At 32.0% G+C, this 922,746-nt stretch carries 861 protein-coding genes, 9 tRNA genes, 2 other RNA genes, 7 pseudogenes and 2 riboswitches (2 of these 881 only partly in view); of the genes and pseudogenes, 500 read left to right on the top strand and 379 right to left on the bottom strand.

Annotated features, from left to right (window positions below; all coding sequences use genetic code 11):
• The 9 genes from QM746_RS02655 to QM746_RS02695 all read right to left on the bottom strand — a co-directional run.
• Positions 1–476, bottom strand: partial view of a rhomboid family intramembrane serine protease gene (locus QM746_RS02655; RefSeq protein WP_414982797.1) — the 5' portion only. 259 nt of this gene lie to the left of the window's left edge; the window shows 476 of its 735 coding nt (coding positions 1–476); the start codon lies at positions 474–476; its stop codon lies beyond the left edge, outside the window.
• Between the two features lie 2 nt (positions 477–478).
• On the bottom strand, positions 479–2,257 hold the full coding sequence (mutL, locus tag QM746_RS02660) for a DNA mismatch repair endonuclease MutL (RefSeq protein WP_414982798.1): 1,779 nt from the start codon (positions 2,255–2,257) through the stop codon (positions 479–481).
• A 789-nt stretch (positions 2,258–3,046) separates the two neighbouring features.
• The gene (locus tag QM746_RS02665; protein WP_414982799.1) at positions 3,047–3,889 is read right to left on the bottom strand and encodes an endonuclease/exonuclease/phosphatase family protein; all 843 of its coding nucleotides are present in this window, start codon (positions 3,887–3,889) and stop codon (positions 3,047–3,049) included.
• Between the two features lie 4 nt (positions 3,890–3,893).
• Positions 3,894–4,694, bottom strand: a complete 801-nt coding sequence (locus tag QM746_RS02670) for a family 16 glycosylhydrolase (RefSeq protein ID WP_414982800.1) — start codon at positions 4,692–4,694, stop codon at positions 3,894–3,896.
• Between the two features lies 1 nt (position 4,695).
• Entirely contained in the window at positions 4,696–6,618 is a 1,923-nt protein-coding gene (locus QM746_RS02675; RefSeq protein ID WP_414982801.1) for a sialate O-acetylesterase, read from the bottom strand.
• A gap of 50 nt (positions 6,619–6,668) precedes the next feature.
• Positions 6,669–8,891 (bottom strand): beta-glucosidase BglX, encoded by a 2,223-nt coding sequence (bglX, locus tag QM746_RS02680; protein WP_414982802.1) that lies wholly within the window; start codon positions 8,889–8,891, stop codon positions 6,669–6,671.
• A 14-nt stretch (positions 8,892–8,905) separates the two neighbouring features.
• Positions 8,906–10,324 carry a glycoside hydrolase family 30 protein gene (locus QM746_RS02685; protein ID WP_414982803.1) on the bottom strand — a complete coding sequence of 473 codons (1,419 nt, stop codon included), beginning with the start codon at positions 10,322–10,324 and terminating at the stop codon, positions 8,906–8,908.
• Positions 10,325–10,410: 86 nt separating this feature from the next.
• Positions 10,411–11,874, bottom strand: coding sequence for a RagB/SusD family nutrient uptake outer membrane protein (locus QM746_RS02690; RefSeq protein ID WP_414982804.1), 1,464 nt, complete (start codon positions 11,872–11,874; stop codon positions 10,411–10,413).
• A gap of 19 nt (positions 11,875–11,893) precedes the next feature.
• Positions 11,894–14,662: a SusC/RagA family TonB-linked outer membrane protein gene (locus tag QM746_RS02695; protein ID WP_414982805.1), complete on the bottom strand. Its 2,769-nt coding sequence runs from the start codon at positions 14,660–14,662 to the stop codon at positions 11,894–11,896.
• 243 nt (positions 14,663–14,905) lie between these two features.
• Here QM746_RS02695 and QM746_RS02700 point away from each other — a divergent pair, with 243 nt between their 5' ends.
• From QM746_RS02700 to QM746_RS02770, 15 genes are all read left to right on the top strand, one after another.
• Positions 14,906–16,075: an MFS transporter gene (locus tag QM746_RS02700; protein WP_414982806.1), complete on the top strand. Its 1,170-nt coding sequence runs from the start codon at positions 14,906–14,908 to the stop codon at positions 16,073–16,075.
• A 7-nt stretch (positions 16,076–16,082) separates the two neighbouring features.
• On the top strand, positions 16,083–16,826 hold the full coding sequence (locus QM746_RS02705; RefSeq protein ID WP_414982807.1) for an NUDIX hydrolase: 744 nt from the start codon (positions 16,083–16,085) through the stop codon (positions 16,824–16,826).
• 343 nt (positions 16,827–17,169) lie between these two features.
• The gene (locus tag QM746_RS02710) at positions 17,170–18,822 is read left to right on the top strand and encodes a sensor histidine kinase (RefSeq protein WP_414982808.1); all 1,653 of its coding nucleotides are present in this window, start codon (positions 17,170–17,172) and stop codon (positions 18,820–18,822) included.
• Positions 18,819–19,466, top strand: coding sequence for a response regulator transcription factor (locus QM746_RS02715; protein WP_414982809.1), 648 nt, complete (start codon positions 18,819–18,821; stop codon positions 19,464–19,466). The genes QM746_RS02710 and QM746_RS02715 overlap by 4 nt, the downstream gene beginning before the upstream one ends.
• A 540-nt stretch (positions 19,467–20,006) precedes the next feature.
• A complete protein-coding gene (locus QM746_RS02720; RefSeq protein WP_414982810.1) occupies positions 20,007–21,236 on the top strand; it encodes a site-specific integrase in 1,230 nt (409 codons plus the stop codon).
• Positions 21,237–21,341: 105 nt separating this feature from the next.
• Entirely contained in the window at positions 21,342–21,842 is a 501-nt protein-coding gene (locus QM746_RS02725; protein ID WP_414982811.1) for a hypothetical protein, read from the top strand.
• Between the two features lie 67 nt (positions 21,843–21,909).
• The gene (locus tag QM746_RS02730) at positions 21,910–22,521 is read left to right on the top strand and encodes a nucleotidyl transferase AbiEii/AbiGii toxin family protein (protein WP_414982812.1); all 612 of its coding nucleotides are present in this window, start codon (positions 21,910–21,912) and stop codon (positions 22,519–22,521) included.
• A gap of 292 nt (positions 22,522–22,813) precedes the next feature.
• The gene (locus QM746_RS02735) at positions 22,814–23,092 is read left to right on the top strand and encodes a helix-turn-helix domain-containing protein (RefSeq protein WP_414982813.1); all 279 of its coding nucleotides are present in this window, start codon (positions 22,814–22,816) and stop codon (positions 23,090–23,092) included.
• A 62-nt stretch (positions 23,093–23,154) separates the two neighbouring features.
• Entirely contained in the window at positions 23,155–24,393 is a 1,239-nt protein-coding gene (locus QM746_RS02740; protein ID WP_414982814.1) for a primase-helicase family protein, read from the top strand.
• 222 nt (positions 24,394–24,615) lie between these two features.
• Complete coding sequence (locus QM746_RS02745; protein WP_414982815.1) at positions 24,616–25,527, top strand: toprim domain-containing protein; 912 nt, start codon at positions 24,616–24,618, stop codon at positions 25,525–25,527.
• Between the two features lie 136 nt (positions 25,528–25,663).
• Positions 25,664–26,131, top strand: coding sequence for a plasmid mobilization protein (locus QM746_RS02750; protein WP_414982816.1), 468 nt, complete (start codon positions 25,664–25,666; stop codon positions 26,129–26,131).
• 13 nt (positions 26,132–26,144) lie between these two features.
• Positions 26,145–27,056, top strand: a complete 912-nt coding sequence (locus QM746_RS02755) for a relaxase/mobilization nuclease domain-containing protein (RefSeq protein ID WP_414982817.1) — start codon at positions 26,145–26,147, stop codon at positions 27,054–27,056.
• 1 nt (position 27,057) lies between these two features.
• Complete coding sequence (locus tag QM746_RS02760; RefSeq protein WP_414982818.1) at positions 27,058–27,702, top strand: hypothetical protein; 645 nt, start codon at positions 27,058–27,060, stop codon at positions 27,700–27,702.
• Between the two features lie 66 nt (positions 27,703–27,768).
• A complete protein-coding gene (locus tag QM746_RS02765; RefSeq protein ID WP_058879002.1) occupies positions 27,769–28,053 on the top strand; it encodes a helix-turn-helix domain-containing protein in 285 nt (94 codons plus the stop codon).
• A gap of 12 nt (positions 28,054–28,065) precedes the next feature.
• Positions 28,066–29,313 carry a type II toxin-antitoxin system HipA family toxin gene (locus QM746_RS02770; RefSeq protein WP_414982819.1) on the top strand — a complete coding sequence of 416 codons (1,248 nt, stop codon included), beginning with the start codon at positions 28,066–28,068 and terminating at the stop codon, positions 29,311–29,313.
• 98 nt (positions 29,314–29,411) lie between these two features.
• Here the strand turns inward: QM746_RS02770 and QM746_RS02775 are convergent, their stop codons facing one another.
• From QM746_RS02775 to QM746_RS02785, 3 genes are all read right to left on the bottom strand, one after another.
• Positions 29,412–30,608 carry a hypothetical protein gene (locus QM746_RS02775; protein WP_414982820.1) on the bottom strand — a complete coding sequence of 399 codons (1,197 nt, stop codon included), beginning with the start codon at positions 30,606–30,608 and terminating at the stop codon, positions 29,412–29,414.
• Between the two features lie 313 nt (positions 30,609–30,921).
• Complete coding sequence (locus tag QM746_RS02780) at positions 30,922–32,016, bottom strand: hypothetical protein (RefSeq protein WP_414982821.1); 1,095 nt, start codon at positions 32,014–32,016, stop codon at positions 30,922–30,924.
• Position 32,017: 1 nt separating this feature from the next.
• Positions 32,018–32,836, bottom strand: coding sequence for an RNA polymerase sigma factor (locus tag QM746_RS02785; RefSeq protein ID WP_414982822.1), 819 nt, complete (start codon positions 32,834–32,836; stop codon positions 32,018–32,020).
• A 373-nt stretch (positions 32,837–33,209) separates the two neighbouring features.
• Here QM746_RS02785 and QM746_RS02790 point away from each other — a divergent pair, with 373 nt between their 5' ends.
• Positions 33,210–33,518 carry a helix-turn-helix domain-containing protein gene (locus QM746_RS02790; protein WP_414982823.1) on the top strand — a complete coding sequence of 103 codons (309 nt, stop codon included), beginning with the start codon at positions 33,210–33,212 and terminating at the stop codon, positions 33,516–33,518.
• A 40-nt stretch (positions 33,519–33,558) separates the two neighbouring features.
• On the opposite strand, the gene QM746_RS02795 is transcribed toward QM746_RS02790, so the two are convergent.
• The 6 genes from QM746_RS02795 to QM746_RS02820 form a co-directional block, all read right to left on the bottom strand.
• Positions 33,559–34,350 carry an HNH endonuclease gene (locus QM746_RS02795; RefSeq protein ID WP_414982824.1) on the bottom strand — a complete coding sequence of 264 codons (792 nt, stop codon included), beginning with the start codon at positions 34,348–34,350 and terminating at the stop codon, positions 33,559–33,561.
• Positions 34,337–35,785 carry an AAA family ATPase gene (locus tag QM746_RS02800; protein WP_414982825.1) on the bottom strand — a complete coding sequence of 483 codons (1,449 nt, stop codon included), beginning with the start codon at positions 35,783–35,785 and terminating at the stop codon, positions 34,337–34,339. Before QM746_RS02800 ends, QM746_RS02795 begins: the two co-directional genes overlap by 14 nt.
• Positions 35,786–35,985: 200 nt before the next feature.
• Complete coding sequence (locus tag QM746_RS02805; protein WP_414982826.1) at positions 35,986–37,053, bottom strand: hypothetical protein; 1,068 nt, start codon at positions 37,051–37,053, stop codon at positions 35,986–35,988.
• Between the two features lie 556 nt (positions 37,054–37,609).
• Positions 37,610–37,693: transfer RNA gene (locus QM746_RS02810), tRNA-Leu, on the bottom strand.
• A gap of 11 nt (positions 37,694–37,704) precedes the next feature.
• Positions 37,705–37,777 (bottom strand) — tRNA-Gly (locus tag QM746_RS02815).
• Positions 37,778–37,782: 5 nt separating this feature from the next.
• Positions 37,783–37,864, bottom strand: a tRNA-Leu gene (locus tag QM746_RS02820).
• A 163-nt stretch (positions 37,865–38,027) separates the two neighbouring features.
• On the opposite strand from QM746_RS02820, the gene QM746_RS02825 reads away from it, so the two are divergent.
• From QM746_RS02825 to QM746_RS02860, 8 genes are all read left to right on the top strand, one after another.
• Positions 38,028–38,408 carry a DUF3127 domain-containing protein gene (locus QM746_RS02825; protein WP_414982827.1) on the top strand — a complete coding sequence of 127 codons (381 nt, stop codon included), beginning with the start codon at positions 38,028–38,030 and terminating at the stop codon, positions 38,406–38,408.
• 74 nt (positions 38,409–38,482) lie between these two features.
• Positions 38,483–39,127 carry a leucyl/phenylalanyl-tRNA--protein transferase gene (gene aat / locus QM746_RS02830; RefSeq protein WP_414982828.1) on the top strand — a complete coding sequence of 215 codons (645 nt, stop codon included), beginning with the start codon at positions 38,483–38,485 and terminating at the stop codon, positions 39,125–39,127.
• A 21-nt stretch (positions 39,128–39,148) separates the two neighbouring features.
• Positions 39,149–40,024 carry a DMT family transporter gene (locus QM746_RS02835; RefSeq protein WP_414982829.1) on the top strand — a complete coding sequence of 292 codons (876 nt, stop codon included), beginning with the start codon at positions 39,149–39,151 and terminating at the stop codon, positions 40,022–40,024.
• A 176-nt stretch (positions 40,025–40,200) separates the two neighbouring features.
• Positions 40,201–40,854, top strand: a complete 654-nt coding sequence (locus QM746_RS02840; protein WP_414982830.1) for a CBS domain-containing protein — start codon at positions 40,201–40,203, stop codon at positions 40,852–40,854.
• Between the two features lie 33 nt (positions 40,855–40,887).
• Positions 40,888–41,754 (top strand): NAD kinase, encoded by an 867-nt coding sequence (locus QM746_RS02845; RefSeq protein ID WP_374363609.1) that lies wholly within the window; start codon positions 40,888–40,890, stop codon positions 41,752–41,754.
• Between the two features lie 72 nt (positions 41,755–41,826).
• A complete protein-coding gene (gene fbaA, locus QM746_RS02850) occupies positions 41,827–42,897 on the top strand; it encodes a class II fructose-bisphosphate aldolase (protein ID WP_414982831.1) in 1,071 nt (356 codons plus the stop codon).
• Positions 42,898–42,965: 68 nt separating this feature from the next.
• Positions 42,966–43,817, top strand: coding sequence for an acetyl-CoA carboxylase, carboxyltransferase subunit beta (accD, locus tag QM746_RS02855; protein ID WP_374363606.1), 852 nt, complete (start codon positions 42,966–42,968; stop codon positions 43,815–43,817).
• A gap of 109 nt (positions 43,818–43,926) precedes the next feature.
• Entirely contained in the window at positions 43,927–44,466 is a 540-nt protein-coding gene (locus tag QM746_RS02860) for a DUF6973 domain-containing protein (protein WP_414982832.1), read from the top strand.
• Positions 44,467–44,484: 18 nt separating this feature from the next.
• Here the strand turns inward: QM746_RS02860 and QM746_RS02865 are convergent, their stop codons facing one another.
• From QM746_RS02865 to QM746_RS02900, 8 genes are all read right to left on the bottom strand, one after another.
• Entirely contained in the window at positions 44,485–45,561 is a 1,077-nt protein-coding gene (locus tag QM746_RS02865; RefSeq protein WP_414982833.1) for a mannose-1-phosphate guanylyltransferase, read from the bottom strand.
• 4 nt (positions 45,562–45,565) lie between these two features.
• On the bottom strand, positions 45,566–46,147 hold the full coding sequence (locus QM746_RS02870) for a SprT-like domain-containing protein (protein WP_414982834.1): 582 nt from the start codon (positions 46,145–46,147) through the stop codon (positions 45,566–45,568).
• 100 nt (positions 46,148–46,247) lie between these two features.
• Positions 46,248–47,567 (bottom strand): TolC family protein, encoded by a 1,320-nt coding sequence (locus QM746_RS02875; protein WP_414982835.1) that lies wholly within the window; start codon positions 47,565–47,567, stop codon positions 46,248–46,250.
• Between the two features lie 47 nt (positions 47,568–47,614).
• Positions 47,615–49,798 (bottom strand): peptidase domain-containing ABC transporter, encoded by a 2,184-nt coding sequence (locus QM746_RS02880; protein WP_414982836.1) that lies wholly within the window; start codon positions 49,796–49,798, stop codon positions 47,615–47,617.
• 98 nt (positions 49,799–49,896) lie between these two features.
• Complete coding sequence (locus QM746_RS02885) at positions 49,897–50,976, bottom strand: HlyD family secretion protein (RefSeq protein ID WP_414982837.1); 1,080 nt, start codon at positions 50,974–50,976, stop codon at positions 49,897–49,899.
• A gap of 233 nt (positions 50,977–51,209) precedes the next feature.
• The gene (locus QM746_RS02890; protein WP_414982838.1) at positions 51,210–51,656 is read right to left on the bottom strand and encodes a type II CAAX prenyl endopeptidase Rce1 family protein; all 447 of its coding nucleotides are present in this window, start codon (positions 51,654–51,656) and stop codon (positions 51,210–51,212) included.
• A 63-nt stretch (positions 51,657–51,719) separates the two neighbouring features.
• Entirely contained in the window at positions 51,720–51,866 is a 147-nt protein-coding gene (locus QM746_RS02895) for a hypothetical protein (RefSeq protein ID WP_414982839.1), read from the bottom strand.
• Between the two features lie 20 nt (positions 51,867–51,886).
• Positions 51,887–52,057, bottom strand: coding sequence for a hypothetical protein (locus QM746_RS02900; protein ID WP_414982840.1), 171 nt, complete (start codon positions 52,055–52,057; stop codon positions 51,887–51,889).
• 285 nt (positions 52,058–52,342) lie between these two features.
• On the opposite strand from QM746_RS02900, the gene QM746_RS02905 reads away from it, so the two are divergent.
• Both QM746_RS02905 and QM746_RS02910 read left to right on the top strand, forming a co-directional pair.
• Positions 52,343–52,672 (top strand): helix-turn-helix domain-containing protein, encoded by a 330-nt coding sequence (locus tag QM746_RS02905; protein ID WP_414982841.1) that lies wholly within the window; start codon positions 52,343–52,345, stop codon positions 52,670–52,672.
• A 363-nt stretch (positions 52,673–53,035) separates the two neighbouring features.
• Positions 53,036–53,743, top strand: a complete 708-nt coding sequence (locus tag QM746_RS02910; RefSeq protein ID WP_414982842.1) for a DUF6261 family protein — start codon at positions 53,036–53,038, stop codon at positions 53,741–53,743.
• Positions 53,744–53,863: 120 nt separating this feature from the next.
• Here QM746_RS02910 and QM746_RS02915 read toward each other — a convergent pair whose 3' ends face one another.
• A complete protein-coding gene (locus QM746_RS02915; protein ID WP_414982843.1) occupies positions 53,864–55,471 on the bottom strand; it encodes an NADP-dependent glyceraldehyde-3-phosphate dehydrogenase in 1,608 nt (535 codons plus the stop codon).
• Between the two features lie 171 nt (positions 55,472–55,642).
• Entirely contained in the window at positions 55,643–57,043 is a 1,401-nt protein-coding gene (locus QM746_RS02920; RefSeq protein ID WP_414982844.1) for a nucleoside recognition domain-containing protein, read from the bottom strand.
• A 137-nt stretch (positions 57,044–57,180) separates the two neighbouring features.
• Between QM746_RS02920 and QM746_RS02925 the strand changes: the two genes are divergently transcribed.
• Positions 57,181–58,026 (top strand): hydroxymethylglutaryl-CoA lyase, encoded by an 846-nt coding sequence (locus QM746_RS02925; RefSeq protein WP_414982845.1) that lies wholly within the window; start codon positions 57,181–57,183, stop codon positions 58,024–58,026.
• 113 nt (positions 58,027–58,139) lie between these two features.
• The gene (locus QM746_RS02930) at positions 58,140–59,039 is read left to right on the top strand and encodes a sulfurtransferase (protein WP_414982846.1); all 900 of its coding nucleotides are present in this window, start codon (positions 58,140–58,142) and stop codon (positions 59,037–59,039) included.
• Here the strand turns inward: QM746_RS02930 and QM746_RS02935 are convergent.
• From QM746_RS02935 to QM746_RS02970, 8 genes are all read right to left on the bottom strand, one after another.
• Entirely contained in the window at positions 59,036–59,956 is a 921-nt protein-coding gene (locus tag QM746_RS02935) for a hypothetical protein (protein WP_414982847.1), read from the bottom strand. The two genes, QM746_RS02930 and QM746_RS02935, sit on opposite strands and share 4 nt — an antisense overlap.
• Positions 59,957–60,382: 426 nt before the next feature.
• Positions 60,383–60,712 carry an SUF system Fe-S cluster assembly protein gene (locus QM746_RS02940; RefSeq protein ID WP_374363585.1) on the bottom strand — a complete coding sequence of 110 codons (330 nt, stop codon included), beginning with the start codon at positions 60,710–60,712 and terminating at the stop codon, positions 60,383–60,385.
• A gap of 42 nt (positions 60,713–60,754) precedes the next feature.
• Positions 60,755–61,453 carry a 3'-5' exonuclease gene (locus tag QM746_RS02945; protein WP_414982848.1) on the bottom strand — a complete coding sequence of 233 codons (699 nt, stop codon included), beginning with the start codon at positions 61,451–61,453 and terminating at the stop codon, positions 60,755–60,757.
• Between the two features lie 52 nt (positions 61,454–61,505).
• On the bottom strand, positions 61,506–62,798 hold the full coding sequence (gene sufD / locus QM746_RS02950; RefSeq protein WP_414982849.1) for a Fe-S cluster assembly protein SufD: 1,293 nt from the start codon (positions 62,796–62,798) through the stop codon (positions 61,506–61,508).
• 27 nt (positions 62,799–62,825) lie between these two features.
• The gene (gene sufC / locus QM746_RS02955; protein WP_414982850.1) at positions 62,826–63,569 is read right to left on the bottom strand and encodes a Fe-S cluster assembly ATPase SufC; all 744 of its coding nucleotides are present in this window, start codon (positions 63,567–63,569) and stop codon (positions 62,826–62,828) included.
• A complete protein-coding gene (locus QM746_RS02960) occupies positions 63,553–63,948 on the bottom strand; it encodes a PLDc N-terminal domain-containing protein (protein WP_414982851.1) in 396 nt (131 codons plus the stop codon). The genes sufC and QM746_RS02960 overlap by 17 nt, the downstream gene beginning before the upstream one ends.
• Positions 63,949–63,970: 22 nt before the next feature.
• Positions 63,971–65,419 (bottom strand): Fe-S cluster assembly protein SufB, encoded by a 1,449-nt coding sequence (sufB, locus tag QM746_RS02965; protein ID WP_414982852.1) that lies wholly within the window; start codon positions 65,417–65,419, stop codon positions 63,971–63,973.
• A 5-nt stretch (positions 65,420–65,424) separates the two neighbouring features.
• Positions 65,425–65,754: a HesB/IscA family protein gene (locus tag QM746_RS02970; RefSeq protein WP_374362756.1), complete on the bottom strand. Its 330-nt coding sequence runs from the start codon at positions 65,752–65,754 to the stop codon at positions 65,425–65,427.
• A gap of 213 nt (positions 65,755–65,967) precedes the next feature.
• Between QM746_RS02970 and QM746_RS02975 the strand changes: the two genes are divergently transcribed.
• From QM746_RS02975 to QM746_RS02985, 3 genes are all read left to right on the top strand, one after another.
• A complete protein-coding gene (locus tag QM746_RS02975) occupies positions 65,968–66,822 on the top strand; it encodes a GLPGLI family protein (RefSeq protein ID WP_414982853.1) in 855 nt (284 codons plus the stop codon).
• Positions 66,823–66,883: 61 nt separating this feature from the next.
• Entirely contained in the window at positions 66,884–67,213 is a 330-nt protein-coding gene (locus QM746_RS02980; protein ID WP_414982854.1) for a hypothetical protein, read from the top strand.
• 76 nt (positions 67,214–67,289) lie between these two features.
• A complete protein-coding gene (locus QM746_RS02985; protein ID WP_414982855.1) occupies positions 67,290–69,962 on the top strand; it encodes a TonB-dependent receptor domain-containing protein in 2,673 nt (890 codons plus the stop codon).
• A gap of 58 nt (positions 69,963–70,020) precedes the next feature.
• Here QM746_RS02985 and msrB read toward each other — a convergent pair whose 3' ends face one another.
• Entirely contained in the window at positions 70,021–70,530 is a 510-nt protein-coding gene (msrB, locus tag QM746_RS02990) for a peptide-methionine (R)-S-oxide reductase MsrB (RefSeq protein ID WP_414982856.1), read from the bottom strand.
• Between the two features lie 95 nt (positions 70,531–70,625).
• Between msrB and QM746_RS02995 the strand changes: the two genes are divergently transcribed.
• Both QM746_RS02995 and QM746_RS03000 read left to right on the top strand, forming a co-directional pair.
• Positions 70,626–71,870 (top strand): DUF445 domain-containing protein, encoded by a 1,245-nt coding sequence (locus QM746_RS02995; RefSeq protein WP_414982857.1) that lies wholly within the window; start codon positions 70,626–70,628, stop codon positions 71,868–71,870.
• 35 nt (positions 71,871–71,905) lie between these two features.
• On the top strand, positions 71,906–72,223 hold the full coding sequence (locus QM746_RS03000) for a hypothetical protein (protein ID WP_414982858.1): 318 nt from the start codon (positions 71,906–71,908) through the stop codon (positions 72,221–72,223).
• Here QM746_RS03000 and QM746_RS03005 read toward each other — a convergent pair.
• From QM746_RS03005 to QM746_RS03020, 4 genes are all read right to left on the bottom strand, one after another.
• Positions 72,217–72,351, bottom strand: coding sequence for a hypothetical protein (locus QM746_RS03005; protein ID WP_414982859.1), 135 nt, complete (start codon positions 72,349–72,351; stop codon positions 72,217–72,219). The genes QM746_RS03000 and QM746_RS03005 overlap by 7 nt on opposite strands.
• Positions 72,352–72,446: 95 nt before the next feature.
• On the bottom strand, positions 72,447–73,466 hold the full coding sequence (locus tag QM746_RS03010) for a quinone-dependent dihydroorotate dehydrogenase (protein ID WP_414982860.1): 1,020 nt from the start codon (positions 73,464–73,466) through the stop codon (positions 72,447–72,449).
• Positions 73,467–73,547: 81 nt separating this feature from the next.
• A complete protein-coding gene (locus QM746_RS03015) occupies positions 73,548–75,080 on the bottom strand; it encodes a YifB family Mg chelatase-like AAA ATPase (protein ID WP_374363712.1) in 1,533 nt (510 codons plus the stop codon).
• Positions 75,081–75,181: 101 nt separating this feature from the next.
• Positions 75,182–77,308 carry an elongation factor G gene (locus QM746_RS03020; protein ID WP_414982861.1) on the bottom strand — a complete coding sequence of 709 codons (2,127 nt, stop codon included), beginning with the start codon at positions 77,306–77,308 and terminating at the stop codon, positions 75,182–75,184.
• Positions 77,309–77,704: 396 nt separating this feature from the next.
• Here QM746_RS03020 and pepT point away from each other — a divergent pair, with 396 nt between their 5' ends.
• From pepT to QM746_RS03035, 3 genes are all read left to right on the top strand, one after another.
• Positions 77,705–78,955 (top strand): peptidase T, encoded by a 1,251-nt coding sequence (gene pepT / locus QM746_RS03025; protein ID WP_414982862.1) that lies wholly within the window; start codon positions 77,705–77,707, stop codon positions 78,953–78,955.
• A gap of 2 nt (positions 78,956–78,957) precedes the next feature.
• Complete coding sequence (locus QM746_RS03030) at positions 78,958–79,518, top strand: energy transducer TonB (RefSeq protein WP_414982863.1); 561 nt, start codon at positions 78,958–78,960, stop codon at positions 79,516–79,518.
• A 153-nt stretch (positions 79,519–79,671) separates the two neighbouring features.
• A complete protein-coding gene (locus tag QM746_RS03035; RefSeq protein WP_414982864.1) occupies positions 79,672–80,526 on the top strand; it encodes a UDP-2,3-diacylglucosamine diphosphatase in 855 nt (284 codons plus the stop codon).
• On the opposite strand, the gene QM746_RS03040 is transcribed toward QM746_RS03035, so the two are convergent.
• The 3 genes from QM746_RS03040 to QM746_RS03050 all read right to left on the bottom strand — a co-directional run bounded on the left by QM746_RS03040 (position 80,519) and on the right by QM746_RS03050 (position 82,370).
• A complete protein-coding gene (locus QM746_RS03040; protein WP_414982865.1) occupies positions 80,519–80,686 on the bottom strand; it encodes a hypothetical protein in 168 nt (55 codons plus the stop codon). The two genes, QM746_RS03035 and QM746_RS03040, sit on opposite strands and share 8 nt — an antisense overlap.
• Before the next feature lie 67 nt (positions 80,687–80,753).
• Positions 80,754–81,806: a thiamine-phosphate kinase gene (gene thiL, locus QM746_RS03045; protein WP_414982866.1), complete on the bottom strand. Its 1,053-nt coding sequence runs from the start codon at positions 81,804–81,806 to the stop codon at positions 80,754–80,756.
• A 63-nt stretch (positions 81,807–81,869) separates the two neighbouring features.
• Entirely contained in the window at positions 81,870–82,370 is a 501-nt protein-coding gene (locus QM746_RS03050; protein WP_414982867.1) for an acyl-CoA thioesterase, read from the bottom strand.
• Between the two features lie 87 nt (positions 82,371–82,457).
• On the opposite strand from QM746_RS03050, the gene QM746_RS03055 reads away from it, so the two are divergent.
• Positions 82,458–83,666, top strand: a complete 1,209-nt coding sequence (locus tag QM746_RS03055) for an NAD(P)/FAD-dependent oxidoreductase (protein ID WP_414982868.1) — start codon at positions 82,458–82,460, stop codon at positions 83,664–83,666.
• 128 nt (positions 83,667–83,794) lie between these two features.
• On the opposite strand, the gene QM746_RS03060 is transcribed toward QM746_RS03055, so the two are convergent.
• Complete coding sequence (locus QM746_RS03060) at positions 83,795–85,144, bottom strand: DUF4403 family protein (protein WP_414982869.1); 1,350 nt, start codon at positions 85,142–85,144, stop codon at positions 83,795–83,797.
• A gap of 139 nt (positions 85,145–85,283) precedes the next feature.
• Here QM746_RS03060 and QM746_RS03065 point away from each other — a divergent pair, with 139 nt between their 5' ends.
• Positions 85,284–85,847 carry a DUF2306 domain-containing protein gene (locus QM746_RS03065; protein ID WP_414982870.1) on the top strand — a complete coding sequence of 188 codons (564 nt, stop codon included), beginning with the start codon at positions 85,284–85,286 and terminating at the stop codon, positions 85,845–85,847.
• Positions 85,848–85,849: 2 nt separating this feature from the next.
• Positions 85,850–86,764, top strand: coding sequence for a YARHG domain-containing protein (locus QM746_RS03070; protein ID WP_414982871.1), 915 nt, complete (start codon positions 85,850–85,852; stop codon positions 86,762–86,764).
• Here the strand turns inward: QM746_RS03070 and QM746_RS03075 are convergent.
• A complete protein-coding gene (locus QM746_RS03075) occupies positions 86,721–87,116 on the bottom strand; it encodes a DUF2809 domain-containing protein (protein WP_414982872.1) in 396 nt (131 codons plus the stop codon). The two genes, QM746_RS03070 and QM746_RS03075, sit on opposite strands and share 44 nt — an antisense overlap.
• A gap of 31 nt (positions 87,117–87,147) precedes the next feature.
• On the opposite strand from QM746_RS03075, the gene QM746_RS03080 reads away from it, so the two are divergent.
• The 3 genes from QM746_RS03080 (at position 87,148) to QM746_RS03090 (ending at position 88,415) form a co-directional block, all read left to right on the top strand.
• A complete protein-coding gene (locus QM746_RS03080; RefSeq protein WP_414982873.1) occupies positions 87,148–87,576 on the top strand; it encodes an energy transducer TonB in 429 nt (142 codons plus the stop codon).
• 86 nt (positions 87,577–87,662) lie between these two features.
• Complete coding sequence (locus tag QM746_RS03085; protein ID WP_414982874.1) at positions 87,663–88,061, top strand: energy transducer TonB; 399 nt, start codon at positions 87,663–87,665, stop codon at positions 88,059–88,061.
• 6 nt (positions 88,062–88,067) lie between these two features.
• A complete protein-coding gene (locus QM746_RS03090) occupies positions 88,068–88,415 on the top strand; it encodes a hypothetical protein (protein ID WP_414982875.1) in 348 nt (115 codons plus the stop codon).
• 5 nt (positions 88,416–88,420) lie between these two features.
• Here the strand turns inward: QM746_RS03090 and QM746_RS03095 are convergent, their stop codons facing one another.
• Complete coding sequence (locus QM746_RS03095) at positions 88,421–88,789, bottom strand: hypothetical protein (RefSeq protein WP_414982876.1); 369 nt, start codon at positions 88,787–88,789, stop codon at positions 88,421–88,423.
• Positions 88,786–91,365, bottom strand: coding sequence for a DNA mismatch repair protein MutS (mutS, locus tag QM746_RS03100; protein WP_414982877.1), 2,580 nt, complete (start codon positions 91,363–91,365; stop codon positions 88,786–88,788). Before mutS ends, QM746_RS03095 begins: the two co-directional genes overlap by 4 nt.
• Positions 91,366–91,449: 84 nt before the next feature.
• Between mutS and QM746_RS03105 the strand changes: the two genes are divergently transcribed.
• Together QM746_RS03105 and QM746_RS03110 are read left to right on the top strand one after the other, a co-directional pair.
• The gene (locus QM746_RS03105) at positions 91,450–92,346 is read left to right on the top strand and encodes a bestrophin family protein (RefSeq protein ID WP_414982878.1); all 897 of its coding nucleotides are present in this window, start codon (positions 91,450–91,452) and stop codon (positions 92,344–92,346) included.
• Positions 92,339–92,869 (top strand): RNA methyltransferase, encoded by a 531-nt coding sequence (locus QM746_RS03110; RefSeq protein ID WP_414982879.1) that lies wholly within the window; start codon positions 92,339–92,341, stop codon positions 92,867–92,869. The genes QM746_RS03105 and QM746_RS03110 overlap by 8 nt, the downstream gene beginning before the upstream one ends.
• An 83-nt stretch (positions 92,870–92,952) precedes the next feature.
• Here QM746_RS03110 and QM746_RS03115 read toward each other — a convergent pair whose 3' ends face one another.
• The 7 genes from QM746_RS03115 to QM746_RS03145 all read right to left on the bottom strand — a co-directional run bounded on the left by QM746_RS03115 (position 92,953) and on the right by QM746_RS03145 (position 100,148).
• Complete coding sequence (locus tag QM746_RS03115) at positions 92,953–93,804, bottom strand: neutral zinc metallopeptidase (RefSeq protein ID WP_414982880.1); 852 nt, start codon at positions 93,802–93,804, stop codon at positions 92,953–92,955.
• 41 nt (positions 93,805–93,845) lie between these two features.
• On the bottom strand, positions 93,846–95,933 hold the full coding sequence (locus QM746_RS03120) for an LTA synthase family protein (RefSeq protein ID WP_414982881.1): 2,088 nt from the start codon (positions 95,931–95,933) through the stop codon (positions 93,846–93,848).
• A 63-nt stretch (positions 95,934–95,996) separates the two neighbouring features.
• Complete coding sequence (ribH, locus tag QM746_RS03125) at positions 95,997–96,485, bottom strand: 6,7-dimethyl-8-ribityllumazine synthase (protein ID WP_414982882.1); 489 nt, start codon at positions 96,483–96,485, stop codon at positions 95,997–95,999.
• Positions 96,486–96,494: 9 nt separating this feature from the next.
• Complete coding sequence (locus QM746_RS03130; protein ID WP_414982883.1) at positions 96,495–97,205, bottom strand: tetratricopeptide repeat protein; 711 nt, start codon at positions 97,203–97,205, stop codon at positions 96,495–96,497.
• Between the two features lie 99 nt (positions 97,206–97,304).
• Complete coding sequence (locus QM746_RS03135; RefSeq protein ID WP_414982884.1) at positions 97,305–98,321, bottom strand: potassium channel family protein; 1,017 nt, start codon at positions 98,319–98,321, stop codon at positions 97,305–97,307.
• Positions 98,322–98,444: 123 nt separating this feature from the next.
• Positions 98,445–98,981 carry an adenine phosphoribosyltransferase gene (locus tag QM746_RS03140; RefSeq protein ID WP_414982885.1) on the bottom strand — a complete coding sequence of 179 codons (537 nt, stop codon included), beginning with the start codon at positions 98,979–98,981 and terminating at the stop codon, positions 98,445–98,447.
• Positions 98,982–98,996: 15 nt separating this feature from the next.
• Positions 98,997–100,148, bottom strand: a complete 1,152-nt coding sequence (locus tag QM746_RS03145) for a hypothetical protein (protein WP_414982886.1) — start codon at positions 100,146–100,148, stop codon at positions 98,997–98,999.
• Between the two features lie 830 nt (positions 100,149–100,978).
• Here QM746_RS03145 and QM746_RS03150 point away from each other — a divergent pair.
• Positions 100,979–101,215, top strand: a complete 237-nt coding sequence (locus QM746_RS03150) for a hypothetical protein (protein WP_414982887.1) — start codon at positions 100,979–100,981, stop codon at positions 101,213–101,215.
• Complete coding sequence (locus tag QM746_RS03155) at positions 101,216–101,872, top strand: hypothetical protein (RefSeq protein ID WP_414982888.1); 657 nt, start codon at positions 101,216–101,218, stop codon at positions 101,870–101,872.
• A gap of 143 nt (positions 101,873–102,015) precedes the next feature.
• Here QM746_RS03155 and QM746_RS03160 read toward each other — a convergent pair whose 3' ends face one another.
• The 6 genes from QM746_RS03160 to QM746_RS03185 are packed head-to-tail and all read right to left on the bottom strand — an operon-like array spanning position 102,016 to position 110,366.
• Complete coding sequence (locus QM746_RS03160) at positions 102,016–103,350, bottom strand: quinol:cytochrome C oxidoreductase (RefSeq protein WP_414982889.1); 1,335 nt, start codon at positions 103,348–103,350, stop codon at positions 102,016–102,018.
• Between the two features lie 15 nt (positions 103,351–103,365).
• Positions 103,366–104,046 carry a c-type cytochrome gene (locus QM746_RS03165; protein WP_414982890.1) on the bottom strand — a complete coding sequence of 227 codons (681 nt, stop codon included), beginning with the start codon at positions 104,044–104,046 and terminating at the stop codon, positions 103,366–103,368.
• Complete coding sequence (locus QM746_RS03170; protein WP_414982891.1) at positions 104,039–104,560, bottom strand: DUF3341 domain-containing protein; 522 nt, start codon at positions 104,558–104,560, stop codon at positions 104,039–104,041. Before QM746_RS03170 ends, QM746_RS03165 begins: the two co-directional genes overlap by 8 nt.
• A complete protein-coding gene (gene nrfD, locus QM746_RS03175) occupies positions 104,547–105,944 on the bottom strand; it encodes an NrfD/PsrC family molybdoenzyme membrane anchor subunit (RefSeq protein WP_414982892.1) in 1,398 nt (465 codons plus the stop codon). The genes QM746_RS03170 and nrfD overlap by 14 nt, the downstream gene beginning before the upstream one ends.
• A 20-nt stretch (positions 105,945–105,964) precedes the next feature.
• Entirely contained in the window at positions 105,965–109,003 is a 3,039-nt protein-coding gene (locus QM746_RS03180; protein ID WP_414982893.1) for a TAT-variant-translocated molybdopterin oxidoreductase, read from the bottom strand.
• Between the two features lie 22 nt (positions 109,004–109,025).
• A complete protein-coding gene (locus QM746_RS03185; protein WP_414982894.1) occupies positions 109,026–110,366 on the bottom strand; it encodes a c-type cytochrome in 1,341 nt (446 codons plus the stop codon).
• Between the two features lie 181 nt (positions 110,367–110,547).
• Here QM746_RS03185 and QM746_RS03190 point away from each other — a divergent pair, with 181 nt between their 5' ends.
• Complete coding sequence (locus tag QM746_RS03190; protein WP_414982895.1) at positions 110,548–111,057, top strand: SPOR domain-containing protein; 510 nt, start codon at positions 110,548–110,550, stop codon at positions 111,055–111,057.
• Positions 111,058–111,104: 47 nt separating this feature from the next.
• On the opposite strand, the gene QM746_RS03195 is transcribed toward QM746_RS03190, so the two are convergent.
• The 7 genes from QM746_RS03195 to QM746_RS03225 form a co-directional block, all read right to left on the bottom strand.
• Positions 111,105–111,791, bottom strand: coding sequence for a response regulator transcription factor (locus QM746_RS03195; protein ID WP_374362657.1), 687 nt, complete (start codon positions 111,789–111,791; stop codon positions 111,105–111,107).
• 36 nt (positions 111,792–111,827) lie between these two features.
• Positions 111,828–113,372: a sensor histidine kinase gene (locus QM746_RS03200; protein WP_414982896.1), complete on the bottom strand. Its 1,545-nt coding sequence runs from the start codon at positions 113,370–113,372 to the stop codon at positions 111,828–111,830.
• Between the two features lie 138 nt (positions 113,373–113,510).
• The gene (locus tag QM746_RS03205; RefSeq protein ID WP_414982897.1) at positions 113,511–113,861 is read right to left on the bottom strand and encodes a hypothetical protein; all 351 of its coding nucleotides are present in this window, start codon (positions 113,859–113,861) and stop codon (positions 113,511–113,513) included.
• 27 nt (positions 113,862–113,888) lie between these two features.
• A complete protein-coding gene (locus QM746_RS03210; protein ID WP_414982898.1) occupies positions 113,889–114,263 on the bottom strand; it encodes a four helix bundle protein in 375 nt (124 codons plus the stop codon).
• A 61-nt stretch (positions 114,264–114,324) separates the two neighbouring features.
• Entirely contained in the window at positions 114,325–116,367 is a 2,043-nt protein-coding gene (locus QM746_RS03215) for a S9 family peptidase (protein ID WP_414982899.1), read from the bottom strand.
• Between the two features lie 144 nt (positions 116,368–116,511).
• Entirely contained in the window at positions 116,512–117,255 is a 744-nt protein-coding gene (locus QM746_RS03220; RefSeq protein ID WP_414982900.1) for a uroporphyrinogen-III synthase, read from the bottom strand.
• Positions 117,256–117,277: 22 nt separating this feature from the next.
• Positions 117,278–117,922: a DUF4271 domain-containing protein gene (locus tag QM746_RS03225; RefSeq protein WP_414982901.1), complete on the bottom strand. Its 645-nt coding sequence runs from the start codon at positions 117,920–117,922 to the stop codon at positions 117,278–117,280.
• Positions 117,923–118,025: 103 nt separating this feature from the next.
• Here QM746_RS03225 and QM746_RS03230 point away from each other — a divergent pair, with 103 nt between their 5' ends.
• Genes QM746_RS03230 through QM746_RS03245 form a run of 4 tightly spaced genes read left to right on the top strand, consistent with a single transcriptional unit; the run spans position 118,026 to position 121,426 of the window.
• Positions 118,026–118,742, top strand: a complete 717-nt coding sequence (locus tag QM746_RS03230) for a polyprenol monophosphomannose synthase (protein WP_414982902.1) — start codon at positions 118,026–118,028, stop codon at positions 118,740–118,742.
• Positions 118,739–119,110 (top strand): DUF4296 domain-containing protein, encoded by a 372-nt coding sequence (locus tag QM746_RS03235; RefSeq protein ID WP_414982903.1) that lies wholly within the window; start codon positions 118,739–118,741, stop codon positions 119,108–119,110. The genes QM746_RS03230 and QM746_RS03235 overlap by 4 nt, the downstream gene beginning before the upstream one ends.
• Positions 119,111–119,134: 24 nt before the next feature.
• A complete protein-coding gene (gene tgt / locus QM746_RS03240; RefSeq protein ID WP_414982904.1) occupies positions 119,135–120,268 on the top strand; it encodes a tRNA guanosine(34) transglycosylase Tgt in 1,134 nt (377 codons plus the stop codon).
• Between the two features lie 60 nt (positions 120,269–120,328).
• Positions 120,329–121,426: an LptF/LptG family permease gene (locus QM746_RS03245; RefSeq protein WP_414982905.1), complete on the top strand. Its 1,098-nt coding sequence runs from the start codon at positions 120,329–120,331 to the stop codon at positions 121,424–121,426.
• Here the strand turns inward: QM746_RS03245 and QM746_RS03250 are convergent.
• Complete coding sequence (locus QM746_RS03250) at positions 121,420–122,130, bottom strand: biotin--[acetyl-CoA-carboxylase] ligase (protein WP_414982906.1); 711 nt, start codon at positions 122,128–122,130, stop codon at positions 121,420–121,422. The two genes, QM746_RS03245 and QM746_RS03250, sit on opposite strands and share 7 nt — an antisense overlap.
• Positions 122,131–122,210: 80 nt before the next feature.
• Here QM746_RS03250 and rsfS point away from each other — a divergent pair, with 80 nt between their 5' ends.
• The 5 genes from rsfS (at position 122,211) to QM746_RS03275 (ending at position 126,953) form a co-directional block, all read left to right on the top strand.
• Positions 122,211–122,573 carry a ribosome silencing factor gene (gene rsfS, locus QM746_RS03255; protein ID WP_414982907.1) on the top strand — a complete coding sequence of 121 codons (363 nt, stop codon included), beginning with the start codon at positions 122,211–122,213 and terminating at the stop codon, positions 122,571–122,573.
• Between the two features lie 70 nt (positions 122,574–122,643).
• A complete protein-coding gene (gene ftsH, locus QM746_RS03260) occupies positions 122,644–124,635 on the top strand; it encodes an ATP-dependent zinc metalloprotease FtsH (RefSeq protein WP_414982908.1) in 1,992 nt (663 codons plus the stop codon).
• 155 nt (positions 124,636–124,790) lie between these two features.
• Positions 124,791–125,372: an LUD domain-containing protein gene (locus tag QM746_RS03265; RefSeq protein ID WP_414982909.1), complete on the top strand. Its 582-nt coding sequence runs from the start codon at positions 124,791–124,793 to the stop codon at positions 125,370–125,372.
• A 44-nt stretch (positions 125,373–125,416) separates the two neighbouring features.
• Positions 125,417–126,286, top strand: a complete 870-nt coding sequence (locus tag QM746_RS03270; protein ID WP_414982910.1) for a phosphatidate cytidylyltransferase — start codon at positions 125,417–125,419, stop codon at positions 126,284–126,286.
• A gap of 13 nt (positions 126,287–126,299) precedes the next feature.
• The gene (locus QM746_RS03275; protein ID WP_414982911.1) at positions 126,300–126,953 is read left to right on the top strand and encodes a phosphatidylserine decarboxylase family protein; all 654 of its coding nucleotides are present in this window, start codon (positions 126,300–126,302) and stop codon (positions 126,951–126,953) included.
• Positions 126,954–127,078: 125 nt separating this feature from the next.
• Here QM746_RS03275 and QM746_RS03280 read toward each other — a convergent pair whose 3' ends face one another.
• Complete coding sequence (locus QM746_RS03280) at positions 127,079–128,911, bottom strand: ABC transporter ATP-binding protein (RefSeq protein WP_414982912.1); 1,833 nt, start codon at positions 128,909–128,911, stop codon at positions 127,079–127,081.
• Positions 128,912–129,044: 133 nt separating this feature from the next.
• Complete coding sequence (locus QM746_RS03285; protein WP_374362620.1) at positions 129,045–129,434, bottom strand: DUF4293 domain-containing protein; 390 nt, start codon at positions 129,432–129,434, stop codon at positions 129,045–129,047.
• 144 nt (positions 129,435–129,578) lie between these two features.
• On the opposite strand from QM746_RS03285, the gene rho reads away from it, so the two are divergent.
• Both rho and QM746_RS03295 read left to right on the top strand, forming a co-directional pair.
• A complete protein-coding gene (gene rho, locus QM746_RS03290; RefSeq protein WP_414982913.1) occupies positions 129,579–131,405 on the top strand; it encodes a transcription termination factor Rho in 1,827 nt (608 codons plus the stop codon).
• 179 nt (positions 131,406–131,584) lie between these two features.
• Complete coding sequence (locus QM746_RS03295) at positions 131,585–132,181, top strand: superoxide dismutase (RefSeq protein ID WP_414982914.1); 597 nt, start codon at positions 131,585–131,587, stop codon at positions 132,179–132,181.
• Positions 132,182–132,221: 40 nt separating this feature from the next.
• Here QM746_RS03295 and QM746_RS03300 read toward each other — a convergent pair whose 3' ends face one another.
• Together QM746_RS03300 and QM746_RS03305 are read right to left on the bottom strand one after the other, a co-directional pair.
• Positions 132,222–132,644 carry a DUF6146 family protein gene (locus QM746_RS03300; RefSeq protein ID WP_414982915.1) on the bottom strand — a complete coding sequence of 141 codons (423 nt, stop codon included), beginning with the start codon at positions 132,642–132,644 and terminating at the stop codon, positions 132,222–132,224.
• Positions 132,645–132,747: 103 nt separating this feature from the next.
• Positions 132,748–133,950, bottom strand: coding sequence for an endonuclease (locus QM746_RS03305; RefSeq protein WP_414982916.1), 1,203 nt, complete (start codon positions 133,948–133,950; stop codon positions 132,748–132,750).
• 270 nt (positions 133,951–134,220) lie between these two features.
• Here QM746_RS03305 and QM746_RS03310 point away from each other — a divergent pair, with 270 nt between their 5' ends.
• Both QM746_RS03310 and QM746_RS03315 read left to right on the top strand, forming a co-directional pair.
• Positions 134,221–137,058: a carboxypeptidase regulatory-like domain-containing protein gene (locus QM746_RS03310; protein ID WP_414982917.1), complete on the top strand. Its 2,838-nt coding sequence runs from the start codon at positions 134,221–134,223 to the stop codon at positions 137,056–137,058.
• 12 nt (positions 137,059–137,070) lie between these two features.
• Entirely contained in the window at positions 137,071–139,092 is a 2,022-nt protein-coding gene (locus QM746_RS03315) for a DUF5689 domain-containing protein (protein ID WP_414982918.1), read from the top strand.
• 203 nt (positions 139,093–139,295) lie between these two features.
• Here the strand turns inward: QM746_RS03315 and QM746_RS03320 are convergent, their stop codons facing one another.
• From QM746_RS03320 to QM746_RS03340, 5 genes are all read right to left on the bottom strand, one after another.
• Positions 139,296–139,766 (bottom strand): DUF6702 family protein, encoded by a 471-nt coding sequence (locus QM746_RS03320; RefSeq protein WP_414982919.1) that lies wholly within the window; start codon positions 139,764–139,766, stop codon positions 139,296–139,298.
• Positions 139,767–139,844: 78 nt separating this feature from the next.
• The gene (locus QM746_RS03325; RefSeq protein ID WP_414982920.1) at positions 139,845–140,564 is read right to left on the bottom strand and encodes a TIGR00730 family Rossman fold protein; all 720 of its coding nucleotides are present in this window, start codon (positions 140,562–140,564) and stop codon (positions 139,845–139,847) included.
• A 35-nt stretch (positions 140,565–140,599) separates the two neighbouring features.
• The gene (locus QM746_RS03330; RefSeq protein WP_414982921.1) at positions 140,600–141,319 is read right to left on the bottom strand and encodes a nucleotidyltransferase family protein; all 720 of its coding nucleotides are present in this window, start codon (positions 141,317–141,319) and stop codon (positions 140,600–140,602) included.
• Positions 141,320–141,381: 62 nt separating this feature from the next.
• On the bottom strand, positions 141,382–141,795 hold the full coding sequence (locus QM746_RS03335) for an ATP-binding protein (protein ID WP_374362599.1): 414 nt from the start codon (positions 141,793–141,795) through the stop codon (positions 141,382–141,384).
• A 39-nt stretch (positions 141,796–141,834) separates the two neighbouring features.
• Positions 141,835–142,854: an aminoglycoside phosphotransferase family protein gene (locus QM746_RS03340; RefSeq protein ID WP_414985113.1), complete on the bottom strand. Its 1,020-nt coding sequence runs from the start codon at positions 142,852–142,854 to the stop codon at positions 141,835–141,837.
• Positions 142,855–142,909: 55 nt separating this feature from the next.
• Here QM746_RS03340 and xrtF point away from each other — a divergent pair, with 55 nt between their 5' ends.
• Positions 142,910–143,473 carry an exosortase family protein XrtF gene (gene xrtF, locus QM746_RS03345; protein WP_414982922.1) on the top strand — a complete coding sequence of 188 codons (564 nt, stop codon included), beginning with the start codon at positions 142,910–142,912 and terminating at the stop codon, positions 143,471–143,473.
• A complete protein-coding gene (locus QM746_RS03350; RefSeq protein ID WP_414982923.1) occupies positions 143,460–143,891 on the top strand; it encodes an exosortase F system-associated membrane protein in 432 nt (143 codons plus the stop codon). The genes xrtF and QM746_RS03350 overlap by 14 nt, the downstream gene beginning before the upstream one ends.
• Here the strand turns inward: QM746_RS03350 and QM746_RS03355 are convergent.
• The 10 genes from QM746_RS03355 to QM746_RS03400 form a co-directional block, all read right to left on the bottom strand.
• Positions 143,888–144,883 carry a cation diffusion facilitator family transporter gene (locus QM746_RS03355; RefSeq protein WP_414982924.1) on the bottom strand — a complete coding sequence of 332 codons (996 nt, stop codon included), beginning with the start codon at positions 144,881–144,883 and terminating at the stop codon, positions 143,888–143,890. The genes QM746_RS03350 and QM746_RS03355 overlap by 4 nt on opposite strands.
• Before the next feature lie 113 nt (positions 144,884–144,996).
• Positions 144,997–146,004: an aspartate-semialdehyde dehydrogenase gene (locus QM746_RS03360; RefSeq protein ID WP_414982925.1), complete on the bottom strand. Its 1,008-nt coding sequence runs from the start codon at positions 146,002–146,004 to the stop codon at positions 144,997–144,999.
• A 31-nt stretch (positions 146,005–146,035) separates the two neighbouring features.
• Positions 146,036–146,476, bottom strand: coding sequence for a hypothetical protein (locus QM746_RS03365; RefSeq protein ID WP_414982926.1), 441 nt, complete (start codon positions 146,474–146,476; stop codon positions 146,036–146,038).
• An 82-nt stretch (positions 146,477–146,558) separates the two neighbouring features.
• The gene (locus QM746_RS03370) at positions 146,559–148,013 is read right to left on the bottom strand and encodes an adenosine kinase (RefSeq protein ID WP_414982927.1); all 1,455 of its coding nucleotides are present in this window, start codon (positions 148,011–148,013) and stop codon (positions 146,559–146,561) included.
• A gap of 103 nt (positions 148,014–148,116) precedes the next feature.
• Positions 148,117–150,696 carry a TonB-dependent receptor gene (locus QM746_RS03375; protein WP_414982928.1) on the bottom strand — a complete coding sequence of 860 codons (2,580 nt, stop codon included), beginning with the start codon at positions 150,694–150,696 and terminating at the stop codon, positions 148,117–148,119.
• A gap of 145 nt (positions 150,697–150,841) precedes the next feature.
• On the bottom strand, positions 150,842–151,711 hold the full coding sequence (gene nadC, locus QM746_RS03380; RefSeq protein WP_414982929.1) for a carboxylating nicotinate-nucleotide diphosphorylase: 870 nt from the start codon (positions 151,709–151,711) through the stop codon (positions 150,842–150,844).
• Between the two features lie 56 nt (positions 151,712–151,767).
• Positions 151,768–153,342, bottom strand: coding sequence for an L-aspartate oxidase (gene nadB, locus QM746_RS03385; RefSeq protein ID WP_414982930.1), 1,575 nt, complete (start codon positions 153,340–153,342; stop codon positions 151,768–151,770).
• A gap of 118 nt (positions 153,343–153,460) precedes the next feature.
• Positions 153,461–153,937: a ribonuclease HI gene (gene rnhA, locus QM746_RS03390; RefSeq protein ID WP_414982931.1), complete on the bottom strand. Its 477-nt coding sequence runs from the start codon at positions 153,935–153,937 to the stop codon at positions 153,461–153,463.
• A gap of 66 nt (positions 153,938–154,003) precedes the next feature.
• Positions 154,004–155,566, bottom strand: coding sequence for a replicative DNA helicase (dnaB, locus tag QM746_RS03395; RefSeq protein WP_374362576.1), 1,563 nt, complete (start codon positions 155,564–155,566; stop codon positions 154,004–154,006).
• A gap of 161 nt (positions 155,567–155,727) precedes the next feature.
• A complete protein-coding gene (locus tag QM746_RS03400) occupies positions 155,728–156,963 on the bottom strand; it encodes an MFS transporter (protein ID WP_414982932.1) in 1,236 nt (411 codons plus the stop codon).
• Between the two features lie 59 nt (positions 156,964–157,022).
• Here QM746_RS03400 and QM746_RS03405 point away from each other — a divergent pair, with 59 nt between their 5' ends.
• Positions 157,023–157,358 (top strand): DMT family transporter, encoded by a 336-nt coding sequence (locus QM746_RS03405; RefSeq protein ID WP_414982933.1) that lies wholly within the window; start codon positions 157,023–157,025, stop codon positions 157,356–157,358.
• Here QM746_RS03405 and QM746_RS03410 read toward each other — a convergent pair whose 3' ends face one another.
• On the bottom strand, positions 157,359–158,879 hold the full coding sequence (locus tag QM746_RS03410) for a GH3 auxin-responsive promoter family protein (RefSeq protein ID WP_414982934.1): 1,521 nt from the start codon (positions 158,877–158,879) through the stop codon (positions 157,359–157,361).
• 412 nt (positions 158,880–159,291) lie between these two features.
• Between QM746_RS03410 and mfd the strand changes: the two genes are divergently transcribed.
• The 3 genes from mfd (at position 159,292) to pth (ending at position 164,280) form a co-directional block, all read left to right on the top strand.
• A complete protein-coding gene (mfd, locus tag QM746_RS03415; protein WP_414982935.1) occupies positions 159,292–162,702 on the top strand; it encodes a transcription-repair coupling factor in 3,411 nt (1,136 codons plus the stop codon).
• A 20-nt stretch (positions 162,703–162,722) separates the two neighbouring features.
• Positions 162,723–163,631 (top strand): hypothetical protein, encoded by a 909-nt coding sequence (locus QM746_RS03420; RefSeq protein WP_414982936.1) that lies wholly within the window; start codon positions 162,723–162,725, stop codon positions 163,629–163,631.
• An 85-nt stretch (positions 163,632–163,716) separates the two neighbouring features.
• Positions 163,717–164,280, top strand: coding sequence for an aminoacyl-tRNA hydrolase (gene pth, locus QM746_RS03425; protein WP_414982937.1), 564 nt, complete (start codon positions 163,717–163,719; stop codon positions 164,278–164,280).
• Between the two features lie 191 nt (positions 164,281–164,471).
• Here the strand turns inward: pth and QM746_RS03430 are convergent, their stop codons facing one another.
• The 6 genes from QM746_RS03430 to QM746_RS03455 all read right to left on the bottom strand — a co-directional run bounded on the left by QM746_RS03430 (position 164,472) and on the right by QM746_RS03455 (position 169,756).
• The gene (locus tag QM746_RS03430; RefSeq protein ID WP_414982938.1) at positions 164,472–165,107 is read right to left on the bottom strand and encodes a carbonic anhydrase; all 636 of its coding nucleotides are present in this window, start codon (positions 165,105–165,107) and stop codon (positions 164,472–164,474) included.
• A 57-nt stretch (positions 165,108–165,164) separates the two neighbouring features.
• A complete protein-coding gene (locus QM746_RS03435) occupies positions 165,165–166,754 on the bottom strand; it encodes a SulP family inorganic anion transporter (protein ID WP_414982939.1) in 1,590 nt (529 codons plus the stop codon).
• Positions 166,755–166,859: 105 nt separating this feature from the next.
• Positions 166,860–167,141, bottom strand: a complete 282-nt coding sequence (locus QM746_RS03440; protein WP_414982940.1) for a hypothetical protein — start codon at positions 167,139–167,141, stop codon at positions 166,860–166,862.
• A gap of 31 nt (positions 167,142–167,172) precedes the next feature.
• Positions 167,173–167,856 carry a carbonic anhydrase gene (locus QM746_RS03445; RefSeq protein WP_414982941.1) on the bottom strand — a complete coding sequence of 228 codons (684 nt, stop codon included), beginning with the start codon at positions 167,854–167,856 and terminating at the stop codon, positions 167,173–167,175.
• 107 nt (positions 167,857–167,963) lie between these two features.
• On the bottom strand, positions 167,964–168,524 hold the full coding sequence (locus QM746_RS03450; protein WP_414982942.1) for a serine acetyltransferase: 561 nt from the start codon (positions 168,522–168,524) through the stop codon (positions 167,964–167,966).
• 26 nt (positions 168,525–168,550) lie between these two features.
• Positions 168,551–169,756 (bottom strand): glycosyltransferase, encoded by a 1,206-nt coding sequence (locus QM746_RS03455; RefSeq protein WP_414982943.1) that lies wholly within the window; start codon positions 169,754–169,756, stop codon positions 168,551–168,553.
• A 119-nt stretch (positions 169,757–169,875) separates the two neighbouring features.
• Here QM746_RS03455 and QM746_RS03460 point away from each other — a divergent pair, with 119 nt between their 5' ends.
• Positions 169,876–170,682: an FkbM family methyltransferase gene (locus tag QM746_RS03460; protein ID WP_414982944.1), complete on the top strand. Its 807-nt coding sequence runs from the start codon at positions 169,876–169,878 to the stop codon at positions 170,680–170,682.
• A gap of 25 nt (positions 170,683–170,707) precedes the next feature.
• Here the strand turns inward: QM746_RS03460 and QM746_RS03465 are convergent, their stop codons facing one another.
• The 12 genes from QM746_RS03465 to QM746_RS03520 all read right to left on the bottom strand — a co-directional run bounded on the left by QM746_RS03465 (position 170,708) and on the right by QM746_RS03520 (position 181,306).
• Complete coding sequence (locus QM746_RS03465; RefSeq protein WP_414982945.1) at positions 170,708–171,694, bottom strand: glycosyltransferase family 2 protein; 987 nt, start codon at positions 171,692–171,694, stop codon at positions 170,708–170,710.
• A gap of 104 nt (positions 171,695–171,798) precedes the next feature.
• Complete coding sequence (locus tag QM746_RS03470; RefSeq protein ID WP_414982946.1) at positions 171,799–172,470, bottom strand: hypothetical protein; 672 nt, start codon at positions 172,468–172,470, stop codon at positions 171,799–171,801.
• Between the two features lie 10 nt (positions 172,471–172,480).
• Complete coding sequence (locus tag QM746_RS03475; protein WP_414982947.1) at positions 172,481–173,326, bottom strand: PIG-L deacetylase family protein; 846 nt, start codon at positions 173,324–173,326, stop codon at positions 172,481–172,483.
• On the bottom strand, positions 173,308–174,444 hold the full coding sequence (locus tag QM746_RS03480; protein ID WP_414982948.1) for a glycosyltransferase: 1,137 nt from the start codon (positions 174,442–174,444) through the stop codon (positions 173,308–173,310). The genes QM746_RS03475 and QM746_RS03480 overlap by 19 nt, the downstream gene beginning before the upstream one ends.
• On the bottom strand, positions 174,444–175,358 hold the full coding sequence (locus QM746_RS03485; RefSeq protein ID WP_414982949.1) for a glycosyltransferase family A protein: 915 nt from the start codon (positions 175,356–175,358) through the stop codon (positions 174,444–174,446). Before QM746_RS03485 ends, QM746_RS03480 begins: the two co-directional genes overlap by 1 nt.
• A gap of 60 nt (positions 175,359–175,418) precedes the next feature.
• Positions 175,419–176,585: a glycosyltransferase gene (locus tag QM746_RS03490; RefSeq protein WP_414982950.1), complete on the bottom strand. Its 1,167-nt coding sequence runs from the start codon at positions 176,583–176,585 to the stop codon at positions 175,419–175,421.
• On the bottom strand, positions 176,585–177,601 hold the full coding sequence (locus QM746_RS03495) for a glycosyltransferase family 2 protein (RefSeq protein ID WP_414982951.1): 1,017 nt from the start codon (positions 177,599–177,601) through the stop codon (positions 176,585–176,587). Before QM746_RS03495 ends, QM746_RS03490 begins: the two co-directional genes overlap by 1 nt.
• Positions 177,576–178,562, bottom strand: a complete 987-nt coding sequence (locus tag QM746_RS03500) for a glycosyltransferase family 2 protein (protein ID WP_414982952.1) — start codon at positions 178,560–178,562, stop codon at positions 177,576–177,578. The genes QM746_RS03495 and QM746_RS03500 overlap by 26 nt, the downstream gene beginning before the upstream one ends.
• Before the next feature lie 6 nt (positions 178,563–178,568).
• Entirely contained in the window at positions 178,569–179,144 is a 576-nt protein-coding gene (locus QM746_RS03505; protein WP_414982953.1) for an acyltransferase, read from the bottom strand.
• A 10-nt stretch (positions 179,145–179,154) separates the two neighbouring features.
• Positions 179,155–179,877 (bottom strand): SDR family oxidoreductase, encoded by a 723-nt coding sequence (locus QM746_RS03510; RefSeq protein WP_414982954.1) that lies wholly within the window; start codon positions 179,875–179,877, stop codon positions 179,155–179,157.
• Positions 179,874–181,088: an ANL family adenylate-forming protein gene (locus tag QM746_RS03515; RefSeq protein WP_414982955.1), complete on the bottom strand. Its 1,215-nt coding sequence runs from the start codon at positions 181,086–181,088 to the stop codon at positions 179,874–179,876. The genes QM746_RS03510 and QM746_RS03515 overlap by 4 nt, the downstream gene beginning before the upstream one ends.
• On the bottom strand, positions 181,085–181,306 hold the full coding sequence (locus QM746_RS03520; protein ID WP_414982956.1) for an acyl carrier protein: 222 nt from the start codon (positions 181,304–181,306) through the stop codon (positions 181,085–181,087). The genes QM746_RS03515 and QM746_RS03520 overlap by 4 nt, the downstream gene beginning before the upstream one ends.
• Positions 181,307–181,382: 76 nt before the next feature.
• Here QM746_RS03520 and QM746_RS03525 point away from each other — a divergent pair, with 76 nt between their 5' ends.
• Positions 181,383–182,381 (top strand): glycosyltransferase family 2 protein, encoded by a 999-nt coding sequence (locus QM746_RS03525; protein WP_414982957.1) that lies wholly within the window; start codon positions 181,383–181,385, stop codon positions 182,379–182,381.
• On the opposite strand, the gene QM746_RS03530 is transcribed toward QM746_RS03525, so the two are convergent.
• From QM746_RS03530 to QM746_RS03545, 4 genes are read right to left on the bottom strand one after another with little or no spacing between them, the layout of a single operon-like run.
• The gene (locus QM746_RS03530; RefSeq protein ID WP_414982958.1) at positions 182,378–183,658 is read right to left on the bottom strand and encodes a nucleotide sugar dehydrogenase; all 1,281 of its coding nucleotides are present in this window, start codon (positions 183,656–183,658) and stop codon (positions 182,378–182,380) included. The two genes, QM746_RS03525 and QM746_RS03530, sit on opposite strands and share 4 nt — an antisense overlap.
• On the bottom strand, positions 183,659–184,339 hold the full coding sequence (locus QM746_RS03535; protein ID WP_414982959.1) for an NAD-dependent epimerase/dehydratase family protein: 681 nt from the start codon (positions 184,337–184,339) through the stop codon (positions 183,659–183,661). It abuts the gene before it with no gap.
• Positions 184,339–185,412, bottom strand: coding sequence for a hypothetical protein (locus QM746_RS03540; protein WP_414982960.1), 1,074 nt, complete (start codon positions 185,410–185,412; stop codon positions 184,339–184,341). The genes QM746_RS03535 and QM746_RS03540 overlap by 1 nt, the downstream gene beginning before the upstream one ends.
• A complete protein-coding gene (locus QM746_RS03545; RefSeq protein WP_414982961.1) occupies positions 185,402–186,256 on the bottom strand; it encodes a hypothetical protein in 855 nt (284 codons plus the stop codon). Before QM746_RS03545 ends, QM746_RS03540 begins: the two co-directional genes overlap by 11 nt.
• 87 nt (positions 186,257–186,343) lie before the next feature.
• Here QM746_RS03545 and QM746_RS03550 point away from each other — a divergent pair, with 87 nt between their 5' ends.
• Positions 186,344–187,219 (top strand): glycosyltransferase family 8 protein, encoded by an 876-nt coding sequence (locus QM746_RS03550; protein ID WP_414982962.1) that lies wholly within the window; start codon positions 186,344–186,346, stop codon positions 187,217–187,219.
• A gap of 13 nt (positions 187,220–187,232) precedes the next feature.
• On the opposite strand, the gene QM746_RS03555 is transcribed toward QM746_RS03550, so the two are convergent.
• The 13 genes from QM746_RS03555 to QM746_RS03615 all read right to left on the bottom strand — a co-directional run bounded on the left by QM746_RS03555 (position 187,233) and on the right by QM746_RS03615 (position 200,029).
• Positions 187,233–188,225: a hypothetical protein gene (locus tag QM746_RS03555; protein ID WP_414982963.1), complete on the bottom strand. Its 993-nt coding sequence runs from the start codon at positions 188,223–188,225 to the stop codon at positions 187,233–187,235.
• Positions 188,218–189,261 carry a hypothetical protein gene (locus tag QM746_RS03560; protein ID WP_414982964.1) on the bottom strand — a complete coding sequence of 348 codons (1,044 nt, stop codon included), beginning with the start codon at positions 189,259–189,261 and terminating at the stop codon, positions 188,218–188,220. Before QM746_RS03560 ends, QM746_RS03555 begins: the two co-directional genes overlap by 8 nt.
• 1 nt (position 189,262) lies before the next feature.
• Entirely contained in the window at positions 189,263–190,117 is an 855-nt protein-coding gene (locus tag QM746_RS03565) for a glycosyltransferase (protein WP_414982965.1), read from the bottom strand.
• Positions 190,104–190,919, bottom strand: a complete 816-nt coding sequence (locus tag QM746_RS03570; RefSeq protein ID WP_414982966.1) for a glycosyltransferase family 2 protein — start codon at positions 190,917–190,919, stop codon at positions 190,104–190,106. Before QM746_RS03570 ends, QM746_RS03565 begins: the two co-directional genes overlap by 14 nt.
• A 221-nt stretch (positions 190,920–191,140) precedes the next feature.
• Positions 191,141–191,980: a glycosyltransferase family 2 protein gene (locus tag QM746_RS03575; RefSeq protein ID WP_414982967.1), complete on the bottom strand. Its 840-nt coding sequence runs from the start codon at positions 191,978–191,980 to the stop codon at positions 191,141–191,143.
• Between the two features lie 4 nt (positions 191,981–191,984).
• Complete coding sequence (locus QM746_RS03580; RefSeq protein WP_414982968.1) at positions 191,985–192,773, bottom strand: glycosyltransferase family 2 protein; 789 nt, start codon at positions 192,771–192,773, stop codon at positions 191,985–191,987.
• Positions 192,766–193,605, bottom strand: coding sequence for a hypothetical protein (locus QM746_RS03585; RefSeq protein ID WP_414982969.1), 840 nt, complete (start codon positions 193,603–193,605; stop codon positions 192,766–192,768). Before QM746_RS03585 ends, QM746_RS03580 begins: the two co-directional genes overlap by 8 nt.
• A 1-nt stretch (position 193,606) precedes the next feature.
• Complete coding sequence (locus QM746_RS03590; protein ID WP_414982970.1) at positions 193,607–194,869, bottom strand: ABC transporter ATP-binding protein; 1,263 nt, start codon at positions 194,867–194,869, stop codon at positions 193,607–193,609.
• A gap of 88 nt (positions 194,870–194,957) precedes the next feature.
• A complete protein-coding gene (locus tag QM746_RS03595; RefSeq protein ID WP_414982971.1) occupies positions 194,958–195,806 on the bottom strand; it encodes an ABC transporter permease in 849 nt (282 codons plus the stop codon).
• A 134-nt stretch (positions 195,807–195,940) separates the two neighbouring features.
• Positions 195,941–196,798: a glucose-1-phosphate thymidylyltransferase RfbA gene (rfbA, locus tag QM746_RS03600; RefSeq protein WP_414982972.1), complete on the bottom strand. Its 858-nt coding sequence runs from the start codon at positions 196,796–196,798 to the stop codon at positions 195,941–195,943.
• A gap of 17 nt (positions 196,799–196,815) precedes the next feature.
• Complete coding sequence (locus tag QM746_RS03605) at positions 196,816–197,223, bottom strand: four helix bundle protein (RefSeq protein WP_414982973.1); 408 nt, start codon at positions 197,221–197,223, stop codon at positions 196,816–196,818.
• 56 nt (positions 197,224–197,279) lie between these two features.
• Positions 197,280–198,359 (bottom strand): dTDP-glucose 4,6-dehydratase, encoded by a 1,080-nt coding sequence (gene rfbB, locus QM746_RS03610; RefSeq protein ID WP_414982974.1) that lies wholly within the window; start codon positions 198,357–198,359, stop codon positions 197,280–197,282.
• 359 nt (positions 198,360–198,718) lie between these two features.
• Positions 198,719–200,029 carry a UDP-glucose dehydrogenase family protein gene (locus QM746_RS03615; protein WP_414982975.1) on the bottom strand — a complete coding sequence of 437 codons (1,311 nt, stop codon included), beginning with the start codon at positions 200,027–200,029 and terminating at the stop codon, positions 198,719–198,721.
• Positions 200,030–200,367: 338 nt separating this feature from the next.
• On the opposite strand from QM746_RS03615, the gene rimP reads away from it, so the two are divergent.
• The 13 genes from rimP to pckA all read left to right on the top strand — a co-directional run bounded on the left by rimP (position 200,368) and on the right by pckA (position 223,552).
• Entirely contained in the window at positions 200,368–200,835 is a 468-nt protein-coding gene (gene rimP / locus QM746_RS03620) for a ribosome assembly cofactor RimP (protein ID WP_414982976.1), read from the top strand.
• Between the two features lie 21 nt (positions 200,836–200,856).
• Positions 200,857–202,092 (top strand): transcription termination factor NusA, encoded by a 1,236-nt coding sequence (gene nusA, locus QM746_RS03625; RefSeq protein WP_414982977.1) that lies wholly within the window; start codon positions 200,857–200,859, stop codon positions 202,090–202,092.
• A gap of 86 nt (positions 202,093–202,178) precedes the next feature.
• A complete protein-coding gene (infB, locus tag QM746_RS03630) occupies positions 202,179–205,082 on the top strand; it encodes a translation initiation factor IF-2 (protein WP_374362156.1) in 2,904 nt (967 codons plus the stop codon).
• Between the two features lie 412 nt (positions 205,083–205,494).
• Positions 205,495–208,431: a SusC/RagA family TonB-linked outer membrane protein gene (locus QM746_RS03635; RefSeq protein WP_414982978.1), complete on the top strand. Its 2,937-nt coding sequence runs from the start codon at positions 205,495–205,497 to the stop codon at positions 208,429–208,431.
• 18 nt (positions 208,432–208,449) lie between these two features.
• Positions 208,450–209,928 (top strand): RagB/SusD family nutrient uptake outer membrane protein, encoded by a 1,479-nt coding sequence (locus QM746_RS03640; RefSeq protein ID WP_414982979.1) that lies wholly within the window; start codon positions 208,450–208,452, stop codon positions 209,926–209,928.
• 293 nt (positions 209,929–210,221) lie between these two features.
• Positions 210,222–213,134, top strand: a complete 2,913-nt coding sequence (locus QM746_RS03645) for a SusC/RagA family TonB-linked outer membrane protein (protein WP_414982980.1) — start codon at positions 210,222–210,224, stop codon at positions 213,132–213,134.
• 12 nt (positions 213,135–213,146) lie between these two features.
• Positions 213,147–214,331 carry a RagB/SusD family nutrient uptake outer membrane protein gene (locus QM746_RS03650; protein WP_414982981.1) on the top strand — a complete coding sequence of 395 codons (1,185 nt, stop codon included), beginning with the start codon at positions 213,147–213,149 and terminating at the stop codon, positions 214,329–214,331.
• Positions 214,332–214,440: 109 nt separating this feature from the next.
• Complete coding sequence (locus QM746_RS03655; RefSeq protein ID WP_414982982.1) at positions 214,441–216,369, top strand: putative porin; 1,929 nt, start codon at positions 214,441–214,443, stop codon at positions 216,367–216,369.
• A gap of 9 nt (positions 216,370–216,378) precedes the next feature.
• Positions 216,379–217,947: a bacillithiol biosynthesis cysteine-adding enzyme BshC gene (gene bshC / locus QM746_RS03660; protein WP_414982983.1), complete on the top strand. Its 1,569-nt coding sequence runs from the start codon at positions 216,379–216,381 to the stop codon at positions 217,945–217,947.
• 35 nt (positions 217,948–217,982) lie between these two features.
• On the top strand, positions 217,983–219,908 hold the full coding sequence (locus QM746_RS03665; protein WP_414982984.1) for a LysM peptidoglycan-binding domain-containing protein: 1,926 nt from the start codon (positions 217,983–217,985) through the stop codon (positions 219,906–219,908).
• Between the two features lie 74 nt (positions 219,909–219,982).
• Positions 219,983–220,858, top strand: coding sequence for an ACP S-malonyltransferase (fabD, locus tag QM746_RS03670; protein WP_414982985.1), 876 nt, complete (start codon positions 219,983–219,985; stop codon positions 220,856–220,858).
• A gap of 60 nt (positions 220,859–220,918) precedes the next feature.
• On the top strand, positions 220,919–221,821 hold the full coding sequence (locus QM746_RS03675; protein ID WP_414982986.1) for a GYDIA family GHMP kinase: 903 nt from the start codon (positions 220,919–220,921) through the stop codon (positions 221,819–221,821).
• Positions 221,822–221,947: 126 nt separating this feature from the next.
• Complete coding sequence (gene pckA / locus QM746_RS03680; RefSeq protein WP_414982987.1) at positions 221,948–223,552, top strand: phosphoenolpyruvate carboxykinase (ATP); 1,605 nt, start codon at positions 221,948–221,950, stop codon at positions 223,550–223,552.
• Between the two features lie 81 nt (positions 223,553–223,633).
• Here the strand turns inward: pckA and QM746_RS03685 are convergent, their stop codons facing one another.
• From QM746_RS03685 to QM746_RS03705, 5 genes are all read right to left on the bottom strand, one after another.
• On the bottom strand, positions 223,634–224,038 hold the full coding sequence (locus tag QM746_RS03685) for a type II 3-dehydroquinate dehydratase (RefSeq protein WP_414982988.1): 405 nt from the start codon (positions 224,036–224,038) through the stop codon (positions 223,634–223,636).
• Between the two features lie 71 nt (positions 224,039–224,109).
• Positions 224,110–224,181 (bottom strand) — tRNA-Glu (locus tag QM746_RS03690).
• Positions 224,182–224,191: 10 nt separating this feature from the next.
• Positions 224,192–224,446 carry a 30S ribosomal protein S20 gene (gene rpsT, locus QM746_RS03695; protein WP_414982989.1) on the bottom strand — a complete coding sequence of 85 codons (255 nt, stop codon included), beginning with the start codon at positions 224,444–224,446 and terminating at the stop codon, positions 224,192–224,194.
• Positions 224,447–224,525: 79 nt separating this feature from the next.
• Positions 224,526–224,597: transfer RNA gene (locus QM746_RS03700), tRNA-Glu, on the bottom strand.
• A 61-nt stretch (positions 224,598–224,658) separates the two neighbouring features.
• A complete protein-coding gene (locus QM746_RS03705; protein WP_414982990.1) occupies positions 224,659–225,939 on the bottom strand; it encodes an N-acetylmuramoyl-L-alanine amidase family protein in 1,281 nt (426 codons plus the stop codon).
• 44 nt (positions 225,940–225,983) lie between these two features.
• On the opposite strand from QM746_RS03705, the gene QM746_RS03710 reads away from it, so the two are divergent.
• From QM746_RS03710 to QM746_RS03720, 3 genes are all read left to right on the top strand, one after another.
• Positions 225,984–228,575, top strand: coding sequence for a putative LPS assembly protein LptD (locus tag QM746_RS03710; RefSeq protein ID WP_414982991.1), 2,592 nt, complete (start codon positions 225,984–225,986; stop codon positions 228,573–228,575).
• An 80-nt stretch (positions 228,576–228,655) separates the two neighbouring features.
• Positions 228,656–229,039 carry a RidA family protein gene (locus tag QM746_RS03715; protein ID WP_374360105.1) on the top strand — a complete coding sequence of 128 codons (384 nt, stop codon included), beginning with the start codon at positions 228,656–228,658 and terminating at the stop codon, positions 229,037–229,039.
• Positions 229,040–229,483: a hypothetical protein gene (locus QM746_RS03720; protein WP_414982992.1), complete on the top strand. Its 444-nt coding sequence runs from the start codon at positions 229,040–229,042 to the stop codon at positions 229,481–229,483.
• A 63-nt stretch (positions 229,484–229,546) separates the two neighbouring features.
• On the opposite strand, the gene QM746_RS03725 is transcribed toward QM746_RS03720, so the two are convergent.
• A complete protein-coding gene (locus QM746_RS03725; protein ID WP_414985114.1) occupies positions 229,547–231,088 on the bottom strand; it encodes a trypsin-like peptidase domain-containing protein in 1,542 nt (513 codons plus the stop codon).
• Between the two features lie 381 nt (positions 231,089–231,469).
• Here QM746_RS03725 and QM746_RS03730 point away from each other — a divergent pair, with 381 nt between their 5' ends.
• Genes QM746_RS03730 through QM746_RS03745 form a run of 4 tightly spaced genes read left to right on the top strand, consistent with a single transcriptional unit; the run spans position 231,470 to position 234,541 of the window.
• Positions 231,470–232,714, top strand: coding sequence for a peptidase U32 family protein (locus QM746_RS03730; protein WP_414982993.1), 1,245 nt, complete (start codon positions 231,470–231,472; stop codon positions 232,712–232,714).
• Positions 232,715–233,728, top strand: coding sequence for a radical SAM protein (locus tag QM746_RS03735; protein WP_414982994.1), 1,014 nt, complete (start codon positions 232,715–232,717; stop codon positions 233,726–233,728). It abuts the gene before it with no gap.
• Entirely contained in the window at positions 233,728–233,958 is a 231-nt protein-coding gene (locus QM746_RS03740) for a ferredoxin (RefSeq protein ID WP_374360113.1), read from the top strand. Before QM746_RS03735 ends, QM746_RS03740 begins: the two co-directional genes overlap by 1 nt.
• 43 nt (positions 233,959–234,001) lie before the next feature.
• A complete protein-coding gene (locus QM746_RS03745) occupies positions 234,002–234,541 on the top strand; it encodes a 5-formyltetrahydrofolate cyclo-ligase (protein ID WP_414982995.1) in 540 nt (179 codons plus the stop codon).
• Here the strand turns inward: QM746_RS03745 and QM746_RS03750 are convergent.
• Together QM746_RS03750 and QM746_RS03755 are read right to left on the bottom strand one after the other, a co-directional pair.
• Positions 234,481–235,047, bottom strand: coding sequence for a hypothetical protein (locus QM746_RS03750; RefSeq protein ID WP_414982996.1), 567 nt, complete (start codon positions 235,045–235,047; stop codon positions 234,481–234,483). The two genes, QM746_RS03745 and QM746_RS03750, sit on opposite strands and share 61 nt — an antisense overlap.
• Entirely contained in the window at positions 235,034–236,161 is a 1,128-nt protein-coding gene (locus QM746_RS03755) for a hypothetical protein (RefSeq protein ID WP_414982997.1), read from the bottom strand. The genes QM746_RS03750 and QM746_RS03755 overlap by 14 nt, the downstream gene beginning before the upstream one ends.
• Positions 236,162–236,331: 170 nt before the next feature.
• On the opposite strand from QM746_RS03755, the gene QM746_RS03760 reads away from it, so the two are divergent.
• Together QM746_RS03760 and QM746_RS03765 are read left to right on the top strand one after the other, a co-directional pair.
• On the top strand, positions 236,332–236,529 hold the full coding sequence (locus QM746_RS03760; RefSeq protein WP_414982998.1) for a hypothetical protein: 198 nt from the start codon (positions 236,332–236,334) through the stop codon (positions 236,527–236,529).
• 257 nt (positions 236,530–236,786) lie between these two features.
• Complete coding sequence (locus QM746_RS03765; protein ID WP_414982999.1) at positions 236,787–237,071, top strand: hypothetical protein; 285 nt, start codon at positions 236,787–236,789, stop codon at positions 237,069–237,071.
• A gap of 49 nt (positions 237,072–237,120) precedes the next feature.
• On the opposite strand, the gene QM746_RS03770 is transcribed toward QM746_RS03765, so the two are convergent.
• The 8 genes from QM746_RS03770 to QM746_RS03805 form a co-directional block, all read right to left on the bottom strand.
• Positions 237,121–237,891 (bottom strand): TrmH family RNA methyltransferase, encoded by a 771-nt coding sequence (locus QM746_RS03770; protein WP_414983000.1) that lies wholly within the window; start codon positions 237,889–237,891, stop codon positions 237,121–237,123.
• A 52-nt stretch (positions 237,892–237,943) separates the two neighbouring features.
• Entirely contained in the window at positions 237,944–239,440 is a 1,497-nt protein-coding gene (rmuC, locus tag QM746_RS03775) for a DNA recombination protein RmuC (protein WP_414983001.1), read from the bottom strand.
• 46 nt (positions 239,441–239,486) lie between these two features.
• On the bottom strand, positions 239,487–240,662 hold the full coding sequence (gene pncB / locus QM746_RS03780; protein ID WP_414985115.1) for a nicotinate phosphoribosyltransferase: 1,176 nt from the start codon (positions 240,660–240,662) through the stop codon (positions 239,487–239,489).
• Between the two features lie 146 nt (positions 240,663–240,808).
• Positions 240,809–241,270, bottom strand: a complete 462-nt coding sequence (locus tag QM746_RS03785; RefSeq protein WP_414983002.1) for a YciI family protein — start codon at positions 241,268–241,270, stop codon at positions 240,809–240,811.
• Between the two features lie 102 nt (positions 241,271–241,372).
• On the bottom strand, positions 241,373–242,461 hold the full coding sequence (locus QM746_RS03790; protein ID WP_414983003.1) for an outer membrane beta-barrel protein: 1,089 nt from the start codon (positions 242,459–242,461) through the stop codon (positions 241,373–241,375).
• A 55-nt stretch (positions 242,462–242,516) separates the two neighbouring features.
• The gene (locus QM746_RS03795; RefSeq protein ID WP_414983004.1) at positions 242,517–243,833 is read right to left on the bottom strand and encodes an ammonium transporter; all 1,317 of its coding nucleotides are present in this window, start codon (positions 243,831–243,833) and stop codon (positions 242,517–242,519) included.
• A 226-nt stretch (positions 243,834–244,059) separates the two neighbouring features.
• Positions 244,060–244,536 (bottom strand): Dps family protein, encoded by a 477-nt coding sequence (locus QM746_RS03800; RefSeq protein ID WP_069800864.1) that lies wholly within the window; start codon positions 244,534–244,536, stop codon positions 244,060–244,062.
• 95 nt (positions 244,537–244,631) lie between these two features.
• Positions 244,632–245,489, bottom strand: coding sequence for a hypothetical protein (locus tag QM746_RS03805; protein WP_414983005.1), 858 nt, complete (start codon positions 245,487–245,489; stop codon positions 244,632–244,634).
• Between the two features lie 153 nt (positions 245,490–245,642).
• On the opposite strand from QM746_RS03805, the gene rpsL reads away from it, so the two are divergent.
• The 33 genes from rpsL to rplQ all read left to right on the top strand — a co-directional run bounded on the left by rpsL (position 245,643) and on the right by rplQ (position 263,605).
• Entirely contained in the window at positions 245,643–246,056 is a 414-nt protein-coding gene (gene rpsL / locus QM746_RS03810; RefSeq protein ID WP_414983006.1) for a 30S ribosomal protein S12, read from the top strand.
• Positions 246,057–246,078: 22 nt separating this feature from the next.
• Entirely contained in the window at positions 246,079–246,555 is a 477-nt protein-coding gene (gene rpsG / locus QM746_RS03815; RefSeq protein ID WP_414983007.1) for a 30S ribosomal protein S7, read from the top strand.
• 7 nt (positions 246,556–246,562) lie between these two features.
• A complete protein-coding gene (gene fusA, locus QM746_RS03820) occupies positions 246,563–248,680 on the top strand; it encodes an elongation factor G (RefSeq protein ID WP_414983008.1) in 2,118 nt (705 codons plus the stop codon).
• Positions 248,681–248,698: 18 nt separating this feature from the next.
• Entirely contained in the window at positions 248,699–249,004 is a 306-nt protein-coding gene (gene rpsJ, locus QM746_RS03825) for a 30S ribosomal protein S10 (RefSeq protein ID WP_002661363.1), read from the top strand.
• 168 nt (positions 249,005–249,172) lie between these two features.
• Positions 249,173–249,649: a low affinity iron permease family protein gene (locus tag QM746_RS03830; RefSeq protein ID WP_414983009.1), complete on the top strand. Its 477-nt coding sequence runs from the start codon at positions 249,173–249,175 to the stop codon at positions 249,647–249,649.
• A 275-nt stretch (positions 249,650–249,924) separates the two neighbouring features.
• Positions 249,925–250,551, top strand: a complete 627-nt coding sequence (gene rplC, locus QM746_RS03835) for a 50S ribosomal protein L3 (protein WP_414983010.1) — start codon at positions 249,925–249,927, stop codon at positions 250,549–250,551.
• A complete protein-coding gene (rplD, locus tag QM746_RS03840) occupies positions 250,542–251,171 on the top strand; it encodes a 50S ribosomal protein L4 (RefSeq protein WP_414983011.1) in 630 nt (209 codons plus the stop codon). The genes rplC and rplD overlap by 10 nt, the downstream gene beginning before the upstream one ends.
• 3 nt (positions 251,172–251,174) lie before the next feature.
• Positions 251,175–251,465 carry a 50S ribosomal protein L23 gene (gene rplW, locus QM746_RS03845; RefSeq protein WP_414983012.1) on the top strand — a complete coding sequence of 97 codons (291 nt, stop codon included), beginning with the start codon at positions 251,175–251,177 and terminating at the stop codon, positions 251,463–251,465.
• A 22-nt stretch (positions 251,466–251,487) separates the two neighbouring features.
• The gene (gene rplB, locus QM746_RS03850; RefSeq protein WP_414983013.1) at positions 251,488–252,309 is read left to right on the top strand and encodes a 50S ribosomal protein L2; all 822 of its coding nucleotides are present in this window, start codon (positions 251,488–251,490) and stop codon (positions 252,307–252,309) included.
• Positions 252,310–252,311: 2 nt separating this feature from the next.
• Positions 252,312–252,590 carry a 30S ribosomal protein S19 gene (gene rpsS, locus QM746_RS03855; protein ID WP_069800889.1) on the top strand — a complete coding sequence of 93 codons (279 nt, stop codon included), beginning with the start codon at positions 252,312–252,314 and terminating at the stop codon, positions 252,588–252,590.
• A gap of 2 nt (positions 252,591–252,592) precedes the next feature.
• Positions 252,593–252,997, top strand: coding sequence for a 50S ribosomal protein L22 (rplV, locus tag QM746_RS03860; RefSeq protein ID WP_414983014.1), 405 nt, complete (start codon positions 252,593–252,595; stop codon positions 252,995–252,997).
• An 8-nt stretch (positions 252,998–253,005) separates the two neighbouring features.
• Positions 253,006–253,716 (top strand): 30S ribosomal protein S3, encoded by a 711-nt coding sequence (gene rpsC / locus QM746_RS03865; RefSeq protein WP_414983015.1) that lies wholly within the window; start codon positions 253,006–253,008, stop codon positions 253,714–253,716.
• Positions 253,717–253,798: 82 nt separating this feature from the next.
• On the top strand, positions 253,799–254,224 hold the full coding sequence (gene rplP / locus QM746_RS03870; RefSeq protein ID WP_414983016.1) for a 50S ribosomal protein L16: 426 nt from the start codon (positions 253,799–253,801) through the stop codon (positions 254,222–254,224).
• Between the two features lie 11 nt (positions 254,225–254,235).
• Entirely contained in the window at positions 254,236–254,421 is a 186-nt protein-coding gene (gene rpmC / locus QM746_RS03875) for a 50S ribosomal protein L29 (protein ID WP_188616937.1), read from the top strand.
• A gap of 9 nt (positions 254,422–254,430) precedes the next feature.
• Positions 254,431–254,688, top strand: coding sequence for a 30S ribosomal protein S17 (gene rpsQ, locus QM746_RS03880; RefSeq protein WP_414985116.1), 258 nt, complete (start codon positions 254,431–254,433; stop codon positions 254,686–254,688).
• Positions 254,688–255,056, top strand: a complete 369-nt coding sequence (rplN, locus tag QM746_RS03885; RefSeq protein ID WP_414983017.1) for a 50S ribosomal protein L14 — start codon at positions 254,688–254,690, stop codon at positions 255,054–255,056. The genes rpsQ and rplN overlap by 1 nt, the downstream gene beginning before the upstream one ends.
• Positions 255,057–255,076: 20 nt before the next feature.
• Entirely contained in the window at positions 255,077–255,397 is a 321-nt protein-coding gene (rplX, locus tag QM746_RS03890; RefSeq protein ID WP_414983018.1) for a 50S ribosomal protein L24, read from the top strand.
• A 2-nt stretch (positions 255,398–255,399) separates the two neighbouring features.
• Entirely contained in the window at positions 255,400–255,951 is a 552-nt protein-coding gene (gene rplE, locus QM746_RS03895; protein ID WP_414983019.1) for a 50S ribosomal protein L5, read from the top strand.
• Positions 255,952–255,954: 3 nt separating this feature from the next.
• Entirely contained in the window at positions 255,955–256,224 is a 270-nt protein-coding gene (gene rpsN / locus QM746_RS03900) for a 30S ribosomal protein S14 (RefSeq protein WP_069800908.1), read from the top strand.
• 147 nt (positions 256,225–256,371) lie between these two features.
• Positions 256,372–256,770 (top strand): 30S ribosomal protein S8, encoded by a 399-nt coding sequence (gene rpsH / locus QM746_RS03905; protein WP_414983020.1) that lies wholly within the window; start codon positions 256,372–256,374, stop codon positions 256,768–256,770.
• 19 nt (positions 256,771–256,789) lie between these two features.
• Positions 256,790–257,335 (top strand): 50S ribosomal protein L6, encoded by a 546-nt coding sequence (rplF, locus tag QM746_RS03910; RefSeq protein WP_414983021.1) that lies wholly within the window; start codon positions 256,790–256,792, stop codon positions 257,333–257,335.
• Positions 257,336–257,346: 11 nt separating this feature from the next.
• Complete coding sequence (gene rplR / locus QM746_RS03915) at positions 257,347–257,700, top strand: 50S ribosomal protein L18 (protein WP_414983022.1); 354 nt, start codon at positions 257,347–257,349, stop codon at positions 257,698–257,700.
• Positions 257,701–257,713: 13 nt separating this feature from the next.
• Positions 257,714–258,235 carry a 30S ribosomal protein S5 gene (gene rpsE / locus QM746_RS03920; RefSeq protein WP_414983023.1) on the top strand — a complete coding sequence of 174 codons (522 nt, stop codon included), beginning with the start codon at positions 257,714–257,716 and terminating at the stop codon, positions 258,233–258,235.
• Between the two features lie 11 nt (positions 258,236–258,246).
• Complete coding sequence (rpmD, locus tag QM746_RS03925; RefSeq protein WP_414983024.1) at positions 258,247–258,426, top strand: 50S ribosomal protein L30; 180 nt, start codon at positions 258,247–258,249, stop codon at positions 258,424–258,426.
• Between the two features lie 15 nt (positions 258,427–258,441).
• Positions 258,442–258,888 (top strand): 50S ribosomal protein L15, encoded by a 447-nt coding sequence (gene rplO, locus QM746_RS03930; RefSeq protein WP_414983025.1) that lies wholly within the window; start codon positions 258,442–258,444, stop codon positions 258,886–258,888.
• A 9-nt stretch (positions 258,889–258,897) separates the two neighbouring features.
• Positions 258,898–260,277, top strand: a complete 1,380-nt coding sequence (secY, locus tag QM746_RS03935) for a preprotein translocase subunit SecY (RefSeq protein WP_414983026.1) — start codon at positions 258,898–258,900, stop codon at positions 260,275–260,277.
• A gap of 9 nt (positions 260,278–260,286) precedes the next feature.
• On the top strand, positions 260,287–260,502 hold the full coding sequence (gene infA / locus QM746_RS03940; RefSeq protein ID WP_052911416.1) for a translation initiation factor IF-1: 216 nt from the start codon (positions 260,287–260,289) through the stop codon (positions 260,500–260,502).
• Positions 260,503–260,513: 11 nt separating this feature from the next.
• Positions 260,514–260,630 (top strand): type B 50S ribosomal protein L36, encoded by a 117-nt coding sequence (gene ykgO, locus QM746_RS03945; RefSeq protein ID WP_004917354.1) that lies wholly within the window; start codon positions 260,514–260,516, stop codon positions 260,628–260,630.
• Between the two features lie 9 nt (positions 260,631–260,639).
• Positions 260,640–261,017 (top strand): 30S ribosomal protein S13, encoded by a 378-nt coding sequence (gene rpsM / locus QM746_RS03950; protein ID WP_414983027.1) that lies wholly within the window; start codon positions 260,640–260,642, stop codon positions 261,015–261,017.
• Positions 261,018–261,033: 16 nt separating this feature from the next.
• Entirely contained in the window at positions 261,034–261,423 is a 390-nt protein-coding gene (gene rpsK, locus QM746_RS03955; RefSeq protein ID WP_188616926.1) for a 30S ribosomal protein S11, read from the top strand.
• An 18-nt stretch (positions 261,424–261,441) separates the two neighbouring features.
• Positions 261,442–262,050, top strand: coding sequence for a 30S ribosomal protein S4 (gene rpsD / locus QM746_RS03960; protein WP_414983028.1), 609 nt, complete (start codon positions 261,442–261,444; stop codon positions 262,048–262,050).
• 31 nt (positions 262,051–262,081) lie between these two features.
• The gene (locus QM746_RS03965; RefSeq protein ID WP_414983029.1) at positions 262,082–263,077 is read left to right on the top strand and encodes a DNA-directed RNA polymerase subunit alpha; all 996 of its coding nucleotides are present in this window, start codon (positions 262,082–262,084) and stop codon (positions 263,075–263,077) included.
• Positions 263,078–263,086: 9 nt separating this feature from the next.
• Positions 263,087–263,605: a 50S ribosomal protein L17 gene (rplQ, locus tag QM746_RS03970; protein ID WP_374361095.1), complete on the top strand. Its 519-nt coding sequence runs from the start codon at positions 263,087–263,089 to the stop codon at positions 263,603–263,605.
• Between the two features lie 56 nt (positions 263,606–263,661).
• Here rplQ and QM746_RS03975 read toward each other — a convergent pair whose 3' ends face one another.
• Positions 263,662–264,102 carry a hypothetical protein gene (locus QM746_RS03975; protein ID WP_414983030.1) on the bottom strand — a complete coding sequence of 147 codons (441 nt, stop codon included), beginning with the start codon at positions 264,100–264,102 and terminating at the stop codon, positions 263,662–263,664.
• A gap of 183 nt (positions 264,103–264,285) precedes the next feature.
• Between QM746_RS03975 and eno the strand changes: the two genes are divergently transcribed.
• The 8 genes from eno to QM746_RS04015 all read left to right on the top strand — a co-directional run bounded on the left by eno (position 264,286) and on the right by QM746_RS04015 (position 274,293).
• A complete protein-coding gene (gene eno, locus QM746_RS03980; RefSeq protein WP_374361091.1) occupies positions 264,286–265,578 on the top strand; it encodes a phosphopyruvate hydratase in 1,293 nt (430 codons plus the stop codon).
• 213 nt (positions 265,579–265,791) lie between these two features.
• The gene (locus QM746_RS03985) at positions 265,792–267,078 is read left to right on the top strand and encodes a citrate synthase (protein ID WP_374361089.1); all 1,287 of its coding nucleotides are present in this window, start codon (positions 265,792–265,794) and stop codon (positions 267,076–267,078) included.
• 172 nt (positions 267,079–267,250) lie between these two features.
• Positions 267,251–268,165, top strand: coding sequence for a dimethylarginine dimethylaminohydrolase family protein (locus QM746_RS03990; protein ID WP_374361087.1), 915 nt, complete (start codon positions 267,251–267,253; stop codon positions 268,163–268,165).
• A 127-nt stretch (positions 268,166–268,292) separates the two neighbouring features.
• Positions 268,293–268,402, top strand: a riboswitch (SAM riboswitch).
• Positions 268,403–268,658: 256 nt separating this feature from the next.
• Positions 268,659–269,603, top strand: a complete 945-nt coding sequence (locus QM746_RS03995) for a homoserine O-acetyltransferase family protein (RefSeq protein WP_414983031.1) — start codon at positions 268,659–268,661, stop codon at positions 269,601–269,603.
• A 9-nt stretch (positions 269,604–269,612) separates the two neighbouring features.
• Complete coding sequence (locus QM746_RS04000; RefSeq protein ID WP_414983032.1) at positions 269,613–270,806, top strand: homoserine dehydrogenase; 1,194 nt, start codon at positions 269,613–269,615, stop codon at positions 270,804–270,806.
• Between the two features lie 40 nt (positions 270,807–270,846).
• Positions 270,847–271,638, top strand: a complete 792-nt coding sequence (locus QM746_RS04005) for a DUF4197 domain-containing protein (protein WP_414983033.1) — start codon at positions 270,847–270,849, stop codon at positions 271,636–271,638.
• Positions 271,639–271,811: 173 nt separating this feature from the next.
• A complete protein-coding gene (gene ctlX, locus QM746_RS04010; protein ID WP_414983034.1) occupies positions 271,812–272,732 on the top strand; it encodes a citrulline utilization hydrolase CtlX in 921 nt (306 codons plus the stop codon).
• A 10-nt stretch (positions 272,733–272,742) separates the two neighbouring features.
• Positions 272,743–274,293 (top strand): hypothetical protein, encoded by a 1,551-nt coding sequence (locus tag QM746_RS04015; protein ID WP_414983035.1) that lies wholly within the window; start codon positions 272,743–272,745, stop codon positions 274,291–274,293.
• Between the two features lie 79 nt (positions 274,294–274,372).
• Here the strand turns inward: QM746_RS04015 and QM746_RS04020 are convergent, their stop codons facing one another.
• From QM746_RS04020 to QM746_RS04045, 6 genes are all read right to left on the bottom strand, one after another.
• Positions 274,373–274,804, bottom strand: a complete 432-nt coding sequence (locus QM746_RS04020) for a GNAT family N-acetyltransferase (RefSeq protein WP_414983036.1) — start codon at positions 274,802–274,804, stop codon at positions 274,373–274,375.
• Positions 274,805–274,878: 74 nt separating this feature from the next.
• Positions 274,879–277,107, bottom strand: a complete 2,229-nt coding sequence (locus QM746_RS04025; protein WP_414983037.1) for a TonB-dependent receptor domain-containing protein — start codon at positions 277,105–277,107, stop codon at positions 274,879–274,881.
• Positions 277,108–277,469: 362 nt separating this feature from the next.
• On the bottom strand, positions 277,470–278,174 hold the full coding sequence (locus tag QM746_RS04030; RefSeq protein ID WP_414983038.1) for a LytR/AlgR family response regulator transcription factor: 705 nt from the start codon (positions 278,172–278,174) through the stop codon (positions 277,470–277,472).
• Positions 278,152–279,189, bottom strand: a complete 1,038-nt coding sequence (locus QM746_RS04035) for a sensor histidine kinase (RefSeq protein WP_414983039.1) — start codon at positions 279,187–279,189, stop codon at positions 278,152–278,154. The genes QM746_RS04030 and QM746_RS04035 overlap by 23 nt, the downstream gene beginning before the upstream one ends.
• Before the next feature lie 178 nt (positions 279,190–279,367).
• On the bottom strand, positions 279,368–279,679 hold the full coding sequence (locus QM746_RS04040; protein ID WP_414983040.1) for a DUF4907 domain-containing protein: 312 nt from the start codon (positions 279,677–279,679) through the stop codon (positions 279,368–279,370).
• Positions 279,666–280,661 carry a Kelch repeat-containing protein gene (locus QM746_RS04045; RefSeq protein WP_374361054.1) on the bottom strand — a complete coding sequence of 332 codons (996 nt, stop codon included), beginning with the start codon at positions 280,659–280,661 and terminating at the stop codon, positions 279,666–279,668. Before QM746_RS04045 ends, QM746_RS04040 begins: the two co-directional genes overlap by 14 nt.
• Before the next feature lie 228 nt (positions 280,662–280,889).
• On the opposite strand from QM746_RS04045, the gene QM746_RS04050 reads away from it, so the two are divergent.
• Both QM746_RS04050 and QM746_RS04055 read left to right on the top strand, forming a co-directional pair.
• Positions 280,890–282,227 (top strand): DUF4270 family protein, encoded by a 1,338-nt coding sequence (locus QM746_RS04050; RefSeq protein ID WP_414983041.1) that lies wholly within the window; start codon positions 280,890–280,892, stop codon positions 282,225–282,227.
• A 9-nt stretch (positions 282,228–282,236) separates the two neighbouring features.
• Positions 282,237–283,472: an OmpP1/FadL family transporter gene (locus QM746_RS04055; RefSeq protein WP_414983042.1), complete on the top strand. Its 1,236-nt coding sequence runs from the start codon at positions 282,237–282,239 to the stop codon at positions 283,470–283,472.
• A 20-nt stretch (positions 283,473–283,492) separates the two neighbouring features.
• On the opposite strand, the gene QM746_RS04060 is transcribed toward QM746_RS04055, so the two are convergent.
• The 6 genes from QM746_RS04060 to QM746_RS04085 form a co-directional block, all read right to left on the bottom strand.
• Positions 283,493–283,843: a DUF3817 domain-containing protein gene (locus QM746_RS04060; protein ID WP_414983043.1), complete on the bottom strand. Its 351-nt coding sequence runs from the start codon at positions 283,841–283,843 to the stop codon at positions 283,493–283,495.
• A complete protein-coding gene (locus QM746_RS04065) occupies positions 283,827–284,183 on the bottom strand; it encodes a hypothetical protein (protein ID WP_414983044.1) in 357 nt (118 codons plus the stop codon). The genes QM746_RS04060 and QM746_RS04065 overlap by 17 nt, the downstream gene beginning before the upstream one ends.
• A gap of 75 nt (positions 284,184–284,258) precedes the next feature.
• The gene (locus QM746_RS04070; RefSeq protein ID WP_414983045.1) at positions 284,259–285,092 is read right to left on the bottom strand and encodes a hypothetical protein; all 834 of its coding nucleotides are present in this window, start codon (positions 285,090–285,092) and stop codon (positions 284,259–284,261) included.
• A gap of 41 nt (positions 285,093–285,133) precedes the next feature.
• A complete protein-coding gene (nadD, locus tag QM746_RS04075) occupies positions 285,134–285,730 on the bottom strand; it encodes a nicotinate (nicotinamide) nucleotide adenylyltransferase (RefSeq protein ID WP_414983046.1) in 597 nt (198 codons plus the stop codon).
• A gap of 67 nt (positions 285,731–285,797) precedes the next feature.
• Complete coding sequence (recJ, locus tag QM746_RS04080; RefSeq protein WP_414983047.1) at positions 285,798–287,510, bottom strand: single-stranded-DNA-specific exonuclease RecJ; 1,713 nt, start codon at positions 287,508–287,510, stop codon at positions 285,798–285,800.
• Between the two features lie 165 nt (positions 287,511–287,675).
• Complete coding sequence (locus QM746_RS04085) at positions 287,676–289,301, bottom strand: ABC-F family ATP-binding cassette domain-containing protein (protein WP_414983048.1); 1,626 nt, start codon at positions 289,299–289,301, stop codon at positions 287,676–287,678.
• Positions 289,302–289,487: 186 nt separating this feature from the next.
• Between QM746_RS04085 and smpB the strand changes: the two genes are divergently transcribed.
• The 3 genes from smpB to QM746_RS04100 all read left to right on the top strand — a co-directional run bounded on the left by smpB (position 289,488) and on the right by QM746_RS04100 (position 292,279).
• Entirely contained in the window at positions 289,488–289,946 is a 459-nt protein-coding gene (gene smpB / locus QM746_RS04090; protein WP_374361034.1) for an SsrA-binding protein SmpB, read from the top strand.
• 67 nt (positions 289,947–290,013) lie between these two features.
• Positions 290,014–291,444 (top strand): OmpA family protein, encoded by a 1,431-nt coding sequence (locus QM746_RS04095; protein ID WP_414983049.1) that lies wholly within the window; start codon positions 290,014–290,016, stop codon positions 291,442–291,444.
• Positions 291,445–291,538: 94 nt separating this feature from the next.
• The gene (locus tag QM746_RS04100) at positions 291,539–292,279 is read left to right on the top strand and encodes a YebC/PmpR family DNA-binding transcriptional regulator (RefSeq protein WP_414983050.1); all 741 of its coding nucleotides are present in this window, start codon (positions 291,539–291,541) and stop codon (positions 292,277–292,279) included.
• Between the two features lie 32 nt (positions 292,280–292,311).
• On the opposite strand, the gene QM746_RS04105 is transcribed toward QM746_RS04100, so the two are convergent.
• Complete coding sequence (locus tag QM746_RS04105; RefSeq protein WP_414983051.1) at positions 292,312–292,605, bottom strand: GNAT family N-acetyltransferase; 294 nt, start codon at positions 292,603–292,605, stop codon at positions 292,312–292,314.
• Positions 292,606–292,632: 27 nt separating this feature from the next.
• The gene (locus tag QM746_RS04110; protein ID WP_414983052.1) at positions 292,633–293,382 is read right to left on the bottom strand and encodes an RDD family protein; all 750 of its coding nucleotides are present in this window, start codon (positions 293,380–293,382) and stop codon (positions 292,633–292,635) included.
• A gap of 25 nt (positions 293,383–293,407) precedes the next feature.
• On the opposite strand from QM746_RS04110, the gene QM746_RS04115 reads away from it, so the two are divergent.
• The 11 genes from QM746_RS04115 (at position 293,408) to QM746_RS04165 (ending at position 304,156) form a co-directional block, all read left to right on the top strand.
• A complete protein-coding gene (locus QM746_RS04115) occupies positions 293,408–294,391 on the top strand; it encodes a stage II sporulation protein M (protein ID WP_414983053.1) in 984 nt (327 codons plus the stop codon).
• A gap of 11 nt (positions 294,392–294,402) precedes the next feature.
• The gene (locus tag QM746_RS04120; RefSeq protein WP_414983054.1) at positions 294,403–295,191 is read left to right on the top strand and encodes a DUF4129 domain-containing protein; all 789 of its coding nucleotides are present in this window, start codon (positions 294,403–294,405) and stop codon (positions 295,189–295,191) included.
• Positions 295,188–296,366, top strand: coding sequence for a DUF4350 domain-containing protein (locus QM746_RS04125; RefSeq protein WP_414983055.1), 1,179 nt, complete (start codon positions 295,188–295,190; stop codon positions 296,364–296,366). The genes QM746_RS04120 and QM746_RS04125 overlap by 4 nt, the downstream gene beginning before the upstream one ends.
• 42 nt (positions 296,367–296,408) lie before the next feature.
• Entirely contained in the window at positions 296,409–297,434 is a 1,026-nt protein-coding gene (locus QM746_RS04130; protein WP_414983056.1) for an AAA family ATPase, read from the top strand.
• A gap of 76 nt (positions 297,435–297,510) precedes the next feature.
• Positions 297,511–298,767 carry a 3-phosphoshikimate 1-carboxyvinyltransferase gene (locus QM746_RS04135; RefSeq protein ID WP_414983057.1) on the top strand — a complete coding sequence of 419 codons (1,257 nt, stop codon included), beginning with the start codon at positions 297,511–297,513 and terminating at the stop codon, positions 298,765–298,767.
• A 55-nt stretch (positions 298,768–298,822) separates the two neighbouring features.
• Positions 298,823–299,254 carry a hypothetical protein gene (locus QM746_RS04140; RefSeq protein WP_414983058.1) on the top strand — a complete coding sequence of 144 codons (432 nt, stop codon included), beginning with the start codon at positions 298,823–298,825 and terminating at the stop codon, positions 299,252–299,254.
• A gap of 99 nt (positions 299,255–299,353) precedes the next feature.
• Entirely contained in the window at positions 299,354–300,142 is a 789-nt protein-coding gene (locus tag QM746_RS04145) for an SDR family oxidoreductase (protein WP_414983059.1), read from the top strand.
• 122 nt (positions 300,143–300,264) lie between these two features.
• Positions 300,265–301,869 carry a hypothetical protein gene (locus QM746_RS04150; RefSeq protein WP_414983060.1) on the top strand — a complete coding sequence of 535 codons (1,605 nt, stop codon included), beginning with the start codon at positions 300,265–300,267 and terminating at the stop codon, positions 301,867–301,869.
• Between the two features lie 152 nt (positions 301,870–302,021).
• Complete coding sequence (locus tag QM746_RS04155) at positions 302,022–302,825, top strand: hypothetical protein (protein ID WP_414983061.1); 804 nt, start codon at positions 302,022–302,024, stop codon at positions 302,823–302,825.
• A gap of 115 nt (positions 302,826–302,940) precedes the next feature.
• Positions 302,941–303,618, top strand: coding sequence for a tRNA (guanosine(46)-N7)-methyltransferase TrmB (gene trmB / locus QM746_RS04160; RefSeq protein ID WP_414983062.1), 678 nt, complete (start codon positions 302,941–302,943; stop codon positions 303,616–303,618).
• A 10-nt stretch (positions 303,619–303,628) separates the two neighbouring features.
• Positions 303,629–304,156 carry a DUF6759 domain-containing protein gene (locus QM746_RS04165; protein ID WP_414983063.1) on the top strand — a complete coding sequence of 176 codons (528 nt, stop codon included), beginning with the start codon at positions 303,629–303,631 and terminating at the stop codon, positions 304,154–304,156.
• A gap of 92 nt (positions 304,157–304,248) precedes the next feature.
• Here the strand turns inward: QM746_RS04165 and rpsB are convergent, their stop codons facing one another.
• The 4 genes from rpsB to QM746_RS04185 form a co-directional block, all read right to left on the bottom strand.
• Entirely contained in the window at positions 304,249–305,007 is a 759-nt protein-coding gene (gene rpsB / locus QM746_RS04170) for a 30S ribosomal protein S2 (protein ID WP_374365350.1), read from the bottom strand.
• Between the two features lie 135 nt (positions 305,008–305,142).
• On the bottom strand, positions 305,143–305,529 hold the full coding sequence (gene rpsI / locus QM746_RS04175; RefSeq protein ID WP_374365347.1) for a 30S ribosomal protein S9: 387 nt from the start codon (positions 305,527–305,529) through the stop codon (positions 305,143–305,145).
• A gap of 2 nt (positions 305,530–305,531) precedes the next feature.
• Entirely contained in the window at positions 305,532–305,987 is a 456-nt protein-coding gene (gene rplM, locus QM746_RS04180) for a 50S ribosomal protein L13 (protein ID WP_374365345.1), read from the bottom strand.
• A gap of 126 nt (positions 305,988–306,113) precedes the next feature.
• Positions 306,114–306,443 carry a hypothetical protein gene (locus QM746_RS04185; protein ID WP_414983064.1) on the bottom strand — a complete coding sequence of 110 codons (330 nt, stop codon included), beginning with the start codon at positions 306,441–306,443 and terminating at the stop codon, positions 306,114–306,116.
• 78 nt (positions 306,444–306,521) lie between these two features.
• Here QM746_RS04185 and QM746_RS04190 point away from each other — a divergent pair, with 78 nt between their 5' ends.
• The 4 genes from QM746_RS04190 (at position 306,522) to QM746_RS04205 (ending at position 312,302) form a co-directional block, all read left to right on the top strand.
• The gene (locus tag QM746_RS04190; RefSeq protein WP_414983065.1) at positions 306,522–309,911 is read left to right on the top strand and encodes a methylmalonyl-CoA mutase family protein; all 3,390 of its coding nucleotides are present in this window, start codon (positions 306,522–306,524) and stop codon (positions 309,909–309,911) included.
• A 65-nt stretch (positions 309,912–309,976) separates the two neighbouring features.
• Positions 309,977–310,639, top strand: a complete 663-nt coding sequence (locus QM746_RS04195; RefSeq protein WP_414983066.1) for a hypothetical protein — start codon at positions 309,977–309,979, stop codon at positions 310,637–310,639.
• Positions 310,640–310,844: 205 nt separating this feature from the next.
• Entirely contained in the window at positions 310,845–311,900 is a 1,056-nt protein-coding gene (locus tag QM746_RS04200) for a fatty acid desaturase (protein ID WP_414983067.1), read from the top strand.
• Positions 311,901–311,987: 87 nt separating this feature from the next.
• A complete protein-coding gene (locus tag QM746_RS04205) occupies positions 311,988–312,302 on the top strand; it encodes an MGMT family protein (RefSeq protein ID WP_414983068.1) in 315 nt (104 codons plus the stop codon).
• 67 nt (positions 312,303–312,369) lie between these two features.
• On the opposite strand, the gene recA is transcribed toward QM746_RS04205, so the two are convergent.
• Positions 312,370–313,377, bottom strand: a complete 1,008-nt coding sequence (recA, locus tag QM746_RS04210) for a recombinase RecA (protein ID WP_414983069.1) — start codon at positions 313,375–313,377, stop codon at positions 312,370–312,372.
• 162 nt (positions 313,378–313,539) lie between these two features.
• Here recA and QM746_RS04215 point away from each other — a divergent pair, with 162 nt between their 5' ends.
• Positions 313,540–314,097: a histidine phosphatase family protein gene (locus tag QM746_RS04215; RefSeq protein WP_414983070.1), complete on the top strand. Its 558-nt coding sequence runs from the start codon at positions 313,540–313,542 to the stop codon at positions 314,095–314,097.
• A gap of 32 nt (positions 314,098–314,129) precedes the next feature.
• On the opposite strand, the gene QM746_RS04220 is transcribed toward QM746_RS04215, so the two are convergent.
• The 6 genes from QM746_RS04220 to QM746_RS04245 all read right to left on the bottom strand — a co-directional run bounded on the left by QM746_RS04220 (position 314,130) and on the right by QM746_RS04245 (position 319,198).
• The gene (locus QM746_RS04220) at positions 314,130–314,639 is read right to left on the bottom strand and encodes a DUF4252 domain-containing protein (protein ID WP_414983071.1); all 510 of its coding nucleotides are present in this window, start codon (positions 314,637–314,639) and stop codon (positions 314,130–314,132) included.
• 17 nt (positions 314,640–314,656) lie between these two features.
• Positions 314,657–315,895, bottom strand: coding sequence for a DUF4252 domain-containing protein (locus QM746_RS04225; RefSeq protein WP_414983072.1), 1,239 nt, complete (start codon positions 315,893–315,895; stop codon positions 314,657–314,659).
• A 62-nt stretch (positions 315,896–315,957) separates the two neighbouring features.
• Positions 315,958–316,596, bottom strand: a complete 639-nt coding sequence (locus QM746_RS04230) for a hypothetical protein (protein ID WP_414983073.1) — start codon at positions 316,594–316,596, stop codon at positions 315,958–315,960.
• Entirely contained in the window at positions 316,571–317,077 is a 507-nt protein-coding gene (locus QM746_RS04235; protein WP_414983074.1) for an RNA polymerase sigma factor, read from the bottom strand. Before QM746_RS04235 ends, QM746_RS04230 begins: the two co-directional genes overlap by 26 nt.
• 475 nt (positions 317,078–317,552) lie before the next feature.
• Positions 317,553–318,713 carry a GlmU family protein gene (locus QM746_RS04240; protein ID WP_414983075.1) on the bottom strand — a complete coding sequence of 387 codons (1,161 nt, stop codon included), beginning with the start codon at positions 318,711–318,713 and terminating at the stop codon, positions 317,553–317,555.
• A 233-nt stretch (positions 318,714–318,946) separates the two neighbouring features.
• A complete protein-coding gene (locus QM746_RS04245) occupies positions 318,947–319,198 on the bottom strand; it encodes a type B 50S ribosomal protein L31 (RefSeq protein ID WP_374363023.1) in 252 nt (83 codons plus the stop codon).
• Positions 319,199–319,407: 209 nt separating this feature from the next.
• Between QM746_RS04245 and QM746_RS04250 the strand changes: the two genes are divergently transcribed.
• From QM746_RS04250 to QM746_RS04265, 4 genes are read left to right on the top strand one after another with little or no spacing between them, the layout of a single operon-like run.
• Positions 319,408–320,808 (top strand): hypothetical protein, encoded by a 1,401-nt coding sequence (locus QM746_RS04250; RefSeq protein ID WP_414983076.1) that lies wholly within the window; start codon positions 319,408–319,410, stop codon positions 320,806–320,808.
• A gap of 27 nt (positions 320,809–320,835) precedes the next feature.
• Positions 320,836–321,162, top strand: coding sequence for a nucleotide pyrophosphohydrolase (locus QM746_RS04255; RefSeq protein ID WP_414983077.1), 327 nt, complete (start codon positions 320,836–320,838; stop codon positions 321,160–321,162).
• Positions 321,162–321,398, top strand: coding sequence for a PspC family transcriptional regulator (locus tag QM746_RS04260; protein WP_374363014.1), 237 nt, complete (start codon positions 321,162–321,164; stop codon positions 321,396–321,398). Before QM746_RS04255 ends, QM746_RS04260 begins: the two co-directional genes overlap by 1 nt.
• 48 nt (positions 321,399–321,446) lie before the next feature.
• Positions 321,447–321,968: a GNAT family N-acetyltransferase gene (locus QM746_RS04265; protein ID WP_414983078.1), complete on the top strand. Its 522-nt coding sequence runs from the start codon at positions 321,447–321,449 to the stop codon at positions 321,966–321,968.
• Between the two features lie 21 nt (positions 321,969–321,989).
• Here QM746_RS04265 and QM746_RS04270 read toward each other — a convergent pair whose 3' ends face one another.
• The 3 genes from QM746_RS04270 to QM746_RS04280 form a co-directional block, all read right to left on the bottom strand.
• The gene (locus tag QM746_RS04270) at positions 321,990–322,721 is read right to left on the bottom strand and encodes an SIMPL domain-containing protein (RefSeq protein ID WP_414983079.1); all 732 of its coding nucleotides are present in this window, start codon (positions 322,719–322,721) and stop codon (positions 321,990–321,992) included.
• A 115-nt stretch (positions 322,722–322,836) separates the two neighbouring features.
• A complete protein-coding gene (locus QM746_RS04275; protein ID WP_414983080.1) occupies positions 322,837–323,565 on the bottom strand; it encodes a hypothetical protein in 729 nt (242 codons plus the stop codon).
• Between the two features lie 14 nt (positions 323,566–323,579).
• Positions 323,580–324,356, bottom strand: a complete 777-nt coding sequence (locus QM746_RS04280) for a hypothetical protein (RefSeq protein WP_414983081.1) — start codon at positions 324,354–324,356, stop codon at positions 323,580–323,582.
• Positions 324,357–324,715: 359 nt separating this feature from the next.
• On the opposite strand from QM746_RS04280, the gene ssrA reads away from it, so the two are divergent.
• Positions 324,716–325,115, top strand: a transfer-messenger RNA (tmRNA) gene (gene ssrA, locus QM746_RS04285).
• Between the two features lie 30 nt (positions 325,116–325,145).
• Here the strand turns inward: ssrA and metF are convergent.
• The 4 genes from metF to QM746_RS04305 form a co-directional block, all read right to left on the bottom strand.
• Positions 325,146–326,102, bottom strand: coding sequence for a methylenetetrahydrofolate reductase [NAD(P)H] (gene metF, locus QM746_RS04290; protein ID WP_414983082.1), 957 nt, complete (start codon positions 326,100–326,102; stop codon positions 325,146–325,148).
• 425 nt (positions 326,103–326,527) lie between these two features.
• On the bottom strand, positions 326,528–329,191 hold the full coding sequence (metH, locus tag QM746_RS04295) for a methionine synthase (protein WP_414983083.1): 2,664 nt from the start codon (positions 329,189–329,191) through the stop codon (positions 326,528–326,530).
• A 97-nt stretch (positions 329,192–329,288) separates the two neighbouring features.
• Positions 329,289–329,741, bottom strand: a complete 453-nt coding sequence (tnpA, locus tag QM746_RS04300; protein ID WP_414983084.1) for an IS200/IS605 family transposase — start codon at positions 329,739–329,741, stop codon at positions 329,289–329,291.
• Positions 329,742–329,884: 143 nt separating this feature from the next.
• Positions 329,885–330,898: a homocysteine S-methyltransferase family protein gene (locus QM746_RS04305; RefSeq protein ID WP_414983085.1), complete on the bottom strand. Its 1,014-nt coding sequence runs from the start codon at positions 330,896–330,898 to the stop codon at positions 329,885–329,887.
• Between the two features lie 68 nt (positions 330,899–330,966).
• Positions 330,967–331,072: riboswitch (SAM riboswitch) on the bottom strand.
• Between the two features lie 149 nt (positions 331,073–331,221).
• Here QM746_RS04305 and QM746_RS04310 point away from each other — a divergent pair.
• On the top strand, positions 331,222–333,831 hold the full coding sequence (locus QM746_RS04310) for an MGH1-like glycoside hydrolase domain-containing protein (RefSeq protein WP_414983086.1): 2,610 nt from the start codon (positions 331,222–331,224) through the stop codon (positions 333,829–333,831).
• A 32-nt stretch (positions 333,832–333,863) separates the two neighbouring features.
• Here the strand turns inward: QM746_RS04310 and QM746_RS04315 are convergent, their stop codons facing one another.
• The 6 genes from QM746_RS04315 to QM746_RS04340 all read right to left on the bottom strand — a co-directional run bounded on the left by QM746_RS04315 (position 333,864) and on the right by QM746_RS04340 (position 341,230).
• Positions 333,864–335,195, bottom strand: a complete 1,332-nt coding sequence (locus QM746_RS04315) for a DUF58 domain-containing protein (RefSeq protein WP_414983087.1) — start codon at positions 335,193–335,195, stop codon at positions 333,864–333,866.
• 10 nt (positions 335,196–335,205) lie between these two features.
• Positions 335,206–336,465, bottom strand: a complete 1,260-nt coding sequence (locus QM746_RS04320) for a DUF2851 family protein (protein WP_414983088.1) — start codon at positions 336,463–336,465, stop codon at positions 335,206–335,208.
• Positions 336,466–336,544: 79 nt separating this feature from the next.
• On the bottom strand, positions 336,545–337,684 hold the full coding sequence (gene bshA, locus QM746_RS04325; protein ID WP_414983089.1) for an N-acetyl-alpha-D-glucosaminyl L-malate synthase BshA: 1,140 nt from the start codon (positions 337,682–337,684) through the stop codon (positions 336,545–336,547).
• Between the two features lie 36 nt (positions 337,685–337,720).
• On the bottom strand, positions 337,721–338,629 hold the full coding sequence (locus tag QM746_RS04330) for a WG repeat-containing protein (protein WP_414983090.1): 909 nt from the start codon (positions 338,627–338,629) through the stop codon (positions 337,721–337,723).
• A gap of 12 nt (positions 338,630–338,641) precedes the next feature.
• The gene (locus QM746_RS04335; RefSeq protein ID WP_414983091.1) at positions 338,642–340,327 is read right to left on the bottom strand and encodes a glycoside hydrolase family 3 protein; all 1,686 of its coding nucleotides are present in this window, start codon (positions 340,325–340,327) and stop codon (positions 338,642–338,644) included.
• Between the two features lie 132 nt (positions 340,328–340,459).
• Complete coding sequence (locus QM746_RS04340; protein WP_414983092.1) at positions 340,460–341,230, bottom strand: acetylxylan esterase; 771 nt, start codon at positions 341,228–341,230, stop codon at positions 340,460–340,462.
• 104 nt (positions 341,231–341,334) lie between these two features.
• Between QM746_RS04340 and QM746_RS04345 the strand changes: the two genes are divergently transcribed.
• On the top strand, positions 341,335–341,847 hold the full coding sequence (locus tag QM746_RS04345; RefSeq protein WP_414983093.1) for a hypothetical protein: 513 nt from the start codon (positions 341,335–341,337) through the stop codon (positions 341,845–341,847).
• A gap of 716 nt (positions 341,848–342,563) precedes the next feature.
• On the opposite strand, the gene pyk is transcribed toward QM746_RS04345, so the two are convergent.
• The 5 genes from pyk to QM746_RS04370 are packed head-to-tail and all read right to left on the bottom strand — an operon-like array spanning position 342,564 to position 346,708.
• Positions 342,564–344,006 carry a pyruvate kinase gene (gene pyk / locus QM746_RS04350; protein WP_414983094.1) on the bottom strand — a complete coding sequence of 481 codons (1,443 nt, stop codon included), beginning with the start codon at positions 344,004–344,006 and terminating at the stop codon, positions 342,564–342,566.
• Positions 343,999–344,454 (bottom strand): IPExxxVDY family protein, encoded by a 456-nt coding sequence (locus tag QM746_RS04355; RefSeq protein WP_414983095.1) that lies wholly within the window; start codon positions 344,452–344,454, stop codon positions 343,999–344,001. The genes pyk and QM746_RS04355 overlap by 8 nt, the downstream gene beginning before the upstream one ends.
• Positions 344,429–345,196 carry a ribonuclease III gene (gene rnc / locus QM746_RS04360; protein WP_374364775.1) on the bottom strand — a complete coding sequence of 256 codons (768 nt, stop codon included), beginning with the start codon at positions 345,194–345,196 and terminating at the stop codon, positions 344,429–344,431. Before rnc ends, QM746_RS04355 begins: the two co-directional genes overlap by 26 nt.
• The gene (fabF, locus tag QM746_RS04365; RefSeq protein ID WP_414983096.1) at positions 345,196–346,443 is read right to left on the bottom strand and encodes a beta-ketoacyl-ACP synthase II; all 1,248 of its coding nucleotides are present in this window, start codon (positions 346,441–346,443) and stop codon (positions 345,196–345,198) included. The genes rnc and fabF overlap by 1 nt, the downstream gene beginning before the upstream one ends.
• Positions 346,444–346,468: 25 nt before the next feature.
• Positions 346,469–346,708: an acyl carrier protein gene (locus QM746_RS04370; protein ID WP_069800766.1), complete on the bottom strand. Its 240-nt coding sequence runs from the start codon at positions 346,706–346,708 to the stop codon at positions 346,469–346,471.
• A gap of 169 nt (positions 346,709–346,877) precedes the next feature.
• Between QM746_RS04370 and folE the strand changes: the two genes are divergently transcribed.
• From folE to hutH, 10 genes are all read left to right on the top strand, one after another.
• The gene (gene folE / locus QM746_RS04375; RefSeq protein WP_374363909.1) at positions 346,878–347,543 is read left to right on the top strand and encodes a GTP cyclohydrolase I FolE; all 666 of its coding nucleotides are present in this window, start codon (positions 346,878–346,880) and stop codon (positions 347,541–347,543) included.
• 234 nt (positions 347,544–347,777) lie between these two features.
• On the top strand, positions 347,778–349,268 hold the full coding sequence (gene cysS, locus QM746_RS04380) for a cysteine--tRNA ligase (RefSeq protein WP_414983097.1): 1,491 nt from the start codon (positions 347,778–347,780) through the stop codon (positions 349,266–349,268).
• Positions 349,269–349,530: 262 nt separating this feature from the next.
• Positions 349,531–352,182 (top strand): 4-alpha-glucanotransferase, encoded by a 2,652-nt coding sequence (locus QM746_RS04385; RefSeq protein WP_414983098.1) that lies wholly within the window; start codon positions 349,531–349,533, stop codon positions 352,180–352,182.
• A 198-nt stretch (positions 352,183–352,380) separates the two neighbouring features.
• Positions 352,381–353,331, top strand: a complete 951-nt coding sequence (locus QM746_RS04390) for a hypothetical protein (protein WP_414983099.1) — start codon at positions 352,381–352,383, stop codon at positions 353,329–353,331.
• 159 nt (positions 353,332–353,490) lie between these two features.
• Positions 353,491–353,886: a hypothetical protein gene (locus QM746_RS04395; RefSeq protein ID WP_414983100.1), complete on the top strand. Its 396-nt coding sequence runs from the start codon at positions 353,491–353,493 to the stop codon at positions 353,884–353,886.
• A gap of 202 nt (positions 353,887–354,088) precedes the next feature.
• A complete protein-coding gene (locus QM746_RS04400; protein ID WP_414983101.1) occupies positions 354,089–355,078 on the top strand; it encodes a glycosyltransferase family protein in 990 nt (329 codons plus the stop codon).
• 82 nt (positions 355,079–355,160) lie between these two features.
• Positions 355,161–355,628 carry a hypothetical protein gene (locus QM746_RS04405; protein ID WP_414983102.1) on the top strand — a complete coding sequence of 156 codons (468 nt, stop codon included), beginning with the start codon at positions 355,161–355,163 and terminating at the stop codon, positions 355,626–355,628.
• A 141-nt stretch (positions 355,629–355,769) separates the two neighbouring features.
• Positions 355,770–357,656, top strand: a complete 1,887-nt coding sequence (locus QM746_RS04410; protein WP_414983103.1) for a DUF3857 domain-containing protein — start codon at positions 355,770–355,772, stop codon at positions 357,654–357,656.
• 7 nt (positions 357,657–357,663) lie between these two features.
• Positions 357,664–359,604 carry a transglutaminase domain-containing protein gene (locus tag QM746_RS04415; RefSeq protein WP_414983104.1) on the top strand — a complete coding sequence of 647 codons (1,941 nt, stop codon included), beginning with the start codon at positions 357,664–357,666 and terminating at the stop codon, positions 359,602–359,604.
• Between the two features lie 66 nt (positions 359,605–359,670).
• A complete protein-coding gene (gene hutH, locus QM746_RS04420) occupies positions 359,671–361,161 on the top strand; it encodes a histidine ammonia-lyase (RefSeq protein WP_414983105.1) in 1,491 nt (496 codons plus the stop codon).
• Positions 361,162–361,229: 68 nt separating this feature from the next.
• On the opposite strand, the gene rocD is transcribed toward hutH, so the two are convergent.
• The 6 genes from rocD to pdxA all read right to left on the bottom strand — a co-directional run bounded on the left by rocD (position 361,230) and on the right by pdxA (position 366,541).
• The gene (gene rocD / locus QM746_RS04425; RefSeq protein WP_414983106.1) at positions 361,230–362,474 is read right to left on the bottom strand and encodes an ornithine--oxo-acid transaminase; all 1,245 of its coding nucleotides are present in this window, start codon (positions 362,472–362,474) and stop codon (positions 361,230–361,232) included.
• A 111-nt stretch (positions 362,475–362,585) separates the two neighbouring features.
• Complete coding sequence (gene accC, locus QM746_RS04430) at positions 362,586–363,944, bottom strand: acetyl-CoA carboxylase biotin carboxylase subunit (RefSeq protein WP_414983107.1); 1,359 nt, start codon at positions 363,942–363,944, stop codon at positions 362,586–362,588.
• Between the two features lie 95 nt (positions 363,945–364,039).
• Positions 364,040–364,522 (bottom strand): acetyl-CoA carboxylase biotin carboxyl carrier protein, encoded by a 483-nt coding sequence (gene accB, locus QM746_RS04435; protein ID WP_414983108.1) that lies wholly within the window; start codon positions 364,520–364,522, stop codon positions 364,040–364,042.
• A 117-nt stretch (positions 364,523–364,639) separates the two neighbouring features.
• Positions 364,640–364,840 carry a 50S ribosomal protein L32 gene (gene rpmF, locus QM746_RS04440; RefSeq protein ID WP_374363923.1) on the bottom strand — a complete coding sequence of 67 codons (201 nt, stop codon included), beginning with the start codon at positions 364,838–364,840 and terminating at the stop codon, positions 364,640–364,642.
• 30 nt (positions 364,841–364,870) lie between these two features.
• On the bottom strand, positions 364,871–365,404 hold the full coding sequence (locus QM746_RS04445; protein ID WP_414983109.1) for a YceD family protein: 534 nt from the start codon (positions 365,402–365,404) through the stop codon (positions 364,871–364,873).
• A 48-nt stretch (positions 365,405–365,452) separates the two neighbouring features.
• Positions 365,453–366,541: a 4-hydroxythreonine-4-phosphate dehydrogenase PdxA gene (gene pdxA / locus QM746_RS04450; protein ID WP_414983110.1), complete on the bottom strand. Its 1,089-nt coding sequence runs from the start codon at positions 366,539–366,541 to the stop codon at positions 365,453–365,455.
• A gap of 130 nt (positions 366,542–366,671) precedes the next feature.
• Between pdxA and QM746_RS04455 the strand changes: the two genes are divergently transcribed.
• Genes QM746_RS04455 through QM746_RS04465 form a run of 3 tightly spaced genes read left to right on the top strand, consistent with a single transcriptional unit; the run spans position 366,672 to position 369,435 of the window.
• Positions 366,672–367,256 (top strand): riboflavin synthase, encoded by a 585-nt coding sequence (locus tag QM746_RS04455; RefSeq protein ID WP_414985117.1) that lies wholly within the window; start codon positions 366,672–366,674, stop codon positions 367,254–367,256.
• Entirely contained in the window at positions 367,256–368,719 is a 1,464-nt protein-coding gene (locus tag QM746_RS04460; protein WP_414983111.1) for an ATP-binding protein, read from the top strand. The genes QM746_RS04455 and QM746_RS04460 overlap by 1 nt, the downstream gene beginning before the upstream one ends.
• Positions 368,720–368,739: 20 nt before the next feature.
• On the top strand, positions 368,740–369,435 hold the full coding sequence (locus QM746_RS04465; protein ID WP_414983112.1) for a tRNA1(Val) (adenine(37)-N6)-methyltransferase: 696 nt from the start codon (positions 368,740–368,742) through the stop codon (positions 369,433–369,435).
• 54 nt (positions 369,436–369,489) lie between these two features.
• Here the strand turns inward: QM746_RS04465 and QM746_RS04470 are convergent, their stop codons facing one another.
• Positions 369,490–370,200 carry a cell division ATP-binding protein FtsE gene (locus QM746_RS04470; RefSeq protein ID WP_374363928.1) on the bottom strand — a complete coding sequence of 237 codons (711 nt, stop codon included), beginning with the start codon at positions 370,198–370,200 and terminating at the stop codon, positions 369,490–369,492.
• A gap of 177 nt (positions 370,201–370,377) precedes the next feature.
• The gene (rpmH, locus tag QM746_RS04475) at positions 370,378–370,536 is read right to left on the bottom strand and encodes a 50S ribosomal protein L34 (RefSeq protein WP_188616868.1); all 159 of its coding nucleotides are present in this window, start codon (positions 370,534–370,536) and stop codon (positions 370,378–370,380) included.
• A gap of 206 nt (positions 370,537–370,742) precedes the next feature.
• On the opposite strand from rpmH, the gene QM746_RS04480 reads away from it, so the two are divergent.
• Positions 370,743–371,747, top strand: coding sequence for a DHH family phosphoesterase (locus QM746_RS04480; protein ID WP_414983113.1), 1,005 nt, complete (start codon positions 370,743–370,745; stop codon positions 371,745–371,747).
• A gap of 63 nt (positions 371,748–371,810) precedes the next feature.
• Here the strand turns inward: QM746_RS04480 and hypE are convergent, their stop codons facing one another.
• From hypE to hypA, 4 genes are read right to left on the bottom strand one after another with little or no spacing between them, the layout of a single operon-like run.
• Positions 371,811–372,809, bottom strand: coding sequence for a hydrogenase expression/formation protein HypE (hypE, locus tag QM746_RS04485; RefSeq protein ID WP_414983114.1), 999 nt, complete (start codon positions 372,807–372,809; stop codon positions 371,811–371,813).
• 37 nt (positions 372,810–372,846) lie between these two features.
• Complete coding sequence (locus tag QM746_RS04490; RefSeq protein ID WP_414983115.1) at positions 372,847–373,107, bottom strand: HypC/HybG/HupF family hydrogenase formation chaperone; 261 nt, start codon at positions 373,105–373,107, stop codon at positions 372,847–372,849.
• Between the two features lie 58 nt (positions 373,108–373,165).
• A complete protein-coding gene (hypB, locus tag QM746_RS04495) occupies positions 373,166–374,011 on the bottom strand; it encodes a hydrogenase nickel incorporation protein HypB (RefSeq protein WP_414983116.1) in 846 nt (281 codons plus the stop codon).
• Between the two features lie 43 nt (positions 374,012–374,054).
• The gene (gene hypA / locus QM746_RS04500; RefSeq protein WP_414983117.1) at positions 374,055–374,399 is read right to left on the bottom strand and encodes a hydrogenase maturation nickel metallochaperone HypA; all 345 of its coding nucleotides are present in this window, start codon (positions 374,397–374,399) and stop codon (positions 374,055–374,057) included.
• Positions 374,400–374,641: 242 nt separating this feature from the next.
• On the opposite strand from hypA, the gene QM746_RS04505 reads away from it, so the two are divergent.
• The 8 genes from QM746_RS04505 (at position 374,642) to QM746_RS04540 (ending at position 384,844) form a co-directional block, all read left to right on the top strand.
• Complete coding sequence (locus QM746_RS04505) at positions 374,642–375,778, top strand: hydrogenase small subunit (protein WP_414983118.1); 1,137 nt, start codon at positions 374,642–374,644, stop codon at positions 375,776–375,778.
• 10 nt (positions 375,779–375,788) lie between these two features.
• On the top strand, positions 375,789–377,525 hold the full coding sequence (locus tag QM746_RS04510; protein ID WP_414983119.1) for a nickel-dependent hydrogenase large subunit: 1,737 nt from the start codon (positions 375,789–375,791) through the stop codon (positions 377,523–377,525).
• A 12-nt stretch (positions 377,526–377,537) separates the two neighbouring features.
• Positions 377,538–378,287, top strand: a complete 750-nt coding sequence (cybH, locus tag QM746_RS04515; RefSeq protein WP_414983120.1) for a Ni/Fe-hydrogenase, b-type cytochrome subunit — start codon at positions 377,538–377,540, stop codon at positions 378,285–378,287.
• A gap of 74 nt (positions 378,288–378,361) precedes the next feature.
• Positions 378,362–378,880, top strand: a complete 519-nt coding sequence (locus tag QM746_RS04520; protein WP_414983121.1) for a hydrogenase maturation protease — start codon at positions 378,362–378,364, stop codon at positions 378,878–378,880.
• A gap of 73 nt (positions 378,881–378,953) precedes the next feature.
• The gene (hypF, locus tag QM746_RS04525; RefSeq protein WP_414983122.1) at positions 378,954–381,335 is read left to right on the top strand and encodes a carbamoyltransferase HypF; all 2,382 of its coding nucleotides are present in this window, start codon (positions 378,954–378,956) and stop codon (positions 381,333–381,335) included.
• Positions 381,336–381,414: 79 nt separating this feature from the next.
• Complete coding sequence (locus QM746_RS04530; RefSeq protein ID WP_414983123.1) at positions 381,415–382,041, top strand: FKBP-type peptidyl-prolyl cis-trans isomerase; 627 nt, start codon at positions 381,415–381,417, stop codon at positions 382,039–382,041.
• Between the two features lie 64 nt (positions 382,042–382,105).
• Positions 382,106–382,507 carry a nickel-responsive transcriptional regulator NikR gene (gene nikR, locus QM746_RS04535; RefSeq protein ID WP_414983124.1) on the top strand — a complete coding sequence of 134 codons (402 nt, stop codon included), beginning with the start codon at positions 382,106–382,108 and terminating at the stop codon, positions 382,505–382,507.
• Between the two features lie 81 nt (positions 382,508–382,588).
• A complete protein-coding gene (locus QM746_RS04540) occupies positions 382,589–384,844 on the top strand; it encodes a TonB-dependent receptor (RefSeq protein WP_414983125.1) in 2,256 nt (751 codons plus the stop codon).
• A 72-nt stretch (positions 384,845–384,916) separates the two neighbouring features.
• On the opposite strand, the gene QM746_RS04545 is transcribed toward QM746_RS04540, so the two are convergent.
• Positions 384,917–386,695, bottom strand: a complete 1,779-nt coding sequence (locus QM746_RS04545; protein ID WP_414983126.1) for a chloride channel protein — start codon at positions 386,693–386,695, stop codon at positions 384,917–384,919.
• 127 nt (positions 386,696–386,822) lie between these two features.
• On the opposite strand from QM746_RS04545, the gene hypD reads away from it, so the two are divergent.
• Positions 386,823–387,899 carry a hydrogenase formation protein HypD gene (hypD, locus tag QM746_RS04550; protein ID WP_414983127.1) on the top strand — a complete coding sequence of 359 codons (1,077 nt, stop codon included), beginning with the start codon at positions 386,823–386,825 and terminating at the stop codon, positions 387,897–387,899.
• Between the two features lie 98 nt (positions 387,900–387,997).
• Positions 387,998–388,603, top strand: a complete 606-nt coding sequence (locus QM746_RS04555) for a hypothetical protein (protein WP_414983128.1) — start codon at positions 387,998–388,000, stop codon at positions 388,601–388,603.
• A gap of 3 nt (positions 388,604–388,606) precedes the next feature.
• On the opposite strand, the gene QM746_RS04560 is transcribed toward QM746_RS04555, so the two are convergent.
• From QM746_RS04560 to tilS, 5 genes are all read right to left on the bottom strand, one after another.
• The gene (locus QM746_RS04560) at positions 388,607–389,176 is read right to left on the bottom strand and encodes a GNAT family N-acetyltransferase (protein ID WP_414983129.1); all 570 of its coding nucleotides are present in this window, start codon (positions 389,174–389,176) and stop codon (positions 388,607–388,609) included.
• 279 nt (positions 389,177–389,455) lie between these two features.
• The gene (locus QM746_RS04565) at positions 389,456–390,238 is read right to left on the bottom strand and encodes an alpha/beta fold hydrolase (protein WP_414983130.1); all 783 of its coding nucleotides are present in this window, start codon (positions 390,236–390,238) and stop codon (positions 389,456–389,458) included.
• Positions 390,239–390,299: 61 nt separating this feature from the next.
• Complete coding sequence (locus tag QM746_RS04570; protein WP_414983131.1) at positions 390,300–390,803, bottom strand: hypothetical protein; 504 nt, start codon at positions 390,801–390,803, stop codon at positions 390,300–390,302.
• Between the two features lie 135 nt (positions 390,804–390,938).
• Positions 390,939–392,981: a cytochrome c biogenesis protein CcdA gene (locus QM746_RS04575; RefSeq protein ID WP_414983132.1), complete on the bottom strand. Its 2,043-nt coding sequence runs from the start codon at positions 392,979–392,981 to the stop codon at positions 390,939–390,941.
• Positions 392,982–393,074: 93 nt separating this feature from the next.
• Entirely contained in the window at positions 393,075–394,001 is a 927-nt protein-coding gene (gene tilS, locus QM746_RS04580) for a tRNA lysidine(34) synthetase TilS (RefSeq protein ID WP_414983133.1), read from the bottom strand.
• An 85-nt stretch (positions 394,002–394,086) separates the two neighbouring features.
• Between tilS and QM746_RS04585 the strand changes: the two genes are divergently transcribed.
• From QM746_RS04585 to QM746_RS04645, 13 genes are all read left to right on the top strand, one after another.
• Positions 394,087–394,920 (top strand): flagellar motor protein MotB, encoded by an 834-nt coding sequence (locus QM746_RS04585; RefSeq protein WP_414983134.1) that lies wholly within the window; start codon positions 394,087–394,089, stop codon positions 394,918–394,920.
• A gap of 125 nt (positions 394,921–395,045) precedes the next feature.
• Complete coding sequence (locus QM746_RS04590) at positions 395,046–395,690, top strand: O-methyltransferase (RefSeq protein ID WP_414983135.1); 645 nt, start codon at positions 395,046–395,048, stop codon at positions 395,688–395,690.
• A gap of 66 nt (positions 395,691–395,756) precedes the next feature.
• A complete protein-coding gene (locus QM746_RS04595; protein WP_414983136.1) occupies positions 395,757–396,461 on the top strand; it encodes an NlpC/P60 family protein in 705 nt (234 codons plus the stop codon).
• Positions 396,462–396,533: 72 nt separating this feature from the next.
• Complete coding sequence (locus QM746_RS04600; RefSeq protein WP_414985118.1) at positions 396,534–398,279, top strand: ComEC/Rec2 family competence protein; 1,746 nt, start codon at positions 396,534–396,536, stop codon at positions 398,277–398,279.
• 107 nt (positions 398,280–398,386) lie between these two features.
• Positions 398,387–399,043, top strand: a complete 657-nt coding sequence (locus QM746_RS04605) for a succinate dehydrogenase cytochrome b subunit (RefSeq protein WP_414983137.1) — start codon at positions 398,387–398,389, stop codon at positions 399,041–399,043.
• Between the two features lie 16 nt (positions 399,044–399,059).
• The gene (locus tag QM746_RS04610; RefSeq protein ID WP_414983138.1) at positions 399,060–401,072 is read left to right on the top strand and encodes a fumarate reductase/succinate dehydrogenase flavoprotein subunit; all 2,013 of its coding nucleotides are present in this window, start codon (positions 399,060–399,062) and stop codon (positions 401,070–401,072) included.
• A 20-nt stretch (positions 401,073–401,092) separates the two neighbouring features.
• Positions 401,093–401,863, top strand: a complete 771-nt coding sequence (locus QM746_RS04615; protein ID WP_374361289.1) for a succinate dehydrogenase/fumarate reductase iron-sulfur subunit — start codon at positions 401,093–401,095, stop codon at positions 401,861–401,863.
• A 150-nt stretch (positions 401,864–402,013) separates the two neighbouring features.
• Positions 402,014–403,510: a thioredoxin-like domain-containing protein gene (locus tag QM746_RS04620; protein WP_414983139.1), complete on the top strand. Its 1,497-nt coding sequence runs from the start codon at positions 402,014–402,016 to the stop codon at positions 403,508–403,510.
• Between the two features lie 100 nt (positions 403,511–403,610).
• The gene (rlmD, locus tag QM746_RS04625; protein WP_414983140.1) at positions 403,611–405,020 is read left to right on the top strand and encodes a 23S rRNA (uracil(1939)-C(5))-methyltransferase RlmD; all 1,410 of its coding nucleotides are present in this window, start codon (positions 403,611–403,613) and stop codon (positions 405,018–405,020) included.
• Between the two features lie 85 nt (positions 405,021–405,105).
• The gene (locus tag QM746_RS04630; RefSeq protein ID WP_414983141.1) at positions 405,106–407,631 is read left to right on the top strand and encodes a zinc-dependent metalloprotease; all 2,526 of its coding nucleotides are present in this window, start codon (positions 405,106–405,108) and stop codon (positions 407,629–407,631) included.
• A 66-nt stretch (positions 407,632–407,697) separates the two neighbouring features.
• Positions 407,698–408,165, top strand: a complete 468-nt coding sequence (locus tag QM746_RS04635; RefSeq protein ID WP_374361298.1) for a DUF6452 family protein — start codon at positions 407,698–407,700, stop codon at positions 408,163–408,165.
• Positions 408,131–408,784 carry a DUF6048 family protein gene (locus tag QM746_RS04640; protein ID WP_414983142.1) on the top strand — a complete coding sequence of 218 codons (654 nt, stop codon included), beginning with the start codon at positions 408,131–408,133 and terminating at the stop codon, positions 408,782–408,784. The genes QM746_RS04635 and QM746_RS04640 overlap by 35 nt, the downstream gene beginning before the upstream one ends.
• 102 nt (positions 408,785–408,886) lie before the next feature.
• A complete protein-coding gene (locus QM746_RS04645; RefSeq protein WP_414983143.1) occupies positions 408,887–410,146 on the top strand; it encodes a T9SS type A sorting domain-containing protein in 1,260 nt (419 codons plus the stop codon).
• Positions 410,147–410,219: 73 nt separating this feature from the next.
• Here QM746_RS04645 and coaE read toward each other — a convergent pair whose 3' ends face one another.
• From coaE to ruvB, 4 genes are read right to left on the bottom strand one after another with little or no spacing between them, the layout of a single operon-like run.
• Positions 410,220–410,861: a dephospho-CoA kinase gene (gene coaE, locus QM746_RS04650; protein WP_414983144.1), complete on the bottom strand. Its 642-nt coding sequence runs from the start codon at positions 410,859–410,861 to the stop codon at positions 410,220–410,222.
• 24 nt (positions 410,862–410,885) lie between these two features.
• Positions 410,886–411,752, bottom strand: coding sequence for an MBL fold metallo-hydrolase (locus tag QM746_RS04655; RefSeq protein ID WP_414983145.1), 867 nt, complete (start codon positions 411,750–411,752; stop codon positions 410,886–410,888).
• A gap of 45 nt (positions 411,753–411,797) precedes the next feature.
• On the bottom strand, positions 411,798–412,871 hold the full coding sequence (locus QM746_RS04660; protein ID WP_414983146.1) for a WG repeat-containing protein: 1,074 nt from the start codon (positions 412,869–412,871) through the stop codon (positions 411,798–411,800).
• Between the two features lie 34 nt (positions 412,872–412,905).
• On the bottom strand, positions 412,906–413,928 hold the full coding sequence (gene ruvB / locus QM746_RS04665) for a Holliday junction branch migration DNA helicase RuvB (RefSeq protein ID WP_414983147.1): 1,023 nt from the start codon (positions 413,926–413,928) through the stop codon (positions 412,906–412,908).
• 148 nt (positions 413,929–414,076) lie between these two features.
• Between ruvB and QM746_RS04670 the strand changes: the two genes are divergently transcribed.
• From QM746_RS04670 to hutG, 4 genes are all read left to right on the top strand, one after another.
• Positions 414,077–415,228 (top strand): MFS transporter, encoded by a 1,152-nt coding sequence (locus tag QM746_RS04670; RefSeq protein ID WP_414983148.1) that lies wholly within the window; start codon positions 414,077–414,079, stop codon positions 415,226–415,228.
• A gap of 87 nt (positions 415,229–415,315) precedes the next feature.
• Positions 415,316–416,554, top strand: coding sequence for an imidazolonepropionase (gene hutI, locus QM746_RS04675; protein ID WP_414983149.1), 1,239 nt, complete (start codon positions 415,316–415,318; stop codon positions 416,552–416,554).
• 154 nt (positions 416,555–416,708) lie between these two features.
• Positions 416,709–417,020, top strand: coding sequence for a GIY-YIG nuclease family protein (locus QM746_RS04680; protein WP_414983150.1), 312 nt, complete (start codon positions 416,709–416,711; stop codon positions 417,018–417,020).
• 50 nt (positions 417,021–417,070) lie between these two features.
• Positions 417,071–417,991 (top strand): formimidoylglutamase, encoded by a 921-nt coding sequence (gene hutG / locus QM746_RS04685; protein ID WP_414983151.1) that lies wholly within the window; start codon positions 417,071–417,073, stop codon positions 417,989–417,991.
• A 41-nt stretch (positions 417,992–418,032) separates the two neighbouring features.
• Here the strand turns inward: hutG and QM746_RS04690 are convergent, their stop codons facing one another.
• A complete protein-coding gene (locus tag QM746_RS04690; protein ID WP_414983152.1) occupies positions 418,033–418,221 on the bottom strand; it encodes a hypothetical protein in 189 nt (62 codons plus the stop codon).
• Positions 418,222–418,239: 18 nt separating this feature from the next.
• On the opposite strand from QM746_RS04690, the gene QM746_RS04695 reads away from it, so the two are divergent.
• Positions 418,240–418,767: an aldehyde dehydrogenase family protein gene (locus QM746_RS04695; RefSeq protein WP_414983153.1), complete on the top strand. Its 528-nt coding sequence runs from the start codon at positions 418,240–418,242 to the stop codon at positions 418,765–418,767.
• Positions 418,727–419,308 (top strand): LytR/AlgR family response regulator transcription factor, encoded by a 582-nt coding sequence (locus QM746_RS04700; protein ID WP_414983154.1) that lies wholly within the window; start codon positions 418,727–418,729, stop codon positions 419,306–419,308. The genes QM746_RS04695 and QM746_RS04700 overlap by 41 nt, the downstream gene beginning before the upstream one ends.
• A 3-nt stretch (positions 419,309–419,311) precedes the next feature.
• Here QM746_RS04700 and QM746_RS04705 read toward each other — a convergent pair whose 3' ends face one another.
• The 7 genes from QM746_RS04705 to QM746_RS04735 all read right to left on the bottom strand — a co-directional run bounded on the left by QM746_RS04705 (position 419,312) and on the right by QM746_RS04735 (position 425,939).
• Positions 419,312–420,478, bottom strand: a complete 1,167-nt coding sequence (locus QM746_RS04705; protein ID WP_414983155.1) for a carboxypeptidase-like regulatory domain-containing protein — start codon at positions 420,476–420,478, stop codon at positions 419,312–419,314.
• 193 nt (positions 420,479–420,671) lie between these two features.
• Positions 420,672–421,499 (bottom strand): 4,5-DOPA dioxygenase extradiol, encoded by an 828-nt coding sequence (gene ygiD, locus QM746_RS04710; RefSeq protein ID WP_414983156.1) that lies wholly within the window; start codon positions 421,497–421,499, stop codon positions 420,672–420,674.
• A gap of 68 nt (positions 421,500–421,567) precedes the next feature.
• Positions 421,568–422,077: a YceI family protein gene (locus QM746_RS04715; RefSeq protein ID WP_414983157.1), complete on the bottom strand. Its 510-nt coding sequence runs from the start codon at positions 422,075–422,077 to the stop codon at positions 421,568–421,570.
• Between the two features lie 126 nt (positions 422,078–422,203).
• A complete protein-coding gene (locus QM746_RS04720) occupies positions 422,204–422,857 on the bottom strand; it encodes a ComF family protein (RefSeq protein ID WP_414983158.1) in 654 nt (217 codons plus the stop codon).
• A 69-nt stretch (positions 422,858–422,926) separates the two neighbouring features.
• A complete protein-coding gene (locus tag QM746_RS04725; protein ID WP_414983159.1) occupies positions 422,927–423,373 on the bottom strand; it encodes a DUF4442 domain-containing protein in 447 nt (148 codons plus the stop codon).
• An 80-nt stretch (positions 423,374–423,453) separates the two neighbouring features.
• On the bottom strand, positions 423,454–423,723 hold the full coding sequence (locus QM746_RS04730; protein WP_414983160.1) for a hypothetical protein: 270 nt from the start codon (positions 423,721–423,723) through the stop codon (positions 423,454–423,456).
• Between the two features lie 77 nt (positions 423,724–423,800).
• On the bottom strand, positions 423,801–425,939 hold the full coding sequence (locus QM746_RS04735; RefSeq protein ID WP_414983161.1) for a M3 family metallopeptidase: 2,139 nt from the start codon (positions 425,937–425,939) through the stop codon (positions 423,801–423,803).
• 155 nt (positions 425,940–426,094) lie between these two features.
• On the opposite strand from QM746_RS04735, the gene QM746_RS04740 reads away from it, so the two are divergent.
• Positions 426,095–426,919 carry a head GIN domain-containing protein gene (locus QM746_RS04740; protein WP_414983162.1) on the top strand — a complete coding sequence of 275 codons (825 nt, stop codon included), beginning with the start codon at positions 426,095–426,097 and terminating at the stop codon, positions 426,917–426,919.
• A gap of 113 nt (positions 426,920–427,032) precedes the next feature.
• Here the strand turns inward: QM746_RS04740 and QM746_RS04745 are convergent, their stop codons facing one another.
• From QM746_RS04745 to QM746_RS04755, 3 genes are read right to left on the bottom strand one after another with little or no spacing between them, the layout of a single operon-like run.
• Positions 427,033–427,839 carry a TPM domain-containing protein gene (locus tag QM746_RS04745; RefSeq protein WP_414985119.1) on the bottom strand — a complete coding sequence of 269 codons (807 nt, stop codon included), beginning with the start codon at positions 427,837–427,839 and terminating at the stop codon, positions 427,033–427,035.
• On the bottom strand, positions 427,820–428,254 hold the full coding sequence (locus tag QM746_RS04750; protein WP_414985120.1) for a TPM domain-containing protein: 435 nt from the start codon (positions 428,252–428,254) through the stop codon (positions 427,820–427,822). The genes QM746_RS04745 and QM746_RS04750 overlap by 20 nt, the downstream gene beginning before the upstream one ends.
• Entirely contained in the window at positions 428,251–428,865 is a 615-nt protein-coding gene (locus QM746_RS04755) for a LemA family protein (RefSeq protein WP_374361001.1), read from the bottom strand. The genes QM746_RS04750 and QM746_RS04755 overlap by 4 nt, the downstream gene beginning before the upstream one ends.
• An 81-nt stretch (positions 428,866–428,946) precedes the next feature.
• On the opposite strand from QM746_RS04755, the gene QM746_RS04760 reads away from it, so the two are divergent.
• Positions 428,947–429,441, top strand: a complete 495-nt coding sequence (locus QM746_RS04760; RefSeq protein ID WP_414983163.1) for a dihydrofolate reductase — start codon at positions 428,947–428,949, stop codon at positions 429,439–429,441.
• A gap of 62 nt (positions 429,442–429,503) precedes the next feature.
• Positions 429,504–430,070, top strand: coding sequence for a DUF2892 domain-containing protein (locus QM746_RS04765; protein ID WP_414983164.1), 567 nt, complete (start codon positions 429,504–429,506; stop codon positions 430,068–430,070).
• 79 nt (positions 430,071–430,149) lie between these two features.
• On the opposite strand, the gene QM746_RS04770 is transcribed toward QM746_RS04765, so the two are convergent.
• From QM746_RS04770 to QM746_RS04785, 4 genes are all read right to left on the bottom strand, one after another.
• Positions 430,150–430,782, bottom strand: coding sequence for a trimeric intracellular cation channel family protein (locus QM746_RS04770; protein ID WP_414983165.1), 633 nt, complete (start codon positions 430,780–430,782; stop codon positions 430,150–430,152).
• A 69-nt stretch (positions 430,783–430,851) separates the two neighbouring features.
• On the bottom strand, positions 430,852–431,067 hold the full coding sequence (locus QM746_RS04775) for a hypothetical protein (RefSeq protein ID WP_414983166.1): 216 nt from the start codon (positions 431,065–431,067) through the stop codon (positions 430,852–430,854).
• A gap of 44 nt (positions 431,068–431,111) precedes the next feature.
• Positions 431,112–431,570 carry a pantetheine-phosphate adenylyltransferase gene (coaD, locus tag QM746_RS04780; protein WP_414983167.1) on the bottom strand — a complete coding sequence of 153 codons (459 nt, stop codon included), beginning with the start codon at positions 431,568–431,570 and terminating at the stop codon, positions 431,112–431,114.
• A gap of 78 nt (positions 431,571–431,648) precedes the next feature.
• Complete coding sequence (locus tag QM746_RS04785) at positions 431,649–432,632, bottom strand: D-alanine--D-alanine ligase (protein ID WP_414983168.1); 984 nt, start codon at positions 432,630–432,632, stop codon at positions 431,649–431,651.
• A gap of 209 nt (positions 432,633–432,841) precedes the next feature.
• On the opposite strand from QM746_RS04785, the gene QM746_RS04790 reads away from it, so the two are divergent.
• The 6 genes from QM746_RS04790 to murI all read left to right on the top strand — a co-directional run bounded on the left by QM746_RS04790 (position 432,842) and on the right by murI (position 438,476).
• Positions 432,842–433,834, top strand: coding sequence for a PASTA domain-containing protein (locus tag QM746_RS04790; RefSeq protein ID WP_414983169.1), 993 nt, complete (start codon positions 432,842–432,844; stop codon positions 433,832–433,834).
• 69 nt (positions 433,835–433,903) lie between these two features.
• A complete protein-coding gene (locus tag QM746_RS04795) occupies positions 433,904–434,971 on the top strand; it encodes an RluA family pseudouridine synthase (RefSeq protein ID WP_414983170.1) in 1,068 nt (355 codons plus the stop codon).
• A 55-nt stretch (positions 434,972–435,026) separates the two neighbouring features.
• On the top strand, positions 435,027–435,977 hold the full coding sequence (locus QM746_RS04800) for a PorP/SprF family type IX secretion system membrane protein (RefSeq protein WP_414983171.1): 951 nt from the start codon (positions 435,027–435,029) through the stop codon (positions 435,975–435,977).
• A gap of 51 nt (positions 435,978–436,028) precedes the next feature.
• Complete coding sequence (locus tag QM746_RS04805) at positions 436,029–436,382, top strand: four helix bundle protein (RefSeq protein WP_414983172.1); 354 nt, start codon at positions 436,029–436,031, stop codon at positions 436,380–436,382.
• Positions 436,383–436,415: 33 nt separating this feature from the next.
• On the top strand, positions 436,416–437,540 hold the full coding sequence (gene hemW, locus QM746_RS04810; protein ID WP_414983173.1) for a radical SAM family heme chaperone HemW: 1,125 nt from the start codon (positions 436,416–436,418) through the stop codon (positions 437,538–437,540).
• Between the two features lie 114 nt (positions 437,541–437,654).
• Entirely contained in the window at positions 437,655–438,476 is an 822-nt protein-coding gene (gene murI, locus QM746_RS04815) for a glutamate racemase (RefSeq protein WP_414983174.1), read from the top strand.
• A gap of 30 nt (positions 438,477–438,506) precedes the next feature.
• Here murI and rsmD read toward each other — a convergent pair whose 3' ends face one another.
• From rsmD to QM746_RS04830, 3 genes are read right to left on the bottom strand one after another with little or no spacing between them, the layout of a single operon-like run.
• Positions 438,507–439,082: a 16S rRNA (guanine(966)-N(2))-methyltransferase RsmD gene (gene rsmD, locus QM746_RS04820; protein ID WP_414983175.1), complete on the bottom strand. Its 576-nt coding sequence runs from the start codon at positions 439,080–439,082 to the stop codon at positions 438,507–438,509.
• Positions 439,083–439,115: 33 nt separating this feature from the next.
• Positions 439,116–439,469 carry a four helix bundle protein gene (locus QM746_RS04825; protein WP_213189810.1) on the bottom strand — a complete coding sequence of 118 codons (354 nt, stop codon included), beginning with the start codon at positions 439,467–439,469 and terminating at the stop codon, positions 439,116–439,118.
• Positions 439,470–439,480: 11 nt separating this feature from the next.
• Positions 439,481–440,206, bottom strand: a complete 726-nt coding sequence (locus tag QM746_RS04830; protein ID WP_414985121.1) for a DUF3822 family protein — start codon at positions 440,204–440,206, stop codon at positions 439,481–439,483.
• A 48-nt stretch (positions 440,207–440,254) separates the two neighbouring features.
• On the opposite strand from QM746_RS04830, the gene QM746_RS04835 reads away from it, so the two are divergent.
• Positions 440,255–440,572 carry a DUF6370 family protein gene (locus QM746_RS04835; RefSeq protein WP_414983176.1) on the top strand — a complete coding sequence of 106 codons (318 nt, stop codon included), beginning with the start codon at positions 440,255–440,257 and terminating at the stop codon, positions 440,570–440,572.
• Here QM746_RS04835 and QM746_RS04840 read toward each other — a convergent pair.
• Positions 440,559–441,053: a Smr/MutS family protein gene (locus tag QM746_RS04840; protein WP_414983177.1), complete on the bottom strand. Its 495-nt coding sequence runs from the start codon at positions 441,051–441,053 to the stop codon at positions 440,559–440,561. The two genes, QM746_RS04835 and QM746_RS04840, sit on opposite strands and share 14 nt — an antisense overlap.
• Before the next feature lie 44 nt (positions 441,054–441,097).
• Positions 441,098–441,592, bottom strand: a complete 495-nt coding sequence (locus tag QM746_RS04845) for a metallophosphoesterase family protein (protein ID WP_414983178.1) — start codon at positions 441,590–441,592, stop codon at positions 441,098–441,100.
• A gap of 42 nt (positions 441,593–441,634) precedes the next feature.
• Between QM746_RS04845 and truA the strand changes: the two genes are divergently transcribed.
• The 10 genes from truA (at position 441,635) to QM746_RS04895 (ending at position 451,807) form a co-directional block, all read left to right on the top strand.
• The gene (gene truA, locus QM746_RS04850; RefSeq protein WP_414983179.1) at positions 441,635–442,360 is read left to right on the top strand and encodes a tRNA pseudouridine(38-40) synthase TruA; all 726 of its coding nucleotides are present in this window, start codon (positions 441,635–441,637) and stop codon (positions 442,358–442,360) included.
• A gap of 28 nt (positions 442,361–442,388) precedes the next feature.
• Positions 442,389–444,140 (top strand): ABC transporter ATP-binding protein, encoded by a 1,752-nt coding sequence (locus tag QM746_RS04855; protein WP_414983180.1) that lies wholly within the window; start codon positions 442,389–442,391, stop codon positions 444,138–444,140.
• A gap of 136 nt (positions 444,141–444,276) precedes the next feature.
• Complete coding sequence (locus QM746_RS04860; RefSeq protein ID WP_414983181.1) at positions 444,277–445,611, top strand: trigger factor; 1,335 nt, start codon at positions 444,277–444,279, stop codon at positions 445,609–445,611.
• A 155-nt stretch (positions 445,612–445,766) separates the two neighbouring features.
• Positions 445,767–447,530, top strand: a complete 1,764-nt coding sequence (locus QM746_RS04865; protein WP_414983182.1) for a tetratricopeptide repeat protein — start codon at positions 445,767–445,769, stop codon at positions 447,528–447,530.
• Positions 447,527–448,177: a response regulator gene (locus QM746_RS04870; RefSeq protein WP_414983183.1), complete on the top strand. Its 651-nt coding sequence runs from the start codon at positions 447,527–447,529 to the stop codon at positions 448,175–448,177. The genes QM746_RS04865 and QM746_RS04870 overlap by 4 nt, the downstream gene beginning before the upstream one ends.
• A gap of 13 nt (positions 448,178–448,190) precedes the next feature.
• Positions 448,191–448,493 (top strand): hypothetical protein, encoded by a 303-nt coding sequence (locus QM746_RS04875; RefSeq protein WP_414983184.1) that lies wholly within the window; start codon positions 448,191–448,193, stop codon positions 448,491–448,493.
• 75 nt (positions 448,494–448,568) lie between these two features.
• The gene (locus tag QM746_RS04880) at positions 448,569–448,853 is read left to right on the top strand and encodes a hypothetical protein (protein ID WP_414983185.1); all 285 of its coding nucleotides are present in this window, start codon (positions 448,569–448,571) and stop codon (positions 448,851–448,853) included.
• Between the two features lie 11 nt (positions 448,854–448,864).
• A complete protein-coding gene (locus tag QM746_RS04885; protein WP_414983186.1) occupies positions 448,865–449,770 on the top strand; it encodes a hypothetical protein in 906 nt (301 codons plus the stop codon).
• A gap of 29 nt (positions 449,771–449,799) precedes the next feature.
• On the top strand, positions 449,800–451,002 hold the full coding sequence (locus QM746_RS04890; RefSeq protein WP_414983187.1) for a hypothetical protein: 1,203 nt from the start codon (positions 449,800–449,802) through the stop codon (positions 451,000–451,002).
• 13 nt (positions 451,003–451,015) lie between these two features.
• Entirely contained in the window at positions 451,016–451,807 is a 792-nt protein-coding gene (locus tag QM746_RS04895) for a hypothetical protein (RefSeq protein ID WP_414983188.1), read from the top strand.
• Here the strand turns inward: QM746_RS04895 and QM746_RS04900 are convergent.
• Both QM746_RS04900 and QM746_RS04905 read right to left on the bottom strand, forming a co-directional pair.
• Positions 451,797–452,378 (bottom strand): DUF3109 family protein, encoded by a 582-nt coding sequence (locus QM746_RS04900; protein ID WP_414983189.1) that lies wholly within the window; start codon positions 452,376–452,378, stop codon positions 451,797–451,799. The genes QM746_RS04895 and QM746_RS04900 overlap by 11 nt on opposite strands.
• Before the next feature lie 3 nt (positions 452,379–452,381).
• On the bottom strand, positions 452,382–453,287 hold the full coding sequence (locus tag QM746_RS04905; protein ID WP_414983190.1) for a DUF6427 family protein: 906 nt from the start codon (positions 453,285–453,287) through the stop codon (positions 452,382–452,384).
• Positions 453,288–453,329: 42 nt separating this feature from the next.
• Here QM746_RS04905 and QM746_RS04910 point away from each other — a divergent pair, with 42 nt between their 5' ends.
• The gene (locus QM746_RS04910) at positions 453,330–453,566 is read left to right on the top strand and encodes a hypothetical protein (protein WP_374363866.1); all 237 of its coding nucleotides are present in this window, start codon (positions 453,330–453,332) and stop codon (positions 453,564–453,566) included.
• A gap of 77 nt (positions 453,567–453,643) precedes the next feature.
• Here QM746_RS04910 and QM746_RS04915 read toward each other — a convergent pair whose 3' ends face one another.
• The 4 genes from QM746_RS04915 to QM746_RS04930 all read right to left on the bottom strand — a co-directional run bounded on the left by QM746_RS04915 (position 453,644) and on the right by QM746_RS04930 (position 456,408).
• Positions 453,644–454,081: a universal stress protein gene (locus QM746_RS04915; RefSeq protein WP_414983191.1), complete on the bottom strand. Its 438-nt coding sequence runs from the start codon at positions 454,079–454,081 to the stop codon at positions 453,644–453,646.
• A gap of 66 nt (positions 454,082–454,147) precedes the next feature.
• Positions 454,148–454,756, bottom strand: a complete 609-nt coding sequence (locus QM746_RS04920; RefSeq protein ID WP_414983192.1) for a fumarylacetoacetate hydrolase family protein — start codon at positions 454,754–454,756, stop codon at positions 454,148–454,150.
• Between the two features lie 133 nt (positions 454,757–454,889).
• The gene (locus QM746_RS04925; RefSeq protein ID WP_414983193.1) at positions 454,890–455,654 is read right to left on the bottom strand and encodes an exonuclease domain-containing protein; all 765 of its coding nucleotides are present in this window, start codon (positions 455,652–455,654) and stop codon (positions 454,890–454,892) included.
• Between the two features lie 37 nt (positions 455,655–455,691).
• Complete coding sequence (locus QM746_RS04930; protein WP_414983194.1) at positions 455,692–456,408, bottom strand: CDP-alcohol phosphatidyltransferase family protein; 717 nt, start codon at positions 456,406–456,408, stop codon at positions 455,692–455,694.
• A gap of 138 nt (positions 456,409–456,546) precedes the next feature.
• Between QM746_RS04930 and QM746_RS04935 the strand changes: the two genes are divergently transcribed.
• The 14 genes from QM746_RS04935 to QM746_RS05000 all read left to right on the top strand — a co-directional run bounded on the left by QM746_RS04935 (position 456,547) and on the right by QM746_RS05000 (position 469,298).
• Complete coding sequence (locus QM746_RS04935) at positions 456,547–458,481, top strand: LTA synthase family protein (RefSeq protein WP_414983195.1); 1,935 nt, start codon at positions 456,547–456,549, stop codon at positions 458,479–458,481.
• A 124-nt stretch (positions 458,482–458,605) separates the two neighbouring features.
• Positions 458,606–459,028 carry a DUF2147 domain-containing protein gene (locus QM746_RS04940; RefSeq protein ID WP_414983196.1) on the top strand — a complete coding sequence of 141 codons (423 nt, stop codon included), beginning with the start codon at positions 458,606–458,608 and terminating at the stop codon, positions 459,026–459,028.
• Positions 459,029–459,118: 90 nt separating this feature from the next.
• Positions 459,119–459,616, top strand: a complete 498-nt coding sequence (locus QM746_RS04945) for an RNA polymerase sigma factor (RefSeq protein ID WP_414983197.1) — start codon at positions 459,119–459,121, stop codon at positions 459,614–459,616.
• 2 nt (positions 459,617–459,618) lie between these two features.
• Positions 459,619–460,245, top strand: a complete 627-nt coding sequence (locus QM746_RS04950; RefSeq protein WP_414983198.1) for a hypothetical protein — start codon at positions 459,619–459,621, stop codon at positions 460,243–460,245.
• A 54-nt stretch (positions 460,246–460,299) separates the two neighbouring features.
• Positions 460,300–461,283 carry a pyruvate dehydrogenase complex E1 component subunit beta gene (locus QM746_RS04955; protein ID WP_414983199.1) on the top strand — a complete coding sequence of 328 codons (984 nt, stop codon included), beginning with the start codon at positions 460,300–460,302 and terminating at the stop codon, positions 461,281–461,283.
• 281 nt (positions 461,284–461,564) lie between these two features.
• A complete protein-coding gene (locus tag QM746_RS04960) occupies positions 461,565–463,565 on the top strand; it encodes a KUP/HAK/KT family potassium transporter (protein WP_414983200.1) in 2,001 nt (666 codons plus the stop codon).
• 112 nt (positions 463,566–463,677) lie between these two features.
• A complete protein-coding gene (locus QM746_RS04965; RefSeq protein WP_374361928.1) occupies positions 463,678–464,151 on the top strand; it encodes a Fur family transcriptional regulator in 474 nt (157 codons plus the stop codon).
• The gene (locus QM746_RS04970) at positions 464,151–465,902 is read left to right on the top strand and encodes an OstA-like protein (RefSeq protein WP_414983201.1); all 1,752 of its coding nucleotides are present in this window, start codon (positions 464,151–464,153) and stop codon (positions 465,900–465,902) included. The genes QM746_RS04965 and QM746_RS04970 overlap by 1 nt, the downstream gene beginning before the upstream one ends.
• A gap of 11 nt (positions 465,903–465,913) precedes the next feature.
• On the top strand, positions 465,914–466,243 hold the full coding sequence (locus QM746_RS04975; protein ID WP_414983202.1) for a hypothetical protein: 330 nt from the start codon (positions 465,914–465,916) through the stop codon (positions 466,241–466,243).
• Positions 466,234–466,368 (top strand): hypothetical protein, encoded by a 135-nt coding sequence (locus QM746_RS04980; RefSeq protein ID WP_414983203.1) that lies wholly within the window; start codon positions 466,234–466,236, stop codon positions 466,366–466,368. Before QM746_RS04975 ends, QM746_RS04980 begins: the two co-directional genes overlap by 10 nt.
• Positions 466,369–466,387: 19 nt before the next feature.
• The gene (locus tag QM746_RS04985) at positions 466,388–466,630 is read left to right on the top strand and encodes a hypothetical protein (RefSeq protein ID WP_414983204.1); all 243 of its coding nucleotides are present in this window, start codon (positions 466,388–466,390) and stop codon (positions 466,628–466,630) included.
• Between the two features lie 51 nt (positions 466,631–466,681).
• Positions 466,682–467,860 (top strand): aspartate aminotransferase family protein, encoded by a 1,179-nt coding sequence (locus QM746_RS04990; RefSeq protein ID WP_414983205.1) that lies wholly within the window; start codon positions 466,682–466,684, stop codon positions 467,858–467,860.
• A 159-nt stretch (positions 467,861–468,019) separates the two neighbouring features.
• The gene (locus QM746_RS04995) at positions 468,020–468,406 is read left to right on the top strand and encodes an START-like domain-containing protein (RefSeq protein WP_374361921.1); all 387 of its coding nucleotides are present in this window, start codon (positions 468,020–468,022) and stop codon (positions 468,404–468,406) included.
• A gap of 85 nt (positions 468,407–468,491) precedes the next feature.
• Positions 468,492–469,298, top strand: a complete 807-nt coding sequence (locus QM746_RS05000) for an aminotransferase class IV (protein WP_374361934.1) — start codon at positions 468,492–468,494, stop codon at positions 469,296–469,298.
• A 174-nt stretch (positions 469,299–469,472) separates the two neighbouring features.
• Here the strand turns inward: QM746_RS05000 and QM746_RS05005 are convergent, their stop codons facing one another.
• Positions 469,473–470,021 (bottom strand): YqgE/AlgH family protein, encoded by a 549-nt coding sequence (locus tag QM746_RS05005; RefSeq protein ID WP_414983206.1) that lies wholly within the window; start codon positions 470,019–470,021, stop codon positions 469,473–469,475.
• A gap of 23 nt (positions 470,022–470,044) precedes the next feature.
• Here QM746_RS05005 and pdxH point away from each other — a divergent pair, with 23 nt between their 5' ends.
• On the top strand, positions 470,045–470,689 hold the full coding sequence (gene pdxH / locus QM746_RS05010; protein WP_414983207.1) for a pyridoxamine 5'-phosphate oxidase: 645 nt from the start codon (positions 470,045–470,047) through the stop codon (positions 470,687–470,689).
• Between the two features lie 136 nt (positions 470,690–470,825).
• Here the strand turns inward: pdxH and QM746_RS05015 are convergent, their stop codons facing one another.
• Positions 470,826–471,116: an HU family DNA-binding protein gene (locus QM746_RS05015; protein WP_374361916.1), complete on the bottom strand. Its 291-nt coding sequence runs from the start codon at positions 471,114–471,116 to the stop codon at positions 470,826–470,828.
• Positions 471,117–471,517: 401 nt separating this feature from the next.
• Here QM746_RS05015 and panD point away from each other — a divergent pair, with 401 nt between their 5' ends.
• The 3 genes from panD (at position 471,518) to QM746_RS05030 (ending at position 473,606) form a co-directional block, all read left to right on the top strand.
• Positions 471,518–471,868 (top strand): aspartate 1-decarboxylase, encoded by a 351-nt coding sequence (panD, locus tag QM746_RS05020; RefSeq protein ID WP_414983208.1) that lies wholly within the window; start codon positions 471,518–471,520, stop codon positions 471,866–471,868.
• An 11-nt stretch (positions 471,869–471,879) separates the two neighbouring features.
• Complete coding sequence (locus QM746_RS05025) at positions 471,880–472,911, top strand: lysylphosphatidylglycerol synthase transmembrane domain-containing protein (RefSeq protein ID WP_414983209.1); 1,032 nt, start codon at positions 471,880–471,882, stop codon at positions 472,909–472,911.
• Positions 472,912–473,105: 194 nt separating this feature from the next.
• Positions 473,106–473,606: an FKBP-type peptidyl-prolyl cis-trans isomerase gene (locus tag QM746_RS05030; RefSeq protein WP_374362193.1), complete on the top strand. Its 501-nt coding sequence runs from the start codon at positions 473,106–473,108 to the stop codon at positions 473,604–473,606.
• A 58-nt stretch (positions 473,607–473,664) separates the two neighbouring features.
• On the opposite strand, the gene QM746_RS05035 is transcribed toward QM746_RS05030, so the two are convergent.
• Positions 473,665–474,324: an SGNH/GDSL hydrolase family protein gene (locus QM746_RS05035; protein WP_414983210.1), complete on the bottom strand. Its 660-nt coding sequence runs from the start codon at positions 474,322–474,324 to the stop codon at positions 473,665–473,667.
• An 85-nt stretch (positions 474,325–474,409) separates the two neighbouring features.
• On the opposite strand from QM746_RS05035, the gene QM746_RS05040 reads away from it, so the two are divergent.
• On the top strand, positions 474,410–474,652 hold the full coding sequence (locus QM746_RS05040; protein ID WP_414985122.1) for a VF530 family DNA-binding protein: 243 nt from the start codon (positions 474,410–474,412) through the stop codon (positions 474,650–474,652).
• On the opposite strand, the gene QM746_RS05045 is transcribed toward QM746_RS05040, so the two are convergent.
• Together QM746_RS05045 and QM746_RS05050 are read right to left on the bottom strand one after the other, a co-directional pair.
• Complete coding sequence (locus tag QM746_RS05045) at positions 474,649–475,029, bottom strand: YchJ family protein (RefSeq protein ID WP_414983211.1); 381 nt, start codon at positions 475,027–475,029, stop codon at positions 474,649–474,651. The two genes, QM746_RS05040 and QM746_RS05045, sit on opposite strands and share 4 nt — an antisense overlap.
• Positions 475,030–475,075: 46 nt before the next feature.
• Positions 475,076–477,121, bottom strand: coding sequence for a M3 family metallopeptidase (locus QM746_RS05050; RefSeq protein WP_414983212.1), 2,046 nt, complete (start codon positions 477,119–477,121; stop codon positions 475,076–475,078).
• A 96-nt stretch (positions 477,122–477,217) separates the two neighbouring features.
• Between QM746_RS05050 and QM746_RS05055 the strand changes: the two genes are divergently transcribed.
• The 10 genes from QM746_RS05055 to rpoN all read left to right on the top strand — a co-directional run bounded on the left by QM746_RS05055 (position 477,218) and on the right by rpoN (position 484,977).
• On the top strand, positions 477,218–477,748 hold the full coding sequence (locus tag QM746_RS05055; RefSeq protein ID WP_414983213.1) for an SRPBCC family protein: 531 nt from the start codon (positions 477,218–477,220) through the stop codon (positions 477,746–477,748).
• Positions 477,749–477,834: 86 nt separating this feature from the next.
• On the top strand, positions 477,835–478,290 hold the full coding sequence (locus QM746_RS05060; RefSeq protein ID WP_414983214.1) for a hypothetical protein: 456 nt from the start codon (positions 477,835–477,837) through the stop codon (positions 478,288–478,290).
• 16 nt (positions 478,291–478,306) lie between these two features.
• Entirely contained in the window at positions 478,307–478,822 is a 516-nt protein-coding gene (locus tag QM746_RS05065) for a nitroreductase (RefSeq protein ID WP_414983215.1), read from the top strand.
• An 80-nt stretch (positions 478,823–478,902) separates the two neighbouring features.
• Complete coding sequence (locus tag QM746_RS05070; protein ID WP_414983216.1) at positions 478,903–479,457, top strand: 30S ribosomal protein S16; 555 nt, start codon at positions 478,903–478,905, stop codon at positions 479,455–479,457.
• A gap of 72 nt (positions 479,458–479,529) precedes the next feature.
• A complete protein-coding gene (gene rimM, locus QM746_RS05075; RefSeq protein ID WP_414983217.1) occupies positions 479,530–480,072 on the top strand; it encodes a ribosome maturation factor RimM in 543 nt (180 codons plus the stop codon).
• Between the two features lie 82 nt (positions 480,073–480,154).
• On the top strand, positions 480,155–480,805 hold the full coding sequence (locus QM746_RS05080; protein ID WP_414983218.1) for an LA_2272 family surface repeat-containing protein: 651 nt from the start codon (positions 480,155–480,157) through the stop codon (positions 480,803–480,805).
• A 2-nt stretch (positions 480,806–480,807) separates the two neighbouring features.
• Positions 480,808–481,428, top strand: a complete 621-nt coding sequence (locus tag QM746_RS05085; protein WP_414983219.1) for a hypothetical protein — start codon at positions 480,808–480,810, stop codon at positions 481,426–481,428.
• A gap of 11 nt (positions 481,429–481,439) precedes the next feature.
• The gene (locus tag QM746_RS05090) at positions 481,440–481,901 is read left to right on the top strand and encodes a hypothetical protein (RefSeq protein WP_414983220.1); all 462 of its coding nucleotides are present in this window, start codon (positions 481,440–481,442) and stop codon (positions 481,899–481,901) included.
• Positions 481,902–481,974: 73 nt separating this feature from the next.
• Positions 481,975–483,423, top strand: a complete 1,449-nt coding sequence (gene asnS, locus QM746_RS05095; RefSeq protein ID WP_414983221.1) for an asparagine--tRNA ligase — start codon at positions 481,975–481,977, stop codon at positions 483,421–483,423.
• Positions 483,424–483,507: 84 nt separating this feature from the next.
• Complete coding sequence (gene rpoN / locus QM746_RS05100) at positions 483,508–484,977, top strand: RNA polymerase factor sigma-54 (protein WP_414983222.1); 1,470 nt, start codon at positions 483,508–483,510, stop codon at positions 484,975–484,977.
• Between the two features lie 42 nt (positions 484,978–485,019).
• Here the strand turns inward: rpoN and QM746_RS05105 are convergent, their stop codons facing one another.
• Both QM746_RS05105 and QM746_RS05110 read right to left on the bottom strand, forming a co-directional pair.
• Positions 485,020–485,697 carry a beta-carotene 15,15'-monooxygenase gene (locus tag QM746_RS05105; RefSeq protein WP_414983223.1) on the bottom strand — a complete coding sequence of 226 codons (678 nt, stop codon included), beginning with the start codon at positions 485,695–485,697 and terminating at the stop codon, positions 485,020–485,022.
• Positions 485,690–486,184: an RNA polymerase sigma factor gene (locus QM746_RS05110; RefSeq protein WP_414983224.1), complete on the bottom strand. Its 495-nt coding sequence runs from the start codon at positions 486,182–486,184 to the stop codon at positions 485,690–485,692. Before QM746_RS05110 ends, QM746_RS05105 begins: the two co-directional genes overlap by 8 nt.
• Positions 486,185–486,320: 136 nt before the next feature.
• Here QM746_RS05110 and rnpB point away from each other — a divergent pair.
• An RNA gene (rnpB, locus tag QM746_RS05115) (RNase P RNA component class A) lies at positions 486,321–486,629 on the top strand.
• A 22-nt stretch (positions 486,630–486,651) separates the two neighbouring features.
• Here rnpB and QM746_RS05120 read toward each other — a convergent pair.
• Positions 486,652–487,530, bottom strand: a complete 879-nt coding sequence (locus QM746_RS05120; protein ID WP_414983225.1) for a polyphosphate kinase 2 family protein — start codon at positions 487,528–487,530, stop codon at positions 486,652–486,654.
• A 77-nt stretch (positions 487,531–487,607) separates the two neighbouring features.
• Positions 487,608–487,979: a DUF1573 domain-containing protein gene (locus tag QM746_RS05125; protein WP_414983226.1), complete on the bottom strand. Its 372-nt coding sequence runs from the start codon at positions 487,977–487,979 to the stop codon at positions 487,608–487,610.
• Between the two features lie 187 nt (positions 487,980–488,166).
• Here QM746_RS05125 and QM746_RS05130 point away from each other — a divergent pair, with 187 nt between their 5' ends.
• The 4 genes from QM746_RS05130 (at position 488,167) to QM746_RS05145 (ending at position 493,160) form a co-directional block, all read left to right on the top strand.
• Positions 488,167–490,782 (top strand): valine--tRNA ligase, encoded by a 2,616-nt coding sequence (locus tag QM746_RS05130; protein WP_414983227.1) that lies wholly within the window; start codon positions 488,167–488,169, stop codon positions 490,780–490,782.
• 78 nt (positions 490,783–490,860) lie between these two features.
• The gene (locus tag QM746_RS05135; RefSeq protein WP_414983228.1) at positions 490,861–491,502 is read left to right on the top strand and encodes a DUF4241 domain-containing protein; all 642 of its coding nucleotides are present in this window, start codon (positions 490,861–490,863) and stop codon (positions 491,500–491,502) included.
• Positions 491,503–491,544: 42 nt separating this feature from the next.
• On the top strand, positions 491,545–492,435 hold the full coding sequence (locus QM746_RS05140) for a ribokinase (RefSeq protein WP_414983229.1): 891 nt from the start codon (positions 491,545–491,547) through the stop codon (positions 492,433–492,435).
• 77 nt (positions 492,436–492,512) lie between these two features.
• Complete coding sequence (locus QM746_RS05145; RefSeq protein WP_414983230.1) at positions 492,513–493,160, top strand: HD domain-containing protein; 648 nt, start codon at positions 492,513–492,515, stop codon at positions 493,158–493,160.
• Here QM746_RS05145 and QM746_RS05150 read toward each other — a convergent pair.
• Positions 493,157–494,353, bottom strand: coding sequence for a hypothetical protein (locus QM746_RS05150; protein ID WP_414983231.1), 1,197 nt, complete (start codon positions 494,351–494,353; stop codon positions 493,157–493,159). The two genes, QM746_RS05145 and QM746_RS05150, sit on opposite strands and share 4 nt — an antisense overlap.
• Positions 494,354–494,644: 291 nt before the next feature.
• Between QM746_RS05150 and QM746_RS05155 the strand changes: the two genes are divergently transcribed.
• Together QM746_RS05155 and QM746_RS05160 are read left to right on the top strand one after the other, a co-directional pair.
• Positions 494,645–495,061 carry a hypothetical protein gene (locus tag QM746_RS05155; protein WP_414983232.1) on the top strand — a complete coding sequence of 139 codons (417 nt, stop codon included), beginning with the start codon at positions 494,645–494,647 and terminating at the stop codon, positions 495,059–495,061.
• A 115-nt stretch (positions 495,062–495,176) separates the two neighbouring features.
• Complete coding sequence (locus tag QM746_RS05160; RefSeq protein ID WP_414983233.1) at positions 495,177–496,517, top strand: DUF4215 domain-containing protein; 1,341 nt, start codon at positions 495,177–495,179, stop codon at positions 496,515–496,517.
• Positions 496,518–496,551: 34 nt separating this feature from the next.
• Here the strand turns inward: QM746_RS05160 and QM746_RS05165 are convergent, their stop codons facing one another.
• The 7 genes from QM746_RS05165 to QM746_RS05195 form a co-directional block, all read right to left on the bottom strand.
• On the bottom strand, positions 496,552–497,130 hold the full coding sequence (locus QM746_RS05165) for a hypothetical protein (protein WP_414983234.1): 579 nt from the start codon (positions 497,128–497,130) through the stop codon (positions 496,552–496,554).
• A 14-nt stretch (positions 497,131–497,144) separates the two neighbouring features.
• The gene (locus tag QM746_RS05170) at positions 497,145–498,260 is read right to left on the bottom strand and encodes an acyltransferase family protein (protein WP_414983235.1); all 1,116 of its coding nucleotides are present in this window, start codon (positions 498,258–498,260) and stop codon (positions 497,145–497,147) included.
• Positions 498,261–498,272: 12 nt separating this feature from the next.
• Complete coding sequence (locus tag QM746_RS05175) at positions 498,273–499,019, bottom strand: hypothetical protein (RefSeq protein ID WP_414983236.1); 747 nt, start codon at positions 499,017–499,019, stop codon at positions 498,273–498,275.
• A gap of 98 nt (positions 499,020–499,117) precedes the next feature.
• On the bottom strand, positions 499,118–500,311 hold the full coding sequence (locus tag QM746_RS05180) for an efflux RND transporter periplasmic adaptor subunit (RefSeq protein WP_414983237.1): 1,194 nt from the start codon (positions 500,309–500,311) through the stop codon (positions 499,118–499,120).
• Positions 500,312–500,370: 59 nt separating this feature from the next.
• Positions 500,371–501,642 (bottom strand): ABC transporter permease, encoded by a 1,272-nt coding sequence (locus QM746_RS05185; protein WP_414983238.1) that lies wholly within the window; start codon positions 501,640–501,642, stop codon positions 500,371–500,373.
• Positions 501,643–501,977: 335 nt separating this feature from the next.
• Positions 501,978–503,207, bottom strand: coding sequence for an ABC transporter permease (locus QM746_RS05190; RefSeq protein ID WP_414983239.1), 1,230 nt, complete (start codon positions 503,205–503,207; stop codon positions 501,978–501,980).
• A gap of 117 nt (positions 503,208–503,324) precedes the next feature.
• On the bottom strand, positions 503,325–504,014 hold the full coding sequence (locus QM746_RS05195) for an ABC transporter ATP-binding protein (RefSeq protein ID WP_414983240.1): 690 nt from the start codon (positions 504,012–504,014) through the stop codon (positions 503,325–503,327).
• A 433-nt stretch (positions 504,015–504,447) separates the two neighbouring features.
• On the opposite strand from QM746_RS05195, the gene QM746_RS05200 reads away from it, so the two are divergent.
• The 5 genes from QM746_RS05200 (at position 504,448) to QM746_RS05220 (ending at position 509,497) form a co-directional block, all read left to right on the top strand.
• Positions 504,448–505,422, top strand: a complete 975-nt coding sequence (locus QM746_RS05200; RefSeq protein ID WP_414983241.1) for a ribonucleotide-diphosphate reductase subunit beta — start codon at positions 504,448–504,450, stop codon at positions 505,420–505,422.
• Between the two features lie 275 nt (positions 505,423–505,697).
• Positions 505,698–505,946, top strand: coding sequence for a hypothetical protein (locus tag QM746_RS05205; protein WP_374361484.1), 249 nt, complete (start codon positions 505,698–505,700; stop codon positions 505,944–505,946).
• Between the two features lie 67 nt (positions 505,947–506,013).
• Positions 506,014–507,672 (top strand): ribonucleoside-diphosphate reductase subunit alpha, encoded by a 1,659-nt coding sequence (locus tag QM746_RS05210; RefSeq protein ID WP_414985123.1) that lies wholly within the window; start codon positions 506,014–506,016, stop codon positions 507,670–507,672.
• 710 nt (positions 507,673–508,382) lie between these two features.
• The gene (locus tag QM746_RS05215; protein WP_414983242.1) at positions 508,383–509,264 is read left to right on the top strand and encodes a DUF72 domain-containing protein; all 882 of its coding nucleotides are present in this window, start codon (positions 508,383–508,385) and stop codon (positions 509,262–509,264) included.
• Positions 509,265–509,269: 5 nt separating this feature from the next.
• Positions 509,270–509,497 carry a hypothetical protein gene (locus QM746_RS05220; protein WP_414983243.1) on the top strand — a complete coding sequence of 76 codons (228 nt, stop codon included), beginning with the start codon at positions 509,270–509,272 and terminating at the stop codon, positions 509,495–509,497.
• A gap of 33 nt (positions 509,498–509,530) precedes the next feature.
• Here the strand turns inward: QM746_RS05220 and QM746_RS05225 are convergent, their stop codons facing one another.
• Positions 509,531–509,824: a hypothetical protein gene (locus tag QM746_RS05225; RefSeq protein ID WP_374361490.1), complete on the bottom strand. Its 294-nt coding sequence runs from the start codon at positions 509,822–509,824 to the stop codon at positions 509,531–509,533.
• A gap of 69 nt (positions 509,825–509,893) precedes the next feature.
• Between QM746_RS05225 and glyA the strand changes: the two genes are divergently transcribed.
• The 25 genes from glyA (at position 509,894) to QM746_RS05350 (ending at position 537,824) form a co-directional block, all read left to right on the top strand.
• On the top strand, positions 509,894–511,165 hold the full coding sequence (gene glyA, locus QM746_RS05230) for a serine hydroxymethyltransferase (protein WP_414983244.1): 1,272 nt from the start codon (positions 509,894–509,896) through the stop codon (positions 511,163–511,165).
• Between the two features lie 211 nt (positions 511,166–511,376).
• Positions 511,377–511,958, top strand: a complete 582-nt coding sequence (locus QM746_RS05235) for an outer membrane beta-barrel protein (protein WP_414983245.1) — start codon at positions 511,377–511,379, stop codon at positions 511,956–511,958.
• Between the two features lie 178 nt (positions 511,959–512,136).
• Entirely contained in the window at positions 512,137–512,838 is a 702-nt protein-coding gene (locus QM746_RS05240; protein ID WP_414983246.1) for a polysaccharide biosynthesis/export family protein, read from the top strand.
• 2 nt (positions 512,839–512,840) lie between these two features.
• Positions 512,841–515,213, top strand: a complete 2,373-nt coding sequence (locus QM746_RS05245; RefSeq protein WP_414983247.1) for a GumC family protein — start codon at positions 512,841–512,843, stop codon at positions 515,211–515,213.
• Positions 515,214–515,455: 242 nt separating this feature from the next.
• Entirely contained in the window at positions 515,456–516,367 is a 912-nt protein-coding gene (locus tag QM746_RS05250) for a glycosyltransferase family 2 protein (protein WP_414983248.1), read from the top strand.
• Positions 516,303–517,430: a glycoside hydrolase family 99-like domain-containing protein gene (locus QM746_RS05255; RefSeq protein ID WP_414983249.1), complete on the top strand. Its 1,128-nt coding sequence runs from the start codon at positions 516,303–516,305 to the stop codon at positions 517,428–517,430. Before QM746_RS05250 ends, QM746_RS05255 begins: the two co-directional genes overlap by 65 nt.
• An 8-nt stretch (positions 517,431–517,438) precedes the next feature.
• Complete coding sequence (locus QM746_RS05260; protein WP_414983250.1) at positions 517,439–518,320, top strand: SP_1767 family glycosyltransferase; 882 nt, start codon at positions 517,439–517,441, stop codon at positions 518,318–518,320.
• Positions 518,317–519,294 (top strand): glycosyltransferase family 2 protein, encoded by a 978-nt coding sequence (locus tag QM746_RS05265; RefSeq protein ID WP_414983251.1) that lies wholly within the window; start codon positions 518,317–518,319, stop codon positions 519,292–519,294. Before QM746_RS05260 ends, QM746_RS05265 begins: the two co-directional genes overlap by 4 nt.
• A 317-nt stretch (positions 519,295–519,611) precedes the next feature.
• Positions 519,612–520,064, top strand: coding sequence for an IS200/IS605 family transposase (gene tnpA, locus QM746_RS05270; RefSeq protein WP_414983252.1), 453 nt, complete (start codon positions 519,612–519,614; stop codon positions 520,062–520,064).
• 131 nt (positions 520,065–520,195) lie between these two features.
• Complete coding sequence (locus QM746_RS05275) at positions 520,196–521,404, top strand: ATP-binding protein (protein ID WP_414983253.1); 1,209 nt, start codon at positions 520,196–520,198, stop codon at positions 521,402–521,404.
• Between the two features lie 3 nt (positions 521,405–521,407).
• Positions 521,408–522,418 carry a glycosyltransferase family 2 protein gene (locus QM746_RS05280; RefSeq protein WP_414983254.1) on the top strand — a complete coding sequence of 337 codons (1,011 nt, stop codon included), beginning with the start codon at positions 521,408–521,410 and terminating at the stop codon, positions 522,416–522,418.
• The gene (locus tag QM746_RS05285) at positions 522,415–523,572 is read left to right on the top strand and encodes a polysaccharide pyruvyl transferase family protein (RefSeq protein WP_414983255.1); all 1,158 of its coding nucleotides are present in this window, start codon (positions 522,415–522,417) and stop codon (positions 523,570–523,572) included. Before QM746_RS05280 ends, QM746_RS05285 begins: the two co-directional genes overlap by 4 nt.
• A 98-nt stretch (positions 523,573–523,670) precedes the next feature.
• Positions 523,671–524,858, top strand: a complete 1,188-nt coding sequence (locus tag QM746_RS05290; RefSeq protein ID WP_414983256.1) for a glycosyltransferase — start codon at positions 523,671–523,673, stop codon at positions 524,856–524,858.
• A gap of 3 nt (positions 524,859–524,861) precedes the next feature.
• Positions 524,862–525,752 (top strand): glycosyltransferase family A protein, encoded by an 891-nt coding sequence (locus QM746_RS05295; RefSeq protein ID WP_414983257.1) that lies wholly within the window; start codon positions 524,862–524,864, stop codon positions 525,750–525,752.
• The gene (locus QM746_RS05300) at positions 525,745–526,299 is read left to right on the top strand and encodes an acyltransferase (protein ID WP_414983258.1); all 555 of its coding nucleotides are present in this window, start codon (positions 525,745–525,747) and stop codon (positions 526,297–526,299) included. Before QM746_RS05295 ends, QM746_RS05300 begins: the two co-directional genes overlap by 8 nt.
• Entirely contained in the window at positions 526,296–527,426 is a 1,131-nt protein-coding gene (locus tag QM746_RS05305; RefSeq protein ID WP_414983259.1) for a glycoside hydrolase family 88 protein, read from the top strand. Before QM746_RS05300 ends, QM746_RS05305 begins: the two co-directional genes overlap by 4 nt.
• A 356-nt stretch (positions 527,427–527,782) precedes the next feature.
• Positions 527,783–528,379: a transposase gene (locus tag QM746_RS05310; protein ID WP_414983260.1), complete on the top strand. Its 597-nt coding sequence runs from the start codon at positions 527,783–527,785 to the stop codon at positions 528,377–528,379.
• A gap of 10 nt (positions 528,380–528,389) precedes the next feature.
• The gene (locus QM746_RS05315) at positions 528,390–529,508 is read left to right on the top strand and encodes a glycosyltransferase family 4 protein (RefSeq protein ID WP_414983261.1); all 1,119 of its coding nucleotides are present in this window, start codon (positions 528,390–528,392) and stop codon (positions 529,506–529,508) included.
• A gap of 1 nt (position 529,509) precedes the next feature.
• Complete coding sequence (locus QM746_RS05320) at positions 529,510–530,457, top strand: glycosyltransferase family 8 protein (protein WP_414983262.1); 948 nt, start codon at positions 529,510–529,512, stop codon at positions 530,455–530,457.
• A complete protein-coding gene (locus tag QM746_RS05325) occupies positions 530,454–531,665 on the top strand; it encodes a glycosyltransferase (RefSeq protein WP_414983263.1) in 1,212 nt (403 codons plus the stop codon). The genes QM746_RS05320 and QM746_RS05325 overlap by 4 nt, the downstream gene beginning before the upstream one ends.
• Positions 531,665–532,759 (top strand): EpsG family protein, encoded by a 1,095-nt coding sequence (locus QM746_RS05330; RefSeq protein ID WP_414983264.1) that lies wholly within the window; start codon positions 531,665–531,667, stop codon positions 532,757–532,759. The genes QM746_RS05325 and QM746_RS05330 overlap by 1 nt, the downstream gene beginning before the upstream one ends.
• 82 nt (positions 532,760–532,841) lie before the next feature.
• On the top strand, positions 532,842–533,858 hold the full coding sequence (locus QM746_RS05335) for a glycosyltransferase family 2 protein (RefSeq protein WP_414983265.1): 1,017 nt from the start codon (positions 532,842–532,844) through the stop codon (positions 533,856–533,858).
• Between the two features lie 147 nt (positions 533,859–534,005).
• The gene (locus tag QM746_RS05340) at positions 534,006–535,121 is read left to right on the top strand and encodes a glycosyltransferase family 1 protein (RefSeq protein WP_414983266.1); all 1,116 of its coding nucleotides are present in this window, start codon (positions 534,006–534,008) and stop codon (positions 535,119–535,121) included.
• Positions 535,122–535,531: 410 nt separating this feature from the next.
• Entirely contained in the window at positions 535,532–536,431 is a 900-nt protein-coding gene (locus QM746_RS05345) for a glycosyltransferase family A protein (RefSeq protein WP_414983267.1), read from the top strand.
• 208 nt (positions 536,432–536,639) lie between these two features.
• Positions 536,640–537,824, top strand: coding sequence for a glycosyltransferase family 4 protein (locus QM746_RS05350; RefSeq protein WP_414983268.1), 1,185 nt, complete (start codon positions 536,640–536,642; stop codon positions 537,822–537,824).
• Positions 537,825–537,870: 46 nt separating this feature from the next.
• Here the strand turns inward: QM746_RS05350 and QM746_RS05355 are convergent, their stop codons facing one another.
• Positions 537,871–539,067: a M28 family peptidase gene (locus QM746_RS05355; protein ID WP_414983269.1), complete on the bottom strand. Its 1,197-nt coding sequence runs from the start codon at positions 539,065–539,067 to the stop codon at positions 537,871–537,873.
• Between the two features lie 645 nt (positions 539,068–539,712).
• Between QM746_RS05355 and QM746_RS05360 the strand changes: the two genes are divergently transcribed.
• From QM746_RS05360 to QM746_RS05415, 12 genes and pseudogenes are all read left to right on the top strand, one after another.
• Positions 539,713–544,116, top strand: a complete 4,404-nt coding sequence (locus QM746_RS05360) for a GEVED domain-containing protein (RefSeq protein WP_414983270.1) — start codon at positions 539,713–539,715, stop codon at positions 544,114–544,116.
• 557 nt (positions 544,117–544,673) lie between these two features.
• On the top strand, positions 544,674–547,769 hold the full coding sequence (locus QM746_RS05365; RefSeq protein ID WP_414983271.1) for an Ig-like domain-containing protein: 3,096 nt from the start codon (positions 544,674–544,676) through the stop codon (positions 547,767–547,769).
• 224 nt (positions 547,770–547,993) lie between these two features.
• Entirely contained in the window at positions 547,994–548,266 is a 273-nt protein-coding gene (locus tag QM746_RS05370) for a hypothetical protein (protein ID WP_414983272.1), read from the top strand.
• 95 nt (positions 548,267–548,361) lie between these two features.
• Positions 548,362–548,826: a regulatory protein RecX gene (locus tag QM746_RS05375; RefSeq protein ID WP_414983273.1), complete on the top strand. Its 465-nt coding sequence runs from the start codon at positions 548,362–548,364 to the stop codon at positions 548,824–548,826.
• A 143-nt stretch (positions 548,827–548,969) separates the two neighbouring features.
• The gene (locus QM746_RS05380) at positions 548,970–549,575 is read left to right on the top strand and encodes a sugar transferase (RefSeq protein WP_414983274.1); all 606 of its coding nucleotides are present in this window, start codon (positions 548,970–548,972) and stop codon (positions 549,573–549,575) included.
• A complete protein-coding gene (locus QM746_RS05385; protein WP_414983275.1) occupies positions 549,568–550,197 on the top strand; it encodes an acetyltransferase in 630 nt (209 codons plus the stop codon). Before QM746_RS05380 ends, QM746_RS05385 begins: the two co-directional genes overlap by 8 nt.
• The gene (locus QM746_RS05390; protein ID WP_414983276.1) at positions 550,184–551,329 is read left to right on the top strand and encodes an aminotransferase class I/II-fold pyridoxal phosphate-dependent enzyme; all 1,146 of its coding nucleotides are present in this window, start codon (positions 550,184–550,186) and stop codon (positions 551,327–551,329) included. The genes QM746_RS05385 and QM746_RS05390 overlap by 14 nt, the downstream gene beginning before the upstream one ends.
• A gap of 10 nt (positions 551,330–551,339) precedes the next feature.
• Positions 551,340–553,261, top strand: a pseudogene (locus QM746_RS05395) (polysaccharide biosynthesis protein).
• A gap of 23 nt (positions 553,262–553,284) precedes the next feature.
• Entirely contained in the window at positions 553,285–554,271 is a 987-nt protein-coding gene (locus tag QM746_RS05400) for an MraY family glycosyltransferase (protein WP_414983277.1), read from the top strand.
• A complete protein-coding gene (rfbC, locus tag QM746_RS05405) occupies positions 554,261–554,806 on the top strand; it encodes a dTDP-4-dehydrorhamnose 3,5-epimerase (protein WP_414983278.1) in 546 nt (181 codons plus the stop codon). Before QM746_RS05400 ends, rfbC begins: the two co-directional genes overlap by 11 nt.
• 181 nt (positions 554,807–554,987) lie before the next feature.
• Positions 554,988–556,289 (top strand): 30S ribosomal protein S12 methylthiotransferase RimO, encoded by a 1,302-nt coding sequence (gene rimO / locus QM746_RS05410; protein WP_414983279.1) that lies wholly within the window; start codon positions 554,988–554,990, stop codon positions 556,287–556,289.
• A gap of 25 nt (positions 556,290–556,314) precedes the next feature.
• Positions 556,315–556,698, top strand: a complete 384-nt coding sequence (locus tag QM746_RS05415; RefSeq protein ID WP_414983280.1) for a septal ring lytic transglycosylase RlpA family protein — start codon at positions 556,315–556,317, stop codon at positions 556,696–556,698.
• Positions 556,699–556,834: 136 nt separating this feature from the next.
• Here the strand turns inward: QM746_RS05415 and QM746_RS05420 are convergent, their stop codons facing one another.
• Genes QM746_RS05420 through QM746_RS05435 form a run of 4 tightly spaced genes read right to left on the bottom strand, consistent with a single transcriptional unit; the run spans position 556,835 to position 562,213 of the window.
• Entirely contained in the window at positions 556,835–557,596 is a 762-nt protein-coding gene (locus tag QM746_RS05420) for an exodeoxyribonuclease III (RefSeq protein ID WP_414983281.1), read from the bottom strand.
• Between the two features lie 6 nt (positions 557,597–557,602).
• Positions 557,603–557,974 (bottom strand): hypothetical protein, encoded by a 372-nt coding sequence (locus QM746_RS05425; RefSeq protein ID WP_414983282.1) that lies wholly within the window; start codon positions 557,972–557,974, stop codon positions 557,603–557,605.
• On the bottom strand, positions 557,967–558,956 hold the full coding sequence (gene dusB / locus QM746_RS05430) for a tRNA dihydrouridine synthase DusB (protein ID WP_414983283.1): 990 nt from the start codon (positions 558,954–558,956) through the stop codon (positions 557,967–557,969). Before dusB ends, QM746_RS05425 begins: the two co-directional genes overlap by 8 nt.
• 23 nt (positions 558,957–558,979) lie before the next feature.
• Complete coding sequence (locus QM746_RS05435; RefSeq protein ID WP_414983284.1) at positions 558,980–562,213, bottom strand: hypothetical protein; 3,234 nt, start codon at positions 562,211–562,213, stop codon at positions 558,980–558,982.
• Between the two features lie 143 nt (positions 562,214–562,356).
• Here QM746_RS05435 and QM746_RS05440 point away from each other — a divergent pair, with 143 nt between their 5' ends.
• The 3 genes from QM746_RS05440 to QM746_RS05450 are packed head-to-tail and all read left to right on the top strand — an operon-like array spanning position 562,357 to position 564,218.
• Positions 562,357–562,728, top strand: coding sequence for a hypothetical protein (locus QM746_RS05440; protein WP_414983285.1), 372 nt, complete (start codon positions 562,357–562,359; stop codon positions 562,726–562,728).
• Positions 562,706–562,999 (top strand): hypothetical protein, encoded by a 294-nt coding sequence (locus tag QM746_RS05445; protein ID WP_414983286.1) that lies wholly within the window; start codon positions 562,706–562,708, stop codon positions 562,997–562,999. The genes QM746_RS05440 and QM746_RS05445 overlap by 23 nt, the downstream gene beginning before the upstream one ends.
• A gap of 58 nt (positions 563,000–563,057) precedes the next feature.
• On the top strand, positions 563,058–564,218 hold the full coding sequence (locus tag QM746_RS05450) for a T9SS type A sorting domain-containing protein (protein WP_414983287.1): 1,161 nt from the start codon (positions 563,058–563,060) through the stop codon (positions 564,216–564,218).
• Between the two features lie 73 nt (positions 564,219–564,291).
• Here QM746_RS05450 and QM746_RS05455 read toward each other — a convergent pair whose 3' ends face one another.
• Entirely contained in the window at positions 564,292–567,090 is a 2,799-nt protein-coding gene (locus QM746_RS05455) for an aminopeptidase (protein WP_414983288.1), read from the bottom strand.
• A 154-nt stretch (positions 567,091–567,244) separates the two neighbouring features.
• On the opposite strand from QM746_RS05455, the gene QM746_RS05460 reads away from it, so the two are divergent.
• Entirely contained in the window at positions 567,245–568,093 is an 849-nt protein-coding gene (locus tag QM746_RS05460; protein ID WP_414983289.1) for a DUF4846 domain-containing protein, read from the top strand.
• Positions 568,094–568,196: 103 nt separating this feature from the next.
• On the opposite strand, the gene QM746_RS05465 is transcribed toward QM746_RS05460, so the two are convergent.
• From QM746_RS05465 to pyrF, 3 genes are read right to left on the bottom strand one after another with little or no spacing between them, the layout of a single operon-like run.
• The gene (locus tag QM746_RS05465) at positions 568,197–569,108 is read right to left on the bottom strand and encodes an AEC family transporter (protein WP_414983290.1); all 912 of its coding nucleotides are present in this window, start codon (positions 569,106–569,108) and stop codon (positions 568,197–568,199) included.
• A gap of 6 nt (positions 569,109–569,114) precedes the next feature.
• Positions 569,115–569,762 (bottom strand): PAQR family membrane homeostasis protein TrhA, encoded by a 648-nt coding sequence (gene trhA / locus QM746_RS05470; RefSeq protein ID WP_414983291.1) that lies wholly within the window; start codon positions 569,760–569,762, stop codon positions 569,115–569,117.
• Between the two features lie 6 nt (positions 569,763–569,768).
• Positions 569,769–571,127 carry an orotidine-5'-phosphate decarboxylase gene (pyrF, locus tag QM746_RS05475; RefSeq protein ID WP_414983292.1) on the bottom strand — a complete coding sequence of 453 codons (1,359 nt, stop codon included), beginning with the start codon at positions 571,125–571,127 and terminating at the stop codon, positions 569,769–569,771.
• Between the two features lie 209 nt (positions 571,128–571,336).
• Here pyrF and QM746_RS05480 point away from each other — a divergent pair, with 209 nt between their 5' ends.
• Positions 571,337–572,095 carry a superoxide dismutase gene (locus tag QM746_RS05480; RefSeq protein ID WP_414983293.1) on the top strand — a complete coding sequence of 253 codons (759 nt, stop codon included), beginning with the start codon at positions 571,337–571,339 and terminating at the stop codon, positions 572,093–572,095.
• A gap of 72 nt (positions 572,096–572,167) precedes the next feature.
• On the opposite strand, the gene QM746_RS05485 is transcribed toward QM746_RS05480, so the two are convergent.
• A complete protein-coding gene (locus QM746_RS05485) occupies positions 572,168–572,710 on the bottom strand; it encodes a DUF4738 domain-containing protein (RefSeq protein WP_414983294.1) in 543 nt (180 codons plus the stop codon).
• A 60-nt stretch (positions 572,711–572,770) separates the two neighbouring features.
• Between QM746_RS05485 and QM746_RS05490 the strand changes: the two genes are divergently transcribed.
• Both QM746_RS05490 and QM746_RS05495 read left to right on the top strand, forming a co-directional pair.
• Positions 572,771–574,315 carry a serine hydrolase gene (locus QM746_RS05490; protein ID WP_414983295.1) on the top strand — a complete coding sequence of 515 codons (1,545 nt, stop codon included), beginning with the start codon at positions 572,771–572,773 and terminating at the stop codon, positions 574,313–574,315.
• Position 574,316: 1 nt separating this feature from the next.
• Positions 574,317–574,676 (top strand): hypothetical protein, encoded by a 360-nt coding sequence (locus tag QM746_RS05495; protein WP_414983296.1) that lies wholly within the window; start codon positions 574,317–574,319, stop codon positions 574,674–574,676.
• Positions 574,677–574,710: 34 nt separating this feature from the next.
• On the opposite strand, the gene ppk1 is transcribed toward QM746_RS05495, so the two are convergent.
• Entirely contained in the window at positions 574,711–576,780 is a 2,070-nt protein-coding gene (gene ppk1 / locus QM746_RS05500) for a polyphosphate kinase 1 (RefSeq protein ID WP_414983297.1), read from the bottom strand.
• Between the two features lie 187 nt (positions 576,781–576,967).
• Between ppk1 and dnaK the strand changes: the two genes are divergently transcribed.
• From dnaK to QM746_RS05560, 12 genes are all read left to right on the top strand, one after another.
• Complete coding sequence (gene dnaK, locus QM746_RS05505) at positions 576,968–578,866, top strand: molecular chaperone DnaK (protein ID WP_414983298.1); 1,899 nt, start codon at positions 576,968–576,970, stop codon at positions 578,864–578,866.
• Positions 578,867–579,096: 230 nt separating this feature from the next.
• On the top strand, positions 579,097–579,660 hold the full coding sequence (locus QM746_RS05510) for a helix-turn-helix domain-containing protein (protein ID WP_414983299.1): 564 nt from the start codon (positions 579,097–579,099) through the stop codon (positions 579,658–579,660).
• On the top strand, positions 579,657–580,913 hold the full coding sequence (locus tag QM746_RS05515) for a tyrosine-type recombinase/integrase (protein ID WP_414983300.1): 1,257 nt from the start codon (positions 579,657–579,659) through the stop codon (positions 580,911–580,913). The genes QM746_RS05510 and QM746_RS05515 overlap by 4 nt, the downstream gene beginning before the upstream one ends.
• Positions 580,910–581,734 carry a hypothetical protein gene (locus tag QM746_RS05520; protein WP_414983301.1) on the top strand — a complete coding sequence of 275 codons (825 nt, stop codon included), beginning with the start codon at positions 580,910–580,912 and terminating at the stop codon, positions 581,732–581,734. The genes QM746_RS05515 and QM746_RS05520 overlap by 4 nt, the downstream gene beginning before the upstream one ends.
• A gap of 133 nt (positions 581,735–581,867) precedes the next feature.
• Positions 581,868–582,206, top strand: a complete 339-nt coding sequence (locus tag QM746_RS05525) for a helix-turn-helix domain-containing protein (RefSeq protein WP_414983302.1) — start codon at positions 581,868–581,870, stop codon at positions 582,204–582,206.
• 4 nt (positions 582,207–582,210) lie between these two features.
• The gene (locus tag QM746_RS05530; protein ID WP_414983303.1) at positions 582,211–583,368 is read left to right on the top strand and encodes a VapE domain-containing protein; all 1,158 of its coding nucleotides are present in this window, start codon (positions 582,211–582,213) and stop codon (positions 583,366–583,368) included.
• A 235-nt stretch (positions 583,369–583,603) separates the two neighbouring features.
• Entirely contained in the window at positions 583,604–584,515 is a 912-nt protein-coding gene (locus tag QM746_RS05535; protein WP_414983304.1) for a toprim domain-containing protein, read from the top strand.
• Between the two features lie 136 nt (positions 584,516–584,651).
• Complete coding sequence (locus tag QM746_RS05540; RefSeq protein WP_414983305.1) at positions 584,652–585,119, top strand: plasmid mobilization protein; 468 nt, start codon at positions 584,652–584,654, stop codon at positions 585,117–585,119.
• Positions 585,120–585,132: 13 nt separating this feature from the next.
• Positions 585,133–586,044 carry a relaxase/mobilization nuclease domain-containing protein gene (locus QM746_RS05545; RefSeq protein WP_414983306.1) on the top strand — a complete coding sequence of 304 codons (912 nt, stop codon included), beginning with the start codon at positions 585,133–585,135 and terminating at the stop codon, positions 586,042–586,044.
• 1 nt (position 586,045) lies between these two features.
• A complete protein-coding gene (locus QM746_RS05550; protein WP_414983307.1) occupies positions 586,046–586,654 on the top strand; it encodes a hypothetical protein in 609 nt (202 codons plus the stop codon).
• Between the two features lie 66 nt (positions 586,655–586,720).
• A complete protein-coding gene (locus tag QM746_RS05555) occupies positions 586,721–587,005 on the top strand; it encodes a helix-turn-helix domain-containing protein (RefSeq protein WP_058879002.1) in 285 nt (94 codons plus the stop codon).
• A 402-nt stretch (positions 587,006–587,407) separates the two neighbouring features.
• Complete coding sequence (locus QM746_RS05560; RefSeq protein ID WP_414983308.1) at positions 587,408–587,605, top strand: hypothetical protein; 198 nt, start codon at positions 587,408–587,410, stop codon at positions 587,603–587,605.
• Between the two features lie 60 nt (positions 587,606–587,665).
• Here QM746_RS05560 and QM746_RS05565 read toward each other — a convergent pair whose 3' ends face one another.
• The 3 genes from QM746_RS05565 to QM746_RS05575 all read right to left on the bottom strand — a co-directional run bounded on the left by QM746_RS05565 (position 587,666) and on the right by QM746_RS05575 (position 593,617).
• Positions 587,666–589,009 (bottom strand): RagB/SusD family nutrient uptake outer membrane protein, encoded by a 1,344-nt coding sequence (locus tag QM746_RS05565; RefSeq protein ID WP_414983309.1) that lies wholly within the window; start codon positions 589,007–589,009, stop codon positions 587,666–587,668.
• Between the two features lie 15 nt (positions 589,010–589,024).
• Entirely contained in the window at positions 589,025–592,225 is a 3,201-nt protein-coding gene (locus QM746_RS05570; protein ID WP_414983310.1) for a SusC/RagA family TonB-linked outer membrane protein, read from the bottom strand.
• Positions 592,226–592,351: 126 nt separating this feature from the next.
• Entirely contained in the window at positions 592,352–593,617 is a 1,266-nt protein-coding gene (locus QM746_RS05575) for a TlpA family protein disulfide reductase (protein ID WP_414983311.1), read from the bottom strand.
• A 619-nt stretch (positions 593,618–594,236) separates the two neighbouring features.
• On the opposite strand from QM746_RS05575, the gene QM746_RS05580 reads away from it, so the two are divergent.
• Positions 594,237–594,491, top strand: coding sequence for a helix-turn-helix domain-containing protein (locus tag QM746_RS05580; protein WP_414983312.1), 255 nt, complete (start codon positions 594,237–594,239; stop codon positions 594,489–594,491).
• A gap of 93 nt (positions 594,492–594,584) precedes the next feature.
• Here QM746_RS05580 and QM746_RS05585 read toward each other — a convergent pair whose 3' ends face one another.
• The 4 genes from QM746_RS05585 to QM746_RS05600 form a co-directional block, all read right to left on the bottom strand.
• Complete coding sequence (locus tag QM746_RS05585) at positions 594,585–595,286, bottom strand: hypothetical protein (protein WP_414983313.1); 702 nt, start codon at positions 595,284–595,286, stop codon at positions 594,585–594,587.
• Between the two features lie 273 nt (positions 595,287–595,559).
• On the bottom strand, positions 595,560–596,111 hold the full coding sequence (locus QM746_RS05590) for a hypothetical protein (protein ID WP_414983314.1): 552 nt from the start codon (positions 596,109–596,111) through the stop codon (positions 595,560–595,562).
• Between the two features lie 269 nt (positions 596,112–596,380).
• Positions 596,381–596,833 carry a hypothetical protein gene (locus QM746_RS05595; protein WP_414983315.1) on the bottom strand — a complete coding sequence of 151 codons (453 nt, stop codon included), beginning with the start codon at positions 596,831–596,833 and terminating at the stop codon, positions 596,381–596,383.
• Positions 596,834–597,271: 438 nt separating this feature from the next.
• Positions 597,272–598,132 carry a GIY-YIG nuclease family protein gene (locus QM746_RS05600; RefSeq protein ID WP_414983316.1) on the bottom strand — a complete coding sequence of 287 codons (861 nt, stop codon included), beginning with the start codon at positions 598,130–598,132 and terminating at the stop codon, positions 597,272–597,274.
• Positions 598,133–598,432: 300 nt separating this feature from the next.
• Here QM746_RS05600 and QM746_RS05605 point away from each other — a divergent pair, with 300 nt between their 5' ends.
• The 16 genes and pseudogenes from QM746_RS05605 to QM746_RS05680 all read left to right on the top strand — a co-directional run bounded on the left by QM746_RS05605 (position 598,433) and on the right by QM746_RS05680 (position 619,940).
• Entirely contained in the window at positions 598,433–598,585 is a 153-nt protein-coding gene (locus tag QM746_RS05605; RefSeq protein ID WP_414983317.1) for a hypothetical protein, read from the top strand.
• A gap of 64 nt (positions 598,586–598,649) precedes the next feature.
• The gene (locus QM746_RS05610; RefSeq protein WP_414983318.1) at positions 598,650–599,396 is read left to right on the top strand and encodes a hypothetical protein; all 747 of its coding nucleotides are present in this window, start codon (positions 598,650–598,652) and stop codon (positions 599,394–599,396) included.
• Positions 599,397–600,144: 748 nt separating this feature from the next.
• A complete protein-coding gene (locus tag QM746_RS05615; RefSeq protein WP_414983319.1) occupies positions 600,145–602,334 on the top strand; it encodes an N-6 DNA methylase in 2,190 nt (729 codons plus the stop codon).
• The gene (locus tag QM746_RS05620; RefSeq protein ID WP_414983320.1) at positions 602,331–603,344 is read left to right on the top strand and encodes a PIN domain-containing protein; all 1,014 of its coding nucleotides are present in this window, start codon (positions 602,331–602,333) and stop codon (positions 603,342–603,344) included. Before QM746_RS05615 ends, QM746_RS05620 begins: the two co-directional genes overlap by 4 nt.
• An 8-nt stretch (positions 603,345–603,352) precedes the next feature.
• The gene (locus QM746_RS05625) at positions 603,353–605,140 is read left to right on the top strand and encodes a DUF262 domain-containing protein (RefSeq protein WP_414983321.1); all 1,788 of its coding nucleotides are present in this window, start codon (positions 603,353–603,355) and stop codon (positions 605,138–605,140) included.
• The gene (locus QM746_RS05630; protein WP_414983322.1) at positions 605,140–608,292 is read left to right on the top strand and encodes a type I restriction endonuclease subunit R; all 3,153 of its coding nucleotides are present in this window, start codon (positions 605,140–605,142) and stop codon (positions 608,290–608,292) included. The genes QM746_RS05625 and QM746_RS05630 overlap by 1 nt, the downstream gene beginning before the upstream one ends.
• A 145-nt stretch (positions 608,293–608,437) precedes the next feature.
• Positions 608,438–609,041 (top strand): annotated as a pseudogene (locus tag QM746_RS05635) (master DNA invertase Mpi family serine-type recombinase).
• A 93-nt stretch (positions 609,042–609,134) separates the two neighbouring features.
• The gene (locus tag QM746_RS05640) at positions 609,135–610,496 is read left to right on the top strand and encodes an ATP-binding protein (RefSeq protein WP_414983323.1); all 1,362 of its coding nucleotides are present in this window, start codon (positions 609,135–609,137) and stop codon (positions 610,494–610,496) included.
• Positions 610,486–610,713 (top strand): hypothetical protein, encoded by a 228-nt coding sequence (locus QM746_RS05645; RefSeq protein WP_414983324.1) that lies wholly within the window; start codon positions 610,486–610,488, stop codon positions 610,711–610,713. The genes QM746_RS05640 and QM746_RS05645 overlap by 11 nt, the downstream gene beginning before the upstream one ends.
• A 558-nt stretch (positions 610,714–611,271) precedes the next feature.
• Entirely contained in the window at positions 611,272–611,484 is a 213-nt protein-coding gene (locus QM746_RS05650) for a helix-turn-helix domain-containing protein (protein ID WP_078703592.1), read from the top strand.
• On the top strand, positions 611,481–611,816 hold the full coding sequence (locus QM746_RS05655) for a HipA N-terminal domain-containing protein (RefSeq protein WP_058878324.1): 336 nt from the start codon (positions 611,481–611,483) through the stop codon (positions 611,814–611,816). The genes QM746_RS05650 and QM746_RS05655 overlap by 4 nt, the downstream gene beginning before the upstream one ends.
• Positions 611,809–612,750: a HipA domain-containing protein gene (locus QM746_RS05660; RefSeq protein WP_414983325.1), complete on the top strand. Its 942-nt coding sequence runs from the start codon at positions 611,809–611,811 to the stop codon at positions 612,748–612,750. Before QM746_RS05655 ends, QM746_RS05660 begins: the two co-directional genes overlap by 8 nt.
• Before the next feature lie 526 nt (positions 612,751–613,276).
• Positions 613,277–616,021 carry a TonB-dependent receptor plug domain-containing protein gene (locus QM746_RS05665; protein ID WP_414983326.1) on the top strand — a complete coding sequence of 915 codons (2,745 nt, stop codon included), beginning with the start codon at positions 613,277–613,279 and terminating at the stop codon, positions 616,019–616,021.
• A 13-nt stretch (positions 616,022–616,034) separates the two neighbouring features.
• A complete protein-coding gene (locus QM746_RS05670) occupies positions 616,035–617,246 on the top strand; it encodes a DUF4876 domain-containing protein (protein ID WP_414983327.1) in 1,212 nt (403 codons plus the stop codon).
• Positions 617,247–617,271: 25 nt separating this feature from the next.
• Positions 617,272–618,789, top strand: a complete 1,518-nt coding sequence (locus QM746_RS05675; protein WP_414983328.1) for a DUF6850 family outer membrane beta-barrel protein — start codon at positions 617,272–617,274, stop codon at positions 618,787–618,789.
• 2 nt (positions 618,790–618,791) lie between these two features.
• Complete coding sequence (locus QM746_RS05680; RefSeq protein ID WP_414983329.1) at positions 618,792–619,940, top strand: cytochrome-c peroxidase; 1,149 nt, start codon at positions 618,792–618,794, stop codon at positions 619,938–619,940.
• A 409-nt stretch (positions 619,941–620,349) separates the two neighbouring features.
• On the opposite strand, the gene QM746_RS05685 is transcribed toward QM746_RS05680, so the two are convergent.
• A complete protein-coding gene (locus QM746_RS05685; protein WP_414983330.1) occupies positions 620,350–621,039 on the bottom strand; it encodes an NUDIX hydrolase in 690 nt (229 codons plus the stop codon).
• Positions 621,040–621,643: 604 nt separating this feature from the next.
• Between QM746_RS05685 and QM746_RS05690 the strand changes: the two genes are divergently transcribed.
• From QM746_RS05690 to QM746_RS05750, 13 genes are all read left to right on the top strand, one after another.
• Positions 621,644–624,679, top strand: coding sequence for a SusC/RagA family TonB-linked outer membrane protein (locus QM746_RS05690; protein ID WP_414983331.1), 3,036 nt, complete (start codon positions 621,644–621,646; stop codon positions 624,677–624,679).
• 12 nt (positions 624,680–624,691) lie between these two features.
• Positions 624,692–626,248, top strand: coding sequence for a RagB/SusD family nutrient uptake outer membrane protein (locus QM746_RS05695; RefSeq protein ID WP_414983332.1), 1,557 nt, complete (start codon positions 624,692–624,694; stop codon positions 626,246–626,248).
• 75 nt (positions 626,249–626,323) lie between these two features.
• Positions 626,324–627,865, top strand: a complete 1,542-nt coding sequence (locus QM746_RS05700) for an alpha-N-arabinofuranosidase (RefSeq protein ID WP_414983333.1) — start codon at positions 626,324–626,326, stop codon at positions 627,863–627,865.
• An 11-nt stretch (positions 627,866–627,876) separates the two neighbouring features.
• On the top strand, positions 627,877–629,373 hold the full coding sequence (locus tag QM746_RS05705; protein ID WP_414983334.1) for an arabinan endo-1,5-alpha-L-arabinosidase: 1,497 nt from the start codon (positions 627,877–627,879) through the stop codon (positions 629,371–629,373).
• A gap of 22 nt (positions 629,374–629,395) precedes the next feature.
• Complete coding sequence (locus tag QM746_RS05710; RefSeq protein ID WP_414983335.1) at positions 629,396–630,388, top strand: arabinan endo-1,5-alpha-L-arabinosidase; 993 nt, start codon at positions 629,396–629,398, stop codon at positions 630,386–630,388.
• A gap of 12 nt (positions 630,389–630,400) precedes the next feature.
• A complete protein-coding gene (locus tag QM746_RS05715) occupies positions 630,401–632,392 on the top strand; it encodes a glycoside hydrolase family 127 protein (RefSeq protein ID WP_414983336.1) in 1,992 nt (663 codons plus the stop codon).
• A 5-nt stretch (positions 632,393–632,397) separates the two neighbouring features.
• Positions 632,398–634,386: an alpha-L-arabinofuranosidase C-terminal domain-containing protein gene (locus QM746_RS05720; protein ID WP_414983337.1), complete on the top strand. Its 1,989-nt coding sequence runs from the start codon at positions 632,398–632,400 to the stop codon at positions 634,384–634,386.
• Positions 634,387–634,503: 117 nt separating this feature from the next.
• Positions 634,504–636,198, top strand: a complete 1,695-nt coding sequence (locus tag QM746_RS05725) for a ribulokinase (protein WP_414983338.1) — start codon at positions 634,504–634,506, stop codon at positions 636,196–636,198.
• A 53-nt stretch (positions 636,199–636,251) separates the two neighbouring features.
• Positions 636,252–636,947, top strand: coding sequence for an L-ribulose-5-phosphate 4-epimerase (locus tag QM746_RS05730; protein ID WP_414983339.1), 696 nt, complete (start codon positions 636,252–636,254; stop codon positions 636,945–636,947).
• A 28-nt stretch (positions 636,948–636,975) separates the two neighbouring features.
• Entirely contained in the window at positions 636,976–638,487 is a 1,512-nt protein-coding gene (gene araA / locus QM746_RS05735; RefSeq protein ID WP_414983340.1) for an L-arabinose isomerase, read from the top strand.
• A 154-nt stretch (positions 638,488–638,641) separates the two neighbouring features.
• On the top strand, positions 638,642–639,817 hold the full coding sequence (locus QM746_RS05740) for an aldose epimerase family protein (RefSeq protein WP_414983341.1): 1,176 nt from the start codon (positions 638,642–638,644) through the stop codon (positions 639,815–639,817).
• A 4-nt stretch (positions 639,818–639,821) separates the two neighbouring features.
• Positions 639,822–641,597, top strand: coding sequence for a sodium:solute symporter (locus tag QM746_RS05745; RefSeq protein WP_414983342.1), 1,776 nt, complete (start codon positions 639,822–639,824; stop codon positions 641,595–641,597).
• Positions 641,598–641,607: 10 nt separating this feature from the next.
• Positions 641,608–643,521: a glycoside hydrolase family 97 catalytic domain-containing protein gene (locus tag QM746_RS05750; protein ID WP_414983343.1), complete on the top strand. Its 1,914-nt coding sequence runs from the start codon at positions 641,608–641,610 to the stop codon at positions 643,519–643,521.
• 25 nt (positions 643,522–643,546) lie between these two features.
• Here the strand turns inward: QM746_RS05750 and QM746_RS05755 are convergent, their stop codons facing one another.
• The 4 genes from QM746_RS05755 to fsa all read right to left on the bottom strand — a co-directional run bounded on the left by QM746_RS05755 (position 643,547) and on the right by fsa (position 647,069).
• A complete protein-coding gene (locus tag QM746_RS05755) occupies positions 643,547–644,353 on the bottom strand; it encodes an HAD family hydrolase (protein ID WP_414983344.1) in 807 nt (268 codons plus the stop codon).
• A 220-nt stretch (positions 644,354–644,573) separates the two neighbouring features.
• Complete coding sequence (locus QM746_RS05760; RefSeq protein ID WP_414983345.1) at positions 644,574–645,530, bottom strand: transketolase family protein; 957 nt, start codon at positions 645,528–645,530, stop codon at positions 644,574–644,576.
• Between the two features lie 13 nt (positions 645,531–645,543).
• Positions 645,544–646,392, bottom strand: coding sequence for a transketolase (locus QM746_RS05765; protein WP_414983346.1), 849 nt, complete (start codon positions 646,390–646,392; stop codon positions 645,544–645,546).
• Between the two features lie 23 nt (positions 646,393–646,415).
• On the bottom strand, positions 646,416–647,069 hold the full coding sequence (gene fsa / locus QM746_RS05770) for a fructose-6-phosphate aldolase (protein WP_414983347.1): 654 nt from the start codon (positions 647,067–647,069) through the stop codon (positions 646,416–646,418).
• A 171-nt stretch (positions 647,070–647,240) separates the two neighbouring features.
• Here fsa and QM746_RS05775 point away from each other — a divergent pair, with 171 nt between their 5' ends.
• From QM746_RS05775 to QM746_RS05785, 3 genes are read left to right on the top strand one after another with little or no spacing between them, the layout of a single operon-like run.
• On the top strand, positions 647,241–648,413 hold the full coding sequence (locus tag QM746_RS05775; protein ID WP_414983348.1) for a thioredoxin family protein: 1,173 nt from the start codon (positions 647,241–647,243) through the stop codon (positions 648,411–648,413).
• A 1-nt stretch (position 648,414) separates the two neighbouring features.
• Positions 648,415–648,978: a DUF3575 domain-containing protein gene (locus QM746_RS05780; RefSeq protein ID WP_414983349.1), complete on the top strand. Its 564-nt coding sequence runs from the start codon at positions 648,415–648,417 to the stop codon at positions 648,976–648,978.
• Positions 648,979–648,980: 2 nt separating this feature from the next.
• Entirely contained in the window at positions 648,981–649,187 is a 207-nt protein-coding gene (locus QM746_RS05785; protein WP_414983350.1) for a hypothetical protein, read from the top strand.
• A gap of 54 nt (positions 649,188–649,241) precedes the next feature.
• Here the strand turns inward: QM746_RS05785 and QM746_RS05790 are convergent, their stop codons facing one another.
• Positions 649,242–650,471: an exo-beta-N-acetylmuramidase NamZ domain-containing protein gene (locus QM746_RS05790; RefSeq protein ID WP_414983351.1), complete on the bottom strand. Its 1,230-nt coding sequence runs from the start codon at positions 650,469–650,471 to the stop codon at positions 649,242–649,244.
• A 4-nt stretch (positions 650,472–650,475) separates the two neighbouring features.
• Here QM746_RS05790 and QM746_RS05795 point away from each other — a divergent pair.
• A pseudogene (locus QM746_RS05795) lies at positions 650,476–651,706 on the top strand (ABC transporter permease).
• Here QM746_RS05795 and QM746_RS05800 read toward each other — a convergent pair.
• The 8 genes from QM746_RS05800 to QM746_RS05835 all read right to left on the bottom strand — a co-directional run bounded on the left by QM746_RS05800 (position 651,703) and on the right by QM746_RS05835 (position 659,910).
• Complete coding sequence (locus QM746_RS05800) at positions 651,703–652,296, bottom strand: DUF2202 domain-containing protein (RefSeq protein WP_414983352.1); 594 nt, start codon at positions 652,294–652,296, stop codon at positions 651,703–651,705. The pseudogene QM746_RS05795 and the gene QM746_RS05800 sit on opposite strands and share 4 nt — an antisense overlap.
• Positions 652,297–653,634, bottom strand: coding sequence for a glycosyl transferase family 1 (locus QM746_RS05805; RefSeq protein WP_414983353.1), 1,338 nt, complete (start codon positions 653,632–653,634; stop codon positions 652,297–652,299).
• 53 nt (positions 653,635–653,687) lie between these two features.
• A complete protein-coding gene (locus QM746_RS05810) occupies positions 653,688–654,362 on the bottom strand; it encodes a hypothetical protein (RefSeq protein WP_414983354.1) in 675 nt (224 codons plus the stop codon).
• Positions 654,363–654,380: 18 nt separating this feature from the next.
• Positions 654,381–656,969 carry a YfhO family protein gene (locus tag QM746_RS05815; RefSeq protein ID WP_414983355.1) on the bottom strand — a complete coding sequence of 863 codons (2,589 nt, stop codon included), beginning with the start codon at positions 656,967–656,969 and terminating at the stop codon, positions 654,381–654,383.
• A gap of 52 nt (positions 656,970–657,021) precedes the next feature.
• Positions 657,022–657,252 (bottom strand): hypothetical protein, encoded by a 231-nt coding sequence (locus tag QM746_RS05820; protein WP_374362105.1) that lies wholly within the window; start codon positions 657,250–657,252, stop codon positions 657,022–657,024.
• A 5-nt stretch (positions 657,253–657,257) separates the two neighbouring features.
• Positions 657,258–658,313, bottom strand: coding sequence for a DUF6263 family protein (locus tag QM746_RS05825; RefSeq protein WP_414983356.1), 1,056 nt, complete (start codon positions 658,311–658,313; stop codon positions 657,258–657,260).
• A gap of 118 nt (positions 658,314–658,431) precedes the next feature.
• The gene (gene rlmB / locus QM746_RS05830; RefSeq protein WP_414985124.1) at positions 658,432–659,160 is read right to left on the bottom strand and encodes a 23S rRNA (guanosine(2251)-2'-O)-methyltransferase RlmB; all 729 of its coding nucleotides are present in this window, start codon (positions 659,158–659,160) and stop codon (positions 658,432–658,434) included.
• Positions 659,161–659,439: 279 nt separating this feature from the next.
• A complete protein-coding gene (locus QM746_RS05835; RefSeq protein WP_414983357.1) occupies positions 659,440–659,910 on the bottom strand; it encodes a DinB family protein in 471 nt (156 codons plus the stop codon).
• 289 nt (positions 659,911–660,199) lie between these two features.
• On the opposite strand from QM746_RS05835, the gene QM746_RS05840 reads away from it, so the two are divergent.
• The 10 genes from QM746_RS05840 to QM746_RS05885 all read left to right on the top strand — a co-directional run bounded on the left by QM746_RS05840 (position 660,200) and on the right by QM746_RS05885 (position 670,341).
• The gene (locus tag QM746_RS05840) at positions 660,200–661,204 is read left to right on the top strand and encodes an AAA family ATPase (protein WP_414983358.1); all 1,005 of its coding nucleotides are present in this window, start codon (positions 660,200–660,202) and stop codon (positions 661,202–661,204) included.
• Between the two features lie 37 nt (positions 661,205–661,241).
• Positions 661,242–662,930 (top strand): hypothetical protein, encoded by a 1,689-nt coding sequence (locus tag QM746_RS05845; RefSeq protein ID WP_414983359.1) that lies wholly within the window; start codon positions 661,242–661,244, stop codon positions 662,928–662,930.
• 49 nt (positions 662,931–662,979) lie between these two features.
• Complete coding sequence (locus tag QM746_RS05850; RefSeq protein WP_414983360.1) at positions 662,980–663,843, top strand: DUF58 domain-containing protein; 864 nt, start codon at positions 662,980–662,982, stop codon at positions 663,841–663,843.
• 45 nt (positions 663,844–663,888) lie between these two features.
• Positions 663,889–664,800, top strand: a complete 912-nt coding sequence (locus tag QM746_RS05855; protein ID WP_414983361.1) for a BatD family protein — start codon at positions 663,889–663,891, stop codon at positions 664,798–664,800.
• On the top strand, positions 664,800–665,783 hold the full coding sequence (locus tag QM746_RS05860; protein ID WP_414983362.1) for a vWA domain-containing protein: 984 nt from the start codon (positions 664,800–664,802) through the stop codon (positions 665,781–665,783). The genes QM746_RS05855 and QM746_RS05860 overlap by 1 nt, the downstream gene beginning before the upstream one ends.
• Positions 665,784–665,790: 7 nt before the next feature.
• Entirely contained in the window at positions 665,791–666,801 is a 1,011-nt protein-coding gene (locus tag QM746_RS05865; protein ID WP_414983363.1) for a vWA domain-containing protein, read from the top strand.
• 131 nt (positions 666,802–666,932) lie between these two features.
• Positions 666,933–667,724, top strand: coding sequence for a tetratricopeptide repeat protein (locus tag QM746_RS05870; RefSeq protein ID WP_414983364.1), 792 nt, complete (start codon positions 666,933–666,935; stop codon positions 667,722–667,724).
• A 3-nt stretch (positions 667,725–667,727) separates the two neighbouring features.
• Positions 667,728–669,452: a BatD family protein gene (locus QM746_RS05875; RefSeq protein WP_414983365.1), complete on the top strand. Its 1,725-nt coding sequence runs from the start codon at positions 667,728–667,730 to the stop codon at positions 669,450–669,452.
• A gap of 43 nt (positions 669,453–669,495) precedes the next feature.
• Positions 669,496–670,092, top strand: coding sequence for a MarC family protein (locus QM746_RS05880; RefSeq protein WP_374362078.1), 597 nt, complete (start codon positions 669,496–669,498; stop codon positions 670,090–670,092).
• Between the two features lie 54 nt (positions 670,093–670,146).
• The gene (locus tag QM746_RS05885) at positions 670,147–670,341 is read left to right on the top strand and encodes a hypothetical protein (protein WP_414983366.1); all 195 of its coding nucleotides are present in this window, start codon (positions 670,147–670,149) and stop codon (positions 670,339–670,341) included.
• Between the two features lie 6 nt (positions 670,342–670,347).
• Here QM746_RS05885 and QM746_RS05890 read toward each other — a convergent pair whose 3' ends face one another.
• The 6 genes from QM746_RS05890 to QM746_RS05915 all read right to left on the bottom strand — a co-directional run bounded on the left by QM746_RS05890 (position 670,348) and on the right by QM746_RS05915 (position 675,202).
• On the bottom strand, positions 670,348–671,319 hold the full coding sequence (locus QM746_RS05890; protein WP_414983367.1) for a chorismate-binding protein: 972 nt from the start codon (positions 671,317–671,319) through the stop codon (positions 670,348–670,350).
• Positions 671,319–671,744, bottom strand: a complete 426-nt coding sequence (locus QM746_RS05895) for a PaaI family thioesterase (protein ID WP_414983368.1) — start codon at positions 671,742–671,744, stop codon at positions 671,319–671,321. The genes QM746_RS05890 and QM746_RS05895 overlap by 1 nt, the downstream gene beginning before the upstream one ends.
• Positions 671,745–671,793: 49 nt before the next feature.
• Positions 671,794–672,360: a 1-acyl-sn-glycerol-3-phosphate acyltransferase gene (locus tag QM746_RS05900; protein WP_414985125.1), complete on the bottom strand. Its 567-nt coding sequence runs from the start codon at positions 672,358–672,360 to the stop codon at positions 671,794–671,796.
• A gap of 412 nt (positions 672,361–672,772) precedes the next feature.
• A complete protein-coding gene (locus QM746_RS05905; RefSeq protein WP_414983369.1) occupies positions 672,773–674,443 on the bottom strand; it encodes a PspC domain-containing protein in 1,671 nt (556 codons plus the stop codon).
• Between the two features lie 9 nt (positions 674,444–674,452).
• The gene (locus tag QM746_RS05910) at positions 674,453–674,782 is read right to left on the bottom strand and encodes a PadR family transcriptional regulator (RefSeq protein WP_374362067.1); all 330 of its coding nucleotides are present in this window, start codon (positions 674,780–674,782) and stop codon (positions 674,453–674,455) included.
• Between the two features lie 141 nt (positions 674,783–674,923).
• Entirely contained in the window at positions 674,924–675,202 is a 279-nt protein-coding gene (locus QM746_RS05915) for a PspC domain-containing protein (RefSeq protein ID WP_414983370.1), read from the bottom strand.
• A gap of 223 nt (positions 675,203–675,425) precedes the next feature.
• On the opposite strand from QM746_RS05915, the gene QM746_RS05920 reads away from it, so the two are divergent.
• The 4 genes from QM746_RS05920 (at position 675,426) to nifJ (ending at position 683,738) form a co-directional block, all read left to right on the top strand.
• Entirely contained in the window at positions 675,426–677,063 is a 1,638-nt protein-coding gene (locus tag QM746_RS05920) for an FAD-dependent oxidoreductase (RefSeq protein ID WP_414983371.1), read from the top strand.
• 163 nt (positions 677,064–677,226) lie between these two features.
• On the top strand, positions 677,227–678,861 hold the full coding sequence (locus QM746_RS05925) for an NAD(P)-binding protein (protein ID WP_414983372.1): 1,635 nt from the start codon (positions 677,227–677,229) through the stop codon (positions 678,859–678,861).
• Positions 678,862–678,907: 46 nt separating this feature from the next.
• Positions 678,908–680,134, top strand: a complete 1,227-nt coding sequence (locus tag QM746_RS05930; protein WP_414983373.1) for a hypothetical protein — start codon at positions 678,908–678,910, stop codon at positions 680,132–680,134.
• Between the two features lie 31 nt (positions 680,135–680,165).
• Positions 680,166–683,738 carry a pyruvate:ferredoxin (flavodoxin) oxidoreductase gene (nifJ, locus tag QM746_RS05935; RefSeq protein ID WP_414983374.1) on the top strand — a complete coding sequence of 1,191 codons (3,573 nt, stop codon included), beginning with the start codon at positions 680,166–680,168 and terminating at the stop codon, positions 683,736–683,738.
• A 140-nt stretch (positions 683,739–683,878) separates the two neighbouring features.
• Here the strand turns inward: nifJ and QM746_RS05940 are convergent, their stop codons facing one another.
• Positions 683,879–685,078 carry an NAD(P)/FAD-dependent oxidoreductase gene (locus tag QM746_RS05940; RefSeq protein WP_414983375.1) on the bottom strand — a complete coding sequence of 400 codons (1,200 nt, stop codon included), beginning with the start codon at positions 685,076–685,078 and terminating at the stop codon, positions 683,879–683,881.
• Positions 685,079–685,307: 229 nt separating this feature from the next.
• On the opposite strand from QM746_RS05940, the gene QM746_RS05945 reads away from it, so the two are divergent.
• Both QM746_RS05945 and QM746_RS05950 read left to right on the top strand, forming a co-directional pair.
• Entirely contained in the window at positions 685,308–685,895 is a 588-nt protein-coding gene (locus QM746_RS05945) for an HD domain-containing protein (RefSeq protein WP_414983376.1), read from the top strand.
• Between the two features lie 895 nt (positions 685,896–686,790).
• Complete coding sequence (locus QM746_RS05950) at positions 686,791–689,490, top strand: S8/S53 family peptidase (RefSeq protein ID WP_414983377.1); 2,700 nt, start codon at positions 686,791–686,793, stop codon at positions 689,488–689,490.
• A 48-nt stretch (positions 689,491–689,538) separates the two neighbouring features.
• Here the strand turns inward: QM746_RS05950 and QM746_RS05955 are convergent, their stop codons facing one another.
• Together QM746_RS05955 and QM746_RS05960 are read right to left on the bottom strand one after the other, a co-directional pair.
• Positions 689,539–690,279 carry a LytR/AlgR family response regulator transcription factor gene (locus QM746_RS05955; RefSeq protein ID WP_414983378.1) on the bottom strand — a complete coding sequence of 247 codons (741 nt, stop codon included), beginning with the start codon at positions 690,277–690,279 and terminating at the stop codon, positions 689,539–689,541.
• A gap of 11 nt (positions 690,280–690,290) precedes the next feature.
• Positions 690,291–693,161 (bottom strand): histidine kinase, encoded by a 2,871-nt coding sequence (locus QM746_RS05960; protein ID WP_414983379.1) that lies wholly within the window; start codon positions 693,159–693,161, stop codon positions 690,291–690,293.
• 196 nt (positions 693,162–693,357) lie between these two features.
• Here QM746_RS05960 and QM746_RS05965 point away from each other — a divergent pair, with 196 nt between their 5' ends.
• From QM746_RS05965 to QM746_RS05975, 3 genes are all read left to right on the top strand, one after another.
• Positions 693,358–695,001 (top strand): LamG-like jellyroll fold domain-containing protein, encoded by a 1,644-nt coding sequence (locus QM746_RS05965; RefSeq protein WP_414983380.1) that lies wholly within the window; start codon positions 693,358–693,360, stop codon positions 694,999–695,001.
• Between the two features lie 5 nt (positions 695,002–695,006).
• On the top strand, positions 695,007–695,141 hold the full coding sequence (locus QM746_RS05970) for a hypothetical protein (protein ID WP_414983381.1): 135 nt from the start codon (positions 695,007–695,009) through the stop codon (positions 695,139–695,141).
• Between the two features lie 318 nt (positions 695,142–695,459).
• Entirely contained in the window at positions 695,460–696,734 is a 1,275-nt protein-coding gene (locus QM746_RS05975) for an ectonucleotide pyrophosphatase/phosphodiesterase (RefSeq protein ID WP_414983382.1), read from the top strand.
• Between the two features lie 6 nt (positions 696,735–696,740).
• Here the strand turns inward: QM746_RS05975 and dinB are convergent, their stop codons facing one another.
• From dinB to lpxK, 3 genes are all read right to left on the bottom strand, one after another.
• On the bottom strand, positions 696,741–697,826 hold the full coding sequence (gene dinB, locus QM746_RS05980) for a DNA polymerase IV (protein ID WP_414983383.1): 1,086 nt from the start codon (positions 697,824–697,826) through the stop codon (positions 696,741–696,743).
• A gap of 119 nt (positions 697,827–697,945) precedes the next feature.
• On the bottom strand, positions 697,946–698,758 hold the full coding sequence (locus tag QM746_RS05985) for a purine-nucleoside phosphorylase (RefSeq protein ID WP_414983384.1): 813 nt from the start codon (positions 698,756–698,758) through the stop codon (positions 697,946–697,948).
• A complete protein-coding gene (lpxK, locus tag QM746_RS05990) occupies positions 698,742–699,767 on the bottom strand; it encodes a tetraacyldisaccharide 4'-kinase (protein WP_374364051.1) in 1,026 nt (341 codons plus the stop codon). The genes QM746_RS05985 and lpxK overlap by 17 nt, the downstream gene beginning before the upstream one ends.
• Positions 699,768–699,901: 134 nt before the next feature.
• Between lpxK and QM746_RS05995 the strand changes: the two genes are divergently transcribed.
• The 17 genes from QM746_RS05995 to miaA all read left to right on the top strand — a co-directional run bounded on the left by QM746_RS05995 (position 699,902) and on the right by miaA (position 715,638).
• Complete coding sequence (locus tag QM746_RS05995) at positions 699,902–700,759, top strand: YicC/YloC family endoribonuclease (protein WP_414983385.1); 858 nt, start codon at positions 699,902–699,904, stop codon at positions 700,757–700,759.
• 70 nt (positions 700,760–700,829) lie between these two features.
• A complete protein-coding gene (gene gmk, locus QM746_RS06000) occupies positions 700,830–701,390 on the top strand; it encodes a guanylate kinase (protein ID WP_414983386.1) in 561 nt (186 codons plus the stop codon).
• 1 nt (position 701,391) lies between these two features.
• Positions 701,392–701,958 (top strand): pentapeptide repeat-containing protein, encoded by a 567-nt coding sequence (locus QM746_RS06005; RefSeq protein WP_414983387.1) that lies wholly within the window; start codon positions 701,392–701,394, stop codon positions 701,956–701,958.
• 20 nt (positions 701,959–701,978) lie between these two features.
• Complete coding sequence (nadA, locus tag QM746_RS06010; protein WP_414983388.1) at positions 701,979–702,995, top strand: quinolinate synthase NadA; 1,017 nt, start codon at positions 701,979–701,981, stop codon at positions 702,993–702,995.
• Between the two features lie 353 nt (positions 702,996–703,348).
• Complete coding sequence (thrA, locus tag QM746_RS06015) at positions 703,349–705,790, top strand: bifunctional aspartate kinase/homoserine dehydrogenase I (RefSeq protein WP_414983389.1); 2,442 nt, start codon at positions 703,349–703,351, stop codon at positions 705,788–705,790.
• Between the two features lie 45 nt (positions 705,791–705,835).
• On the top strand, positions 705,836–706,747 hold the full coding sequence (locus tag QM746_RS06020; protein ID WP_414983390.1) for a homoserine kinase: 912 nt from the start codon (positions 705,836–705,838) through the stop codon (positions 706,745–706,747).
• Between the two features lie 169 nt (positions 706,748–706,916).
• Positions 706,917–708,215, top strand: coding sequence for a threonine synthase (thrC, locus tag QM746_RS06025; protein ID WP_414983391.1), 1,299 nt, complete (start codon positions 706,917–706,919; stop codon positions 708,213–708,215).
• Positions 708,216–708,300: 85 nt separating this feature from the next.
• On the top strand, positions 708,301–708,666 hold the full coding sequence (gene folB / locus QM746_RS06030; protein ID WP_414983392.1) for a dihydroneopterin aldolase: 366 nt from the start codon (positions 708,301–708,303) through the stop codon (positions 708,664–708,666).
• A gap of 19 nt (positions 708,667–708,685) precedes the next feature.
• Positions 708,686–709,180, top strand: a complete 495-nt coding sequence (locus QM746_RS06035; RefSeq protein ID WP_414983393.1) for an RDD family protein — start codon at positions 708,686–708,688, stop codon at positions 709,178–709,180.
• Positions 709,181–709,250: 70 nt separating this feature from the next.
• Positions 709,251–709,321: transfer RNA gene (locus QM746_RS06040), tRNA-Cys, on the top strand.
• A 125-nt stretch (positions 709,322–709,446) separates the two neighbouring features.
• Positions 709,447–709,962, top strand: coding sequence for a YMGG-like glycine zipper-containing protein (locus QM746_RS06045; protein ID WP_414983394.1), 516 nt, complete (start codon positions 709,447–709,449; stop codon positions 709,960–709,962).
• A 56-nt stretch (positions 709,963–710,018) separates the two neighbouring features.
• Complete coding sequence (locus QM746_RS06050; RefSeq protein ID WP_414983395.1) at positions 710,019–711,638, top strand: LIC_10190 family membrane protein; 1,620 nt, start codon at positions 710,019–710,021, stop codon at positions 711,636–711,638.
• A 42-nt stretch (positions 711,639–711,680) separates the two neighbouring features.
• Entirely contained in the window at positions 711,681–712,742 is a 1,062-nt protein-coding gene (gene aroC / locus QM746_RS06055; protein ID WP_414983396.1) for a chorismate synthase, read from the top strand.
• An 11-nt stretch (positions 712,743–712,753) separates the two neighbouring features.
• A complete protein-coding gene (locus tag QM746_RS06060) occupies positions 712,754–713,314 on the top strand; it encodes a thioredoxin family protein (RefSeq protein WP_414983397.1) in 561 nt (186 codons plus the stop codon).
• Between the two features lie 77 nt (positions 713,315–713,391).
• Complete coding sequence (locus QM746_RS06065; RefSeq protein ID WP_414983398.1) at positions 713,392–713,949, top strand: TlpA family protein disulfide reductase; 558 nt, start codon at positions 713,392–713,394, stop codon at positions 713,947–713,949.
• An 83-nt stretch (positions 713,950–714,032) separates the two neighbouring features.
• Positions 714,033–714,371, top strand: a complete 339-nt coding sequence (locus tag QM746_RS06070; RefSeq protein ID WP_414983399.1) for a YkvA family protein — start codon at positions 714,033–714,035, stop codon at positions 714,369–714,371.
• A gap of 370 nt (positions 714,372–714,741) precedes the next feature.
• Positions 714,742–715,638: a tRNA (adenosine(37)-N6)-dimethylallyltransferase MiaA gene (gene miaA / locus QM746_RS06075; protein ID WP_414983400.1), complete on the top strand. Its 897-nt coding sequence runs from the start codon at positions 714,742–714,744 to the stop codon at positions 715,636–715,638.
• A 55-nt stretch (positions 715,639–715,693) separates the two neighbouring features.
• Here the strand turns inward: miaA and QM746_RS06080 are convergent, their stop codons facing one another.
• The 3 genes from QM746_RS06080 to QM746_RS06090 all read right to left on the bottom strand — a co-directional run bounded on the left by QM746_RS06080 (position 715,694) and on the right by QM746_RS06090 (position 717,121).
• On the bottom strand, positions 715,694–715,930 hold the full coding sequence (locus QM746_RS06080; RefSeq protein ID WP_414983401.1) for a hypothetical protein: 237 nt from the start codon (positions 715,928–715,930) through the stop codon (positions 715,694–715,696).
• 233 nt (positions 715,931–716,163) lie between these two features.
• Positions 716,164–716,541 (bottom strand): hypothetical protein, encoded by a 378-nt coding sequence (locus QM746_RS06085; protein WP_414983402.1) that lies wholly within the window; start codon positions 716,539–716,541, stop codon positions 716,164–716,166.
• Positions 716,542–716,545: 4 nt separating this feature from the next.
• Positions 716,546–717,121, bottom strand: coding sequence for an RNA polymerase sigma factor (locus QM746_RS06090; RefSeq protein WP_414983403.1), 576 nt, complete (start codon positions 717,119–717,121; stop codon positions 716,546–716,548).
• A gap of 128 nt (positions 717,122–717,249) precedes the next feature.
• Between QM746_RS06090 and QM746_RS06095 the strand changes: the two genes are divergently transcribed.
• A complete protein-coding gene (locus QM746_RS06095) occupies positions 717,250–717,810 on the top strand; it encodes a thioredoxin family protein (protein ID WP_414983404.1) in 561 nt (186 codons plus the stop codon).
• Positions 717,811–717,867: 57 nt separating this feature from the next.
• On the opposite strand, the gene QM746_RS06100 is transcribed toward QM746_RS06095, so the two are convergent.
• Positions 717,868–718,503, bottom strand: a complete 636-nt coding sequence (locus tag QM746_RS06100) for an MBL fold metallo-hydrolase (RefSeq protein ID WP_414983405.1) — start codon at positions 718,501–718,503, stop codon at positions 717,868–717,870.
• A gap of 83 nt (positions 718,504–718,586) precedes the next feature.
• Between QM746_RS06100 and QM746_RS06105 the strand changes: the two genes are divergently transcribed.
• Positions 718,587–719,795, top strand: coding sequence for a type IX secretion system plug protein domain-containing protein (locus tag QM746_RS06105; RefSeq protein WP_414983406.1), 1,209 nt, complete (start codon positions 718,587–718,589; stop codon positions 719,793–719,795).
• Between the two features lie 257 nt (positions 719,796–720,052).
• Complete coding sequence (locus QM746_RS06110) at positions 720,053–722,005, top strand: M4 family metallopeptidase (RefSeq protein WP_414983407.1); 1,953 nt, start codon at positions 720,053–720,055, stop codon at positions 722,003–722,005.
• A gap of 79 nt (positions 722,006–722,084) precedes the next feature.
• Here the strand turns inward: QM746_RS06110 and hemH are convergent, their stop codons facing one another.
• Together hemH and QM746_RS06120 are read right to left on the bottom strand one after the other, a co-directional pair.
• On the bottom strand, positions 722,085–723,122 hold the full coding sequence (hemH, locus tag QM746_RS06115) for a ferrochelatase (protein ID WP_414983408.1): 1,038 nt from the start codon (positions 723,120–723,122) through the stop codon (positions 722,085–722,087).
• Positions 723,123–723,197: 75 nt separating this feature from the next.
• Positions 723,198–724,076, bottom strand: a complete 879-nt coding sequence (locus QM746_RS06120) for a NifU family protein (protein ID WP_414983409.1) — start codon at positions 724,074–724,076, stop codon at positions 723,198–723,200.
• Positions 724,077–724,232: 156 nt separating this feature from the next.
• On the opposite strand from QM746_RS06120, the gene QM746_RS06125 reads away from it, so the two are divergent.
• The 4 genes from QM746_RS06125 to proC all read left to right on the top strand — a co-directional run bounded on the left by QM746_RS06125 (position 724,233) and on the right by proC (position 728,927).
• Positions 724,233–724,754 carry a gamma carbonic anhydrase family protein gene (locus tag QM746_RS06125; RefSeq protein ID WP_414983410.1) on the top strand — a complete coding sequence of 174 codons (522 nt, stop codon included), beginning with the start codon at positions 724,233–724,235 and terminating at the stop codon, positions 724,752–724,754.
• A 186-nt stretch (positions 724,755–724,940) separates the two neighbouring features.
• Positions 724,941–725,483 (top strand): GNAT family N-acetyltransferase, encoded by a 543-nt coding sequence (locus QM746_RS06130; RefSeq protein WP_414983411.1) that lies wholly within the window; start codon positions 724,941–724,943, stop codon positions 725,481–725,483.
• 432 nt (positions 725,484–725,915) lie between these two features.
• Positions 725,916–728,051 (top strand): helix-turn-helix domain-containing protein, encoded by a 2,136-nt coding sequence (locus QM746_RS06135; protein ID WP_414983412.1) that lies wholly within the window; start codon positions 725,916–725,918, stop codon positions 728,049–728,051.
• A gap of 72 nt (positions 728,052–728,123) precedes the next feature.
• On the top strand, positions 728,124–728,927 hold the full coding sequence (proC, locus tag QM746_RS06140; protein ID WP_414983413.1) for a pyrroline-5-carboxylate reductase: 804 nt from the start codon (positions 728,124–728,126) through the stop codon (positions 728,925–728,927).
• Here proC and QM746_RS06145 read toward each other — a convergent pair.
• Positions 728,924–730,807, bottom strand: a complete 1,884-nt coding sequence (locus QM746_RS06145; protein ID WP_414983414.1) for an ABC-F family ATP-binding cassette domain-containing protein — start codon at positions 730,805–730,807, stop codon at positions 728,924–728,926. The two genes, proC and QM746_RS06145, sit on opposite strands and share 4 nt — an antisense overlap.
• 117 nt (positions 730,808–730,924) lie before the next feature.
• Between QM746_RS06145 and QM746_RS06150 the strand changes: the two genes are divergently transcribed.
• Positions 730,925–731,707: an alpha/beta fold hydrolase gene (locus QM746_RS06150; RefSeq protein ID WP_414983415.1), complete on the top strand. Its 783-nt coding sequence runs from the start codon at positions 730,925–730,927 to the stop codon at positions 731,705–731,707.
• 2 nt (positions 731,708–731,709) lie between these two features.
• Here QM746_RS06150 and QM746_RS06155 read toward each other — a convergent pair whose 3' ends face one another.
• From QM746_RS06155 to QM746_RS06175, 5 genes are all read right to left on the bottom strand, one after another.
• Positions 731,710–732,042, bottom strand: a complete 333-nt coding sequence (locus QM746_RS06155; protein WP_414983416.1) for a HopJ type III effector protein — start codon at positions 732,040–732,042, stop codon at positions 731,710–731,712.
• 140 nt (positions 732,043–732,182) lie between these two features.
• Positions 732,183–733,640, bottom strand: coding sequence for a TolC family protein (locus QM746_RS06160; protein ID WP_414983417.1), 1,458 nt, complete (start codon positions 733,638–733,640; stop codon positions 732,183–732,185).
• Positions 733,633–736,791, bottom strand: a complete 3,159-nt coding sequence (locus QM746_RS06165) for an efflux RND transporter permease subunit (protein ID WP_414983418.1) — start codon at positions 736,789–736,791, stop codon at positions 733,633–733,635. The genes QM746_RS06160 and QM746_RS06165 overlap by 8 nt, the downstream gene beginning before the upstream one ends.
• 22 nt (positions 736,792–736,813) lie before the next feature.
• Complete coding sequence (locus QM746_RS06170) at positions 736,814–737,899, bottom strand: efflux RND transporter periplasmic adaptor subunit (RefSeq protein WP_414983419.1); 1,086 nt, start codon at positions 737,897–737,899, stop codon at positions 736,814–736,816.
• A gap of 149 nt (positions 737,900–738,048) precedes the next feature.
• A complete protein-coding gene (locus QM746_RS06175; RefSeq protein WP_414983420.1) occupies positions 738,049–738,414 on the bottom strand; it encodes a hypothetical protein in 366 nt (121 codons plus the stop codon).
• Between the two features lie 268 nt (positions 738,415–738,682).
• On the opposite strand from QM746_RS06175, the gene QM746_RS06180 reads away from it, so the two are divergent.
• From QM746_RS06180 to QM746_RS06220, 9 genes are all read left to right on the top strand, one after another.
• The gene (locus tag QM746_RS06180) at positions 738,683–739,291 is read left to right on the top strand and encodes a TetR/AcrR family transcriptional regulator (RefSeq protein ID WP_414983421.1); all 609 of its coding nucleotides are present in this window, start codon (positions 738,683–738,685) and stop codon (positions 739,289–739,291) included.
• A gap of 101 nt (positions 739,292–739,392) precedes the next feature.
• Positions 739,393–740,643, top strand: coding sequence for a TolC family protein (locus tag QM746_RS06185; protein ID WP_414983422.1), 1,251 nt, complete (start codon positions 739,393–739,395; stop codon positions 740,641–740,643).
• Between the two features lie 121 nt (positions 740,644–740,764).
• Entirely contained in the window at positions 740,765–741,736 is a 972-nt protein-coding gene (locus tag QM746_RS06190; protein ID WP_414983423.1) for an HlyD family secretion protein, read from the top strand.
• 213 nt (positions 741,737–741,949) lie between these two features.
• Positions 741,950–742,864: an ABC transporter ATP-binding protein gene (locus tag QM746_RS06195; protein WP_414983424.1), complete on the top strand. Its 915-nt coding sequence runs from the start codon at positions 741,950–741,952 to the stop codon at positions 742,862–742,864.
• Positions 742,865–742,901: 37 nt separating this feature from the next.
• On the top strand, positions 742,902–743,645 hold the full coding sequence (locus QM746_RS06200; RefSeq protein WP_414983425.1) for an ABC transporter ATP-binding protein: 744 nt from the start codon (positions 742,902–742,904) through the stop codon (positions 743,643–743,645).
• Between the two features lie 112 nt (positions 743,646–743,757).
• Positions 743,758–744,864, top strand: a complete 1,107-nt coding sequence (locus QM746_RS06205; RefSeq protein WP_414983426.1) for an ABC transporter permease — start codon at positions 743,758–743,760, stop codon at positions 744,862–744,864.
• Positions 744,865–744,920: 56 nt separating this feature from the next.
• On the top strand, positions 744,921–746,042 hold the full coding sequence (locus QM746_RS06210; protein WP_414983427.1) for an ABC transporter permease: 1,122 nt from the start codon (positions 744,921–744,923) through the stop codon (positions 746,040–746,042).
• 52 nt (positions 746,043–746,094) lie between these two features.
• Positions 746,095–746,568 (top strand): hypothetical protein, encoded by a 474-nt coding sequence (locus tag QM746_RS06215; protein WP_414983428.1) that lies wholly within the window; start codon positions 746,095–746,097, stop codon positions 746,566–746,568.
• A gap of 87 nt (positions 746,569–746,655) precedes the next feature.
• Complete coding sequence (locus tag QM746_RS06220) at positions 746,656–748,515, top strand: CocE/NonD family hydrolase (protein ID WP_414983429.1); 1,860 nt, start codon at positions 746,656–746,658, stop codon at positions 748,513–748,515.
• Between the two features lie 65 nt (positions 748,516–748,580).
• Here the strand turns inward: QM746_RS06220 and mazG are convergent, their stop codons facing one another.
• The 4 genes from mazG to ruvX form a co-directional block, all read right to left on the bottom strand.
• Positions 748,581–749,348, bottom strand: coding sequence for a nucleoside triphosphate pyrophosphohydrolase (gene mazG / locus QM746_RS06225; RefSeq protein WP_414983430.1), 768 nt, complete (start codon positions 749,346–749,348; stop codon positions 748,581–748,583).
• A 125-nt stretch (positions 749,349–749,473) separates the two neighbouring features.
• A complete protein-coding gene (locus tag QM746_RS06230; RefSeq protein WP_414983431.1) occupies positions 749,474–750,043 on the bottom strand; it encodes a DUF5606 domain-containing protein in 570 nt (189 codons plus the stop codon).
• Between the two features lie 87 nt (positions 750,044–750,130).
• Entirely contained in the window at positions 750,131–750,703 is a 573-nt protein-coding gene (def, locus tag QM746_RS06235) for a peptide deformylase (protein ID WP_414983432.1), read from the bottom strand.
• Complete coding sequence (gene ruvX / locus QM746_RS06240; protein WP_414983433.1) at positions 750,700–751,116, bottom strand: Holliday junction resolvase RuvX; 417 nt, start codon at positions 751,114–751,116, stop codon at positions 750,700–750,702. The genes def and ruvX overlap by 4 nt, the downstream gene beginning before the upstream one ends.
• Positions 751,117–751,195: 79 nt before the next feature.
• Between ruvX and QM746_RS06245 the strand changes: the two genes are divergently transcribed.
• The 3 genes from QM746_RS06245 to QM746_RS06255 are packed head-to-tail and all read left to right on the top strand — an operon-like array spanning position 751,196 to position 753,300.
• Positions 751,196–751,678, top strand: coding sequence for a SixA phosphatase family protein (locus tag QM746_RS06245; RefSeq protein WP_414983434.1), 483 nt, complete (start codon positions 751,196–751,198; stop codon positions 751,676–751,678).
• Between the two features lie 3 nt (positions 751,679–751,681).
• On the top strand, positions 751,682–752,569 hold the full coding sequence (locus QM746_RS06250) for an exopolyphosphatase (RefSeq protein ID WP_414983435.1): 888 nt from the start codon (positions 751,682–751,684) through the stop codon (positions 752,567–752,569).
• A gap of 2 nt (positions 752,570–752,571) precedes the next feature.
• Positions 752,572–753,300, top strand: coding sequence for a hypothetical protein (locus QM746_RS06255; protein ID WP_414983436.1), 729 nt, complete (start codon positions 752,572–752,574; stop codon positions 753,298–753,300).
• Positions 753,301–753,372: 72 nt separating this feature from the next.
• On the opposite strand, the gene QM746_RS06260 is transcribed toward QM746_RS06255, so the two are convergent.
• From QM746_RS06260 to QM746_RS06270, 3 genes are all read right to left on the bottom strand, one after another.
• A complete protein-coding gene (locus tag QM746_RS06260) occupies positions 753,373–753,624 on the bottom strand; it encodes a NifU family protein (RefSeq protein WP_374360790.1) in 252 nt (83 codons plus the stop codon).
• A gap of 70 nt (positions 753,625–753,694) precedes the next feature.
• Positions 753,695–754,798: an Mrp/NBP35 family ATP-binding protein gene (locus tag QM746_RS06265; protein WP_374360793.1), complete on the bottom strand. Its 1,104-nt coding sequence runs from the start codon at positions 754,796–754,798 to the stop codon at positions 753,695–753,697.
• A 152-nt stretch (positions 754,799–754,950) separates the two neighbouring features.
• The gene (locus QM746_RS06270; RefSeq protein WP_414983437.1) at positions 754,951–755,655 is read right to left on the bottom strand and encodes a GH25 family lysozyme; all 705 of its coding nucleotides are present in this window, start codon (positions 755,653–755,655) and stop codon (positions 754,951–754,953) included.
• A 216-nt stretch (positions 755,656–755,871) separates the two neighbouring features.
• Here QM746_RS06270 and QM746_RS06275 point away from each other — a divergent pair, with 216 nt between their 5' ends.
• From QM746_RS06275 to deoC, 5 genes are read left to right on the top strand one after another with little or no spacing between them, the layout of a single operon-like run.
• Positions 755,872–757,137 carry an NAD(P)/FAD-dependent oxidoreductase gene (locus tag QM746_RS06275; RefSeq protein WP_414983438.1) on the top strand — a complete coding sequence of 422 codons (1,266 nt, stop codon included), beginning with the start codon at positions 755,872–755,874 and terminating at the stop codon, positions 757,135–757,137.
• Positions 757,134–757,811: a tRNA (guanosine(37)-N1)-methyltransferase TrmD gene (gene trmD / locus QM746_RS06280; protein WP_414983439.1), complete on the top strand. Its 678-nt coding sequence runs from the start codon at positions 757,134–757,136 to the stop codon at positions 757,809–757,811. The genes QM746_RS06275 and trmD overlap by 4 nt, the downstream gene beginning before the upstream one ends.
• 51 nt (positions 757,812–757,862) lie before the next feature.
• The gene (locus QM746_RS06285) at positions 757,863–758,828 is read left to right on the top strand and encodes an endonuclease (protein ID WP_414983440.1); all 966 of its coding nucleotides are present in this window, start codon (positions 757,863–757,865) and stop codon (positions 758,826–758,828) included.
• A 12-nt stretch (positions 758,829–758,840) separates the two neighbouring features.
• Positions 758,841–759,311: an Lrp/AsnC family transcriptional regulator gene (locus tag QM746_RS06290; RefSeq protein ID WP_374360803.1), complete on the top strand. Its 471-nt coding sequence runs from the start codon at positions 758,841–758,843 to the stop codon at positions 759,309–759,311.
• 4 nt (positions 759,312–759,315) lie between these two features.
• Positions 759,316–760,059 carry a deoxyribose-phosphate aldolase gene (gene deoC, locus QM746_RS06295; RefSeq protein ID WP_414983441.1) on the top strand — a complete coding sequence of 248 codons (744 nt, stop codon included), beginning with the start codon at positions 759,316–759,318 and terminating at the stop codon, positions 760,057–760,059.
• Positions 760,060–760,110: 51 nt separating this feature from the next.
• Here the strand turns inward: deoC and QM746_RS06300 are convergent, their stop codons facing one another.
• The 19 genes from QM746_RS06300 to QM746_RS06390 all read right to left on the bottom strand — a co-directional run bounded on the left by QM746_RS06300 (position 760,111) and on the right by QM746_RS06390 (position 778,191).
• Complete coding sequence (locus QM746_RS06300) at positions 760,111–761,208, bottom strand: MBL fold metallo-hydrolase (protein WP_414983442.1); 1,098 nt, start codon at positions 761,206–761,208, stop codon at positions 760,111–760,113.
• 111 nt (positions 761,209–761,319) lie between these two features.
• The gene (locus tag QM746_RS06305) at positions 761,320–761,802 is read right to left on the bottom strand and encodes a hypothetical protein (protein WP_414983443.1); all 483 of its coding nucleotides are present in this window, start codon (positions 761,800–761,802) and stop codon (positions 761,320–761,322) included.
• A gap of 436 nt (positions 761,803–762,238) precedes the next feature.
• Positions 762,239–763,627 (bottom strand): NADH-quinone oxidoreductase subunit N, encoded by a 1,389-nt coding sequence (locus QM746_RS06310; RefSeq protein ID WP_414983444.1) that lies wholly within the window; start codon positions 763,625–763,627, stop codon positions 762,239–762,241.
• 15 nt (positions 763,628–763,642) lie between these two features.
• Complete coding sequence (locus tag QM746_RS06315) at positions 763,643–765,127, bottom strand: complex I subunit 4 family protein (RefSeq protein ID WP_414983445.1); 1,485 nt, start codon at positions 765,125–765,127, stop codon at positions 763,643–763,645.
• Between the two features lie 3 nt (positions 765,128–765,130).
• On the bottom strand, positions 765,131–767,023 hold the full coding sequence (gene nuoL, locus QM746_RS06320; RefSeq protein ID WP_414983446.1) for an NADH-quinone oxidoreductase subunit L: 1,893 nt from the start codon (positions 767,021–767,023) through the stop codon (positions 765,131–765,133).
• Between the two features lie 5 nt (positions 767,024–767,028).
• Positions 767,029–767,358 carry an NADH-quinone oxidoreductase subunit NuoK gene (gene nuoK, locus QM746_RS06325; protein WP_414983447.1) on the bottom strand — a complete coding sequence of 110 codons (330 nt, stop codon included), beginning with the start codon at positions 767,356–767,358 and terminating at the stop codon, positions 767,029–767,031.
• Between the two features lie 3 nt (positions 767,359–767,361).
• Positions 767,362–767,856, bottom strand: a complete 495-nt coding sequence (locus QM746_RS06330) for an NADH-quinone oxidoreductase subunit J (RefSeq protein ID WP_414983448.1) — start codon at positions 767,854–767,856, stop codon at positions 767,362–767,364.
• Complete coding sequence (locus tag QM746_RS06335; protein ID WP_374360820.1) at positions 767,856–768,404, bottom strand: NuoI/complex I 23 kDa subunit family protein; 549 nt, start codon at positions 768,402–768,404, stop codon at positions 767,856–767,858. The genes QM746_RS06330 and QM746_RS06335 overlap by 1 nt, the downstream gene beginning before the upstream one ends.
• Before the next feature lie 57 nt (positions 768,405–768,461).
• A complete protein-coding gene (gene nuoH / locus QM746_RS06340; RefSeq protein WP_374360822.1) occupies positions 768,462–769,523 on the bottom strand; it encodes an NADH-quinone oxidoreductase subunit NuoH in 1,062 nt (353 codons plus the stop codon).
• A 29-nt stretch (positions 769,524–769,552) separates the two neighbouring features.
• Entirely contained in the window at positions 769,553–770,590 is a 1,038-nt protein-coding gene (locus QM746_RS06345) for a 2Fe-2S iron-sulfur cluster-binding protein (protein ID WP_414983449.1), read from the bottom strand.
• Positions 770,591–770,636: 46 nt separating this feature from the next.
• Positions 770,637–771,482, bottom strand: coding sequence for a hypothetical protein (locus tag QM746_RS06350; protein WP_414983450.1), 846 nt, complete (start codon positions 771,480–771,482; stop codon positions 770,637–770,639).
• A gap of 1 nt (position 771,483) precedes the next feature.
• Entirely contained in the window at positions 771,484–772,839 is a 1,356-nt protein-coding gene (gene nuoF, locus QM746_RS06355) for an NADH-quinone oxidoreductase subunit NuoF (protein WP_374360828.1), read from the bottom strand.
• Positions 772,840–772,851: 12 nt separating this feature from the next.
• Entirely contained in the window at positions 772,852–773,361 is a 510-nt protein-coding gene (gene nuoE, locus QM746_RS06360; protein WP_374360834.1) for an NADH-quinone oxidoreductase subunit NuoE, read from the bottom strand.
• Between the two features lie 116 nt (positions 773,362–773,477).
• The gene (locus tag QM746_RS06365; protein ID WP_414983451.1) at positions 773,478–774,701 is read right to left on the bottom strand and encodes an NADH-quinone oxidoreductase subunit D; all 1,224 of its coding nucleotides are present in this window, start codon (positions 774,699–774,701) and stop codon (positions 773,478–773,480) included.
• A gap of 62 nt (positions 774,702–774,763) precedes the next feature.
• Positions 774,764–775,258 (bottom strand): NADH-quinone oxidoreductase subunit C, encoded by a 495-nt coding sequence (locus QM746_RS06370; RefSeq protein WP_414983452.1) that lies wholly within the window; start codon positions 775,256–775,258, stop codon positions 774,764–774,766.
• 8 nt (positions 775,259–775,266) lie between these two features.
• Positions 775,267–775,824 carry an NADH-quinone oxidoreductase subunit B gene (locus QM746_RS06375; RefSeq protein ID WP_414983453.1) on the bottom strand — a complete coding sequence of 186 codons (558 nt, stop codon included), beginning with the start codon at positions 775,822–775,824 and terminating at the stop codon, positions 775,267–775,269.
• Positions 775,825–775,883: 59 nt separating this feature from the next.
• A complete protein-coding gene (locus tag QM746_RS06380) occupies positions 775,884–776,249 on the bottom strand; it encodes an NADH-quinone oxidoreductase subunit A (protein ID WP_374360863.1) in 366 nt (121 codons plus the stop codon).
• A gap of 316 nt (positions 776,250–776,565) precedes the next feature.
• On the bottom strand, positions 776,566–777,009 hold the full coding sequence (locus QM746_RS06385) for a DinB family protein (RefSeq protein ID WP_414983454.1): 444 nt from the start codon (positions 777,007–777,009) through the stop codon (positions 776,566–776,568).
• 57 nt (positions 777,010–777,066) lie between these two features.
• Entirely contained in the window at positions 777,067–778,191 is a 1,125-nt protein-coding gene (locus QM746_RS06390) for a GNAT family N-acetyltransferase (protein ID WP_414983455.1), read from the bottom strand.
• Between the two features lie 108 nt (positions 778,192–778,299).
• On the opposite strand from QM746_RS06390, the gene QM746_RS06395 reads away from it, so the two are divergent.
• Complete coding sequence (locus QM746_RS06395) at positions 778,300–779,010, top strand: zinc metallopeptidase (RefSeq protein ID WP_414983456.1); 711 nt, start codon at positions 778,300–778,302, stop codon at positions 779,008–779,010.
• Between the two features lie 4 nt (positions 779,011–779,014).
• Here QM746_RS06395 and QM746_RS06400 read toward each other — a convergent pair whose 3' ends face one another.
• The 11 genes from QM746_RS06400 to rbfA form a co-directional block, all read right to left on the bottom strand.
• Positions 779,015–779,623, bottom strand: a complete 609-nt coding sequence (locus tag QM746_RS06400) for an IMPACT family protein (RefSeq protein WP_414983457.1) — start codon at positions 779,621–779,623, stop codon at positions 779,015–779,017.
• A 50-nt stretch (positions 779,624–779,673) separates the two neighbouring features.
• Positions 779,674–780,342 (bottom strand): T9SS type A sorting domain-containing protein, encoded by a 669-nt coding sequence (locus tag QM746_RS06405; RefSeq protein ID WP_414983458.1) that lies wholly within the window; start codon positions 780,340–780,342, stop codon positions 779,674–779,676.
• 6 nt (positions 780,343–780,348) lie between these two features.
• Positions 780,349–780,933 carry a phage tail protein gene (locus tag QM746_RS06410; RefSeq protein ID WP_414983459.1) on the bottom strand — a complete coding sequence of 195 codons (585 nt, stop codon included), beginning with the start codon at positions 780,931–780,933 and terminating at the stop codon, positions 780,349–780,351.
• Between the two features lie 193 nt (positions 780,934–781,126).
• A complete protein-coding gene (gene ribD, locus QM746_RS06415; protein WP_414983460.1) occupies positions 781,127–782,149 on the bottom strand; it encodes a bifunctional diaminohydroxyphosphoribosylaminopyrimidine deaminase/5-amino-6-(5-phosphoribosylamino)uracil reductase RibD in 1,023 nt (340 codons plus the stop codon).
• A 36-nt stretch (positions 782,150–782,185) separates the two neighbouring features.
• Complete coding sequence (locus tag QM746_RS06420) at positions 782,186–782,785, bottom strand: hypothetical protein (protein ID WP_414983461.1); 600 nt, start codon at positions 782,783–782,785, stop codon at positions 782,186–782,188.
• Between the two features lies 1 nt (position 782,786).
• Positions 782,787–784,598 carry a DUF349 domain-containing protein gene (locus QM746_RS06425; protein WP_414983462.1) on the bottom strand — a complete coding sequence of 604 codons (1,812 nt, stop codon included), beginning with the start codon at positions 784,596–784,598 and terminating at the stop codon, positions 782,787–782,789.
• Positions 784,599–784,793: 195 nt separating this feature from the next.
• Positions 784,794–785,522 carry a shikimate dehydrogenase family protein gene (locus QM746_RS06430; protein ID WP_414983463.1) on the bottom strand — a complete coding sequence of 243 codons (729 nt, stop codon included), beginning with the start codon at positions 785,520–785,522 and terminating at the stop codon, positions 784,794–784,796.
• Between the two features lie 67 nt (positions 785,523–785,589).
• Entirely contained in the window at positions 785,590–787,695 is a 2,106-nt protein-coding gene (locus QM746_RS06435; protein WP_414983464.1) for an endonuclease, read from the bottom strand.
• A 209-nt stretch (positions 787,696–787,904) separates the two neighbouring features.
• Positions 787,905–789,038, bottom strand: coding sequence for an endonuclease (locus QM746_RS06440; protein ID WP_414983465.1), 1,134 nt, complete (start codon positions 789,036–789,038; stop codon positions 787,905–787,907).
• A 52-nt stretch (positions 789,039–789,090) separates the two neighbouring features.
• A complete protein-coding gene (locus tag QM746_RS06445; protein ID WP_414983466.1) occupies positions 789,091–790,302 on the bottom strand; it encodes an ABC transporter permease in 1,212 nt (403 codons plus the stop codon).
• 3 nt (positions 790,303–790,305) lie between these two features.
• Positions 790,306–790,668: a 30S ribosome-binding factor RbfA gene (gene rbfA / locus QM746_RS06450; RefSeq protein WP_374363047.1), complete on the bottom strand. Its 363-nt coding sequence runs from the start codon at positions 790,666–790,668 to the stop codon at positions 790,306–790,308.
• 256 nt (positions 790,669–790,924) lie between these two features.
• Between rbfA and mce the strand changes: the two genes are divergently transcribed.
• The gene (mce, locus tag QM746_RS06455; RefSeq protein WP_414983467.1) at positions 790,925–791,329 is read left to right on the top strand and encodes a methylmalonyl-CoA epimerase; all 405 of its coding nucleotides are present in this window, start codon (positions 790,925–790,927) and stop codon (positions 791,327–791,329) included.
• 76 nt (positions 791,330–791,405) lie between these two features.
• A tRNA-Ile gene (locus QM746_RS06460) sits at positions 791,406–791,479 on the top strand.
• Between the two features lie 270 nt (positions 791,480–791,749).
• Here QM746_RS06460 and QM746_RS06465 read toward each other — a convergent pair.
• The 5 genes from QM746_RS06465 to QM746_RS06485 all read right to left on the bottom strand — a co-directional run bounded on the left by QM746_RS06465 (position 791,750) and on the right by QM746_RS06485 (position 796,710).
• Positions 791,750–792,181: a pyridoxamine 5'-phosphate oxidase family protein gene (locus tag QM746_RS06465; RefSeq protein ID WP_414983468.1), complete on the bottom strand. Its 432-nt coding sequence runs from the start codon at positions 792,179–792,181 to the stop codon at positions 791,750–791,752.
• Positions 792,182–792,287: 106 nt separating this feature from the next.
• Positions 792,288–793,640, bottom strand: coding sequence for an alginate export family protein (locus QM746_RS06470; protein ID WP_414983469.1), 1,353 nt, complete (start codon positions 793,638–793,640; stop codon positions 792,288–792,290).
• 149 nt (positions 793,641–793,789) lie between these two features.
• Complete coding sequence (locus QM746_RS06475) at positions 793,790–794,503, bottom strand: DUF554 domain-containing protein (protein ID WP_414983470.1); 714 nt, start codon at positions 794,501–794,503, stop codon at positions 793,790–793,792.
• Between the two features lie 29 nt (positions 794,504–794,532).
• Positions 794,533–795,117, bottom strand: a complete 585-nt coding sequence (locus QM746_RS06480) for a UbiX family flavin prenyltransferase (protein ID WP_414983471.1) — start codon at positions 795,115–795,117, stop codon at positions 794,533–794,535.
• A 102-nt stretch (positions 795,118–795,219) separates the two neighbouring features.
• Entirely contained in the window at positions 795,220–796,710 is a 1,491-nt protein-coding gene (locus QM746_RS06485; protein WP_414983472.1) for a UbiD family decarboxylase, read from the bottom strand.
• 175 nt (positions 796,711–796,885) lie between these two features.
• Between QM746_RS06485 and QM746_RS06490 the strand changes: the two genes are divergently transcribed.
• The 9 genes from QM746_RS06490 to QM746_RS06530 all read left to right on the top strand — a co-directional run bounded on the left by QM746_RS06490 (position 796,886) and on the right by QM746_RS06530 (position 803,596).
• Positions 796,886–797,785 carry a helix-turn-helix domain-containing protein gene (locus QM746_RS06490; protein WP_414983473.1) on the top strand — a complete coding sequence of 300 codons (900 nt, stop codon included), beginning with the start codon at positions 796,886–796,888 and terminating at the stop codon, positions 797,783–797,785.
• A 777-nt stretch (positions 797,786–798,562) separates the two neighbouring features.
• A complete protein-coding gene (locus QM746_RS06495; protein ID WP_414983474.1) occupies positions 798,563–798,886 on the top strand; it encodes a hypothetical protein in 324 nt (107 codons plus the stop codon).
• Between the two features lie 140 nt (positions 798,887–799,026).
• A complete protein-coding gene (locus tag QM746_RS06500) occupies positions 799,027–799,392 on the top strand; it encodes a helix-turn-helix domain-containing protein (protein ID WP_414983475.1) in 366 nt (121 codons plus the stop codon).
• A gap of 85 nt (positions 799,393–799,477) precedes the next feature.
• On the top strand, positions 799,478–800,050 hold the full coding sequence (locus tag QM746_RS06505) for an ester cyclase (protein WP_414983476.1): 573 nt from the start codon (positions 799,478–799,480) through the stop codon (positions 800,048–800,050).
• Positions 800,051–800,229: 179 nt separating this feature from the next.
• Positions 800,230–801,120 carry a 4,5-DOPA dioxygenase extradiol gene (gene ygiD, locus QM746_RS06510; protein WP_414983477.1) on the top strand — a complete coding sequence of 297 codons (891 nt, stop codon included), beginning with the start codon at positions 800,230–800,232 and terminating at the stop codon, positions 801,118–801,120.
• Between the two features lie 73 nt (positions 801,121–801,193).
• Positions 801,194–801,859: an alpha/beta hydrolase gene (locus QM746_RS06515; RefSeq protein ID WP_414983478.1), complete on the top strand. Its 666-nt coding sequence runs from the start codon at positions 801,194–801,196 to the stop codon at positions 801,857–801,859.
• 272 nt (positions 801,860–802,131) lie between these two features.
• A complete protein-coding gene (locus QM746_RS06520) occupies positions 802,132–802,338 on the top strand; it encodes a helix-turn-helix transcriptional regulator (protein WP_414983479.1) in 207 nt (68 codons plus the stop codon).
• Positions 802,335–802,658, top strand: coding sequence for a HipA N-terminal domain-containing protein (locus QM746_RS06525; protein WP_414983480.1), 324 nt, complete (start codon positions 802,335–802,337; stop codon positions 802,656–802,658). Before QM746_RS06520 ends, QM746_RS06525 begins: the two co-directional genes overlap by 4 nt.
• On the top strand, positions 802,658–803,596 hold the full coding sequence (locus tag QM746_RS06530) for a HipA domain-containing protein (protein WP_414983481.1): 939 nt from the start codon (positions 802,658–802,660) through the stop codon (positions 803,594–803,596). Before QM746_RS06525 ends, QM746_RS06530 begins: the two co-directional genes overlap by 1 nt.
• Positions 803,597–803,811: 215 nt before the next feature.
• Here the strand turns inward: QM746_RS06530 and QM746_RS06535 are convergent, their stop codons facing one another.
• Positions 803,812–804,114, bottom strand: coding sequence for a transposase (locus QM746_RS06535; RefSeq protein WP_414983482.1), 303 nt, complete (start codon positions 804,112–804,114; stop codon positions 803,812–803,814).
• A 1,151-nt stretch (positions 804,115–805,265) separates the two neighbouring features.
• Between QM746_RS06535 and QM746_RS06540 the strand changes: the two genes are divergently transcribed.
• The 6 genes from QM746_RS06540 (at position 805,266) to QM746_RS06565 (ending at position 820,378) form a co-directional block, all read left to right on the top strand.
• Positions 805,266–808,394: a glycoside hydrolase family 2 TIM barrel-domain containing protein gene (locus QM746_RS06540; protein WP_414983483.1), complete on the top strand. Its 3,129-nt coding sequence runs from the start codon at positions 805,266–805,268 to the stop codon at positions 808,392–808,394.
• 11 nt (positions 808,395–808,405) lie between these two features.
• The gene (locus QM746_RS06545) at positions 808,406–810,289 is read left to right on the top strand and encodes an Ig-like domain-containing protein (protein ID WP_414983484.1); all 1,884 of its coding nucleotides are present in this window, start codon (positions 808,406–808,408) and stop codon (positions 810,287–810,289) included.
• A gap of 14 nt (positions 810,290–810,303) precedes the next feature.
• Complete coding sequence (locus QM746_RS06550) at positions 810,304–811,149, top strand: family 16 glycosylhydrolase (protein WP_414983485.1); 846 nt, start codon at positions 810,304–810,306, stop codon at positions 811,147–811,149.
• Positions 811,150–811,196: 47 nt separating this feature from the next.
• Entirely contained in the window at positions 811,197–812,762 is a 1,566-nt protein-coding gene (locus QM746_RS06555) for a T9SS type A sorting domain-containing protein (protein ID WP_414983486.1), read from the top strand.
• Between the two features lie 335 nt (positions 812,763–813,097).
• Positions 813,098–817,219 carry a glycosyl hydrolase gene (locus QM746_RS06560; RefSeq protein ID WP_414983487.1) on the top strand — a complete coding sequence of 1,374 codons (4,122 nt, stop codon included), beginning with the start codon at positions 813,098–813,100 and terminating at the stop codon, positions 817,217–817,219.
• 462 nt (positions 817,220–817,681) lie between these two features.
• Complete coding sequence (locus QM746_RS06565; RefSeq protein ID WP_414983488.1) at positions 817,682–820,378, top strand: triple tyrosine motif-containing protein; 2,697 nt, start codon at positions 817,682–817,684, stop codon at positions 820,376–820,378.
• 215 nt (positions 820,379–820,593) lie between these two features.
• Here QM746_RS06565 and QM746_RS06570 read toward each other — a convergent pair.
• Positions 820,594–820,966 (bottom strand): annotated as a pseudogene (locus QM746_RS06570) (transposase); the annotation flags it as partial.
• Between the two features lie 24 nt (positions 820,967–820,990).
• Between QM746_RS06570 and QM746_RS06575 the strand changes: the two are divergent.
• Positions 820,991–821,245: pseudogene (locus tag QM746_RS06575) on the top strand (Lrp/AsnC family transcriptional regulator); the annotation flags it as partial.
• Between the two features lie 89 nt (positions 821,246–821,334).
• Here the strand turns inward: QM746_RS06575 and tyrS are convergent.
• From tyrS to QM746_RS06590, 3 genes are all read right to left on the bottom strand, one after another.
• On the bottom strand, positions 821,335–822,630 hold the full coding sequence (gene tyrS, locus QM746_RS06580; RefSeq protein ID WP_414983489.1) for a tyrosine--tRNA ligase: 1,296 nt from the start codon (positions 822,628–822,630) through the stop codon (positions 821,335–821,337).
• A gap of 138 nt (positions 822,631–822,768) precedes the next feature.
• The gene (locus QM746_RS06585; protein ID WP_414983490.1) at positions 822,769–823,737 is read right to left on the bottom strand and encodes a TolB family protein; all 969 of its coding nucleotides are present in this window, start codon (positions 823,735–823,737) and stop codon (positions 822,769–822,771) included.
• A gap of 25 nt (positions 823,738–823,762) precedes the next feature.
• Positions 823,763–823,960 carry a hypothetical protein gene (locus QM746_RS06590; RefSeq protein WP_414983491.1) on the bottom strand — a complete coding sequence of 66 codons (198 nt, stop codon included), beginning with the start codon at positions 823,958–823,960 and terminating at the stop codon, positions 823,763–823,765.
• A gap of 248 nt (positions 823,961–824,208) precedes the next feature.
• Between QM746_RS06590 and QM746_RS06595 the strand changes: the two genes are divergently transcribed.
• The 10 genes from QM746_RS06595 to QM746_RS06640 all read left to right on the top strand — a co-directional run bounded on the left by QM746_RS06595 (position 824,209) and on the right by QM746_RS06640 (position 835,766).
• The gene (locus QM746_RS06595) at positions 824,209–824,982 is read left to right on the top strand and encodes a LuxR C-terminal-related transcriptional regulator (RefSeq protein ID WP_414983492.1); all 774 of its coding nucleotides are present in this window, start codon (positions 824,209–824,211) and stop codon (positions 824,980–824,982) included.
• A 106-nt stretch (positions 824,983–825,088) separates the two neighbouring features.
• Positions 825,089–825,637, top strand: coding sequence for an RNA polymerase sigma factor (locus QM746_RS06600; protein WP_374363787.1), 549 nt, complete (start codon positions 825,089–825,091; stop codon positions 825,635–825,637).
• A gap of 175 nt (positions 825,638–825,812) precedes the next feature.
• Positions 825,813–826,679, top strand: a complete 867-nt coding sequence (gene lipA, locus QM746_RS06605; protein WP_414983493.1) for a lipoyl synthase — start codon at positions 825,813–825,815, stop codon at positions 826,677–826,679.
• Positions 826,680–826,782: 103 nt separating this feature from the next.
• Positions 826,783–828,039 (top strand): CinA family nicotinamide mononucleotide deamidase-related protein, encoded by a 1,257-nt coding sequence (locus tag QM746_RS06610; protein WP_414983494.1) that lies wholly within the window; start codon positions 826,783–826,785, stop codon positions 828,037–828,039.
• A gap of 61 nt (positions 828,040–828,100) precedes the next feature.
• Positions 828,101–828,763 carry a head GIN domain-containing protein gene (locus QM746_RS06615; RefSeq protein ID WP_414983495.1) on the top strand — a complete coding sequence of 221 codons (663 nt, stop codon included), beginning with the start codon at positions 828,101–828,103 and terminating at the stop codon, positions 828,761–828,763.
• A gap of 74 nt (positions 828,764–828,837) precedes the next feature.
• Positions 828,838–829,422, top strand: a complete 585-nt coding sequence (locus QM746_RS06620; protein ID WP_414983496.1) for a DUF2238 domain-containing protein — start codon at positions 828,838–828,840, stop codon at positions 829,420–829,422.
• Between the two features lie 227 nt (positions 829,423–829,649).
• On the top strand, positions 829,650–832,811 hold the full coding sequence (locus QM746_RS06625; RefSeq protein ID WP_414983497.1) for a polysaccharide deacetylase family protein: 3,162 nt from the start codon (positions 829,650–829,652) through the stop codon (positions 832,809–832,811).
• Positions 832,780–832,929: a hypothetical protein gene (locus QM746_RS06630; protein WP_414983498.1), complete on the top strand. Its 150-nt coding sequence runs from the start codon at positions 832,780–832,782 to the stop codon at positions 832,927–832,929. Before QM746_RS06625 ends, QM746_RS06630 begins: the two co-directional genes overlap by 32 nt.
• A gap of 94 nt (positions 832,930–833,023) precedes the next feature.
• Positions 833,024–835,012 carry a M13 family metallopeptidase gene (locus QM746_RS06635; protein ID WP_414985126.1) on the top strand — a complete coding sequence of 663 codons (1,989 nt, stop codon included), beginning with the start codon at positions 833,024–833,026 and terminating at the stop codon, positions 835,010–835,012.
• A gap of 55 nt (positions 835,013–835,067) precedes the next feature.
• Entirely contained in the window at positions 835,068–835,766 is a 699-nt protein-coding gene (locus QM746_RS06640) for a hypothetical protein (protein ID WP_414983499.1), read from the top strand.
• A gap of 84 nt (positions 835,767–835,850) precedes the next feature.
• Here QM746_RS06640 and QM746_RS06645 read toward each other — a convergent pair whose 3' ends face one another.
• The 3 genes from QM746_RS06645 to QM746_RS06655 form a co-directional block, all read right to left on the bottom strand.
• Positions 835,851–836,396 carry a hypothetical protein gene (locus QM746_RS06645; protein WP_414983500.1) on the bottom strand — a complete coding sequence of 182 codons (546 nt, stop codon included), beginning with the start codon at positions 836,394–836,396 and terminating at the stop codon, positions 835,851–835,853.
• 192 nt (positions 836,397–836,588) lie between these two features.
• Positions 836,589–838,217 (bottom strand): leucine-rich repeat domain-containing protein, encoded by a 1,629-nt coding sequence (locus QM746_RS06650; protein WP_414983501.1) that lies wholly within the window; start codon positions 838,215–838,217, stop codon positions 836,589–836,591.
• Between the two features lie 127 nt (positions 838,218–838,344).
• Positions 838,345–839,574: a leucine-rich repeat domain-containing protein gene (locus tag QM746_RS06655; protein ID WP_414983502.1), complete on the bottom strand. Its 1,230-nt coding sequence runs from the start codon at positions 839,572–839,574 to the stop codon at positions 838,345–838,347.
• Positions 839,575–839,845: 271 nt separating this feature from the next.
• On the opposite strand from QM746_RS06655, the gene QM746_RS06660 reads away from it, so the two are divergent.
• From QM746_RS06660 to QM746_RS06670, 3 genes are all read left to right on the top strand, one after another.
• Complete coding sequence (locus QM746_RS06660) at positions 839,846–840,067, top strand: hypothetical protein (protein ID WP_414983503.1); 222 nt, start codon at positions 839,846–839,848, stop codon at positions 840,065–840,067.
• A gap of 92 nt (positions 840,068–840,159) precedes the next feature.
• Positions 840,160–840,909: a DUF6261 family protein gene (locus QM746_RS06665; RefSeq protein ID WP_414983504.1), complete on the top strand. Its 750-nt coding sequence runs from the start codon at positions 840,160–840,162 to the stop codon at positions 840,907–840,909.
• A 129-nt stretch (positions 840,910–841,038) separates the two neighbouring features.
• On the top strand, positions 841,039–843,075 hold the full coding sequence (locus QM746_RS06670) for a M13 family metallopeptidase (protein WP_414983505.1): 2,037 nt from the start codon (positions 841,039–841,041) through the stop codon (positions 843,073–843,075).
• Between the two features lie 348 nt (positions 843,076–843,423).
• On the opposite strand, the gene QM746_RS06675 is transcribed toward QM746_RS06670, so the two are convergent.
• The 12 genes from QM746_RS06675 to QM746_RS06730 form a co-directional block, all read right to left on the bottom strand.
• Complete coding sequence (locus QM746_RS06675) at positions 843,424–844,026, bottom strand: hypothetical protein (protein ID WP_414983506.1); 603 nt, start codon at positions 844,024–844,026, stop codon at positions 843,424–843,426.
• Positions 844,027–844,076: 50 nt separating this feature from the next.
• Positions 844,077–844,541, bottom strand: a complete 465-nt coding sequence (locus tag QM746_RS06680) for a hypothetical protein (RefSeq protein WP_414983507.1) — start codon at positions 844,539–844,541, stop codon at positions 844,077–844,079.
• A 63-nt stretch (positions 844,542–844,604) separates the two neighbouring features.
• Entirely contained in the window at positions 844,605–845,246 is a 642-nt protein-coding gene (locus tag QM746_RS06685) for a Crp/Fnr family transcriptional regulator (RefSeq protein ID WP_414983508.1), read from the bottom strand.
• 4 nt (positions 845,247–845,250) lie between these two features.
• Positions 845,251–846,534, bottom strand: coding sequence for an acetyl-CoA hydrolase/transferase family protein (locus QM746_RS06690; RefSeq protein ID WP_414983509.1), 1,284 nt, complete (start codon positions 846,532–846,534; stop codon positions 845,251–845,253).
• Positions 846,535–846,785: 251 nt separating this feature from the next.
• A complete protein-coding gene (locus QM746_RS06695) occupies positions 846,786–847,214 on the bottom strand; it encodes a CBS domain-containing protein (protein WP_414983510.1) in 429 nt (142 codons plus the stop codon).
• A 122-nt stretch (positions 847,215–847,336) separates the two neighbouring features.
• A complete protein-coding gene (locus tag QM746_RS06700; RefSeq protein ID WP_414983511.1) occupies positions 847,337–847,981 on the bottom strand; it encodes a hypothetical protein in 645 nt (214 codons plus the stop codon).
• 95 nt (positions 847,982–848,076) lie between these two features.
• Positions 848,077–848,892 carry a lysophospholipid acyltransferase family protein gene (locus QM746_RS06705; RefSeq protein WP_414983512.1) on the bottom strand — a complete coding sequence of 272 codons (816 nt, stop codon included), beginning with the start codon at positions 848,890–848,892 and terminating at the stop codon, positions 848,077–848,079.
• A 92-nt stretch (positions 848,893–848,984) separates the two neighbouring features.
• Complete coding sequence (locus QM746_RS06710) at positions 848,985–849,614, bottom strand: NUDIX hydrolase (protein ID WP_414983513.1); 630 nt, start codon at positions 849,612–849,614, stop codon at positions 848,985–848,987.
• A gap of 235 nt (positions 849,615–849,849) precedes the next feature.
• The gene (locus QM746_RS06715; RefSeq protein ID WP_374360338.1) at positions 849,850–850,233 is read right to left on the bottom strand and encodes a DUF3037 domain-containing protein; all 384 of its coding nucleotides are present in this window, start codon (positions 850,231–850,233) and stop codon (positions 849,850–849,852) included.
• A complete protein-coding gene (locus QM746_RS06720) occupies positions 850,220–850,999 on the bottom strand; it encodes a HipA family kinase (RefSeq protein ID WP_414983514.1) in 780 nt (259 codons plus the stop codon). Before QM746_RS06720 ends, QM746_RS06715 begins: the two co-directional genes overlap by 14 nt.
• Positions 851,000–851,011: 12 nt before the next feature.
• The gene (locus QM746_RS06725; RefSeq protein ID WP_414983515.1) at positions 851,012–851,311 is read right to left on the bottom strand and encodes a type II toxin-antitoxin system RelE/ParE family toxin; all 300 of its coding nucleotides are present in this window, start codon (positions 851,309–851,311) and stop codon (positions 851,012–851,014) included.
• The gene (locus tag QM746_RS06730) at positions 851,308–851,559 is read right to left on the bottom strand and encodes a type II toxin-antitoxin system ParD family antitoxin (protein ID WP_374360344.1); all 252 of its coding nucleotides are present in this window, start codon (positions 851,557–851,559) and stop codon (positions 851,308–851,310) included. Before QM746_RS06730 ends, QM746_RS06725 begins: the two co-directional genes overlap by 4 nt.
• Before the next feature lie 141 nt (positions 851,560–851,700).
• Here QM746_RS06730 and polA point away from each other — a divergent pair, with 141 nt between their 5' ends.
• The 12 genes from polA to QM746_RS06790 all read left to right on the top strand — a co-directional run bounded on the left by polA (position 851,701) and on the right by QM746_RS06790 (position 865,559).
• Positions 851,701–854,532: a DNA polymerase I gene (polA, locus tag QM746_RS06735; protein WP_414983516.1), complete on the top strand. Its 2,832-nt coding sequence runs from the start codon at positions 851,701–851,703 to the stop codon at positions 854,530–854,532.
• A gap of 224 nt (positions 854,533–854,756) precedes the next feature.
• On the top strand, positions 854,757–855,152 hold the full coding sequence (locus QM746_RS06740) for a hypothetical protein (protein ID WP_414983517.1): 396 nt from the start codon (positions 854,757–854,759) through the stop codon (positions 855,150–855,152).
• A 26-nt stretch (positions 855,153–855,178) separates the two neighbouring features.
• Complete coding sequence (locus tag QM746_RS06745) at positions 855,179–855,448, top strand: YciI family protein (protein WP_414983518.1); 270 nt, start codon at positions 855,179–855,181, stop codon at positions 855,446–855,448.
• Positions 855,449–855,516: 68 nt separating this feature from the next.
• A complete protein-coding gene (locus QM746_RS06750) occupies positions 855,517–856,407 on the top strand; it encodes a glycosyltransferase family 2 protein (RefSeq protein WP_414983519.1) in 891 nt (296 codons plus the stop codon).
• Between the two features lie 11 nt (positions 856,408–856,418).
• Positions 856,419–858,098 carry an amidohydrolase gene (locus QM746_RS06755; protein ID WP_414983520.1) on the top strand — a complete coding sequence of 560 codons (1,680 nt, stop codon included), beginning with the start codon at positions 856,419–856,421 and terminating at the stop codon, positions 858,096–858,098.
• Positions 858,099–858,173: 75 nt separating this feature from the next.
• A complete protein-coding gene (locus tag QM746_RS06760) occupies positions 858,174–859,301 on the top strand; it encodes a hypothetical protein (protein WP_414983521.1) in 1,128 nt (375 codons plus the stop codon).
• A gap of 25 nt (positions 859,302–859,326) precedes the next feature.
• Positions 859,327–860,121, top strand: a complete 795-nt coding sequence (locus tag QM746_RS06765) for an FkbM family methyltransferase (RefSeq protein ID WP_414983522.1) — start codon at positions 859,327–859,329, stop codon at positions 860,119–860,121.
• 128 nt (positions 860,122–860,249) lie between these two features.
• Positions 860,250–861,731 carry a lipopolysaccharide biosynthesis protein gene (locus tag QM746_RS06770; protein ID WP_414983523.1) on the top strand — a complete coding sequence of 494 codons (1,482 nt, stop codon included), beginning with the start codon at positions 860,250–860,252 and terminating at the stop codon, positions 861,729–861,731.
• A gap of 87 nt (positions 861,732–861,818) precedes the next feature.
• On the top strand, positions 861,819–862,376 hold the full coding sequence (gene hpt / locus QM746_RS06775; RefSeq protein WP_414983524.1) for a hypoxanthine phosphoribosyltransferase: 558 nt from the start codon (positions 861,819–861,821) through the stop codon (positions 862,374–862,376).
• A gap of 90 nt (positions 862,377–862,466) precedes the next feature.
• Complete coding sequence (locus QM746_RS06780; RefSeq protein WP_374365292.1) at positions 862,467–863,045, top strand: adenylate kinase; 579 nt, start codon at positions 862,467–862,469, stop codon at positions 863,043–863,045.
• A gap of 85 nt (positions 863,046–863,130) precedes the next feature.
• The gene (gene obgE, locus QM746_RS06785; protein WP_414983525.1) at positions 863,131–864,114 is read left to right on the top strand and encodes a GTPase ObgE; all 984 of its coding nucleotides are present in this window, start codon (positions 863,131–863,133) and stop codon (positions 864,112–864,114) included.
• Between the two features lie 194 nt (positions 864,115–864,308).
• Entirely contained in the window at positions 864,309–865,559 is a 1,251-nt protein-coding gene (locus QM746_RS06790) for a DEAD/DEAH box helicase (protein ID WP_414983526.1), read from the top strand.
• Between the two features lie 83 nt (positions 865,560–865,642).
• Here the strand turns inward: QM746_RS06790 and QM746_RS06795 are convergent, their stop codons facing one another.
• From QM746_RS06795 to QM746_RS06830, 8 genes are all read right to left on the bottom strand, one after another.
• Entirely contained in the window at positions 865,643–866,407 is a 765-nt protein-coding gene (locus QM746_RS06795) for a TatD family hydrolase (RefSeq protein WP_414983527.1), read from the bottom strand.
• A gap of 4 nt (positions 866,408–866,411) precedes the next feature.
• Entirely contained in the window at positions 866,412–867,110 is a 699-nt protein-coding gene (locus QM746_RS06800) for an SIMPL domain-containing protein (RefSeq protein WP_414983528.1), read from the bottom strand.
• A gap of 59 nt (positions 867,111–867,169) precedes the next feature.
• Positions 867,170–868,120 (bottom strand): GSCFA domain-containing protein, encoded by a 951-nt coding sequence (locus QM746_RS06805; protein ID WP_414983529.1) that lies wholly within the window; start codon positions 868,118–868,120, stop codon positions 867,170–867,172.
• Positions 868,121–868,197: 77 nt separating this feature from the next.
• Positions 868,198–869,169 carry a polyprenyl synthetase family protein gene (locus QM746_RS06810; protein ID WP_414983530.1) on the bottom strand — a complete coding sequence of 324 codons (972 nt, stop codon included), beginning with the start codon at positions 869,167–869,169 and terminating at the stop codon, positions 868,198–868,200.
• 112 nt (positions 869,170–869,281) lie between these two features.
• A complete protein-coding gene (locus tag QM746_RS06815; protein WP_414983531.1) occupies positions 869,282–870,424 on the bottom strand; it encodes an inorganic phosphate transporter in 1,143 nt (380 codons plus the stop codon).
• 33 nt (positions 870,425–870,457) lie between these two features.
• Positions 870,458–871,096: a DUF47 domain-containing protein gene (locus tag QM746_RS06820; protein WP_414983532.1), complete on the bottom strand. Its 639-nt coding sequence runs from the start codon at positions 871,094–871,096 to the stop codon at positions 870,458–870,460.
• Positions 871,097–871,176: 80 nt separating this feature from the next.
• On the bottom strand, positions 871,177–871,890 hold the full coding sequence (locus QM746_RS06825) for a DUF2490 domain-containing protein (RefSeq protein ID WP_414983533.1): 714 nt from the start codon (positions 871,888–871,890) through the stop codon (positions 871,177–871,179).
• A gap of 185 nt (positions 871,891–872,075) precedes the next feature.
• Positions 872,076–873,770, bottom strand: a complete 1,695-nt coding sequence (locus QM746_RS06830; protein ID WP_414983534.1) for a DEAD/DEAH box helicase — start codon at positions 873,768–873,770, stop codon at positions 872,076–872,078.
• A gap of 218 nt (positions 873,771–873,988) precedes the next feature.
• On the opposite strand from QM746_RS06830, the gene QM746_RS06835 reads away from it, so the two are divergent.
• Positions 873,989–874,654 (top strand): DUF2461 domain-containing protein, encoded by a 666-nt coding sequence (locus QM746_RS06835; RefSeq protein ID WP_414983535.1) that lies wholly within the window; start codon positions 873,989–873,991, stop codon positions 874,652–874,654.
• Between the two features lie 2 nt (positions 874,655–874,656).
• Here the strand turns inward: QM746_RS06835 and QM746_RS06840 are convergent, their stop codons facing one another.
• From QM746_RS06840 to QM746_RS06850, 3 genes are all read right to left on the bottom strand, one after another.
• Positions 874,657–875,442 carry a hypothetical protein gene (locus QM746_RS06840; protein ID WP_414983536.1) on the bottom strand — a complete coding sequence of 262 codons (786 nt, stop codon included), beginning with the start codon at positions 875,440–875,442 and terminating at the stop codon, positions 874,657–874,659.
• A 154-nt stretch (positions 875,443–875,596) separates the two neighbouring features.
• On the bottom strand, positions 875,597–876,112 hold the full coding sequence (locus tag QM746_RS06845; RefSeq protein ID WP_414983537.1) for a TlpA family protein disulfide reductase: 516 nt from the start codon (positions 876,110–876,112) through the stop codon (positions 875,597–875,599).
• A 142-nt stretch (positions 876,113–876,254) separates the two neighbouring features.
• The gene (locus tag QM746_RS06850; RefSeq protein ID WP_414983538.1) at positions 876,255–877,886 is read right to left on the bottom strand and encodes an alpha-amylase family glycosyl hydrolase; all 1,632 of its coding nucleotides are present in this window, start codon (positions 877,884–877,886) and stop codon (positions 876,255–876,257) included.
• 155 nt (positions 877,887–878,041) lie between these two features.
• On the opposite strand from QM746_RS06850, the gene QM746_RS06855 reads away from it, so the two are divergent.
• From QM746_RS06855 to QM746_RS07045, 39 genes and pseudogenes are all read left to right on the top strand, one after another.
• Positions 878,042–879,328: an adenylosuccinate synthase gene (locus tag QM746_RS06855; RefSeq protein ID WP_374361136.1), complete on the top strand. Its 1,287-nt coding sequence runs from the start codon at positions 878,042–878,044 to the stop codon at positions 879,326–879,328.
• Positions 879,329–879,653: 325 nt separating this feature from the next.
• Positions 879,654–880,484, top strand: a complete 831-nt coding sequence (locus QM746_RS06860) for an energy transducer TonB (protein WP_414983539.1) — start codon at positions 879,654–879,656, stop codon at positions 880,482–880,484.
• Between the two features lie 181 nt (positions 880,485–880,665).
• Entirely contained in the window at positions 880,666–881,439 is a 774-nt protein-coding gene (locus QM746_RS06865; protein WP_374361140.1) for a ParA family protein, read from the top strand.
• A gap of 60 nt (positions 881,440–881,499) precedes the next feature.
• Complete coding sequence (locus tag QM746_RS06870) at positions 881,500–882,387, top strand: ParB/RepB/Spo0J family partition protein (RefSeq protein WP_414983540.1); 888 nt, start codon at positions 881,500–881,502, stop codon at positions 882,385–882,387.
• Complete coding sequence (locus QM746_RS06875) at positions 882,387–882,971, top strand: DUF5683 domain-containing protein (protein ID WP_374361144.1); 585 nt, start codon at positions 882,387–882,389, stop codon at positions 882,969–882,971. Before QM746_RS06870 ends, QM746_RS06875 begins: the two co-directional genes overlap by 1 nt.
• A gap of 48 nt (positions 882,972–883,019) precedes the next feature.
• Positions 883,020–883,721, top strand: a complete 702-nt coding sequence (gene dapB / locus QM746_RS06880; RefSeq protein WP_414983541.1) for a 4-hydroxy-tetrahydrodipicolinate reductase — start codon at positions 883,020–883,022, stop codon at positions 883,719–883,721.
• 133 nt (positions 883,722–883,854) lie between these two features.
• Complete coding sequence (gene lepB / locus QM746_RS06885) at positions 883,855–885,507, top strand: signal peptidase I (protein ID WP_414983542.1); 1,653 nt, start codon at positions 883,855–883,857, stop codon at positions 885,505–885,507.
• Between the two features lie 32 nt (positions 885,508–885,539).
• The gene (gene lepB / locus QM746_RS06890) at positions 885,540–886,181 is read left to right on the top strand and encodes a signal peptidase I (protein WP_414983543.1); all 642 of its coding nucleotides are present in this window, start codon (positions 885,540–885,542) and stop codon (positions 886,179–886,181) included.
• Between the two features lie 105 nt (positions 886,182–886,286).
• The gene (locus tag QM746_RS06895; protein ID WP_414983544.1) at positions 886,287–886,895 is read left to right on the top strand and encodes a WbqC family protein; all 609 of its coding nucleotides are present in this window, start codon (positions 886,287–886,289) and stop codon (positions 886,893–886,895) included.
• An 11-nt stretch (positions 886,896–886,906) separates the two neighbouring features.
• Positions 886,907–888,562 (top strand): S8 family serine peptidase, encoded by a 1,656-nt coding sequence (locus QM746_RS06900; RefSeq protein ID WP_414983545.1) that lies wholly within the window; start codon positions 886,907–886,909, stop codon positions 888,560–888,562.
• A gap of 135 nt (positions 888,563–888,697) precedes the next feature.
• A complete protein-coding gene (locus QM746_RS06905; RefSeq protein WP_414983546.1) occupies positions 888,698–889,168 on the top strand; it encodes a hypothetical protein in 471 nt (156 codons plus the stop codon).
• Between the two features lie 15 nt (positions 889,169–889,183).
• Positions 889,184–889,876 carry an OmpA family protein gene (locus tag QM746_RS06910; protein WP_414983547.1) on the top strand — a complete coding sequence of 231 codons (693 nt, stop codon included), beginning with the start codon at positions 889,184–889,186 and terminating at the stop codon, positions 889,874–889,876.
• Between the two features lie 92 nt (positions 889,877–889,968).
• Positions 889,969–890,856: a decaprenyl-phosphate phosphoribosyltransferase gene (locus tag QM746_RS06915; RefSeq protein WP_374363676.1), complete on the top strand. Its 888-nt coding sequence runs from the start codon at positions 889,969–889,971 to the stop codon at positions 890,854–890,856.
• Positions 890,853–892,169 (top strand): FAD-binding protein, encoded by a 1,317-nt coding sequence (locus tag QM746_RS06920; RefSeq protein ID WP_414983548.1) that lies wholly within the window; start codon positions 890,853–890,855, stop codon positions 892,167–892,169. The genes QM746_RS06915 and QM746_RS06920 overlap by 4 nt, the downstream gene beginning before the upstream one ends.
• Positions 892,170–892,224: 55 nt before the next feature.
• A complete protein-coding gene (locus QM746_RS06925; protein ID WP_414983549.1) occupies positions 892,225–892,950 on the top strand; it encodes an SDR family NAD(P)-dependent oxidoreductase in 726 nt (241 codons plus the stop codon).
• Between the two features lie 49 nt (positions 892,951–892,999).
• Positions 893,000–893,587, top strand: a complete 588-nt coding sequence (locus tag QM746_RS06930) for an HAD family hydrolase (protein WP_414983550.1) — start codon at positions 893,000–893,002, stop codon at positions 893,585–893,587.
• Between the two features lie 68 nt (positions 893,588–893,655).
• Positions 893,656–894,798, top strand: a complete 1,143-nt coding sequence (locus QM746_RS06935) for a cysteine desulfurase family protein (RefSeq protein ID WP_414983551.1) — start codon at positions 893,656–893,658, stop codon at positions 894,796–894,798.
• 114 nt (positions 894,799–894,912) lie between these two features.
• A complete protein-coding gene (trxA, locus tag QM746_RS06940; RefSeq protein WP_374363682.1) occupies positions 894,913–895,230 on the top strand; it encodes a thioredoxin in 318 nt (105 codons plus the stop codon).
• Between the two features lie 128 nt (positions 895,231–895,358).
• Positions 895,359–895,432: transfer RNA gene (locus QM746_RS06945), tRNA-Asp, on the top strand.
• 32 nt (positions 895,433–895,464) lie between these two features.
• A tRNA-Asp gene (locus tag QM746_RS06950) sits at positions 895,465–895,538 on the top strand.
• Positions 895,539–895,899: 361 nt separating this feature from the next.
• The gene (locus QM746_RS06955) at positions 895,900–897,138 is read left to right on the top strand and encodes a site-specific integrase (protein ID WP_414983552.1); all 1,239 of its coding nucleotides are present in this window, start codon (positions 895,900–895,902) and stop codon (positions 897,136–897,138) included.
• 343 nt (positions 897,139–897,481) lie between these two features.
• Complete coding sequence (locus QM746_RS06960; protein WP_414983553.1) at positions 897,482–899,122, top strand: DUF6377 domain-containing protein; 1,641 nt, start codon at positions 897,482–897,484, stop codon at positions 899,120–899,122.
• 203 nt (positions 899,123–899,325) lie between these two features.
• On the top strand, positions 899,326–901,815 hold the full coding sequence (locus QM746_RS06965; RefSeq protein WP_414983554.1) for a T9SS type A sorting domain-containing protein: 2,490 nt from the start codon (positions 899,326–899,328) through the stop codon (positions 901,813–901,815).
• A 13-nt stretch (positions 901,816–901,828) separates the two neighbouring features.
• Positions 901,829–904,618, top strand: a complete 2,790-nt coding sequence (locus QM746_RS06970) for a SusC/RagA family TonB-linked outer membrane protein (RefSeq protein ID WP_414983555.1) — start codon at positions 901,829–901,831, stop codon at positions 904,616–904,618.
• Positions 904,619–904,630: 12 nt separating this feature from the next.
• On the top strand, positions 904,631–906,109 hold the full coding sequence (locus tag QM746_RS06975) for a RagB/SusD family nutrient uptake outer membrane protein (RefSeq protein WP_414983556.1): 1,479 nt from the start codon (positions 904,631–904,633) through the stop codon (positions 906,107–906,109).
• An 11-nt stretch (positions 906,110–906,120) separates the two neighbouring features.
• A complete protein-coding gene (locus QM746_RS06980; protein ID WP_414983557.1) occupies positions 906,121–907,590 on the top strand; it encodes a SusF/SusE family outer membrane protein in 1,470 nt (489 codons plus the stop codon).
• A 91-nt stretch (positions 907,591–907,681) separates the two neighbouring features.
• A complete protein-coding gene (locus QM746_RS06985) occupies positions 907,682–910,159 on the top strand; it encodes a glycoside hydrolase family 31 protein (RefSeq protein ID WP_414983558.1) in 2,478 nt (825 codons plus the stop codon).
• A 6-nt stretch (positions 910,160–910,165) separates the two neighbouring features.
• Positions 910,166–912,322 carry a glycoside hydrolase family 97 protein gene (locus QM746_RS06990; RefSeq protein ID WP_414983559.1) on the top strand — a complete coding sequence of 719 codons (2,157 nt, stop codon included), beginning with the start codon at positions 910,166–910,168 and terminating at the stop codon, positions 912,320–912,322.
• A 10-nt stretch (positions 912,323–912,332) separates the two neighbouring features.
• Positions 912,333–914,360 (top strand): glycosyl hydrolase family 95 catalytic domain-containing protein, encoded by a 2,028-nt coding sequence (locus QM746_RS06995; RefSeq protein ID WP_414983560.1) that lies wholly within the window; start codon positions 912,333–912,335, stop codon positions 914,358–914,360.
• 404 nt (positions 914,361–914,764) lie between these two features.
• The gene (locus tag QM746_RS07000) at positions 914,765–915,076 is read left to right on the top strand and encodes an RteC domain-containing protein (RefSeq protein ID WP_414983561.1); all 312 of its coding nucleotides are present in this window, start codon (positions 914,765–914,767) and stop codon (positions 915,074–915,076) included.
• A gap of 63 nt (positions 915,077–915,139) precedes the next feature.
• Positions 915,140–916,045 (top strand): annotated as a pseudogene (locus QM746_RS07005) (IS982 family transposase).
• 1 nt (position 916,046) lies between these two features.
• Positions 916,047–916,625: pseudogene (locus QM746_RS07010) on the top strand (RteC domain-containing protein).
• Positions 916,626–916,734: 109 nt separating this feature from the next.
• Positions 916,735–916,992: a helix-turn-helix domain-containing protein gene (locus QM746_RS07015; protein WP_414983562.1), complete on the top strand. Its 258-nt coding sequence runs from the start codon at positions 916,735–916,737 to the stop codon at positions 916,990–916,992.
• 296 nt (positions 916,993–917,288) lie between these two features.
• Positions 917,289–917,987 (top strand): hypothetical protein, encoded by a 699-nt coding sequence (locus tag QM746_RS07020; protein ID WP_414983563.1) that lies wholly within the window; start codon positions 917,289–917,291, stop codon positions 917,985–917,987.
• Positions 917,950–918,591: an ATPase gene (locus tag QM746_RS07025; RefSeq protein ID WP_414983564.1), complete on the top strand. Its 642-nt coding sequence runs from the start codon at positions 917,950–917,952 to the stop codon at positions 918,589–918,591. Before QM746_RS07020 ends, QM746_RS07025 begins: the two co-directional genes overlap by 38 nt.
• 388 nt (positions 918,592–918,979) lie before the next feature.
• A complete protein-coding gene (locus tag QM746_RS07030; protein WP_414983565.1) occupies positions 918,980–919,201 on the top strand; it encodes a helix-turn-helix domain-containing protein in 222 nt (73 codons plus the stop codon).
• On the top strand, positions 919,198–920,412 hold the full coding sequence (locus QM746_RS07035) for a DNA cytosine methyltransferase (protein ID WP_414983566.1): 1,215 nt from the start codon (positions 919,198–919,200) through the stop codon (positions 920,410–920,412). Before QM746_RS07030 ends, QM746_RS07035 begins: the two co-directional genes overlap by 4 nt.
• Positions 920,409–922,637: an ATP-binding protein gene (locus QM746_RS07040; protein ID WP_414983567.1), complete on the top strand. Its 2,229-nt coding sequence runs from the start codon at positions 920,409–920,411 to the stop codon at positions 922,635–922,637. Before QM746_RS07035 ends, QM746_RS07040 begins: the two co-directional genes overlap by 4 nt.
• Positions 922,638–922,655: 18 nt before the next feature.
• Positions 922,656–922,746 carry the start of a hypothetical protein gene (locus QM746_RS07045; RefSeq protein WP_414983568.1) on the top strand. The gene runs 998 nt beyond the window's last position, so only the first 91 of its 1,089 coding nucleotides appear in the window; it begins with the start codon at positions 922,656–922,658; the stop codon falls past the right edge of the window.

Here is a 922,746-nt window from a genome sequence, read left to right on the forward strand (position 1 = left end):
GAGATTAATGATTGTTGAAATATTGATTCAATATCTTGTCTCATAAAAAGAGCATTAATATCTGAATCTGTCAAATTATTTTTAATAATATCAGCACCATCTCTTAGAGAAGAAATATCAACATTAGTACTATTCAGATATTGAACAATTTGATTTATTTGATAGCCTTCCCAAATTAAATTTAATGCTAATGCTCCAAACCCAGAAAGAAAATACAAAATCAGAAACTTTTTATCTCCTAAAAACCTTTCTAAAACAGGACCAAAACTAGCCAAAGTAAGCATGTTGAAAGCAATGTGCATAAAACCACCGTGCATAAACATGTGTGTAATAATTTGCCAAGAATGAAAATTGGGAGAAGTAGGAAAGTATGCGGCCAAATAAGTATTCATTTGAGGGAATAAATAAGCCAATACAAATACAATTACATTAAGTATGATAATATTTTTAGTGATAGGGGTAAGCTGTTGAAACATTTTTAAAATTTATTTATGAGTTCATTTACAGGGATTTCTAAAAAAGTTCTGTTTCCTGTTGGTGTATATTCTGGGAAACCCAATTTTATAAAATCCTTTAATAATTCTTCTACTTCTGGTTTGTAAAGAAAATCGTATTTAGACTTTGCATTTACTCTAATCCATTGATTGTTGTAACTTTCTAAAAACTCTTCTTCGGTTTTATATTCTAAAATTTCGAAAAGATTTTCTAAAAATTTAATCACCTGAGATTCTTTCAAATTTTCTGGCACTGCATTTATTCTCAATACATTATCTTCTGCTAAAACCATATCGAAGCCCAAATCTGGGAGATATTTTTTTATAGAACGATATTTATTTTTCTCTATTTCATTCAAATGGTATTCCAAAGAGAACAATAAACTTTGGCTTTTTCTGCTTTTGGTTTTTTCTTTTCTGTTTTCAGCCAAAACAATCTGATGAATTCTGCCCAAATCTAGCAATAGCGTTTTATCTTCTTTGTTAAAAATCCAATAACCATTGGGCAATCTCAGTAAATCTTCGTCCAAGTCATCATCTTCGTCATCAAAAAGATTAATTTTAGAAGGTTCTGCCGAAATATTCTGTTGATACATTTCGGTGAAGTTTACCATTGCTGTATCGTTAATTTTAGAAGGTGTAGCTTCCGCAAAAGGATTGTAATTTCTATCCACATTTATACTAGAGGCGTTGTAGCTTCTTGCAGCATCTGGTTTTGGTGGGAAAAAAGAATCCATTTGTTCGTTTCTATCAAAATCTAAACTTGGTGCTACGTTGTAGATTCCCAAAGATTTTTTGATGGTAGAACGGATGAGCGCAAAGATGAGGTTTTCGTCTTCGAATTTTACCTCTGTCTTTTGCGGATGAATGTTAATATCAATTTTCTCTGGGTCTAATTCTAAATAAAGGAAAAAACTTGGAGAATAACCAGACATTAATAACCCTTCAAATGCTTCCTGAACGGCTCTGTTTAAATACGGACTTCTAAAATATCTGCCATTAACGAAAAAGAATTGTTCGCCTCTGGTTTTCTTTGCTGCTTCGGGTTTTCCTACGAAACCGTGCAAATTTACCCAGCCCAAATCTTCTTTAATAGGAACCAAAAGCGGTTGAAGTTTTCTACCAAAAATATCAACAATGCGTTGCATTTGGCTTCCTTTTCTAAGGTTAAATATTACTTCGTCGTTATGATAAAGCGAAAACTCTAATCCATCATGTGCCAAAGCAACCCTTTGAAATTCATCTATAATATGACGAAATTCAATATTGTTAGACTTTAAGAATTTTCTTCTCGCAGGAACGTTGTAGAATAAATTTTTAACTGAAAATGTAGAACCTTCTGCCGTTTGTACAGGTTCTTGAAATTGTAATTCTCCACCTTCTATATAAATGATAGAACCAATTTCGGCATCATTTTTTTTCGTTTTGAGTTCTACCTGAGCCACAGCTGCGATAGATGCCAAAGCTTCGCCACGGAAACCTTTGGTAGCAATATGAAAAATATCTTCGGTGTTTCTAATTTTTGAAGTGGCGTGTCTTTCGAAAGCCATTCTGGCATCTGTTTCAGACATCCCAGCACCGTTATCTACTACTTTTACAAGATTTCTTCCGGCTTCTTCTACAATCAATTCAATTTTAGTAGCACCTGCATCAATAGAATTTTCTAGCAATTCTTTAACAATAGACGCGGGTCTTTGCACTACTTCTCCAGCAGCAATTTGATTGGCAACATGATCGGGTAAAAGTTGAATAATATCTGACATTTCTACAATTGAAACCTCAAAAATACAGTTTTGTTTTCAAAAAATAAAGGAAGAAGCCAAAGCTTAGGATTTATTTAACTATAAATCTCTATCAAGAACAAAAAGATTTTGGTAAAAATACTTTTGCATTTGATTATAAACAACCCTGTTTTAAATGAAATGCAATTGCAGGAGGTTACAAACAACCTTGTTTTGAATAAAATGCAATGTACAGAAGTCTCCTGCAAATTGTGGGAAACAAAATGCAATTGTAGGAGATTACAAACAACCTTGTTTTGAATAAAATTAAACGTACAGAAGTCTCCTGCAAGCTGTGGGAAACAAAATGCAACTTACGGAAAGCTTAATTTGTTTCGCTAAACGTAAACTACTTTTATATTTTAACCCGTAGTGCATTATCAAAATTCATTGAGGTTATTCATTAAAAGTAAAATACGCAAAGGCGCAATTAAAATTTTTATTGAAACTGTTTTTAAGTCGCAAGAAAATCAATGATTTTCAATTTTAACAGAGTTAAAACTTCGCGTCTTAAAAACGTAATCATTTGAAAGAAAATCATTTGCGTCTTTGCGTTTAATTTTTTATATAATGAACTAGAAGTTGTTTTATTTAAACTTAAGGTTTTAAGTAAAAGTAAATCTAATGTATGTTTCTTTTGAATTGATATAAAATTAAAAGCGACACATCTTAGATGCGCCGCTCCCGTGAAAAACGAACTTAAAAAACTACAGTTTGTATTTAATTTGCGGATAATACAAGCTGCAAGTAGTTTTATCCTAAGATTATAATTTATTTTAACTCAATTCTAGAGATAATAGGAAGGTGGTCTGAAGGATATTTAAAATCGTAGAAATCTGTGATGGTTCTAAATTTTTTAATTACAGTATTGTTTTTAGAACTGAAGATGAAATCTATTTGATCTACCGGTTTTTCTTTGAAATTGAATGCATTCCAAGTGGCAGTTCCTCCATAAGGTTTTGTAATACTGTGGCTGCTGGCTTCTTGTAAATTATTGAGTAGCGGCTGCATCCAAGTATCTGTTTTAAAGGAATTGAAATCTCCTGTTAACACTACCGGAAGGTTTTGTTTGCCTTGTAGTTGTTTAATTTTTTTTAGGATAATTTCTGCAGATTTTTGTCTTGCAACAACGCCTACGTGGTCGAAATGTGTATTAAGAACCCATATTTTTTTCTTAGTTTTAATGTTTTCGAACAATCCGTAGGTTACAATTCTTGGGTAGGCAGCGTCCCAAGATTTGGTAGATTTTTCGGGAGTCTCCGAAAGCCAAAAAGTATCTTGTTGAAGGACTTTGTATTTGTTTTTTAAGTAGAAAATACAAGAAAATTCTGAGTTTTCTCCTTCGTCTCTAGGTTTTCCTAAGAAGCCGTACAAAGAATTGTTTTCTAATAAATACTCAATCTGTGGTTTTTGAGCTTCTTGCATTCCTATAAAGTCTGCTTCGTAATAATTGATAAGGTCTTTTAGTTTGTCTTTTCTAATGTTCCAATGGTTTTCTCCATCATCTGCACTGCCCAATCTAATGTTATAACTCATTACATCAATAGAATTTTGTGCAAATGATAATGCAACAAATAGTAAACAAATCGCGGTAAATAACTTTTTAATTTTCATTTTTTTATTGGTATATTCTAACATAATCTATATAAAATTTTTGAGGAAATATGCTGTTGTCTATTCCCTTTTGTCCTCCCCAATTTCCTCCAATTGCTAAATTCAAAATTAAATATAGTTTTTGGTTAAAAGGCCATGTTTCGTAGATTTTTTCTGTATTTACATAAGTAAAATATTTTTGATGATCTACATAAACGTCTATTTTTTCTGGAGACCAATCTGCGGTGTAAATATGAAATTTTTCACTCGCATTTTTTACGACAAGAGTATCTGTTTTTTGTGTGCGAATAATATGATTATACTTTTTGGTATGCACCGAAGCGTGTATAAAACCTTGGTTATAACCTACGTGTTCCATAATGTCTAGTTCTCCATCTTCTGGCCATTCTTTCATATCTGTGCTTAGCATCCAGATTGCAGGCCATGTCCCTTTTCCTTTTGGGAGTTTTGCTCTTACTTCTATTCTGCCATATTTCCAATCTTGTTTACCTTTGGTAACTAATCTTGCAGAAGTGTAATTTTTGTTTTCCCAATCTTCTTTTCTAGCTTCAATCACAAGGTTTCCATTTTCTACTCTTGCATTTTCTAGTCTTTTTTTAGTGTAAAACTGAGCTTCATTGTTCCCAAAGCCGTCTCCGCCAACATCATAACTCCATTTGGTAGAATCTGGTAATCCTGTGTAATTGAATTCGTCACTCCAAACTAGAGATTTTCCATCTTTATGTTGAATTGTTTTTTTCGAAGAACAACTCTCAAAAAAAGTAAAAAATGTTAAAAAAATAATTATGGGTAAAAAGATTTTCATTTTATTTCAGATTAATTTGAAATTTTTTGTCTTTTGTAATTGTTTTAAAATTATCTGTACGAAACGGAGAAACAGGAAGTCCTTTTTCTGTAAACATATTATTTTCAGAATCGTCTCCTTTCCATCCATATCTTGCAGCTACAGGATTTGGAGCATCATTGCATGTAACGATTACTTTGTTATCTTTAATTTCTGCTTTGGCAGGGTAGAATTTTTGGTCAGCACCAGATATTTCGAAACCAGTTAGAGATTTTCCATCTTTGGAGATAAGCACGTCTTTTGTATTGAACGTTATTATTATTTTATTTCCTTCTATTGAAAAATCATTGAAAACAGGACTTTTCAAATTGTTTTTAAGAGCTAAATTGGCAAGTCTTTCTCCTACAGTTTTTTTATTTCTTGGATGAATGTCTTTAGGATTTCCTATGTCTGTAGTAACAACCATTCCTGTGTTTTCTAGTTTTAAAGCATTTGTTTGGGCTTCTCTTAGTTCAGCCCAATTGCAACCATCGTTACTATTTCCGGGTGTGTCGTAAGTTGCCAGTTGAACAAAGTAGAAAGGCGTGGTTTTTCCAAATTTTTCTCTCCAAGAATTAATAAGCAAAGGGAAACTTTTGTTGTACTCATAAGCTCGAGATTCATTAGATTCTCCTTGATACCACAAAATTCCAGAAACTTTGGTAGATTCTATAGGGTGAATCATGGCATTGTATATAAGAGAGGGAAATTCGTTTTGGTTGATAGAAGTGTAAATTTTTTCTACAGCAAATTTCCAATTTCCAGATAAAGAGATATTTCGCTGAGGGGTTACCAATTTAATTTCTTCGGGATTACTCCAAAGTCCGCCACCACTGCCGTTATCTTTAATTTTTACAACAATAACATTTTTACCTTTTTTTAATAAATCTTTAGGAATGTTGTAAATTCTATCGTCAGACCATTGTTTCATGCTTCCGATTTCTTTACCGTTGAAATAGGTTATATCCTCGTCATCTATCTTACCAAGATACAAAGTTACATTATTTTTTATGTCTTCATCGGTTAATTCGACGGTTTTTCTAATCCAAGCAATGCCGTCTAATCCTTCATAACCTTGTTCTTCCCATGCTTTTGGGATGTGCAAATCTACTAGCGAAGAATCGTCGTAATCATTGTTCAAAAAATTTTGACTACTGAAATCAGATATTTTAGAATGAAGCAGATTTTCTATAAAATTTGTCTTAGATTCAATATTTTTTTGCTCTAAAGTTTCAATGTTTACTTGAGGCATCTTTGCAATCATTTCTTTGAAATAATCAGATTTTTCAAATGCAGTTTTAGGAATCCAAGTTTCTATTACAGTGCCTCCCCAAGAAGAATTAATGATGCCAATAGGAACTTTTCTTTCGTGGTACATTTTTTTTGCAAAAAAATAAGAAACAGCCGAAAAATCTCCAATTTTTGATTTATTTGCAATATCCCAATGTGTTTCAGAAGTATTTTCTTGAGGTAAAGAATTTATTTTTTTTTGAATTTTAACATGGCGAATTAATGGGAATTCTTTTTGATTTAATTCGTCTTTATAACCATCAGCGGAAGCAAGGTTCCACTCCATATTGCTTTGTCCGCTGCACAACCAAACATCTCCAATCAAAATATTTTTGAAAATAATTTCGTTATTTCCATTAATTTTAAGAATGAAGGGGCCGCCTTCTTTTTCTTTACTGAGAAGAACTCTCCAATTTCCGTTTTCGTCTGCTACAGTTGTTTTCGTCTGTTTTTTAAAGTGTATAGTAATTTTTTCTTTTGGTGATGCAAATCCCCAAATAGGAATTTCTGCATTTCTTTGTAATACCATATTATCCGAAAAAATATATGGCAAAGAAACGTTTGCCATCATCATTTTAATGGAGAATAGTAAAAATATGCTTATTATTTTTTTCATTTTGAATTGTTTAAACCTTTTTTTGAGGTTTTGTGATGAGATTATTGTAATTATTTTTCCCAATTAACACGTTTTGTCTGTACATCTGCAGAGCTGGTTCCAATCATAATATCGAATTCGCCAGCTTCCCAATCGTAGTTTAAATCTTCGTCGTAGAATTTTAAATCTTCTGGTGAAATGTTGAAAGAAACCGTTTTAGATTCTCCTTTTTTCAAGAATATTTTTTGAAAACCTTTTAATTCTTTTACCGGGCGAACCACTTTTCCTACCAAATCTCTGATGTACAATTGTACTACTTCTTCGCCATCGTAATTTCCTGAATTGGTAATTTTTATTGAAGCAGTAAGTGTTTGATTTCCTTTTAATTCAGTTGAACTTAGATTAAAGTCTGAATATTTGAAAGTGGTATAACTTAAGCCGAAACCAAACGGATAAGCTGGGTCGTTATCCAAATCGATGTATGCAGAAACATAGTTTCTATCGGTGTTATTTTTAGCAGGTCTTCCTGTGTTATAATAGTTGTAATAAATCGGAATTTGACCTTCAGTTCTTGGGAAAGTCATTGGTAATTTACCTCCAGGATTTACTTTTCCGAAAAGTACATCAGCAATAGAATTTCCTGCTTCTGTACCTAGCCACCATGTGTAAGCAATAGTAGGAATGTTTTCTGAAGCCCAATCAAAAACCAACGGACGACCAGCGTTAATTAATAAAATAATTGGTTTCCCTGTTTTTGCAATTTCTTTTAATAAATCTTCTTGAACTCCCGAAAAATGGATATTACTTCTGCTTTTTGCTTCGCCACTCATTGCGTGTCCTTCGCCTAAAGTCATAATTACTACATCTGCTTTTTTGGCAGTTTCTACCGCTTCTGCAAATAGAGAAGTGTCTTTATCATTTACATTACAACCTTTGGCATATAATAATTCTGAATTTTTATCGAGTTGAGCTTTAATTCCATCAAATTGAGTAATAATTCTTTGGTTATCATCAGGAAAAGCAATAGACCAAAAGCCATGATTATCAACAGTAGCTTTTGCAAAAGGCCCAATAATAGCTACTTTTTTAGTGGTTTTTGAAAGAGGTAAAAGTTGAGTTTTATTTTTTAATAAAACAATACTTTTTGCACCAATTTCTCTTGCGAATTTTCGGTGTTCTAAGTTGTTGGTTTGTTCTTTTTCGCGTTTTTCGTCGTTGAATTTATAAGGATTGTCAAATAAACCGAGTTCATATTTTTTGGTTAAAATTCTTCGAACAGCATCATCAATTAACTTAACATCTACTTTTCCTTCTTGTACTAAATCTTCTAAATGATTGATGTAGGAACGGCTTTCCATATCCATATCGCTTCCAGCGATAATAGCTTTCAAAGCTGCATCTTTATTGTCTTTAGCAAAACCGTGAGGAATCATTTCGCCAATACTTCCCCAATCAGAAACTACAAAACCTTTGAAATTCCAAGCCCCTTTTAGTAAATCTCTTTGGATGTACTTATTTCCTGTGGCAGGAATTCCATTAATGTCATTAAAAGAATTCATAAAAGTAGCAACTCCAGCTTCTACAGTTGCTTTGTAAGGTGGCAAATATGTTTCGTTTAATTGGCGAAGACTCATGTCAACAGAATTGTAATCTCTACCGCCAACTCCAGCTCCATACGCAGCAAAGTGTTTGGTACAAGCCATTACGGCATCTATATTTCCTAAACCATTTCCTTGAAAACCTTTTACTCTGGCTTTTGCTACCAAACTTCCGAGGTAAGTATCTTCACCGGCACCTTCCATTACGCGTCCCCATCTTGGGTCTCTGCCAATGTCAACCATTGGTGCAAAAGTCCAATGAATACCATAAGCTGAAGCTTCAGTAGCAGCAATTCTTGCAGATTTTTCAATTAAATTCATATCCCAAGTTGCAGTTTCTCCGAGTGGAATAGGGAAAGTAGTTCTAAAACCGTGGATTACGTCTTGCCCGAAAAGTAAAGGTATTTTGAGGCGAGATTGCATGGCTTGATCTTGCCAATTTTTGGTATTTTTTACTCCGAATGCATTAAGAATTGAGCCTAACTTACCGGCACGAACTTGTCCAGCTTTATCAGCATCTTTGGTGACAGGTCCTGTTGCGGTAATGTCATCATTATATTGATTGAGTTGCCCAATTTTTTCTTCCAAAGTCATTTTAGCCATCAATTCCGAAACTTTTTGGTCGATGGATTTTTGAGCAGAAACAGAAATAAATCCTAATCCTGCTATACATATTGAAAGAATTATCTTTTTCATAAATTATTTTTTTTCTAGAAAATGTAAGTGGCTACAGAGTTTGCAGATAAAGAAGTTGTTGCCACTTTATCATTATATTTAATGTTGAATGTTTCATTATTTGCACCATCGTTTAAAACGATTAAAGCAATTTTACCAGCAGGCGTTTTAAAAGCAACTGTGCTTAAGTTTTCAGATTCAGTAGAACTAATTCTTACAGAATTTTGAGGGATAAATTTAGAAGCTTGTGCTATAATGTAATATCCAACATTTCTAGTAAAAGTTTCACTATTATTAATGGTAATAGCTCCTTTACATTCTGTGCAACCACCTGGCGTGTGGGGATTAAATGCAGCATCGTTGGCAATATTCCATTCAAGAGCAATTTTACTCCAGTTTCTCATAGAGCCAATTACTACATTTTTTGTATGCCACATTAAATCTCCAGAGAAAGTACCAGTAGAACCAGTCCATTGTTCTGTAAAATACACATTTTTGTCAGGGTATGCATTGTGTACATTATTAAGAATTAGAATATTTCCAGCATATAAGTGGAATGCAGAACCGTCAACAAATTTAGAAGCTTCTGTATCAGCTAAAATCGTTAAAGGATATTCTGGCTTATCACAATTATGGTCATAAACTATAATTTTTGTAGAAAGATTTGCAGTTTGGAAAGCTGGACCTAAATTATTTTTAATAAAATCTCTTTGTTGTTCAGCAGTCATATACATACTAGGATTATTGCCTGGGTGTAACGGTTCGTTTTGAGGAGTAACAGCGTCAATTGTGATTCCGTTTTTCTTCATTTCTTGAATGTATTTCACAAAATATTGTGCATATACACCGTAATATTCAGTTTTTAAACTACCTCCAATAGAACTGCCATTGTCTTTCATCCAAACAGGTGGAGACCAAGGAGTAGCAATAATTTTAATATTTGGATTAATGGTTAAAATTTTCTTTAACATATCCACTAATGCTTGGTCTTTTGATAAGCTGAATTGAGACAGAGTAACATCTGTTTGCCCTGCAGGAAGGTCGTTGTAAGAAAAAACAGAACTGTTAAGATCTGAAACACCAATGCTTAATCTAAGATAACTAACCCCGATTGAACTTTCTCCGTTACCAAAAAGTTCTTGTAGAAGAGCTTCTTTTTTTGCAGAAGATAATTGGTTGATGACTTCTACGCTTCCACCAGTTAAGGTGTAGCCAAAACCATCTATTGTTTGGTATGTTTTAGAAGGATTAACTTCAATATTTTGATATGAATTGGAGGCTGTAGTGAAAGATAATATAGAAGATTGTTTTTGTAATTTTATTGTTTCGTCTGCTTTTGTGAGCCAGGCGTCAATATTTTTTTTAGAAGTTTCTTCTTGCGCTAATGAGTTGCATGAGACACACGAAATTAGAGCAACAGAGTATATTATGCTAACTATTTTTTTTGTAATCATAATGTTTTCATAATAATGCAAAAAGTGCTGCGCAATTAATTATTAGCGCAGCAATTTTTGGGTTAAAATTAAATTAATTCAAAGTTTTAATAACCAGGATTTTGGGTAAGATTTTGGTTATTGTCAATTTGTGATTGAGGAATAGGCCATAATAATCTTTGTTCAGTAAGGTTATTGACATAGCTCAATTGATTTCCTTTTCCATCGGTTCTTGCTTTAATAACTTCTAAAGCTTTTCCTGTACGTTTAAGGTCAAACCAACGTTGTCCTTCAAAAGCAAGTTCTAATAAACGTTCTTTTAAAATTTTGTTTATACCATCATCTTTGCTTGTTATTGTTGCTACATTAGGAAGATTAACACGGCTTCTTACTTGGTTAATTAGTGCTTCTGCCTCACTAAATAAATTGAGATTTACTTTAGCTTCTGCTTTCAATAAAATCATATCTGCATATCTTAAAATATAAATGTGTTGAGTTCCATCTTGTATTCTTTGTTTGTAGGCAAAAGGATAATTGTTTTTATCAGTCCAGTATGTGTCACTAACCCCTATGTCAAATTTGATAGAATTTGTTTTTCTAATGTTATCATTTTGAGAATCAAATGCATTTACTAAGTCATGAGTAGGTAAATTAAAACGTTGCCAGCCATCGCCTATAAACATTCCTGTTCCCCACCACCAAATGTTACTAGCATCTCCGTTAATTTCTAATATAGATTCAGAGTTTGCATTATGATTTCCGTCGAATAGCTGGTTATAATCTGTTAACAAGCTATAATCACCTGATAATTGATCTATATGCTGAATCACTTTAGTATAATCTGGGTTTGGTTTTGTTGCGTAAACTTTCGCTAGAAGAGCGTGAGCAACCCCTTTTGTAGCTCTGTATTTACTGATAATAGAAGCAGGAGCATCTGCTATAGCATTTTCTAAATCAGAAATAATAAAAGTATATACTTCTTCTTTGGATTTTCTTTCTGGATAAACTTGAGCATATACTTCATCAAAATTTTCACTAGTAACTGCTATAACAGATTTGGTTACAATTGGTATATCTCCCCATAATTGAACTGCGTGAAAGTAGTATAATGCTCTAACAATAGCTGCTTCGGCTTTCATTTCAGCTTTACGCTGATCTGTTAATGCAGGGTCTTTTATTCCGTCAACATAATTAAGAACTTTGTTACAGTCGTTAATTACTTGATATATTGCTTCCCAATTTCTTTTAACATTTTCGTTTGTAGATAGAATTCTATATTCCGCTTGCTGCCTGTTATTTTGATTGTCTCCACTCACGTATGCTTCGTCTGTTTGCATACTTCCATTTGCAAAATAATCTAATTGCCAATAGTTAGAATGCCCAAATCCAGGACCAGAATATATGGTTTTCATTAAGTCTTCGGCATCTGAAGCTTTTGTATAAGGGGTTTCGCTTACCTCAACAGCTTTGTCAGTAATAGGTTCTGTATCTAGATAATCGGAACACGAAACGCTACTAAGCGCTAATCCCGCTCCTAAAAATAAATGATATATGGTTTTGTTAAGTCTCATAATTGATAAATTTTAATAATTAAAAATTAGCTTTTAACCCGAAAACAAATGTTCTCACTTGTGGATAAGTTCCGTAATCGATTCCGAGAACTCCGTTTGTTGAAGCAAATGCATTTACTTCTGGATCAAATCCCGAATAATTTGTCCAAGTATATAAATTTTGACCAGTTACATACACATTAAGCTTGCTAATTCCCTTTATTGGCTTGATAAAATTATATCCCAAGGTTACGCTTTTTAGTTTGACAAAAGAACCGTCTTCAATAAATCTATCTGAAGAAATTTTAGCATTTGTAGCATTTGCTTTTGGTACATTCGTAATATCACCAGGGTTCATCCATCTGTCTAAAACTCTTGTAGATTGATTTTTATGATCGTCCATCATTTCTAATTCGAAACGAGAAGCATTGTAGATGTCATTCCCTTGTGATGCTGTAACTAATACATCCATATACCAGTTTTTGTAAGTGAAATTGTTGGTAAATCCGAATGTATAGTCAGGATTAGGGTCACCAATGAAAGTTCTGTCACCTGCATTAAATTCACCGTTTCCATCAAGGTCTTTATAGATAATTTCCCCTGTTGCGGAATCTACTCCACCATACTTGTACCCGAAGAAAGAACTAATTGGTTGCCCTGCGGCAAATCTTACTAAATTTCCGGCACTTGGGATTGATGCAGCATCAATAAAAGGTTTGTATTTTAATTCAAGAACTTTACTTTTATTGAATGAAATATTGAAATTGGTGTTCCAAGAAAAATCTATATTTTTAATGTTTACTGTATTCAATGTAAATTCCATCCCTTTATTTTCCATCGAACCGACATTTTGAGTATAGTCTGGTTGCCCTGTAATAATTGTAAGTGGCATTATTAAATCGTCAGTCTTTCTTTTATAGAAATCTGCAGTAAGTTTAATTCTATTGTTTAGAAAACCTAAATCTATACCAAAGTTTGTATCAGTAGTAACTTCCCAAGTAACATCACTTCCTGTTTGATATGGAGACCAAGCGCCTCCATCTCTATTAAGTCTATCTAGATTATAGTGAGCATAAAAAGGTATTCCAGATGCATTTCCTGTTTTACCCCATCCTCCTCTAATTTTTAAATCGGATATTGTAGAGTTGTCTTTTAGGAAGTTTTCGTTGGAAATATTCCAAGATGCGGAAATACCAGGGAAGAATCCCCATTTTTTCCCGTCAGCTAATGCAGAACTTCCGTTCTCACGAAATACTGCCATTACGGTATATTTATTAGCTAATGTGTATATTGCTCTTCCAAAGAAAGAAACTTCTTTTAATATTTCTTTTCTATATATTTCTCCGTGAGATGGATTTGTTATATCATATACAAATGAGGATTGGAAAGGATCTGCAAACTGACTTCCCCAATAATATTGCCCATCATTTTTACGTTCATGCATTTGAAAACCTCCCAATACTGCGAAATCGTGAATTCCAGATTTTAATGTATAGTTTAATGTGTTTTCAAAATTGAAATCTTGGTAAGTTAAATAGTTCTTAGAACCGCTTCCTTTTTGTTGTCTTCCGTATTCAGAACGGTATGGGTCTAAAAATTTTTCATTTGTTGAAGAAATGTGGTCTAAAGAAACGCTAGACTTCCAAATTAAATTTTTAAGAAGGTTTACTTCTATACCTAAGTTTGATAAAAATCTTTGACTATGTGTTTTATCAGACTCTCTTTTCATAAATGATACAGGGTTTTCCCATCCTCCTGTAAAAGGATTTAAGGCGAATTGCCCATCTTTATATCCGTCTAAGTAGTCTCCATTTGCATCTGTTGGTCTAACTTTTACTTCGCTACCATAAGCTGGCATAAATGTTGGAGTTGTTAAAGCAGATAAAATTACTCCACCTTGAGCCCCTGCGTTGTTGTCAGAAGTATTGTTTGTTTTGGTATCAATGTAATTCATGTTAGATGTTACCTTTAGCCAATTGGTAATTTTTGCATCTAAATTTATTTTGGCAGAAAGTCTTCCAAAATCTGAAGGAGATACGATACCACCAATATTTTGATATCCTAAAGCTGTATATGCTTTAACGTTTTCATCACCAAAGGAATAATTTACATTATAGTTCTGGTCGAAACCTGTTCTGTATACTTTTTTTACCCAATCAGTATTAATTCCTGCGTACATAGGGTCATTAATAGTATTGAGCCATACAGGATTAATTTCAGATATTAAAGCTTTGTATTGATCAGGATTAAGCACATCTACATTGTCTACTTTTTTGGAAACACCCCAATATGCGTTAAAATTAAGTTGTGGTTTGTTTGCTTTTGCTCTTTTTGTTGTAATAATAACTACCCCAGAAGAACCATTAATACCATATATGGCAGCTGAAGTAGCATCTTTCAAAATAGTCATGTCAACAATGTCATCAGTATTTATACCGCTAATATCGAAAGTTTGGATGCCATCTACTACATACAAAGGATTAACGCCTGATGAAATTGAGTTGTTTCCTCTAATTTTTACATTTAGAGATTGTCCTGGTTTTCCAGAGTTTTGTACAACGCTTACACCAGCGGCATTACCTTGTAAAGCTTGTCCTACGTTATAAATAGGTCTTTCTTCAAAAGCATCCGCTTTAATATTTTCGATAGCACTTGTAGCATTTTTCTTTTTTACAGTACCATAACCGATTAAAACTACCTCATCAATTTTTTTCTCTTTTACAGCGGTTGAATCGCTTTTTACTTGAGCTTGAAAACTTGAGGTAAAATAAAGGACTGCTATTAGCCCTAAACCTTTTTTAATACTCATATTCATAATTATTTATTTTTTATCTCATTTTGAGACAATAAATTTATATTAATTTCCCAAACAAAAAAATATTTTATCAATTATTTTAAGAATCCGTTTATTTGCGGTACTTTTGGCAGTGTTAAATCGGTCTTTTTTGTACGAAATAATGAGTTTTTATTATATTTTTTTTAACTAAAATTGTATCCTAGTTTTAATTTTTTGTTAATGAAATCAAAAATCGCAAACTTAAATGTAAATCTTATGTTAAGTTTCATAGTGTTTTCTATGTTGCTTAATTCTATGAGTGTTATCATACTTCAATTATCTCAAAATCAGCAATATAGTTATACAGGGCTAGGGCTTTTAGAGTTTTTTAAAGATATTCCTATTGCTTTAGTGTCTGTATTTTTGGTAGATTTTATTAAGAAAAGAAGCTATTTTAGTTCGCTTTGTATTTCATTAATTGTGTGTGCTATATGTAGTTTTAGTGTTCCTTTTTTAAGTGAGTTTTGGTTTCTCAAAGTCTGGTTTATTTTAATAGGAATTTCATTTTCGATAGGTAAAATCTGTGTTTTTACTATTATCAAAAATATTTCAGATACCGAAAAAGAGTTTTCTAAAACAATGAGCAGAACAGAAGCCGCTTTTATGCTTGGTGTTTTTATTGTAAATATTGAATTTGCTCTTATTTTGAATAGCGATTACAAAGATTATTGGAAATTTGGTTTTTGGTTGGTAGGTATTATTTCTACTTGGACGGCTTTTTGGTTTTATAAAAATGACCAAAAAGAAGAATCTTATACAAAAAAAATAGAGCATACAGAGAAAATAGATTTTAGAGTTTTGTACGATTATAGGTCTGGTTTATTCTTTTTATTGGTCTCTTTAATCGTTTTTACCGAACAAATTTTCAACTCTTGGTTGCCAACTTTTTATAAACATACTTTGAAGGCAGATTCTTTTTTTGCGCTACAATCTTCAGCTTTTTTGGCATTATTTTGTTTTCTTGGAAGATTGTTGGCGAGTAAAGCTGTAGTGAAGTTTGCTCCCATGAAAATATTTTTTGTATGTCTAATTTCTGCGATAGTTCTTATCTCTTCGGCGTTTTTGATAGGGCAAGATTCTGATATTAAAGTTAAGATTCTAATGTTTGTTTTTCCTTTGGTAGGAATATTTACAGCACCGTTATATCCAATGCTGAACTCTAAGTTTTTGTCTAGATTTTCTGAAAGACGAGTAGGGAAGATGGTTTCCTTCATTATTTTGTTTACATCATTGGGCGGTTCTATAGGTTCTATGAGCACCGCATATATTTTTCAAAAAAAATTAGGAAATTATTACTTGTTATTTGCAACAATTCCATTAATTTTGATTCTTATTTTTTCCATTTTTTTCTCAATTAAAGAAAAAATAACAGATTATATCAAATAAAAAACTAATGAAACTCGACGATTCTAAAAACAAGATGACCCTGCAGGAGCTGATTGATACTCATAATTTTATCAATCATTTGTCTGTAGATTGTGCTATTTTTGGCTTTCATAATAATACTTTGAAGGTTCTGCTTTTGAAGTATCACGAATTAAATCTTTGGGCAATACCCGGAGGTTTTATTTTCGAAGACGAAGATTTAGATGATGCTGCTTATAGAATTTTATACGAAAGAACGCATCTTGAAGATGTTTATCTAGAGCAGTTTTATGCATTCGGGCATAAAGATAGAACGGAAGAAAAAAATCCGCACAGACAATTATTAGCAAACAGAGGAATTGACATAAGTAAAGAGCATTGGATTTACAAAAGATTTGTAACAATAGGCTATTATGCATTGATAGATTATACACTTTCTCATACTTTTCCAGATGCTTTTAATGAGACTTGTGCTTGGTTTGACGTAAATGAACTTCCGGAAATGGCTTTTGACCACAAAGAAATTATACAAAAGGGGTTAGAACATCTAAGAAAAACTATCGATTATAAATTAGTAGGAAGCAATCTTTTGCCAGAAAAATTCACCATGAAAGATTTACAAAATCTTTATGAAACAATTTTAGGAGAAAAATTCAGAAGAAATAATTTCCAAAGAAAAATGTTGAGTCTTAATATTTTAGACAGACACGAAAAACTTTTTGATGGTTCTGCCAATAAAGCTCCTTTCCTTTATTCTTTCGTGAAAAAATAGCAATTTTTTGTTATTGAGGTTATTATTTTTTGCTTTTTATTTGATTATTAAATATTCTTATCTTTGCCACAACAAATGATAAAAACACACAAATAGGTAAGTCTCTAATAATAAAGAATAAGTTACTCACTTTATATAAACAAATAACCAAAATAATAGTCTTGATTACTTTTTTCAGAGGATTGCTTTTTGGGAAAACCTTAAATAATTTTCAGTAACTATACTTTGTTGATGAGCAAATCTACTTGTTAACAACAACACGATGAAAGCAAGTTACACCTTTTTGAAATTACTAAATTTCAAATCACGAAAGAATATCCATTATTCATTAATTGTATGTATTTTGTTGATACAATTATTAATAGCTGGATTTTTTTATAATGAATTTATTGCCAAAAAAAATCTATCTTTTATTGAAAATCAATTAAAAGAAATTCATTCTTTAGAAAATCTTACAGAAAATTCTAGAAAAGAACTCTTGTCCGCTCAAGAGTTTTTGAAAAAATATGTAGCAACAGAAGATAGCAAATATCTTAAATCTTATTTTGAGTCTTTAAATAAAATTGGGGGAAATTTAGAAAACATAAGCCATTATGAAAACAAATATCCCAAACTCAAAAATATAATTGTTTCTCAGAAAAATGATTCTTTAGAAATAAAAAAACTTAAATCTTTAATAGATTCTACTTATCAATATTCGGCGAAATCTAATTTTAAAATAGACAACCGTGTTCCGAAACTCAAAAAATATAACTTGGATTATAATTTTGATAAATTTGATGTAGAAACCAAAACGTATTCGGATACTCTTAAGAAAAAAGGACTTTTTGGACGTATTGGAGATGCTATTTCGGGCAAAGAAAACGTTCGTAAAGAGAATACTGTTATCACCATAAAACAGGGAAAAACTCCCAATTCTGCCAATATAAAATCTGAATTTGACAGTATTATGAATGTGGTAAACAATCATTATTCTGGAGAAGTGAAAAAAATCCAAGTTAATGTTACCAATAATCAAAATAATCAAGGAAAATTTTATGAAATGTTCAGTAATTTATTGTTGTACAGCAATGGTTTGATGAACATTTATGGAGTTGCCATCAAAGATTCTAAAGCGGATTTGGAAAAAGAATACGAAAAACAAAATTCAAGAAATAATAGAGTAAGAATGTACTTGCTTTTTGGCTCGATGGTTCTCATGTTTATCGTTTCTATATTAATAATGATATTAACCAGAATTGCATTTATTTATGAAAGAAAATTAAGTAAAGCCAATAAACAAATTAAAGAAAATCTCAATTTTAAGAACAGAATCTTAGGAATGTTGAGCCATGAACTGAGGTCTCCGTTAAAGATTATAGGAATTTTCATTAATAAAATTAACAAAAAAACGGAGGATAAAAATATTAGAGAATATCTTAAATCTATCAGTTTCACCAATAATACTTTGCTCATTCAAGCAAATCAGATTTTAGAATACACAAAAAATCAGCAGGTAGAAAATAAATTAATTCCTGTTGAATTTAATCTAAAAAACGAAATAAAATCTATCTTAACTTCCATAGAGCCTTATATTGAAACCAGAAATAATACATTTATTGTTGAGGAAAATATTGATACAAAAATTGTCGTCAATTCGGATAATACAAAGATTAATCAACTTTTTATGAATATTTTGGGTAACGCGAATAAATTCACCGAAAATGGTGAAATAAAAGTAGTTACTAGAGCAAAATCTATCAATAAAAGCGTAGTTTCTCTTGTTACAGAAATAAGTGATACCGGAACTGGAATCTCTAAATCTGATTTAGAAAAAATATTCGAACCATATTATCAAGGTGTTTTGTCTGAAGATGTAGAAAATTTGGGTGCAGGCTTGGGTTTAAGTTTGTGCAAAGAAATTGTGGCGCTTTACTCGGGTGAAATATCTGTTTCTAGCGAAGAAAACAAAGGTACAACGGTAACTTTTTCTATTAATTTAAATTTAAAAAAATGAGTGAAATAGAAAAACAGACATTTAAAATTTTACTTGCAGACGATCATAGTCTTATAAGGCAAGGTGTTTTGTTTCTTTTGGATGATTTGGATGAGAGTTTTGAAACGTTTCAAGTTTCTAATTTGAAGCAAATTTTGGAAAAAATATCTCAAATCAAAATAGATTTAGCAATAATAGATGCGCATTTCCCTGATGGGAATAGTATTTCAATTCTAGCCGAAATAAAAAAAATATCACCAGAAACCAAGATTCTTATTTTTACAGGGATTGACGAGGATTCTAACGCTCTAAAATACATAAAAGCTGGTGCAAACGGTTTTTTAAGTAAAATGAGCGAAGAAGAAGAAATAATGAAAGCTATTTTAAAAATGCTTCATGAAGGAGAATATATTTCGGCTACTACGCAAGCTTTATTGTTGAATTCTATGAGGAACCCAAAGTTGATTAATCCATTAATGGTTTTGTCTGAAAGAGAATTGCAAATTGCAAAAATGTACGCAATTGGAAATGGCAATTTAGAAATCGCTAATCTATTAGAAATAAAGCAGAACACCGTAAGTACAATTAAAAAAAGAATCTTCGAGAAACTAGAAATAGACAATATAGTAGAGCTAATAGAACTTATAAAAGAGAATGACCAATAATCATTTTGTAGAAAAATATCTACAACCCAAACGATATATATCTAACGCATTTATAATAAAATAACAATTGTGTATTGGTATCTTTGTTCCACAAAACACAAATGATGAAAAACCGAGTATCATTATGCAGAGTCTAAAAGCTCTGCGTAGTATACCGGGAAAAGTTTCCAATAAGCATTTTATGAAAATTTCGTAAGATGCTTTTTTTGTTTAAAGAGATAAATGAAATAAATGTAAATCGAAAACGTTACTGCTGTACCATTATAAGATTATGGTTCTATAAAATAGTAAAGAATTAAGGTGTTCCCCCTTTAAAATAAAAAACGCTGAAAATCAAATGATTAACAGCGTTTTTTGTACCCCAGACGGGGCTACCATAATTTTTTTCCTATTTTTAATCTTCTTAACTCATTTATATTCAGTATATTTGGATTTGGAGGGGAACGGTTATAATTAAATTTACCTTGTTTTTTTCGCTTTTATTTTAAAAATGTTCCCCCTTTTGTTCCCCCTTTTATTAACTTAATCTAATTTGAATTTATGATAAAATATGTTTTTGAATTAAGAAAGGACAAAGTAACTCAAGATGGCTTAATGCCAATCAGAATATTGTTTAGAATAGGCAGTTCTGTAATAAAGCGTAATACTGGCTTAAATTGCAAACCAGAAGATTGGCAAAATAATAGAGTAAAAGCCAATACAAAAAAAGAAAAATATTACGGATATGATTCTATTAATGAAAAACTTTCGGAGATTGAATCTAAAATTCAAGACATTTCACTTTTTTTCAGGGCTAGTAAAATAAAACCAACGAAGGAACTTTTTCTTGAGAAATATGATTATGAAGAAAAGGTAGTTATTACTACTGAATACGAAATTTTTAAATGTTTTGAAGAATACATTGAAAAAGGAAAATTAACCAAAACACCAAATACAATAAAAGGTCAAATTACAGTAAAAAATTATTTAGAGCTCTTTTGTAAAGAAAAAAACATTTCGCTTTCTTTTGATGAAGTAAATAATGATTTTTTTGAATCATTGAGAGATTACTCCTATGAAGTAAAAAAAATGAAACAGAACTACTTTGCTAAAGTAAATAAGGTTTTAAAATCATTTCTGAATTGGGCGATAGAAAAAGGATACAACACTAATCGTGAATTTGAAAAATTCAAAGCTGCTGAACATGATATTGACATTGTTTTTTTGACTTTTGAAGAATTAATGAACTTATACAATTATCAATTTGAAAGTGATAGACTTTCTCAAGCAAGAGATTTCTATTGTATGGGTTGTTTTACAGGATTAAGATTTTCTGATTTGTCAAAACTGCACCTAGCTAATATTTCCGAGGATCATATTGTCCTTTCTATCCAGAAAACGAAAACCCAAAACCACGCAATTAAACTCAATAAATATGCAAAAGCTATTTTGGGAAAATACAAAGGGACAATCTATGAACCGTTACCTATAATTTCATCACAAAAATTTAATGAATACATAAAGGAATGTTGTGAATTGGCAGAAATCACACAATCATTTACTATTCATTGGTTTGTTGGAAATAAGAAAAAATCTTTAACACAACCAAAATGTAAATTTATTACAAGCCACACCGCTAGAAAAACATTCATAACCAATTCTCTACTTTTAGGAATGGAACCGAAAGCCATTAAGAAAATTGCAAACATCAAAAAAGATGCAGTGTTGGACAAATATATGAAAGTGACGGAAGCTTTTACGGACGAACAAATGGATAAAGCATGGAGATAATGTTATTGCATATTGCGATATGCAATAACACTAATTTGTAATTCAATTTTTTTTATTAATATTGCATATCGCAATATGCAATATATGAAAAATTCAAAACAAAATATGAAACCACAGGATATCGTTTTGTTACTAAAAATTATTAGCCTCGATAATGATTCGTGGAATCAATCTTCCGTTGCGGCAGATTTAGGAATAAGCCAAGCTGAAATAAGCGAATCGGTTGCAAGGTCAAAAAATTCAGGATTATTAGACCCAAAAGGAAAAGTAGTAATGAAATATGCTCTTGCCGAGTTTCTACAATATGGGATAAGATATGCTTTTCCTCAGAAGCCAGGAGCAATAGTCAGAGGAATTCCAACTGCTCATAGTGCTTTACCGCTCAATAATGAAATCCAAAGTAATGAAAAGTATGTTTGGGCTTATGCAAAAGGAAATACAAGAGGTCAAAGTATAGAACCACTTTATCCATCGGTTCCAGAAGCAGTATTGAAAGATGAAAAATTATATGAATTACTTGCAATCACAGATGCGATTCGTGTTGGGCGAACAAGAGAAAAAGAAATAGCCGTAGAATACCTAAAAAAATATTTAAAAATTGTATAATAAGACCATAAATATAGGAGTTGTAGCGAAAGTAGCAGAAGGTTTACAACAATATAGGGAGCAAGTAGTGTTCGTCGGTGGAGCTGTTATCAGTCTTTATACAGATGACCCAGCAGCCGACGAAATACGTCCCACGAAAGACATTGATTTTACAATTAATATCGTAAATGTAGGAGAATTTCTCAAAACAATCGAGGAATTGGGAAAATTAGGTTTTCATCCAGACCCTTATGGAACATCTATTTGCAGTTACACATACCAAAAATATCCTGTAGATATAATTCCTGCCGAAGACAACGCCTTTGGTTCAACCAATCGCTGGTATAAAATAGGTTTTGAGGACTTATGGAAAGTGAAAGCAAAAGATCAGGAAATTTACATCTTATCAGCACCTTGTTTTCTTGCAACAAAGTTTGAAGCATTCAATAGTCGGGGAAAAGATTATAGAACCAGTCACGATATTGAGGACATTATCTACATCATTGATAACAGAATCACCATTGTAGATGAAATAGCAAAGTGCGATGAGAGAATTTTAGAATTTATTAAATCTGAATTGCAAAAAATCATTGATAAAGGTCTTTTAGAAGAACTCTTGCAAACACATATACACCCATTGATTATTGATGAAAGGATTGAAATTGTAAAAGAAAAAGTCAACAGCATTATGAATGCCTGAAAATATTGACGATGGATAGTTCTTGTATTTTAATCAAAAAACAACACTCTTTATTTTTGAATCAAGTGAAAAAACGTTAAACTTTATTAAAATAGGAATATTTTAGTTAAAATTTGTTAAATCAGAAGGTTTATTGAAGAGGTTAATCTGGATTAATTTAGATTAATCTGGATTGCAAAAAAATTATTTTGGACGAATTTGGATTAAATTAGATCTTTTCGAATAATTTGTAACTGTTTGATTTTCAATAATTAAGTTAATAATATTGCATTTGAATTTAAAATACAATCAAATGTCAGTACAACTTTATTCCCACACCAAAGCAGATTTGGAAAAAGCGGTTGAAATTATTCTAAAAAAAGCAACCGACTTCACATTACCCGTTAAAAAAGCAGAAGAACAACCTGAAGATTTAATTTCTCAAATCGAAGCCACAAAATTTCTGCGCATTTCTGTTCCGACCATTATTGACTGGCGGAAAAATAAGAATCTGCCTCATTACAATTTTAATGGGCGATACTACTATTCTAAAAAGGAACTTTTGGAATACGGAAAAAACCGAAGAATGTAAGCTCTGTTCGAGCATTACAATTTCTATTGTTTAATAATTTCGTATAAAAAACTATTCTTAAAATGAGCGAAAAAACTCCCTATTTACGAGTAGGAATTTCCTATTTCAAAATCATTGAAAAACCATTAATCTCTGGTGATAAAATTTCTATATTGGTTCGTTGGAACAAAGAAACTATTGTAAGTGATTATGGAAAAACATTCGTCTCAACAATCCCAAAATACGACGGGTTTTGTTGTATTCCAGACCACTTGAACTACAGTCAGATTATTGAAGGATTTTATAATATCTACAATGAAATCCCCTATCAACCTATCGAAGAAAAAATCAGTCTTGAAGCTCTAAAAGAGAATATTCCATTTTCAATTCAGTTTATAGAACATATTTTCGGAGAACAACTAGAGCTAGGTTTGGATTATCTAAAAATCTTGCTTCAATCTCCCACTCAGGTTTTACCTATTCTTTGCTTGGTTTCAAAAGAAAGAGCAACAGGAAAATCTACATTCATTAAATGGCTAAAATCTATTTTCGGACTTAATATGACTTACATCAAAGGTGATTCCTTCAGTAGTCAATTCAATTCTGATTGGACTTCTATGCTCATCGTTGCTATTGATGAAGTATTTTTTGATAAAAAAGAAATCACAGAACGATTAAAATATCTTTCTACAACAGACAAAGACAAAATGGAAGCCAAAGGAAAAGACCGAGAAGAAGTTGAATTTTTTGGCAAATTTATCCTTTGCTCCAACAATGAAGACAATTTTATTCAAATTGACGAAGAAGAAACTAGATTCTGGATTATCAAAGTAAAATCCATAAAAAATGAGAATACTGATTTTCTTCGAAACCTTATCAAAGAAATCCCCTTTTTCTTAAGCTATCTCATTCAAAGACCTTTTCAAACTCACAAAAAAACAAGAATGTGGTTTTCGCATTCAGAAATCAGAACTAAAGCTTTACAAAGATTAGTTTGGAAAAACAATAACAAGTTAGAATCAAAAATCATTGAACTCTTGTATGAGTTTTTTGAATGCACTGATGAAAAAGAACTTCAATGTATTCCTCAGGATATTTTGAATATGCTCAACCGAATGTTTAAAAATCAATATTGGACAATCAATGATGTGAGGAAAATTCTAAAAGAAATATGGAAACTTGAACCTCAAAATAACTCTTTGGCTTATATCAAATATGACATTGATTTTTCAGGAAATTTTTATCAAAATAATAAAACTGGTCGCTATTTCACGATAAAAAGAGATTCTATTCTTCAAAAATTTGATGAAATGATGAATTAATTGATAATGAAAAGAAAATCAATAACTTACTATTCATCAAAAGCCTCATCAAATTTTAAAACCTTCATTTTTGATGAAAGACTGATGAACATAAATTTTAAAGTTTGATGAAATGATGAGACTTTGATGAAAATGTAATCTTTTAAATTACAGCAACTTAAACATCTTTCTCATCAATTCATCAAAATATTTCCAAAAAATAAACCATAATATTTTACAACTATGAACTGCAACCAATTCAACTCTATAAAGTTGGAAGAAGTCCTCGTTTCACTCGGACACCATCCAACAAAGCAAAATGAAAAAGAAGCTTGGTATCTCAATCCTTTTTCCACAGAAACCCAAGCCTCTTTTAAACTCAATAAAAGAAACAACGTCTGGTATCTCCATTCTGAAGGAATAGGCGGAAACAATATTGACTTTATGAAAAAATATTTAAACGCTTCCATAAAAGATGTCTTAGTTTGGGCAGAACAACAAAATTTCTCTTCTTTTCAACATCAAAGTAATCCTAATCCGAAGCAAGAAGCTCTAGCAAATAATTATACAATAATTGAAGTCAAAGACATTCAACATCCAGCACTATTGGAATATTTAAAAAGTAGAAAAGTAGAAAATCAAACCACATACTTAAAAGAGATACATTACCAAATCAACGATAAAAGCTATTTCGGGATAGGCTTCAAAAATGATTCTGGAGGTTACGAAATTCGGAATAAATACTCTAAGATATGCTTAGGAAAAAAAGATATTTCCACCATTAAAAATGGAGAAGAATCACTTCGCATTTTCGAAGGTTTTTTCGATTTCCTTTCCTTTAAAAATATAGAAGATGATTTGCAAAAAAAGCCTTCAGATTACATCATCCTAAACTCCGTTTCGATGATTCCAAAAATCAAAAATTTAATTCAGAATTATCAAAAAGTAGAACTGTATTTTGATAACGACAATGCTGGAAACCGAGCTGTTGAAATGCTGAAAAATGAATTGAAAAACATAGAGGATTGTCGGATTCTATACAAAAACCACAAAGACCTGAACGAGTTTTTAATGAGTTGGGAAATGAGTAAAAGAGATACAGGTAGAGAATATGAAGACCTGAATAAAATAAACACACGAAAACTCGGCAGATAGTTAGTGCAAAAAGTACCCAAAGTTTACAATAAGCGTAGCCGCTAATTGCAAAATTGGAATTTTTGATTTCTTCCTATCGTCAGAAATGTCTTGAAAAACCTTATTAAAAACAAACTAAAATTCAATTAAAAACTAAATGCACACCAATATGGAAAAAGACTTTTTAGAAGAATTTATCAAGAAAGCCTTAGAAGAAAATGAAAAAAAAGAGGATGGTGAAAAGAGAAAAAAACACTTTCAGGAAATCGGCAGAAAAGGCGGTTTAAAAAAGAAAACATCACAACAATTTTCAAAAGTTATCTCCGTAAGATTAACCGAAAAAGAGTTTGAAGAAATAGAAAAACAAGCCTCAAAATATCATTTGAAAATATCAAAATATGTAAGGATGATTCTTACTGAAAAAGAATTAAAAATCAATGAATTTAAAACCGAAGAAATCCTTCTTCAATATGGGAATCATTTTATCAGAATTAAAAATTTATTGAGACATAGAGCGTTTTCCGAATTTGAAAACAAGAAACAAATCCTCCATGAAATAGAAAATGTCACCCAACTGATTTATCAATATCTGTATGAAAAACAAAACAAGCAGAAACCCACATAACTGAAATTCAAAAATGAATAACAGCGCAACCACCAGAAGAATTACCAAAATCGCCATCGAATACAATGGCAATGACAAAGGAACAGCAGAACGAGTATATCAAAACAATCTATTAAGTCAGAACCCAGAACAACAGTTTACAGAAATGAAAACCGTTGCAGACCGTAATAAAAATATAAAAAACTGGGCATTGACAGGATATATTTCTCCTGAAAAATCTATTGGAGACCTTTTATCCAATGAAGAACTCACACAATTGGCATTAAGAGCTTTGAAGAAAATTGGAGTGAGTGATAACAACCAAATGGTTTTAGATATTCATTCCTCAACCAAACAGAGACACATCCACTTTATTGTCAATAGAGTAAATATACACGGAGAGAATACCATTAAAGCCCACAACATTGGAGAACTCTTTGGGAAAGCCGTTCGTGAAGTTTGCAAAGAAATGAACCTGAAAACCGATATTGAAATTGGCAAAGAAAAGAAAAAGCAAATGTTGAAAGCACTCACAACTTCCCTTAGAATTTCAAGAAACTTTGAAGAACTGATTAATAATATGAAAAAGCTAGGTTATCGGGTAACACTTTCACAAAATGAAAAAGTAGGAATCTCGGGAATGAGAATAGTAAAGTTCGAAGATATCAACCATCAAACCGAGAGAGAATACAAACCAGGATATAAACTCTCTGAAATCACCAATACATTAAAAATTAAAGACATCAAACAGAAACTTCAAGAAAATCAGGAAAGGACAATCATTTTCAACTCAACAGCAACAGAACAAATCAATAAAGAGGAACTGGGAAATTCGCCATCTGTGAGTAAACAGTTTGAAAATATAGCAAAAGAATTATTAAAGCCCACCTACACTTCATCACCAGAAGACGAACTATTAAAAAAGAAAAAACGAAAATTTAGATAAGATGGAAAATCAAGAAAAAAACCAAAAAGGAAACCAAGAGTACAATCAAGAGCACAATCAAAACAATGGCTTAGAACTATTAAAAAAAGTCATTGAAACCAATGAAAGAAACACCAAGCAAGGAATAAAAACAGAATTTATGTATGAAGATTTATTGAATATAAAAGGAGAAACAGAATCTACGATGAGGGGATTTAACGCTACAATTTTAAAATTATCAGAATCTTTAGAAAAAGAAGCCCAAGAAAGGAATGAATTTATAGAAAGGATACCGAAAACCCTTGAAATCATACCCTCTGAAGATTATTTGAATCTAAATAAAGCACTTGAAAAGAATTCAAAATTTATCAAAACTATCTTTTATGGGATGATTGCAGCATTATTCCTTTCAGTTATAATAACAGCAGGAAACATCTTTTTTACCAAGCAATGGTATGTGGAGAGCATTAAATCAAAAAGTGAAATCCGTCAAGAGATTTTGGATGAAATTAAAAAAGATGGTCAATCTATTTATAAAGATGAAGATTACCTTCAACTACAACATAATACTGAGCTGATGAATAAATGGATAGAGAAAAACCCGAAAGAAGCAAAGAATTTTTTGAGATTTAAAGATGGGTATGAGGCGAGTAGGGAATCAAAATAATATATTTTATGATTGTTATTTCAATCAAAACATGTATTTTTGTTCGAAATAACAATCATTATTGTAATGAAACAACAGGTAATCCTCCCAAAATTCAATCAACTATTAGGGCAAATGGGAGAAAATATTAAGCTCGCAAGAAAACGTAGAAAACTCACTGCTGTTCAGGTTTCTGAAAGAGCGGGAATTGCTCGTTCCACATTGTATTTGATTGAAAAAGGTGATGCAAGTGTTTCTTTGGGAGCTTATTTTAATGTTTTAAGAGTTCTGGGATTGCAAAACGATTTTCTGAAATTAGCTGCTGATGACGAGTTTGGCAGAAAATTGCAGGATTTAGAATTACTTAAATAAACATCTACTATTATGAAGCAAGGAAAATTTGATATTTACGTTTTCGCTGATTGGAAAGGAATGGCAGCCCCGAAATTGATGGGAATTCTTTCTGCACATTACGGAAAAGGGAAAAAAGCGTTTGGTTTTGAATACGATAAAGATTGGATAAAAACAGCATCTCAACGTTTGATTGACCCAGATATTCAGTTTTTTTCAGGTGCACAATTTCCAAACAATAAAGAAAATTTTGGAGTTTTTTTAGACAGTATGCCAGATACTTGGGGGCGCACTTTAATGAAAAGAAAAGCCGCACAACATGCAAGAGAATTTGGAGAGAAGCCACAAACTCTTTATGATATAGATTATCTTTTGGGTGTTTTTGACAAAACAAGAATGGGCGCTTTGAGGTTTAAAACGTCTTTAGATGGTTCTTTTCTTGATGACGATCATGAAAATGCTACACCGCCTTGGTCGTCTATTCGAGAGCTTCAAGCCGCTGCGAAAAATTTGGAGGATGACGAAAATATAGATGTGAAAAAATGGTTAGCGATTCTTATGGCTCCAGGATCTTCGTTGGGAGGAGCAAGACCCAAAGCCAATATTGTAGATGAAAAAGGCGATTTGTGGATTGCGAAATTTCCTTCAAAAAATGATACGATTGACAAAGGAGCTTGGGAATTTTTAGCATATCAATTAGCTTTGAAAAGTGGCATTGAAATGAACGAATGCAGAATAGAAAAAATAGCAGGAAAACACCATACTTTTTTCACTAAAAGGTTCGACAGAGAAGGCGATGATAGAATTCACTTTGCTTCGGCAATGACAATGACGGGAAACAGTGAAGAAAATTTACGATTTCACACCGCAAGTTATCTCGATATAGCTGAATTTGTAATGAATAATGGCGTAAATATTAACGAAAATCTTCATCAATTATGGCGAAGAATTGTGTTCAATATTTGTATTTCAAATACAGATGACCATCTTCGGAATCACGGTTTTATTTTAACAGAAAATGGTTGGATTTTATCGCCTGCTTATGACCTAAATCCTTCTGTTGAGAAAGATGGATTGGCTTTAAATATTGATATGGATGATAATGCTCTGAATCTCGAATTAGCAAAAAGCGTAGGTATTTATTTTCGATTAAGCGATTCTGAAATGGATGCTATTATTGCTGAAATTCAAGATGCAGTCCGCAATTGGAAAGACATTGCAACGGAAATTGGGATTACAAGAGCAGAACAGGAAATGATGAAAGGGGCTTTTTTGTATTGAATATAAATTGTACTTTAACAGCTAATGGAAATCAATAGATTAAAAGTAATACTCGCTTAAAAAGAAAAAAATCAATACATGTTGCAAAAACTAAAATTCTAATTGTCTTTTATGTATTCAATTGCTTCATCAATATTATTTTTGAAATTTTCAATTGAATAATCTATTTGAATATCTGGTTTGAGTGAACCAGAATAACCTTTCCAATTTTCCCAATATTTGGTTGAATAGCCAATAATTATTTTTGAATTTGGAAGATAAAAGCCTCTAGTTTCTCCATAATGATTTACATTTCCACTTGTTGGTTCACCAATAAGAATTGAGTTGTAATTTCTTTTCAAATCAATCGCATTCATTAAAGCGGAAGAAAATGTTTTCTTACCAATCAAAATGTATAATGAACCCTTTTTATTCAGATAGTTTGTTTTCAAATTTTCGAGAAAAGGTTTTAGAATAGCTGAATTTCCACCGCTATTATTTCTTAAATCAATTATAAGTTTTTCGGGTTTTTGAATCTCTATAGCATTGAATAATTCATTATTAAATATTTCGAAGGTTTTTCCATCTTGTTCTGCACAATCTTGATAATTGAAATACATTGTTTTGTTATTCTCAATCAGTTCATACCAATAATTATCCTTATGTTTAAATCTTAAAAGTTGAGTGTTTTTTGTCAGTGCAGAATTTTCTTTATTTGTTGCTAAAATTGGAAATTCTTGGTTGTCTAAAATAAATTTGATTTCTGAATTTGATTTGGTGATATTTAAGCCTTTTAATATGCTCGGATTATTGATGAAGTTTAAAAAATTTATTTCAAAATAAGATTTATTATCATCTTTGATTATTCTTTTGTAATCATTGATTACACTTTTAATTGTGTGAGTTTCTATTCCATTAAGTTTTTTATACATTAGCTTAGAATGAATAGAATCTGTTTTTACAACAAAAATACCTTCTTTAAAAAAATCAAAATAAATTGGAAAAATGTTTCTATATTTTGGTTCTATTCTTGTGTGTTCATCCCCAATTTTTTTAATCAATTTGTATAATTCAATTTCAAAAGTTTCATTATTCAGAGATTGCCTTTTTTTCTCAATTTCTAATATTTTTTGGTTGAATTTTCTTTCAGAGATTTTCCCAAATAGATTTTTATGTTTTTTAGGTAATTCGGTTTTTAGAAATTCTAAATCTTCAATAAATTGTTTTTCGGTTAAATTCTGTGCATTAATTTTAAAAATTGATAATAGAAATAAGAGGAGAATATATGAAATTTTAATTCGGACTATATGTAACATTTGATCTTTTATTTTTTTAATTGTCTCTTTAAAGACAATTGAAATAAGAGTTTTGTTACATAACTTTCACAAACTGTACTGCGTTTTACTTAGTTTGCTAAAGAAGCAATGTTATTTAATTTTTAAGCTTACACAGATAAAGTAATTAGGGATTTAAAATACATCTTATCCTTCTTGTCTGTTTTCCTCTTCTCTCAATCACTATTTCAGAAAAAAAGAGACCCACGCCGTTGTATATACTGCTAGAGTATTTAGTGAGCGTTCAAGACCTCACCTTACGGGTGTACAAGCACCCTCTTTATGCTGCTTGCTGCTATCCTATAATCAATTCAATACCTGCTTTTTCAGCTTTGTATTTTATTTTGGCTTGCAATTCATAATAGCTCCAATTGCGAAGTACAAATTTCTGTTCTTTGGCAATCCCAATTTTGTCCTCCTGATTTTTAAGAATAAGTGTGCCTGCTTGTTGCTCAATACAAAAATCAATAAGTTGTTTGCTGTACAAATGAAGCCGATGATTCACATACCTACTTTCAATATTTTCTCTATTATAAAGAGCCTTTTTTTTGCGTTTTGCTCCTTTTCCAGAACGGGCAGAAGCAATACCATTTTGAATCCTCTTCAGGCTAGCCTGTAAAGCAAGTCTTCGGTAGAGAAACTCCTCCTTTGTGCCAATATTGATGCGCACATTATTGGCTTTAGCTACAATAGGATGTTCCAGAGACAAAGAAGCTTCAGCAATAATTTCAGGTTTTAAAAGATGCTCCTCTTTTTCAAATTCAAATACAGCAAGCCAATAGATTTTCTTGTCTTTCAATTGGATTTGTGAGGTACAAAGTTTTATTTCATCTCTTAAAAGGCGTTCCATAATCAAACGCTTATCCGTAAAGTCTTTTCCCAAATACGTTTTTACAGGAATAGCAAATGCATTAAAACAAAATGCTTTCGTTTCCTCTTCATATCTCATTTTGCTGATGCATTTAACAGGAAGCGGAATAGGAATATCTTTTCTAAAGTTCCTCAAAGATTTTACACCTCGCCAATAGTCAGATTTTTCTTTTGAAAAAACAGATTGAATCGTATTATTCAAGCTTCCCAATATATCAGTTGGGATTTCCCCTTTGAATTTATCAAACACCATTCGTGCTGTAGTATTGGTTTTCGAGCGGTTAAACATTCCCATTTCATCTTTATTGATGTCTGCCAACTTGTATTGAATATCTTCTGTAAAATAAAAGAAATCCTTCATCATTTCCTGAACATACAAATGAGAAACAATAAAATTAGCTGCTCTATAACATCGGTTCTGATAGCGATACAGTTTTTCCCACATCGCTTTTTTCTCATCAAAAGGAACATCTAGGAGCAACTGAATTCTTCGGGTAAGAGTAATTGTAGATTTTTCCATTTCAAAGAAGTGTTTCAGAAGTTTTTTTTTTACTTTGTAGAAATTGATACGCAAATAGAAATTCCCGATGAACATCCTTTTCAGATAAATTGAGCTCTTGAGCAATCACCGAGAAAGACGATTTATGCTCAAACCTTCTTTTCAAAATCTCAAGTTGTCGACTGCTGAGTTTATTGGGTTGCTTTTCATGTTCAGAAACTTTTATTTTAGGTTGTTCAAAAGAACTTCCTTTAATAATGTCCCGAAGGTCATTGATGGCTCTGTTCACTTCATTGCTAATATCTTTTACACTACTTCCCATAGCTTCTGCAATAGGTTTGTACTGAAAGCCATATTCAAGGCAAAGTTCTATGAGGTGTTTCCTTTTCGAATCCAAAACATTTAAAACTTTCTTCACTTCATCTAAATTTTTCTGTTCAGATTCCTGAAGGAGGAGAAGTTCCTTGTCTTGAGCAGGGTCGTAACCAGCCAGATAATCCTGATAGTTCTCGTAACGTTCTAAGGAATTAATAAGGCGAGTGAATTTATTTCTTGGAGAACTGTAATAAGTGAGGCAATCTCTTTTTAAAACAAACCTTAAAAACCCCAGAATATGATTCGGTGTTTCAATAGAATCACGTTGCAACCAAAGTTTGAGAAAAACATCCTGAACAAGCGTTTCTACCACAAAATCATCCTCCACTATTTGTTTTCCTATCCAGAAAAGAAGTCTTTTGTAACGCAAATAAATATGTTCTAAAGAGTTTGGGTCGCCTTTTTTCAGCAGTTCATAGAGCTGAGCATCTTTCAGTATCCGAGGCAAAGAGTCTGTTCTTTTCATAAGCAGTATGTTTTAGCTGGAAGAAACTGCTTCGATCATGAAGATGAATTCTTTTGTACCATTCAACACACATACTCACTACATTTTGCCCAATAGAAAAGGCGTGGAACTCAACTTACCGACTGGTGGTACTGGCATACCAAGCAACGATAAGCGAGCCCACGCCGAGGTCGTGGGCACGTTTACTTATCAACTCGTTGCTTTTTGAAAAGTGCCAGTTTTCCAGTCGAGAATCTAAGCAATAGCTTCTATATTTTTTTGTACTATCGCAAAATTACATATTCACTGTAATTTTTACAAATATAAACAAAAAAAATAAATACACAACATATATGTGTTGTTGAAAAACTTTAGAAAGTCCAAAATTTACTAAATGAATAAATTGGTACTTGAGGAATTAAAAAATCAAATCGGAAAGCTTTTACAATTGCATAGATTAAGAAAGGGAATGTCACAATTGCAACTGGGAAATGAACTTAATTTATCAAGTAATCATATAGGAAGAATTGAAAGAGCAGAAACCAATCCTACACTAGAAAATATTGTTAAAATTTGTAATTTTTTTGAAATTGATGTTCTATATTTATTCTCAACTCTAAATAAAAATGAACTCAATAATATTGAAAGTGAAATTATTGATTTGAAAGAAAAATTTAAAAATCAAAATAAAAGAAAATCCTAAGAAATTGTTTTTATTTTTATTTTTTTATAGATAGAATATGTTAACTGCAGTACTTTTTTACATATTCAATTTCTTTTAGTTTTTTAATAAGAATACTTTTCCAAAAATTACTACCATAGAAAGTTGAAGTCTCTAGATAATTTCTATCAATTTCTTCTTCAGCATATTTCTCTCCATAAGATTCGTATAAAGCTTTAATTCTTAAAATATATTGTATACCTTTTTTATTATATCTGCTGGTTAATTTCAATGCACTTATATGATTATCAATTAGTGTCCCATTGAAGTTACTTTTAACTCGATAGTTTAGAATTGGAGTCTTATTTTTTAGTTTAATATCTAATTCCAAATATTCTTCCAAGGGTAGAATATCATAAGTTAAATGCAAATAATCAACATTTTCTCCGGGTATTTTTTGACCCTTGATTTTATTACATTTACCACATATTGGAATTAAATTTTTAAAAAGTATTGAATATTCTGGAAAATGTTCTTTAGGGAGAAAGTGGTCTATTTCTTCATATTCACCAATTCCGCAATAAAGACATCTAGAATCGTGTTTAGGATTTAGATTATCAATTATTGATTGAATTACTTTTTTTGCTGATACTGTTTTAGAATTGTAAAGAGAAAGTAAACTTTTTTTTTCGTTAATATCATAATTACAAACTTTAATTCGTTTATTATTCTCTATTTCTGAGAAATTATTATAAGATTTAAGTATAGCTGATTTAAGAAGATTTAAGTAATCTTTTATTGGTTTGTTTTTTTCATTTATAATATTATTTAAATCATCAGTTTCGATTCTTACAATTTGTTTAAAATTTATCATTTAATATATTTTCTAAATTAAATCTTACTCCAGGAGATTGTATTTCTGATAGTTCATTAATTAAATCTGTATTGTCGGCAGAATCATTTTCACTATTTTTTTTATCTATGCTTACTATTTTTTTTATTTTTTCTATATAAAAAAGATTGTTCTCACTAAAACCAAAAATCTCTTCAGTTAATCGAGAAAAATGCTGACCAAATGTTTCGATATTTAAATTTGACAAATTACGAATACCATGAGTTGATGTAATTTTAAATACGTTACGATTAGGAATGTTTTGTATAAAAATAGGAGAGTGAGTAGATATTATCGAGAATGAATCAAACTCAGTTAAAATATAATCTAAGCATTTAAATAATGTATTTTGTCCATTAGGATGGAGATGATTTTCAGGTTCATCAAAAAGCAACAATGAATTTTCTGTTATACTAGCTATGATTTGTGTGAAAGATAAAGTCATTATTTTTTGCCCAGAACTCAATTCCTTGAATGACTTTATAATATCAGCATTGTTGAAATAATTATTTCTTTGGTTTAAAAATAATATATCAATACAATTGTTCCAAAATATTATTCTATCCTCTTTAATTATTTTTTTGTAGTTTTTTTCGAATAAACTATTTATTTCAGATTGGTTTAATAAGTCATCTTTGCCACGTATACCACAATAAGAATAGCTAAATGTTCTTTCAGAAAGGCTAGGTCTATAGAAATCATCAAATGTACTATACGAAATGGCGATAATTTTACTAAATGCTGGTCTAGGAGAAAGTCTAGCATTAGATTTTTTTACTCCACTTAATACAATAGCGAGATTAGCCATTAATGTTGTCTTTCCTACACCATTTCTACCAATTATTCCTATGTTCCTATAGATTCCTCCTAATTCTCTTGAAAACAATAATCTAAATTGACCAAAAGGGGTGGTGCTTTTCTCATTTTCAATATAATGAAATGAAAAATTACTTTTATCTAATTCATTGTTTAGTATTTTGTAACCTTCTAAATATGCTTTTTCCGCATCACTAAATCTACGTAAGGAATTTACAACACCACTTAGTTCACCATAATTACTTCTAATAATTTCGTTGTAATTTAAATCATTTAGAGCATTTAATAATTCTTTACCAAAATCTAGTTCGTTAATTATTTTATATGCATTAATCTCTTGCCATAGTGAGCAATATTCTTCATCTAATGAAGAGAATTTTTCTTTTAATATTGTGCTTTTTGTTCCTCTTTGATAAATTTTCAATTCTCCTACATATACTCTATTTTTTTCTCTATCATATATTGCAGCTTTAAATGTTGTCTCCTGTCCATAGTCATTCCAATTATCTTTTTCTAAGATTACACATGGGTATTTTATCCCTTTTGGCTTAGAAGGAATAAATCTTCTCCATTTAGAGTTGTTATCACAATAAAAGTTCATGTAGTATTGCAGTTAACGGGCCGCGTATTGGCGATAGTGGCGGATTAGAAAGCCGAGACTTTCAATTTTGCACTAAGCTAAGCAACAGCCTTTTATTATTTTCTAAATTTATGAAAAAAGGAAATATAAAAGGCTGTTGCGACAAAAAAAAGGAGGAACTTTCAATTTCTCCCTTAACCCGCCATTTCGCCAATACGATGTTAGCCGACGTTAGAATCTTTATTTCTCAATTGTATGATTTGTTCATTAATTTTAGTTTGCGTGTATATTTGATTCCAATTTATTTTTGTGAAGAAATACTCCATTGAAAAATTATTCTCAATTTTTTCAAAAAATAATTCAATCCATTCATAATAATCCCAACCACTATTTGATATTAAAGAATTTTTTTTGAATTCAACAGAAAAATTGACATTTATTTTTCTACAGCTTGTATCATTATAATTTTTATACCCCAAATAATAAAATTCAAAACCTCTAGGTAAAACAGTTGCAAAACCATAATAATCAACTTCAAAAAATAATTTAAATCTTTTTGTGTCTATAATTATTTTGTTACCGTTTCTTGAAACGATTGTGTTTTTTGGTAATACTAAATCAAACTCCTTAAACAATGAACCATCTTTGCCCATACTCATAACTATTTTTCCAATACTATCATCATCATTTTTCATATCTTTAATAAAAGAAGATCTTTGGTTCATTGGTTTTGAAAAAAGTTCAAGAAACCTATTTGTTAATAATATATCAGGAATATTATTACGAGAAAGTTCAATTAATTGATCTTTATTTAAATTTCTAGTATTAAAATAATCTGTAAGGTGTGTTGAAAGTTCGTCAATTAGGTAATATTCAGTAGCCTCAATTATTAAGGCATCTTTATCTTTTCTTGTTATAGATTTATTCATCCATATGTGTTCTAAGGCTTTATTTTCAGAAAATGCAGCTATAAAATTTGTGTTTAATTCTTCTAAATAATTATATCCATCACAATCTATTGGTAGTTTGTTTTTTCCATCTATTAGGATAAATCCTTCAAACGTTTTTTGAATTTTTGTTTTTGACACTAACTTAAAGATTAAATAAACCATGGCAGTGAAAATGAATAATAATCCTGCCATTATAAAAATCATATTTTTGTTTTGATGATTCAATATATCGTAGATTCCTGTTGATACAAAATTAATTCCAAGTGCAATTATTATCGCAACTATAAAAATTTCGAATATCACAGTTCGATTTTCTAAAAAATCATTTATAAACTTCATATTAATACAGTGGTTTTCTAATGTTGGCTAACGACTCGGCGGCTTTGCGAAGTTTTCACAGGAAGCAAGGCTTCCATGAGAAAATTTTGCAAAAGCACATTATAGGGTTTAATCCGATAACTATTGCTGCAAAATTTAATTGTTTATAGATTTTGAGTTTCCGTTTATTTGTTTTATACAAATGTAATAAAATCAACATATTATAAAATAAAGTTTTCAGTTTTTTTTTCAAAAATTAATGTGCATTAAAGAATGTCAAAATTTTCTTTTATTAAGATTCTGTCAAAAGAATAAGAAATTTTAAAGTAACTATTGATATAATTAAGATGGGATTTATTTAATAACTTGTATCGTTATTTTAGAGATAGACATAACAACTTTTCCAATATTTCGTAAATAACCAATAATTATTTTTGATGTTAGAAAAATAGATGCTCTTGCTGTGTCGTTATAAGATTATGGTTCTATAAAATAGTAAAGAATTAAGGCGTTCCCCTTTTTGTTCCCCCTTTGAAATAAAAAACGCTGAAAATCAGATGATTAACAGCGTTTTTTGTACCCCAGACGGGACTTGAACCCGTACGTCCTTGCGGACACAGGATTTTAAGTCCTGCGTGTCTACCAGTTCCACCACCAGGGCGAGTGAACTAGAGCGAAAAACGGGATTCGAACCCGCGACCCCAACCTTGGCAAGGTTGTGCTCTACCAGCTGAGCTATTTTCGCATCTGTGCGGATGAAGGGACTCGAACCCCCACGCCTCACGGCACCAGATCCTAAGTCTGGCGTGGCTACCAATTACACCACATCCGCTTTTAATAAAGAACTCTGTTCGTTTTTTGTGAGTGCAAATATAGAGACTTTTTTTTAATTGTCATAATTTATTTTCATTTTTTTTATTTTTTTGAAAAATTATTTCTAAAATTTAAAATTGTTATTTGTTTTTATTACTTTTACAACCTCAAGAATTAAGTATATGGAACTACAAGGAACGGTAAAAAAAGTATTTGAAACTCAGACATTTGCAAGCGGTTTTCAGAAGAGAGAAATGATTCTTCTTACGCAAGAACAGTACCCGCAGCCAATAAGTATCGAATTTCTTTCGGATAAAATAAATTTATTAGATAATCTTCACGAAGGAGAAAATATTAAGGTTGGTATTAATATTAGAGGTAGAGAATGGACTAATCCTCAAGGAGAAGTGAAATATTTTAACTCTATTACAGGGTGGAGAGTAGAAAAGGGTACAGATAGCCCAAGTGAACCTGTACATGCAACTCCGGCGGCTCAGCCTGTAGCTGCGGCGTCTAACGAAAATCCTTTTGCTGATGAAGAGGATGACGATTTGCCTTTCTAATTTGAATAAATCAATAGAAAAATAATTTTGAAATCCTGCTTTCTATAAGGCGGGATTTCATTTTTGCTTGTAATATGGTAATTCTAGACGAAAATGAAATTTCTTTTCCAGACCCACATTTGTATCATTCAAAAGATGGATTAATTGCAATTGGTGGTGATTTGTCTGTAGAAAGAATTTGGTTTGCTTATCAATTGGGGATTTTTCCTTGGTTTAATCCAGAGGAAGAAATTCTTTGGTGGTCTCCAGACCCTAGGTTTGTTCTTTTTCCTGATGAGTTGAAGATTTCTAAATCTATGAAAAAGATAATCAGAGATGAGAAATTCAGAATTACAGAAAACGTCTGTTTTGAAGAAGTGATGAAATGTTGTGGCGAAATTCCTAGAAAAGACCAAGACGGTACTTGGATTACATACGAAATGCTGAAAGCTTATACTACTTTACACCGATATGGAAAGGCAAGGAGTGTAGAAGTTTGGCTTGGGGAAGAATTGGTTGGAGGTTTGTATGGAGTTGATATGGGAAACGTTTTTTGTGGCGAAAGTATGTTTGCTAAGGTGAGTAATGCAAGTAAAGCGGGTTTTATTTGGTTTGTAGAAAAATATAAAAATAAATTTAACATAATTGATTGTCAGGTTCATACAGAACACTTGGAAAGTTTGGGAGCACGAAGTATTCCTAAGGAAGATTTTTTAAATTTTTTGAAAACTGAGAGTTAAATTTTCAATACAACACAAGAAATGAATAAAGAAAAAGAAAAATGGATTATTTTGGCGGTGCTTTCGTTAATTTGGGGCTCTTCATTTATATTGATAAAGAAATCGTTAGAACATTTTTCTCCGTATCAAGTTGGAGCGCTTAGAGTTCTTATTTCTGGAATTTTATTATCGCCAATCGCTATTTTAAATTGGAAAAATTTTCCTATAAAACAATTGAAATGGCTTTTAATAGCAGCTTTTGCTGGGAATTTTATTCCTATGTTTTTATTTCCGATTGCTGAGACTAAAGTAAGTAGTAGCATTGCGGGAATTATGAATTCTATGATGCCAATTTTTACAATTATAGTAGGCGTTTTTTTCTGGGGAACGAAAACAACCTCGAAACAAATTTTAGGCATTCTTATTAGTTTCTTCGGGGTTGTTGTATTGTTGTTTTCTGGTGAAGACAGCTCTGATATGCCTCTTTTTTATGTTGGTTTACTGCTTTTTGCGGCTTTTTTATATGCAGTAAGTGTTACTACTGTGGGCGCAAAGCTTACACATATTCCGGCAAAAATGATGTCTTCGTTTGTGTTTTTCTATGTTTTGTTTTTGCCTTCGTTGTTCAGTTTATATTTTTCAGATTTTTTTAAAGTATTTAGTTTTACAAAAGAAAATATGATTGGAATGGGCTTTGTAGCAACGCTTTCGGTTTTAGGAACTGGTCTTGCAATGATGCTTCAATATAGATTAATGAGTATTTCTAATCCTCTTTTTGCTTCTACCGTTACATTGTTGATGCCGATAGTTGCTGTAATTTGGGGTGTGATAGATGGCGAAAGCTTTACCGTGCTTCAGGCTTTTGGTGCGCTGATAATTTTTGCTGGATTAATTTTTCTGAGAAAGAAAAAAGCTTAAAAAAAGAAAACTGCAAAACTCATTTGAGCTGTGCAGTTTGAAATAAATCTAATAAAAAGTAAAAATGAAAGGCGACAAAGGTAGAGATATTTTTTAATTCTTTGCAAGAAAAAATGCAAAATTTGTATGATTTTCGTCATTTTTTTGTTTTCATCAGAATTGAGTACCTTTGCAACATGTTAATTCAAGAATATATTTCTAAGGATTTCCCTGCATTTGAAATAAATGCAAAAGTAGAAGACGTACTCCAAATAGCCGAAGCCTTTGGATTTACGCATGTTTTCGTAAGAAAGCAAGATGTTTTTTTAGGTGGAATTTGTAAAGAATTTTTAGAGGAAAACCCTGAGAAAAGACTTGAAGACCTTCAGATGCATTTAGAAAGATTTGCGGTTTTAGAAGAAAGTACTATTTTAGATTGCATCAAACTTTTTTATACATTTAATGCAAATGTAATTCCTGTTCTTAGTCGTACCGAAGCTTATTTGGGCTATGTGGCTTATGATGATGTTTTTGGAGAATTGTCTAAGTATCCACTGTTTTCGGAGCGAGGAGCTGTTCTAACGGTAGAAACAAGTCTTAAGTCTTATTCTATGACCGAAATAGCTAAAATTGTAGAAAGCAATAATTCTAAATTTTATGGAGCTTTCATTAGTTTTTCAAATGATGAAATAGTGCAAGTTACCATGAAAATAAGCAACGAAAATCTTAGTTCTATAGACGAAACTTTCGATAGATACGGTTATCACGTAGTACGAAAATTTTATAACGACGAAAAAGAAGATTTGATAAAAGACAGATATCAATATTTTCAAAAATATTTAGAATTTTAATGTATTTTTGATTAAATAAAAAATAAAATTATTTTGAAAGCTGCCATATATTCCCAGAAAAAAGACCTAGATACTTTTCTTTATCTTAGTAAGTTTATTTCGGAGCTTACCAATAAGGGAGTAAAGCCTGTAATATATGAGCAACTGCATAAGAATTTAGAATTTCCAAAAGAATTTTCAACTTTTAAAGAAAAAGCAGATTTAGAATCTGGCAATGTAGATTTTTTCTTCAGTTTCGGAGGAGATGGTACAATTCTTAATGCCTTGCAGTTTATTCAAGAATTAGAAATTCCTGTAATTGGAGTTAATACTGGTAGATTGGGTTTTCTGGCAAGTTTTTCTAAAGAAGAAATTTTTGATCATATTGACGAAATTATCAATAAGGATATGAATTTTAGTAGAAGAAGTGTTTTGAAAGTAGCCTCTTCGGGAACACCTTTTTCTCTTCCTTATGCTCTTAACGATGTTTGTGTTTCTAGAAATGAAACCACTTCTATGATTACTATAGAAACTCATATCAACGAGCAATTTCTTACCTATTATTGGGGAGACGGACTTATAGTTTCTACGCCAACAGGTTCTACGGCGTATTCTTTAAGTTGTGGAGGCCCAATAATCTCTCCTGGAAACGGAATTTTAGCACTTACGCCTATAGCTCCACACAATTTGAATGTAAGACCAATTGTTTTAAGAGACGATATTGAAATTACCTTGAAAGTAGAAAGCAGAGTTCCTCAATATACCGTTTCTCTGGATTCTAGATTGTATCACATGAATACAGGAGACATTATTACCATTAAAAAAGCACCATTTCAATTGATATTAATGCACCCAAAAGACCTAAGTTTTTTTGGTACGTTAAGGCAAAAATTGCTTTGGGGCAAAGACAAAAGAAATTAGTATTTAAAGCATAAATTCATTAACTTTACAAACTATAATTTAACTGATTATCAACAATAAAATAAAAGCAAGATGAGTAGAATTTTCCCGGCAGGAGTTGCCACAGGTTCTTTAGTTTCAGAAATTTTTGCACACGCAAAAGAGAATAAATATGCGCTTCCAGCAGTAAACGTTATTGGTTCTAGTAACATAAACGCAACTATGGAAACAGCAGTAAAACTTAACGCTCCTGTTATCATTCAGTTTTCTAATGGAGGTGCCGCTTTTAACGGAGGTAAGAGCCTTAGCTCAGAAAACCAAAAATCAGCAATTTTAGGAGGTATCGCAGGTGCGAAACATATCCATACTTTAGCAGAGGCTTATGGAGCTACAGTTATTCTTCATACAGACCACTGTGCTAAAAAACTTTTACCTTGGGTAGATGGTCTTTTAGATGCAAGCGAAGAGCATTACAAAGCTTATGGTAAATCTCTTTTCTCTTCTCACATGTTAGATTTATCTGAAGAACCAATTGAAGAAAACTTAGATATTTCTACTAAATATTTCGAAAGAATGGCTAAAATGGGCATGACTTTAGAAATTGAATTAGGAGTAACAGGTGGTGAAGAAGATGGTGTAGATAACTCTGATGTAGATTCTTCAAAATTATACACTCAGCCAGATGAAGTAGCTTATGCTTACGAAAGATTAAAAGCTATTTCTCCTGAATTTACAATTGCTGCAGCTTTTGGTAACGTACACGGTGTTTACAAACCAGGAAACGTAAAATTAACTCCGAAAATCTTAGACAATTCTCAGAAATATGTACAAGAAAAATTCGGAACAGCAGAAAAGCCAGTAAACTTTGTATTCCACGGTGGTTCTGGTTCTACTTTAGAAGAAATTAGAGAAGCTATTTCTTATGGTGTTATCAAAATGAATATCGATACAGACCTTCAATTTGCTTATGCAGAAGGTATTAGAGATTATATGGTAAACAATTTAGAATATTTAAGAGCTCAAATTGGTAACCCAGAAGGAGCTGATAAACCAAACAAAAAATTCTACGATCCAAGAGTTTGGGTAAGAAAAGGAGAGGAAACTTTTGTAAAAAGATTAACTCAAGCTTTCGAAGATTTAAATAATATTGATACTTTGAAATAATTTAAATTTGAGGTTTCGAAATTTATTCTTAGTTTCGAAGCCTCAATTTTAATTCAAAAATATATACAATGGCTTTCGATTGGTTTAAAAGAAGTAAAAAAAACATCACTACCTCTACCGAAGAGAAAAAAGATGTACCAAAAGGACTTTGGCATCAGACACCATCTGGAAAAATAGTAGAGCACGAAGAGCTTAAAAGAAATAACTATGTTTCTCCAGAAGATGGTTTCCATGTAAGAATAGGAAGTGCCGAATTCTTTAATATTCTCTTTGATGATGGTAAATTTACAGAGCTAGATGCTAAAGTAGAAAGTGTGGATATGCTAAAATTTGTAGATTCTAAAGCGTATTCAGACCGTCTAAAAGAAGTAAAAAGCAAAACCAAATTGAAAGATTCTATCAGAAATGCTAAAGGTACTGTAAACGGAGTAGAAATGGTGGTTTCTTGTATGGATTTTGCATTTATTGGCGGTTCTCTTGGCTCTGTAATGGGCGAAAAAATAAGACGTGCAATAGATTATTGTATGAAGCACGAACTTCCTTACATGATTATTTGTCAGTCTGGAGGTGCCAGAATGCAAGAAGCAGCTTACTCTCTAATGCAATTGGCAAAAGTTCAATCTAAATTGGCTCAACTTTCTGATAAAAAATTACCATATATTGCATATCTATGCGACCCTACTTTTGGAGGAATTACGGCATCTTTTGCAATGACAGCAGATATTATTATGGCAGAACCAGGAGCACTAATTGGCTTCGCGGGACCTAGAGTAATTCGTGAGACTATTGGTAAAGATTTGCCAGAAGGTTTCCAAACTTCAGAATTTCTTCAAGAAAAAGGATTTGTAGATTTTATCGTAAAAAGAACCGAAATTAAAGAAACGGTTTCTAATACTTTAAAACTATTGATGAATAAATAAATTCTTGAAAAACAACTTAATATTAAAGAATCGTAAAATCTGAATTGATTTTACGATTTTTATTTGATGACAGAAGAAACATTTTAGAAAAAACAACTACCTATTAATAGTGAAAAAACTTTTTACCATTATCAGAATTATATTTTTAAATTTAAAAAGATTAAGTTTTATAAGTCTTTTTAAGTTATTTTATGCAGTTTTTTCTCATCCTTTATTCTCTGTTCAAACACTTTGGGCTACTGCCAAAACGTATGCTATTTCAGAGAAGCTTTTCCCAGTTACGCACAGTACGGATGGTGAAGGAAATGCTTTTAGACATGCTTTGTGGAATTGCTTAATTATGATGTATTGCTGCAAAATTTCTTCTCCTAATAAATCTCTTATTTGGACAGAAAAAATAACCAATTTGCACGAAGAATTATTCCCAAATGAAGAATTACAAACAAAAATGGATCTTCATAATAACGAAATTGGAAGGCAATATTTTATGAAATTGTTACCCGGAATTCACCGTCAATTTTTTGAAACGAGTTTTTTCGTTGATAAATTATTAGAATTAACCAAAAATATTAAAACTTTAGAAAATTTGAATCAAAATCTTGGTTTTGAATTGGTGAAATTAGAAGAAAAAAGAGAAACTTTAGGATAAGTTTCTCTTTCTTTTTTATTACATGTATTTTTCTCCTTTTTTGAAATTTTTGAGGTCTAATACATAGTTTTTTATAAGCTGGTCATTATCTCTAGGGCAAATAAGCAGGGCTTTTTCGGTATCTACCACAATATAATCTTCCAAACCATCAATAATGGCAGCTTTCCCTTTTTTTATTCTTACAACATTGTTTTTGGAGTTATAAGTAAGAACTGTTTTAGAATCTATAGAATTGTTATCTTCGTTTTTTTCTGAATTTTCATACACAGAAGTCCAAGTTCCTAAGTCGCTCCATCCTAAATCTGCTGGAATAACATATACGTTTTTAGCTTTTTCTAAAATTCCGTTATCGATGGATATTTTTTCTACTTTTGGATAAATAGTTTCTATACAAATAATTTCTCTATCCGAATTGTATTCGCAAGAAACAAATTCTTGTGTCATTTCGGGAAGATATTCTGCAAAAGCTTTCTGAATAGATTTTACATTCCATATAAAAATGCCTGCATTCCAAAGGAAATCTCCTGTCTCAATAAAGGATTTTGCGATTTCTAAATTAGGTTTTTCGGTAAAAGTTTTTACTTTATAAAAATCAGAATCTTGTTTTTCAGAAAATTGTATATAACCGTAGCCTGTATCTGGTCTTGTAGGAGTGATGCCAAGAGTGATTAGCACATCATTTTTACTTGCAAAATCAAAAGCTTGATTCACTTTTTCTAAAAAAGCATTTTCTTTTAAAATTAAATGGTCTGCAGGTAATACAATAACATTGGCATCAGGATTAAGGTCTGCAATTTTATTCACCATATAAATGTTACAAGCTGCAGTATTTTTCATCATAGGTTCGCCTACAATATTTTCTATAGGAAGTTCTGGTAATTGCTGGTGAGAAAGTTCTGCATATTCTGTATTGGTAATAACGAAGATGTTTTCAACAGGAACAGTTTGTTTTATTCTATCAAAAGTTTGTTGAATCATCGTTCTGCCAGTTCCAAGAATGTCGTGAAACTGTTTAGGGAATTTTTGGGTAGACATGGGCCAAAATCTACTTCCAATTCCTCCTGCCATTATTACACAATAATTGTTTTTATTCATATTTCTACAGTTTTTGAACTTTTGCAACAGATTTGAATAGATATTCTCTATTGCTCGAAAGATTTTTGCAAAGATAACGTTTTTTAATTTTTTCTTTAATGATATATGTCTCCTCTTTAAACATAAATTGGGTTCCAATTTCTAAATCTTCTACAAAACTGAGTCCTTCTTCATCTTTGTGAAAATATTTTACCAATTCTGGACTTGCCATAAAATTAGCTTTGGGAGATTTAGAAAATTTCTTAATGATTGGTTTTAGATCTTCTTTATAAACTTCAATACTTTCTATTAGCATTTCTCTAAAAGTAGATTTCCATTCTTCGCCGTGAGGAGAAATTTTTCTTCCATATTTTTCAAATGCCAATAAATGAGCTAATTCGTGGGTTAGTACAAAGAAAAATAATTGAGGTTCTAGAGTTCCGTTGATGGTAATTTGATGAGTTTTGTCTGGTAGTTTTCTGTAATCTCCTAATTTTGAATTTCTATTTTTAGTAATTTTTAAATGACAATGGTATTCGCTAAACCAAATTTTTAGGAAGGGAAGTGTGTTTTCGGGTAAAAAATTTTCTAAAATATTAATCGACATTATACTACAATAAACTTCATCACTACGAAAATAAAAAAATCTTCATTATAAAAAACGAAGATTTCATTATAATAGTGTTAAATGTTTAACAATAATTGATTTATAAGTTTTCAGTCAAAGGAATTCCGGCGTAGAAATTTAACAATTTCATGCTGAAAATATAATTGTATTTCGCTTGTGAAACCGTACTTTGGGCATTTACATAGTTGTTTCTGGCGTTGTTCAAATCATAAATGGTAGATCTGCCAGCTTCGTAACTTTTCTCTGCAAATTCTAGCGCTAGTTTTGTAGATTTTTCTGCTTCTACTGCAGCCATAAAGTTTTCGTAGTTTGCATTAGCATCAAAATAAGCTTTTTGTACATCTTGTCTTACCGATTGTTTTTGTTGGTCTAGCGTATTTTTAGCAATATTTTCAGAGATTTTAGCTTGTTCTACCTGTAATTTGGTAATTCCTTTATTAAAAATTGGAATATTTAAACTTAAACCTAAATTTTGTCCGAAATTGTCTTTGTATTGTCTTGAAAAAGTATTTTCTGAATCATTAAATAAATTTTGATAAGATGTAGATAAGCCAGCGCTTGCTAGTAACGAAGGATAAAAAGCAGTGTTAGCAATTTCAATTTGTTTTTGAGCAGAAAGAATTCTTGTTTCAGCAGCTTTTACTTGTGGTTGATTTTCGTATGCCGTATTTATAATATTATCAGTAGAGCTAAGTGGTGCAGCTAACATATTTGGCAAAGGTATTTCTTCTACTTCAAAGTTATTATAGTCTTTTAATTGTAAAAGCATTGCTAAATTGAAAATAGACCTTTCAATATCAATTTCAGCAGATTTTTGTTTTTGTTTTTCTCTTGCAAGGCTTGCTATAGCTTCAGCTTCTACCGTTTTAGCTGTTGTTCCTACTTCTGTAGTTGCTTTTGCTCTGTTTAATATTTTTTCAGCATTTGCAACAGCTTCGTCTGTAATTTTCTTTACTTCTTTGTTTAATAATACTTGTAGATAATATTGTGCTACTTGTACTGATATGTCATTTTTAGTCTTTTCGGTGTCTAGGAAAGAAGCATCTAAATCATACTGAGATTTTTGAACCGTTTTTTTTAGTCTTCCATTATTATAAATATCCATAGACACTCCTACAGATGCACTATTGGAGAAAGCATCAGTTCTTAGAGAGTTTCCTGCATTATCAGGAATTTGTCCGAAACGTACACTATTTCCAATATTTGCTGATGCACTTGGCAAGTAATTATTTTTAGCCATGGCTAAATTTTTACTTTGTATGTCTGCATTGTATTGGTTATTAATTACCTGAAGATTATTCTTCACGGCATAATCTACACACTCTCTAAGCGTCCATTTTTTTTGTGAAAAAGCTAGTGCAAACAATGCTAAAAATAAAATTGAAAAATATTTTTTCATTTCAAAAAAGTTTCTTAATTAGACGGCGAAAGAGGTTATTTGTTACATTAATGAAGTGAAATTATTTGCTTTTCCCACATAGATTTATAAACGGAATCATTAGAAAGTAAATCTCGATGAGCACCTTCTTCTATAATTTTCCCTTCTTTCATAACCAAAATTTTATCAGAATTAGCAATAGTGCTTAATCTATGAGCGATGACAATCATAGTTTTTCCTTGTGCTTTTAATTCATTTAGAGTTTTCTGAATAATCTGTTCTGCTTCAGTATCAAGAGAAGAAGTGGCTTCGTCTAAAATTAAAATTTCAGGGTTTTTGTATAAAGCTCTCGCAATAGCAATTCTTTGTTTTTGTCCACCAGAAAGTTGAGAACCATTTTCACCTAGATAGGTTTGAAAACCATTAGGAAGTTTTTCTATAAATTCTAAAATTCCTAAATTTTTGGTAATATCTATGATTCTTTGAATATCGGGAATATCTTCACCCAGAGCAATATTTTCAATCACATTGCCAGAAAACAAATCAATATGTTGTGGAACTACCGAAACTAAATTCCTCAGAGAATAATTTGAAATATAATTAATATCATAATCTCCAATCATTATTTTACCACTTTTGAGAGGATAGAGGTTTTGAATTAAAGAAGCTAAGGAGGTTTTACCACTTCCACTTTCCCCAACAATAGCGGTCGTTTTACCTTTTTCTATTTCACAATTAAATCCTTCAAAAACATCAACCCTACTTCCATAACTAAAAAACACATCTTTAAACTGAATATTTCCAATACTTTCTACGGTAAGTTCAATTTTTTCTGTGGTTTCTTCTCTTTCTAAATCCATTATTTCAAAAAGTCTGTCGGCAGCAATCAGTGCATTTTGTATGGTTTTATTCATTCCAATCAATTGAGAAACCGGACCAGTGAAATAACCAATCAAGGCATAGAAAGAAAGTAATTCTCCAGGTGTTATTTCTCTATCAATAACATATCCTGCACCTGCCCAAAGTAAAACAATCGTAAAAATTCTAGATAAAAATTCAGAAGAATTTCCAGAGAACAAGGCATTAATTACGGACTTGTAAATAGTTTTTAATAAATTAGAAAAACGATTATCGGTTTTATTATTGGCAAAGGTTTCTACACCAAATTGTTTAATGGTTCTAACGGAATTAAGAGATTCTACCAAATGACTTTCCAATTCTGCACTTTCTTCCATCAGTTTTCTTTCTACTTTTTTGTTGAGTTTATTCGTGATAAAATAAACCAACAGATAAAAAGGAATAACCAAAGCCGTAATTAATGCCAGTTTCCAATAGTAAGTAAACATTAAAGCAAACGAAAACAAGACAATGAAAATGTTTACAAAAATCTGAATAGAAACATCATTTATAAAAGTTCTAATTTTCACCGCGTCATTGACCCTGGAGATAATTTCACCGACTTTCATCGTGTCAAAAAAACGTTGTGGAAGTTTTAATAAATGTTTGTAATAACCCAATATCAAATGTTTATCCATTTTCTGTCCTGTCTGTAATACCAAAACAGATTTCATATATCCAATGAAAATTTGGAAAAGAAGAATCACAATCATTGCTATAGAAAGCAAATTTAATAGTCTTCTATTTCCATCAATTAGAACATAATCGGTTATTTTCTGAATATAAATAGAAGTAGATAAACCTAGAACGGTATAAACGACTGCGCCAATAAGCGCTTGCAATAAAATACTTTTATGAGGTTGAACCAAGTTCCAAAATCTACTGTATATACTTGTACTTTCGTCTTTTTGCTCAAAATATTCGTTCGGTTCTAGAAGGATAAGAGCACCTGTCCAAATTTTTGAAAATTCTTCTATGGTGTATTCTTCTATTTTTCCAAAAGCAGGATCCATTACTTCTATGGTTCCTCCTCCTTTGGAGGAGTTAGAGGAGGCTTTAACTTTATAGATAACTACAAAGTGATGCAATTGTTCTTTTACAACCACGTGTGCAATTGCAGGAAGCGGAATTTCTGGTAAAGCATCTGCTCCACCTTTTACACCTTTGGCATTAAAACCTAGAGCTTCAAGACCTTGCACCATCCCAAGAACATTAGTTCCTCTCTTATCAGTATGACAAATTTGTCGGATTTTTGCAATAGGAATTTTAAGTCCGTAGTGTGCCGAAACGGAAGCTAAACAAGCAGCTCCGCAGTCTCTTATATCGTGTTGTTTTATTAAGGTTTCTTTTTTCATTTGTTTATTTTAACACAGAGACATGGAGTTTTTCACAGAGTTCACAGATTTACAACACTGTTTCCGCTGTGTAATCTCTGTATCTCTGTGTTTTGAATTTACTTTAAATTAGGGTTAAACCAATCATCAACTCTATCAAACACCAACTGCCAAAGCGTTCTATCCAATAAATAAAATCTTGCAGTTAATGTCATTCCTTTTCCTATTTGCCCTTTGTAACCATTTTTTAGTTGTAGATAATTTTTATCCATTACACAACGCACTTTAAAGTAAGCTTCCCCTGTCTGTTGATTTACCGTAATATTTTGATCAATATCCATTACTTTTCCTTCTAGCAGTCCCCATTGGTTATAATTATAAGCATCTATCTGAAACTTTACTTTTTGGTTTTTCTTAATAAAGCCAATGTCTTTAGGAGATACCATACATTCTGTCACTTGGTTTTCTTCTGGAGAAATTTCCCCAATTTGTTGACCTTGTACAATAAAATTACCTTTTTGTACCCCAGAATAATTTACCAATCTTCCAGAAATAGGAGCGGTAATAATATAGTTTTTCTGCTCTTGACTAATGCGCGTAATTTCTGAACCTAGAGAACGGATTTGTCTTTCTGTATCCCGTTTTTGAGCTTGCCATTGTGCCAATTGTTGCTCTTTTATACTTGATATTTGTGTTTTTAGGTTTTGATAGTTGTAAAAGACTTTATCATAATCTGCTCTAGGTATTACACCTTGGTTATAGAGTAATAATGCTCTATCATAATCTTTTTTGGCAAGAGCTAACTGAGATTGTACTTGTGCTATCTTTTCTTGCATAGCAGATACTTCTCTTATGTATTGCCCTGTTTGCAAGCCTGTAAAATTACCACTAGATATTTTTTGCAAATCTGAAAGCTGTGTTTGGTAATCTGCACTTTGATTTGCTTGTAGATTTTTCTGGGTATCTAGTTGCTCTGCGGTTACTATTAGGAGTGTATCTCCCTTTTTTATATTTTGGTTATTCTTTTCTAGTTTTGTTTCTATAACTCTACCGCTTACTACTGCTGTAAGCTGTGTGTTTTCTTGCACAGAACGGATAACACCTCTTGAGGAGGAGGAGATAGGGATAAAAACGATAGGTAAGGTTACAAGAATTGCTATTACCAATGCTAAAATGGTAATATATATGGTTTTTTTCATTTTTTAGTTTGTCTCCAGTAAGAAAAGAGTAAAATAAATGCAATTGCAAACTGTCTAAAAAACTCTTGGTTTCTTGATATGGGAAATCCGAAAAAAACATAATGCTTATTGGATGTATAAAATAGAGTTAATAAACCATCTATTAAATAAATACAACCGAATACTAAGAATACATATTTAAATTTTGAGGAAGTCATTAGATTTAAGAGTAATTTTAATATTATTCATTTTATTTATTCTGTTATCAAAATGTACAAATTATGCAGAAAATGTACAACTGAAAGCAATAAAATAGGATATTTTGATATTTTCTTAAAATATAAAAACCCATATGCTAATAAAGCCCCAGGTAAAATCATTCCTATTTGATAGTAAATTGAGTATGAATGAAAAAGAGAAAAAGAAAAAGAGGAAACTACTATGTACGCAAAATTATAGAAGTTGCCCAAAAATGGATCAAATAATTTCATTAAGTAATATATCAATGCTTGATATAAAGCAGTTTCTACTAGTGGAGCTATAACAAGAACTAATAAAATTTTCTGTGTTTCATTAATAAATTTTGGTCCATTCAATTTATTTATTAATCCAAAATATTCAAAAATACCGCCTATGATATGATTTAAAATTATAGAAGCAATTGAAAATAAAAATATTGAAAAGATGATTTTTTTACTCATTTTTTTTATTTAAAATGACTTCTATAAATTTATAGAAGTCATTAACTTTATTGTCAAATTATGTTAGTGTCTTCCATAAAAGCTATCTTCACTTTTATTTCCGCCAATAGTATTTAAAAATTCAGTTACGTAGTACCCAATCCAAAATCCAATTTTTGTTCCCCCATTAATTGATTTTTGTTCTTTCTTATTAAGATTTCTAAGTTTCATTTTAATTTTGTTTTTTCAAGTTATTTAATTCCGTGTTCTTTTTTCCAAGCTGCATTGCCTTCTAATATACTATCAAATTCTGATAAAAGATAGCCAACAATTGTTTTAGTCCATAGAATAAGTCCTCCTTCTGTCTTTTTTAATTCTTGAGCATTTAACTCAACTAAATTCAAATTTTTTAAATTTTTCATTTTTTAATGATTTTTAAAATTAGTAAATATTTTAGTTTCACTAAAAACTTTTTGCGCATTAGTTTTTGTTGAGACAAAGAAGATAATAATAATTTAAGTAAGCAATGTTTTTATAAATCTTGCATAGGAAAAATTTATGTGCATAAAAATATTATTTATGTTGTTGTGCTACAATGTTTTATTTTTTAATTTAATAGGGGGGGGGTAGGAAATTTGTGCATATTTTTTTTATCTCTAGTTCAAATAGACGGTTTTTTATAAATTTACATAGAAAAACAAATATCCATGTATTATAAATTAATATCTATTAGAAAGACTAAAAAAATTACCCAAAAACAAATTGCAAATCTTATTGGTATGGAGCAAACTACTTATTCTAGAAAAGAAAGAGGTATATCTCCTATTACTATAGCAGAGTGGGAAAGAATTGCTAAAGCATTAGAAGTATCTGTAGAAAAAATTGTAGAGCCTAATAATAACAATACCCAATCCTTTTTTAATGAAAAAGCGCTTTCTCTTCAAAATGTAGTTTTAATAAAGAAATCTTATGAAAAAATTATTAAGGCAAAAGACGAACAGATTGCATTGCTAAAAGAAATGCTAGACAAAAAATAAAAGATGTACTTATACTAGACAACTACCCAAAACTCACTTTTTTTCAAATTTATAACATGCATAAGATTACTTTTCCTTTAGCGAAAGCAATTAGACCTTCAGTAAGTTTAGATGAGGCATAATTCTAATAGATTAAAGAAAATATAAAAGTAGTTTTGGTTTAGCGAAAGCAATTAAGCCTTCAGTAAGTTTAGATGAGGTACAATTCTAATAGATTAAAGAAAATATAAAAGTAGTTTTGGTTTAGCGAAAGCAATTAAGCCTTGAGTAAATTTAGATGAAGTTTAATTTTATTTTGATAAGCAAAAAACAAAAACAAAAATTAATTATCTTTACCCTAATAACTTAAAAAACATTAACCCCATGAAAATTACATTACAAAAACTAAGTACCAAAGATCTCGCTACACTAGCTCAACGTATCATTAGCTCTTCTAAAAATGGTAATTACACGGTAGTAGAAAATCATGAACTCCTTATTGCTTTAGAAGAAGAATATACACTTTATGATAAGGTATATGCTAAATTGGCTTTTAGTGGCAAAGGACAAACTGTAGCAGAGGCAGACCGAACAAGAGACCACCTTTTCTCTGGGATGAAAAAATTCTTGAAAGGTTATGAAGGTCTCCCCTCTTTAGATAATTACCAAATTGCTATGGATGTGCTTTCTATTTTTAAAACATACGGTCTAGAACTAGATAAGCTGAGCTACTCTTCCGAAACAGCTCAAATGAGAAAACTAATTGAGGAGCTAGATAAGCCCGAAATATTAAGCAAAATAACTGCATTAAATTTAATAACCATTTTTAATCAATTAAAAACAGCCCAAGCAGACTTTGAAGCCATCTATTCTGAACAGGCAGAAGCCAATGCAGAACTTAGGCAGTTGCCATCTGCCAGCACTATTAGAAAAAATTTAGAAAGTGCAATTAAGAATTATCTTGCATTATTAACAGCTATGAAAAACGTAGATAACTGGAAACTTATCTTTGCCGACATCAATGAAATTGTAAAGGCAGCTAAAAACAGTACACTTACGATTAAAGACAATAGCGAGCAAGAGCGTAAATAAAAAAAGTGTGGAGATTTAGACATCTCCACACTTTTAATAAAAAATCAGAATAAAATTACTTTTACTCTGATTTCAGTTTCTAATTGAATTAACAATGTCAGTCTGCGCGAAGGCAAAGACTTAAAATAAGAACTTCGTACTAAGGAAGCTAGACTCTTGTTCAGAAACAATATTGTTAAAAATATCTTTATTCAGTTCGCTTTCTTTGGTGGCTACCATTGTTCTGATAGAGAAAGAACGCAATGCATCTGGTACAGAAAGTGTTCCTTCGGCAGAATCTTTTCTTCCTGTGAAAGGGAAAACATCTGGTCCTCTTTGAGATTGTGTATTCACATTTACTCTAGATACCAAGTTTACAAAGCCATCAATCATTTTAGCAATTTCTTCATGGTTTTTGCTAAAGATACTTACTTGTTGCCCGAAATCACTTTGTATCATATAATCTACAGGTTCGTGTAAATCTTTGAACGGAACGATAGGTACCACAGGCCCAAACTGTTCGATATGATAGATTTTCATATTTTCGTTTACAGGATAAAGAACTGTAGGTGCAAAAAGATTTCCTACGGCATTTCCTCCAGATTTATTTACAATTTTTGCTCCGTAGTTTTCCGCATCTTTTATTAGACCATTTAAGAATTCTACTTTTCCATCTTCCGGAAGTGGAGTAATGGCAGGATTGTTCCATGGCATTCCTACTTGCAGAGCATCTACTTTATCACTAAATTTCTTAATAAATTCTTCGGCAATATCTTCGTGTACAAAAAGAATTTTAAGCGCAGTACATCTTTGTCCGTTGAAAGAAAGAGAACCGGCAACACATTCTTCTACCGTAAGGTCTAAATCTGCATCTTTTAAGATAATACCAGGGTTTTTAGCATCAAGCCCAAGTATAGAACGTAATCTGTTTACTTTTGGATGCGCTTTTTTCAGTTGGTCTGCCACTCTACTAGAAGCAATAAGGGTAAGAACGTTAATTTTACCAGTGTTCATCATTGGTTCTATTACTTCGGCGCCTTTTCCGTAGATGTAATTTACTACCCCTTTTGGGAAACTTTTTTGTAAAGCTTTGCTTAGTGCATAATGAAGAAGACAACCATATTTTGGTGGTTTAAAAAGCACTACATTCCCCATAATAAGCGCAGGAATAAGCAGTGTATAAGTTTCGTTGAGAGGATAATTAAACGGGCCAATACAAAGAGTAATCCCAAGTGGCGAACGACGAATTTGTCCAATAATTCCGCTTTCTATAGTAAATCTAGAACTTCTTCGGTCTAGTTCTTTCAAAGCATTAATGGTATCGTAGATATAAGCAATTGTTCTGTCGAATTCTTTTTCAGAATCTGCTCTGTTTTTACCAATTTCCCACATAAGAAGTTCTACTACTTCTTCGCGAAGACCAATCATTTCTTTAATAAAATGCTCCACGTGTTTTATTCTTTCTTCTACAGAAAGAGTAGGCCAATATCCGAACCCGTTGTCATAAGCTTTTTCGGCAGCATCTAGGCATTCCATGGCTTCATCTAGTCCCGCATTAGGAATTTTACCTAAATATACGTCTTCTAAATTTCCTTTATTATTAACTTTAATAGCAGAATATACTTTTTTGAAATCTCCGTTCCACTGCTTAAATTCGCCATCTACCAAATACTCAGTTTGCTCTACTACAGGATGGTTTAGCCATTCCGTACCCAGAAATAGCGAGATGTTTTCAGAAAAATGTTGCATACTTTTTATTTTTTGAACAATCAAAGGTAAAAAATTATCAATTAAGAATTTGTCAAAAAATAATTTAATTTCTATAGAAGAAATAAATAAACTTACTCCTCAAAAATTCAATTTAGAATAAAATTTTATTATTAATTCGTAAATCGAACGAAATCAGTTTTTTAGGATTCTTTAGCCGAAAAATAAGTAAGCCATTAGAATAGAAACGGTAATTCCTACCAAATCTGCCAAAAGCATTGCGCCAACAGTATAACGAGTATTTTTGATGCCAACAGCTCCGAAATATACTGCAATTACGTAGAATGTAGTGTCTGAACTTCCTTGTAAAATGCCAGAAAGTCTTGCAGGAAAAGAATCTGCCCCAAAAACATTCATGGTATCTACCATCATACCTCTTGCACCTGAGCCAGAAAGTGGTTTGATGAGTGCTGTAGGTAAACCATCAACAAATCTGGTGTCTAAATTGGCAACTTGCGCAAACCATTTCATTCCATCAATAATTACATCAAAAACTCCTGAAGTTCTCAACAGAGAAATTGCAATCAACATTCCTACTAAATATGGAATAATCTTTACACAAACGTTGAAACCTTCTTTTGCACCATCAATAAATGCGTCAAAAACATTTATTTTTTTGTAAACAGCTCCTAAAATAATTCCGAAGAAAATTAAGAGAATCATTCCGTTGCTTATCAACTTACTGGCATTGTCTAGTTCTTCTTTGTTGAGCTTTACCAAATACCAAACTAAAAGTGCAATAAAAACAGAAATTCCGCCAATAAAAGCCAAAAGTGTAGGTTGAAAAAGATTTATTTTTTGTTTGATGGAAACAATAATCATAGCAGCCATTGTTGCGCAAAAAGTAGCAATCATGGTAGGTAAGAAAATATCAGTTGGCGTTGCCGAATTCATAGAAGCTCTAATCGCAATAATAGAAACCGGAATTAGCGTAAGACCACTTGCATGAAGACACAGAAACATAATTTGTGCATTACTTGCTCTGTCTTTATCGGGATTTAATGATTGAAGACTTTCCATAGCTTTTAAACCAAATGGAGTTGCAGCGTTGTCTAATCCGAGTAAATTTGCGGCAAAATTGAGCGTCATGTGTCCAAAAGAAGGATGGTTTTTTGGTATTTCTGGGAATAATTTAGAGAAAAAAGGTTGAATAATTCTCGAAAGGAAATTGATGCCTCCAGCTTTTTCTGCGATGCTCATAAAACCCATAAAAAGCGTCATAATTCCAATTAAACCTAAAGAAATTTCAACCGCTGTTTTACTGGTAGAGATTACGCCATCTGCATTTTGAACTCTGTAAACAGTTACAGCATTGGTAGAATCTTTTTTATAATTGATTCTAGAAATTTCAGTTTCTGGTTTTTCAGCCAAAGATTTTTGGATTTCCGCGGATAATGTTTTTGCAGGAACCTTTGTAATTTGAACTGTATCACCGCTTTTCCCAACCACCAAATCGTTATAAATAGCTTTGTAATTGTCACTAAAGATATATTTAATACTTGCTACTACAATCGCCACGATAATAAACGCACTCCAAATTCTGCTTAAAACCATTTCCTTGAAAATTTTGATAAAAGTAACATTTTTTGTTGGATGTTAAGTGCAAAGAGAAGGATGTTTTTTAATAAATGAATTTCTTAATCCCCAAAAAATCGTATTTTTAGCCAAGAAATAAAATTTAAAAAATAGAAATGTTTTTAACCGAATGCCCAAGAGATGCAATGCAAGGATGGGGAGAATTTATCCCCACTTCGCAGAAGATAGATTACATTAATGCTTTGATGGAGGTAGGTTTTGATATGCTAGACTGTGGAAGTTTTGTTTCACCAAAAGCTATTCCGCAAATGGCTGATACAAAAGAAGTAATCTCAGAAATCAATAAAAAGAACAATACTAAAATTTCTGTAATTGTAGCCAATCTTTCTGGTGCAGAGCAAGCGTTGAAACAAGATAAAATAGATGTTTTAGGGTTTCCTTTTTCTATTTCGGAGACGTTTCAGTATAGAAATACCAATAAAAATCAGGAAGAAGCTTTTGAAGAAGTGGTGAGAATTTTAAAAATTTCTAAAGCAGAAAATCGTGAACTAAACCTCTATTTTTCGATGGCTTTTGGCAATCCTTATGGAGAAATGTGGAAATGGCAAGATGTAGAATTTTGGGCAAAAAGATTTTCGGAAATTGGGATTAAAAATATATTACTTTCTGACACAACTGGAGTTGCCGATGTAGAAAAAATACATTTGCTTTTTGAGAAAATTCCAGAAAAATTTCCTCAAATTAATTTTGGTGCACATTTTCATAACAGATATGAGGATAGTTACAAAAAACTGAAAGCTGCTTATGACAAAGGTTGTAGAAGATTTGATTCTGCAATTAAAGGTTTGGGCGGTTGTCCAATGGCTAAAGATGAATTGGTGGGGAATATGCCTACCGAAAAAGTTATTAATTTTTTGCAGACAGAAAAGATAGAACATCGCTTAAATCTTCTTAACTTTGAAGTTGCATGGAACAGAGCAAAAGATATTTTTAAGTTTTAATTTACACAGATAAACATTTCGATTTGCGAAGCATTTAAGTGCTTTTGCTGAGTGAAACGACTTAAAATTTACAGAAATAAATAAAAACCTTTGCGTTTTAAAAATCACACACAATGAAACCAATTATCACCGCAACCGAACTTTCAGAAATATTCAATCAAGAAAATTTAATAATTCTTGATGCTAGAGTTGGGAAAAATGCAAGAGAAAATTACTTACAAAACCATATAAAAGGAGCTTTATTTATAAATCTTGATGAAGATTTAGCAGACATTGGAGAAAATGCTGCTTTCGGTGGAAGACATCCTTTGCCAAAAGTTTCAAAATTTGCTGAGGTTTTACAAAATTTAGGAATTTCAGAAGATTCTCACGTTGTAATTTATGATTTAGCCAACGGAGGAAATGCCGCAGCACGTTGTTGGTGGATGTTGAGAGCGTTTGGTTTAGAAAAAGTTCAGGTTTTGAGTGGCGGTTTTCAAAAGGCAGAAAAATTTGGAATTGCTACCAATTCTGGAGAAGAATATTCAATAAAGACGGAGATAAATGCGCCTGAAAATTGGCTTTTAAAAACGTCAACTTTAGAAGAGGTGGAGAAAGAAATTGCGGAGAATTCTGCAACTGTAATTGATGTAAGAGACGCTTATCGTTATCGTGGAGAAAGTGAACCAATAGATTTGGTTGCTGGTCATATTCCTGGTGCTATTAATATTCCTTTTTCTGAAAATTTAGATGAAAATGGCGAGTTTCTGTCTCCTGAAATTTTAAAAGAAAAATATCAAAAAATATTAGCAGATGTTTCGACTCCGCTCAACATGACAAAAAAACTCATTATTCATTGTGGTTCTGGAGTTACGGCTTGTCATACCATTTTGGCTTTAGATTACGCAGGTTTCGTCACATTGAGCACAGACAGAAAGTCTGCGGACGAAGTCCTCGAAGTGCCGAATTTATATGTTGGCTCTTGGAGCGAATGGAGCCGAAGAGAAGGAAAAGAAATAGCGACAGAAATTTAGCGTTCATTTATAAATATTGGATGAATTGATTTTCCAAATTTTTCTAATGAAACACTTACTTGTTTATTGCTTAATTCTTTTGCTTCTTCTGTGTAAAAAAAAGGAGTTTTTTTCTTTTTTAGAGTTTTAAGTTCAGACAAAGTGATTTCCTTAAGCAATTTTTTTTGGGCAAAGCCGTTTCCGCCTTTTAAAAAAAGTAAATGGTCATAACTACTAGAAACTAGAACTACAGAATTTTTAGGGAGTTTTTCAATTTTATCTAAAAGAATGGCTGAGTTTTTTAGTTGCTGATTTTCCATTTTTTCATTACTAAAAACTATTCCTAAAATATCAAACTTTTGTGCTGTTAAAAGAAGAAAAAAAGGTGAAATAAACATAGAAATTAAATATAATTTCATAGATTGTTTTGATAGAAAGTTAGAGAAGATTATAAAAAGGAAAGGCACGGAAGGTGTAAGGTATCCTGCTTCTAATGGAAATTTAATAAAAAACAATAGATTGATAAAGACCATGATTGCTGAAAAAAACATAAAATTATCTTTATCAATTCTAAAGTAATTAATTGTAATTATTTTTCTATCTATCCAAAATTGTTTTATCGAAAAAAGAAATAAAGACAAACAGCCAATAAAACCAAAAATGTATAATGTAGAAAAACTTATTATTTGTTTTAGTGAAATTTCATCTGCACCATAATGATATAAAAATTTGCCATCATATCTAATAATTACAGGAGAAAAAAATAGTAAAGAAAAAAAAGTAGCGCTTAAAAAAAATCTAGTAGTGTAAATTATTCTTTTTTCTTGAAATTCAGTGTAAATGAAATATAAAAATGGAAGGAAAAAGATAATGTTATTGAATCTTGTGCTTATAATTAATCCAAAAAAAATTGAGGCTGTTATTATTTTTTCTTTCATCAAATAATAAGTGCATGCTAGTATAAAGAATAAAGACCAATTATAGTCCATTGCAATTGTACTATTAATAAAAATAAGTGGCACGAAAGAAAAAGCCAAAGAAATTAGAAATGATTGCTTATTCTTTTTTAACAGAAGTATTTCATAGAAAAAAATTGCACTTCCAATAGTAAATAGTACAGAAAAAGAATTAATAAGCCAATAAGGAAATTTATAGATTAATGAAAATAAAAACTCTGAAAAAGGATAGCCTGGAAATCTAGAAACATTATAAATATGCTGTTCTCTAATCATTTTACCTGAAAAAGCTTCTCTCCAAATATCATAGTCACAGCCAATGCTATTAAATATAAAAGGAAGTCTGGATAAAGTAATTATAATTACTAATGTCCAGACTTCTTTAATCTTGTTTTTTAACATATTGTGTTAGAATAAAATTCCTAATTCAAATTTTGCTTCTTCACTCATCATATCTTTGTTCCAACTAGGCTCGAAAGTGAGTTCTAAATCTACAGATTTTACGTTTTCTACAGCCGCTACTTTTTCTTTTACTTCTTGTGGAAGAGATTCTGCAACAGGACAATTGGGCGTTGTTAAAGTCATTACAACTTTTACGTCACCATCCTCAGAAATTTGCACATCATACACCAAACCTAATTCATAAATATCTACCGGAATTTCGGGGTCGAAAACCGTTTTCAAAGCTTTTATAATGTTTTCTCCTATTGTTGCTATTTGTTCGTCTGTATATTTCATAATTAATTTAAAAGTAAAAATTCAAAATTTAAATTTTGAAAATCAGTCTTCTCGTCTTTTTAATAAATCTTCTTGTCTCAATCTGCGAAAGACATTTGCCAAAGTTAGCACATCTTTTTCGCAATATTTTACAATTCTAGGCAAGTCTTTTTCTATATAATAAATAGACGAGACCATAGAACCATCTATATCATCTTTTGGAGTAGGAACACCAAAAAGATGCGCCATTAATTCTAAAGAAATAAAGCTTTTCCAATCGCCAAATTTCCACAATTCCATTGTGTCGATATGTGGAATTTCCCAAGGTTTTTTCCCAAACATTTGGAACGGAACTGGCGGTTGCATCCCGTTGATGAGAAATCTTCTGGCAATCCAAGGAAAATCAAATTCTTTTCCGTTGTGAGCGCACAAAATTACGTTTTGCAATTTCGGGCGATTAAAAATTTCTCCAAATTCTTTTAATAATTCCTCTTCATTATCTCCAGCAAAACTTCTGATGAGAAGTTTTTCGTTTTTATCATAAATCCCAATAGAAATGCAGATAATTTTACCAAATTCTGCCATTATACCAGCTCTTTCTCCGTAGAAATCTTCGGCGGAAACGTCTTCGTTTCTTTGTTTTACCGTTTTTTTGTCCCAAAGTTTTTGCTCTGTTTCAGAAAGTTCTGCAAAATTTCCAACTTGCGGAACGGTTTCTATATCCAGAAAAAGCACTTTCTCTATTGGTATGTTTTTAATCATTTTTGGTTAGTTTTAGTTTTTAGTTATTTGAGAAAATTATGAAAAATAAATTCTAATCTAAATCTTCAAATTCAATATTTACCTCTAATTTCTCTGCCAAAAGTTTAGAAATTTTAACCTTTAATGGTTCAATATCAATATTTTGCATTGCATCATTAGCGAAAGCATACAATAACAACGCTTGCGCTTCTTTTTTAGAAATTCCTCTTGCTCTCAGATAGAAAAGTGCATCTTCATTTAACTGACCAACGGTGCAACCGTGCGAACATTTTACATCATCTGCAAAAATTTCTAATTGAGGTTTGGTGTCAATTGTTGCTCCTTCGTCTAGTAAAATATTGTTGTTTTGTTGATATGCATTGGTTTTTTGAGCAATTTTATCTACAAAAACTTTCCCGTTGAAAACACCGTGAGCTTTGTCTTTATAAACGCCTTTGTAATTTTGATACGATTCACAATTCGGTTGCTTGTGATGAACTGCAGTGTGATGATCTACCAACTGTTCGCCTCCAATAATGGTAATTCCGTTCATAAAAGAGTTGATATTTTCTCCGTTATGAATAAAATCTAAATTATTTCTCACCAATTTTCCTCCAAAACTGAAAGTGTTAACCGTTGCCAAAGAATCTCTTTCTTGTTTAGCAAAAGTATGGTCTACCAAGTAAGAAGTTTCACTATCATTTTGCAATTTGTGCCAATCTGCTTTTGCGTTTTTACCTGCAAAAATTTCTGTAACAGAATTAGTAAACACAAAATTATCGTCAAAATTATGATGAGATTCTATCACTTCTACACTTGCGCTTTCTTCTACTACCAATAAATTTCTGGTATTATAGAAAGTGTTTTCATCTTGATTTTGAGAAATATAAAATACATGAATTGGTTTTTCTATCACCACATTTTTGGGAACATGAAGGAAAAATCCGTTTTCGTGAAGTGCTTCATTCAAATTACAAAAAGCCAATTCTTTATTCGCAATCGTGTTGAAATGATTTTTAATCACGTCCGAATAAGAAGGATGAGAAAGTGCGAAATTTAAAGTCAAAAATTCTGCATTTTCTACAGAAATATTGGATAATTCTTTGTGCAATTTCCCATTTATAAAAACAATAAAATCAAAATGTTCTTCGCCAAGGTGAAGTTCTTCTAATTGTTTTTTTGTGATAGAATGATGCTCTGAAGGAGAAAAATTATAGTCTTTTTCTGTAATTTCCTTCAGGTTAGTATATTTGTATTCTTCGTCTTTTTTGGTAGGAAAACCTGCGCTCAAGAATTTTTCTAGAGCAATTAATTTCTCACCAGAAAGTGAAGTTTTTTTAAGTTCAATTTGTTCGAATAAACTCATTTTTAATTTTCAATTTTCAACTTTTCATTATTTAACGAGCCAATCGTATCCTTTTTCTTCTAGCTCAAGAGCCAAAGATTTATCGCCAGTTTTGATGATTTTTCCGTCTGCTAATACGTGTACAAAATCTGGTTGAATATAATTTAAAAGTCTTTGATAGTGGGTAATTAGAAGCACTGCATTTCCTTCATTTTTAAAATGATTAACACCATCTGCTACAATTCTAAGGGCATCAATATCAAGTCCAGAATCTGTTTCATCTAGAATTGCCAATTTCGGATTTAGCATCATCATTTGGAAGATTTCGTTACGTTTCTTTTCTCCACCAGAAAAACCTTCATTCAAAGAACGAGCAAGAAAATCTTTTTTAATGCCCAAAAGTTCAGACTTTTCACGAATTTCTGCCAACATTTCTTTAGCTGGCATATCTTCTAAACCATTTGCTTTTCTGGTTTCGTTAAGCGCAGCTTTAATAAAATTGGTCACCGTAACTCCCGGAATTTCCACTGGATATTGGAAAGAAAGGAAAATACCTTTGTGCGCTCTTTCTTCTGGAGCATCTTCTAGAATACTTTCTCCTTCAAAAAGTATTTCACCATCTGTTACTTCGTAATCTTCTTTTCCTGCAATTACAGAAGAAAGTGTAGATTTTCCTGCACCATTTGGTCCCATAATGGCGTGAACTTCACCTGGTTTTATTTCTAAATTTATTCCTTTCAGAATTTCTACGCCATCTTCTATTTTGGCGTGTAAATTATTGATTGATAGCATTATCTTGTATTGTATTATTCTTTTTATCTGGTAATATTTCTAAAAAAAAGTAAATAATTCCTCCAATTCCTTGTGCAAAAAGAAGAATTAAAACCCACATTAAAATTTTATTATTGGTATCATTTTTATTGGATTTTACCAAGTGAATGATGTCAAAAATCAAAGTAGCAAATCCTGCTAAAATGGTAATTGCCAAAATAATAAATATGGAAGCAAATCCTGCAAAGAATTCTACTGGTGGTTCTCCGTTATGCTTTTCCATTTCTGGAATTGTCGTAAGAAAGAATCCAAAAAAAGCAACCATATATAGAAAAATTCCTATAATTGGTGCGAAATGTAAAATTCCAACAAATGTTTTTTGAGTTTTGGTTAAATTCATAGTTTTATTTTTAATTGGTTGATTATCCTACGCTTCCCTCCAAAGAAATTTCTAATAATTTCTGAGCTTCAATAGCAAATTCCATTGGGAGTTTATTGAGAACTTCTTTGCTGAATCCATTTACAATCAGCGCAATAGCTCTTTCGGTGTCAATTCCTCTTTGGTTACAATAGAAAATTTGGTCTTCTCCAATTTTAGAAGTCGTAGCTTCGTGTTCCAATTGTGCCGAAGGGTCTTTTATTTCGATATAAGGGAAAGTGTGTGCTCCACATTCATTTCCCATCAAAAGAGAATCACATTGTGAAAAGTTTCTTGCTCCTTTTGCACTTGGCATCACTTTTACCAAACCTCTGTAAGAATTATTAGATTTTCCCGCAGAAATTCCTTTAGAAATAATAGTTGATTTGGTGTTTTTACCAATGTGAATCATCTTGGTTCCTGTATCTGCATATTGAAAATTATTGGTAACCGCGATAGAGTAAAATTCTCCTACAGCGTTATCACCTTTCAAAATACAAGAAGGATATTTCCAAGTTACGGCAGAACCGGTTTCTACTTGAGTCCAAGAAATTTTTGCATTTTTCTCACAAAGACCTCTTTTCGTTACAAAGTTGAAAACTCCACCTTTTCCGTTTTCGTCACCTGGAAACCAGTTTTGTACGGTAGAATATTTAATTTCCGCATCGTCTAGCGCAATTAATTCTACAACAGCCGCATGCAATTGGTTTTCGTCTCTTGCAGGAGCGGTACAACCTTCTAGATAAGAAACGTAACTTCCTTCGTCCGCAATTACGAGAGTTCTCTCGAATTGTCCTGTTCCAGCTTGATTAATTCTGAAATAAGTAGAAAGTTCCATCGGACATTTTATACCTTTCGGAATGTAGCAAAAACTTCCGTCTGAAAACACCGCAGAATTTAATGCAGCATAGAAATTATCGCCTCTAGGAACAACTTTTCCTATATATTTTTGAACTAAATCCGGATGATTTTTAATCGCTTCAGAAATCGAGCAGAAAATAATTCCTTTTTCTTTCAACGTTTCTTGGAAAGTGGTTTTTACTGAAACCGAATCCATTACAATATCCACCGCAACACCAGCCAAACGTTTTTGCTCTTCTATATTGATTCCTAATTTTGCAAAAGTTTTCAATAATTCTGGGTCTACTTCGTCTAGGCTTGTAAGTTCTGGTTTTTTCTTTGGCGCAGCATAATATCTTATGGCTTGGAAATCAGGCTTTTCATATTTAATATTTGCCCAATTAGGCTCTTCCATTTTTTGCCAAATACGGAAAGATTCTAAACGCCAATCTGTCATCCAACTTGGTTCTTCTTTTTTAGCAGAAATCATTTTTACGATTTCTTCGTTTAAACCAATAGGAAAATCTTCATACTCTATATCAGTATAAAATCCGGCCTCGTATTCTTTCGTTTTGAGGTCTTCGCGTAAGTCGTCTTCTGTATATTTTGCCATAATTTTTATAAACTAAAAGATTCTCCACAGCCGCAAGTTCTTGCAGCATTTGGATTATTAAAAACAAATCCTTTTCCATTCAAACCACCAGAATATTCTAAAGTGGTTCCTACAAGGTATAAGAAAGATTTTTTATCTACAATAATCTTTACACCGTTGTCTTCAAAAACTTGATCTGCTTCTGTTTTTTCTTTATCAAATCTTAAAACATACTCAAGTCCAGAGCAGCCACCACTTTTCACACCAACTCTTATGTAGTCGGTTTCTGGGTTGTAGCCATCTTCTGTCATTAATTGAGATGCTTTTTCTCTTGCTAAGTCTGTTACTTTAATCATTATTTTTATTTAGAATGATTTTGGATTGCAAATTTACGAACTATTAATTTCAAAAAAAAATTGAAGATGTCTATTACACTCATTTTAAAATTACCATTTCCTTATAAATAATTCGTAACTGCAAAATGTATATAAATCTACAAAAAAAATAATTTATTGGAAATTACGTTTTAACTTTGTTCTAAATTTCAAATCAAAGAAAAAAATATTAAGATGAAATATCCCTTTAAAATAGCGATTGCTATTGTTTTTATGACTCAGTTTTTATCTGCTCAAACTTCTCGTTTTGTATATCAGGTTACCATGAAATCTGACTCTACAGACAAAACAAATATTACCACAGAAAACGTTATATTAGATATATCTCCAGAAAAATCAATATTTTATAGTGAAGGTAGAGTGAAAAGAGATTCTATCATGCAGAGAATGCGAGAAACAAGAAGCATGGATAGAAGTGCCATGCAAAACCTGCGTTCTAGCATTGATTATATTGTCGAAAAAGATTTAGTAAAAAATATTACTTATTTCAAAACAAGATTAGGAAGAGACCAATATATATATGAAGAAGACAGAAAAATAGATTGGAAAATCTTACCAGAAACTGTAAAAATTGGCGAATATGAAGCTCAGAAAGCGGAAACTACTTTTGCCGGAAGAAAATGGTACGCTTGGTTTACTCAAGATATTCCTTTTCAAGATGGCCCGTATAAATTTAAAGGTTTACCGGGATTAATTGTAAAAGTGGAAGATGCTAATGAAGATTATTCTTTTGATTTACAGCAATCTAAAAAAATATCTGAGTTCCCAAATTTTGATAACAGAGGCGGAAATCCTATTAAAGTAAAAAGAACAGACTTCGAAAAACAAGAAAAGCAATACAGAAAAGACCCTGTAAGTTTTGTAACCAATTCTTTTTCTCAGGGTATGCCAGCTCCGCCACAAAGTATGGGAGGTGGAAATAGAGGAGGCGGTGGTTTCCGTGCAGATCCAGATTTTAGAAAACAAATGGAAGAGAGATTGCGAGACGAAGTTGCTAAAAATAACAATCCCATAGAGTTGTCTAAATAAAATTTTATACCTTTGCCTAATAATGGCAAAAAAAATTCAAATATTAACATTGATATTTTGTTTGGGAATCTTCATTTTTCCTAAACAAAATATTTCTGTTGATTCTGAAAAACAAGATTGCTGCAAAACAGAAAAAACGTGTTGTGACAAGGAAAAGTCTGAAAAAAAATCTTGTCATAATGATAAAAAAGACGATAAAAAGTCATGTAAAGGAAACTGTAGCAACTGCCATTCTTGTTGTTCTACGCTTGTTTTTAATCTAGAAAATAAAAACATTTTAGATTTTGATGAAAATCAAAATTTTTACACTAAAAAAGTAGAAAATCTCTACTTACAACCTCATTTTTCATCTCTTTTTGTTTCTATTTGGCAGCCGCCCAAAATAGGTTAATATAATTTTGATAGCCAGAAGTGTGTCTATACACTTCATAATGAAATTTTAAAAATTATAATTTAACTTATTAAAAATGAAACTCATATATAAAGTATTGCTTTTTTCGGCAATATTACTTTCATCTATAACATTTGCACAAGAAATTCATACCGAAACCAAAGTAAACGGAGCTTGTGGAATGTGTAAAGACAGAATTGAAAACACCTCTAAAAAGGCGGGCGCTTCTAAAGCAGAATGGGACGCTGAAACTCTCACTTTAAAGTTAGAATTCGACCAAAGTAAAACTTCTTTAGATAAAATTTTGAAGAAAATAGCAGAAGTTGGTCATGATAACGAAAAGTATAAAACAACTCAAGAGGTTTACGATAAACTTCCTGGTTGTTGCCATTATGATAGAACGGTAACTTTTGATAAAAAAGAAGAAAAAACAATTCCTCAAAATATTCACACAGAAGCTAAAGTAAATGGCGCTTGTGGACAGTGCAAAGATAGAATTGAAAAAGCTTCAAAAGAAGCAGGCGCTTCTATGGCAGATTGGGATGCTGATACAATGATTCTTAAATTAGAATTTAACAATACAAAAACTTCTTTAGACCAAATTTTGAAGAAAATTGCAGAAGTTGGTCATGACAACGAAAAATACAAAACTACTCAAGAGGTTTACGACAAACTTCCCGGATGTTGCCATTATGATAGAACGGTAACTTTTGATAAAAAAGAAGAAAAAAGTGCTTCTGAAGAGATGAAAATGGATATGAATTCTATGAAAAAAGAAGAACATAACCATTCTGAAATGATAGATAAAGCCATACAAGAAGTTAAATTAACCAAAGTGCAAGATGCAACGGCTCTTAGCGGAAAATCTGCAGATTTAACATTTAATATTGGTAAAAAAGAACTTTTGAAAGCGGCTTGTTGTAATTTATCCGAAAGCTTTGAAACCAATGCAACGGTTGACGTAAGTTTTTCTAACGCAGTTACAGGTACTAAACAATTAAAAATGTTGGGTTTAGACCAAAAATATACGGCGCTTACCAAAGAACTTTTGCCAGAAATAAGAGGTTTAGCTTCGGCTTACGGACTTAATTTTATTCCCGGAAGATGGATTTCGGGAATTCAATTAACCAAAGGTGGAAGTACGGTTGTAAATGGTTTTGAAAGCATTACCGGACAAATTAATACGGAATTTGTAAAATTCAATAAAAAACCAGAAAATACGCTCAACCTTTTTGCAGATTTTAATGGAAGATACGAAGCTAATGTAACTTCTACTTCTTCACTTTCAGACCATTGGAGCAATAGTATTTTGCTTCACGGCAATGCAACGGTTGGAGAAATGGATAGTAATGATGATTCTTTTTTGGATAGACCAAAAGGAAATCAAATAAATGCAGCTTATTTGTTGGATTACAATGATTTAGAACACTCTGGTTTCGGTTCGCATTTCGGGATTCAATATTTGGTAGATAAAAGAATTGCTGGTCAAGTTGGGTTTGATGACAAACTTCCACAATCTTCTCAAAACAAATATGGCGTAAATATAGACATCAATCGTTTTCAGGTTTGGAATAAAACGGGCTATGTTTTCAAAGGAAAACCTTATCAAAGTATTGGTTTGATGAATCAATTTACGTATCATAAACAAAACAGTTTTTTTGGATATAGAAATTATTTTGGAGAACAAAAAACGTATTATTCTAACTTAATTTTCGAAAGCATTATTGGAAATACAAACAATAAATACAAAGTTGGCGGAAGTTTTTTGTATGACGATTACAACGAAGATTATTTAACTCAAAACTACAAAAGAACAGAAAAAGTTCCCGGAATTTTTGCAGAATATACTTTAACAGGAACAAAATTCACTTTGGTTGCTGGTGCAAGAACAGATTTTCACAATTTAGCAGGAACTCAATTTTCGCCGAGAATTAATTTCAAATACGATTTTTCTCCGAAAACTATTGTAAGACTTTCTGCTGGGAAAGGTTTCAGGACAGCGAATGTTTTTGCCGAAAGCCAACAATTTTTTGCTTCAAACAGAACTTTAGAAATTATTGATAATCAAGGAAAAATATACGGTTTGAAACCAGAAATTGCTTGGAATTATGGGATAAGCCTTCAACAAGAATTTAAACTTTTTGGGAGAAAAGCAACTTGGGTGACTGATTTTTTCAGAACAGATTTTCAGAACCAAGTTTTGGCAGATTTAGAAAATCCTCAGAAAATTGTTTTTTATAATCTCGACGGAAAATCTTTTGCCAATTCTCTTCAAACGCAGTTAGATTTTAGTCCTGCAAAAAATCTGGATTTGAGATTGGCTTACAAATATTATGATGTGGAAGCAGATTATCAAAGCGGAAGAAAAGAAGTGCCTTTTATGGCAAAAAACAGAGGTTTTTTTAATGCAGCATATTCTACAAAAAAAGAAGGAAAAGATAATTTTTGGACTTTCGATACAACGTTGCAATTTGTTGGAAAACAGAGAATTCCTTACACACAATCTAATCCTCAAAACTTGCAATTGCCAGAATTTTCAGATTCTTATATGACGCTTAATGCACAAGTTGCTTATCAATTTAATAAACATATTCGAGCATACTTTGGTGGTGAAAATCTAACTGGTTATCAACAAACTAATGCAATTTTGGATGCTCAAAATCCATTCGGAAATTATTTTGACGGAGGAATGGTTTATGCGCCAATTATGCCTGCCAATTTATATGTTGGATTAGACGTTAATTTTTAATTTTTTTGCCACAAATACACGAATTATAAAAAATATTTGTGCATTTGTGGTAAATAATTTACTTATCTCTCTCGAAATCAAGACTTACAGAATTCATGCAAAAACGAACGCCTGTTGGAGCTGGTCCATCATTGAAAACGTGTCCAAGGTGAGAATCGCAACGTTTGCAAAGTACTTCTATGCGTTCCATGCCGTGTGAAGAATCTCTTTTGTAAGAAACTCCATCTTTGTCGGCTTCAAAAAAACTTGGCCAACCGCAAGTGGAAGCAAATTTAGACGAACTTCTGAATAAATGATTGCCACAAACGGCACAATAATATTCTCCAATTTCATCAAAATCGTTGTATTTTCCTGTGAAAGGTCTTTCTGTATCTGCTTCTCTGGCAACGTAGTATAAATCTGTTGGTAAGATTTTTTTCCATTCGGTGTTAGATACATTTAATTTGGTTTTATCCGTTCTAGAATAGTATGGATTGTTTTTTGCTGTGTTTTCCATAGATTTTGGTTTTTGTGTCTGAGAACAAAATTGCAAAGAAATTAAACTTAATATAAAGATAAAATTTTTCATCCTGAAATATTGTAAAAATTAATGGTAAAATTAGAAATTAAAGAATTAAGCCATTTTGTATCTTTATGAAAATTTTCAATTCTAATTATTGAAAAATGAACGATAATCTTAAAAAAATACAGTTACGAAACCATAAGTTGTTGGCAACTGGTCTTTTTCTTCTAATGGCGGTTACATTTGTTGTGATGACTATTTTGGAGAAGAAAAATTCTGCACATTGGATTGGTTACATTCGTGCGTTTTCCGAAGCTGCAATGGTTGGCGCTTTGGCAGATTGGTTTGCCGTTACAGCGCTTTTTCATCATCCTTTGGGGTTGAAAATTCCTCATACCAATTTAATTGAAAAATCTAAAGCAAAAATTGGTGATAATTTGGGAAGTTTTGTGGTATCTAACTTCCTTTCGCCTCAAAATATAAGACCTTATATTCTAAAACTTAAAGTTTCGGGTTTTCTGGGAGATTGGCTTCAAAAGGAGAAAAATTCTGAAACTTTGGTCTATAATTTATCCGAAATTATTCTCGATATTGTTAATAAATTAGAAGACGAAGCTGTAGTAAAATTTATTGCTAATAAAGCCAAAGAAATGTCTGATGATTTGAAAATTAATCAAATTTTAGGAAATGGAATTGAATATATTTTACAAAAAAACGACCATCAAAAGTTAATTACCAATCTTTCTTCTCAGATTAAAAACTATGTTTTGGAAAACCACGAAATGGTTCGAGAACGGGTAAAAAAAGAAAGCTACAAGCTGGTTCCAAGTTTTGTAGATGAAAAAATTGCAGAAAAAATTACTTCCGGACTTTCTAGCTATTTTGAAGAAGTGGAAAATGACCAAAACCATTCTCTAAGAAATGAAATAACACAAAAAATTCTAGATTTTTCGAAAGATTTGAAAGTAAATCCGAAGTATGAAGCTGATTTTAACGCTTTGAAAGAAGATTTTCTTCAACCAGAAAAAGTGAAACAATATGCACAAGATATTTGGAATTCTTTGAAAAAAACTTTGATTGATGAATTGAATACTGAACAATCTTCTCTAAAAAATTATGTAAGAAAAAACTTGACAGAATTCTCTGAAAATCTACGAAAAGACGAGAATCTTCAGCACAAAATAGACCATTGGATTAGAGTTACCGCTTATAAATACATTTTGAGAAACACCAACAAATTCGGGGAATTAATTTCTGAAACGGTAGGAAATTGGCAAGGAAAAGAACTGAGTCAAAAACTAGAGTTAGAAGTAGGAAAAGATTTACAATTTATTAGAATTAACGGGACTTTGGTTGGTGGTTTGGTGGGATTAATTATTTATACAATTGCACATTTTTTTATTTAATTTCATTAAATTTGTAAAAACAATAATAACAACCTATGAAAAAACTAATTTTCCTTTTTACAATCTTCATTTTTAATTTTTCTTTCTCTCAAGTAACAATTTCTGGTAATAAATTAATTAAAGACGGAAAGTCTTATAAATTTTCAAAATATCAAGAAGTATTAACCAATTCTGAAGCTCAGGTTCTTTTTAAAAGATCAAGAACTAATCGTACTATTAGTAATGTTTTTGCAGGTTTTGGTGGTGCATTTTTGGGGTATGGTTTAGCAAGAATTGTTTCAACTCCAAGCGAGTATAAAGCAACTTTCTACGGAACAACTACCACTATAAAGAATGATAAAGGAGCTTATTGAGCTTGCGCAGGTGTTGGAGCGGTTCTTGTAGGAATTGGCATTCCATTTGCCGTTTCAGCAAAGAATAATGCAGAAAAAGCAGTTGCTTTAGAAAACGGAGAAGGCGTAGCTTTTAAACCTTTTTTCAAATTTGAAGGTACTGGAACTGGTGTTGCTTTGAGTTACAATTTCTAAAATTATTTTGTAATAAAAAAAAACAGAGCTTTTTGCTCTGCTTTTTTATTTAATTTTCCAAAATCTTCTTATTAATTTGATTTACCAAATCTGGACCTTCATAAATAAATCCTGTATAAATCTGCACCAAACTTGCACCTGCTTCTAATTTTTCTAAAGCATCTTCCGCAGAGTGAATTCCGCCAACGCCAATAATTGGAAACGCTTTTCCACTTTTTTCCGAAAGATATTTTATCATTGCAGTGCTGCGTTCTCTGATGGGTTTGCCGCTCAGTCCGCCATTTCCTATTTTTTCTAAGATTTCTGGCGAAGTCTTTAAACCATCTCTGTTTACCGAAGTGTTAGAAACAATTACACCATCAATTTTGGTCTCAGCAACCAATTCAATAATTTCGTCTAACTGCCCAAGATTAAGGTCTGGAGCTATTTTAAGCAAAATTGGTTTTTGCTTTTCTTTAGAATTATTAATTTTTTGAACCTCTGTAATCAGTTCTTTTAGATATTCTACATCTTCTAATTTTGCATGACTGCTTACATTGGGGCAACTCACATTTAGCGCAAAATAATCTACATAATTGTGCAGCCCATCAAAACATTTTACATAATCTTCGGTATAATTTTCGGGTAAAGTATCTGTGTTTTTCCCGATGTTTCCACCAATAATAATTTTGCCTTTGTTTTGTTTCAGTTTTTCTATGGCAGCTTCTAAACCATCGTTGTTAAAGCCCATTCTGTTGATGATTCCGCCATCTTCTATCAACCTGAACAAACGTTTTTTAGGATTTCCAGATTGTGCTTTTGGAGTTACTGTTCCTATTTCTACAAAACCAAAACCTAAATCTGCTAATTCGTTATAAAGAGCAGCGTTTTTGTCAAAACCAGCGGCCAAACCAACTGGATTTTTGAATTTCAAACCAAAAACTTCACGTTCGAGACGTTTGTCTTCAATAGGTTTAGAAAAAAATATTTTTACGAGTGGAGAGAAATTTTTGAGCATCCAAAATGTAAAGTGATGAACATCTTCAGGATCAAATTTGAAAAGAATAGGACGAATAATCTTTTTATACATGATGGAAATTTTGCTTTTGCAAAGTTACAAAAATCTGAACGATTGTCTTAAAAATTTTGTAAGTCCATTTTTTGAGGAGTTTTAAGCATTCCAAAATTCTCTGTCGAGGCTTCTGTATTGTATGGCTTCAGAAATGTGTTGAGACAGAATATTCTCTTCTAATTCTAAATCTGCAATCGTTCTGGCAACTTTCAAAATTCTATCATAAGCTCTAGCCGAAAGGTTTAGTTTTTCCATTGCTATTTTAATTAAATTTTTAGAATCGTTATCTAAGTCGCAATATTTTTCAATTTCTTTCGGTCCAATTTGAGCGTTATAACTTATTTCTAAATCTTTAAATCTTTCATTTTGAATTTCTCTGGCTTTCATAACACGTTCTCTAATAGAAACGCTACTTTCTCCTTTTCTTTTATCCGAAAGTTGCTCAAATTCTACTTTTTGCACTTCAATATGAATGTCTATTCGGTCTAAAAGAGGTCCCGAAAGTTTGTTCATATACCTTTGCATTTCAAATTGAGAAGAAGTATTGTTAGGATCATCCGGGAAATAACCACTTGGCGAAGGATTCATGCTAGCAACCAACATAAAACTCGCAGGATAATTCACGGTAAATCTGGCTCTGGAAATGGTAACTTCACGGTCTTCTAGCGGTTGGCGCATTACTTCTAGCACTGTTCTTTTAAATTCTGGCATTTCATCGAGAAATAAAACTCCATTATGAGCCAGAGAAATTTCGCCAGGTTGAGGATAGCTTCCTCCGCCTACCAAAGCTACATCCGATATAGTATGATGCGGACTTCGGAACGGACGAACCGTCATCAGTGAAGAATCTTTGCCCATTTTTCCTGCTACAGAATGAATTTTGGTAGTTTCTAACGCTTCTTTCATTGTGAGAGGAGGCAAAATACTTGGAACTCTTTTTGCGAGCATTGTTTTTCCACTTCCGGGAGGTCCAATTAAAATGATGTTATGTCCACCAGCTGCTGCAATTTCCATAGCTCTTTTGGCGGTTTCTTGTCCTTTTACTTCTGAAAAATCATACGGAAAATTGTCTATTTTTTCTTGAAATTCTTTTCGGGTGTCAAATTCTGTCCTTTGTAAAGGAATATCTTCGTTAAAGAAATCAATAACTTCTTTGATGTTTTCTACACCATAAACTTCCAGATTATTTACTATTGCGGCTTCTCTGGTATTTTGTTTGGGCAAAATAATGCCTTTGAAACCTTCTTCTCTGGCTTTTATAGCAATGGGCAACACTCCTTTTATTGGTTGCAAGCCTCCATCCAATGATAGTTCACCCATGATGATGTATTTTTCTAGATTTTCTGCTTTTATTAAATCGGAAGCTGCCAAAATACCAATGGCAATGCTCAAGTCATAAGCCGAGCCTTCTTTTCGAAGGTCTGCAGGTGCCATATTTACGGTAATTTTTTTGCCCGGAATTTTGAATCCTACATTTTTGAGAGCCGCATTTATCCTATAGCTGCTTTCTTTGATGGCATTATCTGGTAAGCCCACCAAATGGTAACCAATTCCTGTATCAACATTAACTTCTATGGTGATGGTTTGCGCTGAAACGCCGTGAATGGCACTGCCGTAGATTTTTACTAGCATTCTTAGTATTAGTTTTTTAGATTAAAAGTAAAGTTAAAGATTTTTTTTGAAATGAAGAAACCCCAACTTTCGTTGAGGTTTTCAAATAATATTTTAGAAAATTAAGCTTCTACTTTTTCTAAAGAATGATGTTTTACCAAATCTTGTTGAACGTTTGGTGGAACTAATTGATAATCGTTGAATTTCATGGTAAATTTAGCTCTACCTCCAGTTAATGAACGCAAGGTAGAACCGTAATCGTTCATTTCGGCAAGAGGTATTTCAGCCATTATTTTTTGGTAATGACCTTCAGAATCCATTCCGGAAATCATGGCACGTCTGGTTTGTAAATCTCCCATTACGTCTCCTGTACATTCGTCTGGACAAAGGATTTCTACGTGATACATTGGTTCTAGCAACTGTGGTCTTGCATTGTGAAATGCTTCTTTAAAAGCTCCCGAAGCCGCCAATTGGAAAGAAATATCATTGCTATCTACGCTGTGCATTTTTCCATCATAAACAGAAACTCTAATGTTTTGACATCTAGAACCTGTGAGTGGACCTTCTTTCATCTGTTGCATAATTCCTTTTTTGATGGCGCCAATATATCTGGAATCTATCGCTCCGCCAACAATGCACCAATAAAAAGCAAATTTGCCTCCCCAAGCCAAGTCTTCAAATTCTTTATTTCTTATGTTAAATCCTTCTGGTTCTGGCATTCCTTCGTAGAAGTTTTCAACTCTCATGTGAATTTCTCCAAACTGACCAGCTCCTCCAGATTGTTTTTTGTGTCTGTAATCTGCATCTGCTTTTCCTGTGATGGTTTCTCGGTAAGAAATTCTAGGATTTTGCATTTCCATTTTTACACCAAACTCTTTTTCGAGGCGATATCTTACTAAATCTAAATGTAACTGACCTTGTCCGCTTAGAATTGTTTCTTTGGTTTCCGTAGATTGTTCTATTTTTAGAGTAGGGTCTTCTTCTTGAATTTTGTGTAATGCAGTAATGAGTTTTTCCATATCTGATGCGTTTTCAGTGAAAATAGATTTTCTGATTCTGCTTTCAGGGAAATTCATTTTTTCTATTTTTCTATCAGTACCTTTAGAATTAAGAGTGTTATTGGTATGTCCGTATTTTAATTTTACGGTAACTCCAAGGTCTCCTGCTGTTAATTTTTCTGTTGGAATTCTGTCTTTTCCTTCGGCGATAAAAATTTGAGAAATTCTTTCAACTTCTCCATTTTCTGCATTTATAAGTTCGTCGCCAGGTTTTAATTCACCTGAATAAACTTTAAAATAAGACACAATCCCTACTTGTGGTTCGCTTTGAGTTTTGTAAATAAAAATTGAGGTTTTATCGTTAGAATCGCATTTTAAGAATTCTCCATTTTCTAATTTTTGACCCATTCTGTCTGCTGGCGAAGGTGCAATGTCGTCTATAAAACCCATTATTCTTCCTGAGCCCATATCTTTAAGTCCAGATGAAACAAAAACAGGGAAGAAATCGTGTTTTGCTAAAGCGATGTTTAAGCCTTGTGCCAATTCTTCTTCAGAAAGTTGTCCTTCTTCAAAATATTTTTCCATTAATCCTTCTTCGTTTTCGGCAGCAATTTCTACCAATGCATTGTGCATTTCGTTGGCTTTTGCTATTTCAGAATCTGGGATTGGTTTTTTCTCTGGTTTACCACCTGTAGTAGGAAATTGGTACATTACCATCCTAAGGGCATCTATAATTTGATTAAATCCTTCCCCAGAATTCAAAGGATATTGAATAGGCAATGCTTTGGTTCCGAATCTGTTTTTAATTTGTTCTAAAGAAGCATCGAAATCTGCTTTTGGATGATCCATTTGATTGATTACAAAAATGGTAGGAGTCTGATATTTTTCTACATATTCCCAAACCAATTCTGTACCTACTTCTACACCAGCCGAAGCATTTACCATAATTAGAGCTGTGTCTGCTACTTTTAATGATGAAATTACTTCTCCCACAAAATCGTCAAAACCTGGAGTGTCTAAAATATTAATTTTATTTTTTTTCCAGTTCACGAACATTTGATGAGAAAAAATAGTGTTTTCACGTTGGTGTTCCAAGTCAGTGTTGTCTGAAACAGTGTTGTGTGCTTCTATGGTTCCGCGTCTTTTTATGGCGCCACCTTCAAAAAGCATAGTCTCTATAAAGGTAGTTTTACCGCTTCCAGAATGTCCAAGTAAAACTACGTTACGAAGGTCTTTGGTGTTAGTGCTCATATCTTTTGATTTTTTAAAAATTATATTTCGCATAATAAAATTGAAGCAAGAAAGAAATATATCCTAAAAACCTTTTTGAGATGTTATAATTACCTTAAGACAAATAATTCACACTACCGAAAAACATCTAATTTTTAGACATATACTGCAAAATTGCTGTCAATGAACGAAAATCTTTAAAACCAAAAATGTCTTAAAAGGCACTTCTGTATAAAAATTTAGGAACTGAAAGTTACAAAGTTTTTCAATACAATGTAAAACCGAAAACATGATTTTTGAAAGGTTAGCTCTTAAAGCAAAAGAAAAATGTTTGAGATTATTCTAAAAACATTCATTTTCTCAATCATCATCATCCAAGCAAAAATCTGTAAATTTGTATGAAATAAAAATTGAACAATGCAGACAATAGAATTCAACCACGAATGGAAAATGCGTCTTCTGAACCGTTTTCTTACTTATGCAAAAATATACTCTACCAGCGACCAAGAAAGCGAAACCACTCCTTCTACCACCCAACAATGGGAAATTGCAAAATATATCTTCCAAGAATTGCAAGATTTAGGACTTTCGGAGGTTTCTATGGACGAAAACGGTTACATTATGGCCTATGTTCCTTCTAATATTGAAGAAAACGAGCCAACTGTAGGTTTTATCGCACATTATGATACTTCGCCAGATTTTAACGGAGAGAATGTAAATCCTCAAATTTGGGAAGATTATGATGGTGGAGATTTGCTTTTGAATAAAGAAACAGGTTTTACACTTTCTTCTGAAAAATTCCCAAGTTTAAAAAAATATGTAGGAAAAACGTTGATTACAACAGATGGAACTTCGCTTCTTGGAGCTGATGACAAAGCAGGAGTTGCAGAAATTGTAACGGCTGCAGAATATCTTTTGGCTCATCCAGAAATAAAACACGGCAGAATTGCCATCGGTTTTACACCAGACGAAGAAATTGGAAGAGGAGCTCATAAGTTTAATGTGGCGAGATTTGGGGCAGAATACGCTTATACAATGGATGGAAGTGAAGTAGGAGAGCTAGAATTCGAGAATTTCAATGCAGCAGGAGCTGTAGTAAAAATTAATGGACTTTCTGTTCACCCTGGTTATGCTTTCGGGCAAATGAAAAATGCAGGACTTTTGGCTGCAGAATTTGCTCAAATGTTGCCAGCCAATGAAACGCCAGCTACAACCAAAGGATTTGAAGGATTTTATCATTTAACAGATTTCAAAGGAGATGTTTCCGAAGCTAAATTGCAATACATTATCCGTGACCACGATGCTGAAAAATTTGAAAATCGCAAAAAATTAATCACCGAAAAAGTAGTAGAATTTAATGCGAAATACGGAGAAAATACTGCAGAAATTGAAATTAAAGAGCAGTATAGAAATATGAAACAGCAATTTGAAGGCAAAATGCACATTGTAGAAATTGCTGAACAAGCGATGAAAGATGCCAATATAGAACCGAAAATTAAGGCAATTCGAGGTGGAACTGATGGAGCACAATTGTCTTACATGGGATTACCTTGCCCGAATATTTTTGCTGGTGGAGAAAATTTTCACGGACCGTATGAATATGTAGCGTTAGAATCTATGGAAAAAGCCGTGAAAGTAATTGTGAATATTGCAAAAGCGAAGAAATAATTATGAAAAAGGTATTTTTAACTCTATTTTTATTAGTATTTACAATTTATTATTCTCAAGTTTCGGAATTTGCAAAAATTGATAAAATTGTAGGTGAAAAATATAGAGCAATTGAAAAAAAATATAAAAAGAAATTTCCAGAAGAAAGACAGCAAGAAATAGCAGCAGTAAATAAATTTAGAAAAGAATCCTATAAAAAAGCAATAGATTTTATTCAAAAGGATGATATTAACATTGATTTCAATTCCATTCCTAGGGATTTCACTAAAGAAGCGGAATACGAAACGGGAATGTCTGGTTTCAGAAACTTATTTTCAGAAAATTTTGATGCGTCTGAATTGGAAGGAGGAAAAGGAACTATAAAATGTGTGGTGAAATTTTTGATAAATGAAAATGGAAAAGTTTCTAATATAATTGCGGAAGGAAGTGATTTTGATTTTAATCAAGAAGCATTGATTACGTTTTATAAAATTTCAGAAAAAGGAAAATGGAAACCTGCAGAAAAAGATGGAGTTCCTGTAAAATCAGTTTTTCAAATGCCCTTAACTATGAATTTTGAATAAATTTGCTATCTATATAAATTTACAAAGATTAAGTAAAAACAAATTTAAAACCTTTGCGAGCTTTGCGATTTCTTTGCGACTTTGCGTGAAAATTATTTAAAATTCTGTTAATCACCAATTAATACTGCCAGATTAATTTTACGAAAACTTTCTATGGCAAAAAATAAACGCGAGGTAGAAGTAATCGTTTTGTCTGATATTCATTTGGGAACTTATGGCTGTCATGCAAAAGAATTAGTTGCTTTTTTAAAAAGTGTTTCCCCTAAATTGTTAATTTTAAACGGAGACGTAATTGATGGTTGGGCTTTTTCTAAAAGATATTTTCCCAATGCTCACATGTCTGTTTTGAGTGAATTTTTCAAAATGATGAAAAAAGGAACTCAAGTGATTTACATCACAGGAAATCACGACGAATTTTTGAGGAAATATACCGATTTGTCGATGGGAAATCTTTCTCTTACCGATAAATATTTGTTAGAAATTGAAGGGAAAAAACATTGGATTTTTCACGGAGACGTTTTTGATCATACCACTTCTGGTTCGGCAAAATTTATTGCAAAATTGGGCGGAATTGGTTATGATTGGTTGATTTTGGTAAATAGAGCCATCAATTGGATTTTAGAAAAATTTGGTAAAGGAAAAGTTTCGCTTTCCAAAAGAGTGAAAAATTCGGTGAAAGAAGCCGTGAAATTTATTGGCGATTTTGAGAAAAAAGCTACAGAAATAGCAATTGATAACAAGTATGATTATGTAATTTGTGGGCATATTCATCAGCCAGCAGATAAAATTTTGACCACCGAAAAAGGAAGTGTTCATTATCTTAACTCTGGAGATTGGATAGAAAATCTTTCTTGGTTAGAATATAATAAAGGAAATTGGAACTTAAAATTCTTTAACGAAAAAGAGTTTGAAAAACCTGTAATTGAAGAAAATGACATCTCTGTAAACATGGAAGAACTCATTCATCCAAAAGTTTTTGCGAGTCTGGTTGTGGATAAATTCAACTAAAAACAAAATAATACAGCAATCCCCAAATTGCCACGAAAAATAAAACAAAAAGAAAAGAAGATTTCAAATCTTGCTTTTCTTTTTTTATATAATGTTTGTACAAAACTACTCCTATAAAAGTGATGACAATTAAAGTTGGTAGAAGTGTAAAATGTGCCATTTTTAATAATTTATTGCCACTAATTTAAAAATTGTAAAGAAATATTCGTGAATTAGAGGTAGATTTTCTATTTCTTCAAAAAAGCATCCCAACCTTGTGCTGTAATTTGCGCCAATTCATTGCTTCCTCGTAAAACCATAAAATTCCCTTGTTCCAAATCTACAGCATGACCAATTACCGTAAAATCTGGATGATTTCTCAGTTTTTCAAAATCATTTGGAGAAATGGTGAAAAGCAATTCATAATCCTCGCCACCACTTAAAGCGCACATTGCAGGGTTAAGGTTAAATTCGTCAGCAGTAGTAATGGTGAGTGTATCTAAAGGAATTTTTTCTTCGTATAATCTGAAACCAACTTTACTTTGGTCAGAAAGATGCAGAATTTCTGAAGCCAAACCGTCTGAAACATCAATCATAGAAGTCGGTTTTATGTCTAGTTCTTCTAACGTTTTTTTGATGTCTGTTCTTGCTTCAGGTTTTAATTGCCTTTCCAAAATATAATCATAACCTTCCATTTCTGGTTGCATATTTGGATTTGCTAGATAAACCGAATGTTCTCTTTCCAAAATTTGTAAACCAAGGTAAGCTCCTCCTAAATCTCCTGTCACAACCAGTAAATCATTGGGTTTTGCGCCATTTCTGGTGACTAAATTTTCAGAATTTTCTAAACCAATTGCAGTAATGGTAATTACTAAACCCGAAGTAGAACTTGTAGTATCTCCTCCTACCAAATCTACATTGTATTTTTCGCAAGCTGTGAAAATTCCGTCATAAATCTCATCTAAAGCTTCCACAGGAAATCTATTAGAAACAGCCATAGAAACCAAAATCTGTGTAGGAACAGCGTTCATTGCAGCAATATCACTTAAGTTTACCACTACAACTTTGTAGCCCAAATGTTTTAAAGGAACATATCCCAAATTAAAATGTACACCTTCTGCCAAAACATCTGTGGTTACCACCACTTTTTTGCCTTCAGGATTAATAATAGCAGCATCATCGCCAATTGAATGTTCTGTTGATGAATTTTTTATTGGGAAATTTTCGGTTAAATGTTTTATCAAACCAAATTCTCCTAATTCTGAAATTGGTGTTAATTGAGGTTTTTTTTCTTCGAGCATAATTTATAGTTGATGTTTGATGATAGATAATTGATTAATCATCTATCATCAATTATTAAAAAATTAACGATTCAAATCCATTAAACTGGCATCAATATTTTCCGGACGGAAAGGCAATGCTTTAATGTCTTCTCTGGATAATAATTTTGTTTTTTCAGTTTTAAATTCATTCATTACTTCCAAAATGTCGTCTGGTGGAGTAGTAGTTTTTCTCAGCATCATATCAATCCAAACTCCCGTTGCTTCGGCTGTCGCACAATGTGTGCCGTCTGGTAAATAGAATTTGTGCGTAAATTGATAAATGCTTGCGTCTTCAGAACTTCCTGAAATTTCCAGAGAGACAATTACTTCTTGGTCTGCATACACTTCTTTGAAAAACGAATATCTTTCGTGCAAAATTACAGGGCCAATTCCCCATCTATTCAATTGTGCAACTCCCATTTTGTGCTTGTTCATAAACGCCATTCTTGCTTGTGCACAGTATTGTACATAAGAAGAATTTGCCAAATGTCTGTTAGCATCTATGTCGCTCCAACGAACTTCAAATTTATGGTAATAAATCATTTTAAAATTTTTTAGGTCTCAAAATTAAGAATTTAAAGTTTCAAAACGCCTTATTTATACTAAATTTGTAAAAATTTAAAGAAAATCTTGAAAAAGAAAATTACAATAATTGGAGGTGGCGCTGCAGGTTTTTTTTGTGCTGCAAACCTAGACGAAAATAAATTCAACGTAACGATTTTAGAACAAAACAGCGAAACGCTGCAAAAAGTGAAAATTTCTGGCGGAGGAAGATGTAATGTGTCTCATGCTTGCTTTGACCCTAGAGAATTGGTGAAATTTTATCCAAGAGGAAATAAAGAATTGATGAGCGTTTTTAGTAAATTTCAACCAGGTGATACAATGGATTGGTTCTCTAAACGAAATGTTTCGGTTAAAATTGAAAACGATAATAGAATTTTCCCTGAAAGCAATTCTTCACAGACAATTATAGACTGTTTTTTGAAAGAAGTTCAAGTTAAAAATTTCAAAATTAAAACTCAAACTGTAGTTTTAGAAATTCAGAAATTAGAAATAGGTTATAAAATCATCACAAAAGAAGGAGAAATCTTCACAGATTATGTAATTTATACCACGGGAAGTTCGCCGAAATCTTTGAAAATGATAGAAAATTTGGGACATAAAATTGTTTCTCCAGTTCCTTCATTATTTACTTTTAACATAAAAAATGAGGTATTGAAAGATTTAATGGGAACAAGTTTTCCTTATGCTGAGGTTTCTATTCCCAAATTGAAAATGGAAGAATCTGGACCGCTTCTCATTACACATTGGGGACTTTCTGGCCCTGCAATTTTGAAACTTTCTGCTTGGAAAGCGAGAGAACTCGCAGATTTGAAATATAATTTTGATATTAAAGTAAATTTCATTGGTATTGACAAAGAACAAGCCGAAGAAATTTTTAAAAATTATAGAGAAGAAAATCCTAAAAAAACAATTGGAAATTCTAAAATTTTCGACATTACTTCACGTTTTTGGCACAGAATTCTTTGGCTTTCAAAAGTAGATTTAGAGAAAAATATTTCGCATATCAACAAGCAAGAACTCCAGAAAATTCTAGAAAATCTTTGTGAAAATCTAATGCAAGTAAAAGGAAAATCTACTTTCAAAGACGAGTTTGTAACAGCAGGAGGTGTAGAATTGAAAGAAATTGATTTCAAAACTATGGAGTCTAAAATTTTAGAAAATTTCTACATTGCTGGTGAAGTTCTGAATATTGATGCGGTAACTGGAGGATTTAATTTCCAGGCGTGTTGGAGTGAAGCGTGGCTTATTGCACAGGATTTGAATTCTAAATATTAATTGTTCTTTTGGCTTCGCCGAACCACTGCGTTAGGTTTGTCTTGATGAAAAGAACCAAAAATCAAGGATTTTTATTTTATAAAACATTGCATTCTTTGCGAAAAACATTGCGTTCTTTGCGTGAAATTCTAAAAACTCAATCCCTCAATTTTTAAATTTAGATTAGCATTAATGTCAATAACAGTCGTGATATATTCTGGGTTTACGATGAATTGAGTAGGTTTTAAACTCAGAACTTTTCCTTGTAATTTTAATCCTTTTTGATATTCTTTGTTGAAGCTTTCTTCTATACTTTTTTTAGAAGAATTTTCGATGTCTAGAAGCGGAATTCCATAGTCTTGTTCTATCATTCTCACAATTTTTCCTTCAAATAAAGAAGAAGCTAATTTTTGTAAGATATTTTTAGTTTTTAATCTGAAATCTGTTTTGGTAAAACCAATTTTGTGTTTTGCAGCATCATAAACCAGATTTCCTTTAATGAAAGAAGTTCCGTTTACTTTTCCGGAGGTTTGAATTTCGATAACAACCAATTCGTTTTCAGGATAAATATTGATATTTTCTACTTTTATTTTGCTTTTTTCTACATCAAATTCTTTGCCCTGGAATTGCTTTTTTGCAATGGAATTTGCTTCAGAAAAAGGAATGTTGGCAGTGGTTTTCATTACGAAATTGCTTCCTAAATTTTGTGCAGGAATATAATTCGGAATTGAGATAACGGCAGGATTGGCATTGGGTTTTATGCCTGTGAAAGTTTCAGAAAAAAGGTTAACCGAAATGGTAGATTTTATTTTGTCTGCATAAACTTCCAAAGGAGACATTTTTAATGTTTGAGGCGTAATTTTCAGCCAAGTATTGTATTCTTCGGAAACTTGTATTGGCGCAGAAAAATTGTTCCAAGCCATCACTAAGTAGGGTTGCATGTTCATTTTTTGTTGAATTTGAGCATCAATTATGCTTGTAAATCCTTTTTGTTGTTTGGTGAGAATTCCTTCAATAATAGATGTAAGTGGAATTTTAACTTTCCCGAAATCTAAAACTGGTTTTTCTTTCCACACGAAACCTGCGGTTGTGGTATTGGTTTTCAAACTCCAATTTTGTTGAAAATCTAGCGTTGAAATAAAATTCATTACTACTTTAAAATTGGTTTCTTGATAAGTGTAAATTCCTAAAGTTCCCAAGCCTTTTTGTGCCCAAATTTTCAGAGGAACAGAGAACATTAATCGGTTGTTTATAAGAGCTTTTATGGCAATGTTTCCATCTTTTTCAACTTTGGTCTTTAGTTGGTCGTTGTTATTGTTTTCAAAATCTTTATCTTCGTAAAGTATGCCTGTAATTTGTTGATTTACTAATCTTTGTATTTCGGAAATAGGCAAAGCAATAGGAATGGAAACCGAACTTTGTATTTTGGGAAATTGATAAGTTTCGGTTTGAGAAAAACCCAAAATTGAAAAGAATATAGTTAGAAAAAAATATTTCATCTTCTTAGAACGTTTTAGCAAAAGTATAACTTATTTATTAGGAAATTAGTATTTTTAATCGATGCAAAAAACAATTTATTCAACAAACATTTTTCTTAAAATTCTACTGGTATTAATAAGTGGATATTTTTTTTGGCTGATGCTAAAATTAACTTTAGAATATATCCCAACAAAAGCAGATGTGAGTTTCTTAATGATTAAACAAACTGAAGTTAACACTCATCCCGAATATTTATATTTTTTTTACACTCATGTCTATTCAAGTATTTTTGTGCTTTTGTCTGGTTTTATATCTGTTTTTGTAAAGCCAAATCGGTATTTTAAAAACTTGCACAGATTTTTTGGAAAAATTTATGTTATTTTATTGCTTTTATTGGCAGCTCCTTCTGGAATTTATATGGGATTTTATGCTAATGGTGGTTTCCTTGCCAAAATTTCATTTTTAATTTTGGGTATTTTCTGGTGGCTTACCACTTATAAAGCGTATTTAGAAATAAAAAAGAAAAATTTTGAAAATCATAAAAAATGGATGTACAGAAGCTTTGCTTTGGCGGTTTCGGCAATTACATTAAGAGTATGGAAAGTGGTTTTGGTGTATTTTTTTCATCCAAATCCTATGGATGTTTATGAGATAATAGCTTGGCTTGGCTGGGTTCCAAATATTATTTTGACAGAAATTCTAATAAGAAAAAAAATTATATAATCATGAAAAAAAATGTTCTATTAATTGTAATGAGTTTGGTTTTGTTTTCTTGCAAAAAAGAAGAAAAACCAGAACAAAAAACTATAAAAAAAGAAGAAGTTAAAATTCAAGAAATTCATAAAAAGCTGTATGGAATTTATACTGGAGATTTTTTTATGGAAGACACTGAAGAAAATTTAAATAAATATGGAGAGGCTGATTTTAGTACTAAAAAATTAAGTATAAAACTTACTAAAATTACCAAAGATAGTGTGTATGGTTATAGTGTTGTGAATGGAAATCAAAGAAAATTTAGAGGAACTTTTGATGAAAAACTTTCAAAGTTTGTTTTAAATGAAGATGGAACAGATAAATCTGATGGTAAATTTGAATTAAAATTAAAAAAAGACAGTCTTAACGGCAGTTGGCTTGCATATCAATCTAAATATGTGAAAAGTCCTGAAAAAAAGGTTCTTCTTAGAAAAAGAGATTTTAATTATAATCCAGATTTTATGCTAAAAAAAGGAAATGTAGAAGATTATGAAGAAGAAAATCCTGTAGATTGGGAAAATGGAAAATCGAAAAAACAAAGTTATGTAGATGATGAAGGCAAAACACAATATTATGAGATTACCTCTTACAGAAGTGCTTCGGATGCAGTGTATAAGATAAATGCTTCCAAAGAAAAACTTTCTGAAAAGCAGATTAAAAATCTTAGAAAATTAGATTTGGAAATTATTAAGAATGCAATCTATGCAAGACACGGATATTCTTTTAAAAAACAGACCTACCGTAATTTCTTTGAATATACAGATTGGTATGTTCCTGTTTCTAATAATGTAGATGCAGAATTAACGCCTTTAGAAAAAGAAAATATAGTGCTATTAACAAGATTTATTTCTTATGCTGAAGACCATTATGATACTTTTGGTAGATAATATGAAAAACAAAAATTATTAAACACCCAAAAGTATAACACAATATATCAATCCAAGAAAAAGAATTTCCGAGGACAATCATCGCAATTTTATTTTCTTTTAAACCAAGGAGTTCTGCAAAATGAAAATATTGTGCAAATTCTATGGCGCAAGCAAAAATAAAAACCCCAAAAATAGTTTTGGTTTTATCTATTTTAAAAAATGTTTGAATAAAAGTATAAATTAAAATCACCACCAATACATCTCCAAAATAAGCTCTTAGCCAATCTATATAAGCCAGTTTGGTGGCAATTAGAACTTCTACTATAAACAAAAAAATGGTGGCGATAAAAAATTTGTAATTAAACCTCATAAATGTTTACCTTTGATAAACAAAACACAACATGATGAGATTTATTTTATTACTAGCCATTTTTTTTGGCTTTTTAGGCTTTGGTCAGGTAAAGCCTTTAACTCCGCAAGATGTACCTGAAGAAGTGAAAAAAGTTGTTGATTGCAACACTTTGGTTTTTGTAGTTACAAAACAGCCAGAATTCCTGGGAGGTTTAAACGAATTCAGAAGTAAATTTTCAGAAAATTTTGATTCTATGGCTATTAAAGTGTCAAATGCAACTCTCAAAACCACTATTTATTTTGTTGTAGAGCCTGATGGTTCTGTTAATAGAATAAAAGCAGTGGGAGATAATGCAGAATTTAATGCAGAAGCAGAAAGAACATTAAGTTCAATAAAAGCAAAATACCAACCTGCAACTGTAAATAATTTGTCTGTTCGTTATTTACTGAGATTTCCTCTTACAATGAATTTTAAATAGTATTAAAAATAACTAAAAGGCATACAATTTTGTATGTCTTTTTTTGTGGAAAATATTTTAAACATTTATCTTTGATAAAAAAACTAATGAAACAATTTATTCTTTTTGTAGCCATACTTTTTACAGGATTTTCTTTTGGACAAACCAACTCAAGAGCAAAGAATAGTCCGCATGAGATTTATGAAAAAGTAGATAAAGATGCTACGTTCCCAGGAGGTTTAAATGCCTTCAGAAATATTTTTAGCCAAAGATTTAATGCAAACAATGTAAAAGCAAATACGAGAGTTGTTAAAACCAGTATTTCATTTATTGTAGAACGAGACGGAACAATTTCTAGCGTTAAGGCGGTTGGTCAAAATTCTAGTTTTAATTGGGAAGCCATTAATACAGTAAAGAAAATAAACATTAAATGGAAACCTGCTCTTATCAATAAACAACCTGTAAGACAACGTTATAAAATGCCTTTAACCATGAATTTTGAGTAATATAATATGAAAAAACTAATTTTATTTTTCACTTTAATTTTAAGTGGATTCATTTTTAGTCAAGATAGAAAAGCTGAATTTATTGAAGGAGAAAAACAATTGAAGAAATTAATCTATTCCAAAATCAGTGTTGATTCTCTTGATATTGATGAAGATACTGTTATAAAGTTGATTTATAAAATTGATAAAAAAGGAAAAGTGAAAAATATAGATTGTGAATCTTTTTATCCAGAAGCAAAAAAGGAATTTTTAAAAGCCGCAAAACAAATCAACCAAAAATGGAAGCCAGCCATCAAAAATGGTAAAAAAGTATATTCAGAAGTGGAGGTTTCTTTTCCTGTTGTTTTTGAATAATTTAATCAATTTTCACTTATTAAATAATTAACAGCTAGAAAACCTATTAAAGATATAATTGACGGATAGACAAATAATTCTATCATTCCTTGATCTGAAAGTCCTCCATCTATAGAAAAGAAGAAAAGATAAATAATAGTATATAATAATGCTACTTTTACAGGAGAAAGAATTATTTTGAAAAGATTCAATAAAAACAAAATAACAATTAAAATTATTATATAAATTGGTAATCCAATTATTAATATAAAGGGAACCATTCCATATTGTCCACCAGGAAAATTACCTATGAACATAATAAAAAAGTGAAGAACTAATATTAAGAAACTCAATATTAACAAGACTTTTATTTGTTCAAATTTGAAATTTTTCATTTCCCAATCATTTTCTTAATCGCATTCAGTTTCATCAATGCTTCAATCGGCGTTAAAGTATTAATGTCAATTTTTGTGAGTTCTTCTCTAATATTTTCTAAAACAGGATCGTCTAATTGGAAGAAAGAAAGTTGTAGATTTTCTTCGGTTACTCGTTTTATTTTTTCGGTAGAACCACTGTTAGAGCGAGAATTTTCCAAAGTTTTTAAAATTTCAGACGCACGATTTACTACTGTAGAAGGCATTCCTGCTAATTTAGCAACGTGAATCCCGAAACTGTGTTCGCTTCCGCCAGAAACCAACTTTCTCAAGAAAATAATATTTCCTTTGTTCTCTTTTATGGAAACATGGAAGTTTTTAATCCTCTCAAAATTCACACTCATTTCGTTGAGTTCGTGGTAATGTGTGGCAAAAAGTGTTTTCGGTTGTGTATGGTGTTGATGAAGATATTCTGCAATTGCCCAAGCAATGGAAACACCGTCATAAGTAGAAGTTCCACGCCCGATTTCGTCTAACAAAATAAGACTTCTCTCCGAAATATTATTCAAAATATTCGCTGCTTCGTTCATTTCTACCATAAAAGTAGATTCTCCCGCAGAAATATTATCAGTAGCGCCAACTCTGGTGAAAATTTTGTCTAAAATCCCAATTTCAGCATGTTTTGCAGGAACAAAACTTCCTATTTGTGCCAACAAACAAACAATGGCAGTTTGTCTCAAAATCGCAGATTTACCCGCCATGTTTGGTCCAGTAACCATGATGATTTGTTGAGAATCTTTGTCCAAAAAAACATCATTCGGGATGTATTTTTCTCCCAAAGGAAGAGATTTTTCAATAATCGGATGTCTTCCTTCTTTAATGTCAATTGAAAAAGTTTCGTTGAGGATAGGTTTGGTATAATTTTCTGAAATAGAAAGTTCTGAAAGTGCCACAGCACAATCAATTTGAGCCGTTAAACCAGAATTTTCTTGAATTTGGTCAATATAAATTAAGACATTATCACAAACTTGGCGGTACAATTGATGCTCAATTTGTGAAATTTTTTCTTCAGCACCTAAAATTTGCGTTTCATATTCCTTTAATTCTTCGGTAATATAACGTTCGGCATTTACCAAAGTTTGTTTTCTAATCCAATCTTCCGGAACTTTGTCTTTATGGGTGTTTCTAACTTCAATATAATATCCAAAAACATTGTTGAAATCAATCTTAAGAGAAGAAATTCCCGTTCTTTCGATTTCTCTTTGGCACATTTCGTCTAAGAAACCTTTGCCTTTGCTTTGAAGATTTCTCAATCTGTCCAATTCTTCCGAAACTTCAGATTTGATGACATTTCCCTTGTTGAGGTTTACAGGCAATTCTTCATTCAAATGATTTAGAAGATAAGAAATGAGTTCTTCTAAATTGTTCAAAGGTTCTAGCCAAGCCAAAAAATCGTGATGAGAACTCAATAATTCTCTTATTTTTTGAATATTTATTAAACTCTGACGAAGATAACCGAGTTCTTTCGGTGAAATTTTTTCGGCAGCGAGTTTTCCTATTAATCTGTCTAAATCTGAAATTCCTTTTAATAAATCGAGGATTTCAAATTTTAAAGAATCTTCTTTATTAAAAAATTCAATTAGAGAAAGTCTTCTGTTGATTTCGTTGACGGATTTTAAAGGCAAAATCAATCTTCGGCGAAGCAATCTTCCTCCCATTGCTGTGGATGTTTTATCAATAATATCGAGCAAAGATTTCCCTTGAAAACTACTTGAATGTACAATTTCTAAATTCCTTAAAGTGAAATTGTCCATCATCAAATAATCATCTTGAGGAATGTTTTTGATTTTGGTAATGTGCTGTAAAAGAGCGTGATGAGTGTCTTCTACTAAATACGCGAAAATAGCTCCAGCTGCTGTTATTCCCAATTTTTGTTCTTCAATTCCGAAACCTTTTAGAGATTTTGTTTTGAAGTGAGAATTAAGTTTTTCGTAGGCAAAATTGAACTGATATGCCCAATCTTCTAGCTTAAAACAGTTTTTGTTTTTAAGTTGAGAAGGAATTTCGGCAGTTCTTTGATAGATAATTTCCGAAGGATCAAAAGTATGAACTAGGTGTAAAAGTTTCTCTAAATTGCCTTCAGCAACCAAAAATTCTCCTGTGGAAATATCAACCAAAGCCATTCCGAATTTCTCTTTTTCTTTGTGAAGAGAAAGCAAAAAGTTATTTTTTTTAGAATTAAGAACTTGCTCGTTGAACGTAACGCCAGGAGTTACCAATTCTGTAACGCCTCGTTTTACAATTCCTTTCACCATTTTTGGGTCTTCCAATTGGTCGCAAATCGCAACACGCATTCCAGATCTTACCAATTTTGGTAAGTAAGAATCTACAGAATGATGAGGAAACCCCGCTAATTCTATATGACCTTCTCCGTTGGCTCTTTTGGTAAGGACAATTCCTAAAATTTGTGATGTTTTGATAGCATCTTGCCCGAAGGTTTCGTAGAAATCTCCCACTCTAAAAAGCAATAAAGCATCAGGATATTTTGCCTTAATTGTATTGTACTGAGTCATTAACGGAGTTTCTTTCTTTGCCATTCTGAAAAATTGAAATTTGAGATTGTAAATTAAAACCTTAATTTTGCTCAAAAGTACTTAAAATTTGCCTTTGCTCAAAAAATTATGAAATATTATGATACCAAAAACTGGCTCGGAATACTCTTCAGAATCAGTAAAAGTGAAACCATAAAAAAGCTTTTTTTACCGATGCTTGTAATGGGGATTTATTCTTGTATTGTGGCATTTATAGAACTAAAAGTTTTCGAAATTAACGAAAATCACTTCCTAAAAGACCTTTCTTTAATCTATTCTTTGTTGGGTTTTGTATTGTCTTTGTTATTGGTTTTCAGGACAAATACTGCTTACGACAGATGGTGGGAAGGTAGAAAACTATGGGGACAATTGGTAAATGATTCAAGGAATTTTGCGATAAAAATTAATGCTATTCTAGCAAATGATGATGATTATAATCGTTCTTTTTTTAGAAAAAGTATTTCTTATTTCCCGCATTTATTGAGCAGGCATTTATCTAAAGAATCTACAGAATTTGCTTTAGACGAAAGTTATAACGAGTTATATGATGCCGAAAAAGCTCAGCATCCGCCAGTTTCGCTTGTTAATATGATGATGAATAGGATTTTGCATTTGCATAGAGAAGATAAAATTTCGGGAGAACAAATGATTTTTTTGGATAAGCAATTAAGTGGATTTTTAGAAGTTTGTGGTGGTTGCGAGAGAATCAAAAATACGCCAATTCCGTTTTCTTATTCTTCATTTGTCAAAAAATTTATTCTCACTTATGTCTTAATTTTACCACTTTCTCAGGTTGCAACGGTTGGCTATGCTATGATTCCGCTTACCGTTTTTGTGTTTTATGTTTTGATGAGTTTAGAATTAATTGCAGAAGAAATAGAAGATCCTTTCAGTAACGATGAAAATGATTTGCCTACCGAACAAATGGCGCAAAATATTGAAAAAAACGTACAACAAATAATTTATTTAAAACCTAAAAATGACTAAAAAACTTAAATTAGAAGAACTTGGAAGAATTGATGTAGAAACTTTCAAAAAGACGGAGAAAATTCCATTGGTAGTGGTTTTAGATAACATTAGAAGTATGCATAATGTTGGTGCGGCTTTCAGAACGGCTGATGCTTTTTTGGTAGAAAAAATTATTTTGTGCGGAATTACTCCAAAACCACCTCACAGAGAAATTCACAAAGCTGCTCTTGGTGCTACAGAAAGTGTAGATTGGCAATTTTACGATAGTGTGAAAGAAGCGGTAATTGATTTAAAAACAATTGGTTATGAAGTGGTGGGGATTGAGCAAACCACTAATTCTGTGATGATTACAGATTTTGAGATTGATCAATCCAAAAAATATGCTTTGGTTTTAGGAAATGAGGTGGAAGGAATTTCTGATGAAATTTTAACGGATTTAGATGTTTGCCTCGAAATTCCACAATTGGGAACAAAACATTCTCTTAATGTTTCAGTTTGTGGAGGAATTGTAATGTGGGAGTTTTTTAAAGGTTTAAAATAAAGGATTGGCGCGAGCGAAGCGAGCGTCGATTGTTTTCAAAATATTAAATGAAAATCCCGATTTTTTCGGGATTTGGTTTTTTATTATTTTAAAAGTTGTTCAAACGTATTTCCTTCTCTTATGTCTCCAGTATCATAACCTTTTGTAAACCATTCTACTCGCTGTTGAGAGCTTCCATGTGTAAAAGCTTCTTGATTTACATAGCCAGTACTTCTTTTTTGAATATTATCATCGCCTACCGCTGCAGCTGCTTCCATAGCACTTTCTATATCTCCAGGTTCTAAGAAATGTTCTCTGTTATTGGTTTGTTTTGCCCAAACACCAGCAAAAAAATCTGCTTGTAATTCTGTAGCTACAGAAATTTTATTCATTTCTCCTTCAGAATATTGCCCGCTTCTTCTTTGTTGGTCAACTTTTTGAGTCGTTCCAAGCAATGTTTGAATATGATGTCCAATTTCGTGTGCCATTACATAAGCAACGGTAAATTCTGTAGCTTTTGCGCCAAATTTACTTTGAAGTTCACCAAAAAAACTCATATCCATATAAACGGTTTGGTCTGCAGGACAATAAAAAGGTCCCATAGAAGATTGCGCAGTTCCACAACCAGATTGTGTTACATTTTCGAAAAGAACAATTTTTGGTTTTTCGTATTGCAAACCGTTTTCGGAGAAAATTTTAGTCCAAGTTTCATTGTTCTCAAAAGAAAGCATTCTCACAAATTCTTTAATTTGTAATTCTTCTTTGGTTAATTGTCTTTGTTCTGTAGGTGCACTATTTTCTAAACCTCCACTTAAAACAGAAGAAGGGTCTCCTCCTAAAAAGAATATAATTGCTGCGATGATAAGTGTGCCAAGTCCGCCTCCTACTAACATTCCGCCACCGCCAGAGCCACGTCTGTCTTCTACATTATCTGCTCTATCGTTTGTCCATTTCATAATTATTACTTTTATAATTTATTTATAAAAATAATAAAAATTTACTTATTGAGTTTTTTTTCTTTTAACCAATAACTGGTTGCTTGGAAAGAAGAAATGGTTTGCTCTTCTAAATCTTTTCTAGCAATCTCAGAGACTAGATTTTCGGTGTAGTAAATATTATATTCTTGAATTTGGTCTTTATTCTCTTTTTGAAAAAGTTGATATTGTTTTATTTTTTTTGTAGGAGAAATAACGGTTAAGTAATTGTCTTTTACAAAACCTAAGTCCTGATAAGTTGCTATGTAAGCTCTAGGAACATAGTTTTTGGAGAAAACATCTTGTCCTAAAAATTTAGAATCATAATTAAAATGTAATAATCCAAATAGAGTAGGCATAAGGTCTATTTGAGAAGCTACCGTTCTGAATTTTTCTGGTTTAATAAAATCAGGAGCGAATATCATCCCAGGGATTCTGTATTTATCCATCGGAAGTTCTGTTTTTCCTGCGCTAGAAGCACAATGGTCTGCTACGATTACAAAAACGGTATTTTTATACCAATCTTGTTTAGCTGCCATTTCGAAAAACTTTTTCAAAGCATAATCGGTATATTTTACACCTCCATTTCTAGATTTTGAAGTGGGTGAAATGTCTATTTTTCCTTCGGGATAGGTGTAAGGACGGTGGTTAGAAACCGTCATCCAATGATGAAAGAATGGTTTTCCAGTTTTGGCATCTTTGTTCATCTCAGAAATGGCTTTTTTAGCCATATCTTCATCACAAACTCCCCAAACATTCGCAAAAGTAATTTCCTCTGGTTTAAAATTATCTCTATCTACAATTTGATAACCATTTCCTCCAAAAAAATCTTTCATATTATCAAAATAGCTATAACCTCCGTATAAAAATTTAGTAGTATAGCCTTTTGATTTGAAAACACTTCCTGTAGTGAATTTATTTTTATTTTCGTTTTCTCTTTTTATGATACTTTCTCCTGCAGTTGGCGGAATGCAAAGTGTAAGCGCTTCTAAACCACGAACAGTTCTATTCCCAGTAGCATAAAGATTGGTGAAAGCTAAACTTTGTTGAGACAAAGAATCTAAAAAAGGAGTAATTCCGTCTTTGTTGCCATATAATTTTAAGAAATCTGCGGATAAACTTTCTATAGAAATTAAAACTACATTCTTGTGAACTTCGGGCTGAATTTCAGACGTTACTTTTCTGTTTAAAGAATTGATTCCAAGCGCAGAAAGTACATTTTTTTCGGCGAGAGATTCGTCTATTGTTGGATAGAATTTGAAAAAATCTAAAGTATTATTGGTGAAAGCTTCATAGAATTTAACCATTCCATTAGCAGCAATTTCTTTTTCGAAAGTATTGCCTTTTTCATACGAAATTTTCGGAATTACGAAAATACTTATCGTTGCTAAAATAATGAAACTGAATAATAAAACGATTTTTTGTTTAAAATTCGGAAGGTCTATTAAAGTATCTTTTGTTTTCTTATAAATAAACCAAGTTGCCGATGCTGTTATGATGAAAATAATCGAAAACAACGGAATAATAGGATAACTTTCCATAATATTCCCGATTACTTCGTTGGTGTAAATAAGATAATCTACCGCAATAAAATTATAACGAACACCAAATTCATTATAGAAAAAATATTCACTTACCGCATTGAAAATAATCAATAAAACGTAAATAAATAAAGTGATGAAATATAACGAATTTCTAATTTTCAGTCTGTTTTTAGGTAAAAAAAGCATCAATGCAAAAAGGATAGTTTTTAAACCTAAGAAAATAAGGACAATTTCGATTACGCTTCCTCCATATTGTTTAAAAATATTGTTCGGAGTAAGCCAAACGTACAAAAATGCAAGTGCAAAGAGTCCTAAAATGATTTTGCCTAATGGATTTTCGTATTTCCCATTAGATAAAAACAAAAAATAAAGTGCCAAAAAACTACTGGCTAATGTGAATACAAAAATATCATTTACCAAACCAATGGAAGCCACTTTTAAGATGTCTCCAATGCTAAAATGGTCTGTAGTAATAGGATGAAAAACAAATACTAGCCTCAATAGAAATGAAACAATGAGGTAGAAGATTCCTAGTGTAAGGAAAGGTTTTATTTTTTGTAAATACATTTCTAAAAATTTGAGGTTAGCGTGTTTTTGCTTTTAAAAGCTTCTTTGACAAAAATAATGAAATTATTTATTCAAATTTCTTTTAAATTCAATCATTCTAAGTGCAGTAACGGCAGCTTCTACACCTTTATTACCCAAGTTGCCGCCACTTCTAGCGATAGATTGTTCTTTGGTGTCGTCTGTTAAAACACAAAAAATTGCCGGAGTATCGGTCATTACATTACAATCTTTGATGCCTTGAGCTACAGCGCTACAAACGTAGTCGAAATGAGGTGTTTCGCCTCTAATTACACATCCAATTGCAATTACAGCATCGTGGTTTTCTGCTGCACAAAGTTGCATTGAAGCAAAATTAAGTTCAAAAGCTCCCGGAACAGGGAATATTTCTATGTTTTCCTTTTTTACGCCTTCTTTTTCAAGAATTTCTATTGCAGCGTCTCTAAGGTTGTAGGTTACAAAATCATTCCAATCTGAAACAACAATGCCGATTCTAAAAGAATCAGCATTTGTAATTTGTAATGGTTTGTAATCCGAAAGATTTACAGTTGCCATTTTATTTTTTTAAAAGTTTTTTACCATTTCGATGTAAGCGTCAGAAGTTCCTCCGTCGTAATCTTGATATTTTTCGTCGATTGTAGAGAAATATTTTTTAGCATCATCATTCTTTTTAAGAGCCAAAGCTAGAAGACCTGCTTTTTTGGTGAAATAATAGCTTGTGTATGCATCGTCTGAAGCACTAGCAGCTTTATCCATCATAGAAAGAGCATCTTCGCTTTTGTTAAGATTTGCAAGAGCATCTCCCATTGCGCCATATTTTAACGCCATTAATATTTTATTATCAGAGCTAAATTTGTCTAACAAATCATAAGCTTCTTGATATTTTCCTTCTTTAAATTTAATAAGACCTGCATTGTAAGCAGAAAGTTTACCAGCAGCCGTACCAGAATATTGCTCGTAAGTTCCTTTGAAACCTGGGTTTGCGGCAGATTTGCCACCAAGAGCTAAATCTTCTTTACCTTCAGATAAATTCTTTTGAGCTGCTAAATAGCTAATTGTAGCTTCTTCGTTTTTCGGGTTTTCTACAAATTGTTGATATGCAAAATATCCTAAAACGCCTAAGACTAAAAGACCAAAAATAATCCCGATTTGTTTAGCATATTTTTCAATAAACATTTCCGTCTTTAGAGCCGTTTGGTCTAAGTCTTGAAATATTTCAACGGTTTCTTTTCCTTCGTTTTCTAATTGCTTTTTGCTTTTATGCTTGTCTGTCATAATTTTAAAATTGAAATGCAAAAATAATAGTTTCTGATGTGATATACAATATTTATTTTCAGTGGTTTTTCAGCAATTTGAATTTATTTTCGTTTAAAATTAATCTTGAGGATAAATTTTTTGTAATTCTTCAATCTGATGCGGTTGTCCCAATGCGAAAATACAACAGTTTTCTTCAATTATTTTAGATTCATCGGGATTTATAAGATATTCTCCAACAGAATCTTTATAGCCAACTATTTTGCAACCTGTTTTCGGGAAAATACTTAGGTCTTCTATTTTTTTTCCTATAAATTGAGTAGGAAGCTTATCGGTATAGATTTCTAAAACGTTTATTTTTTTTGTTCCTTCTAATACAATACTGTCTATAAATTCTACCAAATCTGGCGTTATAAGAAGCGAAGCCATGTGTTCGCCACCAATTTTGTCAGGCATTATTACATTTTCGGCGCCTGCTGTTTTTAGTTTTTTAATGGTATTGCTGTTAGAAGCTCTGCTTATCACTTTTATCTTAGGATTAAGTTCTTTAGACGAAATCACAATAAATAAATTGTCTGCATCAGAAGGAAGAGAAGCTATAATTCCAGATGCTTTTTCTATGCCGGCTTGTTTCAGAATGTCATCTTCAATAGCATTACCATGAATGAAAATGGTATCTGCAAATTCATCATCTCTGTTTTCTAATGGTTTCTTATCAATAATTACAAAGGGCTTTTTATGGAGAATCAATTTTCTGGCAGCTTGTCTTCCGTTTCTTCCGAAGCCACAAATGATGATGTGATTTTCTAAATTTTTCATTCTTTTTTTAATGAGATTAAATTTATATTCTTTGCCAATATTTCCACTGAATATTTCTAATGAAAGTGCTGTTAATCCGTACAAAACTGCTCCTACGCCAAATAGCATCAGAAAAATGGTGATTACTTTTCCTTCGTCTGAAAAATTATTTGGTACTTGAAATCCCACTGTTGTAAGCGTCATTACACTATACCAAATAGCATCCAAAAGGTTTAATCCTTCAGAATGTATAAAACCTATAGTTCCGAAAATGATAAATATGAAAATTGCTAAGGTGAGTATGGCAATTCTCTTATAAAGCTCTGAAAATCTTTTCATAAAAACATATTCTCTATAAAATTACAAAAAATGAAAATACATTTATTAAAAATCATTCATCTTAGTGCACAAAAAAACACCGAATAATAATCCGATGTTCTTTCTATTTTTTTTTTGAATGTATTAATAGTTAAGAATACTATAAACTTCGGCATTGAATTGTTCTAGTTTTTTCTCTCCGTTTAAATCTTTAAGACCGATTAAAAAACTAAATTGAGTGGCTTTAGCACCTTGTTTTTCTACCAATTTAGCAGCAGCTTCTGTTGTTCCGCCGGTTGCTAACAAGTCATCGTGAATAAGAACTCTTTGCCCTGGTTTCAATTGTCCTGTTTTCATTTCTATTTCGGCAGTTCCATATTCCAAGTCATATTTTTCTGAAACAAAAGGAGGTGGCAATTTGCCTTTTTTTCTAATTAAAACAAAAGGAACTTCTAGCGCAACCGCAATTGCAATACCGAAAAGATAACCTCTACTTTCAATGCCGCAAACTACATCTACTTTTTCTTTGCTAAATTTTGCCAAATCTGCTATCACTTCTTCGTAGAGTTTTGGGTCTAGGAATATTGGAGTGATATCTTTAAACTGAATTCCTTCGAGAGGAAAATCAGGGATGTTTTGAATGGTTTGTTCTAGTTTTTCAATTAGTTCTATGGAAGCCATTATACTTTTTTAAATTTATTTTTTTTGAGAAGAATTGATTTTGTAGCTGGTAATTTTCCAGCCATTTTCTGTAGCTTTTAGTCCGTAAGAAACATCTAATTCTGTAGAGTTTCCGTTTTTGTCGGTTACAGTATAGGTAGCACTTACACTTGCAGTATTGTTTGCGTTAGATTTTGTGTCAACACTTTTTACATCAAGTTTTTTTACAGTTCCAAAACCCGAATTCGGATTAGAGAACGTTTCGTAGCTTCCCCAGTTCGGATTTTCTGCTTGGCTGTATGCTCCTTTTAGATTTTGACTGTTTAGATTGCTAAGGAAATTAACGACAGTATTTTTTGGGTCTCCCAAAATTTTTCCTGCTTCTACAGGTGTTCCATCTGGGTTTACAGCATTCGGGTCTGTTTCTGTTCCGTCTGTTACAACTTCTGGTTCTAGAAGTGCTTTTCCATTCACAGGAACTCCCATTTTCGTCATTTCTAACGTTTTCTTAGATGTTTTAATAGTGATTTTAATATCTATTTTTTCATCAATAATTTTATCTTTTGGCAAAGAAGCGAAACTTACATAGAACCCTTTGAAAGTATTACTTTGCATTAGATTTTTAGAAGTCATAATTTTTTCTCCTTGACTAGAGATTACCATAATAGCTTCTAAAGCAGCTTTATCAAAATCAACTTTATTGCCGTTTCCATCCAATAATCTTGGCACTACCATCATTGCTTTTGCCCCTACAATAGTATCTACAGAAACCGGATTTACATTAATTTGAATAGAAGACGCCACAATATCATTAGGGTCTCTCTCGGATGGCGTAATATTTTGGAAAATATTCATCTCTCCTAATGACGGAGGTGCTGTGCTAGCCCAGTTGATGCCATTTTCTTTGGCAACTTTGTCTGCCATTGCAAAAATTTCGGGTACTTTTTTGCCATCCAGAAGTTTTGCCAGAGCTTTTAGTTCTGCCAAGTCTCCATCTGCTTCTACACCGAAAGTTTTTAAGATATATAAAGCTTCATTAAATTTAATCTGCTGAAGAGTAGGAAGAGATGATGTCATATCATTAATACTTTCTTGGAAAGCCTTAGTACTTTCACCATCTACAGCGTCTTTTTTACAACTTACAAGAAATAGTACCGATAAAATTGTTAGAAAAAAGAAACGTTTCATATTGTTTTTATTTTGCTACAAAAATATAAAAATCTTAAGACATTGTCTATATTTATTTTAGGATATAAAAGATGATTTTTAGGGTAAAGTAATGTCCTTTTCTATGTTTGAAATTTATTTTTTGTTCAATTTGAGTAAAAGCGAATCTGTTAAGTTTTATTTTTATTTTTTCTGAAATGAATTTTAAATTTTCAATGAATTTGTAAAACCTAAACGAAAACAAATTCACCTCGTCCCAAGTCCCGACGGCGCAAACCAAGTCTAGTTCTTATCGTCGGAAATTCCGACAGCGCAAACCAAGTTCAGTTCTTATCGTCGGAAGTCCTGACGGCGCAAACCAAGTTTAGTTCTCATCGTCGGAAGTTCCGACAGGGCAAACCAAGTCTAGTTCTTAACGTCGGAAATCCCGACAGTGCAAACCAAGTCTAATTCTTATCGTCGGAAGTTCCGACGGCGCAAACTAAGTTTAGTTCTTATCGTCGGAAATCCCGACAGGGCAAACCAAGTCTGGTTCTCATCGTCGGAAGTTCCGACAGCGCAAACCGAGTCTAGTTCTCATCGCCGGAAGTCCCGACGGGGCAAACCAAGTTTTATTGACATCGCTGGCGCGAGCATCTTGCTCGTGTCCACATTATCTATTTGAATTAATATGCAAAATTTGTATTACGGTTCATCTTTTATTTAAGCGCGAGCGTCTCGCTCGTGCTAGCAGATGTGAATCCTTTAGATTAATATTTCCAAATTTGCATAGTAAAATTTAACAGTTTAAATTTGCTTTTCATCACAGAATACATAGCCGCCAAATTATAAAAGACTAAATATAATATAAAATGACATTACAACAAGTATTAGGTGCAATTGAGGAATTTGGAAATAACAATGTTCTAATTACTCTTACAGACGACAGGACAATTCGGGGTATTTTGCAAAACGCATACGCAGGACACCAACAAGACCCAAGAGGTTACACAGAACCGTATTTTTTTGTTGTTAGAATTGACTTGACTGACAACCCGACTGAAAAATATAATTGCGAAGAAATTCTTAGTATAGTACAGATAAATTGAATGACAAAAGAAATTAATCTTACATTATATCGCTACGACATATCAAAGCCACCGACAAATTGGGATACTGATTTTTTGAGTTGTGAGTATGATACTGAGGAACACGGACATAAAAATAAAGCAGAACTATTTTTCTTTACTGATTCTTTGGACATAGCAAATGATTTAGGAAAATGTTCAGCAAAAAAACATTCTAAACCAGAATACTTTTTGACAACTACTAAAACACAAAAATTGAAACTAATTGATTTTAGTAATAGATTTAATATTTATCAAATGCTGTGCTTGTTGCACGACTTATGCATTGACGTTTTAACGAGTGACTTTAAAACCTACGAGAACAACAACCATTTTGGACAGCTGAAAAATATTTTTGAAGCCGCAGAGAAAGAAGCAGACAGCAAGAAAAAATTTGACATTATTAAAAATTTGAAAGTTCATTCCAACTCAAATTATGAGCATATTAGTTTGTTTGGACAACGACTGACTGACTTTGACAATGGGTTACATTTTAAAAAATTGGTAAAAGAAAAATATTCGGATATTGACGGATATTTATGGCGTGAATTTAATGACAACAGAGGATTTACATATTGTTTATTTGAATCAAGAAAACTCTGTCACAAGAAGACAATTAATATAAATATTGAAAGCTAGCAGCTCTACTAAGCAAAGTCTCCCGACAGCGCAAACCAATACATCACCGTTTGTATATTTTCAAAGTTATTATATTTTTAGAAAAAGAATAAAAAAAATCCCAACAAAAAGTTGGGATTGTATATATCAATTATTTTAAATAATTAGAAAGGATATTCGTAAATCTCAGATTCGTGAATAAGTGGGTTTCCTGTTGGGATAAGTTTCAATTTGGTAAGTGCAGTCATTACTACAAAAACAAATAAACCAACCATAAACAAGAACGCTCCAATTACCAATAGTGCGGTGTAAGCATTATCCCAGAATGGGCCAACTGTACCCGGCATTACCATGTTAAAGAAATCTAACCAGTGTCCTAAAATAACCAAAACAGCCATTGTAGTTACCACTTTGTAATTTCTCTTGATGCTAGAACTTACTAATACCAATAACGGTAATAAGAAGTTGATGATAAGCATTGGTAAGAAAGTGTATTTATAATACTCGAATCTGTCAAAGAAATATCTTACTTCTTCTGGTATGTTTGCGTACCAATACAACATGAATTGGTCAAACCAAAGATACGTCCACAATAAACTTGTAGCGAATAAGAATTTAGCCAAATCGTGTAAGTGATTATCATTAAATTGAGGCAAAAGACCTTTTTTCTTTAAGTGTACAGCTACTAAAATAATTGCAGCTACAGCACTAGAAAGTGTACTTACCATAGAATACCAAATGTAAAGAGTAGAGTACCAGTGTGGGTCTATTGTCATTAAGAAATCCCAAGCCCAAGCAGCAGAAGCAAATCCGAAGAATGCAATGTAACCTACGCTCCAATTATATAATTTTTTGTAGTCTGCTCTAGCTTTAGTTTCATCTAATTTTTTAGATAATTTTTTGATTTTCCAAACGAAGAAAGAAGCTCCAATTACGTAGATAAGAACTCTCACTACATAAAAAGGAATATTTAAGAATTTAGACTTTTCGTAAAGAATAATATCAAATTTAGGAGAATTAGGATTGGTTAATTCTGAATCCATCCAGTGATAAAGATGTGCAACACCGGTTACATTGAGTACGGTTAATATTAATAAAATAATACCACCTACTGGGATAAACGAAGCCACCGCTTCCATTACTCTTTGTACAATTACAGACCAACCTGCGTGTGCAGCATGCTGAATTGATAAAAAGAATAACGCACAAGCACTAATCCCGAAGAAAAGCATTGCCGCAGTTAATAAAGCTGCATAAGGTGTATTATGAACCTGATGAGTAGCATGTTCTAAATGAGCATCGTGGTCTTGAGGTCCTACTAATTCTGCAGAGTTTGTAGGAACGTGATGAGAAGTGCCACCGTGAGCAGCTTCCATCATTTCTGAAATTTTAGTGCCGTCTAATCCGTGGTTTAAAGCATAACCAATACCGAAAAGCACTAATCCAGATACGATTAGTATGATAGAATATAATCTTAATTTTGGTGAAAAACTATACATTTCTTTCTGTTTTTATTATTTAGTATTGGTTTCAGGTGTAGTAGCAGCTGGCGCTGTAGCAGCAACAGGAGCTTTAAAAGCACTCATAATATACATGGCAACTCTCCATCTATCAGCAGGAGTAAGTTGTCCTGCGTAAGAACCCATTAAGTTTCTACCATTTGTAATAACATAATGAATAGAACCTACCGTAATGTCTCTATCTTTATATGCAGGAACGCCAGAATATGCACCACTTTGCACAATAGGACCTTGTCCGTCTCCATTAGTTCCGTGACAAGCTGTACATGTGTGTTCGTACATTTTTTTACCTCTTTCGATGTCTTTTTGAAGATTTTTAGCATCTAAAGGAGAAGCTGTAACTGCTTTTGCAGCATCATAAAGAGCATTGTACTCGTCTGGAGTTTTTGGATATTTTTCTTCTGGCAATAATCCTTCTTTGTTTCTAGGAACAGTACCTTCAACAGGAGAAAGAGCAGTAGCTCCGCCGTTTTCTTTAAAAATTTCGTTTTCGTGGTCTGTATAATAACCGTCTTCTTTACTTTCAGCTTTCATTAGCGGATCATAAGCTACGGGAAAATACATATCTGGAAAATATACCAATGGTGGATTATCTTTCGGACCACAAGAGTTCAATGTAACGATTGATACTCCTAAGATGGCTGTTAATTTTAAAATATTCTTCATTTTAAGCATCTTTTACAGTTATTTCTTCAACTCCTGTATCTATCAACATTTGTTTGATAGTGTCTACATCTTCAGATACAAATTCAATTAAGAATTTATCATCCGTAGTTCTTGGGTCTGGGTTTTGAGCAGGAGCACCAGGATACATCTTATTTCTAATTACGAAAGTAAGAGACATCATGTGAGCTGCACAGAATACCATCAACTCGAACATTGGAACCACAAAAGCAGGCATGTTATGCGCCCAATCAAAAGCTGGTTTACCACCAATGTTTTGAGCCCAATCATGGTTCATCATGTACCAAGTAGTTAAAGCTCCGATGGTAACACCATAACAAGCATAGATAAATGCAGCGTCTGATATTCTGGTTTTTTTAAGCCCAAGAGCTTTATCAAGACCGTGAACTGGGAATGGAGTATATACTTCGGCAATTTCAATGCCTTTTTCTCTAAATGCTTTTACGCCGTGCATCAAATCATCGTCATCGCCGTAAAGCCCATATATTCTTTTAGTGGTGCTCATCTCCTTCTTTTGCTTTATAAGTTTCACCTGAAATTTTCAAAATAGATTTCAATTCAGCCTGTGCAATTACAGGGAATGTTCTTGCGTATAATAGGAAAAGTACTCCGAAGAAACCTATAGTTCCTAAATATACACCTACGTCAATAATCGTTGGCTTAAACATAGTCCAAGCACCTGGTAAATAGTCTCTAGAAAGGTTGATAACGATAATATCAAAACGTTCGAACCACATACCAATATTGATGATAAGCGCTACAATATATGTCCAAATAATATTTGTTCTTAATTTTTTGAACCAGAAAGAAGCAGGTACTACTAAATTACAGATAATTAGCGCCCAGAATGCCCACCAATAAGGACCGGTAGCAGCACCAGGAGATAAATATGTAAAGTCTTCGAACCTAGAACCAGAATACCATCCGATGAAATATTCTACAGCATAAGCTACAGTTACCATACCACCTGTTACGATAATTACGATGTTCATAATTTCGATGTGATAGATGGTAATATATTCTTCTAAGTGAGCTACTTTTCTAGCAACTAATAAAAGAGTTTGTACCATTGCAAATCCTGAGAAAATTGCACCAGCAACGAAATAAGGAGGATAGATTGTAGAGTGCCATCCTTTAATTACTGAAGTAGCAAAGTCAAAAGATACGGTTGTGTGTACTGAGAATACTAGTGGAGTTGCTAAACCTGCAAGAACCAATGAAAGTTCTTCGAATCTTTGCCAGTGTTTTGCTTTACCACCCCAACCGAATGCTAGGAATGTGTAAATCTTTTTAGTCCAAGGAGTTTTTGCTCTGTCTCTAATCATTGCAAAGTCTGGGATTAGCCCCATAAACCAGAATACGGTAGATACTGAGAAGTAAGTAGAGATTGCAAATACGTCCCAAAGTAGAGGAGAGTTAAAATTCGTCCAAAGAGAACCGAATTGGTTTGGCAAAGGGAATACCCAATATCCTACCCAAACTCTACCCATGTGAATTACTGGGAAGATAGCTGCCTGTACAACTGCAAAAATCGTCATTGCTTCTGCAGAACGGTTTACAGACATTCTCCATCTTTGTCTAAATAATAACAATACTGCAGAGATTAAGGTTCCTGCGTGACCAATACCTACCCACCATACAAAGTTGGTAATATCCCAACCCCAGTTGATAGTTCTGTTAAGACCCCAAGCTCCAATACCTGTACCGATGGTGTATGCAATACAACCAAATCCGTAGATAAATAGAACTAGAGCTGCCCAAAAAGAAACCCACCAGAGTTTTCCGGCTCTTTCTTCGATAGGTCTTGCAATATCTTCGGTGATATCATGATAAGTCTTGTGACCAATAATTAGCGGTTCCCTAATAGGGGCTTCGTAATGTCCTGACATGTTTTACCTATTTATATTATTTAAACGTTGTTTTCTTTTCTGTTTCTTACTTTAGTATGATAGAATACGTTTGGTTTTGTACCAATTTCTTCTAACAATACATATCTTCTTTTGTCATTGTATAATGCTCTTACTTCTGATGATTTATCATTCATATCACCAAATTTCATTGCACCAGTAGAACAAGCTTTAGAACAAGCTGTTTGTAGCTCGCCGTCTTCTATTCTTCTGCCTTCTTTTTTAGCTTCAAGAATAGTAGCCTGTGTCATTTGGATACACATAGAACATTTTTCCATTACCCCTCTAGTTCTTACTACTACATCTGGATTTAGAACCATTCTGCCTAAATCGTTATTCATGTTATAGTCGAACTTATCATTCAAGTTATAAGTAAACCAGTTGAATCTTCTTACTTTGTATGGACAGTTGTTTGCACAATATCTGGTACCAATACATCTGTTGTAAGCCATTTGGTTTTGACCTTGTTTACCGTGTGAAGTAGCAGCTACCGGACAAACAGTCTCACAAGGAGCGTGGTTACAGTGCTGACACATTACCGGTTGGAAGATTACGTCTGGGCTTTCATTAGGTTCAATTAAGATGTCATAAAGATTAGGAACATCTAAACCTCTATCAAGACCTTCTTTAACTTCAATTTTCTCTTTTGCTGAGTAGTAACGGTCTATTCTTAACCAATACATATCTCTAGACATTCTGATTTCGTCTTTACCAACTACAGGAACGTTGTTTTCTGCCTGACAAGCAATAATACAAGCTCCACAGCCGATACAAGAGTTAAGGTCTACCGAAAGATTAAAGTGAGGCCCGTCTGTATCATCAAAAGCATCCCAAAGATCTACTTTACCCATTGGTAATGTACCCTTCAATGTTTCCATTGTTAATGGTTTATTCCATTCGTTTACATCACCTTTTAGATAAGTTTCTAATGGAACTTCTTTTGCGATTTCATAACGACCCATCAATGTATTTTGAAGCTGAATACCCGCAAATTCGTGGTCATCAGCATCTGCTATTTCAATAGTAACTCCAGAAACTACCGTGTTATATCCATCAAATAGAGGATAAGCATTTACACCAGTTTCTGCAATTTTACCCGTTCCTTTTTTACCATAACCTAATGCCAAACCAACAGAACCTTCAGCCTGACCAGGTTGAATAAATACAGGAACATTTTCTATCGTTACACCATTTACTTTAAGATTTACTACAGTACCATCTAGCTGCATTCTTGCATTCAATTCATTTTCAATTTTGAATTTTTCTGCATCTTTTGGCGAAATAGTTAAATAGTTATCCCAAGCCATTCTGGTAATTGGGTCTGGTAACTCCTGAAGCCAAGGGTTGTTCGCTTGTGTACCATCTCCCATAGAAGTTTTGGTATAAAGCACCAATTCTAATTCAGAAGCTTTGAAAGCTTTTAATTCTGAAGAAGCTTTTGCAGCATCGCCTCCAGTGTAAGAAAGATTACCAGTAACGTTACCTGCGTTGAAACCATTATATAAAGCTTGATTGAAAGAAGTACCTCCTAAAATTGAAGGCGCATTTGCTTTCAAATATTCGTAATAATTGTTGGCTGCATTTCCTTTACCATTCATCCAAACCAAAAGAGAATCTTCTAGTTGTCTAGATTTGTAGATTTTTTGGATAGTAGGTTGAATTAATGAATATGCACCTGTTTGAGGAGCGATATCTGCCCAGTTTTCTAACCAATGTGTTGCAGGAATAATTACTTTTGCTTTATCAGCCAAAGCATTTTTCTTGTCTGTAACTGCAATTAGCGTTGAAACTTTAGCAAGAGCTTTCTCGAAATCTGCTCCTTTTGCGTGAGAATAAATTGGGTTTACATTGTTTGCAACTAAAACTCCAACTTGTCCAGCATTTAACCAAGCTAAAAACTCTGTAAATCTTGCGTGGTCGTATTCTTTAAGTAAATTAGCTTTACCTGTGAAAGCTTCAGAACCTAATTTTTGATTAATTAAATGAGCTAAAACATAAGCCGCTTTAGAACCATCTGCAAAAACAACCGCTTTGCTTCCTTTTGCTTGTAATTCTTTAGCAATTTCGCTAGCTACTTTGTCAGAAGAACCAGCACCAACTACAGCATTATAAACTTCTACCAAAGTTTTATTAACCGCTGAAGGTTTTTGGATAATTCTTTCATCTGCATTAGCACCCGTAAGAGACATATTAGACTCTACTTGTACGTGTCTTAGCATTTTTTCGCTAGGTTTTCTAGCAGCAGCATAAGAAGTTTCAAGGCTAGATGCGTTGTAATCTCCTAAGAAATCTGCTTGGAAAGAAACTACCAATTCTGATGTTGATAAATCATAAACTGGTAAAGCTCTGTTCCCGAAAACTTCTTGCGCAGCATCTAATGCAGCAGCATAAGTGTATGCGTCGTATGTTACTAACTCAGCGTTAGGATATTTAGTTTTGAAATCTCCAAACAATTTTTTGAAAGTTGGAGAAGGATAAGAATGAGAAAGAACTACAATCTTTTTATTAGCAGCTTGAGCAGCAACTAAAGCTTTAATTACTTCGTCATCTACCTTATCGAAAATTGCTTCAGAACCATCTAATTGTGGTTGTTTCACTTTATCGTTATCATAAAGAGAAAGTACACTAGCCTGAGCTCTTGCATTAGTTTTACCTAAATCTTTAGCAGCAGGATTTGGTTCTATTTTGATAGGTCTTCCTTCTCTGGTTTTTACTAAAACGCTAGCAAAATCAAAACCATCAAAATAAGTAGATGCATAATAATTAGGAATTCCAGGAATTATGCTGTGAGGTTTTACCACATAAGGAATTGTTTTAACAACCGGAGCTTCGCAAGCAGCCAAAGTAACCGCAGCAGTAGAGAAACCTAAAAGCTTAAGGAAATCTCTTCTAGAAGTTCCAGAATTGTTCATCTTATCGGCATCACCCAAGAACTCATCCACAGGAATTTCGTTTTGAAACTCTTTCTGTGCCAATTTCGCATTTAGCGATTGGTCTTTAAGTTCGTGAATACTTCTGAATTGTATTTTATTTGAAGCCATTTATACTTCTAATTTTCTGTTATTAATAATGACATTTACCACACTCTAAACCGCCTATTGCATCTACAGTAATTTTGGTGTCTTTACCATACTGTTTTTTAAGTTTGTCATGCAATTTTTGGTAGTATTCTTTGTTATAATCGTTTGTCATGTCTACTTCTGTAGTTCTGTGACATTCGATACACCAACCCATTGTAAAGTTGTTTGCCATTTGTAATTTATCCATTTCTGGAACTTGACCATGACAAGCTTTACATACCACGTCTACTTTTTTAGCTTTCATGATGGTTTGCTCACCAGCTACTACGTGTTGAGAGTGGTTAAAGTATACAAAATCTGGCATATTGTGAATTCTAACCCAAGCTATTGGTTTAGTTTTCCCGGTATAAGTTTGAGAAGCCTCATCCCAGCCAGCAGCTTCATATATTTTTTTGATTTGGGCAGTATAGAAAGCTCTATCTTTACCTTCTTCGATGTATTTGCCTTTGTATTCTGAAATACCTTTATGGCAGTTCATACATACGTTTACAGAAGGAATTTCTGAAACTTTACCATACTTAGCTCCTGAGTGACATAATTGACAATCAATTTTGTTTTCTCCTGCGTGGATTTTGTGAGAGAAATAAATAGGCTGATCTGGTTGATAACCTTTATAAACGCCTACCCACATTAGCCAGTTCCAAATTCCGTACAGAGCAAGAACAGCAAGTAATCCCATTACAGTTTTTCCGAAAGTCTGATATTTGTTGTAGAACTCTCCAACAGAATGAATTCTGGTAGCGTCTAGCTCAGAAATTTCATCAGATTTTCTCTGTAATTTTACAAGTTGACTAAGTTTTAATAGAATCCAAAGAAGTAATCCAGCTATAGAAACCAGAGAAACTAAGATAATAGAAGATAAGTTTTTCTCTTCTTGAGCCGCTTTTTGCGCTTCAGGAGAATTAGCTGCGTCTTCTGCTACAGGTTCTTCTTTTGGAGGGTTAGTGGTGTATTCAAGAATATCTGCGATATCTTGCTCAGAAAGACTCGGGAATTGAGTCATTTCCACTTTGTTGTATTTGTTAAAGAGTTCATTCGCATACTTATCGCCAGAAGCTCTAAGTGCTTTGTTGTCTTTAATCCACTTTTGGAACCAATCTACACCTAAATTTTGTTCCTTTTTAACTTTTTCCACTACACCGCCTAATGCAGGACCTACCACTTGCTTGTCTAGTGCGTGACACGCAGTACAATTGGTTTTAAAAAGAGTTTGTCCCTTTTTAGCGTCCCCTTTTAGATCTTGGGCGTAAATAGAAGCACTGGTTGTTAAGAGCAAACTTACTGCCAACAACACATTCTTGTAATGCTTTCTCCAACTAATCATTTAAATAATCTTGGGTTAATACTATTGAGTTTACATTCAATTCCGCAAAAATAATACTTTAACACAATATTAAGAGTAGCTTTCCATGTATTTTATCATTTTTGCTCAATTTATAACGATTCTAAATTACTATATTTGGTATAATTTTTATTTGTATTAATTTTGCTAAAAATATTTTTTAATGAACAAGATTATAAGAATAGTAGGTTTATTCGCTTTTTTAGGTTTTTATACAATTGAAGCACAGCAAGTTGTAAAAAAAGATACAATGAAAGGTACAGAGCTTACTATAACAATGGACACTAAAGTAGATGGACTTTTAAATGATTTAGAAGGGAAGTGCGATAAGGTAGAAGCTATCGAAAATAAACCTGCAACTAAGATAGAAGTAAGTAATAAAGCTAAAACTACGGCAGAAATCTGTAGAGATAATCCTAGAATTATGGGATTCAAGATTCAAGTTTCTGTAGTAAAGTCTAACGAAGAGTCTAATGAAGTAAAAACTTATTTCAGGTCTAAATTTCCTAATATTAAAGTGATTACAGATGCTTCTTTAAGACCTAATTATAAGGTTTTAGCAGGGAGTTATTTTTCTAAGCAATCTGCAGCTGCAGATTTAGCTAAAGTGAGACAGATTTTTAAAGATGCTAGAACAGTAGAGTATAATATCTTTTGTGTAGAAGGTAAATAAAATAAAAAAAAACTCAGAGAAATCTGAGTTTTTTTATGCTTTGTTTTTTAATTTTTAACTAACAATCTGAAACCTTCACCGTGTACGTTGATGATTTCTAAACCTTCGTCGTCTTTCAATAATTTTCTAAGTTTAGCGATGTAAACATCCATACTTCTTGCGGTGAAATAATTCTCTTTTTTCCAGATTTTTCTCAAGGCAAGGTCTCTTGGCATGAAATCGTTTCTGTGGATGCAAAGTAATTTTAGCAATTCGTTTTCTTTTGGCGAAAGTTTGTATTCGTTATCGCCAACTCTTAATTGTCTAAGAACAGAATCAAAGAAGATATTACTTATTTTGAATTGTTCTTGTTCTTCGTCTTCTATTACTGCACTTCTTTGGAGAATTGCTTTTATTTTGTAAAGAAGAAGTTCTGTGTCAAATGGTTTTGTGATATAATCGTCTGCGCCAATTTGGTAACCTTTTAGTACGTCTTCTCTTTGGTTTCTTGCCGTTAAGAAAATAATAGGTGTGTTTTTATCTATTTTTCTTACATCCTCAGCTAGAGAAAACCCGTCTTTTTTTGGCATCATCACATCAAAAATGCAGATGTCAAATTCTTTTTCTGTAAATTCTTTTAAACCTAGTTCTCCGTCAATTGCCAAGGTTACATCAAAGTTGTTAATCATTAAATAGTCCTTAAGAACTGCACCGAAACTTTGGTCGTCTTCTACTAATAAAATTCTATTGCTCATAATATCTGGTGTTTTATTTTTAATTTGAAATATATTTTATGTTATTGGTAATTTTAGAGTGAAAATGCTTCCTTTTCCTTTTTCAGACTCTACAATTATTTGTCCTTTGTGCATTTCGATAATTTTTTTCACATAAGAAAGTCCAAGTCCTTGCCCTTTTACATTGTGGATGTTCCCGGTTTCTTCTCTAAAGAATTTTTCGAAAATTTTGGTTTTGTTTTGTTGTTCCATTCCCATTCCTGTATCAGAAATTTGAATGATGTACCAATTGCTTTCGTTTCTGGTAGAAATCTTTATTTCTGGCGTTTCTGGCGAATATTTGTTGGCATTATCTAGTAAATTTATCAAAGCATTAGAAAGGTGAAATTCATCTACTCTTACCAAGTAATGTTCTGCTTTAAATTCTTCTGTAAGCGTTCCGTTTCTTTCTTCTACAATAAGTCTAAAAGATTTTGAAATCTCTTTAATAAGCTCTCTTACATTGGTTTCTTTCAAGAAAAGTTTCATCTCATTTCGCTCTAATTTAGACATGTTGAGAACATTTTCTACTTGTTTTTTCATTCTCAAATTTTCTTGCTTAATAAGCTTGGAGTAATACTTTACTTTTTCGGGATTTGATGCAATTTTGTCGTTGTTCAAAGAGTCTGTAGCCACAGAAATAGTCGCCAAAGGAGTTTTGAATTCGTGAGACATATTGTTGATGAAATCTGTCTTAACTTCAGAAATTTTCTTTTGTCTCATCATGTAATTAATAGAAATAATGTAAATTCCTAAAATGGTGAGCAAAGACATAAATGTTCCTAATAGCATTGGAAGATTGTTTTTTACTAATGAAGCATCTTTTCTTGGAAAAACCAACGAAAGCGTGTAAAGAATTTTGTCTTCTTTGTCTGTAAAAAGTGGATATGTGTAGTTTTTTTTGTCTTTTTGGTCTAAATAAGTGTTATTAGAAATTGCCGTCAATTTGTTTTTTTTGTCTAAAATTCCATAACCAAATTTAGAATCGATGCCTTGAGTTTTTAATTCTCGTGTAAGTACAGAATCTAATATTTTTTTGTCAACTCGTTGGTTAATAGGAAGATTTGTAGCGTTGAATTTTGCAAATTCTGTTAAAGAAAATTGTCCACTGCTAATATCCTGGCTTTGGATTGAGGAAATAATCTGAGGAGTGGTAGGGTTTTTTTTGAAATCGTACATTCCTTCGTCTTTGTAAAGCTTAAATTTTGTAATGCTGTCTCCTTTTTGAGAAATTGGGATGTCTTGTTTTTCAATAATCGTCTTCCCGAAAGAAAGAGTCGTTTTACTTAGAGAATCTTGTACTTGTTGAACGGTAAAAAGTGTTGGCTTTTTTGCATTTGAAGCTAAAGTTTTATCAAAATCTTTAAACTTTTCGTTGTACTTGCTTACTTCAATTTCGCTTATTTTTTGTGCCGAATTTTCTAATGCAGTGTGCACTTTGTTTGCAAATTCTTGTTCCAGAGAAGCGTAGTACTCTTTAAGCCAATAAAACTGCATCGAAACGAAGACTACGAGAGAAATCGTCATGAAAACAGAAAGTATCGGGATAAATTTATTGTTCATTTTCGTTTGAAAATTTTGTTAAAAATAAAAATTTAACACAAATAAAACAAAAAAAATGAAATTAAATTACATGATTTTTCTTAAAAATGAGTTTTTTAACAAATTATTGTGAAAATAATTGCTGTGCTAGTCTTTGTTTTAAGAAATTTCTAACAAATTTTCGTCTATAAAATATTGAATGATAGCTTTTTTCATGAGAAGTTGCTGTTCGTTTGGTTTCAAGTCTGGCACTTCTTCTAATTGATTGTACATTGGCCAACCGTCTTCGTCGTAATCTTCAAATTGATAATATCCAAAAGGTTCTAGCAATCTACAAACTGCAATGTGAATAAGGTTTACTTTGTCGTCTTTAGAATATTTTTGTTGTCCGCTGCCTAATTCCTGAATTCCTATTAAAAAAAGGAAGGTTTCTATGGGCGGATTTTTCTCTGTTCCGAAATTTTCTGAGAAGAAATTTTCAATTTTTATCCAAAGTTCGCTTTCTAACATAATTGATGATTGATAATTGATGAATGATTATTTTTGACTGTCAAGTTTTTCTTTTAAATATTTTTTATAACTAGCTGTTACTTTTACAATTTCTTCTGCTTCTATAAACCAGTTTTGAAGCGTTTTTTCAGCATACATTTTAATGTCTTGCATAAATTCAATCCAAAATAAAGTTTCATCTGCTTCTTCTACAACAATGCAAATTTTTGCAAATCTTTCATTCAATGATCTTGCTCTAATCATAGCTCTGTAATTAGACGCTGAAGATGATGAGGAGCGAAAAATTTGTTTTCTGATAACAGAAACTTTATCAGAATAGGGCAACTCTGAAAGATGATTAATAATATCTACAGAAAGAGAACGAGTTCTTTTTGCGAAAATTTGGTTATAGTTTTTATCCATGATAATTTTTTTTGATAAATAAATATACTCATTTGTCTATTAATATTTAATCAATTATCAATCACCTTTTATCAATCATCAAAAGAAATGCATACTCCAAAGCATCTTCTTTTAAACTTTCAAATCTTCCGGATGCACCACCATGACCAGATTTCATATCTGTTTTGAATACTAAAATATTATCATCTGTTTTTAATTCTCTCAATTTTGCCGTCCATTTTGCAGGCTCCCAATATTGCACCTGAGAATCGTGAAAACCTGTTGTAATTAAAATATTTGGATAATCTTTTTCTTCAATATTGTCATAAGGAGAGTAAGAAAGCATATAATTGTAATATTTTTTCTTTTTAGGATTTCCCCATTCGTCAAATTCTCCCGTGGTAAGCGGAATGCTCTCGTCTAGCATCGTAGTTACCACATCTACAAAAGGAACTTGCGCAATAATTCCGTTGAAAAGTATTGGTTCATAATTCATTACAGCTCCTACTAAAAGTCCTCCTGCGGAACCTCCCATAGCATATAAATGCTGAGAAGAAGTATAATTTTCTGCAACTAAATATTTTGCTGCATCAATAAAATCAAAAAAAGTATTCTTTTTGTGAAGCATTTTACCGTCTTCGTACCATTCTCTTCCCAAATATTCTCCACCTCTAATATGTGCAATGGCAAAAATGTAACCTCTGTCTAAAATAGAAAGTCTTACATTAGAAAAACTTGCATCAATGGTATGTCCGTAACTTCCATATCCGTATAAAAGAAGTGGTGTTTCGGCAGATTTTTTAGTGTCTTTATGATAAACTAAAGAAATAGGAACCTTTACTTTTCCATCTCTTGAAGGCGCCCAAATTCTTTCAGAAATATAATTGTTAGAATCGAAAGTTCCACCCAAAACTTCTTGTTGTTTCAAAAGTTTGGTTTCTCTGGTTCTCATATTGTATTCTAAAGTAGAGCCTGGTTTTGTAAGAGAAGTATATCCATATCTAAGAACTTCTGTGTCAAAATCTAAATTTATCCCAACATAAGCACTGTAAGTAGGCTCGTTAAAAGGCAAATAGTACGAAGTTTGGTCTCTGTTATTGATGATTTTCAGTTGTAATAAGCCTTCTGTTCTTTCTTCTAAAACAAAATAATCTTTAAAAATTTCGAAACCTTCTAATAAAGTTTCCTTTTTGTGAGGAATTACATCTACCCAGTTTTCTTTTGAAGGTTTTTCTGCTGGAGTTTTTACAATTTTGAAGTTGGTAGCATCTCCTTCGTTAGTGATGATGTAAAAATCATTTTCGTAATGTTCTACCGCGTATTCTAAATCGTCTTCACGTTTTTGAATAACTTTCCACTCTGCATTTACGTCGTTTGAAGGAATAAACCAATGCTCATCTGAAATAGTAGAAGAACTAGCGATGAAAATATACTCTAAAGATTTAGTTTTGAAAACATTCACATCAAAAGTTTCGTCTTCTTCATGAAAAATCAAAACATCTTCTTCTTGTTTTGTGCCAATTTTATGTCTGAAAATTTGATAAGCTCTAAGCGTTTTGTCTTTTCTAATGTAGAAAAAATGTTCGTTGTCGTTTGCCCAAACAGATTTTCCAGTTGTATTTTCAATTTTGTCTTTGTAGAATTCTCCGGTTTCTAAATTTTTAACCAAAATGGTATAAATTCTTCTCCCTAAAGTGTCTTCTGAAAATGCTGCCAGCTGATTATTTACAGAAACCGAAAAACTCCCGACATCATAGAAATCTTTGCCTTCTGCCATTTCGTTTACGTCTAGCATTAATTCTATTGTATTTTCTAAAGAAAAATGATGTCTGTAGAAAAGCGGATATTCTTTCCCGATTTGATATTTTATTACGTACCAATATTCATTAAAGAAATAAGGCAAACTCTCGTCATCTTCTTTGTAGCGAGCTTTCATTTCTTGGAAGAGCTGTTCTTGCAGTTCTTCGGTGTCTTTCATCACGAAATCTGCATAAGCGTTTTCTTCTTCTAAATATTTTATAACATCTGGGTTTTCTCTTTCGTTGAGCCAAAAATACGAGTCCGTTCTTTTGTGTCCGTGTATTTCTAGTGTTTTATCTATTTTTTTTGCTTTTGGAGCATTCATTTATGTAAGAGTATAATTGAGTTTTTATGTGAAATTTTTGCAAATATAGGTTTTCTAAAAATGAAAAAATCATCAAAACTAATTTGATGATTTTTTATATTCTGAAAAAATTTATCAACTTTTAATCAAAAAGGAGATTAAATTTTATTTTTGAGTAGCTTTTATATATTTTTCTATCGCCATCGTCATAGAAGGAGTTTCTTTAGTTGGCGCCATAATATCTACTTTTAAGCCAGCTTCTTCGGCAGCTTGTTTTGTTGATACTCCAAAAACCGCAATTTTTTTATCTCCTTGTTCAAATTTTGGGAAATTTTGAAAAAGAGATTTTATACCTTGGTGAGAGAAAAATGCAAGCATATCATATTCATCAATATTAATGTCAGACAAGTCACTTGCTACAGTTCTATACATTACAGCTTTAGTCCAATCAATTCCTGCAGTGTTTAGTACTCTTGCTGTTTCGTCTGTTAAAACGTCAGAGCAAGGCAAAAGATACTTTTCGTCATGGTGTTTTTTGAATAGCGGAGCAAGGTCTGCCATAGATTTTTCGCCAAAACTGATTTTTCTTTTTCTGTAAACAATGTGTTTTTGCAGGTAGTTTGCAATGGCTTCAGATTGACAAATGTACCTCATAGAATCTGGTACAGCGAAGCGCATTTCTTCGGCTAATCTGAAATAATGATCAATTGCATTTTTGCTGGTAAAAATAATGCCAGTGTAATTTGAAAGATCAATTTTCTGAGTTCTAAGTTCTTTAGCGTCTACGCCTTCTACGTGTATAAATGGCCTAAAGTCAATTTTTATTTTCTCTTTTTTGGCGATTTCCAAGTAAGGAGAAGACTCGGCATTCGGAGCAGGCTGTGAAACCAAAATAGATTTAATTTTCATCCTCAAAAATTCCTAATAAATATTAAATAAAGCAAAACTTCCAAACTACTAAAACAGGTAAGATTTGGAGACTGCAAATATACAAAAATTTATAATACCATTGCTTTGGTAAAATTTCCTGATTGTTAAATAGATAGTAAAGTATTTTTAATAAAAAAGCCAAAGCAACTGCTATTAAATATATTTTAAAAAATAAACGCGTGTTTAATGGTAAATAATAGTGAAGAACACTTAATCCTAAAAGAATCAAAGAATATACTAAGTAATATTTTTGTGCACTTAGTGCATAATGATTGTAATTTTTAGTGTTTTCTACACTTGCGAAGAAAAAATAAGTAATTAAGTTTTTTGCTAAATAAAAAAGTAGCAATGTAAAAAACATAAAGCCAAATTTATTAAAACTAATTCCCCAGAAGGAAAGGTTTTCTTCAATAAACTTTGGTACAATGGGTACGTATTGAGAAAATAAAACCGAAAAGCTTGTACAATATAAAATCGTTGTAATTGCCCAGCTAAGATGTGTGTTGTTTACATCTTCGAAAGGTTGTAATAGAAAGTCGTACAAAGAAATATCTCTATGCAATGTTCTAAACATAATAATATAGCACAATACAACTCCTATTACAGAGTATATTACCCAATCGTTATGTGCTACTGTTCTAATCACTTTTTATAATTTTTTGCAAAAATAAGAAAATTAAGGAATAATATTTGATTTTGGTTTTTTAAAGTATCGCCATAAAAATCATATCTTTGCAGCCAAGTTTATTATGAGAAAATTAGTAATCATACCCACCTACAACGAAAAAGAAAATGTAAGAAGTATTATTAACGCGGTTTTTGCGTTAGAACAAGACTTTCATGTTCTTATTGTAGATGATTCTTCGCCAGACGGAACGGCAAATATAGTAGAGGAAATGCGCAAAGAATTTCCTACACACCTTCATTTGCTTATTAGAAAAACTAAAGATGGTTTAGGGAAAGCATATATTGCGGGCTTTAAATGGGCTTTGGAATATGGTTTCGACTATGTTTTTGAAATGGATGCAGATTTCTCGCACAATCCGAAAGATTTGCCCAAATTATATGATGCTGCCGTAAATGCTGATATGAGCATTGGTTCTAGATATTGCAGAGGTGTAAATGTCGTAAATTGGCCAATGTCTAGAGTTTTACTTTCATATTTCGCTTCAAAATATGTAAGATTCGTATTGGGTGTTCCAATTTTTGATACCACAGCTGGTTTTGTGTGTTTTTCTAGAAAAGTTTTAGAAAATATTGGTTTAGACCAAGTTAAAATGACAGGTTATGGATTTCAGGTGGAAATGAAATATAGAACTTTTAGAAAAAAATTCCAAATTGCAGAAGTGCCTATTATTTTTACAGACAGAACTCAGGGAGAAAGCAAAATGAATGGCGGTATTATAAAAGAAGCGGTTTTTGGAGTTATTAATTTAAAATTGAAATCACTTTTTGGTAAATTATGAAAAAAATAATTTTCCTTTTTACACTTTTATTTATTTTTTCTTGCTCTGAAATTGTAGATAAACCTAAAAATCTTCTCAGCAAAGATGAAATGTCTGAGGTGATTGCAGATTTTGCAATTTATGACCAAGCTTATAGCGTTAATCCCACTAGTAATTTGGAGATTACAAGCAGATATGTTCTTAAAAAACATAAAATTACAGCAAAAGATTATAGAGATAGTTATAAATATTATATATCTCGTCCCAATCAGCTAGATAAAATCTTGAAAAATGCCAAAGAAATAATTTTGGATAAAGACCCAAAATTAGAAGGCTATATGGAAAAATTAGAAAAAAAGAATCCTAATTTACCCTCTTTCGTTAAATAATTCCTTGTAAAGAAATTTATTATAATGCAGCAATTTTTTGAAATTGAAAAAACAACTTCCGGAAAAGCTAGAGCCGGAAAAATTACTACAGACCATGGCGAAATTTTAACGCCTATTTTTATGCCGGTTGGTACCGTAGCGTCTGTGAAAACAGTGCACCAGCACGAATTAAAAGAAGATATAAAAGCTCAAATTATATTAGGAAATACTTATCATCTTTATCTAAGACCTGGTATGGAAATTATGCAAGAAGCAGGAGGATTGCATCAATTTATGAATTGGGATAAGCCTATTCTTACAGATTCTGGTGGTTATCAGGTGTTTTCGCTTTCTTCAAGTAGAAAAATGACGGAAGAAGGCGTGAGATTTAAGTCACATATTGATGGGAGTTATCATTTCATTTCACCAGAAAAATCTATGGAAATTCAGCGTCAAATAGGAGCAGATATTTTTATGGCATTTGACGAGTGTACACCTTACCCTTGCGAATACAATCAAGCAAAATTGTCAATGGAACTTACGCATCGTTGGTTAAAAAGATGTATTGATTGGACAAACGAAAATAAAGAAATTTATGGGCACAAACAGCACCTTTTTCCAATTGTTCAAGGTTCTACTTATTCGGATTTAAGAAAAATTTCCGCCGAAGTAATTGCAGAATCTGGAGCTGATGGTAATGCTATTGGTGGACTTTCTGTGGGCGAACCCGAAGAAGAAATGTACAGAATTACCAATGAAGTTACCGATATTCTTCCCAAAGAAAAACCAAGATATTTAATGGGAGTTGGTACTCCTTGGAATATTATCGAAAGTATTGGCTTAGGAATTGATATGATGGATTGTGTAATGCCAACCAGAAATGCCAGAAACGCCATGCTTTTTACTTGGCAAGGTGTAATGAATATGAAAAATAAAAAATGGGAAAAAGATTTTTCTCCGCTAGATGAATTTGGGACAAGTTATGTGGATAGAGATTATAGCAAAGCTTATGTTCGTCATCTATTTGTTGCAAAAGAATATTTGGCAAAACAAATTGCTTCCATTCATAATTTAGCATTTTATTTGGATTTGGTAAAAGTAGCCAGAGAACATATTGTTGCAGGAGATTTCTACGAGTGGAAAGAACAAATAATTCCTCAGTTGAAACAAAGACTGTAATATAGTTACTAATTAATAAAACGATTTTAGAATTTCATAAAATATCGATTTTACCAATTAATGAAGATTTTAGACAAATACATTATCAAAAAATATATGGGAACGTTAGCCTTCATGCTAGTGCTCTTGTCTATAATAATTGTGGTGATAGATGTACAAAGTAAAGCTCCAAGGATTGAGACGAATGGTTATACCGTAGGATATTTCCTTTTGCACTTTTATCCTTATTTAATGCTCTATTATCTTATTACTTTTTTCTCTATTTTGGTGTTTATTTCGGTAATTTATTTTACTTCCAGAATCGCGAATAACACAGAAATTGTTGCTTATATAAGTAGTGGTGCAAGTTTTCACAGATTTGCAAAGCCTTATCTTATAGCCTCTCTCATTATAGCCTTTTGTATTTTAATGGTGAATCACTTCATTTTGCCTTGGTCTAATATTAAGAAAAATGAATTAGAAGTTTATACCATGAACACGGTAAATAGAGAGAAATTAACAGCTAATGCGCAGATTTCTACTCAGCTTAATCCTAATGAATATATTTTTATAAATAGCTACAGCAGGCAATCTAACAGAGGTTCTGGTTATCTTTACCAGGAATTTGATAAAAATAAGAAGCTACTTCATCAGATTAATGCTTCAGAAATTTATTGGGACGAAAAAAAGAAATTATTTATCATTAACAATTATTTAGAAAAAACAATTGGCAAAAACGATACGGAAATTCTGAAAAACGGAGATACTAAATTGCAAAATTTCAAACATCCACCAGAAGAACTTTTTCCTAATGAATTGCTTGGGCAGAACAAAACAACGCCAGATTTAATAAGATTTATAAAGAGAGAAACAGAAAAAGGAAACAGCAATATAAACGTTTATCAAAACGAGTTGCATCAGCGTACAGCAATGCCTGTTTCAATTATAATTCTCACATTTTTAGCACTTTCTCTTTCTTCTCAGAAAAAAAGAGGCGGACTTGGGATGAATTTGGCACTCGGTATTGCCTTGGCTTTTATCTTTGTGTTTTCATTCGAGATTTTGAAAGTTGTAGCCGCTGAGAATAACTCTATTCCGCCACTTTTAGCAATGTGGATTCCTAATATTATTTTTGGGTCTTTGGCATTTTATCTTTATTGGAAAAGAGCCAATCAATAGAGCAGTTCAATTTCTTTGTGAAAGAATTTTTGCAAACCGTCATTTTCTAATTCAATCCACAGAAAGCCATTATTGTCAGCATTTTGTATTATGCCATTTTGTCTTACTTTGTCTTTTTCAAAAACCGAAATAGTATTCTTTTTGTAAAGATTTTGGTTGTAAAGTTCTAAAATGTTTTCAGGAATATTTTCTGTCATTAATTTTTCAGAAATGTAATGATATAGGCTTTCGGCAAAGTTTTTCAAATCGAATTTTAAATTAGTTTGAGATAAAATAGAACCTGCTTTTGGTAGGTTTTCGAAATTTTCTTGCAAAATATTAATACCAATTCCACTTACTAAATAATTTCCTTTTTTTTCGAAGAGCATTCCACAGATTTTCTTATTTTTAAGGATTAAATCGTTCGGCCATTTTATTTTTACTTCGGTTTTGGTCAAATTGGCAATAAAATCTCGAACCAAAATTGCGGTATAATAATTGAAGAGAATATCAGAGCAAGAAATTTTTTGAGTTTTTATAGCAAAGGAAAAAGCAAGATTTTCATTGGCAAGGATTTTCCACTTGTTGCCATATTGCCCTCTCCCATTGGTTTGGTTGAAGGTGTAAATCGCTAAAAAGTCTTCTTCAAGATGAGAAAGATTTATAAAATCTATGATTTCATCATTGGTTGAAGAACACTGAGGTAGATAAATTAGGCTTTTCATTTAACAAAACTTTATGTAACTATAATCACCAAAAACTAAAGAAAAAACAATAAATTTGCAGTTAAACTTAATATTTTTGAATGAGTAAAAATACAGAAAAAGAACAATTAATAGCTAAAATTGTAGAAGCAATACAAGATACAAAAGGTGAAGATATCAAAATACTAGACCTTACCAAAATAGAAAACTCTGTGGCAGAATACTTTGTTATCTGTAGCGGTAATTCTAATACGCAAGTTTCGTCTATTGCCGGAAATGTAGAAAAAAAAGTTAGAAACGAACTAAAAGACAGACCTTGGCATGTAGAAGGTAGCGAAAATGCAATGTGGGTTTTGGTAGATTACATTTCTGTAGTAGTTCACATTTTCCAAAAACAAATCAGAGATTATTACGAAATTGAAGAACTTTGGGGAGATGCCAAAGTGATTAGCGTAGAACCTTAATCATACTAAAAACCATTTTTCGATAAAGTTTTTCCTGAAATTTTATCGAAAATTTTAATGAATTTATCCAATGAAAGAAAAAAGCGGTTTTAATTGGTTTTATCTAGTGGTTCTTTTGATAATAGGAATCACAGTATATCCATTACTAAATATGCAATCTAGTAAAACGGTTACAGAAAGTGGCGTTTTTACTCTATTAAAAGACAAAAAAATACAAAGAATTGTGGTGTACACAGATACACCTAGTGCAGATATTTATCTTACTAAAGAAGCAAAAGCAAAATTGGTAGATAAAGCTGACAATAAAACAGAAAATCCTCTTTTGCCTGCAATGAAACAAGGTCCAGATTATGAATTTAATTATGGTAACTTGCAATATTTTCAACAAAAGTTAGATAATTTCCAAAAAGCAAATCCTCAAGCAAGCAATGTTGAGATTAAGTATGACGAAGCAGGTTCTTCTACTCAAAGTTTAATTGTAAATGCTTTAATTTGGTTTGGAATTATGGGGCTTATCTACTATTTCCTTTTCAGAAAAATGGGAGGAGCTGGTGGTCCTGGTGGGCAAATTTTTAGCATTGGTAAATCCAGAGCAAAACTTTTTGACGAAAACGAAAAAGTACAAGTTACTTTCAAAGATGTTGCCGGATTAGAAGGTGCAAAAGAAGAAGTGCAAGAAGTAGTAGATTTTCTTAAAAATTCAGAAAAATATACAAAACTTGGAGGTAAAATTCCAAAAGGAGTTCTTTTGGTAGGGCCTCCAGGAACGGGTAAAACCTTATTGGCAAAAGCTGTGGCTGGAGAAGCAAAAGTTCCTTTTTTCTCATTATCTGGTTCAGATTTTGTGGAAATGTTTGTGGGAGTTGGTGCTTCTAGAGTTAGAGATTTATTTGCTCAAGCTAAAGCAAAATCTCCAGCAATTATTTTTATAGATGAAATAGACGCTATTGGTAGAGCAAGAGGAAAAGGAGGTTTCCAAGGAGGTAATGATGAGAGAGAAAATACGCTTAATCAACTTCTTACAGAAATGGATGGTTTTGGTACAGATACCAATGTAATTGTGATGGCAGCTACCAACAGAGCAGATATTTTAGATAAAGCATTGTTAAGAGCTGGACGTTTTGACCGTTCTATCTATGTAGATTTACCAGAATTGCACGAAAGAAAAGAAATTTTTGATGTTCATTTAGCTAAAATTAAATTAGATAATGAAGTTGATAGAGATTTCTTGGCAAAACAAACTCCTGGTTTTTCTGGTGCTGATATAGCCAATGTTTGTAATGAAGCAGCACTAATTGCCGCTAGAAATGAACACGAAACCGTTACAAAACAAGATTTCTTAGACGCTGTAGATAGAATTATCGGCGGTCTTGAAAAGAAAAATAAAGCCATAAAACCATCTGAAAAGAAAAGAATTGCATTCCACGAAGCTGGACATGCTACAGTTTCTTGGTTGTTAGAACACGCTGCTCCGCTTCTTAAAGTTACTATTGTACCAAGAGGAAGAAGTTTAGGCGCGGCTTGGTATTTGCCAGAAGAAAGACAAATTAATACTACAGAACAGCTTTTAGACGAAATGTGTTCTTTGCTTGGTGGTAGAGCTGCAGAGCAAGTAGCATTAGGGAACTATTCTACTGGCGCTCAAAACGATTTAGAAAGAGCTTACAAACAAGCCAATGCAATGGTTACCATCTATGGATTGAGTGATAAAGTGGGACATCTTTCTTATTATGACAGTTCTGGTCAATCAGATTATTCTTTTTCAAAACCTTATTCTGAAAAAACTGCTGAAATTATTGATGACGAAATTAAAGATTTTATCGATAAACAATATACCAGAGCAATCAATATTCTTACAGAGAATAGAGATAAATTAGATGCTCTTGCTCAAAAATTATTAGATAAAGAAGTTATTTTTAGAGAAGATTTAGAAGAAATTTTCGGAAAAAGAGCTTGGGACCCAGAATTAACCGAGAAACCAGTTACTCAAACTGTGGAAGCTGAAACTCCTGAAACTGAAGAGAAAATCTCTGAAGAAAATCCGCAAGAAGCTCAGAATTAATATCTTAAAAAATAGATAAATTTAATCCCAATTGATTTGTAAATAATAATCAATTGGGATTTTTTCTTTTTTGCAATTTATATCTTTGATATATAGCAAGTTTCTAAATTATTTTATATTTTTGTTGTTAGCTAAATTTTTAAATTAATAAAAAGTTGAGTATATTCAAGAAGTTTGTTAGCAAAATCCTAAATCAGGAAGAGCCGGAGGATGAAAGCAACGTTACCAAATTGGCAGATCAGTTAAAAAATGCTGATCTTGATTATAAGTTTGCTCAACTTTTCACTACTTCTGGTGGTTTTTTCAATTATTGCGGAGACGAAGCCGAAGCTTTGCATACGCTTAATCAAATTGTGAAAATTGAAGGAGTTAGCAATGTTTTTTGTTGCGACGAAGATTTGCAAAATTTTCTTAATGTTACCAAAACTCATTTTACCAATACTTTAGATATTAATAATGATGCTGCTTTCATTACTTGCGAATTTCTTATCGCTTTTGATGGAAGAATAATGCTTTCTGCCAATAATATCTTACATTATCACTCTTCCAGATTGCCAGAAAAAATTATTATTATGGCGAATGTTTCTCAGATTGTGAGCAACCTTAATGAAGCGATGATGAAAATTAAAAGAAGAGGAAATGTAAGAAATCTTACCTCTATTAGCGGAAGCCAATCAAAATTAGATTCTCCTAATCAAGATAATTCTAAACTTTTCTTACTTTTGCTGGAAGATTAATTTCTTCAAATTATTGGGATTTACCTTTTTCAAATTATTTCAAATTGGATAAAAATTTAATTCAAAGATTATTTTCGGGAGCAATTTATGGGTTGCTTATTTTTTTGTGTACTACAGATTACGGAGCGAAATTAGTAAATGTTATTTCTCCTAATTTAGTAAAACAAGAACAACTATATTACGGTTTAATAACCTTTTTTGTAGCAGTAGGAGCTTATGAATGCGTTAAAATAATGAAATTTGATAGCGCTTTGTATAAATGGTTGGTGTTTCCAGTTATTATTTTTGTTTACTACAAATTATTTACTATAAGATATTTTAATCAAGGTTTTTATTTTAACTATAATTTGTCCGAAATTTTAGCTTTATCACTCATTATAATTGCCTGCATTACTTTATTCAGATTCTCATCAGAATTATACTATGACGAAGGCAAATTGATATTCACGGTAATCTACGTTTCACTTCCTTTTGGTTTTGCTTTGGGCTTACCGAAATTTTACGATGGTACTTTTACTTGGGAAGTTTTCTTATTATTTGTGTTAATTTGGAGTAGCGATTCTTTTGCTTATTTTACAGGAAGATTATTCGGGAAGCACAAAATGGCACCGAAAATTTCACCTAAAAAAACGTGGGAAGGATTTGTTGGCGGAGTAATTTTTACTTTAATTTTAGGATATTTCATCGAGCTAAAATTTCCAGAATTAAGAGGAAATTGGATAATTGTAGGTTTTTTGGTATCTGTTTTTGCGCCAATTGGTGATTTGGTAGAAAGTCAGTTAAAGAGAACTTTTGGTGTTAAAGACAGTGGAAACATCATTCCCGGACATGGTGGCGTTTTAGATAGATTAGATAGTTTTATAATCGCCGCACCTGTTGTATATTTGTATTTTATTTTAGAAAATTTATTTTAAGGACATAAAAATTATGAAACTTCATAAAGAAAGTAAAGGAACCATTGTTGTAGCAACTATTATTGTTGCTTTGTTTACCTTTTTATCGGTACATTATTTAGAAATGTATTCTCTAGTTGTAATTGTTCCGTTGTTTGTATTATATGGTTTGGTTTTCTGGTTTTTCAGAGTTCCTAAAAGAGAAATTTTAGACCATAAAGAAAATGTAATAGCACCAGTTGACGGAAAAGTGGTGATGATAAAAGAAGTTTTCGAAGACGAATTTTTAAAAGATAAAGCTATACAAGTTTCTATATTTATGTCTCCGCTTAATGTACATATTTGTAGATATCCTGTTTCTGGAAATGTAATTTACAAGAAATATCATCCCGGAAAATATTTAGTAGCGTGGCACGAAAAATCTTCAACTGAAAACGAAAGAACTACAGTTGCTATAGAAAGCAGAACCAATCATAAAGTGGTGTTTCGTCAAATTGCGGGTTATGTAGCGCGTAGAATTGTTTTCTATTGTACTTTGGGAGACGAAGCAAAAGCGGGACATGAGTTTGGCTTCATTAAATTCGGTTCTAGAATGGATGTTTTCTTACCTTTAGATTCAGAAATTATCTGTAAAATTGGTGATAAAACCAAAGGCGGTGTAGATATAATCGCTAGAATGAAGGAATAAAGTTCACGCAAAGGCGTAAAATTTATAACGCAAAGAGCGCAAAAAAATAAAAACCGCAAAGAACTAAATCTTTGCGGTTTTTTTATGTTTGAATATCAGAAATTTATAAAATCTTTGTTCAAATTCTACCCAAAATTCTGCAATTCTACCAATTTTTTATAGGTTCCGTTGTGCGTCATCAATTCATCGTGAGTGCCTTGTTCTACAATTTCACCACGTTCCATTACTACAATTAAATCTGCTTTTTGAATGGTAGATAAACGGTGCGCAATTACCAAAGAAGTTCTATTTTCCATCATTTTATCTAGTGCATCTTGTACAAATCTCTCAGATTCTGTGTCTAAGGCAGATGTAGCTTCGTCTAGAATCATAATTGGAGGATTTTTAAGAACAGCTCTCGCAATGGAAAGTCTCTGTTTTTGTCCGCCCGAAAGTTTACTTCCGTCATCTCCAATATTGGTTTGGTATTGTTCTGGCAAGTTTTCTATAAATTGATGCGCATTCGCAATTTTAGCAGCATTGATTACTTCAGCTTCTGAAGCATCGGGTTTTCCCATCAAAATGTTGTTGTAAACAGAATCGTTAAATAAAACCGATTCTTGGGTAACCATCCCAAGAAGTTTACGGAATTTTTCTAAATTCAAGTGCTTGATGTTGTTGCCATCAATTAGAATTTCACCGTTGCTAACGTCATAAAATCTGGTCAAAAGATTGGCAATGGTAGATTTTCCGCTTCCAGATTGTCCTACCAAAGCTACTGTTTTTCCTTTCGGAATGCTAAGGTTGAATTTTTTCAGGATTTGATGTTCTCCATCATAAGTGAAATCTACTTTTTTGAATTCAATTCTATCATTTAAAGTAGAAATTTCGATAGGATTGTCTATTTCTTCTACTTTTAAATCGTAATCTAAAACTTCTAAAACTCTTTGTACCGCAGGAATTCCGCCTTGAATGTTAGAAATTGCAGCAGATAATCTTTTAGCAGGTTCTAAAATCTGAAAAAATATTGCAATAAAACCAATGAAAGTTACCGCATCCATAGTGTGTTTTTCCAGAATTTGAATTCCTGCAAACCAAGTGATTAACAAAATGGTAACCGAACCAAGAAATTCTGAACTTGGAGATGCCAATTCTCTTCTTCTGCTCATTCCGATGGCGTATTTTTGCCAATTGCTGGTAGTTTTTTCGAATCTTTGATTTAAAATTTTATCAGCGTTAAAAATCTTGATAATTTTTGAAGATTTCAACGTTTCATCTACCAAAGAAAACAATCCTCCCAATTCTTCCTGAGCTTTCTTAGATTGTTTTTTGAGGCTTTTTCCTACCCAAGAAATAATTCCGCCCATTACAGGGAAAACCAATAGTGAAAAGAGCGTTAAACTTGGCGAAAGCGCAAAAAGAGTGATTAATGAACCAATTATCATAAAAGGTGCGTTGATTAAATCTACCAAACTTCCCATGATTGAGTTTTCTACGTTTCCTACATCGTTGGAAATTCTACTCATCATATCGCCTTTTCTTTGCTCTGTAAAGAAAGAAACTGGTAATTTTAAAAATTTGTGATAAACATTGGTTCGGAGGTCTTTGGTAACGCCTACTCTGTAATTTACCAACGAAAAAGCACCTAAATATCTCGAAATATTTCTTAGTAAAAATGCAACAGCAGTTACTATGCAAAGCAGAGCCAGAACTTTTATTGGTCCATTTTCATGAATTTTTTCTTGAATGGTGTATAATGCTAAATCTTTTAAATAATCGAAATACTTAATAAAGCTTCCAGAGAACTGAGGTTTTTCTATTTTTTCTGTTTTTACATTAAAAATCATTTGTAAAACAGGAAGCATTACAATGATAGAAAATATCTGAAAAAATGAATATAAAAGGTTGAAAAAAATACTAGAGAAAAGGTATTTTCTGTGAGGTTTTGCAATGCGCAATATTCTTTTTAGTGGACTCATTTAATTTTAGGAATAATTTGCAAAACTACGGAAAAATAAAATGTGATGATGTGATAATTTGTTGATATGCGAATAATAAAAAACAGCTTCGTTTCCGAAACTGTTTTCACTCAAAATAAATCGTTGGTAAGATTTATCGAATTCTGTCCACAGATTTTACGAGTTTCTCGTCTTTTCTAATGTAAATGTTTGCCATAAACAAACAGAACAAAGAAATGGGAGGGAATGCTAACTCAATACCTTTCTCAGGAAAACTAATTCCTCCAGATAAATTTAGTAGCCAATAAATCAATAAACCAGTCAACAAAACGTTTATGAAGATGTTGATATTATTCAACAAAATCTGTCTTACTCTCTTTTTGTAACTGAAAATAGATACTATTGCCAATAAAAATGACACCAAACTAAGGGAAGCAACAATATAAATGCTCCCAAAAAGTTCTACATCTAAACCTTGAAAATGTAGCACAACCTGCGCTATCACTACAATTAGCAAAAAAATGGTTTGTATTCTTTGTATCATTTCTTTGCAAAAATAAAATTTTTTTTGCACTTTATCAAAAATAATGTAGATTTGCAGTATAACAATTCATAAAAAAGGAGAATCGCCCGATTCAACTTTCTTACTTACAATTACTTATATTTATTACAACATTTCACACATTTTATGTTTAATATCGAAACGTTAAGGTCAAAATCCTTACCGGAATTGACTAAAATCTCTAAAGATTTAGGCGTTAAAATTCCTAAAGGCAGTACAAAAGATGAAGTTGTATTTGCTCTTCTAGATTTTCAGGCTTCTAATCCTAAACAAACTAAGGAATATTATAACGCTACAGAAACCAATATGGAAGAAAAAGTAGAAAAACCTGCAGTTGCTAAAACAACAAAAGCTAAACCTAAGGCTGCGCCTAGAAAGAAAGCAGAAAAACCAGCAGAACTTTCCCAAGAAACTGCTGAAGCAAAAGTTGAAGTTGCAGAGCCAAAGCAAGAATCAGTAGCTGTAGAAGAAACACCTGTGGCAGAAGAAAAACCTCAGGAAGAAATAGCACCTGCAAGAAAACAAAGAAAAAGAATTGCCCCAGCAGTTGAAGAAGCTATAAAAGAAGAAGCTGTAGCTGTGGTTGAAGAAAAACCGAAAGAAGAAGAAAAGCCAGCTGAAACTACGGTTTCGCCTGTTGCGCCTCAGCAGAAGCAACAAAACCAACAAAGAAAACAGCCTCAACAGAATCAGAATCAAAACCAAAATAATAACAAAAATAAAAACCGTCATCAAAACGGTAACCAAAATAACCAGAACAATCAACAACAAAATTCTCAAAATAACAATAATCAAAATGAAGCAGCGGAAGAAATTCCTGCTAAAAAAGAATTCAATTTTGATAATATCGTAGTTGTAGAAGGTGTTTTGGAGATTCTTCCAGATAATTACGGATTCCTTCGTTCCTCAGATTTCAGTTATATTTCTTCTCCAGATGATGTGTTTGTATCTACACAACAGATTAGAAATTATGGTTTGAAAACAGGTGATACTGTAAAAGGAATTGTAAGGTTGCCAAAAGAAGGAGAAAAATATTTTTCGCTTCAAAGAGCTTTAGAAGTTAACGGGAGAGATTTAGATTTTATAAAAGATAGAGTTACTTTTGAATATCTTACGCCACTTTTTCCTCAAGAGAAATTTAATTTAGCGGGTAAAAACGCAACCATTTCCACAAGGATTGTAGATTTATTTACGCCAATTGGTAAAGGACAACGTGCAATGATTGTTGCTCAGCCAAAAACGGGTAAAACGATGTTGCTGAAGGATATAGCAAATTCTATTTCGGCAAATCATCCAGAAGCATATATGATGATTCTTTTGATTGATGAAAGACCAGAAGAAGTAACAGATATGTCTAGAAGTGTAAATGCAGAAGTTATTGCATCTACTTTTGACGAAAGTGCCGAAAAACACGTTAAAGTTGCCAATTTGGTTTTAGCAAAAGCACAAAGAATGGTAGAATGTGGACATGATGTGGTGATTCTTTTAGATTCAATTACAAGATTAGCAAGAGCTTATAATACGGTAACTCCAGCTTCTGGTAAAGTGCTTTCTGGTGGTGTAGATGCTAATGCAATGCACAAGCCGAAAAGATTCTTCGGGGCAGCTAGAAAAATTGAAAACGGAGGTTCATTAACAATTATTGCAACAGCTCTTATTGATACAGGTTCTAAAATGGATGAAGTAATCTTTGAAGAATTTAAAGGAACTGGGAATATGGAACTTCAATTAGATAGAAAAATTTCTAACAAACGTATTTTCCCGGCAGTAGATTTAGTGGCTTCTTCTACCAGAAGAGACGATTTGCTACACGATGAAACCACACAACAAAGAATGTGGATTTTACGTAAATATTTAGCAGACATGAATCCTTTGGAAGCGATGGAATTTGTACACAAACAAATGCAAATGACCAGAAATAACGAAGAATTCTTGATGAGCATGAATAAATAGAAATTCAAATTGAAAATATGATAAAGAGAATGTGTTTTTGCACATTCTTTTTTTTGTGGAGTAAACTTTATTGAGTTGTGTTCGTTTTCATCAATGATATTTATAAAATATTTAAAAAATAATGTAAAGGTTTTGTTTTTAAGATTTATTATCTTTGATGCAATAAAAATTTAAAAATTATGTCATTCGAATTACCAAAATTAGGTTATGCTTATGATGCTCTTGAGCCAGTAATTGACGCAAGAACTATGGAGATACACCATACAAAACATCATCAAGCTTATGTAGATAATTTAAACAACGCAATTAAAGGTACAGCGCACGAAGGAAAAACAATAGAAGAAATCTGTAAAACTGCTGTAGATGTGCCTGCTATTAGAAATAACGGAGGAGGACATTTTAACCACACTCTTTTCTGGGAAATCTTAACTCCTGGTGGTAGCAAAGTACCTGTAGGAAAAGTAAAAGCAAGTCTAGAAACTTACGGAGGTTTTGAAAAATTTAAAGAAGATTTTTCTACTGCTGCTAAAACTAGATTTGGTTCTGGTTGGGCTTGGCTTTGTAAAAAAGCAGATGGTAGCTTAGATGTTTGTTCAACTCCAAATCAAGACAATCCGTTGATGCCAAATATTGGTTGCGGAAATACTCCAATTTTAGGATTAGACGTTTGGGAACACGCCTATTATTTACACTATCAAAACAGAAGACCAGATTATGTATCTGCTTTCTTTGAAGTGATAAATTGGGATAAGGTAGAGGAGCTTTACAATAAATAATTGATAAAAGAGGTTCAGAGTTTTTCTGAACCTTTTCTTTTTATCGAACAATATCTACACCGCTAAGTCCTTGCATTCTTAATTTGTATTTCCATTGTACATAAGCAAAGACTTGATAGAGTTTGTACTCGAATTTTAAGCCGTAGTTTTCATTGGGGTTATAATCTATAGAAGATTCTATAATATTTCTGTATCTTCCAGAATAGTAATAAGAATTCCATTCGTTTACCAGAAATGTATTTCTGTTTTTTAGATAAGATTCTGTGTACATATTCATTGGTCTTGCAATGGCATTCAAAAAATAATTGTAATCTGCATCTAAAACATCCAAATCCCATTCTCCATCATCGTTTTTTTCTGGTTTAATTTCCGATTTCTGTGTGCTGTCTTTTGCAATTGGAGTTTGCGGTGTGCAACTAATTATCAAAAAACATATCGCCAAAAAGAATGTTATTTTTTTCATTTTTTTAAATTTATGATGAGGTAAAGTTAACTAAAGAAAAGCAAAAACCGCTCCATTAAGAAGCGGTTTCTGAAATCAATTTTTAGGTGTAATTCTATATAGTTTATTTAGCGAATTCTTTTTGTAGTACAATAAAAGCGGGGAAGTGGTCACTATATCCTCCGGTAAACATGTCGCCAGCCCAAGAACGGAAAGGATAACCTTTGTATTGTCCGTCTGGAGTGATAAGATATTGCGGAGCGTAAACTTCTGCTTTAAAAACTGAATAATTTTTAGATAAAGAATCAGAAATTGCATTTTTAGAAACAATAATTTGGTCGAAAAGATTCGGAGCATCTCTATATCCTAAAGAAGCCACCCCTTGTTTGAACATTTTATACATATAGTTGTAATAAGGATATTCTTCTGAAAGTTCTTTTTTGTCTCCTACAGCGTGCAAATATTTTTTCAAACTTGGGCTTACAGGGTCGTCATTATAATCTCCCATCGAGATAAGAAGTCTATCTGGTTCTTGTGCTCTTATTTTATCCATTTCTTCTCTCAAAGCGTTTGCAGCAAAGTTACGTCTTGGTTGTGAAGCGGCTTCGCCACCACTTCTAGAAGGCCAGTGGTTCATAAAAATGGCGATTTTTTCTCCATCTAAAAGGCCTTTAACTACTAAAATGTCTCTTGTGTAAGTTCTTTTGCCATCATCATTGAAAATAGGCAATTCCTTTTTGTGAGAATCTGTTACTGTAAATCTTTTCTTTTGATAAATAATACCAACGTCTATACCTCTTGCATCATAAGAATTGTAATGAACAATTCCATAATCACCTTTTATTAGAGCAGGTTGTTTAATTAAATCTTCTATTACTTGTCTGTTTTCTACTTCAATTAATCCAACAATTGCAGGAAGGGTTCTGGTGTAAGATAATCCAAGTTCTGAGATTACTTTAGACTCATTTTCTAGTTTTTTCTTATAAACTTTTGTATTGTAGTTTTTAGCACTTTTTGGTGTGAAATCGTCAGCTAGAATTTGATTTCTAATTACTTTTTTTCCAATAAGAAGGTCGTCGCTCCAATCTCCTTTGTAATCTTCTGTAACTTCTAAAAATTTTAAAGAATCAATGGGTACACTTCTATGAAATTTTGGATTGTTTCTAGGAAGTGTTCCATCAATATAATCTGCAGAAGGAATGGTATCCCAAAGGTTTTCAACATTTAGAAACCCAACGGTTGCTCTTTTTACTTGTACTTGTTGTTTTTCTTGGGCAAAACCAAAGATAATTGCTAACAAAGCAAAGAAACTTAGATGTTTTCTCATTTTATAAAATTGTGGGTTACAAATTTAATTCTTTTTAGTAAAACTAGCATATAAAATTTTTTAATGCAAAAGAAATGTGAATTAATAATTAATTAACCAAAAAAATGCCAATTCAATATTAATTTTGCTTAAGATAGAAATAAAATGTTAAAAAATACACTTGTTTTTTAGTGAAAAATATTTAAAAAAAGTTAAAGTATAAGAAAATTAGTATAAATTTGTAGGTTCAATAGTTGTCTATTGAAATGAAGAAAAAAATAATTAACAGTTATGATTAAGAAATTATCAATTATCTCATTTTTTGGGATATTTTCTTTCTCAGCGCTTCACGCACAAACTACTGTGTATGCTTATCTTAAAGACCTTAGTGGTAAGCCTATAGAAAGTGCAGGCGTAGATTTGAAAGATTCACAAAATGATGTTACGGCAGACAAAATTGGATATTTTCAATTTGTTGACATGAAACCGGGGCATTATCAAATTACAATTTCAAAGCCAGGTTTTGATGACAAGATCTTAGATTTTGATGTAGTTGCAGATGAGAAAAGAAAAGATCTGGGAACCATTGTTTTAAATGTATCTAGTGGAACAGGCAATGACTTAGGCGTTGTTGTTTTAGATGATGCTACAGCTGAGGATGATCAGAGTTCTATGCAACCCACAGTAGGATTGTTATCGTCAGGTAGAGATGCCTTTGCTAATACAGCGGCTTTCGAGCTTGGTGCTTACTGGTTTAGACCTAGAGGTAATGATAATAGATATGCAGAGGTACTTTTCAATGGTATTCCAATGTCTAAAAACGATGATGGTAGAATTGATTTTAGTAACTGGGGGGGATTGAATGATGTAACTAGATATCCTTATGAATATGTAGAAAATAATGCACCATCTGAGTATACATTTGGTAATCTTGGAGGAGTAGTTTATTATAATACGAGAGCCTCTTCTTTTAGAAAAGGAACTTCATTAGCATACTCAATTACGAATAGAAGTTATTTTCACAGAGCAATGGCTTCGTATAATACTGGATTACTTAAAAATGGATGGGCTTTTTCTTTTTCGGCGTCTAGAAGATGGGCTGAAGAAGGTATTGTAGATGGTACTTATCAAGATTCTTATGCATATTTTGCTGCTATAGAAAAGAGATTTGGAGATAAACATTCATTAAATCTTACTGCTTTTGGAGCGCCTACTTATAGAGCTAACAATAGTCCTAATACACAAGAAGTTTACGATTTGATGGGTAAAAACTATAACTCATATTGGGGATGGCAAGACGGGGAAAAAAGGAATGAGAGAGTACGAAAAACATTTGAGCCTGTTTTTCAATTGGTGCACTATTGGAAACTAAATGAAAAATCTAAATTAACTACTACTCTTTCTTATCAATTTGGAAGAGATGGAAGAGGTAGACTAGATTGGTTTAACGCAGCGAGTCCAAGCCCTACTTATTATAGAAATTTACCAAGTTTTTATATGTCTGAATTGGGAGGAGCTTCACAGTCAACAATTGATTATGTTAATGATAGATGGAAAAATGACCAGAGTTTTTCGCAAATCAACTGGGATTCTCTATACAATCAAAATTATAATATAGCAAGTTCTGATAATTATTTAGGAACATCTTATGGGACGGATTCTCAAGGGAAAGCAATCGTAGGTAAGAGGGCCGCTTATTATGTTGTAGAAGATGTAAATAAAGATAAAACATTTAATTTTAATATTCATTATGATACTAAATTGAAAGATTATTGGAAGCTAAATATGAATTTTAATTATCAAAACTTAGAATCAGATAATTTTAGAAAAGTTAAAGATTTATTAGGTGCAGATTTTGCTTTAAATTTAGATGATTATGCAACCAATGGAGCAGGTAAATATAATACCGATAGTGATAATGTAATTGTAAAAGAAGGAGATAGAATAGAATACAATTATTTATTAAAAAGGCAAACTTATTCAGGTAATATTTCTACAAGTGTGAATCTTGATAGATGGACAGTTATAGGTTCTGTATTTACTAGTTATAATGAATCTTCAAGAGAAGGTAAATATAGACATTATCTATATGATAATTCTAAAGGGAAAAGTGATGTTTTTTCTAGTTGGAATTTTGGTTTAAAAGGAAGAGTAGAGTATAAAATAGATGGAAAAAATTTCTTAGTTTATAACGGGGCGTATTTTTCTTTAGCGCCTACATTAAATGAAATTTTTGCGAACCCTAGATTGAATAATCTGATTACTCCTAATTTGGAAAATCAAATTATCAATTCAAATGATTTAAGTTTTATTCATAGAGGACAAATTTTAAAAGTTAGATTATCTGGTTATTATAATGATATTAGCAATTCTACTGAGATTTCAAGATATTTTGCTGAAGGAATTGCAACATTCAATGCAGATACGAATTCTATTACGTCTAAAGATGTTTTTGTAGCAGAAATATTATCAAATGTAGAAAAAGAATATTTAGGAGCTGAACTAGGACTTGATATTAAAGTAAGCCCTACTTTAACTGTAACCGCTATAGGTAGTTTAGGACAATTTGTGTATAAAAATAATCCCAATGTATATCTAATATCTGATGATCTTAATGGTATTCAAGATTTAGGAAAGGCATATTTAAAAGACTACAAAGTTGCAGGAACGCCTCAAAAAGCAGCTTCATTAGGTTTTAGATACAATTCTCCTAAGTATTGGTGGTTTGGGATGTCTGCAAATTATTTAGCTGATAATTATTTAGATATTTCTGCAATTCCAAGAACCTCTAATTTTGTTACTAATCCAAATACGGGTAATGCATATGATGGTGTATCGGAAGAATTGGTAAGAGCTTTACTGAAACAACAGCGTTTTGATGACCAATTTATGTTGAATGCCAATGTTGGTAAGTCATTTTTATTTGGGAAATATAGAGTAGGAATGAGTGTTAGTGTAAATAATATTTTAAATAATAGAAATTATGTAACAGGTGGGTTTGAAAGTGGTAGAGCATCTAATTTCGTAGATGCATTAGCAGACTCACAAAGACAAGTTCCTTTATTTTCGCCTAAACTATGGTATGACAGAGGAAGAACATATTTTGCCAATATTTATTTTAGATTTTAAAAAAAAACAATTATGAAAATAGTTAATTTAATAAAGAGCATATTATTTGCTTTCGTTTTACTGGTAGTTAATACTGGATGTGTGCACGATGATGATTATTCTACGGCACCTATTGTATGTCAGGATCTAACCCCTACAACAACTATTGCTCAACTTAAAGCAATGTATTCAGGTAGTACAAAACAAATTACAGAGGATTTAGTTCTGGTTGGATATGTTGGTTCTTCTGATGAAACAGGAAACATATATAAGACATTGTTTTTGCAAGATGCCCCGGAAAATCCATCTCATGGATTTACGGTAAGTGTTGACGCAGCAGACTTATATACAAAATATCCTGTAGGCGCTAAAGTTTTTATTAAACTTAAAGGGTTATATCTTGGTCAGTATGGAGGAGTAACACAATTAGGAGATTTAGGTGTTGATGAAAATGGAGCAGTGAGTTTTGGTAGAATTCCAAATGTAAAAATTGATAGAACAATTATTAAATCTTGTGATCCTTTAAAGACAATAGTGCCAAAAGAAATTTCTATAAATGAGTTTAACAATGATTTAGTTGGAGCATTAGTAAAAGTGAAAGATGCACAGTTTGTGTCTGGTGTATTGTGTTCAACATATGCAAGTGAAGGAGTTACAGTTAATAGAAGTATTGAAGATTGTAGTGGTTCTAAGGTGATAATGAGAAATAGTGGTTATGCAACTTTCTATAATGAAACATTACCAACTGGAAAAGGTGGTGTAGTAGCAATTCTTAGCAAATATAATTCAGATTATCAGTTATATATTAGAAGTACTGATGATGTGAAAGAGTTAGTTGGAACTCCTAGATGCGATGGAACTACTTTTAGTTGTACACCTCCAGCTGATAATGCTTCTATTCAAGATTTGAAAAACTTGTATAAAGGAACATTGCTTAATATTACTCAAGATTTAAATGTAAAAGCAGTAGTAACTGCTAATGATGCAACGAATAATTTATTTAAATATGTTTATGTTGAAGATGAGACAGGCGGTTTGAGATTACGTTTGAATAAGAGTAGTTTATATTTAGAAAATAAATTTAAAGTTGGTTCAGAAATTACAATAAAAGCAAAAGATTTATATATTGGAGCTGTTGGTGGAGAAGTTCAACTAGGAGCATTATATCAAGGTAGTATAGGTAATATTGAGGAATCTGATATTTATAAGCATGTTTTTTATGAAGGAGTTAATAGAACTGTAACGCCAACTAAAATATCTATTAGTGCTTCGCCAAACTTAGATTCTCAAGTTGGTAAGCTTGTAAAATTAGAGAATGTAGAATTTGACAATGCAAGTGCAGGACAAATTTTCTCTGGTTCAAGTGCTACTAATAGGACATTGAAAGATTGTTCAGGTAATACAATTATAATAAGAACAAGTAACTACGCATCTTTTGCTTCTACTCCTACACCTGCGGGAAAAGGTACTCTTGTTGGTGTTCTAAATGTTTATAATGGTGTGTATCAAATTTGGATTAGAGATTTACAAGATCTTGATATGAATGGGAATAGATGTGATGGTAGTGTTCCTCCTGTAACAATATTCTCCGATGCTTTTGAAAATGGATTTAGCAATTGGACTACTGCAAACATAGCAGGAGCTCAGGTTTGGACTACAGCTACCAATTCAGGTTCATCAACTGGTTATTACGCTAAAATGACAGGTTATGCAAGTGGTAATTTTGCTAATGAAGATTGGTTAGTATCGCCTGAAATTAATTTAAACGGCTATAAAAGTGCATATGTTAATTTAGATTCTGATTATAATTTTGCAGGTGATAAATTAGAAACTTATATTACTACCAATTATACAGGTGACGTTACAACCACTACATGGACAGCTATTAACATTCCGTTAGACCAGACAAGTGGTTGGGGATTCTTTAACTCTGGAAATGTTAGTTTGAATGATTATCTTGGTCAAAAAGTAAGAATTGCTTTCAAATACAAATCTACAACAACTAGCGCCTCTACTTGGGAAGTAGATAATTTTGCTGTAAAAGGTGTAAAATAGTAAATAATACTTTCAATTTATATAACCCAGTTTCAATTTTTTGGAACTGGGTTTTTGTTTATTTCTAATGGATTCTAAATATTATTGATTAACAATAAAGAAGCAATGTTATATAGAGGTTTAAATGTTTTAGTTTTTAAGGCTTAAGCAAAAAAAAGACTACCTTTTTGAGGTAGCCTTCATTATTTATCTTGTTGTTTTTTTTAGAAAGAAACTTCGTTTACTTCTTTTCCTTTCATAAAAGTCATGTTTTTTTGTGAACCTTTATATGCGATGTTTACCAAGTTCATTTGCTTAGGAAATACATCTAACAAAATATTATTTTTAATTTTTAAACTAGATATATCCGAAATTCCGCCAGCTTCATAATAAACCCAAACGGTTTCTCCATTTACTTGGCTTCCAGTAAAGGTAAGCGTTTTGTTTTGTCCGTTTACATAAACGTCTATGTGGCTATTTACATATTTTTTTACTTCAGCTTCAAAAGCTGTAGTATTTGGATTTATTTTTAAAACCTGAGAAATATGCCCAGAATTAAGTTTTGTACTAAATTTAAGCGTTTTGCTGCCTTCTACATAATCTACTTTGGTAAGTGAAGAATAGAAGTCTGACAAAGTAAAACTCATGGCTACAAAAATTAAACCTACTGCGATTATACTTATTATTTTTTTCATTGTTTCTAATTTTTAATCCCTTTTCAGAAATTATATATTTTCAAATTTATTAAAAATTGTCAAAACTTATGCCAAAATCTAAAAATTAACACTTACTGAATATTTATCGTAAAAGGCTTTGATATGTGCAACTGCCTCTTCCGCACTATCTACAAGTCTAAATAAACCGAGGTCTTCTTCTTTTATCAAACCGTTTTTGAGCAATGTATTGGCAAACCAATCTAGCAAGCCTCCCCAAAATTCAGTTCCTATTAAAACGATAGGAAATCTGCCAATTTTATGTGTTTGAATTAACGTTAACGCCTCCGAAAGTTCGTCTAAAGTACCAAACCCTCCCGGCAAAACGATAAACCCTTGCGAGTATTTTACAAACATTACTTTTCTTACAAAAAAGTAATCAAAATCCATAGAATAACTTTTGTCGATATACGCATTAAAATGTTGCTCGAAAGGTAAATCAATATTTAATCCGATAGATTTTCCGCCACCCATTTTTGCACCTTTATTTCCAGCTTCCATTATACCTGGTCCACCTCCTGTTATCACTCCAAAACCAATTTCTGTAATTTTTTGAGCAATTTCTACCGCCATTTTGTAATATTTGTCTTCTCGCTTCAAACGTGCAGACCCAAAAATAGATACACAAGGTCCTATTTTTGCTAATTTTTCATAACCATCTACAAATTCAGACATTACTTTAAAAACCATCCAGCTGTCTTTGGTAACGGTTTCGTCCCAAGTTTTTTGTCTGAAACTTTCTTGTAATCTTTTTTCTTCAGATGTGTTATCGTCTATCATTTTCTAATTTTTTAATTTTTAAAACTGTAAAAGAGCTATTTAAAATATTTTCCGGCTTCTACTACAGATTCTGGTCTTCCTACGTCTATTAATTTTGCATTGTGCTGAAATCCTTGTATATGATTTTCGAACATCAAATCTAAATATTCTTCCATTATAGAAAACTTCCCAGTTCTTTTTATTTTGTCAAATATAGAAGAATTTACACAATGTATTCCACTGAAAGCTAATTCTTTAAAGTTTTTATTGAATTCTGACAGTTTTGTTTCCCCTGTAGTTTTATTTACCCAACCTTTCAGAATCATATCTTCATTAAACATTAATTTCCTAGAACTCACTCTATCTGAAACGGCTAAAGTAGCTACATTTTGATGTAAAAGATGGAATTTTACAAATTCTAAAATATTCAAATCTGTAAGAATATCCGCATTCATAATGAGGAAATTTTCTTCGTTTTCTAAGTGTTTTTTAGCAAAAACCAGACCACCGCCCGTTTCTAAAAGTTCGTTTTTTTCGTCTGAAATTTCAATTTTTGCTCCAAAATTTTCTTTTTCTTGTAAAAATTCAATGATTTGTTCTCCAAAATGATGAACATTAATTACAAAATCGTTAATTCCATAATTTTGAAGAAATTTAATATTTCTTTCTAACAGAGGAACATTATTTACCACCGCCAAAGCTTTTGGATGATTGTCTGTAAAAGGCTTTAGTCTGGTACCTTTTCCGGCTGCAAAGATGAGTGCTTTTTTTATCATAATTGATGAAAGATAATCGATAAATGATTGATAATAAAACCTATTTTATCAATTATCATTGATTAATTCAGTTGAGGTTGTTCGTTGTGTGTTACGGTTACATTTACCAATTCTGGATATTTTTCTTGTAAAAATTCTCCCAATTTTATTGCAGAATAAACACTGCGGTGTTGCCCGCCTGTGCAACCGAAAGAAATCTGAAGATGATCAAAACCTCTGGCAATATAATCGTTTATCGTGATGCTTACCAATTCTTTGATGAGACCAATAAAATTGGGCATTTCGGTTTTTGTTTCTAAAAATTCTTGCACAGGTTTGTCGTTTCCCGTTTGAGGTTTGTATTCATCAATTCTTCCAGGATTTAGAATTCCTCGGCAATCAAATACAAAACCACCACCATTTCCAGAATTATCAGTTGGGATTCCTCCTTTTTTGTAAGAAAAACTGTAAATTGATATATTGAGTTTATTTTCCATTTTAAAATTTATTTTATTTTTATCATTAAGTTCTTAAACCTAATGTTTATCGTTTATTAACCTTTCGATTTTATTTTTAACTTCCTCGGTGTTGAGTTTTAAAATCAAGTTTTTCAGCTCATGAAATTGATTGATTTCTGTTTCATTTTCCACAAAATCTACCAAATTTTTGATGCCTTGGTCTATACTTGCAATAAAATGCGCTTTCTTTTGTATCAAACCTCGGAAACCATAAGCTCCCAAAACCTGAATAAACCTAATTAATTTACAATATTTTAAAGATTTTTCTAAATTTTCTTTTTCCTCATAATTGTAGAATGAAAAATAATAATCTAGCATTTCTGTTTTGAATTTTTCTGAAAAATTAGCTTTCGCTTGAAACAAAAAAGAAACCACATCGTACATTGCAGGTCCTTGCATAGCAGCTTGATAATCAATGAAAAAAACGTTGTTTTCTTTTGCCAAAATGTTCCTCGATTGAAAATCTCTAATCATTAAACACTGTGGCGATAGATTTTCTATTTTTTCTGAGATTTTTTTAAATTCTTTAAGCAAAGAAGATTTGTGATATTGAAGCTCAAGAACGTCTATCAAAAAATTTTTAAAGTAATACAAATCATGAATTATAGGCAATTCATCATACTTTTCGTATTCAAAAGTTTTAGAAAAATCTATCTTATTTTGAGTTGTTTTTTGAAGTTGAAAGAGTTTTTCTAAGGTTTGTTTTACCAGGTTTTTCACTCGTTCAGATTCTCCTTCTCTGGAAATAATTTCAGAAAGCGTTTCTTCGCCCAAAAATTCCTGAATATAAAGATTCCGTTCTTTATTAATTTTAAAAATTTTGGGAGTATTGAGATTTAACTTAGAAAATATTTCAGAAAAGTAGAAAAATGCTTCGTTTTCTAGTAAATTTTCGTTGTAAGTTATTACAAATTTATCTTCATTAGAAGTTCCAATAAAATTCATTCTGGCAGAACCACTCTGAGGCAAAATCTCAAAATCTGATTCTTTTTTGCCTAAAAATTCTTCAAAAAAAAGTTGTGCTGTTTCTAAATTTATCATCGCAAAGCAAAGATAATGATTTGAAAAGGGAATTTGCGTATTTTTGTAGGATATGAAAGATTTTAAAGAAATATTATTTATTCTTTTGCGATTTTTGGGAATTTGGTTGGTACTTTTTGTATTGTACCAAATTTATCTTAATTATTACAAATCTGATATTGATTTTATCACTAGAATTATTTCAAACCAAAGTGCTTTTTTGCTCAATAAAACTGGGTTTGAAACTACTACTAAAGATTTTCCTGTATATGAAACTATTATGTTTTACATCAACGGAAAACCTGCAACCAGAATGGTGGAAGGTTGTAATGCGGTTTCTGTGATGATTTTATTTCTGGCATTTATTTTTGCTTTTTACAAAGGTTTCAAAACCATTTTGTTTGCATTTTCTGGCATTGTAATTCTTTATATTTTGAATTTATTTAGAATTTATGTTTTGAATGTTGTGGTGGTAAATCATTACGAATATACAAAACCGGCTCACGACTATTTTTTTCCTGCAATTATTTATGGTGGAGTGGTGTTGCTTTGGCTTATTTGGATTAACAAATTTGTCTTGAAAGAAGAATTAATGAAAGCGAAATCTAATCAATTATCTCACGATGAAGTTTCTTAATTGGATTTTTGTAGTAATAGGAGTTCTAGGCTTAATTTCTGTGAGATTTCTGGAAAATAGTCTTTTTTACGACCCTTTTTTGAATTTTTTTAAAGGAAATTACAAAGTGGAATTAGCTCCAGATTTTATTCTTTGGAAATTAATTTTGAGTCATTTTTTTCGGTTTCTTTTGAATTTGTTTTTTTCAGCAATAGTGGTTCATTTTATATTTTTAAATAAAAAATGGACTTTGCAAGCTGTTTTGTTGATGGCGATTGCTTTTATGTTATTTTTCCCTATTTATCTTTGGTGTATTTATAGTAAAATGGAGATTGGTTATCTTTTTACGTTTTCAGTGAGGAGATTTGTCATTCAACCCATTATTCTTCTATTGATTATTCCTATTTTCTATTACCGAAAAAAGTTGGAAAAAAACTAGGGATTATTTCTTAAGCTATGTTTGGTATGCTGAGAAATGGTTTCAGAATTCCAATTTACTTTCTTTTTGAATTCGTGGAGACGGTATGTGCATTCTAATTGGCAAATTTCACAAGAATGAGGTTTGCAATCGTCCATGTGGAAGTTAAATTCTACATTTCTTTCCGTTTCGGCTACTAATGTTTTAATGATATTTTCCATTTCTTGATGAGATTCTCTAAGAGAGTTGTACCAAGGCAAGGTGATATGAGCATCAATGTGAAGTCCGCTTCCGTATTGTTGAATTTTCATATTGTGAATGTCTATCCATTCTTTTTTTCGGTTTTCTGCTAAAACTTCTACTACGGCTTTTAGCAAATCTGGGTCGGCTTCGTCCATTATTCCGCTTAGAGATTTTCTTACGATTTTGTAACCCACAAAAATGATATATAACCCGAAAATGAAAGCAACGCCTGCGTCTATCCAATAGATTTTTGTAAAATATACTAAAACCAAACTGGCTACTACTCCAAACGTTGTAATGGTGTCAGATTGAAGATGTTTGCCAGAAGAAATAAGAACCAAAGAATTTTCTTTTTTTCCTTTTTGAATAGAAATGTATCCCATTATGTAATTGGCAATTGCTGTAGCCAAGACAATAAAGATTCCGTAATCTAATTTTTTTAAAGAATTTGTATGAAGCAAACTATCAAAAGCTTCTATGATGATAATAATACCAGCAAAAATAATGAGCGAACCTTCTACGCCAGAGGTTACAAATTCTACTTTTCCATGTCCGTAAGGATGATTTTCGTCTTTTGGGCGTGCAGCCAAATAAAGAGAATATAATCCCATAAATGCAGAAACAATGTTTACGATGCTTTCCATGGCGTCAGAGAAAACAGCGTCAGAATTGGTGAGATGCCAAGCAATAAGTTTTCCAACAAAAAGGATGATGCCAACAATAGCAACATTTTTTTGAAAGGAGAATCTTGAGGTTTCTGATTTAGACATTTTTAAGGTTTGGGTTAAAATTTCGGCGGCGGCGAAGCCGCCGCCGAAAAGAAAATTTAAATATTAATTCTGTGGCAAAAAAATGCTCACAAATCTGTGAGCATTTTTATTTTTTATACCAAATTATTGGCAATTACGTATTCTGCAATTTGTACGGCATTTGTAGCGGCTCCTTTTCTCAGGTTGTCTGCCACAATCCAACAGTTCAGAGTGTTATCTTGAGAAAGGTCTCTTCTAATTCTTCCTACAAAAACTTCGTCTTTGCCTTCAGAGTAGAAACACATTGGATAAACTTTGTTTTCTACATCATCTTGAAGAACAACACCAGATGTATTGGCTAAAATATCTTTTACTTCGGCTAAATCAAAATCATTTTCAAATTCTACGTTTACACTTTCAGAATGACCTCCTTGTACAGGAATTCTAACTGCTGTAGCAGTAATTTTTAATGAATCGTCTCCCATAATTTTCTTAGGTTCATTCATTAATTTTAATTCTTCTTTAGTATAATCATCTGTATAGAATACATCACATTGTGGCAATGCATTTTTGAAGATTTGATAAGGATAAACAGCATTTACTTCTACAGAACCAGGGTTTACAGCGTTTGCAATTTCTGCATTTAATTGGTCAACTGCAGCTTTGCCGGTTCCCGAAACAGATTGGTAAGTAGAAACAATTACTCTTTTAATTTTGTATTTTTTGTGTAGCGGATTTAGAACCATCACCATTTGAATGGTAGAACAATTCGGGTTTGCTATAATTTTGTCTTTTTTAGTTAAGATGTGTGCATTGATTTCTGGAACTACCAATGGTTTAGTAGGATCCATTCTCCAAGCAGATGAATTATCAATTACAGTACAACCTACTTCTGCAAATTTAGGAGCGTACTCTAAAGAAGTACCACCACCAGCTGAGAAAATTGCAATTTGAGGTTTCATAGAAATCGCGGTATCCATTGAAACGATGCTAAATTCCTTGCCCTTATAAGTAATCTTCTTACCTACAGATTTCTCTGAAGCTACTGGAATTAACTCTGTTATAGGAAGATTTCTCTCTTCCAATACTTTCAACATAACTTGGCCAACCATACCTGTTGCGCCTACAACTGCGATTTTCATTGTAATAAAATTTTAAATGGGTTAATAAAAATTAGCCGCCGAAAACTCTAGTCCAAGGGAACACAAAAGCGAATAAAGCGATTGCAAGTACTCCCATGAAAACTATTTTTAGAGAAAGTTTTTCGTTGGTTTTCATATATTTATTGATAATTGTTAACAATACAGCTGCCACAATCATTGCAAAAGGATGTTCTACAAATGTGGTTCTGTTATAAGCGTCGCTCATTAGATTTCCTTGTGCTAAAGCTGCTTTGAAACCTGGTGAAAAAATAAATAATAATGGAATTCCTACTAATAACTGAACGTGAAAGAAAATCATTGTAAATAGTGTAGATTTTCTCAAAAGTTTAGAAATATTACCAGAGAAGCCAAACATAGTTACCACAAGTGAAACTAAAAATAAAGCTGCTAAAAGTAAAATAAGGTATCCAAAACCTTTGTGTGCATTTAAAAAGATGTTATAAAATTCCATTTTTAAGTTTTTGAAATGCAAATATATAAAAATATCGTAAACGAAGTGCCTGCATTTCGAAACCTTAACAAAGAAGTTGAATTTATTCTACATTATTTCTAACGAAAGTATTCCATTCTTTCTCTAAATGTATTTTTGCTTTTTGTTTCTCTGAGGAATTTAACGAAGAATAATCTATACTGTTGAATATCAGTTTTTTTAAATCTTTAACGGTTAAATCCCAATTGATAAAAGCCATCCAAAAATCGTAAGAAAGACCTTCATAGCCAAAAACTGCGGGGTCGTCACTGTTGATGGAAATGTTAACGTTATTTGCCAAAAGAACTCTTGCAGGATGATTTCTCAAATCACTCACGTAGCCCAAAGTTTGATTACTAATTGGGCTTACTTCTACCAAATTATTATTTTGTTTCACTTTTTTCATTAATTCTGGGAAATAAATTAAGTTCAAAGCGTGTCCAATTCTTTTATTGTACGCAAAAGGAATTTCAGAAATGTTATGATTGTATAAACTGCAACTTTCGCCAGCGTGAAGATATAGAGGAAGTTTTACTCTGTATTTTTTCTCCAAAATTTTCATTTTTTCCCAAAGCGGATTGAAATATGCTACCGAATGTCCCGATGCTTCATCTGCGACCAAATCAAAACCTGTAATAAAATTTGGGAATTTCTTCTTGAGTTGATAAGCCTTTTCTGATTCTTGTTCTACAACCGTTTTGTCTAAAAATTTAAGACTGGTGTAGATAATTTTTAAAGTAAATTCAGGATGTGTTTTTTTGATTTTTTTTTCAATTTCTTTTAAATCTAAAACAGCTTTTTCAATTGGATAATTTTTATTTTTTTCGTCGAATAATTGTCCGAAAATATATCTTATCTCCACGTGTTGCACGTTGTCTTTTAATAGTTCTAAGAAAGCTTCCTGATAGTACTCTTTAAAAATTGGTCTGTAATTTAAGATGCTTTCAATTCGTTGAAATCTTTTTTCAAATTCACTCCAATAATCGATATATTCTGTAAGATTATTCCTTTTTAAAGTGTATAAATCTAGAAGTTTTTCTTTTGCATTAGCATTGCTTTTCAAAAAGTCACTTAACTTAATAAAACCAACAGGGACTTCTTCTTTTTCGAAAATCATTAATTGCCCGTAGATATATTTTTGCTGGTCTTGATTGATGAAAATGTAGCAATTTTCGTATTCAGAAGCTTTATTAATAAGCCAATCTGTATTTGCAATTCCTCCGCTGTGGCTATGCAAAAGTGCGCCTTTTGGCATTTCATTCAATATTTTGAATAGTTCTGTAGTTTCTATAAATGGTTTGAGCTGAGAGAATGAAGTGTTGTAAATAGTGAATTTATTTTTTTCAGAATCTTGAAGAAGTTCTGTTTTTATCTTAGAAAGTTTATTGTCTAGATTTTGTTCGTCTTTAGAAAGAGAAGTAATGTTTTGAGCAACAAAAAATGATGAAAAAGAAAGGAAAAAAATAAGACTAAAAATAAATCTTATGGTTGGTGTTTTGAATTTTATCACTATCGTCATAGTTAATTGAATTCACACAAATTTACAAAACATTTTTGAAATATTTGCAAAAAAAATCCCGACTGAAAAGCCGGGATTTAAAAATTATTTAGTCATTAATTTCTTAGAAATTAAATGATATTGTTGTAGACCAAGTTCTACCAAAGCCAAAGAATACTCTGTTTGAAGGGTCTATACCTTTGTATAGAGTTGCTTGATAAGCATCATATAATGCTTGTGCTTGCGCATCTGTATTGGTGTTGGTTTTGAAATTACTTAGTTTTTTTACAGGGGTATTAGTAGCCCCATCTTGGATGTAAGTAGTGTCAAGTAAGTTGTAAACATTCGCACCAATAGATAAAGATTGGTTAGTCCCTTTTAGTTTTAATTTATAAGAAGCACCAATGTTTAATAAATTAAAATCTGGCAATTGTAAAGCTTCTTTACCAGGAGTTAAGAAGTCTGCTACGTTCATTGCAGAGTAGATTCTTCCTACATATTGCCAAGTACCGTAGATTCTAAGATCTTCTACTGGTATAATAGTTGCTCCTAAAGATGCTGTAGTTTGAGGAATACTGTTGTTGCTTCCACCTACTTTTACACCATCAAGGTATAATACAGAAGTATTAGAGCCATTGGTAGTAACAGGAGTGTTGTCATCTAAGAAGTTAGAACCTGTAGCATTTCCTTTGTATTTGTAATCTCCATAAGAGAACATTCCGTCCAATTCTAGATATTTATTAACTTTATAGTTTGCTTCAAATTCTGCACCTTGGTGAAGCTGAGTAATTCCGCTAATTTCAGAGTATCCTGTATTACCATTGCCATCTATATTAGCAATATTGCCTCTTCTGTACCATCTATCTCTCCATTCAGTTCTGTATAAATTAATTTTTGCATTAAATTTAGCAGATTTGAATCCATAACCAATTTCAGAGCCAAAAATCTTTTCATTAGTTAGAGTAGGGTTTACTACTTGGAAATTACTTGGATAAACTGAATTCATAAAAGGTTGTTTGCTATAATATCCAATGTTACCAAATACATTGTGATGACTGTCGATATTATAATTAAGTCCTCCTTTTACCGTATAACCAAAAAGATTTTTAAATCCTGTTTTTCTGTCAACAACTTGTCCTTGTTGAGTAGAACCAGGTTTTATGAAATCATCAATTCTTTGGTAAGCTTGGTTAGAGACTGAACCTTGAATGAAAGCCGAAAGTTTATCTTTAGTATATTCTACTTGTCCAAATCCACTATACCATAATACCTCTCCGTCATTGCTATAGCCAATTCTGTCAGACATTGGTGCTGTAGAGCCACCAAATGGATTCCAAGTCATTTTTTTATAATCATAAAGATTACTTACAACGTTAGGCGCAATGTTTTTATTTTTATCATCTTTGTAGCCAGATGCTCCATATAAATTAGATGCTACTTGATAATGATAACCATAATAATATCTATCATCTGTACCTACTGATAAGTTCCAATTATCATTTAGTTTATGTTGGAAATTCATTAAGATACCATACCAGTTGTGAGAGTTAATACTAGATCTTCTAATTAAAGTGCTTCCAGCATTAGCGGTATTAACATTTACAGCTGCATTTGCAGCAAAAAGTTTATCATAGTCGTAGTGACCATTGGTGTCATAGAAACCAGTCATCCCATTTACTCCCACTTTTCCTAAATCTCCGGTACCACCACCACGTCCGTTAGACATGTAAACTACAGTACTTAAAGTAGATTTTTCATTGATAGTCCAATCCCAGTTAAGCATCATTACAGGTTTGCTGTAATAATTACTTCTGTTAGATAAAGCTATTCTATTACCATTAGCATCTGTATAATATCCAAAATCAGAATTGTATTGTCTGTATGGAGTTCCGTCGTGATCAGGATTGTATTTAATATAACTGTTGATTGTCGGTGCGTAAGATCTTTGGTCGTGCCATTGAGGAGCAGAAGTAATCATGAATTGCAAATTATGCTTTGCGCTAGGTTGGTAACCAAGTGCAAAATAATAAGTATAAGCTTCATAATTAGTATTTTCAACGTAAGTAGCTCCAGCTTGTCTTCCTAATAAGAAAGATGAAGACCATCCTTTTTGTGATTTACCTGTATTATAAGCAATAGAAGTTTTAAAATAATTATCATTTCCTATTCCCAATCTGAAAACTCCTCCTTGTTTCATATCAGCAGAACGAGTTAGGAAATTCATCGTACCTCCTACAGAAGCAATAGCTAATTTAGAAGAACCTAAACCTCTTTGTACTTGAATTGTGCTTGTAACATCTGCAAGACCAGTCCAGTTAGACATATAAACAGTGCCTCCTTCCATGTCATTTACAGGCATACCGTTTACCATTACGGCAACGTTTCTAGATTCGAAACCACGTAAAGTAATTCCAGAGTCACCAAAACCACCTCCACTTTTAGTAGCATATACAGATGGTGTAGTGTTCAGGATTTCAACAAGCTCTTGATTCCCTGCTCTTTCAATGATTTGTGCGGCTTTAATGTTAGAAACAGCAACTGGAGTTTTTCTGTCTTTAGCAATATCCGTAACACCTTTCAAGATAACAGCGTCAATGTCTTTTGTTTTTGTAGTGTCTTTTACGGATTGTGCAAAAGCTACACTAGCAGCAGATAGAGCAATGACAACTGAAAGTTTAGACTTTCCTAAATAGTTGGTTTTCATAAAATTTTATTAATTTCTAATGATTTATTTATGTGGCGAAAATACATTTTTTTTTGTTAACAAAAATTAACACAATGTTAATATTTTGAAAGTTTTTTTATGAAAAGCATAAAACCACGCATTTTAGCGTGGTTTTATAGGGTTTTTACTTTACTGCTTTGAGACTTAGGTCAATATTTTCAGCGGAATGTGTGAGCGCTCCTACCGAAATATACGTGACTCCTGTCTTAGCAATGGCGTTGAGCTGTTCCCGTAAAATGCCTCCAGAAGCTTCGGTTTCACATTTTCCGTTAATTAATTTAACGGCTTCGGTCATGGTTTTAATGTCCATATTGTCTAACATAATTCTGTCTATACCTTTTCCAGCTAATTTTGCGGCTTCTTCTACTTCGGCGAGATTTCTGGTTTCTACCTCTACTTTTAGTTTTAATTTATTTTTCTTGAGATAATCTTGTGTCATTTTTACAGCGTTGGTAATACTTCCGTTGTAATCTATGTGGTTGTCTTTAAGCATTATCATGTCGTACAATCCATATCTGTGATTAGTTCCGCCACCAATGGAAACTGCCCATTTTTCGCAAATTCTGAAATTTGGGGTGGTTTTTCTGGTGTCTAGAAGTTTAGTTTTTGTGCCGAGAAGTCTAGCATCCCAATCGTGAGTAAGCGTTGCAATGCCGCTCATTCTTTGCATACAATTAAGAATTAATCTTTCTGTGGAAAGTATTGATTGAGCTTTACCTGTAACTACAAATGCAATGTCTCCTTTTTTAGCATTTTCACCATCTTTAATAAAAACTTCTACTTTAAGATTTTTATCGAAAGTTTTAAAAATAATTTCTGCTAATTCTACACCTGCCAAAATACAATCTTCTTTTACCAAAAGTTTTGCACTTTGTACCAAATCTGTAGGAATGGTAGATAATGTAGAGTGGTCTCCGCTTTGGATGTCTTCTTCCAAAGCATTTTTTATAAATTGTTTTAAAGCTTTATCTGTTACGTAAGTTGGGCGTTTCATTGTTTTATTATGTTTTGAAAATTTAGGATTCAAAAAAAATATTATTATTAATTAGACTATGCAAAATCCTTATTATAAAAAGCACCTTTGTTTTCAGTCATTTCTAAAGAATTTTTAATAATGAGGTAAGAGATATTTACCAAATTTCTTAATTCTGAAAGTTCTGGTGAAATTACAGAGTAACTGTATAATTCTGTTACTGCGTCAAAGATTTCTTTTTGTTTTTTCTGTGCCAGTTTCAGTCTATTATTGCTTCTTACAATACTTACCAAATCGCTCATCATTTCCTGAAGCTGTTTTCTGAGGTAAGAAATTAATACTTTTTCTTCCATTATTTTCATGCCTTCATCATTCCATTCTGGTACATTTTGGAGGTCGAAATAATTAAATTCATCAATATTTAATAATTCTACCGTTTTCATAGCAGCATTATGCCCGAAAACTAATCCTTCTAGTAATGAGTTGGAAGCGAGTCTGTTAGCGCCGTGAAGGCCAGAGTTGGTACATTCGCCCACTGCAAAAAGATTTTTGATAGAAGATTGTCCATCTTTGTCCACCACAATTCCGCCCATTAGGTAATGACTTGCAGGAACCACAGGAATTAGTTGTTTAAAAGGGTCAATTCCTTCGTCTATACATTTTTGATAAATATTAGGGAAATGTTCTATAAATTTTTCTTTGTTCATTTCTGTGCAATCTAATCCTACATAATTGTCTCCAGAAATTTTCATTTCGTTATCTATAGCTCTTGCAACAATATCTCGAGAGGCCAATTCTTCTCTTTCGTCATATTTGTGCATGAATTTTTCTCCATTTTTGGTTTTGAGTTTTGCGCCATCACCTCTAACGGCTTCGGAAATTAAAAAAAGCATTCCGTCTCTTTTAGAATACATTGCAGTAGGATGAAACTGTATGTATTGCATGTTAGAAACCTTGCCTCGAGCCCTGTGTACAAAGGCAATTCCATCTCCTGTAGCAATAATAGGATTGGTAGTGTTTTTATAAACATGACCAGCACCTCCAGTAGCTACTAACGTTATTTTGGCAGTAACTTTCTTAATTTTTTTATTTTTTTGGTCTAAAACGTAAGCTCCATAACAATTGATGTTTTCTTTATCAAACGCTTTGTTTGGAATGTGATGCTGCGTAATTAAATCTATAACATAATGGTAATCTAGAATTTCTATATTTTCAGAATTGTTGCAATATTCTAGCAACGCTCGTTCAATTTCAGCACCGGTAATGTCTTTGTGGTGTACAATTCGGAATTCTGTATGTCCACCTTCTCTGCCAAGTTTGTATTCTCCGTCTTCTTTTTTATCGAATCTTGTTCCCCAATCTACCAATTCGCGGAAACGGTCTGGCCCTTCTTTTATCACCATTTCTACCACCTCTCTGTTGTTTTCTCCATCGCCAGCACGCATGGTGTCTTCGATGTGTTTTTCGAAATTATCTTTGCTGAAATCTGTCACAACAGCCAAACCGCCTTGAGCATATTTGGTATTTGTTTCGTCTTCTTCGGCTTTGGTAACGATGGTGATTTTGGCATCTGGCAATTGTTCTGAAATTTTTATGGCATAAGAAAGCCCTGAAATTCCCGAACCTATAACCAGTACATCTGTTTTTATCATTTTTTTATTAGAAGTCTAAATTTTTAAATTTATAAAGTGTAAAAATACTTACCAAAAATAAGCATTTTTAATCAAAAAACCCTTTCTGCGTTTAGAACGCAAAAAGGGTAGCTTATCATTAGAACAATCCATTTTCTTTTTGGTTTTCAAAAAATGTATCGATTTTTAAATCTGAAGATTGAGAAGCTTTTACGGCAAGTTGGTCGCAAATTTCATTTTCAGGATGTCCTGCGTGTCCTTTTATCCAATGAAACTGTACTTTATGTTTTCTAAAAAGCGGAATAAATCTTTGCCACAAATCTGGATTTTTTACATTTTTAAAACCTTTTTTTATCCATCCAAAAATCCAATTTTGATTAATTGCATCTGCTACATATTTAGAATCTGTAAATACATGAACTTCATTTTCAGGGTTTTTTAACTTTTCTAAAGCTTCTATTACTGCTAAAAGTTCCATTCTGTTGTTGGTAGTCAATCTGAAACCTTCGGAGAATGTTTTTTGATATTTTTTTTCAGGAACGCGCATTAGAATTCCGTAGCCTCCTTTTCCGGGGTTACCACTACAAGCTCCGTCTGTGTAAATTTCGATTTTCATGAATTTTGTGAAGCCGTAAATTAGTTTAAACGATTTTACGACTTTGCAAATCTACAATTTTGTATGTTAAAAAGGCATTTCTTCGTCTTCGTCGTCATTCATGGCAGAACCAGAGATATTTCCGGTGTCTGGTAATCCGAAAGCAGCGCCAGGATCTACAGAAACTCTTAGTTTTTCAAAACCTCCAGGTTCGTCTTGCTGTGCAAATCCTGAAGTGTGATAATTACCAAAAATATCCAAATCTGAGAATTTTGCCAAACTACCTTGAAATGACAATCTTACGTCTGCAATAGAACCATTTCTGTGTTTTGCAATAATAAGTTCGGCTTGGTTAGCAGAAGGTGTTTCGTCTTCCCATTGTTCTATTTTGTAATATTCGGGTCTGTAGATAAAAGATACAATATCAGCATCTTGTTCAATAGCTCCAGATTCTCTAAGGTCTGAAAGTTGAGGTCTTTTATTGGGTCTGGTTTCTACGGTTCTCGATAACTGAGAAAGTGCAATTACAGGTACATTTAATTCTTTAGCAATTGCTTTAAGAGAACGAGAGATGGTTGCAATTTCTTGCTCTCTGTTTCCGCCGCCTTTTCCTCCAGAGTTGGCAGTCATTAGCTGAAGGTAATCTACCATAATTATTTTAACGCCGTGTTGCATTACCAATCTTCGGCATTTTGCTCTAAAATCGAAAACAGAAAGTGAAGGTGTTTCGTCGATATAAAGTGGTGCATTTTCTAGAGCAGAAACGTTGGAGAAAAGTCTTTGCCATTCTTCTTCAGACATTTGTCCTTTTCTTAATTTTTCTGAGGAAATTCCTGTTTCAGAGGCAATCATTCTGGTAATTAATTGTACCGAAGCCATTTCCAGAGAGAAAAGAGCCATTGGAATTTGATGGTCAACACAAATATTTCTCGCCATCGAAAGAATAAAAGCTGTTTTTCCCATTGCAGGACGTGCAGCAATAATGATTAAATCTGATGGTTGCCAACCTCCGGTTTCTTTATCTACATCTCTAAAACCAGATGGTACACCAGAGAGTCCTTCTTTGTCTTTTAACGATTTAATTTTATCAATAGCTTCTCTTACTAATGAATTAGCGGTATCGAATCCTTTTTTGATGGTTCCGTTGGTAATTTCGAAGAAAGATTGTTCTGCTTTGTCTAATAACTCAAAAACGTCTGTAGATTCTTTGTAAGAATTGTCGATAACATTTGCAGAAACATTAATTAAGCTTCTTAAAATAAATTTTTCCAGAATTACACGTACGTGATATTCTATGTGCGCAGAAGAACTTACGCCCATGGTAAGGTCTATAATATAATGGTCTCCACCTGCAAAACCTAATTTTTCGGTTCTTTTGAGGTCTTGTATTACCGTCATTAAGTCAACAGGTTCATTTTTCTCATACAAATTGAGGATTGCTCTAAAAATTTCTTGATGCCTTGGGTCGTAAAAAACTTCTGGACTAAGTAAATCTATAGAGTAATCTAATCCTTTTTTGTCTATTAAAAATGTCCCGATAACCAATTTCTCGAATTCTACTGCATTGGGCGGCATTTTACCGTTCGAGATAGAGAGTTCCTTCGCGAAATTACCATGAGTAAGAGATGATAATGTTTCCTTCTGTGCCATAAGGCAAAGATAGTTTTTTTAATTTTTTTTTGAGGTTAATGTTGGTTTTTATTAGGATTAAAGATAAGGCTTTTGATTGCAGAAAGTTAGATGAGAATAAAATGTGGATAAATAGATGAGTTATTAAGAATTAATATTTTTTAAAAAAATTAAAATGCTTTTTAATATTCCATTTTCCTCAATTTGGGAACAAATTTTCCTACAAAAAGAGCAATAAGAACCGTCATTGTTCCACCGAAAACTACAGATCTTACAACACCTAAAAGTTTCGCCACAACGCCACTTTCAAATTGTCCCATTTCGTTGCTAGACATAATGAAAATAGAGTTTACACTCATTACTCTTCCTCTAATATTATCGGGCGTTTTTAGCTGAACAATAGTTCCTCGTATTACTACGGAAATTCCATCAAACATACCGCTAAGCATCAAAAAAAGGAAAGATAGCCAATATAATTTCGACAATCCAAAACCGATAATGCACAAACCAAAACCGGCAACTACTCCAATTAAAATTTTTCCTTGGTTTTTTCTCAAAGGAATAAAAGAAAGTGTTACGATAATAATCATAGAGCCAATGTCTGAAGCTGCGTTCAAAATACCGAAACCTTCGGCTCCAGATTTTAAAATGTCACTCGCGAAAACGGGAATCATCGCTACTGCGCCACCGAAAAGCACGGCAAACATGTCTAAACATAATGCTCCTAAAATTTCTTTGGTTTTGTAAATGTAAGCAATGCCTTCCTTCATGGAAGTCCAGATTTCAAGTTCATTTTTCTGGTATTCCGAATGTTGTTTTTTGATTTGAATGAAAAATATTGAAGCTAAAAAAATCAACAATAAAATAACAACAAGAGTCCATTTTATGGTAATTAAAGCGATAAGGAATCCTCCAATTGCGTGCCCCGAAACGGAAGCCATAAGAAAAGTTGCTTGGTTGAGCGTAATGGCATTGGGAAGTTTTTCTCTGCCAACAATTTTAGGAATCATTACCGGAATAATTGGGCCAATAAAAGCTCTGCAAATTCCTGTAAAAAATATAATTCCGTAGATGTAATAAGTGATTTGATGTCCTGTAAAATGAAGGTGCAAAGAATAAAATGCAGGAATTAACAATAAAGAAATCAATACAAAATAACCTACAGTGCAAATAAGTAGCATTTTCTTTTTCTCATTCATGTCGATAACATGACCTGCATACAAAGCAGTAGAAACAGCGGGAATAACTTCTGATAAACCAATTAATCCGATTGAAAAAGGGTCTTTGGTTAATTGATAAACCCACCATCCTAATAATGTGGCGAGCATTCTAAAAGCTAAAATTAAAAAAAATCTTCCGGTAAGCAGGTTTCTAAACTCCTTGTTTTCCAGAGTTTTTATAGGTTCAAGAGAAATCATAGAGCAAAGATAACAGAATTACAAATATTTTTTTGATAGTTATAGTCTATATTTGTGGAATGAATTGGTTAATACTCATCATTGCAGGATTGTTTGAAACGTCTTTTGCTTTTTGTTTAGGAAAAGCTCAACAAACTTCGGGTAAAGAAAATCTTTATTGGTGGTTAGGTTTTTTGGTGTGTCTGTTTTTATCGATGTTTCTCATGTACAAAGCTATTTCTGGCGAAAATGGTTTGCCAATTGGTACAGCTTACGCCATCTGGACTGGGATTGGAGCCGTAGGAAGCGTTTTGATGGGAATCTTTTTCTTTAACGAACCAGCTACTTTTTGGCGCATCTTTTTCGTTGTTACATTAATTGCTTCTATAGTAGGATTGAAGTTTGTGAGTGAGTAATTAAAATTTAAACTTCTCTAAAAACTCCCCAATTTTTCTATCATTTGCTAATCTTGGGATTTTGTTTTGTCCGCCCAATTTTCCTTCAGATTTTGCATATTCTTGGAAGGCGTTTTTCTGCAATTTGGTAATTTTCAAAACTTGCAAAATATTTCCAGAAATTAAATCATCATAATACGTGTTTCTTTTGCGCATTTCCAAATCTAGATTTTGGCGGAAACTTTCTAGATTTTCTGGCTCTTTTTCAAATTCTATAAACCATTCGTGATAAGGTAATTCGCCATTTTCGGAATTTACTTGCGGCGCAAGGTGAAACTCTGTAATTTGTGCTGGAAATTTCTCCACTGTAGCTTTCATCGCTTCTTCCACTTCAAAAGCAATTACGTGTTCGCCAAAAGCGGAAGTAAAATGTTTCGTTCTTCCACTTACCAAAATTCTGTGCGGATTTTTAGAAATAAATCTCACCACATCACCAATAGAATATGCCCAAAGTCCAGAATTTGTCGTTAAAATCAATGCATAATCTTTGTTGAGTTCAACATCTTTTAACGTTAATCTCTCAAAAAGAGGTTGCTGAGCGGAGTCGAAGCTTCCATATTGTTCCAATGGAATAAATTCGTAGAAAATTCCATGATTTGATTGCAACAAAAGTCCTTCTTTCTCGTAATCATCTTGAAACGCGAAAAATCCTTCGCTTGCAGGAAATGTTTGGATAATATCAACTTTTCCTCCCAAAAGTTCTTCCATTTTTTCGCGGTAAGGTTCGTAGTTTACACCACCTGTAACAATCAATTGAAGATTTGGGAACAGTTGTTTTATTTTTTTGCCATTTCTTTCAATTAATTTTTCAAAATACATAATCAACCAAGGCGGAATTCCCGAAATCAGGGTCATGTTTTCCTTTTCAGTTTCTTCTACAATTTTGTCAACTTTAGTTTCCCAATCTTCTATGCAATTGGTTTCGTAACTTGGCAATCTGTTTTTTTGTAAATAATTGGGGATGTGATGTGCTACAATTCCCGAAAGTCTGCCTGTTTTTATTCCGTTAATGTCTTCTAATTCTGGTGAACCTTGCAAAAAAATCATTTTTCCGTTCACGAAATCGGCATTGTTTTTTTGAGCAATATAATGGAAAAGTGCAGATTGCGCAGCTTTTACTTGGTAATCCATTCCTTCTGAAGTGAGCGGAATATATTTAGTGCCAGAAGTAGTTCCAGAAGTTTTAGCAAAATATTCTGGAGTGTCTTTCCAAAGGATATTTTTGTCTCCGTGTTTTACTTTTTCAACAAAAGGTTTTAAGTCTTCGTAATCCGAAATTTTTACATTTTTTTGAAAATCTTCAATCGATTTTATTTCCGAAAAGTTGTGTTGAAGACCAAATAAAGTCTTTTCAGCAGATTTTACTAAATCAAGAAGGAGTTTTTCTTGAAGTTGTTCTGCATTATTTTTATAATATTCTGTCTGCTTTACGTGGTTTTTTGCCCAGATTTTAGCAGCTACTTTTTTTATGAAACCAATCATTTTGCAAAAATAAACAAAAAACCGATGAATTGAGTTCATCGGTTCTAATAAGGATAAGTTTTCTTTCCCTATCTAAACAATAACTATATTTTCCTTTCTCTGAATCTCTCTTCTGGAGTTTCATTTTTTAAATTCCTATTAGTAAAGCAACACTTTATAATGATTTTGTCATTTATAAATTGTATTAATAGTGTATCATTTGTGTTTTGATGGTACAAACTTAGCAACCAAATAAGGTATTAGAAAATATTCTCAATAGATTAACTAAAGTTTATTAATCCTTAAAAACAACTTAAAAAATTAAAATCGTATTTTTGCAAAAATTAACGATTTCGGAGAGACCCGAAATCGCGTTTGTCGTTTTATAAAAATTGAAAAACGATAAACTTTTTTACAACTTTACGAATTCAAAATGCTAAAAAATATTAATCAAATACTTCTTCCAGAGCTTCTTAGGAAGAATTTTGGAAAAGAAATTTTCGAGAATTTAGATAAGAACAAACACATTTCCGTGAAAGGTTTTGCGGGCTCTGTTCCTTCCATTTTAACTACAGAATTGTTTTTAACCAAATGCCAAAACCAGCAGAATAGTAGTGTGCTTTTCATTATAGATGACAAAGAATCTACTCATTATATTACTTCAGAATTAGAAGAAATGCTTGGCGAAGAAAATGTGTTGTATTTTCCAGAAACTCATTTAGAACCGTATCAAATCGAGAAAACACAAAACGCAAATATCGTTTTAAGAACAGAAGTTCTCAATAGGTTGAATTTTGATAACAAACCAAAGGTTATTGTAGCTACAGCTTCGGCACTTTCTGAAAAAGTTTTGAAAAAAGAAGATTTCAAAGCTATTTCTCACACCATAAAAGTGGGCGATAAATTAGATTTTGATTTCACTGATGAACTTTTGAATCAATTCAATTTTAATTTTGCAGATTTTGTTTCAGAGCCTGGAGAATTTTCGGTGCGTGGCGGTATTGTAGATGTTTTTTCTTACGCTTACGAAAAACCCTTCAGAATTACCTTTTTCGGGAATGAGGTAGAAAGTATTAAAGAATTTGACATCGAAACTCAACTTTCAACAGGGAAAGTAGAAGAATTCGAATTGGTTTCTAATATGAATTTTGCAGTTACAGGAAGTAAAGTTTCTCTCTTAGATTTGTTGCCAGAAAATAGCTTTATCATTACAAAAGATGCTTATCTTACAGTAAAAAAATTGAAAGACTTCTATGATAAAGCCGAACAAAAATTTGAAACTTTAAGCAAAGAACTCAAACATCAAAAACCAGAAACTCTTTTCGTTTCTGATGAGGTTTTTTTCCAAAATTTGAAAAAATTTAAAGCGATTGATTTTACTTCGCAACAACTTAACGATTTTAAAACTTTACCTTTAAATCAAACTTCACAGCCTAGTTTTCATAAAAATTTTGAACTTCTCTCCGAAGATTTAAAAGAAAAAAAAGAACAAGGTTTTGAAATTTGGATTTCCTTTTCTGGTGATAAACAAAAAGAAAGATTAGACGAAATTTTCGCTTCAATTCAAGAAAATCAAGAGCCAAAAACAGAGAATCAAGAAAATCAACAACTGTATAAAGCATTTAAATCTGAACTTCACGAAGGTTTTATTGATTCTGAACTAAAAATTTCAGTTTATACAGACCATCAGATTTTTGACCGTTACCAAAGATATAAGGCTAAAAATTCTTTTGCAAAATCCGAGCAATTAACGCTAAAAGATTTAATGTCTCTAAAAGTGGGAGATTACATTACGCATATCGACCACGGAATTGGTAAATTTATGGGATTGGTGAAGGTTACCAACGATGGGAAAACGCAAGAATGTTTCAAATTGACGTACAAAAACAACGATTTATTATATGTTTCTATTCACTCGCTTCATAAAATTTCAAAATACAACGGTCCTGATGGAAGAGAAATTGTATTAAATAAACTCGGTTCGCCAGCTTGGAAATCTCTAAAACAGAAAACCAAAGCTAAAGTGAAGCAAATAGCGTTTGATTTGATTAAATTATATGCACAAAGAAAGGCTGCAAAAGGCTTTCCTTTTTCTCCAGATTCTTATTTGCAAAATGAATTGGAAGCAAGTTTTATCTACGAAGATACTCCAGACCAAGAAAAAGCAACCAATGATGTGAAAGCAGACATGGAAAATGATGGCGTAATGGACAGATTAATTTGTGGAGATGTTGGTTTCGGGAAAACAGAAGTTGCGATTAGAGCGGCTTTTAAAGCGGCAACTGATGGAAAGCAAGTTGCGGTTTTGGTTCCGACTACTATTTTGGCGTTTCAACATTATAGAAGTTTCAAAGAAAGGTTGAAAGAATTTCCTGTAAGTATTTCTTATTTGAATAGATTTCGCTCTACAAAACAGAAAAACGAAACCAAAGAAGGTCTTAAAAATGGTAAAATTGATATTGTAATCGGGACACATCAATTGGTAGGAAAAGACATCGTTTTCAAAGATTTAGGATTGTTGATTATTGATGAAGAGCATAAATTTGGGGTGAATGTAAAAGATAAACTCAAAACATTAAAAGCAAATATTGACACATTAACTTTGACGGCAACACCAATTCCAAGAACGCTACAGTTTTCTTTGATGGCTGCAAGAGATTTATCGGTAATTAAAACGCCACCGCCAAATCGTCAACCTGTAGATACACAAATTATTGGTTTCAACGAAGAAATTCTACGAGATGCTATTTCGTATGAAATTCAAAGAGACGGACAAGTTTATTTCATCAACAATAGAATTGAAAATCTGAAAGATATTGCAGGTTTAATTCAGCGTTTGGTTCCAGATGCAAGAGTGGTAACTGGTCATGGACAAATGGATGGAAAAGAATTGGAAACGAGAATTTTAGATTTTATGGAAGGAAAATATGATGTCTTGGTTTCTACAACTATCGTAGAATCTGGAGTGGATGTTCCAAATGCAAATACGATTTTCATCAATGATGCACAAAGATTCGGGATGGCAGATTTGCACCAAATGCGAGGCAGAGTTGGTAGAAGTAATAGAAAAGCATTTTGTTATTTGATAACGCCACCGTTTGACATGATGACTTCGGATGCCAGAAAACGTTTGGAAGCGATTGAACAATTTTCGGATTTGGGAAGCGGTTTTCAAATTGCAATGAAGGATTTAGAAATACGTGGAGCAGGAGATTTATTGGGAGCAGAACAAAGTGGTTTCATCAACGAAATGGGTTTTGAAACGTATCAAAAAATTATGCAAGAAGCTTTGGAAGAACTTCAAAATGATGATGAATTTTCGAATTTATTTGAGAATGAAGAAGATCGTAAAAAATTATTCAAATCTCAGAAAGAAGTTAATATTGATACTGACTTTGAACTGATGTTGCCAGATTCTTATGTGAATTCAACTGAAGAAAGATTGTCACTTTACCAAAAATTAGCAGAAATTTCAACAAAAGAAGATTTGCAGCAATTTGAAAATGAGCTAGTTGATAGATTTGGTGAAATTCCGAAAGAAGCCATTAATTTATTAAAATCTGTTGAGTTGAAATGGCTTGCGGCAGAAATTGGTTTTGATAAAATTGTAATGAAAAACGGAATTTTCTTGGGATATTTCCCAGATAATCCTCAAGATAAATTTTACCAAAGCGAAAAATTCAGAACTCTAATTGCATATCTAAGTCAAAATCCTCGAGAAGCTCAACTCAAAGAGAAGTCTGGCAAAGAAGGTAATCAGCTGATGATGAGAAAAGACGCCGTGAAAAATGTAGATGAAGTAAATATTTTGTTGAACAATATTTTGCAACATAAAAATGTGTAAATTTGTGAAAAACTGATACAATGAAATCTGTAAAATTTTTATTTTCTTTAATCTGTGGTCTTTTCTTATTTGTTTCTTGTGTTCCGGAAGCAGATTCTAACGGAGATTTACTTCATGGAATTGGCGATATAGGCATTGGAAACGGAGGCGGAGGAAACTCTGGCGGCGGAGGAACGGGAGGAACAGGTGCAAAAGTACTTTCTAAATATAATACAACAGATAGTAATAAAGCTTCTATTAGCTATAATTTTACCTATTCTAATAAAGTATTGACTAAAATCGCTATTTCAGATGGTTCTTTAACTACAGATTTAACCTATTCAAACGGATTAATTTCTAAATCTGTAACTGTAATAAAAGACGAGCAAACGGGAACAGAAACAACTTCTACTACCAAAAACATTGAATATAATTCTGTAGGGAATATTACCAAAATAGAATCTACAGACGAAATGTCTATGAGTGGAAGCGTAATTAATACTACCGATAAAACCACTGTTTTTACTTATAATTCTGATGGAAAAATTACTAAATACATTCAAACGGCAAGTATAGGCTCATTAGTTTCGCAGTCTTTTGTTTGTGATATTTCTTATACAGGAAAAAATATCTCTAAAGTTGTTCTTACTACAAAAATGCCAGGATCGCCACTTCCAGATTTAGTAGTGACTTCTATTTTTAGTAATTTTGATAACAAAATAGCGGCTTTTTCTACATTGCCAGAAAATTTCAGACAACTCTCCATTTCGGATTTTAGTTTTGCTTTTTACGGAACGGGAACTAATAATTTTGGTAAAGTCTCTATTACAGAATCTATGATGGGAACAACTGTAGATGCTACGGCTTCGTACTCATACGATTCTGAAGGATACACCATTTCTGCAAGTAGTAATGGTGATAATTCTACCTACGAATACATTAAATTATAGTTTTAGATATTGTCAATAATAATTTGGTTGAGATTTTTTATTTTCAATAATTTATCTTTGCAAAATCAAATTTTAAATAAGAAAAGTGAAGTACTTAATTGTAGGTTTAGGAAATAAAGGCGAAGAATATACGGAAACACGTCATAATATTGGTTTTAAAGTGGCTGAAAAAATTGCAGAAACTTTGGAAGCTCCATTCAAAACGGCAAATTTTGGTTGGATTTCTGATGGGAAATACAAAGGAAGAAAAGTGTTTATATTGAAACCAGATACTTATATGAATCTTTCGGGAAATGCCGTTCGTTTTTGGATGCAAAAAGAAAATATTCCGTTAGAAAATGTATTAATCGTTACAGATGATCTGGCACTTCCTTTTGGAACTTTAAGAATGAGAAAAAAAGGTTCAGACGCTGGTCATAATGGTTTGAAGAACATACAAGAGATTTTACAAACACAAAATTTCGCAAGGTTGCGTTTCGGTATTTCGGCAGATTTTTCCGAAGGAAAACAGATAGATTATGTTCTGGGAAAATGGAACGAAGAAGAGCAGAAAACGTTGCAAGACAGGATAGAATTATTTGCAAAAGCCAGTTTGTCTTTTGTTTTCGCTGGAGTTAATAATACGATGAATACTTTTAACGGAAAGTAGTTTTCGTCAATTTAAATATTTTAAAGTCGTGAAATTGTTATAATTAGCAGTTTCACGACTTTTTTTATAAATATTTTGAAAGAAAAAAGCCTCGTAAAAACGAGGCTATAATGCGAGAAAGATTTGTTGTTAATTAAAAATCAAAAATATATGAAGATTCTCTCGCACTTGTTTAATATGTGTCGCAAAAACTACAACCATGTTACAACTCCTGTTTTCACATCGTAGTTTGCGCCAAGAATTTTTATTTTTCCTTCTTTTTCTAATCCTCTAAGGGTAGAACTTTGGTGTCTAATATCTTCGATAGTTCTTTTTATATTGCAAAGATTAAGCCTTTCTAATAAAGCTTCGTTTTTAGAAGAACGTTCTTCGCCTTCATTTATAATTTCGTGGATGCAAGGCTCGAAATGATAAATTAAATGATTAAGATTGTCCATTCCTAAGTCTTCAATTTTTGCAGCATCTAATCCTCCTTTTAAAGCGCCACAATTGGTGTGTCCTAAAACTAAAACAAGTTTAGAGCCAGCAACATTACATGCAAATTCCATAGAGCCAAGAATATCTTGATTGGCAAAGTTTCCTGCAATTCTAATACTGAAAATATCTCCCAAACCTTGGTCGAAGATAAGTTCGGCAGATGTTCTACTGTCTATACAGCTTAGAACGGTTGCAAAAGGCCATTGTCCTTCTCTGGTGTCGTTTACTTGTTCTAGCAAGTTTCTATTTACTTTAAGATTGTTTACAAATCTTTGGTTTCCTTCTTTTAAAAATTGTAATGCTTTTTCTGGAGATATAGTTGATTGTGTTTCAGATGTATGTGCTTTCATTTTTTTTGTAATTGATAATTAATAATTGTTGAATAATTTTGAATTTAAAACGATGTTTTAAATTGCTCTTTTGTGAGTGATTTTGATGTGAGAATGTTTATCTGCTTCGTAATCTTTGTAAGAAGTTTTGAAGCCTTGTAAAACCACATCGATATTTTCTTCAATAGCTCTCACGTTTGCGAAATCTTCTATCATTTCTAATATGTCATCAGAGATGTAAGAAGTTTTAGTAGCATTGATGATTACTTTAGAATTTGGTTCTATATTTTTTAATGTTTTTTTGATGGCAGCTTTGTTTAAGAAAGAAACTTCTTCAGCTAAATCTATTCTTATTTCGTCTGCTTCTTCTAGTTCTTCTCTGCTGTAATAATATGCTCTTTTCATATTTCCTTGCAATAAATAGAAAATTGAAAAAGCAATTCCTAGTGCTACTCCTTTTAGTAAGTCTAATGCTACAACAGCAATTAAAGTTGCAATAAATGGGATGAATTGATATTTTCCTTTTTCCCAAAAATGTTTCAATTTTGATGGGCTTGCCAATTTATAGCCAACTAATAATAGAACCGCTGCAAGAGTTGCCAAAGGGATTTTATTCAATAAAAAAGGAATACTTAAAACGCAAATCAACATGAAAACACCATGAATAATTGCAGATGTTTTGCTTGTAGCACCAGCGTTTGCGTTGGCAGAAGACCTCACGACAACAGATGTCATAGGTAAACCTCCAATAAAAGAAGAAACAACATTGCCAATTCCTTGAGCTTTTAATTCTAAATTGGTATCTGTAATTCTTTTATGAACATCCATTCTATCTGAAGCTTCAATGCAAAGTAGTGTTTCTATTGATGCTACAATTGCAATTGTGGCTCCTAAAATCCAAACTTTGGGATTAGTAAATCCCGAAAAATCTGGAAAAGTAACTAGATTTTTTAAATCTTCGGCAGACTGAGGAACTGGTAGATTTACCAAATGTTCTTTTGCAATTTCTAATGATGTTCCTTTGAAAAGTTCGTTGAGCGCAATTCCTGCAACTACAGCAACTAATGCTCCGGGAAGCATTTTTAATTTTTTAAGAACAGAAACTTTATCCCAAGTTAGTAAAATGGCAAGAGAAACTAAGGTTACTATTATCGCTCCTGGCGAAAGTGCATTGCCAAGATTAGCTGCATATTCTGAAAGATTAAAGCCGTCAAATATTTTTTGATTTCCTTCAAAATCTTTGTCGTAACCTACAGCATGAGGTATTTGTTTCAAAATGATGATGATGCCGATGCCTGCTAACATTCCTTCAATTACATTATTTGGAAAGTAATTAGAAATACTTCCGGCTCTTATAAAACCCAAAACTAATTGAATGATACCAGCGATTATACCAGCAACTAAAAACAGTTCAAAACTTCCTAAATCTGAGATTCCAGCTAGTACAATTGCTGCTAAACCAGCTGCTGGACCAGATACTGAAATGTTTGAATTGCTTAATACGCCTATTACGAGACCTCCTATAATTCCGGAGATAATGCCAGATAATGGTGGAGCTCCTGAGGCAAGCGCAATTCCTAAACATAGAGGAAGAGCAACTAAGAATACCACCAATCCTGACGGCAGATTTTGTTTTATATCTGCTATGAATGATTGATTATTTTTCATTATTTAGTTTAATTATGATAAAATTGTACACGTAAAATAACTGCTTATAAAAATATAAGCACAACAATGCTCGTGATTAAAGATTAACCACGATTTTATACAAAATTAAACTTCGGGAGGCGGTGAAAATATAGTTAATAAAGGATTTAGATGCATTGAGTCGTCCTTTTGAATAAAGGAGACGTTTTTGTTTCTAAAACTATATCTTTGTTGTATGTAATCTGATGATTTGTAGGGTTTTGGAGGGTATTTTTCGTTGAAATTGGCAATGTTATTTTTTACTTCTTCCTCCGAAATGTTATTATTGAGCGTTGGTAAATCCCAATCAAACATTGCTGCTAAACCAGGCAAAACAGTAAAGTTGACAAAAATTGCCAACGTAAACATGCCCATATATTTCAGTAATGTATTAATTATTTTAGTCTTTTAAATTTTTATTTTGCTTTCTGCTCATCACCCAATCAGAATCTGTAAGGTCATAAACTTTTTGAATATCTTTCAATATTTTTTCAAAATCAATTTCCAAATCGATTAAGTTTCCTGTTTTTAAATCAAAAACCAAACCATGAACAATTGGATATTGGTCTAAAATGTATCTTTCTTGCACTACAGCCATTTTTATTACATTAATGCATTGTTCTTGCACATTAAGTTCTATAAGTCTGTCGTAACGTTTTTGCTCATTTTTTATGGCGTCTAATTCTGTTTGATGCAATCTGTAAACATCTCTAATGGTTCTAAGCCAAGGATTCATTAATCCAAAATCTTGAGGAGTCATTGCAGCTTTTACACCACCACATCCGTAATGTCCACAAACGATAATGTGTTTTACTTTTAAATGATGAACAGCATATTGAATAACAGCTGTAGAACTCATGTCTAAGGTATTCACTACGTTTGCGATGTTTCTGTGTACAAAAACTTCTCCAGGTTTCATTCCCATTAGTTCTTCGGCGGTTGCTCTAGAATCACTACAACCAATGTAAAGATATTCCGGAGCTTGGCCTTCAGCTAATTTTGTGAAAAATTCAGCATCTTGTCCGAGTTTTTCTTCAATCCATTTTTTATTGTTCTCGAAGATTTTTTTATAACTCATCACCATTAAATTTTTATTGAAATAGACAGAAATTAAATAATATTATCTATTTTTCGGTAAAAATAAACAAAATTTATTCCAAATACTGATTGGTATTATCTTTTAACAAAATTTTAATATTCAATTTTATTGTTAATATAGTCTTGTGTAGCGTTATCTTTAACGGTATAAGAAGCTGGATTTCCTATCACAATTGCATTGTCTGGAATGTCTATATTTACATAAGCGTTAGGCGCAATAAGAACATTGTTGCCAATTTTTATATTGCCTACAATTACAGCATTTGGACCAATCCAAACTTCGTTTCCTATCTCTGGAACGCCTATATTTTTGCCCCGATTTGATTGTGCAATAGTTACACCTTGCGCAATGTTGCAATTTTTTCCAATTTTTGTTTTAGGATTGATGACAACAGCGCCCCAATGTCCCAAGTAAAAACCTTCGCCAATTTGGATTTCAGGATAAATTTGGAAACCATATTTTATTTGATAATGACGCAGAATAACTCGCCAGAAAATTCCTAAAATTGATTTTTTAGAATGAGTTTGACATTTTCTCAAAAGATAAATAAAGTGAAGATTAGGATTGACGCATTTTTTCAAAATCTCTATTCTAGAAAGCCATTTTCCGCTTTCTCTATAAAAATCTTTTTGGATGATAGTTTTTTCTAACATTAGAACAAAGATAAAAGAAAAAAGATTTATAAATTGTCTATAATTTTACAAATAGAATATACAGAATTTTCTAGATTGAAAGGCATTTGGTAATCTTTCAAATTTTCTTGATATTTTTCAAAATATTCAGGATTTGTGAGTGCTTTTTTCATTCCGTCATAAATTCCTTCTTCAGAATTTTCTACAATCAAACCAAGTTTTCCGTCTTCTAACATTTCTCTCACTCCAGAAACATCTGTGGCAATAATGTTTTTTTTCAAAGTGATGGCTTCAAACAAAACCGTAGGAAATCCTTCGTATCTGGAGCTCAAAATATAAAAATCTGAATTCTTAAAATAGGGATATGGATTTTCTGCAAAACCAAGCATTTCGACAGTTTTATCTAAACCGAGTTCTGTTTTTAAATTTTTAATATTTTCAAAATCATAGCCATCTCCGATGATTTTAATTTGATGTTGATAACCTTCGTCTAACAATTTTTTGTGAACTTTTAGCAATCTGTCGAATCCTTTTTGCGGAAAAACGGTTCCTACACTTACGAATGTTGGATGATGGATGATGGATGATGGATGATGGTTGTTATTGCGAGGAACGAAGCAATCCATTGTTTTATCTTCCAACTTCTGACTTCTGACTTCTGACTTCTTCAAAATTTCTTCCGTATCAATTGGGTTATAAATCCTTACAATTTTAGATTTTTCACTTTCGTTTTTGGCTAAATTTTCAAAATCTTTTTGGATGTGTTCGGAAATCACCATGATTTTATCAAAGCCAAAAAACTTGCGAATCTCTTCGTTGGTATAATTGTGAAATTCTGTTTTTCTTAAATCATTGTGAATCCACACAGTTTTTTTAGAAGAATAGATTGGCGAGTTCAAAATGTCGTCTCTCATCCCGTGAATTGCGGCAAATTCTATATCGTATTTCTTATTTTTTAGAATCGTAGAATACAGAATTTTTGGGAATTTTTGTAATAATTTTTGATATAAAACACGAAAAACTTTCTTCGGAATATCTTGAATTCTATTGGTGGTAATCATTTCACCTTTGTTCAGATAGAGCACATTTATCCAATCAGGAACTTCAGAGAGATATTTTCCAGAATATAAATTGAGCACTAAATCTATTTCGTATTTGTCTTTTGGAATATTTTTAAGAAAAGTCACGAGAACTTTTTCTGCACCACCATGACGCAGAGAACCAATTCTGATGAGGATTTTTTTCTTTTCCAAGAAAACAAATATACAGATAAAAACTTTTTCTTTTTAATGAAAATTTGTTTGTCATTTTACATTCAATAATTTTATTCAATAGTTTTTAAATAAATTGTATCTTGCATTATTAATTAAAAATGATGATAGAAAAAATAAAAAAAATTATTAAGAAAGAGGGAATTATAAATTTTTTGCATAGAAAATATTACACAAGAATAAAACCAATAAAAGTAAAAACTCTTAAAATAATTTATTTTAAAGGTAATAGAATTAAAATTTGGGTTGATCCTAAGAATGGATATGTTGATAGATGTATATATGCTTTTGGGGGTTATGAGAAAGATATTTTAAAAGATGTAATAAAATACTTGCATAAAGATTCTATTGTGTTTGATATTGGTGCAAATATTGGGCAACATAGTATTGTTTTTTCATTGTTTTCAAGTGAGGTTTATGCATTTGAGCCTAATAAAAATGTATTTGACCAATTTTTGGATAGTGTTAAAGAGAATAAAATAAATAATATACACTTAGAAAATTACGGGATAGGTGAAGTAGATGAAACGAAAGAACTTTATATAAATCCAGACAATGTTGGAAATAGTTCAGTAATTCCAGATAATAAATTTGAACATGTGCCTGTAAAGATTAAGAGTTTAGATTTATTTGTCGAAAAATTAAAGAAAGTTGATTTCGTGAAAATAGATGTGGAGGGTTTTGAATTAGATGTTATACTTGGGAATAAGACTTTTTTTGAAAAATTTAGACCTAAAATTTGGCTAGAATATAACCCAGAATTGTATCACAATTCTAAGTATAATATAACTCAATTAAATGATTTTATTATTGAGAATAAATATGAAGTTTTCAGTTTAAAAAAACAGAAAAATATCAATAATATATTAAGTTACAATATTTCTCAAGACGACTTGTTGCTATTATAAAAACTTAAAATGCAATTATATCAAATTATTTATTTTTTTTAGTTTTGTATTTAAATATCATTTTTTTATAAAATAATAAAAGTTTATATTGACTTGTTTTTAAAAGAATATAAATTATTTTTCTACTTACAGAGTTGCTGTATTTGTAATAGTTTTTATTCAAAGTTTTAGATAAAATTTTTAAACTTTTATCTGGATTTACTTCTTTTGAAAAAATAAATCCGTGATCTATACTTGCTTCTACAATGTCCCAGTCTGTTTTGTATATTTTATATAGAACTTTTTCAGATTTACAAAAATCATTTATGTATTTTATAAAATCTATTAAAGAAAAATGATAGGTGTAAAAAGAAATAAAAGGATGTATCTTAGTGCTTAAAGATGTGCTATTGTGGTTGTAGTGGTATCCTCTATAATTTAACGTGTAAATACTATCTATATAAGTTATGTATTGGAAGAAGAACATTTGATCTTCTCCATAAGAAACCAAATTATTAAAAGTAAGATTGTTTTTTTTTATTGTTTCGGTGTGATAAAGTTTTGCAAAAGGACTGCCCAAAGACATAAAATGATATTCTAACATTAAAACGTCTAAATCTTTTTTAATATCATATAAGGTATTGGTATATTTTTTTGAATTTCTATTTTGAAAAATTTCTTGTATTATGAGTGTTTTAGGATTTTGAATTTTTGAAACAAATTGTGATAAGTAATCTTGTTCAACCCAATCATCTGAATCTATAAAACAGATATATTCTCCTTTGGCTTTACTAATTCCTAAATTTCTAGCGCTGCTAACTCCTTTGTTTTTAGTGTTGTGTAATTTTATCCTTTGGTCTTTTTTTAGATAAGGTTGTAAAACATTAATGGTATTGTCTGTAGAACCATCGTTTATAATTAATAATTCAAATTCATGATATGTTTGAGATAATATACTTTCTACGCATTTATCTAAGAATTTTTCATTGTTATAAGTTGGGACTACTATGGAAATGAGTATGTTTTTTTCCAAAATTTTATTATTTAATTTAAGATTAAATTTTGTAATTGCTTTAGAGTAGAAAAACATAAAAGATAATATATATTTTGAATTATAGAATTAAAAAGCATATCAATTTATTTTTTTCTAAGAAATAGACAAGTAGATGAGTAATTTTTCTTTAAATCAAAAAGATAATACTTCATCATAAACCACCATTCTTTACTTTTGTACCAAGGCATAAAAAATCTCAATAATTTTATTAAAATTAATTTGGGTTTAGATTTTAAAAATTTGTAAAAACTATATTCTGTTTTCGCTATATTTTGATCAATTAAATAAAAATTATCAAAAAGACTTTTATAAATTTTTTCAGGGGTTGCTCTGTAATAAGCTTCCACAGGGTCTGGAGACGGTGGAAATACCAAAGAATTGGTAATAATAAGATAGCCATTTTCGGCTAAAATTTCAAATAATATTTTGGATAATTCTTTTCTGGTATTTTTGTTGAGATACATCAAAATATTATTGCAGAGAATAAGCTTGGGTTTTAGTTCTTTTACTAATCTTCTGAAGTTTTCATCAGATAAATCTCCAACTAAGTCTATCCCATCATCTCTTTTCATGTCGAGATGGATAACTTGTTTTTTTTCGTCTGAAAAAAGATTAAAAATATTATTTTGTATAAATGGTTGCTTTTCAGTTCTGTAGGCGAGAGTTGAGCTTCCTATATTAAGCACAGGGAAAGGTTCTTCGGGAAGAATTTCTTTTATTTTTTCGGCAATCCAGATAGATTCTTCTACAAGCATATTTGTGTTCTTAGGTATTAAATTTTAAAAATATTTTGTCGCTGTATTCTCTTATTTTAAATGGATAATCTATCAAATAGATGCTTTTCTCAATCTCGTTTTTTTGTTCTTTTACAAAATTCAAAAATAATTCCCATTCTAAAAGAGAATATTTGGCAAATACTTCTGCAGCATAAAAATTTTGAGATTGTGCCCAAATTACATTTTGAATGGCAAACCTTCTAATGGGTGTGTTTTTTTGTGAAATATAGCAATCGTCAAATATTTTTATTTTGGTTTGAATTTCCTTTTTAGAAAGAGGCAAATAATAACAATTTCTCATACTTTCTGGAGTTGGTACAGAAATATGATAAAAGTAAAGAGGTACGGATAAATCTATTTTTTTGAGAATTTCTAAAGCAATGTCATTCGCTTTTATATGTTCTGGATGCCAATCTAATGGAAAAGGAATGAAAATAACAGTAAAATTATTTTCTAAAATAAGTTCTTTTAAATCCGAATGATTTTCTCTATTTGTAGAAACTATTAGTTTAAAACCAGTTTTATTACTTACATTTTTTATCTCGTTCTGTCTTATTGTTTCGTTTTCTTGATGATAATTTTTTCCCAAAAAATTGAAATAATACACCGTAGATTTCTCTGCTTTAGAAATTGCCTGGCTACAGCCAATCCACTCGTCGTCTGCATGAGGGGCAAGTATCAAAATGTTTTTCAAATCAGAATCGGGAATGATTAATTCTGAATCAATAATTTTTTTGTTAGATAATTTAGATTTTATCTCACAAAAGCACCAAAGAATTTTATTTTTTAAAATCCTGATTTTTAGCTTTATTGTACTTAGATTATTTCTTGCCATTTTTTCAGAATTTCATTTTGTTTCCAGTTTTGTGCTTCTTTAGAAGCGTTTTCCATCATCTTTTCTAGTTTTTCATCACAATTAGTAAGCATTTCTAGTTTTTGGATAAAATCTTCTTTATTGTTTACATCAATTAAAAACCCTAAATTGTTTTTAACAATATCACTTGGTCCATAGTTACAGTTGTAGGAAATAATAGCATTACTACAAAACATAGCTTCAACTAAAACTGTAGGCAAAGCTTCTTTGAGTGAGGTGAACCCAAATATTTTAGATTTTCTAAGCAATTCTAAAATTTCATCAGAAGTTTTGATTCCATAGAAAATTACATGGTTTTGTAATTGATTTTTCTCTACAAAATGTTCTAAATTTTTTTTTTCGTTGCCATCACCAATTATTTGAAGTTTCCAATCTTTAGAAACGTTGGCTTTTTTGAAAATTTCTAAAAGAGCAATTACATTTTTTTCCTTATCTAATCTTCCTACAAAAGAAATAAGATTTTCTTTGTTTTTAAAATTGATTTCTTGTTGATTTTCAAACGGTTCGCCAATAATATTAGGGATGAAATAAGTTCTATTGAATTGTTTATAATATTCTATGGCTGGAGAATTAATGCCAACAGTTCCTTTTAGGTTTTTGTAATATTTTCTTAGAATATCTTTATAGAGAACTCCTCCTGTTTCGTAAGTGGTGTGTTCCCATGCGATTGTCTTTTTATTTGTTTTTTTGTTAAGTGCTAAAAACGAAGACAATTTGTACCAAGCAGAAATAATAGTATCATAATTTTGATGGTTTACTCTCATCCAATTTCTAAGCATCAGAAAAACACCAATATGATGAATATAGGTATTGATATTTCTAATTTTGGGTATAAATTTTAAATATTTTACATTGAATTCACAAATTTTCCATGCCCAATGAGAAAAAGTATCAATGTTGTGTACTTTTATGTCAGAATTTAAATTATAAAAATGCACTCTTTCCTTCATCAATAATAGAATTTCTACTTTGTAGCCATTTTCTGAAAGTGCATTGGCAAGATTGGTAAAAACCTTTGCAACTCCACCTGGTTTAAAGAGTTTGTAATAAACAAGCAATATTTTTTTTGAATTCTCCACTACTTTAATTTTTGATAAATAAATGAAAAAGGTAAAACAAAAATTCCTAAAATTTTAATCCAAACATTTTTAATTTCGTTAATAATTGTAGAAGTTTTTCTTCCACTTTTTAATGAGTAAGTTTGGTAACCAATTAAGTTTCTTAGCAAAGCTTTTGGATAAAAAAATAAACGATTTCCATAAGAATTTAGAAAAGAAAGATGCCCTTCGGCTAATCCAAAGAGATTTTTTTCGCTCCATCTTGTGTTTGAAACAGAAGCAACATCATCATTATCTTTAAGGTAAAATCTTACTATTTTATTAATGAATCTAGTTTTTACTCCTTTAGCATCATAATCGTTAAAGATTACACTTTGCGGGATGTAACCTTTGCCTTCATATTTTAAAAAATCTTTCACCGAAATTTCTCGGTGATAGGTTTTGGTAATGAAAATTCCAAACTTGTCACCTCTTACTTTATATTTGTAGCGCATCTCAAAAATGCTTCCGTCAAAACCATTATTGGGATATTTATCACCTACAATTTTTCCGTTTTCGTCTGCAGAAAGTCCCATCACTCCAATAAATTTGTCTTGATTTTCTATTTTTTCTGCTTCTGAAATTAATATTTCCAAAGAATTTTCAGGATAAATATCATCAGAATCTACCATCATAAAATAAGGGGTTTTTACCATCTTAATACCTTCTAAAACCGTCAGAAATTTATGCCTATTCTTGTCTTTTTTGTAAATAATTTCAAAAAAAGGATTGTGAAGTTGAAAATTTTCCACCAATTCTGTAGTATTATCTGTAGAGCCATCATCTAAAATAATCCAAAGAAAATCTTTGAAACTCTGGTTAAGAAGGGATTCAAAAACTTTGGGAAGCGTTTTCGCTCTGTTAAAAGTGGGAGTGATGATGGTAATTTTATTCATTTGTGTTTTCAAATTTTGAAATTTTTAAAACTCATTACTGACTTTTCCGAAGGAGTAATTTTAGGTATTCAATAAATTATATTGTTGCTCAAAAACTTCAGTTACTTGTTGGTAAATTTTTTGTTCATCAAATTTTTCATCGGCAGATTGAGTTCCTTCTGTAATTTTTTTTACCAATTCTGGTTCAGTAAGAAACTTTTTCATGGCTTCGAAAATTTCATTTTCATCAAAGTTAACCAAAATTCCGTCTTTTCCGTTATTTATCATTTCTGGAATTCCGCCAACATTTGTAGAAATAATTGGTTTGTGCAAACCCATTACTTCGCCAATTGTTAATGGATAACTTTCAGATTTTGAAGGGAGTATAAAGTAATCGGCAGCTTTTACATGTGGCCAAGGATTTTTTTGAGAATCCAAAAGCAGAAATGTTTTTTCTACATTCAATTCTTTTGCTTGATTTCTCAAGTTTTCCATTTCGTTTCCGCCACCAATCACAGCGATAGAGTGCATTAGATTTTCGTCTAAAAGCCTCTTGTGAACTCGCATTAACTCTGCATACCCTTTTCGGTGATGCAATCTTCCTATGGAAATAAATGTTGGTCGAATTTCAAAATCTATATTAAAAGCTTTAGCTTTTTTTCTCACTTCTGGGAGTTTAATCACATTATAAATTACAGAACTTTTGGGGTAAGAAACTCCGTAAACGTCTTCTATTACTTGTCTGGTTTGTGCAGCGCCGAAAATCATCCAATCGAATTTTTTCATCAGATTGATGCGTTTCATTACACGTGCTTTATCGGTATCATAACTTACATCCGTATGAAACCAACCAATTTTTCTGGATTTTTTGTTGGGCGAATTCAGTACCATTTCAAATTCTGCATAGCCGGGAGAAACTTCTATATCGAAAATTTCTTTTACTTTTAAAGCGTATAAAATAGAAGGGAATTTGTCGTAAATTTCTAATTTTAGTATTCTCAATACCAATTGAATTTTTTGAAAAAAAGGGTTTTTAGACATTTGCTCTCTTCCTTTTTCTACTACAATGAGTTTGATGTCTTTTGGGATTTCGCTCACCAATTCACCTTGATATAAATTGAGCATCAAAGTAAAATCAAATTTATCTTTAGGTAAATTTCTCAATAAATCTAGCACAACTCTTGGTACTCCGCCCATTTCTAAAGAGCGAAGTCGGAAGAGAACTTTTATTTTGTTATTTTTTTCCATTAATCAACTTCACAACCTAAGTTTCTGTATTGCGTTTTAAATGTTGAAACCCAACTTCTAAAAGCAGGTTTATCTATTTTATGGTCTAAAAATTTCTCAAAATATTCTAAAGAAAAATCTTTAGGGAAATTTTGTATCTCATCAAAACTACCATTGTACCAAGCTTCATTAATTAAATGATTGAAATAATTGACATCAAAATTATCGCCGTATTTATGATATGAATTGGTAGCCGAAGATTGAAACGTGGTTTTCATGGCTTCATTGGTTAATTTTGCCAGAAAATTTGGGTTATTTTTATTTTTTCTATAAAAAGCAGAAGCATTTCTGAGTTGCTGTTTTTCATCTACTTTTCCTTCGGCATCTTTCCAAATTTGTAGCCAATAGTCTTTTTGCCAAAACCCCATCAATATAGAATTGAGCGCCCAATATTTTCTTTTGGTGGTATTGTCTACAATTCCTAGCCTGTAAAGAATCGTAAAAAACTTGAATTTATTGTAAAAAAACAAATCGTTTAAAAAATTGGGAAAAAGCAGTAAATTTTCAGGTTGTACACGTAAAATCTCGTTTATGATTTCTGAAATTTCTACAAAATTATCATCTTTCTTGTTTCCAAGCCAACCTAACTTTAAAAGTGAAATTTGATTGTTTTTACAATTTTTTTCTAAATTATTAACATTAATTTTTTGAGTAAACCAAACATCATCTTCGGTCATGATGAAATATTCAGAAGCATTTTTAGCTGCTTTATACCATAAATCTGTGGGAATGATAAAACCATCAATTTCTTTGCCTGTTTTTAGGTTTTCTTCAATTGCTGTAACTTTATTTTGGTGGTTTTTAGATTTTAAAATCTCTATTTGAGGATGTTTTTCTTTAATTTTTTGAAGATATTTTTCTGGTGTACCATCATCTAAAATTTTAACCACAAAGTCTCCATCTACAAAATTTTCTATGCTTTGCAGACATCTGTCTAGATAGTATGGTCTGTTAAAAGATTTGATGAGGATATCCATTATAAAATTTTTTAAAAAGTCTAAAAATGATAAGAGGTAGTTTAGAAAATATATAGTATTTAAAAGGAATTTTTTCTTTTTGATAGTATTTTTTGAATTTTTTTAATAAAAAATCAAGTTGCTCCTTTTTATTAAGTTTTATTGCTATATCCATTGCAAAAAAAAGTTCGCTTTTAGAATTTTTATGATTAATATTATTGATTTCTAGTACTTCTAGATTGTTAAAATTTTCATAAAAATCTTTACCAATCTTATATCTCAATTTATAAAAATAGAGTGCTTTTTCTACCATTAATTTTTTCACAAAGTTATCTCCTTTTCTAGAAATAGATGTTTTTAAAACCCTGTAATTAAGCAGTTTTTCATTAATATTAGCCAGTTTTTTTCCTTGTGTTATTAAGTTCAGATATAAGTCGTAGTCTTCACAGTACAGAAATTTTTCTCTGTATTGTATGTTTTGATCTTTTCTAAACATTATAACAGGGTGAAAAAGCGGTATCTTGGAAGTTATTCTTTTTACAATGTCACGGTGTTCTAGAGCACCAATGGCTTCACCTGTAATCTCGTTTTGTTCGTTAATGAAGTTCAATTGAGCTCCTACTAATATTATTTCAGGGTTTTTTTCTAAAAAATCTACTTGTTTTTGAAATCTTTCAGGTAATGAAATATCATCAGCATCCATTCTTGCAATATATTTTCCTTCGGCGATAGAAATTCCTAGGTTTAGATTTTCAATAAAACCTTTTATCCCTAAATTTTTTTCTTTTTTTATAATTTTAATTCTTGAATCTTTCTTTGCGTATTCTTCAAGAATATCTAGGCTATTGTCTGTAGAACAGTCATCAATAATAATAAACTCAAAATTTTGATATGTTTGGTTTAAAATGGATTCTATTGCTTGTACAAGATGTTTTTCTCCATTATATACAGACATTATCACTGAAAGGAGTTTCGGTTTCATACTTAATTACATCAAAGGAATTTTCAGATTCTGTACTTTGCTCATAATAATAGAGTTTGCGGGGATGCTTCTGTTGATGAGACATTTTGTACCAATTATACAATTGTCGCCAATGGTTACGCCTTTTAGAATGGTAACTTCGCTGTAAATTTTTACATTTTTCCCTATAATGATGGGCGCAGTATTAAATTCATTCTGTTTCCATTCGTATTCTGGTTCTGTAACGAAAGCATGGTCATGGTCATAAAATTTACAACCTTCTGCAATGCCAGAATCTTCGCCTATTTCTATTTTTTCTAAGCAATTAATAGAAACATAATCGCTGATATTTACGTTTTTGCCTAAAATCAATTCGCCACTTTTTCTAATTCTTATCGCGTTATAATCTTTTATTATTACACCTTCTTCAATGGTGATTTTTGCATCTTGGCTTAATAACAGAAACATATTTTTTCCTATTCTGAAAGAAGGATGAATAGATGCGTTTTTCAAACTTTTTAATTGATGGAGCGTGTTTATTTTTCCTATTTTATCAATAGTTTTGGGAATCAGCATCAATATTTTTATCAATAAGCTTTTCATCAATTCAAAATTAAATAGTTCCTGAATCTACAAATATACATTGTCCGGTAATAGATTTAGCACCATCGCTCAATAAAAAAGCTACTGTATCTGCTACAGAATCTACATCTGTAGCTTCTTTAAGCGAAGATCTTTTGTAAATTCTGTCTTTTTGTTCGTCGCTTAAGATAGCACTCATTGCGGTATTCATAAAACCGGGAACTACCACGTTGGAACGGATTTTTTTTTCACCCCACTCTCTTGCAGTATTTTTAGAAAACGCTTCTAGTGAACCTTTAGACGAAGCATACATTGCCAAACCTTTGTAGCCCGTATGTGCGCTGATGGAAGAAATATGAACAATAGAACCTTGTTTCTTGTTCAGAATCATATTTCTGATGGCGTATTTTGTCATCATCATAGGTGAGAAAACGTTTACCTGGTACATTTTCAGAAGTTCTTCGTAGTTGAGATTTGTAATAATATCGTCATAAGCCATAGCAGCATTATTTACCAATGCGTCTAATGAAATCTGATTGTTAATAAAGTTTTTGAAAATTTCTTTCCTCACGTTTTCAGTATCTGAAAGGTCAAAAGAATAGAAAAAAAATTTATTAGGAAATTGAGTTTGCAATTCTTTTACTTCATCCGAATAGGTTCTGCTGATGCCATATACAGAATGTCCTTCTGCTAAAAGTTTTTTACAAATAGCAATTCCTACACCTCTAGAAACTCCTGAAACGAGTATATTCATTGTTTTAATTTTTTTCCAGTTCTTGTTAAGCCAATTTCTTCTACGAAAGAGATTCTTCTTGGGATTTTATAATTTTGAAGTTTCTCGTCCAGATAATTTCTGATTTCAGATTCTTCCATTTCTTGATTTTCAAAAAGTACAATTTCTGCAGAAAGTATGTTTCCTAAAACAGCATTGGGCTTGCCAAAAACTTTTATATTTTTAATTTTAGTATTTTGCAAAAGAATTTCTTCTACTTCGTTAGGATTTACTTTGTAGCCACCTACATTTATCAATTCGTTTTTTCTGGAAATAAATTTGAAGATTTTATTTTCTTCGTCAATCCATTCTATTAAATCCCCTGTTGCATAGAAGTCTTTTATGTTGTCTAATTCTTCTGATTTTCCTAGCAAAGATTTATGTAAATATAATTCATTTTCTTCTACTTTGATGAGGTTTTCCAGATAAGATTTAATTTTGAAAAATTCGCCAAAAGCTGAAAAAATAGCACCTGCTTCGGTAGAAGCATATACATTGTTAATTTTAGCCTCAGGAAATAATTTTTGAATATTATTTAATAATTTTTTATCAGATTTCTCACCGCCCAAAGTAATTCTTTTCACAAATGGATAGGTTTCTTCAATTGGCAAAAGAAGTCTATAAAAAGTAGGAGTTGCGGAAATATTGGTGATATTATATTTTTTAATTTTCTCATAAATTTCTGTTCTGGAGCTGTTAAAAATATTCACCAGAGAATTTCCGTTTACAATTGCTTGTAAAAAAACCTGCAAACCTGCCATGTGCGTAGGGTTGTAAGCAAATCCCCAAACTAAATTGCTTTGGTTTTCATTGATTTTAATATTTCTCAATAAATTTTGAAGAGAATGTGTAATTTTTTTGGGCTGTCCGGTTGTTCCAGAGGTAAAAAGAGTAATTTTAGAGTTAGAATTACTAATAGCTTCGGATAATTTTTTAACGTCTTTTATTTTAATTGAATTTTCTACAGAAATATTTTCATTAGGAGAAACATTATAATTATAAATTTCTTCTAAAGACCAATCTGCATCTACCAAAACCAAATTTCGATTTTGAATGATTGCATACAAAAGATTAAGATAGAAAGAATATAGCTCTTTGTAAAAAAAATGGTCGGAATATTCATTCTTGCAGTTCAAATCTTCTATCAATTGATTGTAAGTAATTTCTGAAGATTGATTTGCTAAAAAAATCATTGTAATTTATTTAGAATTTCGCCTACAGTTAGTACCAAGCCATCTTCGAAAATGTCTATGTCAAATTCGTCTTCTATTTTTATGGTAAGTTCTGCCAAATCAAAAGAATCAAGATTAAGATCTTCTCTCAGTCTCATTTCTTGGGTTAAAGATTCTACAGGTTTATCTTGCTTATTTTTTTTAATAGAATTAATAATTTTTAATAATTTTTCGTTCATTTGATTTTTTTTACAAATTTATCAAAATAATTCTATTTTTGCTTCAAAGTAAACGTTTTACAAAAAATTTACATCAATGAATTCTCCTCTAGTTACCATTTCAATTCCTATTTATAATTGTGAAAATTATATTATAAATTGTTTACAATCTGTGATTTGTCAAACGTATAAAAATATCGAAATACTTTTGGTAGATGATTTGGGGAATGATAATAGTATGAAATTAGCTGAAGATTTCATTAAAGAGCATTCTGGTTTTAATTTCAGAATTTTAAAAAATGAGAAGAATTCTGGACTTTCTGTAGTGAGAAATGTAGGAATTGATAACGCAAAAGGAAAATACATTTTCTTTCTAGATTCAGACGACGAAATTACACCAGATTGTATCTCGAAAATGACTGAAATTGCAGAAAACGAAGAAGTAGAAATGGTTTGTGGTAATGTAAAAACAATACAATTAGATACTAAGAAAGAGAGCAACGCTTTTAAACTTCAAAACAGTAAAGAAAAAATTATTGGGAATAAAGAAATTTTTGAGAGTTTTATTAAAGGGAAATTTCCGGTTCCCAGTTGGAATAAACTTATTCTATTGGATTTTTTGAAAGAAAAAAAATTGTATTTCAAAGAAGGCTTGTTTGCCCAAGATTCTTTGCAAAGTTTTGAAACGGCTTTGGCTTTAAATTCGGTTTATTTCTTAAAAGACGATACTTATATTTATTATCTTCACCAAGATTCTGTAATTCATAATCGCAAGAAGAAACATTTTGACAATTGGATTACGATTGCCGCTGAATTTGAAAAATATTATCAAAAAGAACAAAATCTTGAGCGCAAAAAACAAATTTTAGGCTATTTAATTGATTATAAAGATTTGACTTTACTCATGAATTGGAAGGCGCAAAAAAAAGAAGAACTTTGGAAGTATAGTTACAGTTCTTATAAAAAAATGGCGTCATTTTCTTTTGCAGATTATTTCAATTCCACTTTTTCTAGAGAACTTAAAAAGAAGAATTTTTTACAAAATTTACCTACGAATTTAGGATATAAAATTTTCAGAAAAAGATTTGGAAGTTAAAGACTGAAAACATTTTCAGACTTTGGCAGAACGCCTTTTACATCAAAGATAATTCCGTTTTCTACAAGTAAATTAGACAATTCTATTGTTAAAATATCTGTATGTGGAACGGCTAAAATTATTGCCTCAAATTTTTGATTAGGAAGAGACTTTGTTACTTTTGTTTTGTACTCTTTTTCGGCAGATTCTGTGTTAATCCAAGAATCAAAAACGGTAACATTGGCGCCAAATTCTTGTAAATTTTTAACAATATCAATCACTTTTGTATTTCTAAAATCAGTACAATTTTCTTTGAACGCAAAACCAAGAACCAAAATTTCAGAATCTTTTACTTTGAAATCTTTTTTCAGCAATTGTTTCACGGTTTGAGATGCAACATAATTTCCCATAGAATCGTTCATTCTTCTTCCTGCAAGAATAATTTCCGGATGATAATCAAATTCTATCGCTTTGTGCGCCAGATAATATGGGTCGACTCCAGTGCAATGTCCGCCAACTAAACCTGGTTTGAAATGTAAAAAATTCCATTTTGTACCTGCGGCTTCCAAAACATCTTGTGTATTGATGCCCATTAAATTGAAAATCTTAGAAAGTTCGTTTACAAAAGCAATATTTACATCTCTCTGAGTATTTTCTATCACTTTTGCGGCTTCAGCAACTTTTATTGAAGGCGCAAGATGAGTTCCTACTTCAATTACAGATTGGTAAAGTTGATTAACTTTTTTTGCTGTTTCAGGAGTAGAGCCCGAAGTAATTTTCAGAATTTTTTCTACAGTATGCTCTTTGTCTCCCGGATTTATCCTTTCTGGAGAATAGCCTACAAAAAAATCTTTATTGAATTTTAGTCCAGAGAATTTCTCTAAAATAGGGACGCATTCTTCTTCGGTTGCACCTGGAAAAACAGTGGATTCATATATTACTAAATCATCTTTTTTTAGAGCTTTTCCCACGGTTTCGCTAGCGCAATATAACGGTGTGAAATCTGGTTTATTATTCTTGTCTACAGGAGTTGGAACGGTGATAATATAAGTGTCAGAATCTTTAATTTCTTCAAAATCAGTGGTGAAATAAAGACCTTTCTCCCCAGATTTTAGATTTTTCGAAGAAATAACGGTTTTTAACAACTCTTCAGAAACTTCTAGCGTTTTGTCTAAGCCGTTTTTTAAATCGGAAATTCTTTCTTTGCTATGGTCGAAACCTACTACAGCATATTTCGTTGCTAGTAACCTTGCCAAAGGCAAGCCAACATATCCCAGTCCAATGATTGTAATTTTCATTTAAGAATAATATCTGTCTAACATTCTACAAAGATAATCTTCTTTGTTGGTTAAATTATTTTCTTGGAAATAAACTTCCACTTCCGGAATGGAAATAAGATAGCTTTGTCCACTTTTAACTAACGAAGTTTTTGCCTTTTTATTGAGTTGTGTTTCTATTATGTCTATAATTTCAGTTGTTGAAAAGTTTTCTAAATAGGCAACATTAATAATTTTATTAAAATTGTTTTTCTTTAAAAATTCTAAGGTAATATTTTTAACATCGTCTGCATCAATTAAGTTTCTAGTTGCCAATGTATGAATATTAATTTCTTTTTCCAGAATTACGGCATTTACAAGATAATTCATCAAAAGATTGGGGTTTCCGCCTTTTCCAACGGCGTTGCTCACTCTTAAAATTAAAAATTTAGGTGCAAATTCTTCTACAATTTGTTCCATTCTCAATTTATGATTTACATAAGCGCTTCCGTTTTTAGAAGAGTCATAAATGCTGCAAGTAGAAAAATAGATAAATGCTTTTTCGGGATTTTCTTCTAGTGTTTTTCTTATTAAATTTTCTTCGCGCAGAAAAGCAGATTTATCTGTTTCCAAAGAATTAGAAACGCCACTTGCAAAGAAAATTACCTTCTCTTCGTCATTATTTTTGAATAAATTAGCGATAAGTCCGTTCCCGATGATCATCAGTAGTATTGATTAATGCGATTAAAAGAAATAATTATTTGTAATATAAACATAATTATCAATAAATATTTAAATAATTTAAAATATTTTATCTTATAATCATTAGCAATTAATCCTAAAAAAAATAAAAAACAAAAAGGAAATAACAATCGTATATTAAGAGTATCTATTCTAGTATAGAAATATACTATCCATAAAGAAATTAAGTAAAAAAAGCTAAGAAAAATAAAGTACATATTTTCAAGTTTATTCTCTTTTAACATTTTTGAAGCTCTTATAAAATATAATATTATAGAAAAAATAAAAAGAATACTTACTAAGAGAAAGGGCATTCTACCAAACAAATTACTGAAAAAAGGATTGAATGCTTGTAAAGTATTAAATAAACTTAATCTTATGTTTGTATTTGCTTCTCCTAATACTTCTCTATTACCGGCAAAATAACTTGTGAAATAGTAATTAGTAAAAACATATGCACCACAGAAAAAAAATGCAATAATAGAAGAGTAAATATGGATGAGATGTTTTTTATGATTAGTGTGTAAATATATTAATAATCCAAAAACAAATGTACCAATGATAATAAATAGCATCGAGTATTTTGTTAAAAAAAGAGAAAATAGTTGTACGGAATATAATAAAATAAAAACATTAGTTTTAATTAATTCATTATTCCAATATCTTCTTTGTAGTATAAAAAATAAAGTGAGTTGTGGGATTAACAAAATTTCTGACCAAGAGTAACTAAATATTGATGAAAAAAGCCAAGATAGAGAGAGTAGCCAAAGAGATTTCCATTCAGCAATATGCATTTTTGTCATAAAAAAAAATAAGAGAATACAAATGATATTTATTACTTTAGAAGCTACAAAAAAATCACCCACAAAAAAGTAGAATAGCTTTAAAAAAGATGGGTATAGAATTGGGAATAAACTATCTGTTATAATAGGCAGGTTAGAAGCAATTGAATAGTATGATTTGCTATCATTGGTTTCCGTTATAAAGAAATACGAAGAAAATAATACTAGAAAAATCTGGGACAAAGGAATTAAAAAATAAATCTTATTTTTCATAGTATTCTTTAATTTTATGATGCCCAACATGTAAAATCACTTCTTCGCCAATGCCTTCGTTTCCGTCGCAGAGGCACCATTGTTTGGGTAAAATGTAAGGATAAGTACCCGTTTCCCATGCAGATTTCCACATTACAAGAGAGGCTCTGGAAGGGTCTTTTTTCATTATTTCTGCACAGGTTTTATAGAAGATATTTCCTCTTTCGTCGTTTTTCCAAAGGGTCATTGGGCTTTGGTTATAGGAATGGCCAAGGCCAAGACTTTCGTCTTCTATTGGTTGAGTATCTTTAGACCAAATCATGTCTTGTCTTAGCAATTGCCTGTCATTATAAGGTACGCAAAAACCGAATTTTTTGGTGAGATGTAGCAGGGCAATAATGTCGCTAGAAACGATTTCCATGTCAGAATCTAAAACACATTTAAAATCCGCATCTGATTCTATCAAAGACAGAAATTTAAAATAATCTGCAGTTCTATAGCCGTATCTTTCGTGTTCAGGATTAGCAACAGGAGAGGTTACTTTTATTAGGTTTACGCCTTCTATTTTTAAATCAAAATCAGAATAAACGGTATATTTTGCATTTGGGAAATATTTTTTCAGGGATTTTAGAGAAGGATCTAGTCGAGATTCTTTGTTATTAAAGTCTGAGCCGCCACCGTTTACTCTTTCTTCACCGAATTCAGAAAAAAGGAATTCAATTTTTATCGTTTTTAGAAAATCAATTTCTGTTTTTGAGAATGGAATATTTACAAAGCTACTTTCTCTTTTTTTTGGGAAAGTAACAGTAGCTTTACCTTGCAAAACAGCTATGGCATTTTTGAGTTTATAATATATTTTCCACATTGTGTTTGTAAAAGGCAAATATAGTAAGATTATTTTTTAATATTTTTTTTTCCACTTTATAAATAGTAATTTTGTTAAAAAGAAGATATGGATTTTTTGCCAATTGTTTTTACTTGTGATGATGCGTATTTTAAGTATGCAAATGTTGTAATAACCTCTATCTTACATAATCAGAATAAGAACTGTAGATACGAAATTAATATACTTAGCGAGTTTATAAGCGAAAAAAACAAAGAAATAGCAAAAAAGCAGATTTCAAAATATTCAAATTTTAGCATCAGATTTGTTATCCTTAAAGATATTGACACGAGTAATTTTTTTTTGAATTCTTATATGTCTGTTAGTACTTATTACAGATTTTATATACCAAAGCTTTTTAGTCATTATGATAGAATTTTGTATTTGGATAGTGATTTAATTGTAGATGCGGATATTTCAGAATTAGCAAGTTTAGATTTTGAAGATACTTTAGCAGTATGTTGTTCTAGCCCTTTTATTAGAAATAAAGTTTTGAAAGGGGATGATGAAAAATTTTCTTTGAATTATTTTACTCATGTTTTGAAAATGCCAGATCCTTTACAATATTTTAATGCGGGCGTTATGTTGTATAATATCAAGAAAATGAATGAAATAGATATTGCCACGAAGTTATTTGAAGCATTAGAGGATATTAAAGAGCCTTTTTTGCAGGATCAAGATATTTTAAATTCTGTTTTATCTAATAATGGAGGAGTAAAACTAATTTCTAGTAAGTATAACATGACCAGGACCTTTGTAATCACAACCAAAAGGCTATTTTTAGAAAGATTAAAAGAAATATTCAGAATAAGCAAAAAAAGCAATTGGTTTTTTATTTACCATTACGTAGGAAAAGACAAGCCTTGGATGACCAAAAGAAGAGATGGTCTATTATTTTTAAAATATGCTAAAATGTCTCCTTTTTATAAACAAATTTTTAAATAAATTGTTTTTAGTGTTAACCAAAAATGTTTTTAATCCAATATTTGAAATTGTATTTATCTGTTATTTCGTGGTTCAAATTGTGATAGGGCAGTTTTAAAAAATTCTCTAAACCATCAAAATTATTAAAATCTGTAATGTAAATATTATTAGGGTGGTAGAAGTCATATTTTTTGACTGAGAAATTATCAGTAATAATCTTATTTTTATAAACCAATGCTTCAAAAAACCTAAGAGAAAGCCCATCGTGTTCTTGTCTTTTGAGGTCTATTACACATTGTGCGTTTCTAGAGAGTGATAAGCAGTCTTCATAAGAAAGAGGTTTTTCAAAAAATGTTATTCCTTCTATAGGGTTTTCTTTTCTATATTGGTTTTGGGTAAGAAGAAATTGATAATTGTACTGATGGTTCAAAGATTCTAAGAATCTATGTATGCTAGAAAGATCTTGCTTTCTTTTTTCTGTATTTACTCCTATGTATAGAAAATCTATTTCTTTATGCTTATTACTAGTGTCTTCAAAGAAGCAATTAGTAGTATGTTTTAGGGGGTAATTAGGGTATTGGGATATGTCATTTTCATCAAATACAAAAATGCGATCAAAATATTTCTGATAATCTAAAATTTTAGAAGAAACAGAAAGCCCATCTAATTGAAAATCTACCTTTTTGGTTGAGACAGAATGAGCATATTTAATTACAAATTCAGGTACTAGATCTCCTCTTATTACAAAACAGAAATCAAATTTCAAATTTTTCTTTTTTAAGCGAAGGAGTTCATGTTTTGAATGCTTATTGAAGTTTCTTTCTTCAATTTTATGGATTTGTTTCTTGTTTTTTAGAATAATTCTGTGAAAATAGTTTTCTGTTTTTTGCCAAAAATTTAGCTTGGTTTTTGGGATGTTATTACCATAAAATTCATACACCTCATAATTGTTAATAGTGAAATGTTCTATAAATTTTTTTGCAATATTCTTATTACGATATATGAAGAGTACTTTTATTTTATCCATTTTGATGTGAGATAAGTCTATTTTCTAACCAATGATCTAGTCTGTATTTATTAATAAGGTTTTCATCAATAAGATGATACGGTTTTGTTAAAAAAATAGTAATTTCTTCAGAACTTGTGTTTTCTGTAAAAATTAGAATATTATCTGGATGATAAAATTCTAATTCTTTTACCTTAGGATTTGTAGTAATTATCTTTTTTTTGTAATGTGTAGCCTCAAAAATTCTAAAAGTAAATCCCTTCTGATAGATTATCTGTATGTCTAGTACAATACTAGATTTTGCAGTAATAAAAAGATAATCGTGTAAAGAAATTCCGTGTTCTAAGTATTTGAAGTTAGGATTTTTTACGAGCTGTTTTTTGTCAAAATCTGGTGGAACTACAATATTAATATTATATGAAACATCAATATTAGGATTTACCTTGCTAATGATATTATCTATGGTAATGTCTCTTCTGTTGGCAAGTTGCCCTACATAAGAAAAAACGTGATTTTTAAGTGGGGTAATTTGGCCTTGTATCTCTTGTATAGGATAGAAAAAATTGGTGGCATAGTTCATTCTTAGATTAGGATACTTATGAATACTATCCTCGTCAAAGCAATATACTTTATTAAAAAAATGACGGGTTTTTAAGAGTTTTTTTTCTTTCGCATCATTTACACTATCCCAAAGATACCCATAGATCGCAGAGCCGTATTTACAAATATATTTTACAAAATTTTCATTAAAATTATCATGTCTTATAAATAATATATAGTGATATTTTTTATTTATTTTATTGTAAATCTGATTTAGAAATTGACGATTTTTATCTTGAAAAGCAGCCTCTTCTAGGTAATCATTTTTTTTTAAGACCAATCTATTGAATACATTTAGTAATTTATGTATTTTATTTTTTACAAATGGTTTATGTGGCTCTATTTTCAGAAAATCAGCATTTATACCTTGTGCATTTAAGAATTCAAAGGCTTCTTCTCTCAGAAATCCTTGTTCTACTATAAGTACGCTTTTCCCTATAAGTGCATTTTTATTCATATTAATAAAATAAGATATTAATGATTTTTTTTATAGCTTTTAGAGTGTTAAAAAAACCAAGTTTTTTAAGTTTCAAAAATTTTAAAAGGTAATAGGTTTGTTCTCTTTTAGAAAAGTCTAAATGCCAAAGTTGTTTAGAAAACTCGGTAAACATTTCAAATTCTAATTTTGTATCTATCTGATTTTGTTTATAGTGGGTTCTATTATTTAATCTATTTTGGATAAGAGACTCTAGCCATTCTTTTGAAGGTTTACCTTGTGAGAAATGCTGAATTGATATTTTGTTGGTAATATAATTGTTAAAATAGGAATTAGATTTTATAGAAAAAGAAATGTCATAAGCGTGATAACCTTGTAACCGTTCGTCAAATTTTATTTTTTCCCAATTATTTTTGGAACAAGCCATAAAAACGCCGTCTATTATTTTCACTTTTTTTAATCCGTTTTCGGCAGAGAACGTAAATTGATGGTTTTTATTTTCAATAAGATTTACATGAGTGATGTGCGAGTAACAGTGGTTTTTTATCATCCACCATCCAATAGGCACTTCTGGTATATAATCTGCTCCTGCCAGACCTATTGTGCCGGTTTTTTCGTCTTTTAGGTAATCTGTTATGATAGAGCCCCAGTCTTGGGTTTTAAACAAAATGTCTTCATGTAAAAAAAGAAGATAATCGTATTGTGCCTTCTCTGCTCCTCTGTTGTATGCCTCACAAATGCCCATTTTACCAGGGTTGTCTATTTTTATCATTTCATACGGAATACCAATGGTAGCGGCAATGTTTTTTTCTAATGCCAGATAATAGTGAGGTTGGTATGATGAAATGATGATGGAGAGCATTTTATAGTCTTTCAATAATTTTAAATAGAAGTTTTGATAATTTATTTTTCTGTGTTTTTAAAATAATTTCATCGTATTTAAGAGATTTGTTTTTCAAAATAGAATAATTTTTAATGGCATTCTCGTTACAATCTAAATATTTTGAGAGATGCTTTCTATAGATATAGTTTTCTGCTTCATTTAATAATTTACTATTTTGATTGATTTTATCATCCATAGAATTTTCTTTCCTGCGATAAAAAAAACCAACATAATCTAATTTTATTACTAAACTATTTTCATTTAAAATAGATAGCCAAAAATCCCAATCTTCTCTGCCATACTTCAAATTTTCATCATATCCTAGAACTTTAACCCAATTTTCTTTTTTTAAAAAACCTGAACAAAATATAATATTTCCGGTCAGAATTTGTTGATGGGTGTAATTCGGAAGGAGCCATGGTTTGTTTTCAATACCAAAGAACTCTGCATTACAATATATTACTGTAGGATTTTTCGCAAATTCCTTTTCTGCCAATTCTAGGTACTGGTTGCCAATTTTGTCATCTGCATCTAATGGTAGAATCCACTCTCCTTTGGAGATTTTTATCCCTGCATTTCTTGCAGAAGACAAACCTCCATTCTCTTTATAGATATATCTAAAACGGGGGTCTTTTCCCACCCATTTTTTTGCAATCTCTTCGGTATGGTCTGGGCTGCCATCATTTACAATAATACACTCCCAATCTTGGTAAGTTTGGTCTAGTACAGATTGAAGACACTCGTCTAAATATTGTGCTTGGTTATAGCAGGGGACGATAACGGAGATTAAAGGCATTGTTTAATATTTAATCAAAAATAATTAATTTATTTAGATTTTGTACAATAATAACGGAACAATAGGGATTACTAATCAAATTTTACTTCGTCCCAACTTGGGAAAACCTAAACCAAAATAGTTTCTTACTGTCCCAACTTGGGAAAGTCTAAACCAGAATAGTTTCTTTCCGTCCCAACTTGGGAAAGCTTCTTTTTATTATAATTGAATTTTTTCAGAACTTATAAATATTTATAAGCTTTAAAAAGTCCTAATTTATATAATAATTTTAACAGTCTGGAGTTTTTGAGGGAAGTGAGTTTGTCTTTTAATTGTAGATATTTATTTTTGGGTATATAGTGTTCTATAAATAAATCTTCAATGTTTATATTTCTTCTTTCAGCCATTTTAATTAAAGCTACCCAATGCCAGAAAAGAGCTTTCTCAGAATTCTTATTATTAGATACACCTCCAGAATGTATTCTGTATAAGTATTGAGGATTATCTATTAATTTTACTTCGGCAATTTCACACATTTTCATATAAATGTCTTTGTCTTCTGCTCTTTTAATAAAAGTGTCTATACCTGTTGTTTTATTATAAACTTCTTTTCTAAAGCAAGCAAAATGTGATATTTCTCCACGAAAACCATAATAGTCTGAATTTAAACTTTCAATTTGTTTGCAGTGGTGTTCTTTGAGTTCATTTAACTTTTCATCACAAAAAATGAAGCCTGTATAAGTCATGCCTATTTCAATATTGTTGCTGAAAGCTTCCAAGCTTAGCTCAATTGCTTTTGGTTTCAAAGCGTCATCTGGGTCTAATCTTGCAAAAATTGGAGATTCTGACAATTCAATGCCTCTAATTAATGATTTTTGGTAGCCTATATTTTCTTCATTTTTAAAAAACCTGAAACGTGAATCTTCTGCAATTAAGTTTTTTATAATTTCAACTGAACCATCTGTAGAGCAATCGTCTATTACTATTGCCTCCCATTTTTTTTCTGTTTGAGCTAATAAACTATCATAACAATCTTTAAAAAAGTGACCGTTATTGTAATTGGCAATTAGAATACTAATCATTTATTTATAGTTTCGTTAAATTGAATTTTTTTAATAACCTAATCCATCTTGAAGAATATATTTCTTCAATTTGTTTTTTTAAATTAATCACCTCAGTGTTTTTTTCTAAATATTTTGACAAAATTAATAGATAATCAGGGTGTTTATTTTTTAAATGAAGTAGCCTCTCTTCCATGCCTAAATTATGGTTTATAAAGCTAACACCATCCAATCTAAAATTAACCGCAATAAAATTGCAATGATAAAAAGAAACCTTTTGAAGCAAGGCGTCAAAAAACCATGTCCAATCAGAAGAAATTTTATGAGATTCTTCATACAAGTTATTATCAAACAAACTCTTTCTTATTCTTGTGCCTAGATGAGGAACTGTATCTAACAGTAAATATGATATAGTAATTAAACTTGGAAAATGCTTTACAGTTTCAGAGCCATCTATTTTTAATAAATTATGATCTCCATAGACAATATCGTAAATGTTATCTATACTCAAAAGCTTATCTACGACAGTCTCATTGAAAAAAGTATCTCCACTATTTATAAAAATAATGTATTCGCCATTTGCCACTTTTATACCTTTGTTCATAGCGTTATAAATACCTTTATCTGGTTCAGAAACCCAATAAGTAATTTTATCTTTATTTTGCGCTATTAGCTCTTTGCTTCCATCTGTAGAGCCACCATCTATTACAATGTACTCAATCTCTTGATAAGTTTGCGCAAAAACACTCTCAAAAGTTTTTTGTAAACCTTCTAAATTGTTATAATTGATGGTAATGATGGAGAGTTTAGGCATTTGGTTTATTATTAAATAAATTTTTTTTAAGTTTATAAAGTATTCTTTTTGTAATATAGATGACTTTTTTAAATAAGGGTTCTTCTATCAAAGTCTTCAATCTATTCGCTTGAATTGCTGGTGTTCCTATTTTGGATTCTGATGTTTCTAATAAAATTTTGATATTATTAGTGTCATTATAATAATAAGCAAGAGGGGTTATGATACTCTGGTCGTGGCGATGTTCTATAAAATCTTCTTTTTGGTTGCCAATCTCATTACCAATAGGATCTACTATTAATTCGGATTTAAAAAGTGTAATATTTAACCACTGAGATATGAATTCGTTTTTAGGATTTTTACATATTATAATTCCTCCCATAATTTTATCAAAAGAATGCCAATTTTCATCTTTAATAAGTTGGTCAAAATATTTTTGAGTATTTAATTTTGTCCAATTGCCAATTTTAGTAGTTGCAGAAGGCCACATTTTATTCCATCCATAATCGAAATTGTTTCTATACTGAAATAAAATAGTGTCATGCTTTTCAATCAATTTAAAATACTGATACCATTCCTCAGATTTAGAAATAGAGCATCCTGCATCAATATAAATAACTATACTATTAGGATAATCTTGAAGGGTTTTCCAAATAATATATGGCTTCCAAATCCAATAACCACCTCCTTTTTTATAGTTCATTAAAGGATTTGCTTTAATGTGCATTGGCAAATCGTGAGGTGTATAAATGATTGTTTTATCAAAAATATTTAAGTTGTTAGCCTCTTTTTTTAATCTATTTAAAGAGCCCTTAAATTCTTCTGTTCCATATAAAATTAATATTTTCTCCATCTTATTTTAAGAATAAAAAGCCTGCTCCTTTATTATATTCAAAAACGTGTCCTGTTAATGTAGGATAGCCTTCATGTTCAATTTCTATAACGTTTTCTAACTTTAAATAATATTCTATACCCGGATTTGTAAGATACAAACTTCCATAATATCTTCCTTTATTGATTTCTTTTGGCAACTCAATTTCAAATTTCAAATTAAATTGACCTTCATCTAACATTGGAGAACTACCTGAATAATGAAAGGGGCTATAAAAAGCAAGTGGAATCTCATCTTTGTCAAAAAGTCTAAATTCAAAAGCTAAAGTTTTTTTCTCTTTCAGATTTCCTTTTATTTCAAATTTTAAACTATTATTCTCTTTACTTAATTGAATTGGACCTTTAGTGTTATTATTTATTAGCAATTCATTAATCTCAATATAATTTTTTTTAGAAGTTATTTCATCTATAAAATTTACTCCATTTTTCTTTTCAGAGCTAAGATAAACATCTATTACATCTTCAATTGCTCCCGAATTAGATAGAGTACCATTTTCTAATAACAATCCTTTGTTGCACAACGTCTTCACCGCCGCCATATTATGACTCACAAAAAGCACGGTTCTGCCTTCTCCTTTGGAGACATCTCCCATTTTGCCAAGGCATTTTTTTTGAAATTCGGCATCTCCTACTGCTAATACTTCATCTACTATTAAAATTTCAGATTCTAAATGTGCTGCTACTGCAAATGCTAGACGCACATACATCCCAGAAGAGTATCTTTTTACGGGCGTGTCTATATATCTTTCTACGCCTGAGAAATCTACTATTTCATCAAATTTTCGGGTAATTTCTTTTCTGGTCATCCCAAGTATAGCACCGTTTAAGAAAATGTTTTCTCTACCCGTCATTTCCGGGTGAAAACCCGTGCCTACTTCTAGCAGTGAAGCTATTCTGCCTTTGGTATAGATGCTTCCTGTGGTAGGTTTGGTAACACGACTCAATAGTTTTAGTAGGGTAGATTTGCCTGCGCCATTTCTTCCGATAATGCCTACTGCATCGCCTTGTTCTATTTCAAAATTAATATCTTGCAGAGACCATACATAATCGCTGTCTCCTTTGGTAGTTCTGTCGTTGGCTTCGCCAATTTTAAGATAAGGGTCTTCTTTGCCTCTTATCTTGTGCCAAAAACGGTTGAGGTCGTGCGAGATTGTGCCCGTACCTACTTGTCCCAAGCGGTATTGCTTAGAAATGTTTTCGGCTTTTATAACGATGTTTTTATTCAATGCTTTTTTCTTTAATTTATAATTCTTTTATATGTTCCAGACTGCGCTTTCCAACTTCCAACACCCATCATCCAACACTCAGCATCCATCACACCGTATCCATAAAACCTTTCTCTACTTTATTAAATATAATGGTTCCTAATGCTAAAAGTGCCAATATAATTACGGCGCTGTAAATTAGCATAATAGGATTAAATTCTCCTACGCCCATCCAAGCGTATTTAAAACCTTCAAATATGCCTGTAAGAGGATTGTATTTGGCAAATGGTTGTATCTTGGCAGATAGCAAAGAGGTGGGATAGATTACAGGTGTTGCATACATGTATAAGCTTACTCCAAAACTAAGCAACATGCTAAGGTCTCTGTATTTGGTGGTTAACGATGAGAAAATCATCCCAAGTCCAAGCGCATAGAGAGACATCATAAAAATAAATATGGGGGTAAAAAGTACCCACCAATTTGGGGTAACTTCGCCCAGATGCCAATAATAGAAAAAAACAAGCAGGAAAAGTACAAACTGTACTCCGAATTTCATTAAATTAGAAATAACAATGGTAATAGGCATTACTAGTCTGGGAAAATACACTTTGCCAAAAATGTTGGCATTGCCTACAAAAACATTAGACGTGCCTCCCAAAGAACTAGAAAAATAATTCCACAGTGTAACTCCCGCCAAATAGAAAAGAATTTTTGGTGCACCATCTGTAGATAATTTTGCGATATTACCAAAAACAATTAAAAAAACAATTGTAGTAAAAATAGGGTTGATAAAAAACCAAAGCGGGCCTAATATGGTTTGCTTAAACCCAGAGACGAAATCTCTTTTCACAAACATATAAACCAAATCTCTATACTCCCAAACTTCTTTTAGATTTAATTTGAAAAGGGAGTGGTCTGATTTTATAACATTAGTCCATTCATTATTTTGTTGATTCATTCATGTGTTTTTTTACGTAATTACAAAAGTATCAAAAAACTATGAATTATTAATTGAAAATGGAAATGAAAAATCCTTCGACTGTAACAACGAAGGATTTTTTAGTTAAAATAAATAATCTATTTTAGCTGAGTTTAAATAAGTTTTTTCAGATACTCTCCATAGCCACTTTTTCCATATTTTTCGGCAGCTTGCAAAAGTTGTTCTTTATTGATGAAACCTTTGTTGTAGGCAATTTCTTCAATGCAAGATATTTTGAAACCTTGTCTTTTTTCTAAAACTTTTACAAATTCTGTAGCTTCGTGTAAAGAATCGAAAGTGCCTGTGTCTAGCCAAGCAGTACCGCGAGACATTACGCCTACTTCTAATTCGCCTTTTTCTAGATAAATTTTATTTACATCTGTAATTTCTAATTCTCCTCTTGGTGAAGGTTTCATGTTTTTGGCAATTTCTACCACAGAATTGTCATAAAAATATAAGCCTGGAACTGCAAAATTAGATTTCGGGTTTTGAGGTTTTTCTTCAATGGATAATGCTTTGAAATTCTCATCAAATTCTACCACACCATATCTTTCTGGGTCTGAAACATTGTATGCAAAGACACATCCTCCTTTTACATTGGTTTTGCTTGTTAAAAGTTGAGGTAAACCATTTCCATAGAAAATATTGTCTCCTAAAACCAAAGCAACAGAATCATCACCAATAAATTCTTCTCCCAAAATAAAGGCTTGCGCCAAACCATCTGGGGAAGGTTGAACTTTATATTCGAACTTACAACCAATAGCAGAGCCGTCTCCTAATAATTTTTTGAAGGCTTCTTGGTCGTGAGGCGTTGTAATAATTAAAATTTCTTTAATGCCAGCTAATAATAAAATAGACAAAGGATAATAAATCATCGGTTTGTCATAAACAGGCATTAATTGTTTACTCACTGCAATTGTTAATGGATAGAGTCTGGTTCCAGAGCCTCCCGCGAGGATAATTCCTTTCATTTTGAGTTATTGAGTTATTAAATTTTTGAGTTATTTTGTTTTTGTTCTGAAAAAGTCCATTTTTTTGAATTATTAGTCATAGATACAATAATACTTAAAATTTCGTCATACTGTTTATATAGGTTTAAGTAGGTTTCTTTATCAATATAATTACAAGCGCAAGCAAAATCTAACCAATTTTGTGTTTCTGCTGCTTCTCCATCCGCATCATTTAGTTTGCTGATAAAAGATTTTTCATATCTTCTTTTTCGCCATGCTTCAGTAATGTTTGCACATACAGAGCGAGATGATCTTCTAATTTGGTCTGTTAATGAGTAGGTTTCTTCTTTTGGGAATTTTTTTGTAAAATGATATATTTCCATTGCAGAAGCAAATGCTTTTTGATAAACAATTAAATCTTTATGAAATTTTACAAAAGGAACCATTATTAAATTCTAAAATTAAAAAAAATCAAATGCTCAAATACTCAAATACTCAATTATTAATTATACTGTTTATTATAATATTTCTGATAATCTCCAGAAGTAATGTTCTCAAGCCATTCTTCGTTTTCTAAAAACCAATCAATTGTTTTAGCCAATCCTTCTTTAAAAGTTACACTTGGTTTCCATCCCAAATCTTTGTTCAGTTTTGTTGCGTCAATAGCATAACGTTTATCGTGTCCGGGTCTATCTTTTACGAAAGTAATCAATTTTTCGCTATAACCTGCTGGTTTTCTTAGTTTAGCATCCATTTGTTTGATAAGCTCTTTTATCAAATCTATATTTTGCCATTCGTTCCAACCGCCAATGTTATAGGTTTCTCCAGTTTTTGCTTCATGAAAGATTTTGTGAATAGCTTTTGCGTGATCTACCACAAAAAGCCAATCTCTGGTATATTTTCCGTCTCCATAAATTGGGAGCGGTTTTTCGTTGATGATATTATGGATACAAAGCGGAATTAACTTTTCAGGAAAATGATTCGGACCGTAATTGTTAGAGCAATTCGAAACAACGAAAGGCAATCCGTATGTGTTACCATAAGAACGAACCAAATGGTCTGAAGCAGCTTTGCTGGCAGAATAAGGAGATTTTGGGTCGTAAGAAGTTTCTTCGGTAAAGAATCCTGTTTCGCCAAGAGCTCCGTAAACTTCGTCTGTAGAAACGTGGTAGAAAAGGTTTTCTCTTTTTCCTTCCGGGAAATTCCCATGTTGATGGTCTGGATTTAGTGTCCAAAATTCTTTACAGAAATTCAAGAGATTTGCAGTGCCAAAAACATTGGTGTTGATAAAAGCATTTGGGTCTGTGATGCTTCTGTCCACATGAGATTCTGCTGCCAAATGAATTACAGCATCAGGATGGTGTTTTTCAAAAACTTTTTTGAGTTCTTCAGGTTTTGTAATGTCTGCTTTTTCAAAAAAATAATTGGGCTCGTTTTCAATATCTTTTAAATTTTCAAGATTTCCCGCGTAAGTAAGTGCGTCCAAATTAATGATATTGTATTCTGGATTGTTTTTTACAAATTCTCTTACAACGTGTGAGCCTATAAAACCTGCTCCTCCTGTTATGATGATGTTTTTCATTTGTTTTTCTTGTATTTTTATGATTATAATATAGCTAGATGGAGTTTTTTGTTTTCTTTATCCAAGCGATACTCTTAAAAATGATTATTTGGACTAATGCAATAATTAATAATAGAATTAGCAAAAATACAATTAATACAACGATGCCAATTAGTGGATTTAAACACCCTTTGATGTAATTGGCTTCGTTTAAAAAAAATATAATTGAAAGAATTATAAATGATACTATATTAAAAAATAAAATTCTTTTAATACTAAATTTTATTTTTTTAATCAATGAAAGTGTTCCTCCAATTATTTGAGAAATTAAAGGCGCTAATATAGAATAATGTAGCAAAATATCCCCAAATTTCACTTTATCACTTAATTACTTTTCTACCAATAGATTTGTAATAAAATCCTGTGTCTTCTACTTGATCCATAGAAAACATGTTTCTACCGTCAAAAATGGCTTTGTTTTTCAGTTTTTCTGCCATTAGCTCGAAGTTAGGATTTTTAAATTCGCTCCATTCTGTTACAATAAGTAGGCAATCAGCATCTTCTAATGCAGAATACATATCTTTAGCGTAATCAATTTTATCGCCTAAAATTTTTCTTACATTTTCTTCAGCAATAGTGTCAAAAGCAGTTACTTTTGCGCCTTTTTCTAGTAATAATTCAATATTATCTAACGATGAAGCTTCTCTTATATCGTCTGTATTCGCTTTGAAAGCCAATCCCCACATTGCAATTTTTTTGCCTTGGAGGTTTCCTCCGAAATATTTTTCAATTTCATCAACTAAGATTACTTTTTGTTTTTTGTTGATTTCTTCGGTAGCTTCTAAAATTTTGAAGTTGAAATCTTCATCTTGTCCAGATTTAATCAATGCTTTTACATCTTTAGGGAAACAGCTTCCGCCAAATCCAATGCCTGGGAAAAGAAAACGGTGCCCAATTCTGTCGTCGCTGCCCATTCCCAATCTTACTTTGTCCACATCTGCGCCTACTTTTTCGCAGTAATTAGCAATTTCGTTCATGAAAGTAATTTTTACAGCTAAAAAAGAATTGGCAGCATATTTGGTAAGTTCCGAAGATTTTTCGTCCATAAAAATAATAGGAACACCTGTATTGGTAAAAGGTTGGTAGATTTTTGCCATTACATCTCTCGCTTTCTCAGAGCTAGAGCCTACTACCACTCTGGAAGGATTCATAGAGTCTTTTACGGCAAAACCTTCTCTTAAAAATTCTGGATTAGAAACCACATCAAAAGGAATGTTTGTTTTAGAAGAAATAACTTCTCTCACTTTGTCTGCGGTACCAACAGGAACGGTAGATTTATTTACAATTACTTTATAATTGGTCATCATCTCTCCAATTTGATTGGCTACACTTAGTACAAATGATAAATCTGCGCTTCCATCTCCGCCAGGAGGCGTTGGTAATGCCAAGTAGATAACATCTGATTGGTCTAAAGCATCTTTAATATCTGTAGTGAAAAATAATCTTTTTGCTTGGATATTTCTTGTAAACATTTCTTCAAGACCAGGTTCGTAAATTGGTACGATACCTTGTTTCATTCTTTCAACTTTGTTTTCGTCAATATCAACACAAAATACTGTGTTTCCTAGTTCTGCGAGCGTGGTACCGGTAACAAGACCTACATATCCTGTTCCTACAATTGATATATTCAATTTTTTTAAATTTAAGATTTAATGCAAAGTTAATGAAATTAAAGAAATCATTTTCATAAAATTGGGTTTAAGTTTACATAGGCTATTGTACTGTTTATAAGGAGTTTGTTTTATGTTGCAAACTTTAATTTGTTGTTTTTGGACTTTCAGTTTTAGGCTTTAGACTTTTAACCTATAAAGCTGATATTGAAAACGTAAGATATTTGCACGGTTGCAAAAAAAGACCTATATTTGCACAAGATTAACGGAAAAGAAATGAAAAGGCCTTCGCAAGAAAGCCTTTTTTCGTAGTCGCAATTGAAGAAGTGCAAGTTATTTGCGCTCAGATACAGATAATTATGGATTTTAGAGCAAAAGTAGAACAACTCGTTCATGAGTTTTTGGAGACCAGAGAAGATTTGTACTTGGTAGATTTAAAAATCTCTGCTGGTAGTGATATTACTTTGATCCTAGATGGAGATGTAAGTCTTAGTCTGCAAGATTGTTTAGATGCTAGCAGAGCTATAGAATTTAACTTAGATAGAGAAGAGCACGATTTTTCTTTACAAGTGATGAGTCCGGGGTTAAGTGAGCCGTTGAAATTTCCTCGTCAGTATAAAAAGAATATTGGCAGAGAAGTAGAAATTTTGATGAATGATGATGAGAAAATTACAGGTGAAATAACAGCTGTAGATGATGAAAAAGTTACACTTACTCTTCGTTATAGAAGGCCAAAATTGGTAGGGAAAGGCAAAGAAGATGTGGTAGAGGATAAGGAAATTCCTTATCAAGATATTAAAAAAGCATTGATAGTAATTAAATTTTAGAAACTTTATAAAAAAAATAAAATGGACAATATAGCGTTGATTGAATCCTTTGGAGATTTTAAAGACGAAAAAGGAATCAGTAAGATTGATTTAATGGCGATTATTGAAGATTCGTTGAAAACTCTTTTAAGAAAAAGATACGATTCTGATGATCATTTCGACGTGATTGTAAATCCTGATAAAGGAGATTTTCAGATATTTTTAAATAAAAGAATCGTAGAAGACGAAATGTCTGAAGATGATGATTTGGAAATAGAAATTTCGGAAGCTAAGAAAATAGACGCAACCTTTGAGGTGGGCGAAGAATATACACAGGAAATTCCTGTTGCACAACTAGGAAGAAGAAGTATCCTTACTTTGAAACAAATTTTGGCAACCAAATTGCAAGAGCATAATAACGCAATGCTTTATGAGCAATTTAAAGACAGAATTGGTGAATTGGCTGTTGGTGAGGTGCATCACATTCGTCACAAACATGTAATTCTATTAGACGACGAAGGAAACGAATATATTTTACCAAAAGAAAATCAAATTCCTTCAGATTTCTTTAGAAAAGGCGATAATGTAAGAGCGGTGATAGAAACGGTAGATTTTAAAGGTTCTAAGCCTCAGATTTTTGTTTCGAGAACAGCTCCGAAATTCCTAGAAAAATTATTAGAACTAGAAATTCCAGAAATTCAAGATGGTACTATTATCTTGAAAAAAGTAGTAAGGATTCCTGGCGAAAAAGCGAAGATAGCAGTAGATGCTTATGACGATAGAATAGATCCTGTAGGTGCTTGTGTGGGCGTTAAAGGTTCTAGAATTCATGGTGTAGTAAGAGAGTTGAAAAACGAAAACATAGACGTAATTCAATGGTCTAAAAATCCTGAGATTTTAGTAAGAAGATCTTTAGGAAATGTAACCATCAATAAAGTTGAAATAAACGAAGATGATAATTACGCTTTGGTTTATACACCTGTGGAAGAAATTTCTAAAGTAATTGGTAAGCAAGGGCAAAATATTAGATTGGCGTCTTGGTTATCTGGTTATGATATAGATGTTTATAGAGAGAAACAAGCTGATGACGATGTAGAGCTTGATGAATTTAATGATGAGATAGAAAGATGGATTATTGATGAGTTTAAAAAAGTAGGTCTTGAAACGGCTAAGAGTGTTTTAGATAAAGACACAGAAGCTTTGTTGAATATGACAGACCTAGAAGAAGAAACCATCGAAGAGGTAAAAAGAATTTTAAGCGAAGAATTCGAAGATTAAAATCTTAATTTTTATTTATCATTATAAAGGTTTTAAAATTAAAATTAACAAAGGCAAATTGCCATTTAAGAAAATAACAAAATAGAATGCCAAAAATTAGATTAAACAAAGCGGTAAAGGAATTCAATATTTCGATGTCTAGATTGGTAGAATTTTTACAATCAAGAGGCTTCGAAGTAGAGACTAATCCTAACGCTCAATTAGAAGAAGCGGCATATTCTGCATTGGAAGCTGAGTTCGCCAAAGACGGCGAGCAAAGAAAGGCTTCTCATGAGGTGGTTATCAATAAAGTTCCGGAAGAAAAATTGGAACTCGAAGAGAAAAAAACACCTGAGGTCATAAGAGCTAAAGCACCTAGCGTAAACGAAACGAAAGTGCTAGGAAAAATTGATTTGGATGCTAATAAGCCAGCTCCGGTAGAAGAAGTGAAAGAGGTGAAGGAAGTTGTAAAAGAAGAAGTGAAAGAAGAACCGGTAAAACAAACTCCTGTAACTGAAGTAGAAAAGCCAGAGCTTAAAGTTTTGGATAAGATTGATCTTTCTAAATTAGAACCCAAAACAAAAGTTCAGCCTCCAGTTAAAGAAGAAAAACCGGTGAAAGAAACTCCAAAACCACAATTCAAAAAAGAGCACAAGCCAGAAGCTCCAAAACCTCAGCCTCAACCTGTAGTTAAAAAAGAGGAACCAAAGGAAATTACGAAAGTAGAATTTGATAGACCTGAAAAAATTGAAACAGTATATCAAAAACTTGATGGTCCTAAAATTGTTTCTACAGAAAAAATAGACCTTTCTCAGTTTCAAAATAGACCTTCAAAACCATCTGATAAGTCTAAGAAAAAACAAAGAAAGAGAATTAATCCAGGGCAACCTCAACAAGGGCAAGGACAAGGGCAAAATCAGCAGCAAGGAAATAACAACAATGGTGGAGGTAATAGACCAAACCAACAAGGTGGTGCTGGTGGAGACAGAAAACCTTTTAATAGAGATAATCGTCCTCAACAAGGTCAAGGTCAGGGACAAGGAGGTTCTAGAGGTGGTAAAAATCAGAAAGGAAGAGGTAGGGATAAAGTGATGCCTGTAGAACTTACTGATGAGCAAATTAAAAATCAAATTAAAGAAACTTTAGAAAAATTAACCAGTAAAGGTGGTAAGTCTAAAGGTGCAAAATATAGAAAAGAGAAAAGAGTATTCCGAAGAGAGCAAGATGAGCTTCAGCAAGAATTAGAAGCAGCAGACAGAACTCTTAAGGTTACAGAATTTATTACCGTTTCAGAATTAGCATCTTTAATGGATGTTAGTGCTACGGAAGTAATCTCTGCATGTTTCTCTCTTGGTGTAATGGTTACCATGAACCAACGTTTAGAAGCAGATACGCTTACTTTGGTTGCTGATGAATTTGGTTATAAAATTGAATTCTCAGATGCAGAATTAGAAGCGGAAGCAGCAGAAGAGGTAGAAGATTCTGCAGAAGATTTATTGCCTAGAGCTCCTATTGTTACCGTAATGGGACACGTAGACCACGGTAAAACATCGTTGTTAGATTACATTAGAAAAACAAATGTAATTGCTGGTGAAAGTGGAGGTATTACTCAGCATATTGGTGCTTATAATGTGAAATTAGAAGGTGGACAAAGAATTACTTTCTTAGATACTCCTGGTCACGAAGCATTTACTGCGATGAGAGCTAGAGGTGCACAAGTTACCGATATTGTAATTATTGTTGTAGCTGCGGATGATGATGTAATGCCTCAAACCAAAGAAGCAATTGCTCACGCTCAAGCAGCTGGTGTTCCAATGATTATTGCAATAAACAAAGTAGATAAACCAAATGCCAATCCGGATAATATTCGTCAACAACTTTCAGGAATGAATATTTTAGTTGAAGAATGGGGAGGTAATGTACAATCTCAAGAAATTTCTGCAAAATTTGGTAATAATGTAGATTTGTTATTAGAAAAAGTATTGTTGCAGGCAGAAATGCTTGAATTGAAAGCTAATCCTAATAAAGCTGCAAGTGGTGTAGTGATAGAAGCTTCTCTAGATAAAGGTAGAGGTTATGTTTCTACGTTATTGGTTCAAGGAGGTACTTTAAAAGTTGGAGATTATCTTTTAGCAGGTAAAAATCATGGTAAAGTAAAGGCAATGTTGGATGAAAGAGGTCGACAAATGAAAGAAGCGGGACCTTCTATTCCGGTTACGGTTCTTGGTTTGGATGGAGCGCCAACTGCTGGGGATAAATTCAAAGTTTATGAAGATGAAAAAGAAGCTAAAACTATCGCTAACAAACGTGAACAGTTGCAAAGAGAGCAAACGATAAGAACCAAAAAACACCTTACTTTAGACGAGTTAGGAAGAAGAATTGCTCTTGGAGATTTCAAAGAATTGAATATTATCCTTAAAGGTGACGTGGATGGTTCTGTAGAGGCGCTTTCAGACCAATTGCAGAGATTGTCAACTGAGGAAATCAGCGTGAATATCTTACATAAAGGTGTTGGTCAAATTACCGAAACGGATATTAACTTAGCAATGGCTTCAGATGCAATTGTTATTGGCTTTAATGTAAGGGCTGGTGTTAGTGCAAAAGAATTAGCAGATAGAGAAGAAATAGAAATCAGAACATACTCTGTAATCTATGCAGCTATAGATGAGGTAAAAGAAGCGATGGAAGGTATGCTTTCTCCAGAAATTAAAGAACAAGTAATAGGAAATGTAGAAATTAGAGAAACTTTCAAAATTTCTAAAGTTGGTACAATTGCAGGTTGTATGGTTCTTTCGGGTAAAGTAACTAGAAATTCTAAAATTAGACTTCTTAGAGATGGAATTGTAAAATACGACGGAGAATTAGAATCTTTAAAACGTTTTAAAGATGATGTGAAGGAGGTTACAAAAGGCTACGAATGTGGTTTGAATCTTAAAGGATACAACGATATAGAAGTAGGCGATATTTTAGAAGTTTACGAAGAAATAGCAGTGAAGAAAAAATTGAAATAAATTAATTTTTCTTAATTAAAATCCTAGCCTATATTTTTCACATAAATAGAGGCTTGGTTAAAAAAAAGAGTTCATTTTCATAAATGGACTCTTTTTTTTATGGGGTGTGATTGTTAAATTTATTATTTTTATTGTTTCTGTGTGGGGGTTTTATAGGGTTGAATTGTTTTTTTTAATTTATAATGATTTTAAATAATTTTTTTAATATTATTTTATTTTTAGAAAATTATTAAAATTTTATTATTAGAAATATTGTTGTTTTGGAAAATCTGCGATTAATTACTAATAATTCATTTTTTGTATAGTTGTTTGGTTTTGTTTTTGTGTGTAATTCATTTTTTTTTGTATTTCATGTTTGTTTATGTTAAAATTTATTAACATTTTTGTGAATAATGTATTAAAATTTGTTAATATGAATGTGAAAATTAAATCGCTCACAATGGGGGCAATTTTCTTTTTAGGTGGAGGAGTTGTGGTGGCTCAGCAAACTAAAGAGAAAAGTGAAAAAGAAATTGAAGAAGTGGTTGTAGTAGGCTACGGTACTCAAAAAAAGTCTGACGTAACGGCTAGTTTAACTACAGTTAAGGGAGCGGTGTTGGCTGATAAGCCTGTTCAGACTTTTGATCAGGCGTTGGCGGGGAGAAGTACGGGGGTTCAGATAACTGTTCCTAGTGGAGTTTTGAATGCAGCTCCAGTTTTTAGGATTAGGGGTGCTAGTTCTATATCCATGAGTTCTTATCCGCTGGTTATTATTGATGGTGTTCCTAGTTTTACGGGTAATAATAGTAGTACTTCAGCTGCTAGTAATCCTTTGGCATCTTTAAATCCTGCAGATATAGAGAGTGTGGATATTGCAAAAGATGCTGCGGCGTCTGCAATTTATGGAAGTAGGGCTTCTAATGGTGTTGTTTTTATAACAACTAAAAAAGGTAAGAATGGAAAGCCGAGAGTGAATTATAGTACTTGGTTGAGTTTAGCAAGTCCTATTGGCTTGCCTGAAACCTTAAGGGCTGAAGATTATGTTAAGTATAAAAATATGGCTGTAGCTAATAATCCAAGTGCTAGTGCAATTAAGTTTAATACTGCTTTGGATGCTAATGGTAATTTAATTGATACTGATTGGTCTAAAATTATATATAGAACAGGATTGTCCTATAATCATAATATTAATATTTCGGGGGGAAGTGATGCTACTTCTTATTATTTTTCTGCTGGTTATACAAATCAACAAGGAATAATTCAGAAAAATGATTTTAAGAGGATTAATGCTTTATTTAATATTGATTCTAAAGTTAGTAAATATGTGACAGTAGGAGGTAAGTTGTCATTTTCTAATGAATTGAATTCTGCTGCTGCTAATTCTGGGTCTATATCTGGAGGTGCTTTTTCTACTGGGGGCTTAGGGCGTTTGCAATTTGTGTTACCGTCTACGCTTTCACCATTTAATAATGATGGAAGTTATAATTTGAATGGTGCTGCTATTGGTAGTTCTCCACAGATTGTAGGGGTTAGTAATTTGGGGTACTATAATCCACAGTTTTTATTAGATAATAATAAGGAGTCAACAGAAAATAATAGAGTTCAAGGGAACGTTTATGGTCAGTTGAAACCGTTTTCTTGGTTAACAGCTAGAACTCAGTTGGGGCTTGATTTTATGTTTTCTGATAATAATGTATTTTGGAGTCCGCGATCTGGTGATGGGTATACTAGAAATGGATACGCTTGGGCGGGTAGCGATATTTCAAAGGTTATTGTGTGGACTAATACCTTGCAGTTGGATAAGTCTTTTGCTTCTCATAATCTCAGTTTGTTATTAGGGAATGAACAACAGTTTTCTAAATATAAAGGGATAGGGATACAGCGAGAAAATATTTCTGATCCAGATTATGATGTGGTACAGGCTGGTTTTACAATTAATAATCCTGCAAATCTATATAAGTCTGAGAATTACTTAGTATCTTTCTTTACTCGATTGAATTATAATTTTGCGAGTAAATATTTTTTAAGTGGAAATTTGCGTCAAGACGAATATTCCGCTTTGGCAGAGAAGAAAGGTGTTTTCTGGGGTGTTAGTGGTGGCTGGGAAGTTGCTAAAGAAGGCTTTTGGGAAAATATAGGAGCTAAAAATATATTTTCTAGTTTTAAGTTGAGAGCGAGTTATGGTAAGTTAGGGAATGTGAATGGGATTGGAGATTTTCAGGCTTTATCTTCTTATGGTTCAGGTATATATGGGGGTGTTTCTTCTCTTTCATTTAGTAATGTGGGTAATAATACTCTTAAATGGGAGACTAGTAAAAAGATGGATTTTGGGGCTTCTTTTGAAATGTTAAAAGGGCGTATTAGTGCGGATGTGACTTATTATAATAATAAAATTGATGGTTTAATATTGTTTGTTCAGCAGTCTCCTTCTACAGGTTTGCCAACTAGTGTTCCTCAGAATATTGGTAAGATGTATAATAAAGGATGGGAGGTTGATGTGAAATCTTCAATAATTGAGACTGATGATTTTTCTTGGAGTATAGGAGCTAATGCTTCTTTTAATAAAAATGAAGTAACTGAGTTGGCTCCGGGGTTGCCTAGTATTCAGACGGCAACGTCGGGTTTAGAAACGGTGAATCGAACGATGCCAGGATATTCTTTGGGGCAACTTTTTGTGGTGAGAACTGGAGGGGTTGATGCAGCTACTGGTAAGCGAATATTTATGAATAGGTTTGGAGAAAAAATCTATTATCAGTATTATGCAGCGCCTGGAACTTTTCAGTGGTCTAAAACAGCTGATGGAACGGTGAGAGCTGATGCTGTTTCTATTGCTGATGGAGTTATGTATGGCAACACGCAGCCAAAGGTATATGGAGGGTTTGATAATACTTTGCGTTATAAAGGGTTTGAGTTGAATTCATTATTTACATTCCAATTAGGTAATTATCTGTATTATGGTTCTAATGCAGGTTTGCATGATCAACGTTGGTGGAATAACAGTGTGGATGTTTTAACTGATGCTTGGATGAATCCTGGTGATACTGATAAAAAATATGCAAAACCAGTGTTTAATGATAATGTTTCGAATGGATCTTCTATGCCTTTGGATATTAATGTGTTTAAGGGAGATTTCTTAAAGCTAAAAACGCTTACCCTGGCTTATAATTTACCAAAAGATGTTTTAGATGGTTATAAAATAAATAATGTTAGATTATATGTTAGTGCTCAAAATTTATTCATTATAACGAAGTATCCAGGCCCAGATCCTGAGGTTTCTTCTAATGGTAATACAGCTTCTAGTGCGGGTGTAGATAGAAATACAGTTGGTAATGCTAGAACTTTCTCATTTGGTCTTAATGTAGGATTCTAATTTTTTAAATTTAAAGCAATGAAAAATAAAAATATATTAATAGGGGTAATGTTTGGAGTTCTTTCTTTGGTTTCCTCGTGTAGAAATGAATCGTCTTTATCTCCTGAAAATGAAACAGGAATTACTGATGCTTCTGCATTTACAACTTCAACTAGAATTGAAGGGGTTTTGTTGTCGGTATATAGTGCTTATAAAAGTGGAAATGTTCATGGTGGTAGGTATGTTGTTTATAATGACATACGCGGTGTTGATGTGTTAAAAGAAACAGATAATTTAGTAACGGCTGCAGATGTCTTTAGTCAAAATCCAACCAACTCTTCTAGTTCTATTACTTCTTTTTGGACGAGTAGTTACTATGCTATTAATAATGCAAACTTGTTTATTGATGGGATGAATGCTGGGGGTACAAGTGTCGTAGGGGAAGCAAAGGGGAAAGTTTATATAGCTGAGGTTAAAGCATTGAGGGCGATGTTGTATTATGGATTGCTGCAGTTTTTTGCTAAGCCTTACGCAGATGGGAATGGAGCTAATCCGGGATTGCCGTTGCGTCTTACTGGAATTAAAGGTAGTGGGAGTTCTAATTTGGCTAGAAGTACAGTTGCGGAGGTTTATACGCAGATTTTAAAAGATTTAAATGAGGCAGAGACAGACTTGCCACTCGCTAATGCGTCTGCGATATTAAATACTTCAAGGGTGCATAGAAATACGGTTGTTGCTTTTAAGACTAGAGTTTATCTTTCTATGCAGAAATATGCTGAGGCGGTTACAGAAGCTAATAAAATAGTGTCTAATAGTGCTCCTTTTGTGGCGCCTAGTGGAGTAGCTAATAAGTTGGAAGCAAATATAGCTACTGTTTTTACTAATTATACAACTACGGAATCAATTTTTTCTTTACCTATGTCTTCTACGGCTGGGGATTTTCCAGGTACGCAAAATCAAATTGCTTATTATTGGACTCCTGTTGCTTCTCTTGGGGGCGTTGGTAATGGTGAGTATTCTGTAAATCCTTCTGGTATTTTGGCAAATACAACTCAGTTTACTGTGGAGGATAAAAGAAGAGCTTTTATTGTGTCGAGTAATTCAGGAACTAAGCTTTGGAATATGAAGTTTAAGACTCCAAATCCTTATACGGATTGGGTGCCTGTAATTAGATATTCGGAAGTTCTTTTAAATCTAGCAGAAGCTAAGGTTAGGGCAAGTAATGTAGTTGATTCTCAGTCTTTAGCTTTGTTGAATGCTGTTCATGGGCGTTCTGATGCTGGAAAAGTGTTTGTTGCTGGTGATTTTTCTACTCCTTCAGAATTTTTGTTAGCAATTGATAATGAAAGAAGAATGGAGTTTATGGGAGAGGGACATAGGACTAGGGATGTTACGCGTTTGTTGTCTGCTTTCCCTGCGCATGGCACTGCTCCAGCTAAGGCATTAGGTGATGTTGGTTATATATGGCCGATTCCTTCTTTAGAATTATCTTTAAACACATTGTGTGTTGATAACTGATTTGTGGTGTCTATAATTATTATTTTAAGATTTAACTAAATCTATTATGAAAAGCTACTCGAAAGAGTAGCTCTTTTTTGTTTGTAATTTGTATTTAGTCTAAATAAAATATAATTATTTGTTATATTATTTGTTTTGGTGTTTGTAATTGTATTTTTTTTATTGAATAATCTGTAAAATCGCCTATTTTTTAAAAAAAAATAATTTTTAATATTTTTTTTAATTTTTGTTGAAAATAGATTTAATGAATTTGTTCCTCTAATATTTGTATATGTTAAAATTTATTAACACTTTTGCCCCTCAATGTATTAAATTTTGTTAATATGAATGTAAAAATTAAAGCGCTTACAGCGGGTGTCCTATTTTTTATGGGGGGACAAGCTGTAATGGCTCAGAAAACTAAAAAAGACACAGCTGATACAAAAACTATAGAAGAAGTTGTGGTAGTTGGTTATGGAAAACAAAAGAGATCAGATGTTACTGGAGCGATTGCAACAGTTAAGAGTGGAGCCTTGCAAGAGCAGCCTGTTCCATCTGTAGAGCTTGCTTTGCAAGGTAAGGCGCCAGGTGTTCAAGTAGCAAATACAGGTGGTAGGGCTGGTAATAATACTAAGATTAGCATTAGAGGTAATGGTTCCTTAAGTGCGTCCAATAGTCCACTTTATATAATAGATGGTGTTCCTCAAGAATCTCTTGGGAATTTGACATCGGAAGATATTCAAAGTATGGAGATATTGAAAGATGCCGCATCTAGTGCAATTTATGGGTCTAGAGCTTCTAATGGGGTGGTTTTAGTTGAAACAAAATCTGGGAAATATAATCTGAAACCTACTGTATCTTTTAGTTCTTCTTATGGGATTCAAGAAATTATAAAGCGACCTGACTTACTTAATGGTGAGCAGTATAGACAGGTGCACGAAGCTGCTAGATTGAATTATTTAAGTGATATTCAAGCTGGGATTCTTCCTGCTCCAACTAGTGGTAGTGCGGCAGATTTAGCTCTTAAAACGCCTATGGCTAATACAGGTATTAATACTAATTGGTTGGATTATGTTCTTAGGACGGGAGCAATTACGAATAATCAGTTTAGTTTTTCTTCTGGTGGTGAAAATTCTAAAATTTATTTTTCAGTAAGTAATATTTCGCAGGAAGGTATTATTAAACAAGATAAGTATGATGTTTCAAGAGTTAGATTAAATGTTGAACAAAAAATTACAAGTAAACTTAAATTTGGAGTTAATTCTTATTTTACTTACCTAGATTCTGTACCTATTGTTGATGATAACAATACATATCAGCCTTACAGTAATGCAATTAATGCTGCTCCTAACCTTGCGCCATATGGAGTTGATGGTAAACCAAATAGAAATTTGACTTCTAATAATCCTCTTTGGGCGTTTGAGAGAGTTGTTTCTGATAGATATCAAACTATAGGCTCCAATATTTATGCAGTTTACAACCCTATAAAAAATCTTACCTTGAAAAGTTCCGTGAGCGGAAGCATTATGTCAAGAAGATATAATAGGTTTGATGCTCCTAATACGAGAAGGGGAGAACAAGCAGGAAAGCCATGGGGGTATGGATATTATAGTACAAATAATAACAGAGAATATTTGATTGAAAATACTGCAAATTATAATAAAGATTTTGTAGATGGCCGTTTAGTTGTAGATGTATTAGCGGGGCAATCTTTCCAAAGATGGGAGTATGAAGATTCTTATGTTCAAGGAGAAAATTTCCCTTCAAATGATTTAAAATGGCTTGTTTCAGCGGGTACTATTAATGCAGGTAGAAGTTATTTTATGGCAATGTCTTTGGCTTCTTTCTTTGGAAGAGCTCAGTTTACTTGGGATAATAAGTATAACTTAATGGTTTCAACAAGGTATGATGGGTCTTCTAAATTTGCTAAAGGAAACAAGTGGGGGAATTTCCCAGCTTTTTCTGCTGGTTGGACTGTTTCTAAGGAGTCATTTTTTAATGTTCCTGTTATTGATGAGTTGAAATTGAGAGGGTCATATGGCTTTACAGGTAATCAAACAGGTGTTAGCTATGCTTCAGGTCTTAATCTAATTGGAGGAGGAGAGAACCATAATCAAAATCCTGGATTAGCTGTTACCGATTTATATAACCCTGATTTACATTGGGAAAAAGGTAAGTCAATGGATTTCGGTATGGATTTATCAATGTTCAAAAAAAGAGTGAATATTATTTTTGATTATTATGATAAAACTACAAATGATTTGTTATATAGAATTCCAGTAGCTCAAGAAACAGGCTTTAAAACTATGTTAAGTAACGTAGGAAGAATCAATAATAAAGGTTTTGAAGTTGGAATTGATACTAAAATAGTCAAAACAGAAAATTTTAAGTGGGATTTTGGAGCTAATTTTTCATACAATAAAAATGTTGTAGAAAAAATTGGAATTCCTGCAGGATTTTATACAACAGGTTTTGCATCTATTGTAAAAGAAGGAGAACCGTTAGGGTCTTTTTATATATATGAATCTTTAGGAGTTGCACAAGAAAGATTTGAGTACAAAGATACAAGCGGAAAAGTTACTAAAGTAGTTCAGCCAGGAGATATGATATATAAAGATGTAAATGGAGATGGTAAAATTGATTCTAATGATTTAGTCGTTTTTAATGGAGGAATAGCTCCAATATATGGAGGGTTTAATACAAGGGTTGCTTATAAGAGAGTTGATCTTTCTATTAATGCTCAGTATTCTATTGGTAAAAAAGTATATGCTATGTATAAAGAAAGGTCTGTTTCTGGGGCTGCTGTGGGGTATCCGTCATATTCTACAAATATGATTGATGAACAAATGAATTATTGGACTCCAAATAATACCGATACTAATGTTCCTAGACCTCATTTGGCTAGTGCTATTTCTTCTTGGAATAATTATCGTTCTTCAAGATTTTTGGAGGATGCTGATTATCTTAGAATAACAGACATAACTCTAGGGGTTAATTTTGATACCAAAGATTTCGGATTCTTAAAATCTTTGAGAGTATATGCGCAAGTTAGAAACCCATTTACTTTTACTAAATATAATGGTGTTGATCCTGAAACGTACTATGTTGATCAAACATTAAATGTTAATCAAAATAGTGCGGATACTTCAAAGGTACAATCTGGGGTAGATACTAATGGTATTCCAACTGTAAAGGTTTATAGTTTAGGATTGAATATAAATTTTTAAAATTATTTTGAAATGAAAAAATTAAGTATATTATTTTTGGCTATTGGACTAATATTGAGCTCTTGTGATAGAGAATTGGATATAAAGTCGGAAGCCTCATTGGATGCAACTGCTAATTTGTCAACATCTGATGTTGATAAGTTGTTAACAGGTGCATATAAAAGTATTATGGAGCCGAGTGCTTATCCGTATTTTAATATTATGGCAGGGGAGATAATGTCAGATAATTATAAGCCCGTAAAGTTTCAATTTTATCAAGTGCAATATTTGCATGAACATATAGTGCCAGAGGATGATATTTTATTATCTTACTACTATAAAGATTTTTATACAGCAGTTACAAGAGCTAATACGATATTGAGAGTTCCTTCTGCTACAAATGAACAAAGAGGTAAAGCTAGATATGTAAGAGCATTATCTCATCTAAGATTGTATGATTTATTTGAGAGAGTGCCTATAATTGATGAAACTTATGTTTCTGGAGCAATTGCACCTAGCTCGGGTAAAGATGTTCTAGCATTTATTATTGAAGATTTAAAATATGCAAAAGCAAATATTGAAAAATTTGATGTTGCAAATGCGTCATTAGTTCAATTAACACCTACAAGTGAAGCTGCTAGTGCCCTTTTAGCAAGAGTTTATAGAATGAATGGAGATATTCAGTCAGCTGGAAAGGAAGCTGAAGAGCTAATTAATAGTGGTAAATTTTCTATATCAGACAATCCTAAAGTAAATAGTTCTGAAGTGATACTTAAATTTGCAGGTAATTTAGCTGAAACAAATGGATCTTGGGGATGGATTATGAGTTATGATGCAAGAACATGGAATTGTTTTGCTGCTGCTGATGATTTATTAGCACTTATATCTGCAAATGATACAAGAAGAAGTTTGTTTGATTTTGCTCAAGCTCCTCAAACAAATGATTATGTTTTTTCAAATAAGTATTCTCCGAACGATGATTCAGATTTGCTTATATCAAGGATTCCTGAGATGTATTTAATTTCTGCGGAAGCTGGAAATGCTAATAGATTAGCTGAATTACAAGCAAAAAGAAAGTCTAGTCTTTCATTAGATAATGAGAGAAGACTTGAGTTATCATTTGAGTGGGTAAGATGGTCTGATTTGGTTCTTAAAGGTGAGAAATATAGGTTGCCATATCCGATAAGTGCTAAAAATTCAAATCCTTTGCTTAAATAAATTTTAATCGAATTTATAATGTTAAGAGCATTGAAAGAGATTATCGCTTAGGTGGTAATCTCTTTTTTATTCCCTTTATTTTACTACTTTTGTATTTCAAAATTTCAAAATGAAATATATTTTTCTAGTTATATTTTTTTGTGCAACTGTTTTAGAAGCACAAATCATTAAAAAACCTCAGCTTCAAAATAAAAATGCTGAAAGAGATACTTTGGTAATTGATAAAGGTGGTAAAGATTCGGTTAAAATTTTTAAACCCACCATCAACGATTATCTTATCCAAACTCAATTTTCAGAAAAAAAGATTTTTGATACTGTTTTTACGGTAGACAAATCTTATCAATTTTCTCAATTTAATAATAGAGATAATTTTGGCAAAATTCAGTTTGCAAATATTGGTTCTGGTTTTCAAGATTTGGTGTTTTCTGTAAATAAAGAACAGAATTTATCTTTGTTGCCTACCAACAAATCTCATTTTATCTTAGGGATAGACGACGTAAAATATTATGATGTAAAAACGCCTACTACATCTTTTGTCTATCATAATGCAATGAAACAAGGCGCAGCGCTCAATTCTACTTATACTCAAAATATTGGTAAAAACTTTAATTTTGCGGTAGAATATATGGGGCTTCGTTCTCAGGGGATTTACAGAAGAAGTTTGGCGGCTTCTAATAATTTTGTGTTTTCTTCGCATTTTAATTCTAAAAATGGCAGATATCAATTCTTTACACATTACATTCACCAAAATGTAAATAACGAAGAAAATGGAGGTTTAGAAGATGTTAGTCTTTTTCTTGGAGACGATAGCAGATTTAACAACAGACAAAATTTATCGGTAAATCTTACGGCTTCAGATTCTAGGTTTTCTCTAAGAAGATATTACTTTTCTCAAGAATTTCAATTTGTAAATTCAGAGAAGTATCCTTTTAAATTAAGACACACTTTATATCATCAAGCCAATAAATATAGGTTTATAGAGTCTTCTACAGAAAGTTATTACACTTCTTCTTACGTTGACGATTTTGATACTTATGCTTATAAATTTTCTAAAAATCTTAGCAATACTGTAAGTTTGGTTTTTGATAAAAAAACATTCAAATTAGACGCTGGTTTCAGGCATCAATTGATAAATTTAGGAACAGACAGAGAGTTGCCAACTGCAGTTGGAGTTACAATTCCTACAGATAATAAAGAAAACAGATTAGGTGCTGTCGGGAATTTAGAAATAAGACTTTGGGATAAAGTAGATTTGAAATCTTTCTTAGAATATTCTAACGGTAAGTCTTTTGGGAATTACATTAGGTCTGAGAATTTATTGAAATTAGAACCTATAAAAGGATATATTTTAAATGCGCATGTTAATTTTCAATCTGCAATTCCAAGTTTTAATTATTTGATAAATCCTTCTTTTTATCAAGATTTTAATTATAATTTTTCCAATGCTCAAAACCAAAGTATTACAGAAATTGGTGGTAAAATTAATTTAAAATGGTTTGATAGTTCTGTATTTGCTAATTATTTCAGAATTGATAACTTAGCGTATTTTGATACCGATTTTCTGCCAAAACAAAGCGCAGAAACCATGAATATTTCTCAAATTGGTGGTGAAGCTACTGTTAAATACAGAAAATTTAATCTCAATACAAAATTGCTTTTCCAAAGTGCACTTTCTCAAAAAGAGTTGTTTCCAATGCCGAGTTTTGTAGGAAGAGTAAATATTTTCTATCAAACAAAAGCTTTTAAAAATGCTGCGGAAATTCAAAGCGGAATTAAAGTTTATTATTTCAGTAAATTTAATTCTAGAGATTATTTTCCTGTATTGAACGAGTTTGTACTTTCAAACAGCGGAACTTCAATTGGCGGACAACCTATTGCTGATGCTTATTTTAATATGAAAGTGAAAAGAATGATGTTTTTTGTAGAAGCGCAACATTTCAATACTACTTTCATGAAAAATAAATCATTTACAGCACCTAATTATCCTATTTATGATTTTCGATTGAATTTGGGAATTGTTTGGTATATATTTCACTAATTTTGCCAAATGTTGAAATCTAAAATTCCGTTTCAAAATATAGAAAGCATTCCGCAATTGATAAAGGATTTTCTAAATGAAGAAATTCCTCAATTTTCATCATATAAGTTTTCTTTAAAAAATGCTATTCCTAAAGCAGAAGAAAAATCAAAATCGTTCTCTAAAGAACAAAGGAATATTTTGGTAAATGTTTTTAAAGAGCAATTAAAAACATTACAACTTACAGATAAACAATCTCAAAACATCAATTTACTTTCTCAGGAAAGTACATTTACCATAACTACTGGTCATCAGTTAAATCTTTTTTCTGGTCCGGTTTTCTTTATTTATAAAATTCTTCAAACCATCAAAACGGCAGAATATTTATCTCAAAATTCAGAGAAAAACTTCGTTCCCGTATTTTGGATGGCAACAGAAGACCACGATTTTGAAGAAATAAATCATTTCAGAACCGAACAGAATTTTTATCAAATTAAAGGTAAATCTGGCGGAGCTGTTGGCAGAATTGTAATTGAAGATGTTTCTTTTATTGACGAATTCGAGAAAGAATTTAAAGACGATGTTTTTGGCACTCGGCTTATTCTTTTGATGAAAAAATCTTACCAAAAAGGAAAAACACTAACCGAAGCTACCAGAAATTTGGTGCACGAACTGTTTTCAGAATTTGGTTTATTAATGATTGATGGTGATGATATTTTGCTTAAAAACCAAATGGCAGAAATCTTCTCAGACGAATTGCAAAACGAAGTTACACATCATTTTTCTAAAGAAAATGTAGATTTTTTGACGCAGAAATATGGTAAAGTTCAGGTAAATCCCAGAGAAATTAATCTTTTTTATCTAAGCGAAACCAGAGATAGAATTTCTAAAAAAGACAATTCTTACGTGATTGTTGATAAAGATATAAATGTTTCTTTTGAAGAATTAGCAAAAGATTGGTCTAAAATTTCGCCAAATGCTTTGTTAAGGCCTGTTTTTCAAGAAAAAGTATTGCCCAATATTGCGTACATTGGTGGCAATGCCGAAATAATGTATTGGCTAGAACTTCCTCATGTTTTTGAACGTTTTAAACTTCCTTTCCCTATTCTTATTCCTAGAAATTCTATGTTGTTTCTTAAAGAAAAAACGTTGAAAAGAATTGATAAATCTGGAATGAATTTAGAATGTTTCTTGGGGGATTTTCAAGCTAAACTGAATGAAAAATTGGTTCAAGAATCTTCTTTGAAAGCAATAATTGAAGAAAAAGAAACGCTGTTAAAATCTCAGTTTCTAGAATTGAAAGAAAAATCTTCTCTTACAGACAAAACTTTTAGAAATTTAGTAGAAGCCGAAGAAAAGAGGCAACTAAAAAGTTTCGAAAGAATGAGAAAAAGACTTCTTAGAGCCGAAAAAATAAAACAAGCAGATTATATAGATTTTTTAGAAAAACTTTTCTATGAAATACATCCTTCTGGCAACTGGCAAGAAAGAGTGATTAATTTCAGTAACTTTTTTGCAGAAAATGGCGATTCGTGGCTTGATAATTGTTACCAAGAAATGGACGTCGTTAATTCTATGTTAATTTTAATGGAAAATTAAATAGAAAGCAGTATTTTTGTATTTTATTTAAAATAATGAAAAATCTTCTAATATTCGCCTTTTCTCTGTCTGGTTTAGTGGTTTTCGCGCAGAAAACTCACACGGTTCAACCTAAAGAAAATCCTTATGCAATTTCTAAAAAATATGGAATTTCTATAGACGAACTCTATAAACTAAACCCGCAAGTTAAAGAAGGTAAACTTAATATTGGTGATGTTCTTGTCATCAGTAAAAAAAATGATGAAAAACCTAAAACTACAGAAAAACCAGTTTCTAGCGGAAGTGGTAATCTTAGTAAAATAGTTCTTCAGCCCAAACAAACCATCTACGGAATTACCAAACAATATCATATTTCTGAAACAGATTTAAGAAAATTAAATCCTGAGTTAGATTCTCATTTAAGAATAGGAGACGAAGTGACGCTTCCTTCTGATAATGTGAAAAAATATGCAGATAAAAATGCTTTCAATAGAAATTTTGCTGCACCTCAAGAAGTAAAGCCAGCAGAATCTGTAGCGGTTTCTACATCTGTGGAAACTCCAAAAGCAGATGAAGGAACGTATGTAATTCAAGCAAAAGATAATTATTATAAAATAACTAAGAATTTCGGAATTTCTCAGAAAGATTTATTTGCGTTGAATCCCGGTTTAGAAGAAAAGGGACTTCAACCTGGTGATGTGATTAAAGTAAAAAAATCTGGAAATGTTAGTGATTCTAACGTAAAAGATACTGTATCTTGGCAAGAAGATAACAAGAATACAAAACAAGAAGTTCAAGTTCAAGAAGACGAATATCAAACTTATACCGTTCAAGATGGTGATACAGTTTTTGGTATTTTAAATAAATTTGGAATTACTTTAGACCAATTAATCGCTTTTAATCCTAAAATTACTGATGGTTTAAAAACAGGAATGGTGATTAAAGTGAAGAAATTAGAACCTGCTTATGTTAAGAAAAATGATGGCGCATTAAATGTGATTTTGATGTTGCCTTTCGGTTTTGACGCTGGCGAAAGCAAGTATAGAAGCATGGCAGCAGATTTTTTAACAGGTGCTAAGTTAGCGATTGAAAGAAGTGCAGCTGGTGGACAAAAATTAGACGTTAAAGTAGTAGATGCAGGAAGCGAAAGTTCTTTTAAAAATTCTTTAACTCAGATTAATCCGAATAATACAGATTTAATTATTGGCCCTTTCTTTAAATCTAGCGTTTTAGATGTTTTAGATTATGTGAAAACTAAAAAAATTCCTGTTGTAGCGCCTTTTGCAAATTCTCCCGAACTTGAAAGTTTTAACAATTTAGTTATTGTAGAAACAGACCAAGAAGTTTTAGCAGACAAAATTGCAAAAGAAGTGGCGCAAGCTTATTCTGACGAGAAAATTTATGTAGTAGCAGATCAAGATAAAACGTATGCTAATTACATTAAAGATAATCTGGCAAAACAAATTAAAAATCCTAACATTATTATTGTAAACTCTCCAGATGAGATTAAATTAGACAATAATATGATGACAGGGCAAAGCGCACCAATTATGGCGGTTTTGGCTTCTGATAATGATAGTGTAGGTAAAGATTTTGCTAAAAAAATGATGGATTTATCTGCAGAAACTTCAGGTGTTAAATCTTTCAGTATGTATTATAATCCAATTTTCGAAAGCAACGAAGAAGCTCTTAGAAAGGCAAGTCTTGTTTATTTGATGGATAGAAAAATTAATACAGACGGAAGTTTTGAAAAAGAAATTCTTGCTAGCTATAAAAAACAATATTGCAAAACTCCTTCTAAATATGCTGTGATTGGTTTTGATGTGGTGAATGATATTCTGAGCAGAGAAAACAGTAAAGGAGAATTGTTTAAACAAATTACCAAATCTCAAACGCAATTGGCTACAAAATTTGAATACGTAAAAAGCAAAGGCGGAGCGTATGTAAATACTGGTTGTAGAGTTGTGAGATTGATTCCTTAATTAAAAAAAATCTATTTATTTTCAAAAAAAGAAGGAACTTGCTTCCTTTCAAAATAAACACGTTGTAATTATATATGAAAGCACTTGTATTTCCAGGTCAAGGTTCCCAATTCGTAGGAATGGGAAAAGAATTATATGACAGTAGAAAAGAAATAAAAGATTTGATGGATTTCAGTAACGAAATCTTAGGATTTGATATTTTAAAAATAATGTTCGAAGGTACTGATGAAGACCTTAAAAAAACAAAAGTAACTCAACCAGCAATTTTTATTCACTCTGTAGCTGCTGTAAAAGCGATTGATGCTACGGGAGCTCAAATGGTAGCAGGGCATTCTTTGGGAGAATTTTCAGCTTTGGTAGCAAATGGAGTTCTTTCTTTTGAAGATGGTTTGAAATTGGTTTCAGAAAGAGCTTTGGCAATGCAAGAAGCTTGTGATATTAATCCTTCTTCTATGGCAGCAATTTTAGGTTTAGAAGATGCTAAAGTTGAAGAAATTTGCGCTACAATTGATGGAATTGTGGTTCCTGCTAATTATAATTGCCCAGGACAATTGGTTATTTCTGGTGAAACTATTGCGGTAGAAAAAGCTTGTGAAGCGTTGAAAGCGGCTGGTGCAAAAAGAGCTTTAATCCTTCCTGTAAATGGAGCTTTCCATTCTCCGTTGATGCAACCTGCTCAGGAAAGATTAGCTGCAGCTATTGAAAATACAAAATTTAGAAAAGCTATTATTCCAGTGTATCAAAATATCACTACAACAGCAGTCTCTAATCCCGATGAAATTAAGAAAAATCTTATTGCACAACTTACAGGTCCTGTAAAGTGGACGCAATCTGTGCAGAATATGATTAAAGACGGAGCGACGAGTTTTGTAGAAGTTGGGCCAGGCAAGACATTGCAGGGGCTTATAAAGAAAATTAATTCCGAAGCAGTAGTTTCTTCGGCGATATAAATGCTAAGTCACAATTTTTATTGTGACTTTTTTTATTTTTGGTAAAAAATTAGAATAGATTTGGAAAATCACATTTTTTCTCCCGGCAAATTATTAATTACCTCTGAATATTTTGTTTTAGATGGAGCTTTGGCATTGGCAGTTCCCACCAAATTGGGACAAGATTTCTATTGGCGAGAAATTGAAGACTGCAAATCTTTAGTCTATTGGGAAGCTTTACACGAAAGTAAGCCTTGGCTGTTGGTGGTTATAAATTATAAAAATTGGGAAATTGTAAGTACTAATCTTCCTGAAAGTGCAGCTTTTGTGTTGAAAGTTCTAAAAAATGTTCAAAAATTATCTGAAACAAGGTTTCAAAGTGATGTAACCTATAAGATAAGAACAAATCTTCAGTTTCCTGGGAATTTTGGATTGGGTAGCAGTTCTACTTTAATGAATAATTTGGCTGAGTTTTCTAATATTGATGCATTTTTACTTAATGAAATTTCTTTAGGAGGTAGTGGTTATGATATTGCTGTGGCGCAAGAGAAATTTGCAATTTTGTATCAAAATAATCCCAGATTAATAGAGAAGGTAGAATTTAAGCCAAAGTTTGCAAAAGACCTTATTTTAATTCATTTAAACCAAAAACAAGATTCGAGAGAAGGAATTACAGCTTTTCGGTCTCGAGAAAAATCTATATATTTAAGAAATTTGTTTTCTGAAATAACAAAAAAGGTTTTAGAATGCGAAAAAATTGAAGATTTTTCTGAACTGATGTTGTTGCACGAGAGAGAGTTAAGTAAGTTTTTAAATGTGAAAATGATAAAGGATAAATGCTTTAAAGATTGTCCTTCTTTTGTAAAAAGTTTGGGAGCTTGGGGCGGAGATTTCGTTTTAGCTTCAAAATTTGGGGATTATAAAAAATACTTTTCACATAATAATTATCATAATGTTTTTGATTGGGAAAGTTTAGTTTATTGATTTTCAATTGGTTATAAAATGTGAGTTTAGTGATTTATATCATTGCTTATAAATGGCTAAAACAGCATACATTGCGTAATTTTGTATAGCAAAAAAATATGAATCATTAATATAATTTTTTAACTTATGAAAAATTTAAAAATCATCCAAGAATTACACGATTTAGGAATCACAGGTTATCATGAAGTAGTGTACAATCCTAGCTACGAAGAATTATACAAAGCAGAAATGTCTGCTAAAAATAAAGGCTTTGAGAAAGGTGCAGTAACCGAATCTGGAGCAGTAGCAGTGAAAACAGGAATTTTTACAGGTAGATCTCCTAAAGACAGATATATTGTATTAGATGATGTAACTAAAGATACAATTTGTTGGGACGGAAAAGTGAATTTCCCTACAACTCCAGAAATCTTCAAATCTTGTAAAGAATTAGTTCTTGAGCAACTTTCTACTTCTAAAAAACTTTATGTAGTAGATGCATTCTGCGGAACAAACCCAGATACAAGACTAAAAGTAAGATTTGTGATGGAAGTAGCTTGGCAAGCACACTTCGTGACCAATATGTTCATTAGACCATCTATCCACGAACTAGAAAACTTTGGTGAGCCAGATTTCGTAGTAATGAACGGTTCTAAAACTGTTAATCCAAATTGGAAAGAACAAGCATTAAACTCTGAAAACTTCGTAATGTTTAACTTAACTGAGAAAATCCAAATTATTGGTGGAACTTGGTATGGTGGTGAAATGAAAAAAGGTATGTTCGCGATGATGAACTACTATTTACCATTAAGAGGTATGGCTTCTATGCACTGTTCTGCTAACGTAGGTGAAGAAGGTGATGTTGCATTATTCTTCGGTCTTTCAGGTACTGGTAAAACTACACTTTCTGCAGACCCAAAAAGATATTTAATTGGTGATGACGAACACGGTTGGGATAACAATGGTGTATTCAACTACGAAGGTGGATGTTATGCAAAAGTTATCGATCTTACAGAAGAAAAAGAACCAGACATCTTCAGAGCTATTAAAAGAGATGCTTTATTAGAAAACGTTGTGGTAAATGAATATGGTGAAATAGATTATAAAGATAATTCTATTACAGAAAACACCAGAGTTTCTTACCCAATTTATAATATTAATAAAATTGTACTTCCTTCTAAAGCAGGACACGCTAAGAAAATTGTTTACTTATCAGCAGATGCATTCGGAGTATTGCCTCCAGTTTCTGTATTGAATGACGAACAAGCACAATACCACTTCCTTTGCGGTTATACATCTAAATTAGCAGGTACTGAAAGAGGTATTACAGAACCAACTCCTTCTTTCTCTCCAGCATTTGGTGAAGCTTTCCTTACATTACACCCAACAATGTATTCTAAAACATTAATTGGTAAAATGAAAGAACACGGTGCTAAAGCTTATTTAGTAAACACTGGATGGAACGGAACAGGTAAGAGAATTTCTCTAAAAGATACTAGAGCTATTATTGATGCTATTATCGATGGTTCTATTGATACAGCTCCAAAAACTGTAGTTCCTGTAATGAACTTAGAAATTCCTACTTCTTTACCAAAAGTTTCTGAAGGAATTTTAGACCCAAGAGATACTTATGCTAGTGCGGCTGAATGGGAAGAAAAAGCAAAATCTCTTGCTGCAAAATACATTGCGAATTTTGAGCAATATACAGATACAGAAGAAGGTAAAAAATTAGTTGCGGCTGGTCCTCAAATCTAATTTTTGCTACTTCAAAGCAAACAAAAATCCTCAACGCAAGTTGAGGATTTTCTTTTTTATAGAATATTGAAATTTTTAAGATTAAAGACTTAAAACGGCTAATCGATAACCGTCAATTCCAAACCCGGAGAGAACTGCATTTGTGTAGGCTGCAGTTACTGATTTTTGTCTGAATTCTTCCCTTTGATAGATATTGCTAATGTGGACTTCTATTTTTCTTTTTTTAAGGTTTTTAAGGGCATCTGCGATAGCGAAAGAATAATGAGTAAAAGCACCCGGGTTAATTACCAAAGCATCATAATCTTCATTTTGAATTCTATCTATAATTCCACCTTCGTAATTAGATTGATAATACATAAATTCATGCTCAGCAAATTGATTTTTTAGTTGTTCTAAAACATCATTCATGCTGGTGTTTCCATATATTTCGGGTTCGCGAGTTCCTAGTAAATTAAGATTGGGTCCGTTGATGATAAGAATTTTCATTAGTCTGTTATAAATATTATTATCAAAGATAGTAAAAACAAAAAATCCTCAGAAATTTCTGAGGATTTTTGTAGCCCGTAGGGGAATCGAACCCCTCTTACCAGAATGAAAATCTGAGGTCCTAACCGATAGACGAACGGGCCAGATTTATTCTTAAGCTAACTTGTTAACGTGTTTTGTTAACTTGCTTTTTAAGTTAGCAGCTTTATTCTTGTGAATAATGTTTTTCTTAACTAGCTTGTCTAATAAAGAAATTACCTTAGGTAATTGCTCAGTAGCTACTGCCTTATTTTCTTCGTTTCTAAGTACTTTCACAGCTGTTCTTGCAGTCTTGTGATAGTATCTGTTTCTCAATCTTCTTTTTTCAGATTGTCTAATTCTTTTAAGTGCTGATTTATGATTTGCCATAACTGTCTCAAATGTGGGTGCAAAGATAAAAATTATTTTTTAATTTGCAAATTATTTTTTAAAAATTTTATTTTTTTTGTAGCCTATAGGGGAATCGAACCCCTGTTGCAAGAATGAAAATCTTGAGTCCTAACCACTAGACGAATAGGCCGTGGTTTTTTTAACGGCTGCAAAAATATAAACTTTTTTTTAATCAACAAAATTTTTTGTTCTTATTTATAAATTTTTTCAATGGTAGTATTTGTAATTCCCTTTTCTTCTAGGTCATTTTGTAGTTTTATTGCTGCTTCTAGGGAATTTAGATTGCCATAGTAATAGTAGAAAATGCCATCTGCTTTTTCTTTTTCTATATTTTCTAACGTTTTTAGAATAGGAGATGATTTAGGTAATTTTTCTTTACCTGCATAAATTTCAATTCTGTAATAGCCAGAATTCATTTTTTGATTAGGGATAAAACTAATGGCTGTAGCATTTTTAAATCCTGCGTCTTTTGCCGTTTTTAAGTTTGCTTCTTTTATTGATGCGAAATTTGTTACGCTATAGTAATATTTGTATAATCCGTTCTCTTTAATGGTTAAAATGTATTTTAATCCTTTTAATGCAGGGTCTCCTTCGTTATATTTGTTTGGAGTACTCATTAATAAAATTCTGAAATCATTTTTTAGTGGGAGTTCTTTTGGTTTCTCTTCCTCTACTTTTTTTTGATTTCTATCAATTCTTTTTTTGTATGTTACCACAGCATCATAAATAGATTCTGCAATCTCTTTTTGTCCGTCTTCTGAAGTAATGTAAGCTGCATCGTCATAGTTGTTTACAAAGCCCGTTTCTGTAAGAATTGACGGCATTGCATTCATTCTGAGAACGTGTAAATTTGCTTGTTTTACTCCTCTTGAAGGTCTTTTTCCGTTTTTCACTAAATTATCTTCTACGAAATTACCAATGTATAAACTACCTTCGAGATATTTACTTTGTTGAATTTTTAAAGCGATTAAAGATTCGGGAGAATTTGGGTCGTAAGAGGCAAAAACTTCTTTATCCTTTGCATCGAGAAAAATTACATCATTTTCTGCTTTTGCTATTTCTAAATTGGCTTTGTTTTGAGCAGGGCCTTGCACGAATGTTTCGGTTCCTCGAGCTTCTGTGCTGGAAGATTTGGAAGAATTAACGTGTACCGAAAGAAATAAATCCGCATGATTTCTGTTGGCAAGTGTAGTTCTTTCAATTAATGAAGGAAATTCGTCTATTTTTCTTGTATAGATTACTTTGAAATCTTTGTCTTTCTCTAGCAATCTACCAAGTTTGAGGATAATTGCCAGTGTTACATCTTTTTCCATTACCGTTCCAAGGTCAGAATATTTTCTTGTAGCACCAATATCTTTACCTCCGTGACCGGCATCAAGAACAATAATGAACTTTTTTTGGGCAAAAATTGAAGAAGAAAAGAAAAGAAATACTGTTAAAGTTACATAAAATAGAATATGTTGTAGTTTCATTTTTCAAAAATTATTAATTTTGAGCCCAAATTTATAAATAGGCTTTGTTTAAAAACATTTTCAAAAATACCCTACAAATTTTAATTATCCTAATTTTTAACAATTTTTTAGCACAAAATAAGCAAGAAGTTGTTACTAAAAATAGTGATAAAAGTACTGCTGTAGCCAAAAATGATACTGTAAAAGTAGAAAAAGAACAACTGGAAGATATTGTTCGCTCCAAAGCGGACAGGCAAAGAAATGATGTTCAGAAAAAAATGACATATCTTAATACCAACGCCGAAGTTACGTATCAAGATATGAAAATTGAAGCAGATTATATCCAAATAGATTGGGATAAAGGGATGATTTATGCCAGAGGAAAGATAGATTCTACTGGTAAGATAAAAGAACCTGCTACAGCTACGCAAGGTGGTAAAAAATACGAATACAGGCATTTTAATTACAATTATAAAACCAAGCAAGCTATTGCCTATGATGCAAGAACAGAAGAAAGTGAAGGCGTAATAGTGGCAGAAAAAACCAAAAAAGTTAGCGATTCTGTTTTCTTTTTAAAGCGTGGGAAATACACTACAGACGAATATTTTTTAAAGAAAAAAGATACCATTGCAGATTATTATCTCTTAGCGCCAGACATTAAAATGGTGAAAAGTAAAGGTAATTCTAAACTTATTACAGGGCCAATTCAAATGTATATAGAGCAGGTTCCAACTCCGCTTATTCTTCCTTTTGCAATTTTGCCAATGACGGAAAAAAGAATGGCAGGGCTTCTTATTCCAAGTTTTGGAGAAAGGCAAGATGTTGGTTTTTTTCTTAATAGTTTAGGTTGGTATCAACCAATTGGAGAACATTTTGACCTTAAAGCTTATGTAGATTATTATACCAAAGGCAGTTGGAATATAAGGCCAGAGGTTACTTACCGAAAAAAATACAGATACAATGGTACTTTTAGAGCAGAAATGGGGAATACCATCCGCGGAATAAAAGGACTTGATGATTATAGTAAAACAGGAGTTTACAATATTGCTTGGTCTCACACTCAGGATTCTAAAGCTAATCCTTTTTTTACATTCAGTGCGTCCGTTAATATCACAAGTAGTAAGTTTTATAATAATACGGTTAATAACAACAATATTTTTAACCAAAATGTTTTAAATGCTCAGCAAAATTCTACTGTAAGTGTCACCAAAAGATTTCTTAATCTTCCTATAACGATTACAGGAACTGGAAGTTATTCTCAGAATTTTAGTACTGGATTAACGGATATTAGATTGCCTCAAATGAATGTTGCCATTAATCAGTTTTACTTATTTAAGCCTAAAACCGGAGTTAGAACGGGTCTTATAGAAAATATTAATGTAAATACAGGGTTGCAGTTTAGCAATTACGTTTCTGGTGTTAAAAGCAGCGATTTATTTACACAAACGATGTGGGATAAAATGCAGACTGGCGCAAAAAACAACATTGGATTAAGTACCAATACTACGATTGCAAAATATTTTACATTTTCACTTTCTGGTAATATCGATAATGTTTTAACTACAAAAACAGTTTCAAAATATTATAATCCAGTATCTAGTGAATTGGAAACTACTCAAAATAAAGGGTTGTCTGGATATTCTACCTATTCTGCTTCTGCAAGTTTGCAGACTGTTTTGTACGGAATGCTTAAATTTAGAAAAGGTTCTAAAATTCAGGCGATAAGACACATGGTTACGCCAAGTATCAGTTTTAATTATAGTCCAGATTTTGGGAAAAGCAGTTTCGGGTATTATAAAAATTATTACAACGAAAGAGGTGTTTTAACATCTTATTCTATTTTTGAAAACGGAATGTATGGTAGTCCGAGTCAAGGTTTGCAACAATCAATAGGTTTTAATATTAGCAATAACCTTGAGATGAAAGTGAAAAGCAAATCTGATTCTACTGGAGTGAAAAAAGTGAAAATTTTTGAATCTTTCAATATTTCTGGAGGTTATAACTTTGCCGCAGAAAAATATAAATGGTCTGTATTTAGCGTAAGTACACAAACGTCTTTCTTTCAAAATAAATTGAATGTAAACTCTAGTATGACGATAGATCCTTACCAAATAGTTTTTGCGCCAGGAGAAACTACCGGAACTAGAACTGAGAATTTTGGACATTTTAGCGTGCAAAGTTTTACAATGGGATTCTCTTTTCCATTAACCAACGAGACATTTGGCAAAAAAGAAGATATTTCTAAAAAATACAATACAAAAGGCGAAATACGTAACGATGTTTATTATTTCGATGATGATAATTATGCGAGATTTAGTCAACCTTGGACGTTAAATCTTAATGCAAATTATGGCTATTCTCGAAATGCAACTAAATTCGGGACAAAAGTAGCATCTATCGGTATTGATAGTACTTTGAAGCTTACACCGTATTGGAGTTTATCTGGTAATACCAATTACGATTTTGTGTCTAAGAAATTGGCATACACAAGATTAGGTTTTGCTAGAGACCAAAGAAGTTTTACCTTTAGTTTTAATTGGGTTCCGTTTGGACAATATAAAGTTTATGATTTTTTCATCAGCATAAAAGCAAATATTTTGAAGGATGCTGTGAAGTATAAAGAGAGAAGTTTTACTACCACTACATCAGAATTCTAAATTATCATAAAATACTATATATTTGCGAAATCTAATTTTCAAAAAAAAGGAAAATTTAATTTGGTATAAAAAATAAGAAAATGAGCAAGAAAGTAATTTCTACCAGCAAAGCGCCTGCAGCTATTGGTCCTTATTCTCAGGCAAACTTCATTAATGGAGTTTTATATATTTCAGGGCAAATCCCAATTGACCCAGAAACGGGTAATTTAGTAGATGGTATTGAAAAAGAAACGCATCAGGTGATGAAAAACCTAAAAGCAATTTTAGAAGAAGCAGGTTTAACTTTTTCTAATGTGGTGAAAGCAACTATTTTTCTTAAAAACATGGACGATTTTGCTGCCATGAATCAAATTTATGCTTCTTATCTAGACGAAAACAGCTACCCTGCAAGAGAAACCGTACAAGTTTCTTGCCTTCCAAAAAATGTAAGTGTAGAAATTTCAATGATTGCACATCAATTCTAAATGAACTTTTTAAGAAATACATTAGGAGTTGTATTGGGGCTCGGCGTTGCTGCGGTCATTATTTCGCTTGGTGTAAGAATAGATTCCTCTTGGACGCAAACTTACGACGGTTTGTCTCCTTTCGAACATTGGGAAAAAGTTTTGTCTAGTGTAGAGCGCAAGCCTGGCTTTTTCTGGACGCTTCTTTTCTCATCCGGAATTGGAGCTACAATTGGAGGTGTAGTAACTGCTATTATCGTAAAATATGCCAAAGTAGCTTATGCTATTTTAATAGGTTTTATGATGCTCTTTTTTGCAATGTTAGATATTATTATCTTTCCGTATCATCCTACTTTTTATAAAATTTTAATATTTATCATTTATTTTCCTTTTTCATGGATGGGTGGTAAAATAGTAGAAGTTATTTACGAAAGAAATAAAAGAAAATTGAGAAAAATTAAATAATTAAAAAGCCTTTCAAATACATTTTTGAAAGGCTTTTTTGTTAAAGTGATATATTTTTTGTAGTTAAGGCATTTTGAATCCTCTAGTGTACATTCTTCCGTATTCGTCTACGAATTTTATCTGTACATTTCCTTTGTAAGATTGAAGATTTTTTTCTACATCTTTTTGAGAATTTACTGGTTTTCCGTTGATTTCAACTATGATACAATTGTCGTAAATTCCAATTTTAGCAAGTTCGCCACCATCTGTTACGTTTCTGGCGATAACACCACTATTTATACCGTAATCTGTTTTAACTCTTTCACTTAATTCTTGGAATTCTCCGCCAATTTTTTCGGCCACTGTAAGGTCTGCTTTACTTCTGAAGGACGTTCCTCCTTTTTGGTCTTTTAAAGTTACATTAGAAGTTAGTTGTTTTCCGCTTCTTAAATAGGTTACCAAAACTTTGTCGCCAGGTCTTTTGCTTCCAATTGCAGCAGATAAATCTGCAAAAGAATCAATTTTAGAATTATCTATTTTAGTAATTATATCACCTTTTTTGATTCCTGCATCTTCTGCGCCAGATTTTTCTGTAACCTCTCTTACATAGATTCCGCTTCCAGCTTTAATATTAGATTTGTTGCTCGCATTGAAAGCTGCTACTTGGTCTTCGTCTGATAAATCTAAAGAACCAACACCTAAGAAACCTCTTTGTACAAGCCCAAATTTCTTAATGTCTTCTACAACTTTTTTTGCTAAATTAGCTGGAACTGCAAATCCGTAACCTTCGTAATATCCTGTGTTTGAAGAAATAGCAGAGTTGATTCCAATTAAGTCTCCATTGGTGTTTACTAATGCTCCTCCAGAATTTCCAGGGTTAATTGCGGCATCTGTTTGAATGAAACTTTCGATAGGAGTTCTGGAATTTCTACTTAATAAATCTATGCTTCTGCCTTTTGCCGAAACAATTCCTGCGGTAACGGTAGAATTTAACCCTAAAGGATTTCCTACTGCTAAAACCCATTGTCCAACTTCTACTATATCAGAATTTGCAAAATTTAAGTAAGGTAAACCACTTTCTTCAATTTTTAAAAGTGCAATATCTGTACTTGGGTCTGTACCTACTAACGTAGCAATGTAACTTTTTTTATTACTAAGAACTACCTCTAATTTATTAGCACCTGCAACTACGTGATTGTTGGAAATAATATATCCGTCTGGCGAAATAATAACACCACTACCTAACCCAGAAGGTTTGTTTTGTTGGTCTTGTTGAGGTTGTTGTTGCTTCTGTCTTTGTTGGTTATCTCCAAATGGATTTCCGAAAGGACCAAAAAACTGGTCGAATAAATCTTGTTCAGACATTCTATTAGAAGAAGTTCTGTTTTGGTAATTTTTAATGGTAACTACTGCAGGCACTGTCACCTTGGCAGCCTTTACAAAATCTTCTCCATTTGCAGCGCCAATTCCGGCAAACTGCGCATCATTTTTTGCTTCGTGGAAATATGAAAAATCGCCGTTGTTTCCGTTATTATTATCAAAGTATTTAATAGCACCGAAAGTTGTTGCTCCTGACAATACACCTACAACAGCAAAAGGCAATAATTTTTTCAAACTGTTCATAATTTTAAAATCTTAATTTTTTAATAGTTTTACTTCAACAAATTTAATGCAAAAATAGTGTTCACTAAATTGTTAGTGTAATACATTTAACAAAGTTTAACGTGTTTTAAATCATTTTATAATTCATTAAAAATAGATTAAATCATCTGGGCTACGTATTGCTGTGTTTTGAAGACTATTTTAATTTAGTTCTTGATAAAATCAGTTTAAACTTTTACAGATTATGTTAGTGTCGATTATAATTATAGGTTTAGTGATTGGTTTGTTTTATTTTCTTGGTAATAAGAAAATTCGCTATTAAGTAATATAGAATCAATCTATTTCTTAGCTTTTTAGAATAATTCTAAAAAAACTATCTTTGCAAAAATTTTCAAAAAAGTTAGAATGACAAAAAGCGGTAGAATAGAGCTAATGTCTCCAGCAGGAGATTTCACTTCTTTACAAGCAGCGCTAGATAATGGTGCTGATTCTGTATATTTCGGTGTAGAGCAACTTAATATGCGTGCCAGAGCATCGATGAATTTTACTATTGATGATTTGCCAGAAATTTCTAAAAGATGTAAAGAAAAAGGTGTGAGAACTTATCTTACTCTTAATACAATTATATATGACCATGATCTTTCTATCATAAAAACATTGTTAGATAAGGCAAAAGCAGCAGATTTGACGGCTGTAATTGCAATGGATCAAGCGGTAATTGCTTATGCAAGACAAATAGGATTGGAAGTTCATATTTCTACTCAGATTAATATTACTAATATTGAAACAGTCAAGTTTTATGCACTTTTTGCTGATACAATGGTGATGAGTAGAGAACTTTCTATAAGTCAGATTAAGAAAATTTGTAATCAAATTGAGAAAGAGCAAATTAAAGGACCTTCTGGTAATTTGGTTGAAATAGAAATTTTTGGGCATGGAGCGCTTTGTATGGCTGTTTCTGGAAAATGTTATCTAAGTCTTCATTCTCACAACTCTTCTGCTAATAGAGGTGCTTGTAAGCAAAATTGCAGAAAAAAATATACCGTTATAGACCAAGAATCTGGTTTTGAAATTGAGTTAGATAACGAGTATATGATGTCTCCAAAAGACCTTTGTACGATTGGATTTTTAGATCAAATTGTAGATGCTGGGGTAAAAGTTCTTAAAGTGGAAGGAAGAGGTAGAGCACCAGAATATGTGGCAACAGTTACAAAATGTTATAGAGAAGCTATTGATAGTATTGCAAATGGAACCTTCGGCTCAGAAAAGGTAGAAGAATGGATGAAAGAACTAGAAAAAGTATACAACAGAGGTTTCTGGAGTGGTTATTATCTAGGTCAAGAACTTGGAGAATGGTCGCCAAACTCTGGTTCTAATGCTACTCAAAAGAAAATTTATATTGGAAAAGGAAGACATTTTTATCCAAAATCTAATATTGCAGAATTTTTAATTGAAGCTTATGATTTAAATGTAGGAGATACTGTTTTAATACAAGGACCAACAACTGGCTCACAAGAAATGTCTGTGAAAGAAATGATGGTAGATGGTGTTGGAGTTTCAGAAAAAGCTTCAAAAGCAGATGTTATTACTTTTAAAACAGATTTTAGAGTTCGTCCAAGCGATAAATTATATAAAATAGTTCAGGCATAGATGAATGTTTACCAACTCTTAAAATTTAATAGATATCTAAAAAATCATAGAATTAAATTTCTAGGGATTTGGTTATTGCATAAACTTAATAAAAGATACCTTGCCGTTAATTTTGATCCTGTTATGGCGTGTAATTTACGTTGTAAAATGTGTTATTTTACAGACGAGAATTATGTAAGAAAGTTAAAAGGTATTTTTCCTGAAGAAGATTTGGATAGATTAGCAGATATCTTCTTTGGTAGAGCTTTAAAATTGCAAATTGGATGCGGAACAGAGCCAACACTTTATAAACAATTAAGCAGGATAGTAGCTCTTGGGAAGAAAAAAAAAGTCCCATATATTTCTCTTACTACTAATGCTAATTTACTCAACAAAGAGCTGATAAGAGAATTAGCGACTGAAGGTTTAGATGAGTTTACAATCTCTCTTCACGGTGTGCACAAAGAAGAGTATGAGGAGTTTATGGGAAAAGCCTCTTACGAAAAATTTAGTAGCGCCTTGAACGAAATTTCTAATATAAAAAAAGAGTTTCCGAATCTTAAATTGAGAATTAATTATACTTTTAATAAAGATAACTTTTATTCATTAAATCATTTTTTTGATAATTTTGGGAAATTTAAAATAGATGTTTTACAAATAAGACCTATTAAGAAAATTGGTGAAACTGAATATAATAATTTTGATATTTCTTCTTTATCTAATGATTATGATGCAATGATTGCAAATATCGAAAAAGAATGTATTACAAGAGGTATTACTCTTTTGGCTAATAAATCATTTAATAGTCTTACAAAAGAAAATAATCTTTCTAGTTTTATTTATAATTATACTTATTGTTACATTTCGCCTACGCATTTTTGGAAAAAAGATTTTGATTGGAAAAATGAGAGTTTTAATGAATTTTCTAAAAAAATAAATTGGAGTAAAGATTTACTTTCTAAAGTTTTTAAAAGTAAAGAACAAATGCTAGAATTAGAAAGCAAATTAAGTTTAAATTACGATATAATAGAATAATGGTAATTGTTACATTGCAAAGAGATAAGTGTATTGGTTGTAATTATTGTGCTGAATTTGCACCAGAATATTTCCGAATGTCTAAGAAAGATGGAAAGTCTGTCCTATTGAAATCGGTAGATAAAAAGGGTTTTTTTACCATTAAAACTCCTATTCCAGATGCTTTTGAGCCATGCGATAAAGCAGCAAAAGCTTGTCCGGTGAAAATAATTTCTGTAAAAGAGATATAAAATGTTTAAAAAAGATTTGAGAAAAATATATTTGGAAAAAAGAATGACCTTATCAAAAGATGAGGTCAATTTTTTATCTGAAAAAATTTTTGATAAATTCATTTTACAATTTAATGTAATTGAAAATCAAAAAGTTAGTATTTTTTTGCCTATTTCAAAATTCAAAGAAATTAATACTTTAGAGTTTATAAATTTTCTTTGGAGTAAAAAAGTGAATGTTTTTATTCCTAAAATTATTGATAAAGATTTAATTTCGGTTAAATTCACTCCCGAAACGATTTTAATTGAAAATTCTTGGGGAATTTTAGAGCCTTTGTCTAATCAAAATGAAGAAACTGTTTTTGATTATGTTATTACGCCGTTGTTATATTGTGATTTTTTTGGGAATAGAGTAGGTTATGGAAAAGGGTTTTATGATAAATTCTTCCAAACCATTAATTCTGATGCAAAAAAAATCGGCGTGAATTACTTCTCACCGACTGATATTATTGATGATATTTCAGAATTGGATGTAAAACTAGATTATTTAATCACTCCAGATGAAATACTGTCTTTTTCTGGGATATCAATGCTTACAAAATAAAATTTGAATTCATTTTTTATTTTCCCGGTTTTTTTAATGAGGTCGTATTGAGACTTTTTAGTGAATTCTCCTAAAGATTTTTGTTCACTATTTCTATATTCTACAGTATATTTTGCAAAATCTAGTGTGTCTTTTTCTTTAATCTCAGTAGAGATTTCTACATTTTTAATTTTTACATATCTTACTCTCAGACTGTCTAATTCTTTAAAAAGATTGGTGACGTTTCCAGAATCTTTTTTTATAAAATAACCTTGTATTTGTCTGTAATTTAAAGAGTCTATTGCTGTATTTCTATTTCCAGATGTGTAAAGAGCTGAAATGTCATATAATTCCTGTAATTTTTGTTTCGTAATGCTTGCAATAGCTTGGGTGCTATCTATGCTTACGTTGCTATTGGTGGCTTCTCTTAATTTGTCTATATCACTTTGAGTGTTTTCTTTTTTACACGAAAGAATTCCGATAGCTATGATGAAAAAAGAAAATAGGAGGTTTTTATTTATTTTCATCTTCTTGTATTTTGAATTTGATAAGAATGATTTTTTTAGTCTCTGGGCTCACTTTTGTTTCAATCATCTTGAAATTTTTCAAAGATGTTGTTGGCGTTGTCACTAAACCAATATAGGTCTCTTTATTAAGGGTTTCTACGCCATAGTTATCATAAACTTGATAAATTAAAGCACTATTGCTTATTATTTTGTCAAGTTCTTCTCTTTTTTTATTAATATCGTTTGTAGAATAGTAAAATAATGTTTGAGAATAAACATCTGGTTCTAATTCTATTACTTCTTTTGTTCGTGCAGGATCTAGCGTTCTTATTATGGTATCTTTTTTATAAAATGGAGAATTTACTACCATTTTTAAAGTTTTACTTTGAGTTTGATATACAAAATCCTTACCGTTTTCTAAATTATATTGTAGAGGAGTTTCATTTTCTTTTAGAACTTTTATTTCTATTTCATCCGTTATTTTGGTATTTCTGTCGGCATCAATAAATGTGAAAGAGTATTCTGTAGCGAAAATTCTTTGCCAAAATATCAACACCAAAACCATTGCTAGTAATATTGCAGAAATTCCTAACCAAATAAATTCTTTAAAATGAGTATAAAAATTAAAAATTAGATTCTTTTTTTTCTTTACTTCATTTGTTGAATTTTCTATATGTTTTTGATTTTCAATGTTGTTATTTTGTAAAATAATATTTTCAATTGATTTTTCTTCAGTTTTTTGAACATTAGTTTCAGTATTAATTTCTCCTAATTCCAAAATTTCTTCTCCTTCAATTTCATTTTCTGCAGAACTGTCATTTTCTGAGATTATCTCGTTTGCGAAAAGGTTTTTCCTTTTAAAATCGTACCAAGACTGATAATCTACATACATAGAAAGCAGATTTAGCATGTCTATTCTTGGTAGTTTTGTTGTTGGATTGCTTTTAAAGTAAGTGTAGAAAGACTTTTCGCTAATATTTCCTTTAGCTTTTCTTCTTAAATCTTCTTGGAAGTATATAATATCTATACCTTTCCATTTCGAAATATCATCGAATGAAGGATGGTGATTCTTTAAATATTCTGCTTGAACTTCTTGTTTTAGCTGTTCAAAATGTAATAAATCTAAATCTGCCAATTTTTTAGAAATAATTTAATGGTTTGATTTTCAGTTATGTTTTTTTGTAAAACTGTTTTACAAAGATATTACAATTAATTTTCATACGCAAATTTCGTTATCGCCATACCTTTGTCTCGTTAAAAGTGAACAAAAACTTATTTAATAACAATTTTAAAATTTTATTTATTATGAAAAAATCATTATTTGTAGCTGCTATCGCTGCTTTAGCTGTTGTTGCTTGTAAAAAATCTGAAACTACTGAAACTCCTGCTGCTGATTCAACTGCTGTTGCTGCTGATTCAACTGCTGTAGATTCAACTGCTGCTGATTCAACTAAAGTAGATTCAACTGCTGTTGTAGCTGATTCAACTGCTGCTAAAAAATAATTTTAGAATTATTTAGCTAAAAAAATAAGCCATTCGCCTTGCGAGTGGTTTTTTTTTATTTTAACTATTGCAAAAGTAAGTTTTTATAATTTTACAATTGCTGTCTATCTTTTGTAAGTTTTTATTTTTTTTGAAAACTAATTTTACAATGATATTTACAAATGATTTTCTAATAATGTTTTTTTAATGGTTTTACATTTGTCTTGTTAATCAAGAACAAATTAATATTTTTAACAACCAATTTAAATTTTATTATTATGAAAAAATCATTATTTGTAGCAGCTTTTGCTGCTCTAGCATTAGTAGCTTGTGATAAAACAGCAACTAAAGAAAAAGTGGAAGCTGTAGATTCTACAGTAAATGCAAACGTAGATTCTGCAAATGTTGCCTTGGATTCAGCTAAAGTGAAAATGGATTCTACAGCAACTAAAGTTGAGAAAAAAGCAGATGAATTAAAAGATGCTACTAAAAATGCTGTAAAAGATGCCGCTGGCGCCGTTAAAGAAGGTGCTGCAAAAGTGGAAGCAGCTGCTAAAAAGTAGTAGATTATTTAAAAAGAAAAACGGAGCCTTTCAAATTTGAAAGGCTCTTTTATTTTGTGAGTTTTTGTCTTAGAATTTCGTAGCAGGTTATGGCAACTGCATTGCTTAAGTTTAAAGAATCTATTGTTCCAGACATTGGGATGAGGATGTTTTCGCCTTTATTAAGCCAAATATCACTTAAACCAGAATGTTCTGTTCCGAAGAATAAAGCAGATTTTTCGTTGAAATTTTTCTTATAAATATCTTCGGCACTTTCGTCCATAAAAGTGGTAAAGATTTTGAATTGATTTTCTTGTAAAAACGCCAAAGTTTCTTCGTTAGTCGCCGAAAATACATTCATTCCGAAAAAGCAACCAACGCTACTTCTTAAAACGTTTGGATTGTAAAAATCTACTTTTGAATCGGTAACGATGAGTGCATCAATGCCAAATGCTTCACAACTTCTCAAAATTGCGCCCAAATTTCCTGGTTTTTCTATAGATTCTACTACAATTACAGAAGCGTTTTCTTTTGGTTGATGTTCTTTTAAATTAAATTCTTTTGCTTTGTAAATTCCGATAATTCCTTCTGAGGATCCTCGGTAAGCTAGTTTTTCATAAACTTGTGCGGAAACAAAATGTTTCTTTCCTTCTGGATGATTGATTCCAAAAATAGGTTCACAGATAAAAAATTCTACATTTTCGAATCCAAATTGCAGAGCTCGTTCGTTTTCTTGTTGTCCTTCCACCACAAAAACTCTAGATTTCTTGCGAAAACGGTTGTCGGTAATTAATCTATTGAGATTTTTTATTTTTTCGTTTTGTAAGCTTTCTATAATCATGTTTTATTTGAAAAGGAGTTGTAGTGTTTTGAAATTTGTTGTTTTTGTAAATTTATTCCTCAGAAAAATCAATTTGGTTGGCTACTTCTTCACTTAAACTGTTTGGCAATTGTTTTTTATTTTTTATTCCAAGAGCTCTTAATTTTTGAGTTTGAACAATTAAATTGTCATTTCCTGTAGAAAGTTGCTTGTAAGCGTCATTGTAAGAGCTTTTTGCGTTGTCAATATTTTTTCCAATTTTTTCTAAATTTTCTACAAAACCTACGAATTTATCATACAATTTTGCACCTCGTTCAGCAATTTCCATAGCATTTCGGCTTTGGTATTCTCTTTTCCAAAGGTCTGCAATTAATTTGAGAGAAGTAATTAAATTGCTCGGATTAAGCAATAAAATTCTTCTTTCATAAGCATAATTCCAAAGGTTTGAGTCGGCTTGCATTGCTGCGATATAAGCTGGTTCACTTGGGATAAACATCATTACAAAATCTAGAGATTTTTCGTAATCGTCGTATGCTTTCTGAGATAACTGTTGAATGTGATTTTTAACGGAACCAAGATGTTGATTGAGTTTATTGGCGTAAACCTCAGAATCTGTCTCATCTACCAATTCTGTGAAAGCAGTAAGCGAAACTTTAGAATCTATAATCACATTTCTTTCGTCTGGATATTTTATAACGGCATCTGGTCGCATTTTTTTACCAGAAAATTCAGAGAAAATAACTTTATTGTTTTCGTCTGTTAATTGGTGTTCCAAGAAATATTCTCTGCCTTTTACCAAGCCAGATTTTTCTAAAATGCTTTCCAAAATCATTTCTCCCCAGTTTCCTTGGGTTTTGCTTTCGCCTTTCAAAGCTCTTGTTAATTTTTTGGCATCTTCCGAAATTTGTTGATTCAGTTCTGCTAATTCTTTTACTTTTTCAGCAAGCGAAAAGCGTTCTTTGTTTTCTTTTTCGTACGCTTCGTTTACTCGGTTTTTTAGTTCGGAAATTTTTTCTTGAAAAGGTTCAAGAATTGTTTTTAAATTGTTTTGATTAAGTGTGGTGAATTTCTCCGTCTTTTCTTCTAAAATTTTATTAGCCAAATTCTCGAACTGCAGTTTTGCTTCTTCCTGAATTTTTACAATTTCTTCTTTCTGTGAATCTAATAATTTTTGAAGACTTTCGTTTTGTGCAGAAAGTTCAGATTTTAAAGCGATGAGATTGTTTTTTTCGTTTTGTAAATCTTTTATTTCGTTGTTTTGTTTTTGGTTGAGTTCGTTTTGTTCTGCAATTTTTTGAATTTTAGCATTGTTTTCAGCAGAAATTTTTGCCAATTCTGTTTTGAGTTGGTTTAGAATTTCAGTTTGAGAAAGGTTGGTTTCCTTTTCTAGTTTTAAGGCTTCTGAAATCTCCGAAATTTTAATTTCCGAATTTCTTAAATCTGCTTCTTTTTTTATGAAATTTTGATTGAGTTCATCGTGAATTTTCCTCGAAACCGATGAGGATTTCACAATAAAATAAGCTAGAACTCCGCCAAGAATAAAACTGAGAATAATGTATAGAATTTCCATACGTCAAAGATATTGATAAAATTTAGATTTATGATTTTGGAATTTTTTAATCTTTAATTCTCAAAAATTCTTTTGCCAGTTCTATCATTTTCGGGTCTCCAGTATATTTTCCTTTTTCGTCAGAAAGTTTTACGGTAGGAATCCATTCTCCGTTGTCCGATTTTACTCCAATGAGTTTCATTACAATATTCATTGGTTTTAAGCCAACGTCATTAGTTAAATTGGTGCCGATTCCGAAGGAAACTCCAATTTTTTCACAACAATAATTGGTAATTTCTTCTACTTTTTCCAAATTCAATCCATCTGAAAAAATAATGTATTTGAATAGAGGATTGATGCCGTTTTTCTTGTAATGTGCAATGGTTTTATCTGCAAATTCTAAAGGGTCTCCGCTGTCGTGACGAACGCCGTCAAATAATTTTGTGAATTTTTTATCAAACTGATTGAAGAAAACATCTGTGGTAAAAGTATCTGAAAGTGCTACTCCCAAATCTCCTCTGTAAACATCTACCCAATGGTCTAGTGCAATTTTATTTGCCATCTTGAAACCGTATTCGGCGGCGTGAAACATAAACCATTCGTGGGCGTGAGTTCCGATTGTTTTCACACCATATTTCATAGCGAAATGTACGTTGGAAGAGCCAATGAAAGTGGTGTTTTCTTTTTTTGCAAGAGAGCCAATTACCAAATCGTGTACTTTGTAAGAATGCCTTCTTCTGGTGCCAAATTCTGCGTATGTAACTCCTAGATTGTTTAGTTTTTCGGCTTTTGTAAGTGTGTTTTCGATAACTATTTCGTTAGAATTTCTTTCCAGATGATTCATTTCGTAGTGCAATTCTGAAATGAGTGCTAAAAGTGGAACTTCCCAGAGAATTGTTCTGTACCAAAGACCTTCTACGGTAACTTCTACATCGTTCCCAATTTGCTTGATGTGAACTTCGGAAGGATCAAAACGGTAGCCTTCTAGAAAGTCTAAATAAGGCAAATCGATATACGGACAAGTTTTTGCCATGAATTTCTTCTCATCTTTGGTGAGTTTTAGCTCTGCCATTGCATTAACGGAGGCTCTAAGTTCTTCCGCAAAACCTTCTGGGAAATGGTGTTTGCCACGATTGATGAATTGATATTTTACGATTTGTTTCGGAAATAATTTTACGACTGCGTTTTGCATCGTAATTTTATAAAAATCGTTATCTAAAATGGAGTTTAGTCTGGTCAAAATGGTTCTAAATTTTATTTTTCTAAATTCTATAATTTTTCTTACTGTACAAATGTAGGGATTCCATATTTTATTTGAGTTTAGAATTTGGTAAATGTTTTTTTGTGATTATTTAAATTTCTTTGTTTCTGCGAAATTTAAAATATATTTTATTCTTTGGAAATCATTTTGTGGTATTTAAGATGCATTGGAATGGCAGCAGAGCCGTACCAAGGAAGAATTTCACATTCAAAGATTCCATTTTTTATCGTTGGGTCATTTTGAAGTAAAGTTTTTGCTTCGTCTTCAGTTTTTACATCAAGAAGAAAAATTCCTCTATATTGAAGTGAGTTTTTTGTAGCAAAAGGTCCAGCGAGTTTTAATTTGCCGGCTTTTTCCATTGCTTCCATGTTGGAGAAATGTCCTTTGAAAAGTTCGCTTCTCTTTTCTTTATCAGTAATTTCTTTGTCTTTTGGTCCTGTTTTTAGAATTACGAGCATGTAGGTTTTCATGCCTCTTTGGTCTGCATTAAGAGAATCTGCTAGTTTTTTGTTGAATATTTTGGCATCAGATTGAGCAAATATTAAATTGGAGAACGTTAGTAGAGTTATGAATGATAATAATGTTTTCATTTTTATATTTTTTAGTGTTTTTCGCAAAATTAGAAATTATAATAAAACAAAAATGCCCAAGCTATAAAACTTGAGCAAATTATATAAATGCCTGATTAAAGTTTAGAATTTGTAAACTGCAGCAATTAAGAAGTTTGCAGAACTTCCTGTTGCGTTTCCGTCTTTTTTGAAATATACATCTTCATTAGAACTTTCAAATCTAATTTCTGGTTTTAGTTGGAAGTTTCCTTGTTTAAGTGTTGCGGAAATGGTGTTCGCGAAAATTGTATTTCCGTTTGTTGCGCCTAATGCAAGTGCGTTGTCTTTGTTGTCTAGATATTCAGCTCTATAATTCAATGCAAAACTGTCTGTTACATCATATTTAAGATAACCAACTAAAGAAGACCAAGTTTGTTTATCTACACCAGAGATATCTGAACTAAATGTAGCTGTAGTTGCATTAACACCAAGTTTGAATTTGTCTGTAAATTTATAAGCAGCAGTTAAATCAAACTGAGAGACGTTATTGCTCCAAGGGTTGTAGCTCCCGTGTTGTCCGTTTAAGAATGCACTTAGTTTGTCTCCAGCGTAACCAATTTGCCAAATAAAGAATTTATTTTTAAAACTCTCTCCAGTAGTTGGGTCGGCAGTGTGAAAAGCAGATTTAAAATCTGTAGGATTTACAACTCCCGCCATAAAATTGAATTTATCTGCAACGTAGTTTGCTTTAAAACCTGTATGTAAAAAAGGTCCATAAGAGAAAGCATAAGACATGCTATAAATGTCGTTTTCTGGTGCGTCTAACAATTCGTAACCAACATGTGTGCCCCAAGAACCAGCTGTTAATGTAAGTTTATCCGTTGCAGCATAATCTATAAACAATTGTTTGATTAAGAATTTTGTGTTGTCTGCGGTGTAATTAAACTGTTCTGCTCTGTTTCCAAAACCTAAATCTGCTACAGTGGTAAATTTCCCTGAAGTATGAGTAAGTTTTAAAGAAAACATTCCTAATTCAAAAGAGTTGTTAGGTTGAGTGAAGCTAGTCTTTGTATTGTTGTCACTTCCTGCGAAATCTGCTTTGTAAAAAATATCAGCATTTCCACTTAATTTGAAGCCTTTTAGCCAGCTTGCTTCTTCCTGAGCAAAAGTTAAAGATGCGCATAGTGTCGTGACTAAATAAGCAAGCTTATTTATAGATTTTAGAGTTTTCATAAATGTATTTTTTTAAGGGTGAAACGGGTTTTATAATTTTTTTTGTGTTGAGAGATTATAAAGACTCTCCGTGTTGTGTAATATCTAATCCTTCTTTTTCGTATTCTTCATTTACTCTTAAAGGAGTGATTAGATTAGTAATGTAAAGTAAAATGTAAGAACCAAAGAAAGCGAATACAGATACGCCAACTAATGCAACTAGATGTTTTAGAAATAAGTCTGTTCCTCCGTAGAATAATCCTGGTTCTACAACGGCTGCATTTACAGTAGGTGTTGCAAAAACTCCGGTTAAAATCATTCCTACCATACCGCCAACACCATGACAAGGGAATACATCTAAAGTGTCGTCAATATTTGTTTTTCCTCTTAAATCTACTACAAAACTACTTACTACTACGGCAATAATTCCTATTAAAATTGAGTGAGGAACGGTTACGAAACCTGCTGCTGGTGTAATAGCAACTAAACCTACTACTGCACCTATACTTACGCCCATTGCTGAAAGTTTTCTACCTTTAATTTTTTCGATGAATCCCCATCCTATTGCTGCTGCTGCTGATGCAACTGTAGTGTTAGCGAATGCTTGTACCGCTAATGAACTAGAACTTACTGCTGAACCAGCATTGAAACCGAACCATCCAAACCAAAGTAATGCAGTTCCTAAGATTACGTAAGAAATTCTGCTAGGGTCGTGTATAATTTCTGTTCTCTTTTTTAAGAATAAAGCTCCTGCTAAAGCTGCCCAACCTGCGCTCATGTGAACTACGGTTCCTCCAGCGAAGTCTAGAACTCCGTATTTAAATAAAATTCCGTCTGGATGCCATACAGCGTGTGCTAAAGGCGAATAAATAAATATTGAGAATAAAATGATAAATAATAAATATCCCCAGAATCTAATTCTTTCTGCAAAAGCTCCAGAAATAAGCGCTGGTGTAATAATTGCAAATTTCATTTGGAAAACTGCAAAAAGCATTAATGGGATGGTTGGTGCAAGAGACCAAGCGGTTTTGGTACCAACATTATTGAAGAAAAGAAATTTAGATGGGTTTCCTACAATTCCTCCGATTGAGTCTCCAAAAGCAAGACCGAATCCTATAACTACCCAAACTACTGTAATTACACCCATTGCAATAAAACTTTGCAAAATGGTACTGATTACATTTTTCTTTCTTACCATGCCGCCATAGAAAAATCCAAGACCAGGCGTCATGATGAGTACCATGGCAGAAGATACTAACATCCATGCAATGTCTGCGCTGCTAAATTCTGGGATGCTTTTTTCATCTACTGGTGTTTCAGGGAAAAGTGTTCCTGAAAATAGGCATAGTAAGCCTAAAACAACTAGCGAAGCTAGTAAAATCCATTTTCTCATATCAATTCAACTTTTAAATTCTAGACAAAAGTATGAAATAAATTTTTATATCCAAATCAAAATAGGGTATTTGTTAAAAAAAAGTTATTTTTAGTGAATTAATGTTGAAAAAATTAGGGGTATTTATGAAATTTTAACTTAAATAATTAAAATTGTTATGTTGGGGTAAAAAAAAGAGGCTGTCTCACTTTTGGGACAGCCGTTAATTATTTATAATGAAAAAAAGTTATTTTGCAAGGTAAGCATTGTACATCCAAACTTCTTTTTCTTGTTCGGTAATGTAATCGCTCATTTGAGAGTTGGTTCCTTCGTCGCCAGCCTTCTCGGTAAGGTCTAGAAGTTCTCTTTGTAAATCTATTACTATTTTAAATGAAGCTAAAATTCCTTCTACACATTTGTTAGCGTCAGAAACTTCGCTGCTTTCTTTAATGGTAGAAACTTTTAAATATTCGGAGTAATTGTGAGCGGGAGCTGCGCCGAGAGTTAAGATTCTTTCTGCAATTGCATCAATTTTTAAAACCAATCCGTTGTATAATTCTTCAAATTTTGGGTGAAGTGTGAAAAATTGATTTCCTTTTATGTTCCAATGTGCACCTCTTGTGTTTTGATAAAATACGGAATAATTTGCTAAAAGAACATTTAATTTCTCTGCAATTTTTTTACAGTCGGCTTCTTTTAAGCCAATAATACTAGAATTTTTCATTTTGTATAATCTTTATGAGGTAAATTTAGTGCAAATTAATTCAAATGTTCATAATCAGATGATTGGTCTTAGCTATATTGAAAATTGATGATACTTTATTTTATTTTCTCCATGACATTTTGGACTTTATAATTATCTAGTTGGGTTTTGTCACATTTTTGGATGTCTGATGGGGATTTGTCCTTTATGAAATCATTATAATCTAAACAATTTTTAAAAATATTAAATTCTAAATTTTTGTAATCCCAAACCACTCCTTTGTAGTGATTTGCCATCTGTGCTAAAGATCCGCCAGCAGCTCCTCCAATCGCTCCGTATGCAAATGCTTTTTCCCAAACATTTCCTATGTTAATTTCTGTATATAAATATTTTTCACCACCAATAAATACTCTTGCAAAAGAATTTGGGTTGTCGCTATCTTGTGCTCTATCTGTTTTGTTTCTGTGTTTAAGAATGTTTTGTATGTTAAAATAGAGAATGCCATCATATACAATAGCAAAGACATTTTTTATTTTTGATTCCTTTTCATCAAAGAAAAAGCAAACCCTTTCATCATTGTTAATAATTGGCTTTTCCCATCCAATTAAACCTCTTTTTGTGATTTTTTTATTAGAAGACGGTTTTTTGTTAATAAATTCTTCTTTTGTACTGTAGATTCCTTCGGGGTAGTTGGGTCTGTATAAATTGTCAACTATGGGTTCTAGTGTTTTTATACCAAGGTCTTGGAGTTTCTTTTCTTGAATGCTTATGATTGAGGCATCATATAACTCTTCATTTTTATTAGATTCTAAATTATAGTAATAGGCTTTGTCGTTTTTCCAAGATAAGTTTTGAAATTTTATTTTGTCGTTGGTTATTATTGTGATTTCTCCTGAACTTACATTTTTCTTTTCTACTTGTGCATTAATAAAGTGAGAAATAATAATGAATAGAATTGGAAGGGTGTTTTTCATGGCTGTAATTTTTTTAAGAGATGTAAAAATAAATAAAATCTAGAATATAAAAAGATGAAAATTAACATATTATTTATGTGATAGTTATTTTGTCAGTTCAAAAAATATTTATACTTTTGCACCCTAAAATATAAAATAATATAAAGCAATCAAATGCCTACTATTCAACAATTAGTTAGAAAAGGAAGAGCCACACTTGCTAAGAAGAGCAAATCGGCTGCTTTGGATTCATGTCCACAAAGAAGAGGCGTATGTACGAGAGTATATACAACTACTCCTAAGAAACCTAACTCAGCACTTAGAAAAGTTGCCAGAGTAAGACTTTCAAACGGAAAAGAAGTTAACGCCTACATCCCGGGAGAAGGACATAACCTCCAAGAGCACTCGATAGTATTAGTACGTGGCGGAAGAGTAAAAGATTTACCGGGAGTTAGATATCACATTGTTCGTGGTGCTTTAGATACTGCCGGAGTGAACGGAAGACTTCAAAGAAGATCTAAGTACGGTGCTAAAAGACCTAAACCAGGCCAAGCTGCTGCAGCTCCTGCAAAAGGTAAGAAAAAGTAATCATTAAATAAGGAACAGAACAATGAGAAAAACAAAAGCAAAAAAAAGACCGTTGTTACCAGATCCAAAATTTAATGATCAATTGGTAACAAGATTTGTAAATAATCTGATGGTAGATGGTAAAAAATCTATCGCTTTCAGAATTTTCTATGATGCGTTAGATATCGTAGAAGCTAAAAAAGGAGACAACGAAAAAACTTCTTTAGAAATTTGGAAAGATGCCCTTACTAATGTAATGCCTCACGTAGAAGTGCGTTCTAGAAGAGTAGGTGGTGCAAACTTCCAAATCCCAATGCCAATCAGAGCAGATAGAAAAATTTCTATGGCTATGAAATGGTTAATTAAGTACTCTACTGCTAGAAACGATAAATCTATGGCTCAGAAATTAGCTGCAGAAGTTATCGCTGCTTCTAGAGAAGAAGGTGCTGCTTTCAAGAAGAAAACTGATACTCACAAAATGGCAGAAGCTAACAAAGCTTTCTCTCACTTTAAATTTTAATTAAGAAATGAGTAGAGATCTTAAATACACAAGAAATATTGGGATTGCCGCACACATTGATGCCGGTAAAACTACCACTACAGAACGTATCCTTTTCTATACAGGTGTAAACCACAAAATTGGAGAAGTTCACGATGGTGCTTCTACAATGGACTGGATGGAGCAGGAAGCAGAAAGAGGTATTACTATTACTTCTGCTGCAACTACTTGTTCTTGGAATTTCCCAACAGACCAAGGTAAGAAATTACCAGAAACATTACCTTACCACTTCAATATCATCGATACACCGGGACACGTTGACTTCACAGTAGAGGTTAACAGATCTCTTAGAGTTTTAGATGGTTTGGTATTCTTATTCTCTGCAGTAGATGGTGTAGAACCTCAGTCTGAAACCAACTGGAGATTGGCTGATAACTACAAAGTAGCGAGAATGGGATTCGTAAACAAAATGGACAGACAAGGTGCTGATTTCCTTAACGTTGTAAAACAAGTTAAAGAAATGCTAGGTTCTAACGCTGTGCCAATCGTTTTACCAATCGGTGCTGAGGAAGATTTCAAAGGTGTAGTAGATTTAATTAAAAACAGAGCAATCATCTGGGATGAAGCAGGACAAGGTGCAACTTTTGAAGTAGTTCCAATTCCTGAAGATATGAAAGATGAGGTAATGGAATATAGAGAAAAATTAGTAGAAGCAGTAGCTGATTACGATGAAACTCTAATGGAAAAATTCTTCGAAGATCCAGATTCTATTACTGAAGAAGAAATCAATGCTGCGCTTAGAGCTGCTACTATTGATTTGTCTATCATTCCTATGACTTGTGGTTCTTCTTTCAAAAACAAAGGAGTACAGTTTATGCTAGATGCAGTTTGTAAATATCTTCCTTCTCCACTAGATAAAGATGATATCAAAGGAACTGACCCTAGAACTGATGCTGATATTGTAAGAAAACCAGACGTAAAAGAGCCTTTCGCTGCATTAGCTTTCAAAATTGCTACAGACCCATTCGTAGGTAGATTAGCATTCTTTAGAGCTTATTCAGGAAGACTAGATGCTGGTTCTTATGTTCTTAATACAAGGTCTGGAAACAAAGAAAGAATTTCTAGAATCTATCAAATGCACGCTAACAAGCAAAACCCTGTAGAATATATTGAAGCAGGAGATATTGGTGCAGCTGTAGGTTTTAAAGATATTAAAACAGGGGATACACTTTCTGATGAAAAGAATCCTATCGTTTTAGAATCTATGATTTTCCCTGATCCAGTAATTGGTATCGCTGTAGAACCTAAAACTAAAGCAGACCAAGATAAATTAGGTAACGCTCTAGCTAAATTGGCTGAAGAAGATCCTACTTTCCAAGTAAAAACAGACGAAGCTTCTGGACAAACAATTATCTCTGGTATGGGTGAGCTTCACTTAGATATCATTGTAGACCGTCTAAGAAGAGAATTTAAAGTAGAGGTTAACCAAGGTCAACCACAAGTAGAATACAAAGAAGCTCTTACACAAGTTGCTAATCACAGAGAAGTTTACAAAAAACAATCTGGTGGTAGAGGTAAGTTCGCAGATATCGTATTCGAAATTGGTCCTGCAGACGAAGGTAAAACTGGTCTTGAATTCATCAACGAAATTAAAGGTGGTAACATCCCAAGAGAATTTATCCCTTCAGTAGAGAAAGGTTTCAAAGAATCTATGAAAAACGGTCCTTTGGCTGGTTTCGAAGTAGAAGCAATGAAAGTTACTCTTAAAGATGGTTCATTCCACGCAGTGGATTCAGATCAATTGTCTTTCGAATTAGCTGCTAAAATGGGATTCAAAGAATCTGGAAGAGCTGCTAAAGCTGTAATTATGGAGCCTATTATGAAACTTGAGGTAGTAACACCTGAAGAATATATGGGAGATATCGTAGGAGACCTTAACAGAAGAAGAGGTACTGTAAACGGTATGGACGATAGAAACAACGCTAAAGTGATCAAAGCTTTCGTTCCACTATCTGAAATGTTTGGTTATGTTACTTCGCTTAGAACATTATCTTCTGGTAGAGCTACTTCTTCTATGGAGTTCGAAAAATACGAACCAGCTCCTACAAATATCGCAGAAGACGTAATTGCTAAAGCAAGAGGTTAATCTTTAAAAATTAAGAAAATGTCACAAAGAATCAGAATAAAATTAAAGTCTTACGATTACAACTTAGTAGATAAATCTGCTGAAAAAATCGTTAAAACTGTAAAAGCTACTGGTGCTGTTGTAAATGGGCCAATCCCATTGCCAACTAACAAAAGAATCTTTACAGTTCTTAGATCACCACACGTAAACAAGAAAGCAAGAGAACAATTCCAACTTTCTGCTCATAAGAGATTGATGGATATCTATTCTTCTTCTTCTAAAACTGTTGACGCTCTAATGAAATTAGAGTTGCCAAGTGGTGTAGACGTAGAAATTAAAGTGTGATAATTATGCTAGAAGATGGAAATCTGATGATGGAAGTTTTCTAGTACTCACAATAAAGTTTCCAAGCGCTGAGCGAAGTCGAAGCGTGCTATGATAAAACCTCCCAAGCTGTAAAGTTTGGGAGGTTTGTTTTTGTAGATTTTGTACATTTATCTTAAATTTTATAAAATGAAAAAATCTAAAAATAATCTCTTCGAAAAATTTGCCAATTGGGCTACCAAATTTACGGGTAGTTCTGTTGCGTTTATATCAGCAGTAAGCATTGTATTAATTTGGGCAATTACAGGTCCGGTTTTTAATTATTCCGAGACGTGGCAATTAGTCATCAATACAGGTACTACAATTATTACGTTCTTAATGGTTTTTTTAATTCAAAAAACACAGAATAAAGATTCTAAAGCAATTCAAATAAAACTAAATGAATTAATTGCAGCCAACGAAAAAGCCAGCAATAGAATTGTAGATATAGAAGATTTGAGCGAAGAAGAGCTAGATCAGCTTCATTATTTCTACGAAAAACTGGCGCAGCTTGCTTTGAAGGATGCTAATATTCATGCTTCACATTCTATAGATGCAGCCGAAAGAAATCAAAGCCATAAGCATGAATTTTTCTTAAAAAAACATGAAGAATGGCTGAAAAAATAAGAAAGTAAATCTTAAGATTATTTTATAGAAGAGAAGTTTTAATAGCTTCTCTTTATTCTTTACAAATGAAAAAATTCTGTTTTCGATTTTATAAAAAATGAGCTAACTCATTAAAAATTAAATATTTTTGAAATCTTTTCTTGTCAATTCAAAAAATATTCTTACATTTGCACACTCATTTTAGGGAAGAAGTATGCCTATTTCAAACGTAGATATTGCTTAAGTCCTCTAAAATAGACAGTTTTAAAAAATAATTTAAGTATAATATATTAATAATGTCAGGTATTATTGGTAAAAAAATCGGTATGACATCTTTGTTTAACGAAGACGGGAAAAACATTCCTTGTACAGTTATTCAAGCTGGTCCATGTGCGGTTTTACAGGTCAGAACCGAAGAAGTTGATGGCTATGCAGCAGTTCAACTAGGTTTCGATGACAAGAGTGAGAAGAACGTTTCTAAAGCGTTAGCTGGTCATTTTAAAAAGGCTGGTGTAACGCCGAAAGCGAAAATTGTTGAATTCAGAAATGAATTTGAACACGAAGTGAAAGTAGGAGAAGATGTAAACGTAACAATGTTCAACGAAGGTGAATTTGTAGACGTTACAGGTACTTCTAAAGGTAAAGGTTTCCAAGGGGTTGTTAAGAGACATAACTTTGGAGGTGTAATGCAAGCTACCCATGGTCAGCACAACAGATTAAGAGCTCCAGGTTCTATCGGTGCAGGGTCTGACCCTTCTAGAGTTTTCAAAGGACTTAGAATGGCTGGTAGAATGGGAGGTAAACAGGTAACTGTTCAAAACCTTCAGGTGTTAAAAATCGATCAAGAACAAAATCTTTTAGTAGTAAAAGGTGCTGTTCCGGGAGCTAAAAATTCTTATGTAATTATCAAGAAATGGAACTAGTAGTATTAAATACATCAGGAAAAGAAACCGGAAGAACTGTTCAGTTAGACGAAGCAATCTTCGGTATTGAGCCAAATCAGCATGCGGTTTACTTAGAAGTGAAACAATACCTTGCTGCACAAAGACAAGGGACTCATAAAGCTAAAGAAAGAAGCGAAATTACTGCTTCTACCAGAAAGCTTAAAAAACAAAAAGGATCTGGTTCTGCTAGATATGGTGATATTAAATCTCCAACTTTCAAAGGTGGGGGTAGAGTATTCGGTCCAAAACCAAGAGACTACAGATTCAAATTGAATAAAGCATTAAAAAGATTGGCTAAAAAATCTGTTCTTTCTCAAAAAATGAGAGAAAACTCAATTAAAGTTTTAGAAGAAGTAACTTTTGCTGCTCCTAAGACTAAAGAATTTATCAATGTTTTCAATGCATTAGGTTTGGAAGGCAAAAAAGCATTATTCGTGCTTGCTGATGCAAACAAGAATGTATATTTATCTTCAAGAAACTTACCAAAAGTTAAAGTTTTAACTTATAACGAAATCTCTTCTTACGATTTAGTTAACGCTGGTGAAGTAGTATTCTTTGAAGGTGCTGTAGAAAAATTTCAAGAAAATTTAAGAAAATAAGTCATGTCAGTTATTATTAAACCAATCATTTCAGAAAAAGCAAACAGCCAGTCAGAATTGAAAGGAGTTTATACGTTTTTAGTAGATACTAAAGCTAATAAAATCCAAATCAAATTAGCTGTTGAAGCTGCTTATAGTGTAAAGGTAGAGGATGTAAGAACAATGATTTATGCTCCTAAAGTATCTTCGAAATACACTAAAAAAGGTTTACAAGTAGGTAAAACCAACAAATTGAAAAAAGCTTTGGTGCAGCTAGTAGATGGCGAAACCATTGATATTTTTGCAACGAATTAATAATTTTATATAATTAATAGTAATGTCTGTTAGAAAATTAAAACCTATCACCCCAGGACAGAGATTCAGAATTGTAAACAATTTTGAAGAAATTACTACCAATAAACCAGAGAAAAGCCTTACAGTAGGTCTTATGAAATCTGGTGGTAGAAATAACACTGGTAAAATGACCATGCGTTATACCGGAGGTGGACACAAAAAGAAGTACAGAATCATCGATTTCAAAAGAAATAAATTTGATGTTGCTGCAACTGTTTTATCTGTGGAGTACGATCCAAACAGAACTGCGTTTATCGCTTTAGTAGAATACACAGATGGAGAAAAGAGATACATCGTTGCTCCAAACGGTATTAAAGTAGGTCAAACTGTAGTTTCTGGAGAAAGTGTAGAACCTGAAGTAGGGAATGCAATGAAATTGAAAAACATACCATTAGGTACTGTTATCTCTTGCATCGAACTAAGACCAGGGCAAGGTGCTATCCTTGCTAGAAGTGCAGGTTCTTCTGCTCAATTAACTTCTAGAGATGGTAAATATGCAATTATCAAATTGCCTTCAGGAGAATCTAGAATGATTTTAGTAGAATGTATGGCTATGATTGGCTCTGTATCTAACTCAGATCACCAACTTACCGTTTCTGGTAAAGCTGGTAGAAGCAGATGGTTAGGTAAAAGACCAAGAACTAGAGCTGTAGCTATGAACCCTGTAGATCACCCAATGGGAGGTGGTGAAGGTAGATCTTCTGGTGGTCACCCAAGATCTAGAAACGGTAAACCAGCTAAAGGTTACAAGACTAGAAAGAAAAACAAAGTGTCTAACCGTTACATCGTATCTAAAAGAAAATAATTATGGCAAGATCACTTAAAAAAGGACCTTTCATCGCTCATCATTTAGAAAAAAAGGTTCAGGCGAACATAGAACAAAATAAGAAAACAGTTATCAAAACATGGTCTAGAGCATCAATGATTTCTCCAGACATGGTAGGTCAAACTATAGCAGTACACAACGGGAAATCTTTTATCCCAGTTTATGTAACTGAAAACATGGTAGGACATAAGTTAGGCGAATTTTCTCCAACAAGATCTTTTAGAGGTCACTCGGGTAACAAAAATAAAGGTAGCAGATAATCATGGGATCAAGAAAACAAGATAGCGCAATCGCAAGAAAGGAAGCTAGCAAAGATGTTGTAAAAGCTTCATTAAACAATTGTCCGTCTTCTCCAAGAAAAATGAGACTCGTTGCTGATATCATCCGTGGAGAAAACGTAGATAAAGCTCTATATATTCTAAAATATTCTAAAAAAGATGCTTCTAATAAATTAGAAAAACTTCTTCTTTCAGCTATTGCAAACTGGCAAGTGAAAAACGAAGGAGCTGATATTGAAGCAGCAAATCTTTTCGTAAAAGAAATATTTGTAGACAGTGCAAGACAACTTAAGAGATTAAGACCTGCACCACAAGGTAGAGGTTACAGAATTAGAAAAAGATCTAATCATGTAACATTAATATTAGGTAACAAACAAGATAATCAATAATCAAAGGTATGGGACAGAAGACAAATCCAATTGGTAATAGATTAGGAATCATCAGAGGATGGGATTCTAACTGGTTTGGTGGTAACGATTATGGAGACAGAATCGCTGAAGACTACAAAATCAGAAGATACCTTGAAGCTAGATTATCTAAAGGTGGTATCTCTAGAATCTACATCGAGAGAACCCTAAAATTAGTAACAGTAACAATTACTACTGCAAGACCAGGTCTTATCATCGGAAAAGGTGGTCAAGAAGTTGATAAATTAAAAGAAGAGTTGAAAAAGATTACTGATAAAGATATCCAAATCAACATTTTCGAAATTAAAAGACCAGAACTAGACGCAATTCTAGTAGCAGAAAGTATTGCTAAGCAAATAGAAAACAGAATCTCTTACAGAAGAGCTGTTAAAATGGCTATAACTAGCACCATGAGAATGGGCGCAGAAGGTATCAAAGTTCAAATCTCTGGTAGATTAAACGGTGCTGAAATGGCAAGATCAGAATCTTTCAAAGAAGGAAGAATCCCATTGTCTACTTTCAGAGCAGATATCGATTATCATATTGGTGAAGCACTTACTCAATACGGAAAGTTAGGAGTAAAAGTTTGGATCATGAAGGGTGAAGTTTACGGCAAGAGAGAATTATCTCCACTTGTTGGTCAACAGAAAAAAGGACCTTCTGGTGGAAGAGATAACAGAAGACCAAGAGATAAAAAATAATTAATCAAATTTTAGAGGATATTTTTTAAATCACCGTTACTTTTTTAAAATCTAAAATCTAAAATCTAAAATTTAAGAAATTATGTTACAACCCAAAAGAACCAAATTCCGTAGAGTTCATAAAATGAAAATGAAAGGTAACGCTAACAGAGGTCATCAGTTAGCTTACGGAACATTCGGAATTAAAGCAATAGACGGTGCTTGGATCACTGCAAGACAAATTGAAGCAGCTCGTATCGCTGCTACAAGATATATGAAGAGAGAAGGGCAACTATGGATCAAAATATTCCCAGATAAGCCAATTACTAAAAAACCAGCCGAAGTAAGGATGGGTAAAGGTAAAGGTGCTGTAGAATATTGGGTAGCTGTAGTAAAACCTGGTAAAGTGATGTTTGAAATAGGAGGTGTACCTTACGAAGTTGCTAAAGAAGCATTAAGACTTGCAGCTCAAAAACTTCCTGTAGTTACTAAATTTGTAGTAGCAAACGATTTTGTTCAACCTCAATAAATCTTTGAAAAATGAAAAAAGCTGACATCAAAAATCTAAGCGCAGGAGATATCAAAAATCAATTAGCTGCTCTTAAAGCTGATTACACTAAAATGAAATTAGCGCACAGAATTAGCCCGATTGAAAATCCTATCAGTATCAGAGATTTAAGAAGAACAATCGCAAGACTTGAAACTGAGTTAACTAACAAACAATAATTTCATTTTATCATGGAAAGAAATTTAAGAAAAGAAAGAATCGGAATAGTTTCTAGCAATAAAATGGAAAAAACCATTGTTGTAAGTGAAACAACGAGAGTAAAACATCCTATGTACGGTAAATTCGTTTTGAAAACAAAAAAATATACCGCTCATGATGAAAACAACGAGTGCAACGAAGGAGATAAAGTTCTAATTCAAGAAACAAGACCTTTGAGCAAAAATAAAAGATGGAGATTAGTAAATATAATTGAAAGAGCTAAGTAATGTTACAAACCGAATCAAGATTAAAAGTTGCTGATAACACAGGTGCTAAAGAAGTACTAGTAATCAGAGTTCTAGGGGGTACTAGAAGAAGATACGCTTCTGTTGGTGATAAAATCGTAGTTACTATCAAAGACGCTACTCCATCAGGAAACGCTAAAAAAGGACAAGTATCTAAAGCTGTAATCGTAAGAACTAAAAAAGCTGTTAGAAGAAAAGATGGATCTTACATCTCTTTTGATGACAATGCTTGCGTTCTTCTAAACGCAGCTGGAGAAATGAGAGGAACTCGTGTTTTCGGACCAGTTGCTCGTGAATTGAGAGACAAAGAATATATGAAAATCATTTCATTAGCTCCTGAAGTATTATAATTTTAAAAATTTTAAAAAAAATGGCAAAAGTTAAAATAAAAAGAGGAGATAACGTAATCGTTACTACTGGTAAAAACAAAGGTAGTAAAGGTGAAGTTCTAGAAGTGATTAAAAAAGAAAACGCTGACGCTAGAGTAATTGTAGCAGGTGTAAACGTTGTTAAAAAACACGTAAAACCTTCTGCTTCTAATCCTCAAGGCGGAATCGTAGAAAAAGAAGCATCTATCAACATTTCTAACGTATCTCTATTAGATGCAAACGGAAAAGCTACAAAAGTAGCTTACAAAGTTGAAGGTGATAAAAAAGTAAGAATTGCTAAAACAACTGGTAAAGAAATCTAATTATGGAATACATAGCAAGACCCAAAAAATTATATAAAGAAAAAATTGTTCCTGCAATGATGGAAGAATTTGGGTACAAATCAATCATGCAAGTACCTAAATTAGAAAAAATTGTTGTATCTCAAGGTTTAGGTGCTGCTACAGCAGACAAAAAAATCGTAGACTACGCAGTAGAGGAGCTTACAGCAATTACTGGTCAAAAAGCAGTAGGTACTTTATCTAAAAAAGATGAGGCAGCTTTCAAATTAAGAAAAGGGATGCCTGTAGGTGCAAGAGTTACGCTTAGAGCAGACAAAATGTACGAATTTTTAGACAGACTTACTTCTTCAGCTTTACCAAGAATTAGAGATTTTTCTGGTATTAAAGCCGATGGTTTCGACGGTAGAGGTAATTATAACTTAGGAATTACTGAGCAAATTATCTTCCCAGAAATCGTGATAGACAAAGTGAAAAAAATCCAAGGGATGGACATTACTTTCGTTACTACTGCTACTACTGATAAAGAAGCAAAAGCATTATTAACTCATTTCGGTTTACCGTTTAAAAAGAACTAAGAAATGGCAAAAGAATCAATGAAAGCGCGTGAGCGCAAAAGAGAAGCACTAGTTGCTAAATATGCTGCTAAAAGAGCTGCCCTAAAAGAAGCAGGTGATTATGAAGCACTTCAAAAATTACCAAAAAATGCTTCTCCTGTAAGATTACACAACAGATGTAAATTAACAGGAAGACCAAGAGGCTACATGAGAACTTTCGGTATTTCGAGAGTTACCTTCAGAGAAATGGCTAATAATGGTCTTATCCCAGGAGTTAAAAAAGCAAGTTGGTAACAATTAGTTTTTAATCAAGATATTTAAGTTGATTAGATCCAAGAGCCTAGATACAAGATACAAGATTTTTCTTGCTTCTTGGCTCTTGAATCTTGGTTCTTCTCAATACTGAATATCATTCACCAATAATAATTTTAAAAAAGAAAAATGGTAACAGATCCAATTTCAGATTTCCTAACTAGAGTAAGGAACGCACAAAGCGCAGGCCACAAAGTGGTGGAAATTCCTGCATCAAAAATCAAAAAGGAGATTACGAAAATCTTATTTGATCAAGGTTACATCTTAAACTACAAGTTTGAAGATAACGCTGTTCAAGGGAGTATCAAAATCGCTTTGAAATATGACAAGCAAACTAACAAACCGGCTATTAAGTCTATCCAAAGAGCTTCTAAGCCAGGTTTGAGAAAATACGCTGGGGCTGAAGAGCTACCAAGAGTATTAAATGGTTTAGGTGTAGCTATCATCTCAACTTCTAAAGGAGTGATGACAGATAAGAAAGCCAGAGAAGAAAAAGTAGGTGGTGAAGTAATCTGCTATGTTTATTAATTGTATAAATTAGGAAGAAATGTCAAGAATTGGTAAATCAATTATAGAAATTCCTGCTGGTGTTACAGTTACTGTAAAAGACAATGTAGTAACCGTGAAAGGGCCAAAAGGAGAACTTTCTCAGGAAATTACAGGCGGAATTACAATAGAGCAAGAAGATGGTAAAGTAAGCGTAAGCAGACCATCTGATGCTAAAAACCATAGAGCATTACACGGTCTTTACAGAGCGTTAATCAATAATATGGTAGTAGGAACCCACGAAGGTTTCACTAAGAAATTAGAATTAGTAGGGGTAGGTTATAGAGCATCTCACTCTGGTCAAAAACTAGAATTAGCTCTAGGTTTCTCTCACGGTATCGTACTAGAACTTCCAAGTGAAATTACTATTGATACTTTAACAGAAAAAGGTAAAAACCCAATCATCACTTTGTCTTCTTATGACAAACAACTATTGGGAATGGTGGCTGCTAAAATTCGCTCATTCAGAAAACCAGAACCTTACAAAGGTAAAGGTGTGAAATTCGTTGGTGAAATAATTAGACGTAAAGCTGGTAAATCTGCTTAAAAATTAAGACAATGGCATTAACAAAAGAACAAAAAAGAGATAGAATTAAAAGAAGAGTAAGAGGGAAAATCTCTGGATCTTCTTCAGCGCCAAGACTTTCTGTTTACAAGAGTAACAAAGAAATCTACGCTCAATTAATTGACGATAAAGAAGGTAAAACATTGCTTTCTGCTTCTTCTAGAGAGAAAGGAGTAGATGCTAATGGTACCAAAACTGAGGTTGCAACAGCTGTAGGTAAAGCAATCGCTGCTAAAGCAATCGCTGCTGGTTTTGAAAAAATAGTTTTTGATAGAAACGGTTTCGTATATCACGGTAGAGTAAAAGCTCTTGCTGATGGTGCTAGAGAAGGTGGTTTGAAATTTTAAAAATTAAGAAATTATGTTAGGATTAAATAATATAGAAAGAGTAAAACCAGGAGGTCTTGAACTTAAAGACCGTCTAGTAGCCGTAAATAGAGTAACTAAAGTAACCAAAGGTGGTAGAGCTTTCGGATTTTCTGCAATCGTAGTAGTAGGTAACGAAGATGGAGTAATCGGTTTCGGTTTAGGAAAATCTAAAGAAGTAGCTTCTGCAATTGCTAAAGCAGTAGAAGATGCTAAGAAAAATTTAGTAAAAGTTCCTGTAATGAATCATACAATCCCTCACCAAACTTCTGCTAAATACGGTGGTGCTGATATCTTCTTAAGACCAGCTTCTCACGGTACAGGATTAATCGCAGGGGGTGCTGTAAGAGCGGTACTAGAGTCTGCAGGTGTACATGATGTACTTTCAAAATCTAAAGGATCTTCTAACCCTCACAATGTGGTAAAGGCTACTTTCAAAGCATTGTTAGACATTAGAAGACCAGAAGAGATTGCAAGAATGAGAGGTATTTCATTATCTAAAGTATTTAACGGTTAATTTTTGAAAAAATGGCAACAATTAAAGTAAAACAAGTAAGAAGTGCTATTGGTAGAACTAAGACCCAAAAGAGAACTCTTGAAGCTTTAGGTTTAAAAAAACTACACCAAGTAGTAGAGCACGAAGCAACTCCATCAATCTTAGGTATGGTAGCTGCTGTAAGACATTTAGTAGAAGTTCAGGAAAATTAATAAATTTTTAAAAAGATGAATTTAAATAATATTCAACCAGCATCTGGTGCTACTCATAATTCTAAAAGAATTGGTAGAGGGCAAGGTAGTGGTAAAGGTGGTACTTCCACTAAAGGTCACAAAGGACAAAAGTCTAGAGCTGGTTATTCTCAAAAAATAGGTTTTGAAGGTGGTCAAATGCCTTTGCAAAGAAGATTACCAAAATTCGGATTTAATAATATCAGTAGAAAAGAGTATAGAGGTATTAATCTAGATACTATCCAAGCATTAGTAGATGCTAAAAACATTACTGAAGTTACTAAAGAAGTATTAATAGAAAATGGTTTATCTTCTAAAAATGATATAGTGAAAATCTTAGGAAGAGGAGAATTGAAATCTGCGGTTTCTATCTCTGCAAATAAGTTCACTAAATCTGCTGAAGAAGCTATTTCTAAAGCAGGAGGCAAAGCAATCACTCTTTAATAAAAACAAATGAAAGGTTTTATACAAACACTTAAAAACATTTGGAGTCTACAAGAATTGAGGGACAAGATAATTGTCACTCTTTCTTTGATTCTAGTCTATAGATTTGCATCATACATCTCACTTCCGGCAATTAACATGGCGGAAGTAGGTGATTTGCTAGATCATTTCCAAAAACAAGGAGGTGGTAAAGCGGCTGCAGGTTTATTAGGTTTATTGTCATCTTTTACTGGAGGTGCATTCAGTCACGCTTCCATTATGGCATTAGGGATTATGCCTTATATTTCTGCTTCCATTATTGTACAATTAATGGGGCTTGCAATTCCTTATTTGCAAAAATTACAAAAGGATGGAGAGAGTGGTAGAAAAACTATCAATCAGATAACAAGATGGTTAACAATAGTTGTTTGTTTAGTACAAGCACCTTTCTATCTTGGAACTATTACACAAGCTTTTTTACCATACGAACAATTTAGAACTGCATATTACATAGACCCTCAGTCTGTGGCATTCTATGTTCCAAGTGTAGTAATATTAGTGGCTGGTTCTATCTTTGCAATGTGGCTAGGAGAAAAAATTACAGACAAAGGTATCGGTAACGGTATTTCAATTTTAATTATGGTGGGAATTCTATCAAGACTTCCATCTTCTTTTATCCAAGAATATACCACACAAACTGGTAACGGAGGATTAGGAAGCATCATGATTCTAATTGAGGTTTTATTCTGGCTAGTAGTAATTCTATTAGCAATTGTTATTTCGGTAGCAGTAAGAAAAATTCCTATTCAATACGTAAGTAGAGCACACGCAACAGGAGGTCTTAATAGAAACTTATTACAAGGAGCTAGACAATGGATTCCTTTAAAAGTGAACGCTTCTGGGGTAATGCCATTAATCTTTGCTCAGGCATTAATGTTTGTACCTGGTCTTTTAACAAAATTTGACGAGACAAATACTTTCATAGCAGGATTCAAAAATCCATTCAGTTGGCAGTATAATGTATTGTTAGTTTTATTAATCATTATCTTCTCTTATTTCTATACAGCCATTACCATTCCGGTAAATCAAATGGCAGATGACCTTAAGAGAAACGGTGGTTTAATACCAAAAGTAAGACCTGGACAAGACACCGCAAATTACTTAGATGATATTTTATCTAAAATAACTTTGCCTGGTGCGATATTTTTGTCTATCTTTGCAATCCTTCCGGCATTAGTGCACGGTACCTTTGTTCAAACTGAAGGTTTCTCTCATTTCTTTGGAGGAACTTCTTTATTGATTATGGTAGGTGTAATATTAGATACAGTTCAGCAAATTAATACATATTTGTTGAACCATCACTATGACGGATTGATGCAGTCTAAATTATCTAGAACATCAAACTTATAAAGTAGATAAATGGCAAAACAGAAACACATAGAACAAGATGGCGTGATAGTGGAAGCACTATCTAATGCCATGTTCAGAGTGGAGCTAGAAAATGGGCATATTCTTATTGCCCATATTTCTGGAAAAATGAGAATGCATTACATTAAACTTTTACCTGGAGACAAGGTGAAATTAGAACTATCTCCTTATGATTTAAGCAAAGGGAGAATAACATTTAGATATTAAATTAAATACTAATGAAAGTTAGAGCATCAATTAAGAAAAGAAGTGCAGACTGCAAAATCGTTAGAAGAAAAGGCAGATTGTACATCATTAACAAGAAGAACCCAAAATTTAAACAAAGACAAGGTTAACATTAAATTATGGCGAGAATTGCAGGTATTGATTTACCAAAAAACAAAAGAGGAGTAATTGGTCTTACGTACATCTATGGTATCGGAAAGAGCACTTCTTCAGAAATTTTGAAAAACGCTGGGATCAGCGAAGATAAGAAAGTCAACGAATGGAATGACGATGAATTGGCTGCCATCAGAACTTATATCTCTGAAAACGTAAAAGTAGAAGGAGAACTTAGATCTGAAGTGCAATTGAACATCAAAAGATTGATGGACATAGGATGCCAACGAGGAATACGTCACAGACTAGGATTACCTTTAAGAGGCCAAAGAACGAAAAACAATTCTAGAACCCGTAAAGGAAAGAGAAAAACTGTTGCTAACAAGAAAAAAGCAAGTAAATAATCTTTAGATTAGAATTATGGCAAAACAAACAAAAGTAGTTAAAAAAAGAAAAGTAAAAGTAGAAGCTATTGGTGAAGCTCACATCCAAGCTTCTTTCAATAATATTATTATTTCTTTGACAAACAAAAACGGAGAAGTAATTTCTTGGTCTTCTGCCGGTAAAATGGGATTCAGAGGTTCTAAAAAGAATACTCCATTCGCAGCTCAAATGGCTGCTGAAAATTGTTCTTCTGTTGCTTATGAAGCAGGTTTAAGAAGAGTAAAGGTGTTTGTGAAAGGCCCTGGTGCAGGTAGAGAATCTGCTATCAGATCTATTCACAATTCAGGAATTGAAGTTTCAGAAATCGTAGATGTGACTCCTATGCCACACAACGGATGTAGACCACCTAAAAGAAGAAGAGTTTAATTTTTAGAAATTTAACCTATGGCAAGATATATTGGACCAAAAACTAAAATTGCTCGTAAATTTGGCGCTGCAATTTACGGAGACGATAAAAGCTTCGAAAGAAGAAAAAACCAACCACCAGGACAACACGGACCTAACAAAAGAAGAGGCGCTAAAAAATCTGAATACGCGGTACAGTTAGCTGAAAAACAAAAAGCTAAATATACTTACGGTATCTTAGAAAGACAATTTGCTAACCTTTTTGATAAAGCTCACAGAAGCAAAGGGGTAACCGGTGAAGTTCTTTTACAATTATGTGAATCTAGATTAGATAACGTTGTTTACAGATTAGGTTTTGCTAAAACAAGATCTGCTGCAAGACAATTAACTTCTCACAGACACATCACTGTAAATGGTGAAATCGTAAACATTCCTTCATATTTATTAAAAGCTGGTGATGTAATCGCTGTAAGAGAAAAATCTAAATCTCTTGAGGTAGTTGCAGACGCTCTAGCTTCTAAATCATCTTACGAATGGTTACAATTCAATGACGAGAAAAAAGAAGGTACTTTTATCTCAGCTCCTGAAAGAATTCAGATTCCTGAAGATATCAAAGAACAATTAATCGTCGAATTATACTCTAAATAATTTTAATCAAATTTTTGCTCAACCCAATACTATGGCAATTTTACAATTCATAAAACCCGACAAAGTAATTCTACTTAATTCTACGGATTTCAAAGGTCAATTCGAATTCAGACCACTAGAGCCAGGATTTGGACTTACAATCGGTAATGCTTTGAGAAGAGTTTTGCTTTCTTCTCTAGAAGGATATGCTATTACATCTATCAAAATAGAAGGCGTAGAGCACGAATTTTCTACAATTCCAGGGGTAATTGAAGACGTTACGGAAATTATCTTAAATCTTAAACAATTAAGACTTAAATCTAAAGTAGAAAATGCACCAGCTGAACAAGTAAGCGTGAAAATTTCTGGTAAAGAAGTTATCACTGCAGGTGATTTTGCTAGCTCTATCAATAATTTTGAAGTATTGAACCCAGACCTAGTAATCTGCAACTTAACAAGTGAAGTGTCTTTCGAAATGAGTTTCCACGTGGACAAGGGTAGAGGTTATGTTCCTTCAGAGCAAAACAAATCTAACAATGCACCTATAGGAACTATTGCTATTGATTCTATCTTTACTCCAATTAAGAAAGTTCAATACAGCATCGAAAACTATCGTGTAGAGCAAAAAACAGACTACGAAAAACTAGTATTAGATATTGAGACTGATGGTTCCATCACTCCTCAAAATGCTTTAACTGAAGCTTCTAAAATATTGATTTATCATTTCATGTTGTTCTCTGATGAGAGAATAACTCTTGAAACTGAAGCTGTGAAAGCATCAATTCAATACGACGAAGAAACTTTACATACAAGACAACTTCTTAAGTCTAAATTAGCAGATATGGATCTTTCTGTAAGAGCCCTTAACTGTCTTAAAGCTGCAGAAGTAGAAACTCTTGGTGAATTAGTTTCTTATAGTAAGTCTGATTTGATGAAATTCAGAAATTTCGGTAAGAAATCTTTAACAGAACTTGAAGAACTTGTTCATTCTAAAGGACTAAACTTCGGGTTTGATGTTGCAAAATATAAGTTAGACGCTGACAAATAATCCTTAAAAATGAGACACGGAAAAAAATTCAATCACTTAGGTAGAACAGCCTCTCACAGAAGCGCTTTGCTTTCTAACATGGCATGCTCACTAATTGAACATAAAAGAATAAATACTACTGTTGCTAAAGCAAAAGCTTTAAGAGTATTTGTAGAACCTATTTTAACTAAAGCTAAGGAAGATTCTACACACAACAGAAGAATAGCTTTTTCTTATCTTCAAAGTAAAGAAGCTGTTACTGAACTTTTCAGAACTGTAGCTCCAAAAATCGCTAACAGAAATGGTGGTTATACAAGAATCATCAAAACTGGTTTCAGAGTTGGTGATGCTGCAGATACTGCTCTTATCGAGCTTGTAGATTTCAATGAACTTTACAATCCTAATGCTGAAGAGAAAAAAGCTACTAGAAGAAGCAGAAGATCTACTAAAAAAGAAGCTGTAGCTGAAGTTGCTGCTCCTGTAGTAGAAGAAGCTCCAGCAGTAGAAGAACCAAAAGCTGACGCTGCTGAAGAAAAAACTGAAGAATAATATCTCTAAGTTTTAAATAAAAAAGACCTTCCAAATTTTGGAAGGTCTTTTTGTTTTTATTCTTTTGTTAGTTCAAAAGTTTGTCCGTTTTGTGTAATAGTAAGTTTTTTACCTTCTGTAACGGCTTTTATTCCGCCTTCTTCAAAAGTTGCAATGTTTTTGTCTGCTTTTGTCTGCGGAAGTTCTATTTTTAGTTTGTTTCTTTCGATTATTATATTGCTTTTGTCTGTATGATGTACAAATGTTATAATAGCTTCGGTATCATCGAAAGCTTTATACTTGTAAATATATTTTTTTACTTCGTCTTTTTTTACAATACTTTTTCCATCAACAGTTCTATTAAATACAACTGTAGAATCTTGTTTTTTTACACCATTAGAATCAACAATGGTAATAACTTTTTCTTCTTTGGTAATAACATCCTTTTTAGTCTCATTTTTGCATGATAAAATTATGGCAAAACCTAAGAAAAAGGAGTATTTAATAAATTTTTTCATATAAATACTATTTTGTATTAATTAAAATTAAGATAAATATCAGCCCAATATAGTAAATTTATCGGTAGAAATTGACTAAATTTGTATGGTTTTTTGAAGAACCTATTATGTCTCGCATATTTTTGTGCAGTAGACTAATAATCAATCTTATTAAACAAATTATTAATTTTAAATTCGAATAAAATGAGCTACATTTCATTTATTGAAGCAAGACAAATTTTGGATTCAAGAGGTAATCCTACTGTAGAAGTTGATGTATTCACAGAAAGTGGTGCAATGGGACGTGCTGCTGTACCTTCTGGTGCATCTACCGGAGAGCACGAAGCTGTAGAACTTAGAGATAATGGTTCTGAGTTTCTTGGAAGAGGTGTTTTAAAAGCTGTGGAAAATGTAAAAGAAGTTATCGCGCCAGAATTAGTAGGTCTTCCTGTTTTTGAACAAAATTTGATCGACCAAATTATGATTGACCTTGATGGTACTAACAATAAAGGTAAATTAGGTGCTAATGCTATTTTAGGTGTATCTCTTGCTGCTGCTAAAGCTGCTGCTGCTGAGCTTAAAATGCCGCTTTATAAATATGTAGGTGGTGTAAGTGCTAATACACTTCCTGTTCCTATGATGAACGTTATTAATGGTGGTTCTCACTCAGATGCTCCAATTGCGTTCCAAGAGTTTATGATTATGCCTGTAAAAGCAGATTCTTTTTCTCACTCTTTAAGAAAAGGTACTGAAGTTTTCCATAATCTTAAAAAAATCCTTCACGATAGAGGTCTTTCAACTGCTGTAGGTGACGAAGGTGGTTTTGCGCCAACTTTCAACGGTACAGAAGATGCTTTGGATACTTTATTACAAGCTATCGAAAAAGCTGGTTACAAACCTGGTGATGATTTCATGTTAGCTTTAGACTGTGCTTCTTCTGAATTCTACAAAGATGGTATCTATGATTATACTAAATTTGAAGGTAACAAAGGAGCTACTAGAACTAGAGAAGAACAAGTATCTTACTTAGCAGAACTTACTTCTAAATATCCAATTATTTCTATTGAAGATGGTATGCAAGAAAACGACTGGGAAGGTTGGAAAATGCTTACTGATAAAATTGGAGGTAGAGTACAATTAGTAGGAGACGATTTATTTGTAACTAACGTAGAAAGATTAGCTAGAGGTATTAAAGAAGAAACGGCTAACTCTATCTTAGTAAAAGTAAACCAAATTGGTTCTCTTTCTGAAACTTTAGCTGCTGTTCAAATGGCTCAACATAACAAATATACAGCTGTTATGTCTCACAGATCTGGTGAAACAGAAGATGCTACAATTGCAGACCTTGCTGTAGCTTACAACTGTGGTCAAATTAAAACTGGTTCTGCATCTCGTTCTGATAGAATGGCAAAATACAACCAATTATTAAGAATTGAAGAAGCTTTAGGAGAAACTGCTATCTTCCCTGGTTTAGATGCTTTTAAAGTAAAAAGATAATAATATCTTTTAATGATATTTTACAAGCCCTTTCTGCATCTAGTAGAAAGGGCTTTTTCGTGAAGATTTATTAATAAATAGACAAAGTTTTAACGAAACTATACCTATTTAGCAAATTTATCAATGAAATTGAAAAAATATATCGTTTAGCATAACAATTAGTTTGTGTAAGCACGGCATTTTTTTGTATTTTTATCAAAAATTTATATAAAAATGTCTGATAATAAAGTTATATTAAATTACGATGGCAGTTCTTATGAATATCCTATCGTAGAGAGCACAATTGGGGACAGAGGTATTGATATCTCAAAACTAAGAGACCAAACAGGTCTTATTACTTTAGACTTAGGATATAAAAATACGGGTGCTACCCTAAGTGAAATTACTTATCTAGACGGAGATAAAGGAGAACTTTTCTACAGAGGTTATCCTATTGAGCAAATTGCTGAGAAATCTAATTTTACAGAAGTAATGTATCTTTTACTTCATGGTGAACTTCCTACGCAACCTCAATTTCTTCAGTTCGAAAAAAATATTAAGAACTACAACTATGTAGCAGAAGAAATGAAGAAAATTATTGATGCTTTTCCTCGTTCTGCGCATCCAATGGGAGTTCTTTCTACGCTTACATCTGCACTTACAGCATTTAATCCTAGAGCTGTAAATGTAAAATCTAAAGAAGATTTAGACCATGCTGCTGAAATGCTTATTGCAAAATTTGCTCACCTTTGCGCATGGACTTATAGAAAAACTTTAGGTTTCCCGCTTAATCATGGAGATAATAATCTTAATTATGTAGAAAATTTCTACAAAATGACTTTCAGAATGCCTAATCAGGATTTTGAATTAGACCCTGTGGTTGTAGAAGCTTTAGATAAAATTTTAATTCTTCATGCAGACCACGAACAAAACTGTTCTACTTCTACTGTAAGAATGGTAGGTTCTGCACATACTGGATTATTTGCTTCTATATCTGCTGGTGTTTCTGCACTTTGGGGACCATTGCATGGTGGTGCAAACCAAGCTGTTATTGAGATGCTAGAGCATATAGAGCAAGATGGAGGTGATGTAGCTAAATATGTAGCTAAAGCGAAAGATAAAAATGATAGCTTCCGTTTGATGGGATTCGGACATAGAGTTTATAAAAATTTCGATCCAAGAGCTAAAATCATCAAAAAAGCAACTTATGATGTTTTAGATAAATTAGGCATTCAAGATAAAGCTTTAGACATTGCAATGCAATTAGAAAAAGTAGCTTTAGAAGACGATTATTTCATCGAAAGACAATTGTATCCAAATGTAGATTTCTATTCAGGAATTATTTACAGAGCATTAGGAATTCCTACAGAAATGTTTACCGTAATGTTTGCGTTAGGTAGATTACCAGGATGGATTTCTCAATGGAAAGAAATGAGACTTCATGGAGACCCAATCGGAAGACCAAGACAAGTTTACAAAGGAGCACAACAAAGAGATTATGTGCCAATGGAGAGTAGATAATTTTTTGGATTATATACAAGAAAAATTAAATAATATTTTGCAAAACTCCCTTTTTTTAGGGAGTTTTTTGTTTTTATAGACAAAATTTTTTCACTTCATTTCCTTTATATAAATTTGTGAAAATTAGAGGATAAAACAAGATTTTTCCTGCAAAAAAAATTGTTGAAAACAGATGAAACTTAATGTCAAAAACGAAACGGGTAAACTAAAATCTGTAGTACTTGGGCAACCAAAATCTATGGGAGCGGCACCAACTTTAGCAGAAAGCTACGACGCCAAATCTTATTATTCTATTGAGCATAATATTTATCCCAAAGAAGAAGATATTATTTCTGAAGTTAGCGCTTTTGAAAATGTTCTTAAAAAATATGACGTAGAAGTTTTTCGTCCGGCAATTATAGAAGACTACAATCAGGTTTTTGCAAGAGATGTAGCTTTTGTAATAGAAGATAAAATGATTATCTCAAATGTTATAAAAGACCGCGCAGACGAACAAGAAGCTTATCGCGAAATTTTCGAGAAAGTAGAGTGGAGAAAAATTATTAATTTGCCAGAAACAGCTCATGTAGAAGGTGGAGATGTTATCGTTTGGAATGATTATCTTTTCATCGGGACTTGTTACAGCGAAGATTACAGAAGTTTCAAAACGGCAAGAACCAACGAGTATGCGCTTGAAATCCTCAAAGAATATTTTCCTAAAAAGAGAATTATAGATTTAGACCTCAAAAAAAATGATAAAGTGCCTTATGAAGGTGTTTTGCATCTAGATTGTACTTTTAATCCTGTTGGTAAAGACAAATGCATCATTTATAAAAATGGTTTTGTAGACCAAAATGATTACGAATTAATTATTGATATTTTTGGAGAAGAAAATTGTTTCCACGTTACAGACGAAGAAATGTTCGAAATGAATCCTAATATTTTTTCAATTTCTCCGGAAGTAGTGGTTTCAGACAAGACTTTCACCAGAATGAACAATCATTTTAGAGACGTTTGGGGACTTACCGTGGAAGAAATTCCATACAGAGAAGTTTCTAAAATGGGAGGTTTGTTAAGATGTTCTACCATGCCATTGGTGAGAGAGTAACTTAAAAAAAAATATTTTGCCAAGTTTTTAAGCTAAATGCTTTTAGAAAATTAAAATTTTATAAAAATTTGGTTTTTATAAAAACTTGTCTTTATATTTGCAATCAGAAAAAGATCATTAAGCACGCAACTTATTAAGAAAGGTGGAGGGAATTGACCCTGTGAAACCTTGGCAACCTGCAACAGAAATGTTAGTAAGGTGCCAAATTCAAACTCGTTACATCGAGAAAGATAAGTCTGAAATCAGTTTTGAATTATATTATCAATTATATACAAACTCTTTCGACTTGTCGGAAGAGTTTTTTTTTGCTCTTTCGCCAAGAATTTTCTAGCAATAGGTTGCTCAATTATTAATAATTAAAAATTTTTAAAAAATGAGCAATTTTAATTTTAACCCATCTCAATCCAACCAAAATTTTCAAGCAAAAAATGTTTTTGCGAGCAAGTGTTGTACGTCTGTTTTTTGTTGTAATCTTTAAAAATCTAAATTTAAAATGTTAGAATATTTAGAAATAGGAGATTTAGTTCTAGAAAACGGAACCATCATTCGAAATGTGAAAATCGCATACAATGTTTATGGAAACATAGAAAATGCAGAAAAAATAATTTGGATTTGCCATGCCCTCACAGCCAATTCTGATGCAGAAACTTGGTGGCCAGAAATGATTGGCAAAGACGAAATTTTCAATACAGAAAAACATGCTATTATTTGTGCAAATGTTTTGGGTTCTTGCTACGGAACTGCTTTTGAATGCGATGTAGATAAACCGCTAATTACGATTAGGGACATGGTTTCTGCACACCAAAAGCTAGCAGATTTTCTTAATATCACGTCTATAGATTTTCTTTGTGGAGGCTCTCTTGGTGGGATGCAATGTCTTGAATGGAGCATTATTAATCCAGATTTTATCAAAAATTTATTTGTAATTGCTACCAATTGTAAACATTCTTCTTGGGGAATTGCTTTCAACGAAGCACAAAGAATGGCTTTAGAATTAGGAGATAAAGGTTTAGACGCTGCCAGAGCTATTGCAATGCTTTCTTACAGAAATTATAAAACCTACGAGTACAGTCAGGTAGATCATATTGATGCGGCAGACGATTTTTCTGCGGCTTCTTACCAAAGATATCAAGGTGAAAAACTGAGAAAAAGATTTACTCCTAATGCGTATTTTTCTCTTTCAAAATCTATGGATTCTAACAATGTTGGCAGAAATAGAGGTTCTCTGGAAAAAGCTTTGTCAAATATTACTGCTCAAACTTTAGTTATTGGGATTGATAGCGACATTCTTTTCCCTGTAAACGAGCAACAATACATTGCGAAAAATGTAGAAAATGCAGTTTACGAACATATTAAATCTAAATATGGACATGATGGTTTTCTTCTGGAGACCGATAAAATAAAAACTTTATTAAAAAAATATTTCAACTTTCTATAAATTTTAAAAATGAGCAAAAAGTTAACGATAGGATTGTTTGGTTATGGTGTGGTAGGAACCGGACTTTATGATGTGCTTCACAAAAGCAAAACAGTAGATGCTACTATCAAAAAAATTGTGGTAAAACACAAAGATAAACCTAGAAATATTTCGCCGGAGCATTTCCATTTTGATAAAAATGAAATCCTAAATGATGACGAGATTAATGTGGTGGTAGAATTGATAGACGATGCAGATGCAGCTTACGAAATTGTAACTACAGCGCTTAAAAAAGGAAAAGCAGTAGTTTCTGCCAATAAAAAATTAATTGCAGAGCATTTTGAAGAATTGTACGAATTGCAACAAAAATATAACGTTCCGTTTTTGTATGAAGCGGCAGTTTGCGGCAGTATTCCTATCATCAGAAATCTGGAAGAATATTATAACAACGATTTTCTACAATCGATTCAAGGGATTGTAAATGGTTCTACCAATTATATTTTAACCAAAACTTTTCAGGATAATTTGAGCTATGACGAAGCGTTAGAAGAAGCTAAAGAAAAAGGCTATGCAGAGAGCAACCCAATTTTAGATACAGGAGGTTTTGATGCTCGCTCTAAACTGCAAATTCTTTTGGCACATTCATTCGGGATTAAAACAGTTCCGGAAGATGTTTTCAATGTTGGGATTCAGAATTTGGGAGATTTAGAAATAAAATTTGCAAAAGAGAAGAATCTTCAAATCAAACTTTTGGCGTATGCACAAAAAAGAAACGATAACGAAGTTGCAGCTTTGGTCATTCCAAAATTTGTAAAATCTACCGATACTTTTTCTACGGTAAATGATGTTTTCAATGGCGTAAAAGTGCAAACAGCTTTTGCAGACAAACAATTTTTCTACGGAAGAGGAGCGGGTTCTTTGCCTACGGCTAGTGCAGTTTTGTCTGATATTTCTGCTTTGGCTTACGATTACAGATACGAATACAAGAAAATTACCAATTCTGAAAATTTGAAATTAACAGAAGATTTTAACCTGAAAGTTCTCTTCAGACATCCAGCAAAAGATGCAGATAAATTCGAGACTTATTTTATCAATATCGAAGAATATTACGGAAACAAAGAACAAGGCTATTTTGTGGGAGACATCAGTTTTAAAAATTTAAAAGAAATTTTTTCTCAGAATTCTGAAGAAGTTTCTTTTGTTTTGATAGATTTTTTGGCTTAATTGGTATGGTTTTTTCATGTCAAATAAAAAACACAAAAAGATGAAAAAAACATTTTTATTAGCAGGAACTTTTTTTCTGCTATCTATTTCTGTTGAAGCACAAATTTTTGATGCTTTAAAAAATGTAGTTAAAGACAAAACTGGTGTAGATGTAGATAAAACATTAAATACCAATCAAACAAGTGCATCCACAACATCTACGGCAAATGTAGATTTAAGTAGTCTTTCGTCATCACAGATTTCTTCTGGTTTAAAAGAAGCATTAAATCTAGGCGTGAAAGAAGGTGTACAAAAATTAGCAGTAAAAGATGGTTTTTTGAAAAATGAAATGGTTAAAATTTTATTGCCAGAAAAACTAAGAACTGTAGATGCAAAACTAAGAGCTTTAGGATTGAGCAGTTTGGCAGATAAAGGAGTTACTCTTCTTAATCGTGCGGCGGAAGATGCGGTAACTGAAGCAACGCCAATTTTTGCTAATGCCATTACATCTATTACAATTACAGATGCGAAAAATATACTTTTAGGAACGGATAATGCGGCTACAAGTTATTTGCAAACGAAAACCCAGAGTCAATTGTTTACAGCTTTTCAACCAAAGGTGAAAGCTTCTCTAGGAAAAGTAGGAGCAGATGTAGTTTGGAAACAAATTATATCGAAGTATAATTTATTATCTGGACAATCTGTTACCACAGATATAAACGAGTATGTAACTACTGAAACCATTAATGGAGTTTTTAAAATGGTAGCAGAAAAAGAGAGTGGTATCAGAAACAATTCTGCACTTAGAACTACTTCTTTGCTTCAGAAAGTTTTTGGAGCAGTGAAGAATTAAATGAAATTAGACTTTGTTTAGGCGATAATTTTATTATAAATGTATTTGTTTATAGATAGATTATTGTTGCTAAAATAATATTTAATAAATTTTAACTATTTTTTAGAACGTCGTTTTACTTTTTGTGAAACGACGTTTTGTTTTTGTATTTTTGAACGCCAAGATTTATAAAAATGCAAACTACAGATACTGTTCTTATGATAGAACCTGCAGCTTTTGGCTTCAACGCCGAAACTGCACAGAATAATTATTTCCAAGTGAATTCAGAGAATGCTGAAACGCAAACGAAAGCGTTGCAAGAATTCAATAATTTTGTAGAAAAACTGAGAAGTAAAGGTATTAATGTAATTACAGTAAAAGATACGTTAGAACCTCACACTCCAGATTCTATTTTCCCAAATAACTGGATTTCTATGCATAGTGATGGAACGGTAGTTCTCTATCCAATGTGTGCTGTTAATAGACGTTGGGAACGCAGAAACGATATTTTGGAAATGCTTCAGAAAAATTTTAAGGTAAAGGAAATTGTAGATTTATCTGCTTCTGAAAACGAAGGTAAATTCTTAGAAGGAACAGGAAGTATGATTTTTGACCACGATAATAAATTGGCTTATGGTTCGGTTTCTTTAAGATTAGATGAAAAATTATTTCGTGAATTTTGTGAAAAATTTGATTTTAAACCTATTGTTTTTCATTCTTATCAAACTGCGAATAACGAAAGATTACCAATTTATCACACCAATGTAATGATGTGTGTTGCAGATAGATTTGTGGTGATTTGTCTGGATTGTATAGATGACGAAACGGAAAGGAAAAACGTGGTAAATGCCATTGTGAATTCAGGGAAAGAAATTGTAGAAATTTCTGAAAACCAAATGCAACAGTTCGCAGGAAATATGTTACAAGTGCAAAATTCTGAGGGAAAGAAATTTTTAGTGATGTCTCAATCTGCTTATCAATCTTTAAATTCGGAGCAGATTTCAAACATTGAGAAATATTCTGAAATTATTTATTCGGATTTAGAAACGATAGAAACCAATGGTGGCGGAAGTGCAAGATGTATGTTGGCTGAGGTTTTTTTGGAGAAGAAATAAAAAAGACGATATGAAAAAGATTTTTCTTATATTATTATTAATTTTTTCAAAATCTATTTTTGCTCAAAATAGAATTTATTTTGATGAAAATTTTGAGGTAACTACCAAAGCCAAAATGGTATATTATCGTGAGACTTCCAAAGAAGGGAATTTGATAAAAATTAAAGATTTTTACAAGAATGGTAAACTTCAGTTTGAAGGATTAGCTCATGACTCAACTCCCAATGAAGAAATTTTTGAAGGTGAAGTAAAATGGTATTATCCTGATGGTAAAATTGAAAGCATAAAAAACTATTATAATGGTAAAGAAGTTGGCGTTCAGGAAGATTTTGATGAAAAGGGAAGAGTAATAGAACGACACATAATTAAAGATGATGAAGATATTTCTACAAAAAGATATCTTTATAAAGACAGTTTGAAATATGTAAATTCTTTAGAAATTTGGGAAAATGACTCTCATAAAACGATTTCTTATGATGAAGATATTAACGGAATAAGGATTGAGGACTTCAATAATGGAAATTATGATTACTATGATGAACAAGGAAAACTATTAGGAAAACTAAATATAGATGATGATGAAAAATCTGGAACAGAGGTAGATTATTTTTTTAATCCTATGAAAGTAAGTAGAATCATTAATTACGAAAAAAGTAAAGTGTTAGGATTGAAAAGCTATTTTCCGAACGGAGTATTAGAAGATGAATTAACTATGAATGGTGATAATGGTGTAGAAAAAAAATATGATAAATTAGGAAATTTACTTTCTACAGCAGAAATGAGAAGAAATGGCAATGATATATCTTTTTATAGCGGAAATTATATGAATGAAGAGTTTTTAGATGATTCTGGAAACAAAAGTTATATTTCTTATGTTAAAGAATATAAAGACGGATATCCTATCAATCAAAAATTTTATGATATAAAGGGTAATTTAAGACAGCTAATAACTCCAGAAAAGTCAATTAATTATAATATTGATGGTAGTATTAAATACACTATGATTAATAATGATGGTAATGCTTATGAAGGAGAACAAGAATATGAAAATAGTTTTGCCTCATTAAAAAAAGGAAAAATAATATTCTACAAAAATTTTGATTCTGAAACCAAAAAATCGTTATTAGAAATTAAATTAAATGAAAAGACAAACCTTTATGAAGAAAAAATTTTTGATAATAATGAAAGAGTAAGATATTTATTTATTGAAAAAGATTCAGATTCTTTTGAAGGTGAAATAAAAGTGACAACCTATAAAAATGGAAAACCAATTTCAACAGGTTTATTGAAAGATGAAATTTTACAAAGTGGAGAAATAGTTATTATTGATGATGATGAAAGTAAAACTATCTTTAGTAGAATAGCGGATAAAATTGTTATGAAATCTTTTGATTCATCAGGGAAATTAAACGCATCGAATGATTTTTTTGTGGGAAATGAAAACAGTGAAATTCCAAAAATTGTAAAAGATTACTTTTTTGGAGCTCAAATAGTTTTACCATTGGTAAATTCACAAATTGGAATAAAAGCTTATCCACCTCCTGTTCCAAATAAAGAATAACAATATAATTATTTTTTTGACTGATATTTTTTGGGGAATAAATAGAAATATAATTCAAAGCATCGAAATTTCGGTGCTTTTATTTTCTCCAATCATCAAAACTCATTTCAAATTTCACTTCGTTTCTGTGGAAGCCAACGTTTTTCCAGCCTTGTTTTAGGTAGAAATTTTCTGCTCTAGAATTTGGTTCAGTAGAAAGCCAAATAGTTTCTTTGGTTTTGTTAAAATACTCGTTAAGTATTAATTGATGAAGTTTTTTGCCAATGCCTTTTCCTTCAAATTCTGGCAAGATAAATAGTGCCCAAACATTATTTTCCACAAAATCTACGATAGAAAATCCTACAATTTTGTCGTCTATTTCACAGACGAAACCTTTTCCTCTTTTGGTAATAAATTCTTCTACCATTTCATTAGAAATTAGGTTTGGATTAGAAAGTTGGTTTTCTTTCACAGAATTTCTTACGATTTGTATCTGAGAGATGTCTTCTATAGTTGCTTTTCTGTAATTCATTTAATAAAAATAAAAAACTCACTGCAATAAACAGTGAGTTCGGGTGAAAAATTTAATTTAATATGAGAAGTGATTTAGTTTCCTGTTCTGTTTTTGATGTCTTCGTTAGCACCTTCTGCTTTTCTTACTTTTTGTAATTTCTGATTTCCAAAGTTGTAAGTTGCAGTAAAAACTAATTGTCTGTTGTATTGATTTTGGTTTACAGTATTGTAATTTCCGCTTCCGTCTTCACCGTAAATTTTATTTTTGTTGGTTCCGAAAGCATCACGAAGTTGTAGGTTGAAAGTCCAATTATTCCAGATTTTTTTAACAGAAATATCAGCAGATTGAATTGGTCTTAGTTCTCCAATTTCTATTTGAAGTGGTGATAAGTAGAAATAATTTATCCCTAAGAACCAATCTTTTTTAGCACTTAATCTAATGTTGTTGCTCATTTGGAATTGGAAATAATTACCACTTTTGTCTAAATTTTTAGGAGTAAAAGTTACCTTGTTTTTTGTAACAATTGGGTCTCCATCTACTGAGCCTTTGTAGATATTGTGACCTAAAGTTAAGCTATGATTAGCGCTCCAAATACCTTTGAAAAATTGTTTTTGCATCCCAAAAGTAATTCCAATTTCTTGTTTGTCTCCATAGTTGTCTCGGATGTAAGCCAGTACTTTTTCTCCTGTTTCATTTTCTATACCATGTAGTGGTACTTGTTCTGAAGCATTAGATGTATAATTGTAAGAAGCAGTTACAAAGTAGGAGTTTTTGTACATGTACATTAATTCGTTATTGTAATAAGTTTCAGATTTTGTAAACGGATTGTTCTGAATATAATTAAATTTGGTTAAATAAGTTCTTGCAGGATTCAAAGCCCAGAAAGCTGGTCTAGCAACTCTACTGCTGAAACTGTAAGAAAGATTATGGTTTTGAGTTGGCGTATAATTAACGCTTACATAAGGTAAAAAATTATTATTGTTTCTTTTTACTTCTAAATTTTTATCCGTTACATTTCCATTAGCGTTGGTATTTTCGAAGCGCGTTCCAATTTTGGTCGATAATTTTTCGCCGAAGCTTTTTTCTAAAGTAATATACAATCCTGTAATTTTTTCAGTATATATAAAATGATTAGATTGATCGTCATCTTTTCCACTTGGCGGAATTAGATTTTCGTAATAAGTATCGCTATCTGTTTTGGTAGAATTGTAACTTCCACCGAAACTTAAGGTGTAGTCTTTTTTAAGTTTTTGAACATAATCTGCCTGAAAACCATAGTTGTTAATAATTAGCGGAGTTTTTTGCATAAATCTAGAATCCACATTCACTTCGTTTTTGTTTTCATCTAATATAATAGTAGAATTATTGTTGTCTTCTGTTTTGTTGTAGTGAAGATAAGATGAGCTAAGGCTTAGTTTGCTTCCTTTATCATCTGTTTTTAATTCGTAATTAAGGTTGAAAGCATCATTTTTGCTGTTGTCTTTAGTGAGGTTTTCTGTTCTTGTTCTATCGGTTATTGTAGAGTTACCACCAGAATATTTCGTTGTTTCATTATAAAGATTAGAACGGAAATTATTTCCCCATCGGTCTCTATGATTGTATGAAAAACCTATATTTTGCTTGTCGTTAATTTCATAATCAAAATTGATGTAACCTCCCAGATATGTTCTTGGTCCTGTAACGGTTCCTTCGGAAGTTAGTTTATAAGAGTCATTTCCATTGCTAAGAATGTAGTATTGTTGTTGAGTGTATTTTCCACTATTTACGTTACCGCTAATTCCTAATTTATTTTTTCTATAATTAAGAGTTATTGATCCGGAAGGATTGTTGAAATAACCTTGATTGTCCTCGAATCTGATGTTGCCATTTGTTCCATCAGTAGGTTTTTTCTTAAGAATAATATTAATGATTCCTTGGTTTCCTTCCACCTGAAATTCGCTTGAAGGCATTGTAATTACTTCAATTTTAGAAATATTTTCCGAAGGCATATTTTTTAGCATCTCAATTACAGCTTCAGGTTCCATGTTAGATTTTCTACCGTTAATGTAGATTATAGAAGCATTTTTACCTAAAATTTTAAGCGTTGCATTATCTGTAGAAGAAACCATTGGCGTTTCTTTTAGCAAATCAAAACCTGTAGTTCCTTTTGCGATAGGAGAGTTGGCAACATCAAAAACCATTCTGTCTGCTTTCTTTTGGAAAACCTTTTTCGTCATGGTTACTTCTTGGATTTCTTTAGAACTTGCTGAATCTTTTTTTACTTCTTGAGCATTAAAGAATGCTATTGTAAGTACTGCTGCTGTTGTGATGATTCTTTTCATAATTTTTTGTTTTCATTTAAAAAAGCCGCAGTTTTAATTTTTTGTGATTTGGTATTGGCTATTCATTTTTATACTGCGACTTTTTTTGTTCTGTTTAGTGTTTAGTTTAGTATAGAAGTTTGTTTTGTTTAATAATTTACATTGCAAAGATATATTATTTATTTAGTATTATGCAATACAAAGTAGTAAATAAATTTTATTACTGAATTTAACTTATTGATTTTCAGTAATAAAAATTTTAAATTATTTTTTCGTACAGAAATAAGACAACTCAAAATGCAGAAATATTACATGTGTTTTGATAAAAAAAATACTGTCTTCCCGAGAAAAACAGTATCTATTTATTTTGAAATTTCTAATTTTTAGAAATGGTTTCTTACAAAATTCATTAATGGTTCTTTAAATCTGCTGCTTAGAGGTAGTTTGGTATTGTCTATCGTTACACTATTTTTACCAATACTTTGGAGATGTTTTAGAGAAACAATGTGAGAATTATGAATTCTGATAAAATCGCTGGAGTTTATTTTTTCTAAAATTGCTTTCAGAGTAGAGTGTACAATATATTTATTGTCTAAGGTGTGAATAATTACATAATCTTTTAAACCGTTAATTCTTACAATAGTGTCTAGATTAATTTTTATGTCTTCGTTATTGCATCTTACAAAGATAAATTCACTGTGATTGGCGGCAGAATCTATAGTTTGCTTTTGATTCATTTTGTTGATATGAAAGCATTTATTAGCAGCTTGTAAAAATCTTTCGAAAGAAAAAGGTTTTAATAAATAATCTACAGCATTTAGATTAAATCCTTCTATTGCATAATTGTTATAAGCTGTAGTAAAGATAATCATAGGCAGATTTGGTGTAGATTTTAAAAATTCTATGCCAGTAATTTCTGGAAGATTAATGTCTAAAAAAATAATGTCAATTTTAGATTTTTGAAGTTCTTCCATTGCTTCAAAAGCGTGATAACAGTTTTTTTTCAGTTTCAAAAACGGAGTTCTGGAGATGTATTCTTCAATTACGCTGTGCGCAAGTTCTTCATCATCTACTATCATGCAGTTCATAGGCTTTCAAGTTTAGTTTTAGGTGTACTATATATTGATTGTTTTCGTCTGAAATATTGAGTTCGTATTTTTTTGGATACAACAAATCCAACTTCATTTTGGCATTTTTGAGTCCAATTTTGTGGCTTTCTTCTTCTTTGCTGTATTTTTCGTAATAATTGCTTACATAGAAATCTAGCAAATTATCTTGCATTTTTACTTTCAGTACAATAGGTCCTTTTTTTACATTAGCATACTTAAATGCGTTTTCTACATATGTGAGAAGCAAGAGTTGTTCTATTTGAAATTTATTAAAATCGCCTTCGTAATCGCAGAAAAAATTGTTGAATTTTTTAAAACGAATGCTTTGGATTTCGATGTACTTTTTGATATTCGAAATTTCTGCTTCTAAACTGTTTACAACGTTTTTTTGACTGTCTAAAATATATCTCATAATATCTGCCAAAAGCAAAATTACTCTGGGCGTTTCCTCAGATTTTGAAATAGAAAGTGCGTAAATACTATTTAGCGCATTGAAGAAAAAATGAGGATTTATTTGCTCTCTAATAAGTTTCAACTGGCTGGCTTGTCTTTCGAATTCTAAGTTTTTTATTCTCTTTTCGCTTTCGTTCCATTTGTCAATAAAGAAAAGAATCGTACTGAAACCAAGTGAGAAATTCACAATTTTGAAAAAAATCATTGGATGAAAAAGAAAATCTTTCGGTTTAGGAAATTCTTTGAAATCTCTATGTGGAGGATGCGGTGGTGGCGGATTAAAAATAAATGAACCAATTAAAAACAATGAAAAAAGAAATAAAACTCCTATAATTACTTCTTTTTTTTGTTTCAATAAAAAAGGAATGAAATAAATATAGTTAACATAAAAAATAACAAAAGAAGTAGAAAAAAATCTCAAATTATTAAGGATGTCAATTCTCTTGAAAATAGAATAATCAATAATAATTTTAAAACAAATAAGAATAAACCAAAGTATCAAATGATACGCGTATTTGGTTTTAAGAGAGTAGATTTTCATAGTTTATAGATGCAAAATTATTAATTAGTAGTATTGATATTAAAACTTTAACCAACTTTACGTTTCGTTAAATAAATTATGTTAAAACTTAAGATTGATTGCTGTTTTTTTCTTAAAATTTTTATAAAAAATAATCTATTGCAAGTGCAATAGATTATTAAACAGAGGATAAAAAAAATTAATACCGGAACTGAACGTTATTGGCCTTCAGTTCTTCTATTGTAATTGTAGGAAAGATTTTATGCTCTAATTTCTTTACTACAAGCTGTGCTATTTTTTTGCACTGTATGCTGTCTTTAAATTGTTGATCGCCTATTGCAGCAGGAATGTTGGGCTGGTGTATTATAATTTTATTCTTTTTATAAATGTCGTAGAAATATCCTGATTCAGTTTTAGTGATTTTGATGTTAAAATTTTTGTTAGGAGATTTATTACAAGCAATTATAGATAGTAGAGCAATTATAATAAAGCAATGATTAATCGTCTTCATTCAATTCGTCGTTTGGTTTTAGTTCCCAGATGTCATCAAAGTATTGCGAACCGCTGTTTCCAGTTAATACAAAACCTCTATTGTTGATAGAGAATGCACATGCACTTTCTCTTGCACTTCCTTCAAAATTATTTTTCTGAGTCCAGAAATCTGTTAAAGGATTATATTCCCAAGTTACTGTAGAAACACCACTTACGCTACCTGTTGCAATATAACCTTTGCCATTAATTGCAAATGCAGCAGGTGATGTACAATCTTGTGAACCTTCATCATCATCTCCATCGTTACTTGTGTCTTCTTTTCTAGTCCACGTTTCTGTTGTAGGATTAAATGCCCAGAAATCTGAAACCGTACTTCCATTGTTAGAGCCAAAACCTACATAAGCAATTTTATCAATTACAAAAACTGCAGCATCTCTTCTTTTTGTTCCGCCTAAGCTCACAATTTGAGACCAAGAGTTAGAAGATTCGTCGTATTTGTAAAAATCTTTTAATTCACTACCATCGTATCCTGTTCCTACGTAACCTTTGTCGTCAATTCCAAATCCTATTGCGGCATATCTTCCTGTACCAGGGAAATCTGCAACTTGAGCCCAAGAATTACTAGTAGGATTATATTTCCAAAAATCTTGTAATTTATTTAGTCCATCATATCCTGTTCCTACATATCCATTAGAAGAAGTATTGAATGCAACTGCAGAACTTCTTTTAACGCCAGGCATGTTGGCTTTTTGTGTCCAATAATTAAGGTCTGGGTCGTATTCCCAAAGGTCGTTGTAATAATTTTCTCCATCGTATCCGCCAGTAATGTATCCTTTGCTTCCAATTACAAAAGAAGCTGCGTTAGATCTAGGTTTTCCGTCTAAGTCGGATACTCTTACCCAGTTTCCAACATATTCGTCGTCGTCATCATTACTGCAACTTGTTAAAATAGATAAATTGTAGATGCTGAATAACAATAGTAATAAATGTTTGCCTTTCATATATAAAATTTTCAGCAAATGAACTTTAAAATAAAATAGGATTGAAATTTTTTAGATGAATCGCGATAATTTGTAGATTTATTATGAAATTTTGTAGATAAATAGAATAAAGCTTTTTTTTATTTGTTTTTCTAAGAAATCGGCTCATTCGTCTAAAGGTTTTAATGATTGGTATATAATTTTTTATATTATACTATAGTAAATGTATGTTTACACAAAAAAAAATCGATGAAGAATTATATTATCGGGATATTTATTATAATAATTGGATTAGTATCTTGTGACGATTCCAGAAATGAATATTTGGCGGGAAGCAGTTGGGCAACTGCCGATTCTAGGGTTAAATTGATAGATACACTTACCCTTAAAATGTCTACCATTATGATGGATTCTGTAGCTACTTCTGGGCAGAGCGAAATTTTGGTGGGCAGAACTAAAGATAATATTTTTGGAGAAGTAAAATCGTCTTCTCTTTTCGAGGTAACACCTGCTAGCTATAGCATTACTAACAAAACTACCGCTGTTTATGATTCTTTGGTCTTGTATCTAACGTATAATGATAACTATTATTATGGTGATACTCTTAAAACATTTAAACTTTCTGTTTATCCTTTAGAAAATAGAATTAAACTTAATACAGATGGAAGTTTGTATAATACATCTAAGTTTAAGTATTCTTCTAACGAGATTGGTAATATTAGTTTTTTACCTAGACCTACAAAAACAGATAATTATTTGAAAATAAATTTGGATAATTCTTACGGATTGTCGCTATTTAATTTAATAAAAACGGGTAATGTAGACAGTCAGGAGTATTTTCTTAACTTTTTTAAAGGTTTAGCTCTTGTTCCAGGTAGTACCAATGAGGCATTTTTGAATTTTGGTATTGGGGATACCATAGATTTAACAGACGAAGACATCACCACAGTAATGAGAATGTACTATCATGCCAAAGCAGATAATGGTACAGATGTTACCAAATACACATTAGATTTTAATATAAATACAACCTACCAATACAATCAAATAGATTATGATTTTTCTAATTCGGAACTTCAGAATCTTACACCTAAAAATCCATTAAATTCAAAATCTTTAGGAAATAAAGCTTATCAGTTCTCGGCAATTGGGATTTATACCAAAGTTGAGGTTCCTTATATTAATGATATTCTCAATCTATATCCTAATGTTTCTATTCTGGATGCTAATCTTAACGTGAAACCAGTATTTGGAAGTTACGATAAAAAATATTACTTGCCAGAGAGTTTAAATTATTATTTGGCAGATAAAACTAATAGTATTTTGAGTTCTTTTACAAGTTCTAGCGGAGAAGAAGTTACTATTACGCTTTCTACAGATAATGAGTTTCAGGATAATAGTCAATATACTTTTTCTCTTACAGATTATCTCAAAACCATGACGGCAAATAGTTCTAGCGCAACAGGTAGAAGTATTTTACTCTATCCAACAACTTATAAAGAACAAAAAATTAAAAGATTGGTAATTGGTGATTCTAAAAATACTACCAACAAATCTAATATAAAGTTATACTTACTAGGATATTAAGCTAATAAAATGAAGAATAAAATATTAATATTAAGCTTTTCGCTTATTGTAATTTTCTATAAATCTCAGAGTGCTTCTGCCTATTCCTATTTCGGAATTGGTGTGATGGATAATGTTGATAATGCTAGAAATTTATCACTCGGAGGAACTGGTCTTGCTTTAGATTCAGAAAGCAATATCAATTTCAAAAATCCGGCAACAAACGTAGAATTTATGCCAGGTATCGCAATTCTAGATGTTGGAGGCGTCGTAAAATATAATACCACAACAAGTAGTGGTGCCAAAGACAAACGTTTTCTTTCCAATTATAACAATCTGGGAATAGGTTTCAGAATAACTCCCAAAATGTTTTTCACCGCTAGTTTGCAGCCAACTTCTACATCAGATTACAAAATAAGTTCTACTGCACCAATCGAAGGTACCACACTTCAATATCCTGTTTATTTAGAAGGAAGTGGAGGAATTGCTAATGTTGCGGTAGGATTGTCGTATAAAATTTTGAAAGATTTTTCTTTAGGTTTAAAACTAAGAAATAATTTCGGAAGCATCACGCGTACAGAAAATATTGCCGTAGGTTCTTCTACTTTAACGGATGTAAAAGTTATTAAGAACGAATATTATACTGGATTTGGCTCTCAGTTTGGATTTTTTTATAAAAAAACATTGAAAGATAATCTTAGCAGTATTTCCATTGGAGGAACTTTTGATTTTAAAACAAAGCTTACTGGCGAAGGTACACTTAAAGAAACTCACAATGCAGATAGCGAAACAATAAAAGATGTAAAATACACTATTGGAGATACTTATTTACCAAAAGAATACGGAATTGGAGCGAGTTATCTTCATAAAAACAAATGGATGGCAACGGTGGATTTTCAAAATAAAAATTGGGAAGGACTTCAATATGGTTCTACCTACGAAAAATATTATAACCAACAAATCTATTCTTTAGGTTTAGAAATTTTACCTCAAAAAAGAAACTATACAAGCATTTCTGATGGTTTTGTTTATCGTTTAGGAGCTAATTATGATACAGGATATTACAAAATAAGCTCAATAAAAATTGATAAATTTGAAGCTTCTGCCGGTCTTGGTATTCCTTTGAAAAATGGTTTTATGCTAAACGTTGGTTACAGCTACGGAGTGAGAGGAATGAGCAGTGCCATTATTAAAGAAAATTATCACAGTATTAATTTAAGTCTTAATTTCGTAAACCGTTGGTTCCAAAAAACATATTATCAATAAGAGTAAAAAAGTAAAAATTTTTATTCTCTATCAAATCTTGCCAGTTTTTTTTCTATCCAAATGGTTGCCAAAGGGAAAAATGCCGCTAAAAGCGCAAATATAGAATCCTCGTCGTCCCATTTGTAGAATTTTCTGGCAGGAAATGCTAAAAACAAGTACAAGGTAAAAAATAATCCGTGTACGTTTCCAATGAAAATAATGTAAGTTAGAGGCAAAATACCTTCTTTGTCTTCGCGTATCCAAATCATTCCTACAAAAAGTAAAAACCAAGAAATTGCTTCAGCAAAACATACTTGGTGAAACCATTTCATTACTTTTTCTTGAGGATATTTTGAGAAGAATTCTTCAATCATATTATTCTTCTTCTCCATTAACAAAGACTTTAGTATCTATAAATTCGTAAGTTTCTCCTACCATTGAAGAATCTACTATTTTATATTTGACACTGTTTTTTGACGGAAAAGAGTATGTATAAATATCCGTATTGCCGGAGTAAAAATGTAATTCATAATATTTACCATCTTCAATCCACCATTGTCCTGTTTCTACTGTTGATGTTACTTTGCAATCCTTTATCATGTTAAACATTATGGAAAAAGTGCCATCTGGAAACCTTGTAAGCACCCAATATTTCGACACACCATTTATTTGTTGGTCGGTTTCATTTCCCTTCCAAGTGCCAACTAATTTTTGGTCAATTTTGTTTGGCAAAATTTTACTTGTTTGTGAGAAAAATAGTGAGCTTATAAAAACAAAGAATAGTAAAAAAAATTTTTTCATAACAAATTATTTATAAAAGATTAAAACTTTCATTTTGCTTTTCACAGGAAAGCCTTTGTAAGTGGCTGTTTTCCATTTGGAAGTTTCTATGAATTTTTTAAAAGAGTTTAATAAGTAAGAACTGTAAATATAATTCTTTTTTTGTTTAAGTTCAAGTTCAATAGATAATTTTGAAATATTCCCTTTGGTGTCTAGTATAAAGCTAGCTTCTGCATAAGAATATTTATCATCGTTTTTTCTAACTATAAAATCTTTAGGATAATCAAAGTTTTTAATGTAGTCAGACTCTGTCATTTGCATCATTTCATTGTAATTTTTTGCAGGGACATATCTAGATTCTTGATCACATTCTTCAAATTCAAATATTCTATTAGGATTATTTTCTACAAATTTTTTTACAGCTATTTTTTTTAGGTTTTCAATAAAATTTTTACCATATTTTTTATCAATGATTCTATTCATTTCCCATTGAAAGCAATTGTCGGGAATTCCAAAACAATTTCCTAAAATATATCCTCCATACCCAATATTGTTTTTTCTTAGGATTTCAATAAATTCTTTCTCGGGAAGAAAAAAATCTTCGGTCATTGCTGGCGTTGGAATAGATAATGAGTAAGTTAAGTTAAATTTAGATTCTTCCACTGCTCTTAAAGAATCTTTTTTACATTTTGAATTTGCATATTTCAGTTCTTCCCTTAAAACTTTTTTGTAGTCTGAAATGTTTATTGAGTCTATTTCAGAATGGGTAGTGTCTATAATTGTTTTAGCATTGTAAACTTGTTGAGTGAAATATGAATTTTGGGTGAAAATAAATATTAAAAGGAATAGAATTTTTTTCATGGTTATTATTTTTTTAAGAAGATAATTAATTATCACACAACTTACTTATAAAATGAGCTCCCGTCTAAATATTCAAAAACTTCTGGCGGAAGCATTGGTCTTACATTTTTACCTTCTTTAATCATTTTTCTAATTTCTGTTGCAGAAAGTTCTATAATTGGAGCATTAATTAAAGAAATATTTTCATGATTTCGCAATTCTGAATCGTTCAGCGAAGTTGAAACGTTGCCTTCAAAAGTTCTGGGATACACAATGATTTGATAATCTGATACTAATTTTTCATAATTTTTCCATTTGGGGAGACTTTTTAAATTGTCTTCGCCCATAATAAGTGCAAAAGAATAATCAGGATATTTCTCGTTGAGGTAAGTAAGCGTATCAATGGTATAACTTGGTTTTGGCAAAGAAAATTCTATGTTAGAAGCACGCATTTTTGGGTAATTTTTCACCGAAAGTTGCACCATATCTAATCTATTGTGGTCGTTTAGAAGAGATTTTTTGTCTTTGAAAGGATTTTGAGGTGAAACCACAAACCAAAGTTCTTCCATATCAGAATTTTCTAAAATGTAATTTGCCAAAATCAAATGCCCAATATGAATGGGATTAAAAGAGCCAAAAAATAGTCCGATTTTTTTCATTTTTCTTTTTTTGTTGAATGTTTGGGTTAGATGTTTAGAGAATTTTACACCCAACATCCAGCATCTATCATCCCACAAATTTTACAGCACGAATATTCAAATAATACGTTACATTTCCTTTCCAATGGTTTTCTTCTACCGTAAAAGCGATGTCGAAAGATTTGGATTTGAAATCTTCCATGTAATCGCCTAATTTAAAGCCAATACATTCTATGTTTCTTCCAGAAACAGGCTGATGAATATAAAATTTAACATGATTGCCATCTTTTCCCATTTGTTTTACATAACCCGAAATTTTTTGATTTCTGAGTTCTAAAACTGGTTTCATATTTTGTGGACCAAAGGGCGCTAATTTTCTGTGGAAATTAAAAAATTCTCTGTTAAGGTCTTCAATTTCAATTACAGTATCAATGGTGATAGAAGGTTCTTTTTGATGCTCTTTAATTCTTTCGGAAACTACTTTTTCAAATTTTATTTTAAAATCTTCAAACTTTTCTTTTTCCATAGAAAGTCCAGCAGCACCTTGGTGTCCGCCAAATTTTAAAAAATATTCGCTGCAAAGTTCTAGCGCTTCGTGTACATCAAAATCTGAGACACTTCTTGCGGAAGCTACCATTTCGCCATTATTTCCGTCGGTAAAAACAAGTGTTGGTTTGTAGTAAACTTCGGTAAGTCTAGAAGCTACAATTCCTATTACTCCTTTGTTCCAATCAGGATGATAAACAATGGTAGAAAAGTTATTCTCTTGTTTGGTTTCTATCACTTGGTTGGTAGCAGAAAGTGTGATGTTGGCATCTAATTCTCTTCTAGAGTCGTTTAAATCTACTATTTCGTTTACAATTTGGTGTGCGTTTTTCAAATTATCCGAAATCATTAATTCTACAGCTGCTTTTCCGTGCGAAATTCTACCTGCGGCATTAATTTTTGGTGCAATTTCAAAAACAATATTCGAAATATCAAACGTAGAAATTTTTTCTTGAGGAATTAGAAGCCTTAAACCTAAATTTCTGGTTTTTCTCAATGTTTTTAAGCCTAATTTAGCCAAAACTCTGTTTTCACCAGTCATTGCAACAATATCAGCAGCAATAGAAATGGCGAGTAAATCTGTTAAATCGTATAATTCGCTTTCTGGGATTTTATATATCGTATTTAATCCTTGGCAAAGTTTAAAACCAACGCCACAGCCAGAAAGTTCTTTGTATGGATATCTGCAATCGTTTCTTTTTGGGTCTAAAACAGCGTAAGCTTTTGGTAATTCGTCACCTGGTAAGTGGTGGTCGCAAATAATAAAATCTATTCCTAAAGAATTAGCATAATCTATTTTATCTGCGGCTTTTATTCCGCAATCTAAAGCGATAATTAAACCGAAATCATTTTCTTTAGCATAGTTAATTCCTTCGTCTGAAATGCCGTAGCCTTCTAGATTTCTATCGGGAATGTAAAAATCTAAATATTTTTTATCTACGATTTTAGAAAGGTAAAGGTACATTAGCGCAACGGCTGTAGTGCCATCTACATCGTAGTCTCCGTAAACGAGGATTTTTTCACCATTTTCTATAGCAGAAGCAATTCTTTCGACTGCTTTTTGCATGTCTGCCATTAAAAACGGACTGTGGATATCTTCTAATTTTGGTTTGAAGAATTCTCTAGCTTTTTGGTAGTTGTCAATATCTCTTAAAACCAATATTTTAGATTCTAGAGTTCCAAAGCCGATTGAAGAACTGATGCTATCTACAATTTCTTCATCTGGTTCTGGTTTGTATATCCATTTTAAACTCATAATCTCACAAATTTACAGAAAATATTTTACAAAAGTTTATAGATTAATTCTATTGAAAATTAGCAATAATTTTATAACAGAACACAAAAAATAAAACCGCTCAAAAATATTGAACGGTTTCTATTATAACTTTCGTTTTTGTTTATCGAATTATAACTTTTACGTTTAAGAATACATCTGTTGTTGTAATTCTTTAATTTTTTTGTCTGAAAGGTATTCGTCATAAGTCATGTCTCTGTCTATAACACCTTTTGGAGTAAGTTCTATAATTCTGTTACAAACAGTTTCTAGCATTTCGTGGTCATGAGAAGAGAGTAAAATGTTTCCTTTGAAATTACTTAATGAATTGTTCAAAGTAGTGATACTTTCCAAGTCTAAGTGGTTGGTAGGTTCATCTAAAAGAAGAACATTTGCTTTTTGAAGCATCATTCTAGAGAACATACATCTCATTTTTTCGCCTCCAGAAAGCACGGTGCAAGATTTAAGAGCTTCGTCTCCTGAGAAGAGCATTCTTCCTAAGAAACCTCTCATAAATTCTTCGTGTCTTTCTTCGTCGTTTTTAGTAAATTGTCTCAACCAATCTACTAAATTTAAACTATTATCTTGAAAAAATTCTGTGTTATCTAGTGGCATATAAGATTGGTTGGTAGTTACGCCCCAACTGAATTCTCCTTTATCTGCTTTTGCATTCCCCGAAAGAATTTCGAAAAATTCTGAAATTGCCAAAGTGTTTTTAGAGATAATGGCAACTTTGTCTCCTTTTTTCAGTTTAATGTCAACATTAGAGAAAAGCAATTCGCCGTCTTTGGTTTTTTCTAAATCTTTTACCTCTAAAATTTGGTCTCCAGCTTCTCTTTCCATCTCGAAAATAATAGCAGGGTATCTTCTAGAAGTAGGTTTAATATCTTCAATGTTTAATTTGTCTAGCATTTTCTTTCTTGCAGTAGCTTGCTTAGCTTTTGCTACGTTAGAAGAGAATCTAGAAATAAATTCTTGTAATTCTTTTTTCTTTTCTTCGGCTTTTTTATTGGCTTGAGCTCTTTGTCTTGTTGCCAATTGAGAAGCTTGATACCAGAAAGAGTAGTTACCAGTGTATAAGTTTAATTTAGCATAATCTAAATCTCCAATGTGTGTACAAACGGTATCTAAGAAGTGACGGTCGTGAGAAACTACAATTACGGTATTTTCGTAATCTGCCAAGAAATTTTCTAGCCATGAAATGGTGTCAATATCAAGGTCGTTGGTAGGTTCGTCTAAAATTAGTACATCAGGATTTCCAAAAAGAGCCTGAGCTAAAAGCACTTTTACTTTATCTTTATTTTCGAGTTCTCCCATCATTTGCCAGTGCATATCGTCTTTAATGCCAACGTTAGAAAGCATGGTTTGTGCGTCAGATTCTGCATTCCACCCGCCCATTTCGTCGTAAATTACACCTAGTTCTCCGGCTTTTATTCCGTCTTCATCAGAAAAATCTGGTTTTGCGTATAGCGCATCCATTTCTTCTTTTATCTCATAAAGTTTTTTATTTCCTCTTAAAACAGTTTCTAAAACTGTAAAATTGTCATAAGCAAAGTGATCCTGCTCTAAAACAGACATTCTTTTTCCTGGCTCAAGAGAAACATTTCCTGTGGTAGGCTCTTGTTTTCCAGTTAAAATTTTAAGAAAAGTAGATTTTCCTGCTCCATTTGCCCCGATAATTCCGTAGCAATTTCCTTTGGTGAACATGATGTTTACCTCGTCAAATAAGACTCTCTTTCCGAATTGTAATGATAAATTAGATACTGTTAACATAAAGTTTTGTAAATTTGGTGCAAAATTAAGAAAAGATTTTGGGATATAAGATTTATATTCGTTTTTAAAAGGTTTAAGTTTTGGATTTTTAACAACTTATAACTCCGAATAAGTAAATTTTATAAATATTAGAGATAATTTTATAAAATATGGGCTTATTTTTTAACACAATTTTGCAATACAGTAATGAAGATAGAAAAAAACGTTAATATTCTTAATAAAAGAGCTAAGTTTGAGTATGAGTTTCTCGAACAGTTAGAAGTTGGTATTGTACTTACAGGTACAGAGATTAAAGCGTTGCGCTCTTCTAAAGCTTCTATTACAGAAAGTTTTTGCCAAATTATAGAAGGAGAACTCTATGTAATAAATATGAGTATTGATGAATATAAACTCGGAACATTCTATAATCATAAAATAAAAAGAGAGCGCAAACTCTTGTTACATAAAAGAGAATTGCAAAAATGGGAAAGAAAAATGAAAGATGTAGGGATTACCATAATCCCAATAAAGCTTTATATTAATGATAAAGGCATTGCAAAACTATTGATAACACTAGCAAGAGGTAAAAAACTTTTTGATAAAAGAGAAACAATAAAAAATAGAGAAAACAAAAGAAATTTAGATAGAATTCTCAAGAAAGTGTAAAAAAACTTTGTTTATCACGAGAATTTGTGTTTATTTTGCATTATCAATTATTTAATCATTTAATTCTATGAAAAATCTAAAATTAGGAATTACAGCATTGGCATTATCATTTGCCTCTACTGCTTTCGCTCAAACTACTTCTAATCCTTGGTTGATTGGAGTTGGTGCACACGCAGAGAATCATGTTGCTGCAGGTAAATTTGGAGACATGTTTTCAACTGCTTTTGGAGGAAACGGAGGAGAATTGTATAAAATGAACAATTTTACTATCACTCCACCTCTATCAAAATTAACTGTTGCAAGAAATTTAAACAAATATTTTGTTTTAGATTGGCAAACTACAGTTGGTAATGTTGATAATAAAAAAATTGGAATGGATAAAGAATTCTTCCTACAAACTGGTCTTGGTGTACAATTTAAACTAGCTAGTCTTTGGAATGAAGAATCTTGGTTCGATCCATATGTAAGAATTGGAGCTAACTATCTAAGACACGATTACGAAGGAACTGGAGCGGTGAATTCTGATGGTGATTTAATTAAAGCTAATCACTTTACTACAGCAGGTGGTATTGGTGCTAACTTTTGGTTAACTAAAAACTTTGGTATTAATTTACAAGGTGATTATGTTGGAACTCCAACTGATAACTCAGCTGTAGTTAATTTCTGGCAAGCTGGTGCTTCTATCCTGTTTAGATTTGGTAATACAGATAGAGATAAAGATGGTATCAAAGATAAAGATGATGCTTGTCCAGATGTTTTTGGTTTAGCTCAATTCCAAGGTTGTCCTGATACTGATGGTGATGGTATCGCTGATAAAGATGATAACTGTCCTGAAGTTGCAGGTCCAGTTGAAAACAATGGTTGCCCTTGGCCAGATACAGACGGAGACGGAGTATTAGACAAAGATGATGCTTGTCCTAACGTTGCAGGTCCAGTTGAAAATAAAGGTTGTCCTTGGCCAGATACAGACGGAGACGGAGTATTAGACAAAGATGATGCTTGTCCTAACGTTGCAGGTTTAAAAGAACTTAACGGTTGTCCTAGAACTGCTGTTGAAGTAGCTAAAGATACTGAAGCTGCTCTTAAAGATATTCTTTTCAACTTTAACAAAGCTACATTAAGACCAGAGTCTGAAGCAAAATTAGACGTTGCTGCTAAATATATTAAAGAATTTAACGGTGGTCAATATTTAGTAGTTGGTCATACTGATAAAAAAGGTGCTGATGCATACAATTTAAAACTTTCTAGAGAAAGAGCTGCGTCTGTAGTAAAAGCTTTAGAAGCTAGAGGTGTTAAAGCTGAACAATTAAAATCTAAAGGTGTTGGTGAAGCTGAAGCTACTGAACCAGAAACTGCATCTGATGAAGCAAGACAAAAAGATAGAAAAGTAGAAGTTAAAGCTATCGTTGACTTAAACGAGTGGGCTGCTCTACAAAAATCTGATGTTCCTGCTAAAGCAACTAAAAAAGCAGTTAAAAAAACATCTAAAAAGAAATAATTAAAATTTCTAAATAATATTAACACTCTCAAAATTTTGAGGGTGTTTTTTTATGCTATTTTTTGTATTTTTGCATTCGTAAATTTTATTAATTATGGGACGCGCATTCGAATATAGAAAAGCTTCAAAAATGGCTCGTTGGGATAAAATGGCCAAAACTTTTTCAAAAATAGGTAAAGATATTGCCATCGCTGTAAAAGCTGGCGGTCCAGATCCTGACTCTAACCCTGCTCTTAGAAGATGCATGCAAAATGCTAAAGGGGCAAATATGCCTAAAGATAATGTGGAGAGAGCTATAAAAAAAGCTTCTGGTGCAGATGCAGAACACTACGATGAGGTAACTTATGAAGGTTATGGGCAAGGTGGTGTAGCATTTTTTGTAGAATGTACTACCAATAATCCTACCAGAACGGTGGCTAACGTAAGGGCTGTTTTTAATAAGTTTGATGGTAATCTTGGTAAAAATGGCGAACTAGCTTTTATCTTTGATAGAAAAGGAATTTTTACTATTGATAAAACTCAAATAAAATTAGATTGGGACGATTTCGAGATGGAAATGATTGACGGTGGTGCAGAAGAAATAGACCAAGACCACGAAGAAGTAATGATTACCACTGCTTTTGAAGACTTTGGTTCGCTTTCTCATAAATTAGATGAGCTAGGAATTGAAGCTAAAAGTGCAGAATTGCAAAGAATTGCCAATAATACAAAAGAGGTAAACGAAGACCAGTTTAAAGCAAACATGAAAATGCTAGAGCGCTTCGAAGATGATGACGATGTACAAAACGTCTATCATAATATGGAAATAACAGACGAATTGATGGATTCTCTATAAAAACTAAAAAGTCGCAAATTTTGCGACTTTTTTTATTTAGTAAAAACATCTTCTATTTCAGGCATTCTCATCATCACAGAACGTGCATACGAACAATGAGGATTTATTTTCCAGTGGTTTTCTCTGGCAAATTTTATAGCCTCTTCTACCAATTTTTTGCCAAAACCTTGCCCTTCAAATTTTGGGTAAACCATCACGTAAGAAACTATTAAAATATTATTCTCTGGCGAAATAGTATAGGTTGCTCTGCCAATTTCTTCGGCTTCATTTTTAAGAGAGATATAACCGCCGTTTCCTTTTTTATTGTTTTCAAATAATATTTCCATTTTTTAACTTTTGATAAAGATAAAAAATTAAACGTCTTTGCCTGTATAAAAATTATAATCTTTGATAATGGTGTCGATAAATTTACTTTCGGTGAGTGGTATGTCGTCTCTGTTAAGTTTTAGAGTTTCGAGGATTTTGTTGGCTAATTTAGTAATGATTTGTCTGTCTTGTCCGTTTTTTGCTTTAACGAAATTTTCTTTAATTATTCTAACGTCGTTATCGGTAAGAGAAATAACTTGCGGAAAAGTTGGAATGTAATCTGAGTCTATTTTCTCTAAAATAGTATGAGAAATATTAATGTCATTTTTGAGGGAAATAACCGCCGTTCCAGAGGCGATATCGCCAAGTCTTAAGTTGTATTTATTCACCGTCATGCTGATAAGACCAGGGATAAAAAAGAATCCGAAATCTATCAATCTGAAAATCCATCGGATGAGATAATCTGAAAAACTCGCTTGGAAACCATCTACTTTTACTACTTTTATTTTGAATACTTTTTTGCCAGGAGTTTGTCCTTCCATCAGACTTTCAAAAATTAATGGATATAATATAAATGGAGACGAAATGATGGCGTAAAAACCCATTATGGAAAATTGATCCCAACCTTTGATGAAATTGTCTAATCTTAAAAATTTGAATAAAATATAAGCAATTATGAATCCTAAAATCACTTTTATAACTGTATCAATAATAAAAGCCAAAAGTCTTTCGCCAAGATTGGCAACCGTAAAAGATAAATTTACATTTTGTGAGGTATTGATGTCTATTTGAGCCATTTTTTTATTATTTTAGCAATAGATTATGAGAGAGGTAGCTTTTATTAAGCAAAATAAAGAAAAATGGTTGGGAATAGAGCAAGTGATTTCAGGAAAAATGAAAAAAAATCCTGATGAATTGTCGTCTCTATACATTAATTTGATTAATGACTTGTCTTTTTCGCAGACTTACTATCCCAAAAGTAAGACTACAATCTACCTAAATCACCTTGCTACATTAATTTTTCAGAAAATTTATAAAACCAAAAGGGTTGAAGAAAACAAACTTTTGAGTTTTTACAAACAAGAAGTTCCTCTTTTAATGTATCAGTATAGAAAATATCTTTTATATACTTTTGGGCTTTTTATCATTTTTGTCTCAATTGGTGTAATATCTTCTCATTATGATAGAGATTTTGTGATGATTATTTTGGGCGAAGATTATGTAAACATGACTTTAGAAAACATCCGAAAAGGCAATGCAATTGGTGTTTATGAAAGTGGTTCAACTTGGGGAAGTGCATTGGCAATCATCAAAAATAATTTAACGGTTGGTGCAAAACTTTTCATTTACGGAATTTTTGCTGGAGTAGGTACCATATATGCCTTTGCTTATAACTGTATCATGTTAGGCTCATTTCAATATTTTTTCCAAACACAAGGTGCTTTATCACAAAGCGCAAGAGGAATTTGGATACACGGCGCTTTCGAGATTTTTAGTATGATAATTGAAGCAATGGCAGGTTTAATTTTAGGAGCTTCAATTTTATTTCCTAAAACTTTTTCTAGGCTTAATTCATTCAAAATAGGTTTTAAAGACAGTTTTAAAATTTTTTTAAGTACAGTTCCGTTTACTATTTTTGCGGGAATTTTAGAAGGTTATGTAACCCGAGAAGCACTTAAAATGAATCTTGCGCTCAATCTTTTTATTATTTTTGGGACTTTATTTCTAATTAGTTATTACTATATATTTTATCCATTTATCGCCAATAAAAAATACAATTCTAATAATTTTGAAAAATTGCAGTAGCAGATTACCTAATGATAAATAAATTATATCTTTTTTTGATGTTTTTGTTGAGTTTTACTTTTTGTAGAGCTCAAGAATCTTATCAGGAAGTGGTTACAGATTCTGCTTACAGTGCAAATTTTAAAGATGCAAAAATTATAGATTCGGCGCTTATTGAAGGTTATGTAACCAATAATAATTTAACTCCTAAAAAATTTAAAAATAATTTTAGAAAAAATTACCAAACAGACGAATTCAATTATACACCTAAAAAGCCTAAAACCACAGGTTGGGATAATTTGATGAGAAAAATAGGAGAATTGTTGAGAGATATTTTCGGCGGTGTAGATGGTAAACAAACGGTTTCTTTTGCAGGGATTTTCTTTAAAATTTTAGGATTTTTAGTTTTAGGATTTATACTTTACATCATCATTAGCTATTTTGTTTCTAAAGAAGGAAATTTTATTTTTAGAAAGAAAAACAAAACAGTAAACATCAATTCTGAAGATATTGTAGAAAATATTCATGAGATTAATTTTTCTGAAAAAATATTAGAATTCGAGAAAGAGAAAGATTTTCGTACTGCAATAAGATATCAATTTTTGAATGTTCTAAAGAAACTTTCGGATAAGAAGATGATAGATTGGAATGCCGAAAAAACCAATCACGATTACGAAAGAGAAATAAAACAAGAAAAAATAAAAGAGGTATTTTCAGAATTGCTTTACATCTTTGAATACGTTTGGTATGGAGAATTTGAAATAAATGAAGAAAATTATCAACAGTTGAAGAAAAAATTTGAAACCGTATTTTTTAAATGAACAAAAATTATAAAACATTAGGCATCATTCTTTTGGTGGTAGTAGCTTTGGTTGTCTTGGCGCAACTCGTTAGCGAAACTCCAACAGATTGGAATAAAAATTTTTCTGTCTCAGAAAAATCGCCTTATGGTTTGTATGTTTTTGATAAAGAATCCAATCAATTATTCAATCATAAAATAAAGAAAATAGAAGTTTCGCCGTATTCTTATTACGAAGAAAATAAGGAGACAAAACCTCATAATATTCTTTTAATTGAAAAAAATATTGATGAAACTTCTTTAGATAAAATTCTTAATCAAGTATCTAAAGGTTCAGATTTAATGATTGTTTCAGAACAAATTCCAGAGAAAATTATCGATACATTAAAGGTAAAGCAAACTGATTTTAATTACAGCAATGATTGTATGATGTATTTTACCGACGAAAAACTTCGTTCTGATAGCATCATCATAGAAAAAAATCAAAATCCGGCGGTTTTTTCTAAAATAAATTTTGCAACAACAGAAATTTTAGGAGACGAATATTATGATAATAAAGACGAAGAAACGTTGGGTTCGGGAGCTTATTTTATTAAAGTAAAATTCGGGAAAGGAAATGTTTTTCTTCATTCAGAACCAATTGTTCTTACCAATTATCATCTTTTAAAAGCGGAAAATCAAAAATATATTCAAGATTTATTTTCATTTTTGCCAGATAGAGAAACGATTTGGTTTCAAAAAACTTACAACGAAACATCGAGTTCTCCGCTTAGGTTTATATGGGCTAATCCGCCTCTTAGAAATGCTTGGCTTTTGTTTTTAGGTGCTGTTCTTGTGTTTATTTTATTCAATGCGAAAAGAAGACAAAGAGTAGTTCCTATTATTGAGCCGTTGAAAAATACATCGGTAGATTTTATTAGAAGTATTGGTAATTTGTATATGCAGGAAGGCGATTTTCATGACATGATGGCGAAAAAATCTCAATATTTTCTGAGCAAAGTAAGAACAGAATTGTTGATTGATACTCAATTTTTAGATGAAGAATTTGAGAAAAAATTGCATTTAAAAACAGGGAAATCTCCAGAAATGATAAAAGAAGCAGTTGTTTTAATAAAAAAATCTCTTAATCCTTCTTCGCAAGTTATTAATGAAGATTTGATGACTTTAAATAAAGTTTTAAACGAAATTTTAAAATAACTTTGTAAAAATATAATTTTTTGAAATTTAGTAATTTAGAAAATGGAAAACTTAGATAACCAAAATTTAGAAGTACAAAACGAAGAACAAACTACAGCGCCAGAATTTCACTCAAGAATTGATATGACGGAACTTAGCGAAAGTCTTACAAAAGTAAAATCTGAAATCGCAAAAGTAATTGTAGGTCAAGAATCTATGATTGAACATCTTTTAGTGGCTTTGCTTTCGAACGGACATGTTATTATAGAAGGTGTTCCTGGTGTTGCAAAAACGGTAACAGCAAAGCTCTTGGCAAAAACAATTTCTGTAGGTTTTAGCAGAATTCAATTTACACCAGATTTAATGCCTTCGGATATTTTGGGAACTTCGGTTTTTAATGCGAAAAACACTGAATTCGAATATAAAAAAGGTCCTATTTTCTCCAATTTTATTTTAATTGACGAGATTAATCGTTCGCCTGCAAAAACGCAAGCTGCTCTTTTCGAAGTGATGGAAGAACGACAAATTACAATGGATGGAACGCTCTATAAAATGGAAGAGCCGTTTTTGGTAGTTGCAACACAAAATCCTATAGAACACGAAGGAACTTATAGACTTCCGGAAGCACAATTGGATAGATTTTTATTCAAAATTAATGTAGATTATCCTAATCTTGCTCAGGAAATAGAAATCGTGAAAAACCAGCACGAAAACAGATTAGACGATAAAATTTCTCAGGTAGAAGCTGTTATTTCGGGGCATCAATTGAAGAATTTTCAAAATTTGGTGAAAGAAATTATTGTAGAACCTCATTTGTTAGAATATATTGCAAAAATTACCGTGAATACAAGAGAAAACCAGTTTTTGTATTTGGGAGCTTCGCCTAGAGCTAGTTTAGCACTTCTTACGGCGAGTAAGGCTTTTGCTGCAATTAGAGGAAGAGATTTTGTAACGCCAGAAGATATTAAAGAAGCAGCTGTTGGTGTTTTGAGACACAGAGTTATGGTTGCTCCAGAGCGTGAAATGGAAGGTTTAACAGCCGATGAAATTATAAAACAAATTTTAGAAAGTATAGAAATTCCTAGATAAGAAAAATGATAATTGAAATGAAATAATTTGCGCCTTTGCGTTAATTTTTACTAAGGTTTCAAATGATAATTATAAAATGAAGATAGAAAAAGTAAAATTAAAAGACGGGAAAACCGTTGCTATTACCGGCTCGAAAAGTATTTCGAACAGGTTACTTATTTTGGGCAAATTATTTGGAGATTTAAAAATCGAAAATCTCTCTAACAGTCAAGATACACAACTTTTAGAAAAAGCTTTGGCAGAAGATTCAGAAGTGGTAGATATTCATCACGCAGGTACCGCCATGAGATTTTTAACGTCGCTTTTCGCAATTAAGGAAGGCAAAAAAACAATTCTTACAGGCTCTGCCAGAATGAAACAAAGACCTATAAAACCTTTGGTAGATGCGTTAAGAGAACTAGGAGCAGAGATTAATTATCTTGAAAACGAAGGTTTTCCGCCATTGGAAATTCATGGGAAAAGAATTGAAAAGAATTTTGTGAAAATTCCCGCCAATATTTCTTCGCAGTTTATTACATCGCTTTTATTGATTGGTGCAAGTTTAGAAAATGGTTTAGAAATAGAATTGCAAGGCGAAATTACATCTCGCTCTTACATTAAAATGACTTTGAAAATTCTAAAAGATATTGGTATAGAAAGTCGTTTTGAAAGAAATTCAATTAAAATTTTGAGTTCAGAGTCTTCTTTGTACAATAAGCAATTGGATATGCATTTCCACACTTCCAAAATAAAACATTACACCGTAGAAAGCGATTGGAGTTCGGCTTCTTATTTCTATTCTTTGGCTGCAATTGGGAAGAAAAGAATTCATCTGAAAAGTTTCTATGCTTTTTCTTTGCAAGGAGATTCGGCTTTGAAAGAGATTTATTTAAAATTTTTTGGTGTTAATACGATTTCAGATTCTGCGGAAAATCAAATTGCTTTAATTCCTGATGCACATTTTCAATATCCTGAAAAATTTATTTTGGATATGAATGATTGTCCAGATATTGCGCAAACTGTTTGTGTAACGTGTGTTGCGCTCAAATTACCTTTTGAAATTTCAGGTTTAGGAACTCTGAAAGTGAAAGAAACCGACAGATTGGTTGCGCTACAAAACGAATTAGAAAAAATTGGTTGCAAAACAGAAATTACAGATGATTCTATCAAATCTTTAGAATTTTTTGAACCTAAAAATGCTATTTCTATCGCAACTTATAACGACCACAGGATGGCGATGAGTTTTGCGCCGTTTGCTTTGGTAAAAGAATTAGATATACAAAACGAAGACGTAGTAGAAAAATCTTATCCAGATTTTTGGACAGATTTTTTTGGAATTACAGATAAAGTGTAACACAGAGTTCACAGATTTTTGCACGGAGAGCACTAAGTTTTTTAAATTGAGCTAGATGAAAAAAATCTTTATTTTGATACTTGTCCTTGTTGGAATTGCATTTATTGCTTCTTTTTTTGTTAAAAAAAATTATCAAGTAATAACAGCTGATTTAGATGAAAAAGGATTTTTTCCAAAGGATTGTTATGTTTTTTATCAAGAATTTCATTATAGAATTGATAGAAAGCTAGTCTATAAAAATCAATTATTAGCAAAAGATATTTCTTCAGGTTCTGAAAGTATTATTGTAAGAAATATAGATTTTTATGATTTAATGAAAAAAAATATGAAAGGGTATAAATTTTTAGATTTAAAAAATATTGATTCTAATAAAATCAAATACAATTCAAAAATATACACTGTTGAAAGTAAAATAGGAGATTCTATTTTTTGCAGAATTGATAAAGACAAAATCATTGTATTTATAGAAAAAGAAAATTTAGATTAAAAATATTTTCTTCAAAAAGCAAAGCGTCTCAATAATCTAAAATTAGTGAACTTTGTGAAAGCTTTGAGAGCTTTGTGATATAAAAAACGAACAAAATTTATGACAATAATAATAACAGGAACTTCCACAGGAATTGGTTTTGCTCTTGCTGAATATTTCGGCAAAAAAGGGCACAAAGTTTTTGGCTTAAGTCGAAAAAATGTGGAAAGTCAATATTTTACTACTGTTCCAACAGATATTACTGATAATACACAAGTTAAAGCTGCGATTTCAGAAATTTTAAAAACGGAAAGTAGAATAGACGTTCTCATCAATAATGCTGGAATGGGAATGGTAGGCGCTGTGGAAGATTCTAGCAAAGAAGACATTCTGAAGCTATTTAACCTGAATTTGATTGGAGCGGTTCAAATGATGAGCGCAGTAATGTCAAAAATGCGTGAACAAAAATTTGGTAAAATTATCAATATTTCGAGTATTGGAAGTGAAATGGGACTTCCGTTTCGTGGGTTTTATTCGGCTTCAAAATCTGCGCTGGATAAAGTGGTAGAAGCAATGCGTTACGAAGTTTATCAATGGAATGTGGAAGTTTGTAGTTTGCATTTGGGAGATATTAAAACCAAAATTGCTGAAAATAGAGTGAAAACTCAAATTTCAGAACCTTATAAATCGGTTTTTGAAAAAGTATATTCTTTGATGAATGCTCACGTTGATGACGGAACAGAACCTTTGGAAGTGGCACTTTACATAGAGAAATTATTAGAAAAAAAATCTTGGAAAGCTCATTATTATTTCGGAAAGTTCGGACAAAAAATTGGCGTTCCTTTGAAATGGATTCTTCCGCAGAAAACCTACGAAAATCTGATGAAGAAGTATAATAAAATGGATTAATGTTGTCACTAATGCACGAATTTTTTTATTATTGTTAAAGTTATTCGTGCATTAGTGGCTATGACCAAATACTAATTCAACAAAAATTTGCGTTCTTTGCGTAATCATCTTTGCGACATTGCGTGAAAAAAAATCTATACATATTTCTATTTTTTCTTCCTTTTTTTCTGAAATCCCAACAGAAACAATTTATCTTAATAGATTCTCAAACCAAGAAAGAATTCATCAAAAAAGATTCTCTTGCTGCAGCTAAATTTTTAGATTCTTTGGCAGAGAATAATTATTATTTCACCAAGGTTTTGAATGTAGAAAAAGTAGATAAAACTACCAAAATTCTCTTTGATAAGGGAAAAAATTTCAACGAAGCAAAAGTGAGTTTGCCTAATGAAACTGCTGAATTCTTAAAGTCTAAAAATGAAATTTTTACTAAAAATCTAGATTCTTTAAAGCAAGTTATCAATCAAAAATATACAGATGAAGGTTTTGCTTTCAATAGAGTGAAAACGCAGTTTTTAGGATTCGAAAATGAGATTCCGAAAGTTGAAATTTCGGTTTTTAAAGGTGATAAAAGATTGATAAATGGTTTCGTTTTGAAAGGTTATACCAAAGTTCCGAAACGTTTTGTGAAGAATTTAGAAAAAGAATTTGTTGGCAAAAAATACGACAACGAAAATCTTCTCAAGATAAATTCCAGATTAGAAAATCATCCTTTTGTTTTGCTAGAAAGAACGCCTCAAACATTATTTACAAAAGATTCTACGGAAATTTATCTCACGCTTCAGAAGAAAAAATCTAATAATTTTGACGGAATTCTCGGTTTTGGAAATAACGATAAGCAAAAAATTAGTTTTACGGGAAGTATAAATCTCAACCTGAAAAATGTTTTCAATGGTTTTGAAAGTATTTCTCTTTATTGGCAAAGAAATCAACAAAGTGGACAAAATTTCGATTTGCAGACCGATATTCCTTACCTTTTTGGCTCTAACGTTGGTGCAAATTTGAACATGAATATTTACCGTCAAGATTCTACTTTTGCCAATGTGAAGTTTCGTCCGTCTTTGTATTATCAGCTTTCGGAGAAGCAAAAAATTGGAGCGAGAGGAAATTTTGAAATTTCTTCGGTTTTAGACGATACTTATACTTCCGGACAAGATTTTAGCAAAAAAGGAGTTGGCGTTTTTTATGAATTTACAGAAACTTCAGAAGAGCCGTTGTTCGTTTATAAAACCAAACTTATTGCAGAGTTAGATTTGCTGAGTTCTTATTATCAAAATTTAGATAAAACATATCAGCAAAATCGCTATTATTTGTTTGCAGAACGTAATTTTCATCTCAAAGGGAATCATTATTTCAATATAAAAGCAGAATCTGCAATGTTGAATTCTGGAGGTGAAGTTACCACGAACGAGCTTTTTAGAATTGGAGGATATAATTCGCTTCGAGGTTTTAATGAGCAATCTCTTTATACAGATTTTTATGGATTTGGTGGTGCCGAATATCGTTATTTGGTAAGCAATCAGGCGTTTTTTGATGTTTTTGGGCAATTGGCAAACGTGAGAAATTCTACTTTGAAAACTACTTCTAAATTGTACAGTTTTGGCGTTGGTTTTAATTTTATTTTACCAATTGGATTAATGACTTTTCAGGTTTCCAACGGGCAAGAATTTGGCAATCCTTTTAAATTTCAAGACACCAAAATCCATTGGGGAATTGTGAGTAAATTCTAAGATTTTGAGTAATTTAAGGTTTTTAGATGGGTTTGATTTTATTTCTAACTTTTCTTAACAGTTTTGCTTTAAAGTTTAATAGAAGTTTAACTGTCTTTTCTTAATTGAATTTGTTTTTGCATTGTAAATCTGAGTATTTTTGCAAAATAATTATGAAGAGAATCATTTTACTCGTTTGTCTATTATTTTTAATTAAAATTAATTCTCAAACTTTTTCCGGAACCTTGTTTATGAGAGATAAATCGTCATTTTATCTTAATCAAATATATATTACGAATCTTAACGAACAAAAGACATATCTTACCAATTATAATGGGGATTTTCGTATTCCTGCAAAAGCTGGTGATGTGATAAGATTTACTTCTATTGTTTCCGAAAGAAAAGATTTAAAGCTAACTCCTGAGATTCTTAATAATTCTAGGAATTTAATTGAGTTGGAGGTTGCTTATAAAGAGATACAAGAAGTGGTTTTGAATAGATTTAAACCAACGGGTAATCTTAGAAAAGATGTAAAATCTTTAGATTCTAAAAAATCTAGAGTAGAAGTGGCGAAAATTATTGGTTTGCCAACGCCAAAAGGAGATGGTACACCGCCAATTGCACCTGTTGCAGACTTAGCGAATGGTGGTTTTTCTATTAGTTTGGCAAGTCTTTATGATGTGGTTTCTGGTGATAGAAAGAAAAAAGAACGTCTTTATCAGTACGAAAAAATGCAATACGCAATTAATAATACCAAATCTTATCTAGGAGAAGATTATTTTACAAGGTTAAAAATCCCTAAAGATTTGATTGATAATTTTTTACAATTTGTATATACTTCGGATAATCTTTTACCTTACATAGAATCTTCAAACTACGAAGCAGTGAAGCTTTCTATAGATAAATATCTTCCTATTTATCAAAAAAGATTAAAATCGTCTCATCTTCAAGAAATTGTTTCGAATACATCTATTTAGGTCTATTTTCTAAGAATAATTCATTATTTATATGAATTTTATCGTGTTTTTAACATTTTTTTATGATTTGTATTTAAATATTTATATCTTTGTCCCCCAATTTTAATCGAAATAAGTGGGAAAGAATAAGATTGCAAGGTTTGCAGAAAACAAATTATTGCCAAATGTAATACAGCCAACAAGAGAAGAAGCGCTTAATAATTTCGAACTAAAAGGCAAATGGAGGGAGAAAATTTTTAAAAATGAAAACCCAATAGTTCTAGAGCTTGGCTGCGGAAAAGGCGAATATACTGTAGGAATGGCAAAGGCTTTTCCTGATAAAAATTTTATTGGTGTAGATATAAAAGGAGCAAGGTTTTGGTTTGGAGCTAAAGATGCAGTGAACAACGGTCTTGATAATGTAGCTTTTTTAAGAACACAAATAGAATTAATAGATTGTTTTTTTGCTCAAAATGAAGTTGATGAAATTTGGATTACGTTTCCTGATCCTCAAATTAAGTATAAAAGAGGTAAACACAGGCTTACACACCCAGATTTTTTGAATCGCTACAAAAACATTTTGAAACCTTCTGCAATTGTACATCTTAAAACAGATTCTGAGTTCCTTCATGGTTATACGCTAGGGCTATTGCAAGGCTTAGGCCACGAAATAGTGACAGCGCATCATGATATATACGGAGCGCCAGAATATGAGCCAGAAACCCATTATTTGAGAGAAATTAGAACTTATTACGAAGAATTGTTTTCTGCAAAAGGAAAAACAATTACTTATATAAAGTTTAAATTGAAATAAAAATAGAAAAATGAAGAAAATTTCCACTCTGTTACTTGCTATGGTAACGGGCATTTCGTTGTCCGCGCAAGTGAAATTTGATAGTAATGATCTTCACTCTGCGGATAAGAAAGTTACTGCTGCACAAGCTGTAAATTATATAGCTAATAATGATAACTCACGTCTTGAAGGCTTAGATTTGAATAAATTTAAATCTAAAAAAGAAGACCATGATGCTTTTGAGTTACTTATGAATTCTGATGTAGAAAAAAATAAAAAACCTATTACGACGGAAGTAATTAATGAGATGCTTCAAAGTGACGAAAACGATACTTTAAGCCTTTTGTTGGTTAAAAATAGTTCTCAATGCAATATGGTTTTAAAGATTGAAGGAAAGGTAACTTATAATATTCCGGTTCCTGCAAATGGACAGAATGCTATAATGGTAGAAAAGGGAATGTATCATCTAAGCGGCAATCTTTGCGAATTGAAATATGAAGCTCAAAAAGATTTAAATAAAAATATTTTAGTGGCTTTAAAGAGAATGAATGATAATTAATTGATTGATAAAAAAACTAATATTTAATTTTATTACACAAAAAAACCTTTCAAAATATTTTGAAAGGTTTTTTGTTTTATAATGTTGAAAAATTATTCAGCGTCAAAGTCTTTGTCTGCATCAGCAGTTACTTTTTCACCTTCTTTAGATTTTTCTTTATCTGCTTTTCTTTGAGATTGACCTTCTTTAATAGCTTCAGAAACTACAGAAAGAATCATGTCAATAGATTTAGAAGCATCATCGTTTCCTGGGATTACGAAATCTACTTTTCTAGGGTCTGAATTCGTATCAACGATACCAAATACAGGAATACCTAATTTTTTAGCTTCTGTAACAGCGATGTGTTCTCTAAGGATATCTACTACAAATACAGCAGAAGGAAGTCTTACCATGTCTGCGATAGAACCTAAGTTCTTCTCTAGGTTAGCTCTTTGTCTGTCTACTTGTAATCTTTCTTTTTTTGATAAAGTTTCGAAAGTACCATCTTTCTTCATTTTATCAATAGCGTTCATTTTTTTAATCGCTTTTCTGATAGTAACAAAGTTGGTAAGCATACCACCTGGCCATCTTTCAGTAATGTAAGGCATATTAAGTTCTGAAGCGTGTTTTGCTACAATTTCCTTAGCTTGTTTTTTAGTAGCTACGAAAAGAACTTTTTTACCAGCTGAAGTAATTTTTTCTAAAGCGTTACAAGCTTCATCTAATTTTACTGCAGTTTTATGTAAATCAATAATGTGAATACCATTTTTCTCCATGAAAATGTATGGAGCCATATTTGGATTCCACTTTCTAGTCATGTGACCGAAGTGAACACCAGCTTCTAATAAGTCTTTAACTTGAGCTTTTGCCATTTTTTTTAATTTTTTGTTAGTTTACTTTCCGCTTTTTATGCAATCAACTTTTCTTTAAGATGGGAGAAAAGTTTGGATGCTAAACGTAACGGGCAATTTTTTTGTAATAATTTGTAAATAAACCGAGAAAAAAGATTAACGTTTTGAGAATTGGAATCTCTTTCTTGCTTTTTTCTGTCCTGGTTTTTTTCTTTCTACCATTCTTGCGTCTCTTGTAAGTAAACCTGCTGGCTTAAGTGCTAGTCTGTTTTCTTCGTTGATTTCGCATAGTGCTCTAGAAACTCCTAGTCTAATAGCTTCTGCTTGACCAGTAATTCCACCACCGAAAACGTTTACAGTTACATCGTACTGTCCTACAGTTTCAGTTAATAAGAATGGTTGATTCACTTTATAAACCAACATCTCCGTATTGAAGTATTCTTTTGCGTCTCTTCCGTTTATTGTGATATTACCAGCGCCTGGTTTCACATAAACTCTAGCTACAGAAGTTTTTCTTCTTCCAATCTTGTGAACTATAGACATAATTATTTAATTTCGTTAAGGTTAATAACTTTTGGTTGCTGTGCTTCATGCTTGTGCTCTCCTCCTTCATATACATACAAATTCTTGTAGATAGCACTTCCCAATCTGTTTTTTGGCAACATACCTTTTACAGATTTTTCTACTAATTTACAATTGTCTTTTTTGTGCACTTCTTCAGCAGTTAACGATTTTTGACCACCTGGATAACCAGTGTGCCAAATGTATTTTTTGTCTGCCCACTTGTTGCCAGATAAAGCAACTTGTTCTGCATTCAAAACGATTACGTTATCACCACAATCTACGTGTGGAGTGTAATTCGTTTTGTGCTTACCTCTCAAAATCTTCGCAACTTTGGAAGCTAATCTTCCTAATGGTTGCCCAGCTGCATCTACCACAACCCATTCTTTCTTAGCGGTAGCTTTGTTAGCTGATACGGTTTTGTAACTTAATGTATTCACTATTTATTGTTTACGATTAAACATAATTTTCCCTTAAAAAGGTGTGCAAAGTTATGGTTTTTTTTTGAAATTGAAAAACTTTCTACAAAAATAGAATGTTTTTTTGATGTAAATTTCTGTTTGTCATTATTTTAACGACTTGTTTTGTCTGAAACTCGCTAATAAATAATACCCTACAAAAACTATTGAAAACTTAAAAACAGAAGGTAAAGCTTTTTCTAAGTCGAAGATTAAACTCCCTATAACAACTAAGATTATCATTGCCCCAAAAGAAATCCCTAGCTTTTTTGGTAAAGGAGTTTCGGGGTTGTCTATATAATATGCTAATCCCCATGCCAGACCAAATGCAAAACCGTAAAAAAGCTCTAGCCATAAACCACCACTTTCTAGCAAAAAATGATTGATTAAAAAACTGATTAAAGTTCCTGCAAATGTGTAAATTAGCGTTCTTTTCATTTTAAAAATTTTTGCAAAAATAGTTAATTTAAAAATTAGTCTTATTTTTTTATATTTGAAAACAATCGATAAGCAAATATGAGCATACAAAAATATCAACCAAAAAATAAAGTACGAGTAGTTACTGCAGCTTCATTATTTGACGGACATGATGCAGCTATTAATATTATGCGCAGAATGATACAGTCTACAGGTTGCGAAGTAATTCATCTTGGGCACGATAAATCTGCAGAAGAAGTTGTAAATACTGCCATACAAGAAGATGCCAATGCAATTGCACTTACATCGTATCAAGGTGGACATAATGAATATTTTAAATACATCTACGATTTATTAAGAAAGAAAAACTCGCCTCAAATCAAGATTTTTGGCGGAGGTGGAGGAGTGATTCTCCCCGAAGAAATTAAAGATTTAATGAAGTATGGAATTGATAGAATTTATTCTCCAGATGATGGCAGAGAAATGGGATTGCAAGGAATGATTGATGATTTGGTGCAAAAATCTGATTTTGCAACAGGTGAAAGTATCTCTGTGGAAGATTTAGATAAAGTCAGTTTTGAAGATTCTAAAACAATAGCTCAAGTTATTTCTGCGGTTGAAAATTTCTCAGACAAAAAGTTAGATTTGGTAAAAGAAATAGATGAGAGAACAAAAAATTTGAACATTCCCATTGTAGGAATTACAGGAACAGGAGGTGCCGGAAAATCTTCTCTTACAGACGAATTGGTTCGTAGGTTTTTGCGTTCAAATCTCGATAAAAAAATTGCAATAATCTCTGTTGACCCAAGTAAAAAGAAAACGGGAGGAGCGCTTTTAGGAGATAGAATTAGGATGAATTCTATTAATGATAAACGCGTTTATATGCGTTCTATGGCGACAAGAGAGAACAATGTTTCGGTTTCGCCTTATATTCATTCGGCTTTAAATATTTTAAAATTAGCTCATCCAGATATTATTATTTTAGAAACTTCGGGAATTGGACAGTCTGGTTCGGAAATTACCGAAATTGCAGACGTTTCTATGTATGTAATGACTCCAGAATATGGCGCTTCTACGCAATTGGAAAAAATTGATATGTTAGATTATGCAGACTTAATTGCCCTCAATAAATCTGATAAACGAGGTGCTCTTGATGCGTTGCAAGCTGTAAGGAAACAATATCAAAGAAATCATACTTTGTTTGAACAGCCTCTAGAAGCAATGCCTGTTTTTTCTACCAAAGCAAGTCAGTTTAACGATTGGGGAACTACAGAAGTTTATAATGCTTTAATAGAAAAGTTAAATGAAAGCTTCGACTCCGCTCAGCGTGACAATGTGTTATTTAATAAATATGAAGAACAAAACGTTTCTGAAGATGCTACGATAATTCCTCCAAAAAGAGTTCGTTACCTTTCGGAGATTGTAGATAATAATAAAAATTACGACAAAGAAGTAGAAGAACAAGCTTTAATAGCCAAAAAAATGTATTTGATTGATGGCGCTAAAGCTTTAATTGATGGAGACGAACACACAAAAGACACATTAGAAAAAGTTTTTTTGAAAACCAAGAAAGAACTTTCAGAAGAAAACAGACTCTTTTTGCAAGGTTGGAAAAACTTCAAAGAAGAGATGAAGCAAGATACTTTTACCTATCTCGTTCGTGGTAAGGAAATAAAAGTAGAAACCAAGTACGAAAGTCTTTCGCATCTTAAGATTCCAAAAATTTCTTTGCCAAAATTCCAAGATTGGGGAGATTTGGTTCGTTGGAAAGGTCAGGAAAATGTTCCGGGAGCTTTTCCTTTCACTGCCGGAATTTATCCTTTTAAAAGAACGGGCGAAGATCCTACAAGAATGTTTGCAGGAGAAGGAGGCCCTGAAAGAACCAATAGAAGATTTCACTATGTTTCTGCGGAAATGCCTGCCAAAAGACTTTCTACAGCTTTTGATTCTGTAACGCTTTACGGTCAAGATCCTGCGCTTCCGCCTGATATTTATGGCAAAATTGGAAATGCAGGCGTTTCTATCGCCACTTTAGATGATGCTAAAAAATTATATTCTGGTTTTGATTTAATTGATGCGATGACTTCAGTTTCAATGACGATAAACGGACCAGCGCCGATGATTTTGGCATTTTTTATGAATGCAGCAATTGATCAAAACGTAGAAAAATATATTAATCAAGTCGAGGTTAAAGCAGATTTTGAGAAAAAATTAGAAGATATTTTAAAGAAAAAATTTGATAACAAAGGCTTAAAAAGACCAGTTTATAACGGAGATTTACCTGAAAGCAATAATGGTTTAGGTTTAAAACTTCTAGGTTTAACTGGTGACGAAATTTTAGATGCTGAAACTTACCAAAAAATTAAGAATGAAACTATTGCTACCGTTCGTGGAACGGTTCAGGCAGATATTTTGAAAGAAGACCAAGCACAAAATACTTGTATTTTCTCTACCGAATTTGCTTTGAGATTAATGGGCGATGTTCAAGAATATTTTATTCAAAATAAAGTTCGAAATTTTTATTCGGTTTCTATTTCGGGCTATCATATTGCTGAAGCAGGAGCAAATCCTATTTCTCAATTGGCATTTACGTTGGCAAATGGTTTCACGTATGTAGAATATTATTTGAGCAGAGGAATGAATATCAATGATTTTGCTCCGAATTTATCTTTCTTTTTTTCGAACGGAATTGACCCGGAATATGCGGTAATTGGTAGAGTTGCTCGTAGAATTTGGGCAAAAGCTATGAAATTAAAATATGGAGCCGATGAACGTTCTCAAATGTTAAAATACCACATTCAAACTTCTGGACGTTCGCTTCACGCACAAGAAATTGATTTTAATGATATTAGAACAACTTTGCAAGCATTGTATGCAATTTACGACAATTGTAATTCACTTCATACCAATGCTTATGACGAAGCCATTACAACACCAACGGAAGAATCAGTAAGAAGAGCAATGGCGATTCAGTTGATTATTAATAAAGAACTCGGTTTGGCGAAAAATGAAAATCCGTTGCAAGGTTCTTTCATTATTGAAGAATTAACAGATTTGGTAGAAGAAGCGGTTTATGCAGAATTTGACAGAATTACAGAACGTGGCGGAGTTTTGGGAGCAATGGAAACGATGTATCAACGAAGTAAAATTCAAGAAGAAAGTATGCATTATGAATGGTTGAAACATACGGGAGAATATCCAATTATAGGTGTTAATACTTTCCTTGGAAAAGACGGTTCGCCAACGGTTTTACCAGGCGAAGTGATTCGTTCTACCGAAGAAGAAAAGCAGTTGCAAATTCAGAATCTAGAAAATTTCCAAAAATCTAATGAAGATAAAGCCTTAATATGGCTTCAAAAATTGCAATTGGCAGCTATCAATCAACAAAATTTATTTGAAGTAATGATGGAAGCGGTGAAATATTGCAGTCTCGGACAAATTACCAACGCGCTGTTTGAAGTGGGAGGAAAATATAGAAGGAATATGTAATAAATCACAATTATTATTTTTAATTCTATTTTTGAAATAAATATCTTTACAAAAAAATTAAAACAATGAAAAAAATTCTACTATTACTTACTATTTCAATTATTTCAATGAGTTGTGTTCCTAAAATTGCGTTAACGGCAGATTATTGGCAAAAACCAACAAAAGTTGGAATTTTACTTAATGCAGGTGAGCCTACTAAGTTTAGAGAAGGTTCTCAAGGTTTGTTAGATTTAGCTGTAACTTCTGGAGATAAATATAAAGAGGCATTAGATTTGATTGGAAAAAATGTACAGCCAAAAGAGGAATTAACGGTATTGTATACCGATGCTTTAAAGACTAAGGGTAAAGAAGTCGTTTTGATTACTGAAAAATTTGATCCTAAAACTGCAACTAAATTCAAAGGAGAGAAAGCTGATGGAAAAAAATATCCAACGTATGATTTTTCAAGCTACAAAAATAAATATGGAATTGATGAGCTGTTATTCGTAAATGTAAATTATGGATTTATGATTTCTTATTATGGGATGATAGAAACAGGGAAAGCAGCATATACAGGAATCACTACTCAAATTATTGACTTAAATGACCAACATTTGATTTTATCAAATCCAAATGCAAAACAAGAAATTTTGAAAAAGTGGAAAGATAACAATTATGAAAATTCGATAAATGGAGTCCGAACAGCTTTTGACAAGCTGAAGGAAGACGAAAAAACAATTTTTAAGTAAAATTTGGAAGTATGAATCTTTTTTTTAGATTTTTCAGAATCTTGAAAAATTATTTTATAATAAATTAAGCTGTTCAGTTTTTGAGCAGCTTTTTTGTTTTAAACAAATATTTTATGAAGTGAAAATTTAATAGAATTTAACAATTGACAGATATTGTTTATTTGAAATTCATCTATATCTTTGACGCGCTAAAATATATTATGTAATGAATAACGAAAATGAAATTATAGAAGACCTCAAAAATTGGAAGGAACTTATTAAACCTTATGCCACACCTGAAAAAAAATTGGCTAGAACTCAAATTTACAATACTTTTTTACCTTTTATTGCATTGGTAGTTGCTGCTGCTATTGTCTATGAATATTCAGTTTGGGGAAGTGTTTTAATTTCTGTTTTGGCAGGATTATTTTTAACCAGAGTTTTTATTATTCAGCACGATTGCGGTCATCAATCTTTTTTCCCAGATAGAAAATTGAATGATACAATGGGGTTTATTTCTAGTTTGGTAACATGTATTCCTTATAAATATTGGGCTCGTTCTCACAATCATCATCATGCACATCAAGGGCAATTAGACACCAGAACGATTGGAGATGTTACTTTGCTAACGGTAAAAGAATATCAAGAACTTACCAGTTGGGGGAAATTGAAATACAGAATTTATCGTTCGGTTCCTGTGATGTTTATTATTGGACCGGTTTACTACATTTTTATCCACAACAGAATTCCTTTTATCAAATTTAAAGGTTGGGACAAAGAGCGTAAGCATTTGGTTTTAACTAATTTTTATCTTTTGACCTTTTATTTTATTTTGGCTTTGGTGATGAGTGTCCCGAGTTTTGATTTGTTGTATGGCATCAAAAAATTAGCAATTGTATATATTCCGGTGCTTTTAACCTTTGTTTTTACAGCAATTTGGTTTTTCTATATGCAACATCAGCACAACCCAAATTATAAAGCTTGGAAACAAGATTGGCAGTTTTTGTTGGCAGCGATTAGAGGAAGTTCTTATTATAAGTTGCCAAAAATTTTCAATTTTTTCACTGGAAATATTGGCTATCATCATTTGCATCATTTAGCTCCGAAAATTCCTTTTTACAAATTAGAAAAATGTTGTAAAGACAATCCTATTTTCCAAAAACATGTTGCTACAATTACTCTTTTGAGCAGTGTAAAATATGCTTTTTATACGCTTTGGGACGAAGAAAATTACAGAATGGTAACTTTCAGACAATTAAAGAAAATTCCGGTAAAAGCTTAAGATATATAAATCGCCTTGTGAAAAACGAGGCGGTTTTTGTTTTTATAAGAATTATAAATTTATATCAAAAATGATTACATTTAATCAATGAACGAAACTTTCAAACAACAAGTTTTTGAAATCATCAAAATGATTCCCGAAGGAAGAGTTACAAGCTACGGAGCAATTGCAAAGGCAGTTGGTTTTCCTAATCATGCTCGTCATGTAGGAAATGCTTTAAGAAATTATGAAGAAAACTTTCCTGCACATAGAGTTTGTGCTGCTTGTGGAATTATTTCTGCGGAAAGTTGTATCCCAAAATTTACCAAGAAATTAGCTAAAGAGGGAATAGAAGTAAAAGGAAATAAAATTCAGAATTTTAAACAAATTTTTTGGAATCCTTTGGATGAAATTGGATTTTGATATAATCTTGGAAATAAAACAGGCGCGAGCGAAGCTCGCGCCTGTTTTTATAATCATTTTATTTCGATTAAGAATTCTTTTTTTCTTTAATCGCCACTTTTATTTTTTCTGAAAGTTCTTCTAAAAGCTCTACGTTATCTTTTAATAAATCTTTCACGGCATCTCTACCTTGTCCTAGTTTTGTGTCTCCATAGCTGAACCAAGAGCCAGATTTTTTTACAATTTCGTATTCAACACCTAAATCTAAAATTTCGCCAACTTTAGATATTCCTTCACCATACATAATATCGAATTCTGTATTTTTGAAAGGTGGAGCTACTTTGTTTTTCACAATTTTTACTTTCACACGGTTTCCTACAGCATCTTCGCCTACTTTTATCGGAGAACCACTTCTTCTAATGTCAATTCTTACAGAAGCATAGAATTTAAGAGCGTTTCCACCAGTTGTAGTTTCAGGATTCCCGAACATTACCCCAATTTTTTCTCTTAACTGATTGATAAAAATCACAGTACATTTAGTTCTAGAAATGGTAGCTGTTAATTTTCTCAAAGCTTGAGACATTAATCTTGCATGCAATCCCATTTTAGAATCGCCCATTTCTCCTTCAATTTCAGCTTTTGGAGTAAGAGCCGCAACAGAATCTATTACCACGATGTCGATAGCTCCAGAACGGATTAAATTATCTGCAATTTCTAATGCTTGTTCGCCATTATCTGGTTGAGAAATAATTAAATTTTCAACATCAATTCCTAATTTTTTTGCATAAACGGCATCAAAAGCGTGTTCTGCATCTATAAAAGCTGCAATGCCACCTTGTTTTTGAGATTCTGCAATGGCATGCATAGTAAGAGTGGTTTTACCAGAAGATTCTGGGCCATAAATTTCTATTACTCTGCCTTTAGGATAACCACCAACTCCTAACGCAATATCTAAACCAAGAGAACCACTTGGGATTACTTCTACTTCTTCTACAGCACTGTCGCTCATTTTCATTACCGTACCTTTTCCGTAGGTTTTGTCCATTTTTTCTAGGACTAAAGCGAGGGCTTTCTTTTTATCGTCTAAACTGCTCATCTATTTTAAATTTTATCAAAAATACTAATTAATTTTCTTATTTTTTGAAAGAATTTTTCCAAAATTTCTCTCTTTTAATGCAAAGCTAATATTGTAATGCGACAAAACGTGTCGTATTAAATTATTTTTTAAATTTTTTATTTTTGTAGAATAAATCATGTTATGAAAAATAGATTGTTCATTCTGTTGTTATTAGGTTTTACTCTATTAAATGCTCAAAATGTAAAAATAGATACGGTTTTTGTGGGAAAAGCAAATGCTAAAGAAATTAAAAATTATCTAAAAAATAGAGCTACTGTTTTTATTGTGGTAAGACATGGCGAAAAGGAAGATAATAGCAAAAATCCTCATCTTTCTGAAGAAGGTAAAAAGCGAGCGAAGAATTTGGCAGTATTGTTGAAAAGTGTAAAAATTGATGAAATTTATAGCTCAGACTTTTTTAGGACAAAAGAAACTTTGGAACCTTTGGCTGTAGATAAAAAATTGAAGTTTAAAATTTATAATCCTTCTAAAATACCAGATTTTGTGAAAAATGATTTAATTTTTAATCAATCTAGAAATGTTATTTCGGGGCATTCTAATACCAATCCTGTTTTGTTGAATGAAATTTGTAAAAAATCTATTTATAAAGATATTCCAGATAATCAATTTAATGATATTTTTATCGTGAATGTTTTTAAGAATAGAGAAAAAATTATAATTTATCATCTGTTATATTAAAAAAAAACTGCCCGAAAAAGAGCAGTTTTGTTTTAATTATTTTTTGCGATGTTTTCTTCGTTTTTCTCAGAGAGTTCTGTAATTTTTGCAACGTCGTCTAAAGAGAATTTGCCTTTTATTTTTACATAAACCAAATCTTTTTCGTCTTTTACGGTAATTAGTAAATCTTTAATTACTTTGTCAGAATTGGTGTCGGCAGACATTATTTTTATTTTAGAATCTTTACTATTTACGCTCATCAATTCTTGTAAATTGCTTCCGAAAGATTGTCTAGAAAAATTATTAACCATTTTTTCTGTGGCATTTTCTACAGTGTAAACTTTTACTCTTTTTATTTTTCTGATAAGATTGATTACTTCTTTAGATTCTCCATCTTCTTTTAAAGCTTTTTTAATGAAAGGTTTTACCAAAAACATAGGAACGTTTACTTTTGTAATGGTAGTGTTGCCTTTTATTTCTTCGTTGTAGAGAGATTTTTCGCTTACAAAACAAGATTGTAAAAAGAACAGAATAGGAATTAATAGTAAATATTTAGCTTTCATAGTTTATTATTTTAAGATTAATCAATTTTTCTAATGATAGCACCATTGCTTTTTTTGATGTTAGAATTCACTTCCGGATTGCCTTTGTACTGAACAATTGCTCCAGAACTAGCGGTAATGTCTAAGGTAGAATTTGCGTTTACTTTCGCAATAGCTCCAGAATTTACATCTAGTTTCATGTTTTTGGTAATTAAATCTTGTGCATTACAACTTGCGCCACTATTTAATTTGAATGAAACGGTATCTGCAATTCCTTTTGCATTGATAATCATACCGGAATTTCCAGAAAAATCTAAATTTTTAGTGTTCAATTCTAATGTAAGTACAGAACCAGAGTTTGCCTGAATAGTCATGCTGTTGTATTCTAAATCTGCGGTTACAATAGCACCAGAGTTTATTTGAGCATTTAATCTATCATCAGAAACTTTGTTTTTAGTTTTAAAAATTGAACCAGAACTTAAGTGAATATCATCCAAATTAGGATTCTGAATGTTAATCATCAGTTTTTTGAATCTTAAATTTTTATTAGAACCTCTGTCGATAGAAACTTTCAAAATTCCGTTTTCAACTTTTGTTTTTACATATTGCATTTTGTCTGCATCAGCTATTACTTCTACTTTTCTGTCGTTTCCTTGTGTAAAATCTACTACAACACCAGACGAAATATCTATTCCGTGGAATGCTTCTATATTTCTGATTGATGAAATATTATCATTAATTGGAGCTGGTTTCTGAGTTTTTTCTTGTACGTCATTTACCAAGTTAGAAACGTCGTTCATAGTAATTTTTCCATCAAGCATCATCATTACATTGCTGTCTTCTCCGTTAATGGTAAGAAGTAAATTGTCTAGAATGTCAGACGTTGTATTGGCAGCTAAAAATTTAATTTTATTGTCTTTGCTATTTACCGTCATCAACTCTTCATAATGAAGATTTTTGAGAGCCGAAAGCATAGAAGTCTGTACTTTCTGGAAATTTTGATAAGCAATTATAGAATCTTTATCGCTTGGATTTGGTTTTTCTACCACTAAAATTTTTAGTGAATTCACTTTATTGATGAGCGGTTTTATTTTTTTCAAATCTTCATCGTCTATATTAATGTTTCCAAGAAGTCGAAACATTGGTTTTGCAATTTTGATGGAAGTAACACCTTCGGTGTCTTGGTACTGATCAAAAAGTTGATTCAGTTTGTCACTCTGCCCAAAAATATTAAGGCTGGTAAACATTAAAATGAATATAAATATTATCTTTTTCATAAGTAGTTGTTTATTTTTTTTTAAGGTCTTATGTAATCGTAAACGATTTCATAATGGAATTTTTAAAAATTAACAGTTAAAAGTTTCACTGGTTCTGCTTTTTCTAATGCGGTGTTGATGTTTCCGCCAAGCATATCAATGGCATTTTTGGTGTATTTGATGGCATCGTCTTCAGATGCAACTGGTTTTCCGTTGATGATTACGAAATTTGGATTGTATTCTACTTCCTGTTCTGTTTTTTCTATATTTTTGTGATGTTTGTAAGTAGATTTATAATTGTTTTTTGCTAAATACTGCGCAGTATTTTTATATTTTGATTTTTTTCTTTTAATAGGTTCTGTATTTACATTTCGGGTAATTTGGATAGAATTATCGCCGTTGCTTGCAACGGATAAATCATTGGCAATGTTTTGATTTTCAGTTGTTTTGCTTGTGTTTGTTTTAGCGATTTCAGTCGGTTTAGTAGTAATGTTTTCAGAGAAATTATTTTTCAGAATCACTCCAAAACCAGCAATTAAAACCATACTTGCGGCAATGTACATCCATTGTTTGCTAGACTTTTTGTGCAATGGAACTATTTTAGCATCTTGAGGTTTTTCCTCAGTTTTTGCTAAGAAATCGTCAAAATTCCAGTTCATTTTTTCTTCCTTCATTTCTTGGAAGATTTCTTGGTACTTATCTTGAAAACTGTCTTTGTTCATAGTTCATTAATTGTGTAATTTGTTCTTTTACTTTTTGCCTGGCTCGCATCAGATTTACTCTTACTGCATTTTCTTCCATTTCTAAAATTTCCGAAATTTCCGAGACCTCATATTCTTCTACATCTTTCAGGTGAATTACCATTTTTTGCTTTTCTGGAAGATCATTAATAAAATTGATGATTTTTTCTTTCAAATTATTCACTTCCATTTTATACAGTTCACTTCGGTGAATCTGATAATCTGCAAAATTTTGTTTCACTATTTCGTGTTTCAACTTGTTGAGGCACTCATTTTTCACACATTTCAAAGCGTAAGATTTTATATTAAGACCAGCCAATTCATCTTTTTTTTGCCAAAATTTCATCATAAGGTCTTGTACCAAATCTTGAGCTTCGTCACTACTTACCAAGAATCGTTTTGCAAAACGATACATCTCATCTTTCAGCACGAAGACTGTATTTTTAAATGTTTCTTGATTCATAGATTAGCTTCTGTAGGTAAGACAACGAAGTTCGGGATTTTATTACATCAGAAATAAAAAATTTTTATTTTCCTAGATTTTGTCAAAAAAAACGCTTTCAAAATTTTTTGAAAACGGATATAGATTTATTTCTTTAAAAAATCAAGAAATGAATAAATCAATAAAAAGTATAAAAAATTTAATACCTAGAATAAATATTGGTAATAAAAACGTTAAAACTAAAAATTTGAAGTTATTTAATTTTTCCCAATTTTTTAAAATTAAAATTAATGTAATTAATGAAAAAATATAACAAAATGTATTAATAGGTAAAAAAAATCCAATATTATATGCAAAATTATGAGGAGCATAACCTGGAATTATACCAAATAATTCAAATCTATAATAACTAAATATTTGATTTAAAGAAAATACAATCAACAAAATCAGACTTATTGATATGAATTTTTTTTTAGTACTGATTTTTTTAAAAAAACTAACAATTCTCATAAATCCATTTTAAAATCTCTTTGTCTTTTTCTGTTAAAGGAATTTTTCTTCTTGCCATTGCTTTTTCGGCAACTTCGTATGCAGTTTCTAATCTAAATTTTTCATCTCCTTTGAAGCCTCCCCAAGAAAAATGTTCAATCAGATTTGGCGGAAATCCACTTTTGAAAATATTAGCACCAACTCCAACTACAGTTCCCGTGTTGAATTGTGTGTTAATCGCGGTTTTAGAATGGTCGCCCATTATTAATCCGCAGAATTGAAGTCCGGTTTTTACAAATTTTTTGTTTTTATAGCTCCAAAGTTTTACTTCAGCATAATTATTTTTTAGGTTAGACGAATTGGTATCAGCTCCCAAATTACACCATTCTCCAATTACAGAATTCCCTACAAAACCTTCGTGTCCTTTGTTTGAATAACCAATAATTACAATATTATTCACTTCGCCTCCAATTTTAGAATGTGGACCAATGGTTGTAGCGCCATAAACTTTTGCACCCATATTGATTTTAGAACCTTCACAAAGCGCCAAACTTCCTCTAATGACGGCTCCTTCCATTATTTCTGTATTTTTGCCAATGTAGATTTTACCGGTTTTACAATTAAGCGTTGCGAATTCTATTTCTGCGCCTTCTTCTATAAACAAATCTTCTTTTTTGCCCAAAAAACCATTGGTTTTAGATAGTTCTTGTGAAGTTCTTCCTTTGGTAAGGAGTTCAAAATCGAAATCTATTGCTTTATCATTTTTAGAGAAAAGTTCTGTGTGATTTTTAAAGAAAACCAATTCTTCGGTAATGTCTGTCATTTTCTCAATCTGCGAAAGAGAAAAATTTTCCATGTTCAATCTCGCAGCTAAAACTTCATTTTCATATATTAAAGCTTCACCCAATTGTAGATTTTTAATTTGAGTTAAAACATTTTCAGAAGGAAGAAAATTTGGAGTAATGAGCAAGCTTTCTTTCTTTTCGTAAGATTTATATTTTTTTTGAAGATAATCTTCTGTGATGTAAGAAATTTCTCTAGAATCTAAGAGTTTTTTCCATCTTTCGGAGAAAGTAAGAATTCCTGTTCTTAGCTCTGCCACAGGTCTTGTAAAAGTAAGTGGAAGAAAATCTGCCCAAAACTGAGCATCAGAAAATATAAGTTGCATTTTAATTCAAGATTTAAAATTTAAATTCAAAAATTTTAACGCAAAGGCGCAAAACAATTTTTTAACAGCGTTTGTTTTTTTTAGTCGCAAGGAATTTGTCTTTGACAAATTTTCTTGCTCCCGTTAAATAAAAGTTTTTTTGCGTCTTTGCGTTGAAATCAAACAAATGTACAAAAAAAGTCCTTCAAAATTTTTGAAGGACTGGAATATTTATTATGAAATAGTCAACTAAATTATTTAGCGAATTTTTTATATTTATTCATAAATTTATCTACTCTACCAGCAGTATCTACTAATTTTACTTTACCAGTGTAGAACGGGTGAGATGTAGAAGAGATTTCCATTTTGATTAATGGATATTCAACACCTTCGTGTACGATGGTATCTTTAGTTTCAGCAGTAGATTTGCAAAGGAATACTTCGTCATTACTCATATCCTTGAATACAACTAATCTATAATTTTCTGGGTGAATTCCTGATTTCATATCTTTGTTTTCTTTTTAATTGTTAATGATAATATTAGCGTGTAATGGCTTGCTTTTATTATGCTTAAATTTTAGACTGCAAAAATAGAAATATTTTTTGAATTGACAAATAGCGTTTTAAAGATTTTTATGAAAGAATTTTAGAAGTTTTTCGTTTTTTAGAGAGTTCGGGTTTTTTCATTAACTTTACGCTAATTTTTTAATCATCAATGAAAACAAAATATATCCTTTTCTTCGGCTTTTGGTTGGCTCTTTTTGCAATTTCATGTAACAGAGACGATTTTAATTTCGAAGTACCTACTCAAAAATTAAGTTTCTCCGAAGATACATTGGTTTTAGATACGGTTTATAATCAGGTAAGAAGCGAAACGTATGCCGTGAAAATTTATAATAAAGAAGACAAAGACATCAGTATCCCAAGAATTTATTTGGAAGGTGGTGCAGCATCACAATACAGAATTAATGTAGATGGAAAACAGGGGACAGAATTTACCAATGTTCCGCTTCGCAAGAAAGACAGTTTATATGTTTTTGTAGAAATTGCGCCCAATTCTAATGCTACAGAAGCCATTGCAGAAGATAGAATTCAGGTAGAAAGTCCTGTTGCGAGCCAACATGTTACGCTACTTTCTGTGGTTCAAGATGTAGAATTTTATGTTTCTACGTCTTCTAATCCTCAAATTATCAATCAAAATACAGTTTGGAGCAGCAACAAGGCTAAAATTATTTATGGTGATTTAAAAGTTGCCGAAGGAAAATCTCTCACGCTTTCCGAAGGAACAAAAGTATATTTTCATAGAGATGCAAATCTTAAAATTGGGAAAAACGCACAATTAATTGCAAATGGCGATTTAGGAAAAGAAGTAATTTTTCGTGGAGATAGAAACGATGCGAGATACGACACTTTGCCGAAAAACTGGGGCGGAATTCAGTTAGAGCAAGGCGCAATTGCCAATCTTAATTATTCTAAAATTTTCGGAGGAACCAATGCTTTGTATTTAGACCAAGCTTCTGCTACACTTAAAAATACGATAATACATACCAATCAAGAATTTGGAATTTTAGGAATTAATGCAACTGTTAATGCAGAAAATTTGGTAATGAACAATTGCGGACAAGCTTGTATTGGCATTTTTAAAGGTGGAAATTACAATATTTTGCATTCTACAATTGCGAATTATTGGGATTTGAATGGCGCTTTGCCAGGCTTCGGAATTTATGCAACCAACGAATATGTAAATGGAACAACTACAGAATTGGGCGCTTTAAATCTTAATCTGAAAAATTCTATCGTATATTCAGATAAAAGTACTGCCATTCAGTTTAAACCAATTTCTGGACAAACATTTACTTATTTTATAGAAAATTCTTTGTTGAAATATGAAACTCAAAATGCTGGTTTTAATTTTGATGGAAATACTTCTGTTGTAAATTCTATTCAGAATCAAGATCCTAAATTTGAAAATTATTTTATTCAAAAATTAAATTTGAGACTAAAAGCAGATTCTCCAGCAAAAGGAAAAGCTAAAGTTTCTACTGCAGCATTGGTTCCGCTTGATATTGTAAAAGTGAACAGAACTATCACTCCAACTATTGGAGCCTATCAGTAATTGATAATGAAAAATGGAAAGTTGAAAATGGAAATCACGATTTTACAAAATCAAGTTGATGAATGGATAAAAACCATTGGCGTTCGTTATTTTAATGAATTAACAAATATGGCAATGTTAACCGAAGAAGTAGGAGAGGTTGCCCGAATTATTGCCAGAAGATATGGTGAACAAAGCGAAAAAGAATCTGATAAGACCAAAGATTTAGGAGAAGAATTGGCAGATGTTTTATTTGTAACTTTGTGCCTTGCAAATCAAACAGGTGTAGATTTGCAAACAGCTTTTGATAAAAAGATGAAAGTAAAAACCGAAAGAGATTTTGACAGACATCAAAACAACGAAAAATTGAAATAATGAGAGAACCAAAATTTATCACAAATTTAAGACACGATGTAGAAAAAGAATGGTTTGGTACGCTTACAAGATATGGAAGCAGATTAGGAATTCCGGTTTCTAAATTGCGTGTTTTCTTTATTTATTCTACGTTTGCAACAGCTGGATTTTTCTTTTTGGTATATCTTGTGATGGCATTTACACTTTGGGTAAAAGACATTTTCATTACCAGAAGACCAAATGTTTTTGACTTGTAAGTAATGGTTTTACCATAAAAAATCGTAAATCAAAAATTGTAAATTAAAATGATTTGGTTTGAAGAATTGCAAACTCGCAAGAAAATTTCTAGAATTTTTAACAGTTACGAAAAAACTTTCCCCGAAGACGAGAGAAGAGATAAAGAACAATTTCTAGATTTAGCCGAAAATCCTGATGCTTTTGTTTTTTTAATTAAAAACGAAGACGAAACTATTGGTTATTGTGTAATTTGGGAACTTTCAGATTTCTTTTTCTTAGAACATTTTGAGGTTTTTGAAGAATTCCGAAATCAGAAATTTGGAGAGAAAATTTTAGAAGCACTCAAAGAGAAATTTGAAAAACTCGTTTTAGAAACAGAACCAGATTCTTTGTCTGAAATTGCAAACAGAAGACTCGGTTTTTATCAAAGAAATGGGTTTGAGATTATTAAAGAAAATTACCTTCAACCTTCTTACAGCGAAGGAAAATCTTCTCTTCAATTATTTCTAATGGCTAATTTTTTGACAGAAAATTTAGAAAATTCCATCCAAGAAATTCACGCTGTGGTTTACCAAAAAAAAGCGGACTAAAAAGTCCGCCAAGTTAGGTTATTAATCTACCTCATATTCTAGTTTTATGGTTATACTCGCTTCTTTTTCTTTGGATTCTGTATTGTAAGTTCCTCCATAAGAAAAATCTTCATTTGAGTTTGGGGCGGTAATTTGGATAACTCCCATGGTTGCTTTTTTTAGATTTCCTAAATCTGAACCTGCATTTTCTGCGATTTTTTCGGCTCTTTCTTTAGCGTCTTTAGTAGCATTGGCTATCATTTCTTGTTTCACTTCAGCAAGTTTGGTATAGAAATAACTCGGTTTAGACGAAGTGAATTCAATTCCCAAGTTGATGATTTCTGTAATATTTCTAGATAAATTTTCAATTTTTGCAACATCTTTGCTTTCTAAAGAAATAGATTGTGAAAGTTGATAACCCGCAAAAGTTTGATGGCTACTTCCGTTAGAATCTGAAACATAATTGAATTGTTTCTGAATGTCTACCGCCGAAAATACAATCTCATTTTTAGGAATTCCTTTAGAAATAAGATAGTTTTCAATTACTTTTCTGTCGTTTGAAAGTTCGTCATAAGCAGATTTGAGTTCAAAACTATTTCTGGAGAAATTTCCGCTCCAAGTAATAAGGTCCGAAGTAAATTTTTTGGTACCCAAACCTGTTACAGAAATGGTGTTTTCAGATTTGTTTCGGTTTTTGATGGCGTTTCCAAGCAAGCCAAGTCCTGCTACGAAACCTAGTGCTGCAATAGCGATTGCGATGATGTTTTTGTTCATTTTGAGAATGATGTTTTGGGTTGAATGTGATAAAAAATCAATAATAATTAATCTTTGATGTTATTATCTAATCAAAACTCATTCCAAAAATTAAGAAATTTTAACAAAATTATGATTATTTTAACTTTTTGAAGATTTTTATTTTTTCTTCGGCTAATTCTTGGAATTTCGCAATGTCGTTGCTTCTTAAGTAACCATATTTTCTTGCTGTTTTGGTATCCATATTTTGTATAACAACATTTATAAACGGTGCAATTTCTTCTTTTCTCAGTCCTAATTGTTCAAAATAATCATTGCCCAAAATATAGAGAATATTGTTAGAATAGTCTATAATATCCCATTTATCAATCACTTTGCCAATAGAAAAGCCTTCGCCTTTTGGTTGTACAAATTCTCCTTTGCTTGGCTTTAAAATATTTATATCGGTTTTCTCAAGGATAAAATTATTTACATCGCTGTTCAATTTAGATTTTTGCTTTGCTTCCACTCTTTTTACATCTTCTCTAAGATTTCCTGTAAGCTTGTTTTTTAGTTCAATTTCTTGAATTTCTATTGAAGATTTCATCAAGTTGATAACGAGAGATTTTTTAAAATCTTCAGTTTGAATGTTGTAAGAAACTCTATCGAATTTTTGTTTTAAAAATCGTATTACATCTCCATTTTTTGCAGAAATAATGAAATTTCCGTCTTGGTCTGTATATGTTTTTTCGTCTGTTTTTACATTAATTACCAAAACATTGGCAACTTGTATATTTTGTTCTGAAACTACCTTTCCAATGATGTTTTCTTGACTGTAAAATTTACAGAAAAAAGTTAAAAATAAAATGAGAAGAAGTTTTTTCATCTTTTAGAGTGAAATTATGCTTTATTTTCGGTTTTGTAAGCTTCTAAAATTCCTTCTAATTGTAATTGAATTTTCACTAAATTGAAGTTGTTGTAATAATTTTTGGTAAGTTGAAGTCTGTTGTTTGCAAATTTTAGAAAACTATCTATTTCTTCCGTTTTCAAGCCCATTTCATGGAAATAATTGTCTGTGAGATTGTACCTTACCTTCATTAAAAATCCTTTTGTTAAATTCTCATTCGGGATAAATTCTGGTTTTCTGTTTCCTTTTATTAGTTTTGCAACTAAGGCAATAGCAGATTTAATGTCTATTTGTACTGCATTTACAGAAGGTTTTTCAAAAGCAGTTGGAGTTCTAAGCGTTGGAAAAGGTTTTTCTCGCATGTAAGCATTAAGCTCTTGGTTTAAAGCCAATGTTTTTTTGCTTGGGCTTAAATTTTTAACATCTTTAGCCAGGTTTCCTGTGAGTTTGGTTTTTAATTCAATTTCTTCAATTTCTATTTGAGATTTTATCATGTTTATTTTGATAGATTTATTGAAATCTTCGGGTTGGATATTGTAAGAAACTCTATCGAATTTTTGTTTTACAAATCGTATTACATCTCCATTTTTTGCAGAAATAATGAAATTTCCGTCTTGGTCTGTATATGTTTTTTCGTCTGTTTTAATATTTATCACCAAAACGCCCGAAAGTTCTATATTTTGCTCGGAAATTACTTTCCCGAAAACGTATTCTTGGGAATAAGAATTGATGAAAATGGAAAAGAAAAAGAGAAGTAAAAGTTTTTTCATTGGCTTTTTTGTTTTTGGCAAATGTATTTGTAAAAATAGTAGCTTTTTAAAATTTAACCAGACTTAACTTTTTTAAGATTTTTTATGAAGTGAAATGTCAATTTTGGTTAAAAAGTTCTAACTTTGAGTGTATTGCGCCCCAGATTGAGCGGCGTGTTTGAGCTCTTTTTATTTTTTTGAGGAAACCCTTTCTGCGTTTTTTGCGATTTCTATTTACGCAGAAAGGGTTGTGTATTGGGAAAAATAAAAAAGCGAGTAGCGAAAGCTGGGAATTTGGCGCCCAAAAGAATATCTTAGTTATTTTAAAATTTCAAAAAAATTAGGAATAAAATTTGCTTATATTTGCATACTCAAAAATTGGGGCTGACCGGTTTCGACAGCAAGACCAATGGGTAAGTAAGCATGCAGAGAACCGTAGCGCGATCTCTTAAATCCCTTGCTACAAAATTTAACTGGCAACGAAGAGTTTGCTCTTGCTGCTTAATCCGAAGCTTAGTAGGATTTGCGTTTTTCCCGAAGTACAGTAAGGAAACAAGATGTCTCCCGAAAGTTCTGTTCTGCGACGTTCGATTTCGAGGCATAGAAAATGCGGAAATAAGCTGATAAGCACTTCGATTATCAGACGAAAAATTTAGAAGATAAGCGCAGAGTTGGCTGTTTGCTGTCTGCTCTACGACGAAAATTAATAGCAAAATAAGCATGTAGAAAGCTTGCGTATTGCTTGTTTGGACGAGGGTTCGAATCCCTCCAGCTCCACGAAAAAATCTCCGAATTTTCGGAGATTTTTTTTTAGAATATTTCTTTAGCTATTTTAAAAATATTATCGCTTTTTCCCATAGAATAGTAGTGCAAAACAGGAACCCCGAAATCTAGCAATTCTTTGCTTTGTTGGATGGTCCATTCAATACCAACTTGTCTTACTTCGGCTGTGGTTTTGCATTTTTGTACTTCGCTAATTAAAGTTTCGGGCAAATCTATTCTGAAAATTTGAGGTAAAATCTGCAAATGACTTTTCGTAGCAATAGGTTTAATGCCTGGAATAATTGGAACATCAATTCCAAAATCTCTGCACTGTTTTACAAAATCAAAAAACTTTTGGTTGTCAAAAAACATTTGAGTAACAATATAATCTGCACCATTTTCTACTTTTTGTTTCAGCATTTGAAGGTCATAATTCAAACTTGGGGCTTCCAAATGTTTTTCTGGATAACCTGCAACGCCAATACAAAAATCCATATTTTCGGCAACTTCTATTTCTTCGTGAAGAAATTTTCCAGAGTTTAAATCTTTAATTTGTTTTACCAAATCTGATGCAAAAAGATGTCCTTCGCTATGAGCTTTGAAATATTGCTCGTCTTTTCTAGAATCTCCACGTAATGCCATAACGTTTTGAATGCCAAGATATTGACATTCTACTAAAGCATATTCTGTTTCTTCTTTATTAAAACCTCCGCACAAAATATGAGGAACGGTATCAACACCATATTTATGTTGAAGAGAAGCACAAATCCCAATAGTTCCGGGGCGTTTTCTGGTGATTTTTTTCTCGAAAAGTCCGTTTTCTTTTTCAATAAAAATATATTCTTCTCTGGAAGTAGTTACGTCTATAAAAGGTGGTTTAAACTCCATCAATGGATCTATATTTTTGTATAAATCATTAATGCTGGTACCTTTTTGTGGCGGAATTACCTCAAAAGAAAAAAGCGTTTTGCCGTTGGCGTTTTGTATATGGTCTGTGATTTTCATTTGTCTTTGCGAGGAACGAAGCAATCTGTTCCTATTTTTTATATTTTAATTATTTCTATTTTATTTATTGTCAGTCTGAGCGTAGTCGAAGACTTGGGCGTGTTTTGTAAAAAATCCAAAACTAAAGCCAAGCATTTTTTTACAAAACCGCGCTTTCCGTTACAATCTTTTTTTGCCTTATTTCGACTCCGCTCAATATGACAAAAAAAGGATTTCCACTGCAATCGCTCACGCGAAATGCGCACGTTCCAGTTCTGTTTTTTTTATTGCGCTCCTACGGAGCGCCCTAATTTCTACACACTTTTTTCTACACAGATATTGTTCCTACGGAACATTTTCATAATTGAGAAAACATCAATTTTTTTGATTTTTTGAAAGACAAAAATTTTTTCAAGAAAATCTTTTGTTCCTTTTGCTGTTAAAACTTAATCCGCCAAATTAGGAGCAAGCCACTTTTTAGCAAACTCAATATCTATATTTTTTCTTTCGGCGTAATCTTTTAATTGGTCTTCTGCAATTTTTCCTACTCCGAAATATTTCGCTTTTGAATTGGCAAAATAATACCCGGAAACCGAAGCTGTAGGGAACATTGCCAAACTTTCCGTCAATTCTAAACCTATATTTTTTTTCACTTCTAATAAATCCCAAATCGTGAGTTTATCTAAATGATCCGGACAAGCTGGATAACCAGGAGCAGGACGAATTCCTACATATTTTTCGGAAATTAAATCATCATTTTCCAGATTTTCGTCGTTAGAGTAGCTCCAAATTTCAGTTCTTACTTTTTTATGTAAAAATTCTGCAAATGCTTCTGCAAAACGGTCTGCCAAAGCTTTTACCATAATAGAATTGTAATCGTCGTGCTCGGCTTCATATTTTTGAGCCAATTCATCCGTTCCAAAACCTGTAGTTACTGCAAAAGTTCCAATGTAATCTCGCTTTCCTGAAGATTTTGGTGCAATAAAATCACTCAAAGCCAAATATTCTTTACCTTCTGATTTTTTGTGCTGTTGACGAAGCGTTCTGAAAACAAAAGTTTCATCTCCTTTTTTCAGTTCAATATCGTCTTTTTCGGTAGAATTTGCAGGAAAAATTCCGAAAATTGCTTTTGCGGTCAAAAGTTTTTCATCTACAATTTTTTTCAGCATTTTCTGTGCATCCGCGAAAAGTTCGGTTGCTTGTTCGCCTACCACTTTATCTTTCAAAATCTGTGGATATTTCCCAAATAAATCCCAGCTTCTAAAAAACGGACTCCAATCGATATAAGGAACTAATTCTTCTAAGCTTTGATTTTCAATAATTTGAATACCTAAATGTTTTGGTTCTGGGATAATTTCGTTTTCCCAATCTATTTTAAATTTCTGCTTTCTGGCTTCTTCAATCGAAATGTATTCTTTGTCAACTTGTCTATTCAAGAATTTCTCACGGAAATCTGCATAATCGGTTTTCAAATCCGAAACATATTCTCCATTTCTGTTGCTCAGCAAAGAACTCACCACACCTACAGCTCTGGAAGCATCGTTCACGTGAACTACGGCGTTTTTATATTTTGGGTCTATTTTTACAGCAGTATGCGCTTTAGAAGTTGTAGCGCCACCAATCATCAAAGGAAAATTAAGATTTTGTCTTTCTAATTCGGCAGCAATGTGAACCATTTCGTCTAAACTTGGCGTAATTAATCCACTCAAACCAATTACATCTACATTTTCTTTAATAGCCGTTTCTATAATTTTTTCGGCAGGAACCATCACGCCCAAATCTACAATTTCGTAATTGTTGCAACCCAAAACTACGCTCACAATGTTTTTACCAATATCGTGAACATCGCCTTTTACGGTCGCCATCAATACTTTTCCGTTGGCCTTTTGAGCAGAATCTTTCTCCGCTTCAATGTATGGTTGAAGATAAGCAACGGCTTTTTTCATTACTCTGGCAGATTTTACAACTTGAGGCAAAAACATTTTCCCAGAACCGAATAAATCTCCTACAACGCCCATTCCGGTCATTAAATTTCCTTCAATCACATCCAAAGGTCTTGTTGCTACTTTTCTGGCTTCTTCTACATCTTCTTCAATAAATCTATCAATTCCTTTTACCAAAGAATGTGTAATTCTATCTTGTAATGGTTGTTTTCTCCACTCTAGATTTTCTACAATTTCTTTTTTTACCGATTTATGTTTTTCAGAATAATCGAGTAATCTTTCCGTAGCATCGTCTCTGCGGTCTAGCATTACATCTTCTACCAGTTCTAATAAATCTTTCGGAATTTCATCATAAACCTCAAGCATAGTTGGGTTTACAATTCCCATGTTCATTCCGTTTTTTATGGCGTAGTACAAGAAAACCGAATGCATGGCTTCTCTTACAGTGTCGTTTCCTCTAAACGAAAACGAAACATTGGAAACACCACCAGAAACTGAAACGTAAGGAAGATTTTCTCTCACCCATTTTGTTGCGTTGATGAAATCTAAAGCATTTTTTCTGTGCTCTTCCATTCCTGTTGCAACAGGGAAAATATTCAAATCGAAAATAATATCTTCGGGAGGGAAATTGACAATTTCCGTTAAAATTTTATAACTTCTTTCACAAATTTCGAGTCTTCTTTCGTAGGTGTCGGCTTGTCCTACCTCATCAAAAGCCATGATGATTGCTGCAGCTCCGTATCTTTTGATGGCTTTGGCGTGTTTTATGAATTCTTCTTCGCCACCTTTTAAACTGATGGAATTTACCACACATTTCCCTTGAACCACTTGCAGACCAGCCTCCAAAATTTCCCACTTGGAAGAGTCTATCATAATCGGGATTCTCGCAATGTCTGGTTCAGAAGCAATTAAATTCAAGAATTTTACCATGCAGTATTTTCCGTCGAGCAATCCGTCATCAAAATTGACGTCTAAGATTTGCGCTCCTCCTTCTACCTGATTTCTGGCAATGTCTAAGGCTTCAGAAAATTTCTCTTCTTTAATTAATCTGAGGAATTTTTTAGAACCAGCAACATTGGTTCTTTCTCCAATATTAATAAAATTGGATTCTGGAGTTATAATTAAAGGTTCTAGACCTGAGAGTTTTAAATATCTATTTTTTTTCATTCTTTTTTTTGTTATTTGGTAAAGGTCTGGAAGACCTTAATCAATAGCCAAGTGCGAAGCCTGAATTGTAATTGCGGAGCCCTGAAAGGGCGACAGCCTAATCCCAAACATATCTTTCATCATAATCAATTTTATATTTTTTTAGAAATTTCAAAAACTCTTCTTTAAATGTAATATTTTCATGATGATCTTCTTGATTTTCAATATAATTTGTCACGACGTCTATTTCTGAAGGATTAACAGAAAAAGCACCATAACCACTTTGCCAATAGAAATTTTCGAATTCACTTCCTTTTGTCTTAATCCATTTTGAAGAATTGGACTTTATTTTTTCTATCAAATCCATTAAAGCAATTTTCTTTGACAATAAACAAAGTATATGAACATGGTCTTTTTCTCCTCCTACTTGAATCGGACTACATTCCAAATTTTTGCAAATACCACCAATATAAGAAAACAATTCTTCTTTTATAGAATTTGTGATTAATGGATTTCTGTGTTTGGTGCTAAAAACCAAATGCACATAAATTTTGTTTAATGATTGTCCCATTTCATTACTTAAAATTAATCTTTCGCCCTTTCAGGGCTCAACAAATTTTTAATATATTTTCGTAAGGTTTTACCCTACGCTATTGATTTCGCCACTTCGTGGCTTCATATTTCTATAAAATTTTATTATCAAATAATTTATCATTAAATTATCACATTAATTTTCCTTGGTTCATAGTTTTTCACCAAATCCGCAATTGCTTTGATGTGTTCTGGAGTAGTTCCACAACAGCCACCAATGATATTGATGAGTTTTTTTTCGGCGTATTCTCTAATTTGTTCTGCCATAAATTCTGGAGATTCATCATATTGCCCGAAAGCATTTGGTAAACCAGCATTTGGATAAGCTGAAATGAAAAATTCGGAATTATTAGAAACGGTTTCTAAGTAAGGAGTTAATTGTTTTGCTCCTAATGCACAATTAAAACCAACGCTCAATAAATTAAGGTGAGAAACAGAAACCAAAAACGCTTCAGCCGTTTGTCCGCTCAATGTTCTACCAGAAGCATCGGTGATAGTTCCCGAAACCATGATTGGGATTTTTATATTTCTTTCTTCTTGGATTTCATCAATAGCAAAAAGTGCAGCTTTTGCGTTTAAAGTATCAAAAATAGTTTCCACTAAAAGCAAATCTGAACCACCATCAATTAAAGCCTCTGCTTGTTGCTTATAAGCAATTCTTAATTCATCAAAAGTGATGGCTCTGTAGCCAGGATCGTTTACATCTGGTGAAAGCGAAGCCGTTTTGTTGGTTGGGCCAATAGAACCCGCTACAAATCTTGGTTTTTCAGGGTTTTTTGCAGTAAACTCATCACAAACTTTTCTGGCAATTTTAGCAGATTCAAAATTCAATTCATATACCAATTCTTCCATGTGATAATCTGCCATTGCAATGGTAGTTGCAGAGAAAGTATTGGTTTCTATAATGTCTGCGCCAGCTTCTAGATATTTAGCATGAACTTCCTCAATCGCTTTTGGTTGAGTAAGAGAAAGTAAATCATTATTTCCTTTCAGTGGAGATTGCCAATCTTTGAAACGTTCGCCACGATAATCTTCTTCTTCAAATTTATAACGTTGAAGCATCGTTCCCATTGCCCCGTCTAAAACGAGGATTCTATTATTAAGAGCTTCATAGAGCTTCTGTGTTCTAGCGTTCATATTACTATTGTTTTTGAGGAAATGTTAAGAAGAAATTCTCTGCAAAAATTGCGAATTTTAGAATGATTGAGTTATCTATCCAAAATTAGGTAGAATGCAGCACCTTTCTTATTCTATAACAAGAGGTTGCTAAAGTTTCAACGGGTCTATTCCCTCCACTTTTCTTGATAACATTTCGAGATTTTTATAAGAACAATTTTTTGCAAAACTATTGCATTTTTTCCACATTTGAAAATCGGTTTTTTAAATTTAATAAAGATGAAACGCTCATTTTTTTATTTTTTTCTAACTTCGTGACTAGAAAGAATGAAAAAATGCAGATTATGGAAGCAGAAAGAAACAGATTACGAGATATAAATTACAGAACTTGGGGACCTTATGTTAGCAACAGACAATGGGGAAATGTAAGAGAAGATTATAGCAATGATGGTAATACTTGGGAAGCAACAGGTCACAATGATGCCGAAAGTAGAGCTTACAGATGGGCAGAAGAAGGTATTGCTGGAATTTCAGACGAAAACCAATTGCTTTGTTTTGCATTTTCTTTTTGGAATAAAAAAGATAAAATGATAAAAGAGCGTTTCTTCGGTCTGAGCAATTACCAAGGAAACCACGGAGAAGATGTGAAAGAAATTTTCTATTACTTAGATAATACGCCATCTCACAGTTACATGAAAATGGTGTACAAATATCCACAGAATCCTTTTCCTTATGATGATTTAATTAATACAAATGCACAGAGAAGCAACAAAGAAACCGAATATGAAATTATCGACACTGGTATTTTTGATAATGATGAATATTTTGATATTTTTATAGAATACGCTAAAATTCACTTCGATGATATTTTAATCAGGATTTCTGTTACCAATAGAAATAAAGTAAAAGCACCATTGGTAATTCTTCCAACGCTTTGGTACAGAAATAATTGGAGTTGGGGATATAATAAATACAAACCAAATTTAACAACAACTTATCGTGGACAAATTGATATTGAACATGATAAACTTGTGATGAAAAAGTTATATTCCAGAAACAAAGACGTTAAAATTCTGTTTTGTGATAATGAAACCAATACAGAAAAACTTTATGGCAAAAAATCGTCAAATAAGTATTTCAAAGATGGAATTAACAACCGCATTATCAATAAAAAAAATACAGTAAATCCTAAGAATTTTGGTACCAAAGCGGCTTTTGTAATTGATACCGAAATTGAAGCTGGCGAAACCAAAACTTTCGATTTTAGATTGTCTCCTCATAAAATGGAAAATGCTTTTTTTGATTTTGATGATGTTTTTGAAACCAGAAAAGTAGAAGCGAATGAATTTTATGGAGAAATTCAAAAAGATATTGTTGACGAAGACGAAAAAAACGTACAAAGACAAGCTTTTGCAGGTTTACTTTGGAATAAACAGTTCTACCATTACAATATTGCAAAATGGCTGAAAGGAGACCCAAATTTTCCCGTTCAAAGAGATTTTAACAATCATGTAAGGAATACAGAATGGAAACACATGCACAACAAAGACATTATTTCCATGCCAGATAAATGGGAGTATCCGTGGTTTGCAACATGGGATTTGGCTTTTCATTGTGTAAGTTTCAGTATTATAGACCCAGATTTTGCTAAAAATCAACTTCAGTTGCTTACTAAAGAATGGTATATGCACCCAAACGGTCAACTTCCGGCTTACGAGTGGGATTTTTCAGATGTAAACCCTCCCGTTCATGCTTGGAGTACTTTTCGAGTTTTTAAAATTGATGAAAAAATAAAAGGAAGACCAGATTTAGCCTTTCTGGAAAGTGTTTTTCAAAAATTATTGCTGAATTTTACATGGTGGGTTAATCGAAAAGACAAAACTGGCAAAAATGTTTTCGGTGGAGGTTTCCTTGGACTTGATAATATTGGTGCTTTTGACCGAAATACTCAATTTCAAAACGGAGAATACCTGGAACAAGCAGACGGAACTTCTTGGATGGCAATGTTTGCCCTCAATATGATGAGAATTGCGATGGAATTGGCACTTTACAATCCTGTTTATGAAGATATGGCGATTAAGTTTTTCGAGCATTATCTCTACATCGCAGAAGCAATGGAGAATTTGGGAGATGGTAAAAATGGACTTTGGAACGAAGAAGACGGTTTCTTTTACGATGTTTTACAACAAAAAGATGGCACTGGTATTTCTTTGAAACTGAGAAGTATTGTAGGTCTTATTCCGCTTTTTGCAGTAGAAGTAATTGAGCACGAAATGCTTCAAAAGTTACCAAAATTCACCGCAAGAATGGATTGGATTCTCAAAAATAAAAAAGAATTGGCAAACTTGGTTTCTCATTGGGAAATGGAAGGAAAAGGCAGAAAACATTTGATGAGTATTTTGAGGAAAACGAGATTAACTAAAATTCTTAACCGAATGTTAGACGAAAAAGAATTTTTAAGCGAATTCGGAATTCGTTCGATGTCTAAAGTTTATGAAGAAAATCCTTTCCAATTAGAGATTGATGGGATTAATCATGTGGTGCATTATACACCTGCCGAAAGTGATAGCAGAATGTTTGGCGGCAATAGTAATTGGCGTGGTCCTATTTGGTTTCCAATAAATTTTTTAATTGTAGAAAGTTTGCAACGTTTCCATTTTTATTATGACAATAGCATGCAAATAGAGTATCCTACAGGCAGTAAAAATTACAAAAATCTAAACGAAATTGCAGAAAATCTCAGCAGAAGACTTTCTAATATTTTCCTTAAAAATGAAGAAGGAAAACGTGCTTTCAACGGAAATGTAGATAAATTTAATTACGACGAACACTTCAAAAACTACATCATGTTTTACGAATATTTCCATGGAGATAATGGACGTGGAGTAGGTGCTTCTCACCAAACTGGTTGGACTTCTACCGTTGCAAAACTCATCAATCCAAAGATGAAATAAATACTTTAAAAGAATAAAAAAAGCGAGAGGTTCTACAAAATTCCTCTCGCTTTTATTTCTAAGTATTTGTTAATTACTTCTATGTTTAGATTTTCAGGAAGTGTGTAAATAGAATAAATTCCGTGCTTCCTAAGCTCTTGAATAATAAGTTTTTTCTCTATTTCAAACTTCTCGGCAATAATCTCGTCGTACACTTCTTGCATATTATAAGGATTTTTACCGATAAGTTCTGCTACTTCAGAATTTTTAAAGAAAACAATCACCAACAAATGATTTTTTGCAATTCCTCTCAAATATTTCATTTGACGATTTACAGCATCCAAACTCTCAAAATTGGTGAAAAGTAAAATTAAACTTCTTTGATTGATACTGAATTTCACATCCTGATACAATCTGCTGAAATCGCTTTCGTAGAAATTGGTATTGATGTTGTAAAGCGCATCAGCAATTTTTTTAAGTTGTCCACTTTTGTTATCCGCAGGAACTTTATTTTCAGTTTTTTTAGAAAAAGTCATCATTCCGGCTCTATCAGATTTTTTCAGAATAATATGACTTAGCGCCATGGCAGCGTTAATAGAATAATCTAGCAAACTCAATCCTTTAAAAGGCATTTGCATCGTTCTACCTTTGTCAATTAACAAGAAAATTCTTTGAGATTTTTCTTCCTGATATTGGTTTACCATCAATTGATTTCGCTTAGAAGTCGCCTTCCAATTAATCGTTCTTATGTCATCACCAGGAACGTATTCTTTAATTTGTTCAAATTCCATGGTGTGTCCCAATCTTCGGATTTTCTTAATTCCTCCCATCATAAATTCATTATTCAGCGCCATCAATTCATATTTTCTTAAATGAAGAAACGAAGGATAGCAAGCTAAATGTGTATCTTTTTGAAAGGCGAATTTTCTAGAAACCAAGCCAATTGGAGAAATCGCAAAAACATTAAGTGCGCCAAAATTATATTCTCCTCGTTCTTTTGGTTCTAAATGATATTGAAAGGAAATATTTTTTTTAGATTCAATAGATTTTTCAATTAAAAAATCACGCTTTTGAAACTGAAAAGGAATTTCGTCTATAATTTTAGTTTTAACGTTAAAGCCATAAAGATTTTTAATATCAATTTTAACAAAATTTTCGTCACCGTTTGAGAATTTTTCGGGCAAAATTCTCTGCGTTTTTATAGGTTCTTTTGTAATGAAAAGTAAAAGTATATCTACAAAAATGAGTAACAGTAAAACCATTAACATTCCGAAAGCTAAATTCATCAGAATTGGAAAAAAGAATGCTAAAATATATACAATTGCTACTGCAAATGCGCTATAAAAAACACTGTTGTTAAGATATAAATTTCTAAAAAGTCTCATTTTCTGGAGATTAAGATTTCAACAATTGGAAACCAATACTGCAATTTAAACAATTTTTCTCAGAACAAAAATGTTTGTGCTGAAAAAGAAATGCTTGTGTTTCTAATGCAGAATTTAATTTTAAACCTAATTTTTTCCATTGAGAAATAATGGAATTTTTTTCGGGCTTCAAATTTTTATAAAAATCTAAAATATGTTCTGTCTTTTCTGAATTTAGATGTTTGAAATAAGTGTAAACTACTGGCAAAACGGCATTGATGAGAAGAATCTCTACAAAATCATCAGAAAGGAATTTCTCTATTTTTTCTTCAGAACTTTTCTCAAAAGTATAATGATTTTCCCAAAATTCTGAGGTTTTTACATCTTTGAAAAAAGATTTTAAGTCTTGAATGTTTTTAGCATTTAAGATTTTGGAAAATAAATTCGGTTGAAGATGATATAAATTTGCCAATTGCGAAAGTCTAATTGTTGGAAAAGACGGCGGCATTAAGCGTAAAAATTTCGCAGGAAAAACTTCATCAGAAATTTTAAATTTTGTCTTTATAAAATTGAATTCGGTAATCCATTTTTTATTGAATTCCGTTTCTTTTTCAAGCAAATTTCCTTTCCCAAAGAGTAAACTTTCTAGTTGAAACTGATTTTGAGAAATCTTTTGAATGACTTTGAAATCAATATTTTCGGCGATATTTTGATAGATTTCTGCGTTTACTTTCAAGCCAAAACTATATGCTAATTTTTGAAACAAAACGGCTTCGTAATTGTTCTTAGATTGAAGTAAAAGCTTCTCAATTTCTATAGATTTTTCATCTAGTTTTCTAAGTAAATTTTCTTCCGAAAAAAGCAACGGAATTTTCTTCGGTTCAAAGAGATTCTCACAAGGAATAAATTCAAAATGATTTTCTAGAGATTGATATTTTTTTAGAATTTGCTCATCAATATAATTTTTCAATTCTAAAGTTGGTATTCCTGCATTTTTTAGTTCCAAAACATCTGTGTCATTAAAATAAACCACGTGCAGAATTACAGATTGGTAGTCTTTTTGAGAATCGTGTCGATGGAAATACCAATCGGAAGATTTAACATGAATTTCTATGTTTCCTGCTAAAATTACATCTTTAATTTTAATTTTTGCGAAAGAAAAATCTGGCCCAGCATTGCTGTTGAACTTCCCAAAATCTAAAATTTCTAAAGGATTTCCTTCAGAATCTTTAAAATCAATCTTCGAAAAAATTTTATATTTCCACAGATATTGAAGCAGATTTTCGTTCATGGTTTTTTGTTTTTAATGAAAAGTAAATTTAATTATTTTTTATTAAAAACAATCTATGAAACCATTGCGTGAAAAAAAATCAACTCATTGCATGAAATTTTTCTAAAGTTTCTTCGTACATTTTTTCGTAAATCGGCAAAATATTTACCAAATCGAATTCTATTGCTCTTGCCTTTGCTTTTTTCTTAATATCTGCTAAAAGTTTTTCGTCTGAAAGTAATTTTATAGCATAACTTGCCATTGCTTCTACATTTCCTACTTCTGCCAAAAATCCGGTTTCGCCTTGTATGTTTACCTCCGGAATTCCGCCTGCGTTACTAGAAATTACAGGAGTTTCTGCTGCCATTGCTTCTAATGCTGCCAAACCGAAACTTTCTTGTTCGGAAGGTAATAAAAATACGTCTGCGAATTTTAGAACTTGATAAAGGTTATCTACTTTCCCAAGAAGTTTTATTTTATTGATAAGATGCGGGTTTTCGTTGATGCATTCGTGTACCAATTCCACATCTGGTCCGTCTCCAAGAATTAATAATTTAGATTTTACAGATTTTTCTACTTTTTTGAAAATTTCTAAAACATCTTTCACTCTTTTTACAGGGCGAAGATTGGAAACGTGAATGAGAATTTTTTCGTCATCATTTGCGAATTGATTTCTTTGGCAACTTTTTAAATCGTTGAATTCTGTATTGTCTATAAAATTGGTGATGACTTCAATTTCTTTGGTAATTTTGAAAAATTTCAACGTATCTGCTTTCAAACTTTCTGAAACGGTAGTGATTTTATCAGAATGATTGATGGAAAATTCTACCGCATGTTTGTAACTTGGATGTTGACCAACCAAAGTAATATCTGTTCCGTGAAGTGTTGTAACTAACGGAATATCAGTGTTTTCTTCTTTTAGCATTTGCTTCGCAAAAAAGGCAGCATAAGCGTAAGGAATAGCGTAATGAGCATGCAAAATATCCAATTTATACAATTTTACCACTTGATAAATGGTGGAAGAAAGCGCAATATCAAACGGTTGATGCTTAAACAAAGGATAGGTTTGTACATTTACTTTGTGGAAGAAAATGTTCGGGTTTGTCATATCTAACCTTGCTGGTAATTCTGAAGAAATAAAGTGAATTTCATAGCCTTTTTTGGCAAGAGACATTCCGAGTTCTGTGGCTACAATTCCGCTACCACCGTATGTTGGATAACAAAGGATTCCTATTTTCATATTATTTTTTGAAACTAAATCGTTTCTAATTATTTATTATTTTTTAATCCAATCTTCTAATTTTATTAATTCATAATGATAAGAATTTTTATCATTGTCAAGAATTAAGTGATTTACAAAAATATTTTCATCTTTATCAATATAGAAACTAAAACCTTCTTGATTGTCAAAGTCAGAAGAAAAATAATGAGGCATATCTATTCTAAAATACTTTATAAAATAATAAGGATCATTCTCGGAAGGTTTTGAAATGATTTCAAAATTTACCTTACTACCTTCAGAAATATTTTTCTTATTAATTTCCTTTTCAAATTTAAAAATTTTGTTTAGAAGTGATAACTCATATATTGAATAATTAAATTGATAAGGGATAAAGCTTCCATCATTAATAATAAAATCTTTTTGATTGTTTGATCTTTTAATTGGAATTATTTCATTTCCATTAACGTCAATATAACCCCATGTTCCACCAACAATTGGAGGATGTTCTTCATCTTTTTTTCTATCAAAATAACAACTATTACAATAAGATGAAAATCCCATATTAAATGGTGTAGAATAATCATATTTTGGGGAAATAACTACTTTTCCTTCTTTATCTGCAAATCCCACTTTACCATTTTCATCTTTTATTCTTAAATAATTTTCTTTTATATAATCCGGTCCATTATCAAAATAATAAGGATAAAATAAAAACTTTCCCTGTCTATTTACAGCATATTCTGGTTTGTTTTTAGGATGAATATAAAAAAAGTTTTCTTTAACCTCACTTTTATGAGAATTATTTTGTACAAGATATTTATATGTTTTAAAAGGTTTTATAATAAAATTATTATTCTCATCCCTAAAACTTATCGTTGAATCATTTTCAACATAATAGAAAACTTTTTTATTTTGTGAAAAAATAAATACAGGAATAATTAAAATTAAAAAATATTTTATCATAGTTATTGGGCGTTATTTATCAATTCCGCTTCCTGCTTTCAAATTTTCATTCACAATTACAGGCAATTTTCCAGAAATTTTTGTTTTCCCTAAAAGTGCTTTTGCAGATGCTTTCAAAGATAAATCATTATTTTCATAACTTACCAAAACGGTAGAAATTGTAGAAATATCTACATCTTTCAAAGCGTAAGGCGAACCAAAAACATCTAAAATTATATTTTGTTTTTTGCTTAATTCAGATAAAATATCTTTGCTTTCTTGAGAAATTTTATAGGGCTTATAAGCCGTAGAATTGTCTTTGTGGAAACCTACAATTACTGTAGAATTTTCAGGAATTTGAGAAATTTCTTCTTTCGAAATAACATTAATGGTAGTTCCGAAATTTAAAACATCTACCAAAGTTTGAAACGGAGCTTCTTCTAATGGCAAATAATAATACGTTTGATTACAATTTAAAGGCAAAAGATTTTTTTCGTCTTTCAATAAAGTAATGGCATTGGCGTACAATTTTTCTGAAAGTTCTGCGTGAGAAGAGTTGTTCAAATCTTCGTTGATGTTTTCAGGATTTATAGGTTTCAAATCTTGAAGATTCAATAAAAATTTCGTTTTCAGTATTTTCTTTACACTTTCAGCCAATCTTTCTTCGGGAATTTCGCCTTTTTCAATGGCTTTCTTAATGAGAGCTTTCCCGTTAGGTACATCCTGAGAGAATAGCAAAAGGTCGTTTCCCGCTTTGAAGGCTTTCAAATCTAGTTCTCCAGCAGGAAATTTTTGAGCCACAGCATTCATATTTAGAGCATCAGTAATTACCAAACCTTTATAATTGTATTTATTTTTGAGTAAATTCGTAACAATATTGTAAGATAAAGTAGCCGGAATTCCTTTCTTTTTTTCCAGAGCAGGAACATATAGATGAGCTACCATTACACCGCCAATTTTTTTGTCCATCAAGGCTTTAAAAGGAGCGAGTTCTATAGAATCTAATCTTTCTAAATGATGAGAAACTATGGGTAAATCTAGATGAGAATCTTTGTCGGTATCGCCATGACCGGGAAAATGTTTCATAGAAGCCAAAACGCCATGGTCTTGTAAACCTTTTGCATACGCCAAGCCTTTGGCAATAACATTGTTAACATCAGAACCAAAACTTCTGTTGCCAATAATTGGATTTGTAGGATTGGTATTAACATCTACAACGGGTGCAAAATCCCAATAAATGCCCATTCTTTTGCAGTCTTTGGCAATTTTAGAAGTCATTTCGTAGATGAGGTTATTGTTTTGAATAGCACCCAAAGTCATAGCCCATGGAAATTTGTGTGCTACAGGAAATCTCTGGAAAAGTCCCCATTCTCCGTCAATTCCAATCATCATTTTGATTTTTGATTTTTCTTGAAATTCGTTAAGAAGAGCAATGTGTTTTTCCACATCTTCTTGCATTAGAATTAATCCTCCAATTTTTTCGTTTTCTACAAGATTTCTAATTTTCTGAATTTCTTCTTCGCCACGATTGTTGTAAAGCGCAATAATGTAAAGCTGACCTATTTTTTCGTCTAAAGAAAGACTGTTGTACAGAGAATCTGCATATTTTTCTGCTTTTAGGTTGAGGTTTTCGTTGCCGTTTTTCGGGAAATATTGTGCCGAAATATTAGCGAAAATTAAAATAAATAAATAAGAAAATATATTTTTGATGAATTTCATACAAATAATGTTATTCAACAAAAATACAAATATGTTTTTTGTGATTGCTAAGAAATATATTTTTTCTAAAATTTTTATAAAATAAAACGCTCTATTTTTATTATAAAACTTGGAAAACTCTATTTTAAAAAATCATCTACGATTTCGTTTCAAAAAATCTACCATTTTAGGAATTGAATTTTGCGGAAATTCGTGACCCGCATTTCTGTCTTCGATTACAATTTCTAAATTTTTAGGATTTTTGTAGTAAGTGATTTCGCCTTCTGTTTTGGAATTATTTTCATCAGCATTTAAGAATTTTAAATATTGTTTAGAAGAAAATTTTTGAATTTTGTAAGGTACAATTTCATCATTTTCCCCAAAACTTATCCAAACGGATTTTTGAGGAGCTGTTCTTAGCCAAACTCCACCAGGACCAGCAACTGTGATGAATGCTGCAAAATTTTCTCCTCGCATTTTCCATAAAACATTTACAAATCTGGAACCGTTAGAATGACCAACTGCGTAGATTCTATCTAAATCAATGGTGCGATTTTGTTGAATTTGATGAAAAACTTCGTCGAAAAACTTTACATCTCTATTTTCTAATTCGTCTGGATTCATTTGCCAACCGTTGTATTTTCCTTCTTTATCTACAATAGAATTGGTAACGCCTGGGATTCCTTGCATATAAATGATGAGCGCTTCTGGAAATTCATCATAGAAATTCAATTTGTTACTTGCCCATTTTGCTGTGCCACCATGTCCGTGAAAAATAAAAACAACGGGAGTTTTTTCGCTCTTTATTTTAGGTTCATAAAAAATAGCTTTTCTTTCAATACCTTCAATGGTAAATTTTTTCTCTGTTTGAGAAAATGTTTTTAAGCTAAAAAGCAGAAGAAAAAGTAATAGTGAGTTTTTCATTTTTCCGAATTTGATATTTTGATGAAATTATTCTTGAAATGTTAAATATAATTTTTGGCACGTTAGTTGGAATAGAGTAAACATAACTCAAAAATCTAAACATTATGAAAAAATTTTTTACTCTAATGATTCTTGCCGTTTTAGGAGGATTATTTGTAATAAGCTGCGACAGAAATGACACAGTAGTAGATGGAACCGACAATGATACTTATCCTGTAATGAAAGATGTAACAGGAACTTTTACAAGTTCTGGTAATTATACACTTACACAGTCTATTAATATTGCAAATTCTGATGTGGTGTTGGTTTATAGAAATTATAATTCGAATAGCAGTTCTTCTGCAGTTTGGCAATTAATTCCTAAAACCTATTATTTGAGCAATAATGGTGAACTAGATTACAATTTTATGTTTGATTCTGGTAGTGTAGAAATTTATACAGAAGCTAATTTTGATCAATCTACAATGACTACAGCTGAGAAAAATACGTATCTTAATAATCAAACTTTTAGAATAGTATTGGTGCCAGCTTCTAGAGTTAACAGAACAGCAACAAAGGTTAATTATGAAGATTATAATGCAGTGGTAAAATATTATAATCTAAAAGAACCTAAATAGAAGAATCCTTAAAAACTCTGTGTACTATAAGTTCCTAGCAAATGCAATTTTGTTGGGAATTTTTATTTATGAAATATAAGTTTCTATTTATGTAATTTTTTAGTTTTAAAATTATAAGTACTGATTAGTGCAGAGAAAATGTAAATTACAAAGATAATTCTCCATCTTTTAGACTCATTAAGAGCGAAATTTTTTCATGAATGTTAAATTATTAATGAGTCAAAGATGAGCAAATATTATTTTACAGGAAGGAGTTTCTAGTATCGGAGTTTATTCACATTAATTTTTTTATAAATATGATGTTGATATCATTAAATGAATTTGAACTAGTAGTATATACTACAGATTTATTGTTAAATGTAGAAAATTCTACAAGCGAGAAGTATTTCTGTAAAAATATTTGGAGAGGAATAGTAGAGTTGAATTTCCATCAAAGTAAAGTTTATGATGTGGTTAATGAAACAACGACCTGGCATTCTTCAATACTAAATCTGCAAACATTCGCACGATTGAATCTCTTTTATAGAATAGATTCTTATAATATTCTGCAGTAGAAATGAATGCTTCTGCTTTTTTTGTAAATGCAGAATGTTTATGTGAAATATTTTTTTTGAAAAAGGGAATGATCTTGTCGGCTATTATTAAGCAGGTAGAAAGCCGAAATTAATAGAGATATCATAAAAAAACGCTCAAATTTTTGAGCGTTTTTTTGTTTTTTATACTGTTGTAAGTCTCAGTGTATTTGTTTTGCCACCTTCATAAGCAGGCATTGCATTAAGGTTTACTACAAAATCACCTTCATCTACATAGCCATAATGTTGGGTAAGTGTGTTAACCTGAATAATGGTTTCGTCTGTAGATTTGTTCATGTCATAGTAGAATGCTTTAACTCCCCAAAGTAAATTTAGCATTGTAAGAACTCTTGGGTTAGAAGTATAAACAATAATTCTAGCGTGAGGTCTGTGAGCCGCAATTTGGAAAGCTGTATAACCAGAGTAAGTTAAAGTTATAATAGCTTCTGCACCAGTAGTTTCAGAGATTTTAACAGCATTAAGACAAATCATATCTGTGATGAATCTGTCATCCACACAAGTGATTTTTTCAATAATATCGTTTTTCTTCTCGTACAATTGAGTAGATTCTATATTTTTGATGATTTTGGTCATGTTCTTCACTACATCTACAGGATATTTCCCTACAGAAGTTTCACCAGAAAGCATTACGGCATCAGCTCCGTCTAATACGTTGTTTGCAACGTCGTTTACTTCTGCTCTTGTTGGGGTAAGACTGTGAATCATGGTTTCCATCATTTGGGTAGCGATAATTACAGGTTTTGAGTAATATCTTGCTTTATCTACCAATTTTTTCTGGATAACAGGTACTTCTTCCATAGGCACTTCTACACCTAAGTCTCCACGAGCTACCATTATACCATCACATTCTAACATAATTTCGTCAATATTTTTAACACCTTCTGGTTTTTCAATTTTGGCGATAATTGGAGTTCTGAATTCTCCGTTAGAATATTCTTGGATAAGGTTTTTTAAATCTTTAATGTCTTGAGCATGACGAACGAATGAAAGTGCAATCCAATCGAAATCATTTTCAATCATGAATTTTGCATCTTCAATATCTTTTTCTGTAAGAGCAGGAAGAGATACGTCTGTATTTGGCAAGTTTACTCCTTTTTTCGAGCTTAGTGGGCCTCCTTGTATTGTACGTGCTTTTACGGTATCTTTTTCGTTGGTTTCAAAAACTTCTAAAACAAGTTTACCATCATCAATTAATATTTTTTCTCCAACTTTTACATCTTGAGGGAATTTTTCATAAGTCATGTAAACTTTAGTAGAATCTCCTTCGCATTTTTCGTTAGTAAATGTAAGAATATCACCAGGATTAAGGTATGAACCGTCTTTTACAACACCTACTCTTAATTTAGGACCTTGCAAATCGCCCAGAATAGATGTGTTGAAACCATATTCTTCATTTATTTCTCTAATGATGTCTATATTCCTTTTCACCAATTCATAATCAGCGTGAGAAAAGTTTATTCTGAATACATCTGCACCAGCTTTCACTAATTCTAGCATGGTCTCTTTAGAAGAGGTTGCTGGTCCTAATGTAGCGATAATCTTAGTCTTTTTTGATCTTTTATTCATAATATTGTAATAACTTGTACAGTTCTGTTAACGGGTTTAAAGAAAAATTTTGAATTTGAAACAAAATATTTTCCGGCAGCAAAATTAGTGAAAAATCTGCAATACTATCCTTTGCATATATAATAAAGTCTACATCTTTATTTTTCGGTATTAAGAATTTTACTTCTTCAGCCTGCGAAAAAAGCTCGTTATTGGTCTTTTTTCTTATTGGTATAGACTTGTTTGCAATTATGTGGTAGCAAGTTTTTGTTTCCGGGTGATAAGTTTCAAATTTCGGAAAATTGAACTTTTTATATTTTAAATCGTTTATTCTACAAAAATTAAATGAATTCAGTTTGTTGATTTCGAAAAACATTTCATAATCTGGCAATCGTTTGGCTTGCCTTATTAGACCAATGTTTATAGCTTCGTCATCTTCTAATTCAAGAAATATTTTTTTGTTTTTCAACGATATTTTCTTTTTTATTGAGTGAATAAAATGCTCTATGCGCAGCTTTCTCTTCTGCTTTTTTCTTAGAAGATTCAGTAGCACTGGCAATTTTTTCTTGGTTTAGATATACGCATGTTCTGAAGATGAAACTTTTATTAGGAAGAATTTCTTCTGTAGTTTCATACTTTATAGAGACTTTCTTTTTTTGGCTCCATTCTAAAAGTAAACCTTTGTAGCTTACAATTTTGTGTTCTAATCTTTCTATATCTTTTTCAGAAAATAATCTTTCCAAAACAATATCTTGACAAGTTTCGTAACCGAAATCTAGGTAAATGGCTCCGATAAAAGCTTCAAAAAGATTCCCCGAAATGTTTTCGCCAAGGCTTCCGTGGCTTCCATTTTGGATAAAATCCGTTAGCCTTAGTTTTTCGCCTAAGAGATTTAGGTTTTTCCTATTCACAATTTTAGATTTCATCTGCGTAAGAAATCCTTCGTTTTCGAAAGGATATGTCTTAAATAGATAACAAGAAATAATGCTTCCCAAAACTGAATCTCCTAAAAATTCTAATCTTTCATAGTTTTTAGAATGTATATTCTTGTTAGGGATTTTAAGAGAAAAAGCCTCTTTATAAAAGTCTATATTGTCTATTCTTCTGCCAATAATTTTATTAATTTTAGAAGATAGTAATATTTCCTTTTCTGTTTTTTTTCTGAAAGTTTTTTTAAGTAGAAATCTTTGTAATGAATTTTTTAGGCCCATTATAATTTCTTGAAAAGTACGCAGGCATTATGACCACCAAATCCGAATGTATTACTCATGGCTACCTTTACATCTTTCTTCACTGCATGATTGAAAGTAAAGTTTAATCTACTATCAATTTTTTCATCATCGGTATAATGATTAATTGTTGGCGGAACAATACCATGTATGATAGTTCCTAACGCTGCTATTGCTTCTATCACTCCGGCTGCACCTAGCAAGTGCCCAGTCATAGATTTTGTAGAATTTATTTGAATATCATAAGCGTGTTCACCTAATAATTTTGCAATTGCATTAGACTCTGCAATATCACCTAATGGAGTAGACGTGCCATGCATGTTGATATGGTCTATTTCATCAGGAGTTAATTCTGCGTCTTCTAAACAATTTTTCATTACTAAATAAGCGCCTAGTCCTTCAGGATGTGGAGCCGTCATGTGATAAGCATCAGCACTAAGACCTCCTCCAGAAAGTTCTGCATAAATGGTAGCGCCACGTTTTTTTGCGTGTTCGTATTCTTCTAAGACAATACAACCTGCGCCTTCGCCCAAAACAAATCCATCTCTGTCTTTGTCGAATGGTCTCGAAGCGGTTTTATAATCGTCATTTCTAGTAGAAAGTGCCATTAATGCATTGAAGCCTCCCATTCCAGATGCTGTAACAGCTGCCTCAGAACCACCACAAACTATTATATCTGCTTTTCCTAATTGTAAAAGCATTTTTGCATCAATAATAGCATTGGCAGAAGATGCACATGCTGAAACGGTAGCATAGTTTGGTCCGTGGAAGCCGTACTCCATAGAAACTTGCCCTGGAGTAATGTCAGCAATCATTTTAGGGATAAAGAAAGGGTTGAATCTTGGGATGTTATTAGAATTAGCCCAGCCTAGTACTTCTGTTTCGAAAGTTTCTAAACCACCAATTCCAGAGCCCCAGATTACACCTACTCTGTTTTTATCTACATTATCTTCAATGATTCTAGAATGTGAAACAGCTTCTCTAGCTGCCACAACACCGAGTTGAGTATTTCGGTCCATTTTTTTTGCCTCCTTTTTTTCAAAATGATCCAAAGGATTGAAGTTTTTTACTTCACAAGCAAATTTTGTCTTGAAGTTAGTAGAATCGAAGAGAGTAATAGGAGCAGCGCCACTTACGCCTTTGATAAGATTTTCCCAATACTCTTGAGCATTATTTCCAATAGGTGTAATAGCACCAAATCCTGTAACTACAACTCTCTTCAATTCCATAGATTTTAATTTTTCTTTAAAAAAATTATTGTTTGATAACTTCTTCGATATAAGCGATTGCGTGACCTACAGTAGTAATTTTTTCTGCTTGATCATCAGGAATTTGAATATTAAATTCTTTTTCGAATTCCATAATTAGTTCTACAGTATCTAAAGAATCTGCACCTAAATCATTAGTGAAGCTTGCTTCAGGAGTTACTTCTGTTTCTTCCACGTCTAGCTTATCAGCGATGATAGCTTTTACTCTTGATGTAATGTCTGACATAGCAATTTGTTTTAAAATTTTGTTAATTCAAGTGCAAATATATAAAATTTCGCACCAATCACACTTTTTTTTCTTAAATTTAAAATGTGATAAAAATAAAATATCTCATAATCATAGAGTTAAAGCATTAGAAAATATTTCAGTATTTTTGTCATCTTGAATTAGCGTTATGAATAATTTTGAAGATATAGAAGACGATTTTTTTACCGGCAAAGACCATACGCCGCTTCGTGAAGATGCTTTTGAGATGACTCCTGATGAGAAAATTGAGAAAATACAGAAACTCTTTGGTGAAATTATGCAGACCTTGGGAATGGACATGACAGACGATTCTCTTAAAGATTCTCCTAAAAGAGTAGCTAAAATGTATGTGAACGAAATTTTTGGAGGTTTACTACCAGAGAATAAACCGGGAATTTCAACTTTTAGTAATAAATATAAGTACAGACAAATGTTGGTAGAGAAAGATATTACGGTATATTCTTTCTGCGAACATCACTTTTTGCCTATTATTGGCAAAGCTCACGTTGCTTATATTTCTAATGGTGAGGTAATTGGATTGTCTAAAATCAATAGAATTGTAGATTATTACGCAAAACGTCCACAAGTGCAAGAAAGATTAACCATGCAAATTGTAGATGCATTGAAAGAAGCTCTCGGAACCAAAGATGTTGCCTGTATTATCGATGCAAAACACCTTTGTGTAAATTGTAGAGGAATAAAAGATACGGCAAGTTCTACCATTACTGCAGAATTGAGCGGAATTTTTAGAACAAATCCTATCACAAGACAAGAATTCTTACATTATGTTGGAAGTCATGCGAAATTGGATTAATTTTGATTTTTTAGTTTGAGAAAAATCAAATTTCAATAGTTATATTATAATATGACCAGATTTAAAAAAATATCAACCCGAATTTTTACAACTACAATTATTTGTTGTTGCTGTCATTGCGAATACAGTGAAGCAATCTGTTGATTTTATATGCAATTTAGAAAAAGATTGCTTCGTCATTCGTTCCTCATTCCTCGCAAAGACTATCAAAACATTAATTCTTAAATTATAAAAATGCAACTTAAAATATATAATTCTCTCACTGCCGAAAAAGAAATTTTCACACCAATTAATGGTGATAAAGTTGGTATGTACGTTTGTGGGCCTACCGTTTACAGCAATGTACATCTCGGAAATGTGAGAACTTTTATGAACTTCGATTTTATTTATAGAAGTTTACAATTTCTTGGCTACAAAGTGCGCTATGTAAGAAATATTACAGATGCAGGACATTTAACAGACGATGGCGATGTAAATAACGACCGTTTTGTGAAACAATCTCGCCTCGAAAAGCTAGAACCTATGGAGATTGTACAGAAATATACCGTAGATTTTCATAAAGTTTTAAATCAATTTAATCTTTTGCCACCAACTATTGAGCCTACAGCAACAGGACACATTATAGAGCAAATTGAACTGACTAAAGATTTAATCGAGAAAGGTTTAGCTTACGAAAGCAACGGTTCTGTATATTTTGATGTAAGAACTTACAACGATAAAGGTGGAAATTACGGCGAACTTTCCAAAAGAAATATAGACGAACTTTTTGCTAATACTCGTGATTTAGACGGACAAAACGAAAAGAGAAATCCCCAAGATTTTGCCCTTTGGAAAAAAGCTTCTCCAGAACATATTATGAAATGGACTTCACCTTGGGGGGAAGGCTTCCCAGGTTGGCACTTGGAATGTACTGCCATGTCAACGAAATATTTAGGCGAACAATTTGATATTCACGGTGGTGGAATGGATCTTAAATTTCCGCATCATGAGTGCGAAATTGCACAAGGAAAAGGTTGCAATGGAGTTTCGCCAGTTAAATACTGGATGCACGCTAATATGTTGACAATGAACGGGCAAAGAATGAGTAAATCTACAGGGAATTACATTCTTCCGCATCAATTAATATCTGGTGAAAACGATTTTTTTGAAAAACCATTTCATCCAAGCGTAGTAAGATTTAATTTTTTGCAAGCTCATTACAGAAGCGTTCTCGATATTTCTAATGAAGCAATGTTGGCTTCAGAAAAAGGTTTCCAACGTTTGATGGAAGCGGTAAAAATTTTGAATGGTTTATCGTCCAACATCCAGCATCCAACATCTAGCGAATTTAACTTAAAAGAATGGAAAGAAAAATGTTTGGATGCTCTTAATGACGATTTTAACTCGCCTATTTTAATTTCTCATCTTTTTGAAGCGGTAAGTTTTATTTTTAAACTGAATGCTTCGGCTTCGCTCGGCACAAGCAAAGAAACTATTAATACTGACGATTTAGTAGAATTAAAAACTTTAATGAATGCTTTTGTGTTTGATGTTTTAGGACTTCAAAATGTAGAAGAAAATAACAATACAAAACTAGACCAAACGTTGCAAGTTTTAATTGAGCTCAGAAATCAGGCAAGAAAAGCTAAGAATTTTGAACTTTCAGACCAAATTCGCGATAAACTTCTTGCTGAAGGCATAGAATTAAAAGACGGAAGAGATGGCACTTCTTACGTTTTGAATTAAAAAAACTGAATTTTATAATATTTCACAACCTTTTCAAATTAATTTGAAAAGGTTTTTTGTTAAAGTTTAAAAAATGTATAAAAAACACTAATTTGTCTAAAACTTTTGTGTTGCTTTATTAGTCGTTATTATGTCATCATGAGATAATAAAATCCAGTGTTAAAGGTGCTTTTTTTGACTAAAACAAATTAAAAATCATATAATTAATATTTTTTGGAGCATATATAATTTTGTAAATTCGTCAGTTGAAAAACAACTTTAAATGAAATTATATTTCACAATAAACTACGGAACTGAATTTGGCAAAAAAGTAGTGCTAAAAGTTCTGGATGGGAAAAATATACAGTCTTATGATTTGCAATTTTCTGACAATAGAAATTGGAAAATCGAAATTGATTTTTTTTCTAAATCTATCGAATACAAATATTTGGTGGTAGATGAAAATAATCACGTAATAGACGAAGAAATTTGCACTCACCATCTCAATTTTGTAAATAATTTTTCCGAGTACAACATTTACGATGTTTGGAATAACAAAAATTTCCCCGAAAACTATCTCAACAATAAAATTCTTCAAAACAAATTAGGAGATTTTAAAGCAGAAAAAGTTTCAATTCTTAAAAAACATACTCATCATTTTAGGATAGAAGCACCGCTTTATTCGCCAGATTGGAGATTGGTAATTGCTGGGAATAATGAGGCTTTAGGAAATTGGGATTTTGAAAATGCCGAGAAAATGTCTCAAACCGCAGTTGGCGTTTGGGAGGTAGCAGTAGATTTGAAAAAGCAAAAAGAATTTGTGCAGTACAAATACTCTATTTTAGACGAAAAGCACGAAAAAATTATTGCTGTAGAATATGGCGATAATAGATTGGCTTTTCCGAATCAAGACGAAGAAGTTTTGCAGGTTCATGCAGACCATTTTTTCAGATTTAGTTCAGAACAATTGTACAAAGCAGCTGGAGTTGCAATTCCTGTTTTTAGTTTGAGAAGTGATGATGGTTTTGGAGTTGGAGAGTTTTCAGATCTTAAAAAACTAGCAGATTGGGCGCACAAAACCAATCTTTCTGTGATTCAGATTTTGCCAATTAATGATACCACAGCCAATTATAGTTGGACAGATTCTTATCCTTATGCCGCGATTTCTGTTTATGCGCTTCATCCTCAATATTTAAGTTTAGAGAAAATTCAGTTTGGGATTCCTGAGGCTTTTCAAATGGAATTCAAAATGAAAAGAGATGAATTAAATGCTCTTTCGTTAGTAGATTACGAACAAATGATTTCTGAAAAGTGGAAATTTATAAAAGTAGTTTTCGAAGAAAATAAAACAGAAATTTTAAAAGACAAAGATTTTTCAAAATTCTTGAAAGAAAACGCAGATTGGCTGAAACCTTATGCTGCATTTTGTGTTTTGAGAGATAAAAATAATACTCCAAATTTCAACGATTGGAAAACGCATAAGAAATATGTTGCAGGTAAGATTGCACAATTGTTTGATGCGAAACATGCAGATTTCGAGAACGTAATGCTTCATGCTTGGGTTCAATATCAGCTTCATTTACAATTAAAAGAAGCGGTAGATTATACACATGGTATAGGGATTTCTCTAAAAGGTGATTTGCCCATCGGAATTTACAGATTTTCTGTAGAAGCTTGGACAGAGCCAGAGCTTTTCGGGATGGATTTCCAAGCAGGAGCTCCACCAGATGAATTTTCAGATTTGGGACAAAACTGGGAGTTTCCAACTTATAATTGGGAAGTAATGCAAGCCAATAATTATGATTGGTGGAAGAAAAGATTTGCAGTAATTGCAAGGTATTTTGATGCGATGAGAATAGACCATATTCTTGGTTTTTTCAGAATTTGGAGAATGCCAATGACGGCAACTCAAGGATTGTTGGGTTATTTTTATCCTGCGGTTCCGATTACAATAGAAGAATTTGCGGCAAGACATATTCCTTTTAATTTTGATAGATATTGCAAACCTTTTATTAATGATCAAATTCTTTGGGATATTTTCGGTAACGAAAAAGATGCTATTGCAGAGCATTTTATGTATCAGGAAAATGGAGTTTATCATTTTAAACAAGAATATGATTGTCAAAGAAAATTGGCAGAATATTTCAAGAAAAATCCTAGAAAAAACGCGGAAGAAAAACTAATTAGTTTGGCGGCTAATGTTCTTTTCTTGCAAGAATTTAATGGAACTGATTACGTTTATCATCCAAGATTTAATATTAATAAAACCATATCATATCAATATCTTTCGGACTGGGAAAAGAAACAATTGTATGAATTGTATGTAGATTATTTCTTTAGAAGACAAGATGGACTTTGGTATCAAAAAGCGATGGAGAAATTGCCAATGCTTCTTGCGGCTACAGATATGCTAATTTGTGGCGAAGATCTTGGTTTGGTGCCAGATTGTGTGCCTGTGGTGATGGATAAATTAGGAATTACAGCACTTAAAGTTCAGCGTTCGCCAAAAGAAGATGTACCTTATTACGACCCACAAACTGCAAGTTATATGAATGTGGTAACGGCTTCTTCACACGATAGTTCTACACTAAGACAATGGTGGAAAGAAAATAGAGAATTAACTCAACATTATTTTAATAATCAATTAAAGCAATTTGGCACAGCTCCTTCTGAATTATTGCCAGAGTTAGCCGAAATTATTATGAAACAACACCTTCATTCTGAAGCCATGTTGGTGATTTTCCCAATTCAAGAGTATTTTGCGACAGATTATGAAATTGTAAATCCTTATGCTGACGACGAGAGAATTAATAATCCTGCAGTTTTTCCTCATTATTGGAGATACAGAATGCATATTTCTATAGAAGAGCTTTTGCAAAAAGAGTATTTTAATAATAAAATTGCTCATTTTGTAGCAGAAAGCGGTAGAAATTAGTTGCAATAAACGATATAAAATTTTTAAAAGTTAAAATCATTCTTTGGTTTTAACTTTTTTTATTTTAAAATATCAAATAATGATAATTTGTTGATGATTAAGTTTATAAATTTAATTAAATGCAAAATATTTTTAATAGCTAATAAAGTTTGGCACGTATTTTTAATAATGTTTAACAGATCACTAAACAATAATGAAATGAAACTGATATTAAAAAAAATAGTTCTTGCTTCAGCATTATCTTTAGCAGGAATGACATTCGCACAGTATTATCCAAATGATAATTATGGAGGCAATGATCAATATGAATATTATTACGACGATTATAATTATCCAGATGATTATTATTACGAATATCCATCAGATTATTACACCAACGATTTTTATAGGGGATATTATAACGACTATAGAAATGCAATTGTAAGCATTAATTGGGATAGGTTTTTTGTAGAATTTAGACTTTCACCTGTTCAGATAAGAGAGATAAGAGGTTTAAACGCAAGATTTGGAGGTTATAATTATTGGTTTAATTATTACAGATATAATCCAGACCGTTGGTATTATGATAGATTTGTTTCTTTAGAAAGAATTTTAGGACCTAGAATTTATGTGGTTTTCTACCAAAGATACTATAACAATTATAATCCTATTGTTTATTTCAGAAATTATAGAGTAAGAAATTACAGACCTACAATTTATGTAGCACCAAGATATAGAAATGTAGATGTAAGAACCGTTAGACATAATGATTTCAGAAAAGGTAGTTTTAGAGGAGGCTTCAATAGCAATGATAAAGTTGTAAGAGATGACAATAGCTTTAGAAGAGATGCAAAACCTCAAAACAATGATAGAGGTTTCAGAAATGATAATGATAGGCCGTCTAACAATGGTTTTAGAGGAGGAAATGATAATTCATCTAAAAGTTTTGGAAGACAAGACTCAGAACAACCAAGAAATAACGGTTTTAGAAACGATGCGCCTCGAAAAAATGAAGAAATGAGCCGAGGAAATAGCGATTCTAGAAGTAACAGCGGAGGTTTTAGAAGTGGAGATAACAATCGCTCTTTTGGTAAATCCAATGGAAATAGTGACAGAGGAAATAGCAACGGACAAAGAGGGAATAATGGAGGCGGAAGAGGTTTTAGATAAACATCCAAATTAATATATATTTTAATTAAGAAAGGCAGATTTTTTAATAAGTCTGCTTTTTTTATAATTTTTTCTAAATTTTACATAATTAATAGGTAAGTATTTCATTATCATTTATATGTGTTAAATTTACATTGTTAAAACAAAAAAATATTCGTTATGAAAAAAATAATCACACTTATTGCATTCGCAATTTTCGGGTTTTCGTTTTCTCAGACCACAGTAATTTATCAAAATTATAGAAATAGTATTGTTACTGTAAATTGGAATGCACTTGGGGTAGAACTTAGCCTAACTCCTAGTCAAAGAAACGCAATCACTGTACTTAATAACAGATATCCAACTTATGAATCTTGGTATGTGGTTTATAAAGACAGACCGGGATATTGGGAAAGAGATAGAGATAGAGAATTAAGAAGAATTTTAGGCTCTACATCTTATGTTAAATATAAAAATAAATATTATAAGGGAAATAATCCAAATGCTGTCTATAATAGAAATAAAGGAAACAATGGGCACAATGGAAACAAAAAACACCACGGACATAAAAAATAGTGAAAAAAATCATAAAAAATACTAAATTTTAATTCCGGTTAAATTTAGGTATGGTTTTTGTTATTTATAGAGAAAGAGTAATTCTTCATATCAAATTTAATTTTTACATTCAGTTAAAGCGGAACTTATCATTCCGCTTTTTTTTTGTATTAAATTTTTTTAATATTGCTATTCTGTTGAGAATTAATGATAATTTCGTTATATGAAAATTCTATATGCAATTCAAGGTACTGGCAACGGGCATGTTTCTAGAGCTAGAGAAATAATACCAATTTTGAAAAAATATGGGCAAGTAGATATTTTAATTAGTGGGACGCAGGCAGATGTGAATTTAGATGACGAAATAAAATATCGTTTTAAAGGTTTTGGGTTCGATTTTGGCACAAATGGCGGAATAAATTACAAAAGCAGTTTCAAAAAGGCAGATTTTAGACAATTAATTCGAGATATAAGAAATCTACCGGTAAAAGATTACGATTTGGTAATTAATGATTTCGAGCCAGTTACCGCTTGGGCGTGTATTTTAAGAAATAAAAAATCAATAGCATTAAGTCATCAGTCGGCATTTTTGTCAGTAAAAACGCCAGTAATTTCTGGTTTTCATTTAGGAGAATTTATTTTAAAAACGTATGCTCCGGCAAGTAAAAAAGTAGGTTTTCATTTTAAAAGATACGACGATTTTATAAGAACTCCCGTTATTCGTTCTGAAATAAGGGCTTTAAAATCTCAAAATCTTGGTCATTACACCGTTTATTTGCCAGCATATAGTGATGAATTTATCCTCAAAAAATTAGAAAAATTTCCTAATAAAAAGTTTCAGGTTTTTTCTAAACACACCAAAGAAGATTATACAAAAGGGAATATTGAAGTTTCTAAAGTGAACAATCTGAAATTTAATCAATCTCTTGCAGATTGCGAAGGCTTGTTGACAGGAGGAGGTTTTGAAGGACCTGCGGAAGCTATGTTTTTAGGAAAAAAAGTTCTTTGTGTGCCAATGTTTCATCAATATGAGCAACAATGTAATGCTTTAGCTGCCGAAGATTTGGGAGCAACGGTAATTTGGAATGAAAAAGAATTCGACCAAAAACTAAAATTCTGGATTGAAGAAGGAGAAAGCATAGAAGTAGATTTTCCTGATGAAACTGAGGAGGTTATCCTAAATGTCATTAATAGTTATCAACGAAAATTTTAACAAAAATTTATCATTTTAATATTTAACCTAAGGGAAATTGTGCAATCAAAAAGACAGATTAACAATTAAACAATTATTAAAAATGAAAAAAATATTTTTGACCTTAGCATTAGGTATTGCAACCATCACATTTGCACAACAATCTGGAATGGAAAAACCAGGCAAAATGGATCCAGAACAAAGAAAAGCAGAAATGCAAAAAAGACAACAAGAACATCTTGATAAAATGTCAAAAGATTTGAATTTGTCTTCGGAGCAAGTAAAAAAAGTAAAAGCTCTTCAAGATAAGCAGATTTCGGAGATGCAAGCAAATATGGAAAAGAATAAAGAAGCGAGAAAAGCTAAAATTGCAGAAATGCAAAAAAAACGTGAAGCACATGACGCTGAAATGAAAAAAATCTTAACGCCAGAACAATACCAAAAATGGGATGCCGATAGAAAAGCAAAAATGGAAAAAAGAAAAGAAATGATGAAAGATAGAGCTGGTAAAGATGGTTTCGGGAAAAGAAAAATGATGAATAAACCAGCAGAAGCGCCAGTGGCACCGTAATAAATAGCAATTTTAATACATTAATTTTTAGCAGGAAATTTTCCTGCTTTTTTTTGTGATAAATTTTCGTGTTAAAGTTTTGTTAAAACGAATTTTATTTTGTAATTTTAAACAAACATTTAATAAACCATAAAACCAAGCATGAACAATCTTTTAAAGCTAAGTTTCTTAGTTATTCCCACTGTTTATTTTTCTCAGAATTTTGCGGTTTCTTCTATTCCAGAAGAATTAAAAAATAAAGCAAATATTGTTGTTAGAAACGATGTTTCTACCTATGTTATTAATTCTATTGATAACATGGAAATAGACCACCAAAATGTTTTTACGGTAATGAATAAAGCTGGAGATGATGATGCTACAGTGGTAATTCCTTATGACAAAAGCACCAAAGTAAGCGATATAAAAGTTCAAATATTAGACGCTGATGGTAAAGTAATTAAGAAATATTCTAAAAGTGATTTTACAGATGTAAGCAGTGTTTCTGCTGGAGCTCTTTATCAGGACGATAGAATTCTTTATTTACATTACATTCCTGTAAATTATCCATATTCTATTTCTTATAGTTTTCATGTGAAAACACCCAATACCATCTTTTTGCCAGATTTTTATCCTTTTTTAGAGTATAACAAATCTATAGAAAATTCTAAACTAAATATTATCAATAAATCTGGAATTAAACTTAGAACCAAAAATGTAGAATCTGTTTTTGCTAAAGTTTTAGCTTCTGGAGATGATAATAACCTTGTTTACACATATCAAAACGTCCCTGCAATAGAAAAAGAAAATTATTCTCCAAGTTTGAAAATGATATTACCAAAAGTTCAATTTTCTTTAGAAAAATTCAATTTAGAAGGCAAACAAGGAGATATGGCAAATTGGACAACTTTTGGAACGTGGATGTATAATAATCTTTTAACACCAGTTTCCGTTGTTACTCCAGAAATTAAAGCCGAAGTTGCTGCTCTTAATCTTACAGGTACAACTTCTGAAAAAGTAAAAAAAATCTTCCAATATATGCAGAATAAAACCAGATATGTAAATGTATCTATTGGTATTGGAGGTTGGCAACCCATGATTCCTGATGATGTAAGAAGAAAAGGTTACGGAGATTGTAAAGGTCTTACCAATTATATGAAAACGCTTTTGGATGCGGCAGGAATCAAATCCTATTATTCTGTAATTTGGAGTGATGAAACACCACTTTCTTTCGATCCGGATTTTCCTAAAATGGGAGGGAATCACGTAATCCTTATGATTCCTACAGAAAAAGAAACTATTTGGTTAGAGAATACATCTCAGCAGATTGCTTTCAATCATTTGTCTTATAGTACAACAGATAGAAATGTTTTGGCGGTGAAAGAAAACGGAATTGATATAATTAAAACGCCGGTTTATAAGCCAGAAGAAAGTCAAGAGATTATTAAAACTAAAGTAATTCTAAATGAAGATAATAGTATTGATTTATCATCAGATTTTTATTATTCTAATGCTCAGTACGATTTCAATATGCCATTGGTGGGCTTATCTAAAGAAGATGCAAAAGAAGCTTTGAAAGGAAGGTATGACCATCTTAAAATTTCTAATCTGGAAGTGAATAACATTAATAATGATAAGGATAAAGCGCAACTTACTTATGATGCAAAATTTAAAGTGAATGATTATTCTAAAAAATTAGGAAATGATATGTTTTTCAGGGTTTTGCCACTTTTAGAAACCTCTAATATTAATTCAAATGAAGAGCGAATGCTTCCTTTGTCTTTGTCGTTTTCTTATCAAGATATTTATGAGACAGAATTTGTATTGCCTTCTGGTTATAAAGTTGCCGAAAAGCCGATGCCAATTGTATTAAGCTCAGAATTTGGTAATTATAATCTTGATTTTAAAGTAGATGGAAATAAGATTTTTGTTAATAGAAAAATTACAATTTCTAAAGGCAATTTTCCTAAAGAAAAATTCAAAGCGTATGCAGATTTTAGAAAGAAAACTGCAAATTTCGATAACATGAAAATATTAATTTCAAAACAATAACTTAACAATGAAAATTAAACTATTAACCCTCTTTTCATTTCTTTTATTTGGGTTTTCTTTTGCGCAAAAAGACCATAAATTTTTAGATCCTCCGAAGCTAGATATTAATGATCTTAGAAAAACAAAATCTGAGATTAAAGAAGATGCACCTGCTGAAGTACTTTACAGGTCTATTCATTATAACATAAGGAAAGATTATGAAATGGAAATTAGCGTTATAGACCGTGTGAAAATCTATAATAAAAATAAAGCAGAAGATTTTTTGAATAAAGAAATTAGCCTATACGAAGCAGAAGGAGGGCGAGAAGAAAAATTGTCTAGTTTGAAAGCTTATACTTATAATTTAGAAAATGATAAAATTGTACCCACTAAAGTAGAAAAAGATTCTAAATTTAAATCTACAGAAAACAAGCATTATAATATTGTGAAATTTGCATTTCCGAATGTTAAAGATGGTTCTGTGGTAGAATATTCTTATTCCATTTTTAGCCCATTTGTATTCGAGATGCCTAAAATTATGATTGAAGATGATGTGCCAATTGTTTATACAGAATATGTTTTTGATACACCAAAAGAATTAGGGTACAGTATTAATTATCAAGGTTCTGTTTTGCCAAAATATAGAGTAGTAGAAGAAAAAATGCTCTATGGTTTTGATTATAGGACTTATAGATTTGGTTACGAAAATTTGAAGGATTATTTGGAAGAGAAATATGTTAAAAACTCAAATAATTATAGAACTTCTGTAAGAGCAGAATTGAATTCTACTTACATTGGAAATCAATTTAAGTCTTACTCTCTTTCTTGGGAAGATGTAAGGAAACAAATGATGGATGATGAAGATTTTGGTGGAGCTTTAAAAAAAGAGAGTGTAATAAAAGATTTGCTTCCGGCAGAAATAAAACAAATTCCTAACGAAACCCAAAAAGCAGAAGCTATTTTGAAATTTGTACAAAAAAATTACACTTGGGATAATAAGCGTAGAGCAAATGTAGAAGATGGAATTAAAAATTTAATTAAAACAAAAGTTGGAAATTCTGCAGAAATTAATATTTTACTTATTTTATTGCTAAAAGATGCAGGGATTAATGCTAATCCACTGGTTCTTTCTACTGTAGATAGAGGATTAATAGCTAACTATATGCCTTCTATTACCAGTCTTAATTATGTTATTGTTTGTATAGAATTTAATGGAAAATTATATACACTAGACGCTACTTCAAAATTATCTTCAATAAATGTTATTCCGCCAAGAGCTGTTAATTACAATGGATTTTTATTTACAAATAAAGAGGCAAAAGAGATTAATATTGTAAATCCAGAGAAAAGTGATACCTATTTGCAAGTAGATGCTCAATTAGAGAAAGACGCTACTTTTTCTGGACATTTTACAGATAGAGATACCAAAGTATTTGCAATGCTTAATAGTGAAGAATATGAGCACGATAAAGAAACTTATCAAAAAGATAATTATAAAGACAGATACAAATTTCCGTTTAGTAATTTAAAATCTGGGATTTTGAATGATAATGAATTTGAAACCAGTTTTGATTTTAATTCAGATACTTTTGTTGACGGTGTTGGAGGTAAATTTATCTTTAATCCGTTATTGTTTTTATATACAAAAAATCACGATTTCGACCAAACTGAAGAAAGAAAAAATCCTATAGAATTTATTTCAGCATATAACAAAAATAAAAAAGTTACCATCACTATTCCTGAAGGATATAAATTTGAAAATATCCCAAGTTCTAAAAAATTTAAAACAGAAGATGATGCTATTATATATAGTTATGTAGTGTCTCAAGAAGGAAATAAAATAACGGTAGAAAGCAATATGTTAATTGCAGATTCGTTTTTCCCGAGAGAATATTATCCTGCATTTAAGCAAATTTTTGATGCAGTAACGAAATACGAAGGACAGTTGGTAACAGTAGTAAAAAAATAAAATTAAGGCGAGATTTTTCTCGCTTTTTTTTGCTTAAATTTAGCCTCTAATAAATCTCAGCAAACAATGTTAATCTACGGAGTAAACCATTTTTCATATCAAGATGTTTTAGAAATCATTAAGCATCCCGAAAAAGCAATTCTTAACGAAAAATCTAAACAACAAATCACAAAATCTTATCAAAATGTACAGAAAATTGTAAAGTCTGATAAGACCGTTTATGGTATCAATACAGGATTTGGACCACTTTGTGAAACTAAAATTTCTGAAGAAGAGACTGCCAAATTACAAGAAAATCTTATTATTTCTCATTCTGTTGGAGTAGGAAATCCTATTGCAAAAGATATTTCTAAAATAATGATGGTGTGTAAAATTCACGCATTGTCTAAAGGTTTTTCGGGTATTTCTCTTGATGTTGTAGAAAGATTGATTGTAATGCTCGAAAAAGATATTATTCCTATTGTTCCAGAGCAAGGTTCTGTAGGGGCAAGTGGAGACTTAGCTCCTTTGGCTCACATGGTTTTACCTCTTTTGGGACTTGGTAAAGTTTGGGACGGAGATGCTATCGTAGAAACGAGGAAAAGTTTAGAAAAATATCAATTAAAGCCACTTCAATTACAAGCAAAAGAAGGTTTAGCACTTATCAACGGAACTCAATTTATTTTGGCTCATGCTATATTTGGATTAGAAAAATTCGAATATTTGTTGAATCTTGCAGATTTAGCAGCCGCTTTTTCTATTGAAGCATACCAAGGTTCTGCAAGTCCTTTCAAGAAAGAGTTGCACGAGATTCGTCCTTACAAAGGCAGTAAATTAGTTGCTGATAGAATGCTGAAATTTCTAAAAAATTCTGAAAATTTAGAGTATCACGAAAATTGTGGCAGGGTTCAAGACCCGTATTCTATGCGTTGCGTTCCGCAAGTTCATGGTGCAAGTAGAAATGCTTTTGAGCATTTAAGAGAAATGGCAGAAATAGAACTTAATTCTGTTACAGATAATCCTATAGTAATTTCTGATGAAGAAGCAATTTCTGGCGGTAATTTTCACGGACAACTGATGGCGATGCCTTTGGATTACGCTACTTTGGCAGCTTCAGAACTTGGCAATATTTCGGATAGGAGAAGTTATCTTTTACTTGAAGGGAAATATGGTTTGCCAAAATTATTGATAGAAAGTTCTGGCTTAAATTCTGGTTTTATGATTCCTCAATATACTACAGCAGCTTTGGTGACAGAGAATAAAACGCTTTGTTTCCCAGCTTCGGCAGATTCTGTTCCTACAAGTCTTGGGCAAGAAGACCATGTTTCTATGGGAAGTATTTCGGGTAGAAGATTTAATCAGGTTCTTAGAAATGTAGAAAATATTTTGGCGATAGAATTGATGTTTGCAACACAAGGAATTGAATTTAGAAGACCTTTGAAATCTTCAAAAATAATTGAAGAAAATTTCGCAATTATCCGTAAAAAAGTTGCCAAATTAGAAGACGATAGATTAATTGGCGAAGATATTTTAACAATGGTAGAAATGGTAAGGAATAGAGAATTTAGAACTTTGTGAAAATATTATGTATTTAGAGATTACAATATTGTCACATGTAATCTCTAAATTATAAATTGAGTTTTTAGCTATTTTTCAAATTCTAAAATTACCTCTTCAATTATAGCAATACAATCTAACAATTGTTCTTCTGTAATTACCAAAGGTGGCGCTAATCTGATAATGTTTCCGTGAGTTGGTTTTGCAAGAAGACCTTTTTCAGCTAATTTCAGGCAAATATTCCAAGCGGTAGAACTTTCTGGTGTATCATTTACCAAAATAGCATTTAGCAATCCTTTTCCTCTTACTTTATAGATTAAATCTGATTTTTTAATAATTTTTTCAATTTCTTTTCTGAAAATTTCGCCTAAATTTTCTGCTCTTTCAGATAATTTTTCATCAATTACAACATCCAAAGCTGCCATCGCAACAGCGCAAGCTAAAGGATTTCCTCCAAAAGTGGAGCCGTGTTGGCCAGGATGAATAACTTTCATAATATTGTCATTCGCCAAAACAGCAGATACAGGATACATTCCTCCAGAAAGTGCTTTTCCTAAGATAAGAATATCTGGTTGAACATTTTCGTGGTAACAAGCTATTAATTTTCCAGTTCTTGCAATGCCGGTTTGTACCTCGTCTGCCACAAATAATACATTGTGTTTTTTACAAATTTCCGATGCTTTTTTTAGGAATCCTTCATTTGGAACATATACGCCAGCTTCTCCTTGTATGGGTTCTACTAAAAATGCAGCAATGTGTTCAGCTTCGTCTTCCAAAACTTTTTCTAAGGCTTCAATGTCGTTATAAGGTATTCTGATAAAACCTGGAGTGAATGGTCCGAAATTATTATTTGCATCTTTATCATTAGAAAAAGAAACAATGGTAGTGGTTCTTCCGTGGAAATTATTTTCGCACACAATTATTTTGGCATAACCATCTTTGATGCCTTTTATTTCGTAACTCCATTTTCTGGCAATTTTTATAGCAGTTTCTACGGCTTCAGCGCCAGAATTCATGGGTAGAACTTTATCAAAACCGAAGAGTGAAGTGATTTTTTTCTCATATTCACCTAATTTAGAATTGTAAAAAGCTCTGGAAGTTAAAGATAAAGTTTTTGCTTGCTCTACTAAAGCTTCTACAATTTTTGGGTGAGAATGTCCTTGGTTAACAGCAGAATATGCCGAAAGGAAATCGTAATATTTTTTTCCTTCTACATCCCAAAAAAAAACGCCTTCGCCTTTGTCTAAAACTACAGGAAGAGGATGGTAATTGTGAGCTCCATATTGGTTTTCTAGGTCTATATAATGCTGAGAATTCTCTGTTTGTGTTGCCATATTTTTTAAATTTTTATAAAAATAGAAAATGTTTTTTTAAGACGAATTATTTATAACAAAAAAAGTTGTCTTTTGTAAGACAACTTTAATTATTAAATTTTTTTACTTGATTTACATGATGTTTTCAAATTTTTTATCCATCACGAAATCTTCCATAAATTTAGTAGTGTAATTTCCAGCTAAGTAATCTGGATTTTCCATTAGTTGTCTGTGGAATGGAATTGTAGTTTTAATACCTTCTATGTAAAACTCTTCTAACGCACGCTTCATTTTTGCAATAGCTTCTTCTCTTGTTTGTGCAGTAGTAATAAGTTTGGCAATCATAGAATCATAGTTTGAAGGGATAGTATAACCTTTGTAAACGTGTGTATCTACTCTTACACCATGACCACCGGGTATATTAAGTTCAGTAATTTTTCCGGGGCTTGGCCTAAAGTCGTTATAGGGGTCTTCTGCATTAATTCTACATTCAATAGAATGCATTTTTGGGAAATAATTTTTTCCAGAAATGGGTTGACCAGATGCTAGAAGAATTTGCTCTCTAATCAAATCGAAATCTACAACTTGCTCAGTAATAGGGTGTTCTACTTGAATTCTGGTGTTCATTTCCATAAAATAGAAATTTCTATGCTTATCTACCAAAAATTCTATTGTTCCTACGCCTTCATATCCAATAGATTCTGCTGCTTTTACTGCGGCATCGCCCATTTTTACTCTCAATTCTTCCGTCATAAACGGAGATGGAGTTTCTTCTGTTAATTTTTGATTTCTTCTTTGTACAGAACAATCTCTCTCAGAAAGGTGACAAGCTTTACCATATTGGTCTCCAGCAATTTGAATTTCAATATGACGAGGTTCTTCAATTAGTTTTTCCATGTACATTCCACCATTGCCAAAAGCTGCTACAGCTTCTTGAATTGCAGAATCCCAATGGTCTTTTAGACCTTCGGCTTTCCAAACGGCACGCATTCCTTTTCCACCACCACCCGCGGTAGCTTTAATCATTACAGGATAGCCAATTTCTTCTGCAGTTTTTGCTGCTTCTTCATAAGAAGCTATTAATCCTTCAGAACCTGGGATACAAGGTACTCCTGCAGCTTTCATAGTAGCTTTTGCAGTAGCTTTGTCGCCCATTTTTTCTATTTGTTCAGGAGAAGCTCCGATAAATTTTATGCCATTTTTTTGACAAATTCTTGAAAAATTTGCATTTTCTGATAAGAAACCATAACCTGGGTGTATAGCATCAGCATTAGTAATTTCTGCTGCTGCTATAATATTGGTAATTCTAAGATAAGAATCTTTACTCATTGGAGGACCAATACATACGGCTTCGTCTGCAAATCTTACGTGTAAACTGTCTTTATCTGCTGTAGAATATACTGCTACGGTTTTAATCCCCATTTCTTTACAAGTACGGAGAATTCTCATAGCAATTTCGCCTCTATTGGCGATTAATATTTTTTTAAACATCTTTTTCGAAATTATAAATTATAAATTTTGAAATTTTAAATTATTTTAAATGAATATTTTTCATTTAAAATTTATAATCTTTAATCTAAAATTCCTTAAGATGGGTCTACTAAGAATAATGGTTGGTCGTATTCAACTGGAGAAGAATCATCTACTAAAATTTTAACAATTTTACCAGAAACTTCAGCTTCTATTTGATTGAATAATTTCATTGCTTCTATAACACAAACTACAGAGTCATTTTTAATCTCACTTCCTACGTTTACAAAAACGTCTTTATCTGGAGAAGGTTTTCTGTAGAATGTACCAATCATTGGAGATTTAATGGTTACATATTTACTTTCGTCTTCGCTAGAACTTGCAGCAGCTTCTGGAGAAGCGACAGGTGTAGCAGTGGCTACAGGTGCGGTAATAGGAGCTTGGTAAGCTACAGGTTGAGGTGCAAAACTAATAGGAGCTTCACTTCCAGCGAGTGGAGTTTTAATATTTATTTCAAAGTCTTTTGTTTTGTATTTCACTTCAGAAACACCTGCTTTAGCTACAAATCTTATTAGATTTAGTAATTCTTTAGAATCCATATATAATATAATTTTTATACGGCTCAAATATAGTAATATTACAACAAAAAACCATTCTATTTTTTATAAAAAAAGAATGGTTTTTTTATCGAAAAGAAAAAACGATATTTTTTCTTCTTATTCTTCAGTAGAAGCTACTTCTTTCTCTAATACTACTTTACCTCTGTAGTATAGTTTACCTTCGTGCCAGTGAGCTCTGTGGAAAAGGTGTAATTCACCAGTCGTTGCATCTTTTGCCAATTGAGGAGCCACAGCTTTGTAGTGTGTTCTTCTTTTATCTCTTCTTGTAGATGACTGTCTTCTTTTAGGATGTGCCATTTTCTTGTTCTTTAAATTTTATGTAAAATTTTAATTTTTGTCTTTTAATTTTTTTAAAGCTTCCCAGCGAGGGTCTGTTTCTTCTGTTTTCTCCTCTTCTTCTTTGTTTTTCGGACTGAATTTTTCTAGAATTTTATGATAATCATCTTCTTCATTTACATTGGGCGATATTTTTTTCATTGGAATAGAAAGAACTACTGCCTCATAAATAATTTGCGAAATATTGAAAGAGCTATCACCAGACGGTATGGTAATTACTTCTTCATTGCTATCATCATATTCTTCACCGAATTTTACCAAAATTTTTATATTATTACTAATTGGATGAGCAAATTCTTCATTGCTTATGTCGCAAATTAAATCTACTGTTCCGCTAGTTGTAATATCAAACTCTAAAAATGTAGTGTGCTTTTCTAGCAGCACATCTGCATTAATATGAGCATTGGTAAACTCCTGTTCAATCTCGAATAAATCAAAGAACGATTGTTCTACTTCAAATTTGAATTGGTGTTTTCCGTTCTTAAGCCCAGAAAACGCTACTTCATAGTTTTTTAATTTGTCCATAAAAAACGGTTTGCAAAAATAAGGTAAATTTTTTAAATTACAAAAGAATTATTCATTTTCTTCTGGTAAATCTTCGTCTATGCCGTTGTCATTCGCTAAAACCTTAGATTTCAAAGGGTTTTTTGTTAGCTCCTGATATTCAGTTCTATTTCTAAAAATTTCAATTGCAGTGAAAATTGCTTCAGAAAAAGACTGTTCGTCTGCCATATTTTTACCGGCAATGTCATATGCAGTGCCGTGATCTGGAGAAGTTCTGATGAACGGAAGTCCCGCAGTATAATTTACTCCTTCTTCGTAAGCAATTGTTTTGAAAGGAGCTAAACCTTGGTCGTGATACATTGCTAAAACTCCATCAAAACTGCTGTATTTCTCCGGTTGAAAGAAACTATCTGCTGGATAAGGGCCAAATGCTAGAATTCCTTCGTCGAATAATTCTTTGATGGCAGGTTCTATAATTTCTATTTCTTCGTTTCCAATTGCACCACCGTCCCCAGCGTGAGGATTAAGTCCTAAAATGGCAATTTTAGGTTTTTGAATGCAAAAGTCTTCTATTAAACATTGATTTAAGGCTCTTGTTTGGTCTTTTATTTTATTTTTTGAAATGTTTTTTGCGATTTCAGAAACTGGAATATGGTGTGTTGATACCGCAACTTTAAGCTTCTCGGTTACCAAAAACATTAATCCTTTTTTGTTGAATTTTTCTTCAAAATATCCTGTATGACCAGTGTGTTTGAAGCCTTGTTTTATCATCTCATCTTTGTTGATGGGTGCGGTTACCAAAACATCTACATCGCCATTCATTAAAGCATTGGTAGCTGCTTCTAGAGAATCTATTGCCATTTTGGTAGATTCTTCTGTAGGTGTCCCAAATTCTACGTTCACATTGTCTTTCCAAAGGTTTACAATGTTTAGTTTTCCTAAGGCAGCTTCTTTTGGATGTTGAATGTAATTAAAATTTGTCTGAATTTTAAACACGTTTTTTTGATAGGAAAATAATTTCCCAGAACCGAAAATTACAGGTGTAAAAAAATCTGTGATGTTTTTGTCTTGTAAAGCTTTGAGAATAATCTCAACGCCAATGCCATTAAAATCTCCTACAGAAATTCCGACCTTAATTTTGTGGTGTTTAGAACTCATTTTTAATTATCTTTGAAGTTTGAAATAGTTTGTACAAATTTAGGAAAATATTTGCAGATTAAATTTGTTATTTTATAAAGAATTCTAAGTGATGATTGGAGCAAAAAATTCTGCTGAAAAAGATAATATTATGTTTACAGGAATTATAGAAGCAACTGGAGAAGTAAGAAAAATTGAGAAAGAAGGAACAAATGTACATTTTACATTAGTGGGACCATTTACTCAAGAGTTAAAAATAGACCAAAGTTTGGCGCATAATGGTTGTTGCCTTACGGTAGTGAAAATTTCGGGGGAAGAATACTCTGTAACAGCCATTAACGAAACATTAGAAAAAACAAATCTTGGGAATTTAGAAGTAGGAAGTTTGGTGAATTTAGAGAGATGTATGATTATGAATGGTAGGCTAGATGGGCATATTGTTCAAGGGCATGTTGATAAAACGGGCGATGTGGTTTCTATAGAAAATATAGACGGAAGCTATTTCGTAACATTCAGATATGAAGAAGATGGAGCTTTTACTACGGTTCCTCAAGGCTCTATTACGGTAAACGGAATTAGTTTGACGGTTGCAGAAAGCAAAGATAATCAATTTTCTGTGGCTTTAATTCCTTACACATGGGAATTTACCAATATGAAAAATCTAAAAGTAGGTGATAAAGTGAATCTTGAATTTGATATTATAGGTAAGTATATTGCCAAATTACTTAGAAAATAATGGCATTTAGCAGATATAGAGGTTATAGCCTTAGAACTAAGGTTTTTATAGGATTTATGGTGGTGTGTTTTCTCAGTATCATAGGTTCTACCGCTATGTCTTATCTTATCATTAGAAAATCCATAGAAGATCAAAGTAAAACAGAGATGCAAAATAAATTTGAAGCATTAATGAAAACTTTGGATTACGCACTAAGTCACACCATGGTTACCGAAAACAATTTGCCAAGTGTACTTCAAGATGAAATTTACGAAATAGCAGATATTCATAAGCACGATGTAATTATCTATGATTTACAAGGGAATTATCTCGTTTCTAATAAAGATAAAGATTTAGTTGCTCAGAAAAAAATTCCAGATGAAATTTTAAAAAAAGTAGAAAAATCTGAAGCCAGATACGATGTTCAAATTTATGACGAAAAAGTAGGCAGTACACTTACTTCGTCTTATATGATGATCAGAAACAATATGCTAGAGCCAATTGCGATAGTCTATTTTCCTTTTTATCACAACGAAGATTTTTATTACGGTGCTTTTCATAAGTATGTTCAATATATTATTTTGGTAAATCTTTTCCTCGTTCTTCTTAGTATTTGGTTGAGTTGGATTATTTCTAAAAATCTTACTAAAGCAATTACTAGAATTTCAGACCTTATTACCAGAACTACTTTGTTTGGTAAGGAAATGAGACCAATTAAGTATTTTAACAATGACGAATTAAGTGGTTTGGTGAAATCTTACAATAAGATGGTGTATCAGATTGAAGACCAAAAAATGCTTTTAGCAAATAAAGAAAGAGAAGAAGCGTGGCGAGAAATGGCAAAGCAAGTAGCTCACGAAGTGAAAAATCCTCTCACGCCAATGAAGCTTTTGATTCAGAATTTTGTAAGAAAATTTGATAAAAACGACCCTAATATTGAAACAAAAGTTAAAAATTTGGGAGTAAGTTTGGTAGACCAAATAGATTTAATTGCAACCGTAGCAAGTGCTTTTTCAGAATTTGCAAAACTTCCGCCAAAACACGACGAGCATTTCGATTTGAAGGAAGAATTAGAAAATTTAGTGCGAGTTTTTAATGAGGAAGGCAATATTTATTTGCATGTTAATAAGCAAAATATCCCAATAAATATGGATAGAGTTTATCTTTCCAGAATTTTCACCAATTTAATTACCAATGCAAAACAAGCGGAAAGAGAAGGTATAAAGCCTATCATTAATCTGGATGTAGAGTTGGTTAATAAAAAAGTTTTAATAACGGTAGAAGATAACGGAACGGGAATCCCGAAAGATAAATTAGAACAAATTTTTGAGCCTAATTTTACGACTAAAAGCTCTGGAATGGGGCTTGGGCTTACCATGGTTAAAAAAATGATTGAAGAATACAAAGGCGAAATTTCTGTAAAAACGGAAGAAGGAAGAGGAACGAAATTTACCATTGTTTTGCCAACCAATCTAGAATCTTAATTTTTTATTTCTAAATATTAATGAAACCTTTTCGTTTTCAGCAATTTTTTATTCAGCAAAACAAAAATGTTTTCCGAGTTGGGACAGATGGCGTTTTGCTTGGTGCTCTTTGTTCGCTGTCTTCTCCCAAAAACATTCTGGAAGTAGGAACTGGAAGTGGTTTAATTTCTCTTATGTTGGCACAAAGAGAATCTTCTGCCAAAATTTTAGCGATTGATATTAATTCTGAAGCAATAGAATTGGCAGGAATCAATTTTAAAAATTCTCCTTTTTCGGATAGATTAGAAATCAAATTTCAAGATTTTAAAAATTTTGAAAGTGATGAAAAGTTTGATTTAATTGTTTGTAATCCGCCTTTTTTTGAAGAAAATAATTCAGACAAAGATATTTTGGCTCGTCAACAAGTTGAACTTAATTTTGATAATCTAATCGAAAAATCTTCTCGATTCTTTTCTTCTGATGGTATTTTTTCGGTGATTATTCCTTCTTTTTCGGCTGATGAATTTGTTGATTTGGCGATGGAATATCAATTGAATTTGGTAAGAAAAGTCAATATTTTTGGCATTGAAGGGGGAAGTTTGAAAAGAAATGTTTTAGAATTTTCTCTAGCTTCAAAAGATGTAGAGATTTTAGATTTTACCATAGAAAAATCTCCAAGAAATTATTCCGAACAATATTTGCAATTAACTAAAGATTTCCACGTATTTGGAAAATAAAAAAGCTCTTTCAAATTTTTGAAAAAGCTTTTTAGGTATATTTTTTTTAAAAATTTACTCGAAAAGTTCTGCTGTACTCATCATGGTTACGCCGCCGTCTTCACATTTAATAGCTTCACCAGGGAAATTCTGTATCATGTGATAATCGTGAGTTGCCATCAAAACAGCACATTGTCTTTCTGTGGAAATTGATTTTAGAAGCGTCATAATGTCATTAGATGTTTCTGGGTCTAAATTTCCTGTAGGTTCGTCTGCCAAGATAAGCTCCGGATGGTTAAGTAACGCTCTTGCAATAGCAATACGTTGTTGTTCTCCACCAGACAATTCGTGTGGCATTTTGTGCTTTTTAGTTTGCATGCCAACGCTAGAAAGCACTTCGTCTATTCTGTCGCTCATCAATGTTTTGTCTCTCCAGCCAGTTGCTTCTAATACAAATTGTAAGTTTTTTTCGATGCTTCTATCGGTAAGCAATTGGAAATCTTGAAAAACAATGCCCAATCTTCTTCTAAGATTTGGGATGTCAGAAGCTTTTAGTTTTAATAAATCAAAACCTACCACTTCTCCTTCTCCTTCTTTTAATGGAAGTTGCCCGTAAAGTACTTTTAATAATGAACTTTTTCCAGAGCCAGTTTTTCCGATAATGTAGCAGAAAGTTCCTCTTTTTATAGAAAGATCCACTTTAGAAAGTACTGTGAAGTTTTTCTGAACAATCTTAGCATTCTTTAGTGTGATGATATCGTCACCTACAAAGTTTTTGTGTGGCATATTTTTTAAATGATATTGTTGAATTTATTCTTGATTAAATTGTAAAATTGTAATCAACATCCAAAAATAAGGAAAACCTTTTTTTTAACCTAAATTTTGGCAAAATTTTAACAAACAAAAAATGCTCGGAAAGTAAATTTCCAAGCATAAATTTTATAATAAAATCAAAAGAAATTATTATCTCTTAGCTCTTACGTCGCTAACAGTTAATCTCTTTCTGCCTTTTGCTCTTCTTGCAGCTAATACTCTTCTACCGTTTGGAGTAGACATTCTTTCTCTGAAACCGTGCTTGTTTCTTTTCTTTCTCTCTGATGGTTGGAATGTTCTTTTGCTCATTGCTTATATCTTTAATTCGGTAATACTTTATTTTTAATTTTCAGGTTGCAAAGATATGGTTTTTTTTATTTTCTGCAAATTAATTTTATTTATTTTTCAAATATTTTTTAGAGCTTAATTTTAGAACTAAAATGCAAACTATAGTCAATTTACCTTTTCGAAACATTTTCAAAAACGTATATTTGTAAACTTAATTTTTAAAGAAAATGTTTACACAATCTCAGTTACAAGAAATCAAAAATCTTTTGTTGCCAGAAAATAAAGTAGTTATTATCACGCATTACAACCCAGATGGTGATGCAATTGGCAGTTCTTTAGGTTTAAAACATTTTCTTAAAACATTAGGTTTAGAGCCTATTGTTATTGTTCCTAATGATTTTCCTAAATTTCTAAAATGGATGCCCGAAGCAAAAAAAACAATTATTGCAGATTATAAAAGAAAGATGGCTTCGGATGCAATAAAAGATGCTGACGTTATTTTTTGCTTAGATTTTAATGCGCACAACAGAATCGGGATTGTGGGAGATTGGCTGGCAAATGCTACCGCTAAAAAAATATTAATAGACCATCATCAACAACCGGAAGATTTTGATTTTGTGTATTCGGATGTAACGATTCCTGCGACTTGTCAAATGATTTATCATTTTATTGAAGCGCTTGGAAAAGAAGATTTGGTAAATCAAAATATTGCAGAATGTCTCTATACTGGGATTATGACGGATACAGGAGGTTTCCGCTTTCGTTCTACTTCTGCTACAACGCATAGAATTGTGGCGAATTTAATAGAAAAAGGCGCAGATCCTGCTATGATTACTTCTAATACCTGGGATACGAATACCGTTTCTAGATTGCATCTTTTATCATTAATTTTAGGCAGAATAGAGTTGGTGAAAGATGGTAAAGTTGCAATTCTTTATCTAAAACGTGACGAATTAAAAGAATTTGGCTTCGAAAAAGGCGATACGGAAGGTTTTGTAAATTACGGTTTGAGCATTGCTGGGACTAAGATGTCTGCTTTTTTTATGGAAGATTTATACGAAGATTTTATTAAAATTTCGTTCCGAAGCAAAGATGATGTAGATACCAACGCATTTGCACGAGCGCATTTTAACGGAGGTGGACATATTAATGCTTCAGGTGGTAAATATTTTAAAAACATCCACGAAACGATTGAAGATTTTAAAGAAAAAATTGAAGAGGAGGAGTTTTAAATGATTTGCCACGAATACACTAATGCTTTTTTATAATTAATTTGTGTATTCGTGGCTGATAAATTAACAAATTCTCGGCAATTGTTCTCCAATCAAAGGGTTTACTACGCGTTTTCCGCCAAAAGCACTTTCCATAATTACTTTTCCGGCATGTTCTTCGGTAATGAAACCAATTTTAGAAGCGTGATGGTTTACTCTTTGTAAGATTTCTAAAACTTCGTCTGAAATTTCATCGTCGCAAACACAAAGAAAAGTTCCTTCATTCGCAACATACATTGGGTCTAAGCCTAAAAGTTCACAAGCGCTTTTTACTTGTTTTTCTACCAAAATTTTATCTTCAAAAAGATGAATTCCCAAGTTGCTTTCAGACGTAATTTCGTTGAGAACAGAAGCTAAACCACCTCTAGTTGCATCTCGCAGAAAATGAATTTTTTCGCCAAAATTTTCAATGAGTTTTTTGATTTCGAAATTTAAATTTTTGGTATCGCTTAAGATTTCGGAATCAAATTTTAAACCTTCTCTTTCGCTCATAATCGCCATTCCGTGAGAAGCTATGTCTCGGTTAATGATGATGCTTTGTTTCGGTTTTATGTATTTAATCCCGATTTTTGCATTTTCATAAATTACACCAATTCCAGAAGTGTTGATGTAGATTTTGTCGCCTTTTCCGCGTTCTACAACTTTGGTGTCGCCAGTTACAATTTGAACGCCAGATTTCTCGGTTGCCAATTTTATAGAATGAATAATTTTTTCAAAATCTTCCATTGGAAATCCTTCTTCAATGATGAAAGAAAGCGAAAGGTATTTCGGTTTTGCACCGCACATCGAAATATCATTCACTGTACCGAAAACTGCCAATTCTCCTATATTTCCGCCTTTGAAAAATATCGGAGAAACTACAAAGCTGTCGGTAGAAAAAGCTAATTTCCCTGAAAGATTCAGAAAAGCTCCATCGTGTTTTTGGTTTAGTATTTCGTTTGCTAAATTTTTGAAAATCAAATTATTGAGAAGTTCGGTTTGTTTTTCGCCGCCACTTCCGTGTTGAAGGTTGATGGTTTCCATTTCTTAGAATTGAGAGTTGAAAATTGAGAATTAAAAATTACATCGGACTGTCCGATTCTAGTTCTAAATCTTCACCCATTAATTTTAGAGCATCCATCGTTTTTTTTGCTTCCTCTTCGTTAATAATTCCGATTGCAGCGCCAACGTGAACCAAAATGTAATCTCCAATTTTAGCTTTGGGAACTAATGCGAGATTTACTTCTTTTTTGATGCCTTCAAAATCTACACTTCCTATTCTGAACACTTCGTCTAATTCTGAAGTGATGTTTTCTAATTTTCCGGGTATTGCTAGACACATAACTTTTTTTGTTAAGTTGATGATTGGTAAGGTTGTAAAACTGAATTATTTTACAAATTCACGATTTCACGGTTTTACTTTTCAAAAATTCATACCAAGCTTCCATTCCTTTGCCAGAGGTTGCGGAAACTTCAAAAAACTGAATGTTTGGATTTACTTTTTTGGCATTTTCTTTCAGTTTTTCAATGTCAAACTTCAAGTAAGGCAACAAGTCTATTTTATTGATAATGCAAATGTTAGACGTGAAAAACATGTCGGGATATTTCAAAGGTTTATCTTCTCCTTCTGTGGTGGAAATAATGACAACTCTTTGGTTTTCGCCTAAATCGAACATGGATGGACAAACCAAATTTCCTACATTTTCTATCATTAAAATAGAATTTTGTTTTGGCTTTAGTTCTTTCAAAGATTTTGCAATCATTTCAGAATCTAAATGGCAACCTTTTCCAGTATTAATTTGAAGAACGGGAACATTCAAAGCGTGAATTCTTTCGGCATCGTTCGTGGTTTGTTGGTCGCCTTCAATTACAGAAAATTCTATTTCGTTTTTTAAATCAGCGATTGTTTTTTCCAAAAGCGAAGTTTTTCCAGAGCCCGGCGAACTTACTAAATTCATTGCAAAAATATTCAAAGCTTCAAAAAATCCACGATTTCTTTCTGCTCCCAGTTGATTTTGATGAAGAATATCTTTTTCTAATTCCACAATATTTGTTCCGTGAGAGTGATGGTGATGATGGTCGTGGCTGTGTTCGTGAGAATGTTCATGAGAGTGAGCATGATCGCCATGGTGATGTTCGTGAGAATGAGTGTGTCCATCGTGATGATGGTGAGTGTGGTGGTTTTCTCCCATTTTGGTTAAGGTAATTCCGTTTTCGTTAGAACTACATCCGCAAGTTGAGCACATATTTTAAATGTTTTTAATTGAATATAAATTTTTATTTTTCGTTTCAGCTTTCTATGATTAATTTCTTAATCTTCATTTCTTGTCCGGTAATAATTTCTTTAAACGGACTATTGCATTTTGGGCATGAATCATAAATTTTAGAAATTTTAAATTCATGATTGCACTCTGCGCATCTGGCAAAACCTTCTGGTTCTGTGATGTGGATTTTTGCTTTTTCTAGTACGGTGTTTTTCATGCAACTGTCCCAAACAAATTCTAATGAAGTGATTTCTACGCCTGAAATTTTACCAATTTCTAGGAAAATTTCTTCCACATTGTTGCCCTTAATTTTTGCGACTTCGGCTTCGGCTGTTTTGAGAATTGAGGTTGCGATGGAAAGTTCGTGCATGTTTTTGTTAAATGTTTGATGACAAATCTACATTTTTTTAATGAAATAATGTGTAATAAATATTTCTTAAATAGGATAGTTTTATGATTTTAATCACGTAACTTTGTTGCGATTTAATAATGAACTGTTTATTATTGGTGTATTTTAAACTAAAATTATTTAAATTAATTATAAATTATTGAATTTTATTTTGAGGGTGGTTAGATTTATTTATATTTAGAAGATAAAAATTTTATATAAAAATGGAACATACTAATAAACAAAATGAAACCTACCTAGAAAGCATTGAGAGAAAAGGGTATTCACGAAGAGATTTTATGAAGTTCGTGGCTTTTATTGGTGCTTATATGGGGGTTGAAAGTACTGCTCTAGGGCAAGTTGCAAAATCTTTGGCAACAACTCCTAGACTGCCTGTTATTTGGGAGCATTTCCAAGAATGTACCTGTTGTAGTGAATCTTTTATTCGGTCTGATCATCCTATCGTTGCGGATATTATTCTTGATAAAATTTCACTTGATTACACGTTAACGTTGATGGCTGCAAGTGGTCATCAAGCGGAAGCTGCAAAAAAATCTACCATGGAGAAATATAAAGGAGATTATATTTTGTGTGTGGAAGGTTCTGTACCTTTGGGTGATGATGGTAACTACTGTGTGATTGCAGGTAGAACTGCTATTGATATTTTAAAAGAATCTGCGGCAGGAGCTAAAGCTATTATCGCTTGGGGAAGTTGTGCAACTACAGGTTGTGTTCAGGCGGCTAAGCCAAATCCTACAAATGCAGTTCCTATTAATAAAATTATTACAGATAAACCTATTATAAATGTACCTGGTTGTCCTCCAATTGGTGAGGTGATGGCTGGGATTATTGTTCATGTTGTAGCTTTCGGAAAATTACCAGAATTAGATTCTTCTGGAAGACCAAAAGCTTTTTATTCAAAACGTGTACATGATAGTTGCTACAGAAGACCTTATTTTGATGCAGGGTTATTTGTAGAAAGTTTTGATGACGAAAATGCTAAAAAAGGATATTGTTTGTATAAAGTTGGTTGTAAAGGACCATCTACTTACAATACTTGCGGAAATATGAAATGGAATGGAGGTATTTCTTATCCTATTCAGTCTGGGCATGGTTGTTTAGGATGTAGTGCACCAAATTTCTGGGATGCGGCAGATAGTTTCTATTCTAGAGATTTGAATATTCTAGGTGGAAAAGTAGAAGAAAGTTCTGATGCAATTGGAAAAATTGCTTTAGGAGGTGTGGTTGCTGGTGCAGCAATTCATGCGGTGGCTTCTAATATTTCGAAAAGAAAAGACTTGAATAGAAGAATTAGAGAAGGGGAAGAAGGAGAGAAAAAAATAGCTAAAGATCAAATTTAAATAAAGTAAAATGGCAAATAGAATAGTTGTAGATCCTATAACAAGGATTGAAGGTCATTTAAGAGCAGAAGTAGAAATTACCGACGGAACCATAAAAGATGCTTTTTTGTCGTCAACAATGGTTAGAGGTTTAGAAAATATAGTAAAAGGCAGAAATCCAAAAGATGTTTGGGCTTTTGTACAAAGAACATGCGGTGTGTGTACTTCTACACATGCTATCGCTTCTATTAGATCTGTAGAAAATGCGCTTGGAATTACCATTCCACCAAATGCAGAGATGGTGAGAAATATAATGTTGGGCACGGTTCATCTTCATGATCATGTGGTGCATTTTTATCATTTGCATGCTTTTGATTGGGTAGATGTTATCAACGGTTTGAGCGCAGACCCAGTTAAGACATCTCAGTTGGCTCAGTCAATTTCAAATTGGCCAAAATCTTCTCCTGGATATTTTTCAGATTTACAAAAACGTCTTAAAAAATTTGTAGATAGCGGGCAATTAGGGATTTTTGCTAACGGATATTGGGGGCATCCTGCTATGAAACTTCCACCAGAAGCTAATCTCATGGCAACAGCTCATTATCTAGAAGCTTTAGAATGGCAAAAAGAAATTGTAAAAATTCATGCTATTTTTGGAGGGAAAAATCCTCACCCAAATTTTTTGGTTGGAGGTATGGCTTGTGCTATTAATACAGATGATGCAAGTGGTTTAAATGCCGAAAGATTGGCTTTGGTTCAAAAATTATTGATTCAAGGTAAAGAATTTGTAGAACAAGTTTACTTACCAGATGTACTTGCTATTGCGGGATTCTACAAAGATTGGGGCTCAATAGGAGGTTTTCATAATTTTATGGCTTTCGGAGATTTCCCAATGGAAGGCTATGGAAATAAGGATATGAGTACTTACAAAATTCCGTCTGGAGTAATTTTAAATAAAGATTTGTCTAAAGTTCATGATGTGGATTTAGAAGACCTTAAAACTGTTGAAGAATTTGTTAATAATTCTTGGTACGATTATTCGGGTGATCCAAAAGGAGGAAAACAACCTTGGAGCGGAGAAACAAATATTAATTATACTGGTCCAAAACCTCCGTACGAATATTTAGATGTTGACCAAAAATACAGCTACATTAAAACACCACGTTGGAAAGGTCAAGCAATGGAAGTAGGTCCTTTAGCAAGAATGTTAGTAGGATATGCACAGGGAAGACCAGAATATAAAGAAATTGTAGATTCTTCGCTTTCTAAACTTCAACTTCCTGCTGATGTTTTATTCTCTACTTTAGGAAGAACAGCAGCGCGTGCTATGGAAAGTCAGTTAATTGCAGATTGGAATTTAGAATTCTATGATAGATTAATTGATAACATTAAAGGCGGTGATGATAGAATGGCAAATGTAGAAAAATGGGAAACGAATACTTGGCCTGCAGAAGCAAAAGGTGTAGGTAGAGTAGAAGCTCCTAGAGGTGGCTTAAGTCATTGGATTGTGATTAAAGATGGTAAAACCGAAAATTACCAGCAAATTGTTCCTTCCACTTGGAATGCTTCACCTAGAGACCCAAAAGGACAGCGTTCTCCTTATGAAAGTACATTAATTAACACACCAGTTGCAGACCCAGAATTGCCTTTAGAAATTATTAGAACAATTCACTCTTTCGACCCTTGTATTGCTTGTGCAGTGCATTTGTACGACGAAAAAGGAGAGATTATTAAAGAAGTAAACAATATTTCTGTTTGTAACGTTTAATTTCTAGAAATAATGAGTACTACGGATACTAACATAAAAACGGTAACCTTCAGAAGAGCCTACATTTGGCAATTACCAGTGCGTTTCTTTCATTGGATTAATGCTTTTGCTTTGGTTTTTCTTATTATTACAGGGTTTTTAATTGCAAATCCACCTGCAATAATGACGGCAAAAGAAGCTTCAGGGCAATTTTGGATGGGTTACATCAGAGAAGTGCATTTTATCAGTGCTTATGCATTTGTTGCTGCAATGTTTATGAGGGTTTATTGGGCTTTTGCAGGAAATCGATTTGCTAATTGGAGACAATTTGTGCCTTTTGATAAACAAGGTTTAGAAAAAATTTGGCATGTAATTAAATATGATATTTTTCTATTTAATGAGAAAGAATATAATTTCAGAAGTATTCCTATTGGGCATAATGCGGTAGCTGCAGCATCGTACTTGGTGATGTTTATTTTGGCAGTAGTAATGATGTGTACAGGTTTTGCTATGTATGCGCCTAATTCTACTTGGTTTTTCCCGAAAATGTTTACTTGGGTAACAGATTTATTCGGTGGTGACGAGCAAAAAGTAAGAATGGTTCACCATATTTTAATGTGGGCTTTTATTCTTTTTATTGGAGTGCATTTTTATCTGGTACTTTTCCACGATTGGCTCGAAGGAAGAGGAGAATCTTCTGCTATGGTGAGCGGTTATAAATTTTGCCGTACCGAAAGATTTGAACAATTTGAAGACTTAACAGAAAAACAAGAAGAAAAATAATATTTTAACAACCAACCAATAGATTCCCTGAAACGAATAATTTCGGGGAATTTTTTGCCTAAAATTTTTATATTTTGGAAAATAATACAGAAACTTTTCAATATACAACAGATAAATTCCTTTCTAGCGGTAACGATATTCTTATCCTTGGAATTGGAAATTATTTAATGGGAGACGAAGGCGTTGGAGTTCAGTTTATTCATCATTTAGATACAACAGAATTTCCAGAAAATATAAGCTTTTTAGATGGCGGAACTGGTGGTTTTACACTCGTTCCTTACATCGAAAGTCATCCTCATGTTATTATTGTAGATGCTACGATGGACGAAAAAGAAGAAGGTACAATTACACTTCTGAAACCTAAATTTTCAGACGATTTCCCTATTTCTTTAAGTGGACACAATTTTGGCTTGAAAGACATGGTGGATATTCTCTCCTTTATGGATAAAATGCCAAATATTTACCTTTTTACCATTACTATTTCTAAAATGGAACCTATGTATTTGGAACTTTCTCCAAAAGTTGCAGAAGCCATTCTAAAAGTTACCGAAATGGTTTTAGATTTAGTTCAAAAAATTAGAAAAGAAAACTAAATATCTGCGCTTTGAAAATATCTTTAGATATTTCTTTGCGAACTTAAAAATGTAATGATTTAAAAAAATAAATTTGCGCCTTTGCGTTAAAAAGAATATCATCAAAACACAAGAAATACATATTTCAGGTAGAGTTCAAGGAGTTGGTTTTCGCCCTTTTATTTTCAATTTAGCATTAGAATTTGGCTTAAAAGGCTATGTTTCTAATGACGAGTTGGGCGTAATTATTATTTGTCAAGGAGAAAATATTAAAGAATTTTTTGATGAAATTCATCACAAAAAACCAAAATCTTCCGAAATTATTTTTTCTGAAATTAAAGAAATAGAAACAATCGAAATTTTTGAAAATTTCTTTATCAAACCTACCGAAAAAAACATTGTTGTCGATATTCCTTTGACTCCGGATTTTGCAACTTGCGAATCTTGTGAAAATGAGCTTTTTAACGAAAAAAAACCAAGATATTTCTATCCTTTTATCACTTGTACACAATGTGGGCCGAGATATTCTATTACCAAGAAATTTCCTTTCGAAAGAGAAAATACTTCAATTGAAGCATTTAAAATGTGCCCGAATTGTTTAGAAGAATACAAAAATCCAGAAGATGTAAGATTTCATTCTCAAACCAATTCTTGCCCAAATTGTGGCATTCAAATTTGGTTAAAAGACAATCAAGGAAACGAATTTAAAGGTTCTAACAAAGAAATTTTCGAAAAATTAGCGTTAGAATTGTCAAAAGGTAAAATTATTGCCTTGAAAAATATTGCAGGATATTTGTTGATGTGTGATGCAACCAATTCTGAAGTCGTTTCTGAGTTGAGAAAAAGAAAAAGAAGACCTACAAAACCTTTCGCTGTTCTTTTTTCTGGAATTGAAAAAATGCAAGATTATTTAGAAATTTCAGAATTGCAAATTCAGCAGTTCAAATCTTCTGAAAGTCCTATTGTTGTTACAAAAATTAAAGAAAAACGAGATTTGCCAATTGATGAGATTTCGCCAAATATGAATTCTGTTGGTGCAATGTTTCCTTATTCTGGAATTTTAAAATTGATTTCGAAAATTTTTAGCAAACCGCTTATCGCAACCAGTGGAAATTTTCACGGTTCTCCCATTTGTTCTACCACAGAAGAAGCTGAGCAAATTTTAGGGAAAATTGCAGATTTTTTCTTGCACAATACCTTAGAAATTCAGCATCCTCAAGACGATTCTGTGGTTAAATTTTCTCCTAAACATCAACAAAAAATCGTTTTTCGTCGTGCCAGAGGTTTTGCTCCGAATTATTTTTTTGCTGAAGAACTTTCGCAACTCAATAAAGAAAAAAATAAAATTCTTTGTTTGGGTGGAGATTTAAAAAACACTTTCGCAGTAGTTCCAAATAATCACATTTATATTTCAGAATACATTGGAGATTTAGCGAATTTTGAAACTTATCAAAGATTCGAAAATACGGTAAAATCTTATCAAGAAATTTTCAATTTTTCGCCAGAAATTATTCTTAAAGATTTACATCCAAAATATGAAAATCAAAATATTATTTCTAAGTTTTCAAATGTTAAATTAAAAGAAATTCAGCATCACAAAGCACATTTTTCTGCTATTTTAGGTGAAAAAAAACTTTGGAAAAAAAATAAAGTTCTCGGTGTAATTTGGGACGGAATTGGTTTCGGAACTTCAACTGAAATTTGGGGCGGAGAATTTTTTCTTCATGAAAATGAAGAAATAATAAGAGTTGCTCAACTCGAAAATTTTGCATGGATTTTAGGTGATAAAATGTCTAAAACGCCTAAAATTTCTGCTTTATCTATTCTTTTTGATAGTGAAGAAAAGAGTTGCAAAGTGGCGATAATCAATAGCATAGGGCAAAGCCCAATGAAAAATGAGACGGAAATTTGTGAAGCGCCGAAGGTGCGAAATCAAAATTATTTAAAACAATTTTTTGATGAAAACGAATGGAAGATTTATACCAACTTAATTGAAAAATCTGAAGTGAAAGCTTCATCTATGGGAAGGTTTTTTGATGCAGTTTCTTTTGTTTTAGGTTTTGAAAAATCAATTCATTTCGAAGGAGAATCTGCAATGTGGTTAGAAAAGATTTCGCAAGATGCTTTTGATGAAAATGTAAAGTTGATTGATTATTTAGAAGAAGAAAATTTTGAAAATATTCCTACAAAAAAACTATTTTTAAAAGTTTTTGAAGAAAAATTATTAGGAAAAAATCTAGGAGAAATCGGACTGAATTTTCATTACACTTTAATTAAAGCGATTGAAAAAATTGCAGAAAAGAATAACGTAAAAGAACTTGCTTTTTCTGGTGGAGTTTGGCAAAATGCACTTTTGGTAGATTTAGCAATTGATGTTTTAGGTGATAAATTTTCATTAAATTTCCACGAAAAACTTTCTCCGAATGATGAAAACATCAGTTTCGGACAATTGAATTATTATTTGAATTTGATGTAATAAGTACAATGTACAATCGTACAAAGTATAACATAATAAAATACATCCGACATTATACATAAATACATTATACAAAAATATGGACATTTACGATTTATTAGGAAAAATAGACCACACCGCAGACCAAGACAAGGTTTCTTACTCCGCAGGAGTTGTTTTTGCGATGAGTTTGAAAGATATGGGCTTCGAAGATTTAAAATACGAAGATTTTATCGATGGGATGAAAACAATTTTTGAGAAGACCACTCCTAAAATTTCCCCCAAAAAATCAATTGATATTTTTAATAATTATGTGATGCTGCTTCGTCAGGATTTATCGATGAAAAATGAAGAAGAAGGTAAAGCTCTGCTTGAAAAAAATAGAGAAAATCCTAAAATTACTGAATTAGAAAGCGGGTTGCAATACGAAATTTTAGTACAAGGAAATGGCGAAATTCCAAAAATTACAGATGAGGTAGAGGTTGAATATGAAGGATATTTGCTAGATTCTCAAGTTTTTGATTCTACCAAAGATTCTGGTGCTAAAGTTTTCAATATTCAAGAAATGATACTTGGTTGGCAAGAAATTCTTACCAAAATGCAAGAAGGTTCTCGTTATAAAGTTTTTATTCCACCACATTTGGCGTATGGCGAAAATGGCGCATCACCAATGATTCAGCCTAATGCAACCTTAGTTTTTATTATCGAACTGAATAAAATTGTTTAAGACCTTTCTTTATCAAATTTAAATTGATTAAATTCGTGGCAAGAAAATATTAAAAAGTAACACGATGGCGCAAGTAAGATTTGGAGTGAGTTTAGACGAAGACGTTTTGAAAGAATTAGACCAATTCGTTCTGGATAATCATTTGCCAAATCGTTCACAAGCTATTCGACATTTGGTTGAAAACCGAATTGTAGATAAAAAATGGAAAGAAAATGATGTTGTTTCTGGTGCAATCGTGTTGCTTTTTGATCATCACAAAGGTGATATTGGCGTAAAAATGAATGAAATTCAGCACCAATTTTACAAAGAAATTCTTTCTGCTCAACATTTTCATTTGGACCACGATAATTGTTTGGAAATTATTGCGGTAAAAGGAAATGCAGATAGATTAACCGATTTGGCAAATCAATTAATTGGCTTAAAGGGAATTATCCACGGTAAATTAGTGACCAGTAAAATGATATAAACTAACCCTTTCAGAGTTTTAAACTCTGAAAGGGTTTTTTAATTTGCAAAAAGTGACACGAAAATAATAAAAAGTAACACAATGAAATTCAAAATCATTATTTTTTCTCTGATTTTATTTGCAGTTAATACTGCTTTTTCTCAAAATTTAAAAGGAATTTATGTATTAAATGAAAATACCAAAACACCAATTTCATCAGTTTTAATAAGTAATTTAGAGAATAGTTTTCAGGTAAATTCAGACGAAAATGGTTTTGTAAATCTTCAAAATTTTAGCTCAGAGAATCAAAAAATTTATGTTTCGGGAATTGGTTATGAGAAGGAAGAATTTGACTTAAATTCCATTAAAAAAGAAAAGAATTTCGGATACATTTTTCTCAATCCCAAAATTGTAAGAATTGAGGAAGTTCAGTTGAAAAGTTCTGCCAAAAACAATATTTTCCAAACGATTTCAGATTTAGATATTCATCTTCGCCCAATCAATAATTCTCAGGAAATTTTACGCTCTGTTCCAGGTCTTTTTATTGGGCAACACGCTGGTGGAGGAAAAGCAGAGCAACTTTTTATTAGAGGTTTTGATGTAGATCATGGCACAGATGTTAATATTTCTGTGGACGGAATTCCTGTAAATATGGTTTCTCACGCTCACGGACAAGGCTATGCAGATTTACATTTTGTAATTCCCGAAATGATTGATAAAGTGAATTTTGACAAAGGATCTTATTTTGCCGATAAAGGCAATTTTGCAACCGCTGGTTTTGTAGATTTTAAAACCAAAGATTTTTTAGAAAACAATTTTGCGAAATTAGAAGTTGGGCAGTTCAAAACATATCGAGGAGTTTTAGGTTTAAATCTTTTGAAAAACAAAAAAGATATTAAAAGCCAAAGTCTTATTTTGGCTACAGAAGCTTATTTTACAGACGGTTATTTTGATAATCCTCAAGATTTTAATCGTTTTAATGGGATTTTGAAATATCATGGAAAGCTGAACGAAAATAATTTTTTAACGGCTTATTTTTCTGGACTTTCCAGCAAATGGAATGCTTCGGGACAAATTCCTGATAGAGCGGTAGAAGATGGAACAATTGGTTGGTACGGAGCGATTGATGCTAACGAAGGTGGCAAAACTTCACGTTATAATTTCAATGCTAATTTGAAATCGTATCTTAAAAATGGTGCAAAACTCAGCAATCAAATTTTTTATACTAAATATCAATTTGAGCTTTATTCTAATTTTACTTTTTTCCTAAATGACCCAATTAATGGTGACCAAATTCGTCAAAAAGAAGATAGAAATTTATATGGATTTAATTCTACTTATGAAAAATCTGTTAATCTATTTGGTTTGAAATCTGATACTTATGCAGGAATTCAACTTCGTTATGATGATGTGAATGAATTGGAACTTTCCAGAACTAAAGATAGAAGTATTACTACTGCAAAATTGAAATTTGGAGATGTAGATGAAGTGAATTTAGGCGTTTTTTGGAGTCAGAAAATCTCCGTTAATCAGAATTTTGATATTACACCTTCATTGAGGTTCGACTATTTTGATAATCAATACCATGATAAACTTTTGAATCAAAAATTGAAATCAAATTCTAATATTTTGAGTCCAAAAATTAAATTTAACTATCGTTTGAACGATAATGTGCAGTTGTACTCTTATTTTGGCAAAGGTTTTCACAGCAATGATACCAGAGTTGCGGTTTTAGAAAATGGGAAAAAAGTGTTGCCTCCAGCTTTGGGAACAGATTTAGGTGGGATTTTTAAAATTGGTAAAAAACTAATTCTACAATCTGCGATTTGGTATCTATGGCTAGACCAAGAATTTGTGTACGTTGGTGATGAAGCAGTGGTAGAAGAAGGAGGAAAAACCGAAAGAATGGGAATTGATGTTACAGCAAGATATGAGATTTATAAAAATTGGTTTGCAGATTTTAATTTGAGTTTGGCAAAATCGAGAAGTTTAGGTGTTTCCTCAAATGAAAATTTAATTCCTCTTGCTCCAAAATTAGTTAGTACAGGAGGAATTACTTACCGAAAAGAAACGGGTTTTAATGGAAGTTTGCGATACCGATTAATGGGAGACAGACCAGCTAATGAAGATAATTCTGTGGTGGCAAAAGGATATTTCGTTTGGGATGGAACATTTAATTATACCACTAAAAATTGGGAATTGGGCATTTCTGTTCAGAATATTTTCAATATAAAATGGAAGGAAACACAGTTTGATACAGAAAGTAGATTGCAAAATGAAGCTTCACCAGTTTCAGAGATTCACTTCACACCGGGAACTCCGTTTTTTAGCAAATTAAGTTTTACTTACTTTTTTTAGGACATATATAATTCTAATAGTTTGTCATTTTGTGAAGCAAAACTTTAGATGAAAAAAGTTTTGCTTCTTTTTTTAGTCATCTGAAGATTCCATAATTGATAATCTATATTTGTGAAGAATTTTAGATTTGGAAAGCATGCCAATAAATTCATCTTTTTCGATTACCGGAAGATACCACGCGTTGGTTTGATCGAATTTTAAAATGATTTTTGTAGGTCTGTCATTTGGAGCAATTTTCGCTGGCGGAACTGTCATAATATCGCCAACATAAGTGTCTTTATGATTGCTTACATCCAAAAGAAGATTAATGTTTTCGCCCAATTGAATCATTCCTAAGAATTTGTGATTTTCGTCTTCTACAACAAATAAATTTTTATCAGTATTTTTAATGATTTTGATAAAATCAGCAATTGAAAGATCTACGTTTACTCTTGGGAAATTGGTTTCTATCAATTTAGTAATGTTGAGTAATTTTATGGTAGATTGGTCTTTGTTATGAGTAATTAAATTGTCTTCTAAACTTAAATTATAGGTATAAACCGAATATTTGTCGTACTTGTATTTTACAACATAAGCTGTTAAAGAAGTAATGATAAGTGGTAAAAGTAAATTGTAACCTCCTGTAATTTCTGCAATTAAGAATATGGAAGTTAGCGGAGCGTGCATTATTGCAGACATCACACCTGCCATTCCTACCAACGCAAAATTGTGCTCTGAAACATTGGTGAATTTTGAAACATTTATAATTCTAGAAAAAGTAAATCCTAAAATTCCTCCAGCAAAAAGTGACGGCGCAAAAACACCTCCAATTCCGCCAGAAGCTGTAGTAAGGCTGCTAGAAATAATTTTCAGAAATAATACTCCAATTAAAAACAGAATAAAAACCATTTCACTTTTTCCGTAAGAATAGAAGATGGTATTGTTCATAATGGCTTTAGGAAAACCCGTTCCTAAGATGTTTTGAAGAGAAATATATCCTTCGCCAAATAACGGCGGGAAGATAAATATTAAAATCCCGACAGATAAACCTCCTAAAATTGCTTTAAGATAAATATTTTTAAATTTCCCAAATTTTCCTTCAATATAGCGTGTTAATCTGATGAAAATTAAAGAGTAAATTCCACAGAAAATGCCTAAAATTATGTACAAAGGAAATTTCGTTTTATCAAAATCTTGAAAAATAGCAAACGAAAAGGTTACTTTTTCGCCCATCATAAAAAACGAAACCAAAGCTCCTGTTACCGATGCTATAAGTAACGGAACAATAGACCACATGCTTAAATCTATCATTAAAACTTCTAGTGAAAAAATAATAGCAGCAATGGGTGCTTTAAAAATTCCAGCAATTGCAGCAGAACATCCACAAGCAATAAGCAATGTTCTAAATTTGAAATTCAGATTAAAATATTTTGCAAAATTACTTCCTATTGCTGCTCCTGTATAAACTACTGGCGCTTCCAATCCTACAGAACCACCAAATCCTACTGTGAGGCTACTCGCAACAACAGACGTGTAAGTATTGCTTTTGTCAATCTTACTTCTTGTTTTAGAAATGGCAGCCAAAACTTTTCCAACACCATGCGCAATGTTTTTCTTTACAAAAAAATGGATGTACAAAACTGTTAATAAAATACCAATTGCAGGCAAAAATATCGTCCAAATATAATAGTGTTCTGTGTAATCTGAATAGACCAATTCTTCTGTCCAGTGAACAATGTTTTTCAATAAAACAGCAGCCAAACCTCCAATTAAACCTACTATAGTACTAGCGGTGTAAAGGAAAGATTGAGGACTATTATATTTAAATTTCCTGAGAAGAATTGGGATTTTTCTTTTGTCTATAAAGTTCATTTTTTAGTATTGAAGAAAAATTACATACAAATTTAAGGTTTTAAAATTTAAAGCGAATTCAATTGCGCAAAAATCATTAAATTGCATGATTGATAAATATCGAAATAATTAAATTATTTTTTCTGAAATGAAATTCCTTACAGAGTATCGCGACCCAGAATTGGTGAAGTTTTATCTTTCTGAAATAGAAAAAACAGTTACCAAACCTTGGAATATTATGGAAATATGTGGCGGACAAACGCATTCTTTGGTCAAAAACGGTTTATTAGAATTACTTCCAGATAAAGTAAGAATGATTCATGGGCCAGGTTGCCCAGTCTGCGTTACTTCAATTTCTTTGATTGATAAAGCAGTTGCTTTGATGGAAAAAGGAGTAATTTTGTGTTCTTTTGGAGATATGGTTCGTGTTCCGGGAAGCAAAAAATCTTTGCTTCAAGCAAAAGCGGATGGTGGTGATTTAAGAATTTTGTATTCTCCGTTAGAAGCGGTAAAAATTGCAGAAAAAAATCCCGAAAAAGAGGTAGTTTTCTTTGCCGTTGGTTTTGAAACTACTGCTCCAAGTAATGCTTTAAGTGTTGTTCATGCTCAAAAATTAGGACTTAAAAATTTCTCACTTCTGGTTTCTCACGTTTTGGTTCCACCAGCAATGGAAGCGATTTTAGATGATGAATTTTGTAATATTGATGCTTTTTTAGGAGCGGGACATGTTTGCACTATTATGGGAACTTCAGAATATTTTCCTTTGGCAGAAAAGTATAAAATTCCGATTGTAGTTTCGGGATTTGAGCCAGCAGATTTGCTTCAAGCGATTTATCACGCCGTTTTGCAATTGGAAAAAGGCGAACATAAAGTAGAAAATTGCTACGAAAGATTAGTAAAAGACGAAGGAAATATTCCTGCTCAAAAAGTAGTGAACGAAATTTTTGAAATTGGAACTCAAGAATGGCGCGGAATAGGCAGTATCCCAGAAAGTGGTTTGGTAATGAAAGATAAATATGCAGAATTTGATGCTGCTAGAAAATTTTCTATTGAAAATTCTGAAAAAAGAGAAGAAAATCTTTGTATTGCCGGCGAAATTCTGAAAGGAATTAAAAAGCCTTTTGAATGTCCTCAATTTGGAAAAACCTGCAATCCCGGTAATCCACTTGGTGCACCTATGGTTTCGTCTGAAGGCGCTTGTGCAGCATATTTTCATTATTCTTAATTAGTGGATTCCCCTCTTCCAGAGGGGTGTCAAAATCTTTGATTTTGACGGGGTGTAAAAAAATATTGAATTTTCAATTTCAAACTTCAAATAAATTAATGTTTAAAATATTACTTACCATATATTCTGGATTAGAACACGCTTTTGAAGCCGACCACTTGTTGGCGGTAAATACTTTGGTTTCTCATAGAGAAAATTTAAAACAATCTCTTAAAGACGGTGTTTTCTGGGGAATTGGTCATACTACTACCATTTTTTTTGTCGGAATTTTAATGATTGGATTCAAATTCAATATTGGAGAAAATGTTTTTAAAAATTTCGAAGCTGGAGTTGGTGTTATGTTGATATTTCTAGGTTTTTATAGAGTTTATAAACTCTATTTCCCGAAAAAACACACACATACTCATAACACTTCCAGAGCCGCTTTTGGTGTAGGATTAATTCACGGTTTGGCTGGCAGTGGAGCTTTGGTAGTTTTGGTTATTTCGCAAATGAAAACGCCTTTCGAAGGTTTAATGTATATTCTCATTTTTGGATTAGGCTCTATTTTCGGGATGTTTTTGGCAGCGTATTTGTTCAGCATTCCTTATACCAAATCGCTTTTAAAATCTAAAAAATTACAAGCTAGTTTGGTGATTATTTCCTCTATACTTTGTATCGTTTACGGAGGAAAAGTGGTTGTTGAAAATTTAGGGTTACTTTAGAATTTATTCTTTTTTGTAATAAGAAACATATTCCCCAACTAATTTATACCCCGAATTAATAAAAGATTTATTAGAATAAATATTATTACCATCAGTATATAGCATACATTCTTTAAATCCATTAAATAGAAGTCCTTTAGTTACTTCATAAACAATTGAAGTGCTGATTTTTTTATTTCTAAAATTTTGGTCAACATATACAAATCCAATTAATGGGAAATCAAAGTCATCATAATTAACTTGCAAAATTGCCACAGGATTACTCTCAATATTCCATTGAAATAAATTTTTTTTCATTATACCATTCATTACAACATTAATCCCATATGATTTTGGCTCAATTTTCCCATAAAATTCTTCATTAAATTTATTGGTGAAATCAGCTAATCTCATTAAAAAATTTTCATCAGCCATTTCTAAATTTCCACCCGCCTTTTCAAAGTTATTTGTTATTTTATCACATTTATAATATTTTCTAAATTTTATAGTATCAAATGAAGCATCATATTTTTCAAAAATATTTTGGATTATATTTTTTTGTTCCTGAAAAAGTAAACCTTTTGAAATTATCAAATTTTAATTCTTGAATTAATAAACTAATAATATGTTCATTTTCATTATTTGCATAAAGAAGACATTCATCTTTTTTCCATAAACAGAAAGTATAGTCTTCTTTTTCGTTTATATAAAAGAATTTTTCAAATGGCTCTTTGCTTTTTGCAATTTTTTTAATTGATTCTTCAAGATAATAATAAAGAAAAGGATTATAATCTTTTATTTCGTCAGTAATATCAAAATATTCCTGAAAATTCCTAAAATATTTTAATTGACACATAATAAATTTATTAATTTTTACAAAACAAGATGTTTCGGCAAATTATGCAACAACTCCGTGTTAATAATTTCTGCACAAATTGTAGGTTTTTCCCAATGTCCATTGTGTCCACAATCGAGAACGTAAGTTTTAATGTTGGTTTTTTCAGGGATTATTTTGAGAGGATTTTCGGTTTTTACTGCATTGTCATATTTTCCTGCAATAATGAGGATTTTTGTATCTAAAGTTTCTAAAATTTCAGTTCGGTTTGGTCTTTCTGCCATTCCTAATTGAGCTGCTTTTACGCCTTCTTTGTTGGTAGATTTAGCAATTTTTTTTGCCAATTCTATTTTTCCTTCCAAAATATCTTTTTCATTATTGTTAAAAAGATTTGGGATGCTTGCGTTGACAAAAGTTTCAAAATTTTCATCAATAACAGCTGTGCTACGTCTTCTGATTTGCTTTTTCTCTTCGTCGTCTGCAAGAGTTGTGGAAAAAAATAAGGTTAAACTTTCTATCAATTCTGGAAATTTTTCGGCAAAAGCCAAAGAAACATAACCGCCCATGGAATGTCCTAAAGTATTGATTTTGTTTGCGTTGATGATATCTACAACTTCTTTCACTTTTTCTGCCATCATTTCCATTGAATGAATAGAATGGTAAATTTCGGATTTTCCGTGTCCTGGTAAATCTATTTTTACAAGCGTGAAATCTTTAGAAAAATGATTTTCCATATCGCTCCAAATGGTGTTATTTTCCATAAAACCATGAAGTAAAACCAATATTTTTTTTCCGTTTCCAGAAATTTCGTAGTGTAACATAACTTTAATTTTTTGTTTCAAGTTTCAAGTTTCAAGTTTCAAGGGTTTTCTTTACTTCAACCTATTTCCAAATATCAATATAATCTACAAATCCTTCAGAATTTACTTTTTCTTGAAGTCTGAAGAAATTTCCTTTGCCTTCATTAGCAAAAGTGTTGCTTTTCTTTTTGGTGTGCGAAACTCCGTTTATTTTTTGAGAAATTGTTCCGTAGAAATTGATGTGTTTTTTAGAAACCCGGTCTGCTTTTCCGTCAATTACTAAAGAATTTTTTCCAGATTTAGCACTTCCTTTTACGTCATAACCATCGCTCATTATTTTGGTGAAAGTTACAATTCCCGAGAAAGAAAGACCTTCGTCATTGGTGAAAGTAAGTTTGTGAGCTCCGCTTAAATCATCAAAATGATTCTTGCTGTTCAAAGCTCTAATGCTATCGTTGTGCTTAGAAATGGTAGCGTTGATGGAGTCTATAATTTTAGCACTGTCCACAGTTTTAGAAGAATCGTTTGCAACTTTGTTACACGAGACCATTGCAATAGCCAAAAGAATAAAAAAAAGTTTTTTCATGGTTCTATTTTTTTAATTGAATTGATACAAATTTAGAACAAAAGTTTTTAAAATTGATGTGAATTTTTCTTTAAAAACACAAAAAAGAGGTTGCTAATAGAAACAACCTCTTTTTATAATGACTGAAATAAATTTCTATTTCTGATTTTTGTAAAACTGGATGCCACAATCTAAGAATTTTTTGAAATCTTCTTTTGGCATATATCCAGAAACCGGCGTGTTAATAACCTTTCCGTCCGGTGTTACCAAAACGTAGTGAGGCTGAGAATTGTTATTAAAATTCACTTGTTGAAACATACTCCATTTGTCACCAATGGTTTTAATTTTTTTCATTTGTCCGTTGCCCATATCAATTTTGGTTTGTTCGGCTTCTGGCAATTCTTCTTTGTCATCCACATAAAGTGAAGCCAAAATTACTTCGTTTTGAAGTGTAGGAAGTACATCAGGTTGGCTCCAAACAAATTCTTCCATTTTTCTACAATTTTCGCAACCAAAACCAGTAAAATCTATCAAAACAGGTTTGTTTTCTTTTTTGGCAAGTTCTATTGCTTTATAATAATCGTGTTCTGGGTGCATCCCTAAGATTCCGTCTTTTTCATCGTGAAAATAACTTACATTAATCGGAGGCAAAATACCAGAAAGAAGCTGTAATTTTGGTCTTTCCGCAGGAATTAAGCCTTGAAATAAATAAACGAAAAATCCAAAAGTTAAAATTCCCAAAACTTTTCTGCTGGTAGATATTTTAGCATTTTTGTCATCGTGAGGGAATTTTATTTTTCCAAATAAATACAATGCTAATGCAATAGCGATTACAATCCAAATTCCAACAAAAAGTTCTCTTTTTAACAAGAAAGTTTTAGAAACTAAATCTGCTTTTGATAAGAATTTAAGTGCTAAAGCCAATTCTATAAAACCAAGAACTACTTTTACAGTATTCATCCAACCACCAGATTTTGGTAAACTTTGCAACGCTTGAGGAAATAATGCTAACAATCCAAAAACAATTGCCCAACTTAACCCAAAACCTGCTAAAGCAAAGGTTAATAGCAAAGGAACGTTTTGTGAACTAGAAGCCACGCCTCCTAATAAACTTCCCAAAATTGGTCCGGTACAAGAGAAGGAAACGATAACTAAAGTGAGCGCCATAAAGAAAATTCCGATTAAACCGCCAGCTTCTTCTGCTTTTGCAGATTTGTTGGCAATCCAACTTGGGATGGTAATGTCGTAATATCCGAAAAAGCTCAATGCAAAGAATAAAAATATGGCGAAAAAGAATAAATTTAACCAAATATTAGTAGAAATTTGATTGAAAATATTCCCAGAAATTCCATCAATAATATGAAAAGGAACACTTAGTAACACAAAAATTACAAGGATGAAAAATCCGTAAATTAAAGCGTCTCTTTTTCCTTTTGCTTTATTTTTTTGACCTTTTGTAAAGAAAGAAACCGTCAACGGAATCATCGGGAAAACGCATGGTGTAAGCAATGCAATTAAACCACCAATAAATCCTAATACAAAAATCCAAAGGTTACTTTCTCTGTTTTCGGTATTTTTTGTTCCACAATCTGTTAACGGATTTTTGAAATCTAAACTGTTTACTTTTATTCCTTCGTGTTGTGCTGGTGCAGAAACCGTAGTAGAAACTATTGTTTCAGCCGTTTTTGTACTGTCTTTTGTAAGGGTTTCTTTTGTCGTTTTTTCTTCTGTATTTGTTGCAGAAATTCCTTCAATTTTTTTCTCAAATTCTAGCGTTTCTGGTGCTAGACAAACCTTTTCGTTACATGTTTGATAAGTAACTTCAGCGGCAATAGTACTGCCTTTTTCAGGATTTTTGAGTTTAAATTTTTGTTTAAAAACTACATTTCCAGACAATGTGGTAAGGTTTGCAGCAAAAGCTTCGGAGTAAGAAGTTTCTTTTTTGCCACTTTCTGTAGCTTTTCCTATTAATTCTATGTCTTTAGAAATAATTTTTATTTCTGTAGGAATTGCGCCAACTTCTGGGTCTATATCTTTGGAGTATATGTGCCAACCGTTGTCTATTTTTGCAGTGATAATGGCTTCGTAGAGGTTGTCTCCGGTAGATTTTATATCATAATTTAGCTTTACGTGTTTTTCTATTTGTGCAAAAAATAATTGAGTTGCAACAGCGAAAAACAATAGCAGAAATTTCTTCATTTTTAATTTTTTAGAATTACAAAAGTAAAAAAAACGAGTGACTAAAAACGTTAAAGACTTCTTAAGGTTTTTAAATCTTTACAGTAGAAAATATCAATTTCTCTTTTTACAATAGATTTCTGTTCTCTTAATACTGATTTCGTGGGAGTTGCTTCTAAAGAATTTTCCGTTTTCAGAAGAAATTACTTTTTCTATTTCAATGCCCGTGAAACCAAGTTTTCTAATGATTTCTACAATGATGGTTTTATGTTTTTTCAGTAATTTTTCTTTGTCTAAAACAAATTCTTTTTCGTCTCCACTTATTAAGATTTCTTCAAATGTTTTTTGAATTTCTTCCTGAAAAAACTGGTTTGCACTATTAAGATAAGAAAGACTTTCTTGGAATTGATTCAAAAAATTAGGAAAAATTTCTAATAATTTGGGCGTTAGATGGTGTCTGATTTTATTTCTTTGATAATCGTCTTTTTTGTTGCTAATATCTTCTCGGTAATCAATATTATTTTCTTTGGCAAAATCGTAAATTTCGTTTTTAGAAACATTTAATAAAGGTCTCAGAATTCTATTTTCATTTTTAGGAATTCCGCTTAAACCTTTAATTCCAGAACCTCTAGAAAGATTAATGAAAAAGGTTTCTAACTCGTCATTTAAGTGATGAGCCGTAACAATGTAATCTAAGTTTTCTTTTTCTAAAATATTGAAAAAAAATTCGTAACGAATTTCTCTTGCCCAATTTTGTAGAGATTTCATGTTAGATTTTTCATCGTCAGAAATATCTCTTAAATGAAATTTAAGATTGTTTTCAGAACAAAATTTTTCTACTAATTTTTGGTCCAGATTAGAATCTTCGCCTCGAAAATGATAATTAACGTGAGCTATTTCAAATTTCAAATGATTAATTTCAAATAGCGAGGACAAAACCATAGAGTCTGCACCTCCACTTACAGCCAAAAGAAATTTTTTGGAAGGATTGTTTCCTGCCAATTCAATTAAATTTTTCTTAAAATTGTTAAAGTCTACCAATTTGCGGTATGTTTTTTGCAAAGATAAAGCTTATAAAGAAAACCTTTTTGTAAATTTGAAATCAATTTAATATAAAAATAATTTTATGAGAATTTTTAAAATCTTAACAATTGCAGTGATGGGGCTTTCTCTTACGTCATGCGTAAGCAAGAAACAATACGAAGCTTTAAATCTTAATTACAAACAATGTATTGAAGGAGCTGCTGAAAGACAAAGACAAATTCAGGATTTGCAATCTGCTAACTCTGGTCTTATCAGCGAAAACAATCTATTGAAAGATCAAAATACAGCTTTGAAATCTTCTTTAGACGCTTGTTTGTCTAACACAGGCAAATCTTCTGCTAACATAGACAAGCTAATTGGAGAAATTAATTCTTCTAATGATTATATCAAGAGATTAATCTCTACAAATGCTAAAAACGATAGTTTAAACTTAGCTTTATCTAATAAATTGAAAAGAAGTTTAGATAATGTAGCAGATGCAGATGTAAACGTAAAAGTTTTGAAAGGTGTTGTAATGATTTCTTTATCAGACAAAATGCTTTACAAATCTGGAGACTACAATATTTTGCCAGCAGCACAAGAAGTACTAGGAAAAGTAGCTAAAGTAATTAACGATTATGATACTTACAGTGTTTTAATTGAAGGTAATACAGATAATGTTCCTTTAGCTTCTGCTAATTTACCAAAAGACAATTGGGATTTATCTGCTCTTAGAGCAACTTCTATGGCGAAAGTTCTTCAAACACAATTTGGTGTTAATCCTAACAGAATTACAGCTGGTGGTAGAAGTGAGTACAATCCTAAAACAACTAATGCTTCAGTTTCTGGTAGAGCAGAAAACCGTAGAACAGAAATCATCATTATGCCTAAGCTAGATGAATTTATGAAATTAATGGACATTGCTCCTAAAAAATAAATTTGCTCTTTTGCAATAAACTAAAACCTTCAAGGAAATTTCTTTGAAGGTTTTTTATTTTGATGAAATTTGTTTAAAAACTGTAAATTTGTAAAAATTTTACATTACAATCGTCTAATTAGCCAATGAGTTATTTCGAAGAATTGCATCCTGAAATGGACAGATATTTAGAAGAAACCGCTTCTAAAGAACCAGAAATATTGAAAAGACTTCGCAAGGAAACTTTTCAAAAAACTACACAACCTCACATGATTTCTGGTTATCTACAAGGGAGATTACTTTCTTTAATTTCAAAAATGATTTCTCCAGAAAAAATTCTAGAAATTGGTACTTTCACTGGTTATGCAGCACTTTGTTTGGCAGAAGGTTTACAAAAAGAAGGCAAGTTGATTACTTTGGATGTCAACGAAGATTTGGCGTATTTGCCCAAGAAATATTTCTCCGAAAGCGAGTTTTCTTCTCAGATAGATTTTAAACTTCAAGATGCTAAAGAATTTTTGAGGACTTCTACCGAAATATTTGATTTAATTTTTATTGATGCAGACAAAGAAAATTATGCTGAATATTTACAATTGGTAAAGCCAAGAATGAAATCGGGGAGTGTTTTAATGATTGATAATGTGCTTTGGTATGGTAAGGTTCTCGATGAAAAAGGTAACAAACAGACTGAGCAAATTAAATTGGTAAATAAATTAGTAGCAGAAGATGCTGATTTTGAAAATGTAATTTTACCTTTGCGAGACGGAATTCATTTAGCAAGGAAAAAGTAAAAAGAATATGGGGAAAAGATAGATGTCTTTCATCTTTGCTCTTTTTTCTTTCATCTCAAAAATATTATGGAAAAACACTATTGTAGCGTATCGGTGTCGCCAATTAGAGCAGAAATCTCAGAAAAATCTGAAATGACTTCTCAAATTTTATATGGTGAAACTTGCGAAATTTTAGAAACTGATGGTTTGTACAGTAAAATTAAAATGGATTTTGATGGCTATGAAGGTTGGATAAATAATTCCGTTTTAAAAAAACAAAATTCCGAAGTTTCTAAAAATTTAATTACTCAAAGTTTTGGTGTTTTTGATGTTTCCGAAGGGGAAAATCTTCTTTCTATAGGAAGTGAAGTGGAGTTTTCTGCGGAAAATTTTACAGACAAGGCTCGTCTTAGAGAAAGTTTGGTAGAAACTGCCAAAAAATTTTTGAATGTTCCTTATTTGTGGGGCGGGAGAAGTTTTTTTGGGATAGATTGCAGTGGTTTTGTTCAATTGGTTTATAAAGTTCACGGTATTTCTTTGCCAAGAGATGCTGATAAACAAGCAGAAATTGGTTTTTCTAGAGATTTTGTAGAGGAAAGCGAACCTGGTGATTTAGCTTTTTTCGAAGACGAAAATGGTTTTATTACTCATGTTGGTTTGGTTTTGTCCCCTTTTGAAATTATTCATGCTAGCGGAAAAGTGAGAATAGATTCTCTGGATTTTTCAGGAATTTATAACGCCGAAAAAAATAAACATACTCACAAATTGAGGATGGTTAAAAATTTTCTTTAATTATATTCACAAAAAAATATTATATTTGGTTAAATTAATAACCAAATTATGCGAAAACAACCACTTCTTATAATGTTGGCGTGTTTTGTGGCGGGGATTTTATTTTGTGATTTTTTATACATTCCATACAAACAAGTTTTCGTTTTACTTGTTTTGTCTCTCGTTTTATTTGTTTTTTCCTTTTTTAAATTTGCTTTTTTAGCAAAACTTAGGAATTATTTTTTAGGATTTTCATTCTTTTTGTTGGGAATTTTTTCACATTCTTTTAATTCGAAACCTTATGTTTTTGAAAAATTTGAAGGAAAACAAAAAGTGATTTTTGAGTTAAATAAGAAATTGAATTCCAATAAAAAATACAAAAGATACGAAGTGAAAACTTCAGTTTTGCAAGGGAGGCTTTCTGGTTTTCAAATGATTATTAATATTCCTAAAGAAGAAAAAAATCTAAATTTTGAACATTATTATTCTACAGAAATCTATATTAATAAAGTAGAATCGCCAGAAAATGATTTTCAATTCAATTATGCGAAATATTTGGCAAGGAAAGGAATTTTTTATCAAGGTTTTGCAAATTCAGAAATTTTAGAAAGTCCAAAATCTAAACTATCTTTTTCCGAAAAAATAAAGCAAAAAAGGATAGTTGTTCTTAATAATATTGATGATTCTAAACTCCTTACAAACGAAAAAGCTTTTTTAAAAGGAATTATTTTGGCAGATAGAACCGAGATGAGTTCAGAAATGGTTTCGGATTTTAGTAAAAGTGGTTTGATTCATTTTTTGGCGATTTCAGGAACGCATTTGGCGATAATTTTTTGGTTGATTTTGTACTTTTTACAACAATTTTTTTCTGCAAAATACAAAAGAATTCCTGTTTTGATTTCTTTAATTTTAATCTGGTGTTTTACCATTTTTATAGATTATGGCAGTTCTGTGCTACGAAGTTGTATAATGATAACGGCATATTACGGTTTTGTTTTGCTGCAAAGGAAACCAGATTTGCTTCACGCAATGGCGATTGCCGGTTTTTTAATCTTAATTATAGATTCGCAACAACTTTTTGATGTGGGTTTTCAATTGAGTTTTATTGCCGTTTTTGGAATTTTTTGGTTGAATGAACCTATTTTGAAATATCTGCCAAAGCCAAAAAATACTTTTCAAAATTTTATGGTAAATGTAGTTTCTGTGAGTTTTTCGGCGCAAATTGTTACATTTCCTTTGGTGGTTTTTTACTTTCATCAGTATTCTTTTTTATCCATTGTCGCCAATCTTATTATCGTTCCGTTTTCAGAATTAATTATTATATTTTCATTGTTGATGACTGTTTTATTTGCTTTGAAAATTGAATGGTTTTGGTTAGATTTTCTCTATGAAAAAATTGTAAATTTTCTATTGAAAGGCATTCATTTTTTTGCTTCTCAAGATTGGTTTTTCATTAAAAACATCTCAATAAATTTGTTAGAAGTAATTGTTCTTTTTGGAGCGATTTTTCTTCTAAAAAATGTTTTATTGAAGAAAAGTGGAGTCTTGGTTCGTTTTTTGGGGATTTTGTTTTTGTTTGTTTTGGTGAGATTTTCAAGTGATTTGTATCAATTTAGGCGGTCTGAAACGATTTTTGTGAAAAATTTCAAACAGAAAATAGTTATTCAAAAAGAAGGTGACAATGCTGTATTTTGGATATCGAAAGAGATGGATTTGGAGAAAGCAAAAAGCTTTGTTATAAATCCTTATATAACTTCTAGAAGAGTTAAAAAAGCCGAAATTAAGTATTTTTCAGGTGATTTTGATGCGGTAGAAATTGAAGGAAAATTTATAAGATAATAGCAGTCTTATTTAGAACGATTACAAAATACAAAATCTGACATTTGTCATGATTTAGAGCGGTCTATAATTCTTAAATTTGTGGAAATTCAAAAAAAATATAAACAATGGCAGGATTAACTCAATCTACAATCGGTAGAAAGTTTTTAATGGCGCTTTCAGCAATGTTTTTGCTGATATTTTTGGTGATTCACTTGTCTATTAATCTTATTTCTGTTTTCAGTGAAGAAGGATTTAATGCAGCTTCGGAATTTATGGGAAGTAATCCCCTAATTCAATTTGCAATGCAGCCGGTATTATTTGCAGGCGTAATTTTCCATTTTGTGATGGGATTTGTATTAGAATTGAAGAACAATGCGGCGAGACCAGTGAAATATGCTGTGGCGAAAAACAGTGGTAACTCTACATGGATGTCTAGAAATATGATTATTTCTGGGGCATTTATCTTGGTTTATCTAGCGATTCACTTAGCAGACTTTTGGGTGCCAACAATTTCTAAAAATTATTTAGGTGCTGTTCCTACAGAATCTGATTTTGAACATTTACACGCGAAGTTTCAACCATTATGGAGAGTGGCTTTGTATGTTGTAGCTTTCGTTTTGTTAGGTTTGCATTTAGCTCATGGATTCCAGTCTTCATTCCAATCTATTGGAGCAAGACATCCTAAGTATTTAAAATGTGTAAACACACTAGGAACTTGGTATTCTATTTTAATTCCACTAGGATTTATTATAGTAGCTGTTTTTCATTTCGTAACTCAATAATTAGATATACATTATTATGAGCATTCTAGATTCTAAAATTCCTTCTGGTCCTTTAGCGGACAAATGGAAAAATCATAAAGCACACATGAACTTGGTTGCACCAAACAACCGAGACAAAATTGACATTATTGTTATTGGTACAGGTTTAGCTGGTGGTTCTGCTGCTGCTACTCTTGCAGAACAAGGCTATAATGTAAAAGCATTTTGCTATCAAGATTCGCCAAGAAGAGCACACTCTATTGCAGCGCAAGGTGGTATTAATGCAGCAAAAAATTATCAAAATGATGGAGATTCTGTTTACAGATTATTCTACGATACTATAAAAGGTGGAGATTATAGGGCAAGAGAAGCTAATGTGCATAGATTGTCTGAAGTTTCAGCTAATATTATTGACCAATGTGTTGCGCAAGGTGTTCCTTTCGGTAGAGAATACGGAGGTCAGTTAGATAATCGTTCTTTTGGAGGAACTCAGGTTAAGAGAACTTTTTACGCAAAAGGACAAACTGGTCAGCAATTATTATTAGGTGCATATTCTGCAATGAGCCGTCAAATTGGTAAAGGTAGAATTAAAATGTACAACCGTCACGAAATGATGGAATTGGTAATTGTAGATGGAAAAGCAAGAGGTATTATTGCTAGAAATCTTGTTACTGGTGAGGTTGAAAGACATTCTGCTCACGCTGTTGTAATTGCTTCTGGTGGTTATGGTAACGTATATTTCCTTTCTACCAATGCAATGGGAAGTAACGTTTCTGCAGCTTGGAAAATTCACAAAAAAGGAGCTTTATTTGCAAATCCTTGTTTTGTACAAATTCACCCAACTTGTATTCCTGTTCACGGAACTCAACAATCAAAATTAACTTTAATGTCAGAATCTCTTAGAAATTCTGGTAGAATTTGGGTTCCTAAGAAAATTGAAGATGCAGTTGCCATTAGAGAAGGTAAATTAAAACCTGAAACTATTAAAGAAGAAGACAGAGATTACTATTTAGAAAGAAGATATCCTGCATTCGGAAACTTAGTGCCAAGAGACGTAGCTTCTAGAGCGGCTAAAGAAAGATGTGATGCTGGTTTCGGAATCGAAAATAACGATACTAAAGAAGGTGTTTACTTAGATTTTTCTACAGAAATTATGAAAAAAGGTAGAGAATCTGCTACAGAGAAAAACATTCACAATCCTTCTGAAAAACAAATTTATGATTTGGGTAAAAAATGGGTAGAAGAAAAATACGGAAACCTATTCCAAATGTATGAAAAAATTACAGCAGACGATCCTTATGTAACTCCAATGAAAATTTATCCAGCAGTGCACTACACTATGGGAGGTGTTTGGGTAGATTATAATCTAATGAGTACAATACCAGGATGTTTTGTGGTAGGTGAAGCTAATTTCTCAGACCACGGAGCAAACAGATTAGGAGCTTCGGCATTAATGCAAGGTCTTGCAGACGGATATTTTGTACTTCCTTATACTATTGCAGATTATCTTTCTGCAGATATTAGAACAGGTGAAATTACTACTGAATCTAGCGAATTTGATGCCGCTGAAAAAGAAATTAAAGATAAAGTTAATTTCTTCCTAACTAATAAAGGAACTCACTCTGTAGATTACTTCCACAAACAACTTGGAAACGTAATGTGGAATAAAGTAGGTATGGGAAGAACTCCTGAAGGATTAGCAGAAGCAATTAAAGAAATTGAAGAAATAAGAAAAGATTTCTGGAAAAATGTAAAAGTGCCTGGCGAAGCAGACGGAATGAATACTGAGCTAGAAAAAGCATTTAGAGTAGCAGATTTCTTAGAATTAGGACAACTAATGGCAAAAGATGCTTTAGAAAGAAAAGAATCTTGTGGAGGTCATTTCCGTTGGGATCACGCAACTCCTGAAGGTGAAGCAGAAAGAGATGACGAAAACTTCAAATACGTTGCTGCTTGGGAATACAAAGGTGAAGATATAAACGCCGAAGTATTGCACAAAGAAGAATTGATATACGAGAATATTGAAGTTAAAACTAGATCTTATAAATAATCTCCAAAAACAGTAAGAAAATGAGTGCAAAAAAAGGACTTAATCTGACTCTAAAAATTTGGAGACAGAAAAACAATAAAACAAAAGGTCAATTCGAGACCTACAAAATATCAGATGTTTCGCCAGACTCTTCGTTCTTAGAAATGTTAGACATGCTGAATGAAAATCTGGTAAACGAAGGAAAAGAACCTGTAGCTTTTGACCACGATTGTCGTGAAGGAATCTGCGGTATGTGTTCGCTTTACATTAATGGTAGAGCTCACGGTCCAGATACTGGCATTACCACTTGTCAGCTTCACATGAGAATGTTCAAAGACGGTGAAACTATCCACATCGAACCTTGGAGAAGTGCTGCTTTTCCAGTAATTAAAGATTTGGTAGTAGATAGAAGTGCTTTTGACAGAATTATGGCTGCTGGAGGTTTTGTTTCTGTAAATACTTCTGGTAATACATTAGATGCAAACGCAATCCCAGTTCCTAAAGAAGATGCAGACAAAGCAATGGATGCTGCAGCTTGTATTGGTTGTGGAGCTTGTGTTGCAACTTGTAAAAACGGTTCTGCAATGCTATTTGTAGGTGCTAAAGTTTCTCAGTTTGCACTTTTACCTCAAGGTAGAGTAGAAGCGAAGAGAAGAGTTCTTAACATGGTGAAACAAATGGACGAAGAAGGTTTTGGAAACTGTTCTAACACCGGAGCTTGTGAAATTGAATGCCCGAAAGGAATTTCTCTAGAAAACATCGCAAGAATGAACAGAGAGTTTCTTGTGGCGAAGTTTACAACTGCTGAATAAGTAATTTGAACTAAATAAACTGAAAATCACCTCTCTTAATGAGGTGATTTTTCGTTAAATAATTCCCAAAATGCAAACTTTATTTTAAAGAATAAAACTAAAAGTATATTTTTGCTCATCTAAATATTAAAAACAATTTTTAAACAAAAAATGAAAAAGTATTTTTTACTACTATTCCTTGCTATTGCACTTATTTCTTGTTCTAAAGGAGGAAAAGTAACCATTACTGGTAACCTTAAAAATGCAAACCCATTAGAAAGAATAGAACTTATCGAAACTTCTGGTATTGCAACTCTGCCTGTAGCCAATTTTGGTACAGATGCTAAAGGAAATTTTTCTGAAACTTTCGAAATTCCTAAAAATGGTGTTTATCTTATCACTTATGCTGGTAGCTCTGGCTTTATCTACTTAAAAGGTGGAGACAAAGTTGATATTAAAACAGATGCCGTAATGTTTCCTACCAATATGCAAATTACTGGTGATGCAAAAGGAAATACAGAATTTTTAACAGAAAGTCAGAAATATATTAATGACTATTTGTCTAAAATTAACCAATCTGTAGCTGCTAAAAATGAATCTGATTTCTTAAAAGAATTAGAAAAATACAAAAAAGAAATTACAGCTCAATTAGACAAAATTGCTGAAACTAAAAAACCAGACAGCGATGTAAAAAAAGTGAGCAAAGAAGAACTAGATGTTACTCTTCTTAGAATTTCTTCTCAATACGAAGCTATTCATGGGCAGATGACGAATAATCCTAATTTTAAGCCATCTCAGAAATTTCTAGATTTTCAAAAATCTTTAGAAAATGAAGATTTTGTAGAAAGTATGCCTACTTACAGAAATTATCTTTTGTCTAAATATGGTTCTGATATTCAAAAATTTTTCCAGACTACTCAGAAGGGAGCTGCTCCTAATTCTAATGTAGAGGTTTTTGCTAAATTCTTAGATACAAGAAAAGACATTACAGATAAAACTAAAGATTATCTTCTTGCAACAGTAGCTACTCAGTTTGACCTTCAGCCAAACAATCCTAAAATTCCAGAAATTATGAAGGTTTTAGATTCTAAAGTAAAGTCAGAATCTATTAAAGCAGACCTTAAAAAAGTGGAAGAAGCTATCTACGGTTTACCAGTGGGTACAGATTATTCTAAAACAGAATTAGTAAAACTAGATGGTAAAAAATCTTCACTTTCAGAATTGAAAGGAAAACCAACTTTAGTAGTTTTCTATGCTTCTTGGAATCCTTATCTAAACCAAAATACAGTTCCTGTTCTTAAAGAAATGATTAATTTTTATAAGACAAAAATTAATTTTGCTTTTGTAAATTTAGATGATACTCAAGACCAATTCAAGAAAACTGCAAATGCTGTTTTCAAAGGCGTAAACGGAGTGAGTTTCTACGGAGAAAAAGGGATGAAATCTGATATTGCTAAGCAATTTGCTATCTATGGTTTCAAAATGCCAAGTTTTGTAATCTTAGACAAAGATGCAAAAGTAGCAGGTAAAACGTATCTTAATATTGGAGACCCTCTATTGGTAGATGCTCTTAACAAAGCTTCTGGTTTAACACCTCCTTCTGTGGTTCCAAATCCACAAATGATGCCTCAAATGGGTGCGCCAGCTCCAGCTGCTCCTACAAAATAAATTTCTTACAAGAAAAATATTTTTAAAATATCATGCGGACTGCAACAGTCCGCATTTTTTTATGTAAGAATTAAGTTATAAAATGTATTTTTGCAAGATTATGAGTAAGAAAAAGAAAAATATAATTCTAGAAAATATAAAATTGCTTTCTGCTGGGGCAAAAGGTGTTGCGGTAGGAAAAACCGACGAAGGAAAAACCGTTTTGGTAAGCGGAGCTGTGCCTGGAGACCTAGTGAATGCCAGAGTGAAAAAAGCCAAGTCTAAATACTATGAAGCTGAAGCTGTAGAAATTTTAGAAAAATCACCTTATAGAGTAGAACCGAAATGTGTCCATTTTGGAGTTTGTGGCGGTTGCAAATGGCAAAATCTTTCTTACCAAAAGCAATTGGATTTCAAACAAGAAGAAGTTTATAATAATATCAAAAGAATTGGCGGAATTGAAGACTTTGAAACCTTACCAATTTTAGGTTCTGCAGAAGAATATTTTTATAGAAATAAAATGGAATTTTCTTTTTCAAATGCTCGTTGGCTTACGCAATACGAAATTAGTTCGGAAGAGAATTTTGGCAACAGAGATGCTTTAGGGTTTCATATTCCAGGGATGTGGAGCAAAATTTTAGATTTGCAAGAATGTTATTTGCAAGAATCTCCTTCTAACGATTTGAGATTGGCGGTTAAGAAATATGCTGTAGAGCATAATTTAGATTTTTATGACGTTAGAAACCAAGAAGGTTTTCTTAGAACATTAATGCTTCGCCAAAATTCTAAAGGAGAATGGATGGTTTTGTTTCAACTTTATAGAGAGGAAAAAGAAAATAGAGAAAATTTATTCAATTTTGTTTTAGAGAAATTTCCGCAGGTAAAAACTTTGGTGTATGCCATTAATCCAAAAGGAAATGATTCAATTTATGATTTGGATATTCAAAACTATTATGGTGAAGGATTTTTGATGGAAGAACTGGACGGTTTACAATTCAAAATTGGTCCAAAATCTTTCTTTCAAACCAATTATAAACAAGCTTTAGAATTGTATAGAAAAACGATAGAATTTGCAGAAATTTCTGAGAACGATGTAGTTTATGATTTATATACAGGAACGGGAACAATTGCGCAATATATTGCTAAAAAAGCAAAATATGTAATTGGGATAGAATCTGTGCAAGAAGCAATAAATGCTGCAATAGAACACGCTAAATTGAATGGTTTAGAAAATTGTGAATTCCATTGTGGAGACATGAAAGATGTGTTTACAGAAGAGTTTTTAGCCAATCATCCTAAAGCTGATGTTTTGGTAACAGACCCGCCACGAGACGGAATGCACCAAAAAGTGGTAGAACAAATTTTGAAACTTTCTCCTCCAAAAATTGTGTATGTAAGTTGCAATTCGGCTACACAAGCCAGAGATTTAGCACTGATGAAAGAACATTATAATGTGGTGAAAATTTTGCCAGTAGATATGTTTCCGCAGACACATCACGTAGAAAATATCGCTTTATTAGTGAAAAAATAACTAAATTGGGGGTTCAAATAAGAATCCCTAATTTTTTTAATCATTTTTTGATTAAAATCTAACCAAGAAAAATAATTAAAATCGAATGAAAAATGTACTAAGATTTTTTTGTGTCTTATCGTTATTAGCGTCGGTAAGCACATTTTCTCAGGTAAAAGACAGTGTAAAAGTAGAGGTGAAAGCCAAGAAAGACACTGCTAATATTACCAAACCAAAAGACAAAAAACCAGAAAAAATTCAACCTTACGAAAAAGTAATTACAGACAAAGCGGTAAGCGATGAAGGGGTAATTACGGTTCACAAAGTAGAAGACAAATATTTCTTCGAAATTCCGGATAAATCACTCAAAAAAGATTTTTTAGTGGTAACTAGATTAACCAAAGCTGGTGCTGAAATGCGCTCTGGTATGTCGGGTTATGCGGGTGACCAAATTAGTCAAAATGTTATCAGTTTTGAAAAAGGACCTCAAGATAAAGTTTTTGTACGTTCTATTTCTTTTGTAGATTATGCTAAAGATTCTACTTCTGCAATGTACAATACGGTGATGAGAAATAATGTGAATGCGATAGAATTTGCATTTGATGTAAAAGCTTTTGGCAAAGACAAAAAATCTACTGTTATAGATGTTACAGACTTTATTAATGGTGATAATGATATTGTTTCGTTTGACGGAAGGTATAAGAAAGGGTTTAGAGTAGGAGGTTTTCAAAAAGACAAATCTTTTGTAAATTTTGTGAAATCTTTCCCAACAAATATTGAAATTAATACCACAAAAACGTATAACAGAAGTGCAGGAGATGTTTCTTCAATTCCAGGTGCTCCAAAGCCAGAAATTAGTGGTAATTATACGGTGGAAGTTAATTCTTCTATTATTTTGCTCCCAGAAGATAAGATGCAAGCGAGATATTTCGACCCAAGAGTTGGTTTTTTTGCTGTAGGTTATACCGATTTCGATATAAATCCTCAAGGTGTGGAAAGAGTTTCTTTAATTAAAAGATGGAGATTAGAACCAAAACCGAAAGATTTAGAAAAATACAAAAGAGGCGAATTGGTAGAACCCGCAAAACCAATTGTTTTTTATATAGACCCTTTAACACCAAAAAAATGGATTCCATATTTAATTCAAGGAGTTAATGATTGGCAAAAAGCTTTCGAAAAAGCAGGTTTTAAGAATGCTATTTATGCTAAAGTTCCTAATGCAAAAGACGACCCAGAGTGGAGTTTAGAAGATGCAAGATTTTCTGCAATTGTTTATAAACCTTCGGATGTTCCTAATGCTTCAGGACCTTCTATTTCAGACCCAAGAACGGGCGAAATTTTAGAAAGTCATATCAATTGGTATCATAATGTAATGAAACTTTTGAATGATTGGTATTTTGTACAAGCTTCTCCTAATGATCCTAGAGCCAGAAAAGTAGATTTTGATGACGAATTAATGGGGCAACTCATTAGATTTGTTTCTTCTCACGAAGTAGGACACACGCTTGGTCTTAGACATAATTATGGTTCTAGTTCTACTGTTCCTGTAGAAAATCTTAGAAATAATTCTTGGCTTAAAGCAAATGGACATACTCCTTCTATTATGGATTATGCAAGATTTAATTATGTAGCTCAGCCAGAAGATAAAATAAATGTAGATAATCTAATGCCTAGAATTGGAGATTATGACGATTGGGCTATAGAATGGGGTTATAGAAGATTTTACAACTATAATTCGCCAGAAAAAGAAAAAACTTTTATCAACAAATGGACAATAGAAAAACTACAAAACCCAAGATTGTGGTTTGGTACAGAATCTAATCCTTTCGACCCACGTTCTCAAAGCGAACAAGTAGGAGATAATCCTATGATTGCAGGGAAATATGGTGTGAAAAATCTTCAAAGAATTATAGAAAATTTAGAAGCTTGGAGCACTAAACCGAATGAAGATTATAAAGTTTTAGAAGGTAGATATAATCAAGTTTCTGGGCAATTTGCAAGATACCTCGGTCATGTTGCTAAATATATTGGAGGTGTAAAAGAAACTCCAAAAACAGTAGAACAAAAAGGTGCTGTATATGAGCTGGTTTCTAAAACAGAACAAAAAGAAGCACTTAAATTTTTGAACGACTATGTATTTACAACGCCTAATTGGATTCTTAAAAATTCAGTGCTTACAAAAATTGACAAAGCACCAGTAGAAGTAGTAGAAAATCTTCAAAATGGTGTTTTGAACAGAATTTTAATGCCTGCTGTTTTAGATAATTTAAACAAAGGAGAATCTCAAGATACCAATGCTTATGCGCTTTTTGATTATCTTAAAGATTTGAAAACTGATGTTTTTTCAGAATTAAATACTTCTTCTAAAATTGACATTTACAGAAGAAATTTACAAAGAAATTTTGTGGAAAATCTTATTTCTAAGGTAAATTCTGCTAATAAAGTTATTGTTATAGGTGCTTCAAGATTGGGAGGTTCTGAAAATTCTGATGTAAAAGCCTTAGTGCGAGGAACATTACGAGAAGTAAGAGACCAAGCTTCTAAAGCATCTTCTCAGTATGCAGATAGTGTTACAAAATATCATTTAGAAGATTTAGTTTATAGAATAGACAAAGCTTTAGAAATAAAATAAAAATGCTATTTTTGAACCACAAAAACAATTAGTGTTTTTGTGGTTTTTAATTTTAATGAAGTAATAATGAAATATTTTATATTATTATTTTTTGGATTGATGTTGCTCTCTTCTTGCGGGGGAGATGATGATGTCTGTATTTCTGGTGAAGCTACGCCAAGAATGAAGGTTAAATTCAAATCTTCTGACGGGAGAACGGCAACGTTAGACTCTTTATATGTAGATGTAGATTATGGTTCTGGCGCTGTAAGTGTGCTTCAAGCTAAAAGTGTAGATTCAGTATTGATTCCGTTGAGAGTTGATGATAATCTTTTTACAGAAATTTCTCTTAGAACTACCAATAAAGGAGATGTATCCAAAGTGAAAATAAATTATACTTTGAAATCTGAATATGTGTCGCCAGCTTGTGGTTTTAAAAGATTATACGAAAACGTAAGCGGAACTTTAGAAACAGCAAATCCTGTATTGAAAATAGAACAAAATCAAGAGCAAATTATTGATGAAAACAAAACTCACTTTTATTTTACTTTTTAGTTTAGGATTTTTCTTTTCTCAAGAAAAAAAAGATTCTATAAAACCAAAATATAAATATCAGCCCAATTTGGCAGTTGGTGTAGATGTGTTGAATGCTGCAATGGCAACATTTAGTGATAGAAAATTATTTCAGGCACACGTTTCTACAAAAGTTAAAAAAAATGTAAGCGCCATTTTAGAAGCTGGTTACGAGAAAAATGTTTACCAAAAAGGAGGTTATGATGCTTCTGTAAACGGAATTTTCGCAAAATTAGGTGGTTTTTATATGCTATCTATGGATTATGAAAACAGAGACAACGGTTTCTACGCAGGTGGTAAACTAGCTGCTTCTTTTTATAATCAAGAATATAAATCTGTACCTGTTAGAGCTTATGGAGGCGCAGATCAATATTTGCAGTTTCCATCTTCCAATCAATCGTCTTATTGGATGGAAGCAATGCTTGGAGCTAGAGTGCAGCTTTTTAAATCTAAATTTTATATTGATGTAAATGCACAGCCAAAATACATGCTATACACCACAAAGCAAGAAGAAATGTATCCAATGATTGTTTCTGGTTTTGGCAAAAGTTCTTCAAAATTTAATGTAGGTTTTAGTTGGAATTTGGTTTATCAGTTTTGAGGATTTTGAATATGAATTCATTCTTGCAAAAATTATTAGAATAAATAATAAATTGTAGTTTTGTATAGATTTAATTATTTTATTAAAGCAAAAGAAAAAAATATGAAAAAATATTTATTAATTGTTATTTTGTTATTATTTCAAATATCTTTAGCTCAAAGAACCTGTGGAACTCCTCAAAAGATGAATAATTTTTTTAAAGCTAATCCTGATAAAGTGGAATACTCTAAAGAGCTTAGAAAGTTTTTAGAGACTTCTAGGAATTTAAAAAGGCAAAGTAAGGTGACATCTGTAATTACAATTCCTGTTGTAGTACATGTTCTTTATAAAAATTCTATACAAAATATTTCAGATGCACAAATACAGTCTCAACTTACGGTTCTTAATAATGATTTTAGAAAATTGAATTCAGATTTTTCTACTGTTGTACCAGCTGCTTTTCAATCTTATGGAGCCGACTTTGAAATAGCATTTTGTTTGGCTACGAAAGATCCAAACGGAAACGCAACAACTGGAATTATTAGAAAATCTATTCCATCATCTTTTGTTTTTGATGATGATTATTACAAGCCACAAGGAGATTTAGCTTGGGATACTACTAAATATTTAAATATATGGATTGGTGAATTTACTGATACAACTTTATTAGGGTGGGCATATCTTCCAGATGCAGTTGATGCAACTGATTCAAATGGTTATTATTTTGATGGATTGTGCATTGGGTATAAATATTTTGGAACTATTGGCACAGCAACTGCACCATATAATAAAGGTAGAACTGCTACTCATGAGATTGGACATTATTTTGGATTGAATCATCCTTGGGGGGAAGATGGAAGTATTTGTGGGAATTCTAATAATGATGATGGGGTGCAAGATACACCAGGAACTGATAATCCTTATTATGGAACTCCCGTTTTTCCAAATTTTGATAATGTTTGTGATGTAACTGCTTATCCTAGTGGAGCAATGTTTATGAATTACATGGATTATGTAGATGATATTAATATGGCTTTTTTTACTTTAGGGCAAAAAAATATAGCTCAAAATACATTGGCAGGACCTAGGGCATCATTACTTAATTCTAATGCTTGTACAACTCTTAGTGTCTTTGATTCAGAAAAAATATCAAAAATTGTGCTTTATCCTAATCCGTCTTCACAATATATTTCAGTTTCATCTCCATTAGCAAATTTTGATGGGATTGAAATATTTGACAATAGTGGGAAACTGGTTTTATCAAAATCTAAAATTCAATCTCAAGAAAAAATAGATATAAAATTTTTACCTTCTGGTTTATACTTTGTCAGAGTTTATAGTAATAGTACTTTATTAAAATCTGATAAATTCATCAAAAAGTAAAAATTAAATCTACATACCTACAAAAAACCTTGAGAATTTTTCTCAAGGTTTTATTTTTTATAGCGTTTAGAAATTATAAATTCATATTTTGAAGCTCCGAAATTACTTGTTTGGCATAAGATTTTAAAGTTTCAAGGTCCGAATTATTTTCAATAATAAAATCTGCTTTCTTTATTTTATCTTTTTCGGACATTTGTTTTTGCATAATGGCTTCAATTTCTCGATACGTTTTTTTATCTCTATCCATCACACGTTTTATTCGGATATTATCATCAGCAGTTACCAAAATAGATTGATAGCACTGTTCGTTTAATTTTAATTCAAATAAAAGAGCCGTTTCTTTAAAAACAAATTCAGAATGCTGAGCTTTTACCCAATTTTCGAAATGCTCTCTTACTGCAGGATGAATAATTTTGTTGAGTTCGTGCAACAAATCTTCGTTTTCAAAAATAATAGAAGCAACGTAAGCTCTGTTATAGGTGCCGTTTTCATCGTAAGAATTTTCGCCGAGCAAATTAATGATTTTAAATTTTAAACTTTCATCAAAATTCACCAATTCTTTCGCCCAATAATCCGAATTATAAACAGGAAATCCCAATTCTTCTATGTATTTAGAAACCGTAGATTTTCCACTGCCAATTCCACCTGTAATTCCAATAATTTTAGGTGTTGGTTGTTGGTTATTGGTTGTTGGTTTGCTATTTTGGGTTTCCATACTTTTATTTTCTATCAACAACAACTAATATCCAAAAACATCATTAAAGCTAAACGTTTCGTCTAATTTCACGCCTTTTTCAGTCATTTTAAGGCTTGCCAATTCATTATGAGCATCGTGTTCGAAGAACAGCAAGTACTCATTATCCACACATTGTTTTAAGAATTTTCCTTTTTCTTCCATCGTAAGAAGCGGTCTGGTATCATATCCCATCACATAAACTTGCGAAATATGCCCAGCTGTAGGAATTAAATCTGCTGCAAAGACAATCGTTTTTTCTTGATATTGAATTACCGGAAGCATCTGTTTTTCGGTATGTCCGTCCACGAAAATTACATCCATTTTTAATTCAGGAGCAAAACCATAATTTCCAGTTGTTGGCAATGGCAAAAATTGCAATTGTCCGCTTTCTTCAATCGGGAAAATGTTTTCTTTCAGAAAACTTGCTTTTTCCCTCGGGTTGGGTTCTGTAGCCCATTTCCAATGGTTTTCGTTGGTCCAAAAATGTGCATTCTTAAAAGCGGGTCTATAACCTGTTTTGTCATCATTCCACTCAATAGCACCACCACAATGGTCGAAATGAAGATGTGTAAGGAAAACATCGGTAATGTCGTCTCGCACAAAACCAAATTTTGCCAAATTTTTATCTAAAGAATCATCTCCCCAAAGCGAATAATGCCCGAAAAATTTTTCGTCTTGTTTGTTTCCGAGACCGCAATCTATCAAAATAAGTTTTTTGCCATCTTCTACCAAAAGAGAGCGAGTTCCTAATTCTATCAAATTTTTTTCGTCAGCAGGATTGGTTCTTTGCCAAAGCGATTTCGGGACGACGCCAAACATGGCGCCACCATCAAGTTTGAATTTTCCGCATTGTATAGGATATAATTTCATATTTTAAAAGTGATTTTGTGCTAATTTAAGTAAAATTTTGAGAATTTAAGGTGTAGAAATAATGTAAAATGAATCTCCAATTTTCTTGAAAATGACACTTATTTGATTGAAGTTTGTGGCACTTCTAATGTCTTTATTTTTTATTATAGAAGTTAATCGTAGGTCAATAGAAATTTCTCTAGAATCTTCATTAAAAATATTTTCATTAAAATAATCAATACTATATTTGTTTTTGATATAATCTTCAAGAAGTTTATTGATTTTTTTATCAAAACCTTTTGTTAGAAAATCTTTTTTATCAATGATTACTGAACTTTCTTTAATATGTAATTCAATACTATTGTTAAAATATTTTTCTAAAATTTTTCCATTTGTTTTGAAATCTGGTAAAAATTTGGTTTCAAACCATTTTTTGTAATCCTTCTTAGAACTGTAGAAGGAATAGGTATTCCCATCATTTCCGTTATAAGAAGTATATACATCAGAATCAACATTTTCGTTGAGTTTAAAATTTGTATAATCAACAGAATAAGAGTAATTTTTTTGTTTAGGAATTTCAAAAAGTTCTTGATTTTTAGAATTAATCATCATCGTTTTTCCTTCCCAAGACCAATGTTCACAATTTGGATATTCTGGTTGTTCTCCGTTATCTTCTCTCCAGCATTTTCTTACTCCATTCTTTATAACCATTGCTAAACCATTATGAAAATCTCCAGCGTCATTATAATTTGCGGGTATTACAACTTTGCCGTTTTTGTCAAAAAAACCTACTTTGTCAGTTTTATAGTCTCTAAATTTTATTTTACCTTCAGATTCTTCTGCAAATGAAAAATCAGAGACATAAATGCTATCTTTTCCAAACTTATTACCTAATTTATTTAGATAATATTTTTCTCCACTATAATTTGGGGCATATTCCCAGACAATGACTACATCTTTGAAAATTTTAAAATTAGTCATTGTAAATTCAAATTTTGGTTCTATTTTTATATTGCCTCTAGAATCTTTATATCCAATTTTAGTAGAGTCAGAATTATAGAAACCATACCAATTTGTATCTTCTTGAGAAAAAGAAAAAATATAAAACAAAACAAAAAATAATTGAACTACATTTTTCATAATTTTTTACCTTAATCTAAGTCTTAACCTCAATCTAAAATAATTCCCCAGTATTTTTTGACCTCAAAATCCCCAAATGCTTATAAGCTTTTTCTGTAACTTCTCTTCCTCGGGGAGTTCTGATGATAAAACCTTCTTGTATTAAAAACGGTTCATAAACTTCTTCAATCGTTTCGGGATTTTCGCCAATGGAAGTTGCCAAAGCAGAAATTCCTACAGGTTTTCCTTTGAAATTTTCAATCATTACTCGCATAATTTTGTTGTCCATATCATCGAGACCAAATTCATCTACGTTTAAAGAATTTAATGCAAATTTTGTGATTTCAATTTCAATTTCACCATTGCCTTTTATTTCTGCAAAATCTCGAACTCTGCGCAAAAGTGCATTTGCAATTCTGGGTGTTCCTCGGCTTCTTCTTGCAATTTCGAGCGCTGCATCTTCGTAGATAGGAACGCCCAAAACTCTAGAACTTCTCTCGATAATCATTCCCAAAAGTTCAATGGTATAATATTCTAATCTGCTTTGAATTCCGAATCTTGCCAACATTGGTTTCGTAAGCATTCCGCTTCTTGTAGTTGCTCCAACCAAAGTAAAAGGGTTGAGACTAATTTGTACCGAACGTGCATTAGGACCTGTTTCCAGCATAATGTCGATTTTGTAATCTTCCATTGCCGAATACAAATATTCTTCCACAACTGGCGAAAGCCTGTGGATTTCATCAATAAAAAGCACATCGTTTTCTTCTAAATTGGTAAGCAATCCTGCTAAACTTCCAGGTTTATCCAAAACGGGACCAGAAGTTACTTTGCAGCCAACCCCCAATTCATTAGCAATGATATGAGCCAACGTAGTTTTTCCTAAGCCTGGCGGGCCGTGCAACAAAACGTGGTCTAAAGCAGAACCTCGGTTTTTGGCGGCTGCCACAAAAACTTCCAGATTATCCAAAGTTTTTCTTTGTCCGGCAAAATCTCGGAAACTCTGCGGACGAATTTTTTCTTCCTGCATCAGTTCGTCATCAGAAAAATTGTCTTTATCGGCGTGAAGAAAATCGGGCATTTTTTTTAATTTATCCAAAGATAGAAAAAATTGTACTCAGATAGAGGTAAGATTTAGAGTAAAATCTAGAAAAAGAAGATTTAAAATAACAATTTGATAAGAAAAGATTCGGTGTTTTAGAATAGATTGCCGTAATTTTGCACTCGAAATGAGTGTATTAGAAACGAGACAAAAACAAAGAATCGCCCTTTCTGCATATTTCCTTCTTTCGGGAATTTGCTTTTCTTCTTGGGCTTCTAGAATTCCTACTATAAAAGATAATTTTAACCTTAATGAAGATTCTTTAGGGAATTTGTTAATGGTAATGCCTGCAAGTGCTGTGATAGGAATTCCACTTTCTGGTTGGTTGGTTTCAAAATTTGATAGTCGAATTCCGCTTCAAGTGGCTAGTTTTACTTTTTTGTTGTCTTTGCTTTCAGTTGGTTTTGCACCATCAATTTGGTTTATTGTTGCTTCTTTGGTGGTATTTTCTATTTCATTAAGAGTGATTAATATTTCCATCAATACACAATCTATTTCAATTCAAGAAAAATTCGAGAAAAAAATTGTAGGCAGTTTTCATGGAATTTGGAGTATTGGCGGTATTTTGGGCGTACTTTTTTCTACAATTATGATTAAATTCAAAATTTCTATAGAATGGCATCTTTTAATGGTTGCAATTTTTGGAATTTTGATGGTTCTTTTTGCCTTTCCACATTTGTTGAGGGATGATAAATCTAGAAGTGGAGGAGGTTTTAAATTAGGAAAACCGAGTAAATATATTTCACTTTTAGGCTTCATTGTTTTCTTTGCAGCGATTTGCGAAGGAGGAATGTACGACTGGAATGGCGTTTATTTTAAAGAAATTGTAAATGAAAAAGTTTTTACGTTTGGATATTTACTTTTTATGATTTCTATGACCATTTCTAGATTAACTATTGATAAAATGATGGAACATTTTGGGATGCAAAAATTGTATATTTTAGGCTCTGTTCTTATAGTTTTAGGAGTTTCTATGGCAATTATTTTTCCATATTTCTGGCCAGCACTTATAGGTTTTTGTATGGTAGGATTTGGGGTTTCTGGGTTGTATCCTATGACTTATATTCTTGCAGGAAGAGCCAAAAAATATTCTGTAGGAATTGTAATTTCAATTGTAAGTACCTATTCTACCATTGGGATGTTTCTCGGGCCTCCAATTATTGGTTATTTGGCTCACGCATTTGGTTTGCAAAGAGCATTTATTACCTTTATTGTAGGAGGTTTAATGTTTATTCCGCTTTCTAAAATGGTTTTCAATCATTTGAAAAATAGAGATTAAAATCTTCAAAATAAAACTTTTCGTTTTGTCAATATAATTCTTGAGCGAAGAATCAAATTTTCTTAATTTTACAAAAATCATTTTTCTGTGAAATTAATTGGACCCTTCAAACAAATTGTAACGTTGAATAATCTTCCTTTACGAGGAAAAATTTCTGATGAACAACTAGAAATCATCGAAAACGGTGGAATTTTAATCAACAACGAAAACAGAATAGAAGAAGTAGGAAGCTACGATGTTATTGCGAGCAAAGTGAAGCAGGCTCTCTCTAACTCTCCAACTCTCCAATTCTCCACCTCGGTTGTTCTTCCCGCATTTGTAGATTGCCACACTCATATTTGCTTTGGAGGGAACAGGGCTAATGATTTTGCGATGCGAAACGCTGGCAAAACGTACCTCGAAATTGCAGAAAAAGGTGGCGGAATTTGGAGTAGCGTTCAACATACCAGAAATGCTTCAGAAGAAGAACTCTTAGAAACTCTTTTACAACGAATTAATCAATTAATTTCACTCGGAATTACCACTATCGAAATAAAATCTGGTTATGGATTGAATGTAGAAAGCGAATTAAAAATGCTTCGAGTAATTAAAAAAGCTCAAGGAAAATCGAAAGCTACAATTGTCCCAACTTGTCTTTCGGCTCATCTAAAACCGAAAGATTTTGAAGGAACTTCCGAAGAATATTTACAATATATTTTAGATGAAATTCTGCCAAGAGTTAAAGAAGAAAATTTAGCCAAAAGAGTAGATATTTTCATAGAAAAATCTGCATTTCAACCTGAAGAAAGTAGGAAATTTTTAGAAAAAGCCAAAAAAATGGGTTTTGAAATCACCGTTCATGCAGACCAATTTACATCTGGAAGTTCTAGAATTGCTGTTGAGGTAAATGCTTTTTCTGCAGACCATTTAGAAGCTATGATTGACGAAGATATAGCATTTTTAGCAAAATCTGAAACGGTTGCAGTTGCACTTCCAGGTGCGAGTTTAGGATTGGGAGAACCTTTTGCTCCTGCAAGAAAAATTTTAGATAAAAACGGAATTCTCGCTATTGCAAGCGATTGGAATCCGGGTTCTGCTCCAATGGGAAATCTCATTGCACAAGCTTCCATTTTAGCAACTTTTCAGAAATTAACCACCGCAGAAGTTTTAGCAGGAATCACTTTTCGAGCAGCGAAAGCTTTAAATTTAACAGATAGAGGAATTTTAAAAAAAGGAATGAAAGCCGATTTTGTAGTTTATGAAACCGATAATTTTCAGAATATTTTGTATAACCAAGGAAGTTTAGTGACAAGTGAAGTGTATATTGACGGGAAAAAAATTGTTTAATTTTAAGCAAATTTTTCGTACACTTTGTCATGCTGAAGGCATCAATATAAAGATTAAAAAAAATAAACAAAATGAATTTAGTTCCTTTCAGGAAGACAAACTTTGTGTTTTATTAGTAGCGTTCACTTTGTCTTGTTAACAAAAATTTAAAATTATGGAAGGATTTTCTGAAGGAATTTACACTTTTTACACTTATATTTTAACAAATAAAAATAGGACGGTGTTATATACTGGTGTTACAAATGATCTTCACAGAAGACTTTTTGAACATAAAACAAAGAAAAATCTAAGTAGTTTTACCGCAAAATATAATGTTGAATTTCTTGTATATTACGAAAAATATGGTTGGATTCATCAAGCAATTGAAAGAGAAAAAGAAATCAAATTAATGAAGAGAAATATTAAATTAGATTTAATTAGAAACTCAAACCCAAATATGGAATTTCTAAATCATTTATTTGAATAACTTTGTAGAGATGCTTTCAGCATGACATAATAACGCATAATTTATAATAAATGTTAAACATCTGGCAAGGACGAAACGACGGAGATTCTCCGCTTCATCACAGGATTTTTCAAAGAGTAAAAATTTCAGAAAACTATGGAAATATCTCGCCGAACAACTTTGTTATACACGGTTTTGCGGTAGATGAAGGCGTTAGAAGAAACAAAGGAAGAATTGGTGCTGCAAAAGCTCCAGACATCATTAGAAAAAACATGAGCAATTTCCCAGTGGTTTCTCCAGATTTTAAATTATTTGATTTTAGGAATATCACTTGCGAAGACCAAAATTTAGAAAAAACTCAAGAAAATCTTGCCGAAAAAGTTTCAATAATTCTTCAAAAAAACGCAAAATCTATCGTTTTGGGAGGCGGTCACGAAGTTACTTTTGCACATTATTCAGGCATCAAAAAAGCATTTCCAAACCAAAAAATAGGCATTATTAATATCGATGCACATTTTGATAACAGAGAGCCTGAAAATGGTGTAGGAGCAAGTTCAGGAACTGGTTTTTGGCAAATTGCACAAGAAGGAAAAATCTATTCTTTGCACATCGGGATTCAACGAAATTCTAACACCTTAAAATTGTTTGATACAGCCCATCAATTCGGGATGAAATACATTTTGGCAGACGAAATTTTCTTCGAAAATCTTCCTAAAATATATCAAAAAATAGACGAACTTATTTCTTCGGTAGATTATCTTTATCTCACCATTTGTGTGGATGTTTTCAACGCGTCAATTGCGCCTGGAGTTTCGGCTACGGCTTATAACGGCATTTTTGCAGACGCTACTTTTCTGCTTTTTTACCGTCATATTTTAAAGTCAGAAAAACTTATTGCTTTAGATGTTGCAGAGGTAAATCCAGAGTTTGACATTGCGGAAAGAACCGCCAGATTGGCAGCCAGTTTGGTGAATGAATGGTTTTCAGTTTAATTAAAAATTGAGAAGCAATAAAATTTGTGCTTCTTCCACTTTCAGTCCTGCTTTTCGTTGCAATCTTTTTTGGTAACTTCGGCAAGATCAGTCACCAAAAAAGGATTTCCACTGCAATCAGGGCTAGAAATTTGGAGAGACTTTCTTTTCACTTTTTTAAATGATAAGCATTTAAAATTTTTATCTTTGGCAAAACCACGTTTAGGATTTTGTACAATATCTTTGTACACTTTTTTTAATCAAAAATTATGAAAGAATCCATTCAAAATAAATTACAAAAAACTCAACAATCCTTCAAAAAATGGAAAAATATTCCGTTTGAAGAAAGACAAAAATATTTCGCTAAACTATCAGAAATTTTAAGTGCAAGAAAGCAAAAATTTGGTAAAATTATTACCCAAGAAATGAAGAAACCCATTTCTAAATCTGTTGCAGAAATAGAGAAATGTGCTACACTTTGCGATTATTATGCAGTTGCAGAAAATGTGTTAAAACCAGAAAAAATACACACAGAATTTCAAATTTCAGAAGTTCATCACGAACCTTTAGGTGCAATTTTGGGTGTTATGCCTTGGAATTTTCCCTTTTGGCGAGCCATTAGATTTGCAGTTCCTGCGATACTTGCTGGTAATACAGTTATTTTGAACCACGCATCAATTTGCTTAAAAAGTGGAGATACTTTGCAAGAGATTATCGAGGAAGCAGGTTTTCCTGAATGTTTTCTTAGATATAGAAATGCCTGGACATTCTGGCTTGGAAATTCTCGATTTTTTTGATGAAAAAGATTTGAATTTTGGAATTATTTTTACCACCGCTTATCAGGAATATGCCATCAAAGCCTTTAAACTTTCGGCGGTAGATTATCTTTTGAAACCGATAAATCCTTCAGAATTAGTTGCCGCGGTTGAACGTTACAATAAAATTAATACTCAAAAAATTAATTTACTTAATACCAATCTTGGAAGAAATACTATTTCCTGCGACAAAAAAATAGGAATTCCTATGAATAACGGGATTGAACTCATTAATCCTGAAAATATTATTTACATAAAAGCAGAAGGTGCATATTCGGAAATTCATCTTACCGAAGGGAAAAAAATATTGGCAAGTAAGAATCTGAAAATGTTTGAAGAAAGTTTAACAGATTACGAAAGTCTAATAAGAGTGCACAAGTCTTATCTGGTGAATTTTAAACACGTAATTTCTATTACCAAATCCAATGGTGGAAATATTACTCTTTGTAATGGGATGGAAATCCCCTTTAATACAGATAGTTACGAAATTCTTTTGGAAAAAATAAATTTAATTAGGAAGTAAATTTTAATCTCCCATTTTGTAATCTAAAGGTAATAATTTACCAATTTTTTGTTCGGAAAAGTAGCCTTGTGCCAAAAGTTCTGTAGGATTAGAGCAGTTTCCGTCTGGATAAACTTCGAAAATATCTTTTTCGGGATACAGATAAGAACTTTTATTGGTAGAGGTTTCAGATTTTACAATTTTATCCTTTTTTATATTGTAGAAATATTTTTTAAAATTGACTTGTAGTATATCTTTGAAGTCTATAAAAACATTTCCAGAAAGAGTTTTTGTATAGATTTCTTCACCAATTTTAGATTTTATTAAAGCCAATAAGTATGGTTTTTCGTTGTTTTTTCGATGAGAAATTTTCATAATGTCATCTGGAAGTTTCATGGTAGGATTTGTTTTCAGAAATTTTCTGTAATCGTCTAATCTAGAGAGTTCTTCTTCGGTAGGATAATTTTGATTGGGAATTTTTACAATGTGATTCACTATAAAACCTTCTTGTGCAGTGTTTTTTTGGTAAACACTTCTTAAAAAGTGCATCAAACTGCCTGAATAGGCATCCATTCTGTTTTCTTTGACAATATTTTTTTGAGAAATTTCTTTAAAAAACGAAGAGCCAGCATAAGAAACAGAATGATTATTAAAATCAGTTTCGAAAGAAATGAGATTATATTGTATTTCGTAGCCTAGATTTTTATTGGTAATAATGAGTGTTTTTGGAGCTTTTACTTTTAGAATTTTGTTCTTTTTGTCGTAAGAAAATTTTAAAGTTCTTTGGTTTTTTATCTTCACATTTTCTTGGTCGAAACCGAGAAATTCTTCTAGAAAATATCTTATGTAAGTTCTGTAAGCTTCTTCGGTGTAAGGAATTAGAACAATTTCGTCTATTTCTTTAAATTTATTGAGTACTACTTTTATTTTCTTGCCAATTAAAGTATTGATGGCGATAGATTTACTTTCGTAAGTGTCTTTTTGAAAAACCAAAGTGCCGTTTTTTTGATTTTGAATATCAATAGTAAAACTTCCGTCTGCAGTGGAAAGTGTTGCTATTTTACTTCCGTCAATGTATACATTTACGTTAGAAATAGGATTTCCGTTTTCTGTTTCTACGTTTCCATTGATGATTTGACCAAATGAAAATCCGTAAAGAAGCATTAAAATTAGGGATAAAATGTTTTTCATTTTTTTATTACTAAAAATTTAGTGATAAAGATACATAAAAAAATCTCGCAGAAAAAAAATCTGCAAGATTTGAACAACAAATTATATAAATAAGTATAATGCCAAAAGCATAAACTCTACGAGTTTACACTTTTCAGCATTACGTTTGAGTGGTAAGTGATTAGTCTATGTATGTTTCATTTATTTTTCTAAATCAACCAATTCTTACACTCGTCATACTCAAGCTTCCACCAATTAATTCATCATTAAAAAGCGAAATTTCTTCAGTTTTCTTTTTTAGCCCAAGAGTATATATTAAAGGTAAATAATGGTCTGGAGTAGGCACTGCATTTTGTAGAGCAGTTCCTTGTTTTTCAAAATTGATTAAATTTTGATAATTCCCATCCAAAATCCACTCGTTAGTCTTTGCTCTGGCTTCTATTGCCCAATCCCAACCTGCGCCTACGGTATTGATGTTTCTCCAATCTATTAATCTAAGATTATGAATAATATTTCCGCTGCCAATAATAAGAATGCCTTTATCTCTTAGTTTTGATAATTTTTCGGCAAGTTCAAAATGATATTGTGCAGATTTTGTATAATCTATACTCATCTGTATTACAGGGATATTCGCTTCGGGATAGAGGTGTCTTATAACGCTCCATGCACCGTGGTCTAAACCCCAACTGTCTGTTTCTATAATAGGATTTGGAGAGAGTAGTTCTACCGTTTCTTTCGCTAATTCTGGGTTTCCTTTTGCAGGATATTGTACGGCAAAAAGCTCTGGCGGAAAACCATAAAAATCATGAATTGTCTTTTGGATTTCTCCCGATGTTACAAATGTTCCTTTGGTAAACCAATGTGCAGAGATACACAGAATTGCATTAGGAGTAGGAATTTTTTTTGAAACTTCTCTAAATCCTCGCACAAACTGATTTTCTTCTATAGCATTCATCGGAGAACCGTGCCCTAGAAACAAAACCGGCATTCTTTCGGTTTTGGTAAACTGGTCTGAAATATTTTGTAAATCGTTAAGGTTCATAATTTTTTTGTGTTTTATAAGAAGATGCAAGATGTTTTTTAATCAATCTTAGCATCTTACATTTATTTTTATGCTTTTACAAACTGTAATTCTCCAGCGATTTTTACATCGTCTGAAACCAAAACTCCGCCAGTTTCTAGAGCTGCATTCCAGTTTAAACCAAAATCACCTCTTTTAATTTTTCCTTCGAAAGTAAAACCAGCTTTTGTGTTTCCCCAAGGGTCAACGTTAATTCCTCCAAATTCTACTTCTAATTCGATAGGTTTTGTAATTCCATTAATGGTAAGATTACCCGTAATATCGTCTGCTAAACCAGTACTTTCAAAAGTAATTGTAGGAAATTGCTCTGCGTTGAAGAAATCTGCGCTTTTTAAGTGTGCATCTCTGTCTGCATTGTTAGTATCTACAGAAGCAGTATCAACAGAAGCGCTAACTTTAGCATTTTTGAAAGAATCGTCTTCTGCTTCAATTTCTGCAGAAAAAGCATTGAAAGCTCCTTTTACGTTAGAAATCATCATGTGTCTTACTTTGAAAGTAATTTCACTGTGTGTTGGGTCTAGGTTCCATTTTGTTGCCATAATATTTTGTTTTTTTTTAATTATTATGGTGCAAATTTAGCCTTGTTATGAACCTCTGTGCATTGATGTAAGATAAGAAATTAATTTTCCTAGAAAATGAATTGTTTTTTTATTGATTTTTTAAAATTAACCATCATAAGCCATTACCAGAATGCTTATTTTGTTGTTTTTATTTTTTAGAATTTCCCAAGCAATTGCGTTCATTGTATTTCCTGTGGTGAAAACATCGTCTATCAGCAGAAAGTGTTTTCCATCCATGTTTTCGGTGGTAGAAAAGTTATATTGCGTTTCTAAACGATGAGATTTATCTTTGGTAGCCTGAGCTTTTTGGTATGTATTTCTTTTTAAAAATTCTTTGTTATGTGGAATGTCCCAATTTTTGGAAAGTGTATCTGCAAAAAGATGCAATTGGTTATAACCACGTTTTTTTAATTTTTTGGGATGAAGCGGAACCGTAACTAACACGTCTGGTTTGTTTGTGTCAAATCGTAATTTTTCTATTGTCCAATTGGCTAAAATTTCGCCTACTTTTTCTTGGGAACGGTATTTGAGTTGATGAATAATTTTTCTGCTCAATGCTTCTTCTTCAAATTGCATCAATGCAAAAGCATTTTCTATCGGGAAAAGAAGTTTACAACGGTTTTTTAGTTCATTTTCTTCGGAAAAATTATAATGCAAAAAGTTAATATGTGAAAAACATATTTCACAAACCAAATCATCTTTAGAAATAATTTGATTGCAATGTAAACATCTGTTCGGGAAGAGCAAATCCAGAAGCATAGAAGCTGATTTTTAGTTTTATAGAACTAAAATAGCGTTTTTTTTAATTATAAAATTAAAAATGTAAATTTATTTTACCTTGAAACTCCAAGTAAAAGCAAATTTAGAAACCAAATCTCCTTTTTTGTCTTTGCCTTCAGAATACATCGTAAGTGTTTGTCCAGTTCCTGTTTCTATGGCTTTTTGAATAACAGCATCTAATTCTTTGCCTTGATTGCAAGAAAAAGTAATTCTTCCTACTGCTTTTTTTGTGAATTCGGCTTCGTTTTTTACAACCAACATCGATATTTTTTTACCAGATTTTCTAATTTTTTCAGAACAAAGAAAACCTGTAGAAAATTCTGCTGCCATCCCTTGGACCGCCCAAAACATAGATTTAAAAGGATTCTGATTAAGCCAACCGAATTTTACCGTTGTGACACAAGTTTCATCATCCAAATTTTTTAGACGAACACCAGCCAACCAAGAAATTGGGATTTGTGTAAAAAGATATAAGTGAAATTGAGTTTTATTCATTTCACAAATCTAAAAAAATTACATTTTCCTACAATATAAATTTGTATGAAATGAATAGTTTTATTTGAGTAAATGTTTGATTATTGATTAAATGATATACTTTTATTATTCAGAAACATTACAAATGTATTTATATCTTTTAAAGGAGATAATATTTTATAATTATTGTCTTTTATAAATGTTTTTTCTGCTTCATTTAATGTATTTATAAAATCATTAATATGTAATTTACTTAATTCATTGACATATTTGTAACATTCATTATATGTTTTAGATCTGTCAGTATCTTTAAATTCATTAATTATTCCAATTATGAACTCATCTCTTATTTTTTTTATTCTTTTATCCATTTTTTTATTATAAATATGAGGTTTTTTGAAAAAACCAACGAAAAAATTCAGTGGTTTATATAAAATTCACAAATTGTCTATTTCACAAATCCTTTGTCTTTCAATAATGGAGTAATTTCTGGGTCTTTTCCTGTAAAATCTCTGAAAGCTTGGTTCAAATCAACTGAATTACCAACAGAAAGAATATATTTTCTAAAGCGGTCGCCATTTTCTCTGGTCATTCCGCCGTTGTTTTTAATCCAATCCCAAGCAGCAGAATTCAGTACATCGCTCCACATATAAGCATAATAACCAGCAGAGTAACCTCCTCCCCAAATGTGAGCAAAGTAAGGAGAATGGTATCTTGGTGGAACTTGTGGAAGTGTAAATCCGTATTTCTGTAAAACTTCTTTTTCAAAATCTAAAGTTGGCTTAAATTGATTTTCTGAAGTTACAGAATGCCAAGCCATGTCTAAAGTAGCCGCAGAAACCAACTCTGTAGTAGCATAACCTTGATTGAAGGTTGCAGCGTTTTTAATTTTTTCTACCAAAGATTGTGGCATAGGTTCTTTGGTTTCATAGTGAATGGCATAGTTTTTAAGAACATCTGGTTCTAAAGCAAAAAATTCATTAATTTGAGAAGGAAATTCTACAAAATCTCTCGGAACATTGGTGCCAGAAATTGTAGTATATTTTTGGTTGGCAAACAAACCGTGAAGCGTGTGTCCAAATTCATGAAACATGGTAGAAACATCATCATAAGAAATTAAAGAAGGTTTACCAGGAGCTGGTTTTTGAAAATTGAAAACATTTACAATTACTGGTTTTGTATGGGTAGTGAAAGATTGTTCTACAAAATTACTCATCCAAGCGCCACCATTTTTGTTGCTTCTGGTGTAGAAATCTAAGTAATAAATTGCCAACGATTTTCCGTCTCTATCAAAAACTTCGTAAGCTACTACGTCTGGATGATAAACAGGCAAATCTTTTCTCACTTTAAAAGTAATTCCGTAGAATTTTTCAGCGGCAAAGAAAACTCCTTTTTCTAAAACGGTTCTTACCTCGAAATATGGTTTTATTTGGTTTTCATCTAAATCGAATTTAGCTTTTCTCACTTGTTCTGAATAGAAATTCCAATCCCAAGGTTCTACAGAAAAACCTCCTTTTTGTTCGTCTATCAATTTCTGAATGTCAGAAGCTTCTTTTTTAGCTTGGGCAACAGCTGGAGTTGCTAAATGAGCTAATAAATCTAATGCTTTTTCTGGTTTTTGAGCCATTTGGTCCATCAGATTTAGTTCTGCATAAGAAGATTTACCCATAAGATGAGCTTTGTCCATTCTTAGTTTTGCCATTTTTTCTAATGTGGCTCTAGTGTCGTTTTCGTCACCTTTTTCTGCTCTAAACCAAGATGCTTTGAAGAGTTTTTCTCTGGTAGCTCTGTTTTTAAGATTTTGTAAAATCGGTTGTTGAGTTGTATTCAACAATGTTAAAAGATATTTCCCTTCGTAGCCAGCATTTTTAGCATCGGTAGCTGCAGCTGCAATTTCATCAGCCGAAAGTCCATCTAATTCTTTTACATCATTTATTAAAACAGCTCCTTTTTTTCTCGCTTCCAGAAGTTTGCTGGTAAACTGAGTTCCTAATGTAGCCAATTCTGCATTGATGGCTTTCATTTGCTCTTTTTGAGCGTCGGTAAGATTAGCGCCAGCCAATTCGAATCTTTGTTTGTAAACTTCTATCAATCTTTTGTCTTCAGAATCTAAACCATCCGTTTTTACAGCTTTAATTCTGTTGAAAAGTTTAGAATTTAAATAAATTTTATCATTATGAGCCGCAAAAATAGGAGCGTATTCTTCCTCCACTTTTTGAAGTGTTGGATTGGTGTTAGAACCTGTAAGATTATAAAATACAATTTGAGCTCTTTTTAGAACTTCGCCACTTTTTTCTAATGCTAAAACGGTGTTCTCGAAAGTTGGAGCTTCTGCGTTATCTGCAATTTTTTCAATCTCAGAAATATTTTGTTTCAATCCGTAATCAAAAGCGGGTTTGAAATGTTCGTCTTTAATTTTGTCAAATTCAGGAGCCTGATATTGTAAAGTGCTCTTCGTCATAAAAGGATTGTTAGCTAGTGTAGCATCTACAATCGTTTCTTGTTGGGGTTCTGTATTTTTCATAGAGGTACAAGCAATGTTGAGACTTAAAGTAGAAATCAACATAACAGATGTAATGTTTTTCATTGTACAATTGTTGTAATAATATTGGGTTAAAGATACAAAATTTGTAGGAAGTTAGGAGTAGGAAGTCTGAGGTGGGAATTTTTAAAATATAACTCAAAAGTAATTTTTTGTAACAAAAGAATCATTAAATCGTCTAATTAAATAAAATTAAAATTATGAAAACTACTGTTATTACCATGTTAGCAATGAGTTTTGTACTTACCTCTTGTGTAAAAGTGAAAAATGAGAATGGCGAAAAAGGAAAAGATGGTTGGGAGTTTTTCTCGGGGAATAAAGGTAATGGTGTGATTACAGAAAAAACCTATGATGGAGATATAGACCAGATAAAAGTTTCTACATCAATCGATGCCGAAGTAATAAAATCTGATACAGAAAAGGTAGTTATTTCTGCTCCGTCGGATATTATGGATAACATTAAAGTAGCACTAAAAGGTGGGGTTTTAGCAGTATACGTAGATTCTGGTTTTGGAAACAATATTTCTACAAAAAATGTGAAAGCGAAAATTTATGTAAAAGATTTTAACCAATTAAATGCAGATTCTAGTGCAGATATTAAAGTATTAGATACTTTTACTCAAGATAAAGTAGATGTTTATATTTCTAGTTCAGCTTCTATTGATGTTGCTAATTTAGAAGCAAACGATTTAAGAATTTACACCAATAGCAGCGGAGATTTTTCGGGAAAAATTTGGGCAGTAAATTTGGGTGCTTATGCTTCGTCTTCTGGTGATATTAATATTTTCGGAAAAGCTAAAAACGCAACAATGGATTCTAATTCTTCTGGAGATTTAAAAGCGACAGATTTAATAGTAGAAAATGCAATTTTATCTGCATCAAGCAGTGGTGATATTGTTACTTCCGTAAGCAAAAGTCTTACCGCGAATGCTAATTCTTCTGGCGAAATTACAGTTTATAAAAAAGGAAACCTAGAGCAAACACAAATCCATAAAAATAGTGGAGGAGATGTATATTTAAAGTAACACATTCATTCTAAATTTTCATATTAAATTAAAAAAGCAACCGAATTATTTGGTTGCTTTTGTATTTTTATTGAGTTTCAAAGGAACTTCCTACTTAGAGCTTTCAGCTTTTTCTACCATCCTCCAGAAGCACCGCCTCCGCCAAAACTTCCGCCTCCACCGAAGCCTCCAAATCCGCCACCAGAATTTCCTCCGCCTCCAAATCCACCGCCACCAGTTGGAAATGGAAAAAATCCGCCAGGATATATTCTTCTTCCTCTTTTAGAAAGAGTAACGTCGTCGTCATCGTCAAATCTTCCGCCTCCGCCAGAATTATTGTTTTTAGAGATAATCGTAATGATAATCATAATAATTACAAAAATTAGAAAAGCCTGAACAGGAGAGAAGCCAGAATGGTCTGGAGCAGATTTTGCAATGGGTTTAAATTTTCCTTTTACGGCATCTATTATAGCAGATGTGCCATGGTCTATTCCGTTATAGAATTCTCCTTTTTTGAAATAAGGAGTTACCATATAATCTAATATTTGCCCAGCAACAGAAGCTGTAAGATATTGTTCTACAGCTCTTCCTTGTTGAATGGACATGGTGTGATCTTCTACAGCAATTAGGAAAACAACGCCGTTATCTACTTTTTTCTTACCAATTCCCCATTTTTCGCCAAATTGAGTTGCAAGAAAGTTTACGTCTTCACCTTTGGTAGAAGGGATAATAACAACTTCAATTTCGGTAGAAGTAGAGTCTTCGAATTTGATGAGTTTTTCGTTAAGTGTTTGTTTTTCTGCTTCAGAAAGAATTCCTGCTTCATCATAAACAGGGTAGAGAATGTTTGGTTTTTCAGGAATTTTGTATTGTGCATTTGCTATAAAAGAAATACACATTAAAAAACTTGCAAAAAGTATTTTAAGAGAAGGTAATCTCATTGGATAATTCATTTGGATTTTCTCCGTTTTTAATTGGAAAGAATTTTTTTAGCTCAACGCCAGTTTCTAAAATTGCACTACGCAAACCTTCGAAGTATTTTCCTTCGGAAAAAGCGAGGGTAATTTTGTCGTGTAAATTGTCCCAAAACTCTTGATGAACTTTTTCGTGAATGCCTTTATCTCCAATAATGGTAAGGTATTTTTTTTCGAAATTTACATGAAAAAGCACTGCATTTCTTTCTTTGGTATTGTCCATGCCAAGATTTTTGAAAATTTCAAAAGCTGTTTTGGCGCTATTTTCTTCGGTAGATTTATCAATATGCAATCTTATTTCGCCGGTAGAAAAGTCTTCGGCTTGTTGAATGGCTTCCACTAGGGAAGCCATTTGTATGTTGTTAAGATATTGATTCATTATTCTTCTTTAAAAACTTCAGGAGCTTTTTGTGCGCCAGCATCTGCTTTGAAATAAGGTTTGTCTTTAAAATCTCCAAAAAAATTGGCGAAAATATTATTAGGAAAAGATTTTCTGTAAGTATTAAAATCTTTTGCCGTATCATTATAATACACTGTTTCTGTTCTAATACTGTTTTCAATTGCAGTATATTCTCTTTGGAAATTAATGTATTGTTGGTCTGCTTTTAAGTTTGGATAGCTTTCTACCACCGCCATTAATCTGCTTAAAGAACCAGATAATTCTCCTTGTGCTGCTTGGAATTTTGCCAAATCTGCTTCGGTCATATTACTTGGGTCAATGTTTATAGCAGTAGCTTTGGATCTTGCCGTAATTACATCTGTAAGTGTAGATTTTTCGAATTTAGCATAAGATTTAACAGTGTTTTCTAATGCAGGAATTAGATTTGCTCTTTTTTGATAAACAGTTTCAATATTCGACCATTTGCTCTGCACATCTTGGTCTTTGGTTACTAATGTGTTGTAAACTCCTTTCCCCCAGAAGAATAAAACCAATACAATGCCGATTAGTACTAAACCAATGGTTCCGATTCCGAAACATCCTTTGTTGTTCATAGTTTTTTTATTTTTAATTGATTAAAATTCTTTAAACCAAATATACAATTATTATGCTAATTTTGTAAAATATTCGAAAAAATGATTACAATAGTAGTAGCAATGGGAAAAAACAGAGAAATTGGCGCAAATAACCAGTTGCTTTGGCATCTTCCTAAAGATTTAAAACATTTCAAAGAACTTACAACTGGTCATCCTGTCATAATGGGAAGAAAAACGTATGAGAGTATTGGCAAACCACTTCCTAACAGAACCAATATCGTAATTAGCAGAAAAAACGATTGGTTTGAAGAAGGGATTTTAATTGTTGGAAGTATAAAAGAAGCCATCAAATTTGCTAAAAAAATAGATGAAAACGCTTACATTATTGGAGGCGGAAATATATACGAACAGACCTTAGATTTGGCAGATAAATTAGAAATTACTTTGGTTGATACAACTTTAGAAGCCGATACTTTTTTTTCGAAAATTGATGAAAAAAAATGGACGAAAACCAATGAAATTCATCACGAAAAAGACGAAAAAAATCAGTTTGATTTTAGTTTTCAAACATTTGAGAGAATTTTAGAAAAATAATTTTTAAATTTCAACTTTCAATTTTTAATTTATCACTAAATTTGCACACTTAATTTTTAATAATGAATAAATACATAAAGTTTTTAATTTCAGCTATCATGATAGCTTTTGGAGTATATCTAATGATGAACAGGCAGATTGGATGGGGAATTGTAGTGGTGTTTTTTTCTTTAACTCCTATTTTGTTGTTCTTCAAAAACGAATATATTCTGTTGGCTTTTTGGCAGATGAGAAAACAAAATTTCGTAAAAGCTGGACAATGGTTAACTTATATTAAAGATTATAAAACACAATTGCACAGTTTTCAGTACGGATATTTTCATTATTTGCAAGGTCTTACTTTGGCGCAAGATAATCCTTCAAAAGTAGAACCTCTAATGAGAAAAGCTTTAGATTATGGTCTTAATATGAAACAAGATAGAGCAATGGCTACTCTTAATTTGGCTGCTGCAGCTTTGCAAAAAGGTAGAAAACCAGAGGCGCAAAGATTGCTAGAAGAAGCAAAAAAATTAGATTCTGCAGGCATGATGACAGATCAAATAAAAATGATGAGAGACCAATTGAAAATGCCTTCTATGCAAAAACACATGCACAATCCTAACATGAGACAAAGAGGCAAATTTTTCTAAAAAACATTTATTTCAAAATACAAAAAACTCCCGAAAATTATTCTTTCGGGAGTTTTTATTTATATCTAAAGCAAAGATTTTACATTTCTGTGTTGTTCGAACTGCTGTAGAATTTTGGAATTTGCCAATGGTATTTTACTGCAAGAGTTCTTATAATTACAATAAAAAGTATGGTAATCGTTTGGTTTATTTCTTCGGATAAGCCACTGAATTTTCTCAACAAAATATACGAAATTCCGCCAAAAATAGCTGCTGTAGCATAGATTTCTTTTCTGAAAATTAATGGAATTTTATTGAGCAATGTATCTCTGATGATACCTCCGAAACAACCAGTAATAGTTCCTAAAACCACTCCAATTACTGGGTGCAAATCTGCATTAAGCCCTTTTTGAACTCCAATAATAGTGAACAATCCCAAACCGAAACTATCAAAAATAAAGAGTGTAACCTGAAAATTTTTCTCAATTAATTTAAAAATCATGGTGAAAACCGCCGTGAAAAAAATTAAACTGATAGAAAGTAAATCGTGCATCCAAAAAACAGGTACATCTAATAATAAATCTCTTACGGTACCGCCACCAACTGACGTTACAAAGGCAATGATGATAACACCAAATGGGTCGAAACGTTTTTGCATTGCGGCAAAACTTCCAGACATCGCAAAAGATATCGTACCAAGAATTTCTATTATAAAGGCAAAATTTGGGAACATATATAAAAGTAAAAAGTGAAGAATTAAAATTAAAAGGTAAAAAATGAATAAACTTAGAGAAAAGTTCTACTATTTTTCTTTCATTATTTTATTGTAGTATTTCATACCAAACCATACAATGATTGAAAGTATTACTACTTGAGCAATATAATATCTGTCTATAATAATTTTATGATGAGCAGAAATATAATATTCTTTTAGTGTTTTTAGTGTAAATATTATGCAGAAATATTTAAAATATTCTGTAAAATAGTTCTCTGCTTTTTTTATAATTATTTTAATCATTTTATTGCAGATTTTAATTTCTGTGAAAAGATAAAACTTATTTTCTAAACTCTTACAGCATCAGGAACAAAAAGTTCATATTCTCCGCCGTTGGAGATAATTTCTCTCACAATACTGCTGCTGATAAAAGATTTTCCGGATGAGGTAAGTAAGAACACCGTTTCTAATTTTCTTTTTGCTAAAGTTCTGTTAGTGTGGGCGATAGCTTTCTCGAACTCGAAATCTGCTGGATTTCTTAAGCCTCTCAGTATAAATTGCGCCCCAACTTTTTTGCAATAATCTATTGTTAATCCTTCGAAAGAATCTACTTCTACATTAGAAAAGTGAGCAACAGATTTTTCTATAAATTCTATTTTCTTATCCAAAGGAAACATATACTTTTTTTGAGAATTTTGCCCAATAGCAATAATTAATTTATCAAAAAGAGGCACCGCTCTTTCAATAATATCAAGATGTCCTAAAGTTATTGGGTCAAAAGATCCAGGGAAAACAGCTATTTTCATAGGAATTTCAGATTTTGGATTTCAGATTTTAAATTTCTAAAAAATTATCATTTAAAATTTGAAATTTTTCATTTATAATTATTTGTTAAGAGCTTTCTCAACCTCATTTCCGCAAAGGTCTTTAATGGAAATTCCGTAAATTTTTGCTTGTTGAGGTAAAATAGAAGCTGGAGAAAATCCAGGATTGGTGTTCATTTCAAGCATATAAGGAATTCCGTCCATAATGATGTATTCGCTTCTAGAAAAACCGCTCATTCCTAGAGAATTATAGGCGTATTTTGCGATTTTTTCTACTTTTTCTCTGGTTTCATCATCTAGCCTTGCAGGCGTTATCTCTTGCGAAGCTCCTTCATATTTTGCTTCGTAATCGAAAAATTCTTTTTCCGGAACAATTTCTGTAATTCCTAGAACTATTGTTTCGCCTTTATAATCTAAAACGCCAACAGAAACTTCCATGCCGTCTAAAAAGCTTTCAATTAAAATTTCGTCATCTTCTTTGTAAGCAAATTCTATTGCAGCTGCTAATTCAGACGCATCTTTTACTTTAGAAATTCCAAGAGAAGAACCGCTTTGATTGGGTTTTACAAACAAAGGCAATTTTAATTCTTCTATAATTTTTTCTTCGTTTATGGCGTCACCTTTTTTTAGGTAAAAACTTTTTGCAGAAGGAATTCCGTATTTTGAAAGTACCGCTAAAGTATCTTTTTTGTTGAAAGTAAGGGCACTTTGGTAAAAATTACAACCTGTATATTTTTGTCCTACAGCATCCCAATACGCTTGCAGAATGCCATTTTCGCCAGGAGTTCCGTGAATGGTGTTGAAACAAGCGTCAAATTTTAAAATTTCTCCATTTTTTAGATTTACAGAAAAATCAGCTTTATTGAGTTCAATTTTTTCTTCGTTTTCGTCTAAAAAATACCAGCCTTCTTTTAGAATTACAATTTTGTAAACATTGTACAAATCTCGGTCTAGAGAGTCGTAAATTAATTGTCCACTTTTTAGAGAAACCTTGTATTCATCAGAGAAACCGCCCATTACAACGGCTACATTTTTCTTGCTCATAAATTTTAAAATCTAATTAGGGCAAAGTTAGCTATTTTTAAGCTTCTACCAATACAAATTGATGTTTAGTTCTTGTAAAATTGGTATAAAATTGGCTTCTGAAGAAAAGAGATGTAATGGACTTTATTTAAAATGGATGACTATTAAAATTTAAAGTTCATAATTTTATATTTATATTTGCGTTTATATTTCGTACAAAAATAATTTATATGTTTCGATCTTTTTTCCATTGGAAAGTTTTTGCGAACTTATTATTGGCAATTGCAGTATTTATAGGTCTTGTATGGCTTACTTTTCGTTGGCTAGAGTTTCACACCAATCACGGAGACGAAATTCCTGTGCCTAATGTTGTTAATATGACAGTGCAACAAGCAATAGAAGTTTTAGACGACCAAGGTTTAGAATATGAAGTTGATAGTTTTAAATTCGATCCTAAATTTAGACCATATCAAGTTTTACAAATTTTCCCTTCACCAGGTTCTAGAGTGAAAGACGGAAGAACAATCGTTTTGAAAGTAAATCCTAAAACGTACGCTCCTGTTACCATTCCAGATATTATAGATGGTTATAAAGGTTTGGCATTTAGGAAGTTAGAGCGTTTAGAATTGAAGGTTGGTGATACCATTTATGAGCCAAATATTCAAAAAGATGCGGTAATTAGAATGATGTATAACGGAGCTGTTATAAAACCGGGAGCAAAAGTTCCTATGTTTTCTACCATAGATTTAGTAATTGGAACGGGACCAAAAAGGAACGTTACGATCCCTAATTTAGTTGGGATGACGGTGGCGCAAGCCAAAGTGGTAATCGCTCAAAATTTATTTGAAGTAGGACTTGTAGATCATCAAGATGGCGGAAAAGATAATAATGATATTGTCTATTACCAAGATCCTGCAATGGGTTCGGTGCGAGATCAAGGGATGCAGATAGACCTTTGGGCAAGTAAAAAAACTCCTGCTGAAATGCAGAGCAAAATTAGAGAGTTAGACGAAATGTATAGGCCAAAAATAGAAATTTCGTCTCCTCCGGTTGAAGATTTTTCAGAGCCAACAGAAGAGCCTGCAACGCCTGCTCCTGCTCCTCAGAAACAACCCGCAGTAAAAGTAGAAGAAAAAACTGTAGCTAAAAAAACTACTGAAACTAAGCCTACAGAAGTAAAACCTGTAGAGAAAAAACCTGCAAAAAAAGTAATTGTAGAGTAATTTTATAAAATCATAAAAAATTACAAAACTTTGTCAAAGTTTATTTTGGCAAAGTTTTTTTTAAATAGAATGAACGAAAAAGAAGATTTTTTAGAAGAAGACGATTTGTTATTAGAAGACGAAAATTCTAATGATGAGGAAAATTCTGGGCTTTTCGAACATCTTAATATCACTGTAGATAAAAAGCAAGAACCTCTAAGAATTGATAAATTTTTATTGATTTATCGTCAGAATTCTTCTAGAAATAAAATATCTCAAACCTGTAGAGCAGGAAACGTAATTGTAAACGGAAATCCTGTAAAACAAAACTACAGAGTAAAACCTGGCGACGAAATTTCAGTTTTATTAACTCATCCGCCACGCGAAAACGTAATTATTCCAGAAGATATTCCTATTAATATTGTCTATGAAGACGATGATGTTTTGGTAGTGGATAAAGAAGCAGGAATGGTGGTACATCCTGGTTTTGGGAATTGGCAAGGAACTTTGGTTAATGCAGTTGCTTTTCATTTTCAAAAAAACGGAGTTAAATCAGATTTAGACAGAGTAGGTCTCGTTCATAGAATTGATAAAGATACTTCAGGACTTTTGGTAATTGCTAAAACCGAATATGCGCTAAGTTATTTAGCAAAACAATTTTTTGATAGAAAAACCAAACGTTTGTATTGGGCTTTTGTTTGGGGAAATTTAGCAGATGACGAAGGCACAATTCGAGGACACATCGGCAGACATCAAAAAAACAGAATGCAAATGGCTGTTTACGAAGACGGAAGTCAAGGGAAACATGCTGTTACTCATTATAAAGTTTTAGAAAGATTTAAATACATGACTTGGATTGAGTGCAAACTAGAAACAGGCAGAACTCACCAAATTAGAGCGCATTTCAGACATATTGGGCATACGCTTTTTAATGATAAAAGATACGAAGGACATCAGATTTTACGTGGTATAAATCTTCCGAAATATAAACAATTTGTAAAAAATGTATTTGAAGTTTTGCCAAGACATGCTTTGCACGCTCATACATTAGGATTTATACACCCTACTACAAAAAAAGAAATGTATTTCGAGTCTCCAATGCCAAAAGATATGCAAGAAGCGGTAGAAAAATGGAGAAACTATTTACAAAATTCTTAAATTTGTTTCACCATGAAAGTTTTTAATTAAATTTGACGATTAGAAAATCACAATTATGAAAAAGAAGATATTATCACTTATTATTGCTGCAATTTCAGGATTTGCAATGGCACAGGAAACCATTCCTATGTATCAGCAGTATTTATTTGATAGTGAATTTCTTTTTAACCCAGCTTTTTTTGGAAATACTGACGATTTCGTTTTCAGAGCAACTTATCAAAAACAATTTTCTAAGTTCGACGAATCTCCTAATGTTCAATCTATTGGGATGCACGCCAATGTTTTTGATAGAGTAGGAGCGGGAGCTTATTTTTTTAGAGACCAAAACGGACCAATTTCGGCTAATGGAATTGCTGTAGGAGCTTCTTATTTTGTTCCTTTGAGCGATGAAGAAAGAAAAGACCAGTTTTCATTCGGTACTGCGGTTAATTTTTACAACGAAAGTTTTGATGTTTCTAAAGTAAATGCAACAGACCCGAACGACCCGCTTTTATACGAAAGCAACAACAGTATTTTTATAGCTTATGCTAACATCGGTTTGCAAGCCACTTATAAAGGTGCTTTTGCAAGTGTTTCTATTGCAGATATTCCTCTTAGTAATAACACACCTATCGTAAACGGAATAGAACCTTCGCCTACAAGATATTATTTTAATGGAGGTTATGATATTAATTTGGTAGATGGTTTAATTATTCAGCCATCTTTTATGCTGAATTTGAACACCAATTCTTCTCGTCTTTTTGATGTGAATTTATTGGCTAAATTATACAGCGAAAACAATTATTTTGCAGCCGGAATTAGTTATAGAACGGCAAACAGTGCTTACGGAAAAGAACAATTAAGCATTTCTCCTCTTCTTAAATTCAAGACCAATTGGCTTACGATTGGTGCTACTTATAATTTAGGACTTTCGGATATTCAACAATATGGAGGCAATTCTTTTATGGTAAGTGTAGGTTTCGATGTTCCTAATTTTATCAATTCCAGAGGCTTTAGATACCGATAATATTGCTTGATGCTTGATGCAGGAAGCTGGATGTTACAAAATTTTATCAAAATGAGTTTTAAATTTGAAAAATTGACAATTTGGCAAGACTCTATGAACTATGGAGAAAAAATATTTAATACGTCTTCTATTTTTCCAAAAGAAGAAACATTTAATTTAACAAGTCAAATTAGACGAGCTTCTGATTCAATAGCCCTTAATATATCTGAAGGAAGTATTTTACAAAGTAATTCTGAATTTAAAAAGTTTCTTGGATATTCGGTTCGTTCATTGGCAGAAGTGGTAACTTGTCTGTATAAGGCAAAACACAGAAATTACATTGATGAAAATCTTTTCAAAGAATTTTATGACGAGTCATATAAATTAATGAATTCTATTATTGCATTCAGAAATAAGCTTATTTAACTTCCATCACCCATCATCATACATCCTACAAAATTGCTTTACCTTCACATTCCTTTTTGCAAACAAAAATGCAGCTACTGCAACTTTCATTTTTCAACTTCTTTGAAGTTGAAAGAAGAGATGATTTTGGCAATAAAAAAAGAAATTTTTCTAAGAAAAGATGAGTTAGAAAACAAAACGCTTTCGTCTTTATATTTCGGTGGTGGAACACCTTCCATACTTTCTGTTGATGAGATAAAATCTTTAATAGACGAAGTTTTAAAATATTTTGACTTTGAAAAAAACATAGAAATTACACTAGAAGCCAATCCGGACGATTTGGATAAAAATTTTCTGAAAAATTTAGCACAAACTGAAATCAACAGACTTTCCATTGGTACTCAATCTTTTTTTGAAGAAGATTTAAAATTGATGAATCGTGCTCACAATGTTTCTGAAGCCGAAAGTTCTATAAAAAGAGCTCAAGATTTTGGCTTTGAAAATTTGAGTATCGATTTAATATACGGTTCGCCAACTTCCAACTTACAAATTTGGAAAGAAAATCTCCAAAAAACTATAGAATTACAAGTTCCTCATGTTTCTTCGTATGCTTTAACTATTGAGCCGAAAACAGCTCTTAATGCTTGGGTGAAGAAAAATAAAATTGCCAAACCAGAAGAATCTACACAGAATAAAGAGTTTTATTACATGTCAGATTTTTTGAAAGACAATGGCTTCATACATTACGAAATTTCCAATTTTGCGAAAAAAGATTTTGAGTCAAAACATAATTCTGCATATTGGAAATACAAAGAATATTTGGGAATTGGTCCTTCTGCACATTCGTATAACGGTAAAAATAAACGCAGTTGGAATGTTGCCAATAATACGAAATACATCAAAGATTTAGCAGAAAATAAACTTCCAAAAGAAACTGAAATTCTATCCGAAAAAGACCAATACAACGAAATGTTGATGATTGGTTTGCGCACGATTTGGGGAGTTGATTTAGAAAAAATGAACGAAAAATTTTCTGATGAAATTTTAGAAACATTTAATAAAGATGTTCATGCAAAAATAGAAGAAGGAATTTTAATTATTGAAAAAAATCACCTTAAAATCCCCGAAAAACATTGGTTTTTGGCAGACGGTATTGCTTCAGATTTGTTTATTGTATAGAAAAAGATAGAAAATTAAAATTGAAAGTTATAAAATACATCTTTAAAATAAACTTCCAGCTTCCAGCTTCTGACTTCCAGCAAAAATTAGTATTTTTGCAAAAATTTCAAGCCTTTGAAACCAAAATTCACTCACCTTTCTGCTTCTCAACCCATAGGTATTTTTGATTCTGGAGTTGGCGGACTTACCGTTGCTAAAGAGATTAAAAGATTAATGCCTCACGAAGATTTTATCTATTTCGGAGATACGGTTCATTTGCCTTATGGCGAAAAATCTAGAGAAGCAATTGTAGGTTATGCCGAAAAAATCACTCAATTTCTGTTAGATAATAATTGTAAAGCGGTGGTAATTGCCTGTAATTCGGCAACAGCGAATGCTTTGCAAGAAGTGAAAGAATTGGTTGCAGGAAGAGTTCCTGTGATAGACGTGATAAATCCTGTTGCAGAAAAAGTAGCTTTCGAAATTCATCAAAATATTGGTGTAATAGCAACTAAAGCTACCGTAAACTCTGGACTTTATAGAAAATCTATCAGAAAACTGAATAAATTTATTAATGTTTCAGAATTGGCAACTCCGTTGTTGGTTCCAGCAATTGAGGAAGGTTTTATTAATCATCCAATTACTCACGCAATTATTTATAATTATTTGAGCGATAGAAAGTTAAAGGATATTGAGACATTGATTTTAGGTTGTACACATTATCCTTTGGTGATAGATGAAATTAAAAAGTATTACGGTAGCAGAGTTCGTGTAATAGATTCTCCGAAAATTGTGGCAAGCTATTTAAGAGATATTTTGAGCAAAAATAATCTTCTTAATACACAAATTTCAGAAGGAACTACACAATTTTACTTGTCAGATTTAACTAAAAATTTCGAAAAAATTTCAAAAAAATTCTTCGGAAATAAAATTAGTTTAGAGTTGAAACTGCTTTAAATTTACGATGTGAGATTTTTGATTTACGATTTACAATTCAGAATTTTCTGAGTTGCAATTGGTTTTAAAAATAGAAAAACTCACATTTCCATATTTTCTAGTTTCCTGTAAATTAGGATGTTCTAATTTCATTTTAGATTGATGTTCCAAAACAAAAGTTCCAGTTTTTTTCAAAAATTCGTTGTTTAAAACTAAGGAAATCAGTTCGTTGTATTTTTTTTCTTCCAATTCAAAAGGAGGGTCGGCAAAAACAATATCGTATAATTTTTTAGTTCTGTTTTTCTTTAACCATTCAAAAACATCTCCTCTTTGTACATTAATTTGAAGTGCCATTTCTAGCTCAGAAGCCGTAGAATTGATAAAAGCAGCGTGTTTAGGATTCATTTCTACAGCGGTAATGTCGTTGCAATCTCTTGAGGCCAGTTCTAGAGAAATAGAACCAATTCCCGCGAAAAGGTCTAAAACAGAGCAAAATTCAACATCATAACGATTTGCCAAAATGCTGAAAAGTGCTTCTTTAGCAAAATCTGTTGTGGGTCTTACATCGAAATTTTTGGGAGCTGCAATTCTTTTTGCTTTCCATTTGCCACTTATAATTCTGTACATTTTTGTTGGGTGTTAGATGTTAGATGATGGGTATTAATCAAGTTTGCTTCTAAAAGCAATCATTGAGTTCATTAGTTTGTATGATTCTTTATAAAATTCACTGAAATTTTGTTCATCAATATAATTTCTATTTTTTGCTTTATAAAGACAAGTAACAACTTCAGCCAAGGAACGAATTGAAAAACCTAAAAATCTTTTGAATTCTAAATTACTTTGTAAAATACTTCCTTCAGAAATGTTTAGTGCAATAGAATCAGATGCTCTTCTAATTTGAGATGTTAGATTGAATGTTTCTTCTTTTGGAAAATTGATTGAAATTTTAAAAATTTTTTCACCAAAATCCATAGAATCCTGCCATATTGTTAACTTTTCAAATTTAAAACTCATAATTATGTTTCTTATTTTACTTCCAGCATCCAACATCCAGCATCCTTCAATTTAATATTCTTCACAAATTTTCTTAATTCCGAAATAAAGGTTTCATTTTCTGTGGTTTCTCCGTAAATGTAAAAGTAAGTTTCTGTGGTGCTGAAATTTATTTTACTTAAAGAAAACATAATAAAATACAAGAAATCTACTTCAGAATCTGCATCCAAATTGTTATAAAGTACTACTTTTCTGTTTTCAAAAGCGAAAAATTCTACTTGATGGTGATACAAATTAATGTGAATTTCCTTGCTATTTCTTACTTGTATAGAATTCAAAAACTTTTCTCCAGAAAAATTAAATTTTGTAGGAAGTTTCTTAGACTTTATTTTTTTGTAGAAATTTTTCGGGAAAGTATAATAAAACTGAACGCTATATTTTTTGTTTACAGAAAGCATCAGTTCTTCGTTTTCTTCGTTTACAGGTGCGTTATACGAAATCAATTTATAGCCCAATTCGTGTTCTGCAAAAGTATCTGGCGTTAAAGAAAAATGATTGAGCGCCGAAAAAACGGTTATCTCTTTATAATCGTCTTTCGATAAAATTTCGTCTAATTTTTCTTCTACCAAGTTTGGCGAAGTTTCTTCGTTTACAAAATAAGACGCTTCCTGCAACACACTTTTTCCTTTAGAAATGTGCCATTGCAAACCATCTTTTGTGAAAAGTAGAGAAAGCTTGTGCATATTTTTTTCAATAATTGCAAAGGTATTGATTTTTAAACTATTTTTGAAGGAAGTTTTTTATATATGAAGTATCTGTTTTTATTTATCGCAATTTTAGGATTTCAATTTGGTTTTTCTCAAGAAAAAAAGAAACAAATTGTAGAAGTAGCTTGTGGACAATGTCAATTTAAAATGAAGGAGAAAAAAGGTTGTGATTTGGCGGTAAGAGTTGATGGTAAAAGTTATTTTGTTGAAGGTACAAAAATTGATGACCATGGAGATGCACATGCAAAAGATGGTTTTTGTAACGCGGTGAGAAAAGCTGAAGTAATTGGAGAAGTAAAGGGCGATAAATTTGTGGTAAGTTATTTTAAACTTTTACCAGAATCTACAAAAAAGTAACTTCCACATTGCCAGAACTGTGGAAGAAAAAATCGTGGTCTTCGTATTCTATTCCTGCGAAACCTTGCAACACTTCGTGAACCATATTTTGTAAAACACCATCGCCAATTCCGTGTATAATGTTGAGCTTTTTCAAATTGTTATTTCTGCAATATTCTAGTTTTTCGATGAGTTTTTCACGTTGAATCATCAGTCTTTCCCAAGATTCAAATTCTTGAGGATTTTTAACCAAATTCTCGAAATGCAAATCTATAGATTGAGGTTTTTTTTGATTTTTTTTTGAAATTTTATTCGAGTTTTCTTTTTTAGAAATTACCGAAATATTTTCATAAATAGTAGGATTTTGAGGGACGATTTTAGATTTTTCAATTTCGTAGAGGAAACCATGTTCGTCTTCTATTTGTACCAAATTTCCTTTGAAAGCAGAAATTTTTCCTTTCAAATCATCATCAATCACCGAAACCAAATCACCTATTTTCACAATCTTTGATTGTTTTATTTTTAAAAACTAATTCCTAAATCCTTTTACCTAATTCCTAATTCCACCACTTCTAAATTTTCAATTTTCTCACCATTTATTTCGAATCTTAGCATTGTTCTCGTTTTGTGCCAGCCGTGTTTTCCCGCAGCGCCAGGATTCAGATGCAAGATTTCTAACTCTTTATCATACATTACTTTCAAAATATGAGAATGCCCCGAAATAAAAATTTGAGGTTTTTCTTCTTTTAATTTTTGTTTTACCTTTGGTGCATATTTATTGGGATAACCGCCAATGTGAATCATAAAAACTTTTACTTTTTCGCATTCAAAAATAGCAATTTCCGGAAATTCAGCTTTTATTTTGGCATCATCAATATTCCCGAAAACACCACGCAGTTTTCCTACTTTTTTGAGTTCGTCAATAACTTCTAAATTTCCAAAATCACCAGCGTGCCAAATTTCATCAGCATTTTTGGCATATTCTAGAATTCTATCGTCTATATAAGAATGCGTGTCAGAAAGTAGAAGGATTTTTTTCAAAAAAATGTATTTTTGCAGTTGAATTCCACAAAAATATAAAAATTGCGCTACTTTATCGAGTTTTCTTACAATGGTTCTTCGTTTTTTGGTTATCAAATTCAGCCAAATGATATTTCGGTTCAGGAAGAATTAGAAAAAGCACTTTCTACAATTTTGAGAACAGAAATTAAAACAACGGGAGCAGGAAGAACTGACACCGGAGTTCATGCGAAAAAAATGTTTGCTCATTTTGATTTTGATGGAGAAATTTCTGATAAATTGACCCATCAACTCAATTCTTTTCTTCCGCCAAGTATTGCGATAAAGCGAATTTTTGAGGTTGAGGAAGATTTTCATGCGAGATTTTCTGCAACTTACAGAACTTACGAGTATTATATTTCGTTAGAAAAAAATCCTTTTTCAGAAAAGTTTGCCTGGCAACATTGGAGAAAATCTTTAGATGTTGAAAAAATGAATGAAGCGTGTAAAATTCTTTTCGAATATGATGATTTTGAGAGTTTTGCGAAAATTGGCGGAGACAATAAAACCAATATTTGCAAAATCTATCGAGCAAATTGGGAACAAAACGGAAATGAACTTAAATTTACCATTTCTGCAGATAGATTTCTTCGAAATATGGTGAGAGCAATTGTAGGAACAATGGTAGAAATTGGCAGTGGAAAATTGAAACCAGAAGATTTGAGAAAAGTGATAGAATCCAAAAGCAGAAATGCTGCCGGAACTTCTGCGCCGGCTCATGCTTTGTTTTTGGTAGATGTGGGATATTAGAAAGTCGCTCTGCGACAAAGAAATAGAAATGAATAAAAAACAAACAACAGGAAATATCATTCAGCGTCTGTTTTTCATAGGAATGAAATTCAAGACTAGATTTATTTGGGCATTAATTGTGTCGGTAATTTTGGCTTCCGTATCAGTTTACAGACCAATTTTTACACAACATATTGTAGATGTAGACATTCTTAAACTGAAAACAATGGATGTTTTGGTAAAAGACATTTATTGGCTCATTTTATTGGTAATTGCAGAGACATTTTTCAATTTTTTATTGGTGTTTTTGTCCAATTATATTGCTCAAAACGTAATTAGAGATATTAGAGAAAGGCTTTATAATAAACTTATTTATTTTAAAACTTCGTTTTTTGATAAAACAGCCATCGGTAATTTGGTAACAAGAGCTGTAGGAGATGTAGAAACCATTGCAACCGTTTATACAGACGGGTTTTTGATGGTTTTTGGCGATGTTTTGAAAGTAGTTTTCGTTTTGGTAGCGATGTTTCTGGTTAATGTGCAACTCAGTTACATAGGCTTGGCAATTTTACCAATAATGTTGGTAATTACCAGATTTTTTCAGAAAAAATTAAAAAAAGCTTTTGGTGACGAAAGAGCTTGGACTTCTACCCAAAATAGTTTCGTACAAGAAAGATTGTCTGGGATGTCTCTTATTCAGGTTTTTAATAGACAGGAAGCAGAATTTAAAAAATTCGACCAAATTAATATCAGTTTGAAAGCTGCTTTGCTGAAAACGGTTTTCTATTTTTCGTTGTTTTTTCCAGTAGTAGAACTTATTTCTTCGGTTTTCATTGGTTTAATCCTTTTTATGGCTGGTTTTAATGCTTTGCAAGGTCACAATGCAACTCCGGGAGCTATTTTGGCGTTTATTCAGTATATCAATATGTTGATTCGTCCGCTTCGTCAGATTGCTGATAGATTTAACAATATACAACGAGGATTGGTAGGTGCTGAAAGGGTTTTAGGAATTATGGACGAAGACAATGCTATGCCAAATGAAGGAACTATTAAAAAAGAACATATCGAAGGGAAAATAGAATTCAGAAAAGTTCATTTTTCTTACGACGAAAAACAAGAAGTGCTAAAAGGTGTAGATTTCAAAGTGAATCCTGGCGAAACAGTAGCAATTGTAGGCGCAACAGGAGCTGGGAAATCTACAATTATTCAGTTGGTGACGAGGTTTTATGATATTAATTCTGGTAAAATTTTATTAGATGATGTAGAATTGAGAGATTATGAGCTTTTTAACTTGAGAAGTAAAATTGGTGTAGTTCTTCAAGATGTTTTTCTTTTTCATGGAAGTATTTATGAAAATCTTACGCTTGGAGAAGATATTCCGTTAGATAAAATTAAAGAAATTGCTAAAGAAATTGAAGTAGATGATTTTATCGAAAGATTACCAGGAGGTTATGATTTTGTGGTGAGCGAACGAGGAAGTAGTATTTCTCTTGGGCAAAGACAACTTTTATCTTTCTTAAGAGCCTATCTTTCTAATCCAAAAATTTTAATCTTAGACGAAGCTACTTCTTCTATCGACCCAGAAAGTGAAAAACTTATCCAAAAAGCTACTGAAAAAATTACGAAAAATAGAACTTCTATTATTATTGCACACAGACTTTCTACGATTGTAAATGCGGATAAAATTCTGGTGATGGATAATGGGAAAATAGTGGAAGAAGGCAAGCATACAGAGCTTTTAGAAAAAGATGGTTACTATGCCAATTTGTATAAAGCACAACTAAATCACGAGATTCAATAGTGTGTTTTTATCTGCTCAGAAAATTATTTATTTTAAAGAGGTTTTTATATTTAAAATCAATAAGTAATCTAAGATTATTCTTTTTTGTAGAAACCATATTTTTTTAATACTTTTGCAACTCAAAATTTTTAACAAGATGAATGTTACAAGAACCAATCATGACGAAGTAAGTGCTTTACTTACAGTAACTTTAAATAAATCTGATTACAAAGACAAAGTAGAAAAAACTTTGATTAATTATGCTAAAAATGCTACTGTACCTGGTTTTAGAAAAGGAAAAGTGCCATTGAGCATGGTTAAAAAACAATATGAAGCAGGTATTGCTTTTGAGGAGATTAACAAGCAAGTTTCTGAGGCTCTTAACAATTATGTTAATGATAACACATTAAGATTAGTAGGGCAACCAGTTCCTGTTCCAATGAACGAATTAGATTATAATGCAGAAGAACTTTCTGTAGGTTTCGAAGTTGGTTTTGAACCAGAATTTTCTATTGATTTGGCTAAGTACGAAGCTCCTCACTACAAAGTAGAGGCTTCTGAAAAAGAAATTAACAAGAGCATCGAAAATATGCAAAAAAGATTTGCAGATAAAGATCCTCAAGAAAAAATCACTAAAGATTCTTATGTAGCATTGTCTATCGCTCAGGTTGTAGAAGCTGATGCGGAAGGAGAGCACAATCATCCACCAAAACAAGTAACTGTATCTGCAGAGCAAAAAGAAGGTTTTGTTTTAGTAAAAGGTCATAAAATGGGTGATGTTATCAAATTAACAAAAACTCAATTAACAGAAAGCGAAGATTTAGCAAAAGACCTTAGCTACGATGCTCACGAATTGGGACACATTCACCACGAAGAGCTAGAAGCTACTGTAGTTGAAATTTTCAAATTAAACCTTGCAGAACTTAACCAAGAACTTTTTGACAAAGTTTATGGCGAAGGAAACATCAATTCTGAAGAAGAACTGAAAGAAAGAGTAAAAAAAGAATTAGACGAATATTTCCAACAAAATGCTGATGTTCACTTTGTGAATAAAGTTTTAGAAAACATTTCTGAGAAAGAAGAAGTACAACTTCCGGAGGCTTTCTTGGTAAAATGGTTAATGTTCTCTAATCAAAATATCGCTTCAGAAGAGCAAGCAAAAGAAATTTTAGAAGCAGAAAAAGCAATCATCAAAAATCAAATTATCGAAGGTAAATTACTAAGCGATAATGATGTGAAAATAGATTATGCTGATGTTCTTGCTCAGGCAGAAGTTTTGGTAAACAACCAATTAGCAATGTATGGTATTCACAATCTTCCTCAAGAAGAAGTGCAAAAATATGCTGTAGAAATGTTAAAACAAGAAGAACAAGTAAGACAAATTTCTCAGGAAGTAGCTATGAATAAGCTAAAAGAAGTAATTTTAGAAAAATCTAAAAAGAAAGAAACTAAAATTTCTCACGACAAATTCTTAGAAGAACTTCAAAAGTAATTTTCTAAAAATATAAATTATGAACTCTCAAATCTAATGGTTTGGGAGTTTTTTTTGTGGCAAAATATACGGTTTTGTTCGTATTGGTATTGTAAGTAATGTAGAAGATATTTGTATAATAATTTTTATAAATTAGACTTAGAAATTGTCTTTGTATGAAATTAAAATACATTTTGTTTTTTGGGTTGATATTTTTCAATGTTTTCGCTCAGAAAAAAGAAATAAAAAAAATAGATTCTCTCAACAATCTTCCCTTCGAAATAAGGCTGAAAGACGCAGCTGTTTTGGATGAAATTTATCTTAAAAATGCCGAAGAAGCAGCTAAAATTAATTATAATATTGGCGAAGCGAAATCTTACAGCAATCTAAGTTTGGTGTATTATTACCAAGGTAAATATGAAAAAGATTTAATTTTTTCGCTTAGGGCTATTCATATTTTTGAAAAAATAAATGACTTAGAAAATCTTTCTCTAGAATGGGGAGAATTGGGCTATCGAATGAAAAAACGCAATCTAGATAAAGCAATTCTCTATATGCAAAAAGCTAAATATATTGCAGAAAAAAGTAATCTTAGAAAGCCTTTGCTTAGTATTTATAATAATTATGGAGTTTTAAAAGAGATGAAAAAAGAGTATGATAGCGCTCTTTTTTATTACAACAAAGGTCTTGCGTTAAAAGAAAGGATAAAAGATAAAGTTGGAATTCCGTATAGTTTAAATAATATTGCAGGTGTTTTTGTTCTTAGGAAGCAATATGACGAAGCTGAAATAAATTATAACAAAGCTTTACAAATAAGAAAAGAAATAAAAGATACCGTAGGAATTGCTGAAAATTACTCTTATTTGGGAGATATGTATTTGTTTCAAAATGAATGTAAAAAAGCCATCAATTATTATCAAAAATCTGTAGAAATTACAGATAAATATAAGTATTTTGGGTTGTCTCAGGACTCTTACAAAAAAATTTCAGATTGTTATGAATCTTTAAATGATGATAAAAATGCTTTAATTTATTTCAAAAAACATTCTTCGCTAAAAGACAGTCTCATTAATCAAGAAACAAATGCCAAAATAGCAGAGTTAGAAATAAAATTTGATACCAATGAAAAAGAAAAGCAGCTTTTGCAAAAGCAATCTGAGGTTGAAAATTCTAGAATTAAAGTAACAGTAGCAATTATTTTTGCAATTTTAGCATCAATTATTGGTTTTTTGTTTTATAGGCAACAAAAACTTAAAAATATACAGCAACATCAAGAATTCGAATTAAAATCTACAATGGCACAAGTAGAAAATCAGAATAAATTGCAAGAGCAGCGTCTTTCTATTTCCCGAGATTTACATGATAATATTGGCGCTCAACTTACTTTTATTATTTCGTCTTTAGAAAATACAAAATTCGGAATTCCTAATTTGGATGTAGCAATAGAAAGACGATTAGAAAAAATTAGTGATTTTACCAGAAATACAATTGTGGAGCTTAGAGATACAATTTGGGCAATGAATAAAGCAGATTTTACGATGGAAGACCTCAGTTCTAGGATTTTCAATTTTGTAGAACACGCACAATCTGCCAATCATCAAATTCAATTTAATTTTAGCATTGATAAAAGTTTAGAAAATAAGAGTTTTTCTTCTGTGGTAGGTGTTAATCTTTACAGAACCATTCAAGAAGCGGTTAATAATGCCATGAAACATGCAGATGCGACTCATATTATTATTATTAATACAGAGAAATTAGCAGAAGGTTTGAGAATTGAAATAAAAGATGATGGTAAAGGTTTTGATTTGAATTCTACAGACCTTGGAAACGGTTTGTTGAATATGAATAAAAGAATTGAAGAAATTAATGGTAATTTTTCTATCAATTCTGAAATTGGAAAAGGAACTCGAATAAGAATAGAACTAGAAAATTTCTCTTGATGATAAAAATTGCAATAGTAGATGATAATCTTTTTTTACAAAAGACAGTACAAGAAAAACTTTCTTTTTTTGAAGATATTGATATTAAATCAAAATCTTTAAACGGAAAAGAATTGCTTCAAAAGTTAGAGAAAAACTCAAATTTAGATTTGATTTTGATGGATATTGAAATGCCAGAAATGGACGGCGTGAATGCAACTGCTGAAGTAAAAAAAAGATACCCACATATTAAAATTATTATGCTTACTGTTTTTGATAATGATGAGAAAATTTTTAAATCTATAAAAGCTGGTGCAGATGGTTATTTGCTAAAGGATATCAATCCTCAAGAATTATACAATTCTATTAAAGAAACGCTTTCTGGTGGTGCTGCAATGACGCCTTCCATTGCGTTGAAAACTCTAAAATTACTAAGAGAGCCTCAGGATTTTGAAACTGAGGAAGAGAAAGAGAAAATAACACTTACAGCCAGAGAAATTCAGGTTTTGGAGCAACTAAGTAAAGGCTTGAAATACGATATTATTGCAGAAAATCTTATTCTTTCTAAAGGAACGATTAGAAAACATGTAGAAAATATTTATTCTAAATTGCAGGTTCATAATAAGTTAGAAGCAATTCGTATTGCGAGAAAAAATAAATTGATTTAAAAAAATACATATCATGAAAAAGTTCATTTTTTTAATTTTATTATTATTGTTTTCTAATTCTTTTGCACAAAAGGATTCTGTACTTAAACTGAATGGAAAGCCAATTACAGCAAAATCTATAAAAAAAGTGAATTTAGATTCCATAAAAATCGGTGAAAAAATAGAACAACCAAAATTAGATTCTAATTTTGATATTGCAATTTATACGGTAAAAGAAATTTATCGTAAAAACCCTTTTGTTATGATATTTTTCTCAATCATTTTATTGATTGGTATTTTCAAATTCATTAAAAATATTTTCAAACGTAAAGAGTAATTTTCACAAATACGATTTTATCCGTATTTACTTACTTGCTTCATACTCATAATTTTACAGCATAAACTTAAAATTATGAAAAGAAACATTTTTACAACCTTTTTTCTTACAATTTTATTTTCGGGATTTTCTTCTTTTTCTTTTGCTCAAGAAGGTAATAATTCTGTGAAATTTAACTTAGGAACTTCTTTTTCTAAACAAGCGGACGAACTGGCAAAAGTGGCAATGGATGGTAAAAACATGCAACTCTCTGTAAGTGCAATGTTTGATTTTGGGAAATTTAAATGGACGAACGGTAATGGAAGTACTTCGTCTTTTAAAATGAGTAAGGTAGGATTTGGTGTACAATATAATTTTTAATTTTTTTTGATATGATTAAGAAAATTTTCATTCCAGTTTTTGTTTTGTTTTTTGCAATTTTTTTTGCTCAAATTGATAAATACAAAGCATCAGATTACTCGCTGCCAAATAATGTAAAAACCTATAATACATTTGTTTACAAATACGATGTAGAACTTGGGAAATATAAAGTAATTGAAAAACGCATCCGAATTTTTGAGAAAGGTTTGTTGAAATATGATTATGTTTTGGATAATTATTTGGATAGATTTTCTCAAATTAAACGATACGAATATAATGCCCAAAACCAATTGGTTTCAATTCAAGAAGCAGAAGATTTTGAGAAACCACAATACTATCCTTACGAAAATTTTTTCTATGAAAATGGGAAATTGTCAAAAATTTCTGAAGTTTTAGGTAACAAAAGAATTTTTACAGATTTCAGTTATGATAAAAAAGGAAGAATTCTTAAGGAAAAAAGATATCAAGATGATAAATTGGTGTTTTCAACAGTAGATTACAATTATACTTCGGATAAAAATTATACAACCCAGAAAGTGGTTTTTATCAATGATGATTCTAAAAAAATTGTAGATGCAGTTTTTGAAAATAATTTGAAAATTTCAGAAGAAATAGACGACCCTGCTGCTAAAATTTCTTACACTTATCAGTACGACAAAAACGGAAATGAAGTGATGAAAAGTGATATGACAACAAGTTTTGATAGTCATTACGTTTACGGAAAAACAGGCGCAATTCTTAAATCCAAAAAAACAGAGTATGATGATTTAGAATTTGACATTGTTAATTATTTTGAATTTTCTGAAATTACTTACGAAGATGGTTCTACAGAAGGAAGCCGAAGTTTCGATAAAGAATTTGCTAAATCTTTCAATATGAGTGTTTTGAGTTATGACGCGATAGATGATTTGAAATAATTGTATTATATTTGGAATAAACATATACCATGATGAAAAAAATAATTCGACTTTTAGTGCTTTTGTCCGTGCAATTTTCTTTTGCACAATTAGATTACGTAATCAAGTTTTCTGCAGAAAGCTGGGGCGTTACAAAAGATGTAGTGAAAATAGAAGAAGCTGTGTATTTTGCAGCTGATAATCCTAAGGCATACAGTACCGCTGTATATACATTCCAAAACGGAAAACTTCAAAATTTAGTGCATACATCATCTCAGGTAGTAGATGTCTATAAATTTGAGTATAATGCTAAAGGAAATCCATTAAAATATACAAGTACTGTAGGTGATTTTAAACCAAAATATTCTAGTTTTATTTATGATAAAAAAGGCAGGCTGACAGAGATAACGCCAGAAGAATCTAGCCATTTTCAGTATAAGTATCAGTATGATTCATCTGGAAAACTTTCGTCTGTTGAACAGTATAGCAACAATAAAATGTCTAACAAACAAGTGATAACTTCTTACAAAGATGATAAAAACTATAACTTTATTGCAGAAATGTATTCTTCTTCTGATGGGAAAAAGATAAGTGAGAGCAATAGACAATTTGTAAACGGGATGGAAGTAAAATCTAAAGATTTACTAGTTTATGGAACTGATTTGTTTGGAAGTATTCTTCTGATGAGACAAAAAGATTTTTTGCATCGCACATATGCCTTTTATTCTAGAAAAATTACATACAAAGACGGTAAAATAACAGGTTCTACAGATTATAACCCGTGTTTTACAGAAGGAATTAATACCGAAGTTTCTCAATTGCCAGAAAATATTGCTCCTAAATCTACATATAAAGTTAGATTAGGTGAAGATGGAAAATTTGTAATGGAAAATAAAGCAAATACACCATCTCCAGATTTAAGCAGAGGTTTCATTAGTCCAAATAAAACGGATTTTATTTATTTTGACCCGAATAATGGTGAAGTTGCTATCGCAGAAAATATGAAGACAAGTTTAGATTTCTCTGCAATGAGACCTTATAATACACCTTCCAAAAAATATATTTTGATAAATACTGATTACCAATTTATCATTTTTGAAAATGGTAAGCAAATAGATGTTTCTAATCTTAAAATTTCTCGGGGAATGAATAATTTAGTAGTCTCAGAAAATAATATACCTAAGTTTTACGTTCCTAATTTTGATAAATTAACTTTTTTGAAATTTTATCCGTTATATATTTTAGCGTATTAATGATTAATGAATGATGAGAAAAATAATACTCCCTTTTTTTGTTTTACTTTTTGCAGTGATGTTTTCGCAAGAAAAAATCACAACCAACGATTTTGGTTTACATCCCAATACAGAAACTGTAGTTTCTAAGCAAACATGGGCTAATGCAGATTATAATAAAGGAGTTTATATAGAAACCTTAACTTTTTACAATACTTATCTTCAAAGCAAAAAAAGCCAAGACGGAGAATATATTACTACAGATAAATATTTTTATGATATTGATAATCAATTGGTAAAGATAGAAACATTGCACGAAAATTCTGGTGAAACTGAAATGTTGAAATTCAATTATCAAAACGGTAAATTGATTACCAAAGAATTTTATTTGAATGATAAATTAATCACGAAAACGGTTTTTTCTTATGATAAAAACGGAAAATTAATTAATGAAACCGAAAAATCTTTAGAAGGAGAATTAGTTTCTGTTGCCAATTATAATAATTATGTAAATGATAATACCTTTACCAAATCTTCTGTTGATTATAAAGATAATAAATTTTTAGAAAAAAGATTAGAGAGCTATGTAAATGGTCTTCTAATACACGAAGACAACGAAATGTATAATCTTAAATCTAATGTAAAATACATTTATTCTACCAACAGAAGATTAGTGAAAGAAATTATCAATAATGATGAAATGAATGTCTATAGCTATAAATTAGACGAAAACGGGAATCCTATTAAAATTTTCAAAATGAATAATCACGACAAAGGAGATTCCATCACTATGATACAAAATACCTATTCGGATTTTAAGAATTAAATTCTTTTTGCCATTCTTCTGCAGCGTCGCAAAGCGTTTTATAGAATTCTTCTCCGTATTTTCTAATTAAAGGAGTTTTTAAGAATTTATAAACAGGTACTTGTAATTCTTTTCCTAAGGTACAAGCATCACTACAAACATCCCATTCGTGGTAATTAACGGCAGAGAAAGTTCTGTATTCTGTAATTCGGATAGGGTAGAGATGACAGGAAATGGGTTTTTGCCAATCTATTACTCCGTCTTCATACGCTTTTTCTATGCCACATTTCGTAATTCCTTTTTCATCAAAAATTACATAAGCACATTCGCCACCATTGACAAGAGTGGTTACCAAATCGCCATCAATATCTACAACATGGGTACCTTGTTCTTCTATTGCGGCAACACCTTCTGGTCTTAAATAATTTTTAATTTTCGGGAAAATTTCTTTTAAAATTTCTGTTTCGTTTTGGTCTAAAGGAGCTCCTGCATCGCCTTCTACACAGCAGATGCCTTTGCATTTTGAAAGGTTACATACAAATTCTTCAGAAAAAATATCTTCAGAAATTAATTTATCGTCTAGTTGAATCATATTCTAAATTTGTTGAAATAAACTTGCGGCTTTATACGCCAAAAGACTGAAAGTAATTACCCAAAAAGTTAATTCTTTCATCCAATATTTTTTTAAAAACCTTAATCCTCTTGCTATAATGATAATATTTGGAAGAACCAGAAGTAATAGATATTCATAAGATTTTCCCATGTATAGGAAAACAGTTATCAGTTGCGCCAAGAAAAAAAACAATAGAAAATTATACTGAAATCTACTTCTTGGGCTTTTCATATTGAAATGCGCAAAATGGTCTGAAATAGAGTACAAAACAAACAGAGCAATAGGAACTAAAATGTATAAAGGATAAAAATCTGTGCTTAATTTATCTAAGACAAGAGGTATATATCTTTCGTCAAATTCTGTATAACCACTAATGTACATAATGCCGAAATAAGTTCCGAAAACCAAAATAATCCCCAAAAAGTATCTGAAAAGATTAAGTCCAATTCTGTTGGCTGTTGATATTAAATGTACAAAAACGAATATAAACATGGGCCATGTAGTTGGCAAAAAAATGTAATTAAGTGCTAAAATAGAACCAATAATTAAAAAAGAGTTTTTTCTAACATGTTCGTTGTCACTTGCTAAGAGATAAATAACGAAAGAATTGGTAAACAAAGATATCGCAATTCCTATATCTAAACTCCCAGGATATAAAGCAAAAACAGAAATGCTGTATAAAACCAATGGTAAATGAGTATTATAATTAAGCCCTAACGCATTGAAAATAAAATATCCAAGAGCAAAACCGCAAAATGTAAGAATATCTGAAAAAACATCTAATTTATTGAAATCTAATACGTTGAAATATACAATCAATAAAAAAAGTAAAAAAATATATACGGGTATAGAAAAAATATTGGTTTCCTTAGATAGTAATTTAAACATTTTTTATATTTTTGTGCAAAGTTAATTTAAAATAAAATAAAAATGACCTCTTTTTTGTTATTCTTAAGCAGTGTATTCAAGTTTACTTTCGGGTTTTATGACTTTGCAGGTAACGTAATGAATTGGATCTTATTTTTTGTAGCTACTGGTATTTTTACATATTGGTGCTATGTTTTAGTAGCTGTTTTAGGAAATAATAAAGATAAAGATTACCATTCTCCTACAGAAGGTAAATTTCATTATTATGAGCCTGAGCTTCATACTAAAGAAGTAGAATAATTTTAAAAATTATTTCAAAATAAAAAATCCCGATATAGAAAAATATCGGGATTTGCTTTTTACATTAATTTGTTCTTTTAATCGTGGCAAGGAATTACCAAAACTGGTATTTCAGAATTTTTTGTAATCTCTTTAGTAAGACTTCCTACAAAAACATCATACATTCCGCTTCTTCCGTGGCTTCCCATTACAATGTAACTGGCATTTTTTTCTTTGGCATAATTCAAAATAATATCAGCAGAAATACCTTGTTTTAGGATGTGGTCGCAAGCAACACCTTTTGCCTCAATTCTTTTTTGAATTTCATTCAATTCTCTTAATTCTTCTGCAATTTCATTTTCTTCTATCGCTGGAAAATATTGAAATCCCATGTCGCCAATTGCAAAACCAATATCTGCAGGTGCTACATGTATAAGGCATATTTTCCCCATCACTTCTTTGGCAAAATTTACAGCTCCATCTATTAGAACATCAGTAGTATCAGAGAAATCTACTGGAAATACTATATTTTTCATGATGAGTAATTTTAGTATTACTAATTTACAACAAAAAAACAAGCATGCAATTTTTTTTAATATGATTTATTGTATGCGGAGACTATAAATTTTTTCACCTTCTAAAAACATTTCCAGTTCATCATTTTCTTCTACTTTTCCTACGCCTTTTGGCGTTCCTGTAAAGATTAAATCTCCTACTCTCAGCGTAAAATATTGAGAAACAAAAGCAATAATTTGTTCTGGTGAAAAAAGCATTAAATTGGTATTTCCGTCTTGTACAGTTTCTTTATTTTTTTTGAGTTGAAATTTTAAATTTTCTAAATCAAATTTTTCTTTTGGCTGAAAATCAGAAACTACGGCACTTCCATCAAAACCTTTTGCTAATTCCCAAGGTAAACCTTTTCCTTTGAGTTGAGATTGTAAATCTCTCGCAGTAAAATCTATTCCGAGTGCTATTTCTTCGTAATGTTTATGGGCATTTTCTTTTTGGATGTATTTTCCGCCTTTAGAAATCTTAATTACCAGTTCCAATTCATAATGTACATCATTAGAAAACTCTGGAATGTAAAAATCACTGCCTTTTTTAAGAACAGCGGTATCTGGTTTCATAAAAATTACAGGATTTTCAGGAATTTCGTTTCCTAATTCTTTCGCATGTTCTGCGTAATTTCTTCCGATGCAAATGATTTTCATAATTGATGGATGTTAGATGTTGGGTGATGGAAGTTTTAATTTGTTAAAATTTTTAAAAAAGTTAAACTATTTCTCTAAAATTACAAAACTCCGCGTTCTCTGCGTAAATCTTTGCGCCATTACGTGAAAAATCTTAAAACTTACTTCTCAACTGAATTTTAGTTAAAACTTTCTTTGTATAAAGTGGGAAATCAGCGTTTTGAATCCAGCCGAAATAACCAATGTCTTTCGTGAAAACATCTTTCACTTTTTGACCTTTATATTTTCCAAAAGCAAAAATTTCTTGTCCATTTTCGTCAAAATGAATCATTCCTGCTAAATCTGCAAATTTATTTTGTGTAGAAAATTCACTCAACGCTGCAATTTCATTCGGTAAATCTGCATATTTTTCTACTTGAGCGTCTAAAACCTCAAAAGTTGCCAAAGTATCAGCTTCCGCAGAATGGGCGTTTTCTAGAGATTTTCCGCAATAAAATTGATAGGCTGCACCAAGATTTCTCGGTTCCATTTTGTGAAAAATAGTTTGTGCGTCAACGGGTTTGTGTTTGGATAAATCAAAATCATAACCGGCTCTCAAAAGTTCTTCTGCCAAAAGCGGAATATCAAATCTATTCGAATTAAAACCTCCTAAATCCGAATCTTTAATCATATCGATAATTTTTGGCGCCAATTCTTTAAAAGTGGGAGAATCTTTTACGTCTTCGTCGGTAATTCCGTGTACAGCAGTAGATTCTGCCGGAATTGGCATTTCTGGATTAACGTACCAAGTTTTGCTTTCTCTTGAAGCATCAGGGAAAACTTTCAGAATACAGATTTCTATAATTTTATCTTTTGAGATATTGATGCCTGTAGTTTCTAAATCGAAAATACAAAGTGGTTTATGGAGTTTTAGATTCATAATATTGAATTTGGTAGAGACAAGTCGCGACTTTCCTTTACAATTGTTTTTGAAAAATTAGTGAAATAATAATGTAGTAAATAATAACCAACGGAATGCCCGTTAATTGAAAAAATGCCAAAATAAGCAATGCGCCAATAACTAAAAATACTTTTGGATAATTGTCTTCTAGTTTTTTAGATTTGAATTTCATCGCAATCATTTTAATTGGAGAAATCAAAAGCCAAGAACTGAGGAATGTTAATAAAATTAGACCGATTTGATAAATCTCCATTTCAAAGATTTTTGGAGATAGTTTTTCTAATAAAATGTAAGAAATCCCGAAGATAAGTACTGTATTGCTTGGTGTATTAAGTCCTTTAAAATAGTAGGTTTGCTCTTCGTCTAAATTGAAAATTGCCAATCTAAGACAAGAAAAAACGGTGATTAGTAATCCTAAATATTTTATTTCGAAGGGTAAATTTAATCCTAGAAAAGAACTGCCAAAAGGTTCTAATAAATTGAACATAATTAAACCAGGCGCTACACCAAAACTTACCATGTCTGCCAAAGAATCTAGTTGAGCGCCAAGATTAGAATTAGATTTGAGCGCTCTGGCAACAAAACCATCGAAAAAATCTAAAACCAAAGAAAGAACCAAGCAAAATGCAGCAACGTGATAATGATGATTGATGATGTTAATTACCGCAATGCTTCCGCAAAATAAATTACCAAGAGTAAGGGCGTTTGCTAAATTGTTTTTAATGAAATTCATTTTACAAAAATAGAAATTTTGGTTGGAAGTCTGAAGTTGGATGTTGTAAGTTTTCGGGAAAATTTAAATTATTGATGGTCTATGCCAAAAACTGAAGCTTTTTAATTTGCTCTTGTAAAAATTTGTAATTTTGCCTTTATGAAAATTTTCTCAGAATTTAGAAAACAAGAAGTTTTAGCACTTTTTTATCGAATATTTTTAGCTTACTTTTTTTATCAAATTGCCAGATTTTTATTTTGGTTTTTTAATAAAGATGTTATAAAAGTAGATAGTGTTTCAGATTATTTTAGCCTTGCTTTTCACGGTATTGCGTTTGATACTACAGCAATATTGTATGTTAATGCATTGTTTGTTCTGTTGAGCGTTATTCCAATAATAATTAATTCTAAAGCAGGTTATCAGAAGTTTCTTTTTTATTTATATTTTATCACCAACGGAATTTCTTATGGGATGAATTTTGGAGATTTTATTTATTATAAATTCAGTAATGCAAGGCTTACTACAGCTGCAATGCATGTTGCACAGCACGAAAATAATTTAGGAAAAGTATTTCTTCAATCTGTAATAGAACATCCTTTTGTAATTGTTTGGTTTGTGGTTTTAATGTTTTTATGGATTTTTCTGTATAAAAAAGTAAAAGTACAAGAGTGTAAACCTCAGAAAAAAGTTCCGTATTTTATTACATCAATTCTAACCTTGGTTGTTGTAGCGATAATGGCAGTTGGCGGAATTAGAGGAGATTTTAAACATTCTACAAGACCAATAAATTTGGTAGATGCCAATAAATTTGTTAAAAATCCTTCGCAGGCAAATGTAGTTCTCAATAGTGTTTTTTCGTTTTTTAGAACAATGAATACCAATAATTTCAGAGAAGTACATTTTGTAAATCAGAAATTTATTGAAGAAAATATCAAACCTTATAAATTCTACAAAAGTGAAACAACGTCTAAACCGAATGTAGTAATTTTTATATTAGAAAGTTTTTCACGTGAGTTTTCTGGGGCTTTTAATCAACATAAAAACATTAAAAATTTTGAAAGTTATACTCCGTTTTTTGATAGTTTGGCTACAAAAAGTTTAATTTTTCCAAATGCATTTGCAAACGGAAGGCAATCTATACATGGGATGAGTTCTGTTTTGGCAGGAATTCCGAGTTTGGCAGATGCTTTTACCAGTTCGCCTTACTCTAATCAAAAAATTCAATCTATTGTTTCTGTTTGTAATGAAATGGGGTATGATACTTCGTTTTTTCATGGTGCTCCCAACGGAAGTATGGGATTTTTAGGCTTTGGAAATATTTTAGGTTTTAAACATTATTATGGGAAAACTGAATATAATAACGATGCAGATTTTGATGGAATTTGGGGAATTTGGGACGAACCATTTTTTCAATATTATGCCAAAACATTAAATCAAAAGAAATCGCCATTTATGGCTACGCTTTTTAGTGTTTCTTCTCATCATCCGTTTAAAATTCCAGAAAAATACAATGGGAAATTTAAAAAAGGACATGTAGAACTCCACGAACCAATTGAATACACAGATTATTCTTTGAAAAAGTTCTTCGAAACTGCAAAAAAAATGTCTTGGTATAAAAATACAATTTTTGTTTTTGTGGCAGATCATACCAATCAGGTTTACTATGATGAATACAATAAACCAATGAATAGATTTGCAGTGCCTATTTTGTTTTATTCTCCAAATTCTGCCTATAAATTGCAAGGAGAAAATCTAGAAAATGTTCAGCAGATGGATATTTATCCAACTTTAGCAGAATTGATTGGGTATAATAAACCAATTAGAAGCTGGGGAAGAAGTCTTATTTCTGGTAAAAACGAGCCGAATATTATTGTGAATTCTACAGGTTCGATTAATAATTTTACCATTGGTAATTATATTTATACTTTTGATTCTGACATGAAAGTACTAGGAGTTTATACTAAAGACGATTTGGCTTTAGAAAATAATTTGGTTTCGAAACTTCATAATCCTGAAATAAAAAAAGGAGAATTGCTAGCAAAAGCTTGGTATCAAGATTATATGGATAGAGTAATAAATAGGAAATTACATTGATTGTTAAACTATTGTTTAATTTTTGTTTTTGTGGCATTTACTTTGTTTAGTATGTTGTAAATAGTAAAAAATTTGGTGTTTAAATTTTTTTATTTATTTTTAACCCATATTAATTCTATAGAATATGAAAAAAATAACATTTTTATTTGCTGCCTTATTGATGAGTGCTTTTTCTTATGCACAAATAGAAGGTAAATGGAAAACAATAGACGACGAAACAGGTAAACCAAAATCTATTGTAGAAATTTTTAAGAAATCTGATGGTAAATACTACGGAAAAATTGTACAATTATTAGCAAAACCAGAGCACGAAACTTGCATAAAATGTACGGATGATAGAAAAAATAAACCTTTGGTTGGTTTAGAAATTATCAGAGGTCTTAAAAAAGAAGATGCAGAATTTACAGGAGGTCATATTACGGATCCAAAAAATGGTAAAACTTATAAATGTACTGTTAAAGCAGATGGGGCAGATAAATTAGACGTAAGAGGTTATGTTGGTTTTTCGCTAATAGGAAGAAGTCAGACTTGGCATAAGGTAAAATAATTAATAAAAAATATAAGTAAAAGAGCTGTTTCGTGATTGAAGCAGCTCTTTTATTTGTAACAAATTTTTAAAAGTATCACTCATAGTAATATGAATGAAGAATCTGAAAAATACTTTTTAGAATTACTCGGGAAAAATCAAAAAATTATACATAAAATATGTAGAATCTATTCTTCTGATGAAGAAGAGTATAAAGATTTATTTCAAGAAATAGTAATTCAATTATGGAAATCATATAAATCTTTTAAAGGAGAGTCTAAATTTACAACATGGATGTATAGTGTTTCATTAAACACAGCTATGGCACTTTTTAGAAAAAATAAAAAAACTAAAATGAGTGTGAATATTTCTTTAATAGAAGAAAAAATAACATATAATGATATAGATGACGACGAAGAAGTGAAATTGAAGAAAATGTATTGTGCAATTTATCTACTTAATGATGTTGATAAGGCTTTGATAATGATGTGTTTGGATGATATGAATTATTCTGAAATTTCTAATATTTTAGGGATTACAGAAATTAATGCTAGAGTTAAAATGAATAGAGCTAAAAATAAATTAAAACAATTAATTAAGTGTAAATAATTATGGAAGACTTAGATATTTTAAAAAAAAATTGGAAAAGACAATCTCAATTAATTATTTTTTCTGAAAAAGAACTTTTTGATATGACAAGAAAAAAATCTGTTTCAATTTCAAAAAAGCTTATGTGGATTGGGATTTTAGAAGTGCTTTTTTGGATTTTATTTTTTTATATAGACTCAGATTCTTTGGATTCATTTATTGATTTGAAATTTTTTTTGAGAATAGGATTGTTTATGTTTTTTATATTCATAATTGTTTATAGTTATTTCAAAATAAATAACGAATCAAGTACCAAAAACTTAATGAAGCAGATTCTAAATCTTAGAAGGATGGTTTTGGCTTATATGATTTTAATGATTTTTACAATTTTATTATTTAATGTAATAGATTTTAAAGATAGCGTTTGTGATGTTTTAAGGGGGTATGTTAATGGATATAATGATGCTGAAAATGAAAATAAAATAAACGTAAGTGATTTCAATCCGTGGGCAGGATATGTAGCTTTTGGTATTATGTTTCTTATTTCTATTTGGATATTATTATCAGTATACAAAATAGTTTATGGTAGCTTACTTTATAAACTTAAAGAAAATTACAAAGAATTAACCAAAATACAAACTAATAATTAATGCATAAGATTATAATAAAATTTGTAACTTTGCACCTCAAATAATTGTAACAGGATGAAAGAAGTACAATTTCGCGAAGCTATCTGTGAAGCGATGAGCGAAGAAATGCGTAAAGATGAATCTATTTACCTAATTGGTGAAGAGGTAGCTGAATATAACGGAGCTTACAAAGCTTCTAAAGGTATGTTAGCTGAATTTGGTGCTAAAAGAATAATTGATGCTCCTATTGCAGAACTTGGTTTTGCTGGGATTTCTGTAGGTGCAGCTATGAACGGAAACCGTCCGATTGTAGAATTTATGACTTTCAATTTCTCTATGGTAGCAATAGACCAAATTCTTTCTAATGCTGCTAAAATGTATCAAATGACAGGAGGACAATGGAATATTCCTATCGTTTTCCGTGGACCTACTGCTTCTGCAGGACAACTTGGTGCTACGCACTCTCAAGCTTTCGAAAGTTGGTATGCAAACTGCCCAGGACTTAAAGTAATTGTTCCGTCTAACCCTTATGATGCAAAAGGATTGTTAAAATCTGCTATTAGAGATAACGACCCTGTAATCTTTATGGAATCTGAACAAATGTATGGAGATAAAATGGAAATCCCTGAGGATGAATATTATATCCCAATTGGAAAAGCTGATATTAAAAAAGAAGGAAAAGATGTAACTTTAGTTTCTTTCGGTAAAATTTTAAAATTAGCGATTCAAGCAGCAGCAGATTTAGAAAAAGAAGGAATTTCGGTAGAAGTAATAGACCTTAGAACTGTTCGTCCTTTAGATTATGAAACAGTGCTTAATTCAGTTAAAAAAACTAATAGATTAGTGATTTTAGAAGAAGCTTGGCCTTTCGGTTCTGTAGCTTCAGAAATTACTTATATGGTTCAACAGAAAGCATTTGATTATTTAGATGCTCCAATTAAGAGAATTACTACACCAGATGCTCCAGCTCCTTATTCTGCAGCATTGTTCTCTGAGTGGTTCCCTAAATTAGAAAAAGTAAAAGCTGAGATTAAAAACGCAATGTACGTTAAATCTTAATTTTAAAAATATTATTTACAAAGGCGCAATTTTTATATATTGCGTCTTTTTTTCTTTATAGACTAGAGTAATTCTTGTTTTATTTAAAATATTCTTAAAATCTTCAATAATTATTATTATGAATTGAAATTTTGAATATTTTTATGTTTTTTAGTGATGTTGTGCGCTAAATGATTGAAAAAGTGTAAAATAAGAATTGTGTTTTAATTTGTAAAAAAGAAAACAAAAGAATAATTAATTTAGAAATTAGATTAAATTTGCACACTAAACTATTAAAATAAATGTCTGACGTTTTAGCTGGGGGTCATCATTTTGACACTAAAAAATTAAGCTTTATAGGGATACTGGTTTCCTTAGGAATTGTCTTTGGAGATATTGGTACCTCTCCGCTCTATGTAATGAGTGCCATTATAAAATCTGGTAAAGAAGCCCAAATGATTTCCGAAGAGTATATAGAAGGAGCTCTTTCTTGTATTATTTGGACGTTAACTTTGCAAACTACCATTAAATATGTTCTTATTTCCTTAAGAGCAGACAACAAAGGTGAAGGTGGTATTTTGGCGTTGTTTTCTTTGGTGAAAAAAATGAGAATGAAGTGGCTCTATTTAATTGCGATTATTGGTGCTTCGGCATTAATTGCAGACGGAGTTATAACACCTTCTCTTACGGTAATGGCTTCAATAGAAGGTCTTAAACAGATTGATGGTTTAGAACTAGGCATTAGTCCTATTTTAGGAATTACAACTGTTATTTTGGTGTTTATTTTTGTAGTTCAACAGTTTGGCACCAGTTTTATCGGTAAGTTTTTTGGTCCGGTAATGGTAATTTGGTTCTTGTTTTTGGGGACAATGGGAGTGATAAATCTTCAATATCATCCAGAAATTTTAAAATCATTCAATCCATATTATGCATTTAAACTGATTGTAAATTCTCCTAATGCTTTATGGATTTTAGGAGCGGTTTTTTTATGTACTACGGGAGCTGAAGCATTGTATTCAGACTTAGGACATTGTGGAGCTAAAAACATTAGAGTGAGTTGGTTTTTTGTGAAAATTATGCTTATTCTTAATTATTTAGGACAAGGTTCTTGGTTGTTAGAGAACTATAATATGGTTTTCACGGGTACTAATCCTTTCTTTGGTATGCTTCCTCAGTTTTTAATTATTCCAGCGGTTATTTTGGCTACAGCAGCAGCAATTATTGCGTCTCAGGCTTTAATTACAGGTTCGTTTACCATATTTTCAGAAGCGATGTCTCTTAATTTTTGGCCATTTCAACAGATTGAATATCCATCTGGTCTTAAAGGTCAAATGTATATTCCAAGAATTAACTGGGGCTTGCTAATTATGTGTATTGTAGTTGTATTTTACTTTAAAGAATCGGTGCACATGGAAGCGGCTTACGGACTTTCTATTACCGTTACAATGCTTATGACAACAGTTTTGCTTATTTTCTGGCTGTGGAGAAATAGAGTAAGTAAAATTTTTATAGGAATGTTTGCCTTAGTATATTTTGCTATTGAGTTAGGTTTCTTTGGTGCTAATATCATTAAGTTTTTCGAAGGCGGTTGGATTACGGTTGTTTTAGGTGGTTTTGTTGCGGTATGTATGTACGCTTGGTATAATGGCAGAATGATTAAACAAAATTTTATAAAATTTGTAAAACTTAGAGATTATGTTTCTACCATAAAAGATATTAAATTAGACGAATCTATTCCGAAATATGCAACTAACTTAGCTTTCTTAAGCCGTGCAAAACGCGAAGATGAGGTAGAATCTAAAATAATTTATTCCATTATGCGCGCTCAGCCAAAAAGAGCAGACCATTATTTTATTTTGAATATCATTAATCAAGAAGACCCTTTTACCTTCAAATATTCTATTGATGAGGTAATGCCTGGTACAATTTATAAAATTAATTTTTTACTTGGGTTTAAAGTTGATAGGAAACTTAATGACTATTTTAATCAAGTCTTGGCAGACATGATGCAAGACGGTACAATTCCGGATAGAAGTAGCCATCCTTCGCTTAGAAATCACAACGTGCCACCAGATTTAAAATATGTAATTATTGATAATGTTTACATTAACGATTTCTTGTTAACCATTAAAGAAAAAATTACACTTAATATTTATAATTTTGTGAAATATATTGGTAGTAGCGATTTCAAAGCGTATGGTCTTGCGCCACACAATGTTTTGGTAGAGTCGGTTCCGCTGATGTACAACCCAATAAGGGAGGACAAAATTACTTTAGAAGAATTCAGAAGATACGAATCTTAGATAAAGTGCAAAGCCTCAATATTTTTAATTGAGGCTTTTTTAGATTTTTTCACTTATAGAAATTGATGTTTCTATTCAAAATTATTAATAAATTTGTTTTTCAAACAAAAAGATGGACGCAACCCAAAAAGAAAAAAATATAAAAGTGATAAAAGATGTTTTGAAGCAATACCTTCAAGACAAATCTTATAGAAATACCCCAGAAAGATATGCTATCTTAGAAGAAATCTATAATATGGATCACCATTTTAATGTGGACGATCTTTACTTAATTATGATTAACAAAAAATATCATGTAAGTAAAGCTACCATTTATAATACCATAGAAATTTTCTTAGATGCTGGGCTTATTCGTAAACACCAGTTTGGAGAAAAAACCATGTCTTCTTCGTCTTACGAAAAATCTTATTTTGATAAACAGCACGATCATTTGGTAATTTACAAAGCAGATTCTGATAAAGAAATTGCAGAAATTATTGAATTCTGTGATCCTAGAATTCAAGGGATAAAACAATCTATAGAAGAAGCTTTTGGCGTGAAAATTGATACCCACTCTTTGTATTTTTACGGCCACAAAAAGAAGTAATGAAGAAATTATTTTTCCTATTCATCCTATTGTTTGCTCAGTTTTCATTTGCGCAAATAGATAAAATTAATCCTAAAACTCCACCAGCAAAAGATGCGTTCTTCCAAAAAGAGAACTCAGCGAATGCTAAACCTGCCCAAAAAGTAAAATATATTCACTCAGATTCTACGCTTAGAAAACCTGATATGTATGGCGGAAATACTTTTTTTGACGGCAATGTGGAATTTCAACATAACGGTGCTGTACTTACTGCAAATAGAGTAATTTATTACGATAAAGAAAATTTTGTAAAAGCCATTGGTAACGTAATTTTAGTAACCTCAGACGGAAACAGAATTACAGCGGAAGAAATGGAGTATGATGGAGAAACCCAACGTGGGATTGCCCGAAGAAACGTTGTACTTACAGACCCGAAGCAAACTATTTCTACAGATGTTTTGTATTATGACAGAATAAAAAACACGGCTTATTTCAACTTAGGCGGAACAATTAATGATGGTAAAACCACCATGTGGTCTCAAACGGCTACCTATTTTATCGATTCAAAAATGAATGAATTTACAGGGAATTATACCATAAATAATGCGCAATATAGAGTAGAAGGCAAAAATATAAAACAATATCAAGATACCAATATTGCAGATTTTTTCGGACCTACATATATTACCAATAAGCAAAAACCGTCTAACTATGTTTACACCGAAAATGGTAAATATCTAATGACGGAAAAGGAGGTTTATCTCAATAAAAATTCTAGAATACATTACAACGGTAAGGTTTTAACGGGTGATAAAATGTATTACAATCAGCTTACAGGTTTTGGGAAAGCTGATGGAAATGTAAGATTAGACGACCCAAAAGAAAATAGATATATAAAAGGTGGTTATGGAGAAATTTTTGAGAAAAAAGATTCTGCCATGGTTACTCAAAAACCGTATGCGGTGAAACAACTCAAAAATGATACGGCTTATATTGCTGCAGAGAAGTTTTTAACCTATCAAAAACCAGATTCGGCAGATAAAACCAAGAAAAAAAGTTTTTTGCGTGCTTACAAAAAAGTAAGAATGTACATGACCAAAGCGCAAGGACGTTCAGATTCTCTTAGTTTCAATGAAACAGATGGCGTTCTTCACTTTTTTACTAAACCCATTTTTTGGAGTGGCGAAAAACAAATTACCGGAGATAAAATAGAAGCTTACTTCAATACAAAAGACGAAAATATAGATTCTTTGAAGGTTAGAGGAAACGCTTTTGCCATCAGTAAAGTAGATTCTCTTACCATGAAAGATGAGTTTCATCAGGTGAAAGGTAAATTAATGACCGTTTTTTATCAGAATAACGAAATGAAATTGGCGAAAGTAATTGGTAATGCACAATCTATCACTTATGCAGATTCTGAAAATACTAAAACTAAAAAAGTAGATAGAATAGGGATTTCAATTGCAAATTGTGGAGAAATAGAAGCGCTTTTCGAAGATAGAAAAATACAAATTCTGGCGTGTAATATTGGAGCGGATAATGTAATTTATCCGATGAGTAAAATTGCACCAGATAAACGGAAGTTTCCAGATTATAATTGGGATACCAAAGACCGACCGCTTAAATGGGAGGATATTTTGGTAGATACTCCAAATCATGAAGAAAAAACGTATGAAACAGACGATTCGCTTTTCAAAAAAGCAGAAGAAATTCGTTTGAAAGAAGAAGAAAAAAAGAAACCTAAAACCATAAAAAGGGAAAGGAAATTATAAAATAATTAGCCATGAAAAAAATATTATTACTGCTCTTTACATTTAATTTTATTGTGATGGTTTATTCTCAAAATGAATCAAAAAAGCTTGAGAAAGCAAAAGAATTTTCAAGTATATTCAATCAAATTTATGAAAAAGACTATAAAAATGAAATATTAAATTTATTTAAATTAAAATATAAAAATATTCCCGAATCTTTTTGGAAAGAAAATGAATCATTGTTCAATGTAGAAGCTTTAACAGAAAAGAATGCTGAATTTCTTTGTACTATATATTCAGAGACTGAAATTGAGGAATTAACTAAGTTCTATAGATCAGATTTAGGTAAAAAATGTTGTTAAATATTAAACCTATTATGGAAGGAATTCAAAATAATACAAAATATTGGATGATAGATCTTAATAAAAAAGTGAATTTGAAATTAAAAGAAGCGGGACTTTTGAAATCATCACCAACAGAAAATTAGATTTATAAAATATTGATTCATGAAAATAGGCGATGAAATTACTCTCAAAAGTTTTAATGGCAAGCAAATTAAGCCAAAAAAAGTTTATGAAAATGAAAATTATTGGTTATTAATTGGACAAAAAGGAAGAATATTAGAAGATAATGGAGATAGATTTGTTGTTTTATTCTATTGTAATATTGATTCTTATGGTTTGGAAAATCATAATCCTATTAAAAATTCTTTATTTATTTTAAAATCAGATTTGAAAATATTAGATTGATTTTTAAAAAATCTTCAACTTTTCAACTCTCAACTTCCGTATCTTTGCACTATGAAGCAAGAGTTTTTTAAATATCAAGCACAAACCACGCCTTTTGCATCTGGTTTCGAGGTGGAAAAAGCAGTCGGAAATTATATTTATGGTAAAGATGGTAAGGCTTACTTAGATTTTGTAGCGGGCGTTTCTGCCAATACTTTGGGACATTCTCATCCAAAAGTTATCAATGCAATTAAAGAGCAAGCAGATAAATATCTCCACGTAATGGTTTATGGAGAGTATGCACAGGAGAAGCCTGTCGCGTTATGCGAATTGTTAGCAGAAGCAACGCCAAAGCCTTTAGAAGTTACTTATTTGGTAAATTCTGGTGCAGAAGCAATAGATGGCGCTCTTAAATTGGCAAAAAGATACACTGGTAGAGAAGAGATTATTTCGATGAAAAATTCCTATCACGGCAATACACATGGTGCTTTGTCTGTTTCCGGAAACGAAGTTCATAAAAGAGAATTTCGTCCGTTGTTGCCAATGGTAAGTTTTATCGAATTTAATAATGAAGAAGAATTTTCTAAAATTACAGAAAAAACAGCTTGTGTAATTGCAGAAACCATTCAAGGAGCTGCGGGTTTTTTGACGCCTTCTCAAGATTATTTCAAAAATTTGAAAAAAAGATGCGAAGAAGTAGGTGCTTTATTAATTCTAGACGAAATTCAGCCAGGATTTGGTAGAACGGGTAAACTTTTCTCTTTCGAACATTATGATATGGTGCCAGATATTTTGGTAATGGGAAAAGGAATGGGAGGCGGAGTTCCTGTGGGAGCTTTTATGAGTTCTGTAGAAATTATGAAATCTTTGCAACATTCGCCAAAATTAGGACATATTACCACTTTTGGAGGCAATCCTCTTATTGCAGCATCTTGTTATGCTACTTTAAAAGAAATTTTAGATAGTGGATTGATGAACGAAATGGAAGAAAAAGAAAAATTGTTCAGAGCGTTGTTGGTTCATCCTAAGATTAAAAAAATCAATGGTAGAGGCTTAATGCTGGCTGTAGAATTAGGATCTCCAGATTATACATTAAGAGTTGCAAAAAGATGTATGGAAAAAGGATTGATTGTTTTTTGGCAATTGTATAGAAATGAATTTATGAGAATTTCTCCACCACTTACTTTAACGGAGGGTGATATTGAAAAAGGTTGTAAAATTATACTTGAAGCCCTAGACGAAATAGAGTAATTGAATTAAAAATGTAAAATTATCAAAAAAGTGTTTTCAAAAATCTTGAAAACACTTTTTTATGCTAAAATTCATAAAAATATATGCATTTTTATCACAAAACTATTGCAAAAATATAAAATTAATTTATATATTGCGACACCAAAAAAATGGTGTTATATGACGAAAACTAAAGTACATTTTGAATATTCAATGCATTGTCAATCAGAGATTTTGTATGAGTATCTTGCCAGTGCGGAAGGTCTTGCAGAATGGTTTGCAGATGAGGTAGTAGAAAGAGGTGACGATTTCTATTTTAGTTGGAATGGTGGTTCCGCTGAAAAAGCTACTTTAATTAGATACAAGCCAGAAAGCTTTGTGAGATTTCGTTGGGAAGAAGATGAAGGTACTAAATATTTCTTCGAATTAACCATTACGGTAGACGAAATTACCAATGACCTCTCTCTTAATATTACAGATTTTTGTGAAAAAGGAGACGAAAACGAGAGCAGATTATATTGGGACAATCTCATTGAAAACTTACAAATTAAATTAGGCGCAGCTTAACTTATTTAACACATAAAAAAATTGATAATTGAGCCTTCAGTTATCAATTTTTTGTTTTTTATAACTTTTTAAATTCATTTTTATGATTTACATAGACGGAGAAAAAAATACAGACAAAGCGTTTCAAAATAATGCTTTTTTGTATGGAGATGCAGTAAAAACTCACTTTTTTGTTAGAAATTCTCAATTGATAATGGCAGAAGAATGCTATTTCTTTTTAATGGCTTCTATGAGAAAGATGAGAATGAATATTCCGCTTTCTTTTACATTAGAATTTTTCTCAGAAATGTTTTTAAAAGCAATTCAAGAAGAAAATATCAGCAATGCTGTGATAGAACTTTTAGCATATAGAAATAGAGACGAAGTTCTTTCTGCAAAAACACCTGTGCATTTTTATTTTGAATTAAAACCAAAAGAAGATGTGCTGAAAATTACAGAAAAATATAACCTCGATTTGATAAAGGAAATTTCTGTAAATACCAATGTTTTAAGCAATATTAAAGTGCATTCTCCGGAAAATATCTACGCAGAAATTTATGCAAAGGAAAATGATTTAGACGATGTAATTTTGCTTAATCCTAATAAAAAAATAGCCAGAACAATCTTTGGTAATCTGCTTTTACTAGAAGAAAATTCTATAAAAATCCCCAAACAAACGGAAGGTGCTTATATTTCTCCTTTGATGGAAAATTTTGTAACTTTTGTTCATAAAAATAATTTAGCAACAATAGAAGAAGCAGAGTTAAGCGCTTTTGAAAGTCAGAAAGCAGAAGAGATTTTGATGATTTCAGACGAAAAAGGAATCTTTACGGTTTCTAAAATTCGAAATAAAGAATTTGGAAACGAAAGATTTAAAGCAATGCTAGATTCTTGGAAAAATAGTTTTAATTAAATACAAAATCCTTCTCGTTCTTCGGGAAGGATCTTTTATAATAGACGAACTCGGGAAACAACTTTTTTAATAGTCCTTCACCGAGTTCTTATTTTGCTAATTTAATTTATTTTAAAACGAAGTAAGTGTCCTAAAAATTTCTAAAATATTTAATAAAAATTTGTTAAAATTTATTTAGTTCATGCTTACATCTTCTGGAGAATTTGCCCAAAGTAGAAATTCACCACCAAGATTTTGCATAATATTTTTCCATAAAGTTTGATCGTTGGGAGATGTGTAATCTAAATTGAAAATTTCTACCGGAGTCCACATTTTATTTTGAATTTCATTGTCTAATTGGTTGGCGCCCCAACCAGAATATCCCGAAAAAATTTTTATGTTTTCTACGTCTAATTTCCCATCAATAATTGCAGAAACTACTTCTTCTATGTCTTCGGTGATATGAAAATACTCATCAATGGTAGAGTATTTTTCTGTAAAAGGCAATCCTTTTATAATAAAGGAAATTCTATCGTTTTCTACAGGTCCACCTTCGTAAACTTCTACATTAAAACCAAAAATTTCTAGTAATTTACTACTCATACCGTGATTTTTTTTGTTTAAAATCATTCCGTAAGCTCCAGATTCGTCATGTTCTATAATAAGAACTACTGATCTGGAAAATATATCGCCAGAAATATCAGGAGTAGAAATTAAAATTTTACCTTTGTAAGAGTAATTCATAAATCAAATTTAAAAAATTTTTGATGGAAAATCTTTATGACAAAAGAAAAGTTTACGAAAAATCTCAATTACTTGAAAATCAAATAAAAGAAAATCCTTTGGAGTTGTTTAGAGATTGGTTTTTAGAAGCTGAGGAAAATTCTGCGGTTTCTGAAGCTAATGCAATGTCGGTTTCTACTGTTGAAGCAGATGGTTGTCCTAGAACCAGAATGGTACTTTTGAAGGCTTATACTTGGGAAGGTTTTATTTTTTACACCAATTATAATAGCAAGAAAGGTAAGGCTCTTGAAACGAATAATAAGGCTTGTTTGCATTTTTTCTGGCCGAGTTTAGAAAGACAAATTATTATAAAAGCAAATTTGGAAAAAGTTGCTGAAAATCTTAGCGATGGATATTTCCATTCCAGACCGAAAGGTAGCCAATTAGGAGCTGTAGTTTCGCCGCAGAGTTCTGTAATTCCTAATCGTGAATTTTTGGAAGAAAAATTGGAAGAATTAGAAAAGGAGTTTGAAAATAAGGAAATCCCAAGACCTGAGAATTGGGGAGGTTATATTGCAAAGCCTTACGAAATAGAATTTTGGCAAGGCAGACCTAATAGATTGCATGACAGGATTATATATGAACTTCAGGAAGATTATGATTGGAAAGTTTCAAGATTAGCACCTTAAAATTTAAAAATATTTTACCAAAAACCGAGGCAACCATTGGTTGCCTCGGTTTTTTATTGTTTTTAGTCTGAAAAAATCCCAAAAAAGAGCGCCGAAACTTAGTTTCGGCGCTCTAATAATTTTTCTATTGAATTAATTATTTCTTTTTAGCACCAGAAACTGCAGTAGCAAGTTCTGCACCTGCTTTAAATTTAGCAACTTTCTTAGCAGCAATTTTAATTGGTTTTTTTGTAGCTGGGTTAATCCCTTGTCTAGCAGCTCTTTCAGCTACAGAGAATGTGCCAAAACCTACTAATGCAACTTTACCGTCTTTCTTTTTAAGAGTCTCAGTAACATTAGAAATGAAAGATTCAAGAGCAGCTTTTGCAGCAACTTTAGTGATACCAGCATCTTTTGCGATTGCGTCGATTAATTCAGACTTGTTCATAGTTGTAAATATTAATTGTTAATTTGTTACGTTAAGACAAATATATAACAATTTTCAAATTACACAAATTTTTTTCACAATTTTAGCAATTGTTGTACTATTTGCTTTAATTTAACTGAAATATGATAATTAGAAGTGTTGCGAAAAAGTTGCTTTTACAAGAGTTTAATTCCTTGTTAGATACTATTAATACGGTGTTTTTTAAATGGTTGTTTAATGAATTTTGAAATTATGAATTTGTTAATTATTTATTTTTTATTGTGATTTTATTGCTAAAATGTAAGTAATAAGGCAATTAGCTGCTAAAATCTGTTGTTATATTGAGAAAATCAATGAATTACATATTTTTTTAAAAATGAAATTTTCCGTTCTAATCTCTCAAAAATGATTAAATTTGCGGCATGTTTATAGAAGTTTTTAAATCAAAAATTCACCGTGTTACGGTTACTGCTTCAGACCTTAATTATATTGGCAGTATTACCATAGATGAAGAGCTTATAGAAGCTGCTGGTTTGGTAGTAGGTGAGAGAGTTTATATTGTAAATGTAAATAATGGTGAGCGTTTTGATACTTACGTGATAAAAGGTAAAAGAAAATCTGGAGAAATTTGCCTAAACGGTCCTGCTGCCAGAAAAGTGCAAAAAGGTGATGTTATTATCATTATTTCTTATGCTCAAATGTCTGTGGAAGAGGCAGAGACTTTTCAACCAAAAATTGTTTTCCCAGACGAAAATACTAATCTTTTAACCTAAATATACAAAATTTGGAAACCAATAAAAAATCTTCTCTACTAAAGAAAGTTCTTACCGTATTAATATCATTAGCTTTTGCTGCATTGTTTATGTGGTTGGCATTCAGGGGGATAAAGCCACAGGAGATCAAGGAGTCACTAGAGAAAGCAAATTATTTCTGGGTTTTGGCTGCTATGGTTTTTGGTTTGTTAGCATATTGGTTTAGAGCTATTCGTTGGAATTTGTTACTAGAACCAATGGGTTACCAAATTTCTAATTCTAACTCACTTTGGACGATTTCTTTCGGATATTTAATGAATCTTACCATTCCTAGAAGTGGAGAATTGGCACGTTCTACAGCTTTATATGGTGTAGAAAAAGTTCCTGTTGATAAATCTTTCGGAACTATTATTCTGGAAAGAGTGGTAGATTTGGTTTGTATGTTAGGGTTTTTGGTCTTGACTGTCCTTTTTAAGAAAGAAGCAATTCTTACTTTTTATGAAAAATCTGGTATTAAATTTAATCCTAATTTTTTAATTGGAGTTTTAGTTATATTGGTTATAGGAAGTCTACTTTTTTTTAAGTTTAAAGACAAATTTGTTCATCTTCCATTTATTGGTAAAATTATAATTTTTGTTGAGGGGATATTTCATGGTTTAGCAACAATTTTCAAACTAAAACAAAAAGGGAAATTTATACTTCTTTCCATTGCTATTTGGGTTTCTTATTATATGGCAGCTTATTTGGTTTGTTTTGCTATGCCAGAAACTTCTCATTTTACTATTGCTGACGGATTTTTTGTAATTGTTGTAGGTACTTTAGGAATGATGGTGCCAGCTTCGGGAGGAATTGGAGCTTATCATTTTGCAATGAAATTAGGAATTGGAGCATTGTTTTTTTCCGTTGGAAGTACTTTTGAAGAAGGCACAAAGATTGGTTTTACTTATGCTGTAATTTCTCATACTTTACAATTGTTTATTATGCTTACAATGGGACTTATTTCCATACCAATGTTGGCAAAAGCCAGAAATGAAGCCGTGAATTCAACTAAAATTTCAGAATAATTGAACAATAAAACTCAATTTTTAGAAATTGCTTTTAATGTAATCTAAACAATTTTCGTCAGAAGTAGGTTTTTATTGTATAGTGGAAATTTGTTATTAGGTCAATTTGGCAGAATTATGTCTTGTTTTTCCAAAAGGTAAGGAAATTGATGTTTCTCAATGCAAATAGAGGATTCTCTAAAATTAACAATATTATGACAATAGACAACAAACACGTAGTAGCATTAAACTACATTCTTCACACTGATGGAGAAAATAACGAAAAAGTTCTTGTAGAAAAATCAGATGCGGAGAATCCGCTTACTTTTTTATACGGTGTTGGAATGATGATTCCAAAATTTGAAGAAAATATCAAAGGATTAACTACTGGCGATAAAGCTTCTTTTACCATTTTGCCTGCTGAAGGTTATGGAGAGAGAAATCCTGATGCCGTAGCACAATTGCATTTAGATATGTTCAAAGAATCTGGTATTCCACCAGTTGGAGCTATTTTGCCACTTTCAGACAATAATGGTAATAATTTTCAAGCAGTAGTTTTAGAAGTTACTCCAGAAGCTGTAATTGCAGACCTTAATCATCCAATGGCTGGAAAAACTTTACACTTCGATGTAGAAATTGTAAATCACCGCGAAGCTACAGAAGAAGAATTAGCACATGGTCACGCTCACGGAATTGACGGACATTCTGGTCACTAATTTTCGATTCAATTTTATAAAATATAAATCCCGAAATTTTTTTTCCGGGATTTTTTAGTTATTTCAAAACGCTCATCAGAATTTTTTCCATTTTTTCGTATCCAATTTTATTAGGATGAATACCGTCTGGAGCAAGTTCTATTGGCAAACCATTGTCTTTATCTTTAAGTGGAGTATGATAATCTACATAAGAAATGTGGTTTTTTATGGCGTAATCTTTCAATAGTTCGTTAAGGGCAATTACTTTGTTTGCAGGTTCTAAACCTTTTCTCCAAGGATAATCGTAAGCAGGAAGTACAGAGCAAATCACCACTTTTATTTTATTTGCTTTTGCTAGTTCTGCCATTGAAATAATATTTCCGAAAATTTTATCTAAAGAAATTGGACCGTTGTTCTGAGCAATATCGTTGGTTCCTGCAAGAATAACTACTTTTTTAGGTTTTAAATTAATTACATCTTCTCTAAATCTCAAAAGCATTTGCGAAGTTGTTTGTCCGGAAATTCCTCTGCCAACAAAATTGTTATCGGTAAAGAATTTCGGGTCATTATTAAACCAACCTTCTGTAATAGAATCTCCCATAAAAACGGCATTTGGTGCTGTATTTTGAGATTTTACAATAGTATTTTCTTTTTCATATTTAGCGTAATTGGCGTAATCTTGTGCGAAAAATATTGTTGACATTAATGTTAAAGCTAAAGTTAGAATTGAATTTTTCATTGGGTTGAATTTACAATCAAAGGTAAGCAATAAGTTTTGGACAAAATTCTGTTTTTCATCATAAAATCAATAATTTTACAAAATGATGCAACAACCTTCTAAAGACCCTCTTCACGGGAAAAGATTAGATGCAATTCTAGAAGAATTGGTAGATTATTACAATGGTTTCGAAGAACTAGGGAAACAAATTAATATCCGTTGTTTCAACGAAAATCCGAGCATTAATTCTTCGCTTAAATTTCTAAGAAAAACAGATTGGGCAAGGAAAAAAGTAGAAAGTCTTTATCTTTATGTTTTGAGGCAAAAGAAGAAAAAAGGCTTGCTTTAATCTAAAAACTTCCCCGAAACATAATACCATTTTTTATCCACTTTTTTAAATGTAGAAAATTCGTGGTGAATGTTTTCTTTCCCGAATTTATCTGTGAAATATGCCTTAAATTCTACTTCTTTTTCGCTAGATTGTATAATTTCTAGTTTAGTCCAAGTATTTTCTTTTCCCCAACTTTCCAAATCATTTTTATCGTGAAATTTCCTTTTGCTAGGCAATGTCGTCTTCCAAAGATATTCACCATTCGGAATAGCAAATGCGGAAAAACGAGAACGCATCAGTTTTTCCACAGTTGGTGCAAATTTTTCTTCAGAATGAAAAGGTTCGCAACATTCTTCGTATAATTTTCCTGAACAACAAGGGCAAGATTTTTTCAAATTTCAAATTTTAGATTGGTTGTCATTTTCAATTTTCAACTTTCCATTATCCAAACGCTCTCTTCAATAAACTTTCCACTTTTGGTTCGCTTCCTCTGAAGTTTTTGTACAATTCCATTGGGTCTTTTGTTCCGCCGCTAGAAAGTAAAACTTTGTATTTTGCAGCAATTTCAGGATTGAAAATTCCATTTTCTTTGAAATATTGAAAAGCATCAGCATCCAAAACTTCTGCCCATTTGTAAGAGTAATATCCCGCAGAATAACCACCCTGGAAAATATGCGAAAAACTTGTGCTCATCACCGTTTCAGGATTTTTGGGGTACAAATTCGTTTTAGAGGTAGTTTCGTCTTCGAAATTTTTCACATCAAACGATTTTACATCCAGCGATTTTGCAATTTCACTATGATAAGTCATATCCAAAATTCCAAAACCGAGTTGTCTCAAGGTTTGGTAACCTTCCATAAAGTTTTTAGAATCAGATATTTTCTGAATTTTTTCGTCTGGTAAAACTTCGCCAGTTTGGTAATGTTTGGCAAAAGTTTTCAGAAATTCAGGTTCGTAACAGTAATTTTCTAAAAATTGAGAAGGCAATTCTACAAAATCCCATTTCACAGAAGTTCCCGACAAATTTGGATATTGTGTATTTGCCAAAATTCCATGCAAAGCGTGTCCAAATTCGTGGAAAAGCGTCGTAACTTCTTGGAAAGTCAATAAACTTGGCGTTTCCGCAGTTGGCTTCGTGAAATTACAAACCACAGAAATATGTGGACGAATATTTTCGCCGTTTTCTATTTTTTGAGATTTAAAACTCGTCATCCAAGCTCCAGCTCTTTTTCCTTTTCTCGGGTGATAATCTGCATAAAGCAAAGCAACAAAATTATTGCTTCCGTATTCTGACTTCTGACTTCTAACTTCGTAGGTTTTTACTTCTGGATGGTATTTTTGAACATCGTTAATTTCTACAAATTCTAACCCGAAAAGTTGATTTGCTAAGCCAAAAACCGCTTCTTCCACTTTGTCTAATTGGAAATAAGGTTTCAATTCTTCATCATCAATATCATATTTTGCTTTGCGAAGTTTTTCGGCGTAAAAAGCGTGGTCGTAACTTTGCATTTCTTCAATTCCATCGGCTTTTGCAAGAGATTTTAGCTCTTTGATTTCCTTTTGTGCAAAAGGAGTTGCTTTTTCCAGAAGTTCATTTAAAAATTCAAAAACTTTGGCAGGAGATTTTGCCATTCTTTCTTCCAAAACGTAATCTGCGAAGCTTTTGTAACCCAAAAGTTCTGCTTTTTCTTGTCTTAGTTTTACAATTTCTTTGATAAGATTTTGATTGTCGAATTCATTATTTTTGAATGCTTTTTTACCACTTTCTAAAGCCAATTCTTTTCGCAATTCTCGGTTTTCTGCATACGTCATCAAAGGAATATAGCTAGGATATTGAAGTGTAACTACATAACCTTCTAAATTTCTTTCTTTGGCTTCTTCGGCATATTGTGCGAGAATAGCATCTGGAATTCCTGCTAAATCTTTTTTATCTGTAATATGTTTGAAATAATTGTTGGTTTCTGCCAAAACATTTTGCCCAAATTGAAGCGATTTAAGAGATAAATCCATATTGATTTTCTCTAATTTTTTCTTGTCTTCGTCGTTCAAAAGTGCACCATTTCTTACAAAACCTTTGTACGTTTCGTTCAGAAGCATTTGTTGTTCTTCGTTCAGAGTATATTTTTCTTGTTCATCAAAAACCTTTTTAATTCTGGCAAAAAGTTCTTCATTTTGAGAAATTTGAGATGAATATTCTGATAAAAGTGGCGAAACTTCTTGTGCTATTTTCTGTATTTCATCATTAGTTTCCGCAGAATTTAGATTAAAAAAAATATTAGAAACTACGTCTAGTTGTTCGCCAGAATAAGCCAAAGCTTCAATGGTGTTAGAAAAATTAGCTTCTTCTGTGTTATTAGCGATTTTTTCAATTTCTTTTTTAGAAATTTCTATCAATTCTTTGAAAGCAGGAAGATAATGTTCTTCTTTAATTTCATTAAAAGGTGCAGAGTTATATTTGGTGTTGAATTTTTGTAAAAGTGGATTCATTGTATTTGAATAATTATTTGATGTGTTTTAAAAAGTTTTTCAAATTTAATTAAAAACAAATTATTTATCTTTGATAAAACATAAAACTTAATTGTTATGAAAAAATTTTTTAAAATTTTGTTGGTTTTTTTCATAGTTATATTTCTTGTAATTGTGATTGCAATGATAGCTGTAGGGAAAAAATACCATTATGAAAAATCTATAGTGATTAATGCTCCTGTAGAAAAAGTTTGGCAGAACGTAAATTCTATGAAAGCCGTAAATTCTTGGAGTCCTTTTATGGATTATGATAAAAACATGAAACAAACTTATTCTGGAGTTTCAGGGCAAATTGGTGATACGTATCATTGGAGTGGAAACGAGCAAGCTGGCGAAGGAGAAGAGAAAATTACGGCATTAGAACCTAATAAAAAATCTTCTATAAATATTCGTTTTATAAAACCTTTTGAAGCTAGTGCAGATGCAGATGTACTTCTAGAACCTCAAGGAAACGCCACTAAAGTAACATGGACTTTCGATACGGAAATGAATTATCCTATGAATTTAATGAAATTGACAATGGATAGTCAAATGGATAAAGATTTTGGCAAAGGATTGCAAAAATTGAAAGAAATTGCAGAAAAGTAATTTTCTATTGCTGTTTTTAATAAAATCTAAGACCTTTCAATTTTTTTGGAAGGTTTTTTGTTTTTATATTTGGCAAGGATAGAAAAATGCAGATGCGGAAACAATACTACAATAAAGAAAATATAAGAACTTTTGTAAAAGATCAAATTAATGGTAAAATTAAAAAACTAGAGTTTTATCTTAATTTTACTTTGGAAGCAACCAGAGAAATAAAGAAAGCTTCCAAATACGATTCTATAAGAGAAGAGATGCAAGACGAAATTTACCACTTAGATAAGCAAATGTATTCTCTTAAATCTATGCAAAAACAAATGCAGAGAGTTCTTAATTCCACTTCTACGAACGTACAACTAGGTTCTTTGGTAATTACTAATAAAGCGAGATTTTATATTTCGGTTTCTTTGGGCGAATTTTTCTTAGAAAATACTCGTTTTTATGCCATTTCTACAGAAAGTCCAATGTATAAAATTATGGCAGGGAAATCTGTAGGAGATTCCTTTGTACTGAATAGAATTCATCAAGAAATAATAGAAGTTTTATAAAAATTTAGAATAAAAAATGAAAAAATCTGAAATATTAAAAGAAATTATAGAAACAAGAAGAAGTATATTTCCTAAGGATTATTCCACAGAAGATATTCAGCAAGAGGTTTTAGAAGAAATTTTAAATGCAGCAAATTTTGCTCCTAATCACAAAAGAACTAAACCTTGGCGTTTTAGAGTTTTTAGAGGAGAAGAAAAATTGAATTTAGGAAAAGAACTTCAACGGTTGTATAAAGAAATTACTCCAGAACAACTTTTTCTTCAAAAAAAATACGAAGATATTGGCAATAAATTTTCTAAATCTAATGTTGTACTTACCGTTTCTGTTAATTTTAGCGGTTTGGTGCCAGAATGGGAAGAAATAGCTGCTACAGCAATGGCAGTGCAAAATATGCATTTAACTTGTGTTGCAAATAATGTTGGAGCTTACTGGGGAACACCAGGAATGAAAGATTATTTAGGCAAATTTTTAGAACTTGAAGAAAACCAAAAATGCTATGGTTTATTTTTTATGGGAATGATTCAAAATTAATTTGCTGATAATGAATAAAATTCTTATTTTTGCAGACTTAAAATATTAACAGGGACGAGTTCCCCTAAATTCACAACAATATGTCAGTAAAAATCAGATTACAAAGACACGGTAAAAAAGGAAAACCTTTTTTTCACATCGTAGTAGCAGACGCTAGAGCTAGAAGAGATGGTAGATTCATCGAAAAACTAGGTGTTTACAACCCAATTACAAACCCTGCAACCATCGAATTAGATGTAGATGCAGCTGTAAAATGGTTAAACAATGGTGCTCAACCAACTGATACTGCTAGAGCTATCCTTTCTTACAAAGGAGCTTTACTTAAAAAACACCTTCAAGGTGGTGTAGCTAAAGGTGCTTTCGATGAAGCTGAAGCTGAAAAAAGATTCAACGCTTGGTTAGAAAGTAAAGAAGCTGCTGTAAATTCTAAAAAAGATGGTTTAGCACAATCTAAAGCTGATGCTAAAAAAGCTGCTCTAGAAGCTGAAGCTAAAGTAAACGAAGCAAGAATTGCTGCTGCTGCACAAGCTGAGGCTGAGGCTAAAGCTGCTGAAGAAGCTGCAAACGCTCCTGTAGAAGAAACTACAGAAGAAACTCCTGCTGCTGAAGCTGAAGGAACTGAAGCAGAAGCTTAATCAGTTTAAAAAAATAACTAAATTTGTAGAGGTGCGATTTTTCGCGCCTCTCTCATTTTTAAAACTTCTATAATGAACAAAAAAGATTGCTATTTTTTAGGAAAAATTACTAGAAAACACGGTTTAAAAGGAAATGTAATTCTGAAATTAGATACAGACCAACCAGAATTGTACAATAAATTAGAAGGGATTTTTGTAGAAGTAAATGGGCTTTTAGTGCCTTTTTTTATTGAAAAACAACAATGGGGAAATGATAATTCTAAAATAATTACCTTCAAAAATTCTTCCGAACAACTTGTAGAGCAATCTATTGGTAAAAATGTGTTTTTACCACTTTCTACATTGCCAAAACTTTCTGGTAACCAATTTTATTACCACGAAGTGACAGGTTTTGAGATAAGAGAAGAAGATGGTAAATCTTGTGGCAATATTGTTGAAGTGAACGACCAAACAGCACAACATTATTTTATTCTTAAATTAGCAGATAAAGAAATCATTATCCCAATTATTAAAGATTGGATTTTAGAAGTAAACCGAGATGAAAAATTCATCACCATGCAATTGCCAGACGGTTTGATGGATGTTTTCTTGGTACCTTCTAAAAAAGACGAATAATTTTTTCGACTCTTGATTTCAATCAATTTTTTTTAGAAAAGTTCAGCATAGTTTTGTCTTGTAATTTTTAAAATTCAAGACAATGAAAAAACTATTTCTAATATTCAATTTATTTTTAGGTATAACTTTTTTATTTTCTCAAAATTCAGATTCTCTGAGAAAAACAAAATTTATTTCTTTTTCGCCAAAGAAAAATTTATCAGATAACGTCAATGGAATTAATGTAGGTGTTTTAGATGCTTATGATGGACAAAAAATTAATGGATTTAATCTTCAATTCAATCCTGTCGTTATCATTTATCCACTTCTTCCAAAAGCAATTCCTGCTCCCGAAAAAGATAATGGAAGCGTTGTAATCAATGGAATTCATTTTTCTACAAGTGGAACTACTGATGCTAAAGAAGTGAATGGAATTGGTGTTTCTATGTATCATCACGCTTTTGCAACCAATGGAATTTCTGTAAATTTTTATAACAACACTTCCAAAAAACTCAATGGAATTCATATTTCTGGATTTTCTAATAATACAGATGTAGGAAATGGTTTAAATGTTGCTTTTCTTGGGAATTATGCTGAAAATTTTAATGGAGTACAAATCGGTTTATCTAATGACGCTGAAGACTTAAAAGGTTTACAATTAGGACTTTTCAATAAAACCAATAAAATGAAAGGCTTACAAATTGGTTTCTGGAACAAAAACGGAAAAAGAAGTTTGCCATTAATCAATTTTTAAAAATGAAAAGGAATATTGTTTTTTGGTTAATGTTTTTTTTTGTTACTAATTCGGCGCAAGAAAATTTTTCTTTCAGAAAAAACATTGTGAATACCAATTACTATTACGCAACTGCAAAGAATTTTACCGAAAATGGAGTGCAAGTTTCTTATTTTAGAAGGTCTGAAATTGAAGAAAATATCCATATTGAATATGGTGCTAATATTTATTTCTCTGGGAATAAAAATCCTTTGATTTACATTAAACACGATAGTATTTATCAAACTAAAACCACAGGAATTAATTTTGATTTTGGAATAAAAATGGTGAAATCAAAAAGAATAAGAGATTTTCATTTAGAATGGACGTCAGAATTATTATTCGGTGCGATTAGTTTTGATAGAGGAAATATACCTAAAACAGAGTACGAAAATCCTTACGAACAAGAAAAAACGGTTGAAATTGATACGGGTTTAGGATCTCTTCCTACATTTAATTTTGGTCAAGGTTTAAGAGTTTTCAAAAATAAAATTGGTGCAGAAGTTAAAATAAATTACTTGCCAATTTATTGGGTTGAGAAAAAACATCTTCCAGAAAAAATGAATATGTTCAGATTTTCTCTTGGGATGGTTTATAAATTTTAAATTTTGTAATTATGAAAAAAATAATTTATGTTTCTCTATTTTTAATTTCCATATTTTTATTTTCTCAAGAAAAGAAATTTCAACCCATTTATTATGTTGATTATCAATATGCAGGTGAAAATCAATTGAAAGTAGGAAATGAATTTATGCTTTATAATAATCAAGGTAAATATGTTCCTAATTTAATTTTACTAGGAATTGGTGGCGGAATATCTTATTCAAAAGAAAAAATTTATTTCATTCCAGATTTATATTTTAGGTATAATTATGGTATAGGTTATTTTAAACTTGGAACTACAAATCAAAATCTTTATTCTTTTACAGGATTGTCTATTTTTAATTATTTTGATGTAGGATTGGGGTATTCTAAGAGCTATAATAATTCTAATTTAAAATTAAATGGACTTAGCATAGAGTTAGCATTAAAACTAACAAAAAGAAAAGATATAGCAGATTTAAGTTTTATTTGGTAGAATAAATTTATCCCTACAATCAAAAATTACGCCAAAATTTCATAAATTTGCCTTCCATAGTATTTATGAAGTTATGAGTAAGCAGACTATTAAAGAAATTCTTGGTGATTATAAAAAATTATTACACCACGACATTACCGTACAAGGTTGGGTTAGAGCATTCCGTTCAAACCGTTTTATCGCGTTGAATGATGGTTCTACCATTAATAATTTACAAATTGTTGTTGATTTCGAAAATTTCGACGAGAATATCATTAAGAATATCAAAACAGCTTCTTCTCTTAAAATTACTGGCGAAGTAATAGAAAGCGAAGGAAAAGGTCAAGATATTGAAATCATCGCTAAAAAAATTGTAATTCTTGGAGATAATTTTTCCGAAGAAATGGAAAAAACGGTTCTTCAACCCAAAAAACACTCTTTAGAAGTACTTAGAGACCAAGCGCATCTTAGATTCAGAACCAATCTTTTCGGGACGGTTTTCAGAGTGAGAAGTGCTGTAAGTTTTGCGATTCATCAATTCTTTAACCAAAATCATTTCTTCTACATGAATACGCCAATCATTACAGGTGCCGATGCAGAAGGTGCTGGTGAAATGTTTGGAGTTACCAATTTTGATTTGAATCAAATTCCGAGAGACGAAAACGGAGAAATTGATTTTGACCAAGATTTCTTTGGTAAGAAAACTAATTTAACGGTTTCTGGTCAGCTTGAAGCTGAAACTGCAGCAATGGGATTAGGAAGAGTTTATACTTTTGGGCCAACTTTTCGTGCAGAAAATTCTAATACTACACGTCACCTTGCCGAGTTTTGGATGGTAGAACCAGAAGTGGCTTTCAATAATTTGGAAGACAATATAGATTTGGCAGAAGATTTCTTGAAATATGTAATTGGTTATGTTTTAGAGAATTGCAAAGACGATTTGAAATTCTTAGACCAACGTTTTGCTGAAGAACAAAAACAAAAACCAGAAAAAGATAGAGCAAAAGAAGGCTTAATAGAGAAATTAGAAAACGTAATTAAAAAACGTTTTATGAGAGTTTCTTATTCTGAAGCTATCGAAATTTTATTGAATTCTAAAGAAAATAAAAAAGGAAAATTCCAATTTCCAATCGAAGAATGGGGTGCAGATTTACAGTCTGAACACGAACGTTATTTGGTAGAAAAACACTTCGAAAGTCCTGTAGTTTTGTTTGATTATCCTAAAGAAATTAAAGCTTTCTACATGAGATTAAACGAAGACGGAAAAACTGTAGCTGCAATGGACGTGCTTTTCCCAGGAATTGGAGAAATTATTGGTGGTTCGCAAAGAGAAGAAAGATTAGATGTTCTAAAACAAAAAATGACTGAAATGCACGTAGATGAGCATGAACTTTGGTGGTATTTGGATACCAGAAAATTCGGTTCTGTTCCGCACGCTGGTTTTGGTCTTGGTTTAGAAAGATTAATCCTTTTCGTAACAGGAATGACAAACATTAGAGACGTAATTCCTTTTCCTAGAACTCCAAAAAATGCTGAATTCTAAGTAGAATTTTGCAAAATTTTGAAATAAAAATGTAACAAATTCAGAAATCAAAAAACTTATTTTTGAATTTCTAAACAATAAACAATGCTCAAACAAAACCTACAATTAAAATTAGGACAAAAATTAGCTCCGCAGCAAATTCAGTTGATGAAGTTGATACAGCTTCATACGCTAGAATTTCAAGAAGAGCTTGAGCGTGAGTTAGAAGAAAATCCTGCGTTAGAAGTTGTAAAAGAAGAAACCGGAGATGATGATTTTTCTAGTTTAGACAATAATAACGATTACGAAGAAGAAGGCAACGAAAGCATAGAGACAGATTTTGATGTAGATGAATATTTGTACGACGACGAACCTTCTTATAAAACGGCTTCTAGCAATTATTCGGCAGATGATGAAGAGTTTGACAACGAAAGCCTTCTCACAGAAGGGCAATCTCTTTATGATTATCTAATGGAGCAAATTCGCTTGTCTAATATTGAAGGTGATGATTTGAAAATTGCAGAATATATTATCGGGAATTTGGATAATGATGGTTATCTGAGAAGAGAATTAAAATCTTTGGTAGATGATTTGGCTTTTTCTCAGGGCATTTATACCACTTTAGAAAGGGTGAAATATGTTTTGGAAAATTATGTTCAGAAGCTAGATCCTCCTGGTGTTGCAGCAAGAAATTTACAAGAATGTTTGCTTCTTCAGATTGAAAAAAAAGTAAGTGGAGATAAAGCCGTAATTCTGGCAGGTAATATTCTGAGACATCAATTTGATGCACTTACCAATAAACATTATGCTAAAATTATCAGCAAATATGATATTGAAGAAGAAGATTTAAAAGATGCTTTGGATGTAATTTCTAAGCTTTCGCCGAAAGTTGGTGGTAATTTTGACACGCAAACTATCACCATTAACCAAGAGATTATTCCAGATTTTGTAATTCAGATAAAAGATGGAAATGTAATCCCATTGTTGAATAGTAGAAATGCTCCTACATTAAGAGTTTCGGAGGAATATAAAGAAATTTTGAGCACTTATTCTCATGATAAAAATTCTTCTGAACACAAGCAAGCGGCACTTTTTATCAAACAAAAGTTAGATGCCGCAAAATGGTATATTGATGCGATAAATCAGCGTCAAAATACTTTGATGCAAACCATTATGGCAATTGTAAAATTGCAAAAAGAGTATTTCTTAACGGGCGACGAAAAAAATATTAAACCAATGATTCTGAAAGATGTTGCAGATATTACAGGTTTTGATATTTCTACCATTTCCAGAGTTGTAAAAAGCAAATATGCAGATACGCCCAATGGTATTATTTTGTTGAAAAACTTATTTTCAGATTCATTAACCAATGATGATGGCGAAGAAGTTTCTACCAAAGAAATTAAAAATCATTTGCAAGAAGTAATTGGCAACGAAGACAAAAGAAAACCTCTTACAGACGATGCTCTGGTAGAAGTTTTGAAAGAAAAAGGTTACAATATTGCCAGAAGAACTATTGCGAAATATAGAGAACAACTCAATATTCCGGTCGCGAGATTGAGAAAAGAATTATAAAAGGAAAACCTTCAGAATTGTCTGAAGGTTTTTTTATGAATTTTATTGTTCTTCTTCTATTTTTTGAAGCTGCTTCAAGTTTTTGTTTAATCGTCTCATAATAATTCCGTAGACAATTCGGTAATAAAGCAATACAAGTACAATTCCAAATGCAAGACTTATTGCTGTACCTACATAAAAACCAATAATGGTAGAATTTTGTAAGTGTATATTTTGAATTTTTAAAGAATAGATTGTAAAAAATGTAATTACAAAAGTGAAAAGAATAAGCAAAATAATATTGATGAGGATAAAAGCATTTACCGTTTTCTTAAATTTTATAATTTGTAAAATGAGATTTTTGAGGTTGCATTCAATTTTTATTTTTCTGTAATTTTTATAAAATAGGAATACAAAAATAGCAGTAATAAGCAAACTGAAAATCTTTAGCCCTAAATAAAGATGCCCGAAATTCATTTCTATATCTTGAGTAACCCTTAAACCTAGTTTTTTCATCATATTGAGAAAGCTCTCATTATTATTAGACGAAAAAATGGTGTAAATGCTGAGCAGAGCAAAGAATAAAAATTCAACAAGGCTTATCCAAAAAATATATTTTACATAATTTCTAGATTTTTTATTAAGCATGGCTTCAATTTCCGAAGTTTGATATACTTCGGGCACTTTTTGTTCTTGCCAAGATTTTTTTAAATCGTCTATATCGAAATCTAGATTAGCCATGCTGTAACATTAGTTCTTTTAAGGTTTTCTTAAGTCTATTCATTTTCACTCTTGCATTTACTTCGGTTATCCCTAGGTTTTCTGCTATTTCTTTGTAAGGAATATCGTCTAGATACATCATTACAATTGCTCTTTCCACATTGGGTAGCATTTTTACCACCTTGTAGAGCAAAGAAATTTGTTGTTGTTTTTCGCCATCATCTTCCATAAACGCCCGTTGATGAAAATCCATCAACTCGTCTGTTTGAGGAGATTTTGTTTTTTTTCTAAAAAGCGTGATTGCAGTGTTTAGAGCAACTCTGTACATCCACGTGGTGATTTTAGACTGTCCTTTGAATGAGTCGTAACTTCGCCAGAGTTGTAACACTATCTCTTGAAAAAGGTCTTGTTCGTCTTCCAGAGAGTTGGTGTATAATCTGGAAACTTTTAGGATAAGCCCCTGATTATTTTTTACCAACTGAGAAAATTCTTTCTGTTTAGCGTCCAAAGCCTGTTAATTTTAAGTAGCGAAGATAAGAATAAAGTGTAATTTTTTAATCAATCAAAATGTTAATTTTTTTCAAGATTATAAATCCAAACTTCCATCTTCGGACTTTCAACAATTTCCGTATCTTTGCCTTCCACAAGAAAAACGGCTTGTTGATTCGGAGAAATCTGGGTAGGAAAGTCTGGACACCATAGGGCAACATAGCGGATAACATCCGTCGCGCGCAAGCGTAGGACAAGTGCAACAGAAAGCAAGTACAGTTCGGCTGTAGTGAAAACAGGTAAACTCTATGTGGTGCAATGTTAAGTATATCATCAGCTAAGGGCGGCTCGTCCGTTGATGAGGGGTAAACAGCTCAAGATTTGTAGCAATGCAAATCGTAGATAAATAACAAGCGTCCCAATTCGTTGGGAAACAGAATCCGGCTTATAGTTTTTCTTGTGGTTTATTTTTAAATTTAAAAGATTTTATTTTTCTTCTTCCAATTGTTTCTTTGCTTCATCTAAAGCTTCCTTTTCTTCTTTTGGCAATTCAGGATAATGTAAATCCATTTCTTCTAGAGCGTTAATAATAATTTGAAGAGTTGCAAGTCTGGCAAACCATTTTTGATCTGCAGGTATTACAAACCAAGGTGCATGTTTTTTGCTGGTTTTGTTAATGGCTTCTTCATAGGCTTTCATGTAATCGCCAAAAAGAGCTCTTTCTTTAAGGTCTGCTGTAGAGAATTTCCAATTTTTATTTCCTTCGTTTATTCTGTCTAGAAATCTTTGTTTTTGTTCTTCTTTAGAAACGTGAAGAAATATTTTCACGATTTTGGTGCCGTTTCTTGCCAGGTGTTTTTCAAAATCTTGAATGCTTTCATATCTGTTTTCCCAAAATTTTTCGTCAAAATCTGAAACATCTTTCCATACTTTTTCACTCAAATTGTATTGTGGATGTACTTTGCAAACCAATACATTTTCGTAATGACTTCTGTTGAAAATGCCAATTTTTCCTTTTTCGGGCAAAGCAATATAATGTCTCCACATAAAATCATGGCTGTACTCTTTAGAAGTAGGCGTTTTAAAACTCGTTACTTCACAGCCTTGAGGATTTACACCACCGAAAACATGCTCTATTAGAGAATCTTTTCCTGCAGCATCCATCGCTTGTAGAACTACCAATAGAGATTGGCTTCCGTCTGCATAGAGCTTTTCTTGTAGAGAATAGAGTTTTTGTTTTTCTTCTTTCAATAAATTTTCTCCTTCTTCTTTGGTTATATTTCCTTCGTAAGAAGTTTTGTAATCTTTTATTTTGAATTTAGAGTTTTCTTCAATTAGAAATTCTTTGGTGAAATCGTTAGCCATATCTCAAGTTTTAGAATATAAAAATAAAAAAAACCGCCAAAAAGACGGTTAATTATTTTAAGTTATTTTTTGCTAATTTATTGAGCTGCAACTACAGTTCCTTGGATGTAAAGAGTAACTCTACCGCTTTTTGGGTCATTAGAAAAAACATCAATTGTTTTTTTAAATGCGTTAAGATTAGCAGTGTTATAATGAACTTTTACTTCTCCTTTTTTTCCAGGTAAGATAGGTTCTTTTGTCCAATCAGAAGCTGTACATCCGCAACCTGGTTGTACGTTGCTTATAATTAAAGGCTTATCGCCAGTATTTGTAAAAGTAAAAACTTTATTTCCATCAGAATTAGCTTTTACAGTTCCGTAATCTATAGTAGTTTTCTCGAAAGTAATTGTCTGTGCGCTAGAAAATGCAAATGTACCAAATAATAAAAGACCTCCAACTAATTTTTTCATTTTTAATATTGTTTTGAAAATTATACGTCAAAATTATAAATTAATTCTTAAAAAAAGATTAAAATTAAGATTTAATTTAAGCTTTTAAAACTTAACAACAATTATACCATTAATGTTATACGCTCTAGAATTTAAAATTTAACTATTTTATCGTATTTTTGCAAGCTATAGATAAAGTTTAGATTTTATGCAGATTTCAGAAAAATATAATCCTCAGGAAACCGAACAAAAATGGTACAACTACTGGTTAGAAAATAAATATTTTCATTCAACACCAGATAACAGACCTCCTTATACAATTGTAATTCCGCCACCAAATGTTACGGGAATTCTTCACATGGGACACATGCTGAACAATACCATTCAAGATGTTTTGGTGAGAAGAGCAAGAATGCAAGGGTTCAATGCACTTTGGGTTCCAGGTACAGACCACGCTTCTATCGCTACTGAAGCTAAAGTGGTAGCTAAATTAAAATCTGAAGGAATTAATAAATCTGATATTACAAGAGATGAATTTTTGGTTCATGCTTGGGATTGGACGCATAAATATGGCGGAACAATTCTTGAACAATTAAAGAAACTAGGTTGTTCTTGCGATTGGGACAGAACTCGTTTTACAATGGAACCGAAATTGTCTGCTCAAGTAATTAAATCTTTTGTTGATTTGTATAAAAAAGGCTTGATTTACAGAGGTTACAGAATGGTGAATTGGGATCCAGAAGCAAAAACCAATATTTCTGACGAAGAAGTAATCTATAAAGAACTCAACGGGAAATTATATTTCTTAAAATATAAAATTGAAGGCTCTGAAGATTTCATTACCGTAGCAACTACACGTCCAGAAACGATTTTTGGTGACGTAGCCATCTGCGTAAATCCTAATGACGAAAAATATGCTCATCTAAAAGACAAAAAGGTAATTGTTCCTATCGTAAACCGAGTAATTCCGATTATTGAAGACGAATATGTAGATATTGAATTCGGAACCGGAGCGCTCAAAATTACACCAGCTCACGACATCAACGACTATGAAATTGGGCAAAAACACAATCTTCCAATGATTGATGCTTTAGATGATGATGGTAAATTGAATGAACATGGTTTGCATTACAACGGAAAAGATCGTTTTGATGTTAGAAAATTGATTGCCAAAGAATTAGAAGAAAAAAATCTTTTGCTAAAAGCAGAAGATTACGTAAATAAAGTAGGAACTTCCGAAAGAACAGGTGCTGTAATAGAGCCGAAAATTTCTCAACAATGGTTCCTTAAAATGTCTGAAGTTGCAAAACCTGCATTAGATGTAGTAATGAATGATGAGGTGAAATTTCACCCAGAAAAATTCAAAAATACGTACAGACATTGGATGGAAAACATCCGAGATTGGAATATCTCTCGTCAATTATGGTGGGGACAACAAATTCCGGCGTATTACTATGGAGAAGGTAGCGAAGATTATGTTGTTGCCGAAAACATTGAAGAAGCTTTAAAACTCGCTCAAGAGAAAACTTCGGACTTCGGACTTCAGACTTCGGACTTGAAGCAAGACGAAGACGCTCTAGACACTTGGTTCTCTTCTTGGCTTTGGCCAATGTCGGTTTTTGATGGAATGTTAGACGAAAATAACGAAGACATCAATTATTATTATCCAACTTCAGACTTGGTAACAGGTCCTGATATTATTTTCTTTTGGGTAGCCAGAATGATTATGGCAGGATTGGAATTCAAAGGCAAAGTTCCTTTCAAAAATGTTTATTTTACAGGAATTGTAAGAGACAAACAGCGTAGAAAAATGTCTAAATCTTTGGGTAATTCGCCAGACCCAATTGAATTGATAGAAAAATATGGTGCAGATGGAGTTAGAGTTGGGATTTTATTGAGTTCTGCTGCTGGAAACGACCTTCTTTTTGATGAAGATTTAATGTTGCAAGGAAGAAATTTCGCTACTAAAATCTGGAACGCTTTCCGTTTAATTCAAGGTTGGAAAAAAGAAGACAAACCTGCTAATGAAGCAGATTTACAAACGATAGAATGGTTTGGAAATCAAATGAATAAAACCATAGCCGAAATAAACGACCAATTCTCAAAATTCAGAATTTCGGATGCTTTGCATTTGATTTACAAGTTGGTTTGGGACGATTTTTGTGCTTGGTATCTTGAAGCCATCAAACCAAATTATGGAGAAGGAATTTCTCAGGAAGTATATTACAAAACCATTGCTTATTTTGAAGAATTGATGAGATTGTTGCATCCTTTTATGCCTTTCCTTACCGAAGAATTGTATCAAGCAATTTCTGAAAGAAGTACGGAAGAAGCTTTGGTAATTGCTCAGCAGAAAAAAGAAGAATCTTTTAATGAAGAGAATATCAAAGGTTTTGAAACAACTAAAGAATTGATTTCTGGGGTTAGAAATTATCGTCAAAGCAAAGGGATTTCTCCAAGAGAAGCGGTAGAATTATTTACCAATGTTTCATCTTTTGACAACGAAGCGGTGGCGAAAAAATTAGCAAATATTTCTGAAATTCATTTTGCTGAAAAAACAGACAAACCAAGTTTCACGTTTTTAGTTGGCGCAACAGAAGTTTCGATTCCGTTGAGTGAAAATTTAGATTTAGGAGAAGAAAAAGCAAAAACTGAAGAAGAATTAAAATATTTAAAAGGATTTTTGGTTTCTGTAGAAAAGAAATTATCTAACGAAAAATTTGTGGCAAACGCAAAACCCGAAATCGTAGAAAACGAACGCAAAAAACAAAAAGACGCGCAAGATAAAATTGCAATTTTAGAAGAGAAACTGAAATCATTGTAAGATGCTAGAAGTTGGATGAATGACACTTTTTCGTTTTGTAAAACATCTAGCTTCCATCATCAAACCTCCAACAAAAACATGCAACATTTAAAAAACATACAAACTCTTTTTTCTAAAAATTTTGTAGAAAATCCACTTCTAGAAACCTTTGAAGTGGGTAAGTTACATCTTAGCAGTGGATATTTGGTAGCAAATGATCCTTTGCTTACGCCAGATAAACAAGCTTTTACAGTGAAATTTCCTATAGGAGATTTTACCACTTTTATTCACAAAGAAAGAGAAAGCAATTGTATTGCCTATGCAGAAGTTGTTTTTGCCAATCAAGAAGTTGATTATTGGAAAATGGCGGTTTGCGAAGGGCAAAATATTAAAGATTTGAAAGACGAAGAAATATTCGGTTATCCTGTAGAATCTGGGATGGGTTGTTTTATGGATTTGGATTCTCAAAATCTTTTGAACAATTTAGAAATTGAACTTTTTGAGAAAAAAGGAAAAGATTTTCTAGGTATTTATGAAGAGTTTTTTCATCAACATTTTTACGACGAAAACGGCGCGATAGACCAATTTGCATTTCTAAAACCTTACGATAATAAGTCTAATAATATTTTTGCTTTCGAGACAGGTTTTGGCGAAGGATTCTATGCTTGTTACATCGGTTTTGACGAACAACAAAATCCTGTAAAAATTATTGCAGAATTTATTGAGGTTAAATCCGAATAAAATATTATTTTTCACAACAAATATTAAATAGCTTAATAACAGATGAAATTTAATTCTGAACAACCCAAAATCATTGTGGTAGGAAGCTCTTCTATAGATTTGGTTCTTAATACAGAAAGATATCCTCAGGCTAATGAAACCGTAATGGCAATAAAGTCTGAGACTTTTTTCGGCGGAAAAGGTGCCAATCAGGCGGTTGGTACGGCAAGATTGGGAGCCAATACTTTGTTTATAGGTTGTGTAGGAATGGACCCTTATGGTCAACAAATTCTTAGAAATTTGGTAGATCAAAATGTAAATGTAGGTTTTGTACACGAAGATATAGACACCGCTACAGGTACAGCTTATGTTACAGCTTCTGGAGGCAAAAATGCAATTGTGGTGGTACCTTCGGCAAATTATTCTTTAAAACCAGAACATCTTGAAAATGCGGATAAATTTTTCTCAACAGCAGATTTGGTTTTGGTACAATTAGAAATTCCGATGAATGCTGTAGAAGCTGTTTATGAAAAGTGTAAAAAATATGGGACTAAACTTGGCATTTATGCTGCTCCGGCTCATAAAATTTCTCAGGAAATAATAGATTATGCTACGTTTGTTATCTTGAAAAGCAATTATTTGTCTTTGATGTTTGATGAGGACACAAAAGATGATGTGCTGAAGAAATATCCCAATAAAATATTTTTGAGAGACGATACCAATTCTACAGTTTATTACAATGGTTCTGAGATGAGGTTTTACAGAAACGACCCGAAAGAAATGCCTAATAAAATGGGAATGGGAGATGCTTTCGCCTCTGGTTTTGCTATAGCATTTTGCCACGGAAATGAGATAGATGATTGTGTGAAATTTGGGAATGATGTCTCGCTTAAAGTTTCTAAAAAACGAGGTTCTCAGTTAGGTTTGCCTTATCTCAAAGATTTTAAATTTTAAGAATTTAAGTCATTATATTGCGATTGATTTTACATTTTTGAAAAACGATTTCCGATTGGTTTTTGTAGATTTGAAGCATGAATGAGCACATAGAAAAAACAATAAATTTTGTAAAAGAAAAGTTAGAAGGAGCAGAAGCTGGGCACGATTGGTTTCATATAGAACGCGTTTGGAAACTTTCAAAAAAAATTTCTGAAAAAGAAGGCGGAAATTTAGAGGTAATAGAACTTTCGGCACTTTTACATGATATTGCAGACCCGAAATTTCATAACGGAGACGAAACTTTGGCTATAAAAATTTCCTCAGAATTTCTTAAAAGTATTAAAGTTGAAGAAAAAATCATCAACCAAGTTCTTTATATTATTGAAAATATTTCGTTTAAAAATAGAGCAGAAGCACATCAAAACCCTTCTCTAGAATTGCAAATTGTACAAGATGCAGACCGTTTGGATGCTATTGGCGCTATAGGAATTGCCAGAACGTTTAATTTTGGAGGTTTTAAAAATAATTTGATGTATCATCCAGATATTCAGCCAAAACTCAATATGTCTAAAGAGGAGTACAAAAAATCTAAAGGAACTACAATCAATCATTTCTACGAAAAACTTCTTCTATTAAAAGGTTTAATGAATACTGAAACTGCAAAAAAAATCGCATCAGAAAGACACGATTTTATGCTGAAATTTTTAGATGAATTCTATAAAGAATGGAAGGTTGAAATTTAGAAAATATTGTAACCTAAAATAAAGGAGAAAATATTATAATTACTATCCCAATAAACATAATTGTCAAGTATGTTTTTCTTTGCATATCTTATCTCTAATTGGTATTTATTTTTATAATTGTATCCTGCTCCAATATTAAAAAATAAGCCACTTTTGTTTGGGGTTAAAGAAGTAAGTTCCATATTTGAATATTCTATTTTAGCAGGCTTAATAACATGGTTAAAGGTTAATAATCCATTTATGAAAATTTTAGAATTTTTATTTAGAAACATATAGTGTCTAAAGCCTATAGGAAACTCAATGCGAGAGTATTTTACAGAACCTTCAAAATCTGAATTTCTACTATTTGAAGTAAGTTTTTGCGTATTCGAATTATAATTGTAATAAGTAGGTTCGAAGATTAGTGCCCATTTGTTTCTATTAAAGGATAAGATATACTCTAATTCTATTCCAAATCTAAAACTTACTTGAGAAGGGTATTTTAGTTCAATGTTTTTATTATCAATTTTCAAATTATTAAGAGTTAGACCAGGTCTTATATTTAAAAATATTTTACTTTTATTTGTTTGTTTAATATTCGTAATTCCATTATGCAAATCAAAAACTTTTTTCAATTTTTCTTTATTATAGTCGGTAATGTTCAGTAATTTTATGACTTCATTATTGTTGCTAAATATTTTTTTTAGTTGTGATATATATGTTTTGTTTTTAGCAACTTTAGTTTCATCACCATCAGGATTATATATTTTGTAAATTAGAGGTTTAATTATTCCGTCTTCATCAGAATAAAAAAAACGGTAATCATTTGCATTTTCAAAATAATAATATAGAGTTTTTAAGCCTGATGAAGCTACATAAAGAAAAACTTCTTTTTCTTCCCAACTAGGTTCTTCAGTATTCGAAAGATTATTGATGTTATAAGATGAATTCTCTATTTTACCAGTGTATCTCACCAATTTATTATAGCCAAATACTTGAAATTCTTTTACGGTTTTTGTGTCGGCTGTTTTTTCTTCTCCACTTTCAGTTTCTTTATATTTGAAGGATTTAGGGTTTTCTAGCCAATCTATATTTTTTATTAAAACCTCGTGTTTTTGGTTTTCATTGTCTATAAAATAGCCCTTTTCATAAGATAATTGAGACCAAACAAAAGCTGAAATAAAAATAAATAAAGAGAATAATGTTTTTTTCATGGTTAATGATTTTAGTGTAAAAATACAAATAATAATACATGATTATAAAACAAAATTTTATATTTGTAGTATATTATGATAAATATCTTATTTTTATAATTATTTTGAATGAATTCCATTAATTATTTACTTTTATTCTTGCTTGTTTTTGCGTTGTTTCTTAGTTTTTTCAAAACTGGAAAAAATTCACGTATTGCTAAAACTTTCAGAATTTTGATTACACTTTTCGGAATTCTTTTTTTTGGATACTGGTTTTTTCAAAAAAGTTTGAATAATTTTTTAGAAAAATCAATGTCTATACAAGTCATCAATAGATTAAATCAGCCAATAGATTTTTACGCGATAAAAGTAATTAATAAAGACAAAAACCAATTTCTATCAAAACATATTGGCAATGTAAGAACCAATCATTATCAGATAGAATATTTTGATATGAGCAATTCTAACGAATTTTGGATTGTTGGTTATCTTCCCAAAAATAAGATGGTTTATTTTACGCAGCATAGTGTAATTAATAAAGAAGCCGACCAAAAAATTGAAGTTAAAAACTATCTTAATCAAAGCATAAAACTCTCCGAAAAAGCCGAAGAAGTTATAGAATATCTAAAACTTGGGAATATCGGGCAAAGTGTAATCGTTACGTTAACCTTGTTACTATTATTTTTAAATATTGTTTTATTAACAAGAAAAAAAGTATCTTCTCATTGATTTCATAAAAATAAAGATTGAGAAACCTAAAAAAGGAAATGGTAAAAAGAAAGACTCCAGCAAATAATTGTTGGAGTTTTTTTATATTTGTTAGTGTAAAAACTTAAATATAATAATGATGAAACTGAAATTTACTTTTTTGGGATTATTTTTCTTTGTCCTTTTTCAAGCTAACGATTTTTTTAAATCTGTTCAGAGTAAGCCTATTAAAAATGCCTCTTCTTTGGTTATTTTCTATCGTCCAGATTGTCCGTACTGTATAAAAATGGATAATGAAATTGAAAATAATGCAGATTTGTCTAAGCAAATTAAAACAAAATTTAATGTTTCTGTTATTGACATTACCACAGCAGAAGGAAGGCAAATTGCAGCATTTTATGGTGTGGATAAAGTGCCAGCAATAATTAAATATGATAGCAAAAACGAACAATTTGAAAATATTGTAGGTTTTCAAAAAAGTGATGCTCTTAGAAAATTACTTTTTCATAAAAATAGTTCTCAAAAAGCATTAAAAAATCTAAACACTGCATCGATTTGTGGAAATGGAGTAGTAGAATTTCCAGAAACGTGTGATGACGGAAATACTGTAAATGGCGATGGTTGTAGCAATACCTGTAAGCTAGAAACAGCAGTTTGCGGAAACGGAGTTGTAGAAAGCGGAGAAACTTGTGATGATGGTAATACAGTAAATGGCGATGGTTGTAGTAACACTTGTAAGCTAGAAACAGCAGTTTGTGGAAACGGAATTGTAGAAAGCGGAGAAACTTGTGATGATGGTAATACAGTAAATGGCGATGGTTGTAGCAACACTTGTAAGCTAGAAACAACAGTTTGTGGAAACGGAATTGTAGAAAGCGGAGAAACTTGTGATGATGGTAATACAGTAAATGGAGACGGTTGTAGCAATACTTGTAAGATAGAAACAGCAGTTTGCGGAAACGGAATTGCAGAAAGCGGAGAAACTTGTGATGATGGTAATACAGTAAATGGAGACGGTTGTAGCAATACTTGTAAGATAGAAACAGCAGTTTGCGGAAACGGAATTGTAGAAAGCGGAGAAGCTTGTGATGATGGAAATGCATTAAATGGCGATGGTTGTAACAATACTTGTACAGTGCAATCTGGATGGAGTTGTACAGGAAGTCCAAGTGTTTGTTCTAATACGTTATCTGTTGGAGAGGCTTCTAATCAAGGTGTTTTTAATATAAATGTTGCGCCTAATCCTGTTACAGATAAATTGCATATTCAGTTTTTTCTTTCAAATAAGAGCAATGCCGAAATTGTAATTTTAGATGTTTCGGGGAAACAAGTTTTTCAGACCAAAAACACCAACTTAATTGTAGGTTCTAATGATTTGGAAATTGTTGTTAAAGACAAACTTTCTCCAGGAATTTATATCCTGAATATAAAATTTTCAAATGATAAAGTGGTTACCAGAAAAATTATGATAAAATGAAAAAAAACAGCTCCGGAATTTTGGAGCTGTTTTTTTATTTGAATGTGGAATTCTTGAAATTTTCTAACATTATTTTTCCTTTATCTTCATCTACAAACATAATATTTGCAGAAAAATCTTTTTTTCCAAATAATCTACTGTACATATAAGAATGAAAAACTATTTTGTTAGGATAAATAATTTTCATGTAGATTTTATAAAATTCAAGCCCATTAATTTTTTCTTTCGTAATCTCAGAACTCACTTTACAACCAGGGATATTATCAATAAAAGTTTTAGTGAGAGTTTTATTAATAAATTTGATATTTTCTAAGTAGCTTCCATCTTTTGCTGGATTGAAAGGCTGATAATTTGCCTCAAAGTAATTTAATTGGTCTGTTCTAAATACAAGAATTGTTTTAGATTGATTTATTACTTTTTGTCCTGTACTTTTTTCTATTGCTGCTTTTCCTTTTTGTTGAATTTTTTCCCATTCTTTTTCAGTGAAATTTTCAAAATTATCAGGAATGTTAATTTTCCAGTTAAATTCTTTGTTGTAGAATTCGTTTTGAGCATTTACTAATCCTGAAATCAAGAAAAATAAGAGAAATGAAATTGTTTTTAAGTTCTTCATAGCTTATTTAGTTTTTATACAAATTTTTTAGTGAGCCATTTTCTTAATGGTATATCATAGAGTTTTAAACTGAGATAAGCGGTTAAAATTGAGCCAAATAAAACCAATAACGCTGCCGGAATAGATTGCGCCATGGAAAGTTTATGATCTACCACATAAGAGGAAAATACATAGATAAACGGATAATGAATGATATAAACAGGATAGGAAATGTCTCCTAAAAACTGACTGATTTTTTGTGCGGTTTTCCCCTTTATTTCGCCACTTGCACCAAGATAAACAATAAAAGGAAATGCAAAAATAATAACCAAAGATTCATAAATGCCATTTTGCCAGTTTTCAGTTCCAATTCTTGGAATAGACAAAAAGAAAATGATGAGAATAGTACACCACAAAAATGCATTTTTAATGTAAACTGGTTTGTAAATTCTAGATACTACTAAACCTGCCAAAAAAGGATATGCTAAACGAGAAAAACCAACTTTTGTTTGTTGTATATCTAAAGACCAACCGCCTATTACATCGCCGTTTTCTCCGAAAACTGCCAAATTTATGGTGAAAAAAGCAGCAATTACAGCGAGAGCGATTAAAATTTTTGTCGGCAATTTGTGTAAAAACAAAGCATAAAAAATATTGGCAATATATTCGTAATAAAGCGACCAAGCAGGTCCGTTTAAAGGATGCATTTCTCCCCAACCTCTTATCTCGAAATTTTTGGTTAATGGAATTAAAGTACAACCAATTAAGGTTACCAAAATTAATTTCCAAACGGAAACGTCTTTAATCTGAGGAAATAAAATGGGAGAGTAGCTGTAGTAATATGCAATAGCTCCAATTAGCATTCCCATGATAATCATTGGATGAAGCCTTATTAATCTTCTTTTGAAAAAACTGCTAAGCGTCATTTTGTTCCAACGGTCATCGTAAGCATAGCCAATTACAAAACCAGAAAGTGCAAAGAAAAAATCAACAGCCAAATAACCGTGATTGATGATTTGTTTTGCGTGGTCTCCGCCAGAAAATATTTCGAATAAATGAAATACAATAACCAGAATAGCAGCAATACCGCGTAAAGCATCTAAAATTTCGTAATGTTTTTTGGTGTCTTGGAAGAAGGTAGATTTTTCCATTGGTTTTTGATTTTATAAACAAAGTTTTTTAATTTCTGTGCTATCTGTTGCTCTCCAAAAATTATCTTTCTGGTAATACTTAACATTAAAATGATGAGAGCTTAGGGTTTGTGTCTCTGTTTTTTTAATTAGTGAATAATGTACAATTAAAGAATCATTTTTAAAATCAACTTTAGAAGAAAGCAAACATTGAATAATTTTGTTATTTTGAAGCTCACACATTCCGCAAAAAGAATTAATAATAATAGGATTTAATTTTTTTTGAGGTGTAATTTCCTTAAAAATGTAATATTGTGTAGAACAAAATCCCGAACCAGAGCCACAGTCTTTCAGGTAATAAAAATTATTTTTCTTCCCTAAGGTACTGTAATAATTATTCCAGCAACAAAGGTTATACACAGAGTAGTATTTTTCTTTTTGTAGAATTTCACCGTCTTTATTTATTTCTAAGAGATAGTAAGACGGAAATGTTTCTTCGTTGATGACATCAGTTATGAAAAATATGTAGTTTCCGTAATTATCTTTTTTGTAATATTTTCCTATTGTATCAGTTTTTTTTAAATCAAGAAAATGGAGATTTATTTTTTGTTTTTCATTGAGTTTTTTTAAGATTTCAATGCCAATTTTTTTAGAGATGTAACCAGAGTCTTTTTCTAAAAAATCTCCAAAATAATTTTCGTGCTTCTTTTGATTACAACCAATAAGTATAATTACAGATGTAAAAAGTGAGAAAATAATAAAGCTAGATATTTTTTTCATGTTTAAAAATCATAATCATCAAATTTCTAAAACTTTAGGGAATTTACAAAATAAAAATCCGACTATTTAGCCGGATTTTTGTCATATTTTAAGAGAAATTACTTGCCTTTTTTCTCTTTTAGTTCTTCTTTGTCTTTGTCTGAAGGATTCCAAACTTTTACATCTGCATTTTTATCAATTCCTGAAAGAATTTGTACATTAATACCATCACTAGCACCCAATTTTACATATACTTTTTTGAAACTTCCGTTCGGTTGTTTCACTTCAACAAATGGTTTATCTACACCTTTTTCTTTTTCATATTGTACAAGGCTTTCGTCTAGTAAAAGTGCATTTTTTTGTGAGCTCAATACAATTTCGCCATTTGCCGAAAATCCAGCTCTAATGTATTCGTTTGAAGGGTTGAAAACGTCTCCTTCAATCGGGAATTTTATAGTTCCACTTTCGTCTTTTCCTTTAGGAGCAATCATGGTAACTTTTCCTGGGAAGGTTTTATTTTGAAGCGCACCAATTACGATGTTCATATCCATGCCTTCTTTTATTTTTCCAGCTTGTGCTTCGTCTATTTTTCCTTCAAAAATTAAAGAATTAAGGTCTGCAACGCTACAAATGGTTGTGCCAGCATTAAATTGGTTGGCTTCAATTACTTGGTAACCTACTTTTACAGGTACTTCAAGCACTGTTCCGTTGGCTTTAGAACGAATTTGAGTTGTAGCTAAATTTTGTAAACCATCGGCAACACCTGTTCTGGCAATTTGAAGATTTTTTTGAGCCGTTTGAAGTTGTTGATATGAGTTTTTAAGAGAATTTTGCATGTTGAGTAAACTCTGTTGTGCTGTAAGAAACTCTTGTTTTGAAACAACACCTTGGTTGTACAATCTTTGTTGCATATTAAATTGCTGTTGTTGGGTAGCAAGATTGGCTTTTGCATTGTTAATCTGAAGGTTAGCGTTTTGTACTTCTTGTTGAGCAGCATTTACTTGTGAAACACTAGGAACGATTTTTAAAGTAGCAATTAATTGTCCTACAGTAACTTTATCACCTTCTTGTACCAGAATTTTATCTATAATCCCAGACATGTTTGGTTTAATTTCAATTTCTTCTCTAGGTACTATTTTACCAGTTGCCATTACTTTGTCTTCCATGTTCTGCACCATTGGTTTTCTGGTTAAAAATTCTTCTTTTTCTGCAGAATTAGAGGTAATGAGGTATTTTACTCCCATGAATAATAATATTACAAATAGTAATCCTAAAATGCTGTATATAACCTTTTTAGCTGACAAGTTTTTCATTGTATATGAAATTATTTAGTTTATTATTTTTTTTAATTTTTAATCATCATTTCGTTAGATTATTCAGAACGAAGTGCTTCTATTGGTCTAATTTTTACTGCTCTTTGTGCAGGAATCATTCCGATAATTAAACCTAAAATTACCATTATGCTCATTGCTGCAAATACATGAGAATAATTTACCGTAGGATTATAAAAAGGGAATTTGTCTTGGTTTTTGGTAAGTCCGTCTATGAACATCAACAATAAAATTCCGAATATGAAACCCAACAAACCAGAAGTTAAAGTAATAACCACACTTTCTAATAAAATCTGATTTCTTACTTCGGCTGGTTTTGCTCCTAATGCTCTTCTAATGCCTATTTCTTTGGTTCTTTCTTTTACCGTAATTAAGAGAATGTTAGAAATGGCAATTACACCAGCAAGAATGGTTAATGTTCCTACAATAATGGTTAAAAGCTGCATCCCAGTAAGAAAACCTGTAAGTTTCCCAAATTCTTTTCCTAAGTTGAAGCTTCCAAAAGCATTGGTGTCGTCTGGCGAAGCGTGATATTTAGATTTTAATTCTGTTTTTACACTGCTTTCTACATCGTTAAGGTCTGCATTTGGTTTGCTTACGATGGCAAAAAATCCTACTCGGTCTCCATCGTTATACATTTTAGTATAAGTAGAAAGAGGTATAAAAGCAGTTTGGTCGTTATTCATTCCGCCACCACCTTGTCTCACTCTGAAAACACCAATTACATTGAAGAATATCCCTTTAATGTTGATAGATTTTCCTATTGGGTTTTCGTTTTTCTTTGCATCGAAAAAGTTTTTATAAATTTCTTCTCCTATTACCGTTACGTTTTTGTTTCCGCTTACGTCTGCATCATTAAGATATCTTCCGTAGATTAATTTTTTTTCAGAAATTTTATTCCCGATTGGATAATCGCCAGTTAATGAATAAGTAGCAGATTTTCCGTTTCTAGACATCTGTTCGCCAGGGTTTCCAAAATTCCCTTTAGAATTTTGAGGTGAAATATAATCTATCTGAGGAACTTTTCTTTTCAGCATATCCATGTCGGTAAGATGAAGTTCCATTTGTCTTCCTTTTGGAAAACCATCATAAGGAATGGTAGTATTTTGAGCCCAAAGAAAAATAGAATTGGTAGCAAATCCCGAAAATAATTTGTCAAAACCATTTTCCATACCTTTTGCAGCTCCTAATAAACTCACGAACAAGAACATCCCCCATCCAACGCCAATCATGGTGAGGAAAGTACGAAGTTTATTATTCCTAAGTGAATAATAGATTTCTTGCCACGTATCTTTTTTGAAAATGATATTCATAGGGTCAATTTTTTGCTTTGCAAAAGAGAATTTTTTGAAATGAATTTCTTTGAGTGAATTTCTTCAAGAGTTTTAAATTTTAATTTCAGAAAGAAAAATTCACGATTCACTTTTTCAGCTGTTCATTAATTTTGATAATAATATAAAAGTTGTTTTAATATTTTTTCCTAATTCGGTTAATTTTTTTGCCGTTTTATATACATCTAAATTATAGTGGTTTAAATTTAAAAACATGTCAATAATGGGTATTAGTTTTATATTATTAAATTCAATTATTATAATTCACTATTCTCTTGCAGAGCGAATTCACTTTTCCAAAGGAAAAAATTCATTATTTATTCCGCTCTCAAAGCTTCTATTGGTTTAATTTTTGCGGCTCTGTAAGCTGGTACAAATCCAGCAACTAATCCTGAAAAAACTAAGCTTACAAAAGCCATGATAATGATGCCCCAGCCTACACTCGGGTCTTTTATAAAATATTTTTCAAGGCTGTCTCCAATTAAATTTAAGGATAAAACGCCTAAACCAACTCCTATTAACCCAGAGATTACCGTAATTACAATACTTTCTTGCATGATAAGAGCGATAATGCTTCTCGGTTTTGCACCTATTGCTTTTCTTACCCCAATTTCTTGAGTTCTTTCTTTTACAATATACACCATAATATTGCTAATGCCGATAATCCCTGCAAGCAAGGTTCCCATCCCGATAAAACCTACAATACCTGTAAGAACAGCTAAAAAAGCAAACGTGTCTTCAAGGTTTTTTGCATTGTTTCTTACCACAACGCCACTTTCGTCATCTGGAGAGATTTTTTTTCTAGCTTTGATTTGTTTTTCCAGTTTATCGCTATATTCAATAGCTTTTTTTGGGGCTAAGTTTTCGTTGTAAGCAATAAAAACCGTATTAACGGTATCTGAGCTTTTCTTCATCTGTTGAAGAGTGCTAATCGGTACACTTATCATTCTTTCGTCCCAGTCTCCACCTTCATCAGAAAAAACGCCAATTACTTTAAACATAGTGCCGTTTATTTCTATTTCTTTGCCTATAGGGTCTCCATTTTTTATTAAATCTCGTTGCACCATTCTTCCAATTACGGCAACAGGCAGTTTGTTTAATATATCGTTTGGATTGATAAAACGTCCGTTGAGTAAAGTTCGGTTTTCTATTTTTACTTCATCTTCGTTAGAACCGCTTATTTGGTAATTTCCACTTTCTTTTCCGTATTTTACCATTAAAAAAGTAGAGTATCTTGGACTAGAATATTGTACTTTTTCTTGGTCTATGTTAACAATTTTATCATAATCTTCATTGTTAAAGGAAATACTTCTATCAGATTGAAGTCCACCATAAGCAATGGTGGTTTTTCCTGTAAAAATCGTAATTAAGTTCTGTGCGTCTCTGGCAAAACCTGCTGTAAATGCATTCTGAAGCCCAGAGCCAATGCCAAAAAGTACAATAAATATGTACAAACCTAGCGCTACAGTAAAGCCAGATAGTATCGTTCGCAATACGTTACTGCGAATAGAACTAAAAATTTCTTGCCAACGGTCTATATCAAACATTTTTAAGTTGGAAGCGGGAAGTTCGAAGTCCGAAGACAAAAAAAACCGCTTATTTTTTTAAATTTAATAATTAGGTTTACCTAAATCTTCCGTCTTCCGACTTCCGACTTCGGTCTTTTACAAAACAATCTGTTCTATGTATTCATCTACTTCAATAAGTCCATCTTTCAGGTGTACATTTCTTTTGGTTTGCGCTGCTACATCTGGTTCGTGGGTTACTACAATTATGGTTTTTCCTTCGTTATTAATATCTTGAAGAAGTTTCATAATATCGTGAGTGGTTTTGCTGTCTAGCGCACCTGTTGGTTCGTCTGCCAATATTACTTTTGGGTTGGTAATTAAAGCTCGGGCAATGGCAACACGTTGTTTTTGTCCTCCCGAAAGTTCATTAGGAAGGTGGTTTGCCCATTGTGTCAATCCCACTTTTTCCAGATATTCCATTGCGCGTTGAGTTCTCTCTTTTCTGGGAATATTTTGATAGTACAAAGGCAATGCTACATTTTCTAGAGCAGTTTTGTACCCGATAAGATTAAAAGATTGAAAAACAAATCCTAAAAATTTACTTCTGTATTCTGCCGCTTTTATTTCGGTAAGATGTTCAATAGGGATGCCATCTAATTCGTAAACTCCAGAATCTTTTTCGTCTAAGATTCCGATAATGTTGAGCAATGTAGATTTGCCAGAACCAGAACTTCCCATAATAGAGACAAATTCTCCTTCGTCTATATTAAGGTTAATCCCCTTTAAAACATGGAGTTTACTTTTTCCTGTGTCGTAGGATTTATGTAAGTCTTTAATTACTAACATTAAGTTTTTTCTGAATAAGTAGATTTTTGTATAGATATGTTACAAAAGTTTTTACTTAATTTTATAATTTTAGTGTTTAATTGTAAAGCGCTTTATTTATTGAGTTTTTTAATAGTTGTTTAATGCTAAACTGTCAAAAATCATCGTTTTTTAGTGGTTTTATACGCTAAAGTCTTTGTTGATGGTAGTTCTGTGTTATTGTGGAAAACTTTTCGGGCTAAAAATCAAAAAATTAACATTATAGAGGCATTTTGACTTTCTTTTTTTAAGTTCAATCTCTATTTTTGTATTCGTGTCTTGAGCGAAAATTGTTGAGGTAACACACAATTTTTATTTCTTTTAAGTTTTTGCAATTCAATAAATTGGAAAAATAGCTCAGGAAATAATCATTATTATAAAGAGAAAAGTTTAACACTAAAAACATTATTAGGCTATGGGAATTTTTGACAAACGTATCAGTTATAAACCTTTTGAATATCCTGAAGTTTTACAATTTATAGAAGCGATTAATAAATCTTTTTGGGTGCACTCCGAGATAGATTTTACAGCTGATGTACAAGATTTCCATTCTAATCTAGAGCCTTACGAAAAAAATGCCGTGAAACATGCACTTTTGGCAATTGCACAGATAGAAGTAGCGGTGAAAACCTTCTGGGGAAATCTTTATAACCACATGCCAAAACCAGAACTTAATGGGCTTGGTTCTACTTTTGCAGAATGCGAATTCCGTCATAGTGAAGCCTATTCCAGATTGTTAGAAGTTTTAGGTTATAATGACGAATTTAATGATGTAGTTTCTATTCCTGCGGTTAAAGAAAGAATAGATTACCTTACAGAAGTGTTGGGGAATGCCAAATCTACTAACCCGAAAGAATATGTTTCCTCTCTTTTATTATTCTCAATTTTAATAGAAAACGTTTCATTGTTCAGTCAGTTTGCTACCATTTTATCTTTCACAAGATTCAAAGGATACATGAAAAACGTATCTAATATTATTGCTTGGACTTCTATAGACGAGCAAATTCACGCCAATGCAGGTATTTATTTGATTAACAAAATTCGTGAAGAACAACCAGAATTGTTAACCGACGAAGATATTGAAAACATCTACAGATTGGTAGATAAATCTATTGATTTGGAAGCTAAAATATTAGATTGGATTTTCGAAGCGGGAGAATTAACAATGTTCTCAAAAGAAGATTTACTCAACTTTATGAAGTATAGAGTTGATGACAGTTTGAAGAAAATCAACATGAAAACCCGTTACAACGTAACACCAGAACAATACAGACCAATGATGTGGTTTGAAGAAGAAGTTTTTGCCAATTCTATGGACGATTTCTTTGCAAAAAGACCTGTAGATTATACAAAACACGATAAATCTATCACTGCGAACGATTTGTTTTAGAATTTGCTGGAAGATGGATGTCGGGTGTTGGAAGCTTCTATACACTTTTTTGAAAGAGGAAAAACTTTAATGAAATTGATGCTTAAATGTCGCGAGCGGAGCGAGCGTCAATTGTTTTCAAAGTTGTGAACGTAAAAAATTATCAGTAGGAACGGACTTTTGTATGCTGAGTTTAGTCGAAGTAAGTCCGTTTTAAAAATAAAAAACAAAGATTGCGTAGTTTCTCGCAATAACGTTTTACATACAAAACTTGTAACATAACAAACAAACAAAATATGAAGCCAGAAATTATAGATGAAGTACAGTTCACAAGGTCAGAAGATTTCCATCTCGGAGAATACATTTACATGGCGATGGGAAAAGTGAACGAACAAACGGTTTGTATTGCAGTAGCTTATAAAATAGATTATTGCATTAAAAAAGCGTTGCAGTTTGAAGAAGCAGATAGCAATGTAATTTTCACACACATCAATAAAGTGAAAGTTGGCGAATTAGAACGCTGTAGAAAATTTGATTGGAATTAATATAAAAATAGATAGGAAAATGGTGAAATTATAACACCCAAAATCCTAAAACTTGAAACGAAAATTTATGGAAGAACAAAATACAGATATTTGGTGGTTAAATGAAGAGTCTGAGCAAATGCTAAACAGAGGTTACCTTCTGAAAGGAGAAACCGTAGAAGGCGCTATAGACAGAATTACCACCGCTGCAGCAAAAAGATTGTACAAGCCAGAACTCATTCCTGCTTTTAAGGAAATGATTACCAAAGGTTGGATTTCTTTTTCGTCTCCCGTTTGGGCAAATATGGGTACACAACGTGGTTTGCCTATTTCTTGTTTCAACGTTCATGTGCCAGATAATATCGAAGGAATTACAGGGAAATTGGGCGAAGTAATTATGCAAACCAAAATTGGTGGCGGTACTTCAGGATATTTCGGAGAATTAAGAAACCGTGGAACTGCCGTTACAGACAATGGTAAATCTTCGGGAGCTGTTTCTTTCATGAAATTGTTTGATACTGCTATGGATGTAGTTTCTCAAGGAGGTGTAAGAAGAGGTGCTTTTGCGGCGTATCTCGATATAGACCACGGAGATATTGAAGAATTTTTGAATATCAAAGAAATTGGTAGTCCTATTCAGAATCTTTTTATGGGAGTTTGCGTTCCAGATTATTGGATGCAAGATATGATAGACGGAGATATGGACAAGCGTAAAATTTGGGCTAAAGTTTTAGAATCTCGTCAGAAAAAAGGACTTCCGTATATATTCTTTACCGATAATGTAAACCGTCACAAACCACAGGTTTATAAAGATAGCGGAGCGGTAATTAACGCAAGTAATTTGTGTTCAGAAATTATGTTGCCTTCCACTGCAGACGAAAGTTTTATCTGTTGTCTTTCTTCTATGAATTTAGAATTATACGACGAATGGAAAGATACCAACGCTGTGAAATTAGCCATCTATTTCTTAGATGCTGTTTTGTCTGAATTTATAGAAAAAACAGATGGAAATTACTACTTACAAGGAGCCAGAAACTTCGCTTTGAGACACAGAGCTTTAGGTTTAGGCGTTTTGGGTTATCATTCTTACCTTCAAAAAAATATGATTCCTTTTGAAAGTATGGAAGCAAAAATGTTTAATGCTAAAGCTTTCAAACACATTCAGGAGCAATCTATTATAGCCTCTAAAGAATTGGCAAATATCTATGGCGAACCAGAAGTTTTAAAAGGTTACGGACTTAGAAATACCACTACAATGGCGGTAGCGCCTACTACTTCTTCTTCGGCAATTTTAGGACAAACTTCACCAGGAATTGAACCTTTTGCATCCAACTATTACAAAGCAGGTTTGGCGAAAGGAAATTTTATGAGAAAAAATAAATATTTAGCAAAACTTCTTGAAGAAAAAGGTCTTGATAACGAAGATGTTTGGAGGGAAATTATGCTCAATCACGGTTCTGTACAACACATGACCCAATTGACGCAAACCGAGAAAGATGTTTTCAAAACATTTAAAGAAATTTCTCCAATGGAAATTATTACACAAGCGGCACAACGCCAACAATACATAGACCAAGCGCAATCTTTAAACTTGAATATCCCGGCTTCTCTAGCCATTAAAGATGTAAACAATCTGATGATAGAAGCTTGGAAAATGGGCGTGAAAACATTGTATTATCAACGTTCTCAATCTGTTTCTAAAGAACTGATGGTGAATTTTGTAACGTGTAGTTCTTGCGAAGCATAGACAATATAAATAAAAGGTTAAAAATTGAAAAGGGAAGCCGCAGGAATTTTTTCTGTGGTTTTTTATTGACCTAGGAGTTATTTGCGTTAAGAAAATTTTTGAAAATTTCGTTAAGAAATTTCCACTGTTTGAGCGAGGCAAAAATCTTTCTTAAAAAAACAAAATTTCTTTCCGAGCGAGTTTTGGAAATTTTAGAAAGTTTCAGAAATTTTTAGCAAATAAATCCAGTCTTGAATTTTTGTTACTTTTGGTTCAAGCCAAAAGTAAGATTTATCAAAAAAAAACAACAGATTTCTTCGTCGCTTCATTGCATTTCGTTCCTCGCAAAGACAAATATGGTTTTTATTTTAAACCTCATTTAATTTTGTGTCGTTATCCTTAGCGAAGCAATTATGCTTTTGCTTTCTTAAAAATAACTATAAAGCATTGAAAAATCTTTGCGTTAAAAGAAATCAAATAGACAACAAAAGTTGTTTAACAGATTGTTTCGTCGCTTCATTGCATTTCGTTCCTCGTAAAGACAAATGTGTTTTTTATTTTAAACCTCAGTTAATTTTGTGTTGTTATCCTTCGCGAAGCAATTATGCTTTTGCTTTCTTAAAAATAATTATAAAGCATTGAAAAATCTTTGCGTTTAAAAAAAATCAAATAAAAATAAATTTTTACCTTTGAAGCTAATCCCTTTTTCCTAATCCCTAAAAACCCAAAAAATGAAATTCGGACAAGTTGCAGACCCTTCAATCATAGATTTTACCCTTCCAAAAGATAACCCTAAAACCAAAGAAATTTTAGCAAAATCTAAAGGAAAAGATTTCAATATCTACATCGGTTGTGCCAAATGGAACAAAACCGATTTAAAAGGTTTTTATCCAAAAGGGACAAAAGACGAACTGAAATATTATGCTACACAATTCAATTCTATTGAGTTGAATGCTACTTTTTACGGATTGCCAAGCCCTGAGCAAGTGCTTACTTGGAAAGAAAAAACACCAGAAAATTTTAAATTCTTCCCAAAAATTACCAATACCGTTTCGCATTTCAGAAGATTGATTAACGTGACAGATGTGGTAACCAATTACGCGACTTCGGTACAGAATTTTGGAGACCAATTGGGGATGGTTTTCCTGCAATTACATGATAATTTTAAGCCAAAAGATTTTGACAGAGTAGAAAAATTTGTGAAAGACTGGCCTAGAGAAATTCCTTTAGCGATAGAAGTAAGAAGTGCAGAATGGTTTGAGGAAGATAATCTCGAAAAATTCTCTCAGTTGTTAGAAGAAAATAATATCACCAATATCATTGTAGATACTGCTGGAAGAAGAGATATGCTACACATGAGATTAACTACTGATACGGCGTTTATAAGATACGTTGGTGCAAATGCAGAAAGCGATTATGCCAGATTAGACGATTGGTTAGAGCGCATTAAATTATGGAAAAAAGAAGGCTTGAAGAATTTGTATTTCTTTGTTCATCAAAATATAGAATTAGCCTCTCCGTTGTTGTCGGCATATTTTATTGAGAAAATAAATGCAGAATTCGGGACAAAAATTCACGTTCCCGTGATGGCAGAACAGAAGAATTTGTTTTAGAAAGAATGAAAATAAAAATATTTACTTTTCTTTTAAGTTTAGTTATTGTGATTATTATTTGGTGGCTTTTATTTGTACCTCCAAGTATTTTTAATTATTTGCCTTATTCAATTTATCATGAGTTAGGAATAAAAATAGTTGAAGAATATCAATTTATAATCATTTTTGATTTAATGTTTTCCTTTGTGTTGTTTATTTTAATTTTAAAATTCTTTGATTCTTTAATAAAATAAAAAGCAATCTTTCATGTAGATTGCTTTTTATTTTTACGATAAGAACTTAATTTCCTTATCTTTAAAATTGTTCTTTTCCACCAGTTTATTCATGGTTTTCATCATTTTGTGACGAAGTTTTGCCATTTTTCTGATGTTTTTGTCTTCGCTATAATCAAAAATATTATCCTTAAAAGAGAAGGTATCTCCATCTTTAAATTCGATATTATTCTTTTTCAGTTCTCCCAATAGCATTAGATTCGTCATGCTTTCTAGAAGCAGATGTTCAGATTTTCCTAATGATTTCAAGGATTTTAGCAATTGTTTTTTATATTTTTTCTTTCCCATAATTATTAATGTAAACTTATCACAAATATCTGCATAATTTCTTATTTTTGAGCAAAATTTAAATCTAATATGAGTAACGACATTATTTTTGAACTAATTGAAAGAGAAAGAGAAAGACAAACCAATGGAATAGAGCTTATTGCATCAGAAAATTTTGTTTCTGAAAATGTAATGAAAGCAATGGGAAGTGTCTTAACCAATAAATATGCTGAAGGATATCCCGGAAGAAGATATTATGGCGGTTGTGAGGTAGTAGATGAAGTAGAAACTTTAGCAATTGAAAGAGCAAAGCAACTTTTCGGGGTAGAATATGCCAATGTTCAGCCACACTCTGGTTCTCAGGCTAATGCAGCAATTTATTTATCGGTTTTAAAACCTGGAGATACTGTAATGGGAATGGATTTATCTATGGGAGGACACCTTACACATGGTTCTCACGTTAACTTTTCTGGAATTAATTTCCGTCCTGTTTTTTATGGAGTAGAAAGAGAAACCGGTTTGATAGATTATAACCAAATGCGTGAAGTAGCACTGAGAGAAAAACCTAAAATGATTATTGCAGGATTTTCGGCATATTCTAGAGATTTAGAGTATGCAAAATTTAGAGAAGTAGCAGACGAAGTAGGAGCTACACTTTGGGCAGATATAGCACATCCTGCTGGTTTGGTAGCAAAAGGATTGCTCAATTCTCCTTTCGAACATTGCCACGTAGTTACCACTACCACTCACAAAACATTGAGAGGGCCTAGAGGTGGAATGATTATGATGGGCAAAGATTTTGAAAATACGTACGGGCATAAAACGCCAAAAGGTGAAACCAAAATGATGAGTGCTGTGTTAGATGGCGCTGTTTTCCCAGGTACACAAGGTGGCCCTTTAGAGCACGTAATTGCAGCAAAAGCAGTAGCGTATGGCGAAGCTTTAGACCAAAAATTCGAAGTATATGCAAAACAAGTTATTGCCAATTCTAGAGCGCTAGCAAAAGCAATGATAGACAGGGGGTTCGATATTGTAAGTGGTGGAACAGACAATCACCTGATGTTAGTAGACCTTAGAAACAAAAATGTAAACGGTAAAGAAACCGAAAAAGCATTGGTAAAAGCAGAAATTACTTGTAACAAAAATATGGTTCCTTATGATGATAAATCACCTTTTATCACTTCTGGTATCAGATTAGGTACTGCGGCTATCACCACAAGAGGTTTGGTAGAAAAAGATATGGACACCGTGGCAGAATTAATTAACGAGGTGGTTCTTAATATTAATAACGATAATGTTTTGGAAGTAGTGAAGAAAAAAGTTCATCAATTAATGAACGGTAAAGCGCTATTTAACTACTAATTTTTGCATAAAAAAAATTAAAACACTTATTTTGTTATATCATTAAGACTCTGTGTGTAAATAAATACAATACAGACTCTAAAAATTATTAAAAACATTTCGATTTAGTAATAAATTGAAATGTTTTTAGTTATAAAATTGAAACTTACTTTAAGACGATAATTACTACATGATGAAGAAAATTTATTTAATATTAACCTTTTTTATCTCAATGTCATTCTTTTCTCAAGAGTTTAAATGGGGGATGACGGGCAATGTACACTCTTCTTCCATAGAAGGCATACACGATTTTTCTAGAGGTAGAATTGCTCCTTCATTAGGTTTTTTTGCAGAAATCCCTTTGGAAACCTTTCAGAGAAGTATCTATTCTCCACTTAGATATTATATTTTCCCAGTACTAGAATACAGTATGGAAGGAGAAAAAACCATCCTAGAACAAGGCAGACAATATTACCGAAATGATTATGTAGCATTCGCATTATATGGTAAATTCCATTTTTATAGAGGCTTTTTTGAGAATTTTTATTTCATGGTAGGGCCTAGATTTGCTTATAATGTTTCAGAAAATCGTGCTGGACCTACAAATGATGAAGCAGGATACATTAACCTAAGAGACGATGATATGAAAAAAATGAGTATCTCTGTTTCTGGAGCTTTCGGATATGTAGTAAATGATAAACTCGAAGCTTATATAAGATTCGACCAAGGCTTAACCAAAGTATATCCCAATTACGATGTGATGAGAACTTGGAACAGACTTTTAGGAGTTGGTATCAGTTATTATTTTAATTAAAAAATATTCTTAAAAACACAGTATTGCTTTGCTGTGTTTTTATTATAAGTTTCAAGTCATATTTTATTTTTATTTTTGTTCAATAAAAAAGGCAATTGTGAAATTCATTTACAAAATTTTTCCAATCTTTCTATTGATGTTTTTATTCTCGTGTGGCCCTAAAAAGAACATGATTTATATGGATAAAGATATCAACTATAATGCAGATATTACCCAAGCAAAGTATAATGGTAACAAACTTATGGTGGGCGATAATTTGGATATAAAAGTTACAGGATACGATGAAATTGCAATTAAGCCATTTAATCTAAATACAATAAGCCAAATAAACAGCAATGGTGAGACAGGAAGCGCTTCTGGAGATTTATCTTATACCATAGACAAAGAAGGCGAAATTAATTTCCCCACTTTAGGAAAAATAAAAGCCGAAGGTTTTACGGTAGATGAATTGAAAACAGACCTAGAAAACAGATTGAAAATATATCTGGTAGAACCTATCGTTATTATCAATCAAAACGACCTGAAACTTACTTTTTTAGGAGAATTTAATAAAAAAGGACAAGTAACTTACACCAACGAGAAAATGAACATCCTACAAGCGATTGCATTAGGAGGAGGAACCAACGAAAATGCCAATCTCAAAAACATAAGACTTATTAGAAATGTTGATGGCACAGACCAAACCATTACACTAGACCTTACAGATTATAACATTTCTAACTCTCCTTATTATTACATACAGAATAATGATATTCTCTATGCATTGCCAGATAGAGATGCACAAATTATGGCAAAAAAAACTCCGGTACTTACCAAAGTCCTCACTTATTCCGGATTGTTAGGATTAATCTTTGCAATGTATAATTTTATTAAAAATTAAGAATGGAACCGCTACAGCCTATACAATCCTTGCAGCAAAGAGCCAAAGCAGTAGATATTAAAAAAGAACTTTTTAAGTACATTAGAGTTTGGTATTGGTTTGTTCTGTCTTTGATTTTTTTTATCATCTGTGCCAAAATATATTTAAGATATTCTACCCCTATATATAGCTCTCAAGCTTCTGTTTATTTCAATAATGCTACAAAAAAAAATACGGGTGTAATAGGACTCAACGATTTACAAACCATGGGAACGGGAGGGGTGGCAAAAAATCCTATCTCAGATGAAATTGCTCTTATGAAATCTAAGCCTATCCTTAGAAAAGTAGTAAAGAAATTAAATCTGGACGTTACCTTTGTACAAGAAGCAAAAATTAAGAAAATAGAATTGTACGATCTTAGCCCTTTCAAAGGGGAGATACTTTCCCTTAAAAACGAAAAACAGTTTGGGGGTGCTTCTTACAAAATTAAAGCAATAGACAACAATAGCTTTTTACTGGCAAATCTAGAAGGCAATAATCCTAAAAAATACCTTTTTAATCAACCTTATGATTTAGGATTTGGAGTAGTGAAAATTTCCAAAGTTCCCGAAATCAATTATAACGATTATATCAATGTAAATTTTTTAAATTACAAAAATGTAGCTGCTGGTTTAGAAGGTGGTATTACCGTTACCAACCTTAATACAGATACCAATATAATGGATTTATTTTACAGTAGTGATATTCCTCAAAAGTCTGAAGATATTTTGAATGAACTCATTGTGCAATACAATCAAGATGCTGATAATGATAAAAAAATTGAAGCCAGAAACTCAGCAGAATTCATCAATGATAGATTAAAACTCATTACCAGTGAATTGTCTTCTATTGAGGGCAGAAAAACAAATTTTAAAAGGTCTAATAATATTTTTGATATTGAAACCCAAGCGCAATCTAATCTTAAAGGATTAGACGAAGGCACACAAAGAACTTTAGAGCTTAGTGCACAATTAGAAATGGTAAATTCGGTGCTTAGGTTAATCAATTCTTCTACAGACCAATTGTTACCTACCAATATTGGCATCCCCAATACCGCCGATGGATTAATTACCCAATACAACGAATTGTTGTTGCTCAAAAATAAAACATTGAGACAGGCTACTCCTGCCAATCCAATGATTGTGCAGTTCAACAAAGACTTATCGCAACTCAGAAACCTTATCAAAGAAAATCTTAATAAATCTAAAGATTTAATTTCTAGTAATTTGGGCTATCAACAAGGCAAAATTTCTCAGTACAAAGAAGAAATGTCTATGTTCCCAGAGCAGGAAAACTTTTTTAAAAATATAGACCGTCAACAGAAAATTAAAGAATCTCTTTATTTGTACCTTCTTCAGAAAAACGAAGAAATTTCTATGGCTTTGGCAGTTACCACACCTAAGGTTAAAACCCTCAATCCTGCATTTACTACAGGGGTTATCTCTCCTAATGCCAGTAAAATAATGCTCTATGCCTACGCTCTGGGCTTATTGTTGCCATTGGCTTTTTTCTTTGTGAAGAATGCAATGGATACCTATATTTATTCTAAGCAAGACATCCAAAGTATTGCCAAAGAAATTCCTGTGGTAGGAGAAATTCCGAATATTACAAAAGGAGCAGAGAATGTAGTTGGTAAAAACGATTTGTCGGTTTTTGCAGAATCATTCCGAATATTATTTTCGAATATCAAGTATTTTTTCAACAACCAAAGTCCGTGTCCGGTTATCCTTATTTCGTCTTCGGTAAAGGGAGAGGGCAAAACTACAATTTCGGTAAACACCGCACTTACGTTAGCTCAAACCAAAAAAGTTTTGCTTATTGGTGCAGACATTAGAAATCCTCAGCTCAAAAGATTTATGCATTTAGAAGGAAAAGGGTTATCCGAATTCTTAAGCGATTATAATGCAACGCCCGAAAGCTATATTCAAGATACTTCACTCAATCCTAATTTAAAAGTAATTCATTCTGGGCCTATTGCTCCCAATCCTAATGAATTATTAGAAAGCGACAAATTTTTACATCTTTTAGAGGCCGCTAAAAAGACTTTTGATTATATCGTGATAGACTCTGCACCTCTATTGATGGTAGGAGATACATATAATTTAATTAAATATTCAGATTTACTTTTATTCTTATCAAGGTCTGGCTACACAGATAGAGAAATGATTCATTTCGCCAATCAGATTTACAGAGACCACGCCAAAGGTAAAATGGCAATTGTGCTGAATGATGTAAGCTATCTTAATCTTACCTACAGCAATAAGTACGGCTATGGCTACAAATATGGCTACGGATATACCTATACCGAAGACAACGAAAAGAAACCTTGGTGGAAGAAAATTTTGTTTTTGGAGTAGAAAATGAGTTTTTCTTTATTTAAAATTGATGTAAGGATAAAAAAATAAAAATGGAAGTCTATTTAGAGTATCGTTTGAATCAAAGTGCAGTCAAAGTGCAGTTTTGTTCGGAAAAAGTACCCGTTTTCCGAAGCAGACTCGAACGTGATTCGAACGTGATTCGAACAAAAGGGTAACTTTAAACGAATTTTATTTTATAAGGTGTCATTTTTATAGTTTCAATATTTTAAAAAAATTACAAGTTGAATCCTCTTATTTCTGTTATCGTCCCTTGTTATAACCAATCACAATATTTAGACGAGTGCCTTCAATCTGTACTAGACCAAACTTATACAGATTGGGAGTGTATTATTGTAAATGATGGCTGCCCAGACCATACCGAAGAGATTGCAAAAAAATGGCTAGAAAAAGACACTCGTTTTAGATATATCTATAAAGAGAATGGTGGACTAAGTTCTGCCAGAAATGCAGGAATAGCAATCGCAGAGGGAGAATGGATACAGTTTTTGGATTGTGATGATATACTCGAAAAAAATAAACTTTGTCTTCAATCAAATTATTTTGAAAAACAAATTGATATTTTAGTTTCAGGGTATAGATATTTCGAGAATAATGAGGGTGTTTCTAAAAAGCGTATTTTTGGAAGAAATTATTTTTTGCCCGAAGTAGCAATTCTGCAAGGCGATAATATTGATGTTAAACAACTATTCAAAATAAAAAATCCTTTTGTAATTTCTGCTCCATTGTATTCAAAAAAAATATTCTTAAAAATTGGGTTATTTAATGAGAAATTAAAATCCTTAGAAGATTGGGAATTTAATTTAAGATGCGCACTAAATAATTATACTTTTCATCATGTCGGTTATGCAGACGACTCTAAAGCATTGATTAGACTTCATGAAGAAAGTATGATGAGAAATCAAGAATTGATGATAACTAATCAATTGTTATTCAATGAAATATGTAATAAGAATAGTCTATATGTTGAATGTTTTGGTAAAATAGAAAGTGAAAAAAGTTCATCATTTAAAGATTATCTAAATTTATTTATTCCTCCAGTTTTTTTTATAATAAAAAATAAAATTTTCAATGCGTTCAAAAATAAAATTTCTAGCATATTATCTACCTCAATATCATCCAATTCAAGAAAATGACGAATGGTGGGGAAAAGGTTTTACTGAATGGACAAATGTAAAAAAAGCTTTGCCTGTTTATAAAGGGCATAAACAACCCATTATTCCTGGTGAATTAGGATACTATGATTTGTTAAAAGATATTGATGTACAAAAAAAACAAGCAGATTTAGCAAAAGAATATGGCATTGATGGCTTTATTTATTACCAATATTGGTTTGGTGGAGGCAAAATGCTCTTAGAAAAACCTGCCGAAAAAATGTTAGCAGATAAATCCGTTGATTTACCCTTTTGTTTTTGTTGGGCAAATGAAACATGGAGCGGAATTTGGCACGGTGCTGAAAATAAAATTTTGATAGAACAAAAATATCTTGGGAAAAATGATTATATCAAATATTTTGAATATTTGTTACCATTCTTTAAAGATGATAGATATATAAAAATAGAAAACAAACCTGTTTTTCACATTTATAGAGTCGATGATATACCAGATTTACAGGTTTTTTTAGAAACTTTCAATGGTTTAGCTTTCAAAAATGGTTTTTTGGGGATTCACTTTGTTGCTACTGGAAATGTATTTTCTCAAAATGTTATAAATAATCCACTTATACAGCAAGTTGTGGGATTAGATTTATTTCAGAAATTAAGAAAAATTCATTTACTCTATTTCAAAGAAGGATCTTTTTTATATCAATTAGAACAAAAAATAAAATACAGATTAGGATATTTAGACGAATTAGGAAAGCGCAGAAAACCAATGGTTATAGATTACAAAAAATCATTAAAAAAACTTTTTATAGATGTACCTCCTCATTCTAAATATTTACCGTGTATAATTCCAAATTGGGATAATTCTCCCAGGTCTGGTAAAATTTCTCTTATTCTTAAAAATTCTACACCAGAGTTATTCAAAAAATATATAGAAAAGGTTCTAAAATCTATTGAAAAAAGTGAGTATAAACCAGAGTTTATTATTATAAAATCTTGGAATGAATGGGCAGAGGGAAATTATCTAGAACCAGACCAAATATATGGCAGAAAATGGCTAGAAGTTATAAAAGAGTTAAAAAATAAAATGCAATAAAATTTTAAGTGAATCCTAAGCTCTATTTTTATTATTGGTATATCAGGACGATGCCTTTAAGAAAGCAATTTTTCTTTCCTAAAGTTTTAGGAATAGAAGAAACGATTTCTGAAATAGTAAACCACAAAAAATCTATCTCCAGATTTGGAGATGGTGAGTTTAGGCTAGTTCTGCCCAATGAAAATTTAAAATTTCAGGAAGAGAATCAAAAACTGACAGAACGCTTGAAAGAAGTATTGACGTCTAATCTAGAAAATCATATCGTAGCCATTCCAGAAAGTTTCCATTCCGTGAAAGCTTTTAAATTGAATGTAAAATATTGGTGGATGAATTTTATGAATAAATTTGGAAACCAATTATCACCATATTTTAATAAGAAAAAAAAATATGGCAATGCTTTTATTTCTAGATTTTATTTGGATTACAAGGATAAAAGAAAAGTTGAAAATACGGTTACGCGTCTCAAAAAAATTTGGGATAAAAAAGATGTTTTAATCGTAGAAGGCGAGTTTTCTAGATTGGGAATTGGTAATGATTTGTTTGATAATTCAACTTCATTACAAAGAATTATTTGTCCTTCCAAAAATGCCTTTTCAAGATACAACGAAATCCTAGAACAGACCAAAAAATTAGGCGAAAATAAATTAATTTTAATTGCTCTTGGTCCTACGGCTACTATACTTTCTTATGATTTAGCACAAGCTGGTTTTTGGGCAGTAGATATAGGGCATGTAGATATAGAATATATGTGGTATCTAGAAAATGCAGAACATAAAATACCTGTAAAATACAGATTAGTAAACGAATCTATTGGTCAAACAATCATCGATTTGCCAGAAAATCTTGAAGAAACTTATAATAGAAGTATAGTTTATAAAATTTCAGAATGAAACTCTCTATCATCATACCGGTTTACAATGCAGAAAAATATTTGAAAAAATGTTTAGAAAGTATCTTTGTTCAAGACCTTTCTTTGCAAGATTATGAAGTAATTGCGGTAGATGATGGTTCCACAGATAGTTCTTTGAAGATTTTAGAAAATTATAAAGAAAAATATCACAACCTAAATATCATATCTCAAAAAAACCAAGGAGAAGCAGGTGCTAGAAACACCGCATTGAAAATCGCCAAAGGTGATTTTATCACTTTTTTAGATAATGATGACTACTATAATCCAGATACACTGGTCAAAGCAATATATAAAATAGAAAAAGAAAATTTAGATATTCTTTACCTTGCCATACATCATATTTCAGAAGAATATCAATATCTTAATTCACTTCCTAATTTAAGCAATGGAGGAGTTTTCTTAGGTTTAAATCACGAAAGAAGACCTTTTCCTGCAACAATGTACCGAAGAGAAATCATAGGAGATAGATTATTTCCTTTGGATATTTTGGTGGGAACAGATTCTGTTTTTAATGCATTGGTACAAAGCAAGGCTAAAAGAGTGTCTTTTAGTTCAGATTTAGTTTATAATTATCTAGTCCGTCCCAATTCATTATCCAAAAAAGCCATTACAGAAGAAGGATATCAAGGTTTTATTAATGCTATCAATATTTTAGACCAGTTTAAAAACAAAAACTTCTCGGCAGAGAATAAAGATGCACAACAATATTTTGATAAAGTAATATTGGTGTTTTTAACGAGAATAGTAGAATTGCATATTCTGCCCAATCTGTATCAACAGAAATACAGAGAGACCAAAAAACTGCTTTCAGATTTGGGATATTGGCATTTGTCAAAATCCATTGCCGAGAAATACCCTTATTTTGATTCTTCATTCGCTAAATTTGCTTTGCATCAAAAAAAACTCATCTTCAAAACAAAAGTCTATCAACTCCTACAAAAGCTAAAACCGTAATAAATATAGTAGCTTAGATTCCTACAGAATGACAAAGTGACTGTTGATTTTGAGATATGATTAAAAAAGGATACGCAATAAATATCACCCTATCATTTTTAACGAAGTTAAAAATCTTTGTGTCTTAAAAACATAAGAATTTTTAAAAAAACATTGCGCCTTTGCGTTAAAAATTAAAAATCTGCGAGAATCTATGCAAACGATACTCACATTTTATTCGAAGAGAATACCTCGAGGCTCTGCCTCGGGGTCAATGAGGAAAAGTTTGAAAAACGGATGGTTTTTCATAACACTATGAAAAAGTGTAAATTTGATTAATGGATGACCATATAAATAAAAGACATAATAAAACATTGCTACTGTATCATATCGTTTTTCCTGTGAAATATAGAAATTCTGTTATAACAGATGAAGTAGGAAAGGGATTGAGAAATATTTGTCTTGATATTTCTGCCCGCTACGAGATTAATTTTTTGGAAATAGGTTATGAAGAAAACCATGTTCATTTTTTAATTCAGAGTGTTCCTTCGCTTTCAATCAGTGAAATTAGTATGAAAGTAAAAAGTATAACAGCGAAGGAAATATTTAGGAGATTTCCTGAAGTCAAGTTAAAATTATGGGGTGGGAATTTTTGGACAAGTGGTTATTATGCAAATACGGTTGGACAATATGGAAACAAAGATGTTATCAAGAAATACATTGATAATCAAGGAAAAGAAGTAAAATATCAAAAAGTGTACGATGGACAACTTACACTTTTTGACGACTAATACTTCGGGGCTCTGCCCCGGGGTAGTTTATTTTTATATAATTATAGGTATAACTTTTGTAAACCATTATAAAAGTTATAATCATATCTAAAACTTTTATATATTTGTAGTAAAATTATAAACATGTTTTTATGATATCTTTACCAGAAAACGTAATACAAAGGCCACAATACATAGAAAAAATAATCCCTTTTATCGGGAAGAATCTTATAAAGGTTTTTACAGGTCAAAGAAGGGTAGGTAAAAGTTTTTTGCTTTTTCAGATTATTAAACACATTCAAGATAAGAATCAAAATGCAGCAATAATATATATTAACAAAGAAGATTTGCAGTTTTCTGAAATTGATACAGCCATAAAATTACAAGATTATATTCTTAAAAATAAATCTAAAACAGAAAAAACTTATGTTTTTATAGACGAAATACAAGATATACAGGATTTTGAAAAAGCTTTACGTTCACTTCTTCTTTATCAGGATTTAGACCTCTATTGCACGGGTAGTAATGCCAATTTGCTTTCTTCTGATATTGCTGGAAATTTGAGTGGCAGATTTATAGAAATTATAGTTTATAGCCTTTCCTATACAGAGTTTTTAGATTTTCATCAGTTAGAAGATTCGTCAGAAAGTTTAGATTTATTTTTAAAATTTGGCGGTTTGCCCTATCTCAAACATTTAGAATTAAAAGATGAAATTGCCTTTGAATATCTTAAAAATGTATATTCTACAATTGTTTTTAGAGATGTTGTCAATCGGTATTCGGTGAGAAATACTACTTTTTTAGAACAATTGGTTTTGTTTTTGGCAGACAATACAGGAAGCATATTTTCAGCAAAAAAAATAAGTGATTTCTTGAAATCACAGAAAATAAACATTGCTCCTAACCAAGTGCAAGTGTATATACAGCATTTGGTAAATGCCTTTATTATTCATAAAGTACCGAGATATGATATTTTAGGAAAAAGGATTTTTGAAATTGGAGAGAAATTTTATTTTGAAAATTTAGGTATCAGAAACAGCATTTGGGGATACCGAATAGAAGACAGAGCGAAAATTATAGAAAATGCAGTGTACAACCATTTACTTTTTAAAGGATATACCGTAACGGTAGGCAATTTGGGAGATAAGGAAATAGATTTTATTGCAGAAAAAAATGCTGAAAAATTATACATACAGGTAGCACTTACGTTACACGAAGAAAAAACCATAGAAAGAGAATTTGGAAATCTAAAATCGATACCCAATCATTTCCCGAAAATAGTAATTTCCTTAGATTCTTTTTCAGGTGCTTCTTATGAAGGTATCAAAGCAATAGACCTTAGAACTTTTCTTAATAATTAATCAATGCCAAAAATCTCCATCATCATACCCGTTTACAATGCAGCACCATATCTGGAAGATTGTTTACAAAGCATCAGCAATCAATCTTTTACAGATTTTGAAATTTTGGCAATCAATGATGGTTCTACAGATTCTTCATTAAATATTTTAAGTCAATACCAAAAAAAAGAAGAACGACTCAAGATATTTTCTCAGAAAAACAAAGGTGTATCAGCAGCGAGAAATCTAGGATTAGAAAATGGAAGTGGTGAGTTTGTTACCTTTGTAGATGCAGATGATTGGTTACATTCAGAAACTTTAAGGGCTTACGTTATTGCTTTAAGAGAAGAAAATGTTGATATTGTGATTTCTCAATTTCTTCAAAAAAGAAATAATTTCTTCAAACAAGATAGTAATATTCAAATATTTGATAGAAAAGAAATAGAACAAAAAATATTTCCAAAGTTTATAGAATCTGATGCTTACAATTCGGTGTGTAATAAATTGTATAGAAAGGAATTAATTAAAATGGCAAATGCACAATTTCCTATGGATGTGAGAATTGCCGAAGATGCCCAATTTAATCATCAGGTTTTTTCTTGGGCTCAAAAGATTACCGAAATTGATTTTCAAACTTATTTTTATAGAGAAGTAGAAGGGAGTGCTACAAGAAATGTGGTAAAAAATGATTATTTACAAAGCAATGTCGCCATTTATCATATTGATTTTCAAAAGTATTTTGGAGCTTCCATTTCGGAGTCGGAAATAGTGAAACTTAAAAATAAGCGTTTTTTAAAAAGCATTATCGCTCTTATTTATATTTATTTTAATCCCAAAAATCAATTTTCATTAAAGCAGAGATTTTCAAAAATTAAAGAAATTGTGGAGAATGATTTAGTAGTTAAAATATTTTCAGACCATACCTTGAAACAAAATTTAGGAAGATATGATTTGGCAATTTTTAAGGCAATACAATCTAAGAATATTTTGAAATTGTATCTTTACACCTTATACAGCTATTATAGAAATTCATGAAGATTCTTCTTTTTTTACACGGAGGCAGTTTAAATAGAGGTTGCGAAGCCATTATAAGAACAGCAGTTGCAGAAATTAAAACTCAATTTCCAAATGCAATAATAGATTTGGCTTCTTATGAACCAGAAACAGATATACATTTAAAACAGGTGAATAAAGTGTTTGTTCATTTACAAAACCCACCTCAAAAGTATTCTTGGACGTGGTTGAAATCTGCATTTTTTGTAAAATTTTTTAATACCGAAAAATATCACCATCGCTATACCCAAAAAGATATAATCTCTAAAATTAATAATTATGAAGTTTTTATTTCTGTAGGCGGAGATAATTATTGTTATGGTGAACAGCCTGGTTTTTATGAAATAAACCACCTGATTAAAAAAGCAAATAAAAAGCTCGTCCTTTGGGGTGCTTCTGTAGGACAAGAAGATCTTTCACCAGCCAAAATAGAAGATTTAAAACGCTTTGATTTAATTTTAGCAAGAGAAACCCTCACTGAAGAAGTACTGAAAAATGCAGGCTGCCAAAAGGTGAAATTAGTGGCAGATGGTGCTTTCTTGATGGAAAAGACAGAGCTTCCACTTCCTGAAGGTTTTTTAGAAAATAAAACTGTAGGATTCAATTTTTCACCATTAATTTTTTCTAGAAATAAAAAGTCTAAAGAAGCAGCTTTTAAGTTGATAAAACATATTTTGGAAACTACAGATTATCATGTGGCTCTTATTCCTCATGTTACCATAAAAATAAGCAATGACTATAAAACTCTGAAAAAGTTTTTAGAAAAATTTAAAAATACCAAAAGAGTATTTTTATTACCAGATAATTTAAACGCTACAGAATACAAAGGATATATTTCTAGATTGAAATTTTTTATTGGAGCCAGAACTCATGCTACTATTGCGGCTTATTCTAGCGGTGTTCCTACAATGGTTTTAGGATATTCTATTAAATCTAAAGGCATTGCCAAAGACTTATTTGGTGAAGAAAAATTGGTGTTGGGAATTGATGAAATTTCTGATGCTCAGAAATTAATTGCTAAATTTGAGGAAATGAAGCAGGATGAAGAATGGATAAAAGAAATGTTAAAAAATAGAATTCCTGAAATAAAAGAAATGTCAAAAAAAGCAAAAGAATATTTTGCAGAAATACTCTGAAAATTCCCCTCTTGCAGAGGGGTGGCATACCGAAGAATTCGGAATGACGGTGTGTAGAAATAATTGATAAAAAATAATATCATCTGATAATAAAAAACATGAAGAAAAAACTACTTTTTGTGATACCAAGTTTAAGGATTGGCGGTGCCGAAAAGAGCTTCGTGAATCTATTGTCAGAATTAGATCATAGCAAATATGATGTAGATGTATTCTTACTTACACAAATAGGTGAACTTATAGAAGTATTGCCTCAGGAAGTGAAAATTCTTTCTGTGGATAAAAAATTTGAAATATTTTCTTCTTCATTTTTATTTTCTGTTTTTACTTTTCTCATAAAAGGAAAATGGACTTTGGCGTATTATAGATTGTGTTTTGCAATGCTTAACAGACGAGAACAAAATCCCGCAATTTGCGAACAAAAATCTTGGAAGTACTTAAGACATTTTTTCAGTAATATACCTAAAGAGTATGATGTAGCAATAGGGTATTTAGAAAAGACAAGTACTTATTTTGTTTGGGATAAAGTTAAAGCCAAAAATAAAATAGCTTGGATTCATACTGATATTGAGGTGGCAAAGTTAGATTTAATTAGAGAATATGAAAATCTTCAAAGTTTTAATCATATTGTTACTGTCTCTGAAAACTTAGAAGAAAAACTAAAAATTATTTATCCTGACTTTAGTTATAAAATTACATCAATAGAAAATATTATCTCTGTAAATGCCTTGAAAAGACTAGCAAGTGAAACTATACCAATGCCTTATACTCATGAATTTTTTAATGTTTTATACGTTGGGAGAATTGCTAAAGAAAAAGGATTGTTTAATGCTTTAGAAGCAATACATATATTAATAGAGAAAGGGTATAAGATTGCTTGGTATTTAATTGGATGGGGAGACCAAGAGGATTTGTTGAAAATGAAAGCTAAGGAGTTGAATTTAGAAAAAAACATTCATTTTTTAGGTGCTATGTCTAATCCTTATCCCTATTTAAAAAATGCGGACGCTTTTATCCTTCCTTCTTTTTTTGAAGGCAAATCTATCGCATTAGAAGAAGCAAAACTATTGGAAAAGCCTATTGTTATTACCAATTTTACTACAGCCAATAGCCAGATTATACATCAGGAAAACGGATTGATAGCTGAGATGACGCCAGAAAGTATAGCTGAAAATTTGGAAATTTTAATCCAAAACCAATCATTAAGAGAAAGGTTGGCTCAAAATTTAAAGAAAACAGTCAAGAGCAATGAAAATGAAGTTCTGAAGTTTTATAAAATGATTGATTAAATAATGCAAACAATTTTTACTCCTACATATAATCGCGCTCATCTTTTGCCTAGGCTCTATCAAAGTATTATTTGTCAGGGTTTTGAAAATTTTGAGTGGCTTATTGTTGATGATGGAAGTACTGATGGAACGGAAGAACTTGTAAACGGTTGGATTGGCGAAAACAAATGTTCAATCAGATATTTTAAAACGAATAATGGAGGCAAGCATTCTGCTATTAATTTTGGAGTTAGACAAGCAAAAGGAGAGGTGTTTTTTATTGTTGATAGTGATGATGTTTTAGCAGATAATGCCTTAGGAAATATAGAAACTTATTATCAATCTATAAAGGATAATGAAAATATTTGTGGCGTTATAGGACTTTCTCAATATTTAAATACCAATACAATAGTAGGAAATTATTTCCCCAAAAATTCTTGGGAAGTAACTTTTGCCGATGTTTATTTAAAATATCATCTAGAAGGAGACAAGTCTGTAGCTTTTAAAACAGAGATATTAAAAAAATATCCTTTTCCCGAAAAAGAAGGGATTCGTTTTGTGTTTGAAGCAGTAGTATGGCACGAAATGTCTAAAAAATATAAAGTTTTAGCTATTAATGATAAAATTCAAATGGTTGAATATCAGGTGTCAGGTGTTTCTAATAGCTCTTACAAAAGATGGTATATACAATCATTGGCATTTTCTTTTTTTTATTTAATTAAAAACAAAACATATCCATTTACAAAATATCCTCACCATTTTTTGTGGAATTATATTCATTTAGGAATAAACTCACTTTTATCAGGCGATAGTTATTTTAATCAGTTATATTTGATAGATAAGTTTTTATACTTAATTTGCTATCCAAGAGCTTTTTATACTTATTTAAAACTGAAAGATAAAATACATGATTAATATAATTATCAATAAAATTAAGAAAATTATTTTCAGAATTTCTAATGAAGAACTTTCTGTTCAGGCTAATCTAAAAACAGGGATGAAAGTAGGAAAAAATGTGTATGGATTGGTAAATTGTACCATAGACCATGGGCATTGTTGGTTGATAGAGATTGGGAATAATGTTGTATTCGCGCCTCAAGTTTATCTGTTGGCGCATGATACCAGCACCAAAAAATCTACTGGTTATGTAAGAGTTGGGAAATTAGAGATAGGGGACAATTGTTTCATTGGTGCAAGAGCATTTATAATGCCAGGCGTAAAATTAGGGAAAAACTGTATTGTAGGTGCAGCAAGTGTGGTAACGAAATCTTTTCCCGACAATTCTGTAATTGCGGGCAATCCTGCAAAATTTATTTGTACTGTTGAAGAATATGAGAAGAAAAATAAAAGACAAATTGAAGAATTTCCTTTATTTTCAGAAGAATACACATTAGGAAGTATTACAGAGGACAAAAAACAAAAAATGATTGATAAAATTGAAAAATTTGGATTTGTAAAATGACACTACTTATCATCATACTGCTATTGCTGATTCTTTCCATTTTTATGGTAGATTTTATTCTTGTGTTTCACACTTGGCAAAGCCGTATTAAAATAGGGAAATTTCAGCATGATATTCTTTGGAAAAAAGCTGTCCTCAAGAAATCTTTGCATTGGTTGAATCATCTCCCTTCTACCAAAATAAAAGACAGCAATCACCTGATTATTATTGATATTCTGAAGAAACAATACACCAATCATACAGTGCAGTTTTGGCAAGAAGCTTCTTTGCTTTCGGGGATTTATTCAGTTTATAAGAAAAACCCCAGCGAAGAGATGAAAAAAGAAATTCTGAAGTTTACCAACAAAAAAATTGATGAAAACGGTCATTGGAAAAACAAACCGACTGAAGTAGATGCCTGTTGGTTGGGCTATGAACTCATGAATATTGATTTTTTAGATCAAGAGAAGATGAAACCAGCATTAGACCATCTTTATCAGTTAATTTTAGAAAGAATAGGAGAAGACAGAACGGTAATGTACAGAAAACATACTTCAAATTACCGATATGTAGATACCATAGGGTTTATTTGTCCGTTTTTAGTGAAATATGGGTTGGCATTCAATAATGAAGAAGCAGTAAACTTGGCTTTTACCCAGATTAAAGAATACGAAAAGTATGGTCTTTTGCCGTCTAAAATTCCTTGTCATGCTTATGAAATCCATGCCCACAATCCTGTAGGGATTTTTGGCTGGGGGAGAGGTGCGGCTTGGCTCATTTTAGGCGTTTTAAATACTTATAAAACATTGCCAGAAGACGATGTTCAAAGACAAGACTTAAAGAATTTGTTAGAAAAGTTAGCAAATTCTCTTTCCAAATACCAACAAACCAATGGAGGTTTTTCTTGGAGTTTGTTCATCAATGATAGGATAGATTCTTCGGCAACTGCAGTTTTTGCATGGTTTTTAAAAAAAATGGGCAGGCAAAGAGAAGCCTATTTTGCTTTGGAATATTTGAAATCGGTAACCCGAAGAAACGGAGCAGTAGATTTTTCTCAAGGCGATACAAAAGGAATAGGTGTTTATTCACAAAATTTTGATATACTGCCGTTTACACAGGGTTTTATTTTGAAAGCATTAAACCAATGACCACTTTGTCAAAGCCCAAGGCAAAAGCAGGGCGCTTTGACAAAGTCTCAAGGAAAAAGGAAAGCACCACGGCAAAAGCAAGAACAAGCACTTTGACAAAGTTCCACGGCAAGAGCACGCACTTTGTCAAAGCCCAAGGCATTAGCAAGGCGCTTTGACAAAGTCTTAGCAAAGTCCACGGCATTAGCAGAGTGCTTTGACAAAGTCTCAAGGAAAAAGGAAAGTACCACGGCAAAAGCAAGAACAAGCACTTTGTCAAAGCACAAGGCATTAGCAATGCGCTTTGACAAAGTTCCAAAGAAGAGGACAAGGCATTAGCAGGGCGTTTTGACAAAGTTTCAAGCAAAAAAAATGATATGGACATTAGAAATCAGAAATTAGAAAAAGGACATTATTACCATATTTTTAATAGAGGGATAAACAGTTGTTTTGTTTTTCAGAATAAGAAGAACAAAGCATATTTTCTAAGCAAGATGCAAGATTATTTGGCAGACATTGCAGAGATAGCAGCCTATTGTTTGATGGATACCCATTTTCATATTTTGATACGAGTAAAAGAAGAATATACAGAACAATTTTCTCAAGAAAAGGGATTGCATTCTAGCGAATCTATGGTAAGCAAGCAGATAGGAAAGTTGATAAGCAGTTACACCTTTGTTTTTAATAAAATGTTCAATCGTCATGGGAGTTTATTTGAATCTCCGTTTAAGAGAAAGAAAATAGAATCTGAAGAATATTTAAGAAATCTTATACTCTACATACACCTCAATCCGGAAAATACATTAAAGGAAGTTGATTTTAAAACGTATGAATTTTCATCTTATAGAACGTATATTTTGGGAGAGGATGTTCAAAAACAAGAGTTATTAGAGCTTTTATTTTTTGATAAAGATAATTTTGAATATGTTCATAATAACTTAAAAGTAAGTAATTTTGAATTTTTAGGAGAATAACGAAGGAAATATGAAGAAACTTCTCTACATTACCAATGCGATAAGTGGTTCTGGTGGTTTAGAACGTGTACTTTCTGTGAAAACTAAAGTTTTGGCAGAAGATTTCGGATATGTCGTTCATATCATTACACTTTCTAGGGCAGAAGATGGAGAAGACCAATCTTGTAAAAATAATCTGTTTTTTCCTTTTTCAGAAAAAATAAAGTTACATAATATAAATGTTTCAGGGAATCTTTTTCGGTATATTTCTCAATATGTTTCTGGAATTAGAAAACTGGTTTCGGAGATTAATCCTGATATTATTTTGGTTTGTGATGATGGATTGAAAGCTTTTTTCTTACCGAAAATTTTGGGTAAAAAGATACCGATTATTTACGAAAGACATGTGTCTAAGTTAGTGGAAGTTTCAGAAAACCAAAGTGTTGTTAGAAGGTTGGTTACGAGAGGGAAATTCAAATTGATGGATTTTTTAGCCAAAGATTTTACCAGATTTATCGTATTAACGGATGGCAATAAAAACGAATGGAAGCTCCCAAATTTACAAGTAATCTCAAATCCTTTACCGTTTTTCCCTACTGAGAAATCTTCTTTAGAAAGCAAAAGAGTAATTGCTGTAGGCAAGCAATCTTATCAGAAATCTTATGACAGACTTTTGCAATCTTGGTCTTTAATAGACAAAGAATTTCAAGATTGGGAATTGCATATTTATGGAAAATTTGACGAAAATTTAGGGTTAGAGCAGTTAGCCAAAGACTTGAAAATAGAGAAACAAGTGTTTTTTCATCTTCCTGAGAAAAATATTGAAGAAAAATATGCAGAATCGAGTATTTTTGTCTTGAGTTCGCGCTACGAAGGTTTTGGCATGGTGCTGATAGAAGCCATGAGTTTTGGGATTCCGTGTGTAAGTTTCAATTGCCCTTACGGTCCGTCGGATATTATTAAAAATAATGAGGATGGTTTTTTAGCTGAAAATGGCTATGAAAAAGAATTGGCAGAGAAATTACAAAAACTGATGAAAGACGAAAATCTTCGCTTACAAATGGGAAATAAAGCCAGAGAAAATGTACAGCGTTTTTTACCAAAAAATGTGGTAAAACAGTGGGATGAATTGTTTAAAAGGTTAGAATAATATGGATTTGCACATTGCTTTTTCTTCAGATAATAATTATGTTGCACATTTAGGAGTAGCAATTATTTCGTTGTTAGAAAACAATAGAGGATTTAAAAGAATTCATATTCATGTTTTAGAGAATAATATATCTTTTGAAAATAAAGAAAAGTTGAGACAAATTATTTCAAGTAAAGCTTCTATTTATTTTTACGAACTGTCCGAATTGTTGGAAAAACTAGATAAACAATATAATATCCCAAAAACAATTTCAATTTCTGCTTATGCTCGGTTATTTTTATCGGATATATTAGACGAAAATATTTCTAAAATACTATATGTAGATTGCGATGCTCTATTTATGGATACATTAGAGAAGCTTTGGAATATAGATGTTTCTAAAAACTCTATATCTGGTGTTTTGGATCATGTAGGAATTCAAAACAAATTAAAAATTGGTTTAGATAAAAATGCACATTATATCAATTCTGGGTTCTTATTAATCAATTTAGAAAAATGGAGGGAAACAAATGCCTTAGAAAAAATGCTTCATTTTATTGAAAGCAAAAACGGCAATGTTACTCATCATGACCAAGGTGTTATAAACGCTTGTTTTAAGGATGATATATTAATTCTTGAGCCTCGTTACAATGTAATGACCAGTTTCTTTGATTTCAAAGATGTTAATGCAATTCGATATTATTATGGTGTAGAAAATTATTATTCTCAGCATGAAATTAATGAAGCTAAAAAAAATCCAGTTTTTATCCATTTTACCCCTTCGTTTTCTAAAAGACCTTGGGTAGAAGGCTCTAGGCATCCATTCAAAAGCACCTATTATAATTATCTTTTGAAAACACCTTTCAAGAATAATAAATTACAAAAAGATAACAGGCCTTTTAAAATAAGGTTTTTGGAAAAATTATTTTGGTTTTTTGGAGTGAAATTTTATAAACTTTTGTTTAAATGAAAAAGAAAATCCTTATTTCAACACATACGCTTAGATTGGGAGGAGTGGAGAGAAGCTTTTTAGGTCTTCTTCAACATCTTGATTATTCTAAATTTGAGGTAGATGTTTTCTTACACAAGCATGATGGAGAATTACTGAAATATCTACCAAAAGAAGTAAATCTATTACCAGAAAATAAAGAGTGCAGACTGCTTTTAGAGCCTATCCAAAGCGCAATTAAAGAAAGAGTATTTTCAGTAGTTTTTATCAAGATAATATCAAAATTCTATGATGCTGTATTCAATCTTTTTCATAAAAAAAATGCTGATAAACTAGATTCTATAGCCCATTTCCATTTGCATGAAATCGCCAATTTCTTTTTCTCTGATATTTCCCAAAAAGAGTATGATGTAGCAATAGCATTTTTGCATCCCAATCATTTAGAAAGAAATAAATTGAAAGCAAAAAAGTATTTAGCTTTTATTCATACTGATTTTTTAGCACTTAATATTGATAAAGGTAAGGAACTCAAAATGTGGCGGCAGTACAGCGAAATAGCTGGAGTATCAGATGAAGTATCAACTAGTTTTAAAAAAGTTTTCCCTAAAGTATCAGACAAAGTAACTACGATAGAAAATATTATTTCTGTAGATTTTATTAATAAACAAGCAAATGATACCATTGCCGATGCTCATTTTTTTGTAGAAACTCATCAACTTTGTTTTTTATCAATTGGAAGATTTTCTTATCCTAAAAATTTTGATAATATACCTTTTATTGCTAAATTTTTAAAGGAGAAAGGCATTGATTTTAAGTGGTTTATGATAGGTTTTGGCGGAGATGAAGAATTGATAAGGAAGAATATTCTTCTGGCAAAAGTTGAAAAAGAAGTTATAATATTAGGTAAAAAAGAAAATCCTTATCCCTATATTAAAGCGTGCGATTTTTACATTCAGCCTTCTAGGTTTGAAGGAAAAGCGGTTACTGTAAGAGAGGCTCAAATTTTAAAGAAACCTGTTTTTATTGCCAATTATTCTACTTCAGACAGTCAGGTAAAAAATGAATTCGATGGATTTATCTTACCTTTGGAAAATGAAGCTTTTGCTAATGAAATGATAAGTATTATTCAAAATGCAGAAAAAATTGAAAAAGTAAAAGATAATTTAGAAACTTTAGATTTATCAAATAAGTCTGAAATTCTAAAAATAGAAAAATTTATTGAAAATTAATGTTTGATTTTATTCCTAGTGCAGATTATACCGCAATCTATTATCACGTGTTGTTAATAGTTACGTTGTATCTATTTATGCAATCTAGGGTATATTTTATAGAACAGATAGAAACTGTAAAAACGTCTCAGAACATTGGATATTTTCTTTTGGTTTTTTCAATTTTGTATATGGGCACTCGCCCTATTTCTTGGGCTTTTGGAGATATGGCAACTTACGCTGAAGGTTATCGCAAAATACAACTAGACCCTAATATTCCATTAAAAAGGGAAATTGTATTTGGTTATTTTACAAAATGGTGTGTAGGCATAATGAATGTTAAAGCCTATTTTTTAGTGGTAGATATAATCTACATTGTTCCATGTTATTTATTGGCAAAGAAATATTTTTCTAATTATTGGGCAATTCCTTTTCTAATGATGATGGGTTCTTTTTCTTTTTGGTCTTTTGGTACCAATGGAATTAGAAATGGTATGGCAACTTCTTTATTTATTTTTTCGTTGTTGTTCTATAATAGCAACAGATGGATAATGTATGCCATTATGGCGTTGGCTTATGGTTTTCATAATTCCCTAATGATTCCTATAGCAGCTTTTATCGTTTCGGGGGTTTATAAAAATCCCAAAATATATCTTTATATTTGGTTGGCGGCCATTCCTCTTTCTTTAATTGGTGGAGGTTTTTGGCAAAGCTTTTTTGGCTCTTTGGGGCTAGGAGATGATAGGGTAAATCAATATCTAGTGCAGAACAAAGAATATCAGGATTTAATGAGCAATACTGGTTTTCGTTGGGATTTTGTTTTGTATAGTGGTTTAGCGGTTTTTGCAGGATATTATTATATCATAAAAAGAGGCTTCAAAGATAGCTTTTATACCCATCTTTGGGGTACGTATATGATTGCCAATGCATTTTGGGTATTAGTCATTCGTTCTAATTTTTCCAATAGATTTGCTTATCTATCTTGGTTTCTCATGGCAATTATAATTGCTTATCCATTGTTTAGAGTAAAGTTTTGGGAGGAACATTATAAAATTGTAGGCAGAATTTTTATGGCATATTATCTATTTACTTATTTTATGTTTTTGAAGAGTTAATAATTAAAAAGTCATAAATTATAAATTAGAAGATGAACTTAAAATTCCTTAACCTTAACCTTAACCTTAACCTTAACCTCAAATGACCCTTTCCATCATTATACCTTGTTACAACGCAGAAAAATTGATACAGAAATGTGTGGAGAGTATTCTCGTGCAAAAAGGTTTTGATTTTGAATTGATATTGGTAAACGATGGTGCTACAGATAAAACGTTAGAAGTTTTAGAAAATTTAGCTCAAACAGATGAAAGAATAAAAGTCATCAATCAAGAAAATAAAGGACTTTCTGGTGCAAGAAATTCGGGGATAGAACAAGCTCAAGGTAAATATATCATGTTTGTAGATGCAGACGATTGGTTAGAATCCAATGCTTTTAACATAGTTTCTAAAAATTTCAATAACGAAGATTTATTTTGCTTTTCCTACAATAGAGTTTTTGACAATAAAATTACGCCTAGAGATTTAAAAATAGAAGGAAGTTTTGATGCAAATTTCATTCAAAGAAGAATGGTAGGTTTAATAGGAAAAGAACTTTCAGACCCTTCTCAGGCAGATTCTTTGGTTACAGTTTGGGGGAAAATTTATAAATCAGATTTTATCAAAAAGAACAATATTCAATTTGTTGAAACTAAGATTTATGGTAACGAAGATGCCCTTTTTAATATCCAATATTTAGAATTTGCTTCTAATTCTAAAGTGCTGAATTTACCCTTATACAATTATAGAAAAAACAATTATTTATCCTACACAAATCACTACAAACCGTATCTATTCCAACAATGGAAAATGCTATACCAAAAAATTTCAGAAATAATAACAAACAAAGAAGACGAATTCAAAGTAGCTTTTGGGAATAGAATTGCCTTAAGTTTAATTGGTCTCGGAATTAATGAAACCTATTCAAATTTGCCTTTCTCAGCAAAAATTAAAAAAATAGCCATCGTTTTACACGACGACCTTTACATAAAAGCGTATCAAAATTTAGAAATGAAATATTTCCCCATGCATTGGAAGTTATTTTTTTATCTGGCAAAATCTAAAAATGCTTTAGGAGTTTTATCTTTGTCGTATATCATGAATTTTTTAATCAAAAAATAACATCAAACATCAAACATCAAACATCCATCATCCATCATCCATCATCCATCACCCAACATCAAACATCAAACATCAAAGATCAAAGATCAAACATCAAACATCCATCATCAAACATCCATCACCCAACATCCCACACCCATCATCCAAATGAAACCCATCAAAATTCTACAAATTTTTACCGTTCTCAATAAAGGTGGCGCAGAAACCAACCTGATGAACTACTATAGAAATATGGAGAGAAGTCAGTTTCAAATTGATTTTTTGGTGCATCGAGAAAGTGGTTTTTTCGAAGATGAAATTCTAAATACTGGGAGCAAAATCTACAGATTGCCCCCAATTCTTCCTTGGAAATTAAAAAAATATAAAAAAGCGGTAAAAGTTTTTTTCGATGAACATCAAGATTATGACATCGTCCACGGACAATGTTCGGAGTTGGGCGTTTTTATTTACGAAGAAGCAAAACGCAGAAATATTCCCGTAATTATTGCACACGCTCACAATGCGAGAATGGACAGAGATATAAAATTACTCTTCCGATGGATGTGGAAAAACAGAATGCGAAAGTCTATCAATCAATATTTTACTTGTGGCAAAGAAGCTGCCGAAAATCTTTTTGGTAAAGAATTAGCGAAAAAAGCTTTTCAAATGAACAACGCCATTGAAGTAGAAAATTTTAAATTCAATGTAGAAGTTAGAAATCAAAAAAGAGCAGAATTAAATGCTGATAAAACCGTTAACATTGTGAATGTTGGCAGATTTAATACTCAAAAAAATCAATTATTTCTTTTAGATATTTTTGCCGAAATTTTAAAAATAAACAACAATTACCAACTGTTTTTAGTTGGTCTTGGCGATTTAGAAACCAAGTTGAAACAAAAAGTAAAAGACTTAAATATTCAAGACAAAGTTCATTTTTTGGGTTTGAGAAATGATGTGCCAGAATTGCTTCAGGCAATGGATATTTTTATGTTTCCAAGTTTGCACGAAGGTTTTTCTGTAGCTTTTGTAGAAGCACAAACTACCGGAATTAAATGCGTAATTTCAGACGGAGTTCCTGAAGAATCTGTTTTGGTAGAAGACAATGTTACCATAATTCCTTTAAAAGAAAATGCCAAACATTGGGCAAAAAGAATATTGGAAATCAATCTTTCAGAAAGAAAAGACGTTTCCGAGATGATTAAAAAATCTGGCTACGACATCAAAGAAAACGCCAAAAAATTAGAAGAAAAATATAAAGAACTCCTCACTTTGTCAAAGTTGTAAAATCTTTGACAAAGTTTAATAGTAATAAAAATTAATCCTCCTTGGTAAGAAATTAATTATGAAAAATCTCTAGTGCATGATGTTAAAAATTAAATGTAAATACGCAAGTGATTAGTTGTCAAATAATTGTGTTTTTATTGCGCGAAGTTTTAACTTTGTTACCATTGAAAATCTTTGATTTTCTTGCGCCTTAGAGACAGTTTTAATGAAAATTTTAATAGCGCCTTTGCGTTATTTATTTTAATGAATAATCTGAATAAATTTCGTTAATGCACTACGGATTTAAGAAAATTGTTCACGTCTGCTAAGAAATTAATTATTTAAAATTCAACCATCAACCATCAACCATCAATCATCAACGATCAACCATCAATCATCAATCATCAATCATCAACCATCACCTTTTCCCCATGAAATCTCTCACCATTTTCACCCCAACTTTCAATAGAGCTCATTTGCTTCCAAGATTGTATAATTCTTTGAAAAATCAAACGAATCAAAATTTGGTGTGGATGATTGTTAATGATGGCTCTACAGACCATACTGATGAGGTGGTACAAAGTTTTTTGGAGGAGAATGTTTTGGAAATTCAATACATAAAACAAGAAAATGCAGGAATGCACGGCGCGCATAATACAGCGTACAAAAATTGTAAAACAGAATTGAATACCTGTATTGACGATGATGATTTGATGCCCGAAAATGCAGTGGAACTGATTCTAAATAAATGGAATAGTCTGCAACAGATTCAAGAAAAAGTAAGTGGAATAGTAGCTTTGGATGCTCATTTTGGAGGAGAATTGATTGGGACAAAATTCAATGAGGATTTTACCACTTTAGAAGATTTTTATTTAAAAGGAGGAAAAGGGGATAAAAAACTCATCTTTAGAACAGAAGTAATGAAACAGTACCCAGAATATCCTATTTTTGAAGGCGAAAAATACGTGGGTTTGGGATACAAATACCTCTTGGCTGACCAAGATTATAAACTGGCAACCTTAAACGAGGTGGTATGTTGGGTAGATTATCAACCAGAAGGTTCGTCTAATAATATGTGGAGGCAGTATTACAAAAATCCTAAAGGTTTTGCTTTCATCAGGAAAGAACAAATGAAAATTTCTAAATCTAATAAACGGATTTTGATGGATGCTGCGCATTATGTTGCCCACAGTTTTAAATCTAAAAACTGGAATTTCTTGGCAGAATCTCCCAAAAAAATAATAACTACTTTAGCTATTCCTTTTGGTTTTGTGCTGTATTTGTACACGTTATATCAAAACAAAAAACAAGGCGGATTTTACCAGAGGTAAGTTTTAGAAGTTAAAAGTGGAAAAGTGAAATTGTAAATTTGTAAAACTGTAAAACTGTAAAATTGTAAAGCTGTAAAAAATAAATTCAACCAACAACCAACATCCAACATCCAACATCCATCATCCATCAACCAACATCCATCATCCATCAACCATCAACCATCAACCATCAACCATCATCCATCAACCAACATCCAACATCCAACTAATGTCAAAGGAAAGTATAAACAATGTCGAATGTCAAAAGCCTAAACTTTTTAGAGTTTCTACCATTTCTATGTCTTTGAATTTACTCTTGAAAGGTCAGTTGGAATTTCTGAATCAGGATTTTGAGGTAACAGCAATTTCCGGAGCAGGAAAAGATTTGGAAATAGTTAAAAATAGGGAGGGTGTAAAAGTATTTGCTATAGAAATGCAACGGCAAATATCACTTTTTAAAGACTTGAAATCTCTCTTTCTTTTGTATCAATATTTCAAAAAAGAAAAACCAGATATCGTTCATTCTATTACTCCGAAAGCTGGTTTGTTGACGATGTTGGCAGGTAAAATGGTGGGAGTTCCTGTCAGGATGCACACTTTTACAGGACTTATTTTCCCGAATAAAGAAGGGATAATGAAGCGTGTTTTGATAGGGATGGATCAATTGTTGTGTTGGGCAGCAACTCATGTTTACCCCGAAGGAAATGGCGTTAAAAATGATTTGTTGAAATATAAAATTACCACAAAACCTTTGAGAGTAATTGCCAACGGAAATGTAAATGGAATAGATGTAGAAGAATACAATCCTGAACTTTTTTCGGAAGTTGATGAAAATATTTTAAGGCAAAAACTGAAAATTTCTCCCGAAGATTTTGTATTCGTCTTTGTAGGAAGATTGGTGATAGACAAAGGTTTGAAAGAATTGTTGGGTGCTTTTGGTAAGGTTTCTAATAAGTTTCCCAATGCAAAACTTGTTTTGGTGGGGCCAAGAGAAGATGAAAAAAGTAAAACTGAAAATGATATTTTTTCAGAAATTGAAAACAATCAAAATATAATTGCCGTAGGTTACCAAGAAGAGGTGAGACCTTATTTTGCGATGGCAAATGTTTTTGTGTTGCCGAGTTACAGAGAAGGCTTTCCCAATGCTGTTTTGCAGGCTGGCGCAATGAATTTACCAAGTATTGTTACCGATATTTCGGGTGCTAATGAGATTATTCAACAGAACGAAAACGGAATTATTATTCCTCCAAAAAACCAAGAAGAATTAGAAAAAGCAATGGTAAAGCTGTTAACAAGTCCAGATTTTCTATTATCATTGAAAAATAATACAAGGGAAAGAATTATTCAACTTTTTGATAAAAATTTAGTTTGGCAAGAATTGAGGAGGGAGTATAAAAGATTATTGCAATTATAACAAAAACCACCAAAGCTAATCAACTTTGGCGGTGTATCTAGATATTTTATTTAATAATAAATTTCTTGGAGGTTTTTCCTTTTTCAGAACTTAAAGTGCCAAAATAAACACCAGGTTTTAATTGGCTGGTATTAATTTGTTTTTGGTTTTTAGTTATAGAAATTACTCTTCCATTGCTATCTGAGATTTCAAAAGAAAAGTCTTTAATCGAATCATCTAAATGAAGATTCAAAATTTCTTTTGCAGGATTAGGGTATAGCTCAAAATCTTTTGTCTTTTCAATGTCAGAAACAGCAAGAGTAGATGTGCTTGCAACTGCAAAATGTTGCATTGCTCCTAATGCAGCTTTTGTTACCTGAAAAATATAAGGATAAGATAGGTGAGCAATGGTATCTGTATTGTTATGGTAGTATGGGTTAGTAACTACAGTCCCAGAAGAGTTGGTAGGTCTTTCATATAAACCAGTGATTATTTCTCCATTGTTTTCAAATGGCATATAATCTGAACCGTAAGCATAATTCAATACTCCAGTTAGAGTAGAATAATATCCTACATAATCTTTTAGAGAATTGGTTGCTGTCAAACTTGCAGCATCATTAGTGCTTTGTATGCCTTGTGTTGTATTATTATAATTGTCTGCTTCACATACAATGGTGTTATTAGTTCTATCACTTCTTCCTCCAATCTGATCCAAATTAAGCACCAATTTTATTTTCATTGAAGTAGTTTTTACTACATTACTTACATAATTTTTACTTCCTAATAGATTTTGTTCTTCGCCGGTAAAGTGGATGAATTTAATTGAGTATTCTGTAGGTACATTTTTCAAAATTCTGGCAACTTCCATAATGGCTGCTACACCGCTTCCATTATCATTTGCTCCAACACTATTATTTGGATGAGAATCATAATGTCCACAAATGATTACATATTGGTCTGGATATACAGTTCCGGTTTTAGTTATTATGATATTTTGTACTGTATTACTGCTGTAGGTGAAATTATCATAAGTAATTTGGCTATCTGTATATCCAAAATCTTTATATTTTTGAACAATATAATTAAGTGCATTTGTGGAGGCAGTACTGCCTGTAGATCTTACCCCAAATCCTACTAGTGCTGCATTGTAGTTTTCAATATTAGTTTGTTGTACTAGATTTACTCTAGATAGATAAGTGGCATTTGCTTGTGCATTAAAAAGAGAAATGGCAGTAACAGCCAAGAGTAGTAAAGTTTTCTTCATTATAGTATTTTTTAGTAAGGCAAACTTAACGAAAATTAGACTTAGATTCAAAAAATATTTTTAATGATTTTAAACGATGGCTTAAATTTATATTGTAATTGCATCATAATAGAGAATTTTTCAAATTAAAATCTAAAAAAACTTTAAGTGATAGTATATCTTATGTTTAAATCGTTTTTTACTGTTCATTATAGGGTGTTCATTCTTTTGGGGGCTCGTCGTCCCAAGTTGGGAAAGTGTAAACCAGTTTTAGTTTTGGTTGTCCCAAGTTGGGAAAGTCTAAAATAGTTTTAGTTCTTGTCGTCCCAAGTTGGGAAAGTGTAAACCAGTTTTAGTTTTGTTTGTCCCAAATTAGGAAAGTTTAAAATAGTTTTAGTTCTCGTTGTCCCAAGTTGGGAAAGTGTAAAATGGTTTTTATTTAAGGTTGTCTAGGTTGAGATAGAGTAAGCAATAATTTCTTGATAATATCTTAGATGTTTATAAAAATGAAGATAAAAGTATGTGCACTAATCTTTTAGATTTTCATTTTTAATGACTTAGCCTAGCTGTAATATGGCTGTTAATTAAAAAAAACTATATATTTGTGGTGAAATACACTATTGAAAACTTACTATGATGAAAAATAAATACTATTTTTTTATAAGAATGAAGAAATACGTCTATTCTATTCTGTTTTTTCTTATTGCTCATTTTTCTTTTGGGCAATCTTCATTTATTGATAACACACCTGGAACAAGAAGCTGGCCAGTTCCCGCAGGAGTAACTTCTATTACCGTAGAAGTTTGGGGCGGTGGTGGCGGTGGACAAAAGGCTGCCGTATCATCTTCTAGAGGTGGAGGTGGTTCTGGTGGAGGGTATGTAAAAGCAACCTATCCTGTTTCGTTTGGTGAAACATATGCTTATACAATTGGAACAGGAGGTACTGGTGATTCTGGTGGGAATGGAACTCAAACTTATTTTATAGATGTAAATACAATTAAAGCAGTTGGTGGTAATGGGGCTGGTGCTCAGACAACAGCAACTAATTTATCTGGAATTGGAGCTGCTGCCCCAACTTCAGGTAATGCAGTTGGTGGGTTTGCAGTCTTAGTTAATTCTACTTATGGAGGCAGTGGTGCTAGTGCAGGTACAGGAGGAGGAAATAATTATAGTGGTGGTGGAGGTTCTAGTGCAGGTAATGGAAATAATAATGGGAATAATGCTTCAGGTAGTGCAGGAGGTATTGCCCCAAGTAATGGTTATGTTGGAGGTAATGGTGTAGCTAGTGGTTCTGGAGTTGGTTATGTTGGAGGTATTGGTGCAGGAGGAGGAGGAGGACGAAGAGGTAATAGTGGTTCTTCCGCAGAAGTTGGAGGTGCAGGAGGATCAGGACAAATAAGGATTACTTATACTGCTGTTTGTACGGGTGCTCCAGCAGGTGGCACTGCCAGCCTTTCTCCATCTACGGGTAATCCTAATAGTACTTTTACGGCTTCGGTTACAGGTTCAGTTACAGGTTCGACATATACTTACCAATGGCAATCTGCACCTTCTTCTACAGGTCCTTGGACAAATATTGCAGGAGCTACAAGTTCTGGGGCTACTACTATTACTGCGGTTTCTACTGTCTCAACTACATATTATAGAAGAATGGTTACTTGTACCAATTCTGGGTTAGTGGATTATTCTTCTACGGTTTCTTACACTACAGTACTCACGTATTGTAAGCCTACTTCTTCAAGTCCAAGCTCGTTATATATTCGTGAGTTTCAGTTTTTGGGAACGTTAAATAGTGTTCCTGCTAATACTTCTACATATGCTACAGGTTATCAGGATTTTACTTCTTTAACGCCTGCGCAACAACCTCAGAATGCAGCCATGAACATAACAGCAAAAACCAATGGTACTTCTGGAGGGGCTTGGAAAGCATGGGTAGATTGGAATCGAGATGGAGATTTTGATGATGCTGGCGAGGAAATTTATAGAATGACGGGTTGGACAACTCCTTCCATTACGTTCGGTTTCATTGTACCTTCTACTGCTTTAGGGGTTTATAGATTAAGAATTGGTACTAAGTCATCTGCTTCAAATTTTGCTAATTGTGATACTTTAACCGGAGAGTATGAAGATTATTTGTTTGAAGCGATGGTAGATTGCCCTGCGAAAGTTCTTACAATTAATGATGTACATGCTTTCGATGGAGAAAGATGCGGCCCTGGATCTGTAAGGATATCAGCTACAGGTAATGCTAGTGCGGTAGATTATAAGTGGTATGATAGTATTTATGGTGGAACTTTGCTGGGAACAGGAAACACGTACAATACTCCCTCTATTTCTGCAACCACTACATATTATGTTACTGCTGTCAGTTCTACAGGCTGTGAAACAGCTTATCGTTATCCTGTGGTGGCTAGGATAGATCCCCAGCCAACGGTAACATTTAGTACTAATAAGCCCGCAATTTGTGGAGAAGACGATCCTACTTTGCTAGTTACGGCAGCAGGAGATAAATATCAGGATGTAATTTTTGAAAAATTTGATTCTGGTCTTGGAGCTTTTAACAATGTTGTAGCGGGTGCCTATACAAATTCTTTAGGTTATTGGCTGAATAAGCCCAGTCCTTACATTCCAACGGTGGCTGAAGGGTATGCAGGTACATCACCAGCGTTTTCATCAGGTTATTTTGGAGGGAATTATGCTATCATTAATTCTGATATTTCTAGAACTACAAGTGTTTTAAATTATATGGTGTCTAATGATCTTGATGTAAGTGGCTATATAAATCTGAAATTAGATTTTGATATGTATCATTTTTCAATTGCTGCAAATGATACTCAAGGTTATGTGAAAGTTGAGTATTCTTTGGATAGCGGTGCTAATTGGAATGCTCTCACTACTTTTTTTAATGATGTGGGTAATCCTTTTAACTGGTATAAATTTACTTTTGATATACCTGGAAGTAATTTTACTTCTTCAAAATTTAAAATTAGATTTACTCATTTTTCTGCAGCTGCTTCTGGTGTGTTTTATGAAGCGATTACCACTGTTGATAATGTAAGATTATATGGCTACAAAAATATTACCACGCCTTTTGCTTGGTCTAGTGCTACTACTACATTGTATAAATCAGATTGTGTTTCGGCATTGGGAGGTGCATTAGAATCTACTGTATGTGTAAAGCCAACAGCAACAGAATTAGAAGATGTTAATTGGGCTCTTAATGCGAGTGCTACTTTTAGCAATGGTTGTCCTGCGATTGGAAATTATACTGTTTCTAACGATACTAAAACATGGTTGCAACCTAGTATCATAGATTGGAATTTAGGTGCGCAATGGAAGCCTGCATCTGTGCCAACCATCGCAAAATGTGTTATCGTAAGAACTCCTGTTGTCTTGCCTACAGGTTCTACAGGAACTCACGGTTTGGCAAGAAGTGTTATTGTGAAAGCTGGAGGTAAGCTAGCCGTTGAACCTAAATCTAGCCTTACCATTCAAAATTATATAAAAAATGAAGCTGCAGCTACGGATGTAATAATAGAATCTGATGCTAATTTAATCCAGAACAATAATGCTGCGGTTAATATTGGAGATATAACTGTAAGAAGAAATGCTTTTCTGAAGTATAAAGATTATAACTATTGGGGTGCACCTGTTACAGGGCAAAATGTTAGGAATTTTTCACCTAATACTTTAAGCAGTAAATTTTTAGTTTATAATGAAGCGAATGATTTTTTTGACGGATTATTTGTCCATAATAAGTACCCATATGCTGATGTTAATGGTAATACCATAAGTACTACCCCCACTGTAGATATGGCTACAAATAATTTTATAAATGGCTATGGTTACTGTATTAGAGCTTCTGAGTTTTCATCTAATACAGATAAAACAATTCAGATAGGGGAGTTTAAAGGGATTCCAAATAATGGAATTATAGATGTTTCTATTTTTAAATCTTCAACAGGGCATGGTTATAATCTGATTTCTAATCCTTATCCGTCAAATATAGATTTTGAAGCTTTATATAATTATGGTACAAATAGTAACTTAATATATAATACTGCGTTTTTTTGGACAAATACCAACTTTAATCCGCAGATGCAAGGCTCTAAGTATCCTTCAAATTTGCCAAGTGGAAGGCAAATAGTGAATAATTATGCGGTTTTAAATGGAACAGGAGGTGTAGCAGCTCCTTATGCTACTGGTACAGGTAATAATGATCCTATAGGGAGTGTTTCAAATTGTCTAGAATGTATTACTCCTAATAAGTATGTTAAAGTAGGGCAAGGCTTTATTGTGAAAGCAAAGGCTAGTGGTAAATTGGTTTTTGAGAATGGGAGTAATATTAGGAATAATAACGCTTCCTCCGTTTTTTTTAATAGAATGAGTGTAGCGAGTAAATCGGATGTGAAAGATAGGTTTTGGCTTAATCTAAAAACGCCTTTAGATTTTAATACTCCATTGCTTGTAGGTTATATAAAAGGAGCTACAGATGATTATGATGAAGATTATGACGCAAAATTGTTCATATATGCTGGGGATAGTTTTTATTCTGTTTTTGAAGATGAAAAATTAGCAATACAAGGCAGAAATTATCCATTTAACGAAAAAGATGTTATTGTATTAGGGGCAAGTTTTGGTTTAGAGGGGCAATACGAGATTTCTTTATCTAGCAAAGAAGGTATTTTTGAGAACGGACAGAATGTTTATTTAAAGGATAATTTAACTGGAATGGTTGCGAATCTTTCTGAAGGTAAATATACTTTTCATGCAAATGCGGGAGATTCTGTGGGTAGATTTGAGGTTCAATATAAACCAGCAAATACTCTTGATGTGTCGAATACTGAAAAAGGAAATTTAAAGGTGTATCAAACGAAAAATGAAATTGTTATAGATTCTCCAATTAAAGTGACAGGAGTTAATATATTTGATGCTTCAGGAAAGTTGCTCTATACTAAAAAAGAGAATGAAAATAAAGTGAAAATTAATTCTGTATTCTTCAAATCTGGTGTTTATTTGGTTGAAGTAGAAACGAACCAAGGAAAACAAACAAAAAAAATATTAAAATAAATAGCACTTATTTTTTAATTAGTTCTCCCTATTCGATTAGGGAGAATTTTTTATTTATACCTATAGACTTATAATGAATTGAAAATACTTGAGGTCTTAATTTTATAATTCATTAATTTTTTCTTATTTAAAAAAGATGTTTTAGTGTTTTATTAAAGTGCTAAAATATCTTTTTTTGATGTTCATGCGGTTTGATATTTTGTTTTTACTAAAAAAACTTGTGCCTTATTTTTATGTTTTTTGCATGAAAAGTTAGTTTTAAGAGAGTATAAAGGGTTGGAAGTGCTTTTTTTGAAAATTTAATAAAAAATTAATATTAGTGTAGAATTATGATTTTGCCCTGTTGATGAGGGTTTTCCTTATACTTATTATATATTAGATAATTATAGATGTAATTTATAGATTTTGTATATTATGTTATTGTTAATGATATTAATTTTTTTTGTACTTTTGCAACATGATAACGCAAACTAAAGTTTATTAACACAAAGTAAACTTTAAAAAACAAAATACTAATTCTTCACACAAAGGAATTGGTGTTTTAAAACACAAATACAATGATAACTAAACGATTATTACTACTGCTATTGCTGTGGCCATTTCTTATGTGGTCGCAAACTGATTTGGTGAAATGGTATAATGCCGATTTTACTCCTTCTCTTATAGAAAATCATATCACTGCCTCTAATATTACAACTTCTAATATATCTAAAAGTAATATTGATAGAAATAACAATGATCCTGGAAGTATATTCTATAGTTTTGGAGGTTTTCCAGCTCCTGTTTGGAATAATCCTAATACTTTAGATGCTAATAAGTATATTCAATTTGCAATATCGCCTGAAAATATGTATAAAATAGAGCTAAATAGTTTTAATTTTAATGCGTGGTTTCAGGGAGGAAATGGTCAAATTGAAGTTAGGTATTCTAAAGATCAATCATTTTCAAAATACAGCACACTTTTTTCTGGTTCTTTGTCTGGTAGTTATGGCTCAGGAGATAATAAAGAGTTATCTTTTCCATCTGACATAGTTGTGAATTCTGGTGAAACAATGTATGTTAGAATTTTTGCATTTAATACAAATAATGAGCTTCATATAGAGCATAATAATAGTGGTACTCTTGGTCCAAATTTTAAGGGAAAAGTTAGTCTAATTACGCCAACTGTGGTTAACGCTTATGATGATAAATTTTTAGGGCTTAAGAATCAAAGTATTTCAGCGCTTATTCTTGATAATGACGACTATAAATATACTAGTGCAATTAATGCAATCAATATTACAAAGCAACCAGAGCACGGGACTTTAACAATTAATGGAACGAGTGCCGTAACATATAAACCTAATGCTAACTATGTAGGGTACGATAATTTTTATTATACAATTACAAATGCTGTGGGGGTCTCTAATTCGGCTAAAGTAGAATTACAAGTGATTGATAACTCAAGTTCTACAGAGCAAGTTTTAACAAAATGGATAAATGCTGATTTAACGCCAAAAAATTATGTAACAGGTGTTTCGGGGAATACGCTTACTTCAAAAGGGCTTTCTATGAGTAAAGGGAGCGTATGGCCTTATGATACATTTTCATTGAGTAATTTACCTTCTCCTAAAGTAAATAATGGATATTTGGATGAAAATAATTATTTGGAATTTGCTGTAAAAGCTGGTTCAAGTGATGATTATACTGCACTCTTATCATCATTTAAGTTTGAATATTACATTAATAAAAATAATGATGATGCTAAATTTTCTTTGAGGTATTCAAAAGACGCTAATTTTAAAACAGGCGTATATACCGTTGATATTCCTTCTGTTAAAAAAGAAAAATGGACTTCAGTTAATTTTTCGTTGGACAGTTCTTTAGCGTTCTTGTATCCCGGCGAAGTTTTTTATGTGAGATTATATGTATATAACACATGGAATTCTTTTATGATAAAGTATGATAAAGCTACGGAAGCAGGATCTTCTTTTTCTGGATATGTTTCTCCGTATTATCCTGCGCCTTGTTCTGTTTCGGCCGTTTGGAATGCATCAGGTTGGGTGAATAATGTAAAGCCTGATATTAATAAAAAAGCAATCATCAATGCTGATTATGATACTTTAGTTAATGGCAGTTTTGAGGCTTGTTCTGTACAGGTTAATAAAGGGAAACTTTCGATTTCTAAAGATAAGTATGTTAAAGTAAACAAAACGATAGAAACAACTAATGGAGGTTCTATAGAAGTTCAGTCTGACGGTAATTTATTTCAGTTAGATGGAAGTATAATCAATAGTAGTGCAATTAAGGTTTTGAGAGAAGCATCTCTTAAGTATAAAGATTATAACTATTGGGGAACTCCTGTGTTGGGTCAAAACCTTAAAGCTTTTTCACCAAATACACCTAATAGTAAATTCTATACTTATAGTGAGTCAAAAAATAATTTTACAGTAATTAATCCTACATCTAATAATTTTGTGCCGGGAATGGGATACGCTATTAGAGCTGAAGATAATCTTTCTTCTACTACTTCTATTGTTACTGCTGTTTATACAGGTATTCCAAATAATGGAGATACTTATGTAAATGTTGATAAATCTTCAGTTGGTTATGGGTATAATTTGATAGGTAATCCTTATCCTTCAGATATTAATTTTGATGATTTTTATAATGAAAATAAAAATGTTATTAACAATATTGCTTATTTATGGACCAATGTTAATCCCAATCCCGCAATGCAAGGTTCTGCCTATCCAAGTGGGGGGTATATTAATAATTATGCAATTATAAATGGTAGTGGAGGCGTTCCTGCTGCTAGTCCAGTATGTAATAGCAATGCTGGTAAATGTTCCAATACACCAAGCAATATAATGAGAATTGGACAAGGATTTATAGTACAATCTAAATTGCCTGGAACTAATGCTATCGTTTTTAAAAACTCAATGAGAAAAACGAATGTTAATGCAAAATTTTTTAATAGAGTAGCTTCTAAAACAACTACTGATCAAACGGATCGTTTTTGGCTTCAGCTTACTACTCCTTTAGGTGTAACTAATAAAATTTTGATTGCTTATAAAGAAGAAGCGACTAACGATTTTGAAATTGATTATGATGCGCCACATATGGTAATAGGCTCGGATTCTTTTTATTCAATCCTTAGTGATAAAAAATTAGCAATTCAAGGCAGACATTATCCTCTTTTAAAAGATGATGCTATACCTTTAGGTGCTTCGTTTTATGGAGATGGTACTTATACTATTTCGATGTCTGAGAAAGAAGGTATTTTTGCTAATGGACAAAATGTTTATTTGAAGGATAAATTAACAGGTGTTACCACAAATTTATCTGAAAATTCTTACAGTTTTTCAGCTTCTATAGGACAGGATAATAATCGTTTTGAGATTATTTATGTAAATACTAATTCTACATTAGGAACAGGTAGTAGTACTAAGAATCAATTAGTTGTATATCAAGTTGGTGGTCTTGTTAAAATAGAATCTCCAGAGAATATGAACAAGGTTGCTTTGTTTGATATGGCTGGTAAAGTAGTGTATCAAGATAATGTTTCGGGTAAAACTACTCAGATTAATTCGCAGAGATTAGTTGCAGGTGTTTATATTCTAAATATTCAGTCAGTAAATGGAAAAACATCTAAAAAAATAATAATTAAATAATTTATTATAAAATTTTAGAGCATTCGGCTATCGGATATCTAATGCTTTGATTATTAAAAATTTCAGTTCATTTTATTATAAGTGAACTGTTTTTTTATAAATTGCATTAACTTATTTCTGGTTAGTATTAAAAAAATGATTAAATTATTGATATACAGAATAAATTAATTTATAAATATTATATTTGCCAATAAGATTATAAATAAAAAAGGAATTACTATTTAATGAAAACAATTATTTTAATCATTTTTTTATTTTTCGGAAGTAGAGTTAATGCGCAACAAGAAGACAATGTTTTTCAAAAATCTGAAAATCAAACGACTGGTGTTTCTTCTAAGGGAGATGTAAACGATAATAGGGTTGAAAGTAATACCGGGCCTTCTAATCCTGGAGATATTGACGTAGTTCCAATAGACAATTACATCCTGGTATTAATAATTGCAGGAATTTCTTTGGTGATTTATCAATACAAAAAAAGACAAAAAACCATTCAATAATAATGATAAATCCGAAAGAATAACTTTCGGATTTATTGTAAAATTTTTTTTTATCACATCACTTCATCACCTCATCACTTCATCACCCCATCATCATGTCTTCTGAAAAAAAATCTTTTACCTTCGAAGAAATAAAACAAAAGCTGGTAAATTACTGTGTTTATCAAGACAGATGCCATGCCGAAGTAGAACAAAAGATGAGAGAGTTTCTGCTCATTCCAGAAGCAAAAGAAGAAATTTTACTCTACTTAATAAAAGAAAATTTTCTAAATGAAGAAAGATTTGCCAAAAGTTATGTGCGAGGAAAATTCTACATCAAAAAATGGGGAAAGAATAAAATAAAACTCAATCTTTTACAGAAGGGGATTTCCGAAAAATTAATCTTAAAATCTTTTTCCGAAATCAATCAGGAAGATTATATCAAAGAACTAAAATTGTTAATAGAAAAACTTCAACCCTTGGGGAAAGGATTAAAGGAATATCAAAAAAAACAAAAAATAATAAAAGTGTTACTGTCAAAAGGCTACGAATATGATTTAATTTTGGAAGAATTTGAATAAAGTTTTTTCTTTCTTTAAAGTATTGAAAAAATACAATGTTAGTGGCTGAATAATTTTGTGCTGAAGAGGATGTTTTTTTGTAAAAAAAATGTTAAAAAAGTGTAAATGTTTAAGGATTTAATTAAATTTGTGTCTAGGATTATATGTACAGAAATTACTTTAAAACACTTTTAGATAAACTCCTATCGCTGTTAGGAATTGTTTTGTTATCTCCAGTTTTTATAGTGGTTTTTGTAGTGTTATTTTTTAATAACAAAGGGAAAGTTTTTTTTATTCAAAACAGACCTGGCAAAAATGGCGAAATTTTTAAAATCATTAAATTTAAAACCATGAATGATAAGAAAGATGCGCAAGGCAATCTCTTATCAGATGCAGATAGACTTTCTGTTTTTGGCAAAATCGTTAGAAAAACTTCTTTAGACGAAATTCCTCAACTTTTTAACGTTTTAATAGGAAATATGAGCCTTATTGGGCCGAGACCTTTGTTACCCGAATATTTGCCTCTTTATAATAGCTTTCAGTATAAAAGACATCTTGTAAAACCGGGGATTACGGGTTGGGCTCAGGTAAATGGTAGAAATGCTATAACTTGGCAGAAAAAATTCGAACTAGATGTTTGGTATGTTAATCATTTAAGCTTCTGGTTAGATATTAAAATTATATTTTTAACAATTAAAAAAGTCTTTGTGTCAGAAGGTATTAATGCAGAAGGAGAGGCCACAACAATAGCTTTTAAAGGAAATGAGTAGTTTAGTTTTATATGGTGCTGGCGGTCATGCCAAGGTAATTTATGATATAATGTTATCAAACAATTTATCATTAGAATATTTGGTAGATGATCATCATAATTCTAAAAAATTCTATCATTTTGAAGTGTTTAAACCTCAAAAAGAGCTGCTACAAGGCAAAAAAGTAATTGTAGCGGTAGGAAATCCTTTAACAAGAGAAAGAATAGTTAACGAGATACAGCAATATTGTGATTTTGCAACTTTGGTACATCACAGTTCATTTGTTTCTGGGTTTTCTAAATTGGGCGAAGGTACAGTAGTGATGCCTCAGGCTTGTATTAATGCAGAGGTCAAAATTGGGAAACATTGTATCATTAATACTTCTTCTGTAATAGACCACGATTGCCTTATTGAAGATTTTGTTCATATATCACCAAGTGTAACTTTAGCGGGTAACGTTACCGTAAAAAAAGGGGCTCAGATTGGGATTGGGGCAAGAGTTATTCCAGGAATTACCATTGGTGAAAATGCAATTGTTGGCGCAGGAACGGTAGTGATTAAAGATGTACCAGATGGTGCTACTGTAGTAGGAAATCCGGGGGCTATTATTAAAATTAATGAAAAATGTGATGGAAAATTCTAAAATTTGGCTCTCTTCTCCTCACATGGGAGGAAACGAATTAAAATACATTCACCAAGCTTTTGATAGCAATTGGGTTGCGCCATTAGGGCCTAATGTAGATGGTTTTGAGAAAGATTTAGAACATTTTCTAGGGAAAGATACTCACGTTGCAGCGGTTTCTTCGGGTACTGCAGCGTTGCATTTGGCATTAATTATTTTAGGAATTCAAAAAAATGATTATGTAATCTGCCAATCTCTTACTTTTTCGGCTTCGGCTAATCCAATCATCTACCAAAATGCAATTCCGGTTTTTGTAGATAGCGAACCAGATACTTGGAATATTTGCCCGAATGCTTTAGAAGATGCCATTAAATCTTGTATTGCTAAAGGAAAAAAACCGAAAGCCATTATTGCTGTTTCTATTTATGGGATGCCTTACAAAGCAGATGAGGTGAGAACAATTGCTCAAAAATATGATATTCCTATTGTGGAAGATGCCGCAGAAGCTCTTGGAAGTACTTATAAAGGTGAAAAATGTGGAACTTTTGGAGATGTTTCTGTTTTAAGTTTCAATGGAAATAAAATTATTACCACTTCTGGTGGCGGTGCTATAGTTTTGAAAAATAATGAGTTAAAGAAAAAAGCGATTTTTTTATCAACTCAAGCTAAAGACAATGCTCCTCATTATCAGCATTCTGAAATTGGATACAACTACAGATTGAGCAACATCTCTGCGGGAATTGGACGTGGACAAATGGAAGTGCTAGAACAAAGAGTGCTTCAAAGAATTGAAAACCACCATTTTTATAAAGAAATTTTAACTAAATTTGTTGGAGTTAAATTGTTCTCAGAACCTAATGACGATTTTAAATCTAACCATTGGTTAAACGCAATTTTAATTAATCCTAAAGATACTGATGGTATTGATAGAGAAAATCTAAGACTAGCTTTTGATGAAGTAAATATAGAATCCAGACCGCTCTGGAAACCTATGCACATGCAACCAATTTTCGAAAAAGCAGAATTTTTTGGCTCTAATATCGCAGAAAATCTTTTTAATAACGGATTATGTCTGCCTTCTGGTTCTAATCTATCAGAACAAGACAAAAAAAGAATACAAGTGATTTTAGAAAAAATGTTTATTTCGAAATAATGATTGAGTAATGTGGAAGGGCGTGTACCAAAAGCTAACTTCTGGGGATAATATTCTTAAACTTTCTGGTTTAAGGTATCTTCCTAGATGGTCTGTACTTTTAATTGATATTTTTATTCTATGTATTTCCCTTTCGGCTTCTTATTACATTCTCTATAAAATTAAAGAATTTCCGGTATTTGTTCCTCTGCAATATATGCTGGTAATTATCATCGTTTTGAATGTGATTTTTATGTATTTTTTCAGAACGTATTCAGGCATTATTAGACACTCTTCTTTTATAGATTTACAAAAATATTTTGGGCTTCTTCTTTTACTCTTTTTATATTATTAGCTTGTAAGTATTGTTTTTTATGGTTTTTTAAGGTTAGATTGGTTTATACACCTTTATTATTACTATATTATGTTGTGTCTTTCACTGCATTGTTGGTGTTTAGAATTGTAGTGAAACAAGTTTTTTTATTTTTGGTTCAGCTAAAAAGATCTTCCGAAAAAAAGAGACTTCTGGTTTTGGGTATTTCCAATTATTCGGTTTCTATAGCCAGTGCCATTTTAGATAATTCTAATTTGCCCTACGAAATGGAAGGGTTTTTAACCAAAAGAAACGACTCAAAATATGCCAAACTTTTAGGAAAAAATATTTATACACAAGATATTTTATTGAAAAAAGACAAAGACAGCTTGGGGATAGAAGGGGTTTTACTCATTAAAGAAGTTTTAGATAATGATGAATTAGACGAATGGGTAAATATTTTTCTGGAAAAAGATATTGAAATCTTCCAAGCACCAATGGTGGAAGAATTTAATTTTAATAAAATTGAATCTAACATTACAAATCTTCAAATTGAAGACCTTTTAAATAGGACTCCTATTAAAATTGAAAACGTCGAAATTCTGAAAAGACACCAAGGGAAAATAGTTTTAGTAACTGGTGGTGCAGGTTCCATTGGAAGTGAAATTATAAAACAAGTGGCGCTTTTAGAACCTTCTTTAATTGTTGTTTTAGACCAGGCTGAAACGCCAATGCACGATTTGGAGCTAGAACTTAATGAAAAATTCCCTAATGTAAATTTTAAATTTTTGTTAGGAGATGTGAGCAATTACAGAAGATTAGAACCTGTTTTCCAGAAATATAAATTTTCGGTGGTATATCATGCTGCTGCGTACAAGCATGTACCCATGTTAGAGAAAAATCCTCACGAAGCAGTTTTGGTGAATGTTTTAGGAACTAAATATCTCGCTATTCTATCTTCACGATATAGAGTAGATACTTTTGTGATGATTTCTACAGACAAAGCCGTAAATCCTACCAATGTAATGGGAGCTTCTAAAAGAGCGGCAGAACTTCTAGTACAGGCTTTGCAAGATTTACCGCAAAATGAAACTAAATTTATCACCACAAGATTTGGTAATGTTCTAGGTTCTAATGGTTCGGTAATTCCTTTGTTCAAAAAACAAATTCAGAAAGGCGGTCCCGTTACCATTACGCATCCCGAAATCGTTCGTTATTTTATGACGATTCCAGAAGCTTGTGAATTGGTATTACAAGCTGGTACTATGGGAGATGGTGGCGAAATTTATGTTTTTGATATGGGAGAACCGGTCAAAATTTTGGATTTAGCAAAAAAAATGATAAAATTGTCTGGGCTTGAAGTGGACAAAGACATAAAAATTGTAGTTACTGGTCTTAGACCTGGAGAGAAACTTTATGAAGAACTCTTGAGTGACAATACCAAAACAATGCCTACTCACAATGAGAAAATTTTGATTTCTAAAGACCCTACAATGGAGTTTTCGGAAATTGATATTTTAATTAATAAAATGGTGAAGGCGGCACTGAAACAAAATGAAGACGAAGTAGTTATCTACATCAAACAAATTGTGCCGGAGTTTAAAAGCAGCAACTCCGTTTTTGAAAAACTAGATAAATAACCATAATTATCTGTGTAAATTACATGGAATTAATCATTATTGTACTATTACTTTTTGGTATCGAAGTGCTTTATATTAATTTAGCAACTCGTTTTGGCATTGTAGATAAGCCAAACGAAAGAAGTATGCATGCTCAATTAGTCTTAAGAGGTGGCGGAATTATTTTTACGGCTGCTTTTCTTATGTTTTTAGCTGCAAATAGCATTCTTGAAATTTCTACAATTGTAAATTATTTGGCATTTGGAATCGGTTTTTTTATCATTTCAATGATTAGTTTTTTAGACGATTTAAAATCTGTTTCCTACAAAATAAGATTGGCTGTTCATGCAATAGCAGTATCATTTTTACTGTATTTTTTTACTGGTTTTGCAGAATTTCCAATTTGGATATATCCTTTTCTCCTTTTTTTATTAGTTGGAGTAGTTAATGCCTACAACTTTATGGATGGCATCAATGGAATTACTGGCGTTTATAGTTTAGTTCTGCTTTTTTCGTTGTTATACATCAACAAAGAAATTGTTGCATTTGCAGATGAGAGATTTATTGTTTATCCTATTTTGGCGTGTATCGCCTTTCTTTTTTTTAATTTTAGAAAAAAAGCTAAAATTTTTTTAGGAGATGTTGGCAGCGTTGGTATTGCATTTTGGATAGTTGCTCTGTTAGGATTATTAATCATTAAAACGGACAATTTTAAATGGATTTTATTCCTTTCGGTATATGGTGTGGAGGTTATTTTTACAATTGTAGAAAGGCTATTTTACAAAGAAAATATTCTGAAAGCTCACAATAAGCATCTTTATGACTTGCTAGCCGGAAAATGGAATATAGACCACAGATGGATTAGCATAATTTATGCTTTTATTCAAATTATTATTAATATTTTTGTCCTGAAATTTACAGAAAGCAATTTTGTGTTATTTGTCGTTATATTGCTTCTAACATCTTTGATGTATGTATTTTTCAAATTGTATTTCATCAAAAAAGGACGAAAAAAGAATCATGAAAATTAAAGAAACACCTCTTAAAGACTGTTATATTGTAGAACCAACCATTTTCGAAGACGATAGAGGTTATTTTTATGAAAAATTCAACGAGAAAAAATTCGAAGAATTAACAGGGCTTAACGGGCATTTTGTACAAGATAACGTTTCTAAATCTTCTTACGGCGTTCTTAGAGGTCTGCATTTGCAAAAAGGAGAACACGCACAAGCCAAATTAGTTTCTTGTCTCGAAGGAAGCGTTTTTGATGTAGCTGTTGACCTTAGAAAAGATTCTCCAACTTTCGGAAAATGGTTCGGAATTGAACTTTCTGCAGAAAATAAATTACAGTTTTATGTGCCAAGAGGTTTTGGACATGGCTTTTCTGTGCTTTCTGAAACTGCTATTTTTGCCTACAAATGCGATAATTTTTACAACAAAGAATCCGAAGGTGGCGTTCTTTGGAACGATACAGACCTTAATATCGATTGGAAACTCCCAGCCGATGCCGTAATTCTTTCAGAAAAAGACAAAATTCAACCTACTTTTAAAGAACATAATTTTTAAAATTTAGACTTTTTTTACCTTATATTTAGTATATCTTATCCATAGTTAAAGCATAGCAAAGGCATGGATAGTGTATGAAAAATACATATTTACAGACAATAATTTTGAATTATTTTTAATTTCCTAAATTTGCAGCCTTATAATATTAATTATTGCTGTTTGCAAATTATCTAAACCTTGTATGAGAACTAAATCTGTAGGAAAGAAAAAAATAAATATCGTTACGCTTGGCTGTTCTAAGAATATCTATGATTCTGAAGTCTTAATGGGACAACTAAAAGCCAACGGAAAAGAAGTAGTGCACGAAGAGCATGGCGATATTGTAGTAATTAACACTTGCGGATTTATAGACAATGCTAAAGAAGAATCTATCAATACTATTTTAGATTATGTAGAACTAAAGAATAGAGGAAAGGTAGAAAAAGTTTTCGTTACTGGTTGTCTTTCCGAAAGATATAAACCAGACTTGGTAAGAGAAATCCCCGATGTTGACCAATACTTCGGTACAAGAGATTTGCCAATCCTTTTGAAACACCTCGGTGCAGATTACAAACACGAATTGGTGGGCGAACGTCTTACCACTACACCAAAACATTACGCTTATCTTAAAATTGCAGAAGGCTGCGATAGACCTTGTTCGTTCTGTGCAATTCCGTTAATGAGAGGAGGTAACGTTTCTACTCCAATTGAAAATCTAGTGATAGAAGCTCAAAAATTGGCTAAAAACGGTGTGAAAGAACTTATTCTTATTGCTCAAGATTTAACGTATTACGGATTAGATTTATATAAAAAACGTGCTCTAGGAGATTTATTGAAAGAATTGGTAAAAGTAGAAGGTATAGAATGGATTAGATTGCATTATGCTTTCCCAACAGGATTCCCAGAAGATGTTTTAGATTTAATTAAAGAAGAACCCAAAATCTGTAATTATATCGATATTCCTTTGCAACACATCAATTCGGACATCCTAAAAGCCATGAAACGTGGTACTACTCACGAGAAAACAGATGCTTTGTTGTCTAAGTTTAGAGAGAAAGTTCCAGATATGGCAATCAGAACTACCCTTATCGTTGGTTTCCCTGGAGAAACGGAAGAAAAATTCCAGGAAATGAAAGAATGGGTTAAGGAACAACGTTTTGATAGGCTGGGTTGCTTTACCTACTCCCACGAAGAAAATACTACGGCTTATGTGCTAGAAGATGATGTGCCAGAAGAAATAAAACAAGCCAGAGTAGAAGAAATAATGGAGCTTCAGTCTCAGATTTCTTGGGAAAAAAATCAAGAAAAAATAGGAAAAACTTTCAAATGTATTTTTGATAGAAAAGAAGGAAATTACTTTGTTGGTAGAACAGAATATGACTCTCCAGATGTTGATAATACTGTTTTAGTACCAGCCAAAAACACTTATATTTCGGTGGGCGAATTCGTAAATGTAAAAATTACTTCGGCAGAAGAGTACGACTTAATTGGCGAATTGGCTTAAATAATATGAACCAAAACATTAATATATGAGGAAACTTTTTTTATACTTCATCTTTACCATTTCGGTTTTAGGAATATTTTCCTTTAAAAGCGAAACAGAATTAAAAACAGGAGTAGCGTCTTGTTATCACGACAAATTTCATGGTCGCAGAACAGCAAGCGGAGAACCTTATGATAAAGATAAATTTACCACAGCACATCGTTTTCTACCTTTTGGTACAATGGTGATGGTAAGAAATATAAAAACAGGTGATAGTGTAATTGTAAAAGTTAATGACAGAGGACCTTATCATAAAACCAGAACTTTTGATCTTTCTAAAGCTGCTTTTATGAAAATAGGAAATCTTAAATCTGGTCCAATTCCTGTAGAATACAAAATACTAGATAATAGTAATTCTAAGGCTGAATAGTATTTATTAAATCTATCAAAAAATAATCTGTGTTATTTCAAATATTTTTAAATTTGTATAGAGACATATCATAAATATTAGATATTATTCTGAAGACACAAATGATAATTATAAACAGCTTGTAAAAGCTGTTTATTTATTTTAAATCTACCAAAACCGGACAATGGTCGCTGTGCACAGCTTCTTTCAAAATTAGTGCTCTGCTCAATTTTGGCTCTAGGGTTTTGGTAATGAAATGATAATCTAACCTCCATCCTAAGTTTTTCGCTCTAGAGTTTTGTCGGTAGCTCCACCAAGAAAATTCTTGTTTATCTGGATGTAAATAACGGAAACTATCTATCAATCCACATTCTTTTAGGAATTTTGTCAGCCATTCTCTTTCTACGGGTAAAAATCCTGAAGTGTTTTTGAGACCTTTCGGATTGTGAATGTCTATTTCTTCATGACAAATATTAAAATCACCACAAATCACCAAATTCGGGATTTCTTTCTGTAAGTTTTTAACGTATTCTAGAAAATCTTCGGCAAACTGAAGTTTAAAATCTAATCGCTCAATATTAGAAGCACTCGGAACATACACCGAAAGCACCGAGAAATCTTCGAAATCTGCTCTTATAATTCTGCCTTCGTTGTCGTAATGTTCAATTCCGCAACCGTATTCTACGTGTTTTGGCTCTATTTTGCTAGCAATTCCTACTCCAGAATATCCTTTTCTCACCGCAGAATGCCAATAACTTTTGTAACCAACTTTTTCTAGACTTTCGATGTCTATTTGGTCGTTTCCAGCTTTAGATTCTTGAATGCAAATAATATCTGGATTGGCAACTTGCAACCAACCGATAAAATCTTTGGTAAAAGCTGCTCTAATTCCGTTTACGTTGTATGAGATGATTTTCATTTGAGGTTAATTAAATAAACTTGAAGCAATACCTGTAATTATTAAAAACAAGACAATATGCAGAAAACAAAAAATTAAGGCAATAATATTAATTCTATAAATTTTCTTATCATTAATTTTTTTGGCATAAAATATTGAAAATAAATTAATTAAAATAAAAATTGGAGCAAACCAAATGGTGAAAAGTCCAAATCCTAATCCAGGATCTTCACGATGTTCAATATGAGATTTTGGAATTAACATGATGAACCATAGATAAAGGAAAAATCCATACATTAAAATATTTAGACCTAAATGAAATTTCCAGTTTTTTCCAAATTTTTGAAATATAAATCCAAAAAATAGAAAAAGAAGAATTAACTTTATAATATTATCCATAATTTTTCATATAAAATTCTTCCGTTTCTTCTAACAATTGATAAAATTCTTCCAAACTCAAAACCTGTAAAAACTTGGTTTTAAATTCTTTAAAATGTGAAATTCCACGGAAATAATTGCTGTAATGTTGTCGCATTTCTATCAAACCTAATCTTTCGCCTTTCCATTCTGCGCTCCATTCAGCATGGTGTTTTACAGCAAGAAGTCGGTCTGAAATCGTAGGTTCTGGCAATTTTTCTCCCGTTTCAAAGAAATGTTTAATTTCATTAAAAATCCAAGGATAACCAATCGCCGCTCTACCAATCATCATTCCGTCACAAGCGTATTTTTGTCTGTATTCCAAAGCTTTTTCTGGAGAATCAATGTCGCCATTTCCAAAAATCGGAATTTCAATATTAGGATTTTGTTTGATTTTAGAAATGTATTCCCAATCTGCTTCTCCTTTGTACATTTGACTTCTGGTTCTGGCGTGAATAGTCAATGCTTTAATTCCTGCATCTTGTAATCTCAACGCAACTTCTTCAATATTGATAGTATCAACATCCCAACCTAATCTCGTTTTCACCGTAACGGGAAGATGTGTAGAATTTACGACGGCTTTCGTGAGACGAACCATTAAATCTACATCTTTCAAAACGCCAGCTCCAGCTCCTTTGGAAACTACTTTTTTCACGGGACAACCGAAATTGATGTCCACAATATCAGGATTTACGGTTTCTACAATTTTGGCAGAAAGCGACATCGCTTCTTCGTCTCCACCAAAAATCTGAATTCCAACAGGTCTTTCATAATCAAAAATATCGAGTTTTTTCCTAGATTTTATCGCATCACGAATCAATCCTTCAGAAGAAATAAATTCTGAATACATAAGGTCTGCGCCGTGTAATTTGCACAACCTACGGAAAGGAGGATCACTCACATCTTCCATTGGTGCAAGTAATAAAGGAAATTCAGGAAGCTCTATGTTGCCAATTTTTACCATGTTGCAAAAATAAGCAAAACGATTTAGAATGAAGCACGAACTTGCACACTTCCAATATGAATCGTTCTGTCGCCAGAATTTCTACCTTCATAATTCACATTAAGTTGAAGGAATGAGTTCAATGCTTGTTGCAAAATCACACTCCAAACTTGGTTTTTTCCAGCTTTTAAACCATCTAACATTTGATTTCCTACAATGCTGAAAGCATTTCCCGTAAAGTTGTTGTTGATAAAACTGAAATTTCCTCTAATAGACGTTTTTTTATTTTCCCATTGCACGGTTCCTGTTGCGTCAAAGGTTTTTAGAAATTCGTCGCCATCTTTTCGGTCTTTTATTTTGTAGGCGGTAGAAACTTCGGTTTGCATACTTTCCGAAAGTTTGTAAATTAATTTTGGCTTCGTTTCGTAGATGTTCAAAATGTAATCTCTCGTAGAAAATAATTGCGATGAAGATTTGTAATTCTGCAACTGATTTTCCCAATCTGTTCTCAAACTTTTATTAAACCAATATCCAAAATTTACGAGATGAGTTTGCGTATTTTTCTTTTCAATACTGAAATTGGCATTTACCAAATTTTGATTGTCGATGAAACGATAATTTCCGTTCCAACCAGACTTTTCGGTGGGATTGAAAAGTACAGAAAATAGCAAATTCTGATTTTTTAAGATTTGATTATTTTCGGTTTTAAATGGATTAAATTCTAAAACTCGGTCTTCTTTATAAAACGAATTTTGCGCGTTCAACGAAATATTGAAATTCCAACGCTTTAGAAACTGATTTTCGGAGTTGAAAACGATAGAAGGATTCACGAAAAGTGAAAGTTGCAACTTATTTTTATTCGAAGGAATATATTTTACCGTGTTGGTATAAACTCTGATATACTGCGCCAAATCTACATATTCTGCAATTTCAAATTCATCTAATTGCTGAATTCCATCGCCGTTATAATCTGTCCATTTGTAAATTCCTTGTCCGTCTGTAACTTTCAAATATTGAAATTCTCGCTGCGCTTCTTGTCCGTTTCCGAGTTCATAAAATGCTTGCAAACGCATTCCGTTTTTGAAAAATTGTTGATTGTACTGAATGTTTCCAATTACAAAATCTGAGTTAAATTCATTCGTGATTTCGTTTTTATAGAAAAATTTTCGGTAATGAACGAGCGTTGAAAGTTGGCTCTTTTCAGTTTTAATGAGTTGACTTTCTAGCATTAATCCAAAAATATTATTCATTTTCATCAAAGAATTGTCTCTTACAGAATCGTTGGTTCTGAAATAAGATTTTGCCAAAAATTTGGTGCGCAAACTGTCGCCAATTTTCTTTTGAATAAAAATTTCTTTCCACGAAAAACTGGTAACATCTAATGTTTTAGTTTGGTTGAAATTCTTTACATTATGTTCGAAACTTCCGCCAAAACTCCAACTTCCTTTTTTGCCCAAAATTTCAGAAGAAATATTTCCTCTTGCAAATTTCGTGTCTTGAAAATCTGAAGTTGTATTTAAGTAAGAAAAATTGCCACGTGTTTCTGTTTTTTTCTTGGTAAATTTAAAGTCTAAATCGTTTTTAAAGCCGTTGTAACTTTGTTTTTCGTTAAGATAATTCAGTTTGTAATTAATGAAATTGGTGTTTTTCCATTGGTTTAAAAAACTGAAAATCAATCTATTTTGAGTAATTTGATTAAATTCTTGAGTTAAATTAAAATCTCTGGAAAATTCTACATCATTTATTCTATCCAAAATATGAAATTGCGAAGAAATTCTTTGAAATTCAGCACCAAGAGTTCCATTCCAATTGTTTTGGGTAAAGACTTTATTGCCGAAAATTCTTCCTGCAAAACCTGTATTTTGGTCGTTGTTTTTAGATGAAAATAAGTTGACATCATAATTGCTCAAAGAGAAATCTCCACCAATTTTTCCTTTTTCAAAAGTATATTCTGCACTGGTAGAAAATACTTGAGATTTCTGTGGAGAAGGCAACTTTCGGAGCGCGGAATAATCTCCGTTTCCAGCGCCTACAAATTCAAAAATTCTTCCGTTGTTGGTAGATTGTTTCAGTTGGTAATCTCCCAAACCTGCACCAAAATACGTGAAAGAAACGTTGTACAAAGTTTCTGTTTTATCAGTAGAAAATTCATAATAATTTCCTTGCGAATTTTGCACCAATTTGTACAAAATTTTATTTACATCATATTCTGTAATTACTGCAGAAGGTGCATACATCAAATCTTCGTTGTTGCCTGCATTGGCGAGAATTTGCTCGTCTTCTTTGGATAAATTCAGAGAAAGTGGAGCATTTTTGTTATCATTTTCCAAAAAAGCATCGAAGGAAAGTTTCAATTTTTCGGTTTGATGTTTTACCGAAGAAGTAACGATGAAACGGTTGTAATTTCGGTTGGTATAATTATAAGAAATGGTGATGAAATTCTGTTTAAAAATCGGTCTAAAACTCGTAAAAGTAATTTCCCCAGTGTTATAATTGATGATATAATCTTGATTTTCACCACGTTTCATGAGAATTCCATCAATGAAAACCTGTTCTGAACCACTCAAAATCGTGATGAAATTTTCTCCGTTTTTACCTGTTAAACGATATGGACCTTGGTTTCCTTCTACACCTTGAAAACGGATTCTGTGGAATTCGCTTCGGGCAACGCCTGCCGAAAAATCCAGGAAAGTTTTGTTGTCTTTGCCAAAATTCGTCTGAAATTGCAAACCCATGCTTCTGCGTTGGTATTTGCCAAAATAGGTTTGGTTGTCTTCTAAATCGAGGTGTCCGGCTTTTATGATGCTCTTGTCTTTGATGTTGAGTTGAAGATAAATTTTATCAAATTCTTGTAAAGTCTGGGTGTAGCCATCCGCTTGAATGGGCAAATTGTGGTCTGAAATACTGGCGAGAATAGAAACATCTTTGCTCAGTTTTCCTGCAATTTGCATATCCATAGAAGATTGCACAGATTGACCTTGGTTGTTACCGAAAGTAATTCCTCTAATGATAGAGCCTTTGGCATTGAGGTCGCCCAAGATTTGGGAGCGAGAATTTTTCTTTACTAAAACACCTTCTTCGTAGAAGATTTTTTTCTCTTTGATGGTAAAATTGGCAGTATCTTTTTTGAAAAATTCTGAATTGAATTTTTTAATAAAAACGGAATCTGTTTTTAGTGAATCTGTTTTTTTGAAGTTGGGATTTTTCCATGAAAAAAATTGTGCTTTCCCCAAGAAAACACCGAAAAACAACAGAAAAAAGTAAAATATTTTTTTCACCCCATATTAACAGAAATACCGACTGTAAAAGTAACTAAAAATATTTAGGATTATTGTGGAGGAATCTTAATGAAAAATTAATGATGAAAATCATATTTGATTGAAAAAATATGTATTTTTGGAATTAATTAAATATAAGACTTATGAGAAAACTTTATTTATTGTTGCTTATTTTGATAACATCTTGGTCATTTGGGCAAATTTTATCAGATGATTTTAATTATAGTGACAATGCATTGTTAAGTGCAAATGGGTGGACAGCTTTTAGTGGAGCAGGATCTCAAGCTGTAGATGTTGGAACTTCTAACGGATTGGTATATGCAGGCTACTCCGGTATATCTGGATTTGCAGGTGCAGCAGAAGGAAATGCAGCAAGGTTAGATAATAATGGCGAAGATGTAAACAGAACTTTTACAGCAAAAACAAGTGGTACAATCTATTATTCGTTTTTAATGAAAGTCTCTTCAGCTTCAGAAGGGATATTTTGCCGGATTGAATACTACAGGAGCAACTAATTTTGGGAATAGATTATTTATAAAACCATCTACCAACGCTGGAAAATATTTCATTGGGATTTCTAATACAACAACTGCGGTTTATGGTACAACAGAATTTAATTATGATACTACTTATTTGGTAATTGTAAAATATGATGTTTCTACTGTGGGGACTGCAAGTGTTTGGGTAAAATCATCAGGAGTGCCGGCTACTGAACTTGATGCAGGAACAGCGGAAGTATCAACGTCAAGGTTCAGGTTCGGCAACTATTTCAGGTTTTTTTCTTAGACAGTATAATGCCACACAGAATATTACTATTGATGCTTTAAGAATGCATTCGACGTGGATGAATACCACACCTTGCAGTTTAATCCTAGGTACAGAAGCTACATCATGTGATGCTGTAACATATGATTTGGATACTTATACAACCACGATACCATTTACGGGTGGTGGATCTGGAACTTATGCCCTAAGTGCATCTAGCGGAGTTATATCTGGTGATAATCCTTCTACTGTGTCTGCGGGGAATATCATAGTTAGTGGAATTGCAGAGGGTACAAATGTAACAATTACAATTACAGGAGGTTGTACAATTTCAAAAACAGTTTTAGCATCTTCTTGTAAACCCATCAATACATTACCATTTAAAGAACCATTTAATTATACTATAGGGCAAGCGCTAAGTGCGCAGCAAACTTGGAGTAGCGTAAATACAGGTGATGATATTCTGGTGATTGCAGGTAACCTAAGCTATTCAGATATTAATTCTACAGGTAATTCAATAAGTTTTGCAGGAGCGGGAGCAGAATCTAGAACACCTTTTACCTCTACCAATTCTGGAGCTGTTTATACATCTTTATTAATTTCTTGTACAGATTTGTCTGCAATTACTACGGATTTAACAAATTCTTACATAGCATTATATACAGATGATACTGCTGGTTCTACTACAGCCAGACTATGGATTAGGAAAAATGGTTCTCAATACCAGTTTGGTTTAGGTGCTGGAACTTCTCCAGATACTTGGTCTATAAATTTATATGACACCGGAACTACTCAATATTTAATATTTGGTTATGATTTTAGCACTGGATCTACAGTATTGTATGAGAATCAAGCAACACCTGTTACGCCTAATATATCTGTAATAAATACAACACCTTTAGTTAATGTTGGAGGATTAATGTTTAGGCAAGATACTGCTGCAAATACACCAAATGTTACGATTGATGAACTGAATATTTCTACAACTTTACAAACCTTAGCAACTAAAGATGTTACCAAATCAAAAATCAATTTAGTAAAAAGTACAGTTGTAAAGGATGTTTTAACGTTTGGAGCAAAAGCTAATGTAAAAGTTGTTAACTTTAATGGACAAGTTTTAAAATCTGTTTCTGTTGAAAATGGTACTACATTAGATGTTTCTTCTTTAGCAAAAGGAGTTTACCTAATTAAAGGTGATGTAAACGGTGAAACTGTTGTTCAAAAAATTATCAAACAATAATTGATAAATTATTAATAAAAATGGAAAGGTTGCTCTACTCGGGCAACCTTTTTTATTGTGTGAAATTTATTTATTAATACCAACCTCTTCTGAAATGTCCAATTACGGCATTTAGATTAACATTTAGAGTATATCTTATTCTGCTACTATAATTTTTAAAACCAGGTTCAAAACCTAGAGAAGATTGTAAAGGGAAATAAATCTCAAGAAAATCAGGAATCACTTTTAGCTTTATGCCACTATCCCAAATAAATTTAGGGTCGTGAGTTTTATTTTTATAAATACCAGCATCAGCATAAACATTAAACATTTTCCAAACGTGTGCATCTACATTGCTAGACGCAATCCATTGGTTTACGGTGCCATTGATAAGAGACTTGAAGCCGCCTTCTGCCAATACAAATTGTTGAGAAAGAATTCCTGTAGAAGCACTCTGCGCCAATAGATTGTAAGAAAAAGAATAGTTAGAAACTTTAGAAATTCCTAAATTAAAAGTATTATTTCTGGTGTGATTGGTTAAGAAAAGTCCGCCAAAAAATCTAAAACTTATCTTCTTGTCTTTGGCATATTCCCAGCGATAAAAACTTTCTGCAGTTAGTTTTTGGTAATCGTCCATTATCTGCAAATTCCCAAATAAATATTTTTCTAAGATTACATTGTTTTCTGAATATACAAAACCAATATTCCAGATATTATACTTAGAATAATCGTTTTTTTGCTGCATTACTTCACTTAATTCTCTGTCAAAATGATTATAAGAAAGTACAATACTTCTTGCAATTTGACTTCTTGGATTTTTGTTAAGAGCCATAGATGCACTTGCGCCAAATCTTTTATATGTTAAATCATAATCATAATGAAAGAATGCAGCAGAATAGGCAAGTGTAATACTTCTGAAAAAACTTTCAGCAGGTTGGATTTTGTAGGAAACCAGAGTCATACCTGTAAATTTCTGTGTTCCTGTACTATAATAAGGCGTTATTGCATATAAAAATGGCGATTCTATAATAGATTTATTATGAAATTTTAAACCCAAAAGAAATTTATCATAATTGTTCCAATTGAACTTTGGAGCATAAAAAATTTCGTTGTACTCAGGGTTTGGTTTGTCTGTAAAAAGTTTGAATTTTACTTTTTTAGTATTGCTGAAAAGTCCTTTGGTGTATAGATAATTGTCTCTGAAATTACTTTCTGGGAAAACGTAATTGCTGTTAACTGTAATTTTAGTTACATCATTATCTGGGATAATATAGGTGTTTTCTCCTTTTTTATTATTAGTATCATACCAATACGTTTTTTCGTTTCCGTTGCTGTCTTCCACTTTTAGTTTAAACGGAATATTTTGAGTGATATTTTTTGATAATTTTATATGTAATTGGTCATCAATTCTATCAAAAGATTTTATTTTGAAATTTACTCTCATTTTACGTTGAATGTAAGTCTCCATAAAGGAAGAAGAGTAGCCAGATTTCATTGCCATTTCGTTTAAGAAATCTTCTTTATTGATGAGTTTATTATCGTTTTTAGCAATATAATCTCTTACGAAATCTTCAAAATTATCTTTTCCCATTTTCTCTGAAATGAAATTGAGAAGCGTGCCTGTTTCGAATTTACTAATGGCAATTTCGTTGAAATTACTTAAGCTTTCTAGGTTTTCATCAATGTTTTGGTCTAAATTCTGAGCCATAATATATTGATAAGCCAAACCGTATCTTTCGCTGAGGTTTAATTTTGAAAAGAAAGAGTATTTAAGTGGTTTTATACCAAGAATTTTATAATCGATAAGATTGCCAAGCAATTTATAATCTTTGTAAAATTTTTCTAAGTATTGAATCTCCCAATAGGTTTTCAAACCGTTATTAATCCAGTGGTTTTCTTTTTTGTTAGAGAAAAATAATTGGTCTGCCAGTTCCTGAGAAATGATACTGAAATAATCCATATCAATTTTTTCGGGGTCTGTAAAAAGCTGCAATTTGTACTTCCAGAATTTAATATCATCATTACCGAAAAAGTCATTTTTTTTCTTTTTTACATTGCTTATAAATATTTTTTCTGGCAAAAATCCAATCTTGTCTTTAAGAAATTTGAGTTGAAGCGGAACATAAAATTCTATATTTTTTTGGTCTTCTTCCGAAACAGAATATCCAAAATCTACAATATGCTTTTTGCCATCAATTTCTGTGGTTAATTTATAAGTGGGAGTTGTAGAAATATTAATTTCCACATCGTTATTTATAATTCCGGAAAATATCTTTGGCGAAACCTCGGGTAAATTACTTGTTACTAAAAGTGATGATGAAGAGAAGTCTATTTTGTAAAATGTGTTGGTGTTGTAATTTTCTTCTATATCTACAAAATGCTTGTCAGTTTCGTTGTTTCTATCAAAACTATCGGGAACCAAGAAAAAATTCTTTAACAAATATTCGTTTTCTCCAGCGCCATACCCTGTAAATTTTGCATCAGGAATTTTTATAGAATATTCTAGATTAAGAATGGTTTTTTCTTTCGTTTTTAAGGTTTTTTCTAAAGGAATATAAAGATTTTCTTCATTTAGATTTTCGGTAATAGTATTGTTGTTGATGGTTAGATGAAGCAGTTTCCCAAGTTCGTTTTCTTTAGCGTAATATAAATCTGTTTTTCTATCTTCTAGTTTTCTTCTAAGCAGATTGGTGTGTCTATTTTGGTAAGCAGCTACAAGATTTAAAAGTTTTATGCTAGAAAGATATTTTTGAGAAGTATTTTGATAAACTATTTTTTCTTTTACGCGCAATATTCTGGCAGACAAATCTGCTTTTATATAAATAGAATCTTTTTGTCCGAAGGCAAAAAGATGAACCATTAAGCACAATAAAAGAGATGTTTTTTTCGTCATGTTTTAATAAAGCCAAATATAGACAGAAAGTATTAGAATTATTTATAATTAATCGTTAAATTATTACACTTTATACATTTTTAATACCAAACACATTATGTTTTATAATTTTTTTAGTTCAATTTATTTTAAAAGATTAAAACGCTTATTTGTTTTGATTATTTTTTTCGGTTTAATCAGTTGTAGTAAAAGTCAAAAAAAAGAGAAAATAATTATTGAAACGGATAATATTTCTACTACAGCAACTTTAATTCATAAGAACGGAAATACGGTGAAAACCAGATTTTCTGCTCCCAAAAATTATGAATGGATTGAAGAAAAGCCAAATTCTTTCGGAGAGTTTTTGGTGAATTTTCCATTAAAAAAATATGGCGCTCAAATTCTTAGATTTGATGGAAATCCTATTGCAACACAATCTTTGCACGAAGCCATTTATGATATTGATACTGGCGAAAAAGATTTGCAACAATGTGCAGATTCTGTAATAAGATTGTACGCCGAATATCTTTGGAAGCAAGACCGTAAAGATGAAATTGCGTTTCACTTTACCAACGGAGATTTAGTAAAATGGACAGATTACAGAGATGGATATAGAGCTTTTGTAATGGGGAATTCTGTAGATTATAGAAAAACTGTATCTTATGAAGATTCGTATCAAAATTTTAGAAATTATCTGGATTTAATTTATAATTATGCAGGTACAATTTCTTTAACTGCCGAAACAAAGGCGGTAAACTCTACTAAAAATCTAAAAACAGGAGATGTTCTCATAACGCCCGGAAGTCCTGGTCATGTGGTTTTTATAGCAGGAAGTTGCGAAAATAAAAATGGAGAAAAATTGTTTCTTTTGAGCGAAGGTTTTACGCCAGCGCAAAGTATTCATTTGCTTAAAAATCCTTTTGAAGAAAACATTTCGCCTTGGTATCGGCTTGATGTAAATTCTGAGAAAATTAATACCGCGAGGTTTAGTTTTTCACCTGTTCATTTTATGAGTTTAGATTAATTAAAAAATTAATAATTAAGAAATTAAGATTTAGAGTATAATTTTAATATTAAGAAATCTTTTCTTCATTGTGAAAAACTCTGCGACTTTACGTGAAAAGATATCACAAAACTTGCAAAACATAATGCCAAATTGCAAGCGTAACAAAAGAAAGCGGAATACCAATAGCAACCATTAAATTACAAATTTTACTGTCTAGATGGTGAGCTTCGGCAATAATTGCGGCTGTAATCATGGGAGCCATTGCAGATTCTAAAACGGAAATGTCTATTATTTTACCATTCTGAAGAAAAACATATTTGTACAGTATTAAAATGAGCAAAGGATAAAGAATAAGTTTGAAAGTTAATCCTAGGAAAAGATAAAAACCTTCTTGCTTTTCAATTTTTTTCCATTTCATTTGGCTTCCAACGGAAACTAATGCCAAAGGAACTGTTGTAGAGCCTAATTTTAGCAAAGTTTCGTCTATTTCTTTAGGAATTTCTATGGAAAAAGAATTAAGAATTAAAGCGATAATAAAGGTAATAAATGGCGGGAATTTTATGATTTTGGTGAGATGTTTCAGTAAAGAATCTTTGCTTCCAGAATAAAAATTTGCGACTAAAATTCCAACAGTTGACAATGCAATAAATCCTGGTTGGTCTACCAGCATTACGGTTTTCAAGCCTTCTTCGCCATAAAGTGCTTGTATTACGGGTATTCCTATAAAAGAGGTGTTTCCAAAACCAGCACACATGATTAGAGCACCGATTACAGAATGTTTCCAACTGAAAATTTTCCCTAAAATGTAGAAAAAAATGATGGCAAAGAAAATTCCAATCCAAGGAACTAATGCAGGAAAAATTACTGAACTGTTGAGTTCTATCTTCGAAATGTAATATAAAGAAAATGCCGAAAGCGAAATGTTAATTACAAAAGCATTCAGAGAACTGTGAAAATTCTCAGGAACTATTTTTGCTCTTTTTAGAACAATTCCTAATATTAAACAAACGAAAATTAGAATTAAATTGCTCAAAATGAATTAGATATAAAGGTAAATTGACAAAAAATGACAAAAGCTACCACCTAACACAAAAACATGAAAAATAGCATGATTAAATTTTATCTTCTTAATGCTATACAAAACCGCTCCAATGGTGTATAAAATGCCTCCCAGAATAAGGAAAAATACTCCTCTTTCGTGGAGATTTGCTGTGAGGTCTTTAAAATAAAAAACAATAAGCCATCCCATTAAAACATACATGGCTGTGGAAAGAAGTTTGAATCTTCCTGTGAAAAATAATTTCAAAATAATTCCTGTAAAAGCCAAAATCCAAACGATGGAAAAAATTAGCCAGCCTGTTTCTCCGTTCATGCTAACCAACGTAAATGGAGTGTAGCTTCCTGCAATAAGAACGTAAATGGCAGCGTGGTCGAATATTTTTAGTTTGAATCTTTTGCTCGGGTTTTTTGCTGAGTGATACAACGTTGAAGCCAAATACAATAAAATGAGGCTTACTCCAAAAATTGGGAAACTAATCATCATCCAAACGTTTTCTTTTTCTACAGCTTTTATAATTAATAAAACCAAAGCGATTACGCTTAAGAAAATCCCAAAAGCATGAGACCAAACATTCAGTTTTTCTTCTAAATTAGAATATTGTTGGGTGATGATTTTTTTATGTTTCATTTTGTTTTATAAAGATTTAAGATAAGCGTTCCAAGATTCTAATTGATATAATTTTGCAGAATTTTCTACATCTTGAGATTTGTAAATTCCTCTACCTACAATTACAAAATCGGTATGTAAATTTTTGAAAACATGTTCTGGAGTATTGTATTGTTGCCCTTTAGTATCTCCTTTGTCTGCCATGTTAACACCTGGTGTAAAAAGCAAAACATTCTCAGGAACTTTATTTTGAGCTACACAACCAATAATATTAGGATGGGTTTCTATAATTTTTAAGGCTTCGGTTCTGTAATTTTGGTCTGTAAGAGCGCCTTTAGAAGACATAGAAAGTATGGCAATAACGCCAGAATTCATAAAACAATCTAAACTTTGGTAACCAGCAATTACGTGAGATGTTACCAAATCTGCCCAATGAGAAATTTTGTATTTTCCGCCTCTGTATTGCAATTCTTGGGTGTTTCCAATATCCCCAAATTTTCTATCTTCCATCAAAAGGAAATTGTGTTTTGTAGCCAAATCTTTCAGTGGAAGAATGGTTTTATCACTATCAAAATCAGAAATTATATCGATGTGAGTTTTTAGAGCAACAATATAAGGACCTACTTTTTCTGCCAATTCTAGCAAATCTTTTGTAGTAGTAACATCTGCTGATGCAATAAGGTTAGATTTTTTTTCAATAGCAATTTCTAGTAGTTTTTTACTAATAGAATGCTCGTTTTTGCTTAATTTTTGTTCGTAAGAAAGTCTTTTTTCTTCTTTAAATTCAATTTTATTTCCTGCGATAAATTCGTTAATTCTTTCAACTTCTTCATCGGTAAGATGGTCAACTTCTTTTAAAATTTCCACCACTTCAGAAATGGTAAAAAGAGTGTGAACATTGTATCCTTTTTCTTTCAAAAGTTGTTTTCCGCCTTGTTCACGGTCTAGAACTACAACAATATCAGCTACTTTTAAGCCTTCGTTTTCTACTTCGGCAATGGTTTCAATTAAAGATTTTCCAGAGGTAATTACGTCTTCTACCAAAAGACAGTTTTGTCCAGATTTATAAATTCCTTCAATTAATTTTTTAGTGCCATATTCTTTAGCTTCTTTTCTTTTGATAATCAATGGGATATAGCTTTCTAGCGACATAGCTGTTGCCATTGGCAAAGCTGCGTAAGGAACGCCGCAAATAACATCAAAATTATCCAAAGGAAGCATTTCTAAAAGATAATTTGCAAGGTGTTTCAGAATTTTTGGTTCGGATGCTAATGGTCTTAAATCTACATAAAACGGACTTTCGATGCCGCTTTTCAATGTAAATCTACCAAATTTTATAATCCCTAGTTTATAACATTCTAAGAAGAATTCTTTTTTACTTTCCATTTTTCTTTTACTTTTTACAAAGGTAATATTTTTATAAGTACGAAGGGTAAAGTTAAAAGTACAAAGTATGAGTGGTAGAATGGCATAATGATTAACTTTAAAATAAATCTATAAAACCAAACTATAGATTTTGTTAATAAAAATTACAAGGCTGAGAAATGGTTTTTGTTTAAATTTGACGAAATTCATTAAAAATAAATATACTTTATATGAAAAAATTAGTTCAAGTAGCGTTTGTGGCAATTGCTTTTTCTGCGCTAACGACTGGTGTTGCAGTTTTTAATACAGTTTCTGCTCAAAGTGTAGCAACAGAAACCACAGATTTTGGCAAACCTTCTGATGTTAAGGCAAACGATGGCGTTTTCAAAATTAAAACTTTGAAACACAATTATGATGCATTCAGCAATTATATAGATGCAAAAACCATGTACATTCACTTTTCTAAGCATTATGTTGGTTATCTTAACAATCTAAATAAAGCCGTGGAAGGAAAACCTCAAGCCAATATGACGATTGAACAAGTGCTAAAAACGCTTGATACAAGCAATGCAACGCTTAGAAATAACGCTGGTGGTTATTACAATCATAATTTATATTTCGAATTAATGACTCCAAATGCTACAGGAAAACCTAGCGGGAAATTAGCCGAAGCCATCACCAGAGATTTTGGAAGTTTCGAAAATTTCAAAAAGCAGTTTTCCGATGCAGGAGCTAAGCAATTTGGTTCTGGTTGGGCTTGGTTGGTAACAGATGCTTCTGGAAAATTGAAAGTAGGAAGCACTCCAAATCAAGATAATCCTCTAATGCTGGGAATGTCTATTTCTGGAGCTCCAATTTTAGCCATGGACGTTTGGGAACATGCTTATTATCTAAAATATCAAAACAAAAGAGCAGATTATATAGATGCTTTCTTTAATGTAATAGATTGGAATGTAGTTTCAGATTATTATGAAAAAGCAATGAAATAGCATTTAGAAAAACTTATTTTCCTCGCAGATTTGATTGATTTTTTATCAGTTTAATCTGCGATTTTTTTTGAATCATTCTTCGTTTTGTTCTACAATTTCGGTTTTTAAAGATTTATTTTTGAAATAAAAATTGTTTTGAAAATCAAAAGCCCAATCTGTTTCTGGTTTTGAAATAGTGCCGAAAAATTGAATTTTTTCATTATCAATTCTTTCTAACCAATAACCATGGAAAACTGCAATATTTTGAAAATTTTTGTCGATATAATTGTTGAAGTTTTCTTTTCTAAACAAAGTATCTAAAAGAATTTTGTTGTCTTGTTTTATTTTCAGCGAAATTTCAGCATCTCTGTATTTGTCCACTTGTTTTTTGCCTTCAATTTCAAATTCATTGGTGACAAAACTATCTAAATAAGATTTGGTGATGCTGATTTCTAGATTTTTATCAATGATTAAAGTGTCAAATTTTTCCACTGTTTTTTCTTTCGGGAAGAATCTATCAGTAGGGTTTTCGCTTGTAATAATTGGTTTTTTGAAAACTTCTTTTTTTTCTTCTTGTTTTTTGGAACAAGATAAAAAGGCTAGAAGTAGGATTGGTAGACAAAAAGTGGTTTTCATTGGTTGATAATTTACCCAAATTTACAAAAAAACTTATCTTTACAAAAATTAAAAGTCATTATGAAAAAATCCTTCTCATTATTCTTTATTCTTTGTTCTCTGTTCTTTTTTAGTCAAATTTCAGAACAAAAATTAGATGAACTTATTCAAAAAACCATCACCACTTTTGATGTTCCGGGAATATCAGTTGGTGTGATAAAAGACGGAAAAGTTATCTATTCTAAAGGTTTCGGAGTGCGTTCACTCAATTCTAAATTACCAATGACACCAGAAACTTTGGTAGGAATTGCTTCTAATTCTAAAGGTTTTACTTGCACTGCTTTAGCGATTTTAGCAGACGAAGGAAAACTAGATTGGGATGATAAAGTGACTAAATTTTTACCCGATTTCAAAATGTATGATGATTATGTAACCAGAGAAATCACCATCAAAGATTTAGTAACACATAGAGCTGGACTTGGATTAGGACAAGGAGATTTAATGTTTTTTCCTGATGGAGGAAATATTTCTTCAGAACAACTCATTCACAATGTTCGTTATTTAAAACCAGCACATTCTTTCAGAAATACAATGGATTACAACAATATTATGTTTATTGTGGCAGGTGAAATTATTCATAAAATTTCTGGAAAAACTTGGGCAGAATTTATCGAAGATCGAATTATGAAACCTGTTGGGATGACGGCAAGTTTCGGTTCTTATAACCGCGCAAAAGCGGTAGAGAATAAAATAGATGCTCACGCTCCGGTAAACGGAAAAGCAATTGCCGTTCCTCATGATTGGAACGAGACAGCAAATCCTGCAGGTGGAATTTTGAGCAATATTACAGATATGACGACTTGGGCAAATTTCTTAATGAATGGTTTCGTAACCAAAGACGGGAAACGTTTGGTTTCAGAGAAAAATGCAAATGTTTTGTGGCAGATTCAGCAGCCAATTCCTATGGCAGCTAAAAATCCTTACGATACTAAATTTTATGGTTATGGTCTCGGTTGGTTTATTTCTGATGTAAAAGGTCATCGTCAAATTCAGCATACAGGAGGTTTAATTGGTACTGTTACGCAGTTTACTTTAATTCCTGATATGAATTTAGGAATTGTAGTGCTTACAAATCAGCAGCAAGGTTTAGCATTTAACGCCATTACCAATACTTTGAAAGATTCTTATCTCGGAATTGAAAGCAGAGATTGGCTGAAAACTTATGCCGAAAGATATGCCAAAGGAAACCAACAATACGACAAAGAAAAAGCGGATACTTATGCTAAAGTAGAAGCGTATAAAAAAGAAAAATCTGCAAAATTAACACCTGAACAATTTGTGGGAACATACAGAGATGCTTGGTTTGGAGATGTTGTAATTTCTAAAGAAAAGAAAAGTTTTAGACTTGTTTGTAAATCTTCGGAAAGATTAAAAGGCGAAGTTTTGCCTTATTCTAAAGATACTTTTGTGGTAAAATGGGACGATAGAAGTTACGATGCAGATGCTTTTTTTACCATTACTTTTGATGAAAACGGAAAAGCCATTTCTGCCAAAATGAAACCTATTTCAGATGTTACAGATTTTTCTTTTGATTTTGGAGATTTAGATTTGAAGAAAGTGGAGTAATATGAACGAAAATAATCATACTTACGATATTATTTGTTTTATGGAATTAGCTTACGAATTTGACTTGTCTGACAAGACACAAATTGAAAAAAAAATTAAAAAAAAGCTTAAATATCATAATTTAGGCAATTTTGATTTGGAAAGAGTAGAATATTTAAGAACAATTAAAAATGATTTGTTTTTTGAAATTTCAAAAAGTACAAAATCTAAATATTTTAAAAATTCAAGAGGATTTGCAAATATGACGGATTTTAATTTAGAAAAATTTCTTAAAGAGTACTCTTTAAAATATGAAAAAATAGAAAAAGAAGATATGTTAACTATGATAAATTATTCAATTTATTTATATTATATGAGATAAAAAAAATCGGGAAAATTACTTCCCGATTTTTTATTTAATTTTCCGCAGCTTTTTTGTTGAGATAAATATAGGTTTCTATCTGGCTTCGGAATGGTTTCCTATTGTTTCTTACGTATTTATTGCTAAGATCTACGTCTAGAAGTCTGGCTTTTACATTGCCTTTCAATTGAATTTCTAGTAAATCTTTCAGCTCTTTTTTTAGATTTTTATTGATGATTTTTACAGCAGCTTCTACTCTGTAATCTAGGTTTCTAGTCATCCAATCGGCAGAAGAAATATAAATGTCTTCGCTGCCTTTGTTATAAAAATACATTACTCTGGCGTGTTCTAGATATTCATCTACAATACTGATGGCGTGAATTTTTTTCTTGAAAGATTTTTGTTCTACAGCACAAAAAATTCCTCTTACAATCATTTTAATGGTAACGCCAGCATCAGCAGCTTCGTAAAGTTTTTTTATAAGTCCTTTATCCGAAAGCGAATTTACTTTTACAATAATTTCAGATTTTCTGCCAGCTTTAGCTTCTTCTATTTCTTTATCAATTTGCCACTCTATTTTTTCTCTCATGTATTGCGGACAAACCAATAGATTTTTGCAAGATTTCAGTACAACAACTGGGTCTAATTTTGGTTTTCTGAAAAGATTGAAAACTTTATTAATGTCTGCCATTATAGCTCTGTTGGAGGTCATCAAAAGATGGTCAACATAAATTTTTGCTGTTTTTTCGTTGAGGTTTCCTGTGCTTACAAAACCGTATTGAATGGTTTTATTGTTCACTCTTTTTTTAATGACGCAAAGTTTTGCGTGTACTTTTTTGTTGGGTAATCCTACCAAAACTTTTACGCCTTCTAGTTCTAATCGCTCTTTCCATTCCAAATTGGCTTCTTCGTCAAAACGGGCTCTTAGCTCTAGCATTACGGTTACTTCTTTTCCGTTTCTTACAGCATTAATTAGTGCATTTACAATTTTAGAATTGCTTGCCAATCTATAAGCGGTAAGTTGTATAGATTTTACATCTGGGTCCATCGCAGCTTCGCGCAAAAGGTCTATTACGTGGTTGAAGGTGTGATAAGGAAACGTAAGTAAAATATCTTTTTGAGTAATTACGTCTGTAATTCTTTTATCATTTTTAAATTCAGGATGAGGGAAAGTAGTTCTTTCAATTGGTTTTTTGTAATCTTTAAAAACATCTGGAAAATCCATAAAATGTCTGAAATTATGAATTTTCAATCCCGGAATAATGCTATCTTTTTTGCTTAAATTTAATTTTTTAATGAGGAATTCTACCAAAGATTTGTCCATATCTTTATCGAAAACAAATCTTGTTGGTTTCCCTTTTCTTCTAGATTTAATGCCTTTTTCAATCTTTTCGGCATAAGAAGTTCTAATGTCATTATCCAAGTCGAATTCTGCATCTTTGGTAACTTTGAAGGCGTTTGCTTTAAATTCGTCATAGCCAAAATAAGAGAAAATGTGTGGTAGATTAAACGCAATTACATCTTCCAAAAGCATAATGTCTGTTTCTTCGCTATCTTCTGTTGGCAGAATTACAAATCTTCCGTTGGCTTTAGCGGGAACTTCTATAATCGCAAATTTTGTGGTGTATTGCCAATCTTTTCTTCGCATGGCAATGCCCAGATACAAGCTTTTTTCTCTAAGGTAAGGAAGTGGAACATTGTCGTGAAGCAAGATAGGAATTACGTTACTTTCCACTTCTTCGTCGAAATATTTTCTTACAAATTCTTTCTGTTTTTCGGTAAGTTTTTTGGGAGTTTTGATGAAGACTTTTTGCTCTGCCATTTCTTCCTGGATTTTTTTCCAGGTTTTATCGAAATCTTCTTGTTGAGCAATTACAATTTTATTGATTTTGTCTAAAATCTTTTGTGGGCGCTCAAAAAAAGTATCAATCGCAAGTTTTTCCTTCAATTCAGAAGCTCTTTTTAAACCAGCAACTCTTACCCGAAAGAATTCATCTAAATTATTAGAAAAAATGCCTAAAAATCTGATTCTTAGGTGTAACGGTACTGTTTCGTCCATGGCTTCTTGTAAAACTCTGGCGTTGAAGCCTAGCCATGTAATATCTCTGGGGTTAAATTGTGACATTTATGATGTAGTTTACTTCAAAATTAAAGAAAATGAAGCGGTTTCTAAAATAAATTTTTGTTAATCTTTTTCGTGTATTTGGCAATTTAGAAAAGTGATAATGTCAATTTGTCACAATTTTTGTCTTGGTACAGAATTAGTGAAATTCAAGAAAAATAAATTAGTTAAAAGAAAAAAATAAAATATTATGAGTAAAATTATTGGAATAGACTTAGGTACTACCAACTCTTGCGTAGCGGTAATGGAGGGAAAAGACCCTGTAGTTATTGCAAACGCAGAAGGTAAAAGAACCACGCCTTCTATTGTTGCATTTGCAGAAGATGGCGAAAGAAAAGTAGGAGACCCTGCAAAAAGACAAGCAGTAACTAATCCTACAAAAACCGTGTACTCTATTAAAAGATTCATCGGGACACAGTTTTCTAAAGATAAACAAGAAATTTCTAGAGTTCCTTATGCAGTGGTGGCAGGGCCAAATGATACTGTAAAAGTAAAAATAGACGATAGAGAATATACAGCACAAGAAATTTCTGCAATGATTCTTCAAAAAATGAAGAAAACTGCTGAAGATTTTCTTGGACAAGAAGTTACAAGAGCGGTAATTACTGTTCCTGCTTACTTTAACGATGCTCAAAGACAAGCTACTAAAGAAGCTGGCGAAATTGCGGGTCTTAAAGTAGAAAGAATCATCAACGAACCTACTGCAGCTGCTTTGGCTTACGGACTTGATAAAGTGGGTAAAAAAGATTTAAACGTAGTAGTTTTCGACTGTGGTGGTGGTACTCACGACGTTTCTGTACTAGAAATGTATGAAGTAGATGGTAACGCTTCTTTCGAAGTAAAAGCTACTGATGGTGATACGCACTTAGGTGGTGATGACTTTGATAACGTGATTATCGATTGGATGGCAGACGAATTCAAAGCTGAAGAAGGTGTAGATTTAAAATCTGATGCTATTGCTCTTCAACGTTTAAAAGAAGCTGCTGAAAAAGCTAAAGTAGAATTATCTTCTTCTACTCAAACTGAAATTAACCTTCCTTATATCACTGCAACAGCTACTGGTCCTAAACACTTAGTGAAAACTTTAACCAGAGCTAAATTTGAGCAATTGGCTGAATCTTTAATTAAAAGAACAATAGAGCCTTGTAAAACAGCTCTTGCAAATGCCGGAATGAGTACTTCAGATATCGATGAGATTATCTTAGTAGGTGGTTCTACCAGAATTCCTGCAATTCAGGAAGCAGTAGAAAAATTCTTTGGTAAAGCACCTTCAAAAGGAGTTAACCCTGATGAAGTAGTAGCAATTGGTGCTGCAATTCAAGGAGGAGTTTTAACAGGTGATGTAAAAGATGTACTTTTATTAGACGTTACTCCGCTTTCATTAGGTATTGAAACAATGGGTTCTGTTTTTACAAAATTAATTGAAGCAAACACTACAATTCCTACCAAAAAATCTGAAGTTTTCTCTACAGCAAGTGATAACCAACCTGCAGTTAGTATTAGAGTAGGACAAGGGGAAAGACCAATGTTTAGCGATAATAAAGAAATCGGAAGATTTGATCTTACTGACATTCCGCCAGCACCAAGAGGAGTTCCTCAGATTGAAGTAACTTTCGATATTGACGCAAACGGTATTCTACATGTTTCTGCTAAAGACAAAGGAACTGGTAAAGAACAATCGATCAAAATCCAAGCAAGTTCTGGACTTTCTGATGCTGAAATCGAAAGAATGAAAAAAGAAGCTGAAGAAAATGCAGCTGCCGATGCAAAAAGAAAAGAAGATGTAGAAACCATCAACAAAGCTGATGGAATGATTTTCCAAACTGAAAAACAATTGAAAGAATTTGGAGAAAAATTATCTGCAGACAAAAAAGCAGCGATAGAATCTGCTCATGCTGAATTGAAAACTGCTTATGAAACCAAAGATGCTGATGCTATTAAAACTAAATTAGAAGCATTAGATGCAGCTTGGATGGCAGCTTCAGAAGAATTGTACAAAGCTACTCAAGAAGCTCAACCGCAACCAGAATCTGCAGGAGCTAATGCAGGTGACAATGTTCAAGATGCTGATTTTGAAGAAGTCAAGTAAGGACTGATTAAAGTCGATTAGAATAAATAGTTAAATCGCTGTAAATGTAATGTTTACAGCGATTTTTTTATTTTCAATGTTTTTGAAAATGCTTGATTTTAATCGTTTTTTATTATATATTTGTACCATATTTGTACCGCGCGCTAAACGTGGACAATGTGCGCCTTATTAGGTCTTATTTAGTCTTAACTGTACTGAAACTATGATGGAATCTAAAAAATAATTTTGTAATGGGTTTTAGTAAATTGAAAATTCCGAAATTATGCGAATACTGTGAAAAACCATTCGAAGCAAAAACTGTTGCAACAAGATTTTGTAGTAAATATTGCTCGAGAAAAGAAGGGGAAAGAAAAAAACAAATGGCAAAAGAGTTAGAAGAAAAACAATCTCTTTTAGAAAAGTCAGTTAAGAAAATTTCCGAAATTCAAACTCGACCATATATTTCAGTAGGTGAAGCCGTGGTTCTTTTTGGTATATCTAAAGATACTATCCGTAGATTAATTAATAGCGGTAAAATTCCTGCGTATAATTTTGGACAAAGACTTACAAGAGTAAGTAGGGTGGATTTAGAATTATTATTTACTTCAGTAGAAATTCCTGCAGAAGTTAAAAAAGAAGAACCAAACTTTGAAATTGGCAATTGCTACACGATTTCAGAGATAAGTGCAAAATTTAGTGCGAATCCAAGTACTATCTATCATGTAATTAAGAAGAACAAAATACCAACTAAAAAAGTAGGTAGTTTTGTGTATGCGCCAAAAAATCTTATTGACAATATTTTCGCAGGACAATGAAAGAACTTTTAAAAACTAAAGTCACCGTAAGGTTAAGAAAAGCAGATTTCCGAAAAGAATGGTATATCTATTTGGAGTGCTATCCTGTGATGATAAAAGGTAAAAAAAAACCTCAAAGAATACGTGAGTATCTCAACCGAAGTGTGACAACGGTGGAATTTGATAAAAAAAGACCTGCAAAAACCACTGAAAATTCAACTTCATACAAGCCTAAAAGAGATGACAATGGAATCATTATTTGTAAGAGCGATAATGATATTGAAACAATGTTGTATGCAGATTCAATTCGGAAATTAAGGCAAAAAGAATATGATAATATTGATCTCTACAGCGAATTAGATAGTATTCAAGCAGAACAAAAAGAAAAATCTCAGGAAAATTTTATTAAATATTTTGAAGCATTAATAAAGAAACGCCATAAGAACAGTTCAACATCAATCATTATAAATTGGGAAAGATCCATAGAATTTTTGAAAAATTTTGCAGGAGAACCGATAGAATTTTCTCAGATTAAAATGAAATTTTGTGAGGATTTTAAATCGTTTCTGCTTACTGCTCAAAGAGGAGGTAACAAAGAAGGAATGCTTTCACAAAATACGGCTTCTACTTATTTTTCTGTTTTCAAAGCGGCATTGAAGCAAGCTTTTATTGATGGCTATTTTACCACAGACATTTCTGCAAAAATAAAATCCATTCCTGCCCAGGAAACAAGAAGAGAATATTTAACGATTGATGAACTGAATACTTTGGTTGCAACTCCTTGTGAAAATGATGTTTTGAAACGAGCTGCACTTTTTTCAGCATTAACAGGTTTACGACATTCTGATATTCAAAAACTGAAGTGGAATGAAATAAATATGGATAACGGACAGCCAAGAATTAATTTCACGCAAAAAAAGACAAAAGGCGTAGAGTATATGCCTATTTCTCAACAGGCTTTAGAAATTTGTGGAGAACCAAAATCACCAAACGATTTGGTTTTTGAAAATTTAACCAATCCAGCATGGATTAATCGACCATTAAAGACTTGGGTTGCAAAAGCAGGAATCAATAAAAACATCACTTTTCACTGCTTTCGTCACACTTTTGCTACTTTGCAACTTTCAAGCGGTACTGATATTTATACAGTGAGTAAAATGCTTGGTCATACGAATGTGAAGACTACACAAGTCTATGCAAAAGTGATTGATGAAAAGAAAAATAAAGCGGCGGAAGCGATACAATTAAAATCTTTAAAAAATCAATCTGAATGAAAATAAAGTACTTTGAATATATCGCTATTTGTTTGTCAGTTTTTCTAGCTTGCATATTCATAGGTAATGCTGCTAGAGAATATTCTATTAGAAATGGAGCAGATGAATTTACAATTAATTTGTTTTTCTGGGGTGGTATTGGTTTGGGTGTATTAATATTCGTATTTGTAATTTTATTTCTTGATCCAATAGTAAATTGGATAGTAAAACGTTTTTTAAACAATTCAAAATCCAAATTAGTTGAAGAACAAGAAGACAATTCAAAGAATATCCAAATAGTTAATTCAACGGAGAATTTTGAATTGAATGAAAAACACATGCAAAGTTTCCCAAATATTATCGAAGAAGAACCAACTTTTGAAGTTGAAAAAAAAATATCCGAAACAATATTGGAAAATGAAGAACCTATTGAAATATCTGATATTGAAAAAATAAGAATTAAGGCAAAATCTGAAAGTGAAAAAATCGTACAGGAAAAGCTGGGTTTTATTGTTCAATACACTAAAGAAAAATTTGCACCATACTCTTCGGATGAAGAAATCAATAGATTTTGCATTTATTTAATAGAATTTTTGAAAGATAGTAAGATTGATACTGTTACCCCAATAAGAGTGAATACTCTTAAAACGATTGATCTAATGCATTTCGGATGGAATGTGTGGAATCATTATAGAGGAAACAATCAGAGAAAAGATGTCGCTAAATTTTTGAAAATTGTTTTTTCTGAAAGTTTTAAAGAAATGGAAGAATCAACAATAGAAAAATTACTCTCTTCGAGAAAAGAGGAAGGATTAATAAAAATTGAAGATAACCGCCTTTAGTAAGGGAAAATACAATTAATATTGAGCAGAAAACCATTTATGTTATTAGTATGATTTAAACATTCTTTATCATACAAAAAACATACATATAACATAAATTATCATTGCACCATAACAATCATAAACGATAATTATGGACGTAAATGAAATTTCTTTTGAAAACCTGCCAAAAGCAGTTGCTCACTTAACGAACGAAATTGCCGAAATTAAATCTATGGTTCAGAATGCGAAAATTTCTGAACCTAAAGAAAAACGCATTCCTATAGGAATTGAAGATGTATGTAAAATCATAGGAAAAGCCAAGCCTACGATTTATACACTCGTTCGTGAAAGGAAAATACCCTGTTACAAGAACGGTAAAAAACTCTATTTTTTTGAAGATGAACTTTTGGAATGGATTTCTAAAGGTAAAAAGAAAACCTTACTAGAAATAGAATCCGAAGCTCTGAAATATCATAACCGAAATAGATAAGGTTATGAACGAACAAAAATTCTTGTATCAATCTGATACACCTTCCAAAACGATTTACGATAGAGCGAAGAATTATTTGGACGAAAAATACAACATTCGTTTTAATACCATTGCTTTGGAGTTGGAAATTCAGTTGAAAGAGCAGGTTGGAACTTGGACTGTTCTCAACATCAATTCTTTATTGATTGAGTTAGCACAGTCTGGAATTGAAATTAATATGAATAAATTGGAAATTCTAGTTAGAAGCCATTTGATTCAGCAATACAATCCAATTCGTGAGTATTTTGAAAATTTAGAAACTTGGGATGGTATAGATTACATCAAGAAACTCTCTCAATATCTTAAAACCAATGATGATGAAGCATTTTGTTATCATTTTGAAAAATGGCTAACAAGAGCGGTATTATGTTCATTAAATAGAGGTTATGTCAATAAACAGTCATTGGTTTTAGCATCACATCAAAATTCGGGGAAGTCCTCTTTTTTACGATTTTTAATTCCTCCAAAATTAGAAAATTATTACACCGAAAATATCTCCATTGACAAAGATGGTATCATTTCCATTTGTAAAAATTTGATTTGTAACCTCGATGAATTGGCGGTTTTATCAAAGTCTGATGTCAATACTTTGAAATCTTTCATCTCCAAAAGCAGTGCAAATATTCGTTTGCCTTATGCACGAAAAGCCGAATTTTTAGAAAGAATATGCTCGTTTGTAGGTTCTACCAATCGGACTGATTTTCTTACCGATGAAACAGGAAGCATTAGATGGTTGATTTTTGAGGTGTATTCTTTTGATTTTGAATATTCCAAAGAAATTGATATGGATAAAGTCTGGTCTCAAGCTTACTACAATGCTTTTGAAAGGAAAAATTACAATCCCGAACTTACTGCTTCAGACATCGCCGAAAACGAAAAGCGAAACGAAAAATATGCACAAGTTTCAATGGAGCAAGAACTGATTTCAGCTCATTTTGAAAAATCTGAAAAAACAGAAGAATTTCTCACAGCAACCGATATTATGTTGGCGATGAATAGTGCTTTAGGCTTGCGATTGAATAATGTGAAAATCGGAAAAGCACTCACCAGTTTAAAATATCAAAGGATAAAACATCCTCAACTTCAAGTGTACGGTTATCTCATCAAAAGAAAATCTGAATAAACAAACTTACCAAAGTTACCAAGTTACCTTAAATCTTTAAATGATTTAATAATCAATGATTTATAAAGGTAATTCAATTTGAAAAATAAGTTACCTAAAGTTACCTTAATTAAAAATTTATGGTAAGAAGGTAAAAACAGGTAATTGTAAAAATTTGCTTTAAAGTATTGTTAATCAATAAAAAGGTAATTAGGTAAGAGGAATTTAAAAAAACAAAGAAAACAAAAACATTAAAATGAACTGCAACCAATTCAACTCTATAAAGTTGGAAGAAGTCCTCGTTTCACTCGGACACCATCCAACAAAGCAAAATGAAAAAGAAGCTTGGTATCTCAATCCTTTTTCCACAGAAACCCAAGCCTCTTTTAAACTCAATAAAAGAAACAACGTTTGGTATCTCCATTCCGAAGGAATAGGCGGAAACAATATCGACTTTATGAAAAAATATTTAAACGCTTCCATAAAAGAAGTTTTAGCTTGGGCAGAACAACAAAATTTCTCTTCTTTTCAACATCAAAGAAATCCTAATCCGAAGCAAGAAGCTCTAGCAAATAATTATACAATAATTGAAATCAAAGACATTCAACATCCAGCACTTTTGGAATATTTAAAAAGCCGAAAAGTAGAAAATCAAACCACATACTTAAAAGAGATACATTACCAAATCAACGATAAAAGCTATTTCGGAATAGGCTTCAAAAATGATTCTGGCGGTTACGAAATTCGGAATAAATACTCAAAGATATGCTTAGGAAAAAAAGATATTTCCACCATTAAAAATGGAGAAGAATCACTTCGCATTTTCGAAGGATTTTTCGATTTCCTTTCCTTTAAAAATTTAGAAGATAATTTGGGAAAAAAGCCTTCAGATTACATCATCCTAAACTCCGTTTCGATGATTCCAAAAATCAAAAATTTAATTCAAAATTATCAAAAAGTAGAACTGTATTTTGACAACGACAATGCTGGAAACCGAGCTGTCGAAATGATAAAGGATGTAGGAGAAAACATAGAAGACTGTCGGATTCTATACAAAAACCACAAAGACCTGAACGAGTTTTTAATGAGTTGGGAAATGCGTAAAAGAGATACAGATAGAGAATATGAAGACCTGAATAAAATAAACACACGCAAACTCGGCAGATAGTTAGTGCAAAAAGTACCCAAAGTTTACAATAAGCGTAACCGCTAATTGCAAAATTGGGATTTTTGATTTCTTCCTATCGTCAGAAATGTCTTGAAAAACCTTTTTAAAAACAAACTAAAATTCAATTAAAAACTAAATGCACACCAATATGGAAAAAGACTTTTTAGAAGAATTTGTCAAGAAAGCCTTAGAGGAAAATGAAAAGAAAGAGGATGGTGAAAAGAGAAAAAAACACTTTCAGGAAATCGGCAGAAAAGGCGGTTTAAAAAAGAAAACATCACAACAATTTTCAAAAGTTATCTCCGTAAGATTAACCGAAAAAGAGTTTGAAGAAATAGAAAAACAAGCCTCAAAATATCACTTGAAAATATCAAAATATGTAAGGATGATTCTAACTGAAAAAGAATTAAAAATAAATGAATTTAAAACTGAAGAAATCCTTCTTCAATATGGAAATCATTTTATCAGAATTAAAAATTTACTGAGACATAGAGAGTTCTCCGAATTTGAAAACAAGAAACAAATCCTCCATGAAATTGAAACCGTTACTAAACTGATTTACCAATATCTGTATGAAAAACAAAACAAGCAGAAACCTACATAACTGAAATTCAAAAATGAATAACAGCGCAACCACCAGAAGAATTACCAAAATCGCCATCGAATATAATGGCAATGACAAAGGAACAGCAGAACGAGTATATCAAAACAACCTATTAAGTCAGAACCCAGAACAACAGTTTACAGAAATGAAAACCGTTGCAGACCGCAATAAAAATGTAAAAAACTGGGCATTGACAGGGTATATTTCTCCAGAAAAATCCATTGGAGACCAATTATCCAATGAAGAACTCACACAATTGGCATTAAGAGCTTTGAAGAAAATTGGAGTGAGTGATAACAACCAAATGGTTTTAGATATTCATTCCTCAACCAAACAGAGACACATCCACTTTATTGTCAATAGAGTAAATACACACGGAGAGAATACCATTAAAGCCCACAACATTGGAGAACTCTTTGGGAAAGCCGTTCGTGAAGTTTGCAAAGAAATGAACCTTAAAACAGATATTGAAATTGGCAAAGAAAAGAAAAAGCAAATGTTGAAAGCACTCACAACTTCCCTTAGAACTTCAAGAAGCTTTGAAGAACTGATTAATAATATGAAAAAGCTAGGTTATCGGGTAACACTTTCACAAAATGAAAAAGTAGGAATCTCGGGAATGAGAATAGTAAAATTTGAAGACATCAACCATCAAACCGATCGAGAATACAAACCAGGATACAAACTCTCTGAAATCACCAATACATTAAAAATTAAAGACATCAAGCAGAAACTGCAAGAAAATAATGAAAGGACAATCATTTTCAACTCAACAGCAACAGAACAAATCAATAAAGAGGAACAGGAAAATTCACCAAGTGTGAGTAAACGGCTTGAAAATATAGCAAAAGAATTGTTAAAGCCCACCTACACTTCATCACCAGAAGACGAACTATTAAAAAAGAAAAAACGAAAATTTAGATAAAATGGAAAATCAAGAACACAGTCAAAACAATGGCTTAGAGCTATTAAAAAAAGTCATTGAAACCAATGAAAGAAATACCGAACAAGGAATAAAAACAGAATTTGTGTATGAAGATTTATTGAATATAAAAGGAGAAACAGAATCTACGATGAGGAGATTTAACGCTACAATTTTAAAATTATCAAAATCTTTAGAAAAAGAAGCTCAAGAAAGGAATAAATTTATAGAAAGGATTCCTAAGACCATTGAAATCGTACCCTCTGAAGATTATTTAAATCTAAATAAAGCACTTGAAAAGAATTCTAAATTTATGAAAAATATCTTTTATGGGATGATTGCAGCATTATTCCTTTCAGTTATAATAACAGCAGGAAACATCTTTTTTACCAAGCAATGGTATGCAGAAAGCATTAAATCAAAAAGTGAAATTCGACAAGAGATTTTGGATGAACTTGCTATTGACAGAAAAAAGATATACGATGAAAATGAAATAACAATTCTGAAAGATAACACCAAAATTATGCAACTTTGGATTAAGAATAATCCAAAAGATGCAAAGATGTTTTTGAGATTTAAAGATGGGTATGAGGCGAGTATGGAATCAAAATAATATATTTTATGATTGTTATTTCAATCAAAATATGTATTTTTGTCCGAAATAACAATCATTATTGTAATGAAACAACAGGTAATCCTCCCAAAATTCAATCAACTATTAGGGCAAATGGGAGAAAATATTAAGCTCGCAAGAAAACGTAGAAAACTCACTGCTGTTCAGGTTTCTGAAAGAGCGGGAATTGCTCGTTCCACATTGTATTTGATTGAAAAAGGTGATGCAAGTGTTTCTTTGGGAGCTTATTTTAATGTTTTAAGAGTTCTGGGATTGCAAAACGATTTTCTGAAATTAGCTGCTGATGACGAGTTTGGCAGAAAATTGCAGGATTTAGAATTACTTAAATAAACATCTACTATTATGAAACAAGGAAAATTTGATATTTACGAGTTATCTTCAGATTGAACTCCTAAGGAGTTCTGTTTCTTTATCCCTAACTATTTAATACACAGTTGCTACTCCTTACGGAGCATTTTTTTTGTTCCAAAGTTTCGTTTTATCAATCTCAAAAAACTTAAGCTGGTTTAAGAAAATTGATTTTCATTAATAATTAGATTAAAATTTAACAAAAACACATCAAAAGGAAAAAAAGTACAATTTTTATCGACTTTTCAATCTTTATTCATACTATCCATACACGGTATCTTTGTTTCATCAAAAACAACAATTAAAATAAATAGTATGAAACGTATATTTTTATAAGACATCGTCTTACCAGTAATCACATTACTCACCTTTAGTTCAAATATTATGGCACAATCAAATCCAGCATTTCACAATGTAAATAATTGGACAACTAATGAATCTGGAAGCACAGGATGTGTAACTTCAGGAGAAAGACCATGTAAAGTAGTTGTACCAGATGGAAACACTCTTAGCTCAGTGCTAGGCACTAAAACCAATGCTCAGGTATTAGACATCTCTATTCAGAGAAAGTTAGAACCATAAGCTTCATTTGCTTTGAAAATGTAAGGGTGGAATTTTTATTCCACCCTATTTTTTTAATTTTTATCTTGGATTCTGAGGCATCCCTGTTTGTTTGATAATATCTTCAGGAATGGCAATGGCATATCTTGGGTCATTGGGAGGTAAGTTATAAGCTTCTCCGCCTATCGTTCTTGTGAGGGTAATGGCATCACCATCACGATTGTAGCGTTTAATGTCTGCCCATCGAAGCCCTCTGAATAAAAGTTCTTTTCGTCTTTCCTCTTTGATGATTTGTAAAGCTTCTTCTTTTGTAATTGCTGAAAAAGGAACGAAAGTTCCTGCTTTCCATCTTTTCACTAAAAGTTCATTTAATTTCAACATCGCATTGTTGATATCATTGAGTTGGGCATAACTTTCTGCTGCAATTAAATACAACTCATCTTTAGCCAGTACGGATGAACGCTGTGATGTACCCGAATAGTTTCCTTTAAACAAAATTTGTCCACTGGTGTTGCTCCTGAAGAATGCAGTTTTCCTCAGATCATTATTGTCATAAGACTGATATAAAGTAGGTGGAATTTTTGCCATATTACTCGACAAAATTGGAGAATAAGCAATTGTAGTAGGCAATAGCACTTCTATATTCATTTCTTTTATCGGATAAGAACTTGTAACAGTAAGTGTATTAAAATCCAACAGTTGTCCATTAATTCCCAATGCTTCATTGGCATACTTCAAAGCATTAGAATAATCTCTCATATACAAATACGTTCTAGCCAAAAGTCCTAAAGCTGTGGCTTTTGAAGCTCTGGCTACCGCTATCTGCTTTTCGGGTAAAAGGGAAATTGCGGTATGTAAATCTTCTAGTATTTGGTTGTAGGTTTGTTCTAGAGTTGCTCTTACAGACTTTTGGTTAACATCAGGATTTAAACGAAGGGGTAATCCTAAATCGGTATTAGCGGTATCTTTGTTGAATGCTACACACCAAATTTGTGCGGCTTCCAGATAGATAGAAGCTCTAATGGCCAAAGCCTGACCTTTTACATTCTCTGCATTGTTAATTTCATATTGTTCAAGATTGTTGAGAACAGTATTGCAAATATTGATTCTAAAATAGCAACTTCCCCAATCGTTACCTGTGGCTCTTGCTACTAAATTAGGCTGCCAAATATATAGGCGTTTATCTGCTTCGTAGCTTATACCGTTATAATCGCTGTCGGTAATATAAATTTCGTCCGAAGAGATTTGTCCGCTGATGCTATTACTACCCAACAAATTGGCTATTCGGTCTAATAGAGCTTGGTTATCCTGTAGCGTTTCCGGAACTACCAACTTTGTATCTGATTTTTCATCCAAAAAATCTGAACATCCCACATTTAAAAACAAAAATGCGAGTCCAACTAATAGTATTATTTTATTATTCATAATTCAAGGTATATTTTAAAATTGAGCGCGAAGCCCTAGTGAATACGTAGTGACAGGTTTTAAGGAATAAGTTCCCCAGTTATAATCGGGGTCTATTCCCGCTTTATTGGCTTTCCAGAGGATTCCAAGATTGCTTACAGAGCAGTACAGGTGCAAGCTTTTCATACCAATACTTTTTAATTGTGAATGGTTAAATTGATAGCCTACATTAATATATTGCAAGCGAATATGGTCTCCCTTTTCCACCAGTACCGACGAACCGTTATAGAATGCATCTCTTGCAGAGTTAGCGGTATAAGGGTTTGCAGGAACATTGGTAATCAATTCGTCACCCGGTTTCTGCCATCTGTTTTCGTAATCGCTATGACCATCTCTACTGCTGATAAGATTGGTATAGTTGATAGAGCTTCTTCTGAACCAATACCCGAATTTATAGGTGATGCCTACATCCAGACTCATTTGCTTATAACTAAATGAATTGATAAAAGAACCAAAACTGGTAGGGATGGCAGAACCAAAATATTGTAAATCTTCAATTCCTCTATCTGAGGAGGTGATTTCTGAATATTGCTGACTGATTTCTCCATTCAGGTAACCTCGTGGAGCTCCTGTTTCGGGGTCTAGACCTGCCCATTTATAGGCAAATACAGAATAAACAGGCAACCCGATAATTCCTGATATGGGGGCGGTATTACCTGATTGGGCAACAAAATCACTGGCAAAAGTAGTTGGGAGATAATAATCGGTAACTTTATCTTTATAGGTACTGAAATTAACAATGCTGTTCCATTTGAAAGCTTTGTCAATATTCTTCGTATTCAGCACCACATCTATTCCGTTGCCTTTCATCCCAGCCACATTCCAGAGCATGGTGGTAACTCCGGTAGTATAGTCGATAGGTGCCTGCCCAAACAGGTTGCTTCCTTTTTTATTGTAAAATTCAACAGAGCCTGAAATACGGTTGTTCTTCGTAGCAAAATCAATGCCTACATTAATCATTCTCATCATTTCCCATCGCAATTGGGGATTAAAATACTGGTCTATTCTAGCCACGGGTTCTCCTGTATATACAGAAACTTCGGGGTCATACGCAATGGTAGTTACTGCAACCATCGCAGGGTCTATATTCCCATTGAAACCATAAGAACCTCTCAGCTTAATATTAGGAAGCCATCTTACGTGATAGAATTTTTCATTGGACAGATTCCACGCCAGACCTGCTGACCAAAAAGGATTCCATTGGTCATTGGTGGTAAGTCCGAAAAGATTACTGGCATCCCTTCTCATGCTCCCAGAAACTACATACTTCTTATCAAAGGTATAGGCAGCATTGGCAAAAAAGGATAAGAAATTAAGCTGGGTTTTTCGCATCGAAATATTTTTATCGATAAAGCTATTTTCACCAGTCACGAAATTGGGATATTGGTGGGTATAATCTACAGCACCTACCGACCTATCATAAGAATTGTAACCATAATAGCGGTTATTCTCATATTCTGTAACTGTTTTTCTTATTTCTCCTCCTGCTAATGCAGAGATACTGTGTCTCCCAAAGACTTTGTTATAATTGAGCTGTCCTCTTAGGTTGTTTATAGAGGTTTGGGTATTTCCTTTGGTCAGAATGCCTCCTTTGGGAATAATGAATTTGATGCTTCCATCTTGATTTCGTTGTGCAAAGCTGTTGATTAGATTCCTGCCATTATAGCTTTCTTCATCATACAAGGTAGAACTCTGTCCGTTAAGTCTTTGATACTGATATTTTACATCTGCTTCCAATCCTTTAAACAGTTTGTAATTAATCCCAGTATTGATGATGATTTCATTGGTGTCATTCTTAGATACATTGTGTTGCCAATCGGTAAGCGGATAATAATTCCAATCTAAAAGGCCACTCCCTTGCAGGCTATTTTTATAATTCTGGTTAAAATTTGAATTTACTACCAAAGGATTGCCTTGTTCATCTGCAAATTCCAGATAAGGAATTTTCCAGTTCCCTTTCATGGTTACAGAATTGTATGCGCTACGTCCACTTTTAGAATGGGTATTGGTAAAGAAAACTCCTGTGGTTATGGTTAGCTTTTCAAATGGACTCCATGTAGTTTGAAATCGGGTATTTAGTCTTTGGTATTTTTCTTCAAGGTTTCCGATATTATCATCATACCCAATAAACGAAGTCCATGCGAATTGAGGCGAACCTCCCGATAAATTGAGTGCATATTGCTTATTTTCTAATGGACGGTACATATATTTCTTGTATTGGTCTCGCACATCTATAGTACGCAGACGGTCTATCTGCCTCATGGCATCATCATGAGAGATAGCTCCTTGCTTTTCTTTATTCAATAAATCTACTACTGGGGTAAGCACTGGATGATTGGGCGAATTGATATCACTGTCATAATATCCTTTCTTAAAAAGCTCCATTTCTACATCTATAAAATCTGTGCTTCTCATTTGTCGGCTATAACCTAGGTCGGGTTTTGAACTTAGGGTGGTATTTGCGGTAAATTCTAATGAAAAGGGCTGATTGAATTTTGAGTTTTTGGTGGTAATCACTATTACGCCATTGGCGGCTCTTGCTCCCCAAATGCTGGATGCGGCAGCATCTTTCAGTACGGTAATACTTTCTACCATATTGGGGTTGATACGGCTGAGATCTCCTTCATAAGGGAAATTATCCAAAATAATCAAAGGGTTTTTAGGACCTTGCAAGGTGCTCAGTCCTCTTACCATCAGCTGTCCGCTATCACTCAATCCTGTGCTATACGTTAATCCACTCATAATGGCGGTAAGCCTGTCCATGATGTTGGTGGTTACTTGCTGCTGCAAAAGTTTGTCATCTGCTGAGGAGAAAGAACCTGTTGCTCTTTCTTTCGGAATTTTTTGGTAGCCATTAGAGAGTACAATTTCTTGTATTTCTTTTACTTTTGAAGACATTACTATATTCAAAGGACTTTTCAGGGGTAAAGCCACTTCAAAAATCTTAGTGTCATAGTCTTTATAAGAAACGCTGAGCGTTACATATTTTTCTTTCGTTTGAAAATTAAAGAAGCCTTTTTCATCGGTCAAGACAACCGTTTTTGAAGGTTGAATGGTGACTATAGCTCCCTTTAGGGGAATAGAATTTCCTTCTGTTATTACATATCCCGAAAGGCTTTGTTGTGCCATCAAAGGAACTGCACAACACAGCAATACAGGTAAATAGAGTTTTTTCATAGCAAATATTTAGATTTTAATTTTTAATTTTTTCATTTTAAGATAGCTGAGCACAGACATAAGGTCACGAAATGGTGGCTGAGCACAGACCGAAGGTCTGCGAACGAAGTTCACGAAGCCAACTTTTTACTTATCTTTTATTACCAGCATAAGAATTGGACGTTCTGTTTGCTCTAGTGCGAGGTCATATTGAGCTAATTCTTTTTGAAGTGTTTTAAGGTCTTTCACGTTGGAAAAGCGTAAATCCACATTTCCCTTATATCCCGTTTCATCAATGACGGGAAAAGAAGTAGTATTGTTATTGGCATTGAGTGCTGAAATCATATAAGCCAAAGTAGCATTTTGCATTACTGAAGGTGTTTTTAGAAAACTATCAATCAAGATTCCACCTTTTGTTGCAATTTTATCTTTTTCAGAAGTGCGTTTGAGTACGAGGCATTGTGTTACTCTTTTTTCTAAACTTACGGTATAAGGTGTGTTTTCATTAATAAAACTGAGCATTTTGCTGTACAAAGAATCGGATTGGATTTTGGGAACAATAAAATCGATACTGTATAATTTGGCATCGGTTTCTTTGTTGGCGATGTTGGTATTGAAATCTATGTCACTCGGGTTTTTAACCGTATTTATAAAACGTTTTACACTCAAAACATCTCCTTTCTGCTCAAAAAGTTCATAGCCTATTGAACTATAGATTTCCATTAGAGATTTATTTGTGAATTGTCTGCCATAGGTCTTGCCCTTATCCCTGTGAAACCATGTCCCATAATCTAAAGCCCTTATTCTGCCTTTGGAAAGAAAGGCGTAGGATTGCAGTTCGGTATTCTTTTCGGTATCATAGTTTTCAGAAAGCAACAGTGGTCGGGTTTTATCGATTTGGACAACTGTCTGTAATGAAGATTGTTTGTTTTCGATAATTTCAGAAATCGCAGTTGCGGTTACCTGGTCCGAATCTGTAGTATTGAGTAGTTTTCCGTCTTTTATCCACACGATATAAGGAACTCCTTTGTGTGGAAAGAGCTGATGAAACATTTTGTCATCTGCTACGGAAATGATTTTATCGTAACGTTTCCCATTGGTGGAAGCAAAGAACTTTTCTAGAACAACACGACTTTGGTCGGTTACGGCTAGTATTTTTATTTTATCGCCAAATTGTTTTTGGAGTTCTTCCATTTTAGGAAAGTTGAGCAAACAACTGCTGCACCATGTCGCCCAAAAATCTAATAAAATCAATTTGTCTTTGTCCTGATTGAGGGTGATGGTTTTCTGGGGATGGTTCACCAATTGCAAAGGAGTTGACCAAACATTTTCGGGGAGATTTTCTCCTATTTTTAGGGATTTGTTCTGGGCAAAGCTGGTAGCAGCTGCCACAAGGGTAAAAGCTAGGGGCATAAATCCCCTGCAAAAAATATTTTTCATATTTTTGAATACGTTTTTAATTAAAGTTAATTACAGTCTTTGCTCTTTCTGTGCGGTCGCCAAACTTTCGCAGAAAGGGCTTTTTCTTTTTTTTAACTTCTCACCTTAGGTTGGGAGACATTATATTACATCTCCCTTTCCTAAAGGTCAATAATAAAATTTGATATGAATGTTGAATGTATTTTCCCGTGTAAGCCCGAAAGCCGCAATGGTGCGCTGCCATTGTATCCGTCTATTTGATACTATATTTTGAAAAGCAGCTTAGAAAAATGTAGATTTAGCGGGCAGCATAAAAAGAAAACGGCATGGGACTCTACAATATCCGAACTAGAGGTACTGGTATACCGTGCAACAGATAAGAGAGCCCACGCCTAGGTCGTGAGCTTCAAGCTTATCATCTTGTTGCTTTAAAATTACCAGTTTTCTAGTACAAGATTCTAAGCAATAGCTTCTAATATTTCTTTGAAGTATCGCAAAGTTACATCTATTGTAACTTATTTTACAAATATACAAAATATATTTGAATGTAGGCTTATTCAACTACAAATTTTTATTAAAAACTCCCCAAATTGCTTAGTCATTACTAATTTTAATGGATAAAATTGAATTTCGATTAGCATTTGGTAAGAATGTTGAAAAATATAGAAAAATACTTGGACTAAGTTATAGAGAATTAGCCCAAAAATGTGATGTTGACCATAGCAATATCAGCAAAATTGAGAAAGGGGAAGTTGATTTAAGAATATCAACCATACAAGAATTAGCAAAAGGTCTAAGAGTTCATCCAAAAGAATTGTTTGATATTTTATTTGATTTTGAAGATTATTATACTAATCTTGATAAGTAATTACTTTTGATGGAAACTAGATAACTACTGAAAAGCAATTACATCTCGTGTCCTTCTGACAAAGTGAAAATTTAGTTATTAGGCTTATTGCTTTTAGAGATATATTAATTGTTCTTTTTCATCAGTGTAAGTTAATTTTAGCACTCCTGTATTCATTTTTGCAATATCCTCTAAACTTCCAATGTTCAATTTTATTGGTTCATTTTTTTCATTTGGTATGAATATTCTATATTCTTTTTGAGTTTTAAACTTTTCATGCTTTCTGAAGAAATCAACTTTTCCAGAATAGTCATCTCCATAATATGAAACTTTATTTGCTTTGTAATTTTTAAATCCTAATTTTTGAAGCTCAGAAAAAATTCTTTCTAAAAATATTCTTGGTTTGTAAATTAAAATCAAACTATCTCCGAATGATTGGGTTTTATGCCTGATATCCGATCTGTCATTCATTAAGTCGTCGGAATAAATTCCTGTTAAGCAGTAAATATTTCCTTTAACTTCATTATCCTGTTTAAGAACAAGGTTATCTGTTTTTAAGGTGAATCCATTTTTTTCAATATCATCTTCGACATCACACATTTTTATTGTAGCCTCTCCAAAAAAATTTCTGTAATTTATTCCGTCGTTTTTATCGGAACGATCTTCATTTTCATCACAATTTCTAATATAATCAATGTGACTTATATAAATTTCTCCTTTTTCATATAATGCTTTTATGTGTTCTTCTTTTCCTCTTTTAAATAAAAAATACAATCTGTTTTCTTCAATTGGAATGATTTCATTTTTGTGTTCCATAATTTAATGTTTACGAGGGTTTTGATAGCATTACGCCTAACGACATGCTCTAAATCTGGTAAACAAATATAGCGTTTTATTTAAGCTATAGCGAGAAAAATCGTATTTTTATGTATGCAGCGTTTTCAAGGAATCCCCCGCCATCTGCTACAGATTGAGTAGTTTAACGTCTAGTCTATTGATACTCCAAAAGCTGAACCCTGAGCGAAGTCGAAGGGCTATCTTGTATCCTAAGGACAAAACGAAAATTTAGATATTTTACGACGTTTTTTTTTAAGAAATCCAGTTCATATATGAACTTTTTAAAGTCCATTTTCCATTTTGTTTTTCAAACAGAATATAATTTCCAGAACCCGTTAACATTCCGGAAGTTTTATCATAATAAAAAAACGCTTGTGTTTTAGATTTGTTGAACCCAATTCTCGACAATCTTAAAAGTCCAATAGAATTTGGAAATTTTTTATAAAAAAAATTCCAACCAGTATTAATATCTTTAAAAATTTCGTGGATTTCATTTTCATTTATAATTACAACTTTTTTATCATTTTTAAAAATTGAATCCAGATTGCTATCCGTTTTATTTATTTTTATGAAGTCATCAAAAGTTTCTTTTTCTAAAGATTTTAAAAACGTCTTTTTTAGATTTTCATATTTTAATTCTTTAAGTTTTTCATCAGACAAAATTTTAGTTTCTTTTTTCAGAACTATAGTTTTTTTTGAGTCAAAATTTTTGTCTTGTAAAAATTGTGAATAAACTTTGTATTCTTCTGAATTTTGAGCAAATAAAATTATTGGAAAGAATAGTAAAAGAAATATTTGTTTCATTTTTTAACGGTGTTTTTGTTTTAAAATGTCATACAACGTCAGACTGTGAAAAAACTTCCAATCTGGTAAACAAATATAGCGTTTTATTTGAGCTATAGCGATAAAAATCGTATTTTTATGTATGCGACATATTCAAGAAATCTCCCTCCATCAGCTACAGTTGAGTAGATTAACGGCTAGTCTATTGATACCTCAAAAGCTGAACCCTGTGCGAAGTCGAAGGGCTATCTTGTATCCTAAGGACAAAACGAAAAAATTATCGGTAGTTGTTATTTGTTTATTGTATTTTGTTTTACTGCAATTGATTCTAATTTATTTTCAAGTTCTGAAACTTTATTTGTAATGTATATGCTATAAATCGTTAAGCAAATAGTTATAAGTCCAAATAATACTTCCAAAATAGATTTTATGTTTTGTAGATTCTCTTTTAGATTAGCTTTATTATTATTGTTTGTTTCTTCCACAAACGATGTTGTTCTAACAAATACAGTTCCCTTTTGTGTTATTTTTCCTAACAGACTATTTGTAGGATTTAGCTCAATGTATCCGTTTAAATTTAATTTTTGTGTTGCTATTTCAAAAGGCTCAAATGGAAAAGGTAATTCAATTTGTGCTTGGTCTAGGTCAACTTCATTATCATCATATCTTCTCCAATATAAATATCGTAAAATTTCATCACAGATTTCATCTAAGTCAAATTTAGTTTCAATAGGGTAAGTCATGTTTTGATACTATTTTTCTTTTTGTTTAACTTGGAACATATATTAAGGTGTCAGAAATATGTGAAGTGAAATTTTTATTTTCTGTATTATATTCCTGAAATGCTTTTTGTTAGCAAGTGTTTTTTTTAATTCTGACTAACGTCAAATTTAGTGATTTGTTTTTTAATTCTTTTAATGATTCCGATTTTTCTTTTTTCGTCAAGGAACAGGTATTGTGTAGATGGATTATAGTTTTGCCCTTGCTCCTTGCTATCCGAAGTTAAAAACTTCGGAGCGTGATAATAAAAATGGTCAAAGTAAATTTCAAATTTCTAAATCGCTAAAAAATAAACCTCTCTAAAATTGCTTCTAAAGAGGTCAAATTTTATACTTTTTTAATGATTATTTTCTAAAAAGAGGAGTTGTGCAACAGCTACCGTTAGCGGTTCGGGCTTGTTGTTAATCTTTGTTGTCTTTTCGGTTTAATAATGGTCTGTGTTTTTTAATTAAATATTCTTCCAATTCATATCGTCCAAATGCAACCGGAAAAAGTGTCACTTTACACGTTTTTAAATATTCAGTTACTTTTCTGTCTTCTGTTTCGCTAAAATATCGTTTTTTGCCTTTAATTTCTTGTAGTTCGAAACCTAAAATGTCTGTTCCGATGTGTCTTCGAAGTGCAGAAAAATAAGTTCTTCCGCTATGAGTTTTTATACGTTCGCCAATGTCAGAACTTTCTCCGATATAAATTAGTTTATTTGATTTGTCTTTCACAAGATAAAGTCCAGCCGAACTAAAAATTTTTGTTTCAAACCAAGAAGTAAAATTCGATTTTAGGATTTTAATTTCCCCTTCTTCTAAAAGTTGTAAATAATTTTCTTGAACGGCATTCCAAAGTCCTTTCTGGTCAGCAATCGCAAACTTTTTACGTTTGTCAAGTTGGAAGCCGTTAAGTTTTGTTGGCAAGTTTACAATTCCAAATTCTTCTACTTCTTTTCGTCCAATATTTGTCGAAATAAATTGAATTTTAAATTTGTCAATTGTCGTAGATTTTGCAAGTTGATTTGTAGAGTTTAGTTTCTCAAAATTCTTGTAAAAAGTTGATGTTGTTGGCTTGAATTGTTGTTTAAGTCTTTTAATAAGTTCTTTACCTTCTCCAACATAAAACGGAACTTTGTCAAGCGATATTAGGTAATTTCCAAAACCTTTTTCACTTACTGTCGAAGTGTCGCAAAACGGTTGAGTTTTCAATTTGTTAAGTCCACACGATAAAATTTCGTCTGATTGTTTTTGAATAATATCCCAACTAAATTTCGCCATTTTTTATTGTCAGTTTTCGTTTTAAGTTCGGTCGTTGTAGCCTGACTGCTAACGACTCGGCGGCTTTGCGAAGTTTTCACAGGAAGCCTTGCTTCCATGGGAAAATTTTGCAAAAATACTTTTTGAGTTAGCTCAGCGTTCGTTTTTTTTGTTTTGTAAATTTAATAAAAAAACAACCTGTTTTCACAAAAAAAAAGACCTTTCTAGAAGTCTCTTCAATATCTTTAAAAACTTTTTACTATAAACCCATAATGCTTAAAAAAGCTACCGAAATTTGGAAAAGTAAACTCCCATTTTTAAATGAAAAAGAAGCACATGAGCTTGCCACAACGATTTCCTTTTTCTGGTGGAGAAATGGAAAATATTGCCATAAAATGTATGATAAATGTACTATTAACCAATTCTGAAACTACTTTTCAGCAAGCGCTAGAATTCTGTAAATATGAAAAGTGAAAAGAAGATAAAAACACTAACAAAATTGGGTTTTAAAGTTTAAATTTGTAAGAAATTAATAATTATGAAAAAAATGAACTTTAAAGAAGTAATCAAAAAACTAAACCAAATTGAAAATGAAATTTTTAATTTGGCTTATACAGTTGTTGATGGTGCTATTGACAACGAAAAATTTCTAAATAACAAATTAAGAATTACTTGGTTTTTAAAAGAACCTTATTCAGACGAAGAACATTCTTGGAAATATCGAGATGTTTTTACTTTAACTGATGAAAATATTAAAAATGATGAAGATTTATATGATGTATGGTTTAAAGATGTTGCCAGAAATACATGGCAACCAATTATATATGTTTCATATGGTATTTTAAATAGTTTTAAAACATGGAGTGAAATGTCGTATATAAGGGAAAATAGAGACATGTGTGATGTAATTCAAGAAATTTCAATAATAAATTCAAATAAAAATTTTTCAGAGACTGGCACTTTTTCACTTCAAGAAAATATTAAAACTGGATTTGACAAATTTGAAAATATTATAAAACAACAAATTGAATTACTTAATCCTAATGTTTTGATTTTTGGAAATACTTTCAATGAATACTATAAAAAATTATTAAAAATTGAAGAAAAACATAAAGTAAAAGAATTATCTAAATCAGATATAATTAATGTTTATTTTAAAGAAGGAAAAATATTTTTAGATGTATGGCATCCTTCTCAAAGAGGTAAAGCTTCACGTGAAGAATATGTTAATTCGATAATTAATTCTGTAAAAGAATTTGAAAATAAATTAAACTTTATTTCCTAACCGCCCCCCCCCCCCTGCTCTCCGAAGTTACAAACTTCGGAGCATTTAAGTAAAAATATTCAAAGTAACTTTCAAATTTTTCAATCACCTTAAAACTTCAATTCAAAACTTCCCCTGCTCTCCGAAGTTTGTAACTTCGGAGCATAATTAATTAAAAAACGCAACTTTAGCTGAGAATTTCAGTATCAATGTTTTGGTTTAATTTAGAACGATATCATCCTAAAATCTACTCTATAGCTAAAGCATATCTACTGTATGGCTAAAGTATGAAATCTCACCAATACCAGATGCCAAATTTTATGACAAGTTTTGGTACTATTGCAGATAATAACAGACTGTGAAAAAACATCACAAACTGGTAAACAAATATAGCGTTTTATTTGAGCTATAGCGATAAAAATCGTATTTATATATATGTGATATATTCAAGGAATTTCCATCCATCAGCTACAGTTGAGTAGTTTAGAAGATAAGATAACGGCTGATAATCTTGTTCGGTTTATTGACGCCCCAAAGCAGAACAGGAAATGGCGAAAGGGGCTTTTTGGTATTAAATATAAATTGTATTTTAACGCTCAATGTTAATTCTCTTTAAGCAATTAAAGATTTGTATAAGTATTTAAATAAATCATCAACTTTTTTTAAATTTTAGATTAGTAGAAAAAACAATACTTGTTTTTACATTTTTCCATAACTTTTACTTAATTCTATTTATTATCTTTGATGTTTAATAAAATGGAAAATCTAAATGGCTAAAACCGATACATCCACCTTTGAACAAAAACTATTTAAATCTGCGGATAAACTGCGTAAAAATATAGATGCAGCAGAATACAAGCACGTAGTTCTTGGATTGATTTTTTTAAAATATATTTCTGAATCTTTTTCTGAAAAATATGAAGAACTAGACAAAGACGAATATTCTGACCCTGAAGATAGAGATGAATACATCGCAGCTAATATTTTCTTTGTACCTAAAGATGCCCGTTGGAGTCATATTCACGCCAATGCCAAACTGCCAACGATTGGGCAAACCATAGATGAAGCAATGGAAGCTATTGAAAGGGAGAATAAAGAACTAAAAAATGTACTCCCTCAAGTATATGGTAAAGCCAATCTAGATAAAACTTCCCTTGGCGAATTGATAGACCTTATTTCTAATACCGATTTACAAGCAGAAAATGATAATTCTAAAGACCTTTTTGGTAGAGTTTACGAATATTTTTTAGGTGAATTTGCCAATGCAGAGGGTAAAAAAGGCGGACAATTCTATACCCCAAAAGCCATTGTAAAACTAATGGTAGAAATGATAGAACCCTACAAAGGCAGAGTGTATGACCCTGCCAGTGGAAGTGGCGGTATGTTTGTAATGAGCGAAAAATTTGTTTTAGAACATCGTGGTAGAATTAATGATATTACGGTGTACGGACAAGAAAGCAACCAAACCACTTGGAAACTCTCTAAAATGAACCTTGCCATCAGAAACATCAATTCTAAATTTGTAGCTTGGAACAGTGAAGGTTCTTTTCTAAAAGATGCTCACCCAGATTTAAAAGCTGATTTTATTCTTGCCAATCCACCTTTTAACCAAAGCGATTGGGGTATTGATATTTTGCAGGAAGACGGGCGTTGGAAATATGGTGTACCACCCAATGGAAATGCCAATTATGGTTGGCTGCAACATATGTTGTATCACCTTTCACCAAAAGGGGTTATGGCAACCGTTCTCAGTAATGGTTCTCTCAGTTCTAATACTTCCGGTGAGGGCGAGATTAGAAAAAATATGATTTTGTCAGATTTGGTAGAATGTATTGTGGCTTTACCAAAACAGTTGTTTTACAATACAGGAATACCGGCGTGTATTTGGATAATGCGCCGAGACAAAAATCACCATAACCGTGAAGTTCTTTTTATAGATGCCAGCGAAATGGGATATATGAAAGACCGTGTACATCGTGATTTATCAGATGATGATGTGGATAAAATAAAAGAAACTTATCATAATTGGAGAAAAGGTGAAAATTATCATAACCAAAAAGGGTATTGTAAGAGTGCTACAATAGAAGAAATTGAAAAGCATGGTTATATACTTACTCCTGGACGATATGTAGGAATGGAAGAGTATGATAATGATAATATTTCTTTTACGTCAGAATTAATTTGTATCAATAAAACTTTAAGAGAATTCACGAATAAAGATGCAGAATTAAATGATAAAATTTCTAAACAATTGAATCAATATTTTCCACATATTAACTGGGACAATATGAATTTTTCATCAAATGAAATTTTAGAACACACAGCAAAAGTTATTTTTAAAGAATGGTTTGATAAATATAAAACTGATGACAAGTTGCCTGAAGGCTGGAAAGTTGATACTATTGGTAGTTTAATTGATATTAAGAGAGGTGGTTCTCCTAGACCAATACAAGATTTTATTTCAGAAAGTGGATATAGATGGCTGAAAATTTCTGATGCTACAGCTACTGATTCGCCTTATATTTTTAGAATAAAAGAATGCATAATAAAAGAAGGATTAAATAAAACAGTTTTAAAAAAAGCTGGTGATTTAGTCCTTTCGAATAGTGCAACTCCTGGAATTCCAAAGTTTTTAGCTGTTGATACATGCATACACGATGGTTGGTTGCATTTTCCTTCGTCTAAAGTTTCAAATGAATATCTCTATTTATTGTTTTTAAGCATACGTCCTAAACTTGTACAGCAAGGTAGTGGTAGTGTTTTTACAAATTTAAAAACAGATATTCTTAGACAATACGAAATAGTTATACCAGATGAGAAAACATTTAAAGAGTTTGACAAACTAATAAAACCAATTTTTGAAAGGATATATTCTAACTCTTCTCAAATCCATGAGTTTATAAGAGAAAGGGAACTTCAAATAAATGAAAATGATTTAAATGTAGCGACTATTTTATGAAAGAAAAAGTAATATTTGATACAAATACTTTACGGAATCCAGAAATCAATAAATTTCTAGGCAATAGAAAAGAGTTAGAACTTTTTGTACAGGATGCAGATATTATAATACCATTGACTGTTGTTGAAGAAATTAAAAGACAGAAAAGAACAAAATTAAAGAGCAATAAAGACAGTTTTATTTCAAACCCTTTTCACAGACTAAGAGAAATAAATGAAGAAGAAACCAAAGCTTTTGATATTGATGCTTATATAGAAAAACTTATTGATGAAGAAACAATATCTTTTGAGATTATTGATATAAAAAATAATGATGTATTACCTTTAATTAAGGAATTGGCTATTAGCAAACAGCCACCTTTTGAGCCAAAAGATGATACAGATAAAGGTTTTAAAGATGCTCTTATTTATTTTTCAGTCTTAGAGTATTTACAAGAAATACCTGATAAATATGTTTTTCTTTGCGCAAAAGATAATAGGTTAGAAGAAGCATTCAAAGACAATCCAAATGTAATTGTCGTTAAAGATTACGAAGAATTTAAACAATACAGCGTTTCTCAATTTTTTGATGAGTACTTTATTCAAAAACTGAAAGATGAGCTAGGCTTTGAAATAACTAAAGATAATATTAAAGAATATTGGATTAATATCAATGATAATAAAGTACTTCTAATAAAAAAGGATGATGAAGAATATGTGGTTGAGACGGATTCGGGAGAAATTATAGGCTTTTGTAGCAAAAAAGATTTTATAGAAAACATTGAAAAGTTAATTTTATCACCAAGCTTTGCAACTACACACTATTTAATATCAGAATTAATGTCTTTCCAAAATTATTTTTCATTAGAAGAAATTGAAAAATTACTAAATGCTACATATAATAATAACCAAATTGGTTGGATTATAAATGATGATGATATAAAAGAATTTATAGGACGATTATATATTTCAAGCAAAGGAGTTATAACAAATAAAGAAACTATAAATTTTTTAGAAGAAATTTTTAAATAAATTATACCATGGAAGAACCATTTAAACCCTCAAGTCTATCAATCAAAGAATTATTTGGAAATGCAGATGCCAAATATAAAATACCTCAATATCAAAGACCATATAAATGGGAAGATGAACAGGTTGAATTACTTTGGCAAGATATTTATGAAGCTTATGAAAATGGCGAAAGTAACTACTTTTTGGGTTCAATAATTACTGCAAAACCAAGAGATAATGAAAGTACAGCCTATTCAGATGTTGTTGATGGACAACAACGTTTAACAACACTGATGATTTTATTCTGTGTTATTAGGGATTTATATCCAGAACTTAATAAAAATGATACAGATGAAACTTCTGTAAAATCTTTTACTATTCAACATTCTATTGCAGAATTTGGACAATATGATAGATTAAAACTGTTTACTCATGCTCAACATAGTACTGATTTTGAAACTTATATTCTAAAAGGAAATACATTGAATGTTAATAAGCCATTCAAATACCAAATAAGAACTGACGAAGAGCCAAAATTTAAGTTTATAAATACTGCTGTTATTTTTAAAAACAAGCTTACTGATTTAGGAATTTCACAGTCAGAAAAGTTTATAAATTTTTTATTTAACAATGTAAAATTAATTAGAATAGATTGTAAGAATCGAGAATTTGCAATAAAACTATTTCAAGTTTTAAATGATAGAGGAATGGATTTAACAGCAGCAGATTTGATTAAAAGTTTTTTGCTAGAAAAGTTATATACAAAACATAAAGATAATCCAGATGTTTCTAAACTAAAAGAGGAGCAATTCATTTCTGACTGGAGAGATATGGAACAAAATATAAAGAATTGTGATTTAAGCTTAAATGATTTATTTATTATTTATGAATATTATACTCTTGGACAAAATCCAAAAAAATCTTTATATGATGAATTACAAACAGCATTTGAAGATAAGGATCCAAACGAATTAATTGGTAAAATTAAAGAATTTGCAAACACCTATTTAAATGAGATTTATAATAAACAAGATAAAGTTTTATTTTCGTTTTGGTACATAAGATGGTCAATGTATTGGAAAAGTATTTTAATGACTGCCTTACATACTAATTTTAATGAATATGAAGAGTTAAAATTAAAACTTAGAAGTTTTTACTATTTATATTGGATTGCAGGTAAAACTTTATCACAAATTAAACAAACATCTTTTAATTTAATTGGTTGGGTAAAAGAGAAAAAATCTATGAATTTTATTCAAGATGAATTAAATAAAAAACTAGAAACTGATGGTATTTTAGAATTAGCAGCACGTTACTTAACTTCAGAAAGAGTTGCACAAGAACCTTGGATTAAGCCTTTACTTATTTTAATGGAATATAATGTAACTGATGAAAGCAAATTATCATTTATATATCTAGATAAAGATTTACATTTAGAACACATATTACCAATTAAATATAATAAATATCCTGAATGGAATCATATTTCACTTGAGACAGCAAATAAATGGTTAAATAGTGTTGGTAATTTAACTTTACTTGGTGGCTCAAAAAATATAGAAGCGAGTAATAGTCCTTTTCAAATGAAAATGGGAGTTTACAAAGGAAAAGGCAAGTATGAACAGAAAAATGAGAAGATTACTGCTTTTATGATTACACAAAATATAGTTAATGATTATGAAAATAATAAATATAATAAACTATGGAATGATATAGCTATGATTGATAGATGGAAATGGTTTTTTACTGAAGCTTCTGAAATATTAAAAGTAGATTTTGAGAATATAAAGAATGAACACAACCCAATTTTAATTTAATGAATCATATTTCTGAAAACACCATAGAACAGTCATTGATTGAGCAACTTGTACAGCAAGGCTACACCTATTATTACGGTGCAGACATTGCTCCTTACAGTGATAACCCACAAAGAGAAAGTTTTTCTTCTGTAGTACTGGAAAATCATTTCAAAGAAAGTCTTAAAAAACTTAATCCTACCATCCCAGAATCTGCAAGAGCAGAAGCATTTCAAAAAATAATAAATTTGGGTACAGAAGATATAATGGAAAACAACGAGCGTTTTCATTCTTATCTTACCAATGGGGTTACGGTAGAATACCAAAAAGGGGAGAATACCATAGGCATCAATGTTCGCGTACTCGATACCGAAAATATAGAGAATAATAGTTTTTGGGTAGTTAATCAATTGGTAGTAAAAGAAAACAACAACGAAAAACGTTTTGATGTTGTGGTGTTCATTAATGGTTTGCCGTTGGTTTTCATAGAACTCAAAAATGCCTCAGATGAAAAAGCGACTTTGCAAAAAGCGTTTAAACAAATACAGAATTATAAAAAAGCAGTTCCTAGTATTTTTTATTACAATGCACTTTGTGTAATTTCTGATGGTATAGATGCCAAAGTGTCTAGTGTTTCTGCTCCATTTTCCAGATACCTCGCTTGGAAAGCGCCAAAAGAAGCCACAAGCGAAAGCGAACTGGCGAAACAAAGTAACACCCTACAAACCGATTTGCAAATTCTTACCAAATATATGCTCAATAAAGATGCTTTGGTAAAACTCATTCGATATTGTACGGTATTTGAGCAAGAAGAAGTAAAAAATGCTGAAGGCATTATTTCACAAGTTAAAATAAAAAAAGTAGCAGCTTATCACCAGTATTACGCGGTGCAAAAAGCAGTAGCACAAACCTTAAGAGCGACTCATTCTACCGATGGTGATAGAAAAATAGGGGTGGTTTGGCATACCCAAGGGAGTGGCAAATCGCTATCAATGGTTTTCTTTAGCGGTCAGATTATTACCCATCCGCAAATGGAAAATCCAACTTTAGTAATCCTTACCGATAGAAATGATTTAGACGACCAATTATTCGGAACGTTTGGGAATTGTGTAGGATTGCTGCGCCAAAAACCAGTACAGGCAGAAAGCCGAGAGCACATCAAAGATTTGTTAAAAGTTTCGGGTGGTGGTGTTATTTTTACCACCATTCAAAAATTTGCACCAGAGACAGGGAATGTCTATGAAACCCTTTCAGAGAGAACCAATATTGTAGTCATTGCAGATGAAGCACACCGAAGTCAGTATGGTTTTAAAGGTAGAGAAGTAGAAACAGAAGAAGGTTCAGCAATAAGATATGGCAATGCGAAATATTTAAGGGATGCTTTACCAAACGCCTCTTACATTGGTTTCACAGGAACACCTATTGAAAAAGAAGACAAATCTACTCCTGCCGTTTTTGGAAAATATATTGATGTTTATGATATTAAACAAGCAGTAGATGATGGTGCTACAGTCCCTATAAGTTATGAATCCCGCTTAATCAAAATAAAGATTGATGAAACTACAATGGCTTCTATAGATGAAGACATTAATGCTATTTCTGATGCTACAGAAGAACAACTAGAAAAAGCCAAAAAGAAATTAGCAACGATAGACTCAGTTGTAGGACATCCAGACCGTTTGAAAGATATTGCTAAAGATATTGTTGCACACTTTGAAGCAAGACAGCAAGTTTTTGAAGGAAAAGCGATGATTGTTTGTATGACAAGAAACATCTGCGCAATGCTTTATAATGAAATTATAGCATTAAAACCAGAATGGCATCATAACGATTTAGATAAAGGGGTATTAAAAGTAATTATGACAAGCTCTACAGACGATAGCGCATTGTTGCAGCCACACCATACCACAAAAAAACAACGCAAGGATTTAGCAATCCGTATGAAAGACCCTAATGATGACTTAAAAATGGTTATTGTTAGAGATATGTGGTTAACAGGTTTTGATGCGCCAAGTATGCACACAATGTACATTGATAAAAAAATGCAAGGTGCTAATCTAATGCAAGCCATTGCAAGAGTAAACAGAGTATATAAAGATAAACCAGGTGGTTTAATTGTAGATTATATTGGTATTGGACAAGATTTAAGAAATGCAATGGCTACCTATCTGCAAAGTGGCGGAGAAGGGACACCAATTGTAGATATTAAAGAAGCCATTGCAGGAATGCTTGAAAAGCACGAAGTATTAGAGCAAATGTTTATAGGGTATGATTATAAATCTTATTTTTCAAGTGATACCGCACAAAAACTTCAAATATTATTAGGGGCTCAAAATTTTATTTTAGAATCAGAAACCTTGAAAAATCGATTTTTAAAAGAAATTGGTTTGCTTTCTAAATTTTTTGCATTGTCAATTCCAAGCACAGAAGCTGATGTTATAAAAGATGAAGTAGCTTTTTTCCAAGCGGTAAAATCTAGAATTAATAAATTTAGCAGCAATGGTGTAAAATCGGATTATGAGGTAGAAACTGCTATCAAACAGATTGTGGATGAAGCTTTATCAAGTGATGGGGTAATTGATATTTTTGAAGCAGCAGGAATAGAAGCGCCATCAGTGGGTATTCTGTCGGACGAGTTTTTGTTAGAAGTAAAAAATATGCAACAAAAAAATGTTGCTTTTGAATTGCTTAAAAAGCTATTAAGTGACGAAATAAAAATAAGAAAGACTAGAAACTTGGTACAAGGAAAGAAATTTTCAGAAATGTTAGAGTCTGTTGTAAAACGCTATCATAATAACCAAATAGATTCCGCACAAGTACTGAAAGAATTATCTGAAATAGCCAAAGAATTGAGGCTAGAAGATGCAAAGTCTGAAGAGTTAGGACTAAGCCCAGAAGAATATGCTTTTTATAGTGTTTTAAAAGATAATGATTCTACTTCATTTTTAGACGATGAAAAGATGAAAGAATTAATTCACACCATTGTAGATGTGATTAGGAAAAATGCAACTGTTGATTGGAGTAAACGTGATGATGTAAGAGCACAATTAAGACTTACGGTAAAGAAATTATTAATGCGCTATGGTTATCCTCCTGATTTAGCTAAAATGGAAGCTGACAGAGTTATTGCGCAAAGTGAAAGTCTGGCAGATATTTTTAGTAGAGATAATTAAATAACAAAAGATGCTATTTTTAACCTCCCATTAATTGTAATAATATTATAGTTATTCTTTTAGTTTTTATTCTAGCTTTTATCGATGTTTTTTATAATAATTATACATTTAAAGTATACAATCTTTAAAAATAATATTTAATAAAATGATTTACGGTTACATTAGAGTAAGTACAGACAAGCAGACAGTAGAAAATCAAAGATTTGAAATTAACCAATTTTGCATTTTCAAAAGATATTCAGATAAACAAATGGATAGAAGAAACAATCAGTTCTGTGGAACGACTGGATCAAAGAAAATTTGGGAAGCTTCTCAATAAGATGAAAAAAGGAGATCAGTTAATTGTAACAGAATCATCAAGAATGGGACGAAATCTTATGCAAATAAAGGAAATTCTCCACGATTGTATGGAAAAATAAATTATGGTTTATACCATAAAAGAAAACTATGAATTGGGCAATAATATCAATTCTAAAGTTTTAGCATTTGCATTTGGTTTATCGGCAAAAATTGAAAGAAATCTTATTTCCCAAAGAACCAAAGAAGCATTAGCAAGAAAGCGTGCTGAAGGAGTTATTCTCGGTCGTCCCGTAGGAAGTAAATCCGCTAGAACCAAACTTACAGGACAGGAAAAGAAGATTCAAGAATTGTTAGATAAAAAAGTTTCGTATTCCGCTATAGGCAGAATTTTGGGCGTTCACAGATTAACCGTAAGTAGTTTTGTAAAAAGGCAGAAATTAAGTTATTAGAAAAATTGCCCTTGTTTTGTTACAAAATAAAGTAAAAATCACCCTTGTTTTGTTACAAAAATTTAGTAGATTTGGGTTTGTTTTATGAAGGGAATGAATTTTAAACGACATATTTTTCATGAGTTGGTTCAATGGAGAACGAGTTCCAATGCCAAGCCGTTGATACTAAGAGGAGCTCGACAAGTAGGAAAAACGACCTTGGTTCGTAGTTTCGGGGAAAGTTATACCCATTTTATAGAACTTAATTTAGAGAAAAGCGAAGATGCTAGTCTCGTAGAACGGAGTAATAGTGTACAGGAATTGGTCAATTTTTTGGCATTAAAAAATGAAATCTCTCCAAAAGATTTCCCCCAAACACTGCTTTTTATTGATGAAATCCAGGAATCCGAAAAAGCTATTTCTTTTTTGCGTTATTTTCATGAGGACTTGCCAGAATTGAATGTCATTGCTGCGGGTTCTTTGCTGGAGCATACTTTAAAGAAAACTAAAAATTATCCAGTAGGTCGGATTAATTATCTGTATCTGTTTCCTTTAAATTTTCAGGAATATCTTGAAGCACAAGGAAAAAAGAATTTGTTAGAAAGATTTCGGAATGTTCCCGTTGACGACATTGCCCACGAACTTTTGATGAAAGAGTTCCACACTTATTGTATTATTGGAGGAATGCCTGAAATTGTCGCCAACTATGTTGCTAATAAAGATTTATTATCCCTTCCACAGATTTATGAAAGTATTTGGAATACCTACAAAGATGATGTGATAAAATACGCAGATAGTAAATCGGAAGAAAATGTGATGAAACACATCGTAAATACCGCTGCATCATTTGTTGACCAAAGGATTAAATTTCAAAATTTCGGACACTCTAATTATAAGTCGAGGGAAGTGAGCGAGGCATTTAATAATTTAGATGCCGCAAAGGTCATTCAGGTAATTTATCCTTGTACCAATGTAGAGCCGCCAATTCTTCCAGATTATAAAAAATCGCCACGATTACAATTTTTGGATACAGGAATTTTAAATTTTGATCTGAATATTCAAGCCGATTTGTTGCTAATGAAAGACCTTAACGAAGCATACAAAGGAGCGATTATACCTCATATTATCAATCAGGAAGTTTTGTCTTTGAATATTACGGATTACAAAAAGACCAACTTTTGGGTTCGGGACAAAACGCAATCATCAGCAGAGGTGGATTTGCTCATTGCTCACGGAAAATTCTTGATTCCTATTGAAATTAAATCGGGGAAAACGGGAAGTTTGAAATCTTTGCATCAATTTGTGAATCAAGCCCCTCATCAATTCGCAGTCAGAATGTATGGGGGAAAATTCAACATTGAAGAAACCGTTACACCAGAAGGTAAACCTTACTTGTTAATGAATTTGCCCTATTATTTAGGGACGTATTTAAAACAATATATCAATTACTTTATCACTAAATACAATGTCGAATAATTTTATTACCAATAATAAACAACAGAAAACACTAAAAGGAAGATTGAATACTTTGATTTCTATTAGTGATGAGCTGAAATTTCTGGTAGGTTATTTTTATTTTTCAGGATGGTCAGATATCTACTTGAGTCTTCAAAAAAATCCTCAACAAAAAATAAAATTGTTAGTGGGGTTACAAGTTTGTAATTATTTAGGCGCTCAAACGAAAAACTCCTAAAAACAATGAAGTTTATAATGTTGATATTTTTCATAGGCGACAAGAGATTTTAGATGATATAGATTCGGATATTCAATTATTTAAAGATATTCAAAAGCGACTGAAAGACTTAAAATTAGTAGAGAATGATCCTAAGCAGGAAGAAATTATAAAAAAAATAAAACGCCTTCTAGCTAATGAGCCGAACAGAAAAATTATTCTGTTTTCAGAATATGTAGATACAATTCATCATCTTGAGAAACGATTCAAATCAGAATTTAAGAATGAAGTATTGGTTTGTGATGGTAAAGTTTCAAAAGATTTAGCAAGACATTTAAACAGTGATTTTAATGCACAATATAATAGGGGCTTAAAACAGCTCATTTTAAAATATTATTAACTTCAGACAAGTTGTCCGAAGGGTTTAATATTATAAAGTCTTTATTTGTTAATTGATAATGTATTTAATACTAAATTTATATATCTAATTGCATATAATTATTGCAAATTTAATTATTTTATACGCTTTTACATATAATTTAATATATTTGCATAAAATATTTGCAAAAGCATATAATTATGTACGTTAACCTAGCCAATTTTATAAAGACAAAAAGGAAAGAAGCCAATCTTACCCAACAAGAATTTGCTGAAAGAGCAGGTGTTGCCCTTACAGTGGTTCGGAAAATAGAACAGGGAAAAGAAAATCTCAGTTTGTCAAAAGTAAATCAGGTACTTCTGATGTTTGGGAGTAAACTTGTTCCTGCCAATTTAAAAGAAATTGAAAAATGAGACAGGGAAAAGTTTTTTATCAAAATCATTTTGCAGGAGTCGTTACGGAAACCAACGATGGAGATTACACCTTTGAATATGATAATGATTATATTCAAAAATTTCCGTATCAGTTCATTACCTTTTCAATGCCTGTTTCCGAGAAATTATATAGAGAAAATAGGTTGTTCCCTTTTTTTGAAGGATTAATTCCGGAAGGTTGGCTGTTGGAAATAGCTTCCGAAAGTTGGAAAATCAACAAAAACGACAGAATGGGATTGCTTTTGGCGTGTTGCAAAAATTGCATTGGTGCAGTAAGTGTAGAACCTATAATTGTGAAAAGTGATGGGTAAAAAATGTCTATATTGCTATCAAGAAGTAATGGGCGAAGAGGATTTTCATCCGCATTGCAGTCAGAAATTCTTTGGAACAACTAATCCTCCAATTTTAGATTATACGTTGCAGGAAATGGAAATGTTGGCTAAACAAGTCATTGAAACTTCCGTTGCAGTTCCAGGAGTTCAGCCAAAATTATCAATGGGCTTCATTAAAGATGTTCTAAAGGATGCAAACAGAGGTAGATTAACGGTTGTTGGTGCTTTGGGAGGAAACTATATTTTAAAACCGCAAAATTCCACTTTTTCGGAAATGCCCGAAAATGAACATCTGACGATGAAAATGGCTGAAATATGCGGTATTACTACCGTGATGTCCTCACTCATTCGTTTAAAATCTGGCGAATTATCCTACATTACAAAACGAATTGACAGAGACGATAATGGAAATAAAATTCACATGCTGGATATGTTTCAAATCTTAGAAGCATTTGATAAATATCGTGGTTCAGTAGAGAAGGTTGGAAAAGCGATTAAAGAGCATTCTGCAAACACTTTATTAGATTTAATGAGGTTTTATGAAATCGTAATTTTCTGTTACATTACAGGAAATAATGATATGCATCTCAAAAATTTTTCGCTCATATTAAATGGTGAAAATTGGGAAATATCTCCTGCTTACGATTTGCTCAACGTTCAACTTCATTTACCTGAGGATAAGGAAGAATCTGCATTAACTATTGGTGGAAAAAAGAAAAAACTTTCCAAAAGCGATTTTATTAATTTAGGATTAAAATTAGGATTAAACCAAAAACAAGTGGAGAATACTTTTAAACGTTTTCTAAAATCAGAGAAGAAAATGTTATCACTCATTCATCAATCCTATTTAAGTAAAGAACATCAAGAAAAATATATCAAACTGCTCCAATATAGATTGCTAATCTTTCAATAAAAAATTATATTTTTTTCACCGACAAATTTAATGTATGAAATAATACGCGTTAATCTTTAATTTTGATATTTATGAATTATTTTTCATACATTAATAAATTAAAGAAAACGGCAAAAGAATAAAAAAGAAGACAATGTTCACGATCTTTTATCTGTACCATATTTGTACCATAAAATCATAACTGGTTGATTTTCATATATCGTTATTTTTGAAGAAGTCAAGTAAGGACTGATTAAAGTCGATTAGAATAAATAGTTAAATCGCTGTAAATGTAATGTTTACAGCGATTTTTTTATTTTCAATGTTTTTGAAAATGCTTGATTTTAATCGTTTTTGTCACAGATTTATTTATTACTATAAACTGAACTTGGAGTATGTATGCTTTCGACCTGTAAAAGCTAAAATTTATGTTAATTTATAGAAGGAAAAGAAAAAAAACAATTGTTATTTTAATTTATTCTAAATAAACTTTGATTAATTCAATCAAAATTCTACATTTGCAGTCTTGTTTTTAAAAATAACTAGAGTGCTTAAATATTTTTTTATACTTTTTTTTAGTTTTGGTTTTATCCATATCAAAGCTCAATCTGAGAATTTCCTTGTTACAATTCAAGTTTTAAATGACTTGAAGCAACCTTTGGCACAAGCTGTTGTAAGACAAAATGAGGAAAAAAAAGCAAATACGAATTCTGAAGGTATAGCTACACTTTTACTTCCAAAAGGGAAGCATATTCTAGTAATTACATTAAAAAACTTCGAAGAAAGAGAGATTCATCTTAATGTAGTAAGCTCACAAACTCATACAATAGAACTTAAAAAAGAAAAGAAAATTGCAGAAGTTGTCATTACAGCAAAAGAAGGAAAGGGATTAACAAGCAAATCTGTGATTGATAGACAATCGATGCAACATTTGCAACCTTCCAGTTTTGCTGACCTTATGGAACTTCTTCCAGGGGGTTTGTCTCGGGATCCTAATTTAAGTGTTTCCAATAGAATTGTGCTAAGAGAAAATACAGGTGGTCCGTCTTCATACAATACAACTTCTCTTGGGATACAGTTTATGATAGATGATAATGTATGGAATACCAATGCTAATTTGCAAACTTCTATTGATAATGACCAAATGTTGCAAGCTGCAGCCAGTAGAAATACTACCGCTATTGGTACAGATATGCGAACCATATCTACCAATGACATTGAAAAAGTAGAAATTATAAGAGGAATTCCTTCTGCAGCGTATGGGGATTTGACTTCTGGATTAGTCAAAATTGAAAGAAAAATAGGACGTTCACCTTTGGAGGCGAGATTCAAAGCTGATGGATTTAGCAAGCAATATTATATTGGCAAAGGTTTTCTGATGAATAAAAACTGGAGTCTTAATGCTAATCTGGATTATTTAGATTCTAAACAAGACCCAACGGATGAATTCGAAAATTATCAGCGTATCACAGCTTCATTGCGTTCCAAATTAATTACAAAACTTTGGCAAAAACCTTTGGAATGGCGCTCTAATATAGATTTTTCTAACAATATAGATAAAAAGAAATATGACCCTGATACAGGTTATGCTTTAACAGATTCTTATACAAATTCTAATCAGAGAGTTAGTTTTACTAATAATTTCATTTATAAATTGGATGCTCAATCCATTTTTGATAAGCTAACTTTAAATACAGCGATTAGACAAGGTTTCGAAAAAATAGAACAAGTAAAACTAGTGCAACTTTCTGGTCCAAGAGCTCTTTCTCTAGCAACCACTGCTGGAGAAAATATTGGAATCTTTCCCAGTACAAGATATGTTGCAGAATCTTCAACAGACGGAAAACCATTAGATTTATCCATTTTTGCTCAGGCTTCAGGAACTAAAAAATTAGGAAAATTCAATAATCAATACGAAATTGGTCTTGACTGGAAGTATTCTAAAAACTTTGGAAAAGGGCAACAATGGGATTTAAGTACACCTCCTTCTGCAACCATTGGAACGAGACCAAGAGAATTCAGTGATATTCCTGCGTGGCAAAATTTGGCTTTTTTCGCAGGCAATCAAATGTCTTATAACCTTAATCAACACAAATTTTCTTTGTACACGGGTTTAAGAGTTTCAAAACTTTTAGGAATAGACAATTCATTTGCCATCAGTAAAAAAATATTTGCAGAGCCAAGAATTAATTTCCAATACAATTTGCCTCATTTGATGATTGGAAATTATCCATTGAAAACGGATGTAACATTAGGCTTCGGAATTTTGTACAAACAACCAACTTTGTTGATGTTATACCCAAATAGCAGATTCATAGATTATGCTCAGGTCAACTATTATCACAATGACGAAAACTACCGTTACGTTAACTTTATGACTTACGTTCAAAACCGCGAAAATAAAAATCTGACGGCTGCAAAAAACATTAAGAAAGAAATTCGTTTGGATTTAAGCTATCGAGGACACGAATTTTTCGTTACCTATTTCAGAGAAGACCTTAATAATGGATTCCGAAATACTTTACAAACTCAGATTAACTCCTATAAAAGCTATAATACGGCTTATATTGATATATCTCAATGGGGAGAAAATGGGCCAGATTTAACCAATGTTCCTTACGAAACCATTAGAGAATTTGGAAATTATACCATCACGGAAAACGGAAGTGCAACAATTAAAGATGGAATTGAATTTGGTTATACTTCACCGAGAATAAAAGGCATTAATACCAAATTTACCTTAACAGGAGCTTGGTTTAAAACTCAATACAGAAATACGGTTCCCGTGCTAGAGCGTCCGTCTATTTCTTTAGGAGGAAGTTCTTATCCTTACTATGGAATCTATCAAAGCGACTTAGGATACATTAACGAAAATCTTAATTATAATCTTATCGTTGATACTTTTATTCCTAATCTGGGATTAATTGTTTCTGCTTCTCTGCAAGGCTCTTTGTACAACTACGAGAAAAAAGATGAAAGAATTCCTGAGCCAATTTCTTATGTAGGATTAGATGGTATTATACAACCTTTCGTGGAAAGCGACAAAACAGACCTTTACAAACAATGGCTTGTAAGAAATGTTTCTGTTACAGATAATATTTCTACCAGATATACTTATACCATCCGAGCCAATTTCAAAGTAACCAAAATTATCTATAAAAACCTTAAAACATCAATGTTTGTTAACAGACTTTTCAACTATGAGCATCCTTATTACTTTTTAGGAAACAAAATAGAAAGACAAACTGGAAACAAACCTTATTTCGGAATGGAACTTAATTATAACTTTTAAAATTTAATATATTATGAAAAAAAGATTTTTAGTAATTGGCATATGTGCTGCTCTCGCTTTTTCTTCTGTAATCGTATCTTGTTCTAGCGATGACGATTTTGCAACGCAAGTTGCTCAGAAAAGCGTTCTTACTGTAACTCTAGCAGGAGATAATATTGCCACGTACAAGACAATTGAAATAGAAATCATGGAAACCAATTCTGGAGCAATCACCAAACAAACTCTAGAAAATGCAAGTGCTTATTCTTTTGAATTACCTTATGGCTCTTATAAAATTACAGCAAACGGAACGGTGATCACAAAAGATAATGAAGAAGTTCAGGTAGGCGCAACTGCTCAACAAGATATTACAACAGGTGTTGTAAATCTATCTTTACCATTGATTATTAAGCAATTTAACAATGACTTTATAATAGAAGAGGTTTTCTTTACAGGTGTAAAAACAAATGATGGTAAAAATTATAACAATTCTAGATATTTCAAGTTAACAAATAATACGGATAATGTTCTTTATGCTGATAATCTAATTATTGCTACATCTGAATTTTTAAGCTCCGTTAAAAGAGAAATTACACCTTATCACATCAATCAGGCTTTCCCAGTTGGAAGTGCAATGTATATTAAAAGCGATACAGGAAAACAATATCCTGTACAACCAGGAAGTTATATTGTAATTGCTGACAATGCTATTAATCATACAAAAGATAATGGATTTGATTTAACAAAAGCAGATTTCGAGTTTCCATCTTCTAATCCATCATTAGGTCAAGTGGATAATCCTGCAGTTCCAAATATGCAAGTTATGTACACTAAAATGGCTTACAATATGATTTTCTTGTATGCAACCAGTATAGAAAGTTATGTTATTGCACGTTTTCCAGAGGGCGAAAATGAACAGACTTTCCTTCAGAATCATAAATATGATTATAGTTATACCACTTCAGCTGGTACAGTCAGAAATGTAAGTGCTTACGAAATTCCAAACTCTTGGATTGTTGATGCGGTTAATAATAGTACAGATGAAGATTTCTTGCATATTTTAACAGATCCCTCACTAGATTCTGGATGGACAAGTGCTTTCCCTAAAAATAATTCAAAATCTGTAAGAAGAAAAGTATTAGGATTAATGTCTAATGGTAAAAATCTTTACAAAGATACCAACAATTCTACTTTAGATTTCGTTCGTAACTCTGAACCTAGTTTAAAAGACGGTATCGTTAAATAATATTTTGGAATAATCATTTTTAATAATGTATCAATCAAAATTTTTCATTTTTCTTTCTTTTTGTATTGGTCTGATTTCTGTTTCAGCACAAGACAGTTTGCGTCTATTTTCTACGATTAATAATCAATACAACGAAGAAAGAATACAAAACCAAAATTTTTACTATAATCCGGCAAATAAGTCGGATTATAGTTCTTTTTCAATGTCAGAATTTAGTGTGAACTATCAATCTGACAATCAAAAAACGTATCTACGACAGATAGGTTCTGGAGATACAGGATTGAGCTTAAAAACCAATTCATTTAAAAAATTAAAATCGAATAGTGTTGTTTGGGGAAATGCAAGTTATAGCAACATGACTAGAAAAAACCTTCGCTACAACGAGAATTTAGATTTCGAAAGAATTGCACCTTATGTAACTTTAGATTCTATTGGAGGAGATATTAATTTAGAAACTTATCATTTCGCAGGAGGCTATGCTAAAAAATTGAATCGTTTTTCTTTTGGAATTTCTGGAAGTTATGAAGCCCAAATGGCATATCGTTCAATAGATCCGCGATTGAAAAATACCACATCAGACCTATTGCTTTCATCAGGTATTAATTATAAAGTTTATAGAGATTACCAACTAGGAATCTTCGGGGAGTTTAATAAGTACACACAAAATAGTGGAGTAGCCTTTGTAAATGAAGTCAGCTTCCCATTAGTCTATCAATCCATTGGATTTGGTTATACTAATTATTTTTTCAACAACAGTGTTAATACACAATTTGAAGAACTTGGTTATAAAATTGGCGGACAAATTTCTAGCAAAAATGGAAAAGACTTTTATATCATCGGTTCACTTTCTAGCTCCAATAATATAAAAGGAACCTATCCAAGAGTAGGAAATCGCTATTATGACACCAGTGATTTGGAGAACAAAATATCCCAAATAGAAGCTGCCAAATTCATTACTTTAAAAAATAATAGAATTGGGTTAATTTTTAATTATAATTCTACTGTTAGAACGGGTACAGAATATGGCTACACCAGCAATTCAGATAACACACAGCTTATTTTCAAAAGAAAAGCTTACAAAAAAGAGCAATATACCACCAGTATAAAAGGTTTATATCAATTAAACCAAGAAAAATATACTTTTACAGCAATTCCATTTTTCTCTTATCAAGAAGTTACAGACCGCAGAATCTATCCTTTTTCTGGTCAGAAATACGACGCATATACTTTCGGATTAGATTTAGATTTGAAACTTGAAATCAAAAAAAATCAGGTGTTAACCTTCAGACCAAATTACGAGTATCGAAGTGTTAATAAAGCTATAAACGTATTAGATACCAATGTAAGCTCGGGAAAACTAGAATGGATTCTTGATGATTTTGACATCCTGACAAGTGATATTATTACAGTAGGAGCGCTTGTTCGTTATGATTTTAAAATTCAAAAGCTTCCTTCTTTTTTCATAAGCGGTGAGTGGATTACAAAAACAGTTAAAGAAAAAAACAATAATTTTACAAGCCTAAGTCTAGGTATAACATTTTAATAATGAAGAATTTTTTTATCTCAATTTCCGTTGTTTTCATTTTTATTTTATTGAGTTTTACACCAAAAGTAGGACAAAATTTGATGAATAATCCAGACCCGACCATAGAGGAGATTATAAAAAGCTATAAAAAAGCAATTGCAGAATGGCCAATGCCAAATATTGATAAAGGCGTTTCTTGGAAAGAATTTTCTTCTATCAAAAGAGATTCTTTATTTTTTGTAGAGCAAGATCGTCCTGAAGTAATTCTTGGGAAAATGTTATTCTTTGATCCTAAATTATCAAAATCCAACCAAATCTCTTGTAGTTCTTGTCACGACCCAGAAATGGGCTGGACAGATAGAAGGCGTATCGCTTTAGGAAATGACCATCTTATGGGGAACCGAAATACTATTTCGCTTTATAATATCGCCAATAGAAAATCTTTTTTCTGGGACGGACGTGCGCAGACTTTAGAAGAACAAGCTTCTGGTCCTCTTGGTGCGCATAACGAGATGGCGATGGACATTAAAAAGCTTCCTAAAAAAATTGAAAAAATTAAAAATTATAAAGAGCTTTTTAAAAATGCGTACGGAGACGAGAAAATAACTTATAACAGAATCGTAAAAGCTTTGGCAGAATTCCAGAAAACAATTAAAAGTCAGCCAAGTAGATTCGACCAATTTATGGATGGAAAATACGATGCCTTGTCAGACAAAGAAATATATGGGATGCACATATTCCGTACAAAAGCACGTTGTATGAACTGTCACAACGGTCAAAACCTTACCGACGAGTCTTTCCACAATATAGGACTTACTTATTATAAAAGACAATACGAAGATTTAGGACTTTACAATATAACTAAAAAAGCGGAAGATGTTGGCAAATTCAGAACTCCACAACTGAGAGACCTCAACTTAACGAGACCTTGGATGCACAATGGTTTATTTGATGACCTTGAAGGGATTGTGAATGTTTACAACAGCGGAATGCACATGATAGACCCAAAACCAGAACAAAAACAGAAAGACCCTTTATATCCCGTTACCGATTCTCTTTTGCAACCTTTAAAACTTACAAAAGACGAAAAATCTGCTTTAATCTCATTTTTAGAATCTCTCAACGGAACGAAATATAAAATGAGAAGACCAGAGTTTCCTACTGAATAAATCTATTTAAAGTAAACGAATGTGAAATGTGAATTGCAAAACTAACTTTCCAGAATAAGGTTTCTAAGTTTACCGAAGAACTTTTGTAAAAACGCATGATGTTCTAAGTCCGCGAAGTGGATTTCGAACATATTCACAAATATACGATAGTTTTGTGAAGTTACTAATTACTAAATATAATTTTATGAGGTATATTTCAAATGCTTGCAAACGAATGGTTTTTGAAATATAAAAGAATATTCTGTAATATAAGAAAGAAAAAAATAGAATTTATAGTATTAAAAAAAATCATAATATGAACTTATTTAAGTTAGAGGTATTTAAATAGTTTTATTCTTTACTCCGAACATAGTTTCCATGTTTATCAATTTTTGCGTTAATTTAAATTCTTTTAAAATGACGAAAGGAATTAGATTTTAAAAAGAAAACCATTAGAAGCTTTTTTATTGTATTTTTTTTCATCAAATTTATATAAAAAAGAACCTTTTTTAGACGATGTCATATCTTTTTCGTCTGTTTTAATTAGAATGTCTAAGCTATTTATTTTACTAATAAAATTTCTTTTATCATATTTTTCGTTAAAGATGGCTTCATAAAGATTTTGAAGATCTTTCATCGTAAATTTTTCTGGTAAAAGTTCGAATCCTATTGGCTGAGTAGATGCTCTATATCTTAATCTTTTAATAGCATCTTCAATCATTAAATTGTGGTCTAATATCAAAGACGGAAAGTCTTCAAAATCAAACCATTTTGCAGAATATTTTTCGTTTATCTGTATATTTTCTTTAATATTAATAAGTGCATAATAAGACGTAGAGACAATTCTTGCAGTAGGTTCTCTATCTGGTTCACTATAACATTTTAATTGTTCCAGATATACATTTTCTAGCCCTGTAAGTGTGGTAAGAATTCTACTTGCTGCACAGTCTAATGTTTCAGAAGATTTCATAAATCCCCCCATTAAAGACCATTCTCCGTACATTGGGTCAAAATTTCTTTTTGTAATTAGAATTTTTAAATTTTCGCCATCAAACCCAAAAACAATACAGTCTACAGCTAATAAATATCTATCGTATTGCGAATAATCTCTTTTTTTCATACACTTAAAAGTTAAATTAATTGATTTAAAATTAATTTAAATGCAAATATAAAGGTTTCAAAATGATTACTTTATATAATAAGTGTTTTTTTTGCATTTATTAAATTGTCATTTTCTCTTTTTAAAATAAGATTCAAGATTAGATTTTTTTTAGAAAAGTCAAATTTTTTCAAAATTGGGTCAAATTTTGGGAGTTTTTTTTAGGAAATTCGGGTGTTTTTCGCTGATAAAAATTGTTAATTTCAGTTAATAAATGTTAACAAAATGTTAAAATCATTCTTTTTGAAATTTTCTTTTTTTTTGAAATTTTCACCAATTTTATTTGTTAACATTAGATTGATTTTTGATTATCATTGAGTTAATTTTTCAAATTTTATTTTTTTAAATAATTGAAATTGAGGTTTTTATATTTTGTATAAATTAAACTTTTGTTTAAATTTTCAATTTTTTTTCTAGTAGAATTATAGGATTTTTTTGTCTCTTTTTGTGAGGTTCGTAAGTATGATTTTTTAACGTTTTTGAAAAAAAGTTAAAAAAATGTTTTTGAGAATAGATTCTTTCGTTTACTTTAGAAGTGTAAAAATTACATTTAATACCTTTACATATGAGCAAAAAAATAGATTCCATTTTGGAAGTAGTAAGAAAAAATATGTTTTTTTCTTATTCAAAAAAGGTTTTTGTTGTGTTATTTATGTCTGCCTCAGGAACAATATTTGCACAGCAAGTGATAGAAGGAACTGTAACATCTAGATCTAATGGCAAGCCACTTTCTAATGTTACTGTAACAGTAGCTAATACCAATCAAACGGTTACAAGTGATGAAAAAGGACACTATAAAATTACAGCTAATCCTGATGATGTTTTAGTTTTTACTTACAATGATTACGATAGTAAAGAAGTAAAAGTAGGTAAAGACCATAAAGTAAATGTGCAACTTAAAAACAACACTCTTGCAATAGATGAAGTTGTACTAATTGGTTATGGTAAACAAAAAAAATCAGACCTAACAGGTTCTGTAGCTGCTGTAAACGTTACAGATGCAAAAAAGACTATAACTTATGATGCTGCTAAAATGCTTCAAGGGCAGGTTCCTGGTGTAACAGTTCAATCTTCTGGTGAGCCTGGAAGTTTTGTAAATATTAAAATTAGAGGTATTTCTTCTTTTAATAATAATAATCCACTTTTTGTTGTAGATGGAGTTATTGTAACAAATCCTTATGATTTTTCTCCATCGGATATAGAATCAATAAGTGTATTAAAAGATGCATCTTCTGCGGCAATATATGGTGTTCAAGGTGCTAATGGTGTTGTAATTATTCAAACAAAACAAGGTAAAAAGGGAAAATTGAATTTAACATATCGTGTTTTGAATGGTTATCAAAGTGCTCCTAAATCACTAAGTGTTACAAATAGAGAACAATACCAACAAATTACGAATCAAGCTTATTTAAATTCTGGACAAGCAATTCTTCCTGCTAACGATCCTAGCAATCCAAATTTCATAAGTAATGTAGATACAGATTGGCAAAAAGAAGGTTTTAGAACAGGAACACTTCAGAATCATACCATCAATATGAATGGAGGTACAGAAGATATTAATTATGCTGTGAATTTAGATTACTTTAAAAATACTTCCTACATGAATACACCTCAAGATTATGAAAGATATTCTATGAATATGAATTTTGGTGGTAAAAAAGGTAAGTTTTCTTATGGAGGAAAAATTTCTTATACTCAGTCTGATAAAGAAAATTTCAATGCATATGATAATGGTTCACCTTTAATTTATTTGCTTCAGGCAATTCCTACGATGCCAGTATATGATCCAAATAGATTAGGTGGTTATGGTGGTACAGACCGTAATACACAAGCGGCAATTTCTTTAAATATTATTGGTTATAATCATTTAATTACCAATACCGCTAAAAGACATCGTTTTATGGGAAGCGTATGGGGAGAATATGAAATATTAAAAAATCTTAAATATAAACTCAACGTAAGTTTTGATAGATTAAATGTAAATTCAAGAGTTTTTGTTCCTGTATCAGATTTAGGTTGGTATTATGTGACGGAACCAGGTGAGTCTCAATTAGATGTTTCATCTAGCCATCTTACAACTACTTTTATCAATAACTTGTTAACCTATGATATAAAACTAGGAGAACATAAGTTTGATGTTATGGCAGGTTGGATTCAAGAAAAAAATGATAACTATAATCAATGGTCTAGAGGTGTAGGGTATAGTGCAGGGTCTATTGCACAAATAGAATATGCAGATAGTAGAGATGGAGGAGAGTATAATAATACCACTACTGCAATATCTTATATTAGTAGATTAAATTATAATTATAAAGAAAAATATTTCTTAACAGCTAATTTCCGTCAAGATAAGTCTTCTAAGTTTGCACCTAGAAATAATCATGGCGAATATTTTTCTTTCTCAGGTGGTTGGAGATTAGATAGAGAAGAATTTTTAAAATTGCCAGATTATGTGAATTTATTGAAATTGAGAGGAGGATGGGGTAGATTAGGAAACAATACGATTGGTGTATATGCTTGGGAAAACACGGTAAATCCTTTTGCAAGCTATATTTTTGGTAACGCAATTCATTCTGGGACTACTGTAGTTCCAATAAAAGACCCAAATATTAAATGGGAAACTACAGAAACTACCAATGTAGCATTTGAAATTGGATTATTTAATAAACTAAACTTTGTAGCAGAATACTATGAAAAAAAATCATATGATATTTTAGCTTCTGTACCACTTCCGTATTCTTCAGGCGGTTTTCCTAACTCAATTCTTACTAATGCGGCTTCTGTTAAAAATAATGGATTTGATTTCTTATTAAGTTATTCTAATAATGATAAAGATTTTAAATACACCGTTAGTGCCAACCTTTCTACTTTAAATAATAAAGTATTAAATGTGGGAAGTGATAACAATCCAATCTATGGAATAAATTCTAAAACAGATGTCGGTAGATCTGCTGGTGAACTTTATGGATGGATTGCTGAAGGTATTTTCCAAAATACAGCAGATATTCAAAATCATGCCACTCAAGTAAACGCACAGCCAGGTGATATCAAATTTAAAGATTTAAATGGAGATGGTCAAATTACCGATGCTGATAGAACCTATCTAGGTAGAACTATTCCGAAATTTACTTATGGTTTAAATTTTAGTGGAAGTTACAAAAATTTTGATTTTTCTATGTTCTGGCAAGGTAGTGCAGGTAACTATATTTATAATGGAACCTATTCTGCTCTTATGGTAGGACAATTAGTTAACCATTCTACAGATATGCTAAATTATTGGACTCCAACTAATACTAATACCAATATCCCAAGACCTGTAATGTCTGACCCTAATGCTAATAACAGAGCATCAAACAGATTTGTAGAAAAAGGAGATTACTTAAAACTACAATCTTTAGAAGTGGGATATAATATTCCAATAAAATCAGATTACCTAAAGAAAATAAGAATTTTTGCTTCTGGACAAAATATATGGACTATTACAGGATACAAAGGTTATGACCCAGATTTTATTAGTGATGGTTTATTCTCTAGAGGTTTTGAATACGGTTCATTCCCAAATCCACGTACAATTTCTTTCGGTTTAGAAGCTAACTTTTAAAAACTTTAAATTATGAAAATTAAATATATATTAATTGCGACAAGCATATTTTCTCTTAGTGCTATTTCTTGTGTGCAAGATTCTGATTTAGATCAACATGACCCAAATACCACTACAGAAGCAAATTTTTGGAAAACAGACGAAAATGCTCTAGAAGGTGTAAACGCAGTTTATCAAGCATTATTATATGAAGGAACTTATATGAGAAGTACCCCATTATTATTAGACTCTAAAGGAGATGATATGAAAAGCGAATCTCCTTGGGCCGCTATGTACAATACTGGTAAATTTACCACCAATGTTGCAGACGAATCAATTTATGGTTGGGCATTTAGAGAATATTATCAAGGAGTTTATAGAGCCAATCAAGTACTGAAAAATGTACCAAATATTAATTTTGAAAATGCTCAGTTAAAAGAAAGAATTATTGGACAGGCTTATTTCCTTAGAGGTTTGTATTTTTATCATTTGGTAAAATTATTTGGAAGAGTTCCATTGCCATTAGATACAGAACTTTATCATTCTCAAAAAACAGTAGACGAAGGCTGGGCACAAGTGATTTCAGATTTTAAAGAAGCGGCTAGCAGATTACCAGTTACTTATGATGATGTTACAGGGTTGGATAAAGGAAATACAGGTAGAGCTACAAAAGGAGCAGCACAAGCATATTTAGGGAAAGCATATTTATTTACTAAAGATTATGCAAATGCAAAAATTCAATTTGAAAATGTGATTAATTCAGGAGCTTATTCATTAGTAGCAAATTATTCTGATAATTTTACAGATGTTAATGAGAATAATTCTGAATCTATTTTTGAAATTCAATTTTCTAGAACATTAGGAGGTGCAGATTTAGGATGGATTGGTGCTCCAGGTTCAAGCTGGGGTAAATATTCTGCAAGAGCTGTAACTTATGGCCCTCCGGGATTTGGTTTCAATGATATGCAACCTACAAAAGCATTATTTGACGAATTTCAACAAGAAAAAACAACTACTGGAGATGTAGACCCTCGTTTAGACGCTACCATGTTTTATAATGCACCACACGTAAAACTATACGGAGTATTATTTTCTCAATATTATGCAAATAACACAGCTTTGTTAAACGGATATTACAGCAAAAAATACGAAAATTCTGATGGTAGATTTGCTAATGAATATGACTGGCGTTCAGGTGTTAACGAAAGATTGATGAGATATGCAGACGTATTAATGATGTATGCAGAATGCCTTAATGAATTAGGTTCTACACAACAAGCATACACATTTATTCAAAGAGTTAGAGACAGATCAAAATTGCCAGATTTAGCTACAGTAAAGCCTAATATGACACAAGCTCAAATGAGAGATCAAATAGCTCACGAAAGATTTTTAGAGTTTGCTTGCGAAGGACATAGATTTGATGATATTAGAAGATGGGGATGGTTACAAGATGCTTCTAAACTATCTTGGTTACAAGCAAGAGATACCGAATTTACTACCTATTCTACAGGAAGAGAATACTATCCAATACCATTATCTGAAATTGATAATAATCCTAATGGAGTTACTCAAAACCCAGGATGGTAAATAAAAAATAAAACCCGTTGCCCAGATAATTTAGGATTAATTTTATTCTGGGCAACATTTCAAAAAAAATTTTGTATGAATATCAATAAATTTTTAAAAATTTCAGTATTAGTTTGTGGCTCAATAGTAACGGCGCAAACAAAATCTACCATTTCCGTAGATACCAAACAGCCTTCATCCATTATTAGTAAACATATTTATGGGCATTTTGCAGAACATTTAGGAAGAGGTATATACGATGGTATTTACGTAGGGGAAAATAGTAAAATTCCTAATTCTAATGGTGTTAGAAAAGATATTATTAATGCACTAAAAGAATTGAAAATTCCTAATTTAAGATGGCCAGGAGGTTGTTTTGCAGATACTTATCATTGGAAAGATGGTATTGGACCTAAAAACCTTAGACCAACCATTGTTAATAACTGGTGGGGAGGTAATACTGAAGACAATTCATTTGGAACTCATGAATTCTTAAATCTAGCAGAAGAACTTGGTACAGAACCTTATTTAGCTGGAAACGTAGGTAGTGGCGAAGTAAAAGAATTATCAGATTGGGTACAATACACCGGTAAAGATACCAAAAGCCCTATGACGGATCTTCGTAAACAAAACGGACGAGATAAATCTTGGAATGTGAAAATTTGGGGTGTAGGTAACGAAATGTGGGGCTGCGGTGGTAATATGGCACCAGAATATTATGCAAATTTGTATAAACAGTATGCTACATTTATGACTGATTGGACTAACTCTGATAAACTTTTTAGAGTAGCATCAGGTGCAAATGTAGATGATTACCATTGGACAGAAGTTCTAATGCGTGATATTCCTAGAAATATGATTGAAGGAGTGGCTTTACATTCTTATTCTTTCGTAAAATGGGACCAAAAAGGAGATGCTGTAGATTATAATGAAGCGCAATATTTTGCAACCATGAAAACAGCTCTTAAAATGGACGAATTGGTTACAAAACATAGCCAAATTATGGATAAATACGACCCGGAAAAGAAAACTGCACTTGTAGTAGACGAATGGGGAGGATGGTATGAAGTAGAAAAAGGAACAAATCCAGGATTTTTATATCAACAAAATACCATGAGAGATGCAATGATTGCTGGTGTTACTTTAAATATTTTTAATAACCATAGTGATAGAGTAAGAATGGCTAATTTGGCTCAAACTGTTAATGTTCTTCAGGCAGTAATTCTTACTAAAGGAGAAAAAATGATACTTACTCCAACTTATCATGTTTTGAATTTGTATAAAGCTCATCAAGATGCAAAATTAATTCCTCTACAGATTGAAAGCCCAGAATATAAATTAAATGGCGAAAGTTTGAAGGCGGTTTCGGCATCAGCATCAGAAAAAGATGGGGTAGTTACTATTTCTTTAGTGAATATTGATGCTAAAAATACAGTAGAAACATCTATTAATCTTAAAGATTTTTCTAAAAAAGTATTTACTGCCAAAATTATTTCTTCACCTAAAATTCAAGACCATAATACATTTGATAATCCAAATGTTATAGAGCCTAAAGAATACAAAAAAATTAAAACAACCAAAGATATACTTACAGTAGAAGTACCTCCTTTTTCTGTGGTTGTGCTAACTTCTAAATAAATTATTGCCTTATGAAAAAATTATTTTCACTTATAAGACTTCCTATTTTAGTAGTAATTGCGTATTTCGTAATGTTTTCTTGCAGACAGCAAGAATGGGTGCCCGAAAATACACCTACAGATACTAATGCTGTAGGAGAGAATTCTAATTTCAATGCCATTACAGATACATATTATGATGTAGCACCTATTACCTATGTTACAATGTGGGGATATAGAAATGTACACGATCCGTCTATTTTAAAAGTTGGAGATACATATTATTGTTATAGTACAGATGCCGCTTTTGGTACAGATATTAAACCAGGTATACAAGTTAGAAAATCTAAAGACCTTATCAATTGGGATTTTGTAGGCTGGGTTTTTGATGGGCTTCCAAAAATGGGTTCAGATTTTATAAAACAGAATGGTGGGACTCCCTTTAATGCTTTATGGGCTCCTTACATTAATGTGGTAAACGGAGAATATAGGCTATACTATTCTTTATCTTCGGCTAATCCTAGATTAAGTTGTATTGGTCTTGCTACATCTAGCTCTCCTACAGGTCCTTGGACAGAGAAAGGAATAGTTGTAAGATCTTATGCTAATAATTCTGTTGGCACTAATGCTATAGACCCTACAGTTCTTATTACAGAATCTGGAAGACATGTTATGTACTATGGTTCTGCTTGGGATGGTATTTATAAATTAGAGCTTAATCCAACTACAGGATTAGCGCAAACAGACTTAGACAAAGGTACTCGTATTGCTCAGAGAGCTTCTACTGGTGGTAAAATAAACGGAAATATTGAAGGTCCTGAGATTATTTACAACCCAGAGCAAAAAAAATATTATCTTTTCATCGCTTATGACTGGTTGCAGACTAAGTATAACGTTAGAGTTGCTAGATCAGACAGCCCAGATGGTCCGTTTGTAGATTATAATGGAGTAAATGTAAATAATAGAATAGATGCTTCTCCAATGATTATAGCGCCTTATAAATTCAATAATCATTCGGGTTGGCAAGGTGTTTCGCATCCAAGTGTTTTCAAAGGAGATAATAATCAATATTATATTGCTCATCAAGGAAGACCTGGCGAAAATAGCTATTTTATGGATCTTCATGTAAGAGAGTTATATTGGACTAAAGACGGTTGGCCAGTTGCATCACCAGAAAGATATGCTGCTACTACTCAAACTACAATACAATCTTCGGATTTAGCAGGTAAGTACGAACAAATTGTATTAGGATATAGAACGGTACCAGGCTATGATGCAGAGCAAACAAGTCCAGATTTTCAAACTTCATTCAATACTGTTTTAGACACTGCGGGTACAATTAATGGAGACGCAAACAACACATGGTCTTATTCAGCACCTTATCTTACTCTTTCATGGGCTAATGGTGCATTCAAAGATGTATTTGTTGTAAAACAAGGAAGAGATTGGGAAAATAAAGTTTCGAAAACCATTCTTTTAACAGGAATGAATCAATTCGGAACTTGTATTTGGGCAAAAAAATTACAATAAATTTCAAAATTTAGACTAAAAGATGAAATTTTTTTCACTATTAGGATTGTTTTTCATGTTTGGGGTTTCTTTCGGACAGACTGCTAAACCCCTTTTTGAAACATACGTACACGATCCTGTTGTTATTAAACAAGATAATCGTTTTTATCTATTCTGTACAGGTAATGGAATTACTGTTTATTCTTCTAATGATTTGAATAATTGGAAACCCGAAAATCAAGTGTTTGATAAAGCTCCAGAATGGACTAAAAATGTGGTTGTAGATTTTAAAAATCATATTTGGGCCCCAGATATTAGTTTTCATAATGGGGAGTATTATCTTTATTACAGCGTTTCATCTTTTGCGAAAAATACATCTGCTATTGGTGTTGCTACTAATAAAACATTAGATAGTAAAAGTAAAAATTTTAAATGGGTAGATCATGGCATTGTTATAGAATCTGTTCCTAATAGAGATATGTGGAATGCTATAGACCCAAATCTAATTTTTGACGAAAACAATACACCATATTTGTCTTTCGGTTCTTTTTGGAGCGGATTAAAATTGGTAAAACTCAATAAAAATCTAACTTCAATTGCAGAGCCACAAGAATGGCATACAATAGCTAAGAGAGAACGTTCTTTCAAATTAGATGACAAAGAGCCTGGAGATGCGGCTTTAGAAGCTCCTTTTATCTTTAAAAAAGACGGTTTTTACTACCTATTTGTTTCTTTTGATTTATGTTGCAGAGGAAAAGATAGTACCTATAAAGTGGTAGTAGGACGCTCTGAAAAAATTACAGGACCTTATGTAGATGATAAAGGAATTGCCATGAATGAAGGTGGAGGAAAATTACTTATAGAAGGTAATGAAAACTGGTTTGGAGCTGGGCATAACTCTGTTTATAGTTTTGATGGTAAAGATTATATTTTCTATCATGCTTACTATGCTCATAAAAACGGATTTCCTGTAGGACAAAAAAGCGAATTAATATGGACTAATGGTTGGCCTTCATTGCTTAATCCATTAAAATAAATACTCTTCAAATTGAAAAATACAGCATTTTTATTTGTTTCAGCTTTAGTGTTAACTATAGCATCGCAATGTGGCTCTAATAAGACAGTCTCTGAAAATTCAGTTTATAACCTCGAGTACAAAAATTCAGATTATAAAATAGAACAAGTTGAGGTAAAAGATGTTCACATTAATGATAAGTTTTGGCTGCCAATCATTCAAAATGTTCAAAAAAAGACTATTGCCTACGCCATTGAAAAATGTAATGAAGAAGGCAGATTTGATAATTTTTTAATTGCTGGAAAAGTAAAACAAGGAACCGTAAGAGGACAAATGCCTTTTGATGATTCTGATGTTTATAAAATTATTGAAGGAGCATCTAATTCTCTTATCAGTTCGCCTAATAAAGAATTAGAATCTTTAGTTGATAGTTTAGTTACAATTATTAAAATTGGGCAAGAAAAAGACGGATATCTTACCACTTGGAGAACCATTAATCCTGCAAAACCACCGGCTCCTTGGGTAAAAGTAGATAAAGGTGTAAGATGGGAATATATGAATATGAGCCACGAAGAATACAATGCAGGACATTTGTATGAAGCTGCAGTGGTGCATTATAAAGCTACGGGTAAAAGAAATTTACTAGATATAGCCATTAAAAATGCAGATTTATTTGTAAAAACTTTTGGAGATGATGAAGGCAAAATCTTAGCTGTTCCTGGGCATCAAATTATAGAAACAGGTCTTATTAAATTATATGGAGTTACAGGTAACAAAAATTATCTTACACTTTCTAAATTTTTCTTAGACCATAGAGGAGACCCTAGAAAAAAAGAAAATTTTGGAGCTTATGCTCAAGATAGTATTCCTGTTATTCAACAAAGAGAAGCTGTGGGACATGCCGTAAGAGCAGTATACATGTATGCAGGGATGACGGATATTGCCGCTATTTATCATAATAAAGATTATCACGAAGCTATTGATGGTATTTGGGATAATATGGTAAATAAAAAAATATATGTTACAGGAGGCATTGGTGCAAGACATGATGGTGAAGCTTTTGGTAAAAACTACGAACTTCCAAATCTTACCGCTTATAATGAGACTTGTGCTGCTATCGGAAATATTTATTGGAACCAAAGAATGTTTAATCTTTCTGGTGATAATAAATATATAGATGTAATAGAAAAAACATTGTATAATGCAGTAATCTCTGGTATCTCACTTTCCGGAACAGAGTTTTTCTATCCTAATCCTTTAGAGTCTGATGGAATTTATAAGTTTAACAGAGGTTCTTGTACGCGCCAATCTTGGTTTGATTGTTCTTGTTGTCCTACCAATTTAATAAGATTTATTCCTTCAATACCCAATCTTATCTACGCACACGACAAGAAAAATGTTTTTGTAAACCTTTTTGTAGGAAGCGAAGCCAATGTTTTAATAAATGGTAACAAAGTAAAAATAGCTCAGGAGACAGAATATCCGGTTAATTCTAAAGTTAGAATTACTATAAGTGCAGATAAATCTTCTCCGTTTTCTCTTAAAATAAGAATCCCTAGTTGGGCAAGAAACGAGGTTTTACCAGGTAATTTATATTCTTATCAAGTTAAAAATCAATCATCTTTTGATTTGAAAATTAATGGAACCAAAGTTTCTCCACTTGTAAAAGAGGGGTATATTATTCTAGACAAAAAATGGAGTAGCAAAGATGTTATAGAATTGAATTTTCCAATGAATGTACAAACTATTGCTACCAATGCATTGGTTAAAGAAAACATCGGAAAAACTGCAATTTCTTACGGACCGTTTATTTATGCTGTAGAAGAAATAGACAACAAAGCTAATTTTGATTTGCTTAAAATTGATAAAGCATCTCAGTTTAAAGTTACTTATCAACCCAACTTATTGAAAGGAATTAATGTAATAAATTTCAATACAGGAAACGAAAGTTTCACCGCAATACCTTATTACGCTTGGGCGAATAGAGGTGTAAATAAAATGAAAGTTTGGATACCCAATAAATAATTACAATGAATAATTTAAAAAAAATATTACTTAATATAGCTGTTGCTTCTTTTTCTTGTGGATTGGTTTCAGCGCAAAATATTAATCATACATTAGAATTAAATGGTAAAAATACCAACATAAAAATTCAGCCAACAATGTATGGTATCTTTTTCGAAGATATAAACCAAGCTGCTGATGGCGGTTTATATGCAGAACTGGTTAAAAATCGTTCTTTCGAATTTTATAATCCATTAATGGGATGGTTACAGCCAAAAAGTGATGTTCATTCTGAAAATAAAAATTCAGGATATGCAAATATTATTGACGAAATAGGCAATACTAACCATAATTATGCACGTATTACCATTAATAATGCTAACAATTATGAATTAATAAACGAAGGCTTCAAAGGAATTGGCTTGCATCAAAATGCTAAGTATAATCTTTCTTTTTCGTCTCAAAATATTTCAGGAGAAGTACAGTCTGTAAATTTTGAACTTTTAGACGAAAAAGGAAATTCTGTAGCAAAAGAAACAGTTGCCATTAATAATGTTGAGTGGAAAAAATACAATACAGTACTTACTTCTTCTAAAACTGTAGAAAAAGGCAAATTAAAAATTACTTTCAATGGAAATGGAGTGGTAAATATGGATATGATTTCTTTATTTCCGCAAGAAACTTGGAATAATAGACCAAATGGTTTAAGAAAAGATTTAGTACAAAAGTTATATGATTTGAAACCAGGATTTTTACGATTCCCTGGCGGTTGTATTGTAGAAGGAAGAAATCTTGCAGAAAGATATCAATGGAAAAAAACAGTAGGAGAAGTTGATAAAAGAGAAACCCTTATCAATAGATGGAATACAGAATTTTCTCACCGTCCGGCTCCAGATTATTTTCAAACTTTTGGTTTAGGGTTTTACGAATATTTCCAATTAGCCGAAGATTTAGGAGCTTCGCCTCTTCCAATTTTAAGTTGTGGTATTGCTTGCCAATTTAATACCGGAGAATTGGTGCATTTGGAAGAGTTAGAACCTTATATTCAAGATGCTTTAGATTTAATTGAATTTGCTAATGGAGATGCTAAAACCACAAAATGGGGAGCTTTGAGAGCAGAAATGGGACACCAGAAATCTTTCAATTTAACCATGATTGGCGTTGGTAACGAACAATGGGGGCCAGATTATATAGAAAGATATAAACTTTTTGAAAAAGCAATTCATAACAAATATCCTGATATTAAAATTGTTTCTGGTAGTGGCCCATTCCCAGACGGAGAATATTTTGATTATGGATGGAAAGAACTTAAAAAATTAAATACACAGTTTGTAGATGAGCATTATTATAACTCGCCAGAATGGTTTCAAAAAAATGCAACCAGATATGATAAATATGATAGAACAGCTCCAAAAGTTTTTGCTGGCGAATATGCTGTGCAAACTGTAGCAATAGCAAGTCCAGATAATAAAAATAGTTGGGTTACAGCGCTTTCAGAAGCTGCTTTTATGACGGGCTTAGAAAGAAATGCAGATGTAGTTTATATGACGTCTTATGCACCTTTATTTGCACATGCTGAAGGTTGGCAATGGACACCAGATTTAATTTGGTTTAATAATTTGTCTTCATTTGTAACGCCTAATTATTACGTTCAGCAATTATTTTCTAATAATAAAGGTACAGACCTTATTTCGATTAACGAAAACGGAAAACCTCTTGTAGGGCAAGATAAATTATATGCATCTGCTGTAGTAGATAAAGTAAAAAAACAAACAATTATTAAAATTGTAAATACAGATTCTATTAGCAAAGATTTAAAAATTAATACTCAAAATATTAATCTAGGAAATGTAGCAGAGATTATTACTTTAAAAGGAAATGATTTAACCTCTGAGAATAATTTTTCTAACGAAAACATTAAACCTGTACAAGAAAAAATAAAAATCAATAAAAAGAATTTTTCAATTAAGATTCCATCTAATTCGCTTATTCTAGTTAAGGTTTCAAACCTTTAATTTTGAGTGAATAATGATATATCTCAGATTGCAAACAAATAAGTGTAAATATTACATTTATTAATAAATCAAATATTATATTTGTATAATAAAATTCTTTAAATACTTATATCAATTATGAAAAAATATGTCATCGGATTAGACTACGGAACAGACTCTGTAAGAGCCGTACTAATCGATACCGATAATGGTACAGAACTAGCATCTAGCGTACATTATTATCAAAGATGGAAAGAAGGTAAATTCTGTAGTCCTAGTGTAAATAGATTTAGACAACATCCTTTAGACCATATTGAAGGATTAGAAAATACAATAAAAACGGTAGTTGCCGAAAGCAATATCAATCCAGAACAAATTGTGAGTATTTGCATTGATACCACTGGTTCTTCACCAATTCCGGTAAATAAAGAAGGCGTTCCGTTATGTATGACTCCTGGTTTTGAAGAAAATCCCAATGCAATGATGGTTCTTTGGAAAGACCATACCTCAATTGCAGAAGCCGAAGAAATTAATAATTTGGCTAAATCTTGGGGCGGTGAAGATTATACAAAATTTGAAGGCGGAATTTACTCTTCAGAATGGTTTTGGGCAAAAATTTTACACATCAACAGAGAAGACGAGTTGGTGAAAAATGCTGCATATAGCTGGTTAGAACATTGCGATTTAATGACTTTTATCCTTTCAGACCAAAAAGATTTAGATTCATTCAAAAGAAGTAGATGCGCAGCTGGTCATAAATCTATGTGGCACGAAAGCTGGGGAGGCTTACCTTCTAAAGAATTTTTAGAAAAACTAGACCCTTCTTTGGCAGAACTTAGAGATAGATTATACCAAAATACTTATACTTCAGACGAAATTGCAGGTAATTTAAATGAAGAATGGGCTAACTTATTAGGTCTTACTACCAATACAGTAATTGCTGTAGGTACTTTTGATGCACATTCTGGCGCTGTAGGTGCTAAAGTTGATGAAAATGTTCTTATCAGAATTATGGGAACTTCTACTTGTGATATTATGATTGCTCCAAATGATGTAATAGGAACTAATACTGTAAAAGGAATTTGCGGACAAGTTGATGGTTCTGTAATCCCAGGTTACATTGGGCTAGAAGCTGGTCAATCTGCATTTGGAGATGTTTTGGCTTGGTACAAAGATGTTCTAATGTGGCCTGTTAATAACGTTTTACTAAAATCTGATTTAGTAAGTGCAGAACAAAAAAATGCTCTAAAAGATGAAATTGAAAACAATCTGATTAGAGTTCTTACTTATGAAGCAGAGAGCATACCTTTATCAGATGCAGTTCCAATTGCATTAGATTGGATTAATGGTAGAAGAACTCCAGATGCTAACCAAGAATTAAAAGCAGCACTTAGCAATCTTTCTTTAGGAACAAAAGCTCCTCATATTTTCAAAGCTTTGGTTAATGCCATTTGTTTTGGTTCTAAAAAAATTGTAGACCGTTTCGAAGAAGAAGGGGTAAAAATAAACAAAGTGATTGGTATTGGTGGTGTTGCCAGAAAATCTCCATTCATTATGCAAACTTTGGCTAATGTACTTAATATGCCAATTGTGGTAGCTAAGTCAGACCAAGCACCAGCTTTAGGAGCAGCCGTTTACGCAGCAGTTGCCGCAGGAATTTATCCTACAGTTGTAGAAGCAAGCCAAAAAATGGGTTCAGATTTTGAAGCAGAATATTTTCCTCAGGTAGACCAAGTTAAAATGTATTCTGAATTTCTGGAAGAGTATAGCCAACTTGCAAATTTTGTGGAAAATAAAATTAAATCAAAAAAATTATCAATGGTTAATGATTAAGAATCAATCTCATTTCCATTGAGTTATCAATTAACAAATAATAATTATCAATTATGATTTATAAAGAACTTCAAAGAGAATGCTACGAGGCAAATATGCAATTAGACGCTTTAAAATTAGTGGTTTATACTTTTGGCAATGTGAGCGCAGTAGACAGAGAAAAAGGAGTTTTCGCAATAAAACCAAGCGGTGTTCCTTATGCTGATTTAAAACCAGAAGACATGGTGATTTTGGATTTTGATGCAAATATTATCCAAGGAAAACTAAGACCATCTTCTGATACCAAAACCCATGCTTTTCTTTACAAAAACTGGGAAAATGTAGGAGGAATTTCTCATACTCATGCAATTTATTCGGTAGCTTGGGCACAATCTCAGTTAGATATTCCAATTTTTGGAACTACACATGCAGATCATCTTACTACAGACATCCCATGTGCGCCTCCAATGAGAGATGATTTAATTGAAGGAAACTACGAACACAATACAGGAATTCAAATTCTAGATTGTTTCAAAGAAAAAGGTTTGTCTTATGAAGAAGTAGAAATGGTATTGGTAGGAAATCACGGGCCTTTTACTTGGGGCAAAAATGCAGATAAAGCGGTTTACAACAGCAAAGTTTTAGAAACCATTGCAGAAATGGCTTATCTCACACGTCAGATTAATCCTAACGCACCTAGACTTAAAGATTCTCTTATTAAAAAACATTACGAACGTAAGCATGGTAAAAATGCATATTACGGACAATAATTCTTAAAATATTTAAAATAAATACATCATGTTAGTAAATTTAGATACCAAAAAAATTTGGTTTATTACAGGAAGCCAACATCTATACGGAGAAGAAACTCTAAAACAAGTAAAAGAACATTCAGCAGAAATCGTTAAAGGTTTCAATAATTCGGGTAAAGTAGTTGTAGAAATTCTTGATAAAGGTCTTGCTACAACTACTGCAGAAGTTACCAAACTTCTTTCGGATGCCAATAACGACCCTCAATGTATTGGTGTAGTTGCTTGGATGCATACTTTTTCTCCTGCAAAAATGTGGATTAATGGACTTACACAATACAAAAAACCACTTTGCCATCTTCATACTCAATTTAATGCAGAGATTCCTTGGGATTCTATTGATATGGATTTTATGAATCTTAATCAATCTGCACATGGAGATAGAGAATTCGGGCACATGGTAACAAGATTGAGAATCAAAAGAAAAGTAATTGCAGGACACTGGAAATCTGAAAAAGTTCAAGAAAAATTAGGCGTTTGGTCTCGTGTTGCACTTGGTTGGGACGATTGGCAAGGTGCTAAATTTGCTAGAATTGGCGATAACATGAGAGAAGTAGCCGTTACAGAAGGAGACAAAGTAGAAGCTCAAGTTCGTTTTGGGTTTTCTGTAAATGGATATGATTCTTCTGATGTTGTAAACGAAATAAAAGCTTTAGAACCAACAAAAGTAGAAGCTTTGGTTAAAGAATATGAAAGCTCTTATAACCTAATGCCATCATTATTAGAAGGTGGCGAAAAAAGAGAATCTCTTTATGAAGCTGCAAGAATAGAATTAGGCTTAAGAGCATTTTTAGAAAAAGGAGGCTTCAAAGGATACACCGATACTTTTGAAAATTTAGGAGAACTTCGTCAGTTACCAGGTATTGCTTCTCAAAGATTAATGGCAGACGGTTATGGTTTTGGTGCAGAAGGTGACTGGAAAACAGCAGCCTTACTTCGTGCTTCTAAAGTAATGAATATTGGTTTAGAAAAAGGTACCTCTTTTATGGAAGATTATACGTATCACTTTGGAGCAGAAAAATCTTATAATCTTGGCTCTCACATGTTAGAAATTTGTCCAACAATAGCAGATGATAAACCAAGTTGTGAAATTCATCCTTTGGGAATTGGAGGTAAAGAAGACCCTGTAAGATTGGTTTTCAACGGAGCAAAAGGACCAGCAATCAATACAACTTTGGTAGATATGGGCAATCGTTTCAGAATGATTGTAAACGAAGTAGAAGCAGTAGAACCTTTGGCAGATTTACCAAAATTACCTGTTGCAAGAGTATTACAAGACCCTAAACCAAATTTAGAAATTTCTACAGAAGCTTGGATCTTGGCAGGAGGTGCACACCATACTGTATATAGCCAAGCTCTTACAACAGAATATATGGAAGATTTTGCAGAAATGGCTGGTATTGAATTACTTGTGATAGATGCTGATACTAACATTCGTGAGTTTAAAGATAAACTTAATTCTAATGAAGTTTATTATCACTTGTTTAGTAATAAATTGTAAAAATTGGTTTTAATTTGAAATAGGAATACTCCCTTTCGTAATTTTACGAAGGGGGTATTTTAAAAAAAATATATTGAAATATTTTCCTAAAACTATTTTAAATTAGCAATTCGGAAAAAAATAAAAACAAACTAACAAATCACTCATTTAAAATATGAAAACGATTAAACTTTTAGCTCTATTCCTTGTGACTTGTTTAGCGTTGTTAAACTGTAAAAAACAGGAAACAAAAGAAAACATGAAAGAATCAGCCCAATTAGAAGCTACCCAAAACGAAATTAGCAAAGCTTTCTACGGAAAAACATCTGATGGTAAAGAAGTAGATATCTACACTCTTACCAATAAAAATGGAATGAAAGTTCAGATTATTAACTATGGAGCAATTATTACTTCTCTTACAGCACCAGATAAAAATGGTAAAATGGAGGATGTTGTATTAGGATATACCAAACCAGAAGACTACTTTAATGGTAATCCATACTTTTTTGGAGCACTTATCGGTAGATATGGCAACAGAATTGCTAATGCTAAATTTACTTTAGACGGAAAATCTTTCGAATTAAATAAAAATGATGGAACTAATCATTTACACGGTGGTAAAGAAGGTTTTTATTCAAAATTATGGACCGCAGAACCAATTGAAAATGCTAAAAACCCATCTTTGAAATTAACATATACAAGCGAAGATGGCGAGCAAGGTTTCCCTGGTAAATTAGTTACTACCGTAATTTATACTTTAACAGATGAGAATGCTCTAGAAATAGATTATGAAGCTACAACAGACAAAAATACTATTGTAAATCTTACGCAGCATTCATATTTTAATTTATCTGGTAAATTTACTCAACCTATTACAGATCATGTTTTGCAACTTTCTGCAGACAAATTTATCCCAGTAAATAATGTTTTAATTCCTACTGGCGAGTTAAAACCAGTTGCTAATACTCCTTTTGATTTTAGAACTCCAAAACTTGTAGGAAAAGATATTAATGCACAAGACGAACAAATAAAAAAAGGAAATGGATTTGATCATTGTTGGGTTTTAAACGGTAAAGGTCTTAGAACTATCGGTACATTATTACACCCAGAAAGTGGTAGAGTAATGGAAGTAATTACAGACCAACCAGGTGTACAATTTTATTCAGGTAATTTTCTTGATGGGAAATATGATACTAAAACAGGAGGTAAAAACGAATTTAGAACAGGTTTATGTCTAGAAACACAACATTATCCTGATTCTCCTAACCAACCAACTTTTCCATCTGTAGAATTAAAACCAGGAGAAAAGTATCACACAAAAACAATTTATAAATTTTCAGTAAAAAAATAAGGTCATGAATTGGAATTCACACGAATTTATTTGGCTCGACTGGCTCATTATAGCAGTAGGGATTTTAGCCGTTTCTTATGCTGTATGGCGTGCAATACAAAAAGATAAGCGCTCTCAGGAAGGGGCAGATAGCGAAGATTATTTGTTTGGGAAAGGCGAACCTTGGTATATTATTGGTGCCGCTATTTTTGCAGCTAATATTGGGTCAGAGCACTTAGTTGGTCTTGCGGGTACTGGTGCAAAAGCAGGTGTTGGTATGGCACACTGGGAAATGCAAGGTTGGATGATTCTCCTTTTAGGATGGCTTTTTGTTCCTTTTTATCAATTAATGAACAATAAGTTAGGGAAAATTATTACCATGCCAGATTTTTTGAAAAATAGATACACTCCAGCTACAGGTTCTTGGCTTTCTATTATTACACTTATTGCTTATGTACTTACAAAAGTGAGTGTAACTGCATTTACGGGTGGTATTTTTATGGAAAGTTTATTAGGTCTTCCTTTTTGGTATGGCGCAATAGGACTAATTGTATTAACAGGTGTTTTTACTGTTTTTGGTGGAATGAAAGGTGTTATGACACTTTCTGCAATACAAACGCCTATTCTTATTATCGGTTCTTTTTTAGTTCTTTTCTTAGGTTTATCTGCATTAGGAGATGGTAATGTTGCTAATGGATGGACTGCAATGATAGATTATGCCAAAACACTCAATGTAGGAAAAGACGGAGTTCCTTATGGTACTAATCACATGTTTCACTTTCAAACAGGAGACCCTTTTTATGATGATTATCCAGGATTTTGGGTTTTTATAGGTGCTTCAATTATTGGTTTTTGGTATTGGTGTACAGACCAGCATATTGTACAAAGAGTTCTTGGACAAACAAAAGGAGAAGCTAATGATGTTGTAATGAAAAGAGCAAGAAGAGGAACTATTGCTGCTGGTTATTTCAAATTATTACCTGTTTTCATGTTTCTTATTCCTGGGATGATTGCCATAGCATTACAAAGTAAAACTGGCTCTGGGTTTGATATGGGATATGTAATTAAAGACGGTAAATCTGTCCTCAATACAGATGCAGCATTTGGTGCAATGGTAAAATTTGTTTTACCTGCTGGTGTAAAAGGTATTGTAACTATAGGTTTTATATCTGCTCTGGTTGCTTCTTTAGCTGCTTTTTTCAACTCTTGTGCTACTTTGTTTACAGAAGATTTTTATAAACCAATGTTCAAAGGTAAATCAGAATCTACTTACGTAATGGTTGGTCGTTTGGCAACAGTAGTAGTAGTAGTTCTTGGTATTATTTGGATTCCTATTATGCAAAGTTTAGGAAGTTTATATGATTATTTACAAGGAATTCAATCTTTATTAGCTCCAGCTATGGTTGCTGTATTTGTCTTAGGAATTTACTCTAAAAGAATTACTCCTAAAGCAGGAGAAGCTGGTATGATAGTCGGTTTTGTAATTGGTATGTTGAGGTTATTAACCAATATTTTTACCAATACAGGTAAAGACGAAATGACAGGTTGGTTCTGGGAAGCTACCACATGGTTCTGGAAAACCAATTGGCTAATTTTCGAAATATGGTTGTTGGTATTTATTATGCTAATGATGGTAGTGGTTTCTATGTTTACACCCAAACCTACAGAAAAACAGATTGATGCCATTACATTTACAGGAGATTATAAGGCTCTTATTAGAAAAAGCTGGGACAAATGGGATGTTATTGCTTCCCTAGGAGTAGTAGTGTTATGTGTATTATTTTACTGGTATTTCTGGTAAAAACAATATAATGAAAAAAATTATTTTTATCTCAAATTTAATGCTGATGACCATATTTGGTTGTCAGCATTTTTTGGCTCAAACAGTAATTAGTTTAGATAAATCTATTAAAGTTACTTTTGGTGTCAATGCAAAGAAGCATCCTTATTATTTTATAACAAAGGATAATAAGTTGGTTATAGATTCCTCAGAAATAGGAATTATGAGAGAAGATGCAGATTTTTTTAATAATATGATTTTATTAAAATCAACATCTAAGACTGTAGAAGATCACTATCAAATGCTTCATGGTAAGAAAAGAGATATACATTACAAAGCCAATCAAAGAATTTTTTCTTTGAAAAATAAAGATGGCTTGCTATTGGATGTAGTTTTCAATGTTTCTAACGATGGAGTAGCTTTTAGATATCAATTTCCTGAAATTTCGAAAGAAAAAAAAATCATAAAAGAAGAGATTTCTACATTTAAGTTTAACCAAAGTAGCAAGGCATGGTTACAGCCAATGTCTAAAGCCAAAACAGGATGGTCTGATACCAATCCGTCTTATGAAGAATATTATTTGTCTAATATTTCTTTAGATACTAAATCTCCAATTGGTGAAGGCTGGGTTTTTCCTGCACTTATAAAAACTAATGATTATTGGGTGTCTTTATCAGAAACAGATTTAGGAAAAAATTACTGTGCCTCTCATTTAAATTTTGATAAAAAATTTAATGCACTAAGATTAGTTTTTCCTCAAAAAGAAGAAATCTTTACTAATGGAGCTCTTTTGCCAGAAGCTATTACACCTTGGGAAACCCCATGGAGAATTATAGCAATAGGTAATTTAAAACAAATTTATGCATCTACATTAGGTACAGATTTGGCAAAACCTCAAGTTTCTAAACAAACAGAATTTGTAAAACCTGGTATTTCTTCTTGGAGTTGGGGTTTGTTAAAAGATGATTCTGTAAATTATGAAACATCTAAAGAATTTATAGAATATGCCTCTAAAATGCATTGGCCATATTGTCTTATTGATGCAGATTGGGATAGGCGTATTGGTTGGGACAAAATTAAAGAACTCATCATCTATGCCAAACAAAGAAATGTAAAATTAATTTTATGGTACAATTCGGCAGGCGATTGGAACAAAACACCTTATACTCCTAAAAATAAATTCTTAACCAAAGAATCTCGTGAAGAAGAATTTAAAAAATTACACGAAGAAGGAATTGCTGGTGTTAAAGTAGATTTTTTTGGAGGAGACGGACAATCTATGATTTCTTACTATCAAGATATTCTAGAAACAGCACTAAAATATAAAATTCTTGTAAATTTTCATGGAGCTACTATACCAAGAGGTTGGCAAAGAACATATCCTAATTTATTAACTGTAGAAGCAATTAAAGGGCTAGAGTTTATTACTTTCGAACAAATTAATGCCAATGAAGAGCCTCATCACGCCACTATAATTCCATTTACAAGAAATCTGTACGACCCAATGGATTTTACGCCAATGGTTTTAGATTCAATTCCAAATATTAATAGAGTTACTTCAAAATCTTTTGAACTTGCTTTGCCTACTATTTTCAATTCTGGAATTCAACATTTGGTAGAAACACCTCAAGGTATGGCAAAAATGCCAGAATATGTTATCAATTATTTGAAAGATATACCTGTTTCTTGGGACGAATCAAAATTATTGATGGGTTTTCCGGGTAAAGAAGTAATTGTAGCAAAAAGAAGAGGTAAAGATTGGTTTATTTCTGGGATAAACGGAGAAAATATTGCCAAACAATTCGAAATAGATTTAAGTTTTATCAACAAAAAAGGCTACATCATAGAAGATGATGGCAATAAAAGTTTTAAAACAAAAAGTATAGATTCTAGAAAAATTAAGGTTAAGATTGAACCTTATGGAGGTTTTGTAATGAAATTCTAATTATTTATCATAAGAACCAGCTTCGTTAAAGCTGGTTTTTTTGTAGATATTCTTTAATAATTTCAATAACGCCAAAATCATTATTAGAAGGAGCCAAAAAATTAGCTTTTTCTTTTACAGAAGGATGCGCATTTTGCATAGCAAAGCTATATTTAGCATTTTGAAGCATCTCTATATCGTTCATGTAATCTCCAAAAACAATGGTTTGGTCTGGAGTAATTTGCAATTCGTTTTGAAGAATGCCTAGCGCTTTTCCTTTATTGATGTTTTTGTTCATAATATCCATCCAAAATTCGCCAGAAACTACCACTTCTAAACCAAACTCTTCAAAATGTTTTAAAAAAGGATAAAGATTTTTTTCAGAACCTTCAGGATGATAAATCGCAATTTTGAAAGCCGTATCATCAATCATTTCGGTTAAATCATTAATTTTTTTGTTCTTAATGTAATATTTGGTGAAAAAATCTACAAAATTTTGGTCTTCCGTTTCATAATAAGCATACTTTTTAGCTGAAAGAACAGCTCTAGCACCAGAAATTTCTCTAACCGTTTTTATAATTTCAACAATGTGCTGATGTTGCATTTTATCAGCAAGAATTTCTTCATTTTGATAAACTACATAGCCGCCATTTTCTGCTATAAATCCTATTTCGTGTTCAATATTTTGAAAATATTTTGTAATTCCTGCCATTTGTCTTCCACTAGCAGGCACAAATTTTATATTTCTTTTTTTTAGTTCTTCAAATACTTTTGGAAATTCTGGACTGATTTCGTAATTAGAATTAAGAAAAGTACCATCCATATCGGTTACAATAAGTTTAATATCCGTCATTAATTAAATTTTTATTAGAGTTGCAAATTTAGTGACTTCAATTTTACTGTAAAAATTAAAGCACCAGCTAATTTACTGATGCCTTAATAAACAAATTGAGTATAAACGTGAACATGAATTTTTTTTATTCTATTCTTTTATAATGATTGTGTTTTTAACAATCTTCCTTTTTTTAATTAGAAGATATTTTAACTAAACAATTTGTAAAAAGATATAGAAATTATGCTTTTCTTTCGATAACTTTTTTAACAGCCTTTACGATAGCATCGGCATTAAGTCCGTATTTTTCCATTAATTGTTCAGGCGTTCCACTTTCTCCGAAGCTATCGTTTACCGCCACATATTCTTGCGGAGTAGGAAGTTCTGTAATTAAAAGTTGAGCAACACTGTCTCCTAAACCACCTAATTTATTATGTTCTTCGGCAGTAACCACACAACCCGTTTTCTTTACAGATTTTAAAATAGCATCTCTGTCTAAAGGTTTAATCGTGTGAATATTGATTATTTCCGCATCTATGCCTAGTTCTTCTAAGATTTCTCCCGCTTTTATAGCTTCCCAAACCAAGTGTCCTGTAGCAACAATCGTTACATCTTTTCCTTCGTTTACCATCCAAGCTTTTCCGATTTCAAATTTTTGATTTTCATCTGTGAAAACTGGGATTACAGGTCTCCCGAAACGCAAGTAAACCGGACCGTGATGCTCTGCAATAGCAATAGTAGCTGCTTTGGTTTGATTATAATCACAAGTATTAATAACCGTCATCCCTGGAAGCATTTTCATTAATCCAATATCTTCTAAAATTTGGTGAGTAGCACCGTCTTCACCCAAAGTAAGACCGGCGTGAGAAGCGCAAATTTTCACATTTTTATCAGAATAAGCTACAGATTGACGAATTTGGTCGTAAACTCTGCCTGTAGAAAAATTAGCAAAAGTACCAGTAAAAGGAATTTTCCCGTCTGTAGCTAAGCCCGCAGCAATACCAATCATATTAGCTTCGGCAATACCAATTTGGAAAAAACGATTAGGATTTTCTTCAATAAATTTCTCCATTTTAAGAGAGCCAATTAAATCTGCACATAATGCCACCACATTTTGGTTGGTTTTTCCCAGTTCAGCTAAGCCAGCACCAAAACCAGATCTGGTATCTTTTTTTTCTGTGTAAGTATATTTTTTCATAATAGAATTCGTATTAATAATCTCCTAAAGTTTCTTCTAATTGGTCTAAAGCACGTTTCAATTGCTCGTCATTAGGCGCTTTTCCGTGCCAAGCGTGAGTTCCCATCATGTAATCTACACCAGCTCCCATTTGAGATTTTAATAAAATACCAATCGGTTGACCATGGTGAGCTAAAGATTTAGCTTCGTCTAAAGTTTTTAGAATTTCTTCCATATCATTACCATTTTCAACTTCTAGAACTTTCCACCCGAAAGCTTCAAATTTAGCTTTTAGATTTCCTAAAGAAAGCACTTTAGAAGTAGGGCCATCTATTTGTTGACCATTATAATCTACCGTTGCAATTAAATTATCTACTTTATTATGAGCAGCATACATTAAAGCTTCCCAGATTTGTCCTTCTTGTAATTCTCCATCACCATGAAGTGTAAAAACCAAGCTAGAATCATTGTCTAATTTTTTACCTAAAGCATGTCCAATAGCAACAGACAATCCTTGCCCAAGAGAACCCGAAGCTACTCTTACACCTGGTAAACCTTCGTGCGTGGTAGGATGTCCTTGTAATCTGGAATTCAGTTTTCTAAAAGTAGCCAATTCGCTTTTATCAAAATATCCTGCATGTGCTAAAACACTGTAAAACACTGGCGAAATGTGCCCATTCGAAAGGTAGAAAACATCTTCGCCTTTACCTTTAATATCAAACCCAGGATTTCTTTTCATTTCGTCAAAATAGAGCGCAACCAAGAAATCTGTACAGCCTAATGAACCTCCAGGATGCCCAGATTGACAAGCGTGAACCATTCTAACAATATCTCTTCTTACTTGTGAAGCAATATTTTTTAGTTTTGTAATATCGTGTGACATATAATTTTGAATTTAAAAAAAGATTAAATCATTTTTTGAGAATCTTTGATGAATTGTTCTAAACCGCTATCAGTAAGAGGATGTTTCAATAAAGAAAGAATAGGTTGAAGCGGACAGGTTACTACATCTGCACCAATTTTAGCACAATTGATGATGTGCATACTGTGTCTTACAGAAGCTGCTAAAATTTGAGTTTGATAGTTATAATTATCAAAAATTAGTCTTATTTCTTCAATTAAGTTGAGGCTATCGGTAGAGATATCATCCAATCTTCCTAAGAAAGGAGAGACATAAGTAGCACCAGCTTTAGCAGCCAAAAGTGCTTGCCCTGCAGAGAAAATCAAAGTACAATTGGTTTTGATTCCTTTGTTTGAGAAATATTTTAGAGCTTTTACACCGTCTTTAATCATCGGTATTTTTACCACAATATTAGGATGAATTTTCGCAAGAGTTTCGCCTTCAGCAATCATTTCTTCGTAAGTTGTAGAAAGAACTTCAGCCGAAATGTCGCCATCAACAATGTCGCAAATATCTTTATAATGCTGAAGAATAGCTTCGTTTCCGCTAATGCCTTCTTTTGCCATTAAAGAAGGATTGGTAGTTACGCCATCCAAAATTCCTAAATCATTGGCTTCTTTAATCTGCTCTAAGTTAGCAGTGTCTATAAAAAATTTCATAAGATTATTTATTTTTAAATTTAAGTGTTAAAATTACACTTAAAAAAAATAACAAACAAATATTTTATTATGAAATATGTTAGCTAATTTTTTTTGATTTATTTTTCTATCTCGTATTACTATTTTCAAGGCTTATTTTTATTTTTTATCTTCGTAGCTCAATTCTAAAATATGTACAGATTTTTTAAAATTTTCTTTTTCTTATTTTCAGCTTGTTTTTTTGCACAAGATGGAATTAAATTCGAGAATGATACCTTTCAAAATATATTAAATAAAGCCAAAAAAGAGAATAAATTGGTTTTTATGGACGCTTATGCTTCTTGGTGTGGACCGTGTAAATTATTAGAAAGAAACGTATTTCCTGTGAAAGAAGTGGGAGATTATTACAATGCTAATTTTATCAACTCTAGGTTTGATATGGAAAAAGGAGAAGGAAGAGATATAGCAAGAAAATATGGTATAAATTCTTTTCCATCTTTGTTGTTTCTGAATGGTAATGGAGAAGTGGTCTTCAAAGGATTGGGCTATATGGAAGTTTCAGATTTTATTAGTATGGGAAAAGATGTTCTAAACCCAGAAAATAAATTGGAAAAAAGAATAGAAAAATTTCATGCGGGAGAAAATAATCCAGAGTTTCTAATGAAATTAATGAAAGATACTTCTCAAAATGATTTCGTTTTTGCTCAGAAAGTTTCAGAAAGATATTTTAAAGCAATTGAAAAAAATGAGTTAACGAAAGATGATGCAGGTATTTTGTTGTACTTTACGAAGAGTACAGATGATGAAAATTTTAAAATTTTTGAAAAAAGAAAGCCAGAACTACTCAAAATAATTCCAGAAAACGTATTGAACGATTTCGAAAAGCAGTTGAGATTAACTACCATTATTCAAAAATCTATTGATTATACTAACGTTAAAATTGATAATAATTATTTGGTGACAGAAGCGACGAAGGTAATTGGTGATAAAGATGCCAAAATTTTATCTAGCAAGCTTAGAATGGATTTTTATTTCAATAATAAAGATTTTTCAGAATACGAAAAAGCAGCGATAGAATACTATGAAGTTCCAGCAGATTTCAGTGCCGAAGAGCTTAATAAAATTTCTTGGGATTTCTTTTTGTATGTTAGCAATCCTAGTTCTCTTCAAAAAGCTGTAGATTGGTCTTTAGAAGCTATTAAAAAGCAAGAAGATAATATCAATACAGATACTTTAGCAAGAATTTATTATAAATTAAATGATAAAAAAAATGCTAAAAAATGGGCAGAAAGGTCTATAGAATTGGCAAAAAAGAATAATGCGGAATACACCTCCACAGAAGAATTGTTGAAAAACTTAAAATAATATGAGAAGATTTTTTGGGATTTTAGTAATCGTTATTTCATTATTTTTTTCTCAGAAAATAAGTGCTCAGACTTTTGTCAAAATTAATTTGGCAGGTTTGCCAATCGGAATGATAAACGCTGGTGCTGAAGCCAAAATTGCTAAACATTTTACTTTACAACCAGAATTTTTTATTTCTCCTTGGGAATCTTTTTTCGGGAATAAACTTCAGATTTATAACTTTAATTTAGAAGGTAGATATTATTTTAAAAAAAGTTTTGAGCATTTCTATGTAGGTACAAATCTCGGAATTGCCTTTTTCGATTTACAAAAATGGAATTATCTTAATACTAATTCTTACCAAAGAGGTTATAGTATTTTAATGGGAGTTACTTTTGGCTATCAATATCAACTAAAAGAGCGCTTGAATTTAGATTTATACATTGGTGGAGCAAATTCTCAGGGTTTTTATCACGGTTATAATATGGTAAATGGAGAAAGATATGAAGAGAAATCTCCTTGGAATAGAAGTGGCGAAATGATACCCTATAAAATTGGTGTAATGCTTTCTTATAAATTAAAATAATAATGGAAATAAAAAATTTTAAATTTTTAGTTGTAGTAATTATAACGTTCATCATCGTTTTTCTCATGAATTATTTGGGAAATACTAGACCAGATAAGCTACAAACAGCTACTATGAATGGAGTTGCGGGAATGATTGGAATTACTATCGGAATGTTTTTCTATAACCGAAGTAAAAATGATAAAAATCCGCCACAACATTTCGACTAAATAAAGAAAAAGCAACCAAAATTCGGTTGCTTTTTTCGTTATTTCTGTATTTGTTTAATCTTCATAAATTCTATACTTCGTTCTAATTTTTTCGAAATTTTGTAAATCTTTTTTCCAAGAATTTCTAATTTCTTCTTCAGATTTTCCTTCTATAATTTGCTGTCTCAGCTCGTCTGTTCCGGCTAAAGTGTCAAACCAATAATTCTTACCAGAAGCAGGAAGTAAAAAGAAGTTTTTAGATTTTTTATCAAAGTTTTTATAGGCATTTATTACAAAACTAAGGTCTAATTTATCTTTAATTTCGGCGTAATTTCTTAAATCTTCTCCATGACAAATTTTACCATTGAGGAAAGGGTCTTTAGCCCCAAAATTGGGCTTTGGAGTAAATTTGAAATGATAATTTTTAAGCCATGGACTTCCAAAAACCTGAAACGGAAATTGAGTTCCACGTCCTACAGAAACTTGCGTTCCTTCGAAGAAACATAGGCTAGGATAGAGGTTTACAGATTTCTCATTCGGTAAGTTTGGAGACGGTTTTTCAGAGATAGGGTATCTTTGTTTTTTGTGATAATTTAGCATTGGGATAATACTGTATTTCGCCTGAATGCCATTTTTTAGCCATTTTTCTCCATTTACCATTTTGCCATATTCGCCAATGGTAAGTCCATACACCACTGGAACGGGATGCAAACCAACAAAACTTGTCCATTTTTCTTTCAAAATTGGACCATCTATGTATCCGTCGTGAGGATTTGGTCTGTCTAAAACCATTACTTCAATATTATTTTCGGCAGCAGCTTCCATCACGTAAGTAAGGGTAGAAATATAGGTGTAAAACCTTGCGCCAACATCTTGAATGTCAAATAAAATGAGATCAACACCTTGTAATTGTTCTGGTTTTGGCTTCTTGTTATCTCCATAAAGTGAAACAATTGGCAAACCAGTTTTGGTGTCGATTCCGTTTTTTACATGTTCGCCAGCATCTGCATTTCCTCGGAAACCATGTTCCGGAGCAAAAATTTCTTTAATCTTGATATTGTTTTTAACCAAAAAATCTACCAAATGCGTTTTATCTGAAAGCAAACTAGTTTGATTGGCAACTACAGCAATATTTTTATTTTTTAATAATTTTAAATACAATTCTGGTCGGTCTGCAGCTGTTTTGAAACAATTTTGAGAATTATTTTGTGTCTGAGCAGATAAATTTGATAAAGATGTGTACACAATTCCAAAAAATATTGGCAGAATACGAAGTAAATTTTTAATTTTGAGACTTAAATCCATTGCATTGAAATTTCCTATATATTTTTCTAAAAAAATAGCTTTTTCCAAAGATAACAAAAATAATCTTTCCCGAGTTATTGTTTTTATTGGCAGATTGTCTGTTGCGCTTGGCGTTATAGTTTCTCTAATTACCGTTTCTACAGGTTTGGGCTCTAAAAAGGCAATAGAAAGCAGATTGGCTAATTTTTCTGGACATATTTCTATTAAATCTACCAGAAGTAATTCTTCTTACAATTCTTCGGTTTTGAATAAAGACGAATTAAAACTTAATGATATTAAAAATTTAGAAGAAGTAAACGGAACTCAATCTTATGCTACGGTTTCGGGGATTTTAAGAACCGAAGAGTAATTTTGATGGTGTTATTTTGAAAGGCGTAGCCAAAGATTTTGATGCAGAAAGATTTCAAGATTTTATGGTTTCTGGCGAGATTCCAAAGTTTACCGAAGAAGGTTATAATAATCAGGTAATTTTGTCGCAAAAAATTGCAGACGATTTACACCTGAAAGCTAAAGACAGCATTGTAGCTATTTTTTCTAAAGAAGACCAAAAGCCGATTTATAGAAAATTTGAAATTGCTGGAATTTACAAAACAGACATTAAAATGATTGACGATTTGTTTATCATTGGAGACATCAATCACGTAAGGAAAATTCAAGATATGGCGAAAGATGATGTGGGTGGAGTAGATGTTTTTTTGAAAAACTCATCTTATATTGACGAAGTTTTTCCTAAAATTGAAAAATTAATTGGTTATAAAAATTTCGCCGAAAAAGCAACCGATAAATATCCTCAAATTGTAGATTGGATAGGACTTTTTGATACTAATATTGGTTTAATTATCACGATTTTATTAATTGTTGTAGTCATTAATATCATCATGGTTTTGCTTATTCTCATCATCGAAAGAACTAATTCTATTGGTATGCTGAAAACACTTGGAGCAACCAACGGACAAATTAGAGCGGTTTTTATTAATTACACTTTGCTTATTATGGTTCCAGGATTAATTTTCGGAAATGTAATAGGAATTGGGCTTTTACTCATCCAAAGATTTTTCGGAATTATAAAACTCAACCCAGAGAATTATTATGTAAGCACCGTTCCTGTTGACCTTAACCCAATTTATATTATTGCAATTTCAGTTGGTATTTTGGCAGTTTCGGCTTTAGCTTTAATATTGCCGAGTTATCTTATTTCTAAAATTTCTCCTGTTATAGCCATTAAATACAATTAATCGTACTGAAGTCCGCAAGAAGTAACGGCGCCGTTTACAATATTATTAAATTTTTTACCAGAAATATATTGGTGACTGTAATTTTCGTGTTTTTCTTTTAAAGCTCTGTAAAATACAAAAAGATGATTTTTGGTGCCACATTCTACGCCGTTTGCCGCTTCTCTTATCGCAGATTTACTGCTGGTTCGTCTTACCGTATAAATGTCGTTAAGGTTTAATTCTTCAATTTTAAGTGCAGTTCTAAGAGCCGAAATTTCATCAATTCCTTCAGAAATAAATTGATTTTTAAGGTTTTCGGTTTCTGTTACAGCATCATTTTCATCTACCGAAATATTTTGTTTGGCTAAAATATTTTTCCAAATATCAATGTGTTTTTGCTTTCTCTTGGCAATATTCCCGAAAAGATTATTTTTGTATTGCTGATAGAAATTTTCGTAAACGTCTTTTGCAATTTTCTCTTTACCAATAAGTTGAGTAATGGTGGTGATTTCTTTTTCGTTGAGAAGATTAGCATTTCTTACAGTTTTCGGTTGCATTAAAGAACACGAAATCAATAAAAAACTTAGCAAAAAATTGTATAATAATTTCATTTAAAAAAGTTGTTTATTCATCAAATCTACTAATTTTTGAGTCAAGTTTTTTCTAGAAAATTGCTCTATATTTTCTGCATTTTTGTTGAGATTACCAGATTTCCAATTTTGATAAGTTTCTACAATAAAATTCTTTAGACTCTCTTTTTCGTCATAACCAAAATGTTTTCCTGCTTTGGTTTCAGATAAGATTTTTTCTACGTCAGCATCTTTTGGTCCGAAAGAAAGAATGGTTTTTCCTGTAGCCAAATATTCGAAAATTTTCCCAGGAATAATTCCTTTTGAAGAATCTTGCGGAAAATTTGTCATCAATAAAACTGAAGAATTTTGCATTTCTTGTAATGCTTGTTCATGAGGCAAATAGCCAAGATATTTAATATTTTGGTTAATGCCAATATGAAAAAGAGACTGCTGAATTTTGTTATCAACTTTTCCTACAAATTTTAATTCAAAATCATTTGAAAACTCCTTGTTTTCACACATTATTTCATATAAAGTCCACCAGAGATTTCCCGGATCTCTTAATTGCTCCAAAACTCCAACATAGCTTAGAGTGAATTTAGTGGTAGAATTGTAGAGTGGTAGAGTAGTAGAGTTTTTATTCTCCCATTCTTCCATTCTCCCATTCTCCAACTCAACATCGAATCCATTCGTAATACAAAACGCATTTGCTCCTTTTTTTCTGAAATTTTCCGCATCTGTGTAGCTTGTCGCCAAAGTTATATCTGCATTTTTGAAGACTTCTGCTTCTAAATTTCGATGTTTTTTATCGGCAAATTTGGTAAGTTTCAAGTGTTTGTAATACGAAATTTCCGTCCAAGGATCTCGGAAATCTGCAATCCATTTTAAATTGGGTAATTTTTTCTTTAAACCGAGACCTATCAAATGCAAAGAATGCGGTGGTCCTGTAGTAATCAGAGCATCGTAATGATTGGCTTTCAGGTATTTTTCTAAAAATTCTACCGAAGGTTTTACCCAAAAAACTCTTGCATCAGGAATAAAAAAATTTCCTCTCACAAAAATTGAAAGTTTGGCTTTCCAAGACTGATTTTCGCCTACATCAAACTGTCCGGCTTTGAATTTTTTATTGTCTTTCCCAAATTTTTCTGCCAATTGATAAGGTTCCCAAATTTTGGTTTTTATCATTTTCAGATTTACAGGAACATCTTTTTGCAATGTTTCATCTACAATTGGATAACTCGGATTTTCTGGAATAAAAACCGTAGGTTCCCAACCGAATTCTGGTAAATATTTTACAAATTTTAACCAACGTTGCACTCCTGGTCCGCCAGCTGGAGGCCAGTAATATGAGATGATGAGTATTTTTTTTTGTTCCAAGGTTTTGTTTTATTTTGTAGAGACAAGTCTCGACTTGTCTAAAATGGAAGATTTTATAAAATTGTATTGTATTGAAGTTTTGATTTTTCAATATCTAACATGTCCGAAAAAATATTTTTAATGATTTCTTTTACTTCTTTTGGATTATAAGTTTCGGGATTTTTTCTTGCAAATTTATAGTCCTTTTTTACCATAAGTTTTGATAACTCACCAACAGTGATTGCGTAAAATTCTTTACCAAAATCTTGAGCGATTTTTAAACAGAAAATTCCAATCACAAATAAGAATAATCCTAATAAAAATTGATTGAAAAAATAGTAAATTGATAATATTATTAAAATTGCAGATATTAATGAAAATTTAAAATTAGGTTTTAAAAAGTTCACTTCTGTTTTGAGTTTATCTTTTAAGATAGATACTTTTTTTATTCTATTTTTAGATGGAAATATATTTTCTAATTGTGTTTTAGGATTTATTTTTTCAAAAGGAATGTTAAATTCTTCAATGAAAATTTTTCTTAATTTATAAAATGTTTGTTGAGAAGAACAATCTTCGGTTTCTGTTCCTTCTATTTTATTTAAAACTAAATTTTCAAAATCTCCATAAGTTTTCACTTTTTCAAAATCTCTTTCATCAAATTTTAAATGAAAAGTTTTTTCAATAGCAATAACTACTTCATCAATATCAAGAGAATCATAGCTCGATAAAATTCCTTTTTCTTTTTTCATATTCCAAAATTTTTTTAATTACGAATTTTGAAATTTCATAGAAATTTCGGACAAGTCCCGACTTGTCCCTTCATATTTTCTGTATAACCAAAAAATTCCCAAAAGCGAAAGCAATACAAACAATCCAAAAGCAATCATAGAAATTGTTTTTCCTTTGGTAATAACTTCTGGTTCGAAAAGCATTTTTATGGTATGATTTCCTGCAGGAACGTAAACAGCTCTCAATAAATAATCTGCTTTTATATAAGGAACTTCTTTTTCGTCCACAAACATTTTCCAACCTTTTGGATAGTAAATTTCTGATAAAACTGCCAATTGTGGCGTTTTAGATTGTGTTTTAAATTCTAATTCGTTGGCTTGATATTTCGTTAAATCTAAAAATGCGGTAGAATCTGCAGCAATCGTTTTACCTTCAAAATATTTTTTATCATCAGAAGAAATTACAGCAGTTTTTTTAGTATCAATGCTTCCAATTTCGTCTATTTCTTCGTTTGGAGAATTTACAAATTTAATATCCGAAACAAACCAGGCGTTTCCGTTTGCCTTAGGATTAATTTGAATTTGAGGCTGTTCTACAGTTCCGCCAACAACATATTTTGTGTTGAGTAAACTCAAAATATTAGGAATTTGAGCAGATTTTGTAGAATCTTCGGCATAGAAATAATGATTGATTAAATCGTCGTATCTTCTTAGTTTCACCGCATGATAACCTCCTACAGAAGATTTGAAATAAGAAGTATTGGTTTCGCCAAAAGGCCCTAAAATCTGATTAAAAATTCTATAATGGTTTTTATCTTTATCGGCAATTTCTTGTAAAGCTTTATTCATATTCGCTCTAGAAAGTAAATCGAGCAAGAAGGTATTGTTTCCTGCTTTACTTGCCAAATATTCGTTGTTTTCGGTAACGTAAGGCTCTTGAGCAAGAGTTTTGTCAACAAAATTATCATTGTTCAGATAACGTTTGTCCACCGTCCAAAGGTCTAATAAACTTACCAAACCAATAATAACTAAAGCTATATTTTGAGACAATTTTTTCTTAAGACTTAAAAATAAAACGCCAAAAGTAATCAGAACATAAATAAATGCTTTTATGGCATCAATTCTAAGCATTCTGGCTCTTTCGTCTTTAATTACGGTCATTATAAAATCAGGGATTTTTCCTGTTTCTGAAGAATTTTCAAAACCAAATAAACTTTTAGCAAAAAGAATAATCAGCAATGTAAATCCTAAAACACCACCACCAACGTACAATAGAATTTTTTGTTTGTAAGCTTTGGTCATTAATTCGGAAGAATCATCGTTGTAAAATCTGTACAATCCGATAATGGCAATTAAAGGGAATAATAATTCTACAACCACTAAAATGGAAGATGGCGCTCTAAATTTATTGTAAAGTGGAACGTAATCTATAAATATATCTGAAAGTGGTAAAAAATTGCTTCCCCAAGCCAAAAGAATTGAAAGGATAGAAGCTCCTAAAATCCAATAACGGTATTTTCTGTTGGCAAAGAAAAAACCTAAAATTGCCAGAAAAATAACTACAGCTCCTTGATATGCAGGTCCCGAAGTTCCTGGTTGATCGCCCCAATACATTGGCACGCCATTTACAACTTGGCCGAAAACACCTTGAATTTGTTCTTCGTCGTTGGTTTGGTTTTCAAGAGAAGTTCTTAATTCTTTTTTGAATTCGTCTGAAACTTCTTCCGTAGAACTTCCTCCTAATAATCTCGGAATGAAAAGGTTAAGTGTTTCTGTTTTTCCGTAACTCCAATTGAGGATTTCTTGTTTTTTCATTCCGTCATCATCTTTAGAATTATGAGCGGATTTAAGAATTTGTTTTCCTCTTACGGTTTCTTTTACGTATTCTGAATTAGCTAAAAGTCTTTGAGAATTCATCCCAACTCCCAAAATCATTGCCAAACCTAATATTCCCGAAGAAATAAAGAAATGTTTCCATTCTGTTTTTCCTTTTGCGGCTCTTACCAATTCTGAAATGAATAAAAATGCTAACGCTAAGAAGAGGTAATATGTCATTTGAGGGTGATTGGCGCAAATTTGCAAGCCCATAAAAAGTGAAGTGACAATAAAACCGAGAATATATTTTTTACGAATATAAACCAATAAAATTCCTGCCAAAAGTGGCGCAAAGTAAACCAATGTAGCAGCTTTACCATTATGACCAGCTGCAATAATAATATAAAAATAAGTAGATAATCCGAAGAAAGTAGCGCCGAGAAGTGCGTATTTCCAATTTTTGGTTACTACATAACCGAGTAAGAAAAATCCTGCAAAAAATAGAAAGATAAAGTTAGCAGGTTTTGGTAAAAAGTTGAAAACATCGTCTATTTTTTTGATGACATCACCTCTAAATTGTGCTCCGGTTTGATAAGTTGGCATTCCTCCGAACATAGAATCACTCCAATAGGTTTCTTGCTCGTTGTTGGCTCTGTAATCCAAAAGTTCTTTTGCGCCGCCTTTGTATTGTACAATATCGTGTTGCAAAAGCTGTTTCCCCGAAATAATAGGATTGGCATAAGCTACCGCCAAAAGAATGAAAACAACCAAACTTATAGCTACGAAAATAATATTCTTATTTTTAAAATTCATTGTTTAAAATTTATGTTCAGAATTTATAAGGTTTCAACTAAAATTACCGATTTTATTTTTCTTCTTTCACTTCTTCAAAATCTACCGTTTCTGCATCCCAATGTACGTTTTCTTTTATGGTTTTCTTTTGAGAATTTGGTCTTGAGTTTTGCTGATTTTTAGGATTGAATTGAGGAAAATTTTTGTAAAAAGCATTAAAAAATATTCTCTTCAAGATATTCCACACGAAGAAAATAATAATGGTTGCTAAAATTATTTCGATTAAATATTTGATAACAGACATTTTTCTTAAAATTTATAACTAGGATTGATTGAAACCAAAGAGCTAGATTTTTTGCTCAAAGATTGAGATTGTTTTCCGTCTGAAAGACTTTCTTTTTGAGATGTAGTTAAGTTTAATTTTGTACCCAAAATCCAACCCGTATTGGCGTCAATTCTGATGGTTCCGTTTTGGCTACCTTCAAGGCTTATTTCGTGAGACATTCCGTCTTTAGCTTGTTTTTTATCTTTTTTAGGAATTCCACCTTTAATAGAGATTTCTGCAATTCCGTTTTCTACTTTTGTAAGGGTGTAAGTAGTTGTAATTTTGATGCTTCCATCTGGAGTTACATTTTCAGATTCAGACCAACTTTGTCCTATTTTTGCACCTTTCACAGGGAAAATGTTGATGTTTTTTCCAAATTGTTCTTTCAAAGATTTTTCGCTAAAGCTTAGTTTAAAACCTTCCATAAAACTTTTTGTTTGTGCAGCGTCTTTAATAATAGAACTTGCCGCTTTGTTTATTTTTTGATAAATAGGTTCGAAACCAGTAATGGAAAGGATTTTACCATGTTTATCCATTTTCATATTCAGTTTGTTTCCTACTTGAGCTTTTTGCACTTCCCACATAAATTTTTGTTGAGGATCACTCGGTGCAGCCCCTTTTGTATCGATAGTTTGGGTTTTTCCTTGCGCTGAAGCAGACATTCTTTTGCCTACTAAATTCATTGTAATGTCATAGTTACCTTTTTCGTCTATGCCATTTACCGTAAAATTCATTTCGTCTGTAGATTCGTTAGTTCCTGTCATAGATTTTGAGCCATCAGACATGGTTTGAGTATCTCTTTGGTAAGTAGTGAAAGGATAAGTTTTGCCTTTTTCTAGTTTAAAAGTAGAATAATATATGCCCAAAGAATCTTTAATGGCAGGGTTTGCAACCGTAGCTGTTTCTCCAGATTTTTCTGCCGGAACTTCTACTGTAATGGTTTTTCCTGTTTTAGGATCAACCTTTGTAACTGTTTTTGTCTCTTTATTACAAGAGATAATTGCTATAGAAAGCAGCGCAAATGCTGTTATTTTTTTCATTTAATAAATTTTAATTATATGTTTTGAAGCAATAATCTTGCCTTTTTATTTACTTTTAGTAGTGCTTATGCAACTCTTTTTTCAGTTTTTATTTAATAAATTGACAAATTATCTAACTCTAAAATTCTCCTATCATCTTCTGCCTCACCGCTTCATATAAAATAGCTCCACAAGCTACAGAAACGTTTAGAGATTGCGTTTTTCCTGTAATTGGAAGTTTTATTTTTTCGTCTGCATGATGTAGAACTTCTTTAGAAATTCCGGTTTCTTCATTTCCCATTACAATCGCGCAAGGTTCGGAGAAATCTGCATTATAAATTAATTTTTCTGCTTTTTCTGTTGCTGCAAAAACGGTAACGCCAGATTGTTGAAGAAAATCTACCGCGTGAGCCAAATTATTTTCTTTGCAAATTTTTACATTGTACAATGCACCAGCAGAGGTTTTTATTGCATCCGAATTTATAGGAGCTGCGCCTTTATCAGGAATTACAATCGCATCAATACCAACACATTCTGCGGTTCTGGCAATCGCTCCAAAATTTCTTACATCTGTTAATCTGTCTAAAATTAATAGAAACGGAGTTTTTCCTTCTTCAAAAATTTGAGGTAAAATATCTTCAATTTTATAGAATGGAATTTCTGAAATAAACGCCACAACACCTTGGTGATTTTTTCTCGTAAAACGATTCAGCTTCTCTACGGGAACCGTGTTTGGACGAATATTGTATTTTTTTAGTAATTTTTTTAATTCGGAATAAATATCGCCTTGTAAACCTCCTTGTACAAAGATTTTATCAATGGTTTTGCCCGCTTCTATTGCTTCCATCACAGGTCTTAACCCGAAAATGAAGTCTTCTTTTTCGTTTTTTGATTCGTTTTCCGAATTTTGATGGTTGTCGAAGCGAGGTTTTCTATCGAAATTTTTAGAATTAAAATTTCTTTTCTCTCCCGAATTGTATTTTTTATTGAATTCTCCCAATTTTTTAATTTTTTTAATATGAATTCTTTTTGTGTCGTTCCTACGGAACTTAAAAAAATGTGTTTTATATTTTCTGCTACAAACCTAATGCTCTTACAGAGCAATAAAAAGTTTTTTTTTCTTCCGACTTTGGTCTTCTGACTTTCTCTAAAATTCTTCTCCAATCAAAGCACGTTTTTGAGCCATTACATATCCAAAATGAAGACTTTCGTGCATGTTGTTGAAAATAATGGCATCTTGAATATTTTTTAAATCTATTCCGAAACTTGTAGAATATGCGGTATAATCTGTAAAGAAATCGTCGTCATAGTCTTTCATTAAAATTTTTGAAGTTTCGATGAGTAAAAATCCTAAATCTTCTACTTCAGATTCAGAAACATTAAGGTTTGCAAGAGTTCCTTTTTTATAATTTTCTACCCAATATTTATCAATTCTAAAAGGATTTCCGCTTAGGTAATAGCAAAGCAATTGTTGTGTTGCTACGCAGTGTGCGATATTCCAATAGATATTATTGTTGAAACCATCTGGTATGGTAACCAAATCTTTTTGAGAAGTGTTTTGTAATATTTTAAGTAAATTTTTTCTTACGGCTCTGTGATTTTGAAAATGAGTGTTCATTTGTCTAAATATTTTAATCTCCAAAAATACTGAAATTGAACGGAAGATGGAAGTTGGAAGATGGAAGTTTTTTATAAAATATTCTTAAAGTTTTTTTATTGTTTTAATTTATTGAAAATCAATATTTTAGTGATATTTTTTATACAGAAGAAATTGTCAATTTTTTAACTTATGACTTCTGATTTCCAACTTCCGACTTTTTTTAACAAACTTTAACCAAAAATTGGCATTAATTGTGTGGCTGTTTGCCCGAAAATAGTGAAATTTACACTCTAATTTTTCTAAAATTATGCAAGAAATAAATCAAGCAGAAGATATTAAACAATTAACAGAAAAAGTAAAAGAACAAAACATCTATTTTTCTTTACTGAAAAAGGAAATAAACAGAGCAATTATTGGGCAAGAATACATGGTAGATAGGCTTTTGGTAGGCTTATTAGGAAATGGGCATGTTTTGCTAGAAGGTGTGCCTGGTTTGGCAAAAACTTTGGCTATTAAAACGCTTTCCGAAGCTGTACACGGCGAATTTTCTAGAATTCAGTTTACGCCAGATTTGTTGCCTGCTGATGTGGTAGGAACGCAAATTTATAATGTAAAAGAAAACGATTTTTCGATTAAAAAAGGTCCTGTTTTTGCAAATTTTGTGTTGGCAGACGAAATTAATCGTGCTCCTGCAAAAGTACAATCTGCACTTTTGGAAGTAATGCAAGAAAAACAAGTTACCATTGGTGATGAAACCATGAAATTACCAACGCCATTTTTGGTTTTGGCAACTCAAAATCCTATTGACCAAGAAGGAACTTATCTTTTGCCAGAAGCGCAAACCGACCGTTTTATGCTGAAATGTAAGATTGATTATCCTGAATTTGAAGACGAAAGACAAGTGATGAGAATGGTTTCAACACAAGAAATTCCTCAGATAAAACCTGTAATTTCTTTGGAACAAATAGTTGAGGCTAAGAAAATTATCAATCAAATTTATTTGGACGAAAAAATAGAAAAATATATTCTTGATATGGTTTTCGCGACTAGATTTCCAGAAAAATATGAACTTTCTGAACTTAAAAGTTATATCAGTTTTGGAGCGTCGCCAAGAGCTTCTATCAATTTAGCGATTGCTTCTCGAGCTTTTGCTTTCTTAAAAGGAAGAGCTTTCGTAATTCCAGAAGATGTAAAAGCAATTGCAAAAGATGTTCTTCGTCACAGAATTGGTTTAAGTTTTGAAGCGGAAGCAGAAGATGTAGATGCAGACGCAATTGTAGATAAAATTTTAGGAAAGGTTTCTGCTCCTTAATTGAAAATTGAGAATTGAAAGTTGAAAACGTTTTAAAATGCTCAAGAAGATATTTTTTTTAGGTTTTGTTTATTTCTCAATTTTTGTTTTTGGACAACAAAAATTTGATCCTCAGATTTTGGTTTTGCCAGTGTCTGAAAAAATATATGATAAAAATTTTGGAAAAGATATTTCAAAATTAAATCAAGATATAAGAAATAACAATAGAGCTGGAGAATTGTTTACAGAAGGAGATAATCCTGAAAATATAAGGATATACCAAAAGAGTTTAAATGATTTTGTTAAACAATTAGACTTTTTTAATACAGTTTCTGTTGGTTCTTCTGGTTTTCTATTTTATAGATTTTATGAACATTTTCCAAATGTTTTGATAAAACTTTCTACTGAAAAAAGTAACGGAAGTTTAGAAAATTTAAAATCTATTTCTGAAAAAGAGACTACTCAATATGTTTTAAATTTTCCTTTAGTCAAAATTTATAAAGAAAAAGGAAAAACTTTTGCTGATGTAAAAGTTCAATTGTATGATAATAGTAAGAAAAGTATTGTTTTAGAACAAATTTACAAAGGCGGATTGTATAATCCTGGTTTTGAGTTTTCTTGCGATGGGAAGTCTTTAAATTGTTGTATTAATAATGCGCTTTCACAGGCTTTAGACGATATTATTAAAGAAGTAGCAATGAATAATGTTACTCTTAAAAATAATAGAGAGATAGCATACAATAGAAATGTTTTTTTGAAAGACAATTATTTAAACAAAGATTTTAATGCGGATTTTCTTAAAAATATTATTGCTGAAAAAGATGAAAATATAGATTTAAAAGATATTTATCAATTAATTACAAATGAAGATAAAACTAAATTTGTAGGATTTTTTTTAAAGCAAGGAATAAGTCAGGATTTTATGAGTTTGCAAAAAAACAATAAGGATAAGAATGTGAAAATTTTGACAGATACTGATATCAAAGATCCTAATTATTTTAAAGAAAATCACTCCAATTATGCTTATATTGTAGAAGGTGTAAAATACAATGGAAATTGGTTTTATAGAAAAAGTAATGTTACTTATTTTAATTCAAAGAATTATGACGAAGCAAAACTATATTTTTTGAATAATTTACAAACTTTAAATTTTTTCAAGGAAAATTCTACAGAATTTAATTCTGATTTTTGGGAAACAAATCTATTTAGTAAAGTTGAAGATTTGAAGAAAGATAAAGATTGGGATAATTATGGAGAAAGCATTTGGAAAGAAGATGATCTTAATAATCGTGATTATATTTGTCTTTACGAAATAGTTGCGGATAAGTTGAGAGATGATAAAACTAAATCCAACGAGAGTTTTGAAAAAGATAGATTAGAGAATTTTTACAAACCTTATTATGAAACTTTATTAAAAAATAAGTCAATTTCTAAATATTCAGAACACTCTTTAATTTTTCCAATAGAAAGAAATAAATCTATCAACCCTGTTTTGTTTACTGAAAATAAAAATACATTAACAATCCATTATTTTGTAGAAAGCAATGGTACTTTATATGAGTGGAACTATTTTCCTTCAAAAACAATTAAAGACAAATTAGATTTTGGTGAAACTGTTGTTAATGATATGGAAAAACTTACTGATTGGAATTTTTCTGTTGATAATTTAAATGATGAAAATTTTTGGAATAATTATGTTTTTAAAAAATCAGGTGATGTTTATCTTTATTTAAAAAAGATAAAGTAAATTGTTAATCATCATTTATCACTTATCATTTATCACTTACAAAAAAGAGATGCAAATAAAAGATATTGTAAAAAAAGTAAAACAAATAGAAATTCGTACTAGAAAAAGAACGGAAAATACTTTGATGGGGCAATATCACAGTGCTTTTAAAGGACAAGGGATGACTTTTGCCGAGGTTCGTCCGTATCAATCTGGCGACGATATTAGAAGAATAGATTGGAATAAAACAGCTCGTTTCAAAGAACCTTATGTAAAAGTAATGGAAGAAGAGCGTGAGCTTACCATGATGTTGATGGTAGATATTTCAGCTTCTATGAATTATGGAACTAAAATAGAGTTGAAACGAGATTTAGTGGCAGAAATTTGTGCTAGTTTGGGGTTTTCGGCTTCAGGAAATAATGATAAAGTTGGGCTTATTTTGTTTGCCGATAAAGTATATAAGGTAATTCCTCCACAAAAAGGGAAAAAACATATTTTGGCAATTATTTCTACGATTCTTACAGCAGATTATGTGGAAGCAGAAGCTAATGTTGATGCTGCTTTAGAATACATGATGCACGTTTTCAAAAAGAAATCTTTGGCTTTTCTTTTCTCAGATTTTTCTGATGAATTTGATGATAAGTTGCTTAAAATTGCTTCAAAAAAACATCAGTTGTTAGGATTGAGAATTTATGATGAAAAGGATAATGAAATCCCGGATGTTGGATACGCTTTTTTTAGAGATATTGAAACGGGGAAACAAATTTGGGTAAATACTTCTAGTAAAAGATGGCGTTATAATTACGCAGAATCTCAGAAGCAAAAAATTAGAGATATAAAAGATGCTTTTGAGAAGAGTTCTGCAAGTTTTGTGGAAGTAAAAGCAGAAGACGATTATACAAGATTGTTGTACAATTATTTTCAGAAGAGATAAATTTTATAATTTACTGAGTCTTCTTATTTTAATAATGTTTGAAAAATGAATTTAATTTCAAAAAAAATAAAAATATTTTTCTTTATTTTTCTAAGTGTTGTGGCGTTTTCGCAGACACTTTCTTCTAATCTTTCGAAGGATAAAGTTGCACTGGGAGAAAAAGTGGTTTTTAGAGTTTCTGTTAATGATTTGCATGGCAGAGATGTAATTTCTATGCCCAAAAATGAGTTGATGCCTTTTCATTTTGAAGAAACAAAAGACGAGATTAATAAAACGTTTGATAATTACAGCAGAACGGTAGAATTTCAGATTTTTGAGGAAGGTAAATTTACGATTCCGCCATTAGAATTTTCTGTTAATGGAGACGTTTTGAAAACAATTCCTTACGAGATTACGGTTTATAATCCTGTAAATGCAGATGATAAGATTAACGATATTATGAACAATAAGCAAGTTAATCTCGGATGGAACGATTATTGGGAAATGTACAAATGGTACGCTTTAGCTGCATTGGCGATTGTTGCTTTGCTATTCGTTGTTTTAGGATTGTTCAAAAATGGCGTTTTCAAAAAGAATAATAAAACGAAACTTCCCATTCATAAAACTTTAATAGATTTAAAAAATCTTGAAAAGAAAAAATACGCCGAAAATGGCAATTTCAGGATGTTTTATGTAGAATTGATAGACATTACCAGAGCATTTATTACTCAGCAATATCACATTCCGGCAGATGTTTTATTGACGGATGATTTGATTGATTTAATGAAAAATACCAATAAAATCTCTTCTGAAAACGAAAAAGTAGTGGAAGATGTTTTCTTGAGAGGAGATATGGTGAAATTTGCGAAAATTTTCCCAAATCAAGACATGATGAAGAAAGATTTTAAAGAAATTTATGATTTTGTAGAACGTTCTACCAAAGATTTGGAAGCAGAACATTTAAGAGAGATAAGCTAATGAATTTTGAGTTTCACAGTCCATATTTTTTATTGCTCTTTTTGGTATTTATTCCTTTAATTATTAAAGATTTTGCCAAGAAGAAAAAGTTGGGAATTAATGTTTCCACAACCAAAAATATGTTGGTAGCAGGAAATTTCAATTGGATTCAAAAATTTCTGAAAATTACCAAATATATCATTCTTTCGGGGCTTATTTTAGCTTTGGCAAGACCAAGAACTTTTAGTATTTCAGACGATAGAGACGAGACCAAAGGTGTAGATATTTTCTTGGCGGTAGATGTTTCTCCGAGTATGTTAGCAAAAGATTTAGAGCCAGACAGAATTACCGCTCTTAAAAATATTGCCAAAGATTTTGTTAAAAAAAGAACTTCAGACAGAATAGGTTTGGTAGAATATTGGGGCGAAGCCATTACAAAAGTTCCGCTTACATCAGACCATCAAGTGATTTTAGACGAATTAAACGAGATGAATCCTAGCTTAGATTTGTCTGGTACTGCAATAGGAGAAGGACTTTCGGTTGCCGTTAATCATCTTAAAAATAGCAAGTCGAAAAGTAAAATTATAATTTTAATGACAGACGGAGTAAATACCGTTCCTAATGCAATGCCTCCACAAATTGCAGGAGAATTGGCGAAAAATTATGGTATTAAAGTTTACACCATCGGAATTGGAACTAATGGATATGCACTTTTCCCTGTGATAGATGTTTTCGGGATTAGTTTTGAAGAACAAAAAGTAGAAATAGACGAAGCTACACTGTCTGAAATTTCAAAAATAACAGGTGGAAAATACTTTAGAGCTACTTCTAATGAAAGTTTGGAAAGCATTTACAACGAAATTGATACGTTAGAAAAATCTAAAATTAAAACCAATAAAGTGTATAATTATGATGAATATTTCAGAGTTTTTCTATGGATTTCCTTGGTTTTTCTAGTGATTGATGCTGTAATGAGATGGAGATTTTTTAGAACTTTTAATTAAGAATAACATGATGGATTTTAGTATAGGAAATTATTGGTATCTCTTATTGCTATTGGTTTTGCCTGTAGTTGCAGTTCTTGTATTTAGTTTTAAAAAATGGAAAAAAGCAAAGAAAACTCTTTTTGCTGAAGCTAAATTTCATCAAGAATTATATCCGAAAGGAAATGTTTTTTCAAAAGTTTTCCCCGTTTTATATCTTTTAGGTTTTTTGTTTTTAGTTTTAGCGATGGTAGATTTCCTCAGCGGAAAACAAGAAATGAAAGTGCAGCAAAAAGTAAATTCTGTAATTTTTGTGCTAGACGTTTCTAATTCGATGAATGCAGAAGATATAGAACCAACAAGATTGCAACAAGCTAAAAATATTTTGAAAAACTGCATTCAACAGATGCACGACGATAAGATAGGAATAGTAGTTTTTGCAGGTGATGCACAATCGATAATGCCACTTACTTCAGATTATTCTGCGGCCGAAAATTATATAGATGCCATTGAAACTAATATTATCCCAAAGCAAGGAACAGATTTTTTAAAAGCTGTTGATGTAGCAGCTGATAAATTTAAAAATGTACCAAAAGGAGCTAGGAAAATCATCATGATAAGCGATGGAGAAGATAACGAAGGAAACGAGAAAGCAGCAATAAGTAAGGCGCGGAAAGAAGGAATTATAATTAATACAATTGGAGTAGGAACCGAAGAAGGTGCGCCAATTCCTATGTATATGTATGGACAATTAATGGGATATAAAACCGATGCTAGTGATGAAACGGTTATTACCAAAAGACAAACTGAAGCACTAATGTCCATTGCTTATGATACAGATGGAGAATATATTGATGGGAACAATCTCTCTACGGCAGTTTCTAAGATTCTTACCATTTTGCAAACACAGAAGGGAAGTTCTCAAACTGTTATAGATACGCAATCTGCTGTGCATTATTATCAATGGTTTTTGGGGATTTCGGTGTTGTTTTTTATTTTAATATTTATGTTAAACCCTAAAAATGATTTAAATATTTAAATGTTTTTTGAAGATTTGATTTTTTAGCTCTATTAATTTCAGTTTTATTGTGTTAGAAGGTTATTTTTATCATTTATTTAACATTTAGTAATGTCGTTTTTAACATTTAAAGCAATATTTTTGTAGGACAAATGTTGAAAAAGTATCTTACATATTTTATATTCTTGTTTCTTGGGCTTTTAAGCTTTAATGCTCAGGAAAGCTTAAATACACTTATCTATAAAGGTAATCGTAGTTTTGATAAAAAAAATTACGATAATGCTTCTTCTATGTTTTTTGATGCAGTAAAGAAAAAAAACGATGATTTTGGTGCGCATTATAATCTTGCTAATACACTTTATAAAAAGAAAATGTACGACCAAGCGGCTTCCGAATATCAAAAAGCACAAAAACTTACCAAAAATTCTGACGAAAAAGCGGCTTCGCTGTATAATCTTGGGAACACATTTCTCCAAAACGGCAACACAGATAAAGCCATCAATTCTTATAAAAGTGCGTTGAAACTTGATGCTGATAATAAAGCAATTCTTAAAAATCTTCAAATCGCCATGAAGAAAAAAGATCAAAAGCAACAAAATCAACAGCAGAATAATCAGAATCAACAAAACCAAAATAATAAGAATCAAAACAATCAAGACCAAAAAAATCAAGACGGAGATAATAAAAATAAAGACGAAAAAAATAATAATTCTAAAAATCAGGAAAATGGAAACCAAGGAAACCAAAACAAAGGAAATGGTAACCAAGGTAAATTGCCAAACCAACAAGAAAAAAATAATCAGCAGAATCAAGGGAATAAAATCCCTAAAGATGTGCAAAAATTAATTTTAGAAAGAAGTGCTAATCAGGAGAAAGAAACAGCTAGAAAATTGCTAAATAAAGACGCATTTTCTCTCCCAGAAAGCAATGAAAAAGATTGGTAATAAATGAAGAAATTGCAATACATAACGTTTCTTCTTCTATCCGTAATTTCTTACGGACAAGTTACTCTTTTGACGGATGTTAACGTAAAAGAGGCTAAACCAAACGAACCAATTGTTCTTACTATTGTTCAAGAAGTTGCTGGTGATGATTTGGTGCAGCAATCTCCGTTAAGAATGCCAGATTTGTCTAAATTTGATATTATTGGTACCGCATCAGAACAAAATACTTTTATCGACCAAAGAAAAGGACTTAGAGTAAATCAATTTGTTTATCAATATTATCTGATGCCAAAAGTTTCTGGCAAGGTAAAAATTGGGTCTGCACTTCTTACGGTAAATGGTAAAATCTATAAATCTGAACCTTTTGATATATTAGTAAAAGATGGTTCCAAAAATCCTGAAGCAGATTATTTAGTTAAAGATGTGTATCTAAATCTTGAAGTTTCGGATAAAACGGTATATGAAAATCAGCCTACAGTAGCAGTTTTGAGAGCTTATAGTAAAAATTTTGATAATTTTAGAAAATTAGAAAATATCAAAGTTTCAGAGCAGTACAATGCAATTGTAAAACCAATTAGCTACAAAAAACAAAATATAGAAACAAAAGATGACGGAGAGTATTCTTCTCAAGTTATTGCCACTTTTGTTATTTTCCCAGAAAAATCTGGAAATGTAGAAATAGAACCAGTTTCTGCTTTGGTTAAAAATGCAGAAATGGGCAAAGTGGTTTCTAATAAAGTTAAAATTAATGTGAAAAATTTACCAACGGGTTCGCCAGAAAGTTTTAAAAATGCTGTTGGTAATTTTAATGTAAGCATAGAAGCAATAGATTCGTCCAAAGAAATTGAAATAAATAAACCTGTAAATGTTTTAGTTAAAATTGCAGGAAATGGTAATTTAGATGCCAATAAACTTCCAAAAATTATTGATTCGGAGCAATATACTTTCTTCAAACCAAAAATTACATCAAAACTTACTACCAATAAAGAAGGCGTAAACGGTGTAATAGCAGCAACTTATGTTTTAATTCCTAAAAAATCTGGTAAAATTAATATTTCAACAGAAGATTTTTCTTTTTTTGATCCAAATCTAAAAAAATACGTAGATATTGGAGTTAAATCTCTATTGCTAAATGTGTTAACGCCACAGCAAATTGCAGCCAACAAAACCACTTTGGATGTGGTAGATGATTATACCAAAAACGTTATAGAAACCGTTCCGCTTCCTGTGGTTGAGAAAAAAAACAATGCTTCTTATTATTCATTTAATTGGAAAAATGTGCTGCTGAATTTGGCTCTGTTATTCGGTTGTGGTTTAGTATTTTATTATTTTGTAAACAGAAGAAAAGAAAAAAAGGTTTTAAAACCAATTCCTTTGAAACCAATTACAACTATTGCCGAAGAAGAAGAAAGAATCAGAAATCAGATTAAACCAGATTTTTACAGTTATTTTAATTATTTAAATACCTTAAAAGTTGATGGAGATTTTTCTGCATTTTTCAAAACGTATGAAGATTTGCATCACGATGTAGAAACTTATATTGAAAGAAAAAGCAAAGAAAGTTTGAAATCTTATGTTCAAAATACAAAAGGAAGAAAATTTTTCGAAGATTTTAATGATTTAGAAAAACTAATGTCTATCGAAAAATATGCTCCAATTCACGACCAAGAACATTTAGACGAACTTTACCACAGCATCGTCAAGATTTATTCGGAAATTATGAATTAGTAAATAATATTCATATTTTTGTTGAATTAATAAAAATTTCTCTATGATTGAAGCTTTTTCTCTTAAAGAAACAATGACTTGTTTTATGGTTCTCTTTGCTGTGATAGATATTCTAGGTTCTGTGCCAATTATTGTGAGCCTTCGCAAACAATTTGGGCATATAGATTCGGAAAGAGCATCTATTGTTTCTGGAGGATTAATGATTGTTTTCTTGTTTTTAGGAGATAAAATGCTGAAGTTGATTGGGATAGATGTTAATTCTTTCGCCATTGCAGGAGCTTTTGTTATTTTTATAATTGCTTTAGAAATGATTTTAGGAATAGAAATTCATAAAGTAGAAAGTGTAAAAGCTGCTTCTATTGTTCCTATTGCGTTTCCTTTGGTTGCTGGTGCTGGTACGCTTACTACAACGCTTTCGCTTAGAGCAGAGTTTCATGTGGTAAACATTATTTTAGGGATTTTACTCAATACTATTTTGGTATATATTGTACTGAAATCTGCTAATTTTATCGAAGAAAAAATTGGAGATGCAACGCTGATGATTTTAAAAAAAGTTTTCGGAATTATTCTTTTAGCGATTTCAATTAAATTATTTACGGCTAATTTTGCTCAACTATTTTCAAATTATGTTCACTTTTAAATAAAAATTAAAAAGTGGAAATTCAAAAATTTAAAAAATAAATTCTCAACAGATATGACAACCTTTTATAAAGTTTTTTTAGTGCTATTCATTATTTTTATTGGTGTAAATTTATACGCTGTAGATTGGAATATAGGGATTTTGCACCAAGAAAATAATAAATTTTTATTCTCTATTGTAGCGGCAGTTTTGGGTATTTTGGTAACTATTGTGATGAATACTTGGAGAAAACTGTCAGAGAAAAAATAGAATTTTCTAAAATTTAAGATGATTAAGAATAGCTTGAGACTTCAATTCGGTTTCTTGCCATTCTTTTTCGGGGTTACTCATAATGGTAATTCCACCGCCGGCAAATGCTATAATATTGTTTTTGAATATTTTAGCACACCTTAAATTCACAAAATAATAGATTTCTTCTTCGGATTCTATCTTGATGTATCCAGCATAGAATTCTCTGTTATAGTTTTCTATTTCTAGAATTTTTTCCTTACAAAAATCTTTTGGGATGCCACAAACTGCAGGGGTTGGATGGAGTTTGGTGATGAGTTCTTCTAAATTTTCAGAATTTATTTTCGCCGAAAAATCATTTCTAAGATGTTTTATGTTTCCACTGTTGTGCGTGTAAGTTTCCGAAACGTTTACATCATCAGAAAAGTCTTTTAATTTCTCTAAAATATATTGGCTTACAGGTTTTTGTTCTTCAATTTCTTTGTTGCTCCATTCTTCATTAATTGGAAGTGTTCCTGCCAAACTCATCGTGAAAAATTCTTGCGTTTTTTTATTGAATTTTCCTAAAATTTCTGGAGTTGCACCCATCCAAATTTCGTCCTCGCTTATTAATAGATAGCAAAGAGTGTTTTTGTAATTAGCGCAAATATTTTTGAAGGAATCAAGCAGATTTAAATTCGAAATTTCTTTTTTTATTGGTCTGGAAATCACTAATTTAGGCAAATTGTTTTCTCTGATGATTTCGATGGCTTTTTTTACTTCTTCTATGTAACTTTCGTGTGTTGGAAAGTTTTCAGAAGCATCTATTTCTGGTAAATTTACTTCATTAAAGAAGAGATTTTCTAGATTTTCTTCTTTAAGATAAGTAAGAGAATTATTTTTTAATTCTAATTTTTTGTTTCCAGTAAAACTAGAAAATTCTACTCTATTTTTGCCAATACTTTCGTGAGTTGCTAAAATATAATCTTCAGCAAAAGGCAATCTGCAAATGAATTTCATTATTTTTCAATCTGTCTATTTATTACCATATTCGTCATCGTACAATGGCAAATAAGACTTTCTTTTTCGTCTTTTATTTCAATTTCTAGAAAATGGAGCGTTTTTCCTTTTCTAATTATTCTTGCGGTTCCTGTTACAATTCCTTCGTTTTTACTTTTCAAATGATTAGAATTGATGGAAGTTCCTACAGCAGCTTTGTCTTCAGAAAATACCAAAATATTAGAAAGACAAGAGCCAAGACTTTCGGCAAGCGCAATGCTAGCGCCACCGTGAAGCATTTTTAAAGGTTGATGAACTTTAGAATTAACAGGCATTGTTCCTACTAAATAATCGTCTCCCAATTCTGTGAAAACAATTCCTAAAGTTTCCATCAAAGTATCTTTATTCCATTGGTTTAGCTGGACAAGTTTTTCTGTATTTGTCATTTCTTTTATTTAAAACGAAAGTATTTTAGGATTTAATTTAGACTTTTTTTTAGAATATTTTTGGATTCCACTTTTCTGGATATTTTGGTGTAATTTTTTGAAAATAATCTTGTAATTCCTGCATAATACTTTCGTAGCTTCGAGTTTCTAATTCTTCCACCGAAATTTTTTTGCCTAGATACATGGTTTTTTCTTTAAAATCTCCCGCAGCAATTACTATAGGCACTTTAGATTCTAAAGCCATGTGATAGAAGCCTTTTCTCCATTTTGGAACCCAACTTCTGGTTCCTTCTGGTGTAATTACCAAACTGAAATTATCTTTTTGGAATTCTCTTTTTACAAAATTTATCAAATCATTTCTTTGGCTTCTGTCTATTCCAATTCCGCCTAAACTTTTAATTAAAAATCCGTACCAAGCTTTTGTATGAGCGTCTTTGATGATTACTTTTAGTTTTTTTCCTAAAACCCAATAGGCAAGATTTCCTAGAATATATTCTTCGTTTGCGGTGTGAGGTGCAACTACCAATACACAACGTTCCAGATTACTAGCCGGTCCTTCTAAAACGATTTTCCAACCCCAAATCCATAATACGAATTGTGCAATTATTTTTTTGATAAACTTCATATTTTTTGATTTTAAAACAAAACAAGTAACCTTACAAAGGTTACTTGCAAATATAATTAATATTGTTTAAAATTCTTTTAAAAAAGACTGCTTATGAAATCCATCACTTTAATTACGATTTCTAATACTAATTGAATCATGGTTTTTTCTTTTGTGTGTGGTAGTTTTTTTGTCCTAAAAATGACACTGCTAAATTAGAAATTTATTTGTGAATTTTATTATTAGTAGTGTTAAAATTTTCTAAAATTTCATGTTTATTTTTATTCTGAAGATTAATTGTTGCCAATTGTCTAGTGAATTAGATTATTTATTGAAATTCTATAAAAATTGACTTTCGAGTGTTTTTTTAATAGGCTGCCAAATTTAGGTTAATTCTTCCTTCGGCAGCCATCCTAAACTAGAACTATTTATTTGTTTTAATCTTAATTTTAGAACCATTTTCGTCTATTGAGATGTCTAGATTTTTTAGGTCTTTAACATCTTTAAATTGATTGTGATTTTTTAAATCTCTTTTAATGATGCTGTCTGCGGTAGATTTCGGATATTTTTTTCCGTTAATAATTACGCTGTCGTTATCATTAGAATTGTATTCAATCGTAGTTCCGTTGATGTCTATTTTACCTTTTCCCACTTCAGAAACATTATCATCATCGTCATCATCTTTTTCATTATCACCATAAGTATTCACTTTATCTTTTGGGTCTAATACTACCATTTTTGTAGGAACTATCAATTCATAATCAACTTTATAATCTCTAAATCTTTGAGCATAAGGATAGCTAATGTAATTTGGTAAGAAAATTTTGTTTCCTTGTACTTCTACTGGTGCTAACATATTAAGCGGTTGGTTGTAACCATCAGCAGTTTTTTTAATAATTAGATATGGTGTTTTTACATCTTCTTTTCTTATAATTTTTACATCTGGATAATCTTCATCATACACCGTTTTTTTGTCTGAGAAAATATCATCATTATAAGCTGTGAAATTTGCTGGAATTACTACTTGTTTTTGGTCTAAAATAATACTGTCTGAAGTGGTAGTGATGGCTATTTCTTCGGTTTCTTCTTTATGACCTTGATAAATCATTTTATTTTTTGCAAAGCTCACTCCAAAGAAAGTTAACAAACCTATCCAAAGCAAAGTAAGTACACCAATTATATATCCAAAGTTTCTAAGTTTTGTTTTTGGTGAGAATAATTTAATACTAATTAAAGTAAAAATAATGGCAGGAATTAAAATTGTAAGTATTGAAATTACAATTAAAACAGTATTCATTCCGCCTTCATCAAAAAGAAAATTGAACATTGATGTTCCTGGGAAAGAAGGGTTTCCGAACAAGCCAAAAAGTGCGAATGTTCCAATAATAAAGCTAAAAGCTAACAAAGCAAAGATTCCACCAAAAACTACTCTTAAAAATGTTGCAAAACCGTTTCCTGCGTCTGCTACATAATGTTTGTTTTCTTGGTAAAGTTGCCCCACTCTTTGTGTAGATTCATTAGCAAATTGTACAATTTTGTTCGATTCGTTTTTCAGATTGTCAAAATTTGCAGGTTTGCCTTTCATTTTCAAAAAATCACTCGCAGAATTTGCAACCGGAATTACCAACCAAAGAATAGGGTAAAGTAATAAACCGAAACCTTTTGCGAAGATTAGAATTATGAAAATTAATCTTACCCAAACTTTATCTATCCCGAAATAATGTCCTAATCCGCCAGAAACACCACCTAAGATTTTTCCTTCCGGATCACGAAATAATTGTTTCTGACCAGAAAAAGCTCTTGGTTTTTCAGTTTTTTCAGAAAAATAAGCTTGTTCTTGTTCTTCTATTACTTCTGGTTTTCCTATTTGTGCAATTACTTTTTCTACATCTTCATCATTTACTACTTCTCGTTTTGCCATTTGTTCTCTTAGAATTTCTACAATTCTAATTTCAATATCGTGCATTACTTCATCTGCTTCTGTAGCGTCTAAAGAGCTTCTAAGAGCGCTGAGGTAATCACTCAGTTTTATATAAGCGTGTTCTTCTATTGTGAAAGAAAAACCTGCAAGTCCTATAGATAATGTTTTGTTCATAGTTTAGTTTTAAGAAGTTTTGGTAATTTGGTTTACAGATTCTGTTAATTCATTCCAAGTATTTAATAGTTCTGTAAGAAAAGTTTTTCCTTTATCTGTTATTTGATAATACTTTCTCGGAGGTCCGCTTGTAGATTCTTCCCATCTGTAAGCGAGAAATTCTCCGTTTTTCAATCTTGTTAGCAAAGGGTAGAGTGTTCCTTCTACTACATCTAGTTTTCCTTTTTTGAGTTCGTCTATCAGATCAGAAACATACATTTCTCTATTGTTGATAAGACTCAAAATACAGAATTCTAGAATTCCTTTACGCATTTGCGCTTTGGTGTTTTCTGTGTTCATCTGTCTTGTTATTTTTTAATTTGGTTAAAAGTTCATTCCTTTTTTGTAGGTTTATTAGATGATAATTTTTATAATTCTACAATGCAAAGATATATATTATTTTTAGTATTATGCAATACAAAGTAGTTATTTAAAAAAATATTATCTTTTTGCCTCAAAATTACGTACTGTTCTGCCTTTTGGTACAATAATCCATAAGATTAAATAAACCATTACAACCATAAAGGTTGAAATTCCTGCAGAAAATATTCCGATAAATCCTAATAAAAACCAAACGATTCTTATTAAAGAAGTTTCTAGTCCGAAATATCTTCCTAATCCGGCACAAACTCCGGCAATTTGTCTGTTGTCTTCATCGCGAAACAATTTTGCTCTGCTATCTGAGTAATATTGATGTTCGCTTTCTTGATAAGTTTTCATATTGTATATTTTAAATTTGTATTGCAAAGATATGTAATAAATTTAGTATTATGCAATACAAAGTACTAATTTATTTTGAAAATATTTGTAATTTATTGATAATCAGTGTTAAAATTTTTAATTCAATTTTTTAATATGTTAAATATCAGTTTATTTTTGTAACAACTGTTACCGTTTAAAACCTAAAAGCCGAGTACTTTTGCATTATTAAAAAATTCTAAGAATGAAGATATTAATTGTTGGAGGAGTTGCAGGTGGTGCAACGGCAGCTACAAGATTAAGAAGATTATCAGAAGAAAATGAAGTGATTATTTTCGAAAAAGGTCAATATGTGAGTTTTGCTAATTGTGGTTTGCCTTACCATATTGGAGGAACTATTCACAAGAGAGATGCTCTTTTACTACAAACTCCAGAATCTCTTAACGAAAGATACAATCTTGATGTTAGGGTTTTTTCAGAAGTTCTATCGATTAATACTACTGAAAAGAAAGTGACGGTTAAGAATCTTCAATCCGAAGAAATTTATACAGAATCTTACGATAAACTTCTTCTTTCTCCAGGAGCAGAGCCTATAAAACCGCCTTTTGAAGGAATTAATTCTGATAAAATTTATACTTTGAGAAATATTCCCGACATGGATAGAATCATTGCGAAAACTAAAAATTCTCAGAATTTTGTGGTTGTTGGTGGTGGTTTCATTGGTTTGGAAGTAGCAGAAAATTTAATTGAAGCTGGTAAAAATGTGAAATTAGTAGAGTTAGGCAATCAAGTAATGGCGCCTGTAGATTTTGATATTGCTAGTTTTGTTCACGAAAAAGCCAAACAAAAAGGTCTGGAGCTATTATTAAATATGGGCGTAGAAAAATTTAAAGATAAAGGCGAAACTATAGAAGTTTTTTTGAATGATGGAACTTCTGTAGAAACAGACGCCGTAATTCTGGCAATTGGTGTAAAACCTGAAACTAAATTGGCGGTAGAAGCTGGTCTTGAAATTGGTGAAACTCGTGGAATTTTGGTAAATGAATTTTTACAAACTTCTAATCCTGATATTTATGCTGTGGGAGATGCCATAGAAGTAGCGCATTACATTAATAATAAAAAGGTTTTGATTCCTTTGGCTTGGCCGGCAAACAGACAAGGAAGAATTGTTGCAGACAATATTATTTTAGGAAATCAATACAAATATTCTGGAAGTTTGGGTTCTTCCATTTTGAAATTTTTCGAACTTTCGGTGGCTTCTACTGGTCTCAACGAGAAATTCTTGAAAAAAAATAATATTCCTTATAAAACCGCAATTGTAACTCGCGGACATCACGCGGGCTATTATCCTGGAGCAAAAAATATGGTTTTGAAACTGATTTTTGACGATGAAGGAAAAATTTTCGGTGCTCAGGCTGTTGGTGAAGCTGGTGTTGATAAAAGAATAGACGTTATTGCAGCGGCGATTAAAGGAAATCTTACAGTTTATGATTTGCCCGAAATTGAAATTACGTACGCTCCGCCTTTTAATTCGGCTAAAGACCCTGTAAATATTGCTGGTTATACCGCAGAAAATATCTTGAAAGGAGATTTGGAAATGGTAAATTATGATGATTTTTGGCAATTTGTTGAAAAAAATAATGCAGTAATTTTAGATGTTAGAACGTCTAAAGAATTTGCTGGAGGTTATATAGAAGGCGCTATTAATATTAATGTGGACGATTTAAGGGAAAATCTGCAAAATTTAGATAAAGAAAGAGTTTACGCAATCTATTGTCAGGTTGGTTTAAGAGGTTATTTGGCAAATAGAATTCTCAAAAATAATGGTTTCAAAGTTGTTAATTTGAATGGCGGTTACAATCTTTGGTCTAAAATTCAATAATTAAAAATTTTTGATATTTAAAGTAAAGCAGTTTAAATTTTTAAGCTGCTTTTTTAGTATTATTCTAAATAAAAATTAATTAAACATGATATAAATAGGATTATTTAGTCTTATTTATTGCTTGTTATTTAATAAATTTGTTTGCAAATTTTAATTTGAAAAAATGAATTTTATTAGAACAGATTTAACAAAACTTGCTAATCTTGAGAGCAGTAAAGGTACTGGCTCTATAAGAAAAAGCAAACCAGAATATGTGCATTTTTTACCTCCGTGTAATCAGGCATGTCCAGCTGGCGAAAACATTCAAGAATGGCTTTCTTTAGCGCAAGAAGGTAAAGTAGAAGATGCTTGGAGAAAGTTAACCGAACAAAATCCTCTGCCTGCAATTCACGGTAGAGTATGCTATCACCCTTGCGAAAATTCTTGTAATAGAAAAGATTTAGATACTTCGGTAAGTATTCACGCTGTAGAAAGATTTTTAGGAGACGAAGCTCTTAAAAACGATTGGCAATATACTCCTATTACTTTTTCTAGTGGTAAAAAAATTATGATAGTTGGTGCTGGTCCTTCTGGGCTTTCGGCGGCGTATCATCTTAGGAAGTTGGGGCACGAAGTTACCATTTTCGAAGCGGGTCCCGTTGCTGGTGGAATGATGAATTTTGGAATTCCGGCGTACAGAATGCCAAGGAATATTCTTCAAGCAGAAATTAAAAGAATTGAAAATTTCGGAGTAAAAATTGTTCTCAATTATAAAGTTGCAGATATTCTCAAAGAAAAAGAAAATGGTGGTTTTGATGCCGTTTTTGTTGCAATTGGAGCTCATATTGCTAAAAAAGTGAATATTCCTGCGCAAGAAGCTAGCAAAATTTTAGATGCGGTTTCTTTCTTGAAAGATGCCGACGAAAATAGCGATAACAAACCTCTTCTTGGTAGGAGAGTTGCCATTTATGGCGGTGGAAACACGGCGATGGATGCTGCTAGAACGGCTAAAAGATTAGGCGCTGATGAAGCAATGATTATCTATAGAAGAGACCGAGAACACATGCCTGCTCACGAATTTGAAGCAGATGAAGCTTTGAGTGAAGGGGTGAAAATCCATTGGTTGAGTTCTATTAAAAATATGGAAACTTCTTCTATTACCGTGGAAAAAATGCAAGTGGTTGATGGAAAAGCAATTCCAACGGGTGAATATGAAACACTAGAAGCAGATTCTTTAATTTTGGCACTCGGACAAGAAGCTGATACTGATTTCTTAAAAAATATTGAAGGAATTACCTTCAAAGAAGACGGAACTACCGTAGATGTAAATGCTGCAATGATGACGGGCTATCCCGGAATTTTCGCTGGAGGAGATATGGTTCCTAGCGAAAGAACAGTTACCATTGCAACGGGACACGGTAAAAAAGCGGCTAGAAATATTGATGCTTGGCTTAGAAATTCTACCTACAAAAAATCTGCAAATAATCCTTTAATAAAAATTAATCAACTGCAAATTTGGTTCAAAACCAATGCTGAAGCTAGAGCTCAACAACATTTAGACATTGAAAAAGCGGTAGAAACGTTTGACGAAATTGTTGGTGGTTATACCACAGAAGAAGCGGTTTACGAGGCGCAACGTTGTCTTTCTTGCGGAAATTGTTTTGAGTGTGATAGTTGTTATGGAGCGTGTCCAGAAGGTGCGATTTCCAAAAACGGAAAAGGAGAAGGCTACACAATAAATTACGATTTGTGTACAGGTTGTGGCGTTTGTGCAGAACAATGTCCTTGTCATGCTTTGGATATGGTTTTAGAACATTAATTGATTTTTAAGTCAAAATACATGACATTAGTTAAAATTTAAAAACATGAAAAAAAGATTCATAGGTTTAACTTTTTTCTTGATTAGCATCCTAGCTTTTTGTCAAAAAACTAATCCTGAACTCACCAAATATGTTAATTTTCTTGAAAAACAAAATGTTTCTGCAAAAGATTATGTTTTAGATTTATTTAAAAAGTATGATATAGTTATTTTGTGTGAAAGGCAACATACTGAAACCACTCAGTATGACTTGATTTATGACATTGTAAGCTCGCCGTATTTTGAAAAAAATGTAGGCAATATTTTTACAGAAGTGGGTTCTTATAGTAATCGGCAAAATACTTTAAATTTCATTAAAAACAAGTTTTCTAATGATAGTTTGAAGCAGATTAAACAGGCAGAAGTATATAGGAACGGATTTTTTCCTAATGTTTGGTACAATACAAATTTTTATGATTTTACAGGAAAACTTAATACTTTAAACTCAACTTTAAAAAATAAAAGACAGATTAACCTTTTTACCTCAGGTTCCATTAATCCTTCAGTTGAAGAGAGAAAAAATGAGCAGGGAATGAAAGACTATCTAATAAATAATTATCCCAAAAGAGATAGTTTAATGGCAAGTTATATCATAAAAACTTTTGATAGTTTAAGTCAAAATTCTACAAGAAAAAAAGCTTTAGTAATTATGAATTACAGACATGCTTTTTCAAAATCTTACACTAAAGATAGAAATGTGGGAGACTATTTTTTTGAAAAATATAAAGGGAGAACAGCGAATGTATATATAAATTATTTAGCATCACTAAACAAATTTGACGAAAGAGATAAGGATAAAGCTAAAATGTTTCAAGGAATGGAACAAGTTCCGATTCAAAATGGAAAATGGGATGCTTCTTTTAAGTTTTCGGGAAAAGAAAATGTTGGATTTAATTTTAAAGATTCTCCTTTTGGGAAAGATAATTTTGATGTATGGCAAGCTACCAAAACAGATGATAAATATGAGGATGTTTTCACAGGTTTTGTTTATTACTTACCAATTGAGAAACATATTAATTCATTTGGTGTGAAAAATTTCTTTATCAATTCAGATTTAAAAAAAATTATAGATGATTGGAATTTATTTGATAAAGTTACAAAAAAATCTGAGCCTAGAGTTTTATCAAAAGAATTAGAAGAATCATATAAAAAAGAAATAGAGACAGTAAAAACAAGAAAATATACTGATTTAGAAAAATTTCAAGAAATCATTAATCAATGGTTGAAATATTAAAAAATCATTTATCAATCATCAACTATCAATTATGAATAAAAATCCAATCATAGCAACAATAGACGGAAATGAAGCCGCAGCGTACGTAGCTTATAGAGTAAACGAAGTTTGCGCCATTTATCCTATTACGCCATCTTCTACAATGGCAGAATTGGCAGACGAATGGGCGTCTAAAGGAATTAAAAATATCTGGGGAAATGTTCCCGAAATTATAGAAATGCAAAGTGAAGGTGGCGCTGCTGGTACAGTTCACGGTTCTTTGCAAGCGGGAGCATTAACTACCACTTTCACGGCATCTCAAGGTTTAATGCTGATGCTTCCTAATATGTACAAAATTGCAGGAGAACTTACGAGCGCTGTTTTTCATGTGGCAGCTCGTTCTTTGGCAGCGCAAGCTTTGTCGATTTTTGGTGACCATCAAGATGTAATGGCAGCCAGAACTACTGGTTTTGCAATGCTTTCTTCTACAAGCGTTCAAGAGGCGCATGACATGGCTTTAATTGCTCAAGCTACTACTTTAAGAGCAAGAATTCCGTTTATACATTTCTTTGACGGTTTCAGAACTTCTCACGAAGTGAATAAAATTAATCTTTTGAGCGACGACCAAATTCGTGCAATGATAGATGACGAATTGGTAATTGCACATAGAAATAGAAGTCTCAATCCTGATAAACCTTTTGTAAGAGGAACTGCTCAAAATCCTGATGTTTACTTCCAAGGAAGGGAAACTTCTAATCCTTTTTATGCTAAAATTCCTGGTATTTTAAAGGAAGAAATGCAAAAATTCTCTGAAATTTCGGGTAGAAAATATGCGCCGGTTTCTTATTTCGGGCATCCTGAAGCAGAAAATGTAATCGTAATTATGGGTTCTGGAGTAGAAACGGTAATTCCAACTTCTGAGTTTCTCAATAAAAATGGAGAAAAAACTGGGGTTATTAAAATTTCACTTTTCAGACCTTTTCCAAGTGAAGATTTTATTGCAACATTGCCAAAGTCTGTTAAGAAAATAGCGGTTTTAGACAGAACCAAAGAACCTGGAGCTAACGGAGAACCTCTTTATCAAGATATTTTGGTAGGTCTTACAGAAGCTCTTTCTAATGGAACTTTAGAGAATATGCCGAAAATTATCGGTGGAAGATATGGACTTTCGTCTAAAGAATTTACGCCAGCAATGGTAAAAGCGGTTTATGATAATTTAAAAGCCGAAAATTCTAAAAATCATTTCACAGTTGGGATTACAGACGATGTAAGTTTTACCAGTATTGAAGTAGATTACAGTTTCAAATTGGACGATAGCGTTTGGACTCAGGCGTTGTTCTTTGGTTTGGGAGCAGACGGAACAGTGGGAGCGAATAAAAATTCAATTAAAATTATTGGAGAAAATACTGAGCTTTCGGCGCAAGGTTATTTTGTGTACGATTCTAAAAAATCTGGTGCAAAAACCGTTTCTCACCTTCGTTTTGGTAACGAACCTATTGAAGCTCCGTACTTAATTTCAAAAGCAGATTTTATCGCTTGTCATTTCTTCAAATTTTTAGAAAACGAAGATATGCTCAGTTTTGCAAAAGATGGTGCTAAATTTTTATTGAATTCCCATTTTTCTAAAGATGAGGTTTGGGATAAATTACCATATCTTGTACAACAGCAGATTTTAGAAAAAAATATAAAACTTTACGTTATTGATGCGAACGAAGTAGCGCACAAAACAGGAATGAGAGGCAGAATTAACACCATTATGCAAACGTGTTTCTTCAAACTTTCGGGAGTTTTGCCAGAAGAAGAAGCGATTAAACAAATTAAAAAAGCAATTCAAAAAACGTATATTAAAAAAGGACAAGCCGTTGTGGATAAAAACTTCTTGGCGGTAGACCAAACTTTAGAAAATTTATTTGAAGTTGCTATTCCAAACACAATTACTGCCGAAAAAGGAGAAGAACAAACCATCGACGAAAGTGCGCCAGATTTTGTGAAAAATATTACGTACAAAATGATGGTAGGCAAAGGTGATGATTTGCCTGTAAGCGCAATTCCGGCAGATGGAACGTATCCAAACGGTACTACAAAATGGGAAAAACGTAATATTTCGGATAACGTTGCCAATTGGAATGCAGATATTTGTATCCAATGCGGAAATTGTAGTTTTGTGTGTCCTCATTCTGTTATTCGTTCTAAATTTTATCACAAAGATTTATTAACGGAAGTTCCAGAAGGTTTCAAATCTGCACCTATTAATGCAAGAGGTTTCCCGGAAACGAAATTTACTCTTCAGGTTTACGAAGAAGATTGTACAGGTTGCAAACTTTGTTACGAAGCTTGCCCTGTAATAGACCAAGAAAATAATGAGTTGAGAGCGATAAATGTTCTACCAAAAAATCCAGACCTTAAAAAGCAAAGAAAAGTAATTTCTTACTTCGAAAATTTACCAATTCACGATAAAAATATGGTAAATTACTCTACGGTTCACGGTGTACAGTTCTTAGAACCAATGTTCGAGTTTTCCGGAGCTTGTGCTGGATGTGGTGAAACGCCTTACATAAAAGTTTTAACGCAACTTTTCGGAGATCGATTAATGGTGGCAAATGCAACGGGTTGTTCTTCTATTTACGGAGGGAATTTACCTACCACACCTTGGAGTTCTAATTCTAAAGGAAAAGGACCTGCCTGGAGCAATTCTCTTTTTGAAGACAATGCCGAATTTGGTCTGGGAATGAGGCTTTCTGCGGATAAACAATTGCAAATGGCACATTTTTACGCCGAAAAATTGAAACCAGAATTGGGAGAAGATTTCATTAACGAAATTATCAATGCTCCTCAAAAATTAGAAAGTCAAATTATCAAACAAAGAGAAAGAGTAGAACTCTTAAAAAATAGATTGCAAAATTCTGAAAATCCAGATGCTAAACATCTTTACTCTTTGGCAGACCATTTGGTTCACCGTGCAGTTTGGTTAATTGGTGGTGATGGTTGGGCTTATGATATAGGAAGTGGAGGTTTAGACCATGCGCTTTCAACAGGTAGAAATATTAATGTTTTGGTTTTAGATACCGAAGTTTATAGTAATACTGGTGGACAAAGTTCTAAAGCAACACCAACTGGAGCTTCGGCAAAATTTGCAACTGCGGGAAAACGTGTTGGTAAAAAAGACCTTGCTTTGCAGGCAATTTCTTACGGAAATGTTTACGTAGCTACTATTGCAATGGGAGCAAATCCTCAGCAAACGTTATTGGCAATGAGAGAAGCGGAAGCTTATGACGGGCCTTCGTTAATTTTGGCTTATAGCCATTGTATTGCACACGGAATTGATATGGAAAAAGGACTTACTCAGCAGAAAAAAGCAGTTTCTAGTGGTTATTGGCCGTTGATAAGATTCAATCCTGTTTTGAGAAAAAATAATCAAAATCCGTTTATTTTAGATTCTATCAGACCTACCATTCCGTTTGAAGAATATGCTTACAACGAATTGCGTTACCGAGTGTTAAAACAAACTCAACCGCAAGATGCAGAACATCTAATGAGTTTGGCACAAGAAATTGTAGATTTAAGATGGAAAACTTATGAAGATATGGCTTCACTAGGAGCCGAAAACTTCCAACCGACTTTTTAAAAGTCATTGCGAGGGACGAAGCAATCTTAATCTAAAAGTAACAGATTGATACATTTTGCTTTGTTATATTTCAATGATAAAACATAAAAACCTCCTTTTTGGGGAGGTTTTCGTTTTACTATAAAAATACGTTTCGTTTTTTATGGCAAGAAAGAATATCCGTTTCTTAATTTCCAAAGGAAATATTTTTCGAGGAAGACTTTATTGATGTCAAATAAAATATTCGGAAGCATAATTGCAAATTTTCTAGGTTTGAAAAGAGTATCACTTACGATAATTACTTCTTTTTTACCAGCATCCATTATGCACAAACCTGTAATTTTTCCCCAAGGTTTTTCTTTAAGGTCGGTTCTTCCATTGATGGTTCTAATAACGTTTTCGGCAACAATTTTACCCGTTTCATCACTTGGATAACCAGTCTTTGGAATGGTAAACGGAATTTCTGTTCCAGTGAAAGGCGGTTTTACATTTACTGCTAAACCCGCTCCCCAAATATTTTTAATTTTTTCGTGTCTGTAATTATCTAAAATAGGGATAAAATTATTTGGCGGAGTTTCTAGTTTAGGCGAATTTGCTACAAAATCTACTCCTACAAATGGAGGCATCAACATGGTGAAATTAGATTGAATTTCTTCTCCCGTAGAAAGAATTACTTTGTCTTTTTGTACTTCTTTAATGCCAACACTCGTTCGGTATTTAATGTTGAACATTTCCATAAATTTTTTTAACATTCCTTCGCCAAGAGGCATTCCTTCAATTCCGAAATGTCCTAAAAAAGGCTCTGGAGTAACCCAATATAAATCTACCTTTTTACGAAGATTTTGTTCTCTTAACCATTTTTCTATATTGAATAAAAATTCGTAAGCTGCGCCCATGCAACCAGCATTTTGTGTAGCTCCAATAACAATAGGACCAGGATTTTCTTTAAATTCTTCTAATTTTTCGCGAGTGTGCATAGCTCCTGGAGGTGTGCCAATATAACAAGCATTTTCTTTAATTCCGGGTGCAATATCGAAATTTACTTTGGGGCCTGTGGCGATAATTAGTTGGTCATAATCGTAAGTTCCGTTTTCGCAATATACTTTGTTTTCATCGGGTTCTACTTTTATAGCAGTGTCTAAAACAAATTTTACTCTTTTTTTTTCTAAAACTCTTTTTCTAGGAACGATAATTTCACTTACTTCTCTTCTTCTTATAGGTACCCAAATAAGAGACGGAATGTAAACGAAGTTTTCGTTTCGGTCTATCAAAGTAACATCTACTTTGTCTTTTAGTTTTCTTTTTATTTCTAAGGCGGCAGTTGCTCCAGCAAAATTACCACCCACTACTAAAATTTTCATATCCTTATTATTTGTTGTTATTGAAATGTTTTTGAGGAAAATTTTATCCTTGTTTTCTATACAAATCTAAGAATGCAGAAATTGGATAAATGTAACTTTTATTACATTGAGTGCATGATTTTTATCAATACTCACATTTTATTGATGAAAACTACCATTGTATCTTATTTATTTTTTGTATGCTGAGAATACATTCTTTTTTAGGGATAATTCTTTTTAAATTTGCACTATGATTTTAGAGAAAGAAATAGAGTTTGTTTTAGCAATAGACGCTCTTAAAAATGTAAGCCGAAGAAATTTTAATTTAGATAATTCCAGAAGAGAAAATACCGCAGAACATTCTTGGCAAGTAGTGGTTTTTGCACAAATTCTTTATCCTTATACCAGAAATAAAGAAAAAATAGATTTGGGAAGAGTGCTCAAAATGTTGTCTATTCATGATGTGGTAGAAATTGATGCTGGAGACACTTTTTTATTTGACGACAAAGCAAACGAAGGGAAATTTGATAGAGAATTGGTTTCGGCAAAGAGAATTTTTGGAATTTTGGACGAACCTTTAAGAACTGAATTTCTTAATCTTTGGTTAGAATTTGAAGCTGGAGAAACCGAAGATGCTATTTTTGCCAATGCCGTTGATAGAATGATTCCTTTTACCTTAAATTGTCACAATAACGGAACAAGCTGGACGGAAGCCAATGTAGAATTAGAAAAAGTTAAAAAAATGCTTCGTCCAAAAATAGAACAAGCATCACAAGATATGGCAGATACTTTTGATGTTTTGCTAAAGAAAGCTTTTGATGAAGGGAAATTAAAATAAAAACCGCTCTCAAATTTTTTGAAAGCGGTTGCAAAATTAAAACAAGTATTAATTATTTCTAAAAAAAGAAACGTTATTTTAAGAGTTGGTTTAAAAGATTCATTAAAATTATTGCTTCAACCATAAGGAGAGAGCTTTTGTTCTGAATTTTTATCTAATTCTATTGGACTAGGCTCTGGAAAAAATGAAACTCCAATCATATTTTTTATCATGAATTATAATGATAATTCCTATCTTTTTCACTCTTTTTAATAACTTAAAATAGTCATGATAACTAGCCTAATATAGCTTTTTGAAAAAAAATATCACTTTTTTCATCAAAGAATACTTTGATTGGATATTTATCATTGCGGTCTATTTTAAATTTTTAAAAATTTTAATAACTATTTCTTTAATTTGCTCTTTTGTGAGTTTCATATTATTTTTTATAGCTAATGATTAATTGTTACATTTATTTGAATAGATGTAAAGCGGTTTTATTTGTAGATGCTTTTTTTACATAATTATATGCACTTACAAGTTTAGCTTCTCGTAATTTATTACTGTCTTTCAGAATGCTTTTCCAAATAATGTGTAATGCTTTTCATTTATTATATTATTCGACAATTAATTAAAATCATTTAAAATTTTAGACGATAGTGTTCTAATTTTTCTTTAGGAGTCATTAATTCTAATTTTGAGACCTTGATTTCTTCTGACAATTTTCTGTTTTTTTCATAAAGATATGCGTTGTCAGAATGGAACCACTCTAGCTCTTTTTCAGTTTTAAAGCATTTTATTATAAGAAGGATGTCATCGGTTTTAAGGGATTTTTTGATAAGAATGATATTTTTATGAGGGATGTATTTAATCTTTTTTCAAAAAAATTGTATATATGCAATAAAATTAAATGGATATGGAAAAAAAATATTTATTTGAGAAATTTAGATTAAGCACAATTTTTATTGTTTTATTTGCTATATTAAATGCTCAAGTTAATTCTAAGTTTGATAGAACTTTTAAAATGCTATATGAGAACAAAGAATTAATTAAATCTTCTAAAAAAAATATTCAAATTCCTACTTCATCAGATGTACAGAAAATTTCATCTAGAAATACGGGTGAAGTACTATATAGTTGTATCATTTACACAACGGAGCCAGATGTTTTAAAGAAGAATGGAATTCTGGTACAATCTGTATTACCAAAATTTGTTACTGCTTTAATTACATTAGATGATTTAGATAAATTAGCAACTTTAGAACAAGTAAGAGAGGTGAAATATCCTCAAACTTTATCTGTAAATAACGACATTGCTGTAGGTCAATCTGGAGCATCTTTATTACAAGCAGGTAAATTTAATAATACTGTCTATAAAGGTAAAGGTGTTTTAGTTGGGATTTTTGATACAGGTAATTATTTTAAGCATCCAGATTTTAAAGACCCCACAGATCAAACAAAAAGTAGAATTTTAAAAATGTGGGATCAAACGCTTATACCCACAGGGGCAGAAGTTTCTCCGTCTGGATTTTCTTATGGTGTAGAATATACTAAAGCACAATTAGATGATGAATTGGCAGGAGTTACAACAGGATTTGTAAGAGAAGCAGATACTAATGGGCATGGTACTCATGTTGCTGGCACAGCTGCGGGTAACGGGATGGCTCTTACTTCAAAAAAATATACAGGGATGGCTCCAGAATCAGATTTAATTATTGTGAGAGGTGGTGTTTCTTCATTTTCTGAAACTAATATTATTAATGGACTTACTTATTTTAATAATGTAGCAACAGCATTAGGAAAGCCAATTGTAGTAAATATGAGTATCGGCGGGCATTTTAGTGCGCACGATGGTACAGGTCCTGAAGAAGAAGCTGTTGACTTTTTTTCTAATTCTGGACCCGGTAGAGTTGTTGCTATTGCTGCAGGAAATGATAATGGTTCAAATATTCATAAGCAGAATATTATTGCTCCAGGTTCAACAGGAACAATAAGTATTACTTTAGGAAGCAATACATCTACAGTTGATATTTTTGGGTTTTTACTTTATTCTAATAGTTCAGATAATTTTTCTGCTGTAATTACTGCACCTGGTGGAGAGACAGTAACATCAAATGTTGGAGAAAAAAAAGAACAAAATGTAATCTTAAATGGTATTAAAGTATATGCTGATAATTTGATTGATTCTAGTAATAATCATAGGTATTTAGATTTTTTCTTACAAAGAGTATCGAGTAGTACTTCTGATGTTTCAGGAACTTGGACAATTGCTATTACAAACAACGGAATATCTAATATCGTTACTAATGGTTGGCAATATCATGCAGGCACATCTATTGTTGCTTCTATCATTGGTGGAGATAGCAATTACCTTATTGGGTCTCCTGGTGCTGCTAAAACAGCTATTACTACTGCTTCTTATTCAGGAACATTATCTTGGTATAGTAATAAAACGGGGACTCCAGGTGCTTATTCTTATACTGATACATCTAAAAGGGTAGATGGATTATCTACTTTTAGTTCTTATGGTCCATTAACAGATGGTACTCAAAAACCCGACATTGCTGCCGTAGGTGAGATTGTTGTTTCAGCTTTATCACCAAGTGTAATTACAACTTCAAGCTCAAGTAATGTAGATGGAACTTATTATCAAGTAATGTCTGGCACAAGTATGGCAACCCCTGTAGTTACTGGTGCTATTGCCCTTATGTTGCAAGCAAAACCTACTGCCACTTATTCTGAAATTAAAAATGCTCTTATTACAAATGCTCAAACTGATGCTGGTACAGGTGTTGTACCTAGCTATACATGGGGATATGGTAAGTTAGATGTTTATCAGGCTTTAACATCTATGATGGGAAACAAAAAAAATAGAAAAACTTACATTAACGAAACATATCCTTATGCTTTATCTACTAATACAAATGTAAACTCATTTACAACAACAAGATTAGGAGAACTTTTTACTCCTGACATGTCAGGATATTTGGGAGGTGTTTATTTTAATGTAGGATCTATATTTACAGCTGATTCTTTTACTATTGAAGTAAGAACAAATAATTCCGGAGTTCCGGGAACTTTAATTTCATCTAAAAGTATTGATCCAAGTTCTATATCAAAATATACTTGGAATTATTTTGATATGTCTGATTTAAAAATTTCAGTAACATCTGGAATTGAATATTTTATAGTTATATACGCTGGAGGTACATCACCTACAATGTCACTAATTAGAGAATCAACTGTTGGAACAGATACTACAAAAAGATTGAGATTAAGTAATGACGATGGTTCTACTTGGAGTGCTTCTTCTTATATATACAGAATAAGAAGTGTAGTTTATGAATCTTCAAGTTCATCTTTAGCTACTTCAAATGTTAAATTAAATGAAGTAAGAATTTATCCAAACCCTACAAGTGATATTTTAAAAGTGAAATTACTCAAAAATGAGAAATCAAAAATTGAAATATATGACCTTTCTGGCAGACTTGTGAAACAAATGAATGCTAATAGTGATAATATTGAATTAAATGTTTCCGCTTTAAATAAAGGTACTTACCTCATAAATATTATAACTCCTAGTGATACAATATCTGAAAAATTTATTAAGAAATAGTTTTTTTAAGGCTGCCTTTTTCGAGCAGCCAATTTTTTTGCAATTATTTTATCTTTTTACAATTGATATTTTTTCCAAAATGAGATTTACTTTTTCACTGGAAATAGGAACTGTAACATCATTTTTCAAGTTGAGCCAACCGTTATCAGATTTGCTATAAGAAACAGCTTCATCAAAATTAATAATGTAAGACCTGTGAATTCTAATAAATCGTTTGTCGTTATACAAAACATCTTCAAAATTTTTGAGATTTCGACTAACTAAATATTTCGTTTTGTTGGTCATAACTACTTCAGAATAAGCGCCTTCACCTTTAATGTGTGATATTTCGGAAATATTGAGAAGAATAAGGTCATTTCCAGATGGAATAGCGATTTTTTCAGGTATTTCTTGTAGAATATTTTCACTGAAAATACTAAACTGGTCTTTCTTCTGCTTTCTAAGTTTAGAAATAGCATTGGTCAAGTCTTCGGGAACAATAGGTTTGAGCAAATAATCTAAAGCTGAAAGTTTAAAAGCCTGAACTGCATATTCATTATATGCTGTTGTGAAAATGATGGAAAATCCAATTTCTTTTTCATCAAAAAAATCAAGAAGCTCTAGTCCGCTATGTCCAGGCATTTCTATGTCTAAAAATACAACGTCGGGTTTGTATTTTCTAATGGTTTTCACGCCTTCTGGAAGGTTTTCGCAATCGGCACAAATCTCAATTTCCGGGCAATATTCTTTCAGTAAAAGGCTAAGCGAAACCCGGGCTTGCTTTTCGTCATCTATAATAATGGCTTTCATAATCAATTGTTTTAATCAATCGGAACCGTGATAATCACCGTTGTTCCTGTGGATTGTCTTACATTGTTTTCTTTGTCGATATATTGCAGAAAGATTTTATTTTCTTTGTTACTGTTAAGAATCTCGATGCGTTTTTGCATAGCTTCTGTTGCAAACGATAGATGTTTTTTATTTTTGATAAGTTTCAGTTCGTTGCTTTTTTTTCTGCCAATTCCGTTATCATCAATTTTAATAACAATATTATTATCAATTTTTCCGAATGATATAAGCAATTTTTTTTCGCCTTTTCTGTGCAAAAGCCCGTGTTTTATTGCATTTTCTATATAAGGTTGAAGCATCATTGATGGGATTTTAGGGTTTTCAAATTCCAAGATTTCATCACATTGAATGTTGTATTGCAGTTTATCATCAAAACGAGCATTTTCCATTTCTAGATACAATGTAATGGTTTTGATTTCCTCAGAAATATTAACATCATCTTTCTCTGTCATTTCGAGAATGGTTCTTGTGAGCAGAGAAAATTTGGACAAATAATTTACAGCCAATTTTTTCTCATTAGATAAAATATACGCCTGAATTGTGTTGAGTGCATTATAGAAAAAGTGCGGATTCATCTGAGATTTGATGGCTTTCAGTTTCGATTGATTCATATTCTGCTCTAACTGAATTTTTTCCAAGAGCAGTTGGTTTTGCTGTCTTATTTTTCTAACACGGTATTTGAAAAGAAGATAAATCAAAAATAGAAAGAGTGAAATAACAGGCAAAATAAACCAAAGTTGCAGCCAAAATGGTTTTGAAATACAGAATTTTACAGTTTTGATTTTGGAAAAATAGTCGTCGGTTTTTGTTCTGAAATCTATTTTGTAATCTCCTGGGGACAAGGAGTTTAAATAAAGACTTCTGCTTTCTGAGTCTAATTTTTGCCATTCTTTATTGTTTATTCTGAATTCAATTGCTAGATTTTGGTTGGGTAGATATGATAATACTGAAAATTGAATGTTGAGATTATTTTCAGTATGGTTTAAATTCTGGATATAATTGTTATTCAATTTTTTGTTGTTTACAAGAATATCACTAATGATAATTTTTGGTGCAGAAATTGTTGTTTTTTGTTTCTCAGAAAAAAGTAATCCTTTGGAAGTTGCGAAGATATGTTGGCTATTTTGTACAACTACATCACTTATTTCCAAATCATTTGTATTTGGGAATATTTTTGAAAATCTTTTTGAAGTCAAAGAATAAGTATAAATGTTTTTTTCGCCGAAAATGTAAAGTTCATTTCCTATAATTTTTATTTTTTCAAAAAAATCATTATGAAGATTTGCCGGAATAGGAATTTTGGAAATAATATTTTTTTCAGAAATAAGAAAGAGTTTTCCATTGGTAGAAAGTATATAACACGTATTTTGATAATTTATAATCTTTGCAACAAACAGTTTTTTGTTTTGATAGAATAGTTCTTTGCTTTTGTTGGATTTTACAGTAAATAAACCATTATTTGTGGCAAAATATATGTTTTTGTTTTGTGAATTGTATGCAACCGATTTTCCGTTTACTGATGGTAGAAGTGGCTTGTAAAACAATTTAGAATTTGGAGGTATTTGGGAGTTTTTCGTATATTTCCATTGGCTTTTTGTAGATTTGTCTGTCGTGAAAATCCCGTTGATTCCACTTGCTGAAAAAGCATAATATTTGTGGCTTATCCTCTTTATTTCTTTTACAGAAAGTACAAAATCAGAAACTATTTGGTTCTTTGAATTAAGAATTTTGAAAGTTGAAGCAGTGAAAAATGTATTTTCTCCATCTACAAGTATTTGTCTTATTGGGTGATTACTTTTTCCGGAATATATTGGAGTGACAGAATAATCTTTTTTAGAAATCTCAAAAATCTTATCATGATCTGCAGAAACTATAAAATGATCATTTTTGGGAATGATTGAAAACGGTCTCGAAGACATCGGTAATAATTTCGATTTGAAGTTTTCTACAAGCAAAACTCCCTGGTCTAGTGTAGAAATCCAATAATTGTTTTGATTATCCTTGTAGATTGATGAGATATTATAATCTGCAAAATAGTTGGAAGTTTTCTTGATCTTATCTTTAAAATTGTAAGCATAAATTCCTTTAGTAGAGCAAATCCAATTTTGATAATCAATATAAAATAAATTCTGGATATATGGAATTTCTTCAGGAAATTGTTTTTCAGAAAACTTTCCATCAGATAAAATGAAGTAGGATCTATTGTTTTTCGAAACAATCATTAATCCTTTTGTTGTTTTTTGAATGATTGCCGTCTGGTAAATATTATTTTTTGTTTTTGGAAGATTATATTTTGTATTAATTTTCCCAGAAGATATCTCGTATAGACAATCAGAAAGCACAAAAAATTTACCATCATCAAAAAAGGTGTAGATTATTTTTTCACCTTGTATCGGAATGGCTTTCTTTATTTTCAATGTTTTTAAATCATAAATAATAACTTTATTTTTTTGAATTAAATATAAAAAATTTTCATCTATTCCATATTTGAAATAGCCAATGGTCTCGGGTTGATTTAACGCTTTTAGTTGCTTATTTTCTATATAATACAAGTAACCATCAAAATTACAATACCATATTCTACCAAATTTGTCTTCAGTAATACTTGATCCAGAAATAGAAGTTTGAGTTTCTGCTGTGAACGCTGAAAACTTTGAACCATCATATTGAACTAATCCTTTGTCTGTTGCAAACCAAATAAATCCTGTTCTATCTTGAAAAATATCATATACAGAATTAGAGGGAAGTCCATTCTTTTTATTAATGTGAAAGTAATAAGGATCTTGAGAAAAGCCCCTAAAATAAATAGATAAAAATAATAATAATAAAATTTTAAAATGCAAAATACATATACTTTTAACAAAAATAAAAAAATACTAGAAATAAATAGTTAAATAGTTAACCAATATAGCTTTATGGTTAATGAAAGTATTTGTTTTTATAGCTTAATTAACCGAAAATATACTTTGGTTAACTAGATAATTGTAAAATTGCTATTTAAGGATACTTTTGGAACATCATTTTAAAAACATTATTGCAATGAAAACAAATTTTATCTTTTTATTATTTATGATCTTCGGTTTTACAAAAGCTCAAGTTGCCTTCACAGAAGGTTTTGAAAATACAACTTTACCAACTGGTTGGTCTACTTCCAGATTTGTTAGATCCAATTCCATTCCTTGTGTAGGAAGTTATTCGCTTAATACTTTTTTTAATGCAGCTACGAGTACAATGTCTGGCTCTGTAACTACAGCTGAATATATATCAAACGGAAAATCCATCGATTTTTCATTTCAGTATAGATTACAAAATACCAACAATGATTCAAGTCCTAGTGCAGAAATTATTGTTGGTTACAAAGTAGGTACAAATGTGCATAGTTTGGATGCATTTACTACTTATTCTACAGGATGCCAGATTTTTAGTGGTGTAATTCCTTCTTATATTGTTCCAGAAGGTTCTCACGTGAAGATCATAATCGAAGTGAATAGAAAATCAGGCTATTTCAATACTAGTTTGGATCATTTTGTAGCAACGCAAGACAACACAAAACCTGTTCTTAGAGACATTGGTTCCAATTCAGATTATACCTCTGCTGCAATTAATTATACTTTGTTAGCTAATAATTTTGATACTACTTCGGTTATCAATTACGGAACAAGTACTGCTACAATGACTAACCAGGTTATTGGTCTTTCTGCAACGGGAAATACCGCTACTCCAGGTTCTTTTACTTTAAATTCGTTAGCAGAAAATACCACATATTATTATCGAATCGTGGCAACTAATTCTACAGGAACTACTAGTTCTGATGTTCTTAGTTTTAAAACAAAAACAATGGCTCCGATTGCAGAATATAAGTTTGACAATACTTTGAACAATACAAAAGGAACACGTCCATTTGCAGATAATTCTGGGATTTCTTTTGTTGATGACAGATTTGGTGCTGTTAACAAAGCAATGCATATCAATGGAACAGGAACTTCTGCTACAATAACAGATCTACCTGCAGGAAATAGTTCTAGAACCATTTCTTTTTGGATAAAACCAACCCAAATCAATGCAACTAACGATTTATTTTCTTATGGTTTAGGCTTAGGCGATAGAGTTTATTTTGGTTCATTTTATCCAAATTATATTATAAACAATGCTACTCCGAATAGTTTGGTGTATAACACAACCACTGAGGTAGGTGTTTGGAAACACCTCGTATATATGTATAACGAATCAACAAAAGTTGCAAAAATATATGTAAATGGTGTACTTGGCGCATCAGGAACTTTTACCACTTGGAATGCTTTTAGTAACAATGTTTTTAATCTAGGAAGTCTTTTGGGAGCCACTACAGGAAAGTATGTTGGTGCTTATGATGATTTGAAAATTTATCCAAGAACACTTTCTGATAACGAAGTTGAAATTCTTTATAGCTCAGAAACCTTGGGAATAAATGAGCTCAATAAAAATAATACTGTAAAACTTTATCCAAATCCTGTAAAAGATATTTTGATAGTAAAATCTGAAAATAAGTTGGAATCCGTGGAAGTGTTTTCTTTGAATGGACAAAAAATAATAACAACTCAACAAAATAATATTGATGTTTCTAAACTAGCATCGGGAGTTTATATCATCAAAATAACCAACAAACAAGGTAAAATAGAGACACAAAAAATAATAAAAAAATAAATTTTATGAGAAATTTGATGGTTATAGCCATACTTTCGATGGGAATTATCTCTTTGAGCAGTTTCAAAGATAATTCAGTAAGTATTACAAGTATGTATGCCGAAAAATTCGATATTAAAATTAAAAACGATACCGATTAAGCTGTAAAGTTCATTAATGCAGGAAGTGGCGAAAGTTATTCTCTAACCAAAGGAGCAACAAAAATCATCAAAAAGGAAGAAGGTGATAAGCTTCATTATTATGAAAACAGGAAAAAAGTGCTTTAATTTTGGTTGCCTCAAAAGAAATGCACGGCAAAGTTCAATTGCTTAGTAAGTTATAAAAACGCAAAAAAGATGGGTTGTCTCGAAAGGACAACCTTTTTTATTGATAAAGAATTATTTTGTTTTAATATATTTTTAAACTTGAAAATTTTTGCATAAAATAGAAAGAGTTTACCTTTGTTAAAATTTTTCTATATGAAGCGTTTTTTTTCATTTTTAATACTGTTTTTTTTATTTTTTTCATTTGCGCAAAATAAATCTGCAGATACAGCACAAGTAGTTCTTCCAAATAGAGTAAATTCTACATTAGCCAAAGAAAAACCATATTTAATTTTTATTTCTACTGATGGATTTAGATATGATTATGCCAAAAAATATAATGCCGAAAATCTTCTGAAGTTTTCTAATCAAGGGGTAAGTGCAAAAGCAATGTTGCCGAGTTTTCCTAGCATTACATTTCCAAACCATTGGAGTTTAATTACAGGTTTGTATCCTTCACATCACGGTTTGGTAGATAATTTTTTCTATGATTATTCAAGAAAAGAATTTTATGCGATGAGCAAAAAAGAAAATGCAGAAGATGGTTCTTGGTACGGAGGCGTTCCGCTTTGGAGTTTGGCAGAAAAACAAGGTGTAGTTTCTGCATCTTTACAATGGGTAGGTTCTGCAAGTGATGCTGGCGAAGCAAGACCAACTTATTACTACCATTACCACGAAAAATTTACTCCCGAAGAAAAAATTTCTAAAGTAATTAATTGGCTAAAGCTGCCAGAAGACGTTCGTCCACATTTTATTTCGTTGTATTTTCCAGAAGTTGATGCTGCTGGACATCATTATGGTCCAGAATCTGATGAAACTAAAAATGCCGTGAAATTGGTAGATGTTGCAATGGGTAATTTGGTGAAAAAGGTAAATGAACTAGGACTTAAAAATGTAAATTTCATCTTCGTTTCAGACCACGGAATGATAAAAGTTGACAAAGAAAATCCACTTTCAATTCCAGAAATATTGCTTGATAAAGAGCGTTTTGATATTTATAATTCTCAAACTTTATTGAGAGTTGTAGTGAAAAATCCAAACGAGATAAAAGCAGTTTATCATCAATTAAAATCTAATAAAACAGATGATTACAAAGTAATTCTTACCAAAAGATTTCCAAGAAAATTACATTACAGAACAAAAGATGATAAGTACAACAGAATTGGACAAATTCTTTTAGTGCCGAACGCTCCCAAAATATTTTTGGAGAAAGGAAAATCTACTTCCGTAGGAAAACACGGTTACAACCCAAGAAAAACGCCAGAAATGAAAGCTGTTTTTTATGCTTGGGGAGATGTTTTCAAGAATAATTTTGAAATAGGCGAGTTTTCTAACGTAAACGTTTATCCTTTAGTTGCAAAAATACTAGGTCTTAAAATTACAGAACCCATTGATGGTAAAGTTTCTGTTTTACAAGAAATATTGAAGTAGAGATTATTATTTAAACTCCTCAAACGGAATTTTCAGTTGTACAGAAATTTGTTTTTTTTCTTCGGTATTGAGATTAGAAAGTGATAATCCAAGCAATCTGATGGCTTTATTATAAGGTCTTAATTCCCAAAGTTTTTGAGATGTTTCGTAGAAATCTTGGGCGTTTTCGTAATAAACTTCTTGCGTTTTACTTCGGGTATATTGCGTAAAATCTTTGTATTTGATTTTCAAAGTCAAGGTTTTTCCTTTTATTTCTCTTTTAGAAAGTCTGCTTTCCAGTTCGTCACTTAGAGATTGTAATTTCAGTTGAAGTTCTTCATCTTCATTAATGTCATCCCAAAAAGTATGTTCTACGCCTACACTTTTCTGTATTCTGTGCGGTTTTACTTCTCCATGATGAATTCCTCGCACTACATTGTAATAATAAGCGCCAGATTTTCCAAATAATCTTACCAATTCTTCTAAAGGTTTTACTTTTAAATCTTTTCCTTTAAAAATTTGATAACTGTACATTTTGTTGGCGGTAACCTTACCAATTCCGTAGAATTTTTCAATGGGTAATTCTTCTAAAAATGCTAGAATTTTTGTAGGATGAATGGTTTTTTGTCCGTTTGGTTTATTAATATCCGAAGCCACTTTAGCCAAAAATTTATTCACAGAAATGCCAGCAGAAGCTGTAAGACCTGTTTCTTTAAAGATTTTTTGTCGAATTTCTTTAGCAATATCGTTGGCAGATTCTATTCCTTTTTTGTTTTCGGTAACGTCTAGATAAGCTTCGTCTAAAGAAAGTGGTTCTACCAAATCTGTGTATTGATGAAAAATTTCTCTAATTTTCTGCGATATTTCTTTGTACCGATGAAACCTCGGTTTTACAAAAATAAGTTGCGGACATTTTTCTTTAGCAATTTTACTAGACATAGCAGAGCGAACTCCAAATTTCCTCGCTTCGTAACTTGCCGCAGCTACTACACCTCTGTGTTCTCCTCCTACAGCAATTGGTTTTCCTTTAAGCTCAGGATTGTCATACTGTTCTACAGAAGCATAAAATGCGTCCATATCTACATGTATTATTTTTCGCTGAGGAAATTCCATACACAAAGATAAAGATTTGATAGTTTTTAGAAATTTTGAAACAAAAAACGCTTCAAAAAATTTGAAACGTTCTATATTATATCAACTTTTATCGTCAGATTTCCATCTTCCAACTTTTATTAATAGTTTTTAACCAAACCTTTTACAATTTTTATAACGTTTGGCATTGCTTTGTTTGCTGCTTCTAGCACTTCTTCGTGCGATACCGTGAAGGCAATGTCTGGTCCGCCAACGTCTGTAATAATAGAAATTCCGAAACAATCCATTCCCATGTGTTTTGCAACAATTACTTCTGGCACTGTGCTCATTCCTACAGCATCTCCGCCTACCGCTTTCACCATTCCGTATTCTGCTGGAGTTTCAAAAGTTGGCCCTTGTAATGCTAAATAAACTCCTTTATGAGCAGAAATTCCTTCTTTTTTAGCAACATCTTCGGCTACAGCAATCATTTTTCTGTTGTAAGGTTCACTCATATCTACAAATCTCGGTCCTAATTCGTCGATATTTTTACCACGAAGCGGATGTTCAGGCATCATGTTAATATGATCTTCAATAATCATAATATCAGCAACTCTAAAGTTAGGGTTTACGCCACCAGAAGCGTTAGAAACAATTAAATTCTGAATTCCTAGAAGTTTAAAAACTCTAAAAGGAAAGGTAACAGTTTGTATATCATGTCCTTCGTAATAGTGGAATCTTCCACTCATCATCAATACTTTTTTGCCTTCTAAAATTCCATAAATAAGTTTACCTCCGTGTCCTGCAACGGTAGTTTGAGGGAAATTAGGAATTTCGTGATATTCTAAACTGTGAATTGCTTCTACTTCGTTTTGAAGTTTTCCCAATCCTGAACCTAAAACAATCGCAAAATCTGGAGTTTCTTGGATTATATTTTTAATAAAATCAGCAGTCTGTTTAATTTTTTCTAACATAATTCTCTATAATTTGATCGAATTCTTCCTTGCGGTCTATTTCTACATTTATGGGCCAATAATAGATTTTTTCTCTAATAAGGTCGAATGATTTTAGACGAACAAAGTCTTTTTCTGTAGTTAAAATAATTCTATACTCACCTAATTTCTGGTACTCTTTTTTAATATTGTCTATATCTGCAAGTGTAAAAGAATGGTGGTCACCATATTTCAGGTGTTTTATTTTCGGAGTATATTTTTTTAATTCTTTTAAAATAAGACTAGGATTTGCAATACCCGTTACCAAAAGAATGTCGTAATAATTAAGATTTTGCACCGGAATTTGTTGGCGTTTGTTCACCACATTTTCGTCATAATTAATACTCGAAAAGAACACTTTTTGATAATGTCTTGGCTTAATTTTATTGATGTAAAACTGTTTTTTTTCTTCGGTTAAAATTTCTGGGCATTTCGTTACCACAATTATATCCGAACGTTTTGCGCCACGTCTAGATTCTCTAAGGTTACCAGCTGGTAATACAAAATCTTTAAAATATGGGTCGTTATAATCTGTCAATAAAATATTGAAACCTGGTTTTATTCTTCTGTGTTGATAGCTGTCGTCTAACAAAAGAACGTCCAAATCCATATCTCTAATAATTTTTTTTGCGCCAAAAACTCGGTCTTCACAAACACCAATTACAAATCTGTTTCTAAAACGTTCGAACAATTGCATAGCTTCGTCGCCTACCATTTTATAAGTACTGTCGTAGTTTACAATTCCGTAGCCTTTGGTTTTCCTTCCGTAACCTCTTGATAAAACGCCGGTTCTGAAGTTTTTGGACAATAAATCTGCCAAATACATTACCATTGGCGATTTACCACTTCCGCCAACAGATAAATTACCGACACCAATTATCGGAGTTTTAAATTTCGTAGAAGAAAAAATTCCCCAATCGTACATTCTGTTTCTGCTAGCAGTTACAAAATGATAAACCAAGGAAAAAGGGTAGAGGTACCATCTTTTCATAGTCTGCAAAATTACAATTTTTTTAAAGATTTTAAAATCTTATAAGATTCAACTTTTCCACATTTTGCTATCTCTTTAGTTTTTCCTTTTGTTAGCGCATCTTTTCTTATCTTTGTACTTAGATACATATAGTTATGATTTTATCAATGACAGGCTTTGGGAGAGCCGAAGGAATTTTTGAAGGAAAAAAAATTACAGTAGAACTTAAATCTCTTAATAGTAAAACTTTTGACTTAAATATCAGAATACCACTTCGTTACAAAGAAAAAGAATTCGAAGTTAGAAAATATCTTAACGATACCATTTTCCGTGGTAAGATAGATTGCTACATCAATTGTGAGAATATTGAAGATGCTAATGATGTGAAAATTAACCAAGAAATTGTGAAATCTTACATCAATCAGTTAAGAGAAATTTCTCCTAATGCAGAAGAATATGAATATCTTAAAATGGCAATTAGAATGCCCGAAGCTATTAACGGAAAACCTGCAGAATTAAGCGAAGAAGAATGGCAATTGTTGCTTTCTCTAGTGAAAGAAGCGGTAGGAAAATTTTTGGATTTCAGAAAAACCGAAGGTTCAATTTTACAAGAAGAATTGTCTAAAAATCTTAAAAATATTGAAGAGAATCTAGGCAAGGTAATTCCTTTTGAAGAAGAAAGAATGGTTGCTGTAAAAGAACGTTACCAAAATACTTTGAGAGAATTCGAAAACGTAGATGAGACAAGATTTTACCAAGAAATGGCTTATTATACCGAAAAATTAGATATTTCTGAAGAAAAAGTAAGACTTGCGCAACACCTCAAATATTATAATGAAGTAATGAAAAATGAAGACTTGAATGGTAAAAAACTAGGTTTTATTTCGCAAGAAATTGGCAGAGAAATCAACACATTGGGTTCTAAAGCCAATCACCACGAAATCCAAAGATTGGTGGTAATGATGAAAGACGATTTAGAAAAAATTAAAGAACAAACTTTAAATGTTTTGTAAAAATTGGATGTCGGGCGCTGGATGTTTGATGTAAACTTCCTGCACCCAACATCCAGCATCCAACATATTTATGAACAAAGTAATTATATTTTCGGCACCTTCAGGAAGTGGAAAAACCACTTTGGTAAAACATTGTTTACAAGTTTTTCCGCAGTTGCAATTTTCTATTTCGGCTACAACAAGAGCTTTGCGAGGTGAAGAAATTCATGGGAAAGATTATTTTTTCCTTTCGGTAGAAGAATTTAAAAAACTCATTTCTGAAGATGCTTTTGTAGAATTCGAAGAAGTGTATCACGATAAATTTTACGGAACTTTAAAATCTGAAGTTGAAAGAACTTGGAGCGAAGGAAAAGTTGTAATTTTTGATGTAGATGTAGTAGGAGGCGTTAATTTGAAAAAGATTTTCGGAGAGCAAGCGCTTTCAATTTTTATTGCACCGCCTTCAATTGAAGAATTAGAGCGAAGATTAATTTCCAGAGCAACAGACGATTTAGAAACCATAAAAACCAGAGTGGCAAAAGCCAAACACGAAATGTCTTATGCAGACGATTTTGATGTAATTGTAGTGAATGACGATTTAGAAGTTTCTAAAAAAGAAATAGAAAGATTGGTAGAAAATTTCATTAGATAAGATGAGTTTTTTTTCAGAAAAAATATACGAGAAAGTAAATTTTTCAGAAAATCCTTTGCAAAAAGGAGAATACGAATATTGTATTTTCAGAAATTGTAATTTTTCCGAATGTGATTTTTCCGAAATATCTTTTCAAGAATGCGAATTTTCAGATTGTGATTTGAGCTTAATTAAGCTAAACAAAACCATTTTGAGAGGCGTGAAGTTTAAAAACGCTAAAATGCTAGGTGTTAATTTTGAAAATGTGAACGATTTTGGGTTGAATTTTAGTTTTATGGGTTGTAATCTTACGCATACTACATTCTACAAAAAAGACATTAGGAAAACCATTTTTCAAGAATGTATTATCCGTGAGGCAGATTTCGCAGAAGCCAATTTATTTCAATCTGTTTTTTGTAAATCAGATTTATTAGGTGCGATTTTTGAAAATACTAATCTGGAAAAAGCAGATTTTACAGAAGCTATTAACTATAAAATTAATCCCGAAATAAATAGAATAAAGAAAGCAAAATTTTCTTTAGAAAATCTTCCAGGATTATTGCAACAATATAATATAGAAATTTTTTAGACCTTGTTTTACAAAAAATTATGAAACATACATTAGACTCAGCAATTTCTAATATGCCTGTAAAAGGTTTTTTAGATTTGTCAGAATTTCAAATTCCGCAAGGTGAAGAATTGGTAAAAGCCATTTTGGAACTCAAAAAAGAAAAAAATGCGGTGATTTTGGCGCATTATTATCAACTTGGCGAAATTCAAGATATTGCAGATTATCTCGGAGATTCTCTTCAATTGGCAAGAGCTGCAAAAGAAACAGATGCAGATATGATTGCCTTTTGTGGAGTTCATTTTATGGCAGAAGCTGCAAAAATTCTCAATCCTACCAAAAAAGTGGTTTTGCCAGATTTGTTGGCAGGTTGCAGTTTGGCAGATGGTTGTAGTGGCGAAGGTTTGAGAGAAATGAGAGAAAAACATCCAGATGCTCTTATCGCAACTTATATCAATTGCAATGCGGAAACCAAAGCAGAATCTGATATTATTGTTACCAGTTCTAATGCCGAAACCATTATCAATGCTTTGCCAAAAGATAAACCTATAATTTTTGCGCCAGATAAAAATCTCGGAAGATATTTAGAGAAAAAAACAGGCAGAGATATGATTCTATGGAACGGAAGCTGCATTGTTCACGAAGCTTTTTCTATGGAAAGAATTGCCAAACAATTGGCAGAAAATCCAGATGCTAAATTAATTGCTCATCCAGAATCTGAAACTGCGGTGCTAGATTTAGCTCATTTTATTGGTTCTACTTCTGCGTTGTTAGATTATGTTCAAAAAGACGATTGTCAGAAATTTATCGTCGCAACAGAAGAAGGAATTCTCCACGAAATGAAAAAACGTGTTCCCGAAAAACAATTGATTCCAGCGTTGGTTTATGATGAAAGCTGTAATTGTTCTGAATGTTTCTTTATGAAAAGAAATACTTTGGAAAAATTGTATTTATGTATGAAATACGAATTGCCAGAAATTGCAATGGATGAAGAACTTCGTCTAAAAGCTTTAAAACCAATTGAAGCCATGTTAGAATTAAGCAAAACAATTAAATAATTCAAAAAAAATAGAGCGTTCGGAGATTTTCTGAACGTTTTTTTTATGTCTAATTGCATTTTTCTGATTGTTTACAATTAATTAATGATATTTTTCGTAAAAAATTTTTTGTTTTTAAAATAAATTTCTACATTTGTCTAGCAAAAGATGAGATACTCTCAAAACATATCAAAATTTATGACTTCTGAAATCACTTTTTCAGGAGCATCTTCTTGCATTATTTCTACAATTATTACAACTACAATTATTACCCCGTAATTGGGGTTCATTATTACATATCAACATTCGCAATGTTGCTCTTGGATGAAGAGCAAGAACAATCAGTTATTTAAATTTCCTTAAAAAAATACATTATGAAAGTCCTAAAATTTGGAGGAACTTCTGTGGCGAACGCCCAAAATATACTTTTAGTAGAAAAAATAGTTAAAAACGTAGCGTCTGATAATAAAGCAGTAGTGGTAGTTTCCGCTTTGTCTGGAGTTACAGATGGTCTTATATCAGCAGCAGAATTGGCTTCTGCTAAAAACGAAAAATACACCGAAACCATTAAATCTCTAGAAGAAAAGCATTTAGAATTTGTTAAAAATCTACTGCCAATTGCAGAACAGAGTTCTTGGTTGAGCTTTGTGAAGAAAAATTTTAATGATATTGAAGACATCTGCAACGGAATATTCGTTTTAGGTGAATTTACGCCTAGAATTAAAGATAAAATAACGTCTTATGGTGAGTTTTTATCATCAAATATTATTGCCGCTAAATTGAAATCTGATGGTTTAGATTGCGTTTGGTTAGATTCTAGAAATTATATCAAAACCAATAGCAATTTTACTGATGCGAAGGTAGATTTCGAAAAAACAAATGCTAATTTTCAAAATTATTTTAAGGAAAACAAACAACAAGTTACGCTTGCTCCGGGCTTCATCGCTTCGGATGTTGATGGTAATATTACCACTTTAGGACGTGGTGGTTCAGATTATACGGCTTCTATTATTGCAGCAGCTGTAAATGCTAAAGAATTACAAATCTGGACAGACGTTTCTGGAATGATGACGGCAGATCCTAGATTGGTTTCTAATGCAAAAATTATTCATAAAATTTCTTACCAAGAAGCGATGGAATTGTCGCACTTTGGTGCAAAAGTTATCTATCCGCCAACCATTCAGCCGGTGATGGATAAAAATATCGATTTGTGGATTAAAAATACATTTGCAGCCGATGATTTCGGAACTTTAATTTCTCATACCAATGTCGAAAATAATGAAGACGTTGCCGTTGGAATTTCAAATTTAAGCAAAGTTGCACTTCTTACTTTAGAAGGTAGCGGAATGATTGGAATTCCTGGGGTTTCAACGAAATTGTTTCAATGTTTAAGTCAAGAAAAAATAAATGTAATTCTTATTACTCAAAGTTCTTCAGAGCATTCTATCACAGTTGCTATCAACGAAGGTGATGTGAAAAAAGCTGAAAAAGCATTGAATTTAGCTTTCGAAGACGACCTTAGTCTCAATAAAATAGAACCTGTAAAAGTAGAAACTTCTTTGGCAATTATTGCTTTAGTTGGCGAAAAAATGAAGAGCAGAAGCGGCGTAAGTGCCAAACTTTTTGGAGGTTTAGGGAATAATGGTGTTAATGTGAGAGCAATTGCTCAAGGTTCTTCGGAGAAGAATATAAGTGTGGTGATTTCAGAAAAAGATGTCAAAAAAGCAGTAAATGTGCTTCATGAAGAGTTTTTCGAATCAGAAATTAAACAAGTTCACCTTTACATTTGTGGTGTTGGGAATGTTGGTTCTAAATTAATTCAACAAATTTATTCTCAAAACAAATATTTGAATGATAATCTTTTGATGAATCTTAGAGTAGCTGGTTTAACGAACAGTACCAAAATGGTTTTTAATGATAAAGGAATTAAAGAAGAAGATTACAAAGAAGCGCTTCAAAATGGCGAAGCTTCTACTCCGCATAAATTTGCTGAGGAAATTGTTAATCGAAATCTAAGAAATTCAATTTTTGTAGATGTTACTGCTAATGCAAAAGTGGTTGATATCTATGAAGATTTATTGAAAAAAAGCGTAAGTGTAGTAGCTTGTAATAAAATTGCTGCTTCGTCAAACTACGAAAATTATAAAAATTTAAAAAATTCTGCAAAAAATCATAACTGTAATTTCTTCTTCGAAACCAATGTAGGTGCAGGTTTGCCAATTATCGGAACGATTAATGATTTGATGAGAAGTGGTGATAAAATTACTTCTATTCAAGCGGTTTTGAGTGGAACTTTGAATTTTGTTTTCAATAATTATGACGGAAGCAAAACATTCTCTGAAGTCGTAAGACAAGCTCAAAAAGAAGGTTTTACAGAACCAGACCCAAGATTAGATTTAGCAGGAACAGACGTTGCGCGTAAAATTTTGATTTTAGCACGTGAAGCGGGTTATCAGTTACAATTTGATGAAATAGAAAACGAAGCGTTCTTGCCTGCAAAATGTATGGAAGGAAGTGTGGAAGATTTCTACCAATCTATGACGGAATATGAAGAACATTTCAGAAAATTATTAGAAGAAGCTAAATCTGAAGGTAAAATCTTGAAATATGTTGCTGATTTTAAAGATGGAAAAGCAAAAGTAGGATTGCAAAAAATATCACCAGAAAGCGATTTGTATCACTTGTACGGGAAAGATAATATCGTGATTTTTAAAACGTTAAGGTATTCTGAGCAACCATTAGTGGTAAAAGGAGCTGGCGCAGGAGCAGAAGTTACTGCAAGTGGAGTTTTTGCTGATATTGTTCGTTCGGTTTAAATTAAAAAATCTTTGCGCACTTTGCGTTTAAATTAAATGAAAAATATGAAATTACAAGTTCCGGGAACAGTTGCCAATTTGGTTTGCGGTTTTGATATTCTCGGAATGGCGGTAAATGAACCTTTCGATGAAATGGAATTCAAATTGCTTAACGAGAGAAAAGTAATTATTAATCATCAAGACGAATTCAATCTGCCAACTGAACCCTCAAAAAATGTAGCAGGAGTTGTTTTGCAGAAGATTTTAGAAAAATTAGAAAATCAAAATATTGGTTTTGAGGTTACCATCAACAAAAAAATAAAACCAGGAAGTGGTTTAGGTTCTAGTGCTGCAAGTGCGGCAGGAGCTGCTTTCGGAGCAAATGAATTGTTAGGAAACGTTTTTTCTAATGAAGAATTGGTGCATTTTGCAATGTTTGGGGAGGAATTGGCTTCTGGTTCTAGACACGCAGATAATATTGCGCCTTGTCTTTTCGGTGGAATTACACTGGTAAAATCTTCAGAACCTATTGATATTATTCCGCTTTCTTCGCCTGATTTGTACGTTACAGCGGTGCATCCTCAGGTTGAGGTAAAAACTTCTGATGCCAGACAAATTCTCAAAAAAAATGTTCAATTGAAAAATGCAGTGAAACAATGGGGAAATGTTGCGGGTTTGGTAGCGGGAATTTTAAAAAACGACAATAAATTGATTTCCAGAAGTTTAGAGGATGTTTTAATTGAGCCGGTTCGCAGTATTTTAATTCCTAAATTTGATGAGGTAAAACAAAAAAGTATAGAGTTAGGAGCTTTGGGTGGTGGAATTTCGGGTTCTGGACCTTCGATTTTTATGATGAGCGAAACCAAAGAAATTGCTGATAAAGTTGCAGAAAATATGCAGAAAATCTACAACGAAATCGGTATCGAAAACTTTGTTTACGTTTCTAAAATCAATGACCAAGGAATAAGAATAGTCTAAAGACAGAAGTCCGAAGTCCGAAGTCCGAAGAAATTTTGGCTTAATTGATTGAAATAAAAATCTAATTTGTAAGGTCTGAAGGACCGAAAATCAACAACCAAGTGCAAGCTTGGAAATAAATGAAGAAAAATAATGAGGTCTGAAAGACCGAAATCCTAATTTAAAAAAAATGAATTTTTACAATTTAAAACATAAAGAAGAACAGCTTAATTTCAAAGAAGCGACGATAAAAGGACAAGGGAAAGATAAAGGTTTGTTTTTTCCGGAAGATATTTCAAAATTTAGTAATGAATTTTTACAAAATTTACCCAATCTTTCTAACGAAGAAATTGCATTTCAAGTGATGAAGGATTTTGCGGGAGACGAAATTCCAGAAGCTGAACTTAGAAAAATTGTTGCAGAAACCATCGCTTTTGAAATTCCTCTGAAAAAAGTAACAGAAAATATTTCGGTTTTAGAACTTTTTCACGGTCCAACTTTGGCTTTTAAGGATGTTGGCGCAAGATTTATGAGCCGTTGTCTCGGTTATTTCCTAAAAAATGAAACCCGAAAAGTTACGGTTTTGGTTGCCACTTCAGGCGATACTGGAGGAGCTGTAGCCAATGGTTTTTATGATGTAGAAGGAATAGAAGTCGTGATTTTATATCCAAAAAATAGAGTAAGTCCAGTTCAGGAAAAGCAATTGACAGCTCTTGGAAAAAATATTCATGCTTTGGAAGTAAATGGAAGTTTTGATGATTGTCAGGCTCTGGTAAAACAAGCGTTTTCTGATGATAGTTTAACCGAAAAATTACTTTTAACTTCGGCTAATTCTATTAATGTAGCTCGTTGGTTGCCTCAACAAATTTATTATGTTTTGGCTTTGAAACAATGGTTGAAAGACAATTCAGAAAACCCAGTAATCTGCGTTCCGAGTGGTAATTTTGGGAATATTTGTGCTGGAATTTTGGCGCATCATCGTGGTTTGCCTGTTGAGCATTTTATTGCGGCTTGTAATGTAAATGATGTGGTTCCAGAATATCTTAGAACTGAAATTCTAAAGCCAAAAGAAACTGTTGCTACCATTTCCAACGCAATGGATGTTGGTGACCCAAGTAATTTTGTGAGAATTTTAGAATTATTTGACAAAGAATTTAATCAAGTTAAAAACAAACTTTCGGGTTATACCATTGATGACGAAGAAACGCTTAAAACCATCGAAAGAGTAGAAAAAGATTATGGTTATGTTCTAGATCCTCACGGAGCAGTAGCATTTGTAGCTTTAGAAAAATATTTAGCAGAAAACGGAGGGAAAGGATTTTTCTTAGAAACGGCACATCCTGTGAAATTTCCAGATTCTGTAGAAAAAGCAACTGGAAAATCAGTAGAAATCCCAAAATCATTAGAAGAATTGATGACGCAGGAAAAATTTACCACAGAAATTAATCCTCAATATGAAGAACTGAAAGAGTTTTTGTTGAAAAAATAATACTTATTTAAAACGGATTTTTAGTCCGTTTTTTTTATTTTTGTTAAAAACTTAAACTAGAAAAATTTAAAAAAAATTGTCTAAAATGACCTCAAAAATTATACTTGAAAATATTAAAATTTATGCCTATCATGGAGTTTTGCCCGAAGAAAAAATCTTAGGAACGTATTATATTTTAAATGTTGAAATAAAAGCAGACCTTTGGAAAGCAGCCAAAACAGACCATCTTGATGATACCATTAATTACGCCGAAATCAACGAGATAATTCACGAAGAAATGAAAATACCTTCAGAGTTGTTAGAACACGTTGCAGGTAGAATTATTGATAAAATCGGAGAAAAATTCTCTGAAATTTCTTCAATTAAAATCAAAATGACCAAAACAAAACCGCCAATGCAAGGGGAAATGGATGGTGTAAGTGTAGAATTAAAGAAAAATTTCAAAAAATAAACTAAATAACTAATAACCAATGAACAGAATTCAAATTGTAGAAAGAAACAAGGCTTCTTTAGGATTAAGATTTGTGAACAGAATTGTAGATTTAATATGCTTTTATGTTTTATTAATCATATTCCTTTATCTATTTTCTTTTATTGCAAGAGTTACAGAGTCTGATTTATTAATTGGTTTTTTAATGAATTTTTTTCAAAGAGGAATTACATTTTATCTGACAATTTATTCGGTAGAACTCATTTATTATTACATTAGTGAATCATTACTAAAAGGAAGAACAGTTGGGAAATATATAACAGGTACAAAAGTTGTGACAATTTTTGGTGAAATACCAAATTCATCTCAAGTTTTAAAAAGAACCTTATCCAGATTAATTCCTTTTGATGCTTTATCTTTTTTCGGAGAAAACGGTTGGCACGACTCTTGGTCTGATACTAGAGTCGTGAAAATCAGTGATTTTGAAAATGCTATGAGAATGGAAAATGAGCTCGAAAATATTGGAAAAGAATAAAATTGTAAAAATTTAGGTTTAAATTTTTTAAAAATCTAAAAAATCCCTATATTTGCACTCCGAAACAAATGGTACTTTGGCCGAGCGGCTAGGCAGTGGTCTGCAACACCATCTACAGCGGTTCGAATCCGCTAGGTACCTCTTAAAAATCAAGCAAATTTTTGCTTGATTTTTTGTTTTTATTATAAAATTCCCACAAAATCTTTTTTTGGTTTCATTTTTGTGATTTTTGATTTTAAAATGTTAGTAATTTAAAATCTATAGTTATGAAAAATGTTATATTGGCAACCGCTTTATCTCTTTTTGTGATAACGGCTTGTGAAAAATCAGACAATCAGGCAACGGTAAATAAAATAGAACAACAAAAATTACAAGTTCAGAAACAACAAATTCTACTCGAAAAACAAAAGTTAGAACTCGAAAAAGAAAAAATAGCTTACGAGACCAAACAGAAAGAAGATAGTTTAGCAAAAGTAGAAACTGAAAAACAAAAATTAGCAACGGCTAAAACCAATACAGTTTATAAAGACAGAACGGTTTACCGTAATTCTTATGGCAGCAATGTAAGCAATTCTACATCTTCGCAGGCTACAACTCAGAAAACAGGAATGAGTAAAGCCGCAAAAGGTACTATAATTGGTACTGTAGGAGGAGCTGCTGCTGGTGCAATTATTAGCAAAAAAAATAGAGGAGCAGGTGCTGTAATTGGCGGAATTTTGGGTGGAGCTACAGGTTATACCATTGGTAGAACTCAAGATAAAAAGGATGGAAGAGTACAATAATTAAGGATAATTTAAAATATATTTAAAAGATTGCTTATTTTTAAGCAATCTTTTTTATGCTGTATATTTTACTTTCTATAATTATAATTTTACCTGTTTTAGCAGGTTTCGGAGAAATTTTCCAAAAAATTTTTGGTGAAATGAGGTCTACTTTTTCGGCAAAAATTTTTTCGGGAATTTTTTCTTTGGCAATGTTGTGGCAAATATTGGTGTTTTTTATTCCGCTGAATATTTGGGTAGAAAGTGTAAGTTTAATAATTGGATTTTTGGCGTTTTTCTATTTTAAAATTTACAGAAGTCTTAAAAATTTTTCTAAAAACGAAGTCTTTAAGTTGTCTTTGTTATTAATAATTGTCATATTTTCAGGAAGTTATTATCCTTTTATTTTAGACCATTTTGGATATTACGTTCCAAGTATCAATTGGCTTTCGGAATTTGGCTTAACAAAAGGCTTGGCAAATCTTAATTTAATCTATGCTCAAATGTCGGTTTGGCATGTTTTTCAGGCAGGTTTTTCAAATGTTTCGGATGTGTTTTTAAGAATTAATGTCGTTTTTTTAATCGCATTTTTCATTTATATATTTGAAAAAAAAATGTGGATTTTACTTTTTATTTCGCCAGTTTTTTTATTGTTTTTGCAATCTCCGAGTCCAGATTTACCAGCAATTGTATTGTCTTTAATTATTTTAAATGAAATCATCAAAGGAAACCGAAATTTCAAGTTGCTTTTTGCTTTTTCCGTTTTTGTTTTTACCATAAAACCAACCATGATTTGGCTTCCAATGTTTGTTTTTCTGTACTTTTTCAAGAGAGAAAATCTTAAATTTCTATGGCTTGGAATTTTAGTTGGGTTGATTTACATTTTCAAGAATATTTGGTTGTTTGGTTATCCATTTTTTCCAGTTCAGATTGGTAATTTTGGCGTTTCTTGGTTGCCAAATTCAGAAATTTTGAAATATTCTTCCGAAGTTGCAATTGCTAAAACGTATGATTTGCAATATTCAATTTCTGAAATTCAAAAATTCACTTTTTGGGATTATATTTTCAATTGGTTTACTTTACATTCTTACAAAAAATACATTCACATTCTATTTGTTTTATCGCTAATTTTCTTTGGTTTTTTCACGTTTAAAAAGAGAGATAAGTTAACGACCATTTTATTTGCTTCAATTCTTCTGAAAAGCTTTTTAGTGCTCGTTTTTTCGGCGCAATATAGATTTTTTATTGATGTGTTTTTTGTTGTATTTTTAATCGTTTTTAATGATAGAGTAAAAGAGAAATTAGCATTGTTTAATTTTAGTTTTGGAGCTGTGATTATTTTGTTTTTGATGAGTTTTCCTCAAATTTTACAATCTAAAGTTTCCTCATTTAAACTAGGTTATTATATGCAGGGATTTGTCAAAACTCAATTTTATAAACCAGCTTATTTTGAGCTAAATTCTTACAAAACTTTTAAAATAGGGAATTTAGATTTCAATGTTCCTAATTACGATTTATGTTTTGATACGCCTCAACCTGCACTTTCGCCAGATGCTGTAAAAAAATATTTTGAAGCAGGCATTTTTCCTCAAAAAATTACAGAAAATCTAAAAGATGGTTTCACTTGGAAGAAACTTTCTAAAGATGAAAAGGAAAAATTGAAAATAATAATTTCTTCTTTAGAGAAAAAGCGTTAACACATTACCTAATTTTCACATTATCTCATTACCTTTGCTTTTATGAATAATTTAGGAAATTTTCTTACACTTTCTACCTTTGGCGAAAGTCACGGAATTGCTTATGGCGGAATTGTTACCAATTTTCCTGCCGGAATTGAACTCAATTTTGAAGAGATTCAACATCAGTTAGACCGTAGAAAACCTGGGCAAAGTGCTATTGTTACTCAGAGAAAAGAGAGTGATACTGTGCAATTTCTTTCCGGAACTTTCGAAGGAAAATCTACTGGTACACCCATTGGTTTTGTAATTTATAACGAAAATCAAAAATCTAAAGATTACGACCATATTAAAGATAATTACAGACCTTCTCACGCAGATTTCACGTACGACCAAAAATTTGGAATTCGTGACCATAGAGGTGGCGGAAAATCTTCGGCTCGCGAAACCATCAATTGGGTTGCAGCAGGAGCTTTGGCGAAACATATTTTGCCAAAAAATGTAGAAATTAATGCTTACGTTTCTTCGGTAGGAGAAATTTTCTGCGAAAAACCTTACCAAGATTTAGATTTTTCTAAAATTGATGATAATGATGTTCGTTGTCCGGATGCAGAAACTGCCGAAAAAATGATTGCCAGAATTAAAGAAATTAAAAAAGAAGGCAACACCATTGGCGGAACTATAACTTGTGTCATTAAAAATCTACCTATCGGAATTGGTGAACCCATTTTCCTGAAATTACAAGCAGAATTGGGAAAAGCAATGATGAATATCAACGCTGCAAAAGGTTTTGAGTATGGAAGTGGTTTTTGTGGTGCAAAAATGACGGGTAAAGAACACAACGACCTTTTCAACGAGGATTTTACTACAAAAACAAATCTTTCAGGCGGTATTCAAGGTGGAATTTCTAACGGAATGGATATTTATTTCCGAGTGGCTTTTAAACCAATTGCGACTATTTTAAGACCTCAAGAAAGTTTTGATAAATACGGAAATCCTATCATTGTTGAGGGAAAAGGAAGACACGATCCTTGCGTGTTGCCAAGAGCTGTTCCTGTGGTGGAAAATTTGGCAGCTTTTGTTTTGGCGGACTTATTTTTGATGAATAAGATTCGTAGAATTTAAATCAAAAAAATATGAATAAATATTGGCAAAATTCCATCACTTTTGATGAATACATAAAAGAAACAGAACGCAGAATTGAAGTTCAAAATCCAGAAGACGACCATAACGAATATTATGAACTCGGACTTCAAAGAATGAATAGAACGCTTAAAACCTTCAAAATAGACGAAGAACAATTGAATGTTTTGAAATCTAAAAATTTTACTGGGAAAATTCTCATTATTTCGGAACCTTGGTGTGGAGATGCTAGCGCAACTGTTCCTGCGGTTACAAAGTTTTTTGAAGCAGCAAATGTAGAAGTGAAAATCTTTTTGAAAGATTCAGACCATTCTCTTATTGAACAATTCTTAACCAACGGAACTCAATCTATTCCTAAAATTTTAATTTTAAACGAAAATTTTGAAGTCAAAAATGTTTGGGGACCAAGACCACAATTCGGGAATGATTTGTTGAAAAAATTCAAAGAAAATCCAGAAACTTATCCTCGAGAAGAATTTTATAACGATTTGCAAGTGTATTATGCCAAAAATCGTGGTAAAGATGCAATTGAAGAATTGCTAGAACTACTTTAGTTAGAAGAGTTTTCCTCTTTCGGAAGGGACGAAAAATTTTGGTTTCAAAAAAAATATCAAATCAACACATCAAAAAAATGAATTTTTTTAAAAAAAACTGGTTCTTTTTATTGTTAGCAGCTTTATTAGTTGTTTTTTTATCGGTGCCAGATTTAAGAAATTTTGTTAAAGAACAGATTACCAGTAGTGCTTCTTTGAAAAAAGTTGAAAACGAAGTTACATTTACACCAGAAGAAATGAATCTTCAATTAAAAGGCGTGAATGTTCCAGATGCTAATTTGGCAGATTTCAAAGATAAAGTTGTTTTCTTAAATTTTTGGGGAACTTGGTGTCCGCCTTGTAGAGCAGAATTTCCAAGCATCCAAAAATTATACGATTCTAAAAAAGATAAAGTACAGTTTGTACTTATCGCCATGCAAGACCAAGAAGCAAGCGTAAGAAAATTTTTAGCAGAAAATAAATATACAACACCAGTTTATTTGGCTAAAACTCCTATTGCCGAAAAAATGCTTCCCAAATCTTTTCCTACTACTTATATTTTAGGAAAAAATGGCAGAATTCTAAAAAAAGAAGAATATGCAAGCGACTGGAATTCAGATTCTATTCATCAATTTATAGATACAGTTTCTAAATAAAAGCTGTGTTTTTAATCGTCAAAAACTTTGGCAAATATTTTGATGATTAAACAATAACCAAGTACAAAATATTAATATAAAAGATGAAAAAAATTCTTGTGCTTTTTAAGGCATTTGGAAGAAACGGATTGTTTGCCAAAGTACCACATCTTATCCGAATGGTAAAAGCTGCAAAAAAAGGTGATTATAAAATGGATGTAAAATCAATTTTAATTCCATCAATCACAATAATTTATATTCTTTCACCGTTAGATATTATCCCAGATTGGATTCCTGTGGTTGGCGCTTTAGACGATTTTGGACTTCTGGCGCTCACAATTCCTTTTATTATGAAGGAGTTAGACAAATTTATCGCTTGGGAAAACGAGCAAAAAATTAAAGTAAGCGAAAATGAAGTGATAGACGCTGAAATTATTGAATAAGATTTTCATTTGTGTTTTTTATAAGTCGTTTCATTCTTTATTGTTTGAAGCGATTTTTTTTTGCGCATTATTTTTCAACAGATATTCACTTTCAGTCCGCCTACAGCTCTCGCTTTTTTATGATTTTAACCACAACAAAACCCTTTCTGCGTAAATTTTCTATCCGCATAAACGCAAAAAGGGTATCCAGAAAAATCATAAAAAGAGCTCCGCTTCCGTCGGTGCGAGTTCACTTTACCGTTATATTTAGAAATTTCCATTATTTTTGCATTTTAATTTGTAGGATGTTAGATGCGGGAAGTTTCTTGCGAAATTTTTAATCATAATTAAAATAACATCCATCATCAAACGTCAAACATCAAACAATAAATTGAAAACCCTCATTTCCATTATCGGCTCTACGGGAATTGGCAAAACAAAGCTTGCCATCGAAGTTGCAAAACATTTTGATACAGAAATTATTTCTTGCGATTCCAGACAGTTTTTTAAAGAAATGAAAATAGGAACAGCAATGCCTTCAAAAGAAGAGTTAGAAGCGGTGAAGCATCATTTTGTGGGTAATCTTTCGGTTGCAGATTATTATTCAATAGGGCAATACGAAGAAGATGCTTTAAAGAAAATTGAAGAGCTTTTTCAAGAAAAAGATACAGTAGTTTTGGTTGGAGGTAGCATGATGTACGAAAAAGCAGTAGCCGAAGGTCTTAATGATTTGCCAACAGCTAATGTAGAAAATCAACAAAAATTAGAAAAAATCTGGAAAGAAGAAGGGTTAGAAAAACTTCAGGAAATTCTTAAAAATTTAGACGAAGAATATTTCAATATCGTGCACAAAGAAAATCCAAGAAGATTACTTAGAGCGATTGATGTAATTTGGCAAACAGGTAGTAAATTTTCTGAACTTACCGCCGAACCTACTAAAAAACGGAGTTTTCAAGTTCATAGAATTGGCATTAAAGCACCAAGAGAAATAATGTACGAAAGAATTAATCTCAGAGTTGATAAAATGCTAGAACAAGGTTTGCTAGAGGAGGTTAAGACATTAGTTCAATACAAAGATTTGGTGCCACTTCAAACGGTAGGTTACACCGAAATTTTTAAATATTTAGACGGAACTTGGGATTTAGATTTTGCAATTGAAGAAATTAAGAAAAATTCTCGCCGTTATGCAAAACGCCAAGAAACTTGGAACAAAAAAGTTGAAAATGTTACTTGGCTCAATTATGATTATTCTGAGGAAGATTTAGAAGAAATTTTTAAAAACATATAACAAAAGCACCGAAATTTCGGTGCTTTCTAGTGATTAGTTGTTGAATGTATGATATTTATGAATTGGATTCTGGTGTACGTTGTCTCCAGTGTTTTCTGAAATCTCCATTTTGAAAATCTTCTTTGAATTTTGAGAATTCTTCGTCACTCATGTTTCTCACTTTGTCTAAAAAAGACATTCTTTTTTGTTTGAAATTTTTACATTTTCCATCTTTTTCGCAATGTCTTTTTGCTAATTTCGCAATGCTAATTACTGCTACAGTAGCTAATGCTACTTTCCAAAAATTTTTCATAATTTTAAAATGTTATTTGTTGTTGTTTCTTTTTATAGTAAGACGATTAGTTGAGTTTTTTACTTTAAAATATTTTATATTTTTTTTCAACTGCCTTACATTTATTATGACGAATAATTAATTTTTTTACTTTAATAAATTGTCAAAAAAAACGTATTTTGTTTTAGAAATTATAAATTCGTTTTTAGGCATAAAAAAAACGGACAAAAGTCCGTTCTTATTAACCATATAATTTAGCATCTTCCTCTAAATCTGTCTTTCCATTTTTGTCTGAAATTTTCTCGTTCTTCATCACTCATATTCATAAATTTATCTCTAAGAGCTTCTTTCATAGAAGATTTGTTATCGTTATTGTTGCAACAGTTTTTGAAATGTTTTTTCATCATTTGGTGCTTTTTATGATGATGATTTCCACCTCTTTTGAAGCCTCCAAAAAGCAGTTTGCACAGAATAAAAATTCCAACAGCTTGCCAATAAGTGATGTTTTTTACACCAATTATTTCAGGTAAAATACCATTCCAAAGCAGCATTACGATGTAAGGCAATAGAAATAGGGCTGAAATAAAAAGCAGTGCTATCAAAAATTTTCCTTTTTTATGTTGTGTGTTCATAGTGTTAAAAATTAATTTCTTTGTATAAGTTATGAAGTTTTTTTCTAAGATGTTTTACAGCGTATCCTTTTCTGCTAATAATGGTTTTGAGGTTTTCTCCTTTTTGGTCTGCAATTTCCTGAAGTGTGAAATCTTCTATCTCATTCAGAAGAAAAACTTCTCTTTGGCTTTCGGGCAAAGCTTCCAAAGCATTCATCAGTTGATTCCAAAATTCTTCTTTAAACATTGCCAATTCTGGACTTGCGTTTTCGTCTAAAAGCAAAATTTCTTTAAAAGAGATTTCGTTTTCATCATTTTCATACGTAAAATCTTCTAGGTTTTCGGTTTTCTTTTTCCGGTAATTGTCTGTTACTCTGTTTTGAGCCACTCTATAAAGCCAAGCGCTCACGTTTTCTAGTTCGTCTAGATTACTTAATCTGCTAAATTGATACCAAACATCTTGAAGAATGTCTTCAGCTTCTTCTGTTGTTTTTACTTTTCCACGAATAAATCCGAACAATTTTTTACCAAATTGCTGAACTGTTTCCGCTATTGAAAAGTTTCTCTCTTGAGTCATAGAAGCTGTAGAAATCGTCTCCATATTTCGTAAGACGATTAAAATTTAATTTTACTTTAAGAAAACTTTAAAATTTTTAAAGACAAATGTAGTTTTTAAATTTTGTATTTTTGCCTTAATAAATTATCAACAAACATTTATCAAATAAAATTATGGCAAATACACCTTCTAATATGCTTGATTTAGGTACTAAAGCACCTTTTTTTGAACTTCCGAATCCTTCTAAAAGCAATGAAATTCAATCTTTAGAAGATTTGAAAGGCGAAAAAGGAACCTTGGTGATTTTTATGTGCAATCACTGTCCGTTTGTATTGCATGTAATTGATAAACTTACAGAACTTTACGAAGATTACAACGAAAAAGGAATAGAATTTATCGCAATTTCGGCTAACGATGTAGAAAAATATCCTGCAGATTCTCCAGAAAAAATGATAGAATTTCAAATTGAAAGAAAATTTGACTTTCCTTATCTGTATGACGAAAGCCAAGCAGTTGCTAAAGCTTATGATGCGGCTTGTACGCCAGATTTTTATTTCTTCGATGATAAATTAGATTTAATCTACAGAGGTCAAATGGATGATTCTAGACCTGGAAATCAAAAAGAAATTACAGGCGAAGATTTAATTATCGCTTTTGAAAATTTATTATCTGGAAATCCACAAGAAGAAATTCAGAAACCAAGTATTGGTTGCAATATCAAATGGAAAGAGTAATTTTTCATCTTAAAAAATAGAAAAGAGCCAAATAAAATGGCTCTTTTTTTATGTTTTTTAGAAAAAAGGATTATTATTTTTTTCGAAACCAATTTGGGTAGGTTTTCCGTGTCCGCTGTAAACTTCTGTTTCTTCGGGAAGTGTGAAAAGTTTATTTTTAATACTTTCTAAAAGTTGAGAATGATTACCTCTATACAAATCTGTTCTGCCAATACTTCCTTGGAAAAGTGCATCTCCTGAAATTACAAATTTTTGATTTTCGTTGTAGAAAGCAATACTTCCCGGCGAATGTCCTGGTACAAACAGAATTTTCAGTTCATCTTCGTCTAAAAATACAGAATCTCCATCATTTAAAAACTCAATGTCACCTTTAAAAGGAATAAATTCAAAGCCATAATTTCTTGCAGACATAGGGTTTCTATCGAGTATTTCTTGGTCTTCTTTGTGCATTTTTACGGGAACTTTGTAAGTGTCAAAAGCCCACTGCAAGCCCAAAACATGGTCTATGTGAGCATGAGTAAGTAAAATATTTTTAATGGTGATTTCTTTTTTTTCTATAAATTTTTGTAAAGTTTCGGTTTCTCTGTCGTTCCAATTTCCGGGGTCTATAATGTAACCAGTTTTGTTGTCGTTATAGATTATGTAAGTGTTTTCGGAGAATGGGTTGAAAGGAAAAATTTGAATATTGAGCATAGTGGATTTTTAATTTTCAAATTTAGGAATTTTCGTTCTCTTACATTTCAATATTTTGGTTCGATTTTCGTTATCTTCGTAATATGAAACATCTAAAATTCTTTTTATTGCTTTTACCAATTTTGTTTTCTGCTCAGATAATTAGCGGAGTGCAACTTTTTAATCCTCAAACCAATGACGAAACTCCGGTTATAAAATTTGGCGAACAGCTCATTTTAAATTTTGATGATTTGAATAATAGCAGTACGGTTTATAAATATACCATAAAACATTTGGATAGAAATTGGCAAGATGACGGTTTGTTTTTTACAGAATTTGCCAAAGGAAATTTGAATGGTTTGATACAAAATTATCAATATTCATTCAATACCAACCAAAGATATACGCATTATACACTCAACTTTCCGAATGATAAAATGCAACCAAAACTTTCTGGTAATTATGAATTGATTGTTTTTCTGGATTCTGCATCTAGACCTTTGTTTAAAAAGAGGTTTTGTGTGGTGGAAGATGGTGCTTCTGTAGGGGTTAATATTTCCAGATTTGCAGATGCAAAAAGACCTGATATTAACCAAAGAGTGGAAGTGGCAGTGGTTTCTAATCAGGCAGATGTTTTGGCAAATATCAATTCTATTAGCTTAAATGTTATTCAGAATAATAATTTCAATATGGGAGTTTTTAATTTGAAATCAAATTCTTTGATGGGAAATAAAATCCTTTTTCAGCAATTGGATTTGGTTTTCCCAGGGAATAATGAGTTTTATTATTTTGATAATAAAATTATAGATCAGCCATTTGATGCGGTAGCAAGTGTTTTGAACAATCAAGAAGGTAATCATACTTATTTGCATTCGGTATGGGCATATCCGCTTAATTATCAATATCAACCAGACGTAAATGGCGCTTTCTATTTTAGAAGAAACGATTTAGGAATTGAGAGAAATGCAGACACAGAAGGAGATTATTCTTGGGTTTATTTTTCTGTAGATTCAGAAAAAATAGATAAAGAACTCTTTGTTTTAGGAGCTTTTAACGATTTTAATCCATCAGATGAGAATAAAATGATTTATGATGAAAATGCCAAAAAATATATTGCCAAAATTTATCTGAAGCAAGGTTTTTACAATTACATTATTGCTACAAAAGATGGTTCTGGTAATTTGAATTTTGGAGAAATTAACGGAAGTTTTTGGCAAACCGAGAATCTATATCAAGCTTTTATATATTACCAAGCATTCGGTAAAAATTATGATGGTTTGGTGGGTTATGGAGAATATAGAAGAGGTAGGTGATGTTATTTTATATGTCTCGAAATAAGAAAAATAGTAAATTATTCATATTAATTTGCTGTTTTTTTTGTTTTAAGTTCATTTTTTTGAAGAAAATATTGTGAAATGTATTTTATAATATGCTGATTTTCTTATTGTTGTGTTTTTGTGAAAGTAAAATTTTTTTAAAATTAATGATTTGTTAAAAAATTCATAATAAAATTTGATTTTTTGTGAAAATAATTTCTATATTCGTATTGTTAATTAAAAATATAGATTTTATGAAGATTAAATTTACTCTCGCGGCAAGCGTAGTTGCCGCCTCATTTGCATTTGGCCAAAATTCTCCAGCAAAACTTGTTTCTGGTAAAGCAGATATGTATGCGCAGCATGTTAGATTCGAAACATCTAAAGCTCCAGAATTCAAAGGGAAGCCTTTAGCTTTCGACGAAACTTCAAAAACCATGGTAGAACTTGCTGGTAGTAAGTTAAGAACTGAAAAAGATGCCTTAGGTTTTGAAAATCACAAATTTCAACAGACAATTAACGGTATTCCTGTAGAGTATGGTGTAATGAATGTTTTGGTTAAAAACAATAAAGTAATTAGCCAAAATGGTGAATGGTTTAAAGGTTTGCCTTCTTCATTGTCAACAGAAAAAAGAGTTACCATTTCTGAAGCTAATGCTTTAGGTAGTGCGTTGGCTTATGTTGGAGCTAGTTCTTATAAATGGCAAGATGCAGAAGAGGAGGCTTTTTTGAAAAAAGAATCTAATGATAAAACTGCAACTTATTATCCAAAAGGAAGTTTAGTTTATTATTCAGACCCTAATAATCCAGATTCTAAAAAAATTAAGTTGGCTTATAAATTTGTAGTATATGCTGCTGAGCCACTTAGTAAACAAGAAGTTTTTGTAGATGCAAAAAGTGGAGCAGTACTTGGAGCAAATGCTTTAATACACGAAACTAATGCTACTGGAACTGCGGTAACAGCTTATAGTGGGACTCAAACTATTACTACAGACCAAGTGAGTAGTACTTCTTATAGATTAAGAGAAACTGGAAGAGCGGGTGGAACTGCTGTAGAAACTTACAATTTGAAAAAAGGAACTACTTATTCTAGAGCTACAGATTTTACAGATACAGATAATACTTGGAATAACGTAAATACAAGTTTAGATCAATATGCTACAGATGCGCATTGGGGAGCTGAAAAAACGGTAGATTACTTCTGGACAAAATTTGGAAGAAAAAGTATAGATGATAATAATTTTGCTATCAAATCTTATGTACATTATTCTAGAAATTATTTTAATGCATTTTGGGATGGTAGTAGAATGACTTATGGAGATGGTAGTTCTACTAATGGTAATAAACCACTTACAGCATTAGATGTTTGTGGTCACGAAATTACACACGGATTAACTTCTTTCACTGCAAATTTAGCTTATCAAAAAGAGTCGGGAGCTTTAAATGAAGGTTTTTCGGATATTTTTGGAAACTCTATTGAATTGTGGGCAAGACCTTCTAATGCTTCTTGGAAGCTGGGTGAAGATTTCAATTATGTAATTAGAGATATGGCAAATCCTAACTCGTATAGTCAGCCAGATACATATCAAGGTACTTATTGGAAAACAACAAGTTGTACACCGTCTTCTACTAATGATTATTGCGGAGTACATACCAATTCTGGAGTGCTTAACTTCTGGTATTATTTATTAGCAAGTGGTGGCTCTGGTACTAATGATAAAGGTTTTGTTTATAGTGTTTCTGGTTTAGGTTTAGATAAAGCAGCAGCTATTGCTTACAGAACTCTTACTACATATCTTACATCTTCTTCTACTTATGCTGATGCCAGAACTTATTCTCTGCAATCTGCATCAGATTTATATGGCGCAAGTAGTAACGAAGTAACTCAAACTACCAATGCTTGGGATGCTGTAGGAGTTGGTGGTGGAACTGCACCAGCTGCAGCGGCTACAACTACAACTGCTGTTGCTTCAGTTTACAAAGTAGCTTCTAATAATAATAACGTTTTAGTGAATTTTGATAGCAAAACTACTGATGTTAGAACTGTAGAATTAATTAGTGTTACAGGTAAAAAAGTAGCGGCAAAATCTGCAAAAGTTGTAGAAGGGACAAATAATGTAGAAATTGCATTCCCTTCAAATGCTCAATCTGGCGTTTATTTAGTTGTTGTAAACGGACAAAAGGCAGGTTCTGTAATTAAAAAATAAATATTTATTACATTGATACATTGAAAATGCGCTCAGGAATTATTTCTGAGCGCATTTATTATTTTATTATTATACTTTCTTAAAGTTCTTCTTCGCAAAGTTGTTTTACCACTTCTATCCATCGGTCTTCGTCGTTAAGACAAGGAATGTAATGGAAATTTTCTCCGCCAGCGTGTAAAAATTCTTCTTTTCCTTCTACCGAAATTTCTTCCAAAGTTTCCAAGCAATCACTTACAAAAGCAGGACAAACAATTGCCAAATTCTTAACTCCATTTTTTGGTAAATTTTCTAAAGTTTCATCGGTGTAAGGTTCTATCCACTTGTCTTTTCCTAATCTCGATTGGAAGGTAGATTTTACTTGACTGTCTTCTAAACCTAATTTTTGCTTCACCAATTCAGTGGTTTTTAAACATTGATGTCTATAGCAAAATTGATGAGAAGGATGGTCTTCTTTGAAGCAACAATCGCCAATTTTACAAGTTTTTGTAGGGTCGGTTTTATAAATGTGTCTTTCCGGAACGCCATGATAAGAAAATTGCAACAAATCAAAATTCTCTGGAAGCTTTTCTTTAATGCTTTCCGCCAAACAGTTTACATAAATATCTCTATTGTAGAAAGGTTTTACGTAATTTATTTTAATATTTGGAAAAAATTTAGCCTGAACTTCCTTTGCTTTTTCTACTACTGTTTCAGTTGTACTCATTGCATATTGAGGATAAAGCGGGAAAAGTACAATTTCTTCCACACCTTTTTCTACCAAACTTCTGATTCCGGTTTCTATGCTTGGTTCAGCGTATCTCATCCCAATTTCTACTGGAATATCAACCAATTTTTGTAATTTTTGTTGAATTTGTTTGGTGATAACGATTAAAGGCGAACCTTCATCTGTCCAAACGGTTTCATAAGCAGCAGCAGATTTTTTTGGTCGGGTTTTTAAGATAATTCCTCTTACCAATAAAGCACGGAAAAACCACCTGTAATCAATTACACGTTCGTCCATCAAGAACTCGTCTAGATATTCTTTTACGTCTTCTACTTTTGTAGATTTCGGCGAACCAAGATTTACGAGAAGTATTCCTTTTTTAGGGTTGTTGGTTGGTTGTTTGTCGGTATTCAAAATTTTGATTTTTTTATTTTATCGAATGCTATCAGTGTAAATACTAACAACCGACAACAATCAACTAAAAACTAATTATCCATTTACAGCTTCTACTTTTTCTACCAAATCTGGCAAAAAGTTTCTCAGCACTTGCTCTATTCCTCCTTTTAAAGTTGCTGTAGAACTTGGGCAACCGCTACAAGCGCCTTGTAGAAGCATTTTTGCAGTTTTGTGTTCTGCATCGTATTCTAAAAGAGAAATCTTTCCGCCATCATTTTCTACTGCTGGAGAAACATATTCCGTTAAAATATCCGAAATTTTTTGTTCATCATCAGTATATTCTCTATTGATGATTTTTTCTACAGGACTTTCGTGTTTCTGAGGTTCTATATTGCTAATTTTATTTCCACTTTGAAGAAATTCTGCCACTACATTTCTTACAGAAACCATCACTTCGTGCCATTGTACAGAATCATCTTTGGTTACGGCAACAAAATTTTCCGAAACAAAAACTTCTTTTACAAATTTGAATTCATCAAAAAGCACTTTTGCTAAAGGAACTTCTTCTGCTTCTTCTTTGGATTTTACTTCCACAAAACCGTCGAGTAAAAGTCTGTTACCTCCAAATTTCATTACTGCAGGATTTGGAGTCATTTCAGCAAAAATTTCGTATCTCTGTTGAGGTTTTTGTTTGTAAATTCTAGGATTTGCTAATAATTCGTCCTCAATTACATTTTTAAGGCTTTCTGCAATATGTTCCCATTCTACGTGGTCTTCTTTGGCTACTGCCACAAAATTTGCAGAAACGAAAATTTTAGAAACAAAAGGATAATTGAAAAGCTCTTGAGCCAAAGGAATTTCAGTGATGTCTGAAGTTCTGTCTAGCTCTAGTGAACCTGGAATTAAAGTATAATCTGCCACAAATTTCATTACATTTGGATTTGCGGTAGGTTCTATAAATATTTTTCGCATTTTTTACTTAAATTTGAGAGTACAAAAATAGGGAAAGGAAGTTAGATGTTGGAAGTTAGAAGTTAGATTTTTTCGATAATAGATATTTTTGAAGTCGGATATCGGAAGAAGGAAGTTAAAAAAATTGTAAATCATAAATTCAAAATCGTAATTAAAATGGCAATAATAAGAGAACTTTTAGGAAAAACTCCTAAAATAGGGGAAAATACTTTTTTAGCAGAAACCGCCGTCATTATTGGTGATGTAGAAATGGGCAAAGATTGCAGCATTTGGTACAACGCAGTGATAAGAGGAGATGTACATTATATAAAATTGGGGAATAAAGTAAACGTGCAAGACAATGTAATGTTGCATTGTACTTACGAAAAATTCCCTTTGAAAATTGGAAATAACGTTTCTATTGGGCATAATGCTTGTGTGCATGGTTGTACTATTCAAGATAATGTTTTGATAGGTATGGGCGCTATTGTGATGGACGATTGTTTAATAGAAAGCAATTCTATTATTGCTGCCGGAGCTGTAGTAACGCAAGGAACTCACGTTAAAACGGGTGAACTTTGGGCTGGCGTTCCAGCGGTGAAAATAAAAGATGTTTCTCAGCAGTTGCTAGAAGGTGAAATTAACAGAATTGCAAATAATTATGTGAAATATTCTTCGTGGTATAAAGAAAACTCATGATAGGGTTTATTATTTTTCTCCTTTTTTTCTTTTTTGTTTTACCAATAATTATTGTTTTTACTGTATATAAATTGTTGAAACAAAAAATTGATAAGAAATTTTTAATTCTTATTTGTTTGGCTATTATAATTTTTGAAGTTATTTTTTTTATTAAAACTTGGAATAATCTTGTACATTTAAAATAAAATGCAAACCTTCCCAACTCTTTCTACAAAAAGATTAGTTCTTTCTCAGCCTACAGTTGCTGATACAGAAGATGTTATTTTACAGATGAATTCTACTTCAGAAATTTCTGAAAATACATTAACGCTGCCTTTTCCGTATAAAAAAGAAAATGCAGATTTTTGGTTTCAAATGGCAGAATTTAGCTTTCAGAAAAATGAAGCTTTCATTTTTGGAATTCGTGAGAAAGAAAATTTAAAACTTATTGGCGCAGTAGGTTTGCATTTAGACAATTCTAACAATAAAGCCGAAGTGGGATATTGGCTTGGCAAGTCTTTTTGGAATAAAGGTTACGTTTCTGAAGCTTTACAAAAGGTTTTAAAATTTGGTTTTGAAGAATTGAATTTAAACAAAATCTACGCTTCTCATTTTCTTCACAATCCTGCTTCTGGCAAAGTTTTAGAAAAATGTGGTTTTGTTTTTGAAGCAGTACTTCAACAAGAAATTCTAAAAAATGGTAAATTTTATGACCTTTTTAGATATTGTATTTTAAAATCTAATTATTAAAAAAAGCTCAACAATTCTGCTGAGCTTTGGTTTATTGTTTCCCTTTAATCGAATGTAAACTGAAGTGGAAAAGAGGAAACAATATAGCAATAAATTGCTAAAACAGAATTCCTCTTGCCGAAAAATGTCTTATAAAAGACTACTAAAAATAATTGAATTCATAAAAACCCTTGTAACTCAATGTCTCAAAAATCTTATGCAGCCCTATTAACAAGAGAAATTCAAAAGATAAATAAAGAAATATTAATAAAGATGATTAATATCTGATTTTTCCTAAAAATTTACTTTGCAAAAGTACTAACATTATTCTATAAGTCAATTATGATTTATATCATCTATTGATTAATAGATTTTGTAAATTAATATTTTAGTTTCAATAGACTTGCATTCTAAATCGTTACCTCAAAAAAAATTACTAATTTTGATTTTAGAATGAATAATAATCTTTTTGACCTCCTAGAAAATACCAGCCGAAACATTTTTTTTACAGGAAAAGCAGGAACAGGAAAAACTACTTTTCTTAATAATTTTGTAAAAAAAACACGCAAAAAACACATTGTAGTGGCTCCTACAGGTATTGCTGCCATTAATGCTGGTGGCGTTACTATTCATTCTATGTTTGGGTTTCCGCTTAGAACTTTCGTCCCTACTTTAGACCGAATTGATGGTAATCTTGCCATGAATATTCCAGATTTGATGCAGCATTTTAAATATCGAAAAGATAAATTAAAATTGCTGAGAGAGGTAGAAGTAATCATTATAGATGAGGTTTCTATGTTGCGAGCCGATGTTTTAGATATGATGGATTTTTCTCTAAGACACATTAGGAGAAATCCTCAGAAATTTGGAGGCGTACAGATGCTTTTTATTGGAGATTTGTACCAGCTTCCGCCAGTTGTAAGAGACGAGAACGAATATATTATGAAAAAATATTACGCTTCTCCGTTCTTTTTTGATGCTTTTGCACTTCAGGATACCAATCTTCTTACAATTGAATTAACCAAAGTTTACAGGCAGACAGATGAAACTTTTCTTGAAATTTTAAATGAAATAAGAGACGGAAATCTTTCTACAGAACATTACGAAAAACTCCACGAAAGATTTCTCCCAGATTTTGAACCAAAAGAAGAATCTTACGTTTATCTCTCTTCTCATAATAGAATTGCAGATAATATTAATAGTAAAAAACTTGAAGAATTGGGCGGGAAATCTCACTTTTTCAAAGCGAGTATTGTTGGAGATTTTAAAGACAGTCAGTATCCTATAGACGAAACTTTAGAATTGAAAATTGGCGCTCAAATTATGTTTATCAGAAACGATGCTTCTCAAGAAAAGAAATATTTCAATGGTAAATTGGCAGAAGTAGTAGATTTAGATGAAGAAGAAATTTGGGTAAGAATAGATGGAGACAACGAAGATTACAAACTGAAAAAGGAAGTTTGGGAACAAAAAAAATATACTTTAGACGACCAAAAAAATATAGACGAACAAGTTTTGGGCAGTTTCGAGCAATATCCTGTTCGCTTGGCTTGGGCGGTTACCATTCATAAATCTCAAGGGCTTACTTTTGACAGATTGATGATAGATGCGGGGAAATCTTTCGCTTCGGGGCAAGTGTATGTTGCGCTTTCGCGTTGCAGAACTTTAGAAGGAATTGTGCTAAAATCTAAAATCACCAAAGATGTTATTTTTAGTGATAAAAGAGTTTCTCAGTTTCAAGATTCTACCAATGCAAACGATCAAATTGAAGAAATTTTAAATTCTGAAAAATATGATTATAGCATCCGAAAAGTTCTTAGATATTTAGATATAATTTGGATAAAAGATGCTTTAGAAACTTGGAATATAGCTTCTAAACAAAGCAAATTTGTAGATCAACAAAAAGCATATCAACTGTATTTTGCACTGAAAACATCTGCTGAGAATTTAACGGATATTTATCTTAAATTCGAGAAAATTATTTGGCAAAAAACTAAAAAGTTCATTCAAAATCAAGAAGAATGGAAAGAAATAGAATTTAAAGCAGAAGGTGCTGTAAATTTCTTTTTCGGGAAGGTAAACGAAGAAATTTTTAAGCCTTTTAAAGAATTTTATGCCGAAACAAAAGGCGTGAAAGGTTTAAAATTATACAACGAAGATACCAGAACGTTGCTAGATGATTTGGAAGAATATCTGAATGATTTAAAAAACGTACATTTGTTAGAGAAACCACTTTTCGACAAAAAAAATGACGAGAAAATTTCTACAAAAGTTCTGAAAATTCCAACACAAAATGTTACTTTTCAGTTGTTTGAACAAGGAAAATCTATTGGCGAAATTGCTAAAGAAAGAGGCGTTTTGGTACAGACAATTTTTGGACATTTGGCAAAATTTGTGGAAAATGGTTCTTTGGAGATTGAACGAATTGTAGCAAAAGAGTACATACAAGATTTTGAGATTTTTTTCAATACAAAATTCAAAGAAAATCCAGAAAAATATGAAAGTCTCAACGATTTAAAAAGAGATTTGCCTCACATGGAATTTCACGAATTAAGGGTTTTGAGAGATTATTTTAAAAATAATAGTTAGAAATTAGACGCTTATACTTCGTTCAGCGCGAAAAAAAAATAGAATAAAACACGAATAAAAAATTTAAAAATTATGAAAATTGCCATTTTAGGAGCCGGAAACATGGGAGTAGCTTTTTCTCGTTCATTTTTAAAATATGAATTGGTGAAACCTCATCATTTACAATTGATTATAAGAGGCGAAAAAAAAGTTGGGAAAATAAAAAAAGAGTTTCCCGAAGTGCAAATTTCTAATTTTGAAGAAGCTAATGTAGAAGATGCAGACTTAATTGTTGTTTCGGTGAAACCGCAAGATTTTCAGTATGTTGCAGAAAATCTTCCGTTTCAGTTAAAAGACCATCAAATGGTACTTTCTATAATGGCTGGTGTAAAAATTGAAAAAATTCAACAAGCTTTGCATCATAAAAATGTAGTGAGAGCAATGCCAAATTCTCCTACTTTAATTGGTATGGGAATTACGGGTTACACCGCCGCGGAAGGCATTACATTTAACCAAATTTTACAAATTGAAAGATTGCTCAACAGTACTGGTAGAGCTGTTTATCTGGAAGAAGAAGATTTGCTAGATTCTGTTACAGCGCTCAGCGGAAGCGGTCCGGCTTATTTCTATTATTTTGTAGATGCAATGATAAAAGCAGGTACAAAAATGGGAATTAACGAAAATCTTTCGAAGCTTTTTGTGAAACAAACCATGGTTGGCGCTTATCATCTCATCAATAATTCTGATAAAAATCTGGACGAATTGATAAAAGAAGTTGCCTCAAAAGGCGGAACTACAGAAGCTGCTTTACAAGTTTTCAACGAAAATTCTCTTAAAGAAATTGTAGAAAACGGAATTTTTGCAGCAGAAAATCGTGCAAAAGAATTGAATGGTTAGCCCATCATTTCTTGTAATTCTAGCCAACGCAATTCGTGCTCTTCTAGTTTTTCAGAAATAGATTCTAATTCTGCAGATAATTTTGCAATCTGTTCATAATCAGATTCATTGTTGAGTTTTTCTAGAATTTTTGCTCGTTTTGCTTCCAACTCGGGCATTTCTTTTTCTATGGTTTCTAGCTCTCGCTGTTCTTTGAAAGAAAGTTTTTTCTTTACTGGAATTTGGTTGTTGGTTGTTGGTTTTGGCTCACTTTGCGGAGTTGAAGTGTCAGATTTCTGACTTCTGTCTTCCGACTTCTGACTTTCACGATATTCCGAAAAATTCCCAACAAAATCTTTTACTTTACCTTCGCCTTCAAAAGCCAAAACATGGTCCACAATTCTATCCATAAAATAACGGTCGTGTGAAACGATAATTAAACTTCCCTGAAAATTCAGTAAAAAGTTTTCTAAAACCGTCAGAGTTGGCAAATCCAAATCGTTGGTTGGTTCATCAAAAATCAAAAAATTTGGATTTTGATACAATACGTACATCAAATGTAATCTACGTTTTTCGCCACCCGAAAGTTTAGAAATGGGAGAATATTGCGTTTGGTCATCAAACAAGAAAAGCCTTAGAAACTGCGAAGCAGAAATGGTTCTTCCGTTGGCTAAAGGAAAATTTTCTGAAATTTCTCTAATAAAATCGATAACACGTTCATCTTCTTTAAATTGTAAACCTTTTTGCGAAAAATATCCGAATTTGATGGTTTCACCGGTTTCTATTTCGCCAGAATCTTTTGGTTCAAAACCTTGAATAATGTTGAGAAGTGTAGATTTTCCGGCTCCGTTTTTTCCTATGATTCCTATTTTTTCGCCTCTTTGAAATTGGTAAGAAAAATCTTTAAGTAAAACTAAATTTCCAAAACTTTTGTTGATGTTTTTCAGTTCCAGAATTTTATTTCCCAATCTTTTCATCTCAAAATCGAGTTCCAAAGATTGTTTTTTTGTATTAGTTTTGGCTACTTTTTCGGTGTCGTAGAAAGCATCAATTCTAGATTTAGATTTGGTGGTTCTTGCTTTTGGTTGGCGGCGCATCCATTCTAATTCTTTTCTGTAAAGGTTGTTGGCTTTGTCAATCGTTGCATTGAGGTTGTCTTCTCTAATCATTTTATTTTCGAGGTAAGTAGCGTAACTCCCATTATGAAAATATAAATTTTTGTCTTCCATTTCCCAAATAATATCGCAAACAGAATCTAGAAAATATCTATCGTGAGTTACGAGAAGTAATGTAATTTTTTCTTTACTCAGATAATTTTCTAGCCATTCTACCATTTCCACATCAAGGTGATTGGTAGGTTCGTCCATAATGAGAAGAGTATGTGTGTGTTGCGCTCTGGTTTCCGTCAATAATTTTGCCAAAGCAACACGTTTTATCTGTCCACCCGAAAGTTTTCCCATTTTAGCAGACAAATCAGTAATTTTAAGCTGAGAAAGAATTTGTTTCATTTCATTTTCAAGGTCCCAAGCTTTTTGGATTTCCATTTCTGCTATGGCTTTTTCCATTTCTTCAGGATTTTCGGAAATGAGAGAAGCATGGTATTTTTTTAAAGCTAAAATTGGTGGAGAATCTAGCGTCATCATAAATTTATCAATGGATAAATCTGAATTGAATTCAATTTCTTGGTCGAACAAAACCACCTGAATGTCTTTATTAATGATTACAGTGCCAGAATCTGCAATCTCTTTTCCCAATAAAATTTTGAGAAGTGTAGATTTTCCGCTGCCGTTTTTGGCAACAATGGCAATTTTGTCTCCTTCGTTAATGTTGAAAGAAATATTCTCAAAAAGAGTTTTAATGCCGTAAGATTTAGAAAGATTTTCTGCGGAAACGTAATTCATTTAATAGAAAATTGAGTGTTGAAAATTGAAAATTTTTGCGAAAATACGAAAATGATATTTGTTATTTAGATTTCGGTAATAAATTGTTTTATTTAGTACATTTGATGAAAAGTTAGTATGAAAAAATATATTACAGTTCTATTGAATTTCTTTTTCTTTATGGTAGTTTTTTCTCAAACTCCAGAATATGGTAATAATCCAAAAGTGGGTAAAATTCTTCACCTGAAAGATGCTAATATTTACTATGAAATTTATGGAAAAGGAGAGCCGTTGTTTCTGCTTCATGGCAATGGAGGAAGTATAGAAGCCTTTAAACAAGAAATTCCAGAATTGTCTAAACATTTTACTGTAATTGCGATGGATACTCGTGCGCAAGGTAAAAGTACAGATACTTCTTTAGAACCTTTAACGTATCGTAAATTTGCCGAAGATGTAAAAGCTTTGGCTGATACTTTAAAATTGAGAAAAATTAATATTCTTGGTTGGAGTGATGGAGGAAATACAGGTATTGAATTTGCTATAAAATATCCAAAAAGAATTAAAAAATTGATTACGAGTGGAGCAAATGTATTTCCGGATGGAGTAGGGAAGCTGGAAGTGAAAAATATGAAGAGAGATGCTGCTAAAATGAAGGCTGAAAACAAGCCGGAAAGAGAAATTAGATTGTTGCAATTGATGATTGATGAACCACAAATTACCAAAGAACAGTTGAATAATATTAAAGCTAAAGTTTTGGTGCTTGCTGGCGATAGAGACCTTATAGAAAGAGCTCATACAGAATATATTGCGAAGGAAATTCCAAAGTCGAAGCTTAAAATTTTTAAAGATACTTCTCACGGTGTTCCTATTGAAAAAGCAGACGAACTGAATCAGGATGTAATTCAGTTCATCCAAAAATAGTGTTATTTTTTCTTTAGAGCTTCTCCGTCAAATGAAATTCCGTCCCAACCGAATTCTATAAAATTTCTGATGTTTTGGTGGTCTGTTCCGTCTGGATTTTTGATAACATCTTCTCTGTAGAATTCTCCAAATAATGTTAAAGTCTGTTCTTTAGATAAATTTATTTGTTTAGCGAAACTAAAAACTTTACAAGAACCATTGTTTTGATTGACTTCGTTGATGGTATTTCCATTGGTGAATTTTGTTGGCGTGAAATCATAATTTTCGTCAATGTAAGCAATTACGTCTTTGAAAATTATCGTTTCTGGAGATTTTTCTAATTGTTCTAAAATCATTTCTTAAAATTTTTTCAAAAATAAAGATTTCATTTTCGTTGCCAAAAAATAACTAAAATTTAAAAAATCAATTTAAAAACGAAAAGCCACCTCGAAAGATGACTTTTCTAAGAAAAAAATGTACTAAACAAGAGAGAAATTTACTTCCACCCTCCTCCGAGGCTTCTGTAAATTTGTACAACGGAAGCAAGTTGTTTCTTTTTAGTTTCTATTAGATCTAGTTTTGCTTCCAGTACATCTCTTTGTGTCATTAAAACTTCAAAATAATCTGCTCTAGCAGCTTTGAACAAGTCGTTTGCAGCATCAATAGCTTTGTTGAGCGCTTGTACTTGTTGGTTTTGCATACTAAAGTTTTTTTGAAGATTGTCTATATTAGAAATTTGTGTATTTACTTCTAAATAAGCTCCCAAAACGGTTTTTTCGTATTCGTATAAAGATTGAATTTGTCTTGCATTGGCACTTGCAAATTCAGCTTGTATTGCATTTTTATTGATGAGTGGTGCTGCCATATCTGCTGCCAAATTATACAAAAGAGATTCAGGGATTTTCACCAAATAAGTTGGTTTGAAAGCTTCTAAACCTACACCAGCACTAATTTCAAATTTTGGAAAAAATTCTGCTCTGGCAATTTTTACATCTAATTTAGAAGCATCTAATTCTAGTTCGGCTTGTTTTATATCAGGTCTGTTTGCTAAAAGCTGAGACGGAATTCCGGTGTAAACATCTGCAATATTTTCCGTCATAAAAACAGATTTGTCTCTAGGGATTTCCTGAGGATATCTTCCCAAAAGGAAGTTAATTTTGTTTTCGGTTTCCTTTATTTGTTGAAGAATTTCGTATTCTTTATTTTGGGTTGATAAAACTTCCGCTTGAAACTTTTGTACTGCCAATTCTGTAGAACGAGCAGCTTCTTTTTGAATTTTTACCACTTCTAAAGCATTTTTCTGAATTTTTATCGTCTGTCTAATAATATCTAATTGATTGTCTAGTGATAGTAATTCGTAATAAGAGCTAGAAATTTCTGCGACTAAATTGGTAACCACGAAATTTTTTCCTTCTACTGTTGCTAAATATCTATCTACAGCAGCTTTGCTAGAGTTTCTAAGTTTTTTCCAAACATCTACTTCCCAGTTTGCAACGGCACCAATTGCGAAATTACCAAGTGGGTCTGGCATTTCTTTTCCGGGTTCTATTTCTGTAGTAGCATCACCAGCGCCTTGGCTGGTATATCTTCCAACTTTATCTACACTTGCACCAGCTTGAAGCGAAACCGAAGGTAAAAGTGCTCCTTTTTTTACTCTGATGTCATTTTTAGCAATTTCAATTTCTTGCAATTGAATGTTCAGTTCTTGATTGCTGTGCAAGGCTTTGTCAATCAAATCTTTTAAATATTTGTCTTTGTAAAATTCTTGCCAAGGTTTTACAGCAATATTGGTAGTGTCAGCAGCAAGTGCGGTATAACTTGCACTTGGTTGATATATTTCCGGAAGAGTCGTTTTTGCATTGTTTTCTACAATTGCAGGTGCTTTGCAACCTATTACCAATAAAAGTAATAAGGCTGAAAGTGTTATTTTGTATATTTTTGAAAAATTATTCATTGGTGAAATCTTCTGTTAAAGGGTTTTCTTCTTCTTCTCTTACAAATTTGTATTTCTCTGCAATGGTTGCAAAAATGTAGTACAAACCTGGGATTACAAACAATCCGAATACTGTACCGATAAGCATACCACCTGCCGAAGCAGAACCAATAGTTCTATTACCTATTGCACCCGGACCAGTTGCAAAAACCAAAGGAAGCAATCCTGCAATAAATGCAAACGAAGTCATTAAAATTGGTCTGAATCTTACTTTAGCTCCTTCTATAGCAGAGTTGAATGTAGTTTCTCCTTCGCTGTGTTTTTTAGCCGCAAATTCTACAATCAAAACCGCATTTTTGCCGAGTAATCCTATAAGCATTACCATTGCAACTTGTGCATAAATGTTATTTTCTAATCCAAATAGAAATAGGAAAAGATATGCTCCACAAATACCTACAACCAGAGATAAAATGATAATTAAAGGAAGAATAAAACTTTCGTATTGTGCTGATAATATGAGATATACAAAGGTTAGGCAAATTAAGAAAATATAAATTGCTTCATTGCCTCTACCTTCTTCGTCTTTAGAAATACCTGCCCAATCTATCCCGTAACCTCTAGGCAATGTTTTGTCTGCAACTTCTTTAATCGAGCTAATAGCTTCACCACTACTATAACCTTCGGCAGCTTGTCCGCTTATTTCTGAAGCATTGTACATATTGTGTCTCGTGATTTCTGAAAGTCCATAAACTTTTTCTAAGTGCATAAATGCTGAAAAAGGTACCATTTCGTCTCTGTTGTTTTTTACATAAAGTTTCAAAATATCTTCTGGTAATGCTCTGTATTGAGGAGCTGCTTGAACAATAACTTTGTACTGACGACCGAATTTAATGAAACTGATTTCATAGTTACTTCCCAAAAGTGTAGAAAGTGTGTTAGTAGCATTGTCAATAGTTACGCCTTTTTGTTGTGCCAAGTCGTTATCAATTTTCATCATATATTGAGGAAAACTAGCACTGTAGAAAGAAAAAACAGAGGAAAGTTCGGGGCGTTTATTCAATTCTTCCACGAAATTTTTGTTCACTTCTTCCATTTTTTTATAATCATTAGTGCCATCTTTATCCAAAAGTCTCAATTCAAAACCACCTGCAGCACCATAACCAGGAACGGCTGGCGGTTGGAAAAACTCTACTTGAGCACCTTTTAAAGATTTAGATTTTTTTTCTAATTCTTCAATAATTTCTAAGGAAGAATGTTTTCTCTCATTCCAAGGTTTTAGGTTGATAAGGCAAGTACCAGAGTTGGAACCTGTACCTTCTGTAAGAATTTCGTAGCCCGCTAATGCAGAAACAGATTTTACATCATCCATGTCTTCTGTCATTTTTTGAAGTTGTTCTGCGGCGTTGTTAGTTCTTTCTAGGGATGAACCTGGAGGCGTTTGGATAATGGCGTAAATCATTCCTTGGTCTTCGTTAGGAATAAATCCTGAAGGAACATTTCGGTTTAAGATGTAAATTCCAACGCAAAAAATTGCTAAAATCCCGAAGGTTACTGTTCTTCTGTCAACAATTTTGCTTAAAACATTTATGTATTTTAAAGAAGTCTTGTCGAACCATTTGTTAAAACTTTCTACAATATAATTTACCGGTGTTTTCTTTTTGGGTTTCCCGTGTGTATTTCTTAAAATCATGGCACAAAGGGCAGGAGTAAGCGTAAGTGCTATAATTCCGGAAAGAATAATAGAAGTCGCCATCGTTATAGAAAACTGACGATAGAAAATTCCTACTGGTCCAGACATGAAAGCTACGGGAATAAATACGGCTGCCATTACAAATGTGATGGCGATAATTGCTCCTCCTACTTCTTCTATGGCTAATTTTGCAGCTCTTCTTGCGGAGATGTGATGTGTTTCCATCTTCAGGTGTACCGCTTCTATTACCACAATAGCATCATCTACAACAATACCAATCGCCAGAACTAATGCGAAGAGCGTTATCAGGTTTAATGTAATGCCGAAAAGTTGCATAAACATAAATGTTCCTACCAACGAAACGGGAACAGCCATTACAGGAATTAAAGTGGAGCGCCAATCTCCCAAGAATAAGAAGACTACTATAGCAACTAGAATAAATGCTTCGAATAAAGTGTGAACAACTTTTTCTATGGAAGCATCTAAGAAGGTAGAAACGTCATAAGAAATTTCGTAATCCATTCCTTTTGGAAAAGATTTTTTTAATTCTTCTAATTTTGTTTTTACATCTTTTATTACTTGAGTAGCGTTACTTCCGTAAGATTGTTTTAAGACAATTGCAGCAGAAGGTTTGCCATTAATGCTAGAGTAGATGTCGTACATAGAACTCCCGAATTCTATATCTGCTACGTCTTTTAATCTCAATAATTCACCATCAGGATTGGCTCTTATAACTACGTTTTCGTATTGTTCTTTTGTTGTAAAACGCCCAGAATATTTTAAAACATATTCAAAAGTTTGAGATCTTTTCCCAGAACTTTCCCCAGTTTTACCTGGTGATGCTTCTAAACTTTGTTGTGCTAAAGCTTCCATTACTTCGTCTGCCGAAATTTTGTAAGCCAGCATTCGGTCTGGTTTTAGCCAAACTCTCATGGCATATTCTCTATTTCCTAAAATATCTGCAAAACCAACTCCGTCAACTCTTTTTAATTCTGACAAAAGGTTGATATCTGCATAATTGAAAAGGAATTTTTGGTCAGCTTTTTTATCAGTACTGAAAAGATTTACGTACATCAACATATTGCTCTCTTCTCTACTAATTTTCACGCCTTCTCTTACCACCAAAGGAGGTAATTTATTAACTACGGAAGCAACTCTGTTTTGAACATTTAATGATGCTTGATTTGGGTCTGTTCCTAAGTTAAAAACTACTTGAATAGAAGCTTCGCCGTCGTTACCAGCATCTGAAGCCATATATTTCATTCCGGGAGTTCCATTTAGAGCTCTTTCTAAAGGAATTACCACAGATTTTATCAATAATTCGTTGTTTGCGCCAGGATATTCTGCTACCACATTTACTTTTGGTGGCGAAATAGAAGGAAACTGTGTAACAGGAAGTTTTACCAAAGAAATAATTCCTAAAAATACAATGATGAGGGATATTACAATAGATAATACCGGTCTCTGAATGAATTTATTCATACTTTTTCTTTCTAAAAATTAATTATTCGGCTTTTAAGCGGAGTTTAGAAATTACAGATTTCGGATTTTGGAATTTACAGCTCACTTTTTCTCCTTCTTTCACGTTTTGAACTCCTTCTAGCAAGAATTTATCACCAGCAGAAAGTCCAGATTTCACAATATATAAGTCTGGAAATTCACCAACAGTAGTTATTTCTCTAGAAACTGCTTTGTTGTTTTTGTCTAAAACAAATACATATTTTTTGTCTTGAATTTCATAAGTAGCTTTTTGAGGAATCAACATAGCATTTTTAATAGGAACGCTCATCAAAACTTTTCCTGTTTCGCCATTTTTCAATAATTTTTCAGAGTTTGGAAACTTTGCTCGGAAAGAAATGTTTCCCGTTTCTGGGTCGAATTCGCTTTCTATTACTTCTACTTTTCCAGTGTATTGAAACAATTCGTCGTTTGCTAATTTTAAATTAACATGGCTGTCTCCTCTGTCCTTTACATTTTGTTCGTATTGCAAATATTCAGGCTCAGAAACATTGAAATATGCATAAATTTGACTGTTGTCAGATAAACTGGTTAGCAGTTCCCCTTCGTCTATTAAGCTTCCAAGTTTTTTAGGAATTCTGTCAATTGTTCCGGAAAAAGGAGCTCTAATTACGGTAAAAGAAAGATGAAGTTTTGCTAGTGCAACTTCGGCGTTAGCTTGTTCTAGTCTTGCTTTTGCCAATTCTTGTTCTTTTTTAGAAACTACATTTTTATCAGCTAATAATTTTGTATTTCCGAGTTCTATTTGAGCAGCTTTTGCTTCAGCCTGAGCTTTTAGTAAATCTATTTGATATAGCGCAGGCATTGTTTTGAAAAGGGGTTGCCCCGCATGAACGTATTGTCCTTCGTCTACATATACTTTTTCTAGATAACCTTTTTCCTGAGCTCTAATTTCAATGTTTTTTAGAGATTTAATTTGAGATACATATTCTTTGGTGAAAGCAGTGTCCATAATAAGTGGACTCGTAGCGGTGAATTCACTTTCATAGTCTTTTGTTTCTGCTTCTTTTTTGTTACAGCTTAGTAAAATTAAAGCAATAGCAATAGCCGAAATGAAAAGATTTTTTTTCATAACCATCGTAAATAATTTTTTTGTTTAGTATTTTTTTCTTTAAAAATAAAATGAGAAGTATTGCTTCAGACGATAATGTTTGAAACAAATAGGTTCAATTGGAACCAAATTTTTAGAATTTTCTTTGAAATTTTGAGATTACAAAAGAATCAAATTCTTAAATTTCTGAATAAGATAAAAATAGAGGAATAGTAAGCAGATTTCTGCTCAAAAAATTGTTGTGGAGATTTTTTCTCAATTGTAAAGAATAATTTAGAGAAAAAATGAGTAAAATGTTGGGCGTTGCAAAAGATATTGATTGCATCTTTTTGAGAATCATTTGTGTCTTTCTCTTCTTCGGTTTCCCAATCATCGGTAACAGACAGTTCGTCTTGAGAATAAAAATTGGAGGCTTTTTTCTGATGTTTTTGCACAACTTGATGTGTTGGATTTCCTATTTCAAATCCAATAAAGCTTTGTCCACAAATTAATATAGACAATAGCAAAAACAAAATGTGAAGTCTCTTCTGTTTCATTTACGGTGCAAAATTAATTATTAAATCATCAAGAAAATTCAATTTTTAAGTTGAAGCTTCTGTTTTAATTAAATTTTAATTTTTGACAATAAAATGATTAAAATACGCATCTAAATTTTAAGATTTTTTTAATTAATTTTTTTTCTGTGGCAATTAATAATTCAAAACAAGAGGAATCTTTGTTTAAAAATAAATTTAATCATTTGATTAAATTATTTGTTTAAATCAAAAAAATAATTGTAGTTTTGTATTGTTAAATTCATTCAAAATGACTGAAAAAGAACTTTCTACCGAAGAAAAAATATTAATTTCTGCCTCAAAAGTATTTACAGAAAAAGGATTTTCGGGAACTAGAACTAGAGATATTGCAGAAGAAGCAGGCATCAATCTTGCGCTTCTTAATTATTATTTTAGAAGCAAAGAAAAACTTTTTGAACAAGTAATGAAGGCAAAAATAGTTTTGCTTTTTGGTCAAATTCTGCCAATTATTACCGATGAAAAGACAACTTTAGAAGAGAAAATAGACTTGACAACAGAAAAATATATCGATATTTTATCTAAAAATCCTAATCTTCCAGTTTTTGTGATTAGTGAAATTCAAAAGAAAAATTCTGAACTTACTTCTATTATTCCTATTCGAAAAGTTTTTAATAATTCTTCACTAATTAAGCAAATTAAAGAAAAACGACCAGATATGAATCCACTTCATTTTTTGGTGACTTTTCTAGGAATGACGATTTTCCCTTTCGTTGCAAAACCTGTTTTCAATGCTTTTCAAATAATAAAAGACGACGAATTTCAACAATTTATTGAAGAAAGAAGAAAATTAATTCCCGTTTGGGTAAAAACCTTGCTTGAATTGAAAATGGAAAGTTGAAAATTAGCAAATTAAATAAATCATCTTTGATGATTCTTGGCAAACTTAAAAATTTTTTCAAAAATGTTTAATAAAATCTTTGCGCACTTTGCGTTAAAAATATGAAAAAACTAAAATATCTTTTTCTGCTTTTTTTAGGTTTTACAAATGCTCAGGAAACGCTTTCTTTAGAACAATGTTACCAATTGTCTAGAGAAAATTATCCGTTGATAAAAAAGCAAGAACTCATCAAAAAATCAGAGCAATATACCATTGAAAATGCGCTGAAAGGTTGGTTGCCTCAGATAAATATTGTCGGGCAAGCATCTTATCAAAACGAAGTGACAGAGCTTCCCGTGAAATTACCAAATATTTCTGTAAATCCTTTAAGTAAAGACCAATACAAGGTTTATGCAGATGTTTCGCAAAATATTTTTGATGGAGGAAATATTAAAAATCAGAAAATAATTGCCAAAGCACAATCTGAAATTCAATCGCAGCAAATTGAAGTAGAATTGGATAAATTAAAGGAAAGAATTAATCAAATTTATTTCGGAATTTTATTAACAGACAAGCAATTGTCGCAATTGCAGCTCACAAAATCAGACATTAATGAAGGAATTAAAAAAGCAGAAGCTCAATTAAAAAACGGGGTGATTTTTAGAAGCAATCTCGATGTTTTGAAAGCAGAATTGGTAAAACTCGAGCAAAGAGAAATTGAATTAAAATCTGTGAAAAAAACTTACTTGCAGATGCTTTCTTTCTTCGTTAAAAGAAATTTAGATGAAAATACCAATTTGCAAACTCCTAAAAAGATGTTAATTTCTGAAACCAATAAACGTTCTGAACTCAAACTTTTTGATGCTCAAAAAACGTTAATAGCTGCTCAGAAAAAACTTGTTAACACTAAAAATACTCCAAAATTAGGTGCGTTTTTTCAAGGTGGCTACGGAAAACCAGGTTTCAATATGTTAAAAAATGAATTTGACACTTTTTATATGGCTGGAGTTCGATTAAACATTCCGATTTCTGGATTTTATACCAAAAAAAATGAATTGCAATTATTGAATAATCAGTCTCAAGATGTTGAAATTCAAAAAGAAAACTTTCTTTTTAATCAAAATTTTACAGAAATTCAACAGAAAAGCGATTTAGATAAAATTCAAAATCTTATTGATAAAGATGACGAACTCATCACGTTGAGAAAAAGCATAAAAAATGCGAGTTTGGCGCAATTAGAAAACGGTGTAATTACCACCAACGATTATCTGCGAGAAGTAAATGCTGAAGAACAAGCTGTTTTAACGAAAATCTCTCACGAAATTCAATATTTATTAACACAATATAATTTGAAAGCTAATTTGAATAATTGAAAAATAATCTATTCAAAATTCTCCTGTCATTGCGAGGAACGAAGCAATCTAGGGTGGCAAAATTTTCTATCAGAAAATTTTGACGGGGTAGTTCAAAATATTAAAATTCAAAAATAATACAATGAAAAAAATATTAATACTTTCAATCTTAATGATAAGTTTTATTTCCTGCAAAAAAACTGCAGATTACGATGCTTCGGGAACTTTTGAAGCAGATGAAATCATGGTTACAGCAGAAGCAACTGGTAAAATTTTAGAACTTAAATTAGAAGAAGGTCAACAACTTACAGGAAACCAACAAATTGGAATGATTGATGGAAAAGGTGTAGAATTGCAGAAAGAACAAGTTTTAGCTTCCATCAACGCTTTAGATGAAAAAACCAATTCAGCAAATCCTCAAATTCAGGTATTACAATCTCAAATAATCGGGCAAAAAGCAAATATTTCGGTGTTGCAAGAGCAACTTTCTACTGCAATCCGAGAGCGAAACAGAATTTCTAATTTGGTAAAATCTGATGCGGCAACCAAAAAACAACTCGATGATGCTAATTCGCAAGTTGCTGTTGTTCAGAATCAAATTGCTGTTGCTAATGCACAATTGCAAACGTTGAATCAACAAATTTCTGCAACAGAAGAGCAGATTTACATTCAAAATAGAGCGGTTTTAAGCGAAAAAAATCCAAATCAGAAGAAAGTTTTACAAATTGATGACCAATTGAAACACAATATTATTACAAGTCCAATCAACGGAACGGTGCTTACAAAATATATGTACAAAGGTGAATTTGCAACCGTTGGAAAACCAATTTTTAAGATTGCAAATCTTGATGAAATGATTTTGAGAGCTTATTTTACAGGCGACCAATTAACTAAAATTAAAATTGGACAAAACGTGAAAATATTAGTTGATGCAGAAGATGGAAAAACCAAAGAACTCAACGGAGCTATCGATTGGATTTCTCAAAAATCTGAATTTACGCCAAAAACCATACAAACGAAAGACGAAAGAGCTAATTTAGTTTATGCAGCAAAAATTCGTGTAAAAAACGATGGATTTTTAAAAATCGGAATGTACGGAGAAGTTAAACTATAATTGTGAATTTGCTTCGCAGTGAATTGTGAATTTTTAATTATTCAAAATTTGGAAATTAAAAAAATATGTATTTAGCAAATCATCTTTGATGGTTTTTGGCGAACTTAAAAATATTTTCAAAACTGGTGAGCCACGAAGTGGCGACATAAATCAGCATCGGGTGAAGCCCGATGAAAAACAAGAAATAATGAAGCCACGAAGTGGCGAAATCAAATGATAGAAGTTAATAATTTATCAAAATCTTATGGCGAGAAAAATCAGAAAATTCTTGCTGTTGATGATATTTCTTTTTCAGTAAAAAAAGGAGAAATCTTTGGATTGATTGGTCCTGATGGAAGTGGTAAAACCTCAATTTTCAGAATGTTAACTACCGTTCTTTTACCAGATTCAGGAAATGCCAAAATTGATGGATTAGATATTATAAGAGATTATCAGAAAATAAGACAAATTCTCGGTTATATGCCTGGGAAATTCTCGCTTTATCAAGATTTGACAGTAGAAGAAAATCTGGAATTTTTCGCAAGTGTTTTCAATACTACCATTGCAGAAAATTATGATTTAATAAAAGATATTTATCAACAAATTGAACCTTTTAAATCCAGAAGAGCGGGTAAGCTTTCAGGCGGAATGAAACAAAAATTGGCACTTTCTTGTGCTTTAATTCATAAACCTAAAGTTTTATTTTTAGACGAACCAACTACTGGAGTTGATCCTGTTTCGAGGAAAGAATTTTGGGAAATGTTGAAACGTTTGAAAGAACAAGGCATCACCATTGTAGTTGCAACACCTTACATGGACGAAGCGAGTTTGTGCGACAGAATTGCATTGATGCAAAACGGAAAGATTTTGAAAATTGACACGCCAAAACAGATTTGTAAAGATTTTCCAAAAGATTTATTTGAAGTAAAAACTGAAAATATTCCTGCACTTTTGAAGATTTTGAAAAGCTATAAAGTAGCAGAAAATTCTTATGCTTTTGGCGAATTTGTTCACGTTGTAATTAATAAAAACAAAGAATTTTTACCAGAAACTCTGGATATTTTTTTAAGAGAAAAGAATTTTGAAAATATAGAAATCAATAAAATAGGAGCTACAATTGAAGATAGTTTCATTGATTTGTTAAATTAAAAGGAAATCATTAAATATAATATTTGTTGAAAAAATCATGCAACAAAAGGCAATCATATCAGAAAATTTAACCAAAATTTTTGGGGATTTTACCGCAGTTGACCATATTTCTTTTGAAGTAACAAAAGGAGAAATTTTTGGATTTCTCGGTGCAAATGGTGCTGGAAAAACAACGGCGATGAGAATGTTTTGCGGACTTTCTATTCCAACTTCTGGTAATGCGACGGTTGCAGGTTTTGATGTCTATAAAAACACAGAAGAAATCAAAAAAAATATTGGTTATATGAGTCAGAAATTTTCTTTGTATGAAAATTTGACGATTATTGAAAATTTGGAATTTTTTGGTGGAATTTATGGTTTATCAAACAAACAAATTAAGGAAAAGAACGCAGAATTGGTTGCAAAATTGGGCTTGGAAAAAGAGAAAAACAAGTTGGTTTCGGAACTTCCGCTTGGTTGGAAACAGAAATTGGCATTTTCAGTTGCGATTTTTCATGAACCCGAAATTGTATTTCTGGACGAACCAACAGGTGGAGTAGATCCTGTGACAAGAAGGCAATTTTGGGATTTGATTTATGAAGCTTCGGAAAACGGGATTACCATTTTTGTAACCACACATTATATGGACGAAGCGGAGTATTGCAATCGTGTTTCGATAATGGTGGACGGAAAAATTGTAGCGTTAGATTCTCCGACAAACTTGAAACAGCAATTCAATGCTAAAAATATGGACGAAGTTTTTTACCAATTAGCAAGAGGTGCGAAACGAAGCGCAGATTAAACTTTCTATCGTCATTGCGAACGAAGCATAGCGTAGTGAAGCAATCCCGTCAATAAATCAACAGATTGCTTCGTCGTTCCTCCTCGCAATGACGAAATTAAAATAATAAATTATGAAGCAACTGCTTACTTTCATTAGAAAAGAATTTTACCACGTTTTGCGAGACAGACGTGTGCTTTTGATGCTTTTTGGGTTGCCGATTGTGCAAGTAATTTTGTTTGGTTTTGCACTTTCTAATGAGATTAAAAATACCGGAATTGCAGTTTTTGACCAAGATAAAAGTGCCCTTTCTTCTGAATTAATTTATAAAATTGATGCAAACAAATATTTTGATATTGATAGAAATCTTACCAATCCAAACCAATTTCAAGAGGCTTTCAAAGATGGAAAAGTTAAAATCGTTTTGGTAATTCCAAGTGATTTTTCTGAAAATTTAAGTTTGCAAAAGAAAGCAAATCTTCAAATGATTGTGGACGGAACCGACATTAATCTAGGAAATCAAATTTCTAATTATTTGCAGAATATTATTGTTGATTTTTATAAGAATCAATCAAAAAACTCTACTCAAAGTTATAATGTAACTCCCGAAATTAGGATGTTGTATAATCCTCAATTGAAAGGTGCTCCAAATTTTGTTCCTGGTGTTATGGCGCTTATTTTATTAATTGTTTGTGTGATGATGACGGCAATTGCCATCGTAAAAGAAAAAGAAACCGGAACAATGGAAATTCTTCTCGTTTCACCTATGAAACCATCGTTTGTAATTATCGCTAAAGCCGTTCCTTACTTTATTTTATCGATGATGATTTTGTTGGTTATTCTTATTTTGAGTTATTTTTTACTGGATTTGCCCATCAAAGGAAGTATTATTTTGTTGTTTTTTGTAAGTACCATTTTTATTTTAACGAATTTGTTGATAGGAATTTTGATTTCCATTTTTGTCAAAACACAGCAACAAGCCATGCTCATCTCGTTAATTGCTACAATGTTGCCAACACTAATGTTGAGCGGTTTTATGTTTCCTATCGAAAATATGCCCTTTCCGTTGCAAATAATTTCTAATATAATTCCTGCGAAATGGTATTACATTATGATTAAAAATATTATGATAAAAGGAACCGGAATTGCTATTATTTGGAAACCATTTTTAATCCTTTTGGGAATGATGATGATACTTTTTATAATTGCAGTGAAGAAATTTAAAATACGTTTGGAATGATGGATGCTGGAAGTTTTTCATCCATCACCCTACATCAAAAATCCAACAAATTAATTATGAGACAATTACTGTTTTTACTCAAAAAAGAATTCCGACAAATTTTTCGGAACAAATCTATATTGGCGGTAATTTTTGTGATGCCGATTGTTCAATTAATTATTCTTCCTTTGGCAGCGAGTTATGAAATTAAAAACATCAACTTGGCTGTTGTTGACCACGATCATTCTTCGTTTTCGAGAAGATTAATTCAAGATGTTACGAGTAGTAATTATTTTAGAATTCAGTATTATGGAGAAAATTTTAACGAAGCTTATGAAATTTTAGAAAAAGAAGATGCCGATTTGATTTTGGAAATTCCATCAAAATTTGAGAAAAATATCGTTCGAGAATCTCAAAACAAAGTTTTAGTTGCCATCAATGCAATTAATGGGACAAAAGCCGGACTTTCTGGGATGTATCTTTCTCAAATTTTACAAGATTACAATAAAAATATTCAGTCAGAACTTTCACCGGAACTTACCGAATTTCAGAAAAATTCGGGCTTGGAAGTGAGTTCAATAATTTGGTTCAATAGACATTACAATTACAGATTGTCTTTAGTTCCGGGAATTTTGGCTTTTTTAGTGACTTTAATTGGCGGAATGCTCACTGCGCTCAATATTGTATCGGAAAAAGAAGTAGGAACCATCGAACAAATTAACGTTTCCCCGATTAAAAAATACAATTTTATTTTAGGAAAACTTATTCCTTTTTGGATTTTGGCGATGATTGCTTTTACAATGGGTTTATTGGTTTCTCGTTTTGTTTATAATATCGAAATTCAAGGAAATTTATTTTTGCTTTACTTTTTTATTGCCATTTATTTATCCGCGATTTTAGGTTTTGGTTTGCTGATTTCCACGTATAGCGAAACGCAGCAACAAGCGATGTTTACGTTGTTTTTCTTTATTATGATTTTTAATTTAATGAGTGGTTTGTTTACGCCTGTAGAAAGTATGCCAATTTGGGCTCAGGAAATGACGCTTGTAAATCCGCTGAGACATTTAATAGATGCGATAAGGTTAATTATGCTGAAAAATAGTGGTTTTATGAATCTTTTTCCACAGTTTTTCTCCATTTTGGCGATGGCGATTGTATTTAATTCTTGGGCAATTTGGAATTATAGGAAAACTTCTTAAAATGAAGAATTAAGAGTTGAAATTTTTTAAATTTGTCTAACAGAATTTTAATATGATTGTTGAAAGTAAAACTCAAGATTTTTATAAAAAATTGGAAGAAAATGTTACTTCTGATAAATTGATTTGGTTTTTCTTTCCAAAAAGATATAACGGAAAAGAATTTAGTGGTGTTTTTGATAAAAAAGATTTTAAAATACACTTTAATTCGGTTTATAAAGCTTATAGATTAATTGATGTGATTGGAAGTTATAAGAGAAAAGGTAATTGCTATGAAGTTGATTACGAAATAAAGGAAAAAGGGCTGAAGTTCAAATATATTCTAATCGTAATGGTTCTTTTCATTATCATTGTAAATACAGTTCAGTTTTTTGAAAACGCAGATTTAAACTTAATTGCTAGAATTGATTTCATCTTTCTTATTTTTTTTAGTTTTATTTCTTTCTTACATTTTTTAATCACAAGAACGGTAAAAAAAGATTTAAAAAAGAAATTCTATGAAATTTTCAAAATCACTACAAATTCTTAATTTTTATAAATAAAAAACTTATTTTTTTCAAAATAACCCCTTTGTAATCTTCATTAATCCTTACATTTGTTCAAAATTATTCTGATTATGAAGAAAATATTAACGCTCTTTGCGTTTTTTTGTGTTTGGTATCTTTCTGCACAAGATACTTTTGTGAAAGACAATTTCACTAAGAAAGAGGTTTATATTACCATGAGAGATGGTGTAAAATTGTTTACATCTATTTACATTCCTAAGGATATTTCGGTAAAAAACAAGTATCCAATTCTAATGCAAAGAACTTGCTATTCTGTAGCTCCTTACGGCGAAGACCAGTTTAAAAGAAATCTAGGACCTAATAAATTTTTACAATCTGAAAAATATATTTTCGTGTATCAAGACGTGCGTGGAAGATATATGAGCGAAGGAACTTTTACCAATATGACTCCGCAAGTTGACCATAAAACCAAAAAAGATATCGACGAAAGTACAGATACTTACGATACAATAGATTGGTTGGTGAAAAATGTACAAAATAACAACGGAAACGTTGGCCAATACGGAACTTCTTATCCGGGATTTTATGCAGCAGTTGGTACTTTGGCAAATCATCCTGCTTTGAAAGCTTCTTCACCTCAGGCGCCAATTTCAGATGTTTGGTATGATGATTTTCACCACAATGGAGCTTTTGTGATGGGATATTTTAGAACTTTTCCTGTGTTTGGCGTACAAAAAACTACTGCAGAAAAAACAGGTTGGTACACTTCTCAAATGAAAAAAATGGTTTCCACATCAGAAGATGGTTCGCTTTTTTACAATGAAATGGGAACTCTTAAAGATGGAATTGATAAATATTATGGAAAAGAAAATTTCTTTATTAACGAAATAGTTGAGCATCCAAATTACGATGATTTTTGGCAAAAAAGAGACCTTTTGCCTCACCTTAAAAACATAAAACACGCCGTAATGACGGTTGGTGGTTGGTTTGATGCAGAAGATCTTACAGGTCCGCTTCATATTTACAAAACTATAGAAAAAACCAGCCCGAAAGCTAAAAATACCATCGTAATGGGACCTTTTTCTCATGGTGGTTGGTCTCACGAAATGGGAAAACATTTTCATAATGAAATCTATTTTGGCGATAGCATTGCTACTTTTTATCAAAAAAATATAGAAACACCGTTTTTTGACCATTATTTGAAAAATCCAAAATCAAGTTATAATCTTTCTGAAGCTTATATGTTTGATACAGGCAAAAAAGAGTGGAAACAATTTGCAGAATGGCCACCAAAAGCAGTACAAAAAACTCAGTTTTATTTAAGAGAAAACGGAAAATTCACTACTGAAAATCCTTCTTCGGCTTCTTTTACCGAATATTTTTCAGACCCAAATAAACCGGTGCCAAGTAGCGAAAATTTGAAAGATTTCAACGGTTTTACACCAAGAAATTATATGAGCGAAGACCAAAGATTTACCGAAAACAGACCAGATGTAGCTTCTTTTACTACAGAAATTTTGAGTGATGAGATTACTTTGGCTGGAGAAATTAAAGTGAAATTAAAAATAGCTTCAACTGGTTCGGATGCAGATTTTTTTGTGAAATTAATAGACATTTATCCTGCTGATGAAAAAAATATCAAAGAAAAACCAGGCGTTATCTACGGAAATTATCACCAAATGGTAAGAAGCGAAATTATGCCTGCGAGATTTAGAAATTCTTTTGAGAAGCCAGAAGCTTTAGTTCCGAACCAAGAAACAGAAGTGGTTTTTAATCTTCAAGATGTTTTGCATACGTTTAAAAAAGGTCATAAAATCCAAATTCAAGTGCAAAGTACTGCGTATCCTTTATTTGCGGTAAATCCTCAAAAATTTGTAGAAAATCCTTACAAAGCAGAGAAAACAGATTATACCAAAGCTTTCCAAAAAATCTTCAACAATTCTGTGATTGAAGTAGAGGTTTTGAAATAATTTTAATTGAATAAGACTTTGAATATAAATAAAATGCGTTCTTAGTGAACGCATTTTGTATTTTATTAATCCCATTTTTTCGCTTCTTCCCAAAGAACATCCATTTCTTCTAGGGACATTTCAGAAAGTTGAAGATTTTTTTCCAGAGCTAATTTTTCTAAAGTTTTAAAACGATTGATAAATTTTATATTGGTTCTTTCTAGTGCAGAATCTGCATTAAGATTAGAAATTCTGGCATAATTAATCAGCGAAAAGAAAACGTCTCCCAATTCTTTTTCCTTTTTTTCGAAGTCTGTTTCTGCATGAAATTCTGCCAATTCTTCATCTACTTTTTTCCAAGCATCTTCGGCAGAAGCAAATTCAAAACCAATTCCTTTTACTTTTTCTTGAATTCTATAAGCTTTGATAATTGGAGGCAAACTTTTCGGAACGCCAGCCAAAATAGATTTGTTGCCTTCTTTTAATTTCAGTTTTTCCCAGTTTTGTTTTACTTCTTCTTCATCTTTCACTTCTACATTTCCGTAAATATGAGGATGACGGAAAATAAGTTTCTCGTTGAGAGAATTGATAACATCTGCAATATCAAAACTGTCTTTTTCTGAACCAATTTTAGCATAGAAAACCAGATGCAACAAAACATCGCCCAATTCTTTCTTAATCTCTGTAAGATTTTCTTCTAGCAAAGCATCAGAAAGTTCGTACACTTCTTCTAAAGTAAGATGTCTAAGAGATTGCAGGTCTTGTTTTTTGTCCCAAGGGCATTTTTCTCTAAGGTCATCCATTATATCCAATAATTTAGAGAAAGCTTCTAGTTTTTGTTCTTTAGAATTCATTTGATGAGGTTTAGGTTTTAAGGCAAAGGTAAAGATTGTGCATAAAAAATCCCGCAGATTTCTCAATTAAACACAAGTAACTTGCGAAAAATTTGTGAAATCTGCGGGGAAGTATTGAGATTTTCTTATCCTTGTTTTCTTTGCGTAGATTTTACGCTAGATTTTGCAGCAGTACTCGCTTTAGCTTTAGGAGCTGCAGGTTTTTCTGCTTTAGGAGCTGCTTTTTTAGCAGTTGTTTTTTTATCTGCTTTTGTTTCTTCTACCACTTCCGCATCAGTTACGGTAGTTTCTTCTTCCGCTTTTACAAAAGCATCTTTGTTGATGATGCCAGCTTTTTGTAATAAATTATACCATTGTACCAATTTTTTAATATCCGAAGGATAAACTCTATCGGTATCATAATCTGGTAAAACGCTGGTCATAAAAGCTCTTAATTCGTTTTCAGAAGATTTATGAGCAATGGTTTGTTCGTAGTTATATTTTTCTGCAACATTTTTGAAAACTTCAAAAAGTGGAACTTCTTTGTCAAAAGTATAAATAGCAATATTGTCTAATAAACTTACCTGAGAAGAATTAGAAATGCTTGCTTTTTTACCTGTAGAAATGTCTTCTACGATAAAACCTGATCTTAACTGAGTAACTAATGTAAATAGACCTGGTTTTCCAGAAATTGAAATTATTTTTTCTAACTGCATAATATGTTTTTTTTGCTTTCGGCAATTAGCTTTCGGCTTTTTGCCACATTTATTATTTTATTATTATTTGTTGTTTATAGCTTATTTTTATTTAGGAAATCTCATTTTGTAATTAATTGCAACGTCTCCTGCTGTAATTTTATTAAGTTTTCCTTTAATGATTTTCTTTTTAAGAGGGCTTAATTTATCGGTAAATAAAATGCCATCTATATGGTCGTATTCATGTTGAATAACTCTGGCACGAATATCGGAAAAAGTTTCGGTATGTTTAACGAAATTTTCGTCATAATATTCTATCAAAATGGTTTCTTTTCGGCTTACATCTTCTCTTACATCAGGAATAGAAAGGCAACCTTCGTTAAATTTCCATTCGTTTCCAGATTCTTCTAAAATTTGTGCATTAATGAATACTTTTTTGAAGGTTTTTAATTCATTTGCGATATCAATGTAATCTTCGTCATCTGCGAGAGGAGAAACATCTATCACGAAAAGTCTGATGTCTAGCCCGATTTGTGGAGCTGCAAGTCCTATGCCATTTGCACTGTACATGGTTTCAAACATATTCGAAATTAATTCTTTTAGCTCTGGATATTCTGGAGAAATATCGTGTGCTACTTTTCTTAAAACCGGGTCTCCGTATGCTCTGATTGGTAAAATCATCTTTGTTTTTGTTCTAAAAAATTTTGTAAAATTATGGTAGCACTAATCTTATCAATTAATGCTTTTTCTTGTCTTTGTTTTTTATTTTTACCACTTTGTGATATAAAATAAGAAGCCATTTTAGAAGTGAAACGCTCGTCTAAACGATGGATTTCAACTTCTGGGAAATGTACTTTTGCCTGCTCTATAAATTTTAAAATATCTGTTTCTACTTCAGACATGTTTCCTTTTAAATCTGTTGGCAAACCTATTACCAATGCTTCCACTTTGTTTTCGGTAAAATATTTCTGCAAAAAATCTATCAGATTTTTAGTTTCTACCGTAGTTAATGCACTTGCAATAATTTGCAAATCATCAGTAGCGGCAATTCCGCAGCGTACTTTTCCGTAATCAATGGCAACTATTTGGCTCATAAACCGCAAATTTACTAATTTTTTTCAGGTTGATGCAATTCAAATTTTTCTTAAATTTAAACTTTGAATAATAAAGCTTATGAAAACGCTTTTTTTGATAAGACATGCCAAAAGCGATTGGCCTATTAATGTACCAGATTTTGATAGACCACTTAACGAAAGAGGTAAGAAAAATGCACCTAAAATGGCGAATTTTTTGAAAAATCTTGGTGTGAGAATTGATAGTTTTGTTACCAGTTCGGCAAAAAGAGCTCTTACAACGTGTAAATATTTTGCTGAGGTTTTTGAAAATGAAAATATCACAAAAGTTGAAAAATTGTATGATGCTTCGTCGTCAGATTTTTTAGAAGTAATAGAAAATCTAAGTAATGAAATAGAAAATGTAGCGATATTTTCTCATAATAACGGAATTACTTATTTCGCCAATTCACTTACCAACAAAAATATTGTAAACCTGCCAACTTGTGCTGTAGTTGGATTTAAAATAGAAACAGAAAACTGGCAAGATTTTAAAAACTCAAAAAAAGAATTTTTATTTTTTTATACTCCAAAAGAAATTTAAAACATGAAAATAGCAGCAATAGATATAGGAAGTAATGCGGCAAGATTGCTTATTAATGAAGTAAAAGAACCTAAAAAAGGTAAACCAGAATTTATAAAACTCAATCTCCTGAGGATTCCTTTCAGGTTGGGTTTTGATGTTTTTGCTTACGGAGAAATTGGTGCAGAAAGAAAAAAAATGGTAATTAATTCTATGAAAGTTTTCGCTCAGTTGATGGAAATTTATGGCGTAGAACATTACCGTGCTTGTGCTACCAGTGCAATGCGTGATGCTAAAAATGGTAAAGAAATTATAGATTTAGTAAAACAAGAATCTGGCATTCAAATAGAAATTATTTCCGGCGACGAAGAAGCGACTTTAATATACGAAAATCACGTTGCAGAAGGACTCGATAAGAATTTTGGATATCTTTATATAGACGTTGGCGGTGGTTCTACAGAACTTACTTACTACGAAAATGGTAAAATGAAGTACGAACATTCTTTCAATATAGGAACCATTAGATTAATTAATAATTTGGTAACCAAAGAAAATTGGGAAGAATTGAAAACCGAAATAAAAACCAAAATCGTGAGCAAAAAACCAATGGTAGCAATTGGTTCTGGTGGAAATATCAATAAAATTTTCTCTCTAAGTAAAACGAAAGACGGCAAATCATTGTCTCTTAATATGTTGAAGACTTTTTACAAAGATTTGAAAGATCTTACTGTGGAAGAACGAATGGCAAAATACAGATTGAGAGAAGATAGAGCAGATGTTTTGGTACCTGCGTTGGAAATTTTCAATAAAGTACTAAGCTGGACCGAAATTTCGCAGATTTTTGTGCCAAAAATTTCTGTAGCAGATGGTTTAATACATAGTATTTATGATAATTTAAAAAAAAACAAATAAATATGAAACAATTTTTATTATTCTCTGCATTCATCGTAATCTTTTCTTGTGAAAAAAAAGAACAAGTTTTTGAAAAACCAGTAAATCAAGAAGAGGAAAAAGTCTCTGACCTAAATATTCAAACAATCAATTCTTTTGAAATAGATAGCACTGGAATTTTGGCTTTTCCTTTATCCATTGAGGAAACTATTGAAAGTAGTAGAATAGAAAGTTCTTTTAAATCTGACAAGGGAAGTTCTTATTGGAATATTATCTTCTACAATAGCAATACAGGCGAAAAATATTTGCTGAGTAAGCAAAAAATGCTTATTTCTAATTATGAAACTGGCTATAGTAATTATGATTCGTCAAACAAGAAATTCACTCAAATAGATACTTCTAGTAAGAAATATATTTTCTATAATATTATTACTGATGATTATGATGGAAATAAAAAATTAAATTATGAGGATCCTACTTATCTGTTTTTTACAGACAAAGAAGGCAAAAATTTAAAACAAATTTCTCCTAAAAATTTGAACGTAGTAAATTGGAAAATTGTTCCTAAGACTAGAAAAATTTTATTTAATGTTCAAAAAGACTCTAACGGAAATAAAAGATTTGATGAGAAAGACGATATAATTTCTATGGAGTATAGTTTAGATACTCAAAAAGCACCAGTAGTTATTTTTGATGAAAATTATAAGAATTTTTTATTGGAAAATTTTAAGAAAAATTGGAATTCGAAATAGAATTAAATAATAAATATCAAAAAAACGGACATTTGTCCGTTTTTTAAATTTTATATTTTGAAAAATTACAAATTATTCTACACTCACCACTTCTTTAATGCTTGGCGCAAATTGTTTAATTGTATTTTCTACGCCTAATTTCATGGTAGAAAAACTCATTGGGCAACCTTGGCAGTTCCCTTGAAGTTTTACCATTACTTTATTATCTACCACATCTACCAATTCTATATCTCCACCATCATTGTTTAGAAACGGACGAATACTTTCCAAAGCTTCCATTACTTTGGTTACTACTTCTTCGTGTGTCGGTTTTTCTTTATTCATAATTTTTGTGCTTTCGGCTTTTCGCAATCAGTTTTAGCTAATTGTTTAAAGATTTTTAACTTAAATTTATTTATTTTTTTGGAGAACAACCAGCCATTGTGGTTATTTTAACAGCTTCAGTTGGTGGCAAACTTGTGTTTCTTTCTACTAAACTTTCTACCATTTTTTTTGCAGTTTCGTTATAGATTTCTGCAATTTTAGAACCGTCTTGCAAAGCAGCAGGTCTTCCCACATCACCAGCTTCTCTTATGCTTTGGATAATAGGAATTTCTCCCAAAACAGGAATTCCTAAATCTTCTGCCATAAATTGAGCGCCTTGTTTTCCAAAAATATAATATTTGTTTTCTGGCAATTCTTCTGGTGTGAAATACGCCATATTTTCTATTAAACCAAGTACCGGAATATTAATGCTATCCATTGTAAACATAGCAATTCCTTTTTTTACATCTGCCAAAGCAACATGTTGAGGAGTACTCACAATTACAGCTCCAGTTACCGGAACTTCTTGGATGATAGATAAATGAATATCACCTGTTCCCGGAGGAAGATCTATCAATAAGAAATCTAAATTTCCCCAAGCGGCATCTCTTAGCATTTGGCTTAAAGCTTTACTTGCCATTGGGCCACGCCAAACAACAGCTTGATTAGCACCAGAAAAATATCCAATCGAAAGCATTTTAACGCCATAATTTTCGATAGGTTTCATTAGGTTTTTTCCGTCAACTTCTACAGAAATTGGTTTTTCAGATTCTGTATCAAACATGGTTGGTACAGATGGTCCGTAAATATCTGCATCTAAAACGCCAACAGAAAATCCCATTTTTTGTAATGTTACTGCTAAATTAGCGGTTACTGTAGATTTTCCTACACCACCTTTACCAGAGGCAATAGCAATAATATTTTGAATTCCTGGAATTTGTTTTCCTTTAATTTGAGTCTGCTGAACTTCTGTAGGTTCAGGAGAAGCTATTTTTAATTTTAAGGTAATGTGCTCTCCAAATTCTGAAGCAAAAGCTTGTTTCATAGCTACTTCTAGCTTCTTTTTTTCGTGCATTGCAGGCGAATGAGCCATCATATCGATATAAACTTCGTCTCCTACAATTTGAAGATTTTTTACTAAATCATCTACTTCTATTTCTTTCAGAAAATCCTGAACTTTTACTTTCGTCAACATATTGATAATATCAAATTTTAAATTACAAATTTAGTGAAATTTATTGATTTGGAATCAATAAAAATAAGTATTGCCATTATTGATAGAATTAATGCAAGTGACAATAAGTTTAGAAAATAATTTGATTTTAATTGCTTGAAAATTAAAGAAAATTAGTCTAATGTAAGGCTTTTGAAACTCCAGAGATTTCCGTTGTATATGTTGAGGTCAACCTTAGTGTTAATTCCTTTTACAATGCCATTTTCTGTAAATTGCCACATTTTCCAATCGTCTTCCGGCGAAGGTATCATTACATCGTTATAGTTGGCTAACCAAAGCGGATAATCGTTTATTTCACCTTTTAGATAATCTTTGTAATAATGGTAATAAGTATAGATTATTGGTTTTTTACCATATTTTTCTTCCACAATTTTGAGCCAAACTTTTAAATCTTCTATAAATTTTTCGTGAGATTTCCTTCTCGGTACTCTTTCTATATCTAAAACGGGACGAAGGTCTCCATTTTCTAATTTTACACTTTTCAGATAATTATTGGCTTGCATTACAGGGTCTTCGTCTGCTCTGTAAAAGTGATAAGCGCCTCTAATGAGTTTGTTTTCTTTCGCTTTTTCCCAGAATTCGTCAAAATGTTTATCTTTCTTTTTTTTGCCCATTGTAGCTCTCATTACTACAAATTCCAGATTAATTCCGTCATTTGCAATAGTAAGACTGTCCCATTTTATATCTTCTTTTTTTTGATAGTGAGAAATGTCGAAACCAAAGGTTTTATCGTTGTATTCGGTGATGATTTTCTCAATTCTTGCCGCTTCTGTTTTTGAGTTTTTCAGGTTTTGTTCTGTATGTTTATGAAAGTGCATTGCATAGTAAAATGCAATTTTGTTTTTTAGGTAAAATCCTGTAAATATTAAAGATATGCCTAATGTTAATAGTAAAATCCATCTTCGAAGATTGTATTTTTTTCTTCGCGTTTGGTGTATTTTGCGTCTTTTTGTGGGTTTGTAATTTGTTTTAGGCATAACTTTTGCAAAAGTAAACTATTTCGAAAATAAATTCAGTATTTTTGCCAAAGTCGTATGGAAATTCGTGATAAAATAATCGTAATTGGAGGCGGTTTTGCAGGTTTGCAATTCGCCAGACAGCTTAATGGAAAAATTGATAAAAAAGTGATGGTGATAGATAAAACGAATCACCACATGTTTCAGCCATTATTTTATCAAGTTGCTTGCGGAAGGATAGAACCTTCTAATATTTCTTTCCCTTTTAGAAAAATTTTTCAACGTTCTAAAAATATTCAGTTTAGAATGACAGAAGTAAAAAAAATTTTGCCTTTGGAAAATAAAATTATTACTGATGATGCAACTTTTCATTATGACAAACTCGTAATTGCCACAGGTTGTAAAACCAATTTTTTTGGAAATCAAAAAATGGAAAATTTAGCTTACGGGATGAAAAATACTCAAGAAGCTATTTCTATTAGAAATCATATTTTATTAACTTTTGAGAAATTAATTATCGAAAGAAAATCTAGTGATGATGGCAATTGGAGCATTGTAATCGTAGGTTCTGGTCCTACAGGTGTTGAGTTGGCGGGTGCTTTTGCAGAAATGAAAAGAGAAATTTTGCCGAGAGATTATCCAAGAATGAATTTTAATGATTTGGACATTATTTTGGTAAGTTCTACAGAGAAACCTTTGTCTGTGATGAGTGATGAAGCGCAAGCAGAATCTGAAAAATATCTGAAAGATTTAGGTGTGAAATTTATCTCAAACGATAGAGTAGTAGATTACGATGGCGACAAAGTTTATCTGAAAAGTGGTGAAATTATCGCTAGTAATAATGTAATTTGGGCAGCTGGTGTTACGGGAAATATAATATCTGGACTTGCAGAAGATTCTCTCAAAAACAACAGATATATTGTAGATAGATACAATAAAGTGCAAGGTTTTGATAATATTTATGCCATTGGAGATATTGCCTATATGGAAACTCCGAAATATCCAAATGGGCATCCTCAAGTAGCAAATGTTGCCATCAATCAAGGAAAAAATTTAGCTAAAAATTTCCTTAAGAAAATACAAAAAGATTGGTCTCCATACGAATATACAGATTTGGGAAGTATGGCAACTATTGGCAAGCACAGAGCTGTGGTAGATTTGCCAAAATTCAAATTTCAAGGTTTTTTCGCTTGGTATTTTTGGATGTTTCTACATCTAATGCTTATCTTGAGCGTGAGAAATAAGTTGGCAATTTTCTTTAATTGGATGTGGAGTTATTTTAATAAAGATTCTTCGCTCAGATTAATTATAATTCCAAATAAAAAAAATAAAACAGAACAATGAGAATAGATATAATAAGTGCAGTGCCAGATTTGATGGAAAGTCCGTTTAAGACTTCTATTTTAAAAAGAGCAATGGAAAAAGGATTGGCAGAAGTACATTTTCATAATGTTCGAGATTTTGCATTGAACAAACACCGTCAGATAGACGATACCGTTTATGGCGGAGGCGCAGGTATGGTAATGATGTGCGAGCCTTTAGATTTGTGTATTTCTCAGTTAAAATCTGAGCGAGAATATGACGATATTATCTATTTAACGCCAGACGGAGAAACATTTAATCAGAAAATAGCAAATACTTATTCTCTAAAGAAAAATCTGCTTTTTTTGTGCGGACATTATAAAGGTATAGACCAGAGAATTAGAGATTTGCATATCACTAGAGAAATTTCTATTGGAGATTTCGTCTTAACAGGCGGAGAATTGGCAGCTTGTGTATTGGCAGATGCCATCATAAGATTGTTGCCAGGTGTTTTGAACGACGAACAAAGTGCTTTGACGGATAGTTTTCAAGATAATTTGTTGTCTCCACCAATTTATACAAAACCAGAAGTTTATAAAGGATTGAAAGTGCCAGAAGTTCTTTTAAGTGGTAATTTTGGAAAAATTGAAGAATGGCGCCACGAAAAAGCCGTAGAGATTACCACCTTGAAACGTCCAGATTTATTAGAAGATTAATATTAATAAATTTTCGTTAAATTTGAAAAATTGTTATTTTTGATAAAGGAAATGGCAGAAAATGTAAACAAAGAGCTGGTGCTTTTTTATAATGTAGAAAATTTATTTTCGCCAGGCCCGAAACCCAACCATAAGCTAGACCCTACTGCATCGGGGTTTAGAAACTGGGACGAAAGAAAATATAAAAATAAGTTGCATAAAATTGCAAATGTTTTTAGATTAGTAGAAGAAAAAGAAGGCATTTTGCCAATGATTATTGGTTTAGCAGAAATCAATAATGAAGAAAATTTAAAAGATTTAGTAGAATTAGAACCATTCAATAATAATTATGGGATTGTTCATTATGATTCGTTAGACGAGAGAGGTGTAGATACCGCTCTTTTATATGACAAAAGAAAAATAAGTGTTTTAGATTCTGAAGCCATTTCTTTTGTTTTTGAAAAACACCATGAAAATTCTGACAATCTAGACACCACAAGAGATGTTTTGTATTGCAGATTAAACTACTACAACAAGGAAATTATTAATGTTTTTGTGCTGCATTTGCCTTCAAAAAGAGAAAAGGACATTAATAAACCTAAAAGAGCGTTTATACTAGATTCTATAAGAGAAAGAATAGTAAAAACAATTGAAAAAAATAGAGAATCGGTAATTGTTTGCGGAGATTTTAATGAAAATCCTGATGAAGAAAACGTAATGAAATTGCTCGATAATGATGAGAAGAATAAGATTCTGAAAAACCAATTTTTAGAGTTGTTCCAGAGTAAAAAGTATTCTACATTTCATTACAAAGACGGTTTACTTTTTGATCAGATTATATTGTCTAATCATTTTTTTGAGCCAAATTTCGGAATTCATTTTAAGCAAGCAGAAGTCTTTAATTCGGAGAAAATAAGCAGTTGGGATAAAAAATTTAAAGGAAGACCTTTTCGTACTTTCGCTGGTTCGCGTTATTTGGGAGGTTATAGTGACCATTATCCTGTATATGTGATTTTAGAGCAGAAAAAAGATAACTAATACAATAAAAAAATGAAAAGCGTAACTGAAATCGGCTACAAATTAGATGCTGTAGATAAAAAAATTATTTACATGCTTATGGATAATGCCAAAACTTCTTTGGCACAAATTTCCAAGAATATTGGCATCTCTACTACTGCCGTACATCAAAGAATTAAAAAATTAGAATCCGCAGGCGTTATAGAAAACTCTGTTTCTTTTCTTAATCCTAGGAAAATTGGCTATAAAGTAGTTTCTTATATTGGTGTTTATATGGACCAACCTAGTCATTTTCAAGATTTAATAAGGTCTTTGAACGAGATAAACGAAATAGTAGAAGCACATTATACTACAGGAAATTGGACTGTTTTTCTTAAAGTACTTTGTGTAGATAATGACCATCTAATGCAAATTCTTAATAAAATTCAAAAGCTAAAAGGCGTTACAAGAACAGAAACTTTCATATCTTTGGAGCAAAGTATTAATAGACAATTAAAAGTGTAACGTTATGAAAATCAATACTTATTTAGATTCTACATATCTAAAAACGCCAGCGCAATCTGGGCTCTCAGAAGAGGAAACTTTAGAAACTGTTTTTAATTTAGCTAAAGAAGCTATAGAAAATGACATTTTCGCAGTAATGATTAGACCAGATTATGTGAAGCAAATGAGAGTTTTCCTTTCTGAAAAAAATTCTAATGTTGTAATAGGAACTGTTATTGGTTTCCACGAAGGAACTTATTCAATTGAGCATAAATTGGCTGAAGCTACCAAAGCTATTGAAGATGGAGTAGATGAATTAGATTTTGTAATCAACTATGAAGCATACAAAAATGGCGAATTAGAATTGGTGAAAAAAGAATTTGTAGAATGCACTAAATTGTGTTTAGACAATGGTAAAATTGCCAAATGGATTATAGAAATTGCAGCGCTTACCGACGAGCAAATTGCAGATATTACTAAGAAAATTTCTACTTGGGCTGAAGAAAACTTTAAAACAGAAGATTTAGTGAAAATATTTGTAAAATCTTCTACAGGTTTCTTTAAAACTGAAGGTGGAAAACCAAACGGAGCAACAGTAGAAGGAATTAAAATAATGCTTGCTAATGCAGGTAAACTTCCTGTAAAAGCTGCTGGTGGCGTTAGAACTCCTGAAGAAGCAGAAAATATGATTGAAATGGGAGTGAAAAGAATTGGAACTTCGTCTGCTTTAGCATTAATTAAAAACGAAGAAGTTTCTGGAGGTTATTAATCTTTAGAAATCTAAATTAAAAGGCTGTCCCAAAAAGGGCAGCCTTTGTTGTTATTTATATTCTTTCCACCATTTTGGATAGACTTTCTCATTGTCTTGCCAATAGACTTTTTCGCCTATTTTTGGTGTAATTACTCGTAATTTTTCTTTGTTGAGTTCGTGTAGTTTCTCCATTGGTTCATACCAAGAATGAAGTGCCAATTTGAATTTAGAATTGTGTACCGCAATCATTCGGTCTGCATTAATATCTTTCATGGCTTGTAATTGTTCACCAGGAAGCATGTGAATATATTTCCATGCAGGATTGTATTGTCCAGTTTCCAGAATTGCCAAATCTATTTTTCCGTATTTTTCTCCAATTTTTTTGAAATGATTATCGTAGCCAGAATCTCCGCCAATATAAATTTTATTTTTGGGCGTTTCTAAAACAAAATTTGCCCAAATTGCTTGGTCTCTTTTAAAACCTCTTCCCGTGAAATGTCTGGCTGGTTCTGCATTGATTTTGAAGCCATTTCCTAAATCTGAATTTTCAAACCAATCTAATTCTATAATTTTTGAAGGTTCGTAGCCCCAATATTCTAAATTTTCGCCAGTTCCTAATCCTGTAATCACTTGTTTTACTTTCGGGAGAAGTTTGGTTACGGTTTCGTAATCTAAATGATCCCAATGGTCGTGTGTGATGATTAAATAATCTAATTCTGGAATGTCTTCCGTAGTATAAATATCTGTTCCTTCAAAGGCTTTGTTGGTGAATTTGAGTGGTGAAACGCTTCCGCTGAAAACGGGGTCAACTAAAATTTTTTTTCCATCTATTTGAAGAAAATAGGAAGAATGCCCCATCCAAACATAGAAATTTTCTGTAAAATTTAGATTTTTTAAATCGGTTTTAGTAAAGTTGAATTTCTTTTTGGGTGTTGCATTTTCTACTTTTGAGAAAAAGAAATTATAGAGAACTTGAGGCATAGAAGTTCCTTCTGCCAATTGTGGAGTAGGACTTAGATTTTGGAATTTTCCATCTTTGTAATGTGGAGACTTTAAGATTCTTTCTAATCTTTTTCCAGAAGGTTGTTTCCCGAATTGTTTGCCTTGCATAAAAAAATATGTGCTTATTGCTAATGCAGCAATAATTATAACGATTGTAAATATCATTTTCTTTAATAATTTCATTGTTCTTTTAAGACGAATGAAATGTGAAATTACTTTAAAATTTTTTGTTTTCTGGCGCGAGCGAAGCGAGCGTCGATTGTTTTCAAAGTTTGGTTAGTTTTCCCTTGGTTTATTTTTTAAGAAGGGAGGCTTTTTGTAACGGATAGTTATGTAATAGTTAAAGATGTTAACAAAAGTCACAATTGCAATGCTTAATATCCAAAGCCAATAGCCTATATCTCGCTTTACAATTAAAAACTTACCATTATCTCCTTCATAATGTATTGATTGAAAAATATAGCTTAATGACAGAAAAAGTGAAATTGTAGATAAAATTGTAACTAATTGCTCTTTTTGATTTTTAGAAATTAAAGTAATGAGTACTGATATTAAATAAAAAATATTTGCACTCCAAACAATAGTTTCTAAAATTCCACCGGCAAATATTGATATCCAACCGAAACTTAAACACATCCAAGATGAAGTATTGTAGATAATTCCCTTATCATCACTATATAATAGCGCATTGTTTAATAAGGATATTATAAAAATTATTAAACTTAAATATGTTATTTTTTTTATTGTTAAGTTTTTCATCTTTTCAATGCTTTAATCAGATGATCAATTATATCTCGACACATAGTTTGCATTAAGTTTTATAATTTTTTGTAAAATTATTAAAAAATAAAACTAAAATCTATATTTTTAGTTTTTCTGGCGCGAGCGAAGCGAGCGTCGATTGTTTTCAAAGTTTAGAAACCTCACAAAAATTCCCCTGTCATTGCGAGGAACTAAGCAATCTAGGGTGACGAACTTTTTGTAGAAAATTTTGAAGTGAAAAGAAAAACTTTCGGTGAAATTTAGCCACGATGGTAATGGAAATCCTTTTTTTGAGGTATTGAGCGAAGTCGAAATCACCTAAAAAAAGATTGCAATGGACAGCATGCCTAATCGTGAAAGTATTTCTAATATTCTGCTACAAAAAAGCGCAACTCATTTCTGAATTGCGCTTTGTATATTTTTTTATAATTTATTATAAACCAAACTGTAGTTTAAAGATATCTGGTGCAACGCCCAACGCTATTAATGCTATAATAATAAAAATAGCAACAATATTGTAGGTAATGCTTACTTTTTCAGAGGTTTTGAATGTACTTTCGGTATGGAAAAACATTGAAATTATAAGTTTTAAATAATAAGCAATACTTAGTGCAGAACCAATTACTGCAATTACAACTAAAAGTGGACCAACGTGAGGTGCATTCATTGCTTGAGAGAAAATACTAAATTTCCCAACAAAACCTGCAGTTAAAGGAATTCCTGCCATTGATAATAAAGAAACGGCAGTTGCTACAGCAGCCAAAGGTTCTGTTTTTGCCAATCCTTTAAAAGCTTCGAATGACGTCTCTCTTTTTATTTTTTCTACATAAATAAGCGTCATAAATACGCCAATTGTAGCAAGTGAATAAGCAAATAAATAGAATGCTAAATTATAAAGTGAAAGGCTGTTTGCTCCAAAGAAAATTAAGGCTAAATATCCTGCATGAGAAACAGAAGAGTAGGCTAACATTCTTTTTGCGTTAGATTGTGCCAATCCCATTGCGTTAGAAAGTAATAGAGTAATAATTACGAAAACTCCTATAATGTTTAACCATTCGCTTATGCTTCCAACAAATGCTAAATTCATTAATTTAAAGAAAGCAAAGAATCCTGCAATTTTTACTACAGATGCCATAAATGCTGTGATGATTGATGGCGAACCTTGGTAAACATCTGGACTCCACATGTGGAAAGGGGCTAATGAAACTTTAAATGCCATAGCACAAAGCATGAGCATAATTCCTAGAACGAACATTGTATTTTTAGCGTTCACGATACTATAAGCACTAATTTCTGCAATGTCAAAAGTACCTGTACTACCGTAAACCAATGCTGTACCGAAAAGTAAGAATCCTGTAGCAAAAGCTCCCATCAAGAAATATTTAATTGAAGCTTCGTTAGAACGCAAGTCTGTCTTATTGCTTCCAGCCATTACGTATAATGGGATGGAAAGAACTTCGATACCTAAGAATAGCGAAACTAAATTTGGAAAACTGAAAAGAATGATAGCCCCTGTTAATGAAAATAACATTAGTGCATATAATTCTGATTGATGGCTTCTGTGATTGTTAAATGCAAAACCTCCCAAAAAGAAAATTAGAAGCGTTACAACTAAAGAGATTTTTGTGAAAAGTGCTGCATTTTCGTCAAAATCAAACATAGATTTGTATTGATTAAAGAATGAACACTCTGGTAAAAAGCTTACATATAATGCAACCAATAAACCGAAAATCCCAATATATCTAGCAAATTTTCCTTGATTATAAACTCCGGAGAATAATGCTAAAACCGCAGTAATGAATAAAACTATTAAAACACTCATTTCTTAAATATCATTTTAACCCTTAATAGAAGAGTAGATAAACTTCAACGAACTATTCACCATTTCTATGATGCAACTAGGATAAACTCCCAACACAATTACAAATACAGCTAATGTAGCTAATACTGTAAATTCTACTGCGCTAATGTCTTTTAATGTAGCTAAGACTTTATCGTCTCCCGCTCCAAACATTGCTTTACCGTATAGTCTTAATAAGTAAACAGCACAAAGGATTACGGTAAGTCCTGCAAAAACAGCCACTACTTTATCATAATCAAAAATAGATTTTAATAAGATAAATTCACCAATAAAACCATTAGTTAAAGGAACTGCCATAGAACCTAGAAGAATAATCATAAACAAAGTAGCAAATTTTGGAGCTACTTTAGCATATCCTCCCATTTCTCTAATATCTCTTGTTTTGAATCTTTTGATAAGAATATCAGCACAATAAAATAATCCTACGATATTAATACCATGAGCAAAAGTTTGTACCAAAGCTCCTTGTGCTCCTTCTATACTAAATCCGCCTTTTGCTGTGATAATTGCAGAAGCAAAAATACCTGCTACCATTAAGCCAACGTGCGAAAGAGAAGAGTAAGCAATAATTCTTTTGATGTCTGTATTTACAATTGCGATTAGTGCTCCATATACAACTCCAATTATAGACAATATCATTACTACTTCGCCAGATGTTCCTAATAAAGCTTCTGGAGCAATTGGTAATAAATATCTTAAAACTCCATAGATTGCCATTTTTAGCATAATCCCAGAAAGTAACATTGTACCTTGCGTAGGAGAATAAGTATAAGTATCTGCCTGCCAATTGTGCAATGGGAAAATTGGTAATTTTACTGCAAATGCTAAGAAAATTAACCAAAATACAAAAAATTGTTGTGTGCCATTTAGACTAGCATTGTATAAATCTGTAAGTTCAAAAGATGCGGCATGGATGTAAACATAAATTAAACCAATAAACATAAATAAAGAACCTACGAAAGTATAAACAAAGAACTTGGTAGTTGTTTTAATTCTTTTTTCGTTATCTCCCCAAAGACCAGCAATAAACCAGATTGGGATAAGAGTAATTTCCCAGAATGCGTAGAATAGTAAACCATCTAACGCTGTGAAAACACCTACTAAACCAAATTGCATTAATAAAATTAAAGCATAAAAATTATTGCTATATCCTTTATTTTCGTTAAATGAAGAAAGAATAATGAGCGGAACCAAAATATTGGTAAGTAATAACAAAAGCATACTCATTCCGTCAACGCCGAAATGGATGGTGCTTTTTATAAAAGTGGACCATGGTTGGTTAATCTCAAATTGTAGAGAAGAATCTACCGTTGGTGTACTATTAAACTGAGATAGCATGTAGAATGTTAAAAACATCTGCACGAAAGCAATTCCTACTGCTAAATATTTGCTGTTAGAGTTTCTAAAGGCAAAAACTAATCCTGAACCTATTAAAGGTAAAAGTAACAGTGCTTCTAACATTTGCTATTGTAATATAAAGTTAACAATTAATATTAATCCTATTGCCAAAGACATAATAAGAACATAATTTTCTACGTTTCCGTTTTGGAATTTTTTGAAAGCTTTTCCAGAATCTACAGCGCCAATCCCAACAAAATTGAAGAATTTGTCAAGAATTTTATCAAACATGCTGGTTCCTTTTCCTAGCCCTTCTACTGGTTTTACAATGGTAGCATCGTAAAATTCGTCAATAAATAATTTTTTAGCAGAAAGCCTTTCCAAACCTTTGTACTCTTCTTCTGGTAGAGCCATTTTCTTTTTGGTAACATAAATGTTTCTTACCACAAAGAAGATTACGGCAACCATCACAATTGTTAATGCTAGAAGAATCATTTCAGTCCCGAATTCTATTTCTGGATGAGCAATTCCTGGCACATAAATTTGATGTAACCAATGAGATAATTTTTGAGAATTACCTTCTCCTATGAAATGAGGAAGATTAAAGAAACCTCCAACTACAGAAAGTACTGCTAAAACAACTAAAGGAAGTGTCATAGAAATTGGACTTTCGTGTAAGTGATGTTTTTGTTCTTCTGTTCCTCTAAAAGTTCCGAAGAATGTTAAGAACAATAATCTGAACATATAAATACCGGTAAGAGCAGCACTAAAAAGTGTAATAGCCCATACAATTGGAGATTTAGCCCAAAGAGCTGTTAATATTTCGTCTTTAGAAACCATACCAGACAAAGGTGGGATACCTGCAATTGCCAAAGTTCCTATCAAGAATGTCCAATAAGTTACGGGGATTTTAGATTTTAAACCTCCCATAAATCTCATGTCTTGCTCTCCGCTCATTGCGTGGATTACAGAACCTGCTCCTAAGAATAACAATGCTTTGAAGAAAGCGTGTGTCATTAAGTGGAACATTGCAGAAGTATAAGCTTCGGCTCCTAATGCAATAAACATGAAACCTAATTGTGATACGGTAGAATAAGCTAGAACTTTTTTAATGTCGTTTTGTCTTAAACCAATAAATGCTGCAACTAATGAAGTAGCTAAACCAATATATAGAATAAAATCTAATGTACTTGGAGCTAAATGATATAAGAAATTAGAACGAACTACTAAATAAATACCTGCTGTAACCATGGTAGCAGCGTGAATTAACGCCGAAACCGGTGTTGGACCAGCCATCGCATCTGGAAGCCATGTAAATAAAGGTATCTGTGCAGATTTTCCCATTGCTCCGATAAACAAACTTAAAGTGATGAACATAATTACTACACCATCAATTTCAAATTTTGAAGCATTTTGTGCTACAGATAGATAATCTACAGCGTTGGTTTGGTTTGCAATTAAGAAAATACCAAGCAATAAACCAAGGTCTCCAATTCTGTTCATAATGAAAGCTTTTCTTGCAGCTTTTCCGTATTCTTGATTCTGATACCAGAAACCAATTAATAAATATGAACAAAGACCTACACCTTCCCAACCTATAAATAGAATTAGATAATTACTTCCCATTACCAAAAGTAACATAGAGAAGATAAATAAATTCAAATAAGTGAAGAATTTATAAAAACCTTTATCGTGGCTCATATAACCAATAGAGTAGAGGTGGATAAGAGAACCAATACCTGTGATAATCATCATCATCATTAATGATAATTGATCTACCTGAAATCCAAAATTAACCTGAACTCCTGCTACTGTAAACCATTCAAAAGCTTTTACGATAATAGGTGCACTGTGGTCTGTGAAACCTAAAAATATATTTAAAGAAATAAGAAAAGCTGCAAATACTACTAGTGTAGCTAATGCGCCTACAAATATTTTAGGCAAAAACTTTCCGAATAATCCGTTAATTACAAATCCAAATAAAGGAAGTAAAATAATTGCATATACTAAATTTTCCATCGGCATTATCCTTTTAATTTGTTAAAAATACTTACATCCACATTCTTGGTATTTCTATACATCATGGTGATGATGGCAAGTCCTACGGCAACTTCTGCTGCGGCTACTACCATAATAAAGAAAACCAATATCTGTCCGTTTCCGTCGCCTTTGTACGCCGAGAAAGCAGCCAAAAGAAGATTTACAGAATTAAGCATTAATTCTACACATCCTAAAATAATGATGGCATTTTTTCTTAATAATACCCCTAGAACACCTAAAGAGAACAAAATTGTACTCAGAATAACGAAATATTCTAAAGGAACGCTTTGTATAAATGTATTAGTAGAATCCATAATTTATAAATCTTTTTTACCAATTAAAACAGCACCTACAATACCTGCCAAAATAAGAATTGAAGCAAGTTCGAAAGGTAATACATACTCATTGAACAACAATTTTCCTAAGTTTTTGGTTAACCCAACACTTACATCTATATCTTTTGTTGCTACACCCGTTTTCAAACCTTTATAAGCACCTAGCATACCTACAAATAAAATCCCAGCAGCTACAATACCTACAAGTTTATTAATATTGTGTTTCTTACTTTCGTCTTCTTTATTAAGGTTAAGCATCATCAATACATATAAGAACAATACCATAATAGCTCCGGCATATACGATGATTTGTATAATACCTAGAAACTGAGCATTAAGAAGGATATATAATGCTGCTATAGTAAAGAAAGTTACAATAAGTGATAAAATTGCATAAAGTGGATTTTTTGCAAACACGAAATATGATGCACTGCCTAATGCTAATGCAGAAAACAAATAAAATAGTATCTGATCCATTATTTAACTGCTTTTTTTTGTTTTTCAGACTGTCTGTCTGTAATATCTATTCTGTGGTCAACGTCTTCCACCAATTTATCTTTTCCATACACGAAAGAACCTCTGTTGGTTTCTACATCTACCAATCTATCTGTAAGATAAATAGCAGATTTAGGACAAGCTTCTTCGCACATACCGCAGAAAATACATCTTAGCATATTGATTTCATAAATCTCAGCATATTTTTCTTCTCTGTAGAGGTTTTTCTCGTCTTTTTTTCTTTCAGCAGCTTTCATAGTGATGGCTTCGGCAGGACAAGCTACGGCACATAATCCGCATGCTGTACATCTTTCTCTACCTTCTTCGTCACGTTTTAAAACGTGTTGCCCTCTCCATACTTTAGCTCTTGGCTTTTGTACTTCAGGATAAGAAAAAACTTTTCCTTTAGGACCTTCTATAGCGTGTTTTAAGGTAATCCCCATTCCTTGAATGATACCCGGAAGATAAAGCTTTTCTTTTAAGCTCATCTTTTTGTTAGAGACTACTTTAGACCTGTTTGTTAGTTTCATTGAATATATTTTATTTAAGCAATAGCTTTTGAGCTTTTTGCTATTTTATATGTTCTATTATGCATTAAAAATCAATATAACTCCTGCAGTTACCAATAGGTTTACTAATGCTAGCGGAATTAAAGTTTTCCAACCAAGATGCATTAATGTGTCATATCTAAATCTTGGGATTGTCCATCTAATCCACATAAAAATTACGATACCAATAATTACTTTAGTTAAAAATGCCAAAATGCTTATTGCACCAGCCCAATTTTCTCCCCAGTTTTCGAAAACCCAGTTGATACCAGGATAATTGAAACCTCCAAAGAATAATGTAGTGATAAGTGCATTAGAAATAAACATATTTACATATTCACCAAACATATATTGTCCGAAATTCATAGATGAATATTCTGTCATATAACCATTTACCAATTCGGCTTCACATTCTGGAAGGTCAAAAGGGTGACGGTTGGTTTCTGCCAACGCAGCTACTAAAAATATGATGAAAGCAATTGGTTGGTAGAAAATATTCCAGTTCATACCGTCAATGCTTAATAATCCCCAAATTTTACCACTTCCTTGTTGCTCGGTAATGGCTCTTAAATCTAAACTATTAGACATCATAATGATAGAAAGAAGGCAAAGTCCCATTGCTAATTCGTAAGAAATCATCTGAGACGAAGCTCTTATCGCTCCTATTAAAGAATATTTGTTGTTAGAAGCCCAGCCTCCAATCATTACACCATATACTCCAATAGAAACCATTCCCATTAAATAAAGAACACCGATGTCTAAATTGGCAACTTGAATATCAAAAGAAGTTCCGCCAATATCAAGTGTTTTACCCCAAGGAATTACAGCTCCTGTAACCAAAGAAATAAACATGGTGATAGCAGGGCCTAAGTAAAATAAAAATTTTTGAGCACTATCAGGAACAAATCCTTCTTTGAAAAATAGTTTTCCTCCGTCTGCTAATGGTTGCAAAATACCTAGTGGGCCAGCTCTGTTTGGGCCAATTCTGTCTTGAAGCAAAGCTGCAATTTTTCTTTCTCCCCAAGTAGAATATGCCGCAACTCCTAATGATACCGCGAAAAGAGCAACAACTAATATGATTTTAAATGTTAATAAATCCATTTTTTAAATTTTTCAGAATATTGAATGATTTAAAGCGTCTTTTTTTCTTCATCTATTTCTCTTTCGATAACAGCTTCATCTTTCAAAGCTATTTCTTTAGCAGAAGGATTTTCGTTAAGAATATGGTAATATTCTGGTTTTTCGTAGTGATTTAGAGAAATTACAGAATGTCTGCTGATGTGTCTTGGTCCTTCAATGTTCCAATCTTTTACCTCTTTTTTCTCGAATCTACATTCGTTACAGATAAATTCTTCTACTTCACCATATTGGTCTTTTCTGGCAGTAACTCTAATAATTTCTTCACCTTTCATCCAAAGAACTGCTTTACCACTACATTTTTCGCATTTACAAGTTGCATCTACAGGTTTTGTAAACCATACTCTGCTTGCGAATCTAGAAGTTCTGTCTGTAAGTGCACCTACCGGACAAACATCTATTACGTTACCAATAAAATCGTTATCTAAAGCTTTATTAAGAAAAGTAGAAATTTCTGCTTTTTCGCCTCTGAAAAGAATTCCGTGTTCACGTTTATCAGTTAATTGATTGGCAACCAGTACACATCTTGCACAAAGAATACATCTGTTCATATTCAATTTGATGTTTGGTCCCAAATCATCAGCTTCGTATGTATTTCTTTCAAACTCGGTTCTTGTAAGTTGGTTACCATGTTCATAACCTAAATCTTGAAGATGACATTCTCCTGCTTGGTCACAAATTGGACAATCTAAAGGGTGATTTAATAAAAGGAATTCAGTTACCGCTTTTCTCGCTTCCTGAGTTCTTTCTGAAGTAAGATTTTTTACTTCCATTCCATCCATTACCGTAGTTCTACAACTTGCTACTAATTTTGGCATTGGTCTTGGGTCTGCTTCAGAACCTTTAGAAACCTCTACCAAGCAAGTTCTACATCTACCACCACTGTTTTCTAATTTGCTATAATAACACATTGCTGGCGGAACAGATTTTCCACCAATTTGGCGGGCAGCATTTAAGATAGTAGTTCCAGGAGCTACTTCGGTAGTTTGTCCGTCAATGGTTATTTTAAATTTTTTAATTTCTTCGCTCATCTTAAATTTTTATGAGTTGAATTTATATATCTAAAGGAATTAATTCCTACTTCTTTTTAATGTTAAAAACATAACCAATCCCAAAGTTAATTTGCCCAAAAACAAAATCGTGAGATGCTTTATCTGGTTTGTTATTAAGAGTTGTTTTTACATCTGGCATATTAATATAGCCAAATTTACCTTCTACTCTTGCCATTAATCTTTTCCAAAGAACAAAATTGATATTGGTTCTTACATCTGCTCCGAAACCAGCTACATGAAATCTGTCGCTTCTTTCGTTACCAAAAATTTTCACATTACTTTTAGGAAACATTAATCCTAAACCACCACCATAAGACCAAAGTATTTCTAAATTTTCTTTAGCATAGAGATTTTTGTATTTTTCGACACCTAAATTGATGTAATTTAAACCATCAGTATGTTCGAAAGTTAAAAATTTCTCGTCTGTAAGATTTACTTGTCCGTTTTGAACCATTGCTGCATAAGTAGGGTCTGAAATATGACCAGTAAAATCTACTGTTTGGTCTTGATCCATCACATATTTCATGTGGTCTTGTGCAATAACTATAGCCAAATTATCTTTAATAAAATAACCAAGTCTGAAATTGAATTGCGGTTTTGAAACTTCTCCTGGATTAATGTAATCCCAACTTAAATCAGATGGTCTGTCGTGTGCTACTACATTGTGAAGAACGAAATCGTATCCGTTTCCTTTGAAATGAATATCAGATTTCGAAAACATAGCTCTGTTCCATCCCCAAAAAACAAACATAGTTCCTTTTTCTCCTAAAGATTTTTTAGAACTTGTTTCGATATTTCCATCATTTGAATTTTGTGCGAAAACAAAATTCCCAACAAAAAATATTAAAAATATTTTTAAAAACTTCTTCATTTTATTGTTTTTCAATTACAGGTAGTGGATCTGCATAATTGGCTAGTCCGTAGTTTTGAGTTTGGCTTAATTCAGGATTGTTAATATGCCATTCAAATTCATCACGGAAGTGGCGAATAGCTGCTGCTACAGGCCAAGCTGCTGCGTCTCCAAGTGGACAAATGGTATTTCCTTCAATTTTTCTTTGGATATCCCAAAGTAAATCAATGTCTTCCATTGTACCTTTACCGGATTCTATTTTTTTCAAAATTTTATACATCCATCCTGTTCCTTCTCTACAAGGTGTACATTGTCCGCAACTTTCGTGGTTGTAGAAATGAGCCAACGTCATGGTATGTTTTACTACACATTGGTCTTCGTCTAAAACGATGAAACCACCAGAACCCATCATAGTTCCTGTAGCGAAACCTCCATCAGATAGAGATTCGTAGTTCATATATCTTGGTTCGCCAGTTGCTGTTTTCAATAATAAATTTGCAGGAACAATTGGTACAGAAGAACCACCAGGGATACAAGCTTTTAGTTTTTTACCATTTGGAATACCACCGCAATATTCTTCAGAATAAATAAATTCTTCTACAGTGATGGTCATATCTATTTCGTAAACACCTGGTTTGTTGATGTTACCACAAGCTGAAATTAATTTTGTACCTGTAGAACGACCAACTCCAATTTTAGAATATTCAGCACCAGTAATATCAATAATTGGAACTACAGCTGCTATTGTTTCTACATTGTTTACTACTGTTGGACATTGGTAAAGACCTTTCACTGCTGGGAAAGGTGGTTTTAGTCTTGGGTTTCCACGTTTTCCTTCTAGAGATTCTATCAAAGCAGTTTCTTCGCCACAGATGTAAGCTCCGGCTCCTCTTTGAACGTAAATTTCTAAATCGAAACCGCTTCCTAAGATGTTTTTACCAAGAAAACCTGCTTTTTTAGCTTCGTCAATTGCTTGTTCTAAAATATCTGGAATCCAAGCGTATTCTCCTCTAATATAAATGTAAGAAGTGTTAGAACCTAATGCATAAGAAGCAATAATCATCCCTTCTATTAATAAATGAGGAATAAATTCCATCAAATATCTGTCTTTGAAAGTTCCTGGTTCAGATTCGTCTGCATTTACAACCAAATATCTTGGTACACCTTCTGGTTTTGCTAGGAAGCTCCATTTCATACCGGTAGGGAAACCAGCACCACCACGACCTCTAAGACCAGAAGTTTTTACTTCTTCTACAATTTGGTCTGGAGTCATTTTCAATGCTTTTTCTACAGATTGGTAGCCGCCGTGTTGTCTATAAGTATCAAAATATCTGATACCTTCTATGTGAGCGTTTTTAAGTAAAAGTTTTTTACTCATAACAGTTATTTATTAATCAATAGCAATGCTTCCTTGTCTGCAAAGTTCAAGGATTTCATCTACTTTTTCTTTAGTTAAATTTTCATGATAGAATTTCCCAAGTTGCATCATTGGAGCATATCCACAAGCTCCAAGGCATTCTGCTGGTTTTAAAGTGAATAAACCATCTGCTGTAGTTTCTCCTGCTTTGATGCCTAGTTTTTCTTTGATATAATTTACAATATCATCACTTCCTCTTAGCATACATGGGCCAGTGACACAAACTTCTAAAACATATTTACCTACTGGTTTCATATTAAACATGGTGTAGAAAGTAGCTACTTCGTACACTTCTATAGGTAGAATGTCTAAAACGCTTGCAACATAATCCATCACGGGAACGTCTAACCAACCTCCAAATTCTTTTTGTGCAACGTGTAGCACAGGAATTAGAGCAGATTTTTGTTTCCCTTCTGGATATCTTGCAATAATTTGTTTTACTTTTTCTAAAGTTTCTGGTTTAAAAGCAATTGTTTCGCTCATTTTTTTATTTTGTAAAATGTACAATGTACAAAGTACAACGTACAGTTATTAAAATCTTTTTACAATATTTGTTATTCTTCATACTTTGTACTTTTTACATTGTACAAAGTGCATTTTTAAGCATCTAATTCTCCTGCAATAATGTTCATAGAACTCATTGTAACTACTGCGTCAGAAATCATTGCTCCTTTTATCATTTCAGGATAAGCCTGATAGTAGATAAAACATGGTCTTCTGAAGTGAAGTCTATAAGGACTTCTTCCTCCGTCACTTATTAAGTAAAAACCTAATTCTCCGTTTCCTCCTTCTACACAATGGTAAACTTCTCCTTTAGGAACTTCGGTTTCTCCCATTACAATTTTGAAGTGGTAAATTAAAGCTTCCATGTTATTGTAAACTTCTGCTTTTTCTGGAAGATAAAACTCTGGTACATCTGCATGGAAATCTCCTTCCGGAAGATTTTTGTAGGCTTGTTCTATAATTTTCAAACTTTCCCAAACTTCGTGCTGACGAACCATAAAACGGTCATAAGTATCTCCACCTGTACCAACTGGTACCATGAAATCAAAATCTTCGTAAGATGAATAAGGTTGTGCAACTCTTACATCATAATCTACACCAGCCGCTCTAAGGTTAGGGCCTGTAAAACTATAATTTAAAGCTCTTTCTGCTGAAATATGACCTGCGCCAATGGTTCTTTCCATGAAAATTCTGTTTCTTTCGTTAAGTGTACAGAATTGTCCCCATATTTTCGGGAAGTTTTTTAACCAATTTTTTAGTAATTCATGGAATTTAGGAGTGAAATCTCTTTCGAAACCACCAATTCTTCCCATGTTAGTCGTCATTCTTGCTCCGCAGATTTGCTCGTACATTTCGTAGATAGCTTCTCTTTCTCGGAAAAGATAAGTAAGACCAGTAATTGCACCTGCATCCATCGCAATTACTCCATTACAAACCATGTGGTCTGAAATTCTTGCCAACTCCATAATAATAACACGCATATATTGTACACGTTTTGAAACTTCACATCCGATAAGTTTTTCTACCGTCATGTGCCAAGCCATATTGTTGATAGGAGCAGAGCAGTAGTTCATACGGTCTGTAAGCGTGGTAATCTGAGCAAAATTTCTTCTTTCAGATATTTTTTCAAAAGCACGATGTATATATCCTACCGTTTGTTCGGCGTGTAAAATTCTTTCTCCATCCATGGTTAATACATTTTGGAAAATACCGTGGGTAGAAGGGTGCGTAGGACCAAGGTTTAGGGTATAAAGTTGCCCGTCTATTTGTTCCTTAGTTTCGTAGCTGCTTAGTATGTTTGATAGTGCGTTATCTTTCATAATTTTAATAATTGATAATTAATAATTGATAATTGATTTCCTTTTATCAATTATCATTTATTCTATCTTCCGAACATTTTATCGTTTTTGTCTGTTCTGGTTCCGTCTTCTAGAGCATATTCTTTTAACATTGGATGATAACCAAGATCTTCCATATTTAAAATAGCTCTTAAATCTGGATGACCTTTGAATTTAATTCCGTAAAAATCAAAAGTTTCTCTTTCCATCCAATTAGCACCAGAGTATAAGTCAGTCAAAGTTTCGAATTCTATATTTTCTTTCGTTCCGAAAGCTTTTAATCTAATTCTGAAACCCGTTTTCAGATTATGCAAGTGATAAATAACACCTAATTCGTTACCTTCTTTTTCAGGATAATGAATTCCGCATATATCTGTAAGGAAATTTATTTCTAAAGAAGTATCTTTAAGGTAATGAATTACTTTTTTGATGTCTTCTTTTTTTAATTCTAGAGTTAATAATCCGTAAGGTTCGCTAACAGAAATTATCGAATCTGGAAATTCTCTTGTAATGGCTTCTAGCACAAATTCGTTAGTCATATCCATAATTATTCTATTCCGTATGAGTCTAATAAAGCTTTATATTCTGGCAAATCTCTTCTTCTAAGGCTTTCACTTTGGCTAAGTTCTTGCACTTGCATTACGCCTTCTATTATTTGTTCTGGTCTTGGTGGACAGCCAGGTACATACACATCTACAGGGATAATTTTGTCAATCCCTTGAAGTACAGAATAAGTATCAAAAATACCTCCACTAGAAGCACAAGCACCTACTGCAATTACCCATTTTGGTTCTGCCATTTGTGTGTAAACTTGTTTTAATATCGGAGCTAGTTTTTTTGAAATTGTTCCGCAGACCATTAACATGTCTGCTTGTCTTGGCGAAAAAGAGTTTCTTTCCATCCCGAATCTAGAACCATCATAGGTTGGATTAAGGAATGCCATAAATTCTATACCACAACATGAAGTTGCAAATGGCAAAGGCCACAAAGAATAACTTCTGGCCAAACCTATTACGCTGCTCAGTTTTGTAGCAAAAAAACCTTCACCTTCCAATCCTTCTGGAGCAGGTGCGTCCATTCTTACAACTGGTTTATTATCTGACATTATTATTCGTTGTTTTAAGGTTGATTTTTATGAATACTTTTTTTAAGTATTATTATTTTTTATTTATCCCAATCTAAAGCGCCTCTTTTCCATACGTATAAAAAACCGATGAAAAAGACTGCTACAAAGGCTAAAATCGCAAGGAATCCTTCTACGCCAAATTCTTTGAAGTTTACAGCATAAGGATAAAAGAAAACTATTTCTATATCAAATAGTACAAATAAAATTGCTGTAAGGAAGTATTTTACAGAAAAAGGAGTTCTAGCATTGCCTTCTATCTCGTAACCACATTCGAAATTTTCGTTTTTCTTTTTTGAAGAATTTTTGGGTCCCAGAAAGTGGGTTCCTAAGATTGAAAGGAGCACGAAGCCTAGACCAACAGCAGCCTGAATAAGGACAGGAATATAATTTTCAGGTAAATTCATCTCTATTAAGTATTTCAACACGCAAATTTATGAATTAATAATAGAAATGGGAAATTTTAAGACTTACTTTTCTTTTTATTTATCTATCGTTTTGTAATTTAGAATCATTACAAATAATATTTATTTTTTCATTTTTTTTATGACAAGAAAAGCCATGTAAGCCATGTAACCAAATAAAAAACTAGCAAACAGGATGTTAATAATTGCATTAGTCTTCTCATCTTGAACGCGAAAGAAGATATTGTAAAGGATGTACAAAATAATAATGCCAGCGTAATTATAGATTTGTTTTTTCATTTGGAAGAAATGATTTTTTTTAAACTTTGTAATGGATAAAGTCTGTAGAAGGAGGAGTTATATTGTTAATTTTCAATTCTGTAGCGATTTGAGCTCTGTGATAAGTACTGTGGTTGCAAATGTGGAAAATAATGTCTTTCAAAGATTTTACAAAGTTTTCTCCGTCTGAGTTTTGGTAAGAAATTTTAGTTTCTAAATCCAAACTGTCTAATATTTCGAAAGAAGTTTCTAAATTATTTTTATTTTTTTCTTTGATAATTTCAATTGATGTTAGTTCCCAAACACCAAATTTAGGAGTGTTTCCAAGAATTCTAGCATTCCAAATATGATGAGAATTAGTAGAATGAGAAAAAAGCAAATGTGCTTTTTCTGAAATTTTGTCTGGATTGTTTTCGAAAATTTCAATAATTTTCTCGTTCATTTGGAATTGGTAAACCAATATTTCTTTGAAAAAATCTTTCATAATTGTTATTTTTTAAATATAGTAAAAAGTGAAAAATTCATTTTATCATTTTTTCACTCATAATTCAAGAGAGTAAGTTCTTCTTCTTTTGTGATTTACAGGATTATAATCTTGCCAAAGAAGTTGTATGTTCTTATTTTCTTCTAATTCTGGATTGGTTTCTAAGAATTTAACGCCTTTTTTTCTAAAAGTTTTCCAGATTTCTTTAAAAATTATCGCCGTAACACCTCTTTTTTGATACTCTGGATGAACTCCAATCAAATAAAAATTAGCTCTGTCATTTTTCCTGCTTGCATTCATAAAATGCCACCATCCGAATGGTAAAAGTTTTCCTTTAGATTTTTGTAAAGCCCTAGAATAAGAGGGCATTGTAATGGCAAAAGCTACCAAATTGTATTCTTTATCCACAATACATATTATATAGTCTTTGTCTATAAAACCGAAGTATTTTTCTTTGTAATGTTGTATTTGTTCGTTGGAAATTGGAGTGTAGGTAGAAAGTGTTTTATATGTTTCGTCCAAAAGTTTAAACATGGGCTCTACCAAAGGCAATATTTCTTCTTTAGAATTAAATTTTACAGTCTGCAATTGGTATTTCTCTGCAATTAATTTGCTAAATTTTTCCACTTTTTCTGGTAAAACTTCAGGGAATAAAATCTCATATTCTACCCATTCTTTTTCTTTTACAAGACCAAGTTTTTCTAAATGTTTAGGATAATAACTTTCGTTGTACAGTCCAATCATTGTTGCCAATTTGTCAAAACCGAAAGTCAACATTCCAGCTTTGTCAAGATTTGTAAATCCCATTGGACCTTCTATTTTTTTTAGATTTTTCTCTTGAGCAAATTTTATTGCTTCATCAATTAAAGCTTTAGAAACTTCTTCGTCATCAATAAAATCTAACCAACCGAAACGTACTTTTTCAATACCCAATTCTTTGGCTTCTTTATGATTTACCATTACAGCAATTCTGCCAACAATTTTATCATTTTTGTACGCTAGAAACTGTTTTGCTTCAGAATAAGCAAGTGCAGGATTCTCTTTTGGATTCCAAATGTTTTTTTCGTCATTGATTAAAGAAGGAACAAAATTTTGATTATTTTTGTACAATTCCATCGGAAATTTGATGAAATCTAGAAGTTGTTTCTCTGTTGTTACTTGTCTGATTTGTACTTCTGACATACTTTTAAGATTTAAAAACAAATATAAAGCAAAAGATGACAATGCCCAAGTTTGGCACAGTTTTTCCATCAAAATGTTATATAATTTCTAAAAAAAATAATTAAAAATATGTCAGGTTATTATTTAATAATTATCGTAACAATGCTTGTAAGTTGGTTGGTTTCTTCTCGATTGAAATCAAAATTCGAGCATTATTCTAAAGTTTACCTCAGAAACGGAATGAGCGGAAAAGAAATCGCAGAAAAAATGCTTCGTGATAACGGAATTTATGATGTGCAAGTGATTTCGGTTCCTGGGCAATTAACAGACCACTACAATCCGGCAAATAAAACCGTAAATCTTTCTGAAGGTGTTTATATGCAACGAAATGCAGCTGCAGCTGCGGTTGCTGCTCACGAATGTGGACACGCTGTGCAACATGCTGTTGGCTATTCTATGCTTCAATTAAGGTCTAAATTAGTGCCAATGGTAAATATTAGTTCTACTCTTTCTCAGTTTGTACTTTTAGCAGGTATTGCTGTGATGGTCGCTTCTAGAAGTATTCAAAATCCTAGCGGTAACACTACTGTTTTAGCCATTGGAGTTTTGCTTTTTGCGGTAACTACTTTCTTTGCATTTGTAACTTTACCAGTAGAATATGATGCTAGTAACAGAGCAATGAGATGGCTTAAAGAAAGTGGAACGGTAACTTCCGAAGAATTTGTAGGAGTTCAAGATAGTTTAAGGTGGGCTGCCAGAACGTACGTGGTTGCAGCAATTGGCTCTTTGGCTCAACTTTTATATTGGGCAAGTATTTTATTTGGAAACAGAAGAAATTAAGGATTTAATTTTCTAAAAATTCATATTTCACTTCATACACCTCGGACAATTGTTCCGAGATTTTTTCTTTTTCGGAAAGTTTGAGTTGAGCTGTAATTTTGCAATTTTCTTGAGCATCAAAGTTGAGAACTTTTGCATCAAATTTATTTAATAGAGAGAAAATAATGTTCTGTTGAGAAAATTTGAATTCAATTTCCAGTTGAGTTTCTAATTCTTTGGTGATGATTTCAGCATGTTCCAAAGTGTATTTTGTACTTTCTTTATAGGTTTTTACCAAGCCAGAAACTCCAAGTTTCGTGCCGCCGTAATATCTAATAATTACGACTAAAATATTGGTGAGATTATGAGCAAGAAGCTGATTGTAAATAGGTAAACCAGCACTTCCTGATGGTTCGCCGTCGTCATTGGCTCTGTAATTTTCTCCATTTAAACCTATTCTAAAAGCGTAACAATGATGTGTAGCTTTAGGATGTTCTTCTCTTAATTGGTCTAAAGCAGTCTTCAGTTCTTTTTCATTGTTTACAGGAAATGCAAAACCAATAAATTTGCTCCCTTTTTCTTTGAGCAAGATGTCTCTGATTTCAGATTTTATGGTGGTGTAATTGTATTGCATAAAAAACACCTCAAAAGTATGAGATGTTTTTTGTTTTATAAAATTTAATTTTAGTTTTTAATTAATTTTAATGTTTCTGAGTTGGTTTTTAGTAAATAAATTCCAGTGTTAAGGGTAGAAACATCAATGTTGTTTTGTCCTTTTTTAAGGTTAAACTTTTTAATTAATTTTCCTTGAGAATCAAATAACTCGGCATCTTGATGAAGAGGAGAAAGAATATCAAGAGAATTTTTTACCGGATTAGAAGTTAGTAAAAGTTTATTTTTTGATAATTCTTCTGTGCTCAGATTGGTGCTTTGTACTGCTCCGGTAAGTGTTCCGTTTCCTGAAGTGAGATTCCCTCCACAATCTCCTTCTGTAACAGCGGTGTTTTCTGCCCAAACTCCTAATGTTAAATTAGGTGGATTAGGTACAGAAGCAGATGTGTTGTGGTAAATGAGATATGGATTAACAAAATCTCCATTTCCAGTATCCGCTAAAAATTCCCATCTGTTACTGGTATTATTCCAAGAAATTTGGAATTCGCAAGTTCCTAACCCGCCACATTCCTGTGCGCCATCTATTGGGGAGGTTTGGTAAATGTTTCGCCCGTTAACATCAGTGCTTATTTTATTGAAAACAAAAGTTTGATTGTCAAATAAATTAACACATCCCGAAAATGTAATCGTTTGTGAATAAGCTAATGATGTAAAAAAAAGTAAAAATAATAACTTTTTCATACACAATTAATTTCTTGATGGATAAATGCCTTCTAAAGCAATGTAATAGCCTATTGATAAATAAGGTTGCATATTATTTACAGGAGTGCCGTTTCCTGTATTACCTACCATTGTTGGGTTCATTGTAGTGTTTGCGGTAGCACTAGAATATTCTTTGTCTAATGTTTTAGTATCTGCAGGAAGATTGTTGGTTGGTGAATTTTGATTTCCTTCAGAAGTAACAGCTTTAATGGCATGATTGTGAGGAGGTAGATTAGTAACTAGTAAAGTATTAGTTTCTGTACCAGACATTTCTCCTAAAGTTTTAGGGGTTAAACCAGGTCCATTACCAATACCTACTACTATTCTTCCTCTTAAATCTGGTAAACCAAAAGTAGTTCTTCCGTCACCACCATAGGTTGTACCTAAAAGTGAAAATAATGCAGTGTTCTGAGCTATAGGTAATAGTCTTCCATCGCATAAAGCCCAACCTCTAGGTTCAAAGTTGTAAGGGAAAATGGTAATTTGCCCGATATAAGGCTCCATTTGTGCTTTTACAGTAGTTGTACTGCTGAAAAATACAAATACAAAAAATAATAGAATTTTTTTCATGAGTAAAAAAGTTTTTGGTTACTCAACAAATTTAACTTAAATATAGTTATGTTTATGAAAAAAAATGTTAATATTTTGTAATTATATTTTTTTTGTTTTATTTTATTCTATTTATAATAATAAGTATAATTATTTTGAGAATAAATTATTATTTTAATAAATGATTAGCGGTTAAATAAATTTGAAATAAAAGTTATGTATTTCGAAAAAGCACCAATTTATTATCTCTAAAAAGCTTTTCTTTAGTCGATTTCCCATTAAATTTAGGAGCTTTTGTGCCATTTTCTAAAGTAAGATTTTCATTTTTGATGAAAATGGTTTCGTCCCAAAGATTGGCATCAATAAAAGTTTGTAAAGTTTTGCTTCCGCCTTCTATTAAAACCGATTGAATTTGATTTTCGTAAAGTTTTTGCATTAATTCTTTTAAGAAATTTTCTTTAGAAATTTTAATGAATTTTATATTTTCTTCCTCACTATCTTTTTCTTGATTGAAAACTAGAGTAGGGGCTTCATGATTATAAATTTTAAAATCTCTTGGAACTTTTAATTCAAAATCAATTAAAATTCTTACAGGATTTCTACCTTCAATTAATCTAGTTGTTAAACTAGGGTTGTCATTCAATGCAGTTTGAGTTCCAGCCAAAATGGCGTGTTCTTCGCTTCTTATTTGATGAACAAATTGACTGGCTAATTCATTAGAAATTTTAGTTGGTTTAAAATCTTTATCAATAAAACCGTCATTGCTTTCTGCCCATTTTAGAATAATGTAAGGACGTTTTTTCTCGTGATAAGTGAAAAATCTTTTGTTGAGTTCTCTACATTCATCTTCTAAAATTCCAGAAATGGTTTCTATACCAGCGTCCATCAAGATTTTTTTGCCTTTTCCGTTTACTTTATCATGACTGTCCATGGCGCCAATTACCACTTTTTTGAAGCCAATTTCTTTAATTTTTAACGAACAAGGTGGCGTTTTACCAAAATGAGCGCAAGGTTCTAGTGAAACATAAATGGTAGATTTTGGTAAAAGTTCGGGGTTTTCAACGGAATTAATTGCATTGATTTCTGCGTGATTTTCTCCTGCTTTTTGATGGAATCCTTCGCCAATAATTTTTCCGTTATGTACAATTACACTTCCAACCAAAGGATTAGGATAGGTTTTTCCAGTAGCTTTTTTGGCAAGTTCTATACAGCGTTTTATGTAAAATTCGTCAGTCATTTAGAAAAAGAAATTCCGATTTTTGGTCGGAATTTGTTAGTTTTTAAGAGTTACATTAGGAATATTCATAGAGATGATGTTTCCTAAGAGTTTATTTCTAGATTTTCCGAGATTTTTCATGAAATATTTTGTGTCTCCGGTATTTTTCTGCTTGTAAGTAATAATCATAAAGGTACTTTGTTCGCCAAGCATTACGTTTCTAAATCTATAAACGTTATAATCTGCCATTTCTTGTTCTTGTTCTGGCTCGTCTTTTTCTTTTTGCTTAGCAATGTTGCTGGTGAAAAAATCTACAATAAATTCCGTTCCGCTGGGATTTTCTGTTACATTGTAGTTGCAATATTTATCTGTTTCTTTTCTGGAGTCTAATTCTCCGGTTTTTTGATAAGTTGCTTCTTTTGCATCAATGTTTTTATTGAAAAAATAGATAGAAACAGTGTAAGGAGCATCTTCTAATCTGCTATCTTCTGGGATGTAATCTTGTACAAAAAGGATTTTAGATTTTTGCGAAGATGTGGCAAGCGTCAACTTAGTTTCCCCGAAGGTAATTTCAGGGATTCCTATATAATCTATTTCCTGCGAAAAAAAAGTTGCAGAAATAAAAAATAACAGAAAAAATGAAAACAGTTTTTGCATTTTATTCTCCAGAAATAATATGGTGAAGGGTGTGTTTCAAGCTTTCTAATTGTGCTTTTTTCTCATCAATTTTATCAAAAGTATCTTTCAAAAGAGGGTTGTCTCTGGAAACTTTTCCGAAGAAACTTAAGTTATTTTCTAATTTTACAATTTCTGCCTCTAAATCAGCAATTTGGCTTTTTACTTTTCTTGCTTTATCTGTAATTTGAGATTCAGAAAGTCCTTCTTCTTTTAAATCGAACTCATTAATTCTGTTTAATCTTAATTTTTCTCTAAGCGTTTTGTTGAATTCAGAATTAATTGCCATTTTGTCTCTTGGTACTTTGCCAATGCTGTTCCAAGATGTTTTAATTTGTTCAATTTTTTCAACACTACCTTCTTCGTTTCCGATGTTTTTCAATTCGTCTAGAAGTACACGTTTTTGTATGTAATTTTCTTTCCAATCATCTGTTTGAGCATTGTTTTTGGTTCTGAAATTATTGAAAAAAGTATTACAAGCGTTACGGAAATCGTCCCAAACTTTGTTGGTTTGACTTCTTGGTACATGACCAATTTTTTTCCAGTCTTCTTGAAGTTTTTTGAATAAAGGAACTGCAATATCCCAATCTTCAGAATTCATATTGTCTTGAGCTGTTTTTATTAGCTTCAATTTTTCTTCTAAATTGGTATGTTGAGAGTTTTTAAGCCCTTTGTAGAAATCGTTTTTGGTAGAATTGAAAGCTCTAAGTGCAATTTTGAAATCGTTCCAGTTTTGGTTAGATAATTTTCTAGGTACGCTGCCCAATTTTAAGAAATCTGCTCTAAGGTCTTCCACTTTTTTGATGGCTTGTTGCCAATAATTGTGGTTTGGTTCTTTAGAAGCAAGCGTTAAATTTTTAATGCCTTCTATTATTCCGTTTTTCTTTTCAAGATTTGCTTGTTGTTCTTCTTCAATTTGAGTGAGAAGTTCAGATTTTCTTTCGTGAATTTTGTTAGAAATTTCTTTGAATTCTTCCCAAGTTTTATCACGAAATTCTTCTGCCACAGGTTCTGCTTCTTCTTTCCAAAGTTTGTGTAAGAATTGCAATTCGTTTAATGCTTTTTGAATTACAGATTCGTGAAGTAATTCTTTGGCTCTTGCAATAATTTGGTTTCTTTTCTCCAAATTGTGCGCATATTCTTGCTCTCTGTATTCTTTGTTTAAATCTAACATTTGATAGAATTGATTCAAATGGAAGAAATAAGTATTGTTAAGATTTTTGAATTCAGATTTTGGTACTTGTCCAGCGCTGCTCCATTCTTCTTTAATTTCTCTTATCGCACGGAAAAGATTGGTGTTTGCATCAGAAGTGCTATAAAGATTTTTTAATTTTTCGATGATTTGCTGTCTCTTTTCTAAATTTTCTTTTTGCTCTGCTTCTTGCTTTTTGTGGAAATTGTCGTACTTTTCTTTGAAAAGATTGTTAAGAGTATAAATTTTAGAAAGCAAAGGATGTTCAAATTTGAAATCTGCAACTGGTTTGCCTTCAGATTCGTGTTGTTGTTTTTGGTCTTCTGTTTCCAGATTTACACGCTGAAGAATAGTTTCTTTGATGGCATTAAATTTCCTGTGATTTGCACCTGCATCTTCGGCATTAATTAATGCTTCCAATTTATTCATCAATTCTCCCGAAGTTAATTTTTCGTGTTCGTGTTGCTCTACCTCATCATGAATTTCTTCATCTTGAGTTTCGGGCTCGGAGATTGATTCTGTAATAACGTTTTCATTTACAATGTTTTCGGTTTCGTTTACATTGTTTTCTTGTGGTTCAGAATGCAAGTTTTCTGTAGTCATAGCAAATCGTTTTTGTTAAATTAATGCTCTTCAAAAACCAAGATTAATGTTGGTTTCTGCACATTTCGCCACTAAATTAAGTGTTTTTTGTGAAATATGCAATTTGTAAGTTAAAAGTTAAATATCAAAATTCAGAAGTTGAAAGTTAAAATTTTAATTTTTTTACATTTAACGTCTAATCTCTAACTTTTAACCTTAGGAGTTCCAGATTTCCCAAGCTTTTTCGGCTTGTTGTTCTAGCATGTACAATCCGTTAGCTGTTTTTGCTCCTTTTTCGGCGCAATTTCTAATAAATTTGGTGTATTCTGGGTTGTAAATTAAATCTATAATCAAATGATTTTCTGTAATTCCATCAAAAGGAAATGATACAGATTCTTCAATATTCGGGAAAGTGCCAACTGGTGTGCATTGAATAATGATGAGATTCTCTTTGACTAAATTTTCCGAAAGATTTTCATAATTAATTTCAGTAGTTCTAGAAACTGTAATGTATGGAATTTGGTTTTTCTTCAAGACATATTGTACCGCTTTTGCTGCGCCTCCATTTCCTAAAATAATTGCTGTTTTTTGGTTTTCTTTTTTGTGGAGTAAAAGCGTTTTTTCAAATCCAAAAGCATCGGTATTGTAACCTTTTGTCTTTCCGTTTTCTATAGAAATACAATTAATGGCGCCAATTTCTTTGGCTTCATCACTTAATTCGTCAATAAAAGGAATTATTTTTTCTTTGTAAGGAATGGTTACGTTGAGACCTTTTAGATGTTCTGTTTCAAAAATATTTTTGATGTTATCTAAATTTTCGAGGTCTATAATATTATATGAATGGTTGTTTAATAATAATTTTTGAAATTTTTGTTCAAAATATTTCTTAGAAAAAGAATAGGAAATTTTTTTTCCTATTAAACCAAATTTAGCAGATGTTTCCATACATCAAAGGTAATAAAAAAGGCCGGAAATATTTCCCAGCCTTGTGTGTTTTTATTGTTGATTGTGATTATTCTATAATTAATTTTTCGCTTTTTGTACCATAGATAATCCAATAAACTCCTTTTGGTAATGATTTTAAATTTACTTTGTTTCCTTTTTTGAAAGGAGCATTAATGGCTTGAATCATTTTTCCATTCAAATCATAAACTTTAACTGTTTCAATGTTTTGAAGATTAGAACCTTTGAAGAAAATTTCGTTGTTTTTAACAGGATTAGGATATATGCTAATATTTTCTTCTGTGGTTGAAGGTGCCATTCTTGCTGTTCCTGTAGGGTTTACAGTGCCAATATTGGTACAAGTATCTACAGAATAAGATGTCCATTCTGATGCTAAATAAGTAGTTCTTGGTTTGGAAACATTTCTTCTTAATGTAGTGTCTAAGGCAAAGTTTGCGGATGAACCAGATGTTCCGATAATATCAATTAAAGTTCCGTTTTTGAATAAACCAACAGTGTCATTTCCATTAAAATCTAAACTAGAAGTTTTTAAATTAATAGTTCCAGGGCAGGTAAGTGCATAAGAACTGTGGGCAATTACGTAAGTGGAGTTGGCTGCTAATGTACCAGAAAGTGTTGCTACAGCAGTCCATGTAGTAGAACCATTTACTTGTTTTTTTATTGAATAGGTAGAAAGTGCTATAGAAGAAGAAGTTCTATTGCTTATTTCTACTGCTTTGTTGTTGCTACTACCTTCTAAATATTCTGAAAAATATAGTTCTGTAAAAGTTGAAGCTGAAGTAGTAGTTACAGAGAGAGCAGACGAACTAGCAGATGTGTTTCCTGCAGCATCGTAAGCTTGAACTGTTACAGAATAAGTTGTGCCAGCAGTTAAACCGGTTAAACTATAAGATGTAGAGGCAGAAGTTCCCACTTGAGTTCCGTTATTGAAAATTTTATAACCTGTAACGCCTACATTGTCGGTAGAAGCCGTCCAAGAAACAGTAGCAGAAGTTTGAGTGATGCTGCTAGAAGCTAAACTTGTTGGAGTACTTGGAGCTGTAGTGTCAGAAGCTGAAGTGGTAGTTACAGAAAGAGCAGACGAACTAGCAGATGTGTTTCCTGCAGCATCGTAAGCTTGAACAGTTACAGAATAAGTTGTGCCAGCAGTTAAACCGGTTAAACTATATGATGTAGAGGTTGTAGTTCCCACTTGAGTTCCATTATTTAAAATTTTATAACCTGTAACACCTACATTGTCGGTAGAAGCCGTCCAAGAAATAGTAGCAGAAGTAGAAGTTATATTGCTAGAAGCTAAACTTGTCGGAGTAGAAGGAACTGTAGTGTCTGTAGAAGAACTTCCTCCCCAAATTGAAGCAACATATTCTGGGTGGTCTATAAAAGGATTTCTATTTCCTTGAAATGTGTACGATGCGTTATTTCTGTTTATTTCGGCTTGAGAAACAGGGTCTGCATTATGCCAAGCTAAAAGTACATCTAATTCCCAAGTTTGTAATCCAGGGAAAGTAGAAGTTCCTAAAATGTTTCCAGATGTGAAGGTTGATAATTTAGATTCGTATCTTGTTACAAAATAAAAAATCATTCTGGCAATATCTCCTTTGAAGGCATCTATGGGTTCAAAAACAGTTCCCGTGTAGCCCGAAGAAACAGAATTTCCTAATTTACTACCGTTTTGAGAGGTAAATGTAGCGGTTCCTACTTTTCCGTAAGGATAGTTACTTCTCATTCCGTTAACTTTTCCATCAGTGGCTCTAATAAAATTAATATCGGAAACCATAGGAGAAGCTTGATTGAATAAACTTTGTGGAATAACGTGCTCTCTGTTATAACAATCTCCTTCTACAGAATAAGTGCCACATTGGTCTGTTGTAACGGTAAATTTATAAGGGTCTGTTCCCGAAGGATTTTCGGAGTACATGTCTAAAATACTGCCATCATTTTCGTAGTTTTTGTCGATGTCAGTAGTTTTGTAACCTGTCCACAATCCCGCATAACCTTTGTCGGTGTGTCCATTGGTAATAATAGTTGCTAATTTTGATTTGAGCGCTGCGCCAGTTAAGCCACTAGCAGAATCATAATAACCCGTAGGAATTTGCGCAAAAAAGAGTGAATTTATTCCTAAGAATAAAATCAAGAAGTAATTTTTTGTCTTCATAAAATTGATTTTTTTTAACACCTCTAATTTAAATCAATTTTGTCATATTGAGATAAAGTATTTTTAATTTTATGTTAAATTAAAGGCAGTGAAGAAACTGTATCTAAAGGTGAATTAACGCTTTGATAATAAAGTTGTTAGGCATGAGTTCTATAGAGAGTGCTTTTGATACAACCTCTTCAAAAGATAAAATCAATAAATTTAGCTTATTATTCTACAATAAATTTTTGAGAAGTATTTTCTATCTTTAGAATATACACCCCTTTGTCTATATTGTTAAGTTGTATAAAATTTTCTTTAAAGAATGGGGTTTCATAGGTGGATATTAATTTTCCGCTAATATTATAAATTTCTATTTTTTTTATTTTTTGAAGTTCTTTTCCTGTAAAAAATAATACTTTATTTTTTACAGGGTTTGGATATAAGCTCCATGTCACTAAATTGTTAATATTTGTAGTAGATAGAGTAGATGTCCATATCTCCTCTATGAATTCTGGATGGTCTATAAAAGGATTTCTATTTCCTTGAAAATTATAAACAGCATTATTTCTGTCAATTTCTCTTTGAGATACAGGGTCGTTTTTAGACCATTTTAATAGCATATTTATAATCCATTGTTGATATCCATTGTAAGTACTTCCATCAAATGGAGAACCAGAGATATTAAGATTATAGAAATCTACAAGTTTTGCTTCGTACCTTGTTACGAAATAAAGCCACATTCTTGCTAAATCTCCTTTAAATTCATCAATTGGTTCAAAGACAGTTCCGCTATATCCAGGAAAACTACTTATTCCAATTTTAGAGCCATTAGTAAAAGTTTGAATAGGAGAGTTTGTTTCACCATATAACATATTCCCTCTTTTGTTATTAACGTAGTAGTCTGTTGGGATAACAAAATGTGCATCATTAGCCATTGGTGTCGCGTTTATTCCTCCAAAAAAACTTTTTGGAAGAGAGTGTTCTCTATTATAGCAACTGTTTTCATAATTCTTCCCGTTTCCACATTGATTTCCTCCTGCAGAGACTTGGCCTAATTTATATTCGTACGAATCATTTACTGCTCCATTGATACTTGGATTTGGATTTTCAGAATACATGTCTAAAACGGTACCATCTTTTTCATAGTAATTATCCACATCTGTTGTGAAATATGCGGTCCATAAGCCTCCGGTTCCACTGCCATATCCCATATCCGAATGCCCATTTGTAATTATTTGGCTTAATTTTGTTTTGAGAGCAGCGCCCGTAAGTCCAGAAGTACCATCGTAATAGCCAGTAGGGATTTGCGCCAGCATTAGAGAGCTAATGGTAATTAGCCCAAAAAGTAGTAATTTCTTCATTATGTTAGTCTTAAAAAAGAGGAAAGCGAAGTTATGAAAAAATTCACACCAATTATTTTTCTAAGAATAATTTTTTGTTAATTCTAGAAAATACCCATGAAATGCATACTCCAAAGAACAAACTAGTTAAAGAAACAACAAGATAGTTAAGCGGGATTATCCTCACGGGGAAAGGTAATGCTTCTGTAGCTTTGAAGATGCCCGTTTGTAATTGTATAAAACAGATAATACTGCCCAATATTAAACCAGATAAAACGCCAAAAATCACAATTAATAATCCAGTGTTAAAATAAATTTTTCTTAAGCCTTTTATTGTAAATCCTATAGATACTAAAGCTCTGGCTTGTTCTTTTTTGTCTAGTTGAAGTATTGTTATAGCACCTGCTAGATTAAAAGTAGTAATGAAAATCACCAATGCAAAAATTAGGTAAATCATTAGTTTTTCCATATTAATCATCTTCCAGAAAGCCGCATTTTCTTCCGCTTTAGTTTTAATGATGATGCTATTGCCCATTTTTTTGTACAAATCTTCTTTTACTATTTCTGCATTTGCCGGATTTTTCAATTGAATAACAATTTGATAAGCCGAATTTTTGGGCAAATTCAATAATTCTTCGGAAAGCTCTAATGGCGCAATAATGTAATTGTCTAGCTGTTCATTACCAGGGAAAATACCAGAAACATAGATTTCTTTTTTATTGAATATATCTTCCTCTTTGCTTATAATCCCTTTTCCAGGTTTTGGCATAAAGAGAGTTGCAATGTCTGTATCGCTAGAAACGGGAATAGAAAGTCTGCTTTTTAGCTGAACTTCCATGGCTACTTCGTTTACATATTTAAATGAAGGATAACTGCCGTAATAGATGTTTTTATCAATAGGATTCACTTTGGTGTAAGCCGAATCTACGCCTCTTAGATACGCTATTTCACCAGTGTTTTTATAATCAATATATACTTTTTCTTCAATAATTTTAGAAAAATGATTAATCTCTTTTTCATTTTTTAAAATATTGATGATTTTGCTAAGGGTTGGGATGTTTTTTCCTTTTACGCTAGAAATAGTAAGGTCTGCATGAAGATTAGATATAAACTCTTTGTTGAGGTCTTCTAACCCCGAAAACACAGAAATAATAATAAACATAGCAGCTACAGCTACCATCATTGCAAAAGCAGCTAAGCCAGTAATAAAACTTACTGCCTGACTGCCTTTTTTGGCAATAAGATATCTCCTAGCAATGTAAAAAGAAGTGTTCCCTAAAGCCATTTTTTAAAGAATAGGGTTATCTCCTTCTCCTTTCAGTTCTTTTTCTATTCTTTCTACATCGTCTAAAGAAGTATCCAGATAAAAATTAATTTCAGGAATAATACGAACTTGTTTCCCCATTTTTTGTCCCATATAATTTCTATAGAAAGCTTTATTTTCTTCTATTTCCTTCATAATAGGTTTTCTAAATTCTTGTGGGAAAATACTCAAATAAATTTTTGCAATTCCTAAATCTGCAGATACTTTTACATCAGAAACAGATACCAGAAAGCTTTGTTTGCTATCCGAAGACTGTTTTCTAAAAAGTTCTGCAAAATCTTCTTGTATTATCTGTGCTACTTTTCGTTGTCTGTTACTTTCATTCATGTTGCAAATTTAGTATTTTTTATTTTGTTAGGCGTGCCCCCGAAAAGTTTTACCAAAACTCATTCCCCCGAAAAACTTTTCGGGGTCGGTATTCGCGCAGTCGCTTCCCGAAAAAAAAAGCCAAACCGCAAACCCTGTCAGTTTTTTTTCGGGAGAGCTCCAACAATGCGCTTCTCCCTCACGCAAAACATTCGGTAATTTACACACTTTTTTGTAAATTTGAAATAACCTTAACTCAACTAAAAAATCACATAATATGCTCAATAAAATAGAACACCTTGGCATTGCCATTAAAAACCTGGAAACTTCAGACCATTTATTTGCTAAGTTAATAGGAACCGAGCCTTACAAACAAGAATCTGTAGAGAGAGAAGGTGTTAAAACTTCTTTCTTTATGGTAGGCGATAGTAAAATAGAACTTTTAGAAGCCACTAATGAAGAAAGTCCTATTGCAAAATTTATAGAAAAAAAAGGCGAAGGTATTCATCATATTGCATTTGCAGTAGATGATATTTTTGCAGAAATCACAAGATTGAAAGCAGAAGGCTTTGTTTTTATCTCAGAAGTCCCAAAAGATGGTGCCGACAATAAGCTGGTAGTTTTCTTGCATCCCAAGTCAACAAATGGAGTATTGGTAGAATTATGTCAAGAAAAGTTGTAATTTTTTTTTGAATATTAAGAAAAAGTGTTACATTTGCACACCAATAAAATAAAAGGAATTTATTCCCTGAGTTTTAGGCCCTATAACTCAGTTGGTTAGAGTAGCTGACTCATAATCAGCAAGTCCTTGGTTCGAGCCCAAGTGGGGCCACGTTGATTATCAAGCATTTACATAATTTTTGTAAATGCTTTTTTATTTTTTGACGAACATTTGACGAACATTATAATTTTATTTCTTCATATATTAGCAGTATAATATTTTACTAAATAAAATAAAATGGACACCCTTTATTTGTTAATTTTATTGTTTACAGTAATTCTAACCCGTTGTGCATTATGTAAAAATATTAACTAAATTATTGTTTTTTCTTAGCTGAAGACAAGTTCTTAATTTAATTAACAATGCTATAAATATTTACTGCTAAAGAGCAGACCAATGCGTTTTATGACCAAATCCCATAGAATTATCCGTAAATTTAATTATTTCTAAATTTACAACCCAAATTTCTCCTGGAATAGCTAAAGCCATTGGGTATTTTTTGTGATACTTTTTGAATGCTGATAAATTTTTATTTGAAGTCTTATTTATACTCCCTTGAAATTGAATTCCTTTTAGAAACATTTTATTCAATTGATCTTCCAATATAGTACCTGCACAGGCATTATTTTTTAATATCAATTCGGAGTGCTTAGTATTTATATTTGACTTATAGTATAAACATTTTTTTTCTTCATCAAATACAAAGTAACAAGTAAAACAATAAGGTAGGTTATTTTCATTTACAGTACAAATATTAACACAAGTTTGTAAATTTAAAAAATTAACAATTTTTTGTGAGATTAGATTTTTCATAATAATAAATAAATTTATGAATAAAAAAATACAAAAGCCACTTTAAAAAAAGTTTTTTAAAGTGACAAAGGATATAATTATATGGATTAACTATAGCTTAATAATTTTAAAATCGAATATTGGTGTAAAACAATCCATAAAAGAGATTTTTATTATATTCGTTTTCTTTTAAATAAGATCCTTTATATGTTTGGTTGAAATAGGTTCCAAACATTATAAAAGAATTTACTTGATATTCTATTTTCAACAAATTTCTAAAGCCAATAAAACGAGAATTTCCATATGAAGGAACTCTTTGAAAAGTGTCAGACATTTTATATAATCCATCTTTAAGTGAATTTCTCCAAAGCCATTGTGCCCAAAAGTCTAATCTAATTTTTGGAGTAATATTAAATCCTGCCGCAGGACCAAAACTCATTAAGTTTGTATAGCTCAAATCAGAGGCAAAGCTAATTCCTTTGGACCAAAGAAAATCATAGGAGTTATTCTTATTATCATCAGGATTTTTATCTCCAGAGCCAATATCTAACTTATATCCTAAATAAGGCTTCATCTTTATGGGAAAGGTAAAATTACTTTCTGAGGCTATAAACCACGCATTAATATCGGTATTATTAATGCCTTTTCCCAGTTGATAAACTCCTTCTACATCATAGTCCCAACTGCCTTTTTTCCCAAATAAACGTACGGAAAAAGTATTTCGTGTACCATAGAATACAGGCGTAGGAGCCTTTTTTCTATTGCTGTGTATATATAAAAACTCTGCATTAAGTCCAATAGAATTAATTATATTTTTCTTGACTAAATGGGAAGTAAAGAAAGTAAAGTTTTTATCCCATCCATCGTTAAAATAACCAATTTTATCACTTTGACTTAACCCGCCAAAAGCTTCTACCAGCCAATCTTTTTGAGTATATGTTAGTCTGGCAGCATCTACAGAGTGACGTAAATTTGGTGCATTTCTATTATCAAATAATCTTGACTTTGCAATAACAATTTCTTGGCGTCCTAATCTGAATATTAGTGAGCTGTTATCCTTAAATCTATGAATAGCATCAATGAAAGCTTGATGAACCTCTAATTGATCTTTATCTAAAGGAGAAGCTTGAACTTCAAGTCCATAAGATGTACTAGATTGTAGTTCTATATATGCTCTAATATTTTTGGCAATGTGATAATCTGCCCAAAGTCTACTTCTTTGTTGAAAATCTGGACCTCTATCTTCTAACGGATTCCCATAGTTAAGATGATTCCTGATTTCCATTCTTAGTCTAGCTTCTCCACCAAAAGTTAAATATCCATTTTTATATAAAGGAATATATTTCAATTTAGTGTAAATATTGCTTCTTAGAGTAGAATCTGCAAGCTCACTATAATCCTCATCATAAGAAAGAACTTTAAATTTAGGTTCAAAGAATATTTTATTCTTGCTTGAAAAAGAAGTTGTTTGTGCATACAATATATTACAAGATGTAAAAATTATTACAATATAAGCACATAAAATCTTTAAAGTACTTTTCATATATAAGTCTTTTAGATATAATTAGCCTTATAATGAATTTAGTTTATATTCTTTTTAATAAGGCTTATAAAAGTTTAATAATTTTACTAAAAAATTATTCCCCAATAATGTGAAATAAACATTACTAAAACAAGTGCAGGCAGTAAATTAGCTATAGGAAATGATTTTATACCACATATACGCAACCCAGTTACGAACATTATAATTCCGCCACAAGCAGAAAAATCTGCTATAAGTTCTGGAGTTGTATAAGGCATAACTATTTTAGCAAGAAAGAATAAACCAAATAATACAATAGCTTGAGGAATAACAGTTGTAGCAACAATCATTCCCAGAGCAGTTGCAAAAATAGCGGCTGTAAAGAAATCTAGAAACCCTTTAGAAATAAGAATTGTTGGATTGTAAGTAATTCCTTCATTTAAAGCTCCAAATATTCCAGTTCCACTAGCGCTAAAGAGCACTAATACACTCACAAACTGTTCTAAAAATTTATCTTCATCTGCTGCATTTTTTACCGGAAACATTTTCTGAATTGGGACTCTCATTTTATTAGCGAGGTTTCCAATACCTTTTTCAATCATCAAAAGCTCTCCAATAATACTACCCAAAATTAAAGATAGAATTACTGGTGGTAGAGTATGCATCTTGATAATGGTGAAAATTCCCATCGCCATTGATGCAGCTCCAAAAGTTAAGGGTAAAGCTTTACGAACTCGTTCTGGAATTTTATTTCCAAGAAAAGCTCCAAGTATTCCACCAAAAAGAGTGGCAAATACGTCTATTAAAGGACCTGTAGGCATTTTTAGTATTTTTTATATTATAAACAAATTTAATTTTTAAGACTCTCGATGTAATCTCTATCCCAACGGGTAATATTGATGTCAATATCAAATAAATCCAATGCACGAGCTACTGAATGTGTAACAATATCGTCCAATGTAACAGGCTTAGTATAAAATGCAGGAACCGGAGGCATAATGATGGCTCCCATCTGTGTAACACGTTCCATGGTTTGTATATGTCCTAGATGCAAAGGTGTTTCTCGAAACATTAAAACTAATCTTCTTCGTTCTTTTAAAATAACATCAGCTGATCTCGACAGCAATGAACTAGTAATACCCGTTGCTATTTCGGACATTGTTTTTACTGAGCAAGGCGCTATAAGCATACCTTTCGTTTTAAATGAACCACTAGAAATTGCTGCACCAATATCTTGTATAGGATAGACATAATCTGCAAGATCAAATATCTCTTCACGAGTATAATCAGTTTCATAATTTCGAACAAGTTCTGTAGCTTTACTCATGACCAGATGGGTTTCTATGTTTTGACTTTTTAGTAAGTGTAAAGCTTTTACTCCATATTGTAAACCTGTTGCGCCACTTATTCCAATGATAATTTTATCTTTTTGCATGTCTAATCTTTTTTAAAAAAATGGATATATTTAATCTTGAGATTACATTTTAAATAATGTGTAGTATAACACTACACATTACTATGATATTTTTTATATAAATCAGAGTTCATTTTTCATCCATTCAGGCATGTATGGTGTTGCATCCATTTTTTTAAATTGAGCTCTCACGAAATGTTCTTTCAAATGAAATGGAACTGAACAATCAAAGATTGTTTTTGTTGTTATTCCTTTTGCAGAAATTTTATAATCAAAATCTGGACTTTGAGATGGATCCAAAGGATGACAACGAACCCCCGGAATAAATACTGTACTTATATCACCTTGATATCTAGTTGTCATTGCCCAAAAAACATCGTCACTATCAAATGGGTCTACGTCCTCATCAACTATAATGATTTGTTTTAGTTCAGAATATGCTGCAAATGCTATTAAGGCTGCTTGTCTTTCTCTCCCTTGGTCTGCTGGTATTTTTTTCTGTACTTGTAAAATTGCTAAATATTTACCTCCTCCTGCTGTATGTGCATAAACATTTTTAAGCAATCCAGGCAAAGCAGCTTCTACAGCATTAAAAATACTCGCTTCAGTTGGAATTCCAGCTAAGCTAGTATGCTCTTCTCCAGGCCCAACTAGAGTTTGTAAAATAGGGTTTTTACGGGTTGTAATTGCTGTTACTTTAAAAATGGGAAGACTTTGATTTGCAGGTCCATTATACCCAGGAAACTCTGGCATTGCGTGACCAGTGTTAGTATTTTGGTCTTCTACACAACGTACATTTGGTAATAATTCACCTTCAATTACAATTTCAGCTTTTGCAATTGATTTCTGATTTATTGTAAGTGCATTTACTAATTCTACAGCTTCATTACGAAGCCCACCAGCAATACTTAATTCATCAAATCCAAATGGTGTAGTTGGAGCCTCGAAACAAGAACCAATTAAAATAGCTGGGTCTAGTCCCATATTAATTGTTACAGGAAGAGGTTTTCCTTCTTTTTCAGCTTTTAACCTAAATTGGTCAATATGGCGCCCTGGTACAAAATAGATTGATAGTTCATCTTTTCCTTGTACGCAAATCCTATGAATGGTAACATCTGCGTGCCCTGTTTCAGGATCAGACCCTAATAACAAACCTTCACAAAAATATGGACCTGCATCTATAGGAGTATTTCTTGGTGCTGGAAGTATTTTTCTAATATCAAAATTAGGATCTGTTGCTTTATAAACAACTTCTTGACACATTGCTTTACTAGAGTCTACAACAATTGGCTGTATATTATTTTTTACAGCATTACCCATATATTTACCTAATTCTTCACTTGGTGATTCAAGCATTGCTGCCACTCTTTTTCTGTCGGCTAACATTCCTACTAAAACTCTTGAGCCAGGATAACCTTTAACATTATTAAAAATCATTGCTGGTCCTTTTCTTGTTGGTCTTTGTACTGTTCCGCTTGCACCAATTAATTTGTAAACACCTGCCAAATCTGCATCTGGATTAATTTCAATATCAGTTTCATGATATTGTTGAGGAATTTTTTTTAGTAATTCTAAGGCACTTCTTAGATCATTTACTTTTATTGATTGACTCATAACTATGATATTTTTATGGCACAAAAGTATAATTGATTTAACGTTAGGAATAGGAGAAATCATCCAAAAAATAGGACAATTCTTTTATTATGATTTAGTTCATGATTTAATTAAAATCGTGTTAAAATAAATTATGTAAAAAATAGTTTATTCTAATATTGTGTACTTTTGCTAGATGGAACAAAGTCTACATATTTCTAATTTTCCGGGTTTGTACAGAGAAGAAACTTCTGTACGTGAGAAATATTTTCTAGTTGAACAGGTTAAAACAAGATGTATAAATTTTGGATGGCAGGTTGAACCCCATTTCCATAGTTATTTATATCAAATATTTTTTGTTAAAGGAGGAACTGCAGAGATTCATCTTAATGCCCATAAATATAAATTAGAAGCCCCTTTTTTAATTTATATTCCTCCAAATTACATACATGGGTTTTCCTTTAGTCCAAATGTAGATGGTGACATTATTTCATTCTCTAATTATTATACTTATTCTTTTTTTAAAGAGTTTCCAATAATTGAAAAGTCAATTGCTTTTCCAATTTTACTTTCAAGAGAATGTTCAAAAGATAAAGATGCGATTAGTATTATAGAAACACTTTTAGAACTGGAAGCAGAGTTTTACGAAGAAAGAGATTCTTTCAAAGATATTTATATACATGTTAAATTAGCTAGTTTATTGTTAAGTATTGCTTCTTTGAAAGAGAAAGCTAATGACTTTCATTTATCAAAAAATTCTTCAGAGTTGGATTATTTTCGACAATTTTTGGAGATGGTGAAAACTCAAATTTCACCTTTCCAACCAATAGAATTTTACGCAAAAAAATTGGGTGTATCATTATCACACCTAAATCGATTGTGTAAGACAATTTCTAATGATACTCCTCTTTCAATCATTCAATATGAAATTATTTCTATGGCTAAAATTCTTTTATTGAATGATAAAATTAATGTCTCAGATGTTGCTTATTCATTAGGCTTCAATGATCCGTCATATTTTATAAGATTATTTAAAAAGAAAACAGGAATGACTCCCAAAGCCTACAAATTTTCTTCAAGTAAAAATTCTAAATAAAAATCTTGTCTAAAATTCTTTAAAATGATAACTCCTCCTTTTTCGTTTTAATAAAATTGCTTCAACATATGAATAATAAAGCATTTTGAATGTCTTTTTTTATTGGCAATAACATCATCCTCAAAGAACATTATTACTACATATATCAAAAGTCATTCTAAATGTAAAATTCACCAAGAGAATTGTCAGTGTTTAGAGTAAAATGATAAAACCTGTAGTTGGAACATTGTACAACTTCACGAATATGAGTAAACACAAGATGCATCAAAAACGAATGGCAAGTTTAACCCACAACTTGATGAAATACGTGTGCTTTATCTGTAAATCGTCAAAACCGGATATTTGAGCTTAATTTCTTTCTCTAAAACAGGGGAAAAAGTTTACTTTTAGGAAAACCGTCTTTTACGTTCTCAAATACTCGATTATAAGCAATTTAAATTTTATATCTTTGAATTTTCACTAAAGAATGAATCTCCTTTAAAACTGATTTCAGAGTTTACCGAAGAATAAGAGAGATTAAAATCTTTTGTTACACGAGAAAATACCTTCTGGTGTTTTTGCGGATATCTTTTGCAGATTTTTTTGTGGAGTTTTTTATTGTCATATGTTGCTGATAAAATTTCAACTTTACAACTAAGAAAAACAGTAGTTGCTATTTTAGATGTTTTGTTTTCCTTTTAAAAATACAACTCTTTGAATATGAAAAAAGTGGCAGAGCTAACGAGCAGGTTGTATTAAAGGTGATATAAAAATAATAACTTTTTTAATTGCTTTGTTATGAATGAAATCTTTAAAATGTTCAAAATAGATATTGCGGAATCGGAAAAAATCAGCAAAACTGAAAACGAACCTCACAATCACGATTTTGAAGAGCTTTTGATTGGAAAATACGGGCAATTGGAACATTTTATTGATTTCAAATCACAACTGATTTCAGCACCTTTTGTAAGTTTCATCGCTCAGGGAAAAGTACATCAGGCAAAACCTTTAATCTTGGATGGGAAATGTGACATTTGGGCCATCCGTTTCAAGCGAGAGTTTATTGCAGAAACTGTTTTCAGTTGTATTCTTCTTATCACGAAAAGGCGAATGTCTGCCTGAAAACAGACCAATGTTTTGAGAGACTCTATAGTATTTGCCAAATTATTTATCAGGAATATTTAAGGCTAAACCCAGATTTATCGGTCATCAGGCAATTATTGACTAGTCTTTTTACGATTATAGAATCGGAAAGAAAAAAAATGGATTTGAATTATGATGAATCAAAAAAAATCCAAAGTCTGACCTTTAAAAACTTTCTACGCTTACTGGAAGAGAATTATAAAGAACCGAAAGACGTCAATTTCTATGCGGAAAAACTCTTTATGACCACCCGAAATCTTAATATTATCTGTCAGGATATCTTTCATCAAAGTGTTTCTGAAATTATAGAAACCAGAAAATTGACAGAAGCTAAAAATCTTTTAATTACGACTGATAAAACGATTGCCGAGATTGGTTATGAGCTTGGTTTTAATGAAAAAACTTATTTCACACACGCTTTCAAGAAAAAATCTGGTGTTACACCGTCTGAATATCGAAAGGCAATGAAGAAAATCATTTCCTAAAATCACAATAATCTTTCTGATTTGTATTACCTCTTCAAAACCTCTGTTTCGGAAATTTGTATTATAAATTTTACAACAGAAAACAATGAAAAATTCATTCATTACAAAAGGTTTAGCAGGTATTGCAATGGCAGTTTTATTTACAGCAAATGCACAATCCCAAACAAAAAAATCAGCAAAATCAGATGATGTTCTTAAGCAAATTAAAGAATTAACCGCTGCAAACGAAATCATTTCCAAAAATCTGGCAACTTTCGATACACTGGATTACACGGTTTTCAGCAACAGAGACTGGAAAAGACTTCATGAGAGCCATGCTAAAGATATTATTGTTCATTTTCCAGATGGGCATTCTGAAAAAGGAATCGAGCAACATATCAAAACTTTAGATGCGATGTTTGTCTATGCTCCTGACACAAGAATCAAAGAACATCCAATCAAAATTGGAAGTGGAAATATCACAGCGGTAATGGGTTATATGGAAGGGACTTTTACACAACCGATGCCTCTTGGAGATGGAACTTTCATTCAGCCAACCGGAAAAAAATTCAAACTTCCAATGGCGACTATCGGAATTTGGAAAGCAGACGGAACTATGAGCGAGGAATTTCTGTTTTGGGATAACAAGTCTTATATGGACCAGATAATGGCAAAATAAAAACGTGAATCATCAAGCTTGTTGAATTTTTTAAGAATAACTAGAGACCTTAGGTAATAAATAGTAATTGATAATTGATTTGAAATTTAATAATTTAGGATTAGGAAATATATCAATAAATTAATTTAAGGAATAAATTTTAATTTTTTAAAAAATTCAACAAGCTTTAATTGATTTTTATGAACAGAAAAGATTTTTTAAAAGCTATGGCACTTTTACCTTTAGGAGCAGCTGCAATGAAGCTGAATACGCTACATAATCTTACCGATAATTTGGTTCCAACAGAAAGAATGCCTGTACTTTTCCTCGGTCACGGAAACCCGATGAATGCTATTGATGATAATATTTTCACACAAGGTTTTCAATCTATTGCAAAAACATTGCCCAAGCCAAGAGCAATTCTCTGTATCTCTGCCCATTGGGAAACTAAAGGAACATATGTAACAGCGATGGAACATCCGCAAACTATCCACGATTTTGGAGGTTTTCCGCAGGCTTTGTTTGATGTTCAATATCCAGCTCCCGGAAGTCCCGAACTGGCTTTGGAAACACAGAAACTGATTAAATCAGTAGATGTTGGTTTTAATGAAGATTGGGGATTAGACCACGGATGTTGGACGGTTGTGAAATTCCTTTATCCAAACGCAGATATTCCTGTAATAGAGATGAGTATGAATTACAGCAAAGGCCCGGAATATCATTATGCTTTAGGAAAAGAGTTGTCTGCATTGCGCAGAAAAGGCGTTTTGATTATCGGAAGCGGAAACACAGTTCATAATCTCAGAATGGCTTCTTGGGATAAAATGATGACTCCAGGGTTTGGTTTTGACTGGGCAATAACCGCCAACGAAAAAATAAAACAATTGGTTACAGATGGCGACCATCAATCTTTGGTTCGATATGATAAATTAGGGAAAGAAGTCCAAATGTCGATTCCTACACCGGAACATTTTAATCCTTTGCTTTATATTTTAGGATTGCAGGAAAAAGATGAAAAAGCAACCATTTTCAATGATGCTCTTGTTGCCGGTTCTCTCAATATGATGTCTGTGAAAATCGACAAAGCATAATATGACAAAATCAAAATATTTTTGGATATCGGCTCTATTGGTATCCATTTTTTTAATCAGTTTAAGTTTTACAATGACAAATACAATATCTCAAAAACCAAGTTTACATTATTTGGTACGACAGCCTAAAGTTGCAACGCAAAAACCACCATTAATTATTTTATTACACGGCGTTGGAAGCAATGAACAGAATATGTTTTCGTTTGCAAATGCACTTCCGGATAATTTTTTGGTTGTTTCTGCAAGAGGACCAGTTACTTTAAGAGAAAATAGCTATGCTTGGTTTCAAGTACAGTTTACACCTGAAAAGTCTATTATTAATGAAGAACAGGCAGAAAAATCCAGAAAAGAAATTCTGAAATTCATTGAAGATTTAAAAAATGTTGAAGATTTTGATGAAAACCAAGTGTATTTGATGGGATTTAGCCAAGGTGGAATTATGTGTTATAGTGTTGCTTTAACAGAACCCGAAAAAATAAAAGGAATCGCTGCAATGAGCGGAAGATTACTTCCTGAAGTAAAACCTTTGGTTGCGGATAATGAAAGACTAAAAAAACTAAAAATATTTGTATCTCACGGAACACACGATTCTGTCCTGAAATTTCAGTATGCTTTGGATGCTATAGATTATTTGAAATCGAAAAAATTACAGCTGGAATTTCATCAATACAGAGAAGATCATACAATAAATTCTGAAATGATTGCAGATTTTGTCAGTTGGTTGAGACATACGGAATAGTTTCTAAATAACACATTTACTCCTTGCTCTCATTATTCATTATCTATCTTCCACCTTCTCATCCTCACAATTTCACTTCCGACCTTGGACTTTTGAATTATCTCATTCATTATATCTCTTCTCAATTTTTTTAAAGTAAACGACTTCAAATGTATCTTTAAGTAAAAGTAATGTTACCCTTTCGGGTATAATTTTAGGTTGAAACAATTTTTTATACCCTAAAAGGTATATTGTTAAAATATTTGCTATATTTGTACCTTAAAGGGTATAAAATGGAAAATGCACTTTCGTTTTTTGTCAAACAAAAACGCAAACAATTAAAACTTACACAACCAGAACTAGCAGAAAGAGCTGGGGTAGGTTTACGTTTTATTAGAGAGTTAGAACAAGGTAAACAAACGCTTCGTTTAGATAAAGTAAATCAGGTTTTGGCTTTATTTGGAAGTGAAATAGGAGTGATTAAAAAATCTGAATTATGAGACAAGCAAAAGTATTTTACCAAGATAAATTGTCGGGGCTTATCACAGAAAATGATGAAGGATATTTTTTTGTATATGATTATAAGTATCTCGAAAGTTCAAATCCTAAACCTATAAGTTTAACATTGCCTTTGCAAAAAACAGCCTATGAAAGCAAGATTTTATTTCCTTTTTTTGATGGTTTAATTCCTGAAGGTTGGCTATTGAATATTGCAATTGATAATTGGAAAATTAATCCAAGAGACCGCTTCGGATTGCTTCTTTCTTTGTGCAAAGATTGTATAGGCTGTGTTTCAATTATTGCAAAAGATAACGAATAATGAAAAAGTGTTTATATTGTTATCAAGCATTAAATGTTGATGAATTTGATTTCCATCAAACTTGTTCTAAAAAAATCTTTGGGACTAGCATTCCGCCTATTTTAGATTTTAATTTACAAGAAACAAATGAAATTGCCAAGAAATTGGTGATAAAAAGAATTGCGGTTACGGGAGTACAGCCAAAACTATCTTTAGAATTAGAAAAAAAAATAAAAGAAATTCCCCGTTTAACAATCGTAGGATTACATGGTGATTATATTTTCAAACCTCAATCTCAACAATTTACTGAATTACCAGAAAATGAAGATGTAACAATGCATTTGGCTGAAATGGTAAAAATAAAAACCGCAAAACATTCTCTTATTAGGCTAAAATCTGGAGAGCTAGGTTATATTACCAAAAGATTTGATAGAAATAAAGGCATGAAAATAGCCGTAGAAGATTTTTGTCAGTTAAGCGAAAATCTTACAGAGCACAAATACAGAGGCTCAATAGAAAAGATTGGCAAATTAGCACATCGATTCACTGCAAATAAAGGTTTCGAATCTCAACATTTGTTTGAATTAGCACTTTTTAGTTTTCTTACAGGAAATGCAGATATGCATCTAAAAAATTATTCATTGATTGAAAATAATTTAAGTGAATATGAATTTTCACCAGCTTATGATTTATTAAGTACAGCTCTAGTTATGCCAGAAGATAAGGAAGAATCTGCACTAACGATTAACGGGAAAAAGAGCAGGATAGACGTAAAAGATTTTAATGCTTTAGCTGCTTCTTTACATCTTAATGATAAGTCTTTACAGGCTATTTATAAAAGATTCAATAAAGTTTTACCTCAATGGAAAGATTTTATTTTACAGAGTTTTCTTTCTGATGAAATGAAAGTCAAGTACATACAATTGCTCACTCATAAATTTGATTCGATATTTAAATAAATTAGAAGTGGATAATTGTTTAAAATACTCATAATCAATTATAAATTAGGATTAAAAGAATGCTTACTTGGATAACTTTTGTAAAAGCGCATGATGTGCATTCTATGACAAAAAGCAAATAAAAACTGTTAAATTTCACGATGCAAATTTGTAAGTATTAATATAAGGAGTTTCTTTGTTAATTACAGCAAAAACCCTGCTTATAAGTTTGCATCTTACATTGTTAAGAACAAGCATAGAATTTTACCTTCCGCTTTTTTCTTATGATAATATTCTTTTAATTGAGCATCATATTTTATAGATGTCATAGCACACATTTGTAGTAATGACTTCATTTTTTTATTTGCCAAATGATTTACTTTAGTTTTCCCTTTTACACTAGATCTAGAGCTATATTCAAAAGGAGCAACTCCCGAATGACATGCGAATTTTCTCCAATTTTCAAATGCAGCAAATCCTTTTGTCGCAATGATAAGATAAAGACTGGTTTGCTCTTTAATACCTGAAATAGATTCCAAAGTAAAGGCATATTATCTATAATGAGATATTCTTCATCAGAGATAACGGTGCGAGATATTTTCTCTCGAATTCTTTCTATAAAAGGGAACGATTTCCTTTTTCTACGGTTGTAAATACTTCTTTAAGATGTGGGCAGTTTCCTAAAAAGCTCATATTCGCTATTTATTCCTAAATATTCTGCCTCCAAAACTAAAGAAATAACTTCTTTATCTTTAAGTTTTGGCTTTCTTATTTGAGAAGAAAATTATCTTCTTTTAATTGTTGTCAAAATTTTATTGTAACTTGCTCTGATGTTATATATTGTATTTAACTAACTGGTAATTAGTTGAATGTGTGAAATGTTATGTTTTAGAACAACCTTTTCTATTATTTCACAAATGCTCTACAGGTAATGGTTCAGTAATTTTCAAAGAAGGCAAAAAGAAAGCATTTAAGAGATTATGAAAATCTCAATTTGTATTTGCATCTTAATCAAAAAAAGCAAAATGAGAAAAATGAAAATAAAGAAACTTTAAAGCCTGCAGAGAATATTTTAGCAATTAGAAAAACTGAATATATTCAGGGTAGACTCGGTATTAAAAATATCTCAAAAGCTAAAAGAACCGTTCTCAATTTTTTCTTAGGTGTTTCCATAATTAAAGGTAATTCTTTTTTTGAAAACACTCCTTAAATTTTATATACTATATAATGTCAACTTTTCGCTGACGATTTACATGCATATTGAAGAGATAAGTAAGTTGTAATAGCTACGCAGTTAGGGGTTAAAAATAAATATCAGTTATTCATTCAATTCCTTAGTTCCAAAAGTAAATATTATTTAAAACGCACAACGGATATGTTATTATTTTCTATAGATAAATTATTGTCCTAAAGTTGATTGTTGTGCCTCTTTATAGTGAAATGTTTTATTCTTATTTTTTGAAATTTCATTGTAAAACCTATATGATTTTATAATTTATGTAATCCCTGTATTTTGCTTTTTTGATTTGTATATTATTGTAAATCATTTATTTGTATGAATATTTTCTATTGTATATTGAATGTATATAGGTGAAATGTTAATATATAGTTAATATAAGATTAAATTTAAAAAACAAAAATCTATACCGATTTTTTAATTAAATCTATTTTATATGATAACTTTTTTATTATGAAAAAATATGCAATAATTTTTATTTGTTTAATTACCAATTTATTTTTTGCTCAAACCGAAAATGTAAGGCTAGAAAGTAACTCTGAAGGTCATAAACTATTGGTAGATGGCAAACCATTTGTGATAAATGGAATGAATTGGGATTATTACCCAATTGGTACTAATTATAATTATTCTTTGTGGAGCCAGAAAGATGATTTTATTAAATCTGCTTTAGACAGTGAGATGTCTCTACTTAAGAATATGGGAGTTAATGCCATTAGAGTTTACACGGGTATTCCAGCGAAATGGATTACTTATATTTATCAAAACTATGGTATTTATACCATGCTCAATCATTCTTTTGGAAGATATGGTCTCACAATTAATGGGACTTGGATTCCTAATACAGATTATGCTAATGCAAATACCAGAGCGTATCTTATTAATGAAGTAAAACAACTTACCCTGCAATACAAGAATACACCAGGATTATTGATGTACCTTTTGGGTAACGAAAATAATTACGGCCTATTTTGGGACGGAGCTGAAACAGAAAATATCCCGGTAGCAGAAAGAAAATCTACACACAGAGCAGAAGCAATGTATAAGTTATTTAATGATGCTGCTTTAGAAATGAAATCAATAGACCAAAATCACCCAGTAGCAATGTGCAACGGAGATTTACTCTTCTTAGATATTATAGCTAAAGAATGTAAAGATATAGATATATATGGTACCAATATGTATAGAGGAGTATCTTTTGGAGATGCTTTTTTAAGAGTAAAAAATGAGTTTGGAAAACCTTTTATGTTTACAGAATTTGGAGCAGACGCATACAATGAAATAACAGGGAAAGAAGACCAAGATGCACAAACTTATTACTTGCTTGGAAATTGGCAAGAAATCTACGAAAATGCTGCCGGAATGGGGAAAGCAGGCAATAGTATTGGTGGGTTTACCTTTCAATTTAGTGATGGTTGGTGGAAATACAAACAAAACGAAAACTTAGATGTTCACGATACTAATGCTTCATGGAGCAACGGCGGTTACATAAAAGATTACGAAAAAGGGGATAATAACATGAATGAAGAATGGTTTGGTATCTGTGCAAAAGGAGCTCCAGACGCAAACGGGTTATACCAAGAATATCCTCGTTCTGCTTATTATGCTTTAAAACAAATTCATCAATTTAATCCTTATGACAAAACAAAATTGATGACTTCTAATATGGTGAAAAACTATTTCAATGAGATAAATATTGCAGATGCACAATTAAGAGCAAGAGGAGATAAAGCTGCATTAAAAGCCGAAAGCAATGATAAAATAAAATTAAGCAACTTAAGAGCAGATTTTTACACCTATAATACTGGAGGTAGCCTTATTACAACACCAAAAGATAAAACAGATGGTTATACTTCTTATCCTACCAAACAAGGTTTTGATCATACTCAATCTTATTATGTAGGCGTAGAAGCCAATCCTAGTTCTAATATGAGAGCTAATGTAAATGTTAACATTCTTGGAAATGTAGCCGAAAATCCAATAGACCAAATTTTCTATGAAAACAGAGGCAGACCAATAGAAGTTCTAAATGCTGATGGAACTACTACAAAAATGCAAGATGTAAACAGAGTACAAGTATATAGTGCAAGCTATCATTGGAATAATAAATGGTTTGATTTGGACGGATTCTACAGAACAGGACATTACCATTGGGGTTACGAAGGAGATATCTTTGGGCTATACCCAGAAGCCAATTACGGCCCTAATATTGATATTTACAACGGTGAAGCACCTTTCGGATTTGAATTTGCAGGGAAAAAAGCCATCAATGGTTTAAAAGTAGCCTTCGGACCAGAATTGTGGTGGGGTGCAAACCCAGCTGTTCTTGTAAAATATTCAAGAAAAGTAGGGAAATTTGATATTACAGGAATTTATCATGAAGATTTAGACCAAAGAGGTACTACCCAAAGTTCATTTGCTATACCTCAACCTCAGACTAGAAGAGTTACTTTAGCTTTACAAAGAAAATTTGGAAAATTTGGAGTTGATTTAGGAGGAATTTGGGCTGGTCAACCACTTAACGGTAGAAATTTCCAGTTGTACAGAGATGGTAATGTATATCAAGACCAAATTAATAATAAAGACAACTGGGGAGGTAAAGTCAAATTCACTTACGCAGGTGGAAAATTCAACTGGTATGCACAAAGTGCTGCAATGGGATTAGTAGCAAACGGTGGAGCAGACAATACTCAAACCTTTACTGGGTGGAGATTAAAAGACAGTGGAAGTGGCAACCAATATAATTTTTTAACAGGTTTTACTTACAATATTGGGAATTTACAAATTGCACCTAATTTCTTATGGCAAAAGCCAATTGAAGGGCCAGTCCCTTTTGATGCACCAGCACCAGGAAGACCTAGAAATATTTTAGAAGACCCATTTGTGGTAAGAGCCAATAGAGAGCAAACAGCTGCTGAAATTCTTTTCACTTATGATCCTACACCAGCTACTTGGATGTACAGTTGGGATACAGATAAAACCGAAGATGCAAAATTTGCAATTAGTGCAGGATTTGTTTATAGACATTTACCTACAACACAAGATGCCGCAATAGGAATTTTACCAGACGGAAGAACCACTTTTGCTTTCCCTGGTGCAGCGCCAGCCAAAGATCTTTGGGAAATTAATACCAGAGTTGTTTCTAAAATAAGTACAGATTTCGGGGTAATTGCTAATATCTATGGTGGTACAGCTCAAGCCAATGGTAGTGATACCAGAACTATAGAAAGATTTGGAATAGATGTAAGGACTATTTACAAAAAAGTAAAATTTATTTCTACAATTAAATTTAACGATTGGGGACCTTACGATTATCACAGAGATTATAATTTAACCTTCCCAATGCAATTGATGGGCGATTTGTCTTTTGAAATAGGAAAACCAGATTGGTGGATTCTTCCAGGTACAAGAATAGGAATTAGAGGAACATATAGAACATTAGACCAATACTCACCAAGATATGCACCTACTTATACCATAGATGCAGCCGGAAATTGGGTGGCAGATCCTACTGCAATAGGCTTCCCAAATGGTAATGAATGGGAAATAAGAACTTATATTCAAATTAACATTGGTAAATAATTTTAAGAGAAATGAAAAATATATTTAAACATACATTCATAAAACCATTATTAGGATTTTCGCTTTTGTTTGCTTTGGGATGCCAGAGAGATATTAGTGATTTAGAGCAAGCTACTTATTCTAAAAATCCTGATGTTTTTATAGATACTTTTAGTTTAGGACTTAATTATGCAGCATTTGGTGGTTCAGATGTTAAAGCATTTGATGTAGATACTCAGGTAAAATATTCTGGTACTACTTCTATGAAATTTGCCGTTCCGGATTATGGCAGCCCAGAAGGAGCTTATGCCGGAGGTACTTTTTATACTACTGTAGGAAGAGATTTATCAGATTACAATGCACTCACTTTTTGGATTAAAGCAACACAATCTGCAAATATTGATGTATTGGGTTTTGGTAATGATTTGGGAGAAAATAAATATCAGGTTTCGCTTTCTGGTGTTGCTGTAAATACCAATTGGAAAAAGGTAATTATACCAATTCCTGATCCTTCAAAGCTTAAAATGGAAAGAGGAATGTTTTTCTATTCTGAAGGACCTGAGAATAACAAAGGATATACTTTTTGGATAGACGAAGTGAAATTCGAAAAATTAGGAACAATCTCTTATCAATCTGCATCTATCTTAAATGGTGCAAACAAAACGGTAACTTCTTTTGTAGGAGTAGGCAATACAGTAGATGGGCTTACTGCTAATTTCAGTATGTCTAATGGTACCAGTCAAGCTGTAAATTTAACTCCATATTATTACAATTTTATAAGTTCAAACCCTAGTGTTGCAACCGTAGATGGATTAGGAAATGTAAGTACAGTTGGTGCAGGCACATCTACTATTACTGCAACTTTAGGTAATAATTCAACCTCTGGAAGTTTAATCGTTAATTCTAACGGAAGTTATACCCATGCACCTACACCTACACAAGATGCTTCTAAAGTAATTTCTTTGTTTAGCGATCATTATAGCAATGTTCCTGTTGATTATTATAATGGATATTGGGCTCCTTATCAAACTACACAATCTTCAGATTTTGTAGTAAACGGAGATCACGTTTTGAATTATACTAACTTTAATTTTGTAGGAATTCAAATGAGTACGCCTACTATTAATGTGTCTTCTATGTCTCATTTACATCTGGACATTTATTTACCTAATACAATGCCTTCAGGAGCTAGTTTCAAAATACAGGTTATGGATTTTGGGGCAGATGGAGTATATGGTGGATCAGATGATAAAACAGGCGAAAAAACCGTTGTAGCTCCTACGTTAGCAGGGCAAAAATGGGTAAGTCTTAATATTCCGCTAACTGCTTTTTCAGGGTTAACTACCAAATCTCATATAGGGCAAGTAGTTTTTGTAGGAGCTAATATTTCTAGTTTCTATGCAGATAACATCTATTTCTATAATGACGGAAGTATAATTACTGCTACGCCTAGTTCTGCGGCACCAACTCCTACACATGCAGCTTCTGGAGTATTGTCAATTTTTAGTGATTCATACACCAATGTTGCAGGTACAGATTTTAACCCGGGTTGGGGGCAAGCGACTCAGGTTTCTCAGGTAGCTATTTCTGGTAATAATACTTTGAAATACTTAGGGCTTAATTATCAAGGGACTCAATTTGCTGGTAATTTGAATGTTTCTTCATACGGCTATTTACATATAGATTATTACTCTGCTAATTCAACAGCACTTAACTTTTATTTAATTAGCTCTGGACCGATAGAAAAAGCTTATTCTTTATCTGTGCCTACAGGTTTAGGAACTAATACAAATGGTTGGAAAAGTGTAGATATTCCTTTGTCTTCGTTTTCTCCTGTTGCATTAAATAATATTATCCAATTCAAAGTTGATGGAAATGGAGATGTTTTCTTTGATAATATTTATTTCCATAACTAAAAAAAATACTGATTATGAAAATTTTAAATAAAAATAATATTCAAAAAATTATTCTATTAACGGGTTTTGGTTTTTTATTATTCCCTTTATATAGTTGTGATGAAGAAGCGGTACAAAAATTACCAGAAAGAAATTGGGAATTAGTTTGGAGTGACGAATTCGAAGGTACAGCAGGAACTTTACCAGACGATACAAAATGGGCTTATGACTTAGGAAACGGAACTAATGGCTGGGGCAACCAAGAGCTAGAATATTATACCAATAGGACTGATAATGTAAAATTAGATGGCAATGGTAATTTAGTAATTACAGCTAAAAAAGAAAACTATTCTGGTTCTCCATATACTTCTGCAAGAATAAAAACACAAGGTTTGTTTTCTCATACTTATGGAAAAATAGAAGCAAGAATAAAAACACCGTACGGACCAGGTATCTGGCCGGCATTTTGGATGTTGGGAGACAATGTAGATACTGTAAGTTGGCCTAATTGTGGCGAAATTGATATTATGGAGCTAAAAGGACATATCCCTAATGTAGTATATGGTACTTTACATGGGCCGGGTTATTCTGGTGGAAGTGCTAAAACAAAATCTTATGGCTTACAAAATTCTAGATTTGATCAGGATTTCCATGTATTTGGAATAGAATGGAAAGAAAACCAAATTGATTTTTTTGTTGATGGTTATTTGTTCGAAAGAGTTACTTCTAAAGATGTTTCCGGAGAGTGGGCTTATAACCATCCTTTTTTCTTAATTCTAAATGTAGCTGTTGGTGGAAACTTTGTAGGCTTTCCTACAGACGGCACTTCGTTTCCTCAGAATATGTATATAGATTATGTTAGAGTTTATAAAGCAAAATAATTCAGATTAAAAAATCTCACAACACATAGTAACCTAAATTTTTAATTATGAAAAAGATATCTATTCTTTTAATGCTTTTTGGTTATGCATTGGGCTTTTCGCAACCAACCACCAATGCGCCTACACCAACGCACGCACCAGCAGATGTAATTTCTATCTACAGTGATGCTTACACCAATGTGGCTACTAATTATAATCCTAACTGGGGACAATCAGGAACTGTAAATCCAACTTTTGAAGCGGTTAGCGGTTCTGGTAATAATGTTTTAGCCTATACTGGTTTTAATTACCAGGGAACGGAACTATCTACGCAAGATGCTTCATCTATGGAATATCTGCATGTAGATGTTTGGGTTCCTGCTGGTAGTACAAGATTGCTCAAAATTTCTCCGATTAATAACGGAAGCGGAGCCGGAGAATTCTTAGTAACTGTTCCTATTACTCCGGGAAGTTGGAATAGTGTAGATTTGCCAAAATCCAGCTTTACAGGGATGACTTGGAATAGCGTTTTCCAAATTAAATTTGATGGACAATTTAATGATAATGGAAGCGCAAATACAGTAGGATGGAATGTTTATTTAGATAACATTTACTTTTGGAAACCTCTTGCAGCACAAAATGCTACCTTGAGTGATTTGAAAGTTAGTGGAACTACTATTTCAGGATTTTCTTCCGGAACGTTATCTTATACATATGAGGTACAAGTAGGAACCACTACCGTTCCACCAGTTACTGCAACTGCTTCAGGAGCAACAATAGCTATTACGCCTGCTGTTGCAATACCAGGACAAACTACGGTTCTAGTCACTGCTATTGATGGAACTACCACAAAAACATACACTGTAAATTTTGTTCAAGTTTTGATGCCATTGGCCGCAGCTCCTACCCCTCCGGGAAGAGCGCCGTCTGATGTAGTTTCTATATTCAGTGATGCATATACCAATATTTCTTCTACAAAAAATACTTTTGGTGATGCCATTGTTGCAGATCTTGCAATTGCCGGAAACAATACTACAAGATTAACATTTACAAACCCAGGATCTGGTTACCAATATATTACAGAACCAAAAGACCTTTCTGGTTTTAGTAATATGCATATTGATGTATGGATTGCAGGAACAGTAGTACCTGGGCAAGTAGTTCAGCTGATTGTGCAAAACTTTAATGAGGATGGCTCATTCTCAAACAACCTCTTTTATAATATAGATCTTGGGATTTCAGGAACAGGCGGGTGGTACTCTGCAGATATTCCTTTTACCGATTTTACAGCAGGTAATAGAAATAACATCAAGCAGGTTCAGGTTGTAGGTGCCGGTCCATCTGCTTTTGGGCCAACTTATATAGACAATGTTTATTTCTATAAAAAAATGTTGGCGGTGTCTGATGCAGATAAAACTGCTTTCCAGGTTTATCCGAATCCGGTTGTTTCCGGAGAAAATATTTATGTGAATGCTAAAGTTAAAAGTTTGGAGCTTTACAATATAGCCGGGCAGAAAGTGAAATTTTCTGCTACACAAAAAATTAGCTCACAAGGACTATCAAAAGGACTTTATATTCTCAGAGTAATCTCCGAAAACGGAAAAATAGAATCTTCTAAAGTTATTGTCAAATAATTTGATTAAAATAAGAGCCTGTGATAAACAGGCTCTAAAATCTTAATTAAAGGGTAACCTTTAATTATCAGCGAGTTCATTATTATGAGATGTTTGTGTATATGCATATAAAAAATAAATATACCATCATCTATGATTTATGAATTGCACACAAGCATATGTCGCATATAATCATGTCCTTATAGATATGATATTAGGCGCTATTACTCTATTTTTCATCAATCTGTACTGATTTAAAATTCTTTTTAAATGAAAAATTTGAAAACAAATCTCAAAAGCAATAATCCTAATTTATGATTAATAATTCTAAAAGGAAACTAAAGTATTTCTTTACTTTGATTTCAATAATCTTTGCGATACAAATCCCTGCTCAGTTTATCCCTGTTGGCAGTGGTAGCTATACTACTGTATTCCCCGGTAATGATTCTGCCGGAAGAAACTCTTTTCCTTCAGGATCTCCATTGGTAAGTGGTAATGCAGCAAATAAAGCCGTTCCAACTAATGATTGGTGGTCTAATAAGCTGATACAAAATCATGTTAATAATTTGTACAATTATCCTTTAGCATTACGGACGGTTAATCAAGGTCTTGTAGTTAGTTATATTGTGCCTGCATCAACAGCAAATGGAAGTAGTGAACCCATGGATCCTTATTTACCAATCACAGTAGGTGTCTCTGGGTTAGATGCTGCAAAAGCAACTGTATCCGATTATTCGGACTGGACGGTTACTATGAACTGGAGCAGTGGTTCAAATAAATTTGAAGCAACGGCCGGAATAGCAATGCCTTTTATTTATTTCACAAAAAATACGACTGATGTTGCAGAAATAAAAGTAACAGAAGGCACAGTAACCATAAGCAATGAAATGCTCATTATAACCGACGCACATCAAGGATCTGATTTTGCCGTATATGCGCCTGTCGGAAGTACTTGGGTAAAAAATGACAAAACCTTTACCTCTACATTAAATGGTAAAAATTATTGGTCAATTGGATATATTCCTCCATCTGCCACTAATATTACTGCTACCGCTAATGAATACAAAAAATATGCTTACGTTTTCCCAGCTAATACTACAAGCTCATGGAATTATGATGAAAACAGCTCTAAGCTAACTACAACATTTACTGTAACACCAGATGTTAAAGAAGGTACAGAAACGAACGTTTTATTAGGTTTACTTCCGCATCAATGGTCACATTTGACAGCTAATTCACCTCAGCCAAATGGTTACAAGTACAGTTCTATACGAGGAGAAATCAAAACACTTGATAGTAATTTCTTTGTTGTTGAAAATACATTTAAAGGCATATTACCAACATTGCCGTATCTGGATAACTATAGCTCCGGATTTGATCCTGCTCTTCTTAAAAACAAAATAGATCAAATAGAGAATGATGCCTTGAGCGATTGGACAGATTCTTATAATGAAGGTCAGGTGATGAATCGGCTGATCCAAACTGCAAGAGTAGCACACGAGATGGGTAATACTGAAGCTACAAACAAAATAGTTGCAACCATAAAAGAACGTCTCGAAGATTGGCTAAAAGCAGAATCAGGAGAAGTTGCTTTCTTATTCTATTACAACAGTACATGGTCTACACTGCTTGGCTATCCTGCCGGACATGGGCAAGACAGTAATGTCAATGATCATCATTTTCATTGGGGATATTTTATTCACGCGGCTGCTTTTATGGAACAGTTTGAGCCAGGCTGGGCAAATCGGTTTGGAGGAATGATTAATTTGTTGATTCGTGATGCTGCTTCAACAGATAGAAACGATCCTTTATTTCCGTATTTGAGAAACTTTAGTCCTTATGCAGGGCACAGCTGGGCAAACGGTTTTGCAACGTTTCCTTTCGGGAATGATCAGGAGTCTACTTCTGAAAGTATGCAGTTCGCTTCCTCGCTCATCCATTGGGGAACTATTACCAACAATACAGCAATAAGAGATCTTGGAATTTATATCTATACTACAGAACAAACAGCAACGGAAGAATACTGGTTTGATATTAACAAACGAAATTTTAAACCTGGATATGGATTTAGTCTGGCTTCAAGAATATGGGGAAATGGCTATGATAATCAGACTTTTTGGACTTCTGATATTGCCGCAGCTTATGGAATAGAGATGTATCCTATTCACGGAGGTTCTTTGTATCTGGGGCATCATCCTGAATATGTACAGTCTTTATGGAACGAGATATCTGCCAAAACCGGAATCTTAAGCAATCAGGCAAATGACAATTTATGGCACGATGTCTATTGGCAATATCTATCATTTATAGATCCAGCTGCAGCCATTAATTTATATAATTCTTATCCTCAAAGAAATTTGAAATTCGGGATTTCTGATGCACAGACTTACCATTGGCTTCATTCTATGAATGTTTTAGGAAGAGTAAATACCAATATTACAGCTAATTATCCCATTGCTGCTTCATTTACGAGTAACGGTATTACAACTTATGTAGCACACAATTATGGCAATACTCCAATTACGGTTGCTTTTTCTGATGGATATAATCTTACTGTGCCAGCTCATAAATTAGTTACAAGCAGAGATGTAAATGTAAGCGGAGTTTTGTCAGCTAATTTTTATCAGGCTTTTCCTAATGGCAGTATAGACCTTACAGCTACAGTTACAGGAACAGGAGTTACCAAAGTACAATTCTTTGATGGTAATACACTTATTGGTGAAGATACTACTTCTCCCTATGAAATAAGTGCTGGTAACTTATCATTGGGAGTTCATAATATGTATGCAAAAGTATTTGCAGACGATAAATTTAATGTTACTAATATTATTTCTGTACAAGTTGGCGATCAGTTACCGTATTTGGGAACTCCTTTTCAGATTCCAGGTGTAATAGAAACAGGGAATTATGATAAATTTGAAGGAGGTAAAGGTCAAAATATTTCTTATTATGATTCTTCACAGAATAACCAGGGCAATTATAGAACAGATGAAGATGTAGATGTAGATGCATTAACAGACACTCAAGAAGGTGCTACAATACAATGGATTACAGCCGGAGAATGGCTGGAATATACAATTGAAGTACAGAATAACGGTTTGTATGATGCTAATTTAAGATATGCTTCTGGAAATACAGCTGGTGGTGGTCCTTTGCATTTCGAAATAGACGGAGCTGCTGTTGGTTCTGATATTAGTATGCCTTACACTGGAAATTGGACAACCTGGGTGGATAAAACAATAAATGGAATTCCTCTAACAAAAGGCAAACATATTTTACGATTAGCAATAACAAACGGCGAATTCAATTTAGGACGAATTACTTTCACCTATAATAATTCTCTAAGTTATGTGCCGCCAGTCGCTGATGCCGGTGAGAATATATCTGTGATGCTACCAGCTACAACAGCTACATTAGATGGAACATTAAGTCATCAATCGGATAATTTACCTTTAACTTTTTTATGGCAACAAATTTTAGGACCTTCTACTGCGGTTGTAGATAATTATGGAGCAGCTTCTACAAATATATCTAACCTGAAAGAAGGAATTTATAAATTTAGATTAACAGTTAACGACGGAGCCCACAGCGCAACAGATGAAGTACTTGTAATAGTTTCTAATACCGGAAATGTAAATCCGTATGTTTCTATCACCAGCCCGGCAGAAGGTGCTGCTTATACAAAAGGGCAGACAATTAACATTAATGCATCTGCAAACGATTTGGACGGTTCTATTAGCTTAGTAGAATTTTATGCCGGATCTGTTAAAATTGGAGAAACAAATACTCCAGCGTATACTTTGCAATGGGTTCCGCAGAAAGCAGGAAGTTATACACTAACAGCTGTTGCCACTGATAATGGTAATGCCAAAACAACATCCACACCGGTTACCATCTCTGTTTCTGATGTATTCTCCTGCTCAGAAACATCCAATATTGCCGATCAGGGAAGCTTTTCTGTAGGTTATAAATTTAAATTTGAAACAGTAGGAACCAATGTAATTATTTCTTGTGAATTATTAGATACTGATAAAGTAGGTGTGGTAGCATACCTTTGGAAACAATCGCCTTTCTCAGAAACTTCTATGGATAATGTGTCCGGATTAACTTTCTCCAAAACAATTACCGGACAAGTAGCAGGTTCTACCATTACATATGCAGTTAAATTTGCTTATGCTGGAGGAATGTCTGTTACTAAATATTTTTCTTATGTAGTTGGAAATAGTTGCCCATCTTTGGGTACAAGTGATAATACTATTAAAAACTCTCTTGTAATTTATCCAAATCCTGCATCCAAAATTGTTAATATTTACAGCCCGTTCCCAATAATTAAAATTGAGTTATTTTCTTCATCGGGCAACAGAATTTTGGAAATAAAGAAAAATAGTATCTCTGTAGAGAATCTACCAAGTGGAATATATTTTGTAAAAGTTTATTCAGACAAACAAGTGCTTACTAAAAAACTGATAGTTCATTAAGTTTAAGTACATAACAAAGATTGTAACAGTTTGATATTAATATATTATTGGCGCAATTTTACACTAAAGGTTTTTCCTTTAGTGTTTTTTTATTTTTGTTGGTTTTATAATACTAATGCAGTTATGATAATTATGTTAGTGACTTCAATGATGAAACCCCTGCTTTTAAAAAGTCCTAAATTTGCCTTCATTTACTTACATCATGCCAAAATTATCATCGAAATGAGTTTCAATCAGGCTTTATTAATTTTTGTTTCAAAATTTTGGTACAAAATTGAAGTTAACTCTGTAGCGTAACTCTCTTGACTGGTTTTTGTATGATTATGTAGAATTTGTAAAGAGGGGTTTTTAATTTTCTGAAAATCAGTAATTTATTAAAATGTACGGCAGTTTTTTCTGCTGATTTTAAATAGATTTTAATTTTTGCCATAGATTGAAAAAATTGTATATTTGAGTTATTAGATGTACAACAAGAAAATTACATATTTTTTAATCTTATTCTGTATCCTTTCTAATGCGCAAAGCATTCCGGAAAAAGGCGTTCCGTTTATTAGAAGCTACCTGCCAGAAGAGTATGGAAATCACGGTAAAATATGGGAAATAAGCTCAGCTAAAAATGGCTTGGTTTATATGGCATCAGATAACGGACTTTTGGAGTTTGATGGCAAAAAATGGAATCGTTTTAGAAACTATAAAGGTTACACAAGATCTCTTTTTATTGCCAATGATTCTACTATATTCATTGGTGCTGATATGGATTTTGGGGTATGGAAAAAGAATAAATTCAGAAAATTTGATTACCAGTCTCTTTATCCTTTCAAAACAAAAATAGGAGGAGTTAACGAAGAATTTTGGGGAACATATGCTTATAAGAATCAGATAATTTTTATCTCTCATCAAAATATTTACAGATATTTTAATAAAAAAATAACCAAAATATCTGCTCCAATAAGGTTTTCAGATAGTTTTCAGGTAAATGGTAGAATTTTGTTAGCAGACGAAAAAAAAGGTTTATATGAGTACGATGGAACTAAATTAAATCTTCTGTTTTCTTATCCAGAGAATAATTCTCTAGAAATTTCGGGTATATTTTCAGACAAAGAAGGTGTCAAAATCATTACAAGAAATAAAGGAATATACAATTATAATAACGGAAAATTAAGGCAACTATCATTAAATGTTTCAAATGAAATTATAAAAAATAAAGTCTTCAGTTTTACCAATATTGATGGTAAATATTTGGTTTTTGGTACTATTTTGAACGGATTATATGTTACAGATATTCATGGAAATATTATTCAACATATTAATAAAAACAAAGGTCTGCCTAATAATACGATTCTGAGTTTGCATTATCAAAATAATGGTAAAATTTGGATGGGATTAGATTATGGAGTAGCTGTTACAGATGTCAAAAACAATATTACTTATTTTCATAATACAAATAGTGATTTTGGAACAGGATATACAGCTGCTTTAAAAGATAATATTTTCTATTTGGGCACTAACCAAGGTTTGTATGCTGCTAATTGGGATGAATTGAATAATAACAAAGACAAAAATCCTTTTACATTGATTAACGGAGCAGAAGGTCAGGTTTGGACTTTACAGAAAATTGATGATAAAATTTTGTGTGGACACGATAGAGGATTGTTTGAAATTAATAGCAATTCTATTCGTAACATTTCTACCGAACCGGGGGTAATGAATATCTTGAGATATAATAATGATATTTTATTCACTGGAAATTATAGCGGAATTTCAATTTTTAAAAAGGAAAATAATTCTTGGAGATTCATTAGAAAGATGAATGTGATTTTAGGCGCGATTAATCAAATTGTAAAAGAAAAAGAAAATTTTCTTTGGGTAAATATTCCTAATTACGGATTTATAAGATTCGAGATTAATAATCAATTTAACCCTATAAATCGTAAAATTTTTAATACCAAAAAATTCAACGGTTATTTTCCGTCTATTTTTAGAGATAAAAAAGGTATTCATGTAATTACTACTACTAATCAATATGTTTTTAATTCAATAAAAAATGATTTTGAACCAGAAAAAAAATCGTTAGTAGAGAAGCTTGTTAATAATAAATTTACAGGGTTTTATTTTCCAATTTATCTAAATTCCGAATATGGTTTTTATTCGGTTAATAATGGCTTTGCTTTAGAAAAAGCATCTGAAATCAAAAGAAATAAGATAAATTCTCAACTCATTTTCAGAAAAAGTCAAGCTTTCAATAATGATAAAGCTATTGATTTGTACAGCGGGATAGAAATTCCATTTCGTTTTAATAATGTTAGAATTTCATTTATTCTTCCTAATGAATCTGATGTGCAATATCAATATTTTTTAGAAGGATTTTCAGAAAATTGGAGTGTTTTTTCCAAAAAAAATGAAATAGAGTTTTTAGGATTAAAAGAAGGTAATTATAATTTATTGGTAAAAGCTAAAAAAGGAGAATTTGTAACTTCTATTCAGAAATTTTCTTTTACAGTAAAATCACCTTGGTATAGAAGTATTTGGGCTTATATTTTCTATTTATTTTTAATTTTTGGTGTTTTTCAGTTTTTAAGACAAATTCATGAAAAAAGACTTCGAAATCAAAGAAAAGAACTGCTAGAAAAACAAAAAAAATCTCTTAACGAGCAAGCCGAAAAACACAGACAAGAGATGCTACTAGAAAAGCAAAAACAGTTAGAATTAGAGCAAAATAAATTAAAAGAAGAGATTCGAAATAAAACCATAGAACTAGCAACCAAAGCAAAAGATGATTATGACAAAAATAGGTTGTTACAAATTATTAATGAAAAAATTGTAGAAGCTGAAAATAATCCAAATATTTCTAAATTGAAATTAGGCGAAATTAGAAGACTTGTTAAAACTTATTTAGAAACAGAAGACCATACTTTTGAAATTCAAATGGATGAGTTGCATCAAGAATTTTTTAAAGCGATGAAGAAAAGGTTTCCTAGTCTTTCTATTTATGATTTAAGAATGTGTACCTATCTTAAAATAGGTCTCAATTCTAAAGAAATGGCAGATATTTTCCAAGTATTGCCTTCTAGTATTAATGTGAGCAGATCTAGATTAAGAAAAAAATTGAACTTATCTCCAGATGATGATTTGTACGAGTTTCTAAACTCTATCGAATAGATTTAGCTAGGGATTTATTTCTAAAAACTTTTTGTTGATTGAAAATACTTTTAGTAGATATGAATTTTAGATAGCTTTTGATTTGATAATTACAGCTTTATATGCATGAAGATATAGAAGAATGTGAATTAACTCGATTAATGGTATGAAGAGAAGGATAGGTGTAGAGGATTTTAAAGCACTAGCTACTTTGTTATATTTTATAGCCCGTAGATTTATGCAATACAAATTTTTAAATTGTCAATATTTTGGTTGTTAATCAACTGTATGGCGGTTAAAGCTGTTATTTTTGCCAAAATTCTGGTTTTAAAACCTTCAAACGTTTTGGCATAATTATTTCTGATCTTTGATTGGTCACAGAGTTGAGAAAATAAAGTTTCAATTCTCTTTCTGCTTCTTCTTAAAATATAAGCTTGTGGCTGATACTTTTTTTTTAAGAGGAAATTCTAGTCTAATATTTTGATAATTAAATAAATCTATTTGTATTGATTTGCTTAAATAACCTTTATCGCCAATAATTGTAATATCTTCAAACCTGTTTTTTACATCATTTAAATAATGAATATCATGAACAGAGGCTTTACTCAATCAAAACTCCTAAAAATACATTGTTGTCATGTTAAATTAACTCAGCTCAAGAAAGAATATGTCTTGCAGTTTGAGAAAGAAATTATGACTTTGCCAGAAGTTACGGAGTGTTTCCATGTGAGTGGCGATTATGATTATATTTTAAAAATTTGTGTAAAAAATATGGAAGAATACAGAAATTTTATGGTGACAAAGCTCACTACTTTGCAACATATTGGTTCTGCTCACAGTTCTTTTATGATTGCCGAAGTAAAAAATACCACTACGATTGAAATATAAAAAAACACGCAAATTCTGCGTGTTTTAATCTTTATGTATATTGAAAATTTTTGGTTTTCAGGTAAATAGCAATTTATTCCTGCCAGAAATTATATCGCTTTCACAATAAAATATTGTTTTTTACCTTTTTGAAGCAATAAAAATTTACCGTCTATTAAATCTTTTTCAGCAGCCACGAAATCGTCTTTTACTTTTTCTTTGTTAACAGAAATTGAATTTCCTTGCAATTCTCTTCTCGCTTCGCCTTTAGATTTTAGGAATCCAGATTTTTCTGATAATAAATCTACGATGTTGCAACCCAAAACTTCAGATTTAGCAACTTCCGCTTGTGGAACTCCATCAAAAATTTGTAAGAATAATTCTTCGTCTAGACTTACCAGATCTTCGGCTGTGCTTCTCCCGAAAAGGATTTCAGAAGCTTTCAAAGCTTTTTCATATTCTTCTTTTCCGTGAACCCAAACTGTAACTTCTTCTGCAAGTTTTTTCTGTAATTTTCTTTCGTGAGGAGCTGTTTTATGCTCTTCAATTAGAGTTTCTATTTCTTCTTTTGGTAAAAAAGTATAGAATTTTATAAATCTTTCTGCATCTTCATCAGTTGCATTCAACCAAAATTGATAGAATTTATATGGTGAAGTTCTTTTAGCATCTAACCAATAATTTTCTCCAGCTTCAGATTTTCCAAATTTAGAACCATCTGCTTTGGTAATTAATGGAACCGTTAACGCAAAAGCTTCTCCTTGTACTTTTCTACGGATTAATTCTGTACCTGTGGTGATGTTTCCCCATTGGTCAGAACCTCCCATTTGTAATTTTACACCGTTGTTTTGATATAAATGTAAGAAGTCATAACCTTGTAGTAATTGATAAGTGAATTCTGTAAAACTCATTCCTTCAACTCCAGCTTCGCCAGAGAAACGTTTTTTAACAGAGTCTTTCGCCATCATGTAATTTACGGTAAGGTGTTTGCCTATGTCTCTTACAAAATCTAGAAAACTGAAGGTTTTCATCCAATCATAATTGTTTACCAATTCTGCTTTGTTGGGTTCGTTTCCTTCAAAGTTCAAAAATCTAGAAAGTTGAGCTTTTAAGCAATCTACATAATGGTTTAGCGTAGCTTCGTCTAGCAGATTTCTTTCTGCAGATTTACCAGAAGGGTCGCCAATCATACCTGTTGCGCCACCTACTAAAGCAATTGGTTTATGACCATATTGCTGATAATGAGCCAAAACTTTTATTGGGATTAAACTTCCAATGTGAAGAGAATCTGCTGTAGGATCAAAACCTATATAAGCAGTAGTCATCTCTTTGTTGAGTTGTTCTTCTGTTCCGGGCATCATGTCAGCGTATAAGCCGCGCCATTTTAGTTCTTCAATAAATGCATTCATTGCTTAAAATTTTGATTTGCAAAGATAGGAAATTTGCAGGAAGTAGGAAGCTGGAAGTTTTTTAGATTTTAAATTCTTGATTAAATAAAAATCTCACATTGTGAAAATGTAGGATTTGTGATTTGATATGAAAATATTTTATAGATTTGGAATAAGTCTCCAAACATCAAAATTGTCCCAACTTCTTTTTGTGTCGCTATTTCCAGCATTAGAGCTAAAGTAAATGAAACCGTCTGAGCCAAAAGAAGGTGTTGCGTTCCAAGTATTTCCTGTGGTAAGTTGTTTTACACTTCCTCCGTTAGAATCCATCAAGAAAATGTGAGAGGATGTTTGGTTTCCGTTTTTATTTTTTTCTCTTTTACTGAAAACAATGAGTTTTCCGTCTGGAGAGTATTTAGGGTGAACGTAGTCGAAATCTCCACTCGTTACTTGGGTTTGTTGACCAGTCTCTAAGTTGTAGATAAATATTTGATAAAAATTTCCTACTTTTTTGCTAAATAAAAATTCTTTGTTACTTGGATGGGGATAAGGTGATTCGCCAACTCCTAAAAGGGTGAAATTTAATCCAGTAGGATCCATTGTGCATAGTTGATAGTCGCTGCCTATTTTTGTAGTAAATAATATTTTGTTTATGCCTTTAAGAAAAGATGAATAATGGTCGTCGTCACCATTAGAGTTTGGTGAAACATAATTAATACCTCCTTGGTCTATTTTAGATTTTGCAATTACCGGTTTGGTAGGAACTGCATACGTGAAATAAAATCCTTTACTGTCTGGCATCCAAGATGGAAACATGCATCCTTCTGTAAGTAGAGGAGTTGTGCCTTGCGAACCTATTGTTTTTAAATCTATGTGAGATCTTTTAGAGCCAACTTGCCCTGGGTCTATAGTATGGTATAATAATTTTTTTCCGTCTGGGCTAAGAACAGGATAAAAATTTTGTAGATTATCATCTGTAACTCTGGTTAGTTCTTTTGCGTCTGGAGTAACTGCTGGTGCAAGGTCAATCTGTGCAAAGCTTGTGATTTTTTTTGAGCCGCAACTATTTAATATTAGCGAAAATGCAATTGCACTCAAAATGGTTTTAAAAAAGTTTAAATTTTTCATAGATTATATTGTTTAGTATTTATGTTTAGTTTGACTTAGTGGGAGCAGCTGCGCTGCCATCGGATTTAGTGTTGTTGTTATTTGTGTTTTTAACTTGAATGTTTGATATGTTTAAATATCCTGCTCTTTGAGAGGTAGCTGAGGTTGTAGAAGTGCAATTTTGTAGTAAAAATGATATTGAAAATAAAGTTGTTAAAATTCCTAATGTTCTGAAAGTTTTCATCTGCGTTTATTTTTAGTTTGTATATATAATCTCTTTCACAAAAATCTTTTTTTTGCGCTAAAAATGAAATACCTAACGTTAGGTATTTTTATAATGTTGTTTTTATTAATAATTGTTTTTTATTATATTTATAACTTTAAAATAAGTTAAAATATTGTAAAAAAGATATTTTTATCCGAAATATTGTGATGATTTGGCATTTTGATATTTCGTTTTGATTATAGTTAAATATTTTAAAACTTACTATTGTGAAAGAGACTGTTAGATTTGATTTAATAAAAAAAACATGGAATAAGATTTCTAAATTTCATGATGGTATTGTAGACTCTAATTTTGAATTAGAAGTTTATAAAAAAATGCTGGGCCTTTTCCATGTTGGAGACTATTATTATTACATCTTTAATACGCCAAGAGCAACAATAGAGTGGGTGAGTGATGAAGTGGAAAAAATTTTAGGGGTTACAGAAGGTCTTTCTGCGGAATATGTTTTTGAGAATATTCATCCAGATGATAGAAATAGGTTTATAGAATATGAACACGCTGTTACAAAGTTTTTTGAACAACTTCCTTTGGATAAAATTTTAAAATATAAAGTAACATATGATTATAGACTGAAAGACAAAAAAGGCAATTATAAGTGGATTCTTCAGCAGGTTGTTACCATTCAAAGTGACGAAAATGGAGCGGTGATTCGTACATTAGGAGTTCACACAGATATTTCGTATCTCAAAAGAGATAATAAACCTTCTGGTTTGTCTTTTTTAGGATTAGATGGCGAGGTCTCTTATTATAATGTACCAGTTGATAAACTTATTTTTATACCATCAAATGAGATGTTTACTTCTCGTGAAAAACAAATTTTAGAGTTAGTTATCAATGGGAAAAGCTCTAAAGATATCTCCGAAAGACTGCATATTTCAAAATTTACAGTTGATACACATCGTAAAAATATACTTTCAAAGTCTGGTTGCGAAACCGTTCCTGAGCTTATTTCGAAAGCAATTCAAGAATCTTGGGTGTAATTATTTGTTGATGTTTTTTTTAATATTTCAATAGACAAAATCTAAAATTCTATATTTAGTTTTCTAAAAGCTTAAAACTCGAATTTTCCGTATCTTTGCACTTGCAATGGAAAAACCAGAACTTCTAAAACTCATCTTTTTAGCAAAAGAAAAAAATCAGAAAGCACAAACTAAACTGATTAATCAGTTCTGGACAGATGTTTTCTCTTTCGTTTTAAAAAAAGTTCACGACGAGAACGTAGCAGACGAACTCACCGTTTCGGTTTTTTCTAAAGTATTGGCAAAATTAGATTTGTACGATGAAAATTTTCAGTTCAAAACGTGGATTCTTACCATTGCCCAAAACTCAGTAATTGATTATTGGCGCAAAAAAAATAGAGAAACCGAAGAAGCAACCGAAGATTTTGAAGATTTTAAAAATGAATTCGAAAAATCTCCCGAAGAAATTATGATTTCGGAGCAAGAAGAAAAAAAAATTATTGATACCGTTGCTAAAATGGATGTAGGTTATCAAAAAATTATTCAACTAAGGTTTTTCGAAGAAAAAAGCATCAAAGAAATTGCAGAAGAACTCAATCTTTCTGTTGCCAATACCAAAGTTAGAATTATGAGAGCCAAAAAAATATTGGCAGAATTGTTAAACGAAAACGAGTAGAAAAGTAGGAAATTAGAGAACAGAAGTTCAAAAATTTCTAACAACCAATTAAATAAATTTACGCAATTTGCAAATTCATCTTTAGATGAATCTTGGCGAACTTAAAAATATTTTCAAAAATTTTAAAAAAAATCTTTGCGTTTTAAAAACATTATTTTATAAATCAATTCAGAAAATGGAAAATCAAATTCAAGATACAACCACCAATAAACCGAAATGGATTAGAGTAAAACTTCCTACAGGGAAAAATTACAGAGAATTGAGAACTTTGGTTGATAAATATAAATTGAATACCATTTGCCAAAGTGGTTCTTGTCCTAATATGGGCGAATGTTGGGGAGAAGGAACGGCAACTTTTATGATTTTGGGAAATATCTGCACCAGAAGTTGTGGCTTTTGTGGCGTAAAAACTGGTAAACCACTAGATGTAAACTGGGACGAACCAGAAAAAGTAGCGCGTTCTATCAAATTAATGAAAATAAAACACGCGGTGCTTACTTCGGTTGATAGAGACGATTTGAAAGATATGGGTTCTATCATTTGGGCAGAAACTGTAAATGCAGTTCGTAGAATTTCTCCGGGAACAACTATGGAAACGTTAATTCCAGATTTTCAAGGAATTCACAAACATTTGGACAGAATGGTAGAAGTAGCGCCAGAAGTAATTTCTCACAACATGGAAACCGTGAAAAGATTAACCAGAGAAGTGAGAATTCAAGCGAAATACGAACGTTCTTTAGAAGTTTTAAGATATTTAAAAGAAGCTGGACAAAACCGTACAAAAACCGGAATAATGCTTGGGCTTGGCGAAACCAAAGATGAGGTTTTCCAAACCATTGAAGATGTTAGAAATGCAAATGTAGATGTTATTACGATTGGGCAATATCTACAGCCAACCAAAAATCACCTTCCTGTGAAACGTTTTGTGGAGCTAGAAGAATTTGAAGAATACAGAATTTTTGCAGAAAATTTAGGTTTCCGTCATGTAGAAAGTTCGCCTTTGGTGAGAAGCTCTTATCACGCAGAAAAACATATTCATTAAAAAAGTCAAAAGTCAAAAAAGTTATAAATCAAATCTATAAAAGAACTCGCTTTTTTGCGAGTTTTTTCTTTTTAAGTTAAAGAATATTCTATAAATTTATCCCATGAAAAACGCAGTTCTCATCACCATTGGAGACGAAATCCTATCAGGAAATACGGTAGATACCAATTCTAATTTTATTGCGACTCAACTCAAAAATATAGGTTTCAAAGTAGTTCAAATTTTTACGATTTCAGATGAAATTGAAACCATCAAAAAAACACTGAAATCTGCTTTTGAACTTGGAGATTTGGTAATTACAACTGGCGGATTGGGGCCTACAAAAGACGATAAAACCAAAAAAGCTTTTGCGGAATTTTTTAACGATACTCTGGTTTCTAATGCCAAAACTTTAGAACATTTGAAGCAATTGCTCATCAAAAGGAAAAGAGAACATTTGTTCGAAATTAATCTTCCTCAAGCCGATATTTTATCAAAATCTAAAGTTTTCCAGAATCACAACGGAACTGCGCCGAGCTTAATGGTAGAAGAAAATGGCAAAATTGCGATTTGTTTGCCTGGTGTTCCTTACGAAGTAAAACCTTTGATTAAAAACCAAATTGTTCCGTTTTTTCAAAAGAAATTTGAACAAAATTTTATTGTTACCAGAATTATTTCTGTGGTCAATTTCCCAGAAAGTTTGCTTTCGGAAACTATTGAAAGTTGGGAATTGGCTTTGCCCGAAAATATTTCTCTGTCGTATCTTCCAATCGCCAATCGGGTGAAATTAAGATTGACTGCCACTGGAAAAAACGAAGAAATTCTGAATCAACAATTAAACGAAGAAATTACAAAATTAAGACCTTTAGTTCAAGACAATGTAATTTCAGAAAATGGCGATTCCATTGAAGAAATTCTTCATGATTTATTGATTTCAAAGAATCTCACTATTTCCACCGCCGAAAGTTGTACTGGCGGTGAATTGTCTCATCTCATTACTTCGGTTTCGGGAAGTTCACAATATTTTTTAGGTGGAATTTGTACATATCAAACGCAGAAAAAAATAGAAATTTTAGGCGTTTCAGAAGATTTAATCAAAGAAAAAACGGTGGTTTCAGAAGAAGTAGCACAAGCGATGAGTTTGGGTTGTCAGAAATTATTTAAAACGGATATTTCTCTTTCTACAACGGGAGTTGCTGGCCCTAATTCTGATGAATTTGAAAGCGAAATAGGAACTGTTTTTTATTCAGTTAGAATTAAAAATTTTGAAAAAACCTTCAAATTGTATCTTCCTCATTTAGAGCGAAAAGATTTTATGAATTTTGTTTCGATGAAGGTTTTGCAAGATTTAATTGAGATTTTGGTGAAAGAAAATCTATAATATTTCAATTTTCGGTGTAATAAAAGGCATTACTAAGTTGTTTTAATATAAAAAATCTATTATGAAAAAAATAATTTTTGGCTTTCTGATTGTTTTTGCTCAGTTGGCTTATTCTCAAATTACAAAAAATTTTGGTGATTTTTCATCAGTAAAGGCTTACGACAGAATTAATGTAACGCTTATAAAATCTAGCGAAAATAAAGTGGAAATAAAAGGCGACGATTCTGATGTGGAAATTGTGAATAAAAACGGTGAACTCAAAATAAGAATGATTCCTACCAAAATTATGCAAGGAGACAAAGTTTACGTAACTGTTTATTATGAAAGATTGAATGAAATTCAAGCGAGTCAAGGTGCTAAAATTACTTCGGAAAATGCTGTGGAAAGTAAAATATTGAACATTACTTCAAACGAAGGTTCTGTATTAAAATTGAATGTTGATGCTACTTTGGTAAGAGTGAAAACCAATTCTGGCGGAATGATAGATGTTTCTGGTAATACAGAAACTCAAGAAGTTTTAGTAAATTCTGGAGCAAGTTTCAATGGAAGAGATTTAAAATCTGAAATTACTTCGGTTACTGCAAATGCTGGTGGAAATGCAGAAGTTTATGCTTCTAAAACCATTAATGCAACTACAAGAGCTGGCGGAAATATTGAAGTTTATGGTTCTCCAAAAGATAGAAATACCAAAAACGTAATTGGTGGTAAAATAAAATTTAGATAAATTCAAATTGTTTAAATTGAAAAAAATCAAAGCAATTAGCTTTGATTTTTTTATTTTTGTTAGAAATTAATAACATGAAAAACTTAAAATACATATTTCTAATTCTTACTTTTATTGCTTTATTTGCTTCTTATATCGGTGCTAAAGAACCATTTACGTGGTGGTTAGAAGTTTTGCCGGTTTTTATAGGGATTTTATTTTTGGCAATTTTTAGAAAATTTGAATTTACCAATTTCGTTTATGTGGTTATTTTTCTACATTTTTTGGTCTTGATAATTGGTGGACACTACACTTATGCAGATGTTCCTATTTTTGAACAATTGAGCGAGAGAAATAATTACGATAAAGTAGGGCATTTTATGCAGGGTTTTTCTCCAGCTTTAATTGTGAGAGAAATTTTGATTAGAAAAAAAGTGGTGAACGGAAAAGGTTGGTTGTTCTTTCTAGTTTTGTGTTTTGTAATGTTTGGAAGTTCTACTTATGAACTTATAGAATGGTGGGTTTCTGTATTTTCTGGCGAAGCTGGCGATAGTTTTTTGGGAACTCAAGGTTATATTTGGGATACACAAACAGATATGTTAATGGCTTTAATTGGTGGCGTTGTAGCTCAAGTTTTTTTTTGTAAAATTTTACAAAGACAAATTAATCAGTTTTTATAAAAATTTTTAAGAAAATTTTAAGATGTATTAAAGTTTATTTAAACTTCTGAATATTGGTTTTTTTGGTTCTAAATTTGTGCTTCGAATTGTTATAATTCGTATAATGAACTATGAATCAGACAAAACAAATTTTCCAAACCGAGAACACTTCTCGCTGGAAAAAAATAACATGGAGTACCCGTTTTATCTTATTTTTTCTCTTTCTTTTGTTAGCATCACTATTGCTAATGATGAAATTTGATAAAACCCCGAAAATTCCTTTTCATCAAGATTATAAATCTATTATAACCGCTACCAAACCATTTTTGCAAGAGAATAAATTATCAAAAGAGTACAAAGGTTTTAGAAAATTTATTGCTGCAAAACACGCTTCTTTCGATTATCAAAAAGTAAAATCTGAGAGAAATTTTTATGATAAAAACAATCATAATTGGTTCAAATTTCCAGCAGGTATTCGTTCTGCGTTTTATGTAGCTTGGGATCCTCAATCGCTAATGTCACTCAGAAGAAATATTAAAAATCTGAATTTAGTATTTCCAGAATGGTTTTTTATAGACCCAAAAACTGGCGATTTAAAAACAAATATAGACGATGTAGGGCTTTCTGTTCTTAAAAAGAGCAAAATCCCTGTAATGCCTATTTTGAGTAATAATTTTGATAGGGAATTCCATTCGGAAGGGATACAATTGGTGTTAAATAATCCGGCCAAAAGAAAAGCCTTAATTCAAAAAGTGCTTAATACGTGTATTAAAAATAATTTTGTGGGCGTAAATATAGACTTTGAAGATTTGAATTTAAAAAGAGACGAACCTTTAACTCAATTTATCAAAGAACTTTCAGACGCTTTTCATCAGCACAAATTATACGTTACACAAGACATAATGCCAGATAATAGCGATCATAACGTTGCTGAATTACAAAAATATGTAGATTATTTCGTTTTAATGGCGTATGATGAATATTCTGCAGATAGCGACCCTGGTCCTATTGCTTCACAAAAATGGATTGAAGCTCAGGTAGATGAAATTTGCAAAAAAGTTTCTCCTTCTAAAATAATTCTTGGGCTTGGAGCTTATGGCTACGATTGGAGCAGCAATCCTAATCAGAATACTTCTGTTACATACATGCAAGCTATTACCAAAGCCAATCAAAGTAAAGCAAAATTAGATTTTGACGATAATACATTTAACCTTTCGTTTTCGTATAAAGATGTTAAAAATAATGTTCATAATGTATTTTTTACAGATGCTGCAACACTTTTTAATACCTTAAGATTTTCTTCGGAATATCCTTTGGCGGGAACTGCACTTTGGAGATTAGGAAGCGAAGATGCCAGAATTTGGAATTATTACAATAAAGATTTGAGCAATGCTAATATTTCTAAAATAAGTTTGAAACCATTGCAGAATGTAAAAGGACAAACGATGGTAGATTATATTGGTGATGGCGAAGTTTTGGATGTTCTTAATACGCCAAAAGACGGTAAAATTTCAATAGAATTAGATAAAAATGAAAATATTATCACAGATGAAAATTACATTGTTTATCCTACCTCTTATGAAGTTCAAAAACATGGCGAAGCACCTGCCAAAGAATTGGTTTTAACGTTTGATGATGGCCCAGACGAAACGTATACACCTCAGATTTTAGATGTTTTGTCTCAATATCATGTTCCCGCTGCTTTCTTTTTAATTGGATTAAATTCTGAGAAAAATTTGCCTTTGGTAAAAAGAATTTTCAGAGAAGGCCACGAAATTGGAAATCACACTTTTACTCACGAAAATGTAGCAAAAGTAAGCCCAGAAAGAGCTTTGCTAGAATTAAAACTCACAAGACTTCTTTTCGAATGTATTACAGGACATAGTACAATTCTTTTCAGAGCACCTTATAACGCCGATTCTGAACCTACAACTTTTGAGGAAATTATTCCGGTAGCTTTGGCAAGACAACAAAATTATTTAGATGTAGGCGAAAATATAGACCCAGAAGATTGGCAACCGGGTATAAAAGCAAATGAAATTGTTGCAAGAGTAGAAAAACAATTAAAAGAACGTGGCGGAAATATTATTCTTCTGCATGATGCAGGTGGTGATACCAGAGAAGAAACCGTAAAAGCTTTAAAAATTTTAATTCCTAAATTAGAAAAACAAGGTTATCACTTTACCAATCTGGCAAATCTTTTACACAAAAAAAGAGACGAACTAATGCCTCCAATTCCGAAAACAAAAGCATATTATATTATGCAACTCAATTTGGTATTGGCAACTTTTATTTATGCAATTGGTCATTTTCTTACGGCGCTTTTTACCATATTTATTATTTTAGGAATTGGCAGATTATTGATGATGTTGTTTTGGGCAATTAGAGAAAGAAGAAAAGAAAAAAAAGATTCTGTTTTACCTGTTTTAGAGATTTATCCTAAGGTTTCGATTATTGTACCAGCATATAACGAAGAAGTGAATATAGTGTCGTCTCTACATAATTTATTGAAACAAAGTTATTCCAATTTTGATATTATTTTTGTGAATGACGGAAGCAAAGACAATACATTTAAATTGGTTTCAGAAGCGTTTCAAAATCATCCTAAACTGAAAATTTTCACCAAAGGAAATGGAGGGAAAGCTACAGCTCTTAACTTTGGAATTTCAAAATCTGATGCAGAATATGTAGTTTGTATTGATGCAGACACCAAACTTCAACAAAATGCGGTAAATTATTTAATTGCGAAATTCCTCAATGCTAAAAAAGAAGATAATTTAGCAGCGGTAGCCGGAAACGTAAAAGTAGGAAACCGAGTAAATTGGCTCACCAAATGGCAATCTATAGAATACATTACCAGTCAGAATTTTGATAGATTAGCGTATGCTAATATTAATGCAATTACCGTAACACCAGGAGCTATAGGCGCTTTTAAGAAAGAAATTGTAGAAGAAATGGGTGGTTATTCTTCGGATACTTTGGCAGAAGATTGTGATTTGACGGTAAGAATTTTAAGAAAAGGTTACAAAATTGGCAACGAAAATAAAGCAGTTGCTGTAACTGAAGCTCCAGAAAATATCAATCAGTTCTTGAAACAAAGATTTAGATGGAATTATGGTATTTTACAAATGTTTTGGAAACAAAAAGAAACATTTCTTAATCCAAAATACAAAGGTCTTGGTCTTTGGGCGATGCCAAATATTTTAATTTTTCAATATATAATCCCAATGTTTTCGCCATTAGCAGATATTTTGATGATTTTTGGATTGTTTACCGAAAACAGAGAAAAAATATTTTTGTATTACCTAATTTTTCTTTTGGTAGATGCTTCATTGGCATTTATGGCGTTCTTATTCGAGAGAGAAACTCTCTGGCATTTTGCACGTTATCCCTCAGAGATTGGTCTATAGATGGCTCATGTATGTGGTTTTATTCAGAAGTTTAAGGAAAGCTTTAAAAGGAGAAATGCAAACTTGGGGATTTTTGAAAAGAACAGGTAATGTAAAAGAACCTGTAGTTGTTTCTTAATTAAGTGTAACAAAATTTTCAAAAAAACGACTAAACAAAATATAATTTAAAATCTATTATGAAGAAAATTTTTAATATTGCTGCAATAGCTTTCATGGGCTTTTCGGCGAGTTCTTTTGCTCAAGACAAAGGTGGTTTGGAGCTTCAATACATGGACACTTCTGTTCGTCCGCAAGACGATTTCTACAACTATGTAAACGGAAGTTGGATGAAAACAGCTCAAATTCCTTCTGATAAATCTACTTGGGGAAGTTTTAATAAACTTGCAGAAGATACAGATAACAATTCTTTGAGTATCTTAAACACTCTTTTGAAAGATAAATTTGCAAAAGGTACCGAAGGTAAAAAAATTCAGGATTTATACGCTACTTACATGGATATGAAAAAGCGTGATGCAGACGGAATTACACCTATTAAAGCAGATTTAGCAAAAATTGATGCTATAAAAACCGTTGCAGATTTACAAAAATATCTTATTGCAGCTACACCAGAAGGCGAAAATCCTTTCTACTCTTGGGGCGTAGATGCTGATATGAAAAACAGTAAAATGAATGCAATCTATCTTGGTGATGCAAGATTAGGTTTAGGAAGAGATTACTACCAAAAAGTAAACGAAAAAAATACAGAAGCTCTTGCAGAATATACCAAATATGTAGCTTCTATGTTGCAAGTTTTAGGTTATAAAAACGCAGATGCAACTGCTAAAAAAATTGTTGATTTCGAAAAATCTATCACTCAAACGTTATACACCAACGAGCAAAGTAGAGATTCTAACCTTTTTTACAATCCTAAAACGGCTGCAGAACTAAAAGAACTTTCTAAAAACGTAGATTTAGCAGGTTACTTAGCAAAATTGGGCGTTAGTTATGATAAAGTAATTGTTGGAGAAATTAATTATTACAAAAATTTAGATAAATTCATCAATCCAGAGAATGTTTCTTTGATTAAAGATTACATGAAATTCCATTTGCTTTCTGGTAGCGCATCTTATTTAAGCAAAGATTTAGACGCAAAAAGATTCGATTTTTATGGTAAATATCTAAGAGGTCAACAAGAACAAAGAGCACAAAACAAAAGAGCATTCGAATTGATTAATGGTTCTCTTGGTGAAGCTTTCGGCAAATTGTATGTAGAAAAATATTTCCCAGCAGAAGCAAAAGCTCAAATGGTAGAATTGATTGATTATCTAAAGGAAAGTTTTGCTCAGCACATTAATAATTTAGCTTGGATGTCTTCTACAACTAAAGAAAAAGCACTTACAAAGTTGAATAAATTTGCTGTAAAAGTAGCTTATCCAGACAAGTGGAAAGATTATTCTAAACTTACAATCCTTTCTGAAAAAGAAGGAGGTTCACTTTACAAAAATTTACAAAACATTACTGCTTGGCAATATCAAAAAGATTTAGCTAAAATTGGTAAACCAGTAGATAAATCAGAATGGGGGATGACGCCTCAAACCGTTAATGCTTACTACAATCCGTTGAATAACGAAATTGTTTTCCCTGCGGCTATTCTTCAGTCACCATTCTTCAATCCAAAAGCTGATGCTGCGGTTAATTTTGGTGGAATTGGTGCAGTAATTGGTCACGAAATTACTCACGGTTTTGATGATTCTGGAGCGCAATTTGATTCTGAAGGAAATCTTACCGATTGGTGGACTCCAGAAGACAAAGCAAGTTTCGAAAAAGCTACAAAATCTCTAGCTGCTCAATACGACAAATACGAACCAGTGAAAGGAACTTTCGTAAACGGAACTTTCACCAATGGAGAAAATATTGCGGATTTAGGTGGTGTAAACATCGCTTATGATGCACTTCAAATGTACCTTAAAGACAAAGGAACTCCAGGCTTAATAGAGGGTTTCACGCAAGACCAAAGATTTTTCTTAAGTTGGGCAACTGTTTGGAGAACCAAGCAAACCGAAAAAGCTGCCGTGAGCCAAGTAAAAGTAGACCCGCATTCTCCGGGATATTTCAGAGCTTTTGGCCCGCTAGTGAACACCGAAGCTTGGTACAAAGCTTTTGATGTAAAAGATGGTGATAAATTGTACAAAAAACCAGAAGAAAGAATTAAAATCTGGTAGATTTTTAGAAATATTAAGGAAGAGTTTCTAATTCTTTCCGATTAAAATAACTCTTTTGAAGAGTAAAATTAGCACCACCGAAAATTTCGGTGGTGTTTTATTTGGAATAAAAAGTTATATTTGGTATAAATATGAAAACTTATTCATGAAAAACTTAGAAAATCTACAATCTTATCTGCCTTTAGGATATTTATATCTGGTGATTTTGGGAATTATAAAAGAAACAGTTCACTTTTATCAATTAGGAATCAATATTTTGAAATATTCTACTTTGATGGATATTCTCATTGGGCCTATTGCAGATTTAATGTCTCATCCTTTAATTGTAATTGGGTTTTTGTCTTTATTATTTGCTGGATTTCAGTTGATGAAAAGAATTTTTAATAAAGGAAGCGAAAAATATTTCCATGCTTTTTTCGGGAAAAATAAACCCAGAGAAGAATTTACCAATCAGGATTTTAATAGAAAAATAATAGAATTTTTTGCGTTTTTAATGGCTTCTTTTTTCTTAGGAATTGGCTTGGGAGAAGGGAGAATGGTGGCAGAAAAATCTAAAAAAAATGATTTGAAATACAATTATAAACTTAATTATAATACCGGAGAAGCAGAAGAAGTTTACTTGGTAGATAATAACAGTGTTTATTATTTTTATTTCTCAAAAGGGGATAAGCATTTGAAAATTGCACCCATTTCTACAATTAAAAATTTAGAAATTATTCACAACAAAAGATTAGATGACAACGAAAAGAAATAGAACTTACAGACCAGCAACCGAAAGATAGTTTTAAGGAATTAAAAATTTTGTACACAATGAGGAAATAGTTATTGGCCGAATTTTTTATTTATAGGTTATTTTATTTTTACCTATTGTTTCTTCTATTTTAAAAATTCTATAATTTTCATCGAAATAATATTTACCAAAGTCTAAAATATGATTATTTGGACCAGTGAAAAATAATTGTCTAGAATAAACTCCTTTCGATTCTTTTTTGAAAATTTCTGTTCCTAATTTCCAATAATTTATTGGATTTGAATCTAATTTATTTTCAATTATTTGAGGATGTTTAGTGAGAAAGATATAAGAATTTTGGTCTATACTATCTTTATTCTTAATATTAAAATAGTTATAATATTCGCCTTTTACATTTAGCAAAATCATTTTTGTTTTATATTTTTTAGTATTGCTATTAAAACAAGATATTTTTAAGAATTTTTTTGTAGAATAGTCAAACAGATAAGATTCAGTAGGAATTTTTATAGAGTCTCCGTTTTCTTTTTTTAAAAAATAATATTCTTTATCGGGTTTCAGTTCATAGATGTTTTTTTTGGTTTTATTGCAACCAATTATTAGGAAAAAAAATATAATCAATTTCAGAATTCTCATTTCAATTGCATTTTTTGATAAATTGGCGAAGGACTACTCAGTAGTTTTGTTTAATTAAACTTGCTTCTTACAAAACACTAAAGTAATTCCCTTCGGATGTTTTAGTTTTTTTGTAAAGTTAATAAAAAAGGCTCAGGTTATTACCACCCAAGCCTTTATTTTAAAAAGAGAAAACTTCATTAAAAAGTTTTCTTATTTCTTCATTAGTTTAAAGTTTTCGGTACCTTTTTCTGAGAAAATAGAAATAATATACATTCCTTTTGGCAGTTTTGTAACATCTATTTTGCCATTTTCAAGATGGTTAAGAGTTGATACAATTCTACCATTGGTATCTGTAATATTAACTTTAGAAATCTTAATGTTTTTAGCATTTTGCACCATCACAAAGTCTGTTGCAGGGTTGGGATATATTTTTAGGTTGTTAGCAGATTGCGTGTTAGAAGTATTAAGCGTGCCAAGACTATTAATGGTACTAAAATCTTTCCAAACATTAGCAGATTGATAGGCAGATACAGAGCCAGACGGTACATTTAATGCACAAGTAGATTTATTAACTCCCTGAAAAACCGCTGAATTAATAGTTAAAGGTGTTGTAATGTGGCAGTCTATAGAAGTTAATCCTGTACAACTATTAAACGCATTGTCTCCAATAGAAGTAACTGAATTAGGAATAGTGATGGAGGTTAATCCTGAGCAAGACATAAAAGCATAAGCACCAATAGAAGTAACGGAATTAGGTATGGTAATAGAGGTTAATCCTGTGCATAATCGAAAAGCACTAGCTCCAATAGAGGTAACCGAATTAGGAATAGTGATGGAGGTTAATCCTGAGCAAGATTGAAAAACACTAGTTCCAATAGAAGTAACCGAATTAGGAATAGTGACAGAGGTTAATCCTGAGCATAATTGAAAAGCATTAGTTCCAATAGAAGTAACCGAATTAGGAATAGTGATGGAGGTTAATCCTGTGCAAGATAAAAAAGCACTAGCTCCAATAGAAGTAACCGAATTAGGGATAGTGATAGAGGTTAATCCTGAGCAAGAACGAAAAGTATTAGCGGCAATAGTAGTAACAGAATTTGGGATGGTTACAGAGGTTAGTTCTAAGCATGAATCAAATGCAAAAGCTCCAATAGAAGTGACCGAATTAGGAATAGTAACAGAGGTTAATTTTGAGCATCCTTGAAAAGCATAACTATCAATAGAAGTGACCGAATTAGGAATAGTGATGGAGGTTAATCCTGAGCAGGATTGAAAAGCATAAACACCAATAGAAGTAACAGAATTAGGTATGGTAATAGAGGTTAATCCTGAGCATAATCGAAAAGCATTAGATCCAATAGAAGTAACAGAATTTGACAAGATTGCAGAGGTTAATCCTGTGCAGCCATAAAAAGCATAGGTTCCAATAGTAGTAACGGAATTAGGAATAATGATGGAGGTTAATCCTGTGCAGCCATAAAAAGCGTAATTACCAATAGAAGTAACAGAGTTTGACAAGGTTGCAGAAGTTAATACTTTGCATCCTTGAAAAGCATAATTACCAATAGAAGTAACCGAATTAGGAATAGTGATGGAGGTTAATCCTGTAGAGTTATTAAAAGCACTAGCTCCAATAGAAGTAACAGAATAGCTTGTCCCACTAATAGTTACTGTAGAAGGGAGGTTAATGTCTCCACTTGCGCTACTAGAATTTCTAATTTCTACATAATGGTTGGTAGCATCTGTAATGTAATATTTGATATTGTTGCTGGTGTAATCTTGCGCGTGTAGCAAAATTACAGTAGCCAAAAGGCAAAAAAAAGTACAAATTTGTTTCATGATTTTGATTTTCATTGAGTTATATAATACTTATTATTAGTAAATTTTTAATTCGTCAAGTATAAGCTCAGGTTATTACCACCCAAGCCTTTATTTTATAAAGAGAAAACTTCATTAAAAAGATTTCTTATTTCTTCATTAGTTTAAAGTTTTCGGTATCTTTTTCTGAGAAAATAGAAATAATATACATTCCTTTTGGCAGTTTTGTAACATCTATTTTGCCATTTTCAAGATGGTTAAGAGTTGACACAATTCTACCATGGGTATCTGTAATATTAATTTTAGAAATCTTAATGTTTTTAGCATTTTGCACCATCACAAAGTCTGTTGCAGGGTTGGGATAGATTTTTAGGTTGTTAGCAGATTGCACGTTAGAAGTATTAAGCGTGCCAAGGCTCTTAATAAGAAAGTCTTTCCATACATTAGCAGATTGATAAGCAGATACTGAGCCTGAAGGTACGTTTAAGGCACAAGTAGATTGGTTAACACCATCAAAAACCAATGAGTCAATAGTCAAAGGAGTTGTAATATAACAGTCTATAGAAGTTAATCCTGTACAACTAGCAAAAGCATACTCACCAATAAAAGTAACAGAATTAGGAATAATGATAGAGGTTAATCCTGTACAACTAGCAAAAGCACCAGTATTAATAGAAGTAACCGAATTAGGAATAGTGATAGAAGTTAATCCTGAACATTCATAAAAAGCAATGTCTCCAATAGTAGTAACCGAATTAGGAATGGTTACAGATGTTAATCCTGTACATGATTGAAAAGCACCCTCATCAATAGAAATAACAGAATTAGGAATGGTTACTGAGGTTAATCCTGTGCAAGTAAAAAATGCATAACGACCAATAGAAGTAACCGAATTAGGAATAGTAACAGAGTTTAATCCTGTACAATAAAAAAAAGTGCCCTCTCCAATAGAAGTAACAGAATTAGGAATGGTGATAGAGGTTAGTCCTGTGCAATAAGAAAATGCATAATTACCAATAGAAGTAACAGAATTAGGAATAATAATGGAGGTTAATCCAGAGCAAGAAGAAAATGCATTACCTCCAATAGAAGTAACAGAATTAGGAATGGTGATGGAGGTTAATCCTATACAAGATTCAAATGTTCCTGCTCCAATAGACGTAACAGCATAGCTAATGCCATTAATGGTTACCGTAGAAGGGAGGGTAATGGCTCCACTTGCGCTACTAGAATTTCTAATCTCTACATAATGATTGGTAGCATCTGTGATGTAGTATTTAATGTTGTTTGCGGTGTAATCTTGTGCGTGTAGCAAAAATACAGTAGCCAAAAGGCTAAAAAAGGTAAAGATTTGTTTCATGTTTTTTTTGGTTTTCATTTAGTTATATTGTTGTTTTTAATAAAAAAAGTTTCTTTTATTAAAAACATTACAAATGTATTTTATTTTTAATCTGTAAACAATATAAATAGGATGTATTTTAAAGAAAATATTCAATTTTATTCTTTTATGGAGGCTGTTTTGTAAAGATTTATGTTATCTTGAGCTTTCATCATTATTCTATTTTATACTCATTATGTTTTTTGTTAAATAAATGATGTTGTTTTCGGGCTATTTATTACATTTGTAATGATTAAAACTAAAATATACCATGGGAAATCTAGACAAAGAGTTCAGAATAAAACCTATAAGAGAACAAAAAAAGTCTTTCGCAAGAACAATTAGCCAATTTCTTAGCAATAAAAGTAAAAACCAAAACAGTTTCACTTCATCCCAAGTTGGGAAAGTTAAAACTAAAAGAGTTTCACTTCGTCCCAAGTTGGGAAAGTTAGAACCAAAACAGTTTCACCTCGTCCCAAGTTGGGAAAGTTAGAATCAAAACAGTTTCAGCTCGTCCCAAGTTGGGAAAGTTAAAACCAAATACAGATAACCATTTCTAAATACTAAAATCTAAAAACCATTATTATGGAAAAACTAAAACTTACCCCTCTTTACACACAAGGGTTACACCACTCAGAATTTGGGCAATTTATTATTCGTTTTTACGAAGATTTTGCCAAAACCAGTTTAGATGCTTCCTCAGATGAAGATTTCAAGACCATGTTTGATGCGTTGCAGGCTAAAATTACTACTTACAACAAAGCGTTAGACCAAATTCGCGCCAGCGAAGAGTCTAAGAAAATTGCAGAAGCAGACCGCACCAGAGATATTGATGTGCAAGCATTGAAAGACAGTATAAAACCGTATAGAAATATAAAATCTGATGCCGAAGCTAATGCTTTTACCGCTATTAAAATAGTGCTAGACCAATACAAAGGGGTAGAGAATAATGCGTATGAAGAAGAAACCATCAAAATAAATACCTTGCTTGCCAAGTTGCAATCTTCAGATTATTCTGCACATATTACCACTTTGGGAATTGCCAAGTTTATAACAAAATTATCTTTGTCTAACGCTGCTTTTAATGATTTGTTTGCGCATCGTTCTTATCAAAATTCTCAAAAAGAAAAGTATGACGTAAAAGCTTTAAGAAAAGCGATGATTACAGATTATCATACGATGATAAATTATATACTCGCCCTTGCCAACGTAAAAACAGACACTTTTTACAAAGACGTTTTGGCAGTAATTAATAACAGTAGAAAATATTTTTCGGATGTTTTAGCCCGCCGAAATGGTACTCCGCCAGAGCCATTAGCTAATACTTCTAATTAATTATACCTCACCAAAGTTTTCTTTTATTAAGAAAGCTTTTTTTTATTCTTATTGAAACAATCTATAGTTTTTTACTACTTATTAAAGTATCGATTAATAAATTTGAGACTTAAAAAAAATTATTTGGTTATGAAGAAAATACCTTTTTTAGTTTTAACTACAGCTGCAGTGCTGTCTTTTAATTCTTACCACGCTCAGAAAAAGGCAGAAGGAACGGGCATTAACCTCCATTTGATGGATACCAGCGTGCGCCCACAAGACGATTTCTTTAATTATGTAAATGGGAACTGGGTTAAAACTGCTGTTATACCTTCGGATAAAGGTTCTTGGGGAAGTTTTAATGAACTTCGTGAGAAAACAGACGAAAACTCTTTGGCAATTCTTAAAAATATTCTTTCGGAGAAATTTGCTAAAGGTACCGAAGGACAAAAAATTCAGGATTTGTATGCTACTTACATTGATTGGAACAAAAGAAATGCAGACGGAATAGAACCTATTAAAACTGATTTAGCGAAGATAGATGCCATCCAAAATCTTACAGATTTTCAAAATTATATAGACCAAGCTACACTTACCGGCGACAATCCTTTCTATGCATGGAGAGTAGGTTCGGACATGAAATCTTCTAATGACAATGCTATCTATTTAGGTGGGCCTGGTTTAGGAATTGGTAAAGATTATTACCAAAAAGAAAACGAAGCCAATACCAAAACCATTGCAGAATATACCAAATATGTTTCTAAGGTTTTAGCTATTTTGGGTTATCATAACCCAGATGAGACGGCTGCTAAAATTGTAGATTTGGAAAAGAGATTTGCCAAAACACTTTTAACCAACGAAGAGGGTAGAGATGCTAACAAAAGATACAACCCAAAATCTGTAGCCGAACTTAGTGGCTTAGTAAAGAATGTAAATCTGCCAGAATATTTACAAAAAGTAGGGGTAAAAACAGATAGAGTAATCTTAGGAGACCTTAAATATTACCAAGCTTTGGATGGTTTTATCAATCAAGAAAACTTGCCTTTGCTGAAAGATTACATGAAATACAATATGCTCTCTGGTAACGCGGGTTCTTTGGACAAAAGATTAGACGATTTAAGGTTCGATTTCTATGGTAAATACCTTCAAGGTACGCTAGAGCAACGCTCTATGGACAAAAGAGGTTTAGAAGTAGTAAACAGAGTTTTGGGTGAGGCTTTCGGTAAATTGTATGTAGATAAATATTTCCCGGCAGAAGCAAAAGCAGAAATGGTAACTTTGGTAGATTATCTTAAAAAAGCATACCATCAGCACATTAGCAATCTTACTTGGATGAGCGCAGAAACCAAAGCAAAAGCTTTAGAAAAATTGAGCAAATTTAATGTGAAAATTGCTTATCCAGACCAATGGGAAGATTATTCTAAATTAACACTTCTATCTCCTGCAGAAGGCGGAACTTATTATAAAAATACTCAGAATATTTCTGCTTGGGGTTACCAAAAAAATCTAGAAAAAATAGGTAAGAAAGTAGATAAAACAAAATGGGGAATGACACCTCAAACGGTGAATGCATATTACAGCTCGTCTAACAACGAAATTGTTTTCCCTGCGGCAATTCTTCAACCTCCTTTCTTCGATTTCAAAGCAGACCCTGCGGTTAATTTCGGGGGAATTGGTGCTGTAATTGGTCACGAAATTTCTCACGGTTTTGATGATGGTGGTTCTAGGTTTGATGGTGATGGTAATCTAAACAACTGGTGGACGAAAGAAGACCGAGAAAAATTTGAAGCCCTTACCAAAAGATTAGGCGAACAATACAGCAAATACGAACCCGTGAAAGGAACTTTCGTAAACGGAACCTTCACCATGGGCGAAAATATTGCAGATTTAGGTGGTGTAAACATCGCTTTTGATGCACTAGAAATGTACCTTAAAGACAAAGGAAAAATTGGTAAAATTGACGGATATACCCAAGAACAAAGATTTTTCTTGAGTTGGGCAACCGTTTGGAGAACCAAATCTACTGAAAAATATCTCATCAATCAGGTGAAAACAGATTCTCACTCTCCAGGTATGTACAGAGCAGTTGGTCCGCTAGAAAATACTGATACTTGGTACAATGCTTTCAAAGTGAAAGAAGGAGATAAGCATTATAAAACGCCTACAGATAGAATTAAAATCTGGTAAGCACCTCCATTTTTTTCTTCTGAAAAAATATCTCTCAAGAAGAGAAACACTAACCACCGAAATTTCGGTGGTTTTTTATATAATTTTATGAACAGTGGTTCTTTCTAAAATGTAAATGTCGCAGAGCGACTAACTTTTGGTAGAAAAAACAAAAAGATTGGGAGCTCCGGAGGAGCGACATATTGGTTTCGCTCCTCCGGAGCTTCATTCTTTACGCTGTGTAATATTTCTATCCATATTTTGCTCCTTTGGAGCTGTACACTCCTCAAATACAATCATGTGGACTGAAGTAAACCTTACTGAATTATTATAAAAGGAAATGGAAGAGTGTATTGATTTTCTGAAATCTTAACTTTTTATAATGGCATTTTTCTTAATGTCTTTTAAAATTTTCCTTAGGTTCTTTTTAGATAAAGTTTCAGAAGAGTAATGAAAGCTGGGGCCTTTTGTCTCTTTTTCTCTTGACTGAGAAGAATATACTTTTTGGTAGTAAATTTTCTTTACATTCTTTATATCGTATATTTCTATAATTGCAAAAGCTTCATTACTGGCATATTGCATTTGTTCTGATGGTTCTACTACAGATAATCCGTTTCTAACTTTTTTAGTGTAAATATTTACTAAATAATTAAAATCTGTAGAATTTTTAAACTGTTCAATATCTTCTATTTCTGGACTGAAAGGAATTCTTCCCGTAATTAAATTTTGAGATTTTGCTTTTTCTAAATTGTAGACATTTCCTGAGCTTAATTCATTAAATAACGAAAAAACTTCTTTGTTTAATTTATCTCTGTCGTAAGAATTTAAATCTGTATAGCTATTATTAATGAGCCATTTGTCTTGTTTTGTGAAAACTAAAGTTTTGCTATATCCATTGTAATCTCTTTTTGCATTTACAAAACAACTTTGTAGTACTATGCAAGATAGCAAAATTAATAACATTTTTTTCATGGTGAATAGAGTAGATATGATTGTTAAGTTATTGGTTTTTAATGATTTTTTTAATATTTTTTAGAAGAGTCTATATCAATCCAAACATCGTTGTTGCTTATATTAACGAGGCATAAAACACCTTCTCTTTTTTGTAGAATAAAATTGAGAGTATAAGGCAAGTCTAAGATTTTACCTTCTAATTTGTCTGCTCTTACAGAGATGTGATAGTCTCTTTTGATGGCGTCTCCGGTGTATAATTTAGATGTCTTAGCGTCGGTTTGTTTGTCGTCTGTAAGTTCTATTAACGTGATTTTGTTGTCATCAGAAAAATTAATTACATTTTTGTAAACCACTTTATTGATATTTTTAACCCAAACAAATTTTTTACCACTAAGGTTTATATCGATGATAGTTTTGTCTATTTTTCTGTTTTTCTCGAGATTTTCTAGTCGCTCGTTTATTTTGCCAAGACGTTGTGCATTGGCGCCAATAAAACAGAAAAGCAATATTACTATGGCTAGTGTTCTTTTCATGTTTTCTTTATAGTTTGTGGTTGCCAAATTACAAAAATTTATTCACGAATAATTGATTATTGTTTAGGATTCTAAACTTTTTTTGCATCGGCAATAGGTTTCTGGTGTAATTTGTAGATAAGACGCTATTACTTTGTCGGTTAATCGAGGTTCTATATCGAGGTATTCTTTCAAGAAGATTTCAGTTTTTTCCTTTGGAGAATAAGAGGTGAGGAATTCTAATCTTTTTAAATGAAAATTCTCAAAGTCTTCTAATGTTTTGGTGTATATTTTTTGAGCAATTTCAGATTCTTGAGTCAGTTTTCTGAAATCCTGAGAGCTAATCATAAGCAAAGTTCCTTTTTCTAACGCTTGAATAGTAGCCACCGAAGATTTTTTCTCTAAAAAACTCAAGAGAACGGTGCAAAACTGATGCTCTTTTCTAATAAGTCTGGTAAATTCTGTGCCATTGGCATTAAGATGAAAAGTTCTTAAAATTCCATTCACTACAAAATACAGATGGTTACAAACTTCGCCGGCGTTTAATAAAATCTCGTTTTTCTCTACATTTTTCACAACAAACAATCGTTGAATCATTTCTTCATCATCATTGGTGAGTTCTGTGTATTTTTTGGCGAGATGTATTAGAGTTTCGTGTTCTTTCATGGCTTTCATTTTCAGTATAAAATTAAAAAAAATCCTGAAAGTATAATTTTCAGGATTCATTTTTTTATAGATAATGTGCTTTAAACCTTTCAAAACAGAATCTATCTAGCATTTCTCTGTCGTCTGGATGTGCTATTCCAATTAAAGCTTGTGCCCTTTGTCTCATGTTTTTGCCATAAAGATAAGCAACACCATATTCTGTCACCACATAATGAATGTGTCCTCTTGTAGTAACCACGCCAGCTCCTTCTTTTAGATGAGGTACAATTCTAGGGATTCCTTTTTTGGTTCTGGAGGTAAGTGCAATAATAGGTTTTCCGCCTTCAGAAAGCGCTGCTCCACGTATAAAGTCCATTTGCCCGCCAATTCCAGAATATTGATAAGTGCCAATAGAATCTGCACAAACTTGCCCCGTAAGGTCTACTTCTATAGCAGAGTTGATGGCGATTAATTTTTTGTTTTGAGCAATTACCATAGGATTGTTCACATACGTTACTTCCATAAAGGCAAAAGACGGATTGTTGTCTATATAATCGTATAATTTTTTAGTGCCGAAACAGAAAGCAGTAATGGTTTTGTTGTTGTTAACGCCTTTAAATTTATTATTGATAATGTCTTTTTTAATTAAATCTACTGCTCCGTCTGAAATCATTTCGGTGTGAATTCCTAAATCCTTATGATTGTGAAGCGAGTTAAGCACCGCATCTGGAATGGTGCCAACGCCCATTTGCAAAGTAGATTTATCGTCTATTAAATCTGCAATGTACTGTCCTATTTTGGTTTCGTCTGCTGTTACTTTTGCACTGTAATCTATGGTAAGAAGTTCGGTTTCGTGCCAAACCATTTTAGCAATTCTCTCTACGTGTATCATAGAATCGCCAAAAGTTCTTGGCATCTTAGGATTTACCTGTGCTATAATTAATTTTGCGCTATCTACCGCACTTCTTGCCACATCAATAGACGTTCCTAAGGTACAATAACCATGTTGGTCTGGTGGTGAAACCTGCACAATGGCTACATCTAAAGGCAGAATGTTATTTTTGAAAAGCAAAGGGATTTCGCTAAGGAAAACGGGTACATAATCTCCTCTGTCGCTATTTACTGCTTCTCTTACTGGTGCCGAAACAAACAACGAATTGATGTAAAAACTATCTTTATACTGCGGTTTTGCAATTTCTATTTCGCCTTGCACGGTAATAGAAACCACTTCTACATTTCTTAGTCTGTGCGCTTGTTTTGCCAATTCTGTTACAAGATAATTGGGGGTACAGGCACTTCCGTGAAGAAATATTCTGTCATTGCTTTTGATGATTGATAAAGCTTCTTCGGCAGAAACGTAGTGATGCATATATTCTTTTTTTTAAGTTATTTTTTGATTTTACACTTTTACAAAAATACATTTTTTTCTCAATCATAAAAATGAGATTTGTCAATTTTGGGTGCTTATTTTTAAGAATTTTGTCATGTTGTTTTTGTAAATGCTTTATTTTGGTTAAAAATAATATTCAAAAATTATCATTTTGACATTGATGTTTTACTAGAGTTAAGGCAAAAATAAACCTTCAATCTGCATTGAAGGTTAGATTTATAAGTAAATTTTTAATTAGAAATATAGTTGGTAAGATTGTCTATTACTTCTTTTTGATGCAACAAAATTTCGTCTAAAATATCTTTCATAGAGATTAGCCCAACCAGTTTTTCGTCTTCAATCACGGGGATGTATCGCACATTGTGTTGAGACATCACTTCCATACATTTTTCTATTTTATCAGATTCTGAAAACTTCGGAAGGTCTGTTCGCATAATTTCTTTTACCAAAACATCTTTAGACCTTCGGTCTTGCAAAACAATTTGTCTGGCATAATTTCTTTCGGTGATAATTCCCAAATATTGTTCTCCGTTCATTACAATTACAGAACCTATATTTTTTTCTGCCATCATTTTGAGTGCTTCAAAAACGGTTTCGTTGGCGTCAATAGTTGCTAGATTTCTAGATTTTCTGTCGAGGATGTGTTTTATCGTTCTCATATTCAGTTTGTTTTGGTGTTCAAGATAAAATTAATAAATATTTTCACTTGTAAAACATTTTATTGAAAATATTTTTCTTCAATAAAAAAAGAGAGGATAAAATTGCCTTTTGAGGCTGTTTTCTAGAAATTCATTACGGCTTCGTAGAAATCTTCTTCTAAAAGACCTAGTTGCTGGCAAATGTATCTTGCGCCTTCTAATTGATGAACAAGAGCAAGGTCTTGAGTGTTAAGAGAAATATTGCCAAGTTCTGTTTCTAGAGCAATGGTATCGTTTTTAGTAGAAATGTTTGGTTTTTTGTAAGGGAATTTTCTGAAATAATTCTGAGAATTTTCTGCTAAATTCGTTAACGAAGCATTTTCTTCGTTGTAAACCAAAACGCCACCCGAAGTAATTTTAGCAATAAAATCCGAATAGATTTCACTATTTTCATTGGGAATATCTGTAATAAGTGCAATGTTGGCGTGTAAATTTCCAAAAAAATTGTTCGGAATAGCTTCTATAATCACGAAATCATTTTCGGTGCTAAGTTGCGCGTTGCTATAATTTTCGTCTGTTATAAAATCGGTTTCAATCCCATGAAATTGAAGAACGTGAAGAATAACAGCTGTAATTTCGTTTCTTTTTTCTGTGCCAGTAATTACAACTCTTGTTTTATTTTTGGTGGCTTCGTAGATTGTGTTTTCTATGTTTTCGGTTTTAATATCACCGTTATAACCCACTTCGTTTAGTGCACTTGCCAATTTATTAGAAACCATTTTAATCATTCAAAAGTTAAATGTAAAGAAAATTAAAAGTAAAAATTTAAAATTTAAAAGTTGGAATTCAAAAGTAAAAACTCGAAAATTCAAATATTCGGAAACTAAGATTGTGTTTCGTTTTCTTTGGTTTGTTGTTTTTTTCTTTCCTGATATTCTTTTTCGTATTCGTGTAGAACGTTATGCTCTGGAGTTTGCTCTATCGCATTCATTATTTTGTCTAGAATTTGTTGAGCAGTATCGTTGTCATAATCTATATCCAAAGCAGGTTTGAAACACATGGTAGGTTCTACACCTGTAACTTTTATTTTGAGACCTTTCTTATCAAAAGCTCTTCTAAAACCATTAATTTTGATAGGAATTACAATAGAACGCTGTTGCTGTACCAGCTTTGCCGTTCCTTTTCTGCCTTGTGCATAAGCAGAAGTGGTGCCTTGTGGAAAAGAGATTACCCAGCCATTATCTAAAGCTTTCATAATATTTTCTACTTCTCTCATATCTACCATTCGGTTTACATTTTTTCCTTCGGCGCGCCAAGTTCTTTTTACAGTAACAGCACCTGCCAATTTAAAAATTCTCGCCAAAATCCCTTTATTCATGGTTTCTTCGGCAGCTACATAGTAGAAATCTACTTTTGGATTGAGCAGATAAACCGGATTTTTGATGGTGTTGAGGTAACCATTGTTTACAGAGCAAAAAACGTGATACATTGCCGCTACATCTGCAAAATACGTTTGGTGATTAGACACAAAAAGAACATTGGTTTTGGGTAAATTAACCAAGTTTTCTGTTCCGGTAATTTTCAATTTGTTGAAACCATTAAATCTTCTGTAGGAAATCATTCCTAAGACAAAAATGATGAATCTTTTTAAGAAATAAATATTACCAAAAGAATCCGTAAAAATGCTTTTCTTCGCCATTTTAAAACAGCTTTTAGCCAGTTTAAATTAAACACAAATGATTGTAAGTCCTCATTTCATTTTCTCATCTTGAGAAGAAATGGTTTGCAAAGTTAAACATTTTTTAACAACTGATTCAATTCACTTAAAATCATTGATGTGGCGCCCCAGATTTTATGGTCGTTAAAATCGATAAAAGGTACTTTGTAGCCTTTACTTTTTGGTAATTCTGTAATTTCTGGCGGATTGGGAAGATGGTAAATTAAAGAAAGTGGAACTTCTAAAACTTCTTGCACTTCAGCTTCTTGAAACTTGAAAACCGGAGTTTCTTCTAAGTAAGACAAAAACGCATAAACAAAAAAATTGCTTGGCGGAATGTAAATAGGAGAGAGCTCTTTCAAGATTTTGATTTGCGGTATTTCTACGCCTATTTCTTCCCAAGTTTCTCTAAGTGCAGTATCTGAAAAATCTTCGTCTGTATCATCTTTTTTACCTCCAGGGAGAGAAATTTGTCCAGAATGTCTATCGTTTTCGTTGTGGGTTCTGTGGATAAGTGGAAAATACCAATCTCCGTTTTTAGGATAAAGCAAGATGTTTACCGCAGCATATTTAGGATTTCTCGCCAATATTTCTTCATCTGAAAGCAACGAACGATAAGGTGGAGCATAAATTCTTTGTGCTTCAAAACCTCCTAATTCTGCATCATGCAACTGCTGTAACAATATTTCTGCTGAAATCTTCATCTCTCAAAAGTAATGATTTTTTTGGAGAGATTTTTTTAAGAAAATGTTAAATCTTAATAAGATTTTTACTACTCAGGTTAGGGTTTCAGTCGAATCTCCTTTTACGTTTGTTCGTGGTTTCTTCGAGAAAAGGTACCTTTTTCCGAAGAAGACTGGGAGGATTCACGAGCAAACCACGACTAAACCCAGAAGAAGAGTAGAAGAATTGACCGTTTTAGAATTTTCGAGGCGATTTTTATTTTACCAATTCTTCAAAAAGTCTATCAAAAGTTTTGTCTAAATCTTTAGATTTTCCGGGATGAGGTCTCGAAGTTTGAATTACAGCACTTCTCACAGCTGTTAGCCAACGAAATCTTTCTGGGATGTCTAGCAAAGCAATTGGTCCGCCTTCTTTTTCGCCTTTGGCAACTTTCTGGAAATTTTCCAGATTTTTGAAAACTTCTTCGTAGTCTAATTTGCTGTGCATCAGTTGGAATTTGTCTTTACAGAGATAAAATTCAACTCTTATGTATTTCTGTTTCTTAGAAAACATCACCAATCCTATGTTGAAAAATTCTTCTCTTTCAACCTTTGGTACAAGCCTTATAACGGCATATTCGTATATTTTATCCTCTTGCATTTTTGGCTTCGTTTAAAAAGATTTCAGAATTTTCTAATCTGGTTTTCATGAAATTAAAATAAATTTCTCTTATTTCTTCTGGCGATTCATCGGCATCGTTCCATTGCAACCAATCTTCAGGAATTAAATGTACAATTTCTTTGAAAATTTCCTCATTTAAAACTGATTTTGCAAAAACATCTGCTTCGTCTAGTTTTGTAGCTTGAGGCAATAAAACGTGGTCTTTCACATATTTGAAAGGCGTTTTAGCTGCTGCATCAAAATTCTGCCAAGAATGATGAAAATAAAATGAAGCACCATTATCAATCACCCAAAGTTCTTTGTGCCACCAAAGCAAATTGGTATTTTTGAAAGTTCTATCAATATTAGTAATAAAAGCATCCAACCAAACAATTTTTGAAGCCAAAAGCGCATCAATTTTCATGCTTGGGTCGTAAGCAATTGCTCCTGATAGATAATGCAGACCTAAGTTTAGACCTTCAGAAAACTTCAATAAATCCTGAATTTCTTCGTCAGCTTCTGTTCTCCCAAAATCTACATCCAAATTCGCGAAAACCAATTCTGGAATTTTCAATCCTAAAACTTCGGCAATTTTTCCGCCTAAAAGTTCAGAAATCAGCATTTTAACACCATGACCAGCGCCACGGAATTTCAAAACATATTTAAAATCGTCATCAGCTTCTGCCAATGCAGGCAAACTTCCACCTTCACGAAGCGGAAGAATGTAGCGCATTACCGTTACTTTTCTTAAGTTTAAGTCTTTCATTGTTCTTGCGTCTTATTCTTCAAGTCTTGGGATAATATCCATTTTTTGATGAAGAATTCTTATAATTTCTATTTCGTTTGATTTTAAATTAATTCTGTAAAAAATGAAATGTGATTTTACTCTACTGCGGAAATAACCTTTTCTTACTTCTTCAAAACTTTGTCCGTTTTTAGGATTTTCTGCAAGGTATTCTATTTCGTTCAAAAGCAAGTTGAAGTAATAATCTGCTTGTTCTAGAGACCACATTTCGAAAGTGTAAAGCCAAATTTTCTCTAAATCTTTTTCTGCTTCAAGACTTATTTTGTAATTCATGAATTGCCAGTGTGTTTTTCATGAATTTTATTTAAAAATGAATCTCTATTAAAGTCCTTAGAGAAACCAGATTTTTCACCTTTTTTCAGTTCATTAATAAGCAAAGACTTTTTAGATTCTTCGTGTTCAAAAATTCGTAAGGCAGTTCTTATAACTTCACTTGCAGAAGAAAATTTGCCAGACTTTATTTGTTCTGAAATAAAATTTTCAAAATATTCGCCTAACAATATGGAAGTGTTTTTTGCCATTGCTTTAAATTTTATCCAAATATACCAATAATTGGTATTTAAAAATTATTTATTTTGAAAAAAATCTTCAACTCTTAACTTCTCGAAAATTTCTTCTAACTTCTAACTTCGTACTTCCTACTTTTCCCTATCTTTGCTTTTATGACAAATTCTGCCGACAAAAGACTGTATCTTATTGATGCTTATGCCATGATTTTTCGTGGTTATTACGCACTTATCCGAAATCCTAGACTCACTTCCAAAGGTTTAGATACTTCTGCAATTTTTGGGTTTACCAATTCTCTTATCGAGCTCATCAGAAGAGAAAAACCTTCGCATTTGGCAGTGGTTTTTGATGTGGGAAAAGCCAGTGTAAGAACAGATGATTTTGCAGATTATAAAGCCAATCGTTCGGAAACGCCAGAAGCGATAAAAATTGCCGTTCCGTACATTCATAAGATTTTAGAAGCCATGCATATTCCAATTCTTGGAGTAGAAGGTTATGAAGCAGATGACGTTATCGGAACTATTGCTTGCAAAGCCGAAAAAGAAGGTTACAATACTTTTATGGTAACGCCAGATAAAGATTTTGCACAGTTGGTTACCGATAAAATTAAAATCTATAAACCTGCTATGAAAGGTGGCGATGTAGAGATTTTGGGCGTAGATGAGGTGAAAGCCAAATATGAAATTGAAGACCCAAAACAAGTGATAGATTTTCTTGCAATGATGGGAGATGCAGTTGACAATATTCCGGGATTAGAAGGTGTTGGCGAAAAAACAGCGATGAAATTTCTAAAAGAATATGAAAGCATCGAAAATCTTTTGGCAAATACTTCTCAACTTAAAGGGAAAATTAAAGAAAAGATAGAAAATTCTGCCGAACGTGGGATTTTGTCTAAAAAATTAGCAACCATTATTTGTGATGTTCCCATTGAATTTCACCAAGAACAATACGATTTAGAAATTCCTGACTTTGAAAAAGTGAGAGAAGTTTTTGATGAAATAGAATTCCGAAGATTGTACGAGAATTTGTACCGAGCATTTCAAAAGTCAGACACTTCGACTCCGCTCAGTGTGACAAACGATAATGATGTCAGGCTGAGCGTAGTCGAAGCCCAACAACCAATCCAACTAGACCTTTTTGCCAATTACGAAGAATTAGAACAGGCGACTTCCACCAAAAAAACGGTGAAAGATAATGACCATTTGTATCAATTTATAGACATGCCAAAAGCACAGAAAATTTTAGTCAAAAATTTAATGGCTCAAAAAGCAGTTTGTTTTGATACAGAAACTACTTCTCTCAACGAGTTAGAAGCCGAATTGGTAGGCATGAGTTTCAGTTACAGAAACGGTTTGGCATATTACATTCCGCTTTCGGAGAAAAGAGAAGAAGTATTGGAAACGTTAGAAATTTTCAAACCATTTTTTGAAAAAGAAGACGTTCTAAAAATTGCCCACAATTTAAAATTCGATTATAAAGTGCTTCATCAATACGGTGTGGAAATCAAAGGAAACCTTTTTGACACGATGATTGCACATTATCTTCTGAATCCAGATGGAAGACACGGAATGGATTATCTTTCGGAAATGTATCTTAATTACAAACCTGTTTCCATCGAAACTTTAATTGGTAAAAAAGGAAAAAATCAAGGAAATTTCAAAGATGTAGAAATCGCAGATGCGACAGAATACGCTGCGGAAGATGCTGATATTACCTTCCAATTGTACGAACTTTTTGCGCCTCAACTCAAAAAAGAAAACCTCGAAGAGTTATTTTATAACATAGAAATGCCTCTAATGAAGGTTTTGGCAAAAATGGAATTGGCGGGAGTTTCTCTTGATGAAAATTGGCTGAAACAAGAAAGCATTGATTTAGAAAACGATTTAAGGAATTTAGAAAAAGAGATTTTTGAACTTTCTGGTGAAGAATTTAATATGAATTCACCAAAACAATTGGGCGAAATTTTATTCGAAAAAATGCAACTCGACCCGAAAGCCAAAAAGACAAAAACCGGACAATACGCTACTTCCGAAGATGTTTTGCAAAAATTAGCAAGCAAACACGAAATTATTCAACATATTTTAGAGTACAGAACTTACCAAAAACTGAAATCAACTTATGTTGATGCGTTGCCAAGTCAGATTGATAAAACCGACAATAGAGTTCATACCAATTTCTCGCAAACTACTGCTGCTACAGGAAGATTGGCTTCCGTAAACCCGAATTTGCAAAACATTCCGATTAGAACTTTGCGTGGTCAACAAATCCGTGGAGCATTTGTTTCGGGTGAAGACAAAAAGATTATTTCTGCCGATTATTCTCAAATAGAATTGCGCCTAATTGCCGAAATTTCTGGTGAGGAAAATATGATTAAAGCCTTCCAAAATGGGGAAGATATTCATGCTTCTACTGCTGCGAAATTATTCGGAATTCCTTTGGAAGAAGTTACCAAAATACAACGTTCACAGGCAAAAACCGTGAATTTCGGGATAATTTACGGACAAGGTGCTTTTGCTTTGGCAGAACAAACCGGACTTTCTCGAACTGAAGCTAAACAACTCATCGATTCGTATTACGAAACCTACCCAAAATTAAAAATCTGGATGGCAGAACAAGTTCATAAAGCGAGAGAATTGGGTTATGTAGAAACGTTATTCAATAGAAAACGTCATTTGAAAGACATTAATTCTGCGAATTTTGTAGTGAAAGCTCACGCCGAAAGAAACGCTGTAAATGCGCCAATACAAGGTTCTGCAGCGGATATTATTAAAATTGCGATGATAAACATCGATAAAATTTTTGAAAAAGAAAAATTGAAAACCAAAATGCTGCTTCAAGTTCACGACGAATTGGTTTTTGAAGCACCAACCGAAGAAGTAGAAGTGGCAAAATACCTCATAAAAACCGAAATGGAATCTGCGGTGGAAACGCAAGTTCCGCTTTTGGTGGAAGTAGGTGTTGGTAAAAATTGGTTGGAAGCTCACTAGAATTGAGAATTGAAAGTTGAGAATTGAAAATGAAGATTACCTTGTCATTGCGAGGAACGAAGCAATCTAAAAATTATAAAATTTTATTGAGTTAGTTTAGAATTGAAAATATTTTTGCTTTGTAGAAGCAAAAGGTTTGTAGGAAAATTATCAATAGGAACGGGCTTTAGTCCGTTTTCAGAATAAATAAGATTCAATTGGCTTTAGCCAAAATTTAAAATATTATGAAAATATTAAAAGCTTTTTTAGTTTTAATAATTGCAAGTGTGATCTTTTTAAATTGCGAAAAAAGTAATTTATACGTGAATGCAAAATATGATTTTTTACTTGATAAACCTTTTGGATTAATTATTGAAAATACAGAAGCTCAAAATGACGTTAGAATATATTATGGAAAAATTGTTAAAGTTGATGGTATTTATTTTTTTCTAAATGCTGATAAATCCATAAGTGTTAGTTTTGATGAAGAGCAATTGGCAAGAATCAAAAAAGTACCTAAGGAAATGAAAGGGAATGTAAAATTTTTGCAAAATTGTGAATACTCTCTTTGGATGAAAATGGGAGATATTGATAAATCTTCAAAAAAAATGAGGAATACAGGGATTATTTGGAAAAAATAAAATTAAAACCTAAAATCATAAAAAACATGAAAACAGTAGTTCTTTACGAAACCGCTCCAGACACAACCATGGAGAAAATGATGGAAGTTTTCCCGGCACATCAAGCCAATGAAGAAATTTTTGTGAAAGCAGGAAAAATTTTGGGAATAGGTCCGTTTGCCATTCCGGGAGATGGAGCAATGGCGATTTTTACGGATAAAGAATCTGCCGAAGAATTTGTAAAAGGCGATCCTTTTGTAACCACAGGATTGGTATCAAAAGTAATTATTAAAGAATGGCATGACGAATTAATGTAAATTTTTTTTTATTGATTATTTTTTGAAATGATTACACTTTTATAATGATAAATTGTTAGATTAATTAGATGAAGTTTTTAATTATCATTCCCGCTCACAACGAAGAAGAAAATATACTTCTGTGTTTAGAATCTCTGAAGAATCAGACGTTTCAAGATTTTAAATGCGTGGTTGTAAACGATGGTTCTACCGATAAAACTCAAGAAATTGCTGAATTGTACAAAGTACAAAGTACAAAGTACAAAGTATTAAATTTAGAGAAATCGGAACATCAACCTGGAGCAAAAGTGGTAAGAACGTTCAACAAAGGTTTGGAAACCGAAAATTTAGAAAATTTTGATGTGGTTTGTAAATTTGATGCTGACATTGTTTTTCCTTCAAATTATTTAGAAAAAGTAAACGAAGTGTACGAGAAAAATCCAAATGCAGGAATGGTTTCGGGTTTGGTTTACATTCGTTCTTCTGTCATTCCGAGGAACGAGGAATCTCATTCTGATTTTTTGAACAAAAATAAAGAATGGACTTTCGAAAATCTTTCTTCTAAAAATCACGTTCGTGGACCAATAAAATCTTACCGAAAAGAATTATTTCTGAAAATGAATGGTTTGAGAGCAGTTCTCGGTTGGGATAATATCGATGTGATGCTTTGCAAAATGCACGGTTTTGAAACGGTAACGATTAAAGAACTTTGGGTAAAACATCTTCGTCCGACTGCTTATAAATACAAAACTCAAAAAGCTGAAAAATTGGGAGAATACTTCTATAATATTGGGCTTAATTTTCCTTTGGCTGCTATTTCTTCGGCAAAATCTTCGTTGAAAAATAAATCTATTTTTGAATTTTTTATCACCATGAAATCATTTTTGAAACAGAAAAATGATAGAATTTTAACGAAAAAAGAAATTGCGTTTATTAGGAATTTACGTTGGAATGAAATGCGTAATAAATTAAAAAATTAAACGGTTAAATAATGAAAAATAAATTAATCATATTATTGCTTCTATTCTTTGGAATTGTTTCCGCACAAAAAAAGGTAGATTTAATTGTTCACAATGCTAGAATTTACACGGTAAATCAGAATTTTGATATTGCAGAAGTTATGGCAATTTCCAAAGGAAAAATTGTAGCAATTGGCGGAAAAGAAATTCTAAAAAAATATACTTCAACTCAAAAAATTGATGCTCAACAAAAACTCATTTATCCAGGTTTTATAGATGCACATTGTCATTTTACAGGTTTTGCAACAGACCGATGGAAATTAGAATTATGGGGAACGAAATCTTGGGAAGAAATTATTGAAAAACTAAAAATTTATGCTAAAACAGCTCCTAAAGAATGGTTGTATGGCAGAAGTTGGGATCAAAACGATTGGACGGTAAAAGAATTTCCTACAAAAGAAAAGTTAGATGAATTGTTTCCAGATCGTCCGGTTTATTTAAAGAGAATAGACGGTCATGCTGCTATTGCCAACCAAAAAGCTTTGGATATTGCAAAAATTACAGTTGATACTAAAATTTCTGGTGGTGAAATAGAACAAAAAAACGGAAAATTGACTGGAATTCTGGGGGATAACGCCATGAATTTGGTAGAGAAAATGATACCCGAAATTGAAGACGATTTAGCCATTAAATATTTCGGGGAATTGCAAAAAGAATGTTTTGCATTTGGATTAACTTCTCTTCACGATTGTGGAATTACAGAACATACTTTGTCGCTTTTAGAAAAATCTCAAAAGCAAAATATTCTGAAAATGAATGTTTTCGCTTTGTTAGAAGACAATCCTAATTATTACGAGAAATGGTTGAAAAAAGGACGATACAACAACGGGAAAATCACAGTTGGAGGTTTTAAAGTTTATGCTGATGGAGCTTTGGGAAGTAGAGGCGCTTGTTTGTTGAGCGATTATCACGATAAACCAAATTGGAGAGGTTTTCTTTTGAGTGATAAAGAGCATTTTGAAAATTTAGCTAAAAAATTGGTTAATAGTGATTTGCAAATGTGTACTCACGCAATTGGAGATTCTGCCAATCGTGAAATTTTAAAAATTTATGCAGATGTTCTGAAAGGTAAAAATGATAAAAGATGGAGAGTAGAACACGCGCAAATTGTAAATCCTGCTGATTTTCAATATTTTGGAAAATACAATATCGTTCCGTCTGTTCAGCCAACTCACGCTACTTCAGACATGTATTGGGCGGAAGAAAGATTGGGAAGTGAGCGCATCAAAACAGCGTATGCTTATCAAGATTTGTTAAAACAAAACGGTTGGATTGCTTTGGGAACCGATTTTCCAGTGGAAGATATTAATCCGTTTAAAACATTTTTAGCGGCAGTTGCCAGAAAAGATGCGCAGAATTATCCTGAAAATGGCTTCCAAAAAGAAAATGCTTTAACAAGAGAACAAACATTGCGTGGAATGACGATTTGGGCTGCAAAATCGGTTTTTCAAGAGAAAGAAAGAGGAAGTTTAGAAGTGGGCAAAAATGCAGATTTTATTATTTTAAGTCAGAATTTAATGACAGTTAACGAAAGAGATATTTTAAAAACACAAGTTTTACAAACTTTTGTTGATGGTAAAAAAGTTCATCAAGAAAATGAGAAGAAGAGAATTTGTTTACCAGTTGAAATTATAGATGATACAAAAAAATAGGAATATTTATTTTGTAGGGACAAGTAGAGACTTGTCAAAAATTTCGAAGGAATTTTATAGAAAAATAGATAAAATTTGAAAAAAATCGCTTACATAGAACTCGATACTCACGCAGAAATTGCGCTAAATTTTATGGAATTAATGAATGATTCCGCTGCATTTTCTGTGGATTATTATTTCAGCGAAAAAATTCTGAGATTCTTCGGCTTCGCTCAGAATGACAAATTGCCTGAAAATATCAAAAAAGCAACTTCAGAAAACCTTATCCAACAACTATCAACCGACAACTATCAACTCATTCTCATCGGAACAGTTCATCGCTATTTCAATGTTTTTGAGAAAATTGCAGAGAAATTTAATACTTCGATTATTTGTCATAATTTGAATTTTGTGAAAGCTTCAAATTTGGATTTGTTGACTTCTATTTTCAAAGAAGATTTTAAATATCGTTTGAAATTATTGTTGAAAGAAGGTTTGTTGAGGAAATCGAATGTTTACAAAAAAGCAAAAAATCTTTTGGTTTTAGATGAGAGTTTAACCAAAGAAAAGTACAGCAATTTACCTCTTTTTTACACCAAATTTTCTGAAAAACCTAAAAATGAAACTTATACTATTGTAATTCCAGGAGCGGTTTCGCAGAAAAGGAGAGACTACAAAAGTGTAATTAAAAAATTAAAGAATTTAGAATTAAATTTTGAGGAAAGTGAGCTCCGTAGGAGCGAAACGTTTGTAGAAAATAGGTTTTCAGAAAAAGGAAGTTCCGAAGGAACGACACAAAAAATACAAGTTATTTTCCTAGGGAAAGCATCTGGAAATGAATTAGAAATGCTTCAAGATTTTGAACAGAATAAACCAGAAAACATTTCCATCAAATATTTCACAGAAAAAGTGCCTCAAAATGTTTTTGATGATTATATGCAAAAAGCCGACATTTTGTGGTGCCCAATTCAACAAGAAACAGAATTTTTTAGCCAAAAAGAAATTTATGGAGTTACCAAAATGAGCGGTAACATTGGTGATGCTATTAAATTTGGAAAATTGGCGATTTTTCCAGAAAATTATCCTTCGAAATATTCTTTTATTATTCCTGAAATTGAAAATATAGAAGAAGCTTTGTTTGTGAAAAAAGAAGTAGATTTTTCAGATTTTAGCAAAGAAAAAGTCTTAAAACAATTAGAAAAAACTATTTTTGCACTGTTGTAAACAATCAAAATCTATCATCCAATCAATGAGCATTTACCATTTTTTAACGGAAATATCTCAATATATCATTCCACAGATTTATAAACAAAGATTTTTTAAAAGACAAATTCAACTTTCCAGAGAAAATATTTTCGAAAGAAAAGTAGAGCCAGAATTGCTTTGGTTAACAGAATTTTTACCGAAAGATGCAGTTTTTATGGATGTTGGTGCTAATGTTGGGCATTTTTTATATCAATTAGAATATCATCTTTTTCCACAAAATATTTATGCTTTTGAACCCAATAAATCTTTGAATAAAAAGTTAAAAAGATTATTCCCGAAAGTGAATCTTTTTTCGGTGGCTTTGTCTGATGAAAATACCGTTGCTGAATTTAAAATTCCTGTTTTGAAAGGCGAAAAAGTGAATTCTAGAGGAACATTGCAGGTAGATTTCCACGAAGAAAATGAAGAAAAATTCGTGATTGAAAAGGTAAAAGTGGTAAAATTAGATGATTTTGAACCTTTAAAAAAATTAGAAAAACTAGATTTCATCAAAATTGATGTAGAAGGAAACGAGATGAAAACGCTTCGTGGTGCTAAAGAAAGTATTTTGAGATTAAAACCTATTTTAATGGTTGAAATGGAACAGCGCCATCATCAGGAAACTCTTTGGAGCTTAATTTCGGAAGTAGAAAGTTGGGGTTTTACCGCTAATTATTTGGATAGAGAAACTTTTGGTTTAAAAAAACTGACAGAAGAATTTATCGCTTCACAAGATGCCATTTTTGTGAAAGATTATAAAAATTACATCAACAATATTATTTTTATTGCAAAATCGTAAAATCGCAAAACTGTTAAATCGTAAAATCGTAAAACTGTTAAAAATTAATTTTCAACTTTACATTTTAACGATTTCACAACTCAACAGCTTTACAATTTTACAAATCAACAACTTAACAACAAAAAAGAATGAGCGTAGTAGCTAGGCAAAGTTTTAAATATTCTATCATTGGGTATCTTGGTTTTTTAGTGGGAATGGTTTCTGCCGTTTTCATTTTCCCAAGAGATTTAGATTATTATGGCAAGTTGCGCTATATTTTGCCCGCAGCACAAATGTACATGACGGTGGTGGTTTTTGGGTTGTCTTTTTCTAACGTTTATTTTTTTGGGAAGTTAAAAGAAGTAAATAAGCAACAGAATTTTCTGTCTTGGTCTTTGCTTCTCGTTACGATAAATTTTGTGTTTTTTACGGCGATTTTTTTTGCAGTTTTTTACTTTTTTCCGAGTCTTAAAGAGGATTCTAAGCTCTGGAGTTTAAGAAAAGTGATTGTTCCGCTTATATTGGTTTTATCACTTTCTTCGGTGTTTAATAAATATGTTTCCAATTTCAAAAGGATTGTTGTTCCCAATATTTTTGAGAATTTATTCCCGAAAATTGCCAATTTACTAGCTTTTGGATTGTTTGTCTTTGTAGATGTTGAAAGTATTTCTTTCGTGGTATTTTTTGTGGTTTTTCTGTTGAGTTTTTTCGGGTATATTTTTTATACCAACAAATTAGAGAAAATAAAATTAGATTTTAATACAGATTTTCTTAAAGAAAATAGTTTTTGGAAGGAAGTTTTCAGTTATAGTTTTTATGGATTTTTGGGGAATTTGGGCAGTGTTTTGGCGCTCAATATTTCTAGTTATATGATTAGCGAATATTTATCTTTCGAAGAAAACGGTGTGTATAGTACTATATATTCAATTGTTCAGCTTATCAGTATTCCTGCAATGGGTTTATATAATATTTCTGCACCAATAATTAGCAAACATTTTGCACAGCGAACCATCAAAGAACTCGATGTTTACTACAAAAAAACATCTTTGAGTTTATTTTTCTTAGGTCTCGTTTTATTTTCTTGTATAGCTGTTGGTTATCCTTTTCTTACCGAATTTATGCCAAAAGCAGGAAAATCTTTATTAGAAGCACAACCTCTTATTTGGGTAATTGGTTTTGCATTGCTTTTCGAATTGGCAACAGGTTTCAACGGACATATTATTTCGATGTCAAAATATTACCGTTTCAATATTTATGTAATGCTTTTTTTGGCGGTGCTTACAACGGTTCTTAATTTGTTTTTTATTAGAAATACAAGTTTAGGAATATTAGGAATTTCTATTTCTTATGCCATTTCGCTTACGTGTTTTAATTTAGCAAAAATTGGTTTCAACTATTATAAATTTAAAGTTTCGCCATTTACAATAGAAATGCTTTACAGCGTTATATTGGCTACTTTGGCAATTTCTGTGGCGATTATTTTACCAGATTTTAGTTATCATTTCATCAATTTGGTGTACAAACCAGCATTGGTTTTAATTATTTTTTTCGTGGGAAATCATTTTATGAAAATTTATCCTTTAGAAAAATATCTCAACAAAGAATTTTTTAAATCTATTTTGAAATTCTAAGTTGGTTTTTCAAAAACATATACCATTTAACCACTTTTACCTTAAAAATTTATAAAAAAAGCTTAAATTTGTGCTTTAGAATTAATTATGGAAAGTATAAAAATTCACGACAAAACTTTCGTTCCTTATCTTAAGCACGACGAACTTCAAGAAGTTATTAAAGATTTAGCCCTAAAAGTTTATGAAGATTACAAAGATGAAGTTCCTATTTTTGTAGGAGTTCTAAATGGTGTAATTATGTTCTTCGCAGACTTTTTGAAACATTATCCAGGTAGATGCGAAGTCGCATTTTTGCAGGTTTCTTCATATCACGGTGGTTTACAATCTACAGGTATTGTTTATAAAAAAATGGACCTTACCAAAGATGTGGAAGGCAGACATATTATCCTGATGGAAGATATTGTAGATACAGGAAACACTTTAGAAAGTCTTTTCGAATATTTTAAAAATACACAACGTCCTCAATCTCTTAAAGTGGCTACACTTCTTATGAAACCAGATGTTTTCAAAGATAGATTCCCAATAGATTATGTGGCTAAAGAAATTCCTAATAAATTTGTATTGGGTTACGGACTAGATTATGATGAATTGGGAAGAAATCTCCCAGATTTGTACCAACTAGAAGAAGGTAGAATTAATCATTAATATTTTACTAAAAAATAATTTTATTTGATTTGTTTTTTGAGTTAAATCTCAAATCTCAAATCTCAAATCTCAAATCTCAAATCTATAAAAATGATAAACATCGTTCTGTTCGGGCCTCCAGGAAGTGGTAAAGGGACCCAAGCTCAAAACCTTATCGAAAAATTCAATCTAAAACAAATTTCTACAGGAGATTTATTCCGTTATAACATGAAAAATGATACGGAATTAGGGAAATTAGCAAAATCTTTTATAGACAAAGGACAATTAGTTCCAGACCAAGTAACTATTGATATGCTAATAGATGAAGTGAAAAAGCCAACCGATGCTTCAGGATTTATTTTTGATGGTTTCCCTAGAACTGCTGTTCAGACAGACGCTCTAGAAGGAATTGTAAAAGATGTTTTGAATGATAATATAGACGTTTGCTTATCTCTAGTTGTAGAAGACGAAATTTTAGTAAAAAGATTACTAAAACGTGGCGAAACAAGCGGTAGAGCAGACGATAGTAACGAAAACGTAATTAGAGCAAGAATTACAGAATACTACGCCAAAACTGCTGAAGTAGCAGAACTTTACAAGCAACAAGGAAAATATGTAGAGATAAATGGAGTAGGAGAAATCGCTGAGATTTCAGAAAAACTCTTCGCAGAAGTAGAAAAAATAAAATAGATTTTTAGGCAATAGGATTTAGGAAATAGCATTAAATTTCAAAAAAACTGAATCCTAAATCCTAACCCCTAAATTCTTATAAAACATGAGCAATTTTGTAGATTACGTAAAAATACATTGTAAATCTGGACACGGTGGTGCTGGTTCTGCACACCTCCGTAGAGAAAAATATATCCCAAAAGGTGGTCCTGATGGAGGTGATGGCGGTAGAGGCGGTCACGTAATTATGAGAGGTAATGCACAAGAATGGACATTGCTTCCGCTTCGTTACACGCGTCACGTAAAAGCAGAAAGGGGTGAAAATGGTGGTAAAAACCAATTAACAGGAGCTTTTGGAGCGGATGTTTACATTAATGTTCCTGTGGGTACAATTGCCAAAAATGAAGATGGAGAAATAATTGGAGAAATTTTAGAAGACGGACAAGAAATCATCATTATGAAAGGCGGAATGGGCGGATTAGGAAACGAAAATTTCAAATCTTCTACTAACCAAACTCCTCGTTATGCGCAACCAGGTATGCCTGGCGAAGAAGGTTATGTGGTTTTCGAACTGAAAATCTTGGCAGATGTTGGTTTAGTAGGTTTTCCTAATGCAGGTAAATCTACGCTTTTATCGGCTGTTTCTGCTGCAAAACCTAAAATTGCAGATTACGCATTTACTACTCTTACTCCAAATCTTGGGATTGTAGAATACAGAAATTATAAATCTTTTGTGATGGCAGATATTCCAGGAATTATTGAAGGAGCTGCCGAAGGAAAAGGTCTCGGGCATCGTTTTTTACGTCATATCGAAAGAAATTCTATTTTACTTTTTATGATTCCTGCAGATTCTCCAGACCATATAAAAGAGTATAATATTCTGATTAAAGAACTAGAAGAGTATAATCCTGAATTAACAGATAAGGATATTATCATCAGTGTTTCAAAGTCAGATTTATTAGATGATGAATTGAAGAAAGAAATTTCAGATCAATTTCCAGAAAATAAAAAACCACTTTTTTTCTCTGGAGTTACCCAAGAAGGATTGGTAGAATTAAAGGATATCATCTGGAAAAAATTACACGGATAAAAATACAAAGCGTTCAAATTTTGAGCGCTTTTTTTGATTTATTTCTAAAAACCTATCTTTGCCAAATTATTCGCGGCATTCTTTAGCCAAAGTATTTATACTTTTTTAAAATTCTGTAAATTTTCGCAGATTTTTTGCTCTAAAAATGTTGAAGTAAACTGCTTCGCCCGCACTCATTTTTTAAATTTTAAAATTTGTTATTTACAGACTTAAAAATCATTAAGCCCATTCTTGATGCGCTTAACAAAGAAGGTTACGAAAAACCAACTCCTATCCAAGCGCAAGCTATTCCGCATCTTTTAGAAAGGAAAGATTTATTGGGAACTGCACAAACAGGAACAGGAAAAACGGCAGCTTTTGCCATCCCAATTTTACAGAATCTTCATCATCAAAATACAAAAAATCATCAAATAAAAGCTTTAATTCTTACACCAACCAGAGAATTAGCAATTCAGATTGAAGAAAGTTTTCATGCTTATGGTAGATTTCTTCCACTTAAAACGTTAGTTATTTTTGGAGGGGTAAAACAAGGCGCACAAGAACAAGCCTTGAAAAAAGGAGTTGACATTTTGGTGGCAACGCCCGGTAGATTGTTAGATTTTATCAATCAAGGAATAATTTCGCTTAGAAATTTAGAAATTTTTGTTTTAGATGAAGCTGATAGAATGCTCGATATGGGTTTTGTGCATGATGTGAAAAGAGTAGTAAAATTACTTCCACAGAAAAGGCAGACTTTATTTTTCTCTGCAACTTTTTCTAAGGAAATTCAAGAGTTGGCAAATTCTATGCTCAGAAAACCTGTAAAAGTAGAAGTTGCGCCAGTTTCTTCTACAGCAGATACCATTAATCAATCTATTTATTTTGTAGAAAAAGATGATAAATTAGATTTATTAATTCACATTCTTCAAGATGAAAAACTAGACCAAGTTTTGGTTTTTGCCAGAACGAAACACGGTTCTGATAAAATTGCCAGAAAGCTCCAAAAAACGAATATTTCGGCTGAAGCAATTCATGGGAATAAATCTCAAAATGCTAGACAAAATGCGCTCAATAATTTTAAAAATAAGAGGACGAGAGTTTTGGTGGCAACAGATATTGCAGCACGAGGAATTGATATTGATGATTTAAAATATGTGATTAATTTTGAACTTTCAGACGTTTCAGAGACTTATGTTCACAGAATTGGTAGAACGGGAAGAGCGGGAGCTGAAGGTAATTCTATTTCGTTTGTAGATGGTTTGGATTTGGTAAATTTGAAAAATACTGAGAAATTAATTGGTAAAAAAATTCCGGTAGTGAAATCTCATCCTTATCATACAGATAATTTGGTAGAGCAAAAAAGAGATTCTAATAACAAACCTTTCACACCGAAACCAAAGCCTCAGAAGAAAGAAGATGTTAGTTTTAGAAAACCGAAAAAAAAGGTGTTTTATAGAAAGAAATAAATTTTCGCGCAAAAATTTTTTATAAAAAGACCGTAATGAGATTCATTGCGGTCTTTGCTATTCTTCTCTGTATTTGCATGAAATTACTTCCCAAAAATTTTATGAGCATTTTCAGTTGTAATTCTATCAATTTCTGCAAAATCTTTATTGTAGATATTTACTAATTTCCCAACTACCAAATCTAAATAAGAACTTTCGTTGCGTTTTCCGCGGTGTGGAACTGGTGCCAAATAAGGCGAATCTGTTTCCAGAACTATTTTTTCTAAAGGAATTTCGTGGAAAAATTGGTCTATTTTACCATTTTTGAAAGTGACAACTCCACCAATTCCTAAGATAAAGTTCAAATCGATGGCATGTTTTGCTTGTTCTAAATTTCCAGAAAAACAATGGAAAATTCCTCGTAATTTTGGATGTTTTTTTCTTTCTAAAACCTCAAAAGTTTCATCAAAACTTTCTCTGGTGTGTATTACGATTGGCACATCATACATTGTAGCCATATCTATTTGTTTTTCAAAGGCTTTTATTTGAATGTCTAGTGTAGATTTATCCCAAAATAAATCAATACCAATTTCGCCAATTGCAGGAAAAGGTCTTTCTTTCAAATAATTTTCTACAATTTCTAATTCTTTTTCCCAAGTTTCTGGCTTTACATAGCAAGGATGTAATCCCATCATTGCGAAAATTTTATCAGGATATTGCGTTTCTAAATCTATCATTTTTTGATGAGATTCCGAATCAATGGCAGGAAGATAAAACTCTGTTACGCCTTTGTTTATAGCTCTTTGAAGCATTTCAGAAAAATCATTATCAAATTCTTCTGAGTAGAGATGTGCATGTGTGTCAATCATTTTTTTATTCTAGTTTGAAATTCGCAGATAAGCTGGCAGAAAATCCTATTTTTCTGAAATTCAAATCTGCAGGTTCAAATTCTTCTTTTTGTTTTTGAGAGTTGTAACCAAAGGAAGTGTTCAAAAAGAGATTAGGATTTGTTTGTAATGTTACTTTTAAATCTGAAATAAATATAGCATTGCCAGCTTTTTGTCCGATAGCATTTGCTATGTTGTTGACATTCTTTTTTGCTTTTATAATGGCTCTTTTTTTTAGATCTGCCAAAATTTTTTCTTGTTGAGAATGTTGAGTTTTTAGAAGTTGAATATTAGCGATTTCCTCTTTTTCTAATTCTTGAATTACTTTTCCAGCAGTTAATCCATCAAAAACCAATAAATCATAAGATTTAGTTTTCATTACATCTGTAGATTTTAAGACATATTTTTTATATCCACTTTCTAAATCATTTAGTAAGAGTTGTTTATTAGTATCTATTCCTAAGTTTTTAAGTTTTTGAACCATTGTGTTTTCTAATTCTTCTACAGATTTTTTGTTTTTGGTGTCGTTTTCAGAAATAGTAATTTTAAGATAAATTCTATCAGGAATAACCAAAGTGTCAGCTTCTGCAGAAGTTTCTAAATAAGGTTGGTCTATAAAATTTTTAGATTGGGAAAAGGTGAAATTCACTATTAATACAGCGATGATTGTAATGAAATTTTTCATAATAATAAATGTTTAATTTCTTTTATAGATGGTTATTTTTGGTTTTTAGTTGGAAACATTCAAAAAATTTTATGTTTTACTTTACTTTGTTGGATTTTAATTTTTTCTTGTAATTTTTCTAAAAACTCTTTGTGTTTTGGCGAGTTATCATCATTTGGGCGGTGTTCTAAAGAAGCTTTTATTTTATAATTTTCGTTGATAAATTCTTTTACTTCTTTAGAAAAATAAGCATTTCCGAATTTTTCCCAAATATATTGAATTGCTTGACTGTTTGGGTGAATTAAATCTTCTTTGTAAAACCTATAATCTCGCAAATCATCCATCAAAACTTCATAAATAGGGAGATAATGGCAGTTTTCAAACTTTGGTAAAACTTCGTGAATTGCACAAATAAGTTTTGCTTTGCTCAGTTGGTTTTCTATCATGCCATCTTTGGAATGGCGAACCGGTGAAATGGTGAATAAAATTTGGACATCTTCTTCGCAAATATCTTTAATTAATTCTATGGTTTCGGTAATAGAAAATCTTATCTCTTCATCTGTAAGAAACCTTTTATTAAAGAACTTTTGAGGAATTTTGTGGCAATTGGCAACCAATTGTTTTTTAGGTAAAAATTCATAAATATAAGAAGTTCCGTAGGTGATAAGAACCCAATTGGTTTTTTGTAGAAACTGATTGCCAATTTCTATATTCTGGTTGATTTTTTCTAACGTTTTGTGAGCATAATTGCTGTTGAATGAAGTGTGATGTTGTAGAGAAATATACTTTTCGTTGTATAAAATTAAATCTTCGTTTTTATAAATTTTAAAATCGTGAAGGTTTTTAATTACATTTTTGATGGAATAAGGATTGAAAATAGTACCAAAAGGATTGCAAAGCGTTTGCATTTGTCCGTTTTGTAATTTTTCGCTCATTTCGGCAGAAAAGCAAGAACCGACAGAAAAAATTCGGTCGGTTAATGTTATTTTATTGTCAGAATTTTTAAATTCTATTTCTGTTCTGAATTTCATTTTTTAATCTTGAAAAAACTTGAAACTGAATGGCTAAATCATCTTTAAAATGAATTTAGATTTTAAAATTATCAGTTTTATGATTCTCTTTTTAGTAAATAGCTTGCCAGTTCTTTGAAAGGTTTTTTCTTTTCTTCGGGTAAGTTAATTTTGTTTAAATAATCGTGACCAATTTCGTTGTGCTTGTGGATAAGTCTAAGTACTTTTTCATCTACTTTGGCTCTTCTGAATATTTTTTCAACACTGTAAACTTTATCTACATTTTCGGTTTTTTTAGAATACCAAAAATTAAGTTCTTTTTTCTCTTCTTCGGTTGCATGTTCCATCGCAAGAAGATAAAGAATGGTTTTTTTGTTCTCGAAAATATCTCCTGCGTGTTTTTTTCCGAATTGTTCTACGTTCCCGAAAACATCCAAATAATCATCCATAATTTGAAAAGCAATACCAATGTGTTTGCCAAAATTGTAAAGATGATCTGCGTCTTCTTCTTTAGCACCCGCAATTAAAGCTCCAATTTTGAAAGAAGCAGCGCTTAAAACGCCTGTTTTATTGGTAATCATTTCAATGTAATCGTTGTATGTTACATCTTCTTTTGTTTCAAAATTTACGTCCATTTGTTGTCCTTCGCAAAGAACAGCACCTGTATCAGAAAATATTTGAATACATTTTTTGAATAATTCTGCTTCTAAATCCTCAAAAAATTGATAAGCTTTAATAAGAAGAGCATCTCCAGAAAGAATTCCAACGTTTATACCGTGTAAGGTGTGTATGGTAGGATTATTTCTTCTAAGTGGAGCTTCGTCCATAATATCATCATGTATTAATGTGAAATTATGAAAAAATTCTATTGCTAGAGCTGGTTTTATTGCTTTTTCGGTGTTTCCGTTAAAAAGGTCGCAAGCCATAAGAACCATAATAGGTCTTAGTCTTTTACCTGCATTTCCAATGATGTAATTCATTGGTTCATAAAGCTCTGAAGGTTTATTTTTGAAGATGTGTTTTTCTATTGCTTTGGCAACTATCTGCTGATAATTTTCTAAAAAATTCATATAAAATGGTTTTGTACAAAAATAAGAATTTTGAGTGAGAGAGTTTACTATTTATAAACAAAAAACTTTGCTATTGATAGCAAAGTTTTAGGAGTTGATTATTTTATAAAATTTATTTTATAAAGGTTACAAGTAGATAAGTAAGTCCTGCTACTACTGCGCTTACAGGTATTGTAAGTACCCAAGCCCAAAGAAGACTTACGGTAATTCCCCATCTTACGGCAGATATTCTTTTGGTAAGTCCAACACCAATAATAGAACCTGTAATAGTATGAGTGGTAGAAACCGGAATACCTAAGTGTTCTGTTAAGAATAAAGTGATAGCTCCAGCGGTTTCGGCACTTACACCTTCTAATGGAGTTACTTTTGTAATTCTTGTACCCATTGTTTTTACAATTTTCCAACCTCCGCTCATTGTACCTAAAGCGATTGCTAAGAATGAAGCGAATGGTACCCAAACATAATGCGTTACGAAATAAGAAAATCTTTCTTTAGATTCTAGCGCAAGATAAATAGGGTCGTGTAATGTTTGTACGTGATGATAGATAATTGCTGCACCAATAATTCCCATTACTTTTTGAGCATCATTAGTACCATGTCCTAAACTAAATAAAGCGGAAGAAAATAATTGTAATTTCTTGAAAACTCTATCAGATTTGTGAGGATTAGATTTTCTACTCACAAAGACAATGATTAAAGTAATGATTACCGAAATAACCATACCAATAATTGGAGCCAAAAAGATGAACAAAAATATTGGGATTACTTTATCGTATTTTACCACATCTAACGATAATAAATTCTTGAAGGCTTGCATAAGATTATGTGCAAAACCAGCATCTGGATGAACACCACTGATAAGGGTGTATTGTGTTACCAAAGCATGCATAAGAGCTGCTCCCATAAAACCTCCAATCAAAGTATGAGAAGATGAAGAAGGGATGCCGAACCACCAAGTTAATAAATTCCAGATGATTGCAGCGATAAGACCTGCGAGAATAACTTCAAGGTTAATGAAATCTTCGTTTACAGATTTTGCTATGGTATTACCAATTCTAAATTCTCCAATAATGTAAAGTGCTGTAAAAAATGCAGCAAAATTCCATAAAGCAGCCCACAATACTGCCTGAAAAGGAGTTAAAACTTTTGTGGAAACGATGGTAGCAATAGAGTTTGCGGCATCGTGAAAACCGTTAATAAAATCAAATACTAATGCTAACGCAATAATAATGATTAATAATATAGGTAAATCCATTCTAAATTAATAATTTGGTTATTGAAAAATAGATTACGCGTATTTAATCACTATATTTTCAATAGTATTTGCTACATCTTCAGCTTTATCAGTTACTGTTTCTAAGTATTCTAAAACTGATTTTACTTTGATAATTTTGATAGGGTCGTTGCTTTCAAAAACAGACAATATTCCTTGGCTTAGTACTTCGTCTGCAATATTTTCGAAAGAGTTTACTTTAATACAAGCCTCTTTTACCTCAGCAGGATTTTTAAATTCTTTTAGGTTTTTGATGGCATTTTGAATTTCTAAACAAGATTTGTAAATCAATAACGAAAACTCAGAATATTCTTTTACTTCTGGGCTTTTGTAAAGGTAAATGTATTTTGCAGAAGCATAGATGTAATCTGCAATGTCATCTAATCCTGAAGTTAGAAGATTGATGTCTTCTCTATCAAATGGGGTAATGAAGTTTTCTCCAAGTTGAACAAAAATTTCGTGAGTTAAATCATCCAATTCGTGCTCATAATCGCTCATTTTGTTTAATAAAGTCTCGTCATTTAAATCGAATTCTTTAATTCCGTCGTGGAATTCTTTTGACATTTCTACTAGCTTTTGTGCTACTTTTTCAAATAATACAAAGAAAATTTTGTCTTTAGGTTGAAACGCTCTAAATATGTTTCCAATTCCCATATTTTTATGATTTTAAATTATTGCAAATTTCTTAAAAAAAACGCTATATTTTTATGAAATATTATTAAGTTTTATTAACATTAATCCGCTACTGGGATTTGGTGCATTTCATTATATTTTAGCCTATCGAAAGTGAAGTTCAAAGCGAAATATAGGAAGTGTAGGCTTCTGTTTCCGCTGTTTGCAAATTCTCTTTGCCACATATAGCCCATATTTGCACCAATATAATCATTCAATTGATAACCAAATCCGCCAAAAAGTCTGTTTCTTTTAAAATTTGGGGCATTCGGGCCTGCGAAAACTTCTTCAAATGCATTAAGGAAAAACGTGTTAGGCTCTATTTTGTCCTTGTTCAAAGGTAATGTTAATGCCATTCTGTATCGAAATCTGGAAGTGTTATCTGCCAAACCAGATTGAGGAAAATAAAAAAATCTTTTTTCGGCTCTTAATCTATGGTCTATTTTTAGTTTACTTATTTTTTGTGAAAAGATATATTGTAACCAAATTCTAAATTCTTCTTGGTAAAATTTAGATTCTTTGTAAGTTCCATATCTTCCTATCCCAATAAAAGGTTGGTTGTTTTTGTCTATATTATAGCCAATTCCACCTTTTACTTCGTAATAATCGGGTTTAGAAAATTCTTCTATTGCCCTGTCTTGTAACTCTATATAAGCCATCCATTTTTTATCGTGTTTATAGGTAAAAGATACCATATTAAAGCTAGATAAATGCTCATCTGTTTGTGCAGAAGCAAAATAGCCAATTAGGATAAATAGAATTAATAATTTTTTCACAATTAGTTAAAAATGTTGGCAAATATATTTAAACTTATCAATGCGAATATTAACGCAATGTTAAGTTTCTACAAAGATAAAATTTATCATGAAAATAAAATTTCTTTATTTTTTGTTTTGAAATTTAAATAAAAAAAACAGCGAAAATAATTCCGCTGTTTTGTAATAATATTTTTAATGGAAGATTAGTTTGCCACTTCGGCTCTCATATCTTTTCCTTTAAATTTCTGACTAGCAATGCCTTTTAGAACTTCTTCTTTGAAAGATTTATCAACCTCGAAGAAGGAGAATTTTTCTAAAATTTCTATATCGCCAATGTCTGCACGTTTTTTAGATTTAGAAGTCGCTTTGTTGATGATTTCTAACATATCCATTTTCTTCAATTGGTCTCTTTTACCAAGGTTAAAGAAAAATCTGGTCATGTTTTCATTATTTCTGCGTTTTCCACCTCCTTTTCTGTCTCTATCTCTGTCGCGGTCTCTTCCTCCTCTGTCTCTGTCTCTGTCTCTATCTCTACCACGTTCTCTTCTGCTACCAGGGATGTCTCTTTCGTTAGAAAGTCTCATTTCCTGCAAGTCATTTCTATCTTTATAGTAAAGAGCTAAATCTTTTAATTGGAATTGCAATAATTGATGCACCAATTCTTCTTTAGTGAAGTTTGATAAATCTGGAATTAAATTGCTGTCAAATTCAAAGAAATTATCGTGTTCTGTAAATAATTTTTCGAAAACACCTCCCACTTGAGCCTTGATAATATCATTACCTGTAGGGATTTTTTTCTCAACAATATCAATTTTAGTTTCAGATTTTATTTGTCTTAATTTTCTAGTTTCTTCAGGCTTAATTAATGCCATAGAAATACCGTCTTTACCAGCTCTACCTGTTCTACCACTTCTGTGTACAAAAACTTCTGGGTCATCTGGAAGAGAGTAATGAATAACGTGCGTAAGAGCATCTACATCTAAACCTCTAGCTGCAACGTCTGTTGCTACCAAAATGTCGATGTTTTTTAAACGGAATTTTTTCATTACCGTATCTCTTTGCGCCTGAGACAAATCTCCGTGAAGTGCATCTGCTGCATAAGCGTTTTGCATTAAGAAATCTGCAACTTCCTGAGTTTCCATTCTGGTTCTACAGAAAATAATAGAATATTGATTTGGGTTAGCATCCAATAATCTTTTTAAAGCTTCTTTCTTTTGTCTGTAACTTACCACATAATATTCGTGGGTAATGTTTTTCTTTACCGCATTAATGCTTCCTACAGAAATTCTGTGTGGGTTGGTAAGGTAATTTTTAGAAATACGTTCTACTTCTTTGCTCATGGTAGCAGAGAAAAGTAGCGTTTGCTTTTCTGAAGGAGTTTCGCTAAGGATGGTTTCCAAATCATCTTTGAAACCCATAGAAAGCATTTCATCAGCTTCGTCTAAAACAAGCCAATGAATTTCTGAAAAATCTAAAGCTTTTCTACCAATCAAATCTATTACACGCCCTGGAGTTCCTACAATAATTTGAGGTTTTTCTCTTAGAGAACGAATTTGTTCAGTAATGCTGCTTCCTCCGTAAACTGCGGTAGTTTTTACGTTGTGAAGGTATTTTGTATAGTTTTTAATGTCTTTGGTAATCTGAAGGCAAAGTTCACGAGTAGGGCAAAGCACTAATAACTGGATTTTACGACTGGTGTCGTCTATCATATCCAGAATCGGAAGCGAAAATGCTGCTGTTTTGCCTGTTCCTGTTGCCGCAAGTGCGATAAGATCGCGAATATCCGAAAGGATAAAAGGAATAGTCTGTTTCTGGATTTCTGTCGGCTGTTCGTAGCCGAGGTCGCCAATTGCCTTGAGAATATCAGGGCCTAAATTGGACTCCGTAAATAAATTCATTTAAAGATCGTCTATTAATTAAGCGGCAAAGATAGTGATTTTATTTTTAATAATAAATTTTATTTTTTTTTGAGAATTTTGAAATTTTGCTTGACGATGGATGATGGATGATGGATGGGGAAATAGATAAATGTTCAAAATTTTGCTTTGTAAGAGAAAAGATTTGTTTTTAACTAGAGCTTTATAGGAGCGAAAGGTTTGTAAGAAATTTATTAATTTTGAAAAAAACATTTGATATGCAATCATCAACCCTTCAGTTTTTAAGAACTTTAGAGAAAAATAATAACAGAGAATGGTTTAACGAAAATAAAACCACTTACCAAGAAGCGCAACAAGATGTAATTTCTTTTGTTGAAAAATTAATTGAAGAAATGGTAGTTTTCGATGAAGAAATTGGGAAAGCAGATGCTAAAAAATCACTTTTTAGGATTTATAGAGATACTCGTTTTTCTAAAGATAAATCGCCTTACAAAACCAATTTCGGAGCCAGTTTGGGGATGGGGAAAGGGAGCCAAAAAGCAGGATATTATTTGCATATAGAACCCGGTAAATCTTTTTTAGCTGGCGGAATTTATATGCCAGAATCTTCGGTTTTGAAAGAGATTAGAAAAGAAATCTCTGCCTTTGGAGAAGAATTTTTAACGATAGTTGAAAAAGACGAATTCAGGAATTATTTTAGAGGTTTAAGTGTAGAAGATAAATTGAAAAAAGTGCCTCAAGGTTTTGAAAAAGACGATAAAATGGCAGAATTTTTAAAACTTAAACATTACATCGTAACTCATCCCGTTTCAGACGAACAATTGCTTAATGAGAATGCAGCAAAAGAATTTGCGAAAATTTATAAAGCCATGAAACCGCTTAATGACTTTTTAAACGCCATTTAAATTTATTTAATCTTCATCATGCTTCCGAAAAGACTGTCTAAATGATAAATTTGATGAAAAGGACTCGCGATATTTTCTAAAATTGAAGCGTTTTCGATGTATTGATATTTTGAAGCCAAAGAACTCATGTCCGAAACAATAATAAGCCAGCACTCGTCTAAAGTGCTGTCGTATAAAGGGTATTTTTGGTTTTTCTTTTCTATGGTTTGTTTTATTTTTTCGGAACAAAGTTCTTCGAAAAGATTCATTTCTGGGTTGAATGAGATAAAAATATTTCCCTCATTTTTAATTTTCTTAATTTTAAGAAAAATGCCTTTTGGTTTTAGATTTTTGATGGAAAAGAGAAGGTTTTTGAGCAGAATTTCTTTGTTTTTGAGCGCTTCAGGAGCTTGGCTTTCGTCTATTTCGATAAGGTAGAGACCTTGTAATTTTTTTAAATCTTTTTGAAGAATAATTTCTGCTTCTCTAAAGATTTTGTTCAGTTGACTTTCAATTTTCTTTTTCTCAAGATGATTAATAACTTCCGTAAGTTCTAATCCTATTTTTTTATTTTGATGCTGAATAATGAAATCTGGACTTTCGCAGGTGAGGTTTTCAAAATTAAGGTCTGGGAATTTTTGTAAAAAGGAGTGGAGTAGAAGTACTTCAGATTTTTTCTTGAATTTTTCCCGAAAATGAATGTTGGAGGAGTCAATTTTTTGGTGAAGTTTCCGCATCGTTTGTTCTTTGAAACGATGGTTAATCTTACAGAGATTCCAACTGCGCATCAAATCTTCATCACTAAACATAACGGTTTGATTTTAAGATTTGTATAGCCCTAAATTACATATTTTTTTAATACAAAAAGCTTTATTAACAAAAATTAAAGTTAAGTTTTGAGAATAAAAAAAATCACAACGAAATTTCATTGTGATTTTATCATTTTTAATTAACGTTTTTGCTTTATTTGCTAAGTTCGTCTATTGTTTTTTGAATTTCTGGGTCATCTGGAACGATGGCGTAATATTTTGCAATATCAGATTTTTGATTGATTACCAAATATCTAGGAATCCAATTTAAATCAATATAATTGTTGAAATTGTTTTTCCAACCTTCATTAAACCAATAATTTTCTTTGTCTTGCATGTTGTGTTTTTCCATGCCTTTTTTCCAGCCTTCAAAATTTCTGTCTAGAGATAAAAATACAAAGTCAACATTCGGGTTTTTCTCTTCTAATTCTTTCGCTTTTGGCATTGCATTAAGACAATCTCTACACCAACTTGCCCATAAATCTAAAACCAAAATTTTGCCTTTATGTTTTGCTAAAATTTTAGAAATTGTAGTGGTTTTACCATCTTTATCCATTATTTTTTGAGCCAAAGCTTCTTTAGAAAAAGTGGTTTTGAGTACTGTTGGTACTTTTTGAGCAAATGCATTACTCATTAAAAAGAATGATAATAAAAGGATTATTTTTTTCATATTTTTCTATAATTTCTTTACTTTCTAAGACAAAAGTATGCCAAAAATTATACTTAACATAATTTTTATTGAATTAAGAAAATAGATAAACCAAATAAAGCGCAAGAATGTTGCGCTTTATTTGGTTTTTATGTCGAAAATATTAATCTTTCTCTAATAAAACAATGTTATTATCATTAGTTAAAGAAATTTTTCCTTCGATAACAGGCATTGTAGCGCCAGAGTATGCGTCTCTTATTCTTGTTCCGTTGTCAAAAATTCCAGTAACGTTTACTTCTTTTGTTCCTTTTGGTAAATCAAGTCCTATAACTACTTTGTCGGTTTTATAAATTCTAGAAAACCAATAAGGAGAGTTAGAAATCATCTTGTGATAACCAGCTCCAACAGCAGGATGGTTTCTTCGGAATTGACCTAATTTTTGCCAATATTCTAATAATTTCTGAGTTTCGGGATTATTTTTTACATCTTCCCAATTCATTTTGCTTCTAAGGTTAGCATCGCCTTCAGCTCCTGTTACTGTTAATTTTCTACCAGTTTCGTCGCCATAATAAATTTGAGAAATTCCGGGTGTTAAGAGTAGTTTTGTAGCGGTTTCGTAGGTTTTTTTTCTGTCTTTATCGAATGGCCAACTGTCGTCGTGAGAAGAAGCATAATTCATTACGGTTTTTCCTGCTAAATCCTGATGCAGAATTTTATCATAATTGCTAAAAAGTTCTTCGTAAGGTTTGTTAGCATCTCCTTTAAAATCAAAATTGATAAGAGAGGTAAATCCGTTTTGGAAATAATTTACTTTTCTGTCTCCAAAATTATACAATTGTTTGCCCGAAATTCCGTAGCCATACACTTCGCCAACGGTAAAAAATGGAGTGTTTTTGTCTAGAACTTTATCAGGATTATTCAATTTAAATTCTGCAAAAGCTTGGTCGCAAACCTTCTTGAAATCTTTCCAAACATCTTCGTTGGTATGTTTTACAGTATCAACTCTATAACCATCAATTCCAAATTCTCTTACATAATCCGAAAGCCATTTCATAATGTAATATTTCGGAGCTTTTGGGTATCTCGTTTTTACAAAAAATTCGTTTAGTTCAGACATCTCCTTTTCGTATCTGCCTTCTTTTCTCCATTTTTTTTCTAGTAGAGTTGGCAAGCCAGCTTTTTCATTGCTCTCAGTTAAAATATCAGGAAGATTTGCTACTAAAGTACAGGCTGTGGTATTTTCGAAATTATCATATTTACATTGAGGTTCGGTTCTTACCCAAGTCATGGGATAGGTTTCGTCTATGTCTGTTGTTGGGCCTGTGTGATTAATTACGGCGTCTAAAAGAATTCTGATGCCTTGTTTGTGTGCTTTTTCTACCAATTCTTTCAAATCTGCTTCCGTTCCGAAATTTGGGTCTAGAGCAGTCCAATCTTTTGTCCAATAACCGTGGTAGCCGTATGTTTTGCCGGTTCCTTCGTCTGTTGCACCATGGATTTGCTCTACAATTGGCGTCATCCAAATGGCGTTAATTCCTAATTTTTTGAAATAACCTTCATCTATTTTTTTGATGACACCTCGCAAGTCTCCACCTTCAAAACCACGAAGAGTGGCTGCTTTTTCGGTTCGGTTGAAATTAATATCATTATTAGGATTTCCGTTGTTGAATCTATCTGTTACTAAAAAGTAAAGATTGGCACCTTCCCAAGTGAAAGGTTCTGAACTAGGTGTATTTTGAACGCTGGTACAACTTGCTAAGAGTGCAAAAGCTGATAGGATTATTGTTTTTTTCATAAAATGAATTTAAGTCTTTAAATTTAAGAATTAAAGAATCATAAAGATAAAAATTAAACATGATATTTTTTATTTGCTTAATTTTCTGAAAGTTAATTTGGTGAAACAATTTATAAAAATTACCTTTGTAAGGTCTAATAAAATGTAATAAAAATATGTCAACTTACGTTGTTGTAGGTCTTCAGTTCGGTGATGAAGGCAAAGGAAAAATAACCGATGTTCTTTCTGCAAAATCTGATTACGTAGTTCGTTTCCAAGGAGGTGATAATGCTGGTCACACAGTATATGTGGGCGAAGATAAATTTGTTCTTCACTTGCTTCCTTCTGGTGTTTTGCAATGTAGAGGCAAGTGTATTATTGCCAATGGTGTGGTAGTAAACCCTAAAGCTTTTATTAAAGAAATAGAGCAAATTGAAAGCAAAGGTTACAAAACAGACCACGTTTTCATTAGTAGAAGAGCACATGTGATAATGCCTTATCATATTATGCTAGATACTTACAGAGAAGAAGAAAAAGGAGGTACTCAAATTGGGACTACCAAAAAAGGAATCGGGCCTTGTTATGAGGATAAGATTGCAAGAGTTGGTATTAGAATGATTGACCTTTTGAATCCTGAAGTTTTAAAAGAAAAAATTGAAAAGAATTTAAAAATTAAAAATAACCTTTTCGAGAAGTATTTTGAAAAACCAGCAATGAGTTTTGATGAAATTTACCACGAATTTTTAGAAATTGGTAAAAAATTACAAGACAGAATTGTAGATACCGAGTTAGAAATAAACGAAGCCATTCGAGATAATAAAAACATCCTTTTCGAAGGAGCGCAAGCGCTAATGTTAGATATAGATTTCGGAACTTATCCTTATGTTACTTCGTCTTCGCCATCTACAGGAGGTGTTTGTACAGGTGCTGGCGTTCCGCCAACTTCATTGCAAAATTTAATTGGAGTTTCTAAAGCTTATACTACTAGAGTTGGGCATGGTCCTTTCCCTACAGAATTAGATAACGAATTGGGCGAAAGCATTAGAAAAATTGGTCACGAATACGGAGCAACTACGGGAAGACCAAGAAGAACAGGTTGGCTAGATTTAGTAGCTTTGAAACACGCTTGTATGATTAACGGAATTAATAATCTTGTGATTACAAAATTAGACGTTCTTACAGGTATTGATACCATTAAAATTGCTACTCATTATAAAACTGAAGATGGTAAAATTATAGATTATTTCACTTCTTCTACTACTAAATTATATGATTACGAAGCAATTTATGCTGATTTAGAAGGCTGGACGGAAGATATTACTAAAGCGAGAACTTTTGATGAATTGCCAGAAAATGCAAAAAAATACATCGCATTTATCGAAGAATATTTAGGAATTAATGTTTATTTGGTTTCTGTAGGTCCAGAGAGAAGTCAAAATATTATTAGAAAAGAGCTGTTTTAAGTTACAGTTTGAATAAAATATTATGCAAGTCGTACTAATTTAGTGCGACTTTTTTTGTTGTTTATTTGTTGAGTTTTGATTTCAAATTTTCAATTATTTTTCTATTTATATGTTGATAAGTTGTTGATTAAGTAATTATTTCGCTTTTTATTGAGAATTTTTTAATTGGTCTTTTGTTTTAAATTTATTTTAAATGTTAAATAATTTTAAATTTTTGAATAGTAATTAATTTTTTGGCAAGGTTGTTGAATAACTTTAAATACTTTTTGCAAAAAGGTATCAAACTAATAATTGTGTTTATATATTAACCATTAAATTTTCTACAATGAACAAAAATTTCTTTACTCGCGATGAGCATCAAGCTCTCAATGAAATCATATTCCAGAATAGAAATAAAGAATATGGAGCTTATGCGCTAAGAAATGAAGCAAATACAATGCTTAAAAAAGCCCTTTTTGTTGGGGTTACCCTTTTTGCAGTAGTAGCAATTGTGCCGCTTGTGGTGTCTCAGTTCAAAGGAGAGCATCATGTAATTTCTGATGGAGGCACTGCTGTTTTGATAGATTTAGAACGTCCTAAAGATCAAAATGTTGAAAAACAAAAACCAATAGTAGTTCCGCCAAAACCAGATGTGCCATTGAAAACTCAAAGTCTTACGCCTCCAGAACCTACTAGAAATCCGCCTGTGGAAACTACCATTAATCAAAAAGTAGATGATGCAATTATTTCTACTGTCACTACACCTGGGCAAGCAGTAACTAATCCTAATCAAAACATTGGAGTTCCTTCTGATGTGGGAACAAAGCCCGCAATTGATAATACTCCAAAGCCAGACCTTAATGTAATTCCTACGAGTGTAGATGTGGAAGCAAATTTCAATGGTGGAATTGAAGGTTTTAGAAGTAAAGTTTTAAATAATTTTGATACATCGGTGGTAACCAGCGAAAGTGGAGAAATTGTAAAAGCTGTAGTAACTTTCGTGGTAGAAAGAGATGGTAGTATTTCTAATATCAAAGCAAGCGGCGTTAATGCAGATTTTAATAAAGAAGCAGAGAAAGTGATTAAAAATATCAAAGGAAAATGGAATCCTGCAAAACTGGGAGGACAAAACGTTCGTTCGTATTTTAAATTTCCAATTTCTATGCAATTTGAATAAGACATAGTTGTATAATTTGTTGCATTTTACTTTTTAATACTAATTATCCACATTTTCTAAAAATTGTGGATAATTTTTTTGCGCTTTAAGCCTTTAATTAACAATACTTTAATATTTTTGACAGTTATTAACATTCAACGGAATTACAAATTATTGTATTTTTGAAAACTAAATAATTTTTATGGGAAAAATAATTGGAGTTGCCAATCAAAAAGGAGGTGTAGGAAAAACGACTACAGCAGTAAACCTTGCAGCTGCACTTGGTGTGCTAGAAAAAAAAGTTCTCTTGATAGATGCTGATCCTCAGGCTAATGCTACGTCTGGTCTTGGTATTGAAGAAGTGAATTATTCTACGTATCACCTTTTAGAACATAGTGTAGATGTAAGAGAATGTATCCAAAAAACTACTTCCCCAAATTTAGATTTAATTCCTTCTCATATAGATTTGGTAGCGGCGGAGATAGAACTTGTAGACAGAGACAAACGTGAGTATATGCTCAAAAAAGCATTAGATGTTGTAAAATCTGAATACGACTATATTATTATAGACTGTGCACCAAGTTTGGGACTTATCACGGTTAATGCACTTACAGCAGCAGATTCTGTGGTTATTCCTATTCAGTGCGAATATTTTGCATTAGAAGGTCTTGGTAAATTATTGAATACCATTAAAAACGTTCAGAAAATTCATAATAACGATTTGGATATAGAAGGGCTTCTTCTTACCATGTATGATTCTAGACTTAGACTTTCGAATCAAGTAGTAGAAGAGGTTAATACACACTTCCCAGAAATGGTTTTCGAGACTATTATTGCTAGAAACGTTAGATTGAGTGAAGCGCCAAGTTTCGGAGAAAGTATCTTAATGTACGATGCCGAAAGTAAAGGAGCAATTCAGTACTTACAATTGGCAGAAGAAGTTTTACTAAAAAACGAAAAATTACAAAAAGCATAATTTTAAAAATTGATTTTTGATTGGTATATCAATTATCAAATTTCAATCTTAATTATAAATATGAAAGATAAAAAACGAGCAATGGGACGTGGCTTAGGTGCTATTTTAAGTGCCGAAAGCAAGAGTAATATTAATTCCGCTACAGATACCGGAGCAGAACAATTGCTGGGAAATATGGTAGAAGTAGCTTTAGAAGATATCTATCCTAATGCTACGCAACCAAGAACTTATTTTGACGAGACCGCACTACAAGAATTGGCGCAATCTATTCGTAATTTAGGTGTAATTCAGCCAATTACTCTAAGAAAAGACGGTGATAAATTCGAGATTATTTCTGGTGAAAGACGTTACAGAGCTTCTAAAATTGCAGGTCTTACAAGTGTGCCAGCTTATATTAGATTGGTAAACGACCAAGAATTGCTAGAAATGGCTTTGGTAGAAAATATTCAACGTGAAGATTTAGATGCTATAGAAGTTGCACTTACTTATCAAAGACTTTTAGACGAAATAGGTCTTACACAAGAAAATCTTAGCCAAAGAGTTGGTAAAGAGAGAAGTACAATTACCAATTCTATACGTTTGCTTAGGTTGAGTCCAGATATTCAACAAGCGATTAGAGCGGGAGCTATTTCTGCGGGACATGGTAGAGCTATCATTAGCGTTGAAGGCGAAAATAATCAGCAAGAATTATTCAATAAAATTATAAAAGAAGGATTAAATGTAAGACAAGCCGAAAAAGCTGCTTCAGAATTTAAAAATCCTAAAAAAGAAATTGCTCCAAAAGAAAAAGAACTTCCAAATCATCTTAGAAAAGTGCAAAAATCACTTTCGGATGTGCTAGATGTTTCCGTAGAAATAAAATCTTCGGGAAAAGGCAAAAAAGGAAAAATTATTTTAGATTTTAATAACGAGGAAGAACTGAGCAAAATCCTCTCACATTTTAATTAATGAGAACAGTATTCTCCATCATTTTTCTGCTCTTTTTTAGTTTTTACTTTTCACAAGAAATAAAACCTCTAGATACCGTAAAAACAGAAAAACAGGTAGTAGAAGATATAGAAAAAGCCAATGCAAAAGCATTAACAAAATACAATCCTACGAAAGCAGGGTTGTATTCTGCTGTTTTACCGGGACTTGGGCAATATTACAACAAAAAATATTGGAAAATACCCATCGTTTGGGGTGCAATAGGAACAGGAGTTGGTGTTATAGTTTATAATGATAAGCAATATAGAAGGTACAGAACCGCTTATATTGCTGAATTAAATGGGCAACCGCACGAGTTTTCTAACATTCCGGGAGTTGATAAAACGGTACTCGGAAATACACAAGATTCTGCCAAAAGATACAGAGATTATTCTATTGCCATTACAGGTTTGGTGTATATTTTAGGAATTGTAGATGCTGTGGTAGATGCGCATTTGTATGAACAAAAACACGACCCAGATTTGGCGCTTAAACCTACAATTATTAATGATAATGTAGGAATTGGACAGGCAAAAGCTGGCTTGTCTTTGAGTTATAGATTTTAAATAAATTCGAACAATAATCGGTTTTTAAACTGATAAAAATATAAAAATATGAGAATAGCATTAGTAGGTTATGGTAAAATGGGGAAAATTATCCATCAAATTGCTTTAAAAAGAGGTCATGATGTTGTGGCAACCTTAGACGAAACGCCTACCGTAGAAAAACTGAACAATCCAGATGTGGTGATAGAATTTTCTTCGCCAGAATCTGCATTTAGCAATATAAAATTTTGTTTAGAAAATAAAATTCCTGTAGTTGCAGGAACTACAGGTTGGCTCGAGAAAAAGCCAGAAATAGAAAAAATTGCCTTAGAAAACGAAACAGGATTTTTATATGGTTCTAATTTCAGTTTGGGAGTAAATCTTTTCTTTGCTCTTAACGAAAAATTAGCCGAAATGATGACACCTTTTCAAAATGATTATGACTGTCAGTTAGAAGAAATTCATCATATTCACAAGTTAGATGCACCAAGTGGAACTGCAATTTCTATTGCTGAAGGAATTTTTAAACATTCGGATTTTAAAACTTGGAAATTAGACGAGACTCAAGGTTCTGAATTAGGAATTAAAGCCATTAGAGAAGGCGAAGTTCCAGGTACGCACAGTGTTTTTTATCGTTCGGAAGTTGACGAAATCGAAATTAAACACACTGCATTCAATAGAAATGGTTTTGCATTAGGAGCAGTAATTGCTGCAGAATGGTTGCCAGGGAAAGTAGGTAATTTCGGGATGAAACAAGTTTTAGGATTGTAAATTTATAATTTTAGATTTTAAATTTTATAAATATACCATCAAACAAAATCAAAAGATTCAAATTATTAATTTGTAACAAATATCAAATTGAATTACTAATAGCCAAAGAGCTAAAGGCTAAACGCAAAATATTATGGATTATATTATTCAATATTCTATTTATGTACTGATTTTATCAGTTTTATTGGGAGTTTCTACCATTAAATTGTACCAAAAAATGGGTTACAAAGGTTGGGAAGCTTTTATTCCTTTCTATAATTATTATATTATTTTGAAAGAAATTGGCGAACCAAAATGGTGGATTGTTTTTACTTATTTACCTATCGTTGGTCCAATAATGATGACGGTTTTTCATCTTTTCTTGATGAAGAAATTTGGTAGAACTACCACTGTCGAAAAACTGTTAACCATCTTTTTGCCTTTTATTTATTTGGCTTATACCAGTTATTTCCAATTGAATAAAGTTGACCGTTTTGCGGTAGATGACGAAAAAGGTAAAAAAGAATCTTTCTTGGGTTCTATTACTTTTGCAGTAGTTTTTGCAACCATTATTCATGCTTTTGTTACTCAGCCTTTTGCAATTCCTACAGGTTCTATGGAGCGTACACTTTTGGTAGGAGATTTCTTATTTGTAAACAAATGGAGCTATGGGTACAGAATGCCTATGAGACCTTTGGCATTGCCGTTTTTACAAGGAACAATTTTTGATAGCGGAAAAGACGGTAATCCTAAAAACGACCCAAAATCTTATGTAGATGCCGTTAAATTACCCTATTTTAGAATTGGAGAATTTAAAAAACCTAAGAAAAATGATATTGTAGTTTTCAATTATCCCGGAGATTCTGTACATACCGCTATTGATAGAATGGATCCTTACGTAAAAAGATGCGTAGCTGTAGGTGGTGACGTGGTAGAAATGAAAGCAGGCAAGCTTTTCGTGAACGGACAACCCGAAAAGATGATGGGAGATGCTGAGGTGCAGCATTCTTATACAGTATATACAAGTAGTGAAATAGATATAAATTCTCTTTGGAAAAATCTATGTTATTTGCCAGTTGAAGACCAAGGTCAAACTAACGATGGATTACATAAGTATCAATTTCAAGGACTTACAGATGGCTTGTTGGCGGATATAAAGCAAATGCCAGAATTTGTAAAAGCCGAAGAAGTTTTAGCTAATAAAGGAGAGGGAGCGATTGCCTATTTTCCTGTTAAAGATGAAAATAATAATTATGTAAATGATGGGACAGGGCATGCATTGGAATCTAAAAAAATAGATTACTCTCAAAGTATATTCCCATACAATAAACCATGGAATACAGATTGGTACGGTCCTCTTACCATTCCTAAAAAAGGGGATGTAATTACTTTAACTCAAGATAATTTACCAGAATACAAAAAATTAATTACCGTTTATGAAGGTAATATTTTAGAATTCAAAGGTGGTAAATTCTTTATCAACGGAGCTCAAACCGATAAATATACCGTAAAACAAGACTATTATTTTATGATGGGAGATAATAGAGATGCTTCTCTAGATGCTCGTTTCTTTGGTTTTGTGCCAGAAACTCATATTGTTGGTTCGCCAATGTTTACTTGGATGAGTTTGCAAGGTGTTTTTGATGATGGTCCTAAAAAAATCCGTTGGGAAAGAATGTTCAAAGCAACTAATACAGGCGAAGCAAACAAAACATCATATTGGTGGATTGCTGCAGTAATTCTTGTATTATTCTTCGGTTGGGAATATTTTGTGAAACTTTTCAAAGGTAAAAAAGAAGAAGAGTAATGCGTAAGAACTTTAATAAAGTACTAATTATAATGAGTGCTTTTGTAACAATACTTATTGTTGCAAAAGCACTTAATTTTTTACAAATATTTATAATTCCTACAAGTGGAAATGAACCTACACTTAATGCAGGAACTATTTGTATCGGAACAAATTTAATAAAGCCTAAAAAATTTGATTTTGTAATATATACACAAGAAAATTCAAAATTTGAAAAAGGTTTTTATTGTCAAAGATTAGTTGCTATAGAAAATGATGTTGTGCTAATTAAAAATGGCGATTTGTATATAAATGATAAGTTTGTAGATAATCAATTTATGCTTAATCATGCTTATATTATTGAGCGTGATTATTACAATTGGCTGGTTACAAATAAGAAAAAAGATGTAAATTCAATTTTTGAAGTTGAAGAAAATAAGTATTTGGCTCAACTTAATAAGAATGATTTTAATGAAGCTTTTAAAAGAGAAAGATATATTGATAATGAGGAAGATACTGCAATTTCTAAAACGTTTCATAAACCTTGGAATGCAGATAACTTTGGTCCAATAAAAGTTCCTAAAGGTAAAATGTTTTTGCTAGGAGATAACAGAAATGCAAGTTTAGATTCTAGATATATTGGGTTTGTAGACGTAGGTAATTTACACGGCAAACTAATTTTTCCTATTAGGTAATTTAATGATAAAATTAACAAACCCTTTCTCTAGAAATTAGTAGGAAGGGTTTTTTGATGAAAAATATTTTATTTTTTTTAACTTTGGAGACTAATTAATTTTTTAATGAAAATTTTACTTCCTATATTTTATTTGCCACCTATTTCTTGGTTTTCAGAATTTTTAAAAGAAGAAAACGAAGTGGTTTTAGAACAATTCGAGAACTTTCCGAAGCAAACGTATAGAAACAGAACCAATGTTTATGGCGCAAACGGTAAATTGTCGCTTATTATTCCAATTCATCATACTGGTGAAAGGTGCATTAAAAATTTAGAAATTTCTTATGTGGAAGATTGGCAAAAACTTCACTGGAAATCTATCAAAAACGCCTATCAAAGTTCACCTTATTTCGAGTTTTACGAAGATAAGTTAGAAAAAATATTCTTAGAAAAGCCTAAAACCTTTTTGGCATTCAATTTGAAGGCAATAGAAATAATTTTACAAATTTTAAAACAAGAAAAGCAATTTTCGCTTACCGAAGAATATCAAAAATCTCCCGAAATGATAGATTTTAGAAGTGCTTTTTCGGCAAAAAAAGATACGGAATATAATATGGACGAATATTATCAAACTTTTAGTGATAAATTAGGTTTTATAAAAGATTTGTCTATTATAGATTTAATCTGCAATATGGGTCCGGAAGCTATTTCTTATATCAAAAAAATTACAAAATAATACATCAAAAAATGAAAAGAATATTAGTAGCAGCGTTTTTTTTAGCAGGCTTTGGTTTTGCTTTTTCACAAGAAAAACAAGAAGAAGATAAAGATTTAAAAACTTGGTATCACAAAGATTTTTCTACCACCAAAGTTTATGGTGTGAACACAGAAAATGCCTATAAATTTTTTGAATCTAAAGGCTTGAAGCCAAAATCTGTAGTGGTAGGTGTTATAGACAGTGGTGTAGAAGTAGATCATCCTGGTTTGGTGAAAAATCTTTGGAAAAATGTGAACGAAGTTCCAGATAATGGTAAAGATGACGACGGAAACGGATATGTAGATGATGTTTACGGATGGAATTTTATTGGTGGGAAAAACGGAGATGTAGGCGTAGATAATACCGAAGTTGCTAGAGTAGTAAGACAGTATAAACCATTTTTTGAAGGCGATAATGCTGTAGAAAATAAAGAAAATCAAACCAAAATGTCTTCAGAATTTGATATGTATTTGAAGGCAAAAGAAATTTTCACTAAAAAAAGTACAGAAGCACAACAGCAGTTTCAGTTTTATTCTGGTTTTCAAAAAGAAATTCCAGGAATTGTAGCAACGCTTAATGGTAAAACACTTACTAAAGAAAATTTAGCTTCTATAAAACCTACAACGCAAGTAGAATATAGAAATTTGGCAATTTTGTCTAATGTTGCGCAAGACCCTGCTGCGCAAGGAAAAACGCCTGCAGAAGTGCAAACTTTTTTAGAAAAAGAAATAAAAGAAGCCTTAGAATATTTTGAACCTCAAGCTACCAAACAATACGATTTGAATTATGATACCAGAAGTATTGTAGGAGATAATTATAATGATATTAACGAAAAATATTACGGAAATAATCATTACGAAGGACCAGATGCTAAACACGGAACTCACGTTTCTGGTATTATTGCAGGTCTTCCTCAAGGTGGAGAAACGCAATATGGAGTTGCTTATAAAGTAGCAAAAATAATGACGGTAAGAGCTGTTCCTGATGGTGACGAAAGAGATAAAGATATTGCAAATGCAGTAAGATATGCGGTGGATAATGGTGCTAAAGTTATTAATATGAGTTTTGGAAAACCTGTTTCTCCAGGTAAAGAAAAAGTTTGGGAAGCTTTCAAATATGCTCAAGAGAAAGGTGTTGTATTAGTACATGCTGCAGGTAACGACAACGAAGATTTAGAATTGAATGATAATTTTCCTACCAATTTTAAATCACAAAAAGACGAAAAACCTTTCATTAATAATATGATTACCGTTGGTGCAAGTACTAATGATTCAGAAGCTTTAAAGGCTAGTTTTTCTAATTTTAATAAGAAAATGGTAGATGTTTTTGCTCCCGGAGATAAAATTTATTCTACTGTTACCGATGGAAAATACGAATATTTGCAAGGTACTTCTATGGCGAGTCCTGTAGTGGCAGGTGCAGCAGCGGTTTTAATGGCTTACATGCCAAATTTAACACCTGCTCAGGTAATTCAAAGTTTAAAAAATTCTGTAAATAAAAGTACAGCCAATGATTTTGGTAAATATTCTGAAGCAAGTGGAGTAATAGATGTGTACAAAGCGGCGCAATATGCTTATACTCATTTTAATACCATTAAAACAGTAAAGCCAGCAGTAAAAACTAAAAAAGTGGTTAAAAAGAAATAATATTTTTAAATATTATAACAACTATTAAAAAAGTCCTTTTCTGAGGGACTTTTTTGCTTTTAAAATTGTTTTTGGCACATTTTTTATAGAATAATTAATAACTTTACGAATACATAATATGTAAAAAACATTAGAATGAAAAAAGTATTATTAACAGGAATGATAGGAACTTTATTTGCAGTTTCTTGTTCCAGCGCTAATCAAGCTCAAAATGCAAGAGCTGATTTTATGAAATTAAAAGGATCTTGGGAAATTTCCAGTGTAGATTATGATAAGCAATATAAGATTAAACCATTTGATGAAGGAGCAGATGCGCAATGTTTTGTGAGTTCTCAATGGAATTTAATCCCAAATAACAACTCGGGTTCTTACGCTTTAGCTGGTGGTGGAGATTGTCCTACTGTAACTAGAGCTATTAAATTTGATGTGTCAAAAGATAAAGAATTTTCTTTTAAAGTAATTGATGCAGGGGTTAAAGCTAAAAATGTAACTGCTGGTTATGTTTTAGATTTTCAAAATCAAACGCCTACCTCTTTTACATTGGTTCAGAACGTACCTTTCGAAGGAAAAATTTTGAAAGTGTACTATAATTTTACTAAAAAATAATTTAAAAAATTAATTATGAAAATTTTCAATACAACAAATATAGCAGCTTTATTTATGTCATCAGCTTTGATGCTTACAAGTTGCGAATCTATTCAAAATGCTAATAATACGCAGAAAGGTGCTGCTATTGGTACCGCTTCTGGAGCTGTAATTGGTGGTATCTTAGGGAATAATATTGGCAAAGGTAAAAATGCTGCTCTTGGTGCTGTTTTAGGCGGAATTGTGGGTGGTGTTGCTGGTGGTGTTATCGGTAATAAAATGGATAAACAAGCCAAAGATATTAAAGAGGCACTTCCTGGTGCACAAGTAGAAAGAGTAAACGAAGGAATAAAAATTACTTTAAGCGAAAATACTGTGAATTTTGATTTTAATTCTGCTGCTTTAACTACAGTTTCTAAGTCTAATTTAGATAAATTGGCTGGTGTAATGGTTCAGTATCCAGATACTAATATTAATGTTTACGGACATACAGATAGCAAAGGTACAGACGAGTATAATCTTACTTTATCGCAGAGAAGGGCTAATTCTGTAATAGATTATTTGGTTTCTAAAGGTATTGCCAGAACCAGACTAAACGCAATGGGAATGGGCGAAAAAGACCCTATTGCTACTAATGAAACGGAAGCCGGAAGAGCTCAAAACCGTAGAGTGGAATTTGCAATTACAGCAAACGAAGAAATGATTAAAGATGCTCAACAAGGTCAGTAAAGATTAATTAAATATAATAATGACAATCGTCTCGTTTTTCGGGGCGATTTTTTATTTTTTTATTCTTAAATTTGTCTTTCATATAAACCTTGATGATTAAATATCTTAAACTACTTCGTGTTGAACAATGGGTAAAAAACTTTTTTGTTTTTATTCCTCTTTTCTTTTCGGGTAATGTTACGCATCCGCAATTTTTAATTAAAAGTATTTTTGCATTTGTAGCTTTTTCTCTTATTGCCAGTTCTATTTATATTCTAAATGATTATAAAGACATAGAAGCAGATAGAAAACATCCCGAAAAAAAGAACAGACCACTTGCAAACGGTTCTATTTCTAAAGGATTAGGTTTGTTTTTATTTGTTGTTTTAGTTTCAACGGTAGTCGTCTTTGTGATTTTAGGGCAAGAATATTTTCAAAAAAATCTCTGGAAATTTGCCGTAATTATCGGTTCATATTTTGTGATGAATTTGGCTTATACTTTCAAATTGAAACACGTAGCAATTGTAGATATTTTCATTATAGCAACTGGTTTTGTGCTGAGAGTTTTAGCTGGAGGATACGCCACAGGAATTAAAATTTCTCAGTGGGCAATCTTGTTAACCTTTGTTTTGGCGCTAGTTTTAGCAGTAGGGAAAAGACGAGGAGAACTCATCAATGCTGCCATTTCTGGGAAAACCAGAAAAGCTTTAGACGGATATAATGTTCAATTTGCAGATATAGTACTTTCTATTTCAGTAACATTAGCCATTATTTGCTATCTTATGTTTACCCTTACGCCAGAAGTACAAGATAAATTTGGAGTAAGAGTTTTTTACACTGTTTTGTTTGTAGTTTTCGCTTTTTTAAGATATTTACAGCAAACTTTGGTGTACAATAAGACAGAATCTCCTACAAAAATTGTTTACAAAGACCATTACATACAAATCACAATTGCTCTTTGGTTAATAACTTTCTTACTATTAATTTATAACAAATCATGAAACCTAGTTTTGAAAAATTGGTCACCAATTGGGGAAATTATCCCGTGGTAAAAAAAGAGTTCAAATCCGAAGAAGATTACCAAAAGATTAAAGAATTTGTGCTTCAACACAATGAGGTAATCGCTAGAGGAAACGGACGATGCTACGGAGATGCTGCATTAGGTGAAGCTATTTTTTCAACAACAAAACTTAATAAATTCATCAGTTTTGATAGATTGAATGGTATTATAGAATGCGAAGCTGGTGTTTTACTTTCCGAAATTCTAGAAGTTACCGTTCCTCAAGGTTATTTTTTGGGAGTTACTCCGGGTACTAAGTTTATTTCTTTAGGAGGAGCCATTGCTTCTGATGTTCATGGTAAAAATCATCACTCCGAAGGTTGCTTTGTAGAGTCTGTTGTTGAATTTAAATTAATGGACGAAAAAGGTGTGGTCATTACTTGTTCCAGAGAAAAAAACAGTGATAAATTTTGGGCTACCATTGGCGGAATGGGGCTTACAGGGATTATTCTTTCTGCAAAAATTAAACTCAAAAATATAGAAACAGCCTACATTCGTCAAGAAAGTATAAAAGCTGAAAATCTCCACGAAATTTTTCAACTTTTTGAAGAAAGTGAAGATTGGACTTATACCGTAGCCTGGATAGATTGTTTGCAAAAAGGTAAAAATATCGGGAGAAGTATCTTAATGAGAGGCGAACATGCTCTAAAAGTAGAACTTCCCTTTAAATATGCTGATAAACCTCTCAGGTTAAAGAAAAAATTTAGTCCTACAGTTCCTTTTTACTTTCCGAAGTTTGTTTTGAATAAATTTACTGTAAAAGCTTTTAATTTTTTATTCTTTAATAAACAAAGAAAAAAAGTAGTTAAAAATATTATAGACTACGAAACATTTTTTTATCCTTTAGACGCCATCAACGATTGGAATAAAATCTACGGCAGAAGTGGTTTTATACAATATCAAATGGTGATTCCTAAGGAAAAAGGCGAAGAAGGGATGAAAAAGATTCTGGAAACAATCGCAAGAAGCGGACAAGGTTCTTTTTTGGCAGTTCTAAAACTTTTTGGTAAAAATAATCCTTTGGCTTACAATTCTTTCCCTATAGAAGGTTATACTTTGGCTTTAGATTTTAAGCTAAATAGAGAATTGGTGCAATTGGTTAATAATTTAGATAAAATTGTTGAAGAATTTGGAGGCAGAATTTATCTTACAAAAGACAGTATGAGCAAATCTTCGCTTACCAATTATCTTAAAAATGTAGAAAGTTCTAAATTTACTTCTTTACAGAGCAAAAGAATTGCAAGAGGAGCTTAAACCAATGAAAAAGTAAGCTAAAATTAAGAAAACTAAAGATTAATAAACAACACAGATGATAATATTAGGTTCCACGTCAGAAGTTGCACAGGCATTTGTAGAAAAAGCCTTAAATGCTGGAGAAAAGTTTGAAAAAATCTATTTTTTTACTTCCAACAAGGAGATTACAGAGCGTTTTGCAAAACATATAGATGTAAAATATCTGCAACAATCTGAAGTAATAGAACTTGATATCACTAAGGAAATTAACTACAATGTTTTTGATAAAATAGACAGTAATTTACTTTTTTGTGCCACAGGTTATCTTGGCAAAGGCACCGAAGAAGGACTTTATGATAACGCAAATACCGAAAGAATTATTGATATTAATTTCGCTAAATTGGTGCCTGTAATTAATTATTTTGCTCAAAAATTTGAAGGAAAAAGAGAAGGTACAATTATCGGTTTGTCTTCAGTAGCAGGCGATAGAGGAAGACAAAGTAATTTTATCTACGGAAGTTCTAAAGCGGCTTTTACGGCGTATCTTAGCGGACTTAGAAATTATCTTTTCAGCAAGAAAGTTCATGTGATGACCGTAAAACCGGGTTTTATGGAAACAAAAATGACCGAAGGATTGCCTTTAAATCCAAAATTAACGGCGAAACCAAAACAAGCTGCAGAATGTATTTACAAAGCATATAAAAAACAAAAAAATGTAGTTTATGTTTTGCCAATTTGGAGAATTATAATGCTTATTATTCAGCATATTCCTGAATTTATTTTTAAAAAATTGAAACTTTAAAATATTTTTTAGTGAATAATTTTCAATCACTAAGGATCAATCGTCATTTATGAAAAAACTTTATCTTTTTGATTTTGATGGAACGCTTACCTATCAAGACACTATGTTTTTGTTCTTGAAGTATTATAACCCCGAAAAATATTTTTGGAGTTTTATGAAGCATATTCCAGTTTTTATCTTGGTAAAGTTGAAATTGATGGATGCAGAATTGGTGAAGAAAAGCTTTATTGCTTCAATTTTGAAAGGCGAAAGAGAAATAAAAATCAATAGAAAAGTGATTTCGTTTTTTGAAGAGTATTATCCTCAGATTATAAGAAAATCTGCTTTAGATTTTTTAGAAACAATCGATAGAAATCATACCACGTGCTATCTTGTAACTGCTTCTCTAGATATTTGGGTAAAGCCTTTTGCCAAGAAAATGGGTATGATTTTACTTTCCACCGAAGCAAAATTTATTGATGGAGTTTACACAGGAGACTTCAATACCAAAAATAATAATGGCGAAGAAAAGGTAAAACGCATAAAAGCACAGATTTCTAACGAAAAATTTGATAAAATTATCGCTTTTGGAGATACTTCTGGTGATAAACCAATGTTGAGCTTCGCTCATGAAGGTCATTTTCAATTTTTTAACTAATTTTGCACTTTGAATTTAAACTTTAATAATTAAGATTTTACAATAAGTCTTAATTAAAATTCTTTATAATGGAAAAAATATATTTAGATAATGCAGCTACAACGCCTATTTTAGACGAAGTAATAGATGCGATGGTAGCAGTGATGAAGACTAATTATGGCAATCCTTCTTCTACACACAGTTTGGGACAAGAAGCTAAAACAATTTTAGAAGAAAACAGAAGGTTAATCGCTAATGAATTACACGTTTCACCAGCCGAAATTATCTTTACGTCTTGCGGTACAGAATCTAATAATTTGATTATTAAATCTGCTGTGGAAAACTTAAGCGTTGAAAGGATAATTACTACAGAAATAGAACATAAATGTGTTTATGAGGCTGTTTTGGAAGTGAAAAACAGAAATGGAGTAGAAGTAGTTTATCTAAAATTAAATGAAAAGGGAGATGTAAATTTAGACGAGTTAGAAGCACTTTTGAAATCATCAGATAAAGTTACATTAGTTACATTAATGCACGCTAACAACGAAATTGGTAATATTCTAGATTTAGAGAAAACTGCCAAAATTTGTAAGGAAAACAATGCGTATTTACATTCGGATACTGTGCAGACAATGGCTCATGTAAAGCTTGATTTTTCTCAAATTCCGGTAGATTTTGCAAGTTGTAGTGCTCATAAATTTCATGGCCCAAAAGGTGCTGGATTTGCCTTTATAAGAAAATCAACGCACCTTAGAGCTCAAATTCATGGTGGTACGCAGGAAAGAAGTTTGAGAGCAGGAACTGAAAACGTGGTTGGGATTGCAGGTCTTGGTAAAGCTTTCGCTATTTCGGTAAATCATATGGAGCAATTTTCTGCTCAAATTCAAGAAGTAAAAGATTATGCAATTGCTCAACTTACAGAGAAAATTCCAGGTATTCTTTTTAATGGAAGATGTACAGAAAAGGAGAATAGTCTTTATACACTTTTAAGCCTTTCTTTACCTTCTATGAACCCGTTAATAGGGCTGCAATTAGATATTAAAGGAATTGCGGTGTCGCAAGGTAGTGCTTGTAGTTCTGGAGCTGCCAAACCGTCATCTGTTCTGTCAAAAATTCTTACAGAAGAGGTTCAGCAAAGCACAACACCACTTAGAGTTTCTTTCTCTCATCAAACTACAAAACAAGACATAAATGTGCTTGTAGAAGCCTTAGTAGAGATATTAGGATTATAGATAATCAATATATTTTGCATAGACAATAATTTTATGATTTTGGCAAGAATATTGTAAATTTGTACCGTAAAATAAGATTAAAAATTAAAAACAAATTAAAATATTATAAAAGTTATGGCAGTAGAAATAACAGACAGCAATTTTCAAGATTTAGTATTAAATTCAGATAAACCAGTATTGGTAGATTTTTGGGCAACATGGTGTGGTCCATGTAGAATGCTTGGTCCAATCATTGAAGAACTTCATGGTGATTATGACGGAAAAGCTTTAGTAGGTAAAGTAGATGTAGATAACAATCAACAAATCGCAATGCAATTTGGAATTAGAAATATCCCTACCGTTTTAATTTTTAAAAACGGAGAAGTGGTAGATAAATTTGTAGGAGTAGCACCTAAGGCAGCTATTGCTGAGAAATTAAATGCATTTTTGTAAAAAATATATATTGAAAATGAATGCTTTCCGCTTTGGGAAGCATTTTTTTTATGAAAATATTTGCAGGAATCAATAAAAGTTGTAATTTTGCAACCACGAAAAACGAACAACGTTCTTTAAAGAAAAATGATCCGGTAGTTCAGTTGGTTAGAATGCCGCCCTGTCACGGCGGAGGTCGCGGGTTCGAGTCCCGTCCGGATCGCATAAGTTTTATCAATTTACTTCAAAAAAATTGATCCGGTAGTTCAGTTGGTTAGAATGCCGCCCTGTCACGGCGGAGGTCGCGGGTTCGAGTCCCGTCCGGATCGCAAGCAGAAATGCAAATTATTACAAAACCCTTTAAATCCTGTGATTTGAAGGGTTTTTTTTTTGCACAAATTGCAGATTTCGGTAATAATTTTCAAAAAAAAGGGGTCAAATTAGGGGTCTCTAAATTTTTTGAAAAAAAGGGACACCTATTTTTTTAGAATTTTAGTCCGGATTTTAGGACCTTTTTTTGAAATGAAAAATCATACTCAAAAAAGAGGTGTTCCTAAATAAAAAGGACACCGAATTTTCAAAAAAAAGGGACACCAAATCTCTCTTAAAGCCATTCAATAGGGCGTTTATGAATTGAACATCTTGTAGGTAAAAAACAACACAATTATTTTTAACCTATAAGTCACCACTATGAACACAAAGCTTTCAATTCTCTTTTATATCAAAAGAGCAAAAACAACATCCCAAGGAAAATCCCCAATTTATTTGCGTGTAACTGTTGACAGCAAAAGAACAGAATTTAGTATCAAAAGATTTGTTGAAACTCATAAATGGAGTTCTGAACAAAACAAAATGAAAGGCAATTCTGAAGAATCAAGAACGCTTAATACCTATTTGGCTATACTCAAATCAAGAATCTACGAAATTCAGAAAGACCTCATCCATTCCGGTAAAGAGGTTAATGGAGAAACTATTAAAAATATACTTTTGGGAATTGATGATAGAAAGCGAATGCTTATTCCGATTTTCCAGGAGCATAATAACAGAATGGAGGCATTGATGGGAAAAGAATATGCGAAAGGAACTTTAACGAGATATAAAACCTGTCTGAGCCATACTAAAGAATTCCTAAAATGGAAGTTTAATATTTCGGATATCGAGATTACAGAAATAGACCACGCATTCATTTATGACTTTGAGTTTTTTCTGAGAACAGAAAAATCCTGTGCCAACAACTCTGCGGTTAAATATGTGAAAAATTTTGGTAAAATTATCAGAATATGTTTGGCAAATAAATGGATGCTTCACGACCCATTTTTAGGTTACAGTTCCAAATTTGTTGAGGTAAACAGAGGCTTTTTGGATGAAGAAGAATTATCACGCTTGCAAAACAAAGAACTGAAGATAGAGCGAATCGCTTTGGTTCGTGATGTCTTCCTTTTTAGTTGTTATACGGGGCTTTCGTTCATTGATGCTTGGAGTCTTACAAAAGACAATATCGGAATCGGAATCGACGGTAATAAATGGATTTTCACAGCTCGTCAGAAAACAAAAATAGCCTCTCATATACCTTTGCTTCCGATTGCTGAAGATATCATAAAGAAATATGAAAAACATCCGATATGTGTTATTTCAGGAAAACTACTTCCTGTCCTCAGCAATCAGAAAATGAATGCCTATCTAAAAGAAATCGCAGATTTATGTGAAATCACAAAAGAACTCACTTTCCATATTGCCAGGCATACTTTTGCCACTACTGTTACGCTCTCAAATGGAGTCCCTATTGAAAGCGTCAGCAAAATGCTCGGTCATAAAAGTATCAAAACAACACAGTATTACGCCAAAATTTTAGACAAAAAAGTGAGTGAAGATATGGCATTTTTGAAAGAAAGGCTTAAAATTAATGAGAAAATAAAACGATTAGGATAATATAAGAATCTTTTCCTTTCTTTTTATAAGCTTCCATTATCCACGCAATATTTTTGTCTAAGAATTTGGAATAATGAAAACGTATTTTTAGTGGTAGACATTTTATTGATGAGCTGTATTGTATTCTTATGAAAAATTTTCTGTAGCCGATTTCTTCTACCTATTTTGAAAACATCAGTTTTTACAAGGATACGATAGCAGACTCTTTACATACTTAAAATTTAATTATTTTATTATAGATAAAAAATTTATGTCTATATCATAGTCTTTATAATAAATTCTAATTTAAAACTTTCATTTAAACCGAATCTTTTTTAAATTCGCTGAAAGAATTTCAATATATATGAATGATTTCAAAATAGGTAAATTAAATTTTTTTTTATTTGTTTTCTTTATATTTTTTTCTTGTAAAAAAAACAATAATACAATTAATGTAAATGAGCAATTACTACATAGTTTGGATGAAAAAATAAAACTTAAAAATTTTTATGAAGAAAAAAAGAAGACTGGAATTCAAAAATTGAAAAATGAATTGTTATTAAATAAAAATAATGATAGTGCTATTTATAATCTAAATGATCTTATTATTGAAGAGTATCTCGGCTATCAGTGTGATTCAGCTTATATCTATTTAGATAGAAATAAAGAAATTGCAAAAAGAAATAATAACCAAACATGGCTTTATAAAAATTTATTACAAAGATCGGTATTGTTATCGACTACCGGACTTTTTGTAGAATCTAAAGAAATACTTGATAAGATTAATCCAGAGGTTCTTCCTACACAGCTTCGTTTTTCATATAATTCTGCCTATGAATGCCTTTATTCTAATTTGCTCGACTATAGTGGAAGTGGCAGTAAATATAGTCAAATTTATAAAAGTAAATTGGCAGCTTATTATAATTCTGCATATAGAGCGTTAAAACCAAGTGACCCATTTTATTATCTTTTTTTAAGCCATAAAAATAGGATTGATAATAATTGGAAGCTTTCAGGTCAAAATATTGACGAATTTTTGAAAACTACAAAACCAGGGACTAGATTACATGCGATAGGGAGCTTTTGTAAGGCTGTAATAGATGGTAAACTTGGTAATATAGATTCTCAGGAAAGGTGCTTGATATATTCTGCAATCTCTGATATAGAATCTTCTACTAAAGAAAATCGCTCTATGCAAGATTTAGCAAGTATTTTATATCAAAAAGGTGAGACTGATAGGGCATATAAATATATACAGTCTTCATTAGAAGATGCTAATTTTTATAATGCAAGGTTTAGAAATATTCAGATTAGTAAGGTTCAACCAATAATTGAAAAAACTTACTTGCTTACCATAAATAATCAAAATGAAAAATTAAGATGGTCTGTATTTTTAATTAGCGCTCTATTAGTTGGACTTGCCATAACTGTATATTTTATATATAAACAACTCAATACAATTGCTAAATCAAGAAATGAATTGTCTAGTAAGAATTTAATTTTAAAATCATTAAATATTAAATTAGATGAGGCTAATCATATTAAAGAAGAATATATTGCCTTCTTTATTAGGCAAAATTCAAACTATTTAGAAAAATTTGAAAGATATAAAAAATTAATTTCTATAAGATTATCTACAGGACAGTTAGACAAATTATCATCATTGATTAATGATAAGAAAAATGAAGAAATGGATTTAGATGAATTATATTATAATTTTGATCAAGCATTTTTAAGAATATACCCAAATTTTGTAAATGAAGTAAACAAGCTTTTGAAAAAAGAGGAAGTGTATAACTTAAAAGAGGGAACTCTTAACACAGAGCTTAGAATTTTTGCTCTTATAAGACTTGGAATAAAAGATACTAATCAAATATCAGAATTTTTGAGATACTCTTTAAGAACAATTTATAATTATAAGAGTAAGGTGAAAACAAAATCGGTGATTGAGAATGATGATTTTGAGACGAAAATTATGCAAATAGGTTCAATTTCATCTCATTAGTGTTTACTTTTTTATTAGTGCTTTTTTTATTTAACTTATTGGTATTTATATTTTTATGTTTTTAATTTATATAAAAATGTTTACTTAAATATTACATTGAACTTGATCTAACTTTTTTTCATAACAAACCGAAATATATTAGCAGTACGTAATTAACATTTCGTTAACATACGATTGGTTTAACATGCTAGATATTTCACATTATGAAAAAACATTATTTTTTTAAAATTGTTAGTTGTATAATTCTTATTTTATTTTCAGCAAATAATTTCTGTAAATCCCAAAATTCTTATAAGTCACCATTATATTGGAGCCCGTATGAATATCATATAACGAGAGAATTTGAAGGAGTAAGTGATAATTATTTAACAGAGCAGGCTCTGTCTGATAATATTAACTGGCTAGAACAAAACCTCAAATCTTATGGATATACAATGGTTTGTACAGACGGTTGGGGAGACGTAAGCCAAATCAATGAAAATGGTTACAGAAAAAGCCATTCTTCTAAATGGCAGCACGATTTTGCTTGGTGGTCTCAACATTTGCAAGGTAAAGGAATGACGCTTGGTATTTATGAGAATCCACTTTGGCTACATGTTGATGCTAATGATACAACAAAAAAAATTGTAGGTACTAATATTAATGTATCCTCTCTTCTAGATCCTAATGAAAATGCTATGTGGTTTAAATGGGTACAAGTAGATAGACCTGGTGCTGAAGAATATGTAAAAGGATATATTAAATACTATGCTGACATGGGAGTTAAGTATCTGCGTGTTGATTTTCTGTCTTGGTTTGAATCTGGTTATGACAGAAATCTAGGTACTGTAGGTCCGCAAAGGACGAGAGCCCAATACGAAAAAGCTTTGAGATGGATGCGAGAAGCGTGTGATGCCAGTGGTGTTTACCTTAGCTTAGTAATGCCAAATCTTTTCAATACGGCAGAACTAGAAAAACAATACGGCCACCTTTTCAGAATTAATTCTGATGCTTTAGAAGGAACTTGGAATAGATTCAGTGATGTTAATCGTGGTACCCATTTTACAACTTGGTCACAGTATGATTCTGCTTTTGATGGATTTATCTATTGGTCTCAAGTTACAGGAAACAATAAAGTGCAGTTAGATGGAGATTTTATCAGAATTAACACTTTTGCGAACGATACTGAAAAAAGAAGTGTTATCTCTCTTAATGTTTTAGCAGGTGGTCCTGTTACCATTGCAGATCAATATAATACTATAGGTAATGATCTTTGGTTATATCAGAATACAGAGTTATTAGATCTTAATACAGTAAAATTTATAGGGAAACCTTTAAGTAATGATCCTACCAATGTTAATAGTCAAACTTGGAGAGGACAGCTAAGTAACGGGGACTGGGTTATTGGTTTCTTTAACCGAGAAACTACACCACAAGTGCGTTCTATGAATTTTCTAAACCAACTTGGCATCACTGGTCAGGTGATGGTAAGAGACCTTTGGCAACACTCTAATTTGGGTAAGATGAGTAATATTTCTCTAACAGTGCCTCCGCACGGATGTGTTGTCTTAAAGTTAACAAAAAATTCTTCAGAATCATGTAATAGCCAAACAATTACTTTCCCAACAATTCAGAATAAAGATGCAAACGATTCTCCATTTTCTCCATCAGCTACATCTTCCGCTGGTCTGCCTATTATTTATGAAGTCAATGCGGGGCCGGCAAAAATTGTAAATAATCAAGTACAACTTACAGGGTACAATGGTACAGTCTATCTACAAGCAAAACAAAATGGAGGAGACGGTTTCTGTGCAGCTATACCACAGCTTCAAAGCTTTAATGTAACTGGTGGGCACAATACACAAATGTATGTTGGTGGTACTTATAACAACTGGAGCATGAAATCTATGATAATAGAAAATAATATTTGGAAACTCAAAAATCAAGTCTTTCTTGCTGGAAACTATGAATTAAAATTTGCGAACACAAACAACTTCACAGGTCAGGATTGGGGCAGTGCCAACGGACTTTCTAGTACAGCACAGCAAACAACAGGTGGCGGCTCTAATATTAATTTTACCATAACAACTCCAGGAACTTATACCATAGATTTTAATGATATTACCCTACAATATAATATCGCTTTTACACCAATACATCAGCAAAATATGAACGTGGCTGGCAGTTTTACCAATTGGGCACTCCAGCCAATGACTCTTCAAAATGATGAATGGACTAAAAATAATATTCATTTTTCAGTTGGGAATTACGAGCTAAAATTTGCTAATACATCTGATTGGTCAGGAAATGATTGGGGAGATGAAAATGGCCTTTCTGGTTTTGCAAAGTTAACTACTGGTGGTGGTGCAAATATCAAATTTAATATTGAAACTGCGGGTAACTATAATATTAAATTCAATGATATGACTTTGTATTATCAAATTTATGATGCTAATGCTCTTTCTGTCAATGATGTTTTGAAGAAAGGAATACAAATTTATCCTAATCCAGTAGAAAACAACTTTTTTATTTTGTCTGAAAAAGATGCAGTGAAAAGATACGAAATTTATGATATGAGCGGAAGGATGATAAAATCTGAAAATACAACTTGCAAGCAATGTGATATTAATATTTCGGGTATTGCAAAGGGTAATTATATACTGAATGTTTATTTAGGTAACCAAATCGTGGGTCAAAAATTAATTATAAAATAAAAATCTCTTATAAATGAAACCAAACTATTTGAGTAGTACAATTGCAATTGCTGCTTTATATCTTTCTGGAAGCCTATATGCACAGAAATCTGATACATTGAAAGAAAAGACAATAGAAGAGGTAGTAGTAATTGGCTATGGAAAAGCAAAAGCAAAAGATTTAACAGGATCAGTTTCTGTAATTAATCTTAACAAAACAGGGAATCAACCAGTTGCCGATATTGGGCAAGCAATTCAAGGACGGGCATCAGGAGTAACCGTTATCAATTCCGGAGAGCCCGGGAGTAATGTTACTTTCCGAATTCGTGGAACTGGAACTATCCAGAATAATAATCCATTAATTGTTGTAGATGGGATGCCTCTTAATGGGGGACTTAATCAGATTAACATGAGTGACGTAGAATCTATTAACATTCTTAAAGACGCTTCATCAACTGCTATCTATGGTTCTAGAGGAGCAAATGGTGTTGTAATGATTACTACAAAAAGAGGTACAAAAGGCGGAACTCTTAATTTTGATACTTTTACAGGAGTACAAAGTGTAAGTAATATGATTAAGGTTTTGGATGCTTCACAGTATGCACAACTTAATAATGAAATTCTTGCTAATGCAGGACTTACTACAAACCCAGAATTTTCTAATCCTTCAGTTCTTGGCTCTGGTACAGATTGGGTTAAAGCACTTTTTAGCCCTGCAATATTATCTAGCTACTCTCTTTCTTATGGCGATAGATCAGAGAAAAGTAATCTTTATGTATCTGCGAGTTATTTCAATCAAAAAGGTGTGGTTCTTAATACGGATTATGACAGATATATTGTTCAGCTTAATGGTGATACTAAAGTAAAACCGTTTCTTAAAATTGGAAATAGTGTAAAATTACAGCACGATATCAAAAAAAGTGGTGCTTATGATATCAAAGGAACTATTCTTTCTCTTCCAACAAGACCAATTTATGATACTAACGGTAATTGGGCAGGACCAGGAAGTAACCCATTATTGTACGGAGATATAGATAATCCTATTGGTAAGGCTACAATTGTTGAAAACTCTACCAAAGGTTATAATATCCAAGGAAATGTCTATGCTGAAGCAGAAGTTATTAAGGATTTGAAATTCAAAACTTTAGGAGGGGTTGAAGCTAATATCTGGTATAGTAGAACATGGTCTCCAAAATATAATTGGGGAGTAAAATCACAGGAAAATTCTTATCTTTATGAAGGTGATAATAGAAGTATAACACTGCTTTGGGATAATACTTTAACTTATGATAAAATTATAGGTAAGCACCATATTAATGCAGTAATAGGAAGTAGTGCTCAAAATAATAAATTTAATTATTTAAGTGCATCCGTACAGAAATTTGCTAGTGAAAATACACAACAAATAGATAACGGAATTCTTCAGCCTGTACAACATGGTAATATGTCAGAGTGGGCAATTATGTCTTATTTAGGACGTGTAAATTATAGCTTTGCAGAGAAATATTATCTTACAGCAACTATCCGTAGAGACGGTTCTTCAAGATTTGGTTTAGCGAATAGATGGGGATGGTTTCCTTCTGCAGCTTTGGCTTGGAGAATCTCTAATGAAGATTTTTTGAAAAACTCTACAGTTATCAATAACTTAAAACTTAGATTAGGATATGGTATTACGGGAAATCAAGAGATAGGTAATTACTCTTTTTCTTCTTCATATAATACGTACCTGTATAATTTTAATAACACTTATGTAAGTGCGGTTATCCCAACCGTATTGCCTAATCCAAATGTAAAATGGGAAGGGCAAGAACAATATAATGCAGGTTTTGATTTAGATATTTTCAATAGTAGAATTAGCTTAATTGTTGACGGGTATATTAAAAATACCAATGATATGCTTGTACCAATGTCTGTGCCTGTAACTTCTGGTTATTCAGATGTTTATGTTCCGTCTATTAACGCAGGTAAAATTCAGAATAAAGGCATTGAAGTTACTTTATCTACTAAGAATTTTGTAAAAAATAATTTTAGATGGTCTACAGATGCCGTTTTTTCTTATAATAAAAACAATGTTGAAAGTATTAATAGTGATACCCCTATTATTACAGCTAGCGGAGGATTGAATAGTGCAATTGGATTAATTCAGGCTGGTTATCCTGTTAATGTTTTTTATGGTTATATAACAGACGGGATATTTCAAAATCAATCACAAGTAGATGCTCATGCAGTTCAGATGCCAGGGTCTAATTCAGCAACAAGTACAGCGTCAGGAGATATTAGATTTAAAGATCTTAATAATGACGGTGTTATCAATGATAAAGATCGTACAGTAATTGGAAATCCTAACCCAAAATTTACCTTCTCTTTAAACAATACCTTTAATTATAAGAATTTTGATTTAACTATATTCTTACAAGGAAGTTATGGTAATGATATTTTCAATGCCAATAGAATGTACACAGAATCTATGTCAATTATTACCAATCAAAATGCCTCTGTTCTTACAAGATGGAATGGTGAGGGAACTAGCAATACTATGCCAAGAGCAATATATGGGGATCCTAATCAAAACTCAAGAGTGAGTGACAGATATATTGAGGATGGTTCTTACATAAAAATTAAAAATGTTAATTTAGGTTATACACTTCCTAAAGGTGTTTTTGGGCAAAATTTCAATCTTGTTAAAGTTTTTGTTTCTGCTCAAAATCTTATAACATGGACAAAGTATTCAGGCTTTGATCCAGAAGTACCAGTGAATGGTATTGATAATGGGACTTATCCTATCACCAGAACAGTTTCCCTAGGATTAAATGTTGGATTTTAAATTATAATCAAAATGAAAAAAATAAAAATTGTATTATATGCCTTTTTCACTCTTACAATGATAAATTGTAATGATGATTTTTTAGATAAAACACAGCCGGATACCATTAATACCGGAAATTATCCCAAAACTGCTGAAGAACTTTCAACATTGGTTAATGGTGCTTATCAGCCATTACAACGTCCCAAGCTTTATAATATGAGAATGTGGACAAGTGATATTTTCGCAGGTAACAGTATTGTAGGTGCTGGAGGTGGAGATGATGGTATTGAAACCACGCAACTCTCTAATTTTGTTACAAGTACAGATAATCAAGGAGTTTTAGACCTTTGGAGAGGTCCATGGCCGGGGATTCTTTCATCAAATATTATTATTAAAACAGCACCTACTTTAAATATTGATGATACCCTTAGAAATAGATCTTTGGGAGAAGCATATTTTTTAAGAGCGCATTATTATTTTATTTTGGTGAGATTTTTTGGTGATGTTCCTTTAGTTACAGAACCACAAGATGTAAATGGTGATTTATATCCTGCTAGAGCTCCAAAAGCAGAAATTTATAATTTGATTATTTCAGATTTGGAAAAAGCAATCCAGTTTTTACCAACAAAACAACAATATAGCAGTAATGACAAAGGAAGAGCAAGCAAAGGTGCTGCAATTGGTGCTTTAGCAAAAGTATATCTTACTTTGGGAAATTGGCAAAAAGTAGTAGAACTTACTACACAATTAGAAGGGATGGGCTATGCTCTTAATACAGACTATTCAGACAATTTTAATGTTAATACAGAAAATTCCGTAGAATCTCTTTTCGAAGTACAATATGCCTCTGATGGTGGTTATGATTTTTGGAGTAATGAAAATCAGGCTTCATGGGCTAGTACATTTATGGGACCTCGTGGTTCTAATTTCGTAGGTGGTGGATGGGGCTGGAATCAACCAACTCAGGAATTTGTAAATAGCTACGAAGTAGGAGACAAAAGAAAAGATAAAACTATTTTCTACCAAGGATGTCCATATTATGATGGTAAAGAATATAAAGCAAGTTATTCTCTTACAGGATATAATGTTAAAAAATTTTTAGTTCCCCTGTCTGCATTCCCATCCTATGACAATAGCCCGCTTAACTTTCCAATAATGCGCTATGCAGAGGTTTTATTAATGAAAGCAGAAGCTCTTAATGAATTAGGACAAACTTCTCTGGCGTTGGCTCCTCTTAATACTGTTAGAACCAGAGCCGGGTTGCCAAATGTTACCTCTGGACTTTCACAAGCTGCATTCCGAGAAAAAGTCTTGCACGAAAGAAGAATGGAGCTTGCTTTTGAAGGGCAAAGATGGTTTGATCTTATTCGTGTAAATAATGGACAATACGGGTTAGATTTTCTCCATTCTATCGGAAAAACTAATGCAGCAAACAAGCATCTTGTATTGCCTATTCCTCAAATAGAAAGAGATAGAAATCCTAATCTCACACAAAATCCTGGATATTAAAATAAATAATTATGAAATCAATTAAAATTATAAAAAACTGGAATAAGAAGTTTTTATGGATTATGTCTATGCTATTACTAGTAGCTATTGCATGTAGAGAGGAACTCAATCAGGAAAATTTTGAGACTAGTGAATTATCAATAAAAACATCTGAAATAAGCGAATTGCTTCCTAATATGTTCAACTCTAAATTTGCATTTACTTGGACACCAGCAAACAATCAAGGAACTAGTTCAGCAATTTCATATAAACTAGAGATTGATAAAAAAGAAAATAATTTTTCTAATGCTCAAACTTATGAAATTGGAAAAAATGTATATTCTTACGAAATTCCTATCGGTGATCTTAATACTATGCTGATTGAAAAATTTGGCGCTACGCCTGGTAATGCCATAAATATGCAGGTTCGTATTACTGCTACTTTTACTAATGAAACCATAAAACCTCAAGTTGCAATAACAGATTTTACCCTTACACCTTTTAAACCATTTACCAAAACATTATACATTCTTGGAGATGCAACACTAAATGGATGGGATATTACGAATGCCACAGAACTTACACAAAATGCAAACAACCCAACTGAATTTGTTTATTATGGACAACTGAAAGCTGGTAATTTTAAATTTACAGTAAGTAAAAACGATTGCTGGTGTCAAGATTTTTACAACAGAGATCCTAGTGACGATGGAAAGATTGTATATAATCAAGGCGGTAATGGTACAGATTTACAATGGACAATTGATATAGCGAGTTTGTATAAGGTTACAGTAAATGTTTTAGAAAATACTATTAAAATAGACAAAATGAATGGGCCTCAATTCTCTGATGTTTGGATTGTAGGTGATACATCACCAAGTGGTTGGGATGTTAATAATCCGGTCGCTCTGAAGCAAGATCTAAGTAACCCGTTTATTTTCACTATAGAATGTAGCCTCAAGGAAGGTAATTTCAAATTTCTTACCGGTACAAGAGGAGATTGGTGCGGACAATGGTATCGTCCACTTGTAAATAATCAAGATCTTGTAGCTACTGGTATGGTACAAAACTCTGGATGTACTGGTGATAATAGCTGGAAAGTAACCTCTGCAGATGCTGGGAGATATTTAATTACACTTAATACAGCAGATAATACCATAAAATTCGAACCAATTAATGTTTATTTAATTGGTGATGCTACTCCTAACGGCTGGAATATGGGAACTTTATCCCCAATGCAGAAAAACGGTAGTGTTTACACTTGGACAGGTAACCTTAAGGCTGGTGCTTTTAAATTTACCAAATTCAATACAACTTGGTGTGACGGAACCGAATTGGTAGCTGTTTCTCCGGATCAAAGTATTTCTAATGGCGCTTTTCAGGAAAGAGTGAAATGTGCTGGTGGAGATGCAACTGATTATAAATGGAAAGTTAATGCTGGAGATTCAGGGACACATACTATTACTTTAAATTTAGATACTAATTTGCTTGAAATTAAGTAGTTTTTCACATGTTGTCACATGGCTTTATAGCCATGTGATTTTTTATGTTCTTTAAAATTATTCTAATTTCTATAACTGAAAAATAAAAATAATGATAAAAAAATTGTGTTTTCTAATTATATCATTAATCTGTTCTACATCAATAATTTCAGCTAATGAATGCATTTCTTATTCAAAAAAAGGAAATCAGGTTATATTTAATTGCAAAGATGGCTCAAAGCTTTCGTTAACAATCAACAGCAGCTCTGTTGTGAAAGTTTGGTTCGACCAGTTAGGTAAGTTCTCTCGTCAGAATCCATCTTTTGCGATAGTTAATGATCAATTGGAAAATGTCAGCGATATATCAGTGAACGAAGAACCTTCTGCCTACGAGATCTTTACTTCAAAACTAAGAATCCGCGTCAACAAAAATCCTATGCAACTCCAGATTTTTGACAAATATCAGAAACTGGTTTTTAGCGATTATAACGACAAAGGAAATGTCCCAAACGGGATAGGTATAAAATCTTACAAAAACCTAAGAAGCGATGAGCAGTTTTTTGGTTTGGGCGAGAAAACAGGAACGCTCAACAGAAGAGGCAAAAATTACAAAATGTGGAACAGCGACAAACCTTGTTACTCTACCACAGAAGACCCGATTGCCAAGAGTATCCCGTTTTTTATGAGCAGTTATAATTATGGGATTTTCCTTGATAACACTTATAAAAGCGAGTTCAAATTCGGGACAGAATCAGATGATTATTATTCCTTCGAAGCTCCGAATGGCGCATTTGTCTATTATTTTATTTTCGGGAAAGATTATAAAGATATTCAGAAACAGTACATCACGTTGACAGGACAACCGATAATGCCTCCAAAATGGGCACTTGGTTTTGCACAAAGCCGTGGTTTGTACACCAGAGAAGATCAGGCGCTGGAAGTGGCGGCAGAATTCCGTAAACGCAAAATTCCGATTGATGTGATTTATCAGGATATTGGCTGGACGCAGAATCTTCAGGATTTCGAATGGAGAAAAGGCAATTACAAAGATCCGAAAGGAATGCTGAAAAAATTGAAATCCAATGGTTTCAAAATGATTGTCTCACAAGATCCCGTTATTTCAAAAAAAGATAATAGACAATACATAGAAGCCAACAAACTGGGTTATTTTGTAAAAGATGTCCGCACAGACAAAGCTTACGAAATGCCGTGGCCATGGGGTGGAAACTGTGGTGTTGTCGATTTTACACTTCCTGCCGTGGCAGATTGGTGGGGAAAATATCAGCAAAAACCATTGGATGATGGGGTCAGCGGCTTTTGGACAGATATGGGCGAGCCAGCTTGGAGCAATGAGGAAGATACCGATAGACTGAATATGAAACACCATCTTGGGATGCACGATGAGATTCACAATGTTTTTGGATTAACTTGGGACAAAGTGGTAAAAGAGCAGTTTGATAAGAGAAATCCTAATAAGCGTATTTTCCAGATGACGCGCTCGGCTTATGCCGGTTTGCAGCGTTACACATTTGGTTGGACTAACGACAGCGGAAACGGGAACGATGTTCTCGACGGTTGGTCACAAATGGAAAATCAGGTTGCTGTTGGTATTTCCGCAGGTTTGGGAGGAATCCCGTTCTGGACAACCGATATTTCTGGCTATTGCGGAGATATTACAGATTATCCAGCAATGGCAGAACTCTATACAAGATGGATGCAGTTTGGCGTGTTTTGTCCGCTTAGCCGTGCTCACCACGAAGGGGACAATGTAGTAGAACCTTGGAAATTTGGAGAAGTGGCAGAGAAAAATACCAAAGCCGCCATCGAACTGAAATACCAACTTTTTCCTTACTTATACACTTATTCCAGAAAAGCACACGATACGGGATTGCCGATTACAAGAGGTCTTTTTATGGAATATCCTAAAGATTTGGAAGCCGCAAAAATCGACAATCAGTTTATGTTCGGCGAAGAGATTCTTGTGGCACCAATTCTCAAAAAAGGGGAAAGGGTAAAACGGGTTTATTTCCCGGATGGCGAATGGATCGATTTTAACGATAAAAAAACCGAATATCTTGGAGGCGAAAAACTGCCTTACAAAGCACCGCTCAACACCATCCCGATTTTTGTAAAAAAAGGGTCAATTGTGCCGATGATGCCTATTATGCAATACATTGGTGAGAGAAAAGATTATCCCATAACCTTCCATGTTTTCCCGAATTATGAAGATGAGAAAGCAAGTTTCACATTGTATGAAGATGAGGGAGAAAATCAGGATTATCTCAAAGGTATTTTTTCATTGACAAACATCATTTGTACGACGGTTTCAATCGGTTATAACATTGATATTTCACCTGAAGATAAAGGGTTTCATCAGTCTGATAAAAGAAATTTTGTTCTCAGTATCTTGAGTGATAAAAAACCAACTTCGGTTTATATCAATGGAAGCGTAGCAACTTGGATTCCGTTGGAAAAATTAAATATTGATAATGATTTCTCGCAACAATGGAGCTGGGATGAAAATGGGAAAAAATTGCTGGTGAAAACACCAGATCAAAGAAAAAAAATAAATATTAAAATAAATAATTAATAGAAAATGAAGAAGTTATTATTGCTTATTGCATTAAATTTTGTAAGCCTTGTTTTTGCACAACAGCTCCAATCTCCAGACGGAAAAATTGTGATGAATTTTTCTATTCAGAATGGTGGTTTCCCTACCTATCAACTTAACTATAAGGGTAAAGAAATCATTAAACCGAGTAAATTGGGCTTTGAGCTGAAAACCAAAGATGCACCTGCAAATGATGCCCGTAATTTTTTGAACAACAATTTTGCAATCACTGGTTCAGAAACAGCCAAGTTTGATGAAACTTGGACGCCAGTTTGGGGTGAAACAAAAACCATCCGCAACCATTACAACGAGATTTTGATTCACCTAAAACAAAGCGGAACAGACCGCTTGGTAGATGTTCGTTTCCGTTTGTTTGATGACGGATTAGGTTTCCGTTACGAGTTTCCTCAACAAAAAAATCTGGTTTATTTCACCATAAAAGAAGAGAAAACTCAGTTTGCGATGACGGGCGATCATACAGCGTATTGGATTCCCGGCGATTATGATACGCAGGAGTACAACTATACAACATCAAAATTGTCAGAAGTCAGAGGGCTGATGTCTAAATCTTATGAAAAAGGAAATGTGTCTCAAACTTCATTTTCGCCAACTGGTGTTCAGACTTCTTTGATGATGAAAACAGCAGATGGTATTTATATCAACCTGCACGAAGCAGCTTTAATAGATTATTCTTGTATGCACCTTAATTTGGATGATAAAAACCTAGTGTTTGAATCTTGGTTAACACCGGATTCTCATGGGGATAAAGGTAAAATGCAGGCGCCACGCCACACACCTTGGAGAACCATTATCGTGAGCGACGATGCCAGAAATATCTTAGCATCCAAAATGACTTATAACCTGAATGATCCTAGCAAAATCACGGATACATCTTGGATCAAACCAACAAAATACGTGGGGGTTTGGTGGGAAATGATTTCTGGTAAGAGCAGTTGGTCTTACACCGATGAATTTCCCTCTGTACAGCTAGGCGTTACGGATTACAGCAAAGCAAAACCAAACGGAAAACACGGCGCCAACAATGCCAACGTAAGACGTTATATTGATTTTGCTGCGAAAAATGGTTTTGCTGCTGTTTTGATAGAAGGCTGGAATACCGGTTGGGAAGACTGGTTCGGGAACGATAAAGATTACGTTTTTGATTTCGTAACACCTTATCCGGATTTCGATATAAAAGCTTTGAACGATTATGCCCATTCCAAAGGCATTAAGCTGATTATGCACCATGAGACTTCGGGATCTATCAGAAACTACGAACGCCATATGGATGCAGCTTACAAACTGATGAACAAATACGGCTATGATGCGGTGAAAAGTGGTTATGTAGGAAACATCCTTCCTGTTGGTGAAACACATTACAGCCAATGGACAAACAACCATTACCAATATGCCATAGAAAAAGCAGCAGATTATAAAATTATGGTGAATGCACACGAGGCGGTTCGTCCGACAGGGATTGCCAGAACTTATCCTAACCTTATTGGTAACGAATCTGCAAGAGGTACAGAATATCAAGCATTCGGGAATGATAGAAACAATCCAAATCACGTTACATTGCTACCTTTCACCAGGCTAATTGGTGGCCCAATGGATTATACACCGGGAATTTTCCAAATGGATGTTACCAACGGGTCGCACGTTAATGCAACGATAGCCAACCAATTGGCGTTGTATGTTACAATGTACAGCCCTTTGCAAATGGCAGCTGACTTCCCAGAAAATTATGAAAAATTCTCAGATGCTTTCCAATTCATCAAAGATGTAGCAGTAGATTGGGATGACAGCAAGTATCTTGAAGCTGAACCCGGGCAATATATTACTGTAGCCAGAAAAGCAAAAGGTACTGACAAATGGTTTGTAGGAAATGTTTCTGGTTACAAGCCTTTCAAATCAAAAATTTCTTTTGATTTCTTGGATAAAGGCAAACAATACATTGCAACAATTTATTCTGATGCTAAAGATGCCGATTATCTTAAAAATACACAGGCTTACAACATCCGAAAAGTGTTGGTAACCAGCAAATCAAAATTAGAGCAACTTTCTGTTCCAGGCGGCGGTTATGCCATCAGCATTGTTCCGGTAAAAGATAAAGCAGAAATTAAAGATTTAAAATCATTGTAAACCTTTTATAATGCGTAAAAACAAATGCTGTAAAATAGTTTTGATCGCCCTATTATGTGTGACGACATTCCATGCGCAGCAGAAAAAATCACTCTGGACTATTGAGGCAACCAGCACCGACAACTATGTCGGTGCGCCCATAGCCAGCGGAAAAATAGGGATTCTTCCTTGGAAAGAGCCGTTTTCTGTGCAGCACGTGATGCTGAATCACGTATTTGATATTGGTGATGCTGGCGTAAATCAGGCTTTGCAGGGTATCAATCCGTTTCATCTGGAAATGGTGGTGAATCAGCAGAAAGTCGACTCCAAATCCATTACCAATTGGAAACAGTCGATTGATATGAAAAAAGCCATTCACAGCACCTCTTTTACCATTCCGGGTAAAGCGGAAATTAAATATCATATTGCAGCACTCAGGAATTTACCTTATTCCGGATTGATTGAAATTGAAGTCAAAGCTTTAGACAATATCAGCATTCAATGCCTTAACCAAATGAATATTCCTGGCGGCTATATCGATATTAAAAACCGTTTGGTAACAGCGAATGTTGGTCTGGATGGCGGTAAAGCAATGATTTTGGAAACCGAAGCGTCTTCTGTTAAAAAAGCCCATAATGTGGTAGCTTCGTCCGAATTTATTTTTGACAGAAATAAACTGACGGTCAGAAATGAAAATCAACAGAAAAATATCCTTGAAGGTCAAATCAAGAAAGGGGAGACCATTAAGTTTTCTTTGGTAGGTTCAGTTTGTACAACACGGGATTTCAACGATCCGAAAAGTGAAGCCGAACGAGAAGTGATTTATGTTTCGTTTTTAGGAACAGACCGAATCCTGAATGAACATTATGCGCTTTGGGACAAGCTTTGGAAAGGTGATATTGAGGTGGAAGGCGATGATGAAGCCCAATTGGTGGCAAGGTCAGCCTTGTTTAATCTCTATTCTAATGCCTTGGAAAATTCGAGGTTGAGCATTTCTCCAATGGGATTGTCCGGAACTTTTTACAGCGGACATATCTTTTGGGATTCCGAAATCTGGATGTACCCGCCGATGCTTTTTATGAATCAGGGCATTGCCAAATCTATGATTGATTACCGAACCGACCGTTTGCGAGCTGCAGAAAACCGCGCACTATCTTATGGTTACAAAGGCGCAATGTTTCCTTGGGAATCGGATGACAAAGGCGAAGAAGCAACGCCGATTAATGCGTTGACAGGACAGTTTGAACATCATATCACTGCCGATGTCGCTATTGCGTTCTGGAATTATTATCAGATGACGAAAGATAAAGATTGGTTGATGAAAGAAGGTTTTCCGGTGTTGCAGAAAATCGCTGAATTCTGGACGTCCAGAGCGGTAAAAAACTCTGACGGAACCTATTCTATCAATTATGTGATTGCGGCCGATGAATATGCAGAAGGCGTGGACGATAATGCTTTTACCAACGCAGTTGCCAAAAAAGCCATGGAATATGCTTCCCAAGCAGCTATTATTTGTGGTAAAAAAGCACCTGAAATTTGGAGGCAAATCAGTGAAAAGTTGGTCATTAACAAAATGTTGAACGGCATAACGTTGGAATACAAAGGCTATAATGGACAAATGATAAAGCAAGCTGATGCGAATCTATTGGCTTATCCTTTAGGAATTATTAATGACGATGGCCAGATAAAAAAAGATTTATCCTATTACTCTGGAAAAGTCGATGAAAACAATGGTCCGGCGATGACATTTTCGGTTTTTTCCGTTCAGTATGCCAGATTGGGAGATGCAGAAAAAGCATATTTCTATTTCAAAAAAGCATACCAACCGAACCAAAGACCACCTTTTGGCGTGTTAGCGGAAACCACGACTAGTTCCAATCCTTACTTTATGACAGGTGCTGGCGGAATTTTACAAACATTCATCAATGGATTTGGTGGTCTAGAAATTACAGAAAATGGAATTATTCAACACAAAACGGCCCTTCCTAAACATTGGAAAAAGCTGATGATAAAAGGCGTTGGTAAAGATAGAAAAGATTTTATTTTAACTAGACAGTAAAGTTTGTTTGTAATCAGAAAGGTATTGATTTTTTGTATGTATTATTCTCTATGTTATCATTGTTTTTTAGAGATTGTCTTAAAAGACAGTCTCTTTTTTAATTTAATTCTTTAGAAATTTTATTTTTTAATAAAGAATAATAGTTTTTTCACAATGCCTCTTTAATTTTTTTAGGTAATGAACAATTGGAGGAGGATTCGTTTATGATTTTTAACTTCACTTTTACTTGAGAAAATTGAGTTCAATATAATAATATCTGGTCTTTCGGGTTTATGTTCAAGACTTCGAACTTTTTGATTCTGTGTTTTGTTATTGAATGAATTAGAGAGTATTAGTCAATTATATATTTAGTTTTTGTGTTATATTAATTTCTTTTTAAGACAATTTTTTCAGGATAAAAAATTATGAAACAAAATTTTTTAATGGAGCTTAAGAAAATTAATGAACAACTTAATTTCATAGACCTTGAGATAGATGATGCTGTGCTAAAATGTGAAAAGTCTGTTGAGGTTATTATTACAACAATACAAAATGTAAAAAAGGAAATTTTGAGGACTGTTTTTAAATCTGTAAGTGAAGAAATTCATTTCTTTAAGGAAATAAAACCTCAGTTCACCTCTAAACGGATTTATTATAATTCAGTTTATAGGATAGAAACCAAAAAACCATCGGGTAGTACTAGAATATTAAATAAACCCGTTGTGCATTATGAATAAAAAGAATAAAGTTGTTCATTCGATTTAAAATCAGTAAATTGTTTTTACCACAAAACATTTACAATGAACAACTTGCAAGCAAATTACGAAAGAAACCAACGAAGTGGTTCGACGGAGTCAATTTTGGAAGTTTTAAGAAAAATATCCAGTGAAAATCTTCTATCTTATCAAAGACGAGTGCCAAAACTAAAAGATTTGGAATTGATTAGTCTCGTTCTAACTGCTGAATTTATGGGAATTGATAGTGAAAACCATCTTTTTCGCCATATCCCCGATACACTTGGGCAAAAAATAGATCGAAGTGTCTATAATCGACGGAAACGCAGATTAGCCAGTAAGATTAATGAAATAAGAATGAAACTGGCAAGAAGTTTTAACGAACATGAGAAGTTCTTTATCATTGATAGTATGCCTGTAGAAGTTTGCAAACTTTCCAGAAGTCACACCTCAAAAATTTGTAAAGATGCTTAATATTGTTATCCAAACAGAGGTTTTTGTGCCTCCCAACAAATGCATTTTTATGGTTACAAACTTCATGCGGTTTGTTCTATAAGTGGAATTTTCCAAAGTATCGATTTAAGTCCAGCCTCTGTTCACGACATTCACTATTTAAAAGATATTAAAGAACAATTGTCAGATTGTACATTACTTGGGGATAAAGGATATTTGTCATCTGAAATTCAAATTGATTTATTCAATTATGCAAATATAGAATTAGAAACGCCCAAAAGAGTGAATCAGAAAGATTACAGACCTCAATTTTATTTGTTCAAAAAACAGAGAAAGAGAATTGAGACACTGTTTTCGCAATTATGTGACCAATTTATGATTAGACGTAATTATGCAAAGAGTTTTGAGGGATTTAAAACCAGAATATTAGCTAAAATAACAGCTTTAACCGTTGTGCAATTCATCAATAAAGTCTATTTCAAGCGAAATATCAATAATTTAAAAGTCAATATTATCTAAAATGCACAACGGGTTAAAGAAGTATTACAATAATGAACTTGAAAAACTCAAAAGATACTTTGATGATAACCTCGATTTCTATAAATATTACAGAACCAAAAGTACATATCTTGATTATAAATATTTCGTAAGAAGTTCTTTTGACATTAAACAGAGTCTGGATAATTTCTACTATGAAGCCGACCTTAACTTTACCGCCTCCCACGATTTTAAAATAGCGAAGATTTTAGCTCACGATCTGCTGCAGCTTTATTTGGAAGATTGTATAAAACTTTTGGATAGGAAAAGCAATAAATTGATTACCCAACGCAACCCCAACGCAAAATTGATATGGACAGGCTCAAAAATAGCGTTAACAGAATTATTATATGCTCTTCAAACCGAAGGAGTTTTCAATAATGGCTCTGCAGACTTGAAAATGATAGCAGAATTTTTTGAGGATAATTTCAGTTTAGATCTTGGGTAATATCGCCGTAACTTCCTTGAAATAAGGGCAAGAAAAGAAAATCGGACTAAGTTTCTAGACACACTGAAAACCAATCTTCTTAAAAGAATGGACGATACAGATGAATCTTTTTGATAAAAATTCATACCCAACACGACCTCCGTTGTGAATTAGAATCATTCAAAACGCACAATTTTGCCATAGAAGGTTGAAAGAATCCATCAACAAACAAAAAATTAAAATTATGGCAGTCAGCATCATCACCAAAGAAGATCTTCATGAATTCAAAACCGAATTGCTGGAAGAAATTAAAAGTTTGTTTCATATCAAGACATCAGAGCAGAAATTATGGCTTCGTTCTTCAGAAGTCAAAGCACTCCTCAAGATTTCATCAGGAACTCTGCAAAACCTCCGTATAAATGGAACATTACGATACTCCAAAGTTGGTGGAACAATCTACTACAACTATCAGGATATAGAAAAGCTCTTCAACGAAAAATAATGTCATTGCGAGAAAGAGGAACGACGACGAAGCAATCTGTATAATTCCTAGGAACGAGGAATCTGTCACTCTGAGCCTGTCGATGAGTCTATCAACCATTAACCGACAACCATCAACTACTATGATACATCCGCCACCTCACAGGCTTCTACGACAAAATCCAACAGGATGAACGCCTGAACCCAACACATATCAGTTTGTATCTCGCACTATTTCAGTTTTGGAATATCAACCATTTCCAAACCCCAATCAGTATTTCCCGAAACGAAATGATGAGGTTAAGCAAAATCTCAGCTTTGGGAACATACCACAAATGTATCAAAGAACTGCAAAATTTTGGCTATATCGAATACATTCAGTCGTTTAATCCATATAAAGGCAGTTTGGTAAATCTCTACAACTTTGAAAATTCAGATGTTCAGCATTTGAACAAGAAGTATAGCAAAAAACAAACAACCTCCGAACAAGTATTGAACCAGCACTATATCAAAAACGATACAAGTAATAGACAAGCATTGATACCTTCTATAAACAATACAAACATAGTAAACAATAAAACTATTGTAACCCCACCCGAAACTGTCATTGCGAGAAATGAAGCAAAGCGAAATGACGAAGCAATCTCAGATTCACACGCTGTCACGCTGAGCGGAGTCGAAGCGTCTCTATCAACTAACAACCATCAACCGACAACCAATTTCCATCCACCTCACATTTCCGAAATCCAAATGTATTTCGCAGAAAAAGAAGCATCACAGGAAGAAGCTGAAAAATTTTTCAATCACTACGAAAGCAATGGCTGGTTAGTCGGTGGAAAATCCAAAATGAAAAATTGGCAGGCAGCTGCAAGAAATTGGTTGCTGAATTCCAAAAAATTTAATGTCATTGCGAGCGAAGCGAAGCAATCTGCCATTCAGAACTCAACAAAAAATCTCACCACAACTAAATCCAATCTCAATGCAACTACCGAGAAAAGTTATCGAGAGCCGTTATGATTACAACAAAATTATTCCCTGGTTCCGAAGAAAAGCGTCAAAATTCATCGGCAAAGAATATATTATTTCAGAATCCGAAAAAGGAATTGTTTTCGCTCTTGTAGCGTGGATGCTAAAAGATGATTTAGTAGCAAAAGAAATGAATTTTGACCTCAACAAAGGGATTTTGTTGTCTGGACCAATTGGTTGTGGAAAAACAACATTATTCAAAATTTTGCGATATTGTGATTTCCTGGCATCAAAATATGGTATTGTTTCAACCCGTCATATTGTGTCAGAGTTTATGCAATCCGGTTATGAAATTTTAGAAAAATATTCCAACGGCAACTTTAGTCACGACATCAGAACCCCAAAAGCCTATTGTTTTGATGATCTTGGCACAGAAACCACTTCCAAATACTTTGGCAACGACTGTAACGTGATGGCGGAAATCCTTCTTACAAGATATGACCTTTTTGTAGAAAAAGGAATCATTACCCACCTCACCACCAATCTCTCCGCTACCGAAATCGAGTCCCAATATGGCAATCGTCTTCGTTCCAAGATGAGAGAAATGTTTAATCTTTTTGGATATGACGAAAATTCTGGAGATAAACGAAAATGAACGAGGCTGCTTCGGAGTTACAAGGAACTTTTAACGAGTTTATTCTATTTGCGATATACTACGAAATGTGTAATAAATCGCAAACAGTATATTTTTTTTGTCCCAATTATGGTAAATTTTTGGGACAAACTTTTATTTGATGTAAGTGATATTAGAAGAGCTTTGATTTTGAAACATGGATAAAAGAATATTGAATAATTAAGAAATAATGGAGTGAAATAAACAATCTACATATGGCTTTACAATATTATTTCGGCATTTTTTGGTGTTTAACTTGTTCAGATAACTAGAAATATTAAAGCTAAAATGAAATAATTTATAGAAAATCTAAAAAAATGTATAGAATTATTGAAAATAAAGAATATATTTGAATAGCTAAAAATATTTGATGACAAATTTGGGAAAAATTTTTAAAGAAAAACTAGTAAATAAATCTGCTATATCAAGAATAACTGGAATAAGTTCAGCAAGATTAAGTGAACTTAGTAGAAATGAAAATACTGTAATGAAAGCTAAGGAGTTATACCTGATTGCTTTAGCTCTGGAAATTTCGGTTGAAGAAATTGCAGAAAAACTATATGGCCATTTGAAACTTGAAAAAATAAAATGAGTAAACTAAATTTTATAGATCTGTTTGCGGGTGCATCCGGAATGTCTGAAGGCTTTATTAATGCAGGATTTAATCCTATTGCTCATATTGAAATGAATGAAGAAGCCTGCTTTACAATAAAAACAAGAGCAGCTTATCATTATCTCAAATCAAAGAAAAAATTAGATGTATATTATAGATATATAAAGAAGGAAATAAACCGGGAAGAATTTTACAAAAATATACCGGATGAAATTTTAAATTCTGTTATAAATGTTGAAATAGACGATAATTCAATAAAAAGAATTTTCAAAAAGCTCAGCGAAGAAAGACAAAATATTGATTTAATAATTGGTGGTCCGCCTTGTCAGGCATATTCCCTGTTAGGAAGGCACCAGGATAATATAGAAAATGATCCGCGTAATAAATTATATATTCAATACGGGAGATTTCTAAAAGAATTTAGTCCTAAAGCATTCGTTTTTGAAAATGTTCCAGGAATTTTAAGTGCAAATAAAGGGCAGCATTTTAAAAACTTAAAAACATATTTCAGAAAGCTTGGTTATGAAGTGTATCACGCTACACTTGATGCATCAGATTATGGAGTTGTACAGGCTAGAAAGAGAATTATAATTATTGGATGGAAAAAAGAATCTGATTTTGGATTTCCCGATTTTGAAAAATCAGAAAAAAAATATACCGTAAATGAAGCATTTCAGGATTTACCGAAATTAAAACCTGGCGAGGGGTATCAGTATATAAGTTACAAAGAAAAAAAAAATAAGTATCTTGAAAAATTTAATCTGCGAAACGGAATTGATTTTGTCACCCAACATATTTCCCGACCTCACAACAAAAGGGATTTAGCTATTTACAAAACTGCTATTCACAAGTGGAATCACGAGCAGATAAGAATAAAATATCCGGACTTACCGGAGAAATTAAAAACACATAAAAATGAAGATTCATTTATTGATAGATTTAAAGTTGTCAATGGAACAGGAGTCTCACATACAGTTGTAGCGCACATAGCGAAAGACGGACATTATTACATACACCCTGATGAAGAGCAATGTCGTTCTATATCGGTGAGAGAAGCTGCCAGATTACAGTCTTTTCCTGATGATTTCTATTTCGAAGGTTCGCGTTCTGCCGCATTTAAACAGATAGGTAATGCCGTTCCACCGTTAATGGCATATGCTATTGCAAAAAAAATGAAAGATCTATTATGAGCGAAGAATTTAAAATTAAAGATGGTTTATATAAAATAAGACCTGCAGGAAGACATATCATTACAATTGGCAAAGATCTTATAAAAGATAAATATGCAGCAATTGTTGAGCTAGTTAAAAATGCTTATGATGCAGACTCTCCAGTATGTAAAGTTTCATTATTACCTTTTGAAAAGAAAATCTTTGAAGGAAATGAAGAAAAGATATTAAAAGGAATAAGAGTTATCATAAAAGATGAAGGTCACGGAATGTCTTTTGAAACTGTTACAGATAAGTGGATGGTTCCTTCTACTGATGATAAATTATATAGAAAACTTAGTCCGAAAAAAAGAATAATGCAAGGCAAAAAAGGAATTGGCCGTTATTCTGCATCTATAATTGGTGATGATTTGGTTTTGCAAACCATTGATGAATCTGGAGACTTAACTACTTTATATTTAATTTGGCAACATTTTGAGGATGCTAAATATCTAAGCGATGTTGATGTATTGATTGAAAATTTTAAAACTAATAGAACTAGTGGCACTGAAATAATTATAATGGGTGACGAAAATCACCTTTATGAATGGGATGCTAAACAATTAAAGAATTTAAAATCAGAATTAAAAAAACTTATTCCTCCAATAGAAAAAGATCTAAAAAATGAAGATGAGGATCAGTTCAAAATAATTCTTGAATTAGGAAACTTCCCTTTTGAAGGTTATTCAAATGTCACCGAAATAATAGAACCATATCCACTATTTGAGTTATTCGATTATAGAATAGCAGGAAGTGTATCCAAGGATGGCACTGCTAAGTTAAAGTTTGAAAACAATAGAATTAAAGGTTCTCCGATTGAAGAATTAAAGGAGTTCAAGATTTTACTTAATCAGGATTCAAATGAAAATAAGCAGAATTATTGTGATGAACTTAGGGTAGATTTTAGAGTATTCGATAGGGATCCTGCTTCTATTGACGGTCTAATAGAAAGAGGATTAAAGGATCCATTAACAGGTGAATATGTGGGAAGAAGAGAGGCTCGCATTATTCTGGATACATTTAATGGTGTCGGAGTTTACCGAAATGGTTTTAGAATAAGACCATTAGGGGATGCAGGATTTGATTGGTTATACTTAGACAACGAAAGAGTTCAAAATCCGTCGCTAAGAGTAGGCTGTGACCAAGTAATCGGATTTATTCATATACAATCAGAGGATTCCTCCGGACTAGTTGAAAAATCTGCGAGAGATGGTTTGAGAGAAAATGCAGAATATTTCGGTTTGAGAGAAATAGCAAAACAAGTTTTGAAAGAACTTGAAAACAGAAGATTTGCTTACAGACAAAGTGTAGGGTTAGGAAGAAGTAATAGAGATATAAATGAAAAAATAAAAGCTCTCTATAATTTTAAGGATCTCCAAGAAAAAATTGATAAAGAACTCGATGTTTTAGGTATCGAGAAAGATAAAAGGGATAAGATAAATAAAATAATTTCCGACAAAGAGGAGAAGAGTAATAAGATTGCAGATGAATTAAAACAAGTAATTGCTTTATATCAGGGACAAGCTACTGTTGGAAAAATTGTTAATGTAGTTTTGCACGAAGGACGAAAACCTCTGGGATATTTTAAAAATCAAATACCTTTAATTTATGATTGGTCAAAAGAATTGGAAAATAATTTTAGTCAGGAGCTGCTGGATAAAATAATTAATAGGTTATCAGTTGTAGAAGAACAAGGACAAATTTTCATTAATCTTTTTGGAAAATTAGATCCATTGTCCGCAAAAAAAAGAGATCGTAAAAAAGACTTTAATCTACTTGATACTATTAATAATGTTTTAGATGTATTTCTTCCATATTTAAAGGATATAGAAGTGAAAATTAATTGTGATACCAACCAAACAGTATATGGTTGGAAAGAAGATTTTTATATTGTTCTCACTAACCTGGTTGATAATAGTTTGTACTGGTTGCAGAGTAATGGAGATAAATCTAAAAAGATAAGTATAAATGTGTATGAAGAAGATGATTTACTTATTATTGAATATAGAGATTCAGGACCAGGTATAGAAAAACATTTAATTGAAAATGAAGTTATTTTTGAACCTGAATTTAGTAATAAAACTGGTGGAGGAACAGGACTTGGGCTTGCAATAGCTGGAGAAGCTATTGATAGAAATGATGGTGATTTAAAGGCTATATATTCTGAAGATGGTGCTTTTTTTAAAATAGAAGTAAAAATACAATAAAATAAAAAACTAAAAACTATGAAATTATTAATTGTAGAAGATGACAAAAGTCAGATTCAGCTTTATGAAGATGTAATTGACTCTTTTAACAAAAAAAACGACTTTCAAA

This window comes from Cloacibacterium sp., from assembly GCF_047601505.1.
In the GTDB taxonomy this organism is placed as follows: Bacteria; Bacteroidota; Bacteroidia; order Flavobacteriales; family Weeksellaceae; genus Cloacibacterium.

Coding starts and splice junctions, on each gene's coding strand:
- mutL (WP_414982798.1), bottom strand. CDS start 2,257: ATGTCAGATATTATTCAACTTTTACCCGATCATGTTGCCAATCAAATT.
- QM746_RS02665 (WP_414982799.1), bottom strand. CDS start 3,889: ATGAAAATTAAAAAGTTATTTACCGCGATTTGTTTACTATTTGTTGCA.
- QM746_RS02670 (WP_414982800.1), bottom strand. CDS start 4,694: ATGAAAATCTTTTTACCCATAATTATTTTTTTAACATTTTTTACTTTT.
- QM746_RS02675 (WP_414982801.1), bottom strand. CDS start 6,618: ATGAAAAAAATAATAAGCATATTTTTACTATTCTCCATTAAAATGATG.
- bglX (WP_414982802.1), bottom strand. CDS start 8,891: ATGAAAAAGATAATTCTTTCAATATGTATAGCAGGATTAGGATTTATT.
- QM746_RS02685 (WP_414982803.1), bottom strand. CDS start 10,324: ATGATTACAAAAAAAATAGTTAGCATAATATACTCTGTTGCTCTAATT.
- QM746_RS02690 (WP_414982804.1), bottom strand. CDS start 11,874: ATGAGACTTAACAAAACCATATATCATTTATTTTTAGGAGCGGGATTA.
- QM746_RS02695 (WP_414982805.1), bottom strand. CDS start 14,662: ATGAGTATTAAAAAAGGTTTAGGGCTAATAGCAGTCCTTTATTTTACC.
- QM746_RS02700 (WP_414982806.1), top strand. CDS start 14,906: ATGTTAAGTTTCATAGTGTTTTCTATGTTGCTTAATTCTATGAGTGTT.
- QM746_RS02705 (WP_414982807.1), top strand. CDS start 16,083: ATGAAACTCGACGATTCTAAAAACAAGATGACCCTGCAGGAGCTGATT.
- QM746_RS02715 (WP_414982809.1), top strand. CDS start 18,819: ATGAGTGAAATAGAAAAACAGACATTTAAAATTTTACTTGCAGACGAT.
- QM746_RS02720 (WP_414982810.1), top strand. CDS start 20,007: ATGATAAAATATGTTTTTGAATTAAGAAAGGACAAAGTAACTCAAGAT.
- QM746_RS02725 (WP_414982811.1), top strand. CDS start 21,342: ATGAAACCACAGGATATCGTTTTGTTACTAAAAATTATTAGCCTCGAT.
- QM746_RS02735 (WP_414982813.1), top strand. CDS start 22,814: ATGTCAGTACAACTTTATTCCCACACCAAAGCAGATTTGGAAAAAGCG.
- QM746_RS02740 (WP_414982814.1), top strand. CDS start 23,155: ATGAGCGAAAAAACTCCCTATTTACGAGTAGGAATTTCCTATTTCAAA.
- QM746_RS02745 (WP_414982815.1), top strand. CDS start 24,616: ATGAACTGCAACCAATTCAACTCTATAAAGTTGGAAGAAGTCCTCGTT.
- QM746_RS02750 (WP_414982816.1), top strand. CDS start 25,664: ATGCACACCAATATGGAAAAAGACTTTTTAGAAGAATTTATCAAGAAA.
- QM746_RS02755 (WP_414982817.1), top strand. CDS start 26,145: ATGAATAACAGCGCAACCACCAGAAGAATTACCAAAATCGCCATCGAA.
- QM746_RS02760 (WP_414982818.1), top strand. CDS start 27,058: ATGGAAAATCAAGAAAAAAACCAAAAAGGAAACCAAGAGTACAATCAA.
- QM746_RS02765 (WP_058879002.1), top strand. CDS start 27,769: ATGAAACAACAGGTAATCCTCCCAAAATTCAATCAACTATTAGGGCAA.
- QM746_RS02770 (WP_414982819.1), top strand. CDS start 28,066: ATGAAGCAAGGAAAATTTGATATTTACGTTTTCGCTGATTGGAAAGGA.
- QM746_RS02775 (WP_414982820.1), bottom strand. CDS start 30,608: ATGTTACATATAGTCCGAATTAAAATTTCATATATTCTCCTCTTATTT.
- QM746_RS02780 (WP_414982821.1), bottom strand. CDS start 32,016: ATGGAAAAATCTACAATTACTCTTACCCGAAGAATTCAGTTGCTCCTA.
- QM746_RS02785 (WP_414982822.1), bottom strand. CDS start 32,836: ATGAAAAGAACAGACTCTTTGCCTCGGATACTGAAAGATGCTCAGCTC.
- QM746_RS02790 (WP_414982823.1), top strand. CDS start 33,210: ATGAATAAATTGGTACTTGAGGAATTAAAAAATCAAATCGGAAAGCTT.
- QM746_RS02795 (WP_414982824.1), bottom strand. CDS start 34,350: ATGATAAATTTTAAACAAATTGTAAGAATCGAAACTGATGATTTAAAT.
- QM746_RS02800 (WP_414982825.1), bottom strand. CDS start 35,785: ATGAACTTTTATTGTGATAACAACTCTAAATGGAGAAGATTTATTCCT.
- QM746_RS02805 (WP_414982826.1), bottom strand. CDS start 37,053: ATGAAGTTTATAAATGATTTTTTAGAAAATCGAACTGTGATATTCGAA.
- QM746_RS02825 (WP_414982827.1), top strand. CDS start 38,028: ATGGAACTACAAGGAACGGTAAAAAAAGTATTTGAAACTCAGACATTT.
- aat (WP_414982828.1), top strand. CDS start 38,483: ATGGTAATTCTAGACGAAAATGAAATTTCTTTTCCAGACCCACATTTG.
- QM746_RS02835 (WP_414982829.1), top strand. CDS start 39,149: ATGAATAAAGAAAAAGAAAAATGGATTATTTTGGCGGTGCTTTCGTTA.
- QM746_RS02840 (WP_414982830.1), top strand. CDS start 40,201: ATGTTAATTCAAGAATATATTTCTAAGGATTTCCCTGCATTTGAAATA.
- fbaA (WP_414982831.1), top strand. CDS start 41,827: ATGAGTAGAATTTTCCCGGCAGGAGTTGCCACAGGTTCTTTAGTTTCA.
- accD (WP_374363606.1), top strand. CDS start 42,966: ATGGCTTTCGATTGGTTTAAAAGAAGTAAAAAAAACATCACTACCTCT.
- QM746_RS02865 (WP_414982833.1), bottom strand. CDS start 45,561: ATGAATAAAAACAATTATTGTGTAATAATGGCAGGAGGAATTGGAAGT.
- QM746_RS02870 (WP_414982834.1), bottom strand. CDS start 46,147: ATGTCGATTAATATTTTAGAAAATTTTTTACCCGAAAACACACTTCCC.
- QM746_RS02875 (WP_414982835.1), bottom strand. CDS start 47,567: ATGAAAAAATATTTTTCAATTTTATTTTTAGCATTGTTTGCACTAGCT.
- QM746_RS02880 (WP_414982836.1), bottom strand. CDS start 49,798: ATGAAAAAAGAAACCTTAATAAAACAACACGATATAAGAGACTGCGGA.
- QM746_RS02885 (WP_414982837.1), bottom strand. CDS start 50,976: ATGAAAAAAACCATATATATTACCATTTTAGCATTGGTAATAGCAATT.
- QM746_RS02890 (WP_414982838.1), bottom strand. CDS start 51,656: ATGAGTAAAAAAATCATCTTTTCAATATTTTTATTTTCAATTGCTTCT.
- QM746_RS02895 (WP_414982839.1), bottom strand. CDS start 51,866: ATGAAACTTAGAAATCTTAATAAGAAAGAACAAAAATCAATTAATGGG.
- QM746_RS02900 (WP_414982840.1), bottom strand. CDS start 52,057: ATGAAAAATTTAAAAAATTTGAATTTAGTTGAGTTAAATGCTCAAGAA.
- QM746_RS02905 (WP_414982841.1), top strand. CDS start 52,343: ATGTATTATAAATTAATATCTATTAGAAAGACTAAAAAAATTACCCAA.
- QM746_RS02910 (WP_414982842.1), top strand. CDS start 53,036: ATGAAAATTACATTACAAAAACTAAGTACCAAAGATCTCGCTACACTA.
- QM746_RS02915 (WP_414982843.1), bottom strand. CDS start 55,471: ATGCAACATTTTTCTGAAAACATCTCGCTATTTCTGGGTACGGAATGG.
- QM746_RS02920 (WP_414982844.1), bottom strand. CDS start 57,043: ATGGTTTTAAGCAGAATTTGGAGTGCGTTTATTATCGTGGCGATTGTA.
- QM746_RS02925 (WP_414982845.1), top strand. CDS start 57,181: ATGTTTTTAACCGAATGCCCAAGAGATGCAATGCAAGGATGGGGAGAA.
- QM746_RS02930 (WP_414982846.1), top strand. CDS start 58,140: ATGAAACCAATTATCACCGCAACCGAACTTTCAGAAATATTCAATCAA.
- QM746_RS02935 (WP_414982847.1), bottom strand. CDS start 59,956: ATGAAAGAAAAAATAATAACAGCCTCAATTTTTTTTGGATTAATTATA.
- QM746_RS02940 (WP_374363585.1), bottom strand. CDS start 60,712: ATGAAATATACAGACGAACAAATAGCAACAATAGGAGAAAACATTATA.
- QM746_RS02945 (WP_414982848.1), bottom strand. CDS start 61,453: ATGATTAAAAACATACCAATAGAGAAAGTGCTTTTTCTGGATATAGAA.
- sufD (WP_414982849.1), bottom strand. CDS start 62,798: ATGAGTTTATTCGAACAAATTGAACTTAAAAAAACTTCACTTTCTGGT.
- sufC (WP_414982850.1), bottom strand. CDS start 63,569: ATGCTATCAATCAATAATTTACACGCCAAAATAGAAGATGGCGTAGAA.
- QM746_RS02960 (WP_414982851.1), bottom strand. CDS start 63,948: ATGAATTTAACCAAAACTCAAAAAACATTTGTTGGAATTTTACATTTC.
- sufB (WP_414982852.1), bottom strand. CDS start 65,419: ATGGCAAAATATACAGAAGACGACTTACGCGAAGACCTCAAAACGAAA.
- QM746_RS02970 (WP_374362756.1), bottom strand. CDS start 65,754: ATGATTAAAGTAACAGACTTAGCAAGAGAAAAAGCATCTCAATTAATG.
- QM746_RS02975 (WP_414982853.1), top strand. CDS start 65,968: ATGAAATATCCCTTTAAAATAGCGATTGCTATTGTTTTTATGACTCAG.
- QM746_RS02985 (WP_414982855.1), top strand. CDS start 67,290: ATGAAACTCATATATAAAGTATTGCTTTTTTCGGCAATATTACTTTCA.
- msrB (WP_414982856.1), bottom strand. CDS start 70,530: ATGAAAAATTTTATCTTTATATTAAGTTTAATTTCTTTGCAATTTTGT.
- QM746_RS02995 (WP_414982857.1), top strand. CDS start 70,626: ATGAACGATAATCTTAAAAAAATACAGTTACGAAACCATAAGTTGTTG.
- QM746_RS03000 (WP_414982858.1), top strand. CDS start 71,906: ATGAAAAAACTAATTTTCCTTTTTACAATCTTCATTTTTAATTTTTCT.
- QM746_RS03010 (WP_414982860.1), bottom strand. CDS start 73,466: ATGTATAAAAAGATTATTCGTCCTATTCTTTTCAAATTTGATCCTGAA.
- QM746_RS03015 (WP_374363712.1), bottom strand. CDS start 75,080: ATGCTAGTAAAAATCTACGGCAGTGCCATTCACGGCGTTTCAGCGCAA.
- QM746_RS03020 (WP_414982861.1), bottom strand. CDS start 77,308: ATGAGCACTAACACCAAAGACCTTCGTAACGTAGTTTTACTTGGACAT.
- pepT (WP_414982862.1), top strand. CDS start 77,705: ATGCAGACAATAGAATTCAACCACGAATGGAAAATGCGTCTTCTGAAC.
- QM746_RS03030 (WP_414982863.1), top strand. CDS start 78,958: ATGAAAAAGGTATTTTTAACTCTATTTTTATTAGTATTTACAATTTAT.
- QM746_RS03035 (WP_414982864.1), top strand. CDS start 79,672: ATGGCAAAAAATAAACGCGAGGTAGAAGTAATCGTTTTGTCTGATATT.
- QM746_RS03040 (WP_414982865.1), bottom strand. CDS start 80,686: ATGGCACATTTTACACTTCTACCAACTTTAATTGTCATCACTTTTATA.
- thiL (WP_414982866.1), bottom strand. CDS start 81,806: ATGCTCGAAGAAAAAAAACCTCAATTAACACCAATTTCAGAATTAGGA.
- QM746_RS03050 (WP_414982867.1), bottom strand. CDS start 82,370: ATGATTTATTACCATAAATTTGAAGTTCGTTGGAGCGACATAGATGCT.
- QM746_RS03060 (WP_414982869.1), bottom strand. CDS start 85,144: ATGAAATATTTTTTTCTAACTATATTCTTTTCAATTTTGGGTTTTTCT.
- QM746_RS03065 (WP_414982870.1), top strand. CDS start 85,284: ATGCTAAAATTAACTTTAGAATATATCCCAACAAAAGCAGATGTGAGT.
- QM746_RS03070 (WP_414982871.1), top strand. CDS start 85,850: ATGAAAAAAAATGTTCTATTAATTGTAATGAGTTTGGTTTTGTTTTCT.
- QM746_RS03075 (WP_414982872.1), bottom strand. CDS start 87,116: ATGAGGTTTAATTACAAATTTTTTATCGCCACCATTTTTTTGTTTATA.
- QM746_RS03080 (WP_414982873.1), top strand. CDS start 87,148: ATGATGAGATTTATTTTATTACTAGCCATTTTTTTTGGCTTTTTAGGC.
- QM746_RS03085 (WP_414982874.1), top strand. CDS start 87,663: ATGAAACAATTTATTCTTTTTGTAGCCATACTTTTTACAGGATTTTCT.
- QM746_RS03090 (WP_414982875.1), top strand. CDS start 88,068: ATGAAAAAACTAATTTTATTTTTCACTTTAATTTTAAGTGGATTCATT.
- QM746_RS03095 (WP_414982876.1), bottom strand. CDS start 88,789: ATGAAAAATTTCAAATTTGAACAAATAAAAGTCTTGTTAATATTGAGT.
- mutS (WP_414982877.1), bottom strand. CDS start 91,365: ATGGCAAAGAAAGAAACTCCGTTAATGACTCAGTACAATACAATTAAG.
- QM746_RS03105 (WP_414982878.1), top strand. CDS start 91,450: ATGAAATATTATGATACCAAAAACTGGCTCGGAATACTCTTCAGAATC.
- QM746_RS03110 (WP_414982879.1), top strand. CDS start 92,339: ATGACTAAAAAACTTAAATTAGAAGAACTTGGAAGAATTGATGTAGAA.
- QM746_RS03115 (WP_414982880.1), bottom strand. CDS start 93,804: ATGAAATGGACAAACGATAGAGCAGATAATGTAGAAGACAGACGTGGC.
- QM746_RS03120 (WP_414982881.1), bottom strand. CDS start 95,933: ATGTATTTACAAAAAATAAAACCTTTCCTTACACTAGGAATCTTCTAC.
- ribH (WP_414982882.1), bottom strand. CDS start 96,485: ATGGCAACTGTAAATCTTTCGGATTACAAACCATTACAAATTACAAAT.
- QM746_RS03130 (WP_414982883.1), bottom strand. CDS start 97,205: ATGACAGACAAGCATAAAAGCAAAAAGCAATTAGAAAACGAAGGAAAA.
- QM746_RS03135 (WP_414982884.1), bottom strand. CDS start 98,321: ATGAAAAGATTTTCAGAGCTTTATAAGAGAATTGCCATACTCACCTTA.
- QM746_RS03140 (WP_414982885.1), bottom strand. CDS start 98,981: ATGGCTTCCATAGAACTAATTGAAAAACTAGAACAAACCATTCAAAAC.
- QM746_RS03145 (WP_414982886.1), bottom strand. CDS start 100,148: ATGAAACGTTTCTTTTTTCTAACAATTTTATCGGTACTATTTCTTGTA.
- QM746_RS03150 (WP_414982887.1), top strand. CDS start 100,979: ATGACATTACAACAAGTATTAGGTGCAATTGAGGAATTTGGAAATAAC.
- QM746_RS03155 (WP_414982888.1), top strand. CDS start 101,216: ATGACAAAAGAAATTAATCTTACATTATATCGCTACGACATATCAAAG.
- QM746_RS03160 (WP_414982889.1), bottom strand. CDS start 103,350: ATGTATAGTTTTTCACCAAAATTAAGATTATATTCTATCATACTAATC.
- QM746_RS03165 (WP_414982890.1), bottom strand. CDS start 104,046: ATGCTTAAAATGAAGAATATTTTAAAATTAACAGCCATCTTAGGAGTA.
- QM746_RS03170 (WP_414982891.1), bottom strand. CDS start 104,560: ATGAGCACCACTAAAAGAATATATGGGCTTTACGGCGATGACGATGAT.
- nrfD (WP_414982892.1), bottom strand. CDS start 105,944: ATGTCAGGACATTACGAAGCCCCTATTAGGGAACCGCTAATTATTGGT.
- QM746_RS03180 (WP_414982893.1), bottom strand. CDS start 109,003: ATGGCTTCAAATAAAATACAATTCAGAAGTATTCACGAACTTAAAGAC.
- QM746_RS03185 (WP_414982894.1), bottom strand. CDS start 110,366: ATGATTAGTTGGAGAAAGCATTACAAGAATGTGTTGTTGGCAGTAAGT.
- QM746_RS03190 (WP_414982895.1), top strand. CDS start 110,548: ATGAACAAGATTATAAGAATAGTAGGTTTATTCGCTTTTTTAGGTTTT.
- QM746_RS03195 (WP_374362657.1), bottom strand. CDS start 111,791: ATGAGCAATAGAATTTTATTAGTAGAAGACGACCAAAGTTTCGGTGCA.
- QM746_RS03200 (WP_414982896.1), bottom strand. CDS start 113,372: ATGAACAATAAATTTATCCCGATACTTTCTGTTTTCATGACGATTTCT.
- QM746_RS03205 (WP_414982897.1), bottom strand. CDS start 113,861: ATGTTAGAAAGCGAACTTTGGATAAAAATTGAAAATTTCTTCTCAGAA.
- QM746_RS03210 (WP_414982898.1), bottom strand. CDS start 114,263: ATGGATAAAAACTATAACCAAATTTTCGCAAAAAGAACTCGTTCTCTT.
- QM746_RS03215 (WP_414982899.1), bottom strand. CDS start 116,367: ATGAATGCTCCAAAAGCAAAAAAAATAGATAAAACACTAGAAATACAC.
- QM746_RS03220 (WP_414982900.1), bottom strand. CDS start 117,255: ATGAAAATTAAATCTATTTTGGTTTCACAGCCTGCTCCGAATGCCGAG.
- QM746_RS03230 (WP_414982902.1), top strand. CDS start 118,026: ATGAGAAAATTAGTAATCATACCCACCTACAACGAAAAAGAAAATGTA.
- QM746_RS03235 (WP_414982903.1), top strand. CDS start 118,739: ATGAAAAAAATAATTTTCCTTTTTACACTTTTATTTATTTTTTCTTGC.
- tgt (WP_414982904.1), top strand. CDS start 119,135: ATGCAGCAATTTTTTGAAATTGAAAAAACAACTTCCGGAAAAGCTAGA.
- QM746_RS03245 (WP_414982905.1), top strand. CDS start 120,329: ATGAAGATTTTAGACAAATACATTATCAAAAAATATATGGGAACGTTA.
- QM746_RS03250 (WP_414982906.1), bottom strand. CDS start 122,130: ATGAAAAGCCTAATTTATCTACCTCAGTGTTCTTCAACCAATGATGAA.
- rsfS (WP_414982907.1), top strand. CDS start 122,211: ATGAGTAAAAATACAGAAAAAGAACAATTAATAGCTAAAATTGTAGAA.
- ftsH (WP_414982908.1), top strand. CDS start 122,644: ATGAAAGAAAAAAGCGGTTTTAATTGGTTTTATCTAGTGGTTCTTTTG.
- QM746_RS03275 (WP_414982911.1), top strand. CDS start 126,300: ATGAAACTTCATAAAGAAAGTAAAGGAACCATTGTTGTAGCAACTATT.
- QM746_RS03280 (WP_414982912.1), bottom strand. CDS start 128,911: ATGAGTCCACTAAAAAGAATATTGCGCATTGCAAAACCTCACAGAAAA.
- QM746_RS03285 (WP_374362620.1), bottom strand. CDS start 129,434: ATGATACAAAGAATACAAACCATTTTTTTGCTAATTGTAGTGATAGCG.
- rho (WP_414982913.1), top strand. CDS start 129,579: ATGTTTAATATCGAAACGTTAAGGTCAAAATCCTTACCGGAATTGACT.
- QM746_RS03295 (WP_414982914.1), top strand. CDS start 131,585: ATGTCATTCGAATTACCAAAATTAGGTTATGCTTATGATGCTCTTGAG.
- QM746_RS03300 (WP_414982915.1), bottom strand. CDS start 132,644: ATGAAAAAAATAACATTCTTTTTGGCGATATGTTTTTTGATAATTAGT.
- QM746_RS03305 (WP_414982916.1), bottom strand. CDS start 133,950: ATGAGAAAACATCTAAGTTTCTTTGCTTTGTTAGCAATTATCTTTGGT.
- QM746_RS03310 (WP_414982917.1), top strand. CDS start 134,221: ATGATTAAGAAATTATCAATTATCTCATTTTTTGGGATATTTTCTTTC.
- QM746_RS03315 (WP_414982918.1), top strand. CDS start 137,071: ATGAAAATAGTTAATTTAATAAAGAGCATATTATTTGCTTTCGTTTTA.
- QM746_RS03320 (WP_414982919.1), bottom strand. CDS start 139,766: ATGAAAAAAATAATAAGTATAATCGCAGTAGGTTTAATTTTTGTAGCC.
- QM746_RS03325 (WP_414982920.1), bottom strand. CDS start 140,564: ATGATAGACGATAACACATCTGAAGAAAAAAGATTACAAGAAAGTTTC.
- QM746_RS03330 (WP_414982921.1), bottom strand. CDS start 141,319: ATGATAAAAAAAGCACTCATCTTTGCAGCCGGAAAAGGTACCAGACTA.
- QM746_RS03335 (WP_374362599.1), bottom strand. CDS start 141,795: ATGGAAAATAAACTCAATATATCAATTTACAGTTTTTCTTACAAAAAA.
- xrtF (WP_414982922.1), top strand. CDS start 142,910: ATGAAAGATTTTAAAGAAATATTATTTATTCTTTTGCGATTTTTGGGA.
- QM746_RS03350 (WP_414982923.1), top strand. CDS start 143,460: ATGAAGTTTCTTAATTGGATTTTTGTAGTAATAGGAGTTCTAGGCTTA.
- QM746_RS03355 (WP_414982924.1), bottom strand. CDS start 144,883: ATGTCTAAATCAGAAACCTCAAGATTCTCCTTTCAAAAAAATGTTGCT.
- QM746_RS03360 (WP_414982925.1), bottom strand. CDS start 146,004: ATGAAAATCGCAGTTGTAGGCGCAACAGGTATGGTTGGCCAAGTTATG.
- QM746_RS03365 (WP_414982926.1), bottom strand. CDS start 146,476: ATGGAATTTTATAACATCTTTTTAAATGCACACAAAGGTTTTGGATAC.
- QM746_RS03370 (WP_414982927.1), bottom strand. CDS start 148,013: ATGACGATAGTGATAAAATTCAAAACACCAACCATAAGATTTATTTTT.
- QM746_RS03375 (WP_414982928.1), bottom strand. CDS start 150,696: ATGAAAACCAACTATTTAGGAAAGTCTAAACTTTCAGTTGTCATTGCT.
- nadC (WP_414982929.1), bottom strand. CDS start 151,711: ATGAAACGCCCAACTTACGTAACAGATAAAGCTTTAAAACAATTTATA.
- nadB (WP_414982930.1), bottom strand. CDS start 153,342: ATGATAAAAACAGATGTACTGGTTATAGGTTCGGGAATTTCAGGGCTT.
- rnhA (WP_414982931.1), bottom strand. CDS start 153,937: ATGAAAATCGAAATTTACACAGACGGAGCTTGTAGTGGTAACCCCGGA.
- dnaB (WP_374362576.1), bottom strand. CDS start 155,566: ATGGCACAGAAGGAAACATTATCATCTCTTACTCATGGTAATTTCGCG.
- QM746_RS03400 (WP_414982932.1), bottom strand. CDS start 156,963: ATGATTTCTCTTGAACCTATAAAAACTCTGGAAAACAAGGAGTTTAGA.
- QM746_RS03405 (WP_414982933.1), top strand. CDS start 157,023: ATGAATTGGTTAATACTCATCATTGCAGGATTGTTTGAAACGTCTTTT.
- QM746_RS03410 (WP_414982934.1), bottom strand. CDS start 158,879: ATGATTGGTTTCATAAAAAAAGTAGCTGCTAAAATCTGGGCAAAAAAC.
- mfd (WP_414982935.1), top strand. CDS start 159,292: ATGCTAAAAAATATTAATCAAATACTTCTTCCAGAGCTTCTTAGGAAG.
- QM746_RS03420 (WP_414982936.1), top strand. CDS start 162,723: ATGAAATCTGTAAAATTTTTATTTTCTTTAATCTGTGGTCTTTTCTTA.
- QM746_RS03430 (WP_414982938.1), bottom strand. CDS start 165,107: ATGAAAGCACATACATCTGAAACACAATCAACTATATCTCCAGAAAAA.
- QM746_RS03435 (WP_414982939.1), bottom strand. CDS start 166,754: ATGAAAAATAATCAATCATTCATAGCAGATATAAAACAAAATCTGCCG.
- QM746_RS03440 (WP_414982940.1), bottom strand. CDS start 167,141: ATGTTTACGTTGGCAATTTTTGTCAACTTTACTGTTTTGCCTGGTTTA.
- QM746_RS03445 (WP_414982941.1), bottom strand. CDS start 167,856: ATGGTGATGAGTTATAAAAAAATCTTCGAGAACAATAAAAAATGGATT.
- QM746_RS03450 (WP_414982942.1), bottom strand. CDS start 168,524: ATGTTAGAAAAAACTATCATCCAAAAAGATTTTTATAGAGAAAGCGGA.
- QM746_RS03460 (WP_414982944.1), top strand. CDS start 169,876: ATGATGATAGAAAAAATAAAAAAAATTATTAAGAAAGAGGGAATTATA.
- QM746_RS03470 (WP_414982946.1), bottom strand. CDS start 172,470: ATGCTTGTAGAAGAATCTATCTGGATTGCCGAAAAAATAAAAGAAATT.
- QM746_RS03475 (WP_414982947.1), bottom strand. CDS start 173,326: ATGGCAAGAAATAATCTAAGTACAATAAAGCTAAAAATCAGGATTTTA.
- QM746_RS03485 (WP_414982949.1), bottom strand. CDS start 175,358: ATGAATAAAATTACCATCATCACTCCCACTTTTAACAGAGCGAAAACG.
- QM746_RS03490 (WP_414982950.1), bottom strand. CDS start 176,585: ATGGAAAAAAATAACAAAATAAAAGTTCTCTTCCGACTTCGCTCTTTA.
- QM746_RS03495 (WP_414982951.1), bottom strand. CDS start 177,601: ATGGATATCCTCATCAAATCTTTTAACAGACCATACTATCTAGACAGA.
- QM746_RS03500 (WP_414982952.1), bottom strand. CDS start 178,562: ATGAAACCGAAACTCCTTTCAGTGATAATGTCTGTATATAATGGAGAA.
- QM746_RS03505 (WP_414982953.1), bottom strand. CDS start 179,144: ATGAAAAGCTTATTGATAAAAATATTGATGCTGATTCCCAAAACTATT.
- QM746_RS03510 (WP_414982954.1), bottom strand. CDS start 179,877: ATGAATATACTCGTTTCAGGAGTTTCTAGAGGTGTAGGAATTGCTATT.
- QM746_RS03515 (WP_414982955.1), bottom strand. CDS start 181,088: ATGATTTTTTTAGCAAATCAATCTTCAGAAATTACTTACAATCAATTG.
- QM746_RS03520 (WP_414982956.1), bottom strand. CDS start 181,306: ATGAACGAAAAATTATTAAAAATTATTAATTCTATTAAAAAAAATAAG.
- QM746_RS03525 (WP_414982957.1), top strand. CDS start 181,383: ATGAATTCTCCTCTAGTTACCATTTCAATTCCTATTTATAATTGTGAA.
- QM746_RS03530 (WP_414982958.1), bottom strand. CDS start 183,658: ATGAAAATTACAATCATTGGACTGGGATATGTTGGCTTGCCTTTGGCA.
- QM746_RS03535 (WP_414982959.1), bottom strand. CDS start 184,339: ATGATCATCGGGAACGGACTTATCGCTAATTTATTCAAAAATAATGAC.
- QM746_RS03540 (WP_414982960.1), bottom strand. CDS start 185,412: ATGAAAAATAAGATTTATTTTTTAATTCCTTTGTCCCAGATTTTTCTA.
- QM746_RS03545 (WP_414982961.1), bottom strand. CDS start 186,256: ATGTGGAAAATATATTATAAACTCAAAAATGCCATAGCTGTTTTGCAA.
- QM746_RS03550 (WP_414982962.1), top strand. CDS start 186,344: ATGGATTTTTTGCCAATTGTTTTTACTTGTGATGATGCGTATTTTAAG.
- QM746_RS03555 (WP_414982963.1), bottom strand. CDS start 188,225: ATGGATAAAATAAAAGTACTCTTCATATATCGTAATAAGAATATTGCA.
- QM746_RS03560 (WP_414982964.1), bottom strand. CDS start 189,261: ATGAATAAAAATGCACTTATAGGGAAAAGCGTACTTATAGTAGAACAA.
- QM746_RS03570 (WP_414982966.1), bottom strand. CDS start 190,919: ATGCCTTTAATCTCCGTTATCGTCCCCTGCTATAACCAAGCACAATAT.
- QM746_RS03575 (WP_414982967.1), bottom strand. CDS start 191,980: ATGATTAGTATTCTAATTGCCAATTACAATAACGGTCACTTTTTTAAA.
- QM746_RS03580 (WP_414982968.1), bottom strand. CDS start 192,773: ATGCCTAAACTCTCCATCATTACCATCAATTATAACAATTTAGAAGGT.
- QM746_RS03585 (WP_414982969.1), bottom strand. CDS start 193,605: ATGGAGAAAATATTAATTTTATATGGAACAGAAGAATTTAAGGGCTCT.
- QM746_RS03595 (WP_414982971.1), bottom strand. CDS start 195,806: ATGAATCAACAAAATAATGAATGGACTAATGTTATAAAATCAGACCAC.
- rfbA (WP_414982972.1), bottom strand. CDS start 196,798: ATGAAAGGAATTATCCTCGCGGGAGGCTCTGGAACCAGACTCTATCCA.
- QM746_RS03605 (WP_414982973.1), bottom strand. CDS start 197,223: ATGGTTCCTTTTGTAAAATTTCATAAAGATTTAATTGTTTATCAAAAA.
- rfbB (WP_414982974.1), bottom strand. CDS start 198,359: ATGAAAAACATCATCATAACAGGAGGAGCAGGTTTTATAGGCTCACAC.
- rimP (WP_414982976.1), top strand. CDS start 200,368: ATGGATTTTAGAGCAAAAGTAGAACAACTCGTTCATGAGTTTTTGGAG.
- nusA (WP_414982977.1), top strand. CDS start 200,857: ATGGACAATATAGCGTTGATTGAATCCTTTGGAGATTTTAAAGACGAA.
- infB (WP_374362156.1), top strand. CDS start 202,179: ATGCCAAAAATTAGATTAAACAAAGCGGTAAAGGAATTCAATATTTCG.
- QM746_RS03635 (WP_414982978.1), top strand. CDS start 205,495: ATGAATGTGAAAATTAAATCGCTCACAATGGGGGCAATTTTCTTTTTA.
- QM746_RS03640 (WP_414982979.1), top strand. CDS start 208,450: ATGAAAAATAAAAATATATTAATAGGGGTAATGTTTGGAGTTCTTTCT.
- QM746_RS03650 (WP_414982981.1), top strand. CDS start 213,147: ATGAAAAAATTAAGTATATTATTTTTGGCTATTGGACTAATATTGAGC.
- QM746_RS03655 (WP_414982982.1), top strand. CDS start 214,441: ATGAAATATATTTTTCTAGTTATATTTTTTTGTGCAACTGTTTTAGAA.
- bshC (WP_414982983.1), top strand. CDS start 216,379: ATGTTGAAATCTAAAATTCCGTTTCAAAATATAGAAAGCATTCCGCAA.
- QM746_RS03665 (WP_414982984.1), top strand. CDS start 217,983: ATGAAAAATCTTCTAATATTCGCCTTTTCTCTGTCTGGTTTAGTGGTT.
- fabD (WP_414982985.1), top strand. CDS start 219,983: ATGAAAGCACTTGTATTTCCAGGTCAAGGTTCCCAATTCGTAGGAATG.
- pckA (WP_414982987.1), top strand. CDS start 221,948: ATGAAAAATTTAAAAATCATCCAAGAATTACACGATTTAGGAATCACA.
- QM746_RS03685 (WP_414982988.1), bottom strand. CDS start 224,038: ATGAAAATTCTTATCATCAACGGACCCAATCTTAATTTACTAGGAACT.
- rpsT (WP_414982989.1), bottom strand. CDS start 224,446: ATGGCAAATCATAAATCAGCACTTAAAAGAATTAGACAATCTGAAAAA.
- QM746_RS03705 (WP_414982990.1), bottom strand. CDS start 225,939: ATGAAACTACAACATATTCTATTTTATGTAACTTTAACAGTATTTCTT.
- QM746_RS03715 (WP_374360105.1), top strand. CDS start 228,656: ATGAGCAAGAAAGTAATTTCTACCAGCAAAGCGCCTGCAGCTATTGGT.
- QM746_RS03720 (WP_414982992.1), top strand. CDS start 229,040: ATGAACTTTTTAAGAAATACATTAGGAGTTGTATTGGGGCTCGGCGTT.
- QM746_RS03730 (WP_414982993.1), top strand. CDS start 231,470: ATGACAAAAAGCGGTAGAATAGAGCTAATGTCTCCAGCAGGAGATTTC.
- QM746_RS03735 (WP_414982994.1), top strand. CDS start 232,715: ATGAATGTTTACCAACTCTTAAAATTTAATAGATATCTAAAAAATCAT.
- QM746_RS03740 (WP_374360113.1), top strand. CDS start 233,728: ATGGTAATTGTTACATTGCAAAGAGATAAGTGTATTGGTTGTAATTAT.
- QM746_RS03745 (WP_414982995.1), top strand. CDS start 234,002: ATGACCTTATCAAAAGATGAGGTCAATTTTTTATCTGAAAAAATTTTT.
- QM746_RS03750 (WP_414982996.1), bottom strand. CDS start 235,047: ATGAAAATAAATAAAAACCTCCTATTTTCTTTTTTCATCATAGCTATC.
- QM746_RS03760 (WP_414982998.1), top strand. CDS start 236,332: ATGAAAAAATCATTATTTGTAGCTGCTATCGCTGCTTTAGCTGTTGTT.
- QM746_RS03765 (WP_414982999.1), top strand. CDS start 236,787: ATGAAAAAATCATTATTTGTAGCAGCTTTTGCTGCTCTAGCATTAGTA.
- QM746_RS03770 (WP_414983000.1), bottom strand. CDS start 237,891: ATGATTATAGAAAGCTTACAAAACGAAAAAATAAAAAATCTCAATAGA.
- rmuC (WP_414983001.1), bottom strand. CDS start 239,440: ATGGAAATTCTATACATTATTCTCAGTTTTATTCTTGGCGGAGTTCTA.
- QM746_RS03785 (WP_414983002.1), bottom strand. CDS start 241,270: ATGAAAACATTATTATCATTCATAACTCTACTAACGTTCTCCAATTTA.
- QM746_RS03790 (WP_414983003.1), bottom strand. CDS start 242,461: ATGAAAACTCTAAAATCTATAAATAAGCTTGCTTATTTAGTCACGACA.
- QM746_RS03795 (WP_414983004.1), bottom strand. CDS start 243,833: ATGAGAAAATGGATTTTACTAGCTTCGCTAGTTGTTTTAGGCTTACTA.
- QM746_RS03800 (WP_069800864.1), bottom strand. CDS start 244,536: ATGAAAAATTCTAGTATTATTGGCTTAAAAGAAGCCGACTGTAAAAAA.
- QM746_RS03805 (WP_414983005.1), bottom strand. CDS start 245,489: ATGAAAAACACCCTTCCAATTCTATTCATTATTATTTCTCACTTTATT.
- rpsL (WP_414983006.1), top strand. CDS start 245,643: ATGCCTACTATTCAACAATTAGTTAGAAAAGGAAGAGCCACACTTGCT.
- rpsG (WP_414983007.1), top strand. CDS start 246,079: ATGAGAAAAACAAAAGCAAAAAAAAGACCGTTGTTACCAGATCCAAAA.
- fusA (WP_414983008.1), top strand. CDS start 246,563: ATGAGTAGAGATCTTAAATACACAAGAAATATTGGGATTGCCGCACAC.
- rpsJ (WP_002661363.1), top strand. CDS start 248,699: ATGTCACAAAGAATCAGAATAAAATTAAAGTCTTACGATTACAACTTA.
- QM746_RS03830 (WP_414983009.1), top strand. CDS start 249,173: ATGAAAAAATCTAAAAATAATCTCTTCGAAAAATTTGCCAATTGGGCT.
- rplC (WP_414983010.1), top strand. CDS start 249,925: ATGTCAGGTATTATTGGTAAAAAAATCGGTATGACATCTTTGTTTAAC.
- rplD (WP_414983011.1), top strand. CDS start 250,542: ATGGAACTAGTAGTATTAAATACATCAGGAAAAGAAACCGGAAGAACT.
- rplW (WP_414983012.1), top strand. CDS start 251,175: ATGTCAGTTATTATTAAACCAATCATTTCAGAAAAAGCAAACAGCCAG.
- rplB (WP_414983013.1), top strand. CDS start 251,488: ATGTCTGTTAGAAAATTAAAACCTATCACCCCAGGACAGAGATTCAGA.
- rpsS (WP_069800889.1), top strand. CDS start 252,312: ATGGCAAGATCACTTAAAAAAGGACCTTTCATCGCTCATCATTTAGAA.
- rplV (WP_414983014.1), top strand. CDS start 252,593: ATGGGATCAAGAAAACAAGATAGCGCAATCGCAAGAAAGGAAGCTAGC.
- rpsC (WP_414983015.1), top strand. CDS start 253,006: ATGGGACAGAAGACAAATCCAATTGGTAATAGATTAGGAATCATCAGA.
- rplP (WP_414983016.1), top strand. CDS start 253,799: ATGTTACAACCCAAAAGAACCAAATTCCGTAGAGTTCATAAAATGAAA.
- rpmC (WP_188616937.1), top strand. CDS start 254,236: ATGAAAAAAGCTGACATCAAAAATCTAAGCGCAGGAGATATCAAAAAT.
- rplN (WP_414983017.1), top strand. CDS start 254,688: ATGTTACAAACCGAATCAAGATTAAAAGTTGCTGATAACACAGGTGCT.
- rplX (WP_414983018.1), top strand. CDS start 255,077: ATGGCAAAAGTTAAAATAAAAAGAGGAGATAACGTAATCGTTACTACT.
- rplE (WP_414983019.1), top strand. CDS start 255,400: ATGGAATACATAGCAAGACCCAAAAAATTATATAAAGAAAAAATTGTT.
- rpsN (WP_069800908.1), top strand. CDS start 255,955: ATGGCAAAAGAATCAATGAAAGCGCGTGAGCGCAAAAGAGAAGCACTA.
- rpsH (WP_414983020.1), top strand. CDS start 256,372: ATGGTAACAGATCCAATTTCAGATTTCCTAACTAGAGTAAGGAACGCA.
- rplF (WP_414983021.1), top strand. CDS start 256,790: ATGTCAAGAATTGGTAAATCAATTATAGAAATTCCTGCTGGTGTTACA.
- rplR (WP_414983022.1), top strand. CDS start 257,347: ATGGCATTAACAAAAGAACAAAAAAGAGATAGAATTAAAAGAAGAGTA.
- rpsE (WP_414983023.1), top strand. CDS start 257,714: ATGTTAGGATTAAATAATATAGAAAGAGTAAAACCAGGAGGTCTTGAA.
- rpmD (WP_414983024.1), top strand. CDS start 258,247: ATGGCAACAATTAAAGTAAAACAAGTAAGAAGTGCTATTGGTAGAACT.
- rplO (WP_414983025.1), top strand. CDS start 258,442: ATGAATTTAAATAATATTCAACCAGCATCTGGTGCTACTCATAATTCT.
- secY (WP_414983026.1), top strand. CDS start 258,898: ATGAAAGGTTTTATACAAACACTTAAAAACATTTGGAGTCTACAAGAA.
- infA (WP_052911416.1), top strand. CDS start 260,287: ATGGCAAAACAGAAACACATAGAACAAGATGGCGTGATAGTGGAAGCA.
- ykgO (WP_004917354.1), top strand. CDS start 260,514: ATGAAAGTTAGAGCATCAATTAAGAAAAGAAGTGCAGACTGCAAAATC.
- rpsM (WP_414983027.1), top strand. CDS start 260,640: ATGGCGAGAATTGCAGGTATTGATTTACCAAAAAACAAAAGAGGAGTA.
- rpsK (WP_188616926.1), top strand. CDS start 261,034: ATGGCAAAACAAACAAAAGTAGTTAAAAAAAGAAAAGTAAAAGTAGAA.
- rpsD (WP_414983028.1), top strand. CDS start 261,442: ATGGCAAGATATATTGGACCAAAAACTAAAATTGCTCGTAAATTTGGC.
- QM746_RS03965 (WP_414983029.1), top strand. CDS start 262,082: ATGGCAATTTTACAATTCATAAAACCCGACAAAGTAATTCTACTTAAT.
- rplQ (WP_374361095.1), top strand. CDS start 263,087: ATGAGACACGGAAAAAAATTCAATCACTTAGGTAGAACAGCCTCTCAC.
- QM746_RS03975 (WP_414983030.1), bottom strand. CDS start 264,102: ATGAAAAAATTTATTAAATACTCCTTTTTCTTAGGTTTTGCCATAATT.
- eno (WP_374361091.1), top strand. CDS start 264,286: ATGAGCTACATTTCATTTATTGAAGCAAGACAAATTTTGGATTCAAGA.
- QM746_RS03985 (WP_374361089.1), top strand. CDS start 265,792: ATGTCTGATAATAAAGTTATATTAAATTACGATGGCAGTTCTTATGAA.
- QM746_RS03990 (WP_374361087.1), top strand. CDS start 267,251: ATGAAACTTAATGTCAAAAACGAAACGGGTAAACTAAAATCTGTAGTA.
- QM746_RS03995 (WP_414983031.1), top strand. CDS start 268,659: ATGTTAGAATATTTAGAAATAGGAGATTTAGTTCTAGAAAACGGAACC.
- QM746_RS04000 (WP_414983032.1), top strand. CDS start 269,613: ATGAGCAAAAAGTTAACGATAGGATTGTTTGGTTATGGTGTGGTAGGA.
- QM746_RS04005 (WP_414983033.1), top strand. CDS start 270,847: ATGAAAAAAACATTTTTATTAGCAGGAACTTTTTTTCTGCTATCTATT.
- ctlX (WP_414983034.1), top strand. CDS start 271,812: ATGCAAACTACAGATACTGTTCTTATGATAGAACCTGCAGCTTTTGGC.
- QM746_RS04015 (WP_414983035.1), top strand. CDS start 272,743: ATGAAAAAGATTTTTCTTATATTATTATTAATTTTTTCAAAATCTATT.
- QM746_RS04020 (WP_414983036.1), bottom strand. CDS start 274,804: ATGAATTACAGAAAAGCAACTATAGAAGACATCTCTCAGATACAAATC.
- QM746_RS04025 (WP_414983037.1), bottom strand. CDS start 277,107: ATGAAAAGAATCATCACAACAGCAGCAGTACTTACAATAGCATTCTTT.
- QM746_RS04030 (WP_414983038.1), bottom strand. CDS start 278,174: ATGAACTGCATGATAGTAGATGATGAAGAACTTGCGCACAGCGTAATT.
- QM746_RS04035 (WP_414983039.1), bottom strand. CDS start 279,189: ATGAAAATCTACTCTCTTAAAACCAAATACGCGTATCATTTGATACTT.
- QM746_RS04040 (WP_414983040.1), bottom strand. CDS start 279,679: ATGAAGACGATTAATCATTGCTTTATTATAATTGCTCTACTATCTATA.
- QM746_RS04045 (WP_374361054.1), bottom strand. CDS start 280,661: ATGAAAGGCAAACATTTATTACTATTGTTATTCAGCATCTACAATTTA.
- QM746_RS04050 (WP_414983041.1), top strand. CDS start 280,890: ATGAAGAATTATATTATCGGGATATTTATTATAATAATTGGATTAGTA.
- QM746_RS04055 (WP_414983042.1), top strand. CDS start 282,237: ATGAAGAATAAAATATTAATATTAAGCTTTTCGCTTATTGTAATTTTC.
- QM746_RS04060 (WP_414983043.1), bottom strand. CDS start 283,843: ATGGAGAAGAAGAATAATATGATTGAAGAATTCTTCTCAAAATATCCT.
- QM746_RS04070 (WP_414983045.1), bottom strand. CDS start 285,092: ATGAAAAAAATTCTATTCCTTTTAATATTTATTTTCACCCAAAATTCA.
- nadD (WP_414983046.1), bottom strand. CDS start 285,730: ATGAAAAAAATCGGACTATTTTTTGGCTCTTTTAATCCCATTCATATT.
- recJ (WP_414983047.1), bottom strand. CDS start 287,510: ATGAGTTTAAAATGGATATACAAACCAGAACCAGATGAAGAAATTGTA.
- QM746_RS04085 (WP_414983048.1), bottom strand. CDS start 289,301: ATGTTAACAGTATCTAATTTATCATTACAATTCGGAAAGAGAGTCTTA.
- smpB (WP_374361034.1), top strand. CDS start 289,488: ATGAAGATAGAAAAAAACGTTAATATTCTTAATAAAAGAGCTAAGTTT.
- QM746_RS04095 (WP_414983049.1), top strand. CDS start 290,014: ATGAAAAATCTAAAATTAGGAATTACAGCATTGGCATTATCATTTGCC.
- QM746_RS04100 (WP_414983050.1), top strand. CDS start 291,539: ATGGGACGCGCATTCGAATATAGAAAAGCTTCAAAAATGGCTCGTTGG.
- QM746_RS04105 (WP_414983051.1), bottom strand. CDS start 292,605: ATGGAAATATTATTTGAAAACAATAAAAAAGGAAACGGCGGTTATATC.
- QM746_RS04110 (WP_414983052.1), bottom strand. CDS start 293,382: ATGGCTCAAATAGACATCAATACCTCACAAAATGTAAATTTATCTTTT.
- QM746_RS04115 (WP_414983053.1), top strand. CDS start 293,408: ATGAGAGAGGTAGCTTTTATTAAGCAAAATAAAGAAAAATGGTTGGGA.
- QM746_RS04120 (WP_414983054.1), top strand. CDS start 294,403: ATGATAAATAAATTATATCTTTTTTTGATGTTTTTGTTGAGTTTTACT.
- QM746_RS04125 (WP_414983055.1), top strand. CDS start 295,188: ATGAACAAAAATTATAAAACATTAGGCATCATTCTTTTGGTGGTAGTA.
- QM746_RS04130 (WP_414983056.1), top strand. CDS start 296,409: ATGGAAAACTTAGATAACCAAAATTTAGAAGTACAAAACGAAGAACAA.
- QM746_RS04135 (WP_414983057.1), top strand. CDS start 297,511: ATGAAGATAGAAAAAGTAAAATTAAAAGACGGGAAAACCGTTGCTATT.
- QM746_RS04140 (WP_414983058.1), top strand. CDS start 298,823: ATGAAAAAAATCTTTATTTTGATACTTGTCCTTGTTGGAATTGCATTT.
- QM746_RS04145 (WP_414983059.1), top strand. CDS start 299,354: ATGACAATAATAATAACAGGAACTTCCACAGGAATTGGTTTTGCTCTT.
- QM746_RS04155 (WP_414983061.1), top strand. CDS start 302,022: ATGAAGAGAATCATTTTACTCGTTTGTCTATTATTTTTAATTAAAATT.
- QM746_RS04165 (WP_414983063.1), top strand. CDS start 303,629: ATGAAGAAAATTTCCACTCTGTTACTTGCTATGGTAACGGGCATTTCG.
- rpsB (WP_374365350.1), bottom strand. CDS start 305,007: ATGGCAAAAGCTCAAGTTAAAGACTTATTAGAAGCTGGTGTTCACTTC.
- rpsI (WP_374365347.1), bottom strand. CDS start 305,529: ATGTCTATAGTTCACAAGATTGGAAGAAGAAAAACTTCTGTAGCTAGA.
- QM746_RS04185 (WP_414983064.1), bottom strand. CDS start 306,443: ATGAAAAGAACGCTAATTTACACATTTGCAGGAACTTTAATCAGTTTT.
- QM746_RS04190 (WP_414983065.1), top strand. CDS start 306,522: ATGAGCATACAAAAATATCAACCAAAAAATAAAGTACGAGTAGTTACT.
- QM746_RS04195 (WP_414983066.1), top strand. CDS start 309,977: ATGAAAAAAATTCTACTATTACTTACTATTTCAATTATTTCAATGAGT.
- QM746_RS04200 (WP_414983067.1), top strand. CDS start 310,845: ATGAATAACGAAAATGAAATTATAGAAGACCTCAAAAATTGGAAGGAA.
- QM746_RS04205 (WP_414983068.1), top strand. CDS start 311,988: ATGAACGAAACTTTCAAACAACAAGTTTTTGAAATCATCAAAATGATT.
- recA (WP_414983069.1), bottom strand. CDS start 313,377: ATGAGCAGTTTAGACGATAAAAAGAAAGCCCTCGCTTTAGTCCTAGAA.
- QM746_RS04215 (WP_414983070.1), top strand. CDS start 313,540: ATGAAAAATAGATTGTTCATTCTGTTGTTATTAGGTTTTACTCTATTA.
- QM746_RS04220 (WP_414983071.1), bottom strand. CDS start 314,639: ATGAAAGCTAAATATTTACTATTAATTCCTATTCTGTTCTTTTTACAA.
- QM746_RS04225 (WP_414983072.1), bottom strand. CDS start 315,895: ATGAAAAAGATAATATTTATATTCATTTTAATGTTTACCAGCCTTAAT.
- QM746_RS04230 (WP_414983073.1), bottom strand. CDS start 316,596: ATGAACAAAGACAGTTTTCAAGATAAGTACCAAGAAATCTTCCAAGAA.
- QM746_RS04235 (WP_414983074.1), bottom strand. CDS start 317,077: ATGAATCAAGAAACATTTAAAAATACAGTCTTCGTGCTGAAAGATGAG.
- QM746_RS04240 (WP_414983075.1), bottom strand. CDS start 318,713: ATGCAACTTATATTTTCTGATGCTCAGTTTTGGGCAGATTTTCTTCCA.
- QM746_RS04245 (WP_374363023.1), bottom strand. CDS start 319,198: ATGAAATCAGGAATTCACCCAGAAAATTATAGATTAGTTGTATTCAAG.
- QM746_RS04250 (WP_414983076.1), top strand. CDS start 319,408: ATGAAAACAAAATATATCCTTTTCTTCGGCTTTTGGTTGGCTCTTTTT.
- QM746_RS04255 (WP_414983077.1), top strand. CDS start 320,836: ATGGAAATCACGATTTTACAAAATCAAGTTGATGAATGGATAAAAACC.
- QM746_RS04260 (WP_374363014.1), top strand. CDS start 321,162: ATGAGAGAACCAAAATTTATCACAAATTTAAGACACGATGTAGAAAAA.
- QM746_RS04265 (WP_414983078.1), top strand. CDS start 321,447: ATGATTTGGTTTGAAGAATTGCAAACTCGCAAGAAAATTTCTAGAATT.
- QM746_RS04270 (WP_414983079.1), bottom strand. CDS start 322,721: ATGAACAAAAACATCATCGCAATCGCTATTGCAGCACTAGGTTTCGTA.
- QM746_RS04275 (WP_414983080.1), bottom strand. CDS start 323,565: ATGAAAAAACTTCTTCTCATTTTATTTTTAACTTTTTTCTGTAAATTT.
- QM746_RS04280 (WP_414983081.1), bottom strand. CDS start 324,356: ATGAAAAAACTTTTACTTCTCTTTTTCTTTTCCATTTTCATCAATTCT.
- metF (WP_414983082.1), bottom strand. CDS start 326,102: ATGAAAATCACAGACCATATACAAAACGCCAACGGCAAAACGCTTTTT.
- metH (WP_414983083.1), bottom strand. CDS start 329,191: ATGAAAAAAAATAGATATTTAAAACTCTCAGGTCTAGAACCTTTAATT.
- tnpA (WP_414983084.1), bottom strand. CDS start 329,741: ATGGGACAATCATTAAACAAAATTTATGTGCATTTGGTTTTTAGCACC.
- QM746_RS04305 (WP_414983085.1), bottom strand. CDS start 330,898: ATGAACGCTAGAACACAGAAGCTCTATGAAGCTCTTAATAATAGAATC.
- QM746_RS04310 (WP_414983086.1), top strand. CDS start 331,222: ATGGAAGCAGAAAGAAACAGATTACGAGATATAAATTACAGAACTTGG.
- QM746_RS04315 (WP_414983087.1), bottom strand. CDS start 335,195: ATGAGACTTTTTAGAAATTTATATCTTAACAACAGTGTTTTTTATAGC.
- QM746_RS04320 (WP_414983088.1), bottom strand. CDS start 336,465: ATGAACGAAAATCTGCTTCAATATCTGTGGAAATATAAAATTTTTTCG.
- bshA (WP_414983089.1), bottom strand. CDS start 337,684: ATGAAAATAGGAATCCTTTGTTATCCAACATACGGTGGTAGCGGAATT.
- QM746_RS04330 (WP_414983090.1), bottom strand. CDS start 338,629: ATGATAAAATATTTTTTAATTTTAATTATTCCTGTATTTATTTTTTCA.
- QM746_RS04335 (WP_414983091.1), bottom strand. CDS start 340,327: ATGAAATTCATCAAAAATATATTTTCTTATTTATTTATTTTAATTTTC.
- QM746_RS04340 (WP_414983092.1), bottom strand. CDS start 341,230: ATGAAAAACTCACTATTACTTTTTCTTCTGCTTTTTAGCTTAAAAACA.
- QM746_RS04345 (WP_414983093.1), top strand. CDS start 341,335: ATGAAAAAATTTTTTACTCTAATGATTCTTGCCGTTTTAGGAGGATTA.
- pyk (WP_414983094.1), bottom strand. CDS start 344,006: ATGAATAAAAGATCAAAAAAGACTAAGATTATCGCTACATTAGGACCA.
- rnc (WP_374364775.1), bottom strand. CDS start 345,196: ATGGGCCTAAAAAATTCATTACAAAGATTTCTACTTAAAAAAACTTTC.
- fabF (WP_414983096.1), bottom strand. CDS start 346,443: ATGGAATTGAAGAGAGTTGTAGTTACAGGATTTGGTGCTATTACACCT.
- QM746_RS04370 (WP_069800766.1), bottom strand. CDS start 346,708: ATGTCAGACATTACATCAAGAGTAAAAGCTATCATCGCTGATAAGCTA.
- folE (WP_374363909.1), top strand. CDS start 346,878: ATGAATAATTTTGAAGATATAGAAGACGATTTTTTTACCGGCAAAGAC.
- cysS (WP_414983097.1), top strand. CDS start 347,778: ATGCAACTTAAAATATATAATTCTCTCACTGCCGAAAAAGAAATTTTC.
- QM746_RS04385 (WP_414983098.1), top strand. CDS start 349,531: ATGAAATTATATTTCACAATAAACTACGGAACTGAATTTGGCAAAAAA.
- QM746_RS04390 (WP_414983099.1), top strand. CDS start 352,381: ATGAAACTGATATTAAAAAAAATAGTTCTTGCTTCAGCATTATCTTTA.
- QM746_RS04395 (WP_414983100.1), top strand. CDS start 353,491: ATGAAAAAAATAATCACACTTATTGCATTCGCAATTTTCGGGTTTTCG.
- QM746_RS04400 (WP_414983101.1), top strand. CDS start 354,089: ATGAAAATTCTATATGCAATTCAAGGTACTGGCAACGGGCATGTTTCT.
- QM746_RS04405 (WP_414983102.1), top strand. CDS start 355,161: ATGAAAAAAATATTTTTGACCTTAGCATTAGGTATTGCAACCATCACA.
- QM746_RS04410 (WP_414983103.1), top strand. CDS start 355,770: ATGAACAATCTTTTAAAGCTAAGTTTCTTAGTTATTCCCACTGTTTAT.
- QM746_RS04415 (WP_414983104.1), top strand. CDS start 357,664: ATGAAAATTAAACTATTAACCCTCTTTTCATTTCTTTTATTTGGGTTT.
- hutH (WP_414983105.1), top strand. CDS start 359,671: ATGTTAATCTACGGAGTAAACCATTTTTCATATCAAGATGTTTTAGAA.
- rocD (WP_414983106.1), bottom strand. CDS start 362,474: ATGGCAACACAAACAGAGAATTCTCAGCATTATATAGACCTAGAAAAC.
- accC (WP_414983107.1), bottom strand. CDS start 363,944: ATGTTTAAAAAAATATTAATCGCCAATAGAGGCGAAATTGCTATGAGA.
- accB (WP_414983108.1), bottom strand. CDS start 364,522: ATGGATTCTAAAGAATTACTAAATCTAATAAGATTTGTAGCTAAAGCA.
- rpmF (WP_374363923.1), bottom strand. CDS start 364,840: ATGGCACATCCTAAAAGAAGACAGTCATCTACAAGAAGAGATAAAAGA.
- QM746_RS04445 (WP_414983109.1), bottom strand. CDS start 365,404: ATGGACAAATTAAAAAACTATGAAGTAGCGTTTTCTGGGCTTAAGAAC.
- pdxA (WP_414983110.1), bottom strand. CDS start 366,541: ATGAGTTCTAAACACCACAAAATTAAGGTCGGAATTTCTGTAGGAGAT.
- QM746_RS04455 (WP_414985117.1), top strand. CDS start 366,672: ATGTTTACAGGAATTATAGAAGCAACTGGAGAAGTAAGAAAAATTGAG.
- QM746_RS04460 (WP_414983111.1), top strand. CDS start 367,256: ATGGCATTTAGCAGATATAGAGGTTATAGCCTTAGAACTAAGGTTTTT.
- QM746_RS04465 (WP_414983112.1), top strand. CDS start 368,740: ATGAAACCTTTTCGTTTTCAGCAATTTTTTATTCAGCAAAACAAAAAT.
- QM746_RS04470 (WP_374363928.1), bottom strand. CDS start 370,200: ATGCCACACAAAAACTTTGTAGGTGACGATATCATCACACTAAAGAAT.
- rpmH (WP_188616868.1), bottom strand. CDS start 370,536: ATGAGCAAAAGAACATTCCAACCATCAGAGAGAAAGAAAAGAAACAAG.
- QM746_RS04480 (WP_414983113.1), top strand. CDS start 370,743: ATGTTTACACAATCTCAGTTACAAGAAATCAAAAATCTTTTGTTGCCA.
- hypE (WP_414983114.1), bottom strand. CDS start 372,809: ATGGAAACCATCAACCTTCAACACGGAAGTGGCGGCGAAAAACAAACC.
- QM746_RS04490 (WP_414983115.1), bottom strand. CDS start 373,107: ATGTGTCTAGCAATACCCGGAAAATTAGAAAACATCACTTCAGAATTA.
- hypB (WP_414983116.1), bottom strand. CDS start 374,011: ATGTGCTCAACTTGCGGATGTAGTTCTAACGAAAACGGAATTACCTTA.
- hypA (WP_414983117.1), bottom strand. CDS start 374,399: ATGCACGAACTTTCCATCGCAACCTCAATTCTCAAAACAGCCGAAGCC.
- QM746_RS04505 (WP_414983118.1), top strand. CDS start 374,642: ATGGAACATACTAATAAACAAAATGAAACCTACCTAGAAAGCATTGAG.
- QM746_RS04510 (WP_414983119.1), top strand. CDS start 375,789: ATGGCAAATAGAATAGTTGTAGATCCTATAACAAGGATTGAAGGTCAT.
- cybH (WP_414983120.1), top strand. CDS start 377,538: ATGAGTACTACGGATACTAACATAAAAACGGTAACCTTCAGAAGAGCC.
- QM746_RS04530 (WP_414983123.1), top strand. CDS start 381,415: ATGGACATTTACGATTTATTAGGAAAAATAGACCACACCGCAGACCAA.
- nikR (WP_414983124.1), top strand. CDS start 382,106: ATGGCGCAAGTAAGATTTGGAGTGAGTTTAGACGAAGACGTTTTGAAA.
- QM746_RS04540 (WP_414983125.1), top strand. CDS start 382,589: ATGAAATTCAAAATCATTATTTTTTCTCTGATTTTATTTGCAGTTAAT.
- QM746_RS04545 (WP_414983126.1), bottom strand. CDS start 386,695: ATGAACTTTATAGACAAAAGAAAAATCCCAATTCTTCTCAGGAAATTT.
- hypD (WP_414983127.1), top strand. CDS start 386,823: ATGAAATTCCTTACAGAGTATCGCGACCCAGAATTGGTGAAGTTTTAT.
- QM746_RS04555 (WP_414983128.1), top strand. CDS start 387,998: ATGTTTAAAATATTACTTACCATATATTCTGGATTAGAACACGCTTTT.
- QM746_RS04565 (WP_414983130.1), bottom strand. CDS start 390,238: ATGTTACACTACGAAATTTCTGGAAACGGAAAAAAAATATTGGTTTTA.
- QM746_RS04570 (WP_414983131.1), bottom strand. CDS start 390,803: ATGAAAAAACTTTTTTTTATTCTTTTGGCTATTGCAATGGTCTCGTGT.
- QM746_RS04575 (WP_414983132.1), bottom strand. CDS start 392,981: ATGAAGAAATTTCTGCTATTGTTTTTCGCTGTTGCAACTCAATTATTT.
- QM746_RS04585 (WP_414983134.1), top strand. CDS start 394,087: ATGAGAATTTTTAAAATCTTAACAATTGCAGTGATGGGGCTTTCTCTT.
- QM746_RS04590 (WP_414983135.1), top strand. CDS start 395,046: ATGAGTTATTTCGAAGAATTGCATCCTGAAATGGACAGATATTTAGAA.
- QM746_RS04595 (WP_414983136.1), top strand. CDS start 395,757: ATGGAAAAACACTATTGTAGCGTATCGGTGTCGCCAATTAGAGCAGAA.
- QM746_RS04600 (WP_414985118.1), top strand. CDS start 396,534: ATGTTGGCGTGTTTTGTGGCGGGGATTTTATTTTGTGATTTTTTATAC.
- QM746_RS04605 (WP_414983137.1), top strand. CDS start 398,387: ATGGCAGGATTAACTCAATCTACAATCGGTAGAAAGTTTTTAATGGCG.
- QM746_RS04610 (WP_414983138.1), top strand. CDS start 399,060: ATGAGCATTCTAGATTCTAAAATTCCTTCTGGTCCTTTAGCGGACAAA.
- QM746_RS04615 (WP_374361289.1), top strand. CDS start 401,093: ATGAGTGCAAAAAAAGGACTTAATCTGACTCTAAAAATTTGGAGACAG.
- QM746_RS04620 (WP_414983139.1), top strand. CDS start 402,014: ATGAAAAAGTATTTTTTACTACTATTCCTTGCTATTGCACTTATTTCT.
- rlmD (WP_414983140.1), top strand. CDS start 403,611: ATGAGTAAGAAAAAGAAAAATATAATTCTAGAAAATATAAAATTGCTT.
- QM746_RS04630 (WP_414983141.1), top strand. CDS start 405,106: ATGAAAAATGTACTAAGATTTTTTTGTGTCTTATCGTTATTAGCGTCG.
- QM746_RS04635 (WP_374361298.1), top strand. CDS start 407,698: ATGAAATATTTTATATTATTATTTTTTGGATTGATGTTGCTCTCTTCT.
- QM746_RS04640 (WP_414983142.1), top strand. CDS start 408,131: ATGAAAACAAAACTCACTTTTATTTTACTTTTTAGTTTAGGATTTTTC.
- QM746_RS04645 (WP_414983143.1), top strand. CDS start 408,887: ATGAAAAAATATTTATTAATTGTTATTTTGTTATTATTTCAAATATCT.
- coaE (WP_414983144.1), bottom strand. CDS start 410,861: ATGGAAACCCAAAATAGCAAACCAACAACCAATAACCAACAACCAACA.
- QM746_RS04655 (WP_414983145.1), bottom strand. CDS start 411,752: ATGAAATTATATCCTATACAATGCGGAAAATTCAAACTTGATGGTGGC.
- QM746_RS04660 (WP_414983146.1), bottom strand. CDS start 412,871: ATGAAAAATGTAGTTCAATTATTTTTTGTTTTGTTTTATATTTTTTCT.
- ruvB (WP_414983147.1), bottom strand. CDS start 413,928: ATGCCCGATTTTCTTCACGCCGATAAAGACAATTTTTCTGATGACGAA.
- QM746_RS04670 (WP_414983148.1), top strand. CDS start 414,077: ATGAGTGTATTAGAAACGAGACAAAAACAAAGAATCGCCCTTTCTGCA.
- QM746_RS04680 (WP_414983150.1), top strand. CDS start 416,709: ATGGAAGGATTTTCTGAAGGAATTTACACTTTTTACACTTATATTTTA.
- hutG (WP_414983151.1), top strand. CDS start 417,071: ATGTTAAACATCTGGCAAGGACGAAACGACGGAGATTCTCCGCTTCAT.
- QM746_RS04695 (WP_414983153.1), top strand. CDS start 418,240: ATGAAAGAATCCATTCAAAATAAATTACAAAAAACTCAACAATCCTTC.
- QM746_RS04700 (WP_414983154.1), top strand. CDS start 418,727: ATGCCTGGACATTCTGGCTTGGAAATTCTCGATTTTTTTGATGAAAAA.
- QM746_RS04705 (WP_414983155.1), bottom strand. CDS start 420,478: ATGAAAAACATTTTATCCCTAATTTTAATGCTTCTTTACGGATTTTCA.
- ygiD (WP_414983156.1), bottom strand. CDS start 421,499: ATGAACCTTAACGATTTACAAAATATTTCAGACCAGTTTACCAAAACC.
- QM746_RS04715 (WP_414983157.1), bottom strand. CDS start 422,077: ATGGCAACAAAATGGAACCTAGACCCAACACACAGTGAAATTACTTTC.
- QM746_RS04720 (WP_414983158.1), bottom strand. CDS start 422,857: ATGCTTCTGGATTTGCTCTTCCCGAACAGATGTTTACATTGCAATCAA.
- QM746_RS04725 (WP_414983159.1), bottom strand. CDS start 423,373: ATGAATAAAACTCAATTTCACTTATATCTTTTTACACAAATCCCAATT.
- QM746_RS04730 (WP_414983160.1), bottom strand. CDS start 423,723: ATGGATAAAAGAATAAAAAAAATAAGAGATGAGTTCATAATTGGAATA.
- QM746_RS04735 (WP_414983161.1), bottom strand. CDS start 425,939: ATGAAAAACATTACATCTGTTATGTTGATTTCTACTTTAAGTCTCAAC.
- QM746_RS04740 (WP_414983162.1), top strand. CDS start 426,095: ATGAAAACTACTGTTATTACCATGTTAGCAATGAGTTTTGTACTTACC.
- QM746_RS04745 (WP_414985119.1), bottom strand. CDS start 427,839: ATGAGATTACCTTCTCTTAAAATACTTTTTGCAAGTTTTTTAATGTGT.
- QM746_RS04755 (WP_374361001.1), bottom strand. CDS start 428,865: ATGAACAACAAAGGATGTTTCGGAATCGGAACCATTGGTTTAGTACTA.
- QM746_RS04760 (WP_414983163.1), top strand. CDS start 428,947: ATGATTACAATAGTAGTAGCAATGGGAAAAAACAGAGAAATTGGCGCA.
- QM746_RS04765 (WP_414983164.1), top strand. CDS start 429,504: ATGAATAAATACATAAAGTTTTTAATTTCAGCTATCATGATAGCTTTT.
- QM746_RS04770 (WP_414983165.1), bottom strand. CDS start 430,782: ATGTTCCCAAATTTTGCCTTTATAATAGAAATTCTTGGTACGATATCT.
- QM746_RS04775 (WP_414983166.1), bottom strand. CDS start 431,067: ATGATTAAAATAATTATAAAAAAAGCAGAGAACTATTTTACAGAATAT.
- coaD (WP_414983167.1), bottom strand. CDS start 431,570: ATGAAAATAGCTGTTTTCCCTGGATCTTTTGACCCAATAACTTTAGGA.
- QM746_RS04785 (WP_414983168.1), bottom strand. CDS start 432,632: ATGAGCAAGAAAAATGTAGCCGTTGTAATGGGCGGTTTCTCTGATGAA.
- QM746_RS04790 (WP_414983169.1), top strand. CDS start 432,842: ATGTTTCGATCTTTTTTCCATTGGAAAGTTTTTGCGAACTTATTATTG.
- QM746_RS04795 (WP_414983170.1), top strand. CDS start 433,904: ATGAACGAAAAAGAAGATTTTTTAGAAGAAGACGATTTGTTATTAGAA.
- QM746_RS04800 (WP_414983171.1), top strand. CDS start 435,027: ATGAAAAAGAAGATATTATCACTTATTATTGCTGCAATTTCAGGATTT.
- QM746_RS04805 (WP_414983172.1), top strand. CDS start 436,029: ATGAGTTTTAAATTTGAAAAATTGACAATTTGGCAAGACTCTATGAAC.
- rsmD (WP_414983175.1), bottom strand. CDS start 439,082: ATGTACAGAATTATAAGTGGCAAATGGAAAGCAAAAAGAATTGCAGCT.
- QM746_RS04825 (WP_213189810.1), bottom strand. CDS start 439,469: ATGAGTTTTAAATTTGAAAAGTTAACAATATGGCAGGATTCTATGGAT.
- QM746_RS04835 (WP_414983176.1), top strand. CDS start 440,255: ATGAAGTATCTGTTTTTATTTATCGCAATTTTAGGATTTCAATTTGGT.
- QM746_RS04855 (WP_414983180.1), top strand. CDS start 442,389: ATGAATAAAAAACAAACAACAGGAAATATCATTCAGCGTCTGTTTTTC.
- QM746_RS04860 (WP_414983181.1), top strand. CDS start 444,277: ATGAATGTTACAAGAACCAATCATGACGAAGTAAGTGCTTTACTTACA.
- QM746_RS04865 (WP_414983182.1), top strand. CDS start 445,767: ATGAAATTAAAATACATTTTGTTTTTTGGGTTGATATTTTTCAATGTT.
- QM746_RS04875 (WP_414983184.1), top strand. CDS start 448,191: ATGAAAAAGTTCATTTTTTTAATTTTATTATTATTGTTTTCTAATTCT.
- QM746_RS04880 (WP_414983185.1), top strand. CDS start 448,569: ATGAAAAGAAACATTTTTACAACCTTTTTTCTTACAATTTTATTTTCG.
- QM746_RS04885 (WP_414983186.1), top strand. CDS start 448,865: ATGATTAAGAAAATTTTCATTCCAGTTTTTGTTTTGTTTTTTGCAATT.
- QM746_RS04890 (WP_414983187.1), top strand. CDS start 449,800: ATGATGAAAAAAATAATTCGACTTTTAGTGCTTTTGTCCGTGCAATTT.
- QM746_RS04895 (WP_414983188.1), top strand. CDS start 451,016: ATGAGAAAAATAATACTCCCTTTTTTTGTTTTACTTTTTGCAGTGATG.
- QM746_RS04900 (WP_414983189.1), bottom strand. CDS start 452,378: ATGATTCAACTAGACGATAAATTAATTTCTGAAGATATTTTTTCTGAA.
- QM746_RS04905 (WP_414983190.1), bottom strand. CDS start 453,287: ATGTTTAAATTACTATCTAAGGAAACCAATATTTTTTCTATACCCGTA.
- QM746_RS04910 (WP_374363866.1), top strand. CDS start 453,330: ATGACCTCTTTTTTGTTATTCTTAAGCAGTGTATTCAAGTTTACTTTC.
- QM746_RS04915 (WP_414983191.1), bottom strand. CDS start 454,081: ATGAAAAATATAGTATTTCCAGTAGATTTCTCTGATACTACTGATGTT.
- QM746_RS04920 (WP_414983192.1), bottom strand. CDS start 454,756: ATGAAAATCATTTGCATCGGAAGAAATTACGCAGAACATGCGAAAGAA.
- QM746_RS04925 (WP_414983193.1), bottom strand. CDS start 455,654: ATGAATCTAAAACTCCATAAACCACTTTGTATTTTCGATTTAGAAACT.
- QM746_RS04930 (WP_414983194.1), bottom strand. CDS start 456,408: ATGAATTTCATTAAAAACAATTTAGCAAACGCCCTTACTCTTGGTAAT.
- QM746_RS04935 (WP_414983195.1), top strand. CDS start 456,547: ATGAAAATTTTCTCAGAATTTAGAAAACAAGAAGTTTTAGCACTTTTT.
- QM746_RS04940 (WP_414983196.1), top strand. CDS start 458,606: ATGAAAAAAATAACATTTTTATTTGCTGCCTTATTGATGAGTGCTTTT.
- QM746_RS04945 (WP_414983197.1), top strand. CDS start 459,119: ATGAATGAAGAATCTGAAAAATACTTTTTAGAATTACTCGGGAAAAAT.
- QM746_RS04950 (WP_414983198.1), top strand. CDS start 459,619: ATGGAAGACTTAGATATTTTAAAAAAAAATTGGAAAAGACAATCTCAA.
- QM746_RS04955 (WP_414983199.1), top strand. CDS start 460,300: ATGAAAGAAGTACAATTTCGCGAAGCTATCTGTGAAGCGATGAGCGAA.
- QM746_RS04960 (WP_414983200.1), top strand. CDS start 461,565: ATGTCTGACGTTTTAGCTGGGGGTCATCATTTTGACACTAAAAAATTA.
- QM746_RS04965 (WP_374361928.1), top strand. CDS start 463,678: ATGGACGCAACCCAAAAAGAAAAAAATATAAAAGTGATAAAAGATGTT.
- QM746_RS04970 (WP_414983201.1), top strand. CDS start 464,151: ATGAAGAAATTATTTTTCCTATTCATCCTATTGTTTGCTCAGTTTTCA.
- QM746_RS04975 (WP_414983202.1), top strand. CDS start 465,914: ATGAAAAAAATATTATTACTGCTCTTTACATTTAATTTTATTGTGATG.
- QM746_RS04980 (WP_414983203.1), top strand. CDS start 466,234: ATGTTGTTAAATATTAAACCTATTATGGAAGGAATTCAAAATAATACA.
- QM746_RS04985 (WP_414983204.1), top strand. CDS start 466,388: ATGAAAATAGGCGATGAAATTACTCTCAAAAGTTTTAATGGCAAGCAA.
- QM746_RS04990 (WP_414983205.1), top strand. CDS start 466,682: ATGAAGCAAGAGTTTTTTAAATATCAAGCACAAACCACGCCTTTTGCA.
- QM746_RS04995 (WP_374361921.1), top strand. CDS start 468,020: ATGACGAAAACTAAAGTACATTTTGAATATTCAATGCATTGTCAATCA.
- QM746_RS05005 (WP_414983206.1), bottom strand. CDS start 470,021: ATGAATTACTCTTACAAAGGTAAAATTTTAATTTCTACTCCTGATATT.
- pdxH (WP_414983207.1), top strand. CDS start 470,045: ATGGAAAATCTTTATGACAAAAGAAAAGTTTACGAAAAATCTCAATTA.
- QM746_RS05015 (WP_374361916.1), bottom strand. CDS start 471,116: ATGAACAAGTCTGAATTAATCGACGCAATCGCAAAAGATGCTGGTATC.
- panD (WP_414983208.1), top strand. CDS start 471,518: ATGTTTATAGAAGTTTTTAAATCAAAAATTCACCGTGTTACGGTTACT.
- QM746_RS05030 (WP_374362193.1), top strand. CDS start 473,106: ATGACAATAGACAACAAACACGTAGTAGCATTAAACTACATTCTTCAC.
- QM746_RS05035 (WP_414983210.1), bottom strand. CDS start 474,324: ATGAAAAATTCAATTCTAACTTTAGCTTTAACATTAATGTCAACAATA.
- QM746_RS05040 (WP_414985122.1), top strand. CDS start 474,410: ATGCAACAACCTTCTAAAGACCCTCTTCACGGGAAAAGATTAGATGCA.
- QM746_RS05050 (WP_414983212.1), bottom strand. CDS start 477,121: ATGAATCCACTTTTACAAAAATTCAACACCAAATATAACTCTGCACCT.
- QM746_RS05055 (WP_414983213.1), top strand. CDS start 477,218: ATGAAAAAATTTTTTAAAATTTTGTTGGTTTTTTTCATAGTTATATTT.
- QM746_RS05060 (WP_414983214.1), top strand. CDS start 477,835: ATGCAGATGCGGAAACAATACTACAATAAAGAAAATATAAGAACTTTT.
- QM746_RS05065 (WP_414983215.1), top strand. CDS start 478,307: ATGAAAAAATCTGAAATATTAAAAGAAATTATAGAAACAAGAAGAAGT.
- QM746_RS05070 (WP_414983216.1), top strand. CDS start 478,903: ATGTCAGTAAAAATCAGATTACAAAGACACGGTAAAAAAGGAAAACCT.
- rimM (WP_414983217.1), top strand. CDS start 479,530: ATGAACAAAAAAGATTGCTATTTTTTAGGAAAAATTACTAGAAAACAC.
- QM746_RS05080 (WP_414983218.1), top strand. CDS start 480,155: ATGAAAAAACTATTTCTAATATTCAATTTATTTTTAGGTATAACTTTT.
- QM746_RS05085 (WP_414983219.1), top strand. CDS start 480,808: ATGAAAAGGAATATTGTTTTTTGGTTAATGTTTTTTTTTGTTACTAAT.
- QM746_RS05090 (WP_414983220.1), top strand. CDS start 481,440: ATGAAAAAAATAATTTATGTTTCTCTATTTTTAATTTCCATATTTTTA.
- asnS (WP_414983221.1), top strand. CDS start 481,975: ATGAGTAAGCAGACTATTAAAGAAATTCTTGGTGATTATAAAAAATTA.
- rpoN (WP_414983222.1), top strand. CDS start 483,508: ATGCTCAAACAAAACCTACAATTAAAATTAGGACAAAAATTAGCTCCG.
- QM746_RS05105 (WP_414983223.1), bottom strand. CDS start 485,697: ATGGCTAATCTAGATTTCGATATAGACGATTTAAAAAAATCTTGGCAA.
- QM746_RS05120 (WP_414983225.1), bottom strand. CDS start 487,530: ATGGCTAACGATTTCACCAAAGAATTTCTAATTGAAGAAAACTCTAAA.
- QM746_RS05125 (WP_414983226.1), bottom strand. CDS start 487,979: ATGAAAAAATTAGTTGGAGGTCTTTTATTATTTGGTACATTTGCATTT.
- QM746_RS05130 (WP_414983227.1), top strand. CDS start 488,167: ATGCAGATTTCAGAAAAATATAATCCTCAGGAAACCGAACAAAAATGG.
- QM746_RS05135 (WP_414983228.1), top strand. CDS start 490,861: ATGCAACATTTAAAAAACATACAAACTCTTTTTTCTAAAAATTTTGTA.
- QM746_RS05140 (WP_414983229.1), top strand. CDS start 491,545: ATGAAATTTAATTCTGAACAACCCAAAATCATTGTGGTAGGAAGCTCT.
- QM746_RS05145 (WP_414983230.1), top strand. CDS start 492,513: ATGAATGAGCACATAGAAAAAACAATAAATTTTGTAAAAGAAAAGTTA.
- QM746_RS05150 (WP_414983231.1), bottom strand. CDS start 494,353: ATGAAAAAAACATTATTCTCTTTATTTATTTTTATTTCAGCTTTTGTT.
- QM746_RS05155 (WP_414983232.1), top strand. CDS start 494,645: ATGTCTATACAAGTCATCAATAGATTAAATCAGCCAATAGATTTTTAC.
- QM746_RS05160 (WP_414983233.1), top strand. CDS start 495,177: ATGATGAAACTGAAATTTACTTTTTTGGGATTATTTTTCTTTGTCCTT.
- QM746_RS05165 (WP_414983234.1), bottom strand. CDS start 497,130: ATGAAGAACTTAAAAACAATTTCATTTCTCTTATTTTTCTTGATTTCA.
- QM746_RS05170 (WP_414983235.1), bottom strand. CDS start 498,260: ATGGAAAAATCTACCTTCTTCCAAGACACCAAAAAACATTACGAAATT.
- QM746_RS05175 (WP_414983236.1), bottom strand. CDS start 499,019: ATGAAAAAAATATCTAGCTTTATTATTTTCTCACTTTTTACATCTGTA.
- QM746_RS05180 (WP_414983237.1), bottom strand. CDS start 500,311: ATGAAAAACTTGTCAGCTAAAAAGGTTATATACAGCATTTTAGGATTA.
- QM746_RS05185 (WP_414983238.1), bottom strand. CDS start 501,642: ATGAATATCATTTTCAAAAAAGATACGTGGCAAGAAATCTATTATTCA.
- QM746_RS05190 (WP_414983239.1), bottom strand. CDS start 503,207: ATGTTTGATATAGACCGTTGGCAAGAAATTTTTAGTTCTATTCGCAGT.
- QM746_RS05195 (WP_414983240.1), bottom strand. CDS start 504,014: ATGTTAGTAATTAAAGACTTACATAAATCCTACGACACAGGAAAAAGT.
- QM746_RS05200 (WP_414983241.1), top strand. CDS start 504,448: ATGGGAATTTTTGACAAACGTATCAGTTATAAACCTTTTGAATATCCT.
- QM746_RS05205 (WP_374361484.1), top strand. CDS start 505,698: ATGAAGCCAGAAATTATAGATGAAGTACAGTTCACAAGGTCAGAAGAT.
- QM746_RS05210 (WP_414985123.1), top strand. CDS start 506,014: ATGGAAGAACAAAATACAGATATTTGGTGGTTAAATGAAGAGTCTGAG.
- QM746_RS05215 (WP_414983242.1), top strand. CDS start 508,383: ATGAAATTCGGACAAGTTGCAGACCCTTCAATCATAGATTTTACCCTT.
- QM746_RS05220 (WP_414983243.1), top strand. CDS start 509,270: ATGAAAATAAAAATATTTACTTTTCTTTTAAGTTTAGTTATTGTGATT.
- QM746_RS05225 (WP_374361490.1), bottom strand. CDS start 509,824: ATGGGAAAGAAAAAATATAAAAAACAATTGCTAAAATCCTTGAAATCA.
- glyA (WP_414983244.1), top strand. CDS start 509,894: ATGAGTAACGACATTATTTTTGAACTAATTGAAAGAGAAAGAGAAAGA.
- QM746_RS05235 (WP_414983245.1), top strand. CDS start 511,377: ATGTCATTCTTTTCTCAAGAGTTTAAATGGGGGATGACGGGCAATGTA.
- QM746_RS05240 (WP_414983246.1), top strand. CDS start 512,137: ATGGATAAAGATATCAACTATAATGCAGATATTACCCAAGCAAAGTAT.
- QM746_RS05245 (WP_414983247.1), top strand. CDS start 512,841: ATGGAACCGCTACAGCCTATACAATCCTTGCAGCAAAGAGCCAAAGCA.
- QM746_RS05255 (WP_414983249.1), top strand. CDS start 516,303: ATGCGTTCAAAAATAAAATTTCTAGCATATTATCTACCTCAATATCAT.
- QM746_RS05265 (WP_414983251.1), top strand. CDS start 518,317: ATGAAACTCTCTATCATCATACCGGTTTACAATGCAGAAAAATATTTG.
- tnpA (WP_414983252.1), top strand. CDS start 519,612: ATGGATGACCATATAAATAAAAGACATAATAAAACATTGCTACTGTAT.
- QM746_RS05275 (WP_414983253.1), top strand. CDS start 520,196: ATGATATCTTTACCAGAAAACGTAATACAAAGGCCACAATACATAGAA.
- QM746_RS05280 (WP_414983254.1), top strand. CDS start 521,408: ATGCCAAAAATCTCCATCATCATACCCGTTTACAATGCAGCACCATAT.
- QM746_RS05285 (WP_414983255.1), top strand. CDS start 522,415: ATGAAGATTCTTCTTTTTTTACACGGAGGCAGTTTAAATAGAGGTTGC.
- QM746_RS05290 (WP_414983256.1), top strand. CDS start 523,671: ATGAAGAAAAAACTACTTTTTGTGATACCAAGTTTAAGGATTGGCGGT.
- QM746_RS05295 (WP_414983257.1), top strand. CDS start 524,862: ATGCAAACAATTTTTACTCCTACATATAATCGCGCTCATCTTTTGCCT.
- QM746_RS05300 (WP_414983258.1), top strand. CDS start 525,745: ATGATTAATATAATTATCAATAAAATTAAGAAAATTATTTTCAGAATT.
- QM746_RS05305 (WP_414983259.1), top strand. CDS start 526,296: ATGACACTACTTATCATCATACTGCTATTGCTGATTCTTTCCATTTTT.
- QM746_RS05310 (WP_414983260.1), top strand. CDS start 527,783: ATGGACATTAGAAATCAGAAATTAGAAAAAGGACATTATTACCATATT.
- QM746_RS05315 (WP_414983261.1), top strand. CDS start 528,390: ATGAAGAAACTTCTCTACATTACCAATGCGATAAGTGGTTCTGGTGGT.
- QM746_RS05320 (WP_414983262.1), top strand. CDS start 529,510: ATGGATTTGCACATTGCTTTTTCTTCAGATAATAATTATGTTGCACAT.
- QM746_RS05325 (WP_414983263.1), top strand. CDS start 530,454: ATGAAAAAGAAAATCCTTATTTCAACACATACGCTTAGATTGGGAGGA.
- QM746_RS05330 (WP_414983264.1), top strand. CDS start 531,665: ATGTTTGATTTTATTCCTAGTGCAGATTATACCGCAATCTATTATCAC.
- QM746_RS05335 (WP_414983265.1), top strand. CDS start 532,842: ATGACCCTTTCCATCATTATACCTTGTTACAACGCAGAAAAATTGATA.
- QM746_RS05340 (WP_414983266.1), top strand. CDS start 534,006: ATGAAACCCATCAAAATTCTACAAATTTTTACCGTTCTCAATAAAGGT.
- QM746_RS05345 (WP_414983267.1), top strand. CDS start 535,532: ATGAAATCTCTCACCATTTTCACCCCAACTTTCAATAGAGCTCATTTG.
- QM746_RS05350 (WP_414983268.1), top strand. CDS start 536,640: ATGTCAAAGGAAAGTATAAACAATGTCGAATGTCAAAAGCCTAAACTT.
- QM746_RS05355 (WP_414983269.1), bottom strand. CDS start 539,067: ATGAAGAAAACTTTACTACTCTTGGCTGTTACTGCCATTTCTCTTTTT.
- QM746_RS05360 (WP_414983270.1), top strand. CDS start 539,713: ATGAAGAAATACGTCTATTCTATTCTGTTTTTTCTTATTGCTCATTTT.
- QM746_RS05365 (WP_414983271.1), top strand. CDS start 544,674: ATGATAACTAAACGATTATTACTACTGCTATTGCTGTGGCCATTTCTT.
- QM746_RS05370 (WP_414983272.1), top strand. CDS start 547,994: ATGAAAACAATTATTTTAATCATTTTTTTATTTTTCGGAAGTAGAGTT.
- QM746_RS05375 (WP_414983273.1), top strand. CDS start 548,362: ATGTCTTCTGAAAAAAAATCTTTTACCTTCGAAGAAATAAAACAAAAG.
- QM746_RS05380 (WP_414983274.1), top strand. CDS start 548,970: ATGTACAGAAATTACTTTAAAACACTTTTAGATAAACTCCTATCGCTG.
- QM746_RS05385 (WP_414983275.1), top strand. CDS start 549,568: ATGAGTAGTTTAGTTTTATATGGTGCTGGCGGTCATGCCAAGGTAATT.
- QM746_RS05390 (WP_414983276.1), top strand. CDS start 550,184: ATGGAAAATTCTAAAATTTGGCTCTCTTCTCCTCACATGGGAGGAAAC.
- QM746_RS05400 (WP_414983277.1), top strand. CDS start 553,285: ATGGAATTAATCATTATTGTACTATTACTTTTTGGTATCGAAGTGCTT.
- rfbC (WP_414983278.1), top strand. CDS start 554,261: ATGAAAATTAAAGAAACACCTCTTAAAGACTGTTATATTGTAGAACCA.
- rimO (WP_414983279.1), top strand. CDS start 554,988: ATGAGAACTAAATCTGTAGGAAAGAAAAAAATAAATATCGTTACGCTT.
- QM746_RS05415 (WP_414983280.1), top strand. CDS start 556,315: ATGAGGAAACTTTTTTTATACTTCATCTTTACCATTTCGGTTTTAGGA.
- QM746_RS05420 (WP_414983281.1), bottom strand. CDS start 557,596: ATGAAAATCATCTCATACAACGTAAACGGAATTAGAGCAGCTTTTACC.
- QM746_RS05425 (WP_414983282.1), bottom strand. CDS start 557,974: ATGGATAATATTATAAAGTTAATTCTTCTTTTTCTATTTTTTGGATTT.
- dusB (WP_414983283.1), bottom strand. CDS start 558,956: ATGGTAAAAATTGGCAACATAGAGCTTCCTGAATTTCCTTTATTACTT.
- QM746_RS05440 (WP_414983285.1), top strand. CDS start 562,357: ATGAGAAAACTTTATTTATTGTTGCTTATTTTGATAACATCTTGGTCA.
- QM746_RS05450 (WP_414983287.1), top strand. CDS start 563,058: ATGAATACCACACCTTGCAGTTTAATCCTAGGTACAGAAGCTACATCA.
- QM746_RS05455 (WP_414983288.1), bottom strand. CDS start 567,090: ATGACGAAAAAAACATCTCTTTTATTGTGCTTAATGGTTCATCTTTTT.
- trhA (WP_414983291.1), bottom strand. CDS start 569,762: ATGAAACATAAAAAAATCATCACCCAACAATATTCTAATTTAGAAGAA.
- pyrF (WP_414983292.1), bottom strand. CDS start 571,127: ATGGAAAGTAAAAAAGAATTCTTCTTAGAATGTTATAAACTAGGGATT.
- QM746_RS05480 (WP_414983293.1), top strand. CDS start 571,337: ATGAAAAAATTAGTTCAAGTAGCGTTTGTGGCAATTGCTTTTTCTGCG.
- QM746_RS05485 (WP_414983294.1), bottom strand. CDS start 572,710: ATGAAAACCACTTTTTGTCTACCAATCCTACTTCTAGCCTTTTTATCT.
- QM746_RS05490 (WP_414983295.1), top strand. CDS start 572,771: ATGAAAAAATCCTTCTCATTATTCTTTATTCTTTGTTCTCTGTTCTTT.
- QM746_RS05495 (WP_414983296.1), top strand. CDS start 574,317: ATGAACGAAAATAATCATACTTACGATATTATTTGTTTTATGGAATTA.
- ppk1 (WP_414983297.1), bottom strand. CDS start 576,780: ATGTCACAATTTAACCCCAGAGATATTACATGGCTAGGCTTCAACGCC.
- dnaK (WP_414983298.1), top strand. CDS start 576,968: ATGAGTAAAATTATTGGAATAGACTTAGGTACTACCAACTCTTGCGTA.
- QM746_RS05510 (WP_414983299.1), top strand. CDS start 579,097: ATGGGTTTTAGTAAATTGAAAATTCCGAAATTATGCGAATACTGTGAA.
- QM746_RS05515 (WP_414983300.1), top strand. CDS start 579,657: ATGAAAGAACTTTTAAAAACTAAAGTCACCGTAAGGTTAAGAAAAGCA.
- QM746_RS05520 (WP_414983301.1), top strand. CDS start 580,910: ATGAAAATAAAGTACTTTGAATATATCGCTATTTGTTTGTCAGTTTTT.
- QM746_RS05525 (WP_414983302.1), top strand. CDS start 581,868: ATGGACGTAAATGAAATTTCTTTTGAAAACCTGCCAAAAGCAGTTGCT.
- QM746_RS05530 (WP_414983303.1), top strand. CDS start 582,211: ATGAACGAACAAAAATTCTTGTATCAATCTGATACACCTTCCAAAACG.
- QM746_RS05535 (WP_414983304.1), top strand. CDS start 583,604: ATGAACTGCAACCAATTCAACTCTATAAAGTTGGAAGAAGTCCTCGTT.
- QM746_RS05540 (WP_414983305.1), top strand. CDS start 584,652: ATGCACACCAATATGGAAAAAGACTTTTTAGAAGAATTTGTCAAGAAA.
- QM746_RS05545 (WP_414983306.1), top strand. CDS start 585,133: ATGAATAACAGCGCAACCACCAGAAGAATTACCAAAATCGCCATCGAA.
- QM746_RS05550 (WP_414983307.1), top strand. CDS start 586,046: ATGGAAAATCAAGAACACAGTCAAAACAATGGCTTAGAGCTATTAAAA.
- QM746_RS05555 (WP_058879002.1), top strand. CDS start 586,721: ATGAAACAACAGGTAATCCTCCCAAAATTCAATCAACTATTAGGGCAA.
- QM746_RS05560 (WP_414983308.1), top strand. CDS start 587,408: ATGGCACAATCAAATCCAGCATTTCACAATGTAAATAATTGGACAACT.
- QM746_RS05565 (WP_414983309.1), bottom strand. CDS start 589,009: ATGAATAATAAAATAATACTATTAGTTGGACTCGCATTTTTGTTTTTA.
- QM746_RS05570 (WP_414983310.1), bottom strand. CDS start 592,225: ATGAAAAAACTCTATTTACCTGTATTGCTGTGTTGTGCAGTTCCTTTG.
- QM746_RS05575 (WP_414983311.1), bottom strand. CDS start 593,617: ATGCCCCTAGCTTTTACCCTTGTGGCAGCTGCTACCAGCTTTGCCCAG.
- QM746_RS05580 (WP_414983312.1), top strand. CDS start 594,237: ATGGATAAAATTGAATTTCGATTAGCATTTGGTAAGAATGTTGAAAAA.
- QM746_RS05585 (WP_414983313.1), bottom strand. CDS start 595,286: ATGGAACACAAAAATGAAATCATTCCAATTGAAGAAAACAGATTGTAT.
- QM746_RS05590 (WP_414983314.1), bottom strand. CDS start 596,111: ATGAAACAAATATTTCTTTTACTATTCTTTCCAATAATTTTATTTGCT.
- QM746_RS05595 (WP_414983315.1), bottom strand. CDS start 596,833: ATGACTTACCCTATTGAAACTAAATTTGACTTAGATGAAATCTGTGAT.
- QM746_RS05600 (WP_414983316.1), bottom strand. CDS start 598,132: ATGGCGAAATTTAGTTGGGATATTATTCAAAAACAATCAGACGAAATT.
- QM746_RS05605 (WP_414983317.1), top strand. CDS start 598,433: ATGAAAAAGAAGCACATGAGCTTGCCACAACGATTTCCTTTTTCTGGT.
- QM746_RS05610 (WP_414983318.1), top strand. CDS start 598,650: ATGAAAAAAATGAACTTTAAAGAAGTAATCAAAAAACTAAACCAAATT.
- QM746_RS05615 (WP_414983319.1), top strand. CDS start 600,145: ATGGCTAAAACCGATACATCCACCTTTGAACAAAAACTATTTAAATCT.
- QM746_RS05620 (WP_414983320.1), top strand. CDS start 602,331: ATGAAAGAAAAAGTAATATTTGATACAAATACTTTACGGAATCCAGAA.
- QM746_RS05625 (WP_414983321.1), top strand. CDS start 603,353: ATGGAAGAACCATTTAAACCCTCAAGTCTATCAATCAAAGAATTATTT.
- QM746_RS05630 (WP_414983322.1), top strand. CDS start 605,140: ATGAATCATATTTCTGAAAACACCATAGAACAGTCATTGATTGAGCAA.
- QM746_RS05640 (WP_414983323.1), top strand. CDS start 609,135: ATGAATTTTAAACGACATATTTTTCATGAGTTGGTTCAATGGAGAACG.
- QM746_RS05645 (WP_414983324.1), top strand. CDS start 610,486: ATGTCGAATAATTTTATTACCAATAATAAACAACAGAAAACACTAAAA.
- QM746_RS05650 (WP_078703592.1), top strand. CDS start 611,272: ATGTACGTTAACCTAGCCAATTTTATAAAGACAAAAAGGAAAGAAGCC.
- QM746_RS05655 (WP_058878324.1), top strand. CDS start 611,481: ATGAGACAGGGAAAAGTTTTTTATCAAAATCATTTTGCAGGAGTCGTT.
- QM746_RS05660 (WP_414983325.1), top strand. CDS start 611,809: ATGGGTAAAAAATGTCTATATTGCTATCAAGAAGTAATGGGCGAAGAG.
- QM746_RS05670 (WP_414983327.1), top strand. CDS start 616,035: ATGAAAAAAAGATTTTTAGTAATTGGCATATGTGCTGCTCTCGCTTTT.
- QM746_RS05675 (WP_414983328.1), top strand. CDS start 617,272: ATGTATCAATCAAAATTTTTCATTTTTCTTTCTTTTTGTATTGGTCTG.
- QM746_RS05680 (WP_414983329.1), top strand. CDS start 618,792: ATGAAGAATTTTTTTATCTCAATTTCCGTTGTTTTCATTTTTATTTTA.
- QM746_RS05685 (WP_414983330.1), bottom strand. CDS start 621,039: ATGAAAAAAAGAGATTATTCGCAATACGATAGATATTTATTAGCTGTA.
- QM746_RS05690 (WP_414983331.1), top strand. CDS start 621,644: ATGAGCAAAAAAATAGATTCCATTTTGGAAGTAGTAAGAAAAAATATG.
- QM746_RS05695 (WP_414983332.1), top strand. CDS start 624,692: ATGAAAATTAAATATATATTAATTGCGACAAGCATATTTTCTCTTAGT.
- QM746_RS05700 (WP_414983333.1), top strand. CDS start 626,324: ATGAATATCAATAAATTTTTAAAAATTTCAGTATTAGTTTGTGGCTCA.
- QM746_RS05705 (WP_414983334.1), top strand. CDS start 627,877: ATGAAAAAATTATTTTCACTTATAAGACTTCCTATTTTAGTAGTAATT.
- QM746_RS05710 (WP_414983335.1), top strand. CDS start 629,396: ATGAAATTTTTTTCACTATTAGGATTGTTTTTCATGTTTGGGGTTTCT.
- QM746_RS05720 (WP_414983337.1), top strand. CDS start 632,398: ATGAATAATTTAAAAAAAATATTACTTAATATAGCTGTTGCTTCTTTT.
- QM746_RS05725 (WP_414983338.1), top strand. CDS start 634,504: ATGAAAAAATATGTCATCGGATTAGACTACGGAACAGACTCTGTAAGA.
- QM746_RS05730 (WP_414983339.1), top strand. CDS start 636,252: ATGATTTATAAAGAACTTCAAAGAGAATGCTACGAGGCAAATATGCAA.
- araA (WP_414983340.1), top strand. CDS start 636,976: ATGTTAGTAAATTTAGATACCAAAAAAATTTGGTTTATTACAGGAAGC.
- QM746_RS05740 (WP_414983341.1), top strand. CDS start 638,642: ATGAAAACGATTAAACTTTTAGCTCTATTCCTTGTGACTTGTTTAGCG.
- QM746_RS05745 (WP_414983342.1), top strand. CDS start 639,822: ATGAATTGGAATTCACACGAATTTATTTGGCTCGACTGGCTCATTATA.
- QM746_RS05750 (WP_414983343.1), top strand. CDS start 641,608: ATGAAAAAAATTATTTTTATCTCAAATTTAATGCTGATGACCATATTT.
- QM746_RS05755 (WP_414983344.1), bottom strand. CDS start 644,353: ATGACGGATATTAAACTTATTGTAACCGATATGGATGGTACTTTTCTT.
- QM746_RS05760 (WP_414983345.1), bottom strand. CDS start 645,530: ATGAAAAAATATACTTACACAGAAAAAAAAGATACCAGATCTGGTTTT.
- QM746_RS05765 (WP_414983346.1), bottom strand. CDS start 646,392: ATGTCACACGATATTACAAAACTAAAAAATATTGCTTCACAAGTAAGA.
- fsa (WP_414983347.1), bottom strand. CDS start 647,069: ATGAAATTTTTTATAGACACTGCTAACTTAGAGCAGATTAAAGAAGCC.
- QM746_RS05775 (WP_414983348.1), top strand. CDS start 647,241: ATGTACAGATTTTTTAAAATTTTCTTTTTCTTATTTTCAGCTTGTTTT.
- QM746_RS05780 (WP_414983349.1), top strand. CDS start 648,415: ATGAGAAGATTTTTTGGGATTTTAGTAATCGTTATTTCATTATTTTTT.
- QM746_RS05785 (WP_414983350.1), top strand. CDS start 648,981: ATGGAAATAAAAAATTTTAAATTTTTAGTTGTAGTAATTATAACGTTC.
- QM746_RS05790 (WP_414983351.1), bottom strand. CDS start 650,471: ATGGATTTAAGTCTCAAAATTAAAAATTTACTTCGTATTCTGCCAATA.
- QM746_RS05800 (WP_414983352.1), bottom strand. CDS start 652,296: ATGAAATTATTATACAATTTTTTGCTAAGTTTTTTATTGATTTCGTGT.
- QM746_RS05810 (WP_414983354.1), bottom strand. CDS start 654,362: ATGAAAAAAGAAAAAGGAATTTTATCGAGCTATGATTCTCTTGATATT.
- QM746_RS05815 (WP_414983355.1), bottom strand. CDS start 656,969: ATGAATTTTAAAAATAAGAATATTATTTTCGTAGCTATAAGTTTGGTT.
- QM746_RS05820 (WP_374362105.1), bottom strand. CDS start 657,252: ATGTCTGTTATCAAATATTTAATCGAAATAATTTTAGCAACCATTATT.
- QM746_RS05825 (WP_414983356.1), bottom strand. CDS start 658,313: ATGAAAAAAATAACAGCATTTGCGCTGCTTTCTATAGCAATTATCTCT.
- QM746_RS05835 (WP_414983357.1), bottom strand. CDS start 659,910: ATGAACACTCATTTTCAAAATCACAGAGCCGTAAGAAAAAATTTACTT.
- QM746_RS05840 (WP_414983358.1), top strand. CDS start 660,200: ATGCAAGAAATAAATCAAGCAGAAGATATTAAACAATTAACAGAAAAA.
- QM746_RS05845 (WP_414983359.1), top strand. CDS start 661,242: ATGCTCAAGAAGATATTTTTTTTAGGTTTTGTTTATTTCTCAATTTTT.
- QM746_RS05850 (WP_414983360.1), top strand. CDS start 662,980: ATGCAAATAAAAGATATTGTAAAAAAAGTAAAACAAATAGAAATTCGT.
- QM746_RS05855 (WP_414983361.1), top strand. CDS start 663,889: ATGAATTTAATTTCAAAAAAAATAAAAATATTTTTCTTTATTTTTCTA.
- QM746_RS05860 (WP_414983362.1), top strand. CDS start 664,800: ATGAATTTTGAGTTTCACAGTCCATATTTTTTATTGCTCTTTTTGGTA.
- QM746_RS05865 (WP_414983363.1), top strand. CDS start 665,791: ATGATGGATTTTAGTATAGGAAATTATTGGTATCTCTTATTGCTATTG.
- QM746_RS05870 (WP_414983364.1), top strand. CDS start 666,933: ATGTTGAAAAAGTATCTTACATATTTTATATTCTTGTTTCTTGGGCTT.
- QM746_RS05875 (WP_414983365.1), top strand. CDS start 667,728: ATGAAGAAATTGCAATACATAACGTTTCTTCTTCTATCCGTAATTTCT.
- QM746_RS05880 (WP_374362078.1), top strand. CDS start 669,496: ATGATTGAAGCTTTTTCTCTTAAAGAAACAATGACTTGTTTTATGGTT.
- QM746_RS05885 (WP_414983366.1), top strand. CDS start 670,147: ATGACAACCTTTTATAAAGTTTTTTTAGTGCTATTCATTATTTTTATT.
- QM746_RS05890 (WP_414983367.1), bottom strand. CDS start 671,319: ATGAAATTCATTTGCAGATTGCCTTTTGCTGAAGATTATATTTTAGCA.
- QM746_RS05895 (WP_414983368.1), bottom strand. CDS start 671,744: ATGACAAATACAGAAAAACTTGTCCAGCTAAACCAATGGAATAAAGAT.
- QM746_RS05905 (WP_414983369.1), bottom strand. CDS start 674,443: ATGAACAAAACATTATCTATAGGACTTGCAGGTTTTTCTTTCACAATA.
- QM746_RS05910 (WP_374362067.1), bottom strand. CDS start 674,782: ATGAACACAGAAAACACCAAAGCGCAAATGCGTAAAGGAATTCTAGAA.
- QM746_RS05915 (WP_414983370.1), bottom strand. CDS start 675,202: ATGAAAACTTATCAAGAAAGCGAACATCAATATTACTCAGATAGCAGA.
- QM746_RS05920 (WP_414983371.1), top strand. CDS start 675,426: ATGAAGATATTAATTGTTGGAGGAGTTGCAGGTGGTGCAACGGCAGCT.
- QM746_RS05925 (WP_414983372.1), top strand. CDS start 677,227: ATGAATTTTATTAGAACAGATTTAACAAAACTTGCTAATCTTGAGAGC.
- QM746_RS05930 (WP_414983373.1), top strand. CDS start 678,908: ATGAAAAAAAGATTCATAGGTTTAACTTTTTTCTTGATTAGCATCCTA.
- nifJ (WP_414983374.1), top strand. CDS start 680,166: ATGAATAAAAATCCAATCATAGCAACAATAGACGGAAATGAAGCCGCA.
- QM746_RS05940 (WP_414983375.1), bottom strand. CDS start 685,078: ATGAAAATTTTAGTAGTGGGTGGTAATTTTGCTGGAGCAACTGCCGCC.
- QM746_RS05945 (WP_414983376.1), top strand. CDS start 685,308: ATGATTTTAGAGAAAGAAATAGAGTTTGTTTTAGCAATAGACGCTCTT.
- QM746_RS05950 (WP_414983377.1), top strand. CDS start 686,791: ATGGAAAAAAAATATTTATTTGAGAAATTTAGATTAAGCACAATTTTT.
- QM746_RS05955 (WP_414983378.1), bottom strand. CDS start 690,279: ATGAAAGCCATTATTATAGATGACGAAAAGCAAGCCCGGGTTTCGCTT.
- QM746_RS05965 (WP_414983380.1), top strand. CDS start 693,358: ATGAAAACAAATTTTATCTTTTTATTATTTATGATCTTCGGTTTTACA.
- QM746_RS05970 (WP_414983381.1), top strand. CDS start 695,007: ATGAGAAATTTGATGGTTATAGCCATACTTTCGATGGGAATTATCTCT.
- QM746_RS05975 (WP_414983382.1), top strand. CDS start 695,460: ATGAAGCGTTTTTTTTCATTTTTAATACTGTTTTTTTTATTTTTTTCA.
- dinB (WP_414983383.1), bottom strand. CDS start 697,826: ATGGAATTTCCTCAGCGAAAAATAATACATGTAGATATGGACGCATTT.
- QM746_RS05985 (WP_414983384.1), bottom strand. CDS start 698,758: ATGTTAGAAAAAATTAAACAGACTGCTGATTTTATTAAAAATATAATC.
- lpxK (WP_374364051.1), bottom strand. CDS start 699,767: ATGAAAAGATGGTACCTCTACCCTTTTTCCTTGGTTTATCATTTTGTA.
- QM746_RS05995 (WP_414983385.1), top strand. CDS start 699,902: ATGATTTTATCAATGACAGGCTTTGGGAGAGCCGAAGGAATTTTTGAA.
- gmk (WP_414983386.1), top strand. CDS start 700,830: ATGAACAAAGTAATTATATTTTCGGCACCTTCAGGAAGTGGAAAAACC.
- QM746_RS06005 (WP_414983387.1), top strand. CDS start 701,392: ATGAGTTTTTTTTCAGAAAAAATATACGAGAAAGTAAATTTTTCAGAA.
- nadA (WP_414983388.1), top strand. CDS start 701,979: ATGAAACATACATTAGACTCAGCAATTTCTAATATGCCTGTAAAAGGT.
- thrA (WP_414983389.1), top strand. CDS start 703,349: ATGAAAGTCCTAAAATTTGGAGGAACTTCTGTGGCGAACGCCCAAAAT.
- QM746_RS06020 (WP_414983390.1), top strand. CDS start 705,836: ATGAAATTACAAGTTCCGGGAACAGTTGCCAATTTGGTTTGCGGTTTT.
- thrC (WP_414983391.1), top strand. CDS start 706,917: ATGAATTTTTACAATTTAAAACATAAAGAAGAACAGCTTAATTTCAAA.
- folB (WP_414983392.1), top strand. CDS start 708,301: ATGACCTCAAAAATTATACTTGAAAATATTAAAATTTATGCCTATCAT.
- QM746_RS06035 (WP_414983393.1), top strand. CDS start 708,686: ATGAACAGAATTCAAATTGTAGAAAGAAACAAGGCTTCTTTAGGATTA.
- QM746_RS06045 (WP_414983394.1), top strand. CDS start 709,447: ATGAAAAATGTTATATTGGCAACCGCTTTATCTCTTTTTGTGATAACG.
- QM746_RS06050 (WP_414983395.1), top strand. CDS start 710,019: ATGCTGTATATTTTACTTTCTATAATTATAATTTTACCTGTTTTAGCA.
- aroC (WP_414983396.1), top strand. CDS start 711,681: ATGAATAATTTAGGAAATTTTCTTACACTTTCTACCTTTGGCGAAAGT.
- QM746_RS06060 (WP_414983397.1), top strand. CDS start 712,754: ATGAATAAATATTGGCAAAATTCCATCACTTTTGATGAATACATAAAA.
- QM746_RS06065 (WP_414983398.1), top strand. CDS start 713,392: ATGAATTTTTTTAAAAAAAACTGGTTCTTTTTATTGTTAGCAGCTTTA.
- QM746_RS06070 (WP_414983399.1), top strand. CDS start 714,033: ATGAAAAAAATTCTTGTGCTTTTTAAGGCATTTGGAAGAAACGGATTG.
- QM746_RS06080 (WP_414983401.1), bottom strand. CDS start 715,930: ATGAAAAATTTTTGGAAAGTAGCATTAGCTACTGTAGCAGTAATTAGC.
- QM746_RS06085 (WP_414983402.1), bottom strand. CDS start 716,541: ATGAACACACAACATAAAAAAGGAAAATTTTTGATAGCACTGCTTTTT.
- QM746_RS06090 (WP_414983403.1), bottom strand. CDS start 717,121: ATGGAGACGATTTCTACAGCTTCTATGACTCAAGAGAGAAACTTTTCA.
- QM746_RS06095 (WP_414983404.1), top strand. CDS start 717,250: ATGGCAAATACACCTTCTAATATGCTTGATTTAGGTACTAAAGCACCT.
- QM746_RS06100 (WP_414983405.1), bottom strand. CDS start 718,503: ATGCTCAATATTCAAATTTTTCCTTTCAACCCATTCTCCGAAAACACT.
- QM746_RS06105 (WP_414983406.1), top strand. CDS start 718,587: ATGAAACATCTAAAATTCTTTTTATTGCTTTTACCAATTTTGTTTTCT.
- QM746_RS06110 (WP_414983407.1), top strand. CDS start 720,053: ATGAAGATTAAATTTACTCTCGCGGCAAGCGTAGTTGCCGCCTCATTT.
- QM746_RS06120 (WP_414983409.1), bottom strand. CDS start 724,076: ATGCGAAAAATATTTATAGAACCTACCGCAAATCCAAATGTAATGAAA.
- QM746_RS06125 (WP_414983410.1), top strand. CDS start 724,233: ATGGCAATAATAAGAGAACTTTTAGGAAAAACTCCTAAAATAGGGGAA.
- QM746_RS06130 (WP_414983411.1), top strand. CDS start 724,941: ATGCAAACCTTCCCAACTCTTTCTACAAAAAGATTAGTTCTTTCTCAG.
- QM746_RS06135 (WP_414983412.1), top strand. CDS start 725,916: ATGAATAATAATCTTTTTGACCTCCTAGAAAATACCAGCCGAAACATT.
- proC (WP_414983413.1), top strand. CDS start 728,124: ATGAAAATTGCCATTTTAGGAGCCGGAAACATGGGAGTAGCTTTTTCT.
- QM746_RS06145 (WP_414983414.1), bottom strand. CDS start 730,807: ATGAATTACGTTTCCGCAGAAAATCTTTCTAAATCTTACGGCATTAAA.
- QM746_RS06150 (WP_414983415.1), top strand. CDS start 730,925: ATGAAAAAATATATTACAGTTCTATTGAATTTCTTTTTCTTTATGGTA.
- QM746_RS06155 (WP_414983416.1), bottom strand. CDS start 732,042: ATGATTTTAGAACAATTAGAAAAATCTCCAGAAACGATAATTTTCAAA.
- QM746_RS06160 (WP_414983417.1), bottom strand. CDS start 733,640: ATGAATAATTTTTCAAAAATATACAAAATAACACTTTCAGCCTTATTA.
- QM746_RS06165 (WP_414983418.1), bottom strand. CDS start 736,791: ATGAATAAATTCATTCAGAGACCGGTATTATCTATTGTAATATCCCTC.
- QM746_RS06170 (WP_414983419.1), bottom strand. CDS start 737,899: ATGAAAAAAAATCTTTTCATTTCGGCTATTGCTATTGCTTTAATTTTA.
- QM746_RS06175 (WP_414983420.1), bottom strand. CDS start 738,414: ATGAAACAGAAGAGACTTCACATTTTGTTTTTGCTATTGTCTATATTA.
- QM746_RS06180 (WP_414983421.1), top strand. CDS start 738,683: ATGACTGAAAAAGAACTTTCTACCGAAGAAAAAATATTAATTTCTGCC.
- QM746_RS06185 (WP_414983422.1), top strand. CDS start 739,393: ATGAAAAAACTAAAATATCTTTTTCTGCTTTTTTTAGGTTTTACAAAT.
- QM746_RS06190 (WP_414983423.1), top strand. CDS start 740,765: ATGAAAAAAATATTAATACTTTCAATCTTAATGATAAGTTTTATTTCC.
- QM746_RS06195 (WP_414983424.1), top strand. CDS start 741,950: ATGATAGAAGTTAATAATTTATCAAAATCTTATGGCGAGAAAAATCAG.
- QM746_RS06200 (WP_414983425.1), top strand. CDS start 742,902: ATGCAACAAAAGGCAATCATATCAGAAAATTTAACCAAAATTTTTGGG.
- QM746_RS06205 (WP_414983426.1), top strand. CDS start 743,758: ATGAAGCAACTGCTTACTTTCATTAGAAAAGAATTTTACCACGTTTTG.
- QM746_RS06210 (WP_414983427.1), top strand. CDS start 744,921: ATGAGACAATTACTGTTTTTACTCAAAAAAGAATTCCGACAAATTTTT.
- QM746_RS06215 (WP_414983428.1), top strand. CDS start 746,095: ATGATTGTTGAAAGTAAAACTCAAGATTTTTATAAAAAATTGGAAGAA.
- QM746_RS06220 (WP_414983429.1), top strand. CDS start 746,656: ATGAAGAAAATATTAACGCTCTTTGCGTTTTTTTGTGTTTGGTATCTT.
- mazG (WP_414983430.1), bottom strand. CDS start 749,348: ATGAATTCTAAAGAACAAAAACTAGAAGCTTTCTCTAAATTATTGGAT.
- QM746_RS06230 (WP_414983431.1), bottom strand. CDS start 750,043: ATGCAGTTAGAAAAAATAATTTCAATTTCTGGAAAACCAGGTCTATTT.
- def (WP_414983432.1), bottom strand. CDS start 750,703: ATGATTTTACCAATCAGAGCATACGGAGACCCGGTTTTAAGAAAAGTA.
- ruvX (WP_414983433.1), bottom strand. CDS start 751,116: ATGAGCCAAATAGTTGCCATTGATTACGGAAAAGTACGCTGCGGAATT.
- QM746_RS06245 (WP_414983434.1), top strand. CDS start 751,196: ATGAAAACGCTTTTTTTGATAAGACATGCCAAAAGCGATTGGCCTATT.
- QM746_RS06250 (WP_414983435.1), top strand. CDS start 751,682: ATGAAAATAGCAGCAATAGATATAGGAAGTAATGCGGCAAGATTGCTT.
- QM746_RS06255 (WP_414983436.1), top strand. CDS start 752,572: ATGAAACAATTTTTATTATTCTCTGCATTCATCGTAATCTTTTCTTGT.
- QM746_RS06260 (WP_374360790.1), bottom strand. CDS start 753,624: ATGAATAAAGAAAAACCGACACACGAAGAAGTAGTAACCAAAGTAATG.
- QM746_RS06265 (WP_374360793.1), bottom strand. CDS start 754,798: ATGTTGACGAAAGTAAAAGTTCAGGATTTTCTGAAAGAAATAGAAGTA.
- QM746_RS06270 (WP_414983437.1), bottom strand. CDS start 755,655: ATGCACTTTCATAAACATACAGAACAAAACCTGAAAAACTCAAAAACA.
- QM746_RS06275 (WP_414983438.1), top strand. CDS start 755,872: ATGGAAATTCGTGATAAAATAATCGTAATTGGAGGCGGTTTTGCAGGT.
- trmD (WP_414983439.1), top strand. CDS start 757,134: ATGAGAATAGATATAATAAGTGCAGTGCCAGATTTGATGGAAAGTCCG.
- QM746_RS06285 (WP_414983440.1), top strand. CDS start 757,863: ATGGCAGAAAATGTAAACAAAGAGCTGGTGCTTTTTTATAATGTAGAA.
- QM746_RS06290 (WP_374360803.1), top strand. CDS start 758,841: ATGAAAAGCGTAACTGAAATCGGCTACAAATTAGATGCTGTAGATAAA.
- deoC (WP_414983441.1), top strand. CDS start 759,316: ATGAAAATCAATACTTATTTAGATTCTACATATCTAAAAACGCCAGCG.
- QM746_RS06300 (WP_414983442.1), bottom strand. CDS start 761,208: ATGATATTTACAATCGTTATAATTATTGCTGCATTAGCAATAAGCACA.
- QM746_RS06305 (WP_414983443.1), bottom strand. CDS start 761,802: ATGAAAAACTTAACAATAAAAAAAATAACATATTTAAGTTTAATAATT.
- QM746_RS06310 (WP_414983444.1), bottom strand. CDS start 763,627: ATGAGTGTTTTAATAGTTTTATTCATTACTGCGGTTTTAGCATTATTC.
- QM746_RS06315 (WP_414983445.1), bottom strand. CDS start 765,127: ATGTTAGAAGCACTGTTACTTTTACCTTTAATAGGTTCAGGATTAGTT.
- nuoL (WP_414983446.1), bottom strand. CDS start 767,023: ATGGAAAATTTAGTATATGCAATTATTTTACTTCCTTTATTTGGATTT.
- nuoK (WP_414983447.1), bottom strand. CDS start 767,358: ATGGATTCTACTAATACATTTATACAAAGCGTTCCTTTAGAATATTTC.
- QM746_RS06330 (WP_414983448.1), bottom strand. CDS start 767,856: ATGGATCAGATACTATTTTATTTGTTTTCTGCATTAGCATTAGGCAGT.
- QM746_RS06335 (WP_374360820.1), bottom strand. CDS start 768,404: ATGAAACTAACAAACAGGTCTAAAGTAGTCTCTAACAAAAAGATGAGC.
- nuoH (WP_374360822.1), bottom strand. CDS start 769,523: ATGGATTTATTAACATTTAAAATCATATTAGTTGTTGCTCTTTTCGCG.
- QM746_RS06345 (WP_414983449.1), bottom strand. CDS start 770,590: ATGAGCGAAGAAATTAAAAAATTTAAAATAACCATTGACGGACAAACT.
- QM746_RS06350 (WP_414983450.1), bottom strand. CDS start 771,482: ATGAAGAAGTTTTTAAAAATATTTTTAATATTTTTTGTTGGGAATTTT.
- nuoF (WP_374360828.1), bottom strand. CDS start 772,839: ATGAGTAAAAAACTTTTACTTAAAAACGCTCACATAGAAGGTATCAGA.
- nuoE (WP_374360834.1), bottom strand. CDS start 773,361: ATGAGCGAAACAATTGCTTTTAAACCAGAAACTTTAGAAAAAGTAAAA.
- QM746_RS06365 (WP_414983451.1), bottom strand. CDS start 774,701: ATGAAAGATAACGCACTATCAAACATACTAAGCAGCTACGAAACTAAG.
- QM746_RS06370 (WP_414983452.1), bottom strand. CDS start 775,258: ATGACTAACGAATTTGTGCTAGAAGCCATTACAAGAGAATTTCCAGAT.
- QM746_RS06375 (WP_414983453.1), bottom strand. CDS start 775,824: ATGTCAGATAATAAACCAGTTGTAAGAATGGACGCACCTGCTCCAGAA.
- QM746_RS06380 (WP_374360863.1), bottom strand. CDS start 776,249: ATGAATTTACCTGAAAATTATATTCCTGTCCTTATTCAGGCTGCTGTT.
- QM746_RS06385 (WP_414983454.1), bottom strand. CDS start 777,009: ATGAAAGATTTTTTCAAAGAAATATTGGTTTACCAATTCCAAATGAAC.
- QM746_RS06390 (WP_414983455.1), bottom strand. CDS start 778,191: ATGTCAGAAGTACAAATCAGACAAGTAACAACAGAGAAACAACTTCTA.
- QM746_RS06395 (WP_414983456.1), top strand. CDS start 778,300: ATGTCAGGTTATTATTTAATAATTATCGTAACAATGCTTGTAAGTTGG.
- QM746_RS06400 (WP_414983457.1), bottom strand. CDS start 779,623: ATGCAATACAATTACACCACCATAAAATCTGAAATCAGAGACATCTTG.
- QM746_RS06405 (WP_414983458.1), bottom strand. CDS start 780,342: ATGAAAAAGTTATTATTTTTACTTTTTTTTACATCATTAGCTTATTCA.
- QM746_RS06410 (WP_414983459.1), bottom strand. CDS start 780,933: ATGAAAAAAATTCTATTATTTTTTGTATTTGTATTTTTCAGCAGTACA.
- ribD (WP_414983460.1), bottom strand. CDS start 782,149: ATGACTGACGAATTTTACATAAAACGCTGTATAGAACTTGCCAAAAAA.
- QM746_RS06420 (WP_414983461.1), bottom strand. CDS start 782,785: ATGCAAAAACTGTTTTCATTTTTTCTGTTATTTTTTATTTCTGCAACT.
- QM746_RS06425 (WP_414983462.1), bottom strand. CDS start 784,598: ATGACTACAGAAAACTTGCATTCTGAACCACAAGAAAACAATGTAAAC.
- QM746_RS06430 (WP_414983463.1), bottom strand. CDS start 785,522: ATGGAAACATCTGCTAAATTTGGTTTAATAGGAAAAAAAATTTCCTAT.
- QM746_RS06435 (WP_414983464.1), bottom strand. CDS start 787,695: ATGAAGACAAAAAATTACTTCTTGATTTTATTCTTAGGAATAAATTCA.
- QM746_RS06440 (WP_414983465.1), bottom strand. CDS start 789,038: ATGAAGAAATTACTACTTTTTGGGCTAATTACCATTAGCTCTCTAATG.
- QM746_RS06445 (WP_414983466.1), bottom strand. CDS start 790,302: ATGGCTTTAGGGAACACTTCTTTTTACATTGCTAGGAGATATCTTATT.
- rbfA (WP_374363047.1), bottom strand. CDS start 790,668: ATGAATGAAAGTAACAGACAACGAAAAGTAGCACAGATAATACAAGAA.
- mce (WP_414983467.1), top strand. CDS start 790,925: ATGCTCAATAAAATAGAACACCTTGGCATTGCCATTAAAAACCTGGAA.
- QM746_RS06465 (WP_414983468.1), bottom strand. CDS start 792,181: ATGAAAAATCTAATCTCACAAAAAATTGTTAATTTTTTAAATTTACAA.
- QM746_RS06475 (WP_414983470.1), bottom strand. CDS start 794,503: ATGCCTACAGGTCCTTTAATAGACGTATTTGCCACTCTTTTTGGTGGA.
- QM746_RS06480 (WP_414983471.1), bottom strand. CDS start 795,117: ATGCAAAAAGATAAAATTATCATTGGAATAAGTGGCGCAACAGGTTTA.
- QM746_RS06485 (WP_414983472.1), bottom strand. CDS start 796,710: ATGAGTCAATCAATAAAAGTAAATGATCTAAGAAGTGCCTTAGAATTA.
- QM746_RS06490 (WP_414983473.1), top strand. CDS start 796,886: ATGGAACAAAGTCTACATATTTCTAATTTTCCGGGTTTGTACAGAGAA.
- QM746_RS06495 (WP_414983474.1), top strand. CDS start 798,563: ATGAATGAAATCTTTAAAATGTTCAAAATAGATATTGCGGAATCGGAA.
- QM746_RS06500 (WP_414983475.1), top strand. CDS start 799,027: ATGGATTTGAATTATGATGAATCAAAAAAAATCCAAAGTCTGACCTTT.
- QM746_RS06505 (WP_414983476.1), top strand. CDS start 799,478: ATGAAAAATTCATTCATTACAAAAGGTTTAGCAGGTATTGCAATGGCA.
- ygiD (WP_414983477.1), top strand. CDS start 800,230: ATGAACAGAAAAGATTTTTTAAAAGCTATGGCACTTTTACCTTTAGGA.
- QM746_RS06515 (WP_414983478.1), top strand. CDS start 801,194: ATGACAAATACAATATCTCAAAAACCAAGTTTACATTATTTGGTACGA.
- QM746_RS06520 (WP_414983479.1), top strand. CDS start 802,132: ATGGAAAATGCACTTTCGTTTTTTGTCAAACAAAAACGCAAACAATTA.
- QM746_RS06525 (WP_414983480.1), top strand. CDS start 802,335: ATGAGACAAGCAAAAGTATTTTACCAAGATAAATTGTCGGGGCTTATC.
- QM746_RS06530 (WP_414983481.1), top strand. CDS start 802,658: ATGAAAAAGTGTTTATATTGTTATCAAGCATTAAATGTTGATGAATTT.
- QM746_RS06540 (WP_414983483.1), top strand. CDS start 805,266: ATGAAAAAATATGCAATAATTTTTATTTGTTTAATTACCAATTTATTT.
- QM746_RS06545 (WP_414983484.1), top strand. CDS start 808,406: ATGAAAAATATATTTAAACATACATTCATAAAACCATTATTAGGATTT.
- QM746_RS06550 (WP_414983485.1), top strand. CDS start 810,304: ATGAAAATTTTAAATAAAAATAATATTCAAAAAATTATTCTATTAACG.
- QM746_RS06555 (WP_414983486.1), top strand. CDS start 811,197: ATGAAAAAGATATCTATTCTTTTAATGCTTTTTGGTTATGCATTGGGC.
- QM746_RS06565 (WP_414983488.1), top strand. CDS start 817,682: ATGTACAACAAGAAAATTACATATTTTTTAATCTTATTCTGTATCCTT.
- tyrS (WP_414983489.1), bottom strand. CDS start 822,630: ATGAATGCATTTATTGAAGAACTAAAATGGCGCGGCTTATACGCTGAC.
- QM746_RS06585 (WP_414983490.1), bottom strand. CDS start 823,737: ATGAAAAATTTAAACTTTTTTAAAACCATTTTGAGTGCAATTGCATTT.
- QM746_RS06590 (WP_414983491.1), bottom strand. CDS start 823,960: ATGAAAACTTTCAGAACATTAGGAATTTTAACAACTTTATTTTCAATA.
- QM746_RS06600 (WP_374363787.1), top strand. CDS start 825,089: ATGGAAAAACCAGAACTTCTAAAACTCATCTTTTTAGCAAAAGAAAAA.
- lipA (WP_414983493.1), top strand. CDS start 825,813: ATGGAAAATCAAATTCAAGATACAACCACCAATAAACCGAAATGGATT.
- QM746_RS06610 (WP_414983494.1), top strand. CDS start 826,783: ATGAAAAACGCAGTTCTCATCACCATTGGAGACGAAATCCTATCAGGA.
- QM746_RS06615 (WP_414983495.1), top strand. CDS start 828,101: ATGAAAAAAATAATTTTTGGCTTTCTGATTGTTTTTGCTCAGTTGGCT.
- QM746_RS06620 (WP_414983496.1), top strand. CDS start 828,838: ATGAAAAACTTAAAATACATATTTCTAATTCTTACTTTTATTGCTTTA.
- QM746_RS06625 (WP_414983497.1), top strand. CDS start 829,650: ATGATGAAATTTGATAAAACCCCGAAAATTCCTTTTCATCAAGATTAT.
- QM746_RS06635 (WP_414985126.1), top strand. CDS start 833,024: ATGGGCTTTTCGGCGAGTTCTTTTGCTCAAGACAAAGGTGGTTTGGAG.
- QM746_RS06645 (WP_414983500.1), bottom strand. CDS start 836,396: ATGAGAATTCTGAAATTGATTATATTTTTTTTCCTAATAATTGGTTGC.
- QM746_RS06650 (WP_414983501.1), bottom strand. CDS start 838,217: ATGAAACAAATTTGTACTTTTTTTTGCCTTTTGGCTACTGTAATTTTG.
- QM746_RS06655 (WP_414983502.1), bottom strand. CDS start 839,574: ATGAAAACCAAAAAAAACATGAAACAAATCTTTACCTTTTTTAGCCTT.
- QM746_RS06660 (WP_414983503.1), top strand. CDS start 839,846: ATGGGAAATCTAGACAAAGAGTTCAGAATAAAACCTATAAGAGAACAA.
- QM746_RS06665 (WP_414983504.1), top strand. CDS start 840,160: ATGGAAAAACTAAAACTTACCCCTCTTTACACACAAGGGTTACACCAC.
- QM746_RS06670 (WP_414983505.1), top strand. CDS start 841,039: ATGAAGAAAATACCTTTTTTAGTTTTAACTACAGCTGCAGTGCTGTCT.
- QM746_RS06675 (WP_414983506.1), bottom strand. CDS start 844,026: ATGAAAAAAATGTTATTAATTTTGCTATCTTGCATAGTACTACAAAGT.
- QM746_RS06680 (WP_414983507.1), bottom strand. CDS start 844,541: ATGAAAAGAACACTAGCCATAGTAATATTGCTTTTCTGTTTTATTGGC.
- QM746_RS06685 (WP_414983508.1), bottom strand. CDS start 845,246: ATGAATCCTGAAAATTATACTTTCAGGATTTTTTTTAATTTTATACTG.
- QM746_RS06690 (WP_414983509.1), bottom strand. CDS start 846,534: ATGCATCACTACGTTTCTGCCGAAGAAGCTTTATCAATCATCAAAAGC.
- QM746_RS06695 (WP_414983510.1), bottom strand. CDS start 847,214: ATGAGAACGATAAAACACATCCTCGACAGAAAATCTAGAAATCTAGCA.
- QM746_RS06700 (WP_414983511.1), bottom strand. CDS start 847,981: ATGATTAAAATGGTTTCTAATAAATTGGCAAGTGCACTAAACGAAGTG.
- QM746_RS06705 (WP_414983512.1), bottom strand. CDS start 848,892: ATGGCGAAGAAAAGCATTTTTACGGATTCTTTTGGTAATATTTATTTC.
- QM746_RS06710 (WP_414983513.1), bottom strand. CDS start 849,614: ATGAAGATTTCAGCAGAAATATTGTTACAGCAGTTGCATGATGCAGAA.
- QM746_RS06715 (WP_374360338.1), bottom strand. CDS start 850,233: ATGCAAGAGGATAAAATATACGAATATGCCGTTATAAGGCTTGTACCA.
- QM746_RS06720 (WP_414983514.1), bottom strand. CDS start 850,999: ATGAAAGACTTAAACTTAAGAAAAGTAACGGTAATGCGCTACATTCTT.
- QM746_RS06725 (WP_414983515.1), bottom strand. CDS start 851,311: ATGAATTACAAAATAAGTCTTGAAGCAGAAAAAGATTTAGAGAAAATT.
- QM746_RS06730 (WP_374360344.1), bottom strand. CDS start 851,559: ATGGCAAAAAACACTTCCATATTGTTAGGCGAATATTTTGAAAATTTT.
- polA (WP_414983516.1), top strand. CDS start 851,701: ATGACAAATTCTGCCGACAAAAGACTGTATCTTATTGATGCTTATGCC.
- QM746_RS06740 (WP_414983517.1), top strand. CDS start 854,757: ATGAAAATATTAAAAGCTTTTTTAGTTTTAATAATTGCAAGTGTGATC.
- QM746_RS06745 (WP_414983518.1), top strand. CDS start 855,179: ATGAAAACAGTAGTTCTTTACGAAACCGCTCCAGACACAACCATGGAG.
- QM746_RS06750 (WP_414983519.1), top strand. CDS start 855,517: ATGAAGTTTTTAATTATCATTCCCGCTCACAACGAAGAAGAAAATATA.
- QM746_RS06755 (WP_414983520.1), top strand. CDS start 856,419: ATGAAAAATAAATTAATCATATTATTGCTTCTATTCTTTGGAATTGTT.
- QM746_RS06765 (WP_414983522.1), top strand. CDS start 859,327: ATGAGCATTTACCATTTTTTAACGGAAATATCTCAATATATCATTCCA.
- QM746_RS06770 (WP_414983523.1), top strand. CDS start 860,250: ATGAGCGTAGTAGCTAGGCAAAGTTTTAAATATTCTATCATTGGGTAT.
- hpt (WP_414983524.1), top strand. CDS start 861,819: ATGGAAAGTATAAAAATTCACGACAAAACTTTCGTTCCTTATCTTAAG.
- QM746_RS06780 (WP_374365292.1), top strand. CDS start 862,467: ATGATAAACATCGTTCTGTTCGGGCCTCCAGGAAGTGGTAAAGGGACC.
- obgE (WP_414983525.1), top strand. CDS start 863,131: ATGAGCAATTTTGTAGATTACGTAAAAATACATTGTAAATCTGGACAC.
- QM746_RS06795 (WP_414983527.1), bottom strand. CDS start 866,407: ATGATTGACACACATGCACATCTCTACTCAGAAGAATTTGATAATGAT.
- QM746_RS06800 (WP_414983528.1), bottom strand. CDS start 867,110: ATGAAAAATTTCATTACAATCATCGCTGTATTAATAGTGAATTTCACC.
- QM746_RS06805 (WP_414983529.1), bottom strand. CDS start 868,120: ATGAAATTCAGAACAGAAATAGAATTTAAAAATTCTGACAATAAAATA.
- QM746_RS06810 (WP_414983530.1), bottom strand. CDS start 869,169: ATGAATTTTTTAGAAAATTATCAGCAGATAGTTGCCAAAGCAATAGAA.
- QM746_RS06815 (WP_414983531.1), bottom strand. CDS start 870,424: ATGGATTTACCTATATTATTAATCATTATTATTGCGTTAGCATTAGTA.
- QM746_RS06820 (WP_414983532.1), bottom strand. CDS start 871,096: ATGGGAATTGGAAACATATTTAGAGCGTTTCAACCTAAAGACAAAATT.
- QM746_RS06830 (WP_414983534.1), bottom strand. CDS start 873,770: ATGAATTTATTTACGGAGTCCAATTTAGGCCCTGATATTCTCAAGGCA.
- QM746_RS06840 (WP_414983536.1), bottom strand. CDS start 875,442: ATGTTTAGTGATGAAGATTTGATGCGCAGTTGGAATCTCTGTAAGATT.
- QM746_RS06845 (WP_414983537.1), bottom strand. CDS start 876,112: ATGAAAAAAATAATCCTTTTATTATCATTCTTTTTAATGAGTAATGCA.
- QM746_RS06850 (WP_414983538.1), bottom strand. CDS start 877,886: ATGAAAAAAACAATAATCCTATCAGCTTTTGCACTCTTAGCAAGTTGT.
- QM746_RS06855 (WP_374361136.1), top strand. CDS start 878,042: ATGTCAACTTACGTTGTTGTAGGTCTTCAGTTCGGTGATGAAGGCAAA.
- QM746_RS06860 (WP_414983539.1), top strand. CDS start 879,654: ATGAACAAAAATTTCTTTACTCGCGATGAGCATCAAGCTCTCAATGAA.
- QM746_RS06865 (WP_374361140.1), top strand. CDS start 880,666: ATGGGAAAAATAATTGGAGTTGCCAATCAAAAAGGAGGTGTAGGAAAA.
- QM746_RS06870 (WP_414983540.1), top strand. CDS start 881,500: ATGAAAGATAAAAAACGAGCAATGGGACGTGGCTTAGGTGCTATTTTA.
- QM746_RS06875 (WP_374361144.1), top strand. CDS start 882,387: ATGAGAACAGTATTCTCCATCATTTTTCTGCTCTTTTTTAGTTTTTAC.
- dapB (WP_414983541.1), top strand. CDS start 883,020: ATGAGAATAGCATTAGTAGGTTATGGTAAAATGGGGAAAATTATCCAT.
- lepB (WP_414983542.1), top strand. CDS start 883,855: ATGGATTATATTATTCAATATTCTATTTATGTACTGATTTTATCAGTT.
- lepB (WP_414983543.1), top strand. CDS start 885,540: ATGAGTGCTTTTGTAACAATACTTATTGTTGCAAAAGCACTTAATTTT.
- QM746_RS06895 (WP_414983544.1), top strand. CDS start 886,287: ATGAAAATTTTACTTCCTATATTTTATTTGCCACCTATTTCTTGGTTT.
- QM746_RS06900 (WP_414983545.1), top strand. CDS start 886,907: ATGAAAAGAATATTAGTAGCAGCGTTTTTTTTAGCAGGCTTTGGTTTT.
- QM746_RS06905 (WP_414983546.1), top strand. CDS start 888,698: ATGAAAAAAGTATTATTAACAGGAATGATAGGAACTTTATTTGCAGTT.
- QM746_RS06910 (WP_414983547.1), top strand. CDS start 889,184: ATGAAAATTTTCAATACAACAAATATAGCAGCTTTATTTATGTCATCA.
- QM746_RS06915 (WP_374363676.1), top strand. CDS start 889,969: ATGATTAAATATCTTAAACTACTTCGTGTTGAACAATGGGTAAAAAAC.
- QM746_RS06920 (WP_414983548.1), top strand. CDS start 890,853: ATGAAACCTAGTTTTGAAAAATTGGTCACCAATTGGGGAAATTATCCC.
- QM746_RS06925 (WP_414983549.1), top strand. CDS start 892,225: ATGATAATATTAGGTTCCACGTCAGAAGTTGCACAGGCATTTGTAGAA.
- QM746_RS06930 (WP_414983550.1), top strand. CDS start 893,000: ATGAAAAAACTTTATCTTTTTGATTTTGATGGAACGCTTACCTATCAA.
- QM746_RS06935 (WP_414983551.1), top strand. CDS start 893,656: ATGGAAAAAATATATTTAGATAATGCAGCTACAACGCCTATTTTAGAC.
- trxA (WP_374363682.1), top strand. CDS start 894,913: ATGGCAGTAGAAATAACAGACAGCAATTTTCAAGATTTAGTATTAAAT.
- QM746_RS06955 (WP_414983552.1), top strand. CDS start 895,900: ATGAACACAAAGCTTTCAATTCTCTTTTATATCAAAAGAGCAAAAACA.
- QM746_RS06960 (WP_414983553.1), top strand. CDS start 897,482: ATGAATGATTTCAAAATAGGTAAATTAAATTTTTTTTTATTTGTTTTC.
- QM746_RS06965 (WP_414983554.1), top strand. CDS start 899,326: ATGAAAAAACATTATTTTTTTAAAATTGTTAGTTGTATAATTCTTATT.
- QM746_RS06970 (WP_414983555.1), top strand. CDS start 901,829: ATGAAACCAAACTATTTGAGTAGTACAATTGCAATTGCTGCTTTATAT.
- QM746_RS06975 (WP_414983556.1), top strand. CDS start 904,631: ATGAAAAAAATAAAAATTGTATTATATGCCTTTTTCACTCTTACAATG.
- QM746_RS06980 (WP_414983557.1), top strand. CDS start 906,121: ATGAAATCAATTAAAATTATAAAAAACTGGAATAAGAAGTTTTTATGG.
- QM746_RS06985 (WP_414983558.1), top strand. CDS start 907,682: ATGATAAAAAAATTGTGTTTTCTAATTATATCATTAATCTGTTCTACA.
- QM746_RS06990 (WP_414983559.1), top strand. CDS start 910,166: ATGAAGAAGTTATTATTGCTTATTGCATTAAATTTTGTAAGCCTTGTT.
- QM746_RS06995 (WP_414983560.1), top strand. CDS start 912,333: ATGCGTAAAAACAAATGCTGTAAAATAGTTTTGATCGCCCTATTATGT.
- QM746_RS07000 (WP_414983561.1), top strand. CDS start 914,765: ATGAAACAAAATTTTTTAATGGAGCTTAAGAAAATTAATGAACAACTT.
- QM746_RS07015 (WP_414983562.1), top strand. CDS start 916,735: ATGGCAGTCAGCATCATCACCAAAGAAGATCTTCATGAATTCAAAACC.
- QM746_RS07025 (WP_414983564.1), top strand. CDS start 917,950: ATGCAACTACCGAGAAAAGTTATCGAGAGCCGTTATGATTACAACAAA.
- QM746_RS07030 (WP_414983565.1), top strand. CDS start 918,980: ATGACAAATTTGGGAAAAATTTTTAAAGAAAAACTAGTAAATAAATCT.
- QM746_RS07035 (WP_414983566.1), top strand. CDS start 919,198: ATGAGTAAACTAAATTTTATAGATCTGTTTGCGGGTGCATCCGGAATG.
- QM746_RS07040 (WP_414983567.1), top strand. CDS start 920,409: ATGAGCGAAGAATTTAAAATTAAAGATGGTTTATATAAAATAAGACCT.